This window comes from Streptomyces griseocarneus, assembly GCF_014655595.1.
Taxonomy (GTDB): domain Bacteria; phylum Actinomycetota; class Actinomycetes; order Streptomycetales; family Streptomycetaceae; genus Streptomyces; species Streptomyces griseocarneus.
Window position 1 is genome coordinate 350,310 of record NZ_BNBL01000001.1, and the last position, 922,746, is coordinate 1,273,055.

725 protein-coding genes, 3 tRNA genes, 17 pseudogenes and 2 riboswitches (1 of these 747 cut by a window edge) are annotated in these 922,746 nt (G+C 73.1%); of the genes and pseudogenes, 396 read left to right on the forward strand and 349 right to left on the reverse strand.

The genetic code is table 11. From position 1 onward, the window contains the following. Positions 1 to 681: helix-turn-helix transcriptional regulator (locus IE295_RS01455; protein ID WP_190061552.1), on the reverse strand; the 681-nt coding region annotated here is incomplete at its 3' end. 111 nt (positions 682 to 792) lie between these two features. Here IE295_RS01455 and IE295_RS01460 point away from each other — a divergent pair. After that, on the forward strand, positions 793 to 2,598 hold the full coding sequence (locus tag IE295_RS01460) for a protein phosphatase 2C domain-containing protein (protein WP_190061553.1): 1,806 nt from the start codon (positions 793 to 795) through the stop codon (positions 2,596 to 2,598). A 203-nt stretch (positions 2,599 to 2,801) separates the two neighbouring features. After that, complete coding sequence (locus IE295_RS01465) at positions 2,802 to 3,353, forward strand: ATP-binding protein (RefSeq protein ID WP_190061554.1); 552 nt, start codon at positions 2,802 to 2,804, stop codon at positions 3,351 to 3,353. Between the two features lie 35 nt (positions 3,354 to 3,388). Here IE295_RS01465 and IE295_RS01470 read toward each other — a convergent pair whose 3' ends face one another. Together IE295_RS01470 and IE295_RS01475 are read right to left on the reverse strand one after the other, a co-directional pair. Continuing rightward, positions 3,389 to 4,438, reverse strand: a complete 1,050-nt coding sequence (locus tag IE295_RS01470) for a DUF2637 domain-containing protein (protein ID WP_190061555.1) — start codon at positions 4,436 to 4,438, stop codon at positions 3,389 to 3,391. Between the two features lie 196 nt (positions 4,439 to 4,634). Further along, complete coding sequence (locus IE295_RS01475; RefSeq protein ID WP_190061556.1) at positions 4,635 to 5,453, reverse strand: (2Fe-2S)-binding protein; 819 nt, start codon at positions 5,451 to 5,453, stop codon at positions 4,635 to 4,637. Between the two features lie 119 nt (positions 5,454 to 5,572). Here IE295_RS01475 and IE295_RS01480 point away from each other — a divergent pair, with 119 nt between their 5' ends. Continuing rightward, a complete protein-coding gene (locus IE295_RS01480) occupies positions 5,573 to 6,289 on the forward strand; it encodes a GntR family transcriptional regulator (protein WP_190061557.1) in 717 nt (238 codons plus the stop codon). Between the two features lie 7 nt (positions 6,290 to 6,296). Here IE295_RS01480 and IE295_RS01485 read toward each other — a convergent pair whose 3' ends face one another. Next, on the reverse strand, positions 6,297 to 7,079 hold the full coding sequence (locus IE295_RS01485) for a hypothetical protein (RefSeq protein WP_190061558.1): 783 nt from the start codon (positions 7,077 to 7,079) through the stop codon (positions 6,297 to 6,299). Positions 7,080 to 7,345: 266 nt separating this feature from the next. Further along, positions 7,346 to 9,025 carry a PucR family transcriptional regulator gene (locus IE295_RS01490; RefSeq protein ID WP_190061559.1) on the reverse strand — a complete coding sequence of 560 codons (1,680 nt, stop codon included), beginning with the start codon at positions 9,023 to 9,025 and terminating at the stop codon, positions 7,346 to 7,348. Positions 9,026 to 9,236: 211 nt separating this feature from the next. Between IE295_RS01490 and IE295_RS01495 the strand changes: the two genes are divergently transcribed. The 7 genes from IE295_RS01495 (at position 9,237) to IE295_RS01525 (ending at position 18,470) form a co-directional block, all read left to right on the forward strand. Further along, a complete protein-coding gene (locus IE295_RS01495; RefSeq protein WP_190061560.1) occupies positions 9,237 to 10,127 on the forward strand; it encodes an FAD binding domain-containing protein in 891 nt (296 codons plus the stop codon). Continuing rightward, positions 10,118 to 10,606, forward strand: coding sequence for a (2Fe-2S)-binding protein (locus IE295_RS01500; protein WP_190061561.1), 489 nt, complete (start codon positions 10,118 to 10,120; stop codon positions 10,604 to 10,606). The genes IE295_RS01495 and IE295_RS01500 overlap by 10 nt, the downstream gene beginning before the upstream one ends. Before the next feature lie 3 nt (positions 10,607 to 10,609). Next, entirely contained in the window at positions 10,610 to 12,988 is a 2,379-nt protein-coding gene (pucD, locus tag IE295_RS01505; protein WP_190061562.1) for a xanthine dehydrogenase subunit D, read from the forward strand. Positions 12,989 to 13,067: 79 nt separating this feature from the next. Beyond that, on the forward strand, positions 13,068 to 14,519 hold the full coding sequence (locus IE295_RS01510) for an NCS2 family permease (protein WP_190061563.1): 1,452 nt from the start codon (positions 13,068 to 13,070) through the stop codon (positions 14,517 to 14,519). Positions 14,520 to 14,555: 36 nt separating this feature from the next. Continuing rightward, complete coding sequence (locus IE295_RS01515; RefSeq protein ID WP_190061564.1) at positions 14,556 to 15,677, forward strand: XdhC family protein; 1,122 nt, start codon at positions 14,556 to 14,558, stop codon at positions 15,675 to 15,677. Positions 15,678 to 15,718: 41 nt separating this feature from the next. Then, on the forward strand, positions 15,719 to 17,512 hold the full coding sequence (locus tag IE295_RS01520) for an FG-GAP-like repeat-containing protein (RefSeq protein ID WP_190061565.1): 1,794 nt from the start codon (positions 15,719 to 15,721) through the stop codon (positions 17,510 to 17,512). A 157-nt stretch (positions 17,513 to 17,669) separates the two neighbouring features. Next, positions 17,670 to 18,470 carry an MgtC/SapB family protein gene (locus IE295_RS01525; protein ID WP_224322952.1) on the forward strand — a complete coding sequence of 267 codons (801 nt, stop codon included), beginning with the start codon at positions 17,670 to 17,672 and terminating at the stop codon, positions 18,468 to 18,470. A gap of 13 nt (positions 18,471 to 18,483) precedes the next feature. On the opposite strand, the gene IE295_RS01530 is transcribed toward IE295_RS01525, so the two are convergent. Beyond that, positions 18,484 to 19,581, reverse strand: coding sequence for an endonuclease/exonuclease/phosphatase family protein (locus tag IE295_RS01530; RefSeq protein ID WP_190061566.1), 1,098 nt, complete (start codon positions 19,579 to 19,581; stop codon positions 18,484 to 18,486). Positions 19,582 to 19,658: 77 nt separating this feature from the next. Next, a complete protein-coding gene (locus IE295_RS01535; RefSeq protein WP_190061567.1) occupies positions 19,659 to 22,016 on the reverse strand; it encodes a collagenase in 2,358 nt (785 codons plus the stop codon). Positions 22,017 to 22,260: 244 nt separating this feature from the next. Between IE295_RS01535 and IE295_RS01540 the strand changes: the two genes are divergently transcribed. Further along, positions 22,261 to 23,484 (forward strand): M6 family metalloprotease domain-containing protein, encoded by a 1,224-nt coding sequence (locus tag IE295_RS01540; protein ID WP_190061568.1) that lies wholly within the window; start codon positions 22,261 to 22,263, stop codon positions 23,482 to 23,484. Positions 23,485 to 23,575: 91 nt separating this feature from the next. On the opposite strand, the gene IE295_RS01545 is transcribed toward IE295_RS01540, so the two are convergent. The 5 genes from IE295_RS01545 to IE295_RS01565 are packed head-to-tail and all read right to left on the reverse strand — an operon-like array spanning position 23,576 to position 29,263. After that, complete coding sequence (locus IE295_RS01545; RefSeq protein WP_190061569.1) at positions 23,576 to 24,559, reverse strand: ABC transporter ATP-binding protein; 984 nt, start codon at positions 24,557 to 24,559, stop codon at positions 23,576 to 23,578. After that, positions 24,556 to 25,575 carry an ABC transporter ATP-binding protein gene (locus IE295_RS01550; protein ID WP_190061570.1) on the reverse strand — a complete coding sequence of 340 codons (1,020 nt, stop codon included), beginning with the start codon at positions 25,573 to 25,575 and terminating at the stop codon, positions 24,556 to 24,558. The genes IE295_RS01545 and IE295_RS01550 overlap by 4 nt, the downstream gene beginning before the upstream one ends. Further along, positions 25,575 to 26,561: an ABC transporter permease gene (locus IE295_RS01555; protein ID WP_190061571.1), complete on the reverse strand. Its 987-nt coding sequence runs from the start codon at positions 26,559 to 26,561 to the stop codon at positions 25,575 to 25,577. The genes IE295_RS01550 and IE295_RS01555 overlap by 1 nt, the downstream gene beginning before the upstream one ends. After that, positions 26,558 to 27,502: an ABC transporter permease gene (locus tag IE295_RS01560; protein WP_190061572.1), complete on the reverse strand. Its 945-nt coding sequence runs from the start codon at positions 27,500 to 27,502 to the stop codon at positions 26,558 to 26,560. Before IE295_RS01560 ends, IE295_RS01555 begins: the two co-directional genes overlap by 4 nt. A gap of 12 nt (positions 27,503 to 27,514) precedes the next feature. Beyond that, positions 27,515 to 29,263: an ABC transporter substrate-binding protein gene (locus IE295_RS01565; RefSeq protein WP_190061573.1), complete on the reverse strand. Its 1,749-nt coding sequence runs from the start codon at positions 29,261 to 29,263 to the stop codon at positions 27,515 to 27,517. A gap of 152 nt (positions 29,264 to 29,415) precedes the next feature. Here IE295_RS01565 and IE295_RS01570 point away from each other — a divergent pair, with 152 nt between their 5' ends. From IE295_RS01570 to IE295_RS01605, 8 genes are all read left to right on the forward strand, one after another. Further along, on the forward strand, positions 29,416 to 30,786 hold the full coding sequence (locus tag IE295_RS01570; RefSeq protein ID WP_224322953.1) for an aminopeptidase P family protein: 1,371 nt from the start codon (positions 29,416 to 29,418) through the stop codon (positions 30,784 to 30,786). Between the two features lie 73 nt (positions 30,787 to 30,859). Further along, on the forward strand, positions 30,860 to 32,017 hold the full coding sequence (locus IE295_RS01575) for an NAD(P)/FAD-dependent oxidoreductase (RefSeq protein WP_190061574.1): 1,158 nt from the start codon (positions 30,860 to 30,862) through the stop codon (positions 32,015 to 32,017). Between the two features lie 55 nt (positions 32,018 to 32,072). Next, positions 32,073 to 32,387 (forward strand): (2Fe-2S)-binding protein, encoded by a 315-nt coding sequence (locus IE295_RS01580; protein ID WP_190061575.1) that lies wholly within the window; start codon positions 32,073 to 32,075, stop codon positions 32,385 to 32,387. After that, on the forward strand, positions 32,368 to 33,798 hold the full coding sequence (locus IE295_RS01585; RefSeq protein WP_190061576.1) for an NAD(P)/FAD-dependent oxidoreductase: 1,431 nt from the start codon (positions 32,368 to 32,370) through the stop codon (positions 33,796 to 33,798). The genes IE295_RS01580 and IE295_RS01585 overlap by 20 nt, the downstream gene beginning before the upstream one ends. A gap of 58 nt (positions 33,799 to 33,856) precedes the next feature. After that, positions 33,857 to 34,765 carry a dihydrodipicolinate synthase family protein gene (locus tag IE295_RS01590; RefSeq protein ID WP_190061577.1) on the forward strand — a complete coding sequence of 303 codons (909 nt, stop codon included), beginning with the start codon at positions 33,857 to 33,859 and terminating at the stop codon, positions 34,763 to 34,765. A gap of 29 nt (positions 34,766 to 34,794) precedes the next feature. Then, the gene (locus IE295_RS01595; protein WP_190061578.1) at positions 34,795 to 35,799 is read left to right on the forward strand and encodes a proline racemase family protein; all 1,005 of its coding nucleotides are present in this window, start codon (positions 34,795 to 34,797) and stop codon (positions 35,797 to 35,799) included. Further along, entirely contained in the window at positions 35,796 to 37,166 is a 1,371-nt protein-coding gene (locus IE295_RS01600; RefSeq protein ID WP_190061579.1) for an aldehyde dehydrogenase family protein, read from the forward strand. Before IE295_RS01595 ends, IE295_RS01600 begins: the two co-directional genes overlap by 4 nt. A 58-nt stretch (positions 37,167 to 37,224) precedes the next feature. Continuing rightward, a complete protein-coding gene (locus IE295_RS01605) occupies positions 37,225 to 37,947 on the forward strand; it encodes a GntR family transcriptional regulator (protein ID WP_190061580.1) in 723 nt (240 codons plus the stop codon). A 48-nt stretch (positions 37,948 to 37,995) separates the two neighbouring features. Here the strand turns inward: IE295_RS01605 and IE295_RS01610 are convergent, their stop codons facing one another. The 3 genes from IE295_RS01610 to IE295_RS01620 all read right to left on the reverse strand — a co-directional run bounded on the left by IE295_RS01610 (position 37,996) and on the right by IE295_RS01620 (position 41,386). Beyond that, a complete protein-coding gene (locus IE295_RS01610) occupies positions 37,996 to 39,294 on the reverse strand; it encodes a phosphatase PAP2 family protein (protein ID WP_190061581.1) in 1,299 nt (432 codons plus the stop codon). A gap of 183 nt (positions 39,295 to 39,477) precedes the next feature. Then, the gene (locus IE295_RS01615; RefSeq protein ID WP_190061582.1) at positions 39,478 to 40,629 is read right to left on the reverse strand and encodes a magnesium and cobalt transport protein CorA; all 1,152 of its coding nucleotides are present in this window, start codon (positions 40,627 to 40,629) and stop codon (positions 39,478 to 39,480) included. A gap of 142 nt (positions 40,630 to 40,771) precedes the next feature. Next, positions 40,772 to 41,386 (reverse strand): TetR/AcrR family transcriptional regulator, encoded by a 615-nt coding sequence (locus IE295_RS01620; RefSeq protein WP_190061583.1) that lies wholly within the window; start codon positions 41,384 to 41,386, stop codon positions 40,772 to 40,774. Between the two features lie 67 nt (positions 41,387 to 41,453). Between IE295_RS01620 and IE295_RS01625 the strand changes: the two genes are divergently transcribed. Then, complete coding sequence (locus tag IE295_RS01625; RefSeq protein WP_190061584.1) at positions 41,454 to 41,933, forward strand: DUF1453 domain-containing protein; 480 nt, start codon at positions 41,454 to 41,456, stop codon at positions 41,931 to 41,933. Positions 41,934 to 41,992: 59 nt separating this feature from the next. Here IE295_RS01625 and lysA read toward each other — a convergent pair whose 3' ends face one another. Together lysA and IE295_RS01635 are read right to left on the reverse strand one after the other, a co-directional pair. Continuing rightward, positions 41,993 to 43,357, reverse strand: coding sequence for a diaminopimelate decarboxylase (gene lysA / locus IE295_RS01630; protein ID WP_372478790.1), 1,365 nt, complete (start codon positions 43,355 to 43,357; stop codon positions 41,993 to 41,995). A 38-nt stretch (positions 43,358 to 43,395) separates the two neighbouring features. After that, the gene (locus IE295_RS01635) at positions 43,396 to 43,788 is read right to left on the reverse strand and encodes an SAV_915 family protein (RefSeq protein WP_372478791.1); all 393 of its coding nucleotides are present in this window, start codon (positions 43,786 to 43,788) and stop codon (positions 43,396 to 43,398) included. 354 nt (positions 43,789 to 44,142) lie between these two features. Here IE295_RS01635 and IE295_RS01640 point away from each other — a divergent pair, with 354 nt between their 5' ends. Next, positions 44,143 to 45,837 carry an AMP-binding protein gene (locus IE295_RS01640; RefSeq protein ID WP_224322954.1) on the forward strand — a complete coding sequence of 565 codons (1,695 nt, stop codon included), beginning with the start codon at positions 44,143 to 44,145 and terminating at the stop codon, positions 45,835 to 45,837. Further along, positions 45,834 to 47,480, forward strand: coding sequence for an AMP-binding protein (locus IE295_RS01645; RefSeq protein ID WP_190061586.1), 1,647 nt, complete (start codon positions 45,834 to 45,836; stop codon positions 47,478 to 47,480). Before IE295_RS01640 ends, IE295_RS01645 begins: the two co-directional genes overlap by 4 nt. A gap of 225 nt (positions 47,481 to 47,705) precedes the next feature. Here the strand turns inward: IE295_RS01645 and IE295_RS01650 are convergent, their stop codons facing one another. From IE295_RS01650 to IE295_RS01665, 4 genes are all read right to left on the reverse strand, one after another. Then, on the reverse strand, positions 47,706 to 48,416 hold the full coding sequence (locus tag IE295_RS01650) for a hypothetical protein (RefSeq protein WP_190061587.1): 711 nt from the start codon (positions 48,414 to 48,416) through the stop codon (positions 47,706 to 47,708). Positions 48,417 to 48,590: 174 nt separating this feature from the next. Next, positions 48,591 to 50,312, reverse strand: coding sequence for a glyoxylate carboligase (gene gcl / locus IE295_RS01655; RefSeq protein WP_190061588.1), 1,722 nt, complete (start codon positions 50,310 to 50,312; stop codon positions 48,591 to 48,593). Further along, the gene (locus tag IE295_RS01660; RefSeq protein WP_190061589.1) at positions 50,309 to 51,199 is read right to left on the reverse strand and encodes a 2-hydroxy-3-oxopropionate reductase; all 891 of its coding nucleotides are present in this window, start codon (positions 51,197 to 51,199) and stop codon (positions 50,309 to 50,311) included. Before IE295_RS01660 ends, gcl begins: the two co-directional genes overlap by 4 nt. A gap of 45 nt (positions 51,200 to 51,244) precedes the next feature. Then, positions 51,245 to 52,105, reverse strand: coding sequence for a TIM barrel protein (locus IE295_RS01665; RefSeq protein ID WP_190061590.1), 861 nt, complete (start codon positions 52,103 to 52,105; stop codon positions 51,245 to 51,247). A 57-nt stretch (positions 52,106 to 52,162) separates the two neighbouring features. On the opposite strand from IE295_RS01665, the gene IE295_RS01670 reads away from it, so the two are divergent. The 9 genes from IE295_RS01670 to IE295_RS01710 all read left to right on the forward strand — a co-directional run bounded on the left by IE295_RS01670 (position 52,163) and on the right by IE295_RS01710 (position 60,201). Further along, positions 52,163 to 52,444, forward strand: coding sequence for a thiamine-binding protein (locus tag IE295_RS01670; RefSeq protein ID WP_190061591.1), 282 nt, complete (start codon positions 52,163 to 52,165; stop codon positions 52,442 to 52,444). Further along, on the forward strand, positions 52,441 to 52,791 hold the full coding sequence (locus tag IE295_RS01675) for a helix-turn-helix domain-containing protein (RefSeq protein WP_190061592.1): 351 nt from the start codon (positions 52,441 to 52,443) through the stop codon (positions 52,789 to 52,791). The genes IE295_RS01670 and IE295_RS01675 overlap by 4 nt, the downstream gene beginning before the upstream one ends. Positions 52,792 to 52,885: 94 nt before the next feature. Continuing rightward, a complete protein-coding gene (uraD, locus tag IE295_RS01680) occupies positions 52,886 to 53,425 on the forward strand; it encodes a 2-oxo-4-hydroxy-4-carboxy-5-ureidoimidazoline decarboxylase (RefSeq protein WP_190061593.1) in 540 nt (179 codons plus the stop codon). Next, positions 53,422 to 53,787, forward strand: a complete 366-nt coding sequence (uraH, locus tag IE295_RS01685; RefSeq protein ID WP_190061594.1) for a hydroxyisourate hydrolase — start codon at positions 53,422 to 53,424, stop codon at positions 53,785 to 53,787. Before uraD ends, uraH begins: the two co-directional genes overlap by 4 nt. A gap of 3 nt (positions 53,788 to 53,790) precedes the next feature. After that, positions 53,791 to 54,672, forward strand: a complete 882-nt coding sequence (gene pucL, locus IE295_RS01690; protein WP_190061595.1) for a factor-independent urate hydroxylase — start codon at positions 53,791 to 53,793, stop codon at positions 54,670 to 54,672. A gap of 30 nt (positions 54,673 to 54,702) precedes the next feature. Continuing rightward, positions 54,703 to 56,091 (forward strand): 8-oxoguanine deaminase, encoded by a 1,389-nt coding sequence (locus IE295_RS01695; RefSeq protein ID WP_190061596.1) that lies wholly within the window; start codon positions 54,703 to 54,705, stop codon positions 56,089 to 56,091. Positions 56,092 to 56,227: 136 nt separating this feature from the next. Continuing rightward, complete coding sequence (locus tag IE295_RS01700) at positions 56,228 to 57,613, forward strand: nucleobase:cation symporter-2 family protein (RefSeq protein WP_372478792.1); 1,386 nt, start codon at positions 56,228 to 56,230, stop codon at positions 57,611 to 57,613. Between the two features lie 106 nt (positions 57,614 to 57,719). Continuing rightward, complete coding sequence (locus IE295_RS01705; protein WP_190061597.1) at positions 57,720 to 59,246, forward strand: YfcC family protein; 1,527 nt, start codon at positions 57,720 to 57,722, stop codon at positions 59,244 to 59,246. A 196-nt stretch (positions 59,247 to 59,442) separates the two neighbouring features. Beyond that, the gene (locus IE295_RS01710) at positions 59,443 to 60,201 is read left to right on the forward strand and encodes a carbonic anhydrase (protein ID WP_190061598.1); all 759 of its coding nucleotides are present in this window, start codon (positions 59,443 to 59,445) and stop codon (positions 60,199 to 60,201) included. Here the strand turns inward: IE295_RS01710 and aceB are convergent. Together aceB and IE295_RS01720 are read right to left on the reverse strand one after the other, a co-directional pair. Beyond that, the gene (aceB, locus tag IE295_RS01715; protein WP_190061599.1) at positions 60,198 to 61,808 is read right to left on the reverse strand and encodes a malate synthase A; all 1,611 of its coding nucleotides are present in this window, start codon (positions 61,806 to 61,808) and stop codon (positions 60,198 to 60,200) included. The two genes, IE295_RS01710 and aceB, sit on opposite strands and share 4 nt — an antisense overlap. Before the next feature lie 99 nt (positions 61,809 to 61,907). Continuing rightward, a complete protein-coding gene (locus IE295_RS01720) occupies positions 61,908 to 62,534 on the reverse strand; it encodes a nucleotidyltransferase family protein (protein ID WP_190061600.1) in 627 nt (208 codons plus the stop codon). Positions 62,535 to 62,712: 178 nt separating this feature from the next. Between IE295_RS01720 and IE295_RS01725 the strand changes: the two genes are divergently transcribed. Continuing rightward, the gene (locus tag IE295_RS01725; RefSeq protein ID WP_224322955.1) at positions 62,713 to 63,093 is read left to right on the forward strand and encodes a DUF5955 family protein; all 381 of its coding nucleotides are present in this window, start codon (positions 62,713 to 62,715) and stop codon (positions 63,091 to 63,093) included. A 19-nt stretch (positions 63,094 to 63,112) separates the two neighbouring features. Here IE295_RS01725 and IE295_RS01730 read toward each other — a convergent pair whose 3' ends face one another. Beyond that, complete coding sequence (locus tag IE295_RS01730) at positions 63,113 to 63,901, reverse strand: IclR family transcriptional regulator (protein ID WP_190061601.1); 789 nt, start codon at positions 63,899 to 63,901, stop codon at positions 63,113 to 63,115. A 203-nt stretch (positions 63,902 to 64,104) separates the two neighbouring features. Here IE295_RS01730 and allB point away from each other — a divergent pair, with 203 nt between their 5' ends. Both allB and alc read left to right on the forward strand, forming a co-directional pair. Further along, positions 64,105 to 65,430: an allantoinase AllB gene (allB, locus tag IE295_RS01735; RefSeq protein ID WP_190061602.1), complete on the forward strand. Its 1,326-nt coding sequence runs from the start codon at positions 64,105 to 64,107 to the stop codon at positions 65,428 to 65,430. Then, complete coding sequence (alc, locus tag IE295_RS01740) at positions 65,427 to 66,587, forward strand: allantoicase (protein ID WP_190061603.1); 1,161 nt, start codon at positions 65,427 to 65,429, stop codon at positions 66,585 to 66,587. Before allB ends, alc begins: the two co-directional genes overlap by 4 nt. On the opposite strand, the gene IE295_RS01745 is transcribed toward alc, so the two are convergent. From IE295_RS01745 to IE295_RS01760, 4 genes are all read right to left on the reverse strand, one after another. Next, on the reverse strand, positions 66,568 to 67,083 hold the full coding sequence (locus tag IE295_RS01745; RefSeq protein WP_190061604.1) for a GNAT family N-acetyltransferase: 516 nt from the start codon (positions 67,081 to 67,083) through the stop codon (positions 66,568 to 66,570). The genes alc and IE295_RS01745 overlap by 20 nt on opposite strands. Before the next feature lie 9 nt (positions 67,084 to 67,092). Then, positions 67,093 to 67,767 carry a TenA family protein gene (locus IE295_RS01750; RefSeq protein WP_190061605.1) on the reverse strand — a complete coding sequence of 225 codons (675 nt, stop codon included), beginning with the start codon at positions 67,765 to 67,767 and terminating at the stop codon, positions 67,093 to 67,095. Positions 67,768 to 67,842: 75 nt separating this feature from the next. After that, a complete protein-coding gene (locus tag IE295_RS01755; protein WP_190062436.1) occupies positions 67,843 to 68,001 on the reverse strand; it encodes a DUF6126 family protein in 159 nt (52 codons plus the stop codon). Further along, the gene (locus IE295_RS01760) at positions 67,998 to 68,639 is read right to left on the reverse strand and encodes a helix-turn-helix domain-containing protein (protein ID WP_190061606.1); all 642 of its coding nucleotides are present in this window, start codon (positions 68,637 to 68,639) and stop codon (positions 67,998 to 68,000) included. Before IE295_RS01760 ends, IE295_RS01755 begins: the two co-directional genes overlap by 4 nt. Positions 68,640 to 68,776: 137 nt before the next feature. On the opposite strand from IE295_RS01760, the gene IE295_RS01765 reads away from it, so the two are divergent. The 13 genes from IE295_RS01765 (at position 68,777) to IE295_RS01830 (ending at position 80,865) form a co-directional block, all read left to right on the forward strand. Continuing rightward, positions 68,777 to 69,199 carry a guanyl-specific ribonuclease gene (locus IE295_RS01765; RefSeq protein ID WP_190061607.1) on the forward strand — a complete coding sequence of 141 codons (423 nt, stop codon included), beginning with the start codon at positions 68,777 to 68,779 and terminating at the stop codon, positions 69,197 to 69,199. Positions 69,200 to 69,328: 129 nt separating this feature from the next. Then, a complete protein-coding gene (locus IE295_RS01770; RefSeq protein WP_224322957.1) occupies positions 69,329 to 69,901 on the forward strand; it encodes a TetR/AcrR family transcriptional regulator in 573 nt (190 codons plus the stop codon). Between the two features lie 13 nt (positions 69,902 to 69,914). Next, entirely contained in the window at positions 69,915 to 70,511 is a 597-nt protein-coding gene (locus tag IE295_RS01775) for a DUF4865 family protein (protein ID WP_190061609.1), read from the forward strand. A gap of 187 nt (positions 70,512 to 70,698) precedes the next feature. Continuing rightward, complete coding sequence (locus IE295_RS01780) at positions 70,699 to 71,862, forward strand: cytochrome P450 family protein (protein WP_224322979.1); 1,164 nt, start codon at positions 70,699 to 70,701, stop codon at positions 71,860 to 71,862. Positions 71,863 to 71,968: 106 nt separating this feature from the next. Then, positions 71,969 to 72,718, forward strand: a complete 750-nt coding sequence (locus IE295_RS01785; RefSeq protein WP_190061611.1) for a GntR family transcriptional regulator — start codon at positions 71,969 to 71,971, stop codon at positions 72,716 to 72,718. 206 nt (positions 72,719 to 72,924) lie between these two features. After that, the gene (locus tag IE295_RS01790) at positions 72,925 to 73,935 is read left to right on the forward strand and encodes a sugar ABC transporter substrate-binding protein (protein ID WP_443732305.1); all 1,011 of its coding nucleotides are present in this window, start codon (positions 72,925 to 72,927) and stop codon (positions 73,933 to 73,935) included. Further along, positions 73,932 to 74,966, forward strand: coding sequence for an ABC transporter permease (locus tag IE295_RS01795; protein ID WP_190061613.1), 1,035 nt, complete (start codon positions 73,932 to 73,934; stop codon positions 74,964 to 74,966). The genes IE295_RS01790 and IE295_RS01795 overlap by 4 nt, the downstream gene beginning before the upstream one ends. Then, complete coding sequence (locus IE295_RS01800) at positions 74,963 to 75,787, forward strand: ATP-binding cassette domain-containing protein (RefSeq protein WP_190061614.1); 825 nt, start codon at positions 74,963 to 74,965, stop codon at positions 75,785 to 75,787. The genes IE295_RS01795 and IE295_RS01800 overlap by 4 nt, the downstream gene beginning before the upstream one ends. A gap of 130 nt (positions 75,788 to 75,917) precedes the next feature. Next, positions 75,918 to 77,039 carry an ROK family glucokinase gene (locus IE295_RS01805; RefSeq protein ID WP_190061615.1) on the forward strand — a complete coding sequence of 374 codons (1,122 nt, stop codon included), beginning with the start codon at positions 75,918 to 75,920 and terminating at the stop codon, positions 77,037 to 77,039. A 5-nt stretch (positions 77,040 to 77,044) separates the two neighbouring features. Further along, a complete protein-coding gene (locus IE295_RS01810; RefSeq protein ID WP_224322958.1) occupies positions 77,045 to 77,638 on the forward strand; it encodes a hypothetical protein in 594 nt (197 codons plus the stop codon). 58 nt (positions 77,639 to 77,696) lie between these two features. Next, on the forward strand, positions 77,697 to 79,280 hold the full coding sequence (gene pcaDC / locus IE295_RS33220) for a bifunctional 3-oxoadipate enol-lactonase/4-carboxymuconolactone decarboxylase PcaDC (protein ID WP_224322959.1): 1,584 nt from the start codon (positions 77,697 to 77,699) through the stop codon (positions 79,278 to 79,280). Positions 79,281 to 79,345: 65 nt separating this feature from the next. Then, positions 79,346 to 79,990, forward strand: a complete 645-nt coding sequence (locus IE295_RS01825) for an MBL fold metallo-hydrolase (RefSeq protein WP_190061616.1) — start codon at positions 79,346 to 79,348, stop codon at positions 79,988 to 79,990. 95 nt (positions 79,991 to 80,085) lie between these two features. Next, on the forward strand, positions 80,086 to 80,865 hold the full coding sequence (locus tag IE295_RS01830; protein WP_190061617.1) for an exodeoxyribonuclease III: 780 nt from the start codon (positions 80,086 to 80,088) through the stop codon (positions 80,863 to 80,865). An 85-nt stretch (positions 80,866 to 80,950) separates the two neighbouring features. Here the strand turns inward: IE295_RS01830 and IE295_RS01835 are convergent, their stop codons facing one another. Then, the gene (locus tag IE295_RS01835; protein WP_190062357.1) at positions 80,951 to 82,816 is read right to left on the reverse strand and encodes an SGNH/GDSL hydrolase family protein; all 1,866 of its coding nucleotides are present in this window, start codon (positions 82,814 to 82,816) and stop codon (positions 80,951 to 80,953) included. Positions 82,817 to 82,964: 148 nt separating this feature from the next. Between IE295_RS01835 and IE295_RS01840 the strand changes: the two genes are divergently transcribed. Next, entirely contained in the window at positions 82,965 to 83,405 is a 441-nt protein-coding gene (locus tag IE295_RS01840; RefSeq protein ID WP_190061618.1) for a DUF6278 family protein, read from the forward strand. A 104-nt stretch (positions 83,406 to 83,509) separates the two neighbouring features. Here the strand turns inward: IE295_RS01840 and IE295_RS01845 are convergent, their stop codons facing one another. After that, positions 83,510 to 84,301, reverse strand: coding sequence for a GntR family transcriptional regulator (locus IE295_RS01845; RefSeq protein WP_190061619.1), 792 nt, complete (start codon positions 84,299 to 84,301; stop codon positions 83,510 to 83,512). Positions 84,302 to 84,508: 207 nt separating this feature from the next. Here IE295_RS01845 and IE295_RS01850 point away from each other — a divergent pair, with 207 nt between their 5' ends. The 4 genes from IE295_RS01850 to IE295_RS01865 are packed head-to-tail and all read left to right on the forward strand — an operon-like array spanning position 84,509 to position 87,694. Then, positions 84,509 to 85,252, forward strand: coding sequence for an amino acid ABC transporter ATP-binding protein (locus tag IE295_RS01850; RefSeq protein ID WP_190061620.1), 744 nt, complete (start codon positions 84,509 to 84,511; stop codon positions 85,250 to 85,252). A gap of 15 nt (positions 85,253 to 85,267) precedes the next feature. Next, positions 85,268 to 86,173 (forward strand): glutamate ABC transporter substrate-binding protein, encoded by a 906-nt coding sequence (locus IE295_RS01855; RefSeq protein ID WP_190061621.1) that lies wholly within the window; start codon positions 85,268 to 85,270, stop codon positions 86,171 to 86,173. A gap of 13 nt (positions 86,174 to 86,186) precedes the next feature. Continuing rightward, positions 86,187 to 86,831 carry an amino acid ABC transporter permease gene (locus IE295_RS01860; RefSeq protein ID WP_190061622.1) on the forward strand — a complete coding sequence of 215 codons (645 nt, stop codon included), beginning with the start codon at positions 86,187 to 86,189 and terminating at the stop codon, positions 86,829 to 86,831. After that, the gene (locus IE295_RS01865) at positions 86,828 to 87,694 is read left to right on the forward strand and encodes an amino acid ABC transporter permease (RefSeq protein ID WP_190061623.1); all 867 of its coding nucleotides are present in this window, start codon (positions 86,828 to 86,830) and stop codon (positions 87,692 to 87,694) included. The genes IE295_RS01860 and IE295_RS01865 overlap by 4 nt, the downstream gene beginning before the upstream one ends. A gap of 5 nt (positions 87,695 to 87,699) precedes the next feature. On the opposite strand, the gene IE295_RS01870 is transcribed toward IE295_RS01865, so the two are convergent. Further along, positions 87,700 to 88,893: a globin domain-containing protein gene (locus tag IE295_RS01870; RefSeq protein ID WP_190061624.1), complete on the reverse strand. Its 1,194-nt coding sequence runs from the start codon at positions 88,891 to 88,893 to the stop codon at positions 87,700 to 87,702. A 103-nt stretch (positions 88,894 to 88,996) separates the two neighbouring features. After that, entirely contained in the window at positions 88,997 to 89,446 is a 450-nt protein-coding gene (locus tag IE295_RS01875) for an RrF2 family transcriptional regulator (RefSeq protein ID WP_190061625.1), read from the reverse strand. A gap of 168 nt (positions 89,447 to 89,614) precedes the next feature. Here IE295_RS01875 and IE295_RS01880 point away from each other — a divergent pair, with 168 nt between their 5' ends. From IE295_RS01880 to IE295_RS01905, 6 genes are all read left to right on the forward strand, one after another. After that, the gene (locus IE295_RS01880) at positions 89,615 to 90,508 is read left to right on the forward strand and encodes an SGNH/GDSL hydrolase family protein (RefSeq protein ID WP_190061626.1); all 894 of its coding nucleotides are present in this window, start codon (positions 89,615 to 89,617) and stop codon (positions 90,506 to 90,508) included. Positions 90,509 to 90,724: 216 nt separating this feature from the next. Then, positions 90,725 to 92,560: a gamma-glutamyltransferase gene (ggt, locus tag IE295_RS01885; RefSeq protein ID WP_190061627.1), complete on the forward strand. Its 1,836-nt coding sequence runs from the start codon at positions 90,725 to 90,727 to the stop codon at positions 92,558 to 92,560. A gap of 201 nt (positions 92,561 to 92,761) precedes the next feature. After that, positions 92,762 to 93,604 (forward strand): nitrilase-related carbon-nitrogen hydrolase, encoded by an 843-nt coding sequence (locus IE295_RS01890; RefSeq protein ID WP_190061628.1) that lies wholly within the window; start codon positions 92,762 to 92,764, stop codon positions 93,602 to 93,604. Continuing rightward, complete coding sequence (locus IE295_RS01895) at positions 93,601 to 94,920, forward strand: aspartate aminotransferase family protein (protein ID WP_190061629.1); 1,320 nt, start codon at positions 93,601 to 93,603, stop codon at positions 94,918 to 94,920. The genes IE295_RS01890 and IE295_RS01895 overlap by 4 nt, the downstream gene beginning before the upstream one ends. Beyond that, entirely contained in the window at positions 94,917 to 96,317 is a 1,401-nt protein-coding gene (gene hydA / locus IE295_RS01900; RefSeq protein WP_190061630.1) for a dihydropyrimidinase, read from the forward strand. Before IE295_RS01895 ends, hydA begins: the two co-directional genes overlap by 4 nt. Positions 96,318 to 96,343: 26 nt before the next feature. Further along, positions 96,344 to 97,345, forward strand: coding sequence for a TIGR03842 family LLM class F420-dependent oxidoreductase (locus IE295_RS01905; protein WP_190061631.1), 1,002 nt, complete (start codon positions 96,344 to 96,346; stop codon positions 97,343 to 97,345). Between the two features lie 18 nt (positions 97,346 to 97,363). Here IE295_RS01905 and lplAB read toward each other — a convergent pair whose 3' ends face one another. Further along, on the reverse strand, positions 97,364 to 98,419 hold the full coding sequence (lplAB, locus tag IE295_RS01910; RefSeq protein WP_190061632.1) for a lipoate-protein ligase LplAB: 1,056 nt from the start codon (positions 98,417 to 98,419) through the stop codon (positions 97,364 to 97,366). Positions 98,420 to 98,931: 512 nt separating this feature from the next. Here lplAB and IE295_RS01915 point away from each other — a divergent pair. Then, positions 98,932 to 100,011, forward strand: coding sequence for a hypothetical protein (locus tag IE295_RS01915; RefSeq protein WP_190061633.1), 1,080 nt, complete (start codon positions 98,932 to 98,934; stop codon positions 100,009 to 100,011). Between the two features lie 57 nt (positions 100,012 to 100,068). Here the strand turns inward: IE295_RS01915 and IE295_RS01920 are convergent. Both IE295_RS01920 and IE295_RS01925 read right to left on the reverse strand, forming a co-directional pair. Beyond that, positions 100,069 to 100,161 (reverse strand): annotated as a pseudogene (locus IE295_RS01920) (IS5/IS1182 family transposase); the annotation flags it as partial. A 126-nt stretch (positions 100,162 to 100,287) separates the two neighbouring features. After that, a complete protein-coding gene (locus tag IE295_RS01925; protein WP_190061634.1) occupies positions 100,288 to 100,494 on the reverse strand; it encodes a cold-shock protein in 207 nt (68 codons plus the stop codon). Between the two features lie 552 nt (positions 100,495 to 101,046). On the opposite strand from IE295_RS01925, the gene IE295_RS01930 reads away from it, so the two are divergent. Next, the gene (locus IE295_RS01930) at positions 101,047 to 101,217 is read left to right on the forward strand and encodes a hypothetical protein (protein ID WP_190061635.1); all 171 of its coding nucleotides are present in this window, start codon (positions 101,047 to 101,049) and stop codon (positions 101,215 to 101,217) included. A gap of 155 nt (positions 101,218 to 101,372) precedes the next feature. On the opposite strand, the pseudogene IE295_RS01935 reads toward IE295_RS01930, so the two are convergent. Continuing rightward, positions 101,373 to 101,645, reverse strand: a pseudogene (locus tag IE295_RS01935) (lipoate--protein ligase family protein); the annotation flags it as partial. A gap of 152 nt (positions 101,646 to 101,797) precedes the next feature. Here IE295_RS01935 and IE295_RS01940 point away from each other — a divergent pair. From IE295_RS01940 to IE295_RS01955, 4 genes are all read left to right on the forward strand, one after another. Next, positions 101,798 to 103,591, forward strand: coding sequence for a gamma-glutamyltransferase family protein (locus IE295_RS01940; RefSeq protein WP_190061636.1), 1,794 nt, complete (start codon positions 101,798 to 101,800; stop codon positions 103,589 to 103,591). A 100-nt stretch (positions 103,592 to 103,691) separates the two neighbouring features. Continuing rightward, entirely contained in the window at positions 103,692 to 104,564 is an 873-nt protein-coding gene (locus tag IE295_RS01945) for an inositol monophosphatase family protein (RefSeq protein WP_224322960.1), read from the forward strand. A gap of 31 nt (positions 104,565 to 104,595) precedes the next feature. Beyond that, positions 104,596 to 106,005, forward strand: coding sequence for a phytoene desaturase family protein (locus tag IE295_RS01950; RefSeq protein WP_190062359.1), 1,410 nt, complete (start codon positions 104,596 to 104,598; stop codon positions 106,003 to 106,005). 102 nt (positions 106,006 to 106,107) lie between these two features. Then, entirely contained in the window at positions 106,108 to 106,626 is a 519-nt protein-coding gene (locus IE295_RS01955) for a methylated-DNA--[protein]-cysteine S-methyltransferase (RefSeq protein ID WP_190061637.1), read from the forward strand. A gap of 42 nt (positions 106,627 to 106,668) precedes the next feature. On the opposite strand, the gene IE295_RS01960 is transcribed toward IE295_RS01955, so the two are convergent. Further along, positions 106,669 to 108,372: a BCCT family transporter gene (locus IE295_RS01960; RefSeq protein WP_190061638.1), complete on the reverse strand. Its 1,704-nt coding sequence runs from the start codon at positions 108,370 to 108,372 to the stop codon at positions 106,669 to 106,671. Positions 108,373 to 108,512: 140 nt separating this feature from the next. Here IE295_RS01960 and IE295_RS01965 point away from each other — a divergent pair, with 140 nt between their 5' ends. Then, positions 108,513 to 109,643: a glycerate kinase gene (locus IE295_RS01965; RefSeq protein ID WP_190061639.1), complete on the forward strand. Its 1,131-nt coding sequence runs from the start codon at positions 108,513 to 108,515 to the stop codon at positions 109,641 to 109,643. A 75-nt stretch (positions 109,644 to 109,718) separates the two neighbouring features. On the opposite strand, the gene pssA is transcribed toward IE295_RS01965, so the two are convergent. The 9 genes from pssA to IE295_RS02010 form a co-directional block, all read right to left on the reverse strand. Beyond that, the gene (gene pssA, locus IE295_RS01970) at positions 109,719 to 110,570 is read right to left on the reverse strand and encodes a CDP-diacylglycerol--serine O-phosphatidyltransferase (protein ID WP_190061640.1); all 852 of its coding nucleotides are present in this window, start codon (positions 110,568 to 110,570) and stop codon (positions 109,719 to 109,721) included. Then, complete coding sequence (locus IE295_RS01975; RefSeq protein ID WP_190061641.1) at positions 110,557 to 111,213, reverse strand: phosphatidylserine decarboxylase; 657 nt, start codon at positions 111,211 to 111,213, stop codon at positions 110,557 to 110,559. The genes pssA and IE295_RS01975 overlap by 14 nt, the downstream gene beginning before the upstream one ends. Positions 111,214 to 111,391: 178 nt before the next feature. Next, positions 111,392 to 112,597, reverse strand: coding sequence for an acyl-CoA dehydrogenase family protein (locus IE295_RS01980; RefSeq protein WP_190061642.1), 1,206 nt, complete (start codon positions 112,595 to 112,597; stop codon positions 111,392 to 111,394). A gap of 2 nt (positions 112,598 to 112,599) precedes the next feature. Then, the gene (locus IE295_RS01985) at positions 112,600 to 113,112 is read right to left on the reverse strand and encodes a MaoC family dehydratase (protein ID WP_190062360.1); all 513 of its coding nucleotides are present in this window, start codon (positions 113,110 to 113,112) and stop codon (positions 112,600 to 112,602) included. A 5-nt stretch (positions 113,113 to 113,117) separates the two neighbouring features. Next, complete coding sequence (locus IE295_RS01990) at positions 113,118 to 114,092, reverse strand: HpcH/HpaI aldolase/citrate lyase family protein (protein ID WP_190061643.1); 975 nt, start codon at positions 114,090 to 114,092, stop codon at positions 113,118 to 113,120. After that, complete coding sequence (locus IE295_RS01995; RefSeq protein ID WP_190061644.1) at positions 114,089 to 116,101, reverse strand: ethylmalonyl-CoA mutase; 2,013 nt, start codon at positions 116,099 to 116,101, stop codon at positions 114,089 to 114,091. Before IE295_RS01995 ends, IE295_RS01990 begins: the two co-directional genes overlap by 4 nt. Positions 116,102 to 116,110: 9 nt before the next feature. Further along, positions 116,111 to 117,448: a crotonyl-CoA carboxylase/reductase gene (gene ccrA, locus IE295_RS02000; RefSeq protein ID WP_190061645.1), complete on the reverse strand. Its 1,338-nt coding sequence runs from the start codon at positions 117,446 to 117,448 to the stop codon at positions 116,111 to 116,113. A gap of 362 nt (positions 117,449 to 117,810) precedes the next feature. Further along, on the reverse strand, positions 117,811 to 118,674 hold the full coding sequence (locus tag IE295_RS02005) for a TetR family transcriptional regulator (RefSeq protein WP_190061646.1): 864 nt from the start codon (positions 118,672 to 118,674) through the stop codon (positions 117,811 to 117,813). A gap of 100 nt (positions 118,675 to 118,774) precedes the next feature. After that, positions 118,775 to 120,595: a 3-hydroxyacyl-CoA dehydrogenase family protein gene (locus IE295_RS02010; protein ID WP_190061647.1), complete on the reverse strand. Its 1,821-nt coding sequence runs from the start codon at positions 120,593 to 120,595 to the stop codon at positions 118,775 to 118,777. Between the two features lie 346 nt (positions 120,596 to 120,941). Here IE295_RS02010 and IE295_RS02015 point away from each other — a divergent pair, with 346 nt between their 5' ends. Next, positions 120,942 to 121,580, forward strand: a complete 639-nt coding sequence (locus IE295_RS02015; protein ID WP_190061648.1) for a HEAT repeat domain-containing protein — start codon at positions 120,942 to 120,944, stop codon at positions 121,578 to 121,580. Positions 121,581 to 121,649: 69 nt separating this feature from the next. On the opposite strand, the pseudogene IE295_RS34370 reads toward IE295_RS02015, so the two are convergent. Beyond that, positions 121,650 to 122,015 (reverse strand): annotated as a pseudogene (locus IE295_RS34370) (hypothetical protein); the annotation flags it as partial. On the opposite strand from IE295_RS34370, the gene IE295_RS02020 reads away from it, so the two are divergent. The 3 genes from IE295_RS02020 to IE295_RS02030 all read left to right on the forward strand — a co-directional run bounded on the left by IE295_RS02020 (position 121,905) and on the right by IE295_RS02030 (position 125,662). Further along, entirely contained in the window at positions 121,905 to 122,363 is a 459-nt protein-coding gene (locus tag IE295_RS02020) for an SRPBCC family protein (RefSeq protein ID WP_190061649.1), read from the forward strand. The pseudogene IE295_RS34370 and the gene IE295_RS02020 overlap by 111 nt on opposite strands. 227 nt (positions 122,364 to 122,590) lie before the next feature. Continuing rightward, a complete protein-coding gene (locus tag IE295_RS02025; RefSeq protein ID WP_190062361.1) occupies positions 122,591 to 124,978 on the forward strand; it encodes an MFS transporter in 2,388 nt (795 codons plus the stop codon). A 114-nt stretch (positions 124,979 to 125,092) separates the two neighbouring features. Further along, entirely contained in the window at positions 125,093 to 125,662 is a 570-nt protein-coding gene (locus IE295_RS02030; protein ID WP_190061650.1) for a hypothetical protein, read from the forward strand. 48 nt (positions 125,663 to 125,710) lie between these two features. Here the strand turns inward: IE295_RS02030 and IE295_RS02035 are convergent, their stop codons facing one another. Beyond that, entirely contained in the window at positions 125,711 to 128,197 is a 2,487-nt protein-coding gene (locus IE295_RS02035) for a SpoIIE family protein phosphatase (protein WP_224322961.1), read from the reverse strand. A gap of 222 nt (positions 128,198 to 128,419) precedes the next feature. Here IE295_RS02035 and IE295_RS02040 point away from each other — a divergent pair, with 222 nt between their 5' ends. From IE295_RS02040 to IE295_RS02050, 3 genes are read left to right on the forward strand one after another with little or no spacing between them, the layout of a single operon-like run. Continuing rightward, positions 128,420 to 129,253, forward strand: a complete 834-nt coding sequence (locus IE295_RS02040; RefSeq protein WP_190062362.1) for a M55 family metallopeptidase — start codon at positions 128,420 to 128,422, stop codon at positions 129,251 to 129,253. Further along, on the forward strand, positions 129,246 to 130,601 hold the full coding sequence (locus IE295_RS02045) for a M20/M25/M40 family metallo-hydrolase (RefSeq protein WP_190061652.1): 1,356 nt from the start codon (positions 129,246 to 129,248) through the stop codon (positions 130,599 to 130,601). The genes IE295_RS02040 and IE295_RS02045 overlap by 8 nt, the downstream gene beginning before the upstream one ends. 5 nt (positions 130,602 to 130,606) lie before the next feature. After that, positions 130,607 to 132,595, forward strand: a complete 1,989-nt coding sequence (locus IE295_RS02050; RefSeq protein ID WP_190061653.1) for a S9 family peptidase — start codon at positions 130,607 to 130,609, stop codon at positions 132,593 to 132,595. 33 nt (positions 132,596 to 132,628) lie between these two features. Here IE295_RS02050 and IE295_RS02055 read toward each other — a convergent pair whose 3' ends face one another. Then, complete coding sequence (locus IE295_RS02055; RefSeq protein WP_190061654.1) at positions 132,629 to 133,450, reverse strand: ABC transporter ATP-binding protein; 822 nt, start codon at positions 133,448 to 133,450, stop codon at positions 132,629 to 132,631. Positions 133,451 to 133,605: 155 nt separating this feature from the next. On the opposite strand from IE295_RS02055, the gene IE295_RS02060 reads away from it, so the two are divergent. The 7 genes from IE295_RS02060 to IE295_RS02090 all read left to right on the forward strand — a co-directional run bounded on the left by IE295_RS02060 (position 133,606) and on the right by IE295_RS02090 (position 143,127). Next, positions 133,606 to 134,400, forward strand: a complete 795-nt coding sequence (locus IE295_RS02060; RefSeq protein WP_190061655.1) for a 2,3-dihydro-2,3-dihydroxybenzoate dehydrogenase — start codon at positions 133,606 to 133,608, stop codon at positions 134,398 to 134,400. Positions 134,401 to 134,781: 381 nt separating this feature from the next. Next, positions 134,782 to 135,912: an isochorismate synthase DhbC gene (dhbC, locus tag IE295_RS02065; protein WP_224322980.1), complete on the forward strand. Its 1,131-nt coding sequence runs from the start codon at positions 134,782 to 134,784 to the stop codon at positions 135,910 to 135,912. Continuing rightward, positions 135,909 to 137,561, forward strand: coding sequence for a (2,3-dihydroxybenzoyl)adenylate synthase (locus tag IE295_RS02070; RefSeq protein ID WP_190061657.1), 1,653 nt, complete (start codon positions 135,909 to 135,911; stop codon positions 137,559 to 137,561). The genes dhbC and IE295_RS02070 overlap by 4 nt, the downstream gene beginning before the upstream one ends. Before the next feature lie 19 nt (positions 137,562 to 137,580). Continuing rightward, positions 137,581 to 138,213 (forward strand): isochorismatase family protein, encoded by a 633-nt coding sequence (locus IE295_RS02075; RefSeq protein ID WP_190061658.1) that lies wholly within the window; start codon positions 137,581 to 137,583, stop codon positions 138,211 to 138,213. A gap of 5 nt (positions 138,214 to 138,218) precedes the next feature. Then, positions 138,219 to 138,449: a phosphopantetheine-binding protein gene (locus tag IE295_RS02080; protein ID WP_086575018.1), complete on the forward strand. Its 231-nt coding sequence runs from the start codon at positions 138,219 to 138,221 to the stop codon at positions 138,447 to 138,449. Beyond that, positions 138,446 to 142,438 (forward strand): non-ribosomal peptide synthetase, encoded by a 3,993-nt coding sequence (locus tag IE295_RS02085; protein ID WP_190061659.1) that lies wholly within the window; start codon positions 138,446 to 138,448, stop codon positions 142,436 to 142,438. Before IE295_RS02080 ends, IE295_RS02085 begins: the two co-directional genes overlap by 4 nt. Next, on the forward strand, positions 142,432 to 143,127 hold the full coding sequence (locus tag IE295_RS02090; protein ID WP_190061660.1) for a 4'-phosphopantetheinyl transferase family protein: 696 nt from the start codon (positions 142,432 to 142,434) through the stop codon (positions 143,125 to 143,127). The genes IE295_RS02085 and IE295_RS02090 overlap by 7 nt, the downstream gene beginning before the upstream one ends. On the opposite strand, the gene IE295_RS02095 is transcribed toward IE295_RS02090, so the two are convergent. Further along, positions 143,124 to 144,629: an alpha/beta fold hydrolase gene (locus IE295_RS02095; RefSeq protein ID WP_190061661.1), complete on the reverse strand. Its 1,506-nt coding sequence runs from the start codon at positions 144,627 to 144,629 to the stop codon at positions 143,124 to 143,126. The genes IE295_RS02090 and IE295_RS02095 overlap by 4 nt on opposite strands. A 97-nt stretch (positions 144,630 to 144,726) precedes the next feature. Between IE295_RS02095 and IE295_RS02100 the strand changes: the two genes are divergently transcribed. Beyond that, a complete protein-coding gene (locus tag IE295_RS02100) occupies positions 144,727 to 145,686 on the forward strand; it encodes a helix-turn-helix domain-containing protein (RefSeq protein WP_372478793.1) in 960 nt (319 codons plus the stop codon). Here the strand turns inward: IE295_RS02100 and IE295_RS02105 are convergent. Continuing rightward, positions 145,667 to 146,044, reverse strand: a pseudogene (locus IE295_RS02105) (LuxR C-terminal-related transcriptional regulator); the annotation flags it as partial. The gene IE295_RS02100 and the pseudogene IE295_RS02105 sit on opposite strands and share 20 nt — an antisense overlap. After that, positions 146,045 to 147,208, reverse strand: a complete 1,164-nt coding sequence (locus IE295_RS02110) for an acyltransferase family protein (RefSeq protein WP_224322963.1) — start codon at positions 147,206 to 147,208, stop codon at positions 146,045 to 146,047. 138 nt (positions 147,209 to 147,346) lie between these two features. Between IE295_RS02110 and IE295_RS02115 the strand changes: the two genes are divergently transcribed. Together IE295_RS02115 and IE295_RS02120 are read left to right on the forward strand one after the other, a co-directional pair. Next, a complete protein-coding gene (locus tag IE295_RS02115) occupies positions 147,347 to 147,874 on the forward strand; it encodes a GNAT family N-acetyltransferase (protein WP_190062364.1) in 528 nt (175 codons plus the stop codon). A 140-nt stretch (positions 147,875 to 148,014) separates the two neighbouring features. After that, positions 148,015 to 149,322, forward strand: a complete 1,308-nt coding sequence (locus IE295_RS02120; protein ID WP_190061662.1) for an RCC1 domain-containing protein — start codon at positions 148,015 to 148,017, stop codon at positions 149,320 to 149,322. Here IE295_RS02120 and IE295_RS02125 read toward each other — a convergent pair. Next, positions 149,306 to 150,313: an MBL fold metallo-hydrolase gene (locus IE295_RS02125; protein WP_190061663.1), complete on the reverse strand. Its 1,008-nt coding sequence runs from the start codon at positions 150,311 to 150,313 to the stop codon at positions 149,306 to 149,308. The two genes, IE295_RS02120 and IE295_RS02125, sit on opposite strands and share 17 nt — an antisense overlap. An 82-nt stretch (positions 150,314 to 150,395) precedes the next feature. Beyond that, the gene (locus tag IE295_RS02130) at positions 150,396 to 151,604 is read right to left on the reverse strand and encodes an aminotransferase class I/II-fold pyridoxal phosphate-dependent enzyme (RefSeq protein WP_190061664.1); all 1,209 of its coding nucleotides are present in this window, start codon (positions 151,602 to 151,604) and stop codon (positions 150,396 to 150,398) included. Between the two features lie 188 nt (positions 151,605 to 151,792). Here IE295_RS02130 and IE295_RS02135 point away from each other — a divergent pair, with 188 nt between their 5' ends. Both IE295_RS02135 and IE295_RS02140 read left to right on the forward strand, forming a co-directional pair. Then, the gene (locus tag IE295_RS02135; protein WP_190061665.1) at positions 151,793 to 152,620 is read left to right on the forward strand and encodes a class I SAM-dependent methyltransferase; all 828 of its coding nucleotides are present in this window, start codon (positions 151,793 to 151,795) and stop codon (positions 152,618 to 152,620) included. Positions 152,621 to 152,630: 10 nt separating this feature from the next. Beyond that, positions 152,631 to 152,981 carry a VOC family protein gene (locus IE295_RS02140; protein ID WP_190061666.1) on the forward strand — a complete coding sequence of 117 codons (351 nt, stop codon included), beginning with the start codon at positions 152,631 to 152,633 and terminating at the stop codon, positions 152,979 to 152,981. Positions 152,982 to 153,040: 59 nt separating this feature from the next. Here IE295_RS02140 and IE295_RS02145 read toward each other — a convergent pair whose 3' ends face one another. Next, positions 153,041 to 155,041: a DUF5107 domain-containing protein gene (locus tag IE295_RS02145; RefSeq protein WP_190061667.1), complete on the reverse strand. Its 2,001-nt coding sequence runs from the start codon at positions 155,039 to 155,041 to the stop codon at positions 153,041 to 153,043. 197 nt (positions 155,042 to 155,238) lie between these two features. Beyond that, positions 155,239 to 156,630 (reverse strand): hypothetical protein, encoded by a 1,392-nt coding sequence (locus tag IE295_RS02150; protein ID WP_224322964.1) that lies wholly within the window; start codon positions 156,628 to 156,630, stop codon positions 155,239 to 155,241. Positions 156,631 to 156,889: 259 nt separating this feature from the next. On the opposite strand from IE295_RS02150, the gene IE295_RS02155 reads away from it, so the two are divergent. Together IE295_RS02155 and IE295_RS02160 are read left to right on the forward strand one after the other, a co-directional pair. Next, positions 156,890 to 157,099: a hypothetical protein gene (locus IE295_RS02155; RefSeq protein ID WP_190061669.1), complete on the forward strand. Its 210-nt coding sequence runs from the start codon at positions 156,890 to 156,892 to the stop codon at positions 157,097 to 157,099. A 300-nt stretch (positions 157,100 to 157,399) separates the two neighbouring features. After that, positions 157,400 to 158,782 carry an amino acid permease gene (locus IE295_RS02160; protein ID WP_190061670.1) on the forward strand — a complete coding sequence of 461 codons (1,383 nt, stop codon included), beginning with the start codon at positions 157,400 to 157,402 and terminating at the stop codon, positions 158,780 to 158,782. Positions 158,783 to 158,800: 18 nt separating this feature from the next. Here IE295_RS02160 and IE295_RS02165 read toward each other — a convergent pair whose 3' ends face one another. The 3 genes from IE295_RS02165 to IE295_RS02175 all read right to left on the reverse strand — a co-directional run bounded on the left by IE295_RS02165 (position 158,801) and on the right by IE295_RS02175 (position 162,123). Then, positions 158,801 to 159,562, reverse strand: coding sequence for an SDR family NAD(P)-dependent oxidoreductase (locus IE295_RS02165; protein ID WP_190061671.1), 762 nt, complete (start codon positions 159,560 to 159,562; stop codon positions 158,801 to 158,803). A gap of 111 nt (positions 159,563 to 159,673) precedes the next feature. Continuing rightward, a complete protein-coding gene (locus IE295_RS02170) occupies positions 159,674 to 160,255 on the reverse strand; it encodes a TetR/AcrR family transcriptional regulator (RefSeq protein ID WP_190061672.1) in 582 nt (193 codons plus the stop codon). Between the two features lie 71 nt (positions 160,256 to 160,326). Next, positions 160,327 to 162,123, reverse strand: coding sequence for a hydroxysqualene dehydroxylase (locus IE295_RS02175; RefSeq protein ID WP_190061673.1), 1,797 nt, complete (start codon positions 162,121 to 162,123; stop codon positions 160,327 to 160,329). Positions 162,124 to 162,358: 235 nt separating this feature from the next. Between IE295_RS02175 and IE295_RS02180 the strand changes: the two genes are divergently transcribed. Then, a complete protein-coding gene (locus IE295_RS02180; RefSeq protein WP_086568101.1) occupies positions 162,359 to 162,664 on the forward strand; it encodes a 4a-hydroxytetrahydrobiopterin dehydratase in 306 nt (101 codons plus the stop codon). A gap of 60 nt (positions 162,665 to 162,724) precedes the next feature. Here the strand turns inward: IE295_RS02180 and IE295_RS02185 are convergent, their stop codons facing one another. From IE295_RS02185 to IE295_RS02195, 3 genes are all read right to left on the reverse strand, one after another. Next, complete coding sequence (locus IE295_RS02185) at positions 162,725 to 163,567, reverse strand: aldo/keto reductase (RefSeq protein ID WP_190061674.1); 843 nt, start codon at positions 163,565 to 163,567, stop codon at positions 162,725 to 162,727. Between the two features lie 93 nt (positions 163,568 to 163,660). Next, positions 163,661 to 165,487 (reverse strand): AMP-dependent synthetase/ligase, encoded by a 1,827-nt coding sequence (locus IE295_RS02190; protein WP_190061675.1) that lies wholly within the window; start codon positions 165,485 to 165,487, stop codon positions 163,661 to 163,663. A gap of 73 nt (positions 165,488 to 165,560) precedes the next feature. Further along, entirely contained in the window at positions 165,561 to 167,567 is a 2,007-nt protein-coding gene (locus IE295_RS02195) for a sialidase family protein (protein WP_190061676.1), read from the reverse strand. A gap of 392 nt (positions 167,568 to 167,959) precedes the next feature. Between IE295_RS02195 and IE295_RS02200 the strand changes: the two genes are divergently transcribed. Beyond that, positions 167,960 to 170,317 carry a GTPase-associated protein 1-related protein gene (locus IE295_RS02200; RefSeq protein ID WP_190061677.1) on the forward strand — a complete coding sequence of 786 codons (2,358 nt, stop codon included), beginning with the start codon at positions 167,960 to 167,962 and terminating at the stop codon, positions 170,315 to 170,317. A 34-nt stretch (positions 170,318 to 170,351) separates the two neighbouring features. Here the strand turns inward: IE295_RS02200 and fdhD are convergent, their stop codons facing one another. Next, on the reverse strand, positions 170,352 to 171,185 hold the full coding sequence (gene fdhD, locus IE295_RS02205) for a formate dehydrogenase accessory sulfurtransferase FdhD (RefSeq protein ID WP_190061678.1): 834 nt from the start codon (positions 171,183 to 171,185) through the stop codon (positions 170,352 to 170,354). Between the two features lie 184 nt (positions 171,186 to 171,369). Here fdhD and IE295_RS02210 point away from each other — a divergent pair. The 5 genes and pseudogenes from IE295_RS02210 (at position 171,370) to IE295_RS02230 (ending at position 178,030) form a co-directional block, all read left to right on the forward strand. After that, a pseudogene (locus tag IE295_RS02210) lies at positions 171,370 to 172,933 on the forward strand (aldehyde dehydrogenase family protein). Positions 172,934 to 173,074: 141 nt separating this feature from the next. Then, positions 173,075 to 173,159 (forward strand) — tRNA-Leu (locus IE295_RS02215). A 67-nt stretch (positions 173,160 to 173,226) separates the two neighbouring features. Then, entirely contained in the window at positions 173,227 to 174,690 is a 1,464-nt protein-coding gene (uriT, locus tag IE295_RS02220; protein ID WP_190061679.1) for a uridine transporter UriT, read from the forward strand. Between the two features lie 123 nt (positions 174,691 to 174,813). Continuing rightward, positions 174,814 to 176,373, forward strand: a complete 1,560-nt coding sequence (locus tag IE295_RS02225; protein WP_190061680.1) for an FAD-dependent monooxygenase — start codon at positions 174,814 to 174,816, stop codon at positions 176,371 to 176,373. 82 nt (positions 176,374 to 176,455) lie between these two features. After that, complete coding sequence (locus IE295_RS02230; RefSeq protein WP_190061681.1) at positions 176,456 to 178,030, forward strand: FAD-dependent oxidoreductase; 1,575 nt, start codon at positions 176,456 to 176,458, stop codon at positions 178,028 to 178,030. Positions 178,031 to 178,033: 3 nt separating this feature from the next. Here the strand turns inward: IE295_RS02230 and IE295_RS02235 are convergent, their stop codons facing one another. From IE295_RS02235 to IE295_RS02250, 4 genes are read right to left on the reverse strand one after another with little or no spacing between them, the layout of a single operon-like run. After that, a complete protein-coding gene (locus IE295_RS02235; RefSeq protein ID WP_190061682.1) occupies positions 178,034 to 179,233 on the reverse strand; it encodes a cytochrome P450 in 1,200 nt (399 codons plus the stop codon). After that, on the reverse strand, positions 179,230 to 180,837 hold the full coding sequence (locus IE295_RS02240; protein ID WP_190061683.1) for an FAD-dependent monooxygenase: 1,608 nt from the start codon (positions 180,835 to 180,837) through the stop codon (positions 179,230 to 179,232). The genes IE295_RS02235 and IE295_RS02240 overlap by 4 nt, the downstream gene beginning before the upstream one ends. Next, a complete protein-coding gene (locus IE295_RS02245) occupies positions 180,834 to 184,127 on the reverse strand; it encodes a ferritin-like domain-containing protein (protein ID WP_190061684.1) in 3,294 nt (1,097 codons plus the stop codon). Before IE295_RS02245 ends, IE295_RS02240 begins: the two co-directional genes overlap by 4 nt. Further along, positions 184,127 to 185,587 carry a flavin monoamine oxidase family protein gene (locus tag IE295_RS02250; protein ID WP_224322965.1) on the reverse strand — a complete coding sequence of 487 codons (1,461 nt, stop codon included), beginning with the start codon at positions 185,585 to 185,587 and terminating at the stop codon, positions 184,127 to 184,129. Before IE295_RS02250 ends, IE295_RS02245 begins: the two co-directional genes overlap by 1 nt. 477 nt (positions 185,588 to 186,064) lie before the next feature. On the opposite strand from IE295_RS02250, the gene IE295_RS02255 reads away from it, so the two are divergent. Both IE295_RS02255 and IE295_RS02260 read left to right on the forward strand, forming a co-directional pair. Beyond that, positions 186,065 to 187,039 (forward strand): DMT family transporter, encoded by a 975-nt coding sequence (locus IE295_RS02255; RefSeq protein WP_190061686.1) that lies wholly within the window; start codon positions 186,065 to 186,067, stop codon positions 187,037 to 187,039. A gap of 135 nt (positions 187,040 to 187,174) precedes the next feature. Continuing rightward, entirely contained in the window at positions 187,175 to 187,675 is a 501-nt protein-coding gene (locus tag IE295_RS02260; RefSeq protein WP_190061687.1) for an inorganic diphosphatase, read from the forward strand. A 47-nt stretch (positions 187,676 to 187,722) separates the two neighbouring features. Here the strand turns inward: IE295_RS02260 and ssgD are convergent, their stop codons facing one another. Continuing rightward, positions 187,723 to 188,136, reverse strand: coding sequence for a spore wall synthesis regulator SsgD (gene ssgD / locus IE295_RS02265; RefSeq protein ID WP_086572067.1), 414 nt, complete (start codon positions 188,134 to 188,136; stop codon positions 187,723 to 187,725). A 302-nt stretch (positions 188,137 to 188,438) separates the two neighbouring features. Here ssgD and IE295_RS02270 point away from each other — a divergent pair, with 302 nt between their 5' ends. Further along, positions 188,439 to 189,524: a WD40/YVTN/BNR-like repeat-containing protein gene (locus IE295_RS02270; RefSeq protein ID WP_372478794.1), complete on the forward strand. Its 1,086-nt coding sequence runs from the start codon at positions 188,439 to 188,441 to the stop codon at positions 189,522 to 189,524. Positions 189,525 to 189,535: 11 nt separating this feature from the next. Here the strand turns inward: IE295_RS02270 and IE295_RS02275 are convergent, their stop codons facing one another. Continuing rightward, entirely contained in the window at positions 189,536 to 189,835 is a 300-nt protein-coding gene (locus tag IE295_RS02275; protein WP_190061688.1) for a YciI family protein, read from the reverse strand. Between the two features lie 85 nt (positions 189,836 to 189,920). Between IE295_RS02275 and IE295_RS02280 the strand changes: the two genes are divergently transcribed. From IE295_RS02280 to IE295_RS02310, 7 genes are all read left to right on the forward strand, one after another. Beyond that, the gene (locus IE295_RS02280) at positions 189,921 to 190,622 is read left to right on the forward strand and encodes an endonuclease V (RefSeq protein WP_190061689.1); all 702 of its coding nucleotides are present in this window, start codon (positions 189,921 to 189,923) and stop codon (positions 190,620 to 190,622) included. Between the two features lie 31 nt (positions 190,623 to 190,653). After that, positions 190,654 to 191,577, forward strand: coding sequence for a dihydrodipicolinate synthase family protein (locus IE295_RS02285; RefSeq protein ID WP_190061690.1), 924 nt, complete (start codon positions 190,654 to 190,656; stop codon positions 191,575 to 191,577). Between the two features lie 127 nt (positions 191,578 to 191,704). Continuing rightward, positions 191,705 to 192,064 carry an MmcQ/YjbR family DNA-binding protein gene (locus IE295_RS02290; RefSeq protein ID WP_372478795.1) on the forward strand — a complete coding sequence of 120 codons (360 nt, stop codon included), beginning with the start codon at positions 191,705 to 191,707 and terminating at the stop codon, positions 192,062 to 192,064. A 104-nt stretch (positions 192,065 to 192,168) separates the two neighbouring features. Next, entirely contained in the window at positions 192,169 to 193,323 is a 1,155-nt protein-coding gene (locus tag IE295_RS02295; RefSeq protein ID WP_224322966.1) for a CaiB/BaiF CoA transferase family protein, read from the forward strand. Further along, positions 193,320 to 194,462 carry an acyl-CoA dehydrogenase family protein gene (locus IE295_RS02300; RefSeq protein WP_190061692.1) on the forward strand — a complete coding sequence of 381 codons (1,143 nt, stop codon included), beginning with the start codon at positions 193,320 to 193,322 and terminating at the stop codon, positions 194,460 to 194,462. The genes IE295_RS02295 and IE295_RS02300 overlap by 4 nt, the downstream gene beginning before the upstream one ends. A 64-nt stretch (positions 194,463 to 194,526) precedes the next feature. Further along, positions 194,527 to 195,741, forward strand: coding sequence for an acetyl-CoA C-acetyltransferase (locus IE295_RS02305; RefSeq protein WP_190061693.1), 1,215 nt, complete (start codon positions 194,527 to 194,529; stop codon positions 195,739 to 195,741). A 34-nt stretch (positions 195,742 to 195,775) separates the two neighbouring features. Beyond that, positions 195,776 to 197,944, forward strand: a complete 2,169-nt coding sequence (locus tag IE295_RS02310; protein ID WP_190061694.1) for a 3-hydroxyacyl-CoA dehydrogenase NAD-binding domain-containing protein — start codon at positions 195,776 to 195,778, stop codon at positions 197,942 to 197,944. Between the two features lie 38 nt (positions 197,945 to 197,982). On the opposite strand, the gene IE295_RS02315 is transcribed toward IE295_RS02310, so the two are convergent. Both IE295_RS02315 and IE295_RS02320 read right to left on the reverse strand, forming a co-directional pair. After that, positions 197,983 to 198,720 carry a MerR family transcriptional regulator gene (locus IE295_RS02315; protein ID WP_190061695.1) on the reverse strand — a complete coding sequence of 246 codons (738 nt, stop codon included), beginning with the start codon at positions 198,718 to 198,720 and terminating at the stop codon, positions 197,983 to 197,985. 146 nt (positions 198,721 to 198,866) lie between these two features. Continuing rightward, positions 198,867 to 200,378, reverse strand: a complete 1,512-nt coding sequence (locus IE295_RS02320) for a M1 family metallopeptidase (RefSeq protein ID WP_190061696.1) — start codon at positions 200,376 to 200,378, stop codon at positions 198,867 to 198,869. Positions 200,379 to 200,570: 192 nt separating this feature from the next. Here IE295_RS02320 and IE295_RS02325 point away from each other — a divergent pair, with 192 nt between their 5' ends. Then, positions 200,571 to 202,541 (forward strand): Xaa-Pro dipeptidyl-peptidase, encoded by a 1,971-nt coding sequence (locus IE295_RS02325; RefSeq protein WP_190062367.1) that lies wholly within the window; start codon positions 200,571 to 200,573, stop codon positions 202,539 to 202,541. Between the two features lie 47 nt (positions 202,542 to 202,588). On the opposite strand, the gene IE295_RS02330 is transcribed toward IE295_RS02325, so the two are convergent. Continuing rightward, positions 202,589 to 203,539, reverse strand: a complete 951-nt coding sequence (locus IE295_RS02330; RefSeq protein ID WP_190061697.1) for an FAD-dependent oxidoreductase — start codon at positions 203,537 to 203,539, stop codon at positions 202,589 to 202,591. A gap of 70 nt (positions 203,540 to 203,609) precedes the next feature. Between IE295_RS02330 and IE295_RS02335 the strand changes: the two genes are divergently transcribed. Further along, positions 203,610 to 204,689, forward strand: a complete 1,080-nt coding sequence (locus IE295_RS02335) for an oxidoreductase (protein ID WP_224322968.1) — start codon at positions 203,610 to 203,612, stop codon at positions 204,687 to 204,689. Positions 204,690 to 204,702: 13 nt separating this feature from the next. Further along, positions 204,703 to 206,340, forward strand: a complete 1,638-nt coding sequence (locus IE295_RS02340) for an ABC-F family ATP-binding cassette domain-containing protein (RefSeq protein ID WP_190061698.1) — start codon at positions 204,703 to 204,705, stop codon at positions 206,338 to 206,340. Between the two features lie 79 nt (positions 206,341 to 206,419). Here IE295_RS02340 and IE295_RS02345 read toward each other — a convergent pair whose 3' ends face one another. Together IE295_RS02345 and IE295_RS02350 are read right to left on the reverse strand one after the other, a co-directional pair. Continuing rightward, positions 206,420 to 208,768: a Tex family protein gene (locus tag IE295_RS02345; RefSeq protein ID WP_372478796.1), complete on the reverse strand. Its 2,349-nt coding sequence runs from the start codon at positions 208,766 to 208,768 to the stop codon at positions 206,420 to 206,422. A gap of 84 nt (positions 208,769 to 208,852) precedes the next feature. Further along, on the reverse strand, positions 208,853 to 209,710 hold the full coding sequence (locus tag IE295_RS02350) for an SCO6745 family protein (protein ID WP_190061700.1): 858 nt from the start codon (positions 209,708 to 209,710) through the stop codon (positions 208,853 to 208,855). A 111-nt stretch (positions 209,711 to 209,821) separates the two neighbouring features. Here IE295_RS02350 and IE295_RS02355 point away from each other — a divergent pair, with 111 nt between their 5' ends. Both IE295_RS02355 and IE295_RS02360 read left to right on the forward strand, forming a co-directional pair. Next, complete coding sequence (locus tag IE295_RS02355) at positions 209,822 to 210,805, forward strand: GlxA family transcriptional regulator (protein WP_443732306.1); 984 nt, start codon at positions 209,822 to 209,824, stop codon at positions 210,803 to 210,805. Between the two features lie 23 nt (positions 210,806 to 210,828). Next, entirely contained in the window at positions 210,829 to 211,455 is a 627-nt protein-coding gene (locus IE295_RS02360) for a DJ-1/PfpI family protein (protein ID WP_190061702.1), read from the forward strand. Between the two features lie 34 nt (positions 211,456 to 211,489). Here the strand turns inward: IE295_RS02360 and IE295_RS02365 are convergent, their stop codons facing one another. Then, positions 211,490 to 212,242, reverse strand: coding sequence for an enoyl-CoA hydratase/isomerase family protein (locus IE295_RS02365; RefSeq protein WP_190061703.1), 753 nt, complete (start codon positions 212,240 to 212,242; stop codon positions 211,490 to 211,492). 214 nt (positions 212,243 to 212,456) lie between these two features. Here IE295_RS02365 and IE295_RS02370 point away from each other — a divergent pair, with 214 nt between their 5' ends. Then, positions 212,457 to 212,969, forward strand: coding sequence for an ATP-binding protein (locus IE295_RS02370; protein ID WP_190061704.1), 513 nt, complete (start codon positions 212,457 to 212,459; stop codon positions 212,967 to 212,969). On the opposite strand, the gene idi is transcribed toward IE295_RS02370, so the two are convergent. The 3 genes from idi to galE all read right to left on the reverse strand — a co-directional run bounded on the left by idi (position 212,944) and on the right by galE (position 215,755). Then, positions 212,944 to 213,552 carry an isopentenyl-diphosphate Delta-isomerase gene (gene idi, locus IE295_RS02375; protein WP_190061705.1) on the reverse strand — a complete coding sequence of 203 codons (609 nt, stop codon included), beginning with the start codon at positions 213,550 to 213,552 and terminating at the stop codon, positions 212,944 to 212,946. The two genes, IE295_RS02370 and idi, sit on opposite strands and share 26 nt — an antisense overlap. A gap of 112 nt (positions 213,553 to 213,664) precedes the next feature. Next, a complete protein-coding gene (locus tag IE295_RS02380; RefSeq protein ID WP_190061706.1) occupies positions 213,665 to 214,612 on the reverse strand; it encodes a cation diffusion facilitator family transporter in 948 nt (315 codons plus the stop codon). A 156-nt stretch (positions 214,613 to 214,768) separates the two neighbouring features. Then, positions 214,769 to 215,755: a UDP-glucose 4-epimerase GalE gene (galE, locus tag IE295_RS02385; protein WP_190061707.1), complete on the reverse strand. Its 987-nt coding sequence runs from the start codon at positions 215,753 to 215,755 to the stop codon at positions 214,769 to 214,771. A 278-nt stretch (positions 215,756 to 216,033) separates the two neighbouring features. Here galE and IE295_RS02390 point away from each other — a divergent pair, with 278 nt between their 5' ends. The 17 genes from IE295_RS02390 to IE295_RS02470 all read left to right on the forward strand — a co-directional run bounded on the left by IE295_RS02390 (position 216,034) and on the right by IE295_RS02470 (position 236,369). Next, positions 216,034 to 217,809 carry a DUF5941 domain-containing protein gene (locus IE295_RS02390; protein WP_190062368.1) on the forward strand — a complete coding sequence of 592 codons (1,776 nt, stop codon included), beginning with the start codon at positions 216,034 to 216,036 and terminating at the stop codon, positions 217,807 to 217,809. Next, complete coding sequence (locus tag IE295_RS02395) at positions 217,806 to 218,543, forward strand: phosphocholine cytidylyltransferase family protein (RefSeq protein WP_190061708.1); 738 nt, start codon at positions 217,806 to 217,808, stop codon at positions 218,541 to 218,543. Before IE295_RS02390 ends, IE295_RS02395 begins: the two co-directional genes overlap by 4 nt. Then, complete coding sequence (locus tag IE295_RS02400; RefSeq protein WP_190061709.1) at positions 218,531 to 219,592, forward strand: iron-containing alcohol dehydrogenase family protein; 1,062 nt, start codon at positions 218,531 to 218,533, stop codon at positions 219,590 to 219,592. Before IE295_RS02395 ends, IE295_RS02400 begins: the two co-directional genes overlap by 13 nt. Continuing rightward, on the forward strand, positions 219,570 to 220,349 hold the full coding sequence (locus IE295_RS02405) for a CDP-alcohol phosphatidyltransferase family protein (protein ID WP_190061710.1): 780 nt from the start codon (positions 219,570 to 219,572) through the stop codon (positions 220,347 to 220,349). The genes IE295_RS02400 and IE295_RS02405 overlap by 23 nt, the downstream gene beginning before the upstream one ends. Then, positions 220,346 to 221,239, forward strand: coding sequence for a glycosyltransferase family 2 protein (locus IE295_RS02410; protein WP_190061711.1), 894 nt, complete (start codon positions 220,346 to 220,348; stop codon positions 221,237 to 221,239). The genes IE295_RS02405 and IE295_RS02410 overlap by 4 nt, the downstream gene beginning before the upstream one ends. Positions 221,240 to 221,318: 79 nt before the next feature. Continuing rightward, positions 221,319 to 222,254, forward strand: coding sequence for an ABC transporter permease (locus IE295_RS02415; protein ID WP_190061712.1), 936 nt, complete (start codon positions 221,319 to 221,321; stop codon positions 222,252 to 222,254). Continuing rightward, positions 222,247 to 223,038, forward strand: a complete 792-nt coding sequence (locus IE295_RS02420; protein ID WP_086568478.1) for an ABC transporter ATP-binding protein — start codon at positions 222,247 to 222,249, stop codon at positions 223,036 to 223,038. Before IE295_RS02415 ends, IE295_RS02420 begins: the two co-directional genes overlap by 8 nt. A 419-nt stretch (positions 223,039 to 223,457) precedes the next feature. Beyond that, the gene (hpnC, locus tag IE295_RS02425; RefSeq protein WP_190061713.1) at positions 223,458 to 224,357 is read left to right on the forward strand and encodes a squalene synthase HpnC; all 900 of its coding nucleotides are present in this window, start codon (positions 223,458 to 223,460) and stop codon (positions 224,355 to 224,357) included. Next, positions 224,354 to 225,304: a presqualene diphosphate synthase HpnD gene (gene hpnD / locus IE295_RS02430; RefSeq protein ID WP_190061714.1), complete on the forward strand. Its 951-nt coding sequence runs from the start codon at positions 224,354 to 224,356 to the stop codon at positions 225,302 to 225,304. Before hpnC ends, hpnD begins: the two co-directional genes overlap by 4 nt. Before the next feature lie 82 nt (positions 225,305 to 225,386). Further along, entirely contained in the window at positions 225,387 to 226,847 is a 1,461-nt protein-coding gene (hpnE, locus tag IE295_RS02435; RefSeq protein ID WP_190061715.1) for a hydroxysqualene dehydroxylase HpnE, read from the forward strand. Positions 226,848 to 226,918: 71 nt separating this feature from the next. Next, positions 226,919 to 227,983 (forward strand): polyprenyl synthetase family protein, encoded by a 1,065-nt coding sequence (locus IE295_RS02440; protein ID WP_372478797.1) that lies wholly within the window; start codon positions 226,919 to 226,921, stop codon positions 227,981 to 227,983. 149 nt (positions 227,984 to 228,132) lie between these two features. Further along, complete coding sequence (gene shc / locus IE295_RS02445) at positions 228,133 to 230,151, forward strand: squalene--hopene cyclase (RefSeq protein ID WP_190061717.1); 2,019 nt, start codon at positions 228,133 to 228,135, stop codon at positions 230,149 to 230,151. Then, the gene (locus IE295_RS02450) at positions 230,151 to 230,801 is read left to right on the forward strand and encodes a phosphorylase family protein (RefSeq protein WP_190061718.1); all 651 of its coding nucleotides are present in this window, start codon (positions 230,151 to 230,153) and stop codon (positions 230,799 to 230,801) included. The genes shc and IE295_RS02450 overlap by 1 nt, the downstream gene beginning before the upstream one ends. Positions 230,802 to 230,806: 5 nt before the next feature. Beyond that, a complete protein-coding gene (gene hpnH, locus IE295_RS02455) occupies positions 230,807 to 231,829 on the forward strand; it encodes an adenosyl-hopene transferase HpnH (protein WP_190061719.1) in 1,023 nt (340 codons plus the stop codon). A gap of 5 nt (positions 231,830 to 231,834) precedes the next feature. After that, positions 231,835 to 233,001, forward strand: a complete 1,167-nt coding sequence (gene ispG / locus IE295_RS02460; RefSeq protein WP_190061720.1) for a flavodoxin-dependent (E)-4-hydroxy-3-methylbut-2-enyl-diphosphate synthase — start codon at positions 231,835 to 231,837, stop codon at positions 232,999 to 233,001. Between the two features lie 57 nt (positions 233,002 to 233,058). Continuing rightward, the gene (gene dxs, locus IE295_RS02465) at positions 233,059 to 234,975 is read left to right on the forward strand and encodes a 1-deoxy-D-xylulose-5-phosphate synthase (RefSeq protein ID WP_190061721.1); all 1,917 of its coding nucleotides are present in this window, start codon (positions 233,059 to 233,061) and stop codon (positions 234,973 to 234,975) included. Next, positions 234,972 to 236,369 (forward strand): aspartate aminotransferase family protein, encoded by a 1,398-nt coding sequence (locus tag IE295_RS02470; protein ID WP_190061722.1) that lies wholly within the window; start codon positions 234,972 to 234,974, stop codon positions 236,367 to 236,369. The genes dxs and IE295_RS02470 overlap by 4 nt, the downstream gene beginning before the upstream one ends. Before the next feature lie 30 nt (positions 236,370 to 236,399). Here IE295_RS02470 and IE295_RS02475 read toward each other — a convergent pair whose 3' ends face one another. Continuing rightward, positions 236,400 to 237,206: a tyrosine-protein phosphatase gene (locus IE295_RS02475; protein WP_190061723.1), complete on the reverse strand. Its 807-nt coding sequence runs from the start codon at positions 237,204 to 237,206 to the stop codon at positions 236,400 to 236,402. 154 nt (positions 237,207 to 237,360) lie between these two features. Between IE295_RS02475 and IE295_RS02480 the strand changes: the two genes are divergently transcribed. Continuing rightward, entirely contained in the window at positions 237,361 to 238,161 is an 801-nt protein-coding gene (locus IE295_RS02480) for an SGNH/GDSL hydrolase family protein (protein ID WP_190061724.1), read from the forward strand. Between the two features lie 30 nt (positions 238,162 to 238,191). Here IE295_RS02480 and IE295_RS02485 read toward each other — a convergent pair whose 3' ends face one another. Next, complete coding sequence (locus IE295_RS02485) at positions 238,192 to 238,686, reverse strand: ATP-binding protein (protein WP_224323673.1); 495 nt, start codon at positions 238,684 to 238,686, stop codon at positions 238,192 to 238,194. 100 nt (positions 238,687 to 238,786) lie between these two features. On the opposite strand from IE295_RS02485, the gene IE295_RS02490 reads away from it, so the two are divergent. The 13 genes from IE295_RS02490 (at position 238,787) to IE295_RS02550 (ending at position 250,017) form a co-directional block, all read left to right on the forward strand. Beyond that, a complete protein-coding gene (locus IE295_RS02490) occupies positions 238,787 to 239,653 on the forward strand; it encodes a Sco1979 family transcriptional regulator (RefSeq protein WP_190061725.1) in 867 nt (288 codons plus the stop codon). A gap of 3 nt (positions 239,654 to 239,656) precedes the next feature. Further along, entirely contained in the window at positions 239,657 to 239,920 is a 264-nt protein-coding gene (locus tag IE295_RS02495) for a DUF397 domain-containing protein (protein ID WP_190061726.1), read from the forward strand. A gap of 97 nt (positions 239,921 to 240,017) precedes the next feature. After that, complete coding sequence (locus tag IE295_RS02500; RefSeq protein WP_190062370.1) at positions 240,018 to 240,866, forward strand: SAM-dependent methyltransferase; 849 nt, start codon at positions 240,018 to 240,020, stop codon at positions 240,864 to 240,866. Positions 240,867 to 240,913: 47 nt separating this feature from the next. Continuing rightward, positions 240,914 to 241,561, forward strand: a complete 648-nt coding sequence (locus IE295_RS02505; protein ID WP_190061727.1) for an alpha-ketoglutarate-dependent dioxygenase AlkB family protein — start codon at positions 240,914 to 240,916, stop codon at positions 241,559 to 241,561. 249 nt (positions 241,562 to 241,810) lie between these two features. Beyond that, the gene (locus tag IE295_RS02510; protein WP_190061728.1) at positions 241,811 to 242,983 is read left to right on the forward strand and encodes an MBL fold metallo-hydrolase; all 1,173 of its coding nucleotides are present in this window, start codon (positions 241,811 to 241,813) and stop codon (positions 242,981 to 242,983) included. Between the two features lie 95 nt (positions 242,984 to 243,078). Continuing rightward, positions 243,079 to 243,246, forward strand: a complete 168-nt coding sequence (locus IE295_RS02515) for a hypothetical protein (protein ID WP_190061729.1) — start codon at positions 243,079 to 243,081, stop codon at positions 243,244 to 243,246. Positions 243,247 to 243,759: 513 nt separating this feature from the next. Then, complete coding sequence (locus IE295_RS02520; protein WP_190061730.1) at positions 243,760 to 245,307, forward strand: hypothetical protein; 1,548 nt, start codon at positions 243,760 to 243,762, stop codon at positions 245,305 to 245,307. Positions 245,308 to 245,570: 263 nt separating this feature from the next. Continuing rightward, positions 245,571 to 247,112 (forward strand): ATP-binding protein, encoded by a 1,542-nt coding sequence (locus IE295_RS02525; protein ID WP_224323680.1) that lies wholly within the window; start codon positions 245,571 to 245,573, stop codon positions 247,110 to 247,112. Between the two features lie 106 nt (positions 247,113 to 247,218). Further along, positions 247,219 to 247,665, forward strand: coding sequence for a hypothetical protein (locus IE295_RS33225; protein WP_224323681.1), 447 nt, complete (start codon positions 247,219 to 247,221; stop codon positions 247,663 to 247,665). Then, positions 247,662 to 248,285: an HD domain-containing protein gene (locus tag IE295_RS02535; RefSeq protein WP_224323682.1), complete on the forward strand. Its 624-nt coding sequence runs from the start codon at positions 247,662 to 247,664 to the stop codon at positions 248,283 to 248,285. Before IE295_RS33225 ends, IE295_RS02535 begins: the two co-directional genes overlap by 4 nt. A 198-nt stretch (positions 248,286 to 248,483) precedes the next feature. After that, a complete protein-coding gene (locus IE295_RS02540) occupies positions 248,484 to 248,657 on the forward strand; it encodes a hypothetical protein (protein WP_190061731.1) in 174 nt (57 codons plus the stop codon). Positions 248,658 to 248,728: 71 nt separating this feature from the next. Continuing rightward, the gene (locus IE295_RS02545) at positions 248,729 to 248,983 is read left to right on the forward strand and encodes a hypothetical protein (RefSeq protein ID WP_373314111.1); all 255 of its coding nucleotides are present in this window, start codon (positions 248,729 to 248,731) and stop codon (positions 248,981 to 248,983) included. Positions 248,984 to 249,147: 164 nt separating this feature from the next. Further along, positions 249,148 to 250,017 (forward strand): chitosanase, encoded by an 870-nt coding sequence (locus tag IE295_RS02550; protein WP_190061732.1) that lies wholly within the window; start codon positions 249,148 to 249,150, stop codon positions 250,015 to 250,017. Between the two features lie 37 nt (positions 250,018 to 250,054). On the opposite strand, the gene IE295_RS02555 is transcribed toward IE295_RS02550, so the two are convergent. Then, on the reverse strand, positions 250,055 to 253,372 hold the full coding sequence (locus IE295_RS02555) for an amidohydrolase family protein (RefSeq protein WP_190061733.1): 3,318 nt from the start codon (positions 253,370 to 253,372) through the stop codon (positions 250,055 to 250,057). Positions 253,373 to 253,642: 270 nt separating this feature from the next. Between IE295_RS02555 and IE295_RS02560 the strand changes: the two genes are divergently transcribed. After that, a tRNA-Pro gene (locus IE295_RS02560) sits at positions 253,643 to 253,716 on the forward strand. Positions 253,717 to 254,137: 421 nt separating this feature from the next. Here the strand turns inward: IE295_RS02560 and IE295_RS02565 are convergent. Then, complete coding sequence (locus tag IE295_RS02565; RefSeq protein ID WP_190061734.1) at positions 254,138 to 254,479, reverse strand: MerR family transcriptional regulator; 342 nt, start codon at positions 254,477 to 254,479, stop codon at positions 254,138 to 254,140. Positions 254,480 to 255,328: 849 nt separating this feature from the next. On the opposite strand from IE295_RS02565, the gene IE295_RS02570 reads away from it, so the two are divergent. Further along, complete coding sequence (locus IE295_RS02570) at positions 255,329 to 256,528, forward strand: NAD(P)-binding domain-containing protein (protein ID WP_190062372.1); 1,200 nt, start codon at positions 255,329 to 255,331, stop codon at positions 256,526 to 256,528. Positions 256,529 to 256,624: 96 nt separating this feature from the next. Beyond that, positions 256,625 to 256,807 (forward strand): STAS domain-containing protein, encoded by a 183-nt coding sequence (locus IE295_RS02575; RefSeq protein ID WP_190061735.1) that lies wholly within the window; start codon positions 256,625 to 256,627, stop codon positions 256,805 to 256,807. Positions 256,808 to 256,849: 42 nt separating this feature from the next. Here IE295_RS02575 and IE295_RS02580 read toward each other — a convergent pair. Continuing rightward, positions 256,850 to 257,353 (reverse strand): annotated as a pseudogene (locus tag IE295_RS02580) (L-threonylcarbamoyladenylate synthase); the annotation flags it as partial. A gap of 20 nt (positions 257,354 to 257,373) precedes the next feature. Between IE295_RS02580 and IE295_RS02585 the strand changes: the two are divergent. Next, positions 257,374 to 257,576 (forward strand): annotated as a pseudogene (locus tag IE295_RS02585) (IS5/IS1182 family transposase); the annotation flags it as partial. Positions 257,577 to 258,060: 484 nt separating this feature from the next. After that, positions 258,061 to 260,133, forward strand: a complete 2,073-nt coding sequence (locus IE295_RS02590) for a SpoIIE family protein phosphatase (protein WP_190061736.1) — start codon at positions 258,061 to 258,063, stop codon at positions 260,131 to 260,133. A gap of 497 nt (positions 260,134 to 260,630) precedes the next feature. Here IE295_RS02590 and IE295_RS02595 read toward each other — a convergent pair whose 3' ends face one another. The 4 genes from IE295_RS02595 to IE295_RS02610 all read right to left on the reverse strand — a co-directional run bounded on the left by IE295_RS02595 (position 260,631) and on the right by IE295_RS02610 (position 263,596). Next, positions 260,631 to 260,801: a hypothetical protein gene (locus IE295_RS02595; protein ID WP_190061737.1), complete on the reverse strand. Its 171-nt coding sequence runs from the start codon at positions 260,799 to 260,801 to the stop codon at positions 260,631 to 260,633. Positions 260,802 to 260,836: 35 nt separating this feature from the next. Beyond that, positions 260,837 to 261,193 (reverse strand): PRC-barrel domain-containing protein, encoded by a 357-nt coding sequence (locus IE295_RS02600; RefSeq protein ID WP_190061738.1) that lies wholly within the window; start codon positions 261,191 to 261,193, stop codon positions 260,837 to 260,839. Between the two features lie 1,482 nt (positions 261,194 to 262,675). Then, positions 262,676 to 263,071 (reverse strand): DUF2267 domain-containing protein, encoded by a 396-nt coding sequence (locus IE295_RS02605; RefSeq protein ID WP_190061739.1) that lies wholly within the window; start codon positions 263,069 to 263,071, stop codon positions 262,676 to 262,678. Between the two features lie 108 nt (positions 263,072 to 263,179). After that, a complete protein-coding gene (locus tag IE295_RS02610) occupies positions 263,180 to 263,596 on the reverse strand; it encodes an Hsp20/alpha crystallin family protein (RefSeq protein ID WP_308437399.1) in 417 nt (138 codons plus the stop codon). Positions 263,597 to 263,942: 346 nt separating this feature from the next. Here IE295_RS02610 and IE295_RS02615 point away from each other — a divergent pair, with 346 nt between their 5' ends. The 5 genes from IE295_RS02615 (at position 263,943) to IE295_RS02635 (ending at position 268,203) form a co-directional block, all read left to right on the forward strand. Continuing rightward, a complete protein-coding gene (locus IE295_RS02615) occupies positions 263,943 to 264,995 on the forward strand; it encodes a PDDEXK family nuclease (protein WP_190061740.1) in 1,053 nt (350 codons plus the stop codon). A gap of 753 nt (positions 264,996 to 265,748) precedes the next feature. Then, complete coding sequence (locus IE295_RS02620) at positions 265,749 to 266,159, forward strand: STAS domain-containing protein (RefSeq protein ID WP_190061741.1); 411 nt, start codon at positions 265,749 to 265,751, stop codon at positions 266,157 to 266,159. A gap of 65 nt (positions 266,160 to 266,224) precedes the next feature. Continuing rightward, positions 266,225 to 266,863 (forward strand): GNAT family N-acetyltransferase, encoded by a 639-nt coding sequence (locus tag IE295_RS02625; RefSeq protein WP_224323232.1) that lies wholly within the window; start codon positions 266,225 to 266,227, stop codon positions 266,861 to 266,863. A gap of 225 nt (positions 266,864 to 267,088) precedes the next feature. Then, entirely contained in the window at positions 267,089 to 267,640 is a 552-nt protein-coding gene (locus IE295_RS02630) for a hypothetical protein (RefSeq protein WP_190061742.1), read from the forward strand. Between the two features lie 80 nt (positions 267,641 to 267,720). After that, positions 267,721 to 268,203, forward strand: a complete 483-nt coding sequence (locus IE295_RS02635; RefSeq protein WP_190061743.1) for a hypothetical protein — start codon at positions 267,721 to 267,723, stop codon at positions 268,201 to 268,203. Here the strand turns inward: IE295_RS02635 and IE295_RS33235 are convergent. Beyond that, a complete protein-coding gene (locus IE295_RS33235) occupies positions 268,089 to 268,730 on the reverse strand; it encodes a YhjD/YihY/BrkB family envelope integrity protein (protein WP_308013125.1) in 642 nt (213 codons plus the stop codon). The two genes, IE295_RS02635 and IE295_RS33235, sit on opposite strands and share 115 nt — an antisense overlap. On the opposite strand from IE295_RS33235, the pseudogene IE295_RS33240 reads away from it, so the two are divergent. The 15 genes and pseudogenes from IE295_RS33240 to IE295_RS02710 all read left to right on the forward strand — a co-directional run. After that, positions 268,650 to 269,021: pseudogene (locus IE295_RS33240) on the forward strand (transposase); the annotation flags it as partial. The gene IE295_RS33235 and the pseudogene IE295_RS33240 sit on opposite strands and share 81 nt — an antisense overlap. Before the next feature lie 472 nt (positions 269,022 to 269,493). Beyond that, positions 269,494 to 270,387 (forward strand): AfsR/SARP family transcriptional regulator, encoded by an 894-nt coding sequence (locus tag IE295_RS02645; protein WP_190061744.1) that lies wholly within the window; start codon positions 269,494 to 269,496, stop codon positions 270,385 to 270,387. Between the two features lie 201 nt (positions 270,388 to 270,588). After that, positions 270,589 to 270,816, forward strand: a complete 228-nt coding sequence (gene tvaA / locus IE295_RS02650; RefSeq protein WP_190061745.1) for a thioviridamide family RiPP peptide — start codon at positions 270,589 to 270,591, stop codon at positions 270,814 to 270,816. 116 nt (positions 270,817 to 270,932) lie between these two features. Further along, positions 270,933 to 271,925: a phosphotransferase family protein gene (locus IE295_RS02655; RefSeq protein WP_190061746.1), complete on the forward strand. Its 993-nt coding sequence runs from the start codon at positions 270,933 to 270,935 to the stop codon at positions 271,923 to 271,925. Next, a complete protein-coding gene (locus tag IE295_RS02660) occupies positions 271,922 to 272,932 on the forward strand; it encodes a T3SS effector HopA1 family protein (protein WP_190061747.1) in 1,011 nt (336 codons plus the stop codon). Before IE295_RS02655 ends, IE295_RS02660 begins: the two co-directional genes overlap by 4 nt. Further along, a complete protein-coding gene (locus IE295_RS02665; protein ID WP_190061748.1) occupies positions 272,929 to 273,828 on the forward strand; it encodes a phosphotransferase family protein in 900 nt (299 codons plus the stop codon). The genes IE295_RS02660 and IE295_RS02665 overlap by 4 nt, the downstream gene beginning before the upstream one ends. Beyond that, positions 273,828 to 274,445, forward strand: a complete 618-nt coding sequence (locus IE295_RS02670; RefSeq protein WP_190061749.1) for a flavoprotein — start codon at positions 273,828 to 273,830, stop codon at positions 274,443 to 274,445. Before IE295_RS02665 ends, IE295_RS02670 begins: the two co-directional genes overlap by 1 nt. A gap of 22 nt (positions 274,446 to 274,467) precedes the next feature. Beyond that, positions 274,468 to 275,664, forward strand: a complete 1,197-nt coding sequence (locus IE295_RS02675; protein WP_224323206.1) for a 50S ribosomal protein L11 methyltransferase — start codon at positions 274,468 to 274,470, stop codon at positions 275,662 to 275,664. Further along, a complete protein-coding gene (locus tag IE295_RS02680; RefSeq protein ID WP_190061751.1) occupies positions 275,661 to 277,016 on the forward strand; it encodes a YcaO-like family protein in 1,356 nt (451 codons plus the stop codon). The genes IE295_RS02675 and IE295_RS02680 overlap by 4 nt, the downstream gene beginning before the upstream one ends. Positions 277,017 to 277,027: 11 nt before the next feature. Further along, complete coding sequence (locus tag IE295_RS02685; protein WP_190061752.1) at positions 277,028 to 277,741, forward strand: TfuA-like protein; 714 nt, start codon at positions 277,028 to 277,030, stop codon at positions 277,739 to 277,741. Beyond that, positions 277,716 to 278,600 carry a phytanoyl-CoA dioxygenase family protein gene (locus IE295_RS02690; protein WP_190061753.1) on the forward strand — a complete coding sequence of 295 codons (885 nt, stop codon included), beginning with the start codon at positions 277,716 to 277,718 and terminating at the stop codon, positions 278,598 to 278,600. Before IE295_RS02685 ends, IE295_RS02690 begins: the two co-directional genes overlap by 26 nt. Before the next feature lie 127 nt (positions 278,601 to 278,727). After that, the gene (locus tag IE295_RS02695) at positions 278,728 to 279,402 is read left to right on the forward strand and encodes a C1 family peptidase (RefSeq protein ID WP_190061754.1); all 675 of its coding nucleotides are present in this window, start codon (positions 278,728 to 278,730) and stop codon (positions 279,400 to 279,402) included. Between the two features lie 86 nt (positions 279,403 to 279,488). Beyond that, positions 279,489 to 280,331 carry a hypothetical protein gene (locus IE295_RS02700; protein WP_190061755.1) on the forward strand — a complete coding sequence of 281 codons (843 nt, stop codon included), beginning with the start codon at positions 279,489 to 279,491 and terminating at the stop codon, positions 280,329 to 280,331. Between the two features lie 53 nt (positions 280,332 to 280,384). Beyond that, positions 280,385 to 282,544, forward strand: a complete 2,160-nt coding sequence (locus IE295_RS02705) for a B12-binding domain-containing radical SAM protein (RefSeq protein ID WP_190061756.1) — start codon at positions 280,385 to 280,387, stop codon at positions 282,542 to 282,544. Between the two features lie 510 nt (positions 282,545 to 283,054). Next, a complete protein-coding gene (locus tag IE295_RS02710; protein WP_308013126.1) occupies positions 283,055 to 286,324 on the forward strand; it encodes a DEAD/DEAH box helicase in 3,270 nt (1,089 codons plus the stop codon). Positions 286,325 to 286,397: 73 nt separating this feature from the next. Here IE295_RS02710 and IE295_RS02715 read toward each other — a convergent pair whose 3' ends face one another. After that, a complete protein-coding gene (locus IE295_RS02715) occupies positions 286,398 to 287,894 on the reverse strand; it encodes an alpha/beta hydrolase (RefSeq protein ID WP_224323207.1) in 1,497 nt (498 codons plus the stop codon). Positions 287,895 to 288,094: 200 nt separating this feature from the next. Between IE295_RS02715 and IE295_RS02720 the strand changes: the two genes are divergently transcribed. Together IE295_RS02720 and IE295_RS02725 are read left to right on the forward strand one after the other, a co-directional pair. After that, a complete protein-coding gene (locus IE295_RS02720) occupies positions 288,095 to 289,387 on the forward strand; it encodes a sensor histidine kinase (protein WP_190061758.1) in 1,293 nt (430 codons plus the stop codon). Next, complete coding sequence (locus IE295_RS02725) at positions 289,384 to 290,085, forward strand: response regulator transcription factor (RefSeq protein WP_224323208.1); 702 nt, start codon at positions 289,384 to 289,386, stop codon at positions 290,083 to 290,085. The genes IE295_RS02720 and IE295_RS02725 overlap by 4 nt, the downstream gene beginning before the upstream one ends. A 72-nt stretch (positions 290,086 to 290,157) precedes the next feature. On the opposite strand, the gene IE295_RS02730 is transcribed toward IE295_RS02725, so the two are convergent. After that, positions 290,158 to 291,369, reverse strand: coding sequence for a hypothetical protein (locus tag IE295_RS02730; RefSeq protein ID WP_190061759.1), 1,212 nt, complete (start codon positions 291,367 to 291,369; stop codon positions 290,158 to 290,160). 241 nt (positions 291,370 to 291,610) lie between these two features. Between IE295_RS02730 and IE295_RS02735 the strand changes: the two genes are divergently transcribed. The 7 genes from IE295_RS02735 (at position 291,611) to IE295_RS02765 (ending at position 297,168) form a co-directional block, all read left to right on the forward strand. Continuing rightward, positions 291,611 to 291,922: a hypothetical protein gene (locus IE295_RS02735; RefSeq protein WP_229922934.1), complete on the forward strand. Its 312-nt coding sequence runs from the start codon at positions 291,611 to 291,613 to the stop codon at positions 291,920 to 291,922. 215 nt (positions 291,923 to 292,137) lie between these two features. Further along, entirely contained in the window at positions 292,138 to 293,277 is a 1,140-nt protein-coding gene (locus IE295_RS02740; RefSeq protein WP_190061760.1) for an ABC transporter substrate-binding protein, read from the forward strand. 38 nt (positions 293,278 to 293,315) lie between these two features. Continuing rightward, complete coding sequence (locus IE295_RS02745) at positions 293,316 to 293,462, forward strand: hypothetical protein (RefSeq protein ID WP_190061761.1); 147 nt, start codon at positions 293,316 to 293,318, stop codon at positions 293,460 to 293,462. 180 nt (positions 293,463 to 293,642) lie between these two features. Then, positions 293,643 to 294,518: an SDR family oxidoreductase gene (locus IE295_RS02750; protein WP_190061762.1), complete on the forward strand. Its 876-nt coding sequence runs from the start codon at positions 293,643 to 293,645 to the stop codon at positions 294,516 to 294,518. Continuing rightward, the gene (locus IE295_RS02755) at positions 294,515 to 295,309 is read left to right on the forward strand and encodes an SDR family NAD(P)-dependent oxidoreductase (protein WP_190061763.1); all 795 of its coding nucleotides are present in this window, start codon (positions 294,515 to 294,517) and stop codon (positions 295,307 to 295,309) included. Before IE295_RS02750 ends, IE295_RS02755 begins: the two co-directional genes overlap by 4 nt. Before the next feature lie 53 nt (positions 295,310 to 295,362). Next, entirely contained in the window at positions 295,363 to 296,508 is a 1,146-nt protein-coding gene (locus tag IE295_RS02760) for a 3-oxoacyl-[acyl-carrier-protein] synthase III C-terminal domain-containing protein (protein ID WP_190061764.1), read from the forward strand. 57 nt (positions 296,509 to 296,565) lie between these two features. Continuing rightward, positions 296,566 to 297,168, forward strand: a complete 603-nt coding sequence (locus IE295_RS02765) for a 2'-5' RNA ligase family protein (RefSeq protein ID WP_190061765.1) — start codon at positions 296,566 to 296,568, stop codon at positions 297,166 to 297,168. Here the strand turns inward: IE295_RS02765 and IE295_RS02770 are convergent. Further along, a complete protein-coding gene (locus IE295_RS02770) occupies positions 297,165 to 297,707 on the reverse strand; it encodes a hypothetical protein (RefSeq protein WP_190061766.1) in 543 nt (180 codons plus the stop codon). The two genes, IE295_RS02765 and IE295_RS02770, sit on opposite strands and share 4 nt — an antisense overlap. 242 nt (positions 297,708 to 297,949) lie before the next feature. On the opposite strand from IE295_RS02770, the gene IE295_RS02775 reads away from it, so the two are divergent. Further along, the gene (locus IE295_RS02775) at positions 297,950 to 299,029 is read left to right on the forward strand and encodes a type III polyketide synthase (RefSeq protein WP_190061767.1); all 1,080 of its coding nucleotides are present in this window, start codon (positions 297,950 to 297,952) and stop codon (positions 299,027 to 299,029) included. Between the two features lie 33 nt (positions 299,030 to 299,062). On the opposite strand, the gene IE295_RS02780 is transcribed toward IE295_RS02775, so the two are convergent. Both IE295_RS02780 and IE295_RS02785 read right to left on the reverse strand, forming a co-directional pair. After that, positions 299,063 to 300,235 carry a PP2C family protein-serine/threonine phosphatase gene (locus tag IE295_RS02780; RefSeq protein ID WP_190061768.1) on the reverse strand — a complete coding sequence of 391 codons (1,173 nt, stop codon included), beginning with the start codon at positions 300,233 to 300,235 and terminating at the stop codon, positions 299,063 to 299,065. A 147-nt stretch (positions 300,236 to 300,382) separates the two neighbouring features. Next, a complete protein-coding gene (locus IE295_RS02785) occupies positions 300,383 to 300,721 on the reverse strand; it encodes a helix-turn-helix domain-containing protein (RefSeq protein ID WP_190061769.1) in 339 nt (112 codons plus the stop codon). A 280-nt stretch (positions 300,722 to 301,001) separates the two neighbouring features. On the opposite strand from IE295_RS02785, the gene IE295_RS02790 reads away from it, so the two are divergent. Continuing rightward, positions 301,002 to 301,376, forward strand: coding sequence for a GvpU-like protein (locus IE295_RS02790; RefSeq protein WP_190061770.1), 375 nt, complete (start codon positions 301,002 to 301,004; stop codon positions 301,374 to 301,376). A 114-nt stretch (positions 301,377 to 301,490) separates the two neighbouring features. Here the strand turns inward: IE295_RS02790 and IE295_RS02795 are convergent, their stop codons facing one another. The 3 genes from IE295_RS02795 to IE295_RS02805 form a co-directional block, all read right to left on the reverse strand. Then, positions 301,491 to 301,799: an SCO5918 family protein gene (locus IE295_RS02795; RefSeq protein WP_190061771.1), complete on the reverse strand. Its 309-nt coding sequence runs from the start codon at positions 301,797 to 301,799 to the stop codon at positions 301,491 to 301,493. Between the two features lie 59 nt (positions 301,800 to 301,858). After that, positions 301,859 to 303,382, reverse strand: coding sequence for a DEAD/DEAH box helicase (locus IE295_RS02800; protein ID WP_190061772.1), 1,524 nt, complete (start codon positions 303,380 to 303,382; stop codon positions 301,859 to 301,861). Positions 303,383 to 303,604: 222 nt separating this feature from the next. Continuing rightward, a complete protein-coding gene (locus tag IE295_RS02805; RefSeq protein ID WP_055611897.1) occupies positions 303,605 to 303,808 on the reverse strand; it encodes a cold-shock protein in 204 nt (67 codons plus the stop codon). A gap of 638 nt (positions 303,809 to 304,446) precedes the next feature. On the opposite strand from IE295_RS02805, the gene IE295_RS02810 reads away from it, so the two are divergent. The 3 genes from IE295_RS02810 to IE295_RS02820 all read left to right on the forward strand — a co-directional run bounded on the left by IE295_RS02810 (position 304,447) and on the right by IE295_RS02820 (position 306,548). Next, the gene (locus IE295_RS02810; RefSeq protein ID WP_190061773.1) at positions 304,447 to 304,920 is read left to right on the forward strand and encodes an NUDIX hydrolase; all 474 of its coding nucleotides are present in this window, start codon (positions 304,447 to 304,449) and stop codon (positions 304,918 to 304,920) included. A 135-nt stretch (positions 304,921 to 305,055) separates the two neighbouring features. Continuing rightward, on the forward strand, positions 305,056 to 305,379 hold the full coding sequence (locus IE295_RS02815; RefSeq protein ID WP_190061774.1) for a DMT family transporter: 324 nt from the start codon (positions 305,056 to 305,058) through the stop codon (positions 305,377 to 305,379). 122 nt (positions 305,380 to 305,501) lie between these two features. Continuing rightward, complete coding sequence (locus IE295_RS02820) at positions 305,502 to 306,548, forward strand: methyltransferase (protein ID WP_190061775.1); 1,047 nt, start codon at positions 305,502 to 305,504, stop codon at positions 306,546 to 306,548. Positions 306,549 to 306,585: 37 nt separating this feature from the next. Here the strand turns inward: IE295_RS02820 and IE295_RS02825 are convergent, their stop codons facing one another. The 10 genes from IE295_RS02825 to IE295_RS02870 form a co-directional block, all read right to left on the reverse strand. Then, positions 306,586 to 307,485: an NAD(P)-dependent oxidoreductase gene (locus tag IE295_RS02825; protein WP_190061776.1), complete on the reverse strand. Its 900-nt coding sequence runs from the start codon at positions 307,483 to 307,485 to the stop codon at positions 306,586 to 306,588. 151 nt (positions 307,486 to 307,636) lie between these two features. Then, positions 307,637 to 308,686 (reverse strand): 2-aminoethylphosphonate ABC transporter substrate-binding protein, encoded by a 1,050-nt coding sequence (locus IE295_RS02830; protein ID WP_190061777.1) that lies wholly within the window; start codon positions 308,684 to 308,686, stop codon positions 307,637 to 307,639. A 49-nt stretch (positions 308,687 to 308,735) separates the two neighbouring features. Further along, a complete protein-coding gene (locus IE295_RS02835) occupies positions 308,736 to 309,527 on the reverse strand; it encodes an ABC transporter permease (protein WP_190061778.1) in 792 nt (263 codons plus the stop codon). Beyond that, positions 309,514 to 310,392 (reverse strand): 2-aminoethylphosphonate ABC transporter permease subunit, encoded by an 879-nt coding sequence (locus IE295_RS02840; RefSeq protein ID WP_190061779.1) that lies wholly within the window; start codon positions 310,390 to 310,392, stop codon positions 309,514 to 309,516. The genes IE295_RS02835 and IE295_RS02840 overlap by 14 nt, the downstream gene beginning before the upstream one ends. Then, positions 310,385 to 311,434: an ABC transporter ATP-binding protein gene (locus IE295_RS02845; RefSeq protein WP_190061780.1), complete on the reverse strand. Its 1,050-nt coding sequence runs from the start codon at positions 311,432 to 311,434 to the stop codon at positions 310,385 to 310,387. The genes IE295_RS02840 and IE295_RS02845 overlap by 8 nt, the downstream gene beginning before the upstream one ends. Next, positions 311,431 to 312,132, reverse strand: a complete 702-nt coding sequence (locus IE295_RS02850; RefSeq protein WP_190061781.1) for a phosphonatase-like hydrolase — start codon at positions 312,130 to 312,132, stop codon at positions 311,431 to 311,433. The genes IE295_RS02845 and IE295_RS02850 overlap by 4 nt, the downstream gene beginning before the upstream one ends. Positions 312,133 to 312,137: 5 nt before the next feature. After that, positions 312,138 to 313,259: a TIGR03364 family FAD-dependent oxidoreductase gene (locus IE295_RS02855; RefSeq protein WP_190061782.1), complete on the reverse strand. Its 1,122-nt coding sequence runs from the start codon at positions 313,257 to 313,259 to the stop codon at positions 312,138 to 312,140. 137 nt (positions 313,260 to 313,396) lie between these two features. Continuing rightward, on the reverse strand, positions 313,397 to 314,176 hold the full coding sequence (locus tag IE295_RS02860) for a GntR family transcriptional regulator (RefSeq protein WP_190061783.1): 780 nt from the start codon (positions 314,174 to 314,176) through the stop codon (positions 313,397 to 313,399). Between the two features lie 83 nt (positions 314,177 to 314,259). Then, positions 314,260 to 314,622, reverse strand: a complete 363-nt coding sequence (locus IE295_RS02865) for a GntR family transcriptional regulator (RefSeq protein ID WP_190061784.1) — start codon at positions 314,620 to 314,622, stop codon at positions 314,260 to 314,262. Between the two features lie 3 nt (positions 314,623 to 314,625). Further along, positions 314,626 to 315,615: an SdpI family protein gene (locus IE295_RS02870; protein WP_190061785.1), complete on the reverse strand. Its 990-nt coding sequence runs from the start codon at positions 315,613 to 315,615 to the stop codon at positions 314,626 to 314,628. Positions 315,616 to 316,369: 754 nt separating this feature from the next. On the opposite strand from IE295_RS02870, the gene IE295_RS02875 reads away from it, so the two are divergent. From IE295_RS02875 to IE295_RS02890, 4 genes are all read left to right on the forward strand, one after another. After that, positions 316,370 to 316,891 carry a hypothetical protein gene (locus tag IE295_RS02875; protein WP_190061786.1) on the forward strand — a complete coding sequence of 174 codons (522 nt, stop codon included), beginning with the start codon at positions 316,370 to 316,372 and terminating at the stop codon, positions 316,889 to 316,891. Between the two features lie 136 nt (positions 316,892 to 317,027). After that, positions 317,028 to 318,065 carry a glycosyltransferase family 2 protein gene (locus tag IE295_RS02880; protein WP_190061787.1) on the forward strand — a complete coding sequence of 346 codons (1,038 nt, stop codon included), beginning with the start codon at positions 317,028 to 317,030 and terminating at the stop codon, positions 318,063 to 318,065. A gap of 56 nt (positions 318,066 to 318,121) precedes the next feature. After that, positions 318,122 to 318,292, forward strand: a complete 171-nt coding sequence (locus IE295_RS02885) for a hypothetical protein (RefSeq protein ID WP_190061788.1) — start codon at positions 318,122 to 318,124, stop codon at positions 318,290 to 318,292. 186 nt (positions 318,293 to 318,478) lie between these two features. Continuing rightward, positions 318,479 to 319,258, forward strand: coding sequence for a thioesterase II family protein (locus IE295_RS02890; RefSeq protein ID WP_190061789.1), 780 nt, complete (start codon positions 318,479 to 318,481; stop codon positions 319,256 to 319,258). 87 nt (positions 319,259 to 319,345) lie between these two features. On the opposite strand, the gene IE295_RS02895 is transcribed toward IE295_RS02890, so the two are convergent. Both IE295_RS02895 and IE295_RS02900 read right to left on the reverse strand, forming a co-directional pair. After that, the gene (locus IE295_RS02895; RefSeq protein WP_190061790.1) at positions 319,346 to 319,903 is read right to left on the reverse strand and encodes a carboxymuconolactone decarboxylase family protein; all 558 of its coding nucleotides are present in this window, start codon (positions 319,901 to 319,903) and stop codon (positions 319,346 to 319,348) included. 45 nt (positions 319,904 to 319,948) lie between these two features. Beyond that, positions 319,949 to 321,271 (reverse strand): CoA transferase, encoded by a 1,323-nt coding sequence (locus tag IE295_RS02900; protein ID WP_190061791.1) that lies wholly within the window; start codon positions 321,269 to 321,271, stop codon positions 319,949 to 319,951. Positions 321,272 to 321,547: 276 nt separating this feature from the next. On the opposite strand from IE295_RS02900, the gene IE295_RS02905 reads away from it, so the two are divergent. From IE295_RS02905 to IE295_RS02915, 3 genes are all read left to right on the forward strand, one after another. Further along, entirely contained in the window at positions 321,548 to 321,838 is a 291-nt protein-coding gene (locus IE295_RS02905; protein WP_190061792.1) for an acyl carrier protein, read from the forward strand. A 151-nt stretch (positions 321,839 to 321,989) separates the two neighbouring features. Beyond that, on the forward strand, positions 321,990 to 326,516 hold the full coding sequence (locus tag IE295_RS02910) for a type I polyketide synthase (RefSeq protein WP_190061793.1): 4,527 nt from the start codon (positions 321,990 to 321,992) through the stop codon (positions 326,514 to 326,516). A gap of 50 nt (positions 326,517 to 326,566) precedes the next feature. Then, positions 326,567 to 328,135, forward strand: a complete 1,569-nt coding sequence (locus IE295_RS02915; protein WP_224323210.1) for a long-chain-fatty-acid--CoA ligase — start codon at positions 326,567 to 326,569, stop codon at positions 328,133 to 328,135. A gap of 96 nt (positions 328,136 to 328,231) precedes the next feature. On the opposite strand, the gene IE295_RS02920 is transcribed toward IE295_RS02915, so the two are convergent. Continuing rightward, positions 328,232 to 329,698 carry a flavin-containing monooxygenase gene (locus IE295_RS02920; RefSeq protein WP_224323211.1) on the reverse strand — a complete coding sequence of 489 codons (1,467 nt, stop codon included), beginning with the start codon at positions 329,696 to 329,698 and terminating at the stop codon, positions 328,232 to 328,234. Positions 329,699 to 330,067: 369 nt separating this feature from the next. Here IE295_RS02920 and IE295_RS02925 point away from each other — a divergent pair, with 369 nt between their 5' ends. Then, a complete protein-coding gene (locus tag IE295_RS02925; RefSeq protein WP_190061796.1) occupies positions 330,068 to 331,720 on the forward strand; it encodes an APC family permease in 1,653 nt (550 codons plus the stop codon). A gap of 85 nt (positions 331,721 to 331,805) precedes the next feature. Here IE295_RS02925 and IE295_RS02930 read toward each other — a convergent pair whose 3' ends face one another. Further along, the gene (locus tag IE295_RS02930) at positions 331,806 to 332,765 is read right to left on the reverse strand and encodes a COG4315 family predicted lipoprotein (RefSeq protein WP_190061797.1); all 960 of its coding nucleotides are present in this window, start codon (positions 332,763 to 332,765) and stop codon (positions 331,806 to 331,808) included. A 238-nt stretch (positions 332,766 to 333,003) separates the two neighbouring features. Between IE295_RS02930 and IE295_RS02935 the strand changes: the two genes are divergently transcribed. Next, on the forward strand, positions 333,004 to 333,477 hold the full coding sequence (locus IE295_RS02935) for a hypothetical protein (protein WP_190061798.1): 474 nt from the start codon (positions 333,004 to 333,006) through the stop codon (positions 333,475 to 333,477). A 75-nt stretch (positions 333,478 to 333,552) separates the two neighbouring features. Here IE295_RS02935 and IE295_RS02940 read toward each other — a convergent pair whose 3' ends face one another. Continuing rightward, positions 333,553 to 334,389 (reverse strand): NmrA family NAD(P)-binding protein, encoded by an 837-nt coding sequence (locus tag IE295_RS02940; RefSeq protein WP_190061799.1) that lies wholly within the window; start codon positions 334,387 to 334,389, stop codon positions 333,553 to 333,555. Between the two features lie 159 nt (positions 334,390 to 334,548). On the opposite strand from IE295_RS02940, the gene IE295_RS02945 reads away from it, so the two are divergent. Beyond that, positions 334,549 to 335,169, forward strand: a complete 621-nt coding sequence (locus IE295_RS02945) for a DsbA family protein (RefSeq protein ID WP_190061800.1) — start codon at positions 334,549 to 334,551, stop codon at positions 335,167 to 335,169. A 97-nt stretch (positions 335,170 to 335,266) separates the two neighbouring features. Here the strand turns inward: IE295_RS02945 and IE295_RS02950 are convergent, their stop codons facing one another. Beyond that, the gene (locus IE295_RS02950) at positions 335,267 to 335,587 is read right to left on the reverse strand and encodes a hypothetical protein (RefSeq protein ID WP_224323212.1); all 321 of its coding nucleotides are present in this window, start codon (positions 335,585 to 335,587) and stop codon (positions 335,267 to 335,269) included. A 138-nt stretch (positions 335,588 to 335,725) separates the two neighbouring features. On the opposite strand from IE295_RS02950, the gene IE295_RS02955 reads away from it, so the two are divergent. Together IE295_RS02955 and IE295_RS02960 are read left to right on the forward strand one after the other, a co-directional pair. Then, positions 335,726 to 336,559, forward strand: a complete 834-nt coding sequence (locus tag IE295_RS02955) for an ATP-grasp domain-containing protein (protein ID WP_190061802.1) — start codon at positions 335,726 to 335,728, stop codon at positions 336,557 to 336,559. 60 nt (positions 336,560 to 336,619) lie between these two features. Next, on the forward strand, positions 336,620 to 337,774 hold the full coding sequence (locus IE295_RS02960) for a methyltransferase (protein WP_190061803.1): 1,155 nt from the start codon (positions 336,620 to 336,622) through the stop codon (positions 337,772 to 337,774). Between the two features lie 26 nt (positions 337,775 to 337,800). On the opposite strand, the gene IE295_RS02965 is transcribed toward IE295_RS02960, so the two are convergent. Next, the gene (locus IE295_RS02965) at positions 337,801 to 338,793 is read right to left on the reverse strand and encodes a trypsin-like serine peptidase (protein ID WP_190061804.1); all 993 of its coding nucleotides are present in this window, start codon (positions 338,791 to 338,793) and stop codon (positions 337,801 to 337,803) included. Positions 338,794 to 339,079: 286 nt separating this feature from the next. On the opposite strand from IE295_RS02965, the gene IE295_RS02970 reads away from it, so the two are divergent. Continuing rightward, entirely contained in the window at positions 339,080 to 340,699 is a 1,620-nt protein-coding gene (locus tag IE295_RS02970; RefSeq protein WP_190061805.1) for a M48 family metalloprotease, read from the forward strand. A gap of 19 nt (positions 340,700 to 340,718) precedes the next feature. Continuing rightward, the gene (locus IE295_RS02975) at positions 340,719 to 341,783 is read left to right on the forward strand and encodes a hypothetical protein (RefSeq protein ID WP_190061806.1); all 1,065 of its coding nucleotides are present in this window, start codon (positions 340,719 to 340,721) and stop codon (positions 341,781 to 341,783) included. A 10-nt stretch (positions 341,784 to 341,793) separates the two neighbouring features. Here IE295_RS02975 and IE295_RS02980 read toward each other — a convergent pair whose 3' ends face one another. Then, the gene (locus IE295_RS02980) at positions 341,794 to 342,294 is read right to left on the reverse strand and encodes a pyridoxamine 5'-phosphate oxidase family protein (protein ID WP_190061807.1); all 501 of its coding nucleotides are present in this window, start codon (positions 342,292 to 342,294) and stop codon (positions 341,794 to 341,796) included. 71 nt (positions 342,295 to 342,365) lie between these two features. On the opposite strand from IE295_RS02980, the gene IE295_RS02985 reads away from it, so the two are divergent. The 5 genes from IE295_RS02985 to panD all read left to right on the forward strand — a co-directional run bounded on the left by IE295_RS02985 (position 342,366) and on the right by panD (position 347,624). Continuing rightward, a complete protein-coding gene (locus IE295_RS02985; RefSeq protein ID WP_190061808.1) occupies positions 342,366 to 342,965 on the forward strand; it encodes a TetR/AcrR family transcriptional regulator in 600 nt (199 codons plus the stop codon). A gap of 353 nt (positions 342,966 to 343,318) precedes the next feature. Then, entirely contained in the window at positions 343,319 to 343,969 is a 651-nt protein-coding gene (locus IE295_RS02990) for a DUF4360 domain-containing protein (protein WP_190061809.1), read from the forward strand. Between the two features lie 326 nt (positions 343,970 to 344,295). Next, on the forward strand, positions 344,296 to 344,859 hold the full coding sequence (locus tag IE295_RS02995) for an ATP-binding protein (RefSeq protein WP_190061810.1): 564 nt from the start codon (positions 344,296 to 344,298) through the stop codon (positions 344,857 to 344,859). A 197-nt stretch (positions 344,860 to 345,056) separates the two neighbouring features. Next, positions 345,057 to 347,144: a SpoIIE family protein phosphatase gene (locus IE295_RS03000; RefSeq protein ID WP_190061811.1), complete on the forward strand. Its 2,088-nt coding sequence runs from the start codon at positions 345,057 to 345,059 to the stop codon at positions 347,142 to 347,144. Between the two features lie 63 nt (positions 347,145 to 347,207). After that, positions 347,208 to 347,624, forward strand: a complete 417-nt coding sequence (gene panD, locus IE295_RS03005) for an aspartate 1-decarboxylase (RefSeq protein WP_190061812.1) — start codon at positions 347,208 to 347,210, stop codon at positions 347,622 to 347,624. Between the two features lie 31 nt (positions 347,625 to 347,655). On the opposite strand, the gene IE295_RS03010 is transcribed toward panD, so the two are convergent. Genes IE295_RS03010 through IE295_RS03025 form a run of 4 tightly spaced genes read right to left on the reverse strand, consistent with a single transcriptional unit; the run spans position 347,656 to position 350,698 of the window. Then, positions 347,656 to 348,402: an alpha/beta hydrolase gene (locus tag IE295_RS03010; RefSeq protein ID WP_224323213.1), complete on the reverse strand. Its 747-nt coding sequence runs from the start codon at positions 348,400 to 348,402 to the stop codon at positions 347,656 to 347,658. 42 nt (positions 348,403 to 348,444) lie between these two features. Further along, positions 348,445 to 349,704, reverse strand: coding sequence for an MAB_1171c family putative transporter (locus IE295_RS03015; RefSeq protein WP_190061813.1), 1,260 nt, complete (start codon positions 349,702 to 349,704; stop codon positions 348,445 to 348,447). Beyond that, a complete protein-coding gene (locus tag IE295_RS03020) occupies positions 349,701 to 350,231 on the reverse strand; it encodes an ImmA/IrrE family metallo-endopeptidase (protein WP_190061814.1) in 531 nt (176 codons plus the stop codon). The genes IE295_RS03015 and IE295_RS03020 overlap by 4 nt, the downstream gene beginning before the upstream one ends. Before the next feature lie 17 nt (positions 350,232 to 350,248). Continuing rightward, positions 350,249 to 350,698 (reverse strand): helix-turn-helix domain-containing protein, encoded by a 450-nt coding sequence (locus tag IE295_RS03025; RefSeq protein WP_190061815.1) that lies wholly within the window; start codon positions 350,696 to 350,698, stop codon positions 350,249 to 350,251. Between the two features lie 245 nt (positions 350,699 to 350,943). Between IE295_RS03025 and IE295_RS03030 the strand changes: the two genes are divergently transcribed. Both IE295_RS03030 and IE295_RS03035 read left to right on the forward strand, forming a co-directional pair. Then, positions 350,944 to 351,966: a ParB/RepB/Spo0J family partition protein gene (locus tag IE295_RS03030; RefSeq protein WP_190061816.1), complete on the forward strand. Its 1,023-nt coding sequence runs from the start codon at positions 350,944 to 350,946 to the stop codon at positions 351,964 to 351,966. Between the two features lie 5 nt (positions 351,967 to 351,971). Beyond that, the gene (locus tag IE295_RS03035) at positions 351,972 to 352,784 is read left to right on the forward strand and encodes an AfsR/SARP family transcriptional regulator (protein WP_224323234.1); all 813 of its coding nucleotides are present in this window, start codon (positions 351,972 to 351,974) and stop codon (positions 352,782 to 352,784) included. 44 nt (positions 352,785 to 352,828) lie between these two features. On the opposite strand, the gene IE295_RS03040 is transcribed toward IE295_RS03035, so the two are convergent. Further along, a complete protein-coding gene (locus tag IE295_RS03040) occupies positions 352,829 to 353,725 on the reverse strand; it encodes a ribokinase (RefSeq protein ID WP_190061818.1) in 897 nt (298 codons plus the stop codon). Between the two features lie 341 nt (positions 353,726 to 354,066). Between IE295_RS03040 and IE295_RS03045 the strand changes: the two genes are divergently transcribed. After that, positions 354,067 to 354,870, forward strand: coding sequence for a SigB/SigF/SigG family RNA polymerase sigma factor (locus IE295_RS03045; RefSeq protein ID WP_190061819.1), 804 nt, complete (start codon positions 354,067 to 354,069; stop codon positions 354,868 to 354,870). A gap of 64 nt (positions 354,871 to 354,934) precedes the next feature. Continuing rightward, complete coding sequence (locus IE295_RS03050; RefSeq protein ID WP_190061820.1) at positions 354,935 to 355,135, forward strand: hypothetical protein; 201 nt, start codon at positions 354,935 to 354,937, stop codon at positions 355,133 to 355,135. Positions 355,136 to 355,201: 66 nt separating this feature from the next. On the opposite strand, the gene IE295_RS03055 is transcribed toward IE295_RS03050, so the two are convergent. Beyond that, positions 355,202 to 355,441 (reverse strand): chaplin, encoded by a 240-nt coding sequence (locus IE295_RS03055; protein WP_190061821.1) that lies wholly within the window; start codon positions 355,439 to 355,441, stop codon positions 355,202 to 355,204. 356 nt (positions 355,442 to 355,797) lie between these two features. Here IE295_RS03055 and IE295_RS03060 point away from each other — a divergent pair, with 356 nt between their 5' ends. Further along, positions 355,798 to 357,291 carry an SDR family NAD(P)-dependent oxidoreductase gene (locus IE295_RS03060; RefSeq protein ID WP_190061822.1) on the forward strand — a complete coding sequence of 498 codons (1,494 nt, stop codon included), beginning with the start codon at positions 355,798 to 355,800 and terminating at the stop codon, positions 357,289 to 357,291. A 46-nt stretch (positions 357,292 to 357,337) separates the two neighbouring features. Here IE295_RS03060 and alaS read toward each other — a convergent pair whose 3' ends face one another. Together alaS and tsaD are read right to left on the reverse strand one after the other, a co-directional pair. Further along, positions 357,338 to 359,974: an alanine--tRNA ligase gene (alaS, locus tag IE295_RS03065; protein WP_190061823.1), complete on the reverse strand. Its 2,637-nt coding sequence runs from the start codon at positions 359,972 to 359,974 to the stop codon at positions 357,338 to 357,340. Between the two features lie 18 nt (positions 359,975 to 359,992). Further along, on the reverse strand, positions 359,993 to 361,048 hold the full coding sequence (tsaD, locus tag IE295_RS03070) for a tRNA (adenosine(37)-N6)-threonylcarbamoyltransferase complex transferase subunit TsaD (protein ID WP_190062378.1): 1,056 nt from the start codon (positions 361,046 to 361,048) through the stop codon (positions 359,993 to 359,995). A gap of 143 nt (positions 361,049 to 361,191) precedes the next feature. Here tsaD and cbiE point away from each other — a divergent pair, with 143 nt between their 5' ends. From cbiE to IE295_RS03085, 3 genes are all read left to right on the forward strand, one after another. Continuing rightward, positions 361,192 to 362,406, forward strand: coding sequence for a precorrin-6y C5,15-methyltransferase (decarboxylating) subunit CbiE (gene cbiE, locus IE295_RS03075; protein ID WP_190061824.1), 1,215 nt, complete (start codon positions 361,192 to 361,194; stop codon positions 362,404 to 362,406). A 288-nt stretch (positions 362,407 to 362,694) separates the two neighbouring features. After that, entirely contained in the window at positions 362,695 to 363,462 is a 768-nt protein-coding gene (gene cobM / locus IE295_RS03080) for a precorrin-4 C(11)-methyltransferase (protein ID WP_190061825.1), read from the forward strand. A gap of 143 nt (positions 363,463 to 363,605) precedes the next feature. Beyond that, entirely contained in the window at positions 363,606 to 364,802 is a 1,197-nt protein-coding gene (locus tag IE295_RS03085) for a serine hydrolase domain-containing protein (protein WP_224323214.1), read from the forward strand. 63 nt (positions 364,803 to 364,865) lie between these two features. Here the strand turns inward: IE295_RS03085 and IE295_RS03090 are convergent, their stop codons facing one another. Further along, the gene (locus tag IE295_RS03090) at positions 364,866 to 365,939 is read right to left on the reverse strand and encodes a cobalt-precorrin-5B (C(1))-methyltransferase (protein ID WP_190062379.1); all 1,074 of its coding nucleotides are present in this window, start codon (positions 365,937 to 365,939) and stop codon (positions 364,866 to 364,868) included. Positions 365,940 to 366,046: 107 nt separating this feature from the next. Here IE295_RS03090 and IE295_RS03095 point away from each other — a divergent pair, with 107 nt between their 5' ends. Next, a complete protein-coding gene (locus IE295_RS03095; RefSeq protein WP_190062380.1) occupies positions 366,047 to 366,799 on the forward strand; it encodes a cobalt-precorrin-6A reductase in 753 nt (250 codons plus the stop codon). Positions 366,800 to 366,918: 119 nt separating this feature from the next. Here IE295_RS03095 and IE295_RS03100 read toward each other — a convergent pair whose 3' ends face one another. Genes IE295_RS03100 through IE295_RS03110 form a run of 3 tightly spaced genes read right to left on the reverse strand, consistent with a single transcriptional unit; the run spans position 366,919 to position 370,483 of the window. Continuing rightward, positions 366,919 to 368,433, reverse strand: a complete 1,515-nt coding sequence (locus tag IE295_RS03100; protein WP_190061827.1) for a precorrin-2 C(20)-methyltransferase — start codon at positions 368,431 to 368,433, stop codon at positions 366,919 to 366,921. Then, positions 368,430 to 369,071, reverse strand: a complete 642-nt coding sequence (locus IE295_RS03105; protein ID WP_190061828.1) for a precorrin-8X methylmutase — start codon at positions 369,069 to 369,071, stop codon at positions 368,430 to 368,432. Before IE295_RS03105 ends, IE295_RS03100 begins: the two co-directional genes overlap by 4 nt. After that, positions 369,068 to 370,483, reverse strand: coding sequence for a ferredoxin-like domain-containing protein (locus IE295_RS03110; protein WP_224323216.1), 1,416 nt, complete (start codon positions 370,481 to 370,483; stop codon positions 369,068 to 369,070). The genes IE295_RS03105 and IE295_RS03110 overlap by 4 nt, the downstream gene beginning before the upstream one ends. Before the next feature lie 182 nt (positions 370,484 to 370,665). Next, positions 370,666 to 370,739: riboswitch (cobalamin riboswitch) on the forward strand. 118 nt (positions 370,740 to 370,857) lie between these two features. Between IE295_RS03110 and cobN the strand changes: the two genes are divergently transcribed. From cobN to IE295_RS03125, 3 genes are all read left to right on the forward strand, one after another. After that, a complete protein-coding gene (gene cobN, locus IE295_RS03115; RefSeq protein ID WP_190061830.1) occupies positions 370,858 to 374,448 on the forward strand; it encodes a cobaltochelatase subunit CobN in 3,591 nt (1,196 codons plus the stop codon). Between the two features lie 96 nt (positions 374,449 to 374,544). Then, positions 374,545 to 375,801, forward strand: a complete 1,257-nt coding sequence (locus IE295_RS03120; protein ID WP_190061831.1) for a VWA domain-containing protein — start codon at positions 374,545 to 374,547, stop codon at positions 375,799 to 375,801. Continuing rightward, on the forward strand, positions 375,801 to 376,520 hold the full coding sequence (locus IE295_RS03125; RefSeq protein WP_190061832.1) for a hypothetical protein: 720 nt from the start codon (positions 375,801 to 375,803) through the stop codon (positions 376,518 to 376,520). Before IE295_RS03120 ends, IE295_RS03125 begins: the two co-directional genes overlap by 1 nt. Positions 376,521 to 376,620: 100 nt before the next feature. Here the strand turns inward: IE295_RS03125 and IE295_RS03130 are convergent, their stop codons facing one another. After that, on the reverse strand, positions 376,621 to 377,562 hold the full coding sequence (locus IE295_RS03130) for a trypsin-like serine peptidase (RefSeq protein ID WP_190061833.1): 942 nt from the start codon (positions 377,560 to 377,562) through the stop codon (positions 376,621 to 376,623). 132 nt (positions 377,563 to 377,694) lie between these two features. Between IE295_RS03130 and IE295_RS03135 the strand changes: the two genes are divergently transcribed. The 5 genes from IE295_RS03135 (at position 377,695) to IE295_RS03155 (ending at position 381,954) form a co-directional block, all read left to right on the forward strand. Further along, positions 377,695 to 378,084 carry a hypothetical protein gene (locus IE295_RS03135; RefSeq protein ID WP_190061834.1) on the forward strand — a complete coding sequence of 130 codons (390 nt, stop codon included), beginning with the start codon at positions 377,695 to 377,697 and terminating at the stop codon, positions 378,082 to 378,084. A gap of 174 nt (positions 378,085 to 378,258) precedes the next feature. Continuing rightward, positions 378,259 to 378,747, forward strand: coding sequence for a helix-turn-helix domain-containing protein (locus IE295_RS03140; RefSeq protein ID WP_190061835.1), 489 nt, complete (start codon positions 378,259 to 378,261; stop codon positions 378,745 to 378,747). Continuing rightward, the gene (locus tag IE295_RS03145) at positions 378,744 to 379,382 is read left to right on the forward strand and encodes a hypothetical protein (protein WP_190061836.1); all 639 of its coding nucleotides are present in this window, start codon (positions 378,744 to 378,746) and stop codon (positions 379,380 to 379,382) included. Before IE295_RS03140 ends, IE295_RS03145 begins: the two co-directional genes overlap by 4 nt. Next, positions 379,375 to 380,586 (forward strand): MAB_1171c family putative transporter, encoded by a 1,212-nt coding sequence (locus IE295_RS03150; RefSeq protein WP_190061837.1) that lies wholly within the window; start codon positions 379,375 to 379,377, stop codon positions 380,584 to 380,586. Before IE295_RS03145 ends, IE295_RS03150 begins: the two co-directional genes overlap by 8 nt. 183 nt (positions 380,587 to 380,769) lie before the next feature. Beyond that, positions 380,770 to 381,954, forward strand: coding sequence for a cytochrome P450 family protein (locus IE295_RS03155; protein WP_190061838.1), 1,185 nt, complete (start codon positions 380,770 to 380,772; stop codon positions 381,952 to 381,954). A 131-nt stretch (positions 381,955 to 382,085) separates the two neighbouring features. Here IE295_RS03155 and IE295_RS03160 read toward each other — a convergent pair whose 3' ends face one another. The 3 genes from IE295_RS03160 to IE295_RS03170 all read right to left on the reverse strand — a co-directional run bounded on the left by IE295_RS03160 (position 382,086) and on the right by IE295_RS03170 (position 384,690). Continuing rightward, positions 382,086 to 382,676: a YIP1 family protein gene (locus tag IE295_RS03160; RefSeq protein WP_190061839.1), complete on the reverse strand. Its 591-nt coding sequence runs from the start codon at positions 382,674 to 382,676 to the stop codon at positions 382,086 to 382,088. 73 nt (positions 382,677 to 382,749) lie between these two features. Further along, positions 382,750 to 384,306, reverse strand: coding sequence for an APC family permease (locus IE295_RS03165; RefSeq protein WP_190062381.1), 1,557 nt, complete (start codon positions 384,304 to 384,306; stop codon positions 382,750 to 382,752). A gap of 183 nt (positions 384,307 to 384,489) precedes the next feature. Continuing rightward, positions 384,490 to 384,690: a hypothetical protein gene (locus IE295_RS03170; protein ID WP_190061840.1), complete on the reverse strand. Its 201-nt coding sequence runs from the start codon at positions 384,688 to 384,690 to the stop codon at positions 384,490 to 384,492. Positions 384,691 to 384,865: 175 nt separating this feature from the next. On the opposite strand from IE295_RS03170, the gene uvrA reads away from it, so the two are divergent. The 3 genes from uvrA (at position 384,866) to IE295_RS03185 (ending at position 389,479) form a co-directional block, all read left to right on the forward strand. Next, entirely contained in the window at positions 384,866 to 387,256 is a 2,391-nt protein-coding gene (gene uvrA, locus IE295_RS03175) for an excinuclease ABC subunit UvrA (RefSeq protein WP_190061841.1), read from the forward strand. A gap of 136 nt (positions 387,257 to 387,392) precedes the next feature. Next, the gene (locus tag IE295_RS03180) at positions 387,393 to 388,577 is read left to right on the forward strand and encodes an FAD-dependent monooxygenase (RefSeq protein WP_190061842.1); all 1,185 of its coding nucleotides are present in this window, start codon (positions 387,393 to 387,395) and stop codon (positions 388,575 to 388,577) included. A gap of 35 nt (positions 388,578 to 388,612) precedes the next feature. Beyond that, entirely contained in the window at positions 388,613 to 389,479 is an 867-nt protein-coding gene (locus IE295_RS03185) for an Fpg/Nei family DNA glycosylase (protein ID WP_190061843.1), read from the forward strand. Between the two features lie 37 nt (positions 389,480 to 389,516). On the opposite strand, the gene IE295_RS03190 is transcribed toward IE295_RS03185, so the two are convergent. The 4 genes from IE295_RS03190 to IE295_RS03205 form a co-directional block, all read right to left on the reverse strand. Further along, positions 389,517 to 390,959 (reverse strand): amino acid permease, encoded by a 1,443-nt coding sequence (locus IE295_RS03190; protein ID WP_190061844.1) that lies wholly within the window; start codon positions 390,957 to 390,959, stop codon positions 389,517 to 389,519. Between the two features lie 120 nt (positions 390,960 to 391,079). Further along, positions 391,080 to 393,449 carry a GH92 family glycosyl hydrolase gene (locus tag IE295_RS03195; protein ID WP_190061845.1) on the reverse strand — a complete coding sequence of 790 codons (2,370 nt, stop codon included), beginning with the start codon at positions 393,447 to 393,449 and terminating at the stop codon, positions 391,080 to 391,082. A 150-nt stretch (positions 393,450 to 393,599) separates the two neighbouring features. Next, a complete protein-coding gene (locus IE295_RS03200) occupies positions 393,600 to 394,613 on the reverse strand; it encodes a phosphatidylinositol-specific phospholipase C domain-containing protein (RefSeq protein ID WP_190061846.1) in 1,014 nt (337 codons plus the stop codon). Positions 394,614 to 394,728: 115 nt separating this feature from the next. Next, a complete protein-coding gene (locus IE295_RS03205; protein WP_190061847.1) occupies positions 394,729 to 397,926 on the reverse strand; it encodes a bifunctional cytochrome P450/NADPH--P450 reductase in 3,198 nt (1,065 codons plus the stop codon). 123 nt (positions 397,927 to 398,049) lie between these two features. On the opposite strand from IE295_RS03205, the gene IE295_RS03210 reads away from it, so the two are divergent. Next, positions 398,050 to 398,700 carry a helix-turn-helix transcriptional regulator gene (locus IE295_RS03210; protein ID WP_190061848.1) on the forward strand — a complete coding sequence of 217 codons (651 nt, stop codon included), beginning with the start codon at positions 398,050 to 398,052 and terminating at the stop codon, positions 398,698 to 398,700. Here the strand turns inward: IE295_RS03210 and IE295_RS03215 are convergent. The 4 genes from IE295_RS03215 to IE295_RS03230 all read right to left on the reverse strand — a co-directional run bounded on the left by IE295_RS03215 (position 398,679) and on the right by IE295_RS03230 (position 402,496). After that, positions 398,679 to 399,413, reverse strand: a complete 735-nt coding sequence (locus IE295_RS03215; protein WP_190061849.1) for a (2Fe-2S)-binding protein — start codon at positions 399,411 to 399,413, stop codon at positions 398,679 to 398,681. The genes IE295_RS03210 and IE295_RS03215 overlap by 22 nt on opposite strands. Positions 399,414 to 399,455: 42 nt before the next feature. Beyond that, the gene (gene rox / locus IE295_RS03220; protein WP_190061850.1) at positions 399,456 to 400,895 is read right to left on the reverse strand and encodes a rifampin monooxygenase; all 1,440 of its coding nucleotides are present in this window, start codon (positions 400,893 to 400,895) and stop codon (positions 399,456 to 399,458) included. Positions 400,896 to 401,058: 163 nt separating this feature from the next. Then, positions 401,059 to 401,982 carry an RNA polymerase sigma-70 factor gene (locus tag IE295_RS03225; protein ID WP_190061851.1) on the reverse strand — a complete coding sequence of 308 codons (924 nt, stop codon included), beginning with the start codon at positions 401,980 to 401,982 and terminating at the stop codon, positions 401,059 to 401,061. A 40-nt stretch (positions 401,983 to 402,022) separates the two neighbouring features. Continuing rightward, positions 402,023 to 402,496 carry a carboxymuconolactone decarboxylase family protein gene (locus tag IE295_RS03230; protein WP_190061852.1) on the reverse strand — a complete coding sequence of 158 codons (474 nt, stop codon included), beginning with the start codon at positions 402,494 to 402,496 and terminating at the stop codon, positions 402,023 to 402,025. Between the two features lie 207 nt (positions 402,497 to 402,703). On the opposite strand from IE295_RS03230, the gene IE295_RS03235 reads away from it, so the two are divergent. Continuing rightward, positions 402,704 to 403,570 carry an AraC family transcriptional regulator gene (locus IE295_RS03235; protein WP_190061853.1) on the forward strand — a complete coding sequence of 289 codons (867 nt, stop codon included), beginning with the start codon at positions 402,704 to 402,706 and terminating at the stop codon, positions 403,568 to 403,570. Between the two features lie 81 nt (positions 403,571 to 403,651). Here the strand turns inward: IE295_RS03235 and IE295_RS03240 are convergent, their stop codons facing one another. The 6 genes from IE295_RS03240 to egtA are packed head-to-tail and all read right to left on the reverse strand — an operon-like array spanning position 403,652 to position 408,819. After that, entirely contained in the window at positions 403,652 to 403,867 is a 216-nt protein-coding gene (locus tag IE295_RS03240) for a dodecin (protein WP_190061854.1), read from the reverse strand. A 56-nt stretch (positions 403,868 to 403,923) separates the two neighbouring features. Then, positions 403,924 to 404,400: a universal stress protein gene (locus IE295_RS03245; RefSeq protein ID WP_224323218.1), complete on the reverse strand. Its 477-nt coding sequence runs from the start codon at positions 404,398 to 404,400 to the stop codon at positions 403,924 to 403,926. Between the two features lie 9 nt (positions 404,401 to 404,409). Next, the gene (egtD, locus tag IE295_RS03250; protein ID WP_190061855.1) at positions 404,410 to 405,396 is read right to left on the reverse strand and encodes an L-histidine N(alpha)-methyltransferase; all 987 of its coding nucleotides are present in this window, start codon (positions 405,394 to 405,396) and stop codon (positions 404,410 to 404,412) included. Beyond that, positions 405,393 to 406,211 carry an ergothioneine biosynthesis protein EgtC gene (egtC, locus tag IE295_RS03255; RefSeq protein WP_190061856.1) on the reverse strand — a complete coding sequence of 273 codons (819 nt, stop codon included), beginning with the start codon at positions 406,209 to 406,211 and terminating at the stop codon, positions 405,393 to 405,395. Before egtC ends, egtD begins: the two co-directional genes overlap by 4 nt. Then, positions 406,211 to 407,542 carry an ergothioneine biosynthesis protein EgtB gene (gene egtB, locus IE295_RS03260; protein ID WP_224323219.1) on the reverse strand — a complete coding sequence of 444 codons (1,332 nt, stop codon included), beginning with the start codon at positions 407,540 to 407,542 and terminating at the stop codon, positions 406,211 to 406,213. The genes egtC and egtB overlap by 1 nt, the downstream gene beginning before the upstream one ends. Continuing rightward, positions 407,539 to 408,819, reverse strand: a complete 1,281-nt coding sequence (gene egtA, locus IE295_RS03265) for an ergothioneine biosynthesis glutamate--cysteine ligase EgtA (protein ID WP_190061857.1) — start codon at positions 408,817 to 408,819, stop codon at positions 407,539 to 407,541. The genes egtB and egtA overlap by 4 nt, the downstream gene beginning before the upstream one ends. A gap of 211 nt (positions 408,820 to 409,030) precedes the next feature. On the opposite strand from egtA, the gene IE295_RS03270 reads away from it, so the two are divergent. Then, positions 409,031 to 410,329 carry a cytochrome P450 gene (locus IE295_RS03270; RefSeq protein ID WP_224323220.1) on the forward strand — a complete coding sequence of 433 codons (1,299 nt, stop codon included), beginning with the start codon at positions 409,031 to 409,033 and terminating at the stop codon, positions 410,327 to 410,329. Here IE295_RS03270 and IE295_RS03275 read toward each other — a convergent pair. From IE295_RS03275 to IE295_RS03285, 3 genes are all read right to left on the reverse strand, one after another. After that, the gene (locus IE295_RS03275) at positions 410,307 to 411,062 is read right to left on the reverse strand and encodes a bestrophin-like domain (protein WP_190061859.1); all 756 of its coding nucleotides are present in this window, start codon (positions 411,060 to 411,062) and stop codon (positions 410,307 to 410,309) included. The genes IE295_RS03270 and IE295_RS03275 overlap by 23 nt on opposite strands. 274 nt (positions 411,063 to 411,336) lie before the next feature. Further along, a complete protein-coding gene (locus IE295_RS03280) occupies positions 411,337 to 411,924 on the reverse strand; it encodes a hypothetical protein (RefSeq protein WP_190061860.1) in 588 nt (195 codons plus the stop codon). 274 nt (positions 411,925 to 412,198) lie between these two features. After that, entirely contained in the window at positions 412,199 to 413,854 is a 1,656-nt protein-coding gene (locus tag IE295_RS03285) for an isovaleryl-CoA dehydrogenase (protein ID WP_190061861.1), read from the reverse strand. 86 nt (positions 413,855 to 413,940) lie between these two features. On the opposite strand from IE295_RS03285, the gene IE295_RS03290 reads away from it, so the two are divergent. The 4 genes from IE295_RS03290 (at position 413,941) to IE295_RS03305 (ending at position 417,607) form a co-directional block, all read left to right on the forward strand. Then, positions 413,941 to 414,690: a PaaX family transcriptional regulator C-terminal domain-containing protein gene (locus tag IE295_RS03290; protein ID WP_224323221.1), complete on the forward strand. Its 750-nt coding sequence runs from the start codon at positions 413,941 to 413,943 to the stop codon at positions 414,688 to 414,690. A 130-nt stretch (positions 414,691 to 414,820) separates the two neighbouring features. Continuing rightward, the gene (locus tag IE295_RS03295) at positions 414,821 to 415,528 is read left to right on the forward strand and encodes a response regulator (RefSeq protein WP_190061863.1); all 708 of its coding nucleotides are present in this window, start codon (positions 414,821 to 414,823) and stop codon (positions 415,526 to 415,528) included. Positions 415,529 to 415,583: 55 nt separating this feature from the next. After that, positions 415,584 to 417,056, forward strand: coding sequence for an ATP-binding protein (locus IE295_RS03300; RefSeq protein ID WP_372479000.1), 1,473 nt, complete (start codon positions 415,584 to 415,586; stop codon positions 417,054 to 417,056). Then, positions 417,053 to 417,607, forward strand: a complete 555-nt coding sequence (locus tag IE295_RS03305) for a hypothetical protein (RefSeq protein WP_190061864.1) — start codon at positions 417,053 to 417,055, stop codon at positions 417,605 to 417,607. Before IE295_RS03300 ends, IE295_RS03305 begins: the two co-directional genes overlap by 4 nt. A gap of 10 nt (positions 417,608 to 417,617) precedes the next feature. Here the strand turns inward: IE295_RS03305 and IE295_RS03310 are convergent, their stop codons facing one another. The 7 genes and pseudogenes from IE295_RS03310 to IE295_RS03335 all read right to left on the reverse strand — a co-directional run bounded on the left by IE295_RS03310 (position 417,618) and on the right by IE295_RS03335 (position 426,022). Further along, complete coding sequence (locus IE295_RS03310; protein ID WP_190061865.1) at positions 417,618 to 418,193, reverse strand: PIG-L deacetylase family protein; 576 nt, start codon at positions 418,191 to 418,193, stop codon at positions 417,618 to 417,620. Between the two features lie 114 nt (positions 418,194 to 418,307). After that, complete coding sequence (locus tag IE295_RS03315; RefSeq protein ID WP_190061866.1) at positions 418,308 to 420,578, reverse strand: heavy metal translocating P-type ATPase; 2,271 nt, start codon at positions 420,576 to 420,578, stop codon at positions 418,308 to 418,310. Between the two features lie 179 nt (positions 420,579 to 420,757). Beyond that, positions 420,758 to 421,264, reverse strand: coding sequence for a MarR family winged helix-turn-helix transcriptional regulator (locus IE295_RS03320; RefSeq protein ID WP_190061867.1), 507 nt, complete (start codon positions 421,262 to 421,264; stop codon positions 420,758 to 420,760). 36 nt (positions 421,265 to 421,300) lie between these two features. After that, a complete protein-coding gene (locus IE295_RS03325) occupies positions 421,301 to 422,914 on the reverse strand; it encodes an FUSC family protein (RefSeq protein ID WP_190061868.1) in 1,614 nt (537 codons plus the stop codon). A gap of 22 nt (positions 422,915 to 422,936) precedes the next feature. Continuing rightward, positions 422,937 to 423,881, reverse strand: coding sequence for an acyl-CoA dehydrogenase family protein (locus IE295_RS33245; RefSeq protein WP_229922940.1), 945 nt, complete (start codon positions 423,879 to 423,881; stop codon positions 422,937 to 422,939). Positions 423,882 to 424,007: 126 nt separating this feature from the next. Next, positions 424,008 to 425,171: pseudogene (locus IE295_RS33250) on the reverse strand (acyl-CoA dehydrogenase family protein); the annotation flags it as partial. Then, positions 425,171 to 426,022 carry an enoyl-CoA hydratase gene (locus tag IE295_RS03335; protein ID WP_190061870.1) on the reverse strand — a complete coding sequence of 284 codons (852 nt, stop codon included), beginning with the start codon at positions 426,020 to 426,022 and terminating at the stop codon, positions 425,171 to 425,173. The gene IE295_RS03335 and the pseudogene IE295_RS33250, both read right to left, overlap by 1 nt. A 45-nt stretch (positions 426,023 to 426,067) precedes the next feature. Between IE295_RS03335 and IE295_RS03340 the strand changes: the two genes are divergently transcribed. The 3 genes from IE295_RS03340 to IE295_RS03350 are packed head-to-tail and all read left to right on the forward strand — an operon-like array spanning position 426,068 to position 428,699. Further along, complete coding sequence (locus IE295_RS03340) at positions 426,068 to 426,868, forward strand: SDR family oxidoreductase (RefSeq protein ID WP_190061871.1); 801 nt, start codon at positions 426,068 to 426,070, stop codon at positions 426,866 to 426,868. A 30-nt stretch (positions 426,869 to 426,898) separates the two neighbouring features. After that, on the forward strand, positions 426,899 to 427,513 hold the full coding sequence (locus IE295_RS03345) for a TetR/AcrR family transcriptional regulator (protein ID WP_190061872.1): 615 nt from the start codon (positions 426,899 to 426,901) through the stop codon (positions 427,511 to 427,513). Between the two features lie 28 nt (positions 427,514 to 427,541). Beyond that, positions 427,542 to 428,699 (forward strand): acetyl-CoA C-acetyltransferase, encoded by a 1,158-nt coding sequence (locus tag IE295_RS03350; RefSeq protein ID WP_190061873.1) that lies wholly within the window; start codon positions 427,542 to 427,544, stop codon positions 428,697 to 428,699. 13 nt (positions 428,700 to 428,712) lie between these two features. On the opposite strand, the gene IE295_RS03355 is transcribed toward IE295_RS03350, so the two are convergent. From IE295_RS03355 to IE295_RS03370, 4 genes are read right to left on the reverse strand one after another with little or no spacing between them, the layout of a single operon-like run. Next, entirely contained in the window at positions 428,713 to 429,759 is a 1,047-nt protein-coding gene (locus IE295_RS03355) for an NAD(P)H-dependent flavin oxidoreductase (RefSeq protein ID WP_190061874.1), read from the reverse strand. Next, positions 429,756 to 430,520 carry a CoA-transferase subunit beta gene (locus tag IE295_RS03360; protein ID WP_190061875.1) on the reverse strand — a complete coding sequence of 255 codons (765 nt, stop codon included), beginning with the start codon at positions 430,518 to 430,520 and terminating at the stop codon, positions 429,756 to 429,758. Before IE295_RS03360 ends, IE295_RS03355 begins: the two co-directional genes overlap by 4 nt. Continuing rightward, positions 430,517 to 431,365, reverse strand: a complete 849-nt coding sequence (locus tag IE295_RS03365; protein WP_190062385.1) for a CoA transferase subunit A — start codon at positions 431,363 to 431,365, stop codon at positions 430,517 to 430,519. Before IE295_RS03365 ends, IE295_RS03360 begins: the two co-directional genes overlap by 4 nt. A gap of 14 nt (positions 431,366 to 431,379) precedes the next feature. Beyond that, a complete protein-coding gene (locus IE295_RS03370; protein ID WP_190061876.1) occupies positions 431,380 to 432,171 on the reverse strand; it encodes an enoyl-CoA hydratase family protein in 792 nt (263 codons plus the stop codon). Positions 432,172 to 432,244: 73 nt separating this feature from the next. Here IE295_RS03370 and IE295_RS03375 point away from each other — a divergent pair, with 73 nt between their 5' ends. Both IE295_RS03375 and IE295_RS03380 read left to right on the forward strand, forming a co-directional pair. Next, the gene (locus IE295_RS03375) at positions 432,245 to 433,021 is read left to right on the forward strand and encodes an SDR family oxidoreductase (RefSeq protein ID WP_224323222.1); all 777 of its coding nucleotides are present in this window, start codon (positions 432,245 to 432,247) and stop codon (positions 433,019 to 433,021) included. Further along, on the forward strand, positions 433,018 to 433,926 hold the full coding sequence (locus tag IE295_RS03380) for an SDR family oxidoreductase (RefSeq protein WP_190061877.1): 909 nt from the start codon (positions 433,018 to 433,020) through the stop codon (positions 433,924 to 433,926). Before IE295_RS03375 ends, IE295_RS03380 begins: the two co-directional genes overlap by 4 nt. 37 nt (positions 433,927 to 433,963) lie before the next feature. Here the strand turns inward: IE295_RS03380 and IE295_RS03385 are convergent, their stop codons facing one another. The 8 genes from IE295_RS03385 to IE295_RS03420 form a co-directional block, all read right to left on the reverse strand. Continuing rightward, entirely contained in the window at positions 433,964 to 434,851 is an 888-nt protein-coding gene (locus tag IE295_RS03385) for an ABC transporter permease (protein WP_190061878.1), read from the reverse strand. Then, positions 434,848 to 437,574 (reverse strand): alpha/beta fold hydrolase, encoded by a 2,727-nt coding sequence (locus IE295_RS03390; protein ID WP_190061879.1) that lies wholly within the window; start codon positions 437,572 to 437,574, stop codon positions 434,848 to 434,850. Before IE295_RS03390 ends, IE295_RS03385 begins: the two co-directional genes overlap by 4 nt. A gap of 53 nt (positions 437,575 to 437,627) precedes the next feature. Continuing rightward, entirely contained in the window at positions 437,628 to 440,657 is a 3,030-nt protein-coding gene (locus IE295_RS03395; RefSeq protein ID WP_190061880.1) for an alpha-mannosidase, read from the reverse strand. 67 nt (positions 440,658 to 440,724) lie between these two features. Continuing rightward, a complete protein-coding gene (locus tag IE295_RS03400) occupies positions 440,725 to 442,815 on the reverse strand; it encodes an endo-beta-N-acetylglucosaminidase (protein WP_190061881.1) in 2,091 nt (696 codons plus the stop codon). Continuing rightward, complete coding sequence (locus IE295_RS03405; protein ID WP_190061882.1) at positions 442,812 to 444,056, reverse strand: glycoside hydrolase 5 family protein; 1,245 nt, start codon at positions 444,054 to 444,056, stop codon at positions 442,812 to 442,814. The genes IE295_RS03400 and IE295_RS03405 overlap by 4 nt, the downstream gene beginning before the upstream one ends. Before the next feature lie 16 nt (positions 444,057 to 444,072). Then, positions 444,073 to 444,903 carry a carbohydrate ABC transporter permease gene (locus IE295_RS03410; RefSeq protein ID WP_190061883.1) on the reverse strand — a complete coding sequence of 277 codons (831 nt, stop codon included), beginning with the start codon at positions 444,901 to 444,903 and terminating at the stop codon, positions 444,073 to 444,075. Next, the gene (locus tag IE295_RS03415) at positions 444,903 to 445,778 is read right to left on the reverse strand and encodes a carbohydrate ABC transporter permease (protein WP_190061884.1); all 876 of its coding nucleotides are present in this window, start codon (positions 445,776 to 445,778) and stop codon (positions 444,903 to 444,905) included. The genes IE295_RS03410 and IE295_RS03415 overlap by 1 nt, the downstream gene beginning before the upstream one ends. A gap of 7 nt (positions 445,779 to 445,785) precedes the next feature. Beyond that, positions 445,786 to 447,081, reverse strand: coding sequence for an extracellular solute-binding protein (locus tag IE295_RS03420; RefSeq protein ID WP_190061885.1), 1,296 nt, complete (start codon positions 447,079 to 447,081; stop codon positions 445,786 to 445,788). A 149-nt stretch (positions 447,082 to 447,230) separates the two neighbouring features. Here IE295_RS03420 and IE295_RS03425 point away from each other — a divergent pair, with 149 nt between their 5' ends. From IE295_RS03425 to IE295_RS03440, 5 genes and pseudogenes are all read left to right on the forward strand, one after another. Then, the gene (locus IE295_RS03425) at positions 447,231 to 448,280 is read left to right on the forward strand and encodes a LacI family DNA-binding transcriptional regulator (protein WP_190061886.1); all 1,050 of its coding nucleotides are present in this window, start codon (positions 447,231 to 447,233) and stop codon (positions 448,278 to 448,280) included. A 115-nt stretch (positions 448,281 to 448,395) separates the two neighbouring features. Continuing rightward, the gene (locus IE295_RS03430; RefSeq protein ID WP_190061887.1) at positions 448,396 to 449,958 is read left to right on the forward strand and encodes an ATP-binding protein; all 1,563 of its coding nucleotides are present in this window, start codon (positions 448,396 to 448,398) and stop codon (positions 449,956 to 449,958) included. After that, on the forward strand, positions 449,955 to 451,202 hold the full coding sequence (locus IE295_RS03435; RefSeq protein ID WP_190061888.1) for an ATP-binding protein: 1,248 nt from the start codon (positions 449,955 to 449,957) through the stop codon (positions 451,200 to 451,202). Before IE295_RS03430 ends, IE295_RS03435 begins: the two co-directional genes overlap by 4 nt. Before the next feature lie 600 nt (positions 451,203 to 451,802). Beyond that, positions 451,803 to 452,321, forward strand: a pseudogene (locus tag IE295_RS34655) (phosphorothioated DNA-binding restriction endonuclease family protein). Then, a complete protein-coding gene (locus IE295_RS03440) occupies positions 452,287 to 453,195 on the forward strand; it encodes an HNH endonuclease signature motif containing protein (RefSeq protein WP_505016468.1) in 909 nt (302 codons plus the stop codon). Before IE295_RS34655 ends, IE295_RS03440 begins: the two are co-directional and overlap by 35 nt. Positions 453,196 to 453,391: 196 nt before the next feature. On the opposite strand, the pseudogene IE295_RS03445 reads toward IE295_RS03440, so the two are convergent. The 3 genes and pseudogenes from IE295_RS03445 to IE295_RS03455 form a co-directional block, all read right to left on the reverse strand. Further along, positions 453,392 to 453,586: pseudogene (locus IE295_RS03445) on the reverse strand (transposase); the annotation flags it as partial. A 34-nt stretch (positions 453,587 to 453,620) separates the two neighbouring features. Next, positions 453,621 to 453,908, reverse strand: coding sequence for a hypothetical protein (locus IE295_RS03450; RefSeq protein ID WP_190061890.1), 288 nt, complete (start codon positions 453,906 to 453,908; stop codon positions 453,621 to 453,623). A 12-nt stretch (positions 453,909 to 453,920) separates the two neighbouring features. Then, positions 453,921 to 455,813 carry a midas domain-containing protein gene (locus IE295_RS03455; RefSeq protein ID WP_190061891.1) on the reverse strand — a complete coding sequence of 631 codons (1,893 nt, stop codon included), beginning with the start codon at positions 455,811 to 455,813 and terminating at the stop codon, positions 453,921 to 453,923. Between the two features lie 623 nt (positions 455,814 to 456,436). On the opposite strand from IE295_RS03455, the gene IE295_RS03460 reads away from it, so the two are divergent. The 6 genes from IE295_RS03460 to IE295_RS03485 are packed head-to-tail and all read left to right on the forward strand — an operon-like array spanning position 456,437 to position 462,178. After that, on the forward strand, positions 456,437 to 458,035 hold the full coding sequence (locus IE295_RS03460; protein ID WP_190061892.1) for an ABC transporter substrate-binding protein: 1,599 nt from the start codon (positions 456,437 to 456,439) through the stop codon (positions 458,033 to 458,035). Between the two features lie 32 nt (positions 458,036 to 458,067). After that, positions 458,068 to 459,036, forward strand: a complete 969-nt coding sequence (locus IE295_RS03465) for an ABC transporter permease (RefSeq protein ID WP_190061893.1) — start codon at positions 458,068 to 458,070, stop codon at positions 459,034 to 459,036. A 5-nt stretch (positions 459,037 to 459,041) separates the two neighbouring features. Further along, on the forward strand, positions 459,042 to 459,869 hold the full coding sequence (locus tag IE295_RS03470) for an ABC transporter permease (protein ID WP_190061894.1): 828 nt from the start codon (positions 459,042 to 459,044) through the stop codon (positions 459,867 to 459,869). Positions 459,870 to 459,907: 38 nt separating this feature from the next. Continuing rightward, positions 459,908 to 460,819: an ABC transporter ATP-binding protein gene (locus IE295_RS03475; protein WP_190062387.1), complete on the forward strand. Its 912-nt coding sequence runs from the start codon at positions 459,908 to 459,910 to the stop codon at positions 460,817 to 460,819. After that, a complete protein-coding gene (locus tag IE295_RS03480) occupies positions 460,812 to 461,504 on the forward strand; it encodes an ABC transporter ATP-binding protein (RefSeq protein ID WP_190061895.1) in 693 nt (230 codons plus the stop codon). Before IE295_RS03475 ends, IE295_RS03480 begins: the two co-directional genes overlap by 8 nt. 41 nt (positions 461,505 to 461,545) lie before the next feature. After that, complete coding sequence (locus IE295_RS03485; RefSeq protein WP_190061896.1) at positions 461,546 to 462,178, forward strand: GNAT family N-acetyltransferase; 633 nt, start codon at positions 461,546 to 461,548, stop codon at positions 462,176 to 462,178. 24 nt (positions 462,179 to 462,202) lie between these two features. On the opposite strand, the gene lysX is transcribed toward IE295_RS03485, so the two are convergent. Beyond that, positions 462,203 to 465,571, reverse strand: a complete 3,369-nt coding sequence (gene lysX / locus IE295_RS03490) for a bifunctional lysylphosphatidylglycerol synthetase/lysine--tRNA ligase LysX (protein ID WP_190061897.1) — start codon at positions 465,569 to 465,571, stop codon at positions 462,203 to 462,205. A 230-nt stretch (positions 465,572 to 465,801) separates the two neighbouring features. On the opposite strand from lysX, the gene IE295_RS03495 reads away from it, so the two are divergent. Then, positions 465,802 to 465,996, forward strand: a complete 195-nt coding sequence (locus IE295_RS03495; RefSeq protein ID WP_190061898.1) for a hypothetical protein — start codon at positions 465,802 to 465,804, stop codon at positions 465,994 to 465,996. A gap of 4 nt (positions 465,997 to 466,000) precedes the next feature. On the opposite strand, the gene IE295_RS03500 is transcribed toward IE295_RS03495, so the two are convergent. From IE295_RS03500 to IE295_RS03510, 3 genes are all read right to left on the reverse strand, one after another. Continuing rightward, complete coding sequence (locus IE295_RS03500; protein WP_190061899.1) at positions 466,001 to 467,407, reverse strand: family 2B encapsulin nanocompartment shell protein; 1,407 nt, start codon at positions 467,405 to 467,407, stop codon at positions 466,001 to 466,003. Positions 467,408 to 467,546: 139 nt separating this feature from the next. Beyond that, entirely contained in the window at positions 467,547 to 468,959 is a 1,413-nt protein-coding gene (locus IE295_RS03505; protein ID WP_190061900.1) for a family 2B encapsulin nanocompartment shell protein, read from the reverse strand. Positions 468,960 to 469,141: 182 nt separating this feature from the next. Beyond that, positions 469,142 to 470,380 carry a phosphodiester glycosidase family protein gene (locus tag IE295_RS03510; protein WP_190061901.1) on the reverse strand — a complete coding sequence of 413 codons (1,239 nt, stop codon included), beginning with the start codon at positions 470,378 to 470,380 and terminating at the stop codon, positions 469,142 to 469,144. Between the two features lie 200 nt (positions 470,381 to 470,580). Between IE295_RS03510 and IE295_RS03515 the strand changes: the two genes are divergently transcribed. Next, on the forward strand, positions 470,581 to 471,447 hold the full coding sequence (locus tag IE295_RS03515; RefSeq protein ID WP_190061902.1) for a phosphatidylinositol-specific phospholipase C/glycerophosphodiester phosphodiesterase family protein: 867 nt from the start codon (positions 470,581 to 470,583) through the stop codon (positions 471,445 to 471,447). 180 nt (positions 471,448 to 471,627) lie between these two features. Continuing rightward, a complete protein-coding gene (locus IE295_RS03520) occupies positions 471,628 to 472,017 on the forward strand; it encodes a hypothetical protein (protein ID WP_190061903.1) in 390 nt (129 codons plus the stop codon). A 21-nt stretch (positions 472,018 to 472,038) separates the two neighbouring features. On the opposite strand, the gene IE295_RS03525 is transcribed toward IE295_RS03520, so the two are convergent. Beyond that, positions 472,039 to 473,283, reverse strand: coding sequence for an SWF or SNF family helicase (locus tag IE295_RS03525; RefSeq protein WP_190061904.1), 1,245 nt, complete (start codon positions 473,281 to 473,283; stop codon positions 472,039 to 472,041). After that, a complete protein-coding gene (locus IE295_RS03530; RefSeq protein WP_224323223.1) occupies positions 473,280 to 476,216 on the reverse strand; it encodes an SCO1167/SCO6262 family helicase in 2,937 nt (978 codons plus the stop codon). Before IE295_RS03530 ends, IE295_RS03525 begins: the two co-directional genes overlap by 4 nt. A gap of 291 nt (positions 476,217 to 476,507) precedes the next feature. Between IE295_RS03530 and IE295_RS03535 the strand changes: the two genes are divergently transcribed. Beyond that, the gene (locus tag IE295_RS03535; protein ID WP_190061906.1) at positions 476,508 to 477,557 is read left to right on the forward strand and encodes a fatty acid desaturase family protein; all 1,050 of its coding nucleotides are present in this window, start codon (positions 476,508 to 476,510) and stop codon (positions 477,555 to 477,557) included. On the opposite strand, the gene IE295_RS03540 is transcribed toward IE295_RS03535, so the two are convergent. The 5 genes from IE295_RS03540 to IE295_RS03560 all read right to left on the reverse strand — a co-directional run bounded on the left by IE295_RS03540 (position 477,541) and on the right by IE295_RS03560 (position 481,760). After that, positions 477,541 to 478,578, reverse strand: coding sequence for a TolB-like translocation protein (locus IE295_RS03540; RefSeq protein WP_190061907.1), 1,038 nt, complete (start codon positions 478,576 to 478,578; stop codon positions 477,541 to 477,543). The two genes, IE295_RS03535 and IE295_RS03540, sit on opposite strands and share 17 nt — an antisense overlap. After that, positions 478,575 to 479,858, reverse strand: a complete 1,284-nt coding sequence (locus IE295_RS03545; RefSeq protein ID WP_190061908.1) for an MFS transporter — start codon at positions 479,856 to 479,858, stop codon at positions 478,575 to 478,577. Before IE295_RS03545 ends, IE295_RS03540 begins: the two co-directional genes overlap by 4 nt. A gap of 2 nt (positions 479,859 to 479,860) precedes the next feature. Next, a complete protein-coding gene (locus IE295_RS03550; protein WP_224323224.1) occupies positions 479,861 to 480,754 on the reverse strand; it encodes an alkaline phosphatase family protein in 894 nt (297 codons plus the stop codon). Between the two features lie 162 nt (positions 480,755 to 480,916). After that, positions 480,917 to 481,231 (reverse strand): hypothetical protein, encoded by a 315-nt coding sequence (locus tag IE295_RS03555; RefSeq protein ID WP_372479003.1) that lies wholly within the window; start codon positions 481,229 to 481,231, stop codon positions 480,917 to 480,919. A 100-nt stretch (positions 481,232 to 481,331) separates the two neighbouring features. Beyond that, positions 481,332 to 481,760, reverse strand: coding sequence for a PPOX class F420-dependent oxidoreductase (locus IE295_RS03560; protein WP_190061910.1), 429 nt, complete (start codon positions 481,758 to 481,760; stop codon positions 481,332 to 481,334). Positions 481,761 to 481,884: 124 nt separating this feature from the next. On the opposite strand from IE295_RS03560, the gene IE295_RS03565 reads away from it, so the two are divergent. Both IE295_RS03565 and IE295_RS03570 read left to right on the forward strand, forming a co-directional pair. Beyond that, positions 481,885 to 482,298, forward strand: coding sequence for a roadblock/LC7 domain-containing protein (locus IE295_RS03565; protein ID WP_190061911.1), 414 nt, complete (start codon positions 481,885 to 481,887; stop codon positions 482,296 to 482,298). A 66-nt stretch (positions 482,299 to 482,364) separates the two neighbouring features. Next, positions 482,365 to 483,282: a DUF6397 family protein gene (locus tag IE295_RS03570; RefSeq protein ID WP_190061912.1), complete on the forward strand. Its 918-nt coding sequence runs from the start codon at positions 482,365 to 482,367 to the stop codon at positions 483,280 to 483,282. Between the two features lie 12 nt (positions 483,283 to 483,294). On the opposite strand, the gene IE295_RS03575 is transcribed toward IE295_RS03570, so the two are convergent. Together IE295_RS03575 and IE295_RS03580 are read right to left on the reverse strand one after the other, a co-directional pair. Beyond that, positions 483,295 to 484,158: an acyl-CoA thioesterase gene (locus IE295_RS03575; RefSeq protein ID WP_190061913.1), complete on the reverse strand. Its 864-nt coding sequence runs from the start codon at positions 484,156 to 484,158 to the stop codon at positions 483,295 to 483,297. A 49-nt stretch (positions 484,159 to 484,207) separates the two neighbouring features. Then, a complete protein-coding gene (locus tag IE295_RS03580) occupies positions 484,208 to 486,721 on the reverse strand; it encodes a DEAD/DEAH box helicase (RefSeq protein ID WP_190061914.1) in 2,514 nt (837 codons plus the stop codon). Between the two features lie 133 nt (positions 486,722 to 486,854). Here IE295_RS03580 and IE295_RS03585 point away from each other — a divergent pair, with 133 nt between their 5' ends. Beyond that, positions 486,855 to 487,646 carry a metal-dependent hydrolase gene (locus IE295_RS03585; RefSeq protein WP_190061915.1) on the forward strand — a complete coding sequence of 264 codons (792 nt, stop codon included), beginning with the start codon at positions 486,855 to 486,857 and terminating at the stop codon, positions 487,644 to 487,646. Between the two features lie 53 nt (positions 487,647 to 487,699). Here IE295_RS03585 and IE295_RS03590 read toward each other — a convergent pair whose 3' ends face one another. Together IE295_RS03590 and IE295_RS03595 are read right to left on the reverse strand one after the other, a co-directional pair. Continuing rightward, positions 487,700 to 489,481 carry an ABC transporter ATP-binding protein gene (locus IE295_RS03590; RefSeq protein ID WP_190061916.1) on the reverse strand — a complete coding sequence of 594 codons (1,782 nt, stop codon included), beginning with the start codon at positions 489,479 to 489,481 and terminating at the stop codon, positions 487,700 to 487,702. Positions 489,482 to 489,511: 30 nt separating this feature from the next. Next, entirely contained in the window at positions 489,512 to 491,317 is a 1,806-nt protein-coding gene (locus IE295_RS03595) for an ABC transporter transmembrane domain-containing protein (protein WP_190061917.1), read from the reverse strand. Between the two features lie 148 nt (positions 491,318 to 491,465). On the opposite strand from IE295_RS03595, the gene IE295_RS03600 reads away from it, so the two are divergent. Then, positions 491,466 to 493,079, forward strand: coding sequence for a peptide-N4-asparagine amidase (locus IE295_RS03600; protein WP_190061918.1), 1,614 nt, complete (start codon positions 491,466 to 491,468; stop codon positions 493,077 to 493,079). A gap of 99 nt (positions 493,080 to 493,178) precedes the next feature. Here the strand turns inward: IE295_RS03600 and IE295_RS03605 are convergent, their stop codons facing one another. Continuing rightward, positions 493,179 to 493,616: a MarR family winged helix-turn-helix transcriptional regulator gene (locus tag IE295_RS03605; RefSeq protein WP_190061919.1), complete on the reverse strand. Its 438-nt coding sequence runs from the start codon at positions 493,614 to 493,616 to the stop codon at positions 493,179 to 493,181. A gap of 138 nt (positions 493,617 to 493,754) precedes the next feature. Here IE295_RS03605 and IE295_RS03610 point away from each other — a divergent pair, with 138 nt between their 5' ends. Then, positions 493,755 to 495,551: an ABC transporter ATP-binding protein gene (locus tag IE295_RS03610; protein ID WP_190061920.1), complete on the forward strand. Its 1,797-nt coding sequence runs from the start codon at positions 493,755 to 493,757 to the stop codon at positions 495,549 to 495,551. 52 nt (positions 495,552 to 495,603) lie between these two features. On the opposite strand, the gene IE295_RS03615 is transcribed toward IE295_RS03610, so the two are convergent. From IE295_RS03615 to IE295_RS03640, 6 genes are all read right to left on the reverse strand, one after another. After that, on the reverse strand, positions 495,604 to 496,785 hold the full coding sequence (locus tag IE295_RS03615) for an SGNH/GDSL hydrolase family protein (protein ID WP_224323225.1): 1,182 nt from the start codon (positions 496,783 to 496,785) through the stop codon (positions 495,604 to 495,606). A gap of 149 nt (positions 496,786 to 496,934) precedes the next feature. Next, complete coding sequence (locus tag IE295_RS03620) at positions 496,935 to 498,101, reverse strand: CaiB/BaiF CoA transferase family protein (RefSeq protein ID WP_224323226.1); 1,167 nt, start codon at positions 498,099 to 498,101, stop codon at positions 496,935 to 496,937. Then, entirely contained in the window at positions 498,098 to 498,778 is a 681-nt protein-coding gene (locus IE295_RS03625) for a LutC/YkgG family protein (RefSeq protein ID WP_190061921.1), read from the reverse strand. The genes IE295_RS03620 and IE295_RS03625 overlap by 4 nt, the downstream gene beginning before the upstream one ends. A 6-nt stretch (positions 498,779 to 498,784) precedes the next feature. After that, positions 498,785 to 500,254, reverse strand: a complete 1,470-nt coding sequence (locus tag IE295_RS03630) for a lactate utilization protein B (protein WP_190061922.1) — start codon at positions 500,252 to 500,254, stop codon at positions 498,785 to 498,787. Further along, on the reverse strand, positions 500,251 to 501,015 hold the full coding sequence (locus tag IE295_RS03635; protein ID WP_190061923.1) for a (Fe-S)-binding protein: 765 nt from the start codon (positions 501,013 to 501,015) through the stop codon (positions 500,251 to 500,253). The genes IE295_RS03630 and IE295_RS03635 overlap by 4 nt, the downstream gene beginning before the upstream one ends. Positions 501,016 to 501,152: 137 nt before the next feature. Beyond that, positions 501,153 to 502,268 carry an NAD(P)-binding domain-containing protein gene (locus tag IE295_RS03640; protein WP_190061924.1) on the reverse strand — a complete coding sequence of 372 codons (1,116 nt, stop codon included), beginning with the start codon at positions 502,266 to 502,268 and terminating at the stop codon, positions 501,153 to 501,155. A gap of 85 nt (positions 502,269 to 502,353) precedes the next feature. Here IE295_RS03640 and IE295_RS03645 point away from each other — a divergent pair, with 85 nt between their 5' ends. Beyond that, on the forward strand, positions 502,354 to 502,776 hold the full coding sequence (locus IE295_RS03645) for a YjbQ family protein (RefSeq protein WP_190061925.1): 423 nt from the start codon (positions 502,354 to 502,356) through the stop codon (positions 502,774 to 502,776). Positions 502,777 to 502,817: 41 nt separating this feature from the next. On the opposite strand, the gene IE295_RS03650 is transcribed toward IE295_RS03645, so the two are convergent. Together IE295_RS03650 and IE295_RS03655 are read right to left on the reverse strand one after the other, a co-directional pair. Next, complete coding sequence (locus IE295_RS03650) at positions 502,818 to 503,744, reverse strand: D-alanyl-D-alanine carboxypeptidase family protein (protein WP_190061926.1); 927 nt, start codon at positions 503,742 to 503,744, stop codon at positions 502,818 to 502,820. 162 nt (positions 503,745 to 503,906) lie between these two features. After that, positions 503,907 to 504,392 carry an Lrp/AsnC family transcriptional regulator gene (locus IE295_RS03655; protein ID WP_190061927.1) on the reverse strand — a complete coding sequence of 162 codons (486 nt, stop codon included), beginning with the start codon at positions 504,390 to 504,392 and terminating at the stop codon, positions 503,907 to 503,909. Between the two features lie 454 nt (positions 504,393 to 504,846). On the opposite strand from IE295_RS03655, the gene IE295_RS03660 reads away from it, so the two are divergent. Continuing rightward, a complete protein-coding gene (locus IE295_RS03660; RefSeq protein WP_190062391.1) occupies positions 504,847 to 506,172 on the forward strand; it encodes an MFS transporter in 1,326 nt (441 codons plus the stop codon). A gap of 15 nt (positions 506,173 to 506,187) precedes the next feature. On the opposite strand, the gene IE295_RS03665 is transcribed toward IE295_RS03660, so the two are convergent. The 10 genes from IE295_RS03665 to IE295_RS03710 all read right to left on the reverse strand — a co-directional run bounded on the left by IE295_RS03665 (position 506,188) and on the right by IE295_RS03710 (position 516,093). Continuing rightward, positions 506,188 to 506,421: a DUF6480 family protein gene (locus IE295_RS03665; RefSeq protein WP_190061928.1), complete on the reverse strand. Its 234-nt coding sequence runs from the start codon at positions 506,419 to 506,421 to the stop codon at positions 506,188 to 506,190. Positions 506,422 to 506,483: 62 nt separating this feature from the next. Continuing rightward, positions 506,484 to 507,920, reverse strand: coding sequence for a PfkB family carbohydrate kinase (locus IE295_RS03670; protein WP_190061929.1), 1,437 nt, complete (start codon positions 507,918 to 507,920; stop codon positions 506,484 to 506,486). Next, complete coding sequence (locus IE295_RS03675; protein ID WP_190061930.1) at positions 507,917 to 508,537, reverse strand: D-sedoheptulose-7-phosphate isomerase; 621 nt, start codon at positions 508,535 to 508,537, stop codon at positions 507,917 to 507,919. The genes IE295_RS03670 and IE295_RS03675 overlap by 4 nt, the downstream gene beginning before the upstream one ends. Continuing rightward, positions 508,534 to 509,748: a glycosyltransferase gene (locus IE295_RS03680; protein WP_190061931.1), complete on the reverse strand. Its 1,215-nt coding sequence runs from the start codon at positions 509,746 to 509,748 to the stop codon at positions 508,534 to 508,536. Before IE295_RS03680 ends, IE295_RS03675 begins: the two co-directional genes overlap by 4 nt. Beyond that, positions 509,745 to 510,707 (reverse strand): glycosyltransferase, encoded by a 963-nt coding sequence (locus IE295_RS03685; protein ID WP_190061932.1) that lies wholly within the window; start codon positions 510,705 to 510,707, stop codon positions 509,745 to 509,747. Before IE295_RS03685 ends, IE295_RS03680 begins: the two co-directional genes overlap by 4 nt. After that, positions 510,704 to 511,741 carry a glycosyltransferase family 9 protein gene (locus IE295_RS03690; RefSeq protein WP_190061933.1) on the reverse strand — a complete coding sequence of 346 codons (1,038 nt, stop codon included), beginning with the start codon at positions 511,739 to 511,741 and terminating at the stop codon, positions 510,704 to 510,706. Before IE295_RS03690 ends, IE295_RS03685 begins: the two co-directional genes overlap by 4 nt. Next, entirely contained in the window at positions 511,738 to 512,295 is a 558-nt protein-coding gene (locus IE295_RS03695) for a D-glycero-alpha-D-manno-heptose-1,7-bisphosphate 7-phosphatase (RefSeq protein ID WP_190061934.1), read from the reverse strand. The genes IE295_RS03690 and IE295_RS03695 overlap by 4 nt, the downstream gene beginning before the upstream one ends. Then, complete coding sequence (locus IE295_RS03700; RefSeq protein WP_190061935.1) at positions 512,292 to 513,362, reverse strand: glycosyltransferase family 2 protein; 1,071 nt, start codon at positions 513,360 to 513,362, stop codon at positions 512,292 to 512,294. Before IE295_RS03700 ends, IE295_RS03695 begins: the two co-directional genes overlap by 4 nt. Then, positions 513,359 to 515,014: a carbamoyltransferase family protein gene (locus tag IE295_RS03705; RefSeq protein ID WP_190061936.1), complete on the reverse strand. Its 1,656-nt coding sequence runs from the start codon at positions 515,012 to 515,014 to the stop codon at positions 513,359 to 513,361. The genes IE295_RS03700 and IE295_RS03705 overlap by 4 nt, the downstream gene beginning before the upstream one ends. A 116-nt stretch (positions 515,015 to 515,130) precedes the next feature. Further along, positions 515,131 to 516,093 carry a UDP-glucuronic acid decarboxylase family protein gene (locus IE295_RS03710; protein WP_190061937.1) on the reverse strand — a complete coding sequence of 321 codons (963 nt, stop codon included), beginning with the start codon at positions 516,091 to 516,093 and terminating at the stop codon, positions 515,131 to 515,133. 389 nt (positions 516,094 to 516,482) lie between these two features. On the opposite strand from IE295_RS03710, the gene IE295_RS03715 reads away from it, so the two are divergent. Continuing rightward, the gene (locus IE295_RS03715) at positions 516,483 to 517,481 is read left to right on the forward strand and encodes a glycosyltransferase family 9 protein (RefSeq protein ID WP_190061938.1); all 999 of its coding nucleotides are present in this window, start codon (positions 516,483 to 516,485) and stop codon (positions 517,479 to 517,481) included. Between the two features lie 46 nt (positions 517,482 to 517,527). Here the strand turns inward: IE295_RS03715 and IE295_RS03720 are convergent, their stop codons facing one another. Beyond that, a complete protein-coding gene (locus IE295_RS03720) occupies positions 517,528 to 517,965 on the reverse strand; it encodes an SRPBCC family protein (RefSeq protein WP_190061939.1) in 438 nt (145 codons plus the stop codon). A 267-nt stretch (positions 517,966 to 518,232) separates the two neighbouring features. Here IE295_RS03720 and IE295_RS03725 point away from each other — a divergent pair, with 267 nt between their 5' ends. Continuing rightward, positions 518,233 to 519,774 carry an FUSC family protein gene (locus tag IE295_RS03725; RefSeq protein ID WP_190061940.1) on the forward strand — a complete coding sequence of 514 codons (1,542 nt, stop codon included), beginning with the start codon at positions 518,233 to 518,235 and terminating at the stop codon, positions 519,772 to 519,774. 124 nt (positions 519,775 to 519,898) lie between these two features. Then, positions 519,899 to 520,954, forward strand: coding sequence for a lactonase family protein (locus tag IE295_RS03730; RefSeq protein WP_190061941.1), 1,056 nt, complete (start codon positions 519,899 to 519,901; stop codon positions 520,952 to 520,954). Between the two features lie 167 nt (positions 520,955 to 521,121). Here IE295_RS03730 and IE295_RS03735 read toward each other — a convergent pair whose 3' ends face one another. The 8 genes from IE295_RS03735 to IE295_RS03770 all read right to left on the reverse strand — a co-directional run bounded on the left by IE295_RS03735 (position 521,122) and on the right by IE295_RS03770 (position 529,049). Continuing rightward, on the reverse strand, positions 521,122 to 522,057 hold the full coding sequence (locus IE295_RS03735; protein WP_190061942.1) for a sirohydrochlorin chelatase: 936 nt from the start codon (positions 522,055 to 522,057) through the stop codon (positions 521,122 to 521,124). A 106-nt stretch (positions 522,058 to 522,163) separates the two neighbouring features. Beyond that, complete coding sequence (locus IE295_RS03740) at positions 522,164 to 523,150, reverse strand: N-acetylglucosamine kinase (protein WP_224323227.1); 987 nt, start codon at positions 523,148 to 523,150, stop codon at positions 522,164 to 522,166. Positions 523,151 to 523,232: 82 nt separating this feature from the next. Continuing rightward, a complete protein-coding gene (locus IE295_RS03745; RefSeq protein ID WP_190061943.1) occupies positions 523,233 to 523,910 on the reverse strand; it encodes a uracil-DNA glycosylase in 678 nt (225 codons plus the stop codon). 212 nt (positions 523,911 to 524,122) lie between these two features. Further along, on the reverse strand, positions 524,123 to 524,893 hold the full coding sequence (gene fabI / locus IE295_RS03750) for an enoyl-ACP reductase FabI (RefSeq protein WP_190061944.1): 771 nt from the start codon (positions 524,891 to 524,893) through the stop codon (positions 524,123 to 524,125). Between the two features lie 55 nt (positions 524,894 to 524,948). Next, the gene (locus IE295_RS03755) at positions 524,949 to 526,391 is read right to left on the reverse strand and encodes an MFS transporter (protein ID WP_190061945.1); all 1,443 of its coding nucleotides are present in this window, start codon (positions 526,389 to 526,391) and stop codon (positions 524,949 to 524,951) included. 68 nt (positions 526,392 to 526,459) lie between these two features. Further along, on the reverse strand, positions 526,460 to 527,584 hold the full coding sequence (locus IE295_RS03760; protein WP_190061946.1) for a fatty acid desaturase family protein: 1,125 nt from the start codon (positions 527,582 to 527,584) through the stop codon (positions 526,460 to 526,462). A 261-nt stretch (positions 527,585 to 527,845) separates the two neighbouring features. Next, positions 527,846 to 528,007: a hypothetical protein gene (locus tag IE295_RS03765; RefSeq protein ID WP_190061947.1), complete on the reverse strand. Its 162-nt coding sequence runs from the start codon at positions 528,005 to 528,007 to the stop codon at positions 527,846 to 527,848. 43 nt (positions 528,008 to 528,050) lie between these two features. Further along, complete coding sequence (locus tag IE295_RS03770) at positions 528,051 to 529,049, reverse strand: bifunctional lysylphosphatidylglycerol flippase/synthetase MprF (RefSeq protein ID WP_224323228.1); 999 nt, start codon at positions 529,047 to 529,049, stop codon at positions 528,051 to 528,053. A 173-nt stretch (positions 529,050 to 529,222) separates the two neighbouring features. Between IE295_RS03770 and IE295_RS03775 the strand changes: the two are divergent. The 3 genes and pseudogenes from IE295_RS03775 to IE295_RS03785 all read left to right on the forward strand — a co-directional run bounded on the left by IE295_RS03775 (position 529,223) and on the right by IE295_RS03785 (position 531,148). After that, positions 529,223 to 529,312: pseudogene (locus IE295_RS03775) on the forward strand. Positions 529,313 to 529,575: 263 nt separating this feature from the next. Next, positions 529,576 to 530,055 (forward strand): hypothetical protein, encoded by a 480-nt coding sequence (locus tag IE295_RS03780; RefSeq protein ID WP_190061949.1) that lies wholly within the window; start codon positions 529,576 to 529,578, stop codon positions 530,053 to 530,055. A gap of 292 nt (positions 530,056 to 530,347) precedes the next feature. Continuing rightward, on the forward strand, positions 530,348 to 531,148 hold the full coding sequence (locus IE295_RS03785; RefSeq protein ID WP_190061950.1) for an AfsR/SARP family transcriptional regulator: 801 nt from the start codon (positions 530,348 to 530,350) through the stop codon (positions 531,146 to 531,148). A gap of 258 nt (positions 531,149 to 531,406) precedes the next feature. Here IE295_RS03785 and IE295_RS03790 read toward each other — a convergent pair whose 3' ends face one another. The 10 genes from IE295_RS03790 to IE295_RS03835 form a co-directional block, all read right to left on the reverse strand. After that, positions 531,407 to 532,627 (reverse strand): beta-ketoacyl-[acyl-carrier-protein] synthase family protein, encoded by a 1,221-nt coding sequence (locus IE295_RS03790; protein ID WP_190061951.1) that lies wholly within the window; start codon positions 532,625 to 532,627, stop codon positions 531,407 to 531,409. After that, entirely contained in the window at positions 532,627 to 532,857 is a 231-nt protein-coding gene (locus IE295_RS03795) for an acyl carrier protein (protein WP_190062393.1), read from the reverse strand. The genes IE295_RS03790 and IE295_RS03795 overlap by 1 nt, the downstream gene beginning before the upstream one ends. Positions 532,858 to 532,961: 104 nt before the next feature. Further along, the gene (locus tag IE295_RS03800) at positions 532,962 to 533,984 is read right to left on the reverse strand and encodes a beta-ketoacyl-ACP synthase III (protein ID WP_190061952.1); all 1,023 of its coding nucleotides are present in this window, start codon (positions 533,982 to 533,984) and stop codon (positions 532,962 to 532,964) included. Further along, a complete protein-coding gene (locus IE295_RS03805) occupies positions 533,981 to 534,967 on the reverse strand; it encodes a ferritin family protein (protein WP_190061953.1) in 987 nt (328 codons plus the stop codon). Before IE295_RS03805 ends, IE295_RS03800 begins: the two co-directional genes overlap by 4 nt. A gap of 37 nt (positions 534,968 to 535,004) precedes the next feature. Further along, on the reverse strand, positions 535,005 to 535,565 hold the full coding sequence (locus IE295_RS03810; RefSeq protein ID WP_190061954.1) for a flavin reductase family protein: 561 nt from the start codon (positions 535,563 to 535,565) through the stop codon (positions 535,005 to 535,007). Next, positions 535,562 to 536,119 (reverse strand): hypothetical protein, encoded by a 558-nt coding sequence (locus IE295_RS03815; protein ID WP_190061955.1) that lies wholly within the window; start codon positions 536,117 to 536,119, stop codon positions 535,562 to 535,564. Before IE295_RS03815 ends, IE295_RS03810 begins: the two co-directional genes overlap by 4 nt. Before the next feature lie 26 nt (positions 536,120 to 536,145). Then, positions 536,146 to 536,634: a type II toxin-antitoxin system RatA family toxin gene (locus IE295_RS03820; RefSeq protein WP_190061956.1), complete on the reverse strand. Its 489-nt coding sequence runs from the start codon at positions 536,632 to 536,634 to the stop codon at positions 536,146 to 536,148. A 2-nt stretch (positions 536,635 to 536,636) separates the two neighbouring features. After that, positions 536,637 to 537,920: an aspartate aminotransferase family protein gene (locus IE295_RS03825; RefSeq protein WP_190061957.1), complete on the reverse strand. Its 1,284-nt coding sequence runs from the start codon at positions 537,918 to 537,920 to the stop codon at positions 536,637 to 536,639. A gap of 55 nt (positions 537,921 to 537,975) precedes the next feature. Beyond that, the gene (locus tag IE295_RS03830) at positions 537,976 to 539,115 is read right to left on the reverse strand and encodes an acyl-CoA dehydrogenase family protein (RefSeq protein ID WP_190061958.1); all 1,140 of its coding nucleotides are present in this window, start codon (positions 539,113 to 539,115) and stop codon (positions 537,976 to 537,978) included. 33 nt (positions 539,116 to 539,148) lie between these two features. After that, positions 539,149 to 540,819, reverse strand: coding sequence for an aldehyde dehydrogenase family protein (locus IE295_RS03835; protein ID WP_190061959.1), 1,671 nt, complete (start codon positions 540,817 to 540,819; stop codon positions 539,149 to 539,151). A 392-nt stretch (positions 540,820 to 541,211) separates the two neighbouring features. Between IE295_RS03835 and IE295_RS03840 the strand changes: the two genes are divergently transcribed. The 5 genes from IE295_RS03840 (at position 541,212) to IE295_RS03860 (ending at position 551,001) form a co-directional block, all read left to right on the forward strand. Then, the gene (locus IE295_RS03840; protein ID WP_190061960.1) at positions 541,212 to 541,520 is read left to right on the forward strand and encodes an acyl carrier protein; all 309 of its coding nucleotides are present in this window, start codon (positions 541,212 to 541,214) and stop codon (positions 541,518 to 541,520) included. Between the two features lie 75 nt (positions 541,521 to 541,595). Next, positions 541,596 to 547,406, forward strand: coding sequence for a type I polyketide synthase (locus IE295_RS03845; protein ID WP_190061961.1), 5,811 nt, complete (start codon positions 541,596 to 541,598; stop codon positions 547,404 to 547,406). A 125-nt stretch (positions 547,407 to 547,531) separates the two neighbouring features. Beyond that, the gene (locus IE295_RS03850; protein ID WP_190061962.1) at positions 547,532 to 549,097 is read left to right on the forward strand and encodes a long-chain-fatty-acid--CoA ligase; all 1,566 of its coding nucleotides are present in this window, start codon (positions 547,532 to 547,534) and stop codon (positions 549,095 to 549,097) included. A 41-nt stretch (positions 549,098 to 549,138) separates the two neighbouring features. Next, complete coding sequence (locus tag IE295_RS03855; RefSeq protein ID WP_190061963.1) at positions 549,139 to 550,125, forward strand: LLM class flavin-dependent oxidoreductase; 987 nt, start codon at positions 549,139 to 549,141, stop codon at positions 550,123 to 550,125. Between the two features lie 84 nt (positions 550,126 to 550,209). Further along, entirely contained in the window at positions 550,210 to 551,001 is a 792-nt protein-coding gene (locus tag IE295_RS03860) for a thioesterase II family protein (RefSeq protein ID WP_308013128.1), read from the forward strand. Positions 551,002 to 551,111: 110 nt separating this feature from the next. On the opposite strand, the gene IE295_RS03865 is transcribed toward IE295_RS03860, so the two are convergent. Beyond that, complete coding sequence (locus tag IE295_RS03865; protein ID WP_190061964.1) at positions 551,112 to 551,555, reverse strand: hypothetical protein; 444 nt, start codon at positions 551,553 to 551,555, stop codon at positions 551,112 to 551,114. A 247-nt stretch (positions 551,556 to 551,802) separates the two neighbouring features. Between IE295_RS03865 and IE295_RS03870 the strand changes: the two genes are divergently transcribed. The 4 genes from IE295_RS03870 (at position 551,803) to IE295_RS03885 (ending at position 555,019) form a co-directional block, all read left to right on the forward strand. Next, a tRNA-Val gene (locus IE295_RS03870) sits at positions 551,803 to 551,892 on the forward strand. Between the two features lie 29 nt (positions 551,893 to 551,921). Continuing rightward, on the forward strand, positions 551,922 to 552,884 hold the full coding sequence (locus IE295_RS03875; RefSeq protein ID WP_190061965.1) for a diacylglycerol/lipid kinase family protein: 963 nt from the start codon (positions 551,922 to 551,924) through the stop codon (positions 552,882 to 552,884). A 92-nt stretch (positions 552,885 to 552,976) separates the two neighbouring features. Continuing rightward, positions 552,977 to 553,345 carry a nuclear transport factor 2 family protein gene (locus IE295_RS03880; RefSeq protein ID WP_190061966.1) on the forward strand — a complete coding sequence of 123 codons (369 nt, stop codon included), beginning with the start codon at positions 552,977 to 552,979 and terminating at the stop codon, positions 553,343 to 553,345. A 99-nt stretch (positions 553,346 to 553,444) separates the two neighbouring features. Continuing rightward, positions 553,445 to 555,019: an MmgE/PrpD family protein gene (locus tag IE295_RS03885; protein WP_190061967.1), complete on the forward strand. Its 1,575-nt coding sequence runs from the start codon at positions 553,445 to 553,447 to the stop codon at positions 555,017 to 555,019. Positions 555,020 to 555,033: 14 nt separating this feature from the next. Here IE295_RS03885 and IE295_RS03890 read toward each other — a convergent pair whose 3' ends face one another. Continuing rightward, a complete protein-coding gene (locus tag IE295_RS03890) occupies positions 555,034 to 555,612 on the reverse strand; it encodes a ScbR family autoregulator-binding transcription factor (RefSeq protein ID WP_224323229.1) in 579 nt (192 codons plus the stop codon). A gap of 238 nt (positions 555,613 to 555,850) precedes the next feature. Between IE295_RS03890 and IE295_RS03895 the strand changes: the two genes are divergently transcribed. Next, on the forward strand, positions 555,851 to 556,924 hold the full coding sequence (locus tag IE295_RS03895) for a ScbA/BarX family gamma-butyrolactone biosynthesis protein (protein ID WP_263453709.1): 1,074 nt from the start codon (positions 555,851 to 555,853) through the stop codon (positions 556,922 to 556,924). Between the two features lie 8 nt (positions 556,925 to 556,932). Here IE295_RS03895 and IE295_RS03900 read toward each other — a convergent pair whose 3' ends face one another. Then, a complete protein-coding gene (locus IE295_RS03900; RefSeq protein ID WP_190061969.1) occupies positions 556,933 to 557,526 on the reverse strand; it encodes a TetR family transcriptional regulator in 594 nt (197 codons plus the stop codon). Between the two features lie 108 nt (positions 557,527 to 557,634). On the opposite strand from IE295_RS03900, the gene IE295_RS03905 reads away from it, so the two are divergent. Together IE295_RS03905 and IE295_RS03910 are read left to right on the forward strand one after the other, a co-directional pair. Next, entirely contained in the window at positions 557,635 to 558,810 is a 1,176-nt protein-coding gene (locus IE295_RS03905) for an acyl-CoA dehydrogenase family protein (RefSeq protein ID WP_190061970.1), read from the forward strand. After that, complete coding sequence (locus tag IE295_RS03910; protein ID WP_224323230.1) at positions 558,797 to 559,477, forward strand: HAD family hydrolase; 681 nt, start codon at positions 558,797 to 558,799, stop codon at positions 559,475 to 559,477. The genes IE295_RS03905 and IE295_RS03910 overlap by 14 nt, the downstream gene beginning before the upstream one ends. 68 nt (positions 559,478 to 559,545) lie before the next feature. On the opposite strand, the gene IE295_RS03915 is transcribed toward IE295_RS03910, so the two are convergent. From IE295_RS03915 to IE295_RS03930, 4 genes are all read right to left on the reverse strand, one after another. Next, positions 559,546 to 560,379 carry an alpha/beta fold hydrolase gene (locus IE295_RS03915; protein WP_190061972.1) on the reverse strand — a complete coding sequence of 278 codons (834 nt, stop codon included), beginning with the start codon at positions 560,377 to 560,379 and terminating at the stop codon, positions 559,546 to 559,548. Positions 560,380 to 560,465: 86 nt separating this feature from the next. Next, the gene (locus IE295_RS03920) at positions 560,466 to 561,920 is read right to left on the reverse strand and encodes an MFS transporter (protein ID WP_190061973.1); all 1,455 of its coding nucleotides are present in this window, start codon (positions 561,918 to 561,920) and stop codon (positions 560,466 to 560,468) included. A gap of 107 nt (positions 561,921 to 562,027) precedes the next feature. Further along, positions 562,028 to 563,236, reverse strand: a complete 1,209-nt coding sequence (locus IE295_RS03925) for a cytochrome P450 (RefSeq protein ID WP_190061974.1) — start codon at positions 563,234 to 563,236, stop codon at positions 562,028 to 562,030. Positions 563,237 to 563,338: 102 nt separating this feature from the next. After that, a complete protein-coding gene (locus tag IE295_RS03930) occupies positions 563,339 to 564,052 on the reverse strand; it encodes a TetR-like C-terminal domain-containing protein (protein WP_190061975.1) in 714 nt (237 codons plus the stop codon). A gap of 116 nt (positions 564,053 to 564,168) precedes the next feature. Here IE295_RS03930 and IE295_RS03935 point away from each other — a divergent pair, with 116 nt between their 5' ends. Beyond that, positions 564,169 to 565,170 carry an alpha/beta fold hydrolase gene (locus IE295_RS03935; protein ID WP_190061976.1) on the forward strand — a complete coding sequence of 334 codons (1,002 nt, stop codon included), beginning with the start codon at positions 564,169 to 564,171 and terminating at the stop codon, positions 565,168 to 565,170. Positions 565,171 to 565,209: 39 nt separating this feature from the next. Here the strand turns inward: IE295_RS03935 and IE295_RS03940 are convergent, their stop codons facing one another. The 3 genes from IE295_RS03940 to IE295_RS03950 all read right to left on the reverse strand — a co-directional run bounded on the left by IE295_RS03940 (position 565,210) and on the right by IE295_RS03950 (position 568,190). Then, entirely contained in the window at positions 565,210 to 566,562 is a 1,353-nt protein-coding gene (locus IE295_RS03940) for an FAD-dependent oxidoreductase (RefSeq protein ID WP_190061977.1), read from the reverse strand. A gap of 122 nt (positions 566,563 to 566,684) precedes the next feature. Continuing rightward, on the reverse strand, positions 566,685 to 567,302 hold the full coding sequence (locus tag IE295_RS03945) for a TetR/AcrR family transcriptional regulator (protein ID WP_190061978.1): 618 nt from the start codon (positions 567,300 to 567,302) through the stop codon (positions 566,685 to 566,687). A 123-nt stretch (positions 567,303 to 567,425) separates the two neighbouring features. Beyond that, positions 567,426 to 568,190, reverse strand: coding sequence for a TVP38/TMEM64 family protein (locus IE295_RS03950; protein ID WP_190061979.1), 765 nt, complete (start codon positions 568,188 to 568,190; stop codon positions 567,426 to 567,428). 135 nt (positions 568,191 to 568,325) lie between these two features. Here IE295_RS03950 and IE295_RS03955 point away from each other — a divergent pair, with 135 nt between their 5' ends. Together IE295_RS03955 and IE295_RS03960 are read left to right on the forward strand one after the other, a co-directional pair. Continuing rightward, complete coding sequence (locus IE295_RS03955) at positions 568,326 to 568,502, forward strand: hypothetical protein (protein WP_190061980.1); 177 nt, start codon at positions 568,326 to 568,328, stop codon at positions 568,500 to 568,502. A gap of 38 nt (positions 568,503 to 568,540) precedes the next feature. Then, complete coding sequence (locus IE295_RS03960) at positions 568,541 to 569,386, forward strand: spermidine synthase (protein WP_190061981.1); 846 nt, start codon at positions 568,541 to 568,543, stop codon at positions 569,384 to 569,386. Between the two features lie 22 nt (positions 569,387 to 569,408). Here IE295_RS03960 and IE295_RS03965 read toward each other — a convergent pair whose 3' ends face one another. Next, complete coding sequence (locus IE295_RS03965) at positions 569,409 to 570,386, reverse strand: DUF8017 domain-containing protein (protein WP_308013129.1); 978 nt, start codon at positions 570,384 to 570,386, stop codon at positions 569,409 to 569,411. A gap of 147 nt (positions 570,387 to 570,533) precedes the next feature. On the opposite strand from IE295_RS03965, the gene IE295_RS03970 reads away from it, so the two are divergent. Further along, positions 570,534 to 570,986 (forward strand): DUF4442 domain-containing protein, encoded by a 453-nt coding sequence (locus IE295_RS03970; protein WP_190061983.1) that lies wholly within the window; start codon positions 570,534 to 570,536, stop codon positions 570,984 to 570,986. 109 nt (positions 570,987 to 571,095) lie between these two features. On the opposite strand, the gene IE295_RS03975 is transcribed toward IE295_RS03970, so the two are convergent. Then, positions 571,096 to 571,458 carry a hypothetical protein gene (locus tag IE295_RS03975; protein ID WP_190061984.1) on the reverse strand — a complete coding sequence of 121 codons (363 nt, stop codon included), beginning with the start codon at positions 571,456 to 571,458 and terminating at the stop codon, positions 571,096 to 571,098. A gap of 322 nt (positions 571,459 to 571,780) precedes the next feature. On the opposite strand from IE295_RS03975, the gene IE295_RS03980 reads away from it, so the two are divergent. From IE295_RS03980 to ppk2, 16 genes are all read left to right on the forward strand, one after another. Continuing rightward, positions 571,781 to 572,896: a carbohydrate binding domain-containing protein gene (locus tag IE295_RS03980; RefSeq protein WP_190061985.1), complete on the forward strand. Its 1,116-nt coding sequence runs from the start codon at positions 571,781 to 571,783 to the stop codon at positions 572,894 to 572,896. Positions 572,897 to 573,342: 446 nt separating this feature from the next. Beyond that, positions 573,343 to 574,143 carry a glycosyltransferase gene (locus tag IE295_RS03985; RefSeq protein ID WP_190061986.1) on the forward strand — a complete coding sequence of 267 codons (801 nt, stop codon included), beginning with the start codon at positions 573,343 to 573,345 and terminating at the stop codon, positions 574,141 to 574,143. Next, complete coding sequence (locus IE295_RS03990; RefSeq protein ID WP_190061987.1) at positions 574,140 to 577,148, forward strand: glycosyltransferase; 3,009 nt, start codon at positions 574,140 to 574,142, stop codon at positions 577,146 to 577,148. Before IE295_RS03985 ends, IE295_RS03990 begins: the two co-directional genes overlap by 4 nt. Positions 577,149 to 577,150: 2 nt before the next feature. Continuing rightward, a complete protein-coding gene (locus IE295_RS03995; protein WP_190061988.1) occupies positions 577,151 to 579,730 on the forward strand; it encodes a glycosyltransferase in 2,580 nt (859 codons plus the stop codon). 40 nt (positions 579,731 to 579,770) lie between these two features. Continuing rightward, entirely contained in the window at positions 579,771 to 580,475 is a 705-nt protein-coding gene (locus IE295_RS04000; RefSeq protein WP_190061989.1) for a hypothetical protein, read from the forward strand. A 157-nt stretch (positions 580,476 to 580,632) separates the two neighbouring features. Next, the gene (locus IE295_RS04005) at positions 580,633 to 581,301 is read left to right on the forward strand and encodes a DedA family protein (protein ID WP_190061990.1); all 669 of its coding nucleotides are present in this window, start codon (positions 580,633 to 580,635) and stop codon (positions 581,299 to 581,301) included. A gap of 162 nt (positions 581,302 to 581,463) precedes the next feature. Next, entirely contained in the window at positions 581,464 to 581,994 is a 531-nt protein-coding gene (locus IE295_RS04010) for a gamma carbonic anhydrase family protein (RefSeq protein WP_190061991.1), read from the forward strand. Between the two features lie 512 nt (positions 581,995 to 582,506). Continuing rightward, positions 582,507 to 583,796 carry an ATP-grasp domain-containing protein gene (locus IE295_RS04015; protein ID WP_190061992.1) on the forward strand — a complete coding sequence of 430 codons (1,290 nt, stop codon included), beginning with the start codon at positions 582,507 to 582,509 and terminating at the stop codon, positions 583,794 to 583,796. A gap of 29 nt (positions 583,797 to 583,825) precedes the next feature. Then, complete coding sequence (locus IE295_RS04020) at positions 583,826 to 585,061, forward strand: NAD(P)/FAD-dependent oxidoreductase (protein ID WP_190061993.1); 1,236 nt, start codon at positions 583,826 to 583,828, stop codon at positions 585,059 to 585,061. A gap of 12 nt (positions 585,062 to 585,073) precedes the next feature. After that, on the forward strand, positions 585,074 to 586,504 hold the full coding sequence (locus IE295_RS04025; protein WP_190061994.1) for a SidA/IucD/PvdA family monooxygenase: 1,431 nt from the start codon (positions 585,074 to 585,076) through the stop codon (positions 586,502 to 586,504). Then, positions 586,501 to 587,835 (forward strand): glutamine synthetase family protein, encoded by a 1,335-nt coding sequence (locus IE295_RS04030; RefSeq protein WP_190061995.1) that lies wholly within the window; start codon positions 586,501 to 586,503, stop codon positions 587,833 to 587,835. The genes IE295_RS04025 and IE295_RS04030 overlap by 4 nt, the downstream gene beginning before the upstream one ends. Positions 587,836 to 587,886: 51 nt before the next feature. Next, positions 587,887 to 588,360, forward strand: coding sequence for a redoxin domain-containing protein (locus IE295_RS04035; protein ID WP_190061996.1), 474 nt, complete (start codon positions 587,887 to 587,889; stop codon positions 588,358 to 588,360). Next, positions 588,353 to 589,648, forward strand: coding sequence for an MFS transporter (locus tag IE295_RS04040; RefSeq protein ID WP_190061997.1), 1,296 nt, complete (start codon positions 588,353 to 588,355; stop codon positions 589,646 to 589,648). Before IE295_RS04035 ends, IE295_RS04040 begins: the two co-directional genes overlap by 8 nt. Then, a complete protein-coding gene (locus IE295_RS04045; protein ID WP_190061998.1) occupies positions 589,645 to 590,919 on the forward strand; it encodes an ATP-grasp domain-containing protein in 1,275 nt (424 codons plus the stop codon). The genes IE295_RS04040 and IE295_RS04045 overlap by 4 nt, the downstream gene beginning before the upstream one ends. Then, positions 590,916 to 592,292: a glutathionylspermidine synthase family protein gene (locus tag IE295_RS04050; RefSeq protein WP_190061999.1), complete on the forward strand. Its 1,377-nt coding sequence runs from the start codon at positions 590,916 to 590,918 to the stop codon at positions 592,290 to 592,292. The genes IE295_RS04045 and IE295_RS04050 overlap by 4 nt, the downstream gene beginning before the upstream one ends. A 92-nt stretch (positions 592,293 to 592,384) precedes the next feature. After that, positions 592,385 to 593,203 carry a polyphosphate kinase 2 gene (gene ppk2 / locus IE295_RS04055; protein ID WP_190062000.1) on the forward strand — a complete coding sequence of 273 codons (819 nt, stop codon included), beginning with the start codon at positions 592,385 to 592,387 and terminating at the stop codon, positions 593,201 to 593,203. Positions 593,204 to 593,248: 45 nt separating this feature from the next. Here ppk2 and IE295_RS04060 read toward each other — a convergent pair whose 3' ends face one another. Then, complete coding sequence (locus IE295_RS04060) at positions 593,249 to 594,247, reverse strand: Acg family FMN-binding oxidoreductase (RefSeq protein WP_443732317.1); 999 nt, start codon at positions 594,245 to 594,247, stop codon at positions 593,249 to 593,251. A gap of 204 nt (positions 594,248 to 594,451) precedes the next feature. Here IE295_RS04060 and IE295_RS04065 point away from each other — a divergent pair, with 204 nt between their 5' ends. Next, positions 594,452 to 595,135: a helix-turn-helix domain-containing protein gene (locus IE295_RS04065; protein WP_190062001.1), complete on the forward strand. Its 684-nt coding sequence runs from the start codon at positions 594,452 to 594,454 to the stop codon at positions 595,133 to 595,135. Between the two features lie 34 nt (positions 595,136 to 595,169). On the opposite strand, the gene IE295_RS04070 is transcribed toward IE295_RS04065, so the two are convergent. Continuing rightward, positions 595,170 to 596,036, reverse strand: a complete 867-nt coding sequence (locus IE295_RS04070; protein WP_190062002.1) for a DMT family transporter — start codon at positions 596,034 to 596,036, stop codon at positions 595,170 to 595,172. Positions 596,037 to 596,144: 108 nt separating this feature from the next. Here IE295_RS04070 and IE295_RS04075 point away from each other — a divergent pair, with 108 nt between their 5' ends. Continuing rightward, positions 596,145 to 596,717, forward strand: a complete 573-nt coding sequence (locus tag IE295_RS04075) for a helix-turn-helix domain-containing protein (protein WP_190062397.1) — start codon at positions 596,145 to 596,147, stop codon at positions 596,715 to 596,717. Between the two features lie 4 nt (positions 596,718 to 596,721). On the opposite strand, the gene IE295_RS04080 is transcribed toward IE295_RS04075, so the two are convergent. Continuing rightward, the gene (locus IE295_RS04080) at positions 596,722 to 597,216 is read right to left on the reverse strand and encodes a GNAT family N-acetyltransferase (protein WP_190062003.1); all 495 of its coding nucleotides are present in this window, start codon (positions 597,214 to 597,216) and stop codon (positions 596,722 to 596,724) included. A 70-nt stretch (positions 597,217 to 597,286) separates the two neighbouring features. Beyond that, positions 597,287 to 597,694 carry a CoA-binding protein gene (locus IE295_RS04085; protein ID WP_190062004.1) on the reverse strand — a complete coding sequence of 136 codons (408 nt, stop codon included), beginning with the start codon at positions 597,692 to 597,694 and terminating at the stop codon, positions 597,287 to 597,289. Positions 597,695 to 597,758: 64 nt separating this feature from the next. On the opposite strand from IE295_RS04085, the gene IE295_RS04090 reads away from it, so the two are divergent. From IE295_RS04090 to IE295_RS04105, 4 genes are all read left to right on the forward strand, one after another. After that, complete coding sequence (locus IE295_RS04090) at positions 597,759 to 598,382, forward strand: YigZ family protein (RefSeq protein WP_190062005.1); 624 nt, start codon at positions 597,759 to 597,761, stop codon at positions 598,380 to 598,382. 125 nt (positions 598,383 to 598,507) lie between these two features. Further along, the gene (locus IE295_RS04095) at positions 598,508 to 599,293 is read left to right on the forward strand and encodes a class I SAM-dependent methyltransferase (protein ID WP_190062006.1); all 786 of its coding nucleotides are present in this window, start codon (positions 598,508 to 598,510) and stop codon (positions 599,291 to 599,293) included. Positions 599,294 to 599,367: 74 nt separating this feature from the next. Then, positions 599,368 to 600,534: an exonuclease SbcCD subunit D gene (locus tag IE295_RS04100; protein WP_190062007.1), complete on the forward strand. Its 1,167-nt coding sequence runs from the start codon at positions 599,368 to 599,370 to the stop codon at positions 600,532 to 600,534. After that, positions 600,531 to 603,653: an AAA family ATPase gene (locus IE295_RS04105; protein ID WP_190062008.1), complete on the forward strand. Its 3,123-nt coding sequence runs from the start codon at positions 600,531 to 600,533 to the stop codon at positions 603,651 to 603,653. The genes IE295_RS04100 and IE295_RS04105 overlap by 4 nt, the downstream gene beginning before the upstream one ends. Here IE295_RS04105 and IE295_RS04110 read toward each other — a convergent pair. Then, positions 603,601 to 604,089 (reverse strand): Lrp/AsnC family transcriptional regulator, encoded by a 489-nt coding sequence (locus IE295_RS04110; RefSeq protein WP_190062009.1) that lies wholly within the window; start codon positions 604,087 to 604,089, stop codon positions 603,601 to 603,603. The two genes, IE295_RS04105 and IE295_RS04110, sit on opposite strands and share 53 nt — an antisense overlap. A gap of 94 nt (positions 604,090 to 604,183) precedes the next feature. On the opposite strand from IE295_RS04110, the gene IE295_RS04115 reads away from it, so the two are divergent. Next, a complete protein-coding gene (locus tag IE295_RS04115; protein ID WP_224323554.1) occupies positions 604,184 to 604,672 on the forward strand; it encodes a rhodanese-like domain-containing protein in 489 nt (162 codons plus the stop codon). Positions 604,673 to 604,712: 40 nt separating this feature from the next. On the opposite strand, the gene IE295_RS04120 is transcribed toward IE295_RS04115, so the two are convergent. Beyond that, entirely contained in the window at positions 604,713 to 606,398 is a 1,686-nt protein-coding gene (locus IE295_RS04120; RefSeq protein ID WP_190062011.1) for a DUF885 domain-containing protein, read from the reverse strand. Between the two features lie 66 nt (positions 606,399 to 606,464). After that, the gene (locus IE295_RS04125) at positions 606,465 to 607,874 is read right to left on the reverse strand and encodes a GNAT family N-acetyltransferase (RefSeq protein WP_190062012.1); all 1,410 of its coding nucleotides are present in this window, start codon (positions 607,872 to 607,874) and stop codon (positions 606,465 to 606,467) included. 166 nt (positions 607,875 to 608,040) lie between these two features. On the opposite strand from IE295_RS04125, the gene IE295_RS04130 reads away from it, so the two are divergent. After that, positions 608,041 to 608,406: a VOC family protein gene (locus tag IE295_RS04130; RefSeq protein WP_190062013.1), complete on the forward strand. Its 366-nt coding sequence runs from the start codon at positions 608,041 to 608,043 to the stop codon at positions 608,404 to 608,406. A gap of 2 nt (positions 608,407 to 608,408) precedes the next feature. Here IE295_RS04130 and IE295_RS04135 read toward each other — a convergent pair whose 3' ends face one another. The 4 genes from IE295_RS04135 to IE295_RS04150 all read right to left on the reverse strand — a co-directional run bounded on the left by IE295_RS04135 (position 608,409) and on the right by IE295_RS04150 (position 613,275). Further along, on the reverse strand, positions 608,409 to 609,773 hold the full coding sequence (locus IE295_RS04135; protein ID WP_190062014.1) for a dihydrolipoyl dehydrogenase family protein: 1,365 nt from the start codon (positions 609,771 to 609,773) through the stop codon (positions 608,409 to 608,411). Positions 609,774 to 609,834: 61 nt separating this feature from the next. After that, the gene (locus IE295_RS04140; RefSeq protein WP_190062015.1) at positions 609,835 to 611,409 is read right to left on the reverse strand and encodes an alkaline phosphatase D family protein; all 1,575 of its coding nucleotides are present in this window, start codon (positions 611,407 to 611,409) and stop codon (positions 609,835 to 609,837) included. Positions 611,410 to 611,547: 138 nt separating this feature from the next. Further along, complete coding sequence (locus IE295_RS04145; RefSeq protein ID WP_190062016.1) at positions 611,548 to 612,390, reverse strand: alpha/beta fold hydrolase; 843 nt, start codon at positions 612,388 to 612,390, stop codon at positions 611,548 to 611,550. Positions 612,391 to 612,516: 126 nt separating this feature from the next. Then, entirely contained in the window at positions 612,517 to 613,275 is a 759-nt protein-coding gene (locus IE295_RS04150) for an SDR family oxidoreductase (protein ID WP_190062017.1), read from the reverse strand. Positions 613,276 to 613,460: 185 nt separating this feature from the next. On the opposite strand from IE295_RS04150, the gene IE295_RS04155 reads away from it, so the two are divergent. Continuing rightward, positions 613,461 to 614,210 carry a GntR family transcriptional regulator gene (locus IE295_RS04155; protein WP_190062018.1) on the forward strand — a complete coding sequence of 250 codons (750 nt, stop codon included), beginning with the start codon at positions 613,461 to 613,463 and terminating at the stop codon, positions 614,208 to 614,210. A 7-nt stretch (positions 614,211 to 614,217) separates the two neighbouring features. Here IE295_RS04155 and IE295_RS04160 read toward each other — a convergent pair whose 3' ends face one another. The 3 genes from IE295_RS04160 to IE295_RS04170 all read right to left on the reverse strand — a co-directional run bounded on the left by IE295_RS04160 (position 614,218) and on the right by IE295_RS04170 (position 617,367). Next, positions 614,218 to 615,387: an ROK family protein gene (locus IE295_RS04160; RefSeq protein WP_190062019.1), complete on the reverse strand. Its 1,170-nt coding sequence runs from the start codon at positions 615,385 to 615,387 to the stop codon at positions 614,218 to 614,220. Positions 615,388 to 615,467: 80 nt separating this feature from the next. Then, positions 615,468 to 616,118: a response regulator gene (locus tag IE295_RS04165; protein WP_190062020.1), complete on the reverse strand. Its 651-nt coding sequence runs from the start codon at positions 616,116 to 616,118 to the stop codon at positions 615,468 to 615,470. Between the two features lie 4 nt (positions 616,119 to 616,122). After that, a complete protein-coding gene (locus IE295_RS04170) occupies positions 616,123 to 617,367 on the reverse strand; it encodes a sensor histidine kinase (RefSeq protein WP_190062021.1) in 1,245 nt (414 codons plus the stop codon). Positions 617,368 to 617,474: 107 nt separating this feature from the next. Here IE295_RS04170 and IE295_RS04175 point away from each other — a divergent pair. Together IE295_RS04175 and IE295_RS04180 are read left to right on the forward strand one after the other, a co-directional pair. Then, positions 617,475 to 618,125, forward strand: a pseudogene (locus tag IE295_RS04175) (ATP-binding cassette domain-containing protein); the annotation flags it as partial. A gap of 83 nt (positions 618,126 to 618,208) precedes the next feature. Further along, complete coding sequence (locus IE295_RS04180; protein ID WP_190062023.1) at positions 618,209 to 618,955, forward strand: ABC transporter permease; 747 nt, start codon at positions 618,209 to 618,211, stop codon at positions 618,953 to 618,955. 21 nt (positions 618,956 to 618,976) lie between these two features. Here IE295_RS04180 and mug read toward each other — a convergent pair whose 3' ends face one another. The 10 genes from mug to bioB form a co-directional block, all read right to left on the reverse strand. Next, positions 618,977 to 619,519 carry a G/U mismatch-specific DNA glycosylase gene (mug, locus tag IE295_RS04185; RefSeq protein ID WP_190062024.1) on the reverse strand — a complete coding sequence of 181 codons (543 nt, stop codon included), beginning with the start codon at positions 619,517 to 619,519 and terminating at the stop codon, positions 618,977 to 618,979. A 2-nt stretch (positions 619,520 to 619,521) separates the two neighbouring features. Further along, the gene (gene purB / locus IE295_RS04190; protein WP_190062025.1) at positions 619,522 to 620,955 is read right to left on the reverse strand and encodes an adenylosuccinate lyase; all 1,434 of its coding nucleotides are present in this window, start codon (positions 620,953 to 620,955) and stop codon (positions 619,522 to 619,524) included. A gap of 101 nt (positions 620,956 to 621,056) precedes the next feature. Then, positions 621,057 to 621,842: an SGNH/GDSL hydrolase family protein gene (locus tag IE295_RS04195; RefSeq protein WP_190062026.1), complete on the reverse strand. Its 786-nt coding sequence runs from the start codon at positions 621,840 to 621,842 to the stop codon at positions 621,057 to 621,059. A gap of 59 nt (positions 621,843 to 621,901) precedes the next feature. Further along, positions 621,902 to 622,915 carry a hemolysin family protein gene (locus tag IE295_RS04200; RefSeq protein ID WP_190062027.1) on the reverse strand — a complete coding sequence of 338 codons (1,014 nt, stop codon included), beginning with the start codon at positions 622,913 to 622,915 and terminating at the stop codon, positions 621,902 to 621,904. Then, a complete protein-coding gene (locus IE295_RS04205; RefSeq protein ID WP_190062028.1) occupies positions 622,912 to 624,261 on the reverse strand; it encodes a hemolysin family protein in 1,350 nt (449 codons plus the stop codon). Before IE295_RS04205 ends, IE295_RS04200 begins: the two co-directional genes overlap by 4 nt. Positions 624,262 to 624,467: 206 nt before the next feature. Further along, positions 624,468 to 625,346 (reverse strand): LLM class F420-dependent oxidoreductase, encoded by an 879-nt coding sequence (locus tag IE295_RS04210; RefSeq protein ID WP_190062029.1) that lies wholly within the window; start codon positions 625,344 to 625,346, stop codon positions 624,468 to 624,470. Between the two features lie 125 nt (positions 625,347 to 625,471). After that, positions 625,472 to 626,164: a class I SAM-dependent methyltransferase gene (locus tag IE295_RS04215; protein WP_190062030.1), complete on the reverse strand. Its 693-nt coding sequence runs from the start codon at positions 626,162 to 626,164 to the stop codon at positions 625,472 to 625,474. A gap of 91 nt (positions 626,165 to 626,255) precedes the next feature. Next, a complete protein-coding gene (gene bioD, locus IE295_RS04220; protein ID WP_190062031.1) occupies positions 626,256 to 626,972 on the reverse strand; it encodes a dethiobiotin synthase in 717 nt (238 codons plus the stop codon). A gap of 26 nt (positions 626,973 to 626,998) precedes the next feature. Continuing rightward, positions 626,999 to 628,303, reverse strand: coding sequence for an adenosylmethionine--8-amino-7-oxononanoate transaminase (locus IE295_RS04225; RefSeq protein WP_190062032.1), 1,305 nt, complete (start codon positions 628,301 to 628,303; stop codon positions 626,999 to 627,001). Further along, a complete protein-coding gene (gene bioB / locus IE295_RS04230; protein WP_190062033.1) occupies positions 628,296 to 629,537 on the reverse strand; it encodes a biotin synthase BioB in 1,242 nt (413 codons plus the stop codon). Before bioB ends, IE295_RS04225 begins: the two co-directional genes overlap by 8 nt. 150 nt (positions 629,538 to 629,687) lie before the next feature. On the opposite strand from bioB, the gene IE295_RS04235 reads away from it, so the two are divergent. After that, positions 629,688 to 630,836 carry an 8-amino-7-oxononanoate synthase gene (locus IE295_RS04235; RefSeq protein WP_190062034.1) on the forward strand — a complete coding sequence of 383 codons (1,149 nt, stop codon included), beginning with the start codon at positions 629,688 to 629,690 and terminating at the stop codon, positions 630,834 to 630,836. Between the two features lie 5 nt (positions 630,837 to 630,841). Here the strand turns inward: IE295_RS04235 and IE295_RS04240 are convergent, their stop codons facing one another. Together IE295_RS04240 and IE295_RS04245 are read right to left on the reverse strand one after the other, a co-directional pair. After that, positions 630,842 to 631,138 carry a DUF397 domain-containing protein gene (locus tag IE295_RS04240; protein WP_190062035.1) on the reverse strand — a complete coding sequence of 99 codons (297 nt, stop codon included), beginning with the start codon at positions 631,136 to 631,138 and terminating at the stop codon, positions 630,842 to 630,844. Positions 631,139 to 631,147: 9 nt separating this feature from the next. After that, the gene (locus IE295_RS04245) at positions 631,148 to 632,017 is read right to left on the reverse strand and encodes a helix-turn-helix domain-containing protein (protein ID WP_190062036.1); all 870 of its coding nucleotides are present in this window, start codon (positions 632,015 to 632,017) and stop codon (positions 631,148 to 631,150) included. A 259-nt stretch (positions 632,018 to 632,276) separates the two neighbouring features. Between IE295_RS04245 and IE295_RS04250 the strand changes: the two genes are divergently transcribed. After that, complete coding sequence (locus IE295_RS04250; RefSeq protein ID WP_190062037.1) at positions 632,277 to 632,705, forward strand: ATP-binding protein; 429 nt, start codon at positions 632,277 to 632,279, stop codon at positions 632,703 to 632,705. Positions 632,706 to 632,935: 230 nt separating this feature from the next. Here IE295_RS04250 and IE295_RS04255 read toward each other — a convergent pair whose 3' ends face one another. The 3 genes from IE295_RS04255 to IE295_RS04265 all read right to left on the reverse strand — a co-directional run bounded on the left by IE295_RS04255 (position 632,936) and on the right by IE295_RS04265 (position 634,807). Next, positions 632,936 to 633,400, reverse strand: a complete 465-nt coding sequence (locus IE295_RS04255; protein ID WP_372479779.1) for a C40 family peptidase — start codon at positions 633,398 to 633,400, stop codon at positions 632,936 to 632,938. A 27-nt stretch (positions 633,401 to 633,427) separates the two neighbouring features. Further along, positions 633,428 to 633,633, reverse strand: a riboswitch (cyclic di-AMP (ydaO/yuaA leader). A 284-nt stretch (positions 633,634 to 633,917) separates the two neighbouring features. Further along, positions 633,918 to 634,226: a hypothetical protein gene (locus IE295_RS04260; RefSeq protein ID WP_190062039.1), complete on the reverse strand. Its 309-nt coding sequence runs from the start codon at positions 634,224 to 634,226 to the stop codon at positions 633,918 to 633,920. A 5-nt stretch (positions 634,227 to 634,231) separates the two neighbouring features. Beyond that, complete coding sequence (locus IE295_RS04265; protein ID WP_224323553.1) at positions 634,232 to 634,807, reverse strand: ATP-dependent Clp protease proteolytic subunit; 576 nt, start codon at positions 634,805 to 634,807, stop codon at positions 634,232 to 634,234. 61 nt (positions 634,808 to 634,868) lie between these two features. Between IE295_RS04265 and IE295_RS04270 the strand changes: the two genes are divergently transcribed. From IE295_RS04270 to IE295_RS04310, 9 genes are all read left to right on the forward strand, one after another. Continuing rightward, complete coding sequence (locus IE295_RS04270) at positions 634,869 to 635,159, forward strand: type II toxin-antitoxin system Phd/YefM family antitoxin (protein WP_190062041.1); 291 nt, start codon at positions 634,869 to 634,871, stop codon at positions 635,157 to 635,159. 141 nt (positions 635,160 to 635,300) lie between these two features. Continuing rightward, positions 635,301 to 635,603, forward strand: a complete 303-nt coding sequence (locus IE295_RS04275; RefSeq protein WP_190062042.1) for an urease subunit gamma — start codon at positions 635,301 to 635,303, stop codon at positions 635,601 to 635,603. 13 nt (positions 635,604 to 635,616) lie between these two features. Further along, a complete protein-coding gene (locus IE295_RS04280) occupies positions 635,617 to 635,928 on the forward strand; it encodes an urease subunit beta (RefSeq protein ID WP_190062043.1) in 312 nt (103 codons plus the stop codon). Beyond that, entirely contained in the window at positions 635,921 to 637,642 is a 1,722-nt protein-coding gene (locus IE295_RS04285) for an urease subunit alpha (RefSeq protein WP_190062044.1), read from the forward strand. Before IE295_RS04280 ends, IE295_RS04285 begins: the two co-directional genes overlap by 8 nt. Beyond that, positions 637,642 to 638,367, forward strand: coding sequence for an urease accessory protein UreF (locus tag IE295_RS04290; protein ID WP_190062045.1), 726 nt, complete (start codon positions 637,642 to 637,644; stop codon positions 638,365 to 638,367). Before IE295_RS04285 ends, IE295_RS04290 begins: the two co-directional genes overlap by 1 nt. Before the next feature lie 48 nt (positions 638,368 to 638,415). Beyond that, on the forward strand, positions 638,416 to 639,117 hold the full coding sequence (ureG, locus tag IE295_RS04295; protein WP_190062046.1) for an urease accessory protein UreG: 702 nt from the start codon (positions 638,416 to 638,418) through the stop codon (positions 639,115 to 639,117). Beyond that, entirely contained in the window at positions 639,114 to 639,914 is an 801-nt protein-coding gene (locus IE295_RS04300) for an urease accessory protein UreD (protein WP_190062398.1), read from the forward strand. Before ureG ends, IE295_RS04300 begins: the two co-directional genes overlap by 4 nt. Positions 639,915 to 640,129: 215 nt before the next feature. After that, the gene (locus IE295_RS04305; protein WP_190062399.1) at positions 640,130 to 641,692 is read left to right on the forward strand and encodes an alpha/beta hydrolase; all 1,563 of its coding nucleotides are present in this window, start codon (positions 640,130 to 640,132) and stop codon (positions 641,690 to 641,692) included. A gap of 206 nt (positions 641,693 to 641,898) precedes the next feature. Beyond that, positions 641,899 to 642,306, forward strand: coding sequence for an SSI family serine proteinase inhibitor (locus IE295_RS04310; RefSeq protein WP_190062047.1), 408 nt, complete (start codon positions 641,899 to 641,901; stop codon positions 642,304 to 642,306). A gap of 36 nt (positions 642,307 to 642,342) precedes the next feature. On the opposite strand, the gene IE295_RS04315 is transcribed toward IE295_RS04310, so the two are convergent. The 5 genes from IE295_RS04315 to IE295_RS04335 form a co-directional block, all read right to left on the reverse strand. Next, on the reverse strand, positions 642,343 to 642,501 hold the full coding sequence (locus tag IE295_RS04315) for a hypothetical protein (RefSeq protein WP_179198899.1): 159 nt from the start codon (positions 642,499 to 642,501) through the stop codon (positions 642,343 to 642,345). Positions 642,502 to 642,609: 108 nt separating this feature from the next. Next, a complete protein-coding gene (locus tag IE295_RS04320) occupies positions 642,610 to 643,563 on the reverse strand; it encodes a cytochrome c oxidase assembly protein (RefSeq protein WP_190062048.1) in 954 nt (317 codons plus the stop codon). 90 nt (positions 643,564 to 643,653) lie between these two features. Continuing rightward, the gene (locus IE295_RS04325) at positions 643,654 to 644,679 is read right to left on the reverse strand and encodes a 6-phosphofructokinase (RefSeq protein ID WP_190062049.1); all 1,026 of its coding nucleotides are present in this window, start codon (positions 644,677 to 644,679) and stop codon (positions 643,654 to 643,656) included. 118 nt (positions 644,680 to 644,797) lie between these two features. After that, a complete protein-coding gene (locus tag IE295_RS04330; RefSeq protein WP_086570124.1) occupies positions 644,798 to 645,526 on the reverse strand; it encodes a type 1 glutamine amidotransferase in 729 nt (242 codons plus the stop codon). A gap of 31 nt (positions 645,527 to 645,557) precedes the next feature. After that, entirely contained in the window at positions 645,558 to 646,796 is a 1,239-nt protein-coding gene (locus IE295_RS04335; RefSeq protein WP_190062050.1) for a Mur ligase family protein, read from the reverse strand. 167 nt (positions 646,797 to 646,963) lie between these two features. Between IE295_RS04335 and def the strand changes: the two genes are divergently transcribed. Next, positions 646,964 to 647,509, forward strand: coding sequence for a peptide deformylase (gene def / locus IE295_RS04340; RefSeq protein WP_190062051.1), 546 nt, complete (start codon positions 646,964 to 646,966; stop codon positions 647,507 to 647,509). 42 nt (positions 647,510 to 647,551) lie between these two features. Here def and IE295_RS04345 read toward each other — a convergent pair whose 3' ends face one another. Next, entirely contained in the window at positions 647,552 to 648,196 is a 645-nt protein-coding gene (locus tag IE295_RS04345) for a TetR/AcrR family transcriptional regulator (RefSeq protein WP_190062052.1), read from the reverse strand. Positions 648,197 to 648,346: 150 nt separating this feature from the next. Between IE295_RS04345 and IE295_RS04350 the strand changes: the two genes are divergently transcribed. Next, positions 648,347 to 649,573: an acyl-CoA dehydrogenase family protein gene (locus tag IE295_RS04350; RefSeq protein ID WP_190062053.1), complete on the forward strand. Its 1,227-nt coding sequence runs from the start codon at positions 648,347 to 648,349 to the stop codon at positions 649,571 to 649,573. A gap of 22 nt (positions 649,574 to 649,595) precedes the next feature. Here IE295_RS04350 and IE295_RS04355 read toward each other — a convergent pair whose 3' ends face one another. Continuing rightward, positions 649,596 to 649,802 (reverse strand): hypothetical protein, encoded by a 207-nt coding sequence (locus tag IE295_RS04355; protein ID WP_190062054.1) that lies wholly within the window; start codon positions 649,800 to 649,802, stop codon positions 649,596 to 649,598. A 249-nt stretch (positions 649,803 to 650,051) separates the two neighbouring features. Between IE295_RS04355 and IE295_RS04360 the strand changes: the two genes are divergently transcribed. Both IE295_RS04360 and IE295_RS04365 read left to right on the forward strand, forming a co-directional pair. Next, on the forward strand, positions 650,052 to 650,648 hold the full coding sequence (locus IE295_RS04360) for a DUF4352 domain-containing protein (RefSeq protein WP_190062055.1): 597 nt from the start codon (positions 650,052 to 650,054) through the stop codon (positions 650,646 to 650,648). Between the two features lie 169 nt (positions 650,649 to 650,817). Continuing rightward, positions 650,818 to 652,464 (forward strand): TROVE domain-containing protein, encoded by a 1,647-nt coding sequence (locus tag IE295_RS04365; RefSeq protein WP_190062056.1) that lies wholly within the window; start codon positions 650,818 to 650,820, stop codon positions 652,462 to 652,464. 57 nt (positions 652,465 to 652,521) lie between these two features. On the opposite strand, the gene IE295_RS04370 is transcribed toward IE295_RS04365, so the two are convergent. Further along, positions 652,522 to 653,298: a 4'-phosphopantetheinyl transferase family protein gene (locus tag IE295_RS04370; RefSeq protein ID WP_190062057.1), complete on the reverse strand. Its 777-nt coding sequence runs from the start codon at positions 653,296 to 653,298 to the stop codon at positions 652,522 to 652,524. Positions 653,299 to 653,641: 343 nt separating this feature from the next. Here IE295_RS04370 and IE295_RS04375 point away from each other — a divergent pair, with 343 nt between their 5' ends. The 11 genes from IE295_RS04375 (at position 653,642) to IE295_RS04425 (ending at position 736,780) form a co-directional block, all read left to right on the forward strand. Further along, positions 653,642 to 656,410, forward strand: coding sequence for a helix-turn-helix transcriptional regulator (locus IE295_RS04375; protein ID WP_190062058.1), 2,769 nt, complete (start codon positions 653,642 to 653,644; stop codon positions 656,408 to 656,410). A gap of 68 nt (positions 656,411 to 656,478) precedes the next feature. Further along, on the forward strand, positions 656,479 to 659,265 hold the full coding sequence (locus IE295_RS34070) for an AAA family ATPase (protein WP_190062059.1): 2,787 nt from the start codon (positions 656,479 to 656,481) through the stop codon (positions 659,263 to 659,265). Continuing rightward, positions 659,262 to 662,027: an AAA family ATPase gene (locus IE295_RS04385; RefSeq protein WP_190062060.1), complete on the forward strand. Its 2,766-nt coding sequence runs from the start codon at positions 659,262 to 659,264 to the stop codon at positions 662,025 to 662,027. The genes IE295_RS34070 and IE295_RS04385 overlap by 4 nt, the downstream gene beginning before the upstream one ends. A gap of 355 nt (positions 662,028 to 662,382) precedes the next feature. Continuing rightward, a complete protein-coding gene (locus IE295_RS04390; protein WP_224323552.1) occupies positions 662,383 to 663,477 on the forward strand; it encodes a cytochrome P450 in 1,095 nt (364 codons plus the stop codon). A gap of 142 nt (positions 663,478 to 663,619) precedes the next feature. Further along, on the forward strand, positions 663,620 to 665,215 hold the full coding sequence (locus IE295_RS04395; protein WP_190062400.1) for a GMC oxidoreductase: 1,596 nt from the start codon (positions 663,620 to 663,622) through the stop codon (positions 665,213 to 665,215). A 92-nt stretch (positions 665,216 to 665,307) separates the two neighbouring features. Next, positions 665,308 to 688,443, forward strand: coding sequence for a type I polyketide synthase (locus tag IE295_RS04400; RefSeq protein WP_229922936.1), 23,136 nt, complete (start codon positions 665,308 to 665,310; stop codon positions 688,441 to 688,443). Between the two features lie 99 nt (positions 688,444 to 688,542). After that, positions 688,543 to 699,432 carry a type I polyketide synthase gene (locus IE295_RS04405; RefSeq protein ID WP_229922937.1) on the forward strand — a complete coding sequence of 3,630 codons (10,890 nt, stop codon included), beginning with the start codon at positions 688,543 to 688,545 and terminating at the stop codon, positions 699,430 to 699,432. Between the two features lie 31 nt (positions 699,433 to 699,463). Then, on the forward strand, positions 699,464 to 714,550 hold the full coding sequence (locus tag IE295_RS04410; RefSeq protein WP_444545287.1) for a type I polyketide synthase: 15,087 nt from the start codon (positions 699,464 to 699,466) through the stop codon (positions 714,548 to 714,550). 35 nt (positions 714,551 to 714,585) lie between these two features. Beyond that, positions 714,586 to 725,886, forward strand: a complete 11,301-nt coding sequence (locus tag IE295_RS04415; RefSeq protein ID WP_190062063.1) for a type I polyketide synthase — start codon at positions 714,586 to 714,588, stop codon at positions 725,884 to 725,886. A gap of 76 nt (positions 725,887 to 725,962) precedes the next feature. Further along, on the forward strand, positions 725,963 to 735,958 hold the full coding sequence (locus IE295_RS04420; protein WP_308437400.1) for a type I polyketide synthase: 9,996 nt from the start codon (positions 725,963 to 725,965) through the stop codon (positions 735,956 to 735,958). A 63-nt stretch (positions 735,959 to 736,021) separates the two neighbouring features. Then, positions 736,022 to 736,780 carry a thioesterase II family protein gene (locus IE295_RS04425; RefSeq protein WP_308013140.1) on the forward strand — a complete coding sequence of 253 codons (759 nt, stop codon included), beginning with the start codon at positions 736,022 to 736,024 and terminating at the stop codon, positions 736,778 to 736,780. 60 nt (positions 736,781 to 736,840) lie between these two features. Here the strand turns inward: IE295_RS04425 and IE295_RS04430 are convergent, their stop codons facing one another. Next, positions 736,841 to 739,003, reverse strand: a complete 2,163-nt coding sequence (locus tag IE295_RS04430; RefSeq protein ID WP_190062065.1) for a PIG-L family deacetylase — start codon at positions 739,001 to 739,003, stop codon at positions 736,841 to 736,843. Positions 739,004 to 739,267: 264 nt separating this feature from the next. Continuing rightward, complete coding sequence (locus tag IE295_RS04435) at positions 739,268 to 739,834, reverse strand: GNAT family N-acetyltransferase (RefSeq protein WP_190062066.1); 567 nt, start codon at positions 739,832 to 739,834, stop codon at positions 739,268 to 739,270. Between the two features lie 404 nt (positions 739,835 to 740,238). On the opposite strand from IE295_RS04435, the gene IE295_RS04440 reads away from it, so the two are divergent. The 4 genes from IE295_RS04440 (at position 740,239) to IE295_RS04455 (ending at position 743,701) form a co-directional block, all read left to right on the forward strand. Beyond that, on the forward strand, positions 740,239 to 740,955 hold the full coding sequence (locus tag IE295_RS04440) for a hypothetical protein (RefSeq protein ID WP_190062067.1): 717 nt from the start codon (positions 740,239 to 740,241) through the stop codon (positions 740,953 to 740,955). Between the two features lie 90 nt (positions 740,956 to 741,045). Further along, the gene (locus IE295_RS04445) at positions 741,046 to 741,666 is read left to right on the forward strand and encodes a hypothetical protein (protein WP_190062068.1); all 621 of its coding nucleotides are present in this window, start codon (positions 741,046 to 741,048) and stop codon (positions 741,664 to 741,666) included. A 28-nt stretch (positions 741,667 to 741,694) separates the two neighbouring features. Beyond that, positions 741,695 to 742,435 (forward strand): aspartate/glutamate racemase family protein, encoded by a 741-nt coding sequence (locus IE295_RS04450; protein ID WP_190062069.1) that lies wholly within the window; start codon positions 741,695 to 741,697, stop codon positions 742,433 to 742,435. Positions 742,436 to 742,549: 114 nt separating this feature from the next. Beyond that, complete coding sequence (locus IE295_RS04455; protein WP_190062070.1) at positions 742,550 to 743,701, forward strand: alpha/beta hydrolase; 1,152 nt, start codon at positions 742,550 to 742,552, stop codon at positions 743,699 to 743,701. Between the two features lie 25 nt (positions 743,702 to 743,726). On the opposite strand, the gene IE295_RS04460 is transcribed toward IE295_RS04455, so the two are convergent. Further along, a complete protein-coding gene (locus IE295_RS04460; RefSeq protein WP_190062071.1) occupies positions 743,727 to 744,782 on the reverse strand; it encodes a polyprenyl synthetase family protein in 1,056 nt (351 codons plus the stop codon). After that, the gene (locus IE295_RS04465; protein WP_190062072.1) at positions 744,779 to 745,804 is read right to left on the reverse strand and encodes a tetratricopeptide repeat protein; all 1,026 of its coding nucleotides are present in this window, start codon (positions 745,802 to 745,804) and stop codon (positions 744,779 to 744,781) included. Before IE295_RS04465 ends, IE295_RS04460 begins: the two co-directional genes overlap by 4 nt. Positions 745,805 to 746,078: 274 nt before the next feature. Between IE295_RS04465 and IE295_RS04470 the strand changes: the two genes are divergently transcribed. Together IE295_RS04470 and IE295_RS04475 are read left to right on the forward strand one after the other, a co-directional pair. Next, on the forward strand, positions 746,079 to 747,695 hold the full coding sequence (locus IE295_RS04470; protein WP_190062073.1) for a phospholipase D-like domain-containing protein: 1,617 nt from the start codon (positions 746,079 to 746,081) through the stop codon (positions 747,693 to 747,695). Positions 747,696 to 747,921: 226 nt separating this feature from the next. Continuing rightward, positions 747,922 to 748,845: a D-alanyl-D-alanine carboxypeptidase family protein gene (locus tag IE295_RS04475; RefSeq protein ID WP_190062074.1), complete on the forward strand. Its 924-nt coding sequence runs from the start codon at positions 747,922 to 747,924 to the stop codon at positions 748,843 to 748,845. 55 nt (positions 748,846 to 748,900) lie between these two features. Here IE295_RS04475 and IE295_RS04480 read toward each other — a convergent pair whose 3' ends face one another. From IE295_RS04480 to IE295_RS04495, 4 genes are all read right to left on the reverse strand, one after another. Then, the gene (locus IE295_RS04480) at positions 748,901 to 749,842 is read right to left on the reverse strand and encodes an alpha/beta fold hydrolase (protein WP_224323379.1); all 942 of its coding nucleotides are present in this window, start codon (positions 749,840 to 749,842) and stop codon (positions 748,901 to 748,903) included. A gap of 104 nt (positions 749,843 to 749,946) precedes the next feature. Continuing rightward, positions 749,947 to 751,254 (reverse strand): wax ester/triacylglycerol synthase domain-containing protein, encoded by a 1,308-nt coding sequence (locus tag IE295_RS04485; RefSeq protein ID WP_190062075.1) that lies wholly within the window; start codon positions 751,252 to 751,254, stop codon positions 749,947 to 749,949. A 52-nt stretch (positions 751,255 to 751,306) separates the two neighbouring features. Continuing rightward, the gene (locus IE295_RS04490; RefSeq protein WP_190062076.1) at positions 751,307 to 752,551 is read right to left on the reverse strand and encodes a glycosyltransferase; all 1,245 of its coding nucleotides are present in this window, start codon (positions 752,549 to 752,551) and stop codon (positions 751,307 to 751,309) included. Between the two features lie 66 nt (positions 752,552 to 752,617). Continuing rightward, entirely contained in the window at positions 752,618 to 754,177 is a 1,560-nt protein-coding gene (locus tag IE295_RS04495; protein WP_190062077.1) for an alpha/beta hydrolase, read from the reverse strand. 147 nt (positions 754,178 to 754,324) lie between these two features. Here IE295_RS04495 and IE295_RS04500 point away from each other — a divergent pair, with 147 nt between their 5' ends. Beyond that, a complete protein-coding gene (locus IE295_RS04500) occupies positions 754,325 to 755,497 on the forward strand; it encodes an aminotransferase class V-fold PLP-dependent enzyme (protein WP_190062078.1) in 1,173 nt (390 codons plus the stop codon). Here the strand turns inward: IE295_RS04500 and IE295_RS04505 are convergent. From IE295_RS04505 to IE295_RS04530, 6 genes are all read right to left on the reverse strand, one after another. Continuing rightward, the gene (locus IE295_RS04505; protein WP_086566072.1) at positions 755,485 to 755,727 is read right to left on the reverse strand and encodes a hypothetical protein; all 243 of its coding nucleotides are present in this window, start codon (positions 755,725 to 755,727) and stop codon (positions 755,485 to 755,487) included. The two genes, IE295_RS04500 and IE295_RS04505, sit on opposite strands and share 13 nt — an antisense overlap. A 12-nt stretch (positions 755,728 to 755,739) precedes the next feature. Beyond that, positions 755,740 to 756,033: a hypothetical protein gene (locus tag IE295_RS04510; RefSeq protein WP_190062079.1), complete on the reverse strand. Its 294-nt coding sequence runs from the start codon at positions 756,031 to 756,033 to the stop codon at positions 755,740 to 755,742. A 107-nt stretch (positions 756,034 to 756,140) separates the two neighbouring features. Then, positions 756,141 to 756,452, reverse strand: coding sequence for a hypothetical protein (locus IE295_RS04515; RefSeq protein WP_190062080.1), 312 nt, complete (start codon positions 756,450 to 756,452; stop codon positions 756,141 to 756,143). Positions 756,453 to 756,505: 53 nt separating this feature from the next. Further along, positions 756,506 to 757,636, reverse strand: a complete 1,131-nt coding sequence (locus tag IE295_RS04520) for an amidohydrolase family protein (RefSeq protein ID WP_190062081.1) — start codon at positions 757,634 to 757,636, stop codon at positions 756,506 to 756,508. A 1-nt stretch (position 757,637) separates the two neighbouring features. Next, positions 757,638 to 758,987: a type I glutamate--ammonia ligase gene (locus IE295_RS04525; protein WP_190062082.1), complete on the reverse strand. Its 1,350-nt coding sequence runs from the start codon at positions 758,985 to 758,987 to the stop codon at positions 757,638 to 757,640. Between the two features lie 146 nt (positions 758,988 to 759,133). Continuing rightward, positions 759,134 to 760,351 carry a serine hydrolase domain-containing protein gene (locus tag IE295_RS04530; protein ID WP_190062083.1) on the reverse strand — a complete coding sequence of 406 codons (1,218 nt, stop codon included), beginning with the start codon at positions 760,349 to 760,351 and terminating at the stop codon, positions 759,134 to 759,136. 226 nt (positions 760,352 to 760,577) lie between these two features. On the opposite strand from IE295_RS04530, the gene IE295_RS04535 reads away from it, so the two are divergent. The 3 genes from IE295_RS04535 (at position 760,578) to IE295_RS04545 (ending at position 762,403) form a co-directional block, all read left to right on the forward strand. Next, the gene (locus IE295_RS04535; protein WP_190062084.1) at positions 760,578 to 760,940 is read left to right on the forward strand and encodes a hypothetical protein; all 363 of its coding nucleotides are present in this window, start codon (positions 760,578 to 760,580) and stop codon (positions 760,938 to 760,940) included. A 96-nt stretch (positions 760,941 to 761,036) separates the two neighbouring features. Further along, a complete protein-coding gene (locus IE295_RS04540; RefSeq protein ID WP_190062085.1) occupies positions 761,037 to 761,240 on the forward strand; it encodes a hypothetical protein in 204 nt (67 codons plus the stop codon). Between the two features lie 164 nt (positions 761,241 to 761,404). After that, positions 761,405 to 762,403, forward strand: coding sequence for an ABC transporter substrate-binding protein (locus IE295_RS04545; protein WP_190062086.1), 999 nt, complete (start codon positions 761,405 to 761,407; stop codon positions 762,401 to 762,403). A 64-nt stretch (positions 762,404 to 762,467) separates the two neighbouring features. Here the strand turns inward: IE295_RS04545 and IE295_RS04550 are convergent, their stop codons facing one another. Then, entirely contained in the window at positions 762,468 to 763,604 is a 1,137-nt protein-coding gene (locus tag IE295_RS04550) for a M20 family metallopeptidase (RefSeq protein WP_190062087.1), read from the reverse strand. Between the two features lie 155 nt (positions 763,605 to 763,759). Between IE295_RS04550 and IE295_RS04555 the strand changes: the two genes are divergently transcribed. The 3 genes from IE295_RS04555 to IE295_RS04565 are packed head-to-tail and all read left to right on the forward strand — an operon-like array spanning position 763,760 to position 772,579. Next, the gene (locus IE295_RS04555; RefSeq protein WP_190062088.1) at positions 763,760 to 770,956 is read left to right on the forward strand and encodes a non-ribosomal peptide synthetase; all 7,197 of its coding nucleotides are present in this window, start codon (positions 763,760 to 763,762) and stop codon (positions 770,954 to 770,956) included. A gap of 4 nt (positions 770,957 to 770,960) precedes the next feature. After that, the gene (locus IE295_RS04560) at positions 770,961 to 771,164 is read left to right on the forward strand and encodes an MbtH family protein (RefSeq protein WP_190062089.1); all 204 of its coding nucleotides are present in this window, start codon (positions 770,961 to 770,963) and stop codon (positions 771,162 to 771,164) included. Further along, positions 771,161 to 772,579, forward strand: coding sequence for an MDR family MFS transporter (locus IE295_RS04565; protein WP_224323378.1), 1,419 nt, complete (start codon positions 771,161 to 771,163; stop codon positions 772,577 to 772,579). Before IE295_RS04560 ends, IE295_RS04565 begins: the two co-directional genes overlap by 4 nt. A gap of 71 nt (positions 772,580 to 772,650) precedes the next feature. On the opposite strand, the gene fes is transcribed toward IE295_RS04565, so the two are convergent. After that, on the reverse strand, positions 772,651 to 773,874 hold the full coding sequence (fes, locus tag IE295_RS04570; protein ID WP_190062090.1) for an enterochelin esterase: 1,224 nt from the start codon (positions 773,872 to 773,874) through the stop codon (positions 772,651 to 772,653). A gap of 90 nt (positions 773,875 to 773,964) precedes the next feature. Beyond that, positions 773,965 to 776,157, reverse strand: coding sequence for a Fe(3+)-hydroxamate ABC transporter permease FhuB (gene fhuB / locus IE295_RS04575; protein ID WP_190062091.1), 2,193 nt, complete (start codon positions 776,155 to 776,157; stop codon positions 773,965 to 773,967). 168 nt (positions 776,158 to 776,325) lie between these two features. Here fhuB and IE295_RS04580 point away from each other — a divergent pair, with 168 nt between their 5' ends. Next, positions 776,326 to 777,081, forward strand: coding sequence for an SDR family oxidoreductase (locus IE295_RS04580; RefSeq protein ID WP_190062092.1), 756 nt, complete (start codon positions 776,326 to 776,328; stop codon positions 777,079 to 777,081). Between the two features lie 42 nt (positions 777,082 to 777,123). Here the strand turns inward: IE295_RS04580 and IE295_RS04585 are convergent, their stop codons facing one another. Then, positions 777,124 to 778,575, reverse strand: coding sequence for an XRE family transcriptional regulator (locus IE295_RS04585; protein ID WP_190062093.1), 1,452 nt, complete (start codon positions 778,573 to 778,575; stop codon positions 777,124 to 777,126). Positions 778,576 to 779,014: 439 nt separating this feature from the next. On the opposite strand from IE295_RS04585, the gene IE295_RS04590 reads away from it, so the two are divergent. The 5 genes from IE295_RS04590 (at position 779,015) to IE295_RS04610 (ending at position 783,671) form a co-directional block, all read left to right on the forward strand. Next, positions 779,015 to 779,257: a SchA/CurD-like domain-containing protein gene (locus IE295_RS04590; protein WP_190062094.1), complete on the forward strand. Its 243-nt coding sequence runs from the start codon at positions 779,015 to 779,017 to the stop codon at positions 779,255 to 779,257. A gap of 39 nt (positions 779,258 to 779,296) precedes the next feature. Beyond that, on the forward strand, positions 779,297 to 780,163 hold the full coding sequence (locus tag IE295_RS04595) for a diaminopimelate epimerase (protein ID WP_190062095.1): 867 nt from the start codon (positions 779,297 to 779,299) through the stop codon (positions 780,161 to 780,163). 118 nt (positions 780,164 to 780,281) lie between these two features. Further along, the gene (locus IE295_RS04600) at positions 780,282 to 781,367 is read left to right on the forward strand and encodes an isoaspartyl peptidase/L-asparaginase family protein (protein WP_190062096.1); all 1,086 of its coding nucleotides are present in this window, start codon (positions 780,282 to 780,284) and stop codon (positions 781,365 to 781,367) included. Between the two features lie 119 nt (positions 781,368 to 781,486). Then, positions 781,487 to 782,557, forward strand: a complete 1,071-nt coding sequence (locus IE295_RS04605; RefSeq protein ID WP_190062097.1) for a beta-propeller fold lactonase family protein — start codon at positions 781,487 to 781,489, stop codon at positions 782,555 to 782,557. 187 nt (positions 782,558 to 782,744) lie between these two features. Beyond that, complete coding sequence (locus tag IE295_RS04610) at positions 782,745 to 783,671, forward strand: polysaccharide deacetylase family protein (protein ID WP_190062098.1); 927 nt, start codon at positions 782,745 to 782,747, stop codon at positions 783,669 to 783,671. A 7-nt stretch (positions 783,672 to 783,678) separates the two neighbouring features. Here the strand turns inward: IE295_RS04610 and IE295_RS04615 are convergent, their stop codons facing one another. The 5 genes from IE295_RS04615 to IE295_RS04635 form a co-directional block, all read right to left on the reverse strand. Beyond that, positions 783,679 to 784,947 (reverse strand): exo-beta-N-acetylmuramidase NamZ family protein, encoded by a 1,269-nt coding sequence (locus tag IE295_RS04615; protein WP_190062099.1) that lies wholly within the window; start codon positions 784,945 to 784,947, stop codon positions 783,679 to 783,681. Positions 784,948 to 785,046: 99 nt separating this feature from the next. Beyond that, entirely contained in the window at positions 785,047 to 785,829 is a 783-nt protein-coding gene (locus IE295_RS04620; RefSeq protein WP_190062100.1) for a phosphatase PAP2 family protein, read from the reverse strand. A gap of 26 nt (positions 785,830 to 785,855) precedes the next feature. Further along, positions 785,856 to 786,509, reverse strand: a complete 654-nt coding sequence (locus IE295_RS04625; RefSeq protein ID WP_190062101.1) for a phosphatase PAP2 family protein — start codon at positions 786,507 to 786,509, stop codon at positions 785,856 to 785,858. After that, positions 786,506 to 787,228, reverse strand: a complete 723-nt coding sequence (locus tag IE295_RS04630; RefSeq protein WP_190062102.1) for a DedA family protein — start codon at positions 787,226 to 787,228, stop codon at positions 786,506 to 786,508. The genes IE295_RS04625 and IE295_RS04630 overlap by 4 nt, the downstream gene beginning before the upstream one ends. A 128-nt stretch (positions 787,229 to 787,356) precedes the next feature. Then, positions 787,357 to 787,749 carry a rodlin gene (locus IE295_RS04635; RefSeq protein WP_190062103.1) on the reverse strand — a complete coding sequence of 131 codons (393 nt, stop codon included), beginning with the start codon at positions 787,747 to 787,749 and terminating at the stop codon, positions 787,357 to 787,359. Positions 787,750 to 788,069: 320 nt separating this feature from the next. Here IE295_RS04635 and IE295_RS04640 point away from each other — a divergent pair, with 320 nt between their 5' ends. The 5 genes and pseudogenes from IE295_RS04640 (at position 788,070) to IE295_RS04660 (ending at position 793,375) form a co-directional block, all read left to right on the forward strand. Further along, the gene (locus IE295_RS04640; RefSeq protein WP_190062104.1) at positions 788,070 to 788,384 is read left to right on the forward strand and encodes a putative quinol monooxygenase; all 315 of its coding nucleotides are present in this window, start codon (positions 788,070 to 788,072) and stop codon (positions 788,382 to 788,384) included. 325 nt (positions 788,385 to 788,709) lie between these two features. Further along, complete coding sequence (locus IE295_RS04645) at positions 788,710 to 789,729, forward strand: isopenicillin N synthase family dioxygenase (protein ID WP_190062105.1); 1,020 nt, start codon at positions 788,710 to 788,712, stop codon at positions 789,727 to 789,729. 162 nt (positions 789,730 to 789,891) lie between these two features. Next, positions 789,892 to 791,149: pseudogene (locus IE295_RS04650) on the forward strand (multinuclear nonheme iron-dependent oxidase). A 4-nt stretch (positions 791,150 to 791,153) separates the two neighbouring features. Then, the gene (locus tag IE295_RS04655) at positions 791,154 to 792,107 is read left to right on the forward strand and encodes a TIGR04222 domain-containing membrane protein (protein ID WP_190062106.1); all 954 of its coding nucleotides are present in this window, start codon (positions 791,154 to 791,156) and stop codon (positions 792,105 to 792,107) included. Positions 792,108 to 792,472: 365 nt separating this feature from the next. Beyond that, the gene (locus IE295_RS04660; RefSeq protein ID WP_224323377.1) at positions 792,473 to 793,375 is read left to right on the forward strand and encodes a S1 family peptidase; all 903 of its coding nucleotides are present in this window, start codon (positions 792,473 to 792,475) and stop codon (positions 793,373 to 793,375) included. Positions 793,376 to 793,476: 101 nt separating this feature from the next. On the opposite strand, the gene IE295_RS04665 is transcribed toward IE295_RS04660, so the two are convergent. Then, positions 793,477 to 794,358: a helix-turn-helix transcriptional regulator gene (locus tag IE295_RS04665; protein ID WP_190062107.1), complete on the reverse strand. Its 882-nt coding sequence runs from the start codon at positions 794,356 to 794,358 to the stop codon at positions 793,477 to 793,479. Positions 794,359 to 794,475: 117 nt separating this feature from the next. On the opposite strand from IE295_RS04665, the gene IE295_RS04670 reads away from it, so the two are divergent. Further along, on the forward strand, positions 794,476 to 795,531 hold the full coding sequence (locus tag IE295_RS04670; RefSeq protein WP_190062108.1) for an NAD(P)-dependent alcohol dehydrogenase: 1,056 nt from the start codon (positions 794,476 to 794,478) through the stop codon (positions 795,529 to 795,531). 58 nt (positions 795,532 to 795,589) lie between these two features. Here the strand turns inward: IE295_RS04670 and IE295_RS04675 are convergent, their stop codons facing one another. The 6 genes from IE295_RS04675 to IE295_RS04700 all read right to left on the reverse strand — a co-directional run bounded on the left by IE295_RS04675 (position 795,590) and on the right by IE295_RS04700 (position 802,100). Beyond that, positions 795,590 to 796,465 (reverse strand): hypothetical protein, encoded by an 876-nt coding sequence (locus IE295_RS04675; protein ID WP_190062109.1) that lies wholly within the window; start codon positions 796,463 to 796,465, stop codon positions 795,590 to 795,592. A 17-nt stretch (positions 796,466 to 796,482) separates the two neighbouring features. Then, a complete protein-coding gene (locus IE295_RS04680; protein WP_190062110.1) occupies positions 796,483 to 797,085 on the reverse strand; it encodes a hypothetical protein in 603 nt (200 codons plus the stop codon). Between the two features lie 122 nt (positions 797,086 to 797,207). Next, a complete protein-coding gene (locus tag IE295_RS04685; protein WP_190062111.1) occupies positions 797,208 to 799,490 on the reverse strand; it encodes an MMPL family transporter in 2,283 nt (760 codons plus the stop codon). Continuing rightward, positions 799,487 to 800,710, reverse strand: a complete 1,224-nt coding sequence (locus IE295_RS04690; RefSeq protein WP_190062112.1) for a beta-ketoacyl-[acyl-carrier-protein] synthase family protein — start codon at positions 800,708 to 800,710, stop codon at positions 799,487 to 799,489. Before IE295_RS04690 ends, IE295_RS04685 begins: the two co-directional genes overlap by 4 nt. Beyond that, positions 800,707 to 801,000, reverse strand: coding sequence for an acyl carrier protein (locus tag IE295_RS04695; protein WP_190062113.1), 294 nt, complete (start codon positions 800,998 to 801,000; stop codon positions 800,707 to 800,709). The genes IE295_RS04690 and IE295_RS04695 overlap by 4 nt, the downstream gene beginning before the upstream one ends. A 176-nt stretch (positions 801,001 to 801,176) precedes the next feature. Next, entirely contained in the window at positions 801,177 to 802,100 is a 924-nt protein-coding gene (locus IE295_RS04700; protein WP_190062114.1) for an MBL fold metallo-hydrolase, read from the reverse strand. A gap of 120 nt (positions 802,101 to 802,220) precedes the next feature. Here IE295_RS04700 and IE295_RS04705 point away from each other — a divergent pair, with 120 nt between their 5' ends. The 12 genes from IE295_RS04705 to IE295_RS04760 all read left to right on the forward strand — a co-directional run bounded on the left by IE295_RS04705 (position 802,221) and on the right by IE295_RS04760 (position 817,595). After that, positions 802,221 to 803,147, forward strand: a complete 927-nt coding sequence (locus tag IE295_RS04705; RefSeq protein WP_190062115.1) for an AraC family transcriptional regulator — start codon at positions 802,221 to 802,223, stop codon at positions 803,145 to 803,147. Beyond that, entirely contained in the window at positions 803,110 to 803,844 is a 735-nt protein-coding gene (locus IE295_RS04710) for a Mut7-C RNAse domain-containing protein (RefSeq protein WP_190062116.1), read from the forward strand. The genes IE295_RS04705 and IE295_RS04710 overlap by 38 nt, the downstream gene beginning before the upstream one ends. A gap of 103 nt (positions 803,845 to 803,947) precedes the next feature. Continuing rightward, the gene (locus tag IE295_RS04715; RefSeq protein WP_190062117.1) at positions 803,948 to 804,217 is read left to right on the forward strand and encodes a DUF1876 domain-containing protein; all 270 of its coding nucleotides are present in this window, start codon (positions 803,948 to 803,950) and stop codon (positions 804,215 to 804,217) included. Between the two features lie 72 nt (positions 804,218 to 804,289). After that, on the forward strand, positions 804,290 to 804,715 hold the full coding sequence (locus tag IE295_RS04720) for a large conductance mechanosensitive channel protein MscL (RefSeq protein WP_190062407.1): 426 nt from the start codon (positions 804,290 to 804,292) through the stop codon (positions 804,713 to 804,715). Between the two features lie 92 nt (positions 804,716 to 804,807). Then, complete coding sequence (locus tag IE295_RS04725) at positions 804,808 to 806,508, forward strand: sensor histidine kinase (RefSeq protein ID WP_190062118.1); 1,701 nt, start codon at positions 804,808 to 804,810, stop codon at positions 806,506 to 806,508. A 36-nt stretch (positions 806,509 to 806,544) separates the two neighbouring features. After that, positions 806,545 to 807,198, forward strand: a complete 654-nt coding sequence (locus tag IE295_RS04730; RefSeq protein ID WP_190062119.1) for a response regulator transcription factor — start codon at positions 806,545 to 806,547, stop codon at positions 807,196 to 807,198. A gap of 270 nt (positions 807,199 to 807,468) precedes the next feature. Then, on the forward strand, positions 807,469 to 808,740 hold the full coding sequence (locus tag IE295_RS04735) for a phenylacetate--CoA ligase family protein (protein ID WP_190062120.1): 1,272 nt from the start codon (positions 807,469 to 807,471) through the stop codon (positions 808,738 to 808,740). Further along, complete coding sequence (locus IE295_RS04740) at positions 808,737 to 810,038, forward strand: MFS transporter (RefSeq protein WP_190062121.1); 1,302 nt, start codon at positions 808,737 to 808,739, stop codon at positions 810,036 to 810,038. Before IE295_RS04735 ends, IE295_RS04740 begins: the two co-directional genes overlap by 4 nt. Then, positions 810,035 to 811,177 (forward strand): GNAT family N-acetyltransferase, encoded by a 1,143-nt coding sequence (locus IE295_RS04745; protein WP_190062122.1) that lies wholly within the window; start codon positions 810,035 to 810,037, stop codon positions 811,175 to 811,177. Before IE295_RS04740 ends, IE295_RS04745 begins: the two co-directional genes overlap by 4 nt. After that, positions 811,174 to 812,331 carry a LuxE/PaaK family acyltransferase gene (locus tag IE295_RS04750; RefSeq protein ID WP_190062123.1) on the forward strand — a complete coding sequence of 386 codons (1,158 nt, stop codon included), beginning with the start codon at positions 811,174 to 811,176 and terminating at the stop codon, positions 812,329 to 812,331. Before IE295_RS04745 ends, IE295_RS04750 begins: the two co-directional genes overlap by 4 nt. Beyond that, positions 812,328 to 814,841, forward strand: a complete 2,514-nt coding sequence (locus IE295_RS04755) for an acyl-CoA reductase (RefSeq protein ID WP_224323376.1) — start codon at positions 812,328 to 812,330, stop codon at positions 814,839 to 814,841. Before IE295_RS04750 ends, IE295_RS04755 begins: the two co-directional genes overlap by 4 nt. Before the next feature lie 189 nt (positions 814,842 to 815,030). Next, positions 815,031 to 817,595: a sensor histidine kinase gene (locus IE295_RS04760; protein ID WP_190062124.1), complete on the forward strand. Its 2,565-nt coding sequence runs from the start codon at positions 815,031 to 815,033 to the stop codon at positions 817,593 to 817,595. A gap of 22 nt (positions 817,596 to 817,617) precedes the next feature. Here the strand turns inward: IE295_RS04760 and IE295_RS04765 are convergent, their stop codons facing one another. After that, complete coding sequence (locus tag IE295_RS04765) at positions 817,618 to 818,304, reverse strand: esterase/lipase family protein (RefSeq protein ID WP_190062125.1); 687 nt, start codon at positions 818,302 to 818,304, stop codon at positions 817,618 to 817,620. A gap of 263 nt (positions 818,305 to 818,567) precedes the next feature. Here IE295_RS04765 and IE295_RS04770 point away from each other — a divergent pair, with 263 nt between their 5' ends. After that, positions 818,568 to 819,086 carry a hypothetical protein gene (locus IE295_RS04770; protein ID WP_190062126.1) on the forward strand — a complete coding sequence of 173 codons (519 nt, stop codon included), beginning with the start codon at positions 818,568 to 818,570 and terminating at the stop codon, positions 819,084 to 819,086. A gap of 28 nt (positions 819,087 to 819,114) precedes the next feature. Here IE295_RS04770 and gnd read toward each other — a convergent pair whose 3' ends face one another. The 4 genes from gnd to IE295_RS04790 form a co-directional block, all read right to left on the reverse strand. Then, positions 819,115 to 820,581, reverse strand: coding sequence for an NADP-dependent phosphogluconate dehydrogenase (gene gnd / locus IE295_RS04775; protein ID WP_190062127.1), 1,467 nt, complete (start codon positions 820,579 to 820,581; stop codon positions 819,115 to 819,117). 405 nt (positions 820,582 to 820,986) lie between these two features. Then, complete coding sequence (locus tag IE295_RS04780; RefSeq protein WP_190062128.1) at positions 820,987 to 821,400, reverse strand: DUF7144 family membrane protein; 414 nt, start codon at positions 821,398 to 821,400, stop codon at positions 820,987 to 820,989. A gap of 39 nt (positions 821,401 to 821,439) precedes the next feature. Further along, a complete protein-coding gene (locus IE295_RS04785; protein ID WP_190062129.1) occupies positions 821,440 to 821,856 on the reverse strand; it encodes an SHOCT domain-containing protein in 417 nt (138 codons plus the stop codon). Beyond that, a complete protein-coding gene (locus IE295_RS04790) occupies positions 821,849 to 823,186 on the reverse strand; it encodes a hypothetical protein (RefSeq protein WP_308013139.1) in 1,338 nt (445 codons plus the stop codon). The genes IE295_RS04785 and IE295_RS04790 overlap by 8 nt, the downstream gene beginning before the upstream one ends. 255 nt (positions 823,187 to 823,441) lie before the next feature. On the opposite strand from IE295_RS04790, the gene IE295_RS04795 reads away from it, so the two are divergent. Both IE295_RS04795 and IE295_RS04800 read left to right on the forward strand, forming a co-directional pair. After that, positions 823,442 to 825,028 carry an MFS transporter gene (locus tag IE295_RS04795; RefSeq protein ID WP_190062130.1) on the forward strand — a complete coding sequence of 529 codons (1,587 nt, stop codon included), beginning with the start codon at positions 823,442 to 823,444 and terminating at the stop codon, positions 825,026 to 825,028. Next, on the forward strand, positions 825,025 to 825,564 hold the full coding sequence (locus tag IE295_RS04800; RefSeq protein WP_190062131.1) for a potassium channel family protein: 540 nt from the start codon (positions 825,025 to 825,027) through the stop codon (positions 825,562 to 825,564). Before IE295_RS04795 ends, IE295_RS04800 begins: the two co-directional genes overlap by 4 nt. Here the strand turns inward: IE295_RS04800 and IE295_RS04805 are convergent. Further along, positions 825,511 to 826,881, reverse strand: a complete 1,371-nt coding sequence (locus IE295_RS04805; RefSeq protein ID WP_190062132.1) for a diacylglycerol/lipid kinase family protein — start codon at positions 826,879 to 826,881, stop codon at positions 825,511 to 825,513. The genes IE295_RS04800 and IE295_RS04805 overlap by 54 nt on opposite strands. A gap of 228 nt (positions 826,882 to 827,109) precedes the next feature. On the opposite strand from IE295_RS04805, the gene IE295_RS04810 reads away from it, so the two are divergent. Then, positions 827,110 to 828,084, forward strand: a complete 975-nt coding sequence (locus tag IE295_RS04810; RefSeq protein WP_190062133.1) for a hypothetical protein — start codon at positions 827,110 to 827,112, stop codon at positions 828,082 to 828,084. A gap of 18 nt (positions 828,085 to 828,102) precedes the next feature. Further along, positions 828,103 to 829,503, forward strand: a complete 1,401-nt coding sequence (locus IE295_RS04815; protein WP_190062134.1) for a DUF2252 domain-containing protein — start codon at positions 828,103 to 828,105, stop codon at positions 829,501 to 829,503. A gap of 25 nt (positions 829,504 to 829,528) precedes the next feature. Here the strand turns inward: IE295_RS04815 and IE295_RS04820 are convergent, their stop codons facing one another. The 6 genes from IE295_RS04820 to IE295_RS04845 all read right to left on the reverse strand — a co-directional run bounded on the left by IE295_RS04820 (position 829,529) and on the right by IE295_RS04845 (position 843,223). After that, a complete protein-coding gene (locus IE295_RS04820) occupies positions 829,529 to 830,839 on the reverse strand; it encodes a cation:proton antiporter domain-containing protein (protein WP_190062135.1) in 1,311 nt (436 codons plus the stop codon). Positions 830,840 to 831,034: 195 nt separating this feature from the next. Beyond that, entirely contained in the window at positions 831,035 to 832,390 is a 1,356-nt protein-coding gene (locus IE295_RS04825) for an aldehyde dehydrogenase family protein (RefSeq protein ID WP_190062136.1), read from the reverse strand. Next, entirely contained in the window at positions 832,293 to 833,216 is a 924-nt protein-coding gene (locus IE295_RS04830) for a hypothetical protein (protein WP_190062137.1), read from the reverse strand. Before IE295_RS04830 ends, IE295_RS04825 begins: the two co-directional genes overlap by 98 nt. A 13-nt stretch (positions 833,217 to 833,229) precedes the next feature. Then, positions 833,230 to 834,834, reverse strand: a complete 1,605-nt coding sequence (locus tag IE295_RS04835) for a PfaD family polyunsaturated fatty acid/polyketide biosynthesis protein (protein ID WP_190062138.1) — start codon at positions 834,832 to 834,834, stop codon at positions 833,230 to 833,232. Continuing rightward, a complete protein-coding gene (locus IE295_RS04840; protein WP_190062139.1) occupies positions 834,831 to 837,164 on the reverse strand; it encodes a hotdog family protein in 2,334 nt (777 codons plus the stop codon). The genes IE295_RS04835 and IE295_RS04840 overlap by 4 nt, the downstream gene beginning before the upstream one ends. A gap of 44 nt (positions 837,165 to 837,208) precedes the next feature. Next, complete coding sequence (locus IE295_RS04845) at positions 837,209 to 843,223, reverse strand: type I polyketide synthase (protein ID WP_190062140.1); 6,015 nt, start codon at positions 843,221 to 843,223, stop codon at positions 837,209 to 837,211. A gap of 430 nt (positions 843,224 to 843,653) precedes the next feature. On the opposite strand from IE295_RS04845, the gene IE295_RS04850 reads away from it, so the two are divergent. Then, positions 843,654 to 844,337: a GNAT family N-acetyltransferase gene (locus tag IE295_RS04850; RefSeq protein WP_190062141.1), complete on the forward strand. Its 684-nt coding sequence runs from the start codon at positions 843,654 to 843,656 to the stop codon at positions 844,335 to 844,337. Between the two features lie 62 nt (positions 844,338 to 844,399). Here IE295_RS04850 and IE295_RS04855 read toward each other — a convergent pair whose 3' ends face one another. Together IE295_RS04855 and IE295_RS04860 are read right to left on the reverse strand one after the other, a co-directional pair. Further along, positions 844,400 to 845,584 (reverse strand): nitric oxide synthase oxygenase, encoded by a 1,185-nt coding sequence (locus tag IE295_RS04855; RefSeq protein WP_190062142.1) that lies wholly within the window; start codon positions 845,582 to 845,584, stop codon positions 844,400 to 844,402. A gap of 286 nt (positions 845,585 to 845,870) precedes the next feature. After that, positions 845,871 to 847,310, reverse strand: a complete 1,440-nt coding sequence (locus IE295_RS04860) for a cytochrome P450 (protein WP_190062143.1) — start codon at positions 847,308 to 847,310, stop codon at positions 845,871 to 845,873. A gap of 228 nt (positions 847,311 to 847,538) precedes the next feature. Here IE295_RS04860 and IE295_RS04865 point away from each other — a divergent pair, with 228 nt between their 5' ends. Further along, positions 847,539 to 848,333, forward strand: a complete 795-nt coding sequence (locus IE295_RS04865; RefSeq protein WP_190062144.1) for a 3-hydroxybutyrate dehydrogenase — start codon at positions 847,539 to 847,541, stop codon at positions 848,331 to 848,333. Between the two features lie 23 nt (positions 848,334 to 848,356). Continuing rightward, on the forward strand, positions 848,357 to 850,264 hold the full coding sequence (locus IE295_RS04870) for a helix-turn-helix domain-containing protein (protein ID WP_190062145.1): 1,908 nt from the start codon (positions 848,357 to 848,359) through the stop codon (positions 850,262 to 850,264). Here the strand turns inward: IE295_RS04870 and IE295_RS04875 are convergent. The 8 genes from IE295_RS04875 to IE295_RS04910 all read right to left on the reverse strand — a co-directional run bounded on the left by IE295_RS04875 (position 850,241) and on the right by IE295_RS04910 (position 859,158). Continuing rightward, the gene (locus tag IE295_RS04875) at positions 850,241 to 851,632 is read right to left on the reverse strand and encodes an MFS transporter (RefSeq protein ID WP_190062146.1); all 1,392 of its coding nucleotides are present in this window, start codon (positions 851,630 to 851,632) and stop codon (positions 850,241 to 850,243) included. The two genes, IE295_RS04870 and IE295_RS04875, sit on opposite strands and share 24 nt — an antisense overlap. 589 nt (positions 851,633 to 852,221) lie before the next feature. Next, positions 852,222 to 852,392 (reverse strand): hypothetical protein, encoded by a 171-nt coding sequence (locus IE295_RS33275; RefSeq protein ID WP_224323375.1) that lies wholly within the window; start codon positions 852,390 to 852,392, stop codon positions 852,222 to 852,224. Beyond that, on the reverse strand, positions 852,364 to 852,957 hold the full coding sequence (locus IE295_RS33280; protein ID WP_372479300.1) for an alpha/beta fold hydrolase: 594 nt from the start codon (positions 852,955 to 852,957) through the stop codon (positions 852,364 to 852,366). Before IE295_RS33280 ends, IE295_RS33275 begins: the two co-directional genes overlap by 29 nt. 111 nt (positions 852,958 to 853,068) lie before the next feature. Then, on the reverse strand, positions 853,069 to 854,355 hold the full coding sequence (locus IE295_RS04890; protein ID WP_190062147.1) for an RICIN domain-containing protein: 1,287 nt from the start codon (positions 854,353 to 854,355) through the stop codon (positions 853,069 to 853,071). 276 nt (positions 854,356 to 854,631) lie between these two features. Next, positions 854,632 to 855,870 carry a lactonase family protein gene (locus IE295_RS04895; protein ID WP_190062148.1) on the reverse strand — a complete coding sequence of 413 codons (1,239 nt, stop codon included), beginning with the start codon at positions 855,868 to 855,870 and terminating at the stop codon, positions 854,632 to 854,634. Next, positions 855,867 to 856,829, reverse strand: a complete 963-nt coding sequence (locus tag IE295_RS04900) for a hypothetical protein (protein ID WP_190062149.1) — start codon at positions 856,827 to 856,829, stop codon at positions 855,867 to 855,869. The genes IE295_RS04895 and IE295_RS04900 overlap by 4 nt, the downstream gene beginning before the upstream one ends. Before the next feature lie 227 nt (positions 856,830 to 857,056). Beyond that, entirely contained in the window at positions 857,057 to 858,067 is a 1,011-nt protein-coding gene (locus IE295_RS04905) for a TauD/TfdA family dioxygenase (protein WP_190062150.1), read from the reverse strand. A 41-nt stretch (positions 858,068 to 858,108) separates the two neighbouring features. Then, entirely contained in the window at positions 858,109 to 859,158 is a 1,050-nt protein-coding gene (locus IE295_RS04910) for a 3-methyl-L-tyrosine peroxygenase-related protein (protein WP_224323373.1), read from the reverse strand. Positions 859,159 to 859,401: 243 nt separating this feature from the next. Between IE295_RS04910 and IE295_RS04915 the strand changes: the two genes are divergently transcribed. Next, a complete protein-coding gene (locus tag IE295_RS04915; RefSeq protein WP_190062152.1) occupies positions 859,402 to 859,674 on the forward strand; it encodes a tyrosine-type recombinase/integrase in 273 nt (90 codons plus the stop codon). Positions 859,675 to 860,047: 373 nt separating this feature from the next. After that, positions 860,048 to 860,137, forward strand: coding sequence for a potassium-transporting ATPase subunit F (locus tag IE295_RS04920; RefSeq protein WP_190062153.1), 90 nt, complete (start codon positions 860,048 to 860,050; stop codon positions 860,135 to 860,137). Between the two features lie 58 nt (positions 860,138 to 860,195). Here the strand turns inward: IE295_RS04920 and IE295_RS34660 are convergent, their stop codons facing one another. The 4 genes and pseudogenes from IE295_RS34660 to IE295_RS04940 all read right to left on the reverse strand — a co-directional run bounded on the left by IE295_RS34660 (position 860,196) and on the right by IE295_RS04940 (position 862,956). Beyond that, a complete protein-coding gene (locus tag IE295_RS34660) occupies positions 860,196 to 860,684 on the reverse strand; it encodes a hypothetical protein (protein ID WP_506005288.1) in 489 nt (162 codons plus the stop codon). An 86-nt stretch (positions 860,685 to 860,770) separates the two neighbouring features. After that, positions 860,771 to 861,601, reverse strand: a complete 831-nt coding sequence (locus tag IE295_RS04930) for a serine hydrolase domain-containing protein (protein WP_224323382.1) — start codon at positions 861,599 to 861,601, stop codon at positions 860,771 to 860,773. Positions 861,602 to 861,691: 90 nt separating this feature from the next. Further along, positions 861,692 to 862,099 carry a thiol-disulfide oxidoreductase DCC family protein gene (locus IE295_RS04935; RefSeq protein ID WP_190062155.1) on the reverse strand — a complete coding sequence of 136 codons (408 nt, stop codon included), beginning with the start codon at positions 862,097 to 862,099 and terminating at the stop codon, positions 861,692 to 861,694. 44 nt (positions 862,100 to 862,143) lie between these two features. Then, positions 862,144 to 862,956 (reverse strand): annotated as a pseudogene (locus IE295_RS04940) (IS5 family transposase). 115 nt (positions 862,957 to 863,071) lie between these two features. Here IE295_RS04940 and IE295_RS04945 point away from each other — a divergent pair. Next, the gene (locus tag IE295_RS04945) at positions 863,072 to 863,476 is read left to right on the forward strand and encodes a hypothetical protein (RefSeq protein ID WP_190062156.1); all 405 of its coding nucleotides are present in this window, start codon (positions 863,072 to 863,074) and stop codon (positions 863,474 to 863,476) included. A 939-nt stretch (positions 863,477 to 864,415) separates the two neighbouring features. Here IE295_RS04945 and IE295_RS04950 read toward each other — a convergent pair. The 3 genes from IE295_RS04950 to IE295_RS34375 are packed head-to-tail and all read right to left on the reverse strand — an operon-like array spanning position 864,416 to position 866,386. Continuing rightward, positions 864,416 to 864,964 carry a hypothetical protein gene (locus IE295_RS04950; RefSeq protein ID WP_190062157.1) on the reverse strand — a complete coding sequence of 183 codons (549 nt, stop codon included), beginning with the start codon at positions 864,962 to 864,964 and terminating at the stop codon, positions 864,416 to 864,418. 51 nt (positions 864,965 to 865,015) lie between these two features. After that, complete coding sequence (locus IE295_RS04955; RefSeq protein ID WP_224323372.1) at positions 865,016 to 866,089, reverse strand: C40 family peptidase; 1,074 nt, start codon at positions 866,087 to 866,089, stop codon at positions 865,016 to 865,018. A gap of 45 nt (positions 866,090 to 866,134) precedes the next feature. Then, positions 866,135 to 866,386, reverse strand: a complete 252-nt coding sequence (locus tag IE295_RS34375) for a helix-turn-helix domain-containing protein (protein ID WP_190062158.1) — start codon at positions 866,384 to 866,386, stop codon at positions 866,135 to 866,137. A 254-nt stretch (positions 866,387 to 866,640) separates the two neighbouring features. Between IE295_RS34375 and IE295_RS04965 the strand changes: the two genes are divergently transcribed. The 11 genes from IE295_RS04965 (at position 866,641) to IE295_RS05015 (ending at position 878,446) form a co-directional block, all read left to right on the forward strand. After that, the gene (locus IE295_RS04965) at positions 866,641 to 867,495 is read left to right on the forward strand and encodes a hypothetical protein (protein WP_190062159.1); all 855 of its coding nucleotides are present in this window, start codon (positions 866,641 to 866,643) and stop codon (positions 867,493 to 867,495) included. Further along, positions 867,461 to 867,772 (forward strand): hypothetical protein, encoded by a 312-nt coding sequence (locus IE295_RS04970; RefSeq protein ID WP_190062160.1) that lies wholly within the window; start codon positions 867,461 to 867,463, stop codon positions 867,770 to 867,772. The genes IE295_RS04965 and IE295_RS04970 overlap by 35 nt, the downstream gene beginning before the upstream one ends. A gap of 4 nt (positions 867,773 to 867,776) precedes the next feature. Beyond that, entirely contained in the window at positions 867,777 to 868,508 is a 732-nt protein-coding gene (locus tag IE295_RS04975; protein WP_190062161.1) for a DUF8175 domain-containg protein, read from the forward strand. A gap of 256 nt (positions 868,509 to 868,764) precedes the next feature. Further along, positions 868,765 to 870,309, forward strand: coding sequence for a hypothetical protein (locus IE295_RS04980; RefSeq protein WP_190062162.1), 1,545 nt, complete (start codon positions 868,765 to 868,767; stop codon positions 870,307 to 870,309). Further along, entirely contained in the window at positions 870,306 to 871,835 is a 1,530-nt protein-coding gene (locus IE295_RS04985) for an SCO6880 family protein (protein ID WP_190062163.1), read from the forward strand. Before IE295_RS04980 ends, IE295_RS04985 begins: the two co-directional genes overlap by 4 nt. After that, on the forward strand, positions 871,835 to 873,358 hold the full coding sequence (locus IE295_RS04990; RefSeq protein WP_190062164.1) for a putative type IV secretion/conjugal transfer ATPase: 1,524 nt from the start codon (positions 871,835 to 871,837) through the stop codon (positions 873,356 to 873,358). Before IE295_RS04985 ends, IE295_RS04990 begins: the two co-directional genes overlap by 1 nt. After that, positions 873,355 to 875,067, forward strand: a complete 1,713-nt coding sequence (locus IE295_RS04995; protein WP_190062165.1) for a type IV secretory system conjugative DNA transfer family protein — start codon at positions 873,355 to 873,357, stop codon at positions 875,065 to 875,067. Before IE295_RS04990 ends, IE295_RS04995 begins: the two co-directional genes overlap by 4 nt. Positions 875,068 to 875,140: 73 nt before the next feature. Next, the gene (locus IE295_RS05000; protein ID WP_229922938.1) at positions 875,141 to 875,584 is read left to right on the forward strand and encodes a hypothetical protein; all 444 of its coding nucleotides are present in this window, start codon (positions 875,141 to 875,143) and stop codon (positions 875,582 to 875,584) included. A 277-nt stretch (positions 875,585 to 875,861) separates the two neighbouring features. Then, positions 875,862 to 876,701, forward strand: a complete 840-nt coding sequence (locus tag IE295_RS05005) for a hypothetical protein (RefSeq protein ID WP_190062166.1) — start codon at positions 875,862 to 875,864, stop codon at positions 876,699 to 876,701. Positions 876,702 to 877,188: 487 nt separating this feature from the next. Next, complete coding sequence (locus IE295_RS05010) at positions 877,189 to 877,620, forward strand: hypothetical protein (RefSeq protein WP_190062167.1); 432 nt, start codon at positions 877,189 to 877,191, stop codon at positions 877,618 to 877,620. A gap of 160 nt (positions 877,621 to 877,780) precedes the next feature. Further along, entirely contained in the window at positions 877,781 to 878,446 is a 666-nt protein-coding gene (locus IE295_RS05015) for an XRE family transcriptional regulator (protein WP_308013138.1), read from the forward strand. A 310-nt stretch (positions 878,447 to 878,756) separates the two neighbouring features. Here the strand turns inward: IE295_RS05015 and IE295_RS05020 are convergent, their stop codons facing one another. The 3 genes from IE295_RS05020 to IE295_RS05030 all read right to left on the reverse strand — a co-directional run bounded on the left by IE295_RS05020 (position 878,757) and on the right by IE295_RS05030 (position 884,467). Beyond that, positions 878,757 to 880,163, reverse strand: a complete 1,407-nt coding sequence (locus IE295_RS05020) for a zeta toxin family protein (RefSeq protein ID WP_190062168.1) — start codon at positions 880,161 to 880,163, stop codon at positions 878,757 to 878,759. Next, a complete protein-coding gene (locus IE295_RS05025; RefSeq protein ID WP_190062169.1) occupies positions 880,156 to 880,440 on the reverse strand; it encodes a hypothetical protein in 285 nt (94 codons plus the stop codon). The genes IE295_RS05020 and IE295_RS05025 overlap by 8 nt, the downstream gene beginning before the upstream one ends. A 784-nt stretch (positions 880,441 to 881,224) precedes the next feature. Next, the gene (locus IE295_RS05030) at positions 881,225 to 884,467 is read right to left on the reverse strand and encodes a hypothetical protein (protein WP_190062170.1); all 3,243 of its coding nucleotides are present in this window, start codon (positions 884,465 to 884,467) and stop codon (positions 881,225 to 881,227) included. A 44-nt stretch (positions 884,468 to 884,511) separates the two neighbouring features. On the opposite strand from IE295_RS05030, the gene IE295_RS05035 reads away from it, so the two are divergent. Next, positions 884,512 to 885,066, forward strand: coding sequence for a hypothetical protein (locus tag IE295_RS05035; protein WP_190062171.1), 555 nt, complete (start codon positions 884,512 to 884,514; stop codon positions 885,064 to 885,066). 43 nt (positions 885,067 to 885,109) lie between these two features. Here the strand turns inward: IE295_RS05035 and IE295_RS05040 are convergent, their stop codons facing one another. The 4 genes from IE295_RS05040 to IE295_RS05055 form a co-directional block, all read right to left on the reverse strand. Continuing rightward, a complete protein-coding gene (locus tag IE295_RS05040; protein ID WP_190062413.1) occupies positions 885,110 to 885,640 on the reverse strand; it encodes an NUDIX hydrolase in 531 nt (176 codons plus the stop codon). A gap of 316 nt (positions 885,641 to 885,956) precedes the next feature. Next, positions 885,957 to 886,343 carry a fic family toxin-antitoxin system, toxin component gene (locus IE295_RS05045; RefSeq protein ID WP_224323371.1) on the reverse strand — a complete coding sequence of 129 codons (387 nt, stop codon included), beginning with the start codon at positions 886,341 to 886,343 and terminating at the stop codon, positions 885,957 to 885,959. Next, the gene (locus tag IE295_RS05050; protein ID WP_224323370.1) at positions 886,340 to 886,636 is read right to left on the reverse strand and encodes a type II toxin -antitoxin system TacA 1-like antitoxin; all 297 of its coding nucleotides are present in this window, start codon (positions 886,634 to 886,636) and stop codon (positions 886,340 to 886,342) included. Before IE295_RS05050 ends, IE295_RS05045 begins: the two co-directional genes overlap by 4 nt. A 312-nt stretch (positions 886,637 to 886,948) precedes the next feature. Continuing rightward, a complete protein-coding gene (locus IE295_RS05055) occupies positions 886,949 to 887,173 on the reverse strand; it encodes a hypothetical protein (protein WP_190062172.1) in 225 nt (74 codons plus the stop codon). A gap of 67 nt (positions 887,174 to 887,240) precedes the next feature. On the opposite strand from IE295_RS05055, the gene IE295_RS05060 reads away from it, so the two are divergent. From IE295_RS05060 to IE295_RS05075, 4 genes are all read left to right on the forward strand, one after another. After that, the gene (locus IE295_RS05060) at positions 887,241 to 887,846 is read left to right on the forward strand and encodes a mycothiol-dependent nitroreductase Rv2466c family protein (protein WP_190062173.1); all 606 of its coding nucleotides are present in this window, start codon (positions 887,241 to 887,243) and stop codon (positions 887,844 to 887,846) included. Positions 887,847 to 889,679: 1,833 nt separating this feature from the next. Then, the gene (locus IE295_RS05065; protein WP_190062174.1) at positions 889,680 to 890,402 is read left to right on the forward strand and encodes a histidine phosphatase family protein; all 723 of its coding nucleotides are present in this window, start codon (positions 889,680 to 889,682) and stop codon (positions 890,400 to 890,402) included. After that, entirely contained in the window at positions 890,399 to 890,692 is a 294-nt protein-coding gene (locus IE295_RS05070) for a hypothetical protein (RefSeq protein ID WP_190062175.1), read from the forward strand. Before IE295_RS05065 ends, IE295_RS05070 begins: the two co-directional genes overlap by 4 nt. Further along, the gene (locus tag IE295_RS05075) at positions 890,689 to 892,089 is read left to right on the forward strand and encodes a zeta toxin family protein (protein WP_190062176.1); all 1,401 of its coding nucleotides are present in this window, start codon (positions 890,689 to 890,691) and stop codon (positions 892,087 to 892,089) included. Before IE295_RS05070 ends, IE295_RS05075 begins: the two co-directional genes overlap by 4 nt. Before the next feature lie 258 nt (positions 892,090 to 892,347). Here IE295_RS05075 and IE295_RS05080 read toward each other — a convergent pair whose 3' ends face one another. From IE295_RS05080 to IE295_RS33285, 3 genes are all read right to left on the reverse strand, one after another. Beyond that, positions 892,348 to 893,550: a site-specific integrase gene (locus tag IE295_RS05080; protein WP_190062177.1), complete on the reverse strand. Its 1,203-nt coding sequence runs from the start codon at positions 893,548 to 893,550 to the stop codon at positions 892,348 to 892,350. Then, on the reverse strand, positions 893,547 to 894,542 hold the full coding sequence (locus tag IE295_RS05085) for a hypothetical protein (RefSeq protein ID WP_190062178.1): 996 nt from the start codon (positions 894,540 to 894,542) through the stop codon (positions 893,547 to 893,549). Before IE295_RS05085 ends, IE295_RS05080 begins: the two co-directional genes overlap by 4 nt. 347 nt (positions 894,543 to 894,889) lie before the next feature. Further along, positions 894,890 to 895,105 carry a hypothetical protein gene (locus IE295_RS33285; protein WP_224323369.1) on the reverse strand — a complete coding sequence of 72 codons (216 nt, stop codon included), beginning with the start codon at positions 895,103 to 895,105 and terminating at the stop codon, positions 894,890 to 894,892. Between the two features lie 218 nt (positions 895,106 to 895,323). Here IE295_RS33285 and IE295_RS05090 point away from each other — a divergent pair, with 218 nt between their 5' ends. From IE295_RS05090 to IE295_RS05100, 3 genes are all read left to right on the forward strand, one after another. After that, entirely contained in the window at positions 895,324 to 895,581 is a 258-nt protein-coding gene (locus tag IE295_RS05090) for a hypothetical protein (protein WP_190062179.1), read from the forward strand. Positions 895,582 to 895,636: 55 nt separating this feature from the next. Then, entirely contained in the window at positions 895,637 to 896,056 is a 420-nt protein-coding gene (locus IE295_RS05095; RefSeq protein ID WP_190062180.1) for a hypothetical protein, read from the forward strand. Between the two features lie 77 nt (positions 896,057 to 896,133). Next, positions 896,134 to 899,055, forward strand: a complete 2,922-nt coding sequence (locus tag IE295_RS05100; RefSeq protein WP_190062181.1) for a CHAT domain-containing protein — start codon at positions 896,134 to 896,136, stop codon at positions 899,053 to 899,055. Positions 899,056 to 899,162: 107 nt separating this feature from the next. On the opposite strand, the pseudogene IE295_RS05105 reads toward IE295_RS05100, so the two are convergent. Next, positions 899,163 to 899,471: pseudogene (locus IE295_RS05105) on the reverse strand (NAD-binding protein); the annotation flags it as partial. Positions 899,472 to 899,630: 159 nt separating this feature from the next. On the opposite strand from IE295_RS05105, the gene IE295_RS05110 reads away from it, so the two are divergent. Further along, positions 899,631 to 900,377 carry a transposase family protein gene (locus IE295_RS05110; RefSeq protein ID WP_372479321.1) on the forward strand — a complete coding sequence of 249 codons (747 nt, stop codon included), beginning with the start codon at positions 899,631 to 899,633 and terminating at the stop codon, positions 900,375 to 900,377. A 572-nt stretch (positions 900,378 to 900,949) separates the two neighbouring features. Here IE295_RS05110 and IE295_RS05115 read toward each other — a convergent pair. The 6 genes from IE295_RS05115 to IE295_RS05140 all read right to left on the reverse strand — a co-directional run bounded on the left by IE295_RS05115 (position 900,950) and on the right by IE295_RS05140 (position 917,174). Continuing rightward, complete coding sequence (locus tag IE295_RS05115) at positions 900,950 to 902,233, reverse strand: outer membrane protein assembly factor BamB family protein (protein ID WP_190062184.1); 1,284 nt, start codon at positions 902,231 to 902,233, stop codon at positions 900,950 to 900,952. A gap of 273 nt (positions 902,234 to 902,506) precedes the next feature. Further along, positions 902,507 to 907,885 carry a DEAD/DEAH box helicase gene (locus IE295_RS05120; protein WP_190062185.1) on the reverse strand — a complete coding sequence of 1,793 codons (5,379 nt, stop codon included), beginning with the start codon at positions 907,883 to 907,885 and terminating at the stop codon, positions 902,507 to 902,509. Next, positions 907,882 to 908,841 carry a hypothetical protein gene (locus tag IE295_RS05125; RefSeq protein WP_190062186.1) on the reverse strand — a complete coding sequence of 320 codons (960 nt, stop codon included), beginning with the start codon at positions 908,839 to 908,841 and terminating at the stop codon, positions 907,882 to 907,884. Before IE295_RS05125 ends, IE295_RS05120 begins: the two co-directional genes overlap by 4 nt. Beyond that, positions 908,834 to 910,852, reverse strand: a complete 2,019-nt coding sequence (locus tag IE295_RS05130) for a hypothetical protein (RefSeq protein WP_190062187.1) — start codon at positions 910,850 to 910,852, stop codon at positions 908,834 to 908,836. Before IE295_RS05130 ends, IE295_RS05125 begins: the two co-directional genes overlap by 8 nt. Positions 910,853 to 911,652: 800 nt before the next feature. After that, positions 911,653 to 912,318: a hypothetical protein gene (locus tag IE295_RS05135; RefSeq protein ID WP_190062188.1), complete on the reverse strand. Its 666-nt coding sequence runs from the start codon at positions 912,316 to 912,318 to the stop codon at positions 911,653 to 911,655. Between the two features lie 380 nt (positions 912,319 to 912,698). After that, positions 912,699 to 917,174 (reverse strand): AAA family ATPase, encoded by a 4,476-nt coding sequence (locus IE295_RS05140; protein ID WP_190062189.1) that lies wholly within the window; start codon positions 917,172 to 917,174, stop codon positions 912,699 to 912,701. Between the two features lie 108 nt (positions 917,175 to 917,282). Here IE295_RS05140 and IE295_RS05145 point away from each other — a divergent pair, with 108 nt between their 5' ends. Then, a complete protein-coding gene (locus IE295_RS05145) occupies positions 917,283 to 918,152 on the forward strand; it encodes a lipase family protein (RefSeq protein ID WP_190062190.1) in 870 nt (289 codons plus the stop codon). A 243-nt stretch (positions 918,153 to 918,395) separates the two neighbouring features. Here the strand turns inward: IE295_RS05145 and IE295_RS05150 are convergent. Together IE295_RS05150 and IE295_RS05155 are read right to left on the reverse strand one after the other, a co-directional pair. Continuing rightward, positions 918,396 to 919,207 (reverse strand): annotated as a pseudogene (locus IE295_RS05150) (IS5 family transposase). Between the two features lie 467 nt (positions 919,208 to 919,674). Further along, a protein-coding gene (locus IE295_RS05155; RefSeq protein WP_190062191.1) for a tetratricopeptide repeat protein crosses the window boundary here: on the reverse strand, positions 919,675 to 922,746 show its 3' portion. Its footprint extends 1,125 nt past the window's final position; 3,072 of the gene's 4,197 nt are visible here — the last part of the coding sequence; its start codon lies off the right edge, out of view; it ends in the stop codon at positions 919,675 to 919,677.

Consider the following 922,746-nt stretch of genomic DNA (forward strand, 5'->3'; position numbering starts at 1 on the left):
CCCGGTCCAGCCGTGCTCGGCGGCGTGCCGGCCCAGCTGCAGCCGGGTGGTCACCCCGGCCAGCTCCATCAGGCCCTTGACCCTGCGCTGCACGGTCCGCAGGCCCAGCCCCAGCTGCTTGGCCACGCTGGCGTCCGTCAGGCCCTCCAGCAGGAGCGCGAGGATCCGCAGGTCGGCGGCGTCGGGGCCGGCCGGGGCGCGGGTCGTGCCGGGGCCGGCGGGCAGCGGAGGCCGGCCCTCGTGCCAGACGTCCTCGAAGAGGTCGACCAGCGCGTCCAGCAGCGGGCCGGAGCGGACGAGGAGCGCCGCGGACTCGGCGGTGCCGGACGCGAGCGGCAGCAGGGCCGTGCTGCGGTCGGCGATGACCAGCTCGGCGGGTATCCGGTCGACCACCCGCACCCCGCCGGCGCCCGCCCGGAGCTCCGCCGTCGCGTGTTCGACGACCGTGCGGTGCGGCACCGTGCCCGCGTCGTCCGCGACGCCGGTCCAGGGTCTGTCCGTCAACCCCCATGGTCTGCCCGTCAACATGGCGCACACTTCTTCCACCGCGCCGAGCCGCAGCCGTGACAGCCGCCGGGCGACCGCCTCGCCTCCCGTCACCACCTCCACCGCATCCCGCTCCGACGGCCATTCCCCCTGCGCCGTCTGCCGGATGGCGTTCAGACCCATGGCACCGAGCACGCCTCATCCCTCCCCATTTCCTCAGCCGTCTTCGCGGCTTCGGACATCATCCCTGGGGTGGTGTTCGCCGTGCACTCTTCCCGTATGCCCCGCAGTGTGGACAATAAGGGCATGAGTCAGCAGGGGGACCATTACGCCGAACAAGAGGACGCCTGGTGGCGCGAGTTGTACGGCAGGAGTGAGCCCGACACCGCGGGCGCCGCCACGGGCGACAGCCTCGACGAGAGATTCTCCTCCGCCTCGGCGGTGGTGGGCCCGGAATCAGCCCGTCCGCGGTCCGAGCCGCGGCGGCCGAGGGTGGCCGAGCCGCCCGGCGGGCCCCTCCTGCCGGGGCCGCCGTCCGCGTCCCCGACGGGGCTCTCGCCCGCCCTCTCGCGCGGCGTGCCCCGCCAGACCAAGCGCTGGCCGGCCGCCGGCAACGGCTCCCTGCCCGTCCCGGCCCACCAGCCGCCCGGCTTCGACGGCGGGCCCGAACTCCGCCCGCCCGCGGGCCCGGTGCCCCGGCCCGAGGGGCCGCCGCCCCCCGACCCCAGGACCCGGGTCTCCCCGCCGCCCCCCTCGTCCCTTCCCGTGCCCCGCGACGCGCGCGAGCCCCGCGACGGCGCCGAGGCGCCCGGGCCGGCCCCCGCGGCGGACGGCGCGGGCGCCGCGGACGACGCGGGGATCATGGACATCGCCGAGGTCACGGGCGTCGCCGAGACCACCGGCGGCTCCCCGGTGACGGGCACCGCCGAGGCGACGGACCCCGCCGGGACGCCGGGCATCGCGAGCGTCAAGGGCATCACCGGCACCCGGGGCATCGCCGACCTGGCCCTCGCGTCCGGGCTCCCCGGAGTCGCCGACGCCTCGGAGGCCGCCCGCGCGCCCGGGACCGCCGAGGCCTCCGAGCTGCCGCCCCCGGCCGACCGCCGGCCCGCGCGCCGCAACGGCACGCGCCTGCGGGCCGCCGAGTTCGTGGGCCGGCGCCCGCCCACCTACGAGGCCGAGCCGACCGCCTGGCCCCCGGCCGACCCCGGCGGGCTGGAGGACCTCGTGCCGGACACGGTGCTGGACGGCGCCCGCTACGGCGCGATGACCCTGCGGGCCGCCTCGCTGCGCGGCGACTCGGCCCGCTTCCGCGGCGAGCCCCGCCGGGACGCCCTGCTCACCGCGCGGTTCGGGGCCGGCGAGGACGCGCTGCTGCTCGTCGCCATGGCGAGCGGCGCCCGCGCCGCCGAGGGCGCCCACCGCGCGGCGCGGGAGGTCTGCGAGTGGATCGGCGGCGCCGTGGGGCGCAGCCACGCCCGGCTCGCCGAGGACATCCACGCCGGCCGCCGGGACGAGCTGAAGTCGGGGCTGCACCGGCTCACCGACCGCACGTACGGCCGCCTGCGCGTCCGCGCGGCCGAACTGGGCCACAGGCCCTCGGAGTACACCGCGGGGCTGCGCTGTCTGCTGCTGCCCGCCGACGTCCGCTGCCGCACGCGCGTCTTCTTCGGCGTCGGCGCGGGCGGGCTCTTCCGGCTGCGCGACGGGGCCTGGCAGGACATGGACCCCGAGCCGCGCGCGGCGGAGGCCGCGGGCGAGCTCGGGGCGGGCGGCGGGGCGGAGGCCGGGGACGCGTACGCCCCCGCCGACCGGATCACCGTGGACCTCGGCATCCCCACGCCCGGGACCACGCCGGTCATAGACCCCGACGACGTGCCCAGCGAGCCCTTCCGCTTCCGGGCCTCGGTCGGCCGCCCCGGCGACACCCTGCTGCTGTGCACGGCGGGCCTGGCCGACCCCCTGCGGGGTGAGCCGGAACTGGGCGTACGCCTGGCCGAGCGGTGGGCCCGGGAGGAGCCGCCGGGGCTGGCGGAGTTCCTCGCGGACGCCCAGCTGCGCGTGAAGGGATACGCCGACGACCGTTCCGCGTGCGCGGTCTGGGAGGTGTAGCGCGGCCTCTCCCCGGCGATGTCGCCGATCCCCGGTACCGCGGCCCCTGGCAGTTTTCCGCGCGCCGCACAAGAGGTGCTCGCATCCCGCTCGTATCACCATGTTGATGCGTCAACAGGCGTCGTTCCGCCGGGTGTGGGGCATGCATTTGCCGTGAGCGTGTTCGATGCCGGGGCGCCGGGGAGGGGTCGGGTCGGCGAGGGATGAAGCGGCGGACTGCACACTGGGCGGGCGCGGAGCGGCGTGAGGACGGGGCGGGATCGGCCGACGGCGCGGTCCGGGAGGAGGCGGGGGAGAGCGATCCCCCGGCGGCGGGGCCGCACTGGGAAAGACGGCTCCGGCGCAAGGAGTTGACGGCCGTGGCTCAGGTGCGGGCGGAGCTGCGCGCGCTGCTGGCCGGGTGGGGCGGCCCCGGGCGGGCGGAGACCGCGGAGCTCCTGGCGAGCGAGCTGGTCACCAACGCGCTGGTGCACACCGACGGCGGCGCCGTGGTCACGGCCCGGTTCGACGGCGGCCCGGAGGCCCCGGCCGAGGGGCGCCTGAGGGTGGAGGTGCGGGACTTCCTCGCCCGGCACCCGCGTGCGCCCACGCCGGGGGCCCGGGCCGAGAACGGCACCGGGCCCCCGGCCGGCGGTGAGGCCGCCACCTCCGGACGCGGCCTCCTACTCGTCCACGCCCTCGCCGACGGGTGGGGCGTCCGGGCCCACGGCGTGGGCAAGGCCGTCTGGTTCGAGCTGGACGCCCAGGAGCCCTGAGCCGACGTCGCGCGACGACTCAGGGCGGGCGAGCATCAGCCGAACTGGCGCTCGATCTGGGCGAGTTTGGCCTCCAGCGAGTCGAGCCGCGGAATGGCCTGGGTGTCGTCCTCGGCGGTGAGGTCGATGGGGTCGGGCCTGCCCACCGCCTGGAGCGGCCGGGAGCGTACCGGAAGCTGCCCCGGCTCGACTATGGAAGGCTCCGGCCCGGCTTGCGACCCGATCTGGGCGGCGGGGGGCATCGCGGGGCCGGTCACCTCGACCTGCCGGCCGGCGCGGGGACGCCCCCACACGCGGTGCTGACGGTTGTACGCCTTGATGCGGGCCCGCTCCAGCTTGCCCGCCTCCCGGCGGCGCTCCCGGTGCTGGGCGCGCTGGCGCTTGTCCTCGCGGACCTCCTCCACGGCCTCGTCCAGCGACCGCACCCCCTCCAGGAGCATCAGCGACCAGGCGCCGAAGGTCTCGCGCGGCGCCCGCAGCCATCGCACTATCCGGATCTGCGGCAGCGGGCGGGGCACCAGGCCCTGCTCGCGCAGCGCGGCCCGGCGGGTCTGCTTCAGCGCCCGGTCGAAGAGCACGGCCGCCGACAGCGACATGCCGGCGAAGAACTGCGGGGCCCCCGCGTGGTCCAGCCCCCGGGGCGCGTGCACCCAGTTGAACCAGGCCGCGGCGCCCGCGAAGGTCCACACCAGCATGCGGGAGCCGAGCGCCGCGTCACCGTGGCTCGCCTCGCGCACGGCCAGGACCGAGCAGAACATCGCGGCCCCGTCGAGGCCGAACGGCACGAGGTACTCCCAGCCGTCGGTCAGCCCCAGGTTCTGCTGGCCGAAGCCGACCAGCCCGTGGAAGGAGAGGGCCGCGGCGACGGCGGCGCAGCAGAAGAGAAGTACGTACGAGGCGCTGCCGTAGATGGCTTCCTTGCGGCGTCTGCGCTCCTCATTGCGCTCCCAGGAGTCCGCGCCGGCCGCCGTGTCCTCGGGGCCGGTCCGCCGGCCGCGCGCGTACACCGTCACCGCCACCACTGCCCCGATGAGCGCCACGGCACTGGGAAGCACCCAATTCAGCGGTATGTCGGTCACTCTCATCTTGCGTCCCTTGCATGCAGTACGGGGTTTCGCGCGCCATCCTTACGGAACCCGGCCGCATGCCAAGGGGTTTCACGGCAACTCGCCGCGAATGGACGGCAAGGATATACGGAGAGCTACGAATGAATTCGAACACCCCTCAAGGGAAAGGGAATTGGGTTCTATTCAATCCACTGGATGGAGTGGCGTGAACGCTTCAGCCGGCTGACAGCCGTGCGACGCGGTCGGCGTCGGCGGTGCGCGGACAGGTGATGCAGGTGTCCTCGGGCCGCAGTGTGTAGAAGAAGCAGCAGCTGGCGCGGTCCCGGGTGGGGAACGTCCGCCCGCCGGGCCCGGTCAGTTCGCGGAAGGCCGCGCCCCCGACGTACGGGGCCGTGGCCCCCGGCAGCAGCAGCTCCAGCTCCCGCCGGGCGCGCTCCTCCTCGCCGAGCAGCCGCCCCAGGTGCCACAGCCCCTCGGCGGTCTCGTCGGTCGCCATGCCCCACAGCGCCCGGGGGCCGCGCCGCATGCGCGGTCCGAAGGCGTCCAGCACCGGGGCGAGGTGCGCGGCCACCGCCGACCGCAGCTCCCGGCGCAGCGCCTCGTCGTCCGCCACGGTCGTGGCGCGCGGGTGCTCCGCGGCCGGGTCGCCGGGCAGGCAGCTGAACTCCCCGGCGTCCGCCGTGATCCGGCCGGTGGCCCGGTGCAGGGAGACCGCCCGCACCGGCAGCCGGGGCACGCGGCGCTCGAGGAACCAGGGGAGGGTGAACAGGAGGCAGACGTGCCAGGCGTAGCGGTGCAGGCCGAAGCTCGCCACCACGTCCGGGCGGGCCCGCAGTCCGTACTCGCGCAGCACCTGCGCCTCGTCCCAGGCGAGGTAGGCGTCCAGCTCGACGCCGCCCGCCGCGAGGCCGGCCGCCGTCACCCAGCCGTCGCCGCGGCCCGGGGGGCCGGTCATGACGGTCACCGCCGGGAGGAGCTCCGTCATCCGGGCGTAGGCGTCCGCGACGGGAGATGCGGCCGAGGCAGCAGACATGGAGGGGACCACCGAATCCCGATCGGTTGACAGGTAAGGCTTACCTTACCCGCGGCGACCGGGGTTTGAACTGGCGCACATGCCGCCTATCGTTCCACCGGAGACCAGGAGGAACCCCAATGGAGCAGGGCAGACCCCACACCGCGGTGCCGCGGGCCGCCGCCGGTGTGCCGCGGCAGGCCACGCCGGGCGCGCGGGGGGAGCACACCCACGACGAGAGCCAGTTCATCCGCCGGGCGCCGCAGCGGTACTCCGTACGGGGCCAGGTGCTCGACGCGCTCCGCAAGGCCCTCGTCAGCGGCGAGCTCGTGCCGGGCGAGGTCTACTCCGGCCCCGCGCTCGGCGAGCGCTTCGGGGTGTCCGCGACGCCCGTGCGCGAGGCCATGCAGCAGCTGGCGCTCGAGGGCGCCGTCGAGGTCGTCCCCAACCGCGGCTTCCGCGTGGCCAGCCGCACCCCGCGCGACCTCGCCGAGCTGGCGGAGGTCCGGGCCCTGCTCGAGGTCCCGGCCCTGCTGCGGCTGGCCCGCACCGTGCCCGCGGGGCGGTGGCACGAGCTGCGGCCGCTCGCCGCGACGACGGCCGCCGTCGCCGCCGGCGGCGACCGGGCGGCGTACGCGGAGGCGGACCGGGCCTTCCACGGGGCGCTGCTGGAGCTGTCGGGCAACCGCCAGCTCGCGATCGTCGCCGGCGAGCTGCACCGCCGGGCGCAGTGGTCGGGAGCGGCCGATCCGGTGACCGACGCCGCCGAGCACCTCATCCTGCTGGACGCCCTCGCGGCGGGCGACCTCGCCGCGGTCGAGGCGGTGGCCACGCGCCACTGCGGCCTGGCCCCGTAGGGAACCCCTAGGTCGCCGGGGCCGGCCGGCCCAGCCGCTCCGCCAGCCACGCCGGGACCCCGCCGAGCAGCCGGACCAGCCGCCCGGCCTCCGCGCGCAGGCGCGCCGCCTCCGCCTGGTCCGGCAGCACCGCCGCCAGGGAGGCCAGGGCCGGGGCGATGCCCACGAGGTAGCCCAGCTCCTCCCGGATGCGCAGCGACTCGGCGAAGCCGTGCCGGGCCTCCGGCAGCCGGCCGTCGTGTTCGGCCATGGCCGCCACGTGCCGCCAGGTGGACGACAGCAGCAGCCGGTGGCCGTGCGCGGTCGCGCCCGCGTGGGCGCGCTGGAAGGCGGCGGTGGCGTCGGAGGGGTTGTCCGACAGGTGCTGGGCGATCAGGCCGCGCCGGAAGTCCAGCAGCGGCCGCGTCGGGGACTTCGGCGCCAGCAGCGCGGCCGCCCGCCCCAGCGCCGAACGGGCCTCGTCGGCCCGGTCGCGTACACCCAGAAGAGTGGAGGCGTACGCGAGGTGGCCACGCTCGCAGGCCGCCGCCCCGCGTTCCTCGTCGTCGGTGGCCAGGGCCTCCGCCGCGCGCAGCGAGTCCTCCGCCGCCCCCCAGCCCTCGCCCGTGAACATGCACCGCTCGGCCAGGACCCCCGTGCGCCGCAGTGCCGGGCCCGCCTCCGTGGCCGCCCGCGGGGCGAGCAGCGCGGCGGCGTCGTCCCAGCAGGCCCGCGAGCGCAGCCGCCAGACGGCGCGTTCGAGGGGGTCGCCCCCCTCGGTGTGTGGCTCCGACAACCCAGAATTCCGCATGGCGGTGTCCGCCACAGTGCCCTCCCCAAGCGCGCCGTCGAGCTGGAAGCCTGCTCCGATCTCAGCACGAAGACCCGGGCCCGGCATAGGGTCAGGTGTGAACCAGTTCACAAACTCGGGCACCGGTCGCGCCGCCCGCGACTCCCGCCGCGAAGATTACCGAAGAACGCCGGCTCCATGAGCGGGAGTCTGCTCATGTGATAGGAGGGTGGGCCGCCTTTGCGGGCCGCCCCGGCGGGCCCCTCCGTCGGGCCGTGGCGGGCCCCTCAGCTCATGCGCAGGGCCAGGAAGAAGTCCAGCTTGTCCTCCAGGCGCGACAGGTCGCGGCCCGTCAGCTGCTCGATGCGCCCCACCCGGTACCGCAGCGTGTTGACGTGCAGGTGCAGCCGCGTGGCGCAGCGCGTCCAGGAGCCGTCGCAGTCCAGGAACGCCTCCAGCGTCGGGATGAGCTCGGCGCGGTGGCGGCGGTCGTAGTCCCGCAGCGGGTCCAGCAGCCGGGCGGTGAAGGCGCGGCGGACGTCGTCCGGCACGAAGGGCAGCAGCAGGACGTGGGAGGCCAGCTCCTGGTGGCCGGCGGCGCACACCCGGCCCGGCCGGGCGGCGGCGACGCGGCGGGCGTGCCGGGCCTCCTCCAGGGCGCCGCGCAGCCCCTCCGCCGAGTGGACCGAGGCGCTGACGCCGAAGGTCAGCCGCCCGTCGTCGGCCAGGCCCGCGGTGAGCGGCTCGCGCACGGCCGCCAGCAGGGCGTCGGCGTGCAGGCCCGCCGGCACCGATTCCTCGGTCCCGGTCAGCTCGGCCGGCAGCGGCACCAGCGCGACGGCCTCGTCGCCGGTGTGGGCGACGGCGATGCGGTCGGAGGGCTCCGGACCGGACGCCTCCGGGTCGACCAGCACCTCCTCCAGCAGCGCCTGGGCCACCGGGCCGCCGGGGATGTCGCCGTCCTCCCACTCCACCCGGGCCACCACGACCTGCCAGTGAGGGGCCGTGCCCAGGCCCGGCAGCAGCACCGGGGCCGCCACCCGCAGCCGCGCCGCGATCTCGGCGGGCGCGGCGCCCGCCTGGACCAGCTCCAGGACCTCCTGGGCCAGCCGGCGCCGCACCGTGCGGGCGGCGTCGCGCCGGTCGCGCTCGACGGCGATCAGCTGGGTGACGCCGTGCAGCAGGTCGAGCCGCTCCTCCGGCCACTCGCCGGCGTCCGCCTCGACGGCCAGCAGCCAGTCGGAGAGCACCGTCTCGCGCACGTCCCGCGCGGAGGCGGCGCGGCCGCTGCTGCGGATGGGGAAGAGGGAGTACGTGCTGCCCGCCAGGCTCACCCGGTGCGGGCCGCGCCGGCCGCCGCGGGAGGCGGCCAGGTGCTCGCCGGCGAGCGCGGCACCGACGGCGGCGGGCAGGTCGGGGCCCGCCCCGGCCAGGGACGAGCCGGCGATCTGCCGGCCGGTGGGGGACAGCACCCAGGCGCGCAGGTCCAGGTCGGAGCCCAGCAGGTCCAGGACGACCTCGGGGCCGCCGCCCGCCGGGCCGCCCGTCATCAGCCGGCGGTGCCGGTCGACCACGGCGGCCAGGTCCCCGGCGCGCTCGCTGGAGACCTGCCGCACGACGTGCTCGGTGATGGACGCGAAGGAGACCGTCTCGTGCACCGAGAACAGCGGCAGCCGGTGCCGGGCGCAGGCCTCGATCAGGTCGTCGGGGGTGGAGGCGATCTCCGCCTCGCCCGCGGCCAGCCCGGCCACGCCGGCCGCCGTGAGGATGCGCACGAACCGCTCGGAGTCGGCCGGCTCCCGCCGCCAGGCGAGGCCGGTCAGGACCAGCTCCCCGCCGGAGAGGTAGCGGCTGGGGTCGCGCAGGTCGGTGGTCATCACGCCGCGCACCGTACGGTCCAGCTCGTCCTCGCCGCCGAGCAGCCGAAGGCCCAGCGCATCGGTCTCCAGCAGTGCGCGCAGCCGCATCGTGGGTCGCCGCCGATCTGTCTTCTTGTCACCAGTGGAATGCAGTGAGGTTTCTGAACCCCGTCTTTCGTTCGAATCTACAAGACGGGGGCCCTGGCCAGCCAACCGCTTCATGTTTTCGGTGACTGCACCGGCCGGGTGAGGCCTCGCTGTACTGGCCGTGCGCCGCGTGAACAGGACATGAAACCCCCCTCTCGAGAAGAGACCCTCCATGGACTTCCTGCGCCCCGCCGACTGGGAGGAAGCGCTGGCCGCCAAGGCCGCGCACCCCTCGGCAGTGCCCATCGCGGGCGGCACGGACGTGATGGTCGAGATCAACTTCGATCACCGCCGGCCGGAGTACCTCCTCGACCTGAACCGCGTCGGCGAACTGCACGAATGGCAGACCGACGGCCCCGACGTCCGCCTCGGCGCCGCCGTCCCCTACACCCGCATCCTGGACCACCTGCGGCCCGAGCTGCCCGGCCTCGCGCTCGCCGCGCACACCGTCGGCTCCCCGCAGATCCGCAACCGCGGCAGCGTCGGCGGCAACCTGGGCGCCGCCTCCCCGGCCGGGGACAGCCACCCCGCGCTGCTGGCCGCCGGCGCCGACGTCGAGGTGCAGTCCGTGCGCGGCACCCGGCTGATCCCCGTCGAGGAGTTCTACACCGGGGTCAAGCGCAACGCCCTCGCGCCGGACGAGCTGATCAGGGCCGTGCGCATCCGCAGGGCCACCGGCCCGCAGCAGTTCTCCAAGGTCGGCACCCGCAACGCCATGGTCATCGCCGTGTGCGCCTTCGGCATCGCCCTGCACCCGGAGAACCGCACGGTGCGCACCGGCATCGGCTCGGCCGCGCCCACGCCCGTGCGCGCCCGCGTCGCCGAGGAGTTCCTGGCCGCGGCGCTGGAGGAGGGCGGGCTGTGGGAGTCCGGGGCGGCCGTACCGCCGTCGGTGGCGGCCCACTTCGCCGAGCTCGCCGCCGGCGCCTGCAACCCCATCGACGACGTGCGCGGCAGCGCCGCCTACCGCAGACGCGCCGTCGCCGTCATGGCCCGCCGCACGCTGGGCTGGGTCTGGGACGCATACCGCCACGACCAGGGGAGGGGAGCCCGGTGCGCGTGAACTTCACCGTCAACGGCCGTCCGCAGGAGGCCGACGACGTCTGGGAGGGCGAGAGCCTGCTGTACGTGCTGCGCGAGCGGCTGGGCCTGCCCGGCTCCAAGAACGCCTGCGAGCAGGGCGAATGCGGCTCCTGTACGGTCCGCCTCGACGGCGTGCCGGTGTGCGCCTGCCTGGTGGCGGCGGGCCAGGCCGAGGGCCGCGAGGTGGTCACCGTCGAGGGCCTGGCCGGCCGCTCGGGGGCGGCGGAGGGGGAACTCTCCGTCGTCCAGCGGGCGTTCGTCGACGCCGGTGCCGTCCAGTGCGGCTTCTGCACGCCCGGCCTGCTCGTCGCCGCCGACGACCTGCTCGAGCGCGTGCCCCAGCCCTCCGACGCCGACATCCGCGAGGCCCTCTCGGGCAACCTGTGCCGCTGCACCGGCTACGAGAAGATCCTCGACGCCGTGCGGCTGGCCGCCGCCCGTACCGGAGAGGCGGGCTGAACCGTGCGCGACACCACTCCCGCCGTACCGGCCCAGGCCCGCCGCACCACCGGCGGCATCGGCGAGTCCACCCTCCGCCCCGACGGCATCCCGAAGGTCACCGGCGAGTTCGCCTACGCCTCCGACCTGTGGCACGAGGACATGCTGTGGGGCTTCACCCTCCGCAGCCCGCACGCCCACGCCCGCATCCGCTCGGTCGACGTCTCCGGCGCCCTCGCCACGCCCGGCGTGCACGCCGTGATGACGCACGACGACCTGCCCGCCGCCACCCGCTACGGGCTGGAGATCCAGGACACCCCCGTCCTCGCCGACGGCGTGGTGCGCCACCACGGCGAACCCGTCGCCCTCGTCGCCGCCGACCACCCCGAGACCGCCCGCCGCGCCGCCGCGAGGATCGTCGTCGACTACGAACAACTGCCCGTCGTCACCGACGAGAAGACCGCCACCGCCCCCGGCGCCCCCGTCCTCCACCCCGGCCGCACCGACGACCACGCGCCCCACGTCGCGCACCCCAACATCGTCCACCGCCAGCCCGTCGTCCGCGGCGACGTGGCCGCCGCGAAGGCCCGGGCCGACGTCGTCGTCACCGGCGAGTACGAGATGGGCATGCAGGACCAGGCGTTCCTCGGCCCCGAGTCGGGCCTCGCCGTGCCCGCAGAGGACGGCGGCGTCGACCTCTTCATCGCCACCCAGTGGCTGCACGCCGACCTGCGCCAGATCGCCCCCGTCCTCGGCCTGCCCGAGGACAAGGTCCGCATGACCCTCTCCGGCGTCGGCGGCGCCTTCGGCGGCCGCGAGGACCTGTCGATGCAGGCCCACGCCTGCCTGCTGGCGCTGCGCACCGGCCGGCCCGTGAAGATCGTCTACAACCGCTTCGAGTCCTTCTTCGGCCACGTCCACCGCCACCCCGCGAAGCTGGCCTACGAGCACGGGGCCACCCGCGACGGCCGCCTGCTCTACATGACGTGCCGCATCGTGCTCGACGGCGGCGCGTACGCCTCCTCCTCCCCGGCGGTCGTCGGCAATGCCGCCTCCCTCTCCGCCGGCCCGTACGAGATCCCCAGCGTGGACATCGAGGCCCTCGCCCTCTACACCAACAACCCGCCCTGCGGCGCCATGCGCGGCTTCGGCGCGGTCCAGGCCTGCTTCGCCTACGAGGCCCAGATGGACCGGCTCGCGGCCGCGCTGGAGATGGACCCGGTCGAGTTCCGCCGCCGCAACGCCATGTCGCAGGGGTCGGTGATGCCCACCGGGCAGGTCGTGGACGCCCCCGCGCCCGTCGCCGAACTCCTGCGCCGCGTCAAGGCGATGCCCCTGCCGCCGGAGCGCCAGTGGGAGAGCGCCGGCGGCGCCCCGGACGTACGGGCGCTGCCGGGCGGCCTGTCCAACACCACCCACGGCGAGGGCGTCGTGCGCGGCATCGGCTACGCGGTCGGCATCAAGAACGTGGGCTTCTCCGAGGGCTTCGACGACTACTCCACCGCCCGGGTGCGGCTGGAGGCCGCCGGCAGCGAGGTCGTGGCCACCGTGCACACCGCGATGGCCGAGGTGGGCCAGGGCGGCGTCACCGTCCACACCCAGATAGCCCGCACCGAGCTCGGCGTCGCCCGGGTGGTCCTCCACCCCGCCGACACCCGCGTCGGCTCCGCAGGCTCCACGTCCGCGTCCCGGCAGACCTACGTCACCGGCGGCGCGGTCCGCCGCGCGTGCGAGAAGGCGCGGGAGGAGGTCTTCGAGCGGGGCCGGGCGCGGTTCGGCACGTACCACCCGGCCTGGGCGACGGCCGAGCTCCTGCTGGAGGGCGGCAAGGTGGTCACCGACGGCGGCGAGGTCCTCGCCGACCTCGCCGACGTGCTCGGGGACGAGGCCGTCGAGGCCGAGGTGGAATGGCGGCACCGCCCCACCGAGCCCTTCGACCCGCACACCGGCCAGGGCTTCGGCCACGTGCAGTACTCCTTCGCCGCGCACCGCGCCGTCGTCGAGGTCGACACCGAGCTCGGCCTGGTCAAGGTCGTCGAGCTGGCCTGCGCCCAGGACGTCGGCAAGGCGCTGAACCCGCTGTCCGTCGCCGGGCAGATCCAGGGCGGCACCACCCAGGGCCTGGGCCTGGCGGTCATGGAGGAGATCGTCGTGGACCCGGTGACCGCCAAGGTCCGCAACCCCTCGTTCACCGACTACCTGATCCCCACCATCCTCGACACCCCCGCCATCCCCGTCGACATCCTCGAACTCGCCGACACCCACGCCCCCTACGGGCTGCGCGGGGTCGGCGAGGCCCCCACGCTCTCCTCGACGCCCGCCGTCGTGGCGGCCGTCCGCCAGGCCACGGGCCTGGCCCTGACGCGGGTGCCGGTGCGGCCGGAACACCTCACGGGCACCTGACCCCCACAGCGTCACCTCCGTTTCGTCTCGGGCCGTCCCCCGGGTCGTGCAGCCCCCACCGGACCCTGGAGCAGGCACCATGACCCATGCACCCGTGAGCCACCGGACGGCACCGGACCCGGGTTCGCCCCCGCCCGCCAGGCAGTCCTGGCCGGACCGGTACTTCCACCTCACCGACCGGGGGTCGACCGTCGCCCGCGAGGTGCGCGGCGGCATCACGACCTTCATGGCCATGAGCTACATCCTGCTGCTCAACCCCCTGATCCTGTCCGGCCCGGACGCGGCCGGGCACACGCTCGGCCGGGCCGCCCTGATCACCGCCACCGCCTTCGCGGCGGCGCTCTCCACGCTGCTGATGGGCCTGATCGGCCGGGTGCCGCTCGCGCTCGCGGCGGGGCTCGGGGTCTCCGGTGTGATCTCCACCCAGGTCGTCACCCAGCTGACCTGGCCGCAGGCGATGGGCCTGTGCGTCCTGTACGGCGTCGTCATCATGCTGCTGGTCCTCACCGGGCTGCGCGAGCGCGTCATGAACGCCATCCCGCAGGCGCTCAAGCACGCCATCACCATGGGCATCGGCATGTTCATCGCCCTGATCGGGCTGGTGAAGGCGGGCTTCGTGCACGCCGCGACGTCCGGCGGCCCGGTCACCCTGGGGCCGGCCGGCGAACTGGCGGGCTGGCCGGTGCTGCTGTTCTGCGTCACCCTGCTGCTGATCTTCATGCTGCAGGCGCGCGAGGTCCCCGGCGCGATCCTCATCGGCATCGTGGCCGGCACGATCCTCGCCGTCATCGTCGACGCGGTGGCCGACCCCGGCCCGAAGACCTGGCAGAACGGCCGGCCCGCGCTCGAGTCAGGCGCGGTGTCCATGCCGGACTTCTCCCTCTTCGGCCAGGTTCAGTTCGGCGGCTGGGGCGCGGTCGGCGGGGTTACCGTCGCGATGATCGTCTTCACTCTGGTCCTGGCCGGCTTCTTCGACGCCATGGCCACGATCATCGGCGTGGGCACCGAGGCGGGCCTGGCCGACGAGCGGGGCCGGATGCCGGGCCTGAGCCGGGCGCTGCTCGTCGACGGCGCCGGCGGCGCGATCGGCGGGGCGGCGGGCGCCTCGGGCCAGACCGTCTTCGTGGAGTCGGCGACCGGGGTGGGCGAGGGCGCGCGGACCGGCCTGGCGTCCGTCGTCACCGGCCTGCTCTTCACCGCCTGCCTGTTCTTCACCCCGCTCACCCGGATCGTGCCCGGCGAGATCGCGGCGGCGGCACTGGTGGTCATCGGCGCCATGATGGCCGGCCAGGCCCGGCACATCGACTGGACGGACCGGGCGGTGTCCGTCCCGGTCTTCCTGACCGTGGTGCTGATGCCGTTCACCTACTCCATCACGGCCGGCGTCGGCGGCGGCGTGATCGCCTACACGGTCATCAAGGCCGGCCAGGGCCGGTGGCGGGAGCCCGGCGCCTTCCTGTGGGCCCTGACCGTCGTCTTCGCCGGCTACTTCGCCCTGCACCCCATCGAGCACTGGCTCGGCGTGAAGTGACGTGACGCAAAGAGGGACGCAAAGGAGAGCGACGCTGTGCTGGACATCGCCGAGGAACTGCACCGCTGGTGCGAGGAGGGGCGCGACGTCGCCGTCGCCACGGTCGTGGCCGTGCGGGGCAGCGCGCCCCGGCAGCCCGGCGCCGCCCTCGCCGTCGACGCCGGCGGCACGGCGGCCGGCTCCGTCTCCGGCGGCTGCGTGGAGGGCGCGGTCTACGAACTGTGCCGCGAGGCGCTGCGCACCCGGCGGCCGGTGCTGGAGCGGTTCGGCTACTCGGACAGGGACGCGTTCGCGGCCGGCCTGACGTGCGGGGGCGAGATCGACGTCCTCGTGGCGCCGCTGGACGCCGTACCGGCCGCGGCGCTGCGGGCGGCGGCGCACGGCGAGACGGTGGCGCTGGCCCGCGTGACGCAGGGCCCGCCCGGCACGCTGGGGCGCGCCCTGCTCGTGCGCCCCGACGGCACCGCGCACGGCACCCTGGGCGGGGAGGCCGCCCTGGACCGCGCCGCGGCCGCCGAGGCCCGCGCCCTGCTGCGCGCGGGCCGCACGGGCACGGTCGGCCTCGCCGGGACGGGGCTGCGGCTGCTGGTCGAGTGCAGCGTGCCGCCGCCCCGCATGCTCGTCTTCGGTGCGATCGACTTCGCGGCGGCGCTGGTCCGGGCGGGGAAGTTCCTCGGCTACCGCGTCACCGTCTGCGACGCCCGCCCGGTCTTCGCGACCGCCGCCCGCTTCCCGGAGGCCGACGAGGTCGTCGTGGACTGGCCGCACCGCTACCTCGACGGCCAGGACCTCGACGCCCGCACGGCGGTCTGCGTCCTCACCCACGACGTGAAGTTCGACGTGCCGCTGCTGGAACGGGCGCTGCGGCTCCCCGTCGGCTACGTGGGCGCCATGGGCTCGCGCCGTACGCACGAGGAGCGGCTGGAGCGGCTGCGCGAGGCGGGCCTGGGCGAGGCGGAACTGGCGAGGCTGCGCTCGCCGATCGGGCTCGACCTGGGGGCCCGTACGCCCGAGGAGACGGCCCTGTCGATCGCCGCCGAGATCGTCGCGGTCCGGCGCGGCGGCCCGGGCGGCCCGCTCACCGGCGGGCGGACGCCGCTGCACCACGACGAGCGGCCCGCCGGGGCCCGGGGGACGGCCGTGGGGTGCGCTGTGTAAATATTCGTCGCACTCTTGTTCCCCTAGTTCAGAGAGTCACCTTGTCTCCTTCCAGATCCGGTTGGACCCGCACCCTCGCCGTGGCCCTGGCCATGGCCGCGTGCGGCGGGACGGCCACCGCCACGGTGGCCGTCGCAGCACCACAGCCGACGGGCGACACCCGCACCGCCGAGACGTACTGGACGGCCGAGCGCATGGCCGGCGCCAAGCCGCTCGAGGCGGGCCACACCGCACAGCCCGCGAAGCCGCGCTCCGGGATCACCGGCTCCCCGGGCGTCACCGCGCCCTCCGGAACGCCCAAGGGCTCCTACGGCGACGGCATACCGGCCGTCGGCACGTTCTTCAGCAGCTCCGGCCCGACCGGCGCCACCTACTGCACCGCCAGCGTGGTCCAGAGCGCCGGGCGCAACCTGGTCCTGACGGCCGGTCACTGCGCCAAGTCCCTGGCCGGCGGCGGCCAGCGCATCTTCGTCCCGCAGTACCGCAAGGGACTGGACGCGGCCCACCAGCCCTACGGCGTCTTCCCCGTGGACAAGGTCTTCACCGACCCGCGCTACACCCGCAACAGCAAGGGCGCCGACTCCGACCTCGACTTCGGCTTCGCGCGGCTCTCGCCCAACGCGCAGGGCGCCGAGGTGGAGGACCGGACGGGCGGCCTGCGGCTGACGGACACCCCCCGCTGGACCAGCACGGTCAACGTCATCGGCTACCCCGGTGCGTACAACCCCGACCAGCGTGCCATCGGCTGCACCGTGCCGTCCTCGCGGCTGCCGGGCTTCCGCCAGATGCAGATGAAGTGCGGCGGCTACTACGGCGGCGTCTCCGGCGGCCCGTGGATCACCAACTACGACGCCAAGACCCGCACCGGCGACATCATCGGCAACATCGGCGGCTACAACGGCGGCGGCAACACCGACAACGACGACTGGATCAGCTACTCCCCGGTCTACGACCGCGAGATCCGGGCGCTGTACCAGGACGCCGTCGCCGACCGCACGCCGCAGCGCTCCGGCGCCTACGCGCCGCCGTCGGACAAGGCCCGCCTGGCCGGCGCCGCCTCGACCTGGACGCATGCGAACCACCTCGCCTCGGGCGACTTCACCGGCGACGGCCGCGACGACATGCTGACGATCTGGAGCGACGGCGAGGTCACCCTCTACACGGGCGACGGCGCGGGCGGCTTCAGCGCGGAGAAGCAGCTCTCCAAGGCGACCTACTGGCAGCGGGCCAAGGCGGTCACCGCCGGCGACTTCAGCGGCTCCGCGCTCCCGGACCTCATGGTGCGCTGGGACAACGGCAAGCTCAGCTACTACGAGGACGTCAAGCCCTCCGGCTTCGGCAAGGAGTACACGCTCGCCGCCGCCGGTTCCCCGTGGAAGGACGCCGCGCAGATCACCGCGGGCCGCTTCAACTCCACCACCAAGGCGAACGACCTCGTCGTGCGCTGGGCCGACGGCAAGGTCACCCTGAACTCCTCGGTGAGCTCCTCCGGCCTCGGCACCCAGCGGCAGCTGGCGGCCTCCGGCTCGTTCTGGAAGAACGCCGGCGCGCTGACCAGCCTGCGCCCGGCTGGCAAGGACGCCTCGAACGTGGTCGTGCGCTGGACCGACGGCTCGCTGGGCAGCTTCGCCCTCACCTCCGGCGGCGGCCTGTCCGGCACCCGGCTCCAGGCGCCCAACGCCTCCTGGTCGCCCACCGTCATGGTCGCCGGCGACTTCAACGGCGGCGGCCGCCCCGACGACCTCGTCGTGCGCTGGTCCAACGGCGAGACCTCGCTGTACGACGGGACCCGGAGCGACGCCCTGGGCACCTGGACGGCGCTCGTCCAGCCGTAGCACCGCAGCACCCCCTGTCCCGGGTGCCGGGCGGGCCCACGCGGCCCGCCCGGCACCCGGGGCTTTTTGCGTCCTTTTACCCTCCTATGGTGGCCCTTCCGGGTGCCTGTGGCAGGGTCGGTGCGGGAGCGACGGCAGTGACGAAGGAGGGCGGAAGATGGCCATCGTGAACGAATGGCACATGGCGGCCAACATCGGGGCGGGCCTGGGCTTCGGCGCGATCATCGGACTGGAGCGCCAGTGGCGCGCCCGGATGGCGGGCCTGCGGACGAACGCCCTGGTCGCCGCCGGGTCCGCGCTCTTCGTGCTGCTGTCGATCTACGGCTTCTCCAGCGCGACCAGCACCACCGGCTACGACGGCTCGCGCGTCGCCGCGCAGATCGTCTCCGGCATCGGCTTCCTGGGCGCGGGCGTCATCATGCGCGACGGGCTGAGCGTGCGCGGCCTGAACACCGCCGCCACGCTGTGGTGTTCGGCCGCCGTCGGCGCGCTCGCCGGCACCGGTCTCTACGTGCTCGCCGCGCTCGGCACGGTGGGCGTGGTCGGCGCCAACACGCTCCTGCGGCCGCTGGCCCGGGGCCTGGACCGGGGCTCGCACGGCGGGGCCGAGGTGGTCACCGACTACCACTTCGAGGTGGTGTGCACCGAACCCGAGGAGGCCCATGTGCGCACCCTCGTGGTGCAGGCCGTCACCCGGCCCGGCTTCCGGCTGCGGTCCGTGCACAGCCGCGACGCCGAGACCGCGGGCAAGGTGACCGTCTCCGCCGAGCTCACCACCGAGCGGCGGGACGACAGCCTCCTCGAGGAGGCCGTCAGCCGCCTCTCCCTGGAGCCCGCCGTCTCGGCCGTCAGCTGGACCGTGCTGCCGCCCGACGACGACAACGGCGAGGAGGACGAGGACTACGACGCCGGGCGGCGGGCCCGGCGGCGCGTACGGAACCTGTTCACGGGGCGGTAGTCCCGGCGTCGGCTCACAGGTCGAGGTCGGCGAAGAGCGCGGCGTGGTCGGAGGCCTGGTCCTGTGGTCCGTGGACGCTGTCGAACGTGACGGCGGACTCGGCGATCCCGCGCGTCTCCACCCGCGCCCTGGTCACCTTGCCGAACAGCTCCGGTGAGAACATCAGGTAGTCGATCTTGTCGGCCGCCTTGCACTCGCCGTGGGTGCCGGGCGGCCCCTGGTAGCCGCCGTGGGTCATCGCGTCCTGAAGGCCGGCGTTCAGCAGGGGCTTGAGAGCCTCGCTGTCCGGGGTGTCGTTGAGGTCCCCGGCGACCACGACACGGTCCGAGCGCCCGAGCGCCTCCTGGTAGATCTTGGCGGCGCGCTTGCCCTGCTGCTTGCGCTTTTCCGCACCACCGCCGCCGCGCTTGCTCTTGAAGTGGTTCCCCAGCAGCCACAGCGGCTCGCCGTCGATGTCGATCTCGAATTCCGGGCAGTCCCGGCTGAAGATGGGGAAGAGGTCCTGGACATTCTCCTTGTCGAAGATGTGCGAGCGTATCGAGGTGATCGGGTGCCGGCTGAGGATCCCCACATCGATGCCGCGGATGTCGTTGCCGTCGATCAGCAGGTTGAACGGATAGGCCGGAGCGCCGATCTGGCCGTGCAGCACCTGCTGGTTGAAGCGGTGCAGGGTGAGCCGGTCCTCGACCTCGACCGTGAGCAGTATGTCGGCGTTCACCTCGGCGATCACCTTGGCGGTGTTCTGGAGGGCGTCCAGGGTGAGGTCCTTCCGGTCCAGCTCGGCCCAGCCGACCCAGGACGGCCGCCCGGTGACCTCGGCCCTGACCTGGATGTTGCGGCCCTCCCCCTTGAGAAGCCTGGCCATGCCCTTGGGCTCGTTCACCAGGATCGTCTGGGTGGAGATCTCCTGGGAGACGTCGACGCTGTGCGCCAGGAGGATCTCGATGATGTCCGCCTTGTTCTTGTCCGAGTACTCGTCCTTTTCGAGGATTTCCACGAGCTTCCTGAAGTCGTCGAGTACCTTGTTGCGTTTCGCATCGTCCTCGATGCCGAAGACGACGGGCCGCCGGAAGAGATTCTCGGCGTTGAAGGTGGCGATACGAATGCTCATGGCGCCTCCTCATACACTTCGAATTCTCCGGCGGCCCGCCGGGGCTGTCCAGCGGAGTGGGCCGCCGTTTTCGCGCGTCAGCCGCGCAGCGGGCCCTCGCAGCGGAAGTCCGCCGTGCCGGCCGGCCGGTCGGACCAGACGTCGACCTTGCCGAAGGAGCAGTTCATGTCGGCGAGGTTGTTCGCGCCCGTCTTCGAGCGGTCGAGTATGAAGTAGTCGACCGTCTCGGACATGTCCTTGAAGACCAGGTCGGTGTTGCCGGGGCTGCTGAGGTTCGCGGTGATGCGGCCCGTGCACACGAAGCGGGGGCGGTCGCCGGCGGGGGCGGCGCCGCACTCGGGGGTCTGGCCGGTGGTGGCGGTGAGCGACGAGCGGACCTCGGCGGCCGAGGAGTACTGCAGGCGGTTGACGGGGGTGTACGTGGTGTTCGGCACGTACAGGTCCTTGACCTTGGCGATCTGCTTGTCGAGGAAGGCGTTGTAGTCCCGCTGCACGTACCAGTCGCGGCCCATGCGGTTGCGCCAGGCGTCGTAGCCGGACACGTCGTTCGCCCGGAGGTAGCCGTACATCTCCCGCAGCAGCGAGGGCCGTTCGGTCCACAGGTACTCGAAGAACGTCCCGGCGTACGAGTAGAACCGGAAGCCGTCGCGGTCGTACTCGGCGTGCAGCAGCTGGTCGACGGTCATCCGCGGCTTGCCGCCCGCCGTGTCGTCGATGACGCTCTGGACCAGCGACTTGCGGACCTTGATGCCGTCGTCGCGGGTGGCGCCGTCGAAGAACTCCGCCGTGCCCTCGTCCATGGCGGTGGTGCGGTCGTTCTGGTACCAGGGGCCCTCGCCGAAGCTGCCGGGCACCGCCCAGCGGCCGTTGAGGTAGTGGGTGTACTCGTGGCGGAACAGCTCCTCCAGCGTGAGCGTGGAGTCCTGCGGCACCCGGCGCTCGTACGTGTAGAAGGTGGCGCCCTTCTCGATGTAGATGCCGCCGTTGTTGGTGGCCATGCCCGTCAGCAGCGGGTGGTAGATCTCGTAGTCGGCGCGCGAGGCGTACAGCACGATGTTCAGCGAGGTGTTGGTGTCGCCCGCCAGCGGCTGGTCGGTGCCCAGGACGCGGTGGTACTGCGCCTTGACCTGCTTGCTCGCGTAGTAGAGGCGGTCGACGGTGGCGCGCGGCAGGGCGGTGCGGACCTTGATGCCGCCGTTGTCGTACGTGTAGGTGTACGGGAAGATGCGGCGCTCGATGTCCGCCTTGCACACCCCGTACTGCTTGCACATCTCCAGCTCGTTCAGCCAGGTGACGATCTTGCCCCAGGGGGCGCTGCCCTGGCCGAAGTTGCGGGAGACGGTGTCCAGCACGCCGCCCAGCGAGGAGCTGATCTCGCTCTTGACCGCGGCGACCTGGCTGAGCCGGCCGTACTCGTTGAGCGCGTCGCGCACCACCCACTCGTTCTCGGCGCCCTTGAGGTGGGTGTGGCCGGCGAAGGCCTTGAGGGCGGCGCGGTAGGCGGGGTCGGCGGCCACGGCCGCGTCGAAGGCGGGGTCGTCGTTGTAGACGCCCAGGTAGCCCACGGACAGCGCGCCCAGCGCGGCGCCGCCCCAGGAGCGGTCCTTCGCGGTGTCGGGGTGGGAGGCGTCCATCGTGCCCAGGACCCGCTTGAGCAGCGGCAGCTGGTGGTGGCGCAGGCCGGGGGAGCTGGCGGCGTAGAGGGCCTCGCGCAGGGTCTCGGCGTTGGTGCGGGTGGCATCGAAGGTGCGGGACGCGATGCCGAAGTAGTACACCGCGCGACGGACGGCCTCCACGGTCTGCGGGTCCGTGTGGTCGATCTCGTCGTGCGAGAAGTCGTGGTAGGCGGCGGCGTGGAGGTAGGTGAACATCTCCAGCACGTGGGTGCTGTTCTTCCCGTCGTGGGAGTAGCCGTACCGCTCGGCGCGCTGCGCGACGGCCCGCACGTGCTCCTTCGTCATGACGCGGGCCAGCCGCTGGTCCCAGGTCCACAGGATGTCGCGCAGACAGCCGTCCGCGGTGACGGCCGGGTCGGCGAGGAATTCGGCGAACTGCTCGGGCCCGAGCCGGCTGACGCCGTCGAGCGTGCAGGGAACGCTGGTGCCGCGCACCTTGGCGCTCGGGGCGAGGGACTTCGCCTTGCCCTTGCCCTCCTTGCCCTGCGGCGTGGCCGGGCCCGGGACGCGGGCCCGCGTCAGGTCGCCCGGCCCCGCCTTGGACAGGTCGGCCGGCTGGGGGGCCTTGGCCAGGCGGGTGACCTCGTCGAAGGGGTTGGGGGTGGGGGTGTCCGCCCGCGCGGCCGCCGGGGCGGACGTGGCGGACGAGGGCGCCGACGCGGGGGAGTCCGCGAGGCCGGGCTGTACGACCGTGGCGCACAGGGTCGCCGCTATCGCGGCGGTGAGCAGGGATCTGCGCAGGGTTCTGGAGTGGTCCACCGATGACTCCTGTGTGTGGGAGGTGTGTGTTGTATGCACGCGAATTGGGGGGTGCGGGCGTGCGGGTCCACGGCGGCGCTGCGGGGTCCCCAACTGCCGCCTGGAGGGCGGTGCGTGAGGGGTCGCTGCGGCGCCATGTGATGCGTAACGTAGTAATGTGAAATGTTACTGACAACCCCTTAGATGTTTTGGATTTTGTCCGGCATCAAGGGGAAGGCCATCGGTGCAGGTCAACGGGGGTTTGATGAACACCAGGCAAAAAAACGTTATTTCAGGGCGGGGAATACCGTCGTCGCTGGCTGCGCTGCTCGCCGCCGTCCTGCTTCTGCTGTGCACCCCGCCACCCGCCGAGGCGGCCGGCGGGGCCGCCGCCGCGGTACGGGACAGTGCCTCCCGGTGCGCCCTGCCCGGCGCCACCGGCTGGACCGACGAAGGCCACGACACCGACGACTCCGTCTTCCAGCGACCCCTGGGGACCGTCAGCGTCGGCATGATCTTCGTGGACTTCCCCGACGCGCCCGCCACCGAGTCCCCCGCCACCGACAGTGCCCGGATCACCCCCGGCGCCGACTGGCTGTGGTACGCCTCCCACGGCAAGGCGTGGCTGTCCATCAGCGAGCACCGGCGCTGGGTGCGGATGCCGCACCGCTCCACCGACTACGGCTTCGCCCGCGGCCTCACCCACGAGACCCACGAGGCCTACATCGAGGACGCCGTGCGCGCCGCCGACCCGTACACCGACTTCTCGCGCTACGACATGCTCTACGTCGTCCCCACCCGCAACGCCGCTGCCATCTCCTTCACCCCCACCTACATCCACGAACCCGGCACGCCGGGCGTCGTCGCCGACGGCAACCGCCTCCGGTGGGCCGTGACCTTCGGCCAGGACATGTGGCACTGGGACGAGCGGCTGGTGGGTCACGAGACCGCCCACACCTTCGGCCTGCCCGACCTGTACGCCTTCGACGCGGCAAGCGACGCCCACCGTTTCGTCGGCGGCTGGGACGTGATGGGTCTGATCAGCGGCGCCGGCCCGCAGTACTTCGCCTGGCACGCGTGGAAGCTCGGCTGGACCGACGACGGCCAGGTCTCCTGCCGGGCGTCCAGCGGCACCGACACCGTCCGCCTGACCGCCGTCGAGTACGCGAGCGGCACCGCGATGGCCGTGGTGCGCACCGGTCCCACGACCGCCTACGTCGTCGAGTCGCGCCGGGCGGTCCGGGCGGACGGACGGGCCTGTGCGACCGGCGCGCTGGTCTACAAGGTCGACTCGTCCGTGCCGACCGGCAAGGGCCCGGTCCGGGTGATGGACTCCAGGCCCGATGCCACCCCGCCGGGCGGCTGCCGCCCGCTGGACGACGCCCCCTACCGGGCGGGCGAGTCCTTCACCGACTCGGCGGCCGGCGTCCGCATCGACGTGCTGAGCTCCGACAGCCTCGGCGACACGGTCCGCGTCACCAAGTCCTAGAGCACGTACGGGAGCACGTTCGGGAAGCCCCGTACACGGGTGGTGCCCTGAATCCCCCCATAGGAATCAGGGCACCACCGCAAGGGCGGCCTCAGGCCGCCGTCCCGGGGAAGTGGCAGGCCACTTCGCGCGCCTCGCCCGGCGCCGTGATCCGCAGCAGCGGTGCCTCGGTCCGGCACACCGCCTGGGCCCTGGGGCAGCGCGGATGGAACGTACAGCCCGGCGGGGGAGCCGCCGGGCTCGGCGGGTCGCCCGCCAGCGTGATCCGCTCGCGGGCCCGTTCGGCGGCCGGGTCCGGCAGCGGCACGGCGGAGAGCAGGGCCCGGGTGTAGGGATGGGCGGGGGCGGCGTACACCCGCTCCTTGGCGCCGATCTCCACGATCCGCCCCAGGTACATCACCGCCACCCGGTCGCACACCCGCTTGACCACCGACAGGTCGTGGGCGATGAAGAGGTAGGCCAGGCCCAGCTCCCGCCGCAGCCGTTCCATCAGGTTGACGATCTGGGCCTGGACGGAGACGTCGAGGGCGGAGACCGGTTCGTCGGCGACGACCAGGCGGGGGCCGGTGGCGAGCGCGCGGGCGATGCCGATGCGCTGCGCCTGGCCGCCGGAGAACTCGTGCGGATAGCGGTCGATGTGCTCGGGGATGAGCCCGACCAGCTCCATCAGCTCCACCGCCCGCCGGCGCGCCTCGGCCTGTGAACTTCCCTGCACCAGCAGTGGGTCGGCGATGATCCGGGCCACCGTCTGGCGGGGGTTGAGGGAGGAGTGGGGGTCCTGGAAGACCATCTGCAGTTCCCGGCGCAGCGGCTTGAGCGCGCGCCGGCCGAGCCGGCTGATGTCGCGGCCGTCGTAGGTGATCGATCCGGCCGTCGGCTCCAGCAGCCGCACGATCATGCGGCCGGTGGTGGACTTGCCGCAGCCGGACTCCCCGACCAGGCCCAGGGTCTCGCCCGGGGCGATGTCGAAGCTGACGCCGTCGACGGCGCGTACGGGCGCCGCGCGGCCGCGGCGGCCGGGGAAGGTCATCGTGGCGTCCCGTACGGACAGCAGGGGAGCGGCGGTCGGGGTCATGGGGTGCCTTTCCGGGCCTCGGCGGGGGTGTGCAGGGGGAGGTGGCAGGCGACCAGGCGCCCGCCGGCCGTGGTGGGCCCGGGCCGCTCCCGCGCGCAGCGCTCGCGCTCGGCCGGTGCCGCGGCCGCCGCACGGGGGCAGCGGGGCGCGAAGGCGCACCCCGGGGCCGGGGTCAGCAGCGAGGGCGGGCTGCCGGGGATCGCCCGCAGGGGCGCGTCGTCGGCGTCGTCGAGGCGGGGCAGGGAGTCCAGCAGGCCACGGGTGTAGGGATGGGCGGGGGTGGCGAACAGGGCGTCCACCGGGGCCTGTTCGGCGGCCCGCCCGCCGTACATCACCAGTACCTCCTGGGCGACGCGGGCAATGACGCCGAGGTCGTGCGTGATCATGACGACGGCCAGTCCCCGGTCCTGCTGCAGGCGGGCGATCAGCTCCAGGATCTGCGCCTGGACGGTGACGTCGAGGGCGGTGGTCGGCTCGTCGGCGATGAGCAGGTCGGGTTCGCAGGCCAGCGCCATGGCGATCATCACGCGCTGGCGCATGCCGCCGGAGAACTGGTGCGGGTACTCGCCCGCGCGCCGCGCGGGCTCCGGGATGCCGACCTCGCCGAGCATCTCGACGGCCCGCCTGCGGGCGGCGGCCCGGCGGGAGCCGAAGTGGACGCGGTGGTGCTCGGCTATCTGCTCGCCGACGGTGTAGTAGGGGTGGAGGCTGGACAGCGGGTCCTGGAAGATCATCGCCATCCGGCGGCCGCGCAGCCGGTTCAGCTCGCCCTCGGCGAGCCCGGTCAGCTCCTGGCCGGCCAGCGTGATGGAGCCGGTGACCTCGGCGCCGGTGTGCAGGCCCATCACGGCCATGGAGGTGACGGACTTGCCCGAACCGGATTCGCCGACGATGCCGAGCGTCTGCCCGCGGCGTACCGAGAAGTCGAGCGAGTCCACGGCCCGCACCGGCCCGCGGCCGGTGCGGAAGGTGACGGTCAGGTCCCTGACCGACAGCAGGGGGGCCTCGTCGGCCATCAGAACCTCACCCTCGGGTCGACGACGGCGTAGAGCAGGTCGACGGCCAGGTTGGCGACGACGATGAAGGTGGCGGCCAGCAGGGTGACGCCGAGGATGACCGGCTGGTCGCCGGTGGACAGCGCGCCGTAGAACAGCCGCCCGATGCCCGGCAGTCCGAAGATGGACTCGGTGATGACCGCGCCCGCGAGCAGTCCGCCCAGGTCCATGCCGAAGATGGTCAGGACGGGGGTCATGCCCGCGCGCAGGGCGTGCTTGACCACGACGGTCCGGCGCGGCAGGCCCTTGGCGCGGGCGGTGCGGATGTACGGCTCCGCCAGCGTCTCGATCATCGAACTGCGGCTCTGGCGCGCGTACATGGCGGCGTACAGGACGGCCAGGGCGAGCCACGGCAGGAGCAGGTTCGACGCCCAGTGCCCGGGGTCCTCGGCGAAGGGCACGTACTGCGGGTAGGGCAGCAGGCCGGCCACCCGGATCAGGCCGTAGATCAGCATCATGGAGGTGAAGTAGACCGGCATCGACGCGGCGGCGACGGCGCCGACCATCAGGGCCCGGTCGGTGAGGGTGTCCTTGCGCAGGGCCGCGGTGACGCCCGCGCTCAGGCCGAGCAGCAGCCACAGCACGGCCGCGCCCAGCGCCAGCGAGGCCGAGACCGGCAGGCGGTCCATCAGCAGGTCCCAGACGGCCTCGGAGTTCTCGTAGGAGTAGCCCAGGCACGGGAAGTCGCAGTGCAGGGCGTACTGCCCGCTGCCCATGGTGCGGCCGGTGAAGACGCCGGTGACGAAGTCCGCGAACTGCCGCCACAGCGGCTGGTCCAGGCCCATCTGGGCGCGTATCGCCTCCAGCCGGTCGGCGCTGCAGGACTTGCCGCAGGCGGCGGCCGCGGGGTCGGAGGGCAGGACGTAGAAGACGGTGAAGGTGACGGCGGCGATGGCCAGGAGCACTCCGGCCACGCCCAGGAGCCGGCGGGCGGTGTAGAGGATCATGCGCGGCCGCTCCTCGGGTCGAGGACGTCGCGCAGCGCGTCGCCGAGCAGGGTGAAGGCGAGCACGGTCAGGAACAGACAGGTGCTCGGGATGACGAAGTACATGGGGTCCGTGTCGTAGAAGGCGACGCTCTCGGCGATCATCTGGCCCCAGGAGGGGGTGGGCGGGCGGACGCCGACGCCCAGGTAGCTCAGGGCCGCCTCGGTGGCGATCATGCCGGGGACGATGAGGGTGGTGTAGGCGATGACGGGCCCCGCGACGCCGGGGAGGATGTCGCGGGTGAGGATCCGCCAGGGCCCGGCGCCGCCGACGCGGGCCGCGTCGACGTACTCGCGGTGCTTGAGCGAGAGGGTCTGGCCGCGCACGACGCGGGCGATGCCGGGCCAGCCGAACAGGCCGATGACGGCGGTCATCAGCGCGATGCGGTTGACGTCCCTGGCCACCGACATCATCGCGATCATGAAGATGAGGGAGGGGAAGGACATGGTGAGGTCCATCAGGCGGGAGAGCACGGCGTCGGTCCGGCCGCCGAAGTAGCCGGCGGCGACGCCGGCCGCCGTCCCGGCGACGACGACGATCGCGGTGGCGGTGAGCGCGATGAACAGCGAGACCTGTGCGCCGTGGACGACGCGGGCGATGAGGTCGCGGCCGGTGACGGGCTCCACGCCGAGCCAGTGGTCGGCGGAGACGCCGCCGAGCGGGCCGATGGGGCTGCCGCCGAGGTAGGGGTCGACGGCGGTCTTGTCGAACTCCTCGGGGGACCAGCCGCCGAGCGCGCTCAGCAGCGGAGCGCCCGCCGCCATCAGCAGGAAGAGGGCGACGACGACCAGGGAGATCCGTACGGACGTGCGGCGGAGCAGTTCCGCGCGGGCCAGGCGCCAGGGACCGGCGGCGGGGGCGGCGGACGGGGCGGACGGGGCGGGCGGTGTGGTGGTGGTCATGGCGAGCGGCCCTCAGCCCTGGCCCTTGGCCGGGTCCTTGAGCCCGACGGTGGCGTAGTCGAGCTGGCCGCCGAAGGAGGTGTGTCCGTAGGCGCCGGCGATGTTGGTGCCCATGACCAGCGGCCACCGGCGGACCAGGACCGGCACGGTCGGGGCCTTGGCGAGGATCTCACCGTCCAGCTGCTGCCACGCCCGGGCGGCCTGCTCGGTGTCGGTCATGGCGGCGATCTCGTCCATCCGCTTCATGGTCGCCTCGTCGCGGAAGAGCGAGTGGTTGCCGGAGTTGCCCTTGTCCTTGATGAAGCGGCCGTCGAAGACGAAGGGCAGGAAGGTGGAGCCGGAGGGGTAGTCCGGGCACCAGCCGGTGTAGACCATGTCGGTGCGGTTCTTGGTGTCGCCGATGGTGGCGTAGAACGCGGACGGGTCCACGGTCTCGATGGTGACCTTGATGCCGGCCTTGGCGAGGGACTGCTGTATCGCCTCGGCCCGGCCCTTGTCGCCGGAGGAGACCGTGAGCTTGGTGGAGAAGCCGTCCGGCTTGCCGGCCTCCTTCAGCAGCTGCCTGGCCTTCTCGGTGTCGCCGGTGGCGGGGACCTTCAGGATGTCGGGCTGCTTGCCGCCGAAGAGCGTGGCCGGCATGTAGGCGGTCGACGGGTCGTTGAAGGCGGGGCCGCCGGAGGCGGTCAGGACGGCGTCCCGGTCGAGGGCGTACTGCACGGCCCGGCGCACCCTGGCGTCGTCGAACGGCGCCCGGCCGGTGTGCATCTGGACCATGTCCGTGCAGTTCTGGGACTCGGCGAGCAGCCGCTTGCGCACCGCGGCGCTCGGCAGCACCTTGGCCGCGCTCTCCGGCCGCAGGGCGTACCAGGGGACGGCGGAGGCGTCGGCGCCCTGGCTGGCGATCATCCGGTCGTCGACCTGGTTCTGCTTCAGCCCCATGACGACGACCAGCTTGTCCGGGTAGGCCTTGCGGACCTCGTCCGTCTTGGGGTCCCACTTGTCGTTGCGGACCAGCACCAGCTTCTTGCCCCGGTCGTACGAGTCGACCTTGTAGGGCCCGGAGGAGAAGGGCCGGTTGTCGTACTGCGGGCCCTTGTCCCGCGCCTGCGGCACGGGCGCGAAGGTGGGCATGACCGTGGCGTAGGGGAACTCGGCGAAGGGCTTGCGCAGTTCGAAGACGATGGTGCGGTCGTCCGGCGTCCTGACCGAGTCCAGGTGCTTGCCCTGGGCGGGGCCCTGGTAGCCGTCGGCGCCGGCGAGGTAGCGGGCCGCGTAGTCGGCGCCGCCGGGCAGGTCGGGGGAGAAGGACCGTTCCACGTTGTACTTGACGTCCTGCGCGGTGATGGGCGAGCCGTCCTCGTACGTCAGCCCCGGCTTGAGGTGGAACGTCCAGGTGCGGGCGCCGTTGGAGGCGGTGCCGAGGTCGGTGGCCAGGTCCGGCACGATCTCGCCGCCCTTCGTCCCGGGGGCGGCCCGGTAGGTGACCAGCGTGCGGTAGAGCAGCCGGGTCCCGAAGTCCATGTCGCTCATCACCCAGTTGCGGGCCGGGTCGAGGTGGGTGAAGTCCTGGTTGGACAGCACCGTCAGGGTGCCGCCCCGCTGGGGGGCGCCGCCCACCACGGCACCGGCGTTGGCGGCGGCGGGATTGCGGCCGCCCTCCTTGCCGCCGCCCGCCCTCCGTTCGCCGGAGCAGCCGGCCGCGCCGAGCGCGAGGGTGGCCGCCAGGGCGGCGGCTAGGGCGGTGCACGTGCGCTTGTTCATCAGTGGTCACTCCGTGAACAGTCCGGCAGCCAAGGGAGCCTGTGGGAGCCAGGAACGCTGGCTGAAATGTGACCCGTAACATAGTAATGTGAAATTGCACTGACAAGGTGCCAGCTGCTCCGTTACCCACCTGTGTCCGAGGAGGAGTCCCCGTGAACGAATCCACTGCCGCCGGAATCCGGACGGTAAGTCATGATCTGCCCGTGTCACCGGAGTTCGAGACCTTCATGGCGGGCGGCTGGGCGGCCACCCCGCTGCCCGGCGACATCCGGCTGCCCGTGGCCGGCCTCGCCGCCGCCCGCCGCGCAAGGCTGTCCGCCCGCTTCCCCGGCGAGCGGCTGATCGTCCCGGCGGGGGAGCTGAGGGTGCGCTCCAACGACTGCGACCACCGCTTCCGCCCGCACAGCGCGTACGCCTGGCTGACCGGCCTCACCGGCGAGGACCAGACCGGCCACGTCCTCGTGCTGGAGCCCGACGGCCCGCACGGCCACGAGGCGGTGCTGTACGTACGCCCCCGCTCGTTGCGCACCGGCACGGAGTTCTACCGCGACCGCCGCTACGGCGAGTTCTGGGTCGGCCGCCGCCCCGACCTCGCCGAGGCCGAGCGCATGACCGGCATCCGCTGCGTCCACCTCGACGACCTCGGCGTGCTGCCGCCGGGACGCGACGCCTCCCAGGACGCGGACCTGGCCTCCGTGCTGAGTGAACTGCGCCTGGTCAAGGACGCGTGGGAGGTCGGCCAGCTGCAGCTGGCCGTGGACCACACCGCCGCCGGGTTCGAGGACGTGGTCCGCGCGCTGCCCCGCGCCCTGGATCACCCGCGCGGCGAGCGCTGGATCGAGGGCGTCTTCGCCCTGCGCGCCCGCGCCGAGGGCAACGGCACCGGCTACGAGACCATCGCCGCCTCCGGCGCGCACGCCTGCGTCCTGCACTGGATACGCAACGACGGCCCCCTGGACCCCCGGGAGCTGCTCCTGCTGGACGCCGGCGTGGAGACCGACACCCTCTACACCTCCGACATCACCCGCACCCTGCCGCTCTCCGGCCGCTTCTCCAGCGTCCAGCGCCAGGTCTACGAACTCGTCCTCGCCGCCCAGGAGGCGGGCATCGCCGCGCTGAAGCCCGGCGCGAGCTTCCGCGACTTCCACCGGGCCGGGATGCGGGTCATCGCCGAGGGCCTCGCGGAGTGGGGGATCCTCAAGAGCCCCGAGGGCGACGACCACCGCCGCTACACCCTCTGCAGCAGCGGGCACATGCTCGGCCTGGACGTCCACGACTGCGCCCAGGCACGGGCCGAGGCCTACCTCGACGGCGTCCTGGAGGAGGGTCAGGTCCTCACCGTCGAGCCCGGGCTCTACCTCCAGCCCGACGACGAGACGCTGCCGCCCGAACTGCGCGGCATCGGCGTGCGGATCGAGGACGACCTGGTCATCACGGCGGAGGGGGCCCGGCTGATGTCCGGTGCGCTGCCGAGGACTCCGGACGCGATCGAGGCGTGGATGGGCGAGCTGACGGAGAGGTAGGAACCGGCGGGGAAGTAGAAGTCGCAACGGAACGACTCTTGGCACGCTCAGTGCAATGTGAAATATTACTGACGTGCCCAAGAGCAACTCCTCGGACGTCGCCGACGTCATCGTCGTCGGAGCGGGCGTCGTCGGCGCCGCCTGCGCCCACTACGCCGCACGCTCCGGCCTGTCCGTCACCGTGGTCGACCGTGGCCCCGTCGCCGGCGGGACCACGGGCGCGGGCGAGGGCAACCTCCTCGTCTCCGACAAGGGACCCGGCCCCGAACTCGAACTGGCCCTGCTCTCCACCCGCCTGTGGCGGGAGATGGAGGACGGAATCCCCGCGGCGAGCGAGTACGAGCCCAAGGGCGGCCTGGTCGTCGCCTCCTCCGGCGCGGCCATGGACGCGCTGCGGACCTTCGCCGCCGCCCAGGCCACGGCGGGCGTCACGGCCCACGAGATCCCGGCGGACGGGCTGCGCGAGAGGGAGCCGCACCTCGCCCCGGACCTCGCCGGCGGCTTCCACTACCCCCAGGACGCCCAGGTCCAGCCCGCCCTCGCCGCCGCCCGCCTGCTGCGCGCGTCCGGCGCCCGCGTCCGCACCGGCAGCGAGGTCACCGCGGTCCTCACCGGCCCGGCGGGCGAGGTGCGGGGCGTGCGGACACCCGGCGGCGACCTCCACGCCCCGTACGTGGTCAACGCCGCCGGCACCTGGGGCGGCGAGCTGGCCCGCCTCGCCGGCACGGACCTGCCCGTCCTGCCCCGCCGCGGCTTCGTCCTGGTCACCGAACCGCTGCCGCGCGTGGTGCGGCACAAGGTCTACGCGGCCGACTACGTCGCCGACGTGGCCAGCGACTCGGCCGCCCTGCAGACCTCGGCCGTGGTCGAGGGCACCCCGGCCGGCCCGGTCCTCATCGGCGCCAGCCGCGAACGCGTCGGCTTCGACCGCACGCTGTCCGTCGAGGCGCTGCGCCGCCTCGCGCGCGGGGCCACCGCGCTCTTCCCGGTGCTGGCCGGGGTGCGGGCGACGCGCACGTACGCGGGCTTCCGCCCGTACCTGCCCGACCACCTGCCCGCGATCGGCGCCGACCCCCGCGTGCCCGGCCTGCTGCACGCCTGCGGGCACGAGGGCGCCGGCATCGGCCTCGCCCCGGCCACCGGGCTCGTCATCGCCCGGCTGCTGACCGGCGGCGAACCCCCGCTGGACGTCAAGCCCTTCGACCCCGGCCGCTTCACCGCCGCCGCCTGACGGGGCACAACGCCCCCGCCCCGAAGCCCTGACACACCCCGAGAGGAGGCCCGCAGTGGCCCGTACCCCCGCCGAGCTCGCCGGGGCGGAGCCGGACCCGCCGTTCGAGATCACCTTCGACGGCCGTACGGTCACCGCCCTGCCCGGCCAGACCCTGGCCGCCGCCCTGTGGGGCGCGGGCATCCTCGCCTGGCGCACCACCCGCGCCGGCGGCCGCCCGCGCGGCGCCTTCTGCGGCATCGGGCAGTGCTACGACTGCCTCGCCACCGTCAACGGCACGCCCAACCGGCGGGCCTGCCTCGTGCCCGCCCGCCCCGGCGACGCCGTCACCACCCAGGAAGGACACGGCCATGCCCCGCTCGGCGTCTGAGCCCTACGACCTCGCCGTGCTGGGCGCGGGCCCCGCCGGGCTCGCGGGCGCCGTCGCCGCGTCCGAGGCCGGCCTGTCCGTCGCCCTGCTGGACTCCTCCGGGCAGACCGGCGGCCAGTACTTCCGCCACCCCGCCCCCGCCCTGCGCGCCCGCCGGCCGCACGCCCTGCACCACGACTGGCCCGCCTTCGCCCGCCTGCGCCGCCGCCTGGAGGCGGGCACCACCGACCACTTCGGCGCCCACCACGTGTGGACCGTGACGCGCGAGGGCGACGACGCCTGGACCGTGCACGCCCTCACCGGCGCCGACGGCGACGGCGAACGCCCGGTCCGGATACCGGCCCGGGCCGTCCTGCTCGCCACGGGCTCCTCCGAACGGCACCTGCCCTTCCCCGGCTGGACCCTGCCCGGCGTCGTGGCCGCCGGCGGCGCCCAGGCGATGCTCAAGTCCGGCCTCGTCCTGCCGGGCAGGCGGATCGTCGTCGCGGGCAGCGGACCGCTCCTGCTCGCCGTCGCCTCCTCGCTGGCCGCCGCCGGCGCCGACGTCCCCGCCGTCGTCGAGGCCTCCGGCTACCTCGGCTACGCCCGCCACCCGCGCGCCCTCGCCACCAACCCGCACAAGCTCCTCGAAGCCGCCGTCCACGGCTCGGCGCTGCTGCGCCACCGGGTCCGGACGCTCACCCGCCACGCCGTCACCGAGGCCCACGGCACCGACCGCGTGGAGGCCGTCACCGTCACCCGCCTCGACCGCGACTGGCGTCCGGTCCCGGGCACGGGCCGCCGCATCGCCTGCGACGCGCTGGCCGTGGGACACGGGCTGATCCCGCAGACCGAACTCGCCACCACCCTGGGCTGCGCGACGCGGCGCACCCCCGACGGGACGGCCGCCCTCGCCCTGGACGACCTCCAGCGCACCTCCGTGCCCGGCCTGTGGGCCGCGGGCGAGACCGGCGGCGTCGGCGGCTGGCGACTCGCCCGCGTCGAGGGCGAACTCGCCGGCCTCGCGGTGGCCGCCCACCTGCGCGGCCGGCCCGCCCCCGGCGGGCGCGCCCGGGAACTGCGCCGGCGCCGGGACCGCCTGCGGGCCTTCGCCGACGCCATGGCCGCCGCCCACGCGCCCGGCCCCGGCTGGACCGGCTGGCTCACCGACGACACCGACGTCTGCCGCTGCGAGGAGGTGACCGCCGGCCGCGTCCGCGAGGCGGCCGGCGACCTCGGTGCCCGCGACGCGCGCACCGTCAAGCTCCTCACCCGCGCCGGCATGGGCTGGTGCCAGGGCCGGATGTGCGCGGCGGCCGTGGCCTGCCTCGCGGCGGCCGGTACGGCGGAGGGGACCGTACCGCCGTCCGCCGAGCGCAGACCGCTCGCCGTGCCCGTACCGCTCGGCGTCCTCGCCTCCGAACCCGAATGACACCCCCACGCACCCCACGCACACCGTCCACTCCACCCACCGAAGAAGGGCCACCGGCATGACCACCACCACCTGGCACGGCGACCGACCCTGGCGGGGCATCATGGTCGCCACCGCGCTCCCCCTGCGCGAGGACCTCTCCGTCGACTACGACGCCTACGCCGAACACGTCCGCCACCTCCTGGACAACGGCTGCGACGGCGTCGTCCCCAACGGCTCCCTCGGCGAGTACCAGACCCTCACCGCCGACGAGCGCGCCCGCGTGGTGCGCACCGCCGTCGAGGCGGCCGGCGACGGCGCCCGCGTGATGCCCGGCGTCGCCGCCTACGGCAGCTCCGAGGCACGCCGCTGGGCCGACCAGGCCGCCGAGGCCGGCTGCGGCTCCGTCCTGCTGCTGCCGCCCAACGCCTACCGCGCCGACGAGCGGGCCGTGCGCGAGCACTACGCCGAGGTCGCCGCGGCCGGGGTGCCGGTCGTGGCGTACAACAACCCCATCGACACCAAGACCGACCTGACCCCCGCCCTCCTGGCCCGGCTGCACGCCGACGGCGCGATCGTCGCGGTCAAGGAGTTCAGCGGCGACGTCCGGCGCGCCTACGAGATCGCCGAACTGGCCCCGGACCTCGACCTGCTCGTCGGCGCCGACGACGTCCTGCTCGAACTCGCCCTCGCCGGGGCCGTCGGCTGGATAGCCGGCTACCCCAACGCCTTCCCCACCACCTGCGCCGAGCTCTACCACGCGGCCGTCGCCGGCGACCTCGAGACGGCCCTGCCCCTCTACCGCTCGCTGCACCCGCTGCTGCGCTGGGACTCCAAGACCGAGTTCGTGCAGGCCATCAAGCTCTCCATGGACATCGCCGGCCGGCACGGCGGCCCCACCCGGCCCCCGCGCCTCCCGCTCGGCGGGGAGACCGAGGCCGCGGTGCGCGCCGCCACCGAGAAGGCCGTCGCCGACGGCCACCGCTGACCCGCCGCCGACCGCGGAAAGGACCTTCCGTGCGTACCCGCCATGTCTTCCATGCCGTCGACTCGCACACCGAGGGCATGCCCACGCGCGTCATCACCGGTGGCGTCGGCGTGATCCCCGGCGCCACCATGGCCGAGCGCCGGCTGCACTTCATCGAGCACATGGACCACATCCGTACGCTCCTGATGTACGAGCCGCGCGGCCACGCCTCCATGAGCGGCGCGATCCTCCAGCCCCCCACCCGCCCCGACGCCGACTACGGGGTCCTCTACATCGAGGTCTCCGGAGTGCTGCCGATGTGCGGGCACGGCACCATCGGGGTCGCCACCGTCCTCGTCGAGACGGGCATGGTGCCGGTCACCGAGCCCGTCACGACCGTGCGCCTGGACACCCCGGCCGGCCTCGTCACCGTCGACGTGCGGGTCGAGGACGGGGCGGCCGAGGCCGTCACCTTCACCAACGTGCCCGCCTTCTGCGTCGGCCTGGACCGCAAGATCGACGTGCCCGGGTACGGGACCGTGACGTACGACCTCGCCTTCGGCGGCAACTTCTACGCCTTCGTGGAACTCGACGCGCTGGGGCTGCCGTTCGAGCGGTCCCGCAAGGACGACCTGCTGGCCGCCGGGCTCGCCCTCATGGAGGCGGTCAACGCCTCGCCGGACAGGCCCGTCCACCCCGAACGCCCCGAGATAGCCGGCCTCAAGCACGTCTACCTCGCCGCCCCCGGCTCGGACGCGTACCGCTCCCGGCACGCCATGGCCATCCACCCGGGCTGGTTCGACCGGTCGCCGTGCGGCACGGGAACCTCCGCCCGCATGGCCCAGCTGCACGCCCGCGGGGCGCTGCCGCTCGACCGGGACTTCGTCAACGAGTCCTTCATCGGCACCGAGTTCACCGGCCGCCTGGTGGGGGAGACGCGGGTCGGCGGGCTCCCGGCGGTCGTCCCGGCCATCACGGGACGCGCCTGGATCACCGGCACCGCGCAGTACTTCCTCGACCCGGACGACCCCTTCCCCGGAGGTTTCCTGCTGTGACCGCCGCCCCGACACCGATCGTCTCGCGCAACCCCGCCGATCCGGCCGACGTCGTCGCCGAGGTCGCCGCCGCCGGAGCCCCGGCCGCGGCCGCGGCCGTCGAGCGGGCCCGCGCCGCCCAGGCGGGCTGGCTCGCCGGCGGCGCGGCCGCCCGGTCCGCCGCCCTCTCGGCGGTCGCCGGGGCGCTGGAGGCCGCGGCGGAGGAACTCGCCGCCCTCGCCGTGCGCGAGGTGGGCAAGCCCCTGGCCGAGGCCCGGGCCGAGGCGGCCCGCACCGTCGCCATCTGGCGCTACTACGCCCAGGCCCCCTACGAGGCGGCCGGCGCCGTCCACGAACCCGCCGCCGGCCCCGGGCTGCTGCTCACCCGCCGCCGCCCGCACGGCGTCGCGGGCCTGATCACGCCGTGGAACTTCCCCTTCGCCATCCCGAGCTGGAAGGCCGCACCGGCGCTCGCGGCCGGCAACGCGGTCGTCCTCAAGCCCGCCCCCGAGGCCACCGCGTGCGCCCTGCGGCTGGCCCAGGTCGTGCGGGAGGCCGTGCCCGAGGGGGTGTTCACGGTCGTTCCCGGCGGCGCCGCCGAGGGCGGTGCGGTCGTGGAGTCGGCCGACGTCCTGTCCTTCACCGGCTCCACCGGCGTCGGCACCGCGGTCGTCCGCGTCGCCACCGCCCGGGGCATTCCGGTGCAGGCCGAGATGGGCGGGCTCAACGCGGCGATCGTCCTGCCCGACGCCGATGTCGAACGGGCCGCCGCCCACATCGCCGCCGCGATCGCCGGGTACGCGGGCCAGAAGTGCACCGCCACCAGCAGGGTGATCGCGGTCGGTGCCGCCCTCGACCCGCTGCGCGAGGCGCTGGCCGGCGCCCTGCGCGAGGTGCCGGTGGGCGATCCGGCCGACCCCGCGACGGTGTGCGGGCCGCTCATTTCCGGCCCGGCGCGCGACCGGCTGGCGCCGGCCCGGGAGGGCCTGTCCGTGGTCGCCGCCGGCACCGCCCCCGACGGCCCCGGCTGGTACGCGCCCCCGGTGCTCGTGGAGAAGGTGCCGGCGGACCACGCCCTGCTGCGCGAGGAGGTGTTCGGCCCGCTGGCGGCCCTGCTGCCGGCCGACGACCTGGCGCACGCCGTACGCCTGGCGAACGCGGTCCCGTACGGGCTGGTCACCTCGGTGCACACCGCCGGCCTCGGCACGGCGCTGCACGGCCTGGACCACCTCGACACCGGCATGATCCGCGTCAACGCCCCGTCCACGGGCGTCGACTTCCACCTGCCCTTCGGCGGCGCCAAGGCCTCCGCCCACGGGCCGCGCGAACAGGGCCGCGCCGCTCTGGAGTTCTACACTTCCAGCCGTACCTACACGCTGATGCCCTGAATCGCAATGTGACATTGTACGCTGGTGGTCCAGTCCAGCGGGGCACGAAAGGGACACCATGGGGCACCTCAAGCAGCGCAACCTCGTCACTGCCAGCGAGCGGCTGCGCGACCAGGTGGCCCACGCCCTGCGGGCCGCGCTCATCTCCGGCGAACTCCGCCCCGGCGAGGTCTACTCCGCGCCGGGGCTCGCCGAGGACTTCGGCATCTCCGCGACCCCCGTGCGCGAGGCGATGCTCGACCTGGCCCGCGAGGGCCTGGTCGAGCCCGTCCGCAACAAGGGCTTCCGGGTGACCGAGGTCAACGAGCGCGACCTCGACCAGTACACCGAGATCCGCACCCTGATCGAGGTCCCCATGACGGGCCGGATCACCCGCACCGCCACCCGCGAGGACCTCGAGGCCCTCCGCCCGGTCGCCGAGGAGATCGTGCGCGCCGCCCGCGACCACGACCTCATCGGCTACCTGGAGGCGGACCGGCAGTTCCACCTCACCCTGCTGGCCCTCTCCGGCAACGAGCGCCTCGTGGAGACCGTCAGCGACCTGCGCAAGCGCTCCCGCCTCTACGGCCTCACCACCCTGGACGAGCGCGGCGAACTCATCCCCTCGGCCGAGGAACACCTCGAGCTCCTGGACCTGATGCTGGCCGGCGACGCCAAGGGCGCCGAGAAGTGCATGGCCCGCCACCTGGGCCACGTGCGCTCCCTGTGGGCGAAGAACGAGCAGGCCGGGAAGGCGGGCCGGGTCGCCGGCCCGCGCGCCAGGGCCGGTCGCGGCGCCTGACGGGCGAGGCCGGGGGCGGAACCGCCGCCGCGCGTGGTGCGCGGCGGCTCAGACCAGTTCGGGCTGCGGCTCCGGTCGCAGCGCCGGCACGGCTTTCGGTTCCCACCGTGTGGTGGTCCGTACGTAGCCGTGGATCACCGAGGCCATCGCCAGGATGAGCAGCGGTCCGGACACCCACGGATGCCTGGCCATCTCCACCGGGAGACAGCGATAGGACACCAGGAGCGCGGCGAATACCGTCGCGCCGTGGGCGACCAGCTGGATTCCCGGCCGGTCCCAGCCGCGTTCGTGCGAGCGCAGGCCTGCCTCGACCGTGAGGGCGAACACCACGCCGGCGACGAGGTCCACGCCGTAGTGGTAGCCGAATCCCAGCGTGGCGCTGAGCGTGGCGATCAGCCAGAACGCGCCCGCGAAACGCAGAATGCGCGGGCCCTTGCGGGAATGGATGAAGATCGCGGTGGCCCACGCCGTGTGCAGGCTGGGCATGCAGTTGCGCGGGGTGATCCCGTCGTACGGCACCGGGTGCGGGGTGCCGATCGGTGACGGCGTGTGCGGCCACAGGTCGGCCACCGCCCACTGCAGGCCGCCGGTGCCGGAGGTGCCCGGGCCGTAGGCGAAGATCGGTCCGACCACCGGGAAGATCATGTAGACGGCCGGTCCGAGGAGGCCGATCACCAGGAAGGTGCGCACCAGATGGTGGCGCGGGAAGCGGCGCTCGGCCACCACGTTGCGCAGCTGGTACAGCGCGACGACGATCGCGGCCACCGCGAGCTGCGCGTAGACCAGGTCGAGGAGATGGGTGGTGACCGGGCCGGAGGCCTTGAGGAGCCGGCCTGCCAGCCACGACGGGTTGCCCAGTGCGTGATCGGCGGTCGCCAGGTACGGGTCGAGCACCTCCGGGCGGGTCTTCGCCGTGATGAGCAGCCAGGTGTCGCCGGTCTTGCGGCCGGCCACCAGCAGCAGGCCCAGGCCGACGGCCTTCAGCAGCAGGACGCGTTCTCGGCCGGTGCGGCGCGTGACGGCGAAGACGGCACAGCCCAGCATCACCCACAGCGCGCCGTTGCCGAAGAAGTGGCCGTCGGGCGTCTTCGCACCGGCCGCCCACCGCACCAGCACGAAGACGACGTCGATGCCGATCGCGGCACCGGCCGCGATGAACCGTTGCCGCCAGGTGAGCGCCACCATCATCAACGCCAGACCGCCGTACAGCGGTCCCGGTTTGGGGGCGAATATCACCTCTCGCACCTGGTTGGTCACCGGCCCCGGTTGGCCGGTGTAGTGACGTGCGGCGATCTCCAGCGCGATGAGGAATCCGAGGGCCACCACACCCACCGTGGCCCACAGCATCGTCCGTGGCCGACGCCACGCGGCGAAATCAATTCTGCGGTTTATTCGCGAAAACACCCGCGATGCTATAGGTATCAATTGTTTGGCCGATTTGTTAGACGTCAGTTAAAAGAGGTCACTCTTCTTGCCGGTGTTCGTAAGCGTCGGTGAGCGCCGAGTCGATCAAAAGTGCCGGTCCGCTGTCTACAGCCAGTCGCGGCGCTTGAAGATGAAGTAGAGGCTGACGCACACCAGGGCCATCAGGCCGATGGCGAAGGGGTAGCCGAACTTCCAGGTGAGCTCCGGCATGTGGTCGAAGTTCATGCCGTAGATGGTGCCGACCAGCGTCGGGGCGAAGAGGATGGCGGCCCAGGAGGAGATCTTCTTGATCTCCTCGTTCTGCTCGAAGCCCGCCTCGGCCAGGGCCCGCATCTCGGCGTTCTGCTGCTGGGTCACCAGGGTGGCGTTGACCTGGAGGATGTCGGTCAGGGCCGAGCGGAAGCCGTCCACGCGCTCGCTGGTGTGGGTGACGTGGTCGGCGACGTCGCGGAGGTAGCGCTGGAGTTCGTCGTCGGTGCCGTATTTCGCGAAGCCCGCCATCAGACCGTGCAGCATGCCGACGAGGGGGCGGGTGGCGCGCTGGAACTCCACCATCTCGCGGGCGAGTTCGTAGATGCGGCGGGAGACGGCCGGGTCGCCGCCGAAGACCTCGGTCTCGATCTCGTCGATGTCGTTCTGCACGCCCGCCACGACCGGGGCGTAGCCGTCGACGACGGCGTCGAGGATCGCGTAGAGCACGGCCTCCGGGCCGAGCGCCAGCAGCTCGGGGGTGGCCTCCATGCGGCGGCGGACGGCCGAGAGGTCGGGGGCCGCGCCGTGCCGGACCGTGATCACGAAGTCGGGGCCGACGAAGACGTGGAGCTCGCCGAAGTCGACCTCCTCGGGGGCGTCGAGGTAGCGGGCGGCCCGCAGGACGACGAAGAGGGTGTCGCCGTAGCGCTCCAGCTTGGGGCGCTGGTGGGCCTCGAGGGCGTCCTCGACGGCGAGCTGGTGGAGGTCGAATTCCTCGGCGAGCGAGACGAGTTCGTTCTCGGTGGGGCGGTACAGCCCGATCCAGGCCATGCTGTCGGGCTGCTCGCGCAGCTGGCGGTAGGTGTCGGCCAGTGAGCCGGGCGTGGCCACGCGGTGGCCGTCGCGGTAGACGGCGGCCTGGACGACGCTGCCCTGGTCGGGCGCCTGGCCGGCGGCGGGACCGGGCTCGGGGGTCTCGTCGGTGGCGGGACGGCCGTTCGCGGGGCGCAGCCAGGAGTGCTTCCTGGGCGAGGACGACCGGTGGCGCGGAGGGCGCTCGGGCATGGTTCTGTGTCCCTCTCGCTCGTCGCTGGCTCGCGGAAACAGGATATACGGCCCCAAATGAAACCCCCGGGCCGGGGCGGGAGGCGTTGCCTGCGCCCTCCGTCACCGTAAGGGAGGTGTGAGGAGGTCGGGCCGGGTGGTGTCAGACGCCCTTCAGCGACCGCAGGTGCAGGCGCAGGACCCGCCGCATGTCGTCGGCGGTGACGTGACCGGGCTGGAGCACGGCGGTGAGGGTCAGCCCGTCGAGCAGCGCGAGCAGCCGCAGGGTCTCGACGGGCACGTCGAGGTCCTCGGGGAAGCCGCCGGCGCGCCGCCCCTCGCCGAGGACCCGGTCGAGCAGTTCGCGCATGCCCGCGTGCAGCTCGTCCGCGCGGGGCCGCAGTTCGGGGCGTACGCGGGCCGCCGTGGTGAAGGCCAGCCACAGCACCGCCTCGTCGTGGCGTGCGGCGTCCAGGGGCAGGAACTCGGCGAGCAGCTCCTCGACGAGGGCGGCGCGGTCCGGGCCGGAGGGGGAGGCGAGCAGCCGCTCGGCGCGGCCCCGGACGCGGGATTCGACGCGGCGGGCCAGTTCCCGCATGGCGAAGAGCATCAGCTCGGAGTGGCCCGCGAAGTAGTGCCGGACCGAGCCGACGGCCAGCCCGGCCTCCTCGGCGACGTTGCGCAGCGAGGCGTTCTCCAGGCCGTCGCGCCGGGCCACCCGGAACACGGCGTCGGCCACCGCCCTGCGGCGGGCCTCGGGGTCGACGATCTTTGGCATGTTGCCGTTATAGCACGGGCGGGCTAAATTCTTTTTGGCACAACCGAGCTAATTCAAGGAGTGCGGAGTGAACCCCTGGCTGCTGGCCGGCCTCGTCGCCGTGGTCGCCGTCGTTGTCGTCGTCAAGAGGCTGGCCGGTGAACCGCTCAACGCCCGCGACCTGTTCGCGGCGCCGCTGGTGCTCACCGGGATCGGCGTCTGGGCGCTGGTGAAGGGCGCCCACGGGCTCGGGGGCGCGGACTACGCCTGGGTGGCCGCGGGCTCCGTGCTGGGCGTCGCCCTCGGCGCGGCGCGCGGGCTGACCGTCCACGTCTTCGAGAAGGAGGGCGTGCTGTGGCAGCGCTACACCGGCCGCACGTTCGCCGTGCTCGTGGTGTCGGCGCTGATCTCGATCGGCTTCGCGGCGCTCGCGAGCCGGATGGGCATGCACCCGCAGGCCCGCCCGGTCCAGCTCTCGATCGGCGTCGGCTTCCTGGGCGAGGCGCTCGCGGTCGGTGCACGGGGCCTGGGCAGCGGCGTCCCCTTCGCGCCGGAACGCAAGCGCTAGCCGGCGACGGAACCGGCCGGGCCCCGGGGAGGAGGCCCGGCCCGGTTCCGCCCGTACCGTCAGACCGTGACCTCCCGGCTCCACAGGTCCGCCGAGGTCTCCCGGCGCACCAGCAGCCGCGCCCGGCCGTCCGAGACGGCGGCCACCGGAGGACGCCCGACGAGGTTGTACGCCGAGGCCATCGACAGGTGGTACGCGCCCGACGCGGGCACCGCGAGAACGTCCCCCGGGCGGATGTCGCCCGGCAGCTCCACGTCCTCCGCCAGCACGTCGCCCGCCTCGCAGTGGCGCCCCACCACCGTCACCGGCCGGGCCGGCACCGCCGAGGCGCGCCCCGCCAGGCGCACGGTGTAGCGCACCCCGTACAGCGCCGGGCGGGGGTTGTCGCTCATGCCGCCGTCCACGGCGACGAACGTCCGCCCGCCCGAGGACTTCACCGACAGCACGCGGTACAGCGCCACCCCGGCCGGCCCCGCGATCCAGCGGCCCGGCTCGACGGTCAGCCGCGGCACCGGAAGGTCCGCGTGGGCGCACCGCAGCGCCAGCTCGGCGCCCACGCGACGCGCGTACGCGCCCGGGTCGAGCGCCGCCTCGCCGTCGCGGTAGGCGATGGCGAAGCCGCCGCCCGTGTTCAGCTCGGGGAAGGTCAGCCCGTGCCTGTCGCGCAGGGCGGACAGGAAGGGCACCAGGCGGCGCACGGCGGCCGCGTAGGGCTCGACCGAGGCGATCTGGGAGCCGAGGTGGCAGTGCAGGCCCATGAGTTCGAGACGGGGCTGGCCCAGGACGCGGGCCACCGCGTCCGCCGCCTCGCCGCCCTCCAGGGACAGCCCGAACTTCTGGCCCTCGACCCCGGTCCGCACCGCCCGGTGCGCCCCGGCCTCGACGCCGGGCACCACCCGCACCAGCACCTTCTGCCGGGTGCCGGGCGGCACCAGCGCCGCGAGCCGGGCGACCTCGCCGGTGCCGTCGATGACCACGCGGCCCACGCCCAGCCGCAGCGCGGTGCGCAGGTCGTCGGGGCTCTTGGCGTTGCCGTGCAGGATGACGTGCTCGACGGGGAAGCCCGCGTGGGCGGCGAGTTCGAGCTCCCCGGCCGAGCAGACGTCGAGCCAGAGCCCCTCCTCCCGGACCCAGCGGATCATCGCCCGGGTGAGGAACGCCTTGCCGGCGTAGGCGACGCGGCCGTCCGGCAGGGCGGCGCGCCAGGCCCGGGCCCGCGCCCGGACCTCGTCCTCGTCGACGACGTAGCAGGGGGTGCCGAAGCGGTCGGCGAGTTCGGCGAGGGCGACCCCGCCCACGGCCAGTCCGCCCGCGGGCAGGACGCGGGCGGAGGCGGGCCACACCGGGCCCGGGGAGCTCTCCCCGGGCAGCGGCGGACGGGCGGCGGGGACGAGGGGAGCCGCGGGGACGGCGGGAAGGGACACGGGTGATCTCCTTCGGGGGATCGGCGGGGCGCGAGGAGTCAGCCGGGGAAGGCCGGCAGCACCGGCGGGGCGTCCTCGTCGGAGGGCCGCGCGGCCGGGGCGGTCAGCTGGGGGTCGACCTGGACCAGGCCGACCCCCAGCGGCGCGGCCAGGGCCCGTACGGCGGGCAGGGCGAGGCGGACGGAGGGCACGTCGCGGCCCAGGCAGTCGGTCAGCAGCCGTCGCGAGGTGAAGGCGACGGCCGTGCGGCCGCCGAGCGGGGTGCGGAAGACGCGCAGGGCGAAGCCGCAGGTGCAGGGCCGCACGGGGACGTACAGCGCGTCCGCCCGGCCTGGATGGGAGGGTTCGCCGTCGTCGGCGGGGAGGGTCTCGCGGCCCCAGGCGCCGGTCACGGCGGCGACGGCGGCGGCTTGCGCGGGGGTACGGCTCACATGCATGACGGTCCTCGTGAGGAGTCGGGAGATGCGTCGGTCACGCTATGCCCGCCCGGCGTCCTCCCGAGTGGCTCTTTGACAGCACATTGACCCCGGTCGTCGGACCCTTGACGGCCCGTTGACGGCCACGCCCCCGCCAACGGCCCCCCAACAGGCCGCGAAAGCCCTGGTCAGGACGGTGGTTCCGGCCACCGCACGGTCACCGCCGCCGCCGGCATGAGGAACCTGCCCGGATCGCGTACGACCGGGCGGAGCCGGACCGTCCCTCTTTGGGGCTGGTCCACGGCGGGATCACCGTCGCACGATGCTTACCGAAGCGGGTCGGCGGCGGCCCGGCAGTCTGGAGGAGACGTGAGGGCAACGAACCCGACCGGCACGACCGGTCCGGCGAGCGGATTCCGGGCGGCGCGGGACTTCCTGCTCGCCCACCGCGAGGACTACGAGACGGCCCGCGAGGGCTTCACCTGGCCGCGGCCCGAGGAGTTCAACTGGGCGCTCGACTGGTTCGACGCGATCGCCCGCGACAACGAACGCACCGCCCTGTGGATCGTGGAGGAGGACGGAACCGAGGCCCGGCTGTCCTTCGACGCCCTGCGCCGCCGCTCCGGCCGCGTCGCCAACTGGCTGCGCGGGAAGGGCGTACGGGCCGGGGACCGCCTCGTCGTCATGCTCGGCAACCAGACCGAACTGTGGGAGACCGCGCTCGCGGCGATGAAGCTGCGCGCCGTCGTCATCCCGGCGACCCCGCTGCTGGGCGCCGCCGACCTCACCGACCGCATCGAACGCGGCCGCGCCGCCCATGTGATCGTACGGGCGGAGGACACCGGCAAGTTCGCCGGCGTGCCCGGCGACTACACCCGCATCGCGGTCGGCGGCACCGGCGAGCCGGGCTGGCTGGCCTACGAGGAGTCGGCCGGCGCCGAGGAGAACTTCACCCCCGACGGGCCGACCCGGGCCGACGACCCCCTGCTCCTCTACTTCACCTCCGGCACCACCGCACGGCCCAAGCTCGTCGAGCACACCCACACCTCGTACCCCATCGGTCACTTGACGACCATGTACTGGATCGGGCTGCGCCCGGGGGACGTCCACCTCAACATCTCCTCCCCGGGCTGGGCCAAGCACGCCTGGTCCAACCTCTTCGCCCCCTGGAACGCCGAGGCCACCGTCTTCGTCCACAACTACACGCGCTTCGACCCCGCCCGCCTCATGGCCGAGATGGACCGCTGCGGCGTCACCAGCTTCTGCGCCCCGCCCACCGTCTGGCGGATGCTCATCCAGGCCGACCTCACCGCACTGCGCACCCCGCCGCGCGAGGTGGTGGCCGCCGGCGAGCCCCTCAACCCCGAGGTCATCGAGGCCGTCCGGCGGGCCTGGGGCGTCACCATCCGCGACGGCTTCGGGCAGACCGAGACCTCCGTCCAGGTCGCCAACCCGCCCGGCCAGCCCCTCAAGACCGGCTCCATGGGCCGCCCCAGCCCCGGCTTCTCCGTCGTCCTCCTCGACCCGCACACCGGCGAGCCCGCCGACGAGGGGGAGATCGCCCTCGACCTGGCCGAGCGGCCCGTCGGCCTGATGACGGGCTACGCCGGCGACCCCGAGCGCACCGCCGAGGCCATGGCCGGCGGCTACTACCGCACCGGCGACATCGGCGCCCGCGACGCGGACGGATACATCACCTACATCGGGCGGGCGGACGACGTCTTCAAGTCCAGCGACTACAAGATCTCGCCCTTCGAGCTCGAGAGCGCCCTCCTCGAGCACGAGGCCGTCGCCGAGGCCGCCGTCGTGCCCGCCCCCGACCCGCTGCGGCTGTCCGTGCCCAAGGCCTACGTCGTCCTCGCCGAGGGCTGGGAGCCGGGCCCGGACACCGCCAAGGCCCTCTTCGCCCACTCGCGCGCCGTGCTCGCCCCCTACAAGCGCGTCCGCCGCCTGGAGTTCGCCGAACTGCCCAAGACCGTCTCCGGCAAGATCCGCCGCATCGAGCTGCGCGAGCGCACCGCTCTCGGCAGCGGCGACGAATACCGAGAGGAAGACCACCGGTGAGCGCACTCTCCCCCTCCTGTACGGCGGGCCCCACCGACACCCCGCTGCTCGAGCACACCATCGGCGCGGACCTGGCCCGCGCCGTCGAGCGCTTCGCCGGCCGCGAGGCCCTCGTCGACGTCCAGGGCGGCCGCCGCTGGACGTACGCCGAGTTCGGCGCCGCCGTGGCGGACGTCGCCCTCGGGCTGCTCGCCAAGGGCGTGCGCAAGGGGGACCGGGTGGGCATCTGGGCCGTCAACTGCCCCGAGTGGGTCATGGTGCAGTACGCCACCGCCCGCATCGGCGCGATCATGGTCAACGTCAACCCCGCCTACCGCGTCCACGAACTGGCCTACGTCCTGCGCCAGGCCGGGATCGGCGTCCTGATCTCCTCCACCGAGTTCCGCACCAGCGACTACCGCCGCATGGTCGAGCAGGTGCGCGCCGACTGCCCCGGACTGCGCGACGTCGTCTACATCGACGACCCCACCTGGGACGGCCTCACCGCCCTCGGCGCCCGCACCGACCCCGCGCTGCTCGCCGCACGCGAGGCGACGCTCGGCTGCGACGACCCGGTCAACATCCAGTACACCTCGGGCACCACGGGCTTCGCCAAGGGCGCCACCCTCTCCCACCGCAACATCCTCAACAACGGCTACTTCGTGGGGGAGCTGCTCGGCTACACCGAGGAGGACCGCATCGCCCTGCCGGTGCCCTTCTACCACTGCTTCGGCATGGTGATGGGCAACCTCGCCGCCACCTCCCACGGCGCCTGCGTGGTCATCCCGGCCCCCGTCTTCGACCCCACCGCCACCCTGCACGCCGTCGAACGCGAGCGCTGCACCTCGCTCTACGGCGTCCCCACCATGTTCATCGCCGAGCTCGGCCTGCCCGACTTCGCCACCTACGACCTCTCCTCGCTGCGCACCGGCATCATGGCCGGCTCGCCCTGCCCGTCGGAGGTGATGAAGCGGGTCGTCGCGGAGATGCACATGTCCGAGGTCGCGATCTGCTACGGGATGACCGAGACCTCCCCGGTCTCCACCCAGACCCGCCGCGACGACGACCTCGACCGCCGCACCGGCACCGTCGGCCGGGTGCTGCCGCACATCGAGGTCAAGGTCGCCGACCCCGGCACGGGCGAGCCCGCCGGGCGCGGCGAGGTGGGGGAGCTGTGCACCCGCGGCTATTCGGTGATGCTCGGCTACTGGGACGATCCCGGGCGCACCGCCGAGGCCGTCGACGCCGAGGGCTGGATGCACACCGGTGACCTCGCGGTGATGGACGAGGACGGCTACGTACGGATCGTCGGCCGCATCAAGGACATGATCATCAGGGGTGGGGAGAACGTCTATCCGCGCGAGATCGAGGAGTTCCTCCACACCCACCCCAAGATCTCCGACGTCCAGGTCGTCGGCGTCCCCGACGAGAAGTACGGCGAGGAGATCATGGCCTGCGTCATCCTGCGCGACCCGGCCGACACCCTCACCCGGGACGAGCTCGCCCGCTACTGCCGGGGCCGGCTCGCGCACTACAAGGTGCCGCGCCACCTGCGGCTGATGGAGTCCTTCCCGATGACCGTCAGCGGCAAGGTGCGGAAGGTGGAGCTGCGCCAGGAGGCGGCGGAGCGGCTGAGCCCCACGACGGTCGTGCCGCGGGCGTAGCCGGGGCGGGCGGGCCACGGCACGCGTGCGGGGCGGGCCCCGTGCCGTGGCCCGCCCCGCATCCCCCGTCGCGCCCCCGTACCCCCGTGCTGTTCCCCCGTGGACGGGCCCGCGTTCCCCCGTGGTCCGCGGGCCCTGGGCTCAAGTCTGGGTCCGTCCCGGCCCAACTCGCCATAGGCGCGGGCGGGTTCAGAGCAAGACTTGAGCTTGGCGCGGCACGCGGGCTCAGCCGCGGGCCCGCCCGGCCAGTGCGTCGGCCCATTCGTTCAGGGCCCGGGGCGTGCCGGTGAGGTCCATCACGAACAGCGGAAGCCGCAGGTCGTCGGCCCGGCACCGGGCGTCGGGGGCGTAGCCGGCCAGGGAGAAGCAGGCGGCGTCGGCGGAGTCCAGCAGGCCGTGCAGCCACAGGCATTCGATGTCGCGCAGCGTGGTGGGCAGGGTGGTCGGGTCGACGCGGGCCACCAGGCCGGTGGCCCGCAGGTCCACGCCGGTCGCGGCGGGGGCCGGGCAGGTGCCGGGGCGGCGCACGTCGGTGAAGCCGAGCCAGCGCACATAGCGCTCGGCCGCCATCACGGCGTCGCGCTCGGTGCGGATGGCGACCGGGCGGAAGGCCGCGCGGGAGGCGGCCCGGCGGCGCGGCGCGGGCTCGTCCGCCGGCTCCTGCTCCGGCTCGCGCACCGGCTCGACGGGCAGGCGCACCACCGTCCCGCACGAGCAGCCGAACTCGGGCCGGGGCCACTGGCCCTGGCGGTCGCAGGACGGGCAGCGCACGGCCACCCAGGAGTCCCGCCAGGTGCGGTGGGCCAGTAACTCGGCCTCGGCCTCGGGCAGTACGGGCACGGTGAGCGGGGCGCCGCAGGCGCAGGGGAAGGTGGGCGGGGTGAAGGAGTGCTCCCGGTGACACGTGGGGCAGTGCACCGGCACGCTCTTGGCCATATTCGGCTCCAGCGAGTGGTCCGTAGGGGTGTGGGGTACCCCATCGTCCACGATGCGGGCGCGGCCCGGGAGCGAATCGCCACAGCGCGAAGGGAGAGGTTCCGGGCGGCGGCGCCGGGGCGCGACCGGCAGTGGTGCCGGCGCCGCCGCCCGGAGGTCGCCGGGCGTGCCGCCTCAGGGCAGTGGCTCGAACTCCCGTACGGAGTCGATGTCCTGGCCGTGCGGCGTGTTCGCCTCCCGTTCGATCATGATCTCGACCAGCGCCGGCCGGGACGTCGCGACGGCCTCTTTACGGGCCCACTCGATGGCCGGCCGGATGTCCGCCGGATCGACCACGCGCCGGCCGGAGCAGCCGTAGGCGCGGGCGATCGCGACGTTGTCCGTGCCCGTCTCGTCGTAGTGGATGTCGACCTGGTAGTTCATGCCGTACCCGGCCGAGGCCTGCCGGATCAGGCCCAGGTACTGGTTGTTCAGCAGGATCAGGACGTACGGCACGGCGTACTGCGCCGCCACGGCCAGCTCCTCGACCAGGTACTGGAAGCCGTAGTCGCCGACGATCCCGACCACCTCGGCCTCGCCCCGGCCCATGCCCTGGAGGGCCTTCTTCACCCCGATCGCAGCCGGGACCTCCCAGCCGAGCGGCCCGGCCTGGCCGCACACCTGGTAGTGCCGGGGCCGGTGGGCCTTCTGATGCTGGCCGCCCCAGATCTGGTAGAGGCCGATGGCGGTGACGAAGTGGGTGTCCTCGCCGAACGCCTCGTTGATCTCCTTGTAGACGCGCGGGGCCTTGACCGGGACGGTGTCGAAGTCCTCGCGACGGGTGAGGGTGCGCTTGAGGTGGCGGCAGCGCTCGAGCCAGGGTTCCGTCCCGGGCCGGGCGGCCCGGGCGCGGGCCTGCTCCAGCAGGGCGGCGAGGAACAGCCGCGCGTCGGAGACGACGCCGAGGTCGGGCTCGATCACCCGGCCCAGCTGGGTGGGCTCGATGTCGACGTGCACGAACGTCCGCCCGCCCCGGTAGACGCCGGTGTCCGCGCCGGTGTGCCGGTCGCCGAAGCGGGCGCCCACGGCGAGGACGAAGTCCGCCTCGAGGAAGGAGGCGTTGGCGTACCGCTGCGAGGTCTGGATGCCGGTGGTGCCCATGTGCAGCTCGTGGTCGTCCTCGATGACGCCCTTGCCCATGAGGGTGACCTGGAACGGCACCCGCAGGTACTCCACCAGCGCCCGCAGCTCCCCGGCCCCCTCGGCCAGGATCACCCCGCCCCCCGCCAGCACCAGCGGCCGCTCGGCCGCCAGCAGCAGGTCCAGGGCCGCCGTCACGCGGGGCGGGTGCGGCGCCACCGTCCGTACGGGCAGGGGCGCGTCGGTCGCCGCGTCGTAGCGGATCTCGCGCCGGGCGACGTCGAGGGGAATGTCGATCAGCACGGGCCCGGGGCGTCCCTCCCGCGCGGTGCGGAACGCCTCCCGGAACACCCAGGGGATCTGCGCCGCCTCCTTCACCTGCACGGCCCACTTGGTGACGGGCCGCGCGACGCCCACGATGTCGACCGCCTGGAACGCCTCCTGGTGCAGCTTGCCGGAGACGGCCTGGCCGGTGACGCACACCATCGGTATCGAGTCGGCGAAGGCCGTGTACAGCCCGGTGACGAGGTTGGTGGCGCCGGGCCCCGAGGTGGCGACGGCCACGCCGACGCGGCCGTTGGTGCGCGCCCAGGCGTCGGCCATGTGGGCGGCGCCCTCCTCGTGCCGCACGATCAGGTGCTCGATGCCGCCGACGACCTCCATCGCCTTGTACAGCGGGAGGATCGCGGCGCCGGGGCAGCCGAAGGCGATGTCGACGCCCTCGTCCTTCATCACGCGCACCGCCGCCTCCATGGCCGGCATGGTGGCGACGGTCATGGCGTCACCGTCCCCGAGAGCCGCTCGACCCCGCGCAGCAGGGCGGAGTGGTCGAGTCCGCCGTCGCCGCGCGCGCGGGCCGAGGCGACCAGCGTCGCCACGAGCGCCCCCAGCGGCAGTACGGCGCCCACCGCGCGGGCGGCGTCGGTGACGATGCCCATGTCCTTGTGGTGCAGCTCGAGGCGGAAGCCGGGGGTGAAGTCGCGGGCGAGGAAGTTGTGCCGCTTGCGGGTGAGGACGGCCGAGCCGGCGAGCCCGCCGGAGAGCACGTCGAGCGCGGCGGTGAGGTCCACGCCCGACTTCTCCAGGAAGACGACCGCCTCGGCGCAGGCCTGCAGGCCTGCGGCGACGATCAGCTGGTTGGCCGCCTTGACCGTCTGCCCGGCGCCGTGCGGGCCGCAGCGCACGATCGTCGTGCCCAGCGCCCCGAGCAGCGGCCGGGCCTCCTCGGCGTCGGCCCGCTCCCCGCCGACCATGATCGAGAGGGTGCCCTCGACGGCCCCCGCCTCGCCCCCGGAGACGGGCGCGTCGAGGACGCGCACGTGCCGCCGGGCTCCGGCCGCGGCGAGGGCCGTGGACGTGGCGGGGGCGACCGTCGACATGTCGATGAGCAGGGTGCCGGGCCCGGCGTGGGCCAGCACGCCGTCGTCGCCGAGGACGACGGCGGTGACCTGGGGGTCGGCCGGGAGCATGGTGACGACGACGTCCGCGCCGGCGACGGCCTCGCGCACCGAGCCGGCGGGCCTGCCGCCCGCGGCGGCGAGCCGGTCCAGCCTGTCCGCCTCGAGGGTGTGGCCGGTGACGGTGTACCCGGCCTTGAGGAGGTTCTCGGCCATGGGCGCGCCCATGATGCCGAGCCCGATCCAGGCGACGTGGGGGAGTGGCATGGGGTGTCCTTCCCGTGGGTGCGTGGGTGAGGTGCCGGGTGGGGGTCAGTGGCCGGCGAGCCAGCCGAAGCTCTCGTCGCTGCCGCCGGCGCCGGGCCGGTACTCGAGGCCGACCCAGCCGTCGTAGCCCGTCCGGCGGAGCCGTCCGAGCAGGCCGGGGACGTCGAGCCGGCCGGTCCCCGGGGCTCCGCGCCCCGGCGCGTCGGCGATCTGGACGTGGCCCGCCCGGCCGCCGTGGCGGTCGATGACCGCCGGCAGGTCCTCCCCGCCCACCGCCAGGTGGTACAGGTCCATCAGGAAGCGGGTGTTGCCCAGCCCCGTGGCCGCGTTGACCTTCTCGGCCACGGCGACGGCGTCCGCCGCGCGCGTGAGCGGACAGCGCGGCGACTCCACCGCGTTGAGCGCCTCGACGAGCACGACCGCTCCCGCCCGGTCCGCGGCCCGCGCCGCGTACGCGAGGTTCTCCAGGGCGAGCGCGTCCTGGACGCCGGGTGCGATCCCGTCCACGCGGTTGCCGTACAGCGCGTTGAGCGCCCGGCATCCGGTGGACCGGGCGAAGCCGACGGCGACGTCCACGTTGGCGCGGAAGCGCTCCGACTCCTCGCCCGGGACGGACAGCGCGCCCCGGTCCGGGCCGGGCAGGCGGCCGGCGTAGAAGTTGAGGGCGACCAGACGCGTTCCGGCGTCCCGCAACGCCTGCCGCAGCCCGGCCAGTTCGGCCTCGGGCGGCACCGGCGCATCCGGCCACGGCCACCACAGCTCCACCGCCGTGAAGCCGGCCGCCGCGGCGGCCGCGGGGCGGCGGGCCAGCGGCAGTTCGGTGAAGAGGATCGAGAGGTTCACGGCGAAGCGGCGCAACCCCCTCCCACCCCCTTTCTCTTCCGTATGACGGAAAATCAATTCCATTACGAGGAAGGCTGCTCCCGTCCGGACATCCCTGTCAAGGCCCGGTACGTTGACCGCGTGCGATTGAAGCTGGAGTTCACGACCGAGCCCTTCGACCTCGACGAGCCCCCGCCCCACGCGGTGGCGGCCCGGGAGGCCGTGCGCGACGCCGGCCTGGACGCCGTCGACGTCGGGCCGTTCGGCACGAGCGCCGAAGGGCGCGCCGAGGCCGTGCTCGGCGCGGTGGACGAGCTGCTGCGCGCGGCCGTCGCGGCCGGCGCCACACGGGTGTCGCTGCAGGTCAACGTGCTCGACGCGGCCGATGGCACGGCGCGCGCGGCGAAGGGGAACGACGCGTGAGCGAGCACCCGTTCCGCGTCGCCGTCCGGCCGCTCGTCGACGCCCTGGGCGGAGAGCTGCTCGAGCCGGAGCAGGCCGGGGCGGACGACGTCGTCCTGTCCTGGGAGGGCCGCGAGGTCGTGGCCGTACGTCTGCCGCACCTGGCCGACTCGCTCGAACACATCCTGGCCGACCTGGAACGCCGCCACGGCATGCCGCTCGCCCAACTGGACCGCAAGGCCAAGCAGTCGGCCGTACGGAACCTGGAGGCGCGCGGCGCGTTCGCGCTGCGGCACGGCGTCGAGACCGTGGCCGCCGCGCTCGGGGTCAGCCGCTTCACCATCTACAACTACCTGAACCGCGACTAGCTTTTTCAACAAACTGTTGACGCGGTGTTCCGCAGGGCGTTAGCTATGCGCATCTCGTTTCCGAGCGCGTCGGCGACGCGCCACGGAGGTTCCCGTGACTTCGAGTTCGACGCCGGGACTCACCCGGTTCAACGCGGCCGAGGACGGCACGGCGCGGGCCGCGCTGCACGACATCTGCGCGAGCGCCGCGTGGGTGCGGGAGATCCTCGCCCGCCGCCCCTACCGCGACGCCGAGGAACTGCTGACCGCCAGCGACGCCGCCGTCGCCCGGCTCGGCCCGGCCGACCTCGCCGAGGCCATGGCCGCCCACCCGCCCATCGGACGGCCCACGCCCGGCGACCCCGTCTCGTCCCGCGAGCAGCGCGGCATGGCGGACGCCCCCGCCGGGCTCCGGGCCGAGATGCTCGAGCTCACCCTGGCCTACCAGGAGAGGTTCGGGCACGTCTTCCTCATCTGCGCCACCGGCCTGACGGCCGAACAGATGCGGGACGCCGTTCGTCACCGCATCGACAACTCCCCGGAACACGAACGCGAGATCGTTCGCGGGGAACTGGGCCGCATCAACCGCATCAGGCTGGCACGGCTCGCCGTAGCACCCGCGACCGGCGCGACCGAAGGGGCCACCCCGCCATGACCGACGCCGCCACGGTCTCCACGCACGTCCTCGACACCGGCACGGGCCACCCGGCCGGCGGCGTGGACGTGGAGCTGTCCGTGCACGACGGCGCGGTGGGGCGGTGGTCCGTGCTCGCGGCGGGCCGGACCGACGCGGACGGGCGCTGCGCCGCCTTCCCCCCGCTGTCGCCCCGCACCGACCGGGTGCGCCTGCGCTTCGACGTGGCGGCCTACCGCTCCGGCCCGGTGGCCGACGGCGAGGGGGCCGGCCCTGCCTTCTTCCCGGAAGTGGCGGTGACGTTCGCCGTCGCGCCCGGCGAGCACCACCACGTCCCGCTGCTGCTCAGCCCGTTCGGCTACTCCGTATACCGAGGGAGTTAGTACGTGATCCTGGGTCAGAACCAGTACGGCAAGGCAGAGAACCGCGTCGTGAGGATCACCCGCGACGGCACCACCCACCACATCAAGGACCTCAACGTCAGCGTCGCCCTCTCCGGCGCCATGGAGGACGTGCACCTCTCCGGCTCCAACGCCGCCGTCCTGACCACCGACACCACCAAGAACACCGTCTTCGCCTTCGCCAAGGAGCACGGCATGGCGTCGGCCGAGGAGTTCGGCGTCGCGCTCGCCCGCCACTTCGTCACCAGCCAGGCGTCGATCCGTACGGCCAGGATCCGCATCGAGGAGTACGCCTGGGGACGCATCGAGACGCCCGGCCCCAAGCGGCACTCCTTCGTCCGCGAGAACCAGGAGACCCGCACCGCGCAGGTCACCTTCGACGGCACCGCCTGGGAGATCGTCTCCGGGATCAAGGACCTGGTGGTGCTGAACTCCACCGACTCGGAGTTCACGGGCTACGTCAAGGACCGCTACACCACCCTCCCCGAGACGCGCGACCGCATCCTCGCCACCCGGGTCCAGGCGTGCTGGCGGCACTCGGGCGCCGACGCGGCGGACTGGGACCGCTCCTACCGGCGGGCCCGCGAACACCTCCTGGGCGCCTTCGCCGACACCTACTCCCTCTCCCTGCAGCAGACCCTCTACCGGATGGGCACGCGGGTCATCGAGAACTGCCCCGGCATCGAGGAGATCCGCCTCTCCCTGCCCAACCAGCACCACTTCCTCGTGGACCTCGCACCCTTCGGCCTCACCAACGACAACGAGGTCTACCACGCGGCCGACCGCCCGTACGGACTGATCGAGGCGACCATCCTGCGCGAGGGCGCCGAGGCCCGCATCCCGGCGGACATGACCAACCTCTCGTGACCGACCGCCACCCCTAAGGACCCGGCGACCATGGCAGAACCCCCCGCACCGGCCCGCACCGTCATCGAGAACTGCGCCGTCGCGACCGTCGACGCCACCGGCACCGAACACGCCTCGGGCCACGTCGTCGTCAGCGGCCACCTCATCGAGTCCGTCGGCCCCGGGCCCGCCCCCGCGCACCTGGCCGGCGTCACCCGCCGCGTCGACGCCACCGGCCACCTGGCCACCCCAGGGCTCGTCAACACCCATCACCACTTCTACCAATGGCTCACCCGGGGACTCGCCCGCGACAGCAACCTCTTCGACTGGCTCGTGGCCCTCTACCCCACCTGGGCCCGCATCGACGAGGCGATGGTGTACGCGGCCGCGCGCGGCTCCCTGGCCATGATGGTCCGCGGGGGCGTCACCACCGCCATGGACCACCACTACGTCTTCCCCCGGGGAGCGGGCGACCTCCTCGGCGCGGAGATCCGCGCCGCCCGCGAGATCGGCGTGCGGTTCAGCCCCACCCGCGGGTCCATGGACCGCGGCGAGTCGGCGGGCGGACTGCCCCCGGACTTCGCCGTCGAGACCACCGAGGCCGCGCTCCTCGCCACCGAGGAGGCCATCGACACCCACCACGACCCCTCCTTCGCCTCGATGCTGCGCATCGGCGTCGCCCCCTGCTCCCCGTTCTCCGTCTCCACCGAGCTGCTGCGCGAGTCCGCCGCGCTCGCCCGCCGCAAGGGCGTGCGGCTGCACACGCACGGCTCGGAGACCGTCGAGGAGGAGAACTTCTGCAAGGAACTGTTCGGGATGGGGCCGACGGACTACTTCGAGTCCACCGGCTGGCTCGGCGACGACGTGTGGATGGCCCACTGCGTCCACATGAGCGACGCCGACATCGACGCCTTCGCCCGCACCGGTACGGGCGTGGCGCACTGCCCCTCCTCCAACGCCCGCCTCGGCGCGGGCACCGCCCGTGTCCCCGCCCTGCTGAGCGCCGGCGTCCCCGTCGGGCTCGGCGTCGACGGCACCGCCTCCAACGAGTCCGGCGAACTCCACACCGAGCTGCGCAACGCCCTCCTCGTCCACCGGCTCGCCGGCGGCCCGGGCGCCCTCGACGTCCGGCAGGCGCTGCGCCTGGGCACGTACGGCGGCGCCCAGGTCCTGGGCCGGGCCGCCGAGACCGGCTCGCTCGAGGCCGGCAAGCTCGCCGACCTGGTGCTGTGGAAGCTGGACGGGCTCGGCCACTCCACCATCGCCGACCCCGTCGCCGCCCTCGTCCTCGGCGCGCCCGCGCCCGTCACGCTCTCCCTCGTCGGCGGCAGGCCCGTCGTCGAGAACGGCCGGCTCGTCACCGCCGACGAGGACGCCATCGCCCGCGAGGCCCGCGCCGAGGCCCGCCGCCTCGCGCGGATCGCGGCCGACGCCGGCTGACGGCCGCGCCCGGCCGCCGCGGACCCGCCGGGAGGGACGGCTCCCGGCCGGGGCCGGGCCGGGGCACGGCACCGCCCGTGTCCCGGCCCCACGCCCCGCCCTGCCCCGCGCCACCCACCGATCAGGAGGAACCGCTGTGGCCGTAGTGCCCGGGGCCGCCCGGCGCCCCGCCGACGAGCCGGAACCGGCGGGGGGCGACAGGCACCCCGTGGACCGGCTGCCCGGCCCCGGCAAGCTGCTCGCCGGCGGCTTCCAGCACGTGGTCGCCGCCTACGCCGGCGTGGTCGCGCCGCCCCTCGTCGTCGGCGCGTACGTGGGACTCTCCCCGGCCGGGCTCACCTTCCTCGTGGGCGCGAGCCTGTTCACCGCGGGCATCGCCACACTGCTGCAGACGATCGGCTTCTGGCGGGTCGGGGCCAGGATGCCGTTCGTCAACGGCGTCTCCTTCGCGGGCGTCGCGCCGATGCTCGCCGTCGCCGACGCCCAGGGCGACCGGCGCGACGCCCTGCCCGTCATCTACGGAGCCGTCCTCGTCGCGGGCGTGCTGGGCTTCCTGCTCGCCCCCGCCTTCTGCCGGCTCGTCCGCTTCTTCCCGCCCGTCGTCAGCGGGACCGTCATCACGCTGATCGGCATCACCCTCCTGCCCGTCTCCTTCGGCTGGATCCAGGGCGGCCACCCCGAACGGCCCGCCTCCCCGGGGAACCTCGCCCTGGCGGCGGCGACCCTGGCGATCGTGCTGGTCCTGCGCAGGCTGCTGCGGGGCTTCCTGCGGCAGATCGCCATCCTGCTCGGCCTCGTCGCCGGCACCCTGCTCGCCCTCCCGGCCGGGGCCGTCGACACCACCGCCACCCGCCACGCCGCCCTCGCCGGCTTCCCCGTCCCCTTCCACTTCGGCGAACCGCGGTTCGAGGCGGCGCCGATCGTCTCCATGTGCGTGCTGATGCTGGTGTGCATGACCGAGAGCACCGCCGACATGCTGGCGCTGGGCACGATCGTGGGGCGCGAGGCCGACGAGAAGGTCATCGCGGCCGGGCTGCGCGCCGACACCCTCGGCACGGCCGTCAGCCCGCTCTTCAACGGCTTCGCCAACAGCGCCTTCGCCCAGAACATCGGCCTCGTCGCCGTCACCGGGGTGCGCAGCCGCTTCACCGTCGCCGCCTGCGGGCTGATGTTCGTCCTGCTGGGCCTGAGCCCGGCCTTCGCCTCGCTGATCGCGCTGGTGCCGATGCCGGTCCTCGGGGGCGCGGGCATCGTGCTGTTCGGGACGGTCGCGGCGAGCGGGATCGGCGTGCTGCGCACGGCCGGGCTCGACCGCGGCGACAATCTGCTGATCGCGGCGACCGCGCTGGGCGTGGGCATGATCCCGGTGGTCTCCAGGACCTTCTACGACGGCGCCGGGATCCCCGGGACGCTGAAGGTCGTCCTGGACTCGGGCGTCAGCGCCGGCTGTCTGACGGCGGTCCTGCTCAACCTCGCCTTCAACCACCTGGGCGGCGGCGGCCGGTCCGAGCGTGGCGACTAGGGGCGAATGCCGCATTGCGCGACAATCTCCACCGAAACTCCCTCGAATCGAATGTCACTCGAATCGAATCCGGGATCACTCGAAGGTGTGAGAGAGGGCCGCCACCGTGGACCAGCAACCCGAGGAGGAGCCGGCCCGCGAGGAGCCGTCCGGCAAGCGCGCCTTCGTCTTCCCCAGCGCGCTGACGGTCCTCGCGGCGGTGACCGTCGTCGTGTGGATCCTCGCCTTCGTCATCCCCGCCGGCGCCTACCGCCGCACCCCCGACGGCGACCCGATCCAGGGCACCTACCACCGCGAAGCCGCCCCCGGCGGCTTCCTCCACCGCCTCGGCGACCTCTTCCTCGCCCCCGTCAACGGCCTCTACGGCGTGCGGGACCTGAAGACCGGCGAGGTGGCACCGGACGCCGTCGGCACGCTGTACGGCAGCGCCGGGGTCTTCCTCTTCGTGCTGGCCATCGGCGCGTTCATCACCGTGGTCTTCGCCACCGGCGCCCTGGACCGGGGCATCGAACGGCTGGCCCACCGGCTGCGCGAGCGCGGGGCCCTGCTCATCGCCGGCGTCATGACGGTCTTCTCGCTGCTGGGCACCGTGGAGGGGTTCGCCGAGGAGACGCTGGGATTCTACGGACTGCTGGTCCCGCTGATGCTGGCGCTCGGCTACGACCGCATGGTCGCCACCGGCACCATCATCCTCGGCGCGGGCATCGGCGTGCTCGCCTCCACCGTCAACCCCTTCGCCACCGGCGTCGCCTCCTCCGCCGCCGGCATCTCGCTCGGCGACGGCATCGCCCTGCGCTTCGCGATGTGGGTGGTGCTGACCGCCGTCACCATCGGCTACGTCGTCCGGTACGCCCACCGGGTGCGCGCCGACCCGGAGCGCTCGCTGGTGGGCTTCCGCGAGGGCGACCGCGAGCTCGCCGCGCAGGCGGCCGAACCACCGGAACTCACGGGCCTGCAGAAGGGGGTGCTCGTCCTCGTCGCCCTCGTCTTCACCTTCATGATCTTCTCGGTGATCCCCTGGGCGGGCGCGCTCTCGGGCCGGTCCGACGCCACGCCGTACGACTGGGAACTGGGCTGGTCCTTCGCGCAGCTGGCCGCGCTGTTCATCGTCGCGGCCGTGCTGGTCGGGCTCGTCGCCCGGCTGGGCGAGCAGAAGCTGAGCGCCACGATCGTCCAGGGCGCCGCCGACTTCATCGCCCCCGCGCTGGTGATCGTCCTCGCCCGGGGCGTCACGGTCATCATGACGAACGCGAAGGTCATCGACACCGTGCTGCACGCCGTCGAGGGCGCGGTCTCGGGCACGCCGCCGGTGGCGTTCGCCGTCCTGGTCTACGTCGTGAACCTGCCGCTGGCCTTCCTGATCCCCTCCACCTCCGGCCACGCGACGCTGGCGATGCCGATCCTCGCCCCGCTCGCCGACTTCGCGGGCGTGTCCCGGGCGGTGGCGGTGACCGCCTGGCAGTCGGCGAGCGGCTGGATGAACCTGTGGGTGCCGACGACCGCCGTCGTGGTCGGCGGGGTGTCCCTGGCGAAGGTCGGCTACGACCGCTACCTGCGCTTCGTCTGGCCGCTGCTGGCCCTCCTGGCCGTGCTCATCTGCGGCTTCCTGGCGCTGGGCGCGGCCCTGGCATGACGGGGCCGGCACCGCGCCGCGACCGTTCCCGGCCACCCCGGGATCCCCTGTGGGCCGTCAGGGGTAAATGAGCCGGTGCTCCTCCGCGCCTCCCACCGGACCGCCCGCACCGCGGTGAACAATCGCGATCGCCGCGGCGGCCCGACACCCGCGGCCGACGTGCGAGCGTGTCGCAGCGATGCCGAGGGGAACGACGATGGACGCAACAGGACATCCGCACCGCAGGGCGATGCTCACCGGCGGTCTCCTGGCCGCCGCGGCCGCGCTCTCCGGGTGTTCCTCGAAGAGCACCCCGAAGACGGCGGACGCCGCCCCCAGGAAGGCGACGAAAACGGCGGCGCCCGATCCGCGTCCCACCACGGCCAAGGAGGCCTTCGCGCGGCTGATGGAGGGCAACAAGCGCTGGGTGAGCGGAAACCTCCAGCACCCCGACCGCGACCCCACCCGGCGCGAGCTCGTGGCACAGACGCAGGAACCGTACGGGGTGATCCTCTCGTGCATCGACTCCCGCGTGCCCCCCGAGCTCCTCTTCGACACCGGCCTCGGTGACCTCTACGTGCTGCGCACCGGAGCACAGGCCGTCGGCCCGGTGGTCACCGGCTCCGTCGAGTACGGGCCCATGACGACCGGCACCCCGCTGATCGTCGTCCTCGGCCACCAGCGCTGCGGGGCCGTGGAGGCGTCGTACAAGGCGCTGCGCGAGGGGGCGACGCTGCCCGGCAACCTGCAGGCCATCGCCGAGGCGCTGCGGCCGGCGTACGAGCAGACCGTCAAGCGTCCCGGCGCGGACCCGGTCGACACCATGGCCCGCGCCCAGGCCCGGCTGACCGCGGGCGACCTGCGCTCCAACAAGGACCTCGCCCCGCTGGTGAAGAAGCATTCCCTTGCCGTGGTCAGCGCCTACTACTCACTCGACACCGGCCAGGTGGAGGTCCTGTCCGGCGCACCCTCCTAGTCGCTCTCCCGGTCGAGGAGTTCGTACGCCGGCAGCGTCAGGAAGTCCGCGTAGTCCTCGTCGAGCGCCACCCTCAGCAGCAGGTCGTGGGCCTCCTGCCAGGCGCCCGGCTCCGCGCGGACGGCGGCGAGCTCCTCGGCCGCCACCTCGCGCACCAGCGCCGCCGTGACCCGCTCGCCGCCCTCGAGGACGACGCCCGCGTCGACCCACTGCCACAGCTGCGAGCGGGAGATCTCCGCCGTGGCCGCGTCCTCCATGAGGCCGAAGATGGCCACCGCGCCCACCCCCCGCAACCACGCCTCGATGTAGCGCAGGGCGACCTGGACGGCGTTGCGCAGCCCCTCGTGCGTGGGCTTCGCCCCGAGGGTGTCCACGGCGACGAGCTGGTCCGCCGTCACCCGCACGTCCTCGCGCAGCCGGTGCTTCTGGTGCGGCCGGTCGCCGAGCACCGCGTCGAAGCAGGCCCGGGCGACCGGCACCAGGTCGGGGTGGGCGACCCAGGAGCCGTCGAAGCCGTCGGCCGCCTCGCGGTCCTTGTCGGCCCGGACCTTCGCCAGCGCGGCCTCGTTGGCCCCGGGGTCCCTGCGGGAGGGGATGAACGCCGCCATCCCGCCGATCGCGTGCGCCCCGCGCTTGTGGCAGGTGCGCACGAGCAGTTCGGTGTACGCGCGCATGAACGGCGCGGTCATGGTGATGGCGTTGCGGTCGGGGAGGACGAACTTCTCGCCGCCGTCACGGAAGTTCTTGACGATGGAGAAGAGGTAGTCCCAGCGGCCGGCGTTGAGCCCGGAGGCGTGCTCGCGCAGCTCGTGGAGGATCTCCTCCATCTCGTACGCGGCGGTGATGGTCTCGATGAGGACCGTGGCGCGGACGGTGCCCCGGGGGATGCCGACGTAGTCCTGGGCGAAGACGAACACGTCGTTCCACAGCCGGGCCTCGAGGTGCGACTCGGTCTTGGGGAGGTAGAAGTAGGGGCCCTTGCCGAGGTCGAGCAGCCGCCGGGCGTTGTGGAGGAAGTAGAGGCCGAAGTCGGCCAGGGCGCCGGGGACGGGGCGGCCGTCGACGGTGAGGTGGCGCTCGTCGAGGTGCCAGCCGCGCGGCCGCATCACGACGGTGGCGAGCTCCTCGGCCGGCCGGAGCGCGTACGCCTTCCCCTCCGGGGTGGTGAAGTCGATGCGGCGCTCGTAGGCGTCGATCAGATTGAGCTGGCCGTGGACGACGTTGTGCCAGGTGGGCGCGGAGGCGTCCTCGAAGTCGGCGAGCCAGACGCGGGCGCCGGAGTTGAGGGCGTTGACGGTCATCTTGCGGTCGTCGGCGGGGCCGGTGATCTCCACGCGCCGGTCCTCGAGCGCGGCGGGCGCGGGCGCCACCCGCCAGCCGGGGTCCTCGCGGACGGCGGCGGTCCGGGCGGGGAAGTCCAGGGTGCCGGTCCGGGCGATCTCCGCGCGGCGGGCGGCGCGCAGGGCGAGCAACTCGTCGCGGCGCGGGGTGAACCGGCGGTGCAGGGCGGCGAGGAAGGCGAGCGCCTCCTCGGTCAGCACCTCTTCCTGCCGTTCCACGGGCCGGGCGCGGACGACGGCCGGCGAGGACGGCGCGGGTGCGGACATGGGCGGTCACTCCTCTTCAGCGGGCGGGGCATGAGGACGGCGCATGCTCAACTGGCCTTGTGGAGAATAGTTTTCTTATCGTGGAAGTTCAATGGCGTGTCATTCCAGCAGCGCGAGGTCGTCCGGGGTGTCGACGTCGTCGGGCGCCGCCACGTCCGAGCACTCCACGAGCCGCAGGTCCGCCGCGTGCCGGCGCAGATACGCGCGGGCCCCCAGGTCGCCCTCGGCCGCCCGCGCCACGCCCGCCCAGTGCTCGCGCCCCAGCAGTACCGGATGCCCCTGGCCGCCCTCGTAGGCCGCCGCCGCCAGATGCGCCCCGGCCCGGTGCGCGGCCAGCACCCGCGCGACGGCCGCCGCACCCACGCGCGGCTGGTCGACCAGCACGACCACCGCCGCCGAGACGCCCGGGACCGCCGTCAGTGAGGCGAGCCCGGCCCGCAGCGAGGACCCCATGCCCCGCTCCCAGCGCGGGTTGTCCACGAGGACCCGGTCCGGCGCCGGCGGCCCCAGCCGGGCCCGCACCTCGGCCGCGCCCGCGCCCAGCACCACGTGCACCGGCCCGCAGCCGCCCTCGTACAGCTGTCGCATCGCGTGCTCCACCAGCAGGCCGCCCCGGTGCGCCAGGAGCGCCTTGGGGCGCCCGCCGAGCCGCCGCCCGCCCCCGGCCGCCAGCAACAGCCCCGCCACGCACGCCTGTTTCGCACCCGTGTCCGCCGTTCGCGCCATAGCCCCTGCATACCGCATACCTGGGCGGATGTGCGCCGGACGTCAGTTCGTCACTCGTACGTGAACGCTCGGCCTGAATTTCGCTGTGCGTGTGGCGCGTCGCACGGAAATTGGCGTTAACTGATCCGCGCGAGCGAGTGCGGGAGGGGGACAAGTCGTGGCGGAAGGCGCCGTAGTGGTGGAAGAGGAGCGAGCGGGTCGTTTCGGCGAGGAGACGGACCCGAGAGTCGACGAGCTGGGCGCCGCCGTGTCCCGGCTGCGCCGGGAGCTGGCCGGGCACCCCGCCCCCTTACCGGACCGGGACGCCGCCGAGGACGAGCTGGCCGCCCTGGACGCCATGGCCCGCGCCGGCGCCCCCGACGTCTCCCGGCTGCGCCGCTCCCTGCTGCTGGTGGCGGGCGCCGTGGGCTCCGTCAGCGCCCTGGCCCCCGCGCTCGGTGCCGTCCGCGCCGCCGTCGACCGCTTCGGCGAGCTCCCGGGCGCCCCGGCGGCCGGGAGGCCGGCGGGCGGGGCGGAGGCGGACGCGGCGGAGGTGCCGCGCCCCCGCGAGGGCTCCTGAGCCCCCGCCGGGGCGGTGATCAGGCGGTGACGGTGGTGGCGGCGAGCGCCTGCGAGAGCTCCGCGGCCACGACCTGCAGCAGCGGGACGATGCGTTCCGTGGCGGCCTCCGTGACCCGGCCCGCCGGGCCCGAGATCGAGATGGCCGCCGACGTCGGAGAGTCGGGCACCGGCACCGCGAGGCAGCGGACGCCGATCTCCTGCTCGTTGTCGTCCATCGCGAAGCCCGACTCGCGCACCCGCGCCAGCTCCGCCAGGAAGCCGTCGGGCGTGGTGATCGTCTTCTCGGTCGCGGCCGGCATGCCCGTGCGCGCCAGCAGCGCGCGGACCTCGTCGTCGGCGGACTGGGCGAGCAGCGCCTTGCCGACCCCCGTGGTGTGGGGCAGCACACGCCGCCCGACCTCGGTGAACATCCGCACCGAGTGGCGCGAGGGCACCTGCGCCACGTACACGACCTCGTCGCCGTCGAGCAGCGCCATGTTCGCGGTCTCGCCGGTCTCCTCGACCAGGCGGGCCAGGTGCGGCCGGGCCCAGGTGCCCAGCAGCCGGGCCGAGCTCTCGCCGAGCCGGATCAGCCGGGGGCCGAGGGCGTACCGGCGGTTGGGCTGCTGCCGTACGTATCCGCAGGCCACCAGCGTGCGCATCAGGCGGTGAATGGTGGGCAGCGGCAGACCGCTGCTCGCGGACAGCTCGCTGAGTCCGACTTCACCGCCCGCGTCGGCCATCCGCTCGAGCAGGTCGAAGGCACGCTCGAGGGACTGGACGCCGCCACTGCTGGTGGCGGTTCGGGGCTCGGCGGACGAGGGCACGGCGCTCCTTCCGGGGTGGGGGGTGGCAGCAGCCTACCGGCCACGGCGGATGCCACGTGCGCGTTTCTGATGTGTGAAATCCATATTCCGATATGTGAAAGGTATTGACCGAAGCCGGTCCCGGTTGAAGACTGCCCGTCGTCGCCAGGCTTCAACAGAACGTTGAAGCGACGGGTCGGTTCGGGCCGGCGGGAGGCCGTGGAGTGGACCTGATACTGCGCTCGACGCGGGTCGTGACACCGGGCGGCGTCCGCGCCGCCCGCGTCGCCGTCACCGACGGCCGGATCGCGGCGGTCCTGCCGTACGAGGACGGGACCGCGGCCGCCGTCGTCGAGGACCTCGGGGACGACGTCCTGCTGCCCGGCCTCGTCGACACCCACGTGCACGTGAACGACCCCGGCCGCACGGCGTGGGAGGGCTTCCCGAGCGCCACCCGGGCGGCGGCGGCCGGCGGCGTCACCACGCTCCTCGACATGCCGCTCAACAGCCTCCCGCCCACCACCACCGTGGCGAACCTGCGGGCCAAACAGGCCGTGGCCCGCGACCGGGCGCACGTCGACGTGGGCTTCTGGGGCGGGGCACTGCCCGGCAACCTCGCCGACCTGCGACCCCTGCACGAGGCCGGGGTGTTCGGCTTCAAGGCCTTCCTCTCCCCGTCTGGCGTCGAGGAGTTCCCGCACCTGGGGCGCGCCGACCTCGAGGCCGTGGCCGGCGAGATCGCCCGCCTGGGCGGGCTGCTGATCGTGCACGCCGAGGACCCGGGGGAGCTGGCGGCCGCGCCGCAGCGCGGCGGCGCCCGCTACGCCGACTTCCTCGCCTCCCGCCCGCGCGCCGCCGAGAACGAGGCCGTCGCCGCGCTCGTGGACGTCGTACGCCGGGCCGGTACGCGCGTCCACGTGCTGCACCTGTCCTCCTCCGGCACGCTGCCCCTGATCGCCGCCGCCCGGGCCGGCGGCCTGCCCGTCACGGGGGAAACCTGCCCGCATTTCCTCACCCTCACCGCCGAGGACGTGCCCGACGGCGCCACGGAGTTCAAGTGCTGCCCGCCCATCCGCGAGGCCGCCGACCGGGACGCCCTGTGGGCGGCGCTGGCCGACGGGACCGTCGGCTGCGTCGTCTCCGACCACTCGCCGTGCACGACCGACCTCAAGGTCCCCGACTTCGCCACCGCCTGGGGCGGCATCTCCTCGCTCCAGCTCGGCCTGCCCGCCGTGTGGACCGAGGCGCGGCGGCGCGGGCACACCCTCCACGACGTGGCCCGCTGGATGTCCGCCGGCCCCGCGGCCCTCGCCGGCCTGTCCCGCAAGGGCGCCATCGCACCGGGCCGCGACGCCGACTTCGCCGTCCTCGCCCCCGACGAGACCTTCACGGTCGACCCGGCCGCCCTCCACCACCGCAACCCCGTCACCGCCTACGCGGGCCGGACGCTGTACGGCGTCGTCCGGTCCACCTGGCTGCGCGGCCGCCGGATCGCCGACCACGGCACCCCCCTGACCGAGCCCACCGGCCGACTCCTGGAGCGCGCATGAGCACGAGCGTCAGCGGCACCTCCCCGTTCACCGGCACCTCTCCGTTCACCGGCGACGCGAACCCCTACGCGGGCGGAGACCCCTACGCCGACTACCGCACCGCCGACTACCCGTTCACCGGCCTGCCCGACCTCGCCGACCGCCGCCTGGGCGCCTCGGTCGTCGCCGCCGGCGACGAGTTCTTCGCCGAGCGCGAGAACCTCCTGACGCCCGGCCCCGCCCGCTTCGACCCCGAACTCTTCGGCCACAAGGGCAAGATCATGGACGGCTGGGAGACCCGCCGCCGGCGCGGCGCCTCGGCCGACGCCCCGCACCCGGCGGACGACGACCACGACTGGGCCCTGATACGGCTCGGCGTCCCGGGGACCGTCCGGGGGGTCGTCGTCGACACCGCCCACTTCCGGGGCAACCACCCCCTGGCCGTCAGCCTCGAGGGCACCTCGCTGCCCGGCACCCCCTCGCCCGGGGAACTCCTCGCCGACGACGTGCGGTGGGCCGTCCTCGTACCGCGCAACCCTGTCGGCGGCCACGCCGCCAACGGCTTCGGCGTCGACGCCGGCCGGCGCTTCACCCACCTGCGGCTCAAGCAGTACCCCGACGGCGGCATCGCCCGGCTGCGCGTCCACGGCGAGGCCGTCCCGGACGCCGCCTGGCTCGCCGCCCTGGGCGTCTTCGACCTCGCGGCGCTGGAGAACGGCGGCCACGTCGAGGACGCCTCCGACAGCTTCTACTCCTCACCGTTCCACAGCATCCACCCCGGCAGGTCCCGCTCGATGGGCGAGGGCTGGGAGACCCGCCGCCGCCGCGACGGCGGCCACGACTGGGTGCGCCACCGCCTCACGGGACAGGCGGTCCTGCGGGCGGTCGAGATCGACACCGGCTGCTACAAGGGCAACGCCCCGGGCTGGGCCACGGTGTCCGTCCTCGACGCCACCACGGGAGCCGACCCCGCCGGCGCCGCCGGCTGGCGCGAACTGCTGCCCCGCACCCGGCTGCAGCCCGACACCGTGCACCGCTTCCCGCTCGCCGGCGCCCCCACCGCCACGCACGTACGCCTGGAGATCCACCCCGACGGCGGCGTCGCCCGGCTGCGCGTGCACGGCTCGCTCACCGAGGAGGCCGCCCGCAGCCTGGAGCTCAGGGCCGCCCGGCCGTAGCGGGGGCCAGGGGGCGGCTCATGAACAGGGCCGTCTCGCCCTCGGAGGACGTGCCGGTGTAGAGCGAGGTGTCCAGGCCGCACAGGACGAACCCCATCCGGCGGTAGGCCCGTACGGCCGGGGCGGTCCGTGCGCCCAGTTCACGCCCGCGCGCGAGGGCACGGTCCATCAGGCCCGCGCCGATGCCCCGGCCGCGCCGGCCGGGGGAGACCCTGATGTCGGCGACGACCAGGCGGCGGTTCCACTCCTCGTACGCGAAGGAGACCGCGCCGCACAGCTCGCCGCCGGCGTCGGCGACGAGGACCTCCTGGTCCTCGCCCTCCTCGTCCTCGTCGTCCGGGTACACCTTGCGCAACTCGGGCTCCACCGGCACCTGGTGCAGTACGAAACCGTCGTCGGAGGCGGTCACCCGCAGGACGGTGCTCGTGGTGAAGGAGTTGTCCAGCTCGCGGGCGGCCCTCAGTTCGTCGGGGCGCGCCGGACGGTAGATCACCATGCGGCCACTCTACGGGTCGGGCGTCCGAGCGAGCGTCTCCCAGAACATCGCCTCGTAGTCCTGCAACAGCCGTCCGTACCGGTGGGCCAGCGGCTCCGAGAGCCGCCCGCCGGCCAGCCCGCTTCCCGCGGCGGCCAGGGCCCGCTGCGCGCCCTCGGGGTCCGGTGCCGCGAAGAAGTCGAAGAAGCCGCACGCGGTGTCGTCGAAGCCGTAGTGCTCGCGCAGCGCCAGGCCGACGGTGGCGCAGTACTGGCCCCATGCCGCGAAGTTGGCGCTCAGCGCGACGACGACGTCCACGGGCTCGGCGCACAGCGCCAGCCAGGCCGCGTACGCCGGATACGCCTGGCAGCCGGCCCGCGGTTCATGGGCGCGCACCGCCGCCCCGTCGAGCCCGCAGGCGGTCGCGAGCGGGCCGAGCCGTTCGAGGGCGACGTCCTCGCCGCGCGCGAGGTGGTCGAAGAAGTCGGCGACGAGCGGCTGCCGCCCGGCGGCGGCCCGTTCGGCCAGGTGCGCGAAGCTGCGGCGGTCGCTCGTGATGACGTGGTGCTGTTCGAGGGCGAACGCCCCGACGGCCGCGCGGGGTGCGCGGCCCGCCGCGATCTCGGGGACGAGGCGGACCGTGCCGCTGCCCGGTGCGAGCGTGCGGAGCGCGTCGTCGACGACTTCCCGGGCTGTACGGGTCATGGCGCCAGCGTATCGGCGGGCGACGGGCCGCGGCGGCCGCTCCGGCCGTGCCGCCGCGCCGGGTTGCGCGCCGGGTTATTCGCGCGCCCCGCCCAGATAGAAGAGGAGGAAGAAGAAGGCGACGATGAAGTGGACGGCGACGAGATAGATGAAGACCCGGACCGTCATGCCCATGGGGGCCCGGTCCTCCTCCACGAAGTCCCTGGCCCCGTCGCCGATCGCCTTGTCGCTCATGGCATTCCCCTCCTGGTCGGTGCGGCGCCGAGGCACAGCTCGGAGACGCCGCTCTGCATCAGCGTGTGCATGAACAGCAGGTCCACTCCGCCCGGCGACGCCGCCGCGATGCGGTGCGGGGTGAGGGAGTCGAAGTGGGCGGCGTCCCCGACGCCGAGCAGGTGGGTGCTCTCGCCCAGCGTCAGACGCAGCTGCCCGCTGGTGACGTAGAGCCACTCCTCGCCCGGGTGCACCCGCACCAGCTCCTCCTGGCCGCCGCCCTGACGGACGTGCAGCCGCAGGGCCTGCATGGCCCGCCCGGAGCCGCCGGCCCGCCAGTACGTCCAGCCGCCGGCCTCCTGCGCCTCCATGCGGTCGGCCCGTACGATGGGGTCGCGGCCCTCGGGCACCTCGCCCAGCAGGTCGGACACGGTCGTGCCGTACGCCCGCGCCAGCGCGAGCAGCATCGGCAGCGACGGGGTCCGCCGGCCGGTCTCCAGCCGGGACAGATGGGCGGGCGACAGTCCGGCCAGCGCGGCGGCGGCCTCCAGCGTCAGCCCGCTGCGCCGGCGCAGGGCCCGCAACTGCGGGGCCACGACGGGTATCTCTTCCGCGGCGCCCCCGGGGGGAGCGGGCCGCTGTTCGGGCGATGGGCTCATGCTTCCGGTATAGACGCGGGCGTGCCTGTGAGGCAAAAAAATTGCCCGCGAGGCAAACTGCCTGTGATGAACGTCAGGGAAAACATCAGCCGATTGGCATTGACATGACATGTGCTACGCGCGTCATGCTTGTGTTCATGACAACCCCCCAGCGCCCGGTGCGCTTCGCCGCGCTCATCGCCCTCACCTCGACGCTGCTCCTCGGTACCCCGGCCGTCGCCGCCACACACTCGGTCGCCGCCCCCGCCGCGGCCTCGGCTCCGGCCATGAAGGTCGTCGGCGACATCTGTTACTCCGACCTGCCCTCGCAGGCCCACGACACCATCCGCCTGATCGACCAGGGCGGCCCCTTCCCGTACCCCAAGGACGGGACCGTCTTCACCAACCGCGAGGGCGTGCTGCCCAAGCAGTCGAGCGGCTACTACCACGAGTACACGGTGATCACCCCGGGCTCGCCGGACCGCGGCGCCCGACGGGTCGTGGCGGGCAAGAAGGCGCACGAGGACTACTACACCGGCGACCACTACCGGACGTTCGACCTGGTCGACTTCAGCTGCTGACGGACGACCGACGACGCGGGCCCCGCCACCCCTCCGGGTGGCGGGGCCCCTTCGTCTTCCCGGGCCCATCGCCGCCTTTCCGGGCTCAGTGCCGGACCCGTTGTACCTACTAGTATGTACACTGACCGCGTGAGCACCCCGGAACGCCTCATCGAGAGCACCCGTGAGCTGCTGTGGGAGCGCGGCTACGTCGGCACCAGCCCCCGCGCCATCCAGCAGCGCGCCGGAGTGGGCCAGGGCAGCATGTACCACCACTTCGCCGGCAAGCCGGACCTCGCCCTCGCGGCCGTCCGCCGCACCGCCGAGGAGCTGCGGGCCACGGCCGAGGTCCTCCTCGCCGGACCCGGCACGTCCCTCGAGCGGATCTCGGCCTACCTGCTGCGCGAGCGCGACGTCCTGCGCGGCTGCCCCATCGGCCGCCTCGCCCAGGACCCCGACGTCATGGCCGACCCGGCGCTGCGCCGCCCGGTCGAGGAGACCTTCGACTGGCTGCGCGGGCGGATCGCCGGCGTTCTGGCCGAGGGGCGCGAGCGCGGCGAGTTGTCTCCCGGGCTCGATGCGGCGACGACCGCGTCGGCCGTCGTCGCCGTCCTGCAGGGCGGCTACGTCCTGGCCCGCGCCGCGGGCGACAGCGCACCGTTCCGCCAGGCCGTCGAGGGGGTACTGGCCCTGCTCGCCGCACACGCCACCGACCGCCCGTAGGGGGAGGACGCCCGTGCACGCCATGCAGTACGACATCACGTTGCCCGCCGACTACGACATGAAGATCATCCGGGAGCGCGTGGCCACCCGCGGCCATGCCCTCGATGAGCGCGAGGGGCTGGGCCTGAAGGCCTATGCCATCCGCGAGCGCGGGGTCGACGGCTCCCCGGTCAATCAGTACGCCCCGTTCTACCTGTGGGAGCACGCCGGGGCGATGGGCGAGTTCCTGGTCGGCGGGGGCGGCTTCCAGGGCATCGTCGCGGACTTCGGCCGCCCGGTCGTGCAGCACTGGGCGGGCATCGCGTGCGAGGCGGGCCCCGCCCGGCCGGAGGCCCCCCGGGCGGCGTCCCGGCTGCTGACGCCCGTACCGGCCACGGCGGACCCGGCCGCCGCCGTGGCCGGGGCGCTCGCCGGGCTGCGCGCGACCGCGCGCTCCGCGGCGGTGCACACGGCGGCCCTGGCCTTCGACCCCCACCACTGGCAGCTGCTGCGCTTCGTGCTGTGGGCCGACGCCGTCCCGGAGTCCGAGGGCCCGGACGCCGAGCGCTACGAAGTGCTCCACCTGTCCACGCCCGGCCTCTCCCGCATCCCGGCCGGACGGCACTGGTAGGCGGCCAGGCGTTCAACCGCGAGGGGGAGGCAGGGAGTTCGCGTCGTCCTCGGGGCTGATGTCGCGACACCGTACGCCCCCGTACGGTGGACCCGGCCGCGCACGTACCCGACGACCAGGGGGCAATGCTGTGACAGTACTGAAGGACGGAACGGGAGCCACGGGCCGGACGGTCGATCTGGCGGCGATGGGCGAGGAGTTCACCCGCGATCCCTACCGGGTGTACGCCGAACTGCGCGCGCGGGGCCCCGTGCACCGGGTGCGCACGCCGGAGGGGCCCGAGTGCTGGCTCGTCGTCGGCCACGACGAGATACGGAACACCCTCAACGACCCCCGGCTGTCGAAGAACTGGGACAACGCCTCCGGGGCGCTGGGCCTGCCCGTCATAGCCGCCGGCCCGCACATGCTCAGCGCCGACCCCCCGCACCACACCCGGCTGCGCCGGCTGGTGGCCAGGGAGTTCACCGCCAAGCGCGTCGAGGCGCTCGCCCCGCGCGTCCAGCAGATCACCGACGGCCTCCTCGACCGGATGCTCCGGGCGCCGGACCGGCGCGCCGACCTCGTCCAGGTCCTGTCCTTCCCGCTGCCCATGGGCGTCATCTGTGAGCTGCTGGGCGTGCCCGACCTCGACCGCGAGGCGTTCCACCAGTGGTCGGACGTCGCCATCGGCACCGCCCCGCCGGACGAGAAGACCCGCAACGCCCAGGAGGTCGCCGGCTACCTCGCCGGCCTGGTCGCCGCCAAGCGGCGGCAGCCGGGCGAGGACCTGCTGAGCGACCTGATCCGGGCCACCGACGAGGACGGCGACCGGCTCTCGCCCGACGAGCTCATCGGGATGGCCTGGCTCCTGCTGGTCGCCGGGCACGAGACGACCGTCAACCTCATCGGCAACGGCGTGCTCGCCCTGCTGCGCCACCCCGGACAGCTCGCCGACCTGCGCGCCGACTTCGGGCTGCTGGACAACGCCGTCGAGGAGATGCTGCGCTACGACGGTCCCGTGGAGACCTCCACGTACCGCTTCACCACCGAGCCGATGGAGATCGCCGGCACCCGCATCCCCGGCGGCGGGGAGCTCGTGGTCGTCGCCCTGGCCGACGCCGACCGCGACCCGGACCGCTTCCCCGGCCCCCACCGCTTCGACATCCACCGCGACGCCCGCGGCCACGTCGCCTTCGGGCACGGCATCCACTACTGCCTGGGCGCGCCGCTGGCCCGGCTCGAGGGCCGGATCGCCATCCGCTCGCTGCTCGAGCGCTGCCCGGACCTCGAGCTGGACTGCCACCCGGACGCGCTGATCTGGCGCGAGGGCATGCTGATGCGCGGCCCCCACCGGCTGCCGGTCCGCTTCTAGCCGCTTCCGGCCGCCCGCCCTGCCCCGCCCGCCGGGGCAGGGCTCATGTCCGGACAACCGGACCTCCGGACTTCCCGTCATCAGGTCGTCCGGCTACGCTCCCTCCGTGGCGAAGCAGCAACCCCTTCAGTTCTCCCTCGACCGCGGCAGCCCGGTCCCGCTCTACTTCCAGCTGTCCCAGCAGCTCGAAGCCGCCATCGAACGGGGTGAGCTCGCCCCCGGCAGCCTCCTGGGCAACGAGATCGAGCTCGCCGGACGGCTGGGCCTGTCCCGCCCCACGGTCCGCCAGGCCATCCAGTCGCTGGTCGACAAGGGCCTCCTGGTGCGCCGCCGCGGCGTGGGCACCCAGGTGGTGCACAGCCAGGTCAAGCGCCCGCTGGAGCTCAGCAGCCTCTACGACGACCTGGAGTCGGCCGGCCAGCAGCCCGCCACCCGCGTCCTGCGGCACGCCGTCGAGCCCGCCCCCGCGCCGGTCGCCGCCGCCCTGGGCATCGCCGAGGGCGCCGACGTGCTGCGCCTCGAGCGGCTGCGCCTCGCCCACGGCGAGCCGGTGGCCCACCTGCGCAACCACCTGCCGCTCGGCCTGCTGGACCTCGACGCCGAGACGCTCGGGCGCACCGGCCTCTACCGCCTGCTGCGGCAGGCCGGCATCACCCTGCACAGCGCCCGCCAGACGATCGGCGCCCGCGCCGCCACCGCCGAGGAGGGCGAGCTGCTGGCCGAACCGGAAGGCGCCCCCCTGCTGACAATGGAGCGGACGACCTTCGACGACACCGGCCGTGCGGTGGAGTTCGGCTCCCACTTGTACCGGGCCTCGCGCTACGCGTTCGACTTCCAGCTCCTGGCCCGGTCCTGACCTGTCATGCCATAAGAATGTTCTGACAAAGTCCTTGACGCAGTGTGTCGTCCGCCACTACAACTCCACGCACGGGAAGAAGCCCCGCGGCACCGCCGAAGCCCCGGCCGACAGCGGTGACGGATGGTGACGGATACTTGGGCGGTTGGGTCCGTGGCAGAGGGGCCCGGCCGCACCGTGACAGACAGTGAGAAGGGCAAGTCCTCGTGGCAAGGGTTCGGACAGGCGTACGTGCGGTGAGCGCCGTGCTGGCAGCGGTGCTCGGCGCCACACTGGCTGGGTGCAGCAGTACGGGCGGGAAGCGGGCCGAGGAGCGGGCAGCCAAGGCCGCTCAGGGCCGCTCCGCGGTCGACACCCCCCGGTGGACCTTCGCGATGGTCACCCACTCGGGCGACGGCGACACCTTCTGGGACATCGTCCAGAACGGTGCGAAGCAGGCGGCGGTCAAGGACAACATCAAGTTCCTCTACGCGCACGACGTCGAGGGAAACAAGCAGGCCCAGAACGTGCAGGCCATGATCGACCAGAAGGTCGACGGCCTGATCGTCACCCTCGCCAAGCCCGACGCCATGAAGGACGTCGTCGCCAAGGCGCGCAAGGCCGGCATCCCGGTGATCACGGTGAACTCGGGCTCCGACAAGTCCAAGGACTTCGGCGCGCTGACCCACATCGGCCAGGACGAGGTCATCGCCGGCGAGGCCGTCGGCGAGCAGCTCAACCAGCGCGGGAGGAAGAAGGCCGTCTGCGTCCTGCACGAGCAGGGCAACGTCGGCCACGAGCAGCGCTGCGAGGGCGTGAAGAAGTCCTTCAAGGGCGAGCTGCAGAACCTGTACGTCGAGGGCACCAACATGCCCAACGTGCAGTCGTCCATCGAGGCGAAGCTGCAGTCCGACAAGGACATCGACGCCGTCGTCACCCTCGGCGCCCCCTTCGCCACCACCGCCGTCAAGGCGGCCGAGCAGGCCGGCAGCAAGGCCGAGGTCGACACCTTCGACCTCAATGCCAAGGTCGCCGACGCCCTCCAGAAGGGCACCCTCGGCTTCGCCGTCGACCAGGACCCGTACCTCCAGGGCTACGAGGCCGTCGACCTCCTGTGGCTCTACCGCTACAACCGCGACATGCTCGGCGGCGGCCGCCCGGTGCTGACCGGCCCGCAGATCGTCACCAAGGACGACGCGAAGACCCTGGCGGAGTACACGAAGCGGGGCACACGATGAGTACAGCCGTGCCGGCCGACGAACGGCTGCTGACCCGGAGCTACCTCCGCCGCGTACTGGGCCGCCCCGAGCTGGGCGCGGTCGTGGGCGCCGCCGCGGTCTTCGTCTTCTTCTCGTTCGTCGCCGACAGCTTCCTCCAGGCCTCGAGCCTGTCCACGGTCCTCTACGCGTCCTCCACGATCGGCATCATGGCCGTGCCCGTGGCGCTGCTGATGATCGGCGGCGAGTTCGACCTGTCGACGGGCGTGATGGTCACGACGTCCGCCCTGGTCTCGTCGATGTTCAGCTACCAGATGACGGCGAACGTCTGGGTGGGCGTGGGGGTCTCCCTCCTCGCCACCCTGGCGATCGGCTTCTTCAACGGCTTCATGCTGACCCGCACCAAGCTGCCGAGCTTCATCATCACGCTCGGTACGTTCCTCATGCTCACCGGCCTGAACCTGGGCTTCACCAAGCTCATCAGCGGCACCGTCTCCACCAAGACGATCGGCGACATGGAAGGCTTCGAGTCCGCCCGGGCCCTGTTCGCCTCCCACCTGACGATCGGCGGCGTGGACCTGCAGGTCACCATCCTCTGGTGGCTCGGCCTGGTCGCCCTCGCCACCTGGGTCCTGCTGCGCACACGCGTGGGCAACTGGATCTTCGCGGTCGGCGGCGGCGCCGACGCGGCCCGCGCGGTCGGCGTCCCGGTCAACAAGACCAAGATCGGCCTCTACATGGCCGTGGCCTTCTGCGCCTGGATCTCGGGCCAGCACCTGCTGATGTCGTACGACGTCGTCCAGTCGGGCGAGGGCGTCGGCAACGAGTTCCTCTACATCATCGCGGCTGTGATCGGCGGCTGCCTGATGACCGGCGGCTACGGCTCGGCCATCGGCTCCGCGGTCGGCGCGTTCATCTTCGGCATGACCAGCAAGGGCATCGTGTACGCGCAGTGGGACCCGGACTGGTTCAAGTTCTTCCTCGGCGCGATGCTGCTCCTGGCGACCCTGCTGAACGCATGGGTCCGTAAGCGCGCGGAGGCGACGAAATGACCGCCCTGGTCAAGCTCACGGACGTGAGCAAGTTCTACGGCAACATCCGCGCGCTCGAGGGCGTCTCCCTGGAGGTGCACCCCGGTGAGATCACCTGCGTGCTGGGCGACAACGGCGCCGGCAAGTCGACCCTGATCAAGATCATCGCGGGCCTGCACCAGCACGACGCGGGAAGCTTCGAGATCGAGGGCGAGGAGACGCGGCTGAGCTCTCCCCGCGAGGCCCTGGACCGGGGCATCGCCACGGTCTACCAGGACCTGGCGGTCGTCCCCCTGATGCCGGTGTGGCGGAACTTCTTCCTCGGCTCCGAGCCGACGAAGGGAACCGGCCCCTTCAAGCGCCTGGACGTCGAGGCGATGCGCGAGACGACCCGCGCGGAGCTGCTGCGCATGGGCATCGACCTGCGCGACGTCGACCAGCCGATCGGCACGCTCTCCGGCGGCGAGCGCCAGTGCGTGGCGATCGCCCGGGCCGTGTACTTCGGCGCGAAGGTGCTGGTCCTGGACGAGCCCACCGCCGCGCTGGGCGTGAAGCAGTCCGGCGTGGTCCTGAAGTACGTCGCGGCCGCCCGTGACGCGGGCCTCGGCGTGGTCCTCATCACGCACAACCCGCACCACGCGTATCTGGTCGGTGACCGCTTCGTCCTCCTCAAGCGGGGATCGATGGCGGGCAGCCACACGAAGTCGCAGATCGCCCTGGACGAGCTCACCCGCCAGATGGCGGGCGGCTCGGAGCTCGACCAGCTCAGCCACGAGCTGGAGCGGGCCCCGGTCCCGGACGTGATCGGCGGCAAGCCGGTCGACTCCGCCGGCGACGCCTGACGCGCCCGCGGCGCGTGCACCGGGGGTGGGGGCCGGCCCCCACCCCCCGGCACCGTTTCGCGGCGCACCGGGCCGGTGAGGCACAATCGGCCGAGTCCACATCCACCACCACCGCAGGGGCACGACCGCGATGAGCATGTACCGCGAGCGGGTACACCGAGGCACCGCCAAAGCCACCGTGCTCCGCACGGTCGGCACGCGCGAGCGCCGCTCGCACCTCACCGCCCCGCGCGTCCCCACCGTCGGCATCGACATCGGCGGCACCAAGGTCATGGCGGGCGTCGTCGACGCCGACGGCAACATCCTGGAGAAGCTCCGCACGGAGACGCCGGACAAGTCCAAGAGCCCCAAGGTCGTCGAGGACACCATCGTCGAGCTCGTCCTCGACCTCTCCGACCGCCACGACGTCCACGCCGTGGGCATCGGCGCCGCCGGCTGGGTCGACGCCGACCGCAACCGCGTCCTCTTCGCCCCGCACCTGTCCTGGCGCAACGAACCGCTGCGCGACCGCCTCGCCGGCCGCCTCGCCGTCCCGGTCATGGTGGACAACGACGCCAACACCGCCGCCTGGGCCGAGTGGCGCTTCGGCGCCGGCCGCGGCGAGGACCACCTCGTCATGATCACCCTCGGTACCGGCATCGGCGGTGCGATCCTCGAGGACGGCCAGGTCAAGCGCGGCAAGTTCGGCGTCGCCGGCGAGTTCGGCCACATGCAGGTCGTGCCCGGCGGCCACCGCTGCCCGTGCGGCAACCGCGGCTGCTGGGAGCAGTACAGCTCCGGCAACGCGCTGGTCCGCGAGGCCCGTGAGCTGGCGGCCGCCGAGTCGCCGGTCGCGTACGGGATCATCGACCGCGTCGGCGGCAACGTCTCCGAGATCACCGGCCCCCTGATCACCGAGCTGGCCCGCTCCGGCGACGCCATGTGCGTGGAGCTGCTCCAGGACATCGGCCAGTGGCTGGGCGTGGGCATCGCCAACCTGGCCGCCGCCCTCGACCCCTCCTGCTTCGTCATCGGCGGCGGCGTCAGCGCGGCCGACGACCTGCTGATCGGCCCGGCCCGGGACGCCTTCCGCCGCCACCTCACCGGCCGCGGCTACCGCCCCGAGGCCCGCATCGTCAAGGCGCAGCTGGGCCCGGAGGCGGGCATGGTCGGCGCCGCCGACCTGGCCCGCCTGGTCGCCCGCCGCTTCCGCAGGGCCAACCGGCGCAGGGTGGAGCGCTACGAGCGCTACGCCCGGGCAGGCCGCGGGTGACCGTCATGGACCAGCCCGGACACATGGCGGCGAACGAGCCGCCCGAGCACCCCGAGACCGACGGCGCGACCACGGACGCGGGCGCCGGCCCGGCCCGCCGCCGCTGGCTCAAGCCGCTGATCGTCTTCCTGCTCATCGCCATCCCCGCCGGATACCTCTACATCTCCGCGATGCAGAGCCGCGGCGGCGGCGAGAGCAAGAAGGAGCAGGCGGCCGCCACCGGCCTCGAGGAAGGCTGGCCCACCCGCCTCCAGCGACGCCTGTACGAGGTGTCGGTCCCGCCCTACGCGGAGCACGTGGCCCACTTCGAGACCAACGCGTGGAAGGCGAGCTCGCTGTACCTGCAGTTCACCACCACGCGCGAGAAGTTCGACGCGTGGCTCGACGACTACGCCGGCTCCGACGCCGAGCTGAAGGACGGCGAGGTCACGATCGACGAGGACGAGGCGGACGTGGTGGGCTGGAAGTTCGCCGACGGCCACCACTGGGCGGGCACGGTCCGTGAGCAGGAGCGGCCCAAGCCGAACCTCGAGATCACGGCGAACCTGGACAACCCCGACTTCCCCCAGGTCTACGTCGTCTCGACGACCACGCCCTGACCCCGTCCGCCGCCACCCCCTCGAACGGGCGTCCGGCCGCGGCGGATAGCGTGGCGCGGTGAGCGAGAAGCAGACCCCCACCCTCCAGTACCGGACCGACGGCCCCGAGGAGGGCCCCGTACTCGTCCTCGGCCCCGCGCTGGGCGCGACCTGGCACATGTGGGACCGCCAGGTCCCGGAGTTCACCCGCCACTGGCGCGTGGTGCGCTTCGACCTCCCGGGCCACGGCGGCGCCCCCGCCGAGCCCGCGACGACGGTCGGCGAGCTCACCGACCGGCTGCTCGCCACGCTGGACGCGCTGGGCGTCGAACGCTTCGGCTACGCGGGCTGCTGCGTCTCGGGAGCGATGGGCACCGACCTCGCCCTGCGCCACCCCGATCGGCTCGCCTCGCTCGCCGTGGTCGGTTCGGCCGCGCGGTTCGACGGCGCGGAGAACTGGAGCGGAGGCGCGGAGATCCGCGCGAACGGCCTCGAGCCGGTCGCACGCTCCGCACCCGAGCGCTGGTTCACCCCCGCTTTCGCGGGCGCGCAGCCCGCGATCGTCGACTGGGCCGTCCAGATGGTCCGCACGACCGACATCCCCTCCTACGCCGCCGCCTGCGACGCGCTCGCCGCCTTCGACGTACGGGCCGAGCTGGGCCGGATCGGCGTGCCGATGCTGGTCGTCGTCGGCGCCGAGGACCCGCTCACACCGCCGGCCGAGGCCCGCGTGCTGGTGGCGGGCATCCCCGACGCCAGGCTCGCCGTCGTCCCGGCGGCACGCCACCTCGCCCCGGTGGAACAGCCGGCGGCACTGACGGACCTGCTGGTACGCCACTTCACCACGGCCTGGCAGACGTCGCCGCCCCTGACGCCCGCACCCGGCGAGCCCGTTGCCCAGGACGCCGCCGACCGCCCGGCGGCCGCTCCGGAGCCGGCCCCGGCCCCGGTGGATCAGGCCACCTCGCCCGCACCGGCGGGCTTCGGGCCGCCCACGGACCCGGACGAGGCTCCGGCCGCGGAAGCCGCCGCGGCGCAGCCCGCATGGGACGGCGGTGCAACGGCCCCGGCCGCTTCGGGTGCGGTGCTGCCCGGCCTCGCCGGAGCCTTCGGCCCGGCCGCGCCGGCCGGCGACGCGGCATCCGGCGCCGCCGCCGTCCCCCACATCGGCTTCGGCCCGGCCCCGGCGCCGCTGGGCGACAACCCGTACGCGGCCGCCGCCCCGGCGCCGGCTCCCCAGGGCCCCGGCACGACGGACGGCACCCCCGCGGCTTCCGAAGCTGCCGATGCCGACGCCCAGGCGCTGCGCCTCCGCGCCGAGGTGCTGGGAGACGACGCCCCGGCCGTCACCGCCGAGGCCGGCACCGACGCCTTCGCCGCCGGCTTCGAGGCCTTCGCGGCCCGCGTCGAGTGGGGCGGGACCTGGGCGCGCCCCGGACTCGACCGGCGCACCCGGTGCCTGGTCACCCTGGCCGTCCTCACCGCCGGCGGTCACCTCGACGAGCTCGCCCCGCACACCCGCGCCGCCCTGCGCAACGGCGTGACCCCGGCGGAGATCGAGGAGGTGCTGGTGCAGACCGCGCCGTACTGCGGCCTGCCCGCCGCCAGGGCGGCCTTCGCGGTGGCGCGCCGCGTCGTGGCGGAGGAGACCGCCGGAGTGTGACGCGTTTTCGACCCCCGGCGGGCACGACGCGCCCCCGACGCGTACGGCCGTAGCAGTATGGGCTCATGAAACTGATCAAGCAGAGCCATGCCTGTGTCCGGCTGGAGAAGGACGGCCGTACGCTCGTCATCGATCCCGGAGCGTTCAGCGAGGCGGACGCGGCCGTCGGGGCGGACGCGGTGCTCATCACGCACGAGCACGCCGATCATTTCGACGAGAACCGGCTGCGGGCCGCCCTGGAGGCCAACCCGGCCGCCGAACTGTGGACGCTGCGCAGCGTCGCGGAGCGGGTCTCGGCGGCCTTCGCCGGCCGCGTGCACACGGTCGGGGAGGGCGACGCCTTCACGGCGGCCGGCTTCGACGTGCAGGTGCACGGCCAGTTGCACGCCGTGATCCACCCGGACATCCCGCGGATCACCAACGTCGGCTACCTCGTGGACGGTTCGGTCTTCCACCCCGGCGACGCGCTGACGCTGCCGGGGCAGCCGGTCGAGACGCTGATGGTCCCGGTGATGGCCCCCTGGAACAAGGTCTCGGAGGTCATCGACTACGTCAGGGAGGTCAAGCCCCGCCGGGCCATCGACATCCACGACGCGCTGCTGACCGATCTCGCCCGGCCCGTCTACGACCGGATGCTGGGCCCGGACGGTCCGGGCGTGGGCGGGACCGACCACTCCCGCATGGCGGCGGGCCAGAGCATCGACCTGTGACACCGGGCCCCCGGGACCGGCTCCGGGACGGGCTCCGGAACCGGCCCCCGTTCCGCGGGACCGGGACTGTCAGAGGTGGCCGTTAGGCTGGCTCCATGCGCATCGCCACCTGGAACGTGAACTCGATCACCGCCCGTCTCCCGAGGCTGCTGGCCTGGCTGGAGAGCAGCGGCACGGACGTGCTGTGCGTCCAGGAGACCAAGTGCACCGCCGAGCAGTTCCCGGCCGACGAGCTGCGCGAGCTCGGCTACGAGTCCGCGGTGAACGCCAACGGCCGGTGGAACGGCGTGGCGCTGATCTCCCGCGTCGGCCTGGACGACGTGGTCATGGGCCTGCCGGGCGGCCCCGACTACGACGGCGTGCAGGAGCCCCGCGCGATCTCGGCGACGTGCGGGGGCGTGCGCCTGTGGTCGGTGTACGTGCCCAACGGCCGCGAGGTCGGTCACGATCACTACACCTACAAGCTGCACTGGCTGGAGGCGCTGCGCGACGCCGTCTCGGCCGACGCGACGGGGGAGCGGCCCTTCGCCGTCCTGGGCGACTTCAACATCGCCCCGACCGACGAGGACGTCTTCGACCCGGCCGTCTTCGAGGGCGCCACGCACGTCACCCCCGCCGAGCGCGCGGCCCTCGCCGCCCTGCGCGACGCGGGCCTCTCGGACGTCGTCCCGCGCCCCCTGAAGTACGACCGGCCGTACACCTACTGGGACTACCGCCAGCTGTGCTTCCCCAAGAACCGGGGCATGCGCATCGACCTGGTCTACGGCAACGCCCCCTTCGCGGGCGCCCACAAGGACGCCTTCGTCGACCGCGAGGAGCGCAAGGGCAAGGGCGCCTCGGACCACGCCCCGGTCGTCGTCGATCTGGACGTCTGATCCGGACGTCTGACCTGGACGTCTGACGTGGAGGGCGCCCGTCGCCGGGCGCCCTTTTCAGCCGTCAGCCCTCAGCCCTCAGCCGTCAGACCAGCTTGCGCAGGTCGACGGAGTCGCTGAAGACCTTCATCCCCGCGTCGTTGGGGTGCAGGTGATCGCCGGCGTCGAAGCGCGGCAGCATGCGTTCCGGGTGCTGGGGATCACGGATCGCCGCGTCGAAGTCGAACACGGCGTCGTAGATCCGCGCGGTACGGATGTGCCGGTTGATGGCCGTGCGCTGGGCGTCGGCCTCCGGGGTGCAGTCGTGGAAGCCCCCGCACGGGGCGATCGTGGCGGCCGCGACGCGCAGTCCCCGCTCGTGGGCGCGGGCGGCGATCGACTTGAGCGCGGCGATGACCGCGTCGGCCTTGGTGCCGGCGCGGATGTCGTTGACGCCCTCGAAGACGATGACCGTACGGGCCGAGGTCTGCGCGAGGACGTCGCGCTCGAACCTGTTGCCCGCGCTCACCCCGCTCTTGACGCTGCTGGTGCCGTCGCCGGGATAGCGGTCGCTGACCACGCGGTTGCCGGAGATGCCGTGGTTGAGGACGCCGAGCGCCGGGACGGCGTGCTGGGCGCGCAGCCGCCTGGCCAGCAGGTCCGGCCAGCGGCCGTTCGCCCCGGGAGTGGCCGCCTCGCCGTCGGTGATGGAGTCGCCGAGCGTCACCAGCGAGCCGGGGCCGCCGCTGACGTCGACACCGGTCAGCAGCGGCCAGCCCTCGAGCTTCTCGGTGAACCCGCCCGGGCCCCGGTCGCCGGTGCGGTCGCCGACGCCGTCGGCGCTGAGGTACGAGACCTGGCTGCTGTAGCTGTGCACGGGCACCGCCCGTACCGTGCCCGGCAGATGGATGCTCACCAGCAGGTTGGCGTCCGGCGGCACGGTGAATCGCACGGGGTCGCTGAACTGCTGGGCCCCCGCCGGGATGTCGGCGCCGTCCCGGCCGCCGAAGGTGAGCGGCACGGGCCGGCCGGCCGCCCCGGCGCCCTTGTCCTGCAGCGCCACGGTGGCGTGCCCGATGCGCACCGGGCGCTGGGCGAAGGTGTTCTCCAGCCGGACGCGGGTGTGCGGTCCGCCCGCGCTGCTGTGCACGATGAGGCGCAGGGTCCGGTCCGTCCACGGGCCCACGGCCGCGTACCCGGACGTGGACGCCGCCCAGCTGCCGGTCCACTCCTTCGTGGGAGCGCGCAGGGCCAGGGAGAAGACGTGCAGGTCCACCGCCGCGCCGGGATCCTTCGGCAGGACCACGGAGCCGATCTCCCGGCCCCGTGCGACGGGCACGGTCACGGTGTAGAGGCGGGTGGTCTCGGTGCGCTGCCCGTCACGGGTGTTGCGGTGGGGAAGGCCGACGGCCTTGGTGGTGAGGGGGCCGCGCCGCCAGTCGGGCGCGGTGAGGGTGTACGTGGTGGAGGAGCCGTCGCGGTAGCGGACGGTGCCCTTCCCGCCGACCGCGTTGCCGGCCGCCCCCTTCGTGCTGCCCGCCACCAGGAACGTCAGGGCCTCGCCGCGCCCCGTCAGCCGTACCGACTGCCCGGCGGCCCGTACGTTGTCGGGCCGGCCGGGCGCCGGGCGGGGCCAGGTCAGCCGGGAGGCGTCGATGTCCAGGGCGCGCCCCGGGGTCCAGCCGGCGGCGGCGAGGTCCTGGGCGGAGAAGGAGCCGCCGGAGCCGTCGAAGTCGGCGGCCGCCGGCCGGGCGTCGTCGCTGACCGCCCGATTGTCGAAGAGCCGCTCCAAGGGGAGCGGCTCTTTGGGGGCGGCGGCGTTCGTGGCCGGTCCGGCGGTGTTCACGGCCAGGGCCGGGGTGTTCGCGAGGGCGACGGCGCACACCGCCCCCGCCGCCACGGCCCCGGCCAGGGCCGTCGTCCGTCTGTGCCGTCGTGCGCCGACCGTCCTGAGACTCGGTGTCCGGAGCATGCGTGTCATGCCTCCCAGCGTTGCCCGCTCTGAAAGTGGCGGGATGAAGCTAAGGAGACGTGTGGGGAACGTCAAGGAGGCCAATCGGCCACGTCGGGCGCAGCGCGCCTGTGGTGGGGCCATCCGTGCGAGTGAGATCCTGGCCAGTATGAACATTCCCTTCTTGGACAGCTGGCGCAAGCGGCTCGGCCCGACTCACGGTGTGGCGCTGCCCGGCGCGTCCGACCGGGATCCGGAGGGTCTGGCCGAGCTGTTGTCGGAGTGCGAACTGCTGCGCGCGCACGCGCAGTCGGCCGGTGCCGTGCTCGACGACTCGCCGTCGTCCCTGGAGGCGCTGGACCAGCTGCAGCCGCGCTGGCGGGAGGACCCGGAACTGGTGCCCTGGCTCGGTAACGACGCGGGCCTGTACCTGGGCACGGTCATCGTGCGGACGGTCGGGGAGGCGGGCTGGTGGATCCGGCCGGACGGCCAGCCGGTCGTGCGGCTGCGCAACGGCCGTCAGATCGACGTGGTCGAGGCGGGCCAGGCGTGGGCGGAGGACGGAGCGCCGGAACTGTCCCGGCTCTACGGGGAGATCGCGGAGCGCTGACCCCGGAGCGAGCGCTGCCCCCGGCGCGCTGACCCCGGCGTGCGAGGCGCGGTGCCGGGGCGCGTCCACCCGCCGGGGGCGCGGGCGCGGGGGCCCGCGCCCGGTCAGCTGGTGAAGGGGATGGTGTACTCCAGCCGCCAGCGGTCCGCGCGGACCACGATGTCGGAGGTCTCCACGGCCCGGTCGTCGCCGTCGAAGTGGGTGCGCTCGACGACGGTGACGCACTGTCCGGCCGCGCAGCCCAGGGCTTCTGCCTCGGGCGTGGTGGCCGGCCGGGAGCCCACCAGTTCCCGGGCCCGTACGACCCGGATGCCGATGGCGGCCAGCCGGCCGCGCACGCCGCGTCGCGCGTAGGGCCCGCGCTCGGGCAGGGCGACGTCCGTGCCCTCGGTGATGGTCAGCGGCTCCCAGCTGGTGGCGAGCTGCACGGGGTGGCGGTTGGCCAGGTACTCGTACTGGGTGCACAGCACCGGCTCGCCCGCCGCGATGCCCAGGCGCTCGGCGATGGGCGCCGGGGCGGTGGTCTCGCTGGAGGAGGCCTCCCAGGTGAGCGCGGTGTCCCGGCCGTCCCGGGCCGGCCCGGTCTCGGCCGCCGGCCTGCTGTCGTACTCCCTGATCTTCGCCGCGAAGGGGGAGTCGACGGCTCCGGTCGACCGCAGCAGGGTCCCCAGCGGCGCCCGGTCGGTGACGAACACGCCCCGGCCGAACTGGCCCTGTGCGTAGCCGGCGGCCTTCAGCACCCGGACCGCGCGGTCCACGGTCTGATCGCTGGCCTCGTACGCGCGTTTGAGCTCGGAGCGGGAGGGGATGCGGTCGCCCACCGCCAGCCCGCCCTCGTCGATCCGCTGCCGCAGGTCGTCCGCGATGCGCAGGTATACGGGCCTGCTGTCGCCCACGCCGGGCTCCCTTCCCCCACTGCTTCCCCCATCCGGCCACCACAGGCTAGGTACCCAGGCTCGGTCTGTGTACCTAGGGCAAATGGCGGCTCTTGTGGTCCCCGATCCGGGTCGATCACCTTTTGTACGCGTGTCAGCGGAGAAGTCCCGTGGGGATGCGGATAGTTTGCGGCGACCGCGAGAGGGCCGAGAGTGGCAGGGGCTGGTATGGCCGTCGATCCGTTGATCGAGCTGCGTGATGTCAACAAGCACTACGGACAGCTGCACGTGCTGCAGGACATCAACCTCACCGTCGGCCGCGGGGAGGTGGTGGTGGTCATCGGCCCGTCCGGCTCCGGCAAGTCCACGCTGTGCCGGGCCATCAACCGCCTCGAGCCCGTGGAGTCCGGCACCATCCTGCTCGACGGCCACCCGCTGCCCGACGAGGGCCGCGAGCTGGCCCGGCTGCGCGCCGAGGTCGGCATGGTCTTCCAGTCGTTCAACCTCTTCGCGCACAAGACCGTGCTCGCCAACGTCTCCCTCGCCCAGGTCAAGGTCCGCAAGCGCGGCAAGGAGGAGGCCGACCGGCGCTCGCGGGAACTCCTCGAGCGCGTCGGGCTGCTCGCCCACGCCGAGAAGTATCCGGCGCAGCTGTCCGGCGGTCAGCAGCAGCGGGTGGCGATCGCCCGCGCGCTGGCGATGGACCCGAAGGTGATGCTCTTCGACGAGCCGACCTCGGCGCTGGACCCGGAGATGATCAATGAGGTGCTGGAGGTCATGCAGCAGCTCGCCCGGGACGGCATGACGATGGTCGTCGTCACCCACGAGATGGGCTTCGCCCGCTCCGCCGCCAACCGCGTGGTGTTCATGGCGGACGGCCGCATCGTCGAGGACCGCACGCCCGAGGGATTCTTCACCGCTCCCGAGAGCGAGCGGGCCAGGGACTTCCTCTCCAAGATCCTCAAGCACTGAGCGGGGGTGACCGCCATGAGACGCCTCGCCGCCGCCATCGCCCTGGCCGCCACCGCCCTGCTCGCCGCCGCGTGCGGGAAGGAGGGCAGCCCACCGGTCAAGGGCCCCAAGCCCGAGCAGCTGCCCTCCTACCGGGTCGACACCGGCTTCCAGCTGCCCGACTCGCCCACCTGGCGCGCCGCCAAGCGCCGCGGCCACCTCGTCGTCGGCGCCAAGGAGGACCAGCCCTACCTGGGCGAGAAGGACCCGGCCACCGGCACCTACTCCGGCTTCGACATCGAGATCGCCAAGATGATGTCCGCCTCCCTCGGCTTCGACCCCAAGACCGTCGCCTTCCGCACCATCGCCTCCGCCAACCGCGAAACCGCCCTGCAGAACGGCCAGATCGACTACTACGTCGGCACCTACACCATCAACGACCTGCGCAAGAAGCAGGTCGGCTTCGCCGGCCCGTACTACATCGCCGGGCAGTCGTTGCTCGTGCGGACCGACGAGAAGGACATCAACGGGCCCCAGGACCTGGCCGGCAAGCGGGTCTGCTCGGCGGCCGGCTCCACCCCGCTGCAGCGCATCCAGCGCGAGTACCCCAAGGCGGTCGCGGTCGCCTACGACACGTACTCGATCTGCGTGGACAACCTCATCAGCCTCCAGGTGGACGCCGTCACCACCGACAACACCATCCTCATGGGGTACGCCGCCAAGGCCCCCGACGAGCTGAAGGTGGTGGGGCAGCCCTTCTCCAAGGAGCCGTACGGCATCGGAGTGCCCCGCGGCGACACCGCCCTGCGCTTCGCCCTCGACGACGCCCTCACGGCCCACGAGAAGAACGGCGACTGGAAGAAGGCGTACGACGCCACCCTCGGCCTGTCCGGCGTGCCCGCCCCACAGCCGCCCCCCGTCGACCGCTACCCGGCGGGCTGAGGAGGATCGACCCTTGAACGTCCTCATCGACAACCTCGCCCTCTACGGCGAGGGCCTGCTCGGCACCGTCGAGCTCACCGTCTACGGCTCGCTGCTCGCGCTCGCCCTCGGCTTCGTCATGGCCTCCTTCCGGGTGGCGCCCGTCGGCTCGCTGCGCGCCTTCGGCACCGTGTGGGTGACGGTGCTCCGCAACACCCCGCTCACCCTGCTGTTCTTCGCGGTGATGCTGGGACTGCCGCGCTTCGGGATCGTCCTGCCCTTCCAGCTCTTCGCGATCCTCGCCCTCGGCTGCTACACCTCCGCGTTCATCTGCGAGGCGCTGCGCGCGGGCATCAACACCGTCCCCACCGGCCAGGGCGAGGCCGCCCGCAGCCTGGGCATGACCTTCGTCCAGACCCTCGGCGACGTCGTCCTGCCGCAGGCCTTCCGCTCGGTCATCCCGCCGATCGGCTCCACTCTGATCGCGCTCGCGAAGAACTCGGCGATCGCCGGGGCGTTCAGCGTCACCGAGCTGCTGGGCACGTACAAGACGCTCAACGAGCTGGGCTACAGCATCATCTGGTCCTTCATCTGGATCGCCGTCGGCTACCTGATCGTGACCCTGAGCATCAGCGCGATCTTCAACCTGCTGGAGAAGCGCTACGGAGTGGCCCGATGACCACCAGCACCGCCCTCTACGACATCCCCGGCCCGCTCGCCCGGCGCCGCCACCGCCTCTACGGCGTCCTCGCCACGATCGTGATCCTCGCCGTCGTCGCGTGGGTGCTCTACCTCCTCTTCGACACCGGGCAGTTCACGGCCGCGAAGTGGACCCCCTTCGCGTACGAGGGCATCCAGGAGATGCTGCTGCGGGGCCTGGGCAACACCCTCAAGGCCTTCGCCTACGCCGCCGTGCTCTCCCTCGCCCTCGGCGGGGTCCTGGCGTGCGGCCGGCTGTCCGTCCACCGGCCGCTGCGCTGGGCCGCCACGATCGTGGTGGAGTTCTTCCGCGCCATGCCGGTGCTGGTGATGATCTTCTTCGTCTTCGTCGCCCTCAAGGTCCAGCCGCTGCCCGCGCTGGTCACCGGACTGACCCTCTACAACGGCTCGGTGCTGGCCGAGGTGTTCCGCACCGGCGTGAACTCCGTCGAGCGCGGCCAGCGCGAGGCGGCGTACTCCCTGGGCATGCACAAGACCCAGGTGATGACGTACGTGCTGGTCCCGCAGGCCCTGCGGGCGATGCTGCCCACCATCATCAGCCAGCTGGTCGTCGCCCTGAAGGACACCTCGCTCGGCTTCCTCATCACCTACGAGGAGTTCCTCCACGCGGGCAAGCTGATCGCCGGCAACCTCGACTACGACCTGCCGTTCATCCCCGTCGTCATGATCATCTCCCCGGTCTACATCGGGATGTGCATGCTCCTGTCCTGGTTCGCCAACTGGGTCGCCAAGCGGCAGCGCCACAGCCCGAAGACCGAGGCCGTGGAGGTCGCCCCGCCCGAGCCGGGCACGCTGATGCCCGGGGCGGGGCCGCACCCCTGAAGGCCTCAGGCGTCGTCGCCGCCCTGCCACAGGTCGGGGCCGAAGACCTCGTAGTGGATGCGCGCGGCCGGCACGCCCGCCGCCAGGAGCTGGGTGCGGGCGGCCTTCATGAAGGGGAGGGGGCCGCAGAGGTAGGCGGTGGCGCCGGCCGGGATGTCGAGGAGGGACAGGTCGGCCCGGCCCGTGCGGTCGGCCGGGCGGGGGGCCTCGGGGTGCTCGTACCAGACGTGGGCGGTGGCGTCGGGGAGCTTGGCGGTGAGCTGCTCGAGGTCGGCGCGGAAGGCGTGGGTGCTCTCGCCGCGGTCGGCGTGCACGACGACGACGCGGCGGCCGGCGCCGGTGGCGGCGAGGTGGGAGAGCATGCCGGTCATCGGGGTGCAGCCGATGCCGGCGGAGACGAGCAGGAGCGGCGAGTCGCCGTCGTCGAGGGCGACGTCGCCGAAGGGGTGGCTCACGCGCAGGACGTCGCCCACGGCGACGTGGTCGTGGAGGTGGTTCGAGACCTCGCCCGCCACGTCGCCGCCCACGCGCTTGACGGAGAACTGCAGGGCGTCGTCGGGGTGGCCGGAGAGGCTGTACTGGCGGATCTGCCGGGCGCCGTCGGCGAGGGTGACCTGGACGGAGACGTACTGGCCCGGGCGGGCGGCGGGCAGCGGACGCCCGTCGTCGGGGCGGACGAGGAAGGTGGTGACCTCCGCCGTCTCCCGGCGGCGGGCGACGACGCGGTAGGGCCGCCAGGTGTCGCCGAGCAGCACGCCGGCCCGGGCGTAGAGCCGGGCCTCGAGGGCGGTGAGGGCGCCGGCCATCAGCCAGTAGACCTCGTCCCAGGCGGCCGCGACCTCGGGAGTGACCGCCTCGCCCAGCACCTCGGCGATGGCGGCGAAGAGGTGCCGGTGGACGACCGTGTACTGCTCGCGGGTGACGCCGAGCGAGGCGTGCTTGTGGGCGATGCGGGAGAGCATCGCGTCGGGGCGGACCCCGGGGTGCTCGATCAGGGCGGAGGCGAAGGAGGCGATGGCCCCGGCGAGGGCCCGCTGCTGGCTGCCGTCGGCCTGGTTGCCGCGGCTGAACAGGTCGCGCAGCAGTTCCGGGTGGGCGGCGAAGAGCTTGTCGTAGAAGAGCGGGGTGATCTCGTCGATCGCGCCGGCGACGGCGGGCAGGGTGGCGCGGACGATCTCGGTCGACTTCGGGGACAGCATCGGGGCTCCTCGCATGTGCCTGTGGGGCTAATTGGTATCTGAGATTCGTATTTTTGGGTGTACGAATTCTCGGGCGTACGAACGGACGGACGGCGGGGGAGGGTCAGCTGCCGGGGCGCGCTCCGAGGCTCAGCAGCACCGGGCCCGTCGGTGAGCCGGTCAGCTCCTCGACCGTGATCGGGTCGAGCGCGGCGAAGAACGCCTCCTGGGCGGCGCGCAGCGCCCCGCGCAGCCGGCAGGCGCCGCGCAGCGGGCACGGCGGCTCGTCCTCGCAGCCCACGACGTCGCCCGCACCCTCGAGTTCGCGCACCAGCCGGCCGACCGAGCCCGTGCGCCCGGCGGGGGTGAGGGTCAGTCCGCCGCCCCGGCCCCGGCGGGCCTCCACGACCCCCAGGTGCTGCAGGCGGCTGACCACCTTGGCGGCGTGGGTGTACGGCACGCCGACGGCGTCGGCCACCTCGCGCGTGGTCGGCGCGGCGTCCTCGGTGTCGCCCGTCACCGCCAGGCGCATGGCGATGCGCAGGCCGATGTCGGTGCTCTTGGTCAGTCGCACGGCTGCACCGTAGCTAATTGGATTCTGAGATGCCAATTTTTCCGTGTACGACCGGCGAGCGGCCGGATTGACAGGGAGTGATCACACCGGAAGTCTGGCCCCCGCTGGTTGACCAGTCAGTAACGACCGGCATTTGTGAAGACTTTTTCCGGACTTTTTGGAGCACTTGTGGCACGACTTCGCGAACGCGGTGCGCGATACGGAAAGGCGCTGGCGGCGCTCGGCGCGGCTTCGGCCCTGACGGCGGGAGCGGCGGGTGCCGCCGGGGCGGCCACCCCGGCGGACGAAGCGGCCGGCGGCGCCCGCTACGTCGCCCTGGGCGACTCGTACACCTCCGGTCCCGGCATTCCCGAGCAGACCGGCGGCGACTGCGCCCGGTCCAGCGTCAACTACCCCGCGCTGACCGCGAAGGCCCTGGGCCAGACGTCCTTCAAGGACGTCAGCTGCAGCGGCGCCACCACCGACGACATGTGGCGCGCGCAGGGCGAGAACCAGCCGCAGCTGGACGCCCTCGGCAAGCGGACCAAGCTGGTCACCGTCGGCATCGGCGGCAACGACATCGGCTTCGGCTCCATCATCGGCACCTGCGCCCAGCTGTCGGTCACCGACCCGGCCGGCGCCCCCTGCAAGAAGCAGTACACGGCGCCCGACGGCACCGACCAGCTCACCACGCGCGTCAACGAGGCGGCCCCCAAGATCGCCCGCGTGCTGAAGGCCGTGCACGAGCGCGCCCCCTACGCCAAGGTCGTGCTGGTGGGCTACCCGACGATCATGCCGGACAGCGGCGCGAGCTGCTTCCCGGCCGTGCCGATCGCCGCCGGCGACGCCGCCTACCTGCGGGACACCGAGAAGCGGCTGAACGCGATGCTCAAGGAGCAGGCCCGCGTGGCGCACGTCCGCTTCGCCGACACCTACGGCCCGACCACCGGCCACGACGTGTGCGTGCCCGCCGCGGACCGCTGGGTCGAGGGCGCGAGCCCCGAGAACCCCGCCGCCCCCTTCCACCCCAACGCCAAGGGTGAGCAGGCCATGGCCGGCGCCGTGCTCGCGCGACTGCGCTAGGCCCTGTCCGGCGGAGGGGCCCCGGGGCTCGCCCCCGGCACCTCTCCGCCGTGACGGCGACCGGCCCACGGATACGGCCCGGCGGTGCCGGACCGCGCCGCGGCCCAGGTGACGATCCGCCGGACGGGCCGGGGCGGCGGTCCTGGGCAAACGCCTGTCGGAGGGCGGGCTCCGCGAGTAGGCTCCGGGGCCCGTTCGTCCGACACGGAGGCACACATGGCCCTCGCCAGACCGAACACCCGCCGGAGCCTGTCCGTCCTGGCGGCGACGGCAGCGCTCCTCACCGGTGCGCCGGCCGCGCCCGCCGCCGCGGGGCCCGGCCCCGCGACGGCCCCCGCGCCCGGCAAGTCGCCCGTGGCGGTCGGCTACGGCGGGGCGGTGGCCAGCGTCGACGCCGACGCCTCGGCGGCCGGCATCGAGGTGCTGCGCAAGGGCGGCAACGCCGTGGACGCCGCGGTCGCCACGGCCGCCGCCCTCGGCGTCACCGAGCCCTACTCCGCCGGCATCGGCGGAGGCGGCTACTTCGTCCACTACGACGCGAAGTCGGGCAAGGTCTCCACCCTCGACGGCCGCGAGAAGGCCCCGCTCAGCGCCACCAAGGACCTCTTCCTCGAGAACGGCCGGCCCCTCCCCTTCGCCGACGCCGTCACCAGCGGCCTGAGCGTCGGCACCCCCGGCACCCCCGCCACCTGGGACACGGCGCTGCGCACCTGGGGCAGCCGCCCGCTGGGCGACGTCCTGCGGCCGGCGCAGAAGCTCGCCCGGGACGGCTTCACCGTCGACGAGACCTTCCGCAAGCAGACCGCCGACAACCAGGCGCGCTTCAAGGACTTCCCCGCCAGCGCCGAGCTGTTCCTGCCCGGCGGCCGGCCGCCCGCCGTGGGCTCGAAGCTGAAGAACCCCGACCTCGCCCGCACCTACGGGCTGCTGGCCCGTCAGGGCGTGGACGCCGTCTACCGGGGCGCGGTCGGGCGCGACATCGTCCGCACCGTCCGCAAGCCCCCCGTCGACCCCGCCTCCCGGCGCGTCGCCCGGCCCGGCGACCTGACGGAGAAGGACCTGCGGTCCTACGCGGTGCGCGCCCAGGCCCCCACCCGGGTCTCCTACCGCGGCCTGGACGTCTACGGCATCGCCCCCTCCTCGTCCGGCGGGACCACGGTCGGCGAGGCGCTGAACATCCTGGAGAACTCCCGGCTGGGCGGCCTGGACCGCACGGCCTACCTGCACCGCTACATCGAGGCCAGCCGCATCGCCTTCGCGGACCGCAACCGCTGGGTGGGCGACCCGGCGTTCGAGAAGGTGCCCGTCGAGGGGCTCACCTCGCAGCGCTTCGCCGACTCCCGCGCCTGCCTCATCAAGGACGACGCGGTCCTCACCAGCCCGCTGCCGCCCGGCGACCCCGCCCGGCCGGGGTCGTGCACGCGGCGGGGCACGCCCGCGCCCACCCCGTACGAGGGCGAGCACACCACGCACCTGACGGTCGCCGACAAGTGGGGCAACGTCGTCGCCTACACCCTGACCATCGAGCAGACCGGCGGCAGCGGCATCACCGTGCCCGGCCGCGGATTCCTGCTCAACAACGAGCTGACCGACTTCTCCTTCACTCCCGTCAGCCCCGGCGTCCACGACCCCAACCTCCCCGGGCCGGGCAAGCGCCCGCGCTCCTCGCTGTCGCCGACGATCGTCCTCGACCACGGCAGGCCCGCCTTCGCGCTGGGCTCGCCCGGCGGCGCGACGATCATCACCACCGTGCTGCAGACGCTGCTCAACCACGTCGACCGGAAGATGCCGCTCGTCGAGGCGATCGCCGCGCCGCGCGCCAGCCAGCGCAACGCGGCGGCGACGGAGCTGGAGCCGGGGCTGTGGGACAGCCCGGTGCGCGGGCGGCTCGAGGACAAGGGCCACGTCTTCAAGCCGAACCCCGAGATCGGCGCGGCGACGGGCGTCCAGCGGCTGCCCGACGGGCGATGGGTGGCCGCCGCCGAGAAGACCCGGCGCGGGGGCGGCTCGGCCATGGTCGTACGGCCGTCCGGGAAGCCGCCGGTGCGCTGACGCGTGGTGCGCACGGGCGGCGCGAGCCGCTCGTCGCTCCTGCCGGGGCGCCTGGGATAGGCCGCCCGCATGGGTTGGGCGGGCGGGTTTTCCACAGGAACTGCGATGGTCTTGCCACGGGGAGTGACGGGACCTACGGTCGCATGCACACGCGGATCTTCGCGTGGCAGCCTTGCTCACGCCCCGGCAGAGGAGCAGCTCATGGCCAACGTTGTCCGTGCCGCACTGGTCCAGGCGACCTGGACCGGTGACACCGAGTCGATGATCGCCAAGCATGAGGAGCACGCCCGCGCGGCCGCCGCGCAGGGCGCGAAGGTGATCGGCTTTCAGGAGGTGTTCAACGCCCCCTACTTCTGCCAGGTGCAGGAGGACGAGCACTTCCGCTGGGCCGAGCCCGTCCCCGACGGCCCGACCGTCCGCCGGATGCGCGACCTCGCCCGGGAGACCGGCATGGTGATCGTCGTCCCGGTCTTCGAGGTCGAGTCCTCCGGCTTCTACTACAACACCGCCGCCGTCATCGACGCCGACGGCACCTACCTGGGCAAGTACCGCAAGCACCACATCCCGCAGGTCAGAGGCTTCTGGGAGAAGTACTACTTCAAGCCCGGCAACCTCGGCTGGCCCGTCTTCGACACCGCCGTCGGAAAGGTGGGGGTCTACATCTGCTACGACCGCCACTTCCCCGAGGGCTGGCGCTCGCTCGGCCTCGAGGGCGCCCAGCTCGTCTACAACCCCTCCGCCACCTCCCGCGGCCTGTCCGGGTACCTGTGGCGGCTCGAGCAGCCGGCCGCCGCCGTCGCCAACGAGTACTTCATCGCCGCGATCAACCGCGTCGGCCAGGAGGAGTACGGCGACAACGACTTCTACGGCACCTCCTACTTCGTCGACCCGCGCGGGCAGTTCGTGGGGGACGTCGCCAGCGACACCAAGGAGGAACTGCTCGTCCGCGACCTGGACTTCGGCCTCATCGAGGAGGTCCGCCGGCAGTGGGCGTTCTACCGGGACCGCCGGCCCGACGCCTACGACGGGCTGGTGCGTCCATGAGCCCGCTCCAGCCCTCCCTCCACGCCCGGCACCGGGCCGTGATGCCCGAGTGGCTCTCCCTCTACTACCGCGAGCCGCTCGAGCTCACCCACGGCGAGGGCCGGTACGTGTGGGACGCCGGCGGCCGGCGCTACCTCGACTTCTTCGGCGGCATCCTCACCACCATGACCGCCCACGCCCTGCCCGAGGTCACCAAGGCCGTCGCCGAGCAGGCCGGACGCATCCTGCACACCTCCACCCTCTACCTCGACCGGCACATGGTCGAGCTCGCCGAGCGCGTCGCGGCCCTGTCCGGCATCCCCGACGCCCGGGTCTTCTTCACCGCCTCGGGCACCGAGGCCACCGACGCCGCCCTGCTGCTGGCCACCACCCACCGGCGCTCCAACCAGATCCTGGCCATGCGCAACAGCTACCACGGCCGCTCCTTCTCCGCCGTCGCCGTCACCGGCAACTCCGCCTGGTCGCCCACGAGCCTCTCGCCGCTGCAGACGCTCTACGTCCACGGCGCGGTCCGCACCCGCGGCCCGTACGCCCACCTGTCCGACGGCGAGTTCATCGAGGCCTGCGCCCGGGACCTCGAGGACGTCCTCGGCCAGGCGCACGGCAACGTGGCCGCGCTCATCGCCGAACCGGTGCAGGGCGTCGGCGGGTTCACCGCGCCGCCCGACGGGCTCTACGCCGCCTTCCGTGAAGTCCTCGCACCGCGCGGCATCCTGTGGATCAGCGACGAGGTGCAGACCGGCTGGGGCCGCACCGGCGACCACTTCTGGGGCTGGCAGGCGCACGCCGCGGCCGGCCCGCCGGACCTGCTGACCTTCGCCAAGGGCATCGGCAACGGCATGTCCGTCGGCGGGGTCGTCGCCCGCGCGGAGATCATGAACTGCCTCGAGGCCAACTCCATCTCCACCTTCGGCGGCAGCCCCGTCACCATGGCCGCCGGCCTCGCCAACCTCACCTACCTCCTCGAGCACGACCTGCAGGGCAACGCCCGCCGCGTCGGCGGCCTGCTCATCGAGCGGCTGCGCGCCATCGCCGCCGGGCTGCCGCTCGTCCGCGAGGTCCGCGGCCGCGGGCTGATGATCGGCGTCGAGCTCGTCGGACCCGACGGCGCGCCCTCGCCGCGCGCCGCCGCCCTCGCCCTCGAACACGCCCGGGAGGCCGGCCTGCTGCTCGGCAAGGGCGGCCGCGAGGGCAACGTCCTGCGCATCGCCCCGCCGCTGACGCTGACCGTCGCCGAGGCGGAGGAGGGCGCCGCCGCACTCGAGGGGGCACTGCGCCGCACGGGGGGCACCATCTCCGAGGAGGAACGACCGTGACCACGACGATCATCAGCGGTGGCCTGGTCATCACCGCGGCCGACGAGACGCGCGCCGACGTCCTCGTCGAGGACGGCAAGGTCGCGGCCCTGGCCTCGCCCGGCAGCGCGTACGCCCGCGGCTGGAGCGCCGACCGCACCATCGACGCCACGGGGAAGTACGTGATCCCCGGCGGCGTCGACGCCCACACCCACTTCGAGCTCCCCTTCGGCGGCACCTCCTCCTCCGACACCTTCGAGACGGGCACGCGGGCCGCCGCCTGGGGCGGCACCACCACCGTCGTCGACTTCGCGGTCCAGTCGCGCGGACGGGCGCTGCGCGAGGGCCTGGACGCCTGGCACGCCAAGGCCGAGGGGAAGTGCGCGATCGACTACGCCTTCCACATGATCCTCTCCGATGTGAACGACGGATCCCTGAAGGAGATGGACCTCCTGGTGGGGGAGGGGGTGACGTCGTTCAAGCTGTTCATGGCCTACCCCGGGGTGTTCTACAGCGACGACGGGCAGATCCTGCGGGCCATGCAGAGGTCCGCCGGCAACGGCGGGCTGATCATGATGCACGCCGAGAACGGCATCGCCATCGACGTCCTGGTCGAACAGGCCCTCGCCGCCGGCAGGACCGACCCCCGCTACCACGGCGAGGTCCGCAGGGCGCTGCTGGAGGCCGAGGCCACCCACCGGGCCGTGCAGCTCGCCCGCGTCGCGGGCAGCCCGCTCTACGTCGTCCACGTCTCCGCCGAGGAGGCCGTCGCCGAGCTGGTCCAGGCGCGCGACAAGGGCCTGCCGGTCTTCGGCGAGACCTGCCCGCAGTACCTCTTCCTGTCCACCGACAACCTCGCCGAGCCGGGCTTCGAGGGCGCGAAGTACGTCTGCTCCACGCCGCTGCGCCCCCGCGAGCACCAGGCTGCGCTCTGGCGCGGGCTGCGCTCCGACGACCTGCAGGTGGTCTCCACCGACCACTGCCCGTTCTGCTTCTCCGGCCAGAAGGAGCTGGGCCGCGGCGACTTCTCGAAGATCCCCAACGGCCTGCCGGGCGTGGAGAACAGGATGGACCTGCTCCACCAGGCCGTCGTGGACGGCCACATCTCCCGCCGCCGCTGGATCGAGATCGCCTGCGCCGCGCCCGCCCGCATGTTCGGCCTCGCCCCGCACAAGGGCACCATCACCCCGGGCGCCGACGCCGACATCGTCGTCTACGACCCGCACGCGACCCAGACGATCTCCGCCGAGACCCACCACATGAACGTCGACTACTCGGCGTACGAGGGCCGGCGCGTCACCGGGCAGGTCGAGACCGTCCTCTCGCGCGGCGAGGTCGTCATCGACCGCAGGCGCTTCACCGGCCGGGCGGGACACGGGCGCTTCGTGCCGCGCGCCACCTGCCAGTACCTCAACTAGCCCGTTCGTAAGGAGTGCACCGCACCGTGGACTTCGGCCTCGTCCTCCAGACCGACCCGCCCGCCTCCACCGTCGTCGAACTCATGCGCACGGCCGAGCGGTCCGGCTTCCGCTACGGCTGGACCTTCGACTCCGCCGTGCTGTGGCAGGAGCCCTTCGTCATCTACAGCCGCATCCTGGAACACACCGAACGCCTCGTCGTCGGCCCCATGGTCACCAACCCCTCCACCCGCAGCCCGGAGGTCACCGCCTCCACCTTCGCCACGCTCAACGACATGTACGGCAACCGCACGGTGTGCGGCATCGGCCGGGGTGACTCCGCGATGCGGGTGGCGGGCCGCAAGCCCAACACCCTGGCCACGCTCAGCGAGGCCATGCGGGTCATCCGCGACCTGGCGGAGGGCCGGGAAACTGTCATAGACGGTACGGCGCTGCGACTGCCCTGGGTGCGCGACGGCCGGCTGCCCGTGTGGATGGCGGCCTACGGGCCCAAGGCCCTGGCCCTCGCCGGCCGGGAGGCCGACGGCTTCATCCTCCAGCTCGCCGACCCGTATCTGACGGAGTGGATGATCAAGGCCGTCCGCGACGCGGCCGCCGAGGCGGGCCGCGACCCCGCCTCCGTCACCATCTGCGTGGCCGCGCCCGCCTACGTCGGCGACGACCTCGGCCACGCCCGCGACCAGTGCCGCTGGTTCGGCGGCATGGTCGGCAACCACGTCGCCGACCTCGTCACCCGCTACGGCGAGCACTCCGGCCTGGTCCCCGAGGCGCTCACGGATTACATCAAGCAGCGCCACGGCTACGACTACAGCCACCACGGCCGCGCGGGCAACCCCTCCACGGACTTCGTGCCGGACGGGATCGTCGACCGCTTCTGCCTGCTGGGACCGGTGGAGGCACACCGCGAACGGCTGGAGCGGCTGCGGGAGCTGGGCGTGGACCAGTTCGCCGTCTACGCCATGCACGACGCGAAGGAGGCGACGATCGAGGCCTACGGGAAGCACATCATCCCGGTGCTGGGCGGATGACGACGCCGGCCGGGGACGCTACGGAACGCGCGCCGTCCACTCCCGCGAGGAGAACTTCGTGGCGGCGAGCTCCTCGGCCCGCGCCATCTCCTCCGCCGTGACCGAGCCCTCCTTCAGCCCGTACCGCCCGCGGAACGACTCGATCATCCTCTCGATGACGGCCGGCCGCGGGAGGCCGGTCTGCCGGCGCAGCGGATCCACCCTCTTCTTCGCGCTCTTCGTGCCCTTGTCGGACAGCTTCTCCTTGCCGATGCGCAGCACCTCGAGCATCTTGTCGGCGTCGATGTCGTAGGCCATCGTCACGTGGTGCAGGACCGCACCGTTCTCGCCCATCATTCGCTTCTGCGCGGCCCCGGCGATCTTCCCGGACTCGGTGGCGATGTCGTTCAGCGGCTGGTACCAGGCTTTGATGCCCATGTCCCCGAGGGCGGCGAGCACCCAGTCGTCGAGGTAGGCATAGCTGTCGGCGAAGGACAGGCCTTGCACGAGGGAGTCCGGTACGTAGAGCGAGTAGGTGATCGTGCTTTGGGGTTCTACGAACATAGCCCCGCCACCGCTGATACGCCGGACGACCGTCATGTCATGACGCGCGGCGGATTCCATATCCACTTCGTTGCGCAACGACTGGAAACTACCGATGATCACGGCCGGCGATTCCCATTCCCACACGCGCAGCGTCGGCGGCCGGCGCCCCGCAGCGACCTCCGCGGTGAGGACCTCGTCCAGCGCCATGTGCAGGGCGGGGGACTGGGGGCCCTCGTGGATGAGCTGCCAGTCGTAGTCGTGCCAGTCGGTGGCATTGGCCAGTGCCCGGCGCACGGCGACGCCCACGGCCTCGGAGGTGAGACCGAACATGACGGTGCCCTCGGGGAGGGCCGCGTCGATGCGGGCGGCGAGCTCCTGCGCCGGCAGGTCGGCGTTGGCCCCTTCCAGCGCCCGGTTGATGTCGAACAGCGCCTCGTCGGGCTCCAGGAAGAAGTCCCCGGCCACCCGCACGTCACGAAGGGCCCCGTCGCGGACCTCGACGTCCACGACGACCAGCTTGCCCCCCGGAACCTTGTACTCCCCGTGCACCGTGCGTCCTCCAGAAACGTGCCTCTGAGCCGGTCTCAGCGGCGGATACAGTCACCGTACGTGCTGGGCTGACGGGGCACTGTTGGCCGGAGCGCCCCGGGCGCGGCCACGATCCGCGCGGCAATGGCCGGCCTAGGAGCAGATGGACTGTGGTCACCGGTAAAACACCGGGAGAGCACTTCAGGACGGGCCGCCGATGCCGGGTCGGCAGCAGCTTTTCTGAAGCAGTGACGGCCCTGCGCGGAGGACCGGTCGGGCGGAGGCCATGCGTGGACAATGCGCATTTCACCCGATGAGCTGACCGGTGGGCCCATGCCGGTATCCGGGACCGTGCCGGTGGCTAGCTTCGGCCGGGACGCGTCACCTCACGCCGAAGGAGTGTCATGAGCCTGTTGCCGTTTTCGTCCCGCGCATATGACCGTTCACGGTCGGGGCCGCCGTCCTTGTCCCGTCGCGGCAGATCCGTCCGTGCGGTGGCCGGGATCCTGTTCCTGACAGGGAGCCTGCTGCCGATGGCCACGGCAGCTCCCGCCCACGCCGCCGGCCAGCAGGAGTGGGGGCCCGGGCGCTGGCTGTGGACCGTTCCCGCCGGCGTCACCTCGATCACCGTCTCCATGTGGGGCGGCGGGGGCGGGGGCGGAGGCGCGGGAGGCGGCGGAGGAGGCGGGGGCGGAGGCGGCGGCGGTAACGGCAACAAGAGCAACCCCCTCGGCGGCAGCAACGGCGGGGGAGGGGGCGGGGGCGGGGGCGCCTCGGTCGGCGGCAGCGGCGGCGGCGGGGGCAGCGGCGGCCATGTGACCTGTGTGCTGACCGTGCGGCCGGGCGACCAACTGGAGATGTACGTGGGCGGCGGCGGAGCGGGCGGCCGTGGCGGTGCCGGCGGCGAGGGCGGCAAGGGCGGCAAGGGCGGCGCCACCGCATTCGGCGGCGGCAGCGACGGGGGGCAGGGCCGAGCGGGCCACGCCGGAACCAGCGGAGCAAACGGCGACGGCGGCATCATCTACCGGCGCATCGGCGGCAGTGGCCGCCCGTCGACCGTGGCGACCGTCTCGGGCGGCAAGAGCGGAGCCCGGGGCCTTGCCGGTCATCCGGGCAAGCCCGGCAAGGGCGGGAACAACGGCACCTCGGGCGGCGGTACGCCCGGTGTCGGCGGGGAAGGCGCGCACACGCAGGTGGCGGGCGGCGCCGGAGGTGTGGGCGGCGCCACCTCCAACACCTGCGCAGGCACAGGCGCCGTCATCACGCCCGGCAGCGCCGGCGCGAAGGGCGGCGACGGCGGGCCCGGCCAGAACGGAACGAACGGGGAGCTGCACCTCGGGGGCAGCCCGGGTGGTGAGGGCGGTGCCGGCGGGCTCGCAAGCGCCGGCGGCGCACCGGGATCGCCGGGCTCGGCCCACGGCGCGGGCGGCGCAGGCGGAGCCGGCGGTAACGTCGGCAGCTCGGGCGGCAACGGCGGGCGGGGCGGCTCCGACGCCCAGGGCGTAGACCGCAAATACCGCCTCGGGCAGAACGCCGGATCCGGAGTCGCCGGCACTGCGGGCACGACCGGCGCCAGCGGCGGCGGTGACGGAGCGGTGACCATCACCTGGTGACCCCACACACGTTCCTGTTCGCCCGGTAGACACTGGCACTATGGACTGTCCGGCGGGTCACGGGCGGAGCCGGAGGCGAATGGCGGCGACGGCCATGGTGCCGTGGAAGATGTACGCCCTCTTGTCGAATCGGGTGGCTACGGCGCGGAAGCCACCGACGCAGCCTCTGCCCTTCCTTGGGTGACAAGGAAGGGCAGAGCCGTACTGGCCAGGTCACATGGCCCACCGGACAGCACCTAGTGGGGTGATGAACAAGAGGAGGAGCTAGAGCACGCCTCAGCGTTGGGGCATCACGTTCTCCGCCTGGGGCCCCTTCGAGCCTTGGGTGATCGAGTACTCGACCCGCTGGTTCTCCTCCAGTGACTTGTAGCCACTGGTCTGGATGGCGCTGAAGTGCACGTACACATCCGGGCCCCCGTCGTCCTGGGTGATGAAACCGAAGCCCTTGTCAGCGTTGAACCACTTCACCGTGCCCTGTGCCATCGCTCCTACTTCCCCTAGCTGTGTTGCGGCGCCACAGGATTCCCTTTTTGGGTGCCGGCAGTGGGGCCACGAAGGAGCCCTGCCTTCATCATGCTTACGGCGGGCTGTGGGGCACGTGGAACGCGGCGTTGACTGACCCAATCGGATGACCGAGCCCGGTATATCCAGCGAAGTTGGCAGGGGCGCTATCACGGTTGTGAAAGCGCCGACCCGTAGGTCCACGTCTCCACTGTGCGCGCCGGGCCTGCGGTTGGCACAGTGTGACCCGGGGCGGCATGTCCTCCGGTCCCCCGACCGCAGACCCGCTCTCCCCCCTCCAGCAAAGGCGACAACTGCCGATGGGGAATTCAGCTCTGCAAGGGCACGCATAGCTCAACCCCCTCACCAATTTTGTGAATTTGCCGCATGGAGGAGGTCGAGGATTGACTATGGCCGTTCCATGATTTGTCCAGTGGTGGCGTGAGGTTGCGCACGGCATTGATCCGAGATGCGGTCTCTGCTGGAGTGTGTGAGCCTGACAACGGCCCTAGCCCCTAGCCTCCAGGAGGCACCATGGCCGAGAAGGGGAACCGCGACCAGCAGCAGAAGGCTGCCGTACAGGCCGAGCGTGATCAGCAGCAGAAACAGCAGTCGGCGATGGAAGCCCAGGCGAAGCAAGCGGCCGAGGCCGATCCGGAGAATGTTGCCCGTAAGCGTGGGGAGCGCCGTTTCGGTCACAACTAAAGGCTGTCCCGTAACGCCTGGTGCGTGATGCTGTTGGTCAGGGCATGTGTGGGGTGGTCTCAGCAGGTGACCCGAAGTGCGTCAAGAAGTTCTCGGGTCTTGGACCGACGGGGTTCCGAAAGCTAGTCACACTGGCACGCCGTCGTGGAGGGGCTGCGCAGCGCCGGCGCCCGCCGCCCGGCCGCGACCTCGGCCGTCAGGACCTCGTCGAGGGCCATGTGCAGGGCGGGCGACTGCGGACCGTCGTGGATGAGCTCCCAGTCGTAGTCGGTCCAGTCGGCCGCGTTCGCCAGGGCCCGGCGCACCGCGATTCCCACGGCCTCCGAGGCGAAGCCGAACAGCACCGCCCCCTCGGGCAGCGCCGCGTCGATCCGGGCCGCGAGCTGCGGGGCCGGGGTGTCGGCCGGGGCGCCCTTCAGGGCCCGGTGCCGCCCGGCACCTTGTATTCACCGTGCACGGCGCACCCTCCAGCTTCGTTTCTCCCGTCGGCTCACCCGGCCGACGGCGGAATCCACCGTAACTCCGCGGCGATCGCCGCGCGGCCTTGCGCGACGGCCGGGGATCCGCCTCGCTGGACGGCATGTTCACCACACGCCCCACGCTCCAGGGCACCTTCGGCATGGTGTCCTCCACCCACTGGCTGGCCTCGCAGTCCGCGATGGCCCTGCTGGAGGGCGGGGGCAACGCCTTCGACGCGGCCGTGGCCGCCGGCTTCGTCCTGCACGTGGTCGAGCCCCATCTGAACGGGCCGGCCGGCGAAGTGCCCGCCCTGATCGCCCCGGCCGGCGGTCCCGTGCGGGTGCTGTGCGGGCAGGGCCCCGCGCCCGCCGGGGCGGACATCGCGCACTACACCTCGCTCGGCCTCGACCTCGTCCCCGGCACCGGCCCGCTGGCCGCCGCGGTCCCCGGCGCGTTCGACGCCTGGATGCTGCTCCTGCGCGATCACGGCACCAGGCCGCTCGCCGACGTCCTGGCCCCCGCCATCGGCTACGCGGAACACGGCCACCCGCCCGTCGAGCAGCTCGCCCGCACCGTGGAGGCCGTGCGCGGGCTGTTCGCCACCGAGCCGGAGTGGGCGGCCTCCGCCGCCCTGTACCTGCCCGGCGGCCGCCCGCCGGCCCCCGGCCGGCCGCACCGCAACCCGGCCCTCGCCGCCACCTGGCGCCGGCTGCTGTCCGAGGCGTCGGCGGCCGGCCGCGGCCGCGAGGCCGTCATCGACGCCGCGCGCCGCGTCTGGCGCGAGGGCTTCATCGCCGAGGCGCTCGCCCGGGCCGCCGCCCGCCCCACCCTGGACACCTCCGGCGAGCGCCACGCCGGCACCCTCACCGGCGACGACCTCGCCCGCCACCGCGCCCACTACGAGGACCCCGTCACCCACGACTGGAACGGCTGGACCGTCTGCAAGCCGGGCCCCTGGTCGCAGGGCCCGGTCCTGGCCCAGCAACTCGCCCTGCTGCCCGGCAGCCTGCCGGAGTACGGGACGTCCGAGTACGTCCACACGCTCGTCGAGGGCGGCAAGCTCGCCATGGCCGACCGCGAGGCCTGGTACGGCGACGCCACCGGCGACGTACCGCTGCGCGCCCTGCTCTCGGACGGCTACAACGCCGCCCGGCGCGAGCTGATCGGCGACACCGCCTCGTACGCCCTGCGCCCCGGCAGCCCGGACGGCCGCACCCCGCGCCTCGCCCGCCACGCCCTGGGCGACGCCGCCGCGCCCGCCCCGGCCGTGCCCGGCTCCGGCGAACCGACCGTCGCCGCGAACGGCGCGACCCACGGGGACACCTGCCACCTCGACGTCGTCGACCGCTGGGGAAACATGATCTCCGCGACGCCCAGCGGCGGCTGGCTGCAGTCCAACCCCGTCGTCCCCGGCCTCGGCTTCCCCCTCGGCACCCGCCTGCAGATGACCTGGCTGGAGCCCGGCCTGCCCGGCTCCCTCACCCCCGGCCGCCGGCCGCGCACCACGCTCAGCCCCTCGCTGGCCCTGCGCGGCGGCGAGCCGGTCATGGCCTTCGGCACCCCGGGCGGGGACCAGCAGGACCAGTGGCAGCTGCACTTCCTCCTCGCCGTCGCCCTGCGCCCGCCGGTCCGCGGCGGCCTTGACCTGCAGGGCGCGATCGACGCCCCGAACTGGCACCAGAGCGGCTTCCCCTCCTCCTTCCACCCCCGCGCGGCCCACCCGGGCAGCGTCACCGTCGAGTCCCGGATCGGGGAGCGCGTGATCGCCGGGCTGCGCCGCCGCGGGCACGACGTCACGGTCGGCGGCCCGTGGTCCGAGGGCCGGCTGTGCGCGGTGGCGCGCGACCCGGAGAGCGGGCTGCTGTCGGCGGCCGCCAATCCGCGCGGCATGCAGGGGTACGCGGCCGGGCGGTGAGGCCGGGCCGGCGCGCTGCGCGCCCAGGCGTTCACCGCGATGTCGCCGGGAGGCCACCACCGCACCACCGCATGTCGGTGTGACGTGGTTCGATGTCCATATGGCTCACATGGTTCCCACGGTCGACGCGTTCCTCGCCGGGCAGCTGGCCGAGGTCGAGGAGGCGGTCCGCAAGGCGGCCGCCGCCGAGATCATGCCGCGCTTCCGGCAGCTCGCGACGGACGAGATCGTCGAGAAGAACGGCCCCTACGACCTGGTGACCGTCGCCGACCGGCGCGCCGAGGAGCACCTGACGGCCGCGCTCACCGCCCTGCTGCCCGGCTCGGTCGTCGTCGGCGAGGAGGGCGTCTACGCGGACCCGGGCGTGCTGCGCGCGCTGCGCGGCGACGCCCCGGTCTGGATCGTCGACCCGGTCGACGGCACCCGGCAGTTCGTGAACGGCGACGCCGGCTTCGCCACCCTGGTCTGCCTCGCCCACCACGGCGAGCTGCTCGCCTCGTGGACGTACGCCCCCGCCCTGGACCAGATGGCGATCGCCCGCCGCGGCGGCGGGGCGACGCTCAACGGCGAGGCGCTGCGCTGCGGTTCGCCCGAGCCGGGCCGCGACCTGGAAGTGGCCATATCGCACTACGACTTCACCACCGACGAGGAGAAGCGCGTCCTGGCGGCGCTGCTGACGGAGGGCATCGCCCCGCGCCCCTGCGGCTCGGCGGGCCTGGAGTACCTGCACGTGGCCCAGGGCCGGCTCGACGCCCTGGCCTTCTCCTGGGAGAACGCCTGGGACCACGCCGCCGGGCTGCTGCTGGTCGCCGAGGCGGGCGGCGCGAGCGGGACCGTCGCCGGCGAGCCCTTCCGCATCGCGGGCGGCAACACCCTGCCGTTCAGCGCGGCGCGGGACGAGCCGACCCTGCGGCATATCCTGGGCCTGCTGGCATCCGCCGGCCGATCTGACGGAGCGTCCGGCGGGTCGTGAGACGACGAGGGGAGTCCGTCCGGTGGCCACCATGCTCGACGCGGTCGTCGTGGGAGCGGGGCCCAACGGGCTGACCGCCGCAGTGGAACTGGCCCGCCGAGGCCTGTCCGTCGAGGTGTACGAGGCCGCCGACGCCGTCGGCGGCGGCGCCCGCACCGAGGAGCTGACCCTCCCCGGCTTCCGGCACGACCCGTGCTCCGCCGTGCACCCCCTCGCCGTGCGCTCACCCGCCCTCAGCGCCATGCCGCTGGACCGGCACGGCCTCGAGTGGCTCCACCCCGGCCTGCCGATGGCCCACCCCTTCCCCGACGGCACGGCCGCGGTCCTCTCCCGGCACGTCGGCGAGACGGCCGCCTCGCTGGGCCCGCGCGACGCGGGCGCCTACCGCCGGCTCGTGGCGCCCTTCCACGGCAAGTGGGACACCCTCGCCGCGGACTTCCTGCGCACCCAGTGGGACGGGCTGCCGGCCGACCCGGTCACGTACGCGCGCTTCGGCCTGGTCGCCGCCCAGTCGGCGACCCTGCTGACCAAGACCCGGTTCCGGGACGCCAAGGCCCGGGGCCTCTTCGCGGGGCTGGCCGCCCACGGCATCGCGCCGCTCGGCGGCTTCGGGATCGGCGGCATGGCGCTGATGTTCGCCCTCGCCGCCCACGAGTGCGGCTGGCCCGTCCCCAGGGGCGGCTCGCAGGCGATCGCCGACGCCCTCGCCTCGTACCTGCGCGAGCTCGGCGGCACGATCCACACCGGCTTCGAGGTCAAGCACCTCGACGACCTGCCGCCCGCCCGCGCCTTCGTCTTCGACACCTCGCCGACCGCGCTCGCCCGCATCGCGGGCCTCGGCAACGCCTACGCGCACTTCCGCTACGGCCCCAGCGTCTTCAAGATCGACTACGCGCTGGACGGCCCGGTGCCCTGGACCGCCGAGCCCGCGCGCCGGGCCGGCACGATCCACATCGGCCCCACCTACGAGGAGATCGGCGCCGCCCTGGACGCCGCCATCGCCGGCCACGACCCGTCCGTGCCCTTCCTCATCACCTCCCAGCCCAGCGTCGTGGACCCCAGCCGGGCCCCGGAGGGCAAGCACACCTTCTGGGTGTACGGACACGTGCCGAGCGCGTGGGAGGGCGACGCCACCGAGGTCGTCGAGCGGCAGATCGAGCGCTTCGCGCCGGGCTTCCGCGACCGGGTCCTGGCGCGGGCCACGGCGGGGCCGCCGGAGCTCGCCGCGCGCAACCCCAACTACGTCGGCGGTGACATCGCGACCGGCTCGGTGGCGGGGCTGCGGCTGCTCATCCGTCCCAAGCTGGCGCGCGTGCCGTACGCCACGGCGCATCCCGCCGTGTTCCTGTGCTCCTCCGCCACGCCGCCCGGGCCGGGGGTGCACGGGATGTCCGGGTACCACGCCGCGAAGGCGGTGTGGCGACGGCTGCGCGAGGCGTGAGACGGCCGTGAAGTGCCGGGGCGGGACGGGGGAGGAGTGACGGCAGGGACGATGTCCGAAATCCGCCAGCCGCCCGCCGCCCCCAGGCATCATCCTGGAACCATGCGCACCGACTCCACCCGTGTTCACACCGTCGTCGACAGTCCCTACGGGCCGCTGACCCTCGTCGCCGCCGACGGCGTCCTGTGCGGCCTGTACATGGTCGGCCATCGCCACCTGCCGCCCGAGGAGACCTTCGGGGAGCGGGACGACGACGGGCCGTTCCCGGAGGCGGTCCGGCAGCTGACCGCCTACTTCGCGGGCGAGGCGACCGACTTCGACCTCCCGCTCCGCCTGGCGGGCACGCCGTTCCAGCAGCGGGTCTGGGACGAGCTGCGGCGGATCCCCTACGGCGAGACGATCAGCTACGGCGAGCTCGCCGCCCGCATCGGCTCCCCGAGCGCCTCCCGCGCGGTCGGCCTGGCGAACGGCAAGAACCCCATCAGCATCATCGTGCCCTGTCACCGCGTCATCGGCTCCAACGGCAGCCTCACCGGCTACGGCGGTGGCCTGGACCGCAAGCGGCAGCTGCTGGCCTTCGAAGGCGGCGGCGTGCCGGCCGACGACGGGCGCCTGTTCTAGCGGGCCGTTCCTACGGCCGGCGGGGTCGGGTCCCGCCGGCCGTCAGCCGCGGGTGCCCCCTCCGCCGCCCTCGTCGGTGTCCTCGCCCCGCTCCCGCGCGCTCTCCGCCACCCGGCGCAGCCGGGGATGGCGCACCGGACCGTGCTCGGTCAGCGCCTCGCCGACCATCGTGCGCAGCGCGTCCCCCAGCCCGTGCAGGGCGTGGTGCCGGGCGGGGCCGGCACCCGGGTCGGTGCGCAGCTCCGTCAGCAGCGACCAGCACAGGGCCAGCATCACCAGCACGAACGGCAGCGCCACCAGGATCGTCGCCGACTGCAGCGACTTCAGGCCGCCCGCCACCAGCAGCACGGCCGCCACCGCCGCCATCAGCACGCCCCACGTCACCACCAGCCAGGTGCGCGGGTGCAGCGCGCCGCGGCTGGAGAGCGATCCCATCACCAGCGACGCGGAGTCCGCGCTGGTGATGAAGTACGTCATCACCAGCGCCATCGCGATCCACGAGGCGAGCGTGGCCAGCGGCAGGGTGTCCAGCAGCGCGAACAGCGACGCCTCCGCGCCCTGCCGGACGGTCCCGGCCATGTCGGCGGTCCCGGTCATCTCCAGCCGCAGCGCGCTGCCGCCCATCACGCAGAACCACACCACCGTCGCCCCGCTGGGCACCAGCAGGACGCCGATGAGGAACTCGCGGATCGTCCGGCCGTGGGAGATGCGGGCGATGAACGTGCCGACGAACGGGGCCCAGGACAGCCACCACGCCCAGTAGAAGATCGTCCACGCGCCCAGCCACGCCGAGTCGGTGAACGCTCCGGTGCGGGTGGCCATGACCATGAGGTCGTGGAGGTAGCCGCCGGTGGCCGCCGGGATGGTGTTGAGGACGAAGACGGTGGGGCCCAGGAGGAAGACGAAGAGCATCAGGCAGGCGGCCAGCGCGATGTTGAGGGTGCTCAGCCACTTCACGCCCTTGTGCAGCCCCGAGAAGGCCGAGAGCACGAACGCCGCCGACAGCGACGCGATGATGATCAGCTCCAGCGCGGTGGAGTCCTCGACGCCGGTGGTGATGTTCAGTCCCTTGGAGACCTGCAGCGCGCCCAGGCCCAGGCTGGTCGCGGTGCCGAAGACCGTGGCGAAGACGGCCAGCAGGTCGATGACCCGCCCGGGCCAGCCGGCCGCCCGCTCCTCGCCGAGCAGCGGGACGAAGGCGGAGCTGAGGCGGTTGCCGCGGCCCTTGCGGAAGCCCGCGTAGGCCAGCGCCAGGCCCGCCATGCCGTAGATCGCCCAGGGGTGCAGGGTCCAGTGGAAGAAGGAGTACTCCAGGGCCGTACGGGCGGCCGCGGGGGTGCCGGGAGGCACGCCGCTGCCCGGCGGCGGGACGACGAAGTGCTGCAGCGGCTCCCCGACCCCGTAGAACATCAGGCCGATGCCCATGCCGGCGCTGAACATCATCGCGATCCACGCGAGATTGCCGAACTCGGGCGAGGAGTCGTCCGCACCGAGCCTGATCCGCCCGTAGCGGCTGACGGCGATCACCACGCACAGCACCAGGAAGACATCCGCCGCGATCACGAAGAGCCAGGCGAAATTGGACAGCACCCAGCTCAGGGCCGTCGTCGACACCCGGTCGAACGAGTGCTTGCCCAGCGCCGCCCACGCGACCACCGCCAGGACCGCGGCCCCGCCGATGGCGACCAGCGGCATGTCAGGCGGCTCGTCCCCCGGCGTGCGCACATCAGTGCTCTCGGTGCTCATGACGCCCCACTATGGCCGGGAACGACCGGTTCGACCGGGGTGGCACGCCGCCTCCGGGGCATGGGCGGCGTCTGCGTCCCCCGGGTAGGGTCACGGCGGCGCGACGGGGCAGTGCCCGATGAAGAGGTGAGGGGACGCACATGGCGGAGACGGCACGCGGACGACGCGTACTGGTGGCCCCGGACAAGTTCAAGGGGTCCCTGACGGCACTCGAGGTCGCCCGGCACGTGAGCGCCGGGCTGCGGCGCGTCGTGCCGGACGCGGCCGTGACCGCGCTGCCCGTCGCGGACGGCGGGGACGGCACGGTCGCCGCCGCGCTGGCCGCCGGGTTCGAACGGCGCGCGGCGCGGGTGACCGGCCCGGTGGGCGAGCCCGTGGACGCGGCGTACGCGCTGCGGGCGGCCGACGGCACGGCCGTCGTGGAGATGGCCGAGGCCTCGGGGCTGCGCCTCCTGCCGGGCGGCGCCCTCGCACCGCTCACGGCCACGACGTACGGCACGGGGGAGCTGCTGCGGGCCGCGCTGGACGCCGGGGCGCGCACGATCGTGCTGGGCGTGGGCGGCAGCGCCACCACCGACGGCGGGGCGGGAATGCTCGCGGCGCTCGGCGCACGGCTGCTCGACGCGGAGGGGCATCCCCTGGCGCCGGGCGGCGGGGCCCTCACGGCGCTGCACAGCGCCGACCTGTCCACGCTCGACGCCCGGCTGGCCCGTACGTCCCTCGTGCTCGCGAGCGACGTCGACAACCCGCTCACGGGCAGGCGTGGGGCCGCGGCGGTGTACGGGCCGCAGAAGGGCGCCTCACCCGGGGACGTCACGGTCCTGGACGCCGCGCTCGCCCACTACGCCCGCGTGCTGGACGGCGGCAGGCTCGCCGGGGCGCCCGGCGCCGGGGCGGCGGGCGGCCTGGGCTACGGCGCCCTGGCCGGGCTGGGGGCGGCCTTCCGGCCGGGCATCGAGGTGATGCTCGAGGTCCTGGGCTTCGAGGCCGCGCTGCGGGACGCCGGCCTGGTCATCACCGGCGAGGGCTCGCTCGACGAGCAGACGCTGCACGGCAAGGCGCCGGTGGGCGTCGCCCGCGCCGCCTCCGGCACGCCGGTGGTGGCCGTCTGCGGCCGGCTGGCCCTCGACGCGCCCGCGCTGGCGGGCGCGGGCATCGAGCGCGCGTACGCCCTGACGGACCTGGAGCCGGACGTGGCGCGATGCGTGGCCGCGGCCGGGCCGCTGCTGGAGCTGACGGCCGAGCGGATCGCGCACGACTACCTCGGCTGATCCCACACGCCAACGGCGTGGGGCCCGGGCGATTCGCCCGGGCCCCACGCCGTTCACTCGAAGCCGCGCGCAGCGCTACGGCAGCTGCGCGGCCCGCGCCTCGCGGCGGTTGTCGCGGAAGGTGTTCACCCGGCGCGCCGTGGCGAAGAGCGGGATCACCGCGCCCAGGACGACCTGCAGGGCGCAGCCCGTCTGGAGCAGGAGCTCACCGCCGGGCGCGTCGAAGGCCCAGGCGGCCAGCAGGCCCATGCTGAGCACGATCCAGCTGAGCATGGCCACCGCTAGCGGCCCGCGCGGCTTGGGGTACTCGACCCGGCTGACCATCAGCCACGCCACGCCCATGATCGCGAGCAGCGTCGGCACGAAGGGCAGCTCGAGCAGCACGATCGAGACGACCGTGAGCGCCCCGAAGGGGCTCGGCATGCCCTGGAAGATGCCGTCCCGCATCGGTACGCACGAGAAGCGCGCCAGCCGCAGGACGACCGCCAGCAGCACCACGATCGCGGCGACCGCCGACACCCGCTGGTGGGCGTCGTCGGCGACCATGCCCCAGACGACCACGAAGTACGCCGGGGCCAGGCCGAAGCTGATCAGGTCCGAGAGGTTGTCCAGCTCCGCGCCCATCGCCGAGCTGCGCAGCTTGCGCGCCACGAGCCCGTCGAAGAGGTCGAAGACCGACGCGAGCAGCATCAGTATCACGGCCGTGGCCGCGCTGTGGCGGGCCATGCCGCCGTCCTCGTTCCCCGTGAGGTGGGGGATGAGGACGCCGGTGGTGGTGAAGTACACCGCCATGAACCCGCAGATCGCGTTACCCAGGGTGAGGGTGTCCGCTATCGACAGCCGGGTGGACAGGGGCATGTCGTCCGTGTCGTCGGCGTCCGCCTCGGGAACCCAGGCGGCCTGGGTGTCCGGCTCAATCACGGTCAAGGCGGGTCACCCCTGCCGTGGTGGCCTGGCCGACCTCGACCGCGACCTCGACGCCCTCGGGGAGGTAGATGTCGACGCGCGAGCCGAACCGGATCAGGCCGATCCGGTCGCCCTGCTCCACCTTGGTGTCCGCGCCGATGTACGGCACGATGCGGCGGGCGACGGCGCCGGCGATCTGGACCATCTCGATGTCACCGAGCTCGGTGTCGAAGTGCCAGACGACGCGCTCGTTGTTCTCGCTCTCCTTGTTGAAGGCCGGAACGAACCCGCCCGCGATGTGCTCGACGGACGTGACCGTGCCGGACATCGGAGCGCGGTTGACGTGGACGTTGAGCGGGCTCATGAAGATCGCGACGCGGGTTCGTCCGTCCTTCCACGGCATGATGCTCTGCACCACGCCGTCGGCCGGGGAGATGACCCGGCCCTGGGCGATCTCACGATCGGGGTCGCGGAAGAACCACAGCATGCCCGCCGCCAGCGCGGTGGTGGGCACGGCCAGCGCCGCCCAGCGGCCGGAACGGCGGGCCTGGGTGAGGCTGACCGCTGCGGTGGCGACGGTCGGCAGGAGCCACGGCGATGCTCCGCGCGCGAGGCGTACGCCGCGGAGGCTGACGCGAGGTGCAGAGGAAGAGCTGTGGGGCATGGGTGACCTTCGTAGCGGAGGGGGCCGCGAACGATCGGGGGACGGCGGCTTTCCGGGATGGTATCGGTTGCGGGTGGCAACTGGCTAAGCGCCAGGGCCAGTCGATGGCCGAACAGTGATGACAGTGTGTGATCTTCTTCTCTGTTGTAAAGCCGCCAAATCTCCCTAAGCCGGACAATTACCCGGGGATTCGGTACTCCTCGAGCAAGCGGCGCCCGATGATCATTTTCTGGATCTCGGCCGTACCTTCACCGATCAGGAGCATCGGCGCCTCCCGGTAGAGACGCTCGATCTCGTACTCCTTCGAGAAGCCGTAGCCGCCGTGGATGCGGAAGGCATCCTCGACGACCTCCTTGCAGTACTCGGAGGCCAGGTACTTGGCCATTCCGGCCTCGAGGTCGTTGCGCTGACCCGAGTCCTTCTTGCGTGCCGCGTTCACCATCATCGCATGGGCCGCTTCGACCTTTGTGGCCATTTCTGCCAGTTTGAACTGAATGGCCTGATGCTGGGCGATGGCTTTTCCGAAGGTATGACGCTGCTGGGCGTAGGAAACACCCAGTTCGAAGGCACGCTGCGCGACGCCGCAACCACGCGCGGCGACGTTCACCCGGCCCACCTCGACGCCGTCCATCATCTGGTAGAAGCCGCGGCCGGTGGCCCCGCCCAGGACCCGGTCGGCCGGAACGCGCAGGCCGTCCATGATCAGTTCGGTGGTGTCGACGCCCTTGTAGCCCATCTTCTCGATCTTGCCGGGGATGGTCAGACCCGGCTTGACCTGCCCGAACCCGGGCTCCTTCTCGATCAGGAAGGTGGTCATGGACTTGTGCGGCGCGGTGCCCGCGGGGTGCCCCTCCTCCGTCCGGCACAGCACCGCCACCAGCGTCGAGGAGCCGCCGTTGGTCAGCCACATCTTCTGGCCGGTCAGCAGGAAGTGCTCGCCGTCCCGCACGCCCTTGGAGGTGATGGCCGACACATCCGAGCCGAGCCCCGGCTCCGACATCGAGAACGCGCCCCGGACCTCGCCGGCCGCCATCCGCGGCAGGAAGTGGTCCTTCTGCTCCTGGGTGCCGTGCTGCTTGAGCATGTAGGCCACGATGAAATGCGTATTGATGATTCCCGACACACTCATCCAGCCGCGGGCGATCTCCTCGACGCACAGCGCGTATGTGAGAAGAGACTCACCCAGCCCGCCGTACTCCTCGGGGATCATCAGGCCGAACAGGCCGAGTTCTTTCAGTCCCTCAACTATCCGGGTGGGGTATTCGTCGCGGTGCTCCAGCTCGGTGGCGACCGGGATGATCTCCTTGTCGACGAATTCACGGACGGTCGCGAGGATTTCCCGCTGGACGTCCGTCAGCCCTTCGGTCTGCGCCAGGCGGCCCATGCTCACTTCTCCCGGATGATCGGCTCGGGGCGGCCGGGCTGCTCCCCGCCGCGCTCCTTGACGTATGTGGCGGTGGGGACCATCACCTTGCGCCGGAAGACGCAGACGACGGTGCCGTCCTGCTTGTAGCCGATGGTCTCGACGTACACGATCCCGCGGTCGCTCTTCGACTTCGAGGGCGTCTTGTCGAGCACCTTCGTCTCGCCGTAGATCGTGTCGCCGTGGAAGGTCGGCGCGATGTGCTTCAGCGACTCGACCTCGAGATTGGCGATCGCCTTGCCCGAGACGTCGGGCACGGACATGCCCAGCAGCAGGGAGTAGATGTAGTTGCCCACTACCACGTTCTTGCCGAAGTCCGTCGTCTTCTCGGCGTAATTGCTGTCCATGTGCAGCGGGTGGTGGTTCATCGTGAGCAGGCAGAAGAGGTGGTCGTCGTATTCCGTGACCGTCTTCCCGGGCCAGTGCTTGTAGACGTCGCCCACGGTGAACTCTTCGAAGGTGCGGCCGAATCGCATCGCGCTCACGCCTCCGGGATCTCGAACTTGGACGTACGGGTCATCCCGGCCGCCCGCCCCTTGCCGGCGATGACCAGCGCCATCTTGCGGCTCGCCTCGTCGATCATCTCGTCGCCGAGCATGGCCGAGCCCTTCTTGCCGCCCGCCTCGGAGGTGCACCAGTCGTACGCGTCCAGGATCAGCTCGGCGTGGTCGTAGTCGTCCTGCGAGGGCGAGAAGACCTCGTTGGCGGCCTCCACCTGGCCCGGGTGCAGCACCCACTTGCCGTCGAAGCCCAGCGCCGCGGCCCGGCCAGCGACCTCCTTGTAGCCGTCCACGTTCTTGATCTGCAGGTACGGGCCGTCGATGGCCTGCAGGTCGTGGGCGCGGGCGGCCATCAGGATCCGCATGAGGATGTAGTGGTAGGCGTCCGCCGGGTAGCCGGGCGGCTGCTCGCCGACGACCAGCGACTTCATGTTGATCGAGGCCATGAAGTCGGCCGGGCCGAAGATGATCGTCTCCAGGCGCGGCGACGCGGCGGCGATCTCGTCGACGTTGACCAGGCCCTTGGCGTTCTCGATCTGCGCCTCGATGCCGATGCGGCCGACCTCGAAGCCCATCGTCTTCTCGATCTGCGTCAGCAGCAGGTCCAGCGCGATCACCTGCTGGGCGTCCTGCACCTTGGGCAGCATGATGCAGTCGAGGTTGGGGCCGGCGCCCTCGACGACCGTGATCACGTCGCGGTACGTCCAGTGCGTGGTCCAGTCGTTGACCCGGACGACCCTGGTCTTGCCCGTCCAGTCGCCGTTGTTGAGCGCGTCGACGATCGTGTGCCGGGCGCCCTCCTTGGCCAGCGGCGCGCACGCGTCCTCCAGGTCCAGGAAGACCTGGTCGGCGGGGAGGCCCTGGGCCTTCTCCAGGAAGCGCGGGTTGCTGCCGGGGACGGCGAGGCAGGAGCGACGCGGGCGCAGCCGGTTGACGACGGGGGTGGTGCCGGTCATGCGGTGACCTCCAGGGGGTCGAGCTGGTTCGCTGTGCGGATCTCGTCGACGATACGGCCGATGATCTCCGTGATGCCGAAGTCCTTCGGGGTGAAGACCGCGGCCACTCCGGCCGCCCGCAGGGCGGTCGCGTCGGCCGACGGGATGATGCCACCGACGATGACGGGCACGTCCCGCGCCCCCGCCGCGCGCAGCCGGGCCAGCACGTCGGGGACGAGCTCGGCGTGCGAGCCGGAGAGGATGGACAGGCCCACGCAGTGCACGTCCTCGGCGACGGCCGCCGAGACGATCTGTTCGGGGGTGAGCCGGATGCCCTGGTAGACCACCTCGAACCCGGCGTCGCGGGCCCGTACGGCGATCTGCTCGGCGCCGTTGGAGTGCCCGTCCAGGCCGGGCTTGCCCACCAGCAGCCGCAGCCTGCCGGTGCCCAGCTCCTCGGCGGTGCGGGCGACCTTGGTCCGTACGGCCGCCAGCGGCGTGCCCGCCTCGGCGGTCACGGCCAGCGGGGCGCCGCTGACGCCCGTGGGGGCGCGGAACTCGCCGAAGACGTCCCGCAGCGCCCAGGACCACTCGCCGGTCGTCACGCCGGCGCGTACGCACTCCAGGGTGGGGGCCATCAGGTTGTCCGAGCCCGCCGCGGCCTTCTTCAGGTCCGACAGCGCCTCCTGGGCGCGGGTCTCGTCGCGCTCGTCGCGCCAGGAGTGCAGGGCGGCGACGACCCGGGCCTCGCCCGCCGGGTCGACGGTCATGATGGCGGTGTCGAGGTCGGCGGTGAGCGGGTTGGGCTCGGTGGACTCGTAGCAGTTGACGCCGACGATCCTCTCCTCGCCGGCCTCGATGCGGGCCCGCCGCTCGGCGTGCGAGGAGACCAGCTGCGACTTGAGGTAGCCGGACTCCACGGCCGCCATCGCCCCGCCCATCTCCTGGATCCGGGCGATCTCGGCGAGGCACTCCTCGACCAGGGCGGCGACCTTGGCCTCGACGACGTGCGAGCCCTCGAAGATGTCCTCGTACTCCAGCAGGTCGCTCTCGTGCGCGAGGACCTGCTGGATGCGCAGCGACCACTGCTGGTCCCAGGGGCGGGGCAGGCCCAGCGCCTCGTTCCAGGCGGGCAGCTGCACGGCGCGGGCGCGGGCGTCCTTGGAGAGGGTGACGGCCAGCATCTCCAGGACGATGCGCTGGACGTTGTTCTCCGGCTGGGCCTCGGTCAGGCCGAGGGAGTTGACCTGGACGCCGTAGCGGAAGCGGCGCTGCTTGGGGTTCTCGATGCCGTAGCGCTCACGGGTGATGCGGTCCCAGATGCGGCCGAAGGCGCGCATCTTGCACATCTCCTCGATGAACCGGACGCCGGCGTTGACGAAGAACGAGATGCGGGCGACGACGTCGCCCCTGCGCTCCTCGGGCACCTGTCCGGAGGCGAACACCGCGTCGAGCACGGCGATCGCGGTGGACATCGCGTAGGAGATCTCCTGGACCGGGGTGGCCCCCGCCTCCTGCAGGTGGTAGCTGCAGATGTTGATGGGGTTCCACTTGGGGATGTGGTTCACCGTGTAGGTGATCATGTCCGTGGTCAGCCGCAGGCTGGGGCCCGGCGGGAAGACGTGCGTCCCGCGCGAGAGGTACTCCTTGACGATGTCGTTCTGCGTCGTCCCCTGCAGCGCGGCCACGTCCGCGCCCTGCTCCTCGGCGACCACCTGGTACATCGCCAGCAGCCACATGGCCGTGGCGTTGATGGTCATGGAGGTGTTCATCCGCTCCAGCGGGATGTCCTGGAACAGCCGCCGCATGTCGCCGAGATGGGCGACCGGGACCCCGACCCGCCCGACCTCGCCGCGGGCGAGGACGTGGTCGGGGTCGTATCCGGTCTGCGTCGGGAGGTCGAACGCGACCGAGAGGCCGGTCTGCCCCTTGGCGAGGTTGCGCCGGTACAGCTCGTTGGACGCCTCGGCCGTGGAGTGCCCGGCGTACGTCCGCATCAGCCACGGACGATCCTTCTGACGCTCAGTCATAGACGATGCTCACACATTCCGGAAGCGGTTGATGGCGTCGATGTGCTCGGCCCGCATCTCCTCGTCGCGCACCCCCATGCCCTCCTCCGGCGCCAGGCAGAGCACGCCGACCTTGCCCTGGTGGAGGTTGCGGTGGACGTCGTACGCGGCCTGGCCGGTGTCGGCGAGGGCGTAGGTCTTCGACAGGGTGGGGTGGATCTTCCCCTTGGCGACGAGGCGGTTGGCCTCCCACGCCTCGCGGTAGTTGGCGAAGTGCGAGCCCACGATGCGCTTGAGGGACATCCACAGGTAGCGGTTGTCGTACTCGTGGTTGTAGCCGGAGGTCGAGGCGCAGGTGACGATCGTGCCGCCCTTGCGGGTGACGTACACCGAGGCACCGAAGGTCTCGCGGCCCGGGTGCTCGAAGACGATGTCCACGTCCTCGCCGCCGGTCAGCTCGCGGATGCGCTTGCCGAACCGCTTCCACTCGCGCTGGTCCTGGTGGTGCTCGTCCTTCCAGAACTTGTAGCCCTCCGCGCTGCGGTCGATGATCGCCTCGGCGCCCATCCGCCGGCAGATCTCCGCCTTCTGCTCGCTGGAGACCACGCAGATGGGGTTCGCCCCGCCGGCGAGCGCGAACTGCGTGGCGTACGAACCGAGTCCGCCGCTCGCGCCCCAGATCAGGACGTTGTCGCCCTGCTTCATCCCGGCGCCGTTGCGGGAGACCAGCTGGCGGTAGGCGGTGGAGTTGACCAGGCCGGGGGCCGCGGCCTCCTCCCAGCTCAGGTGGCGGGGCTTGGGCATCAGCTGGTTGGACTTCACCAGCGCGATCTCCGCCAGGCCGCCGAAGTTGGTCTCGAAGCCCCAGATCCGCTGCTCCGGGTCCAGCATGGTGTCGTTGTGCCCGTCGGCGGACTCCAGTTCCACCGACAGGCAGTGGGCGACGACCTCGTCGCCGGGCCGCCAGGCGTTGACGCCGGGGCCGGTGCGCAGCACCACGCCCGCCAGGTCGGAGCCGATGACGTGGTACGGCAGGTCGTGCCGCTTGCCGAGCGGGGAGAGCTTGCCGTAGCGCTCGAGGAAGGCGAAGGTCGAGACCGGCTCGAAGATCGAGGTCCAGACCGAGTTGTAGTTCACGGAGCTGGCCATGACGGCCACGAGTGCCTCGCCGGGGCCCAGTTCGGGCACCGGCACCTCCTCCACGTGCAGCGACTTGCGGGGGTCCTTCTCGCGGGTGGTGAGCCCTGCGAACATCTCCGCCTCGTCCTTGTGCACGGTGACCGCGCGGTACGACTCGGGGACCGGCAGGGCGGCGAAGTCCTGGGGGCTGGTGTCCGACGCGAGGATGGCGTCGAGTATCTGGTTCACGGATTGCCTCCGGCGAAGCACGTCGGGGAACGGGCTTGAGGGAACGTCGGGGGATGGTGAAGCGGTGGTGCCGTCGGTTCGGCGGGTGGTGCGCGGGTGGTGCTCGGCGGCGCGGGTGAGCGCTCGAGGGGCCTGGTGACGCAGGCATCCGGGCGCACAAATCGCTTGTGGGGACAGCCGGCACACGACGTTGGTATGTCTGCGTGCCGGCCGCCCGGACACCCACAAGGTATGGCACCGCGTGCCACTCGACAAGACACTGGGTGCCAACAATTTCTCTCAGATGTCATCTCGAGGGCACGTATGAGCAACAACGGCCGCCCCAAGGGGGCGGCCGTTGTCCAGATATAAGAGGTTTTGCCCTACTTCTTCTTGAGGGCCTTCTCGATCACCCGCATGACCTCGTCCAGCGGTGCGTCCGTACGGGCCACCGCCACCAGCACCTCGCCCTCGGTCCGCGCCGAGGCCGGCTGCGCCTCCTCCGCGCCCGGGCGGCCCGAGCCGATGCCCGCGCCGAACGTCTCCCGCACGATCGCGAAGGCGTGGTCCAGCTGCGTCTCCACATCGCCCTCGCCCCCGCTGCGCAGCCAGCGCCGCAGCACGTGGTTGTGCGCGGTGACCACCGCCGAGGCGGCGACCTCGGCGAGCAGCGGGTCGTCGTCGCCCACGTGATGGGCGCTCTCGTCGAAGTGCCCCAGCAGATAGCGGGTGAACAGCCGCTCGTAGCGGGCGACCGAGGCGATCTCGCGCTCGCGCAGCGCGGGCACCTCGCGGGTCAGGCGGTAGCGCTCGACGGAGACGGCCGGGGAGGCCGCGTACATCCGCATGACCTCCTTGATGCCCCGGCAGACGGTGTCCAGCGGGTTCTCGTGCGGCGGCGCGGCGTCCAGCACGCCCGCCGCACGCACGAGCGTGTCGTCGTGGTCGGGGAAGATGGCCTCTTCCTTGGAGCGGAAGTGGCGGAAGAACGTCCGGCGGGCGACCCCGGCCGCGGCGGCGATCTCGTCGACGGTGGTCGCCTCGTAGCCCTTGGTCGCGAACAACTCCATGGCGGCCGCGGCGAGTTTGCGCCGCATGGTGAGCCGTTGGGCGGCGGCGCGGCGGGAACCGGCGCTCTCGGGTCCGGCCCCCTTCGGGGCGTTCGGTGCCTTCGGGCCCTCGGCCCTCCCGGACTCGGTGGTGGCGGCCCCGCGCGACGCGCGGGCGGACTTGGCGGGCTGGGACATGTGGGGAACGTAACACGCGGTGGTATGGGCGTGCCGGGGCGGACTGCCGGCCGGTTCGAGCAGTCCGCCCCAGCCCGCCTGATCTGCGGGCACGGCCCGGTCAGGCCTTCGCGTACTCGCGGAAGCCGCGCCCGGTCTTGCGGCCCAGGCACCCCGCCGCCACCAGGTGCTCCAGCAGCGGAGCGGGGGCGAGTCCCGGCTCGCGGAACTCGCGGTGCAGCACCTTCTCGATGGCCAGCGAGACGTCCAGGCCCACGACGTCCAGCAGCTCGAAGGGGCCCATGGGATAGCCGCCGCCCAGCTTCATCGCCGCGTCGATCTCGTCCAGCGACGCGTAGTGCTCCTCCACCATCTTCACGGCGTTGTTGAGGTACGGGAACAGCAGGGCGTTGACGATGAACCCCGCCCGGTCACCGCAGTCCACCGCGTGCTTGCGGACCCGCGCGCACACCGCGCGGACGGTGGCGTGCGCGTCGTCGGCCGTCAGGACCGTACGGACCACCTCGACGAGCTTCATCGCGGGCGCCGGGTTGAAGAAGTGCATGCCGATGACGTCCTGCGGCCGCGAGGTGGCGCGGGCGATGGCGACCACGGGCAGCGAGGAGGTGGTGGTGGCCAGCACCGCGCCCGGCCTGCAGACCTTGTCGAGGGTGGCGAACAGCTGCCGCTTGACCTCCAGGTCCTCCGCCACCGCCTCGACGGCCAGGTCCACCTCCGCCAGCGCGTCGAGCGAGCCCGCCGGGGTGAGGAGGGCGAGCGCGGTGTCCCGTTCGGCGGCCGTCAGCCGGCCCTTCTCCACCGAGCGCGCCAGGGACTTCTCGACGCGCGCCCTGGCCGCCTCCGCCTTCTCCACCGAGCGCGCCGCGAGCACCACCGGATACCCGGCCTTGGCGAACACCTCGGCGATCCCGCTCGCCATCGTCCCCGAGCCCGCGACCCCGACCGACCGCACCTCGCGGACCGCGGCCCCGCCGGCGTCGGGGCGCGGGGTGTCCGCGTCCGCCACCACGGTGGCGGAGCCCGGGGCGTCGTAGGTGTAGAAACCGCGGCCCGCCTTACGGCCGGTCAGGCCGGCGGCCGCGAGCTGGCCGAGCACCGGCGCGGGCGCGTGCAGCCGGTCGTGCGAGGCGGCGTACATCGCCTCCAGCACCGTGCGCGCGGTGTCGATGCCGATCAGGTCCAGCAGTGCCAGCGGTCCCATCGGCAGCCCGCAGCCCAGCCGCATCGCCGCGTCGATGTCCTCCCGGGTGGCGTAGCGCGCCTCGTACATGGCGGCCGCCTGGTTCAGATAGCCGAACAGCAGCCCGTCGGCCACGAACCCCGGGCGGTCGCCGACCGCGACCGGTTCCTTGCCCAGCTCCTGCGCGAGCTCGGTGACGGCCCCGACCGCGTCCGGCGCCGTGAGCACGGAGGAGACGATCTCGACGAGCTTCATCGCGGGCGCCGGGTTGAAGAAGTGCAGGCCCAGGACGCGCTCGGGGTGGGCGGAGTCGGCGGCCAGCCGGGTCACCGACAGCGCGTTGGTGCCGGTCGCCAGGATGGTGCCGGGGCGGACGACGGCGTCGAGGGCGGTGAACACCTCGTGCTTGAGGTCGTAGTCCTCGGGGACGACCTCGATCACCAGGTCGGCGCCGGCGGCCGCGCTCAGCTCGCGGGCGGTGCGGAAGCGGCCCAGGGCGGCCCGGCGGTCGGCCTCGGTGATCCGGCCGCGCTCGACCGCGCGGGCGGTGGCGGCCTCCAGCGCCGCGCCGGCCCGCAGCGCGGCGGCGTCACTGACGTCGATGCCGACGACGTCGCGGCCGGAGAGGGTGAGCACTTCGGCGATGCCGGTGCCCATGGTGCCGAGGCCGATCACGGCGACGGTCCCGATGGACGAGGCGGAGCGGGGAGGGGACGGCTCAGAGGCGGAGGTGCGGTCCATCGCGTAACTCCAGGGAATGTCCCCCGGGCGAGGAGCGCGCGGGGGAGTCGGCGGTTGGCGGCCCCGGGCAGGGGGCGGCGACGTGAGAGCTGTCGCGGACGGGTAAGTGGCGTCCACGGAGAGGGAGTCGAGCGACCGGCGGGGCCCTGTCCCGGGGCCGTGCCGTACTCGGTGCCGAACCGACGAACCGGCGCATGGGGCCGGCGCTTCCACGGCCGCGTCACCGGCCGTCGGAGCGGTGGTACCGCTCTTGCCGGGGAGATTAACCCACCGGTAACCAAGAGCGCCAGGGGGCGGCCGGGCGACTTACCATGTGGCGCAGGCCACTCGGGGAGGAGAGCGGGAAATGGAAGAGGAATTCCGCGCGCTGCTGAAGCGGGTACGGGCCGAACTGGTCTCCCCGGCCGAGTTCTCGGCGTACGAAAAACTGCTCGCCCTCGTGCGCACCGACACCCGCGCCGCCCGCGACGAACTGGCCGGCGTCCTGACCGCCCCCGAACAGCCCCTGTGGGCCCGGGAGATCGCCGCCTTCGTCCTCGGCGGCAAGGGCGACCGGCGGGCCTTCGAGACCCTCGTCCTCCTCCTCAACTACCGCGAGCCCGTGCGGTGCGCCACCGCCGCCCACGCCCTGGCCCGCCTGCGCGACCCGCGCACGGCGCGCGCCGCCGCCGCGCTGGCCACCAACCCCCTGCGCACCGCCTACGCCCTGTACCCCGTCCGCCTGCTCACCGAGCTCCGCGCGCCCGAGTCCGTGCCGGCGCTGCTGTCCACCCTGGAGCGGCTGCTCGCGGCCCGCGACCACTGCTGGCCGGTCGCCCGCGCCTGCGTCGAGGGCCTGGGCGTCCTCGGCGACCGCCGCGCCGAGGCCGCACTGGTGGCAGCCCGCGAGCACGAACGCCTGCGCCCCGCCGCCCTCGTGGCCCTGACCAGGCTCGGCGGCCGGGGCGGCGGCCGTCAGGGCGCGGGAAGCGGGTCCAGCGCGTAGCGCACCTCCGGCACGGGCGTGCGCGTTGTCCTTCAGTACCCACAGCGCCATGCGCGCGTACCCGCGCTGCCGCGCGCCCCCGAGCGCCGCCCGCCACGGGGCGCGGCCGACGCCGGTGCCGATGAGGTCCGGGCGGACGTGGACGGCGTACAGCTCGCCCGACCCCGCGGCCGGCGCGTGCGGTCCGACCGAAAGAAGAACGTATGTATGTACGTAAAAGGTGCGACCCCGGATTTGGGCGGGTGTGGCGTTGGTGGTTGGCTTGGCCGGCACACGCAGGTACGGCAAGCACCGATTTTCTTCATCGTCCCGGAGGAACAAGCCATGGGCCAGGTCGAGGCCACCACGGAGCGGATCATCGCGGCGGGAGCGGAGGACGTCTTCGACGCGCTCGCCGACTACAGCGGCACCCGGGCCAAGCTGCTGCCCGAGCACTTCAGCGAGTACGAGGTGCGCGAGGGCGGGGACGGCGAGGGCACCGTGGTGCACTGGAAGCTGCAGGCCACGAGCAAGCGCGTCCGCGACTGCCTGCTCGAGGTCTCCGAGCCCTCCACCGGGCAGCTGGTCGAGAAGGACCGCAACTCCACCATGGTCACCACCTGGACCGTCACCCCCGCCGGCGAGGGCAGCTCCAAGGTCGTCGTCACCACCACCTGGACCGGCGCGACCGGCATCGGCGGCTTCTTCGAGCGGACCTTCGCCCCCAAGGGCCTCGGCCGCATCTACGACGCCGTGCTGACCCGCCTCGCCGCCGAGGTCGAGGGGAAGCCGAGCGCCGCCTGACCCGTCGGGGCCGCCCGGACCGCCCCGGTCCGGGCTCACCGGTTCGAGTGGTTTTCCCGGCGCCGCACCGCTGCGCCTAAACCGCCTCCGACCGGCAGAAAGTGCCTCGTTCGGCTCTCCCTCACAAATCGTCGCGCTTGCTGGCCGTTGTCGCGTAATGCGAGAAATGGGCGGCAACGCAGGCGCGACGAGGGGAGTTGTACGTGGGCGGGTCCACCGTCGAGACCATGGAGAAGAGCGACAGGACGCTCGCCCTGCCGCCTTCACCGCCCGCCCCGGCCGACCGGATCCCGGCCCCCACCCCCGCCAGAGTGCGGCTGGTCTTCGCCGGCCTCATGCTCACCCTGCTGCTCGCGGCGCTCGACCAGACCGTCGTGGCCACCGCCCTGCCGAAGATCGTGGGCGAACTGCACGGCCTGGAGCGGATGTCGTGGGCGGTCACCGCCTACCTGCTGACCTCCACCGTCGTCCTGCCGATCTACGGCAAGCTCGGCGACCTCTGGGGCCGCAAGACGGTCTTCGTCTTCGCCATCGTCGTCTTCGTCGCCGGCTCCGGACTCGCCGGCTGGTCCCGCACGATGGACCAGCTCGTCATCTTCCGCGCCGTCCAGGGCGCCGGCGCCGGCGGACTGCTCATCGGCGTCCAGGCGATCATCGCCGACATCGTCCCGGCCCGCGAACGCGGCCGCTACATGGGCGTCATCAGCGCCGCCTACGGACTCGCCTCCGTGGCAGGGCCGTTGCTCGGCGGCTACTGCACCGACCACGCCACCTGGCGCTGGTGCTTCTACGTCAACGTCCCCTTCGGCCTCCTCACGCTCGCCGTCGTCGCCGCCGGCCTCAAGCTGCCCAGGCCGCCCCGCCGCGCCCGCTTCGACGTCCTGGGCGCGCTGCTGCTGACGGCCTCCTCCACCTGCGTGGTGCTGCTGACCACCTGGGGCGGCACGGAGTACGGCTGGACGTCCCGGACGGTCCTCGGGCTCGGCGCCGGAGCGATCGGCACGGCGCTGCTGTTCGTCGTCGTCGAGCACTTCGCCGCAGAACCGATCATCCCTCCCCACCTCTTCCGCGACTCCGTCTTCACCGTCACCGCCCTCGTCGGCGCCGTCGTCGGCGTCGCCCTCTTCGGCGCCGCCAGCTACCTGCCCACCTTCCTGCAGATGGTCGACGGCGTGGACGCCACCGCGTCCGGGCTGCTGATGCTGCCCATGATGGGCGGCATCGTCGTCGCCTCGCTCGTCGCGGGCCACCTCATCAGCCGGACGGGCCACTACAAACTCCTGCCCATCCTCGGCGGCGCGCTCTCCGCCGAGGGCATGTACCTCCTCTCCCACCTCGACGCGCAGACCGGCCGCCTCGTCTACAGCCTCTGGATGGCCATCCTGGGCGTGGGCATCGGCCTCGCGCTGCCCGTGCTGGTCCTCGCCGTGCAGAACTCCGTGCGCCCGGCCGACCTCGGCACGGCGACCAGCGCCCACAACTACTTCCGGCAGATCGGCGGTTCGGTCGGCGCGGCGGTCTTCGGCACCCTCTTCGCCCACCGCCTCTCCGCCGCCCTGGCCGCCGAACTCCCGCCCCGCGCCGGGCTGCCGGCCCCGGACTCCCTCACCCCGCAGCTGGTGCACGCCCTGCCCCCGGGGCTGCGCGACGGCTACGTCCGGGCCTACGCCGAGGCCATGCCGCGGATCTTCCTCTACCTCGTACCGGTGCTCATCGTGGGCTTTGTGCTCGCCTTCCTGCTGAAAGAGAAACCACTGGTGTCCCACAACGCCCCCGAGGCCGCCGCCATCCCGTCCGCGCGCACCGCCCCGCCACCGGCCGAACCCGCGCCCGCAGCCGCCCCGCTCTTCGTCGCCGGCATCCCCGTCACCGGCGCCGTCCAGCACCACGACGGCACCACCGTCCCGCGCGCCGCCCTGACCCTCATCGACATCCAGGGCCGCCAGATCGGCCGGGGCGCCAGTGGCGAGGACGGCCGGTACGCGCTGAGCACCCCCGGCACCGGCTCGTACGTCCTGATCGCCGCCGCGGGCGGCCACCAGCCGCAGGCCGTCACCGTCACCGTCGGCGAGCGGCCCGTCGAGCTCGACGTCATCCTCGGCGGCGCCGGCCGCCTGGCCGGGACCGTGCGCACCGCCGACGGCACCCCGGTGCGCGAGGCGCTGGTCACCCTGACCAATGTGCACGGCGAGGTCGTCGCCTCCACCCGCACCGGGCACGACGGCGGCTACGTCATCGGCGAGCTCATCGCCGGCGAGTACACCCTCGCCTCCAGCGCCCCCGCCTTCCGGCCCGCCGCGCTGCCGGTGACCGTCCAGTCGGCCCGCGAGACCCGCCAGGACATCGAACTCGCGGGCGGTGCCGTGCTGCGGGGTACCGTACGGGCGGGCGGCGGACGGCCGGTCGAGGACGCGCGGGTCACCCTGCTCGACGCCGCCGGGAACGTGGTGGACTCCACGATCACCGGCGCGGACGGGACCTTCCGCTTCGTCGACCTGTCGGCGGGCGAGTACACGGTCGTGGCGGCCGGCTACCCGCCGGTGGCGACGGTGCTGCAGGTGGCGGGTGGCGGACGCACCGAGCGGGACCTCCAACTGGGCCACGCCGACCAGTAGTCCGGCCCCGGCGCGCCGTGGCAGTTCGGCGATTGCCGCGTGGGCGCGCCGGAGGGGGCCCTACGGTGGTACTGGTCGGTAGAACTCGCGTCGGCGGGCGAAGGAGCGACATCCATGGACCGTGGCACGTCCGATCCCGCGGCACCCGGGCAGCGGGGCGCACCGCCGCCCGGCCGGGTCGCCCTCGCGGTGGTCGTGGTGGACGCCGGGGGAGTGGTGACGCACTGGAGCGGGGGCGCGGGCGAACTCTTCGGCCGGCGCGGCGAGGAGGCGGTGGGCAGGGCCGCCGCCGACCTCATGCCGGTGGGCGGGGCGGTCGGCGGCCTGACGGGCACGGTGGCCCACGACGCCCCGCCGCCGCCCGGCTTCGCCCGGTCGGGCCGTGCGCGGGCCGACCGCGGCGGCGCCGGCGGCCGGGTCGAGGTGCTGTGGTGGGCCTACCCGCTGTCGGGCCCCGGACCGGAGCGGATGCTCGTGCTGGCCACGGACGCCGCACGGCTGCCGGACGGCGCCCGGGAGCGGGCCGTGCCGGCCTTCGCCCCGCACGGCGGCCTCCCCGGCGCCCGGGAGCTCGCCGGGCGGCTGCCCGACGTGCTGCCCGGCATGGGAGCGGCCACGAGCGGACGCATCGTCGCCCAGGTCCTCGAACGCGGCTGTCCCGTCCTGCGCCTCAGCCGGGTCTGACCGCCGGGCCGCGCCTCACGGGTCCATCCGGGCACGGTCCGCCGCGCCTCACGAGTCCGCCCGGGCGGTGTCGGAGGGCATGTGCACGTCGAGGAAGCAGACGTCGTCCCGCCGCTCGGAGCGGCGCAACGGGTCCAGCAGCGCGCCGAGCGACCCGCCGCCGTCGGCGCCGAGCTCCCTGAGTGCCGCGTCCGCCAGCCGGGTGAAGCCCTCGTCGATGTGCTCGCGGGGCCGCTCGATCAGGCCGTCGGTGTAGAGCAGCAGGTGATCGCCCGGCTCGAGCCGGCACACGGCCTCGCTGTACGAGGGCTTCGGGTCCGCCCCGAGCAGCATGCCCTTGGGGTGGCGCAGGTACTCCGCCCGGCCCCCGCGCAGCAGCAGGGGCGGCGGGTGCCCCGCATGGGCCCAGGTCAGGCTCCGGTCCTTCGGGTCGTAGACGGCGAGGACCATCGTGGCCGTGGTGCTGTGCGCCTGCGAGGTGTGCAGGAGCAGCGTGTTGAGCCGGTCCAGCGCGCCGGTCAGGGACGAGCCGGTGATGACCATGCCCTTGGCGGTGAAGCGCAGCTGGGCCATGGTGGCCACGGCGTCGATGCCGTGCCCGGCCACGTCGCCGACGGCGAACAGTACGGTGCCGTCGGGCATTTCGAGCGCGCTGTACCAGTCGCCGCCCACGTTCACGCCGTCGTCGGACGGCAGGTAGGCGACGTCGACGCGCAGGTCGGCGAGCTTGAGCGACTGCTCGGGCAGCGGCAGCAGTGCGTGCTGCAGGCGGTCGGCGACCGTCCGCTCGGTCTCCAGGACGCCGCGCTGCGAGACGACCGCCCGTTCGCTCTCGACCAGGGCCAGCTCCGCGCGCCGCTGCGCGGTGAGGTCCTGGAAGAAGCCGTGGACCTCCACCGGGGAGCCGTTCGCGTCGAGGACGGCCTCGGCCACGACGCGCAGGTGCCGCACGCCGGACGCCGTCGTGATGCGGAACGGCCGGTCGACGGGCCGTCCCTCGTCGAGCAGCCGCCGCGCCACCTGGGAGAGGACCGGCACGTCCTCGGCCAGGAGGTGGTCGGGGAGCTCCTCGCGGGTCATCGGGCCGAGGGCGGGGTCGCGGTCGAAGATGGTGTAGACCTGGGGCGACCAGGTGACGGTGTCGGTGACCAGGTTCCACTCCGCCCAGCCCAGGTTGCCCAGCCGCTGCACGTCCTCGAGCCGCTGCCGCCGCCGCTCCGTCACGTCGTGCCGGACCCAGGAGGTGAGCAGGCCGTCACCCAGCCGGGCGACGCGTGCCGAGAAGCAGGACGTGCGCGGGACCCCGGCGACGACCTCCTCGTAGTCGAACGGCCCGCCGCTGAAGGGCCGTCCCGTGGCGAGCGTGTCGAGGTACCCCTGCCACAGCGGTGACCCGACGATGGTGGGATAGCACTCGAGGATCCGCAGGCCCACGAGCTGCCGGCCGCGACGGCCGGCGACGTCCACCGACTCGGGCGCGGCCGCGTCGATGCGGAAGTCCTCGACCTCCCCCGACGGCGCGTACAACGGCGTGAGCAGGACCGCCGGCCCCGACAGGACGTCGAAAGTGGCCTGGACGAGTTCCGTGGCGCGGCCGGCCGCGCGCCGGCGGGGCGTGTCGAACGCCCTCAGCCGTCCCGCGCACAGCCGGGCCACCGCGCGCAGCAGGCTGCGTGTCGCGGCGGGGAAGGGGGCGTCCACGGTGCGCAGGACGCCGATCGCCGCGCCGACCACCCCACCGGTGTCCACGGGAACCCAGGCGCGCGTGGGCCATTGCCCGGGCGGTTCGCCGATCAGCAGATACCGCTCCTTGTCCCGGGCGGCGTCCTCGAGCCAGACGGCCTCCTGGCTGCGGATGGCCTCCATGGCCGCGACACCGGCCAGCGGCGGCACCCGTCGCCACTGCGCGGCCACGGACGCCGGCAGCCCCGAGTGGCCGACGAGGTCCAGGCCTCCGTCGACCGGCCCGGCATAGATCATCACCGCGTCGGCCGCGGCCGCGCCGGCCAGGTGCTCCCGCAGGCAGTGGGCCAGTTCCTGACGGTTCGCGACCCGCGTCAGGGCTTCGCCCAGCGCGCTGAGCGCCGCCGCGTGCTCCAGGGACGTGGGCGGGGAATCGAGGACCGATTCCCCCGCCTGGCGCGGAAGGCGGTCAAGGGAATCGAGCGAATCAAGCGAATCAAGCGAATCAAGGGAATCGAGTGAATCGGGGGAGCCGGCGGACGCCGCGGACTGCCCGTCCCGCTCCGCCGGGGCGGGCGGACGTGAGGGGAGCCGCCCGAGGACCGTCCAGCACTCCTCCATCAGCGTGCGGCCCGCCAGGTTCGCCCGGTGCGTCAGGGTGTCGTAGGCGGCCGTCGCCGAACAGCCGGACTGGGCCATCACGACGCCTTTGGCGCGTTCCAGTACCCCGGTGGTGGACAGCAGGCGCTCCAGGCGCTCGTTCTCCGTCCGCAGTTTGGCGACCACCTTGGCCAGTGCGACGACCTCGGGCACGGCGGCGGCCTTCTCGGACTCGACAGACTCGCTCGTCACGAGCACGAGCATGTCACAGCGCGGGCCCGCGAGGATGCCTCGCTTCCGGCCCGCCCCCGGCTGGTTGTACAGGCTTGACAGGACATCGGCCGGAACGGTACTGGCGCGGCGGCGGGTTCAGGACCGGGCGAGCGACCTTTTGACCGTTCCCGTGACCGATGTCGGCAACTGACGTCGCCACCGGTGCGGGCGGCATCCCCCCTGCGATAGAACGGGTGGATGGTGAAGATCCTGATCTCCGCTGACATGGAGGGCGCCACCGGCGTCACCTGGCCCGGCGATGTGCTGCCCGGCGCGCCGCAGTGGGAGCGCTGCCGCCACCTGTTCACCTCGGACGTGAACGCCGCCATCACCGGATTCTTCGACGGGGGCGCCGATGCCGTGCTCGTCAACGAGGCGCACTGGAGCATGCGCAATCTCCTGCTGGAGAAGCTGGACGAGCGGGCCGAGATGCTCACCGGCAAGCACAAGACGCTGAGCATGGTCGAGGGCGTACAGCACGGGGACGTGGACGGCATCGCCTTCGTGGGCTACCACGCGGCGGCGGGTGCCGAGGGGGTGCTGGCGCACACGTATCTGGCCAACTCCCTCACGGGCGTCTGGGTGAGCGGCAGGCGCGCCAGCGAGGGGTTGCTCAATTCCCTGGTGGTCGCCGAATACGGTGTGCCGGTGGTGCTGGTGACCGGGGACGACCGGACGTGCGAGGACGCCAAGGGGTATGCGCCCCACGCGCGTTCGGTGGCGGTGAAGGACTACGTGTCGCGGTACGCGGCCGTGTGCCGCACACCCGCGCGGACGGCCGCCGACATCCGGGCCGCGGCGAAGGACGCCACGGCGCTGGCGGTGCGGCACGAGCCGGTGCGGAGCGGGCCGTTCGCCATGGAGCTGGAGTTCGACGCCGAGCACCTGGCCGGGGCCGCGACGGCCGTGCCGGGGGTCGAGCAGAGCGGCGAGCGCCGGGTCGCCTACACCATGCCGACCATGTACGAAGCGATCCGCTGTTTCAAGGCGGTCACGACCGTCGTGTCGGCGGCGGTGGAGGACCAGTATGGATAACAGGATCGACGAGAAGGCGCTCGAGGAGGTGGTGTCGTTCACCTCCGGCCTGATCCGGATCGACACCACCAACCGCGGCGGCGGGGACTGCCGGGAGCGGTCCGCCGCCGAATACGTCGCCGAACGGCTCGCGGAGGCCGGCATCGAGCCGGTCCTGCTGGAGAAGGAGAGCGGGCGGACCAACGTCGTCGCCCGGATTCCCGGCGCGGACCCGGCGGCTGACGCCGTGCTGGTCCACGGGCACCTGGACGTGGTGCCCGCCGAGGCGCGCGACTGGAGCGTGCACCCGTTCTCGGGCGAGGTCCGCGACGGCGTGGTCTGGGGCCGGGGCGCGATCGACATGAAGAACATGGACGCGATGGTCCTGGCGACCGTACGGGCGTGGGCGCGCGCCGGAGTGCGGCCGCCGCAGGACGTCGTGCTCGCCTTCACCGCGGACGAGGAGGACCAGGCCGTCACCGGCGCGGGCTTCCTCGCCGACGAGCACGCCGCGCTCTTCGAGGGGTGCACGGTGGGCATCGGCGAGTCCGGGGCCTACACCTTCCACGCCGACGGAGGACTGCGGCTGTATCCGGTGGGGGCGGGGGAGCGCGGCTCCGCCTGGCTCCGGCTGACCGCGCGCGGCACCACCGGGCACGGCTCGAAGGTCAACCCGGACAACGCCGTGACCCGTCTCGCCGCCGCCGTCGCCCGCATCGGCGACCACCGGTGGCCGCTCCGGCTCACTCCGACCGTCCGGGCCGCCCTGAGCCGGATCGCCGCCGCGCAGGGGATCGAGGCGGACCTCGACGACCCCGGCCTCGACCTGGACGAGCTGCTGGCCAAGCTGGGCAAGGCCGCGGCGCTGGTGGCGGCGACCCTGCGCAACAGCGCCAACCCGACGATGCTGGACGCCGGGTACAAGATCAATGTGATTCCCGGGCACGCCGTGGCCTTCGTCGACGGCCGGACGGTGCCGGGCGGCGACGAGGAGTTCCGCAGCACCATGGACCAGCTGACCGGTCCCGGGGTGGAATGGGAGTTCTACCACGCGGAGCCCGCCCTGCAGGCGCCGGTCGACGGGCCGGTGTTCGGCCGGATGCGCGCCGCCCTCGAGCACTTCGACCCGGAGGGGCGGGTGGTGCCGTTCTGCATGTCCGGCGGGACGGACGCCAAGCAGTTCTCCCGCCTGGGCATCGTCGGCTACGGCTTCTCGCCGCTCAGGCTGCCCCCGGGCTTCGACTACCAGGCCCTCTTCCACGGGGTCGACGAGCGGGTGCCCGTCGACGCGCTGCACTTCGGCGTCCGGGTGCTCGACCACTTCTTCATGAACGACGACCAGCACCACCCCTGCCCAAAGGAGGCGTAACAACCATGGTGTCCACGACGCCCTACGGAGCCTGGCGGTCCCCGATCGACGCAGAGCTCGCCGCATCGCACGACAGCAGGCCGGAGTTCGTGGGCACGGTGGGCGACGAGGTCTGGTGGGTGGCCTCCCGCCCCCTGGAGGGCGGCCGGATGACCCTGGTGCGCCGGCGCGCCGACGGCGTGGAGGAGTCCACGCTGGCCGCGCCGTGGAACGTGCGTTCGCGCCTGATCGAGTACGGCGGGCTGCCCTGGGCGGCGGCGCCCCGCGGGAGCGGGGGACCGCTGGTGGTCTTCACCCACTTCGCCGACCAGCGGCTGTACGTCTGGGAGCCGGACGACCCGGCGGGCGCGCCGCCGCGCCCGCTGACCCCGCCCTCGGCGGTGGGCGGCGGGCTGCGCTGGGCCGACCCCGTGCTGCCGCCCGGGCGCGGGGAGGTGTGGTGCGTGCTGGAGGAGTTCACCGGCGAGGGCCCGACCGACCTGCGGCGGGTGCTCGCCGCCGTGCCGCTGGACGGCTCCGCGGCCGACGACCGGTCCGCCGTGCGGGAGCTGACGGACGACCGGCACCGCTTCCTCACCGGTCCCCGGCTCTCCCCGGACGGCCGGCGGGCGGCGTGGATCGCGTGGGACCACCCGCGGATGTCCTGGGAGGGCACCGAGCTGAAGGTGGCCGAGGTCGGCGAGGACGGCCCCTTCGCCGGGATACGCACGGTGCTGGGCGGCCCCGACGAGGCGGTCGCCCAGGTGGAGTGGGCGGCGGACGGCTCGCTGCTGGCCGTGACCGACCGCACGGGATGGTGGAACCTGCACCGCGTCGACGTGGCCACCGGAGCCTGCGTCAACCTGTGCCGGCGCGAGGAGGAGTTCGCGGGACCGCTGTGGCGGCCGGGGACGCGGTGGTTCGCCCCGCTGGACAGCGGCCTGGTCGCCGTCGTCCACGGCCGGGGCGCCATGGTGCTGGGCATACTCGACCCCGAGACCGGGGAGCTGGTCGACGCGGCCGGGCCGTGGACGGAGTGGTCGGCCACCGTTTCGGCGAGCGGCAGCCGGGTGGTGGGGGTCGCGGCCAGCCCGCGCACCGGGTACGAGGTGGTGGAGCTGGACACCGGCACGGGCAGGGCGCGGGTGATCGGCTCCCGGCACGTGGACCCGGTGGACCCCGCGTACTACCCCGAGCCGCTGATCCGCACGTTCACCGGCCAGGACGGCCGGGAGGTCCACGCCCACGTCTACCCGCCGCACAGCCCGGACCACCTGGCGCCGGCCGACGAGCTGCCGCCCTTCGTGGTGTGGGCGCACGGCGGGCCCACCGGCCGGTCGCCGCAGGTGCTGGACCTGGAGATCGCCTACTTCACCTCCCGGGGCATAGGCGTGGCCCAGGTCAACTACGGCGGTTCGGCGGGCTACGGGCGGGCGTACCGCGACCGGCTGCGGGGGCGCTGGGGGATCGTCGACGTCGAGGACTGCGCGGCGGTGGCCGAGGCGCTGGCGGACGAGGGGACGGCCGACCGGGCCCGGCTGGCGATCCGGGGCGGCAGCGCGGGCGGCTGGACCACGGCCGCGTCCCTCGTCTCGACGGACCTGTACGCGTGCGGGACCATCGCCTATCCCGTGCTGGACCTGACGGTCTGGGCCGACGGAGGCACGCACGACCTGGAGTCGCACTACCTGGACTACCTGGTCGGCCCCCTCGCCGAGGTCCCCGAGCGCTACCGCGACCGCTCGCCGCTGAGCCGCGCGGACCGGATCGCGGTGCCCTTCCTGCTGCTGCAGGGGCTCGAGGACCCGGTCTGCCCGCCCCGGCAGAGCGAGCGCCTGGTGGAGGCGGTGGCCGGGCGCGGGGTGCCGCACGCCTACCTCACCTTCGAGGGCGAGGGCCACGGCTTCCGGCGCGCCGGCTCCGTGGTCCGGTCGCTGGAGGCGGAGCTGTCGCTGTACGCGCAGACCTTCGGCATCGACGTGCCGCAGGTGGCCGCCCTCGACCTGGCCAAGTGACCGGCGCGGCGGCCGCGGCCGCCTGACCTGGCGTCAGGCGGCCGCGCCCGCGCGGGCCGCGGGCGCGCCGGCCGCGGCCCCGGCACGGGCGGCGGGGACGACGACCGGGGAGCCGTCGCCGGGGGCGGCGAGGACGTCGGCCTCGATGCCGTAGAGCTCGCGGACCAGGTCGGCGTCCACGATCTCGCGGGAGGGGCCGTGGGCGACGATCCGCCCGTCGCGCATGGCGACGACGACGTCGGCGTAGCGGGCGGCGCTGGCCAGGTCGTGCAGCACCATCATCACCGTGCGCCCCGCGGCCGCGACCTCGCGGACGAGTTCGAGGACGTCGACGGCGTGCCCGAGGTCGAGGGCGCTCGTCGGCTCGTCCAGCAGCACGATCGGCGTCTCCTGGGCGAGGACCATGGCCAGCCAGCAGCGCTGGCGCTGGCCGCCGGAGAGCTGGTCGAGGCGGCGCGAGGCCAGGGCGGCGGTGCCGGTGGCCTCGAGGGCCGCCCGTACCGCGCGCTCGTCGTCGCGCGACCACTGGCGGAAGAGGCCCTGGTGCGGGTGGCGTCCGTAGCGGACGAGCCCGGCGACGGTCACGGCCTCGGGCGCCTGCGGCGACTGGGGGAGGAGGGCGATGCGGTGCGCGGCCCGGCGGGGGGCCAGCTCCCAGATGTCGGCGTCGCCGATCCTGACCGTCCCGGAGTCGGGCCGGTGCAGCCGGGCGATGGACCGCAACAGGGTGGACTTGCCGCAGCCGTTGGGGCCGACGACGGCGACGACCTGTCCCTCGGGGACGGTCAGGTCCACGCCGTGCACGACCGGGTGGCCGGGGTAGCCGGCGGTGAGCTGTTCGACGACGAGTCGCATGAGGTTAGCCTAACCTAATGCTGCGCTTCCGTTTCCCGTGCGGTTTTCCCCGCGCCTCTTTGGCAATTGACGCTTCGGTCAAACGTTTGCTCGCACGTCAATTCCCTTCGGGGCGGTCTGTTGTGTAAGGTAAGGCTTACCTTAATTCAAGTGGAATGGGGGGAACCGTCGTGGAGCAGTCCGAACTCGCCGGACGTGTCGCGCTGGTCACCGGGGCCGGACAAGGCATAGGCGAGGCCGTGACCCGCGCCCTTGTCGCACGAGGGGCGCGCGTCGCGGCCCTCGACGCGACGCCGGACGGCATCAAGAAGCTCGAAGCGGAATTCGCCGCCGGTGCGGTGCGCCACTACACCGCCGACGTCTCCGACAGCCGCGCCGTCGAGGCCGTCGTCGACGACGTCGAGAAGAACGTCGGACCGCTCGACATCCTCGTCAACGTCGCCGGGGTGCTGCGCACTTCGCCCGTCGTCGAGATCAGCGACGAGGACTGGCAGCGCACCTTCGCCGTCAACTCCACCGGCGTCTTCAACACCTCCCGCGCCGCCGCCCGCCGCATGGGCGAGCGCCGCTCCGGAGCCATCGTCACCGTCGGCTCCAACGCCGCCGGCGTGCCGCGCACCAGCATGGCGGCGTACGCGGCCTCCAAGGCCGCCGCCACCATGTTCACCAAGTGCCTCGGGCTCGAGCTCGCGCGCAACGGAGTCCGCTGCAACGTCGTCTCGCCCGGCTCCACCGACACCGCGATGCAGCGCGCGCTGTGGGCCGGCGACGAGGTCCCCGAGCGCGTCATCGACGGCGACCCGGCCGCGTACCGCGTCGGCATCCCGCTCGGCCGCATCGCCGACCCCTCCGACGTCGCCGACGCCGTCCTCTTCCTGGTCTCCGACCGGGCCCGGCACATCACCATGCACGACCTGTACGTCGACGGGGGCGCGACCCTGCGCGCCTGACGCCCGGACGCCCGGCGCCTGACGGCGGATCAGGCGCCGGCCGGTCCGCGCCACGACGGTGCCGGAACGCCGTCCGCGGCTCGCGGCGCCGCCCGCCGGTCCCGCCGGACGAACCCACCGCCTCCCAAGGGGGCGGGCCGTAAGACCACAGCCCACCCGGCCATCCGGCCGCCGCGAGGCGGCACGCGCGGCCGCGCCCCCGACCGGGGCGGGGCCGCCGAGAAGAACTTCACCCCACACCCGGTGCGAACCGCCGGGGGAACGGAGCAGCAGGTGACCACCGCTCACCACGTCGCCGACCGGCCGAGCGAGCCCGGCGCGCGCTCGGCACAGGACGTCAGGCCGTCCGACGCCCGGGCCGCCGTCGGCGCGGCGACGGCGCTGCTCGACGCGTACGAGCCGGGCCGCGCCCGCTTCTTCGCCTCGCCCACCCGCACCCTGCTGGCCCACGGCGTCCGCGCCGAGGTGCCGCACGGCGACGCGCCGCTGGCCGAGCGCGTCACCCGCACCCTCGACGCCGAGCTGCTCGCGGGCAACCCGGCCCCCGTCGTCGTCGGCGCCGTGCCCTTCGACCACACCGCCCCCGCCGCGCTCGCCGTGCCCGAGACCCTCCGCTGGGCGCCGCCGCTCGCCCAGGACCCGCTCATCGCCCTCCCGGCCGCCGCCCCCGCCGCGGCGAACTGGGACGTCCGGCCCGTCCCGGAGCCCGGCGTGTACGGCGCGGCCGTCGCCGAGGCCGTACGCCGCATGCGGCGCGGCGAGTTCAGCAAGGTCGTCCTCGCCCGCAGCCTGCGGCTCACCTCCGACCGCGACCTCGACCTGCCCGGGCTGCTCCAGCGCCTGGCCCGCCGCGACCCCTCCGGCTACACCTTCGCCCTGCCCTCCGGCCCCGGCCGCACCCTGCTCGGCGCCAGCCCCGAACTGCTGGTCTCCAGAAGCGGCGGCCGCCTCGTCGCCAACCCGCTCGCCGGCTCCACGCCCCGCAGCGCCGACCTCGCCGAGGACGTGCGCCGGGCGGCCGCCCTGCTGGAGTCCGCCAAGGACCTGCACGAGCACGCCGTCGTCGTGGACGCCGTCCGCGAGGCCCTCGCCCCGTACTGCCGCACCCTCGAGGTGCCCGCCCGCCCCACGCTCGTGCGCACCGCCGCCATGTGGCACCTGTCGACGACCGTCACCGGCGAGCTCGCCGAACCGGCCGTCTCCGCCCTGGAACTGGCCTGCGCCCTGCACCCCACCCCGGCCGTGTGCGGCACCCCGACCACGACCGCCCGCGACGTCATCGGGGAGCTCGAGCCCTTCGACCGGGGCGCCTACACCGGGATGGTGGGCTGGGGCGACGCGAGCGGCGACGGCGAATGGGTCGTCACCATCCGCTGCGCCGAGGCCGAGGAGCGCACGCTGAGCCTCTTCGCCGGCGCGGGCGTGGTCGAACAGTCCACGCCGGAGGCCGAGACCGCCGAGACCGGCGCCAAGTTCCAGACGTTCCTGCAGGCAGTGGGGGTAGACCAGTGACAGAGCCGACCGTCGACGCGCCGGGATATCCGGCGGAGTTCGCCGAGCGCTACCGCGCGGCCGGCTGGTGGCGCGGAGAAACGTTCGGGCAGATGCTGCGCGACCGGGCCGCCGAGCACCCGGAGAGGGTCGCGATCGTCGACCCCGCGGGCGGCGGGCGGCGCTGGACGTACGGCGAGCTCGACGCCCGGGCCGACCGGCTGGCCGCCGGTTTCCTCGCCCGGGGCATCGGCAAGGGCGACCGCGTGGTCGTCCAGCTGCCGAACGTCGCCGAGTTCTTCGAGGTGATCTTCGCCCTCTTCCGCATCGGCGCCCTCCCCGTCTTCGCGCTGCCCGCGCACCGCGAGACCGAGATACGCCACTTCTGCTCCTTCACCGAGGCCGCCGCCTACGTCGTCGCCGACGTCGCCGAGGGCTACGACTACCGCGTGCTGGCCGACAAGGTCCGCGCCGACGTGCCCGGCCTCAAGCACGTGTTCGTCGTGGGCGAGCCGGGCGAGGAGCACACCGCCCTGGCCGACGTGCCCACCGAGCCCGTCGCGATCGCCGACCCGCCCCTCCCGCACGAGCTGGCCTTCCTGCAGCTCTCCGGCGGCTCCACCGGCGTGCCCAAGCTCATCCCGCGCACCCACGACGACTACATCTATTCGCTCTGGGGCTCGAACGAGATCTGCGGCGTCGACGAGAACAGCGTCTACCTCTGCGCCCTGCCCGCCGCCCACAACTTCCCGCTCAGTTCCCCCGGCACCCTCGGCGCCCTCTACGCCGGCGCCCGCGTGGTGCTGGCCCCGCGCCCCAGCCCCGACGTCGCCTTCCCCCTCATCGAGCGCGAGGGCGTGACCCTCACCGGCCTCGTGCCGCCGCTCGCCCTGGTGTGGACCGAGGCCGCGGCGGCCGGCGACCACGACCTCTCCAGCCTCGAGGTCCTGCTGGTGGGCGGCGCCAAGTTCAGCGAGGAGGCGGCACGCCGGGTACGGCCCGCGCTGGGCTGCACCCTCCAGCAGGTCTTCGGCATGGCGGAGGGCCTGGTGAACTACACCCGGCTCGACGACCCCGAGGAAACGATCGTCACCACCCAGGGCCGCCCGATCTCGCCCGACGACGAGATCCGTGTCGTGGACGACGAGGACAACGACCTCCCCACCGGCGCGACCGGCCACCTGCTGACCCGCGGCCCGTACACCATCCGCGGCTACTGGCGGGCGCCCGAGCACAACGCCGCCTCCTTCACCGCGGACGGCTTCTACCGCACCGGCGACGTCGTACGGCTCACCGACAGCGGCCACATCGTGGTGGAGGGCCGGGCCAAGGACCAGATCAACCGGGGCGGCGAGAAGGTCGCGGCCGAGGAGATCGAGAACCACATCCTCGCCCACCCCGCCGTCCACGACGTCGCCGTCGTCTCCATGCCCGACGCCTACCTGGGCGAGCGCACCTGCGCCTACGTCGTGCTGCGCGAGGGCGCCGAACCGGTGAAGTCCGTCGCCGTCAAGAAGTTCGTGCGCGAGCGCGGCCTGGCCGCCTTCAAGGTGCCCGACCGGGTCGAGTTCGTCGCCGCGTTCCCGCAGACCGGCATCGGCAAGGTCTCCAAGAAGGACCTCCGTGCGGCCATCGCCGCCGAGCTCCGCGCCACCGCCCCACAGCTGTAGAGAAAGGCCCCACACCACCATGGCGCTCCCCGCCATCGCCCCCTACGCCATGCCCACCGAGGCCGACCTGCCCGCCAACAAGGTGAGCTGGACCGTCGACCCCGACCGGGCCGTGCTGCTCGTCCACGACCTGCAGAACTACTTCCTCGACGCCTTCGAGGCCGGCGCCTCCCCCGTCACCGAGCTGCTGGCCAACGTCGTGAGGCTGAAGAAGGACTGCGGGCGCCTGGGCGTGCCCGTCGTCTACTCCGCCCAGCCCGGCGGCCAGAGCCCCGCCGAGCGCGGCCTGCAGCAGGACTTCTGGGGCCCGGGCCTGCCCGACGACCCGCGCGCCAAGGCCGTCGCGGACGCCGTCGCCCCCACCGAGGGGGACACGGTCCTGACGAAGTGGAAGTACAGCGCCTTCGTGCGCACCGACCTCGCCGAGCGGATGGCCGCACAGGGCCGCGACCAGCTGATCATTGTCGGGGTCTACGCCCACATCGGTGTCATGATGAGCGCCTGCGACGCGTGGATGCGGGACATCCAGCCCTTCCTCGTCGCCGACGCCGTAGCCGACTTCTCGCCCGAGGACCACGCGACGGCGCTGCGCTGGGCGGCCGCCAAGTGCGCGGTCGTCACCACCACCGACCGCGTCCTCGAAGGGAAGTAACCCCCATGGCCCTCACCCTGGAACAGATCCGCGCCGACGTCGCCGACGTGCTCGGCGAGGACCCCGCCGACATCCCCGACGACGAGAACCTCGTGGACTACGGCCTCGACTCCGTGCGCATCATGACCCTCGTCGAACGCTGGCGCCGGGACCACGGCACCGAGGTCACCTTCGTCGACCTCGCCGAGAAGCCGGCCATCGAGCAGTGGGCGCCCCTGCTGGGGGCACGGACATGACGGTCTCCGTACTGGGCCGGCCCGTCGGCGGCACCCCCACCCGGTCCTCCGGGGCGGGGCTGCCGCTGACGGGCGCCCAGTCGGGCATGTGGTACGCCCAGGCCCTCGACCCGGGCAGCCCCGCCCTCAACACCGCCGAGTACCTCGACATCCACGGCGACATCGACCCGGTGCTCTTCGCCGAGGCCCTGCACCGCACGGTCGGCGAGGCGGAGGCCCTGCGCGTGCGCCTGGTGGACACCCCCGCCGGGCCCCGGCAACTCCCCGTCGCCGTCCCGGCACCCGGCAGCGGCTTCCCCCTGCACACCGCCGACCTGCGGGAGCGGGGAGACGCCGGACGGGCCGTCGCCGCGGCGACGGCCTGGATGCGCGCCGACCTCGCCGTCCCCTTCGACCTGGCGGGCGGCCCCCTCTTCGCCCACGCCCTCTTCCGCGTCGGCGACCGGCGCTGGCTGTGGTACCAGCGCGTCCACCACGCCGTCCTCGACGGCTACGGCTACGCCCTCGTCGCCCGCCGCGTCGCCGAGGTCTACACCGCCCTCGCCACCGGCGGCGACGCGGGCCCCAGCCCCTTCGGCCGGCTCGCCGCGCTCGTCGAGGAGGACGCCGCCTACCGCGACTCCGCCACCTGCGAGCGCGACCGCGACCACTGGCGCCGGCACATGGCCGGCCGCCCCGCCGTCCCCACCCTCTCCGGCCGCGCCGCCCTGCCCTCCCGCACCACCGTGCGTCACACCGCGCACCTCGGCCCCGAGGCCGCCGCCCGGCTGCGGGAACTCGCCGCGTCCGTCCGCGCCACCTGGCCCGACGTGCTCTTCGCCGCCCAGGCCCTCTACCTCTCCCGCGCCACCGGCCGGCAGGACGTCGTCCTCGGCCTGCCCATGATGGGCCGCATGGGCTCCGTCGCCCTGCGCGTCCCCGGCATGGTGATGAACGTCCTGCCGCTGCGCCTGACCGTCACCCCCGACGCCACCTTCGCCGAGCTCACCCGCCAGGCCGACCTCGGCATCCGCGACGCCCGGCGCCACCAGCGCTACCGCTACGCCGACCTGCGCCGCGACCTCGGCCTCCTCGGCGAGGGCACGGCCCTCGTCGGGCCGCTGGTCAACGTCATGCCCTTCGACTACGGCCTGACCTTCGCCGGCGCCCGCTGCGACGCCCACAACCTCTCCGGCGGACCGGTCGACGACCTGACCGTCAACATCTACGACCGCGCCGACGGCTCCGGCCTGCGCATCGACTACGACGCCAACCCGGCGTCGTACGAGGACGGCGAGGTCGCCGCCCACCAGCACCGCTTCCTCGACCTGCTCACCCGCATCGCCGCCGGCGACCCGCACCGGCCGCTGTCCGAGCTCTGCCTCGCCACCGACGAGGAGCGCGAGCGGGAACTCACCGAGTTCAACGACACGGCGACCGATCTGCCCCCGACCACGCTGATCGGCCCCATCGAGGCCCGCGCCGCCCGCACCCCGCACGCGACCGCGCTCATCGCCGACGGGCGGAGCTGGACGTACGCCGAACTGAACACCCGGGCCAACCGGCTCGCCCGCCACCTCATCGGCCTCGGCGTGCGCCCCGGAGTCCTCGCGGCCGTCGCCCTGCCGCGCTCCGCCGACCTCGTCGTGGCGCTGCTGGCCGTCCTCAAGGCGGGCGGCGCCTATGTGCCGCTGGACGTCGAACACCCCCCGGCCCGCCTCGCGCTCGTCCTGGAGGACACCGCCCCGGCGTGCCTCCTGACGGACACCGCCACCCGCGCCGCGGCCCTGCCGGAGACGGACGTCCCGGCCGTCCTCCTGGACGACCCGGCGCTCGCCGCCGCGCTGGACCGGCAGCTGCCCACGGACCCCGGCCGCGCCCTCACCCCGCACCACCCCGCCTACGTCATCCACACCTCCGGCTCCACCGGCCGCCCCAAGGGCGTCGTCGTCCCGCACTCCGCGATCGACAACCGGCTGCGCTGGATGCAGGGCCAGTACGGCCTGACCGCCGGCGACCGGGTCCTGCACAAGACGCCCACCGGCTTCGACGTCTCGGTGTGGGAGCTGTTCTGGCCGCTGCGCGAGGGCGCCACCCTCGTGCTCGCCGGGCCCGGCGAGCACCGCGACCCGGCGGCCCTGGCCCGTACCGTCCGCGAACACGGCATCACCATCGCCCACTTCGTGCCCTCCGCGCTCGCACTGTTCCTGGACGAGGCGGACGGGGAACTCCCGCTGCGCGACGTCTTCGCCAGCGGCGAGACGCTGCCGCGCGCGCTCGCCGACCGCTTCCACGCCACGCTGCCCGGCACCGCGCTGCACAACCTCTACGGGCCCACCGAGGCGGCCGTCGACGTCTCCCACCACCGGTGCGAGCCGGGCGGGACGGGCCCCGTGCCCATCGGCCGGCCCGTCTGGAACACCCGGCTCCACGTCCTCGACGCCGCCCTGCAGCCGTGCCCGCCCGGCGTCACCGGCGAGCTGTACATCGCCGGCGCCCAGCTGGCCACCGGCTACCTGGGGCGGCCGGACCTGACCGCCGCCCGCTTCGTGCGCGACCCCTTCGGGGCGCCCGGCGAGCGCATGTACCGCACCGGCGACCTGGCCCGCCGGCGCGAGGACGGCGTCCTCGAGTACGCCGGCCGCGCCGACCGGCAGGTCAAGCTGCGCGGCCAGCGCATCGAACCCGGCGAGGTCGAGGCGGCCCTGACGGGGGATCCGCGCGTCGCCGCCGCGTGCGTCACGGTCCGCGAGGACCGCCCCGGCGACCGCCGCCTGGTCGCCCATGTGACTCCGGCCTCGGTGGATGCCGCCGCCGAGGCCGGTCCGCTCGATCCCCGGGCCCTGCGGGCCGCCCTCGCGGCCCGCCTGCCCGAGGCCATGGTGCCCAGCGCCGTCGTGGTGCTCGACGCCTTCCCGCTGGGCCCCAACGGCAAGCTCGACCGCGCGGCGCTGCCCGCGCCCGCCCCGGTCCTCGGCGACCGCCGCCCCGGCGACGCCCGGGAGGAGACCCTGGCCCGGCTCTTCGCGGACGTGCTCGGCCTCGAGCGGCCGCCCGGCGTGGACGACGGCTTCTTCGACCTGGGCGGCGACTCGCTCCTCGCCGCGCGCCTCGTCGCCCGCGTACGGGACGCGCTCGGCGCGGACCTCGACCTGGGCACGCTCTTCAGGGCCCCCACCCCGGCCGCCCTCGCCGCCCGGGTCGCCGCCGGGAGGACGGACGACGCGCTCGGCCCCCTGCTGCCGCTGCGCCGCACCGGCACGCGCACACCGCTGTTCGTCCTGCCGCCCGCGGTGGGCCTCGGCTGGTGCTACGCGGGCCTCACGGCCCGGCTCGGCGCCGAACAGCCGGTGTACGCCCTCCAGGCGCGCGGCCTCGCCGGCGACGCGCCGCCCGCCGCCGGCCTCGAGGAGATGGCCGCCGACTGCCTGGCCCGCATCCGCGAGGTCCGGCCGCACGGCCCCTACCGGCTGCTGGGCTGGTCCTTCGGCGGCAACCTCGCCCACGCCGTCGCCGTGCTGCTGCGGGACGCCGGCGAGAAGGTGGAACTGCTCGCGCTGCTGGACTCCTACCCCGGCGACGTATGGCGGGGCAGGCCCGCGCCGGCCGAGGCCGACGCGTTCGCGGAACTGCTGCGCATGGCGGGCGAGGAGCCCGCCGGGGACACCCCGGTGACCCGGCGACAGATCGTGGCGGCCCTGCGCAAGGAGATCGGCACGCCGGCCGCCGCACTGCGGGAGGAGACCGTCGCCGCGATGGCCCGCGCCGCCGTCCACCACGCGGCGCTGACCCGGCGGCACCGGCCGGGCGTCTTCGACGGCGACGTCCTGTTCTTCACGGCCGCCTCGTCCGGGGGCGAGGACCGGCCGTCGCGGGACGCGTGGCGCCCGTACGTCGGCGGCGACCTGATCAACCGTGACCTGGACTGCCCGCACGCGGCGATGACCCGGCCCGGCCCCGTCGACGCGATCGCGGAGACGGTGGCCCGGTACCTGGGGGAGAGATGCTGACACACGCGGACGTGCGGCTGCTGGGCCGCGACGCGCTGCCCGGGCCGTGGCGCCCGGGCGGCACGGCCCCGCACGTCTGGCTGCTGCGCATACCCGACGGCGGCGCGCCCTGGCCCCAGGACGACCTGGACGCCGGGGAGCGGGCGCGGGCGGCCGGCTTCGTACGCCCCCTGCACCGCGACCGCTACGTCGCCTCCCACGCCGGGCTCCGCCGGCTCCTCGGCGCCTACCTGGCCACGCCGCCGGGCGCGGTGGAGCTGACCCGCGAGCCCTGCCCGGGCTGCGGCGAGCCCCACGGCCGGCCGGCGGTCGCCGGCTCCCCGGTGCACTTCAACCTCTCGCACGCGGGCGAACTCGCCCTCTTCGCCTTCGCGGACGCGCCGGTGGGCGCGGACGTCGAGCAGGTCCAGCCGCCGTCCGTCGTCGCCGAGGTGGCGCGGATGCTGCACCCGACGGAGACCGCCGAACTGGACGTCCTGCCCGAACACGCCCGCCCGGCCGCCTTCGCCCGGTGCTGGACCCGCAAGGAGGCCTACCTCAAGGGCACGGGCACCGGCCTCGCCGAAAGCCCCGCGGCCACCTACGTCGGCGCCGGCCCGGCCCCGGCCGCACCGCCCGGCTGGACCCTGACCGACATCGACGCGGGCCCGGGCTACGCGGCCGCGATAGCGGTGGCCGACGGGACCTAGCCCTCCAGGTGCCCCAGCACGGAGCGGACCGCCCGGTCCACGGCGTCGCGCGCCGCGTCGGTGTGGTCGAGCGTCTCGAAGCCGTGGTGGCCGAGCGGCACGTCGACCACCTCGACGGCGGCCTCGCAGCCGGCGGCCGCGGTCAGGAACTCCTCGATCGTGGCCGCGATCTCCGGGCGCTCCAGCTCCACCCGGGTCAGCACGAACGGCAGGCGGCCCGCGGCGGGCAGCGCCGCCGCCGGACGGAAGCGCGACGCGCCCATGCCCCAATTCGGCAGCGGCGCGAGGATCGGGTAGGTCGCCGCCACGCAGCGCAGCCACGGCGGGGGCGCGGAGAGCCAGTCCGCCGACAGCAGCCCGCCGCCGGAGAAGAACCACACCGCGACGCGGTCCGCGTCGACGCGCGGATCGGCCCGTACGAGCTCGACCGCCGCGGCGACGTCCTCGGCGGCGCGCCCATAGTCGGTGATGTCGTGCAGCCGGTGGTCCAGGGTCACGCCGACCGCTCCCAGGCTCGCCGTGTACCGGCCGTAGCCGACGAAGGCCGGCCAGTCGCGCGGTGCCGGCTCCACGCCGGCCGGGACCGGGCCGCCGTGGACGAACACCACCGCCGGACGGGGGCCGTCGGCGTCGGGCAGGTAGAGGTCGACGTGCCCCGTCCGCTCACGCGGCCGCTCGGGTACGTCGATGAGGAACGGCCGCTGGTGGGCGGCCGGCTCGCACGCCGTCGCGGCCAGCCGGTATCCCTCTCCTTCGGCGGCCCGGAGCAGGACGCCGGCCAGCTCGCCGGGGGTGGAGAGCATCGGCCAGTGCCCGGTGTGGAGTTCGAAGAAGCCCACCCGGGGGTCGGCGAGCGCCTGCAGGCGGGGGTCCCCGAGCCTCACCAGCGACTCGACCGTCTCGATGCTGGAGCCGTTGCCCGTGCACAGGATGCCGGTCGTCGGCAGCTGGGAGAGCGCCTCCGGCAGCCGGAGCGGCTGGGTGAGCGTGCCCGCCGGCTGCGGTGCGGCCAGCTCGGTCAGCCGTGCCAGCGCGTCGGCGGGGACGCCGGTGGTGCTGCCCCAGCGCTGCCACTCCTGCGCGGCCGGCGGGAGGATCCGCCAGTCGCCCTGTCCGCCCTGCCCGGCCGGGGCCGGCAGCCGGCCGGCGACCGCCGGGAGTTGCTGGAGGGCCGGGGCGCCGTCCTGGGGCATGACCGTGTCCAGGTAGACGATGCGGGAGACCCGCTCCGGGCGCCGGCCGACGGCGCCGAGCACCGGGTGGACGCCGTAGCAGTGCCCCACCAGCACCACCTCGGGCGCGTCCACCTCGTCGATCAGCCGCACCACGTCCTCGATGTGCGTCCCGAGGTCCGTGCCGGGCCCCGCCAGGTGGCGGCGCTCGCCCATGCCGGTGAGCGTCACCGGATGCGCCTCGGCCCCCGACTCCCGCAGCCGCGCGGCCACGTCGTCCCAGACCCAGCCGCCGGTGTGGGCGCCCGCCACCAGAATGAATGCCGTCATGAACCTCTCCTCGCTCGCCTCACGTCCGCGGGACTGCCGAACCGGCCGTCCGCGCTCGCCGGTACGGTAAGAACTCCTGCTGGGGGAGGTTCAAGTCGTGTCACCTGACGGAATGTGGAGCATCGGAGAGCTCGCCGAACACGCGGGCGTCACCGTCAAGACCGTCCGCTTCTACTCCGATCGAGGCCTGCTGCCCGAGGCGCGCCGCAGCGGCGGCGGCCACCGCCGGTACGGCCCCGAGGCCCTGGACCGGCTGCGCCTGATCCGCTCCCTGCGCACCCTGGACCTGCCGGTGGCGGACGTGAGCCTGATCCTCGACCGGGAGGACGCGCTGGAGGACGTCGTCGCGGACCGGCTGCGCGAGCTCGGCTCGCACCTGTCCGCCCTGCGCTGGCGGGAGGCCGCCCTCCGGCTGCTCCAGGACTGCACCCCGGCCGAGCGCGCCGAACGGCTGCGCCTGATCGGCGCGGTGACCTCCCCGCCCAGCACGGCCGCGCTGGCACGCTTCTGGCGGCGCTGGCTGCCCCCCAGGCTCCCGGCCCGGGTGGTCTCCGCCGTCCTCGAACGGTCGGTTCCGCAGCCTCCCGACGATCCCAGCCCGGCCCAGGTGCTGGCCTTCGCCCACCTGCACGCCCTCGTCACCGGCGACTGCGGCGGAGGCGACCACTGCCGGCCCGTGGTGCACCAACCCGACAGCGGATACCGTCCGGCCGTGCTCTACGACGGGCTCGTCGAGGCGTTCGCGCTGGCCTCGCCGCACCTGCTGGCACAGCGGTCACCGGGGCAGGGCGAGGCGCTCGACTGCTTCGTCGACGCCCATGCCCGCGCTAGCGGCGCCAAGGACACCCCCGCCTTCCGCCGCCGGCTCGGCGAGCAGCTCGCCACGGAGCCCCGCATCGACCGCTACTGGCAGCTCACCGCCGAGCTGACCGGCCCCTCGCGACCGACCCCCGGGGCCTGTCACGACTGGCTCCACGCCGCCCTGGACACCCAGACCGCCCGGTCCCGCCTGAACCGCCCGTCCCCGCCCGGGCGTTTCAGTAGCCCGCGGGCCTGACCAGACCCGTCTCGTACGCGAACACCGCCGCCTGCGTACGGTCGCGCAGCCCCAGCTTCATGAGGATCCGCCCCACATGGGTCTTCACCGTCTGCTCGGCCAGCACCAGACCCTCGGCCATCTCGCCGTTCGACAGGCCCTGGGCGATCAGGGACAGCACCTCGGTCTCCCGCTCCGTCAGGGCACCCACGCGGTCCTTGAGCGGGGCGCGCGGGGTGGAGCCCGTCATGCGGGAGAACTCGGCGATCAGCCGCTTGGTGATGTTCGGGGCCGGCAGGGCGTCACCGGCCGCCACCACCCGGACCGCCTCGGCGAGTTCCTCCGCCGAGGCGTCCTTCAGCAGGAAGCCCGACGCGCCCTAGGCACGCCGTGCCGTCGCCACCGGGGCGGGGCGTCCCTCGCGCACCACCGTGCTGCCGCCCCGCCTCCGCCCCTGCTCGAACCGGCGGAACACCGCCCAGCACCCCAGCAGTGCCACCGCGAACGCCGGCAGCCAGGCCAGCCGGGCGAGCGCCCAGCCGAAGCCGTCCGGGACGGTGTGCAGGCCGGGCAGGTCACCGCCCGCCGCCAGAGCGAGCGCGGTGACGCCCATCATGGCCGTCTGGTGCCAGAGGAAGACCGTCATCGCCGACAGGTTCACCAGGGCCACGGCCGCCCAGGCCGCCGGGCGCCGCAGCACCCGCCGCAGCGGGCCGAGCAGCAGCAGGGCCGCCCCGCACTGGGCGAGGCCGAAGGCGACGGCCGCGAGGGTGGGCGGGTTGAGGTTGGAGATCCGGGCGCCGGGCACCCCGACCATGGACGCCGGGTAGCCGGCCCACAGGACGAGCGCGGCGGTGGCGGCCGCGCCGCCGGCCAGCAGCGCCCAGCCCGTCGTACGGCCCGACAGGCGGCCGCGCGACCAGGCCGCGCCCAGGCAGTACGGCACCAGCCAGCCGGCCGCCACGTTGATCCACCCCAGCCACCCCGGCCCGCCCAGCGCGAACCGGGCGAGGTCGACGTGCAGGACCACGGCGAGCGGCCACAGCGGGTGCAGCCGGGCGACCAGGGGCGTCGCCGCCGTCAGCGCGGAGAACACCAGCAGGAACCACAGCGGCGAGAGCACCAGCTTGACCAGCGTGTGCACCGTGTCCGCTCCGACGCCCGACGCCAGCAGCGCGCCCGTCACCACGGCCCACACCGCCAGCACCGCGGCCACCGGCCGGAACAGCCGGGTCAGCCGGGCGCCGAGCCACCGCCCGTACGTCGTGCCCCGCGCACGGGCCGAGTGGTAACTGCCCGCCCCCACCTGACCGCCGACCAGGAAGAAGACGGCCAGCGTCTGGAAGAGCCAGGACACGGGGGTGAGTTCCGGCAGGTGCCGGAGCGGGCTGGCGCCGCGCAGCGTGCCGCCGTCGGCGACCAGGGCCGTCACCAGCCAGTGACCGAGCACCACGCCCAGGATGGCGGAGGCGCGCAGGGCGTCCACGGCCCGGTCGCGGCCGGGCGGCGTCGCGGAGTCGATCCGCCGGATGAGTTCACGCATGGCCGGATCGTGCGTCGCGCACGCCCCGGACCGCGTCGCACCGAAGAGCTCACTTGCGCGTGCTACCTGGGTATCACCGGTAGGGGGTACGAGCGGCAGGGGATGCGGCCGTGGGGGAGGGGGCAGGATGCCGGCATGGTGACCACCCTGCGAACGCCCCGACTGACGCTGCGCCGTTGGCGCGAGGACGACGTCGCCCCCATGGCGGCCATCAACGCCGACCCCGAGGTGATGCGCTGGGTCGGCGACGGGTCCGTGCACGACCGGGCCCGGACCGAGGCCGGGATCGCCGCGTGGGAGCGGGAGTGGGAGGAACGCGGCGTGGGGCCGTTCGCCGTCGAGGACCGCGGATCCGGCCGGCTGGCCGGCATGGCGGGCCTGTCCGTGCCCGCCTTCCTGCCGGAGATCCTGCCCGCCGTGGAGATCGGCTGGCGGTTCGGGCGGCCGTACTGGGGGCGGGGACTGGCCACCGAGGCGGCGCGCGCCGTGCTGGACTTCGCGCTGCGCGACCGCGGGCTGGCCAGAGTGGTCGGCGTGCACGCGGTGGGCAACGCCGCCTCCGCGGCGATCATGCGCAAGCTGGGCATGCGGCCCGAGCGCGAGACGACGCACCCGGCGTACGGGCTGCCCCTGTGCGTGCACGTCATCGAGACGCGCTGCTCATGACCGGGGCGCGCCGCGCGTGACCGGGGCGCCCCGCCGGGCGCCCGCGGCAGGCGGACTCACCCGTTCGGCCGCAGCGCAGGTGCCGGGGGCCGGGGCGGCCACCAGCGTGGAGGGCAGCGCGCCGCGATTCAGGAGGGCCCATGTCCGTGCACTTTGCCGAGCGGGAGTCGGGCGACCCGGCGGGCGACCCGTCCGGCGATCCGGCGTCGCCGCGCACCGCCGGGCCGCTGGCCGCCGCCGGGCTCGGCACCCACGGGCAGGTCCCCGGCATCCTCGAGGCGGCGCGGGACGAGGCCGTCCGGGCGATCGCCGCCGGCGACTACCACAGCCTGGCGGCGACCGACGGCGGCCGGCTCCTGGCCGCCGGGCTGGACGAGGACGGGCAGGTGACGGGCATCGTGGCCGCGGCGAGCGGCAAGCCCGTCGCCCTGGTGGCCGCCGGCAGCTTCCACAGCCTGGCCGTCGCCCGGGACGGCCGGCTCCTCGCCGCCGGCAAGGACCACAACGACCAGGTCTCCGGGATCCTCGCGGCGGCCAGGGACCGGCGGGTCACGGCGGCCGACGGCGGCACCGTGCACTCGGTGGCGGCGACCGACGAGGGCGAGCTGCTCGCGGCGGGGCACGACGGGGACGGCCAGGTGTCGGGAATCCTGGCGGCCGCCCGGGGGCGGCGGATCGCCGCCGTGGCCGCCGGGGACTTCCACACGCTGGCCGTGACCCAGGACGGCCGGCTGATCGCGGCCGGACGGGACGAGGACGGCCAGGTGTCGGGGATCCTGGCCGCCGCCCGCGACAAGAAGGTCGTCGCCGTCTCGGCCGCCGCCCTGCAGAGCCTGGCGCTGACCGACGACGGGCAGCTGCTGGCGGCGGGCCGGGACGGCAACAACCAGGTCTCGGGGCTGCTGAGGGAGGCCCAGGGCCGCCGGATCGGCGCCGTGGCGGCCGGCAGCCTGCACAGCCTGGCGGTGACCCTGGACGGAGAGCTGCTGGCCGCCGGGAAGGACGGGGACACCCAGGTCTCGGGCATCCTGGCGGCGGTCGCGGACCGGCACGTCACGCTGGTCGCGGCGGGCGGCTTCCACAGCCTGGCCGTGGTGTCCCCCGACGGGCCGAGGGGGCGCACGGTCGGCGCCGACTTCCGCCGGGCGGCGGGCCCGGACGGGGGGTGCTCACTGCGCCTGGTGCCCGGGCACGAGGGCCTCGACGGCCTCGTCGACGTGACCCTCGAGCTCGGCGGGGCGGCCCAGGAGTTCCGGGTCAGGGAGGGCGCGGCGGTACGGATGGTGGTGGAGGAGCGGGAGCGGGTGCTGGGGGAGGGGGCGCTGTACTTCACCTACGACGAGGCCACCGGCGTGGTCGGCGTCGACACCCGGGCCAGCCGCTTCCCCTCGCACCTGACGTGCACCTCGCACGGGGCGAACCGGTTCACGTTCACGTGGCACAAGTGAGCACCCGCGACGCCCCCACCGGCAGGTCCCACAGGTCCCCCCGGGGCCGCCCGGTCGCCTCCCAGGCCGCCCGCACCCGGCGCAGCGGCTCCAGCGGCGGCTCGGCGGACAGCAGGAACGTCGCCCAGTGCATGGGGGCCATCGCCCGGGCGCCGAGGTCCGCGCAGGCCCGCACGGCCTCCTCCGGGTCCGTGTGCACCGGCCCCAGCATCCAGCGCGGGTCGTACGCGCCGATGGGCAGCAGGGCCAGGTCGATGCCGGGGTAGCGCTCGCCGATGCGCTCGAACCAGTGGCCGTAGCCGGTGTCGCCCGCGAAGTACACCCGCCGCCCGTCCGGCGCGGTGATCACCCAGCCGCCCCACAGCGAGCGGCAGGTGTCGGTCAGGGTGCGCTTGCTCCAGTGGTGGGCCGGCACGAAGTCGAAGCGGACCGGCCCGGCCGGGCCGGGCAGCTCCACGGCCTCCCACCAGTCCAGCTCGGTGACGCGGGTGAAGCCCCGGCGGCGGGCCCAGGCGGCCAGGCCCGCCGGGAGCAGCAGGTGGGTGTCGCGGGGCAGCCGCTTGAGGGTGGGGGCGTCGAGGTGGTCGTAGTGGTTGTGGCTGATGACGACCGCGTCGACGCGGGGCAGGTTCTCCCACGGCACGCCGACCGGGGTCACCCGGGGCGGGGTGCCCAGGATCCGGCGCGACCAGACGGGGTCGGTCAGGACCGTCAGGCCCCCCGTGGCGACGACCCAGCTCGCGTGGCCCGCCCAGGTCACGGCCGTGGCGTCGGCGTCGACGCGGGGCAGCGGGCCCGGCTCGACCGGCAGGCCGGCCAGGTCCCGCAGCGACTCGGCGCTGGGCCGCAGCCGCCCCTCGCGCGCGAGCCGGGCCAGGGTTCTGACGCCCGGCAGCGGAGCGGTGAGGCGGTCGGTGAACGACCGGGGCCAGGTGCGGACCTCGCCGAGCGGACGGGGCTCCGCGAGGGGGCGCTCGGTCTGTTCGGTCATCTGGGGCTCCATTCGTGGGGAACCGGAACCTTCAGGGCGCGGCGCGGCGGGCGCGGCCGCGCGCTCCCCGACCGACGGTAGATCAGGAAACGGCCAGTTCACTGAACACCGTTCCAAAAGTGGACAACGCCTCCGCGACGTCCGGCCGCGCGAGGGGGTCCGGCGCGTCGAGGGCGCGCCGGCGCCCCTCCTCGGCGGCGCCGAGCAGCGGTGGCGTGGACAGCCGCACCCGCAGCGCGTCGGGGGCGTCGCCGAAGCGGTGGCCGCCCGGGACCAGGTGGCCGAGCGCCGCGCTCAGGTGGGCCTCCAGCTCGACGGAGTCGGTGATGCCGCGGGCGGCCAGGGCGTCGCGCTGCTCACCGAGGTCGGCGTAGAGGTGGGGGCCGGTTTGCGGCGGCCGGCACAGCACCCCGGCCGCGTCCAGCCGCTCGCGGGCGGCTGCGCCCAGGAGCCCGTACAGCCGGGCGGTGGCGGCGGTGCGCGCGCGGACGGGGCCGGGCTCGGCCAGCGCGTAGCGCGCGGCGGCGGCGACGGGCGGCGCCAGTTCCGCCCGCAGGGCCGTCAGGAGCGAGGTGGCGCGGGCGAGCAGGGCGGGGCCGGTGCCGCCGGAGGGGAAGCGGGCCACGGCGGCCGGCCAGGCCGCGGGGGTGAAGGGGCCCGCGAGGTCGGTGAGGACGACGACCCGGTCGGGGTACATCTCGGCGGGGCTGACGAAGACCGTCTCGTGCGGGTCGTGGAGGGTGTCGCGCCAGGTCTCGTCGCTGACGACCGTCAGCTCCTCGGCGGCCGCCGCCTCGCAGACCTCGTGCAGGATCTCGGGCGGCGCGACGGTGCCGGTGGTGTCGTCGGCGACGGACAGCACCAGGAAGCGCGGCCGCCCGCCCTCCGCGCGGATCCGCCGCACGGTCTCCAGCAGCGCGAACGGGTCGGGCACGCCGCCGCACTCGGCCGGCACGCCCACGTGGTAGGCCAGCCGCCCGGCCAGGCGGGCGAGCGGGCTGTAGGAGGCGGCGCAGGGCCGGGTCAGCAGCACCTCGCCGCCCGCCGAGGCGAACAGGGCCAGCAGCAGGGGCTGCGCGCCGGGGGAGGCGACGACCAGGCCGGGCTCGCACGGCAGGCCGCGCCGGGTCCAGTAGCCGCACGCGGCCGCGCGCAGCGCGGGCCCGCCGCCGACCGGCTCGGGGGCGGAGTCCGCGGCCGCCTCCGCCAGCCGTCCGGCGAGTTCCGGCAGCACGGGCAGTCCGCGCTCGGGGGCCGGGAGGGCGGAGAGCGCCGCAGTATCCCGCTGCATCCGCACGTACCTCCGTACCTCACCCGGGGTCTTGCGCCCACCTTCGCAGATCACGGCGCGCGGGGCCGGGCCGACACGGGCGGGCGGGTGAGGAGCCGTCCCGGATGGCAAGACGGGGCTCTCGCGATACGAGACGACGCGCGTACGGTGAAAGGCGCCTCACGTCACGACGGAGCGAAGGGACCACCATGCCCGAAGCGGGGAACGAACGGAAAGAGCAGGTGTACATCCACGGTCACCACGAGTCCGTGCTGCGCTCCCACGGCAGGCGCCGGGCCGCCGACTCGGCCGGCTACCTGCTGCCCGAGCTCAGGCCCCACCACCGGATCCTGGACATCGGCTGCGGCCCGGGCAGCATCACCGCCGACCTGGCGGCCCTGGTGCCCCAAGGCCGTGTGACCGGCCTCGACGCGGCCGAGGGGATCCTCGCCCGGGCCCGTGACGCGGCCCGCGAACGCGGCGTGGACAACGTCGACTTCACCACCGGCGACGTGGCCGCCCTCGACTTCCCCGACGGCTCGTTCGACGTCGTCCACGCCCACCAGGTGCTCCAGTACCTCGGCGACCCGGTCGCCGCCCTGCGCGAGATGCGCCGCGTGTGCCGCCCGGGCGGCGTCGTGGCCGTGCGCGACGTGGTCTTCACGGCCATGACCTGGTACCCGCGCGTGCCCGGCCTCGAGGACTGGCAGCGCCTCTACGTGCGCGTCGCCCGGGCCGGCGGCGGCGAGCCGGACGCCGGGAGCCGGCTGGTGTCCTGGGCCCGGCGGGCGGGGCTGGGCGACGTCACCGCCACGGCCGGCGCGTGGTGCTACACGGGGGAGGAACAACGCGCCTGGTGGAGCGGCGTATGGGCCGACCGCACGCTCTCCTCGGCGTTCGCCGGCCTCGCGGTCGGGGGAGGGCACACCGACCGGGCGGGCCTGGAGGCGATCGCGCGGGCCTGGCGGGAATGGGGCCGTCACGAGGACGCGTGGTTCTCGGTGCTCAACGGCGAACTGCTCTGCCGGGTCAACTAGCCTGGTTTTCATGAACATTCTGGGGACTTCGCTACGGGTGTGCGTCAGTGATCTGGAAGCGTCCATCGCGGTGTACGAACGGCTGACGGGGGCCGAGGCGCTGCGCTTCCGGCGGGGCGGGGTCTCCGTCGCGGCGGTCGGCTGCTTCTTCCTCATGAGCGGGCCGGAGTCGGAGGTGTCGGTGCTGCGGAAGATCACGGCAACCATCGCGGTCACGGACGTCGACGAGGCGCTCGTCGACCTCCAGGCGGTGGGCGCCGACATCATCGCCGGGCCGGTGCCGACGCCCATCGGCCGGAATCTGGTGGCCCGGCACCCGGACGGATCGGTGTTCGAGTACGTGGACCGCAAGGCGGCGTGAGCCGGCGGGCGCCGGACGGGCCGCCCGCGCGGTCCGTACGGCGCCCGGCTGGGCCTACGTCAGGCCGGCACCCCGAAGTCGTAGTGCTCCGGCAGCGGATGCAGCCGGCGGGCCCGCGCCCGGACTGCCTCCGTCACGGGGCCGTCCCCGGCGACGAGCCGCTCGGCGATCGCCCACCACACCTCGGCGAGCGACGCCTCGCCCTCCCGCAGGTCGTCGACCTCGAAGCCCTCGTCGAACACCGCCCGCGCGGCGGCCGCGTCCCCCCGCGCGAGCAGAACCCGCGCGCCCAGCAGCCGGAAGCGGCCGCGCGCACGGTCGGCCGGATGGACCCCCGCCAGGACGCCGGCCGCCGCGTCCGGCCGCCCGGCGGCCAGCAGCGCCGTGACCGCCTCGTGCGCCAGCGCGGCCAGCGCGGGGCGGGACGCCCGCGCCGCGCGCGCCTGGCCGACCGCGTCCGCGTAGCGGTCGGCCGCGCGCTGCGGATGGCCGCCCGCGCGGTCGGCCGCGGCCAGGCAGCGCAGCGCGGGCCACGCCGGCCCGTCCCGCAGGGCCCGCTCCCAGCTGCGGACGGCCTGCGAGCGGTCACCGGCGTGCCACTGGGCGACGCCCAGGTGGTAGGCCGTGTGCGGGCCGGGCTCGGCCGCCTCCAGCAGCTCGCGCCAGCGCGGGGAGACCAGCGAGGGGCCCGGCTCCGGGCCGTGCTCGGTGAGCGACCCGGTGTGCAACAGCTCCTGCCACGGCCGCTGTTCCTCGCCCAGCGTCGCCGCCGGGAACGGCGTCCCCGGCAGCTCGAGGCCGCCGCGCTCCGCCTCGAGCGCGCCCCAGCCCGACCCGGCGGCCAGGATCTCCTTGGGCTCGTGGTCGGCGTACGGCCGCCACGCGGCGTACGCCGCGTCCACCCCGGCACGCGGCAGCGCCGCCTCCAGCCGGCCCGCGACCTCGGCGCACGCCGCCGGCCAGTTCGCGCCGTGCGTCCGGGCGGGGTCGGCGGCCAGCGGCCCGTACGCCTCCAGCCAGGCGAACTCCCCGCCCGCCTCCAGCGGTACGTGCTCGAGCTGTGTGCGCGCCAGCCCCGCCTGGATCTCGGCGTAGCCGCCGGTGCCCGGCTCGGTGAGCCACTCCTGCCGCCGGCGGCTCGCGGGACCGGCGCCCCACACGAACAGCTTGCGGCCGCGCAGCGGGTCGGTCGAGGTCTGGACGAGCCCGCGGCCGTCCCCGCCGAGCGCGGCGATCCAGCGGCGCTCGCCGTCGGGGAGGTCGTAGAAGTAGTCGGCGGGCCGGTCGCCGGCCGGCGGGTACGAGCGGTCGGCGCCGTCCCGCACGGGCACCGCGACCCGGCGCAGGGAGCGCTCGTAGCCGAAGTGCCAGGCGGACTCCGCCGGGACCAGGACACGGGTGCCCGGCTCCTCGCGGACGGCCGTGTTGGACCACCAGTACACCGGGGCGGGACGGTCGTGGGGGTTGCGCACGCGCACGCCCGCGTAGAGGAAGGCGGAGCCGTCGGGCAGCCAGAGGTCGACCTGGAAGGGCAGGTCGCGCAGCCGCTCCCACTCCCACAGCCGCAGCATCTCGCCGCCGTCGGGCGCCGGCACGCGGGCGGCGTGCAGCGGGGCGGCGGAGAGCGGGCCGTGGCCGGTGGCGCCGGTGTTCCACTCGATGCCGCCGGAGAACCAGGCGCCGTTGAGCGCGAAGCCGGCGGGCTGGAGAACGGGGTTGCTGTAGAGGAGGGAGCGGCCGGACGCCTTGTCCTCGAGGGAGTACACCCGGCCGCCGAGCGAGGGCAGGACGGTGGCGCGCAGGAGGCCGTTCTCGATGACGATCGCGTCGAGGTCGGTGGGGACGCGCGTGCGGGAGTAGTCGTCGCGGCGGCGCACGGGCAGCAGGGAGCGCAGCGGCGCGTAGCGCATCTGCCGGGCCATCTCGGCGGGGAGGCCCTCGAGCCCGCCCGGCCCGGGGCGATGGACGTCGGCGAGGACGGCCAGCGGCGGCAGCGGGTTCTCCGGCCCCAGGGGCGCGGCGGGCAGGGTCAGGACGGTGCGGCGGATGGTGGTGGCCATGGCGACTCAGCTCCTCGTACGGGCCGCCGTGCGCCCGGCGCCCCCCTCATGACTGGCCTGTGTGCGTGGTCAACGAATGCTTCCCCGCGCCGTCGGCGCGTGAACGGCCGCGCGGGAGTTATGGAATGCCTCTTACCGCTTCCGTTCCGGGGCGTCCGCCGCCCGGGCGTGCTCCGTCGCACCGGTCGATCGCTTGATCATCCTCGGAGTGTGGCACTGAGTGTCACGGGCTGGGAAGAGGGCCGCAGGCCCAGCGCGGGCCCCGCCACCAGCGCCCGCAGGATGTTCTCGGGAGCGCTCGCCAGGCCGTCGATCAGCCGCTCGCGGGCCAGCAGCACGTCGGTGATCTGGCGGCTGTAGCGCTCGGCCGACTCCTTGGCGAACCCCAGCAGCGGCCAGCCCCAGACGGAGGCCAGGTACACGCCGTGCCGGACGAGGCAGGGGCGGGACGGATGGGTGGACTCGACGATGGGCTCGACGGCCGTCCGGTTGGTGGCGCAGCCCCCGACGAGGTCGACGACGACCGTGCCGGGCCGCAGGACGGACCGCAGGTCGTCCTCGGTGACGAGGTAGTGGGTGCCGCGGAAGGGGGGCGGGAGCTCGGCCCCGTTGATGACGAGGTCGCTGGAGCGCAGGTACCGGACGACGTGCGGCCGGCGGGTGGCCCGCTTGGTGAGGACGTCGATCTCCCGCACGCCGTGCCGGACGCACTCGTCGAGGGCGCCGAAGGCGACGTTGCCGTAGCCGAGGAGGCAGACCCTGAGGCCGGCGGGCGCGCACGGTCCGTGCCGGAGCGCCAGCTCGATCCCGAAGCGGGCGCCGGCGCGGCCGGTCTCGTGCAGGCAGTGGATGCGCCGCCGGCCGTACGGGCGCGGCGGCCGCTCCGCGCGGTACGCGGCCACGCGCGCGGCGCCGATCCGGGCGGCGGCCTCCTCCAGCTCGCCGAAGCCCACCGTGACCGTGGCGGGGGCGGCGGGCCGGGACTGCAGCACGCGCAGGGACCGGGGCCGGCGGCGCGCGGCGTACTGCAGGCCCCCGAAGGCGTCGTGGGAGAACCCGATCAGGGCGACGGAGAGGTCCTCGGCGGCCTGCCCCCGCACGGCCGAGAGGATGTCGTGCATCGCCAGCCGGCTGCGGACGTAGGAGTCCGTGAGAACCTCCGGGCTTTCCCGGATCAGCTCCATCGCGACGACATTGACGCCGCGCGCATTCGCCACCTCGACCCTTTCCGGTATCGACAGCGGATGCGCCATGCAGAGCAGTGTGGAGCCCGGGTCCATACGGGAGAGGTCGTGATGGGCCGGCCCTTTGAGCTTGATGACCAGGTCCTTGTCGCGGTAAAGGGCGTCGCGCGTTTCTACGGCGGCCCCGGCCGCCGTGTACAAGGCGTCGGACAGCCCCAGCGCCTCTCCCGCGCCCCGCTCGACGGCCACCGCGCATCCGTTCCTGACCAGCGCAGACACGGCGGACGGGGTCAGCGCGACCCTGACCTCCGAGCCGTCGGGATTCTCCGGGGAAAGGTGCTCGGCGGCGAGACCTATTCGCTGAAAGGGCCGGCTCCTCAGGGCCTGCCCGAAGCCTGCCGTCATGTGCGGGGCCCCTTTCGTGCGGGCCTGCTCTCATGATGGCAGAGCGCGCGCGGCGCCGCCCGTCGCGGTAAACTCCCGGGCCGCCGCGACCGGCAAGCGGAATGCACGGGAATTCCCGGGGGTGTGAATTCTCCGACCGGCGCCGGGGAGCGGTGGAGAGGGCGGGGCGCCGGCCCGCCATCCCCCGATCGGGTGACATCGGCCATGGGCCTGGCACGGGCGCCGCCGGGGTCTACGCTGGGAGCCGGTGAGTGACCCGGTGAGTGAACACAAGTACCCGCCCGAGCCGGAACCGCACGGCAGGACCTGTCAGTGGTGCCACGGCTCCGGATACGTGACGCGGGCGCTGGCCTACAGCCCCGGCACGGACCCCTTCGCGGGCCCGGCGGAGACCGTCCACCGCGCCGCCCAGTGCAGGCACTGCCGGGGCTCGGGCACGTACGACTCCGACCTCGACCCCACCCTCTGAAGCCCTCCGAAGCCCTCCGGGCATGCGCGCAGCGCGTCGGCGTCCGCAAATCCGGCTGTGCGGCTTCCGGTCCTCACGGTTCCGCTTGATCGGGCCGGGGTGGACGAATCACGGCCCGGAGCCCTGATCGCAGCACCTTTTGCGGTCGGCGGGCGGGCTGCGCGGGACAAAAAAATCTAATTTGGCGGTGCGGAGGGCGCCGGTCAATATGTGCTGTCGCACATACCTGTGCTCTTGCAGAGGTGTGCGCCGTCGCCCCAGAATCGGCGACCTGCCCAGCACGAGAGGTGCAACCACCCCATGCACGACACCGACGGCACACCCTCACGCCGTTTCGGCCTCCCCACCGCCATCACCCTGGTCATGGGGAACATCATCGGCGGCGGCATCTTCATGCTGCCCGCCTCGGTCGCCCCGTACGGCACGGTGAGCCTGCTCGCCTTCGGTGTGCTGACGGTCGGCGCGATCGCCCTCGCTCTCGTCTTCGGCCGGCTCGCCGGGCGCTTCCCGCGCACCGGTGGTCCGTATGTCTATGCACGGGAGGCCTTCGGCGACTTCGCCGGGTTCCTGTCGGCGTGGTCGTACTGGACGATGACCTGGGTGAGCAACGCCGCCCTCGCGGTCGCCGGCGTCGGCTACCTCCACGTGCTCACCGGTGGCACCGAGTCCAAGGAACTGGACCTCGTCCTGGCCCTGGCCCTGCTGTGGCTCCCCGCGCTGGCGAACCTCGCCGGCACCCGCTGGGTGGGCGTCGTGCAGCTGGTCTCCACGGTGCTGAAGTTCCTGCCGATGCTGTTCGTGGCGGTCGTCGGGCTCTTCTTCTTCGACCCGGACAACCTCGGCCCGTTCACCGCCGACGGCTCCGGCAACTGGACGGGCGGTCTGACCGCCTCCGCCGCGATCCTGCTCTACAGCTACGTCGGCGTGGAGTCGGCCGCGATCAGCGCGGGCGAGGTGCGCGACCCCGAGCGCAACGTCGGGCGCGCGAGCGTCATCGGCACGATCGGTGCGGCCGTGGTCTACCTGCTGGGCACGCTCGCGGTCTTCGGCACCGTCGCGCACGACAAGCTGGTGGACTCCACCGCGCCGTTCTCCGACGCCGTCGACGCGATGTTCGGCGGTCACTGGGGCGGCACCCTGATCGCGCTCGCCGCCGTGATCTCCATTACCGGAGCGCTCAACGGCTGGACCCTGATGAGCGCCCAGATGCCCTACGCGGCGGCCCAGGACGGACTGTTCCCCGCCGTCTTCGGCAAGAAGCGGCGCGGCGTGCCCACGGCCGGCGTCATCGCCGCCGCGGTGCTGGCCTCGGCGCTGACGATCATCAACTACACGGCGGGCGTCGGCGGGGTCTTCGAGATCCTCGTCCTGATCACCACCTTCTCCGCGACCGTGCCCTACCTGCTGGCCACCGCCGCGCAGGTGTACTTCCTGCTCAACGGGCAGCGCGACAAGATCCACGCGGGCCGGATGACCCGCGACCTGGTGCTCGCGCTCGGCGGGTTCGCCTTCTCCTTCTGGCTGGTGGCGGGCGCCGGCTACGCGGCGGTCTACCAGGGCGTGCTCTTCCTGTTCGCCGGGATCATCGTCTACGTGTGGATGGTGGCCCGCCGCCCCGCGAAGGAGCGGGACGGGCAGGCCACCGGGAGCGAGACCGAGCGCGAGCCGGAGCTCGTGGGCTGAGCGGGCTGAAGGGAGCCGTCAGGCCGTGACGCCGCCGTCGAGCACCAGCTCGGTGCCGACGGCGTACCCGGCCTCGTCGGACGCGAGGTAGAGCACGGCCGCGGCGATCTCCGCGGTCGTGCCCGCGCGTCCTGCGGGAATCTCGCGGCGCATGCGCTCGGCCTTGTCCGTCCCGGACTCGCCGGGACGGCTCGACATCGGGGTCTCGACGGGACCGGGGCTGACGGCGTTGATGCGGACGCCCTCGCCGATGTGGTCCAGGGCGGCGCTGCGCGTCAGCGTGGAGACGGCGGCCTTGCTGGTGGCGTACGCGCCGAGGTTCGCCAGGCGCTTGTGGCTGCCGAGGTTGGACGAGACGTTCACGATCGCGCCGCCGCCGTGCTCGCGCATGTGGGCGATCTCGTGCTTCATCGACAGCCACGCGCCGGTGAGGTTGGTCGCCAGGGTGGTGTGCCAGTCCTCCTCCGTGATGTCCGCGACCTTCGTGGGCGTGGTGAGCACGCCGACGTTGTTGACGGCCACGTCGAGGCCGCCGTACCGGGCGACCGTCGCCTCGACCAGGGCGCGCACGTCCTCGCCGCGGGTGACGTCGGCGGTGACGGCGGTGGCCCGGCCGCCCTCGGCCACGACGAGGTCCACGGTCTCCCGCAGCGCCGCCTCGCGGCGGCCCGCCACGACGACGGAGGCGCCCTCGCGGGCGAAGGCGAGCGCTATGCCCCGCCCGATGCCGGTGCCCCCGCCGGTGACGAGGACGGTCTTGCCGGTGAAGCGTGCGGTCATGGTGAACGACTCCTCTGGGATCCGGACGCGGGGTCCTGGATATATAAGAACGATCGGTCTTGAATGCGGGCACGGTGAAAACCGGGCCGTCGGGCCGCCGGGGCGGTGCGGTCAGTCCAGCAGGGTCAGCGCCTGCTCGGCCGCGTCCCGCAGCCGGGCCGGGTCCGGGGTGGCCTTGCCGACCACCCGCAGGCCCTGCAGGAACACCAGCAGCGTCCGGGCGAGCGCCACCACGTCGCGGTCGGCGGCGATCTCCCCCTGCGCGCGGGCCCGGGTGAGCGCCGAGGTCAGCAGCGTCTCCACGGAGTGCCAGCTCTCCTCGACCCTGCGGGCGCACTCCGCGTCGTGCGGGCCGAGCTCCACCGCCGTGTTGGTGACGAAGCAGCCGCGCCGCAGCGCGTCACCGCCCGCCTCGTCCGCGAACCGCCGCACCAGCTCCCGCACGGCCGGCAGCACCGGTCCCGGCTGCGAGAGCTCCTCGGTCATCGCCGGCCCGTGCTGCTCGCCGTAGCGCTGCAGGGCCTTGAGGTACAGCTCGCGCTTGCCGCCGAACGTGGCGTACAGGCTCGCCCGCGCGATGCCGAGGTGGTCGACGAGGTCCGCCATCGAGGTCGCCTCGAAGCCGCGCTGCCAGAACAGCTCCATGGCTGCCTGCAGCGCGGCGTCCGGGTCGAATTCCTTGGTCCTGGCCACATGGTGACCCTAGCCCTATCGAGAACGACCGGTCAAGAAAGATTGATCAAGAACGTGTGACCGGCAGGCCGCTATCCCAGGTCGAAGGCGTTGCGCAGGCCGAGGCGGTGACGGATGTCGTCCTGGTGCCGCAGGGGCTCGAACTCCGGGGCGCGGTACAGGGGAGTGATCGCGCAGCGCCCGGCCGGCGAACCGGTGGCGTCCAGCAGGGCGTTGACCGCCGCGCGGGCGGAGGCGTTGGCGCCCTCCATGGTGGCCAGGTCGATGTCCACGGCCACGTAGTCCCCGGCGAGGAAGAGGTTGGGGATGGCGGTGCGCGCCTCGGGGCGGTTGAACCAGGTGCCCGTGGGGTGGATGAGGAGCTGCTCGTCGTTGGTGGCGTGGGAGCCGCCGAGTTCCACCGCCGGGTCCAGGAACCACGAGTGCAGCGCGGAGTCCTTCAGGACCGTCCGGCCGGTGTCGTTGAGGCCCGCCTTCATCTGCGCCCACACCTCGCGGGCGACCTCCTCGCGCGTGCACCGCTTGGCCGTCTTCCCGTAGAGGATGCCGGGTCGGTCCCACTCGGAGACGTCCACCGACAGGCAGTCCGCCACCGCGCCGTCGCCGTAGTCGCGGCGGAAGTCGCGGCCGGACCAGTACTGGGCCTGGCTCACGGAGGTGATCGACCAGGGGGAGTCGATGTGGTTGATGTGGCCGTGGAGGATGGGGGTGGGCTCGGTGAGATAGAACTGGATGCCCGTCATCCAGTCGGTCTCCAGCCGGTCGCAGCGTGCCAGGCCGGGGTCCGCCGCCCGGACGCGGGCGTTCCAGGTCGTACGGGCGTGCTCGACCGGCATGGCCGAGACGAAGTGGTCGGCGCCGACCGTCCGCCGGGCGCCGCCGGCGTCCTCGAGCACGGCCCCGGCGATCCGGCCGTCGCCGAGCTGGAGGTCGCGCACGCCCCAGCCGGTGCGGAACTCCACGCCCAGGGACCGCAGATGGGCCACCCACGGATCGATCCACGCCTCGTTGGTGGGGGCGTTGAGCACGCGGTCGGGCTCGCCGTCGGCGCCCCGGCCCAGCGCGTTGAAGAGGAACGCCTCGATGCACGTGGCGACGGTCTTGGTGCTGGCCACCTCGGCCTTGGTGGCGACGATGTTGCGGGTGATGCCGACGGCCAGCAGCTGCCGGTAGTTCGCCGACATCCGCGCCGCCCTGGTGAACTCGAACCAGGGCACGCGCTCCCACTCCCGCGTGCGGCGCCGCTCTCCGCTGGTGAACCACACCAGCAGCCGGCCGGCGAAGTAGGCGATCTCGTGGGCGGGCAGCTTCGCGAAGGTCTCGAAGAAGGCCGTGAGCATGCGCAGGAAGACGTCCGGGGTGAGGACGGGCGGCGGCTTGCCGATGCTGGCGAAGGGGATGCGGATGTCCTCGAGGCCGCCCGTGCGGGCCAGCATCACCTCGGTGGACGGCACGAGGTTGTCGTGGCAGCCGTTGGGGTTGCCGGGGAAGGGGATGCGGCGGAGGGTGTCCGGTAAGTTCCGGTAGAAACCGGGAATGAAGCGGAAGCCGTGTTCGCCGGGGAGCGGTCTGCGGCCGCCCCTGGCGCTGCCCGGTACGTCCATGCTGCGCGCCTTGCCGCCGAGGGCGGACTTGCGCTCGTACACCGTCACCCTGAAGCCCCGCTCGGCGAGTTCGTGCGCGGCCGTGAGGCCGGCGACGCCGCCGCCGAGGACCGCGACCTCGCGCCCGCCGGAGCGTGCGCCGGAGCGCCGGGCGGGCCGTGACGCCGCCTGGGCCTCTCCGGTGCCGAGCGCGGTCGCCGCCGCGACGGCCGTGGCGCCGCCGATGAACCGTCTGCGTGTGCTGCTGCCCGTGCCGTCCGCCATGACCACAGCCCCTTACTGCCGGTAACGTGTCATGCTCGGCGCAGGAGCATAAGAGCGTCACCCGTACCCCGGAAGGCCGCCGCCGACCCGCCCGCGCCACCGGCCGCACATTGGCGCGAAACCGCCCCCGCCTCATGGGACGCTTGCGTCAACAGGCGTCCACGGGCGTTCATCGGGCGTCAGCAGGCCTCATCGGGCGTCATCGGCCGGCCGTGACAAGACGAAGGGATGCGTGATGGCAGTCGAACCGCTCTCGCAGCAGGACGTGGAGGACCGCCTGAGGGAACTGCCCGGCTGGAGCACCGACGGCGAGCGGATCACCCGCCGCTACTCCTTCGACGGGCACTTCCAGGCGGCGGCCATGGTGATCCATGTCGCGCAGATCCAGGAGGAGTTGAACCACCACTCGGATCTGACCCTGGGCTACAACACCGTCAGCCTCGCCGTGAACACCCACAGCGTGGGCGGCAAGATCACGGGCCTGGACGTGGAACTGGCCCGCCGCGTCGAGGCGGTCGCCTCCGGACACGGGGCACACTGAGGGCGAGGCCCCGGGGCGGCGCCCCGGGGCCCTGTTCCGTCCGCCGGCCGGCGTGCCGGCTCAGCTCCAGTCGAACTCGTCCGGGTCCGGGCCGAGCCGGGTGCCGGTGTCCAGGCCCGCGATCGCCGCGAGGTCGTCGGCGTCCAGCTCGAAGCCGGTCACGTCGATGTTCTCCTTGATGCGGGAGGGCGTCACCGACTTGGGGATGGCCACGTTGCCCAGCTGCAGGTGCCAGCGCAGCACGATCTGGGCGGGCGACTTGCCGTGCTTGGCCGCGACGCGGGCGAGCGTCGGGTCCTCGAGCAGGCCGCGGCCCTGGCCGAGCGGGGACCACGCCTCGGTGGCGATGCCGTGCTCGGCGTGGAAGGCGCGCAGCTCGGCCTGCGGGAAGTTCGGGTGCAGCTCGATCTGGTTGACCGCCGGGACGAAGGAGGTGTCGGCGATGACGCGCTCGAGCTGCGGCTGCTTGAAGTTGGAGACGCCGATGGCCTTGGCACGGCCGCTGCCGGCGATCTCGACGAGGGTGCGGTAGATGGTGACGTAGTCCTCGCGCATGGCCCGGGGCCAGTGGATGAGGTAGAGGTCCACGTAGTCCAGGCCCAGGCGCTCCAGCGAGGCGTCGAACTCGCGCAGGACGGCCTCGCGCGTCCACGTCTCGGAGGCGCTGTTCCAGAGCTTCGTCGTGACGAACAGCTCTTCCCGCGCGATGTCGGTGGAGGCGAGCGCCTTGCCCGTGCCCACCTCGTTCTCGTAGACGGTGGCCGTGTCGATGCTGCGGTACCCCGCTTCGAGGGCGGTCGTGACCGCGGCGGTCGCCTCGTCGTCGGGCACCTGCCACACGCCGAAGCCGAGCTGCGGCATCACGACGCCGTTGTTGAGGGTGATGGACGGGACGTTGCTCACGAGCAATCGATCCTTACTTCCTCGGGGTGTACTTGCTGCCGGGAACAACCCGCATCCTCCGCTTTGCATTCCCGGTACATCCATCATTGCCGTTTATTTGCCGTACAGTGCCTCGACCTCCCGCGCGTACGCCTTCTCGATCGCCTTCCGCTTGAGCTTGTGGGTGGCCGTCAGCAGGCCCAGCTCCTCGGTGAACCGGCCGGCCAGGATGCGGAAGGTGCGGATCGAGGCCTCCTGCGGCACGAGCGCGTTCGCCGCGAGCACGGCCTGCCCGATCTCGGCCTCCAGATCCGGATCGTTCACCAGTTCGGGAATGGTCGTGCGGGGCCCGCCGCGCATCGCCAGCCAGTGCGCCACGGCCTGGGGGTCGAGGGTGACGAGCGCGGCGACGTACGGGCGGGCATCGCCGACGACCAGGCACCGCTCGACCAGCGGGTGGGTGCGCACGTGTTCCTCCAGGACCGTCGGCGAGACGCTCGCGCCGCCCGCGGTCACCAGCGTCTCCCCCTTCCGGCCGGTGATCGTCAGATAGCCGTCGTCGTCCAGCCGACCCAGGTCGCCGGTGGCCAGCCAGCCGTCCCGCAGCACGGCGTCGGTGGTCCGCCGGTCGCCCAGATAGCCGGCGAAGACCTGGCCGCCGCGCAGCCAGACCTCGCCGTCGTCGGCCACGCGCACGCTCGTGCCGGGTACGGGCAGGCCCACCGTGCCGAAGCGGGTGCGCTCGGGAGGGTTGGCGACGGCGGCGCCGGTGGTCTCCGTCAGCCCGTACCCCTCGAATATGGTGACGCCCGCGCCCGCGAAGAACAGCCCCAGCCGGCGCTCCATCGCCGAGCCGCCCGACATCGCGTACCGCACCCGCCCGCCGAGCGCCTCGCGGAGCCGTGAGTAGACGAGCCGGTCGAAGACCTGGTGCTGGACCCGCAGGGCGGTGCCGGGGCCGGGGCCCCGGCCGAAGGCCCGGTCCTCCGTCGCCCGGGCGTAGCGCACCGCCACGTCCACCGCCTTCTCGAACGGTCTGCCCCTGCCCTCCAGCTCCGCCGCGCGCCGGGCCGAGTCGAAGACGGCCTCGAAGACGCGGGGGACGGCGAGCACGAACGTCGGCCGGAACGCGCCGAGGTCCTCGCGCAGGGCCGGGGCGGACGGCTGGGACTGGTGGCCCAGCTTGACCCGGCCGCGCACGGCCGCGACCTGCACCATGCGGCCGAAGACGTGGGCGAGGGGGAGGAAGAGCAGCGTGGCCGCCTGCTCGCCGGGGCGGGAGCGGAAGACCTGCTCGTAGCGGCGGACGACGTTGTCGGCCTCGGCCATGAAGTTGGCGTGCGTGAGCACACAGCCCCGGGGGCGGCCCGTGGTGCCCGACGTGTAGATGACCGTCGCCGGCGACTCGGGGGTGAGGGCCAGCCGGTGGCGGTGCACGACGTCGTCGTCGAGGGGCGACCCTGCCGCCATCAGGTCGGCGAGCGCCCCGGCGTCCAGCTGCCACAGGCGGGCGAGGCGGGGCAGCCGGTCGATGACCGAGCCGATGGTCATCGCGTGGTCCTCGTGCTCGACGACGCAGGCGGTGACCTCCGCCTCGTGCAGCATCAGGAAGACCTGCTCGGGGGAGGAGGCGGGGGACAGCGGCACGGGCTGGGCGCCGACGCACCACAGGGCGAAGTCGAACAGGGTCCACTCGTAGCGCGTACGGGACATGATGGCGACCCGGTCGCCGAACCGTACGCCCTCCGCCAGCAGCCCCTTGGCCAGGGCCAGCACCTCGTCGCGGAAGGCCGCCGCGGTCACGTCCTGCCACTGCCCGCCGCCGGTCCTGCGGCCGAGCGCCACTCTGTCGGGGTCCTCCTCCGCATGGTCGAACACGACGTCCGCCAGCCCTCCGACAGGGGGCGCCGTGACCAGGGAAGGGACGGTGAACTCGCGCAACTCTCGCTCCTCGCGACGCTCCGCACAGCGCCGTGACCGTACCCGATCCCGTCCCGGACCGAACCCCCCGCGGTCACCCGCCGGACAGCCGGTCCAGCGGCAGCAGCAGCACCGCCCCGCGCCCGGACGGCGGCGTGCCGGACTCCCGCAGCGCCGTCAGCTCACGGTCCGTCAGCGCCCTGGCGTACACCCGCACCTCGTCCAGGTCGCCCTTCAGGTACGACCGCCCGTCCGGCTTCTGCCCCAGATGCACCCCGAACGTCGAATTCCGGCTCACCGTCCCCGGGACGTCGCGCACGGACGTGGAGACGCCGTCGACGGTCAGCGTCAGCCGCCCTCCCGTGCGGCGCAGCGCCAGCTGGTGCCACCGCCCGTCGTCGTACGCGCCCGCCGACCGGACCGTCGCCGTCCGGGCCGGCGCCAGGCCCCCGGGCCGCGCGGTCAGCCGGCCGGTCACGCGCCCCGTCCCCGGCTCCCCGGCCAGCGCCACCTGCGGGGCCCCGCCCACCCCGCCCATCCACAGCAACGGCTGCTCGCCCCGGCCGGTCGCGGACCCGAGGCGGAACCACAGCACCGCCGTGACGTCCCGCGTCCCCAGCGGCAGCGAGTCCCGGTGGGGCAGGCGCACCGCGTCGTCCACGCCGTCGAAGCCGAGCCCCGCGCCGAACCGTCCCCGCACCGGGCGCGCACCGCCCAGCACATGCGACCCCCGCGCCCCGGGCGCCAGGTCCGGCGTCGTCGGGTCCGGCCCGCGCCGCGGCCCCAGCCAGTCCTCGGTGAACCGCGCGAACCGGATCTCCTGGCGGGCGTCGCTCCTGCCCGCCTCGTAGAGCAGCCCGGTCGTGCCCCGCCCGACGAGGGCCATGTCGGAGTAGCCGGACCAGTCCGAGGTCACCCGCCGGCCCCGCTCGGCGCCCTCCCAGGTGCGCCCCTGGTCGTAGGAGGACCGGATGGTCATCGTCCGGCGGCGGTCGGGGTCCGCGGGCGCCGAGAACAGCCAGCGCCCCGGCCGCAACGCCGCCACGGCTCCCTGCACCATGGGGGAGTACAGGCCGGGCAGGGCCCTGAACGGCGTGGTGAAGCGCTCCCCGCCGGCGCGGGCGACGGCCTCGTCGCGGTGGCCGAGGTCCGTGCCGTCCTGCTCGCGCCCGTTGACGTACACCGACCCGTCGTCGCGCTCGGCGAGCGTCAGCTCGGAGGGCTTCTGGCGGTAGGTGCCGTCGCTCAGGTAGCGATGGGTGTCCACCGCGCCGAGCCGCCAGTGGGCCCCGCCGTCGTCGCTGAGGGCCAGCGCCGCGTGGTTGGCGGTCATGCGGGTGCCGTCGTGGCTCTCGGCGTTGAGGCCCACGACCAGGCGGCCCCGGTGCGGCCCGTGGGCGAGCTGGATGCCGTGGCCGGGCCCGGTGGCGTACCAGGAGTTCCAGCCGGCGGGCCGGATCGCCGCCGACACGTCGCGCGGGCGCGACCAGCTGACGCCGTCGTCGTCGCTGACTTGCGTGTGCGGTGTGCGGTCGCAGGGCACGTCGCAGTTGCCGTCGTCGCCGCGGCCGTCGTTGTAGGTGGTGAGGAGCACGATCCGGCCCGTGCGGCGGTCCACGACGGGGGCGGGGTTGCCGTGGGTGTCGCCGCGCCCGGGGTCGACGACCCGCGGCCGGGACCAGGTGCGGCCGCCGTCGGTGGAGCGCCTGACGACGACGTCGATGTCGGTGGCGTCACCGCAGTTGTGCCTCCTGCCCTCGGCGAAGGCGAGGACGGTGCCGCGGGTGGTGGTGACGAGGGCCGGGATGCGGTAGCAGGCGTAGCCGAGGTCCGGGTCCTGGTCGCCCCGGAACAGGACGCGCTCCTCGAATCCCCCGGCCGGCGGGCCGCCCGGCTCCGTGACCGCCGCCGCCGGGGCCGGCGGGGGGAGGAGGGCGAGCAGGGCGCCGGCCAGCGCGAGCGAGGCCGGCCGGCGGCCGACGAGGCGTCTGATGCGGTGGCGTCCCGCGCATCTGACGGTACGTCCGGCCTGGGGATCGTGCCGCCCGGGCGGGGCGGCGGGTGCGGGGTTCCGGTCACTGCCAGCAGGATGCGCCGCCATGGCCCGTCCCTTTCGCGTCAAGGCCGCCTGGGCCCCACGTGTCCGGTGGGCAAAAGTACGGGGCGGGCCTTCCTCCCACAAGGACCGTGCGCCCGGCGGTCCCCACGGGTCGCGGCGCCACCGCCCCGGACGAGTTCGCTGGGAATCCCAACGTTGGCGATCCCCGTGATATCTCACCCGCGTGGTCGAGGACGACGACTGAACTTCCCGCCAAATCCCCGGCGGCGGCCCACCGGATCTGGTGGGATGTCACTCGATGTAAGGAAGAGGAGGTAAGAGAGGGGAAGGACAGGAGCGAAGAGAGAAAACAGCACGGGCGGCCCGGCCGGCAGGCGGCCGCGCCGGACGCGAGACGGCGAGACGAGACAGCGAGAGGCGAGAGGGGTGCCCGCGTGATCCTGCAGCAGCTGCACTACACCTCCACCGCCGTCGCCCCGGGCCCCAACGGCTCGGGATTCCGCTTCACCGCCGCCAGCCCCGAACTGCCCATCACCCTGCTGGGGGAAGCCGAGCAGCTGATCGCCTACGAGCCGCCGAGCGACGCCCCCGGATGCCCCTCCGCCGAGGAACTCGCCGTCTTTCCCGTGGCGTTCAGCCACAACCGGCTCTCCGACGGCAGCCGGCTCCTGTGCCGCACCGTGCGCACGGGCCCCGGCCGTGTCGGCCGGCACGGCAACTTCCACGCCCACGCCGTGCGGCTGCCCGAGGGCGGCGGACTGCCCGGCGGCCTGCTGCCCATCGAGGCGTGGGAGTCCCCCTCCTGGGCGGACCGCACCCCGGACGGCGGCATTCCGCAGCCCCTGGACGGGCTCGTGCCCGCCCGGCGGATCGACAAGGCGGGGCTGTTCGAGTTCGTCCACGCCCGGGCGGAACGCCTCGAGCCGTTCCTCACGGACGTACGGACCCTCTTCCGCACCCCCGACGCCCAGCAGATCCTCGTGATCGAGCACGACAGCGCCCACATCGCCCACTGGGTCGCCATCGCCAGCGCCGTCCTGCCCCGCGAGCTCGCCGACCGGCTCACCTTCACCACCTACACCCGCCGCCCCATGCTCGCCCGGCACCAGATCGTCGGCGCCTTCCCCGACGCCGACTTCGACTACGTCTCCGCCGCCGCCCAGCACCGCTACCGCGTCCACGACTGCACCGGCGGGCCCTGCAGCCCCGCCCGCGCGGAGCGCGACCTGTGGGCCGCCGTGGCCGCCCGCGTCTGGCTGGCCGGCCGCCCCGCGCTGTTCGCCGAGGCCGCGCGGCGCACCGGAGTGGGGCCGGAGACCGCCGACGAGGCCGACCGCCTCGCGGCCCTCGCCGCCCGCGAGGGCATCCCCCTCGACTCGAAGGGCCGCACGGCGGCCGCCCGGTGGACCCGCGACCAGGCCCTGCGCGGCGACCTCGACCCGGAGCTGCGCTCCCGGCTCCTGGCCACCCTCGCCTCGGGCGGCACGGACCGCACCCCCGAGGAGTGGACGGTGCTCGCCGCGCTCGCCGAGGAGTTCTCCCGGGCCGCCTCCCGCACGGCCGCCGCCCCCCTCCGGCGCGACCTGCGCGCGGAGCTCACCCGCGCGGCCGAGACGCCCGACACGCCCCTCGTGCGCTTCCTCACCCTGCTCCGCCTCGCCAAGGCGCTCCGCGTCGACCACACCCCCGTGCTGCCCGTGCTGACCGCGCGCCTGACGGCCGTCCTCCTCGACGACACGGCCCCGGACCGCAAGGTCGTACGCGCGGCCATCGACGCCCACCACGAGCTGCGCACCGCCGTCCTCGACGGGCTCGACCACACCGCCGCGACCGGCGACCCCCGGCCCATCACCCGCCTGCTGGCCGCCGAACTGCCCGGCGCCGACCTCACCGGCCGGCCCCACCTGCGGATGGCCGCCGCCATGGACGGCCGCCCCGCCCCCGAGGGCTACGACCGCCCGCCGCTCCTGCACACCCTCGTCAAGACCGCGGGACCCGACCACCAGCAGACGCCGTCCGTGCTGCGCACGGCCTTCCGCCTCATCTGGGGCGACGCGCCGCTCACCGCCACCGAGGCCGACGCGCTGCTCGGCGCGCTCCCCGACGGCTGGTACCACGCGGACGGCCTGCCCGAGGCGTTTGTCCGCGCCGCCCTCGACAGCGCCCCCGAGGAGCCGGTGGCGCCCCGGTTGGCGAAGAACCTCCTCGAGTGCCTCCTGGCCGGAGGCGTGGAGCTGCCCGCCAGACGGCGGGCCGCGCTGATGCTCCTCGAGCTGGCCGGCGACCTCGTGTCGGGCGAGGCCCTGCCCGGCTGCGTCGCACGGGTCGTCGCCCTGCGCCGGCAGGCCGCCCCGCTCGAGGCCGGCGTCGACGAGCGGCTGACCGACGCCGTCGCCCGGTGCCTGCTGTCCATGGACCCGCCGCCCGACCCCGGCGAGCTGCCCGACCTCGTCCACGCCGGGGACGAGCACCTCCTGCGCGCCTACGCCGAGGAGGCCCGCGGCGAGGCCGTGGCCGAGCTGCTGCGCACGCCCACCTACGCCGCCGTGTGCTTCGTCGCCTGGCACACCGCGCCCGGCGCGAGCGAGGTGTGGGACGGCATCCGCGCCGACCTGCTGTCCTCGGTGCTGCGCCCCGAGGTGCGCCGGATGTCCGCCGAGGACCTCGAGGAGATCCGGCACTGCCTCCGCCAGATCGGCGGGCAGTGGGCGGAGGTGTTCCACGAGTGGGACCGGTTCGGGGTTCTCGGCAGGCTCGGCGGCCGCTGGCGGGGCTTCGGCCGCCCGGGCTGAGCGGCGGCTTCCCGAGCGGTGGGCCCGGCGGCCCTCAGCCCAGGACGACGCGCTCCTCGCCCGCGTACACGTTCATCGACGCGCCCCGCAGGAAGCCGATCAGCGTCATCCCCGTCTCCACGGCCAGGTCCACCGCCAGCGACGACGGCGCCGAGACCGCCGCGAGCACGGGAATCCCGGCCATGGCCGCCTTCTGGGCGAGTTCGAAGGAGGCGCGCCCCGACACCAGCAGGATCGTGCCGGACAGCGGCAGCAGTCCCTCCTGGAGCGCCCGCCCGACGAGCTTGTCGACGGCGTTGTGCCGGCCCACGTCCTCCATGACGTCCAGGAGTTCGCCGTCGGCGGTGAACAGCGCGGCGCCGTGCAGGCCGCCGGTGCGGTCGAAGACCCGCTGCGCCTCGCGCAGCCGGCCGGGGAGCTCCGCGAGCAGGGCGGGCTCGAGCCGCAGGGGTGACGGCCCGTCGGCGACGGGCCAGCGGGCGGTGGTCCGTACCGCCTCCAGACTCGCCTTGCCGCACAGGCCGCAGGAGGAGGTGGTGTAGACGTTGCGCTCCAGGCCGGTCTCGGGGACGGGCACGCCGGGGGTGAGGCGGACGTCGACGACGTTGTAGGTGTTCGAGCCGTCGTCCGTGGCGCCCGCGCAGTAGACGATGTTCGCCAGTTCCCCGGCCGCGCCCAGCACGCCCTCGCTGACCAGGAAGCCCGCCGCGAGGGCGAAGTCGTCGCCCGGGGTGCGCATGGTGATGGCCAGCGGCTTGCCGTTGAGCCGGATCTCCAGCGGCTCCTCGGCGACGAGAGTGTCCGGCCGGGTGCCGACGGCCCCGTCCCGGATGCGGATGACGCGGCGGCGCTGGGTGACCCGTCCCATGGCGATCAGTCCCGGAGTGAAGTCGACCTAGTCGAGTGAGGTGGGCAGTGTCGCAACGAACGCTCTCACGTGACGTGGGCCTCATCGGCGGCGGGTGCCCTTCCCGGGCCGCCGCCGGTGGCTACCGTTCGGTAGGAAGCGTCAATTCCCCGCCCCGACCGTGCACCGAGAGCGGAGATCGACCATGACACCCACCCTCACCCTCAAGCCCGGCACGGACTGGGCGACCGCCTGGCGACGCTGCCGGGCCGTCGCCCCCGAGGCCTTCCGCGACGACCGCGTCCTCAACCTCTGGAACGGCGCCTGGCACGCCGACGGCGACCCGCTCCCCGCCACCACCCCCGTCGACGGCACCCCGGTCGCCGGGCCGCCCCGCCTCGACGCGGCCGCCGCCCACCGGGCCGTACGGGCCTCCCTCGACCAGCACCGCGCCTGGCGCGAGGTGCCGCTCGCCGACCGCACCGCCCGCGTCGGCGCCGCCCTCGACGCGCTCGCCGAACACCGCGACCTGCTGGCCCTGCTGCTGGTCTGGGAGATCGGCAAGCCCTGGCGGCTCGCCCGGGCGGACGTGGACCGGGCCATCGACGGCGTGCGGTGGTACGCGGCCGGGATCGACCGCATGCTGACGGACCGCGTCCCGCTGCCCGGCCCGGTCAGCAACATCGCCAGCTGGAACTACCCCATGAGCGTCCTCGTCCACGCGATGCTGGTGCAGGCGCTGGCCGGCAACGCGGTCATCGCCAAGACCCCGACGGACGGCGGCCTCGCCTGTCTGACCGTGGCGAGCGCCCTGGCCGCCCGGGAGGGCGTGCCGGTGACGCTGGTGAGCGGCAGCGGCGGCGAGCTGTCGGAGGCGCTGGTGCGCGCCCCGGAGATCGGCTGCGTGTCCTTCGTGGGCGGCCGGGACACCGGCGCGCGGGTCGCCACGGCCGTCGCCGACCTCGGCAAGCGGCACATCCTCGAGCAGGAGGGCCTCAACACCTCAGGAGGGCCTCAACACCTGGGGCATCTGGAACTTCACCGGCTGGGACGCGCTGGCCCCGCAGCTGCGCAAGACCTTCGACTACGCCAAGCAGCGCTGCACGGCCTACCCGCGCTTCGTCGTCCAGCGCACGGCCTTCGCCGACTTCCTCGAGCACTACCTGCCCGCCGTGCGCTCCGTGACCCTGGGCCATCCGCTGGCGGTCGAGGACCCGGCCGGGCCGCTGCCCGAGCTCGACTTCGGGCCCCTGATCAACGCGGCGAAGGCCAAGGAGCTGACCGGCCAGGTGGCCGAGGCCGTCGACCGCGGCGCGATCCCGCTGCACCGGGGCGCGCTCGACCCCGGCCGCTTCCTGCCGGGCCAGGACACCGGCGCGTACATGGCGCCCGTGGCCCTCCTCAACCCTCCGCCCTCCTCGCCCCTGCACCACGCCGAGCCCTTCGGGCCCGTCGACACGATCGTGCTCGTGGACACCGAGGCCGAACTGCTGGCCGCCATGAACGCCAGCAACGGCGCTCTCGTGGCGACCCTCTCCTGCGACGACCCGGCGACCTACGAGCGGCTGGCCCCGCAGATCCGCGCGTTCAAGACCGGCCACGGCACGCCGCGCTCGCGCGGTGACCGGCAGGAGCTCTTCGGCGGCTTCGGGGCGTCCTGGCGCGGCGCCTTCGTGGGCGGCGAGCTGCTGGTCAGGGCGGTGACCCAGGGCCCGTCGGCCGACGAGCCGGTGCCGGGCAACTTCCCGGACCACCACCTGATGCCCTGACCGCCCGGCGCCCCGCCGACGGCCGGCCCGCGCACCGTACGCCCCACGGCCCCCTCCCGGCAGCCTGGTGAGAGGCACTCCGAAACCTTGGTAGAGTTATCCATGTCGCCGCGGGGAACACCCCGCCGAGACAAACACCTGGTCCGGGTGGCGGAATGGCAGACGCGCTAGCTTGAGGTGCTAGTGCCCTTTATCGGGCGTGGGGGTTCAAGTCCCCCCTCGGACACAACGAAAAACCCCAGCTGAGCTGGGGTTTTTCTGTGTGTGCAGAACCAAGCGGAGATCCACCAAGCATGAACGTTTCCACCACCGACCGCGCCGGCCGCGTCACCGGTGACCTGCCCGCCGCCGATGTGACGGGCGGCCGACCCGTCCGGGTGGGCGTGCTCGTCGCCGCGCTGCTCACGGCCTGTGTGGCCTTCCAGCTCAACGCCAGCATGCTCAGCCCCGCGCTGAAGAGCATCGAGGACAGCCTGGGCGCCAGCTCGGCCGAGATCGGGCTCACCCAGACCGCCTTCTTCACCTCGGCGGCGCTCTTCTCGCTCTTCCTGCCCCGCCTCGGCGACGTCATCGGCCGGCGCAAGGTGCTGGTCGGCATGCTGGCCCTGATGGCCGTCGGCTGCGTCGTCGCGGCGCTGGCGGAGAGCGTGCCCATGCTGTTCGCCGGCCGCGTCCTGCAGGGCGCCTCCGGGCCCACCGTGCCGCTGTGCCTGATCATGCTGCGGATCGAGGTCACCGAGCCGAAGCGGTACGGCACCCTGCTCGGCGTGATCACCGCGGTCAACGGCGGCGTCGCCGGCGTGGACTCCCTCGCGGGCGGCTTCCTCGCGGACCACCACGGCTTCCAGGCCGTCTTCTGGGCGATGGCCGTCGTGGCCGTCGTCGCCACCCTCCTCGTCGCCACCCTGACGCCCGAGTCCAAGGTCGCGGGCGCGCACCGGATGGACTGGCCGGGCGTGGGCCTGCTCGTGGTCTCCGTCGGCGCGCTGCTCATCGCGCTCAACGAGGCCGGCAAGCTGGGCGACGCCCGTTGGTCGATGGTCGCCTTCCTGGTGGCCGTCTCGGCGGCCGCCTTCGCCCTGTTCTGGCGCACCGAGGACCGCACCCCGCACCCGCTGGTCGCCACCCGCCACCTCAAGCAGCGGGCGACCTGGGCCACCCTGCTGACCACCGTGCTCACCATGACGGGCGTCTTCGCCGTCATGAACGGCCTCATCCCCTCCCTCGCCCAGGACGTCCAGGCGGGCCTGGGGCTGTCCGCCGAGGCCTCCGCGTGGTGGACCCTCACCCCGTACGCCCTCGCGGGCCTGGCCATGGGCCCGGTCGCCGGCCGCCTCGCCGCCACCTTCGGCTACGGCCGCGTGCTGCGGCTGGGGCTCGTGGGCTCCGCGGCGTCCGTCGTCCTGATGATCCTCACGATCCCCGCCCACTCGCGGGCGCTGCTCCTGGTGGCCTCCCTGCTGGTCGGCATCACCTACGCGGGCGTGGCGAACATCGTCCTCAACGGCCTGGGCATCGTGCTGTCCCCCAAGGAGAACCCGGGCTTCCTGCCCGGCCTCAACGCCGGCGCCTTCAACCTCGGCGCGGGCCTGAGCTTCGCCCTCCTCTACGCGGTCAAGACGGCCACCCAGCCCTCCGACCCCGCCTCGTCCACCGGCTACACCGCCGGCATGATCGCGGGCGTGGTCATCATGGCCGCCGCCCTGGCGACGTCCTTCCTGATCCCGAAGCCGGTCGCGGCCGAGGCGCAGGACTGACGGCGACGACAGCGGCGACCGGACAGCCCCTGAGGCGACCGATACGACGAGAACCCCGGCTCCGGCCGGGGTTCTCCCGTTTTCCGGTACCCCTCGGCCGCGTTCCACGGCAAGGTGGAAGGAATGGCGTCAGCCGTCCGGCGGGGGGAGAGCGCGATGACGGACTTCCGGGATGTCGTGGTCATAGGGGCGGGTCCGACCGGGCTCGCGCTCGCGATCGGGTTACGGCAGTACGGGGTGGACGTGGCCGTCGTGGAGAAGGAGGCGCGGGGGAAGCGGGAGGCACGGGCGGGGGTGGTGTGGCAGCGGGCCCTGGAGGTGCTGGCGGACCTGGGCTGCGCCGAGGAGATGGTGGCACAGGGGGTGCGGCTGCGGCGGGTGGAGGTGTTCGCCGAGGGGCGGCGGGTCGGCGGAATGGGCGTGGGGTGCGGGGGGACGGCGTTCCCGTATCCGCTGTCCATCGAGCAGGACGCCGTCGAGCGGTTGCTGGGGGAGCGGCTGGCGGCCGTGGGCGGCGAGGTGGCGTGGTCCACCGAGGCGCTGGCGGTCAGGACCGGCGACGCGGGGGCCGAGGTCGACCTGCGGCACGCGGACGGGCGGATCTCCACCGTCCGCTGCGCCTGGGTCGTCGGCTGCGAGGGGGCGCACAGTGTGGTGCGCAAACAGCTCGGCATCGCGTTCGAGGGGGAGCGGCGGCCCGACCTGCAGTGCGTGCAGCTCAACGCCGAGGCCGACTGGAAGCATCCGTACCACCGCGACCGGAGCTACTTCTTCCTGGAGCGCGGGGCCTCGCTCGGGGTCTCTCCCCGGCCCGGCGGCGGATACCGCTTCTTCTGCTTCACCACCGACCCGGACCCGGCTCTCCAGGGGCCGCCCGGCGTGGAGGAGATGCGGGAGCTGGTCGCCCGGACCGCGCACGACCCGGGCGTGCGGCTGGTGCCCACGGACCCGCCGTGGGCCAACCGGGCCCGCTTCCAGGACCGCGTCGCCGCCTCGCTGCGGTCCGGGCGCGCGCTGCTGGCCGGGGACAGCGCCCATCTGTGGGCGCCCATCGGCGGGCACGGGCTCAACACGGGCCTGCGCGGCGCGCACAACCTCGCCTGGAAGCTCGCCGCCGTGCTCCGCGGGTGGGCGCCCGGCGAGCTGCTCGACACCTACGACACCGAACAGCGGCTCACCGCCGGCAAGGTGATGCGGGAGATGCGGCACAACCTGCTGGAGCTGCCGCCGACCGCCCTGACGCTCCGGGGCATGCGGCTGGCGGGGCCGCGGCTGATGGGCAGTGAGCGGTTCGCCGAGCGGATCCGGACGATGCTCAGCGACCTGGCCATGCACCACCGCGAGAGCGCCCTGTCCGAGGGCGGCGCTGGGGACCGGCTGGCCGACCCGCCGGTCATGGTGGCGGGGCGCCGGCGCCGGCTGCACGAGCTGCTGTCGTACGGGCGCTGGACGCTGCTGGCCGCCCCCGGGGCGCCGCTGCGCGAGGACGATCTGCGGGCCGTGACGGAACGTCACGCCACACCCGTGGCGCTCGTCCGGCCGCGGCTGGACCCGGGGATGGAGCGGCGGCTGCCCGGGACGGCGCTGGTGCTCGTACGCCCCGACCGCCACATCGCGCTCAGCACCGACCGCCTCGAGGAGCTGGAGGCGTACATGCGCCGGTGGTTCGTACTAAATAGCTAATATCGGAGAATAGCCGCCTATTGAACCCCTACCGCTTCATCCCGGACCATAAAGGGGGATGAAGCGGAAACGGGGGGACGGCATGAGGGATGACATCTGCCCGGATGTCCTGATCATCGGCGGCGGGCCCACCGGGCTCGCCCTCGCCGTCGCACTGCGGCAGCACGGGCTGGACGTGGCCGTCGTCGACAAGAAACCCGGCACCCAGCGCGAGGTGCGGGCCAGCGTCATCTGGCAGCGGGCGCTGGAGATCCTGCGCGACCTCGGCTGCGCCGACCGGTTCGTGGACAGCGGACTGCCCCTGCGCCGGGCCGAGATGTACGTCCAGGGCCGCCGTGTCGGCGGCCACGAGACGGCCGTGGAGCACACGGCCTTCCCCCGGCCGCTGGGCATCGAACAAGTCGCCATGGAGAGCCTGCTGGCCGAGCGGCTGGCCGCGCTGGGCACCGAGGTGCGCTGGGAGACCGAGGCGGTGGCCGTGCGGCCGGGCACCGTCGGCGCCGAGGTGGACGTGCGCGGCCCCGACGGCCGGCTGCGCACGATCGGCTGCCGCTGGGTCGTGGGCTGCGAGGGCGCGCACAGCCTCGTCCGCAAGACGCTGGGCATCGCCTTCGAGGGCGAGCGCCGCGCCGACCTGCAGGCCCTGCAGATCAACGCCGTGCCCGAATGGAAGTACCCCGTCGCCCCGGACGTCACCTACTTCTTCCTCGAGCGCCGCGTGTGCCTCATCGCCTCGCCGCGCCCCGGCGGGGGCTACCGCTTCTTCAGCTTCTGCCAGGACCCCGACCCCCGCCGCGTGGAGGCGCCGGACGCCGCCGAGATGCGGGACCTGATCGCCCGGGCCGCGCACGACCCGGACACCCGACTGACGGCCACCGACCCGCGATGGCTGAACCGGGCCCGCTTCCACGACCGCCTCGCCGCCTCGCTGCGCGAGGGCCCGGCCCTGCTCGCCGGCGACAGCGCCCACATGTGGGCTCCGGTGGGCGGCCGCGGGCTCAACACCGGCTTCCGGGGCGCGCACAACCTCGCCTGGAAGCTGGCGGCCGTGCACCGCGGCTGGGCCGTCGACGCGCTGCTCGACACCTACTCCGCCGAACAGCGGCGCACGGCCCAGGAGATCATGCGGCAGATGCGGCGCAATCTGCTGGAGCTGCCGCCGGCCCCGCTCACGCTGGCCGCCATGCGGCTCCTGGGGCCGGCGCTGATGGGCAGCGAGCGGTTCAGCCGGCGGGGGAGGATGCTGCTCAGCGAACTCCCCCGGCACCACCGCGCGAGCGAGCTGTCCACCGACAAGGGCGGCCGGGGCGCCCTGCGCGCCGGCGACCGGCTGCCCGACCTGCCGGTCGGCGAGCACGGCAAGCGGGGCGGGGTGCACGACCTGCTGTCCTACGACCGGTGGACGCTGCTGATCGTCGGGGCCGGCGACGCGATCGGCAACGACCAGCAGTTCGCCCCGCTGAGCCGGCTGATCGGCCGGTACGCGATTCCGGCCGAGGTCTGCGTCCTGCGCCCCGGGCAGCTCGACGACGGCGCGCTGCCCGGGGACACGATGCTGCTCGTACGGCCCGACGGGCACATCGGGCTGCGGGCCCGGCTCGGCGACCGCAAGGCCCTGGAGGACTACCTCCGGCGGTGGTTCCTCCCCCGGAGCTGAAACTCAGCCGGTCCGCACCACCATCCGCGACGGCCCGTGGAAGACCAGGTCGTCGGCGTACGCCACCGGCTCGTCCGCCAGGGCGAGCCGGGGCAGGCCGCGCAGCAGCTCCAGCAGGCCGGTCTCCGCCTCGACGCGGGCCAGCGGGGCGCCCACGCAGTAGTGCCGGCCCATGCCGAAGCCGCAGTGCCGGCGGGCGTCGCGGCGGATGTCGAGCCGGTCGGGGGACGGGAAGCCCGCCGGGTCACGGTTGGCCGAGCCCAGCACCAGGGTCACCTTGCTGCCCGCGGCGATCGTCCGCCCCCCGATCTCGTCGTCCGCGACGGCCCGCCGGCTGATCATCTGCACCGGCGAGTCGTAGCGGACCAGTTCCTCCACCGCGCCCGGCATCAGCTCCGGCCGCGCGCGCAGCAGCGCGAGCTGGTCCGGGTGGGCGAGCAGCGCGAGCAGGCCCTTGGTCACCAGGTTGGTGGTCGTCTCATGACCCGCCGTCAGCAGGTGGACGCAGGTGCCGACGAGGACGTCGTCCTCCAGGGGCAGCGCCTCCTGGGCGCGCAGCATCCCGCCGATCAGGTCGGCCTCGTAGCGGTGCTGCGCCGCCCGGCGGCGGGCCAGCTCGGCCCGGAAGTACGCGTCGAGTTCCCGCGCCGCCGCGTCGGCCACCGCGAAGCCGTCGGCCCGGCGCGCCACCCGCGCGCTGGTGGCCTGCTGCAGGTCCACCGCCCGGGCGCGGAACCACGGCCGGTCCGCCGCGCTCACGCCCAGCAGTTCGCTGATGACGAGGATGGGGAAGGGCGCGGCGAAGCGGTCCACCAGGTCGGCGGTGCCCGCCGCGCGCAGCTCCTCGGCCAGCCCGGCCGCGAGCTGCCGGATGCGGGGCCGCAAGGCCTCCACGATGCGCGGCGTGAAGCTCTTGGCCACCAGCGCGCGCACCCGCGTGTGCTGGGGAGGGTCCATGAAGACCATCCAGTTGGCGGTCGTCCGCCGCAGGTGGGGGCACTCGCGCGGCAGCCGGGACGGCGCCCCGCCCCGCCCGTAGCCCCGGCCGGTCAGCACCCGGGCCACGTCGTCGTGGCGGAAGAGCAGCCAGCCGTCGTCGGCCCGGTGCACGGGGTCCAGCTCGCGGTAGCGTCGGTAGAGGGGGTACGGGTCGGGAACGTGGACGTCCGCCGCGCGGAACGGGGGAAGGGGCGCGCCGCTCATCGCGCACCCCGCACCGTGTCCGCCAGCGCCCCGGGCTCCGCCGGGAGGGCGGTGCCCCGCCAGGCGACGTGGCCGTCCGGGCGGACGAGGACGTGCCGGCCCCGGTACGGCCCCGGCGCCGCCTCCGCGTCCCAGCACGTGACGTCCAGCGGCACGCGCCGCCGCGCGAAGGCGTCCTCGAACCCCTTCAGCCGCGGCTCGTCCGCCTCCGCCGCGCACAGCAGCCGGAAGGACCGCCCGAAGAGGTCGAGCGTGGAGCGCCCCGCGCCCAGCCGCGCGTGCGGCGCCCGGCCGCCGGGCAGGGGCGTGTGTTCCCAGCCCCCGTCCCGCTCGCCGCCGCCCACGACCAGCGGCGAGTCGTAGCGGTAGCCGAAGTGCACGTCGGGCGCCTCGAATTCGCGCCGCACCCCGCCGCACCGGAGCCCCTCCGCCAGCGCCGCCCGGGCCTTTGCGCCCTCCGGGGTGTCCAGCAGGACCGCCTCGGGGACCTCGCGGCGCACCGTCCGCGCCAGATGGACGTTGGCCTCCTCGAGGCTGTGCGCCGCGACCGGGCGGCGCTCGGTGTCGTACGCGTCGAGCAGCCCGGGCCCGGCCCAGCCCGCCAGCTCGCCGGCGAGCTTCCAGCCGAGGTCGGCGGCGTCGGCTATGCCGGTGTTCATCCCGAAGCCCCCGGAGGGCGACAGGGTGTGGGCGGCGTCGCCTGCGAGCAGCACGCGGCCGGCGCGGTAGCGCTCGGCGACGCGGTGGGTCAGGTACCAGACGTTCTCGGAGACGATCTCCAGCGGGGTGTCGAAGGCGATGGCCGAGCGGACCACCGACAGCGCGTCCCCCTCGAGGGTCAGCCCCGCCCCGGCCGTGAGCCGGTACAGCTCGCGGCCGTCCATCGTCCGCAGCGGGAAGCGCAGCCCGCCGGGCCGGACCAGGAAGTGCACCAGGGCGGTCCGCCCGGCCAGCCGCTCGCGCAGCCCGGGCGCCCGGAAGAGGATGTTGCGGAAGACCCGGGTGGCGTGACGGGCCGGCGCCGCGATGCCCGCCGCCTTGCGCACGGGCGAGGACGCGCCGTCGCAGGCGGCCAGATAGCGCGCCCGGACGGTCAGTCGCCCGCCGCCGTCGTTCAGGTCGCGCACGGTGGCGGTCACCGCGTCCGCGTCCTGGGCGACGTGCTCCACGCGGCAGCGGCGCCGCAGCGGGCCGTCCGGGTGGAGGCCCACCGCGCGGGCCAGCAGCGGGGAGAGCCAGTGCTGCGGGCACACCTGCTCGGGCTCGGGCGTCCAGGGCGGTTCCGGCCGGCCCCGGGCCGTACCGAAGTCCAGGCGGTGGATCTCGTGGCCGCCCAGCGCGGTCACCCAGGCGACGTCCAGCGAGTGGTCCTCGGGCCAGCCCGCCGCGCGGATCGCGTCCGCGACGCCCCAGCGCCGGAACAGCTCCATCGACCGCGGGCCGACCGTGCCCACCTTGGGGTGCGCCACGCTTCCGTCGGAGGCCTCCATCACCATGAAGTCGACGCCCCGGTAGGCCAGATCCAGGGCCAGTGCCATTCCGACCGGTCCCGCCCCCACGATCAGGACGTCGGTGTCGTAGTGCGTCGTGCCCGTGTTCCTCATGCCCGTTCCTCACTCCGGCGGAAGAAGTCGGCGTAGAAGGCCGCCATGTCGGCGACCTGCCCCGGCACCGGCTCGCATTTGCGCGCCGCCGCCGACAGGTGGTCGAAGCGCAGCGCGAGCGAGCGGCGGGCCACGTCGGGGCGGGGCGTGCAGGCGGGCGGGGCGTCGAGCTCGAAGGTGGGGCCCGCCGTGCGGCCGCGCCGCCCCGACTCCATCGTCACCAGCACCTCGGCCAGCGGGCGCATCAGGCCCGTCATCACGTCGATCGAGGCGTTCATCAGCCTCGATCGGCGCAGGCTCCCGTCCGGGCTCTCGCCGAAGTGCTGCGCCATCAGCTGCAGGGCCAGGTGGTACGAGCGGTTGAACAGCCGCCCCACCGCCCGCGCCTCCGGGTCGGTGATCGCGTCCTTCGCCCCGCCGCCCGCCCCGAGGGTGGGGTTGCGCAGCACCGGGTAGGCCGGGTTCCACGGCACCAGGTGCCCGTACGGGCCCGGGACGCGTTCGGTGGTGAGCGTCTCGGCGATCCGCAGGAAGCTGCGGAAGTGCGAGGTGTCCGAGGGCGCGGAGCCGCCCAGCACGCCGCCCTCGCCCTGCTCGGCGATGAAGTCCACCGCGAACAGGGCGCTGGAGAGGTCGTCGACCTCCAACTGGTAGTCCGGGTGCACGGCGTTGACCGATTCGCGCATGAACAGGTGGTGCTCGCCGCCGCCGCGCCCCTTCTCCACCAGGAACAGGTCGGGGACGCGCCGCAGCCCCTCCCTGATCCCCGCGTACAGCTCGCTCACCGAGCCCCAGGTGAAGCCGAGCGGCCGGACGGCCCGGCCGCGCGGCCCGCCCGCGGCGCGGATCCCGGGGACGAGCCCCGCGGGCTGCTCGATGGCGATGTAGCGCTGCACGCTGCCGACGCTCAGCCCCTCGAGCGCGAAGTCCAGCGGCACCGGCAGCTCGGCGCCGATCGTGGCGAAGTCGACGAGGGGGATGTGGAAGGGCTCGCCCGTCGCCGTGATGATGTTGTTGACCAGCAGGAAGTGGATCATCTCCTCGCGCGCCACGTTCAGCAGGACCCCGCGGATCCCGTCGTCCGTCGTCGCCCCGCCCTGCCCGCACGCGATCTCCAGCTGCCCGGCGGTCCACTGCCCCCGCCGCACGTACTCCCGGCCCGCGCCGTGGGCCGGCACCGAGAACGCCGCGTAGAGGTACTGCAGCATCACGGCCAGCTCCAGGGCGGCCGCCTGCCGCAGCGCGGTCAGCAGCTCGCCCCGGGTGGTGATCGACGGCTCCCCGCCGAGGACCGCCGGGGTCCTCAGCGGCGGGCGCGTCCGCGCCTGCTGGTTGCGCAGGTACGCCAGCAGCAGCCGCGCCTTGGGATCGGTGAGATCGCGCGTGGGCGGCATGTAATAGGTCTTCTCCTTGTTGCGCGGGTCGCACATCTGCCACACCAGCTCCGCGTACGTCTCCACCTTGCAGCGGTCGGCGAGGCTGAAGACCTCCGAGCGCATGAAGGAGGAGAGGTGCTCGTAGTAGGCGAAGACCTCCCGGTGCAGGAGCGCGAAGTCCACCTCCGCCCTGGGCACGTCGTCCAGGTGCCAGTCGTCGGGCAGAACGCGCACCGCCAGCCAGCCGGCGCCCGCCCAGAAGCCCAGCGCGTCCTCGTCGTCGTACGCGGCCCACGCCGAGCCCGGCGCGTCCGTCCCGACGGGCGGCGGGCCGGCCGGCTCGGCGGACAGCAGCACGCGGCACGTGCCGGCCCGTTCGCCGCGCAGGGTCAGCAGGCCGCGCCCGTGCTCGTCGGTCGCCACCGCGCACTCCCCGGCGTACGGCCCCTCGTCACGCATCCCGAGGACGACCGCGTCGCCGCAGCGGGCCCCGGGCGCGCCCGCGACCGGATCGGCGGGCAGGGCACGGGGGTTGAAGTACTGCCGCACCGACACCCGTCCCACGCTCGCCGGACGGCCGCGCACGAACGACCGCAGCGGCACGCCGACCGCGTGGTCGCGGCCGCGGGCACGGTCGCGGTGGTGCAGGGCGAGGAGGGCGTCGTCGGTCTGGACGTTGGCCTCGCGCTCGGCCAGCAGCGTCGTCGGCCGCCGGGCGCCGGGTGGGGTGCCGGTCAGGCACAGCCCCTCGTCCGCCGCGGCCCCCCACCCCGGCTCGGCGGGCACCGTGACGATGCCCGAGGTCGCGTCGCAGGGGTACGCCCCCGCCGGCACCCGGGCGATCAGCCGTCCGGAACCGGCCGTACGCAGCTCCAGGTCACCGGCGTCCAGGGGCGGCCCGAGCCGGTGCAGCGGGCCGGGGCCCGCCTCCCGCGCCCGGTGGGTGACCGGCACGGCGGAGACCATGTTGAAGGCGGCCCGGCCGCGGGCCACCTCCACCGTCATGTGGTGCAGCGTCCGGCCGGCCCCCGCGAGGGGGACCAGCAGCCGTCCGGCGGGGTAGCTGCGCATCTCCTCGGCGCGCCACGGGGCGATCGTGCCGCGCACCCGCCAGTGGCTGGGGGCGTCGGGGACCGTGGGCGAGGACATGTCGTCCAGGGCGAACTGCACCACCAGCCCGTCCGCGCCGTGCTCCACCGCCCGGCGCAGCGCGCCGACGGCGGGGGAGAGGCCGCTGTCCGGCAGCCACCCCAGCCCGTGCGCCGGGCCGCCGGGCGGGGTGAGCACGAACTGGTGCACGGCGCAGTAGCGCAGCTGCCGGGCCAGGACGTGCTCCCCCACGTCGAGGACGCGGCCGAAGTCGACCCAGCGCGGCGGCTGGAGGCCGCTGACGGGGCCGGTGAGCATGTAGCCGTCGTCGTGCGAGCGCCCCAGCCGGCCGAACCCGAACCGGCCGGCCATCAGCGCCATGGTCCACCCCGAGGCCGGGTCGAGGTCGAAGACGCGGGCCCGGTTGACGGTGGTGCGCAGGTATTCGTTGTAGTGCCCCCAGACGTCCACGCTCCGGCCCACGACGGGATCGGCGGTGTCGGGCGGATCCCCGGGGGCGGCGTCCGGGCCCTGGACCGACACGACCTCGGCGGTGATCCAGAAGTGGCCGTTGCCGTCGAAGTTCCAGCCCGTCGCGGCGCTGAACTCCCCGTCGGGCGACGGCCGTCCGGCCGCGTCGAAGCGCGGTCCGCGCCGCCGCAGGTAGTCGTGGTACTCGGCGGCGGGCCGCTCGGCGGGGAACGGCCCGTCGTCCGTCAGCGCGCGGTGGGCCGCCAGGTCGGTCAGCCCGCTGCGCGGTCCGGTCGGCAGCTTCGTCGTGGCGGTGCCGGCGAAGTGCAGCCTGGGCAGGTCGAACACGCTCATCACAGGGCTCCCGCGGGGTCGTGGCGGTCGGCGGCGGTCGCGGTGCGGTGGGCCGGCTCGTGGCGTTCCACCGCTTCGACGGCCCGCAGCGCGGATTCGATCCCTCCCTCGATCCACGCGGAGGCAGTGGAGCAGTGTTCGCCGGCGAAGAACAGCCTGCCCACGGGGCGGAAGGCGCGGCGCAGTTCCTGCGCGCACCTCTCGTCGCTCTTGCCCCAGCGGTAGGCGCAGCCGCCGCCGCTCCAGGGGACGTTCCCCCAGGCCACGCTCACGACGTCCAGCACCATGCCGGGGGTCATCAGCTCGGGGTGGACCGCGCTGAGCTCGTCGAGGACGAGGCGGTGGCGCCGCCGCACGGACATCCGGCCGAACCGGGCGGCCTCGTCGCCGATGGTGTAGCTGGCGAGCAGCGCCGCGCCCCGCCCGGGCTCGCCGTCGGCGGCCGGATAGTACGTCTGGCGGACGCGCCCTCCGGTGAACGAGGCCCCGCCCTGTATGCCGCCCTCGCGCCAGAACGCCTCGCGGCAGTGGACGGCCACCTTGGTGGCCGGGCAGTACTCCACCTCCCGCAGCACGTCCAGCTTGTCGGCGTCCAGCCCCCGCAGCCGCATCCGGCGGACGGCGGGGAAGGGCGCGGTGCACACGACGAGGTCCGCGTGCTCCTCGAACGTGCGGGCGCCGGCGCGGACCGTGAGCCGGACGCCGTCGTCGCACACCTCGATCCCGGTGACCCGGTGGCCGAGGAGCACCGGCCCGCGCAGCCGGCCGGCCACGGCGCGCGGCAGCGCGTCCATGCCGCCGTGCAGGCGCAGCAGGTCGGGGCTGGTCTCGGCGAGGATGTCGTCGAGGAAGCTGTTGAGCCGGGCGCTGCAGCCCGCCCGGATGCCGGGATGGGCGGAGAACAGCGAGTGGAGGTCGACGCGGTCGCGGGCCGGGCCGCGCAGGTGCGGGCCGAGGTCGACGAGGGCGACCAGGTCCAGCAGTTGGCGGCGCAGGTCCATGCGCAGTGCCTCCCGCAGGTCGGGCGGGGCGATGGCGTCGACGATGGCCGTCAGCCAGGCGCCGAAGGCGACGATGCCGTCGTCGGGGCGCTGCCACGGGCGGTGTCGCTCCAGCTCGCGCAGGAAGTTCTCGCGCAGCGGGGCGGCCGCGTCCCGGATGCGCAGGAAGCCGTCCCCGGTGCGCAGGAATGCGTTTTCGTCGGACAGGAGTGTGGTGAAGGTGCGGAGTTTTTCGTCCAGCCCCATTCGTCGAATGTATTCGAGCGTGGTGTGGTGATGGGCCGGAATGCGCATGGCGCCGAGCTCCACGGACGGTGCGCCGGGGCCCCGGCCGAACCGGTGGGTGTGGATGCGTCCTCCGATGCGCGTGGTGCCTTCCAGGACCTTCACGCGGTACCCCCGGCACTCCAGTTCGTGGGCCGCGACGAGACCGGAGATTCCGGCTCCGACGACGGCCACCCGGCGGCCGGGCTGTTCGAATTTATCGAATGTGTGGGCATGCCAAACTCGCGAAGCGGCGTCCATCGGTGTTTCCCCCCGTGACCTGCTCAATTCCCCGTTCGAGCCCGCCCAGATATTTCATGTGTGCGGGCTCGGGACAAGGGTAATTCAGGCCGACGGCATTCCGGCGGGGGATTTTCCGGCAGGCGTCGACAAAGGATGAGACGGCATACGCAGAAAAACGGCCGAAGATCCTCCGGAAATACCGGACGGAAATGCGCCGGTGTGCTCCGACAACACACGCCGGTCGTCTCATGGTGCGCGTGACGCGCTTGTGCCTCTCCCGCGTACTCCTTCAGGAGTACGGAAAAGCCCGTACTCAAGTACGACGCCCCGGCCACCGGCGGACGGCATCGTGGAGGGCATGGATCACCAGGGGACGGATCGAAGAGACGGGCCGCATCGCGCGGACGGCCCGGGCGAGGGGGGACGGACGTGAGCACGCTCGCCCAGGCGGTGTTGCTGTGCCTGGTGTCCGCCGTCTGCTACGCCGGCGCGGCCATCGCGCAGGAGCGCGTCGCCGCCACCGGCCGCGCGTACGCGGCGTACGCGCCGCTGCGCCGCCCCGGCTGGTGGGGCGCGGTCGTGCTCACCGGGCTGGGGTCCGCACTTCACGTCGTGGCGCTGGCCTGGGGGCCGCTGAGCCTGGTGCAGCCGCTGGGCGCCCTGACGATCGTCTTCGCCCTGCCGATGGCCGCCCTGTTCGCACGCCGGCCCGTCGGCCGCGCCGGCTGGCGCGGCGCCCTGCTGGCCACCGTGGGGCTGGCCGGACTGCTCAGCCTGACCGGGCCGCCGCGCACGGAATCCCTCGCCGCCACGGAACGGCCGGTCCTGGCCGCCGTGGTGCTCGCGTTCGTCGTCGTGGTGGCGCTCGGCGCGCGCCGGCTGCGCCGGCCGGTCGTCCGCGGCGTGGCGCTGGCGACGGCCGCCGGCGCCGCCTTCGGGATGGCCTCGGTCTTCACCAAGGCCGTCGCCGAGGACTGGGCCGCGCACCAGGCCGTGGCCGCCCTGCTGCCGCCCCTCGGCGTCATCGCCCTGCTCGCCTCGGCGGGCATGCTGCTGTCACAGGCCTCCTACCGCGGCGCCGGCCTCGCCGCTCCCCTGGCCACGGTGACCGTCGTCAACCCCGTGGTCGCCGCGGCGGTCGGCGTCCTGGCGCTCGGCGAGGGCTTCCGCTTCGGCGCGGCCGGCGGCCTGCTCGCGGGCGCGGCCGGGCTGCTGGCGGCGGCCGGCGTGGTGTCACTGACGCTGCAGGGCCCCGCGGGCGGGGCACGAGAGGTCGTCGTGGCGGCCGGACCGGCGCGCGCGGCCGGGCCCGCGGCGGCGGGATCCGTGGCCGTGCCCGTGCCCGGCGCACGGGCGCACGGCCGGCGCCCGGTGCCCAGCCGCTCCGGCGCGGGGCAGAGCTGACGGGCCGTAAGTCGTAGGCCGGCACCGGATGCGGGACGGCGACCGGAGGCGCCCGGTGCGCCGGAGGCGCCATGGCGCTCGTAGGCCGGTTCACGCCACCATGGTGATCCGCCGCCTCTTTCCGGAGGAGCCCCCATGGACTTCGACGTCGTCGTGGAGATCCCGCAAGGCAGCCGCAACAAGTACGAGATGGACCACGCGTCGGGGCGCATCCGGCTGGACCGGATGCTGTTCACCTCGACCCGCTACCCGGCCGACTACGGCTACATCGACAAGACCCTCGGCGCCGACGGGGAGCCGCTGGACGCGCTCGTGCTGGCGGGTGATCCCACCTTCCCCGGCATCGTCATCCGGTGCCGGGCGATCGGGCTCTTCCGGATGCGCGACGAACGGGGCAAGGACGACAAGGTGTTGTGCGTGCCGTCGGGGGACCCGCGCCACGAGCACCTGAGGGACCTGCGGCACCTGCCGGAGTTCGACCGGCTGGAGATCCAGCACTTCTTCGAGGTCTACAAGGAGCTCGAACCCGGCAAGTCGGTGGAAGCCGCCCGCTGGGCGGGCCGGGACGCCGCCGAGACCGAGATCGTCGCCTCGCGCGTGCGGGCCGAGCGGGCGGGGGAGAGCGCGCGCTGGTGAGGGGTCCGCCCGGGCCGCACCGGCCGCGGTCCGGGCGGGTCGCGCCGTCAGGCCTGGCGCAGCAGGGCCGCCAGGTCGCTGTCCACGTCGAGGTGGCCGCCCTCGCCGCCCACCGGGACCAGCGTGTACGTGCGGGCCAGGAACGCCCGTAGCTCAGGGGTGTCGATCTGCACCATGGCCACGCCCTCCGGCGCGTGGAACTCCAGCACCGTGCGGTGCGGGCCGCACGGCCACACCCGTACGTCGCCGCCGCCCGCCGAGCGCAGCAGGCCCCGCGCCAGCAGCTCGCGGGCGAAGGCCCATTCGACGTCCGCCCCGTCGAGGGAGGCCGCCGGAGGGAAGGCCACGCGCACGGCGAAGGGGTCGGAGCGCCGGTAGAGCAGACGCGCGGGAACCGTCCGGGACGGCGGGGCCGACGCGATGATCCGTGCCTGGACAGCCTGTTCGATGACAGTGGACAACGCCAGCTCCCTTGCGGTTGTTTTCCGGTGGTGCTCTTCCGTGCCGTTACGACGTCCTCGTCTGGTGAGACGAGCGAACGATCGTCGTAGTGCACATGATTCGAGCGTGAGCTGTATCACTGCCCTTTCAAAAGAAGACATTTGCCTTCTACGTCAATGAACTTGAAGGAATAGTCCCAAGGGTGGCGGTGTCACGCGTCAACCGGGCCCCTCCGGCACCGGCAGCACCGCCCGTTGCGCGTCCGGGGCCGCCCGGCTCTTGTCGTGGACGCGTCGCCGCCGCTCCGCTAGCTTCCCCCTTCATGAAGCGGATGGGGAAGACGTTGCGCGCAGTACTGGCGGGGGCCTGCGGGGCCGCCCTCGCCCTGGCGGGGACGGCGCCCTCGGCGCACGCCGCCCCGCACCCGCCCCGCCTGTCCTGGGAGGCCAAGGACACCGGCTCCGACGCCCGCTTCCGGGGGCTGGCGGCCGTCGGCCGGTCCACGGCGTGGCTGGCCGGCACCAAGGGGACGGTCCTGCTCACCCGGGACGGCGGTCGCCGCTGGCGCGACGTCTCGCCGCCGGGCGCGGGAGCCCTGGAGTTCCGCGACGTCGAGGCGTTCGACGCGCGGCACGCGGTGGTCCTGGCCATCGGCGAGGGCGAGGCCTCGAGGATCCTGCGCACCGACGACGGCGGAGCCAGCTGGACCGAGACGTTCCGCAACACCGACCCGAGGGCCTTCTACGACTGCGTGACGTTCTTCGACCGCCGGCACGGCATCGTGCTGGGCGACCCCGTCGACGGCAGGTTCCGCGTCCTGGCCACCGGCGACGGCGGGCGCAGCTGGCGCCCGACGCCCTCCGAGGGAATGCCCGCCGCCCTGCCCGGCGAGGCGGCCTTCGCCGCGAGCGGCCAGTGCGTGGTGAGCTCCGGCGGCCGCGACGCGTGGATCGCCACCGGCGGCGCGGCCACCTCCCGCGTCCTGCACTCCGCCGACCGGGGCCGCACCTGGACGGCCACCGCGACCCCGGTGCCGGCCGGCGACCCGGCGCGCGGGGTGTTCGCGCTCGCCTTCCGCGACCGTACGCACGGACTGGCCGTCGGCGGCGACTACCGCACCGGGCAGCCGTCGCCGGCCGCCGCGGCCCTCAGCGGCGACGGTGGCGGGCGCTGGACGTCCGCGCCCCGGCCGCCGGCCGCCTACCGCTCCGGCGTCGCCTGGCTGCCCCGCGACCGCGCCACGGCCCTGGCCGTCGGCCCCACCGGCAGCGAGGTCAGCACGGACGGCGGCCGCCGCTGGCAGGGCTTCGACACCGGCTCGTACGACACGGTCGACTGCGCCCCCGACGGCGCCTGCTGGGCGGCCGGGGAGAAGGGCCGCGCCGCGCGCCTGGGCACGGGGCGGTAGGGCCGGCTCGCTCAGGACGGCAGTTCCTGGCGGTAGGGCGCCATCGCCTCCGAGGTCTTCGTCGGGATGAACTCCGTGATCGTGTACTCGCACACGCCCGCCACCGTGAACGGGTCGCTCTGGGTGATCTCCTCGATCTTCGACCGGTCGTCGCCGAGGGCCAGGATGATCCCGCCGTCGCGCGGCACCTTGCGGCCGGAGGCGATGAAGACGCCGGACGCGTAGTGGGCGTCCAGCCAGGCGACGTGCTCCGCCAGGGCCGCGTCGATGCGCTCGATGGGGGCGATGTAGGTCAGTTCCAGTACAAACATGATCGACAGGCTACGCCGCGGCCCGGCGGCGGGACGGTGCCCGCCGACGGGCGTGGCGCGCGTGTCCCTTAGCGTGGGGGGCACCATGACTGACGCACCGCACGCCCTGCCCCCCGACTGGCCCACCACCGAGGCGGAAGCGACCGCCGTGCAGGAGGAGTTGCGGGGGCGGGTGGTGCTGGACGAGCCCGGGCCGCCGCCCGGCGCGCCCCTGGTGGCGGTCGGCGTGGACGTCGCGTACGACGACGAGCACGACGTCGTCGCGGCGGCCGCCGTCGCGCTGGACGCCACCACGCTCGACGTCGTCGCCGAGGCCACGGCGGTCGGCCGGGTCTCCTTCCCGTACGTGCCGGGCCTGCTGGCGTTCCGTGAGATCCCCACCGTCCTCGACGCCCTCGCCCGGCTGGACCTCACGCCCGGCCTCGTCGTCTGCGACGGCTACGGCCTCGCCCACCCCCGCCGCTTCGGCCTGGCCAGCCACCTCGGGGTGCTGACGGGCCTGCCGGTCGTCGGCGTCGCGAAGAACCCCTTCACCTTCCGCTTCGAGCCGCCGGGGCCGCTCCGCGGCGACGCCTCGCCGCTGCTGGACGGCGAGGAGGAGGTGGGGCGCGCGCTGCGCACCCAGCCCGGCGTCAAGCCGGTCTTCGTCTCCGTCGGCCACCGGGTCGGCCTCGACCAGGCGTGCGAGCACGTCCTGCGGCTGGCACCGCGCTTCCGGCTGCCGGAGACCACCCGTGCCGCCGACGCGCTCTGCCGGCGGGCGCTGGCCGGCCAGGGGCGCCCTTGACGTCACCGCGGCCGTCGGCCAGAGTCGGCGCGTGGTCGTCTCCGGGGTCGTCCCCCCGCTCTGCACGCCGCTCACCGCCGACGGCGAGGTCGACACCCGTTCCCTCGGCGCCCTGGTCGAGCACGTCCTGGGGGCCGGCGTTCATGCCGTCTTCGTCCTGGGGACCAGCGGTGAGAGCGCCCATCTGACCGACGCCCAGCGCTCGGCCGCGCTGGCGGCCGCCCTCGAGGCCGTCGCCGGCCGGGTGCCCGTGCTGGCCGGGGTCATCGACATGACCACCGCCCGCGTCCTGGAGCACGCCCGCGCGGCCGCCGCGCTGGGCGCCGACGCGCTCGTCGCCACCGCGCCGTTCTACACCGGCACCCATCCGGCCGAGGTCGCCGACCACTTCCGGCGCGTCCGGGCCGGTGCCGGGCTGCCGCTCCTCGCCTACGACATCCCGTCCACCGTGCACACCAAGCTCACGACCCCGACGCTGCTCGAGCTCGCCGGGGACGGCACCCTCGCCGGGCTCAAGGACAGCAGCGGGGACCTCGGCGCCCTGCGGCGGCTGCTGGTCGCCCTGCGCGAGCGGGGGCGCGCCCACGACTTCGCGGTCCTGACCGGCTCCGAGCTGACGGTCGACGGCGCGCTGCTGGCGGGCGCGGACGGCGTCGTGCCGGGGCTGGGCAACGTGGACCCGGCCGGCTACGTACGCCTGTACGAGCACGCCCGCGCCGGGCGCTGGGCGGAGGCGGCCGCCGAACAGGACCGGCTGGCGGCGCTGTTCGCGCTGGTGGACGCCGGGGCCACGGCGGAGATGAGCGGCAGCGCGGCGGCGCTGGGCGGCTTCAAGGAGGCGCTGCGGGCGCTCGGGGTCATCGAGTCCGCGGCCACCGCAGCGCCGCTGCGGCCCCTGCCGGCCGAGGCGGTGGCGCGGGTGCGGCGGCTGCTGGCCGAGGCCGGGCTGCTGTAACCGCCGGGCCGCCGGGCTGCCGGTTGCGGGCCCGGCGTCCGCGCGCCGCACGGGCCGCGATGTCAGTGGCATGGGGCACCATCGAGGTCACCAGAGAACGCCCCGACCGGCCCATGTGGAGGCCCCCGTGTCCGCCGCCCAGCGCACCAAGGTCCGTGAATTCGCCCTCTCCCTCCCCGGCGCCGTCGAGGAGTTCCCCTGGGGCGACGACGCGGTCGTCAAGGTCAACAAGAAGATCTTCGTGTTCCTCGGCGCCGAGGGGGAGAGCGAATCCCCCGGCATCTCCGTCAAGCTCAAGGACGAGGAGGCCCACGGCCACGCCCTGGCCGTCCCCGGCGCCGCGCCCACGGCGTACGGGCTGGGCAGACACGGCTGGGTGAGCGTCCCGCTCGCCGGCGCGCCCGCCGGCCTGCTCTGCGACTGGGTCGAGGAGAGCTACCGCGTCATCGCACCCAAGCGGCTCATCGCCCAACTCGACGCGCGATGAGGGGCGGAGGGGGCTTGTGGACGGTGGAACACGTTCTTAACATCACTGACAGCATGACTGTGACAGCAGTTGTGTCATAAGGCATCGAGCGTGGGGGCGGCCGCATGACGGAGACGATGGCGAGCGGTCCGCTCACCGGAGTGCGCGTGCTCGAGCTCGCCGGCATCGGGCCCGGGCCCTTCGCCGCGATGCTGCTCGCCGACCTCGGCGCCGACGTCGTCCGCGTCGACCGGCCCGGCGGGCCGGGGCTGCACATCGACCCGGCGTACGACATCACCAACCGCAACAAACGCTCGGTGCTCGTCGACCTCAAGAGCCCCGGCGGCCCCGCCGCCGTGCTCGACCTGGCCGGCCGGGCCGACATCCTCCTCGAGGGCTACCGCCCCGGCGTCGCCGAACGCCTCGGCGTCGGCCCCGACGCCGCGCTCGCCCGCAACCCCGCGCTGGTCTACGGACGGATGACCGGCTGGGGCCAGCAGGGACCCCTCGCCCACGCCGCCGGGCACGACATCGGCTACATCGCCGTCACCGGCGCCCTCGGCATGACCGGCCCCGCCGACGGCCCGCCCTACCCCGCCGCCAACCTCCTGGGCGACTACGCCGGCGGCTCCCTCTACCTCGTCGTCGGCGTCCTCGCCGCCCTCCAGCACGCCCGCGCCACCGGCACCGGACAGGTCGTCGACGCCGCCATCGTCGACGGCACCGCCCACCTCACCGCGATGATCCACGCCATGCTGGCGGCCGGCGGCTGGCAGGACCGGCGCGGCGCCAACCTCCTCGACGGAGGCGCGCCCTTCTACGGCACGTACGAGACCGCCGACGGCGGCCACATGGCCGTCGGCGCGCTGGAACCCCGCTTCTACGCCGAGTTCGCCCGCCTGCTGGGCCTCGACGACGCCGAGGCCGCCGCGCGCGCCGACGCCGGCCGCTGGGAGGAGCTGCGGGCGGCCGTCGCCGCGCGCTTCCGGCAGCGCACCCGCGCCGAGTGGACCGAGGTCTTCGAGGGCACCGACGCGTGCGTGGCGCCCGTGCTGTCCCTGCGCGAGGCCCCCGGCCACCCGCACCTGGCCGCCCGCGGCACGTTCGCCGAGCACGCCGGCATCACCCAGCCGGCCCCCGCCCCGCGCTTCTCCGCCACCCCCGGCTCCCTGCGCCGGCCGCCGGCAAGGCCGGGCGCCCACACCGCCGAGGTGGCCCGTGACTGGGGCGTGCCCGGCCTCGAGGAGACCGACCGGCAGAAAGGCAGCCCGAACAGATGAAGCGTCAGATCTTCACCCCCGGCCACGAGGCCTTCCGGGAGACCGTGCGCGCCTTCCTCGCCAAGGAGGTCGCCCCGCACTACGCACGCTGGGAGGAGGACGGCATCGTCTCCCGCGACGCCTGGCTGGCCGCCGGACGGCAGGGGCTGCTGGGGCTCGCCGTGCCCGAGGAGTACGGCGGTGGGGGCAACCCCGACTTCCGCTACGGCGTCGTGCTCGCCGAGGAGTTCACCCGGGCCGGAGCGGCCGGCCTCGCGGTCGCGCTGCACAACGACATGGTCGGTCCGTACCTGGCGAAGCTCTCCACCGAGGAGCAGAAGCGCCGCTGGCTGCCCGGCTTCTGCTCGGGGGAGACGATCAGCGCGATCGCCATGACCGAGCCGGGCGCGGGATCGGACCTGCAGGGCATCCGCACGGCCGCCGAGGACCGCGGCGACCACTGGCTGCTCAACGGCTCGAAGACCTTCATCTCCAACGGCATCCTCGCCGACCTGGTCGTCGTCGTGGCGAGGACGACGCCGGAGGGCGGGGCCAAGGGGCTGAGCCTGTTCGTCGTCGAGCGGGGCATGCCGGGCTTCGAGCGCGGTCGCAACCTCGACAAGATAGGCCAGAAGGCACAGGACACCGCCGAGCTGTTCTTCCACGACGTCCGGGTGCCCAGGGAGAACCTCCTGGGCGAGCTCAACGGCGCGTTCCTCCACCTGATGGCCAACCTCCCGCAGGAGCGGCTGAGCATCGCCGTGTCCGCGATCGCGGCGGCCGAGCACCTGCTGGAGGCCACCACGCGCTACGTCAAGGAGCGCGAGGCCTTCGGCCGGCCGCTGGCGAAGCTCCAGCACATCCGCTTCGAGATCGCCGAGATGGCCACCGAATGCGCCGTCACCCGCGCCTTCCTCGACCGCTGCGTCACCGACCACGACCGCGGCGAGCTCGACGCGGTGCACGCCTCGATGGCCAAGTGGTGGGCCACCGAGCTGCAGAAGCGCGTCGCCGACCGCTGTCTGCAGCTGCACGGCGGCTACGGCTACATGACCGAGTTCCCGGTGGCGAAGGCCTTCACCGACGGCCGGATCCAGACGATCTACGGCGGCACGACCGAGATCATGAAGGAGATCATCGGCCGTTCCCTGCTCTCCTGACCCTCCCCCTGCCCCCGGCGGGGGAACTCCCCGCTCCCCTCCGGCCCCCGAAAGGCTTACGACCTTGAGCACCGAAGCGTACGTATACGAGGCGATCCGCACCCCGCGCGGGCGCGGCAAGGCCAATGGCGCGCTGCACGGCACCAAGCCCATCGACCTCGTCGTCGGCCTCATCCACGAGCTGCGGCGGCGCTTCCCGGACCTGGACCCCGCCGCGATCGACGACATCGTGCTCGGCGTCGTCAGCCCCGTCGGCGACCAGGGCTCCGACATCGCCCGCATCGCCGCGATCGCCGCCGGGCTGCCCGACACCGTGGCCGGTGTCCAGGAGAACCGCTTCTGCGCCTCCGGCCTGGAGGCTGTCAACCTCGCCGCCGCCAAGGTCCGCTCGGGCTGGGAGGACCTCGTCCTCGCGGGCGGCGTGGAGTCGATGTCCCGGGTGCCCATGGCCTCCGACGGCGGCGCCTGGTTCGCCGACCCGATGACCAACTCCGAGGTCAACTTCGCGCCCCAGGGCATCGGCGCCGACCTGATCGCCACGCTGGAGGGGTTCTCCCGGTTCGGCGTCGACACCTTCGCCGCCCGCTCCCAGGAGCTGGCCGCGGCGGCCTGGAAGGACGGCCGCTTCGACCGCTCGGTGGTGCCGGTGCGCGACCGCAACGGCCTCGTCGTCCTCGACCGCGACGAGCACCTGCGGCCCGGGACCACCGCGGAGTCGCTCGCCGCGCTCAAGCCCTCCTTCGCGGCCATCGGCGAGCAGGGCGGCTTCGACGCCGTGGCGCTGCAGCAGTACCACTGGGTCGAGAAGATCGACCACGTCCACCACGCGGGCAACTCCTCCGGCATCGTCGACGGCGCCGCCCTCGTCGCCATCGGCAGCCGCGAGGTCGGCGAGCGCTACGGCATGCGCCCGAGGGCCCGGATCGTCTCCGCCGCCGTCTCCGGTTCCGAGCCCACCATCATGCTCACCGGCCCCGCCCCCGCTGCCCGAAAGGCCCTGGCCAAGGCCGGGCTGAGCATCGGCGACATCGACCTCATCGAGATCAACGAGGCCTTCGCGGCCGTGGTGCTGCGCTTCGCCAAGGACATGGGCATCGGCCTGGACCGGATCAACGTCAACGGCGGCGCCATCGCCATGGGGCACCCGCTGGGCGCCACCGGCGCGATGCTGCTCGGCACGGTCGTCGACGAGCTGGAACGCCAGGACAAGCGGTACGGGCTGGTCACGCTGTGCGTGGGCGGCGGCATGGGTATCGCCACGGTCGTCGAGCGCGTCTAGCCGCTCCCCCCTACCTCTGGAGACTTCGAGAACAATGAGCGAGCCCACCACCATCCGCTGGGAGCAGGACGGCGACGGCGTCGTCACCCTCGTCCTCGACGACCCCCGGCAGTCCGCCAACACCATGAACGACGCCTTCGCGGCCTCCCTCGCGGCGGTCGCCGACCGCCTGGAGAGCGAGAAGGAGTCCGTGCGGGGCGTGATCATCACCTCCGCCAAGAAGACCTTCTTCGCCGGCGGCGACCTGCGCGACCTGATCGCCGCGACGCCCGCCGACGCCCGGCGCGTGTTCGAGGCGGGCCTTGCCGTCAAGCGCGACCTGCGGCGCATCGAGACCCTGGGCGTCCCGGTCGTCGCCGCCGTCAACGGCGCGGCCCTCGGCGGCGGGTACGAGATCGCCCTCGCCTGCCACCACCGCGTGGCCCTCGACGCCCCCGGCTCGAAGATCGGCCTGCCCGAGGTCACGCTCGGCCTGCTGCCCGGGGGCGGCGGCGTCACCCGCACCGTACGCCTCCTCGGCATCACCGACGCGCTGCTGAAGCTGCTGCTGCAGGGCACGCAGTACGACCCCCGGCGCGCCCTCGAGGCCGGGCTGGTGCACGAGGTGGCCTCCGACGCCGACGAGATGCTGGCCAGGGCCCGCGCCTTCATCGACGCCAACCCCGAGGCCCGGCAGCCGTGGGACGTCAAGGGGTACAAGATCCCCGGCGGCACCCCGGCCAGCCCCCGCTTCGCCGCGAACCTGCCCGCCTTCCCCGCCACCCTCAAGAAGCAGACCGGCGGCGCCCCCTACCCGGCGCCGCGCGCCATCCTGGCCGCCGCCGTCGAGGGCTCCCAGGTCGACTTCGAGACCGCGCAGGTCATCGAGGCCCGCTACTTCACCGAGCTGGTCACCGGGCAGACCGCCAAGAACATGATCCAGGCGTTCTTCTTCGACATGCAGGCCGTCAACTCCGGCGCCAACCGCCCCCAGGGGACCGAGCCGCGCGCGGTGCGCAAGGTCGCCGTCCTCGGCGCCGGCATGATGGGCGCGGGCATCGCCTACGCCTGTGCCCGGGCCGGCATCGAGGTCGTCCTCAAGGACGTCTCGGCCGACAACGCCCGCAAGGGCAAGGCCTACTCCGAGGGCCTGCTCGCCAAGGCGCTGGCCAAGGGCCGTACGACGGAGCGCAAGCGCGACGAGCTGCTGGCCCGGATCACCCCGACCGCCGACGTCGCCGACCTCGCGGGCTGCGACGCCGTCATCGAGGCCGTCTTCGAGGACCCCGCGCTCAAGCACAAGGTCTTCCAGGAGATCCAGCACGTCGTGGCGCCGGACGCGCTGCTGTGCTCCAACACCTCCACCCTGCCCATCACCCTGCTGGCCGAGGGCGTCGAGCGGCAGTCCGACTTCGTCGGCCTGCACTTCTTCTCGCCCGTCGACAAGATGCCGCTGGTGGAGATCATCAAGGGCGAGCGGACCGGCGACGAGGCCCTCGCCCGCGCGTTCGACCTGGTCCGGCAGATCCGCAAGACGCCGATCGTGGTCAACGACTCGCGGGGCTTCTTCACCTCGCGCGTCATCGGGCGGTTCATCAACGAGGGCGTCGCCATGCTCGGCGAGGGCGTCCCCGCCGCCTCCGTCGAGCAGGCCGCCGCCCAGGCCGGCTACCCCGCGAAGGTCCTCTCCCTGATGGACGAGCTGACCCTCACCCTGCCCCGGAAGATCCGCGAGGAGAGCCGGCGCGCGGTCGAGGAGGCCGGCGGCACCTGGACCCCGCACCCGGCCGACGCGGTCATCGACCGGATGGTCGAGGAGTTCGGCCGCACCGGCCGCGGCGGCGGCGCCGGGTTCTACGACTACGCGGACGGCAAGCGGACCGGCCTCTGGCCGGGGCTGGCGGAGCACTTCGGCCGGGACGACGTCCGGATCCCGTTCACCGACATGAAGGAGCGCATGCTCTTCTCCGAGGCGCTGGACACCGTCCGCTGCCTCGAGGAGGGCGTGCTGACCTCCGTGGCCGACGCCAACATCGGCTCGATCCTGGGCATCGGCTTCCCCGGCTGGACGGGCGGCGCGCTGCAGTACGTCAACGGCTACGAGGGCGGCCTGCCCGGCTTCCTGGCCCGGGCGCGCGAGCTCGAGGCGGCGTACGGCGAGCGGTTCGCGCCGCCGGCGCTGCTGGTGGAGAAGGCGGAGAAGGGGGAGACCTTCACGGACTGATCCGCAGCGGCGCGGCGTACGGGGGCCCGGGCGGTGCCTCAGCCCCCGTACGTGGCCCGCAGCTCCTGCTTGAGCGACCGCTGGAAGGCCGTCACCAGCGCCTGCACCACCAGCGGCTGCATGTGGGCCGACAGCGACTTCATGGCCTCGACCTCCTCCGGGTCGCTCTCCCGGGCGCTGTAGGGCCCCCACACCTCGTCGTGGAAGAGCCGGGTCAGCTCGCGGGCCGTGGCGCGGGCGTGCTCGAGGAGCACGGCCCGGGCCGCGCGTATGGTCTCCAGCCGCAGGGGCACGTCCAGCAGCTGGACGCCCAGCCCCAGCAGGGCCGGGTCCACCCGGAAGGTGTCGTCGTCGCCGTCCGTCCGCTCCACCACGTGCATGGCGACGAGCCGCTCGACGTCCTCCTCGGTCAGCGACCGTCCGGCCCGCCGCTCCAGGTGCGCACGGGGGGTCTCCTCCGCCTTGTCCGGGGTCCAGGAGGCCACGAGGGCACGGTGGATGGCCAGGTCGTGGGCGCTGAGGTCGTCCGGGAGGCGCCGCAGGTAGCGCTCGATGGCGGCCAGCGTCAGCCCCTGGTGCTGCAGCTCCTCGATCAGCGCCAGCCGCGAGAGGTGGCCCTGGCCGTAGCGGCCGACCCGGCGCGGGCCGATCTCGGGCGGGGGCAGCAGGCCCCGCGCGCCGTAGAAGCGCACCGTGCGCACGGTCACCCCGGCGCGGGCCGCCAACTCGTCGACGGTGAGGTGCGTTTCCGCCGCGTCCTCGGCTTCGGTGGCCATGTGCGGTGCCCGCCTTTCCTGCTCGCGCCCTTCCGGCTCAACAGTATTGCTGTGCCACCACCGCTGTGAAACCTCGTGGCCGGATGCGGCGAAGGGCCCGTCGCCGGTGGCGACGGGCCCTCGCGTGCGACCGGAGCGGGTCCGGGTCAGTGCCGGTGGGCCCGCTGGGCCTCCTGGATCTTCTTCCAGGACTTGGGCTCGGCGGCCTTGAGCGACTTGCCGGACGCGCCCGCCGTGGCCTTGCCGATGCCGTCCTTGGCGGCGGCGGCCGCGCTCGGCTTCGAGGCGGTGTTCAGCCAGGTGTCGAACAGCTTCTGCAGCGGCTTGCCGGAGGCCTTCTCGGCGAACTTCACGAAGTCCTCGACCGAGCCGTTGCCGAAGCGGTTCTGCTCCGTCCAGTCCTTGATCAGCGCGAAGAACGTCTTGTCGCCGACCTTGTTGCGCAGCGCCTGCAGGGCGATGGCGCCGCGGTTGTAGACGGCGGAGTGGAACTGCTTGTCCGCGCCCGGGTCGGACGGCTTGACCTTCCAGAACTCGTTGTCCGCCGGAATGCCGTTGTAGATGTAGTCGGCGAGCTGCTGGGCCGTGCCCTCGCCCTCCTTCTCCGACCACAGCCACTGCGCGTAGGTGGCGAAGCCCTCGTTGACCCAGATGTCACGCCAGTTCTTCACCGAGACGCTGTCGCCGAACCACTGGTGCGCGAGCTCGTGCACGACCAGGGAGGTGTTGGCGCCGTTCGCGAAGCCCGAGGGGCTGTAGTACGGCCGGGTCTGGGTCTCCAGCGCGTAGCCGGTCTTGACGTTCGGCACGTAGCCGCCGATGGCGTTGAAGGGATACGGCCCGAAGACCTTGCTCTCCCAGTCGATGATCTCGGTGGTGCGCCCGACGCTGGCCTTGGCCGAGGCGAGGTTGTCGCCCAGGTCCTTGCTGTAGGCGTTGAGGACCGGCAGTCCGTCGGCCGTCTTGTCGGTGGTGATGTCGAACTTGCCGACGGCCAGCGTGGTCAGGTAGCTGGCCTGCGGCTTGGTGGCGCGCCAGTTGTAGCGCGTCCATCCCAGCTTGGAGGTCTGCGACTTCAGCTCGCCGTTGCTGACCGTCTGCAGGCCGTCCGGCACCGAGACCGAGATGTCGTACGTGGCCTTGTCGCGCGGGTGGTCGTTGCTCGGGAACCACCAGACGGCCGACTCCGGCTCGTTGGCCACGACGGCCCCGTCCGGGGTGCGCTGCCAGGCCGAGTAGCCGCCGATCTTCACCTGCGACGGGGTGTCGCTGTAGCGGACGACGACCGTGATCTCCTTGCCCTGCTCCAGCGGGGAGGCGGGCGTGATCTCCAGTTCGTGGTCACCGGTCCTGGTGAACGCGGTGGGCTTGCCGTTGACCAGCACCTCGCTCACCTTCAGGGCGAAGTCGAGGTTGAAGCGGGAGAGCGCCTGGGTGGTGGTGGCGGTCAGCGTCGCCGTGCCGTCCAGCTTGTCGGACTTCGGCTCGTACTTCAGCCGCAGGTCGTAGTGGGAGACGTCGTAGCCGCCGTTGCCCGACGCCGGGTAGTACGCGTCTCCGGCTCCCGGCGCGCCGGGCGTGGCGTCGGCGGCCGAAGCCGGGACCGCCAGCAGCATGAAGGCGGCGGCCGCGCTCGGAACGATGAGTCTGTGACGCACGAGTCACTCCAACTCGTAGGGGGGCGAAAGATCACTCGGAGCCTATGTACTCATTGAGGGAAGGGCCATGTCCATGGTGCGTTCCGACATGTGATCGACATGTGGGTGTCATGAGAACGCTCCCGGCCACCTCCTGAACACCCCCGACCCCTTCTGTCCGCTCGCCCCCCGCGCTACCGTCCGCCCGTGCCGATACACACGCGGAACCACCGCACAGCGTGGACAACTCCCTTGGTGGCGGCCCTGACAGCCCTGGCCGCCCTTCTCCTGCCGGCCCCGCTCGCCGCCTCCGCGGCGGCCGCCGTCCCGGGCGCGGCGGACGAGAGCAGACCCGTCTACTCCTACGACCGGGCCGTACGCGAATCCGTCTGGGTGGACACCGGGATCGACGGTGACGGCGACGGCCGCACCGACCGGGTCGCCGTCGACGTCATCCGCCCCCGCGAGCCCGCCGAACAGGGCCGCAGGGTACCGGTGGTCATGGACGCCAGCCCGTACTACTCCTGCTGCGGCCGAGGCAACGAGAGTCAGAAGAAGACCTATGACGCGCAGGGGAAGCCGGTCCAATTTCCCCTGTACTACGACAACTTCTTCGTACCGCGCGGCTATGCCGTCGCCCTGGTCGACCTCGCCGGAACCAACCGTTCCGACGGCTGCGTCGACGTCGGCGGCCGCTCCGACATCCAGTCCGCCAAGGCCGTCGTCGACTGGCTGAACGGCCGCGCCCGCGGCTACGCCTCCCGCACCGGCCGGGCGGCCGCCCGGGCCGACTGGTCCACCGGGGCCGTCGGGATGATCGGCAAGAGCTACGACGGCACCATCGCCAACGGCGTCGCAGCCACCGGCGTACCGGGCCTGAGGACCATCGTCCCCATCGGCGCCATCAGCTCCTGGTACGACTACTACTTCGCCCGGGGCGCTGCCCTCTTCGGCAGCGGCCCCGACGCCCTCGCCGACCGCGTCGAGAGCCCCGCCGCGCGCGGCCGCTGCCAGGCCGTGCAGCGCGCGCTCGTCCAGGGCGCGCCGCGCAACGGCGACTGGACGCCGCTGTGGAGCGAGCGCGACTACCTGCCGGACGCCCGCAAGGTGCGCGCCAGCGTCTTCGCGATCCACGGCATGCAGGACCTCAACGTCCGCACCAAGCACTTCGGCCAGTGGTGGGACGCCCTCGCGGAGCAGGGCGTGGAGCGCAAGGTGTGGCTCTCCCAGGCCGGGCACGTCGACCCCTTCGACTTCCGCCGCGAGAGCTGGGTCCCCGCGCTGCACCGCTGGTTCGACCACTACCTGATGGGCTACGACAACGGCGTCGAGCGCGAGCCGATGGCCGACATCGAGCGTGCGCCCGGCCAGTGGACCACCGACCGCGTCTGGCCGCCCGGCGCCACCGCCCCCACCACCCTGCGCCCCGCCCCCGGCCCGGCCCCCGGCGTCGGCACCCTGGGCACCCGGCCCGCGCCCGCCGGGGCCGTGGGGGCCTTCACCGACGACCCGCGGCTGAGCGAGAGCGACTGGGCCTCCCGCGTCGACGAGACGACGCCGGCCAAGGCCGGCTTCACCACCCCGCCGCTCACCGCCGGCCTGCGGCTGTCCGGCTCCTCGACGGTCCGGCTCACGGTCACCCCGTCCACCGCCTCCGCCCACCTGTCGGCCGTCCTCGTCGACCTCGGGGCCGCAGAGATCCGCGACTACGCCGCGGGCGGCGAGGGCATCCGCACCCTGGCCGACCGCACCTGCTGGGGCAGCGGCACCACCGGCGACAGCGGCTGCTTCAAGCGCACCGAGGCGGACACCGCGAACGTCGCCCACACGGTCTTCAGCCGCGGCTGGGCCGACCTCGGCCACCACGCCGACCTCTCCCACGGCGGCCCGCTGACCCCCGGCCGGCCCTACACCATCACCCTCGACCTGGCCGCCACCGACCACGTCGTCCCCGCCGGCCACCGCCTGGCCCTGATCGTCGCCGGCACGGACGCCCGCCTGCTGGAGCCGGCCTCCACCACGCCCCGGCTGACCGTGGACCTCGCCCGCAGCGAGGCGAGCCTGCCGTTCGTCGGCGGCCGGCGGGCCTTCGCCCGTGCCACGCGCCACAGCGACCCGGCGTACGAGCGTCCCCGCGCACCCCTGAACGGCCTGCGCGCGCCCGCGCCCGCACCCCTGCGCTGACCCGGCCCTCCGACGCGGGGCGGCCCCCGGCCGGGAGCCGCCCCGCGTCAGCCCTCCACCAGGTCCGCCGCCTCCACCGCGCACCCCCAGGACACCGTGATGCCGGCGCCGCCGTGGCCGTAGTTGTGCACCAGACGGGCACCCGACGGCAGCCGCTCGGCCTCCAGCCGCACGCGCGGGCGCCCCGGCCGCAGCCCCACGCGGTGCCCGAGGATCCGGGCCTGGGCCAGCCGGGGGAACACCCGCGAGCAGCGGCTGATGATCGCCTGCGCGGTGCACGGCGAGGGCGTGCGGTCCCACACGTGCTCGCAGGCCGTGCCGCCCAGCACCACGCCGTACGGCTGGGGGAAGACGTACAGGGTGTCGCCCTTGTGGTCGTCGACGGCGGTGAACCACTCCTCGACGCCCGGGTTCTCCACCACGACCAGCTGGCCCCGCACCGGGTGGACCGACGGATCGGGGACGAGGTCGCGGGCGCCCAGGCCCGTGCAGTTCACCACCGCCGCGGCCCCCTCGCCCGCCTCCGCGAGCGAACGCACCGCGCGCACCGTGACCGTGCCGCCCGCCGCCGCCAGCCGGCGCTGCAGGTAGGCGAGATGGGCGGCCATGTCGAGCAACGGCAGCCGGGTGCGCACCCCCCGGTCGTACCCGCGCGGCAGCTCCGCCTCCCGGGCCGCCCGCAGCCCCGGAACCCGCGCCGACCACGGCCCCAACTCCGCCGGTGTCAGGCCCGCGTGCGTACCGGAGGCCATCCGCACCCCGGTCTCCGGCTGCCCGGCCAGCCCCGCCATGACCGGCAGCGAACGCAGCGCCCAGCGCCCGGCCGCCTCCTGGGGCTGTATCCGGTAGGGCCACCACAGCCCGCCGGCCATCGCCGACGTGGTCTCCGAGGACGGCGAGCGCGTCAACACCTTGACGCCGCGCCCGCGTTCCGCCAGCACGACCGCGCTGGTCAGGCCGATGACGCCGGCGCCGACCACGATCACATCGCTTGCCATGGGGGTGACGGTACAGGCGAAAACGCCGCCGCCGGGCTCGAAGCGGCGCACGCGGGGGAATAGACCGTGCATGGCAGTGGAGTACGCGTCCCTCGCGCTGGAAGCGGTGCCCCGCGCCGGCGCGGAGCCGACCGCCGGCGCCGGTCAAGTGCGCCGGGAATCAACCGACTTCGTCGTCGACGGCAGACCCCTGCTCGCGCTCCTCGCCGCGGCCGGGGCCGTCTCGCCGCTCGCCTCCGACGTGGCCCCCTCCCCGCTCACCCCGCACGCACGCGCCCTGCTGCCGCAGGACGGGCCGTGCGCCGATCCGCCGCTGGAGAGCGGGCGATACGTCCTCTACGCCTGCCCCGAGTGCGCACGGCTGGAATGCGGGGTCGTCACCGCCGTCGTCGAGCGCGAGGGCGCGGACGTCGTCTGGCGGGACTTCGCCTGGCAGACCGGCGAGAGCACCGACCCCGCGCGCGACGGCTACCCCGGCGTCGGGCCCTTCCGCTTCCGCGCCGACGAGTACCGCGCCGCGCTCGCCGCGCTGACGGCCGACGGGACCGCCCCGCCCGCCCGGCGCGCCCTGCTGGTCGGCCCCCGCGTCGCCCTCTTCGCCCGCGCCGCGGCCGGGCTGCGGGCCGGCGGCATCGGCGCGGAGATCACCCACGACGCGGCCGGAGCTCACGCGGACGAGCTACGGACGTACGGGGCGGTGGCGTTCGACCGTACGGTCGATGAGGCGGAACGCGCCGCAGTGCGGGCCGCGTTCGCGGCGGCGGGCGGCGACGTGACCTTCCTCGAGACGCCGGCGCCGGCCGCGGAGCTGCTGGTCGCGCAGCTGGAGCAGGCGCTGCGGAGCGTCCCCGGCGGCGAGCGCCGGCTGACCGGGCTGAGCGCGGTGGCGGGGGAGGCGCGCGTGGAGACGGCCGAGGCCTGCCGGGTGCGGGTGACGGCCTACCGGCCCGGGCGGCTGCGCGGCGCCCGGATGCTCGAGGTGTTCGACGGCCTGCTCGAGCCCGGCTGCCACCGGGTGCCGCTCGGGCCGCGGGTGGCCTTCGTCGTGGCGCGCACGTACGGCGACGTCCTGGTCACGCGGGTGGGCGCCGGGGCGCACGGCCGGGCGCACGACGAAAACCGGTTCGGCGCCCGGGAGGCCACCGGATAGAGTCGGTGGCCTCATGAGTGCCACCCTCGTCGCCAAGGATCTCGCCGCCGGGCACGGCGACCGCACCCTCTTCTCCGGACTCGACCTCGTCGTCGCGCCCGGTGAGGTCATCGGTCTCGTCGGAGCCAACGGCGCGGGCAAGTCCACCCTGCTCCGCCTCCTCGCCGGCCTCGACCGGCCCGAGGAGGGCACGCTGCGGCTCAGCCCGCCGGCCGCGACCGTCGGCCACCTGCCCCAGGAGCCCGAGCGGCGCGAGGGCGAGACGGTCCGCGCCTTCCTCGCCCGCCGCACCGGCGTCGCCGCCGCCCAGACCGCCCTCGACACCGCCACCCAGGCCCTCGTCGTCGGCGCCCCGGGCGCCGACGACGCCTACGCCACCGCCCTCGAGCGCTGGCTGGACCTCGGCGGCGCCGACCTGGACGAGCGGGCCGACGAGGTCGTCGGCTCGCTGGGCCTGACCGTCGGCCTGGACCGGCCCATGACCGCCCTCTCCGGCGGCCAGGCCGCCCGCGCCGGGCTGGCCTCGCTGCTGCTCAGCCGCTACGACGTCTTCCTGCTGGACGAGCCGACCAACGACCTCGACCTGGACGGCCTGGCCCGGCTGGAGGAATTCGTCACCGGCCTGCGCGCCGGCACGGTCCTCGTCAGCCACGACCGCGAGTTCCTCGCCCGCACCGTCGACAAGGTCCTCGAGCTCGACCTCGCCCAGCAGCAGGTCAACCTCTACGGCGGCGGCTACGCCGCCTACCTGGAAGAGCGCGAGACCGCCCGCCGGCACGCCCGCGAGGCCTACGACGAGTACGCCGACACCCGCGCCTCGCTCGAGGCCCGCGCCCGCACCCAGCGCAACTGGATGGAGAAGGGCGTCAAGAACGCCCGCCGCAAGGCCTCCGACAACGACAAGATCGGCCGGAAGTTCCGCACCGAGTCGACCGAGAAGCAGGCCGCCAAGGCCCGCCAGACCGAGCGCCTCATCGAGCGGCTCGACGTCGTCGAGGAGCCCCGCAAGGAGTGGGAGCTGCGGATGGAGATCGCCGCGGCGCCGCGCTCCGGCGCGGTCGTGGCGACCCTGCGCGGCGCGGTGGTGCGGCGCGGTTCCTTCACCTTCGGCCCCGTCGACCTGCAGATCGACTGGGCGGACCGGGTCGCCGTCACGGGCGCCAACGGCTCCGGCAAGTCCACCCTCCTCGCCGCCCTGCTCGGCCGGCTGCCGCTGGACGAGGGCAGCGCCGCGCTGGGGCCGGGCGTCGTCGTGGGCGAGGTGGACCAGGCCCGGGCCCTGTTCTTCGGCGGCGAGGCCCTGCTCGACGCCTTCGGCGCCGCGGTCCCCGAACTGGCACCGGCCGACGTGCGCACCCTGCTGGCCAAATTCGGCCTCAAGGCCGCGCACGTACTGCGCCCCGCCGTCACCCTCTCCCCGGGCGAGCGCACCCGGGCCGCGCTGGCCCTCCTGCAGGCCCGGGGCGTCAATCTCCTCGTCCTGGACGAGCCCACCAACCACCTCGACCTCCCGGCGATCGAGCAGCTCGAATCGGCGCTCGAGTCGTACAACGGGACGCTGCTGCTGGTGACGCACGACCGGCGCATGCTGGACGCTGTCGCTGTGACCAGGCGCCTCGAGGTGGCCGAGGGACGCGTTACGGAGCAGTGAGTGCCAAACGCCGGACGGACTGATTTCAGCCCGTCCGGCGTTTGAGGACCGGGGTCCGGGGCGGAGCCCCGGGAAACGCTCAGCCCCGCAGCAGACCAGCCCGCCGCAGCGCGTCCGCCATCGCCCCGTCGGCGGGAGCCGCCGCACGAGCGTCCCCGCGGCGGGGCCGGGGCGCACCGGAGCGCTCCGGGCGCTCCGTACGCTTCCGGGGCTCGCCCGCAGCGGCCTTGCCCCCGCCACCCGACGCCTCGTCCTCCAGCCTGAGCGTCAGCGAAATCCGCTTGCGCGGAATGTCGACGTCCAGCACCTTCACCCGCACGATGTCGCCCGGCTTGACCACATCCCGCGGGTCCTTCACGAACGTCTTCGACATCGCCGAGACGTGCACCAGGCCGTCCTGGTGGACGCCGACGTCCACGAAGGCCCCGAAGGCGGCGACGTTGGTGACGACGCCCTCGAGCAGCATCCCCGGCGCCAGGTCGCCGATCTTCTCGACGCCGTCCTTGAAGGTCGCCGTCCGGAACGCGGGTCGCGGGTCGCGGCCCGGCTTCTCCAGCTCGCGCAGGATGTCGGTGACGGTCGGCAGACCGACGGAGTCGGTGACGAACTGCTCGGGCCGCAGCGAGCGCAGCACCGCCGTGCTGCCGATGAGGGCGGCGACGTCGCCGCCGGTCGTCTTCGCCATGGCGCGGACGACGGGGTACGACTCGGGGTGGACGCTGGAGGCGTCCAGCGGGTCGTCGCCGCCGCGGATGCGCAGGAAGCCGGCGCACTGCTCGTAGGCCTTGGGGCCGAGCCGGGCCACGTCCTTGAGGCCCTTGCGGGAGCGGAAGGGGCCGTTGGCGTCGCGGTGGGCGACGATGTTCTCGGCGAGGCCCGAGCCGATGCCGGAGACGCGGGAGAGCAGCGGGGCGGAGGCGGTGTTGACGTCGACGCCGACGCCGTTGACGCAGTCCTCCACGACGGCGTCGAGCGAGCGGGAGAGCTTCACCTCGGAGAGGTCGTGCTGGTACTGGCCGACGCCGATCGACTTGGGGTCGATCTTGACCAGCTCGGCGAGCGGGTCCTGCAGGCGCCGGGCGATGGACACCGCGCCCCGCAGCGAGACGTCGAGGTCCGGCAGCTCCTGGGAGGCGAAGGCCGAGGCGGAGTACACCGAGGCGCCCGCCTCGGAGACCATCACCTTGGTGAGCTTCAGCTCGGGGTGGCGGGAGATCAGGTCGGTGGCCAGCCGGTCCGTCTCGCGGGAGGCCGTGCCGTTGCCGATGGCCACGAGCTCCACGCCGTGCTCGCGGGCCAGCCGCGCCAGCGTGGCCAGGGAGGCGTCCCACTTGTTCTGCGGGACGTGCGGGTAGATCGTCTCGGTGGCGCACACCTTGCCGGTGGCGTCCACGACGGCCACCTTCACGCCCGTGCGGAAGCCGGGGTCGAGGCCCATGGTGGCGCGGGTGCCGGCGGGGGCGGCCAGCAGCAGGTCGCGCAGGTTGGCGGCGAAGACGCGGACCGCCTCGTCCTCGGCGGCCTGGCGCAGCCGCAGCCGCAGGTCGATGCCGAGGTGGACCAGGACGCGGGTGCGCCAGGCCCAGCGGACCGTGTCGCCCAGCCACTTGTCGGCGGGCCGGCCCCGGTCGGCGATCCCGAAGCGGCGCGCGATCATCTGCTCGTACGAGCTGGGGCCCGCCACGGCCTCGCCGGCGGGCTCCGGCTCCAGGGAGAGGTCGAGGACCTCCTCCTTCTCGCCGCGCAGCATGGCCAGGACGCGGTGCGAGGGCAGCGCGGTGAAGGGCTCGGCGAAGTCGAAGTAGTCGGCGAACTTCGCGCCCGCCTCCTCCTTGCCCTCGCGCACCTTCGCGGCCACGCGCCCGCGCGTCCACATGCGCTCGCGCAGCTCGCCGATGAGGTCGGCGTCCTCGCCGAAGCGCTCGGTCAGCACGGCCCGGGCGCCCTCGAGCGCGGCGGCGGCGTCGGCGACGCCCTTGTCCGGGTCGACGAAGGCGGCCGCGGCCGCGAGCGGCTCGACGCCGGGGTCGGCGAGCAGCCCGTCGGCCAGCGGCTCGAGCCCGGCCTCCCGGGCGATCTGCGCCTTGGTGCGCCGCTTGGGCTTGAAGGGCAGGTAGATGTCCTCGAGCCGGGCCTTGGAGTCGGCCTCGCGGATCCGCGCCTCCAGCGCCTCGTCCAGCTTGCCCTGCGACCGTACGGACTCCAGGACCGCCGTCCGCCGCTCCTCGAGCTCCCGCAGATACCGCAGCCGCTCCTCGAGCGTGCGCAGCTGTGCGTCGTCGAGGGCGCCGGTGGCCTCCTTGCGGTAGCGGGCGACGAAGGGCACGGTCGACCCGCCGTCGAGCAATTCGACGGCCGCCCGCACCTGCCGTTCCCGTACGCCGAGTTCCTCGGCGATCCTGCCTTCGATCGACGTCGACGTCGTCACGATCACGCTCCGCTTTGTCTCCCGGGCCGCGATGGGCCGCGAACCTGCATTGTGGCAGGTACCGCCGGGAAGGCAGGACCGCGACTAGCCGCGCAGGTCGGCGGGGAAGGCGCCCGCTTTCATGGCGGCGGAGGTGAAGGTCTTCATCAGCTCGGTCAGGCGTGCGACGTCGTCCGCGCCCAGGTGCTCGTAGGGGGCCGTGTCCAGAACGTCCGTCTCCGCCTCCAGCTCCTCGCGCAGCGCGGCGCCGGCCTCGGTGAGCCCTCCGTCGGCGTCGAGCAGGCCGCGCGCCCGCAGCCGGTCCTGTCCCGCCGTCAGCTCCGCCTCGCTCCAGCCGCGCGTGCGCGCCAGCCACTGCAGGGACATGCCGCGCCCGGTGGCGGTGTGGCTGACGAGCGCCTCCACGGGGTCGAGTCCGGCGCGGGTGAGGGCCATCAGGTGTCCGTCGCCGCGGTGTTCGCGCAGCAGCGTGGTGGCGTGCCACAGGGCGAGGAGCGGGGCGTCGGGCACGGGCAGGTCGGCGTTCGCGGAGTACAGCGGCCGGGCGGCGCGTTGGCAGGCCTCGGCGGCGCGCAGCGCCAGCTCCGCGGCCTCGGCCGTCCCGGGGGAGCCGGCGAGCTCTTCGCCGAGCACCCGCCGCAGCGTGCTGTCGGCGGCCCGCAGCCGGGCGGCGAGGACCTCCTCCGGGGTGACGACGTCCCAGGCGTGGGGGATGTGTTCGGCCACGAGCTCGTGCTTGAAGCTGTGGAAGACGGCCGTCACGGTGCCCGCGCCGACCCGGCCGAGCGCGGCCGCGCGCGAGGCGAAGTAGACGGCCCGGTGGTGCTCCAGGCCCAGCGCGCCCAGTTCCCGCTGGATGTCGGGCGAGAAGTAGACGGTCGAGTGGAGGGCGTTGACGTGGGCGGAACAGCGCCGGACGGCGCGTGCGGGCAGAGAGTCCATGGGCCCACATTAGCGACCGCTTAGTACGTGCCGGAAGGTCCGGAGCGATGGCAGGAAAGGAGGGGAGCTCGTCATTGCGGCCATCGGCGCCACGGACCGAACATGAGCGGCATGACCACCCGCCGCACCGTGCTGATCGTCCTCTTCGACGGACTCCAGAGCCTGGATGTGACCGGTCCGCTCGAGGCGTTCACCTGTGCGTCCGCCGAGGCCGGCGACCGGGGCGCCTACCGGGTGCGCACCGCGACCGTCGACGGCGGGCCCGTGCGGACGCACAGCGGGCTGCGCCTGGTCCCCGACGGCACGCTCGAGGGCCGGCCCGCCGCCGACATCCTGCTCGTCCCCGGGGGCGACGCCGTCGCCGCGCCGGACCCGCGGCTCGTCGCCTGGCTGCGGGAGAACGGACCGTCGGCCGGCCGCCTCGTCTCCGTGTGCACCGGGGCGTTCCTGCTCGCCGCCGCCGGGCTGCTCGACGGTCGCCGCGCCACCACGCACTGGGCCTTCTGCGACGACTTCGCCGAGCGGTTCCCCGCGGTACGGCTGGAGCGCGAGCCGGTCTTCGTGCGCGACGGCCGGCTGGCCACGTCGGCCGGGGTGACCGCGGGCATCGACCTGGCGCTCGCCCTGATCGAGGAGGACCTCGGCCGCCGGGTCGCGCTCCGTGTCGCCCGCCATCTCGTGGTCTTCCTGCGCCGCCCGGGAAACCAGCGGCAGTTCAGCGCCCCGCTCGCCGTCCAGATCGCCGGCCGTCCGCCGCTGCGCGAGATCCAGCACTGGATCGTGGAACACCCGGGCGCCGACCTCACCGTCGAGGCCCTCGCCGCCCGGGCCGGCCTCTCGCCCCGCCACTTCGCCCGCGCCTTCCGCGCCGAGGTGGGCATCACGCCGGGTCGCTACGTCGGCCAGGTGCGGCTGGAGGCCGCCCGGCGGCTGCTGGAGGACACCGGCCGGGGCGTCGAGGAGGTCTCCCGGGCCTGCGGCTACGGCACGCCCGAGGCCATGCGCCGCGCCTTCGTCCGCGCCCTGGGCGCCGGTCCCGCCGCCTACCGGCGCGGGTTCCCGCCCCCGGAGCCCGCCGTGCACCCATCCGCCTGACCGTCCGACAGAAGGGCATCACCATGAAGATCGCCATCCTGCTCTACCCGGGCTTCACCGCCCTCGACGCCATCGGCCCGTACGAGACCCTCGGCCGCCTGCCCGGCGCCGAGCCGTACTTCGTCGCCGAGCGGCCCGGCCCCGTACGCAACGACAGCGGGCACACCGCGCTCGTGGCTTCCGCCGCGCTGGAGGACCTGACCGACCCGGACGTCGTCGTCGTGCCCGGCGGCCCGCCGGCGAACCTGCCCCTGGAGCCCGGCCCCGTCACCGAATGGCTCAGGGCGACCGACCCGGGGACCACCTGGACGACGTCGGTGTGCACCGGCTCGCTGATCCTGGCGGCCGCCGGGCTGCTCGAGGGCCGCCGCGCCACCTCGCACTGGCTGTACCTCGAGCGGCTCGCCGAGTACGGTGCCGAGCCGGCCGGGGAGCGGGTCGTCACCGACGGCAAGTACGTCACCGCCGCCGGGGTCTCCGCCGGCATCGACATGGGGCTCGCGCTCGCGGGCCGGATCGCCGGCGACCGGGTCGCCCAGTCGGTCCAGCTGCTGATCGAGTACGACCCGCGGCCGCCCTACGACGCGGGCTCCCCCCGGACGGCCCCCGCCGACCTCGTCGCCGAGTGGCGCTCGGTCCGCGGGGTCTGAACCCGCCGGCCGGACGGTGCCGGACCCGGCCGCGTCAGAGCGTCCATCCGAAGCGCGGGGTCCTGCGCTCCAGGAACGCGGCGACCCCCTCGGCGGGGTCGCCGCTGCCGCTCGCCTGCGCGGCCCAGTACGCGAGGCGGCCCTCGTCCACCGGGCCGGCCGCGAACTCCTTGGCCGCCGCCTGGGTCAGCTGCGAGCGCGAGGCCAGCGTGCGGGCGAACTCCGCCACCCGCCCGTCCAGCTCCTCGCGCGGCCACACCTCGTCCACCAGGCCCGTGCGCAGCGCCCGTCCGGCGTCGATCAGTTCGGCCGAGAACAGCAGGTACTTGGCCGTGGCCGGGCCCACCAGATCCACCAGGCGGCGGGTGGAGGAGGCGGCGTAGACGATGCCCAGCCGTGCCGGGGTGATGCCGAACGACGCCCCCTCCGCCGCGAACCGCAGGTCGCAGGCGACCGCGAGCTGGCAGCCGCCGCCCACGCAATGGCCGCGCACCGCCGCGATCGTGGGCTTGGGGAAGGCCGCCAGGGCCTCCTCGGCCGCGACCGCCAGGTCCCTCGACTCCCGGCCGCCGTCGGCGGTCAGCGAGGAGATGTCCGCCCCCGCGCAGAAGGTGTCGCCCTCGCCGGTCAGCACCAGCACCCGTACGGCCGGATCGGCCGCGCAGTCCCGCAGCAGCTTCGGCAGCAGCCGCCACATGTCCGTGGTCATGGCGTTGCGCTTGGCGGGGTGGGCGATGCGGACGGTGGCGGTGGCGCCGTCGACGTCCAGACGCAGTGCGGGCTCCATGCGCCGGATGCTATCCGGGCCGTACGCGCATCCGGATCGCTCATTGAAGGGTGAACCGGCAGGCCAGGAACTGTCGTGAGCGTGACCGCGGCATACGCGCACGATCAAATCCCGTCGATAGACATCGACTTCCTGTCAGCTCGCCGGTGCGGAGCCCAGGGTTCCCAACACTCGATCCGTGCGGTCGAGCCACGGCGAGGGGTTGGTATCGGACATGGAGACACTCGGGAGCGTCCCGCCCGAGCCGGGGCACGCGCCCGGGCCCCGGAAGTCCGCCGAGTACGACGGGACCTGGCGGTACACCGCCCCCGCGCTCGACAGCACCGTCCCCCGCGCCCGGCACGCCGTCCGCGACCTGATGCGCCGCCAGCGCGTACCGCTGCGCGAGGACCTGCTGCAGGGACTGCTGCTCATCGTCTCCGAGCTGGTCACCAACGCCGTCCAGCACGCGGCGCTGCTCTCCCCGGAGGTGGGCCTGGAGGTCTCCCTCGGCCCCGAGTGGGTGCGCGTGGCCGTCGAGGACAGCCACCCCTACCGGCCCAGGCCGCTGGAGGCGTACCCCGACGACGAGCCGCGCACGGGCGGCCGCGGCCTGCTGCTGGTCCAGGCCACCGTCGAGGAGGCCGGCGGCCGCTGCGACGTCGAGCACACGGCGACGGGCGGCAAGGTGGTCTGGGCCGCCCTGCCGCTGCGCCCCTCGCCTACCAGCCCGCTGCGTCCCCGGTGAGCTCCCGGATCGCCGGCCGGGCGGCGTCCAGCACCGTGGTGAACCACGCCGAGAACGGATGCTTCTCCAGCAGCCCGGCCAGCTCCCCGGGCGTCACGAACGCCGTCTCCGCGATCTCCTCCGGGTCCGGGCTGGGCTCGGCCCGCACCGTCCCCACGAAGAGGTGGTTGTACTCCTGCTCGACCAGGCCCGAGGCAGGGTCGGGGTGGTTGTAGCGCACGGTCCCGGCCTCGCGCATCAGCGCGGGCGCCAGTCCCAGCTCCTCGCCGGTGCGGCGGGCGGCGGCGACGAAGGGCGGCTCGTCCGGGTAGGGGTGGCCGCAGCAGGTGTTCGACCACACGCCGGGGGAGTGGTACTTCCCCAGGGCCCGGCGCTGCAGCAGCAGCCGGCCGGCGTCGTCGAAGAGGAAGACCGAGAAGGCACGGTGCAGCCGGCCGGGCGCGAGATGGGCGGAGACCTTCTCGGCGGTCCCGATGGTTCTGCCGTTCTCGTCGACCAGCTCCAGCATGATCGGTTCAGCGGTGTCGTCGGCGGGGACCGGGGCGGAGCCGGCGGAGCGGCCCGTGGCTGATGTGATCGGCATTGACCATCCTCGTTGTCGGTCTTCGACCCTCAAGTCTGCCGTACGGAATGCCCACAACAGCGACAGATGACGCCTGGGCGGCCCGCCCGGCCAGTGCCGGGCGGGCGGGAGCTCAGTGACAGAGCCTCGCCTCGTGCGCGGCGTGCCCGCTCGGCTCGAGCTGGAAGGTGCAGTGCTCCACGGCGAAGTGCTCGCCCAGGCAGCCCTGCAGGTCGTGCAGCATCTTCTCCTGCCCGGCGGAGTCCAGCCGCGCCGGGTCGACCACCACGTGCGCCGAGAGCACCGGCATGCCCGATGTGATGGTCCACACATGGAGGTCGTGCAGGTCCTCCACGCCCGGCAGCGCCATGATGTGCGCCCGCACCTCCGCCATGTCCACGTCCTTCGGCGCGGCCTCCAGCAGGACGTCCAGCGCCTCGCGCAGCAGCTTCAGCGTGCGCGGCACGATCATCAGGCCGATCAGCAGCGAGGCGACCGGGTCCGCCTGGCTCCACCCTGTGAGCATGATCACAAGGGCGGAGACGACCACCGCGAGGGAGCCCAGCGCGTCCGAGAGGACCTCGAGGAACGCCCCCCGCACATTGAGGCTCTCCTTCTGGCCGCGCATCAGCACCGCCAGCGAGACGAGGTTGGCGAACAGGCCGACGAGGCCGAAGATCACGGTCGTGCCGCCCGGCACCGGGGCCGGGGTGATGAGCCGGTCGATCGCCTCGACGAGGATGAAGCCGCCGACGCCGAGCAGCAGCAGGCAGTTCAGCAGCGCCGCCAGGATCTCGGCGCGGGCGTAGCCGTAGGTGCGCCGCTCGCTGGGGGGCCGGTTGGCGAAGTGGATCGCCACCAGCGCCATCGAGACGCCGACCGCGTCCGTCGCCATGTGCCCGGCGTCCGCGAGCAGCGCCAGTGAACCGGTCAGCACGCTGCCGACGATCTCCGCGACGAGGATCGTCAGCGTGATGCCCAGCGCGATCCGCAGCCGTCCCTTGTACGCGGCGGCCGCGGTGCCGCTCATGCCGGCGGGGGGTCCCCCGTGCGAGTGGCCGTGGTCGTGCCCCGCTCCCATGAATGCCGCCTCCCGAAACGTGTGCCTCGAAGCGGCCGGCGGGGTGCCGGCCGAGGCCCAGTGAACTACGGGTGGGGGGTATCGGGCAACGCGGCACTGAACACCGTTGTCATTGCCCTGACCTGCGGCGATGTCCTGCCGGCCGGTTCCGTGCGGTCAGCCGCGGCGCGCCTCGGGGTGGTGGAGGCACCAGCCCTCCCACGCCGAAGTGACCATGCTCCGCACGTCGTGCCGCGCCCGCCAGCCGAGCTCCTTGGCGATGCGCTCGCCGGAGGCGACGACACGCGCCGGATCACCCGGACGGCGTGGCCCGGTCTCGGCCGTCAGGTCCGTGCGGCCGGTGACCGCGCCGATCAGGTCCGCCATCTCGCGGACGGACACCCCGTGCCCGGTGCCGACGTTCAGCGTCAGATCGCCCGCGCCGGGCCGCTCGGCCAGCCGGCGGGCGGCGGCCAGGTGCGCGGTGGCCAGGTCCTCGATGTGGATGTAGTCACGGACACAGCTGCCGTCGGGGGTGTCGTAGTCGGTGCCGAAGATCCGCGGCCGCTCGCCCCGGGTGATCCGGTCGAACATCATCGGGATGATGTTGAAGACGCCGGTGTCCGCCAGCTCCGGGCGGGCCGCGCCCGCGACGTTGAAGTAGCGCAGGCAGGCGGTGGAGATGCCGTGCGCGGCGCCGGTCGCCCGCACGAGCCACTCGCCGGCCAGCTTGGTCTCGCCGTACGGGTTGATCGGCAGGCAGGGCGTCTCCTCGGTGACGAGGTCGACGTCGGGCATGCCGTAGACGGCCGCCGAGGAGGAGAAGACGAAGCTGCCGACGCCCGCGTCGACGACCGCCTCCAGCAGCACGGTCAGCCCGTGCACGTTCTCCCGGTAGTAGAGCAGCGGCTTCTCCACCGACTCCCCGACCTGCTTCTTGGCCGCCAGGTGCACCACGCCCGTCACGCCCAGCTCCGCGAAGGCCCGGTCGAGCACCGCGCGGTCCAGCACCGAGCCCCGCACCAGCGGGACCTCCCGCGGCAGCCGGCCGGCGACGCCCGAGGACAGGTCGTCCAGGACGGCCACCCGCTCCCCGGCCTCCGTCATCGCCCGCGCCACGTGCGCCCCGATGTACCCCGCTCCGCCTGTGATCAGCCACGTCATGCACGGCACCCTAATCGAGCCGGACGACCGGAAACGTTTCCTCCGGGCGGGCCCGCCCGGACGGACGCCTTCCGGGAACCACGGGCGCCTCCCGTGCGTCCTGTCAGTGGCGGGACGCACGGGTGCACGTGCGGTGAACGGCGGCTTCCGTTGATCCGATAGCCTCTGCCGACGTGCCGCACCCCGCCCCGTCGCCGGGGCCCTGGCGCGCCACGCCCGCTGCCCGCCGTCAACCGCGGCCCCGAGGCGGCCACGCCAGCCGCAAGGAGTGAGTTCGTCTGTCGACCGCCATCCTCACCGGTCCGCCGCCCGCCGGCTCCTCCCTCGAGGACGACCTGCGGTCGCTGGGCTTCGACGTCCGTACGCTCGCGTCCGCCGCCGGCATCGCCGGTGAGCTGGCCGCGGTCCCGGCCGGAGAGCGGGTCGCCGTGGTCGACCCCCGCTTCGTGGGCCACGTGCACGCCCTGCGGCTCGCCCTGACCGACCCCCGCTTCCCGGCGTCCGCCGTCGAGGGCGCCCTCGGCGCCCAGCCGGAGGCGCGCGCCGCGCTCGCCTCCGCCGCCTCCCGCGCCGCCGGCCCCGGCGAGCTCGCCGCCCGGATGGAGGCCGACGGCATCGCCGTCCACCGCCCCGAGCTGGGCGTCCTCGTCGCCGCCGTGCCCGAGGGCGAGGAGGCCCGGGCCAAGACGCTGGGCGAGGTCGGGGCCGTCGACGACGAGGCCGTCCGGCTGCGGGCCGCCGTGAAGTCCCGCGACGGGTTCTTCACCACCTTCTTCATCAGCCCGTACTCCCGCTACATCGCCCGCTGGTGCGCCCGCCGGGGCCTCACCCCCAACCAGGTCACCACGGCCTCGCTGCTCACCGCGCTGATCGCGGCCGGCTGCGCGGCCACCGGCAGCCGGGGCGGGTACGTCGCGGCCGGCGTGCTGCTGATCGCCTCCTTCGTGCTGGACTGCACCGACGGCCAGCTCGCCCGCTACTCCCTGCAGTACTCCACGCTCGGCGCCTGGCTCGACGCGACGTTCGACCGCGCCAAGGAGTACGCCTACTACGCGGGCCTGGCGCTCGGCGCCGCCCGCGGCGGCGACGACGTGTGGGCGCTGGCGCTGGGCGCGATGGTCCTCATGACCTGCCGGCACGTCGTCGACTTCGCCTTCAACGAGGCGAACCACGACGCCACGGCCAACACGAGCCCGACGGCCGCCCTCTCCGGGCGCCTCGACAGCGTCGGCTGGACCGTCTGGGTCCGCCGCATGATCGTGCTGCCCATCGGCGAGCGCTGGGCGCTGATCGCGGTCCTCACCGCGCTCACCACCCCCCGCACCGTCTTCTACGTGCTGCTGATCGGCTGCGCCTTCGCCGCCTGCTACACCACCGCGGGCCGCGTCCTGCGCTCCCTGACCCGTAAGGCGAAGCGGACCGACCGCGCCGCGCAGGCACTGGCGGACCTGGCCGACTCCGGCCCGCTGGCCGAGCTCGCGGCCGGCAGCGTCGGCCGCACGGTGCCCGCCACGGCCTACAGCGCGCCCTTCTGGGCGCTGCTGGCGGCGGCCTCCCTCCTCGTCGGTCCGCTCTTCGCCGGCAACGCCGGCACCTGGCGGGCCGTCCTGCAGGCCGTGGTCTACGCCGTCTTCGCGGGCGTCGCCGTGGCGCACCCCCTCAAGGGCCCCCTCGACTGGCTCGTACCGCCCGTCCTGAGGGCCGCCGAGTACGGCATGATCCTCGTGCTCGCGGCGAAATCCGGGGCGGACGGGGCCCTCCCTGCGGCTTTCGGCCTGGTGGCCGCGGTCGCCTACCATCACTACGACACGGTGTACCGCATCCGCGGTGGCACCGGCGCGCCCCCCCACTGGCTGGTGCGGGCGATCGGCGGACACGAGGGACGGGTCCTGGCGGTCACCATCGCGGCCGCCCTGTGGCACGGTCAAGGCTTCACCATCGCGCTGACGGTCCTCGCGGCCGCCATCGCCCTCGTGGTGCTCAGCGAGAGCATCCGCTTCTGGGTGTCCTCCGGGGCACCCGCAGTACACGACGAAACAGGAGAACCCGCATGATCGGCCTCGTGCTGGCCGCCGGCGCCGGACGGCGTCTGCGTCCCTACACCGACACTCTGCCCAAGGCCCTGGTGCCGGTGGACGGTGACACCACCATCCTCGACCTCACCCTGGCCAACTTCGCCGAGATCGGTCTGACCGAGGTCGCGATCATCGTGGGCTACCGCAAGGAGGCCGTGTACGCCCGCAAGGAGGCCCTGGAGGCCAAGTACGGCCTGAGCCTCACCCTGATCGACAACGACAAGGCCGAGGAGTGGAACAACGCCTACTCCCTGTGGTGCGGCCGGGACGCCCTCAAGGACGGCGTGATCCTCGCCAACGGCGACACCGTGCACCCGGTCTCCGTCGAGAAGACCCTGCTCGCCGCCCGCGGCAACGGCCAGAAGATCATCCTCGCCCTCGACACGGTGAAGCAGCTCGCCGACGAGGAGATGAAGGTCGTCGTGGACCCCGACAAGGGCGTCCAGAAGATCACCAAGCTGATGGACCCGGCCGAGGCCACCGGTGAGTACATCGGTGTCACCCTGATCGAGGGCGAGGCCGCCGCCGACCTGGCCGACGCCCTCAAGGTCACCTTCGAGCGCGACCCCGACCTCTACTACGAGGACGGCTACCAGGAGCTGGTCAACCGCGGCTTCAAGGTCGACGTGGCCCCCATCGGCGATGTGAAGTGGGTCGAGATCGACAACCACGACGACCTCGCCAAGGGCCGGGAGATCGCGTGCCAGTACTGACGAGGCTCATCCCCTCGCCGGTCGTCGTCGACATCCGTGCCGGAGCCCTGGACGATCTGGCGAGCGTGCTCGCCGACCAGCGGATCTCCAGCTCCGGCAAGCTGGCCGTCGCCATCAGCGGCGGCTCCGGGGCGAAGCTGCGCGAGCGGCTCGCCCCGGCGCTGCCCGGCGCCTCGTGGTACGAGGTCGGCGGCGGCACGCTGGACGACGCGATCAAGCTCGCCGACGCGATGAAGTCCGGGCACTACGACGCGGTCGTGGGCCTCGGCGGCGGCAAGATCATCGACTGCGCGAAGTTCGCGGCGGCGCGCATCGGCCTGCCGCTGGTGGCCGTGGCCACGAACCTCTCGCACGACGGTCTGTGCTCGCCGGTCGCCACCCTCGACAACGACGCCGGGCGCGGCTCGTACGGCGTGCCCAACCCCATCGCCGTCGTGATCGACCTGGACGTCATCCGTGAGGCCCCGGTCCGCTTCGTCCGCTCCGGCATCGGTGACGCGATCTCCAACATCTCCGCCGTCGCGGACTGGGAGCTCGCCCACCGCGAGCGCGGCGAGGACATCGACGGCCTGGCCGCCGCCATCGCCCGGCAGGCCGGCGAGGCCGTGCTGCGCCACCCCGGCGGCGTGGGCGACGACGGCCTCCTGCAGGTGCTCGCCGAGGGCCTGGTGCTCACCGGCATCTCGATGTCGGTGGCCGGCGACAGCCGCCCGGCGTCCGGCGCCTGCCACGAGATCAACCACGCCTTCGACCTGCTCTACCCCAAGCGAGCCGCCAGCCACGGCGAGCAGTGCGGCCTCGGCGCCGCCTTCGCGATGCACCTGCGCGGGGCCCACGAGGAGTCCGCGCTGATGGTCGAGGTCCTGCGCCGGCACGGCCTGCCCGTGCTGCCGGGCGAGATCGGCTTCAGTGACGACGAGTTCGTCAGGGCCGTCGAGTTCGCGCCGCAGACCCGCCCCGGGCGGTACACCATCCTGGAGCACCTCGACCTCTCCACCGACCAGATCAGGGACGCATACGCCGACTATGCACAAACCATCAGTCGCTGAACTCCGCCCGGTCGTCCACCCCGAAGGGGTGAAGGACCGGCGCAGTGGCGAGCACTGGATGGGCCGCCTGTACATGCGGGAGATCTCGCTGCGGGTCGACCGTCACCTGGTGAACACCAGGGTCACGCCCAACCAGCTCACCTACCTGATGACCGTCGCGGGCGTCCTCGCGGCCCCGGCCCTGCTGGTGCCGGGGATCCCGGGCGCCGTGCTCGGCGTCGTCATGGTCCAGCTCTACCTGCTGCTGGACTGCGTCGACGGCGAGATCGCGCGCTGGAAGAAGCAGTACTCGAACTCCGGGGTGTACCTGGACCGGGTCGGCGCCTACCTGTGCGACGCCGCGGTCCTCCTCGGCCTGGGCCTGCGCGCCGCCGACCTGTGGGGCGGCGGCCGGATCGACTGGCTGTGGGCCTTCCTCGGCACGCTCGCCGCGCTCGGTGCCGTCCTGATCAAGGCCGAGACCGACCTCGTCGGCGTCGCCCGCCACCAGGCCGGGCTGCCGCCGGTCAAGGAGGCGGCGTCCGAGCCGCGCTCCTCCGGCATGGCGCTGGCCCGCAAGGCCGCCGCGGCGCTGAAGTTCCACCGGCTGATCCTCGGCATCGAGGCGTCCCTGCTGATCCTGCTCCTCGCGATCGTGGACGCGAGCAGGGGGGACCTGTTCTTCACCCGCCTGGGCACCGCCGTCCTCGCCGGCATCGCGGTCCTCCAGACGCTGCTGCACCTGGTGTCCGTCCTCGCCTCGAGCAGGCTGCGATGAGCGCCCCCGCGAAGGTCGGCGCGGTCGTCCTGACCATGGGCAACCGCCCCGACGAGCTGCGCGCGCTGCTGGAGTCGGTCGCCAAGCAGACCGGCGACCCCATCGAGGTCGCCGTCGTCGGCAACGGCTCCCCGCTGCCCGAGCTGAACGTCCCGGGCCTGGCCGTACGGACCGTCGAGCTGCCCGAGAACGTGGGCATCCCGGCCGGCCGCAACGTCGGCATCGAGGCGTTCGGCCCGGCCGGCCGCGACGTCGACATCCTGCTCTTCCTCGACGACGACGGGCTGCTGCCGAACCAGGACACGGCCCAGCTGTGCCGGGAGGCATTCGCCGCCGATCCGAAGCTGGGCATCATCAGCTTCCGCATCGCCGACCCCGACACCGGCGTCACCCAGCGCCGCCACGTGCCCCGGCTGCGCGCCTCGGACCCGATGCGCTCCTCGCGGGTGACCACCTTCCTCGGCGGCGCCAACGCGGTGCGCACCCGGGTCATCGCCGAGGTCGGCGGCCTGCCGGACGAGTTCTTCTACGCGCACGAGGAGACCGACCTCGCCTGGCGGGCCCTCGACGCGGGCTGGATGATCGACTACCGGTCGGACATGGTCCTGCACCACCCGACCACCGCCCCCAGCCGGCACGCCGTCTACCACCGCATGGTGGCCCGCAACCGGGTGTGGCTGGCCCGGCGCAACCTCCCCGCCCCGCTGGTCCCCGTCTACCTCGGGGTGTGGCTGCTGCTGACCCTGGCCCGCCGGCCGTCCCCGGCCGCGCTGCGCGCCTGGATGGGCGGCTTCAAGGAGGGCTGGACGGCTCCGTGCGGTCCGCGCCGGCCGATGAAGTGGCGTACCGTGTGGCGCCTGACCCGACTGGGTCGCCCGCCCGTGATCTGACAAGCTCGTGTCTTAAGAGCATCGGGCGCGGTCCGGGGCCCCGCCCCGGCAGCGCACCTTGAGGACGAAAGTGTCAACTGTGAGCGAGACAACGCACGACAGTGCGGTCGCCCTGAGTGCCCCGCCGTCACCCGACGACGGTCTCTCCGCCGGCGAGCTGGCGAGGAAGTACGGCCTCGCGGTGAGCGGGGCCCGGCCTAGCCTGCCGGAGTACGCCCGGCAGCTGTGGGACCGGCGGCACTTCATCATCGCCTTCTCCCGGGCGAAGATGACGGCCCAGTACAGCCAGGCGAAGCTGGGCCAGGTCTGGCAGGTGGCCACGCCCCTGCTGAACGCGTCGGTGTACTTCCTGATCTTCGGTCTGCTGATGCAGCAGAGCAAGGGCATGGGGATCCGTACCTACGTCCCCTTCCTGATCACGGGCGTCTTCGTCTTCACCTTCACCCAGAGCTCGGCCATGGCGGGCGTGCGCTCCATCGCGGGCAACCTGGGGCTGGTGCGGGCCCTGCACTTCCCCCGGGCGGCCCTGCCGATCTCGTTCGCGCTGCAGCAGCTCCAGCAGCTGCTGCTGTCGATGGGCGTGCTCTTCGTCTTCCTCATCGGGTTCGGGCACATGCCGGCGCTGTCCTGGGTCCTGGTCGTCCCGGTCCTGGTGCTGCAGTTCCTCTTCAACACCGGGCTGGCGATGGCCCTCGCCCGCGCGGGCAGCAAGACCCCCGACCTGGCGCAGCTGCTGCCGTTCATCACGCGCACCTGGATGTACGCGTCCGGTGTGATGTACAGCCTGACCGACGCGCTGAAGAGCAACCACGCCCCGGAGTGGGTGATCGACGTGCTGAGCGCCAACCCGGCCGCCGTCTACATCGACCTCATGCGCTGGTCGCTGATCGACGACCACAGCCGGATCCACCTGCCGCCGCACGTGTGGGCGCTGGCGGTCGGCTGGGCCCTGCTCGTCGGGCTCGGGGGCTTCGTGTACTTCTGGAAGGCTGAGGAGCAGTACGGCCGTGGCTGATCCGAAAACCGGCGCCCAGGCGTCCGCACCCGTGCCCACCGTGATCGCGGACGACGTCCACATCGTCTACCGCGTCTACGGCGGCAACACAGGCCGCGGCAGCGCCACCGCCGCCCTGAACCGCATCATCAAGCGCACGCCCGGAGCGGGGGTGCGCGAGGTGCACGCCGTCAGGGGCGTGAGCTTCACCGCGTACCGCGGCCAGGCCATCGGCCTGATCGGCTCCAACGGCTCCGGCAAGTCGACCCTGCTCAAGGCCGTCGCCGGACTGCTGCCCACCGAGCGCGGGAAGATCTACACCGACGGCCAGCCCTCGCTGCTGGGCGTGAACGCGGCCATGATGAACGACCTCACGGGCGAGAAGAACGTGATGCTCGGCGGCCTGGCCATGGGCATGTCGCGCGAGCAGATCCGCGAGCGCTACCAGGGGATCGTCGACTTCTCGGGCATCAACGAGAAGGGCGACTTCATCACGCTGCCCATGCGCACGTACTCCTCCGGCATGGCGGCCCGGCTGCGGTTCTCGATCGCGGCGGCCAAGGACCACGACGTGCTGATGATCGACGAGGCGCTGGCCACCGGCGACCGCTCGTTCCAGAAGCGCTCCGAGGCCCGCATCCGCGAGCTGCGCAAGGAGGCCGGCACGGTCTTCCTGGTCAGCCACAACAACAGGTCCATCCGGGACACCTGCGACCGGGTGCTGTGGCTGGAGCGCGGGGAGCTGCTGATGGACGGGCCGACCGACGAGGTGGTCCGGGCCTACGAGAAGGAGACGGCGCGCTAGCCGTTCGCGGACGCGCCGTGGTCCACGGCCCCCGTCGGCTCGCGCCCTCGGGGGCCTTGACCCATCCTTGTCGATCAACTGCCTTATTGGCAGGGTTGATTCACGTCCTGCGTGGCATTGTATGGATCAAGCACGTACCCCGGCGGACGTCGGGCACCTGTACGGCGTACGCTGTAGCGTGCTCATTTGCGGCCGTTTGTGGCGGGGCGTGGCGAAAACCGCGCCGGCCCGCCGGCGGGGGCGCCGCGGAGGGAGGCTCGAGGGGGAGCCCCATGGCGGGACAGGCCTGCGGCGTGTCCGAAATAGGATGTTCTGGGTCGGCAGTGTAGAACGGGAGATGTGACGGCAATGGCTGTATCGGCTGCGGGGCCTCTCCAGAAGCGAGACGCGTACGCCGTCCCCGGTCCTGGCAGCCCGCGATGACCGCGGGGACGGACGCGCACGCGCGCGCCGTGCTCGACAAGGCCGCGCACGAGAACTTCCCCGTGGCGCCCTTCTTCGTGCCGCGCGCCTGGCGCGGGGACCTCATGGCCGTCTACGGCTACGCCCGCCTCGTCGACGACATCGGCGACGGAGACCTGGCCCCCGGCGGCCGGGACGCGGAGCTGCTGGGCCTGGACCGCGAGCAGACGGACGACCGCACCGCCATGCTCGACGCCTTCGAGGCCGACCTGCGCCGCGTCTTCGACACCACCGGCACGGGCCCCCGCCACCCGCTGCTGCTCCGCCTGCGGCCCACCGTCCGCCGGTGCGGCCTGACCCCGGAGCCCTTCCTCGGGCTCATCGAGGCCAACCGCCAGGACCAGCGGGTGCGCCGCTACGCCACGTACGAGGACCTGCTCGCCTACTGCGAGCTGTCAGCCAACCCCGTCGGCCGGCTCGTCCTGGGCATCACCGGCACGGCGAGCCCCGAGCGGATCCGCCGCTCGGACGCGGTCTGCACCGCCCTGCAGATCGTCGAACACCTGCAGGACGTCGCCGAGGACCTCCGGCGCGACCGCGTCTACCTGCCCGCCGACGACATGGAGCGCTTCCGCGTCACCGAGGCCGACCTGGCGCTCCCCACCAGCGGCGCATCGGTGCGCGCGCTGGTCGCGTACGAGGCGGAACGCGCCGGGCACCTGCTGAATGAAGGCACCCCCCTGGTGGGTAGCGTCCACGGCAGGCTGAAGCTGTTGCTCGCGGGATTCGTGGGCGGGGGGAGGGCCGCACTCCGGGCGGTCGCCGCCGCCGGATACGACGTTCTCCCCGGACCGCCCAAGGCCACCAGGCTCAGTGTGCTGCGCGAGGCCGGGGCGACACTGCGAAGAGAGGGGTGAGCGGGACCGTGAACGGAACGCCACACGCGTCCGCACCGGTACTCGCCGCGTACAGCTACTGCGAGGCCGTCACCGGACAGCAGGCCGGCAACTTCAGCTACGGCATCAGACTGCTGCCGACCGCCAAGCGGCGGGCCATGTCGGCGCTGTACGCCTTCTCGCGGCGCGTCGACGACATCGGCGACGGGCCGCTGGACCCCGAGACCAAGCGGCTGCGCCTGGAGGAGGCCCGCACCACGCTCGAGCGGATCCGCGCGGGCGACGTCGACGAGGACGACACCGACCCGGTGGCCGTCGCGCTCGCGCACGCCGTGCGCCGCTTCCCCATCCCCATCGGCGGGCTCGACGAGCTCATCGACGGGGTCCAGATGGACGTGCGCGGCGAGACCTACGAGACCTGGGACGACCTCGCCCGGTACTGCCGCTGCGTCGCGGGCGCCATCGGCCGGCTCTCGCTCGGCGTGTTCGGCACCGTGCCCGGCGCCCGGGACGCGGCGCGTGCTCCCGAGTACGCCGACACCCTCGGCCTGGCGCTGCAGCTCACCAACATCCTGCGCGACCTGCGCGAGGACGCCGCCAACGGCCGCACGTACCTGCCCTCCGACGACCTCGCCAAGTTCGGCTGCTCGGCGGGCTTCCACTCCGTCAGGCCCCCGGCCGGCGCCGACTTCGCCGGGCTGGTGCACTTCGAGGTCCGGCGGGCCCGCGCGCTGTTCGCCGAGGGCATGAAGCTGCTGCCCATGCTCGACCGGCGCAGCGGCGCCTGCGTCGCCGCCATGTCCGGCATCTACCGCAGGCTGCTGGATCGTATCGCCGAGGAGCCCGCCGCCGTGCTGCGCGGCAGGGTCTCCCTGCCCGGCCGGGAGAAGGCCTTCGTGGCCGTGCGCGGGCTGTCCGGCTACGACGCGCGCAGCGTCCACCGGCAGACCGCCAGGGGGCGCGCCTGATGCTCCGTCCCGGCACCGGCAAGCGGTGCGCAACCCTCCACCCGACCGGCGCGTCCCTGACATCAGCCGAGGGGGTGGGCGCATGACACATGAGACGACGACCCGGCCCGACCGGCTCCGCACAGACGAGGCAGGCCGCCCCGACGGGGCGGCCGCGGTAGTGATCGGGGGCGGACTCGCCGGCATCACCGCCGCCCTCGAGCTCGCCGACGCAGGCCTGTCCGTCACGCTCCTCGAGGGCCGGCCCCGCCTCGGCGGACTGGCCTTCTCCTTCCGCCGCGGCGACCTCACCATCGACAACGGCCAGCACGTCTACCTGCGCTGCTGCACCGCCTACCAGTGGTTCCTCGACCGCGTCGACGCGCTGCACCTGGCCCCCCTGCAGGACCGCCTCGACGTGCCCGTCCTCGACGTCGGCCACCCCTCGGGACGGCCCCGCCTGGGCCGGCTGCGCCGTGCCGCCCTGCCCGTGCCGCTGCACCTGGCGGCCAGCCTGGCCACCTACCCGCACCTCTCGCTCGCCGAGCGGGCCAAGGTCGGCCGGGCCGCGCTGGCCCTGGGCAGACTCGACCCGATGGACCCCGCGCTGGACGGCGAGGACTTCGCCGCCTGGCTGCACCGCCACGGCCAGTCGGACCGTGCCGTCGAGGCGCTGTGGGACCTGGTGGGCGTGGCCACCCTCAACGCCACCGCCGACCGGTCCTCGCTGGGGCTGGCCGCCATGGTCTTCAAGACCGGCCTGCTCTCCGAGCCCGGGGCCGCCGACATCGGCTGGGCGCACGTACCGCTGGGCGAGCTGCACGACACCCGGGCCCGCGCCGCCCTGGACCGGGCGGGCGTGCGCTGCGCCCTGCGCACCCGCGCCACCCACGTCGAGCGCGTCGGCAGCGGCGGCTGGCAGGTGCGCACCGAGTCCGGCCCCGGCGCCGCCGAGCTGCTCGAGGCCGACGTCGTGGTGCTCGCCGTGCCCCAGCGCGAGACCCACGCCCTGCTGCCCGAGGGCGCCCTCGACGACGCCGACCGGCTGCTCGGCATCGGCACCGCCCCCATCCTCAACCTCCACGTCGTCTACGACCGCACGGTGCTGCGGCAGCCCTTCTTCGCGGCGCTCGGCAGCCCCGTGCAGTGGGTCTTCGACCGCACCGACTCCTCCGGGCTCGCCGAGCGCGACCCCGGCGCCCAGTACCTTGCCGTCTCCCAGTCGGCCGCCCAGGACGACATCGACCGGCCCGTCGCCGAGCTGCGCGAGCGCTACCTCCCCGAGCTCGAGCGGCTGCTGCCGGCGGCCCGGGGCGCGGTCGTGCGGGACTTCTTCGTCACCCGGGAGCGCACGGCGACGTTCGCCCCCGACCCCGGCGTCGGCCGGCTGCGGCCGGACGCCCCCACGAACGCGCCCGGCCTCTACCTGGCCGGTGCGTGGACCGCCACCGGCTGGCCCGCGACCATGGAGAGCGCGGTGCGGAGCGGTCTGAACGCCGCCGGCGCGGCACTCTCCGAGCTCGGCCGACCTCACCGGAGCCCCCTTCGGGAGGCGGCGGTATGAACCAGCGAGCCATCAAGGCGCGCGTTCCCGCAGGCGGGACGCGCGTGAGCACGATCACCAGAGGAGAGACCGTGACATCGGCGATCCCAGCTGTCGACACCGCGGGCGTTCGCGCCCTGCTGGAGCGCGGACGGACGCTTGCCACGCCGGTGCTGCGTGCCGCCGTCAACCGGCTCGCGGCACCCATGGACACCGTCGCCGCCTACCACTTCGGCTGGATCGACGCCGAAGGCCGGCCGGCGCACGGCGACAGCGGCAAGGCCATCCGGCCCGCCCTCGCGCTGCTCTCGGCCGAGGCGGCGGGCGCCGCGCCCGAGGTGGGCATCCCCGGCGCCGTCGCCGTCGAGCTCGTGCACAACTTCTCGCTGCTGCACGACGACCTGATGGACGGCGACGAGCAGCGCCGCCACCGCGACACCGTCTGGAAGGCGTACAGCCCGGCCCAGGCCATCCTCGTCGGCGACGCGCTCTTCGCCCTCGCCAACGAGGTGCTCCTCGAGCTCGGCACCGTCGAGGCGGGCCGGGCCACCCGGCGGCTGACCACCGCCACCCGCAAGCTGATCGACGGCCAGGCGCAGGACATCTCCTACGAGCACCGCGAGCGCGTCACCGTCGAGGAATGCCTGGAGATGGAGGGCAACAAGACCGGCGCCCTGCTGGCCTGCGCGGTCTCCATCGGCGCGGTCCTCGGCGGCGCCGACGACCGCACGGCCGACACCCTGGAGGCCTACGGCTACCACCTCGGCCTCGCCTTCCAGGCCGTCGACGACCTGCTGGGCATCTGGGGCGACCCGGAGACCACCGGCAAGCAGACCTGGAGCGACCTGCGGCAGCGCAAGAAGTCCCTCCCGGTCGTCGCCGCCCTCGCGGCGGGCGGCGCGGCCTCCGAGCGGCTCGCCCAGATCCTCGCGGCCGACGCCAAGCTGAGCGACGCTCAGCTCGCCCACTTCACCGAGGAAGAATTCGCCAGCCGCGCGGCGTTGATCGAGGAGGCGGGCGGCCGGGAGTGGACCTCCGAGGAGGCCCGCCGCCAGCACGCCACGGCCATCCAGGCCCTGGGCGCGGTCGACATGCCGGCCGAGGTCCGGGCGCAGCTGACCGCGCTCGCGGACTTCGTCGTCGTACGAAAGAGCTGAGGACGAAAGAGCTGATCACCATTCACCCGAACTAGCCACCCTCGCGGTCGCCGGCCGGTGCCCTGCTCGGCACCGGCCGACGGAACCCCCCAAGTACGGCAGTAACAAGCAGTACGGCAGAGAAGAAACTCACTGCATTAGGGGAAGCCATGACAGCGACGACCGACGGCCCCGGGGCGCTACCGCCCCGTGCGGCCGAGGCCGGCCAGAGCACCATCGCGCCACCCGGTGCGGCGACGGACACCGAGCCGCCCAAGGGGCGCGAAGCCGTGGAGCGGGCCACCGCCCGCGCCGTCGAGCACCTCCTCGCCCGCCAGGACCCGCAGGGCTGGTGGAAGGGCGACCTGGAGACCAACGTCACCATGGACGCCGAAGACCTGCTGCTCCGTCAGTTCCTCGGCGTGCGCGACGAGGAGACCACCCGGGCGGCCGCCCGCTTCATCCGCTCCCGGCAGCGCCCGGACGGCACGTGGGCCACCTTCCACAACGGGCCCCCCGAACTCTCCGCCACCGTCGAGGCCTACGTCGCGCTGCGGCTCGCCGGGGACGCCCCCGACGCCGCCCACATGGCCGCCGCCTCCGCCTGGGTCCGCGAGCAGGGCGGCATCGCCGCCTGCCGCGTCTTCACCCGCATCTGGCTGGCCCTCTTCGGCTGGTGGCGGTGGGAGGATCTCCCCGACCTGCCGCCGGAGATCATGTACCTGCCGAAGCGGTTCCCCCTCAACCTCTACGACTTCGGCCAGTGGGCCCGGCAGACCATCGTGCCGCTGACCATCGTCTCGGCCCTGCGGCCCGTACGGCCCGCCCCCTTCGGCCTCGACGAGCTGCACACCGACCCGCGCCGCCCCAACCCGCCGCGCCCGCTCGCCCCGCCCACCACCTGGGACGGCCTCTTCCAGCGCCTGGACAAGGCGCTGCACCTCTACCACCGCTTCCCGGTGGCCCCGCTGCGCCGCGCGGCGCTGAACGCCGCGGCCCGCTGGATCATCGAGCGCCAGGAGAACGACGGCTGCTGGGGCGGCATCCAGCCCCCGGCCGTGTACTCGGTCATCGCCCTCCACCTCCTCGGCTACGACCTCGCCCACCCGGTGCTGCGCGCCGGGCTCGAGTCGCTGGACCGTTTCGCCGTCTGGAGCGAGGGGCCGGACGGCGAGCCCGTGCGGATGATCGAGGCCTGCCAGTCGCCGGTGTGGGACACCTGCCTGGCCACCATCGCGCTCGCCGACGCGGGCGTGCCCGCCGACCACCCGGCGCTGGTGAGGGCCGCCGGCTGGATGCTCGACGAGCAGATCCTGCGCTCCGGCGACTGGGCCGTGCGCCGGCCGGAACTGCCCCCGGGCGGCTGGGCCTTCGAGTTCCACAACGACAACTACCCCGACATCGACGACACCGCCGAGGTCGTCCTCGCCCTCAAGCGCGTCGCCCACCCCGAGCCCGGCCGGGTGGAGACGGCCCTCGCCCGCGCCGCCCGCTGGACGCTGGGCATGCAGTCGAGGAACGGCGCCTGGGGCGCCTTCGACGCCGACAACACCAGCCCCTTCCCCAACCGGCTGCCGTTCTGCGACTTCGGCGAGGTCGTCGACCCGCCCTCCGCCGACGTCACCGCGCACGTCGTCGAGATGCTGGCCGTCCTCGGCAAGCAGCACGACCCGCGCACCCGGCGCGGCATCGAGTGGCTGCTGGGCGAGCAGGAGGAGTCCGGCGCCTGGTTCGGCCGCTGGGGCGTCAACTACGTCTACGGCACCGGATCGGTTCTCCCCGCCCTGGTGGCCGCCGGGATCCCCGCCTCGCATCCGGCCGTGCGCCGGGCCGTGACCTGGCTGCGCGAGGTGCAGAACCCGGACGGCGGCTGGGGCGAGGACCTGCGCTCGTACCGCGACCCCGAATGGATCGGGCGCGGCGCGTCCACCCCCTCGCAGACGGCGTGGGCCCTGCTGGCCCTGCTCGCCGCCGGGGAGCGCGACAGCGAGGCCGTGGTCCGGGGCGTGGCCCACCTGGCCGACACGCAGGCCGAGGACGGCTCCTGGGACGAGCCGTACTTCACCGGCACCGGCTTCCCGTGGGACTTCTCCATCAACTACCACCTCTACCGCCACGTCTTCCCGCTCACCGCGCTCGGCCGGTACCTGCACGGCGAGCCCTTCGCACCCGAACGGCTGGAGGGCTGATGAAGCCCGGTACGGTCACGCCGGCCCCCGCCCCGCTGCTGATCGCCTGCGCGCTCGGCATCGAGCGCCTCGCCCTGCGCGGCGGCCTCGGCGGCGCGGCCGGGCCCGTGACCGTCCTGCGCACCGGGATGGGCCCGCAGGCCGCGGAACGGGCCGTGACCCGGGCCCTGGCCGAGGACGAGGCCCTGCGCGACGCGGCCGTGATCGCCACGGGCTTCTGCGCCGGCCTCGCCCCGGGGATGCACCCCGGCGACCTGGTCGTCGCCGACGAGACGCGCGACGGCACGGGCCGCACCGAGTGCGTCGGCGCCGAACTGCTCGCCAAGGAGCTCGCCCGCCTCGCGCCCCGGCGCGTCATCCACAGCGGGCCGCTGGTGGGCTCGGACCACGTCGTGCGCGGCGCGGAACGGCGGGCGTTGCACGCCGCGGGCGCGCTCGCCGTGGACATGGAGTCCGCCGCCACACTCCGAAGCGCCGTCGGGGCGGGTTCGCGCCCGGTTGCGGCCGTAAGAGTGGTCGTGGACGCTCCAGAACATGAACTCGTACGAATCGGGACCTTGCGGGGTGGAATATCGGCTTTCCGCGTACTCCGCACCGTCCTGCCGGCTTTTTTCGAATGGCACCGTTCTTTGCTGCTCCCCAGGAGGTGAGCCAGATGGCCATGCCGCTCCGCCAGACCATCAGGGTCGGGACCTATCTTTTTGAACAGAAGCTGCGCAAGCGGGAGAAGTTCCCGTTGATCGTGGAGCTCGAGCCGCTTTTCGCCTGCAACCTCAAGTGCGAGGGCTGCGGAAAGATCCAGCACCCGGCCGGTGTGCTGAAGCAGCGCATGCCCGTTGCCCAGGCGGTCGGCGCGGTGCTGGAATCCGGCGCGCCCATGGTCTCCATCGCCGGCGGCGAGCCTTTGATGCACCCGCAGATCGATGAAATCGTGCGGCAGCTGGTGGCCCGGAAGAAATACGTCTTCCTCTGCACCAACGCCCTGCTGATGCGGAAGAAGATGGAGAAGTTCACGCCTTCTCCCTATTTCGCGTTCGCCGTGCACATCGACGGGCTGCGCGAGCGGCACGACGAGTCGGTCGCCAAGGAAGGCGTCTTCGACGAGGCGGTGGAGGCCATCAAGGAGGCCAAGCGGCGCGGCTTCCGGGTCACCACGAACTCGACGTTCTTCAACACCGACACCGCGCAGACCGTCATCGAGGTGCTGAACTACCTCAACGACGACCTGCAGGTGGACGAGATGATGATCTCGCCCGCCTATGCCTACGAGAAGGCACCGGACCAGGAGCACTTCCTGGGCGTCGAGCAGACCCGCGAGCTGTTCACGAAGGCCTTCGCCGGCGGCAACCGGCGGCGCTGGCGGCTCAACCACAGCCCGCTCTTCCTCGACTTCCTCGAGGGCAAGGCCGACTTCCCGTGCACCGCGTGGGCCATCCCCAACTACTCCCTCTTCGGCTGGCAGCGCCCCTGCTACCTGATGAGCGACGGCTACGTGCCCACGTACCGGCAGCTGATCGAGGAGACCGACTGGGAGAAGTACGGGCGGGGCAAGGACCCCCGGTGCGCCAACTGCATGGCCCACTGCGGCTACGAACCCACGGCCGTGCTGGCCACCATGGGCTCGCTCAAGGAATCGCTGCGCGCGGCCCGGGAGACCGTCTCCGGGAACCGGGGCTGACCGTCGTGGCCACGACGGAGCCCGTCTCCCTCGGGCTGCCCACGGCCCCGGCCCGGCCGCTCGCGGTGCGCCGCCCCTCGCGGCGCATCCAGGTCGGGCCGGTCCCGGTCGGCGGCGACGCGCCGGTGTCGGTGCAGTCGATGACCACGACCGTCACCGCGGACGTCGGCGCGACGCTGCAGCAGATCGCCGAGCTCACGGCGGCCGGCTGCCAGATCGTGCGCGTCGCCTGCCCTTCGCAGGACGACGCGGACGCGCTGCCGGTCATCGCGAAGAAGTCCCGGATCCCGGTGATCGCGGACATCCACTTCCAGCCGAAGTACGTCTTCGCGGCCATCGACGCCGGCTGCGCGGCGGTGCGCGTGAACCCGGGCAACATCCGCCAGTTCGACGACAAGGTCAAGGAGATCGCGCGCGCCGCTTCGGCGGCGGGTGTCCCGATCCGCATCGGTGTGAACGCCGGCTCGCTGGACCGCCGCCTGCTGCAGAAGTACGGCAAGGCCACGCCCGAGGCCCTGGTGGAGTCCGCCCTGTGGGAGGCGTCCCTCTTCGAGGAGCACGGCTTCCGCGACATCAAGATCTCGGTCAAGCACAACGACCCGGTCGTGATGGTGAACGCCTACCGCCTGCTCGCCGCCCAGTGCGACTACCCGCTGCACCTCGGCGTCACCGAGGCGGGCCCGGCCTTCCAGGGCACCATCAAGTCCGCCGTCGCCTTCGGCGCGCTGCTCTCGGAGGGCATCGGCGACACCATCCGGGTCTCGCTGTCGGCCCCGCCGGCCGAGGAGATCAAGGTCGGCATCCAGATCCTGGAGTCGCTCAACCTCCGCCGGCGCCGGCTGGAGATCGTCTCGTGTCCCTCCTGCGGCCGGGCGCAGGTGGACGTCTACAAACTCGCGGACCAGGTGACCGCCGGCCTGGAGGGGATGGAGGTGCCGCTGAGGGTGGCGGTGATGGGCTGTGTCGTCAACGGCCCGGGCGAGGCCCGCGAGGCCGACCTGGGCGTGGCCTCCGGCAACGGCAAGGGCCAGATCTTCGTCAAGGGCGAGGTCATCAAGACCGTCCCCGAGTCGAAGATCGTCGAGACCCTCATCGACGAGGCGTTGAAGCTCGCCGGGCAGATGGAGAAGGACGGCGCCCTGTCGGGGAGCCCCGCCGTCACCGTTGTCTGACCGGCGGGGTCCGAACGAGCCTGGCGCACCAGGCCGACAGAAGAGGAGGGGGCCGGCGTGTCGTTGCTGGAGAACATCCGCGGTCCGCGCGACGTGAAGGCACTGGACGGAGAGGACCTGACCGACCTCGCCGAGGAGATCCGCCACTTCCTGGTCCACGCGGTGGCCAGGACCGGCGGCCACCTCGGGCCGAACCTCGGCGTGGTGGAGCTGACCATCGCCCTGCACCGCGCGTTCGACTCGCCCGCCGACCGCATCCTGTGGGACACCGGCCATCAGAGCTACGTCCACAAGCTGCTGACCGGGCGTCAGGACTTCTCCAAGCTGCGCGGCAAGGGAGGCCTGTCGGGCTATCCCTCCCGCGAGGAGTCCGAGCACGACGTCATCGAGAACAGCCACGCCTCCACCGTCCTGGGCTGGGCCGACGGCCTCGCCAAGGCCAACCAGGTCCTCGGCCGCTGGAACCGCCACGTCGTCGCCGTCATCGGCGACGGCGCGCTCACCGGTGGCATGGCCTGGGAGGCGCTGAACAACATCGCCGCCGCCAAGGACCGGCAGCTGATCATCGTCGTCAACGACAACGCACGCAGCTACGCCCCCACCATCGGCGGCCTTGCCGACCACCTCGCCACGCTGCGCACCACCGACGGCTACGAACGCGCCCTGTCGTGGGGCAAGGACGCGGCCCTGCGCGTACCGCTGATCGGCCGGCCGCTCTACGAGTCGCTGCACGGCGCGAAGAAGGGCTTCAAGGACGCCTTCGCACCCCAGGGCATGTTCGAGGACCTGGGCCTGAAGTACCTCGGCCCGATAGACGGCCACGACATCGCCGCCGTCGAGTCGGCGCTGCGCCGGGCCAAGCGCTTCCACGGCCCGGTCCTCGTGCACTGCCGCACCCAGAAGGGGCGCGGCTACCAGCCGGCGCTGGAGGACGAGGCGGACCGCTTCCACACGGTCGGGGTGATGAACCCGCTGACCTGCGAACCGCTGGCCCCCGCCGCCGGCACGTCGTGGACGTCCGTCTTCGGCGACGAGATGCTCAGGATCGGAGCCGAGCGGCCGGACGTCGTCGCGATCACGGCGGCGATGCTGCACCCCGTGGGGCTGACGAAGTTCGCCGAGGCCTACCCCGACCGGGTCTGGGACGTCGGCATCGCCGAGCAGCACGGCGCGGTGTCGGCGGCCGGGCTGGCCACCGGTGGCCTGCACCCGGTCTTCGCCGTCTACGCCACCTTCCTCAACCGCGCCTTCGACCAGGTGCTCATGGACGTCGCCCTGCACAAGTGCGGGGTGACCTTCGTCCTGGACCGGGCCGGCGTCACCGGCACCGACGGGCCCAGCCACAACGGCATGTGGGACATGTCCATCCTCCAGGTCGTCCCCGGCCTGCGCATCGCCGCCCCGCGCGACGCCGGCCAGCTGCGCGCCCAGCTGCGCGAGGCCGTGGCCGTCGAGGACGCCCCGACCGTCGTGCGCTTCCCGAAGGAGAACGCGGGCCCGGACATCCCGGCCGTCGCACGGATCGGCGGCATGGACGTCCTGGCCCGGCCGGACGGCGAGGACGACGGCGCGGACGTGCTGCTCGTCGCCGTCGGCACCATGGCGGAGGTGGGACTGGACGTCGCCGAGCTGCTGCGGGCGCGCGGCACCACCTGCACGGTCGTCGACCCGCGCTGGGTCAAGCCGGTCGACGAGGCCCTGCCCGGCCTCGCCGCCCGCCACCGCCTGGTCGCCGTGGCCGAGGACAACAGCCGTACCGGCGGCGTCGGCTGGGCCGTGGCCCAGGCGCTGCGCGACGCGGGCGTCGACCTGCCCGTACGCACCTTCGGCATCCCCGAGCAGTTCCTGGCGCACGCCAAGCGGGCCGAGGTGCTCGCCGACCTCGGCCTGACCCCCGCCGAGATCGCCGGGCGGATCAGCGCGGCCCTGGTCCGCGCCGGGGAGACGGCCGTCAAGGAGGAGAGCACCGCATGACCGCCGACCACCCCAAGAGCTTCGACCTGGCCCGGCTGCTGGCCGAGCGCGGCGGCGAGCGGTACGACCTCCATGCCCGGCACCTCAACCACCAGCTGCCGCGCATGCTGCGCACCATCGGCTTCGACAAGGTCTACGAGCGCGCCGAGGGCGCCTACTTCTGGGACACCGACGGCCAGGACTACCTCGACATGCTCGCCGGCTTCGGGGTGATGGGGGTGGGCCGGCACCACCCGGTCGTCCGCAAGGCGCTGCACGACGTCCTCGACGCCTCGCTGGCCGACCTCACCCGCTTCGACTGCCCCCCGCTGCCCGGCCTGCTCGCCGAGAAGCTGCTGGCCCACGCGCCGCACCTGGACCGGGTGTTCTTCGGCAACAGCGGCACCGAGGCCGTGGAGACGGCGCTGAAGTTCGCCCGGTACGCCACCGGCAGACCGAGGATCCTGTACTGCGAGCACGCCTTCCACGGCCTGACCGCGGGCTCCCTCTCGGTCAACGGCGAGGAGGGCTTCCGGGACGGCTTCGCGCCCCTGCTGCCGGACACCGCGATCCCGCTCGGCGACCTGGAGCGGCTGGAGCGGGAGCTCGCGCGCGGGGACGTGGCGGGCTTCGTGGTGGAGCCCATCCAGGGCAAGGGCGTGCACGAGGCGCCGCCCGGATTCCTGCGCGCGGCACAGGACCTCCTGCACCGGCACAAGGCGCTGCTGATCGCGGACGAGGTGCAGACCGGCATCGGGCGGACGGGCGACTTCTTCGCCTACCAGCACGAGGACGGCGTCGAGCCGGACCTGGTGTGCGTGGCCAAGGCGCTGTCCGGCGGCTACGTCCCCGTCGGCGCCACGCTCGGCAAGGACTGGATCTTCAAGAAGGTCTACTCCTCCATGGACCGGGTGCTGGTCCACTCGGCCAGCTTCGGCTCCAACGCCCAGGCCATGGCGGCCGGGTTGGCAGTGCTCGCCGTCATGGAGGAGGAGCACCTGGTCGAGTCCGCCCGGACCACGGGAGAGCTGCTGCGCTCCCGGCTGGCGGCGCTGGTCGACAGCTACGAGCTGCTGCACGAGGTCCGCGGCCGGGGCCTGATGATCGGCATCGAGTTCGGCAGGCCGAGGTCACTGGGGCTGCGCAGCCGCTGGACGATGCTGCAGGCGGCCCGCAAGGGGCTGTTCGCGCAGATGGTCGTGGTGCCGCTGCTGCAGAAGCACCGCATCCTCACCCAGGTCTCGGGCGACCACCTCGAGGTCATCAAGCTGATCCCGCCCCTGATCATCGGCGAGCCCGAGGTGGACCGGTTCGTCCGGGCCTTCACGGCCGTCATGGACGAGGCCCACAACGGCGGCGGCCTGATGTGGGACTTCGGCAGGACGCTGGTGAAGCAGGCGGTGGGGAGCCGCTGAGGCCGGCTCCCCGGCCCCCCACCCCGGCTCTCAGTCGCCGAGCAGCCGCTCCCGGAGCCGGTCCCGGGTGTGGGGGGCCAGCCCGAGCCCCTCGGAGAGGTACCGCTCGGTGCCTCCCCAGGTCTCGTCGATCGCCGCGAACGCCGCGCCCAGGTACGTGCTCCGCGCCTCGAACAGCGGCGACAGCAGCTCCATCACCTCCGGCGACGTCGCACCGTCCGTGCCGTCACCGCGCCGCACCCGGTACCGCCGGTGCGGCGCGTTCGACTCCAGGTAGTCCGCCTCGATGACCTCGCGTCCGACCCCGAGGGCCAGCAGCGTCACCGCGATCGACAGCCCCGCGCGGTCCTTGCCGGCGGCACAGTGCATCAGCGCCGGGACGCTCTCGTCGGCCAGGGTGTGCAGGACCCGGCTGTGCTCGGCGGTGCGGGTGGTGATCATCACGCGGTACGACGCGGCCATCCGGCCCGCCGCCCGGCCCTCGCCCAGCACGGACCGCAGGGTGTCCAGGTCGCCGTCACGGACCATCCGCCAGAACTCGCTGCCGTCCGCCGGGTCGGACAGCGGGATGTTGACGTTGCGCACCCCGGGGAGCGTGACGTCCGGGCCCTCGAGCCCGATGTCCGCGGCGTTGCGGAAGTCGAAGACGGTGTGCAGGCCCAGCGAGGCGAGGAAGACGGCGTCGGACTCGGTGGCGTGGGCGAGATGGCCGCTGCGGAAGAGGACGCCGGGCCGTACGCGCCGCCCGCCGGCGGCCGGCAGGCCGCCCAGATCACGGAAGTTGCGCACTCCCGCTAGCTCGGGCTCGGTGGACGGGACGTGCGGCGTCTGCGTCACGGGCGCTCCTCGGGGTCAGGTGTCGACGGGCCGGTGTGGTGACGCCAAATCGTATTCCGGCAGCGGTGATTTTGCCGGGGTGGGATACATCACGGCACGTCAACCCCTGGTTACGGTGGCGTAGGTCACTCCTGAAGGTGAAAGATGCACTGACGTGGCAGACGATTCGAATTCCTTCAGCAAGCGCGCGATCGGCGCAATCGGGTCGTACGCAGCCGTCGGGGACAGCTTCACCGAGGGCGTCGGGGACCCAGGACCCGACGGCGCCTTCGTCGGCTGGGCCGACCGACTGGCCGTACTCCTCTCCGATCAGCAGCCCGAGCACTCGTTCACGTACGCCAACCTCGCCGTCCGCGGCCGCCTCCTGGACCAGATCGTCGAGGAGCAGGTCCCCAGGGCCCAGGAGCTCGGGCCGGACCTCGTCACCTTCTGCGCCGGCGGCAACGACATCCTGCGGCCGGGCAGCGACCCGGACGACGTGGCCGAGCGCTACGAGGCGGCCGTCGCCCGCCTCGCCGGCTCGGTCGGAACGGTCCTGCTGTGCACCGGCTTCGACACCCGTGGCGTTCCGGTCCTGCGCCACCTGCGCGGCAAGATCGCGACCTACACCGCCCATGTGCGGGCCATCGCCGACCGCCACGACTGCCCGGTCCTCGACCTGTGGTCGCTGCGCTCGGTGCAGGACCGGCGGGCCTGGAGCGACGACCGCCTGCACCTGTCGGCGGACGGTCACACCCGCGTCGCCCTGCGCGCCGCCCAGGTCCTCGGCCTGGAGGTGCCGGCCGACCCCGACCAGGAGTGGCCGACGGAGGAGCAGCGCTCGGCCGCCGAGGTGCGCCGGGACAACATCCACTGGGCCCGCGAGTACCTGGTGCCGTGGATCGGCCGCCGGCTGCGCGGCGAGTCCTCGGGCGACAACGTCGAGCCCAAGCGCCCGGACCTGCTGCCGCTGTGACGCCCGGGGGCCCGCGAGGGCCCCGGGACGTCAGCGGGCGAGCCGCCGGTGGGGCACGTCGGCCCAGACGACCCGGCCTCTGCCGGTGTCGTCGGGCCGTACCCCCCAGGCCTGGGACAGCGCTCCGACCAGCAGCAGGCCCCGCCCGCTCTCCTCGTCCGTCCCGCTGCACCGGGCGACGGGCTGGGTCGGGGCGTGCCCCTGGTCGGCGACCTCTATGCGCAGCGCCGCGCCGCCGACCCGCAGCTGACAGCTGACCTTGTCGCTGTCGGTGTGCCGCACCGCGTTGGTGACCAGCTCGGACACCACCAACTGGGCGTCGTCGCAGGCCACTTCGTCGATTCCCCACTCCCGCAGCCGCGCGAGCACTCGTTGTCGCGCCTCCGCCACCGAGGTGTTGAGGGCCGGGAAGTGAAAGGCGTCCTGCAGCCGGGCCGCGAAGGAGCCGCCGCGGAACGCTAGCGAGGGTGCGTCATGGGAGGGGAGCACTCCGCAACTATGTGCGATGTCGATCGTCTGTGGCAAGGTTCAATCTGCAAATTGCAGAATCGCAAGGACAGTCTGTCGGGCCGACAGGCTGCGTGGCACACTGCAGGCATATGACGGCAGTTGGAGGGGGTGGACAGTGGCGGACTCGCGGCCGGCGGGTGCCCCGACCGTCCTGAGGGTCGTGCTCGGCAAGCGCCTGCACGACCTGAGGGAGAAGGCGGGGCTCTCCTACGAGGAGGCGGGCCGCGCCCTGGACGTCACCCACGCCACCGTCCGGAGGATGGAGAAGGCCGAGGTCGGGCTGAAGATCCCCTACGTGGAGAAGCTCCTCCGCGTCTACGGGGTCCTCGACGCCGAGGAGGTCGAGGGCTTCCTCGCCCTCACCCGCGAGGCCAACCGCCCCGGCTGGTGGCACCGCTTCCGCGACGTCCTGCCCGAGTGGTTCAGCGCGTTCGTCAGCCTGGAGGGTGAGGCCAATCTCATCCGCGCCTACGAACCGCACTACATCCCCGGCCTGTTGCAGACCGAGGACTACGCCCGCGCGGTGCTCCGCGCCGGGATGCCGCACGCCCGCGAGGCCGACGTCGAGCGCGCCGTCACCGTCCGCCGGGAACGCCAGGGCCTGCTCACGCGGGAGAAGGCGCCCCTGCTGTGGGTGGTGATGGACGAGACCGTGCTGCGCCGGCCCATCGGCGGGCCGGACGTCATGCGCGCCCAGCTCGACCGGCTCATCGAGGCCACCGACATGCCGAACGTGCGGCTGCAGTTCATGCCGTTCGCCGCCGGGCCGCACCCGGCGATGTACGGCCCCTTCCATATCTTCCGGTTCCCCATCCAGGAGCTGCCGGACATCGCGTACGCCGAGAACCTCGTCGGAGCCTCGTACTTCGACCAGCGCGACGACGTGTCCTCCTTCCTGGAAGCGCTGGACCGGATGTGCGCGCAGGCCGCGCCGGCACACACCACCAAGGCAATCCTGGGTGGCATTCGTAAGGAGATCTGAACCATGGATCTGGATCGCGTCTACAACGGCATGCCCGCGACCGACCTCGGCACCGAGGGCTGGAGCAAGCCGTGGAGCGGCGGCAACGGCGGCAGCTGCGTGGAGGTCATGCGGCTGTGCGACGGCCGGGTGGCCCTGAGACAGTCCACCGACCCCGAGGGCCCCGCGCTGATCTACACGCGTCACGAGATGGAGACCTTCATCCGGGGCGCGAAGGCCGGCGAGGCGGACTTCCTGCTGGCGGGCCCGCGCGCGAGCGCGGACTAGCCCCCGCCCGGCCGCGACGGACCGGCCGGCCGGCGACATCTGCATGCGTACCGATCTGCATGCGCACCGAAGGGAACACGGCGTGATCGAGCAGAGCATGCCCGGCATAGGCACGGGCGAGCAGGGCTTCCCGGCCGAGGAGATCGACACCAGCAGGCCGCACCCGGCCCGCATGTACGACTACTACCTCGACGGCTGGGACAACTACGAGGTCGACCGGGCGGCCGCCGAGCGCGTCATCGAGGTCCACCCGCAGGTCCGCCTGTCCGCCCGCGCCAACCGCGCCTTCCTGCGCCGGGCCGTGCGCGAGGCGGTGCGCGGCGGCATCCGCCAGATCATCGACATCGGCACCGGCATCCCCACCTCCCCCAACACCCACGAGGTGGCCCGGGAGATCGACCCCGGGGTGCGCGTCGCCTACATCGACAACGACCCCATCGTCGCCACCCACGCCGGGGCGAAGCTCACCGACGCGGGCGGCGCGGGGTTCGCGCTCGCGGACGTACGGCGGCCCGAGGCGATCCTGGACGACCCGGTCGTCCGCGGGCTCATCGACTTCGACGAGCCCGTGGCCCTGCTGCTCGTCGCCGTCCTGCACTTCGTCAAGGACGAGGAGGACCCGGCGGGCATCGTCGCCACCCTGGGCGACGCCCTCCCCGCCGGCAGCATGCTCGTCCTCTCCCACGCCACCGAGGAGCCGTACGAGGGGTACGCGGCCGGCCGGACGGACACCGTGGCCAGGGACGGCGTGCTGGACGTCTACAAGAACGCCACCGCCGCCCTCAACCTGCGCGGGCGGGCCGCCATCGAACCGCTCTTCGGCGACTTCGCGCTCCTCGAGCCCGGCCTGGTCCGGGTGCCGCTGTGGCGGCCGGACGGGCCGGTGCCCGGCCCCGAGGAGCTCAGCAACACCATCTTCTACGGCGGCGTGGGCCGCAAGGGATGAAACCGCAGGTCAGGGCCGGTGTCAGTGGCCCGTCCTAGGGTGGTCGCATGGACGGTGAGCTCTTCCCCCGGCCTCCGGCGGAGATCGCCCACGGCGCGGTGCACCTCCCCGGATGGCTGGACGCGGACGCCCAGCTCCGCCTCCTCGCGGCCTGCCGCGCATGGGCGAAGCCGCCCGCAGGCCTGCGCACCGTCCGGATGCCGAGCGGCGGCGCGATGTCGGTGCGGACGGTCTGCCTCGGCTGGCACTGGTTCCCCTACGGCTACGCCCGCACCGTCGTCGACGGCGACGGCGCCCCCGTCAAGCCGTTCCCGCCCTGGCTGGACGCGCTCGCCCGGGACGCGGTGGCGCGGGCGTACGGGCGGCCGGCCGGCCCGGAGGCGTACGACATCGCGCTCGTCAACTTCTACGACCACGCCGCGAGGATGGGCATGCACCGCGACGCCGACGAGAAGTCCGACGCCCCGGTCGTCTCGCTCAGCCTCGGCGACGCCTGCGTCTTCCGCCTGGGCAACACCGGCGGACGCACCCGCCCCTGGACGGACGTCGAGCTGCGCAGCGGCGACGCGTTCGTCTTCGGCGGCCCGTCGCGCCGGGCCTACCACGGCGTGCCGCGCGTCCTGGCGGGGACCGCGCCGCCCGCCCTGGGGCTGACGGGGCGGCTGAACGTCACGCTGCGGGTGAGCGGGCTGTGACGCCGGCCGCCCGGCGTGATCCCGCCGCCGGAAAAATCGGATGCGGCCGCGCGGCGAAGCCTGCAGAGTTGGCCCCCGGCCGTGCGTACGAGGCCGTCCGGGCCCCGGTCGACGGGGGTGGGCCCGGCCGGCCGTACGCGTCGCGCCCACGGGTGACGGGGCGCGGGCCGCCTGGCGCAGGGCCCCGCTCACGCTGATCCATCCCGGACAGATAATGGGGTGACCTGCCGACTTCACCCTGGAGGCGCCGTGACCGGCTCCCGTCCGACCCGCTCACCACTCGACTCGCTGCGGCCGGACGCGTTCGGCGCGGACCCGGCAGGGGAGCGGATGGCGCGCATCAGGCGGTCGCCGAACTTCGCGGGCGGGGTGTTCGTCAACCCGGAGGGCACCCGGCGGACCCCGTCCGGCTCCATGCTGAGATTCCTGCCCACGTACTTCCGCAAGGAGGAGCGCCTGCGCAGGGCCCCGGCCCACGCCGTGCCCGTCCACCCCACCACGGTCGCCGACCTGGCCGTGCCCGCGGCCTCGGGGCTGCGCCTGACCTGGATGGGCCACTCCAGCGTGCTGGCCGAGATCGACGGCGCGCGGGTGCTCTTCGACCCGGTGTGGTCCGAGCGCTGCTCGCCCTTCGCCCACCTGGGGCCCCGCCGACTGCACCCGGTGCCCGTGCCGCTGGCCGAGACCGGCCCGCTGGACGCCGTGGTCATCTCCCACGACCACTACGACCACCTCGACATGCCGACGGTCCGGGCGCTGGCCCGCACCGGCACGGCCTTCGTCGTCCCGCTGGGCGTCGGCGCCCACCTCGAGCACTGGGGCGTGCCGGCGGACCGCATCACCGAGCTCGACTGGCACGAGTCCACCGAGGTGGCCGGCCTCACCCTCACCGCCACCCCCGCCCGCCACTTCTGCGGCCGGGCGCTGCGCAACACCCAGCACACGCTGTGGGCCTCCTGGGTGGTCGCCGGTCCCGAGCACCGCGTCTTCCACAGCGGTGACACCGGTTACTTCCCCGGCTTCGCGGACATCGGCGCGCAGTACGGACCGTTCGACGCCACGATGGTGCAGATCGGCGCTTATAGCGAATTTTGGCCGGACATTCACATGACCCCCGAGGAGGGCATGCGGGCGCACACCGACCTGCAGGGCGGCGACGCGACGAAGGGCGTCATGCTGCCGATCCACTGGGGCACCTTCAACCTCGCCCCGCACCCGTGGGAGGAGCCGGCCGAGGGAACGCTCACCGCCGCCCGCCGCGTGGGCGCCCGGGTCGTCGCGCCCCGGCCCGGCCAGCCGTTCGAGCCGGCCGTGGGGCTGCCGCTCGAGCCGTGGTGGCGGGCGGTCGCGGCGCCGGCGGCGGGCGGCGGCGAGCCTCCGGCCGGGGAGCCCGAGACGGCCGAGGTGCTCCTCCAGGCGTAGCGCGGTCCTCCCGCGCGGCGTTGGCCTGTTTACACGCGGGGTGAGATGACCGCAGTCGGCCGACACCGCGGCCCGTAAGCCGCGGTCTCACCGGCATGGAGCGCGAATCGGCCTGGCAGATCGCCGTCAGCCTGCATCAGCTCGCCGCCGCGCACCCGCACACGATGTACCGTTGCTCGATCTCCTGCCCGCAGGTCTCGCAGTTGGAGCTCGTAACGCGATCACGGTCCGAGCGGCGCCTCGACGCCCCCTCCGACTGGTAGCTGACCCACTCCCCGCGTAGAGCACTCAGAGCGCTCGATACCGCCACCCCGGGCCGGATGTCGTGGGGGCTGCCCACGCACGAGGTCGTAAGCGGGTGGGGTATTTTGACGTGTCAAGTGCCTGTGCGGCTGAGTCGTGTGGGTCTCCGGTCTGGCGCCAAGTCGGGATTCACGACGGTTGGTGGGCCTGTTGACGAGGCGTCTGGTGTTGTTCAATGGGCGAGCCGCCAGGGGCGGTGGCCTCCCGCTTCAACGTGCGTCGTCCTGTCGCGGTTTGGTGGCGTGACAGTAATGCGGAGACGATGAGAGGGAGCGGTGGAGAGAAAGTCCGACGCACACGTCGAATTTTCAACGCGCGTGTTTGATGGCGTGGAAAAGCTGGGATGGGAGTACATTCATCCGGTTGTTCACCCCCACTCAAGTCATAACAATCCGCCGGTATGGCGTGACCCTTCCATGCCCATTTATCGAGGAGGCGCACTCCCCCCACTTCTGGGATGTGTCTTCAGTGGGATGCTTGTTGCGGGCGCTCTATTTGCGATATTGGGAAGCTTTGTTGTTGCCGCCGTGGCGTGGATCCCTGCCGGGATAATCCTCGTTATACGCGTCGCTCCCTATATTGGATATAAGTGGAAAGCGTCGGTTGCGAAGCAGAAGCGGGAAGAACTCAGAGCGGCTCACGAGGCCGCGTTCGAGCGTTGGAAGACGGATGTCCTCGCGCACGATGCCTCGGAGCGGCGGCGCGTCGACGAGGCGTTGCGGTGGTTTCCTGTTCATCTCGTATCCCGCCCGCGTCGGGTTGATGTCTATGGCGGCACGGCGGATGGGTGGGCGGCTCTTCTGGTGACTCTGGGGGCGTCCCTCCTCGCCAATGGAAAGGGACTGTGGCTCCTCGATCTCAGTCATCAGACGGTGGGGCGGGAGCTGGCGACCCTGGCCGATGCACGAGGGGTGCCGGTGGTGCGCGTGGAGCTGCCGTCGGCCTCCGCGCCTCCCGACCTGTCGTGGGGACTGTCCGCGGAGGAGCTGGCCGAGGTGCTGGCGGAGGCCCTTTCCACATTGCGGCCGGACGGGGCCGACGTTGACTTGCGCGCGACGGACGCCAGCATCCTGCACTCCGTCCTCGAGCGACTGGACGGGGCGGTTACCTTCGGCCGGATCGCTTCCGGACTGGAGGTCCTCCTGCGCGTCCACGAACCCGACCGCGCACCGGAACCGCTGTCGGCCAGGGAGCTGGACAGTCTCACCGCGGCCATCGATGTCGTCGGGAAAAGCGAGCGGATTCAGAACGAGCTGCGCTTCGTATATGACATGACGCGTCTGCTGGCCCGCGCCCAGCAGAACCCCCTCACCCTCCCCGCCCCGGACCAGTGGCTGGCTCCGGGGCAGTTGACCATCCTCTCCACGCACGATGTGACCGAGCGCCGCAAGGATGTCATCGACCGTGTCGTCTTCTTCCTCATCCTGCATCAGCTTCGCCGTGGCCGCGTCCCGGCGGACGCCGGCACCTTGGTCATCGCCGGCGCGGAGCACCTGGGACGCTCCGCTCTGGAATCCATGGCTCGCCAGGCGCGCGTCGCCGGCGTCCGGCTCGTGCTTCTGATGTCACATGTGCGTGAGGACATCCGGCCGCTTCTCGGAGGTCAGGACAGCGCGACGGTCCTCATGAGGCTGGGGAACGCCGAGGAAGCGAAAGCCGCCGCCGAATTCATCGGCCAGGGACACAAATTCGTGATGAGTCAGCTGACGCGGCAGGTAGGCGAATCACACTCCACGGGGCGATCCCACAGCTACGGCGGAGGTAATAGCGAGACGGGGGGATGGTCGACTGGTTGGCAAAATTCCGTCAACAGTTCGATCGATAATTCCGTGACGCGCGGCGAGACAGTGTCCCGGGTCTATGAATTCACGGTGGAGCCGACACAAATCCAATCGCTGCCGCCCACCGGACTCATTTTGATCGAGACGAGTCCGCAAAGCCGCCGCGTCGTGTTCGGCGACTGCAACCCTGCCATCACCCTCCTACCGCACGTGGCCGACGCCCCACGGCTACCCGAGTAGGGAGGCGATCGCTGTGACAGACTGCGGTGAGCCCGGCGCCTCTTCCAGCAAGGCATCGATGATCTTAGAGGGCTTCCGGTTTCACCGGCTGCTGGACATCCCCCGGCAGGCTCCCGAAGACCAAGGGCCGGACCGTACGCCGGCGGAGTTGTTCGCCGCACTCGCCGCCGCACGGGCCGAGTTCAACGATCGTCCAGGGGCGGCACTGGCAGTGGTGTGGCATCGGGCCCCGGCAGCCAGCAGCTCGATGTCCGCCGAAAGTCATGCGCGGCGGCTTCGATGACCACGTCGGCCACATGCGTGACCCGTTCGCCTGGATGGTGCTCGCGGAACCGCTCAGCGATGAGGCGCTGGAGAAGGAGCGCGTGGCCCTGACCGGGAGAATCCCGGGGCTCAGGCAGCGGGAGAACTCCGAACCGGACCGTGTCGCCCTCGAACGCGCCCAGGCCCGGTACCGGGAGCTGTCCAGGGCCCGCCCCAGCGGGATGTGGAACATCCACGTCCTGGTCGGCTCACCCGACGCGCCCACCACCCGCCGAGCGGCCGCACTCCTGTGCAGCTCCGCCGACCTGGACGAGCACCCCTGCACCCTCATACCCGGACCGCCGGTCGGAGATCTGGCACAGGCATGGCACGCAGCAACAACCCCGGCCGGCGAACCAGCCTCCCCCTTCCCTGCGAGCACCGAGCTGCTGGCCGCGCTGGCTCGTCCACCGCGCAAGGAACTCCCCGGCGTCCGTCACGTCGAGCGCGCCGACTTCGATGTCACCCCCGAATCAACCGGAGACATTGTGCTCGGCTCGGTTCTTGACGAAGCCGACCAGCCGATCAGTGCCCTGGGAATCACCACGGACACCCTCAACCGGCATGCCTTCGTCACAGGCGCTACCGGCTCCGGAAAATCACAGACCGTACGGCACCTGTTGGAGTCCCTGCACGACATCGAGGTCCCTTGGCTGGTCATCGAGCCGGCCAAGGCCGAATACGCGAACATGGCAGGCCGACTGGCCGACCGCGCAGAAGTCACAGTGATCCGCCCCGGCGCCCCCGATGATGTCCCCGTGGGCCTGAATCCACTCGAACCGGAGCCCGGGTTCCCGCTGCAGACCCACCTCGACCTCGTCCGAGCCCTCTTCCTGGCCGCTTTCGAGGCCACGGACCCGTTTCCCCAGGTCCTCAGCCAGGCACTGACCAGGTGCTACCAGGAGATGGGCTGGAACCTGGCGTTGGGCACCCGCCGAGGCGTGCCACGGGCACCACGCTATCCCGGTCTGGCGGACGTGCAGAAAGCCGCCTTGGAGGTCGTGGACAACATCGGATACGGCAAGGAGGTCGCAGACAACGTACGCGGCTTCATCGACGTACGACTCGGATCGCTCAGGATGGGCACCCCCGGATGGTTCTTCGAAGCCCATCACCCCATCGACATGGGCAGCCTCCTGGACCGAAACGTGGTACTGGAGATCGAAGACATCGGCAACGACCAGGACAAAGCGTTCTTCATCGGAGCCGTACTGATCCGCATCTACGAACACCTGCGAGTCCACCGCACCGACACCACCGGAGGCGGCGGGCTGCGTCATGTCACAGTGATCGAGGAGGCGCACCGGCTGCTCAACGTCCCGCCGGCGATCATTCCGGTGGCCAGAAGGACGACGGCGAGGCAGAGGATGCGAACGAGCCTGACGCATCGTCGGAGGAGGACGGCGAGGCCGGAGATCCGAAGCCGGGGGATCACTCGGAGAACCCGCTGGCCGACGTGGCGGAGGCCCTCGGCGAGCGGCATCCCGAGGTGGCTTCGGTGATCACCAAGCTCGGTGCGGACGATGCGAACAGGCTGAACGTGATCGAGAGCCTGAAGGACCCTGAGGCCGGGGGCGAACGGACCCTGGAGATCATTCAGGACTCGCCGTGGGGGAGACCCTGGAGGGACGCTTCTTGGAGGAGTACAGGTCCGAGAACCCCGGGCGCGGCCTCCTGTTCGAGCCCGTGGAGCATGAGGTGAACCACGCTCCCGACGGGGCGTTCCGCAAGAACGCTTACGTCGAGCAGGCCAAGGTCTCGCAGGAGGTACCCGTGACAGATGAGGCAGGCCCGAAGTTCGTCATGATCTCGACGTTCCGCAGAAGGACTGCGGACGGATTCATGCTCGCGGCTTTCGTCATCGACGAGAGGGAGTGCGACTCTCCTGCGGAAATGAAGTCGATCAGGAACGAAGCTCTCACCGAGATCCAGCGCCGACGCATCGTCGGAGAGTTCGAGACCCGCAGGGCGAAGGCCGGCGAGCTGCCCTCGACCCTGCCTCGGTGGGCGGAATACAAGAGGCAGCTGGAAGCTGCGGATCAGGAGTCGTCTTGACCCATCGGGTGTTCGGCGCGTGGCACGACTGGGCCACCGCCCGCCGGCAGTTGGCGGTGCTCGCTCCGGAGGTTTCGGCGCAGCGCCTCGGGGAGGCCGTCGCGTTCGCCGAAGAGGCTCATGGGGATCAGAAGAGGCCCGCCGGCGAGCCGTACGTGGAGCACCTCCTGGAGGTGGTGGAGATCCTCGTCTCGGGCGCGGGTTTCCGCGACGAGGACCTGCTGGTCGCGGCCATACTCCACGACGTCGTGGAGGACACCGACCGCACGGCCGGGGAGGTCAGTGAGCGGTTCGGCCCCCGGGTCGAGGAACTGGTGGGCTGGGTGACGAAGCCGCAGCCCGAGGCCCACGAGGATCCTGCGGAGGTGCGTGACCGCTACCTCCTGAGCCTGCGTGCCGCCCCGCCGGAGGTCCTGCTTCTCAAGCTGGCGGACCGGTTCAGCAACGTGCAGCGACTCGACACGCACCCGAGGGCCGAGAAGCGACGTTCCTACTACCGCGAGACGTGCCGCCACCTGGTACCCCTCGCCGCGGGAGTCCCATGGTTCGAGGCGGCCTTCGAGGAGTGGCGGGAGTTCTACCGCCACCTGGAGGACGAGGCACCCGCGGCGACGGCCTGACCCCGCCGTCGGCGCGGATGCCACTGCCGGGCCCGCAGCCATGCACGCTGCTCCGCCCGGGCACTGGCCATGAGGGTCGTCACCGCGGCGTCCGACCCGGCGCAGCGGCGGCTGTGCTTTCGCGTGCCGGCGACTTCAGCGACACCGAGTTCACCGGCCTGCGTTCCCGCTGCGACGGAGGAGGATGACTACCGGCGCATGGCCGAACTGCTCGACTACCTCGGCCTGGACGCTGCTCTCCGCGACCTGTGCGTCCGGGCGCTCGGCAGCATCGATGAGGAAATCGTGAAACGGCCGAGGACTTCGGCGGCGAATGACCACACGCGTGGTCACACGGCAGCCGCACAGTACGAACGACCTAAGAGCTCGTAACACGATCATGGTGTGCGGTTCTTCAGGCGTCGCCAGCAGATGAGTCCGCAGGCGAGCGGGACGAGGGCGTCGTGCAGGTCCAGGCGCCGTTCCCATCGGACGGCGAGGCGCTTGAACTGGTGGAGGAGGAGCCGGCCGAGCGAACGCTCACCGCCGCCCAGCACACGGGCGCACGCGTCGTCGCACCCCGGCCCGGCCAGCCGTTCGAGCCGGCCGTGGGGCTGCCGCTCGAGCCGTGGTGGCGGGCGGTCGCGGCGCCGGCGGCGGGCGGCGGCGAGCCTCCGGCCGAGGAGCCCGAGACGGCCGAGGTGCTCCTCCAGGCGTAGCGCGGTCCTCCCGAGCGGCGGTTGGCCTGTTTACACACGGGGTGAGATGACCCCTTGTCAGGTAAGCGGACGTGTCGATTCAATGCCGATGCCGGTTAGGAAGGTTTCCTAACATTCGGCCGACCCTCGGGTCGGACGACCATCGGGAACGAACGGAGTCTCGCATGTCCGCACGCCCCTCGAAGAAGTCCACGCGCGCTGCCCTCCTGGGCCTGGCCGTCGCCCTCCCCGCCTCCCTCGTCCTTGCGGGGACCGGCCGGGCCGCACCCGCATCCTCCGCGCCGACGCCGGCGGCGGGAATACGGCACGCGGACGCGGCGGCGCCCGGGCTGGACGACCCGCACAAGAAGGACATCGCCATGCGGCTGGTGTCGAGCGCGGAGAACTCCTCGCTCGACTGGCGGGCCCAGTTCACCTACATCGAGGACATCAAGGACGGCCGCGGCTACACCGCCGGCATCATCGGCTTCTGTTCGGGCACCGGCGACATGCTCGAGCTCGTCGAGCTCTACACCAAGCGGAAGCCCGGCAACCCGCTGGCCGCGTTCCTGCCCGCCCTGCGCAAGGCCAACGGCACCGACTCGCACGCCGGCCTCGGCAAGCCCTTCGAGGACGCCTGGCACAAGGCCGCCCAGGACAAGGCCTTCCAGGACGCCCAGGAGTCCGAGCGCGACCGGGTCTACTTCGACCCGGCCGTCAAGCAGGCGAAGTCCGACGGGCTGCGCGCGCTCGGCCAGTTCGCCTACTACGACGCGACCGTCATGCACGGCCCCGGCAGCGGAAAGAACAGCTTCGGCGGCATCCGCAAGGCCGCCCTGGCGAAGGCCAAGCCCCCGGCGCAGGGCGGCGACGAGAAGACCTACCTGAACGCCTTCCTCGACGCCCGCAAGAAGGCCATGCAGGGCGAGGCGGCGCACAGCGACACCAGCCGCGTCGACACCGCGCAGCGCGTCTTCCTCGACAACGGCAACCTCGACCTCGTGCCGCCGCTGAAGTGGAAGGTCTACGGCGACTCCTACCGGATCGACGAGTAGGCGCCGCGGGAGTGTGCGCTCCCGGGGGAGCGCACACTCAGTGGCCCAGCTGATCCAGCAGGTGCTCCATGTCGCAGCAGGAGTCCCGCCGCAGCTGCCGCCCGACCTCCAGCCAGTCGCCGGGCCGGCCGCCCCGGCGCGGCGCCTCGTCGCCGGCCCGCTCGTACGCGCCCACGAGCTCCCGCTGCCCGTACGGGACCCCGCCGCGCAGCACCGACGTCGTCCGTACGAGCGCGTCGAAGTCGCTGAACGGATCGCCGTCGATCACCGTGGCGTCGGCGAGCTTGCCCGCCTCCAGCGTGCCCAGGTCACGGTCCGCGCCGTACGCCCGCGCCGCCAGCACCGTCGCGGTGCTCAGCGCCTGTGCCGGCGACAGCCCCCCGTACCGGTGCAGGGCTCGCAGGCCCATGTGCAGGGAGAGGCCGACCGGCACCAGCGGGGCGTCCGTGCCGAGGGCGACGATCCCGCCGCCGGCCAGCACCCGGCGACAGACGTCGGCCTCGCGGCGCAGCGTGGCCAGCTGCTCCTCGGTGGGCGGCTTGGCGGCCGTCTGCTGGACGACCGCCACGTCCCACGGCGGCATCAGCTCGGTGACGCGGGGGTCCTTCGCCAGCGCCGGGTCGGCGCCGAGCAGGGGCGTGGAGGTGAAGAGCGTGGCCACGAGGCGGAAGTCCGTGGCGGTGTAGATCTCCGCCAGGTCCTGGTAGGCGCGGCCCGTGGCCGTCGTGGCGTGGCCGAACTCCAGCCGCTGGGTGGCCTGCAGATGGGTCGTCAGGTCCTGGCCCAGCTGGACGCCGGGGGAGCACAGGTGGCTGCCGGCCCGCACCCCGAGCCGCTCGTGCGCGAATCGGGCCGCCTCCTCCATCACCCAGCCGGGCGCACGGACGTAGGTCTTCACGAAGTCCCAGTCCAGGGCGGCGGCCCGGGTCAGTGACCGGCGCAGCCCCTCGCGGGTGCGGTGGGCGCGGCCCATGCTGTACGCGACGCGCGCGCCGTCCAGCAGCTCCCCGGAGGTCAGCAGCCGCGGCCCGGCCATGACGCCGGCCGCCACGGCCTCGCGGATGCGGGCCTGCTCGTAGGCGAACCCGCCGAGGGAGACGGTGGTGGTGATCCCGTAGGCCAGGAACGAGGCCGTCTGCCGGCCGCCGTAGGTGCTCTGCCAGGGGTGGATGTGGGCGTCCCACAGCCCGGGGATCACGGTCTGCCGCGAGGCGTCGACCGTCTTCTTCGCGGCCCGCCGGGCCCGGTGCGGCTCCACGGCGGCGATGCGGCCGCCGCGCACCACGAGGTCGACGTCCTCGCGCACCGCCGTGCCCGTGCCGTCCCAGAGCCGGCCGGCGTGGACGACGGTGTCGGCGGGGGCGGGACGCCGGTAGTCCAGCGCGACGGGGACCGTGCGCGCGGAGCCGTCGGCGGTGTCCAGCAGCCGCAGGCGACCGGCGGAGAGGTAGAGGATCCGGCGCCCGTCGGCCGACCAGGAGGGGTGGTCGGCGGCCTCGTCCGTCAGCCGGCGCGGCTCGCCGTCGGGCGTCCCGTCGGCCCGCACGGGCAGCAGCCACAGCGCGGACTCGCTGATGACCGCCATCGTGCGGCCGTCCGGGGACCAGACGGGCCCGGAGTCGTAGCGGTCGGAGACCGAGGCGTGCGGGGCGATCGTGTGCAGCCGGGCGGCTCCGGTGGCCGCGTCGACGACGCGGATGAGGTTGTAGCCCTCCCGGAACCGTTGATTCAGCCGGTTGCGGTCGCACAGGGCGAGGAACCGGCCGTCCGGCGACCAGCTCGGTCTCCCCGGCAGACCGCCCGCGCCGAGCGGCGCCACCAGCACCTTCTCGCCGCCGGACGCCAGATCGCGCACGACGAGGTTCCCCGAGAGGTCCAGGCAGGCGAGGCGGCCCCCGTCCGGCGACAGGACGGGGAACACCCGCCCGCCGCCGGCCAGCACCTCCTCCTCGCCCGAGGCGAGGTCGTGGCGGCGCACGGCGAGCAGCCCGTCGCGGTCGTCGGCGTAGACCAGGGCCCGCCCGTCGGGGGACCAGGAGGGCGCCAGCACGTACCGGCCGGGGGCCGACCTGACCACCCGGCGGGGCGCCCGGCCGCCGGCCACGTCCGCGATCCACACCGCGTCGAGCGCGGCGAACGCCACCCGCCGGGCATCGGGCGACAGGGCCGGCAGGTGCAGCGCACGCACGGGCCGCACGCCCTCGCCCGCGAAGTCGTACCGCTTGACGTCGTAGCGGGGCCGGTCGACGGGCAGCTTCGCGGTGAAGGGGATGGTGACCGTCGGCGGCGTAGGGGCGGGCGCGGCCGAGGGGTGCGGGAGCGAGTCGGCGGGCGTGCGCGGCCCCGCCTGCGCCCCCTGGGCCGCCCCCGGCCGGACGATGCGGAACTGCCCGCTCACGGTCAGCAACAGCTCGTCGTGGGAGACCCACCGCGGCGGTACGGGCGCCACGTCCCCCTCGACGGGCACGGCGGCCCCGTCCACGACGAGCGTGCAGGAGGCGGCGGGCGCGGCAGTGACGCGCAGATAGGCCAGCCGCCCGCCGGGCGAGACGGCCGGCGTCATCACCTGCGCGGCGGCGGACTCGGTGTGCTCGGCGCGCACTGCCCCGCGCCCGTCGGCCGGCGCCGACATGATCGCGCGGGCCTGCAGCGCGCCCTCCACGACCCGCCCCCGCACGAACAGCAGCCGCCTGCCGTCCGGGGACCAGACGGGGTCGAAGTCCTCCCACGCCCCGTCCTGCCCGGGCCCCTCCTGCCCGGCCACCCCCGTCACCCGGGAGAGCGAACCCGTACGCACGTCCATCACCCACACGCGGTACGGACTGCCCGCCACCGGGTCGCCTCCGCGCTCGGAGGCGAAGGCGATTTTCCTGCCGTCCGGCGACCACGACGGCCCCCGGTCGTCCCAGGGGCCGTCGGTCAGCTGCCGCAGCCCCGAGCCGTCCGGATTGAGGACCCAGATGTGGAAGCCGCCGCCCCGGTAGGCGCAGACGGCGAGCCGCCTGCCGTCGGGGGAGTGGACGGGCCGCGTCGGCTCCAGATCGGCCGGCGTGATCGCGACCGCCTCGCCGCCCTTGCGGGGGACGGACCACAGCACGTTCTGCACCTCGGCGATCAGCCGGTCACCGGCGGGCGAGAGCGTCCCGGCGCCATTGGTGGCCCCACTGAACGACAGCACCCCCCGCCGCCCCGCCCCCGGGGCCGCCACTGCCTCGCCGCCCACGGGCAGCGTGACGCCCACCCCCACGACGGCGGCGGTCCCGGCCGCCGTCTGCAGGAACCCGCGCCGGGAGACGTTCCTGGGTGCGCTGTGGGGTGCGCTCCGGGGTGCGCTCCGGGAGTTGCTCGTGTCCAACTGTCCTCCTGAGCCAGGGGAGTTGTGAGAGGCGGCAGCTACGACCGAGGCCCGATGGTCGCACGCCGCGCGGGTGCCGGGTCAACACCGCCCCCGGGGCGGAGGGGCCGGCCGATCTTCGGCGGGGGGCGGGGGCGCGGGTGCCGCCGGCGGCGGTGGCAGCGGGGTGGCGGCGGGGTCCCTGGCAGCGGTGCACGACCACCGCGCGAAGTACGGTATTGTTCTCATGCGCGGTCGACGAGGGCACAAAAGCCCAGGTCGGACAAGCACCGGGACGTGGCGCAGTTTGGTAGCGCACTTGACTGGGGGTCAAGGGGTCGTGGGTTCAAATCCCGCCGTCCCGACGGTATGAAAGAAGCCTCTGATTTGCGAGAAATCGCAGGTCGGAGGCTTCTTTGCGTTGTTCACTCGACGAGTCGCAGGTGCCGCACGGGTGCGATCTCCGGGACCGGTTCGGGACCAACGGGCTCTTGGCGGCCTTCGGTGAGGTAGTGGCTGAAGGCTGCGCCGGCGCCGCTTGCCCTTGGTGCCCTTGTCGATCAGCCCGCCCGCTCCGGGGGTGGTCTGGCGGCAGCCGTGGCTCTGGCACGGAATGTGAGACAGGGCCACGATTTTCGCGCGTTGCCGAAACGCGGCGACGGTTCCTGCAGGAGATCGGCGTCGTGTCGCCGGCGCTGGAGCAGGAGGCGCCCGCTAAGGCGTCCAAGGCGGGCGGGCTCGCGGCTGCCCGGTGCTGCCGCCGGGTTTGCCGGCAGGCCGTGGACTTCAGGCGTCGGTGGTGTGGTGGGACTGCTGGGGCGCGCCGTGGCGCAACTGTTCGTTGATGCGCTGGGCTTCTTCGAGTTGGTCTTCGAGGATGACGATGCGGCAGGCGGCCTCGATGGGGGTGCCCTGGTCGACGAGTTCGCGGGCGCGGGCGGCGATGCGCAGCTGGTAGCGGGAGTAGCGGCGGTGTCCGCCTTCGGAGCGGAGCGGGGTGATCAGGCGGGCTTCGCCGATGGCGCGCAGGAAGGCGGGGGTGGTGCCGAGGAGTTCGGCGGCCCGGCCCATGGTGTAGGCGGGGTAGTCGTCGTCATCGAGACGGTCGAGAGGGTCTTGTGCGGTCATCTGCACCTTCGCTTGTGGGAACGCGGTCGAGGGGCCCTGGTTGCCGTGCGGCAACCAGGGCCCCGAGGGATTTCAACACCATCTGCCGGCCTGCTACTGTGCCGGCCTTCTTGTTCCGCAGCCGGGCCTGAAAGGCCGGGCATACAGGGATCGCAGTTGCGTGACCGGGGACCACCTTCCAATCCGGGGTCTTGCGGTACCCGGGCCGTGCAGCTTCCTCGCCCGGGCGATCCTGATGGCGTCTGCCTCCTCCTTCTTTCTTCTTCTGCTTCGTGCTGCTGGAACTGCGGTACTGCTCACGGCCCCGTGGGCCGCCCGGCCCGGCGGCCAGTGACGGGACCCCGTCCACCTTCCGGCCCCACCGCTCCGCCGCCGTGCCGCTCCTGCTGGGACGTGCATGCGCGGTAGTTCGTCCTCTGCCGCGCCTTACTCGATCTCGTGGCTTCTGACAAAACCGTAACCCCTCACACGGTCCATGTCTACTCTCGCCACGATAGATTTTCTACATGCCTGATACGCCTTCTCTGTCGGTCTCCAGCATCGGAAATCTGTACTAGGGACCCAAGGTCGATGGTGGCCGTCCGCCACGCGGGCTGTCCAGCGGAGCTGAAGGCCGGGTTCCCCGTGGCCTCCCGATTTACCCCAATGTCGTGCGCCGGTTGCACGGTGGAGGGCACACTGACGTGAGGTGGGGAGGCGGTGCGCGCGGCCGGGGGTCTGCGTACCGCGAGGGACCGCGTGTGCTGGGGTGGGCGCCAGCCGTGGCCGTCGGGGGGATGGGTGACGCAGTCGTATTCCGGGCAGCGCCGTGCCGTGAGAGGGCGTGGGGCCGGGGGCGGCCCGGTGGTGGTGATCGGGGCCGGTCCGTACGGTCTGTCAGTGGCCGCTCATCTGCGGGCGGCCGGAGTGCCGGTGCGGGTCTTCGGCGAGATCATGGGCAGCTGGCGGCACGCGATGGCCACCGGGATGTTCCTGAAGTCGACGCCTGCGGCGACGGATCTGTCCGCCCCTGGCCTGGGTGGCCGGCTGGCGGACTTCTGCCGTGCGGCGGGAGTGGAGGAGCTGACCGAACTGACGCCCATCCCGTGCGCGACATTCGTGAACTACGGGATGTGGTTCGCCCAGCGGTACGTCGGCTCTGTTGATCCGGCCCGCGTGGACGAGGTGGAGCGGGCCGGGAGTGGCTTCATCATCCGGCTGGGAGGCGGCGAGGAGTTCGAGGCCGCGGCTGTGGTCGTGGCCACCGGGCTCGGCGCACTCGCGCACATCCCGCGCCGGCTGCGCCATCTGGCCCCGGCGGGTCCGGGCCCGCAGGCGCCGCTGTCCCACACGAGCCAGCACACCGACCTGTCCCGGTACGCCGGGCGCCGTGTCGCGGTCGTCGGCGGCGGCCAGTCGGCGTTGGAGAGCTCCGCTCTGCTGCACGAGGGCGGCGCCGACGTCCAGGTCCTGGTGCGCGCCACCGGGGTGCGCTGGGGGGAGCGCCCGCAGCTGTCCCGGCCGGTCCGCCGGCGGCTGGCCGCACCGGCCTCGGCACTGGGGACCGGCTGGATGCCGGCCGCGGTATGCCGCGCTCCGGGGGCCGTGCGGCACCTCCCGGCACCGGCACGGATGCTGCTGTTCCGCCGTGCGCTGGGCCCGGCGGGCGGGTGGTGGCTGCGCGACCGCGTCGAGGGCATCGTGCCCGTCCGCACGTCCTGCCGCATCCGGCAGGCGCACCTGGACGGAACCGAGGTGCGGCTGCGGCTGCAGGGGGCGCACGACAAGGCGGCCGAGCTGGTGGTCGATCACGTGCTGGCAGCGACCGGGTACCGGCTCGACGTGGACGCGGTGGACTTCTTGGCGCCGGTGCGCCGGGCGGTGGCCCGGGTGCCCGGCTCGAGGGCCCCGCGCCTGTCCGGTGCCTTCGAGTCCAGCGTGCCGGGCCTGTATTTCACGGGCTCGATGGCCGCACCGGTGTTCGGGCCGATGCTTCGCTTCGTCGCGGGAACGGGCTTCGCCGCGCGGCGGATCACCACACGCCTGGCGCGGCGGGAACGGCACCATTGACGCTCCGACGCTGCAGACGCCGGGATGCCCGGAAACCGGGCAGAAGAGGCGGTTGTGTGCGTGCCGCGTCAGTGGCGTGGTGGCGTGATGGACTGCGTGAGCGTTCCGATCTTCGATTCGTCCGGGTGGTGGTGGCTGAACCGGCAGCTGTCCGAACGAGGGGGAATGCCGGTCCTGACCGGCGTGCCGCCGAGGGTGCCGCGGGTCTTGTCGCTCACCGGTGCCTGCAAGGTGCTGACGGTGGACGAGCAGGCCGCCCATGCCGACCCCGGTGAGTAAGGCCACCGATTCCAGCCCTGGTGAGCGAGCAGGTGGTTGCCGTCAGATGGGCTCTTCCAGCTCGGGTACGACCGTGCGGAGCTGGCCGGCGGTCAGTGCGCCCGCCCTGCGCAGGACTGGGCGGGGGCCGGTGATGTCGACGATCGTGGACGGCACGGAGCCGGGGGTGGGGCCTGCGTCGAGGTAGACGGCCACCGTGTCGCCGAGCATGTGCTGGGCGCCGGCGCAGTCCTGCGGGGAGGGGCGCCCGGTGAGGTTGGCGCTGGAGACGGCCAGGGGGCCGGTGTCGGCGAGCAGGTCCAGGGCGAGAGGGTGGTGGGGCATCCGGACGGCCACGGTGCCGTGGGTCTCGCCGAGGTCCCATCGCAGCGACGGCTGGTGCCGGGCGACGAGGGTCAGGGCGCCGGGCCAGAAGGCGTCGATCAGCTTCCACGCCTGCTCGGGCAGGTCAGCCACGAGATCAGGCAGGGCGTCCGGGGAGCCGACCAGGACGGGTGAGGGCATGTGGCGGCCCCGGCCCTTGGCTGCCAGGAGGCCGGCTACCGCGGCGGCGCGGCCGGCAAGCCGAGGCGGTCATGGCCAGGATCCGAGTTCCGCGAAGCGGACTCGGCAGACCCGGAATCCGGCCGTCCGGCCGGAGGCCGTACTCGCGGACTGTGCGTACTCCTTCCGCGCTCTCTGCGGCCATCTCCGCCGGCGCGGGATCCAGGCGGCCGTCCCGCAGCCCTCTGGCCCGATCGGACACCGCCTCCGGCGGGGCCGGACCGGCGTACCTTCCACGCGTCAGGCCACGGACTCGCTACTGAACCGGCAAGACGCGTGAACGGCGCGGTGGACCGCGCGGGCCAGGCGGGCGCCCCACACCGAGCCATGGCGTCGGGTTGGTGAGCGGGACACTGTGGGCACGGGCACGGGCACGGGCACGGGCGGCAAAGGCGATGGCCAATGTTGTTGAACGCGCAATGAGCGAAGGGTGCTGCGGCAAGGCCGGGCAGCCCGCAGCGCTGACGAGGGATGAGGCCGGGGCACTGCCCGCCGGGCCTGCGGGCTCCCCGGCCCCCGGAGGCCCGGGGCCTGTGCAGCCTCGGGCGATCTCGTAGGCGACCCGCTGGTTTTCCTTCAGGCTGCGGTAGCCCACGGGTGTCCGCTTCGGATCGTGCGGTGCCGGGTCCGGGGCGCAGCATGGAAGGGAAGCCCTCGACCGGCGCGCATTCGCGGGCTGGCGTGCTCCGCCGAGGAGGGAGCCTTCCAGGATGGGTGCACACGAGCCGTTTCGTGAGGGTGAGCGGGGCCGCCGGCCGGGGCCGTTGCCGCCGGGAGGGCTGCTGGATCTGCTCAGCGTGGCGGCGGTCGTGCTGAATGCCCGGGGGCGGATCGTGTTCTGGAGCCCGCAGGCCGATCAGGTCTTCGGGTACACCGCCGAGGAGGCACTGGGCCAGTACGCGACCATGCTGGTCCACGAGGAGCACAAGGACCTGGTGGTCAAGCTGTTCGCCGAGGTGATGAGCACCGGGGCGAGCTGGGCCGGGGCGTTCCCGATCCGGCACAAGGACGGCAGCACGCGCCTGGTGGAGTTCCGCAACATGCGGCTGCTGGACGACCTCGGCGACGTCTACGCCCTGGGCATCGCCGCCGACCAGAGCACGCTGCAGCAGGTGGAGACCGATCTGGCGCTGTCCCAGCGGCTGGTCTCGCAGGCTCCCATCGGCATCGCCCTGCTGGATCCGGACCTGCGCTACCTGCTGGTCAACCCGGCTCTCGAGCGCATCAACGGCATCCCGGCCGCCGACCACATCGGCCGGCGCCCCCACGAGATTCTCACCTTCCTCGACGTGGAGACCATCGAGTCCGCGCTGCGCCAGGTGCTGCTCACCGGCACTCCGCTGATCGACCAGTACACCGTCGGCCGGACCCCCGCGGACCCGGATCACGACCATGCCTGGTCGGTGTCGTTCTACCGGATCGAAAGCGCCGGCAGCCGGGTGATCGGAGTGGCGAATTCGGTGGTCGACGTCAGCGAACGCCACCGGGCCGCCACCGAGGCGGACCGGGCCCGGCGCCGCCTGGCGGTGATCGCTGACGCCTCCGCCCGCGTCGGCACCACCTTGGAGGTGGAGCACACCGCTCAGGAGCTGGTGGAGGTCGCCGTGCCCGACCTGGCCGACGTCGCCGCGGTCGACGTCCTCGACGACGTCCTGGCCTTCCGCCGCACCACCCCCCACGAGCCGGGCCCGGAGCTGTTCCGTGCCCTCGCCGTGGCCACCGCGTACCCCACCGACGCCACCTATGCCCTGAAGGTCGGCGATCTCGCCGCTTACACCGCGGACCGCCTGATCACCCGCTGCGTCCACACGGGACAGCCCATCGTCGTCGCCCACACAAGCGGCAACGATCTGCGGCGCATCACCCGCGATGCCGAGGCCGCGGCCGCCCTGGCCCAGGCCGGCGTGCACTCCTACCTCGCCGTGCCACTGATCGCCCGCAACGAGGTCCTCGGGGCTCTTGATCTGCTGCGCGCCCGCAACCCATCCCCGTTCGACGAGGACGACGTCCTCCTCGCCGGGGAGCTGGCCGCCCGCGCCGCGGTCGCCATCGACAACGCCCGCTGGCACCAGAGCCTCCGCAACACCGCCGAGACCCTCCAGCGCACTCTCCTGCCCAGCGACCCGCCCCGGCTCGCGGGCCTGAACGTCGCCTCCCTCTACCAGCCCGCCCAGGCATCCAGGGAGATCGGCGGCGACTGGTACGACGTCATCCCCCTCGACGGCGACAAGACCGCCCTGGTCGTCGGCGACGTCATGGGCAACGGCATCGACGCCGCCGCCACCATGGGCCGCCTACGGACCGCCACCTGCGCCTTCGCCGACCTCGACCTCGCCCCCGACGAAGTTCTCCAGCACCTCGACAAGATCACCCGCGGTCTCGAGCACTACATCGCCACCTGCGTCTACGTCATCTACGACCCCCACGACCACTGCTGCCGCATCGCAAACGCCGGACACCTCCCGCCCGTCCTCGCCCCCGCCGGCCGGCAGCCCCGGCTGCTCGAGCTGCCCACCGGCGCGCCCCTGGGCGTCGGCGGCGTCCCCTTCCACACCACCGCCTTCGACCTCAACCCCGGCGACCGGCTCGTCCTCTACACCGACGGCCTCGTCGAGACCCGGCAGGACCCCATCGACGAACGCCTGAACACCCTGCTGCACACTCTCGACGGACCGCGCCGGCCCCTGGACGACACCTGCCAGTGGCTCCTGCGCACGCTGCGCCACACCGACGACCACGACGACGTCGCGATCCTCATCGCACAAGCCACTCCCGCACAATGACGCGGGCCGTGCCCAGGCGGGGCTCCAACGAACTCCGTAACGCGCCTGACAGGCAGGGGCCGCTCACGTCGACGGCGGTGGCGTCCACTCCGCGCCCGGCGATACGCCAAACCGGCACATCACAGACAGTCATCCCGGCGTACCGAGGGCCTTGTCTGACAGCTACGCCGCGGATCTGGCAGGAGCGGCCCGAAGGGGTGCGGGATCCGCTGCCGAGGGAGATGGCGGCGAGCAGCGAGTTCGGCTCCACCGCTCGGTGCGCCGTGCTCTCGAACTGCCGCGTCCTTGGTGAGGACGTCGCACACGCGATCCCTTCGTGCAGCGGGATGACCCACTCGCGCGTCAGCTCCCGGCGCTCGCGGGTCAGCACCCTGTAGGCGACGGCGCCGATGGTCGGGACGGAGGCCGCGCTCATCCCACCCGTCTCCAGGATGGCAACGGCCTGGTCCCGGTTCTCCCAGAGGTCCTGGACGGTCTGCGCAGGCCACAGTCCTCCGTCAGCGCAGAGGGCGCTGGGCCGAGCGCCGGGACCAGTGGACGCCGTAGAAGGCCACAGTGACCACAAAAAGCACGATGCCGATGATCAGCAGGTAGAACAGCCCCTCCGCTACCACGCCGATGATTCCCAGCAAGACGGCCACAAGGACGAGGAAGAGGAAGAAGGCCATGGCGCGAACACCTCTTTCGGGCTGAGCGCGGTCGGTCAGCGGCGGGCGAGTTGGCGTTCGCCGCCTGTGCCCGGCTGGTAGGTCATGTCGTAGTGCTGGAAGATCGCTTCCTCTGCCTCAGCGGGCAGGATGTCGTCCATGCCGATTGAGGGTGCCTTCTTCACCAGCGTCTTGGCGTAGGAGACCTTGACGTAGTCCGGGCCGAGGATCACGTTGTCGAGGGGGACGAAGGCCAGCTGGTGACGGGTGGGAAGTCCGATCCGGACCGTGGCCATGGCCGGCTCATCGGTGGTGGTGTCCACGTAGATCGCTTCGAGCACGCCGATCTTGTGGTCCTTCGGGTCGACGACGCTACGGTTGCGCCACTCGCGGATATCGGCTGCACGGATCATGGTTTTGCCCTCCTGAGCCGTTCACCCGGGCCGGTGCGAGGACTTTCCACGGGCAGTCACCGCCCGCTGGGGCCGGTGGCCTCTTGCTCTTCCAGGCTATCGGGGAACCTCCGCGCCGCGCCCTCGCGCGGTGACGGTATCTACCGTGGTAGTCGACGGGCATGCCGATGAAGCCTTCCAGCGCCGCAGGTCCTCCGACTCTGTCCGGGCGGCTATGCCTCGTGATCAGCCGTTCACCTGTCGGACGAGTCTGGAGGCGGAGCGCGAGCTCCAGTTGGGCCAGCGTTCTCTGGGCTTCGCCGCGCTGGGATTCCTCACGCTGGTGCCGCTGCTGATCATTGTCTCCTCGGCCGATCCCGGGCACGGGCGTGGGTTTGCGCAATGGCTCGGCGAAGGGCTCGGCGTGTCGGCGGCCTCCAGAGGACAGGTGGAGCAGCTGTTCACCCGACCCGTCCAGGCGCTGCGGACCACGACCGCGTTCTGCACGAGGAGCTGCTGCGCGCCTGTCACATGCGCTGAAGCGGGGCAGGTGAGGTCAAGTCGAACACATCAGCTGGCTGTACTGGCCCGCTACCGCGCTCGGCATCACGGGCCGTGCGCTGGAGGCGGCGCGCGGGGCGGTGCTGGTGCGCCGTCGTTGACGCTGATCAACCTTGGGGGAACGGCTGCTGCCCGATGCCCAGGGGAAACAACGCGGTCGGCTGGAATACGCGATCAAGGATGCGCAAAAGTGGCTGCGCCTTCGCAACTCACGACGTGTCACACGCCAAGAGCGTCTCAATGGCGGTGCTGCCCCGTTGGCAAACCGCGCCGAAGAGGCCCTCTATCGCGCCATACAGGCGGTCGAGCGTTCTCTGGAGCAGAAGAGGCAGACACGTAGCCGGAAGCCCGAAGCCCCAGCGGCACCCACACGCACTGCGAAGGCCGGACCGCCACCCCACGAGCAGCAACGGCCGACGGGCGTCCCGGTAGCTTCGGACGAACTTCGACGTTTGCTGGTGTCTTCGTCGGCCCGTACCAGCAACTCTCCTTGGCCTTCGGGGGACAGCCATGGCAGTGCGTCACCGAGCCGGTGCCGGATCGTGGACCAGGTGATGGTCGATCCAGCCATCGCGGTCTGGGCAAGGAACCCCCGGATCCGAGCACCCAGTTCGCCGATCTGTTCGCTGGTCAGCCGAGCAGGCTCGGGCGAGGATCGGGCCGATAGGCGCACACGGCGGACCGGCGATCCTGTGGCCGCCGAGGGCCGACTGCCCTGCCGCAACTCCTTCCCTTCGCTCAGGACCAGGATGTCGGGCAGTTGGCCGGTCGGCATCGCGGCTCCGTCCGAGGGCAGCCTGGATCGTGCCGACTGGAACCGGCTGGTCGAGATCCTCATCGAGCACAGTCCGCAGGGCCCGGAGACCCGCTGCCTGGCCTACTGCACCCCGCTTGTGCTCGGGGCAGAGGACCTCGACAACCTGTGCGTGTGCGGCACCGGTGTCAGGTGGGCTGGGGGCGGCCGAAGAGGAGGTCGTAGCCGGCGGGGAGCTGGAGCAGGATCTGCCCCAGCAGGTCGTCGCCGGCGGTGTCGGCGACCGTGGACAGGACGGCACTGACGTCCCAGGTCGCGGTCTGCTCGGTGGCGCCCTCGATCCAGGCTGCGGTCGCCCGGACGAACCGCTCCGGGGGCAGCGGTTCGGCGCTCTGCAGCGGGTTGAGCAGGATCAGGGCGAAGCCCTCCGGCAGGCGGGCTGCCAGCTGGGCGCGGACTTCGCCGACCAGGTGCGCGCCAAGCAGGGCGAGCACCACGCGGGCCGCGCGCTCGGCTTCCTCCACGGTGCCGTACTCGCCGCGTTCCTTCACGTGGTCGAGGAACGCTTCGCGTCGCAGAGTCATCTCAACCGCCACCCCTTACTTCTTACTTCTTCGGACTGCCCACAGGGGTGCGGAGGGCGGGGTGAGGGGGAGATCAGGTGCCCGTCCTCCGCACCTGTCCGGCCGGTGTCAGCCGGAGATCTCCTTGCGGCCGGTCCCGACGCCGATGGAGATCTTGCGGGGCTTGGCGCGCTCGGCGATCGGGATGCGCAGGGTGAGTACGCCCGCGTCGTAGTCGGCCTGGATGTGCTCGGTGTCGAGGGTGTCGGCGAGCACGATCTGGCGGGAGAAGACGCCCAGCGGCCGCTCGGACAGCTCCATCTGCACGTCGTCGGCCTTCGTCACCGGCCGCCGCTCGGCCTTGACGGTGAGCATGTTCCGCTCGACGTCGATGTCGATCGCGTCCGAGGTGACGCCCGGCAGGTCGAAGGCCACCACGTACTCGTCGCCCTCGCGGTAGGCGTCCATCGGCATCGCGGCCTCGCCGCTGCAACCGTGAGCGGGCTTGAGCAGAGCGGACAGCCGTGGCGTACAAGCGGCACGCATGCACTGATTCAAGTCCGGCGCTGAGCCGCTGACCAGATGCACCGGGGCAACCAGGATGGTGATCAACGATCTTCACCGCCCGATGGTTCAGGCCAATTGTGCGGTGAAGGGCACATGTTGTGGCTCGGGAGGTCCGGCGTATTCCTCTGCATACAGCGGAGTGGATCCGGTGCAGCTCTTCTTGCAGAGGTCGCCCACGCGAAGGGTTCCGATGGCGGCAGCGTGACCACTTCCGCCGGCCGGAGGGAGTCTTGTGGCGTCAGTGGTCTGGTAGAGGGCGGGCGTCTGGATGAGATGATCACGGACTGATCCCCCGAGCTTGGCAGACCGACTGGAGGAGGGCGACATGGCCACGCGTGCCACGTTGAGGGGCTATCTATTGGAAGAGTCGCTGGCGTGGTTGCTTCGGCACAGCGGCTACCGGCTGTTGGTCGACGCTCGGCAGGACCCGGTAGAGCTCGTTTCGGAAGGGAACACACTCCGGGTCCGGGGGCGTGGTGCTCTGCATCAGGTAGATGTACTGGGAGAGTTCGCCTTCACGCCGGCCTTTTCGCTGCCGGTCCGGCTGTTCCTGGAGGCCAAGTTCTACCGCACGCCGTGTCGGCTGGAGGTCGTGCGCAATGCCCACGGAGTGCTTCACGACGTCAACGAGAACTTCATGACTCTGCCGAGTACCCGCCCTCGCCAGCGCTACCAGTATTCGTACGCCCTGTTCTCAGCCAACGGCTTCACTGCCGACGCCCAGAAGTATGCCCTGGCTCACCAGATATCGCTCGTGGACCTGTCGGGCGAAACCTTCGAATGGCTCCGCAACGCGCTCTACGCAACGGCGGGCGCATTGTTCGACGCCCAGACGACGTACCACCTGACGTCCTTCCCCGTGTCCTGGATGCGGAACGAGCTGAGGAAGGCCCTGGGCATGGGACCAGTCGGCCTTCTATCTGAGGTGAGCACCAGTGCGACGCAGTTCCAGGGCGTGGCCAGCCAGCTCCTCGCGGACCTCGTCACTGTGCTCGAGGAGCACAGTGAGGCCGAGTTGCTGTTGGGTTTCCCCGCTGCTCCGTTCATCCTCCCGCTGGCTGCCGATGACAAGCAGCAGTTCCTGAAGTACGCCGACGCCAGCCCGGACCACTCGGTGCGGCTCCGGCGGACTGGGCATGGTGAGGCTGCTGAGTGGATCCTGTCGCCCTGGGGCGCTGACGAGGATGCCTATCGGCTCACTTTTAAGCTGCCTGAGCATGTCGAGCAGTGGATCAGTGGGGTCGAGGAGAAGGAACGGCAACGCACATCGGAGATCAAGAAACAGTTCCTGAGTGCGATCACCATCTACCGCATGAACGGCGAGGGCGTCCGTGCCTATCAGCTCCGATACGAGCCGGTCGAACTACGGTCAGTGTGATCGGACGCGGGAGGCGGTCGGTCAGATTGAGTCTCCGATGTGGAAACGCACCGGTTCCTTCAGAACCACGCGTGCCCCGTAGAAGTCGGCGAGGCGGGCTCCGACGGTTGCCACTGCCAGACGGCACTGGTTCGACCCAGCCTTGCCCACAGAGCAGGAGCAGGCCGGCTGCTTGCAGCAGGATGTCCTTGTGAGTTGCGAGGAAGAGGCAGTTCCGTGTGCTTCCGTCCCGCCGTCCTGTGCGCCCGATGCGTTGGACGAACGAGACGACTGAGGACGTACTCCGGTGGAGCGGTCGGCCGTCGGGCCGGTGGAACACGAAATCACACCTCGGGACTCGGGGCCGGCCTGATCACCTCAGGCCGGCTCGAACCCGCGTGTGCCGGCCAGGGGACCAACGTCATAGCAGCGCAGCCGCTGTGGACTTGAGGACCGACTGACGGTGGGAAACTTGTCGGCTTGCGGCCGGCTCCTGGGGCCGTACCGGGGTCTATGCTGCTGAGTGGACGCCCCAGACCCCGGCGGCACGCTGTTGCTCGGTACGCGGTGCCTGTGGGGAGCGGATTGTTCGTCCCTTCGCCCAGGGCATCCCCGCGGGGAACCAGCTGGGCCCTCGGCCCTGGAACATGGGCTGCTGGACCAGCGGTTCGCTTGCCGGCCCGAAAGTCATGACCCGGGAGCAGGAGCAGGAAGTGCCGAAGCCCGGCGCCCTCACCTGGCACTGCCCCGGCCGGTCTCTTGAACCGAGGCGCCATGCCCGCCCTTCAGATGCTGAACGTCTACCGGCACGACAACAAGATCCGGGCGCTGATCACCCTGGCCGGTGAGATCGACCAGGTCTCGGCGCCCTTGGTGAGCGAGACGCTGGAGCGGTGCCTGCGTGAGGGCATCCGCACCATCGACGTCGATCTCACTCCTGTCACCTTCTGCGACTGCAGCGGCCTCAATGCCTTCCTCCGCGCCTCGCACCACACCGTCGCGGCCGGAGGGTCCCTGCGTCTGCACTACCCGCCTCCCATGCTGGTCCGGATCCTCACCCTCACTGGCACCGGCCCCCTGCTCATCGGCCCCCCGGCCGCCCCTGTGGAGTCTCTCCTGCCCGTGTACGGGGCCATCGGACGACGGGGTGTTCTGGTGCCTGCTGTATCAGGTGGTGTGCTGTGACGGCCCGCTCCGGGCCGGGGCAGGCCCAGAGGCTGGAGGGTTACGCACCGTCGGCGGGGGGCGGGGTGTACTTGCGTGGGCTGAGCCGCTGGCAGGCCGAGGGCCAGCGTGAGGACCTGGCGGATCTGTACGTGGAGTCCGCCGACACGCAGCCCGGTGAGGAGTACCGGAGCCGCGTGAGCTTCCTGCGGCGCCTTGCCGATGACGTCCGTCGGCCCGGGTTCGACATGATGATCGCGGAAGCCACGCAGGCAGGGCAGGCGCCGGCCTTGGTGGGGTGTGCCTTCGGGTTTCCCGTGCGGCGTGACGGTTTCTGGTGGCAGGGGTTCTCCGGGGCGCTCCCGCAGGACGTCGAGCAGCTCACCGCGTCCGGGCGTGTCTTCGCCATCAGCGAGATCGTGGTCCACCCGCATGAGCGCGACCGTGGTCTCGCCGGTCATCTTCAGGAGCGGCTGCTCACCAGCCATCAGGCATCGCTCGGTGCCACCTTGGTGGATCAGGCCGACCGTGTGTCCCGTGCTGCCTTCCGGTCCTGGGGGTGGCAGGACATCGGAGAGTTCCGCTGGCCGCCCGGTCCAACCGTGCTGCGGGTACTGGTCCTTCCCCTGGGAGAACGGAGCGCGGCGAAGCCGGACGGCCCGGTGCACAACGCGGACACCGAGCCGCCCCGTGGAGCGGACGCCAAGGACCCCGAGATGAGGTGACGGCAACCAGTGGCCGGAAGGTTCCCCCTGGCTGGGCCGCCTGCGTCGGCGGCGGGCGGCCCGGTCTCGGTGTCGCTCTCGTGGCGGGGCGGTGTTATCCGATGCAGCCGGGGACGGGGGAGGGGCTGCTGCCAGTGCCGGCTTGCCTGGTGCGCCCGGTTTCGGGCCTGTGGGCAGGGGCAGCCGTAGTGCACGGGGCTCACTCGGCTACGAGCGGAGGACCCAATGTTCCTTATCGTCACCATCATTGCCGTCGTGCTGGTGCTGCTCGTGTGCGCGGTAGCAGCGTGGAGGGTCACGGCGCGCCGCCGGAAGCTGCGGGAGCGATTCGGCCCGGAGTACGAGCGGACCGTGGAAGGCAAGGACAGCCGCCGGGCGGCTGAGCGTGAGCTGCGCGAGCGCCAGGAACGCCATGACGCGCTGGACGTAAAACCGCTGCCGGCACCGGTCCGGGACCGCTACACCCAGGACTGGACCCGGGTGCAGGAGCGGTTCGTCGACCGGCCCGACGACGCGGTCCACGAGGCGGACCGGCTCGTGACCACCCTCATGAGCGAGCGCGGGTATCCGATCGAAGGGTACGAACAACAGCTGAAAGACCTGTCGGTCGAACACGGGCGCACCCTGGAGGACTACCGCGCCGCCCACGAGATCAACGACCGCAGCAGCAGTCGTCAGGCGACCACGGAAGAGCTGCGGGGCGCGATGGTGCACTACCGCGCGCTGTTCGAGGAACTGCTCCACAACGGTGACCGGCCGCGCGAGAGCCAGGCATGAGCCCGCCACCGGCGACTTGAGCGCGACGAGCGGGCCCAGCCGGCGCCCGGCCGGAACACGTGACGGACGGAAGTGAAGAGATGCGTAACCAAGAGACACCCCAGCCGGACGAGGGCACTCTGTCCACGGACGACCTGGCCGCCACCCGGCAGGGCACCGGAGGCGAGGCGCCGGGCTCGCCGGGCGCCCCACCGGAGTTCCCCGGAGAGGCCACCACCATCGACCGGGAGGCCCGGGAGGAAGATGCCGGCCGGACATCCGCCGGCGAACGCCGGGGAGCGGCACTGGCCGACGAGAACGAACCCCTGCTCGGAGACGAGCAGGAGGAATTCCGCACCCGGTGGCAGAAGATCCAGAGCAACTTCGTCGACGACCCCCAGGACGCCGTCAACGCGGCTGACCGGCTCGTCGCCGAGACGATGCAGGCGCTGGCCACGACCTTCTCCGATCACAAGCGAGGTCTCGAAGGCCAATGGCATCGCGGCGAGGAGGTGGCGACCGAGGACCTGCGCGTCGCACTCCAGCGATACCGCTCGTTCTTCAACCGCCTGCTCAGCACCTGACCAGCCGGGCGCCGCCACGCCCACAGACCGCGGACTGGCCGGCCTCGATGCCGCGGCGGCAGCCGGCAAGCGGCAAGGCCGAACCGGTTGATCCACAGCAGGAGGGCGACCGGTACGGCGAAGGCACCGCACATGCTCTTCGCCGCGACCCCTTGCAGGTAGCCGGTCAGCAGCAGCTTGAGCAGCTCGAAGCCGACCGCGCCGATCGCAGCGGCGACCCCGGCCCCCCGCCGGCCCGGATGCACCTGCGGCAGTCCCGTGAGGACGTAGGCGAGCAGCAGGAAGTCGACGACCAGGGCGATGGCCAGGGCGGCGAGGAAGAGCGGCACCCGCTCCGCACCGCCTTCAATGCCGATCTTGTCGGTGACCCAGCGGCGGCGCTGTTGGCGATCACGGAGCTGCTCATCGCGACCAGTCCGATCGCGCCGAGTCCGAGCAGCAATGGGGTGTCTGCGGACGTGCTGGACGGCCGGCTCGCGGGGATGTGGCTGATCGTACGGAAGGGACGTCCGCACCCGCTCGCCCACCTGTGCTTCACCGACGTCGACGGCATGCGCCTGACGCAGCGCTGAACCAGATCTGGCTGGGGATCGTGCAGATAGCGCTCGACCTGCCGCCCTGGGCGCCCCTCCTCGCCCTGACCGGCACCGCCCGCCTGTGGGAGCCCCACCGTCTGCGGCTTCGCCTCTTCTCCGCTGCCGTCCAGCTCGTCACCATCGCACGCCGCCGCTACCTCGGCTTCCACCATGCCTGGCCCCTGGACCGACGTGATCACAGCAGCGATCAACCGGCTCGACGTGCTGCTCAGCCCCGGCTGAGCAACGGCTTCACCCGTCCCGGCAACCTGATCCACCTGCCGGAGCCGTGGAATCCGGCGCCCACCCGACGCGACAGCCGGGCCACCAGCCTGCCCGGACTGCGAAATTCCCCACCGCCTCCAGTCACAAAGCGCCAGTCAGCAAGCTGACGAACCCTCATGAACGATCGAGGTCAATACGCCGAAGTCGGTAAACATGCACGATGAACGGTGTCAATGCGTTCATCGCATCGGATTTCGGCGCATGGCCAACGCATTTTGTCCGATTCCATGGGTGGCGATCACGGAGTGGCCGGTGTTACATGGTCTGAATGTTGTGGGCTGTAGCTTCAGCGGGACAACAGTGGTCCGGCTGAGGCGAGCCAACATTGTCCGGCCACCCTGGGGTGGCCGGACGGCTGTGCTTTTCGACGGTGCTCCGTTTCCGCTGCGGAGCCCGTCGGCATGATGACCATGACGACGGGGGAAGTCACGTGAGTCAACCGGGCATAACCCTGCCCTCAGCACGGACGCGCGAAGCAGTAGGCGACCTGACCAAGCGCCCGGGGGCGCGGTCAGGTCAGCCGTCGGCGCTGAAGTTCGGCCTCCTTGGTCCGGTAGTTGTCTGGAGTTTTGATCCGAACCGCGACGAGGCTGTTGAGCAGCTGCTCTCGGAGAACAAGGCCCGGGGCGCACTCGCCGCTTTGCTGCTGAGGGCCAACCTGTTCGTGACCCAGGCGCAGTTGGGGAACCTGCTGTGGGAGGTCCCTCCCGAATCCGCGCGGCCGAACATCCGGTCCTACGTCGCCCGAGTGCGCAAAGCGCTCAACTTCGCCGACCCAGGGGTGGTGCGGCTGTCGACGGTCAAGCGCGGCGGACCGGCGGACGGCGGGTCCTATCGCCTGCGCGTGGATCCCATGGAGCTGGACGCCGACGTCTTCGTGCGCCTGGTGCGGCGCGCGAGTGAGGAAACCAGGGCGGGTGCGCTGACCAACGCCGTGGCGACGCTGAGACTCGCACTGAGCCTGTGGCGGGGCGACGCCGGCCACACGGATCTCGCGGTCGCGGACGTCCTGCGAAGGCAGCTCGACGCCCTCAACGCCTTCCGGCTGGTGGCGCAGGAGGATCTGCTGTCGCTCCAGTTCCGCCTCGGGGAGCACCGGCTCCTGATTCCGGAGATCCGAGCCCTGCTCGCCGAGCACCCGATGAGGGAAGGGCTCTGGGCCCATTTGATGCGCGCGTACTACCGAACTGGTGACATCGGCTCGGCCCTGAACGCCTATCAGGAGTGCTGGCGGCTACTCGACAGCAATCTCGGGGTGCGACCGGGTGCTGTGTTGCAACAGCTGCACAGGGCTGTCCTGCATCGCGACGACGATTCTGTCTGAGGTTCGAAGCGATCTTCTTTGCCCAGTTTTCGCGCAGCGCGAATAGGGTGATCCACGGCGGGTGCCTGTCTTTTCTGAACAGTGAACGCGGCTTCATGGTTCTGTTGCTCATTCGTAGGCGATGCGTTCGCCATGCGTGGCCGTGCAACGATGTTTTTCGGCAGCCCACCCTGGGTTGCAATGCTGAAGGGGAGGAACCGAATGGCTGCGTCAACCCCGAATATTGAAGAACTCATCGATCAGATCAAGGCTGATGAAGCGAACTCGGCGGCTACGGTCGACTCGATCGACGCGTCGTTCAGCGAGCTGGCCGGGGTTTCCTCCGAGGAGCTTCAGAAGTTCCTCGAGGAGCAGGTGGGGATGAACCCGGACGAGGGTGTCCAGGGCACCTTCGTCTCCGTCGTCGTCACGCCTGCGACTCACTGCTGATATCAGCGGTCATGACGGAAAATACAGGGGCACTCGAGCTTCTGCGCGCCCGGGCGCTGGGGTTTTTCACCCCGCGCCCGGGTCGGCGCCCCGCGCCACGTCAGGCCGGAAACCTCGTGGAGGAGTTCCGGCCCGACCGCACGGCGCTGGCCCTGCTGGGGCTCACGGAGGACCGGGTGGTCCAGGTGGAGCGGTGCGCCTCACGGCGGGTCGTTCTCATGGTGGAGCTCGCCGACGGATCGGCCTGCCTGGTGAAGTTCCCCGACACCGACACGGAACTGGACAACGACTACGAGCGCGTCGTGCTGGGCATGCTCGAGGACCTGGAGCTTTCGCCGAGGGCCAGGCAGGCGGTACCGCGACTGGTCGCTTGCGACAGCGGTACGCGTGCGATCGCTCTGGACGTGATCAAGGACTGCGACAGCCTGCGTGAACTGACGCAGCGCGACCCGGAAGTCGATGTCCGCCACCTGGTGAACCTGGCCGCCGCCTTGGTGGACCTGCACCAGGCGCCGGTCCAGGACGCCTACCGCAAGTTTCCGGAGTGGCTGCTCCATCCCCCCGTGCCCATGTCCACCCAGCTGACGCCCTATGAGTACGCCCACGGAGCGGGGCTGGACTTCGACATCTACCTGCGGGTCATGCAGGAGCTGGAAGCGCACTTCCGTGAGCTCCACGAGCAGTGGCGGCCGGACACGATCGTCCACTACGACCTCAGGGACGACAACATCCTGTTCCCCCGCGAGCCCGGCGCGGACTGTGCGGTGCGTCTGATCGACTGGGAGCTCGCCGGGTTCGGGGATCCGTGCTACGACGTCGGCTATCTGGTCGGCCAGTTCCTGGTCGAATCGGTCCGCAGGCACGGTGACATCGAGGCCCTCGGCACGGCGCGACGCAACGCCCGCACATTCCTGAGCGCCTATCGCACGCTCTCGGGGATCACCGGGGACATGGAACTGCGCGTCCTGCGGTACGCCGGAGTCTCCCTGCTGCTCCAGGCCGCGATGCGCCTGCAACAACTGGGCATGCTCACCCAGGTCGGCCACCTCTGCCTGCTGTACGGCAAGCGGCTCATCGCCGACCCGACGCTGAAGGTGATCATGAAATGACGGAGTACCTCGACGTCGTCCGGCGGATCGCCGACGAGGTGGTCATCCTCGACGAGCGCACGTTCTGGCACCCCCGGTTCGGCAGGCTCACCCCGCCGAGGGACATGGAGGCGAGACCCGACTACCCGGTGGTCTCCTATCTCTCCCGCCTGATCTACCTGACCTACTACGCGGGAGACGACGCCGCCGCCCGTCTACTGGTCGGCGGTGGCCGGGCGGTCGCGGCGCTGGTGGACCACGAGGACTACGCGTTCACCGAGCTTCTCCACGCGGCGAACACCGGCACCGGCTACCGCGTGCCGGGGTGGCGTGTCCGCGAGGCCAGGGACGGTGGCTGGCTGGTCGAGAAGGACGGCATCTCGGTGCTCGCGGCTGCCGAGGAACTGGTTCACGACGATCCGGTCGAGGTCGGCGCCGCGGTCTCGGTGGTCCTTCCGCCGTGCCGACGGTACGCGGTGCTCGGCTGGTACATGGCCGTGGGGGACGAGGGACCGCCGCACAAGTCCGACGAGTCCACGATGGTCCGGATCTACTTCACGCCGGCCGGGCCGGAGGCGGCCCCGGAGGTCATGCGCGTCGTGACGACGGCCGTGAACCGCCGGCGGATCCCCTTCAGCTTCAAGATGGCCAACGACCCGACCGCCTACGTCCGGCGCGATGCCGGTGTGTTGTACCTGCGCGAGTGCGACTGGCTCGGACACCAGACCCTGGTACCGGAGATGCACGCCCAACTCGCGGACGGGCTACGCGATGACCGGCCCTGCTTCGTCAAACCGTTGCTGCCCGGCATCTCCTTCGCGGTGGAACCGCAGCTGCGCGGACGCACGGTGAGCTTCGGGGAGAACCGATGCGCCCTGGTGGCGGAAGGTCTCGTCGACGCCCACGCCCGAGGGGTCACCGACCTCGACGGCCGGGTCGAGGCGATCGCCGACCGGTTCCGCCAGGAGGGCCTGTCGGTCGAGCGGCCTTACGAGGCACCCCGGCCATCGCTCGGGGTCCCGCGATGACGGCCGGTGCCGCGACGGCGGTCACCGTGCGGTCGATGGACGGCCCGTTCGTGGCGCGTCGCTGCGTGCGCTCCGGGGCCGGGTACCGGTGGTTCGAGCAGGCGGTGGCGCCGGGCGACTACCTGGACGCCACCCAGATGCGGCAGCTGGCCGGCCTGGTTCCCACCTCTGGCGGGGCAGTGGCGGCGCTGCCCGAACTGGTCCGGCCGGACCTGGCGGCCTGGCCCGTGACGCCCACGCCCTCCCTGCTGTGCGACGCCCTCTTCGGCGCCCCTCCCCATGCGGGCGCCGGCCACTGGGCGAGCGCATGTGAAGACCTCGGGACCTTCCTGGGCCGCATGCACTCCGTACCCGCCGCCGAGGCGGAATTCCTGCCCGGCCGCGGCCAAGCGGCCTGGCTGCCCCCGGGCTCCGCCTGCACGGACAGGGTGGATGCCGCGCGTGCCGGTCTGGCCGGGTTCGGCGACGGGGTGCTCGCGTCGGCCGCCGCCTCGGCAGGTGTACGGCCCCGCCCGGACAGCGTGGTGCACGGCCGGTTCTCCTCCGGTCTGGTGGTGCCGCTGGCCCGTCCCGTGGTGCAGGGCTGGCGGGAGGCCGGGGTGGGCGATCCCGACCGGGATGTCGCCTTCTTCCTCGCCGAACTCGTCGAGTCGGCCGCCGTGGGCACCGGTGGCGGCCGGTTCCCGGCGCTCGTCCGCGCCTTCCTCACCGGCTACGCCAGTGCCGGGGAGGGCCCCGGACCGGACCGGCTCCCTGCCCTGGTCGCGGACCGGCTGCTGGAGCACTACGCGCAGGCCGCCGTCCGGACCGGCTCGGCGGACCAGCTCGAACAGGTGGTGGCCAGGGTCACCGGGCGGTGGCGGGAGCTGGTGGACCTCATCGAGGACGGAGGCTGATGAGCGAGACGCGACAGGACCTCAGCGGGGTCCAGCTCATGGTGTTCGGCTCCTGCTCCGTCGCGGTGCTGGGCCTGCCGCACATCCTGCTGTGGCTCAAGGACCGGCTCCGGCTGCGGCGGATCCGGGTCGTCCTGACCCCGATGGCCACCCGGCTGGTCACCGTTGACTCGATCAAGCGGGTCGCCGGGTGCGAGGTCTACGTCGACTGGGACGACCTGCCCGCGCAAGCGCGTTCACATGTGTCACTGGCGGACTGGGCCCAGGTCGCCATCGTGTTGCCCGCCACGGCCGGCCTCGTCGGCAAGCTGGCCAACGGCATCGCGGACAACCTCGCGACGTCGACGATCACGGCGCTGTCCTGCCCGGTGATCGTGGTTCCGTCGACCAACGCCACCACATGGGCGAAACCGGCTGTGCGCCGAAACGTCCGGCAGCTGCGCGAGGACGGGTTCACCGTCGTGGAACCCGAAGAGGGCCTGGCGGTCGCGGGTGAGACGACGGAACTGGGCTCCATGGGGGACTACCGGCCCGCTTTGCTGCGAGCACTGGTGCGTGCCGCGGAGGGCACACCACAGGGCCGATCAGGCAACAACGCAGAGAACATGGGGGATTGATGTGACCGTAGGTGCCAGTACCGTGCTCCGTCGCGCTCCCGAACTCCTCATCGAGGTGGACAGTGCCCATCAGGTGCGCATCCACCACGATCGGCGGATCTTCGAGTTCGGTCATCACGCGATATCGCTGCTCGACGTGTTCTACGAGCCCCGCACGCTGGCCGAGGGGGTTCAGCGACTGCGGCCGAGACTCACCGGCCACCGCGCCGTCGAGGAACTGATCGGCACGCTGACCGCGATGGTGAACGCGGGCGTCCTCACCACGGAGGCCCCGGAGGGTTACACCGACCTGATGTTCCCCATCGGGGGATACGGCCTGGCCTACCTGAACATCGCCATCCTGGAGGACCCGCTGCGCAAGGGGCTCTTCATCAAGGCGATCGAGGAGACCGTCACCCCTGACGACGTCGTCCTCGACCTCGGTACCGGCTCCGGGATCCTCGCGCTCGCCGCCGCCCGCGCCGGTGCCCGGCACGTCTACGCCCTCGAACCCGCCCGCTCCGGTGACCTCGCCGCCAAGGTCATCGCGCACAACGGCTACGCCGACAAAGTGACGATGATCCGCGGTTGGTCGACGACGACGGAACTGCCGGAACGGGCCACCGTGCTGACCACCGACATCGTCGGAAACGACTGCCTCGACATGGTGATCTGGGAGAACCTCCAGGACGCCCGCCGGCGGCTCCTGACGCCGGATGCCAGGCTCATCCCCGAGTCCTTCGAGAGCTATGTCTACCTCGCGTGCATGCCGGAGGACATGCGGGCGCGCCACCGGGTCCTCCCCGAGCACATCGAACGCTGGCAGGACAGGTTCGGGATGGACTTCTCCCCGATGCTGGAGGAGGACAACAAGCGGGTCGCGGGTTTCTACGAGCGCCCGGAGAAGGTGCAGCACTGGCAACGGCTGTCCGAGCCCGTACCGCTGTACAACCTCGACCTGCACACCGACGTCCGGAAGTTCGCGAGCACCGTGACCGTGCCCGTTTCGCGGCCCGGGGTGGTGAACGCCGCCATCGTCTTCTTCAAGGGCCGGATCGGCCCCACCACCTACCTGTCCACCGCGCCGTGGGACGGCGGCGACCGGAGCCACTGGTTCACCGCGGGATGGGCCTTCGCGAGCGGGCGCACGGTGAAGCCGGGAGACCAACTGACACTGACCTACCACTACGAGGGCGATGGCCGCGCCAGCATCGTGCTGGACGGGGAGGAGACGCGGTGAAGCTTCGTACCAGTGCACCCAAGGCGAACGGCGTGGGCGTCCACCGGGAGGTGACGAGCGCGCAGACCTACGCTCGGGTCACGCCGCACCTGCTGCGCGCCGGCATCACACGGGTCGCCGACATCACCGGGCTGGACCGGATCGGGATCCCCGTGTACAACGCCATCTCGCCGCGCTCCAACGACATCATCTCGGTCTACAACGGCAAGGGCCTGACCGCGATCGACGCCAAGACCTCGGCGGTGATGGAGGGCATCGAGCGGTTCTCCGCCTGGCTGCCGAGGCGCCCCGACGCGATCGCGACGTACGACGAGCTGATCGCGCAGGGCAGGTCCGTGATGCACCCCGGCGAGTACGTCTTCGAGCTGGCCCCCTACTACGCCGACGACCTGCCGATCTCGTGGACCCTCGGGTACGACCTGCTGAACGAGGAGGAGGTGCTCGTCCCGCAGGACGGCGCCTGTTACTCACCGAAGTTCCACGAGGCGCCCTGCTACAAGATCACCACGACGAACGGCCTGGCCTCGGGCAACACGCTCGAGGAGGCGATCTGCCACGCGCTGTGCGAGGTGATCGAGAGGGACGCGATCACCATCAGCGAGGTGCTCAGCAGCCAGCTCTGTCAGGTGCTGGAGAAGGGGCTGTCCTCGGTGCCCGCGCAGTCGCGTGAGATCACAGGCTTCCTGCGGGAGCTCAACCCGCACGTCTCCGTCAGTTCTCTGCCGGAGCGGGCTCAGTCGCTCATCGAAAAGATCCACGCCGCTCGTCTGGAGATGCGGGTGATCCAGCTCAACAGCGACCTCGGCATCCCGAGCTTCATGGCCGCCACGGCCGAGGACATGGGCCCCACGGTGTCGCAGGGCCACGGCGGGTTCGGCACCCACCCGGACGCCGAGGTGGCGATCATCCGCGCCATCACCGAATGCGCACAGGGCCGGGTGGTCGACATCCAGGCGATGCGGGAGGACATATCCCTGCCGGGCACCGACGTGCCGAAGCACATGTACCACGTGCGACGCTCGTCGACCTTCGACAAGGGCGCCTGGATCTGGAATCCGATGGACAAGGTGCTCGACGCCGCGGACCTCACCACGTACCAGCACGACGACGTGATGGACGACGTCCGGCTGATGCTGGCCCGGTTGAGCCGTGCCGGGATCAAGCGGGCGATCGTGGTCGACTTCTCACCACCCCACATCCCCGTCAGCGTCGTGCGGATGATCGTTCCCGGCCTCGAGTCGTGGGCGGTGGACCACTGCAAGCTGGGTGACCGCGCGAGGGCGGCCTGGAAGCGGGCCGTGCAGGACATCTCGGCGCGGCACCGTGCCCTCGCCACGACGAACGCGGGATGAGGAGACCACCGATGAACGCTGTTGTGTACCTGGGGCCGAGCCTTCCCCTCGCGGCCGCCGCCGAGGAACTGGACGCGGAGTTCCTGCCTCCGATCGCCCGGGGCGACCTGGCGGAATTGCTGAAGAGGCCCGAACTGCCGAAGGCCATCGGCATCGTCGACGGCAAGTTCCTCTCGACGCTGTGCGTCTCGCCGAAGGAGGTGCTCGAAGTCGTCGACCGGGGCGTCAAGGTCTTCGGCTCCTCCAGCATGGGCGCGCTGCGGGCGGCCGAATGCCACCACTGGGGCATGGTGGGCGTCGGCAAGATCTTCGAGGCCTACCGCACGGGAGAGGTGGACGCCGACGACGAGGTCGCCATCGCCTTTGACGAGGAGACCGGGGCGCCCCTCTCCGAGCCGATGGTCAACCTGCGCTTCGCCGTCGCCTCCGCGCTGGAGTCCGCCGTCGTGGGCCCGGCAACCGCCGAGGCATTCCTGCACGCGGCGACGAGCCTCTACTTCCCGCAGCGGTCCGCACGTGCGGCCCTGCACGCCATCCGAGGTGCCGTGCCCGAAGACGAGCACGCGGCCCTGGCCCGCTACTTCGCCACCACCGCACCCGACACCAAGGCCGATGACGCCCGGTTGCTCCTCCGCGCCATGCGGGACTACCTGACGGGCAACCGGCAGCAGACCATCGAGCGAGCCGTGGGGGTGCACCGTGGCGGAGTCGCCCTGCCCGCTTAGTCCGGAGCAGATCAGCTTCTTTCACCGGCAGGGCTATCTGATGCCCGTCGACGTGCTGACGCCCTCCCAGGTCGCGGAGGCCGTGGCCGGCTACCGGACCTACCGCACGGTCACCGACCAGGCAGGTGGCCTGCTGAAGCGCCGGTGGAACTACCCCAAGATCCACTTGGTCGCGCGCTGGGCGGACGGGCTCGTCCACCACCCGGGACTGCTGGACTTAGCGTCCAGCCTCATCGGGCCGGATCTCCTGGTCTGGTCGACGAACCTGTTCGTACGCGAGGGGCACAGCGGCAGCAGGCTGGCCTGGCACCAGGACGCGCCGTACTTCGGCTGGGAGGGAGCCGAGGGCAACGCGGTGCGCGTCTGGCTCGCGCTGACAAGGGCCGGCCGGGACAACGGCACGATGCTGTACTGCCGCCGGTCACACAAGGCCGGTCTCCTCCGGCACGACTTCGCCGACCGCACACTCGCGGGCCTCATGCAGGGTGAGCAGGCGGACTACGACGTGCACGAGGACGACGTGGTCGCGGTGGAGATCGAGGCGGGCCAGGCGTCGCTCCACCAGCCGACGACGGTGCACAGCAGCGGCCCGAGCGCCGTGGCCGAGGAGCGGATCTGCTTCGCGGTGGACTACCTGGCCCCGTCGGTCCGCCCGGTGCACGGGCCGGACAGCGCGCTGCTCGTCCGGGGCGAGGACCGGTACCGCCACTTCCTGCCGGAGCGACGCCCGGAAGCGGACTTCGCCCCGGACGCCCTCCGCGCCTTCCGGGAGGCGGTCCTCATGCGCGATCAGCGGCTGGCCGCGGTCATGCGAGTGATCCACGCCGAACGGGCGGCCGAGCGTGTCAGCGGCGGCTGAGCGGCTGGGGGACCTGGACCGCGACCCCGCCACGTTCCACTGGCAGGGCACCGGCATCACACCACCATGGCCCCGGGAGCGGGACGGCCCCGCCGGCCGTGTGGTCCTGGACGAGTGGTTCCCACCAGTGATCAACCAGGGAATGGTGCCGCTCTGCACCGCGGCCGTGGTCACGGCGCTCGCCGCCTACTTCGCCCGGCGGGCCCGGCAGGCGGAAATCGAGCCCTCGATCCTGTTCAACTACCGGATGGCACGCCGTCTGATGGGGCAACCCGATCGGCGTGGCGCGCACATCGACTCCAGCATCGCCGCCTGGCGGCGGTTCGGAATGCCGGATGAGACGTCATGGCCGTGGACCGCCGCGACCGTGGACACCGACCCGGAGACCGGCCTCCGTCCGGCAGCGCACTGCACCTCGGACGTGGTCTCCTGGCGGATCCGCAAGGAGGAGCTCACGCCGGAGCGGTACCTTGGCACGCTGCGTGCCGCGATGCGTGCGGGACTCCCGGTGGCGTGTGAGTTCCCCTTGTACACCTCACAGTTCTCCTCCTTCCGGACCGGTGCCATCCCGCTGCCCGGGACAGGGGAGCGCTCGCTGGGCATGCACATCACCCTGCTGGTGGGATTCGACGACACCGGACGTCACTTCCGGGTCCGCAACAGCTGGGGCGAGGAATGGGGCGAGCGGGGTTACGGCGCACTGCCCTATGCCTATTTCGAACGGAGTCTGGCGGGGGACAGTTGGCTGGTCGTGGAGCGGGACTGGATCGTATCGACCGAGGAAAATATGAATGGTGAGTAGCAGACCATCATTCGCGTATCGGTAGGGAACGTATGAGATCTGATCGACGGCGGTTAAAGGCATCGACCAACTCCGAGCGCGGCCGAATGGTGCGCGTCCTCAAGTGGGTGGCGTTCACCGTGATCGCCGTCCAATTGACCTTGGTGGCGACCGGAGTGCTCGATCTGGCTGACGCCGTGCTCATCGCGACCGGGGTCGAGATCCTGACCGGAGTGCTGGCGCTCGGCCTCGCCGTGGCCGCCCGGGTGGTCTACCGGCGACTGCGCCGGAGTGGTGTGCCCCGGTGGGACGCGTTCCTCGAGGCGGCAGGCACGGTACTGCCCCGTCCCATGCTCACGCTGATCCGCCACGAGCTGGGCGGAGTCATGTCGATCGCCCTGCTCGTGCGCGGACGCAAGGACGTCCCGGCGGACGCCACCGTGATCCGCTACGGGGCGAACCAGAAGATATTCCTTCTGGTGATGATGTTCACGGGGCCGTTGGAGATCTTCCTTGCCGAGCTGCTCGTGCCCTGGCCCTGGCTGCGCACCGTGCTGCTCATCCTCGGGATCTACGGCGTCCTGTGGCTGTTCGGCGTCTACGCGGGCGTGCACACCCGCCCCCACTACATCGATGGCGAACGCCTGATGATCCGCACCGGCCATCTGGCGGCGGTCTCCGTCGATGTCGGAGCCGTGCGATCCGTACGGCGCGAGACCCACGACTCCTACCAGGGGGAGAAGGCCAAGGGGATGGTTTCCGTCAAGGATGGCGTCGTTGCCGTGCCAGGAATGAGCGGAACCGTGTTGGCGGTGGCCCTGGGACCGGAGACTCCGGTCCGGGTGCAGGGCCGTGGGACGGTGCTCGCCCGTGCGCTCCGGTTCGACGCGGACGAGCTGGAATCGGCCATCCGCACCATCAAGGAGCGGGTGGAAGCCCGGTCGCTTTGACGAGGATGCCGTCGCCGGCGGCTTGACGGCAGGGATATCGCCCAGGAGAACACATGCGCCCGGTCCTGATCTACCCACCGCTGACCGATCCGACCTGCGGTTACCACTCGCTGTGCTACCTGGACTCCTACGCCCGGGCGCACGGGCAGGCCGCGGCCGCGATCATTGACGCCAACATCGAGGCGTTCCATCACTCATACACAGACCTGCCCCACGACTGGCTGGTCCAGCAGGCATCAGCCGCCTCCGTGTTCGACGACCGGATGTCGCCCACGGCGGTTGCCGCGATGCGGCTGCGTGCCGGGCAGGTGTCACCCGAGCAGACCGCCGAGGCCGTCCGGGTGCTTCAGGATCCCGAGCGGTTCTATGACTACTCCCAGTACCAGCACGCGGTGGAGACCGTTACCGGCTGGATGAACACCGTGGGCTCGGCAGGGCTGCCCGGACAGTTCCACAACGGATTCGAATTCCAGCCATACGACAGGTTCAACGTTTCCTCGGTCCGGGATCTCACGGACGAGGCGATGCTCGCCCGGCTGAGCAACGCGTTCACCCCGTACTACTCCGACGTCCTGGTGCCCCGCCTGGTCGCGGGCCGCCACGATGTCATCGGCATCAACATCACCTTCGTCTCCCAACTGCCGTTCGCGTTGTGGCTGGCGCGGCTCATCCGCCGGGCGCTGCCGGACGTGTTCCTGATGGCGGGCGGCACCGAGGTCGCCGACGTCAACAAGTACGCGGTGGACAAGAACAGCGTGTTCCAGATCTTCGACGTGTTCGACGCGCTCGTGGTGGGTGAGGGCGAGAGCGCGTACGTGGAGATCCTCGACTCCCTCGACGCCGGCCGCCTGCCGAGCGGCCACCCCAACATCCGCCTGCACCCCAGGCACGGGATCGGCAGGGCACTGCCGGTGTTCACATACGAACAGCTCGCCGGTCTGCCGACCCCGGACTACTCGACGCTGCCGTGGGACAAATACCTGAGCCCCGAGCCGTTCGTGTACTACTCGCCCACCCGAGGCTGTTACTGGAACAAGTGCACGTTCTGCGACTACGGCCTCAACGGGGACAGTCCGACCAGCCCGTGGCGGCAGGACCCGGTCGACAAGATGGTCGCCGACGTCACGGAGATATCCAAGTTCGCCAAGTTCATCTATTTCTCGGTGGACGTACTGGCACCGGCGACCATTCTGAAATTCGCGGAGCGGGTGATCGAGTCGGATGTGGACTTCCGGTGGGGAGCGGAGATTCGCCTGGAGAAGTACTGGTCGACCGAGCGATGCCGTACCTTACGGCGCAGTGGTTGCGTCTCGGTCTCGGTGGGCTTCGAATCCGCGAACCAGCGCATCCTCGATCTGATCAACAAGGGCACCACGCTCGCCCAGGTGTCGCAGACGATCGACGCCATGACGCAGGCGGGGATCGGTGTGCAGATGATGGGGTTCACCGGCTTCCCGACGGAGACCGCCGACGAAGCCATGGAGTCGATCAACTTCCTGCGTGAGCACCGCGACAAGTGGACGTTCGGCGGTCTGGGCACGTTCATGCTCACCGCCGGGGCGATCGTGGCCAAGCAGCCGGAACGGTTCGGGCTGCGTGACGTGATGCCGTACCCCGATCACGACATCGCCCGGGCGTTGGACTACGACGAGGTCGACGGCGGGTTGAGCGAGCGCGAGCTGGTCGCGGTGGAGGAGGCCAAGGCGACCCTGACGGGCAACCACCTCGGGCGCCCGTGGGTGGGCGGCACCGATTGCGCGCACACGTACTTCTACCAGGAGCGGTACGGAGCGGACATCATGAAGGTGGTGGGCTCGGCCCAGCCGGATCGCGAAGCGCGCTACGTCATCAACGGCACGGTGATCCGCCGCCCGGAGCGCGAGGTGGTGCAGGAGTACACGTACTACTACTGGACCGGTCGCGGCGACTCCGACCAGCCGGGCCGGTTCGCCTTCCGGCGGGTCGACGGCCGGCTGTACTTCATCCCGGACGGCCTGGTGGCCCTGCTCCAGCTGTTCACCGTGCCGCGTGCCCTACCGGAGGCGGAGCTCGCCGTCTCCGCCATGCCGCCCTCCGTCGCCCAGCAGGTCTGGGACTTCTTCGTCAGCCGCCGACTGGTCCGCGCTGAGCCGGCGAGGGAGAACAGCGCGGCCGAGCACGCTCACGCCGGGAGACGGGGGGATGCGCGGGCAGGAGTGGCACCCGAACGGTAAAGAGGATGACGGCTCGTCAGCCTCGTGGTTTCGCGAAGCGCGGCGAATACCTTGACTGGGGGAAAGGGGTCGTGGGTTCGAATCCCGCCGTCCCGACACGGTGCAACAGCCCGCTGAGCAGGAAGAAATTCCAGCTCAGCGGGCTTTGTCGTTGATCGAATGGACCAACCGCAGCTGACGTCCCGGCGCGGGGGCGGGGACCGGTCGGTGATTCCGTCCCGGACGGCTTGTTCCGTGCTGCGCACCAGGGGCGCAATGTTGACCTTGACCGTCGAGCGGCTGCATCCGTCGGAGATCCAGGCGTGTACGCCGCGGTCGACCGCCCCATCGATCAGAAGCTGCACGGGGAGATGCCCCAGCGTGGGCACCATGCGCAGACGCCGGCCCGCCCGGTCCGGGCCCTGCTACCGCGGCCGCGCGAACCGGCCCGGGTGGAATCATGGGCATTGCTACCCGGGCATCATCGTCGACGGACACACGTGGTCGGCCGGGCGTACAAGGGGGAAACTCGTGGGGGAGACAGCCGGGTTCGACCAGACGGTCGTGGAAGCCGTGCGGGAACGCTGGGGCGTCGTCCTGGACGGCGACCAGCTCATCGACCGCTTCACCGAACCGGGGTGGAAGTACGAGGAGGAGGTGCCCCGCGCCTGCCCGGAGTGCGATGGGCGCATGTACGCACTGCGCAGACCGTACGAATCGGGCGGGCGGGTCTACCGCTACGTGGCCGTTGTCTGCCCGGTCTGCCCCGCGGCGTACACGCTCGCCGACCTCGGCGTGAAGACGTACGACAGGCTGTGGCCGCGGCCCACGGCGGCCGAGTCGGCACGCTCGTCGAGGACGACGAGGACGACGAGCACGGCGAGAGAGCGGAGAGCGGCGGCCCCGCGGCTCAAGGTGACGGGCCCGACGCCGGCGGCGAGTGTCACGGACGCGCTCCTCGGCCCCTGTCCCGTGGAGCCCGGTGTCACCATCACCCGCGTCACTCCACTCACGCTCATCGCTGCTTCCCCGGGGCCGGCCTGGCCCGCGGATCTCCCGGTCCCGAGGGAGCCCGAGCGGCGCCGCCTGATGTGGTGCAAGGTGACCGACCCGGCCTGGCGACCGCCCGAGGGGGCGGTGTCGGCGGCCGACGACGTCCGGGTCATCCTCCCCGAGAGCCCGGCGTTCGACGACCTGCGCGCGTACCTCGCCGGGCGGGGCATACCGTTCCGCAGCGCCCGGCACTGGATGGAGGGCGAACAGGTCGGCACCGTATCCGACTTAGGCGGCGCCACGGGGCTGGTGGCCCACCCGGTCCGCGCGTTCCCCGCCGACAATTCCCCGATGCCGCCCGCGCCTGTCGCGGGCCCCGGGGCGTACGCGGCCCGGGACGCGTACGAGGCCCAGTGGGACGCCCTGGAGGACCTTCCGGCCGCCGACGACATCCCGTACATACCGGTGACCGACCTCGTTCCCGAGGACTGGGCCCGCCTGCTGCCGTACCCCGCCTTCAACCCCGCCCAGGCCGACGCCGTTCCCGCGGTGATGGAGAGCGACGCCCACCTGATCGTCGTCGCCCCGACCGGAGCGGGCAAGACGCCGATCGGCATGGTCGCCGCACTGCGGGCGCATGCCCAGGGCCGTAAGGCGGCCTGGCTCGTCCCCCAGCGGTCGCTGACCGATGAACTCGAGCGCGAATTGGAGAAATGGCGGCGGCACGGGCTGGAGGTCGTCCGGCTCACGGGTGAGTACGCCGTCGACACCGAACTCATCCGGGAGGCCGACGTCTGGGTCGCCACCACCGAGAAGTTCGAGGCGATCTGCCGGAACGGATCGCTCGGCGACGCCCTGGCCGAGGTCGGGTGTCTGGTCGTCGACGAGATCCACCTGCTCGGCGACCCGGGGCGCGGCGCCGTGCTGGAAGCCGTTCTCACGCGGGTGCGCGAGGACAGCGCCCAGACCCGCATCGTCGGACTCTCGGCGACCGTGGCCAACGCCGACCAGGTCGCCGCATGGCTGGGGGCCCGCCTGATCCGGACCTCGTGGCGGCCCACCCGGCTGACCTGGCAGATCCCCATGCTTCCCGCGCCGCGGGACGGCGAACGGCACACGCAGGCCGTCACCGCCCGCACGGACGCGGCCGTGCGGCTGGCCCGGACCTTCACCGACGAGGACGGCAGCGTGCTCGTCTTCTGCAGCAGCAAGCGGGGAGTGCGTGCGACGGCACTCGCCCTCGCCGCGGACCGGGGCGTGCCGACGCGCGGCGTCGACGCGGACGACACGGAGCTCGTCGAGAGGCTGTGCACCAGCGCCGGCGTAGGGCTGCACTACCGCGACTGGCCGTTCAAGCGCGAGGCCGAACGGGCCTTCCGGGCCCGCGAGCTCGATGTGCTGGTCGCGACCTCCACCGTGGCCGCCGGAGTGAACCTCCCCGCCCGCGCCGTCGTCGTGCGCGACGTCCGGCTGGGCCGGAACCGCATCGAAGTGTCCATGGTGCAGCAGATGTTCGGCCGCGCCGGGCGGGTCGGTGCGGGAGAACGGGAGGGCTGGGCGTTCCTGTTGGCGGACGAGACGGAGCGCCCGGAATGGCAGGCCCGGCTGACCGCCGGCTACACCGTGCGCTCCCGCATCGGCGACCGGCTCGCCAACCACCTCCTCGCCGAAGTGGTGCAGGGCCGCGTGGGCTCGATGAAGGAGGGCGAGGACTGGTGGACCGACACGTTCGCCTTCCATCAGGGACACGACAGCGTCGAGCCGCTCCATGATGCCGCGCTCCACCTGGCAGAGGCGGGATTCCTGCGCATCGCCCCCGGACCCCAGGGCGCGGAGTTCTTGGAAGCGACCGAACTGGGCACGCTGACCAGTCGCTTCATGGTCGACGCCGATCTCGCGCACGAACTGGCCGAAGGGGTGCGCAGGCTGCAGGTGCCGGAGGACCCCGACCGGGCGGAGCTCCTCCTGACCGGGCTGCTGAGCACGCAGCTCCCCGAACTGGCGGAGGCGGTCTTCAGCGACCGGCCGCGCGCCACGCTGCGGCGGGTGCTGCACCACCGGGGCCGCGCCGAGGGGCTGGAGCACGACCAGGGGCTGCCGGACAAGGACAAGGGGCTGCTGCCGGGCGAACTGGCTCACGCCGTACTGCTGTTGGTCGCCAGAAGCCCGCACGTGTTCGCCGCACGCGGCGGGTACGTGCTCGGCATCCCGGCCGACAGCCTGACCGGCATCCTGGACGAGGCCCAGCGCTACCTGGCCTGGCTGGGTGCCCAGGGCGAGCTGGGCACCGTCCACCCCTGGGCGGCCGTCGTGGCCGCGGACCTCGCCGAGCGCATCCGCTGGCGGGCACTCGGGCCCGGCCGCGGCGCCGGACGGCTGCTGTGGATGTGCGGGCGGATGGCCACGCCGCAGCTCGCCACCCGCCTCGTCCCACGCATGTGGCGTGCGGCACGGGACCGGGGCATCGGTGCCCCGGACTGGACGGGCACCACCCCACCACGCGACAGCGCGCTCTCACCGGACCGTTACCGGGCACTGCTGAAACAGCGGGCCACCGGCGCCGCATTCACCCTGGACTCCGGCTCCGTGCGCGTCGAGGCCCCGCACGGTGCGGTGATCTGCCTGTGGGACGGTGCGACGACGGTCCGGTACGCGGCGGACGGCACTCCGGCCCGCCTGGACTACCCGTTTGCGGGCCCCGACGACCCCTCAGCGGGCCGCCGGGGAGCAGCGGTCTTCACCCGCGGTGACCGGCTCGCCGCCGACTGGCTCGCGGCCTACAACGGGGCCGGTACCGCGGGGCTGTGACGTGACCCGGGCCTGGGACGGGCGCGTCTGATGGCCGGGCCGGGCCGGGCCGAGCCGGGAGGTCGGCCGGCGGTCAGGAGCGGTCCTGCGTTTCCGCGGTGCAGGTCAGGTCCTTGGCCGGGAGCTCGCCCGTGGTCAGGTAGGCCGCGGCGATCTTGTCCGCACAGGCGTTGGTGCCGTTGACGCCGTGCCCCTCTCCGCCCGCGACGGTGACCATCCGGGAGCCGCGCAGGACCCGGTGCATGCCCTGGGCGGCGGCCAGGGGCGCCTGAGAGTCCCACTCGTTCTGCACTATCAGTGCCTTGACCTCGTTGTTCACCGTGGTCGGGAGCTCGCTGCCAGGCTTCCAGAAGGCACACGGCTTGATGTTGGACGCGAGGTCGCCGTAGAGCGGGTACCGGGCCTTGTCGCGGATCGCGTCGCGCCGGTACTGCTCGGGGTCGTGCGGCCACGAAGGGGAGGTGTCGGCGCACATGACTGCCCAGAGGCCGGCGATTTCGTTCTCCGGGGGAAGATCGGTGGCGGACGCGGACGGAGCCGGCTTCTTGTCCTCAGCGGCCTTCTTCAGGTCGGCGACCCATGCGGCAGCCTTCTCCGCGCGGAAGAACACGTGGCGCATGGCGCGGATGTCGTCACCGGTGAGGGATTGCTCCTTGTGGACGATGGCCTCGCGGTCGGCCCGGGCGATCAGGTCCCAGAAGGTCTTGCGGACCTCGGCCGGGGTATCGCCCAGCTTGTACGTCGTGTGGCGCTCGGCAGTCCACCGGCTCCACCTCGCGAATGCGGGCTCGGTTCCTTCCGCCATTTGCTGGAAGGTGCCTCGCCCGTACCGCGCGGGGTCGACCGCGCTGTCCAGCACGAACCGGTCGGCTTGCCCGGGGAACATCTGCATATAGACGGCGCCGAGGTACGTGCCGTAGGAGAACCCCAGGTAGGAGAGCTTCTCCTCGCCCAGCACGGCACGGATGACATCCATGTCGCGAGCGGTGTTGCGGGTGGTGAGGTGCGGCAGCTTGTCACCGTCCTTGGCCCGGCACTTGTCGGCCACCGTGCGTGCCCACTTCACGTCCTTCGCGAATGTCCCGGCGTGGTACGGGCGTTCAATGCCGAGTTCGTCGGGAGCGAGGCCACAGGTGAGGGGAGAGCTCCGCCCGATGCCCCTCGGGTCGAACCCGATGAGGTCGTACTGGCTCTTCACTTTTCCGGGGAGGCTCGCTTCCAGCTCGACGGGCATGTTCAGGCCCGGACCGCCAGGGCCGCCGGGGTTGAGCAGCAGAACGCCGCGGCGTTCCTTCGCGCTGCTTGCCTTCACCCGGGATATCGCGAGGTCGATCTTCTTGCCGCCGGGATCGCCGTAATCCAGCGGCACTTCGAGAGTCGCGCACTGCAAGGCGGCGGGGCTCCCCGCGTCGCAGCGCTCCCACTTCGGATTCTGCTGCGCGTACTGCCGCAGGGGGTCCTTGGCCGCCGGGGCTCCGGATGCGGCAGAGGCCGTTGCGGGTATCAGCGTCGAAAGGGACGCCGCCGCGATGCCGACAGTGACAAGAGGCGCTGTTCTTCTGTTTCGCACGGTGATGCGCGTCCTTACTGGGGAACGTATTGGGGAGAGGGAAAAGAGGCAGCCACGGCCATCGGTCGTCCTCCCGTACCACCTGGTCGGGAAAGATCCTGGCCCGCGGGGCCCCTGGTGCACATCGCGGGAAGGCGGGAGAACGTACTCCCTCGATCGGGGGAGGTCCCCGGTGAGCGATCCGGGCATACTGGCCGATCATGATCAGGGGAATTCGGTCGCTGCTGCGCGGCTCCACATATTCAGGTGCGCTGTTCGCCTATTGCGGCGCGTTGGTGAGCCTCCCTCTGCTGCCCTTCGCGATGCTGCCGGCACTGGCGTGGCGATCCGCCCCCTATGGAGTGCAGGCTGCCCTGACCCTGCTGGTGTGGGCGGCACTGACCGGCGTGGTCGGCCTGGCCCGCACCACGCGGCGGGTGCTGATCGCGTGCGCCCGTCGGCTGCTGAGGGTGCCGTTGCCGGATCCTGCGGCCGCACGCCGGCCCGCGAGCTCCCTCGGGACCGGGCCGGGTCCTACCGTGCAGGCCCCCGCCGCCGGCCGTTGGCGGACCCCTCTCTGGCTGCTGCTGCACGCGGCACTGGGGTGGACGGGGGCACTGGTGAGCGGTGTGCTGCTCCTCGCGGGACTGACCCTCCCGCTCGGCGCCGAGGCGGGGCTGAGTCTGTACGGCTGGTCGGTGCGGGTGGTGGGTGGCTGGCAGAGCTGGGTGCTGGCGCTCGGCTGCGTGCTGCCGGCGGCTGCCGGGTGCGCGGCGGTGACGGGCGCCCTGCGGTGGCTGGCGCCACGGCTGCTGGGGCCGTCGTCGGCCGAGCGGCTCGCGCTGGCGGCCGAGCGGGAGCTGGCGCTGGCCGAACGCAACCGGCTGGCCCACGAGTTGCACGACTCGATCGGGCACACACTGACGGCGACCACGATCCAGGCGGCGGTGGCGGGCGAGGTGCTCGCCGCCGACCCGGTGGCGGCGCGGGCCACCCTGCGCAGCATCGAGGAGTCGGCCCGGGCCGCGCTGGAGGACCTGGACTACGTGCTGGGCGTGCTGCGCGAGCAGGAGACCGGGACGGCGCCCACCCGCACGCTGGCCGACCTGCCCGAACTGCTCGACCGGTTGCGGCATGCGGGCGCGGTGGTGGAGCCGGAGCTGTCGGGCGGGTTGACGCAGGTGCAGGGCACGCTCTCCCGGGCGGCGTACCGGATCCTGCAGGAGGGGCTGACGAACGCGTTGCGGCACGGGTCGGGCGGTCCGGTCGAGGTCCGCGTGGCGGCCGCGCCGGACATGCTGGAGCTCAGTGTGGTCAACCGGACCGGGGCGGGGGCGGGGGCGGGCACGGGCAGGGGACCGGGGCCGGGCCGGGGTGCCTTCCCGACGTCCGGGCACGGCCTGCCCGGGCTGGCCGAACGCGTGCGGCTGCTGCACGGTGAGATCGAGGCCGGCCCGGACGGGCCGCAGCACTGGCGCCTGGCCGTCCGGCTGCCCGTACGGGTGTCGGCATGACCAGCCCTGACGCGAGCGCGGCTGTCATGACCAGCGCCGGCACGCACGCCACACTCCTGATCGCGGACGACGACGAGGTGACCCGCAGCGGTCTGCGTACGCTGCTCGCCGCACAGCCGGGGATCGCGGTGGTCGGGGAGGCCGCCGACGGCGTCGAGGCACTGGAGCAGGCGCGGCGGCTGCGGCCGGACGTGGTCCTGATGGACGTGCGGATGCCGCGGTGCAACGGGATCGAGGCCACCCGGCAGCTGCTGGCCGAGTCGCCCGAACCGCCGAAGGTCGTGGTGATCACCACCTTCGAGAACGACGGCTACGTCACCGCCGCGCTCGGCGCGGGGGCCAGCGGTTTCGTGCTCAAACGGCTTCCGGTCCGGCAGATCGCGGAGGCGGTGCGGGTGGTGGCGGCGGGGGAGGGGATCCTCTTCCCGGCGGCGCTGCGCCGGATGGTCGCCGCCCGCCCGCTGGACTCCGCCGAGGCGCTGCCGAAGGCGGCGCTGACGGGGCGGGAGGAGGAGGTGCTGCGGCTGATGGCCACCGGCATGTCCAACCCGGAGATCGCGGAGTCGCTCACGGTGAGCCTGGAGACGGTGAAGACACACGTCGGGAACGTGCTGACCAAGCTCGGCGCGCAGAACCGGACCCACGCGGTGGTGATCGCGTACGAGTCCGGTCTGGTGGTGCCGGGCTTCGCCGGCTGAGGCGGTCCGAGGCGGTCCGAGGTGGAAGCCGGCGTCCCCGGGGCGGCATCGTCCGTCGCGCCGACCTTGCCGTCAGCTCGTACCGCTGCGGTGGACGGCGTACAGCCTGTTGTCGAAGGCGGCCAGGGCCGGTGCCGCGTAGCTGGTGGCGGTGATGTCGGTGAACGGGTTCCACGTGTTGCCGTTCAGGGTGGTCCAGGACAGGGATTCGTCGGAGCCGGCGCCGCGGATCATGCAGTAGAGCTTGCCGTCGTGGACGGCCAGGGCCGGTGTGCCGAGGGCGGTGACCGAGGGGACGGGTGTGCCAGTGCTCCAGGTGCTGGCGGTGGCGGTGGTGAGCAGACGGGTATCACCGGGGCCGGTCCACTTCAGGCTCAGCTCGTACGTGCCGCCGGAGCCCCCGCCGAACCGCCAGGTGCCGGCCCGGCCGGACTGTCCACCCATGCTCCGGATCGCGCTGCGGTCGAAGCCGATGGTCCGCTGCGCGACCAAGTCGTCCTCGCTGCGCCAGAAGCGCATCGTCGCGGCGATGAGCGCGGCGGTGAGCGCCAGGATTTCCAGGGCGTCGGAGGCGCTCGGCGACGGGCCGTCCGGGCAGAGCCCGATGCAGTGGGAAGCCTGTGACAGGAAGCCGGATATCCCCCACAGGTCCCTGAGCAACTGGTCGTGTCCCACAGGGCTGCTGCGGTCGGCCTCCCACACCTCGATGTGGCACATGAGCCCATGGACGACCGGGCCGTCGAAGAGCACGATCTCCGGATCGAAGTCGGCTCCACGGCCGGCCCGCATGCCGCCGAACGTCCGCGTGAAGCTGGCCCGCTCCGTACGATCGACGTCCCCCGACGCGCTCAATGCCCAGAACAGCCCGGCGTCGTCCTCCCCGTCGAACCTCCTCACAGAAGTGAAGCTCGCCGGCGTCACCCGGGCGTGGACCGGGGCGAGGTCCGCGACCGCCTCGGGTTGCCGCCTGGAAGCGGTCACCATCGTCGCCCCGTACCCGTACCCATAGGCATCGACGGCTGCGGTGACCTCCTCGCTGCCGGGGAGACCACCCGTGGGGGCATCGAGGTCCACGAGGCCGATGTTCGGCTGTCCCAAGCTCTCCGACCGCAGCCCGGGCAGGTCCGCGAACAGGTCCGCAACCGAGTAACACTCGCTGAGATCGCGGGAGGCCAGGGCATCCGGAAACAGGCGGGGCGCGTTCTGTGCCGACAGCTCCTCGGTGAACACCCGCCCGATCTCGCAGACCTCCTGCTCCGGCATCCTCGACCGCAGGGGCTGCACCAGCCGCGTCTCCAGATCCGACGGCTTCAGACCCGCGTCCAGTCGAGCCGCACCACGCAACATCACCCCGTACAGCAGCCACACGCCACGTGCCGAAGGCGCCCTCTGCTCACCACGCCCAGTCAGGAGCCCGCCCTGCAACTGTGCTCGCAGCTGCTCAAGACGCACACGGCGGGAGTGAGGAACCGGTGACACGGGCTTCTCCCGAGGCCAGGACGACCGTGACGATGAATACGCCGGGGTGCACCACACGATGGCACGGACATCACGTCGTGGGCACACCCCGGGCGCGGGATTCGGAGGCGGTCTATTTCTGCGCGACGATCCGGATGGCCGTGCCGGGCTCGACGTTCACGGTCTTGGCGCCTGCCTCGCCGATTTCAACGCCGCCCATCCCGACCGGCCCATCGGCCGCGTCCTGGGCCTGCGCGCGTTCACGCCCTTCGACCCACCGTGGGCCGACCAGATCTACGCCCACCACCGCCTCGACCACCCCGACTACGCCCGCCTGGAAGTGGGCGCCACCGGCGATCAACTCCCTCTGGAGCGCTGACTGGGCGCGTTGACCGGGATGACCCATCCAGCGCCGGGAGTGTGACGGGCCGCGGTGAACGGTGCTCTGGCTTGGGCGGACTCGGCTGGGAGGGGGCCCGTCGGCTCCCCCTGTGACCCACGCCACTTTATATTTATTGAACATTCAAAGATCTAGGATGTGGATGACAAGCTGCTTGAAATTTCAAGAGCTCGCGATCCTCCTAAGGAGTTGTTGTGAAGTCCACCCGCAAGGCATGGGCGGTAGCCGTGGCCGTCGGCATGATCGCCGCGAGCGGCGCCACCGTCGCTGCCGCCACCCCCTCCGCCCGCACCGCGTCGCAGAGCGCGAGTGAGGACGAGCAGCTGCAGAAGCTTTACAAGGAAGCCGTGGCCGAAGGCGGCCGTCTGGTCGTCTACGCCGGCGGCGACAAGCCGGGCCAGGCCGACTACCTCAAGAACGCGTTCGTCGAGCAGTTCCCCAAGATGAAGGTCGACACCGTCGTCGACTTCAGCAAGAACCACGACGCGCGCCTCGACAACCAGATCGCCGAGCACAAGGTCGTGGCCGACGTCGTCCACCTCCAGACCCTCGACGACTTCCCGCGCTGGAAGAAGGAAGGGGCCCTGGAGAAGTACAAGCCGGTCGGCTGGAACAAGGTCTACGACAAGGTCAAGGACAAGGACGGCTACTACACCGGCCTGTTCTTCATCGGCTTCGCCAACGTCACCGCCACCACGCTCGGCGACAACGCCCCCGTCGAGGCCCAGGACTTCCTCAAGCCCGAGTACAAGGACAAGCTCGTCTTCACCTACCCGAACGACGACGACGCCGTCCTGTACTACTTCAAGCAGCTCACCGACACGTACGGCTTCGACTACCTGAAGAAGCTGCGCGCCCAGAACCCCAAGTTCGTCCGTGGCACCGCCGACGCCTCCGCCCAGGTCGGCAAGGACGGCTACGTGGCGAACTTCGGCAGCTCGGGCAGCTCCAGTGGCCTGTCGAAGACCAGCATCCCCGAGAAGTCGCCTTGGGTCGCGTGGCCGCAGACCGGCGCCATCCTCAAGGACGCCCCGCACAAGGCCGCCGCCAAGCTGTACATGAGCTGGGTCCTGTCCAAGCAGTACCAGCAGACCTCATACGGCTGGAGCGCCCGTACCGACGTCCCCGCTCCGGCCGGCCGCAAGGGCATCTTCGACTACGACAACATGAACCCGCTCGGCCTCGGCACGTTCATGAGCGACCGCGCCGCCCTCGACCGCTACAAGGCCCGCATCAGCCTCTACGTCGGCGACGTCAAGGGCGCCAACCCGGCCGACCCCGAGAGCAAGCTCGGCCTGTACCCCGTCGACCAGAACGGCACCCAGGGCCACTGACGTTCACGCTCGCGGACCGGCACCGCAAGCGTGCCGTGATGGTGGGCGCGGCGCCGGCCGGCGGCGCCGCGCTCCTCATCGTCCCGCTCGCCGACGCCATGGGCCGGCTGCCCGGGGCGGCGGCGGGCAGGACAGGCGGGCAGGACAGGGCCCGCCGGCTTGCGTACGAGCCCCCGAATGGATGAATTGGCCTGCTGAGGCGCTCTATGGAGTGATCACCATTTCCCGTGGGCGGAGTCGGCCGGGCAGAGTCGGCCGGAGCCGCGTGTGCGGTGCGAGGCTCCCTGCGCGGACGCAGCGTCTCCCCGGCCTGGCTCAAGCGGTCCACCGGCCTTCGTCCCTCACGTGTTCAGGAGTGTTCAGGAGTGGAAGTACGCGATGCCATCGAGGGCACCGTCTCCGTCATCACCGGTGCCTCCCGGGGGATCGGGCGGGAGCTGGCTCTGACCCTGGCTCGGCAGGGGGCGACCGTGGTCGTCAACTATCAGCACGACGACGATGCGGCTGCCGAGACGGTCGCAGCGGTCAGCAGCGCCGGCGGGCGCGCCGTGTGCTGCCGGGCGGACGTGGAGAGTCCCGCGGGGATCGAGAAGCTGTTCACGTTCGTGGAGGAGAACTTCGGGCGGCTGGACCACTTCGTGTCCAATGCGGCCGCCGGCCCCTTCAAGCCCGTACTCGACCTGAAGCTGCATCACCTCGACCGGTGCCATGCCATGAACGCGCGGGCGTTCGTCCTGGGTGCCCAGAGGGCGGCCCGGTTGATGGACCGGGGTGGTCGGATCGTGGCGATGTCCTCGCTCGGTGCCGGGTTCGCCCTGCCGGGGTACGCGGCGATGGGGGCGGAGAAGGCCGCGTTGGAGGCGTGGGTGCGGTACTTGGCGTGCGAGCTGGCGCCGCTGGGGATCACCGCGAACGCCGTCAGCGGCGGTCTGATCGACACCGGGACGCTGGCGCTTTACGCGCGGGCGGCCGGATTCGACCTGGACGAGGCGGTGCGAAGGGTGCCGCGGCAGCGGGCCGGGACGCCGGGGGACATGGCCTCCGCGGCCGCCTTCCTGCTGTCTCCGGCGGCCGACTACATCACCGGTCAGACGCTGGTCGTCGACGGGGGCATCAGCGTGTCCTGGCAGACGTCCTGGCAGACACAGCCGCTCACCGTCGAGCGGGACCTCGACCCCACCCCGCTTCCCGCGGGCGATGTCGTCGTGGACCTGGCCCGGCGGCCGGTGAGGTCCCGATGACCGGGCAGCGGCGCGTGCTGGACGGGAGCCTCGCGGAGGCGGGTTCGGTGGCTCTGATCCCCGGCGGTACGTCGGGACTCGGCCTGGCGACCGCGAAGCGGCTCGCGGACGGCGGCGTCTTCCCCGTACTCCTGGGCCGCTCGCCCGAACGCGGGAAGCTCGCGCTGGAACACCTCGACGGAAGGGGCGCCTTCGTCCCGGCGGACGTGGCGGACGAACAGGGCGTCAACGCCGCACTCGACGTGGCCGAACGGCACGGCCCCCTGCGCGTGGTGGTCAACTGCGCCGGCACCGCGCACGCGGCCCGCACGGTCGGACGCGACGGCCCCATGCCCCTCCGGGACTTCCAGGCCGTCATGGCCACCGACCTGGTCGGCACCTTCAACGTGACGCGGCTGGCGGCGGAACGAATGGCCCGCCTGGACCCCGTGGACGGCCAGCGCGGCGTGGTCGTCAACTGCGCTTCGGTCGCCGCGTACGAAGGCCAGGTCGGGCAGGTCGCCTACGCCGCCGCCAAGGCCGGGGTGGTCGGCATGACCCTGCCGCTGGCCCGTGACCTGGCGGGTCTGCGGATCCGGGTGGTGACCGTCGCGCCCGGCCTGTTCGAGACCCCGCTCACTCTGGCGGCCCCCGCAGAGCTGCGCGAGCAGTTCCAGGCGCATGTCCCGCACCCGCGGCGCTTCGGCCGGCCGAGCGAATTCGCCGCGCTCGTCGAGCACATCATCGCCAACCCCATGCTCAACGGGGAGACCGTCCGCCTGGACGCGGCCCTGCGGCTGCCCGCCCGCTGACCTCGCCTTCTCCGTACATCCGTCCGGTCATCGCCACGTCGAAGGAACCCTCCGTGCACGCCCTGATGACGCCGTCCCCCGCCCCCGTCCCGTTCCCCTACGCCATCACCGGGGCCCACACCACCCTCGGCCCGGTCATCACCATGGACACCTGGGCCAAGCGCGCCCGCATCCCCCACCGCCGCGACCCGGACAGGTACCTGGACGGCACCGGCATCACCCGTCTCCTCGGTGTCGAGAGCAAGAGCTGGGGCCCCGAGCGGTTCGCCTCCCTCGACACCGCAGCCGACGCGGCCCGCGCGGCGCTGGCGAGCGCCGGCCTCGAACCCGCGGACGTCACCTCCGTCGTCACCGTCACCTGCACTCCGTACCAGGTCATGCTCGACCAGGACGCCTTCACCCTGATGCGTACGCTCGGCATTCCCGACCACACCGTGCCCCTGCAACTGGGCGCGGGCTGCGCGGGGCTGGCGCGCGCGGCGGCCCTCGTCGCGCAACTGCGGACCGAGCGGGCGCTGATCGTCTCGTACAACGTTCCCAGCCGTGTGGTCGGCCTCGACGAGGACGGCGCCCTGCCGGCGAACTACCGGGGCAATTCCGTCCACCCGTACGGCAAGAGCGTGTGGGCCAGTCCCGCGCTGTTCTCCGACGCCGCGGCCGCCGTGATCCTGGAACGCGACGAGGACGTCGACGGCCTGCTGCTGTACTCCCGCGACAGCCAGTCCTTCGACGGTGGCCCCGGGGTGAGCGACCCGCTGATCCACTTCCCGGGCGGCGGCGCCGACCACCCCGCCGCGCTGCCCGGCGCCGCGGAGATGTCCTGCTACGGCATGAACGCGCCCGAGATCACCCGCTACTACAGCCACGGCATGGCGCTGAACCACCGGGCGATGGAGGCCGCCCGGCCCGGCTACCTCGGCCAGGTGGTCCGCCTCTACACCCACCAGGCCAACCCGGCCCTGGTCGAGGAGTTCGCTCGCAGCACCGGGCTGCCGGCGGAGAAGGTGCCCAGCAACGTACGACGCCTCGGCAACACCGTCACTCCCTCCACCCTGGCCCTGCTGCACACCGACCACATCGAGGGCAACCTCGCCCACGACGACATGGCCTGCTTCTCCGTCGTCGGCTCGGGACCCGAACGCGGCACGTTCATCGCTCCGCTCCGCCTCCCCGCCCTCCAGCCCTCGGCACGCGTCTGAGGGCGTGGCCTTGTCCGCCGACTCGTGCGATGCGGATGCGGTACGGATCATGGGAGTGTGGACGGGAACCCGGATTTCGGTGGGGCCGAGCCGGTGGACGTGCTCGAGGTGGCGCCTACGGCCCGTACGGCGGTGGCATGGCTGCCGCCGCAAGAGCTCTGGCCGGCGATCCAGGACATCCGCTGGGAGCACGATCCGCAGGTACGGCGGTGGCCGCCGCATGTGAACCTGCTGTTCGGCTTCGTCCCGGAGGAGGCGTTCGCGCGGGCTGTGCCGCTGCTCGCCGCCGGGGCGGCGGAGAGCCCGGCGTTCACGGCGCGTCTGGCCGGCGTGCGGTACTTCCGGCACCGGAACGACGCGACGGTGTGGCTCGATCCGGCCGCGGCGGGCCCGGCGCCGTGGGCCCGCCTTCAGCAGGCGCTGGGGCTGCGGTTCCCGCTCTGCCGCGGGCGCGGCGGCGGTTTCACCCCGCATCTGTCCCTCGGCCGCACGCGGGAACCGCGACGTCTGGTCGCCGAGTGCGCCGCCCGGCTCGGCGCACTGCCGGCCGTGGTCGAGGAGGTGGTCCTGCTCTCCCGGCGCGGCGAGGAGCCCATGCGGCCCCGGGCCGTGATCACGCTGGGCACGGGCGGGGTCCGCCGGCTGCCGGACACGCCCTAGGGCAGGGTGATCGGCCAGAGGTGAATGGTCAGGTGCGTGAAGGCGGTGGTGTGCCGGATGCCGTCGGCGAGCACGCAGTCGGTCGGCAGGCTGCCCGGCACCGTCTGGATGACCTTCTCGGCGACCGATCCCTTGCCGCGCCCGGCGACGACCACGCCCTCGAGCCTCGCGGTGTTGAGCCCCAACGCCCGTACGGAGGGGCCGGAGTGGTAGGCGATGACCGTTTTGCCACCGTCCGCGTACCGCAGGGTTTCCTCTGATCTGTTCCACGCGAGGAGCAGGCACGTTCCCGCTGTGCTGCCCTCGGTGTGGTACGTGGCCGTGACGGTGCGGCCGGAGGCGTCCGCGCAGCGGTAGGTGCCGTCGACGGTGACGGTCGAGGCCTCGGAGGAGAGCCGGAGCCCGGGACCGTAGGTGATGCTCTCCCGGCCCGTGCAGTCCAGGGCGGTGTGGGCCTGCGCCGTCGGCGCCCAGCCGATGCCCGCCGCGAGCAGGGTGAGGGAGGACAGAGCGATCCCGGCGCCGCGCTTGCCGATCATGGGTACCCCTTTCGTTTACCGTGCGCTTCGTTTTCCGTGCGCGCGCCGGCTTCGGCGCGGTCGACGGCACCTTGGCTACCCCCGCGCATCTCCGGTTCCACCGCTTTCCACGGGCAACCGAAAGCATCGCCGCACCTTCCGCGCCGCGGTGAGCGCTCCCGCGCCCGGCTTCACGCCCTGCCGGACCGGGCAGCGCGCGCGTCACCGTGGGGTGCCCGGGAGGGACCGTAGGAGGGAGGCCCATGAGCGATACGAGCCCCGCGGCTCCCCGGGTGGCCTCCGTCGCGCTGTCCGCACCGCCGTACCGGCACCGTCAGCGGGACATCGCCGCCGTGTTCGCCGGGGCGTTCCTCTCCGCCGACGCCGTCGTGCGCCGGCAGTTCACCGGCATCGCCGCGCACACGGGCATCGAGTACCGCAACCTCTCCCTGCCCCTGGCCGAGTACCCCCGCCCGCGCACCTTCACCGAGTACAACGAGATCTGGACCGTCACCGCCGTCCAGGTCGGGCAGGAGGCGCTCGTCCGTGCCCTCGGGGCGGCGGACGTACGGCCCGACGAGGTCGGGGCCATCGTCACGACGACCACCACCGGGGCCGGCGTCCCGTCGTTCGACGCCGAACTCATCCGGCGCGTCGGCCTGCCGCAGCACGTGGCGCGCATGCCGTTGCTCGGCCTCGGCTGCGCGGGAGGCGCCGCCGGGCTGTCGCGGGTGCGCGACTATCTGAGGGGCCACCCGGACCAAGTGGCCGTCCTGGTCTCGGTCGAGCTGTGCTCGCTGAACTTCCAGCGCGCGGACACATCGGTCGCCAACCTCGTCGCGACCAGCCTGTTCGGCGACGCCGGGGCCGCCGTCGTGGTCTTCGGCGCCGACCGGGCCCGGGAGGCCGCCGGTCCCGCGCTGGTGGCGACCCGTAGCCGCCTGCACCCGGAGACCGGGCACCTGATGGGCATGCGGGTGGGGACCGACGGCTTCGTCGTGTTCCTGTCCCCGCAGGTCTCCGACTTCGTCGAGAAGCACCTCCCCGACGAGATCCACGGCTTCCTCGCCGGCCGCGGGCTGGCCGTGGAGGACATCGCCGCCTGGGTCTGCCATCCCGGCGGGCCGAAGGTCATCGAGGCCCTGGAGCACTCCCTCGACCTGCCGCCCGGCGCGCTCGCCCGGAGCCGGGCCTCCCTGGCCGAGCGCGGCAACATCTCCTCCGCCTCCGTGCTCGACGTCCTCGACAGGACCATGGCCGTCCCGCCGGCCCCGGGATCCCGTGGCCTGCTCCTCGCCCTCGGCCCGGGGCTCACCAGTGAACTGGTGCTCCTCGACTGGTGACGGGAGCACGCGGTCGCCGCCGGCGGTCGCCGGCTACGCGGACCGGTCCCTCTGGTCGGCGGGCGGGTCCTTCCGGTCGCCGTGCGGATCCTTCCGGTCGTCGGGCGGCGGGTCCGGGCTGTCGCGCAGGCGCACGGCGAGAGCGGCGAGGTCGTCGTCGAGGCCTCTGCTGCTGTAGCGGAGGAGGTCGCGGTGGAGCCCGTCGAGCAGCTCGCGGGGCCGCACCGGGGCCTGCCGCCGCATCCAGTCCGTCAGGGGGAAGAACTCGCCGTTGCGGTCGCGGGCCTCGGTGACGCCGTCGGTGTAGAGGAGCAGTTGGTCGTCGACGGCGTAGTCGAAGGTGTCGGTGCTGTAGCAATCGCCGATCAGCCCGGCGAGGTTGAGCAGCGGTGAGGGGTCGGTGGGGTGCAGGACGCGGAGCCCGTCGCGGCTCAGGAGCAGGGGCGGGGGGTGCCCGCAGTTGAGGATTTTGATGCGGCTGTCCTCGTGCGGGATCTCGACGAGAACGGCGGTGGAGAAGCGCTCCGCCAGATCCTCGGGGGAGAACGCGGCGTTGTAGCGGGAGCTGCTGGCCTCCAGGCGGCGCGCGATGCCGCCCAGGTCGGGTTCGTCGTAGGCCGCCTCGCGGAAGGAGTTGACCACCGCCGCGGCCGTCCCCACCGCCGGCAGGCCCTTGCCCCGCACGTCGCCGATGAGCAGCCGGACCCCGAACCGGGTGTCGGCCACCTCGTAGAAGTCGCCGCCGATACGGGCCTCCGCGGCGGCCGCGAGGTACAGCGACTCGATCTCGATGCCCCCGAAGCGGCGCGGCATCGGGCTCAGGACCACCTGCTGCGCCGCCTCGGCGACGAGCCGGACCTGGAAGAGGGACTGCTCCCGCTGGAGCCGGACATGACTTCCGTACGCGGCCGCCACGGTGACCGCGACGATGCCCGCCACCGTGTACCACGCCCCCAGGCCGGGGAAGACGAGGCTGAGGCCGATCATGAGCAGGAAGCAGACGGTCCCCAGCAGCACGGTGGGGAGTACGGGCCACATGGCGGCCGCGAGGGCGGGGGCCGCGGGCAGGATGCGGCTGAAGGCCATGTCCGGGGGAGTGGAGTACGCCAGGCCGGCGATGACCACGGTCAGGATCACCGGGGACAGCTGGACGAGGGACCACCGGCCGTGGGGGCGGCGGAGTCGCGATTGTCCAGGCTTGGCCATGATGCATATCATATCGGCACAATATGGATGTATGGCCCGTTGTGGTTGGGGACCGTCCTGTCCAGGGACGACGAAGGCCCGGCCTCCATCGGCCGGGCCCTTCGGGTGTCACCCTGCCGGTGCGCGGCGGTGCTCCGCCGGCCGGTCTCAGGACGAGCCGTCGCGCTGTTCGGCTGCTGCGCGGCGGTACTCCGCGTTGAGGCGCTGTGCCTCCTCGAGCTGGTCCTCGAGGATGACGATGCGGCAGGCGGCCTCGACGGGGGTGCCCTGGTCGACGAGTTCCCGGGCGCGGGCGGCGATCCGCAGCTGGTAGCGGGAGTACCGGCGGTGCCCGCCCTCGGAGCGGAGCGGGGTGATGAGGCGGGCCTCGCCGATGGCCCGGAGGAATCCGGGGGTGGTGCCGAGCATCTCGGCGGCCCGTCCCATGGTGTACGCGGGGTAGTCGTCGTCATCAAGACGGCCACTGAGCGGAGTGTCTGCTGTCATTCTCACCTCGTTGTACAACGCGTCGAGGGGCCCTGGTGCCGTACGGCACCAGGGCCCCGAGGGAAATTCAACACCATCTGCCGGGCCCTGCCGCCGCGTGCGGGTCACCCGGTGTCCGCAAGAGAAACGCTATTCCTGTGGTATTCGAATGTCTACCGTGACGAGCCTAGATTTCCGCCCATTCGAAGGGGAGGGAATTACTCTCCGCGACGACAGGTGCGTCCCGTTCCCCACCCACCGGCTCCTGGACCGGCCGGACCGGCGAATAGAATCGGCTCTCATGTCGAGCCCTGACGAGCTGCTCGTTGACCTGGCCACCATGGTGGAGTCCGAGCAGAGCAATCAGATGTCCCTGACCGTGGTAACCGGTGGCGCTGTCATCACCGGGCGGCTGGCCCCCGAGGCCGTGTGGAAGGAACGCGTGTCGGAGGTCCTGACGGATTCCGCCCGCCTCGGTCCGTTCTCCGGCGTCTTCACCGCCGGCCGGGCGCAGGACCGGCCCGCCCGCGGCAAGCCGCCCACGCATCTGCACTTCCACGTCGCCCGCATCCTGCAAGGCAGCATCGGGATCCCCGAGACGGGCGGGATGTACCGCGTCGCGATCGAGGACGTCAGCGCCTGGACCGTGGGCGACTTCAGCTACTCCGACCACTGAACGACCCGCCCGTACGACGGCATGCGTACGACGGCATGCGATGAGGGCCCTGCAGGCGCGCGCCTGCAGGGCCCTCATCAGTTCGTGGTCCCGGTTTCCCCTCCGTCCCGCGGGTTACGCGGGAGTGGGGTTGCCGAGCAGTTCCGACGCGTTCTGGTACGGAGTGACGGCGCGTGCGGGTGCGGCCTCGGGGAGGCCGCGGCAGGTGAAGCCGAGGCGGGTCATGGCCCGGATCACTTCGCCGGCGGTGAAGTCACGGCGGTCCTGTCGGGTGATGACTTCGCCCACTTGCTTGACGGGGTAGTGGCGGCGGCCGATGATCACGGACTCGCCGGTGACCGGCTCGGGCCTGACGCCCTTCATCGATTCCAGGACCCCGTTCCTGGACAGGTCGAACGGGAAGCGGGCGATGACGCAGCGCATGATGCCTCACAGGGAGTGGGAGAACGGTCTGATCGCGACGGTTCCACGTCGCCGTGTCGCTATGCCGCCGTACCGAAGGCGGACCGCCGTTGCGCCGTACGGGTGCCGCGTACGGCCTGACCGCCGCGGCGGTCGCGGCGCTCCTGAGCGCCACGGCCGCGCCGGCCGCGCGAAGCGGAGGCGCCGCGCCCGGGGCGTTCGGCCGCCGGCGCCGTGATGACGACCGGAACGCCGGACGGGGCCTGGGCGCCGGTGATGCGGCTCAGTTCGGCCTCGCCCGAGCGGACCTGAGTGGTCCGCGGCCGGATCCCGGCATCCGCCATCAGTCGGACCATGCCGCGCCGCTGGGCGGGCGTGACCAGGGTGACCACGCTGCCGGACTCCCCGGCGCGGGCCGTGCGGCCGCCACGGTGGAGGTAATCCTTGTGGTCGGAGGGCGGGTCCACGTTCACGACCAGGTCGAGGTTGTCGACGTGGATGCCGCGCGCCGCGACATTGGTCGCCACCAGCACCGTCACGTGCCCCGTCTTGAACTGGGCCAGGGTGCGGGTGCGCTGCGGCTGGGACTTGCCGCCGTGCAGGGCGGCGGCGCGGACGCCGCTGTTCAGCAGGTGCTCGGTCAGCCGGTCGACGGCGTGCTTGGTGTCCAGGAACATGATCACCCGGCCCTCGCGCGCCGCGATCTCGGTCGTGGTCCGCTGCTTGTCCGCGCCGTGCACGTGGAGCACGTGGTGCTCCATCGTGGTGACCGCGCCCGCGGACGGGTCGACGGAGTGGACCACCGGGTCGCTCAGGTAGCGGCGCACCAGCTGATCGACGTTGCGGTCCAAGGTGGCCGAGAACAGCATCCGCTGCCCTTCGGGACGCACCTGGTCCAGCAGCGCCGTGACCTGCGGCATGAAGCCCATGTCGGTCATCTGGTCCGCCTCGTCCAGCACCGTGACGCCGACCTGGTCCAGGCGGCAGTCGCCACGGTCGATGAGGTCCTTGAGCCGGCCCGGAGTCGCGACGACGACCTCCGCCCCGGCCCGCAGCGCACTGGCCTGCCTGCCGATCGGCATCCCGCCGACCACCGTGGCCAGCCGCAGCTTCACGGCGCGGGCGTACGGAGTGAGCGCCGCGGTGACCTGCTGCGCCAGTTCACGGGTGGGAACGAGCACCAGGGCCAGCGGCTGCCGGGGCTCGGCGCGCCGGCCGGCCGTACGGGCCAGCAGCGCGAGACCGAAGGCGAGGGTCTTGCCGGAACCGGTACGCCCGCGGCCGAGCACGTCACGCCCCGCCAGGGAGTTCGGCAGGGTCGCCGCCTGGATCGGGAACGGTACGGTCACGCCCTCGGAGGCGAGCGCGGCCAGCAACTCCGCGGGCATGCCGAGATCGGCGAACGCCTCCACTGCGGGAAGCGCGGGGGTGTTCGTCACCGGTACGGCGAACTCGCCCTGAGGTGCGGCGGAGCGGCGAGGGCGACCGCCCGAGCGGCCCGGAGCGCCGGAACGGCCGCCGGGCGCCGCCGAGCCGGAGCCGCCGCCGCGGGTGCGAGCGGTATGCGTACGGGCGGAACGGTCATTCCTACGTGTGCGGTTCAATGCGGAACCTTCCTCGATGCGGCACGTATCAAGGAATTCCCCACAGCGCCGGGCAGCACAGAGAATCGCAGGAACGAGCCAAGTGAAACGCGAAGCGAATCCGAGCGGTGGAGAATGCTCACGGGGCGGGTGGCCGGAACGGGCGACCGAGCCCTGAAATGCGAAGAGCCGGGGCCCGCACCCCCACGGTGCGGGTCCGGCTGTACGGTGCGCGCGCCGGCGTCAGGCGGGAACGATGTTCTCGGCCGTCGGGCCCTTCTGGCCCTGCGCGATGTCGAAGGTCACCTTCTGGCCCTCCTGCAGCTCGCGGAAGCCCTGGGCGGCGATGTTCGAGTAGTGGGCGAACACGTCCGCGCCGCCGCCGTCCTGCTCGATGAAGCCGAAACCCTTTTCCGCGTTGAACCACTTCACGGTGCCTGCAGCCATGCCGAATCTCCTTCGGGGCAGTTTCCGGAATCCGCACTCTGCGGCCTCCGCGTCGCCGTGATGATTACCCCGTCGGAAAATTTCGAAATTTTTTGGGAACCACAACTGCAACTGATGCCGACAGTAGCACGGGGCGATCGGCCGGGCGCGGTGAAATAATTCTGCTCCAACTGCCGGGGCAGAAACCCTTGTCGCGCGTTGCGCTGATAACTCACTTCGCGACCACAGATATTGGTTCGCCCAAAACGCACTATTTCCGCGGAGCGGGCGTGCGCCGGCACGCCGGGGCGGCCGCGGGCCCCGTCGCCCGGCCGCCCACCGTTTCCGTGTGCAACGCAACCCCCGGAACGGGTGAGAGGCCACGGCCGGGTGAATCGCACAAGCTCCGTCGCGGCCCTCTCCCCGTGATCACGGGCCCTTTGACACCGACTCGAACTTACGCGCGACGAAACGCCCCCTGGTGGCCGTGACGGCCCCGATCGGGGGTCGTTTTTCCGATCACTCGTCCGATCCACGCGTCAACGAGGAGGCGTAGTGCGTCACCGCCGCATCTGCCGTACGAGCGATACGAGGATGCCCTTGCTGTTCGAATACCGGCCGCTCACGGGCCCCGTCCGGACCTGCGCGGGGAGGCCGGCATGAGCCCCACGACCCGCTACCGGACCGTGGTCGACGTCATGGTCCTGCTCCACCGGACCGACGGCCGCGTGCTGCTGCTGCGCCGGGCCGGGGAGGTGTACGCCAGCGGTCTCCTCGCCCCTCCCGGCGGGCACCTCGAGGACGGCGAGACCCTCGTCGAGGGCGCCCTGCGCGAAGTCGGCGAGGAAGTGGGCGTCGGCATCGCCCCGGCCGACCTGGAGTTCTGCCACCTCGTCCACCACCGCTCCCCGGAGGGCGAGGGGCGGCTCGGGGTGGTCTTCACCGCGCAGCGGTGGGCCGGGGAGCCGCGCAACCGGGAACCGGAGAAGTGCTCGGCGCTGGTGTGGGCGAACCCCGCCCGGCCGCCGTCGGACTGCGTGCCCTACACCGCCGCCGTCCTGGACCGGTTCTCCTCCGGCGCCCTGCTGTCCACGCACGGCTGGCCCGCCACGACGGCGGGAGGCGCGTCGTGAAGGCGAAGGCCGGGGCCGCGCGTTCCCTCTCATCCCTTCGGGCTGACCGGTCGCGCTACGGGCCGGGGGCGTGGTTCCGCACGGCCACACTGGCGGGAGGGGACGCCCGTCCCGGTGGATGGAGGAGGCGCGGCCATGACGTGGATGCTGCTGGCGGGAGCGATCCTGGCGGAGGTGACGGGGACGGTGTGCCTGCGGATGTCGGAGGGGTTCTCGCGGATCGTGCCGACGGTGGTGGTGGCGGTGGGGTACGTGTCGGCGTTCGTACTGCTGTCGCTGGTGCTCAAGCGGGGCATGCCGATCGGGATCGCCTACGGGATCTGGGCGGCCGTCGGGGTGGCGCTGGTGGCGCTGGCCGGAGCGGTGATCTTCGGCGACGGGCTGACGCGGGTGCAGATCGGCGGCCTGGTCCTGGTGGCGGGAGGGGTGATGGCGCTGGAGATGGGCGGCGCCCACTGACCGTGATGCGGCGACCGGCCGGACGGGCCCCGGCGGTACCGGCGAAAGGGCCTGAACCGGGCAGGCGGTGGGTAGTTCAGAAATGTCCAGCCATATCTCTGCGAGTGCCCTGCGAGGGACCCATGAGCGACACGCCTCCCGGTCCGGAGAACGGCCCGGACCAAGCCTCGGAGATCGACCGTCTCCTGGAGACCGCCACCGGCTTCATGGCGTCGAAGGTCCTGCTCGTCGCCGCCCGTCTCGGCCTCTTCACCGAGCTGGCCCGGGGCCCGCTCGGCGGCGAGGAACTCCGCGCCCGCCTGCGGCTGCACCCCCGCTCCGCCCGTGACTACTTCGACGCCCTCGTCGCTCTCGGCGTCCTGGAACGCACCGACGGCGTCTACGCCAACGCCCCCGTCGCGGCCCGCCATCTCGTCCGCGGCGAGCCCGCCTACCTGGGCGGCCTCCTGGAGCTGAGCGACGCCCGCATGTACGACCTCTGGGGGAGGCTCGACGCGGGCCTGCGCACGGGAGCGCCGCAGAACGAGATCACGGCCGGCGAGGAGGGCATCTACGCCGACCTCTACGACGACGCCGACCGCCTCGACGCCTTCCAGCAGGCCATGACCGGCCTGTCCCTGCGCTCGGCCCACGCCCTCGCCGAGGCCTTCGACTGGTCCCCCCACCGCACCGTCGCCGACATCGGCTGCGCGGACGGCACCGTACTGACCCACCTGCTCCGGCGCCATCCCCATCTGCGGGGCACGGGCTTCGACCTGGCCGCCGTGGGCCCCGGCTTCCGGCGCCGGCTGGAGGACGCCGGGCTCACCGGCCGGCTCTCGTTCCTCGCCGGCGACTTCTTCGCCGAACCGCTGCCCCGGGCCGACGTGCTGATCCTCGGGCACATCCTGAGCAACTGGACGCTGGACAGGGCGAAGACGCTGCTGACGAAGGCGTACGAAGCACTGCCGGAGGGCGGCTTCCTCATCGTCTACGAAACGCTCATCGACGACGAACGCCGGGAGAACGTCCCCGGGCTGCTCATGAGCCTCACGATGCTCCTGGAGACGCCCGGCGGCTTCGAGTACACCGGCGCCGACTGCCGGGCCTGGCTGGCGGACGCCGGTTTCCGCGAGAGCCGGGTGCGCCACCTGGCCGGGCCCGAGTCGATGGTGGTCGCCCGCAAGTGAGCCCGCGCCCTCCCGTCCGTCCGGGGCGGCCGGCGCGTCAGGGCAGTGTCGCTCCCGGCCGGCCCTCCCGCCGTACGAACTCCACCAGACGCGCGTAGCTGTCATTGCCGTGGCCGGCCGCGATCGCCCGCTCGGTCAGGGCCCGGAAGAGCTTCGGCATGCCGGTGTCGGCACCGCGGAGCTCGCTGGCGTGGGTGAGGATCTCCATCGTCGAGCGGTGGAGATCCAGCGGGAAGTCCCCGCTGGGATACTCGCCCGAGTCCACCTGGGCCGCGTAGGTGCTCATGAAGAAGCGCACGGTGTCCATCCAGCGGTTGGCCACCTCGGTGTATTCCGCCGCCGTGACATTGCCGCCGGGACCCTCGGCGCCGATGAGCACCACACTGTGCAGCCAGCCGGTGAGCGTGGACCACATCTGGCACAGCAGCGTGGTGTCGTACACGGAGGACAGGGCCGTGTCGGTGCCCACGTACGTCGCGTCGCCCAGGGCGGCGAGCGTCTCGCGATGCCGTTCGAAGGCCGTCGCCGAACCGGCGTAGAGCTGCAGGAAGTCCCGGCTGCCGATGCCGGACGGAGTCGTCATGACCACGCCGTCGAGATAGTGGGCGCCGGCCTGCCCGGCCCAGGCGTCCATCTCCCGCGCGCACACCGGCGGCCCCGAGGTGAGGTTGACCAGCGCCCGGCCCGCGAGTTCACCGGCCACGGGACGCAGCACGTCCCGCACGGCCTCGTACGTCGACAGGCTCACCACGGTCAACGGGCTCGCCCCCAGGGCCTCACCGGCCGACTCCGCCTCCACCGCGCCCCGCCGCACGAGGGCTTCCGCCTTGCCGGGCGTGCGGTTCCACACGGTCGTCCGATGGCCCGCGGCGACGAAGGCGCCGGCCAGCGCCGACCCCATCGGCCCGAGACCGAGGACGGTCACATCGGTACTCATATGTCCCCCCTGAATTCCCACAAAACAGGCGACTGCCCCTGGAAGACGCCTGTCCGGGATTCTTCCCTTCGTGGAACTCATCCACGCATTCAAGGAGAAGAGGGGTGAATCAGCCAAAGAGTGTTTTTCGGCCGGGCTCTCGCGATGGCCGTCAGCCGCCGGTGGCCGACTTCCAGGCGTCGATGTAGGCGGGGAGGTTCTTGTCGATGCCGGCCCAGTCGGGGCGGAAGACCTCGACGCCCCGCATGACGCCGGCGAGCGCGGTGGCGTTGGGGTCGGTCGCCTTGATGTCCGTACGGGCGGTGAAGCCGCCGCCCACGGCGGAGACTTCGCGCTGCACGCGGTCGGTGAGGAGGTGATCGAGGAACTTCTTGGCGTTCTCGGTGTGCGGGGCTCCGTGCACCAGGCCGGCCGTGTAGGGGAGGGCGAACGTGGTGGGCCGGCCGTCGTCGCCGGCCGGGAAGAAGATGCCCTGGTTCGGCATCGACTTCATGTTCGCGAAGTTCATCTGCACGTCGCCGTTGGCCACCAGGAGCTCGCCCTTGTCGACCTTCGGGGCGAGCTGGCCGGTCGAGCGGGAGGGGCCCACGTTGTTCTTCTGCAGGTCCTTGAGGTAGGCCATCGCCGGCTCCTTGCCGCCGAAGTCGTGCATGGCCTTGATCAGCACGGCCGTGCCGTCGCCCGCCACGCCGGGGGTGGAGTACTGCAGCCTGTCCTTGAACCGCGGGTCGAGGAGGTCCTTCCAGCTCTTGGGCGGCCGGCCCTTCATCTCCTTGGAGTTGTAGATGAAGCAGAAGTAGTTGTTGGCGATCGCGGTCCACTTGCCGGAGGGATCCTTGTCGCCGTCGGCGACCTTGTCCGAGCCCTGGGGCCGGTACGCGGCGAGCAGGCCCTTGCCGTCGGCCTGCTGGATGAAGGGCGGCAGGGTGACGACGACGTCCGCCTTGGTGTTGGACCTCTCCCGGGCCAGGCGTTGTACGACCTCGCCGGAGCCGCCCTCGACGTAGCGGACCTTGACGCCGGTCTCCTTCTCGAAGTCCTTGAAGACCTTGTCGTAGAAGCCGGAGCCGTCCTCGGCCCTCAGGCCGTCGGCGCTGTACACGGTGATCTCGTCCGGCCGGGCGTCGGCCGTGCCTCCGCACGCGGTGAGCGGGGCGAGGAGGAGGGGGACGAGCGGGAGCAGCACGCGGGAGCGGGGCATGGCGGGTGGGACTCCTTCGTGGGAAGAACGTGCGGCGGGGCGAGGGGGCTCAGCGGTGGGCGGCCTTCGTACGGATCCGGGAGACCGCGAGCAGCACCAGCAGGGTGGTGGCCATGAGCAGGACGGCGAGCGCGGCACCGGGGAAGAGCGCGCCCCGGTCGGTGGCGGCGAAGACCTTGACGGGCAGGGGCACCCAGTCCGGGGGGTAGAGCATCATCGTGGCGCTCAGCTCGCCCATGGACAGGGCGAAGCACAGCCCCGCGGCCGCCGAGAGGGACGGCAGGAGCAGGGGCACCTTGACCCGCACCAGGACGCGCAGGGGGCTCGCGCCGAGGCTCGCGGCGGCCTGTTCGTAAGCGGGGTCCAGGCGGTCCAGTGCCGCCGTCACGGACTGGTGGGCGAAGGCGGTCACCAGGACGGCGTGCGCCAGGACGACGATCGTGGACGTGCCGTTGAGCAGGAACGGCGGCTTGGAGAAGGCCACCAGGAGCGACAGCCCGACGACCACGGACGGCACGGCGACCGGCAGCACGAACAGCACCTCGATCGCGCGGCGCAGGCGCGAGCCCCTGGCCGCCAGGGCCGCCCAGGTGCCCGTGACCAGGGCGAGCACGCTCGCCGTCACGGCGGTCAGCACGCTGGTGGTGAGCGCATCGAGGGCGTCCGCGTGCGCGACGGCCCGGTAGTGGTCCAGGGTCGCGCCGGAAGGGAGCACGCCGCTCCACCGGGTGGCCAGGGAGGCGGTCACGACGACGAGGAACGGCAGCGCGAAGACGGGGAGGAAGAGGGCGAGGAAGGCGGCCTGGAGCGCCCGGCGGGTACGACGGCTATGCACGAGCACGGCGGTCTCCCTCCATGCGGGTGGTGAGCGTCCGGTACAGCCCGTACAGCGCAAGGGACAGGGCGATGTTGACGACGGCCACCACGCAGGCGCCGGTGTAGTCGCCGTCGAGGATGGCCTTGCTGTGGACGAGCACGGGCAGGGTCGTCACGCCCTTCGCGCCGGTGAACAGGACGATGCCGAACTCGTTGAGGCACATCACCAGCACGAGCGAGCCGCCGGCCGCGAGGGAGGGCAGCGCCTCGGGCAGGACGACCTGCCGGACGATCCGCGGCGCCCGGGCGCCGAGCGAGGCCGCGACGTCCAGCTGCGCGGTCTCGAGCTGCGAGAACGCGCCGAGCAGCGGCCGCATGACGAACGGCGTGAAGTAGGTGATCTCCGCGAGCAGCACGCCCCAGGGCGTGTGCAGGAAGTCGAACGGTCCCCGCGCGGCGCCGGTCGCGCCGGTCCACAGGCCGTTGGCCATGCCGGTGGACCCGTAGACGAAGAGGAGGGCGAGGGTGATGAGGAAGGAGGGGAAGGACAGGAAGATGTCGATGAACCGGCCGATCGCCTTGCCGCCGGGGAACGGCACGAACGCGATGACCAGGGCGAGGAAGAAGCCGAGGACGAGCGCGCCGGCAGTGGCGCCGACGGCGATCAGCACGGTGTTGCGCAGGGCGTCGCGGAAGGCGGCCTGGGCGAACACGTCGGTGTAGGCGGCGAAGGAGTGCCCGCCGCCGTTCGGTGACACGGACTGCCACAGCACGAGCGCGAGGGGGTGGAGGAAGACCAGGCCGAGGGCGGCGACCGGCGGGAGGAGCAGGAACCGGGCCGGGAACCTCCTCCGCCGGACGGCATCGGGCACGGCTACGGGCTCAGCCATGGGTCCCCGCCGGGAGGAGTACCGCGTCGTGCGCGGCGAAGTGCAGGGTGACCTCGGCGCCGGCCGGCGGCGGCGCGGGGAGCTCGGGGAGGTCGGCGGTCACCCGGTGGCCTTCGACGTCGACGCACAGGCGGTGGGTGGCGCCGCGCCACTGGACCTCCGCGACCGTCCCGCGCAGGGCGTTGGGCCCCTCCCCGAGCCCGACCAGGTGCGGGCGGACGCACAGCGTGGCCGGCGCGCCCACCGCGGCGCCGCCCGCCGGCACGTCCAGGGCGGTGCCGGCGAGACGTACGCCGTCGGCGGTGACCGTCACCGGCAGGAGGTTCGCGGTGCCGATGAAGGAGGCCGTGAATTCGGTGCGCGGCCGCCGGTAGAGGTCCCGCGGGGTGCCGCAGTCCTGGAGCCGGGCGCTGTCCATGACGGCGATCCGGTCGGCCAGGGTCAGCGCCTCGACCTGGTCGTGGGTGACGTAGAGCATGGTGATGTCCGGCAGTTCGCGGTGCAGCCGGGCCAGTTCGGCCAGCATGCCCGAACGCAGCCGCGCGTCCAGGGCGGAGAGCGGCTCGTCGAGGAGGAGCACGCCGGGCCGGATCGCCAGCGCCCGCGCGATGGCGACGCGCTGCTGCTGCCCGCCGGACAGCTCTCGCGGGTAGCGCTTGGCGTACGCGGCCATGCCGGTCATCTCCAGCGCCTCCGCGACGCGCGCGGTGATCTCGGCCCGGGGCGCCTTGCGCGCCTTGAGGCCGAAGGCGACGTTGGCGTCGACCTTCATGTGGGGGAAGAGCGCGTACTGCTGCACCACCATGCCGACGCCGCGCCGGTGCGGCGGCAGCGCGGTGACGTCGCGGTCGCCGATGTGCACGCGCCCCGCCGCGGGTTCGACGAAGCCCGCGAGCGCGCGCAGGGCGGTCGTCTTGCCGGAGCCGGACGGGCCGAGGAGGGCCATGACCTCGCCCGGTTCGACGGTGAGGTCGAACGAGTCCAGCACGGTGGTGCGGCCGTAGGTGACCGTGACGCCGTCGAAGCGGATGCCGGTGCTCAACGGCCGGCCTCCGCCCGTGCCAGGAGGTCCGGCAGGTCCGTCACGGACCCGAGGACGTGGGTGGCTCCCGCGGTGCGGAGCGCGGCCTCGTCGTGGGCGCCGGTCAGGACCCCGGCCACCACCCCGGCCCCCGCGGCGCTGCCGGACCGCATGTCGTGGGACGTGTCGCCGGCGACCGCGATCCGTCGTACGTCGTCCACCGCGCGGGTGCGCAGCAGGGCGGTGAGCACCATGTCGGGGTACGGGCGGCCGCGCCCGCCCGCGTCGGCGGGGCACAGGGTGAGGTCGGCCAGGTCCGTCCAGCCGAGGGCGGTGAGGATCGCGTCCTGGGTGACGCGGGCGAAGCCGGTGGTGAGGACCACGGTGCGGCCTTCGGCGCGGAGCCTTTCGACGGCTTCACGGGCGCCGGGCACGGGCTCGCAGTGGCCGGCGGTCACCAGATCGCCGTACGCGGCCTCGAACTCCGCGTTGGCGCGGCGGGCCGCGTCCTCGTCGCCGGCGAAGAGGTGACGGAAGACGGAGATCTTCGACTCGCCCATCGTGGCGCGGACGTGGGCGAGCTGCGCGGCGTACCGGGCGGTGCCCGGGGCCACCCCGAGGGCCTGCGCGGCGGCGCCGAAGGCCCGCTCGACCAGGCCGTCGTCGGTGACGGTGGTCCCGGCCATGTCCAGGACGACCAGGTTCGTCCTCTCGGTCATGTCCCTCACCAGCCCAGTTCGTTCGCGGTCGTCTCGGCGATCGCGGGGGAGCACGTCATGCCGCGCCCGCCGGGCCCGGTGACGAGCCAGGCGCCGTCGCCCACCCGCTCGCGGTGCACCACGCGGGTGGTGTCCACGCACTGCGCGTACACCCCGGCCCAGCGCCGGCGAACCTTCGGCAGCGGGCGGCCGAGCAGGGCCCCGGCGACGGACGTCAGGTGTTCGTACGGGTCCTCGTCGACGTCGAAGCCGAACGGCTCGGCGTACTCGTGGGTGTCGCCGATCGTCAGCCCGCCGTCCGCGCGCTGGACCATCAGCAGCTGCATCCTGTGCGCCGCCGCGACCGGGGGCTGAGGCCGGGCCGCCGCCATCGCCTCGAGGGCCGGGCCGCCGTAGGCGGGGTAGTAGCGGAAGCTGTCGGCGTCGGCGACGGACGTCGTGAGCTCCTCGCCCAGCGGGGCGGTCTGCATCATCTGCAGGCGCACGCGCCGCACCGGCAGCGCGGGCGCGAGTTCGCGGACGAGGCCGCCCAGCCAGGCGCCGGTGCACAGCACGACCGCGTCGCCTTCGTGCAGCCGGCCGTGGTCGTCGCGGACCGCGGACGCCCCGACGACCTCGCGGGCCTCGCGCCCGCCGAGGAAGGTGTAGCGGCCGGAGGCCAGCATGGCCTCCTTCAGGGCGCGTTGGGCCGTACGCGGCTCGACGACGGCGTCGCGGTCGCAGGCCAGGGCGCCGAGGAACGTCCCGCGCAGGGCGGGGTTGACCTCCCGGACCTCGTCGGGCGTGAGGAGGCGGAAGCCGCGTGCGGCGGCGTCCGGCCGGTCCAGGGCGGCGTGCGCGACGGCCAGTTCGGCCTCGTCGGTGACGACCGTCAGCGAACCGTTGGCGCGGAAGCCGAGGCCCGGGACGCTCGCGCCGATCTCCTCCCACAGTTCCCGGGCCCGCAGGGCGGTCTCCAGCTCCTCGCCGGACGCCCGGCCGCTGACCCAGATCAGGCCGAAGTTGCGGACGGAAGCACCACGGGCCTCCGCCTCCCGCTCGATGTGCACGACCTCGTGGCCGCGCCGGACTGCCTGCCAGGCGTGCATGGTTCCCAGCACGCCGGCTCCGATGACGATGACTCGCATGAGGTGAACGGTCGTCGGGTGGGGTGACGTACGGGCGGCCGGCCGGCGAAGCGGGGGGAAACGAGCCGCCAAACTTGGACTAGACCCGTTATCTGTCCGTGATAATCGATGAGGGGTATCCGGGGGACTTCTCCGGCTCAGTCCCCGCCGCGCAGATGCGTGGTGAACGAGAACCGGTCGCCCCGGTAGAGCGAGCGCACCCGCTCCAGTGGTCTGCCGTCGGTGTCGCGGGAGACGCGGTGGATCAGCAGCATGGGCAGCGCGGGCGGCGTGCCGATCAGCAGCGCCTCGCGCGGGGTCGCCAGAACGGTCTCCAGCCGCTCGTCCGCGTCCCCGAAGCCGATGCCCAGGCGGTCGCGCAGATAGCCGTAGAAGGAGGAGTCCGGCTCGAACTCCGAGTCCAGGCGCGGCGCGCGCTCCACCGCCACGTACGTGCTCTCCAGCCCCACCCGCTCGTCGTCGGCGAGCAGCACCCGCTCCAGGTGCCAGACGGGCTCGCCCGGCCGCACGCCGACGTCGGGCGCCAGCGCGGTGGGGCAGGCGAGGCGGTCCAGGCCGATGAGGGCGCGCCCGGGGCGGCGGCCCTGGCGGCGTACGCCCTCGGTGTAACTGGCCAGGGCGAGCGGCTGCTCCAGCTTTGGCCCCGCGACGACCGTACCGCGCCCCATGCGACGCAGCCGCCCCTCGAGCAGCAGCTCACGAAGGGCCTGGCGCACGGTCTCGCGCGCCACCTCGAAGCGCGCGGCCAGCTCGCGCTCGGTGGGCAGCAGGCCGCCCTCGCCCAGCTCGTCGAGGAGAGCGGCCACCTGCGCCTTGACCGCGTAGTACTTGGGGATCCGCCCGTGCTCGGGAATGCCGGCCCGGACGGGGGCGCCAGGTGCCCGGCCCGGCGCGTCGTGCGTGTGCGTAGGGTCCACGGGCTGATCCTCGCATCCCCGCGTGAGCGGGGCTCGTGCGCACCGGCGTGCCGCGCGCCCGTCCCGCCGGCTCCCGGCCGGGTTCAGGTTCCGTCGGTGAGGGACGTCCTGACGAGGGCGAGCAGCTCGTCGTCGCTCAGTCCGATCGCGCGGGCGTCGGCGACCAGTTGGCGGGCCTGGACGGTGAGCCGGGCGCGCGCGGGGGAGGGGCCCGCGGTGACGACCGCTCCCCGGCCCCGGCGCAGTTCGATCAGCCCCTCCTCCCGTAGCCGCTGGTAGCCGCGCAGGACGGTGTGGAGGTTGATGCCCAGCGACCCGGCGACCTCACGGGCGGGCGGGAGGCGTTCACCGGAACGTACGGAGCCGTCGGCGATGGCGCCGCGGACGGCGGCGGCGATCTGGTCGCCGAGGGTGACGGGCGAGGAGTGGTCGACGCGGAAGAGCACGGTTCAGCCTCCGGTGGGAGTCCGGCGTTCGCGGTCGGCGAGGGTGTTGAGCAGGGCGGCCGCGGTGGCGGCGTCGTCGACGGTGACGACGAACTCGCTGCCGGTGGTCAGCCGCGCGGAGAGGGCGTCGCCGGAGCGCAGCACGATGCCGCTGGCTCCGGGCCGCGCCCGGTAGCCCCAGCCGCCGAAGTCGCGGAAGGCGTCGACGGGGCGGTGGCCGGCCTCGGCGATGCGCTCCAGCGGGATGTTCAGGCGGGGCCAGGAGGTGAGGGCGGGCGTGACGGTGATGCCGCGCCGGTCGGCGGTGACGCGGGCTCCGGTCAGCAGGACGAGGAGGGCGCCGGTGGCCAGCAGGGGCAGGGCGGACGCCCAGCCGGCGGTGATCGCCACGACGAGGGCGCCGGCCAGGATCAGGACACCGGTGACGGGCAGCGCCCGGGACCGCGAGACGCGGGACCAGGAGGCGGCCTCGGAATCGCGGAGGGGCAGGCGTACGGCGGCGGCCGAAGGCCCGGAGGCGGTGTCGCCCTCCTCGGCCCGGCCGCAGGCCGCCCACCCCAGTGCCGCGCAGACGGCCGCGGCGGCGAACGCGAGCACGGCCTGGAGGCCGGGCAGGGTGACGGAAGCGGCGTCGTCGGCGCCGGCGTTGGCCCGCAGCACGGCGACGACCAGCCACCCGGTCAGCGCGGCGACGGCGCCGCCGGTCGCGGCGGTCACCCGCTGGACGCCGGGGTCGGTCCGTATCCAGAGGGTGAGCCCGCCGAAGAGCACCGCGTAGCCGAGCAGCGCGCCCAACGTGACGGCGAGGAACGACCCTTGCCCCGAGAAGCCGTCCGCATGCCCACCGGGACCGATGTGGGTGGCCATCCGGCCGGGCAGGCGGTCGCGCAGGGAGAGGAACACCGACAGGACGACGCCGGCGGCCAGAACGGGCGGCGCGACGGCGACGAGGGTGCGGCGTGCGGTGACGGACGGGCGCCGGGTCTGCGGCATGACGACAACACCTCCACTTGTTCTACTGAGGATAGAACAAGTGGAGGTGGCGGCAAGAGCCTTCCGCCACCTTCCGCCGCCTTCCGGGAGGCCCGGCGCGTGGACGTCACGCGGAGCGGGGGCCGGGGCGGGGCCGGGGGCGGCGAGGCCCCGGTTCCGCGAGAAATCGCCGTCGAATATGAGGTTCTGTCCCGCACTTCGCTCGAATCGAATCCACGGTCAACATTTAATAAACGGCCCCGGCTTCAAGAAGGCCGGAGAGCGTTTCAGCCGATCCTCGGGGCGGCGCAAAGGTTCTCGCCCCCTCGGAAAGGAATCGAGTCCAAGGTCGTGGTGGGGGCGATACCGGGAGAATCGACCGGCCTGTCGCTCCCGCCTGTGGCGGTGTTCACGCAGGGATCAAGACAGCGGATTCGGGGGCGTTCGAGCCGTGCCGGGTGTGGAGGCCGGGGCGTCCCTGACGGGTGAGGCCGGTGGTTCCAGCCACGCGGTCCAACCCGTGTGCTCCGTGTCCTCCGTGCTGAGGTGGGGTTTCCCCGGAGGGCGTCGCGAGCCGGGTGGCGTCAACAGTTCCTTTTCGGCCGCCGGGCGCTGAACGACGCGAAACAAACGCATCCGTCGTTGCCGGCCGGACGACTCAAAATTCGGTCCGGCTGACGGTGGCCGGTCAATACTTTTTGCTGCCCGGCCACGGGAAGGCGTTTCGCTCCCGGGCCGGGAAGCCACGGAATCCTCAGAGAAATGGAGCACTCGCATGCGCAGGAACCCGGTCCGTTCCGTCACCGTCGCGGCTCTCGCCGTTCTGGCGGTCGGCGGACCGTCCGTCACCACCCCGGCGTTCGCCGACGCGGCCGGCAAGGCCGACGCCCCGCCCAAGGCGAACATCGTGCAGCGCAAGGCGGTCGAGGGCCGGCCGGGGCAGGAGTGGCTGTACCCGTCCGTCGTCGTGGAGAACACCGGAAGCCGGCGGATCGGCACCGAGCGCGTCCTGGTGGAGGCGCCCCCGGAGATGCTGTTCATGGACAGCGAGCTGACGTTCACACGCTACGAAGACGAGAGCAGGGAGATCCACGTCCAGTGCGTCCCCTCCGCCACCAAGCGGACGCTGACCTGCCCCGGCGTCGACCTGAACCTGGAGCCGGGCCGCAAGTGGGCCGTCCTGTACCCGGCCATGTCCGTCAAGCCCAACGCCGGCCCCGGTGACACCTACGTCACCTTCAAGCTCGGCAGCCCGGTCTTCGCCCAGGGCAAGTCCAAGGTGACCGTCAAGCGCTGACGCGCTGCCCCGGCCGCCCGTCACGGGCAGGGGGCTGCCGCCCGGCCGCCGCCGGCGGCAGCCCCTCCCCCTCACAGCACTTCCTCACAGCACATCCTCATGGACCTGACGAAAGGACGCGACGGTGCCGCACGTCGTGGCGTTGATACCCGCGCACAACGAGGCCGAGCGGATCGCGGGAGCCCTGGAAGCCCTCGGCCGGCAGGAGAAGGTCCCCGACGTCGTCCACGTCGTGGCCGACAACTGCTCGGACGAGACCGCCGCCATCGCGGCGCTGCACGGCGCCGAGGTGCTGGCCTCGGAGAACAACCGCCACAAGAAGGCCGGCGCCCTCAACCAGGCGCTGGACCGCATCGTGCCGGACCTCGACGACGAGGACCTGATCCTGGTCCAGGACGCCGACACGGCCCTGTCGCCCACGTTCGTCACCAGCGCGATGCGGTCGATGGCCGGCGGCGTCGGAGCGGTCGGCGGCATCTTCCACGGGGAGCCGGGCGGGGGTCTGCTGGGGGCGCTGCAGCGCATCGAGTTCCAGCGGTACGCCCGGGAGATCGCGCGGCGCGGGTACCGGGCCGACGTCCTCACCGGCACCGCGACGATGTTCCGCGTCGCCACCCTCCGTCAGATCAAGCGGGCGCGGGCCGACGGACGGCTCGGCGGTGGGGACTCGTACTATTCGCTGGCCTCGCTGACCGAGGACGACGAGATCACCAAAGCGGTCCGCACGCTGGGATACCGCACGGTCTCGCCCCCGGGCTGCGATGTGGTCACCGAGGTCATGACGTCCGTGCCCAAGCTGTGGCACCAGCGCATGCGGTGGCAGCGGGGGGCCCTGGAGAACCTGCGCGACTACGGCTGGACGCCGGTGACGGCCCCGTACATCATCCGCCAGGGCTTCATGGGGCTGTCCGTCCTCTTCCTCTTCCTCTATGTCGTCTTCACGATCTGGATGTTCGCCCGCGGGCGTCCGGAATGGTCCCACTTCTGGATCGCGATAGGCATGCTGTTCGTGGTGGAGAAGGTGGTCACGGCCCGGTCCGCCGGCTGGCGTTCACAGTTGCTCGCCGCGACGCTCGGCATCGAACTGCTCTACGACATGTTCCAGCACGCCGTCTACCTGCGCTCCCTGTGGGACATGCTGCACCGCCGCGAGGAACGCTGGCGGACCACCTGACGCCCGGCCGGTCACCCCGACGCCGGAACACACCACCCGACCAGGAACGAAGGCCCGTGTACACGAAATTGTCCACCCCCGCCACCGCCGGCTTCGGCGGAGCATCGGCGTTCGTCGTTCCCGACTCCGCGTTCGGAGTCCTCGCGACCGTCGTGGCCGTCACCACGCTGACCATGGCCGCCGTGTCCCTGACGAAGATCCTCCCCAGCCTCCGCCGGTACCGCTGACCCGGGCGCCGGCCGGCGCCCGGGCGTACCGCGCGATCAGCGGCACGTCAGCGGTGGCTGGTTGAATCGGCCGGAGGCGGGCGCTCGCGAGAGCGTGCCCGGGGACGGCCGGCCCGGAGCCGCGGCCGCCGGGATCCCCGAGGTGCCGCTGCCCGCGACGCGTGCCATCGACTGAACGGAGATCACATGACCACGGGCACGGGGCCGCGGCGGGCCCCTTGGTTCTCGTCACCCGACCCCTCGCTGGACGCCGAGGCGCAGTTGTTCCTCTTCCCCCACGCGGGCGGCACCGCGCTGACCTACCGGATGTGGGCGGCCACCGTCTCCTCGGGGATCGAATGCCGGTCCCTGCAGCTGCCCGGCCGGCAGGAACGGCTGGACGAACCGGTGTTCACACGGATGGGGCCGCTCCTCGCCGAACTCCAGGAGGCGCTGGAGGCGGAGCTCGACGGCAGGCCGTACGTCCTCTTCGGCCACAGCTTCGGCGCGCTGCTCGCCTACCGGCTGACGGTGGAGATCGAACAGAGCGGCGGGCAGGGCCCGGAGCTCCTGGGAGTCTCCGGCTGGGCCCCCGGCCTCGTCGCGTCCAAGGAGCTCGAGGGCGTGGCCGACATGACGGACCAGCAGATCCTCGACCGCGTCGCCGAGTTCGGGCTCATCCCGGACGACGTCCCGGGCAGCCGGGACATGCTGGCCACGGTGATGCCCTCCCTGCGCGGGGACTTCACCGTCGCGGCGGACTACGTCGAGGACGGCGCCGCCGTCTCCTGTCCCATCGCGGCCTACGGAGGGACGTCCGACCCCACCCTCGGGGCCGGCGGCCTGGAGGCCTGGGCCGGCCTGACCCCGGAGTTCCTCGGTGCCACCGAGTTCCCGGGGGACCACTTCTATCTCTTCGAGCACGCCCTCGCCGTCCAGAACAGCCTGGACCGCCATCTGCGCCGGCGGCTGGCCGCCAGGGCCTGAGCGGTCAGACGGTACGGCCCGGGGGCCGGGAGGCGGTCGGCCTCCCGGCCCCCGGGCCGCCGGTCGTGCCCGGAAAACGGGCGGGCGCTACTGCCCCTGGAGGCGCAGCGCCTGCTTGACGACCTCGTCGCCGTCGGAGGCGTCGATGTCGACGTCCAGCACCGTGCAGACGCGGCCGAGGAGGAAGTAGAAGCCCGCCAGCACCAGCGTCTCGACGACCTGCTCCTCGCTGTAGTGCTCACGGACCGCCGCGAAGACCTCGTCCTTGACGGTCGGCCCGTCGGCGACGGCGCCGGCGAAGGCGAGCAGGGCCCGCTGGGCCGGGGTGAAGACGTTGGCGTCGGTCTCGCCCCGCCGCAGTGCCACCCGCTGGGCGTCGGTGACGCCGACCGCCGCCGAGATGGACACGTGCTGGGCCCATTCGTACTCGGCCTCGTAGTGCAGGCCGAAGTTCAGGATGAGCAGCTCGCGGTCGACCGCGTCCAGCGAGGCACCGGCGAACAGCGAGGAACCGAGCCGGGCCACCTGCTCCACGGTCTGCTGGGAGTGCAGCAGCATCCGGTAGACGTTGATGATCTTGCCTTGAGCCAGGGACCGCATCGACTCGGGCAGGGCGTCGGCGTCCTTGTACGGCATGCGAGGCATCGTGACTCCTTGGGAGGGGTGGGGTGTTCGGGGAGGACGTGCGGTTCAGGCGGCCGCGGCGTCCCGCCACGCGGGCTTCGACGAGCCGCGCGGCACCAGGACCGTGTCGTCCCAGCCGGCGGGGGTCTCGCTCAGCCGTACGGCCGGGGCGACGTGCCGGAACTCGCCCATCGGGGTGTCGTGGACGAGCCACTCGGGCTCGGGCGGGAGGGCGTCGGCGCCCAGGTGCGCGATGGACTCCCGGGACAGGACGCCCAGTTCCCACGCCCAGTTGGCGACGCCGGCCAGCGAGACGTGCACCCGGTAGCTGCCGCCCTCGCGGGCCCGGCGGACGGCCGCGGCCATGACGCCCGCCGCGGCGAAGTTGGCGGCGAGGTAGTCGTTGAGCATCCGCCCGGGCGGCATCCTCGGCTCGTCGCCCTCGCGCTCGTTCCAGTTGATGCCCACCAGCGCCTGGCCCTGGTGGTCGAACCCGCCCCGGTCGCGCCAGGGCCCGTTCTCCCCGTACGCGCTGACGGACAGGTGGATGAGGCCCGGCGCCATCTCGATGCACTCCTCCGGAGTGAGGCCGAGCCGGGCCATCTTCGACGCCCTGTGGTTGTGCAGGAAGACGTCGGCGGTGCGCAGCAGGTCGTCGAAGATCCGCCGGCCACCGTCCTTGTCCTTGAGGTCGAGGCGGGCCGAGCGCAGGCCGACGCCGCACTCGTTCCAGCACAGGTCGTGGTCGAAGGCGTTGGGTTCGCACACGTGCAGGGCGTCGGCGCCGTGCTCGGCGAGCGCCCGGCCCGCCGCGGTGCCCGCGAAGATGTGGGTGAACTGCAGGCAGCGCAGCCCGGACAGCGGCCGGGGGCCGGACGGCAGCGGCCGCGGCGGGGCATCGCCGACCCGTTCGATGGACACCACGGGCTCGGACAGGATCGCCTTGCCCTGCGGGTGGGCGAGGAACTCCTCGCGGGTGCGCACCACGGCGAGCGGTACGCCCCGGGCGGCCGCGGCCTCTTCCAGTTCCCAGGAGTTCCAGGTCGCCACGGCCGCGGCGATGCGCTCCCGGGTGTGCGGGGTGCCGAGGAGGTCCAGCATCTCGTCGCGGGTCCGGGGGTAACAGGCGATGATGATGACCCAGCGGTCGTCCGCCGTCCGGTAGAAGTCCCAGACGAGGGGACCGGTCTGCCCGTCGCCGCCCAGGATCGAGCCCATGTTGGAGCCGTAGCCGCCCAGCCGGTTCCCGCCGCCGAGGTAGGGCGTGATCTGGTGCAGTGCCTGGGGAAGATCGATGTCGAGGCGCTGCGCACGGCCGGTCCGCTCGTGCCAGATCTGTGCCGCCGCGACGGAGACGGAAAGCAGGGAAATTCCTATCGCCGATCCCATTCGGATCGTGGACGGAAGCACCGGATCGCTGCCGGTGATCGTCAACTCGCTTACCGCGGGATCACGGGAAATCCCCAGTAATTTAAGCACGTTGTCAAGTTCTTCGAGTGTGTCGAAGCCATCTTCTTTCATGCTGCAACGGTAGCACCCGAATCTAGTCCGCGAAATGGGATGAAGGGGCTGTGAGTTCGCGTCAGCAGGGCGTCAGGCAGGCGTCAGCAGCAGGTGATTGAATTTATCGGCGAGTGCTTCATCTGACGATGTGGAGGAGTTTCCATGGAGTATCAGGGTGTATCTCTCGAGGAGTTGCGCGAATTGCCTCCGCATGAATTCAGGAAGGCCCTTGAGGTCCTGGTGACCGAGGAGTTCAAGTCGGCGCTGTACATGGCGGAGGACGAGGACCTGCCGCTGGACGTGGGGTTCTTCGACCTCGGCCTCACCTCACTGCGCCTCAGCGATATCAAGCAGACCTTGGAGACGAGGGTCGGGCAGGAGATCGACATCGCGGTCCTCTTCCGCAGGCCCACGGTCGGGCAGTTGATCGACTATCTCGCCGAGACCTCCTGACGATGCGGCATCGTCGAGCCGGAAGGGCCGCCTGCGGCGGACGTCCCAGGACTGGAGAACAATAGTGTCAAGCATCAACGAGTCGACCCGGGAAGAGCTTCGGAAAGCCCTCGAGGAGATTCACAGGAAAGACGAGCTCATCGGTGAGCTGATGCGTGAGAAGTACGAGCCCATCGCCATTGTGGGGATGGGCTTGCGCTTTCCCGGAGGCAACACCGATGTCCCGGGGTTCACCGAATTCCTGCGGGCCGGGAAATCCGGCATCCGGCCGTTGCCCGAAGACCGCAGGCACCTCGACCCGGACCCCGGCGCCGCCTCGGGCCAGGACCGCGACCGGCCGGTCGGCGGCTTCCTCGACGGCATCGACCGGTTCGACGCCGCCTTCTTCAACATATCCCCCAAAGAGGCCGTCTACATCGACCCCCACCAGCGCCTGGTCCTGGAGACGGCCTGGGAGGCCCTGGAACACGCCTGCGTCGACCCGGCCGCCCTGCGGCACAGCACCAGCGGCGTGTTCATGGGCGTGACCACCCTGGACTACATCTTCGAGGCCACCGACCTCGACTCCGCCGACGTGGACGGCTACCTCGCGCCGGGCCTGAGCCACAGCGGCGTCTCCGGCCGGCTGTCGTACTTCCTCGGCCTGCGCGGCCCCTGCCTCACCGTCGACACCACCTGCTCCTCGTCGCTGGCGGCCGCCCACCTGGCCGTACAGGCGCTGCGCAACGGGGAGTGCGGCCTCGCCCTGTGCGGCGGGGTGAACGTCATCCACAACGCGCTGGGCAACAGCGTCCTCCAGGCGGGCAACATGCTGGCCCCGGACGGGCAGTGCAAGTCGTTCGACGACAGCGCGGACGGCTACGGCCGTGCCGAGGGCTGCGGCGTGCTGGTGCTCAAGCGGCTCTCCGACGCCCGGCGGGACGGCGACACCGTGCACGCCGTGATCAGCGGTTCGGCGGTGGGTCAGGACGGCGAGAGCGCCGGACTGGCCGCGCCCAACGGCGCCGCCCAGGAGGCCGTGCTGCGGGCCGCGCTCACCAGCGCCCGCCTGGAGCCGGCCGACATCCAGTACGTCGAGGCCCACGGCACCGGCACGGCCCTGGGCGACCCGACCGAGATGGGCGCCATCAGCGACGTCTTCGCCGAGTCGCACAGCCCGTCCGACCCCGTGGTGGTCGGCTCGCTCAAGACGAACATCGGCCACATGGAAGGCGCCGCCGGCGTCGGCGGGATCATCAAGGCGGCCCTCCAGCTGCGCGAGGGCACGATCTTCCCGCACCTCAACTTCGTCAACCCCTCGCGGCGCATCGCCTGGGCCACCGCCCCGGTCACCATCCCCACCGAGGCCCGCCCCTGGCCCGCCGCCGCGACCCGGCGCGCGCTCGTCAACGGCTTCGGCGTCACGGGAACGCTCGCGAGCGTCGTCGTGGAGGAAGCCCCGGCCGTTGCCGAGACCCCGGCCGTTGCCGAGGCCCCGGCCGTTGCCGAGGCCCCGGCCGTCACCGGGACCGACGCGGCGCAGCCCGAGGGCGGCGTCTTCACCCTCTCGGCCAAGAACCGCAAGTCGCTGCGGGCGCAGGCGGAGCGCTACAAGGAGTACCTGGAGCTGAACCAGGACCGGCCGGTCGCCGAGCTGTGCCGCACGGCCAACACCGGGCGCGCCCACTTCAAGTACCGGATCGCGGCGCCCGTCCGCGAGCACCGCGACATCACCCGCCTGCTCGACAAGCACCTGGAACAGGCGGACGCCCAGGCCACCACCGGCGTCCCCAAGGTGGCGCTGCTGTTCACCGGCATGGGCTCGCAGTACACCGGTATGGGCGCCGCCCTCTACCGCCAGTACCCGGTCTTCCGCGACGCCCTGGACGAGTGCGACCGGCTCTTCGCACCGCTCCTCGGCCTTTCGCTCAAGGACCTGATGTTCGGCGAGGGCGAGAGCGCCGGCACCGACAAGGAGACCAAGGAGACCGGGGAGGGCGCGGCGCCCGGCCTGATCGACCAGGCCCGCTACGCCCAGCCCGCCGTGTTCAGCCTGGAGTACGCCCTGGCCCAGCTGTGGCTCTCCTGGGGACTGCGGCCCTCCGTGCTGATCGGCCACAGCCTCGGCGAGGTGGCCGCGGCCGCCGTCGCCGGCCTGTTCTCGCTCGAGGACGCCGCCAGGCTGGTGGCCGAGCGGGGACGGCTGAGCCAGTCGGTGTCCGCCCCCGGTGGAATGGCGGCCGTGGGAGCGCCGGCCCGTGACATCGCGCCGCTCCTCGAGCCGTACCCGGACCTGGGCATCGGCGCGATCAACGGCCCCACCCAGTGCCTGGTGTCCGGCGGCCGGGACTCGCTCGAGGCGGTCGGCCGGGTGCTCACGGAGAAGGGCGTCAAGTTCACGGTGCTGCCGTCGGCCGTGCCGTACCACTCTCCGCTGCTGTCCGGGATCCTCGACGACTTCCGGGCGGTCCTGGAGACCATCCGCTTCCGCACCCCGAACATGACGCTGGTCTCCAACGTCACAGGCCAGGTCGCCAAGGCGGCGGAGATCGCCACTCCCGACTACTGGGTCAACCACCTGGTCGCCCCCGTCGACTTCGAGGCCGGCATCGCGGCCGTGGAGAAGCGCGGCCGGCACGCCTTCGTGGAGGTCGGGCCCTCGAGCGCCCTGACGTCCCTCGCCCGCAACTGCGCGGCCGACCCCGGCCACCTGTGGCTGAGCAGCACCTACCGGGGCGACCAGGACGCGGAGCGCATCCGCCGCTCGCTGGCCCAGCTGTACTCCGCGGGCCTGCCCGTCTCCTGGACCGGCTACCACCAGGGCCGCCCGGGCCGGAAGGCCGGCCTGCCCGCGTACGCCTTCGACCGCAAGCCGTACTGGCTGCCGACGCCGCAGCGCCGGCAGGCCGAGGAGGCATGGCGGGCCGAAAGCGTTCCGGAGGCCGAGCGGGAGAAGGACCGCCACCTCTTCTACGAGGCGCACTGGGACCGGCAGCCGCTGCCGGACACCCGCCGCGGACCGCGCCACGTGCTGGTGCTGGGCGGTACGGCCGAGCGGTACCCGCACCTGGCCGGGAGCGCCGCCGACGCCGGCGTACGCCTGACCTTCGCGGAGTCGTCCGGCGACCTGTCCGCCCTGCTGCGCGACGAACCGCCCACCGACCTGTGCTGGTTCTGGCGCGGTGACCTCGGCGCCCCCGGCAACGCCGGAGGCACGGCCGGGGAGACCGAGCGGCTGCGCGCCGAGTGCGAGGCCAACTACCGGGACCTGCTCGACGTCCTGGGCACGCTCGGCGAGGCGCGCTTCGGCCGCAACCAGCGGCTGTGGCTGATCACCGAGGGCGCCCAGCAGCTGCCCGGCGACGTGCCCGGCGACCGGGTGCCCGCCGCGTCCACCCTCTGGGGGTTCGGACGGGCGCTCGCGGTCGAGTGCCCGGGATACCAGGTGACCCTGGTCGACCTCCCGGCCGGCGGCACCGGCCACGAGGCGCTCGTCGGCGAGTGGCTGGCGGCCGCCGACTCCGAGGCCCAGCTCGCCCACCGCGACCAGGAGCGCTGGGTGCGGCGGCTGCGCCGCTGCGCACCGGGCGAACGGCCGCGACGCGAGACGCCCGTCTCGATCCGCGCCGACCGCACCTACGTCATCGTCGGCGGCCTCGGCGCCCTGGGCCTGACCACGGCCCGGCGGCTCGTCGGCCTCGGCGCCCGCCACCTGGCCTTCCTCACCCGCACCGGGGCCACGGCCGGGGAACTGGCCGCCCTGGAACTGGGTGAGGACGTCCGCGTCGTGGCACCGCGCTGCGACATCGGCTCGGCCGAGGACGTCGTACGGGTCACCGCCGCACTGGCCGAGGGCGGCCACCCGGTGGGCGGCATCGTCCACGCGGCCGGCACGGTCGCCGACATCCCGGTCGCGGACCAGACCTGGGAGAGCCTCGACGTGGTCTTCCGGACCAAGGTCTTCGGCGCCTGGCTGCTGCACGAGGCCACCGCCTCGATGCCCGAGCTGGACTTCTTCGTCGGCTACTCCACCGCCGCGTCGCTCCTGGGCGCCACCGCGCAGACCAACTCCTGCGCCGGCAACGCCTTCCTCGACGACCTGATGGCCTGGCGCGACAGCCGGGGCCTGCCCTCGCTGAGCGTCAACTGGGGCCCCTGGGCCGCCGTGGACCCCCAGCGGAAGCTCAGCAGCTCACTGATCAGGAGCTGGGAGGGGCAGGGCATCAAGTTCCTCGAGCCCGCCGAGGCCATGGACGCGCTGCCCGGCCTCCTCGAGCGCGAGGGCTCCCACATCATGGTCGGCGCCTGCGACTGGGAGCGCTTCATCGCCCGCCGGCCGGAGAACGCCCTGTACACCGAGCTCAGGACGAACCGCCCCGGAGCCGACGGCGGTTCGCCGGTCCTCGACCTGGCAGCCCTGCTGACCGTCCCGGAGCAGGAGCGGCTGAACGCCATCAACGCGATGGTGCGCGCCCGGATCTCCGACGTCCTGCAGTTCGCCGCAGAGGACGTGGAGCCCGACGCCGAGCTCGCCGACCTCGGCCTGGACTCCCTCAACGCGGTCGAGCTCAAGAACGCGCTGGAGTCCACCTTCCGCGTCACCCTGCCCGTGTCGATCGCGTTCGACCAGCCCAGCGTGAACCTGCTGGCCGACTACATCGACCGGCTGCTCGGTCCCGGCCTCGAGCAGGCGGCGTGAGCGGCACCGGCCCTGCCACCCCACCGAACGGAACGGACAAGGACATGCCCATGGACCCAGCCCGTCCGCGGACCCTGGACGGCGTCATCGCGCACCAGGCCGGAGTGCGGCCCGACCAGCCGGCCGTCCTCTGCGAGGGCCGCGTCGTCACCTACGCACAGCTGCACAAGGAGAGCAACCGCGCGGCCCACGCCTTCCGCGCCGCCGGGGTCGGCCCCGGCTCCCGCGTGGCCTACCTCGGCAAGGAGTCGGAGGAGTACTGGGAGGCGGCCTTCGCCTGCGCCAAGACCGGCGCCGTGCTCGTCCCCGTCAACTGGCGGCTGACCGCCGAGGAGGTCGACCACATCCTGCGCGACTCGGGCACCGAGCTGCTCCTGGTCGACGAGGAGCACCTGCCGGTCGCCGAGAAGGTCCGGGACCGGCTGCCCGGGCTCAAGGCCGTGGTGCCGTTCGGCCCGGCGGGGGCCGCCCCCGGCGGGCTGGCCGCCCGCAAGGCGGAGTGTCCCGACGACGACCTCGCCCCCTCGGGCGACGACGGGATCCCCGTCGCGCAGATCTACACCAGCGGCACCAGCGGCCTGCCCAAGGGCGTGGTGCTGCCGCACCGCAGCTTCTTCAACGTGGCCGAGGCCATGGACTCCCACGGCCTCGACTGGCTCGACTGGAAGGAGGGCGACAAGAGCCTCCTCGGCCTGCCCGGGTTCCACATCGGCGGGCTCTCGTACGCCATGCAGGGCTTCAACGCCGGCGTCACCGTCGTCTCCATGCCCATGTTCATCAGCTCGGACGCGGTCCGCCTGATCGAGGGCCTGGGCATCACCACCGCCATCGTGGCGCCGGCCATGCTGCAGATGATGCTCGCCGAGCCGTCCGCGGCCCGCGGCGCCCTGAACTCCCTGCGCAAGGTGGTCTACGGCGGCTCGCCGATCACCGAGACCCTCCTGGCGCGCTGCCTGGAGCGGATGAACTGCGACTTCCTGCAGATCTACGGCAGCAGCGAGACCGGCAACTTCGCGGTCTGCCTGCCGCCCGCCGACCACGTCCCCGGCAGCCCCCGGCTGAGGGCCGCGGGCAAGCCGTACCCGGGCATCAAGGTGAAGATCGTCGACCGGCAGGGGCAGGAGCTGCCGCCCGGCGAGACCGGGGAGATCTGCGTCAGCACGCCCGCCCGGATGGTGGACTACTGGGGCCTGCCGGAGGCCACCGCCAAGACCGTGGTGGACGGCTGGATCCACATGGGCGACGCCGGTTACCTCGACGAGGACGGCTACCTCTACGTCAACGACCGCGTCAACGACATGATCATCGTGGCCGGCGAGAACGTCTACCCGACCGAGATCGAGAACGCCCTCACCCGGCACCCGGCCGTGGCCGAGGCGGCGGTGATCGGCCTGCCCCACGAGCGCTGGGGCGAGTCGGTGCACGCCCGCCTGGTGCTCGCACCCGAGTCCCGGGTGACCGTCAGGGAACTGCTGGTCTTCCTCAAGGGCCAGATCGCGGACTTCAAGATCCCGACGACCTACGACTTCGCCGAGCACCTGCCGCGCAACCCCAGCGGCAAGATCCTGCGGCGCGGCGTACGGGAGGAGCTCCTCGCCGGGGCGGCCGCGACCGGCTGACCGGCCCGGCGCGCACGACGAAGGCCCGGCCGCACCGAGGAGGTGCGGCCGGGCCTTCTGCGTGTGCGCCGGGCGGGAGTTCCGGCGCCGTACGCGCTACGGGGTGCGCAGGATCTCGTAGTCGGCCAGGGTGAAGTCCTTGGTCGCCTGCCGGTAGTCCTCGATGCTGCCCGGCCAGTTGTTGACCACCTTGCCCGTGGCCGTCTTGTACCAGCTGGTGCAGCTGCCCGCGAACGCCGTCCGCGTGAGCTGCTCCTGCAGCCTGTCGTTGTGCTCCGCCATCACCTCGGGGCGGACGTCGAAGGCGGCGGCGGAGTGCTCCGCCAGCGCCTCGATCGCCCGGACCGCGTAGTCGATCTGCGACTCGACCATGAAGAGGATGGAGTGGTGCCCGAGGTTGGTGTTGGGCCCGTAGAGCATGAACAGGTTGGGGAATCCACTGATGGTCGTGCCGAGGTACGCCTCCGGCCCTTCCCGCCAGGCGTCGCGCAGCGATCGGCCGCCGCGCCCGGCGATCTCCACTCCGCCGGCCACCAGCAGCGACTTGAAGCCGGTGGCATAGGCGATCACGTCGACCTCGTGCAGGCGCCCGTCCGTGGTCCGCACGCCCTCCGGCTCGATCCGCTCGACGGCCGTGTCGACCAGGTCGACGTTGTCGCGCAACAGGGCGGGGTAGTAGTCGTCCGCGATGAGGACCCGCTTGCAGCCGAACTCGTAGTCGGGCCGCAGGCGTTCGCGCAGCTCCGGGTCGGGGACCTGCTGCGCCAGGTGGTCCAGGGAGATCTGCTGGAACTCCTCGCGGACCGGGTTGCTCTCCAGGGACAGCCCGGCCGCCCACCGGTCACGCTCGTGGTAGAGCGAGTCGCGCAGCGACGTGTAGCCGGCCGGGTCGTCCCGCAGGGCCTGCCGCTCCTCGTCGCCGAGGGCGCGGTCCATCCGGGGCAGCAGGTAGTTGGGGGACCGCTGGAAGACGGTCAGGTGCCCGGCCTGTCCGGCGATCGCGGGGACGAGCTGCACGGCGCTGGCGCCGCTGCCCACGCAGGCGACGCGCTTGCCCGTCAGGTCGAGGTCCTCGGGCCAGCGGGCGGTGTGCACGGACAGGCCCGCGAAGGTCTCGCGCCCCTCCAGGCCGCCGTACGAGGGCTGGTTGAGCTGCCCCCAGGCGGTCACCACGACCTCCGTCCGGATCTCGTCACCCGTGCCGGTGCGCACCAGCCAGGTGCGGTCCTCCTCCCTCCAGGAGGCGGTGGTGACCTCCGTACCGAAGCGGATGTGCTCGTGCAGCTGGTGGTGCTCGGCGAACAGCTCGATGTTGCGGAGGATCTCCGGCTGCGTGGCGTAGACGCGGCTCCAGTCCGGCTGCTCGCCGAAGGAGAACCAGTACAGGTGCGACTGAACGTCGCACGCGGCTCCGGGATAGGTGTTGTCGCGCCAGGTACCGCCGATGGAGTCAGCCTTCTCCAGGACGACGAACGAGGTCTCCCCGGCCAGCTTCAGGCGCGCCGCCATGGCGAGCCCCGCCATTCCGGCGCCTATGATCACGATCTTGTAATCGGTGCGCAAGTGGAACTCCCTGCCTCGATGGTGGACCGAGGCATCGGCTCGGTCTCCCATGCCGTTGACACGGGATAACTTGCCAGCCCCTTCTGACACCGCTCTGACCCGTGGCTGATACCGGAGGGTGCGGGGCCGAGGGGCGCGGCGGCCGGTCGCGGCGGGCTCCGTTGAGGGGGTTACCAGCGGTTGTCGTAGTATGTCGGGCGTCGCTCCTGTGTCCTCGGCCGTGCCCGGTGTCCGTTCCCGGCGGCCGTTTCCGGCGAGACCGACGCGTTCGCGTCCGGTGCCGGTGCGCAGTGCGGGCGGTGACCCTCTGCCCGGCCCGGCAGGCGACGGCTTCCCGTCTTGGTCTCCAGGCAGAACGGAAAACACCTCGTGGATCTGAGCGCGGCCCCTCGGAAGGGCCTCAGCCTCTTCGCCTTGATCATGATCGGCCTGGGGTCCATATTCGGCTCCGGCTGGCTGTTCGGCGCGGGACAGGCCGCCCAGGTCGCCGGCCCCGCCGCGCTGGTCGCCTGGGTGATCGGCGCCGTCTTCATCGGCATGATCGCCATGTCGTACGCGGAGGTCGGCGCCGCCTACCCGCTGCCCGGGGCCATGGCCCGCTTCGGCTCCATCTCGCACGGCCCGGTGCTGGGCTTCATCACCGGATGGGCGGTGTGGATCGCGACCGCCTCGCTGATCCCCATCGAGGCCATCGCCGGCACGCAGTACATGTCCTCCTGGAGCTTCGGCTGGGCCCGCGGCCTCGTCGCCGACGGCCGGCTGACCGGCACCGGCATGGGCATGGCCCTGTTCCTGACCGTCGCCCTGTGGCTGGCCTGCTACTGGTCGGTCGAGCTGCTGGCCCGGGCCAACAACCTGCTGACGCTCGTGAAGTTCGCCATCCCGGTCCTCGCGGTCGGCGCGCTCATCGCCTCCGGCTTCCACACCGGCAACTTCACCGCCCACGGCGGCTTCGCCCCCAACGGCTGGTCCGCCGTGCTCACCGCCGTCAGCGCCTCGGGCGTCGTCTTCGCCTTCAACGGCTTCCAGGCCGTCGTCAACCTCGGCGGCGCCGCCAAGAACCCCGGCCGCGCCATCCCGCTCGCCCTCGTCGGCGCGCTCTCCCTCGGCCTGGTGATCTACCTCGCCCTGCAGGTCGCCTTCCTCGGCGCCGTACCGCCGGAGCGGCTCGCCGAGGCCGGCGGGTGGAGCGGCGTGAACTTCGCCTCCCCCTTCGCCGACCTCGCCAAGCTGCTGATGCTGCACTGGGTCGTCACCATGCTCCAGTTCGGCGCCTTCATCTCGCCGAACGGCGCCAACATCGGCAACGTCGCCTCGGCCGCGTACCTGGCCCAGAACCTCGCCGAGACCGGCTTCTTCCCCAAGAAGATCGCCGAGGTGCACCCCCGCTACGGCGTCGCCCGCCCCGCCATGTGGCTCAACCTGGGCTTCTCCGTCCTGCTGCTCCTGACCGTCGGCCACAGCTGGGAGGCCCTGGCGAGCGTCGTCTCCGCCGCGATGGTCGTCTCCTACCTCATGGGCCCGATCGCGGTCGGCGTCTTCCGGCGGACCAAGCCGGACCTGCCCCGTCCGTTCCGGCTGCCCGCCGCCACGGTGCTCTGCCCCGTGACCTTCGCCTTCGCGGCCTGCGCCCTGTACTGGTCGAAGTGGCCCAACACCGGCAAGGTCGCCCTGCTCACCCTCGTCTCCGTGCCCATCGCCGCGCTCGTGCTGCGCCGCCGGGGCGCGGGGAGCCTGCGCCGGCAGTTCGCCCCGGCCTGGTGGATGCCCGCCTTCCTGCTGTGGCTGGCGCTGCTGTCCGCGCTCGGCAGCACCGAGTTCGGCGGCCACGGCGTGATCCCGGGCGGTGCGGACATCGCCCTGGTCGCCGTGTCGGCCGTGGGCTTCTACTTCTGGGCGGTACGCGCCGGTGTCCGGGCCCACCGGGACGGGCTGCCGGACGCGGACCCCGTGCCCGGCGCCGCCGGCCGTCCGGTGCCCGCGCCGCGTAGCGCCGAGACCGCCGGAGCGGCCGCCTCCTGACCGCCGGACGCATATCGGGGTTTATACAAAGGGGTCGCGGCTCGTACGAGCCGCGACCCCTTGCCGTTTCCGGCCCCCGAAGCGGTCAGCCGAAGAACACGGACGAGACGGTGTCGCCGAAGCCGATGGCCGCGAGGTCCGCCACGTCCCCGTCGACGACCTTGGACCGGCCCTTGCAGTCGGCCTCGCTCCAGATCTTGAGGGTGCCGTTCGTCGTCAGCGAGGAGGCGACGTTGTCGCGGAAGACGTTCTGGCACCCCTTGCCCGCCAGGCCCTGGGCGCCGTTGTCGGCGAAGTCCTTGTCGTCGAAGAGGACGACGCTGGTGGCCGGGGCCTTCGTGCCGCCGCCCGGCTTCCCGGACCCGCCGTCGGCCGGCTTCCCGGACCCGCCGCCCCGGCCCGCCTTCCCGCCGTCCGGCGTCACGCCGAACCACGTGCCGCCCACGCCCTGGCCCTTGGTGTCGCCGGGCCTGGCGTCCTTGGCGAAGCGGTAGACGGGCCAGCCGTTGATCGTGACCTGGTGGGTGCCGTCGTCGCGCTTGATGACGCCGAGGGCGGACTTCTTCACCCCGTCGGCGAAGATCTTGCCGCCCGGCGCGATGAGCACCGGCGGCCAGGTGGTGGCGCACTCGCCGTTGCAGGTGGACTTCGAGGGGTTGGCGGAGTCCTTGTCGAAGCGGTAGAGGGTCAGTCCGGCGCCGTTGACGACGACGGGGTTCAGCGCCCCGGCCTTGCCGGCGGTGAGCTGGACCCAGGAGCGGGCCTCGGGCTTCGCGGCGCCGCCCGCCTTGGCGGCCCAGTCGCCCGTCCCGGGCCGGGCGCCGTTCCGTTCGGCCGTGCCGCTGAGGAAGGTCAGGTCGCCCACTCCGGAGCGGCCGCCCTCCCCGGCGGCGGCGTTGCGGGCGTCGGGGCCGGGCGCGGCGGCCGATGAGGTGGCCTTGTCCCCGCCGGCGTCGCCCGGGCCGGAGCCGGAGCCGCATGCGGTCAGGGCGAGGGCGCCGGCGGCGGCGAGGGCGGCGATGGCGGCTGCGCGCTGGTGGAACATGGATCCCCCTGATGTCTGGTTCCGGTCGTCGGTCGTCCGGAACGGTCGCCTCGGAGTACGGGTCCGATCGTTCGGCGGCTCAGCCTGTTGCCTTTTCGAGACGGAAACCGAACGCGCCCGGCACACAAGGGACATGGGCGGGGTCAGGGCGGCGGGTGGGGAGGACGAGTCGTGGGCTCGTTATGATCCCGGTCGGCCCGGGTGATCATCCGGGCCGGTTCCGTTCGTGAGGGGAAGCATGCGCAAGTCAGCCACCGCCGTAGCCCTGGCCGTGACCGCCGTCCTGTTGACCGGCTGCGGCGGGGGCGACAAGAGCGGGGACGGCGGCAAGGACGGGAACGCGAAGGGCGCCGCCGCCGACCGGCCGTCCGCGAAGCCGAAGGGCGACGGGAAGCCGGGCGGCCTGGCCGTGGGCCCGACGCGCGAGGTCACCATCGAGGTGACGGGCGAGGGCTCGACGCAGGTCTACTACAACCTGGGCGACCACAACGGCGGCGAGCAGGTGTCCCTGCCGTGGAAGAAGACCGCCAAGGTCACCCTGAAGGGCGCCGAGGTGCAGGTCGGGAGCCTGGTGTCCGTGGTCCCCGGCTCCGTGAAGGGCGCCGACGGCATGCTCAAGGCCGCGTCCTGCGTCATCACCGTCGACGGGAAGAAGGTCGCGGACAACCAGGACGGAAAGCTGCCGAAGCCCTGCGAGTACACGCTGAAGTAGCCGCAGCGGCGGCGGATGCCGGGGCCACACCCCCGTGGGCGGCCCCGGCGATCCGTTTCCGTCCCGGACGATCCGTCACTGACGGAAGTCGTCCGCGTGGTCCCGCGCCCACGAGCGGAACGTCCGCGCGGGCCGCCCGAGCAGCTGCTCCACGGTGTCGGTCACCCGCTCGGGCGTTTCGGCGAAGGACGCCCAGGCCCTCAGCCTGCCGTCCACGAACTCCGCGTTCCCCCACGCCGCCGTGAGCCGCTCGCGCGCCGTCTCCGGCGGCAGCTCCTCCCACCGCACCTCGCGCCCGGTCTCCTCGCCGATGATCCGCACCTGCTCGGCGTGGGTGACCGCCTCGGGCCCCGTGATCAGGTACCGGGCCCCGTGGTGCCCCGGCGTGGTCAGGACGTGCGCGGCCACGTCCGCGATGTCGCGCTCGTGGATCAGCGACCTCGCGGCCTGCCCGTACGGCCAGCTGACGACGCCCTCCCGGATCTGGCCGGCCCACGCGAGGGCGTTCGTGGCGAAGTCGATGGCCCGCAGGAACGTCCAGTCCGTCCCGGACTTCCTGAGCAGCCGCTCGATCTCCTGGTGGTACCACGTGGCCTGCTCGCCCTCCGCGAGGTCGGTCACGTCGGTCGACAGATAGACCACGTGCCGGGCGGCGCCGGCTACCGCCTCCACCGTGCGCGGCTCCACGGGAATGCCGGGCCACATCAGATACACGCTCTCCACGCCGCGCAGCGCCGGCCCGAGCGTCGAGGGGTCCGAGAGGTCACCGCGGACGGCCTCGACCCCGTCGGGCAGCGTGGCCCCGGCCGGGTCGCGCACCAGCGCCCGTACCGCGAACCCCGCCGCGGCCAGGGAGGAAACGAGGTGCTTGCCCACATTGCCGGTCGCGCCGGTCACCAGGATCTTGTGCATGACTGGGACCGTAGAACCTCAACCGATCTTGAGGTCAAGGCGGCCGGGAAAAAATCTTCGTGCCGCGGAAATATCTGACACAGCAGATACTGTTGTGGCAGGTGAACAGCTCGCGACCCACCCGCGGGCACCGCCCCGCTCCCGGAGGAGACGCCCCCCATGAAGCTCGTCTACGTCTTCGATGCCTACTGCGGCTGGTCGTACGGGTTCGCCCCCACGCTGGCCGAGATCGCCCGCCGCCACCCGGACCTTGCGGTGGAGGTCGTCTCCGGGGGCCTGTTCACCGGGGCGCGCCGCGTGCCGATCCGCGAGTTCGGCTACGTCCAGGGCGCCAACGCCAAGATCAGCGAGCTGACGGGCGTGGAGTTCGGCGCGGCCTACGACCGGCTGATCGCGGACGGCTCCTTCGTCATGGACTCCGAGGCCGCCGCCCGCGGCACGGCCGCCCTGCGGCAGGCCGCCCCCGCCCGGGCCGCGGAACTGGCCGAGGCGCTGCAGACGGCGTTCTACCGCGACGGGCTGAGCCTGTCGGACCCCGGCACGTACCGCGTGATCGCCGAGCGGGCCGGGCTGGACGCCGACGCCGTCGTCACCGCCTTCGCGGCCCCGGCCTCCCGTGCCGCCGCCGAGGCGGACTTCCGCCACTCCCGCGGGCTGGGGGTCGAGGGCTTCCCCACCCTGCTCGCCGTCGACGGGCGGCGCGGGGCGGCCGTCCTGGCCGTCGGCCACGCCACCGCCGACCAGGTCGATCAGCGCCTGGCCGCCCTCACGGCCTCCTGACCCGGCCGCCGCGACCCGCCCGGCCCGCACGGGCCCGGACGGCGTCCGGCCCGGCGCGTTCTCGCCGCGCCGGGCCGGGGCCGTTCGTGCTCCCGCGTCAGCGCGGGTCGTACTTCAGGCTCTTGAAGGGGGCCGTCTGCGGGGCCTCCTTGTGGGGGCCGAGGCGGAGCGCCTTGCCCTTGCAGTTCTTCTCCGAGTAGACGACGAGCGGCTTGCTCAGGTAATTGCGTGCGCCGCGCGCCTCCTGCTCCATGGACATGCACTTGTTCGGCGGCAGCTGCTGGACGAAGTAGGGCTTCCCCTTGGGGCCCAGCCAGGCGAATCCACCGTCCTGGGCGGCCGCGCTGCCCGTGGGCAGCGACGCGGCGAGGAGGAGCCCCCCGAGGACGGCGACAACGGCGTTGCGGAACAGTCGCATCACGGATCCTTGATCTCGACGGCGAAGCGGACGGGGCCGACAGGCCCCGCAGCGGTCAACGACGCCGGGCGCCCCGACGACACGGTGCGTGACGGACACGGGTAGTTTCTGGGGACCACCGATCCACCGGAGAGCACCATGAAGTCCGCCCCGTCCCGTGTCCTGTACGTCACCGACCTGGCCTTCGAGGCCAAGGGGCGCCGGTACTGCGACGAGGACATATACCTGAGCTCCCGGCTCCGCGAGGACTTCGACGTGGCGCTCTGTCACCCCCTGGACGCCGCCGCCCTGATGGAGGACTTCGACGTCGTCGTGGTCCGCAACAGCGGCCCGGTGCTGCACTACCAGGCCGCCTACGACTCCTTCCGCGAGCGCGCCGCCGAGCGCGGCGTGCTGGTGTACAACCAGCTGTCCGGCAAGGCCGACATGGCCGGCAAGCAGTACCTCCTCGACCTGACCGCCGCGGGCTTCCCCGTCATCCCGACCGCCGGCCGCCCGCAGGACGCCCAGAGGCTGCCGGAGGCGGCCGAGTACGTCGTCAAGCCCCGGCTCGGCGCGGACTCCATCGGCCTGGAATTCGTCCCCCGGGAGCGGCTGGCGGACCTGGCGTACGGCGACGTCCTCGTGCAGCCGCGCATCGACTTCCGGTACGAGGTGTCGTTCTACTTCGTCGACCACGCGTTCCAGTACGCGCTCCACGCCCCCCACCCGGACCGGCGCTGGGCCCTGGAGGCGTACGAGCCCACCGCCGCGGACCTGGCCTTCGCCCAGCGGTTCGTCGACTGGAACGACATCGCACACGGCATCCAGCGCGTCGACGCCTGCCGCACCCCGGAGGGCGACCTGCTGCTCGTCGAGCTCGAGGACCTCAACCCGTACCTGTCGCTGGACGCCCTCGCCCCCGCCGTCCGTGACGCCTTCGTCGCGACCGTGAAGGCATCGGTGCGCCGGGCGGTCCGGGCCGCGGCCTGAGCGCCGCGACGCCCGGCGATGTGCGGGGGGCGCGGGTGCCTCGGTTAGCCTGAGGGCACGATGAACTGCCTGACGACGCCCTGGGGCGAGATCGCCCTCACCCGCTTCCCCGAGGACCCCCGCGACCCCCTGCGCGCCTGGGACGCCGCCGACGAATACCTGCTGGCGCACCTCGCCGGGACCGACGGCGAGCCGGTGGACCTGTCGGGCACCGTGGTCGTGCTGGGCGACCGGTGGGGGGCGCTCGTCACCGCGCTCGCCGCGCACCGGCCCACGCAGATCACTGACTCCTACCTCGCCCAGGAGGCGACCCGCGCCAACCTGGCCCGCAACGGCGCGGACCCGGAGGCGGTGCGGCTGCTGTCGACCCGCGACACCCCGCCGCCCCGCATCGACGTGCTGCTGGTCCACGTGCCCAAGAGCCTGGCCCTCCTCGAGGACCAGCTGCACCGCCTGGCGCCCTCCGTGCACGCCGGCACCGTCGTCATCGGCACCGGCAGGGTCACCGAGATCCACACCTCGACGCTGCGGCTCTTCGAGCGCCTCCTCGGCCCGACCCGCACCTCGCTGGCGAAGAAGAAGGCCCGGCTCATCTTCTGCACGCCCGACCCGCACCTGGCGCGGGAGGCGAGCCCCTGGCCGCGCACCTACCGGCTGCCCGACGACGCCGGGGCCGGCTCGGGCCTGACCGCCACCAACCACGCCGGCATCTTCTGCGCCGAGCGCCTCGACATCGGCACCCGCTTCCTCCTGCGCAACCTTCCGCGCAGCCGGGGCGCCGAGCGGATCGTCGACCTGGGCTGCGGCAACGGCGTCGTCGGCACGGCCGCGGCACTGGCAAACCCCGCCGCCGTGCCGGTGTTCATCGACGAGTCCTTCCAGGCGGTGGCCTCCGCGGAGGCCACGTTCCGGGCGAACGCCGGACCGGAGCGGAAGGCCGAGTTCCTGGTGGGCGACGCCCTGTCGGCCGTGGAGCCCGGCAGCGTCGACCTGGTGCTGAACAACCCGCCCTTCCACTCCCACCAGGCCACCACGGACGCCACGGCCTGGCGCATGTTCACCGGCTCGCGCAGGGCGCTGCGCGCGGGCGGCGAGCTGTGGGTCATCGGCAACCGCCACCTCGGCTACCACGTCAAGCTGCGCCGGCTGTTCGGCAACTGCGAAGTGGTCGCCTCCGACCCGAAGTTCGTCATCCTGCGGTCCGTCAGGACCTGACGGACCGCAGGGCCTGAGGGACGCCGTCAGGCGGCCTGTGCCTGGTCGTAGAGGGTCTTGACCTCGTCGCCGAAGTACGGGCCGAACATCCTGTTGGGCAGGAAGGTGTAGCCGAAGCTGTTCACCGAGGCCTGCAGGCCGGTGCCCGTGGCCTCGTCGAACGAGGTGAACCACGGACCGCCGCTGGAACCGCCGGTCATGTTGCAGCCCAGGCCGTGGTCCTTGGAGAGCAGGAAGTCCTTCGAGGAGTTCCCGCTGCAGTGGATGAGTTTGGTGCCGTCGTACGGCGCGGCGGCCGGGAAGCCGAAGGCGTACATGGCCTTGTTGTAGCCGCCGTTGAAGGACAGGCCCTGCGCCCCGACCACCTCGGTGAGGCTCTTGCCGTCCAGCCGGCCGACGACGGCGAAGCCGACGTCGTAGTTGATGTCCTCGCTCGCCACCCACTGGGGGGTGGACATGGTCTTGGCCGCGGACCAGGTGCCGTAGGGCGTCTGGCCGTCGTGGTAGCCGGGGGCGAACGTCCAGTTCGTGTGCCAGCTGCCCTGGTATTTGACGCAGTGTCCGGCGGTGACGACGGTGCTCGCGTTGCGGCTGGTGACCGCGTCGGCCGAGCAGGAGGCGGTACGGCCCTGGAAGCTGAAGAACACCCGGCCCGAGGTCTTGACCACCGCGCCGCCGCCCGTCCACGGCCCGCCCGCCTGCGGGAAGGACTTCACGTGCGCGTTGCCCGGCGCGGTGGGCGCCACGGTCGTCGCCCGGCCGCCCGGCCGGGGGGCGGACAGCTCGCCGGCGGAGACGCTGACGAGGTCCAGCGGGGTGGCCGAGCGCATCCGCTCGGGCGTCCAGAAGTCCCTGACCCGCTGCTGCGCCGTCGCCGAGCCGGCGGCGGCGTGGACCGTGTTCAGGGAGGGGGAGGAGGGGGCCGGGGTCGCGCCGGCCGGTGCGGCCTGGGTGCCCGCGGCGACCAGGGCGCCGGCGGCCAGCAGGATGCCGGCGAACGTACGGCGGGTTCGTCTCACGCGTACTCCTTCTGCCGAGGCCACGCGCGGACCGCACGCGGCCGTGTGGGGGGCCGGACCGCGCGGTGGCGGCGGTCCGGGCAGACGAGTGGAGCGGATGCGGGCGTGCGCCCAGCAGGGTCCCACGGGACCCGGCATATTGACAGGGGCGCGTCAAGAGTGGCCGAAGGTGACGGACGGTCGGCCCGATGGGTAATCGGCTTGCTGGCTCGAACGCGCGTGCTGCATGATTGCCCGGCTCACTGCCTGTTTGCCCGTCTCTTCCCTGTGTGAGGGCCCCTGCCCCATGGGCGTTTTCCTGCGCGCGTTGCGCGCTCTTTTTCTGCTCGCCGGCTTCTACCTGCTGTGCCTCGTCGTGCTCGGCGTGTTCGCCGGGATCGCGGTCGCCGTCCACCACTGGGCGCCCACCCTCGCCGCACTGAAGGTCGACGTCATCCTCCTGCTGCTGGCGCTCCCGGTCGTCAGGGCGTCGTTCTTCATCCGTCCCCCCGAGGACGACGGCGAGGACGGACTGCGCCTCAGCAAGGCGGCGCAGCCGGAGCTGTGGGCCGTCGTGCGGCAGGCCGCCGAGGAGGCCGGGACGAGGGCCCCGGACGAGATCCGGCTCACCGGCAGCGTCAACGCCGCCGTCGCCGAGAACACCCGGATGCTCGGCCTGATGCCGGGCCGCCGCCGGCTCCACCTCGGCGCCCCGCTCCTGACCGGCCTCACCCAGGCCCAGCTGATGGCGGTTCTCGGCCACGAGTTCGGCCACTACAGCAACGCCGACACCCGGCTGTCCGCCATCACCCTGCGCGGCCGGCACGCCGTCACCCGCACCGTGAGTGCTTACCACGAGCGGGCCGACCAGCGGGTGGAGAAGGAGCGCGCCCGGCAGGAGAAGAAGGCCGGCAGGGCCAGGGCCAAGGGGAAGAAGCCCAAGGCCGTGGACACCACCGGCGCGGGGTTCGGCCACCGCCAGATGGCCAAGCTCTTCGTCGCGTACGCGAAGTTCTACCTGCGCGCCACACAGAGCGTCGCCCGGCGGCAGGAACTGGCCGCCGACCGCGTGGCCGTGCGGATCGCCGGCCGCGACGCCGCGGCCTCCGCCCTCCGCCAGACCACCGCCCTGGACGCCGCCCACGGCTTCTACCTGCGCACCTACGCGACGGTGGGCATACCGGCCGGACTGATGCCGCCGCACGGGCAGTTCTACGGAGGACTGGCGCGGCTGCTCGCCGAGCCGGAGCGGCAGGAGGAACTGGCCGGGCTGCGCACCGGGCTGCCCGAGGAGGAGACCTCCCCCTACGACGCCCACCCGCCGACCGCCGAGCGCATCCGCCTGATCGAGGAGCTGCCCGACGACGGACGCGGCCACCTCGAGCCCTCCGGGCCCGCGATGGCGCTGCTGCGTGAGGCCGGGCGCGTGCTCGGCGAGCTGGAGGACGTCACGCTCACCGCGGAGGCGCTGGCCATGCGGCGCGTGGACTGGCCGGAACTGCTCCACCTGGGGCTGCGGGCCGGCTGCGACGCCGACGCCGAACCGCTGCGGGAGGCCATGCGGCAGGCCCTCGGCGGCGACGCCGGCCTGCGCACGCTGCTGGACGCGGCCGACGCCGGGGCGCTGTGGCGCGTCGCCGACGCGCTGCCCAAGTCCGAGGAGGCGGGGCGGGCGAGCGGCCGGGCGGCACGCGAGTTCGCCCGCCCCGGGCTGCGGTACGGCCTCTCCAGGCTGGTGATCCTGGAGCTCGTCGACGCCGGACTGGCCCGCTGGGAGATGTCCTGGTCCGACGGCACCCGGCTCGACCTGTCGGACGACTACGGGGACCGGCTGAGCCAGGCCCTGGAGGCCGCCGTCGCCGACACGCCGGACACACGGCCCCTGCGGGAACTGCTGCCCCGGGCGCTCCACCCCACGACCTTCTGAAGAAACGAGCGGAACACCCGTGGCACGACTGCTGCCCCTCCTCGTCATCGCCGTCGGCGTGTACCTCTGGTACAGATCCCGCCACGGCGCGTCCGCCGGGCCCCGCTCGGCCTCGCCCTCCGCGCTGACGGAGGGCTCCCTCGCCCTCGGCTTCCTGCCGGCGAGCGGTCAGAACACCGAGCGCGCCCGGCCCGACGCCGAACTGGACGCCCTGGGCGCCTCGGTGCGGGCCGGCGAGTGGGAACCCACCGCACGGGCCCTCGCGGCCGCGGGGAAGAACTGGGAGCGCCGCTCCCAGATCGTCGGCGAGGTCGCGGACGCGGCGGCCAACGACGACGCCTGGCTGACGGCCTGGGAGGCCGCGCGCCCCGACGACCCCGACGCCGCGGTCGTGCGCGCGAAGTCCACCGTCTTCCTCGCCTGGGAAATGCGCGGCAGCGCCCGGGCCGACAGCACCAGCCAGGAGCAGTTCGACGGCTTCCACCGCGTGCTCATGCGCTCCCGCGGGGACATCGAGCGCGCCAAGGCCCTCAACCCCGAGGACCCCACTCCCTACATCACCGAGGTCTGGACCGGGCTCGGCCTCGGCTACCCGCACGAGACGATGCGTGAGCTGTGGGCCGAGATCACCGCTCGCGCGCCCCACCACTACGCGGCCCACTACAGCGCCCTGCAGTACTGGAGCGAGAAGTGGCGCGGCTCGGAGGCGCTGGCGTGGGAGTTCGTGGAGCCCGCGATCGCCGCCGCCCCGCACGGGACGCTGCTGCCCGCGCTGCGGCTGGTGCTGTGGTACGAGCACCACGACAGCGACGCGTCGGAGGCGGACTACCGCGAGGCGGGGCTGACGGCCTACGTCGACGCGGTGCTCGCCGACATCGCGATGGCACCGCCCACGCACCCGCGGCTGGCGGAGGTCCGCCACCTGCTGGCGTACTTCCTGGTGCGGCAGAAGCGCCACGCGCAGGCGCTCGAGCAGTTCCGCATGGTCGACGGCTACGTGGAGGCCCTGCCCTGGCGGTACTACAACGACCCGGCGGCCGCCTACTGCGCCTTCCGCGACAAGGCGGTCCGCAAGGCCCGTTGAGGGACGCGGCCTACGGCCGGCGCTCGGCGGGGACCGCCCTCCAGCCCGCTCCGTCCCGTTCGACGACCGCCGGCACCAGCCCGAAGGGCGCGGGGTGGATCCGCCGGGTGAAGTCCATCAGCTCGACGCGGTGCGGGCGCAGCCGCAGCAGGACGTAGTCGTCGCCCTCCGGGCCGCCCGGGAAGAACGCCTCGAAGTCGTCCTTCCAGTGGGCGAGCCGCAGGGGGAGGCCGTCCTCGAGGACGGCCTCCCCCTGGAGGACGACGTACGCCTGGGCGGCGCGGTCCTCGACGGCGTACGTCACCTCGGGGTGCGCCGCGACGTCGGCCGCCTTGCGCGAGCGCGGGCTCGTGCCGATCCAGACCGTGCCGTCGTCGTCGACGGCGACGTGTTCGACGAGCCGGGTCCTGGGGCGCCGGCCGTCATGGGTGGTGAGGAAGCCGTTCGGGTTGGTCCGGGCCAGCCGCAGGGCGGCGGCGAACAGTGACGCGGCACTCTGATCGGTCGTCATACGACACCCATCTCCTCGGGAGGGCCCTACCGTACGCTTGCGTATGGTGAACCGTACGGTAGCGTACGGTCATGGTGCAACGGCGAGATCGAAGCCCCCGGTCCGGCGGCGGCCGGCAGCGGCTGAGCGCCCGGGACTGGGCGGACGCGGCCCTCACGGCCATCGGGGAAGGGGGCCTCGCCGCCGTCGCGGTCGAGCCCCTCGCCGCGCGCCTGGGCGCCACCAAGGGCAGCTTCTACTGGCACTTCACCAACCGCGAGGCGCTGATCGAGGCGGCCCTCGAGCGGTGGGCGGAGGTCTGCACCGAGGACATCATCACCGCGCTGCGGGCCGAGCCCGACCCGCTCGTCCGGCTGCGCAGGCTGTTCGCCGAGACGACCGCCGCGGCCGCCCGCGACCCGCTCGAGCTCTCCCTCCTGGCCACCTCCGGCCACCCCCAGGTCGCCGCGGTGCTGCGGCGCGTCACCGAGCGGCGGGTGGGCTACCTCGCCGAGCTCTTCACCGAACTCGGCTTCGCGCCCGACGAGGCCCGCCGCCGGGGGCTGCTCGGCTACACCGCCTACCTCGGCCATGCGCAGCTGGGCCACGCGGTGCCCCAGGCGCTTCCCACCGCCGAGGAGCGGGCGGCCTATCTGGACTCGGTGCTCGACACCCTGCTGGGCCGCGACTGAACCGTCCGCTCCGGCACGGCGCCGGGAGTGGATTCCGGCCAGGCCCGCGGGCGTCCCCCCGGGCGGCCGTGGCGCGAAGTCTGGCCAACCCCTGTCCGGCCCCCTACCATGCGAACGCTCCCAGTCCCACGGGCTGCTTGGAACCCCTGGGTTGGCATGGGCATGACCGTCTATGACCATGTCGTCAGCGGCCGTGGCCGCCGCCCCCGGACCCCTCCCGGCTCGCCCGGCACTTCCGGTTCCGCTCGCCCGCCCCTTCCGCTCGGGGGAACAGCCGTCGCCAACGGGCGCGGGACCACGTGTCCTTGTCTGTCCCCGCGGGCCGCCGGCCCGTAGACACCGATTGGAGCACCATGCCCGCCGGACTCCTCACCGCAGGCGCGATCGCCGCGTTACTCGCCGCGCCGCTGTCCACGCACAACCCGTCGGTCATCACCAACCCGCCGCCGGACAAGATCGTCATCGAGGTCGCCACCGTCAACGGCTCGGGTTGTCCGGCCGGGACCGCCGCCGTCGCGGTCTCGCCCGACAACACGGCCTTCACCGTCACCTACAGCCAATACCTCGCCCAGGTGGGCATCGGCTCCAAGCCCACCGACTTCCGCAAGAACTGCCAGCTGAACCTGAACGTGCACGTCCCGCAGGGCTTCACCTACGCGATCGCCGCGGCCGACTACCGCGGCTACGCCAAGCTCGAGGCCGGCGCCTCCGGCACCCAGAAGGCCTCGTACTACTTCCAGGGCTCACCCGTCACCACCCCCAGCAGCCACACCTTCAGAGGCAACTACGACGACAACTGGCAGGCCACCGACAGCGTTCCGATCGCCGCACTGGTCTGGCACCCCTGTGGCGAGCTGCGGAACTTCAACATCAACACCGAGCTGCGGGTCAACGCCGGCTCCTCCGACCCCAGCAAGACCACCAGCTTCATGACCATGGACTCCACGGACGGCAGCATCAACACCGTCTACCACCTGGCGTGGAAGGAGTGCCCCAAGCCCTGACGGGCCGGGCCGGGAGCGGGGGCGGCCGGCGGGCCGCTCCCGCGCACCGCGACGTGGCCGGATCGTGGCGTCGCTCACAGCGACTTTACGCCCGGGACACCCTCGATCACCTGCGGATATCGCACTGCGCACAGAAAAGGTCACTCATAGGGTATAGACCTCTGGCGGAAACCGAGCGAATGTGGGGGGAATTCATCGCGAAGACCGGCGGACCGGGCAGCACGAGAGCGGACCGCACCGGCGGACCGGACGAGAGATCGGCCGGAACCCTTCGCGACCCCCCTCGATCGCACCAGAGCCACATGCCTGCATTCAGTCGCGACATCGTGAGTCCAACGCATACGGCCGACGCCATCACCAGCGCCCCCGATGCCCTCGCGGACCGGGCCTTCGGTCCACAGCGGCTCCTCGGCCCGTGGGGCCAGGGGCTCGTCTCCTGCTCGCACAGCGCCCCCGGCCCCTGGCCGGCCCGGACGCCGGGCGCCCACCCGTCCGGCACGGTGACGCTGCCGTCCTCGACCCGTTCCGTGGCGGCCGCCCGCAGGTTCGCCGGCGCCCTGCTGGCCGAATGGGGGCTCCAGGACCTGGTGGGCGACGCCGTCCTCCTGCTGTCCGAACTGGTCACCAACGCCGTGGTGCACGTCCCGGAGGGCGCCGGGGAGGTGAAGCTGGTCCTGCGCCGGACGGCGGAACACCTCGTCGCCCAGGTCAGCGACGCCGGCGGCTGTCTGCCGGAGTGCGCCGAGGCCGGCCCGGACAGCGAGAACGGCCGCGGCATGTGGCTCGTCGAGCAGATCGCCGCCCGGTGGGGCCACCACGCCACGGGAAGCGGCACCGGCAAGACCGTCTGGTTCGCCCTGTGCCTCCCTGCCGCCACGCCCGTCGAGTGACCCGCACGTCGGGGGCGCGCGCCGGGCCGCATCACACCACCAATGCCGTCCGGACCGCCGCCGCGGGCTGCGCACCGGGCGGGTTCGGAGAGAACATGGAAGACGCTGCGGCGTAACGGGCGAGAAGGGCACTGAGGGACCGGACCGGCATGTTCCGGCGCGAGGCCGCCGCACCACCCCGAGCGGGAGGACCTCGAATGGGCACCACGGACGCATTCCGGCCGGACCCGGGCCGGGTCAGGGCGGCCCCGTACGAGGCCGGCGGCCTGCTCGACGTGCTCAGCGTGGCCGCCGTGGTGCTGGACCGGGACGGCCGGATCGTGCTCTGGAGCCCGCAGGCGGAGGAGCTGTTCGGCTGGAAGGCCCCCGAGGCGCTGGGCCATTACGCCGCCCAGCTGCTGGTGGCCGAGGAGAACCGGCAGGAGGTCCTCGAGCTCTTCGCCAAGGTCATGGGCGGCGGCGGCATGTGGGCCGGGGTCTTCCCCGCCCGGCACAAGGACGGCAGCCTGCGGCCCCTGGAGTTCCGCAACATGCGCCTGGAGGACAAGGACGGCGACGTCTACGCCCTCGGCATGGCCACCGACCAGCAGATCCTGCGCGACGTCGAGCGCGACCTGGCCCTCTCGCTCCGCCTGGTGGCCCAGTCCCCGATCGGGCTGGCCGTCCTCGACACCGGGCTGCGCTACGTCATGGTCAACCCCGCGCTCGAGCGCATCCACGGCCGGCCCGCCCGGGCCTACGTCGGCCGCCACGTCCGGGAGGCGCTGTCGTTCCTGGACGACCGCGACGCAGGTGCCATCGAGGCCTCCATGCGGGAGGTCATGGCCACCGGCACCCCGCTGGTGGACCAGTTCATCGTCGGCCCCACGGCCGACCCGGCCGCCGGCGAGCGCGCCCGCCTGGTCTCCTTCTACCGGCTGGAGGACCCCGCCGGCCGCCCCATGGGCCTGGCCACCTCGGACGTCGACGTCACCGACCGGCACCGCACCGCCACCGAGGCCCGCCGCAGACTGGCCCTGATCGCCGACGCCTCCGTACTGATCGGCACCACCCTCGACCTCGACCAGACCGCCCGGGAGCTGGCCGAGGTCGTCGTTCCGGCCCTCGCCGACGTGGCCGCCGTCGACGTCCTCGACACCGCCCTGCACGGCAACTCCGCCCCGCCCGGCGAGCAGGCCGCCGTCTTCCGGGCGCTGGCCGTCGCCTCGGCCGACGCCGGCGACGCCGGCGACGCCGTGCGCGCCGCCGACCCGCCGGGGGAGATCGCCAAGTACGACGCCGACCGGCTCGTCGCCCGGTGCGTGACCACCGGCCGTCCCGTCCTGCTGCCCCGCGTCGGGCCCGAGGACCTGCCGCGCATCGCCCGCGACGCGCAGGCCGCCGGGCTCCTGGGCCGGGCCGGCCTGCACTCCTACATGGCCGTGCCGCTGATCGCCAGGGGAGAGGTGCTGGGCGCCCTGGACCTCAAGCGCACCAGCAACCCCGAGCCCTTCGGCGAGGACGACGTCGTCCTCGCCGGGGAGCTCGCCGCCCGCGCCGCCGTCTGCATCGACAACGCCCGCTGGTACCAGCGCGAGCGCGCCACCGCCCTCACCCTCCAGCGCGACCTGCTGCCCAAGCCGCCCCAGAACCTGGTGGGCCTCGAGGTCGCCTACCGCTACCAGCCCGCCGGCGCCGCCGTCCAGGTCGGCGGCGACTGGTTCGACGTCATCCCCCAGGCGGGCGACACCAGCGCCCTGGTCGTCGGGGACGTCATGGGCAGCGGCATCAACGCCGCCGCGGCCATGGGCCAGCTGCGCACCGCCGCCCGTACGCTCTCCGGGCTGGACCTCGACCCCGCCCAGGTGCTGCGCCACCTCGACCGCACCGCCAGTGGTCTGGACCAGACGATCGCCACCTGCCTCTACGCCGTCTACGACCCCGGCCTCGACCGCTGCTGCTTCGCCAACGCCGGCCACCTCCCGCCCGTCCTGGTGCGCCCCGGCCGGCGCCCGGTGCTGGTCGACCTGCCCACCGGCGCCCCGCTCGGGGTCGGGGGCGTCCCCTTCGAGAGCGTCGCGGTGCCGCTCACCCCGGGCGACCGGCTCGTCCTCTACACCGACGGCCTGGTGGAGACCCGCGACGAGGCCATCGACACCCGGCTCGAGGTGCTCCTGGGCCTGCTCGACGGGCGGGACCTGGACCTGGAGGCCACCTGCGACCTGTTGCTGAGCGAACTGCGCGCGGACAACGACCAGGACGACGTCGCGCTGCTCATCGCGCACGTGCGGCCCGGCAGGCGGTAGTGCCCGACCTCACCGGGGGCGGCCCTGGGCTCACCCCTGCCGGGCACATAAAATGACCACACCATGTATCGCACCATGATGAAGTCCAAGATCCATCGCGCCACCGTGACCCAGGCCGACCTGCACTACGTGGGATCGCTGACCGTCGACGCGGACCTGATGGAAGCCGCCGACCTGCTGCCCGGCGAGAAGGTCGACATCGTCGACATCAACAACGGCGCCCGGCTGTCGACCTACGTCATCGAGGGCCCCCGGGGCACCGGCGTGATCGGCATCAACGGCGCCGCGGCCCGCCTGATCAGCCCCGGCGACCTGGTCATCATCATCGCCTACGGCTCGATGGACGACGCCGAGGCCCGCACCTTCGAACCCCGCGTCGTCTTCGTCGACGAGCACAACGCCGTGGCGCACCTCGGCGCCGACCCGGCCGACGTCCCCGAGGGCTCCGGCCTCTCGCGCGGGGACCGCGTGGCGGGCTGACGCCCGCCACGCCACGTCCCGGACGTCCGCGTCAGGCCGCCGGAATCCCGGCGGCCTCGGCGATCGTACGGGCCGTCAGTTCCACGGCCGCCCGGACCAGCTCGTCCTCGCTCGGCCGGCAGCGGTCCAGCGCCGGGTCGTACTCCACGCCGATGGCGCCCGCGTGGTTCGCCCGCACCTCCTCCAGCCGCGCCGGCCAGCGGTGCGCGATGAGGGCGTCCAGCAACTCACGTGAGCACGCGGTGTCCATCAGCTCGTCCGCCGTGCCGTGCACCAGGCTGACCGGGACCGGCAGCGGGTCGGCCGGGCCCCCGACCGCCAGGTCGGCCAGCGGGGGAGTGCCCGTGGTGCGCGCCGGACGGTCGTAGCGCGAGGCGATGCCCACGACCGCCGCGGGCCGCCAGCCGTCCGCCACCGCCGGGTTGAGCGCCACGCCCATCGCCGCCGGGGCCCCCGCCGACCAGCCGGCGAGCACCATGCGCTCGGCGTCGCCGCCCAGCGCGGCCGCGTGCGTACGGGCGTACTCCAGCGAGGCCAGCAGGTGCGCCCGGCCGCCGTCGGGGGCGTCGGAGCGCCAGTCGGGGACGAAGACGAGCGCCCCCAGACCGGCGACGGCCCGCGCCAGCGGCTCCAGGACGTCCCGCTCGTCGGGGCCGATGCCGTGCCAGAGCAGCACCGTCGCCGCCGGCGACGGGTGCGTGCCGGGCCGGTAGACATCGATGAACTTGCCGTTGGGCGCGGTGGCGAGCTCGTGGTGCACATCAACTGGTACTGGCACGGTGGCCCTTCCGTATCGTCTCCTGCTTACCGCAGGACGCTATCAACCGCTGCCGGCCGACTGACGCCGCATCGCCTCCACTTGAACGTCGTCGTCGCCGTCCCGGACGTCGCCGCCGTGCGCCGCGGACCCGGGCAGGGCGGCGAAGGCGGTGGCGACGCGCACCAGCCACACCGTCTCGTCGGACAGGTCGGTGCGGGCGTCGGGACGGCCGGCCGGGGCCGTGCCGTCGGCGGCCGCCGCCCGGCCCTCGGCCTTGGCCGCCAGGGCCGACTTGATGCGGACCGCCTCGACGTGGGCGCGCGCGTCGTCCTCCGGCATCCCGGCGGCGAGCGCCTCGTGCCGGGCCCGCTCCGCCGCCACCGGGTCGTGATGGGCGCGCAGGGCGAGCTGCCCGTCCCGGATCTCGATGACCCGGCGGTAGAGGCGGAATTCCATCTGCCGCACGGTCAGCCGGTCGGCGAGGGCGCCGCGGGCCGGGGCCAGGGCGATCGTGGGCACCGCCGCGTGCAGGGCGGCCCACAGCGGATACAGCCGGCGGTGGCGGCGGTAGGCCGTCGCCCAGTGGCCGACGGCGGCCACGCGCGGCCCCCAGCCCGGCAGCGTCCAGCCCACCAGGGTGAGCGCGGAGCCGATGTCGCCGCACAGCCAGGCCACGTCCTCCCAGGCGCGCAGGTCGAAGTCGAAGACGGTGCCGAGGATGTTGCCGGCCCTGATCGTGCCGTAGCCGAGGGTCACGAACGCGCCGACGGCGATGACCCGCAGGCCCCGGCGGAGCCACGTCCGCCCCGCCACCCGGGAATAGCCCCAGCAGACGCGGAAGACATTGGCCTCGCCGATGAGATAGACGCCGATGTACAGCGACAGATAGGCGATGTAATAGGGGTCGTGGACGTAGTAGAGGGTGAATCCCTTCACCCGCTGCACGGTCGGGGTGAGCAGGCAGAAGAGCGTGACGAGCGCGGCCAGCGACAGCGCGCAGAAACTCAGCTGCCAGCGCACCAGCCGGCGCGCCCGCTCGGGCGGGCGCGCCCAGTACGTCAGGACCACCTGCTGCCCGACGACCAGCGACAGCACACAGCTCTGCGCGAGGACCGCCGCGATGTTCGGCACGCCGGTGATGTCGTCCAGGCGCGCCCACACCGGGGGCAGGGAGACGAAGAAGCTCATCCCCGAGAGCGCGAGGACGGCGCACAGCGCGGCCAGGGCGGGATCCCTGGGATTCTTCCGCAGCGCGCGCAGTTTGTAGAAGAGGCCCGACCAGGCGGCGACGGCCCCGAGGGAATGCAGGAAAGTGATCACATCTCGTCCGTAGTGAAGCCGCGCAGGGACCGGTCCAGCCGTTCAACCGTCTCCGCCGCCTCACGGGGCACGGACCAGTTGCGTTCGAGCGGCTGCCGGTTGGCCTCCTGGAGAATCAGCGATGCGACCATCTCGGCCTCCTGTTCTTCGGCCGAGGTGTAGTACGTGCGCTGCAACACGCCCTGGACCATGGCCGGATCGAGCGTGGGCAGCAGGAGGCGTGACGTTTCCTCACCCAGGACCGCGTTTTCCTTGTGGCCGCAGATGACGTGCCCCAACTCGTGGGCGATGATGTGTTCCTGATGCAGCGGACTGGTGTCGTGTTCGTAAAAGATGTAATCTACATCCGGCGCGGAGATCCACAGCCCGCAGGGCCCGTCGACGGGAAGTCGGACGGGCTCCAGGTGAATCGGTCGGCCATGCCGTTCGGCCACCCTCCGGGACAGTTCCCAGACGTCGAACGGCGATGGAATGTCCAGGCCGCGAACCAGCTCCAGACTTCGCTGGTGCAACCTCTTGAATTTCACGGGTCCCCCCGTAGTAGCTAGGGGTTTCTGTCGGGCGGCCGGGTCCGGTTCGTGGGAAGTCCTTCCAATTCGCGGACCCGCTCGATCACTTCGTTGATCGAGTGCAGGCTCTCGGGGGACAGCCCGGCCGCGCGGAGTGCGACGCGCTGCACCTGGGTGTCCCGCAGAGCCACCAGGAGACGCAGGTCGGCATTGACCGCCGCCGTCACCTGGTCGTCGAAGAAATAGGCCGGAGGCACGCCGAAGAACTTCGCCAGCGCCTCGACGTGCCGCAGTGTCGGGTTGTTCCGCTGCCCCTTGCGCAGCAGCCAGATGTAGCTGCCGGAGATCGGGACGCCTCCCGCGGTGATCGCGCGGGCCACTTCTTCCGTGCTGTACGGCTCCCGGCCGGCCGGAACCACCGTCCGGAACAGGTGGTTGAGCTTGTCCGCCAGTGTGGGCTCCGCCGAAGCGTCGGGGTCGTTCATGATCGCACCTCCCTCCCGCGGTCAATCTAGCGTAAGGGCCCCCCTACGGGTCCATGTGCCCGCGCGTCCAATGCGGTTGACAGCGACCGGGCTCGGTATCTAGCTTCCTCTCTGTCGGCGGATCGACTGGTGTTGGAAGGCCCGGGAGGGCAGTCAATCACCAGTTGGAGGAGGAGGGTTCCAGACGCCCGCCTCCCCCGAGTGCGCGATCCGTCGTGGCCGGAGGTCCATCTGGAGGGGGTGCCGTGACGGTTCCGGAACCGGAACAGCAGCAGATCGCCTTGCTTTCTCCCGACGCGCTGTTACCCGCGGACTCCCCACGGGTGGCGGGCGAGGACCTCCGGCACGTCCAGAAGCTCGCCGCGCTGGACGTACCCCTGCCGGCCATCGTCGTGCACCGCACCACCCTGCGGGTCGTCGATGGCATGCACCGGCTGCGAGCCGCTCGTCTACGGGGGGATGAGCGGATCGCGGTCCGGTTCTTCGACGGCAGCCCCGACGACGCGTTCGTCTACGCCGTCAGGGCGAACATCCTGCACGGCCTGCCCTTGACGCAGGCCGACCGGTCGGCCGCCGCCGAGCGCATCATCCGCAGCCATCCACACTGGTCGGACCGCCTGATCGCCTCGGCGACGGGCCTCGCCGCCAGCACGGTGGCCGCCGTGCGCCGGCGGTCGGCCGACACCGGCCGGCAGCCGCCCGCCCGCACCGGCCGCGACGGCCGCGTGCGCCCGCTCAACGCCGCCGAGGGCCGCCGCCGCGCCGGCGCGCTCATCGCCGCCCGGCCCCAGGCCAGCCTCCGCGAGATCGCGGGCATGGCCGGCATCGCGGTCGGCACCGCCCGCGACGTACGCCTGCGGCTGCTCCAGGGACTCGACCCGGTGCCGAAGAAGCTGCGGGACGCCGAGAGCCGGGGCACCGACGCCGAGCCCCCGGCGCGGGCCGTCGCCGCGGCGGCCAAGGCCGCGAACACCACCCAGCGGGCCGGCGGCCCCGGGCCCGTCGCGGCGGCCGCTGCCGCCGCGGTCAGCACCGAACCGCTCCTGCGGACGCTGCGCTCCGACCCCTCGCTCCGCTTCACCGAAGGCGGCCGGGCCCTGCTCAACCTGCTCAGCGCCCACGGCATGGGCACCGAGCGGTGGCGCCGGCTCGTCGACGCCGTGCCCGCCCACCGCCGCGCGGCCGTGGCCCAGGCGGCCCGGCACAGCGCCGAGGCCTGGCTGCGCTTCGCCAGTGAACTCGACCGCCGGTCCGGGGGAATGCCGTGACCGTCATGGGTGTCCGCCCCGGAGCGGTCTCCTTCAGCCTCCTCGGACCGGTCTCGGCGACCGTCGGCGGCGAGCGGGTCACCGTCAGCGGCCGCAGACAGCGCGTCATCCTCTCGCTGCTCGTCCTGGCCCGGGGCCGCGTGGTGCCCGTCGCCACCCTGGTCGACGCCGTCTGGGGCGAGCGGCCCCCGCTCTCCGCGCGGGCGAGGGTCGCGCTCGGCGTCATCGCCCTGCGCAAGGCCTTCCGGGCCGCCGGGCACAGCGGCACGGTCATCGTCGGCACGCGGTCGGGATACCGCCTGAGCACCGAGCGGGCCGGGTTCGACGTCCGCGAGTTCGACGACCTGGTCGCCGCCGCGGACCGCGCCGCCGCGCACGGCGAGGCACTGCGGGCCGGCCTCCTCTACCGCGGCGCGCTGGACCTGTGGAGCGGGCCCGCCCTGGAGGGCGTGGGCGGACGGCTGACCGAGAGCGCGGCGGCCCGCCTCGAGGCCCGGCGACGGGCGGTGTGCGAGGCCCTGCTGACCGTGGGCCGCGACCTGGCGGACGACGGCTTCTTCGACGAGGCGGAGCAGGCGCTGCGGGACGTGCTGCGCGCGGCCGAGGAGCCGGGCGCGGCGGGACCGGCGGCCGAGGCCCATCTGGCCCTGGGCCGCCTCCTCGTGACGCTGTACCGCCTCGGACAGGGCCGGCACCATCTGCGGGCCGCGGCGGCCCTGGGCGAGGAGCGGGCCGTCGGCGAGCTCGCGGCGCTCGCCGAGCGGGGGTCCGGCGCCGGGGAGGCGCTGGAGCTCGTGCCGCGGCAGGCGGTGCGCTGAGGGGCGCTCCGCCACCGCCCCTCAGCCCAGGGCGCGGCCGCCGGTCACAGCTCCGCGGCCGTCGGGTACGACGGCTGCGCGCCCTCCCGGGTCACCGACGCCGCTCCCACCCGCACCGCGAAGCGGGCCGCCTCCGTCAGAGGGGCGCCGTCGGCCAGCCGTGCGGCCAGCGCGCCCGTGAAGGCGTCCCCGGCGCCGGTGGTGTCCACCACCTCGACCTCGACCCCGGGCACCGCGACCGGCTCGGCGGCGTCCGCGTCCAGGGCCAGCGCGCCCGCTCCGCCGAGGGTGACCACGACCGACCGGGCGCCGCGGTCCCGCAGCGCGGCGGCCCACCGGGCCGGGTCGCCGTCCGGCAGGGCCGAGAGCCGCCGGGCCTCGTGCTCGTTGACGACGAGGGGATCGGCGGCGGCCAGCAGGGCCGGGTCGAGCGTCCCGGGCGCCGGCGAGGGGTTGAGCACGACCCGGGTGCCGGTCTCCGCGGCGACGGCGACCGCCGCCCGTACGGTCTCCGGCGGCACCTCGAGCTGGAGCGAGAGGACGGCCGAGGCGGCGATGACCTCGCGGGCGGCCGTGACGTCCGCGGGGGAGAGGGCGGCGTTGGCGCCGGGGGAGACGACGATGGAGTTGTCGCCGTCCGGGCCGACCACGATCATCGCGGTGCCCGTGCGGGCCCCCTTCTCCACCAGGACGTGCCGCAGCTCGGTGCCCGCGTCCCGCTGGGCGTCCAGCAGCAGCCGGCCGAACGCGTCGTCACCGACCCGGGCCAGCAGGGCCGTCCGGGCCCCGAGGCGGGCCGCCGCGGCGGCCTGGTTGGCGCCCTTGCCGCCGGCCGACTCCACCAGGTCCGTGCCGAGCACGGTCTCGCCCGCCCCGGGCCGCCGGTCCACCCGGACCGTCAGATCGGCGTTGGCCGAGCCCACCACCAGTACGTCGTACATGTGCCCCTCACCCTTCGCACGTCGCCGCGTCGTCCCGGATCACCAGGACCACCGGCACCTTCCCCCGCTCCGGCAGCCTCTCACCCCGGGCGCCGGGAGTGTGACGCCCGTCATGAGGCGTTCCGCCGGGCGTCACGCCACGTCACCGAACCCACGCTCCGAGTCGCGGGAAGCGGGGGCCGGGGTCATGCTGAGACCACCGTGGCCGACACCGGCCGGCCCCGGCCCAGCGGCGCCCGTTCCCCGTTCGCGGACGGGACGCGAGGGCACCCCGCACGCCCGGAAGGTCCTCCGGCCGGCAGGCAACTCCTTGACGCACGAGCGAGGGGACAACCGTGACCATGGCTGAGCCGACGCCCCGCCCACCCGCCCGTGACACCCGTGGCCACGACGGCGAGACGGCCGACACCGCGGAAGTCTTCACCCGCCTGGCCGCCCTCCCCGCCGGGCCGGAGCGCGACCGGCTGCGGCAGGACGTGATCGCCGCCTGGCTGCCGATGGCCGAGCGGGTCAGCATGCGCTACCGCAAATGCGGGGAGAGCCCGGCGGACCTGCGACAGGTGGCCGCGCTGGCCCTGGTGCACGCCGTGGACCGCTATGACCCCCGGCTCGGCCACGCCTTCGAGTCGTTCGCCATCCCGACCATCAACGGCGAGCTCAAACGGCACGTCCGGGATCATGTGTGGTCCCTGCACATCCCGCGCCGGGACCAGGAGCTGCGGGCCGCCGTGCGCGCCGCGGCGGCCCACCTGGAGCAGCGCGGCGCGGGCGCGGACGTCACCGTGGCCGAGCTGGCCGCGGAGACGGGGCTGTCGGAGGAGGAGGTGCGGCGCGGGCTGGACGCCGACGGGGTCCATCACACGCTCTCCCTCGACCACACGGTGGCCGGCTCGGACGAGCTCCCGCTCGCCGACACCCTCGGCCGCTGTGACCGGGCGCTGGAGCTGGTGATCGACCGGCAGTCCCTCAAGCCGCTCCTGGACGCGCTGCCCGAGCGGGAGAAGTACGTCCTGTACTGGCGTTTCTTCGGCAACCTCACCCAGCAGCAGATCGGCGCCCGCCTCGGCGTCTCCCAGATGCAGATCTCCCGCATCCTCAGCCGCACCTGCGCCCGGCTGCGCCGGCAGCTGCTCGCGGCCGCCTGATCCCCCCCCCGCGGGCGGCCGACGGCCCCCGCGCCACCTCCCACAGCAAGGGCAGGACCGCACCATGGAGTCCAACCACTCGCACCTGACCCCCGACCTGCCGCCGATCGTCGAGATCCCCGACCTGCCGGGCGCCCAGCACGACCAGCGGTCCGGGAACGAGGGCGGCGAGCCCGACCCGGCGGCCGGGTCCGGACACGGCAGTGGCGCCCACCAGGAGGTCGGTGGGCGCCACGAACGCACGGGAGAGGGATCCGGCGGCTGACTGTGACCCTGTCCCGCGCGGCGCGCGGTCCGGCTGTGACGCGCGCGCTCAGGGGTGGGGCAAAGGTCAGTTGTTGACGCAGGTGTTGCCGAACGTCGGGTTCAGCAGGGCGATGATGTTGATCGTGTTCCCGCAGAGGTTGATCGGGATGTGGATCGGGACCTGAATGACGTTCCCGGAGATGACACCGGGGGAGCCCGCAGCCACACCCTGCGCGCCGGAGTCGGCGACAGCGAGACCGGCGGCACCGGTGAGGGTCGTGCCGACGGCGGCGGTCAGGACGGCTGCCTTGGCGATACGCGACATGGCCAAACCTTTCTAAGGGGTGTTGAGAGGCAATTGTGACCGGCGTTTCAGGAGGAGATGGACCAATATGGGCCCCATGCCACGTAATTAACCCGGAAAGGCCAATAAGTCGGATGTAATGTACGGTGGTTGAAAAATCGGATTCCGGCACTTCCGCACCGCCTCACGCGATTCCGGCCGACCGCGACGGAGGGCGCCCGGGCCGGCCCGGGGAGCGCCCCCGCAGGCCGCCCGGCGCACGGTCCGCCCGCCCGCCCCCGGCCCGGGTCGATCATGGGTTTGGCGCTGCCGCGTTCGCCTACGTACAGTTTCCTGGAACACTTGTCGAACAAGCGGACTGGGAAACGACAGCGGTCATGACCGTCACTGAAGAGAACCGCGACGGTGCAGGCCACCCGTCGGACACGGACACCCCGGGCATAGCCCCGGAACGCATGGCGATCTGCCTGAGCGTCCTCGAGGAACTCGACCGGCTCCCGGTCGACCACCCCGACGCGATCGCGGTCCGGCGCGCCACCGCCGGGATCTACCGGACGGTGAAGCAGCGCCGCCGCCAGGAGCGCCGCGCGGCCAAGACCGCCCACGACAAGCAGGTCACCGAGGCCACCGCCACCGGCTCCGCCGAGCGCATCGACGACGAGACGCAGGGCATCCTGCCCAGCTCCTCGGTCGCCGGCGAGATCGCGGGCATCCTGCAGCGCCCCCGGTCCTGCTACATCTGCAAGACCCGCTACGTCGAGGTCGACGCCTTCTACCACCAGCTGTGCCAGGACTGCGCGGCCGAGAACCGGGCCCGCCGCGACGCCCGCACTGACCTCACCGGGCGGCGCGCGCTGCTCACCGGCGGCCGGGCCAAGATCGGCATGTACATCGCCCTGCGACTGCTGCGTGACGGCGCCCACACCACCATCACCACGCGGTTCCCCAACGACGCCATCCGCCGCTTCAAGGCGATGCCGGACAGCGACGAGTGGATCCACCGCCTCAAGGTCGTCGGCATCGACCTGCGCGACCCGGCGCAGGTGGTCGCCCTCGCCGACTCCGTCGCCGCCGAGGGCCCGCTGGACATCCTGATCAACAACGCCGCCCAGACGGTGCGCCGCTCCCCGCGCGCCTACAGCGAGCTCGTCGCGGCCGAGTCCGCGCCGCTGCCCGCCGGCGAGCTGCCCGCAGCCCAGGTGATCGGCACCTTCGGCAGCGGTGCGGTGGACTCCGTCGCCGCGCTGCCGGCCCCCCGCCGCGAGGGCGACGGTCTGACGGCGCAGGACGTCACCGACCTGGCGCTCGTCGGAGGCTCGGCCTCCCTGGCCCGCATCGAGGCGGGCACCGCGATCGACGCGGGCGGCCTCGTCCCGGACCTGGACTCCACCAACAGCTGGATCCAGACCGTCTCCGAGGTCGACCCGGTCGAGCTCCTCGAGGTCCAGCTGTGCAACTCCACGGCGCCGTTCATCCTGATCAGCCGGCTCCGCCCGGCCATGGCGGCGGCCGCCGCCCGCCGCACGTACGTGGTGAACGTCTCCGCCATGGAGGGCGTCTTCAGCCGCGGCTACAAGGGCGCCGGCCACCCGCACACCAACATGGCCAAGGCCGCCCTGAACATGCTCACCCGCACCAGCGCCCAGGAGATGCTGGAGAGCGACGGCATTCTGATGACGGCGGTCGACACCGGCTGGATCACCGACGAGCGCCCGCACCCGGACAAGGTCCGCCTGGCCGCCGAGGGCTTCCACGCCCCGCTCGACCTGGTGGACGGCGCGGCACGGGTCTACGACCCGATCGTCCGTGGCGAGCAGGGCGAGGACCTCTTCGGCTGCTTCCTGAAGGACTACCGCAAGTCGAACTGGTAGGCACCCGCCCCGGACGGGCCGGAACCGGCCCGTCCGGGATCAGCGGTCAGGGGAGGAGCCCCCGCACGGCGTCCAGCGTCGCCGGAAGCGCCTCCGCCGCGAGCCCGCCGCCCTGGGCCACCTCGGCCGTGCCGCCGCCTCGGCCGCCCAGCAGGGACTTCACCAGCGCGGCGGCCGAAAGGCCCGCCGCGACGGCGGCCCCGTTCAGGGCGACCGTCACGACCGCCTTGTCGCCGGACGGCGCCCCGATCGCCGCCACGCCCGGCCGGGAATCCGGCAGACGGTCACGCACGGCCAGCGCCAGGGCGCGCGCGTCCGCGTCCGTGGTCGCCGTCACCACCCGCGTGCCGCCCACGTCCGTCGCCGCGGCGGCCAGCTCCGCGGCCCGGGCCAGCGCCGCCCGCCCGCGCAGCTCCTCCGCCAGCTGGTCGGCGGCCTTCAGCCGCTCCAGCAGGCCGGCCACCCGCTCCGGCAGCCCCGCGCGCGGCGCCTGCAGCTGCTCCGCCAGCCGCGAGACCAGGTCGCGCTCGCGGGCCAGGTAGCCGAAGCCCTCGAAGCCGGTCGCGGCCTCCAGCCGCCGCATCCCGGCCCCCACCGACGACTCCGCCGTCAGCGCCACCACGCCCACCTGCGCCGCGTGCTCGACGTGCGTGCCGCCGCACAGCTCGCGCGACCACGCCCCGCCGATCTCGACCACCCGCACCCGCTCGCCGTACGTCTCGCCGAACAGCGCCAGCGCGCCCAGCTCCCTGGCCTCGGGCAGTGACATCCACCGCACCTCCACCGGCAGGTCCCGCCGCAGCGCCCGGTTCGCCGCCTCCTCGACCTCGCCGCGCGCGGCCGGGCCGAGCGCGCCCCGCCAGGGGAAGTCCAGCCGCAGATAGCCGGGCCGGTTGTACGAACCGGCCTGCAGGGCCGTCGGGCCGAGCACCTGCCGCAGCGCGGCGTGCAGCACATGGGTGCCCGAGTGCGCCTGCCGGGCGCCCAGCCGCCACTCCGGGTCGACGGCCGCCCGTACGGCATCCCCCACACCCAACTCGCCAGCCGTCACCCGCACCTGATGGATCACCAGCCCGGGCAGGGGCCGCTGCACGTCCAGCACCTCGGCCTCCACCGACGCGCCGGTCAGCGCGCCCGCGTCGCTGTCCTGGCCGCCCGACTCGGCGTAGAAGGGCGTGCGGTCCAGCACGGCGGTGGCGATCTCGCCGGTGCGTACGGACGTCACCGGGCCGGCCGGGCCCAGCAGGGCCAGCACCCGCGATTCCGTCTCCAGCGCGTCGTACGCCCGCCAGTCCGTCGGCCCGTGGGCGCCGAGCACCTCCCGCAGCGCGGAGGTGTCCAGCGCGCCCGACTTACGGGCCCGGGCGTCCGCGCGGGCCCGCTCCCGCTGCTCGGTCATCAGCGCGGTGAAGCCCTCGCGGTCGACCTCGACGCCCTGCTCCTCGGCCATCTCCAGCGTCAGGTCGATGGGGAAGCCGTAGGTGTCGTGCAGCAGGAACGCCTGCTTGCCCGGCAGCAGGTGACCGCCGCGCGCCTTGACGTCCGCGACCGCCGTGTCCAGCACGGTCGTCCCCTGCCGCAGCGTGGAGCGGAAGGCGTCCTCCTCGGCGTACGCCTGCTGGGAGATGCGGCCGAACTCCTCGGCCACCGCCGCGTAGCTGTGCCGCATGCAGTCCCGGGCGGCCGGCAGCAGCTCCGGCAGGGCCGGGTCCTGGTACCCCAGCAGCCGCACCGAGCGCACGGCCCTGCGCAGGATGCGGCGCAGCACGTACCCACGGCCCTCGTTGCCGGGCGCGGTGCCGTCGGCGAGCAGCATCAGGGCGGTCCGCACGTGGTCGGCCACCACCCGCAGCCGCACGTCCGCCTGGTGGTCGGCGCCGTACCGCACGCCGGTCAGCTCGGCGGCCCGGTCCAGCACGGGCCGGGTCTCGTCGATCTCGTAGAGGTTGTCGACACCTTGCAGCAGCGTGGCCATGCGCTCCAGGCCCATGCCGGTGTCGATGTTGCGCCGGGGCAGCTCCCCGAGGATCGGATAGCCGGACTTCCCGGCGCCCTCGCCCCGCTCGTACTGCATGAAGACCAGGTTCCAGAACTCCATGTACCGGTCCTCGTCCACGGCCGGGCCGCCCGCGCGGCCGAGCGCGGGCCCCCGGTCGTAGTACAGCTCCGAGCACGGGCCGCAGGGTCCCGGAACGCCCATCGACCAGAAGTTGTCCTCGTCGCCCCGGCGCACGATCCGCTCCTCGGGCAGCCCGGCGATGCGCCGCCACAGTTCGGCGGCCTCGTCGTCGGAGTGATGGACGGTGGCCCAGATCCGGTCGGGATCGAGCCCGTACCCACCGTCCTCGACAGCGGAGACGGACAACTCCCAGGCGAAGGCGATGGCCTCCTCCTTGAAGTAGTCCCCGAACGAGAAATTGCCGTTCATCTGGAAGAACGAGCCGTGCCGCGTCGTACGGCCGACCTCCTCGATGTCCAGGGTCCGCACGCACTTCTGCACGCTCGTCGCCCGCGGCCACGGCGGGGACGCCTCGCCCGTCAGGTACGGCTTGAAGGGGACCATGCCCGCGTTGACGAACAGCAGCGTCGGGTCGGGTGTCGGCAGCGGCGCGCTGGGCACCACGGTGTGGCCGCGCGCGGCGAAGAAGTCGAGGAAGCGGCTGCGGATGTCGGCGGTACGCACAAGGGGCTCCGGATCGAATCAGGCGGCGCGGACGACGCGGGTCACGGGGTGCAGGGCCGCGTACTCCAGGGGAGCTGACGGGTCGATGGACACATCGAGCGGCGCGGGCTCGGCGCCCGCGCGCACCAGCAGGTCGCCGACGGCGGCGATCATCGCGCCGTTGTCGGTGCACAGCCGCAGCGGCGGGACGCGCAGCTCGATGCCCGCAGCATCGCAGCGCTCCCGCGCCAGCGCCCGCACCCGCGAGTTCGCGGCCACGCCACCGACCACGACCAGGGTGCCCACGCCGTGCTCCACGCACGCGCCGACGGCCTTGCGGGTCAGCACATCGGCCACGGCCTCCTGCAGCGAGGCGGCCCCGTCCGCGACGGGCAGGGGCCGCCCGGCGGCGCGATGGCCCTCGGCCCAGCGCGCGGCGGCCGTCTTCAGCCCCGAGAACGAGAACGCGTAGGGGTCGTCGCGCGGCCCGGTCAGCGGCCGGGGAAAGGCCACCGCCCTCGCATCCCCCTCCCGCGCCGCCCGGTCGACCGCCGGACCACCGGGATAGGGGAGGCCGAAGACCCGCGCCACCTTGTCGAAGCACTCACCGGCCGCGTCGTCGAGGGTGTCCCCGAGATGGAGGATCGGATCACGGGCGAGGTCCCGCACGAGCAGCAGCGAGGTGTGCCCGCCGGAGACGATCAGCACCATGCAGGGATTCGGCAGCGGCCCGTGCTCGAGGGTGTCGGCGGCCACGTGCCCGGCCAGATGGTGCACGCCATAAAGAGGCACGCCCAGCGCGTACGCGACCCCCTTCGCCGCCGCGACCCCCACCTGCAGCGCACCGGACAGACCAGGACCGGTGGTCACCGCCACCGCGCCGATGTCACCCATCTCCAGCCCCGCGTCCGCGAGCGCTGCCCGGACGACGGGGGCGGCGGCGTGCACATGGGCCCGCGCCGCGATCTCCGGCACGACACCGCCGTACCGCGCGTGCTCGTCCATGCTCGACGCCACCGCGTGGCCCAGCAGTTTCCCGTCCCGGACCAGCCCCGCGCCGGTCTCGTCGCAGGACGACTCGATACCCAGCACCACCGGTGAACGCCTCACGAGCGCGCCTCCTGCCTTCCTCTAGTAATTGCACAGCATATGCAACAAGGTCCCCGGAGTGGTGCCGTCTCCGCAGGTCAGTAGAGTTCCGGTGCCCCCAGTACGCCGCGAATTCCGAGGTACGCCCCGTGAGCCCTGCCCCCGTGACGGTCGTAGGCATCGGCGCCGACGGCTGGCCCGGTCTCGCCCCCGGCTCCCGGGAGGCGCTGCGCCACGCCGAGGTGATCATCGGCGGCCCGCGCCAGCTCGACCTGCTGCCCCCCGACTGCCCGGCCGAGCGCGTCGCCTGGCCGTCCCCGCTGCGCCCCGCCGTCCCTGGCCTGCTCGCCGCGCACGCGGGCCGCCGCGTGTGCGTCCTGGCCAGCGGCGACCCCATGTTCTACGGCATCGGCCGCACCCTCGCCGACGTCCTCGGCGCCGACCGGCTGCGCGTCCTGCCGCACCCCTCCGCCGTCTCGTACGCCTGCGCCCGCCTGGGCTGGCCCCTGCACGACACCGACGTGATCAGCCTCGTCGGCCGCCCCCTGGCGACGCTCACGGCCGCGGCGCACGACGGCCGCCGCCTCCTCGTGCTCAGCGCCGGAGCGGAAACGCCCGCCGAGGTCGCCGGCCTGCTGCGCCGGCTCGGCTACGGGCCGAGCCGGATGACCGTGCTGGAACAGCTGGGCGGCGACCGCGAACGCCGCCTCGACGGCACCGCCGACGACTGGCCGCACCCGCCGGGCGACGCCCTCAACGTCATCGCGGTCACCTGCCACCGCGCCCCGGACGCACTCCGCATCCCCCTCACCCCCGGCCTGCCCGACGACGCCTTCGAACACGACGGCCAGCTGACGAAGCGCCACGTACGTGCGGCGACCCTCGCCGCCCTCGCCCCCGCCCCCGGCGAACTGCTGTGGGACGTGGGCGGCGGCTCCGGCTCCATCGGCATCGAATGGATGCGCGCCCACCGCTCGTGCCGGGCCGTGGCCGTCGAACGCGACGCGGTGCGTTCTGAGCGCATCACGCGCAACGCGGGTGCCCTGGGGGCGCCGGGGCTGCGGGTGGTCACCGGCCGGGCGCCGGAGGCCCTGGCGGGCCTGCCCACTCCTGACGCCGTCTTCATCGGGGGCGGCCTGACGGCGCCGGGCCTGCTGGCCGCTTGCTGGGATGCGCTGCCGGCGGGCGGCCGGCTGGTCGCCAACACCGTCACCCTCGAATCCGAGGCGTTGCTGACGGACTGGTACCGCCGCCACGGGGGCGACCTGACCCGCCTTGCGGTCGCGCACGCCGTGCCCGTAGGGGGCTTCACGGGGTGGCGGCAGGCCATGCCGGTGACGCAGTGGTCGGTGATCAAGCCGTGACGGTGCGGCCCGGTGGGCGGGTTTGTGCCCACCCTCCCCCAGCTACCGCTGGGAGGTGCCCCCAGCCCTGCGGGACGATTGCCCACAAACTGGGGGGAGGGGCGATTGCCGACAAACGACGGGAGGGGCCGGGGTGGGATGGGCCCTGGCAGGGGACGTAAGGGATATTTGCGGCTGCCTGCCGGGTAACCGAACCGGCTGACAGGGGCCGTAAATATTCCAGTCCCCAGAAGGGCCCGTCCCGCCCCGGCCCCGCCCCACGAAACGCACCGATCCCAAGGAGACCGCATGACCGTGTACTTCATCGGCGCCGGCCCCGGCGCCGCCGACCTCATCACGGTCCGCGGCGCCCGCACCCTCGCCCGCTGCGGCGTCTGCCTGTACGCCGGCAGCCTCGTACCGGACGAACTCCTCGCCGAGTGCCCGCCGGACGCCCGCCTCGTCGACACCGCCCACCTGAACCTCGACGAGATCACCGCCGAGTTCGTCCGGGCCCACGAAGCCGGCCAGGACGTCGCCCGCCTGCACTCCGGCGATCCCTCCGTCTACAGCGCCGTGGCCGAGCAGATGCGCCGCCTGGACGCGCACGGCATCCCGTACGAGATCGTGCCCGGCGTCCCCGCCTTCGCCGCCGCGGCCGCCGCCCTCGGCCGCGAGCTGACCGTGCCGACCGTCGGCCAGACCGTCATCCTCACCCGCGTCGCCCAGCGGGCCACCCCCATGCCCCCCGGCGAGGACCTGGCCACCCTCGGCCGCAGCGGCGCCCTGATCGTGCTCCACCTGGCCGCCCGCCACGCCGACCGCGTCGTCGCCGAACTCCTCCCGCACTACGGCCCCGACTGCCCGGCCGCCGTCGTCGCGATGGCCAGCCGTCCCGACGAGATCGTCCTGCGCGGCACCCTCGCCGATATCGCGGATCAGGTGCGGGCGGCGGGCGTCGTCCGCACCGCGGTGATCCTCGTCGGCCGCACGCTGGCCGCCGGGCAGTTCCCCGACAGCTTCCTGTACTCGACGACGCGAGACCGGGACAACTGCGGGCGCACAGTGCGGAATTAGGGCGGCAAACAGCCTTTGGGTGTGTGCCTGGTCATGCCGCCGACCTCTTGTCGTGAGGGTTTCCTCGGAAGATCATGTAGCCGTGGCAGGGCCAGGGCCGCACATTTCCTAAGGGGATGTTCATGTCGAAGTACACATCGCGGATGCGTGGCAGGATTGTCGCGTTAACGGCGGCGTTGGCCGTCGCCGGCGGTGTCCTCGCTGCGGGTTCGGCCTCGGCCGCGACGCCGGCGGGGGAAACGGCTTCCCGTACCGCGACGCAGCAGGCCCTCGACGGCCTCGTCGCCGCCGGGATGCCGGGTGTGGGTGCCGAGATCCGTACGCCGGCCGGAAGTTGGTTCGGCAAGTCCGGGTACGCGGACACCTATACCAAGCAACGGCGCACCTCTGCCGACCACTTCCGGGCCGGCAGCATCACGAAGACCTTCGTCGCCACCACGCTGCTGCAGCTGGAGTCCGAGGGCAGGCTGCGCCTCGACGACTCGGTCGAGCGCTGGCTTCCCGGTGTCGTCCAGGGCAACGGTTACGACGGAAACAAGATCACGGTCCGTCAGCTCCTCAACCACACCAGCGGCATTCACGACATGGTGTCGACCGAGGAGTGGGACACGACGATGAACGGCTCCGGTTTCTACCGGCACCGTTACGACGTCATGACGCCGCGGGACATCGTGGCCATCGGGCTCGCCCAGGGGCCCGACTTCGAGCCCGGCAAGGGCTGGAGCTACTCGAACACCGGCTTCGTCCTGGCCGGCATGGTCATCGAGAAGGTCACCGGGAACTCCTACGCGAGCGAGATCGACCGCCGCATCGTCAAGCCGCTGGGCCTGACGGAGACCCGTTTCCCCGGCACCGACCCGGCGCTTCCGGGCGCGCACCCGGTCGGCTACTCGAAGCTCTTCTTCTCCACCCCCGTGAAGGAGATCTACGACGCCACCTACTACCGCCCGTCCTGGTCCGGCGCCACGGGCGAGATCGTCAGCACCTCCGCCGATCTCAACCGTTTCTACGCCGCCCTGATGCAGGGCCGGGTCCTTCCGGCCGGGCAGTTGAACGAGATGCTCACGACCGTGGAGACCGGCCAGCACTTCGGCTACGGCCTGGGCATCATGTCGCGCAACCTGTCCTGCGGGACGACCGTATGGGGCCACGACGGCGTCGTCTGGGGGTCCCTGTCAGGGGCCGCCACGACCCGCGACGGCGGCACCGCGCTCTCCTTCAACATCAACGGTGACTGGCTCCAGCAGAGCGCGCCGTTCGAGAAGGTCTTCGAGGGGGCGTTCTGCGGCACGACGGCGCCGACGGCGGCCCGGGCCTCTCTCGGCCCGGTGAGCCGGTAAGGACCACCGACCGGTGAGCCGTAGGGGGCGCCCCCTACGGCTCACCGGTACCGGCAGGGGCCGTCACCGCCCCCGAGGGTCCGCGCGGCCCACGATCACGCCCGCGCGGTCGATGCAGATGACGTCGACCGCGACGGGCGCCCCGCGCAGCACCGCCAGGGCCTCGTCCCGGGCGGTGGCGGCGACGAGATCGCCGAGCGGGACGCCCGCCGCCTCGCACAGGCGCAGGGCCTCCAGGCCCGTGTTGGCGTCGGTGACGGCGGCGGCCAGGCCGTCGTCGCCCCCGCCCCGGCGGGCCAGGGAGGCGAGGAACGCCTTGTCCACCTGGGAGCGGGCCGAGTGCAGGTCGAGGTGGCCGGCCGCCAGCTTGGAGAGCTTGGCGAAACCGCCGGCGATGGTGAGCCGGTCCACCGGGTGCCGGCGGATGTACTTGAGCACGGCCCCCGCGAAGTCCCCCATGTCCAGCAGCGCGTCCTCGGGCAGCCCGTGCACGGCGACCGCGACCTTCTCGGACGTCGAGCCCGTACAGCCCGCGACGTGGCGGCGGCCGGCCGCCCGGGCGACGTCCACGCCGCGCCGGATGCTGTCGATCCACGCCGAGCAGGAGTAGGGAACCACGATGCCGGTCGTGCCCAGGATGGAGATGCCGCCGAGGATGCCCAGGCGCGGGTTCCAGGTGGAGCGGGCGATCTCCTCGCCGTGGTCGACCGACACCTCGATCTCGACGTCGCCGGTGCCGCCGTGCCGGGCGGCGACCTCGGCCACGTGGTCGCGCATCATCTGGCGCGGCACCGGGTTGATCGCGGGCTCGCCGACGTCCAGCGGCAGCCCCGGCCGCGTGACGGTGCCCACCCCGGGGCCGGCCCGGAAGACCACGCCGGAGCCGGAGGGAAGGATCCGTACCGTGGCGCGGATCAGCGCGCCGTGCGTGACGTCCGGGTCGTCGCCGGCGTCCTTGACGATGGCGGCCATGGCCCGCCCGGCACTCTTCTCCTCCGCGGCCAGCGCGAAGGCCGGCGTCTGCCCCTTGGGCAGCGTGATCGTCACGGGGTCGGGGAACTCGCCGGTCAGCAGCGCGGTGTAGGCGGCCGTGGTGGCGGCGGTCGCGCAGGCGCCCGTGGTCCAGCCGTGCCGCATCCCGGTGTGCCGCAGCTGGGCGGTGCGCCCGCCGGCGGCCTCGGCGTCAGCCACGGCGGCCCCCGCCCGTAGGCTTGGCCGACCGGCCACCGGCAGAAAGGCAGCACATCGTGAGCGGCGCCGAGCGCCACGTCCTCATCCTGGGCGGCACGACCGAGGCACGGCACCTCGCGGCCGGGCTGGCGGCCGATCCCGCACTGCGGGTCACCAGCTCCCTCGCCGGCCGGGTCGCCCGGCCGCGGCTCCCGGCGGGCGAGGTGCGCATCGGGGGGTTCGGGGGCCCTGAGGGCCTCGCCCGGTGGCTGCGCGAGCAGCAGGTGGACGCGCTCATCGACGCCACCCATCCTTTCGCCGGCACGATCAGTTTCAACGCGGCACGTGCTGCCGCCGCCGCTCATGTTCCCCTGCTGGCCGTCCGCAGGCCCGGCTGGGTCGCGGGCCCGGGCGACGACTGGCACCCGGTGGGCTCGCTGGCCGAGGCGGCCGACGCGCTGCCCGCGCTGGGGGAGCGCGTCTTCCTGACCACGGGCCGGATGGGCCTGGCGGCCTTCGCGCACCTCGAGGATATGTGGTTCCTGACCCGCTCCGTGGACGCGCCGGAACCCCCGGTGCCACCGCGCATGGAGGTACTGCTGGACCGCGGCCCGTTCACGGTCGAGGGCGAGCGCGACCTGCTGCGCGATCACCGGATCGACGTCCTCGTCACGAAGGACAGCGGCGCGGCGGCGACGTCGGCCAAGCTGGCGGCCGCGCGGGAGGCGGGAATCCCGGTGGTGGTGGTCCGCCGGCCCCCGGCCCCCGACGGCGTGCCGGTGGTCCCGGGCCCGGAGGAAGCCGTGGCGTGGCTGAAGAGCCTCTGACCCCGGCCCCGCCCCTCCCGTAACCGGGGCCCCGATCCGGAACCCGAACCGCCAATCGCAGCCCCCGGTTCGCCGGGCGGGCCGACACCGGCCCGCCCGGCGAACGAGGACACCGCGCGTCAGCGCTCCGGGTACCGCCGGGGCGTCCAGGCGATCTCCTCGGCGCCGTCCGCACCCCGTCGTACCGCCCGCGTCTGCGTGGAGCCGATGATCAGCAGCGTGCGCATGTCGACCTGCTCGGGGTCGAGTTCGCCGAGGCGGACGATGCGTACGGACTCCTCGGGGCCGCCCACGTCGCGGGCCAGGACCACGGGGGTGTCCGGGGCGCGGTGCTCGAGGAGGAGGTCGCGGGCCTTGCCGACCTGCCAGATGCGGGAGCGGGAGCCGGGGTTGTAGAGGGCGAGCACCAGGTCCGCGGCCGCCGCCGCGCGCAGCCGCTCGGCGATGACCTCCCAGGGCTTGAGGCGGTCGGAGAGGGAGACGACGGCGTAGTCGTGGCCCAGCGGGGCGCCCGCCCGGGCGGCGGCCGCGTGGGCGGCCGTCATGCCGGGGACCACGCGCACCGGGATCTCGCGGTAGGGGTCCTCGGAGGCGACCTCCAGGACGGCCGTGGCCATGGCGAAGACGCCCGGGTCGCCCGAGGAGACCACAGCGACCCGGCGGCCCTGGCGGGCGAGGTCGAGGGCGAACTCGGCGCGCTCGGACTCCACCTTGTTGTCGGAGGCGTGGCGGCGCTGGCCGGGGCGCACGGGCACCCGGTCCACGTACGTGCTGTAGCCGACGACGTCCTGCGCCGCCGCCAGCGCGCCGCGCGCCTCCGGGGTCAGCCACAGCGGCCCCGCCGGGCCGAGCCCGACGACCACGACCTCGCCGGAGGCCGCCGGCGCCGGCTCGGTGCCGATGCGGCTCGGCAGCACCGCCACCGAGAAGTACGGCACCGACTCCGGGTCGACGTCCGCCAGCCGGCCCGTGCGCTCCCCGCTCATCGTGGCGCGCTCGACGTACCGCGCCTCCTGCAGCCGGCCCGCCCGCTCCAGCGCGCCCCGCACCGCCGGGAACGTGCGGCCGAGCTTCATCACGACCGCCGAGTCGGTCGAGGCCAGACGTGCGGCCAGCTCCTCTTCGGGCAGGGTGCCCGGCAGGATCGTCAGCACCTCCTCGGCCTCCACCAGCGGTTCGCCGAGGCGGGCGGCCGCGGCGCTCACCGAGGTGACCCCGGGCACGACCTCCGTGGGGTAGCGGTGGGAGAGCCGCTTGTGCATGTGCATGTACGAGCTGTAGAAGAGCGGATCGCCCTCGGCGAGGACGGCCACCGTCCGCCCGGCGTCCAGGTGCGCGGCCAGCCGGGCCGCGGCCTCCTCGTAGAACTCCTCCATCGCGGCGCGGTAGCCGCCGGGGTGGTCGGTGGTCTCGGTGGTGACCGGGTAGACCAGCCGCTCCTCGATGTGGTCCGGGCGCAGGTGGCGTTCGGCGATCGAGCGCGCGATGCTGCGGCCGTGCCGGGCGCTGTGGTAGGCGACGACGTCGGCCGCGGCGATGACCTCGACGGCCCGCAGGGTCATCAGCGACGGATCGCCGGGCCCGAGCCCCACCCCGTACAGCCGGCCCGTCGTCTGCGGATGCTGCTCGCTCACTCTTCCTCGCTCGCTATCGCGTTGATCGCGGCCGCGGCCATGGCGCTGCCGCCCCGCCGCCCCCGCACCACCAGGTACTCCAGCCCCAGCGGGCTGTCGGCCAGCGCGTCCTTGGACTCGGCGGCGCCGATGAAGCCGACCGGGATGCCGAGCACGGCCGCCGGGCGGGGCGCGCCCTCCGCCACCATCTCCAGCAGGCGGAACAGCGCGGTCGGCGCGTTGCCCACCGCGACCACCGCGCCGTCCAGCTTCTCGCGCCACAGCTCCAGGGCGGCGGCGCTGCGGGTCGTCCCCATGCGCCGCGCCAGCTCCGGCACCGCCGGGTCGGCGAGGGTGCACAGCACCTCGTTGTCCGCGGGCAGCCGCTTGCGGGTCACGCCGCTGGCGACCATGTTGGCGTCGCACAGAATGGGCGCACCGGCGAGCAGCGCCGCGCGCGCCTTGGCCACCACGCCGGGGGAGTACGCGAGGTCCTTGACCAGGTCGGTCATCCCGCAGGCGTGGATCATGCGCACGGCGACCCTGCTGACGTCCGGTGGCAGCCCGCCGAGGTCGGCCTCGGCCCGGATGGTGGCGAAGGACTGGCGGTAGATGGACGCGCCGTCCTTGTCGTAGTCGAACACTTGGCCCTCGTTCATGTCGTGGTACGTGCCGCCGCCACCGCGTCGGCCAGTTCTCGCGCCGGCACCGGCCTCGCCGGCACCGTCCTCGTCGGCGCCGGTCGCGCCGCATCGTCCCGCACGGCGAGCCGGTAGCCCTCGTCCGTGGCGAGCACGTCGACCCACCGGCCGCCGGGGTGTCCGCAGCGCCGCTCGCACCCGGACCAGTACACCGGCAGGGCCCCGGCCCCGCCGGGCAGCGTCCCGGTGAGACAGGCGGCCGCGTCGGCCCGTACGTCCGCGAGCGACTTCGCGCACCCGGGGCGGCCCGCGCAGGCGCCGGCCCCGTGCCAGGGGGAGCCGGAGGAGACGACCAGGCCCGCGTCGGCGAAGGCCGCGCGGTGGGCGGCGGCCGCCCGGGCCGTGAGACCCGGCACGACGATGCCGCGCCAGGGTGTCACACGCAGTTCGCCGTCGCCGTCCCGGCCGGCGGCACGGGCGAGGAGGCGCCACTGGCCGGCGGTCAGCCGCCCCAGGGGCGCCGCCAGCGACAGCGCCCACCGCCCGTCCCGGCCCTCCACGAGGCCCAGCTGGGGCGCCGGGCCGTGCGGGAGCGTGACGCGCGGTACGAGCGAGACGTGCGGTACGAGCGAGCAGGCGATCCCGGCGGCGGCGAGCCGCTCGGCCAACCGCTCGGGGGACGGGCGTTGTTCGGGGGTGAGTTCGCGTACGCGCCAGGCCTTGACACCGCCGGCACGTACGGCCGCGAGGAAGGCGCGCGCCGCGAGGACGGCCGCGCGCGGGGCGTCGCCGACGGCGAGGCGCAGGGCGGGGCCGGTGGTGCCGAAGCACAGCAGGGCGTGCCGGCCGTCGCGTTCTGCGATCAACGTCACATCGGGCGCCAGGGCCGCGATGTCGCCGCGGCCGTCGTCGAGCCCGAAGAGGAAACGGCCCGACAAACCCGACAAGTCGCTTGTTTCTGCTTCCGCTTCTGTTTGTTGCTCGGCCCGGTCGGCGCACAGGAGTGCGTCCAGGGCGCGCGCCCAGGCCTGCACATCCACAGCCACGTCCACGTCCACATCCGCCACATCCGCGCGCGCGTCGCGCGGCCCCGCCGGCCCGTCCAGCCCGCACAGCGGCGACGCCACCACGTTGCGGATCCGCTCGTGACGGTCCGACGGCAGCAGTCCGGCCGCGCGCAGCCGCCCGCCCAGGGCCGCTCCGCAGCCGTCCGGCAGGCCGCGCAGCTGGACGTTGCCGCGCGAGGTGAGGTCGAGACGGCCGTCGCCCAGCTCCTCGGCGAGGCCGGCCAGCACCTCGGCCTGATGCGACGTCAGCAAACCGCCGGGCAGCCGTACGCGCGCCAGCGCCCCGTCGTCCGCGGCGTGCAGCCGCAGCGCGCCGGGGCAGCGGTCACCGCTCTCGCGGCCGGGCGTGGGGGAGGCGGACATGGCGGCGAGCATACCGAGGGGCTCCCCTCCCCGGTCCCGCCCGTCCCGGTCCCCGGGCCCGGGACGTGGCCCGCGGGCGGGGGGCGCGGAACGGAACACGCGCTGGTCATCGGGGTTCCGCTCGCTACTATGGCTCATCGGCGGAGCCATGGGTCCGCCGGACGCCAGAGACGGCGACAGGGGAGGAAGCCGGTGAGACTCCGGCACGGTCCCGCCACTGTGAGCACGGCAGCGATGCCGGGCGAGTCAGGAACTCCCGCCGTCTTCCCACCGCCCGGGGCGCGGACCCCGAGGAAGGCCAGCCGCAGCATGCGCACGTTCCGGTGCCGCGCACCCCGGGCGACCCTCGAAGCACTCGCACTCGGGAGCGCCGCGTGATCCTTCTCCTGTCGACCTCCGACACCGACCTGCTCAGCGCCCGCGCGGCCGGCGGTCCGGTGTCCTACCGGCTCGCCAACCCCGCCCGGCTCGCGCTCGACGAGCTCCCGGCGCTCCTGGAGGGCACCGACCTCGTCGTCGTACGCCTCCTCGGCGGCCTCCGCGCCTGGCAGGAGGGCCTGGACCTGCTGCTCGCCGGCCCCCGGCCCGTCGTCGTCCTCACCGGCGAACAGGCTCCGGACGCCCAGCTGATGGAGGCCTCCACCGTCCCCGTCGGCATCGCCGCCGAGGCGCACGCCTACCTCGCCCACGGCGGGCCGGCCAACCTCGAGCAGCTCGCGCGCTTCCTCTCCGACACCGTGCTCCTCACCGGTCACGGCTTCGAGCCGCCGGCCGCCGCCCCCGCCTGGGGCGAGCTGGAGCGCACCCCCAAGCCCGGCGCGAGCGGCCCGCTCGTCGCGGTGCTCTACTACCGCGCGCACCACATGAGCGGCAACACCGCCTTCGTCGAGGCCCTCTGCGGCGCGATCGAGGACGCCGGAGGCCGCGCCCTGCCGCTGTACGTCGCCTCGCTGCGCGCCCCCGAGGCCGAGCTGATCGACGCGCTCCGCGGCGCCGACGCCATCGTCACCACCGTCCTCGCCGCCGGCGGCACCCGCCCCGCCGAGGCCTCCGCCGGCGGCGACGACGAGTCCTGGGACGCCGGCGCCCTCGCCGCGCTCGACGTGCCGATCCTGCAGGCGCTGTGCCTGACCGGGCCGCGCAGCGCGTGGGAGGAGAACGACGAGGGCCTCTCGCCGCTCGACGCCGCCACCCAGGTCGCCGTGCCCGAGTTCGACGGCCGCATCATCACCGTCCCGTTCTCCTTCAAGGAGGTCGACGAGGACGGCCTGCCCGCCTACGTCGCCGACATGGAGCGCGCCGCCCGCGTCGCCGGCATCGCCGTGCGCCACGCCCGGCTGCGCCACATCCCGGCCGCCGACAAGCGGATCGCCCTCGTCCTGTCCGCCTACCCCACCAAGCACTCCCGCATCGGCAACGCCGTCGGCCTCGACACCCCCGCCAGTGCCGTCGCCCTGCTGCGCCGACTGCGCGAGGAGGGCTACGACTTCGGCGACGAGGCCGTGCCCGGCCTCGAGTCCGGCGACGGCGACGAGCTCATCTACGCCCTCATCGAGGCCGGCGGCCACGACCAGGACTGGCTCACCGAGGAGCAGCTCGCCCGCAACCCCGTCCGCATCCCGGCCGCCGACTACAAGCGCTGGTACGGGCAGCTGCCGCAGGAGCTGCGCGAGTCCGTCGAGCAGCACTGGGGCCCGGCGCCCGGCGAGATGTTCCTCGACCGCAGCCGCAATCCCGAGGGCGACATCGTCCTCGCGGCCCTGCGTCGCGGCAACCTCCTCATCCTCATCCAGCCGCCGCGCGGCTTCGGCGAGAACCCCATCGCCATCTACCACGACCCCGACCTGCCGCCCTCGCACCACTACCTCGCCGCCTACCGCTGGATCGCCGCCTCCCGCGAGGACGGCGGCTTCGGCGCCGACGCGATGGTCCACCTCGGCAAGCACGGCAACCTCGAGTGGCTGCCCGGCAAGAACGCCGGCCTGTCCGCCGCCTGCGGCCCCGACGCCGCCCTCGGCGACCTGCCGCTGGTCTACCCCTTCCTCGTCAACGACCCCGGCGAGGGCACCCAGGCCAAGCGCCGCGCCCACGCCACCCTCGTCGACCACCTCGTGCCGCCGATGGCCCGCGCCGAGTCCTACGGCGACATCACGCGCCTGGAGCAGCACCTCGACGAGTACGCGCAGATCTCCGCCATGGACCCGGCCAAGCTGCCGGCGATCCGCGCCCAGATCTGGACCCTGATCCAGGCCGCCCGGCTCGACCACGACCTGGGCCTGGAGGAGCGCCCGGACGACGACGGCTTCGACGACTTCCTCCTGCACGTCGACGGCTGGCTGTGCGAGGTCAAGGACGCCCAGATCCGCGACGGCCTCCACGTCCTGGGCGGCGCGCCCACCGGCGAGGCGCGGGTCAACCTCGTCCTGTCGATCCTGCGCGCCCGCCAGATCTGGGGCGGCAAGTCCGCCCTGCCGGGCCTGCGCGAGGCCCTCGGCCTCGACGAGTCCGCCGCCACCCGCACCACCGCGGACGAGGCCGAGGCCGAGGCCCGCGCCCTGGTCCAGGCCATGGAGGACGCGGACTGGGACCCGTCGGCGGTCCCGGCCGAACACGGCGACCAGGTCGCCGCGATCCTCGACTTCGCCGCCCGCGAGGTCGTACCCCGCCTGGCAGGCACCACGGCCGAGCTCGACCACGCCGTCAAGGCACTGGCGGGCGGCTTCGTCCCGGCGGGCCCGTCCGGCTCCCCGCTGCGCGGCCTGGTCAACGTCCTGCCGACGGGCCGCAACTTCTACTCCGTCGACCCCAAGGCCGTCCCCAGCCGCCTCGCCTGGGAGACCGGCCAGGCCCTCGCCGACTCCCTGCTGGAGCGCTACCGCACCGACGAGGGCGGCTGGCCCGAGTCGGTGGGCCTGTCCCTGTGGGGCACCAGCGCCATGCGCACGGCCGGCGACGACGTGGCGGAGGCGCTGGCGCTGCTGGGCGTCCGCCCGGTGTGGGACGAGGCGTCGCGGCGCGTGACGGGACTCGAGCCCGTCGCCCTCGAGGAGCTCGGCCGTCCCCGCATCGACGTCACCCTGCGCATCAGCGGCTTCTTCCGTGACGCCTTCCCGCACGTCATCGGCCTCCTCGACGACGCCGTGCGCCTGGTGGCCTCGCTCGACGAGCCCGCCGAGCAGAACTACGTCCGTGCCCACGCGCAGGCCGACCTCGCCGCCCACGGCGACGAACGCCGCGCCACCACCCGCATCTTCGGCTCCCGCCCGGGCACGTACGGCGCGGGCCTGCTCCAGCTCATCGACAGCCGCGACTGGCGCACCGACGCCGACCTCGCCGAGGTCTACACCGTCTGGGGCGGCTACGCCTACGGCCGCGGCCTCGAGGGCCGCCCGGCCCGCGAGGACATGGAGACGGCCTACAAGCGCATCGCGGTGGCGGCCAAGAACACCGACACCCGCGAGCACGACATCGCCGACTCCGACGACTACTTCCAGTACCACGGCGGCATGGTCGCCACGGTCAAGGCCCTCAAGGGCACCGCCCCCGCCGCGTACATCGGCGACTCCACCCGCCCCGAGACGATCCGCACCCGCACCCTGGTCGAGGAGACCTCCCGCGTCTTCCGCGCCCGCGTGGTCAACCCCCGCTGGATCGAGGCCATGCGCCGCCACGGCTACAAGGGCGCCTTCGAACTCGCCGCGACCGTGGACTACTTGTTCGGCTACGACGCCACCACCGGCGTCGTCCCCGACTGGATGTACGACAAGCTCGCCCAGACCTACGCCCTGGACCCGGAGAACCGCGCCTTCCTCCAGGAGGCCAACCCCTGGGCCCTGCACGGCATCGCCGAACGCCTCCTGGAGGCCGAGAGCCGCGGCATGTGGGCCAAGCCCGACGCCGAGACGCTCGAGGCCCTGCGGCAGGTCTTCCTCGAGACGGAGGGCGACCTGGAGGGCGGGGAGTAAGCCGGGCCACGCCCGTCGCCGGCCGGTGGCGGCCGCATCGTACGGCCGCCACCGGGCCATTTGGGCCCGCCACGTGCTGATCACTAGGATCCTCGGATGATCATCACAAAACGGCTGGCGGTGGGCGCCCTGGCCCTGCTCGCCGCCCTGGCCGGGGGCGTCGCGCCGGCGGGTGCCGCCGACGGGCCAGCGAAGGAATCCCCGAAAGTCGAGCTGGTGCTGGACGTCAGCGGGTCGATGCGGGCCCGCGACGTCGACGGGCAGTCGCGGATGGCGGCCGCTCAGCAGGCGTTCAACGAGGTCATCGACGCGGTGCCGGACAACGTCCGGCTCGGCATCCGTACCCTCGGTGCCAACTACGCCGGCGACGACAAGGAGACCGGCTGCCGGGACAGCAAGCAGCTCTATCCCGTCGGCAAGGTCGACCGGACCGAGGCCAAGACGGCCGTGGCGACGCTGCGGCCGACCGGATGGACGCCCATCGGGTACGCCCTGCGCGGCGCCGACCAGGACCTGGGGACGGACGGCGGTACGCGCCGGATCGTTCTCATCACCGACGGCGAGGACTCCTGCGGGATGCCCGACCCGTGCGACGTGGCGCGGGAACTGGCCGCCAAGGGCACGCACCTGACGGTCGACACCCTCGGCCTCACCCAGGACGACAAGACCCGTGAGCAGCTCAGCTGCATCGCCGAGGCCACCGGCGGCACGTACACCACCGTGCGGCACACCAAGGAGCTCTCCGGCCGCATCAAGCAGCTCGTGCGCCGGGCGGACACGCCCGTCGAGACGCCCAAGCCGGTCAAGGGCGCCGACGCGTGCTCGACCGCGCCCGAGGTGGGCGGCGGGATCTGGACCGACCGGGCGACGTTCGGCGAGCACCGCTGGTACCGCGTCACGGTGAAGCCGGGCCAGGAGCTGCGCGCTTCCGTGAGCGTGGGTGCCGACCGCGCGGTCGACCGGGACTACGGGGTCCTGGTGCGCGCGGTGGGTGAGAGCGGGCAGGAGCTGGTGCGCGGCTCGGACGCCGGGAGCGGGCGTACCGACGTGATGGCGTCCGGGCTCCGCCTTCCGGTGTGGAAGGCGAAGGAGGACGACAAGGAGCCCCGGACCGTCTGTCTGGAGGTCTCCCACTCCTTCTCCGCGCCGGCCTCCGTCAAGCGCGACCCGGGGCTTCCCCTCGAGCTCGCCGTCGATGTGGTGAAGGCCCCCGACAACCCGTCCGACCTCGCCGCGTTCGGCCTCGGCCGGGGCTGGGCGCTGCTGGCCGTGCTGGGTGTGACCGGGCTGCTCGTGGGACTGCTGTGGGGCTGGCTGGCCCGCTGGCGGTTCGCGGTGTGGAGGGAGAACTGATGCGACGCACGACACGTGTGCTGACCGCCGTCGCGCTGGCGGCCGCCGCCCTGCTGGGCTCGGCCACGGGTGCCACGGCCGACGACGAGGCGCCCACCGAGGCCGGCACCGCCTTCCGCACCGCGGTGGCGATCGAGCAGGGCGAGAAGGCCACGGCCGACGCGTCCACGGGTGACTACCTCTACTGGCAGTTCCCGGCCGGCGCCGGGCAGCGGGCGACCGTGAAGGCGACGGTGAACCTGCCCGAGGCCTCCGCGCGGCACGGCGCCGCCACCTGGCAGCTCGACGTCTTCGACGGGCTGCGCCGCCGCCAGGCGTGCACGTCCGGGGACCGGACCGTGCGGGCGTCCGGGCAGGACACCACGGTGGCCCTGAGCTGCACGCTGCGGACCGTGCGGCCGTGGTCCGAGCGCTGGGCCAACGACCCGCTGCCCGGCGCGTACTACATCCGCCTCACCGTCGTCGACGTCCCCGACCGGGACCTCGGGCTGCCGGTGAAGGCGGAGGTCGAGGCCACCGCGGAGGACGCGGGCGGGGCCCGTGCCGAGGGCGGCGCGCTGGGCGCGCCGCTGCACGCGGCGGCCGTCGCCGAGCCGGAGGACGGCTGGAACGGCAGCTGGTGGTCGGGCCGCTGGGGCTGGACCGTGGGCGGCGCGGTGCTCTGCGCGCTCGCGGCGGTCGGCGGCTACACCCTGACCCGGCATCCGCGCCGCCGCTAGCGACCGCGACAGGACGAGAAGGCCGCATCCCGTGCCCGGGATGCGGCCTTCGCCGTGTCGGTGACCGGGTGTCGGTGACCGGGTGCCGGTGACTCAGGTGTCAGCGGCCGGCCGGCTCGTCGTCGTGGACGGCCTGCAGATACAGCTCGAGCAGGTCCTCGTTGAAGTACGAGCTGTAGGAGATGTCCGGGGTGTCACCGCCGGTGTGGTAGCCGCCGATGACGCCGATCACCAGATGGCCGGTCAGGCCGCGCACCAGGAACGGCCCGCCCGAGGTGCCCCCGACGTAGCCCGCGCAGGCGATCTCCAGGAAGTCGCCGGGCGCCTTGGGGTCGGTGCTGGTGTAACGGTGCGTGGAGGAGCGGCAGTCGAGCGGCTTGGGGTACGTGGTGTCGCTGCTGCCCGGGTAGCCGATCAGGCGTACGTCCCTGTGGTCGTAGCCCGGGCGGAAGGCCAGGTCGAAGCCGCCGACCGCGCGCTGCACGGGCGTTCCGTCGGCGCGGTCGCCGAGCCGGACCACGGTGAAGTCCCAGCGCGCGCCGCCGTCGGTGCCCAGGTCGTAGTAGCGCTGGTCGATGTGGATGCGCTCGACGGGGAAGACGCCGTGGGGCTTGAGGCCGTCGTGGTACTGCGGCACGAACGACAGGTGCTTCCTCGGGTCGGGCGAGCGCAGGCAGTGCGCGGCGCTGACGACGAGGTCGCGGTGCGGGCTGCGCACCACCGTGCCGCCGCAGAAGCGGCCGGTGTTCTGGCCGTCGGTCCAGAAGAACGTGCCCACTTGGGGCAGGCCGTCGAAGGGGTGACTGGGCGGCACCGGTCCGGACGACGGCGCGGGCGGCGTCTGCCGCGTCGTTCCTTCGGCGGGCAGCGCGGCCCGCATGCGCTCGGCGGTCCAGTACGCGTCGGCGGACACCGCGGCCGGCACCGCCGAGGCGGCCGGGACCGCGGTCGTCGCCGTGAGGAGCCCGGCGAGAAGGACGAGGGCACCGCCGCGCAGGGCGGTGGGTCTGTGCGCGAACCACTTGAGCCTCTTGAACCACATGAACGGTTCCTCCCTGGTGCGCGGACGACATGACAGGGACGTACGAGGTGAGCGTGCCATAGCCTGAGGCGGCAGTGCGCCAGCACGGCGTCGACGTCCGGGCCGTGCGGTCCATGGGTGGGGAGTTGGCAGATGGTCGATCCGTTGTCTCTCGAGGCGATCACGACGGCGGTCACGGCGGCCGCCGGGTCGGTGGGTACGGAAGCGGGACGGCAGGCGTGGGGGTCGCTCGCCGACCTCGCGCGGCGCGCGTTCGGGCGGGGCCGCGAGGAGGACGGCGCGGCTGCCGCCGCGCTGCCGCTCGACCCGGACAGCGGGCAGCAGAACCAGGCGCTGGCCGCGCTGCTGTTCGGGCGGGCCTTCCAGGACGCGGCGTTCGCGGCGGAGTACCGCCGGTGGGAGGAGTCGGCGCGGGCCGTGCACACGACCGTCGACAACAGCACGGTCGTCAACAACGTCTCGGGCGAGGCCCGGGTGCGGACCCTCTACCAGGGCCGGGACATCACCGTGCACCCTCAGTAGACTTCAGCGCCTCAACCCGTGGTTAAGTCCTTCATGTGCTTGTTACCAGCAACCGACTAGTGCTGGACCTTCTTCCCATGACAGGATGCCTTCGCGGCTGGACTCGGGCTTAACTGGCCGTGAAAGTCCGTTAAGCCGTGTGACACCACGGGGCGCGCTCGAAGGACGGGGCAGATGGCAGTCGGGGGGGACAGGCCGGGTTCGGCAGGCGACGCGGGCAGCCCGCTCGCCCAACGGCTCAACTACCTGTTCGCGAACATGCACCCGCCGGGCGCGCCGTACACCAACGGGCACGTGGCCGAGGAGATCAGCCGCGGCCCGGAGTACGGCGAGGTCAGCCTCACCGAGCAGTACCTGTCCATGCTCCGCAACGGCAAGCGCGCCAACCCCAGCCCGGACGTGCTGCGGGCGCTGGCGAAGTTCTTCGCCGTGCCCGTCGGCTACCTGATGGGCGACCTGTCCGACTCGCAGGCGGAACGGGTGGAGGAGGAGGTCCGTTTCCTCGTCGCCATGCGGGACCAGCGCGTGCGGGCCATCGCCCTGCGCTCGGTGGGACTCCCGCCGGAGGTGCAGGACAGCCTCACCACGATCATTTCGCAGTTCCGGCAGCAGATGAACCTTCCGTCCGACCCGCCCGGTGCGGGAGGTGAGGAGCGCCCGTGACCGTCGCGGCGGAGGACCGGCTCTTCACTTACTGGCGGCGTACCGAGGACGAGGACGGTGCAAGCATGCGGGTGGGGCGGATACGGCGGCGGTGCAAGCAGCTCATCAACGAGCTCGCACTGCCCGCGTCCACCGATCTGCAGGGCATGTGCGACGCCGTGGCGCTCCGCGTGGGCCGGCCCATCCACCTCGTGCCGATGAGCCTGGACGGCGTCGTCTCCGGCATGACGGCCACCACCGACGACGCCTTCTGGGTCGTCTACGAGCAGAAGACCTCCCCCTGGCACCAGGTGCACATCGTGCTGCACGAGATCGGTCACCTGCTGCTGGGCCACGACCAGGACCCCACCGTGACCGAGGACGCCCTCAAGGTGTGGACGCCCTCGGTCGACGTGGCGACCGCCATGCGCCGCATGGGCCTGACCATGGGACTGGCCCGTCACCACTGCTACGACAACCTCACCGAGCGCGAGACCGAGATCCTCGGCACCCTGCTGATGGCGAAGGTCGTCCCGCCGCCGCCCGGCCAGGAGGCCGAACTCGAGGGCCAGGCCGCGGAGCTCGCGGCCTCCCTCGGTCCCGCGCTGCAGCACGTGCGGCAGCGGCTGAGGGAAGGGGGCGCCACCGGTGTTTGACGCCCTCTACCTGACCTTCTCCGCCGTCACCTGGGCCATCGTGGGCTACAAGGCCCGCGCCTGGTTCCGCGACCGCGGCAACGTCGACCTGGGGCTGACCGCCCTGATGACCGCCGGCGTCCCGGTCGTCTTCCTCTTCTCCGCGCCCAGCGTCTACCGTGCGTTCGACCGGCTGACGGGCGTGGCGAACCTCGCCATGGTCCTCCTGTACTCCGCCGTGGTGCTGTTCGCCTCCGGCGCGACCGTCCTGCTGCTGCGCTGGACCAGCCACGGCGACGAGACGGCCCGCGCCCGGGCGGCCGCGCGCTCGCGGTACGCGATGGCCGCCGTGGCGGTCGCCTGGGCCGGCGCGATCGTGTGCTTCGCCGTCGGCCGCCCCGACTCCGTGGAGCACCCCCGCGACTTCAGCACCGCCTACGCCCACGCGCCCGGCGTCGTCGCCTTCCTGGTGCTGTACCTGGCCATCTTCGGCACCAGCCTCGCGGGCCTGGGCTACCTCTGCCCGCGCTACGCCGCCCAGCTGGGCCGCTCCTGGCTCGCCAAGGGCCTGCGCACGCTCGCCGCGGGCTGCTGGCTGGGCCTGCTGTACTGCGCCTGCAAGCTGACGGGCTTCGTCCTGAGCTGGGCCGGGCACGAGGCGTACTGGCTCTCCAACGGCGTGGCGCCGATGAGCGCCTCGGTGGCCGCGCTGCTGGTCCTGCTCGGGTTCTCGCTGCCCGCCGTCGGCCCCCGGGCGGCCGCCTGGCGCCGGCTGCGCCGCCTCGACCCGCTGTGGCAGGAGGTCACCGCCCACGCCCCCGAGGTCACCATCGAGCAGTCCCGCTGGACGTCGCGCTGGCCGCTCGCCGACCTGGAGTGGCGGGCCAACCGGCAGATGGCCGAGATCCGCGACATCCAGCGCGGCGTCCGGCGCCACGTCGAGGCCGCCGCCCTGGACATCGCCCGCGAGAAGGCGGCCGCCGCCGCGCTCGACGAGCGCCGGACGGCCGCCGTGGTCGAGGCCGCCGCCCTGCGCCGGGGCCTGGCCAACCAGCGGACCGGGCACCTGGCCGCACCGCACGCCGACAGCGTGGTCATGACCGTCAGCGCCGACCCGGCCGAGGAACACGAGCACCTGGCCCGCGTCGCGGACGTCTACCACGACCCGCTGGTCGACGCCGTGCTCGAAGAACTGCGCGAGATCACCGCGGCGCGCCGTCCCTGACGGCGCGCGGACCGGACGAGGCGGCCCTGGACGGGGGTCAAGGCCGCCTGCGACACCGGCCGGCGCCGGAGCCGGACAGATCGACGATCTGCCCGGCTCCGGCGCCGCCAGTGCGAACCTCCCGCGCGGACGAACGCCGGTGCGAACGCCCCGTCAGCCGCCCGCCCTCTAGAGTCGGATGCCATGCAGCCCATCGACGTCACAGCGCTGATAGAAGACCCGTACGGCACCTACGCCGCGCTCCGCGAGGCCGGCCCGGTGCACCGCATCACCGGCTCCGACGGCCGGCCCGCCTGGCTGGTGACCCGCTACGACGACGTGCGCCGGGCGCTGGCCGACCCCCGGCTCTCGCTGGACCGGAGCCACGCGCTGCCCGGCAACTACAGCGGCTTCTCGCTGCCCCCCGCGCTGGACGCCAACCTGCTGAACATGGACCCGCCCGACCACACCCGGGTGCGCCGGCTGGTGGTGAAGGCGTTCACCCCCGGCCGCGTCGACAGGCTCCGGGCGCCGGTGCGCCAGGTCGCCGACGAGCTGCTGGACGCCCTCGAGGCGGGGGACGAGCGGCGTACGGACCTGCTCGAGAGCTACGCGGGACCGCTGCCGATCATCGTCATCTGCGATCTCCTGGGCATCCCGCCGCACGCCCGGCAGGACTTCCGGGCCTGGACCGACGCGATGATCACCCCCGACCGCGAGCGGCCGCACCTGATGAAGGAGGCGGTCGCCGGGCTGATGGGCTACTTCACCGGCCTGATCCGCGACAAGCGCGCCGAGCCCGCCGACGACCTGCTCTCCGACCTGATCGCGGTGCGGGACGGCGAGGACGCGCTCTCCGAGGACGAGCTGACGTCGCTGGCGTTCCTCATCCTGTTCGCCGGCTACGAGAACACCGTCCACCTCATCGTCAACGCGGTGCTCGCCCTGCTGGACCACCCCGCGCTCCTGAGTGAGCTGCGAGCGAATCCGGACGGTCTCGGAGCGGCCGTGGAGGAGATCGGCCGGTGGGACGGGCCGAGTCCGCTGGCGATCCGCCGCTTTCCGCTGGAGGACGTCGAGATCGGCGGCGTGACGGTCCCGGCGGGGGAGACGGTGCTGCTGTCGATCGCCTCGGCCAACCGCGATCCCGGGCACTTTCCCGATCCCGACCGCCTCGACCTGCGGCGGGACCGTTCGGGGCACCTGGCGCTGGGCCACGGCATCCACTACTGCCTGGGCGCTCCGCTGGCCCGGATGGAGACGGAGACCGCCCTCGCGGCGCTGCTCGAGCGCTTCAAAAATCTGGAACTCGACGTTCCGAGGGAGGCGCTGAGGTGGCGTCCGGCGATTCGTGCACGTGGCCTGATTTCGCTCCCCGTCCGGTGGTAATCGCGGGCCCGAACAGGTTTTTGGTGCATAACCCACCGTTGATGAGGTAGAACTGTCCTCGAGCCCGCCCGGTGTGCATCCCCCGTCGCACCGGGCGGGCCTTCGCCATCCGGGGCGCCGCGTCCGCCGGCTCAGCCGCTGCCGGGCGGGAACTTCAGCAGGGCGACCGCCGCCAGCATCTGGATGCTCACCGCCGCCACGGCCCTGTGGGTCGGCAGGTGGTGCTGACCGCGTATCAGCAGGACCGCGAGCGCGCACCCGAAGGCCGCCGTGACCGACGCCGCCGCCCGTACCGGCACCGACCCGGCCGGCAGCCAGGTGTCGAGGGCCAGCCGGGGCAGGTCGCTCGCCCAGAACAGGACGACGAACAGGCTCGCGGTCGGCGCGAACCGACCATTGCCCCCCAGCCGGCGCGCGATGGCGTGGGTGACGGCCCCCAGCATCAGACTGGCGAGCAGCATCACCACCGACCAGATCGCCATCGCCTCCAGCGCGAGCACGGGACTGACGTCCCACTGCCCCCAGAAGGAGTCCTTCGCCAGCGTCCCCAGCGCCCCGCACAGCAGGGACAGGAACGCGGCGGCGCCCCACACGCCCCGGTCCCGGGCCTCGTCGAGCACCTCGACGGGCCGGTACCAGAGCCCGAATATCAGGCGGTGCCACAGCAGCTTGCGCGGCTTGGCGGCGGGGGTGGACGGCGGAGAGGCACTGGTCAAGGGCATGGGTGCCGTTTTATCACCGTTCGGACCCGCCCGCGGAGCCCGGGCCGGGGGCACCGTTCGGGCCGACGCCCCGTCAGGCGGGCGTGGTCTCCCGGGTCCCCGGGTCCGCCTCGCCGTCGGTGCCGGTGCCCGGGCCGGCTCCGGTGGCGGCACCGGGCCCGGCGTCGCGCAGGTACTCCTCGCTGATCTCACGCGGCCCGAACGGCCATTGCTTCTCGTACGCCGCCCACAGCACGAAGGCCACACAGCCGGCCCCCACCCAGGCCAGCGACCACTCGATGGGGTGCCGGCCCGGAGAGTTCTCGTCCGCGTACCCGTAGATGACGAGCCAGCCCACGAGCGCCACCAGGCTGGGCAGCGGATACAGCCACATGCGGTACGGGCGCCGCAGCCCCGGCTGACGGCGGCGCAGCACGGTCACGGCCACGATCTGGGCGAGCGCCTGCACGATCACCATCACGGTGAGCAGCAGCTGGATGAGCGTCGCCAGGTCCGTGTGGCGGCCGATCAGGTAGCCGACGGCGCCGATGAGCCCCATGGTGACCAGGGGGAGCACCGGGAAGCGGTAGCGGGGGTGCAGGGTGCCGAAGGGGCGGAAGAAGACCCTCTCCCGGGCGGCGTCGTAGGGGACGCGGGAGCCGCCGAGGAGGCCGGTGAAGACCGAGGCGAAGGCGGTGACGAGGATCAGTACGGTGACGACGTTCGCGGCCCCCACGCCCCAGGTCTTCTCCAGCACGGCGGAGGCGACGGAGGTCGCGGCCGCGGAGCCGGGGTCGAGCATCTCCCGCCAGTCGACGACGCCCAGGGTGCCGATCTGCAGCAGCAGGTAGATGGTCATGATGCCGAGGATGGAGTACACGATCGCGCGCGGAAGGGTGCGGCCGGGATTGCGGATCTCGGCGCCCATGTAGGCGGCGGTGTTGTAGCCGCCGTAGTCGTAGATGCCGATGGTCAGCCCCGCCGCGAAGCCGGTCCAGAAGTGATGTGACGTCAGGTCGAAGGCGTGCTCGGGGTAGGTGAAGGCACGGTCGGGGCTGAAGTGGGTGAAGGCGGCGATGATGACGAGCGCCACGGAGGCGATCATCACGCACCACAGCACGGCGGTGATCCGCGCGATGTTCTCGACCCCGCGCCACAGCAGCGCGACGACGACCGCGATGAGGCCCAGCCCGACCAGGTCCCCTTGCGTCTGCGTCATGTCCGGCCAGAGGTAGCCGAGGTACTGCACGAAGCCGATCACGCCGGTGGCCATCGCGAGCGGAATGAACAGCATCGCCGTCCACACGAACAGGAACGGCATCAGCTTGCCGGTACGGTACTGGAAGGCCTGCCGCAGATAGACGTAGCTGCCGCCCGCGCCCGGCAGCGAGGCCCCGAGCTCGGCCCAGATCAGCCCGTCCGCCAGCGCCAGGACCGCGCCCGCGACGAAGCCGATGACCGCCTGCGGCCCGCCGAAGGCCGCGACCATCAGCGGGATGGTGACGAAGGGGCCGATGCCGCACATCTGGCTCATGTTGATGGCCGTGGCCTGGAACAGGCCGATGCGGCGTACGAACGCCACCCGTTGGCCCGGCACCACCGGTTCCGGCTCCTGGGGGCCGTGCTGTGCGTCTGCTGCCGGATCTCCCATGGCGGTCAGCCCCTTCTCGTCGCCCACTGCACTCGTAGCACCGCCTTGCCTGACGCGTCCATCACCCGCGGGGTGTCGCCAGACTCTCGTCCCCCGGCCGACGGGCAGTCAAGATCCGTGCACGGAACGAAAAAGGCGGAGCAGGCCGCGAGCTGACGGCCACTCAAGCGATCGCGTGGGACCTCACGGCCGCTCGCAGCCCCGCACCGCGCACTCCTTGCCCACGCTGATGACGGGCGTGCTGGCGCGGGCCGGCTGCTCCCTGACCACCACCCGGGTGGGGCCGCCGCAGGTCAGACAGGCCCGGGAGGCCGGGTCGCGCTCGCGGTCGATCGCGGCGGCGATCCGCAGGAGGGGGTCGGCGCCGGTGTCGGTGTCGGACATGGGGCATCCCGTCCACTTCCACGGTTTCTCGCTCTGCCAGAGGGTGCATCGTGGCGCACACGCCCTGATCGCGTCAGCGTGTTGGGTCGTGATCACCCGTCCGTGGCGGCCACGGCGGCCCCGGGCCCCGGCGCGGAGCGCGGCCCGGGGGACGGGCATCCCTAGGATCGTGCACATGCACGACCCCTATGTCCGCGTGCGCGGAGCACGGACGCACAACCTCCAGGCCGTCGACGTCGACATTCCCCGCGACGCGCTCGTCGTCTTCACCGGCGTGTCCGGCTCCGGCAAGAGCTCGCTCGCCTTCGGCACCGTCTACGCCGAGGCACAGCGGCGGTACTTCGAGTCCGTCGCCCCCTACGCGCGCCGGCTCATCCACCAGGCCGGTGCGCCCGAGGTCGAGGAGATCTCCGGACTGCCGCCCGCCGTCGCGCTCGAGCAGCGGCGGTCGGCGCCGACGTCCCGTTCCTCCGTCGGCACGGTCACCACCCTCTCCAACTCCCTGCGCATGCTCTTCTCCCGCGCCGGCACCTATCCCGAGGGCGCGCGGCGGCTGGACTCGGACGCCTTCTCGCCCAACACCGCCGCCGGGGCCTGCCCGGAGTGCCACGGCCTGGGGCAGGTGCACCGGGTCACGGAGGAATCGCTCGTTCCCGACCCCTCGCTGTCCATCCGGGAGGGCGCGATCGCCGCCTGGCCGGGCGCCTGGCAGGGCAAGAATCTCCGCGACATCCTCGACGCGCTCGGCCACGACGTCGACCGGCCCTGGCGCGAGCTGCCCCAGGAGGAGCGCGACTGGATCCTGTTCACCGACGAGCAGCCCGTCGTCACCGTGCACCCGGTGCGGGAGGCGGAGCGCATCCAGCGGCCGTACAAGGGCACGTACATGAGCGCCCGCCGCTACGTCCTGCACACCTTCGCCGACTCCAAGAGCGCCGCGCTGCGGGCGAAGGCCGAGCGGCATCTGGTCAGCGGGCCCTGCCCGCGCTGCGGCGGGCGGAGGCTGCGGGCCGAGGCGCTGGCCGTCACGTTCGCCGGGCGGAACATCGCCGAGCTGACCGCCCTGCCGCTGACCGCGCTGGCCGCGACGCTGCGGGAGGCCGGCGGCGAGGGCGTGGCCGCCCCGCTCGCGCACGACCTGCTCGCCCGCATCGAGGTGCTCACCGAACTCGGCCTGGGCTACCTCGGCGTGGACCGCCCCACCCCCACCCTGTCCACCGGCGAGCTGCAGCGGCTGCGGCTCGCCACCCAGCTGCGCTCCGGGCTGTTCGGCGTGGTCTACGTCCTGGACGAGCCGTCCGCCGGACTGCACCCGGCCGACAGCGCCGCCCTGCTGACCGTCCTCGACCGGCTCAAGGCGGCCGGCAACTCGCTGTTCGTGGTCGAGCACCACATGGACGTCGTCCGCCGCGCCGACTGGATCGTCGACGTCGGGCCCGCGGCCGGCGAGCACGGCGGGCGGGTGCTCTACAGCGGCCCCGTCGACGGACTGGAACAGGTCGCGGACTCCGCGACCCGCCGGTTCGTCTTCCCCGGCGACGCGGCCCCCCGCGCCCGTACGCCCCGTAAGCCCTCCGGCGTGCTGCGGCTGCGCGGCGTCAGCCGGCACAACCTGCGCGACCTCGACGTGGAGGTGCCCCTGGGGGTCTTCACCGCCGTGACGGGAGTGTCGGGCTCGGGCAAGTCGACGCTGGTCGGCGAGGTGCTCGCGGACACCGTCGCGACACACCTGGACGGCGGCGGGGCGCTGTGGCACGCGGAGGGCCTCGAGGCCCTCGACCGGCTCGTGCGCGTCGACCAGAAGCCCATCGGCCGGACGCCGCGCTCCAACCTCGCCACCTACACCGGCCTGTTCGACGCCGTGCGCAAGGTCTTCGCGGCCACGGACGAGGCGCGCGCCCGCGGCTACGGCGCCGGCCGCTTCTCCTTCAACGTGCCGGCCGGGCGGTGCGAGGTCTGCCAGGGCGAGGGTTTCGTCGCGGTCGAGCTGCTCTTCCTGCCCGGGACGTACGCGCCGTGCACGGCCTGCCGGGGCGCCCGCTACAACCCCGAGACGCTGGAGGTGACCTACCGGGGAGCGAGCATCGCCGACGTCCTGGACCTGACCGTGGACGCGGCCGCCGGATTCCTCGCCGACGTGCCCGCCGCCGCGCGCGGCCTGCGCACCCTGCGGGACGTGGGCCTGGGCTATCTGCGCCTGGGCCAGCCCGCCACCGAGCTGTCCGGGGGCGAGGCGCAGCGCATCAAGCTCGCGACCGAACTCCAGCGCACCCACCGCGGCCACACCCTCTACGTCCTGGACGAGCCCACGACCGGACTGCACCCGGCCGACACCGAGGTGCTGCTGCGCCAGCTGCACGGCCTGGTCGAGGCGGGCAACTCCGTGGTGGTCGTCGAGCACGACATGGCCGTGGTGGCGGGCGCGGACCACGTCGTCGACCTCGGGCCGGGCGGGGGAGCCGGGGGCGGGCGCGTGGTGGCGGCCGGCTCCCCCCACGAGGTGGCGGCGGCCGCCGGGAGCGCCACGGCGCCCTACCTGGCACGGGAGCTGCGCGACGACCGGTAGCCGGGGAGGGCCGGACCAGGACTCTGGACGCGCCGTACTCCTTCTGGTTACGTCATGGGCAGATGTGCGATCGAACGGCTCGGCGACCGGGCGGCCGGGCGATCGCCTCCCACGCGCCGGGACGGAGCGGAGCGCCATGGTCCATGCCCTGATCATCGGCGGTGGCATCGCCGGACCCGTCACCGCGATGGCCCTGCGGCGGGCCGGCCTCGACGCCACGGTCTTCGAGGCCTACCCCCGCGGCGCCGACGACGCCGGCGCGTTCCTGGTCCTGTTCGCCAACGGGCTGGCGGCGCTGGCGGCCGTCGACGCCGACGGGCCGGTGCGCGCGTGCTCCTTCCCCTCCCGGACCGTCGAGTTCCTCGGCGACACGGGCGCGACGCTCGGCACGCGGCCCATCGCCGGCCCCGGCGACGGGCCGAGCCCGCGCACCCTCCCGCGCGCCGCCCTCCACCGCGCCCTGCGCGAGGAGGCCGTGCGGCGCGGCATCCCCGTCGCGTACGGCAAGCGCCTCGTCGGGACCGCCGCCGGCCCGCACGGGACGGTCACGGCGTTCTTCGCGGACGGCACCCGGGCCGAGGGCGACCTGATCGTCGGCGCCGACGGCATCCACTCCCGCACCCGCGCCCTGCTGGACCCCGCCGCGCCCGGTCCCCGCCACACCGGCCAGCTCACCGTCTGCGGCCGCACCCGCGACACCGGCCACCGCGTCCCGCCCGGCACCTACCGGATGATGTACGGGCGGCGGGGCTTCTTCGGCTGCACCACCGGACCCGACGGCACCACGTACTGGTTCGCCAACGTCCCCGGCGGGGAGCTGTCCGCGGCCGCGCTCGCCTCCCGCACCCCCGGCCGGTGGCGCCGCCACGTCGTCGAGGCGTTCGCCGACGACGGCACGCCCGCCGCCGCCATCGCCGCCGCCACCGGCGACGACATCGTCGGCTTGAACGTCTACGACATCCCCTCCACGCCCGTCTGGCACGACCACCACACCGTGCTCGTGGGCGACGCCGCCCACGCCACCGCGCCCAACGCCGCCCAGGGCGCCTCCATGGCCATCGAGGACGGCGTCGTGCTCGCCCGCTGCCTGCGCGACCTGCCCGACGCCGGGCGGGCCTTCGCCGCGTACGAGCGACTGCGGCGCGAGCGCGTCGAACGGGTCGTCGCCCTGAGCGCCGCCATGGCCGGACGCGTCGCCCGGAGCGCCGGGGAGCGGCGCGAGCGCGACGCCGACGTCGAGCGCGGCATGGCGCGGGACACCGCAGGCAGCACGGACTGGCTCACCGGCTACCGCATCGACTGGGACGCCCGCGTCCACTGAGTTGCCGCCCCGCGCCGCTGCGGCAGACTGGAGCCATGCCGGAGCTGCCGGAGGTCGAGGCCCTCGCCGGGTTCCTGACCGAGCACCTGGTGGGCCGCAGGGTCGAACGCGTCCTGCCCGCGGCCGTGAGCGTCCTCAAGACGTACGACCCGCCGCCGGACGCCCTCGAGGGGCGCACGGTGACGGCGGTGCGCCGGCACGGCAAGTTCCTGGACCTGGCCACCGGCGACGACGGCCCGCACCTGGTCTTCCACCTCGCCCGGGCCGGCTGGCTGCGCTGGCGCGAGAACCTGCCCGAGGCGCCCCCGAGCCCCGGCAAGGGCCCGCTGGCGCTGCGGGTGCGGCTGGCGGGGGGAGAGGGCTTCGACCTCACCGAGGCCGGCACGCGCAAGCGGCTGGCCGTGTACTGCGTGCGCGAGCCCTCCGACGTGCCCGGCATCGCCCGGCTGGGCCCCGACCCGCTCGCGCCCGGCTTCACCCTCGAGGCCTTCACCGGCCTGCTGCGCGGCGAACGACGTCAGGTCAAGGGAGTGCTGCGCGACCAGGGCGTGATCGCCGGGATCGGCAACGCCTACTCCGACGAGATCCTGCACGCGGCCCGCATGTCCCCCTTCAAGCTCGCGGCGACCCTCACGGACGCCGAGGCCGCCGGCCTCTACGAGGCGCTGGAGACGACGCTGCACGAGGCCGTCGAGCGCTCGCGCGGGCACGCGGCGGCCGAGCTGAAGGGGGAGAAGAAGACCGGGCTCAGGGTGCACGGCCGCACCGGGCAGCCCTGTCCGGTGTGCGGGGACACCATCCGCGAGGTGTCCTTCAGCGACTCCTCGCTGCAGTACTGCCCCACCTGCCAGACGGGCGGGAAGCCGCTGGCCGACCGGCGGCTGTCCCGCCTGCTGAAGTAGCCGAAGCAGGGGCCGTGGTGGCGGGAATCCCCGCCGGTCAGTCCCTCGGGATGCCCCGGGCGTCGGCGTGGGCCAGCTCCGAGTGCTTGTAGGAGTAGGCGAAGTACACCACCAGCCCGATCGCGAACCAGATGGCGAACCGCACCCACGTCTGCCACGCCAGATACGTGATCAGCCAGATCGACGCGGCGACCCCGATGCCGGGGACGACGGGCACGCCCGGGCAGCGGAACGAGCGCGGCAGGTCCGGCCTCCGGTAGCGCAGCACGATCACGGCGCTGCACACCACGGCGAAGGCCAGCAGAATGCCGATGTTGGTCAGCTCGGCCGCCTCGCCGATCGGCACGAAGCCCGCGATCAGCGCCGACGCCACGCCGACGATCCAGGTCACCCGGGTCGGCACGTGCCGCGTGGGGTGGGTGTGGGCGAACCACTTGGGCAGCAGCCCGTCGCGGCTCATCGCGAACCACACCCGGGTCACGCCCAGCATGAACGTGAACATCACGGTGAGGATGCCGATGATGGCGCCGACCGCGATGATGTCCGCGATGCCGCTCAGCCCCACCGCCTTGAAGGCGGTGGAGAAGCCGCTCTCCTTGTCGATCTCCGTGTAGGGCTGCATGCCCGTCAGCACCAGGCAGGCCAGGACGTAGAGCACCATCGAGATGGCGAGCGAGTACATGATCGCGCGGGGCATGTGCCGCTGGGCGTCCTTGGACTCCTCGGCCGCCGTCGACATCGCGTCGTAGCCGAACACCGCGAAGAAGACCGTCGCGGCCCCCGTGAAGGCGCCGCTGAGGCCGAAGGGGAAGAAGGGGGAGTAGTTGGAGCTCTTGACGTGGAAGAAGCCCACGATGACCACCAGGGCCACCACCAGGATCTTCAGCACCACGACCACGGTCTCGAACCGGGCCGCGTTCTTGATGCCCATGGTCAGCAGATAGGCGATCAGCAGGCACAGCACCGCGGCGAAGAGGTCCACCCGGTGCCCCTCGCCCGTCCCGGGCGCGCCCAGCATCCAGGAGGGCAGCTCGGCGTTCATCTCCCCGAGCAGGAAGTTGATGTAGCCCGAGATGCCGATGGCCACGACCGCGACGATCGCCGTGTACTCCAGCAGCAGGTCCCAGCCGATGAACCAGCCGCCGATCTCGCCGAGCACCGCGTAGCCGTAGGTGTACGCGGACCCGGCGCGCGGGATGAGGCCCGCGAACTCCGCGTAGGAGAAGGCGGCCGCCGCGCTCGCCACGCCCGCGATGAGGAAGGACACCAGCACGGCCGGGCCCGCCACGCCGTTGGCGATGGTGCCCGCGAGGCTGAAGATGCCCGCGCCGATGATGCCGCCGACACCGATGGCGGTCAGCTGCCACAGACCCAGGGTGCGGGTCAGATGCTCGCCGTGCGCCTCGGTCTCCTCCGCCTCCTCGATCGTCTCGATCGGTTTGCGGCGCCATACGCCCTGCCCCGTCCCGAGCTCTGCCATGGCCTGTCCTCTCGTCGGCTCTGAGGGCGGCTCGCCCCTGGACAAATAGCCGCGAATCCCGCCCATCATGGCCGAGCCGGGGCGACGACGGAAGGCGCCGCCCCGCACCCGCCGCGCGGATCAGCCGATGGCGGGCGGCACCGACCGGGCGCCCGTTCCCCACCCGGACGGCTTCGGCCCGACCGTGAACTCCAGCCGCTCGCCGCGCCGGATGTCGTCCGTCGTCAGGTACGTGCGCTCGTGCGCCGCGCCGTCGAGGCGCACCGAGCGCACGTACCGCTCCCGGTCCGAGGTGCCCGGGGCGCTGACCGCGAACCGGCCCTTGGGGTACCACCGCCGGTCCAGCCGCAGGTCGACCCGGTCGAAGACGGGCGTGCTCAGGCCCCACACGTCCGCCCCCGGCTGCACCGGGTACACGCCGATGGCCGACAGCACCATCCACGCCGACATCGTGCCCAGGTCGTCGTTGCCGGTCATCCCGGTCGGCGAGTCCGTGAAGAGCGTGAGCGCGGCGTGCACCACGTCCGTGGTCTTCCACGGCCTGCCGGTGGAGAGGTAGGTGTACGGGGCGATGAGGTCCGGCTCGTTCTGCGGGTTGTACTTGTCCGCGTTGTAGTAGTCGTACGGGCCGTTGACCCACACCTGGCGCGCGGTGCGCTCCGGGTCGGCGAGCAGCCTGTCGTAGGCGAAGAAGGAGTCCAGCCGCTTCTCCGTCGCCTCCCGCCCGCCCAGCAGCCCCACCAGGCCCGGCAGGTCCTGGGGCACCAGCCACTGGTACTGCCAGGCCGTGCCCTCGTGGAAGCCGGGGCTGCGTGCCGGGTCGGCCGGCCCGGTGAAGGCGCCGTCGGCGCCCCGGGGCCGGAAGAAGCCCGTCTTGCGGTCGAAGAGCACGCGGTAGTTGCGGGAGCGGGCGGCGTAGCGCCGGGCGTCGGCGTGGTGGCCCAGCTCCCGGGCCATCCGGGCGAGCACCCCGTCGGCCAGCGCGTACTCCAGGGTGGCGGAGGCGCCCTCGTGGAAGTCGGAGTCGCCGGGCTTGGGCCGGGCCCGGTCGGGCAGGTACGGGACGTAGCCGTCGCGCACGTACTGCTCGTTGCCCTCCCGGCCGACGAACGGCGAGATGGACGGCGGCACCCCGTCCGCGTTCTTCTTCAGCACGCGGTAGGCCTCCTCCTCGTGGCCCGTGAGCAGCCCGTGGTGGAAGGCGTTGGTGAGGTACGGCGTCACCGGGTCACCGGTCATGATGTTGGTCTCGACCGGGCCGTAGCCCCACTTGGGCAGCCAGCCGGCGTCCGCGTCGATCCGCAGCACCGACAGCGCCATGTCCCGCGACTCGCGCGGCGCCAGCAGGGCCAGCAGCTGCGCCTGGGTGCGGTAGGTGTCCCACAGCGACCAGTTCTGGTAGTACGTGAAGCCCTTGGCGCGGTGGATCCGCTGGTCCCAGCCGGTGTAGCGGCCGTCGACGTCACTGCCGACGTTGGGGGCGAGGAAGGAGCGGTAGAGGGACGAGTAGAAGGTCCGGCGCAGCGTCCGGCCGCCGCCGCGGACCGCCACGTCGCCCAGCCGCCGCTCCCACGCATCGCGCGCCGCCTCGACCGTACGGTCGAAGCCGGCCTCCTCCGCCCGCAGGTTGGCTGCCGCGCCCGCCGCGTCGACGTAGCTGATGGCGGTGCTGGCCTCCACGACCCGGTCGTCGGTGGTGTCGAAGCGCACCCAGGCGCCGTTGCGGGTGAGCGAGGTGGAGGCCCGCGAGCCCCGGTTCAGCCCGTCGCCGTTCCAGGTGCCGAAGGAGGAGAACGGCCGGTCGAAGCGGGTGAGGGTGTGCAGGGTGTACGGGCGGGTGTCCTGGCAGAAGCCACGGCCGGTGATGGTGGTGCGGATGGTGCGGTCGTCGACGATCTGGACGCTGCTGGAGACCGTCCGGTGCAGCGACTGACCGGTGTTGAAGAGGACGTTGGCCTTCTCGGTGGCGGGGAAGGTGTAGCGCTGCCGCCCGGTGCGGGCGGTCGCGCTCAGCTCGGCGGTGATCCCGCCGTACGAGCCCAGCCGCACCCGGTAGTAGCCGGGCCGGGCGGTCTCGTCGCGGTGGCTGAAGGCCGCGGCGTACCGGGCGTTGTCCGTGCTCTCCACCTCACCCGTGGTGGGCAGCACGGGCAGGTCGCCGCCGATGCGGCAGCCCACGCCGGACAGGTGCACGGTGCTGAAGCCGCGGATGCGGTCGTCCTTGTAGTCGTAGCCGGTGTTGTGCCCGGTGTCGGGGGAGAACTGCACCATGCCGAAGGGCACGGCGGCCCCGGGGAAGGTGTTGCCCTCGTTCTGGGTGCCGATGAAGGGGTTGACCAGGCGGGTGAGCCCGCCGGCGGCCGCGTCCGGTGCCGCGGGGGCGGCGGGCGCCGCCGGCGGCGCGAGCGCGGTGGAGCCCAGCACCGCCAGGAGGGCGAGTGCGGCCGCGCCGGTGCGGCGCGGCAGTGGGTGTACGGTCCGTCGTCTCATGCGGCCACGCCCCTCGGCTGACGTCCTGTCAGCGCAGAGGCTCGCCCGGGGCGTGGGGGGAGTCAAGGATGCGGCGGATGGTGGGCGTGGTGTTCCGGACAGGCGGGGGCGCCCGTTCGGGGGACACGCCCCCGCCCGGCCCGGCGGCCGTCAGCCGCGCGGGACCACCATGGACAGCACCCGCGGCAGCGGGTACCAGTCGGCGGTGGCGAAGCTCGCGTGGGTGCGGGCCATGAGGGAGACGCGGTCGCGGGCCTGGCCCTCCGTCGGGCGGGTGACGTCGATGGCCGGCGGCACCTTGTGGGCGTCCGTCATGACGACGAGGTAGTGGCGGCTGTCGTACCAGCCGGTGTCGATGCCGCCCTTGGCGTACGTGGCCGCGTCGCCGTCGAAGAGGACGAACCAGGGGCGGATGGTGGTGTCGGCGTAGCGCGTGCGGGGGTCGCCGGGGGCGGCGCCGTGGACGGCCGGGAAGGCGGCGGCCTGGCGGAGGCGGCCGGCGGCGGCGAGGTCGCGCAGGTGGGTGGCGTACTCGCGGTCGGTCCACAGCCTGTCCGCGGGGTTGCCCTCCTCCACCGTGCCGGGGATGAGCTCGACCACGAACTTGCCCGCCAGCGCGGACCGGCCGGGCCAGCCGCCGGCCCGTACCGCCTCGTCCAGGGAGGCGTGCTTGCCCATGAGGTCGGCGGGGCGGTAGAGGGCGTCGCCGAGCCTGGCCGTGAGCAGGGCGTCCAGCTCGGCGGGGCCGCGCCCGCTGTCGGCGTTGAAGCCGTCCTTCATCTCGACCTTGAGCAGGACCGGCCGGTGGCCGGGGTTGGCGTCGTGCCAGGCGCGGATGTCGGCGAGGCAGCCGGACAGCGGCTGGTTGCGCGTCCCGGTCCGCAGCCGGGCCGCCGAGGTCGCGCCCTCGCAGTTGTTGTCGTTGCTCAGCGGCTTGGCGTGCGAGACGCGGAACGCCCGGCCGCCGAAGCCGTTGGTCCACACGTCCAGTTCGAGCAGGCCCGCGCCGGAGTCGAGGGCGTCGGCGAAGTAGGGGTACTTGGCCCGGTCGTAGGCGTTGTGGACGCCGACCGAGGTCGTGGCGCCGTACGACGGCGAGGGCTCGGCGCCCGCCGGGGCCGCCGGTACGGCCAGGGCGGCGGCCGCCGCCACGACCGCTGTCATCGTTCTCCGTATGGCCGTACGCATGGCCCCCACCGCTCCCCTGTCACTGCTGTTACGAACGATGAGCAGGGTACGGGAGTTGACGGAGCGGCAGGGGCTCGGGGCGGCAACGGGCTCAGCCGGCCGCGTACACGTCCTCGACGTAGCGGCCCGCGTCGGTGAGCTCGCGCAGCCAGGCGTCGGCCGCGCGGGCGTCGGCGCCGGTCCGGCGGGCGTACAGATCGCGCAGGGCGGCCCGTACGCCCGGAGCCATGCGGGCGCCGTCACCACACACGTACACCCGCGCCCCCGACTCCAGCAGCGACCACAGCTCGTCCCCCTCGGCCGCCATCCGGTGCTGGACGAACGGGCCGCCCGGACCGTCGGCGGTGCTGAACGCCGGGCGCAGCGAGACCGCGCCCGCCTCCTGGGCCGCGTGCAGTTCGGCGGAGTGCAGGAAGTCGGCGTCGGGCGCGTCGCAGCCGAAGTACAGCAGGGCCGGTGCGAGGGCGGTGCCCGCCGCGGCGAGCGCGACGCGGTCGGCGACCGTGCCGCGGAAGGGGGCGAGGCCCGTGCCGGCGGCGACCATGACGACCGGGGTCCGCTCGTGGCCGGTGACCCGGAACGCCTCGCGGCACGGCTGGACGCGGGCGAGGACGGTGTCGCCCGGGCGCAGTCCGGCGAGGTGGTTCGAGGCGGTGCCCAGGAAGCGGCCGCGGCCGGAGCGGGCGGGGGCGTCCAGGACGGAGACCATCAGGTCCACCTGGCCCGGACCGGCGGCCGGCGAGGAGGAGATGGAGTAGTGCCGGGGGCGCATCGGCGGCAGCAGCTCGAGCAGGTCCGCCGGGCCGAGGACGCCGCGCAGGGCGGGGTGGTCCTCGATGAGGTCCAGCGTCGTGCGCGGGTCGTCGGCGCCCACGGCCCGCAGGGCGGCCTGCTCGGGCGGGCAGGGGTTGCGGTCGGCCAGGGCCCGCAGCTGACGGGCGGTGGGACGGCGGCTCAGCTCCAGGTGGTGGGCGAGGAGTTCGCGGACGGTCAGCGGGCCGTCCACCGGCAGCACGTCGCCTCCGGCGCGGCGCGGTGCGATGGCGAGGACCGTGCCGGGGTCCGTCCCGAAGAGCCGGGCCGCGCGGTCCATGAGGGCGGGGTCGTTGACGGGCAGCACCGTCAGGTGGTCGGCGGTGCGGTAGTCCGTCCCCTCGGGCAGCGCGAGGCGCAGGAAGCGCTTGACGCGCGGGTGGTCCGGGGCCGTGAGGTCGTACGCCTCGGTGACCGTCATGGCCGTCAGGTCGTGGCGCGCGGCCAGGGCGGCGAGCGGGCCGCCGCCGGTGACCTCGGTGACGGTGTACGCCGGGCCGTCGTCGGGGGCGTCGCCGGTGCCGGCCGCGCCCACGGTCGCCGGGTCGCCGTAGCGCTCCATCAGCGCCCGGCGCAGCGCCCGGGTGAACTCCTCGACCGTGCCCGTCAGGTCGCCCGAGGCGTCGGCCTCGGCGCGGGGCAGCAGCCGGGTGCCGCCTAGGGCCTCGAGGCGCTCGTCGAGGAGGGTTGGGACGCGCTGGTAGGTGGCCGCCCAGTTGCGGTCGCCGATGCCGAGCACGGCGTAGTGGACGCCGTCGGCCGCGCCGGGCGCGGCGGTGTGCTCGGCCCAGCGGGCGAAGCCGGCGGCGTCGTCCGTGGGGCGGCCGTTGTAGGAGGCGGCGACCACGACGACCGGTCCGTCGGCGGGCAGCGCCCCGGCGCGCTCGTCCAGCGGCGCGACCGTGGCGTCGAAGCCGAGCCGGGCGGCCTCGCCGGCGAGGCCGTGGGCCAGGTCGCGGCAGGTGCCGTAGTTGGAGCCGTGCAGGATCAGCAGGCCGGTGCCCTGGCGGGCGCGGGCGGGCAGCGCGGTCTCGGCGGCGGCCTCGGCGCGCGCGGGCGAGGCCCCCGGCAGCGCCGCGCGCAGGGCGAGCCGGTCGGCGGAGGTGCGGCGGGCCAGCGTGAGCGTGAAGCCGTCGGGCTTGAGGGTGAGGGTCTCCTTGACGCGCAGCGTGTAGCCGGCGCTGTCGATGAAGCGGTAGCGGTGCACCAGCAGGCCGAGCAGCATGGTGGCCTCGTGCAGGGCGAACTGCCGTCCTATGCAGGCGCGCTCGCCGGTGCCGAAGGGCTTGTAGGCGTGCGGGGAGCGGGCCGCCTCGGCCTCGGGGGCGAAGCGCGTGGGGTCGAACAGCTCGGGGTTGTCGCCCCAGGCCGGGTCGCGGTGGAGCATCGGGGTGAGGACGGTGACGCCCTCGCCGGCGCGCAGCGGGTAGCGGCCGCCGAGCAGGGTGTCCTCGCGGGCCTCGCGGGCGAAGGCCGCCGCCGTGGGCCACAGCCGCAGCGCCTCATTGAGGACCTGCCGGATCCAGCGCAGCCGCCCGACGTCCTCGAACGTCGGCTCGGGGTCGGCGTCGTCGCCCCACAGCTCGTCGGTCTCGCGCTGGGCGAGGCGGAGGGCGACGGGGTCCTTGAGCAGGTGGTGGAGGGCGAAGGACAGGGCGCCGGAGGTGGTCTCGTGCCCGGCGATGAGGAAGGTGATGACCTGGTTGCGGATGTTGGCGGCGTCGAGCGTGGTGCCGTCGGCCGGGTGCGGGGCGCCGAGCATGAGGCCGAGCAGGTCGTCGGTCCGGGTGTCGCCGGACGCGGTCCGGGCGCCCACCACGTCGTCCACGACGGTGGCGAGGAAGGCGGCGTCGGCGCGGAAGGCCTCGTCCTCGGCCAAGTGGTCGCCGTCGGGGTCGCGGCCCAGCCGGTTCATGCTCCAGTCCAGGCAGCGGACCATGGCGGCGACGAAGGGGTGGTGCTCCTCGCCCCGGGCGAACGACTCGAAGTCGTAGCCGAAGCCGGCGAGGCCGATGGTGTCGAGCGTCATGCGCGTCATGTCCTCGGCGACGTCGACGGCCGAGCCCCGGGCCAGGCGGGCGTCCCACGCGTCGATGAGGCGGCGGGCGACCGTGAACATGGCCGGGTGGTAGGCGCGCATCGAGCCGAGGGCGAAGGCGGGCAGCAGGATGTCGTGCGCCTTGGCCCAGTTGGGTTCGTGGTTGTAGGCGGTGAAGAGCCCGTCGGCGGTGAACTCGCGGACGTTCTCCAGGGCCGGGCCGACGTGCTTGGTGAAGCGTTCCTCGTCGGCGAGTTCGGTGACGAGGTCGAGCGAGGTGACGAAGAGCCGGTCCGTGCCGTGCAGCCGGCGCCGGAAGACGGGCCCGTGCCGCCGGGCCAGCCGCATCGCCTGCTGCAGGGGGGTGTCGGTGGCGCCGACGGCCGAGACGTCCACGAGGGGGACGGCCGCCACCTGTTCCGAAGTCGCATGGTTCATGCGTCCAGCCTGGCCGCCCCGCGCCGGGCCGCCCGGTGCGATCACTGCATGATTGTGCAGTGACGCGCGGCGCGGCGCTCTTGCGCCCGTGCCGGGCACCGTACGAGCGAGGGGGCGGGCACCGTGAACAGGGAGGAGTACTTCGCGTGGCGCAACTACTTCCTGGTGCTGCTCGACCGTCTCCCCATCCCCGTCGCGGTCTGCACGGCGAACGGTGAGGTGACGGTGGCCAATCCCGCCATGGCGGCCGAGTGGGGAACCGTGCCGGGGCAGGTGCGCGGCCGCAATCTGCTGGACCTCTTCCGCCCCAGCCACAGCGCCGCCGCCCAGCTCGGCCGGCTCACCGAGGCCCTGCGCCTGGGCCGGCGGTCCCGGTACACCATCGACGTCCGCTGGCAGGCGGGCGCGGGCGGGGCCGAGCGCGCGGGCGAGCTGCTGGTCGACCCGGTGGGCGAGGCGTCGCTGGCCTATCCCTTGCTGCTGGCCGTGCTGCGGGTACGGGCCGAGGCGCCGCCCCCGGAGCCGGCGGCGGAGGTCAGCGAGGTGGAGGGCAGGATCCTGGCGCTGGCGGCGGCGGGGTCGAAGACGGCGGCCATCGGCAAGGCGGTCGGGCTGACCGTGGACGGCGTCAACTACCACCTCACGCGGCTCACGCGCCGCTGGCGGGTGCCGAACCGTACGGCGCTGGTGGCGAAGGCGTACGTGCTGGGGGTGCTGGTCCCCGGCGCGTGGCCGCCTGAGTTCGCGGGCGGTCAGCGGTCGCGCGGCGGGTGACGCAGCACGCAGTCGCCGCACAGGCCGCCGCCGGGCACCCGGTAGTACAGGCAGCAGGTGCCGCGCTCGAAGGAGACGCCACCCGGGCCGCACGTCAGCGTCCCGGTGTCGCGCAGCAGCGGGTCCTCGAACAGGGCCCGGGCCAGGGCGAGCGCGCGGGCGGCGTCCTGGGGCCGGCCCCGCTCCCGGCACCAGGTGTGCAGGACGCGCAGGGAGCCCGCGAGGGAGGAGCCGGCGTTGCCCCACAGCAGCCGGGCGGAGACCGGAGTGGCGGCGCGAGTGGCCCCATGCAGCGGCACGAGCAGCCCGTGCAGGACGCCGGCCGCGATCGGCGCGGCCTGCGGCGCCGGTCCGGCCGGCTCCGCCGCGGCGGCGGGCAGGGCCGTCGCCGCGGGCAGCCACAGGTCGTCCGGCGCGCTGCGGGCGGGGTGCCAGCGCAGGCCCCCGCCCGTCAGGTCGGGCACCCGCCCGGTGAGCACCGCCGAGCCGAGGCCGATGGACAGCAGCCGCCCGGCGACGCCCTGGAAGGCGACGGACGCCGCCACGCGCCGGTCCGCCGTCCCCAGCCGTTCGGCCACGACCGCCACGCGGAGCCGCATGGCCTCCGCGCCGAGCGGAAGGTAGTCCTCCGCGCCGGCGGGGACGTCGTCGGGCGAGTCGCCGACGCGCAGGTCGAAGAACGGCCCGACGGCGGCGAGTTCACGTAGGCGCATGGCCGGGCGGTTCCTTCATCCGGGTGGCGTAGTGCCCCGACTCTACTCAGCCGCTCGGCCGGCGGCGGCGCCGAACCACTGGGGCAGGCTGCCGAGCAGATCCTGCTGGTCCTCACCGGCCCACGCCACGTGGCCGTCCGGCCGCAGCAGCACCGCCGGCACGTCCAGTTCCTCGCTGCCGTCGACGACGTGGTCGACCCGGTCCTCCCAGCCCGCCACCGAGAGCCGGCCGGTCCGGTCGAGCAGCAGCCCGCGGCCGCCGCGCATCAGCTCGTAGAGACGGCCCTGCTTCAGCTCCAGGTCCCGCATCCGCCGGCCGAGCAGGTCGTGGCCCTCGCCGAAGTCGTAGCGGACCCCGACCGCGGTGACCATCCCGGTCACGTACGCGTTCACCTCCTCGAAGTCCATCAGCTTCGAGAACAGCTCCCGCAGCGCGGTCGCACCCGGATCGGTTCCCATCAGCGTGATCTGCGCGCGGGTGTTCTCCAGCACGGCGGCGCCCACCGGGTGCCGTTCGGCGTGGTAGCTGTCCAGCAGCCCCTCCGGCGCCCAGCCGTTGACCGCGGCGGCCAGCTTCCAGCCGAGGTTGAAGGCGTCCTGCACGCCGAGGTTCATCCCCTGTCCGCCGGTCGGCGGGTGGATGTGCGCCGCGTCGCCGGCCAGCAGCACCCGGCCGACCCGGTAGCGCTCGGCCTGCCGGGTGGCGTCGCCGAACCGGGACAGCCAGCGCGGCGAGTGCACGCCGAAGTCGGTGCCGGCGAACGCCCGCAGCTGCTTCTTGAAGTCCTCGAGGGTCGGCTCGGCCCTACGGTCCTCGGACACGCCGTCGGCGGGCACGATGACGCGGTACACCCCGTCCTTCTGGGGGACGAGGCCGAACCGCTTCTGGGTCTTGTTGACTTCCGTGACGATGGCGGCGACCTTCTCCGGGTCCTCGGTCACCTCCATCTCGCCCAGCAGCGTCTCGACCGTGGCGGGCTCGCCGGGGAAACCGACGCCGAGCAGTTTGCGCACCGTGCTGCGGCCGCCGTCGGCCCCGACGAGGTAGCGCGAGCGCAGCTCCGTGCCGTCCGCCAGCTCGACGGTCACCCCGTCCTCGTCCTGCTTCAGCCCGACCACTTCGCAGCCGCGCCGGATCTCGGTGCCGAGTTCGAGCGCACGCTCGTTGAGCAGCCGCTCGCTGACCGGCTGCGGGGTGGCGAGGCCGTACGCGTGAGCCGTGTCCAGCCGGTCCGGCCACGGCTTCATGATGCCGCCGAAGAGGCCGCCGACCTGGAACTTCTCACTGACCGCGAGGAACCGGTCCAGCATGCCGCGCTGGTCCATCATCTCGACGCTGCGGGCGTGCAGGCCCTGCCCGCGGGACTGCCTGGTCGGCTCCGCGAGCTTCTCCAGCACGACCGTTCGCACCCCGGCGAGCCGCAGCTCGCAAGCGAGCATCAACCCGGTCGGTCCGCCGCCGGCAACGATCACGTCGATCATCAAATCACCATCTCCAAAGGATCTTGCTTAGGCCGGTGATTCTGCAGCACGACGGGGGCCTTGCCGCAAGGCCCCCAGTGCGCTATATGTTGAGAGTGGAAAGGAGCGAGTAGCCCCTTTCCTTTTTCTTTTTGCCGTCTGAGTGCCGTCGGAGCCGTCGCCGCTAGGCCGTGGGCCGGCGTGCCTGCCTCAGCTCGCGGTGGATCGCCCAGGCGTCCGCCACGGGGCCCACGTGCCCGAGCTTGTCGGGGTTGATCACCGATCGGATCGTCTGGATCCGCCCGTCGAGCACATCGAGGACCATGGCGTGGAGCACCTTGCCGTCCCGGTCGCGGAAGATCGCGCCCGGCTGGCCGTTGACCTCGTGCGGCTCGAAGGTCACGTCGATCCGGATCAGCCAGGGGAAGACGGAGGCGAGCAGCCGGGCCACGTTCTCCACGCCCATGATGGCCCTGGCCCACTGCGGGGTCTTGCCGCCGCCGTCGCCGACCATCGACACGTCGGCGGCGAGCAGTTCCCGCAGGCCGCCGACGTCGCCCTCGCGGAGGGCGTCGAAGAACCGCGACGCCAGTTCCTGCCGCTCCTGACGGTCCGCCGCGAAGCGCGGCCGCCCGGCCTCCATGTGCCGCCGCGCCCGCACCAGCAGCTGCCGGCACGCCGCCTCCGACCGCCCCACCGCCGTGGCGATCTCGTCGAACCCGAAGCCGAACACCTCCCGCAGCACGAACACCGCCCGCTCCAGCGGGCTGAGCCGCTCCAGCAACAGCAGCGCCGCCATCGACACCGAGTCGGCCAGCTCCACCGACCGCGCCGGATCCTCATAGGGGTCGGCGAGCAGCGGCTCGGGGAACCACGGGCCCACGTACTCCTCCCGCCGCACCCGCGCGGAGCGCAGCACATCGATCGAGATCCGCGTCACCGCGGCCGACAGGAAGGCCTTGGTCGACGTGGGCCGGGTCGACGAGCCGTCGAAGCGCAGCCATGTCTCCTGCACCGCGTCCTCAGCCTCACCCACACTGCCCAGAATCCGGTAGGCGATCGAAAACAGCAGCGGCCGCAGCTCCTCGAACTCCTCGACCTTGCTCACGTCGAATTCCCTTTCCTCGAAAGCCGGTTGCCGGTGTCGCTCAGTGGAGCTGCCCGGGCTCGTAGTCGCCGGCCGGCTGCCGGGTGATGATGTTCAGCCGGTTCGCCATGTTCATGAAGGATATGAGGAGCGTCAGGGCGCCGAGCTGGTCCTCGTCGTAGTGCCCGGCGGCACGCGCCCACACCTCGTCACCGACCCCGCCGGCCGCGTCCGCGACCCGGGTCCCCTCCTCCGCCAGCTCCAGCGCGGCACGCTCGGCCTCGGTGAAGACCGTGGCCTCCCGCCACGCCGCGACCAGGTTCAGCCGCACCGGGGTCTCGCCCGCGGCGGCGGCCTCCTTGGTGTGCATGTCGATGCAGAAGGCGCAGCCGTTGATCTGGCTCACGCGCAGCGCCACCAGCTCCTGCGTCGCGGCCGGCAGCGGCGAGTCCTTGAGCGCCTTGACCGCCGACATGAAGTGCCTGAGGGCCTTGCCGGCGGTCGGGGTGGCGAGGAAGTCCAGTCGCGCGTCCATGGTGTGCTCCTGTGTGGTCGTCAGTGGCTACACCCCCTGAGACGAGGTGGCCCGACCCCCTGTGACATGGGCGAATGTGACCTGCGTCTCCCGGCGGACGGGGCAGCCGGCCGCGTCCCGCCGCACCCGACAGGACCGGGCACAGGATGTCGGGTGCGGCAGGGTGGGCCCTTCCTAATGTGGTGATCGAAAGGGAAGGAGGCCGCGGTGCTGGAGCGGCTCAACCAGGCCATGGAGCACATCGAGGCCCGGCTCGATCAGCGGATCGAGACGGCCGACCTGGCGCGGATCGCGATGACGTCGGAGTACCACTTCCGGCGGCTGTTCTCCGCGCTGGCCGGGATTCCGCTGTCGGAGTACATCCGGCGCAGGCGGCTCACGGTCGCCGGTGCCGAGGTGCTGGCCGGGGAGCGGACGCTGCTGGAGGTCGCGGTGCGGTACGGCTACACCTCGGGGGAGGCGTTCGCGCGGGCGTTCCGCGGGATGCACGGCGTCGGCCCCGGCGAGGCCAGGCGGTCCGGTGCGAGTCTGCGCTCCCAGCCACGGCTGTCCTTCCGTCTCACCGTAGAAGGGAGCAGCAGCATGCGATACCGGATCGTGGAGAAGGAGGAGTTCCGTGTGGTCGGAAGGAAGGCACGCGTCCCCCTCGTGCACGAGGGGGTGAACCCGGCGATCGCCGACTTCATCCGAAGCCTCGGACAGGAAACCCTGGAGCGCATACACAGCCTGTCCGACCAGGAGCCGGAGGGGATCGTCTCGGTGAGCGACCGGCTGGACGACAGCCGCGCCGAGGGCACCGAACTCGACTACTACCACGGCGCGGTGACGCGCGCCGCCGTGCCCGAGGACATGGAGGCGCTCACCGTCCCGGCCGGGATGTGGGCCGTCTTCGAGAGCTCCGGGCCGTTCCCGCAGGCGCTGCAGTACATGTGGCGGGACGTCTTCACCCAGTGGTTCCCGTCCAACCCCTACCGCAGCCGGCCGGGCCCCGAGATCCTGCGGACCAGGCTGTCGCAGGACGCGGCACAGGCGGACGCGGAACTGTGGATCCCCGTGGAGCGGACGGCGCTGTGAGGCGGCGGTGCGCGGCGGCCCCGTGGCCGCCGCGCACCGCGGGCACGGACCGGTCGCCCGAAGGCCGCGCGGGGACGGCTCCTAATCGCCGTCCTCCAGCCGGAAGCCGACCTTCAGGCCCACTTGGTAGTGGCCGATCCGCCCGTCGACGAGGTGTCCTCTGATCTGGGTGACCTCGAACCAGTCGAGCTCGCGCAGCGTCTGGGACGCGCGCTCGATCCCGTTGCGAATGGCCTCGTCCACGCCGTTCGGGGACGAGCCGACGATCTCGGTCACACGGTAGGTGTGGTTGGACATGAGCCCACCGTGCCCCACCGCGGGCGGGTGCGCGAGGCGGGTGGGCCGGGCGGGGGCTACGGCACCACCGTCACCGGCCAGCGCCCCGCCTTCACCAGGCGTACCGCCACCGAGCCGATGATGCGGTGCCCCGCCTGTTCGGAGGCGCCGACGATCACCGCGTCGGCCTTCAGCTCGTCGGCCGCGCGGACCAGGCCCGCGTACGGGTCGCCCCGGAAGGTGTGGAAGCGCCAGCGCATCTCGAAGACGCCGCGCAGCTGTTCGGCGGTCTCGCGGATCTCGGCCAGCAGTTCCCCGGCGACCTCTTCGGTCATCTCCGCGACGGGCGCGCCCAGGGCGGCGCTGCCGGCGAGGACCGGCTGGACGTAGACGATCGCGAGCAGGGCGTTCTGGCGGCGGGCCAGGCCCGCGGCGTAGGCGGCGGCCCGCCAGGAGGTGTCCGAGCCGTCGACACCGACGACGATGACCTTGGGGCCGTCGGTGCCGCGCTCGAAGCCGGTCGGCAGGCTGCCGTTGTGGGTGTCCTCGTTCACACGGGGAGGCTAACCGGCGTGGAAGGGGTGCGGCGCCGGCACCGCCAGGGACAGCGCGAAGCGGCCCTGTTCGTCGGTCCACCAGTGGGTGAGCTCCAGGCCGGCGGCCGCGAGCTCCCGCCGCACGCCCTCCTGGCGGAACTTCGCGGAGACCTCCGTGCGCAGCTCCTCGCCCTCCTCGAAGTGCGCCGCGAGGTCCAGCGCGGGGATCTTCGCCACCACGGGCCTGCGGGCCCGCAGCCGCATCTCGATCCACTCCCGCCGGGCGTCCCACAGGGCCACGTGGTCGAAGTCGTCCGGGTCGAAGTCGGCGCCCAGCTCGCGGTTGATGACGGACAGGACGTTCTTGTTGAAGGCGGCGGTCACGCCCGCGGCGTCGTCGTAGGCGGGTACGAGCACGCCCGCGTCCTTGACCAGGTCGGTGCCCAGCAGGAGCGCGTCGCCGGGGGAGAGGCGGGAGCGCAGGCCGGCCAGGAAGGTGGCCCGCTCGGGCGGGAGGAGGTTGCCGATCGTGCCGCCGAGGAAGGCGACCAGGCGCGGCCCCGGCAGGTCCTTCGGCAGGGCGAGGCCGTACTGGAAGTCGGCGACGAGGGCGTGCACGGTCAGCGCCGGGTGCTCGGCCAGCAGCGTCGCGGCGGCGCCCCGCAGGGCGCTCTCGCTGACGTCGACCGGGACGTAGGCCTCCAGGCCGGACAGGGCCTCGATCAGGTGACGGGTCTTGTCCGAGGAGCCCGAGCCCAGTTCCACCAGCGTGCGGGCGCGGGTGGCGGCGGCGATGTCGCCGGCGCGCGCGATGAGGATCTCGCGCTCGGCACGGGTGGGGTAGTACTCCGGCAGCAGGGTGATCTCGTCGAACAGCTCGCTGCCCCGGGCGTCGTAGAACCACTTCGGCGGGAGCACCTTGGGCGAGCGGGTCAGGCCCTCGGAGACGTCCGCGCGCAGCGCGGCGGCCGTCGCGTCGAGGGGAAGGGTGCGGGTGAGGACGAACGGGCTCACTGAACGGGCTCCTTGCGCGGGAATTCCGGGGGATGCGGGGGACGGCGCGGCGGTCGCGGGGAGTGCGGCGGCACCAGCGGGGAGACGCCGACGCCCGAGCGGTCGGCGGTCAGGAGGCTGCGGTCGGGGACCCGTCTCCAGCGGGGGTCGTCGTCGTACGGCTCGGACGCCACGACCGTGCGCTCCCGGCCGCCGCCCGCGAGGTACCACAGGGAGTCGCCCCACGCGGTGGCGGCGACGGCGGCTCCGTCGGTCAGCAGCAGGTTGAGGGTCGAGCCCGGCGCGGCCTGGATCAGCGTCGTCACCGTCCCGGCCAGCGCCGGGCCGAGGCCCTCGCCGCCCAGCAGCCGCTGCTCGACCAGCGCCCAGACGAATGCGGAGTCGCTGCGCGCCGTCAGCCGCAGCAGCGCCTCGGGCGGCAGCAGGGTGATCAGCGGTGCCGCCGAGCCCGGCCAGCCCTTCAGCGCGCCGTTGTGGCTGAACAGCCAGGGCCCGCCGGCGAAGGGGGCCGTCGCGGCCTCCTGGTCCGCGCTGCGGAGGGTCGCGTCGCGGACCGCCGCGAGCAGCGCCCGGGTCCTGACGACCCGGGCGATGTCGGCGAACGACTCGTCGCCCCAGATGGGACCGGCCCGGCGGTAGCGCGCGGGCCGCGGGTCCCCCGGCGCGTACCAGCCGACGCCGAAGCCGTCCGCGTTGACCGTGCCGCTCGCCATGCTGCGCGGCGCCCAGGACTGGTGGACGAGGGAGTGCGGGGGCTCCACCAGTGTTTCGGCGAGCGGGGCGTCCGGCCCCAGGACCGCGATGTGACGGCACATCAGGAGGGTTCCGCGTCGCGTGCGGTGCGGAAGCCGGAGAAGATCTGCCGCCGGACCGGCAGGTCCCAGTTGCGGAACGTCCCCCGGCAGGCCACCGGGTCCACGGCGAAGGACCCGCCGCGCAGGACCTTGTGCCGGTCGCCGAAGAAGACCTCGGAGTACTCGCGGTAGGGGAAGGCGCGGAAGCCGGGATACGGAAGGAAGTCGCTGGACGTCCACTCCCACACGTCCCCGATCAGCTGCCGCACCCCCCGCCGCGAGGCGCCGCGCGCATAGGCGCCGACGGGCGCCGGGCGCAGGTGCCGCTGGCCGAGGTTGGCGTGCTCGGGGGTGGGGTCCTCGTCGCCCCACGGATAGCGCAGGGAGCGGCCGGAGACCGGGTCGTGGCGGGCGGCCTTCTCCCACTCCGCCTCCGTGGGCAGCCGCCGCCCCGCCCATGCCGCGTACGCTTCGGCCTCGTACCAGCTGACGTGCAGCACCGGCTCGGCCTCGGGCACGGGCTCCACGACGCCGAACCGCCGGCGCACCCACGCGGTGCCCTCGCGCCGCCAGAACAGCGGTGCGGCGAGGGAGTGCCGGCGCACCTGCTCCCAGCCCTCCGGGTGCCACCAGCGGGGGTTGTCGTAGCCGCCGTCCTGGATGAAGCGCAGGTAGGCGCCGTTGCTGACCGGCAGCGTGTCGATGAAGAAGGCCGGTACGAAGCGCGGGTGGGCGGGGCGTTCGTTGTCCAGCGCCCAGGGCTCGGCGGACGTGCCCATCGTGAAGGGTCCGCCCTCGACGAGGACCTCCGCCGGCAACAGGGCGGTGTCCGGCGCGGCGGGCGGCGGCTCGGGGGCGGTGAGGGCGGCCGGGCCCCGGCGCAGCTGATGGGTGATCAGCATGGTCTCGTCGTGCTGCTGTTCGTGCTGGGCGATCATGCCGAACGCGAAGCTCGACTCCACCAGCGGGCCGCCGCCGTGCGCCGGCGTGGCGTCCAGCACGTCCAGGACCCTGCTGCGGACGTCCGCGACGTAGGCCCGCGCCTCCTTCGGCGTCAGCAGCGGCAGCGAGGGCCGTTCGGCGCGGGGGTGCTCGAAGGCGTCGTACACGGAGTCGATCGCGGGGCGCAGCGGCTCCTGCCCGGCCACCGCGCGCAGCAGCCACTGCTCCTCCTGGTTGCCGATGTGCCCGAGGTCCCACACCAGGGGGGACATCAGCGGCGAGTGCTGGGCGGTCAGCTCGCGCTCGTCGACACAGCCGGTCAGCAGGCGGGTGCGCTCGCGAGCGCCGATCAGGGCGCTCGCGGCGCGCTCCCGAAGCCCGCCGGGGTCCGGCATCGGGGCGGCGGTCATGGGCGGACCTCCCCGCCCGCGACCTTGTCGAGCAGGTCGTCCGCGGGACACCGGCCGCGTTCGACGTACCGGGCGGCGAACTCGTCGACGGCGTCGAGCACCGCCGTCCGTGCGCCGAGCCGGGGCAGTGCCTCGCGGGCGGCCGCGAAGCAGACCGTGGCCGCGGCGTGCAGCTCGGGGTCGGCCATGCCGTGCCGGGCCGCCCTGCGCCACAGGGCGTTGCGCGGCGGCGGCTGCGAGCTCGGCGCGTCCCCCAGGCCCTTGACGGCCAGCAGGGCGGTCTCCGCCGCCGAGGGGTCGTCGAAGAGCGCGGCGGTCACAGCGAGCGGCACGATCCAGCCGTCGTCCCCGGGCTGCGCGTCGATCATGCGCAGCTCCAGGTGGCCCCGGGGCCTTATCGGTGGGAACAGCGTGGTCAGGTGGTAGGCCACGTCGTCGGTGGTGGCCGGCCGCGGCAGGCCCGTGCGGGTCCACTGGCGCAGGGCCAGCCCCCGCTGTACGGCCCAGGGCTCGCTCTCGGACCGTATGAACATCACATTGGCGTCGAGTGCGTACTCCGCCCAGGCCGCCCGCGGGTCGAGGTCGTCGACCGGGGCCAGGGTGCGGCCGGGGTCCATGCGCGCGTAGCAGGCCTGCCGGCTGGATCGCCAGCCGCTGGGACGGCCCAGGTGCAGCGGGGAGTTGGCGAAGGCTGCGGAGAGCACCGCGCCCAGCTGGTGGGCCAGCCGCCAGCGCCGCCGGTACCACTGCGGCCCGGGCTCCTCCTGCCCGGCGTCCACGCAGACCTGCACGGACGCGGTACGGCACATGACGTTGCGCCCGGCGCCGTTGATCCGGTCGTAGTAGATCTCCATGGCGTTGTAGCGGGAGTTGCTCCGCACGCGCGGGGGTTCGTACCACGGCTCCTTGCCGTACCCCGCGAGGACGAGGTCCAGCTCGCGCAGGACCGGGCGGGCCAGGGCGAGGTCGGCGGAGAGGTCGTCGACGCACGCGGTGAGGGACTCCGCGGGCTGGGAGCTGAACTCCAGCTGGCCGCCGGGCTCGACCGTGAACACCGACCGCAGCGGGAGCGCTCCCACCCGATCGGCGGCGGCCGCCAGACGGTGCGGGGCCACGGGACGAGCGGGGTCGTGCGCGTCGTGGACGAGCCATTCCAGCTCGGCACCCAGAAGGCGGGGCGGCCCGGTCTTGAAGCAGATGCCCCGCACGTACGCGTCGGCTTCCGACTCGCCGACCGGCCTGGTGAGGCCTTCCTTGTCAGCAAAGCATTCGGTCACGCTTGCTACCTCCTGTCCGTTGCTCCGTACCCCCAAAACACGGCGCCCAGTCGGAGCATTGCGGAGCCAGGTCTGGAACCAGTCATTCCGGAGCCTGCACGGACCCGACCGGAATGCGCCCCCGTGCCCGGGACGGACCGGTCTCCTGGTCACGGACACATTGTGGCCAGCCCTTGACGCACCCGCCAGAGGAAGACGTACGGTCCGGCCCGTGACCGCACACGACCCCGCCGCCGTGTTCGACCCCGCCACCTACGCCCGGGGCGTCCCCCACGCCCTCTTCCGCGAGCTGCGCGAGAACAGCCCCGTGTGCCGCGTACCGGAACCGGCGGTCGGCCCCTGGGCCGCCGGCCCCGGCTACTGGGCCGTCTTCCGGCACGCCGACGTCAAACACGTCCTGCGCACCCCCGAGGTCTTCTCCTCCCACCTGGGCGCCACCCAGCTCCGCGACCCGGACACCCCCGGTGACCTGGCCTTCGTGCGGGCGATGATGCTCAACCAGGACCCACCCGCCCACGCCCGGCTGCGCCGCATCGTGGCCGCCGCCCTCACCCCGCGCGCCGTGCGCGAGCTGGAAGCGGTGATCGAGGCCCGCGCCCACGCCCTCGTCGCCGCCGTCGCCCCCCGCGGCGCCACCGACTTCGTGGAACTCGCCGCCGACCTGCCCGTATGGACCCTCGCCCACGTGCTGGGCGTGCCGGAACGGGACCGGCGGCTGCTCCTGGACTGGTCGAACCGCGTCATCGGCTACCAGGACGCCGAGCACGCCGCGTCGCACACCGCCGACCCGGCGGAGCTCACCCCTATGGGCCGCGCGGCCCTCGCCGAGCGGCCCGCCTCGCTCCTCAGGGCCGACGGGACGCCCGTCAACCCGCGCTCACGCGAGGCGCTGGCCGACATGTTCGCCTACGCCCACGCCCTGGCGGACCGGCCCCGCCCCGGCAGCGTCATGGCCCGCATGCGCGAAGGCGGCCTGAGCCGCGACGAGTTCGAGAACATGTTCTTCCTCTTCGCGGTGGCCGGGAACGAGACGCTGCGCAACGGCATCCCCGGCGCCCTGCTCACGCTCCTCGAGCACCCCGGGCAGTACGAGGCGCTGCGCCGGCGGCCGGAGCTGACCGCTTCGGCGGTGGAGGAGACCCTGCGCTACTGGCCGCCCGTCATCCACTTCCGGCGCACCGCCACCCGCGACACCGAGCTCGGCGGCCGGCTCGTCCGGCGGGGCGAGAAGGTCGTCGTCTACCACGCCTCGGCCAACCGCGACGAGCGCGTCTTCGCCGACCCCGACCGCTTCGACATCACCCGCACCCCCAACGACCACGTCGGCTTCGGCTCCGGGCCGCACTTCTGCCCGGGCGCCCATCTCGCGCGCACCCAGACGCGCGCCATGCTCCGCGCGGCCGTGGACCGGCTGCCCGGCCTGGAACGGGCGGGCGAGCCGGTCCGGCTGACGTCCAACTTCCAGAACGGGCTCACCCACCTGCCCGTCAGGTGGAGAACAGATCGGTGAACGGGCCCGTGGCGTCCCCCACGGAGTGCCCGAACGGCGAATTGAAGTCCCAGATGAGGAACAGGAGGAAGGCGATCAGAGCGCTGTAGACGCCCGCCAGCATCAGCTCGCGCGGCGACCGCCTGATCTGCAGCGTGAAGATCAGCCCCACGCACACCAGCGCCCCGCCGATCAGCCCGAACCACACCACGCCCGGCATCGTCGGCCCGGCCGCCTGGCCGCGCGCGTTGCGCGCCGCGTCCGCCGCGCCCACCTGGTCCACCAGCGGCTGGTAGGACTGGCTCTCGAAGTCGTCGCGCGGCTTGTACGAGCTGACGTCCTCCCGCACCTTCTCCAGCAGCTCGGTGCCCTCGCCGGTGAGCTCCCCCTCCTCGAGCATCACCGGCCACTCCTTCTCGACCACGTGGCTCACATAGGCCTCGACGTCCTTGCGCGTGCGGTCGCGGGCCTCGGGGGCGTAGACGCGCACCCGCGCGCTCACCTCGTGCAGCGCCTGCGCCTCGGCGCGCACGGTGTCCTGCGCGGCGTTGCGGGACTCCCACACGCCGGCGATGGCCAGGCCCAGCACGATGGCATAGACCACGCCGACCATCATCGTCATGTACTCGATGACGTCGGGCGTCTCGCTCGGGTCGTCGTCATCGCCGAGCCTGCGTTCCCTGAGCACGGTGATGGTCAGGACGACGGCACAGGCTGCGGCCATGGCGATGGCCAGAACCAGCCACTCGGACAAGAGAACCTCCGGGGTCGGGCGCGGGGCGAGGTGGCAGGGGGACGAGGTGACGGCGGGACGTCAGCGGCCGCGTCGGCCGCCGCCGCGCGGCCGCAGCAACGCGGCCGCCAGCACGGCGGGCGCGGTGAGCACGAGCGTGAACGTGACCACGGACGTGCCGTGGCCGATGGGTTCGGACACCGACTGGCGGTACGTGCGCGGCAGCGCCCGCACGCGCACGGGCGGTGACGAGGCCCGGGGCGGGGCCGGCGAGGGCGCCGGGGGCGCGGCACGCTCACCCGGCGCGGGGGCGGGAGCGGGAGCGGGGGCCGACGCCGGTGGTTCCTCCGGTGGCGCGGGGCGTGCCCGCGGGGGAGCGGCCGGAGGGGCGGGCTGGGCCGGCGCGGGTGGCGCGGGAGCCGGGGGCGCCGGGGCGGGGCCGCCGGGCGGCGGTACGGGCTGGGGCGCGGGAGGTGCGGGAGGTGCGGGAGGTGCGGGAGGCGCCGGTGGTGCGGGCGCGGGAGGGGCAGGGGCAGGGGCAGGCGGTGGCGCGGGGGCGGGCGGTGCCGGTGGTGCCGGCGCGGGGGGCGCCGGGGCCGGAGGCGTCCCGGGCGCGGGAGGTGCGGGAGCCGGGGGTGCCGGCGGTGCCGGGGCAGGTGGGGCGGGAGGCGCCGGTGGTGTCCCGGGCGCGGGTGGTGCCGGTGCGGGCGGCGCGGGCGCAGGAGGCGCCGGTGCGGGTGGGGCCGGTGCGGGTGGGGCCGGAGCCGGAGGGGCGGGCGCGGGCGGGGCCGGGGCGGGTGGCTGGGGAGCTCCGGCGGGCGGGCAGAAGAGCCGCGCGTGCGCGGTCACCACGCCGATCGCCCGCGCGTCGGCGGTCACGCACAGGTACAGGGGGTTCAGCCGCACCACCGCTCCGGCCGAGGCGCTGACGCCGCCGCCCGGCAGGGGGAGCGGCGGCACCGGGGCGGCGTGCGCCGAGCCCGCCGTCGCCAGTACGGCGGCCAAGGCCGCGAAGCCGGTGCCTGCCGCCCGAAGCCATCCCGTCACGACGGGGATCTTGCGATCCTCGCGGCCGCCTCACTCACCCATCCGGCCCAATTCCTCCGATGGGGTGAAGGTGTGTCATGTGTTGACGCGCCGTGTCGGGATGCGCCGTCTCACGCCCCGGCCTTGGCGTTCTTCGTCCGCGCCCGGTCCAGCACCGCGCCCAGGTCCGTGCCGCCGGGCAGCGTGCCGAACGCGTGTCCCCAGTCCCCGCCGAGCCGCGAGGCACAGAACGCGTCCGCCACCGCCGGGGTGCCGTGGCGCACGAGCAGGCTGCCCTGGAGCACGAGCGTGAGCTGCTCGGCGACGCGGCGGGCCGCGAGCTGGGCGTGGTGGGGGTCGGCGAGCGTGCCGAGCAGGTCGCGCAGCCGCGCGGCCGCGGCGTCGAGGCGGGGGTCCGCCCCGGCGGCCAGGCCGACCTCGGCGAAGTAGGCCTCCAGGGCGGCCGGCTCCTTGGCCAGCACCCGCAGCACGTCCAGCGCGGCGACGTTGCCCGAGCCCTCCCAGATCGACAGCAGCGGCGCCTCCCGGTAGAGCCGGGGCATGCCCGAGTCCTCCACGTAGCCGTTGCCGCCCAGGCACTCGAGGGCCTCGGCGGCGTGCGCGCTGCCGCGCTTGCACACCCAGTACTTGCCCGCGGCCAGGCCGAGCCGGCGCAGCGCCGCCTCCTGGGCGTCCCCCGCCTCCGAGCGGTCCAGCGCGGCGGCGAGCCGCATCGCCAGCACTGTCGCGGCCTCCGACTCGACGGCCAGGTCCGCCAGGACGTTGCGCATCAGCGGCTGGTCGATCAGCTCGGCGCCGAACGCCCGGCGGTGCGCGGTGTGGTGCAGCGTCTGCCGCAGCCCGGCGCGCATGCCCGCGGCGGAGCCGATGACGCAGTCGAGCCGGGTCATGTTGACCATCTCGACGATCGTGCGCACCCCGCGGCCCACCTCGCCGACCGGCCAGGCCACGGCCTGCTCGTACTCGACCTCCGAGGAGGCGTTGGAGCGGTTGCCGAGCTTGTCCTTCAGCCGCTGCAGCCGGATGGCGTTGCGGGTGCCGTCGGGCAGCACCCGCGGCATCAGGAAGCAGGTCAGCCCCTGTTCGGTCTGGGCCAGGACCAGGAAGACGTCGCTCATCGGCGCGGAGGTGAACCACTTGTGCCCGGTGATCACGTACGAGCCGTCGCCCGCCGGCACGGCCGTCGTGGTGTTCGCCCGCACGTCCGAGCCGCCCTGCTTCTCGGTCATCGACATGCCCGCGATCAGGCCCCGCTTGCCGAGCGGCGGGCGCAGTCCGTAGTCGTACGTGCGGGAGGCCAGCAGCGGCTCGTAGGCGGCGGCGAGCTCCGGCTGGGCGCGCAGGGCCGGGACGGCGGCGTAGGTCATGGAGACCGGGCAGCCGTGGCCGGGCTCCGCCTGCGCCCAGACGTAGAACTTCGCCGCCCGCACCAGGTGTCCGCCGGGGCGGGCCCCGGCCCACGGTGCGGCGTGCTGGCCGCTGCCGACGGCCTCGGCCATCAGGTGGTGCCAGGCGGGGTGGAAGTCGACCTCGTCCACCCGGTGGCCGTAGCGGTCGTGGGTGCGCAGCACCGGCGGGTACGCCTCGGCCAGCCGTGCCCACTCCTGCACCTCCTCCGACCCGGCCCGGGCGCCCAGGGCACGGACCTCCTCCTCGCCCCAGCCCGCGCCGTCGCGCCGCAGGGCCTCCAGCAGGGCGGGGTCGTCGGCGGTGGAGAAGCCGGTCAGGGGCGGGGCCTGGTTGAACACTTCGTGCGTGGCGCTCACGGCGACCTCCGGAGTGCGGGTACTCGGCGGCATTACACTTTCATGATGCGTGATGCGAGGCTGTAATGGATAGGGTGTGGCCGGTCATGGACGAAACGCTTTCCCTGCGGCCGCTGACCGCGCGCTCCGTCGTGCTGTCCACCCTCCTCGGCCACCACCCGCCCGCGCTCCCCGCCAGCGCGCTCGTGCGCGTCGGCGAGTTGTTCGGTACCGCCGAGGGCGCCGTCCGCACCGCCCTGACCCGCATGGTCGCCGCCGGTGACCTGGAGCAGACCGACGGCGCGTACCGGCTCACCGACCGGCTCCTGGCCCGCCAGGCCCGCCAGGACGACAGCCGTGCGCCGCGCACCCGCCCCTGGGACGGCTCCTGGGAGATCGCCGTCGTCACCCCCGAGCGGCGCGCCGCCCCCGACCGCGCCGCTCTGCGCCAGGCCATGGCGGCCCTGCGCCTGGCCGAGCTGCGCGAGGGCTGCTGGCTGCGGCCCGCGAACCTGGTGCGCGACGGGCGGCCCGCGGTCGTCACCGGGCAGTGCACCCTGCTCACCGGCGCCCCCGAGGGCGACCCCGCCGCCCTCGCCGCCGCCCTGTGGGACCTCGACGGCTGGGCCCGCCGGGCCCGGGCCCTGGAGGCGGCGCTCCAGGCGCCGCCGGACCGGCCCGGCGGCCTGGCCGGGCGCTTCACCGTCTCCGCCGCCGTGCTGCGCCACCTCCTGTCCGACCCCGTCCTGCCCGCCGCCCTGCTGCCCGCCGACTGGCCCGGCGACCGGCTGCGCCGGCACTACGAGGCCTTCGACCGGGACTTCCGGTCCCTGCTCCTGCGGCACATCGGGATCTGAGGGCTCTGAAGGGTCTGAGGGTTATGAGGGGCTGGCGGAGCGGGTGGGAAATATGAGAAGTCGGTGACAGTTCCCCCGGTCCGACCGCTCCGGTGCGCATTCGTGTGTTCGAACGACCGATACTGTCCGCATGTCACGCGTGCTTCTGATCGAGGACGACCGGGCCGTACGGGAAGGGGTCACCCTCACCCTGCGCCGCCGCGGCCACGAGGTCGAGGCCGCGCCCACCGGCGGAGCCGGGCTGGCGGCCCTGGAGACCTTCCGGCCCGACCTGGTGCTGCTCGACCTGATGCTGCCCGACATGAGCGGCTTCGAGGTCTGCCGCCGCATCCGGGCCACCCAGCAGATCCCGATCATCATGCTCACCGCCCGCGGCGACGACATCGACGTCGTCCTCGGCCTGGAGGCCGGGGCCGACGACTACATCGTCAAGCCCGCCCGCGGTGAGGTCCTCGAGGCCCGCATCCGCGCCGTCCTGCGCCGCGCCGCGCCCGTCGACGGCGGCCCCGACCCGGCGCTCGCCCCCGCCGCGGCCGAGTCCCACGGCGACCTCACCATCGACCGCGCCGGCCTGCTCGTCTCCAAGCACGGCCAGGACCTCGCCCTCGCCCCGTCCGAGATGAAGCTGCTGCTGTACCTGTCCGCCACCCCCGGCCGGGTCTTCAGCCGCCAGCAGCTCCTCGAGCACGTCTGGGAGCACAGCTACCACGGCGACGCCCGCCTGGTCGACGCCTGCGTGATGCGGCTGCGCACCAAGGTCGAGGAGTCCACCCGCTCCCCGAAGTACATCCAGACCGTGCGCGGCTTCGGCTACCGCTTCGGCCCGGTCCAGGGCTAGCGGGACGACGGTGGGACGACCCTTCCCGCGCCGGCCCGCGATCCGCCGACCCGCGATCCGGCGCCCCGCGCTGCGCCGGCCCGCCCTGCGGACCCTCGCCCGCGGGCTGCGCGCCCGGCTCGTCGTGGCGTTCCTGCTGGTCGCCGCGCTCAGCGCGCTCACCACCGCGGCCCTGACCTTCCGCGAGGCCCGCACCGCGATCCTCAAGCGCACCCAGGACACGGCCGTGCAGCAGCTGCGCGCCCAGGTCAACTCCCAGGCGCCCGAACTGCGCTTCCCGCCGGACGCGGGCGGACTCGCCCGGTTCACCCAGAGCCTGGACCGGGCCGGCCAGGCGCAGCACTGGATCGTCCAGGCGCGCTACCGCGACGAGCCCCTCGTCCCCGGCGCCAGGGCGGTGGGCAGGACCGTTCCCGCCGGAGTGCAGGAGAAGGTGCGCGACGGCATCGCGGCCTTCCAGCGGGTGGAGAGCGACGGCAGGCCGTGGCTCGCCATCGGCCTGCCCGTGGCCTTCAGCGGGGACGGCGGGCAGATGTCCGGCCTCGAGGTCTACGCCCACGTGCCGCTGCGCGAGGACGAGGTCAACGTCTCGGCGCTGGTGAAGGCCGCCCAGCGCGGGGCGCTGCCCGCCATCGCGCTGGCCGTCGTGCCCGCCCTGATCGCCGCGCGCGGGGTGCTGCGGCCCGTGCGCGAACTGCGCCGCGCCACCCAGCAGATCACCGACGGCCGGCTCGACACCCGGCTGAAGGTGTCCGGGGGCGACGAACTCGCCGACCTCTCGCGCACCTTCAACGACATGGCGGCGGCCCTCGAGGAGAACGTGGCCGAACTGCGCCGCATGGAGGCCAACTCCCGGCGCTTCGCCGCCGACGTCTCCCACGAACTGCGCACCCCGCTCGCCGCCATGACCGCCGTCGTCGACGTCCTCGACGAGGACGCCGCCACCCTCGACCCCGACACCGCCGACGCGGTCCGCCTCATCAGCCAGGAGACCGGGAAGCTCGCCCGCATGGTCGAGGACCTGATGGAGATCTCCCGCTTCGACGCGGGCGCCGCCGCCCTGCACCTCGACGAGGTCGACGTCGCCGAGACGATCCGCAAGACCCTCCAGGCCCGCGGCTGGCAGGACAAGGTGCGGGCCGACCTGCCCGAGGACGTACGGGCCCGGCTGGACCCGCGCCGCATCGACGTCGTGGTCGCCAACCTCGTCGGCAACGCGCTGCGCCACGGCGGGGAGCCGGTGAGCGTGGCGGTCCGGGTCAGGCCGCACGGCGAGGGCGAGCGGCTGCTGATCGAGATCGCGGACCGGGGCGAGGGCATCGACCCCGAGGTGCTGCCGCACGTCTTCGAGCGGTTCTTCAAGGCGGACGCCGCCCGGGTCCGCTCCGAGGGCAGCGGCCTCGGCCTCGCCATCACCATGGAGAACGTACGCCTGCACGACGGCACCGTGCGGGCGGCCAACGTGACCGGGGGCGGAGCGGTGTTCACCGTCGACCTCCCGCTGAGGCGAGGAGGCGACGAGAAGTGAGGGCACGACGCGCGGCGGCCGCCGCGCTGCTGCTGGGGTCGCTCGCCGCGCCGCTGGCCGCCTGCGGCATCGAGCCGACCGAGGTCGTCGAGGTGGGCCGGCCGGCCCAGGGCGTCCGGCGCCCGGGCGTCAAGACGCCGGAGGTCCGGCTCTACTTCGGCTTCCCCGGCGGCGTGCAGATGGTCAACCGCCCGGCCGACGCGGAGGTCAGCGCCGAGGAGGCGGTGCCGCTGCTGCTGGCCGGCCCCAACGAGGCCGAGAAGATGCGCGGCCTCTACTCCGAACTGCCCCGGATCAGCGGCCGCTTCGAGATCCTCTCCGCCCCGGGCAGGGTCACCGTCACCCTGCCCCTGGACGTCACCCGGCTCTCGCCCGTCGCCCGCGTCCAGCTGGTGTGCACGGCCGCCCACAACAGCGTGCCGGGCGGTCTGCGGCCGGAGGAGGTCCGGGTGGACCTCGTCGGCGCCGGGAAGAAGATCCCGGGCCTGCTGTGCGACAAGAAGTACAACGCACCCGCCGTGGCACCGGCCATGCCGAGTTCCGCGCCCTGAGCGCGCGGGATCAGGGCCTGGGCCGTGCGGGGCGCAGGACCCGGAACGCCTCGGCGAGGCGCCCCTGCGGCAGCCCGCCCGCCCTGGCGTGCCCGGCGAGCCGTCCGCGCAGCCGTTCCTCCAGGTCCGCGTCGCGGGACTCCCGCGTGTCCTGCGCCCGCAGCGCGTCCAGCTTGCGCTCGAGGACGGCCGTGACGTCCACGTACTGATTGGGTTCGGGGGCGTTCGCCAGCCACAGCTCGGGGACGCCGTCGAGCTCCGCCCACGCCTCGAGCGGATCCCCTCCCGGCGCGAGCACGCGCTGGGGGCGTACGTCCCGGATCAGCGCGGGCAGCTCCTCGCGGCCGAGGAAGCGCACGTCCGTGACGCCGCAGAGCTTCGCGGCCAGGCGCTGCCCCGCGTGCATGCCGTCCCCGTCCCCGTCGACGAGGACGCAGTAGGTCGCGCGGGTGCCGCGCTCGACCCACCGCGCGACCGTGCCGCCGGCGTGTAAGGCCAGGTCCGCGGGGTGGGCGCCGATCACCAGCACGCTCTGGGGCGGGCGGCGGTCCGGGGCGGGGAGCAGGGTCCGAAGAAGATCATTCATGGTTCCAGCCTCATGCGGCGGAAGCCGTTGCTCAAGGGCCGTCGGTGGCAGAAATGTGCCACCTACGGCCCTTCACACGACGCCCGGCCCCTGCCGGGCCGGGGACGCGCGGGTTCAGTGCGCGGGGGTGTAGCGGCGCAGGCGGAGGCTGTTGCCGACCACGAAGACGGAGGAGAACGCCATGGCGGCTCCGGCGATCATCGGGTTGAGCAGTCCGGCGGCGGCGAGGGGGAGGGCGGCGACGTTGTAGGCGAAGGCCCAGAAGAGGTTCGACTTGATCGTGGCGAGCGTCTTGCGGGAGAGCCGGATGGCGTCGGCGGCCGTGCGCAGGTCGCCGCGGACGAGGGTGAGGTCGCCGGCCTCGATGGCGGCGTCGGTGCCGGTGCCCATGGCGAGGCCGAGGTCGGCCTGGGCCAGGGCGGCCGCGTCGTTGACGCCGTCGCCGACCATGGCGACCGAACGGCCCTCGGCCTGCAGGCGCTTGACCACGTCGACCTTGTCCTCGGGCATGACCTCGGCGATGACCTCGTCGATGCCGACCTCGGCCGCCACCGCCCGGGCGACCGTCTCGTTGTCGCCGGTGAGGAGGATGGGCGTCAGGCCCAGGGCGCGCAGGCGCCGGACGGCCTCGGCGCTGGTGGGCTTGACGGCGTCGGCGACCTCGAGGACGGCCCGGGCCGCACCGTCCCAGGCGACGGTGACGGCGGTGCGGCCGAGGGCCTCGGCCTCGGCGAGGGCGCTCTCGAGCGCGGCGGGAAGGCCGATGGCCTGCTCCGCGAGCAGCTTCCGGCGGCCGACGAGGACGGCGTGGCCGTCGACGACGCCCCGGACGCCCAGACCGGGGACGCCCGCGAAGTCCCGGGGGACGGGCAGGGCGCCCACCGCCGTGGCGGCGCCGGTGGCGACGGCCCGGGCGATGGGGTGCTCGGAGGCGTGCTCGAGCGCACCGGCCAGGCGCAGCACCTCGTGCTCGTCCTCGCCGTCGGCCGTGTGCACCGCGAGCAGGGTCATCCGGCCGGTGGTCACGGTGCCCGTCTTGTCCAGCACGATCGTGTCGACGCCGCGGGTGGTCTCCAGGACCTCGGGCCCCTTGATGAGGATGCCGAGCTGGGCGCCGCGTCCCGTGCCGACCAGCAGGGCGGTGGGGGTGGCCAGGCCCAGGGCGCACGGGCAGGCGATGATCAGTACGGCCACGGCGGCGGTGAACGCGGCCGTCCAGCCGGCGCCGGCGGCCAGCCAGGCGCCGAGCGTGCCGAGCGCGAGGGCGATGACGACGGGGACGAAGACGGCCGAGACCCGGTCGGCCAGGCGCTGGGCGGCGGCCTTGCCGTTCTGCGCGTCCTCCACCAGTCTGGCCATCCGCGCCAGCTGGGTGTCGGCGCCGACGCGGCCGGCCTCGACGACCAGCCGCCCGCCCGCGTTGATCGTGGCCCCCGTGACGGCGTCGCCGGGGCCGACCTCGAGGGGCACGGACTCGCCGGTCAGCATCGAGGCGTCGACGGCCGAGGTGCCCTCGACGACGGTGCCGTCGGTGGCGATCTTCTCGCCGGGCCGGACCACGAAGCGGTCGCCGACGGCCAGGTCCTCGGTGCGGATCAGCGTCTCGCGGCCGGCGCGCAGCACGGTGACCTCCTTGGCCCCCAGCTCGAGGAGGGCCTTGAGGGCGGCGCCGGCCCGGCGCTTGGAGCGGGCCTCGAAGTAGCGCCCGGCCAGGATGAACGCGGTGACTCCGGCGGCCGCCTCGAGGTAGATGTTCCCCGCGCCGTCCCCGCGGGCGACGGTCAGCTCGAAGCCGTGCCGCATGCCGGGCATGCCGGCGGTGCCGAAGAACAGCGCCCACAGCGACCACAGGAACGCCGCCGACGTGCCCAGCGAGATCAGCGTGTCCATCGTGGCCGCGCCGTGGCGGGCGTTCTTCCATGCGGCCCGGTGGAAGGGCCAGGCGCCGTGGACGACCACGGGCGCGGCCAGGGTCAGCGACAGCCACTGCCAGTACTCGAACTGCAGGGCGGGCACCATCGCCAGCGCGATCACGGGCACGGCCAGCACGACCGAGGTGATCAGCCGCTCGCGCAGGGGCCGCAGCTCGTCCCCGGCGTCGCCGGCCCCGGCGGTCTGTGCGTCCGCGTCGTCGGCGACGCGCGCGGGGGCCGGGGGCGTGGCGGTGTAGCCCGTCGCCTCGACCGTGGCGATCAGGTCGGCCACGGCTATGCCGGCCCCGTAGACGATCTCGGCCTTCTCGGTCGCGTAGTTGACCGTCGCCTCGACGCCGTCCATCCGGTTGAGCTTCTTCTCGACACGGGCCGCGCACGAGGCACAGGTCATCCCGCCGATGGCGAGCTCGACGCGGGCCGCGCCTGCGGTGCTGGGTGTCGTGATGGTCATCAGTGCTCCTCGAGCGGGGAGGGCCGGTCGGGCCCCTGATCATACCCCCAGGGGGTATCTACTCCTCACGTTATACCCCCGGGGTGTATGCGCGGCAAGGGGTGGAACACAAGAAGCCGCATACCCAGTGGGGGTATGCGGCTCCTTGGGTGGCTTGCGCCCGGTCGCGGACGCGTCGCTCAGGGCTGGAGGCCGCCGAGCCTGCCCTCCAGGAGGACCAGCAGCTCGGCGAGGGTGCCCGCGAGCTCGTCCTGGCGGTCCTTGCCGAGGCCCGCGAGCAGCGCCTGCTCATAGGCGAGCTGGTCGGGGATGAGCCGGTCGATCATCTCCCGGCCGGCGTCCGTGAGCGAGAGGTGGGCCATCCGGCGGTCGCGGTCGTCGGGGCGGCGGGTGACGAGCTCCCGCTCCTCCAGGACCCGCAGCCGCTTGGTGACCGCGGCCCCCGAGGCGAAGGTCTCCCGCGCGATCTGGCCGGGCGTCAGCTCGCGGCCCGTGCGGCGCAGCGTCCCCAGGATGTCGAACTCCGCACGGGTCAGCCCCTCCCGCACCAGTGGCGCGTCGGCCGCCTGCTGCAGCAGTGCGGCGCAGCGGTTGAGCCTGCCGATCACGGCCATCGGCGCGGTGTCCAGTCCGGGGTGGACCTGCTGCCACTGGCGCAGCACGCGCGCGACGATGTCCTCGGCCACGGTGTCGGTCCTCTCGGGTTCGCATGACGGTCCGTGTCAGATTCTGCCGTCCGCGGCGGGAACGGGCGTCCGGGGCCCCCGCCCGTGCCGGGGCGCGATGTCATCACCGGCCGCACCGCCCGCCCCGGCCCCGGCGCCGAGCGCGGCCAGCACCCGGTAGCCCTCCCGCTCCTCCTCGGCCGCCCGCCGCCGCGGCCACGCGGCCTGCCACCACTCGCCCGCCGCGACGTCCACCGCCTCCCGCAGCTCGAGCAGCGCGGCGCCCAGCCGCTCCCGCGCCGCCCGGACCCCGTCGGCGGGCCCGCCGGCCGCGGCCCGGGCCGCCTCCCGCGCGGCCGCCGCCCGCTCGAGGGCCTCGTGGACCCGGCCGGCCGCTCGCCGGTTGGTGACCAGCGCGCACACCGTCAGCCCCACCACCACCCCCACCAGGGTGTCCGTCCAGCGGTCGGCGACCAGCGCCCCGGCCGGGTGCCTGCCGCCGAACTCGCCCAGCAGCAGGGCCATCGGTGTGACGCACACGCTGCCCAGCCAGTAGTTCCGGGCGATGAACGCCTCGGCGCCGATCTGCAGCAGGAGGGTCAGGAGCACCAGCGCGACCTCGCCCGACCGGGCGAGGGGCAGCAGCGCCGTGAAGAGCAGCAGGCCGAGCAGGTTGCCGAGCGCGCGCTGCACCGCGCGCTGCCAGGTCGAGGTGGTGTTCGCCTGGAACACCGCGGCCGCGGTCACCACGGCCCAGTACGGGTGGGCGCTGCCGAGCGCGAGCGAGACCCACCCGGCGAGGGTCGCGCCCACGGCCACGCGAACGCCGACGGGGACCAGGTGGGCGTGGGCGCGCAGCCGGGCGGCCGGGGCGCCCTCGCGGCGCAGCAGGCGCGCGTGGGCCAGCAGCCGCTCGGCCCCGGCCGGGTCGGCCGGGCCGGCGGTCAGTGCGGCGTCCGCCTGTGCCACCGCCCGCCGCAGCGCGTCGCGCGGCGCGGCCTCGTGACCGAGCGCCCGCCGTGCCGCGCTCACCGCGGCGGCCGTGGCGTGCCGGGCCCGCGCCGCGTCGGCGGCCTCCGCGCGCAGCAGGCCGGCCGCCGCCTCCAGCGCGCGGGCGGCGGCGATCCGCTCCGGCCCGTACGGCCGCACCAGCGCGGGAGCCATGCAGACCAGCCAGGCGAGCGCCCCGCCCGCCAGGACGAGGCCGAGGTGGCCGGGCACCTCGCCGATGCGCTGGGGCACGAAGAAGGCGCTCGACGTGACGAAGGTGAGCACGACGTTGCCGGGCGGCCCGATCCGGGTCGCGTCGCACACCATCTTGTGCGCGGCGGCCAGCAGCGAGGCGCCCAGGACGAGCAGCGGGGCGGAGGGGACGAGCGCGGCGCAGGTCAGGGCGATGCCCACGCCCGCGACGGTCGCCAGCACCACCCAGGCGAGGGTGCGGGCGCGCACGGCGTACGGCCGGTCGTGCCCGTACAGGGCGCACAGCGCGCCGGCGGCGGTGTAGAGCACCAGGTCGAGGCGGCCGAGCGAGAGCAGGACGAGGTCGCAGACCGCCATCGTGGCGGCCGCGCTGAAGGCCGCCTTGTGCCAGATGTCGGCGGCCGGCCTCAGGCGCACCAGGCCGCGCAGGGGCAAGGGCAGGGGCCGGGCAGGAAAGGGCTTCGGCATGCTCAAAACGTTAGCAGGTGTTTTACAAGTGAAACACTTTGCTCCGGCACTCCGCCGGCGTCCCCCACGCCGTCCGCAGCGCCCTGGCCTTGCCGATCCACAGCGACAGATCGAGCTCGCTGGTGTAGCCGATCGCGCCGTGCACCTGCAGCGCGGTGCGCGCGGCCGCGTACGCGGCATCGCAGGCGGCGGCCTTGGCGGCCGCCACATGGGCCGCCGCCTCGTGCGGGGCGCCCGCCGCGAGGGCCGTCGCCGCGCCGTGCAGCAGCGGCCCGGCGAACTCCAGGCCGATGAGCGTGTCCGCCAGCCGGTGCTTGACCGCCTGGAACGACCCGATCGCCGCCCCGAACTGCCGGCGCTCCCCGGCGTGGGCCACCGCCCGCTCCAGCAACGCCAGCCCCACCCCGAGGGCCTGCGCGGCCGTCGCGTACGCCGCCCAGACGGCGGCGCGCGCCGCCGCCTCGCGCACGGCCGGCCCCACGGCCACCAACTCCCCGCCCCCGTGCGGCCGTGCCAGCCGCCGGGCGGGGTCGAGCGAGGGCTGCACGGGGCCATGGCCGGCGGCGAGGCGGAGCGTGTCCCCGGTGACGGCGAACACCGGGCGCGCGGCGTCCGGGTCCAGCGCGTACGGTCCGGCCGGCGGCGTCAGCGTGGCGATCGCGCTCCCCGCGCACAGGCCGGGCAGCCACCGCTTCGCCGGCGCCGCCTCGCCCGACTCCGCGAGCCCGCCCAGCAGGGCGGCGGCCGCGACCGTCTCCACCAGCGGCCCCGGCACGCAGTGGCGGCCCAGCTCCACGAAGGCCGCGCCCAGTTCCACCGGCAGCGGCCCGAGACCGCCGTACGCCTCCGGCGCGGCCAGGGCGAACACCCCGGCCCCGGCCGCCCGTTCCCACAGCGCGAGCCCCGGCTCCCGCTCGCCGCGCGCCCACGCCCGTACCGCGTCCGCCGTTCCGGCCGCCGCGAACATCCGGTCCAGCGTGCGCGCGAACTCCGCCTGCCCGGCGTCCAGCGGGAACCCGCCGGGAGTCCGGAAGCCGCCCGGGTGCCGCTTTCGGCCGGGGGAGCGGGGGGCTTCTTCCGGGCCGCCGCCGGCCCGGCGTCCCTTCGGCAACCCCAGCAGCCGTTCCGCGATGATGTCGCGCTGGATCTCGTTCGTGCCGGCGTACACCGGACCGGCGAGGGCGAACGTCCAGCCCTCCGCCCAGCCGCCGCCCCACGGGGCCTCGTCCGCGGTGTCCGCGAGCTCACCCCGGGGGCCCAGCAGGTCCAGGGCCGTCTCGTGGAGCGCGAGGTCCAGCTCGGACCAGAAGACCTTGGTCAGGCTCGCCTCCGCCCCGGCCGCCCCGGCCGCCGGCCGGGAGGCCCGCGCGTAGCCGTACAACCGGTAGGCCCGCGCGCGGATCACCGCGTCCGCGACGCGGTCGCGCAGGGCCGTGTCCGAGGGGTCGGCGGCCGCGCGCCACAGCTCCACGAGCCGCCGGGCGGCGGCGACGTACCGCCCGGGGCTGCGCAGGGCCAGGCCGCGCTCGCTGCCCGCCGTGCTCATGGCCACGCGCCAGCCCCGTCCCGGCTCGCCGATGACGTCGGCGTCCGGCACGAAGACGTCGTCGAGGAAGATCTCCGCGAAGGCCGGCTTGCCGTCGAGGCGGCCGACCGGCCGCACGGTCACGCCCTCGGCGTCCAGCGGGAACATCGCGTACGTCAGCCCGTCGTGCGGCCGCGGGCCGGCGGGGTGGCTGCGGAACAGCCCGAACGCCCGGTCCGCGAAGGCCGCCCGCGACGACCACGTCTTGTGCCCCCTCAGGCGCCAGCCGCCCGCGACGCGCCGGGCCGCCGACCGCAGCGCGGCGAGGTCCGATCCCGCCCCGGGCTCGGACCACGCCTGTGCCCAGACGGTCTCCCCGCTCGCCATCGGGGGCAGGATCCGGGCCCGCTGCTCCTCCGTGCCGTGCTCGAAGAGCGTGGGGGCGAGCAGACAGACGCCGTTCTGCGAGACGCGGGCCGGGGCGCCCGCCGCCCAGTACTCCTCCTCGAAGACCAGCCACTCCAGCAGCGAGCGGTCCCGGCCGCCGAAGCGCCGGGGCCAGGAGAGGACCGACCAGCCGCCCGCGTGCAGCGTCCGCTCCCACGCCCGGCGCTGGGCGAAGCCACGCTCCGTCTCCAGCGACGCGAGCGGCGTACGGGGGACGTGCTCCGCCAGCCAGGCGCGGGCCTCGGCACGGAAGGCCTCCGTACCCGGCGGGAGGCCGGGATCCATCACGCGTCCTTCATCGCGCGCACGTCCATCCCGCCGAGCGGATCGGCGGCCGTCTCCGCGTTGTGCGCGTGCGCCAGGTGGTGCAGGGCGAACGCCGAGTCCAGCCCGGCGTGCAGCCCCTGCAGGTCCTCGGCCTGGTTCACCGCCCGCTTCGCCAGCGCCAGCCCCATGCGCGGCATGCGGGCCACCCGCTGGGCCAACGCGGCCGTCTGCGCCGCGAGTTCGCCGCGCGGCACCAGGCGGTTGACCATGCCGATCTCGTACGCCCGCCGCGCGCTCATCCGCTCGCCGGTGAAGAGGAACTCCTTCGCCACGCGCGGGGGCATCACCCACGGGTGGGCGAAGTACTCGACGCCGGGGATGCCCATCCGCACCACCGGGTCGGCGAAGAAGGCGTCCTCGCTCGCCACGATCAGGTCGCACACCCACGCCAGCATCAGCCCGCCCGCCACACAGGCGCCCTGGACCTGGGCGATCACCGGCTTGGGCAGCTCGCGCCAGCGGCGGCACATGCCCAGATACACCTCGGACTCCCGGGCGAAGCGCCCCTCGGCGCCCGCCGCGGCCGTGTGGTCCCACCACAGCCCCGCCCGGCGCGCGAAGGGCAGGTGGGCGTCCCGCTCCGGCGTGCCGATGTCGTGTCCCGCCGAGAAGTGCTCGCCCTCCCCGGCGAGGACGACCACCCTGACCCCGTCGTCGGCCGCGGCCTCGCCGAAGGCGTCGTCCAGGGCGTAGGTCATGCGGGAGTTCTGGGCGTTGCGGTACCGGGGCCGGTTCATCGTGACCGTCGCGACGGGGCCGAGGCGTGCGTAGCGCACCACAGGGTCAGTGGTCACAGGGTCAGTGGTCATCAACCATCCTTCCCTAACAAGTGTTTGGTAGGTTAACGTACGGTCATGAGCAGCGTCGAGAGCTCCGGCCCGCCGCCCTATCTCCCCGCCCACGAGCTGCTGTCCGGCCGCACCGCGGTCATCACCGCCGCCGCCGGCACCGGCATCGGAGGGGCCACGGCCCGCCGCTTCCTCGAGGAGGGCGCCGGTGTGGTCCTCGGCGACGTCCACGCCCGCCGCCTCGCGCGCACCGTCACCGCGCTGGCCGGGGAGTTCGGGGACGCCCGCGTCGCCGGCACCTCCTGCGACGTCACCGACGAGGCGCAGGTCGCCGCCCTCCTCGACCTCGCCGAGCAGCGGCACGGCCCCCTCGACATCCTCGTCAACAACGCCGGCCTGGGCGGCACCGCCGAGCTCGTGGACATGACCGACGAGCAGTGGGACAGGGTCCTCGACACCACACTGAACGGCACCTTCCGCTGCACCCGCGCCGCCCTGCGCCGCATGCGGGCGAGCGGCGCGGGCGGGGTCGTCGTCAACAACGCCTCGGTCGTGGGCTGGCGCGCCCAGCGCGGCCAGGCCCACTACGCCGCCGCCAAGGCCGGGGTCATGGCGCTCACCCGCTGCGCCGCTGTGGAGGCCGCCGCCTACGGCGTGCGCGTCAACGCCGTCTCGCCCAGCCTCGCCGCCCATCCCCACCTGGACCGGGTCGCCGACCCCGGGCTGCTCGCCGAGCTGGCCCGGCGCGAGGCGTTCGGGCGGGCGGCCGAGCCCTGGGAGGTCGCCAACGTCATCGTCTTCCTGGCCAGCGGCTACTCCTCGTACATGACCGGCGAGACCGTGGCCGTCAGCAGCCAGCGCGCGTGATCGCGAAAGAACGTGACCGACAATGAGAGCGTGCCGATCAGCAAGAAGACCACCACCGAGAAGCCGGCCCCCGGGCGGCGCGGGGAACTGCTCGCGACGGCGGCCGAGGTGTTCGCCGAGCAGGGCTACACCGCCACCACCGTCCGCCGCATCGCCGACGCCGCCGGCCTGCTCGCGGGCAGCCTCTATTACCACTTCGACTCCAAGGAGTCGATGCTGGACGAGATCCTCTCCACCTTCCTCGACGAACTCTGGGCCGGCTACGACTCCGTGCTCGCCGCCCGGCTCGGGCCCCGCGAGACCCTCGAGGCGCTGGTCACCGAGTCCTTCCGCGAGATCGACCGGCACCGCGCGGCCGTCGCCATCTACCAGCGGGAGGCCAAGGACCTCGCCGGCAGGCCACGCTTCGCCTACCTCGCCGACTCGCAGCGCAGGTTCGAGCGTGCGTGGCTGGGCACGCTCGAACGCGGCGTCGCCGACGGGGTGTTCCGCGCCGACCTCGACGTCCGCCTCGCCTACCGCTTCGTGCGCGACACGGTGTGGGTGGCGGCGTCGTGGTACCGGCCGGGCGGCGCGCACAGCCCCGAGGAGATCGCCCGGCAGTACCTGTCGATGGTCCTGGACGGAATCGCCGTACGCACCTAGAACCCCGACGAGAAGCTGGGAGCAGGCCATGGCCGAGGCATACATCGTCGAAGCGGTACGCACGCCCGTCGGCAGGCGGGGCGGCGGCCTGAGCGCCGTTCACCCGGCCGACCTCGGCGCGCACGTGCTGAAGGCGCTGGTGGACCGCGCGGGCGTGGACCCCGCCGCCGTGGAGGACGTCGTCCTCGGCTGCCTCGACGCGGTCGGGCCGCAGGCCGGGGACATCGCCCGCACGAGCTGGCTGGCGGCGGGCCTGCCGGAGGAGGTGCCCGGCGTCACCGTCGACCGGCAGTGCGGCTCGGGCCAGCAGGCCGTCCACTTCGCCGCCCAGGCCGTGCTCTCCGGCACCCAGGACCTCGTCGTCGCGGGTGGCGTCCAGAACATGTCGCAGATCCCCATCGCCTACGCCGCCCGCCGGGCCACCGAGCCGCTGGGCCTGGCCGAGGGCCCCTTCGCGGGCTCCCGCGGCTGGCGGGAACGCTACGGCGACCGGCCCGTCGACCAGTTCCACGGCGCCGAACTCATCGCCCACAAGTGGGGGATCACCCGGCAGCGGATGGAGGAGTTCGCCCTCGACTCGCACCGCAGGGCGGTGCGCGCCGTCGACGAGGGCCGCTTCGAGCGCGAGATCGTCCCCTACGGGACGATGACCGCCGACGAGGGCCCGCGCCGGGACACCACGCCGGAGAAGATGGCCGCGCTCGAGCCGCTCGCGCCGGGCGGACGGCTGACGGCCGCCCTCTGCTCCCAGATATCCGACGGCGCCGCCGTCCTGCTGCTGGCGGGCGAACGCGCCGTGCGGGACCACGGCCTGACCCCGCGCGCCCGGATCCACCACCTCTCCGTGCGCGGCGAGGACCCCATCCGCATGCTGACCGCGCCGATCCCCGCCACGGCGTACGCGCTGAAGAAGGCCGGCATGACGATCGGCGACATCGACCTCGTCGAGATCAACGAGGCGTTCGCGTCCGTGGTCCTGGCCTGGGCCCGGGAGACCGGCGCCGACCCCGGGCGCGTCAACGTCAACGGCGGCGCGATCTCCCTCGGTCACCCGCTGGGCGCGAGCGGCGCCCGGCTGATGACCACGCTCCTGTACGAACTCGAGCGCACCGGCGGCCGCTACGGGCTGCAGGTGATGTGCGAGGGCGGCGGCCAGGCCAACGTCACGATCATCGAACGGCTCTGAAGCGGGGCGAGCCCTACCCGGAGGCCAGGCGGCGCAGCGTCGCCTGCGCCTCCGCCATGACCGACTCGACCAGCGCGGCGCACGAGGGCAGGTCCTCGATCACCCCCGCCACCTGCCCGGCGGACATCACGCCGAGGTCCGTACGGCCGTCCACCATCGCGGCCCGCAGCAGCACCGGCGTGTTCGCGGCCAGCAGGACCTGGCCCCAGGTCAGGTCCGTGCCGCGCTTCATGGCCAGGCCGTCGCGCAGCATCCGCCGGGCGCCCGTGCCCGACAGCTCGCGGTAGGCGACGGCGTGCCGCAGCGCCCGGACCAGCGTTCTCGTGCGGCCCGCGCGCTCGAGCGCGGTGACGAAGGGCGTGCGCAGCACGCGGTGCGGGAGGCCGTCGACCTTGGTGGTGACGGTGACGTCCGTGACGGACGCGGCGAGGTAGGCGGCCTTCACCGCCGCCGGGACGGTGCTGTCGGAGGTGAGCAGGAAGCGGGTGCCCATGGCGATGCCGCAGGCGCCGTAGGCGAGGGCCGCGACCAGGCCGCGCCCGTCGCGGAAGCCGCCGGCGGCGACGACGGGGATCGCCACCGCGTCGACCACCTGGGGGACCAGCACCGAGGTCGCCACCCGCCCGGTGTGCCCGCCGCCCTCGCCGCCCTGCACGACGAGCGCGTCCGCGCCCCAGGCCGCGACCTTCTCGGCGTGCCGCCGGGCCCCGACCGAGGGGATGACGACGACGCCGGCGTCCTTGAGCCGGGCGATCAGCTCCCGGGAGGGCGCCAGCGCGAAGGAGGCGACCCGCACCCCCTCGTCGATCAGGATCCGCACCCGCTCGGCGGCGTCCCCCGCGTCCGCCCGCAGGTTGACCCCGAACGGGCGGTCCGTGCGGGAGCGCACCTCGCGGACGGCCGCCCGCAGCCGGTCGGGGGTCATGGTCGCGGACCCCAGGATGCCGAGCGCGCCCGCCTCGGCCGCCGCGGTCACCAGGCGGGGCCCGGCCACCCAGCCCATGCCGGTCTGTACGAGCGGGTGCCGGACGCCCACCAGGTCGGTCAGGGCGGTCCTCACGCCGGCACCTCGCGCTCGCGCCGGGCGGCCGGGTCGATGACCTCGCGGATCAGGCGGAGTTCCGCGGCCGTGGGGGTGCGGGTGCGCGGGGCGTCCGGGGGGACGTCCAGCGGGAAGCCCGTGGCCGCCCGCACCTCCTCGGCGGTGACGCCGGGGTGCAGGGAGCGCACGCGCATCGTGTGGCCGGGGGTCTCGAAGTCGAGCACGGCGAGGTCGGTGACGACGCGCGGAATGCGGTGGAAGCGGGTGGCGGAGGGGCCGGCGGCCGCCGCGCGGTCGTAGCCGACGCCGCTGACCATGTCGACGCGCTCGACCAGGACGCGGGGGGAGTGCCGGGGGATCCAGTAACTGGTCGGGTGGTTGACGGTGTTGGCGGGCGCGCCGCGCACCCCGATCAGCTGACGGGCGGGGCGGTGCCAGTCGCCGACGCAGCTGATGTTCTGGTTGCCGTGCCGGTCCAGCTGGCTCGCGCCCATCATCACGTGCCGCTTCCCGCCGGCGGCCAGCGCCAAGTGGCGGCGGTAGGGCAGCCAGCCCTCGATCACCCTCGGCCTCGCCCCCAGCGCCGGGACGTCGGCGGCGAGCATCGCCTCGCCGTCCGTCAGCAGCAGCTCCGGCGCGAAGGTGAGCTTGGCCAGCCGGGCGCCGACCGTGGGCACCACGCCGCCCATCGGGCTCGCCAGGATCTCGCCGGCGCCGCGCCAGGCCTCCGCGCAGGCCACCACGCACACCTCGGCCCTGGTCGCGACGGCGGCGCTCACGACGCCTCCCGCACGCACTCCGCGACCGCGGCGCGGTAGTCCTCCTCGTCCCCGGACAGGAAGCGCCGCGCGAACTCCCGCCAGGCGGCCGGGTCGGCGGCGGCCCGGGCGTACGCCGCCTGGAAGGCCTCGTCCCGCCCGTAGTCCGGCGCGCAGGAGGTGAAGTGCGCGCCGCCCGGCGCCTCGACGACGCCCGTGACGCAGTGGCGCTGCACGAGCAGCGTCTGCGGTCCGCCGGCCGTCGCGAACTCCTCGCTGTCCACGATGCGTTCGCAGGAGACGTACGCCTCGCGCGCGGCCTCGCAGAAGAGGTCGTCGAAGTACGGGTCGGGGCCCAGGTACTGGGCGTTGCCGTGCGCGTCGGCGCGGTTGAGGTGGACGAGGGCCGCGTCGAGGGTGAGCGCGGGGACGGCCACCAGCTCCTCGCCGTCCGCGTACGGCGAGGTGACCGTCCGCAGCGTGGGGTTGACCCGCATCACGTCCGAGCCCAGCCCGGCGCGCACCGGCAGGAACGGCAGCCGGTGGGCGGCGGCCGTCAGCCCCCACATGAACATGGCCTCGTCCAGCTCCATCAGCTCCAGCTCGCCGCGCTGCCGGGCCGCGCGGAAGTGCGGTTCGAGGGGGATCGAGTCGAGCGTGGCGAAGGAGGCGACCAGCTTGCGGATCCGCCCGGCCGCCGCCAGCAGGCCCACGTCCGGGCCGCCGTAGGAGACCACGGTCAGGTCGGTGAGGTCCGAGCGGAGCAGGGCCCGTACGAGCGCCATCGGCTTGCGGCGCGAGCCCCAGCCGCCGATGCCTATGGTCATGCCGCTCTCCAGGCGGCCGACGGCCTCGTCGGCGGTCATCGTCTTGTCCGCGGTCACGACCGCTCCCTTCCCGCGCTCCTCGGCTCGCTGCCCGCCGTTCCCGCGCCGCCGGAGACGAACGCGTCGCGGTGGCGGTCGGCGACGCCGGTCAGGCTCGCCTCGAAGGTGAAGCCCTGCTCGTAGCGGTAGCTGCGGCGGACGTCGACGGGATCGATGCCGTTGAGCGCCGCCTTGGCCAGCCGCAGCAACGACCCGTCCTTGGCCGCGATCTCCCGCGCCAGCCCCAGGGCCGCCGCCATCAGCTCCCCGCGCGGCACCACCCGCCACACCGAGCCGTGCCGGTGCAGCTCGTGCGCGGTGACCGTGCGGGAGGTGTAGTAGAGCGTGCGCATCAGGTGCTGGGGGACGAGCCGGGCCAGGTGGGTGGCGGCGCCCAGGGCGCCCCGGTCCAGCTCGGGCAGGCCGAACGTGGCGTCGTCGGAGGCGACCACCGCGTCGGCGTTGCCGGCCAGGCCCACGCCGCCGCCGAGGCAGAAGCCCTGCACGGCGGCCACGACCGGGACCTCGCAGTCGTAGACGGCGGAGAAGGCGGCGGAGCAGCCGTGGTTGGCGCCGACCAGCGCCCGGTGGCCGGGTACGCGCTGCAACTCCTTGATGTCCACGCCGGCGTTGAAGCCGCGCCCGGCGGCGGTGAGGACCACGCAGCGGGTGCCCGCGTCGCCGCCCGCCGCGCGGACGGCCTCGGCCAGTTCGTACCAGCCGCGGACGGGAAGGGCGTTGACCGGCGGGAAGTCGACGGTGACGACGGCGATGCCCGGTTCGGGGCGTGCGGTGGAGACGCTCATCGGCTACCTTTCCACCAAACGTTTGTTAGGTGCGACGGTAGCAGCGGATCCCCGGCCTCGGGAGGTGCCCGAAGTGGCCAGCGCTCCACGCCCGGACGGCCGCGTCGCCGTCGTCACCGGCGGCACCCGCGGCGTCGGCGCGGGCATCGCCCGCGCGTTCCTGCGCGCGGGCACGGACGTCGTCGTCTGCGCCCGCAGGCCGCCCGAGCATCCCGTCGCGGCGGACGGCCGCACGGCCCGCTTCCTGCCGGTGGACCTGCGTGAACCCGCCGCCGTCGACGCCTTCTTCGACCGGGTCGCCGGCGATCACGGACGGCTCGACGTGCTGGTGAACAACGCCGGCGGCACGCCCCACCGGCGGCTCGACGAGGCGGAGCCCGAGCGTCACCTGCGCGTCATCGCCCTCAACCTCGGCGCGGCGCTGACGGCCTCGCTCGCCGCCCACCGCCTCATGTGCGCCCAGCGCGGGGGCGGCTGCATCCTGATGGTCGGCAGCGTGAGCGGCACCCGCCCCTCGCCCGGCACCGCCGCCTACGGCGCGGCCAAGGCGGGCCTGGAGAACCTCGCGCGCACCATGGCCGTGGAGTGGGCCCCGGCCGTACGCGTCAACACCCTCGTCCTGGGCATGGTGCGCACCGAGTCCGCCCACCTGCACTACGGCGACGAGCACGGTGTGGCCGCCGTCGCCCGCACCGTGCCGGCCGGGCGCCTCGCCGAGCCCGACGAGGTCGGCGAGGCCGCCGTGTTCCTCGCCTCCGACCGCGCCGCGTACATCACCGGAGCCGGGCTGCTCGTCCACGGCGGCGGCGAACGCCCGGCCTTCCTGGACGCATCGAGGAGTGTGGAATGACCGGAATCTGCGCCGGGCGCGTCGCCGTCGTCACCGGGGCCGGGCGGGGCCTGGGCCGAGCGCACGCGCTGGCGCTCGCCGCCGAGGGCGCGCGCGTCGTCGTCAACGACCTGGGCGCCGGGCCCGACGGGCAGGGCGCGTCCGCGAACCCCGCGCAGCGGGTGGCCGACGAGATACGGGCGCGCGGCGGCGAAGCCGTCGCCCACTGCGGAGACATCGCCACCGGCGAGGGGGCCGCATCCCTCGTCACCGCCGCGCTGGAGAGGTTCGGCCGGCTCGACGCGCTGGTCAACAACGCCGGGTTCGTGCGCGACCGCATGCTCGTCAACCTGGACGAGGACGACTGGGACGCGGTCGTCCGCGTCCATCTCAAGGGTCACTTCCTGCCCCTGCGCCACGCCGCCGCGCACTGGCGGGCGGAGGCCAAGGCCGGTCGCGAGCCGGACGCCCGGGTGGTCAACACCACCTCGGGCGCCGGGCTGCTGGGGAGCGTGGGCCAGGGGAACTACGCGGCGGCCAAGGCGGGGATCGTCGGCCTGACGCTCGTCGCCGCCGCCGAACTGGGGCGCTACGGCGTCCAGGTCAACGCCGTCGCTCCCGCCGCCCGGACCCGTATGACGGAGAGCGCCTTCCCCGAGGCCATGGCCGCGCCGCCGGACGGGACCTTCGACGCCATGGCACCGGCCAACGTCTCGCCGCTCGTCGTATGGCTCGCCTCGGCCGGTTCCACCGGGGTCACCGGCCAGGTCTTCGAGGCCGAAGCCGGGCGCATCACGGTCATGGAGGGCTGGCACCCCGGGCCGACGGCCGACAAGGGCGACCGCTGGGCGCCGGCCGAGGTGGGAGAGGCGATACGGGAACTCCTGGCGGGAGCCCGCCGGGCCCGGCCCGTCTACGGGGCGTAGGGCGTGTCCTGGGGCGCACCGCGCGGCCCCGGGAGCGTCAGGACACCACGTCCTTGCCCCGGAAGTGCCGGAACGCGAAGGCGAACAGCACCACCGCGTACGCCACCGACACCGCCGTCCCCTTCACCATCCCGCCCCACTCCGGGTGCGGCTGGAGGGCGTCGGCCCACGCGTACTGCCAGTGGGCGGGGAGCAGATCGCGCCAGTGCCCCAGCGCCGTGACCGCGTCCAGGACGTTGCCGACGATGGTCAGCCCCATCGCCCCGCCCACCGCGCCCAGCGGCGCGTCGGTGACCGTCGACAGCCAGAACGCCAGCGCGGCCGTCACCAGCTGGCCGACGAAGACGTAGGCCACGACGACCGCCAGCCGGCCCGTCGCCGTCCCCGCCTCCAGCGAGCCGCCGGTCGGGATGCGCAGCGGCCCCCAGCCGTAGGCCGCCGTGCCCGCCGCCAGCGCCACCAGCGGAAGCAGCACCATCGCGGCCGCACTGAAGCCCAGCGCCACCGTCAGCTTGCTCAGCAGCAGCCGGGAACGCGGCACCGGAGCCGCCAGCAGATAGCGCAGCGACGACCAGCTCGCCTCCGACGCCACGGCGTCGCCGCAGAACAGCGCCACCGGCACCACGAGCAGGAAGCCCGCCGAGACGAACAGCGCGGTGGCCGCGAAGTTCACTCCCGAGGCCGTGGCCGTGTCCATCAGCGTCACCCGGCTGTTGCGGCCGCCCGGATCCCCTCCGATCGCGAAGGCCGCGATCAGGACGAACGGCAGCACGGCCAGCACCGCCCCCATCACCAGGGTGCGGCGCCGGCGCAGCTGCCGCGCCGCCTCCACCCGCAGCGGCAGGGTGCGCCGCGCGCGGTAGCCGGGCGCGGACTCCGGTGCGGGCGCCGCGTCCGCCGCGTCCCGCGTGGTCGCCGAGCTCATGCCGAGCCTCCGATCAGGGTCAGGAACGCGTCCTCCAGCCGCCGGTGCGGGCCCACGCTCGCCACCGGGATCTCCAGCCGGACCAGTTCCGCGAGCAGTTCCGGCGCGCTCGCGCCGTCGAGCCGTACGAGCAGGCCCTCGTCGGTCCGCACCGCCGAGGCCACGCCCGGCAGGGCGGCCACCTTGTCGGCCATCACCTCCGACAGCCGGCCCGCGACGCCCACCAGCAGCGTGTCGCCCGAACCGACGATGTCCGCCACCGGCCCGGCGCTCACCAGGCGCCCGCGGTCCATGACGACCAGGTGGGTGCAGGACTGCTCGACCTCCGCCAGCAGGTGGCTGGAGACGATGACGGTACGGCCGGCGGCCGCGTAACGGATCATCACCTCCCGCATCTCCCGGATCTGCGGCGGGTCCAGACCGTTGGCCGGCTCGTCGAGGATCAGCAGGTCCGGCAGGCCGAGCATGGCCTGCGCGATCGCCAGGCGCTGCCGCATGCCCTGGGAGTACGTGCGCACGGCCCGCTCCAGCGCCGAGCCCAGGCCCGCGATCTCCAGCGCCTCCTCGACGTGCGCGTCCTCGGCCGGCCGGCCGGTCGCCCGCCAGTACAGATCCAGGTTGGCCCGGCCCGACAGGTGCGGCAGGAACCCGGCGCCCTCCACGAAGGCCCCCACCCGCGACAGCACGGGCGCGCCCGGCCGGATGGCGTGCCCGAAGACGCGGATCTCGCCCGCGTCGGGGCGGATGAGTCCCATGAGCATGCGCAGCGTGGTCGTCTTGCCCGCGCCGTTCGGCCCGAGCAGGCCCAGCACCTGGCCGCGCTCGACCCGGAACGACAGGTCCCGCACGGCGTACCGGTCGGCGGACTTGGCGTAACGCTTGCCCAGGCCGGTGATCTGCAGCGGGACGTCGGCCAGCGCCGGGTCCGGGGCCGGCGTGGCGGAGCGCCGGCGGCCCGTCAGCAGCACGGCCGCCGCGACGGCCACGCCGCCGAGCGGCAGCCCCCACGTCCACCACGGCAGCCCGGCCGCGGCCGCCCGCACGCCGGGAGCCGTCGGCACGCTCAGGCCGCCGCCCGCGAGGGAGACGGTGTACGTGGCCGGCCGCACCGGCGAGGCGTAGCCGAGGTCGGTGGCGGCGAGCACCAGCCGCATCCGGTGGCCGGCCTCGAAGGTGTGGTCGACGGCCGGCAGCCGCAGCTCGACCGTGCGGCCCTTCTCGGCGCCGGTGACGCGCACGGGGGTGACGAGCTGTCCGGGCAACTGCTGCTGCCCGTTCGGACCCACGTCGTAGACCTTGGCGAACAGCACCGCATCGCCCGTGTCCGAGGCCACCTTCACGGTGGCGGTGGGCGAGCCGGTGACGTGGACGCCCTCGGCGAGCCGGCCGGAGTCGAAGCGGGCGTACTGGCCGGGGAAGTCGAGGGACACCCCGATGCCCAGCCCCGACAGCTGGGAGGCGGCCCCGCCGATGCCCGGTACGGCGGAGACGGCGGCCGGGTTGGCGCCGGCCGGGTTGCCGAAGGACTGCCGGCCGCCGGTCAGCGCGACCGTACGGGTCCCGTCGCGCAGCCCGGGGTAGCGGGCGCCGGTCGCGGTGCGCAGTCGCACCGCGCCGTCGGTGGTGTCGATGCCGCCGGTCCGGCTGACCCGGAACGCGGGGCCGGTGTCCGCCCCTTCGTCGTCCTTGAGGTACCGGTCGAACCACGCGCGCGTGCGTCGCTCGACGCGCTGCTCCTCGCTCGCCATGCCCGCGTCGTGGCCGCCCGAGACCCAGTCGACGGCGACGGGCGCGCCGTTGCGGCGGATGGCCCGGGCCGCCGCGTCGGCCTGGTCGAGGGGGAAGAGGGAGTCGCTCTGCCCCTGCACGAGCAGAGTGGGGACCTTGATGCGGTCCGCCACGGCGGAGGGGCTGCGGCGCTCGAGCAGTTCGCGGGCGGCGGCGTCGGGCCGGCCGGCCACGGCCACCCGCTCGTACATCTCGCACAGGCTCTTCTCGAACCGCCCGCAGCCGGAGGCGGCCGGGCCGGCCGCCGCCTTGCCGGCGGCTCCCGGGGAGCCGCCGCCCGGGGAGCCGGTGACGGTGGAGCCGGTGGTGAAGAAGATGCCGGCCCACAGCCGCTTGAACACCTCGCCGGGGAAGAGCGAGTCGGCGAGGTTCCAGTAGGTGATCTGCGGGGCGATGGCGTCGACGCGCCGGTCGTGCCCGGCGGCGAGGAGGGCGACCGCGCCGCCGTAGGAGGCGCCCGCGATGCCCACGCGGGGGTCGCCCGCCCGGTCCAGGCGCACCTCCGGCCGGCGGGCGAGCCAGTCGACGAGCCGGCTGACGTCGGCCACCTCGTGGCCGGGGTCGTTGAGGCCGATGCGGCCGGAGGACCGGCCGAAGCCCCGCGCGGACCACGTCAGCACCGCGTAGCCCTCGCGGGCCAGGTCCTCCGCCTGGGCCCGCAGGTCGTTCTTGCTGCCGCCGAAGCCGTGCGCGAGCAGGACGGCGGGCCGACGGCCCGGGTTGCCGGAGGTGAAGAACGAGGTGTCGATCCGGACGCCGCCCTTGCCGTCTCCGGGCTCCTCGTCCACGGCGATCACCCGGTCCTCGCGGCGCACGGGCGGATCGTCACCGGTGGCCGAGGCCACGGTCCAGGTACCGGCACCGGCGAGCACGGCGCCGGCGGCCAGGGCGGCCACCAGCCGCCGCCCGCGCGGGCGAGGGAGACGCAGCTTCATGTTCGAATGCTAAGCGGAGCTGTCTTCCCCTTCGGCTTCCCCCTCGGTAGCGCTCATGCCCGTCGCAGCCGCAGGGTGACGATCTCGAACGGCCGCAACGACAGCGCCACCCCGCCGTCCTCGGCCGACAGCGCGCTCACCGGCCGCTCCAGCAGGTCGCAGACCGAGACCGCCGCCACCGCGAACGCGGCGGTCAGCCGAGTGGCGGCCCGCCCGCCGAGCGACTCGTACAGCCGCACCACGACGTCCCCGCTGCCGTCGTCGGCGAGCTTCACGGCCGAGACGACCACCGCCTCGTTCCCCACCGTCACCAGCGGCTCCACGCCGGACGACCCCGGAACCCGTCGCTCCGGCAGATTGATCCGGTGGCCCTCCCGCACCGCGTCCACCACGGACGCGCCCGGCACCAGGGCGTAGCGGAAGCTGTGCGTCCCCTGGTCGGTGCGCGGGTCGGGGAAGCGGGGAGCGCGCAGCAGGGAGAGCCGCACCGTCGTCGTGGTCCCCGCGTCCGCGCCCTCGCGGACCGTCCGCGACACGTCGTAGCCGTACGTCGAGTCGTTGACCAGCGCCACCCCCCACCCCGGCTCCGCCAGGTGCACGAAGCGGTGCGCGCAGGCCTCGAACTTCGCCGCGTCCCAGCTGGTGTTGGCGTGGGTGGGGCGGTAGAGGTGGCCGAACTGGGTCTCGGCCGCCACCCGGTCGGCGTGCACGTCCAGGGGGAAGGCCACCTTGAGGAACTTCTCCGTCTCGTGCCAGTCGACCTCCGTGCCGAAGTCCACCCGCCGCACCCCGGCGGGCAGCGAGATCCGCTGCTCGACCCGCGAGGCCCCGAAGGCCCGCACGACGCGCACCCCGCACCCGTCGGCGGTGGCCTCCACCAGCTCGGCGTCCGTCAGGTCGGTCACGGTGTTGCGGTAGAACGGGTCCACGTCCCAGGCGTCCCACATGTTCGGGAAGTCCTGGTGCAACTGCAGCAGGTTGGCCGCCGCGCCCGGCGCGACGGTCTCTCGCCCGGCCGCGAGGTCCACCACGGAGACGACCAGCCCCCGCCCGTCGATCCCGACCCGCAGCAGGCCGTTGTCGAGCTCGAACCCGCCGCCCTCGCGCGGCCGGGCGGCCGCGAGGCTCCCCCCGCCGGCGGGAGCCCGCTCCGTGACGCCGCCGAGCGCCGGCACCCCGTCGCGCACGTGCGGCGCGGCGTTGACGACGACCGTCCCCGCGCCCCCGCCGCCACCCGTCAGCGCAGCCAGCGCGTCCGCGACGACCTCCTCCAGCTCGGCGGCCACCTCCGCGTACGTCCGCGCCGCCTCCCGGTGCACCCACGCGATCGACGTGCCGGGCAGGATGTCGTGGAACTGGTGCAGCAGCACCGTCTTCCACAGCAGGTCCAGTCGCTCGTACGGATACGGGAACCCGGCCCGCACCGCCGCCGTCGCCGCCCACAGCTCGGCCTCGCGCAGCAGGTGCTCGCTGCGGCGGTTGCCCTGCTTGGTGCGCGCCTGGCTGGTGAGCGTCGCCCGGTGCAGCTCCAGGTACAGCTCGCCCACCCACACCGGCGCGTGCGGGTACTCGGCGTGGGCCTTCTCGAAGAACGCCGCCGGCTTCTCGAAGGCGACCCTCGCCGAACCCTCCAGATCCGCCAGCCGCTTCGCCCGCGCCAGCATCTCCCGCGTCGTGCCGCCCCCGCCGTCGCCCCACCCGGTCGGCGCGAGGGAGCGCCGCGCCCCGCCCTTCTCCCGGAAGTTGCGGGCCGCGTGCGCGACCTCCTGCCCCGAGAGCTGGGAGTTGTAGGTGTCGATGGGCGGGAAGTGGGTGAAGACCCGCGTGCCGTCCAGGCCCTCCCACCAGAACGTGTGGTGCGGGAACGTATTCGTCTGACTCCAGGAGATCTTCTGCGTCAGGAACCACTTCGCCCCCGCGAGCCGCACCAGCTGCGGCAGCGCGGCGGAGTAGCCGAAGCTGTCCGGCAGCCACACCTCCTCCGTCTCGATCCCGAACTCCTCCAGGAAGAAGCGCTTGCCGTGCGTGAACTGCCGCGCCAGCGCCTCACCGCCGGGCATGTTCGTGTCGGACTCCACCCACATGCCGCCCACGGGAACGAAGCGGCCCTCCGCGACCGCCTTCTTCACCCGCGCGTACACCTCCGGCCGGTGCTCCTTGATCCACGCGAACTGCTGCGCCTGCGACATGGCGTAGACGAAGTCCGGCTCGTCCTCCAGCAGCGCGGTCATGTTGGAGGCGGTACGGGCGACCTTGCGCACCGTCTCGCGCAGCGGCCACAGCCACGCCGAGTCGATGTGGGAGTGCCCCACGGCGCTGAGCCGGTGCGCGGAGGCGTGCGCGGGCGCGGAGAGCACCTCGGTGAGCTCCGCGCGCGCCCGGTCCGCCGTGCCGCCGACGTCCTGCAGGTCCACCGCGTCCAGCGCCCGCTCGACGGCCCGCAGGATCTCCCAGCGGCGCGGCGAATCCACCGGCAGCTCGGTCATCAGCTGGCCCAGCACCTCCAGGTCCTGCACCAGCTCCCACACGGTCCGGTCGAACACCGCCAGGTCCATCCGCGCCAGGCGGTAGCGCGGGCCGTCGTCGGCCGTCTCCCGGTCGCCCAGCTCGGTCGGTACGAAGGGGTGGTAGTCCAGGATCACGGGGTTGGACGCGGCCTCGACGTGCAGCAGCACCCGCTCGCCGCCCGCCACGCGCTCCCCGATGCGCACCCACTGGTTGCGCGGGTTGAGGCCCTTCACCGGCGAGCCGTCCGGGCCGTGGACCAGGCCCTCGCACTGGAAGCCCGGCATGTTCTCGTCGAACCCCAGGTCCAGCAGGGCCTCGACCGTACGGCCCGCCCACCGCTGCGGCACCGTCCCCGACACAGTGAACCAGCTGGTGCCCCACGCCGGCCCCCACCGCTCGCCCACCGCGATGGGCACGCGCGGGGCCGTCAGCCCCTGCTCGACGGGCACGGGCTCGCCGGGCGCGTGCCACACGCCGACGTCCAGCGGCACGGACTCGGGGTACACGGCCGGGCGGATGCGCTCCTCGAGCACCCTCGTGAGCCGGGCTTCGGTGATGGCGCGGTCGTTGTGCATGCCTCTCCTTGTCCGTGTCCTCGTGCGCGACGCCGTCCGTGCCGCTGCCCGTGCCCCCGGCCGGGGACTACCAGCGGTACGTGACGCGGGCGGGGGCCGACGCGGTGTACAGCTCGTCCACGGCGCGCACCTCGACGCGGGTGGCCGCCTCGTCGGCCGTACGGCGCAGCGCCGGAACGTAGTAGGCATGCCCACACGTGCCGCCCAGGAAGCGGCGCGCCCCGCCGGGCAGCACCTGGTGCAGCTCGTAGTGGCGCACGGGCGGGGCGCCCGGCCGGGACGGCGGCGGAGTCCAGGCGACGCGCAGCGCGGCGCCGCCGTCGGCGGTGCGCGCGGCCGCGGTCACGGCGGTCCCGCCCGGCCGGCCGGGTGCCGCCGACGGGGCGTCCCGCACCGCCAGGCCGCCCAGCCGCCAGCGCACCGCCCCGCCGTCCGGGGCCGTGAGCCGTACGCCGAGGGCCCGCACGGTCCGGCCGTCCCGGCCGGCCGGCAGCGCGCCCAGGCGCAGCGTGGCGGTGCTCCAGCCGCTCCCGTCCCCGCGCAGGGTGCCGGCCGGCACGTAGGAGAAGCGGTACGGGCGCTCCTCCTCGAGCGCGACCGCCAGCTCCACCCGGACGGCCGCCGAGCCGGGGCCGGCCCGGTGCGCCAGCCGCACGACGGCCGTCCGGGGCAGCGGCAGCCGCGCCGTGAACAGCTCGATCGTCGCCGGATCGCCGAGCGTGCCCTCGACGAGGAGGCTGCTGCCGCCCCGCCAGGCGTCGGCGAAGTCGAAGCCGACGGCCGGCCGGGCGCCCGCCGTGTGGATCACCCAGCGGCGGCCGGGCAGCCGGTCCTGCAGCCCCAGGTGGTTCCAGGCCGCCTCGCCGGTGCGCCGGCCCTCCTCGTACCAGCCCAGGCCGTGACCGGTGTTGAAGGTCGTCGCGAACGGCAGCGCGGTGAGCGTGGAGCGGTCGGCGACGGACGCGGCCGGGGCCCGCCACGGCCCCGCGTCGCCCGGGCGGGCCGGGTCCAGCGCGTGCCCGGACCAGAAGCGGTCGTCGCGCGCGTGGAAGGCGCCGGGGGAGCGCTCGCCGGAGGGCGCGCTCTTCCAGGTCCACTCGGGGCGGTAGAAGCCGAACGAGGCGGTGTGCGGGGCGCCGGCCGGCACGAGCGCGTCCCAGTCGACGCGGGTGTCCCAGCCGGCCGCCTCGACGTCGATCCCGGCCCACAGTTCGTACGGGCCGCGCCCCATGCCCCGCGCGCGCTCGCCGGAGGCGACGAGGCGGGAGCGGTCCCAGCCGAAGTTGAGGAACATGGTGTCGGCGGCGCGGAAGAAGGGGGCGTTGGCGTCGTTGAGCTCGTTCTGCCAGGCGACGTCGCCGGAGACGGCCATGGCGTCGTACCAGGTGACGCGGAGCCCGGTGCCGCGCGTCCGCAGGTACGCCACGAAGTCCCGCATGTCCGCGCCCAGCCGGGCGTCCCCGCCGCCGGTCTCGGCGTTGACGAACCAGCCGTCGAAGCCGTACGCCCGTGCCACCTCGATCAGCTTGTCGGCCAGCGGGAAGCCGCCGTCCGCGCCGCGCCGGACCAGCTCGCGCGTCCACAGCAGCCGGCCGCCGTAGGCCGCGGGCGGCAGGAAGACCGTGCCCAGGACGGGCACGCCGTTGCGGTGGGCGGCGTCCACGACGGGCGCGTTGGGCGCCAGGATCAGCCCCTCGCCGGAGGAGCCGCCCCAGAAGACCAGCTCGTCGAGGTAGGCCCAGTGGGTGAGGGCGTAGGAGTCGGCCGTCGCCGAGCCCTGCGAGGGGTTGCCGGAGGTGGTGGCGAAGGCGGCGAGGGCGCTGATGCGGGCCTGGCCGGCGCGGGCGGTGGGGTTGGCGGGCAGGGGAGTGAAGCGCGGGGCGAGGGGGACGGTGGCCCTGTTGAAGGTCAGGTCGGGATCCCGCCCGGGCGTCCAGGAGGCGAGGCTCCGCCAGACGATCCCCGGGCCGGGCGAGCCGTCGGGGAGGCTGTCGGGGTACCAGTACGAGGCGTACGGCTGGAGGTCCCCGGCCTGCGCGGGGGGTCTTCCGCCGGTCGTAGCGGTGGGCCTTGCAGCGGCCCCCGCCGTGGTGGGCGCGAGGGCGGCCGCGGCGCTCGCGGCGCCGGCGGCGAGGACCTCGCGGCGCGTCACGCTCATGACCCCACCTGCTCCACCGTCAGCACCTCGGTGATGCCCCGCGCCGCCAGGTGCCCGGCGTCGTCCGCCCGCTGGGCCAGGACGACCGCCGGGCGGACCCCGTCGGCGGCCAGCCGCATCCACGCCTCGAAGAACGCCCCGCCGGGCGCGCACACCGCCCGCGACGGTGCTGTTTCCTCGTCGCCCGCGTCCACCGCGAGCGCCGTCCGCCGGACGGCCGGAGCCGGAGGATCCTCCTCCCGCCACCGTCGTACCAGCCGTGAGACCACCTCCCCGGCGGGTTTGATCCGCCGGTCGTTGGTGAACAGGCCGAGCCCGTACTCGAGCTCCGGAAAGTCCGCCAGCGCGCGGTCGACGTCATGGGAGCACCACCAGGTGATCCCCCACAGGTCCGGGCAGTCGGACGCGGCGGCGATCGTCGCCTCGGTGAACTCCGCCGCCCGCTCCGGCGGGACGTGCGGGGCCGGCGCCCCGACCTCCTGCAGCCAGACGGGGCGGCCGGGATCGGTGGCCCAGGCCTTGGACAGCTCGACGAGGTACGCGGCGTGCCGGACGGTGGCGGCGCCGCTGTGCCCGTGGCGCTGTGCGGTGCCGTTGAACACCCAGGAGTGGACCGCCGTCATGGCCCCCAGACGCGCGGAGTGGGCGGGGGTGAAGGGATGCGTGCCGTCGTGGAACGCGGCGTCGTACGACGCGTGCAGGTGGATGCGGCCCGGCGCGCCCTTCTCGCACGCGTCGAGCATCCCGCGCAGCCAGCGGCCGGCCTGTTCGGGGCCGATCCGGTCGGGGTCGGGGTGCGGGGGGCCGGAGAACTGGTTGACCTCGTTGCCGACGGTCATCCCGAGGAAGTGGGGCCGGTCCGCGAGCGCCCCGGCCAGGGCGGTCAGGTACGCGGCCTGGGCCCCGACGACGTCGGGATCGGTGAAGAGGTTGCGGCGGTGCCAGGTGGTGGTCCAGGAGGGGACGAAGTCGAAGCTGGAGAGGTGGCCCTGCAGCCCGTCGACGGCGACGTCGAGCCCGCGCTCACCGGCCGCGTCCACCAGCTGCGCGAGCTGCTCGACGGCGCGCGGGCGGATGAGGGTGCGGTTGGGCTGGAAGAGGGGCCAAAGGGGGAAGACGCGGATGTGGTCGACGCCGAGGGCGGCGACGGAGTCCAGGTCGGCGCGGACGCCGTCCAGGTCGAAGTCGAGCCAGTGGTGGAACCAGCCCCGGGTGGGGGTGTAGTTGACGCCGAAGCGCATCAGGCGTTCCGTCCCTTCAGCCTTTGACGGCGCCCTCGCCGACGCCGCGGAAGAAGTACCGCTGGAGGCAGGCGAACATCACGACGAGCGGGGCGACCGCGATGACCGTGCCGGCGGCGACCAGCCGGGGGTTCTGGGCGAACGTGCCGTGGAGGAAGTTCAGGCCGACGGTCAGCGTGAAGTTCTCCGAGTCGGAGAGCACGATCAGCGGCCAGAGGAAGTCGTCCCACGCGCCCATGAACGAGAAGATCGCGACGACCGCCAGCGTGCCCCGCACCGACGGCAGCGCGATCCGGGTGAACCGCTGCCAGACGTTCGCCCCGTCGATGACGGCCGCCTCCTCGACCTCGTAGGGCACGGCGGCGAAGGCGTTCCGCATGAGCAGGACGTTCAGGGCGCCGACGGATCCGGGCAGGACGACGGCGGTGAGGGTGTTGTTCAGGTGGAGGTCGCGGACCATGGTGAACTGCGCGATGATCACGGACTCCAGGGGCACCAGCAGCGCCAGCACGAACGCGAGACCGGCGACCGCCCGCCCCCGGAAGCGCAGCCGCGCCAGCGCGTAGCCCGCCATCGAGGCGCCGGCGAGATTGGTGAGCACGCTCGCCACGGCGACCCGCAGGGAGTTCAGCGCGTAGTCCCAGACGGGGATGATGTCCGCGACCTCGGCGTAGTTGCCCGTCGTCGGGTGCGCGGGCAGGAAGCGCGGCGGCGAGGTGTAGACGTCCTCCGTCGTCCCCTTGAGCGAGGTGGACAGCTGCCACAGGAACGGGCCGACGGTGACGGCCAGGACGAGGAGCATCAGGAGGTGGCGCAGCGCCTTCTCCCAGCCGGGCGTGCGCCGCATCAGGCGTCCTCCTCGCGGCCGGCGCGCAGCACCAGCAGCATCAGCAGCAGCGTGATGACGAAGACGACCAGCGAGATGGCCGAGGCGTAGCCCACCCGGCCGTTGAGCCCGGTGCCGGTGCGCTGGACGAGCATGACCAGCGTGGTGTCCTGCCCGGCCGGCCCGCCGGTCGGCCCGGCCATCAGATAGACCTCGGAGAAGACCTTGAACGCCGCCACCGACGACAGCGCGCCGACCAGCACCATGGTGGAGCGCACGGCCGGCACGGTCACGCTCACGAAGCGGCGCAGCGCGCCCGCCCCGTCGACGGCGGCCGCCTCGTGCAGCTCGCGGGGGACGTTCCCCAGCGCCGCGAGGTAGATGACCATGTAGTAGCCCAGCCCCTTCCAGACCGTGAGCGCCATGGCGCTGAGCAGCAGCAGCCACGCGTCACCCAGGAAGTGCACCGGTCCGGCCCCCAGGACGCCCAGGATGCCGTTGACCAGGCCCCGGTCGTCCAGCATCCACACCCAGATCAGGGCCGCCACGACGACGGACGCGACCACGGGCGTGTAGAAGGCGGAGCGGAAGAAGGCGACGCCCGGCAGCCGCTTCTGCACCAGCAGCGCCAGCAGCAACGGCAGCAGCACCGTGAACGGCACCACGAGGAGTACGTACAGACCGCTGTTGCGCAGGGCGACCCAGAACTGTTCGTCCTCCAGCAGGGCGCGGAAGTTCTCCAGCCCCACCCAGCGGCCGGGCGTGAGCGTGCGGGCATCGGTGAACGCCTTGTGCACGGTGCTGAGGAAGGGGTAGAGGCTGAAGGCGGCGACCACGGCGAGGCCGGGCAGCAGGAGCAGCCAGGGACTGAGGGCCCGGTGCGTACGTCGGGACACCGCGGGGTCAGCCCCGCTCGAGGAGCGCGTTGCTCTGCGCGGCCGCGTCGTCGAGCGCCCGGCGGGGTGACTTCTTTCCCTGGAGGGCCTTGGCGACCTCGTTCCTGAGCACCGTCTTCATCTCGTCGCTCATCACGACGGGCGTGTAATTCACCGCACCCTTGAGCATCCTCGCCGACGCCACCCGGACCCGGCCCGCGTCGGTGCCGTCGTCCTTCGTCCAGTACGGGTCCTGGAGCGAACCCCTCGTGCTGGGGAAGACGGCGACCTTGTGCGCGAACTCCTCCTGCCTCTCGCGGCCGGTGACGAAATGGGCGAAGGCGACCGCGGCGGCCTTGTGCCGGCTCTTCTCGCTCACCGCCAGGCCCATCACGTACATGTTGGGCTTTCCGGTGTTGTTGGGGGCGTCGGTGATGCCGAGGTCGCGGTAGAGGCCGGGCGCGTTCTTCCTGAAGGTCTCCAGGTCATGGGCGCTGCCCGGATTCATGGCGACCTTCTGTTCCAGGAATTTCTGCCCCGCCTTCTCCGGCGTGTTGGTCAGCGCCTGCGCATCGAGGCCGCCGCGGTCGTAGAGCTCCTTGTACCTGCCGAGGAGTTCCACGCCCTTCGGCTCGTTGTAGGTGAACTTCGTGGCGTCGTCGTTCATCAGCCGCACGCCGTAGCGCCCGAAGTCCTCGATGGCGGGGGCGCTCGCCAGGGTGGCGGCCCTTCCGCCCGGCGCGCCCGCCAACCGGCCGGCGGCGGCGAACAACTCGTCGTACGTCCTCGGCGGCTTCTCGGGATCGAGGCCGGCCTTGCGGAAGAGCGCCTTGTTGTAGAAGAGCGGCCCGGTGTTCAGATACCAGGGGAAGGCGTACGCGCCCGACAGCCCCGGCAGCACATTGCCCTGCCACGCCTCCGGGGTGTACTCGTCCTTGAACCGCGCCGCCGCCTTCTCCTTGTCGAGATTCATCAGCAACCCGGCCCTCGCCAGGGGATGGGAGAGGTCGGGGGAGACGTTGACGACGTCCGGCAGCGTGCCGCCGCCGGCATCGGCGCTGAGCTTCTCGGCGTAGTGCTCGGCGGGCTGGTCGACCCATTTGACCTTCACGTCCGGGTACTTCTGCTCGAAATCCCGCACCACGCCGTCGAAGTAGTCCTTGAAGTTCGCGCGCAGATTCCAGGTCTGGAAGGTGATGCGGCCCTCCGGCTTTCCGTCCGCGCTCGAGCCCCCGCCGCCGTCGTCCCCCGGGCCACAGGCGGTGAGCAGCAGCGCTGCGGCGAGAAGCGGTACGGCGACGGGTCTGGACCGGCGTATGGGCATGGCGGGAGGAGCTCCTTCGATCGGGTCGGCAGGAGGCAGGTCAAAACCTGCACCCGGTACGGGAGTTCGTCAATACTGCCGTCGCGTGCTAATGCGCTTTAGTGTGGTGGGGCAGGTCTCCCCGAAGCGTCCCGGCGGGAAGGACAGCCATGCGCCGCAGGCCGGCCCGCAGGCCGACGATGAAGGACGTCGCGCGCCGCGCCGGCGTCTCGGAGAGCGCGGTGTCCTTCGCGCTCAACGGCAGGCCCGGCGTCTCGGACGCGACGCGCGAGCGCGTCCGCCGCGTCGCCGAGCAGCTCGGCTGGCACCCCAGCGCCGCCGCCCGGGCGCTGTCCGGCGAGGGCGCGGCGACCGTCGGCCTCGTCCTGGCCCGCCCGGCCCGCACCCTCGGCGTCGATTCCTTCTTCCTCCAGCTCGTCTCCGGCGTCCAGGAGGCCCTCGCCGCCCGTGGCCTCGGCCTGCTCTTCCAGGTCGTGGAGGACCTGGCCGCCGAATGCGCCGTCCACCGCCGCTGGTGGGCCGAACACCGCGTGGACGGCCTGCTCGTCGTCGACCCCCGCGACGGCGACCCCCGGCCCGCGCTCCTGGCGGAGCTGGGCCTGCCCGCCGTGATCGTCGGCGCCCCGGCCGTCGCCGCCCCGCCCGGCGCGGCGATCTCCACCGTCTGGGCCGACGACACCGGCGCCATGGCCTCGGTCGTCGACTGCCTCCACCGCCTGGGCCACCGCCGCATCGCGCACATCGCGGGCCTGCCGGAGCTCGCCCACACCCGCCGCCGCATCGACTCCCTGCGCGCCGAGGCCGCCCGCCGCGGCCTGACCGGCGCGGTCTCGGTGACCACCGACTACTCCGACGCCCAGGGCGCCGAGGCCACCCGCCGCGTCCTGTCCGCCCGCCGGCCGCCCACCGCGATCGTCTACGACAACGACGTCATGGCCGTGGCCGGCCTGGCGGTGGCCGCCGAGCGCGGAATGCGCGTCCCCGCCGACCTGTCCATCGTCGCCTGGGACGACTCGGTCCTCTGCCGCAACACCCACCCCGCCCTCACCGCCCTGACCCGGGACACCGCCGCCTTCGGCCGCCACGCCGCCCACCACCTCATCACCCTCCTCGACGGCGGCCCCCCGCTCAGCGTCCAGGACGCGATGCCGCGCCTGACCCGACGGGGCAGCACGGGGACGGTGACCACGAACGGGTGAACAGCACACAGCTGAAAGGATCTTGACGAACCGTCCGATCTTGCGAGAACCGCCGGTCGATGTCAGTGGCCCGTACTACGCTGCCGAAAAAAATCGTCCATGACGAGAGGCGTACGTGGCCAGCACCCATAACCAGCAGGTCCTGGCGGACCACAAGGCGAAGTTCGAACGGAAGGTCGAGGGCGGCCGCGAGTTCAACAAGCTCCTGCTCGAAATGGGCGCGGAGCCCAACAAGTTCGTGGAGGACCCCCGGGACGGCCGACGCTGGTGGATCTACATCACCCTGCCCGAGAACGTCCGGGAGACCTTCGACCTGCACCTCGAGGTCCTGTGCCTGTCCGCCTCGTACGAGAGGGTGGAGCCGCGCACCCTCAACACCATCGCGGAGCGCCTGCACGCCGGTGAGGCCCGGCTCGACCCCGACTTCGCCATCCTGCTGACCCCGGACCGCTCGGCGGCCGACCTCGTCAAGCGCCGTCGCGGGCAACTCGCCATCCTCACCGTCGACGCGAACGAGCTGCGCCGCGGGCCTCAGGTCGGCCTCCGGGAGCGCATCGCCAGGATCATGGTCACGCACGACCACTACGACCTGACCACTCCCATCACCGAACCCGTGGCGTTCTACGGACGGCGGGCCGAGGTGGCGAAGCTCGACTTCGCGCTGGACCGGGGGCAGCACGTCGGGGTGTTCGGGCTCCGCAAGGCGGGCAAGACCTCGCTGCTCAACTTCGTCTCCCAGCACCGCGAGGGCCTCGGCAAACCGGTGGTGCGCCTGGAGATCAGCGGACTGACGGCCGAGCAGTTCCAGCTGGCCCTCCTGGAGAACTGCCACCGGATGGTCCGGCAGACCGGCAGGGCGGTTCCCCGGCTGATGACGCTCACCCGGGACGGCAATCCGAATCCGGCGATTCCGCTCGAAACCTACTGGATTCGCGATCTCCGCAGCCTCCTGGACGCGCTGCCGGGCCGGCTGGAGCTGTTCATCGACGAGATCGACCAGGCCTGGCCCGGCGGCCGCTCCAACGTCGGCGCGCAGGAGGCGACCGCCGTCCTGAAGTGCCTCATCCAGCTGCGCGGCGTGATCCAGAGCCGGGACGCCGAGGGCGAGAACAGCATCGCCATCGTCTGCGCCGGGGTGGACCCCGCCATCTTCGAGCGGCCCCTCCTCAACGGTCGCGACAACCTCCTGTACAAGTTCGCGCGGCTGTCCTTCCTCTCCCCGATGAAACGGGACGAGATGCAGGAGATGGTGCGCAGCCTCGGCAGGCGCATGGGGCTGCGCTACCGGGACGCCACGACGATCGACTTCCTCTACCGGGAGTTCGGCGGTCACCCATTACTCACCCGCAAGGCCTGCTCGGCGGCGGCCGGCAAACGCCCGGACAAGGAGATCCCCTGGCACGTCCCGCTGTCCGCGCTGCGGGAGGCGTCCGTCCTGCACGGACCCAACAGCCCGCAGTCCGAGGTCGCGGACGTGCTGGAATCGTTCACCGAGTGGTTCGGGGACGAGGCGGCCATGCTCCCGCTCCTGTGGTCCGAGGACCACAGGGAGTGCGAGGAGGCCAGGGACTGGGCGCGCAGCGAGCCGGACATGGCCGCGCACCTGGTGTCGTACGGCATCACCGACGAGAACTGGGCCCCGCGGATCCACGCCATGCGGGCCCTGGTGCTGAGGTGAGGCTGCTGCCGGCCCAGCGCCGGTGGGTGCAGACCGTCTGCGAGCACCTGATCGACGGGGAGACCGTCATCGTGCGGGGCGTGCCGGGCTCGGGCAAGAGCACCCTGCTCGGCGCGGTGGCCAGGGAACTGGGCGACACCGGCGTGACCACATGCGGGCGCAGCTGGACCGAGCAGAACCAGGACGCGCGGAGCGAGGACTTCCGGCGCCAGGTCGCGGCCGCCCTCGACAAGCACGGAACGGCCCATCTCCTCTTCGACGACTACCCGCACGCCCTGCGGAGGTCGCACGGCCTGCGCCTCCAGCGGACGCTGCTGCGGCTGCTGGTCGACGGAGAGCACGCCCCGGACATCGGCGCCCTGCTGACCGGACGCTGGGCCCGCAGCATGCACCTGGTCAGCAGCGGCTCCCCGCTGGTGGTGCGGGCGCGGGTGGTGCCGCTGCCCGTCGCGGCCGAGGACGACTTCGACGCCGTGTGCCGCCCCTGGCCGGTGAGCGCCGTCGAGGCCGTGGGAGGCAACGCGGCGCTGCTGGCGAAGGTGACCCGGGTCCTGGACCGGCCGGCCCTCCACCAGGTGCACGAGACCGCCGAGGCGCTGGCCCCCCAGTGGGTCCAGGACGTGCCCTGGGCAGCCGTCGGATGGATCAAGGAGGTGGTGCGCGCCGGACCCGCCGCCCTCCCGGCGGACGACTTCGCGGCCGAGGCCCTCGCGCCCCTGGTCTTTCCCGCGGGCGACGGGCGGTACGACGTGGTCGGCGCGCTACGGTCGGAAGCGGCCCGCACCGCGCTGGACGGCCGGGCCCCCACCTGGCCCGAGCGTTGGGACGAGTCCGTCGCCGCGTTCTGCGGGCTCCTCGCCGGAGTGCCGGAGACGGTATGGGTGGACCGCTATCTGGCCGTCGACCCGCCGACGCTGCTGCGGTTCGTCGAAGCCGTGCGGGCGACCTGCGGCACCCGCATCCGGATGCTGGTCGACAAGGACCAGGCCCATGGGGTCACCGCCTCCTTCACGGCCGCCCTCACCGCACTGAACTGCGCGATCAGGCTCATGCACCCCGGAGACCGCAGGATGCTCCACGACCGGCAGCTGATCTTCCTGGGCGACCTCCAGGGCGGCGTGGTGATGCCCACCGGCAAGGTCCTCCTCTGCCAGAGCCCACCCGGCTCGGCAGTAGCCGTCCGAGCCCCCCTCCTCGAACGCCGCCTCATACTCGCCGCCTGGTCTCGCGCCCGCGTCCCGTGACCGCCCCTTCACTTCTTCCGCGACTTGATCAGCTTCTCCTTGGCCTCCTTCAACTCCTTCTGAAGAAGCAGAAGCCGCCCGCCCGCCGTCCACTCCCCCTGATGCCTCCAACAGCGCGAAGTCCCCCGCCTGACCGGCAGCCTGCACGGCTTACCGGCCCCGGTCCGCGCGCCACACCGCTGCGGCACCTTTGCCACCCTCATCCGCCTCCCACCCGATCCCAAGCCGCCCCGACCCCGGAACGCAGACCCAACTCTCCTCCTGCCACGCACCCGGCAGCCAGGGCGCACGCCGGTGAAGCAGCCGCACAACAAGGGCACACGCCGCCGGTGGGTGCCCTCCTCTTCGAGGCGGACACAGCCCCTGACCTGTGACCTCTTGGTGAAAGTTGCGCTGGCGGGAACCCACTTAATACCCACGCGCGGGCTGAGGGCACGGCTCTCGTTCCGACGACTGCCCGAGCACCTCGTACGCGACCTCAGCGTCGCCGCGACTAGACCTGCCCCGGGAGTTCCGCTGAGGCCAATCTGGCGCTGCTGCCAGCTGTCAGTACCGGATACTTCGTTTGATGGTTCGCAAGTGGTCTGTCAGGAGGGTCGAATGCCGGATGTTGAAGCAAATTTGATCAAGCGGGTGGGCGACCTTGCGCCGGCTGTACGAGGGTCCGGTCAGGCGACCCACCGGCCGTTGCTGCTGCTGTGGGCTATAGGTCAAGCAGTGCATGGCCGACGTGAGCATCATTGGTCCACGGTTCGTGACGCCCTCACCCCGTTGATGGATGCATACCTCGGAGCCTCCAGGGGGGCTCATTAATCGTTCTGGGCCTTGCGGAGGAACCGCTTGTGGGAGGTGGACGGCGCCGACCGATTGGAGCTCACCAGTGGTGGGCGGCGGCCGCCCCTGGCAGCACTGGATGCCGCTGACCCTCTCGCTGGGCTCCCGAAGGAGGACTTCAACCTTGTGTCGAGAGATCCGGAGCTTGCAGCCCGGATAGCGGGCAGCTTGTTGTTGAGGTTCTTCGAGCCGCTACCAGCTGGCCTGTTGGATGCCCTGAGCCTCACCGACTTGCTGGCCGGGCGTATCGATGCGTCCCTGCGTCCGCGCGTCGGAGGTGGCTGACGCTTACGGCGGGAACCGCGTCCTTGGCATCACTCCGTTGGCTGATGGCATCTTGACGGTCTACTCGGATGAGAAGGGTCCGCACGCGGATACGCGCATCGCGGGTACGAACTGGATCGCTTATACCGGTGACGGCCTTTCGGGTGATCAACAGATTCGCAACGGCAATCGCTCTATGGCCCGTTATCAGGCAGAACAGCGAGCGCTGCGCTACTGGCACAAGCCTTACGGCGGCCAGTGGAGCTTTGAGACCTGGGTAGTGATCGTCGAATGCCACAGTCGCTGGGGCCGTGGAGAAGACGGGAAGAATCGTCGGGAGTATGTATGGGTGCTTGCACCCGTCGCGTCCCCGCTGCGTGAAAACTGGCCTCAGGAGGTTATTGACGCGCTGAACGAGGACGACGGCAGCATGCATGACAACACGCTCGACATGGCTCCTCGAGAGGTGGGCGAAACGCCAGTGAGCGATCGTGAGCGGTACCGCCGGCTCGTCGCCGCTGCTCGGCGTACGAGAGCTGGCCGTACTCAGCGATCGCGCAGTGTGCAGGTCGATCGCTACTTCCGTTCACCAGCTGCGCGTGAAGCCGTGATACTTCGTAGCGGTGGCCGGTGCGAAAACTCATCATGTGCTGGTCACCCGACTGAGCTTACGGACACCGGTGCCCCGATACTTGAGGTGGATCACATAAACGACCTCGGGCGTGGTGGTGAAGACGTGCCAGAAAGCATGATTGCTCTCTGCCCTAATTGTCATGCTCTGAAAACGCGAGGGACTAACCGTCAGGGACTGCGCACGAGCTTGCTTGCCATAGCTCGTACTCGACACCAGGCCTTCGCAGAACAGGAACAGTGCAGTCCAGTCGGCAGCGGGTGAACCACGGGGCCGTCTTGCGGTGTTCGACCAAGCCGGAAGGATGGCCTCTCCTCCGGCAGGCCCACAGCTGCCTGCCGGAGTGGCTCACGACTCTAGACCTCGTCACGTGCGGCTGCGCTCTGACTTCTGACCTACGTAGCTCACGGGGTTTGCTCCATACGTGCAACGGCTGTGGCCAGGCCGTCAGCCGCGTGATGATCAGGCGTTCGTGAGCGGTCTGGAATGGGCCGAGTTCAGCGGGTGGATCCCGCCAGGGCGAGCAGGTGCGGTACTTCCACGCGATGGCTTCGAGCGTGCGGCGGTGGCCGGATCACCGCCGGTCACGGACCGGATCGGCTGGCGTCAGCGGCGTGATCCGGTCCCACATCGCACCGGTCCACCAGCTTGTCATTCATGACCGCCTCGTGTGGGGTAAATGGCCCGTGCTACCCCGGCGGCAGCGGCTGCTCGGGCAGGCTACCGAAGAGGTAGTCGTACATCTTCCTCAAGTATTCGTAGAGATCCTCTTCGCTGTCGAATTCGATTCCGGTGAGGCCGTCATATTCCTCGACTGACAGTTCCCGAGACTTTAGCAATTCCGCAAATCCGTCTCGAACTGAGCCTGAGAAATTTTCATTGAACCCGTGCAGTGTCCTGCGAAGATTTCCGGTTACGTCGTAACCTTGTTCTTCGTCAAGATAGCCGGTAATGAACGTGCGTAGTTCTTGATTCATTCTTTCCTTCTTTTAAGGGTGTCTGCCCTGCATGGGGTTAGGGTACATGGTATGAAGATTCCACTCGTTGTTGGCGTCGAGGCGATAGATGGCCTTGATGTTTCCGTTCTCGAAGTTTGCGGGGAGGAATTCGTTGGGGTTCGCTGGACTTCTGTAGAAACCAGTGAGCCTGTGATGCCCGCTTGGGCCTAGGACGTCGGAGATCGGCAAGGTGTTGCCTGGAGGTGGACTTCCGTTGTCCGTTATGTATTCCCGGAACCTCGCATCAGCCGCGATCAGGTCTTCTGGGTGATCGAAACGTGTGGAAAATGCCCCTACTCGGTGCACTCCCCCTGTTACGCCGTCCGTAGTCGTTCCCGTGAGCGGGTCAATATTGTTTTGCGATTTCAGCAGTCCGTGGTACTCCGAGTTGGGCCCGTACAACTTTGGGTTTCCGTTCGAGTCGGGGAGAGTTTCACCCAACCGGTTCGTCAGATCGCCATTGGAGGGACGCAGGTGTCGACCCGGGGCATGGCCCTCACCCCCTTGGCGGTCGTCCAGTTCCTTGATCCGATCCTTGACCTCCTGGGGGCCCATGGAATACGTGTCGGGCACGACGTTGCCGTGCTCGTCCCTGATGTACCCGTCATCGACGATGACACGCTTGTTGCCCTCGGGGTCGCCCGCCTCATCCGGAGCCTCGACGTCACTTTCCGGGTGCCACCGCTCCGGCGCACCGTCCAATGCCTCCCACGGTTCGGGAGCCTCATCACCCGAACCGTCACTAGCGGACCCATCACCAGACTCCCGAGTGCCGGACAGACCTTCCGCCCGCTCCGAGGAGTCGGTGTCCGGCGCCTCAGCCCGCTCCCCTGCCGCCGAGGACTCTGCAGAGGCACCGGCCCCCTCCACCTCCCTAGCACCAGAGTCCTCCGCAGCCGCCGGTTCCGGAGCATCGTCCGACTGCTCGGCGCCCATGTCATGCGCTTCCACGGGGCCTGACTCGGAATCTGCGTCCGCCGTGCCGGCCTCGCTTGCGTCCGTTGGTTCCGGGGCGTCGTCTGTCTGCTCGGCTTCCGCCTCGCGTGTGTCCGCCGGGCCTGTTTCCGGGTCTGCGTCTGCCGCGTCTGTGGGTTCAGCGGCGTCAGCGTCCGGCTGCTCGGCTTCCGGCTCCGGGGTGTCGGTTTCCTCTGCGGGCTCCGGCTTCGGGGCGTCGTCCGCTTGCTCGGCACCCGTTTCCTGTGAGTTCTCTGCAGCCGTCGGATCCAGGACCTCGGCGTCGGACGGCTCGGACCCCGGTTCCGGGGTGCCGGTCTTCTCCGGTGTGCTGTCGACTTCCTCTGCGTCCGCCGGTTCCGGAGCGTCGTCTGCCTGCTCTGCGCCTGCGTCGTGCGTATCTGCGGGGCCTGATTCGGAGTCTGCGTCCGCCGCGTCCACGGATTCCGGCGCGTCAGCGTCGGCCTGCTCAGCCTTCGTCTCCGGAATGTCGGCTTCGTTTGCGTCCGTTGGTTCCGGGGCGTCGTCTGCCTGGTCGGCTTCCGCCTCGCGTGCGTCTACCGGGCCGGTTTCGGAGTTTGCGTCCTCAGCATTCGCCGGTTCCGGAGCCTCAGCGTCCCACTGCTCGGCTTCCGGCTTCAGGGTGTCGGTTTCCTCGGGTGCGCTGTCGGTTTCCTGTGCAGGCTCCGGTTCCGGGGTGTTGTCCGCTTGCTCGGCACCCGTTTCCTGTGAGTCCTCCGCAGCCGTCGGATCCGGAGCGTCGTCCGCCTGCTCGGTGTCCGCGGCGCGCGCACCCGTGAGTTCCGGCGCTTCGGCCGCGCCCGTACCGGAGTCCGTATCCGCCGCCTTCACCGGCTCCGGGGCGTCGACGGGCTCGGGCGGCGGGGCTTCCTGAGGTGGCGGGGGCTGCTCGGGTGGACGGTCACTCATGATCGGCATTCTGACATTGCCACGTCAAAGCGCTTGAATCGCAGGCACATGGGGAGACTCGAAGCGGCCCGTGGCGCCGAAGCGGCGTCCAGGGCCCGTGTCGGCGATTCACCGCGGCGGGCGCCGGCGTCGCTGTTGTGGCCGGCGCGCCTCGGAAGTGGCCCGTGTTGGCCGCCGATGGCCGCCGTGGCCGTTCTCCGCGTTTGCTGCGGGGTTGTGCTACCGGCCCCCCCGCAGCCGCCAGCGCCACGCAGGCGACTGTGGCCTGTCCATGGGGGTTCGAAGCCCACGTGGCTACCTCTACTGCAAGCTGTCGTGACCGAGTCACCTGCCTGCTGCGGTCATGATGGATGACCTGCGACTACTTGCGTGCAAGCAAACGTCTGAATCTAGCCGCACCCGAAATGTCGAACAGCGGAGAGACGCTCGCTGCCCGGGGTAGCCGTCGGTCACCTTCCTCCTGCTTGTACCCACTGCTGCCTCAGCTCCCCGGATGACTCCCGGATGCACCCCATGGCCCCTGACCTGCACCGTCACCACCCCGCCGCCCGCCCCCGCCTTTGCCTGCTGTTTAATTGCGATTCGTTCGCAATAGCAATAGATCTTGAGCAGAGGTGTAGGGCATGACGGCCCGGTCCATACGGGGAGTGGCCGCCACGGCCATGGCAGGCGTTCTCGCGGCGGGGGCGGTGGCCTGCTCGACGCCCGGCGCCGGGGGCGATGGCGGCGCGGGTGGGAAGGACTCGCTCGTCGTCGGGCTCGCCAATGAGCCCGAGACCCTCAGCCCGCTGCTCGGCTACGGCAAGGACGGGAACTCCAAGGTCTTCGACGGGCTGCTGCGCCGGGACGCCGCCATGAAGCTGCGGCCCGCCCTCGCCGCCGAGCTGCCCAAGGTCACCGACGACGGGCGGACGTACACCTTCACACTCCGCCGCGGCGTGAAGTTCAGCGACGGCGAGCCGTTCACCGCCAAGGACGTGGTCTTCACCTACCGGACCATCCTCGACGAGAAGACGAACAACGCCGCCAAGGGCGAGCTCGACGCGATCGACAAGGTCACCGCCGAGGGCGACGACACCGTCGTCTTCGCGCTCAAGTACCCCTACGCCCCCTTCGCCGAGCGCACCGTCCTGCCCATCGTGCCGGAGCACGTGGCCAAGGGGCAGGACGTCAACACCGGCTCGTTCAACACCGCCCCCGTCGGTACCGGCCCCTACGTCCTGACCGGCTGGAGCAAGGGCGAGAAGCTGACCTTCAAGGCCAACCCCGGCTACTGGGGCGGCGAGCCCGAGGTCAAGAAGCTCACGATGGCGATCATCAAGGACGACGACGTGCGCGCCACCCGGCTGCGCTCCGGCGACCTCGACGGCGCCATCCTGCCGCCCAACCTCGCCAAGGGCTTCAAGGGCGACAAGACCAAGCGGACCATCACGGCCAAGACCACCGACTTCCGCGGCGTGACCCTGCCGACCGCGAACAAGGTCACCGGCGACACCGCCGTCCGCCGCGCCCTCGACCTCGCCGTCGACCGCGAGGCCATGGTCGACAAGCTGCTGGAGGGCGCCGGCCGCGCCGGGTACGGGCCCGTCCCCACCGGCAGCGAGTGGTTCACCAAGGGCACCGAGCGCCCCCACGACCTGGAGAAGGCGAAGAAGCTGCTGGACGACGCGGGCTGGAAGCCCGGCGGCGACGGCATCCGGGAGAAGGACGGACAGCGCGCCGCCTTCACCCTCTGGTTCCCCGCGGGCGACAAGCTCCGCGAGGAGCACGCACTCGCCTTCGCCTCCGACGCCAAGAAAGCCGGCATCAAGGCCGAGGTACGCAGCGGCACCTGGGAGGTCATCGAGCCGCGCATGAAGGACGACGCGGTCCTCGCCGGCGGCGGCAACCCGGCCGACCCCGACTTCGACCTCTACAACCTCCTGCACTCCTCCCTCGCCCTCGACGGCTTCAACAACATGGCCGCCTACGCCAACCCCGACGTCGACAAGGCCCTGGAGGAGGGCCGGCGCAGCGGCGACAAGGCCGCCCGCAAGGCCGCGTACGACACGGTCCAGCGCGGCCTCGCCGACAACCCCGGCTACGTCTTCCTCACCCACGTCGACCACCTCTACGTCATGAACGACGCCTGGAAGGACCTCTCCACCCAGGTCGAGCCGCATGACCACGGCCTCGGCGCCGGCCCGTGGTGGAACGTCGAGGACTGGCAGCCGAAGAAGTGAGCCGCGGCACGACCGGGCTCCCGTGGGGGCCCATGGCGCGCATGGCGGGGCGGCGGCTGCTGGCCGCCGTCCCCCTGCTGGGCGCGGTGACCTTCGGGGTCTTCGCCCTCGCCGCCGCCTCGCCCTTCGACCCCGCCCGGGCCCACGCCGGCTCCGCCGGGCTCGGCGCCCGCCAGGACGTACTGGACCAGCTGCGCGAGAACCTCGGCGCCGACCGGCCCTTCGTCGCCCGCTGGTGGGAGTGGCTGAGCGCCGCCCTGACCGGCGACCTGGGCGACTCCCTCTCCCTGCGCCAGCCGGTGAGCCAGGTCATCGGCGAGCGCATCGGCTGGTCCGTCCTGCTGTGCGGCGTCGCCTTCGTGCTCGCCGTCGTCGTGGGCACGGCGCTCGGCGTGCTCGCCGCCCGCCGCCGCGGCGGCCTCCTCGACCGGGCCGTCACCTCGCTGTCGTACACCCTCGAGGCGGCGCCGCCCTTCTGGCTGGGCCTGCTCGCCATCTGGTTCTTCGCGATCCACCTCGGCGCGCTGCCCGCCGGCGGGCTCACCGACACCGGCACCGACGTCGCCACCGCCGGCCAGGTCGCCTCCCACCTCGTCCTGCCCGCCGGCGTGCTCGCGGTCACGCAGCTGCCGTGGTTCGTGCTGTACGTACGCCAGGGCGTCGGCGACGCCCTGGCCGAGGACCCCGTGCGCGGCGCCCGCGCCCGCGGCCTGAGCGAGCGCACCGTCCTGCTCGGTCACGCCCTGCGGTCCGGACTGCTGCCCGTCCTCACCCTCATCGGCTCCCGCGTGCCCGAACTGATCACCGGTGCGCTGCTGGTCGAGACGGTGTTCAGCTGGCCCGGCATCGCCTCGGCGACGGTCGAGGCGGCCACCAAGGTCGACTTCCCGCTGCTCGCGGCCCTGACCGTGCTCGCCACGGCTGCCGTCCTGCTCGGCAACCTCCTCTCCGACCTGCTGTACGGACTGGCGGACCCGAGGGTCGCCCATGAAGGAATGTGACCGCGATGGGTAACCGGATCACGCGCCTGCGCGCCTCGGGCCTCGTCGTGGCCGCCGTCGTCCTCGCCGTCCTCGTCGTGCCGCTCGCCTTCCCCCTGGACGAACAGGCCGTCGACCTCGCCGCGAAGCTGCGGCAGCCCGGCCTCTCCCACCCCTTCGGCACCGACGAGGTGGGCCGCGACCTGCTGCTGCGCTGCGTCTACGGACTGCGCGTCTCGCTGCTCGTCGGCGTCGTCGCGGCCCTCGTCGCGACCGTCGTCGGCACGGCGGTCGGCGCGCTGGCGGGGGCGCTCGGCGGCTGGGCGGACCGGGCGCTGATGCGGCTCGTCGACCTCTTCTCCTCCGTGCCGCACCTGCTGCTCGGCATCTTCGTCGTCGCCCTGTTCCGGCCCGGAGTCTGGCCCGTCATCGCGTCGGTCGCGGTCACCCACTGGCTGTCGACCGCGCGGATCGTACGGGCCGAGGTGCTGTCGCTGCGCACCCGGCCGTACATCGACGCGGCCGTCTCGGGCGGCGCGTCGCGGTGGCGCGTCGCCGTGCGGCACCTGCTGCCCGGGGTGCTTCCCCAGGCCGGGCTCGCGGCGGTCCTGATGATCCCGCACGCCATCTGGCACGAGTCGGCGCTGTCCTTCCTGGGCCTGGGCCTGCCCACCCACCAGGCCAGCCTCGGCAACATGGTCAACAGCGCCCGCGGCTCCCTCCTGGCGGGCGACTGGTGGCCGACCCTCTTCCCCGGCCTGTTCATCATCGTCCCCACCCTGGCCGTGGCGGGCCTGGCCGGCGCCTGGCGCGAACGGCTCGACCCGCGCCGCCGATCGGAGCTGACGCTGTGACCGTCCTGGACGTACGCGATCTGTCCGTACGGTTCCGCATGCGCGGCGGCCGGGAGATCGCCGCCGTCACCGAGGCGTCCTTCCGGCTCGGCCCGGGGGAGTGCCTCGCCCTCGTCGGCGAGAGCGGCTGCGGCAAGTCCGTGCTGGCCTCCGCCCTGCTGGGGCTGCTGCCCGGCAACGCGCGCACCGAGGGCAGCGCCCTGCTCGGCGACCTCGACCTGCTCGCCGCCGACGAGCGCACGCTCGCCCGCACCGTACGGGGCCGCCGCGTCGGACTCGTCCCCCAGAGCCCCGCCGCCCACCTCACGCCCGTCCGCACCGTGCGGTCGCAGCTCGAGGAGACCGTGCGCGAGCTCACCGGCGTCCGCGGGCGCGTGCTGCGGACGGCCGCCGAGGCCGCCGCCGAGCGGGCGGCCTTCCCCGCCGGGCACCTGGACCGCTACCCCCACCAGCTCTCCGGCGGCCTCGCCCAGCGCGCGGCCACCGCGCTCGCGCTCGTCGGCGACGCGCCCCTGCTGCTCGCCGACGAACCCACCACGGGCCTGGACCGCGACCTCGTCGACCGTACGGTCGACGAGCTGCGCCGGCACGCGGACGCGGGCCGCGCCCTGCTGATGATCACCCACGACCTGGCGGCGGCGCAGCGGATCGCCGACCGCGTGGCCGTGATGTACGCGGGCCGCATCGTGGAAGTCGCCGACGCCACCGCCTTCTTCGGCGCTCCCGGCCCCCGCCACCCCTACGCGCGCGGACTGCTGGACGCCCTGCCGGAGCGGGCCTTCACCCCCATCCCGGGCATGCCCCCCGAACTGGGCGACCTGCCCGAGGGCTGCGCCTTCGCCGCCCGCTGCCCCCGGGCGGCGGCCGGCTGCCGGGCTGTTCCCGACCTCGCCGACGGGGTCGCCTGCCATCACCCCCACCCGGCCGCCGAGGAGGCCTCCCGTGCTTGAGCTGCGCGGCATCACCGCCGGCTACGACCCGCGCGACCCCGTCGTGCGGGACGTGTACCTGACCGTCGCCGACGGCGAGGCCGTGGGGCTGCTCGGGCCCAGCGGCTGCGGCAAGTCCACCCTCGCCCGCGTCGCCGCGTTGCTGCACCGGCCGACGGCCGGAACCGTCGTCATCGACGGCGAGCCCGCCCGCGGCTGGCGCCACCGCGCCCCGCGCGAACAGCGCACGGCGTTCGGCGTGGTCTTCCAGCAGCCCCGCCAGTCCGCCGACCCCCGGCTGCGGCTGCGCGACCTGATCGCCGAGCCGCTGCGCGCGTCGGGGCGGTCCCGCGCCGAGGCGGCGGCGCGCGTGGGCGAGCTGGCAGCCGCCGTCGGCCTGTCGGAGGAACTGCTGGCCCGCCGCCCGCACGAGGTCAGCGACGGCCAGCTGCAGCGCGCCTGCCTGGCGCGGGCGCTCGTGCCGCGCCCGCGCTGGCTGATCTGCGACGAGATGACCGCGATGCTGGACGCGTCGACGACGGCCGCGCTGGTCGCCGTCGTCGAGGACTACCGGCGCGAGAGCGGCGCCGGGCTGCTGGTCGTCGGCCACGACGCGGCGCTGCTGGACCGCTGGTGCGACCGCACGGTCCGCTGGTCAACCCTCGTACCGAATAAAGAAGATGCCTCGCCGCGCAAGGCAACGTAATGTCTGCTCCCGGAAGTTGACCATTACTTCGGGAGGGCTTGATGGTTTCGCATCTCGTCAGCACGTGGGTCGCGGGCTGGGCCGTGTCGCGGGGAACGCCCCCACCGGCCGTGACGCCCTGGGGGCTCTACCTCGAGGTGGGCCTCCCGGACCAGGTGGGGCGCCATGTCCTGCCCGAGGCAAGTGAGTTCGCGGTACGGGGAGCCGCGACCTCGGTGACCGTGCCGCACACCTGGCTCAAGGTGCCCATGGACCCCGACGAGGCCGGGGCGTGGCTCCCCGGGGGCTGGGTCGTGGACAAGGAGGAGACCGGCCACCTGATGGCCGTGGACCTGTGCGCCACGGACCCGGTGGCACCCGAGGGGTACGCCGCGACCGTGGAGACCCTCGAGGGCGTCACCTACGTCCGCGTGCACGACGCGGCGGGCGAACTCGCCGCCAAGGGCCAGATGGCCGTCCTCGGGGAGGCCACCGTCGTCGACCGCGTCGTCACCGAGGAGGCCCACCGCCGGCGCGGCCTGGGCGGCTTCGTGATGCGCACCCTCGCCGACCTGGCCGTGGACCGCGGCGCGGCCCTCGGCGTGCTCGGCGCGACGGACGACGGGCGCGCGCTGTACGAGACGCTGGGCTGGAAGACGCACTCGCCACTGGCCGCGTGCATCTACCGGCCTTAGGCCTGTCTCTGGAGGCGCCGTACCTCAGCGGTGCCGCACCAGCGGAAACGGCAGCGTCTCGCGGATCGACAGCCCCGTAAGGAACATGACCACCCGGTCCACGCCGATCCCCAGCCCGCCCGTCGGCGGCATCGCGTACTCCAGAGCCCGCAGGAAGTCCTCGTCCAGCTCCATCGCCTCCGGGTCGCCGCCCGCCGCCAGCAGCGACTGGGCGGTCAGCCGGCGGCGCTGCTCGACGGGGTCGATCAGCTCGGAGTAGGCCGTGCCCAGCTCCGTGCCGAAGGCCACCAGGTCCCAGCGCTCGGCCAGGCGCGGATCGTGGCGGTGGGGGCGGGTGAGGGGCGAGACGTCGGTGGGGAAGTCCTTGTAGAAGACCGGCAGCGTGGTCCGCTCCTCCACCAGGCGTTCGTACAGCTCCAGCACGATGTCGCCGCGCCCGTCCTCCGGCCGGTGCGGCACGCCCGCCGCGTCGCAGTGCGCGCGCAGCGCGGCGACGGTGGTGTCAGGGCCGACCTCCTGGCCGAGCGCCTCGGAGATCGCGCCGTGGACCGTCTTCACCGGCCACGTCCCCGAGATGTCGTGCTCGACCCGCTTGCCGTCCGCGTCCGCCCGCACCGCCACCGGCGCGCCGTGGGCGGCGACGGCGGCCTGCTGGATCAGCTCGCGGGTCAGGTCCAGCATCACGTGGTAGTCGGCGAAGGCCTGGTAGGCCTCCAGCATCGTGAACTCGGGGTTGTGCTTGTAGGACACGCCTTCGTTGCGGAAGGTGCGGCCCATCTCGAAGACCTTCTCCATGCCGCCCACGCACAGCCGCTTCAGGTACAGCTCCGGGGCGATGCGCAGGTACAGGTCGAGGTCGTAGGCGTTGATGTGGGTGGTGAAGGGGCGGGCGTTCGCGCCGCCGTGGACCTGCTGGAGCATCGGCGTCTCGACCTCGAGGAAGCCCCGGTCGAGCAGGCCCCGGCGCAGCGCCTGCACGGCCGCGCTGCGCTCCCGCACGGTCTGCCGGGCCCGCGGCGAGATCGCCAGGTCGACGTAGCGCATCCGCACCCGCGCCTCGGGGTCGCTCAGCCCGCGCCGCTTGTCGGGCAGCGGCCGCAGGCACTTCGCGGTCATCCGGGCGGCGGTGACGAACACCGACAGCTCGCCGCGGTCGGTGGTGGCGACCTCGCCCTCCGCCTCGATGTGGTCGCCGAGGTCGATGTGGGTGGTGAAGCGCCGCAGCAGTTCCTCGCCGGAGCCGTCGCGGCTGAAGACGAGCTGGAGGTCGCCGGACCAGTCGCGCAGGACGGCGAAGGCGATCCCGCCGTGGTTGCGGATCAGCAGCACACGGCCGGCCACCACGACCCGTTCGCCGGTACGGGCCGACGCCCCCGGCCCGGCGTGCGCCGCCCGGATCGCGGCGAGGGTGTGGGTGCGCCGGGCGTCCACGGGATAGGGGTCGACGCCGGCCTCGAGCAGCCGCTCGAGCTTGCGCCGCCGTACCCGCACCTGCTCCGGCAGGCCGGCGAGCTCGTCCGCGCCGGGTCCGCCGGCCTCGGCGCCGCCGGTGAAGCCGAGTTCGGACAGGGACGGCAGGCCAGCTGTGGAGGCCGGCCGCGCCCCGCCCCCGCGGCGCCCACGGCTCCACAGCTTGCCCAGGCTCGGCACCGCGACGAACCCCTCCGCGATGCCGGCCGCCAGCCCGATCCGGGCGAGCGCGCCCGCGTCGGCGTAGCACAGGAAGCGGGGATGCCACTCGGGGTTGTACTTCACGTTGGAGCGGTACAGCGCCTCCAGCTGCCACCACCGGGAGAAGAACAGCAGCAACTTCCGCCACAGCCGCAGCACCGGTCCGGCCCCGATCCGCGCCCCCTCCTCGAAGGCCGAGCGGAAGACGGCGAAGTTCAGCGAGATCCGCTTGACGCCGAACCGCCCCGCCTGCGCGCACAGGCGCGTGACCATGAACTCCATCACGCCGTTGGGTGCCGACCGGTCGCGGCGCATCACGTCCAGCGACACGCCGTCGGACCCCCAGGGCACGAACGACAGCAGCGCGATCATCGTGCCCTCGCGGTCGAACGCCTCCACCAGCAGGCAGTCGCCGTCGGCCGGGTCGCCCAGCCGCCCCAGCGCCATGGAGAAGCCGCGCTCGGTCTCGGTGTCCCGCCAGGTGTCGGCGCGCCGGATGACCTCGCCCATCTCCTCCTCGGACAGCGCCGAGTGACGCCGGACGCGGACGGTGGCGCCCGTACGCTCCACCCGGTTGACCGCCTGCCGGGTCACCCGCATCTCCCGGCCCTCGAGGTCGAAGGAGGCCACCTGCAGGACGGCCTCGTCGCCCAGCTGCAGGGCGCCCAGTCCCGAACGGGCGTAGGCCCGCGCGCCCTCCTCTCCGGCGCCCATGACGGCGGGCTGCCAGCCGTAGCGGCCCGCGAGCTCCAGCCAGGCGTCGATGGCCGGGGTCCACGCCTCGGGGTCGCCCAGCGGGTCGCCGGAGGCCAGGCAGACCCCCGCCTCCACGCGGTAGGTGACGGCGGCCTTGCCGCTGGGGGAGAAGACGACGGCCTTGTCACGGCGCGTCGCGAAGTAGCCGAGCGAGTCCCGGCCGCCGTAACGGGTGAGGAGGGCGCGGATGCGCGGCTCCTCGTCGTCGTGCAGGGCCGCCTCCAGGCGCTGCGAGCGGAAGAGCGCCATGGCCGCGTTCAGCAGCGCGAGCGCCCCGAACAGCCCCAGGAGGAAATACACCCAGTGCGGCGGGTGACCGGCGAAGTGACGGCCGCTGACCAGGCCGCCGAACACCCTGTTGACGACGAACAGCAGCCGGTTCCCGCCGCCCGGCTCCAGCGTGCCCGGGAAGAGCGAGACCAGGCCCCAGCCGAGGAGCACGGCCACGGCGAGCCCGGCCGCGAGGACGAGCAGGGCGCGCAGGAACGCGCCGCGCCGCGAGGCCGCGTAGAACTCCCGCCGGGCCAGGATCAGCAGTGCCATCGCGGCGATGCACAGCACCAGCGAGGGGATCATGTCCCAGTAGCCCACCGCCGCCAGCAGCGCGTCCGCGAGCAGCAGCAGGGTCAGATAGCCCAGGACGAACCACAGCGTGACGCGCTTGCGGGCCGCCATGGCCGTGGCGAGCAGCAGCAGGAAGACGGCGAGGGCGAGGTTCGGGGCGGTGGGAACGGTCAGCAGGTCCAGCGCGTCCGTCAGCGGCGCCGCCGCCCGCCGCAGCGGGGGGATCAGCGCGGTCACCGCGCAGAAGAGGCCGACCAGCCCGAAGAAGATCGCGAACCCGTTGGGCACGCGGTGCAGGAAGCGGTGCCACGCCGTGTCCCGCCCGGAACCCGGCACCGCCGCCTCCCGGGCCCCGGCCTCCTGCGCCGGGGCGGGCTCGCGGTCCCGGACTGTGCGGCTCATTCCGTCAGCCTAGGCACGCCACGGCGCCGGACGCCTGTCGAACGGCACGCGCCCGTCGAACGCCGTACGACAGCCGGGTGCCCGCGTTCCGCCCGCACGCACCCGGCTGCCTCCCGTCCACGGCCGAACCGGTGATTTCCTACCCGAATGGCGTATGCCCGTCACCCCGGTCGCCGCGGTGGGATGAGCGAGACTGACCCTCAACCGCCGCTCCGCCGAGGAGGTACACCATGGCCGTTTCGATCTCCGTGGTCCTGTTGCTTCTGGTCCTGGCAGTGGTGTTCATGCGGAGCGGGGGGCTGCGCGTCTCGCATGCGCTGGTCTGCGTCCTGCTCGGCTTCCTGCTGGCCAGTACGAGCATCGCGCCGACCATCTCCAACGGGCTCACGGCCACCGCCCACCTGGTGAGCGGCGTACGGCCGTGACGGCTCAGCGGCCGATCTCGACGTCCTCGAGGACGCCGAGCGCGTCGGGCACCAGGATCGCGGCCGAGTAGTAGGCGCTCACCAGGTACGACGAGACCGCCTGCTCGTTGATGCCCATGAAGCGCACGTTCAGGCTGGGCTGGTACTCGTCGGGGATGCCGGTCTGGTGGAGGCCGATGACGCCCTGGTTGTCCTCGCCCGTGCGCATGGCGATGATCGAGCTGGTGCCCGTCTCGCTGACCGGGATCTTGTTGCAGGGCAGCAGCGGGACGCCGCGCCAGGAGCGCACCGCCGTGCCGAGGACGTCGATGTTCTGCGGGTAGAGGCCACGGCTGTTGCACTCGCGGCCGAACGCGGCGATCGTGCGCGGATGGGCCAGCAGGTACTGCGTCTTGCGGCGCCGGGAGAGGAGCTCGTCGAGGTCGTCGGGGGTGGGCGGGCCGCTGCGGGTGTGGATGCGCTGGCCCAGGTCGGCGTTGTGCAGGAGGCCGAACTCGCGGTTGTTGATCATCTCGTGCTCCTGGCGTTCGCGCAGGGCCTCGATGGTCAGCCGGAGCTGCTGTTCCACCTGGTTCATGGGCTCGTTGTAGAGGTCGGCCACCCGGGTGTGGACCCGCAGGACCGTCTGGGCGACGCTCAGTTCGTACTCGCGCGGCGCGAGCTCGTAGTCCACGAAGGTGCCGGTGATGGACGGCTCGCCCGAGTGCCCGGACGTCACGGCGATGTCCGCCTCGCCGCGGTTGTTCGCCGGCGGTGTGCTGCGGCTCGCGAAGTCCGCGACGTGGGTGCGCAGGGACTCCGAGCGCTCGGCCAGCTCCTGGAAGGCCTGCAGGGGCAGGGCCAGGACCGTGCACCGGGTCACCGCCCGGACGGTGAAGTTCCAGGTGCCGTCGGGCTCGAGGGGCACCTGCTCGCCGAAGTAGTCGCCGTCGGCCAGGGTGGCGAGGACGGTCTCGTCGCCGTACTTCCCCGTGCCGGTCTTGGTGAGTTTGCCGTGGGCGATCAGGAAGACGTGATTCGCGGGCTGCCCCTCCTCCACGAGCGTGTCGCCCGCCGCGTACTCCCGCTGGACGAAGCCGTCCGCCAGCGCCTCGAGCGTCCCGGCGTCCTCGAACCCGCGCAGCAGCGGCAGTTCGCCCAGCTCCGGCGGGATGACACGGACCTCCGTGCCCGTCGAGACGAACTCGACGCGGCCGTCGCCGACGGTGTAGGTCAGCCGTCGGTTGACCCGGTAGGTGCCGGCCGACACCTGGACCCAGGGCAGCACGCGCAGCAGCCAGCGCGAGGAGATCCCGCGCATCTGGGGTACGGACTTGGTGGTCGTCGCGAGCTGGCGTGCCGCGTCCGTGCCGAGGCTCAGCTGGGCCTGCGCCGGCTGCGCGGAGCCCTCCGGCTCCACTGACGTGGTCATTGGTGGTGATCACCCATCTGTGAGAAGGCGTGGGGCGGGACATGAAGCGAAACGTGAGGCGAGACGTGCGGCGGGAAGGCATGCCGGAGAGCCGGGCGGCGGCTGTGTCCCGGAAAGGGACCCGCCCGGCCTTTCCCCGTCAGTGCCCGATTTCGACGTTCTCGAGAATTCCGAGAGCGTCGGGCACAAGAACAGCGGCTGAATAGTAGGCGCTCACCAGATAGGAGATGATGGCCTGTTCGCTGATTCCCATGAAACGCACCGAGAGGCTCGGCTGGTATTCATCGGCGATTCCCGTGCGGTGCAGCCCGACGACACCCTGGGACTCCTGCCCGGTGCGCATCAGCAGGACGGAGCTGACGCCGGTCTCGGTGACCGGGATCTTGTTGCACGGGAAGATGGGCACCCCGCGCCAGGCCGGCAGCTGGTGGCCGCCGACGTCGACGTGGTCGGGGTAGACGCCCCGGCGGTTGAACTCGCGCCCGATCGCCGCGATGGTGCGCGGGTGCGCCAGCAGGAAGCCGGGGTCCTTCCAGACCGTCGCCAGCAGGTCGTCGAGGTCGTCGGGGGTGGGCGGGCCGCCGCGGGTGTGGATGCGCTGCCTCAGGTCGGCGTTGTGCAGGAGGCCGAACTCGCGGTTGTTGATCATCTCGTGCTCCTGGCGTTCGCGCAGGGCCTCGATGGTCAGCCGGAGTTGCTGCTCGACCTGGTTCATGGGCTCGTTGTAGAGGTCGGCCACGCGGGTGTGCACCCGCAGGACCGTCTGCGCCACGCTCAGCCCGTACTCGCGGGGGGAGGGCTCGTAGTCCGCGAAGACCCCGGGCAGCACGGGCTCCCCGGTGTGGCCGGAGGAGACGTCGATGGCGGACTCGCCCTGGTCGTTCTGCGGCCGGCCGGACCGGGTGCGGAACGCCTCCACATGGGAGCGCAGGCCCTCGGAACGTTCCAGCGCCTCCTCGAACTCCCGGCGCGGCAGCGTCAGCACCGTACAGGCGGTCACCGCGCGGACGGTGAAGTCCCACTCGCCGGCTTCGGCCGCGGCCAGCGCCCGGTCGCCGAAGTACCCGCCGTCGGCCAGCACGCCCAGCACGGCCTCGTCGCCGTACTCGCCCGCGTGCACCTTCTCGGCCTTGCCGTGGGCGATCAGCACGACCTGGTCGGCCGGCTGCCCGGCCTCGACCAGGACCTCGCCGGGCCGCAGCTCCCGCTGGGTGAAGCGGCCCGCCAGGCTTTCGAGCACCTCGGGGTCGGAGAACCCGCGCAGCAGCGGCAGCTCGCCCAGCTCCGCCGGGATGACCCGCACCTCCGCGCCGGTGCTGAAGAACTCCACCCGGCCGTCACCGAGCGTGTGGGTCAGCCGTCGGTTCACCCGGTACGTACCGCCTGAGACCTGCACCCATGGCAGCAGCCGCAGGAGCCACCGGGAGGTGATTCCCTGCATCTGCGGTACGGACTTGGTCGTGGTCGCCAGATTCCGGGCGGCCTGAGTGCCCAGACTCAGCCGGTTCGGCGGATCGTCCGTGCCCGTACCGGACTCCACTGACGTCGTCATATGCGAATGCCCACCCATCCCAAAACGGCTGTACCCGAAACGGCTGCGTTCATTGCGGCTGCGTGCATTGCCGGAATGCCCGGGCGGAGGTTGCCGGGAATTCCCGCGTGGCTCCCTCTCGAAGCTAGCAGCGGCATTCGCCGGGCGCGATCACTCAAACGGATGGGATTGAAGTGTGATTGTCAGGGGCGGATAAAGACGCCGATGCCGTTGGCCACCGGTCTCTCCTCGCCGCCCGACGGGTGGTTGCGCACGACCGAACGCCCGCTGCCCCGGGCGCGGGTGACCAAAGTGGAGGAACCGCCCCCGTCCAGGTTGAAGGCGTCGACGGCACCGATCTCCCGCATCGCCCGGGCCAGTTCGGCCACGGTCAGCCCGGAGCGGTAGGCCGCGGCGCCGTCCAGCGCCAGCAGGTACAGCCGCCGCCCGTGCGAGGCCAGGCCGGCAGCACTGCGCACGGCCGGGGTCGCCCGGTCCAGCCCCGCGGCCGGCCGTCCGCCGCGCAGGACCGGGAAGCCGCCGACGGCGAACGACAGCGCTCCACGGTGCCGGGAGCGCAGGTGCTGACCGACCGTCACCCGGTCACCGACCGAGAGCTTGCGCAGCTCGCGCGCGCCGTCCTCCCGTCCCACCAGCACCACCGACCCCGGGGCGATCCCGCCCCGTCCCGGCCGCTCCGCCACCGCCGCCACCCGGCCGCGGCGCACGGTCAGTTCGTAGGTCTCGTCGCTGCACGGAGCGCCCCGTACGGTGTCCGTGCCGCAGGTCGCGCGCACCCGGGAGGCCCGGCCCCACGCGGGGGTGAACGCGCCGATGCCGTCCACCGGAAGCGCGTACTGATTGAAGCCGTCGAGCGGCAGCTCTCCGCCCGGAGTCCGCACGGACCCCGCCAGCGTGAGCCGGTCCAGGCGGCCCTCCCGGTTCGTCCCCACGGCGAAGACGTCCTCGGCGGTGACGCCCGTCGGCATCACGGGCCCGAAGCGCTGGCCGTCCGGCACCGCCGCCTTCAGGTCGCGCCCGCCCGCGACGGCCGGCCCCACAGGGGCGCCCGTCGCCTCCACCCCGGGGTGCTGCGTCTCGGTGATGTTGAAGAAGTCCCCGTTCACCGCGCCCACCGCACCCCGGCTGTCGGCCAGTTGCGACACCTTGGCCCGCTCCGCCACGGCGCCCGGATACAGCAGATCGACCGACACGTGCCGGTCGCGCAGGTCGACGGTGAGCAGATGGCCGTACGCCGGTCCGTGCGATCCCCTCAGTGAGAAGCCCCGGTACGTCACTCCCGGGCCGAGGGAGGCCGGTGCCTCGAGCCGCAGCGGGGAAGCCTCTTCCGTACCGGCCCACGCCGGGCCGCCGCCGATCAGCGACACCCATGCCACCAGCACCGCGGTGACCGCGCGTACGCGGCGAACACGTCTACCCATTGCCACCCCAGAGATCTCGGCAACTCCGCCATGACGCAAGGGCCTTATTCATGCCCCGAAAGAACACCGGGCAACGCTCCGGAGTCGACCCGGTCAACTCTCGGCACGGCCCTGTCGCACGGCCCGACGGGCCCCGATACTCACAGGCGTCGGCGCGCGCAGGCCGCGCCTATTCGCTCACCGAGCCGGGAGGCACCGCGATGCCCCGTACGCGCCGAGCCGCCGTCATCACCCTGGGAGCAGCGCTCGCCGGGTCCTTCGCCATCCCCGCGCGCGCCGCCGCGCACCCCGCCGGCGCCCCGGCGCCCGCGGCGCGCCCCCGGCCGCCGCTGCGCCACGCCCACGCGCACAACGACTACGCGCACCCCCACCCGCTCGCCGACGCGCTCGCGCACGGGTTCAACAGCGTCGAGGCCGACATCTGGCTCGTCGGCGACCGGCTCCTCGTGGCCCACGACGCCTCCGAGCTCGATCCCACCCGCACTCTTGAGGCCCTCTACCTCGACCCGCTCCTGCGCCGGGTGCGCTCCCACCACGGCCGCGTGTATGCCGGGTACGACGTGACGCTGCAACTTCTCATCGACATCAAGTCCGAGGGCCGGGCGACCTATCAGGCGCTCTCCCGGCACCTGCGTCCCTATCGCACGATGCTCAGCGCCTGCTCCGGCGGGCGGGTGCGCCGCGGCGCGGTCGCCGCCGTCGTCTCCGGCGACCGGGGCGCCCGGATCCCGATGGAGGCCGAGCGGGTGCGGTACGCCTTCTACGACGGCCGCCTCGCCGATCTCGGCGGCGCGCCGGCCTCCTTCGCGCCGCTCGTCAGCGACAACTGGACGCAATTCTTCACCTGGCGGGGCGCCGGACCCATGCCGGAGCGGGAGCGGGCGACGCTCGGACGGATCGTCACCACCGCGCACGCCGAGGGCCGCACCGTCCGGTTCTGGGCCACGCCGGACCAGCCCGGCCCGGAGCGCGAGGCGCTCTGGCGGGAGCTGCTGGCCGCGGGAGTCGACTACCTCAACACGGACGACCTGGCGGGTCTGGAGGCCTTCCTCCGGACGGCCCGCTAACAGGGTGATGGCTCTCATCATCAGTCAAACCGTACGGTTCCGGCGCCTTTCCGACGGGAGCGCCACGCGGGCCGCCAGGTGAAGAATCGCGTCCGGTGGAATGTCGTGGTCCGGCGCGGAACGTGTAGCGGAACCGTCACCGCGCGGTCGCGGTCCCCGGCACACGGGGACGCTGGCCCCATGGCCACTCCACCCGGATCGCCATCCGGCCCCCCGTACGGCCCGCCCGCGGGCCCGCCGGCCCCGCCGCCCGGCGGCTTCGGCCCCGGCGGGCCGCCCTGGTCGCCCGATCCGCCTCCTGCCGGTGGCAGGAGGCGGATCGCGCTGGCCGTCATCGCGCTGCTGGTGGTGTCGGGCCTCGCCCTCGGAGCGGTGCTCGTCATGGGGCACCGGGGCGACGGCACGCCGGGCCAGGACGCGTCGGCCAGTGGGCGCGGCAAGGCGTCGCCGTCCTTCTCCCTGCCCTCCGGCCTGCCCTCGTCGCTGCCCAGCGGCCTGCCGTCGTGGTTCCCCTCGGGGCTGCCCACGAGCCTTCCCTCCGCCTTCCCCACCGGCATCTTCGGGCCGTAGGCGGCGCTGCGGACCGCCGGTTCAGTCGTCCGCGAGCACGCCGGCGAGAGCCGCCGCCGGATCGTCGTCACCCGGACCGGCGGGCAGCCAGTGACCGCCTTCCTTGCGGTACGGCCACCAGCGCCCCTCGCGCCCGTAGCGCAGCTGGGCGCCCGTACCGAGGGCCGTCCAGCGGTTGCCGGCCGCCCGCAGCCGAGGGGCGCCGTCCTCGTCCTGCCACGCGGCGGCCAGGCGGTCGCGGGCCCGTGCCAGTTCCCCGGGCCCCGGCGTCCATTCCTCCTCCAGTACGGCCAGCCCCGCCGGCCCGCCGTACTCCCAGGCCCGTACCGCCCGGGCCAGCTCCGCCCGGCCGTAGCCGCAGCCTGCCGCGAGGCGGGCCGTGACGCGCTCGGGCGGCCCCGAAGCGGCCATGCGCACGGCGTCCTGGCGGAGCGTCGGCTCCGGAGGCGGTGACGTGTGCTCGTGGCCGGGTGCCAGGGCCTCGGCCAACAGCTGATGGGCGCGCGCGGCCGCGTCGGCGATCAGGAACTCCAGCGCGCCGGCGTCCAGCCCGGGCGCGGGGGAGTCGCCGCCGGTGAGTGCGGGCGGGCGACCCGGCGCGTCCACCGCGACCACGGGCTCCGGCAGCGGCGCTACGAGCCGGCGCGCCGCGAACGCCTCGCGCGCCGGTATGCCGGCGGGCGGCTCGGGAGCGTGCGCGGTGGCGTGGACGGCGCTGCGCGCCTGCAGCTCGTCGAGCACCTCGCGCTCGCCCCGGCCCCGCACCAGCAGCAGGACGAACGGGTCCTGGTCGAGCAGGCGCGCCACCTGGTGGCACAGCGCCGCGGTGTGCGAGCAGTGGTCCCAGGCTCCGCAGGCGCACTCCGGCTCCAGGTCGCCGATGCCCGGCAGCAGTTCGACGCCGGTCGCGGCCGCGTCCTCGACCAGATGCGGAGGCATGTCGCGGTCCAGGAGCGCGGCGATGTGCCCCGCCCGGTCGGCCACGAGATCGAGGAAGCGGTCCCAGTCGGCCTCGGACAGCTGCTGGACCAGCACGTCGGAGCGGTGGGCCGTGCCGTCCGGGTCGCGCACGAGCGCGGTGATCCGGCCGGGGCGTACGGACACCGCGCCGACCGCCCCCGCACGCGCGTGCCGGCGGCCGGCCTTCACCTGCTGTCCGTCCAGCGCGCTGTCCTCCAGCGCCCGGAGCCAGGCCCGGCCCCACCAGCTGTCGGCGAAGGCCCGGCCCGGCACGGGCGGAAGCGCCTCAAAGGTGCGTTCGGTCATCGAGTGGTCCCCCTCAGTTCGACGAGCTCGGCCAGTTGCGCGTCGGTCAGTTCGGTCAGCGCCGCCTCTCCGGCGTCCCCGAGCACCGCGTCGGCCAGTGCCTGTTTGCGGTGGAGCATCTCGGCGATGCGGTCCTCGACGGTGCCCTCGGCGATGAGGCGGTGCACCTGGACGGGCTGGGTCTGGCCGATGCGGTAGGCGCGGTCGGTCGCCTGGGTTTCGACCGCGGGATTCCACCAACGGTCGAAGTGCACGACGTGCGCGGCACGCGTGAGGTTCAGGCCCGTACCGGCGGCCTTCAAGGACAGCAGGAAGACCGGGACCTCGCCGTCCTGGAAGCGGCGGACCATCTCCTCGCGGCTGGCCACGGGCGTGCCGCCGTGCAGGAACTGCGCCGGGACGCCGCGCGCGGCCAGGTGACGCTCCAGGAGGCGCGCCATCTGGACGTACTGCGTGAAGACGAGCACGCTCGCCCCTTCGGCGAGGATGGTGTCCAGCAGCTCGTCCAGCAGCTCGACCTTGCCGGAGCGGCCGGCGAACCGCGCGGTGTCGTCCTTCGGGTCGTGTTCCTTCAGGAACTGCGCCGGGTGGTTGCAGATCTGCTTCAGGCCGGTGAGCAGCTTGACGATCAGCCCGCGGCGTTCGAGGCCGTCCGCCTCGGCAACCTCGGCGAGCAGTTCGCGCACCACGGCCTCGTACAGGACCGCCTGCTCCTTGGTGAGCGCGACCGCCCGGTCCGTCTCGGTCTTGGGCGGCAGTTCGGGCGCGATGCCGGGGTCGGACTTGCGGCGGCGCAGCAGGAACGGGCGCACGAGCGCGGCGAGCCGCTCGGCGGCGGCCGGGTCGGCGCCGCCCTCGACGGCACGGGCGTAGCGCCGGCGGAAGCCGCTCAGCGAGCCCAGCAGTCCGGGCGTCGTCCAGTCGAGGATCGCCCACAGCTCGGAGAGGTTGTTCTCGACCGGTGTGCCGCTGAGCGCGACCCGTGCCTTGGCGCCGATGGTGCGCAGCGCTTTGGCGGTCGCGGCGTAGGGGTTCTTGACGTGCTGGGCCTCGTCGGCGACGACCAGGCCCCAGGCGGTGCCGGCCAGGGTCTTCGCGTCCAGCCGCATGGTGCCGTAGGTGGTGAGGACGAACTCGCCGTCGGCCAGCCCTTCCAGGGAGCGCGCGGAACCGTGGAAGCGGCGCACGGGGGTGCCGGGCGCGAAGCGTTCGATCTCGCGCTGCCAGTTGCCCATGAGGGAGGTGGGGCAGACGACCAGGGTCGGGCCGGCCGCGTCGGGCAGGGTCCGGCGGTGCAGGTGGAGTGAGATGAGGGTGATGGTCTTGCCCAGGCCCATGTCGTCGGCCAGGCAGCCGCCGAGGCCGAGCGAGGTCATCCGGTTCAGCCAGTCCAGTCCCCGCAGCTGGTAGTCGCGCAGGGTGGCGGCGAGCGCGGCCGGCTGGACGACCGGCTCACGGGTGGCCGCGGGGTCGGCGATGCGGTCGCGCAGGGCCGCCAGCCAGCCGGTGGCCTCGACCTCGACGGTCTCGTCGCCGGCGGCCCGGGCCCGGGCGTGGCCGGTGAGGGCCGCGCCGAGCGCCTCGACCGGGGTGACGACGCGGTCCCGGCGCTCGCGGGCACGGCGCACCGCCTCGGGGTCGACGAGCACCCACTGGTCGCGCAGCCGCACGGCGGGGCGGCTCGCCTCGGCGAGCAGGTCGAGTTCCTCCTGGGTCAGCTCCTGGTCGCCGATGGCGAAGCGCCAGCTGAAGGCGAGCAGGGCGTCGGCGGAAAGCAGGGACGGCGGCCCCGGGCGGTGGCCGGGCGCGGGGTCGTCCCCGGCGTCCGGCGGGCCGACGACGGCGCGCGCGGTGAGCTTGCGCACGAGTTCCCGGGGCCAGTGCACCTCGACGCCGGCGGCGTCCAGCGCCACGGAGGCGGCGCCGAGCAGCTCCCCGACCTCCTCGTCGGCGAGGTCGACGGCGTCCGGAACGGCCGCCGAGAGCAGGGGCGACAGCGCGGGCCAGGCGCTCGCAGCGCGGCGCAGCGCGAGGAGTGCGTGCATGCGCGCGCCGCGACCCAGCGCGCTCCCCGCGGGGGAGGCGCCGGACCACACGTCCGCCGCGTCGGCGACGAGTGCGGGGTCACTGAGGCTGTGTAGCTGGAGCACCGCCCGGAAACGCGGGTGGGCGGTCCGCTCCCCGGCGTCCTCGCCGTTTTCGCCGGAGGCGTCCAGTGGGCCGGTCAGGCCGAGGACCTCTACGCGCAGGGACAGTCGTACGCCCGCGTCGTGCCCGGCGGAGACGTCCGCGGCCCACGCCCGGAGCGCGGGCAGCTTCCGCGGCTCGGGGTCCGCGAAGGCGCGGCCGCCGGCGGCGAGGGCGGCGGCGGGGGAACGGGGCAGGCCGTCGGCGACGGCGTCGAGGAAGGCGCGCACGAGCGACTCGGGTTCGGGCAGCAGCGGCGGACCGTCGCCCGGCAGGGGCACGGCGTGCGCGGCCGGCGGCATGGCGGCGGCCAGCTTGCGCACCCGGTGCTGGTCCTCGGGGGCGAGGGGGCCGACGCGCCAGGCGTCGTGGTCGGTGGCGGTGAGCCCCGGCAGCAGCCTGCCGCGCGCGGCGAGCTGGAGGGCGAGCACGGCGGCGGCGCCCCAGAAGGCGGCCGCCTCGTCGGTGCCGGCGGCCCGGGCGCGGGTGAGGACGGGCAGGGCCTGGCGGACGGGGAGCACGGTGGCGCGTACGACCGTGGTGGTGACGTCCGGGCCTTCGGGGACGACGACGGTCAGCTCTTCGACGGCCGGACCGGCGTCGCCGTCCGCCACGACGGGCGGGTCGCCGTCGGGCAGCCAGAAAGCGACGCGTCCCGTGCGGGCGGGGTCCCCGGGGAGGAAGACCGCCGTGCAACGGGCGAGGAGGGAGACATCGGAGGGTGTGGCGGCAGAAAGCGGAGTCACAGAGCTGCGCATTCCTCAAATTTGACTAGCCGGAGTCGGAGTCGCCGAGGGTACAGGTCCGGCGCTCCGGACGAAGCGATTCTGCGTGTGACGTGCGCCATATTGCCGGAGGTGTGCTCGTCCTCCGTCGCACCGGCTCCCACCGCACCAGGGGGCTGGCCCCCCACCGGTCCGGGTGATGGCCCCCGAGCGGTCCGGGTGGTGACGCCATGGTCCGTCAAGGGGCCCGGTCCGTAGGTTCCTTGAGGTCGGACCGACCGCCGAAACCGCTGACGAGCCACCGGAGATCTCATGCCCCAGGCCACTGCCGTCCGCGCGGAACCCCGCGCGGGCAGCGACTTCGCCCCCCTCCTGCGACAGGTCCGGGCGGCGGGCCTCCTCGAGCGCGACCGGCGCCGCTACGCCCTGACCGTCGCGGCCGACCTGCTCCTCCTCGCCGCCACGGCCGCTGCCGTCGTGGCCCTCGGCGACACCTGGTGGACACTCCTGCTGGCCGTGCCCGCGGCGGTCTTCTCCGCCCGCGTCGCCTTCGTCGGCCACGACAGCGGGCACGCGCAGATAGCCGCCACCCGCCGCGCCAACCGCCTGCTGGGGCTCGTGCACGGCAACCTGCTGCTCGGCATGAGCCACGCCTGGTGGAACGACAAGCACGTCCGCCACCACGCCAACCCCAACCACGTCGACAAGGATCCCGACGTGGGGGTGGGCGTGCTGGTGTGGACCGAGCGGCAGGCCGCCCGCCGCGAGGGCTTCGGACGGTGGCTCACCCGCCATCAGGCGCGACTGTTCTTTCCCCTCCTGCTGCTCGAAGGCATCAATCTGAAGGTTTCGGGCGTGCTCGACCTCAAACGGCAGGAGGCACGCGAACGCCGGGTCGAGGCGCTGTTCCTGGTCCTCCACGCCGCCGGGTACGTGACCCTGCTGCTGTCCGCCATGCCGCCCGGCAAGGCGCTCGCCTTCGCCCTGCTCCACCACGCCCTCTTCGGTCTCCACCTGGGCATGGTCTTCGCCCCCAACCACAAGGGCATGGAGATGCCCGAACCCGGTGAACGCTGGGGACACCTGCGCCGGCAGGTGCTCACCTCCCGCAACGTACGCGGCGGACCGGTCACCGACTGGTTCATGGGCGGGCTGAACTACCAGATCGAGCACCACCTCTTCCCGGGCATGCCCCGCCACCGCCTGCGGCTCGCCCGGCCCTTGGTGCGCGCCCATTGCCGTGAGGTGGGCCTGCCGTACGCGGAGACCGGACTCCTCGACTCCTACGCACAGGCGCTGCGCCACATGCACGGCGTCGGCGCCCCGCTGCGCGACGGGGAGCCCGTCAGGGGCGGCCGGTGAAGGCGGGGGCCAGAGCCGCCGTCATGGTCACCCGGGGGGTGCCGGAGCCGTCGGCGGGAACGGTCCACAGATCGGAGCCGTAGTCGCCGGGAAGCGAGTACACCAGGGTGTCCGCGTCCCGCCAGACGGCCTGGTCGTCGATGTTGCGCCGCTCGGCGGTGGGGCTCTCGCGCAGAGTCCTCAGGTCCAGTACGTACAGCCGCCAGGGCGCGTCGGAGGAGGCGCCCTGGACGCGCTTCTTGTAGGCGATGCGCGTTCCGTCGGGGGACAGGGACGGGCATTCGACGTTCTCGTGCAGCGCGCGCAGGGTCCTGCTCTCGCGGTCCCCGCGCACCAGATAGGTTTTGCCGCCCGTCGCGACGGTGGCGTAGAAGCGGGTGTCGTCGGCGAAGGTGACGCCCCAGACGTTGATGTCGGCGGCCCTGTGCGGACGGCCGTCCAGGAAGAACCGGTAGGCCTCCAGATCGCGGTCCAGCTCTCCGGTGCGCACGTCCAGGACCGAGGTGCGGGTGGAGAAGGCGGTCCCCGCGTAGGAGTCGCCGCTGACGAACACCGTCCAGGCGACGGTGTGTCCGCCAGGGGAGACACGGGCGCGGGTGGGTATGCCCGCGAGGTCGTAGCGGCGCAGCTCGCGCAGGCGGGCGTCGAGCACGACGGCCCGGTAGGCGTCGCGGAGTCCGCCGCGCACCGCCTGGAGGCAGACGCCGGTTCCTCCGGCGGCGTGGAAGCGCAGGCAGCGGACGCCGGAGGCGGTGCGCGGGCCGGACGGGTCGTCGGCGGCCACCGAGGCGATCTCGTCGCGGTGCGGTCCCCAGGCCATGTTGCGGAAGACACCGCGGCCCGGGGCGTCCAGCGTGACCTTGCCGGACCGCACGGCCGGGCCGCCGGAGCGGGCACGGTCCTTCTCGCCGGCCCGGTCCGCGGCGTGCAAGGTGGCACCGACGGCCACGGCGGTCAGCAGGAGGACGGCGGTGAGCAGGACGACCAGCCGGTTCCGGCGGTCGAGTGGGGCGCGGTTCAACGGGCGTGCTCCGGGGTGACGTCGGTGGGGGACGGGCGCAGCAGCAGCGTGCTGAGCGCGGCGGAGACCAGCAGTCCGGCCGCCGCGGCGCCCAGGGCCGTACGGTCGCCCCACGCGGTCCAGGCGGCGCCGAACGCGATCGAGCAGACGAAGCGGGCGGCCGCCTGGCCGGTCTGCACCACGGCCAGCCCGCTGCCGCGGATCGCGCGCGGCACGGCGTCGGCGGTCGCCGCGGCGAGGACGCCGTCGGTGGCGGCGTAGAAGGCGCCGTGCAGGGCGAGGACGGCGGCGGCCAGGGCCGGTGAGCCGCCGAGGGGCGCGAGGAGCAGTACGTACGCCCCGAGCAGCGCGAGGTGGCCGCACAGGAAGAGCCGGCGGCGGCCGAAGCGGTCGGCGAGGGTGCCCAGCCCGACCGCCAGCAGCAGGAACGTCCCCGCGGTGCCCAGGGGCAGCAGCGGGAACCACGCCTCGGGCAGGTCCAGGCGGCGCTGCAGGGTGAGGTAGAGGAACGAGTCGCTCACGGTGGTCAGGCCGAGCAGCATCGCGCAGCCGGTCAGGCGGCGGACGCCGGGCCGCCGCAGCACCTCGCGCAACGGAATCCGCGCTCCGGTGCGCCGGGGGCGCGCGGGGTGTACGGGGTTTGACTGCCTGCCGGGCACGAACAGCAGCAGGACCAGGACACCGAGCGCCGCCACGCAGCCGCTCACGGTGAAGACCGCGTCATAGCCGTCCGCGGCGGCCCGCAGGATGAGGAAGGCGAACAGCGGGCCGAGCAGTGCCCCGGCGGTGTCCATCGCGCGGTGCACCCCGAAGGCCCTTCCGCGGCCGCCCGGTTCGCAGGCCAGCGAGATCATCGCGTCGCGCGGTGCCGTGCGCAGCCCCTTGCCGGTGCGGTCGGCGGCGAGGACGGCGCCGATCAGCGGCAGGGTGTGCGCGACGAGCAGCAGGGGCTTGCACAGCGCGGAGATGCCGTAGCCGACGGCGGCCACGGCCTTGTGGCCGCCGCTCCCGCAGTCGGAGAGTCGGCCGCCGAGGAGCCGCACGAGCGCGCTGACCCCGTTGTAGACGCCGTCCAGGAGGCCGAATCCCAGGGGCGACAGACCCAGGCCGGCGACGAGGTAGAGCGGCAGGACGGCGGTGACCATCTCGGAGGAGACGTCGGTGATCAGGCTGACGGTGCCCAGGGTGAGCACCGTGGCGGGTACGGCGGCGGCCCGCCGGCCGGGAGCGGTGTCGCGGCCGGCGGTGTCCGCGGTGGTACGGCTGTCCGCGAGGTACACGGTCAGCTGTTCCAGATGCCGGTGATGTCCTTGGCGTTCGCGGCGTTTCCGGCGTGGGGCAGGCCGTGCATCGTCTCGAGCGTGCGCAGCACGTCGTAGTGGTTGTACGTGGTGGCGGAGGTGGCGCCGGCCTTGACCTGCTGGCCGTAGAGGACGGTGGGGATGCGGTTGCCGCTGAGGCGGTTGTCCTCGTCGAAGGTGATCAGCAGCAGGCTGTTGTGGGTCTTGGCCCAGTCGGCGTAGCCCTTGAGGTTGTTCTTCAGCCAGGTGTCACCGGTGCCCACGGAACAGTCGTGCATGTCGTTGCACATGTTCGGTACGACGAAGGAGACCGCGGGCAGCGTGGCGTAGTCGCGGGGGAAGGCGCCGAAGGTGTGCGCGGTGCTGGTGGGAACGTTCTCGAAGCCGAACCACGGGTTGTGCTTCTGGCGGTACTTGCCGCTGCTGCAGGTGGTCGATCCCTCGGCGGGCAGCGATTCGTTGTAGCTGGCCCAGGTCTTGCCCTTGGCTATGAGCTCCGAGGCGAGGTTGGGCTCGTCGCTGAAGCCGGGTTCGACGCAGCTGTCGTCGGTGACGCCCTGGGTGTCGCCGGAGAACAGGGCGTAGTAGTTGGGCTGGCTGGGATGGGTCTCGGCGTACGAGGCGGTCAGGCTGGCGCCGCCCGCGGCGAGGGAGTTGATGTACGGCGCGCTGGAGCTGCCCATGACCTGGCTGTAGCCGTGGTTCTCGAACACGACGACCACGACGTGGTCCGGCGTGGGGACGGCCGGGGCGGCCGCGGAGTCCGAGGCCCACAGGCCCAGGGACGTGGCGGCCAGCCCGAAGGCCGTGGCCAGGGCGAGGGAGTGGCGGCGGCGTGGACGGCGGGGGCTGTCGGAGCGGGCTGCGGCGGGCACGAGATCCTCCGTGCGAGGGAAGTCGGTGGGGGCGCGCGGGGTGCGATGGCAGCGTAGAGCGACCCGCGTGACATGTACACGACTTCAAAGTGACGGGTTGGGGAACGCCCGCCGAGCGGGAGACGACGCCGTGATCCGCGTGGCGCCGCGTCCGGTGTGGCCTCAGGCCGCGGGCAGGCCCAGGAGCGTGCGCGCCACCGTCTGCGGTGACTCGTCGCGCTCGCGGGCCAGCGCTATGACGGCCCGGCACGCCAGCTCGTTCACCCCGAAGCTGAGGGCCTCGGGAGAGACCCAGCGTGCCGCTTCCGCGCTCTTTTCGGCGTCGTTCTCGGCGCAGGCCGCCACATAAACAGCCGCCGCCTCGAATAGATTGCGCTGCCGTGCCCGTCCGGAACCGGGACTCGCCGGCGGCCCCGGGGCGGGTGTCTGCCGCGCCTCTTCGACACGCCTGCGAAGTTTCTCGAACACGCGGATCACCTGCCCCCATGAGCGGCATTTCCTGCGGTCGTTCAAGTGTTCCCGGTGGTAGTGGAGTTGAACCTCCGACAAATGACGGGAAGCCGGCCGGTGCCCGGTGCTAGTCGGCGACCGCCGACACCGCCACCACCTTCTCGACGCGCACCCGGACGACCAGCTCACCGGGAACGCCATTACGGGCCCCGTACTCCTCGGCGCGCTCCTTTCCCATGTACCGTCCGCCGATCGTCGTCGCCCACTTGCGGATCTCGCTCAGGTCGTCGTCGAGATGCGCCCGCCCCTGCACGGTGACAAAGGCGTACGGCGGCTTGTCGTCGTCCACGCAGAGCGCGATCCGGCCGTCCTGCGCGAGATTGCGGCCCTTGACCGTTTTCTTGCCCGTGTTGAAGACGAGGTCGTCGCCGTCGAGAACGAACCAGATGGGGGCGATGTGCGGGCTGCCGTCGGGCCGCACCGTGGCGAGTTTGCCCGTACGGCCGTCCGCCGAGAGAAATTCCCGCCACTCTTCTTTGCTCATTTTCCGTGCCATGTCCCCATCCTGTGCCAACTGGCGCACAGACGCGTGCCGACGGGCCGGGCGGGTTGCCGGGAGCACTGAGGTGAGCGAGGCTTGCACGGCACTTACGGGGAATTGCGGAACGGGGAGGCGGGGCATGTCGATCGGCAGGGAACTCGACTCGATGCTGGACGGTCTGACGGAGCGCGTGGGCGAAATACGACACGCCCTGGTGCTGTCCGACGACGGGCTGGTGACGGGGGCGAGCGCGAGCCTGGAGAGGTCGGACGCCGAGCGTCTGGCGGCCGTGGCGTCGGGGTTGCACAGCCTCGCCAAGGGCACGGGCCGCCAGTTCCGGGCGGGCCGGGTGCGGCAGACGATGGTCGAATTCGACGGCGGCGTGCTGTTCGTGACCGCCGCCGGCGAGGACAGCTGCCTGTGCGTCCTCGGCGGCGCCGACGCCGACATCGGCCGCATCGGTTACGAGATGACGCTGCTGGTCAACCGCATCGACGGGCGGGCGGAGGACGGCGGGCCGGAGGAGCGGGCCGGGAGTTATCCACAGGCCTGACGCGCTGTCGTACCCGCACGCTACCTTCGTCACTGTCAGTAATCGACTGATGGTGGGGAGGACGTCATGACGGTACGACAGGAGCAGGACCGGCACGTCGCCGAGGAGACGGTGCCGCCGACGCGTGCGGCCAGGGAGCTGGAGCTGAAGCCCCGGGAGTTCGAACTGGCCGTCCAGCTGGGGGAGGTGCGCACCGTCGCCGCGGGGCCGGGCGGGCGGCGGCGGGTGCCACGGCAGGAGATCGAACGCCACCGCTCCGCCGAGGGATTCCCCAAGGCGCTGCGCACCCGGCTGTGGGTCGTGGGCACCACGGAGGGAGCCGAGCTCCTGGGCATCGGCCCCGCACGCTTCGCCCGCCTCGCCCGGGGCGGCTGCTTCGCCCCGGTGCGCTTCTACGTCAACCGTTACCGCGTCGTCGTCTGGTCCTACCTGGCCTCGGACCTCGCGGACTTCGCCGACGGCAACCCCGAGATGCTGACCGGCCGCACGCCCGCCCTGCTGAAGGCCGCCCTCGAGAAGCATCCCGACCGGCGCGCCCGCGGCTGGCGCGCCCGCCGGATCGACCAGCTGACGGCCCAGGCCGGCGATCCATGGGAACGGGCAGCGGTGCCCGCCGCCGTGCTGGACCCCGGCGAACTGGCCCGGGCGGTGCCCGACCCGGACGAGCGGGCCCACCTGTGCGCGCTGCGCCCGGCGCTCCTCCCGTCACGCCCGGACGCCACGGCCGCGCGCGAGGTCGTCGACGAACTGCTGCTGGCGGAGGACCCGGACGAGATCGAGTGGTACCGCCACTGTCTGGCCGCGGCGCTGGCCCGGGCCCGTGCCGCTCGGCCGGCACCCGGCCTCGACCGGCCCCCTGCCGCCTCGCCGCCGCCCCCTGCCGGGGAGTGGAAGCCACCGGCGGCGGACGGCGAACGGGCGGGCGAACGGGCGCGGCCGTCGCGATGGTGTGCGTGGCTGCGGCGGAGGAAACAGCGGGAGTGAACGGCCGGTCGCTCAGCCGGTCCTGCGAAAGAGCCCTTCCTGCATCACCGATGCCAGGAGCCTGCCCGCGCGGTCGAAGATCAGGCCGCGGGCCAGGCCCCGGGCGCCGGTGGCGATGGGTGACTCCTGCTGGTACAGAAACCACTCGTCCGCGCGGAAGGTCCGGTGGAACCACATGGCGTGGTCCAGCGACGCCATGTCGAAGCCCCGCGGCCCCCACAGCGGCTCGACCGGCAGGCGCACCGCGTCGAGCAGCGTCATGTCGCTGGCGTAGGTGATCGCGCAGGTGTGCACGAGCGGGTCCTCGCCGAGCGGGCCCACCGCGCGCATCCACACCGCGCTGCGCGGCTCGGCCTCCCGCAGTTCCTCAGGAGTCCAGCGCAGCCGGTCCACATAGCGGATGTCGAAGGTCATGCGGCGCTCCATGCGCTCCAGCGCCTGGGGCAGCTCGCCCAGCCGGTCGCGGATCTCGTCCGCGAGCCGGGGCAGCTTCTCCGGCTCCGGCACGTCCGGCATCGGCACCTGATGCTCGAAGCCCGGCTCGCTCCGATGGAAGGAGGCGGTGAGGTTGAAGATCGTACGGCCCTCCTGGACGGCCACCACCCGCCGCGTGGTGAAGGACCGCCCGTCGCGCACCCGCTCCACCTGGTACACGATCGGCACGCCCGGCCGCCCCGGGCGCAGGAAGTACGCGTGCAGCGAGTGGACCGGGCGGTCCCCGTCCGTGGTCCGCCCGGCCGCCACCAGTGCCTGGCCGGCCACCTGGCCGCCGAAGACGCGCTGGAGCGACTCGTCCGGGCTGCGGCCCCGGAAGATGTTCAGGTCGATCCGCTCCAGGTCGAGCAGGCCCACCAGACGGTCGGCGGGACTCGTCATCGCCACTCCTCCTCGGCCGGGGCCCGTGCCCGGGCCCGCGAGTGGGAGGCTACAGCTGACCGACGTCCATGACCCGCACCACCGCGCGGCCTTCCTCGTCGGACGCCGCGAGGTCCACCTCGGCGGTGATGCCCCAGTCGTGGTCGCCGTTGGGGTCGGCGAACGTCTGCCGGACCCGCCAGAGCCCGTCCTCCGGGCGCTCCTCGATGCGCAGCAGCTTCGGGCCGCGCGCGTCGGGGCCGGTGCCCAGCTCCTCGTACTCGTCCCAGTAGGCGTCCATCGCCTCGCCCCAGCGCTCCTCGTCCCAGCCGGACTCGGCGTCCATCTCGCCCAGCTCGGCGACCTTGTCCAGGGCGGCCAGCTCCACCCGGCGGAAGAGGGCGTTGCGCACCAGCACCCGGAAGGCCCGGGCGTTCGCGGTGACCGGCTTGACCTGGTCGGCGCGCTCCTGCGCCTCCTCCGCCGTCTCGTCCTCGGGGTTCGCCAGCTGCTCCCACTCGTCCAGCAGGCTGGAGTCGACCTGGCGCACCATCTCGCCCAGCCAGGCGATCAGGTCCTCGAAGTCGTCGGACTTCAGGTCGTCCGGCACGGTGTGGTCCAGCGCCTTGTACGCGCTCGCCAGGTACCGCAGCACGATGCCCTCGGTGCGGGCGAGGTCGTAGTGGGAGGTGAACTCCGTGAAGGTCATGGCCCGCTCGTACATGTCGCGGATGACCGACTTCGGCGACAGCGGGTGGTCGCCGACCCACGGGTGGCTCTTGCGGTAGACGTCGTAGGCGTGGGTGAGCAGCTCCTCCAGGGGCTTGGGGTAGGTGACGTCCATGAGCCGCTCCATGCGGTCCTCGTACTCGACGCCGTCCGCCTTCATCGCCGCGACCGCCTCGCCGCGCGCCTTGTTCTGCTGGGCGGCCAGGATCTGGCGCGGGTCGTCCAGGGTGGACTCGACCACGGAGACCAGGTCCAGCGCGTAGGACGGCGACTCGGGGTCGAGGAGCTCGAAGGAGGCGAGCGCGAAGGTCGACAGCGGCTGGTTGAGCGCGAAGTCCGCCTGCAGGTCGACCGTCAGCCGGACGATGCGGCCCTCGGCGTCCGGCTCCTCGAGCCGCTCGACCACGCCGCCGTCCAGCAGCGAGCGGTAGATGGCGATGGCCCGGCGGATGTGCCGCAGCTGGTTCTTGCGCGGCTCGTGGTTGTCCTCCAGCAGCCGGCGCATCGCGTCGAAGGCGTTGCCGGGCCGCGCGATGACCGCCAGCAGCATCGCGTGGGTGACCCGGAAGCGGGAGGTGAGCTGCTCGGGCTCGGCGGCGATGAGCTTCTCGAAGGTGCTCTCGGTCCAGCCCACGAAGCCCTCGGGGGCCTTCTTGCGGACCACCTTGCGGCGCTTCTTCGGGTCGTCGCCCGCCTTGGCCAGCGCCTTCTCGTTCTCGATGACGTGGTCGGGCGCCTGGGCCACGACGAATCCGGCCGTGTCGAAGCCGGCCCGCCCGGCCCGCCCCGCGATCTGGTGGAACTCCCGCGCGCGCAGCGTCCGCACACGCTGGCCGTCGTACTTGGTCAGGGCCGTGAAGAGCACCGTGCGGATCGGCACGTTGACGCCGACGCCGAGTGTGTCCGTACCGCAGATGACCTTCAGCAGACCGGCCTGGGCCAGCCGCTCCACCAGTCGCCGGTACTTGGGCAGCATTCCGGCGTGGTGCACGCCGATGCCGTGGCGGACGAAGCGGGAGAGGTTCCGGCCGAACTTGGTGGTGAAGCGGAAGTTGCCGATCAGCTTGGCGATCTCGTCCTTCTCCTCGCGCGAGCACATGTTGATGCTCATCAGCGCCTGGGCCCGCTCGACGGCGGCGGCCTGGGTGAAGTGGACGATGTACACCGGCGCCTGGTGAGTGTGGAGGAGCTCGGTCAGGGTCTCGGTGAGCGGCGTCGCGCGGTACTCGTACGACAGCGGAACGGGCCGCGTCGCCGAGCGCACCACCGCGGTGGGCCGTCCGGTGCGCCGGTTGAGGTCGTCCTCGAAGCGGGAGACGTCGCCGAGCGTCGCGGACATCAGGATGAACTGCGCCTGCGGCAGCTCCAGCAGCGGGATCTGCCACGCCCAGCCACGGTCCGGCTCGGCGTAGAAGTGGAACTCGTCCATCACGACCTGGCCGATGTCGGCGTCCTTGCCGTCGCGCAGGGCGATGGAGGCGAGCACCTCGGCGGTGCAGCAGATGACGGGGGCGTCGGCGTTGACCGAGGCGTCGCCCGTGAGCATGCCGACGTTCTCCGTGCCGAAGATCTTGCACAGGTCGAAGAACTTCTCCGAGACCAGTGCCTTGATGGGCGCGGTGTAGAAGGTCACCTGGTCGTTGGCGAGCGCGGTGAAGTGCGCGCCGGCCGCCACGAGGCTCTTGCCCGATCCCGTCGGCGTCGAAAGGATCACGTTCGCGCCGGAGACCACCTCGATCAGCGCCTCCTCCTGAGCGGGGTAGAGCGTGATGCCCCGCTCCTCGGCCCAGGTCGAGAACGCCTCGAAGAGGGCATCGGGGTCGGCATGGCTCGGCATCTGATCGATAAGGGTCACACCCCCATACTGCCTGGCCTCCGGCCGGATCAGGGAACCGGCCGGTCGAACGATGATCATCCGAGCGTTACGCTGAGTGGCCGACATGGCGTCAGGACGGCCGGACGCCTGAGGACCAAGGGGTGGAACGACCATGATGGGACCGGCGCACTCACTCTCCGGGGCGGCAGCCTGGCTGGGGGTGGGAGCCGCCGCGGCGGGCATCGGCCACCCGATGCCCTGGCCCGTGCTCGTCGTCGGAGCCCTGATCTGCGCCGGTGCGGCGCTCGCCCCCGACCTCGATCACAAGTCGGCGACGATATCGCGCGCCTTCGGCCCGCTCTCCCGGATCCTGTGCGGGATCATCGACCACCTCTCGCACGCGGTGTACAAGGCCACCAGGGCCAAGGGCGACCCGCGCCGCAACGGCGGCCACCGCACCCTGACCCACACCGCGCTGTGGGCCGTGCTGATCGGGGCCGGAGCCTCGGCGCTGGCGGTGACCGGCGACCGCTGGGCCGTGCTCGGCATCCTCTTCGTCCACATGGTGCTCGCCGTCGAGGGGCTTCTGTGGCGGGCGGCCCGGACCTCCAGCGACGTCCTGGTCTGGCTGCTGGGCGCGACCAGCGCGTGGATCCTCGCCGGGATCCTGGACCGGCCGGGCAACGGCTCCTCGTGGTTGTTCTCCGGACCCGGCCAGGAGTATCTGTGGCTGGGCCTGCCGATAGTCCTCGGCGCGCTGGTGCACGACATCGGGGACGCCCTGACCGTCTCGGGCTGCCCGATCCTGTGGCCGCTGCCCATCGCCCGCAAGCGGTGGTATCCGCTCGGGCCGCCCAAGGCCATGCGGTTCCGGGCGGGCAGCCGGGTGGAGGTGAAGGTGCTGATGCCGGCGTTCATGCTGCTCGGCGGTGTCAGCGGGCTCGGGGCCCTGGACCTCATCTGAGGGCTCGTCCGAGGCCTCGTCCGAGGGCCGGGGGCCCCGCGCGACACTGGCGGCTACCGATGCCAGGAGCGCCACAGCGCCGCGTACGCCCCGCCCGCGGCGACCAGTTCGTCGTGGCTGCCCAGCTCGCTGACGCGGCCGTTCTCGGTCACCACGATCACATCGGCGTCGTGCGCGGTGTGCAGCCGGTGGGCGATGGCCACGACCGTGCGGCCCTCCAGCACCTTCGCCAGCGACCGCTCCAGATGGCGGGCCGCCCGGGGGTCCAGCAGCGACGTCGCCTCGTCCAGGATCAGCGTGTGCGGATCCGCCAGGACGAGCCGCGCCAGCGCGATCTGCTGGGCCTGGGCCGGGGTGAGGGCGAGACCGCCGGAGCCGACCTCGGTGTCCAGGCCCTTCTCCAGCGCCCGCGCCCAGCCGTCCGCGTCCACCGCGGCCAGCGCCGACCACAGCTCCCCGTCGTCGGCGCCCGTCCGGGCGAGCAGCAGGTTGTCGCGCAGGGACCCAACGAAGACGTGGTGCTCCTGGTTGACCAGCGCCACATGACGGCGCACGCGCTCGGCCGGCATCTTCGAGAGTTCGGCCCCGCCCAGGGTCACCGTGCCGGTGCGCGGCGCGTAGATCCCGGCCAGCAGCCGGCCCAGCGTCGACTTGCCCGCGCCCGACGGCCCGACCAGCGCCACGCGGGTGCCCGGCGGGACGTCGAGGGAGACGTCGTGCAGCACGTCGGCGCCCGCCAGGTAGCCGAAGCGCACGTCCTGTGCCCGTACCTCGCGGCCCTCCGGGCGGACGCGGTCGTCCGCCGGCTCGGGCTCGATCTCGCGGATGCCCACCAGCCGCGCCAGGGACACCTGGGCGACCTGGAGCTCGTCGTACCAGCGCAGGATCAGCCCGAGCGGCTCGACCAGCATCTGCGCGAGCAGGGCGCCGGTCGTCAGCTCGCCGACCGACAGCCACCCCCGCAGCACGAACCACCCGCCCAGGAGCAGGACCGAGCCGAGCAACAGCGCGTGCGTACCGTTGATCACGGGGAAGAGGACCGAGCGCAGCCACAGGGTGTAGCGCTCCCACGCCGTCCATTCCGTGATCCGCCGGTCGGAGAGCGTCACCCGGCGCCTGCCCAGCCGGTGCGCCTCGATCGTCCGCCCGGCGTCCACGGTCTCGGCGAGCGCCGCGGCGACCGCCGCGTAGCCCGCGGCCTCGGAGCGGTAGGCGCCCGGCGCCCGCCGGAAGTACCAGCGGCAGCCGGCGATCAGCAGCGGGAGCGCGATCAGCACGCACAGCGCCAGCGGCGGGGCGGTCACCGTCAGCGCGCCCAGCAGCAGCCCCGCCCAGACGAAGCCGATCGCCAGCTGGGGCACGGCCTCCCTCATGGCCTCGGCCAGGCGGTCGACGTCCGTGGTGATCCGCGACAGCAGATCGCCGGTCCCGGCCCGTTCCAGTACGCCCGGGGGCAGTGCCACCGACCGCACGAGGAAGTCCTCGCGCAGGTCGGCCAGCATCTGCTCGCCCAGGACCGCCCCGCGCAGCCGCACCATGCGGACGAACAGCGTCTGCACGGCCAGGGCGAGGGCGAAGAGCGAGAGCGTCCGGCCGAGACCGACCTCCCGCGAGCCCGCCGAGAGGTCCTCGACCAGCTCGCCCAGCAGGTACGGGCCGACCATCGAGGCCGTCACCGCGACCGCGTTCACCACCACCAGCACGGTGAAGGCCCTACGGTGCCTGCGCAGCAGGTCGCGCACGTAGGCGCGGACGGTGGCCGGTCCGCCGACCGGCAGGGTCGTCGCGGACTCCGGTGCCGCCGGGTCGTACGCCGGTGGCGCGACTCCGATCATGCCGACTCCCTGATCATGCCGACCTCTCGATCATGCCGATTCCTCGATGGGCTCGCGCTCGCCGGTCCGCGCGAGCCGTATGTCCGGTTCCTCGTCCGTCCTGCGGGTGACGACCGCGCGGTAAACGGGGTCGGTCCGCAGCAGTTCGCCGTGTGTCCCCGTCGCCGTGACGCGGCCGTCCCGCAGGAACGCCACCCCGTCCGCCCGGTCGAGCAGCAGTGGGCTGGAGGAGAACACCACCGTCGTGCGCCCCTGCCGCAGGGCCCGCACCCCGTCCGCGATCCGCGCCTCGGTGTGGGAGTCGACCGCGGAGGTGGGCTCGTCCAGCACCAGCACCTCCGGGTCGGTCACGAGCGACCGGGCCAGTGCCAGCCGCTGGCGCTGGCCGCCGGACAGCGAGCGGCCGCGCTCGGTGATCCGGGCCCGCGCCGCCTCGCCGCCGGAGTCCGCCGAGGCCCGCGCCAGGGAGACCAGCACGTCCTCGCACTGCGCCGCAGCGAGGGCCGCCTCCGCCGTGACGTTCCCCGAGGACGGTACGTCCAGCAGCTCGGCGAGCGTGCCCGACAGCAGCACCGGGTCCTTGTCCTGCACGAGCACCGCGGCGCGGGCGGCGTCCAGCGGCACCTCGTCCAGCGCGACCCCGCCCAGCAGCACCGAGGGGGCGTCGGCCGGGCCGTCCGCGGCGTGCCCGCCGAGCCGTTCGGCGAGCCGTCCGGCCGCGTCCGGGTCGCCGCACACCACGGCCGTCAGCCGGCCGGTGGGGGCCAGGAGCCCGCTGCCGGGGTCGTACAGATCGCCCTTGAGCACCGGGCCTGCCTCGTCGCCGTCCGCCACGGACGTGGTGCGCTCCAGGCCCAGCACCCGGGCCGCGCGCTGCGCGGACGGCCGGGAGAAGGAATAGGCCATGGCGATCTCCTCGAACTGCCGCAGCGGAAACAGCAGGAAGGTGACCACGCCGTACACCGTGACCAGCTCGCCCACGCCGATCCGGCCGTCCTGGGCCAGCGTGACGCCGTACCAGACCACCGCGATCAGCAGCAGTCCCGGCAGCACCACCTGCACCGCCGCGATCAGCGCCCACATCCGTGCGCTGCGCACGGCCGCCTTGCGCACGTCCTGGGAGGCCTGCCGGTAGCGGGACAGGAAGAGCTCCTCGCCGCCGATGCCCCGCAGCACCCGCAGTCCCGCCACGGTGTCCGACGCCAGTTCGGTGGCCCGGCCGGCCTTCTCCCGCTGCTCGTCGGCCCGTTCGGCGGCCGGCCGAAGCAACGGCAGGACGGCCAGGGCCAGTACGGGCACACCGATCGCCACCACCGCACCCAGCTCGGGCTGGTGGACCACGAGCACCACGCACACCACCACCGTGGTGAACGCGGCCGAGGCGAAGCGCGACAGCGACTCCACGAACCAGCCGATTTTCTCGACGTCCCCGGTGGACACCGCGACGACCTCACCGGCGGCCACCCGCCGGGTCAGCGCGGATCCCAACTCGGCGGTCCTGCGCGCCAGAAGCTGCTGGACCCGCGCCGCGACCAGGATCCAGTTGGTGACCGCGGCGCGGTGCAGCATCGTGTCGCCCAGCGCGGTCAGCGCGCCCAGCAGCAGCATCAGCCCCCCGGCCGTGACCAGCCGGGCCTGCGAGCCGTCGATGACGGCCTGCACGGCCATGCCCACGGCCAGCGGGAACAGCGCCACCGACGCCATGTGGAGGGTGCCCCACAGCGTGGCCCGCACCTGGCCGGCGAGCTGACGGCGACCGAGCCAGAGCAGGAAGAGCGGACCCGACCGGACGTCCGGACGGCCCGGATCGGCATACGGAAGATCGCGAATTTGCATGGCATCCCGGCTTCGGCATGGTGGGGGCGGGGCCGTGCAAGGCTCGCGCCACGCGAGCGTCCGGTTCAACTGGTTTTTCCTCCCAGGCGGCGGATCAGGCCAGACCGCTACTGGTGTGCCGCCCGGCGAAGCGCTTCACTCCTGCCCCATGAGACGACTGCTTCTCGTGCTGTGCGCCGCCGCCCTCGGCCTGTTGACGGGCATCGGCCCGGCCTCGGCCGCGGCGCCCCCCGAATTCGGCACCGACTGGCACGACCCGGTCACCGCCGCCCCGCCCGTGACCACCCCCGGCACCACCTCGTGCCAAGCGACCGTCGTCCAGACGGAGTTCCGCGACTACACGCCCTACAAGGGCACGTACCTGCCGCCCAAGGGCTGCGGCGACCGCTGGAACAAGGTGGTTCTGCGGCTGGAGGGCGCGGTGGCCGGACGGCAGTACGCCCGCCTCGGCTACCTGCAGATAGGCGGGGTCGAAGTGCTGCGCACCTCGACCCCGGAACCCTCGCCCGAAGGCATCACCTGGAACGTGGAGAAGGACGTCACCCGCTACGCCGCCACCCTGCGGGAGCGGCAGCCCGTCGAGATGCTCATCGGCAACCTCGTCAACGAGACGTACACCGGCGTCATCAAGGTCAAGGTGACGCTGACGTTCTACAGGGCCGAGGGCCGTGCCGAGGCCGCGCGGACCCCGGACAAGGTCCTCACCCTGGACGGCGCGCACCACGAGGGCGCGGTGTACGAGGGGAAGCTGAGCACCCCCGCCAACAGCGAGCGGATCGTGGCGGAGGTCTACGCCACCGGTTCGGGCGGCGGCTGCGAGGAGTTCTGGTACCTCACCGTGCCGGACGCGGCGCCCTACTCGTGCAAGGCGAAGGACGGCCCCTACCGCGAGGTGCGGGTCTCGGTGGACGGGCGGCTCGCCGGAATCGCGGCGCCGTTCCCGACCGTGTGGACCGGCGGCTGGTCGAACCCCTTCCTCTGGTACGTGATCCCGGGCCCGCGCGCCTTCGACGTCCGGCCGCTGGAGTACGACCTCACCCCGTTCGCCGGACAGCTCAACGACGGCAAGCCGCACACCGTCGCGGTGTCCGTCGCGGGCGTGCCCGAGGGACAGAGCGGCTGGAGCACCCCCGTCAACGTCCTGGTGTGGCAGGACGCCGCCTCCGACCGCGTCACGGGCGCGCTCACCACCCACCGGGAGGGCACTCCGGTCAACACCGTCAAGCACGAGCCCGGTGCCGAGCACCGGCTGACGTCCGACGGCGGGCACGCGCTGACCGTCGCCGGCCATGTGAACACCTCGCACGGGCGGGTGACCACGACCGTCACCCGCAAGGTCGCGGGCACGTCCGCGCACCGCTGGACCGAGGGCGAGTCCGTGGACGCGCTCAAGGCACGCTGGACCGACGACGAGACGGTCACCGTCGCCGGGCGCGGCCCGGCCGCCACGACCGGCACCCACCGCGTCTACACCATGGACGGCGAGACGTCGGTCGGCGCGGGGGACCGCCTGCGCACGGTCATGACGATGGGTGACCGCGCCGACAGCCTCACGCTGCGCGCCGGCGAGCGCGTCGGCTGGTCCCGCATGGAGGACACCTACACGGGGGATGCCGCGTACAACCAGAACGTGCCGCGCGAGCAGCGCCACGCCACCGGGGTCTCCCGCGAGCGCTACGTCCTCAAGGGCCCGGGCGCCTGCTACGACCACACGCTGGCCACGGCCCAGGGTGAGCTGACGGAGGACCGGCACCGCTGCTGAATCCGCCGGCGCCGGGCGGGTCCGCGGGCCGGGAGCGGCTCCGCGGGCCCGCCCGGTCCTTCGCGGGGGAGCACGGGAGAAGGGGAGAGGGACCTCGCGTCAGGCGCGGCCGGAACCGGACAGGAGCGTGGCCAGCAGGTCGCCGAGCACGTCGCGCTGCCCGGCGTCCAGGGGGGCGAGGATGTCCTCGACGGCCGCACGCCGGGCGTTCCGCAGCTCGTGCAGGGTCGAACGGCCCTGATCGGTGAGCTCTATCCGCGTCACGCGGCGATTGGACTGGTCCGGCACCCGGCGCACGGCGCCGTTGGCCTCCAGGGCGTCGACCAGCGTGGTGACCGCCCGGGGCACGACCTCGAGTCGCTCCGCCAGGTCCGCCATGCGCGGGGGCGTGTCGTAGTGCGCGACGGTGCGCAGCAGCCGCGACTGGGCGGGGGTGATGCCGACCGGGTCCAGGTAGCGCTTCTGGGCGCGGTGGAGCCTGCGGGTCAGCCTCAGCAGCTGCTCGGCGAGCTGGCCGGACGTGTCGGGGGCCGTCATGATCACATGCTATCAGGACTTCGTCCATTGTGAATATAGGTAACAGTGAGCTAAGCTCTGTACGGCGCCGGAATTCTCGGGGCGCTCAGCGTGTACGCACGACTCCGCCCACCGGAACCGACCTCGCTGAAGGAGCCCATGCCTCACGACGAACTGAACTGGACACCACCTCCCGCGGACCCGGACCAGCCCGCCCAGGTGCGGCGCATCCTCCGCCTCTTCCGCCCGTACCGCGGCCGGCTCGCCCTCGTAGGGCTGCTCGTGGCCGCATCGTCGCTCGTCACGGTCGCCTCGCCGTTCATGCTGCGCGAGGTCCTCGACGACGCCATCCCCCACGGCCGCACCGGCCTGCTCAGCCTGCTCGCCCTCGGAATGATCGCCGCCGCGGTCGTCAACAGCGTCTTCGGCGTGCTGCAGACCCTGATCTCCACCACCGTCGGCCAGCGCGTGATGCACGACCTGCGCACCGCGGTCTACGGCCGCCTGCAGAGCATGCCGCTCGCCTTCTTCACCCGCACGCGCACGGGCGAGGTGCAGTCCCGCATCGCCAATGACATCGGCGGCATGCAGGCCACCGTGACCTCCACCGCCACGTCCCTGGTCTCCAACCTCACCAGCGTCATCGCCACGATCATCGCCATGGTGGCCCTCGACTGGCGGCTGACGGTCGTCTCCCTCCTCCTGCTGCCGCTCTTCGTCTGGATCAGCCGCCGCGTCGGCGACGAACGCAAGCGAATCACCGCCAAGCGGCAGCACCAGATGGCGGCCATGGCCGCCATGGTCACCGAATCGCTGTCGGTCAGCGGCATCCTCCTCGGCCGCACCATGGGCCGGTCCGCGTCCATGACCCAGGCCTTCTCCGCGGAGTCCGAGAGGCTCGTCGCCCTCGAGGTGCGCACCAACATGGCCGGGCGGTGGCGGATGTCCACCATCGGCATCGTCATGGCCGCCATGCCCGCCCTCATCTACTGGGCCGCGGGCATCGCGCTGCAGACGGGCGGCCCCGGCATCTCCCTCGGCACGCTGGTGGCCTTCGTCTCCCTCCAGCAGGGCCTGTTCAGGCCCACGGTCAGCCTGCTCTCCACCGGCGTGCAGATGCAGACCTCCCTCGCGCTCTTCCAGCGGATCTTCGAATACCTCGACCTGCCGGTGGACATCACCGAACCCGAGGAGCCGGTGCGGCTGGAGAGCATCCGCGGCGAGGTCCGCTTCGAGAACGTCTCCTTCTCCTACGATCCCCCGACCGCCGCGCTCTCCGGCATCGACCTCCACGTCCCGCCCGGCGGCAGCCTGGCGGTCGTCGGCCCCACGGGGTCCGGCAAGAGCACCCTGAGCTATCTCGTGCCCCGGCTCTACGACGTCACCGGCGGGCGGGTCCTGCTGGACGGAGTCGACGTCCGCGACCTCGACTTCGACACCCTCTCCCGGGCGGTGGGCGTGGTGTCGCAGGAGACCTACCTCTTCCACGCCTCCGTCGCCGACAACCTCCGCTTCGCCAAGCCCGACGCCACCGACAAGGAGATCAGAGCGGCCGCCGAGGCGGCGCAGATCCACGACTACATAGCCGGTCTCCCCGAGGGCTACGACACCCTGGTCGGCGAGCGCGGCTACCGCTTCTCCGGAGGGGAGAAGCAGCGCCTGGCCATCGCGCGGACGATCCTGCGCGACCCGCCCGTGCTCATCCTCGACGAGGCGACGAGCGCGCTCGACACCCACACCGAGCACGCCGTCCAGCAGGCGATCGACGCGCTGTCCGCCGGGCGCACCACGATCACCATCGCGCACCGGCTCTCCACGGTCCGCCACGCCGACCAGATCGTCGTCCTCGACCGCGGCCGCATCACCGAACGCGGCACCCACCAGGAACTCCTCGCCGACGACGGGCACTACGCCGCCCTGGTGCGCCGGGACACGCACCTGACGGCGAAGGTCTGAAGAGGCCGCCCGCGCGGGGGCCCGGGCCCCCGCGCGGGCGGAAGGGATCGCTTCAGAGGGAGCCGAGGTCGACGGCCCCGGCCATGACGCGGTAGCCGGCGTCGTTGGGGTGCTTGTGGTCGCCGCTGTCGTAGGCGGGGTCGAGGACCTCCGGGTCGTCCGGCGAGGCCAGCGCGGCGGCGAAGTCGGCCACCGCGTCGTACTCCCCGCCGTCGCGGATCCACGCGTTGAGCGCGACGCGCTTCGCCTCGGCGCGCGGGGTGTGGTACTCCGCTCCCTTGAACGGCAGGATCGTCGCCCCGATGACCCTGATGCCCCGGTCGTGCGCCCGCTTGATCAGCTCACGGTAGCCCTCCGTCAACTCCTCCACAGAGACGTCCGGGCTGGGCTTGTAGGTGGGCAGATCGACCTCGCTGAAGCCGATGTCGTTGAGGCCCGCGAAGAGGATCACCGACCGGACGCCCGGCTTGTCGAGCACGTCCCGTCCGAAGCGCGCCCGGGCCGCCTCGCCGTACCAGCGCGAGTCGTTGAGCACGAGGTTTCCGCCGATGCCCGCGTTGACCACGGCCCACTCCCGGCCCGCCGCCGCGAGCCGTTCGGCGAGGGCGTCCGGGTAGCGGCGGTCGGCGCCGGCGGTGGACCCGAAGCCGTCGGTGATGGAGTCCCCGAAGGCCACCACCGTCGCGCGGGGCGAGCCGCCGTCCCCCGCCAGCTCGACGTCGGAGAGGTGGTACCAGGAGCGGGTCCGCTCGCCGAACGCCGAGCCGTCGGCGGCGGTCGTACGGTCGCCGGGGGCGCGGTAGCTGTCGGTGTAGGCCTGCGCGTGGAACGTCGAGGGGCCGGTCGGGCCGGGGAAGTACAGGCTCACCGTGACGGCGTCGAAGCGCTCGGTCCGCAGCGGCGCCGCGTCGCTGACGGCCTCGCCGCCCGCCGGTATCACCACCGACGGCGCCCCGCCGAAGGTGAGGTGCCGCACCGTGCCCGGCCGCACGGCGGCGCCCCCGGCGGCCAGGGCGACGGTCGCGGCGCCGACGGTCAGCGGCCCGGTGCCGAAACGGTTCGACAGGCGGATCCGGGCCGCGTCGCCGCTGCCGGTGACCCGTACGACCTGGCGCACGGACTGGTCGTCGAATCCGGTCTCGGACCAGTTCTCCTCGAAGCCCTCGCTGGGCCGCTGGACCGGGACGGACCAGCCGGTGGACCAGGTGGACGAGGGCATTGCCGGGTTCGACATGGGAGGGGCCTTTCCTTGCGGGATGCTCGGCGCGTCGCCTCGCGACGGTTTCGCTGTCGGGAAAGAGCCTGCCGCGCGCCGGGGAAGCCACCCAGCCCCGTGTGCCGCCTACGCACGCCGTGCGTACCACTGCCGGGGTCACCCTGGGACTACGCCCCGAACTCCGCCCGTATCGCCGCCGTGTGCTCCCCCAGCTCCGGCACCGCGCCCATCGCCGCCTCCCTGCCCGCCACCTCCACCGGGGGCAGCAGGCCGCGCAGCATGCCCGCCGGCGAGGGGAACGCGCGCCAGCGGTCACGGGCCGTCAGCTGGGGGTGGGCGGCGAACTCGGCGACCGTCCGCAGCCGGGCGCCGGCGATGCCGGCGCCGTCCAGCAGGGCGAGGACGCCGTCCGCCGTGTGCGCGGCGAAGCACTCCTCGATGACGTCCGTCAGTTCCGCGTCGTGCGCATGGCGCGAGGGGTTGTCGGCGAAGCGGGGGTCGCGGGAGAGCCCGGGGCGGTACAGCACCCGTTCGCACAGGGCCACCCACTCGCGGTCGCTCTGCACGCTCAGGAACACCCGGGTGCCGTCGCCGCATCCGTAGGGCCCGTAGGGCGAGATGGACGGATGGCGGGCGCCGCTGCGGGTGAGGGGCGCGCCGCCGTAGGCCTCGGCGAAGTACGGGTGGCCCATCCACTCGGCCAGGGCGTCGAAGAGGGAGACCGACAGCCGGGAGCCCTCGCCGGTGCGCTCGCGCTCGTACAGCGCGGTCAGGATGCCCGTGTAGGCGTACATCCCGCCGGCGATGTCGGCGACGGAGATGCCGGGACGGGCCGGGGCGTCGGGGCCGCCGGTGAGGGAGACCAGCCCGGCCTCGCACTGCACCAGCAGGTCGTAGGCCTTCTTGTCGCGGTACGGGCCGTCCGTGCCGTAGCCGGTGATGTCGCAGGTGATCAGGCGCGGGTGCGCGGCGCGCAGGGCGGCGGGGGCGAGGCCCAGGCGGGAGGCCGCGCCGGGGCCGAGGTTCTGGACGAACACGTCCGCGCGGGCCAGGAGCCGGTCGAGCAGCGAGCGGTCGTCGGCGTCCTTGAGGTCCAGGACCACGCTCTCCTTGCCGCGGTTGACCCATACGAAGTAGGCCGACAGGCCCTTGGCCCGGCGGTCGTAGTGGCGGGCGAAGTCGCCGCCGTCCGGTCGTTCGATCTTGACGACCCGGGCCCCGAGATCGGCGAGCTGCCGGGTGGCGAAGGGCGCCGCGACGGCCTGCTCGAGCGCGACGACCGTGACCTCGCGCAGGGGCAGGTGCGACGCGCCCTCTGCCGGGGAGGAGCTCACCGGGGCCCGCTCCCCTCGACGAGGACCACTTCCAGGGTGCGCGGCCCGTGCACGCCCTCGACGCGGTCCAGTTCGATGTCGCTGGTGGCCGATGGGCCCGAGATCCAGGTCAGGGGCCGGTGCGGGGCCAGCCGGGCCAGGGCCTGCGGCACCGAGTCCACCACCTGGTCGGGGACGCGCACCACGCACACATGGTGGTCGGGCACGAGCGTGAGCGCGCGGCGCCCCTGGCCCGGGCCCGCGTCCAGGACGACCGTGCCGGTCTCGGCGATCGCCAGCGCGCAGCCGGTGACCACGCTGTCCACGCCGTCCAGGGCACGCGCCGTCAGGGCGGGGGAGTCGCCGACCACTTCCACGGCGGCGGCCGCCAGCAGCTCCTTCGCCAGACAGTCGTCCGGCAGGCCGGGCGGCACGACGACGCGGCGCGCGCCGCGCCGGCCGAGCAGCCGGGCGACGAGCGCCGGCAGCCCGGCCGCCTCCGTGCGGTGCACGACGGCCCGGTAGTCGGTGAGGTTCGCGGCGAGCAGCGCGGCGGCCTCGGCGGGGGTGCGCGTGCCGTGCGCGAGCCGATAGTCGCGCGGCACAAGGTGGTCGTGCGGGCGCTCGTAGCGCGGCACATCGGCCAGCGCGCGCCGTACGCGCCCCAGGACGCGCTCCCTGCTCGTACCGCCGCTCATCCGGCATCACCCCGCATTTCCCCGGGTCCGGGACCACCAGTCCCGAAACGATTCGGCCGGTACCTCGGGCAGTTCCCGGCTGTCCGTCCAGGCACCCAGCGGGCCGGGCAGCCGCCGGGGGCGCAGCCGGCGGGCGCGCCCCGCCAGGCGCTGCGCCCGGCGCAGGGCCCACGGGTGGTCGAACGTCCACCCGGCCGCCCCCATCGCCGCCCGCTCCACCGAGCGCCGCTTCGCCGGCCGGACGCGGGTGCGCACGCCGCGGACCGTCACCTCGCCGCCCTCCGCGACCCGCTCGCGCAGGTGGAGCAGGACCTCCGGGATGTCGATGGCGACCGGGCACACCTCGTAGCAGGCGCCGCACAGGGTGGAGGCGAACGGCAGCGACTCCTCCAGGGCGGAGGCCGGGCCGCGCAGCTGGGGCGTGAGGATCGCGCCGATCGGGCCCGGGTAGGGGGAGCCGTAGGCGTGGCCGCCGGCGCGTTCGTAGACGGGGCAGACGTTGAGGCAGGCGGAGCAGCGGATGCACCGCAGGGCCTGCCGGCCGACGTGGTCGGCGAGGGCGTCGGTGCGGCCGTTGTCGAGCAGCACCAGGTGGAAGGCGCGCGGTCCGTCGTCGTCGGTGGTGCCCGTCCACAGGGACGTGTAGGGGTTCATGCGCTCGGCGGTCGAGGAGCGGGGCAGCAGCTGGAGGAAGACCTCCAGGTCCCGCCAGGCGGGGACGACCTTCTCGATGCCGACGACCGAGATCAGGGTCTCGGGCAGCGTGAGGCACATCCGGCCGTTGCCCTCGGACTCGACGACGACCGCCGTGCCGGTCTCGGCGACGAGGAAGTTGGCACCCGAGATGCCCACCTTCGCGGCGAGGAACTTCTCGCGCAGGTGCAGGCGCGCCGCCTCCGCGAGGTCGGCCGGCCGGTCGGTGAGCCCCTCGGGGGCGGGGCGGCCCCAGTCGCCCATGCGGTCGCGGAAGATGTCGCGGATCTCGCCGCGGCCGCGGTGGATGGCCGGGACCAGGATGTGGGAGGGCAGGTCGTCGGCGAGCTGCACGATGAGCTCGGCCAGGTCGGTCTCGTACGCGCGGATGCCGGCCTTTTCGAGGGCGGTGTTCAGGCCGGTCTCCTGGGTGGTCATGGACTTGACCTTGACGACCTCGCTCTCGCCCGTGGCCCGGACGAGGCCGGTGACGATGCGGTTGGCCTCGTCGGCGTCGGCGGCCCAGTGGACCGTGCCGCCCGCGCGGGTGACGTTCTCCTCCAGCCGCGTCAGGTAGTGGTCGAGATGGCGCAGCGTCCGGTCCTTGATCGCGGCCGCGGCGGCGCGCAGCTCCTCCCAGTCCGTCAGCTCGGCGACGGCCTGGGCCCGCCGGGCGCGGATGGTGTGGGTGGCGCGCCGGAGGTTGGCGCGCAGCGTGGCGTCCCCGGTCGCCTGCGCGGCGGCGCGCGGGAACGCCGGCATGCCGACGTACGTACGGCTCATGGAACCCTCCCGTCGGTGCTCGCCAGGATCTCCGCGAGGTGCAGCGGCCGTACGTGCGACCCGGCGCGGGCGAGGGTGCCGCCGATGTGCAGCAGGCAGGAGTTGTCGACCGCGCACACGGCGCGGGCTCCCGTGTCCCGGACGGCGCGGGCCTTGTCGGCTCCCATCGCGGCCGACACCGCGGCGTTCTTGACGGCGAAGGTGCCGCCGAAGCCGCAGCACTCCTCGGCGCCGGCGAGCTCGCGCAGCTCGAGACCCCTGACGTGCTCCAGCAGCCGGCGCGGCCGGTCGCCCAGGCGCAGTGCCCGCAGTCCGTGACAGGTGGGGTGGTAGGTGACGGTGTGCGGGAAGTACGCGCCGACGTCGACGACGCCCAGCACGTCGACGAGGAACTCGGTGAGCTCGTACGTCCTGGGCACCACGCTCGCGGTCGCCTCGGCCAGCGCGGCGGCCTCCCGCCCGCTCCGCCCGTCGGCGGCGGCCCGGGCGGCGATGCGGGGGTAGTGCTCGCGGACCATGGCGGCGCAGGAGGCCGAGGGGGTGACCACGTGGTCGTAGCCGCGGAAGGCGGCGGCGTGCCGGAGCAGCAGCGGCTCGGTGCGGCGGCGGTAGCCGGTGTTGTACAGCGGCTGGCCGCAGCAGCTCTGCTCGGCGGGGAAGCCGACGCGTACGCCGAGGCGTTCGAGGAGGGTGACGACCGCGCGGCCCGTGCCCGGGTGGAGCGTGTCGTTGACGCAGGTGACGAACAGCCCTACGCGCATGACACCTCGGCACCTCCCGGCAGCCGTCGGCCGCCCGGACGCACGCCGGGGGAACCGACCGGCGGACGGATCTGCGGGCGGACCTGCGGATCACTCCGGCCGACCGCCGACGGGCCGTCGGCTGATCGTCCGGCGCCTCATACTGCCGCAGCGAAGGCCGGTTGGGAAGGTCGCGGCGGCGCGTCGGCGATCAGGGCGTGGATCTCCCGCACGGCGGCGCGGCCGGCCCGGTTGGCGCCGATGGTGCTCGCCGACGGGCCGTAGCCCACCAGGTGGATCCGGGGGTCGCGGACCGCGCGGGTGCCCTCGACGCGGATGCCTCCGCCGGGCTCCCGCAGCCCGAGCGGCGCGAGATGGCCGAGGGCGGCGCGGAAGCCGGTGGCCCACAGGATGACGTCGGCCTCGACGGCCGTGCCGTCGGCCCACGCCACTCCGGTGGGGGTGACCCGGTCGAACATCGGCAGACGGTCGAGGATCCCGGCGGCGCGGGCGCGCCGCATCGCCTCGGTCATGGGCAGGCCGGTCACCGACACCACGCTCTGCGGCGGCAGTCCCCGCCGCACCCGCTCCTCGACCAGCGCGACCACCTGACGGCCGCGGGCCTCGTCGAAGGGGCCCTCGTGGAAGACGGGTGGTCGTCGCGTCACCCAGGTCGTGGCGGCCGCCACCTCGGCGATCTCCATCAGGTGCTGCACGGCCGAGGTGCCGCCCCCGACGACGACCACGCGCCGCCCGGCGAAGGCCCCGGGCCCCGGATAGCCGGCCGTGTGCAGCTGACGGCCGAGGAAGGTCTCCTGGCCGGGGGAGCGGGGCAGGAACGGGCGGTCCCACGTCCCGGTCGCGTTGAGCAGCGCCCGGGCCGAGAACACGCCCCGGGACGTCTCGACGCGCAGCCTGCCGCCGTCGCCCTCGCGCACCGCCCGGACCCGGACGGGCCGCCGCACGCGCAGGCCGAAGGCGCGCTCGTACTCCGCGAAGTAGTCGCCGATCACCTCGGAGGAGGGGCGCCGGTCGTCCGCGCCGGTCAGCTCCATGCCCGGCAGCGCGTGCATGCCGTGCACCTTGCCGTAGGTCAGCGTCGGCCAGCGGAACTGCCAGGCCCCGCCCGGCCGCGGTGAGCCGTCCAGCACGACGAAGTCCCGCTCCGGCTCGTACCCCGCGCGCCGCAGGTGGTACGCGCCCGCCAGGCCCGCCTGGCCGGCGCCCGCGACGACGACCTCGACCTCGGTCGCCCGCGCCCCTGAGTCATTCATGCCTCTGCCAACGCCGGAGGCCGTGGATCACTTCCCGTCCCCGGGGCGGGCGCGCGGTAGGCGGGGCGCGTACGAAGATGGAGCCATGACCGACACCTTCCGCACCCACGTCCTGGACGTCTCCACAGGCTCCGCCGAGGCGGTGTACGACCTCACGCGCGACTGCGAGGCCTTCCTGCGCGAGGCCGCCGGGGGCCGCGACGGCCTGCTGAACGTCTTCGTGCCCCACGCGACCGCCGGCGTGGCCGTCCTGGAGACGGGCTCCGGCAGCGACGACGACCTGCTCGCGGCCCTGCACGAGCTGCTGCCGGCCGACGACCGCTGGCGCCACCGGCACGGCAGCCCCGGCCACGGCCGCGACCACGTACTGCCGGCGCTCGTGCCGCCGCACGCGACGCTTCCGGTGATCGGCGGACGGCTGGAACTGGGCACCTGGCAGTCGGTGTGCCTGGTCGACACGAACGTCGACAATCCCGACCGCCAGGTGCGGCTGACCTTCCTGGGCTGAGCGTCGTCGGCGGGCTGCCGCCGGGCGTCAGCCGGAGCGGGTCAGTCCTTCTGGGCCGACGGCGGCAGCTGGCGCAGCGTCACCTTCGTCTTGGCCTTGAAGGCCCAGTCGAGCATCTTCGCGGCGTCCGGGTAGCGGTTCGTGGGGTCGTTGAGGATGACGCCCACCACCGTGCGCTTGCCGCGCTGGGCCGCGAAGACCAGGCACGGCCCGGCGGTCGTGCCGGTCCCGGTCTTGATGCCGATCGCGCCCTGGTAGGAGCCGAGCAGCTTGTTGGTGTTGTACCAGGTGTAGAGGCGGTTGACGTTCGCCGCCTTCTGCTTGGTGCTGGCCGCCTTGACGACCCTGCTCAACGTCTTGCTCGCCAGGGCCTTGCGGGCCAGCTGGGCGGTGTCGCGCGGGGTGGTGTAGTTGTTCCCCGCCTGCGATATGCCGTCGAACGAGTCGTACCGCGTGTTCTTCATGCCGAGGTCGGCGGCCTTCTTGTTCATCTTGGCGATGAACGACTTCGTCCGGGCCGCCTCCGTGCTGCCGCTGCCGAAGGTGTCGGCGAGCGCGTAGGCCGCGTCGCACCCGGAGGGGAGCATCAGGGCGTAGAGCATCTGGCGGACGGTCAGCTGGTCGCCCGTGCGCAGGTCCGCCGTGCTCGCGCCGGTGCGGGCCACGTAGTCGCGGTAGGACTGCTTGACGGTGATCTTCTTGTTGAGATCGACGTTCTTGACGCCCAGGACCGTGACCGCGGTCATGATCTTGGTCGTGCTGGCCATCTGCCGCTTGGTGTCGGCGTCCTTGCCCCACAGGGCGCGGTTGGCGCCGCTGTCGAGCAGGAACGCGCCCTTGGCTGCTATGCCCGACGGGCCGCCCGCGGCCTCGGCGGTCGTCGCCGGCAGTGCGACGGCCACGGCCGCGGTCGAGGCGACCGCGGCGACGCCCCAGCGGCGCGCGGTTCTTCTCCCACTTCGCTCCATGTACGGACCTTTTCTCGCTGGTTGGGATGAGCGAGCAGATGATCGCACCAGTTCATCCGTTACGAGAAGCCGGGTCCGCGGCCCCCGCCAGGACCGTGCCATTCCGGACACGCCATCAGGTGCCCGCCCCACCGGGGGTGTCGGGGCCGGTGGCGCGTTCCGTCACGAGGGCCGCTGGGGCGCCGCCCGGCCCACCGCGTCCACCAGCGGCACCATCCGGTACGGCACCCGCTCGCGCAGCACCATCTCCGTGCGGGTGCGCACCACCCCGGGCAGCTGGACCAGCCGCTGGATCACATCCTCCAGATGGGCCGCGTCCCGTGCCACGACGCGGGCCATCAGGTCCCCGCCGCCCGTTATCGAGAAGGCCTCGATGATCTCGGGCACGTCGCCCAGGCCGTCCGCCACCGTGTCCAGGTTGCCCTGGGTGACCTCGATGTGGACGAACGCCAGCACGGGGTGACCGAGGGCCCCGGGGGACAGCCGGGGGCCGGTCGCCGTGATCACGCCGTCGCGCTCCAGCCGGTCGAGCCGCGCCTGGAGCGTGCCCCGCGCGATGCCCAGCAGGCGGGCGTACTCGCGCACGCTCGTGCGCGGCTGCTCCAGCAGGAGCCGCAGGATCCTGGCGTCCAGCGCGTCCACGGCCATGGGCACCGGCTCCCTCGTGGTCGGTATCGGCGGCCTCGCACTGTACCAATGGCCCACCATCCCGGGCCCCGCCCGCGCTCGCGGCGCGGAAACCGGTGTGAGGCAGCCCACCACGGAGCGAACCCGTATTTCCGCGCGGGGTGACCGACCGCACAGCGTACGAACTTCTCAGCGCCGGGAAGCGCTTGTGACGATGGCAAGGACGTCATCGCGACCTGCGCGGCGAAGCGCGGCACGGAGGCGTCTCCCGGCCCCCGCCCGAGGGTGTTCCACCCGGCGGGGTCTTCGACGCCCGAAGCCGTCGTGGCGTCCGCCCCCGCGGACGGCACGCTCATGGGCGAGGAGGTGCCGGGCCCGCGCCCCCGACCCACGGAAACGGACCTTGCGCCTTTCGTCCCCGGCCCCGGCCACGCCCCCGTCCTCCAGCACAGCGCCCGAGACCGCCGCGCCCGCCGTGCGGCCGGTCCGTGGCCTGCTCGCCCGCCGCAAGGCGGCCGCGGGCCCGGCCGGCGACCGGTCCCCGTGGCGCTGCCTGCGCAGCCGTAGCATGCGCTGGTGGTCCGCCGCCAACCTCGTGTCGAACCTCGGCACGTGGATGCAGCTCACCGTGCAGAACCTGCTCGTCCTGCAGCTGACCGGCTCCGCCGCCGCGACGGGCCTGTCGCTGTCGGTCCAGGCCGCGCCCGGCCTGCTCTTCGGCCTCCTGGGCGGCGCGGTCGTCGACCGCCTGCCCCGCAAGCTCACCGCCGCCGTCAGCCAGGCGCTGCTGGCGCTGGTGGCCTTCGCCACCGCGCTGCTGGTCGCCTTCGGCATGCTCAGCGTGCCGCTGCTCATGGTCCTCGCCGGGATCACCGGCCTGATCGCCACGGTCGACGGCCCGGCCACGGCCCTGCTCGGGAACGACCTGGTGCCGGAGAAGGACGTGCCCTCGGCGATCGCCCTGGGCTCGGTCGTGCACAGCGTCGGCCGGCTCGCCGGCACCGCCCTCGCGGCAGTGGGCATCGCGACCATCGGCACCGCCGGCGCGTACGCGGTCAACGGCGCCTCGTTCCTGTTCGTGACCGCGGTCATCCCCTTCCTGCGGCTGCAGCCGCACGCCCGCGCCGAGGCCGCGGCGGCCGCCGCCCGCCCGCGCGGCGCGGCCGGCCGGGAGCGCGGGGGCCTGTCCTTCTTCCTCAGCCGCCGCGGCCTGGTCGCGCTCGCACTGATCGCCGCGCTGAGCGCCGTCCTGGGCCGCAACTACCAGCTCACCCTCGCCACCCTGGTCACCGGCCCGCTGCACGGCGGCGCCGGCGCCTACGGGCTGGTCTCCGCCCTCCTCGCGGTCGGCGGCATCGTGGGCGCCGTGCTGGCCGGCCGGATGCAGAAGCCGACGGTCCGGCTGGTGGCGCTGCTGGCGGCCGCCGGAGGCGTGCTGCAGATCGCGGCGGGCTCCAGCCCGGTCCTGTCGCTGCTGCTGATCATGGTCGTGCCCATGGCGATCGTGGAGTCGGTGTGCGACACCGCGACCACCACCGTGCTGCAGACCGACCCGCCCGCCCACATGCGCGGCCGCGTCCTCGGCGTCTGGCGCAGCGTGAGCACCGGCTGGGGCCTTGCCGGGCCGCCCCTGCTGGGGCTGCTGGTGCAGGGCGCGGGCGAGCGCGGCGCGCTGATCCTCGGCGGCGCCGTCATCGCGGTCCTGATCGGAGCCGGCGCGCTCGTGCGGCGGCGCCGGCCCGCCGACGGCGGCACCGCCGTCCTGCCCGTCCCCGGGGCGGCCTTCCAGACCGCCGCGTGAGGCCGGGGCCGGCGGTCAGACGAGCGCGGCCCAGATGAACACGGTGACGGCGAAGATCAGCACGAACAGGCCGATCACCACCACCGGAGCCGTCGCCCAGCCCCGCTTGTCGTAGTCCGGCTGGCGGGGGCCGGCGCCGGACATGCTGCTCTCACCGGGAGGCGTCTCGCCCGGCGGGACGCCTCCGCCCGGCTCGAGACCGGCCGTGCGGTCCGGGTCCGGGTCGGGATTGGGTGCGGGTGCGGTCATGGTGCCACCTGGCCTTCCTGCCGGTCCGGCGGCCGGGGCACGGGCCCCGCCGCCGGGCGCGGTCATCTCTGCCTCGTGGGGGAAGCGGCCGCACCGCCGGGAACGGTGGTGCGGTGGGCGACGGCGAGGCTGTCCGCCGCCCGGGTGGCCAGCAGGGTGCTGGACCGGCCGTCGAGGTACGGCAGCAGGACGGCCTGGCCGCCCCACTCCGCGAGCTGTGCCGCCTCCGGCAGCTGTTCCATCGCGTAGTCGCCTCCCTTGACCCAGATGTGCGGGCGCAGCCGCGGCAGCAGCCGCTGGGGCGTGTCCTCGTCGAACACCGCCACCGCGTCCACGCACTGCAGGGCCCGCAGCACCCGGATCCGGTCGGCGAGCGGGGTCAGGGGCCGTCCCGGGCCCTTGCGGCGGCTGACGGAGGCGTCGGAGTTCAGGCAGACGACCAGGCAGTCGCCGATGCCCCTGGCCTGCTGCAGCAGGCTGACGTGCCCGGCGTGCAGCAGGTCGAAGCAGCCGCCCGCCGCGACCACGGTGCCGCCCGCCGCCCTCACGTGCCGCGCGAGCTGCAGGGCGTCCCCCTCCATGGTCCCGCCGCGGGCCCGGCCCGGGTAGGGGCCGCGGGCCACGGCCCGGGCGCCGCCCTCGGCGACGTACCGGGTGGCCGCCGCCACCGCCCCCTGCACGGCCTCCACCGGCAGCGCGCCGTCCCCCAGCAGTCCCGCCGCCGTGCCGCTGAAGCAGTCGCCCGCGCCGCACGTGTCACCGCCGTGCCGGGCCGCCGTGGGGACGAGCATGGGGCGCTCGCCCTGGGAGAGCAGCGCGCCGCGCCCACCCAGCGTCACCGCCACGCACACCGCCCGCCACCGCCGTACGAGCTCCGCCGCCGTGCGGGCGACCGCGCCCAGCGCCTCGGCCTCCTCCTCGCCGGCCCCGGCGAACAGGAAGGCCTCCTCGCCCGTGGGCGTCACCAGGCGCGCGCCCGGCACCGGCGGGCCGCCGCGCGGGTGGGGATCCCACACCAGCGCCGTGCCGGGGGCGCGGGCGGCCAGCGCCTCCCGCAGCACCTCGGCGGTGCCCCGCGCGTAGTCGGCCACCAGGACGGCCGGCGCCTCGGCGATCAGGCGGCGGGCCCGGCCGGTGGAGCCGGCGGCCCGCCCGGTGCCCCGGTCCAGGCGCACCACCGGCCGGCCGCCGGCCAGCACCCGCGTCTTCTCCGCCAGCGGGCCGTCCAGCGGCAGCGGGACCAGCGTCACCGACGGTTCCAGCAGCGCCCGCACCTGCAGGCTCGCCGGGTCGGCGCCCAGCGGGGCGACGAGGGTCACCGGCCGCCCCGACCGCGCGGCGAGATACGCCGCCAGCGCCGCGCCGCCCGGGCGCAGCTCCTCCCGGCAGTCGTCCAGGACGGGCACGGGCGCGTCGGGGGCCAGCCGCTCGGCGGTTCCGACCAGGTCCCGGTCGAGCAGTGCGTCACCGACGACGAGCAGGGGGGTGCCGGTGCTCATGACGTCCCCCTTCCGGGCGCGGCGCCCAGTGCCGCGTCGAAGGCGTCGCACATCAGGTGCACGGCCACCAGGTGCAGCTCCTGCACGGTGGCGGTGGTGCCGGCCGCGACGCACAGCGACGCGTCGCCCGCCTCGGCGAGCGGGTTGGGGGCGGGCCCGGTCAGCGCCCACACCTCGGCGGCCGCGGCGTGCCCGGCCTCGGCGGCCCGCAGCAGGTTGCCGCTGGCACCGCTCGTGGACAGCAGGATGAGCACGTCGCCGGGGCGCGCGTGCGCCCGCACCTGACGGGCGAACAGCTCGTCCGCGCCGTAGTCGTTGACGATGGCGGTGCAGCTGGAGGTGTCGGTGTGCAGGGCGAGGGCGGAGAACGGCGCCCTGTCCTCGCGGTAGCGGCCCACCAGCTCGGCGGTCAGGTGCTGGGCCTGCGCGGCGCTCCCGCCGTTGCCGGCGGCCAGCAGCCGCCCGCCGGAGCCGAGGGTCGCCGCCAGCCGGGCGCCCCACCGCTGGGCGGTGACGGCGTTCTCCTCGCGGAAGCGCCGCAGTGCCGTCAGCAGCCGGCCGCAGTGGTCGCCTTCGGCGACGGCGGCGGTGCGGCCGGTCGTTCCGGTGACGGTCATCGCGGGGCTCCTGACGGTACGGGGGCGGCGACCCGGTCGTAGACGCGCTCCACGCCGTCCGCCACCCGGTCCCAGGTGAAGCGGGCGATGACGCGCGCCCGGCCGGCCCGGCCGAAGGACTCCAGCCGCCCGGGGGCGGCGAGCAGGTCGCGCACCGCGCCCGCGAGCCGGTCCGGCTCTCCCGGCGGGACCAGCAGGCCCGTCTCGCCGTGCGCCACGGTGTCGCGGTGGCCGCCGACGTCCGTGGCGACGACCGGCACGCCGCAGGCCATGGCCTCCAGCGGCACGATGCCGAAGGGTTCGTAGACCGGCGCGCACAGCACCACGTCCGCGCTGCGGATCAGCGACGGCATCTCCTCGTGCGGCACGCAGCCCAGCAGGACCAGACGGTCGGCCACCCGCAGCCGGCGGGCCAGCGACAGCAGCCGCATGGCCTCGTGGTCGCGGGCGAGCCCGTCCCTGGGCGGGCCCCCGACCACCAGCAGTTCGGCGTCCGGGAGCCGGGTCAGCGCCCGCAGCGCCAGGTCCACGCCCTTGCGGGGGACGAGCCGGCCCACGCACAGCAGCCGGTGCGGGGAGCGCCGTCCGGGGACGAGGGCGATCCGGCCGCGGGCCGCGAAGTGCCCGGTGTCCACCCCGCAGGGCACCACCGAACAGCGCTCCGGCCCGATGCCCATCCGCTCCAGCTCGCGCACCTCGTCCGTGCAGGTGGCCAGTATCCGGGCGCAGGAGGTGCCGATGCGCCGCTCGACGCCCAGGCGTTCGGGCGGGCTGGTGTCCGCCGCGCCCTGGTGCCGCCGCTTGACGGTGCCCAGCGCGTGAAAGGTCTGCACGACGGGCACCGCGAGCTCCCCGGCGCCCGGCAGCGAGGCCATGCCGGACATCCAGAAGTGCGCGTGCACGACGTCCGGGCGACCGCGGGCCCACGTGCGGGCGAGGTGATCGGCGAAGGCCGGCATGTGACCGAAGAGCTCGTCCTTGGGCAGCACCCGCTCGGGGCCGGCCCGGACGTGCTCGACGACGGCCCCCGACGGCAGCGGCACCCGGTCGGGCAGCGTCGCGTCGTCCCTGCGGGTGTAGACCGTCACCTCGTGGCCGCGGCCGGCCAGCAGCCCCGCCAGGCGCGCGACGTAGACGTTCTGGCCTCCCGCGTCGGGGCCGCCGGGCGCGGCGAGCGGACTCGCGTGCTCGGACACCATGGCGATCCTCATCGGGTCACCTCCTTGATCAGCCGGTCCCAGTCGTCCAGGAAGCGGGGCAGCCCGTACCGGGCCAGTGCGGCCGCCCGTGCCGCCCGGCCCGTCTCGCGGGCCCGGGCGGGATCGGCGACGAACTCGCGGACGGCGTCGTGCAACAGCTCGATCCGGTTGGAGACCACCCCGGCGCGCGCAGGCACGGCCTCGCACACCTCGGTGGTGGCCAGGGCCACCACGGGCATGCCCAGGTGCATGGCCTCCAGCAGGGACAGCCCCAGCGACGTCCAGCGCACCGGGTGCAGGTAGACGCGGCGTTCGGCCATCTCCCGGTGCAGGGCGCTCTGCACCAGCTCGTGGCTCCGGCACCGCTCCGCCGGGATGCCCAGCCGGCCGGCCAGGCCGTCGGTGCCCATGCCGAAGACGTCCAGCGGCGCCGCCTCGCTGAAGTACGGCAGCAGGTCGGTGCCGGTCGTACGGCCGCGCCGCAGCGGTTCGTTGACGACCACGGCGGCCCGCGCCAGGCGGCCGGTCCACAGCGGGCCGGGGTCGACGATGCCGTGCTCGATCACGGTGGTGGGCGTCGCGCCGCAGTCCCACATCAGCCGGTTGAAGTGGGTGACGTGCACGACGGTCAGCCCCGGCCTGCCGGCGGCGGGGTGTCGGGTGTCCGGGACGGGGCCGCCGGGCGCGTTGTGCTCGAGGTAGACGGCGGGCACGTCGACGCCCGGCCGCAGGCCCAGCCACCGGCGCGCCAGGCCGAACTCGTGCGGCCGCTGGAGCACCACCAGGTCCGCGCCGGCGTCGCGCAGCCGCTCCGGCGGCAGTTCGACCACGGAGTCCGGCCAGTCGAAGGTGCGCGCCCTGCCGAGCCCGTCGGGCCCCCGGTCCCCGGTCACCGGCACCACATAGGTGTGCGGGCCCTGGACGAACGCCGTCGTCCACGAACCGTGCACGTGCCACAGCAGGATCCTCATGACGTCGCCTCCGGAGCGGGGTCGAGGCCCGGGACGCGCCCGGTCAGCTTCTCCACGGCGGCCAGCACGTCCTCGGGCAGGACGCCGTTCAGGCACGGGTGACCCGGTACGGGGCACACCCGGGCGCGGCTGCCCGCGCACGGCGCCCGTTCGTCCCCGAGCAGCACGTGCGGCACGCCGTGGGGCGCCCACCGCTCGGCGGGCACCACGGGCGCGAACAGGGACACCACGGGGGTGCCCACGGCCGCCGCCAGATGCGCGGGCCCGGTGTTGCCGACGACCACGGCGGCCGCGTCGCACAGCACCCGGGCCAGCTCGGCCGGGCCGGTCAGCCCGCCCAGGTCCAGGGCGCCGCCGCCGGCCACCGCCGCCGTCAGCTCCCGCTCGCCGGGGCCGCCGGTGACCACCACCCGGTAGCCCGCCCGCACCAGCGACCGCACCGCGGCGGCGCACCGCTCGCGTCCCCACCGCCGGGCCGGCACGGCGGCGCCCGGGTGGACGACCACATACCCGGGCGCGCCCACGAGCCCGTCGGGCGCGGGGGGTTCGAGCACGGCGAGGCGTCCGTCGTCGCCCTCCGGCAGCGGGAAACCCGCCGCCTCGGCGAGGTCGAGGGCCGCGTCCACCTCGTGCCGGTGCGGTGTCCGGCGGTGTCGTACGTCCAGCAGCGAGCCCGGGTAGTCCACGCAGTCGGCCGCCAGCCGCGGCACTCCGGCCATCCGCAGCACCAGCGCCGTGGGCAGCGGGCTCTGGTGGAACGACGTGAGCACCAGCGCCGCGTCCGGCGCCTCCCGCGCCACGCGCCGGGCGAGCTCGTCGACGCCGGCCCGGTCGGCGGGCGGCGGGCCGAAGCCCACCCATGGCGCGTCCCACACGATCACCTCGTCGACCCCGGGCAGCATCCGGGCCGCCGGGGCGCCGCGCGGACCGCACAGCATCGTCACCCGGCCGGCGCGCGCGGCCACGGCGCGCACCGCCGGCCCGGCGAGCAGGACGTCGCCGAAGCTGTCCAGGCGTGCCACGAGAGCCCTCACGGCCGGCTCCCCTCCGCCGCGGGCACGGCGGCGCCGAGCAGCACGCGGACCGCGCCCAGCAGGTCGGGGGCGCGGCACCCGGCCCGCCGCACCTCCTCGGGCAGGGTCAGCGCCGTGGGCACCAGCACGCCCGTCGCACCGGCGGCCTCCGCCGCCTCCATGTCGCCGCCGATGTCGCCGACGACGGCGCAGTCGGCGGGGTCGACCCCCAGCTCACGGGCGGCGGCCAGGACCAGGCCCGGGGCGGGCTTGCGGCAGCCGCAGCCGTCGTCCGGGCCGTGCGGGCACACCGCCCAGGCGTCGAACGGTCCCAGCAGCCGGTCGACGCGCGCGTTCACCCGCCGCACCTGATCCATGGTCAGCAGCCCCCGGGCCACCCCCGACTGGTTGGTGATCACGCCGACGGGCACCCGGCGCCGGCGCAGCAGCGCGAGCGCGGCCCGGGCGCCGGGCATCGGCGTCACCCGGCCGGGGTCGCCGTTGTAGGGGACGTCCTCGACCAGCGTGCCGTCCCGGTCGAACAGCACGGCGGCGGGCGGCCGGTCACGGTTCACGAGACCGGTCCTTCCCTCGGAGAGGGCGGCGCGGGGGCCGGCAGCACGACGGCCGATGCCGTCGCGCCGGGCAGCGGCCCCGCGTCCCGGTGCCGCCACGTCCCGCGCAGCCGGTGCCATACGGCCAGCGGGGGAATGGCGGCGCTGGTCAGCAGCATGGTGGCGATCTCCTGGGGCGTGCGCGGGCCGGGCGCGATCCGGGCCCAGGCGAACTCGGCCGTGCCCAGCGCCCATCCCAGGCCGGCCGCCGCGCCCGCGCGCCGGTGCCCGGTGAGCACGAGGCCCGCCGCCACGGCCCCGGCCGCGGTGATGGCGGCATGCGCGCGCAGCCGGCCGCGCGGGGCGCCCGCCCGCCGCCACCAGCGGCGGCCGTGCAGCCGCAGCATCAGGGCGTCGTCGGCGTTGCCCGCCTGGGTGCGCAGCGAAACCCAGCGGTCCGCCGGCCGCACCGGATGCCGGATCGTGCGGATGCCGGGCTCCAGCCGCCAGCCCGCGACCAGCACCCGCAGTGCGAGGTCGGCGTCCTCGCGGAAGGCCCGCGGAAAGCGCTCGTCGAACCCGCCCACGGCCGCCAGCGCCGCCCGCCGGTAGGCCATGTCGGCGGTCGCCCAGCGGGCCACGGCCAGGCCCGCCGTACTGCGCTCCCAGTCGGTGGGCCGCCGCCCGGACGGCAACGGCACCTCGATGATCCCCTGCACGCCGCCCACATCGGCTGCGGCACAGGTCAGTTCGCCCGCCAGCTCGGCGCGCCACACCGGGCCGACGCGCACGTCGTCGTCGAGGAAGACCACCCAGGGCGCGTCCACCGCCCGCCAGCCGGTGTTGCGCGCGGCGGCCGGCCCCCGCCCGCCGCTGCTCAGCACCCGGGCGCCCGGGCGCAGCCGGCCGAGCGCCTCCAGCGGCAGCGGCGCGCGCCCGGCGCCGGGGCCGCGCCGGTCGTCGACGACGACCACCTCGCTCGGGGCGGGGCCGGCCGACGCGGCCAGCGAGGCCAGGCAGTCGGCGAGGCACGCGCGGCCGATCGTGGGCACGACGACCGCGTACGCAGGACAGCCACCGGTGCTCATGCCGGCTCCTCCCCGCCCGCGTACGCCCGGCCGCGGCGCACCGCGTACGGCCCGATCGCCAGCAGGTCGACCGGCGCCGAACCGAAGCACTCCAGGGCGTCGCGGGGGTCGTCGACCATCGGCCGGCCCGCCGTGTTCAGGCTGGTGTTGACGACCACGGGCAGCCCCGTCCGCCGCTCGAACGCGGCCAGCGTCCGCGCGAGAAGGGGCTCCTGCCCCGGGTCCACGGTCTGGATCCGGGCCGTGCCGTCCACGTGCACCACGGCCGGTATCCGCTCCCGCCACGGCCGCACCACGCCGTGCACGAACAGCATGTACGGGCTCGGCAGCGGGCCCTCGAAGATCTCCGCCGCCCGGTCGGCGAGCACCATCGGGGCCACCGGCCGGAACTCCTCGCGCCCCTTGACGTGGTTGAGCCGCTCCAGGTTCTCCGCGCGGCCCGGATGGGCCATCAGCGACCGGTGGCCCAGCGCCCTGGGCCCGTACTCGCTGCGCCCCTGGAACCAGGCGACGATGCCGTCGCGCGCCAGCTCCTCGGCCACCGCCTCGGCGATGTCCGGCGGCCGCTCGTAGGGCACGCGCGCCCGCTCCAGCCAGCCGCGCAGCTCCTCGTCCGACCAGCCCCGGCCCAGGTCGGCGCCCGTCATCGGCTCCGCCGCCGCGCCGCCCTCGGCCGCCAGGTGCAGGGCCCCGCCCAAGGCGGTGCCCGCGTCGCCGGCGGCCGGCTGCACCCACACCCGGTGGAAGGGGCTCTCGGCGGCGATCCGCGAGTTGGCCACGCAGTTGAGGGCCACCCCGCCGGCCATGGCCAGCGACTCGGCGCGGGTGCGGCTGAACAGCCACCGCGTCAGGTCCAGCAGCAGCTCCTCCAGGCACGCCTGCGTGCTCGCCGCGAGATCCGCGTGGTCCTGCGACCACTCCTGCCCCGGCACGCGCGGCTCGGTCAGCGCGGCCCACGGCACCGCGTGCGCCCGGAAGCCGCCGTCGCCGGTGGCGTACAGGTGCTCCCGCAGCACCGGCAGGAAGCGCGGCTTGCCGTAGGCGGCCAGCGCCATCACCTTGTACTCGTCGCTGCTGCGCAGGAAGCCCAGGTGCTCGGTCAGCTCCTCGTAGACCAGGCCCAGGGAGTGCGGCAGCAGCTGGGTGGCCATGATGTCCAGCGTGCCGCCGGCGTAGCGCCCCGCCAGGTGGGAGGCGCACTCGCCGCGGCCGTCGAGCACCAGCACCGCGCTGTCGGGGTAGGGGGTGGCGAGGCCCGCCGACGCTGCGTGGGCGACGTGGTGCGGGACGAACCGGACCCGCTCGGGGTCCAGGCCCGGCAGGGCCTCGGCGAGGAAGCCGGGCGCCTCGCGGGCGTAGGTCTGGCGGATGGCGTCCCAGGGGTCGTCCAGGCCCATCGACTCCGGGGCCTTGGCGAGCGCGGGGTCGTAGGAGTACGCGACGGCGTCGAGGTCGCCGGGGCGCAGCCCGGCGTGCTCCAGGCACCAGCGGGCGGACAGCTGGGGCAGTTCCCACGCGGCGAACGGCACGGGGCGCTTGCCGTGCTTGCGCCGGGAGAACCGCTCCTCCTCCGCGGCCGCGACGATCCGCCCGTCGACGACCAGCGCGGCGGCCGGGTCGTGGAAGAGGGCGTTGATACCGAGGATGCGCATGGCGTGCTCCGAGTCTGTCGGGACGATGGCTCCGGGGCTGCCGGGACGGTGCTGCGAAGCGGTCGGGACGGTCGGGACGGTCGCGAGGCGGGGGCTGCCGGGACGGTCGGGAGGTGCTAGGGGAGGGCGGAGCGCATGAACCACTCCACGGTCCGTTTGAGGCCCACCGCGCAGTCCACGCGGGGCTCCCAGCCCAGCTGCCTGCGGGCCGTCTCCGTGTCGGGCCGGCGCCGGGCCGGATCGTCGGCCGGCCGGTCCACGAAGCGGATCGTGGAGGCCGATCCCGTCAGGTCCACGATGCGCCGGGCCAGTTCGAGGATCGTGGTCTCCTCGCAGCTGCCGATGTTCACCGGGCCCGGATGCCCGCCGGCGGCGAGGGCGACGATGCCGTCCACCGTGTCGTCGACGTAGGTCAGGGAACGGGTCTGGGCGCCGTCGCCGGCCACGGTCAGCGGATCGCCGTCGAGCGCCTGCCGGATGAACGTGGGCACCGCACGGCCGTCCCCGGCCCGCATGCGCGGACCGTAGGTGTTGAAGATGCGGACGATGGCGGTGTCGGTGCCGTGGGTGCGCCGGTACGCGGAGACCAGGGCCTCGGCGAACCGCTTGGACTCGTCGTAGACGCTGCGCGGCCCGACCGGGTTGACGTTGCCCCAGTACTGCTCGCGCTGCGGGTGCTCCAGCGGGTCCCCGTAGACCTCGGAGGTGGAGGCGAGCAGGAAGCGCGCGCCGTCGCGGCGGGCCAGCTCCAGGGCGGCGCGGGTGCCGCTGCTGCCCACCTCCAGCGTCTCGATCGGCAGCCGCAGGTAGTCGGCGGGCGAGGCCGGGCACGCGAGGTGCGCCACCAGGCCCACGGGCCCGGGTACCGCGGCGAGGCCGCCGGGTTCGGTGACGTCCGCCTCGACGAGGACGAAGCCCGGCCGCCCCTCGAGGTGGGCGACGTTGGCCCGGGAACCCGTGACCAGGTTGTCCACGCACCACACCTCGGAGCCCTCGGCCAGCAGCCGCTCGCACAGGTGGGAGCCCACGAAACCGGCCCCGCCGGTGACCACCGCACGGTTCCAGCGTCGTTCGTCCATGGTCACACTCCTTCGCGCACCGGTTCCTCCGCGTCCGTCGCGGGCAGGCGCCGTCCCGCCCCCGGATCGCCGGGACCGGGAAAACCTGTCGACTGAGTGGAATTGGGATCCGCCGGTCCCTGACCGGGCGGCCGGCGCGCGGCTTCGTCCGTGGCGCCGAGGGGGTGGCCGGAGACCTCGCTCGCATAACCACCCGTAGCCGGAACGACTCACACAGCAGCGTCGCACACGGCCGCGGATCCCTCCACTCGAACCGTCCGCTTGCCCGCCCCGCCCGTGCGGGCCAGCCTGGGGAGGCGGGCGGCGGCCCCGCGATCGGGTGCGGAAGGAGGTGCCGTGTGCCGGCCCACCGCACGCCATGCGGCGAACCCGCCCCGCACCCCCGCGACATGACACTCTGTCACCCGTCCGCGATCCCCCTGGCCGGGCCCCTCGCCGACGACCGCCCCCGTCTGCTGGTCCTGCGCGCGCTGGGCCTGGGGGACCTGCTCGCCGGCGTCCCCGCGCTGCGGGCGCTGCGCAGGGCCCGCCCCGGCCACGAGATCGTGCTCGCCGCACCCACCGCCCTGGCCGGCCCGGCCGTCGCCTGCGGCGCCGTGGACACCCTGCTGCCCGCCGCCGCTCCCGGCCGGGCCGTACCCCGCACCCTGCCCTGGGCCGCGCCGCCCCCGGACATCGCCGTCGACCTGCACGGCAACGGCCCGCCCAGCCACCGCGCGCTGACCGCCCTCGGCCCCCGCCGCCTCCTGGCCTTCGCCCACCCCGGCACACCGGAGGTCCGGGGCCCCCGGTGGCGGCCGGACGAGCACGAACGCGAACGCTGGTGCCGCCTCCTGCGCTTCTACGGCATTCCCGGCGACCCCACCGACCTCGCCCTCGCCCCGCCCTCCACTCCCTCCCCGGCGCCCGGCGCGGTCGTCCTGCACCCCGGCGCGGGCTCGCCCTCGCGCCGCTGGCCGCCGGAGCGCTACGCCGCCGTGGCGCGCGGCCTGCTGGAACGGGGGCACCGCGTGGTGGTCACCGGCGGACCGGGCGAGGAGGACCTGGTGGCCCGCGCCGCCGTACCCGGCACGCGGGCCCTCGCCGGAGGGCTGCCCTTTCCCGCGCTCTCCGCGCTGGTGGCCGCCGCGCGCGCGGTCGTCAGCGGCGACACCGGCATCGCCCACCTCGCCGTCGCCCACGCCACCCCCACGGTGACGCTGTTCGGCCCCGTGGCGCCCGCCCTGTGGGGACCGCCCCGCTCGCCGCGCCACCGCGTGCTGTGGCACCCGGGACCGCCCGGCGACCCGCACGCGCGCGTTCCCGACCCTCTCCTGCTGCGCATCACCCCCCAGGACGTCCTCGAGGCCCTGGACGCCTTCGACGGGCGGGGGGCGGCCCGGGCGTGAGCGTCACGGGCGGCGCCAGGCGTCGCTCCGCACGCCGGTGACGCGGTCATTGGTTCAGCAGACGCCTGACCAGCCGGCCGAAGACGAAACGGCCGGCCCGCGCCGTCCACCCGTCGAGCGGGCGGGGCACGCCCCTGACGCCCAGGTCCTCGCGCCAGACGACCCGCGATCCCCCGCCCGGCCGCCCGCTCACCTCCAGCTCGGCCCAGCCGGTCACCACCCGCCCCCGCTTCTCCAGCCGGCACCGGCCGGGGCCGCCGCCGGCGGGCGGCCGCCACAGGACGACGTCCATCGGGTCGTCGAAGGCCAGGGGGCCGATGCCCGTACGGGCCACGAAGCGCGTGCCCACGTGCGTGGGGAAGGGCGTCGTGACGACGATCCGGGTGAGCGGGAGGGCCGCCGCGTGCCGCTCCCAGTCCGTGAGCCGCAGCCAGACCTCGCCGACAGGCAGGGCGGCATCGCGGTGGAGCTCGAACAGTGCCATGTGCGCGCCTCCCGCCTCCCGCTCCGCGTGGCCCCCGCTCATGTATGTCACGTTTCCCCGCCGGCATTCCCGGCCGGCAGGCCCGCCGCCCCTGCGGTCACTACCTTGGTCCGTTGGCCCCTCCGTGGCGAGTCGTGCAGGGCTGGTGCTGTGCCAATGGCCCAGTCGAACAGCGGTCTGTTGAGCCAGCTGGCGGCCGGATGCTTTGATGTCCGTGTCGATGGCGCTGCGGATCCCCGCGGCGCCTCTTTTGTTGCGTGTGCTCACATGCGTGTACTCACAGAGGGGGGACCGGAAGAGGTGCTCAAGAGGCTGTTCGTGGCGCCGGACCCCGGCCGGCTCAGGCTGCGCACCGGCGTCCGCGCCGTCCTGGGCGTGGCCCTGTCGGTCGCCGCCGCCCAGCTGGCCGGTCTGCCGCTGCCCGCGGTGATCCTCGGCGGCCTCACCGCGCTCCTCGCCCTGTTCACCGTCGGCGACCCGACCGTACGGCGCCAGGCGGTCACCACCGCCCTGCTGCCGGCCGTCGGCCTCCCCGTGCTCGCCCTGGCGGCGGCACTGCACGGCTTCCCCCCGGTCCGCGACGCGGCGTTCCTCGCCGTCGTCTTCTGCGGCGTGTACGCCCGTCGCTGGGGCGCGCGCGGGCAGGCGCTGGGGATCTTCGCCTTCATGATGTTCTTCGCCACGCAGTTCCTGCACGCCGTCCCGGACCAGCTGCCCGGGCTGTACGCGGCCGTGGCCATGGCCATCGGCGCGTCCGCCCTGGTCCGCTTCGGCCTGTGGTGCATCGAGCGCCGCACCCCGCCGCCCGCGGGGCCCGCGCTCCTCGCGGCACGCGGCCTCGCCCGGCCGACCACCCGGCAGGCCTTCCAGAACACCTTCGCCTGCGCCATCGCCCTCGGCGTGGGCCAGCTCGTCTCCCACGAGCGCTGGTACTGGGCCGTCGGCACCGCCTGGTGGATCTTCGTCAACACCGCGTCGCGCGGCGAGACCCTCGTGCGCGGCTTCCGCCGCGTCGTCGGCACCCTCATCGGCATCGTCGTGGGCCTCGTCGTCGCCGTCCCCCTGCACGGCGCCCCGGCGCCCACCGCCGCCCTCGTCGCCGTCTGCGTCTTCGGCATCTTCTACACCGCCGCCCCCTCGTACAGCTGGATGATGTTCTTCGTGACCGTCATGGCCGGCCTGCTCTACGGGCTGCTCGGCGTGCTCCACCCCGGCCTGCTGGCCCTGCGCTTCGAACAGACCCTCGTGGGGGCGGGCGGCGCGGCCCTCGCCGTGGCCCTCGTGCTGCCCGTCACCACGCACGCCGCCACCGACGCCTGGATCCGGCGGTCGCTGCTGGCCCTGCGGCACTGCACGGCCACCTCCGCGCGCCGGCTGGCGGGGGACGACGCCGCCGACCCCGCCCCGCACGTCGCCGAGCTGGAGATCCTCCTGGCCAAGGTGCGCGTCTCCCTGGCGCCGCTGCTGCACCCGCTCAGCCCGCTGCGGGCACGCCGCGCCCGGGCCGCCATGGTCATGACGCACCTGGACGACTGCGTCCGGCAGGTCCGCGGCCTGGCCGAGGTGGCCGCCGACCCCGACGCCTCCCACGACGCCCGGCTGACGGCCGCCTGCCGCCGGGTCGAGACCGCGCTGCTCGCCCTCGCAGCCCCCGACGAGCCCGTGCCGCACGTCGAGGCGCACGGCGTGCCGCGCCACCACCCCGGCGCCGAGCGCGCCCTGGCCCACCTGCACGACCTCGAGGCCGCGCTCGCCTCGCTGGCCGCGCCCCTGCGCGACCGGCCGCGCGGCGTCTTCGCGGACGCCTGAGCCACCGGCCATTGATCCACCGGTCATTGATCCACCGGCCACCGATCCCCGGCCACGTTCCGTGACTGTCAGTGGCACCCTGTAGCGTCGGCTCCGACGGTCGGTTCGACGGGAGGGGCGGGCAATGGCAGCCACGACGGAGCACGGGCGCCGGTGGGCGTACATCGGATCGTTCACCGATGCGGGCGGGTGGGGGCTGACGGTCGCCGAGGCCGACGACGCCACGGGCGCCCTCAAGCCCGTGCACACGACCGACGCGGTGGTGAACCCCTCGTATCTGGCGCTCTCGCCCGGCGGTGACGTGCTGTACGCCGTGAGCGAGACGGACGAGGGCGCCGTCGTCGCGTTCTCGCTGGCCGACCCCGCCCGCCCCGAGCCCCTCGGGCCGCCCGTCGCGGTGCGCGGCGACGGCCCCACCCACCTCGCCGTCGCCGGCCCGTGGCTGTTCACCGCCAACTACGGCTCCGGCAGCGTCAGCGCCCTGCCGGTCCGCGTCGGCGGCTCGCTCGGAGCGCCCTCGGCGGTGCTCCCGCACCGCGGCCGCGGCCCGGTGGCGGACCGTCAGGCGGCCCCGCACCCCCACGCCGTCGTGCCCGACCCCTCCGGGCGCCGGCTGCTCGCCGTCGACCTCGGCACCGACTCGGTGTGGATCCACGCGCTCGATCCCGTGACCGGCGCCCCGAGCCCGCACGGCGAGACGCCGCTGCGCCCCGGCACCGGCCCCCGGCACCTCGTCTTCCACCCGCGCGGCGACCGGGCGTACGTCCTGGGCGAGCTGGAGCCCGTCGTCGCCGTCTGCCGGTGGGACGCCTCGGCCGGCACGCTGGAGCCGGCCGGGGAGGCCCGCGTCCTGCCCCCGGGAGCGGTCTCGCCGAGCTATCCGTCGGCGCCCGTCGTCTCCGCCGACGGCCGGTTCCTGTGGGCGGCCAACCGCGGCGACGACACCATCGCCACCCTCGCCCTCGACGCGCAGGGGGACGGCCTCGAGCTGCGCGGCACCACCGACTGCGGCGGGCACTGGCCCCGCGACCTGACCGCGCACCCGGACGGGCGGCTGCTGTACGCCGCCAACGAGCGCTCCGGGGACGTCACCTGGTTCGCCGTCGACCCGCGGACGGGGATACCGACGCGCGCCGGTTCGCTCGCGGTGCCGGCGGCGTCCTGCGTGCTCTTCGCCTGACGGCGCCCCGCACGCGGGGGCGGGAGCCGGGCCCGCGAAACGCCTGGAGGGGCCTCCTGTGACGGAGGCCCCTCCAGAGGCGGGCGTTCACGGGCCGTACGCACTCCTGGGCGTACGCGCTCGCGGGCACACGGGCGGCGCGGTGCGAACCGGCCGCGCGGCACGCGTCAGTGGGCCGAGGCGCCCTGCGGCGACGGCTGGATGGCGATCCCGAGCACCGAGGCGTACTTGGCGAGCACGAGCTTGCCGATGGCCGGGTAGGCGCCGAGCGGCTCGGCGGCCGCGCAGCCCGCCTCCTTGGCGGCCATCGCGGTCAGCGTCTCGTCGACCTCGGGCCCGATCAGGCAGGGGGCGAGCGCCAGGTTCCGCGAGCCGGAGCCCTGGAGCTGCTCGGCGGCGCGGGCGATGGCGCCGTCCTCGTCGAGCGCGGCGGCCAGCACCGGCACGGCGAGCCGGGCGGAGAGCAGCATGCCGGTGATGCCGGCGGCCTGCACGGCCTCGTCGCCGCCGACCGTGGCGAGCACGATGCCGTCGGCTGCCGTTGCGACTGTGAACAGTCGCGCGCGGTCGGCGCGGGCCAGTCCGGCCTCGGAGAGACGGACGTGCAGCGCCTCGGCGAGCAGCGGGTGCGGGCCGAGCGTGTCGGTGAGCTCGCTCGCGGATCCGCTGTTCATGACGGCCTGGCGTATCCGCCGCAGGGCGGCGCTGTCCGGTCCGGCGAGCAGCGGCACCACGACGGCGTCGGGCGCCTGGGCCCACGGGTCCTCGGCGGAGTCCTCTTCGCGCGCTTCGCCGGCGCGAGCGGCGCGCTGGGAGGCGGCGTAGGCCAGGACGGCGTCCAGCGGCGGGAAGCCCTCGCTGTCCGCGTCGGTGTCCACGTAGCCGACGCGCGCGTCGAGCCCGGGGAGCTCGGAGCGGGCGATGCTCAGGGTCTCCTCGGCGAGGCGTCGCGTGGCGAGGTCGGGGGTGCCGGGAACGGCGAGCACCAGCGGGGGCGCGCCGACCGGAGCGGCCAGGGGTTCCGGCCGCCGGTGTCGCCCCGGCTGGCGGGGACGTGGCATTCGTACAGGCAGGCCGGACACGGGCCCTGTGGGGGAGCTCATGGCGCCGCATGTTAGTCGTTCATGGGGCTCGGACGTTCGGGTGGGGGTATCTGAACAACGTCTGTCCGGTTTTATTCGATGGCTCATACGATAAGCGCAGATGTGATCAGCAAACGACCCGGAGCAGTGTGTCGTCGACGGGCAGCGCCAGATCGTTCCTCGCGAGTGCCGTGGCCACGGTCACAGCGCCGGCCAGCGGATCGCCCTGGGTGACGACCCGTCGGACCCCTGGAAGTTGCAACTGCAACTCGTGGTGCAATGGCGTGAGCAGTTGGTCGCCCAGGCCGAACAGGCCACCGGTCAGCGCCACATCCGCCGCCTGCGCCGGGCACGCCGCCGCGGCCGCCGCGGCGATGTGGCGGGCGGCCGCGCGCAGGATGCCGGCGGCGACGGGGTCGTCGGGGGCGCAACGGCCCACCTCCGGGGCGAAGGAGGCGAGCACCGCGGGCCGGTCCGGCCGCGGGTAGAGCAGCCCGGGCAGCCGGGGAGCCGGGCCGAACACCGCCTCCGAACGGGCCAGCAACGCCGGCGAGCCGCCCGTGCGGCCGTCGTACGCGCGCAGCGCCGCCTCGAGCCCGGCCCGGCCGATCCAGGCTCCGCCCCCGCAGTCCCCGAGCAGATGGCCCCAGCCGTCCGCGCGCCGCCAGCCGCCCTCCGCCGACAGATCCGTGCCGAGCGCGACGAGCCCGGTGCCGGCCGCGACGACGACGCCGGGCCGCTGCCCCAGGGCGCCGGCGTAGGCGGTCACGGCGTCGGAGGCCAGGGCGAGACGGTCCGTCCCCAGCGCGTCGCGCAGGGCGTCGGGCAGCACGGCGCGCAGGTCGTCCCCGAGCATGGCCATCCCGGCCGCCCCCACGCAGACGGCGACGCAGCCCCGGGCTCCCGCCTCGCGCAGCAGTTCGCCCGCCACGGGCAGCACCCTCCCGAGCAGGTCCCGCGCGTCGATGCCCCGTTCGCCGGTGGCCATGGGCGCCGGCGAGGACCAGGTCAGGCTCCGCCCGCCGGCGCCGGCCGGCGCCAGGGCGACGCGAAGTCCCGAGCCCCCGGAGTCGATCCCCAGGACGTGCCCGGCCACGCCGGGTCCGGCCCCCACGGCGCCGGTCACCCGCGGCCGTGGGAGCGGTGCGCGCCCGTACGAAGCGACATGGCGCGCACCCTACCGCCCCGGACGGGGGTCAGGGCAGCTGCCAGTCCACCGGGGCCGAACCCTGGCGCACCAGAAGGTCGTTGGCCCGGCTGAACGGCCGCGAGCCGAAGAAGCCGCGGTCCGCGGACATGGGGGAGGGGTGTGCGGATTCCACGCACGGCACGCCGTCCAGCAGCGGCCGCAGATTGCGCGCGTCGCGCCCCCACAGCACCGCCACCATGGGCCGGCCCCGCGCCACCAGCGCGCGGATCGCCTGCTCGGTGACCTCTTCCCACCCCTTGCCGCGGTGCGCGGCGGGCTTGCGCGGGGCCGTGGTCAGTGCCCTGTTGAGCAGCAGGACGCCCTGCCGCGTCCACGGCGTCAGGTCGCCGTTGGACGGCCGGGGCAGGCCGAGGTCGCTGTTCAGCTCGCGGAATATGTTCTCCAGGCTGCCGGGCAGCGGTCGCACGTCGGGCGCGACGGAGAAGCTCAGGCCGACCGCGTGGCCGGGGGTGGGGTAGGGGTCCTGCCCCACGATCAGCACCCTCACGTCGTCGAACGGCTGCTGGAAGGCCCGCAGCACGTTCGCCCCCGAGGGCAGATAGGTCCGGCCCGCGGCGATCTCGCCACGCAGGAAGTCGCCCATCGCGGCGACGCGCCCGGCCACTGGCTCCAACGCCTTGGCCCAGCCCGGTTCGACGATCTCGTTCAATGGTCGTGCAGCCACGGAGCGTCACTCTAGTGGCTCACCCCGCACGCGCACGAACCCGGGCCCTCCGGCGGTGGCCGGGAGGCCCGGGTTCGCCCAGGTGGGGGGGCTAAGCACCCATCATGTGCACGCCGCCGACCACTCCCGCACGCCGCCCTCGCACTGCTCGGCCCCTGGGGGCCTCACAGGCTTCGGACGGCTGCGCCGGACTCCGTCCGGCGAGTGGAGTGCTAGGCACCCATCATGTGCACGCCGCCGTCGACGTGGACGATCTCGCCCGTGGTGCGGGGGAAGAAGTCCGACAGCATGCCGACGACACCGCGGCCGGCCGGCTCCGGGTCGGCCAGGTCCCAGCCGATGGGGGCGCGGTGGTTCCACACGTCCGCGAGCTCCTCGAAGCCCGGGATGGACTTGGCGGCCATCGACTTGATGGGGCCGGCCGAGACCAGGTTGCAGCGGATGCCCTTGGGGCCCAGGTCGCGCGCGAGGTAGCGGTTGGTCGACTCCAGGGCGGCCTTGGCGACGCCCATCCAGTCGTACTTCGGCCAGGCGATCTGCGCGTCGAAGGTCAGGCCCACGATCGAGGCGCCCTCGCCCATCAGCGGCAGCAGGGCCATGGCCAGCGCCTTGTAGGAGTACGCCGAGACCTGCACGGCCGTGGAGACGTCCTCCCAGGAGGCGTCCAGGAAGTCGAAGACCCCTTGCGGGCCGAAGGCGATGGAGTGCACGACGCCGTCGAGGCCGACGCCCTCGCCCAGGTGCTCGCGGACCTTGTCGGCGAGACCGTCGAGGTGCTCCTGGTCGGTGACGTCCAGCTCGATGACCGGCGCGGGCCTGGGCAGCCGCTGGGCGATGCGCTCGACGAGCGCGAGCCGGCCGAAGCCGGTGAGGATGACCTCGGCGCCCTCGTTCTGGGCGACCTTGGCGGCCTGGAAGGCGATCGAGGATTCGGTGAGGACGCCGGTGACCAGGATGCGCTTCCCGGCGAGTGTGCTGCTCATGGCGATCGGTTCCCTGTTCTCGTGCGGATGCGGGGTGGCGGGGACGGCGGGGGTGTCAGGACGAGGGACGGTCCACGGACTCGCCCGTGGTGCGCTCGCCGAGGACCAGCACGGTCGCGGCCAGCAGCGCCATCGCCGCGGCGATCACGCCGAACAGCGGCCCGGCCCCGTAGGACTCCAGCACCGGCAGCAGTACGAACGGCAGGGCGGCGGCGCTGAGTTTGGACAGTGAGTAGGCGAGGCCGGAGGCGGCCGCGCGGATGGCGGTGGGGTACTGCTCGGCGAGGTAGACGTGGGAGACGTTGGCGAAGACGTTGCTCGCGAGCGTGTACCCGAACCCGGACAGCACGAGCAGCGGCGGGGAGCCGGCGTAGGCGAAGCCGAGCCCGGTCAGCACCATCGCGCCGGCGGAGAGTGCGACCAGCACCTTGCGTTCGACGCGGTCGATGACCGGAAGCGACAGGGCGGACCCGATGGGGTAGCCCAGGAACGACAGGGCCGTGTAGCCGAGTCCCGCGACCACGCCGTATCCCTTGGCTGCCAGGATCTGCGGGGCGAGCGAGCCGAAGCCGTAGTAGCCGACCACCGACAGGACGCAGATGAGCCACAGCATGACCGTGCGGCGGCGGTAGGGCGCCGTGAAGACCGTGCTCAGCCGTGGTTTGTCCGGTGCCGGACCGGCGGCGGCCGGGCTCTTGGTGAGCGAGCCCCCGGTGACCGTCTCCTCGGCCGGCGGCGCCGGGTGCTGCGCGGCGGGGGCGGTCCGGGACGCGGCGGGGATCTCGGCCTCCATGGCGGCCACCAGGCGCTCGGCCTCCTCGTTCCGGCCCACCGCGGCGAGCCAGCGCGGTGACTCGATCAGCCGGCGGCGCAGGATCCACACCACGGCGGAGCCGAGCGAGCCGGCGATGAACAGCCAGCGCCAGCCGTCGATCCCCAGCGGCGACTGGGGCACCAGCCACAACGCCGCGAAGCCCACGGCGGGCACCCCGCAGAAGGCGATGGTGTAGGCCCAGGCGGTGTATCTGCCGCGTTTGGACGCGGGCAGGACGTCCGCCAGGTAGATGTCCGACAGTGACTGTTCGGCGCCGATGCCGATGCCCGCCAGGAACCGGGTGACGATCAGCCAGGTGGCGTTCGGTGAGAACGCGCCCAGCAGGGAGAAGCCCGAGTAGAGGGCGAGGTTGATCAGGAACGCCCGGCGGCGGCCGTAGCGGTCCGCGACCCGGCCCAGCACGAGCGAGCCGATGAACTGCCCGATGAAGGCCGAGGCCAGGACCAGCTTGAGCGTCGTGGCCCCGAAGGCGAAGTCGTTCTGGAGGACCTTGGAGACGGTCCCCGAGAGGTTGTTCTCGAAGGTGTCGAAGAGCAGGCCGACGCCGACGACGGCGGTGAGCCTGCGGTGGACCGGGGTGATCGGCATGCGGTCGAGCCGCTCGCCGACCGACGCGGCGCGGGCCGGCCCGGTCCCGGTCTTGGTGAGGGTGATCTCGGACATGGGGGACGTTGACTCCTGGGCGGGGGCGGGGAGGAAAGGCGGCCGGCCCGGTGGCCGGCCGCCCGGCATCAGGCCGCCAGACGGCCGTCGCGGTCCACTTCGCCCCGGCGGATGGGCGCGCTGACCTCGTGGAGGTACGAGGCGACCTCGCGGTAGGAGGCCCAGAAGCCCACCTCGTGGTACGGGACGCCGCGCTCGGCGCAGTACTCGCGGGTGAGTTCACGGGCCCTGGCCAGGTTCTTCTGCGGCATGGCGGGGAACAGGTGGTGCTCCACCTGGTAGTTGAGGCCGCCGTAGAGGAAGTCGATGAACCAGGAGGGGCGGATGTTGCGCGAGGTGAGCACCTGGCGCTCCAGCCAGTCCAGGGTCTCCTCCTCGCCGTCCCGGACCGCCATGCCCTTGTGGTTGGGGGCGAAGATCAGGCCGAAGTAGACGCCGAGGGCGGCCTGCTGGACCAGGATGAACGCCACGGCCAGCACGGGCGAGAGCAGGGTGAAGACGGCCGTCAGGTAGATGACGACGCGGAGCAGGAGCAGCGCGGACTCCAGCACCGGGTTCTTGGTCTGGCCCTGCGCGATCGACTTCACCGCGGTCTTGTGCATCTTGAAGGATTCGAGGACCAGCAGGACGAAGAAGAGGACGCTCTGGTAGCGCACCACGAACCGCTGGGTGCCCCGGCGGGTGGCGTACTGCTTGATGTCGAAGATGGCCGTGCGCCGGCCGATGTCGGGGTCGAAGTCCAGGTGGTTGGGGTTGCTGTGGTGCCGGTTGTGGTGGTTGACCCACCAGCCGTAGCTGACGCCGTTGACAAAGTTGGCGTGGAAGTATCCCACCGCCGACGCGGCCTTCTTGTTGCGGAACATGGCCTTGTGGCCGGCGTCGTGCCACATGAAGGCGCTCTGGCCGCCGCACAGGCCCATCCACAGCGCCACCGGCAGCTGCCACCAGGAGTCGCCTATCCAGAAGAAGGCGCCGAGGCCGACGAGCAGCAGGGTGGTGTTCAGCGTCAGTCGCCAAGCGTAATAACGCGGATCGAGATTCAGCAGCCCTTCGGCCTTCACCCTCTTCAACAGCTCGGAGAATGTGGCCGAGGCTCCGGTGCGCGGCTCCTTGGCCGCGGCCGGGGTTTCACGGCGCCCGTCGAGCGCCGTGACGTTCCCGGGTTTCGTTTGATCGACGTGCGGAGATTGCATTGGGTGTGCTCCCCTTGGACGAAGCGCCCGGTCTGGAACGGCGGCACCGCAACCATTTCCGGGCAGGACAGTTGCGGCGAAGCTTTCCGCGCCGTGCTGATACGGCGCTGATGATCGGCTGACCGACGACGCGAGAGTGGGTTGCGGTCTTTTTCGCGAGATCGCGCTCGCGGCGGCTTTCCGCGCCGGTCTGCGCGCGGGTTTTCGTGCCGGCTTTCGGCGCCGGCTTTCCACGCGGGCCCACCGCGGCGGCGGATGCGGTCAGGCCACGGCGTGCCGCTCGGCCTCGAGCCGGGCGTCCAGGGCCCGTACGACGTCGTCCGCCTCGTGGGCGAGCGCCTCGTCGTCGGGAAGCCCGATGATGCGCATCAGGTAGTCCACCATCGACTGCCTCAGGACGTCGGTGCTGCTCTCCTGGATCATGACTGCCTCCTCCTTGCGGGCCGGTCGGAGCCGGGTCGGTGGGTCAGAACGCGTTGCAGGCGCGGAAGATGTGGGCGAAGGCCGCGAGGGACGCCCCGCCGTCGAAGGCGACGTACTCGGGGAGCGTCGCGTCGGGAGCCCACTTGTGCTTGTAGGCCAGCTGGGTCTGGGCCGGGTAGAGCCCCTCGCCGTGCTCCCACAGGAAGTGCATCAGCCACTGGAAGGACGGGCTGTGACCGGGAAGTTCGTTGCCCTCGTCGAGGCCGGTGAAGGGCGTGAAGCCGAAGTGCAGCCACTGCACCCCCTCCTCCCGGAACCGCTCGATGGCGAAGGAGTTGATGGCCTCCATCAGCCCGGGGGAGCCGCTCGGGACGCGCCGGCTGAGGTCGTGCATCCAGCCGGCCCGGGAGCCGAAGACGGGGGAGTAGGAGATGTAGGCGACCGGGGCGTCGTCGATCGTGCCCACGAACAGCCGCCGGTGCCGCTGGGCGTCGCCGCCCACCTGCCCGACCAGGAACTCCAGGGGGCGGGCCTGCTCCCCCTTCGAGCCCAGCCAGGCGTCGTCGATCGCGGCGAGGGCCTCGCGGCAGTTCTCGGCCGGCACCTCCTCGACGCGCAGGCCGTTGCGGAACGCCCGCGAGATCTTGTTGCGCAGCTGCATGAAGCGGCTGCCGCGCAGGGTGAATTCGGGCAGGCTCACCGCCCAGGACGCGCCGATCTGGTTCACGGTGAACCCGCGGCCGGCATAACGCTCGGCGTCGTGGCGCTGCAGTTGCACGCCGACCGGCCGCAGCCCCTGTTCCCGGACGTGCTCGAGGTAGCGGTCGAGCAGGGTGTCGTACGCGTCCGGGGCGGCGAAGGGCCCGCCGAGTTGTACCGCGTACCGGCCCGTCCGGCGGTAGACGATCACGCCGTCGGAACCCGGCGCCGTGAATACGCTGTTGCCGGTGTTCAGTGCGAGGAACGAGCTGGCGTTCTCCGCCTGGGTGTGAGTACGGACGGCCCGCAGAATCGGGCTGTCCGCGTCGACAATTGCGGACACGTCGATGTCCCCTTCTCGAAGAATTGCGATGGGGAGAGTAGAGCACGTTCCGGGCGTGAATCGGAAGGGATTATGGCGGATTGAATGCATGTCAGCAGTGCGTCAGCCGGATATCAGAGGGGGATGTCAATGTAGTTCCTGTGAACGGCGCCGGGAGGCCGGGCCGGGAGCGAGGAGAGGTGCCCGGAGTGGCTTATCGGGGGCCGGAGCAGCAGCTTCGGCCGGGTCATCGGCCCACGCAGGTTCGAATCCTGCCCTCTCCGCCGGATATTCAAATGGAAGAAATTTCCGCAGGGGGTGTGTGAAAGGAATTCGTCGTGCCGGGGTCTTTTCGGTCGGGAGACGGTGCCGCCCGGGGACCCCTTGCGTCTGCCCTTCGCCAGGCTTTCCCCCGGGCCGGCGGCGGGCGTAACGTCTCGGTGGGTCGTATTGCGGAGATACGGCCCACCGAGACCTTTTTGTGGCCGTCGCGCCGCGGCGGTCACGCCAGATGACGTCCGCCTGTTTCCGTCGCACCGGAGTCCCCGTGGATACCAGAGATCTCGCCCGCGCCTATGAGGAACTGCTGGCCGCCGTCGAGGCCTTCACGGCGGCGAGGGGGATCGCGGAGGCCGACCGCACGACGGCCGACTGGCTCCTCGTGCACATCGCGCTCACCGACGGCATGCTCGCGCGCGCCGCCCGCGCGCTGATGGCCGGTGAGCGGGCCCGCGTCGACAACGACGCCTGCATGTCCCGGGAGGCGATCGCCGCGGCGATCGCCTCCTCGACGCATGCCGAGCGGGTGGCGACGGTCCGGCACGGTGCCGCGCAACTCCTCGAGCTGGTCGGCCGGATGCCCTGGGACATGGCGCTGTCCGACGTGGCGGTCCGGCTGGTCGACCGCGGGGGCCGTGAGGTCTTCGCCGGCGAGCTCAAGTGGGTGGACGTGATCACCGTACGCACCCATGACCACCTCCCCGGACACGTCCGCGCTCTGCGGCAGTTCGTCGCCAACCTCGGCTGACCTGCGGCTTCTTCATCAAGAACCCCGGCTTCGACGATGCTTCGACACGCCGGTGCGGTGGGATGGGAAAAAATACCGTCGTGAAGTAATATTTCTTCAAGGGTCCTGCCAGGAGAGGAAGGGCCGAGTGCGTCGTGCGCATCGGACAGTCATGCACGGTCGCCTCCCGGGCGGCGAACGCATCCGCTCGGGCCCGGCCGACGCGCCACGTGCCACGGGCCGTCCAAGGGCGAACCGTCCGGAACGAGCGCCACATCCTCATCCACTGCACAGAGCGGCAAGGGAGACAGTCGTGCTGAGCTTCTCGATACTCGGAGCGTTGGAGATCCGCACCCCAAGCGGTCCGGCGGAGATCCCAGGAGGTCTGCAGCGCACGCTGGTGCAGGCGTTACTCGTCAGCGAGGGACAGGCCATCGCGGGGGACACCCTGATCAACGAGATGTGGGGGGAGTCGGTCCCGGAGAACGAGGCCAACGCCCTCCAGGCGCACGTCAGCAGGCTGCGCAGGCGCCTGAAGAGCCTCGAGAGCGAACGGCCGGCCTCGCGCCTGAGCATCCACCCCTCCGGCTACCGGCTCTCCCTCGAGGAGGGGGAGCTCGACGCGGCCGAGTTCATCTCCCTGGTCAGACGTGCCGAGGCGGGCAACGGGACCGGGCGGGACGAGGCCGCGGCGCTGACGCGCACCGCGCTGGCGATGTGGCGCGGACCGGTCTTCGGCGGACACACGGGCGGACCGGTCTGCCAGACGGCCGCCGCGCGGTACGAGGAGTACCGCATGCGGGCCCTGGAGCTGTTCTTCGACGCCGAGCTCAAGGCCGGCCACCACGCCGCCATCCTCGCCGAACTGCGTGAGGTGCACGCCGGGAACCCCCTGCGGGAGTACTTCTGCGAGCAGTTGATGATCGCGCTCTACCGCTCCGGGCGCCAGGCCGACGCCCTGGACACCTACCGCCGGATGTGGCACCGCCTCTCCGAGGAACTGGGCGTCGAGCCCTCCCCGGCGCTGCGCCGCGTGGAGCACGCGATCCTCTCGCACCACCCGGCGCTGAGCACCACCGCAGACGCCCGGTCCGCCCTGCTCGAGGCGGTCTGACGGGCCCGCCGCCGTGCGGTGCGCAGGACTCCGGCGGCACACCGACCCCAACCGTACGCATGCCCATGCGGGGGCGCCTCCCAGGAGGCGCCCCCGCATCGTGCGTGCCGCGCCGGCCGGACCGCCGCGTCCGCGTCCGCCTCCACGTGTCGTGCTGTGCCGGACCGGGCCGGCTTCCGGGTGCACGTACGCCGCGCCGCCCGCTCCCGCGGCGGGGGCCGGGGAACGGGCGGCGTGGTGCGTGCTCTGCTGCGGGCGTCAGGCCGCCGCGATGGCCAGGACGACGTTCTGCCCTCCGAATCCACAGGAGTTGCTCAGCGTGAGATCGGTGCGCAGAACCGTCGGGGCGTCGGCGACCTTGATCTCCATCCGGGAGTCGAGCGTGCCCAGGTTGGCGGTGGGCGGCACCAGGCTCTGCTCCATGGCGAGCACGGAGAACGCGGCCTCCACCGCACCGGCCGCGCCCAGCAGATGCCCCGTCACCCCCTTCGTGGACGTCACCAGCGGGTCGGAGGTGAGCACCCGCTTGAGCACCCGCGCCTCGGCGAGATCGTTCAGAGGCGTGGAGGTGCCATGGGCGTTGACGTGCCCGACGTCCCCCGTCCCGGCGCCCGCGTCGGCCAGGGCCGAGCGCAGGGCGTCCTCGACGCCCGTACCCTCCGGATGCGGGCTCGTCATGTGATGGGCGTCGGCCGAAGCGCCGTATCCGACGATCCGGCCGCGGACCCGGGCGCCGCGGGCCCGGGCGTCCGCGACGCGCTCCAGGACGAGGACCCCCGCCCCCTCGCCCGCGACGAAGCCGTCGCGGTCGGCGTCGAAGGGACGGGAGGCGAGGGCCGGGTCGTCCTCGCGCTTGGAGAGTGCCCCCATCTGCGCGAAGCCGGCCATCACCAACGGGGTGATCATCGCCTCGCTGCCGCCCGCCAGGACGACGTCGCAGCGATCCAGCGTCAGCAGGTCCCGGGCCGTGCCGATGGCGGTGGCGCCCGAGGCGCAGGCCGTGGCGACCACGAGGTTGGGGCCGGTGGCCCCGAACTCCATGGCCGTCTGGCCGGCCAGCATGTTGGGCAGTTGCATGGGCAGCAGGAGCGGGGACACGCGGGTGGCCCCGCTGTGCCGCAGCACGTGGTGCTGCTCCTCCACCGTGCCGGGGCCGCCGTCGGCGCAGCCGAGCACCACCCCGACCCGGGCGCCGTCCCAGGTCTTGGGGTCGAGCCCGGCGTCGGCGATGGCCTCCCGGGCCGCCACCAGGGCGAACTGCACGAAGCGGTCGAGGCGGTGCGCGCGGCGCGCACCGAGCAGTTCATCGGGCCGGAAGTCGGGAACCCGGCACGAGATCCGTACGGGGTTCTCCTCGAGGGCGGGGTCGACGGCGGCGGGCGAACGCCCGCCGCACACCGCCGCCCAGCTCGGTCCCACCCCTATGCCGCCAGGGGTGACCAGACCGAGTCCGGTGACAGCGACATCGATCCCGGCCATCAGACCTTGGCACTCCGCTCGTCCATCAGGGCGACCATGTCGCCGATGGTGGGGGCTTCGAGCAGCTCGTCGTCGCTGATCTTGATCCCCAGCTCCTGCTCCAGCACGAGCGAGAGCTCGACCACGGCCAGCGAGTCCAGTTCGAGCTCCTCGTGGGTGGCCTCGGGGACGACCTGCTCGGCGGTCACCTTCAGCTTGCTGACGAGTATTTCCTTCAGCTGGTCGAGCATCGTGGACATGGTGTTCCCTTTCCCGAAATGAATGGTGAGAGATGAAGAAGTGGTGCGGTGAAGAAGTGGTGCGGTGAAGAAGTGACCGGGGCGCGAGGGCCCCGTCAGGCGGCCACGTCGGGCCACACCAGGGCCGTCGAGCCCCAGGCGAGCCCGCCGCCGAACGCGGTGAGCAGCACCCGCTGGCCGGCCGTCAGCCGTCCCTCCTCCGCGGCCTGGGCCAGCAGCAGGGGGATGGAGGCGGCGCCGGTGTTGCCGACCCGCTCGATGTTGGACAGCCGCCGCTCGTCCGGGATGCCCAGCCGGTCGCCGACCGCCGTGAGGATGCGCGCGTTGGCCTGGTGGGCCGCGAGCCGGTCGACGTCCTCCATCCGCCAGCCGGCGCTCTCGACCGCCTGCTGGGAGACGGTGGTCATGTGCTCGACCGCCATCCGGTAGGTGTCCCGGCCGCGCATCCGGAAGTACTCCTCGCCAGGCTCGGGCGGGATGCCGCTCGAACGCTGCCGGGAGCCGCCCGCCGGGACCTCGATGAGGTCGTGGTGCTCGCCGTCGCTGCCCAGGACGATCCGGCCGACCGCCCCGGGCTCGTCCGCCGTCCCGGCCCGCAGCACCACGGCCCCCGCGCCGTCCGCGAAGATCACGGCCGTGGTGCGCTCCTCGGGGTCGATGATGGTGGTGAACGCGTCGGCCGCGATGAGCAGCACCCGCTCGGCGGTGCCGGAGGCGATCAGGCCCGAGGCCGCGGCCAGCCCGTAGAGGAAGCCGCTGCACACGGCCGAGACGTCGAACGCGGCCGCCCCCGTCAGCCCCAGCTGGGCCGCCACGTGGGGAGCGGTGGCGGGGCACGGCTGGTCCGGCGTGGTGGTGGCCAGCACCACCGCGTCGGCCTGCGACTCGCCGGCGGACTTCAGCGCCCGCCGCCCGGCCTCCACGGCCAGGTCCGAGGTCGCCGTCCCCGGGTCGACGACGTGCCGGGCCGCGATGCCCGTACGGGTGCGGATCCACTCGTCCGAGGTGTCCAGCCGGGCCGTCAGGTCCTCGTTGGTGACGATGCCGGGCGGTACGTACCCGCCGACCCCGCAGACGACCGCGACGCGCCCGGCGGACGGGCCCGAGGGCGAGCTCATCGCGCGTCCCCGGCGGGGGAGGCGAGGGCCTCCACGGGCAGCCCCATGTAGGCCATGCGGGCCTCGGCCATCTCGTCGGTCCACCGCTCGGCCATGTCGTAGCGCTGCTCCGGGGTGGTGTCCAGCATGCGCACGCCGGGCCACAGCTCGTAGTCGCCGATCTTGTCGGCGTGGTCGAGCATGCCCTTCTGGAACAGCTCCTCGCGGTGGATGACGAACTCCCGGTCCGGGACCGCGTCCCACAGCTCGACCCCGGCCCGCAGGATCTCCAGCAGCCTCGGGCGGTACTCGGGGCGCTCGACCAGGTGGTCGCGCAGGATGGTGCTGGCGACGGTCAGGTGCCGGATCTCGTCGATGGCCGTGCCCCGGGAGATCTCCCCCGTGGCCGGGGACAGCGGGGTCCACTTGCGCTCGCTGAGCTCCGCCGCCGGCGCCAGCACCCCCTCGATGACGATGGCGAAGACCGCCACGCCGCCCAGGAAGTCGCGCTGGTCCCGGACGATGTCCAGGGTGAAGTCCTCCACGGGCTGGAGGACCCGCTGCCGGTAGTCGGCCGCCATCTCGTCGATGTCCCGCAGCAGGGACTTCGCCGGCATGCCGAGCTCCACCAGGTGGTTGCGGAAGACGCGGGCGTGCCGCGCCTCGTCGATCATCTGGGTGGCGTAGAACTCCATCTCGGGGATGCCGGGGGCGATGGGCACGTAGTGGCCCAGCAGCCGGGTGGCGATCTCCTCGGACAGCCCCCGGAAGCCGAACTCCAGGATGAGCGCGTCGCGCAGCGGGCCGGGCTCCTTGAGGAATTCCGGAACGATCGCCTTCTCGTGGTGCCCGGTCACCCCGCGCTCCCGCAGCGTGCCCTGGGCCACCTCGGTGATCCAGTACGCGAGGTCGCACTCCTCGGGACCGAGCGTGAGCTCCTTCGCGCCGTCGAGCAGCCCGGGAGCCTTGTCCCAGTCCGCCTCCGGTGCCACGGAATCAGTCATCGTGCACTCCCTTTCCTTTCCGGTGGGGATCGCCGCGTCAGGCCGCGGAGGCCGGGCGGAGCGGGCCGGCGAACAGTCCGCCGGCGTAACTGAGCAGGGGGTCGCCGTCGTTGACGACGGTGTGGGTCACCTGGCCGAGCAGCACGTCGTGGTCGCCCACGCGCGGGGTGCCGAAGACCCGGCAGGTGTAGTGCGCCAGCGCGCCGTGGAGCAGCGGCGCGCCCGTGTAGGGGTCGGTGCCCTGGGACAGGCCCGCGAACTGGGGGTCGCCGTCGGGCCGGGCGCTGTCGGCGAACCAGCGGGCGATCCGCTCCTGCGAGGCGTCCAGCACGTTGACGGTGAAGCGGCCCTCGGCCGCCGCCAGTTCGGCGAAGGACGAGCCGGCCCGCAGGCAGGCGCCCAGCAGGAGGGGCTCCCGGGACACCGCCGTGACGGTGCTGACCGTCGTGCCGTGCGGCCGTCCGCGGTGGCTGACGGTGAGCACCGAGACCGGCGAGGCCAGGTGGGTCAGTGCCCGGCGGTCGCGGCCGCGGGTCCGCGGGCCCGCCCCGCCGGCCCGGGGGCCGGACTGGGAGCGGGCCGCGGCGGTGACGGTCACCGGGCCGCCTCCTGCCGGGGACGGGCCGTGGCGGCCCCGGCGGCGGGCGCCTTCACGGCGGGGACGTGCCCGACCGGCACCGGTTCGCCCGCGTGGCCGACCGGCTTGGGGTGCGGCAGGCCCAGGTCGTCCAGCAGCCGCAGATAGCCGCTCTGGCGCACGGGCTCGAAGGGCAGCGCGAAGGACTTCATGAAGTTCCCGAACAGGGCCCGGTCGCCGAAGAGGTGGAAGGGCAGCACCATCAGCGCCCATTCCGGCCCGATCAGCCAGCACCACAGCGCCGCGACCGCGGCCTGGGTGATGAGGCTGTGCATCACGTTGTAGAGCACGTAATACGTCTTGGCGATCGGCCGGCCGCCACTGCGTTTGAAGGCAATGGCCCCCGGGATGTAGCCGATCAGATCGATGTAGAGGAACAACCCGATCGCGGGAAGCCAGCGGATCTCGTCGTAGTGCGCGATGAGAAGACCGGTCGCCACGACGAAACCGACGAGGTATTCCGCGCGGTGCAGTTGATATGTCTTCGGTGTTTCAAAGGGATTTGCCTGGTCCACGACGGCTCCTCGGCGAAGAAGGGTGGTCAGGCCGCGACGTCGCCGGGTCGGGCGATGTCCATGTCGTCCGCCCCGGTGAATTCGGTGCCGGGGAACAGCCCCGCCACCGACCACGCGACGGTCTCCTTGATGACCCGCTCGGCGATGGGGTCGAGGATGCCCTCGAGGCTGGGGATGCCGAAGTCGAAGTCAGCCGTGAAGTGCAGCGTGACGTCGTCGCCGTCCTGGGACAGGTCCCAGACGCCGGTGAAGCTGTCGAAGTCGCCGTCGCTCTGCTCGAAGCGGATCTCCAGCTCGTCCCGCAGGAAGTGGTCCTCCTCGGTCCAGCTCAGCAGCCCGCTGCGGAAGTGCAGTTCCCAGCTGGAACTGCAGTCCTTCTCGGGGAGGGTGGCGTGCACGGTGGTGGCCCGCACGTGCGGCGCCAGCTCCGGGAACCGCTCCCACTTCATGATCTCGTCGAAGACCGCCTCGGCCCGCTGGGAGGGCACCCGGGCTTCCAGTTCCACGTGTCGCATGATCAGTTACCGCCTTCCGGCATCTTGGCCGAGTGCCGCACGAGGTCGCGGGTGGCCTTGTCGAACGCATTGAGCAGGAATTGCACATCGGTCTCGGTGAGGATGGCGGGCGGGGTGAACCGCACCACCGAGCTGCCGTTCATGGAGTGGTTGGCGACCACGCCGTGGTTGAACAGCTCGATCAGCAGCTCGCCGGCCAGTCCGGCCTCGACGAGCTCCACGCCGATGAGCAGGCCCTGGCCGCGGACGTCCACGACCAGGTCGGGAATGTTGTTGTGGGCGATCTTGGCGATCCTCGGCAGCAGCCGCTCGCCGAGGTCCCGGCCCCGGGGGATCAGGTTCTCCTCGCGGACCGCCTGGATGGCGCCCTGCACGGCGGCCATCAGCAGCGGCTGGCCGGAGAAGGTGGCCGTGTGGACGTAGGGGTCCTTGTCGAAGGGCCGGAAGGCCTTGCGGGTGGCGACCGCCGCCGAGACGGGGAGCACGCCGCCGCCGAGCGCCTTGCCCGCCAGCAGCACGTCCGGCACCACGCCCTCGATGTCGGCGCCCCACCACTCGCCCAGCCGGCCGAAGCCGGTCTGGATCTCGTCGAGGATGAGGAAGCCGTCGTACTCGCGGACCGCCTCCTCCACCTGCTTGAGGTAGCCCTTGGGCGGGATGATCACGCCGCCCTCGCCCTGCACCGGCTCGAGGATGACGCACACCTCGCCCGGGTGGGCGGCGAGCTCGGCCCGCAGCGCGTCGATGTCGCCGAAGGGAAGGTGCAGGAAGTCGGGGACCAGCGGGCGGAAGGGCTTCTGGTAGACCTCCTTCGCGGTGGCCGACAGGGCGCCCAGCGTCTTGCCGTGGTAGCCGCCGTACATGGAGACGGTCCGCTTGCGGCCGCCCGCCCGCGCCAGCTTCAGGCCGGTCTCGACCGCCTCGGCGCCCGAGAGGGCGAAGTGCACCCGGTCCAGGCCGGGCGGCATCACCGACACCAGGGCCTCCGCGGCGCGGGCCGCGGTCGGCTCCAGCAGGATGCGGGTGGCGGTGGGGTGGGTGGTCAGCTGGCGCAGCACGTGGTCCATGACGATGGGGTGGCGGGCACCCATGGTGAAGACGCCGTATCCGCCGGTGTTGAGGAAGCGCTCGCCGTCGCTGGTCGTCAGCCAGCTGCCGGAGGACTCGACCTCCATGTGGCTGCCGAACAGTTCGGCCAGGGTGGCCCGGCCCTTGCTGAGGTGCGCCCGGTAGAGGCCGAGGATCTGCTCCTCGGTGTCGATCCGGGCGTGCTGCATCACGGTCATGGGTGTTTCACTCCAGGGGAACGCGCTGGTCGCGCGGGTGAGGGATGACGCCGGATCAGGCCAGCTCGAGCGGTTCGCCGCCGAAGTACCGCAGCAGCGGTTCGGCCGCCGCGCCCCGGCCCGGGGGGTGGAAGGCGAGCGGGCGGACCGAGGCGGCCTGCCGGGCGTGGTCGGAGGAGCGGATGAAGTCCATGCCGCCCAGCAGCTCCAGGGCCTGGTCGGTGGTCCGGCTGAGGGCGTCCTGCAGGGCGTACCGCGCGACCAGGACACCGGAGACGGCGGCCTCGCCGGACAGCCCGTCGCGCACGGCCCGGGCCGCGCCCTCGAGCAGGGCGAAGGACGACTCGCAGGTGATGGCGAGCGCGGCCCGCTCGGACGCCGCGCCCCGCTCGCGCTCGAGCACCAGCTCGACGAGGGCGGCGGCGGCACCGGCGTAGCCGGCCGAGATCAGCATCTCGAACCAGATGAACCCGGCGGTCTGCAGGTCGTCCAGCCGGTCCGGGTCCTCGGCGGAGGTGCGCACGATCAGGTCCTCGGGGACGAAGACCTCCTCCAGGCGCACCTCCTCGCTCTCCGCAGCGGCCAGCAGCTCGTTGCCCCAGAAGGGGTGCACGGACAGCCCGGCCGAGGTGGAGGGCACCAGGGCCAGCGCCAGCTCGGGCTCGCCGTCGGCGCCGGGGACCGAGATGCTCGCGGTGAGCAGGTCCATGGACGTCGCCAGGCTGCACGGCTTCTTGGCGCCCGAGAGCACATAGCCGCCCTCCACCGGACGCGCGGTCACCGACGGCGCGAGGATGTTCTGCTGGGTGCGGCCCTCGGCCCAGCCGGATGCCATCAGCAGCTGCTCCGGCACCACGCGGTGCAGCAGGTCCAGCTGGGCGGCGTTGAGCCGGCCCTTGTCGGCGGCCAGCGCGTAGAGCATGGCCGAGGTGAAGTGGTGCATGGTCACGGCGGCGGCCAGCGAGGGGGACACCGCGCCGAGCGCGCGCTGCACCAGCACGGCCTCCAGGGGGTCGGCGCCGAGGCCGCCGTACTCGGCGGGGACCAGCAGGCCCACGCCGCCGTGCTCGCGGAACAGGTCGATCCCGGGGCCGCCGGGCCGCTCCCGCTCCGCGTAGGGGATCTCCAGCAGGGCCTTGATCAGGCCGGGGTGGTGGCGCTCGCAGACGGCGCGAGCTTCATCGAGGGAACGCACGAGTTGTCTCCGGTCTTCGCAGGGCTGACGGGTTCAGGAACCGAACACGGCCTCGCGCGGACTGACGTCCCGGGCGATGCTGACGCCCTGCACATGCGAGGTCTTGAGGATGGGATAGTTCGCCTCGCCGAAGGCGCCGCCGGTCAGACCGGTGCCGCCGTGGCTCGGCAGGTACGGCAGGAAGCCGATGTGCGAGTCGTTGACCTTCAGCAGGCCGCCGTTGACCACCCGCGCCACGAACGTGTCGATGACCTCGTCCGAGGCGGTCCACAGGGAGTTGCGCAGCCCGTACTCGTTGCTGTTGACGAAGTGCAGGAACCGCTCCAGCAGCTCCTCGTCGGAGCCCGGCTCGGCCACGATGACCGGGATCAGCGGGAAGAAGGTCTCCTGGCGGACCATGTCGTACGAGCGCGCGCCTTCCATCCCGTCGACCCGCACCACCGTGGGCTCGAGGAAGACGCCCGTCTCGGACGGGGTGCCGTCGAGCTCGGTGCGCCGGCCGCCGGTGACGATCTCCCCGCCGTTGTCCACGGCCTGCTCGAGCAGGGCGAAGAACCGCTCGCTGCGCCGCACCGGCGACAGCAGCACGTCCTCGTCCTCCGGGTAGCCCGGGCGGACGGTCTTGACCTGCTCCTTGACCTCGGCGATGAGCGCCTCGGCCACGTCCGGGTGGGCCAGCACGTAGTTGGGGACCATGCAGATCTGGCCCGAGCCGTAGAAGGCCTCGGTGATGGCCTCGGCCGTCTTCTTCACGTCGGCGTCGGACCACACGACGATGCCGTCGTTGCCCGCGAGCTCCAGGATGGGCTTCTTGCCGTTGGCGACGCAGGCCTGCTCGAAGCGCAGTCCCTGCTCGCTGCCGCCGATGTAGAAGATGTCGTCGATCAGGGGGCTGGTGACCCAGCGGTCCAGGGTCTGCTTGGGGTTGCCGCACACCGCGTTGAGGGTGCCGGCGGGCGCGCCGAGCTCGTCGAGCAGCGGGGCCACCACGTCGCGCAGCAGCCACATGGTGCTCAGCGCGATGCTGCGCGGGGCGCGGACGACGACGGCGTTGCCGGCCATCAGGGCCAGCACGGCCAGGGCGGCGCTCGGCAGCGGCGCGTTCTGCGGGGGGTTGAAGCCGACGACGCCGTCGGGCTGGCGGCGCACGATCAGCCGCCGGCCGCCGTGCCGGAACTCGGTGTGCATCTGCTGCCGGTACCAGCCCAGGCTCTCCTCGCTGTATATCTGCAGCAGGCAGCTGAGCTCCCAGCGGGCGAGCTTCACCGGGTGGGCCTCGGCCACCAGCATCTCCAGGAACTCGTCCTCGCGGCGCAGCAGTTCCTCGCGGAAGCGGGTGCCCAGGCTCATCCGGATGTCCAGGGGCACGGCCGCCCAGCCCGGTGCCGCCGCGGCCGCGGCCTCGGACGCCAGGTCGATGGCGGCGTCGCCGGCGATGGCGCAGCGGCCCACCACGTACGGGTGACCGGCGGCCTCGGAGTCGGGGTCCTTCTCCAGGGCCCGCTTGAGGCTGACGCTGGTGAACACGTCCTCCAGCAGCGACCGGCCGCTGACGGTGTACACCCAGTCGTCGCCCTCGACGTCCTTGCCGCCGATGTAGAGCGGATAACTGCGGAATGTACTGTCGCGTTCGCCTTCGGCGTCCTTGGCGGCAGCGGCGGTGTTCGTGGACGAGGCCGTCCCCGCCAATTCATCGAGAAGCATTCTCAGGCCTTTCCGATTCGGTCCAGTCGGTCCCGTCGCCCGTCCGATGCGTGTGTGCGTGTGCATGGAACGAAAAAATCTTCGGAATCCGTCGCATGGCTTTGCGGTCTTCGCCTGTTCACCGGGTGAGCGGTTTCCGTCCGAAGCGATGCGATCGTGACAAGTCCGCCTGACCCGTCACTGACATCCGACTGATTTCGGTCGGCTTCCGGCACCGATCAGTGGCTTGTCAGCGTGCGGTCAGCCGTTACGGGCAGCGTGTGACCGCCCTCGGCGAAGGACCGTGTCCGGCGGCCGCCGGCTTTCCGTTTCCCGAGGCGAACGCCACACCCTTCACGGTCGTCGCCCGCACCGTCCACGTCCTTCCACCACACGCCCTGAGGGATCTTTCGATGACACAGTCCACCGACACCCTTTCCCCGCTGACCGACCTGCCCGTCACCGAGATCGGCGAGGCCGTCGAGGCGCTCGTCGTGGCGGAGTTCAAGCACGCCCTGCTCATGGGCGACGAGGATCTCGCCCTCGACAGCAACTTCTTCGAACTCGGACTCACCTCACTGCGCCTGATGAACGTCAGACGCAGCCTCGAGGAGCGACTCGCCCTCGAGATCGACACCACCGTGCTGTTCAACAGCCCCACCATCGAGCAGTTGGTCGCGCACCTGACCGGCCTGCTCACCGCCGGGCAGCAGGCCCGGTAGCCCACCCTTCCCGGTCCGCCCCCGCCGGGCCGACGCAGCCGCCCCCACCACCAAGGGACACAAGGAGAAGCGGACATGCCGCGCCAGTCCTCAGAGAACGACCAGCAGCCGCACACCGACCCCGCGGCGGACCGGGACCAGGGCAGCGCCGGCCAGGCGCTCCCGGACAGGAACGAGCCCATCGCCATCGTCGGCGTCGGGCTGCGCTTCCCCGGAGGCAGTGAATCCCTCGACGAGTTCGACGCCTTCCTGCGCGAGGGCCGGTCCGGAATCGGCCCCCTGCCGCAGGACCGCTGGGACGCCGAGGCGTTCACCCCCAAGGACGTCAACGACCCCCAGGAGAAGGGGAAGATCCGCACCACCGGTGGCGGATTCCTGGACCGCGTCGACCTCTTCGACGCCGCGTTCTTCAACATCTCGCCCAAGGAGGCGCAGTACCTGGACCCCCAGCAGCGCCTGCTGATGGAGACCGCCTGGCAGGCGCTCGAGCACGCCAACATCGACCCCACCCCGCTGCGCCGCGGCAACGGAGGCGTGTACATCGGGGCCAGCTCCATCGACTACGCGCTCGAGATCGACGCCCTGCCGTACGAGGAGCTGGACGGCCACCTGGCGTCGGGCATCACGATGTTCCCGCTGTCCGGGCGGCTGTCGTACTTCCTGGGCTGGCGCGGCCCCAGCATGAGCGTGGACACCGCCTGCTCGTCGTCGCTGGTGGCCCTGCACGCGGCCGTGCAGGGGCTGCGCGGCGGGGAGACCGACATCGCCCTGTGCGGCGGGATCAACGTGCTGCACAGCCCGCGCATCCCGGTGATGTTCAGCCACGCGAACATGCTCGCCCCCGACGGGCAGTGCAAGACCTTCGACGAGGCCGCCGACGGCTACGCCCGGGCCGAGGGCTGCGGAGTCCTGGTGCTCAAGAGGCTCTCGGACGCCGCGCGGGACGGCGACAACGTCCTGGCCGTGATCCGGGGCACCGCCGTCGGCCAGGACGGCGACAGCGTCGGGCTGACCGTGCCCAACGGCGCCGCCCAGGAGATCGTCATCCGCAACGCCCTGGCCGCGGCCCGGCTCGAGCCCGGGGACATCCAGTACGTCGAGGCGCACGGCACCGGCACCCCGCTCGGCGACCCCATCGAACTGGGCGGCATCAACAACGTCTTCGCCCGCTCGCACACCAAGGACGACCCGCTGCTGGTCGGCTCGGTGAAGACCAACCTGGGCCACATGGAGCCGGCGTCCGGCCTGGTCGGGGTGATCAAGGCCGTGCTGCAGATACGCTCCGCCACGATCTACCCCCACCTCAACCTCACCACCCCCTCCGGCCGCATCCCGTGGGACGTCTACCCCGTGCGGATCCCCACCGCGTGCGAGCCCTGGAAGGCGCCCGTGCGGCGGGCCGTGGTCAACAGCTTCGGCTTCGCTGGAACCATCGGCGCCGTGGTGCTCGAGCAGCCCCCCGCCCCCGCCCCGGCGCCGGCGCCCGCCGCGGAGGGCGACGGCGTCCGGATGTTCACCGTCTCCGCCAAGAGCGCCGGCGCCCTGCGCGGACAGCTCGAGCACTACCGGCGACTCCTGGACGAGCGGCCGGACCTCGACCTGGACCGGCTGTGCCACACGGCCAACGTGGCCCGCGCCCACTTCTCCCACCGCGTCGCCGGCCCCGTGGGCGACCACGCGGACCTGGCGAAGCTGCTGGACGCGGCGCGGGCGCGGGAGGACCTGCCCGGCCCGTCCGGCATCCGGAAGATAGCCTTCATGTTCGGCGGCCAGGGCTCGCAGTACCTGGGCATGGGCGCCGCCCTCTACGAGCGGCACGAGGTCTTCCGGGACGCCGTCGACGCGTGCGAGGAGCTCTTCGCGCCGCACCTGGAGGTCTCGGTGCGCGACCTCCTCCTGGGCACGGCCGGCGACCCGGACCTGATCCATCGGACGCGGTACACCCAGCCCGCGCTGTTCACCGTGGAGTACGCGCTGGCCCGCCTGTGGATGTCGTGGGGCGTACGGCCCAACGTCCTGATCGGGCACAGCATCGGCGAGGTCGTCGCCGCCACGGTGGCCGGCCTGTTCACGCTCCCCGACGCGGTCACCCTGGTCGCCGCGCGCGGCCGGCTGATGCAGTCGGTGACCGCCGCCGGCGGCATGGCCGCCGTGAGCGCCCCCGCCGCGCAGGTGACCCCCCTGCTCGCCGGCCACCCCGATCTGGCCCTCGCGGCCGTCAACGCCCCCGACCAGTGCGTGATCTCCGGCGCCACCGCGGCGCTGGAGGAGGTCGTCGCCCGGCTGCGGGAGGACGGCACGCGCGTGGACCTCCTCGACGTCTCGCACGCCTTCCACTCCCCGCTGATGGCCGAGGTCTTCGACGACTTCCGGCAGGCCGTCGCGGGCATCACCTTCCACCAGCCCTCCCTGACCCTGGTCTCCAACGTCACCGGCAAGGTGGCCCGCCTGGCGGAGATCGGCACCCCCGAGTACTGGGTGCGCCACATCGGCGAGCCGGTGCTGTTCATGGAGGGCATCAAGACGGTCGCCAAGCGGGGCCGGCACGTCTTCGTGGAGATCGGCCCGTCGACCGCGCTGACCGCGCTGGGCCGGCGCTGCCTGGAGGCCGACGAGCACCTGTGGCTGGCCAGCCTGCGCCGCCGCGAGCCGGGCGCCGACACGATCCTGCGCTCGCTCGCCGAGTTCTACACCGCCGGGCTCACGGTCTCCTGGTCCGGCGTCCACGCCGGCCGCACCCTGCCCCGCCTGGACCTGCCCACGTACGCCTTCCAGCGCAAGCGCTACTGGCTCCCCGTGGGCAGGAAGCGACGCGGCCCGGTCCCCGGCGGGCCCGCCCGCCACGTGCTGCTGGGTACGGAGAACCCGGCCGGCGAGGGGCGCCCGGAGGGACAGCGGGAGTTCACCGCCGAGTTCGCGCGCGAGGACCTGGGCGCGCTCGGCCGCTACCGCGCCGCGGGCGAGTCCGTGCTGCCGGCGGCCGCCCACGTCGACCTGCTGCTGGCCCTGCAGGACGCGGTCCACGGGCACACCCGCGGCACCCTGCGCGAGCTGCGGGTGCACGAGCCGCTGCCGCTGCCCGACGAGGGCGTCGTCCGCCTGGTCACCCGGCTGCGGACGGCCGAGGACGGCCGCGCCGAGGCCGAGGTGGTCAGCGTCCACGAGGGCCGCGAGCGCCGGCACGTGACGGCCGTGCTCACCGACGGGCCCGCCGCCGACGGCGGCGAGAGCGCCCTGCGGCACGCCCTGGACGAGGCGGGGGAGGCCGTCGAGACCACCCCGGCCGAGGACGTCTACACCGACCTCGACGCGGTCGGCCGCGAGGCGGGGGAGGGGCTGCGGCTGCTGACCCGGGTGGCGGTCCACCCCGGCGGCCTGGTCACCGGCGAGCTCACCGGCCGGGACGCCACCGCCGTCGAACAGCTGCCGGGCGAGCTGCTGGAGAGCGCCCTGCACGCCACCGTCGCACTCGACGCCGAGGGCCCGGTGTTCGACCTCCGGGCGGCCGCGAGCGTCCGCCTCTTCAAGAAGCCGCGCGGCACCCGGCTGCGGGTCCTGGCCAAGGTCGTCACCCCCGCGGAGGGCCGGCGGCGGATCGCCGACGTCCTGCTGCTGGAGGGCGACGCGCCGGTCGCCGAACTGCTCGGCGTCGAACTGGCCAGGCCCGACGGCGAGGGCCGCGACCGGCAGTTCCTGCACCGCCTGCGCTGGGTGCGGCAGTCCGCCCCCGCCCGTACGCCCTCGGGCCCCCGGCACGTACTGGCGCTGCAGGCGGACCCCGGGCGGCTGGCGCAGCTCGAACGGCAGGCCGCGCGGCACGACATCCGGCTGTCGTTCGTCATGGCCCCCGACGCCCTGGCCGGAGCGCTCGACGACTCCTCGGTCACCGACGTCTGCTGGTTCTGGAGTCCGGAGCAGACGCCCATGTCGGCCGACCGGCTGCGGGCCGAGTGCGAGCGCAACTACCGGCACCTGCTCAAGGCGGTGGCCGTCATCGACGGCGCCGGGCTGCGGCGCCCCCCGCGGCTGTGGCTCGTCACGGAGCGGGCCCAGGGCCTGCCCGGCGACCTCCCCGGCACCGGCGAGCAGCTCGGCGCCGCGACGCTGTGGGGCTTCGGCCGGGTCCTGCTCACCGAATACCCGCAGTACCGCGCCACCCTGCTCGACCTGCCCACCGAGGGCGACCTGTTCCCCTTCGCGTCCCTGCTCGACGAGTGGCGGGCGCAGACCGGCGACGAGTACCAGGTGGCCTACCGCGGCGGCCGCCGCCACGTCCGCCGGCTGCTGGCCGGGGACACCACCGTGCCCCACACCGGCGGCTTCGAGTTCCGGGCTCCCGACAGCGGTGACCTGGCGGACCTCATGCCGGTGCCGGCGCAGGACCGGGCGCCCGAAGGCGACGAGATCCAGGTCCGCGTCGACGCGGTCACCCTCACCCCCGACGACGCCCGGATCGCCCGCGAGGGCGGGCTCGCGCGGGACGGCGCCGCCGCGCCCGTCCTGGGCACCTCCGGCTACGGCACCGTCGTGGCGGCCGGCGAGTCGGCCGCGTACGCCCCGGGCGACCGCGTGCTCGTCCACGGCGACGGCGTCCTGCGCTCCACGGTGACCGTGCCCTCCGCGGACGCCCGGCGCGTCACGGAGATCCCCACGGCCGAGGAGATGTACGGCCCCGACGAGCTCGACGAGGCGCTGCGCGCCGTGAACGAGGGACCCGCCTCGGCCACCGCCCTGGTGAGCGTGGCGGCCGAGACGGCCGACCCCGCGTGGACCGACAGCGGTGCGCAGACCCCGCCCCGGCTGACCATCAGGCCGGACCGCACCTACGTCGTCACCGGCGGCTTCGGCGGACTCGGCCTGGTCACCGCCCAGAAGCTGGTGGACCTCGGCGCCCGGCACGTCGCCCTGCTCAGCCGGCGGGCCCGGCCCACCGACGAGGCCGCGAGCCTGCTGGCCGCCCTCGGCGAGCGCGCCGAGATCAAGGTCATCCGGGTCGACGTGGGCCGCGCCGAGGACGTCCGGCGGATGACCGCCGAACTCCTGGCCTGCCCGGCCCCGGTCGGCGGCATCGTGCACGCCGCCGGCGAGATCGGCAAGGCGCTGATCGCGGAGCTGGACTGGGCGGCCATGGAGGAGCAGCTGACCGCCAAGGTGTACGGCGGCTGGCTGCTGCACGAGGCCGGGCGGCACTTCCCCGAGCTCGAGTTCTTCGTGTCCTACTCCTCCATCGCCGCCGTCCTGGGCGGCGCCACCCAGGGGCACTACGCCGCGGCGAGCGCCTACCTCGACGCCCTGGCCGACTGGCGGGGCCGACAGGGCCTGCCGGGCCTCTCGGTCAACTGGGGCGCCTGGGCCCGGGTCGGCATGTCCGCGCGGCTGGAGGACCACCTCAGCCAGGAGATCGAGCGCAGCGGCATCCGCTTCTTCTCGCCCGCCCGCGCGCTGCGCACCCTGGCCGGCCTGCTGGGCCGGCCCGTCACCCAGCGGGTGGTCGGCGAGTTCGACTGGGACACCTACGTCGCCAACACGCCCGTCGCGGACGCCCTGTACTCCCGGCTCGCCCGCCGGGACGCGGCGGCCGGCTCCGGCGGGCTGGACCTGGGCGAGCTGCTCGCCCGCCCCAAGTCCGAGCGCCGGGCCGTGATCGGCTCGGTGGTCGCCTCGGAGGTCGCGGCCGTCCTGCACCTCGACGGGGCCGACGAGCTCGAGCCCACCGCCGAGTTCGTCTCCCTGGGGCTGGACTCGCTGATGGCGCAGACGGTGAAGTCCGCGCTGGAGAAGACCTTCGGTCTGACCCTGCCGGCCTCGCTCACCTTCGACCACCCCAGCGTCCGGCAGCTCACCGAGCACCTCGACGGCCTGCTGGTGCCCGACCCGGTCGCCTGACCACGTTCCCTCCCGGAAGGGCGCGCCACCGCGCCCTTCCGGGAGGCGCAATCCACAGCACCCTCCCCAATGACAGGTCCGGACCACGAGCGTGGCCCGGACCCCGACCACACGAGGCGGATTCCGTGAACGAAAACAGCCGGTGGACGCTGACCAGATCGTCGGCACGGCACGCGGCCGAGCGCGCCGACCACCCGGCAATCGTCTGCGAGGGCCGTACGACCACCTACGGCGAGCTGCACCGGGCCAGCAACAGCGCGGCGCGCGCCCTGCGCGCGGCCGGCATCGGCCACGGGGCGCGGGTGGCCTACTTCGGCCGCGAGTCGGAGCACTACTACCTCGCCATCCTGGCCTGCGCGAAGATCGGCGCGGTCCTGGTGCCGGTGAACTGGCGGCTCACATGGAGCGAGGTGGCCCACATCCTGCGGGACTCCAACGCCGAGCTGATCTTCGAGGACGAGCGGTTCGGCGAGTGCGCCGACCGGGCGCTGACCGGACTGCCCGAGGTCGCCCGGGTCCCGCTCGCCGGCCCCGACTCGCTGCGGGCCTGGTACGCGGGACACTCCGACGACGACTTGGACCCGGGCACCGGACCCGACGACGCGGTGGTGCAGGTCTACACCAGCGGGACCACCGGCCTGCCCAAGGGCGCCGTGCTGGCGCACCGCAGCTTCTTCACCCTCCCCGACGCCATGCGCCGAGCCGGGACCGACTGGATCGACTGGCTCCCCGACGACGTCGCCCTGATCTCCCTGCCCGGCTTCGGCATCGCGGGCATCGGCTGGTTCATGCACAACTTCAACGCCGGGGCCACCAACGTGGTCATGGAGATGTTCACCCCCGCCGAGGCCGTCCGGCTGATCGCCGAACACCGGGTGACCACCACCTTCGTCGCCCCGGCCATGCTCCAGATGATGCTGGACGAACGCGGCGTCGGCCCCGGGACGTTCGCCTCGCTGCGCAAGGTCGCCTACGGCGCGGCACCGATCTCCGAGGGGCTGCTGCGACGCTGCCTCGACATCCTCACCTGCGAGTTCGCCCAGATCTACGCGAGCACGGAAACGGGCAGCGTCGCCGTGTGCCTGCCGCCCGAGGCCCACCAGCCCGGCAGCTCCCTGCTGCGCTCGGTCGGCAAGGTGTGCCCCGGCAACGAACTGAAGATCGTCGACGCCGACGGCCGGGAGCTGCCGCCCGGCGAGATCGGGCAGGTGTGCGTCCGCACCCCCGCCCGCATGCTGGGCTACTGGAACCTGCCCGAGGCGACCGCGAAGACGCTGGACGGCGAGTGGCTGCTGATGGGCGACGCCGCGTACCTCGACGCCGACGGCTACCTGTTCCTGTGCGACCGCATCAACGACACCATCATCGTGGGCGGCCAGAACATCTATCCCGCAGAGGTCGAGAAGGAGCTCAGCGACCACCCGGCGGTGGCGGAGGCCGCCGTGGTGGGGCTGCCTGACCGCTACTGGGGCGACGAGGCGCACGCCTGCGTCGTGCTGCGGCCGGACGCCGCGGCCACGCCCCGCGACCTGATGCTGTTCCTGCGCGGACGGCTGGCCGACTACAAGATTCCCAACGTGTACCACTTCGTGAGCGCGCTGCCGCGCAATCCCGCCGGCAAGATCCTGCGCCGCGATGTCCGCGAACAGCTGCTGGCCGAGCGGGAATCCGCCCCGGCCGCCCGGACTTGAAGCAGCCGTACGCGATCTTCCCGAACGAGAAGGAAACCGACATGGCCGACTCCACCACCATGCCCCTGCGCATCGGCGTCCTGCTCCCCACCCGGGAGCAGGCCATCACCGACAGCTTCGCCGCCGACCCGCTGCTGGACTTCGCCCGGCAGGCCGAGCAACTCGGCTTCGACTCCCTGTGGGCGGGCGACTCCCTGACCGCCCGCCCCCGCCTCGACCCGCTCGTCGTGCTCTCTGCGGCCGGCGCCGTGACCAGCCGCGTCACCCTGGGCACCGCCGCCCTCACCCCCGCCCTGCGCCACCCCCTGGTCGGCGCCAACATGATCTCCAGCCTCGACCACGTGTGCGGCTCGCGGCTGGTGCTCGGGCTCGGCTCGGGCTTCCCGATGCCGGAGACCGAGGCGGAGTTCGCCTCCGTCGGCGCCTCCTTCAAGGGCCGGGTGGGACGGCTGGACGACATCGTCGGGCTGTGGCGCACCGCCTGGGGCAGTGACCGGCCCGGCGCGCCCACCGACTACGCCGGAAAGTACTGGCAGGCCGAGGGGCTGGACCGGCTGCCGCGCCCCCACCGCCCCGGCGGCCCGCCGCTGTGGCTCGCCGGCAGCGACACCCCGCGCGTGCTGGAGCGGGTGGCCCGCGGCTACGACGGCTGGCTGCCCTTCCTGCCCTCCGCCGAGGCCTACGGAGTCGCCCGCGCCCGGATCGCCGAGCTGACCCGACAGGCCGGCCGCCCGGCCGACGCGGTCACCCCCGGCCTCTACGCCACCGTCACCGTCAACCGCGACGCGGCGGCCGCGGAGGCCGAGCTCGAGCACTACATCGAGCACTACTACGGGCGTTCGCTGCAGCAGATGTCGGCCATCCAGGCCTACGGCTGGGGCACCGCCGAGCACTGCGCCGAATGGCTGGCCTCCTACGTGCGGGCCGGCGCCCGGCACCTGGTGCTGCGGATCGGGTCGCTGGACCCCGAGCCGCAGCTGAAGGAGATCGCCGAGGTCCTGCTGCCCGCCCTGCGGGCCGTGGCCTGACCCACCCGGCCCGCACCGGGCCGCCGCCACCCCCCACGCGAGTCACCCACAGACACCACGCGCGACACCCGACAAGGAGCACACGTGTCACAGAACCTCGGACAGTCCATGTCCACCGCGGGCCACTGGTTCCACCCGGTCGAGCCGCCGGCCGAGGCCGGAGTGCGGCTGTTCCTGCTGCCCCACGCGGGCAGCGGCGCCATCATCTACCGGGACTGGGCCGGCCTGCTGCCGGCCGACGTGGCCGCCCAGGCCGTCACCCTCCCCGGCCGCCACAGCCGGCGCGACGAGCCCACGTACACCGACTGGGAGCCGCTGCTCGACGCCCTTCACGACGCGGTGCTCGCCGAACTCGACGACCGGCCCTTCGCGTTCTTCGGCCACTGCATGGGCGCGCAGCTCGCCTTCCGGCTGACCCAGCGCCTGGAGCGGGAGGGGCAGCCCCTGCCAATCCTGCTCGGCGCCTCGGGCTGGTCCCCGGTCGGCTTCTACGAGCCGACCGCCGAGCAGGTCCACATGCCGGAGGCCGAACTCGTCGACTGGATCAAGAAGCTGGGCTCGTTCCCCGCCGAGATCTACGACGACCCGGAGATGCTCGCCCTCGTGGTCCCCGCCCTGCGCGCGGACCTGTCCGTGGCCGCCCAGTTCACCGACGACGGCGAGGGCGTGGCCTGCCCGCTCGTCACGTACGGCGGCAAGTCCGACCCCCTGCAGGAGCGGCCGGACGCCATGTCCTTCTGGGCGGCCCGCAGCCCCGAGTACCTCGGGCACCGGGAGTACCCGGGCGGACACTTCTACATCGACCACCACGCCCCGTCCGTCACCGCGGACTTCGCCGGTCACCTGAACCGCTTCGCGACCGCCCTCCCGGCCTGACCCTCCGGCGGCCGGCCCCCGCAAGGGGCACGGAAACGGCGCGTGGCCCCACCCGTTGGACGGGCGGGGCCACGCGCCGTTCGTCGTGCGACGGCCGAAGGCTTCTCGCGTCAGCCGGAAGAGCGGCCGGTGAGCTTGCGCAGACCGGAGATCTGCAGGAACGCGAACGCGGCGACGACCACGGCCTGGAGCGGGGTCCACACCGTGCCGACCGTGTTCGGGTCGATCCAGCCGAAGGCCAGCGCCGCAACGCTCGCGACGGCCCACAGCAGGTTGGCCTCGATGACCACCTTGGTGGCCAGGGCCGGGGGCACCGGGCGGGAGGCCAGCACCGCGACGAGGACGCCGTAGACCGTCAGGAAGGCGCCGATGCCGCGCAGGAAGCCGGTGGACAGGTCCAGCAGATCGCCGACCGGCCCGGCACCGAGCAGGTAGATCAGCCCGTTGCCGCCGGTGACGACGGCGTCGAGGGTGAGGAAGACCCGCAGCGGCTTGGCCGCGGAGGAGTCCGCGCGGTCCGTGCGGTGCGCCGCCGAGGTCTGATAGGTCGTCATGAGAACACTCCTGCCTGTCTGTTGTGCACGGGGGTGGTGCGCCCGGGGAGCACGGGGGCCCACGGGCGCGGACGTCACCCGTGAGCGTGGCAGCAGCCGCTGACAGCGCGCTTACACGAGAGCACCGGCCGGCGGTCCCGGCGTGATGACAGCGCGGAGTCAGCCCGCTGTCAGCGGCCCCTGGCAGAGTCATGGGTGTCGAAGGGAGGACGGCCCGGAAGGGACCGGACGCCGCCCCCGGCGACGAGGAGAGGTACCCGAAGCGGCCCAACGGGGTCCGGGCACACGCCCGGCCGGGTCTTCACGGCCCTCGCAGGTTCGAATCCTGCCCTCTCCGCACGATCAACGAGGAGGAGTACGTCCGACATGGCAGACCGAGCCGCAGTCACGGGGCCCACCCGGGCCCTGATCGTCGCGAACCCCGCCTCCGGAAGCCACAGCCCGCAATGGATCGAGCGGATCGCCGAGCTGTGCGCTGCCCACCTGGACTCCGTCGAGGTGCACCTGACCACCGCGCCGGGCGACGCCACCGAGGTGGCGCGCGCCGCGGCCGGCGGCGGCACGGCCCAGGCGCCGGACCTCGTCGTCGCGGTCGGCGGGGACGGCACCGTCCGCGAGGTCGTCCAGGGACTCGTCGTCCCCGGGGGCGGCGGGGCGTCCCTGGCCATCGTGCCCGGCGGCACCGGAAACTCCGGATACCGCATGCTCTGGGGCGACCGCCCCTGGGAGGACGCGCTCAAGGCCGTCCTCGCGGACTCCGGCCCCGGCGGCACCGCGCGGGCCCACCGCCTCGACGTCGCGCTCCTGCGCGAGACGGGCAACGCGGTCTTCCTGGGCGCGTGCAGCGGCGTGATCGCCGACGCCCTGATCACCGCACGGGAGGTCCCGCTGGCCGGACGCGCGCGCTACGCCAAGGCGTTCGCCGACACCGCGGCCGACTACCGCCCCTACCCGGGCCGCGTCACCGTCGACGGCACCGTCGTCCACGAGGGGCCCACCGTGCTGGCCAACGTCGGCGGCGGCCCCTACCGGGGCGGGCAGTACCTGGTCCTGCCCGAGTCCCGCCTGGACGACGGACTGCTCGACGTGTGCGTCATCGCCGGTGACATCCCCGCCTCCAGGGTCCCCGAACTGACCCGTACCGCCGCCCACATGGAGCACCCCTCCACGGTCTACGCGCGCGGCCGCGTCATCGTCGTCGAGCGGACCGACGGGCAACGGCTGCCCCTGGAGCACGACGGCGAGTACCAGCACGGCATCGGAACCTCGGCGACCTTCGAGGTCCGCGAGGCGGCGCTGTCCGTATGGGCCCCGGCACAGCTGCCGTAGCCGGCCCGGCGGGCCCGCGCGGCCTCCCCACGACTTGGCGCCCTGTGGCGTCAACACCCTATGGATACACCGATACGAATCATGGAGTCAGCATGAGCGACCTCAACGGTCTCGTCACCCGCTACCTGGCCGCATGGAACGAGGCCGACGCCGACAACCGTGCCAAGGCCGTCGCGGAGCTGTTCACCGAGGACGCCCCGTACATCGACCCGCTCGCCGCGGTCGCCGGCCACGAGGGCATCGGCGCGGTTCTCGCCGGCGCCCAGGAGCAGTTCAAGGGCCTGACCTTCGAGCTCCACGGCACGGTGGACGCCCACCACAACATCGCCCGCTTCCAGTGGGCCCTGGTCACGGCGCCCGGCACCGAGCCGATCGCCATCGGCTTCGACGTGATCGTCACCGACGAGGACGGCCGCATCAAGGGCGTCTACGGCTTCCTGGACAAGGTCCCGGCCGCCTAAACCGGCGTTCGCACCCGGTGGGGGAGCGGTGGGCACCGCCCACCGCTCCCTTCCCCGTCTTCTCATCGAGCTACCTCTCACGCAAAGGGCGTTTGGGTCATGGTGGATGTCCTCGGCACCGACCTCGTGCAGGCACTGTGCGAGGAATGGGGGATCGCGCCGGACGCGCGGCCGGCCCCGTACGCGCGGCGCCGGCCCGTGCCGGGCGGGACGCCCCTGCAACAGCTCTCCCACTGGGCGGCCACCCTGCACCCGGACGACATCCCCTGCCGGGTCCTGAAGCTGGCGGCCAGCCAGGTGCTGTCCCAGGTCGCCTCGATCCGCGCCGGACTCGAGCACCCGCTGGGCCGCATGCTCATCTCGGCGTTCGGGCACCCCGTGCAGAGCGACCCGAAGAACGCCGCCGGGGTCCTCGCGGCCCTCGGCTCCTGGCTCAACCTCGACGACACCGCCTACGCCGGCCACCTGTCCAACTCCACCGTCGCGGTGCCGCTCGCCTTCGCGTACGCCCGCCGCCTGGACGGCCTTTCGCTGCTGACGGCCGTCGTGGCGGCCAACGAGTGCGCGGCCCGGCTCACCGCCGCCGCCACCCTGGGCCCCCTGCGCGGGCAGAGCGCGGTCCACACCCACCTCGCGGGTGCCGTCGCGGGCCGGCTGCACGTCGAGAGGGCACCGGCCGAGGTGTGGGAGAACGCCTTCGGCCTCGCCTTCGCCATGCCCAACTGGCCGCTGATGCGGGCCTTCCTGGCCAGCGACGCCCGGCTGTTCAACACCTTCACCCCGGTGCGGACCGCCATGGACGCCTGCGACGCGGCGGAGGCCGGGCTGCGGGGCGCCCCCGACATCATGGAGCACCAGGACGGCTTCCTGGCCCGCTTCGCCACCGTGCCGCTGCCGGACGTGATCACCGAAGGCCTCGGCAGGCGCTGGCACACCGAGACCCTGTCGTTCAAGATGCACCCGGGCGGACCGGGCATCGACGCGGCGGTGGACTGCGCCTCGGAGATCCACCAGGTGCTCGGGCCGCTGCACCCGGACGACGTCGAGGAGATCGTCGTCGAGGCCTCGCTGTACACCCTGTTCGCCGGGAAGCGCGCGGCGACGTACGTGACCGGTCCGGGCTCGCCGCTGGGCGCGCTCGTCCTGGACATCCCCTACCCGGTGGCCACGACGCTGCTGACCGGCCACTTCGCGGTGGAGGACTTCTCCTCGCCGCGGGTGGACGAGCGCCGGCGGTGGCAGCTGGCCGAGCGGGTGCGCCTGGAGCACGACGAGGACATGACCCGGGAGCTGTTCCGCTCCGAGGCGCCCTTCGGGGAAGCGGTGCGGGAGGCCGGCCCGCTGGCCAGGCCGTGGCTGCGGGACTTCGGCGGCGACGAGCTGGTCGACCTCGTCGGCTCCGTCGAGATGGACGGGCGGGACTTCTCCCGGTCCACCAAGGCGACGGGCGCTCGGGTCACCGTGCGGCTCGTGAACGGCCGGACCGTGACCCGGGAGCGTCTCATTCCCCTCGGCGCGGCCGGGCCCGACACCCGCGCCCGGCATTCCCAGCTGGTGCGCGAGAAGTTCCTGGCGGTCGGCGGTTCGCGCGAGGTCGCCGAGTCCGTGGGGCGGCTGCACCGGATGAGGGCGCGGGGCGTGCGCAGGTGGGTGGAGGCCGCGCTCATGGACTGAGGCGAACCCGCGCCTCAGCGCGCCGCGGGCAGCATGACGTCGATGATCTCCTCGGTCCGCTCGACGATGTCCTCGCGGTTCGCCAGCACCCAGGAGATGTGCTGGGCGCCGAAGAGCGCGGACCGCAGGACCCGGGCCAGCGCCTCCGGCTTCGCTCCGTCGGGCAGCTGGCTCTCCTGCTGGCACTGCCCCAGCAGATCGGCGAGGAGCTGGGTGAAGTTGACGTACGGCACGGGCAACGGGGCGCTGATGTACGGGCGTTCGATCTGCAGCCGGGCACCCGCCTGGATGGCGGGGTCGTCCCGGAAGGAGACGGCGACGCGCGTGAGGAGGTCCGTGACCTTCCGCAGCGGGGGATGGTCGGAGTCCAGCGCGGGCCGGACGACCTCGGCCAGCCGGCGGTAGAACTCCTCCGTCACCGCGACAGCGAGCGCTTCCTTGTTGCCGAAGTGGAAGTAGACCGCGCCCTTGGTCATGGCGGCCCGGTCGGCGATGTCGACGATGGTGACGTCGGGGAAGCCCCGCTCGGCGAAGGCGGCCGCCGCGGCGTTGAGGATCACCCCGCGGGTCCGGATGGCACGCTCCTGCTTCAACTCCCGTGTTCCGTCGGTGGATGCGGAACCCAGATGCCCGTTTCGCTCACTCTTATCGGTCTTCATGGTGCCTCTCTGTGCTCTATGACAACCTGCTGCACTTTTGTGTCACCCCCTCCTTGTAATATACCTTCTCAAAGGTATATTTGTTCTGCGCACCCAAGACCTCGAACAGAATTTCACGGCGTGGCACGTCGATCTGGGCGGAGGAAGCATGCAGCAGCGCTCGGCGGTACCGATGGAGGGTGCCGGCCTTTCCGGTGATCCGGAAACGGCCCCTCTCGGTACTCCCCAACTCACGTTCTTACAGCCTATATCCCGGCAGCTCGTCCATAGAGCGGCGGTGGCGGAGGTGTTCGTCACCGACGGCGTCCGGGCGAGCGACGGCGGTTTCGTGGTCGCGGCGCAGTGGCCGCGCGACCACGCGCTCTACCATCCCGACGACAACGGCCTGGCCGACCCCATGCTGTTCGCGGAGACGATCCGTCAGACCCTGCTCTACCTCGGCCATGTGCACTTCGGCATCCCCCTGGGACACCGCTTCGTCGGCCGGGACCTGGACTTCGAGATTTACGACCCCGAGCTCCTGCGGGTCGGCGGAACCCCCTTGCCCGTACTGCTGGACGTCAGATGGGCGTGGGAGGACAATCGCCCGCCGCGCCGGTACGGCATGCGGCTCGAGGTGAAGCTGACGGTGGGCGGCCGGGTCTGCGGGCGGGGGAGCATCGGCGCCTTCGTGGTGGACGACCGCAGCTACTCCCTGCTGCGCAGGCTGACGCGAAAGACCGGCAGTGAGGGGCATCCGCCGGACGGGGGTACCGCGGCCGGCTGGCCCACGCCCCGCCGGCGGACCGGGCCGGCGCCCAGCGTGGGCCGGCTGCGGGCGAAGGACTGCGTGCTCGAGCCGGGGGAGTCGCCCGGCCAGTGGCTGCTGCGGCCGGACCCCAACCACGCGATCCTCTTCGACCACCCCACCGATCACCTGCCGCTCATGGTGATCCTGGAGGGTTTCCGGCAACTGGGCTACCTCCACCTGCACGAGAGCGGATCGTGGGTGGACGGCGGACGGTCCTACGCGCTGGCCGGCGCCTCGGTGGACTGCGCGGCCTTCGCCGAGCTGGACGAGCCGGTCAGCCTCGTGACCGAGGCCTATGAACCGGGCGTTGGCCCGGACGATCCGGTACGGATGCGGATCTCCGCGGTCCAGGGCGGATCGGCGGTGGCCACGGCCACCCTGGTGTGGGTCTGTGCGCAGACGGGCGCGGCTCCTGTCGGCGGCAGCCGGGCCCTGCTCTGCGGCACCGCCGACTGAGCCGGGCATCACGCGGTCCCGGACGTGATGACCGTGCGGGTCAGGACCTCCCACATGGCGTGCACCCTGCCGCTCAGGTTCTCCTGTCCGCAGGCCGTCGCCGTGTAATGCGTGCCGAAGACGGCGGCGGTCACCAGATCCGCGACGGCCCCGGCCGGCAAGGCCGGGTCCAGACACCCCTCGCTCTGCATCTCGCCCACCAGCGCCCGTGTCCTCTCCTGCACTTCGTCGAGGATCTGCGGCGGCTTAGCATCGGCCTGCGCCGTCTCGAGCGCCAGGCGGAGGGCGGCCCTGACGCGCATGTCCCGCTCGAACAGCTCGGCCAGTGACAGGATCAGGCGTCGCAGCCGGTCGAAGGCGGGGACGGTGCTCTCCCGGACGCTGCCGAGCAGGTCGTCCGTGACCGAGTCCAGGTGGGCCACGATGACCGCGGCGAGCTCCTCCTTGGAGGAGAAGTGTCCGTACACCGCGCCCTTGGTCAGGCCCGTCCGGTCCGCCACGTTCTGCAGATTGGTTCTGGCGTAACCGTTCTGCGCGAACTCGTTCGCGGCCGCGTCGAGGACCCGGTCGTAGGTGCGCAGGGCCCGCGCTTGTCTGGCCAAGGCGCGCCTCCTTGAAGAGAGTTGGGCTGATGGTCGTCGAGCAGTGATCCAGGCAAGGAACATACCTGCATGAAGGAATTATAGTTGTTGAGCCAAGGAGCGCACTACATGTTCCACTCGCAGTACGCACCGCGACGGGCCGGTCGTGAGGACGTCGCCCCGGCCGTCTGGTCGCCGGACGCCGCCGCCTCCGCGACGACCCACGCCGCGCGCGCCGAGGAGGGCCGCCGGCTCGTCCCCGAGACGGTGCGGCTCCTGACCGAGGCCGGGTTTCCCCGCTACTTCGTGCCCCGCGCCCGGGGTGGAACCGAAGGCACCTTCACCGATCTGCTCACCGCGGTCGCCGGCGTCGCCGACGCGGACGCGTCCGCCGCCTGGTGCGGGGCGCTGTGGGCCGCCCACAGCCGCTTCGCCGCCTACCTGCCGCCCCAGGGGCAGCAGGACCTGTGGTGCCGTGGTCCCGACGTGCGCCTCGCCGCCGCGGTGACCCCCTCGGGCAGCGCCGAGCCCGTACCGGGCGGCCGGATGCTCAGGGGCGAGTGGGAGTGCGTCAGCGGCGTCGACTTCGCCGACTGGGCGCTGCTGGCCGCCCGCGACCCCCAGGCCGACGGGCAGCCCGTCCGCCTGCACGCCGTGCCCCGGGGCGACTTCGCGGTGCGCGACTCCTGGCACAGCACGGGCCTGCGGGCGACGGGCAGCAATACGGTCGTCGTGTGCGCGGCCTACGTCCCGGACCACCGGTCGTTCCTGGTGGCGGACCTGATGAACGGCGCGAGCGGGCCGGGCCGCGCGCGGTGCCACACCGTGCCCGCGCATCTCGTCGGCGGCCTCATCTTCGCCGCGTCGGCGCTCGGCGCCGCCCGGCACGCGCTCGACGTGTGGTCGCGGTGGGCGGCCGTCCGGCTGCGCGCCGACCGCGCCGGCGGCCGCGACAACCCCACGCTCCACCGCACCCTGGCCCGCACCGCCGGCGACGTCGAGGCCGCCGGGCTCCTGCTGCGGTCCGCCGCCCTGCGCGCGGACCTCGGCAGCGTCACCGAACGGACCGTCGCCAGCAACCGGCGCGACGCCGCGGCCGCCACGAACCTTCTGGTCAAGGGAGTCGAACGGCTCTTCAGGACCGGTGGCGTGCACGCCCGCAACGGGGAGGGCGAACTCCAGCGGTGCTGGCGGGACGTGCACACCATCGCCGCGCACAGCGCCCTCGACCCGGAATCCGCGGCCAACGCCTATGCCGAAGCCGTCCTCACCGAGCCCAAGGAGGCTTCCCTTGTCACGACCTGAGCGCCTGGTCTTCTGCGACGTGGACGAGACCCTGATCACCTGCAAGAGTCCATTCGATTTTCTCCGCTTCTACTTCGAGGGCAGGCACGGCGCCGAGGGCGTGCGCCGGTCCCGGGAGGTACGGGAGCGGCTGGCGGCCGAGACGGCCGCCGGGCTCTCCCGCGAGGAGGCCAACCGCGTGTACTACCGCGCCTGGCGCGGCGAGCCGGCCGCCGAGGTCGAGGCCTGGGCCCGCCGCTGGCTGTCCGAACGCCTGACGGACGGGAACTTCTTCATCGCCAGAACCCTCGTCCGGCTCGACCGCCACCGCGCCGAGGGGGCGGCCGTCGCGCTGGTCTCCGGGTCGATACCGGCGCTGCTGGCGCCCCTGGCCGAGGCCGTCGGGGCCCGGCACGTCCTGTGCGCCCGCATGGAACGCTGCGGCCGCGTCTACACCGGGCGGATCCTGGGCGAGCCGGTCATCGGGGAGGGCAAGCGCACGGCCGTCCGGCAACTGCTGGCCCGCTACCCGGACATCGACCCCGCGGACTGCTTCGGCTACGGGGACCACATCTCCGACCTGCCGATGCTGATGGAGGTCGGACACCGCGTCGCCGTGGGCGAGTTCTCCGGCCTCGGGCAGGCGCTGGCGGACGCCGAGCGGCTCGCCGGGGCCGTCGGCCGGTGACCGGCTGACGGCCGGACCGCCCGCCACCGCAGCCCCCGGGACCGCCGGCCCCGGGGGCCTTTCGGCGCTCATCGCGTCAGGAAGGCGCGGAGGTCCTCGTTGAGCCGGTCCGCGTGGGTGGCGAAGAGGCCGTGCGCCGCGCCCTCGTAGCGCAGGAACGTGCTGCCCGGGACGAGGGCGGCGGTCCTGGGACCGCACAGCCCGAACGGTGCTCCCGCGTCGGCCTCGCCGTGGACGACGAGCGTGGGAACGCCCACCTTGGCGACCTCCGCCCGCTGGTCCTCGGTGAACAGCGTCCGGTAGATCTCCGCCGCGGCCCGCGGCGAGGAGTCGAGGGCGATGCGCGTCATCCAGTCGGCCAGCTCCGGGGAGACCGGCGCCCGCCCCTCTTCGGCGGCCTCCGCACCGCCGAAGAACGACGCGCCGAGAGAGGTCATCCAGGCGGCCCGGTCCCGGGCCATCGCGCCGGCCATCTCCTCGAAGAGGGCGATGTCCAGGCCGTCGGGATTGTCCTCGGACCGCATCAGGAACGGTGTGGTCGAGGCGACGAGCGCCAGCCGCGCGACGCGGTCCGCGCCGTGACGGGTCAGATAGCGCACCGCCTCGCCGCCGCCCACCGCGTAGCCGACGAGGGCCGCCTCCCGCAGGTCCAGGTGCTCCATCAGGTCCGCGAGGTCGTCGGCGAGGGTGTCGTAGTCGTAGCCCTCCCACGGCCAGTCCGACCGGCCGCAGCCGCGGCGGTCGTAGGTGACGCACCGCATGCCGTTGCGGACCAGGTACGGCGCCTGGAACTCCCACATCCGGGAGTTCATCATGGCCGTACCGAGCAGGATCACCGGCCGGCCGGTGCCCCAGTCGTTGTAGAAGAGGTTCGTGCCGTCCCTGGTAGCGACGTATGGCATGGCGGGCCTCCGGGCCGTGGCGGGGGTCGTGGCAGCGGTCGTGTGCGGAGGGGCCCGGCCGGTGCTCCGGCCGGGCCCCGTGGGGGTCAGCGTGCGGCGCGGCGGCGCAGCAGCTGCATCAGGGCGGCGGACGTCAGGCAGAAGGCCACCAGCGGGATCAGGGCCATGTCGAAGGCGTGCGGGTAGTCGCCCGGCAGGGCCGCGCCGAGCGCGGGGAAGAAGACGGTGCCCGCGATCGAGACGCCGATGGCCGCGCCGCCCTCCTGCGCCGTGTTGAGCGCACCGGAGGCCGAGGCCGCGTGCTCGGGGTCGATGCCCGACAGCACCGTGTTGGTGAGCGGACCGGTGGTCATTCCCATGCCGGCGCCGGCGACGATCAGCGAGGGGACGAGCCAGAGCACGGAGGCGGTCTCACCCGACTCCGCGACCGTCAGCCCCACCAGCACGTAGCCGACGGCCAGCGTCAGCGTGCCCACGGCCGGCAGCTGCTGCCCCACCCGGGCGGCGAGCTTGGGCGACATCATCGAGGAGCCGAAGAAGCCCGCGCCGAGCGCGAAGAACAGCAGGCCCGACTCCAGCGGCGTGAGCCCCCGGCCCTGCTGCAGGTACAGCGCGAGCAGGTAGAAGAACGAGCCCATCGCCAGGAAGTACGACAGCGTGGCGGACAGGCCGACCGAGAAGCTGCGCACCCGGAACAGCGTGAGGTCGATCAGCGGGCTGCGGCCCTGGGCACCGCGCCGGCGGAAGTGGGCCACGGCCGCGGCGAACAGCACCACACCGCCGCCCAGGCACGCCCAGCTCCAGGCCGGCCAGTCCTCCTCGCGGCCCTGCACCAGGGAGTACACCACCAGCACCAGGGCCGCCGTCGTCAGCAGCGCGCCGAGGCCGTCCAGCCGCGCCCCGTCCGCGCCCCGGGACTCGGGGATCACCTTCGTGGCGTACGCCAGGGCCACCACGCCGATCGGGACGTTGATCAGGAAGATGGACCGCCAGTCCAGGCCCGCCACGTCGGCGGTGATCAGCACGCCGCCGATCACCTGGCCGAACACGGCCGCCTGGCCGACCACCAGGCCGTAGACGGTGAACGCCTTGCCGCGGCTGGGCCCGTCGTAGACCGACCCGATGATGCCCAGCACCTGGGGGACCATCAGCGCGGCGGCGGCGCCCTGGGCGACCCGCAGGCCGATGAGGACCTCGGCGGACGGGGCGAGCCCGCAGCCGGCCGAGGCCAGGGTGAACAGCGCCAGGCCCAGCATGAACATCCGGCGCCGGCCGTAGAGGTCACCGATCTTGCCGCCGGTGATCATTCCGGCGGTGAAGGCCACGCCGTAGCCGACGATCATCATCTGGCCCTGTGCCGAGCTGGCCCCCAGGTCCTTCTGGATGGAGGGCACGGCGACGTTGGAGATGAAGTAGTCGAGGACGGTGATGAAGGTTCCCACCATCACCACCGCGAGCGCCCCCCACGAGGGGCTCTCGGCCGCCGCCGTGGATTCCTCCACGAGCGTCTCGGCGGGGTGTGTGCTTGTGTCAGCGCTCATCCGCTGTACTCCTGCTGGGTTCGGCCGGGGGGTTTCATCGGTCCCGTGGCGCGCCTGGACGGCCCGTCGCCGCGGGGAAGTGGGGGAGGTGGGGGAGTCGCTCGGGGTCACCAGGTGACGGGCAGGTGGCTGACCCCGTGGAACACCGTGCCGACGCGGAACAGGCTGTTGGGGTCGTCGGTGGCCAGGCGCAGGTCCGGGAAGCGCCCGAAGAGGCCGCGCAGGGCGAGATCCATCTCCAGGCGGGCCAGCGGGGCTCCTTGGCAGAAGTGCGGCCCGTTGCCCCACTGCATGTGCTTGCTGGTGTCGCGGTCGACGTCGAGGCGGCCGGGGTCGGGGAAGACCGACGGGTCGTGATTGGCGGCCGGGATCGAGATGACCACCGCGTCGCCCTTGCGCATGGTGACGCCGCCGAGTTCGAACTCCTCGACGGCCAGCCGGACGATGGCGTCCTGGGAGATCGACCAGTAGCGCATCGACTCCTCGATGAACCGCGGGATGCGCGCGCCGTCGTCGGCCAGCACCTTCGCCCGCAGCTCGTCGTCCCGGAGCAGGCTCAGGATGTTCAGGGCGATCTGGTTGGTGGTGGTCTCGTGGCCGGCGACCAGCACGAGCCGGGCGATGCCCACGAGTTCGTCGAGGTCGATGGCGCCCGTCGCCAGGTGCCGGGTGGCCAGCCGGCTCATCAGGTCGTCCTGCGGCTCGGTCAGCTTCCGGGTGGCCAGCTCGCCCAGGTAGCGCGTCATGTCCTGGTAGGCGGCGTAGGAACGCTCAGGGTCCCCCTGGGAGATGGTGACCTGCGTCTTCTCGATGAAGTACGGGGAGTCCTCGTCCGGCACCCCCAGCAGGCGGGCGATGACCAGCGTCGGCAGCTTCCGGGAGAAGGCGTCGTGCAGGTCGGTCGGCTGCGGCCGGCCGGCCAGGTCGTCCAGGAGGTCGTCGATCAGCTGCTGCACCGCGGGAGCGAGCCCCCGCACCCGGCGCGCGGTGAACTCGGTGGCGATCATGCCTCTGAGTCTGGAGTGCTCCGGATCGTCCATCCGCAGGAAGGAACTCGGCCGCTGGCCCGGTGGCACCTGGATGCGCACCGGGGCGTCGGGCAGCAGCTCGTCGGCGCTCAGCCGTGGATCCTTGAGCGCCTGCTGGACGTCGGCGTGTCTGGTGACGAGCCAGGCGCGTCGTGATTCCGCCGTGCCGGCCGGAAGTCGTACCGCACACGGCGGGCCCTCACGCAGTTCGGCGAGTATCGAAGCCGGGCAGCCCGAGGCCGTCCGGGGAAACGGCCAGTCCAGAACGGTCTGTTCGGCTGCGAGCATCACATGTCTCCCTCATGAGAAAACCGTTGTGACGCCGACTATGCGCAACCGTGCTGACACACCACTGACGACCGGCTTACAAGGGGCCGGCCGGCCCAATTCTCAGCGGGGCAGTCCGACGAACTCGCCCATCGAGGCGGCCGCGTGCTCGAAGAAGGCGGCGGGATCCGCCGCGACGCCCGCGATGTGGCCGTACACCTCGAATCCGACCATACCGTGAAGCTGGGTCCAAATGACAAGCATGCGGGCGATGGTGGAATGCGGCAACCCCTCCAGGAGCCCGGCGGCGAGGCTCTCCGCATTGCGGAGCATGCCCTCGGACAGCGGCGCGCCGTCCGCGTGCTCCGTCAGCCGGCCCTCCTTCTGCGCGTCGCGCAGGATCGCGATGAGGGCCAGCACCGTGCGCGCGCCGGCGGCCATCGTCTCCGGGGGAGCGCTGTAGCCCGGCACCGGCTGACCCCAGATCAGGGCGTACTCGTCGGGGTGGGCGAGCGCCCAGTCGCGGACGCCCGCGCAGACCGCGACCCACCGCTCCAGCAGGCCGGCGCCCGCGGCCGCGGCCCGGGCCGCCCCGGCCTCGGCGCTGTCGCTCATCGCGTTGTAGGCGTCGAGGATCAGCGCGGTCAGCAGCGCCTCCTCGTCGGGGAAGTGCTCGCGCAGCCGGGCCAGTTCGATGCCGGAGGCACCGGCCACCGCCCCGAGGTCGAGATCGACGTTCCGTCGCCCGGCCAGCCGAAGGACCGCCTCTTCCTTCGCGCGGCGGACGAGGGCATCCTGACCGTCGGCACCGTCGGCGCGTAAATTCCGCTGTGTCATACAGGCACTCTCTCAGGCCGGATGCGATTCGTCGATCATCTCCAGGAACAAAGGTGGCGACGGGCATCGTTGACGGCGTACGTACCGGGCCCGGCAGGGCGACGTCAGGAGGACACGTGACCAGCGGACACGTCAGCGCGGTCGAGCACCGCTTCGTCGAGGTGAACGGCGTCAGGCTGCACATCGCCGAACAGGGAAGCGGGCCCCTGGTCCTGCTCCTGCACGGCTTCCCCGAATGCTGGTACTCCTGGCGGCACCAGTTCGGTCCGCTCGCCGCGGCGGGATACCGCGTCGTCGCCCCCGACCAGCGCGGCTACGCCCGCAGCGAGCAGCCGGAGGACGTCGACGCCTACAGCCTGCTGCACCTGACCGGCGACGTGATCGGCCTGATCCACGCGCTGGGCGAGGAGAGCGCCGTCGTCGTCGGCCACGACTGGGGTGCGCCCGTGGCCTGGACGACGGCCCTGCTGCGGCCCGACGTCGTACGCGGCGTCGCCGGGCTGAGCGTCCCGCACATCCCGCGCGGCCCGGTGCCGCCGCTGGTGGCGCTGCGCAAGGTGCTGGGCGACGGCTTCTACCAGAACTACTTCCAGGAACCGGGGCTGGCCGACGGCGAGTTGGCGCAGGACCCGACGGGGACCTTCCGCCGCATCCTGTACAGCGCCTCGGGCGACAGCCCGGCGACCGCCCCGCCCCGCCCGTGGGTGATCCCCGAGGGCGCCAGCGTGCTGGACACGATGGCGGAGCCGGACCGGCTGCCCTCCTGGCTGACCGAGGACGACATCCGCGCCTTCGTCCGCGAGTTCGACGAGCACGGCGAACGCGCCTTCACCGGCGGCCTGAACTGGTACCGCAACATCGACCGGAACTGGGAGCTCCTCGCCCCCTTCGCCGGCCGCGTCATCGACGTCCCCGCGCTGTTCATGGCGGGCGACCGTGACCTGGTGCGGTCCTTCCCCGGCGTCGACGACCTGCTGGCCGCGCCGGAGGCGACGGTCCCCAGACTCCACCGCAGCATCACCCTCCCCGGCTGCGGCCACTGGACCCAGCAGGAGCGGCCCGACGAGGTCAACGCGGCGCTGCTGGACTTCCTGGCCCACCTGCCCGCCCAGGGCTGACCCCCGGGCGGTGCGGCGGTCCGCGCGGACGGGATCCGGTCAGGAGCTTCGTCCGCGCGCGGCCGCGAGCAGCCCGTCCCAGTCGGGGATCTTCACCGTGCCGCGGCCCAGCCGCTCGCCGAGCGCCGCCTCCGCCGCCTCGATGCCCAGCCAGCCCGGCCACTCCACCGGCTCCACGCCCGCCGCCCGCAGCGCCCGCGCCGGGTCGTCCGCCGGCCCGCGGGCCATGAGCGCCTCGGCGTCGGTGAGCAGCGAGGCCACCGTCTCCTTGGCGCACGGGCGATTGGTGCCGATCACACCCGTCGGCCCGCGCTTGATCCAGCCGGCCACGTACTCGCCCGGCGACGGCTCCCCCTCCCGGAGCACCCGGCCCCGGTCGTGCGGCACCGTCCCGCGCTCGGCGTCGAACGGCAGCCCGGGGATCGGCACGCCGCGGTAGCCCACCGACCGCAGCACCAACTGCGCCTCGATCTCCTCGAAGTCGCCCGTCCCCACCGGCGTGCCCCGCTCGTCGAGGGCCGTGCGCTCGAAGCGCACCGCGCGCACGGCGTCGTCGCCCAGCAGCGCCACCGGCCGCAGGAAGAACCGCAGCCGGATCCGCCGCCCGCTCCCCGGGACCGGGGCCTGCGACCACTGACGCAGCACCTCCACATTGCGCCGCGCGGCCGGCGGCAGCGCCGAGGGGTCGGCCCACGCCGGGTCGAGGGCCGCCTCCCCGGGCGTCACGAGCGCCCGGGCGCCCGGCAGCGCGCCGAGCTCGCGCAGCTCCTTGGTGGTGAACTTCGCCTGCGCCGGGCCGCGCCGGCCCACCATGTGGATGTCCGCCACCCGGCTGTCGGCCAGCGCCGTCAGCGCCGCGTCCGGCACGTCCGTGTGCCGCAGCTCGTCCGCGCCGCGGGCCAGCACCCGCGCCACGTCGACGGCCACGTTGCCGACCCCGATGACCACGGCCGAGCGGGCGGCGAGCACGAACCCGCCCGGCGCGGCGTCCGGATGGGCGCTGTACCAGGAGACGAACTCGGTGGCCGAGAAGCTCCCGGGGAGGTCCTCGCCGGGAATGCCCAGCCGCCGGTCGCTCGCCGCGCCCACGCAGTAGACCACCGCGTGGTAGAGCTCCGGCAGCAGCCTCGGGGACAGCGCCCCCGGCCCGTCCCCGACCGGGACGTTGCCCAGGAAGCGCACGCCCGGCCGCTCCAGGGCGACGCGGAGGTTCCGCTGCAACGACTTGATCTTCTCGTGGTCGGGGGCGACGCCGTAGCGCACCAGCCCGTACGGGCACGGCAGCCGGTCCAGCACGTCCACCGCCACGGCGGGGACGGTGCGCTGCTCCAGCAGGGCCTGGGCGGTGTAGACCCCGCTCGGTCCCGATCCGACGACTGCGACACGAAGCACGAAGGGCTCCTTCCCGCGCGGTCCCGCGAGTGACTCCAGCATCGCACGGGGAACGCGGGATCGGCAGGTGGGCCGTCCGCGCCGCCCATGCTCGATACGGACGCCGGTGGGTGCCGGTGGGTTCAGAAGCCTTCCGCCGGGGGCTCGGCCGCGGGGGGCACGCCCAGGCCCCACTCGAGCCCGTAGCGCTGGAAGAGCTCGGCCCGCAGCCGCTCGGCGGGCATCGGCGCGCCCGGCAGCAGGATCGCCACGACCGCGCCCATCAACAGGGCGCGCAGCATGCGGTAGTCGGTGTCCGGGTCGGCGGAGCCGTAGCGCGCCACGGTGTCGCGCAGCAGGAACGCCAGGCGCTGCTGTTCCGGGCACTGGATGAAGCCCTCGGCCGTCAGCATCCCCGCCATGTGGGTGCGCATCAGGCGGGGCCGGTCCCGCGCGAGCCCCAGCACGGCGTCGATGGCCCGCGCGAGGCGCTCGCGCCCGTCCGTGGTGCACGGCTCCCGCTCCAGGTACGCGGCGAGCTCGCGGTGCATCAGCCGGTGCACGGCGGACTGCAGCAGCTGGCGCTTGCCCGGGAAGTAGTAGGAGACCAGTCCGCGTGCCGCTCCGGCCCGGTCCGCGATGTCCGCCAGCGTCGTCGCCTCGTACCCGCGCTCGTCCACCAGCTCGACGGTGGCCTGCAAAAGCCGCTCTCGGGACCTGCGGCGCAACTCCTCGTTGACCGCCGCGCTGCGGGGAGACATGCGCTTACTCCTGCGTTGACTGGCTCCGAGCCAATATACTCAGGGGGGCATCCGGTTGTCCCGCCCGCTGAGCAGGGCGGACGCCGCTGTGCCGCTGATGGGGCGACGCGGGGGATCGCCCCATCAGCCTTTTCGGCCGGTGCTGCCTTCCCGTCCGACGCTGCATTCCTGTCCGGTGCTGTCTTCCCCTCCGGCCCGGCCGCGGGCCCGCTTGCGCCAGGCCACCACGACCGCCGCGAGGCCGGTGACGGCGATGAAGGCCATGGCCGCCAGGAACGGCGGGGAGGTCGGCGACGCCGCGTGGCTGCCGGCGACCACATAGGCGGCGGTGTTGGGGACGACGCCCACTCCCGTCGCCAGCAGGAAGGCGGGCCAGCCCATCCGGGAGACCGCGGCGCAGTAGTTCGCCGCGGCGAACGGCACCCCGGGGAAGAGCCGGATGGCCAGCATGGTCCGGAAGCCGTGCCGGCTCAGCTGCCGGTCGGCGGCCTTCAGCCAGCGCCCCCGCAGCAGCGGGCGCAGCGCCTCCTGCCCCAGCAGCCGCCCCAGGCCGAACGAGGCGGCCGAGCCCAGCACCGTCCCCACCACGGCCGCGGCCGTGCCCAGCGGGGCGCCGAACAGCGCGCCGGCCGCGATGTTGAGCACCGGCCGCGGCACGAACGCCGCCGTGCACAGCCCGTAGGCCACCGCGAACAGCACCAGGGCGGCACCGCCGGACAGTTGCGAGGGCCAGCCGCCGGTCAGCAGCCGCTCCGGCCGGAGGACCAGCACGCCCCCCACCGCGCCGCCGAGCAGCGCGAGCAGCAGCCCCAGCCGGAACCACGGGGAGCGCAGCACCCGCAGGCAGCGCGCGGTGAGGCCCGGGGAGGGAGCGGCGGTGTCCAGCATCGAAGGAGCGTAACCGACGCCGCCCCCGGCGGGGGCCGAAACTCACGTGCCCTCGGGCAGGGCCCGGCCTAGGGTGCTGCCATGGAAGAGCGGAGGGAAGAGCGGAGGGAAGGGGCATTCGAAAGGGCTGATCAGATGGCCTTGTTCGTGGCGGCCGAACGCCGGGCGAGGCTCGCGCTGAGGCAAGGGCACCTGGAGAAGGTCCTGACCGCCCAGCAGCTGAAGATGGTGATCCGCCACATGACCCAGACATGGATGGACGGCTTCCGGGTCGGCCTGGCGCAGCACGCCGCCGACGGCGACCCCCCTTAGCGGGGCGGAGGACACCGCCGATCCCCGACAATGAAGGGGTGGACGAACCGATACCCGTGAGCCGTGACGTGGACTGGGGCACCGCCAAGCTGATGCCCGACGTGGACCGGCCGCGGGCCTGGCTGCTGACGGTGAACGGCGCGCCCCAGTCGTACGTCGACCTCGACGACCCCACCCACCTCGAGTTCGAGTACGCCCGCCGCCTCGCGCACGTCCTCGACACGACCGGCGAGCCGGGCGAGCCGCTGGACCTGCTGCACCTGGGTGGCGGGGCCCTCACCCTGCCCCGCTACGTCGCCGCCACCCGGCCCGGCTCCCGCCAGCGCGTGGTCGAGGCCGACCGGGGCCTGATCGCCCTGGTCGCCGAGCACCTCCCGCTCCCGGGAGGATCGGGCATCGAGGTGACGGCGGCGGACGCCCGCGCCGCCCTGGAGGCCGCCCCCGACGACTCCGCCGACGTGATCGTCGCGGACGTCTTCGGGGGCTCCCGGGTGCCCGCGCACCTCACCTCGCTCGAGTACGCCCGGACCGCCGCGCGCGTGCTGCGCCCCGGCGGCCGTTACGTGGCCAACCTCGCCGACGGGGCGCCGTTCGACTTCCTGCGGGGGCAGGTCGCCACGTACGCGGCCGTCTTCTCCCACCTGTGCCTGATCGCGGAGGCCCCGATGCTGCGGGGCCGCCGCTTCGGCAACGCCGTGCTCGTCGCGGCGCACACCGAGCTGCCGCTGGCCGCGCTCGCCCGCCGTGCCGCCGCCGACGCCTTCCCGGCCCGGGTCGAGGACGGGCCGGGGCTGGCGCGGTTCGCAGCGGGGGCGGCGCCGGTCGGCGATGCGGACGCGGTCGGGTCGCCGGAGCCGCCGGGCGGCTCGTTCGGCATCGGCTGACGGCGAGGGGCGGGCGGCGGCCTCAGGAGGACTTGAGCGGCCGGAGCGTGCTCATGATCTTCTTGATGGTGTCCTCGGGGACCTCGTCCTTCTCGTCCTTGATGCCCGCGAAGATCCAGGTGTTGAGGTCGCCGGTGTCGTCCTTGTAGGCCACCGAGTACGCCTTGCCGTCGGTGGCGCACTTGTGGCTCTTGGGGACGTCGGTCGCCGTGGTCATCGCGGTGAAGCCGGTGATGCCGTGGTCGCTCTTGAAGGCGGAGGGCTTGCCGATGTTGAGGTGGCCCTGCTTCTTCTGGTCGAACATCGCCCAGGCCCAGCTCGCGGCGGCGTTCTCCGCGGCCTCCTCAAGGTTCTTGGCGCCCTGCGCGCCCTTGGCCCCGGTGATGCCGGCCTCGTGGTTGAGCTTGATGCCCTTGTCGTTCGTCCTGGTGCAGCGGGTCTCCTGGAAGTAGGCGGGGGAGGACATCGCCTCGGCCATGCCGTCCTTGTCCTTGCCCGTGTCGTCCGGAACGATCACGCCGGTCCCCGTGGACGCCACGCCCCACTCGGGCGGCACGTCGAAGACCACGTGCCGCTTGGGGTTCTGGACCACCTTCCAGCCGCTGATGACCGGCTTGATGTCGGTGCTCGCCCGCGGGTTGTCCTCGCCGCCTCCGCCCGGCGAGGACGAGGCGGGGGCGGACACCGACGGCTTGGCGCTCTCCTTGGCCTCGGTCGCCTTCTGGTCGTCCTTCCCGTCGCCGCCGGTGAGCACGACCGCGCCGGTCACCCCGGCCGCGATCACGACCGCCACCGCCGCGGAGATCGCGATGACCGTGGTGCGCTTGTTGCGCCCGTCGCCCGGAGGCTGCGGCCCGCCGGGCGCGCCCGGCCCGGTCCACTGCCCGGACGGCGGCCCCGCCGGCCCGGGCTGCGGGCCGCCCGGCTGCGCGTAGGGGTTCGGCTGCTGGAAACCCTGCTGCTGGTACGGGTTCGGTTGCTGCGGGTAACCGGGCTGCATGTACGGGTTCCGGTTAGGGTCCTGCGGGTTCTGCTCGCCCCCGGGCGGCTGCTGTCCTGGCCACATGGCGGATAACCCTAGAGGGTGCGGCGCCGCTTGTGATCCGTGCCCCTTCCCGCTTTTCTTACCGGCTGGTAACTTACCGGCATGTCTGAGACCCTGCCCTCGATCGGCGAGGCCCTCGCGGCCACCGTGCCCATGGTCCGCACGCTCAACCTGACCTTCGGTGAGATCACCCCCGAGCGCGCCGTCATCCACCTGCCCGACCAGCCCGACTACCACAACCACGTCGGCGGCCCGCACGCCGGAGCGATGTTCACCCTCGCCGAGTCCGCCAGCGGCGCGATCGTCCTGGCCGCCTTCGGCTCCGAGCTCTCCCGCGCCGTCCCGCTGGCCGTGCGCGCCGAGATCGGTTACAAGAAGCTCGCCATGGGCCCGGTCACCGCCACCGCCGAGCTCGGCCGCCCGGCCGACGAGGTGATCGCCGAGCTGGACGCCGGCGAGCGCCCGGAGTTCCCGGTGCACATCGCGATCACGCGCGAGGACGGCGCCGTGACCGGCGAGATGACCGTCGTGTGGACCCTGCGGCCCAACGCGTAGTCCCGTGGCGTGACCGCCGGTACAGGTTGAAGGCCCCACCCGAGGGATCGGGTGGGGCCTTTTGCGTGGGGAGGGGGGCGGGTGCCGGCGCCTCGGGGGTGCGAGGTCGTTACGAGGACGCCAGGTCGGCGATGACCAGGGCCGTGACGGTGCCGCTGAAGTTCCAGCCGGGGGCCTTCGCCCATTCGGGGTGGGGCCGTCGGTGGATGGTCAGCTTGATGCGACCGTCGTCGGCGCTGTCTCCCGTCAGCGTCCTTTCCAGGGTCACCTGGTCGAACCCGATCGGGTAATGGCTCAGCTGCCCGTCCTGCCATGACTGGAGCGAGAACGACTGGAGCGCCACGTTGTAGGAGGGGTTCGACCCTTCGGAGCGTAACTTCCCCCTGAGCGTGAACCCCTGCTCCACGACGTAGGGCTTGTCGCACATCTGCCTGCTGATCTCGAACTTGACGAGCTTGAACTCGACGGCCATTGCTCTCCCTTTCGGTTCGGTCGGCCCTTCGCCGGCTGCCATTCATTGGTACCGGCCCCACGAGGTCGGTGTCATATCGGCACATGCGGTTTGAGTCGCTTCCCGGTCACGCGGTATTCCCTGTTGGCGGCACTCTTGACACCCCTTCAGGGAAACATGTAATCCGCGTGGATTTTTTTGATGTCGATCAATGAAAGCCGCTGAAAATCGTGGCTTGATGCATGCGTCATGCGCCGAAATGGTCAATTCCGGTTTGCCTTTTCAGGTGCCCGCCCGGTTAGAGTCCGATTCCGTCCGAACCAGACGACAGGAAGGCGGAAGAATGACGCTCGCAATCAGGCAGGGTTTCGCGCCCACCTTGCGGCCGGGGAGCTCGGCATCCTTCACCGTCGATGTGACGTCGGATGTCCGAATCAGCGGTCAGAAGGAATGGATCGCGGTGACATTCCCCGACGGCGTGACATTTCCCGATGGTGGCGAGGTCCACTACATCGTCGATCGCGCGAAGATCAACATCCCGCTGGACCCCAGGTGGGACCCACAATCACGGCAGCTGAGGTTCCAGAGCGAGTTACACCTGAACGACGGCACGCCGGAACGGAACGGCTTCTATTCGATCGATGTGCGGGCGCTGCAGGACGCGGCGCCCGGGCTGCGAAAACTGGATGACGCACTGGAGATCGCGGGTGTGAAATCCGGTGTGGAATTCGAGATCGCCGATGCGCGCCCGGTGGAAAACCTCATCAAGAACGGCGGGTTCTCCGACGTCCAGTTCGCGGCGGACGGGAAATGGGAACCCAATCAGGGTGTCCTCTACGCACGGAGGACACGTGCGCTCGGTTCGTGGAGCGTGGGTACGTACCAGGGCTACGGCAAGTGGGTTCCCTCCCGGACGGGCACGCCCGGCGCGCTGATCGACCTGATCGACGGGGAAAAGGACGGGCACTTCCCGCAGGACCGCGAACACCCGTTCAACGCAGGCGAGAACATCGTCGACATCGACGGGGACAACACCTGCGGGTACATCGAGCAGTCCGTCACGGTGGCCCCCGGTTCCTGGTACGAGCTGTCGTTCTACACGGGCTATCACGTTCTCAAGGTCCCCGGAGAGCCCGCATTTCTGCGGGCCGATGTACGGTACGGCGCTCCGGGTTCCGAGACCGTATTGGTCTGGGAGGACTACGTCCAGTACTACGCCGGAAAGGGTGCCGTCTCGTCCCAGGACCCCCGGAAGAAAATCAATGACCCGCTCTGGCGCAAGCGCCGGCTGCGGTTCCGGGCCCCGCAGGGCGTCGGTGAAGTGACCGTGCGCTTCGCCAACCCGGGCCCCTCGGGATTCCACAAGGAACTGCCCGCGAATCCGGGCGGCAGCAACGGCATGCTCCTCGCCCACGTCTGGCTCGGCCCCTCCGTGCCGGACCCGGATGTCGCGCGGTAGGCGACCCGCTCCGGACTCCGGTTGCCCAGTCATATCCGGCTGGGCAGCCCCTCCCGGTCCGGATCACAGGCGGCCCCCCATCCTGAGGTGGCGTCACGGCACGGTCAAATCCACTTCCGTGAGTATTCAACGGGTCCGGTCCGGATTCGTTCGCACACCCTTCACCAAGCATCTGCCACCTGCGGGTTTGTGGATCCCTGGCTGCTTCGAGTCGTCCGGTTCCCATCCCGGGGAACTGCTGGCTCCCGCGGTTTGTGGCCCGGGACACATTCCCCGGACGTAACCGCCCCGACCAGCCCGAATAAACAAGGACCCGCCCGCGTTGCGGGCTCGTCAATGAGCCGTTCAGTAATTCCTTGCGCGGCCCCTGTTGGCTATTGGCTGCCCCCTCCTGCGAATGTCCCCGCACCACCCGCCATCGCACGACGCGAAAAGGAGAGACCGCAGTGGAACGCCCCCGCACGGAAGAGCCTCCGACCGCCGCTGCCTGTGATCTTGAACTGGTCATCCCCGCCTACAACGAGGAGCAGCGCCTGGGCCCCACCGTGCTCGCCCTCGCCGCGCACCTGCGTGGCAAGCCTCTGACCGCCTCGCTGCGGGTCGTCGACAACGGCAGCAGTGACCGCACGGCCGAATGCGTGGACCGCCTCGCCGCCTCCGGCATCCCCATCTCCGTCACCGGCTGCTCGCGGCGCGGCAAGGGAGCGGCCGTGTCCAGGGGCATGGTCACCACGCGGGCCAGATGGGTCGGGTTCTGCGATGCCGACCTCGCCACCCCCGCCACCGCCATCGACGACGCGGTCGAACTCCTGCGGGACGGCTGGCAGGTCGTCATCGGCTCCCGCCGCTGCACAGGAGCGCGCATCCCGGTCCGTCAGCCGGCCTTGCGGCGGTTGGGTGGGGTGGGGTTCCGGCTGGCGACGCGGCGGTTCTCCGGGCCGGTCAGGGACACCCAGTGCGGGTTCAAGTTCTTCGAGGCGGGGGCGGCGCGGCGGCTCTTCGCCGATGTCACTACTACGGGCTTCGCTTTCGACCTTGAGGTGATCGCGCGGGCCCGGTCCTTAGGGCTGAGGCTGACTGAGTTCCCGGTCGTGTGGAGCGATCAGGAGGGTTCCAGTTTCCGGCCGTTCGCTGATGGTCGTCGGGTGGCCGGTGAGCTGTGGCGGTTGCACCGGACGATGCACCGCCTTCCGTCCCGGGTCGGGCATCACGCTTCCTCCGTGCGTGCTGTTGGGGAGGCGGGGTGAACCCGACGGACTCGACGGACCTGACGGACTTACGGGCCGCTCTGCCCGCCGCCGAGGACTGGCAGGGCCGTCATGTCGTGGTCTGTAACTGGCGCGACGGGCGTCATCCCCAGGCGGGAGGCGCTGAGCTGTACTGCGAGGAGATTGCCCGCCGGCTCCATGACGCGGGCGTCCGCGTCACTTATCTGACCTCCCGGCCCCGGGCCGTTGCCCGTCGCGAGGACACCGGCTTCGGGACCGTTGTGCGCGGTGGCGGCCGGTTCACCGTCTACGTGTTCGTTCTGCTGTGGCTGCTGCGTCACCGCCGGAGTGTGGCGGCTGTGATCGACTCGCAGAACGGCATCCCTTTCTTCACCCCCCTCGTGCTGCGCCGTCGCACCCCTGTGGTGCTGCTCATTCACCACGTTCACCAGGGGCAGTTCGCCCTGTGGTTTCCGCGTCCGGTCGCCGGCGTCGGCCGGTGGCTGGAGGGGCGGGGGAGTGGTCTGGTGTATGGGCGGCGGGCGGTGTGTGCTGTGTCGCCCTCGACTCGGGCGGAGATCCGGCGGCGGCTCGCCGTGCGCGGCCCGGTGCACTTCGCCCCCGCCGGCCTTGACCCCGTCCCGCCGCCCGCCACCGGGCCGCGCCACCGTGCGCCGGTGCCGCGCATTGTCTGCGTCGGCCGGCTCGTCACGCAAAAGCGAGTCGATCGGCTCGTCCGGGCCATGCCCGCCCTCCGCCTCGAAGTCCCGGGCGCCGAACTGCACATCGTCGGTGACGGCGAGGCACGTGAACCACTGCGCGCGCTCGTGGACGAGCTCGGCGTCGGCGACAGCGTCGTCCTGCACGGCCGGGTTCCGCACGAGGAGCGCGACGCCCTCGTCGAATCCGCGTGGATTACCGCGACCACCTCGCTCGCCGAGGGCTGGGGGCTGTCGGTGATGGAGGCCGCGGCGGCCGGAGTGCCCGCGCTCGCCTACGACGTCCCGGGCTTACGCGACACCGTCCGCCACGACGTCACCGGCTGGCTCCTGAGCCCCGACGAGGACCTCGCCTCCGGCCTCGCCAAGGCCCTGCGCACCGTCGAATCACCGCAGGACGCCGCCCGCTGGGAGGCCGAGTGCCGGTCGTGGGCGGCCAGGTTCAGCTGGACGGCCACCGCCTCCCACCTCCTCGCCGTCCTGACGGCCGAGGAGGGCAGGCTACGCCGGGGCACGGGCCGTCGCAGGGCACCAGCCGAGCGGCGCACCGTCACCGACGCGTGCACCCTCGTCACCGCTCCTGCCGCCCTTCTCGAACGCGCCGACCTGGCCTCCCTGCGTGCCACCGACCTCGTCGACCTCACCGGCCCCCGCCCCGGGCTCCTGCTGCTGGGCGCCGACGAACGTGACGCGGCGTCCGTCCTCACCCGCATCGGCGTCGACCCCGCCGACGAGCGGGTGTCCATCCGCCTGGCCCGGCACCACGACGTCCTCGGCTGGCAGGCCCACCCCCCTGCCCGGGCGCGGCGGGATGAGACGGGCCGCCGCCGCGCCGCAGGCCGGGCCGCCGTCCTCGGCGCCCTGTTCGCCCTCGCACTCGCCCTGCGGCTGGTTTCCCTTGGCCGCTCCTACGACGTGTTTGTCGATGAGCTCTACTACGCGGCCATCAGCCGCCATCTCGCCGATGGTCAAGGACCCGTATTTGACGGCCAGTTCTTCGCGCTCCACCCGCCCGCTCTCTTCGCGCTGCTGGCGGCCTTTATGCGCGTCACCGGCCGGGCCTCGGGCGATCTGCTGCACCAGGTGCTGGACCTGCGGCCCGTCGTGGCCGTCACTGGGGCGCTGACCGTCGTTGCGGTCACGGCGCTGCTGCGCCGTGTGGTGCGTGCCCCGCTGGCCCTAGCCGCCGGGCTGTTCCTCGCGCTGGATCCGTTCCTGAACCGGTTCGACAGCCGGGTCATGCTCGAGGCCCAGGCCACGGCTGCTTCCGCGTTCGGCATGCTGGTGCTCGCCCGTACCCCGGGCACTTCGCGCGGCCGGACGGCCGCCGGCGTGGGGGCGGGGTTGTTGTTCGCGTTGGCGGTGACGACCAAGGAGCCGTACGCGCTGGGCACGTTCGTGCCCGTCACCGTGCTGGGTCTTGCCGCGCGTGGCGAGGTGCGGCGGATGCGGCTGACGGCCGCTGCCGTCACGCTCGCCGGCTACACGGTGTACGTCGTTGCGACCGCGGCCACCGGTAACTGGGCGGCCTGGTGGGCGCAGAAGAGCGACGGCGTCGCCCGCGCCATGGGCATCAAGCAGATCAGCGGCTTCAACAGCGTTGACGGCTCGGTGGCGTTCACCGACCGGCTGCTCGTCCAGCTCGGCCAGTTCGCCGTCCCCTACGCCCTGATCGCCCTCGGCACCGCCGCCACCGCATGGCTGCTGTTCTCCCGCCTACGGAGCCCCCGGCTCTTCACTGGGCGCCCCGGACGGACCCTGATCACGGCATGGGCGGCCTGCACGCTGCTGCACCTGATGTACGCGGTGGCGGTGGGCACGCTCGAGGAGCAGATGTTCTATCCGCTGGTCGTCACCAGCACCGCGGCCCTGACGCTCGCAGCCGACATCCTCCTCCGGGACAGGGTCACGGCGATCAGGACGGTCGCGGTGCTCGCCGCTCTCGCCCTGACCGTAAACGCCGTGGTCTGGGCGCGCGTCCACACCCGCCACGACGACGCCCTCCGGCGGACCCTGGCCTGGTCCCGCGCGCACCTGCCCGAGGGCAGTGTCGTGGCGGCCACCGACGAGGGCACCTCCTTCGTCCTGCCCGGCGCCCGGCTCGCCAACTGGCAGACCACCGCCGACCTCCAGCACGACCGCATCGACTACCTCGTACTGTCCACCGAACTCGTGCAGCAGGGGTACGCGCGGATCGGCTCCCGGTTGCCCGGAGTGCTCGAGCGTGAGGCCCGGCTCGTCCACAGCGAGCCCGGGAAAACCGTCGGCGCGCTACGCGTGTACGACGTACGAGCCCTGACCGCCCGCTCCGGAAGGGCGGGGTGACCATGGTGACGACCGCCGCTCCCGCCGTGCCCGCGGCGCAGGAGAACCAGGAGAAGGGGACGGTCCACGGAGCCCTGCACCTCGCGCTGTCCGCCGTGCTAGTCGGCGCGGGAAACTACGGCCTCTCGCTATTCCTCGTCCACCGCCTGGCCGCGCCCGACTTCACCATCTACGCAGCCGTCTCCTCGGTGCTCCTCAGTGTCGGCACCCTGGCCGGGGCCACCGTGCCCTGGGTCCTGGCCCGCGAGGTCGCCGACAGCGCCCCCGGCAGCGCACGACGCCGGCATTCGGTGCGCACCTGCCTGTGGCTGGCGTCGGGGCTGGCCTTCCTGACGGCCGTCGCAGCCTGCGGGGCCGTCGCCTCGTACGCCGGGCCGGGCCCCCTCGCCGGGCTGGCGGCCGCGTGCCTGATGCTCTGGCTCAACTCCGTTGGCGCCGGCTATCTGCAGGGCCGCGAGAGCTTCGCCGCGCTCGGCGTGCTGCACGTCGCCGAGGTGGCCGTCCGCGTCGCCGCCTCTGTCGCGGCCGTCGCGGCCGGGTGGGGAAGCGCGGGGGCGATCGGCGCCTTCGCGGCCGGGGCGGCGGTCACCTCGGTGGCCGGGCTCGTCGCCCTGCGCGGGGACCTGGCGCGGCCTGAAGCGGTCGCCGCCGGCGAACCGGCGCCCGGGCACCACGGGCTGTGGCGGCACGCCGTCGCCATCGGCGGCATCCAGGTCCTCACGTGCGTGCTGTTCACCCTGGACGTGGTGGCCGCGGCGGCGGTGCGGGGCGGGTCGGCGGAGCTGGCGCCGTACCAGGCCCTGCTCGTCCTCGCCCGGGTGCCCCTCTTCCTGTCGACCGCTCTGGCCACCGTCGTCTTCCCCCGGCTCGCGGCGGGGCCGTCCCCCGCGGCGCGTGATCGCTTCCGTACCGCGCTGCGACTGCACTGGGTCACCGGCGTCGCCGTCACCGTCACCATCGCCACTTGCCCCGACGCGCTGACCGGGCTTGTGCTGCCCCGGCACTACACCGCGTCGGCCGCGCTGCTGCCGCCGCTCGCCCTGGCCGGGTTCGCGGCCGCGACGATCGCGGTTACGACCGTCGTCTTCCAGGCCTGGGGCCCGGCCCGCCCGGCCGTCATTCCGCTGACTCTCGCCTGCCTGACCGGGGGCGTCGGCTACGCGCTCACCGCCGCCCGCCCTCTTGCCCTGGCCTGGTGCTCGGCCGCCGTGACCTGCGCCGTCGCGATGCTGATCACCGGTCGGGTGCGGCGCCGGGTTCCCGGCCTCGGCCCGGCCGCGGGGGCCGCCGGCCCGCTCGTCGCGGGGGCCGTGGCCTGCTGCGCGCTGCTCGCCCTGCGACCGTACCCCGCACTGTGGGCCCTCGCAGCGCTGGCCGTGCTGTCCGGCGCGGGCCTGGCCGTCCGTACCCGGAGTCGGCGCCCGGGGCCGTACCGGGTGCTTCACCTGGGGTTCGAGGATCCCCGGCGGCCCGGCGCGGGGGGCGGCTCGGTCCGTACGCACGAGATCAACCGGCGGCTCGCCGCGCGCGGAGTCGAGGTGACCGTAATGGTCGCGCCCTGGCCCGGCGCCACCGCGACTGTCCGCGACGGCGTCCGCTACGTGCCGCTGCCTGCGCACCTGGGACCGCTGGTCCGCAGCCGCTTCGCCTCCCAGATCGCCTACTTCGCGGCCATCGTCACCCGGCTGGGCGGGCTGACGCGCCGCTACGACCCGGACGTCATCGTGGAGGACTTCGCCGCCCCCTTCTCCTCCGTCTGCGTCCCCCACCTGACCCGCAGGCCGGTGGTCGGGCTGGTGCAGTGGCTGTTCGCCGCGGACAAGGCCCGCGAGTTCCACCTGCCGTTCGGCGCCGTCGAGCGACGCGGGCTCGCCTCCCACACCACTCTGATCGCCGTGAGCGACGACCTCGGCGCGGAGCTGCGCGGGCGCAATCCGGCGGCGCGTGTGGAGGTGATCCCCAACGGCGTCGACCGGGCCGCATTCACCCGGCCCGCCCTCGAGCGGGGCGACCACGTGCTCTACCTCGGCCGCCTGGAGACGACCTCCAAGGGCCTGGACCTGCTGCTGCGCGCCTACGCCCTCGCCGCCCCGCACACCACCGCCGGCCTGCACATCGCCGGCGACGGCCCCCACGCCGGCGCCGCACGCGCCCTGGCCGCCGAGCTCGGCATCACCGACCGCGTCCGCTGGCTGGGCCGCGTCGACGGGGCGGCCCGCTTCGACCTGCTGGCCTCCGCTCGCCTGGCCTGCGTGCCCAGCCGCCACGAGACCTTCGGCATGGTCGCCGCCGAGGCCCTGGCCACCGCCACCCCCGTGCTCGCCTTCGACATCCCCCGCCTACGCGACCTGGTCACCGACAACGTGGGCGTACGCGTCCCGCCCGGCGACCTCGACGCCTACGCCGCCGCCATCGTCGCCCTGACCGCCGACCCGGACCGCTGCACAGCGCTGGGCGCGAAGGGGCCGCCGACGGTGGCCCACCTGGACTGGGACCGGATCGCCGCCGCGCAGCTCGCGGCCTACCACCGGGTCACCCCGGGCGCCCGGCCCCCGCACGAGGCACCCGTCACCGACGGATGACCACTCACCGAGAAACACCGAGAGAAGAGGAAGCAGAAACATGGCATTCCACATCGCTCAGGGAACCCCGAACCCGCAGGTCCTGCAGCCCGGGGCCAATGCCTCGTTCGCGATCGAGGTCTACGTCGACGGCGACCCGGTCGGCCCGGGCGAGATCATCCAGGTCAAGCTCCCCGAGGGCCTGGTCTTCCCCCCGACCGGCGAGATCCGCTTCATGAACCTGGACGCGGGCATCAACCGGCCGCTGCCCATAGAGAGCCGCGACCCCGACGGGCGGCTCGTGCGCTTCAAGGCCGAGGCGATCGGCAACAAGCCGGAGGGCTTCTACTCCGTGAACGTCCAGGCCCTGCCGACCGCCGCCCCGGGCGACCGCACCGTCCCGGACGGCCTCGCCATAGGCGCTACCACCTCGAAGCTCAGCTTCCGCGTCAGCGCTCCGCAGCCCCCGCAGCCGGTGGAGCATCGGGTGTACGGAACCATCGGGGCGAACGCGAACATCATCGCGGGATCCGGGTTCACCGCGACCTGGGGAGGGACCTCGACCTTCACGATCACGTTCGCCAAGGCCTTCACCTCGCCGCCCGTCGTCGTGGCCACTGCGGCGCTGGGCAGTGCGACGGCGATCGTCACGGTCGCGGGCGTGTCCACGACCACAGCCACGATCTACACGGCGAGCACGAGTGGGACGTGGGGACGCCTGCCGTTCCACTTCATCGCCATGGGGTCCACGGCGCCCAAGGCGTAACCGCACCGCAGCGCTCGCGGTCGAACACGTAACCGGATCGATGCCATCCGGCCTCAACCGTCGAGCGCCTCGGTGAGTCTTCACCTCCAGTAGGCTTCACGGGGTGCTCCGCGCGGCGCACCCCGTGAAGCAGGTCGTTCAACGGGAGGAACCGGCGTTGCACATCCAGGAGTGGCTCGAGACAGTTCCGGCGATCGCCGTCTACCTCCTGGTGGGCGGGGTCATCGGGCTGGAGAGCCTGGGCATCCCGCTTCCCGGTGAGATCGTCCTCGTCAGCGCCACGCTGCTCGCCGCCACGCAGGACCACATCAATCCGTACGTCCTGGGCGCGTGCGCCATCGCGGGCGCGATCGTCGGCGACTCGATCGGCTATCTCATCGGCCGCAAGGGCGGCAAGCCGCTGCTGGAGTGGCTCGGCCGCAAGTTCCCCAAGCACTTCGGCCCGCACCACGTGGCCACCGCCGAGCGGTCGTTCCAGAAGTGGGGCATGTGGGCCGTCTTCGTCGGCCGCTTCATTGCTCTGCTGCGGATCTTCGCCGGCCCGCTCGCGGGCGTGCTGAAGATGCCGTACTGGAAGTTCCTGATCGCCAACGTCCTCGGCGGCATCGTCTGGGCCGGCGGTACGGTCGCGGTCATCTACTCCGTGGGCAAGGTCGCCGAGGAGTGGCTGAAGAAGTTCTCCTGGCTCGGCCTGGTCGCCGCCGTGCTCTTCGGCCTGGGCTCGTTCGTCGTGATGCGGATCAAGGCCAAGAAGGCCGGGGCCGCACAGGCCGCCGCGGATCCGGCCGGGCGCCCCGCCGAGACCGAGGCGGTCGCGGCGGAGTAAGCGACGCCGCTCCTCGAAACGACGGCACGACGCACGACACACGACGGCCCCCGGCGACAGCCGGGGGCCGTTCGCGTGTGATCTTGGCCCCACGCGGGCGCGGCGCCGGTGCCCACCCACTAGCGTGCCCTGGAACAGGCCGTACGGGGTGAGGAGAGGACCATGGGGGAGCGCGCGCTGATCGCCGGGGTGGGCGGCAAGGAGCCGGACGTCGACCCGCAGGCCTTCACCGCGCCGACGTCCGTCGTGCTCGGGGACGTCACCATGGCCGCCGGCTCGAGCGTCTGGTACCACGCCGTGCTGCGCGCCGACTGCGGTCCGATCGTCCTCGGCGCCGACAGCAACATCCAGGACAACTGCACCGTCCACGTCGACCCGGGCTTCCCGGTCACCGTCGGCGAGCGGGTGACCGTCGGGCACAACGCCGTGCTGCACGGCTGCACGGTCGGGGACGACGTCCTCATCGGCATGGGCGCGACCGTCCTCAACGGCGCCACGATCGGGGCCGGCTCGCTGGTCGCCGCCCAGGCGCTCGTCCCGCAGGGCATGGACGTGCCGCCCGGCTCGCTCGTCGCCGGAGTTCCCGCCAAGGTCCGGCGGGAGCTGACCGAGGAGGAGCGCGAGCACATCAGGATCAACGCCGCGATGTACCTGGGCCTGGCCCGCGATCACCGCACGGCCCTCGGCGGCTGAGCACCGCGGGCCGGCTCCCGCGGCAAACGCACGACGGCAAACGCACGACGGTATACGCCCGACGGCACACGCACGGCGTGGAGTGCCCTGTCGAGCGCGTGGAGCGCCCCGTCGAGCGTCGGCGTACCGGCGCGTCGGCCGCCGGCTTCGCATGATTCCCCCAGCATTCCCCCCAGCGTTACCCCAAGCGCCTCCTGAACTGCTGCTATTCAAACCGTTCATGTATCTGGCGTTCCGTCAGGCATGCCCGGATTTCAGCGGAATGCTCGCCTCCGTCGCGGTGGCCTGGTGTGCGGCCATCCGTCACGGTCACGTGAGTTCATCTGCCGTTCAGGCGACATTTGCTGTTTGTTCATCTTTTCGTTGACATCTCGTCAACCCCGGGTTCATGATCCAACTCGGTCGCCACTTCCCACTTCCGGCCGCCGCAGGGACCGAAGCCGAGCCGCGCGGTGATCGCCGGCCCGCGCTCCGCGCTGTCAAATGACCTCTCTTGAACGAAAGTTGTGGCAATGGACGCGAAAGCCCTCCTGTTGCTGGTCCGTGTGGGCTGTCTGCGCGAACAGGCGCTGTCCTCCTGGACCGCCCGGGCGGACTTCGGGCTGGCGGTCGCGGAGAGCGCCACCGCCGCCTATCTCAGGCTGGCGGAACAGCAGATTCCGCTCTCTCCGGAACGCCCTGCCGAGGAGGTGTACGAAGCCTGCCGCGCCGCGCTGGCCGCGGCCCCGGGGGACAAGGGCGTCATCGGCTTCCTCGACTCGACGCTTCCCCTGGTGGCGCGCCTCGCCGAGGAGTTCGGCCTGCCGGGCTGCTCGCCGCGTACGCTCCGCAACCTCACCGACAAGACCTGGGCGCGCGAGCGCTTCGCCGAGTCCGGGGTGCCCGGCCCGCGTTTCAGGGTGCTCGACGCGACCGTCGCCGCCACGGCCGACCGGCAGGCGGCGATCGACGGTCTCGCCTTCCCCCTCATCATCAAGCCCGCCGACTCCTCGGCGGGGCGCGGCGTGGTGCGGGCCGGGAACGCGGGCGAGCTCGACGCGGCCTGGGACGCGGCGGCGCCGTTCACCAAGGCCGGCAGCCTCCTCGCCGAGGAAGAACTGATCGGCGAGGAGATCAGCGTCGAGACGGTCACGGTCGGCGGCCGCACGGTCGTCGTGGCCTGCACCGAGAAGCTCAGCACCCGGGGCGACTCGTTCGTCGAGCTCGGTCAGGCCGTCCCGGCCCGCCTGGACACAGGGCTCGGCCACGAGGTGCGCGACATCGCGGCCGCCGCGCTGAAGGCCGTCGGCTACGACCACGGCATCGCGCACACCGAGATGATCCTCACGGCCGACGGCCCCCGGATCATCGAGGTCAACCCCCGGCCCGCCGGCGACTGCATCCTGGACCTCATCCGGCTCACCAGCGGGGTGGACGTCTACGGCATCGCCGCCGATCTCGCGCTCGGCCGGCCCGTCGACACCGACGCCCTCGAGAGGACCGCCTTCACCTCGGGCGCGGCGATCCGCTTCCTCACGGGCGAGCCCGGCGTCGTCCGCCGCATCGACGGCGTCGCACAGGCGGCGGCACAGCTCGACCCCGCCCGCGAGCGGCTGGTGCTGCTGACCCGGCCCGGCGACGTCGTCGAACCGGTCACCACCAATCTGCACCGCCTCGGCTACGTCATCGCCGTCGGGGACGACACGGCGACCGCGGTCGAGCGGGCCGAACGCATCGCCGCGACGGTCTCCGTCGTCACCTCCCCGGCGGCCCCCGGCGAGCCGCCCGCCCGCCGCCTGCCCAGCTCCGAGTGCTGGACCTGATGGCCGCCGGCATCCCGACAAGGACTTCCATGCAATCTCCTGATTCCTACTGGCTGGCCACCGGCCCGGCCTGGACCACCAACGGCGCGGCACTGCCGCGGCACACCGGCGTCTGTGTGCTCGGCGCCGGCGTGATGGGCTCGACGCTCGCCTACTGGCTGGCCAGGGCCGGCCTGCGGCCCCTGGTGCTGGACCGCAACCCCGGCCCGGCCATGGGCTCCTCGGGCCGCAACGCCGGACGGCTGATCCAGGGCGGCAACGCCCAGCACGCCCTCGCGATCGAGAAGTTCGGGCACGAGGAGGCGCTGGCCATCTACCGGGCCACCCTCGTCAACCGGGACCTGGTGCGCGAAGTCGCCGCGCGGGAGGGGCTGGAGGCGACCCGCTTCCCCACGGCCAAGCTCGACCTCGCCGTCGAGGAGGACGAGGCCGCCGAACTCAAGCGCACCGCCGAGGCGTTGCGGGCGGACGGCATCGCCGCCGACTGGCTGGACCTCCCGGCGGCGCGCGAGGCGTTCGGCACCGACCTCCCCGACACCGTCCTGGGCGCCCTCCACCGGCCGGACCAGGACGCGGTCCACTCGGTCGCGTACGTGCGCGGCATGGCGGCAGCGGCGTCGCGCCACGGCGCGGAGTTCGCGTGCGGCATCACCGTGACGTCCGTGGAACCGGCCCCCGGCGGCGGCTGGCTCGTCACCACCGACGCCGGCCAGGTGACCGCGGACCAGGTGGTCGTCGCGCTCAACGCCTGGACGCCCCGGCTGCTGCCCGAGCTCGCCCCGGTCATCACCCCGGTGCGCGGCCAGCTGGTCCAGACGGCACCCGTGTCCTTCCGGATTCCGCAGTGGGGGCTCGACCGGGGCCTGGTGTACGGCGGTCAGACGCCGGACGGCTCGCTGCTCATCGGCGGTCTGCGCAACACGGTCCCGGGCCGTGACGAGGGCATCGACCTGCCGGAGGACGACAACACACCGGCCTTCTCGCCCGAGCTGGCCGGCCGGCTGGCCGAGGCCCTGCCCGCCCTCCTGCCGGAGGCCACCGGCGTGCCGGTGGTCCGGGCGTGGAGCGGCGTCATGGCGTTCACCCCGGACCGCTGCCCGCTGGTCGGCGCCTGGCCGGGCGCGGACGGCCTGTGGGTGATGGCCGCGTTCAACGGCCACGGCATGCCGTACTCGCAGGTCATGCCGGAACAACTGGCGGAGCGGATCCGCGGCGGCCGGGGAGACGGCATACCCTCCGCGTTCGATCCCGCCCGCTTCCTCTGAGCAGGAGCGACCATGTCACAGTCATCAACGCTTTCCCCGGCCCCCGTCGCCGGGACCCGGGACACGAGCCGCCACGGCGGTGCTCCCCTCCTGGTGATCGGCGCGGGACCCAAGGCCGTCGCCCTCGCGGTGAAGTCGAGCGTGCTGCGCGCCGCCGGCTTCGACGTCCCCGAGGTCGTCGCGGTCGAGCGGGACCGCACCGCCGCGAACTGGCTGGCGGGGCGCGGCTGGACCAACGGCAGGCAGCGGCTCGGCACCCTGCCCGAGAAGGACCTCGGCTTCCCGTACGACTGCACCACCTGGGGCGAGCCCCAGGACCCGGTCACGGGTGAGATCGCCCAGCGGATGGCAGGCTTCAGCTGGGCGGGCCATTTGCAGGACCGGGGGCTGTACGCGCGCTGGATCGACCGCGGCCGGCCGCAGCCGAGCCACCGGGAGTGGGCCGACTACCTGCAGTGGGCGGCCGACCGGTCGGGCCTTCGCACGGTCCCCGGGGAGGTCCGCGCCGCCGAACTGCGGGACGGCACCTGGACGCTGACCGTCGAGGACGGGGCGGAGCACCACGCGGTGCACGGCCGGGGCCTCCTGGTCTCCGGGCCGGGCCCGGCCGCGGGCGCGGTGCCGGCCGACGGCACCCGCGTGCTGGACACCGCGGGCTTCTGGAAGCTCGCCGTGGAGGGCTTCCCGGACTGGGCCCGGACCGTGATCGTGGTGGGGGCGGGGGAGACCGCCGGCACGATCGTGCGGGAACTCGCCCTGGGCCAGGACCGCAAGGTCACCGTCGTCGCCCCCCGGGCCACGCTCTACAGCCGGGGCGAGAGCCCCTTCGAGAACCGCTACTACAGCGACCCCACCGGCTGGGCCGGCCTGTCCGAGGCGGACCGGCAGGAGTTCATCCGGCGCACCGACCGCGCGGTCTTCTCCCAGGAAGTGCAGAGCGACCTCGCGCTGACCAGCAACGTCTCCTGGGAGCCGGGCCGCGTCATCGGTACGCGCCCCGCCGACGGCCAGGTGGCGGTGGAGATCGCGTACGGCGAGCGGCACCTGGTCCACCGGGCCGACCTGGTCGTCGACGCGACCGGCGGCGACGCGCTGTGGTTCACCGGGCTGCTCGGCCCCCGGGCCGAGGACGCCCTGCGGGACGCGCTCGGCGGGGCCGTGACGCGCGAGAGGATCGAGCGGTCCATCGACGCCTCCCTCGCGGTGCCCGGCCTGCCCGCGCCGCTGCACCTGCCGAACCTCGCCGCCCTGGCGCAGGGCCCGGGGTTCCCCAACCTCAGCTCCCTCGGCCTGCTCTCCGACCGGGTGCTGGCCCGGTACGTCCCGGGCGTACCCACCGACGACAGAGCGGCGGCCGGGGCCCGGTCCGGCGGCCGTACGGCCGCGACCGCCACCGCACACGGCCTGAACCACATGGACACCTGGGGAGCAGTACAGCGATGACCACCTCTTCACCGACCGCCGGCCTCGTGCAGGACGCCGACTTCGTCCAGCTGCTCTTCACCGACATCGCCGGACGCCTCAAGACCCTGGAGATCCCCTCCGCCCGCTGGGCCGAGGTGCGCGACGGCGGCTGGACCCTCGACGGGTCCGTGCTCCTGGGCTACGGCGACCCCGAGCACAGCGACCTGCGCCTGGTCCCCGACCCGTCGACGTACGTGCGGCGACCCTGGACCACCCCGTCGGGCCGCACCGTCGGCATGGTCTTCTGCGACGTCCTGGACACCGCCGGCCGGCCGTTCGCCGCCGACCCCCGCGCGGTGCTGCGGCGGGCGGTCCGGGCATCGGAGGCGCGCGGACAGCGTCCCGTCTTCGGCGTCGAGGCCGAGTTCTACCTGCTGCGGCCCGGATCCCCCGGCACCGCGGGCGAACCGGCCGACGGCGCCGGCTACTGGGACCTGAGCGCCGACGAGGAGGCCGACGAGGTCTGCCGGGACATCGCCGAGGCCCTGGCGCTGATGGGCCTCACCGTCGACGGGCACCACCACGAGGTGTGCGCCGGCCAGCGCGAGCTCGTGTTCCGCCACGGCGACGCGCTGGCCACCGCGGACCGCCTGCTGCTGCTCAAGCACACGGCACGGGTCATGGCCCGCCGCCGCGGCCTGTCCGCCGTCTTCATGCCCAAGCCCCTCGCCCACCTCTACGGAAACGCGCTGCACGTCCACGTCTCCCTGGAAGGTACGGGGGAATCCTCGGGGGCCCTGTTCCACGACGGCACCGACTCCGACGGCATGTCCGCCCTCTTCCGCGGCTCGCTCGCCGGCGTCCTCGACCACGCACCGGCCCTGACGGCGCTGGGCAACCCGACCGTCAACTCCTACAAGCGCCTCGTCCCCGCCTCCGGCACTCCGGTGCACCGCAGCTGGGCCCGGCACAACAGGTCCACCGCCTTCAAGGTCGTGGGGAACAACGAGGTGCCCCGCTCCGTCCGGCTGGAGATGCGCAGCCCCGACCCGTCCGCCAACCCCCACCTGCTCTTCGCGGGCATCCTCGCCGCCTTCGCCGACGGCCAGGACCGCGACCTGAAGCTGCCCGCGGCGTGCGAGGAGCCGGCCGACCAGCTGACCCCGCAGGACCTCGCCACGCGCGGCATCCTCCCGCTGCCCACGGACCTCCCGTCCGCGCTGCGGGCCCTGGAGGAGGACACCACCGTCCGCGAGGCCCTGGGCGACCTCGCCGCCGACGCCCTCGTCCGCAACTCCCGTGCCGACTGGGCCGCGTGGCACCGCCTCGTCACCCCCTGGGAGATCGAGCGGTACGCCGACTCCGTCTGACCGCCACCAGCACCCCCAGCACCCCCCACATCCGACACCGAGGAACCCTCCATGCACATCACCGTCGAGACGACCGAAGGCCCCGCCGCCGTTCCCTCCTCCGAGCACCGGTGGACCGCGCTGTTCTTCATCACCGAGCCGGGCATCGGCGAGGTCCTTCCCGAGCTGGCGGGCTGCACGACCGGGCTGTGCACGGTCCGCGACAACGCCGCCCGGTTCGCACGGGCGGACGTCCGGGTACTGGGCGTCAGCGCCCACGCCCCGGGCCACCTGGCCGAATTCGCGCGTACCCGCGACCTGGGCTACCCGCTCGTGGGCGACGGCGAGCTGACGCTCGGCCGGGCGCTCGGCGTCCCCGAGGTGACGGCCGGCGACCGCACGCTCTTCGCCCGCGCCGCGGTGATCCTCGACCGCGCGGGCACCGTACGGGCCGTGCTGCACCCGGTGCCCGACCCCGAGCGCCACGCGGAACTCGTCCTGGACAAGCTCGCCGGGCTCGAAGCCGACGAGAGTGACCGTGCCTGACGCCACCCCCGTGCGGGGCGGCCGGATCCGCGCGCTGCTGCCGGCTCCCGGAGCGCCCCGGGCGCTGGCCCTGTCCACCCTCGTCGGCCAGACCGGCAGCGGCCTCTTCCTGCCGGTCAGCGCGCTGTTCTTCACCCGCTCCGTGGGGCTCGCACCCACCAAGGTCGGGCTGGGCCTCGCGATCGCCGGACTGATCGGGCTGGCCGCCGCCGTACCGATAGGGCGGATCGCCGACCGGTTCGGGGCGCGCGGCACCTACGCCGTCACCCTGCTCGGCCAGGCGGCGGCCACCGCCTCGTTCTCCCTGGTGCACTCCCTGTGGGAGTTCGCCCTGGTCAGTACGGTCGCCGCCCTCGCCCAACGGGGAGGCAACGCCGCCCGGGGCGCCGTCATCGGCAACGTGGGCACGGGCGAGGAGCGCGTGCGGCTGCGCGCCATGCTCAAGTCGGTGACCAACACCGGCCTGAGCCTGGGCACCGCGCTCGCCGCCCTCGCCCTCGCCGCCGATTCACGCTCCGCCTACCTCACGGTGGTCTTCGTCAACGCCGCGAGCTACGTCTGCGCCGCGCTGCCCCTGCTGCGCGTTCCGCCGGCCGAGCCCGTCGGCGGCGGCCCGTCCGCCCCGCCGCGCCGTGCGGTGCTGCGGAACCGGCCGTACACGTGGGTCACCGTCCTGTGCGGCATCACCAGCATCCACTACGACGTGCTGTCCCTCGCCCTGCCGCTGTGGATCGCCGGACACAGCAGTGCCCCGCAGTGGAGCATCTCCGCCGTCATCATGGCCAACACCGTCCTGGTGGTCCTCCTCCAGGTCCCCTTCTCCCGGGGCACGGGCGCGGTGCCCGCCGCGGCCGCCGCGGTACGCCGCTCCGGCTGGGTCCTCCTGGCCGGCTGGGCGGTGATCGCCTGCACCGCCTTCGCCGGCTCCGCGCCCCTGGCCTTCGCGCTGCTCGTCGTCGGCATGGTGCTGCACACCGCCGGCGAACTGTGGCAGTCGGCGGGCAGCTACGGCCTCAGCTACGAACTCGCCCCGGCGGGCTCGCACGGCGAGTACCAGGGCTTCTTCTCCCTGGGCCGCGGAGCCACCGCGGCACTGGCCCCCCTCGTGGTCACCACCGTGTGCCTGGCCGACGGACCCGACTGGCGGCCCGTCTCCGGATGGCTCCTGCTCGGTCTCCTCGTCGCGGCGGCCTCCGCCGCCGTACCGTCCGCCGCCCGCCGCGCGGAACGCGCCGCCGTGCCGCCGGACACCGTCTCCGTCCCTCTACCCGTACGGGAGTCAGCATGACCGCCTTCGCGTCCGCACCCGCGGCGCCCGGGCCGACCGGAGCGCACCAGCGGGGCCCCTCGGTCCTGGTCCTGGGGGGTGGCACCCGGCTGCCCAGCGCCCTGCGGGGCCACGGCATGCACGTCGTCTACGGTGGCACGCCCGACGAGTTCACCCCCGCGCACCACGCCGCCTGTGACGAGGCGTGGCTGCTCGCCGATGGATCCGAGGACGACTGGGTCCGCAGGGCGGTGGCGCTGCACCAGGCGGTCCCGCTGCACCGCGTGGTCACCGTGCGGGAGCGGTTCCTGACGGCCGCCGCCCGGATCGGCGACGCCCTCGGCCTCGGCGGGAACTCGCTGGAGACCGTCCGCATTCTGAAGGACAAGTCGCTGATGCGGCAGCGCGCGGAGTCCCTCGCGGACGCGGGCGCCGTACGGGCACGGGTGATGGACACGCCCGACGACGTCGACGCGTTCGTGGCCCGGGCCGGTCTGCCCGTCGTCCTCAAGCCGCGCGACGGCTCCGGCAGCGCGGACATCCTGATCGTCCGTGACGAGGACGCCGTCGCCGCCGCGCGTGCGCGCGTCGGCGCGCTGCCGGGGGTGATGCTCGCCGAGGAGTTCCTGGACGGACCGGAGTTCAGCGTCGAGACGTTCACGCACGAGGGGCGTCACCGCGTCCTCGCCCTGACCGAGAAGTTCACCGGGGAGGGCGCCGTCGAGATCGGGCACGTCGTACCCGCCCGCGTCGGTGCGGAGGACCGCACCGCGCTCGAGGAGGCGACCCGCCGGTTCCTCGACGCCATGGGCTTCGTCGAAGGGCCCGCCCACACCGAGATCATCCTCACGGCGAACGGACCCCGCGTCGTCGAGTCGCACAACCGCCCCGGCGGCGACGGCATCGTCGACCTCGTCCGCCACGTCCACGGCCTGGACATCCGGGACCTCCTCGCGGCCCAGATCGCGGGCGCCGAGGCTCCCGCTCCGGCCGCGGACCCCGCGGGCGCCGCCGCGACCTGGTTCCTGACCGCCGCCCCCGGCGTCGCCACCGAGGTCTCCGGCTGGGAAGAGGCTGCCCGGCAGCCGGGAGTCGTGGCCGTCTCGCCCGGCACCCGGGCCGGGGACACCGTGACCCCCCTGCGCGGGTCCGGCGACCGGTGCGGCTCCGTGACCGCGGTGGCCGCGACGCCCGACGAGGCGCTCGACCGCGCCCGCGGCGCCCTCGCACACGTCACCCTCCGCACCGCCCCCGCCTCCCCGCAGAACACCGAGAGCCGAGAAGGCCGATGACCGCCGCCCTCCCCGCCCCCGCCGTCCGCAACCCGCTGACCGAGCGCTACCTCGCCTCACCCGCCGGCCGGGCCGCGCTGTGGCCCGAGGCCCCGGACCCGGCGCGGCTCGAGGCCGTGCACGGAGCGCTCGAGGACCGCTTCCTGACCCGCCCGGCCTTCCTGGAGGCGGCGGAGGCCGAGCGCCTGGAGAGCGACCTCAACGGCGTGCTGGACCTGCTCTTCTCCCTGCCCGACCGGCTCTTCGACGGCGACGCGCACGCCTTCGCCGCCGCGGTGGGGCTGCGCCCCGAACAGGCGCGGATCGCCCTGCGGCCGCCCGTACCGGAGCCCGCCCGGATCGGCCGCGCGGACCTCTACCACGACGGAAGCGACTTCCGGCTGCTGGAGTTCAACATCAGCAGCGCGCTCGGCGCGTTCGACACGCCCGAGCTCAACCGGCTGCTGCTGGAGGACGACAGGCTGGCCGGCTTCGCGGCGGAGGAACGCCTCACGTTCCCCGACACCGTCGGCGCGCTCGCCGGCGTCCTGCGCGCGGCGGCGAAGAACGCCGGACACGACGGGGACACCCCCACGGTCGCGCTCATGGACTGGTGGCCCGGCTACCGCAAGACGGAACCCAAGATCCGCGCGCTGGCCGCGCTGCTGGAGCGCTACGGCATCGAGGCCGTCCCCTGCCACACGGGCCAAGTGCGGGAGACCGGCGGCCGGATCGTCGTCGACGGCCGCACCGTCGACGTCGTCCACCGCTACTTCACGCTCGGCGAGCTGACCGCCGACGCCGCCTGCGTCGCCCGCGCCGAGGAGCTCCTCGACGCCTTCGCGCGGTGCGGCACACCGGTGCTGTCCCCTCTGCGCACCTCCATGCACGGGAACAAGCGGGCGCTGGCCATGCTGTGGGAGGAGCGGTGCCGAAACACCTACGACCCCGCCGAACAGGCCCTGGTGGAACGGCTCCTGCCCTGGACGCACGAGCTCAGGCCCGGCCCCGCCACGGTCCGCGGGGAAGACGTGGACCTGCTCGCCCACTGCGCCCGGCACCGCGAGGACCTCGTCCTGAAGCCCTCCCACGGCCTCGGCGGCACCGGCACGCTTCTCGGCCGCAGCACCGGCGACCAGGAGTGGGCCGATGCCCTGGACCGGGCGGCGGCGGGCGGCTACATCGTGCAGGAACTGGTCACGCCCCGCCCCGAGCTCTTCCCCGGCCGGGACGAGGACGGCCCCTCCCTCTGGGCGCTCAACTGGGGCGCCTTCCTCATCGGCCGGCAGTACGCCGGCGCCTTCCTGCGGGGCCTGCCCGCCGGCCGCGCCGACGTGATCTCCTTCGACAACAAGGCCTACGCGGGCTGCGCCTTCCAGGCCGCCCGCGCCTGACACCGTCCGGTGAGGGTGTCCGGGGCCATTCGGTCCCTCCGGAGCGAGCCCGCCACGTCCGCGTCGTAGCGTGGGGTGAGGGCACGGAGGCGATGACAGTGGCCGACGGGAAGACGACCGGGCGTTTGCCGCGAGCGGTCTACGAGCGCGAGCTGCGGCGGCTTCAGCTGGAGCTGGTCAAGCTCCAGGAATGGGTGCGGTCCGAGGGCGCGCGGCTCGTCGTCGTGTTCGAGGGACGTGACGCGGCAGGCAAGGGGAGCACGATCAAACGGGTCACCGAGCACCTGAACCCGCGCGCCGCCCGGATCGTGGCCCTTCCCGTTCCCACGGACCGGGAGCGGACGCAGTGGTACTTCCAGCGCTACGTGGCCCAGTTGCCGGCCGCCGGTGAGATCGTCCTGTTCGACCGCAGCTGGTACAACCGTGCCGGTGTCGAAAGGGTGATGGACTTCTGCACCGAGGCGGAGTACGCGCTCTTCCTCCGCCAGTGCCCCGTCTTCGAGCGGCTCCTGGTCGACGACGGGATCATGCTCCGCAAGTACTGGTTCTCGGTCAGTGACACGGTGCAGGAACAGCGGTTCCGTGACCGGCTGGAGGATCCGAGACGACGCTGGAAGCTGTCGGCGATGGACCTGGAGTCGATCACGCGATGGGAGGCGTACTCCCGGGCCAAGGACGAGATGTTCCGGCACACCGACACCCCCGAGTCGCCGTGGCACGTCGTCGAGAGCGACCACAAACGCTCGGCCCGCATCAACATGATCAGCCACCTGCTGTCGACCGTGCCCTACCACGCCGTGCCCGGCCCCGACCTCGAACTCCCGCCGAGACCGCCCTCCACCGGATACCGGCGGCCTCCCCGGGACCGGCAACGACATGTGCCCGACGCGGCGGCAGAGCTCGCCGAATAGGCGGCAGCCGGGCCCGGACCGCGGGAGGCGCTGCCCGGGGCCTGCCTAAGGCTCGATGGCGAGGATGTCCTGGACGGGCCGCCGGGGCGTCGTGGGGCCGTGCGGTCCGTAGCCCAGGCGCAGGATCATCTGTACGTGGCCCGTGCCGGTGGCGGGGTCGCGGAGGGGCCAGCGCAGATCGGGCCATTCGAGGGCCTGGGTGGAGAACGAGGTGGCCAGGCCCTTCAGTGTGGCCAGCAGCAGGACGCGCTCCATGGCCTGCCCGGCGGTCAGCCAGTCCCGCGGAAGGTCGCCCGGCGTGCTGAGCACGGCCAGGTGGGGTTCCTTCTCGAAGGGCGTCGACCCGCGGTCGGAGGCCGGCTCGCCGCCGGAGAAGTCGCGCATGGGCGCTCCTCCACCGTGCTTGCGGGGGCCGAAGGCGTACTCCGGGACACCGTCCGTCGCCGTGTCCGCCCCGGCGGCGCCGGTCCTGGTCCAGCGGGCCAGGTCCTCCCGGGCGGCGTCGTCGGTGAGGTTGCGGGCCTCGGCCTCCTCGGCGAGCTCCTGGACCCACCGCAGCTGCCAGGAGGCGGGGAACGCCAGGGTCGCGCCCTCCCGGTCCGCGGCGTCCACCAGGGCGGTCCGGAGGTTCTCGGGGATGCCGGTTTCGGCGAACGGGTACCGGCTGGTGTGCCGCTCGCGGACCGCCGGGTGGAGCAGCCCGAGGCCGGCGTCCTCCTCGTCACCCGGCGAGCTCGTGCCCACGGTCGCGAGCAGCGTCGCGTCGGAGGCGTCGGGCAGGAGCGCGACGTCGGGGTGCAGGCCCGCGTTCGCGAGGGCGACGCGAAGGTTGAACAGAGCGGCGCCGCACCCCAGGTGCAGGGCCCGGGTGTCGGGATCGGAGTGCGGCATGATCCGCCCGAAGTCGGCGTACAGCCGGAAGGTGCCGCTCCCGCGTGCGTAGCGGAACCGCCACGGCTGGGCGTTGTGCATGGACGGAGCGGCCGCCGCGCTCCTGACCAGCTCTGCCACGCGGGCGTCGTCCAAGGCGGATGGTGCTGTCACCGGAGTCTCCCTTCGGACGGTCCGGCTCGGTCGCCAGGGTCTCTTCCCATGGTCGCTCCGCGGCCCGCACCCGGCAGGGGCCGAGCGCCCCTCCTCGCGGGGCCGGCCGGCCCCGGGTGACCGGTCCCGCTGGTGGCACCGCTCGCGGTCTGATCCCCTGGAGGGGAGGCGGCGGACAGGGCGACCGAGCGGAGGTGAACGGCCGTGGACGGCGAAGCACCGCGGCCCGGCGACCCGGCGGGCTCCTCTCCCCGCGAGGACACCGTGGCCGTCCGCAGCGCCCTGCGGCGCGCCCAGCTCGGGCTGACGGAGGAAGAGGTCGCGGGCCGGGCCGGCATGTCCCTGGCGTACCTGCGTCAGCTGGAGACGTTCAGCGGCGATTTCGACCCGGCCGCCGTCATGCGGCTGGCCGCCGCTCTCGAGATGTCGTACGAGGAGCTGACGCAGGGCCGCGGTGACGCTCCGCCCGGCCAGCGGGCGGCAGGTGCCCACCCCACGCTCATGCGGTTGTCGGAGCGTGAGTGCTGGGACAGGCTGGGCACGCACGGCATCGGTCGCCTGGGGCTGTCGGGAGATGCCGGCCCGGTGCTGCTGCCGGTCAATTTCCTGGTGGACGCCCGGACGATCGTCTACCGCACCGAGGCGGACGGCGCGGCGGCCGTCGCCTCCGGGACCCGGATCGCGTTCGAGACCGATCACCTCGACGAACAGCGTGCCAGCGGCTGGAGCGTCCTGGTGACGGGCACCGCGGACCGCATCACCGATGCCGGAGCGGTGCGCGTGCTCAGCGAGCGACCGGGGGCGCGGCCCTGGCCGGGAGGCAGACGTGATGTCTGGGTCCGTATCGTGCCGGACCAGGTGAGCGGCCGGGCCATCCGCGCCGTGTGATGCCGTGGCGAGGCCGGCCGGCGCCGGCGTGGGGTCAGCCCGTCGCCAGGAGGACCGTGCCGACGAGCGCCAGGCCCGCGCCCGCCGCCTGGACCGTCTGCAGCTTCTCGCGCAGGACGCCGCGGGCGGCCAGGGCGGTGACCACGGGGTAGAGCGAGGCGAGCACGGCGGCCACCGTGACGGGGCCGTTGTTCGCCGCGATGGAGTACGTGCCGTTGGCGGCCACGTCGGCCAGGCCGACGAAGGCGAGGGCGGGCAGGGCCGAGCGGATGCCGCTCCAGCCCTCCTCGGGCAGGGCCGGCGAGCCCCGGCGCACCGACGCCCAGAGCGCCCCGCCGCCCACCACCACGTTGCACACGCGCTGGACGAACAGGGCGAGGAACAGCCCGGTCAGGTTGTGCGAGGCCTCGGCGATCAGGGCCATCACGGAGCCGAAGCCGAAGGCGGCGACGAGGGTGAGGATCAGCGTCTGGCGCTGGACCGGCGCGCCGCCCAGGCCGGGGCCGCTGGCGAGGACGACGCCGGCCACGGCCACGGCTATGCCCGCGAACTGCAGCAGTCCCGGACGCTCGCCGAGCACCAGGCCCACGCCCAGCGGCACCGCCACCCCGCCCAGGGCGCCGAGCGGCGAGACGACGCCCATCGGCCCGAGGGCCAGCGCCCGGTAGAAGGCGAGCATCGCCGCGGGGCCCACGACGCCGGCCGCCACCGCGTACCAGAGCTGGGGGCCGGCCTCGGACCAGCCGCCGGTGGCGACGACGACCGCGCCCAGCGCGCCGACCGCGAGCAGCTGCGAGACGAGGACCACGGTCAGGGCGGGCATGCGCCGGGTGAGCAGCCCGCCGCCGAAGTCGGCCAGCCCCCACAGGAGGCTGGTGGCCAGGGCGAAGACCGGTGTCATGGGGGAGACCTCGCAGTACAGTGTGATGGACGGTGGCGTCCACGACACCGTAGTACACCCTGCTCAACTCTTACGAATAATATTTTGAACGGGACGGATCGGATCGACGTGACGGACCTCGACCAGCTCACGCAGTCGCTCGCCCGCAACCTCAAGCGCTGGCGCGGGGAGCGCCATTTCACCCTCGACGCCCTCGCGGCCCGCTCGGGCGTCAGTCGCGGCATGATCATTCAGATCGAGCAGGCCCGTACGAACCCCAGCGTCGGCACCACGGTCAAGCTCGCCGACGCCCTGGGCGTCAGCATCACCACCCTCCTCGACTACGAGCAGGGCTCCCACGTCCGGCTCGTACCCCGGGAACAGGTGGTGCGCATGTGGTCCACCGAGGCGGGCAGCCACACCTCGCTGCTCGTCGGCACCGATGTGCGCGGCCCGCTCGAGCTGTGGGACTGGCGCATCATGCCCGGCGACGACAGCACCTCCGACCCCCACCCGGCGGGCACGGTCGAGATGCTGACCGTACGGTCCGGCCGGCTGACGCTCGTCGTCGACGGCGAGGAGCACCAGGTCCCCGCCGGCACGTCGGCGACGTTCGAGGCGAACACCGCGCACGCCTACCGCAACGACGGCACCGAACCCGTCGAGATGACGATGGTCGTGGCCGTCCCGCCCGCCCGCTGAGCGCTCAGGCGGTCCGGACCCGCCGGGACACGTCGAGGGAGAGCGCCGTGGAGTGCTCGGCGAACCCCAGGCTCCGGTAGAGGCGTTCGGCGTCCGGCGTCGCGTGCAGGTCGACGCGGGTGACGCCCTGCCCGGCGAACCAGTCCAGCAGGGCCTCGGTGGTCGCGCGGGCCAGCCCCCGCCCGCGGTAGCGCGCGTCGGTGCACACCGTGAAGACGAACCCGAACCGCCCCGTGGGATGCTCCGGCGCGGGCAGCCGCTCCTCGACGCTGCCCACCGCACAGGCGGCCAGATGGGGCCCGCCCGCCCCGGCCGCCCCGTCCACGACGAACCCGCCGAGCCCCGGCCCGTCCGCCGCCAGCCGCCGCCGGGCGATCTCCACGGCGTCGCGCTCCCACGGGCCGGGCGAGTCGTGGCCGTCCATGTCGGCGAACATCAGCCTGCGCAGCCGGACGATCTCGGCGGCGTCCCCGGGGCGGGCCCGGCGTGTCGTGATCATGGATCGACGCTAACGCACGGCCCGCCGGGGACACTTCGCGGCCGGGATCGCGGCCGGGGTCGCGGCCTCGTCAGCGCAGCCGGGGGATCTCGATCGCCGGGCAGCGGTCCATGACCATCAGCAGGCCCGCGTCGCGGGTGCGTTCGTACGCCCCCTCGTCGATCACGCCCAGCTGGAACCAGACGGCCTCCGCGCCGATGGCGACCGCCTCGTCCGCGACGGCCCCGGCGAGCTCGGAGCGCACGAAGACGTCCACCACGTCGACGGGGAAGGGAATCTCGGCGAGGGAGGCGTACCCCTTCTCGCCGTGCACCGTCTCGGCCTTGGGGTGCACGGGCACGACGCGCTTGCCGTGGCGCTGCAGGACCTCGGCGACGCCGAAGGCCGGGCGCCGCTCGTTGGACGACAGGCCGACCACGGCCCAGGTGTCGCCGGTCCCCTCGATGATCTTCCGGATGATCCCCGGTTCTGCGTACATGCCCGCTCAACGACCCGCCCGGCCCGACCATTCCCGGGATCCGGCGACGATTTAGGCTGGCGGGATGCAGGAGTACCGGACGGTCGCGCGCGAGGGCGTGCACGAGATCGAGATCAACAAGTCGCGCTTCATCTGCGCGCTCGCACCGGCCGCGACCGAGGAGGAGGCGCAGGCCTTCATCGCGCGCATCCGCAAGGAGCACCCGACCGCCCGGCACCACTGCTGGGCCTACGTCATCGGCGCCGAGGGCTCCGTCCAGAAGGCGAGCGACGACGGCGAGCCGGGCGGCACCGCGGGCGTCCCCATGCTGCAGATGCTGCTCCGGCGCGAGATGCGCTACGTCGTCGCCGTCGTCACCCGCTACTTCGGCGGCGTCAAGCTCGGCGCGGGCGGCCTCATCCGGGCGTACGGAGGAGCGGTCGGCGAGGCCCTCGACACCCTGGAGACGGTGACCCGCCGGCGCTTCCGGCTGGTGACCGTCACCGTCGACCACCAGCGCGCGGGCAAGCTGGAGAACGACCTGCGGGCCACCGGGCGGGCGGTGCGCGAGGTGAGCTACGGCGAGGGCGTACGGATCGAGGTCGGCCTGCCGGAGGCGGACCTGGCGGCGTTCCGCTCCTGGCTGGCCGACGCCACGGCCGGCACGGCGGTCCTCGAGCTCGGCGGCGAGGCCTACGGGGACGCCTGAACCGAGCCCGTCCGCGCACCGCCACCCTCCGCCAGCCGGCCTACGCTACCCCCCTGTTCCCGTGCGCGGGGAGCGTCGTACCGAGGCCGGCGGGGCGGGCCGCCGTGACCCCTAGTTTCACGGTCATGGATCTCAAGCAAGCCAACTGCGTTCCCCTGCCGCAGAATTCGGCGGCAGGCCTGGCCTTCCTCCGCGAGGCTGCCCGTACCTTCCGCACCACCGGCGCCGTCGCGCCGAGCAGCAGGCGGCTCGCCGAGCGGCTGGCCGCCCCGCTCGCTCCCACGTGCAGACCGCGCCGCCCCGCCGCGGTGCTGGAGGTCGGCGCGGGGACGGGCCCGGTGACGCGGGTGCTGGCGGGGGCGGTGGGGCCCGCCGACCGGCTCGACGTCGTCGAGATCAACCCCCGCTTCGTCGAGATCCTGGACGGCGCGCTGCGCACCGACCCGGCCCTGTCCGCCGCCGCGGACCGGATCCGGCTCATCCCCGAGTCCATCACCGACCTGCGCATCGACCACGGCTACGACGTCATCGTCTCCTGCCTGCCGTTCACCAACTTCGACCCGGAGGAGGTCCGCGCGATCCTGGACCGCTATCTGTCGGTCCTCGTCCCCGGCGGGCACCTGACCTTCTTCGCCTACCTGGGCACCCACGCCACCCGCTCGCTGCTCAGCGGCCGCAGGGAGACCGCCAGGCACCGCGAGGTGACCTGCCTGCTGCACGACTTCACCCGCCGGCACTCCGGCAGGGCCAGCGTCGTGTGGCGCAACCTGCCACCCGCCCGCGTCTGGCACCTGCGCGCGCCCCGGCCCGCCGCGCGGATTTGCGGATTCGCGGAAAAGAGTGACATCGCGGCGGGCGGCGGGCGCCCCGATCAGGTGTACCTTCCGGCCCCGGACCGGATGCGAGACTGATGGGAGACTAGGGGCGACGGGTCAGTGCTGAACAGGGTGCGGAGGAACGAAACCATGCGGGTCGGAGTCGCCCTGTGAGGCTGCTGCACACCTCGGACTGGCACCTGGGACGGTCCTTCCACCGCGTGAGCCTCCTGCGGGCCCAGCGCGACTTCCTCGACCACCTCGTGCGGACCGTGCGCGAGCACGCCGTCGACGCCGTGCTCGTCGCCGGGGACGTCTACGACCGCGCCGTGCCGCCGCTCGCCGCCGTCGAGCTCTTCGACGAGGCTCTGCACCGCCTCGCGGACCTCCGGGTGCCCACCGTCATGATCTCCGGCAACCACGACTCGGCCCGCCGCCTCGGCGTCGGCGCCGGGCTCATCGAGCGGGCCGGCATACACCTGCGCACCGACCCGGCCGCCTGCGGCACCCCCGTGGTCCTCGCCGACGACCACGGCGACGTCGCCCTCTACGGCCTGCCCTACCTGGAGCCCGCCCTGGTGCGCGACGAGCTGGCGGCCGAGCGGGCCGGCCACGCCGCCGTCCTGGAGGCCGCCATGGAGCGGGTGCGGGCCGACCTCGCCACCCGGCCCGCCGGGACGCGGTCCGTCGTGCTCGCCCACGCCTTCGTCGCCGGCGGCGCGGCCAGCGACAGCGAACGCGACATCACCGTCGGCGGCGTCGCCGCCGTCCCCGCCGACGTCTTCCGGGGGGTGGACTACGCGGCCCTCGGCCACCTCCACGGCAGCCAGACCGTCACCGACCGGATCCGCTACTCCGGCTCCCCCCTCGCCTACTCCTTCTCCGAGGCCGACCACCGCAAGACCATGTGGCTCGTCGACCTCGACGCCGCCGGCGCGGTGACCGCCGAGCGGATCGACTGCCCCGTCCCGCGCCCGCTCGCCCGCATCCGCGGCCGCCTCGACGACCTGCTCTCCGACCCGCGCCTCGAGCGCCACGAGGACGCCTGGGTGGAGGCCACCCTCACCGACGCCGTGCGTCCGGGCGAGCCGATGGCCCGCCTCGCCCGCCGCTTCCCGCACACCCTCAGCCTCGTCTTCGAGCCCGACCGCGCCCCCGAGGACCCCCTCGCCTCCTACGCCCAGCGGCTCAGCGGCCGCACCGACCGCCAGATCGCCGAGGACTTCGTGGCCCACGTGCGCGGGGGCCAGGGCCCCGACGAGGCCGAGCGCGCCGTGCTGACCGCCGCGCTGGACTCCGTGCGCCTGGCCGACGCGACCGGCGAGGTGGCCCGGTGAGGCTCCACCGGCTCGAGATCACCGCCTTCGGCCCCTTCGGCGGCACCCAGCGCATCGACTTCGACGAACTGTCCGCCGCCGGGCTCTTCCTGCTGCACGGACCCACCGGCGCCGGCAAGACCTCCGTCCTCGACGCCGTCTGCTACGCCCTCTACGGCGGGGTCCCCGGCTCCCGCCAGGGCGCCGGACTGACCCTGCGCAGCGACCACGCCGACGCCGGCACGCCCACCGAGGTCGTCCTGGAGCTCACCGCCGGCGGACGCCGCCTGGAGATCACCCGGCGGCCCGAGCAGCTGCGCCCCAAGAAGCGCGGCACCGGCTCCACCCGCGAGAAGGCCTACGGCGCCCTGCGCGAGCGGGCCGCCGGCGGGGAGTGGAAGGCCCTCAGCCGCTCGCTCCAGGAGATGGGCGAGGAGATCACCCAGCTTCTCGGCATGAGCCGCGAGCAGTTCTGCCAGGTCGTCCTGCTGCCGCAGGGCGACTTCGCCCGCTTCCTGCGCGCCGAGGACGCCGCCCGCGCGGGGCTGCTCGGCCGCCTCTTCGACACCGGCCGCTTCGCCGCCGTCGAGGACCGCCTCGCGGACCTGCGCCGCGCGGCCGAGGCACGGGTCCGCGCGGGCGACGAACGCCTGCTGGCCCTCGGCCACCGGATGCGACAGGCCGCCGGCGACGCCTCCCTGCCGGAGATGGGCACCCCTGCCCCCGCCGGGGCACCGGCCGGACCCCCGGCCCCGGCCGCCGTCACCCCGGCTCCGCGCGGCACCGCCCGGCAGCGGCGCGGCTTCGTGCCCGCGCCCCGCGCCGGCGAGGCGCCGCTCGCACCCGGGGACCCGGGGCTGGCCGAGGCCGTCCTGGAGTGGGCGGCCCTGGCCCGTACGAACGCCCGCGAGCGGCGGGACGTCGCCTCGGTCGCGCTGCGCGCCGCCGAGCGCGAGCACCGCGCCGCGCAGGAGCGGGCCGACGAGGCCCGGGAGCTGGACCGGCTGCAGCGGCGGCACGCCGAGGCCCTGCGGCGTGCCGGGGCGCTCGAGGAGCGGCGCGCCGAACGGGACGCCCTGCGCGAGCGGCTGGAGCGGGCCCGCGCCGCCGAGGGCGTCGCGCCCGCGCTCGAGCTGCGCGGCCGGGCCGAGGAGGAGCACGCGGCCGCGGTCGCGGCCGAGCGGCAGGCCCGTGCGCCGCTGTCCGCCGGGCACCGCGAGGCCGGCGCCGAACAGCTCGCCGCCCTGGAGGGCGGGCTGCGCGAGGAGCTCGGCTCGCTGGCCGCCGCCCGGCGTGCCGAGGAGCGGGCCGGGGAGATCGTCGCCGAGACCGCGCGCCTGGAGCGCACGGCCGCCGCCGACGAGGACCTCCTGGCCGACGCCGCCGAATGGCTCGCGTCCTGGGAGACCGCCCGCCGCGCCCACCAGCGGCGCGTCGACGAGGCCCAGGAGGCCCTCGGCCGGGCCGAGCAGCTCGGCGGCCGGCTCGAGGCCGAGCGCAAGCGGCTCGAGGCCGCCCGCCGCCGCGACCGCCTCGTCCACGAGGCCGACGCCGCCGAGGCCCGGCTGCGCGACGCCCGCGACGCGGCCGCCACCGCCCGGGAACACTGGCTGGACCTCAAGGACCGCCGGCTGCGCGGCATCGCCGCCGAACTGGCCGCCGGCCTCGCCGCCGGCACCCCCTGCGCGGTGTGCGGCGCCACCGAACACCCCGCCCCGGCCCGCGCGGGCGCCGGCCAGGTGGACCGGGGGGCCGAGGAGGCCGCCCTGGCGGCCAGCCGCCGCGCCGACGAGGCGCGGGAGGAGGCCGGCCGGGCGCTGCGGCCGCTGGGCGAGGCCCTCGCCGTGGCCACCGCCGACGCCGGCGAGGCCACCGTCGGCGAACTCGCCGCTCTCGTGGCGGACCTGGAGCGCGCCCACGCCGGGGCCCGGACCGCCGGCACGGCCCTGCACGCCGCCCGCCAAGCGCTCGAGAGCGCCGAGGCGGAGTACGAGCGGCGGCGCGCCGGGCAGGAGGAGGCCCGGCTGCGCATCGCCGCCCACGCCACCCGCAGGGAGGGCCTCGAGCGGGAACTGGCCGTGCTGGAGCGCGAGCTGACGCAGGCGCGCGGCGGGTCCGAGTCCGTCGCCCGGCGCGCCGGCCTGCTGCAGGAGCGGCTCGGCCACCTCGCGGCCGCCGCGGCGGCCGCGCGGGAGGCGGACCGTACGGCCGGCCGTCGCAAGGAGGCCGACGCCCGGCTCGCCGACGCCGCCTACCGCGCCGGGTTCGACACCCCCCGCCTGGCCGAGCAGGCCATGCTGGACGGCGCCGCGCGGCACGAGCTGCGGCAGCGGCTCGAGCGGTGGGAGCGCGAGGAGCTGGCCGTCGCCGCGGAGCTGGCCGACGAGAGCGCGCTGGCGGCCGCCGGGCGCCCGCCCGCCGACCCGGACGCCGCGCTGGCGGACGTCGCCGGGGCGACCCGGGTGCTGCGGCAGGCGTCCGCCGAGGACGCCGCCGCCCGTACCCGCTGCGACGAGCTGGACCGGCTCTCCGCCGAGGCCGTCGCCGACGCCCGCGCGCTCGCCCCGCTGCGCGCGGAGTACCACCGGGTGGCCGAGCTCTCCTCGCTCGCGGCGGGCACCTCCGCGCGCAACGAACGCAAGATGCGCCTGGAGTCCTACGTCCTGGCCGCCCGGCTCGAGCAGGTGGCGGCGGCCGCGACCGCGCGCCTGCGGCGCATGTCCTCCGGGCGCTACACCCTCGTCCACTCCGACGCCCGGACCGGCGGCCGCGGCCGATCCGGCCTCGGGCTGCACGTCGTCGACGCCTGGACGGGCAGCGAGCGCGACACCGCGACGCTCTCCGGCGGCGAGACGTTCTTCGCGTCGCTGGCGCTCGCGCTCGGCCTCGCCGACGTGGTCACCGAGGAGGCGGGCGGCGTCCGGCTGGACACGCTCTTCATCGACGAGGGCTTCGGCAGCCTCGACGAGCAGACCCTGGACGAGGTGCTGGACGTGCTGGACTCGCTGCGCGAGCGCGACCGCACGGTCGGCATCGTCAGTCACGTGGCCGATCTGCGGCAGCGCGTCCCGGCCCAGCTGCAGGTGGTCAAGGAGCGGTCGGGTTCGGCTGTGCGGCACCGGACGGCGGCCGCGGGCTGAGCGCGCGGCGGGGGAGCGGCGAGGAGTAGACGACGCTCGTGGTCACCGAGCCCAGCCCGCCGATGCGCCCCGCCACCTCCTCGAGGTGGCGCATCGAATGGGCCGCGACCTTGATCACGAAGCAGTCGTCGCCGGTGACGTGGTGCGCCTCGAGGATCTCGGGCGTGGTGTCCAGGAGGTCGTGGAACGGTTTGTAGTTTCCGTTGGGGTAGCGCAGGCGGACGAACGCGAGCACCGGCATGCCGAGCCGGTCGGCGTCCACGACGGCGGTGTAGCCGCTGATGATCCCGGCCTCCTCCAGGCGCCGGACGCGCTCGGTGACGGCGCTGGAGGACATGTTCACGGTACGCGCCAACTCGGCGTAGCCCGCGCGGCCGTTGCTCTGGAGGGCGTCGAGGATGCGCCAGTCGGTGGCGTCAGGGGAATAGCCGGTCATGTGCGATGTCTAGCAGTGAAATCCCCGGCTTATCAAGATTTTTTCCGGGGATTGACCGTTCCGTTGGATGATCATGGACCGTAGATTTTCCGCCATGACAGCAATCGCCGCCCCGCAGGCCGCCCCCAGCCCCGTCCTCGCCGTCCCGCCCGCCGCCCCCGCCGACGCCGCGGCCTACTTCGCCGCCCGGCTCGCCTTCCACACCGACGTCGCCGACGTCCACGCCGTGCTGAACGCCGGCGCCGCGGACTTCGCGGTCGTCGACTCGCGCTCCACCCAGGCCTGGGACCAGGGCCACGTCCCGGGCGCCGTCCACCTCCCGACCGCGCAGATCCCGCAGCTGGCCGCCGATTTCCTCGACCCGGCCGTCCCGGTCGTCGTGTACTGCTGGGGCCCCGGCTGCGACGGCGCCACCCGCGCGGCCCTCGCCCTGGCCCGCCTCGGCTACCGCGTCAAGGAGATGCTCGGCGGCATCGAGTACTGGATCCGCGAGGGCTACGAGGTCGAGACGTGGGAGGGCACCCGGCAGCTCCCGCCGGACCCCCTGACGGCACCGCTCGACGGCGGCGACTGCGGCTGCTGACCCGGCCGCACGCTCACCGCCGCCGGCGGCTCCGCTCCCGTTACAGCGCCGACAGCTCGGCCACCAGGTCGTCCAGGCCCAGGGAGCCCTGGGAGAGGGCCGCCATGTGCCAGGCCTTGGCGTCGAAGGCGTCGCCGTGGGCCGCGCGGGCGGCCTCGCGGCCGGTCAGCCAGGCGCGTTCGCCGAGCTTGTAGCCGATGGCCTGGGCCGGCATCCCGAGGTAGCGGACCAGCTCGCTGTCGGCGAACTCCGCCGGGCGGCCGCTGTGCAGGCCGAAGAACTCCCGCGCCAGCTCCGGCGTCCAGCGCTCTCCCGGGTGGAAGGGGGAGTGCCCGGGGATCTCCAGCTCCAGGTGCATGCCGATGTCGACGATCACGCGCACCGCGCGCATCATCTGGGCGTCGAGGTAGCCCAGCCGCCGCTCGGGGTCGGCGAGGAAGCCCAGCTCGTCCATGAGGCGCTCCGCGTACAGCGCCCACCCCTCGCAGTTGGCGCTGACCATGCCGATCGTGGCCTGGTAGCGGGAGAGGCGGTCGGCGACGTGCGTCCACTGGGCGAGCTGGAGGTGGTGGCCGGGCACGCCCTCGTGGTACCAGGTGGAGACCAGGTCGTACACCGGGAAGCGGGTCTCGCCCATCGTGGGCAGCCAGGTGCGGCCGGGGCGGGAGAAGTCCTCCGAGGGCTGGCTGTAGTACGGGGCCGCGGCGCCGCCGGGAGGGGCGATGCGCGACTCGACGCGGCGTACCCGCTCGGCGAGTTCGAAGTGGGTGCCGTCCAGGGCGTCGATCGCCTCGTCCATCAGGTTCTGCAGCCAGACGCGGACCTCCTCGACGCCCTCGATGTGGGCGCCGTGGACGTCGAGATGGGCCAGCGCCTCCCAGGGCGTCCGCGCGCCCGGCAGGATCCTCTCCGCCTCCACCCGCATCTCGCCCAGGATCCGGTGGAACTCCGACCAGCCGTAGGCGTAGGCCTCGTCGAGGTCGAGGTCGGCGCCGTTCCAGTGGCGCGCCCACCGGGCGTAGCGCTCGCGGCCCACCACGTCGGGCGCGCCCTCGACGGCGGGCGCGTAGACGTCGCGCAGCCAGTCGCGCAGCGCGGCCAGGCCGCCCGTGGCGGCGCCGGCCGCCTTGTCCAGCTCCGCCCGCAGCTCCTCGGGCCCGGCGGCCGTGAAGTCACCGAACCAGCCGGTGCCGGTGCCGATCCACTCGTCCAACTGCCCGAGGACCGTGGTGACCTGACGGGGTCCGCCCTTCAGGCCGCGCGCCAGGCCTTCCGCGAGCGCGGCGCGGTAGCCTTCGAGCGCGGCCGGCACCGCGTGCAGCCGCTCGGCGATCGCCGACCAGTCCTCGGGGGTGTCCGAGGGCATCAGGGTGAAGACCTCGCGCACCGAATGCAGCGGCGAGTGGATGTTGCTGACCGTGCGCAGGTGCTCGCCCGCCTCGTGCACGGCGAGTTCGGCCGTCAGCCGCTCGCGCAGCAGGCGGGCGCAGCGGCGCTCGCTGTCGGCGTCGGCGCCCGGCCGGGCCTCGGCCTCGGTGAGCCGCTGCAGGGTCGTGCGGATCAGTCCGGCGACGGCCTCCGCGCCCGCGGGCGAGAAGTCCGGCAGCCGGCGCGCGGACCCGGGCACCCCCAGATAGGTGCCGGTGATGGGGTCGAGCTCGGTGTACGCGGTCACGTAGGCGTCGGCGACCTGGCGGGGCAGCGGATTGCTCGTCGTGTTCGGCATGCGCACATCCTCGTACGGAGCGGGCGGCGGCGTCACCGCCTTTAGGACGTCGCCGCCCGCGAGACGTCACCGCCTCCGGGACGCCACCGGCTTCGTGGCGTCGGTCGCGGGGCGTACGGGGGCGAGGCGGGCGGTGATGACGAGGGTGCCCTCCTCCACCTGGTAGTCCAGCGGCAGGCCGAGGGCGCGCATGGCCGCGACCATGGGGGTGTTGGAGGAGGTGGTGACGGCGTAGACGCTCTCGCAGTCCGCCTCGCAGGCCATGGCCACCAGGCGGCCGAGCAGTTCCCGGCCGACGCCCCGCTGCTGCCAGTCGTCCTCGACGAGCAGCGCGACCTCGGTCTCGTCGCCGTCCCACAGCAGATGGCCCAGCGCCACCAGGCGGCCGGAGGCGGTGTAGGCGGCCAGCGTGCGGCCGAAGCGGGGGCTCAGCAGGTGGCGCAGATAGCGGTCGGCGTCGGTGACGGGGCCGTGGTAGCGGCGCGAGAGCGTGGCCGGGGAGCAGCGTTCGTGCATCGCGCGCGCGGCGACGAGGTCACCGGCGTCGGCGCGGCGGACGGTGATCTCGTTGCCCTCCGGCAGCGTCAGGACGTCGCTGCGCGGCGGTACGCGCGGGCCGAGGCGGGCGTCGAGCGCGACCAGGGCGCGGGCGCGCGCGAACTCGGTGGGGGTGAAGGGCAGGTACGGGCGCTCGATGGTGATCGACCCGCCCGAGGGGTCGCGCAGCCGCATCACCGTCTCCTCCCACTCGCCGTCCTCGGGGACGGGCTCGGCGGCCGGGCCGCCGCCCCGCACCGGCCGGTTCGGTATCGAGCGGATGGTGCAGCGGCCCAGCAGCTGGCGCAGGGCGAGGGGGAGTTCGGAGGCGTCCAGCGCGGTGCGGGTGGCCAGGCCCAGCACCCGGGTCGGGGCGTCGACGAGGTCGTGCGCGTCGGCGCGCTCCAGCCAGGTCTCGCGGCCGCCCCCGGCGGCGGCCGCCCCGGTCAGGTCGGCCGGGGCCAGCGTCGCCGGGGAGCGCAGCAGGAGCTCGTCGACGGTGCCGTCGGCCAGCGGATGGGTCTGCAGGGACAGTATGTCGACGCGCAGGTCCGCCAGCGCCAGGCACAGGGCGGCCAGGCTGCCCGGCTCGTCGCGGACCGTCGTGCGCATCCGCCACAGCGCCGTGCCGCCCTCCCCGGGGCCCGGGGAGGCGGACGCCGGCGCCGTGGCGCCCGTATCGGGCAGGGCCTCGTGCCTGCCCGTGGGCGGTGGCGCGTGGCCCCGGCGCCGTGACCACCAGATGTGGAAGCCGGCCGTGGCCAGCAGCGCGGCCGCCGAACCGATCAGCAGGGCGGGGCCGTCGGGGCCGTGCACGACCGTGTCGGCCACCGAGTCGGCGGCCGCGACCGCCGTGAACAGAGCGGCCAGTTCCGCCAGGTCCCGGCGCCAGTGGTGGCGGTGTCGGGGGGAGCTCTTCGCGAGGTTCTCGTCGGTCATGACACCACCCTGGCCGAGCGGTGTTGCGTGATCACGAACGCCCTGTGTCCCGCAGGTAAAGGACCAATGCGCCCGGTGCCGGACGATTCGGGACAACCCCCGGGGGCGAGGATCCGCGCCGGATATCGGAGAGACAGTTCCGCCGCGGCCGTGGCAGGCTGACGGCATGCTTGATCACATCGCGATCCAGGTAGGGGACATCGCGGCGAGCGCGCTGTTCTACGACACCGTCCTCGCACCGCTCGGCGGCGGGCGGACCAAGGAGTTCGGCGAGAACATCGGCTACGGAACGACGGGACACACCCTGTGGCTCGTCCCCGCCACCGACGCCGCACCGGCCCGTGAGCTGCACCTCGCCTTCGTGGCGGCCGATCGCGCGGCCGTCGACGCGTTCCACGCGGCCGCGGTCGCGGCCGGCGCCGAGTCGCTGCACGCCCCGCGGCTGTGGCCGGAGTACCACGCCTCGTACTACGGAGCCTTCGTGCGCGACCCCGACGGCAACAACGTCGAGGCCGTCTGCCACACGCCGTAGCCTCAGGCGCGGCGCAGCTCGCGCAGCGCCTCCTCCACGCCGCGGTGGAAGGTCGGGTAGGCGTAGATCATGTGCCGCAGCGCCTCGACGGGCACCTCCGCCTGGATCGCGACCGCCAGGCCGTACATCACCTCGCCGCCCGTCGGCCCGGCCGTGGTCGCGCCGACGAGCACGCCCCGGTCCGCGTCCTCGACCAGCTTGACCAGGCCCTCGTTGCCCGCCTTGTGGATCCAGCCGCGCGTCGAGGAGGGCACCCGGGACAGGCCCGTGCGCACCGTGAGGCCCTTCTCGCGGGCCTGCTTCTCGGTCAGGCCCACCGCGCCGATCTCCGGGTCGGTGAAGGTCACGCGCGGCAGGGCGCGGTAGTCCGCGTCCGGGCCGCCCTCGCCGAGGATCGCCCGGATGGCGATGTCCGCCTCGTACATCGCCACGTGCGTGAAGGCACCGTGCCCGGTCACATCGCCCACGCCCCACAGTCCGGGCGCCGCCAGCAGCTGTCCGTCGGTCCTCAGCCACCGCGCCGTGGGGTCCAGGCCGACGGTGTCCAGGCCCAGCACGGACAGGTCCGCCCGGCGGCCCGTGGCGACGAGCAGCCGGTCGGCGGTCAGTTCCTCGCCGTTCTCCAGGACCAGCGTGAACGCGTCACCGCCGTGCCGCACCCGGGCCGCCCGCGCGCCCGTGCGCAGGGTCAGGCCCTCGGCGCGCAGCACCTCGGCCACCAGCTCGCCCGCCTCCGGCTCCTCCACCGGGATCAGGTTGTCCAGCGCCTCCACCACGGTCACCCGGGTGCCGAAGCGGGCGTAGACCTGGGCCAGTTCCAGCCCGATCGCGCCCCCGCCGAGCACCAGCAGCGAGCCCGGCGCCTCCTTGGCGGCGATCGCGTCCCGGTTGGTCCAGTACGGCACCGCGTCCAGCCCCGGCACCGGCGGGATCTGCGGCCGGGTGCCGGTGGCGAGGACGATCCCGCGCCGGGCCTCGAAGACCTCGCCGTTCACCTCGACCCGCCCCGGCCCGGCCAGCCGGCCGCGCCCGCGCACCAGCCGGCCGCCCTTGCCGGTGAAGCGGTCGGCGGCGACGCGGTCGTCCCAGTCGTCGGTGGCCTCGTCGCGGATGCGCGCGGCCACCGGCGCCCAGTCGGGGGAGACCCGGGCCGAGCCCGCCATGCCGGGCACGCGCCGGGCCTCGGCCAGCAGGTTCCCGGCACGGATCATCATCTTGCTCGGCACGCAGCCCCAGTACGGGCACTCGCCGCCGACCAGTTCGGCCTCCACGCCCACCACGTCCAGCCCGGTGCCGGCCAGCTCGCCGGCCACGTGCTCGCCGCCCGGACCCATTCCGATGACGACGACGTCCACCTGCTCGGTCACGGCACGCACCCTCTCTCGCGTCGGCTCCGGGTGCCCACCATCCCACCGGGCCGGGGGAGCGTCACTGTCCGACGCGCCCCGGTTGGAGCACCTTGGTGAACAGCACCGCGCCCCGCTCGTCCCGCAGCCGTACGGTCAGCTCGCCGCTCGCCCCGTCGATGGCGACCTCGCCGAAGAACTGGCTGTCCTGCCCGGGCGGCACGTTCGCGGTGGCGGGGGCCCTGACGAAGGGCTGCTCGGGCCCGAAGGTCGCGTCCAGCTTCACGGCGGGGAACCCGCCCGCGTTCAGCGGGCCCGTGACGAACTCCCAGAAGGGCTCGAAGTCCTTGAAAGCCGCCCGCGAGGGGGCGTAGTGCTGGGCGGAGGTGTAGTGCACGTCGGCCGTCAGCCACACCGTGCCGGTGATGCGCCGGTGCTTGATGTGCCGCAGCAGCTCGGCGATCTGCAGCTCGCGGCCCAGCGGCGCGCCCGGATCGCCCTGCGCGACGGCCTCGAAGTTCACCGGGCCGTCGGCCACGACCAGGCCCAGCGGCATGTCGGCGGCGATCACCTTCCACACCGCCCGCGAGCGCGACAGCTCCCGCTTGAGCCACCGCAGCTGCTCCGCGCCGAGGATCCCCCGGGCGTCGTCGGGCCGCCGGCCGGGGGAGTTGGCGTCGCGGTAGGTGCGCATGTCGAGGACGAACAGGTCGAGCAGCGGGCCGTGCCGCAGCACCCGGTACACCCGGCCGTCGCCGTCCGGGCTCTGGGTGGACACCGGGAAGTACTCGGAGAAGGCGCGCCGCGAGCGGGCGGCCAGCACGTCGACGTTCTTCTCGGTGTAGCGCGCGTCGTCCAGGATCTGGCCCGGGTACCAGTTGTTGCGCACCTCGTGGTCGTCCCACTGCACGACGGCGGGCACCTGGGCGTTGAGCCGTCTGAGGTGGTCGTCGAGCAGGTTGTAGCGGAACGCCCCGCGGAACTCCGCGAGGCTCTCGGCGACCTTCGACTTCTCCTCGGTGGTGACGTTGCGCCAGGTGCCGCCGCCGGGCAGGGCGATGCTCGGGGGGATGGGACTGTCGGCGTAGACGTTGTCGCCGCTGCAGAGGAAGAAGTCGGGGTCCAGGCGGCGCATGTGCTCGAAGATGCGGTAGCCGCCGCGGTCGGGGTTGATGCCCCAGCCCTGCCCCGCGAGGTCGCCGGACCACACGAAGCGCACGTCCTCGCGGCGCGCGGGAGCGGTGCGGAACGTGCCGTAGACCGGCCGGCCGGTGCGCCGGGGGTCGTCGGGGTCGGCGAGGACCACGCGGTAGTGGATCTGCTCGCCCGGCGGCAGGCCGCGCAGGGCCGTGCGGCCCGTGAAGTCGGTGCCGGGACCGACCACCGGTCCCGCCCAGCGGCGGACCGTGCGGAAGGACTCGGTCGCCGACGTCTCCACGATCATCCGGGCCCTGCGGTCCGACCGCACCCACACCAGCCCCGAGGAGGTGGTGACGTCCCCCGCCTGCGTGCCCCAGTCCGCGCTCGGCCGGCCCGCCAGCGCCAGGGCCGGGGCCGTGCCGCCGAGGGCCGGCAGCGCGGCCGCCCCGGCGGCGGCCGCCGATCCCCGCAGCAGCGCCCGCCGGCCGATGCCGCCCCGCCCGGATCCGTACGCCATGGAAGCAACCTCCTGTGCATCCGGCCCCGCCCCACTGGCCCCGGCCGGTGTCCCGTTCCTACCTGCGTCACATGCCCGGCAGCCGAACGCACCGTGAACAGCGGGCGCGTGCGGCTCCGCCGTCCCGGCCGCCGCCGCTCAGAGCGAGGTGCCGGGGCGTGAGGTGTCGAGGATGACGCGGGCGACCAGTGCCGGGTCGTCGTTCATGGGGACGTGCCCGCAGCCGGGCAGCCGTACGAGCCGGGCGCCGGGGATGACGCGCTTGGCCCGGACGCCCTGGCGGCGCAGCAGGATCCGGTCCTTCGTGCCCCAGGCGACGGTGACCGGAAGGTCCGGCAGGTCGTGGGTGAACAGGACGGTCCGCCCGGCGGCGAGGGTGGCCTCGAAGCCCGTGGCCTCGCGCAGCGCCCGCGTCTCGGCGACGACGGCGTCGGGGGAACGGCGGCCGGGGCGGGCGTAGATGGTGCCGGCCAGCGCCGCCCGGCCGGCGGCCGTACGGACCAGGCGGGCCAGGGCCCCGTCCGGCAGGCGCAGCGCCCCGTGCCGCATGCCCAGCAGCATGCCGAAGGCGTAGCGGCGCTCGGCCTCGGTCCAGAACCCGGCGGGGGCGAGCGCGGTGACGGACCGTACGAGCTTCTCGTGCCCCAGCTGCAGGGCGAGCAGCCCGCCCAGGGAGTTGCCGGCGACGTGCGGCCGGTCCAGGCCCAGGCTCTCGAAGAGGGCGCGCAGGACGGGGACCACGCCGGCCAGGTCGTAGGAGACGCCCGCGGGCAGGGCGGGGGAGCGGCCGAAGCCGGGCAGGTCCACGGCGATCACGTCCCGCTCGGCGGCGAGTATGCCCACCACCGGATCCCAGGCCTGGAGGTGATGGCCGATGCCGTGCAGCAGGACCAGCGGCTCGCCGCCGCCGACGCGTTCGTACACCACCTCGGCCGTGTGCTTCCCGGCGGGGTCGATGGGGAAGGAGACCGTCTCGGCCATGGGAGCTCCTCGTCATCCGTGGGGGCGACGTACCGAGACAGGATGTCAGCAACGGTTACCGCTGGGTAGACCTCGTGCGTCGCGGGCGGCGACACACTGCCGCGGCGGCCCGCCGGCCACCGGCCGTCACAGGCCTCCGGCCACCCGCAGCACGGCGCCGGTGGTGTACGACGCCTCCGGCGACAGCAGCCACGCCACGGCCCCGGCGACCTCCTCGGGCTCGCCGGGGCGGCCCATCGGCACCCGGTCGGACTTGCGCCACGGCCGCTGGGGGTCGCCCATCGCGGCGTGGATGTCGGTGACGATCATCCCGGGCTGCACCGAATTGACCCGGACGCCCTCCAGGGCGAGCTCCTTGGACAGCCCCACGGTCATCGCGTCCACGGCGGCCTTGCTCGCCGCGTAGTGCACGTACTCTCCGGGGCTGCCCAGCGTGGCCGCGCCGGACGAGATGTTCACGATGGCGCCGCCGCCTCCGCCGTGCCGCGTGGACATCTCCAGGGCCGCCCGCCGGGCGCAGATCAGCGCGCCCGTCACATTGACGTCGACGACGCGGCGTATCCGCTCCACCGGGGTCTCGGTGAAGGAGCCCAACAGCCCGGTGATCCCGGCGTTGTTGACCAGGCCGGTGACCGGGCCCAGCCGCTCCTTCACGGTGTCGAAGAACGCGTCGACCTGGCTCTCGACGCTGGTGTCCACCTGCGCCACCACGCACGCGACGCCCTCCTCGCGCACCGCGGCCGCCGTCTTCTCGGCGGCCTCGCGGGAGCGTTCGTAGCCGATGCCCACGCTGTGCCCGTCGCGGGCCAGCCGCAGCGCGACCGCCGCACCGATGCCCCTGCCGCCCCCGGTGACCACCGTGACCAGGCCCGTCGTACGCTCCACCGCTTCGCTCCCCGCCGTTCCCGCCGATGCCCCGCCGATGTCCGGTCACCGTACCCGAGGTCACCGACAGTGGCGGCGGTGGACGTCATTGGTCTTGACCAAGTGGGCACACCGTCCTATGGTCGCAGGCATACTGCAACAACCTTTAATAAAGAAGCGCGCGAAAAGCTTTGCGGAGGATCAGGGTGGGGACCACGCGGCTGGAATCGGTACCGGAACCGAAGTACTGGCACCTGAAGACCGTCCTGAGCGACGCACTCGACTCCGAGTTCTCCGTGGGCGAGATCCTGCCCAACGAACGTGAGCTCGCGGCCCGTTTCGGCGTCGCCCGGGCCACGCTCCGCCAGGCGCTCGAACAGCTGGAGCTCGAGGGACGCCTGCAACGCCGCCGGGGCGTGGGCACCACCGTCGCACCGCCCCGCATGGGCGTGGCCGTCGCCGACGCCGGGCACGCCTGGCCCGGCACCGCCGCCGACGCCTGGCAGTCCCTCGACAGCAGCGAGGAGGCCCCGCCCGCGGCGGTCGCCCGGCTGCTGGACACCGCCCCCGACGAGGCCGTGCACACCGTGCGCCGGCACCGCAGGACGCACGGCCAGCCCGTCGCCGCCGAGTTGCTGTACGTACCCGCCGCCAGCGTCCCGGGCCTCGCCGCCATCGACGCCCCCGCGGGCCCGGCCCGCGCCCGTGCCGTGCTGCGCGAGCTGCAGCGCCTGCGGCTGGAGGGCCAGGACCGGGCCGTGGAGCTGGGCTCGGCCCGCGCCGACGACGCCAAGCAGCTCGACCGGCTGCCCGGCGCCCCCGTGCTCGTCGTGACCACCCGCTACGTCGCCGACGGACGCACTGCCGCCGTCGCCGTGGCCACCTACCGGGCCGACACCTGCCGGCTCACCTTCGGCGACCCGGCCGGGGCCGACGTGGAGCTCCTCGCGGTCTGAGGGGCCCTCACACCCCGGTCCGGCGCCGCGCCGTGACCGTGCCCTCGACCGCGAAGAGCTGCTCCTCCACGTGGTCGAGGGCCAGCCGCAGCGCGCCCGTCGCCACCGCCGCCTCGCCCAGCAGCGACTGGGCCACCCGCGGCGGCCGCAGGCAGTAGCGGGCCAGCTCCCGGCGCAGCGGCTCCAGCACGCCCGCCGGGCCGGCCGCCCAGCCGCCCACCACGACCAGCTCAGGGTCGAGCGCCAGCACCAGCGCCGCCACGTCGTGCACCAGCCGGCGCAGATACCGCTCCACGGCGGCCTTCGCCCCCGCGTCGCCCTGCCCCGCCATCGTGAACACCCGCGCCACCTGCGCCTCGTCCAGCGGGTGCAGCGGCTCACCGGTGGTCGACAGCACCTCCTCGGGCGTGGCCTCCCGCCCCAGCAGGTGCAGCGCGCCGATCTCCCCGGCCGCGCCCCCGAACCCGCGGTGCAGCCGACCGCCGATCAGCGAGCCGGCCCCCGGGCTCAGCCCCGCCAGGACGAAGACCACGTCGTCCGAGCCGACCGCCGCGCCCTTCCAGTGCTCCGCCACCGCCGCGGCGTTGGCGTCGTTCTCCACCAGCACCGGGCACCGGAACGAGCGCCGCAGCCGCTCCCCGAGCGGCAGTCCGGTCCACTGCGGCAGCGCCGTGCCCAGCCGGATCGTCCCGTCCGCCTCCACGATGCCGGGGCTGGCCACCCCCACCGCGCGCAGCGAGCCGCGCGCCACCCCCGACCGCTTGAGCAGGTCGGCGACGGCGACCCGCACCTGGTCCAGCCGCTCGTCGGCGGGCGCGGTCTCGGAGACCTCCACCTGCGCGGAGCCCCGCACCCGCCCGCCCAGGTCGGCCAGCAGCGCGGCGATGCGGTGCGGGCCGATCTCGATGCCCAGCAGATGCCCGGCCTCCACCCGGAACCGGAACCGCCGGGCCGGCCGTCCCTGACGGCGGGCGGCACCCTCCTCGGCCGCCGCCTCCACGACCAGGCCGGTGTCCATCAGGCCCTCGACCACGCCCTCGACGGTCGGCCGGGACAGACCCGTCACATTGACCAGGTCGGTGAGCGTGGGAGCCTCGGCGGCACGCAACGCGTGCAGCACCACGGCCGAATTGATCCGCCGCAGCAGAGACGGATCCCCACCGGTGAGCCGCCCCAACGTGCCGCCTCCTCGCTTTGCGTGCCCTTTGCCCGCACGGATCGTATCCGGTGACGGGGGGCCCGGCGAGCCTTGGGACCTCAGCCGGGCGTGACGAACCCCGACTCGTACGCGGCGATGACCGCCTGCGTCCGGTCCCGCGCCCCCAGCTTCGCCAGCACCGCGCTGACGTGCGACTTCACCGTCTCCGTGCCCAGCAGCAGGCTGCGGGCGATCTCCGGGTTGGACATCCCACGGGTCATCAGCCGCAGGACGTCGGCCTCGCGCGGGGTGAGCGCCGCCCGCTCCATCGCCGCCCGGGCGCGCTCGTTGCCGCGCGAGGCCGCGAGCCTGCGCAGCGCGGCCGGGAACAGCAGCGAGTCCCCGGCGGCCACCGTCCGCACCGCCTGCACGATCTGTGCCGGGGCGGCGCGCTTGAGGAGGAAGCCGTCGGCGCCGGCGCGCAGCGCGTCGTAGACGTACTCGTCGTTCTCGAACGTCGTCACGACCAGGATCTTCGGCGGCTCCGCCACCGTGCGCAGCACGGCCCGGGTCGCCTCGATGCCGTCCAGCAGCGGCATCCGCACGTCCATCGCCACCACATCGGGGCGCAGCCGCCGGACCAGCGGCAGGACGGCGGCGCCGTCCGAGGCCTCGCCCGTCACCGTGATGTCGGGCTGGGCCTCGAGGATGGCGCGCAGCCCGGCGCGCACGAGGGGTTCGTCGTCGACGAGAAGAACGGATATCGGCACCGGATCACCCTAGATCGTTCAGCGGGAGCAGCACCCGCACCCGCCAGGTGCCCTCGTGCTCGCCGGTCTCGGCGCGGCCGCCGAGCAGCGCGGCGCGTTCGCGGATGCCCCGCAGCCCGCTGCCGCTCCCGCCGGCCGCGGCGCCGCCGCCCGGCCGGTCACCGGCGTCCAGCGGATTGCGGTCCTCCAGCGGATTGCGGACGTCCAGCTCCAGCTCGTCCGCGCCGACCGCTATCCGTACCAAGACGTCGACGGGCCCCGCGTGGCGCACCACGTTGGTGAGCGCCTCCTGCACGATGCGGTAGCCCTCCCGGGAGACGGGCCCCGGCACCGCCTCCAGCGAACCCGTCACCTCCGCCGTGACGTGCGCGCCCGAGCCGCGGGCGGCGGACAGCAGCCGCTCGGCGTCCGCCAGTGAGGGCCGGCGGGCCGGCGGCGGGGCGTCCTCCCGCAGCACCCTCAGCATCCGCTCGAGGTCCTCCAGGGCGTGCCGCCCCGTCTCCTCGATCGCGGCCAGCGCCTGCCGGGTGAACTCCGGTGAGCCCGCCGCCCGCGCGGCGCCCGCCTGGACCACGGCCACGGTCAGGGCGTGCCCCACCGAGTCGTGCAACTCGCGGGCGAGGCGGTTGTGTTCCAGCAGCCGCTCGGTGCGCTCCTCCAGCGCGGCCAGCCGCGCGGCCGCCGACGGGCCCAGCAGCGCGCGGGCGGCCCGGGCCAGCAGCGCGCCGGCCGCGACGACGAACGCAGCGAACAGCGCGAGGGCCACCGCGGCGAGCGGCGCGTACCACCAGTGGGGCGCGAAGACCGTCCCCGTCAGCGGGAGGCGCAGCGGCCGCTCCCCGCCGGCCGACCGCAGCAGGCGCACCACCAGCGTGGGCACGTGCACGCTCAGGAACGCCGTCAGCGTGCCCAGTTCGTACCGCAGCACCAGCCACAGGGCGGTGCGCCGGCGGTCCTCCCAGGAGACCGACGGCGCCGGGACGACGTCCGGCTTCTCCGCGTCCCGCCGCCCGGGGAACAGCAGCAGCTGGGCCTGCGTCCCCTCCGAGAGCCGCACGCCGGGGATCACGGCGAGCGCGGCCAGGAGCGGCAGGGGCGCCACCAGGAGCCAGGCCCCGGCGAGGGTGTTCATCCTGCCGAGCCCGGGGACGACGAACGCGAACACCGTGGCCAGGACCGTCGCCATGACCAGGTGCAGCCAGCGGGTGTACGTGACCGCTCGGGTCACCGGGCGCAGCGGATCGATCATGAATTCATCCTCCCAGCCCCGCCCGCCCCGGTCCTCCCCCACGCGGGGGAGGAGCCGCCCACCCGTGGGGGATCAGCGGGCCGTGCCCCCGGCGGCAGCCTGGAGCCATGACCTCGATCGACATCCGCGAACTCACCAAGGCCTACGGCCCGGTGCGCGCCCTGGACCGGCTCACGGTCACCGTCCGCCCCGGCCGGGTCACCGGCTTCCTCGGCCCCAACGGCGCGGGGAAGTCCACCACCCTGCGCGTCGTCCTCGGCCTCGACCGGCCGACCTCCGGCGCGGCCCTGGTCGACGGCCGGCCGTACGCCTCCTTCGCCGAGCCGCTGCGGCACGTCGGCGCCGTGCTCGACGCGGCCGCCGCCCACCCGGCCCGGACCGCCCGCGACCACCTCCTCACCCTGGCCCTGAGCAACCGCATCCCGGTCCGCCGGGTCGAGGAGGTGCTGGAGGAGACCGGGCTGGCGGCCGCCGCGCGGCGCCGCGTACGGACCTTCTCGCTCGGCATGCGGCAGCGCCTGGGACTGGCCGCCGCGCTGCTGGGCGACCCGCCCGTGCTGATGCTCGACGAGCCCACCAACGGCCTCGACCCCGAGGGCATCGTGCACCTGCGGCGCCTGACGCGCCGTCTGGCCGACGAGGGGCGCACCGTCCTGATCTCCAGCCACCTCATGACCGAGATGGCGCAGACGGCCGACCACCTCGTCGTGCTCGGCCGCGGCCGGCTGCTCGCCGACGCGCCCCTGAAGGACTTCATCGGCAAGCACGCCTCCCTGGAGGACGCCTACTTCTCCCTGACCGACAGCTCCGCCGAATTCACGCACCAGGAAGGCACGTCCTCATGACCGTCCTCGCCCCCGTCCTCCGCTCCGAGTGGGCCAAGATCCGTTCGGTGCGGTCCCTGCTCGTCGCCCTGTCCGCCGCCTTCGTCGCGACGGTGGGCGTCACCGTGCTGGTGCACGCCACGGTCGGCAGGAGCGAGGCGGACAACGCGGACTTCGAACCCGTCCACAGCTCCTACTTCGGCCTCAACTTCGGCCACATCGCCGCCGTCTGCTTCGGCGTGATGGCGGTGGCCGGGGAGTACACGGGCGGCGGGATCCGCCTCTCGCTCGCCGCCGTCCCGCGCCGCGGCGCGTTCTGGGCCGGCAAGCTGCTCGTCCTGGGCGCCGTCGCCCTGCCGGTGGGGCTGGCCACCGGCTTCGGCTGCTTCCTCGGCGCCCAGGCCCTGCTCGGCGAGTACGGCGTGGGGCTGGGGACGCCCGGCGCGCTCCAGTCGGCGGTCGGCTGCGGCGTGTACCTCGCGCTGCTCACCGTGTTCTCGGCGGGGGTGGCCGCGGTGGTCCGCAGCCAGGTCGGGGCGCTGTCCGTGCTCACCCCGGTGGTGTTCCTGATCTCGCCGGTCTTCGCCGGGGTCTCCGGCATCGGGGACGTGGTGGCCTTCCTTCCCGACCGGGCCGGACAGCAGATCCTGCACCCGGTTCCCGAGGGCCCGCTCGGCGCCTGGTCCGGGATGGGCGTGATGGCGCTGTGGACGGCGCTCGCGGCCGCGGCGGGCTGGTGGTCGCTGAGCCGCCGCGACGCCTGACCGGAGCGCGTCGCGCCGGGGTCAGCGGGTCTCGTCGGCGGCCGCCCGCAGCCGGCCGAACTCCTCCGCCATCTTCGGCAGCGGCCAGTGGGCGTTGAGGCCGCTGGGGTTGGGCAGCGCCCAGACGCGAGTGGCGCCCACGGTCCGCTCCTGGGGCCCGATCTTCGCGTGCCTGTCGCCGAAGGCGATCCGATAGGCGGTGACCCCGACGACCGCCAGCCAGCGGGGCCGCAGCAGCTCCACCTTCTCGGTGAGGATGCGGCCGCCCTCGCGGAACTCCTCGTCGCTCAGCTCGTCGGCGCGCGCGGAGGCCCGCGCGACGACGTTGGTGATGCCCAGCCCGTAGTCGAGCAGCTCCCGCTCCTCGGCCGGGCGCAGCAGGCGCGGCGTGAAGCCGGAGGCGTGCAGGACGGGCCAGAAGCGGTTGCCGGGGCGGGCGAAGTGATGGCCGGTGGCCGCCGACATCAGCCCCGGATTGATGCCGCAGAAGAGGACGCGCAGGCCGCCCGCGACCACGTCGGGGACGAGGCGGTCGCGGGCGGCTTCGAGCTCTTGAGGGGTCATGCTCAGAGGATGGACCCCGGCGCGTAGGCGGCGGCCTCCGGGTGCCGCTTGGTGATCTCCTCGACGCGGGAGACCACGGTGGCGACCTGCGCGCTCGCGGCACCGGTGAAGGACAGCTTGTCGGCCATCAGCGCGTCGAGCGCGGCGCGGTCCAGCGGGATGCGCTCGTCGGCGGCGAGCTTGTCCAGCAGTTCGTTGCGCTCGGCGCCCTGCTCGCGCATGGCCAGCGCGGAGGCCACCGCGTGCTCCTTGATGACCTCGTGCGCGACCTCGCGGCCGACCCCGGCGCGCACCGCGCCCATCAGCACCTTGGTGGTGGCGAGGAAGGGGAGGTAGCGGTCCAGCTCGCGGGCGACGACGGCCGGGAAGGCGCCGAACTCGTCGAGCACCGTCAGGAAGGTCTCCAGCAGGCCGTCCAGCGCGAAGAACGCGTCCGGCAGCGCGACGCGGCGCACCACGGAGCACGAGACGTCGCCCTCGTTCCACTGGTCGCCCGCCAGCTCGCCGGTCATCGAGGCGTAGCCGCGCAGGATGACCATCAGGCCGTTGACGCGCTCGCAGGAGCGGGTGTTCATCTTGTGCGGCATGGCGGACGAGCCGACCTGGCCGGGCTTGAAGCCCTCGGTGACCAGCTCGTGGCCGGCCATCAGGCGGATGGTCTTGGCGAGCGAGGACGGCGCGGCGGCCAGCTGCACCAGCGCGGTCACCACGTCGTAGTCCAGCGAGCGCGGGTAGACCTGGCCGACGGAGGTGAAGGCGTGGGCGAAGCCGAGGTGGGCGGCGATCCGCTGCTCCAGCTCGTCCAGCTTCGCGGCGTCGCCGCCGAGCAGGTCGAGCATGTCCTGGGCGGTGCCGACCGGGCCCTTGATGCCGCGCAGGGGGTAGCGGCCGAGCAGCTCCTCGGTGCGGGCGAAGGCGACCAGCAGCTCGTCGGTGGCGGTCGCGAAGCGCTTGCCGAGGGTGGTGGCCTGGGCGGCGACGTTGTGCGAGCGGCCCGCCATGACCAGCTCGGCGTGGTCGGCGGCGAGCTTGCCGAGCCGGGCCAGGACCGCCACGACGCGGTCGCGCACCAGCTCGAGGGAGAGCCGGATCTGCAGCTGCTCGACGTTCTCGGTGAGGTCGCGGGAGGTCATGCCCTTGTGCACGTGCTCGTGGCCGGCGAGGGCGTTGAACTCCTCGATGCGGGCCTTCACGTCGTGCCGGGTGACCTTCTCGCGCTCGGCGATCGAGGCCAGGTCGACCTGGTCCAGGACCCGCTCGTAGTCGGCGAGGGCGGTGTCGGGCACCTCGATCCCCAGGTCCTTCTGCGCACGGAGCACGGCGAGCCACAGCCGCCGCTCCAGCGTCACCTTGTACTCGGGGGACCAGAGCACGGCGAGCTCGGGGGAGGCGTAGCGGCCGGCCAGGACATTGGGGATGCGGGGCTTTGCAGTCACGTGGCCGAAGTCTACTGGTGATACGTGCAGACGGACGCCCCGCCCCGGTTTGTGGCTTGCTACGAGAGCGCGCCGGTGAGGGCGGGCTCACGAGAGCGGGCCTACGAGAGCGGTGCCTCGTACGCCAGCAGCTCGCCGCGCTTGGGCGGCCGGCCGTCCCCCGAGGACCGGCCGGTGAGGCGGCGGCCGATCCAGGGCACCAGGTGCTCGCGCGCGAAGCGCAGGTCGGAGCCGCGCCGGGCGGCCCACCCCGGGGGCACGGCCGGCGGCAGCGACGCACGCCAGTCGGACTCCGGGGCGTGGCCGAGGGCCTGCCACACGGCCTCGGCCACCCGGCGGTGGCCCTCGGCGTTCAGGTGCAGCCGGTCCTCGGCCCACATCCGGGGGTCGCCCAGCGCGTCGGCCGAGAAGAGGTCGACGACCAGGGCGCCGTGCCGCTCGGCCAGCGCGTCGATGAAGTCGAACAGCTGCTCCATGCGCGGCAGGAACCGCTCCAGCACCGGGCCGCGCCGCCCCGGGCTGCGCATCAGCACCAGCTGCCGGCAGCTGGGGGCCAGCAGCTCCACCGCCTCGGCGAGCCGTGCGCACACCACGTCCACGTCGCACTTGGGCCGCAGCACGTCGTTGAGGCCGCCCACCAGCGTCACGAGGTCGGCGCCCATGGCGGCGGCCACGGGCGCCTGCTCGTCCGCGATCTGGCCGATCAGCTTGCCGCGCACGGCGAGGTTGGCGTACCGGAAGCCGGGGTTGCGGGCGGCCAGCCGCGCGGCGAGCAGGTCCGCCCAGCCCCGGTACGAGCCGTCCGGCAGTCCGTCGGACATGCCCTCGGTGAAGGAGTCGCCCAAGGCGACGAAGCTGGTGTGCGTGTATGCGGCATTCATCGGCATGGCGCCGTGATCCTACCGCCCGCGCGGCCTCCCCGGCGCACGGCGCCGGGAAGGGCGGGTCAGGACCGGGCGCCGACCAGCTGGCGCAGCACGTCCTCCAGCGTCACCAGCCCGGCCAGCCGGTTGTCCTCGCCGATCACGGCGGCCAGGTGCGCGCCGGTGCCGCTCATCGCCCGGATCACGTCGTCCAGCGGCGTGTCCGCCCGGACCCGGGCGATCGGGCGCATCCGGCGCAGCGGGAAGGGCATGTCGCGGGGCTTGGCGTCCAGCGCGTCCTTCACGTGCAGGTAGCCCAGGATGCGGCCCGCGTCGTCGACGACGGGGAAGCGGGAGTAGCCGGACGAGGCGGACAGCCCCTCCAGCTCCTCGGGGGTGACCCCGAAGCGCGCGGAGACCACCTTCTCCAGCGGCATGACCACGTCCTCGACCGGGCGCTTGCCCAGCTCCAGGGCGTCGCGCAGCCGCGCGGTGGCCCGCTGGTCCAGCAGGCCCGCCTCGCTGGAGTCGGCGACCATCCGGGCCAGCTGGTCGTCCGAGAAGACGGCCGTGACCTCGCTCTTCGGCTCCACCCGCAGCAGCTTCAGCACCCCGTTGGCCAGCCGGTTGATCGCGAAGACGAACGGGCGCAGGGCGCGCGCCAGCGTCACCAGCGGCGGCCCCAGCAGCAGGGCGGTGCGCACCGGTTCGGCGAGCGCGATGTTCTTCGGCACCATCTCGCCGAAGAGCATGTGCAGATACGTCGCCGCCGCCAGCGCGATGACGAACGACACCGGGTGGACGACGCCCTGCGGCACCCCGGTCGCGTGGAAGAACGGCTCCAGCAGATGGGCGATGGCGGGTTCGGCGACCACGCCGAGCACCAGCGTGCACAGCGTGATGCCGAGCTGGGCCGCCGCCATCAGGTCGGAGATGTGCCGCAGGCCCCACAGCACGCTGCGGGCGCGCCGGTCGCCGCGCTCGGCGTAGGGCTCGATCTGGCCGCGGCGCACGGAGATCATGCCGAACTCGGCGCCGACGAAGAAGGCGTTGGCGACCAGCGTCGCCAGGCCGATCAGCAGCTGGACGAAGGTCATCGGCCGGCCTCCGCGTCGAAGCCGCCGAAGACGTCCGCGCCGGGCGCGGGAGCCGTCAGGCGCACCCGTGCCGCGCGGCGTCCCGAGGCGTCGGTGACCTCGATCCGCCAGCCGGCGACCTCCACGGTGTCGCCCGGGGCCGGGATGCGGCCGAGCTCGGTGGCGACCAGGCCGGCCAGGGTCTCGTACGGCCCGTCGGGCGCGCGCAGCCCGATGTGCTCGAGCTGGTCGGTGCGGGCGGCGCCGTCCGCGTCGTAGAGCTTGCGGCCGTCGGGGTCCTCGCCGGCCGGGGCCAGGTCGGGCAGCTCGTGCGGGTCGTGCTCGTCGCGGACCTCGCCGACGACCTCCTCGATGATGTCCTCCAGGGTGACCACGCCGGCCGTGCCGCCGTACTCGTCGATGACGACGGCCATGCTGCGCTTGCCGGAGAGCCGGTCCAGCAGCCGGTCCACGGTCAGCGACTCGGGCACCAGCAGCGGCTCGCGCAGCAGGCCGGTGACCAGCCGCTGGGTGCGCTCCTCGGCGGGTATGGCCAGGACGTCCTTGATGTGGGCGGTGCCGATGACGGTGTCCAGGGTCTCGCGGTAGACGGGGAAGCGGGACAGACCGGTGGCCAGGGTGGCGTTCGCGACGTCCTCGGCGGTGGCGCGCGCGTCGAGCGCGATGACCTGCACGCGCGGGGTCATCACGTTCTCCGCCGTCAGGTCGGCGAGGTTGAGGGTGCGCACGAACAGCTCGGCGGTGTCCTTCTCGAGGGCGCCCTCCTTGGCGGAGTGGCGGGCGAGGGCGATGAGCTCCTGCGGGCCGCGCGCGGTGGCGAGTTCCTCGGCGGGCTCCAGGCCCATGCGGTGCACGACGCGGTTGGCGGTGTTGTTCAGGTGCCGGATCAGCGGGCGGAAGGCGGCGCTGAAGGCACGCTGCGGCCCGGCGACCCTGCGGGCGACGGGCAGCGGGCGGGAGATCGCCCAGTTCTTGGGCACCAGCTCGCCGACGACCATCAGCACCACCGTGGACAGCACGGTGCCCAGGACCAGGGCCGCCTGGGAGGCCACCGAGTCGGGCAGGCCGAGGGCCTGGACCGGGCCGGTGAGCAGGGCGGCGATGGACGGCTTGGAGATCATGCCGATGATCAGGCCGGTGACCGTGATGCCGAGCTGGGCGCCGGACAGCTGGAAGGTCAGACTCCGTACGGCCTTCAGGGCGCTCTCCGCGCCCCGCTCACCGCTCTCGACGGCCCGTTCCAGCTCGGCGCGCTCCAGGGTGGTGAGCGAGAACTCCGCCGCCACGAAGACCGCGCAGGCGAGCGTCAGCAGCAGGGCGAGCGCCAGGAGGAGCACTTCGGTCATCGGTTCACCTCCGTCCCATGGTCGGGCAGGGGCGGAAGGGCCGCACGACGTCGGTACCCGGGACTACTGGGGGGCTCGCCCATGGGCGGACGCTCACACCTTTCACTCAGCGAGGAATCATCGAAGAAGAGGAAAACCTGATGGTCACCATCATGACGCGACGGTGACCATCAATGGTAAAGGACGAGCAAAGCGGACGGGTGGGGTCAGCCCCGCAGCTCCTCGATCACCGGGGCGAACTCCTCCATGAAGGGTTCGAGGACGGTGAAGTAGGTGAAGCCGTAGCGCTCGCGGTGGCCCCGGACGCGCTCGGCGATCTCCTTGACCGAGCCGGTCAGCAGGGCGGGGTGGTCCAGGAACTCGTCCTCGCCGAGGTCCTCCGTGTAGCCCATCAGCTCGCGGATCCTGGCGCGCGGGTCGCCGCCGACCGCCACGATCTGCACCAGGCAGTTGAGCTCGGCGGGCTCGGCGCGGCCGTCCTCGAAGCTCCGGTAGAGGGCGACGCGCTCCTCGAGGGCGGTGGGGCTGATCAGGCGCAGCGTGCCGTCGCGGTCGGACGCTCCGCCGGTGAACGCCGCGACGTCGGCGTGCCGCGCGGCCAGCCGCAGCATGCGGTCGCCGTTCCCGCCGAGCAGCAGCGGCGGGCGCGGGGACTGCGCGGCCGCCGGTACGTGCCCGGGGTCGCCGAGCAGCCGCTCCAGCTCGGTGACGGTGCGCTCGAGGTGGTCGACCCGCTCGCGCGGCGAGCCGAACGGCAGCCCCGCGCTGTCGTGCTCGGCCTTCACGTAGCCCGCGCCGAGCCCCAGCTCCAGCCTGCCGCCCGTCAGCTGATCGGTGGAGGCCACCTCGCGGGCGAGCAGGGAGGGGTTCCAGAAGCCCGCGTTGAGCACGAACGTGCCGACGCGGGGCCGCTCGGTGACCTCCGCGGCCGCCACCAGCGAGGGGAAGGGCGCGGGCATGCCCAGGTGGTCCGGGACGAGGATGACGTCGTAGCCGAGCGCCTCCGCCTCACGGCACTTCGCGCGCCACTCGGCACCCGTCCCGGGCGTGAGCATGTTGACGGCGAAACGGAACGGTCGTGACATGGAGAACCCCCTGGTGTGTCGGTGCCGCCACCGTACCGGAGGATGTCTCCGTTTGTCCTCCCGTCAGCACGCCACGGAACGGACCGGCGCTGCGGATCGGACCGGCGCTGCGGATCGGACCGGCGCTACGGATCGGACGGGCGGTCCGGCTCGGCCGGCCGCCTGGCCACCCCCAGCACACACGTCGAAGCGGGCGAGGCGAGCCCCTGGGCCGGCACCCGCAGACGGCGGTACACCCCGACCTCGAACCCGGCCGCCTCGATCGCCCCCAGCGGATCGCGGGCCGTGTGGCAGCCGCCGAACAGCAGCGGCCACACCGTGCGGTCCAGCGCCCGCTGCACCCCGGCCGCCGCCCGCCCCTGAGCCAGCCCGTGCTCGAAGAACCGCAGCTCACCGCCCGGCTTCAGCACCCGCCGCAGCTCCGCGAGTGACCGGCGTACGTCCCGCACCGAGCACAGCGTCAGGGACGTCACCGCCGCGTCGAACGCCTCGCTCTTGACCGGCAGCGCCTCCGCGACCCCCGGCACCACGTCCACGGGCACGCCGGCGCGGACCGCGGTCTCCACCGCCTGGCGCCGCATCAGCCGCTCGGGCTCGATCGCCACGACCTCCGAGACCGTGGCCGGGTAGTGGGCGAAGTTCAGGCCGTTGCCCGCGCCGATCTCGATCACCCGCCCCGACAGTCCCGCCAGCAGCTCCCGACGGTGCGCGGCCACGCCGGCCCGCACGTCGACGACCGGGCTCCACCGGACGTACGCCCGGGCGAACAGCGGGTGGTGCACGGCGTCGTGCGGTGTTCTCCTGCGGAGCGGCGGCATGAGGCACCCCTTTCCCGGGGGACGGCGAGGGGATTTTTCCCCTCCACGCCCGTCCCGAACCGGGGCCGCGCCGCGAACCGCCCGGGGGCGTTCAGTCCCGCTGCTCCGCCGTGAAGCGGGCGGCGTCCCACGTGCCGTCGAGCGCCGGCGCCAGCCAGGTGGGCGCCACGGCCCGGAAGTCCTCGGGGGGAAGCGTGCCCGCGCCCTCCGGGACGGCGCCCAGCAGCGGGGCGCCCGCCGACCGGGGCAGATCGGCGACGTTGCAGCGCATGGCCAGGTCGGGGGCCGTCGGCCAGCTGCCGATGACCACACCCGCGCAGGTCAGACCACGCGCGCGCAGCGCCTCGGCGGTCAGGGTGGTGGTGTTGAGCGTGCCCAGGCCGGCCTGGGCGACGACCAGGACGGGCGCCCGCAGCAGTCCGGCCGCGTCCGCGAGGGTGGCCCCCGCCTCGTCCAGCCGCACCAGCAGCCCGCCCGCGCCCTCGACCAGGACCAGGTCGTGGGAGGCCGCGAGCTCGCGCGCCGCCCGCTCGATCTCCGCCGGCCCCACGGGCGCCAGGCCCGCCCGGCGGGCCGCCGTGTCCGGCGCCAGCGGCTCGGGGAAGCGGGCCAGTTCGGCGCCGGTCACCCCGCCCGCCAGCCGCAGCACCTCCGCGACGTCGCCCGGCTCGTCCGCCGCCACCCCGGTCTGGGCCGGCTTGAGCACGGCCACCGAACGGCCCGCGGCCAGCGCGGCCGCCGCGACGGCCGCCGTCACCACGGTCTTGCCGACCTCCGTGCCCGTTCCTGTGACGATCAGCACCGCCATGAGTCCCCGTCCTCTCCGTGGTTCCGTCAGCCCTCGCGGGCCACCGCGCGCACCGCCGCGCAGATCCGCTCGATGTCCGCGTCCTCGGTGATGTAGGGCGGCATCGTGTACACGAGATTGCGGAACGGCCGCAGCCACACGCCCTCGCGCACCGTGGCGCGCGTCCCCGCCGCCATGTCCACCTCGTGGTCGAGCTCGACCACCCCGATGGCGCCGAGCACCCGTACGTCCCGTACGCCCGGCAGCGACGCCACGTCGGCCAGGCCGTCCCGCAGCCCGGCCTCGATCCGCTTGACGTCCGACTGCCAGTCCCGCGACAGCAGCAGGCCGACCGAGGCGTCCGCGATCGCGCAGGCCAGCGGGTTGCCCATGAACGTCGGGCCGTGGGCGAGCACGGGTACGTCGCCGGAGCTGATGCCCTCCGCCACCCGCGTGGTGCACAGGGTCGCCGCCAGGGACACGTAGCCGCCGGTCAGCGCCTTGCCGACGCACATCGCGTCGGGCGTGATCCCCGCGTGCTCCGCCGCGAAGAGCCGGCCCGTCCGGCCGAAGCCGGTCGCGATCTCGTCGAGGACCAGCAGCACGTCGTGCTCGTCGCAGGCCGCCCGCAGCACCCGCAGGTACTCCGGGTCGTGGAAGCGCATGCCGCCCGCGCCCTGCACCACCGGCTCGACGACGACGGCGGCCAGCTCATGGGCGTGGCGCGCGATCGTCTCCCGCAGGTGCGCGGAGTACGCCGGCACGGCGTCCGTCTCGTGGGCGTGCGGCGGCGCGTCCGCGAACACCTGCCGCTGCAGCACCCCGGACCACAGCTGGTGCATGCCGCCGTCCGGGTCGCACACCGACATCGGCTGCCAGGTGTCGCCGTGGTAGCCGCCGCGCCAGGTCATCAGGCGCTGCTTCTCCGGGCGCCCGACCGAGCGCCAGTACTGCAGGCACATCTTCACGGCCACCTCGACCGCCACCGAGCCGGAGTCGCTGAGGAAGACGTGCTCGAGGCCCTCGGGGGTGATGTCCACCAGCCGGGCGGCCAGCCGCACGGCGGGCTCGTGGGTGAGCCCGCCGAACATCACATGGCTCATCCGGCCCAGCTGCTCGCGGGCGGCCTCGTTGAGCACCGGGTGGTTGTAGCCGTGCACGGCCGACCACCACGACGACATGCCGTCCACCAACTCGCGCGAGCCGTGGGCCGGTTCGGCCAGCCGCAGCCGGACCCCGGCCGCCGACTCGACGACCAGGGGGTCCTGGCGGCCCGGCATCGGGCCGTAGGGGTGCCACACGTGCCGGCGGTCGAGCTCGACCAGCCGGCCGGCGGGGATCGGCTCAGGCATTGGGCGGCAGGTCCGTCCCGGCGCCACGGCGGCGCACGGCCACCAGGTCCGTACGGGCCTCACCGGCTCCGGCCGCGGCCGGCACGGCCGCCGCGGGCTCCTCGGCCACGGCGCCGCCGTCGCCGTCGCCGCACGGCCCGCAGCCGCCGCCCGCGTGCGATCCGCAGCCGTCCGCGGCGTGCGAGCCGCAGCCGCTCGCCGCGTGCGAGCCACAGCCCGCCGCCGCGTCCGCCCGGTGCTCGGGCAGGGTCGTGGTGCCCGCGCCCTCCACCTCGAAGCCGGCGTCCGCGATCATCGCCAGGTCGGCCTTGCCCTCCTGGCCCTCACTGGTCAGGTAGTCGCCGAGGAAGATCGAGTTGGCGATCTGCAGCGCCAGCGGCTGCATCGTGCGCAGGTGCACCTCGCGGCCGCCCGCCAGCCGGACCTCCACGTCCGGGCAGACGAACCGCACCATCGCCAGGATCCGCAGGCAGCGCTGCGGGGTGAGGTTCCACTCCTTGGCCAGCGGCGTCCCCTCGAAGGGGATGAGGAAGTTGACCGGCACCGAGTCCGGGTCCAGCTCCCGCAGGGAGAAGACCACGTCCACCAGGTCCGCGTCGCTCTCGCCCATGCCCGCGATCAGCCCGGAGCAGGCGGACATGCCCGCCGCGTGGGCCTGGCGCACGGTCTCGACGCGGTCGGCGTAGGTGTGGGTGGTGGTGATCTCGCCGTAGGTGGCCTCGGAGGTGTTGAGGTTGTGGTTGTAGGCGTCGGCACCCGCCGCGCGCAGCCGGTCCGCCTGGCCGTCGGAGAGCAGCCCGAGGCACGCGCACACCTCGACGCCCTCGTTCCCCTCCTTGATCGCCTCGATGGTCTTCGAGACCCGGTCGACGTCCCGGTCCGTCGGCCCGCGGCCGCTGGCCACCAGGCAGACCCGCTTCGCGCCACCGGCGATGCCCGCGGCCGCCGCCTTCGAGGCGTCCTCCGGCTTGAGCCAGGTGTACTTGAGGATCTCGGCCTTGGAGCCCAGGCGCTGCGAGCAGTACGAGCAGTCCTCCGGGCACAGCCCGGACTTGAGGTTGACCAGATAGTTGAGCTTCACGCGTCGCCCGAACCACTTGCGGCGCACCTTGCCCGCCGCGGCGACCACGTCGAGCAGCTCGTCGTCGGAGGTCGCCAGGACGGCGAGGGCCTCTTCGCGGGTCGGCAGCTCGCGCCGCAACCCCTTGTCCACCAGCGTGTTCAGCAGGTCCATGGCGCCGATCCTTGCCTACGGCCCCCTCTTCGGCCAAGGAGAGATCGCACAACAGGCGTCGATTCAGGTGTGTGTATTGCCACACCCTGACCGGGCGCGAGGGCGGCTACGTTTTATGCAAACCCCACAGAACCACTCGAGGGACGGCCCATGCCCAAGGATCCGTTCGACTGGATCGAAGCACAGCACGAACGGCTCCGCGCCGCCGGCCTGCTGCGGACCCTGCGGCCCCGCACGGCCGACGCCGGCCCGACGGACCTGGCCGGAAACGACTACCTGGGCCTGACCCGCCATCCCGAGGTCACCGAGGCCGCCGCCGCGGCCGCCCGCCGCTGGGGCGCCGGCGCCACCGGCTCCCGCCTGGTCACCGGCAGCACCGAGCTGCACGCCCGCCTGGAGGAGGAGCTCGCGGCGTTCTGCGGTTTCGAGGCGGCGCTCGTCTTCTCCTCCGGCTACGCCGCCAACCTCGCCGCCGTCACCGCGCTGTCCGGGCCCGCCGGCGCCACGCTGCTGGTGTGCGACGAGGGCAACCACGCCTCCCTCATCGACGGCTGCCGGCTCGCGCGCGCCGAGCGGGCGATCGTGCCGCACGCCGACCCGGAGGCCGTCGCCAAGGCGGTGGCCGCGCACCAGGGCCGGGCGCTGGCGGTGACCGACTCCGTCTTCTCCGTCGACGGCGACGCGGCCCCGCTGCGCGCGCTGGCCGAGGCGTGCCGCGCGGGCGGCGCCGCGCTGCTCGTGGACGACGCGCACGGCCTCGGCGTGCTGGGGGACGGCGGCCGGGGCGCCCTCCACGCCGCCGGGCTGGCGGGCGGCGCGGACGTCGTCGCCACCGTCACCCTGTCCAAGTCGCTCGGCAGCCAGGGCGGTGCGGTGCTCGGCCCCGCCCGGGTCATCGAGCACCTCGTCAGCACCGCCCGCACCTTCATCTTCGACACCGGTCTGGCGCCCGCGGCTGCCGGCGCCGCCCTGGCGGCCCTGGGGGTGCTGCGCCGCGAGCCGGAGCGGGCGGCCCGGGTGCGGGCCGTGGCCGGCGAGCTGCACCGGCGGGTGACGGAGGCCGGGCTGACGGCGGTGCGCCCGGACGCAGCGGTGGTGTCCGTCAGGGCCCCCTCACCGGAGGCCGCGGTGCGCTGGGCGGCCGACTGCCGGACGGCTGGGCTCGCGGTCGGCTGCTTCCGGCCGCCGTCCGTGCCCGACGGCGTCTCCCGGCTGCGGCTGACCGCGCGCGCGGACCTCACGGACGCGCGGATCGCGCAGGCGGCCGACACGATCCTGCGGACCGCGCCGGCCGCCTGAGGCGCTCAACTCCCCAGGGTGATACCGGCGCGGCGCCTGACGGCCGCGCCGGCCGGCCCGCCGCGCAGGTCCGCGGTGAACGCGGACCAGGCGCCGGGGGAGAACAGCAGCACGGGCCCCGGCGTGCGCTTGGAGTCACGCACGGCGAGCAGCTGGGGTGCCAGTACGGCCGCTTCGACGCAGTTGTTCATCCCGGTGCTGTAGCTGCTCCGGTGCCACGCTCCGGCGTGCGGGGCGCGGTGCCGACAGCGGGCCGGGTGGTGAGCCGATCGAGAAGGAACGTACCGAGGCATTGCGGACATGTTGCCTCCTTACGCGCCGTCGCTGATCCCGGCGATGTATTCCAACGATTTCTCGTGCGAGAGGGCGTGCGCACGCAGCGTGGTGAAAGCCGAGCCGTAGGCCCGGAGGTCTTCCTTCTGCTCCAGGTAGAGGCTACTCGTCAAATGGTCGAGAACAACCACGTCCAGATCGGCGATGCGCGGAAATGAGAAGATGACGAAAGGCCCCGTGATGCCGATATGGTTGCCGCTGCTGAACGGCAGCACGTGCAGGCGCACATGCGGCAGCGAGCCCCTTTCCAGCAGGTGCCGCAGCTGTCCCGCCATCACCTCCGGCCCGCCCACCTCGTGCCGCAGCACCGCCTCGTCGAGCACCGCGCACAGCTCCAGCGGCCGTTCGCGGCCCAGGACCGCCTGCCGGGCCATCCGCACCCGTACGAGCTCCTCGACCAGCTCGGCCGGCGGGTCGCACAGCGCCGCCCGGGTCACCGCACGGGCATACGCCGGCGTCTGCAGCAGACCGGGCACCACCGTGGTCTCCAGCGTCCGCGAGCGGGAGGCCTCCGACTCCAGGCTGATGAAGTCGAGATACGCCGATGGCAGCAGATCGCGGTAGGCGTACCACCAGCCGCGCCGCGGCCCCTCCGAGCCCTTGGACCCCGCACCGCACAGCGCCCCCAGCAGGGCCCGCAGTTCGGGATCCGAGACGCTGTAGACGTCGAGCAGCCGGGCCACGTCCGCGGGCTTCACGCCACTGCTGCCCGTCTCGATCCGGCTCACCTTCGACTGGTGCCAGCCCACCGCGCAGGCGGCCTCCCGGCTGGTCATCCCCCTCAGTTCGCGCTGGCGCCGCAGTTCCGCGCCGAGTTTGCGGCGGCGCACCGCGGGTCCGTACCGCATCAGCTCTCCCCCCCCGACGCCGAAATCCACACGTGCAGAGTCAATAGACCAGTGTGGCGCCCCCGTCCGGTCGCTCGCGGAAGGGTTCACCGCTTCGAGCGACAGATATATCCACAATCCGGTGGAACGCGCCCATGACCACCCTTATCAGTGGCACTCTGTCACGAAGAGCCGCCGGAACCGCTTCCGACTTCACTGCACTTCTCGCGTCATCGCGTCCGCGTCGGAGTCCGGTCCCCGGTGGGAAAGGGACAGCGCCATGGCAGACCACCAGGAAGCAACCGTCACCCTGCCGAGCGCCCCCGCCTCGGTCTCCACCGCGCGTCGCTACGTCACGGAAGTCCTCTCGGAGTGGGGCCTGCCCGACGACGAGGAGGCCGTCGACGCCGTCCGGCTGATCGTCTCCGAACTGGCCACCAACGCCGTGCAGCACACCCGCGGCCAGTCGCCCACCTTCACCGTGGACCTGCGCCTCGACCGGGGCGAACAGCTGCGGATCGGGGTCACGGACAGCCACCCGTGCCACCCCCGGCGGCTGCCGGCCGCCGTGCAACGGGACAACGGGCGCGGGCTGGTCATCATCCGCTGCCTGACCGCCGAGCACGGCGGCAGGCTGTGTGTGACCCCTACCGCCGACGGGGGCAAGACGGTGTGGATCCGTCTGCCGTGGACGCCGCCGGTCCGCTGACCGGCGGCGCGAAGGGGCCGGGCGGAGGCGTCCGCCCGGCCCGGCGCTCTCGTGGAGCGCGCTGGGGAACCTGTGGGTTCACGGGTGCTGCGGGTGCCGGTGGGGCACTGAGGGGCAGTCGGGTCCGCTGCCACGGAAGATGTGCCGAAGCCGTGCGAAGAGGTGCCGCGATCTACGGAGGTGCCGGGGGCGTGCCGGGCCCGGTGCGCTGCCGGTCCGGCGCCGCGCGGTCAGCCGTTGACGCGTCCGTAGGAGACGCTCCGGGTCCAGATCCGCTCGAGGCGGACGACCGAGCCGGTCTTCGGGGCGTGCCAGATCTGGTTGTTCCCGGCGTAGATGCCCACGTGGTAGACGCCGCCCCGGCCGTGGAAGAACACCAGGTCGCCGCGCTCACGGGTGAGGCCGGGAATGTGCCGGGTGTGGTTGAACTGGTCCTGGGCGGTGCGGGGCAGCCGTTTGCCGGCATGCTTGAAGGAGTACTGGGTCAGTCCCGAGCAGTCGAAGCGGTACGGACCCGTCGCGCCCCACTGGTAGGGGGAGCCGGCCTTGGAGGCCGCGATCCGCAGGGCGTTGGTGGAGAGCGTCGCCGCTTCCGCCTCGGTCGCGCCGCCGGGTGCCAGCATCGTGGCACCGACGGCCGCCAGGGTGAGGGCGGATTTCACGGTCAGAGGTACGGTCCCGGCCTTGGACAGCATTGAGGGACGTTTGTGAGCGCCCATGCCAAACCCTTCGTCAGCCGCCTGTGAAGGATGACCTGTCGGGTTCGGGCAGGCGAAGAATGCCCGGCCGCCGAAGCGGCTTCACCCCAAGGGATGACCGGCGTTGTCGCGTTCCGGTCGTCCCGTCGTGCCTGGGTCCTCCATCCCCGCCGGTGCACTCATGTCGACCCGTCGTCCCGGGCGGCGGCGGGGTTCGGCGTCCGCCCGGTCCGCCCCGCCGTGGTGGCGGGGTCTTGTCGTCGGGGGGATCTTGGCGCAGTGGCGGCGGCCGGGCCGAGGGGATCCGGCGTTATGTGAGCCTCATCACCTCTGGGCAATTCGGGTGGACGCGGGGCGGTTTGATGGTCACGGCTTTGCCCTGGTGAGGTCGCCACCTGCGGCGGAGCGATCTCCCCCGGTGCGCAATGAGCACACCGCCCGAGGTGATCGCCACGCGCCGTCTACGATCGCATCCGCTGTCTGAAGGAGATCGGGGGATGAATGTTTCCGCTCCTCAGTTCGCCGTCGGCGGCGGCAACATCACCCGGCGTGCCCGCCGTTCGCCGTCCAGGATCCGCATCGCCCGTGCCAGCGTGCTCGCGCATACCTCGCGTTCGCCCCGTTCGTGCATGACCGCGAGCGCGTCGCGCAGGGCGGCGGCCGCGATCGCGAGCGTCTGCGCGGCTCGTAGCGCGCCGTACGTGTCGTGCGCGCGAGCCGGGTTGATCCGTCCGAGGAGATCCAGTACTTCCAGATAGCGGTCCACCACCTCGCCCTCGGCGCGGGTCAGGGCGGGCAGCGGGGGCAGGGGAGGCGGCCACATCCCGCTCACCTCGCCCCGGCCGGCGCGAGCAGCGACCGGCGATCGACGGTGATGTGGTCGGCCAGCCCGTAGGCCACCGCGGCCCCGGCGTCGAGGAAGGCCGGCCGGTCGAGGTCCCGCCGGACGCGCTCGGCGCTCCGGCCGGTGTGCTCGGACAGCATCCGCGTCATCGTCTCGCGCTCGCGGAGCAACTCCCCGGCCTCCAGGGCCAGGTCGTCGGGCCGGCCGCGCACCGCGCCGTCGAGGGAGGGCTGGTGGAGCACCACCCGTGCGTGGGGCAGCACCATGCGCTTGCCCGGCGTGCCGGCCGCCAGCAGCACGGCCGCCGCCGGCCCGGCCCGGCCCACGCAGACCGTCTCGATGTCGCAGCCGATGTAGCGCATGGTGTCGTGGACGGCGCACATGGCGGAGAAGGAGCCGCCGGGGGAGTTGAGGTAGAGCGAGACGTCCCGGTCGGGCGCCGTGTGCTCCAGCAGCATCAGTTGTGCGATCACGTCATGGGCCGCCGCGTCGTCCACCGCCCCCCCGAGGACGATCACCCGCTCGGAGAACAGCTTCGCGTACGGATCCGTTGGTTCCATGGCTGCGCCTCTCGCTGTCTGTAAAAAATGTACAGGACGTACATCCCGATAGAATGGGAGCATGGCCTACGAGATTCCCGTGACGCAAGCCCGAGCCGAGCTGGCGGACCTGATCAACCGCGTCGTCTACGGCGGCGAGCGCGTGGTCGTCACGCGCCACGGAAAGCCGCTGGTCGCCCTGGTGTCCGCTGCCGACCTGCGGCGACTGGAGGAGACGGCCGAGGCCGAGCCGGCCGGCGAGGAGCAGGTGATCAGTACGGTCGCCACGGTGCGCGGGCAGTCGCTGTCCGCTCCCGGCGAACGGAGCCGCTTCGGCATCGCCGCCGAGCACCGCCGCCCCGGCGGCGAATGATCCGCTTCGACGGGGCCCGGCCATGACAACGCAAAGACCGGGTCAGCGGAGTTAACGCGTTGGAAAAGCTTGCGTCCTAATCTGCAGTCAGCGGCCACGGGGAGAAGAACCCCAGGTCAACACTGTGTTGAGGTGGGACGCATGCAACTATCCCCGCACGAGCAGGAACGGCTGCTCATCCATGTGGCCGCCGACGTCGCCGACCGTCGCCGGGCCCGCGGGCTGCGCCTCAACCACCCCGAAGCGGTGGCTCTGATCACCGCGCACATCCTCGAGGGCGCCCGCGACGGCCGCACCGTGGCCGAACTGATGTCCTCCGGGCGCAAGGTGCTCACGCGCGACGAGGTCATGGACGGCATCCCCGAGATGATCCACGACGTCCAGGTCGAGGCCACCTTCCCGGACGGTACGAAGCTCGTCACCGTCCACGAACCCATAGCGTGACGGGGAGAGACGGATGATTCCCGGAGAGATCCTGTACGCCGGCGAGCCCGTGCGGCTCAACGAAGGACTGCACCGCACCCGGCTGACCGTCCTCAACGCCGCCGACCGGCCCGTCCAGGTCGGCTCGCACTACCACTTCGCCGAGGCCAACCCCGGCCTGGACTTCGACCGCGCGGCCGCGCGCGGCAAGCGCCTGGACGTCGCCGCCGGCACCGCCGTGCGCTTCGAGCCGGGCATCCCGGTGGAGGTCGACCTCGTCCCCCTCGGCGGCAAGCGCGTGGTCGAGGGCCTGCGCGGCGAGTGCGGGGGACCCCTCGATGCCTGAGCTCACCCGCGCCGCCTACGCCGACCTCTACGGGCCGACCGCCGGCGACCGCGTCCGGCTCGCCGACACCGACCTCGTCGTCGAGATCGAGGAGGACCGCTGCGGCGGCCCCGGCCGGGCCGGGGACGAGGCGGTCTTCGGGGGCGGCAAGGTCATCCGCGAGTCGATGGGCCAGTCCCGCGCCACCCGGGCCGAGGGCGCCCCCGACACCGTCATCACCGGTGCGGTCGTCCTCGACCACTGGGGCGTGGTCAAGGCCGACGTCGGCCTGCGCGACGGCCGGATCACCGGCATCGGCAAGGCGGGCAACCCCGACACGATGGACGGCGTCCACCCCGACCTCGTCATCGGCCCCGAGACCGAGATCATCGCCGGCAACGGCCGGATCCTCACCGCCGGCGCCATCGACGCCCACGTCCACTTCATCTGCCCGCAGCTGGCCGACGAGGCCCTCGCCTCCGGCATCACCACCCTCCTGGGCGGCGGCACCGGCCCCGCCGAGGGCAGCAAGGCCACCACCGTCACCCCGGGCGCCTGGCACCTCGCCCGGATGTTCGAGGCCATGGAGGACTCGCCCCTCAACATCGGCCTCCTCGGCAAGGGCAACACCGTCTCGTACGACGCGCTGCGCGCCCAGCTGCGGGCCGGAGCCGTCGGCTTCAAGATCCACGAGGACTGGGGGGCCACCCCGGCCGCCATCGACGCCTGCCTGAACGTGTGCGAGGAGAGCGGCGCCCAGCTCGCCATCCACACCGACACCCTCAACGAGGCGGGCTTCGTCGGCGACACCCTCGCCGCGATCGCCGGCCGCTCCATCCACGCGTACCACACCGAGGGTGCGGGCGGCGGTCACGCGCCCGACATCATCACGGTGGTCTCCGAGGCCAACGTCCTGCCCAGCTCCACCAACCCCACCCGCCCGCACACCGTCAACACCGTCGAGGAGCACCTCGACATGCTGATGGTCTGTCACCACCTCAACCCGGCCGTCCCCGAGGACCTCGCCTTCGCCGAGTCCCGCATCCGGCCCTCCACCATCGCCGCCGAGGACATCCTGCACGACCTCGGCGCGATATCGATCATCTCCTCGGACTCCCAGGCCATGGGCCGCATCGGCGAGGTCGTCCTGCGCACCTGGCAGACCGCGCACGTCATGAAGCGGCGGCGCGGCGCCCTGCCGGGGGACGGCCCCGCCGACAACGCCAGGGCCCGGCGCTACGTCGCCAAATACACCATCAACCCGGCCGTCGCGCAGGGCCTCGACCACGAGATCGGCTCCGTCGAGACCGGCAAGCTCGCCGACCTCGTGCTGTGGGAGCCGGCCTTCTTCGGCGTCCGCCCCCAGCTGGTGATCAAGGGCGGCCAGATCGCCTACGCGCAGATGGGCGACGCCAACGCCTCGATCCCCACCCCCCAGCCCGTCCTGCCCCGCCCCATGTTCGGCGCCCGCGGGCGCGCCCCGGCCGGCAACTCCCTGAACTTCGTGACCCAGTGGGCCATGGACGACGGGCTCCCCGAGCGGCTGGGGCTGGGGAAGCGCTTCGTCCCCATCCGCGGCACGCGCGGCGTCACCAAGGCCGACATGCGCAACAACGACGCCCGTCCCCGGGTGGAGGTCGACCCCGACACCTTCACGGTCACCATCGACGGCGAGGCCGTCGAACCCCGGCCGGCGACGGAACTGCCGATGGCCCAGCGCTACTTCCTCTTCTGATGACCGCCACGACCGATGTCGCCGACGTCGCTGATGTCGCCGTCGGCGCGGCGGGCCGCGCCGCGCTGCTCGTCCTCGCCGACGGGCGGTTCCCGGCCGGAGGCCATGCGCACTCCGGCGGGGCCGAGGCGGCCGTCAAGGCCGGGAGGGTGACGGACGTGCCCTCCCTGGAGGCCTTCTGCCGGGGGCGGTTGCACACCGCCGGGCTCGCGGCCGCCGCCCTCGCGGCCGCGGCGGCCGCCGGCGCCGACCCGCTCGAGCTCGACGAGGCCGCGGACGCCCGCACCCCCTCGCTCGCCCTGCGCGCCGCCGCCCGGCGGCTCGGGCGGCAGATGATGCGGGCCGCCCGCGCCACGTGGCCCTCGCCCGCACTCGACACCCTCGCCTCGGCCCGGCCGCGCGGCGCACACCAGCCCGTCGTGCTCGGGCTCGCCGCGCGGGCGGCCGGACTGGGACCGCTCGACGCCGCGTACGCCGCCGCCTACGAGGCGGTGAGCGGCCCGGCCACGGCGGTGGTGCGATTGCTGAGCCTCGACCCGTTCCACGCCACGGCGGTGCTGGCCCGGCTGGCGCCGGAGCTCGACGTGGTGGCGGTGGCCGGGGCCGAGGCGGGGCGGCGGGCGTCGGACGAGGGGCTGGACGTCCTTCCCGCGCCGTCCGCGCCGTTGCTCGACATCACTGCCGAGCAGCACGCGGCCTGGCCCGTGCGGCTGTTCGCCACGTAGTAACCGGGGCTCCGCCCCGGACCCCGGTCGCAAACCCCCGGAGGGACCATGCACCTCGACCACCCCACCACCTATCCCCACCGCCACACCTACGGCGCCGCCTCCCCCCTGCGCCCCGACGGCACCCGGCGTGCCCTGCGCATCGGGCTCGGCGGGCCCGTGGGGTCGGGGAAGACCGCGACCGTCGCCGCCCTGTGCCGGGCGCTGCGCGAGGAGGTGTCCATCGCCGTCGTCACCAACGACATCTACACCCGTGAGGACGCCGAGTTCCTGCTGCGCCAGGCCGTGCTGCCGCCCGAGCGCATCACGGCCGTGGAGACCGGCGCCTGCCCGCACACCGCGATCCGCGACGACATCTCCGCCAACCTCGAGGCCGTCGAGGACCTCGAGGACGGGACCGGTCCGCTGGACCTCGTCCTCGTGGAGTCCGGCGGCGACAACCTCACCGCCACCTTCTCCAAGGGCCTGGTCGACGCGCAGATCTTCGTCATCGACGTCGCCGGCGGCGACGACATCCCCCGCAAGGGCGGCCCCGGCGTCACCACCGCCGACCTCCTGGTCGTCAACAAGACCGACCTCGCGCCCTACGTCGGCGCCGACCTGGCCGGCATGGCCCGCGACGCGAAGGCCCAGCGCGGCGATCTGCCCGTCGCCTTCACGTCCCTGGCCGCCGAGGACGGCGTGGCGCCGGTGCGCGACTGGGTGCGCGAGCGGCTGGCCGCGTGGACGGCCACGGCCACGGCGCCGTGACGGTCACGGACGCGGCGCCGGCGCCCGGCGCCGGGCTGCGGGCCGCCGCGCGGATCGTCGCCGCCCCCGACGGCAGGGGCGGCACGGCCCTGCCCGTCCTCGAGGGCGCGGGCCCCTTCGCGCTGCGCCGGCCGCGCTCGTACGGGCACGAGGCGCGCGTCGCCCTGGTCGGCGCGATGAGCGCGCCGCTCGGCGGCGACCGGCTCGCCCTCGCCGCGGACGTCGGGGCGGGCGCCGCGCTGTGCTTCACCACCACGGCGGCCACGATCGCGCTGCCCGGGCGCACGGGCGCGCCGGCCACGTACGACACGCGGCTGACCGTCGGCGACGGCGGCTCGCTGCGCTGGCTGCCCGAGCCGCTGATCTCCGCCCGCGGCAGCGACCTGCGCCAGACCACTCACGTCGAACTCGCCGCCACCGCCTGCCTGGTGCTGCGCGAGGAGCAGGTGCTCGGCCGGGCGGGCGAGAGCACCGGGCGGCTCACCACCCGGCTGACCGTCCGTCGCGCGGGCCGCCCGCTGCTGGACCAGGAGCTGTCGTACGGGCCGGGGGCGCCGGGCGGCTGGGACGGCGGCGCGGTGCTCGGCGGTCACCGGGCCGTGGGCCAACTCCTCGTCGTCCACCCCGCCTTCGAGGGGGGCCAGGTCTCCCCCCGGGCGCTCGGTCCCACGGCCGCCCTGACGCCCCTGGCCGGGCCGGCCGTCGTGGTGAGCGCCCTCGCACCGGACGCACTGGCGCTGCGCAAGGTGCTGGATTCGGCGCTATCCCAGCTGAATGCCGTAATCCGGGCGTTTTAGAGGGTGTTGGGGCGAACGCCGCCACAAGTGGCGTTAGATGTTTCGTCATGTTTACGGATGAGTAAAGAACGCCCTTACACCCTGTCCTTTGTGGCATGGGAGACGAAAGGATCCCCCCTGCAGACCGCGTGATCACCGCCGCTCTCCGCGGCGCACTCAGCAGGGGGATTCCTACTTTGAGACCAAACGCGATAGCCGGTGCGGCAGGCACCGTGATGGCGGGCGCGCTCGTCGCCGGGTTCCTGGCCGCCCCGTCGGCCGGCGCCGCGCAGGCGGTGCCCGGTGGCGCGGCCGAGGCCAAGGGCGTGAAGATCGCCGCCGAGCGGGCCGCCAAGACGGGCGTCAAGTGGCAGGACTGTCCCGCCGACTGGGGTCTGGCCAAGCCGATCCAGTGCGGCTTCGTGACCGTTCCCGTCGACTACGCCAAGCCCAACGGCCGCACCATCAAGATCGCCGTCGACCGGGCGAAGTCCACCGGCACCGCGAGCGAGCGCCAGGGCTCCCTCGTCTACAACCCCGGCGGTCCCGGCGGCTCCGGCCTGTCCTTCCCCAAGCGGGTCACGACCAACAACCCGCTGTACGCCAACATCGCGAAGGCGTACGACTTCGTCGGCTTCGACCCGCGCGGCGTGGGCCACTCCGCCCCGATCTCCTGCGTCGACCCCCAGGAGTTCGTGAAGGCCCCCAAGGCCGACCCGGTGCCCTCGAGCGAGGCCGACAAGCGCGCCCAGCGCAAGCTGGCCAAGGAGTACGCGGACGGCTGCGCCGAGCGCAGCGGCGACCTCCTGCCGTACCTCACGACGCCGAACACCGCCCGTGACGTGGACGTCGTCCGCGCCGCGCTGGGCGACAAGAAGCTCAACTACCTCGGCGTCTCCTACGGCACCTACCTGGGCGCCGTCTACGGCACCCTCTTCCCGAACCACGTCCGGCGCATGATCGTCGACAGCGTCGTCAACCCGGCCCGGGACAACATCTGGTACCAGGCCAACCTCGAGCAGGACATCGCCTTCGAGGGCCGCTTCAAGGACTGGGAGGAGTGGGTCGCCAAGAACGACTCCGTCTTCCACATCGGCGACACCCGCGCCAAGGTCCAGAAGGAGTGGGAGAAGCTCCGCGCCGCCGCCAAGAAGCAGCCCATCGGCGGCCTCGTCGGCCCGGCCGAGCTGATCAACTACTTCCAGGGCGCCGCGTACTACGACCGCTCCTGGGTCCCGGTCGCCGAGACCTGGAAGAAGTACCGCGCCGGTGACGAGAAGGCGCTCGTCGAGGCCGCCGGCCCCGACCTCTCGGACAAGGCCGGCAACATCGCCTCCGAGAACAGCAACGCCGTCTACACCGCGGTCGAGTGCGCCGACGCCAAGTGGCCCACCAGCTGGCGCAAGTGGGACCGCGACAACACCCGCATCCACCAGCAGGCGCCGTTCATGACCTGGGCCAACGCCTGGATGAACCTGCCCTGCGCCACGTGGAAGGGCCCGCAGTACAACCCCCTCGAGGTCACCACGCACAAGGGCCTGCCGCAGACCCTCATCGTGCAGGCCGACCGTGACGCCGCCACCCCGTACGCGGGCGCGGTGGAGCTGCACAAGCGCTTCCGCGGCTCCCAGCTGATCACCGAGAAGGGTGCCGGCTCGCACGGCGTCACGGGTCTGACCAACCCGTGCGTCAACAAGCGCGTCGACGCCTACCTCCTGACCGGCAAGCTCGAGGGCGGCGCGGACGTGACCTGCACCCCGCACGCCACGCCCGAGCCGCCGAAGGCCGCCACGAAGTAAGCGGCACACGGCAACAGCCAAAAGCGCCCGGCCCCGTCGGTCCCTCCTCGGAGACCGGCGGGGCCGGGTGCGTGCGTACGGGCTCCCCGGGGGCCCAACCGGGTGGCCCGAGGCCCCCACACGGGGGACGGCACCCGTGCGGCCGCTTGCCGCGCGCGGGTGCCGCGCGGTGCCCTGGCCCGGCAGCGTTTCCCGGGAGGCACACCATGTCCGTACGCACCAGCACGGCCGCGGCGGCGACCGCGACCGCCCTGCTCGCCCTGCCCCTGGCCACGGCCCCGGCCACCGCCCGCACCCTGGACGAGGGCCGGCTCTTCCTCACGGTCTCCGGCTCGCAGAACACCTGGATCCGCGGCGTCCGGCTCGCCTGCCCGGGACCCGGCGGCCACCATCCGCACGCCGCCGAGGCCTGTCGGCACCTCGGCCGGACGGCGGGCCGGCCCGACGGGCCGCCCGTCGCCGCCGAGAAGCCCCCGGCCACCTGCACCAAGGAGTACGACCCGGTCGTCGCGTCCGCCGACGGCGACTGGCGGGGCGGTCAGATCGCCTGGCGCAGGACGTATCCCAACGCCTGCGCCCTCGAGGCCGCGACCGGCCCCGTCTTCCGCTTCTGACGCCCCCGGCCGGCCCCGGCACCCCTCACGTCCCGCTCACGTCCCGCGGGCCGCCAGCGTTCCGATCGTCGTCAGGCCCAGCACCACCCACGCGAACCACAGCCACCCGTCGCCGCCGATCGTGACCGTATAGGCGGTCACCAGGACCAGGGCGCCGACCGTCAGGGCAGCCATCGTCTTCGCCGATCCGGGCATCCCGCACCTCCTCACGGCGGCCCGGGCGCTAAAACGCGCGGACCGCGGCCAGGAGACCATCGTCTCCCCGCCGCGGTCCGTACCGCCATACCGCAGACCGCCCCGCGGTCACTGCCCCCGGGTGTTCAGCGACGCCAGATAGGCGTTGTAGGCCGCGAGCTCCTTGTCGCCGTCCCGGTCCGCGGCCCGGTCGCTGCGCTTGGCCTGCCGCTGCTCCGAGCGGTACCACTGGTAGACCAGCGCCAGCAGCACCACGACGGACGGGATCTCGCTGAAGGCCCAGGCGATGCCGCCGCCCGCCTGCTGGTCGTCCAGCGGGTCGATGCCCAGCGAGGCCGGCGGGTGCATGTAGGTGCCGATCATCGGCTCCGAGGCCATCATCAGCGCGATGCCGAAGAACGCGTGGAAGGGCATGCCGGCGAACAGCTCCAGCATCCGCATCACGTAGCCGGGCCGGTGCGGGCCCGGGTCCACGCCCATGATCGGCCAGAAGAAGACCAGGCCCACCGCCAGGAAGTGCACCATCATCCCGATGTGCCCCACCTTGGACTCCATGAGGAAGTCGAAGAGCGGGGTGAAGTACAGGGCGTACAGGCTCGCGATGAACAGCGGGATGGTGAACGCCGGGTGCGTGATCACCCGCATGTAGCGGCTGTGCAGCAGCGACACCAGCCACTCGCGCGGGCCCCGGCGGCCGCGCCCCGCCGCCGGCAGCGCCCGCAGCGTCAGCGTCACGGGCGCGCCCAGCAGGAGCAGGATGGGGGAGAGCATGCTGATGACCATGTGCTGCACCATGTGCACGCTGAACATGACCATGCCGTAGTCGTTGAGCTTGGTGCACATCACCAGCGCCACGCTCAGCACGCCGGCCGCGAACGCCACCACCCGGCCCCACGGCCACGCGTCCCCGCGCCGCCGCAGCCGCACCACGCCCCAGCCGTACAGGCCCAGCCCCAGCAGGCAGCCGATCATGAAGAACGGTTCGCTACTGAACTGCAGACCCCGCTCCAGCGTGAACGGCGGCATGTCCATATGCATCATGCCGTGCCCGCTGTGATCCATCCGCTCTCTCCCATTTCGCACCGATGCGCCGGGACCAGAGTAGAGGCGCCCCGGGTCCGCCCCACGGCCGGGGGCGGACCGCGCGGGAGGTCACAGCACGCAGTCGAGCTCGGCGTAGCGCTCGGCCGGCACCGTCTTCAGCTGCTCTACGGCCTCCGCCAGCGGCACCAGAGTGATGTCCGTGCCGCGCAGCGCCGTCATCATCCCGAACGCGCCCAGGTGCGCCGCCTCCACCGCGTGCCAGCCGAAGCGGGTGGCCAGCACCCGGTCGTACGCGGTGGGCGTGCCGCCCCGCTGCACATGGCCCAGGATCACCGGCCGCGCCTCCTTGCCCAGGCGCCGCTCCAGCTCCACGGCCAGCTGACGGGCCACTCCGGCGAACCGCTCGTGCCCGTAGACGTCCGTGCCGCCGGTCTCGAAGTCCATGGAGCCGGGGCGCGGCTTCGCGCCCTCCGCGACCACGACGATCGCGAAGCGCTTGCCCGCCGCGAAGCGCCTGCCGACCACCTCGGTCAGCTCGTCGATGGAGAAGGGACGTTCCGGCACCACGATCGCGTGGGCGCCGGCGGCCATGCCCGACTGGAGGGCGATCCACCCGGTGTGCCGGCCCATCACCTCGACGATCAGGACGCGCTGATGCGACTCGGCGGTGGTCTTCAGGCGGTCCAGGGCGTCGGTGGCCACCCCCACCGCGGTGTCGAAGCCGAAGGTCACATCGGTCGAGGCGATGTCGTTGTCGATGGTCTTGGGCACGCCCACGACGGGGAGCCCGGCGTCCGACAGCAGCCGTGCCGCCTTGAGGGTGCCCTCGCCGCCGATCGGGATGACGGCGTCCAGGCCGAGGGCCGCGACGTTCTCGCGGGCCCGCTCCACGCCGTCGCGCAGCTGCTCGGGCCGTACGCGCGAGGAGCCGAGGATGGTGCCGCCGGTGGCCAGGACGCCGGCCACGGCGTCCAGGTCGAGCTTGCGGTAGTCCGCCTCCAGCAGGCCGCGCCAGCCGTCGTGGAAGCCGATGACGTCGTCGCCGTGGTCGACCACGGCGCGGTGCACGACGGAGCGGATGACGGCGTTGAGACCGGGGCAGTCGCCGCCGGAGGTGAGTACACCGATACGCATGACAGGGGGGACCTTTGCGTTCGGGGCCGCGAGGGCCGAAAGACCGGACCGGACCCCGTCGTCCGGTGTAATCCCCGCCACCCTAACCGCCGAGGGTGACGGGGACCGCGACCGTCCGCTATGCGGGCTGTGTCGCCGCAGCGATCCGCTCGGCGCGCAGCGCCTCGTACCAGCGGTCGTCGACCGGCGGCAGGGCGTTGACGTCCAGCGCCAGCTTGATCAGCATGTCCGAGATGTGCGGATTACGCGCCATGACCGGGCCGTGCATGTACGTACCGAAGACGGTGTCGTTGTACGCGCCCTCGGTGCCGTCGCCCGTGCCGTTGCCGTTGCCGAAGCGCACCCGGGCGAACGGGCGGGCCGTCGGGCCGAGGTGGGTGATGCCCTGGTGGTTCTCGAAGCCGGTCAGCGGCGGCAGGCCGAGCGGCTGGTCGATGTCGGCGAGCACGTCGCCGACGCAGCGCTCGCCCTCGCCACGGGTGCTGATGACGTCCAGCAGCCCCAGGCCCTGCTCGCGCTGGCCCAGGTCGTTGATGAACTCGTGGCCCAGGATCTGGTAGCCGGCGCAGACCGAGAAGACGATCGCGCCGTTGGCGACGGCCCGGTTCAGGCCGCCGTCGCGGCGCAGCCGCTCGGCCGCCAGCCGCTGCGGACGGTCCTCACCGCCGCCGATCAGGTAGATGTCCCCGGAGGTGGGGATCTGCTGGTCGGAGCGGACGTCGACGCGCTGGACGTCCAGGCGGCGCTGGTGGGCGCGCCGCTCCAGGACCAGGACGTTGCCCTGGTCGCCGTAGGTGCTGAGCAGGTCGGGGTAGACCCACACCACACGCAGACTGTTCTGGCTCATGCTCACAATCCTTGTCGTGCTGTCCGTGGGCCTAGTTGCCTACGCGGCGGCGGATGTCCTGGAACGCCGTGTAGTTGGCGATGACCTCGATCTTGCCGGGCGGGGCCATCTGCACGGCCTCGTCGACGGTCTCGCAGACCCGGAAGTCCACGCCCGCGACCTCGAGGCGGACCGCGAGGTCCAGCTTGCGGTCGCCGATGACCATGATCGGGTGTCCGGCGAGGCGGGTGTAGTCCACGTCCCACAGCCAGGAGGTGTCGGTGCCGTCCGCGCCGCGGGCGTTCACCGACAGGATCACCGGCGCCGGCGGCCCGTCGATCAGCGAGAACGTCTCCAGCCAGCCGGCCGGGTTCTTCGCCAGCAGCAGCCGCACCTCACGGCCGAGGAAGTTCACCACGTCGTACCGGCCGGCCACGGCCTGCACCTGGTACATCCGCTCCAGCGCCACCTGCGGCGGCACGCCGAAGGTCGCGGCCACGGCGGCCGAGGTGGTGGCGTTGGCCTTGTTGGCCCGGCCCGGCAGCTGCAGGTGGATGGGCCACGCGGAGCCGTGCGGGTCGAGGACGTAGTCGCCCGACAGCGCCCAGCTCGGGGTGGGCCGCCTGAAGCCGCACTCGCCGCAGAACCAGTCGTCGCCCGGGCGCTGCATCACACCACCACAGGAGGGGCACGACCAGGCGTCGTCCTTCCACTCCTGGCCGGCCGCGACCCACACCACGTTCTGCGAGGACGAGGCCGCCCACACGATCAGCGGGTCGTCCGCGTTGGCGATCACCACGGCCTTGGTGCCGGCCAGGCCCTCGCGCCACTTCTCGGCCAGCATGCGGGTCTCCGCGGCGCGGTCCAGCTGGTCGCGCGAGAGGTTCAGCAGCGCTATGGCCTTGGGCGAGGTGTCGCGCGCGACGCCCGCCAGGTACTTCTCGTCCACCTCGATCACGCCGTAGCGCGCGTCCGAGCCGCCCGCCAGGGCGGAGGTGATGCCCGCGGGCATGTTCGCGCCCAGCGCGTTCGACACCACCGGACCGCTGGCCCGCAGGGCCTCGGCGATCAGTCGCGTCGTGGTCGTCTTGCCGTTGGTGGCCGACACCAGGATCACGTCCAGGTGGGTTGCCAGCCGGGCCAGCAGGTCGGGGTCGAGCTTGAGCGCGACCTTGCCGCCGATCACCGACCCGCTGCCACGGCCCGCGGCGCGCGACACTGCCGCGGCCGCCTTGCCCGCCGTCACGGCCAGCTTGGCCCGCGGCGACAGCGGCCCCGAGTTGCCTGCCATCGTCCTAGATCCTCCATTGCTTCCGGCGCCGCGCCTGTTTACCTGGTCAGCCGGTGGAACGCCCCCTCCGTGCCGAATCGCCGCCAGGAGGCTTCGGTCGGGGATCAGCCTATCGAGATCCGGCCGTGGGCCCGAACCCACCATCAGCTGAACGTACCCTTGGGCCCATGCGAAGAGGCACGATTCCCGGCAGTTCAGGACACGTGCGGCCCATGCGGCTGCTCGGCGACCGGGGTCTTTCCGCACCCTGCGAAGAGGTCACGGAGTTCGACGGGGCCCTGGCCGGGCTCGTCGAGGACCTGTTCGCGACCATGTACGCGCACGGCGGGGTGGGGCTCGCCGCCAACCAGATCGGCGTGCCGCTGAGGGTCTTCGTGTACGACTGCCCCGACGACGAGGACCGGCGCCATCTGGGACACCTGGTCAATCCGCGGCTGGTGGCCGCCGAGGGAATCACCGTCCGCGGACCCGAGGGGTGCCTGTCCGTGCCCGGCATCGAGGCGGGCACGCCCCGCTTCGACGAGGCCGTCGTCGAGGGCTTCACGATGGACGGCGCCGCCGTGCGGGTCAGCGGCACCGGGTTCTTCGCGCGGTGCCTGCAGCACGAGTGCGACCACCTCGAGGGCGGCCTGTACCTCGATCACCTGACGGGGCTGCGGCGCCGGCGGGCGCTGCGTGCGGCGCGGCGGGCGCCGTGGGCGGTCGCCGGGTAGCCGGAAGCCGAAGGCCCCCGGCGCCGCACGCCCCCGCGTACCTCAGAACCCCGGTCCGCCCGGCAGGTCGCCCGAGGTCGCCAGCCGTCCCCACAGCAGGTCGGCCAGGTGGCGGACCAGCAGACCGCGCTCGAACGGACGCTCGCGCAGCCACCAGTCGCCGGCCGCGTGCATCATGCCGACGATGCCGTGGCCCCAGGCGCGGGCCAGCTCCTCCCCGTCCGGGCCCAGGTCGACCCGCTCGGCTATGACCTGGGCCAGCTCCTCGCCCATGCGCCGCAGCAGGGGCGCGGAGTGCCGGCCCACGTCGAAGCCGTGCTCGGCGGGCGCGCCCTCGTCGGCGGGGTGCATCAGGAAGCGGTAGACCTGCGGGCGCGCCTCTATCGCCGCGAGGTAGGCGTCCAGGGTCGTCTCGACCCGCCGGCGCCGTTCCGCGGGGGCGTCCAGCGCCGCGCGCAGGCCGGCCAGCAGCGCGTCGGTGTGCCGGGCGGCCAGCGCCCGGTAGAGGCCGCCCTTGTCGCCGAAGTGGCGGTAGAGGATCGGCTTGGTGATCCCCGCCTCGGCGGCGATCGCGTTCATCGACGCTCCCGGCCCGTCCCGCAGCACCACTCGGTCCGCGGCCTCCAGCAGCTCCCTGCGCCGCTGTTCCGCCGCCCGCTGCTGCTCGTCCCGCTGACTGGTCTCCATCAGACGTGCCTCCCCGCCCAGTGATTCAAAATGCCTGCGCAAAGTAACACTCGCTCCACGGAGCGGATTCGCAGGCCGGGGGAGTTGACTTTACTACTGACGAGTAACAGACTCATGTTACCGCAGGTAATGAGCGCCGGGAGGGGCCCCATGGGGGAGTTCGCGCTGGAGTTGAACGACGACCAGAAAACCGTGCGCGACTGGATCCACGGATTCGCCGCCGACGTCATGCGCCCCGCCGCCGCCGAGTGGGACGAACGCGAGGAATTCCCCTGGCCCGTGGTGCGCGAGGCCGCCCGGATCGGGCTGTACTCCCTGGACTTCTACGCCCAGCAGTTCCTCGACCCCACGGGACTGGGCGTTCCCCTCACCCTGGAGGAGCTCTTCTGGGGCGACGCGGGACTGGGGCTGGCGATCGCCGGCACCGGCCTCGCCGCGATCAGCGTCTTCACCAACGGCACCGACGAGCAGATCGGCACCTGGGTGCCCCAGATGTACGGTGACGCGAACGACGTGAAGATCGCGGCCTTCTGCTCCTCCGAGCCCGACGCCGGCTCCGACGTCGCCGCGATGCGCACCCGTGCCGTGTACGACGGGGCGAAGGACGAATGGGTGCTGAACGGCGTCAAGACCTGGGCGACCAACGGGGGGATCGCCGACGTCCACGTCGTCGTCGCCGTGGTCGACCCCGCCCTCGGTGCCCGCGGCCACGCCTCCTTCGTCGTCCCGCCCGGCACCCCCGGGCTCGCGCAGGGCCAGAAGTTCAAGAAGCACGGCATCCGCGCCTCCCACACCGCGGAGGTGGTCCTGCGGGACGTCCGCGTCCCCGGCCACTGCCTGCTCGGCGGCAAGGAGAAGCTCGACGAGCGCCTGGCCCGCGCCCGGGAACGGGCCGCCGGCGGCGGCGAACGGGGCGGCAACGCCGCCATGGCCACCTTCGAGGCGTCCCGCCCCGCGGTGGGCGCCCAGGCCGTCGGCATCGCCCGCGCCGCGTACGAGGTCGCCCTGGACTACGCCAGGACCCGGGTGCAGTTCGGCCGTCCGATCATCGACAACCAGGGCGTCGCCTTCCAGCTCGCCGACATGCGCACCCGCATCGACGCCGCCCGCCTGCTGGTCTGGCGGGCCTCCTGGATGGCGAGCGCGGGCAGGCCCTTCACGGCGGCCGAGGGGTCGATGTCCAAGCTCTTCGCGGGCGAGACGGCCAAGAAGGTCACCGCCCAGGCCATGCAGATCCTCGGTGGCAACGGCTACACCCGCGAGTACCCGGTGGAGCGGATGCACCGGGACGCGGCCATTTACACGATCTTCGAGGGCACGAGCGAGATCCAGCGGCTGGTCATCGCCCGGACGCTGTCGGGGATGCCGATCCGGTAGGGGCCGGGGGCGGCACCCGTCCTCAGGGCCACCAGACCCCGGGGCCGCCCCCGAGCCACTCGATCACGTGCGGGTCGTCGAGCCGGAGATCCTCCGTGTCCACCCCGGCCCGGCGCAGGAACTCGAGGACGTCGACGACTCCGTAGGCCCTGCCGAGCGTCTCCGCCCCGTCCGTCACCCACCGGCCGCCGGACGGCGACGGCGGGTGGACCACTATCCGCGCAGACATACCTCCAGCCTGCGCCCGGACGGGTGCGGACGCATCCGTGGCCCCGGGCGCCGGGTTTCCCGTGGGGCGCTTCCGGTGGGGTGTTTCCGGTAGTTCCTGATTCGTCCCGCTGTGGGGGTGGGGGCTGCCACGGTTTGATCACTCGACTGTCACAGGAGCCCCACAGGACGCTCTCCGGGCCGGTCCGGCCGGGCTGGGCGGGTAAGAATGTGCACGTCAAACAAGCACCACCACGGGGGAACCATCATCATGCGTCGTCAGCTCAGCACCGCCGCGATCGTCATCGCGATCGCGGCCACCGCCACCGCCTGCAACAGCGACGGTGTCGACGCCAAGCCGGACAACAACGCGAGCGCGGCACCCAGCCAGGCGCCCAAGGACCCGGCGCCCGCCCCGGACAAGGGCGGCGACAAGGGCGACAAGGGCGGCGACCTCGCCGTCGGCGGCACCGCCAAGCTCAAGGCCAAGAACGGCGCCCAGATCTCGGTCACGCTCAAGAACTGGACCGACCCGGCCAAGAGCAACAACAAGTACATGCAGCCGAAGGCGGGCAAGCGCTGGGTCGCCGCCCAGTTCGAGATCGTCAACACCGGCCAGGCCCTGTACGACGACAGCCCGGCCAACGGCGTGAAGGTCATCGACGACCAGGGGCAGAACTTCACCCACTCCATCGGCGAGACCACCGCCGGCCCCAACATGCCGGCCTCCGTCAAGCTCAAGGCGGGCGAGAAGGCCCTCGGTTACGTCGTCGTCTCCGTGCCCGAGAACGGCAAGCCCAAGTCCGTGACGTTCACGCCGGATTCCGGGTACGCCCAGGAGACCGGCCAGTGGACCGTGGCCAAGTGACGCGGGGTCGCCGCCCGCGACGATAAATGGCGGGCGGCGGCCATGGCCTCACCCCTAAGGTGAGGCGACAACCCAGCGAACCACCTCCCGGTGCGCAGGGTCCGGCTCCTTCTTGTGGTGAAAGCGCCGGCCCCGACCTGATCTCGGGAGGCCTGCCGACGGAATTCCCATGGCCCGTTTCAACGCCCGCAGCGGCAAGGCGGCTCCCGCCTCGCCCGTCACCTCCACCGGGGAGCGCCCGCCCAATCACGAGGGCGCCACCGGATACGCCCGCGACGCCCGGAGCGAGCTCTTCCTGCTCGCCGTCGGCAATCTCGTCGGCACGGACACCTTCTACGAGAAGGCCGGGGACCGGGACGAGCGCTATTCCCGCCTGGTGAGGGAACTGGCCGTCGAGGACCCCGAGTGGACGCTGGCGTTCCTGCGCTGGCTGCGCGGTGCGGCGAACATGCGCACCGCGGCCCTGGTCGGGGCGGCGGAGTTCGCCGCCGAGCGCGTCCGCCGGCAGCTGCCCGGCCACTCCCGGCAGGCGGTCGACGCGGTGCTGCAACGGGCCGACGAGCCCGGCGAGATGCTCGGCTACTGGACCTCCGTGCACGGCCGCACCGTGCCCAAGCCGGTCAAGCGCGGCATCGCCGACGCGGTGCGCCGGCTCTACACCGAGCGGTCCCTGCTCAAGTACGACACGGCCGGCAAGGCCTACCGCTTCGGCGACGTGCTCAACCTCACCCACCCCGCGCCCGCCGCAGGCAAGCCGTGGCAGGGCGAGCTGTTCCGGCACGCCCTCGACCGCCGGATGGGCCGGGACGAGGAGATACCCGAAGGCCTGCCGGTGCTGCGGGCGCGGGCCGCGCTGCTGGCGCTCCCGGTCGCCGAGCGCCGGGCGCTGCTGTCGCGGCCGGAGGCCGGGGAGCGGCTGCGGGAGGCGGGCATGACGTGGGAGGCCCTGGCCGGCTGGCTGCAGGGGCCGATGGACGCGGCCGCGTGGGAGGCCGCCATCCCCTCCATGGGGCTGATGGCGCTCGTCCGCAACCTCCGCAACTTCGACGAGGCCGGGGTGGGCGACGCGGCCGCCGAGCGCGTGGCCGCGCGCATCGCCGACCCGGAGGAGGTCGCCCGCTCCCGGATGTTCCCGTTCCGTTTCTGGGCGGCGTACAAGCACACCCACTCGCTGCGCTGGGGGCACGCGCTGGAGAAGGCGCTGGCCGCCTCGCTGGCCCACGTGCCCGCGCTGCCCGGCCGGACGCTGATCCTCGTCGACCGCTCGCCGTCGATGTTCCCCGGCTACGGGTTCTCCACCCCGAACACCTCGGACATCACGCTCGCCGAGCAGGCCGCCGTCTTCGGCGCCGCGCTGGCGCTGCGGGCCGCCGACCCCACGCTGGTGGAGTTCGGCATGCGCAGCAACGCCCTCGAGGTGCCGCGCGGCTCGAGCGTGCTGCGGCTCGTGGAGCGCTTCGGGCAGATCGACGGCACGGACATCCCGCTGGCGGTGCGGCGGCACTTCGCGGGACACGACCGCATCGTGGTCGTGACGGACGAGCAGACCCGGGCGGGCTGGCTGCCCTCCAACGCCCATGGCCACGGGGGCATGCCAGAGACGCGCATCGACGACCTGGTGCCCCGCCATGTGCCGGTGTACATGTGGAACATGGCGGGCTACCGGGCCGGCGCCGCGCCCTCGGGCGGGGACAACCGCCACGCGTTCGGCGGGCTGACCGACGCGGCCTTCCGCATGATCCCGCTGCTGGAGGCCGGGCGGACGGCACGCTGGCCCTGGGAGGACGGCCGCCCGGCCGCGCGCCGACTGGGCTGACCGCCCTTCGCGCAACGACGACACGGGCGGCGGCCGGCACGAACGGCGGCCCATGGCTCAGGCGGTGAGGCCCTTGGGGTCGAGCCGCCTGACGTCGTAGCGGCTGTGGAGCTCGCCGCGCACCGCCGCCGCGGCGTGACCGGCGCCGACGGGCACGTCGACGATCGTCCAGCCGGCGGGCCAGGCGGGGGTGCCGGGGCCGCCGTTGCCGAGGTAGTCGAGGTCGGGGGAGCGGCCGAGGCCGGTGCCGAGGCCCTTGAGGTAGGCCTCCTTGCGCACCCACAGCCGGGTGAAGACCGCCGGCCGGCGGACCGCGGGCGCGGCCATGATCTCCCGGCGCTCGGCGGGGTGCAGGGCCGTGGAGACCTCGGTGACGGTGTGCGCGGCCGGGACCTGCTCGGTGTCCACGCCCACGGGGGCGGCGGCGATGCCGACCAGGACGAGATTGCCGCCGTGCGACAGGGAGAAGTGCGGGGCGCCGGGGGCGGCGACGGCGGGCCTGCCGTGCGGCTCGCCGCAGCCGGGGCAGGCCTCCCGCGTGAACTCCACGTCCCCGGCCGGTACGTCCAGATAGGCGCCCAGCAGCCTGCGCAGCATCAGGTGGGCGGTCGCGTACTTGGCGCGGTCGAGGGCGTGGACGAACGCGTCCGCCCGGCGGCGCTCCTCCGCGTTCAGCGGCGAGAGGTCGAGGGCCGCGGAGTTCAGCCACGGGTCGGGGGCGTGCAACAGCCATAGGTCGAGGGCGCCTTCGGCCGGCCGGTCGAGGCGCTGCGGCCAGGGGACGTCGGCGGCGTGGCCCGGGCGGGTGGCGGAGTGGTCCAGGTGTAGCTGCACAGGTCGCTCCGGTCTTTCGGTGACGAACGCCGCAGCGTACAGGAGTCATATGTCTGTCAGATATCAGCACCGCATGGGACGTTCATTTTTGGGCTCTATATGCAAAGAAGCGTAAGTACGTTGACATCGACGATCGGGTGGGTACGGACAGTGAGGTGACGGCGACCCCGCGTCCCACTTCGGCCATCACCCGGCCGCATTCTGGCTCAAACGTGATGGGTCGCCATGAGGTGTACTGTTACCGTCGTTTCCGATCTTGACCGTCCAAGTCGGCACCCGCTGCCGTGCCTTGGCGCGGCGATCACCAGAGGTCGAATGCGGACTTCACGAAAGAGGGAACGCCTTGGCGGTCAGCTTCCACACACATCCAGGCGCATCCCGGCACCTCCCCGGACGCGACGCCGAGCTCCGCACCCTGACCGCCCTCGCCACCCGCGCCCGGGCCGGCGGCGCACGGGCGGTCCTGGTCCGCGGCCCCGCCGGCATCGGCAGGACCAGCCTCCTGACCGCCGTCGCCGACCACCTGCGCTCCGAGGGCGTCACCGTCCGCCGGCACACGGCCCCCCGCGTCACCGACGAGCACGCCCCCCGCGGCCCCGCCGGGCCGGCCCGCGACCCGTATGCCGCCCACCGGCGCCTCTACGGACACGTCAGCGCCCTCCTGGCCGACGGACCCCTCGCGTTCGTCCTCGACGACGCCCAGTGGTGCGCCGAAGCCACCCTCAGGCGCGTCGACTTCGTCCTGCGCAGGGCAGCCGCCCGGCCGCTGTTCCTGCTGCTGGCCCAGCGCACGGACTGCGGCGGGCCCGGCGCGGGCGTCCTCGCCGAGATGCTCGGCCAGGGCCGTTGCACCCTGATGGAACTCGGCCCGCTCGACGCCGCCGCCATCGCCCGCCTGGTGACCCGCGCCCTCGGCGAGCGCCCCGACGACCGCTTCGTCCGCCGCTGCGCCGACGTCACCGGCGGCAACCCGCAGCTGCTCCACCGGCTGCTCACCTCGCTGCGCGAGAGCGGGGTGCGCCCCGACGCCGCCGGCGCGCACCGCGTGGCCGCCGCCGTCGAGGGCGCCGTCGCCTCCTCGGTCCCCGACCGCCTGGCCGGCCACCCCCGCCACGTACGGCAGATCGCCCGCGCCCTGGCCGTCCTCGGCCGGGCCGACGCCGACCTGCTGTCCGTGCTCTGCGGAGTGAGCGGGCACCGGACCAGGGCCGCCCTCGAGACCCTGCGCCGCGGCGAGGTCGTCGCCCCCGGCGAAGCGGGCGCGCCCGGCGTCATGTGCGCCCCCGTACGCGCCGCCGTCCTCGCCGACCTGCCCCCGGCCGAGCTGCGGCACCTGCGCGTGAATGCCGCGCGGGTGCTCAACGACGCCGGCCGGCCCGCCACCGAGGTGGCCGACCAACTGGTGCCCCTGGAACGCCTCGACGAGCCCTGGATGCTCGCCGTCCTGCGCGAGGCCGCCGCCGGGGCCCGCTGCCGCGGCACCACCGAGGCCGCCGTCCGTTACCTGCGGCGCGCCCTGGACGCCGGACCCGACGACGCCCAGCGCCACGAGATACGCCTCGAACTCGCCAGAGCGGCGGCGCCGCTCTCCCCGGCCACCTCCCTGCGCCACCTGCGCCAGGCCCTCGACGCCGCCGCCGGCCCCCGTGAACGGGCGCCCATCGCCGTGGAGTACGGCATGGCCGCCCTCGGCACCCACGGCGCCCCCGACGCCGTACGGGCGCTGGAGCGCGTACTCGACGAACTGCCCGGCGAGGCCGGCCCCACCCCGGCCGGCCGGGAGCTGCGCACCTCCGTCCGGGCCGCCCTGCTGGTCACCGCCGTCAACGACAAGGCCGCCATGGCGGGCGTGCGCGAGCGGGCCGCGGCCTGGCCCGTCCCGCACGGCGACACCCCCGCCGAACGGCGGCTGCTGTCCGCCCTGAGCGCCTTCGCCGCCCTCGAGGGCCGCCCGGCCGGCCGGGCGGCGGAACTGGCCCGGCGGGCCCTGCGGGTGGAGGAGCCGAACCCACCCGCCGGCTGGTGGGTGTTCGGCTCCTCCCTGGTCCTCGGGCTCGCCGACGAGGTGGACGAGGCCCTCGCCGGGCTCGAGCGCTCGCTGCGCGACACCCGGGCCCGCTACGAGCCGTGGATGTACGTCTCCGCGCTGGCCGGACGCTCCCTGACCCGGCACGACACCGGTGACGTCGACGCTGCCGTCCGCGACGCGCGGGCCGCCGTCGAGGCCGCCGCCCGCAGCGAACGCACCGCCCGCTCGTCCATGCCGCACATCGCCCTGGGCACCGCCCTGCTCACCCAGGGCAGGACCGAGGAGGCCGCGGCCGCCCTCGGCCGCATCGTCCCCCGGGACACGGACCGGCACATCTGGGAATGGCACCACTACCTCTACGCCCAGGGCCGCGTCCGCCGCGAACTCGGCGACCTCGAAGGCGCCCTCGAGCTGTGGCTGCGCTGCGGACGCAGCCTGGACGAGGCCCGCGTGGGCAATCCCGTGCTCGCCCCCTGGTGGCTGCCGGCCGCCACCACCCTCGCCCGCCTGGGCCGCCCCGGAGAGGCCCGCGACATCGTCGAGCGGGTGACACCTCGCATCCGCCGCTGGGGAACCCCCCGCGCGCTGGGCACCGGTCTGATGGCCTCGGCCGCGGCCGCCACGGGCCGGGCCCGCATCGACCTGCTCGCCGAGGCCGCGGACGTCCTCGCCCGGTCCCCCGCCCGCCTCGAACACGCCAAGGCCGCCTACCTGCTGGGCCGGTCCCTCCTCGCCCACGGCGACGCCCACGCCGCCCGCCGCCACCTGCGCCAGGCCATCGAAGGGGCCACCCGCTGCGGCTACCAGGCCCTCGGTGCCGCCGCCCGCGGCGCGCTCGTCACCGCCGGCGGCCGGATGCGCCGGCTCGCCGCCAGCCCGCTCGACTCCCTCACCGGCAGCGAGCGCCGCATCGCCGCCCTCGCCCAGGGCGGAGTGACCAACAAGGCGATCGCCGAGGCGCTCTTCATCACCCCCCGCACGGTGGAGATGCACCTGACCAACGTCTACCGCAAACTCGCCGTGCGCGGCCGCGCCGACCTGCCCGGCGGCCTCGGCGGATACGGTCCGCCCCTTCCCGTGTGACCGGGGCCCCCGCTCCCGCTCCCGTCCCGGTCGCCGCACCGGCAGCGCACAGCCACGAGGAGAGACAGGTGCAGTCCCAGGTGACAGACGAGCGGCCGCCGCGCCGGCCCCCCGCCGCGGCCCCCGGCACACCGCCGCTCGCCGGGCGGATCCGCGAACAGCGGCTGCTGGGCGAGCTGGTGGACGGCCTGCGGACCGGGCGCCCGGCACTGGCCGAGATCCGCGGCCTGCCCGGCACCGGCCGCAGCGCCCTGCTCGAGTGGGCCGCCCACCGCGCCCGCGCACTCGGCGTCCACGTCGCCGCGGCCCAGGCGTCGTGGGAGGAGACGGGAGTGCGCTACGGCGTCGTCGCCCAGCTGCGGGCCACGCCGACACCCCCGGCGGGCCCCGGCCGCCCGGCCGCCCCTGCGACGGCCGACCGCACCGCCGAACTGTGCCGGGCCGCCCGCGCCGCCGCCCTCGCCCACCCGCTGCTGATCGTCGTCGACGACGTCCAGTGGGCCGACCCGTGCTCGCTGCGCTGGCTGCGCGCCCAGGCCCGCAGGCTCGCCGGCGTCCCCCTGATGCTGCTGACCGCCCGCGCCGGGACCGGCCCCACCGCCCCGGAGGAGCGCCTCGAGCCCGGCTCCCTGGACGGCGGACGGGCCGTCGCCCACCACACCCTCACCCTCGGCCCGCTGACCCCGGCCGACGTCGGCGACCTGCTGGCCGCGGCCTTCGGGACGCCGGCCGACCCGGCCTTCCGGGACGCGGCGGCCCGCAGCACCGACGGCAATCCCGCCGTGCTCCGCGCGATGGTCGCCCGCCTGGCCCGCCACGGCCGGCAGCCTCGCGCCGACCACCTGCCGCACCTGGCCGAAAGCGCCGCCGAGGCCGTCCGCGAGCGCGCGGTGCGCACCCTGGCCGCGCTGCCCGGCGACCTGCGGGCCGTGCTGCGGGCCGTCGCCGTGTGCGCGCCGCACACCGGGCCCGGGACGATCGCCGCGCTGGCCGGGCCCACCGCCGCCGGAACCCGGCGCGCCCTGGAACTGCTCGCCGGCACCGGACTGCTGACCGGCGGCGACCGCCCGGCGTTCCGCGAGCCGACGGCGGCCCGGGCGGTGCTGGCCGGCATGAGCGCGTGCGACCGCGAGGAGCTGTACGCCCGCGCGGCCGAACACGCCCACCACACCGCCGTCCCCGACGGCGCCCTGGCCGGCATGCTCACCGGCGCCCGCGTCCTCGGCGCCCCCTGGGCCGTCGACGTCCTGCGCCGCGAGGCCGCCCGCCACCGCGCCGCGGGCCGGCCCAGGGAGGCGGCCCGCCTGCTCCGGCGCGCGTTGCGCGAGCCCATGGCCCCCCACCTGAGGGTGCGCGCCCTGACCGAACTGAGCGCGGCCGTCCTGCCCTCGGAGCCCGACGCCGCCGACCGGCACCTGCGCCAGGCCCTCCTCTCACCCGCCGACGCCGATGCCGGACCGTCCTGGGTGCGGGCCGCCGACCTGCTCCTGGCCCGCGGCGACATCGCCTGGACGCAGCCGCTCATCGCCCGGGCCCTGGCCGGCGACCGGATACGCCCCGCCGAGCGCGCGGCGCTGCGGGCGCTGTACTGGCTCGCCGCGTACAGCCGGCGCGAGACGTCCCACGCCCTGGACCGGCCCCCCGTACCGGCTCTCGCCGAACACCCCGACGACCCCTCCGAGGCGGCCGTGGCCGCCTGGCGGGAGGCCCTGCTCGGCCGGGACATCGGCCGCGCCCGGCACCTCGCCCGGGCCGCCCTGGCCCCCCGGGCCGGGCATCCCGCCCCGCTGACCCCCCAGGTCGCCGCCTGCCACGCCCTCGTCCTCACCGGCGACTTCGCCGAGGCGCACGCCGGACTCGACGCGGTGCTGCTGCGCGCCGAGCACGCCGACGCACGGGCCGTGGCCGGCTCCGCCGAGCTCATCAGGGCCCTGGGCCTGCTGCACGAGGGGCGGCCCGGGGAGGCCTCCACCGCCCTGGACCGCGCCCAGGAGGTCATGCCCCCGCACTGCTGGCACCCCTTCATGAGCCCCGCGGTCGTCGCCCTGAAGGCCCTGGCCCACCTCGAGCTCGGCGACACCGCGGGAGCCGAGCGGTCCCTCGGGCTCGCCCGCGACGGCGACGGCGACGGTGACGCCGGGGGCGGCATCGGCTGGGCCTGCCTGCTCTACGCCCGCGGCCGCACCCGGCTGGCCGGCGGACAGCGCGACGCCGCGCTCGCCGACCTGCTGGAGTGCGGCCGCCTGCTGCTCGCCCAGCAGGCGGCCAACCCCGCCCTGCTGCCCTGGCGTTCGGCCGCCGCGCGCGCCCGGGGCCTCGACCCGCACGACCGCGAAGCCGCCGCCCTGCTGGCCGAGGAACGCCGGCTCGCCCTGAAGTGGGGCGCGCCCGGCCCGGTCGCCAGGGCGCTGTACGCCACCGGCAACCTGGCCCCGCCCGAGCCCGTACGGCCCGGCTCGGCCGTCCCGGCGGACTGGCGGTTCCGGCAGGCGCTGAGCGCCCTGGCGACGGCCCGCCTCGCCGGCCCGGACGCCGTCTCCCCGCCGCCCGGCGGCCCGTCCGCGCCCGCCGCGCCGGCGCCGCGCACGGCACCGGCACGGCCACCGGCGCCCGAGCGCGCCGCCACGCCGCCTCCCGCGCGCCCCCGCGCCGCGCGCGAGGGGCTGACCGGCGCCGAAGCGCGCGTCGCGGCCCTGGCCGCGCGCGGCCAGGCCAACCGGGCCATCGCCGCGGGCCTTTCGGTGACGCCCCGCACCGTCGAACTGCATCTGACCAGGGTCTACCGCAAGTTGGGCATCAACGGACGCCCGGAGCTGGCCGAGGCGCTGGAGCGCCTCGGGAAGGACACACCATGACACCCCTGCTCGACCGGAGCCGCGAGCTGGAGCTGATCACCACGGCCCTGCGGACGGCGGCCACGGCCGGGAGCGGCTCGCTGCTCGTCGTCACCGGCGGCATCGGCACCGGCAAGACCGCCCTGCTGCGGGCCCTGCCCGCCCTCGCCGAGCGACACGGCACCCGCACCCTGACCGCCGGCGGCGCCCCGCTCGAACGGGACCTCCCCTTCGGCCTGGCCGGCCAGCTCCTCGAACCCCTGCGCCCCGGCGCCGCCCTGGAACCGCCCGGCCCCGACCCCTACGGCGAGCTCCTCGGCCCCGTCGCCGACCACAGTGCCCGCGAGCCGCTGCTGCTGCTCGTCGACGACCTCCACTGGGCCGACCCGCCCTCCCTGCGCTGGCTCGGCCACCTCGCCAGACGCCTGCCCGCCTGGCCCGTCACCCTCGTCGTCGCCCTCCGCGAGGGCGACCCGGGCGCCGAGGAGCCGCGCGTCCAGGACATCACCGACCGCGCCGCGCACGTCCTGCGCCCCGGCCCGCTCACCCCGGCCGGCACCGCCGCGCTCGTCGCCGCCGCCTTCGGCCGCCCGGCCGACCCCGCGTACGTGGCGGCCTGCCGCGAGGCCACGGGCGGCAACCCCATGTTCCTGACCGCCACCCTCGCCGCCCTCTCCGGCGACGGCGACGGCGACGAGCCCGTCGCCGCACGCGCCCGCGCCGTCCGCGAACTCCGCCTGCCCGCCCTGCGCGAACGCCTCGCCGTGGCCCTCCGCTCCCAGCCCGGTCCCGTCCGCGAACTCGCCAAGGCCCTCGCCGTGCTCGGCGACGGCACCGACCCCGAACTCACCGGCCGCCTCGCGGGCCTCGACGCCACCGGCCAGGAGGAGGCCGCCCGGGGACTGCGCCGGCTCGGCCTGCTCGCCGAAGGACCCGCGCCGCGGTTCGTCCACCACGCCGTGCGCGACGCCGTCGAGGACTCGATGACGCCCGCCGAGCAGGAGGACGTCCACGTCCTCGCCGCGCTGCTGCTGCACCGCGGCGGACACCCGGCCGAACAGGCCGCCGCCCAGCTCCTGGCCGCGCCCTCCTGCCGGGACGGCTGGGCCATGGAGGCGCTGCGGGCCGCCGCCGAGGCCGCCGGACGGCGCGGCGCGCACGAGGACGCCGCCCGCTACCTGCGCCGGGCCCTCCTCGGCGCCCCGCCCTCGGGCCCCGACCGGGCGGCGCTCCTGGTCGACCTCGCCACCGTCGAGCGCGCCTTCGACCCCCTGGCCGCGGTCCGCCACATCTCCCAGGCGCTGCTGCTGCTCCCGTCGGCGGCCCAGCGCGCCGAGGCGGCCGTCCGCATCCCGCCCTCCCTGCTCGGCGGCGGCCCGCAGCCCGTCGTCGAAGCGGTCGGCAAGCTCGCCTGCGAGCTCGGCGAGCCCGGCCGGCTCACCGGCGACGAGCGCGAACTGGCCCTCGGGCTCGAGGCACGCCTGCGCCACGCCGCCGTGACCGGGCCGGGCGGGCTGCCGCTGTGCGCCGCACGGCTGCGCGAGCTGGGCCCCGCCCCCGCCCTGGGCACGGCCGCCGAACGCGAACTGGTCACCGTCCTGCTGCACGGCGCCACCATGTCCCAGAGCCTGTCGGCCGCCGAGGTCGCACCGCTGGCCGGCCGCGTCCTGCAGTACGAACCCGCCTCCCCGGACCACGTCCACACCGCCCTGCCCCTGCTGGTCCACGTGCTGATCGCCGCCGACTCCCTCGAGGCGATCGGCCCCTGGCTGGAGACCGCGCGCGAGCGGGCCCGGGCCCGGCGGGCCACCGTCCCGCAGGCGCTCGTCGCCATCGAGCGCACCCATGTGCTGGTGGCCCAGGGCCGCCTGGCCGACGCCCGGGCCTGCGCCGACGAGGCGCTGGCGCTGGGCGCGGCCGACTGGGCGACCCTGCAGTCGATGACCGCCGTCGTCCTGGTCGCCCTCGAGACCCGCGACGCCGAACTGTCCCGGCGCCTGCTGTCCTACCGCCCCGAGGGCGCCGACCACGGCTACCGCCCCTCCTCGCTCCAGCTCGTCCGCGGCTCCTGCGCCGCCCGGCGCGGCGACCTGCCCACCGCCCTGGAGTACTTCCTGGACTGGGGCCGCTCCGCCGAGCGGGCCGACTGGCGCAACCCCGCCGTCTTCCCCTGGCGCGCCTGGGCCGCCGGGCTGCACTACCGGCTGGGCGACACCGGCCGGGCCCACGACCTCATCGACGAGGAGTACGCGCGGGCCACCGCCTGGGGCACCCCCGTCGCCATCGGCCGCGCCCAGCGCGTCAAGGGTGCCCTCACGGCGGGGGAGAAGGGCATCGCGCTGCTGCGGGAGTCCGCCGCGACGCTGGACGGCGCGGTCAACGGCATGGAGCGGGCCCGTACCGCCCTGCTGCTCGGCCGGCGGCTGCTGCGCGCCGGGCGCGCCGAGGCCGAGACCTGGCTGCGGCTGGCCCGGGACCAGGCGCTGGTGTGCGGGGCCCCCTGGCTGGCCGAGGGCGCCGGCCGGGACCTGCGCACCCTGGCCGGCTCGCGCACGCGGCCGGCCGTCGCCGCCCTCACCCGTACCGAACGCCGGGTCGCCGGGCTCGCCGCCGGGGGCGCGTCGAACAGGGAGATAGCCGAACAGCTGGAGGTCAGCTCGCGGGCCGTGGAGAAACACCTCACGCACGCCTACCGCAAGCTGAACGTGGCCGGACGCTCCCAACTCGGGGAGGTGGCCGGCCTGCTGGCCGAGCCGGGTACCGCCGTCCCGCCGGGCCCGTGACCCCGTACCGCCGCGGTGTGGGACGGCCGTACCGCACCGCCGCGGGGGACCGTACCGAACCGAAACACCGCGGTACCGGAGGTAACCGAACCCCGGGCCCGCCACCACAGTCTTAGCGTCGCGCGGTTTGTTTTCGTTGACAGTCTTCACGACACCTCCATACGGTCTTTTCGGGCGACGGCCGCAGGGCCGTCCCTGTGTTGTGAATGGCCCGTGTGCACGCGAAGTTCGCTGTCTCTCGGAAGGGCGGAACATGACCCAGGCGGTGCCGGTTACCTTCTCCACCGTTCGCGAGAACTATTTCAACCCGCCGGCCTCGACCCAGGAGCTACGGGAAAAGGAACCCATCACCCGGATGAGGTTCGCCGACGGCCACCTCGGGTGGCTCGTCACCGGATATTCCGCCGCCCGGGCTGTCTTATCGGATTCCCGCTTCAGCGCCCGGGGGGAACTCAAGCACCCGCCCGTCCCGCGCGCCGCGACGCTGGAGGAATCACCGGCCGCGCCGCCCGGAATGTTCATCCAGCACGACGACCCCGAGCACCAGCGCTACCGCAAGCTGCTCACCGGCCAGTTCACCGTCCGCCGCATGCGCCTGCTCACCGAGTGGATCGAGAAGACCACCAACGAGCACCTCGACGTGATGGAGGGCCAGGGCTCCCCGGCCGACCTCTTCGAGCACTTCGCGCTGCCGCTGCCCTCCCTCGTCATCTGCGAGCTGCTCGGCGTGCCCTACGCCGACCGCGAGGGGTTCCAGCACGACACCGCGGTCTGGAGCAGCTTCGGCAGGTCCACCGAGGAGGTCACCGCGGCCTTCGCCTCCCTCGGCGCCTACCTCCACGGCCTCGTCGTGCGCAAGCGCGCCGAGCCCGCCGACGACATCCTCAGCGGCCTGATCGCCGCCGACCCCACGCTCACCGACGAGGAACTCACCTCGATCGCCTTCCTGCTGCTCGTCGCCGGCCACGAGACCACGGCCAACCAGATCGGCCTCGGCCTCCTCGCCCTCTTCGAGAACCCCGAGCAGCTCGCCGCGCTGCGCGCCGACCGCTCGCTCGTCGACGGCGCCGTGGAGGAACTGCTGCGCTACCTCAGCATCGTCCACCACGGCCCGACCCGGGCCGCCCTGGAGGACGTCGAGATCGAGGGCACGGCCATCGCGGCGGGCGAGGTCGTCATGGTCTCCCTCGCCGCCGCCAACCGCGACCCCGCCCGGTTCACCGACCCCGAGCGGCTCGACGTCACCCGCAACGCCACCGGCCACCTCGCCTTCGGGCACGGCATCCACCAGTGCCTGGGCCAGCAGCTGGCCCGCATCGAACTGCGCGTGGGGCTGAACGCGCTCCTCGACCGCTTCCCCGGCCTGCGCCCCGCCGTGCCCGCGCACGAGGTGCCGCTGCGCCACGACATGCAGGTCTACGGCGTCTACGAGCTCCCCGTCGCCTGGTGACGCGGGCGGCCGCCCCCTGGCGGGCCGCTCACCTTCGTCTCCATGATCTGCAAGAAGCAATCATCCGCGATCCGTTACGGAAAGGTCAGGTAGCAACAGCGTGGTAGAGAACCAGCACTTGTCGCGCCGCCGTCTGCTGGGCATGGCGGCCCTGGGCGCCGCCGCCGTCACCGGGGCGACCACGATCAGCACCGCTCCCCGCGCGCACGCCGCCACCCGTGGGGCCGACGGCTCGTTCGTGCCCGCCGTCGTCATCGGCACCGGCTACGGCGCCGCCGTCGCCGCCCTGCGCCTGGGCGAGGCGGGCGTCGAGACGCTCATGCTCGAGATGGGCCGCCAGTGGGACACCCCGGGCGTGGACGGCAAGGTCTTCCCCAACATGCTCAAGCCCGACGAGCGCTCCAGCTGGTTCAAGACCCGCACCGAGGCACCGCTGGGCTCCTTCCTCTGGCTCGACGTGGTCAACAGGGACATCACCCCCTACGCCGGCGTCCTGGACCGGGTCAACTTCGACCAGATGTCCGTGTACGTCGGCCGCGGCGTCGGCGGCGGCTCGCTGGTCAACGGCGGCATGGCCGTGGTGCCCAAGCGCGCGTACTTCGAGGAGGTCCTGCCCCAGGTCGACGCGGCCGAGATGTACGACCGCTACTTCCCGCGCGCCAACGCCACGCTCCGGGTCAACCACATCGACAAGGGGTGGTTCGAGGAGACCGAGTGGTACAAGTTCGCCCGCGTCTCCCGCCAGCAGGCGGGCAAGGCGGGCCTGGGCACGACGTTCGTGCCCAACGTCTACGACTGGGACCACATGCGGCGCGAGGCGGCCGGCGAGGCCCCCAAGTCGGCGCTGGCCACCGAGGTCATCTACGGCAACAACCACGGCAAGATGAGCCTGGACAAGACCTACCTGGCCGCCGCGCTGGGCACCGGCAAGGTCACCATCAAGACCCTGCACAAGGTGAGTGACATCCGTCAGCAGCGCGACGGCTCGTACGTGCTGACCATCGAGGAGATCGACCCCTACGGCAAGCGCGTCGCCACCAAGGAGGTCTCCTGCACCTACCTCTTCCTCGGCGCCGGCAGCCTCGGCACCACCGAACTCCTGCTGCGCGCCCGCGAGACCGGCGCGCTGCCCGACCTCAGCGGTGAGGTGGGCGCGGGCTGGGGCCCCAACGGCAACATCATGACCGCCCGCGCCAACCACATCTGGAATCCCACCGGTGCCAAGCAGTCCTCCATTCCCGCCCTGGGAATCGACGACTGGGACAACCCCAGTGCCCCCGTCTTCGCCGAGATCGCCCCGATGCCGGCCGGACTGGAGACGTGGGTCAGCCTCTACCTGGCCATCACCAAGAATCCCGAGCGCGGCACCTTCGTATACGACAAATCCTCCGGCCGGATGAACCTCCGGTGGACCCGCGACCAGAACAGGCCCGCGGTCGACGCCGCCAAGTCGCTCTTCGACCGGATCAACAAGGCGAACGGCACGGTGTACCGATACGACCTCTTCGGCACCCGGATCAAGAACTTCGCCGACGACTTCTGTTACCACCCGCTGGGCGGTGCGGTCCTGGGCAAGGCGACCGATCACTACGGCCGGGTCTCCGGTTACAAACACCTGTATGTAACAGACGGTTCACTCATTCCCGGTTCCATCGGCGTCAATCCGTTTGTGACAATTACGGCGTTGGCCGAACGGAACATCGAGCGGGTCATCAAGCAGGACGTCGCCGCTTCCTGACAGCGGCCGCGACCGTTTCGGCGCACTCCTGCGCCGGAACGGTCGGCTTCCCGGGTATTCGGCAGTGGTTCAACGGTTGATGGAGCACGAAAATGAGCGGATCCGAGTCGGTTCTCCCCGAGTTCGAAGCGGTGCAGATGAACGCGATAGCGGTCGTCGGATCGGCTCATCGCCCACCCGAGGAATGTGACGCCTTCGACGCGGAATTCCTGGGACTCCCGGCGGACGGCGCGGCCGCCACGGGCATACCCGGCGGGCCCGCCGTGCTCGAACTGCTCTGGGAGGCCATGGAGGACGCCGGCGTCCTGCCCGCGACCGCCGCGGCCCACCGGCCCGCGGTCCACCTCGCCGGCGACGCCCCCGACGGCACCGGCGACGACGCGGCGCGCGCGGTGGCCCGGGCGCTCCGCCTGGACGAGGTGACCCTCTCCCACGACGGCACCGACGCCCAGGCGGCGCTCGACGCCGCCTGCGAAGGCCTCAGCCGCGGCGCCGGCACCCTCGCCCTGGCCGCGGGCCCCGGCCTGCCGGCCGCCCCCGGCACACCGCACCGGCCCTCCGGAGGCTTCGGGGCCCTGCTCCTCAAGCCCCTCGAACGCGCCCTGGCCGACGGCGACGACATCCAGCACGTCCTGCGCCCCGGCGCGGAGCCGGGCGACCCCTGGACCCAGGAGCCGGCCGACGCCTTACGCACCGCCCCGGCGCCCCGCCCCGACGCGGCGGGCCCCGCCCGTACGCCGCTGCCCTGGATCCTCTCCGCCGCCGGCCCCGAGGCCCTGCGCGCCCAGGCCCGCGCGCTCCACCGGCACCTGAGCGACCACCCCGGGCTCGACCCCGCCGCCGTCGGCCACGCCCTCGCCACCACCCGCCACCGCTTCCCCCACCGGTCCGTCGTCCTCGGCGACACCCGCGACGAACTCCTGCGGGCCCTCGAGGCCGCCGCCCACGGCGACCCGTCGGCCGACCTCGTACGCGGCACGGTCACCGCCACCGGCGGCACCGCCTTCGTCTTCGCCGGCCAGGGCACGCAGTGGCAGGGCATGGCCGCCGGACTCCTCGAGGCCGTCCCCGAGTTCCGGGCCGCGGTCGGGCGCTGCCAGGAGGCCCTCGCCCCCCACCTCGACTGGAACCTGACCGACCTGCTGCGCGGCGCCGACGGCGCCCCCGCGCTCGAGACCCCCGACGTCGTCCAGCCCGCCCTGTTCGCCGTGCAGGTCGCGCTCGCCGAGACCTGGCGCGCCCACGGCGTGCACCCCGACGCGGTGGCCGGGCACAGCGTCGGCGAGATCGCCGCCGCCCACGTCGCCGGCGCCCTCACCCTCGAGGACGCGGCCCGCCTCGTCATCTCCTGGGGCCGGGCCCAGGCCACCCTCACCGGACGCGGCGAAATGATCACCGTCGCCCTGCCCGCGGCCGAGGTGACGCCCCGTCTGGAGCCCTACGACGGACGCCTGGTCATCGCCGGCCACAACGGCCCCGGCGCCGTGGTCGTCTCCGGCGACACCGACGCCGCCCTGGAACTCCTGGACGCGCTGACCGCCGAGGGCGTCCGGGCCCGGCGCGTCGCCGTCGGCCTCGCGGCCCACTCGCCCCACATCGACGAGATCCGCGACCGGCTCCTGAGCGAACTGGCGTCCCTCGCACCGCGCACCGCCCGCACCCCGCTGTACTCCTCGTACACCGGCGGCCGCATCGACGGCCGGGAAGCGGACGCCGAGCACTGGTTCCGCACCCTGCGCCACCCCGTGCGCTTCGAGGAGACCACCCGGGCCCTGCTCGCCGACGGCCACGACGCGCTCGTCGAGATCAGCGCCCACCCCTCCCTGACCGCCCTCATGCAGGAGACCGCGACCGCCGCCGGGCACACCGCCGTCGCCGTCGGCTCCCTGCGCCGCGACCAGGGCGACGAACGGCGCCTGCGCACCGCCCTCGCCGAGGCCTACGTCCAGGGCGTCGACGTCGACTGGGCGACCGCCTTCCCCGGCCCGGCGCCGCGCCGCGTCCCCCTGCCCACCTACGCCTTCCGGCGCCCGTCCGACCCCACCGACGACGACACCACCTTCGCGGCACGGCTGCGCGCCCTGCCCGAGGACGGACGCGAGCGCGCGGCCGCCGACCTGGTGCGGTCCACCACGGCCGCCCTGCTCAACCTCGCCGACCCCGCGGGCGTCGGCGCGGACCGCGCCTTCCGCGACCTGGGCCTGGACTCCGTCACCGCCATCGAACTGCGCAACCGCCTCAACGAGGCCACCGGCCTCGCCCTGCCGCACACCGTCGTCTTCGACCACCCCACCGCCGGCAGCCTCGCCGCGCGCATCGTCGCCGAGGCCCTGGGCACGCAACTCACGGACGGCACCCCGGACACGGACGGGACGACGGCGGTCGCCTGGGACGAACCGATCGCCATCGTCTCCATGAGCTGCCGCCTGCCCGGCGGCATCCGCACCCCCGAAGACCTCTGGCGGCTGCTGCGCGCCGGCGGGGACGCGGTGTCGGCCATCCCCGGCGACCGCGGCTGGGACACCGAAGGTCTCTACGACCCCGAACCCGGCCGCCCGGGCCGCTACTACCAGCGCGAAGCCGGCCTCCTGCCCGACGCCGCCGACTTCGACCCCGAGTTCTTCGGCATCTCGCCCCGCGAGGCCCTGGCCATGGACCCCCAGCAGCGCCTGCTGCTGGAGACGGCCTGGGAGGCCTTCGAACGGGCCGGCATCGACCCCACCACGCTGCGCGGCAGCCGCACCGGCGCCTTCGTCGGCGCCATGACCATGGACTACGGGCCCCGGCTGTACGAGGCGGCCGAGGAGGTCAGCGGATACCTGCTCACCGGCAACACCGCCAGCGTCGCGTCCGGCCGCATCTCCTACACCTTCGGCCTCGAGGGCCCGGCCGTGACCGTGGACACCGCGTGCTCCTCGTCGCTGGTGGCCCTGCACCTGGCCGTACAGGCGCTGCGGCAGGGCGAGTGCTCGCTGGCCCTGGCCGGCGGCGCGACCGTACTGCCCTCCGCCGGTTCGTTCGTCGAGTTCAGCAAGCAGCGCGCGCTCGCCCCCGACGGGCGTTGCAAGGCCTTCTCCGCCGACGCCGACGGCTTCGGCCTCGCCGAGGGCGCCGGCATGGTCCTGCTCGAGCGGCTCTCGGACGCCCGGCGCAAGGGCCACCCCGTGCTGGCCGTCGTCCGCGGCACCGCCATCAACCAGGACGGTGCCAGCAACGGCCTCACCGCCCCCAGCGGCCCCGCCCAGCAGCGCGTCATCCGCCAGGCCCTCGCGGGCGCCGGACTCGCGCCCGCCGACGTCGACGCCGTCGACGCCCACGGCACGGGCACCACACTGGGCGACCCCATCGAGGCCCAGGCCCTGCTGGCCACCTATGGCCGGGGCCGCCCCGAGGACCGGCCGCTGTGGCTGGGCTCGCTCAAGTCCAACATCGGCCACACCCAGGCCGCCGCCGGCGTCGCCGGCGTCATCAAGATGGTGCTGGCCCTGCGCCACGGCGTCCTGCCCAGGACCCTGCACGCCGACGAGCCCTCACCGCACGTCGACTGGTCCGCCGGCGCCGTACGCCTGCTGAGCACCGAGTCCGACTGGCCCGAGACCGGGCGGCCGCGCCGCTCCGGCGTCTCCTCCTTCGGCATCAGCGGCACCAACGCCCACGCCATCCTCGAACAGGCCCCCGACGACACGGACGCCACGACGGACGCCACGACGGGCGCCGCGACGGACGCCGACCCGGCCGCCGTCCCCGCGTCCGTCGTCCCCTGGCCGCTGTCCGCGCGCACCCCCGAAGCCCTGCGGGCGCAGGCCGCGGCCCTCCTGGCCCACGCCGAGGCACACCCCGACGCACACCCGGCGGACATCGGCCACGCCCTGGCCACCACCCGGGCCGCCTTCGAGCAGCGGGCCGTGGCCGTCGGCGCCGGCCGCGCCGAACTCACCGACGCCCTGCGCGCCCTGGCCAGCGGCCAGACCCCGCCCGCCCACACCGCCCAGGGCCTCGCGGCCCCGGACCGCCGCACCGTCTTCGTCTTCCCCGGCCAGGGCTCCCAGTGGGCCGGCATGGCCGTCGAACTCCTCGACACCTCCGCCGTCTTCCGCGAACGGCTGCGCGCCTGCGGCGAGGCCCTGGCCCCCCACGTCGACTGGTCGCTCGAGGACGTCCTGCGCGGCGCCCCGGGAGCCCCGGAGCTCAACAGCGCCGACGACGTCGTCCAGCCCGCCCTGTGGGCCGTGATGGTGTCGCTGGCCGAACTGTGGCGCTCCTTCGGCGTCCGGCCGGCGGCCGTCGTCGGCCACTCCCAGGGCGAGATCGCCGCCGCCTGCGTCGCCGGCGCCCTCAGCCTCGAGGACGCCGCCCGCGTCGTCGCCCTCCGCAGCCGCCTGCTCGGCCGCCTCGCCGGACTCGGCGGCATGGTGTCCGTACCCGAGCCGCTCGCCGACGTCACCCGGCGCCTGGAGCGCTGGAACGACCGCATCGGCGTCGCCGCCGTCAACGGCCCCCGCTCGGTCGTCGTCTCCGGCGACGCGGACGCCCTCGACGAACTGCTCGAGGCCTGCACGGCCGACGGCGTCCGGGCCAAGCGCATACCGGTCGACTACGCCTCCCACTCCTCCCACGTCGAGATCATCGAGGCCGAACTCGCCCAGGCGCTGGAGGGCATCACCCCGCGCGTACCGCACACGCCCTTCCACTCCACCGTCACCGGCGAGGTCGTCGACACCGCCGCGCTCGACGCCGCCTACTGGTACCGCAACCTCCGCGCGACCGTAGGCTTCGAGCCCGCCGTGCGCGCGCTGATGGAGACCGGGCACCACGTCTTCGTCGAGGTCAGCCCCCACCCCGTCCTCGCCGTCGGCCTGCAGGAGACCGCCGAGGCGGCCGGCGCCGACGAGGCCGTCGTGGTCGCCTCGCTGCGCCGCGACCACGGAGGCCCGGCCCGCTGGCTGACCGCGCTCGGCGAGGCGTACGTCCACGGCGTGCCGGTCGACTGGGCCGCGGTGTTCGCCGGGCAGCCCGTCCGCCGGGCCGACCTGCCCACCTACCCGTTCCAGCGCCGCCGCTTCTGGCTGCCCTCCGGACCGTCGGTCCCGGCCGACGGCGGGGCCCGCGCCGCGCACACGGCCGAGGAGGCACGGTTCTGGCAGGCCGTAGAGGGCGAGGACCTCACGGCGCTGACCGCCTCCCTCGGCGTGGACGCCGACGCCGCCTTCGGCGACGTGCTGGCGGGACTGGCCGACTGGCGCCGCAAGGCCAACGAGACCTCCGTCATCGACGGCTGGCGCTATCGGGCCACTTGGCGGCCCGCCCAGCGGAAGCAGGCTGCCTCCGTGACCGGGGCGTGGCTGCTGGTGGTGCCGGGGGCGGGGGCTGCTGCGGACCACATGCTGGCTGACGGTGCGGTGACCGATGGCGCGGTGTCCGACGGCACCGTGGCCGCCGCCGTCCGTGACGCCCTGGCCGGACGCGGCGCGCGCGTCGATCTGCTGACGGTTGGTCACGGCGACGGCCGGGAGGCGCTCGCCGCCCGGCTCGCCGGCCTCGCCGACGTCTCCGGGTTCACCGGCGTGGTCTCCCTGCTCGCGACTGAAGAAACGATTCCGCAGGCACCCCGGACCGGCGCCGGACTGCCCGCCACCGTCGCCCTCCTCCAGGCGCTCGGCGACGCCGGTGTCAACGCACCGCTGTGGTGCCTCACGTCGGGCGCCGTCTCGACCGGCCCCGCCGACCCGCTCCGCGACCCGGCGCAGGCCGGGATCTGGGGGCTGGGCCGGGTCGCCGGCGCCGAGTACCCCCAGCGCTGGGGCGGCCTGATCGACCTGCCCGACACCCCCGACGAGCGCGCCCTCACCCTCCTGGTGAGCCTCCTCGCCGACCCCGGCGGCGAGAACGAGCTGGCCGTACGCGCCTCCGGCCCCCTCGCCCGGCGCCTCGTACGCGCCGAGGCGAACGTCACCCCCGGCCGCGCCGGCGACTACCGCTCCCACGGCACCGTCCTGATCACCGGCGGCACCGGCACCCTCGGCGCCCACGTCGCCCGCCGGCTCGCCGCCGGCGGCGCCCGGCACCTCGTCCTCACCAGCCGCAGCGGCCTCGCCGCCGACGGAGCCGCCGCGCTCCGCGACGAACTCGAGGCCCTCGGCACCCGCACCACCGTCGCCGCCTGCGACGCGGCCGACCGCGACCGGCTCCGGCAGCTGCTGGACACCCTGCCCGAGGAGTACCCGCTCACCGGCGTCATCCACGCCGCCGGCGTGCTCGACGACGGCGTCCTCGACGCCCTCACCGGCGAACGCCTCGAGCGCGTCCTGCGCCCCAAGGCCGACGCCGCCCTCAACCTCCACGAACTGACCCGGGAACGCGGCGACGACCTCGGCTTCTTCGTCCTCTTCTCCTCCATCGCGGGCGTCGTCGGCAACGGCGGCCAGGGCGGCTACGCCGCCGCCAACGCCTTCCTCGACGCACTCGCCCAGCAGCGGCGCGCGGCAGGCCTGCCCGCCACCGCCATCGCCTGGGGCTCCTGGGGCAGCGGCCGCATGATGGGCGACGCCGCAGAGGCGCACCTCACCCGGCGCGGCATCCTCCCCATGGCCGCCGACCTCGGCGTCCAGGCCATGGACAGGGCCATCGCGAGCGACGACATCGCGGTGACCGTCGCCGACATCGACTGGGACCGCTTCGTCCCCGCCTTCGCCGTCACCGGCGACTACCCGCTGCTGCGCGACCTGCCCGAGGCACGACGCCTCCTCGACGCCGCCGCCGGAACAGCGTCGACGGGCGACGCCGGCACCACCGGCCCGGCCCTCGCACAGCGCCTGGCCGGCCTCAACGAGGCCGAACGCTCCCGCGCCGTACTCGAACTCGTCCGCACCCAGGCGGCCACCGTCCTCGGCCACGCCGGCGCCGAACGCGTCCAGCCCGGCAGGGCGTTCCGCGAGGTCGGCTTCGACTCGCTGACGGCCATCGAGCTGCGCAACCGCCTCGCCGCCGCCACCGGCATGCGCCTGCCGACCACGGTCGTCTTCGACTACCCCAGCCCCAAGGACCTCGCCGCCTTCCTCCTCGCCCAGGTCCCGGGGCAGGGGCAGAACGCGGCGGAGACCGCGGTGCCGGTGCCAGCGCCCGTCGTGGCGCGTCCGGCCGACGACGAGCCCATCGCCATCGTCGCCATGAGCTGCCGCTTCCCCGGCGGCGTGCGCACGCCCGAGGACCTGTGGCAGCTCCTCGTCGACGGCACCGACGCCCTGTCCGGCTTCCCCGCCGACCGTGGCTGGGACCTCGAGGCCCTGTACGACCCCGACCCCGGCCGCACCGGCACCACCTACGCCCGCGAAGGCGGTTTCCTCTACGACGCCGGTGACTTCGACGCGGCCTTCTTCGGCATCTCGCCGCGCGAGGCCCTGGCCATGGACCCGCAGCAGCGGCTGCTCCTCGAGACCTCGTGGGAGGCCTTCGAACGTGCCGGAATCGACCCCGCGACGCTCAAGGGCACCCAGGCCGGCGTCTTCGTCGGCTCCAACGGCCAGGACTACGGCCAGGACTACGCCTCCGGAACGCGCCGCGCCCCCGACGGCGTCGAGGGCTACCTCCTCACCGGACGCGCCGCCAGCGTGGTCTCCGGGCGCCTTGCCTATACGTTCGGGCTGGAGGGTCCGGCGGTGACGGTGGACACGGCATGCTCGTCGTCGCTGGTGGCGCTGCACCTGGCGGTGCAGGCGCTGCGCCAGGGCGAGTGCGACCTCGCCCTGGCCGGCGGTGTCACGGTCATGTCCACCCCCGGCATCTTCGTGGAGTTCAGCCGGCAGCGGGGCCTCGCGGCCGACGGCCGCTGCAAGGCCTTCTCCGCCGACGCCGACGGCACCGGCTGGGGCGAGGGCGCCGGCATGCTGCTCGTCGAGCGCCTCTCGGACGCCCGCCGCAAGGGACACCCCGTCCTGGCGGTCGTCCGCGGCTCGGCCATCAACCAGGACGGCGCCAGCAACGGCCTGACGGCGCCGAACGGCCCGTCCCAGCAGCGCGTCATCCGACAGGCCCTGGCCAACGCCGGCCTCGACGCCGCCGACGTCGACGCCGTGGAGGCGCACGGCACCGGCACCCGGCTCGGCGACCCGATCGAGGCCCAGGCCCTGCTGGCCACCTACGGACAGGAACGGCCGGACGGCCGCCCGCCCGTGCGGCTGGGCTCGCTCAAGTCCAACATCGGCCACACGCAGGCGGCGGCGGGCGTCGCCGGCGTCATGAAGATGGTGCTCGCACTGCACCACGACCTGCTGCCCCGCACGCTCCACGTCGCCGAACCGACCCCGCAGGTCGACTGGTCGGCGGGCGCGGTCGAGCTCCTCACCGAGCCGGCACCGTGGCCGTCGGACGACGACCGCGTCCGCCGCGCCGGCGTGTCCGCGTTCGGCGTGAGCGGCACGAACGCCCACGTCATCGTGGAGCAGGCGCCGGCCGCCGACGCCGATGCGGCTGACGAGGGCGAGGACAGTGGCGGTGACCCAGCGGGCGGTTCGGCCGTCACGGCCACGACGGCCGTCCCGTGGCTGATCTCCGGCCGCGACGCGACAGCCCTCCGGGCCCAGGCCGAGCGCCTCCTGGCGTACGTACGGACCCACCCCGAGCCGGACGCGGCCGACATCGGCTTCACCCTGGCCACGGCGCGCGCCGCGCTGGAATGGCGCGCGGCCGTCGTGGGCGCGGACCGTGAGGAGCTGGTGCGGGGGCTGGAGGGGCTGGCTCGGGGCGATGCGGGTGGCTCTGGTGTGGTCGGTGGGCAGCTGGCGTTCCTGTTCTCGGGGCAGGGGAGCCAGCGGGTAGGGATGGGGCGGGAGTTGTATGCCGCGTTCCCGGTGTTCGCTGAGGCGTTTGATGCGGTGTGTGGCGAACTGGATGTGCATCTCGACCGTCCGCTGCGGGACGTGGTGTTCGGCGAGGACGCCGACCTGCTGAATCAGACCGGGTTCACTCAGCCGGCGTTGTTCGCGGTCGAGGTGGCGTTGTACCGGCTGGTGGAGTCGTGGGGCGTACGGCCGGACTTCCTGGCCGGGCATTCGATCGGTGAGCTGGCTGCGGCGCATGTGGCGGGTGTGTTGTCGCTGGCCGATGCGGCCGCGCTCGTAGCGGCTCGCGGGCGTCTGATGCAGGCGCTGCCGACGGGCGGTGTGATGGTGGCGGTGCAGGCGTCGGAGGACGAGGTCCTTCCGCTGCTCGCCGGCTACGAGGACCGGGCCGGCATCGCCGCGATCAACGGCCCGCGGGCCGTCGTGCTGTCGGGTGCGGAGGACGCTGTCACGGAGATCGCCGAACGGCTCGCGGCCCAGGGTCGTAAGACGAAGGCACTGTCGGTCTCCCACGCCTTCCACTCGCCGCTGATGGAGCCGATGCTGGCGGAGTTCCGGGCCGTGGCGCAGAGCGTGGCGTTCGCCGCGCCGGCCGTGCCGGTCGTCTCGACGCTGACGGGACGCCTGGCCTCCGGTGAGGAGCTGTGCGACCCGGAGTACTGGGTGCGGCACGTGCGCCAGGCGGTCCGCTTCGCGGACGCCGTCGGGACGCTGGCCGCCGAAGGCGCCGAAACGTTCCTCGAGATAGGTCCCGGCGGGGTGCTGACCGCCCTGGCCCAGGACGGCACCGACGGCGAGGGCATCGTGGCCGTCCCGGCCCTGCGCGCCGAGCGCGCCGAGGACGTGGCGATCACGGCGGCGATCGCCCGGCTGCACGTACGCGGCATCGCCGTGGACTGGGCGGAGGTCTTCGCCGGCCGGGGCGCCCACCGCGTCGACATGCCGACCTATTCCTTCCAGCGCAGCCGCTACTGGCTCGCCAACCCCGCCGCGACCACCGACCCCGTGGCGATCGGCCTCGCCGACGCCGGCCACCCCATGCTGGGCGCCACGGTCGGCCTGCCGGACGGCGGCATGGTCCTCACCGGCCGGCTGTCCCTGACCACGCACCCCTGGCTCGCCGACCACGCCGTGTCCGGTGTGGTGCTCGTGCCCGGTACGGCGTTCGTCGAGCTGGCCCTGCGCGCCGCCGACGAGGCCGGCCGCGGCGGAGTCGAGGAACTGACCCTGTCCGCGCCGCTCGTCCTGCCCGAGCGGGGCGCGGTCCAGCTCCGGCTCACCGTCGGCGCCCAGGACGCCACGGGCCGGTGCGCACTGGCGCTGTACTCCCGGCCCGAGGACGGCCCCGGCACGGGGGAATGGACGCTCCACGCCGACGGAACGCTCGCCCGGGAAGACGCGTTCGAGGCACCGGTCACGGATCTCACCGCCTGGCCGCCCCCGGGCGCCGAGCCGGTCGTCACCGACGACATCTACGACCGGCTCACGGACCTCGGCTTCGGCTACGGGCCCGTCTTCCGAGGGCTCCGGGCGGCCTGGCGACAGGGCGACACCCTGTTCGCCGAGGCGGCCCTGCCCGAGGAGCAGGCACCGGACGCGGACGCGTACGGGCTGCACCCCGCCCTCCTCGACTCCGCGCTGCACGCCTCCTGGCTGGGTCTGCTGTCGGGAACCGAGACCGGACAGGGCCTGCTGCCGTTCGCCTGGGGCGCGGTGAGCCTGCGGGCCGGCGGGACGCCCGTACTCCGCATCAGGCTGACCCCCGCCGGCACGGACGCCGTCGCGGTGCTGGTCGCCGACGGCGCCGGACAGCCGGTCGCCTCGATCGGCTCGCTCGCGCTGCGTCCGGTCTCCGTGGAGCAACTGCGCGGGGCCGTGGCCAAGTCCGGGCAGGACTCCCTCTTCCGGCTGGACTGGGTACCCGCCCCGCAGACGACTCCGGCGGACGTCCGCCAGCCGGATCCGGTCGTCACGCTCGCCGCCCTCGAGGACGACACGGACGCGGCCGTGCCCGCGTTCGTCCTCGCGCCGGTCGAGGCCGAGGAGGCGGCGGAGACGCCGGCCGGTGCCGTACGGGCCACTGCCCTGCACGCCCTGCGGCTCGTACAGCGATGGCTCGCCGACGACCGCTTCACCGGCTCCCGCCTGGTCCTCGTGACGCGCGACGCCGTCTCGCCCGACGGCGAGCCGCACGCGCTCGACCCGGCGCAGGCGGCCGTGTGGGGCCTGGTGCGGTCGGCACAGTCGGAGAACCCGGACCGCTTCGTCCTCGTCGACCTCGACGGGGACGGCGACCTCGAGACCGCCCTGCGCGCCGCCGCCGGCAGCGGCGAGCCCCAACTGGCCGTCCGCCGCGACGCGATCCTGCTGCCCCGGCTGACGAGGACGGCCGCGAGCACGCCGCAGGACCTGCCGGGTTCCTTCCCGGCCGAATTCCCGGTCGACGGCACCACTCTCGTCACCGGTGCCACCGGAACCCTCGGGCGTCTCGTCGCCCGGCACCTGGTGGCCGAGCACGGCGTGCGGCACCTCGTCCTGGCTGGGCGCCGCGGACTGGCCGCCGACGGCGCCGCCGCCTTCGAGGCCGAGCTCGCCGCGCTGGGCGCCGACGTCCTCACCGTGGCCTGCGACGTGGCGGACCGCGACGCGCTCGCCGCCGTGCTGGCCGCGATACCGGCCGAACACCCGCTGACCGCCGTCGTGCACGCGGCCGGCGTCACGGACGACGGCATCGTGTCCGCCCTGAGCCCCGAACGCGTCGACCGGGTCCTGCGCCCCAAGGTGGACGCCGCACTCAACCTGCACGACCTCACACGGCACACGGACCTCTCGGCCTTCGTGCTCTTCTCCTCCGTCTCCGCCACCCTCGGCGGCGCCGGCCAGGCCAACTACGCGGCCGCGAACTCCTTCCTGGACGCCCTCGCCCAGCGTCGCCGTGCTGCCGGACTCCCGGCCCTCTCGCTGGCCTGGGGCCTGTGGGCCGAAGGCAGCGGCATGACCGGCAAGCTGGACCCGGCCGACCTGGCCCGCATCCGGCGCATGGGCCTGGCCGCGATGGACTCCGCCGAGGGCCTCGCCCTCTTCGACGCCGCCTGCGCGGCCGACGGCGACGTCCTGTTCCCCGTCCGCCTCGACACCGCCGGGCTCCGCGCCCGGGCCGCCGACGGCGACGTGCCCGCCCTGCTGCGCGGCCTGGTCGCGGCACCCACGCGGCGGGTACGGACGAGCCGGCAGGCCGACGGAGACACGACGGCCGATCGGGCCTCCTCGAACCTCGCCCAGAGCCTGGCCGGGCTCGGCGGCGCAGAGCAGGAGCGCGCCCTGCTGGAGCTCGTACGGAAGCAGATCGCCACCGTGCTGGGCCACGCCTCGCCGGAGCAGATCGAGCCCGAACGCGCCTTCAAGGAGCTGGGCTTCGACTCCCTCACCGCCGTCGAGCTCCGCAACCTCCTGAACGCCGCCTCCGGCACCCGGCTTCCTGCCACCCTCGTCTTCGACCACCCCAACCCCATCGCCCTCGCCCGTTACCTGCGCGGAGAACTGCTGGGTGCGCAAGGGACGCCGGGGACGTCGGACGCGGCTTCGGCGGCCGGGGCCGCGACGTCCGTGGCCCTCGGAGCGGCGGGGGCGTCCGGGGCGGACGATCCCATCGCCATCGTGGGCATGAGCTGCCGCTACCCGGGCGGCGTCCGCTCGCCCGAAGACCTGTGGCGCCTGGTCGCCGAGGGGACGGACGCGGTCGGCGGCTTCCCGTCGGACCGCGGCTGGGACGTCGAGTCCTTGTACCACCCGGACCCGGACCACGCGGGTACGAGCTATACGCGGGAAGGCGGCTTCCTTTACGAGGCCGGTGATTTCGATCCGGCGTTCTTCGGCATCTCGCCGCGTGAGGCGCTGGCGATGGACCCGCAGCAGCGGCTGTTGCTCGAGACGTCGTGGGAGGCGTTCGAGCGGGCGGGGATCGACCCGGCGGCGATGCGTGGCTCCCGTACGGGCGTGTTCGCCGGCGTGATGTACCACGACTACGGCTCGCGGCTGTCCACCATCCCCGAGGGCTTCGAAGGCTACGTCGTCAACGGCAGCGCGGGCAGCATCGCCTCCGGCCGGGTGGCGTACACGTTCGGGCTGGAGGGCCCGGCGGTGACGGTGGACACGGCATGCTCGTCGTCGCTGGTCGCCCTGCACCTCGCGGCCCAGGCGCTGCGCCAGGGCGAGTGCGAGATGGCGCTGGTCGGCGGTGTGACCGTCATGGCCACGCCGAACATCTTCGTGGAGTTCAGCCGCCAGCGGGGCCTGGCGGCGGACGGCCGCTGCAAGGCCTTCTCCGCCGACGCGGACGGCACGGGCTGGGCCGAGGGCGCGGGCATGCTCCTGGTGGAGCGACTGTCGGACGCGCGGCGCAAGGGGCACGAGGTGCTGGCGGTGGTCCGGGGGAGTGCCATAAACCAGGACGGTGCATCGAACGGTCTGACGGCCCCGAACGGTCCGGCGCAGCAGCGGGTGATCCGGCAGGCGCTGGCCGGTGCCGGTTTGTCCCCGGCGGATGTCGACGTGGTCGAGGCGCACGGTACGGGCACGACGTTGGGTGATCCGATCGAGGCGCAAGCGGTGTTGGCGACGTATGGCCAGGAGCGGCCGGAGGGCCGTCCGTTGTGGCTGGGGTCGCTGAAGTCGAACGTGGGTCACACGCAGGCGGCGGCGGGCGTGGGCGGGATCATCAAGATGGTGCAGGCGATGCGGCACGGTGTGCTGCCGAAGACCCTGCACGTCGATGAGCCGTCGCCGCATGTGGACTGGTCGGCGGGCGAGGTACGCCTGCTGACCGAGCCGGTGGAGTGGGCGGTGGATGCCGAGGGGCGTCCGCGACGAGCAGGCGTGTCGTCGTTCGGCGTGAGCGGTACGAACGCGCACGTGGTCCTCGAGCAGGTGGCGCCTGTGGTCGTACAGGCCGAGGAGGACGGCGGGCGTGAGAGCGCTGGGGGCGTCGCCGTGCCGTGGCTGGTGTCGGGGAAGGACGCCGACGCGTTGCGGGGGCAGGCGGAGCGGCTGCTGTCGTTCGTGCAGGCCGATGCCGGTCTCGATGCGCTGGACGTGGCGTTCTCGCTGGCCACGACGCGGGGCGCGCTGCCGTACCGCGGGTTTGCGGTGGGCGCGGACCGTGAGGAGTTGGTGCGGGGGCTGGAGGGGCTGGCCCGGGGTGAGGTCAGCGGGTCTGGTGTTGTCGGTGGGCGGCTGGCGTTCCTGTTCTCGGGGCAGGGGAGTCAGCGGGCGGGGATGGGGCGGGAGTTGTATGCCGCGTTCCCGGTGTTCGCTGAGGCGTTTGATGCCGTGTGTGCGGAGCTCGACGGCCATCTCGACCGTCCGCTGCGGGATGTGGTGTTCGGTGAGGACGCTGACTCGCTGAATCGGACTGGGTTTACTCAGCCGGCGTTGTTCGCGGTCGAGGTGGCGTTGTTCCGTCTCGTCGAGTCGTGGGGTGTGCGGCCGGACTTCCTGGCCGGGCATTCGATCGGTGAGCTGGCTGCGGCGTATGTGGCGGGTGTGCTGTCTCTGACGGACGCGGCCGCGCTCGTAGCGGCTCGCGGGCGTCTGATGCAGGCGCTGCCGGCCGGTGGCGTGATGGTGGCGGTGCAGGCGTCGGAGGACGAGGTCCTTCCGTTGCTCGCCGGCTACGAGGACCAGGTCGGCATCGCTGCGGTCAACGGGCCGACGTCTGTGGTCGTTTCGGGCGCGGAGGAGGCTGTCGCCGGGATTGTGGCGCAGCTCGCGGCCCAGGGGCGTAAGACGAAGGCGCTGTCGGTCTCGCACGCCTTCCACTCACCACTTATGGACCCCATGCTCGCCGACTTCCGGGCCGTCGCCGAGGCCATGGCCTTCGCCGCTCCCGCCATCCCGATCGTCTCCACCCTGACCGGTGAGCTTGTGTCGGCGGAGGACCTGTGCGACCCGGAGTACTGGGTGCGGCACGTCCGCCAGGCGGTCCGCTTCGCGGACGCCCTCGGGACGCTGGCCGCCGAAGGTGTCGGTACGTGCCTCGAGATCGGTCCCGGCGGGGTGTTGACCGCCTTGGCCCAGTCGCTCGCGGCCGTGCCGGCTCTGCGGGGTGACCGTTCCGAGGACGTGGCGCTCATGAGGGCCATGGCCCAGCTGCACGTCCACGGCACTGCCGTCGACTGGCCCGCCGTCTTCGCCGGCCGGGGCGCCCGGCGCGTCGACCTTCCCACGTACGCCTTCCAGCGCGAGCGGTACTGGCTCGACGCGCCCGCCGTCTCCGGCGACGTGGCCTCGGTGGGCCAGGCGGCGGCTGCCCACGGTCTGCTGGGCGCGGCGGTGAGCCTGCCCGACGAGGGCGGTGTGCTGCTGACCGGGCGGTTGTCGCCGGCCACGCACCTCTGGCTCGGCGACCATGCGGTGTCCGGCGTCGTCCTGCTGCCGGGGACGGCCTTCCTGGAGATGGCGGTGCGCGCCGGCGACGAGGTCGGGTGGGGCCGGGTCGAGGAACTGACCCTAGCCACCCCGCTCGTACTGCCCGAACAGGGCGCGGTCCAGATCCGGGTGGCCGTCGGCGCGGAGGACGAAGCGGCGCGGCGGACCGTGAAGATCTACTCGCGTGCCGAGGGCGATGACGCCGTGGACGCGCCGTGGACCTGCCACGCCACCGGTGCGGTGGCCGAAGCCCTCGCCGCCGAGCGTACGGAAACCGCCGCGGACCTGCGTGAATGGCCGCCTGCCGGCGCGGAGGCGGTCGAGACCGACGGGTGCTACGAGCAGCTTGCCGCCGCTGGTTTCGGCTACGGACCGGTGTTCCAGGGCTTGCGGGGAGCCTGGCGGCGGGGAGAGGAGCTCTTCGCCGAGGTCGCGCTGCCCGAGCAGACCTCCGCCGCGGGCTTCGCGCTCCACCCGGCCCTGCTCGACTCGGCGCTGCACGCGCTGGGGGTGAGCGGATTCCTGGCCGACGGGCACGAAGGACGGCTCCCGTTCGCGTGGAGCGGGGTCAGCGTGTACGCCACGGAGGCCGCGACGCTGCGGGTCCGGCTGACGCGAGCCGGGCGGGACGCGGTCGCGCTGTCGATCGCCGACGAGGCGGGTATGCCCGTCGCCACCGTCGACGACCTCACCCTTCGGCCCATCACCGCCGCGCAACTCACTGCGGCCCAGGGAGCGCGGCAGGAGTCGTTGTACCGGGTGGAGTGGGTGCGGCGTGCGGTGTCGGGTGGGGTGGCCGATGAGGCTGTGCCTGGTGATGTGGTGGTTGGGCCTGGCGCTGATGTGTATGCGGTGTTGGGTTTGGTGCAGGAGTGGTTGGCGGGGGAGCGGTCGGGGGATGCGCGTCTTGTTGTGGTGACGCGTGGTGCCGTGGCCGTGGATGCGGGTGCGGGTGGTGTGGATCCGTGGCGGGCGGCTGTGTGGGGTTTGGTGCGGTCGGCGCAGTCGGAGAATCCGGGCCGGTTCGTGCTGGTGGATGTCGATGACGAGGAGGCTTCACTTTCTGCGGCGCTGAGCGTGGGGGAGCCTCAGGTGGTTGTGCGTGGTGGTGAGGTGTTCGTGCCTCGTCTCGTGCGTGCCGATGTTCCTGCGCCGGCTGATGTGCCTGTTTTTGACGTTGACGGCACGGTGTTGGTGACGGGTGCTTCGGGTGTGCTGGGTCGGTTGGTGGCCCGGCACCTGGTCACCGCCCACGGCGTCCGGCACTTGGTCCTGGCGAGTCGGCGGGGGCCCGTTGCCGAGGGTGCGGCGGAGTTCGCCGAGGAGCTCGCCGCGCTGGGTGCGCGTGTGGAGACCGTCGCCTGTGATGTCGCTGACCGGGAGGCGTTGGCGGGTGTGCTGGCCGGGATTCCGGCTGAGCGTCCGTTGACGGGTGTGGTGCATGCGGCGGGTGTGACCGATGACGGGATCATCCCCGCGCTGGATGCGGAGCGGTTGGACCGGGTCTTCGCCCCGAAGGCTGTTGCTGCCCTCAACCTGCACGAGCTGACGCGGGACATGGACCTGTCGGCGTTCGTGCTCTTCTCCTCCGCCGCCGGTGTCTTCGGCAGCGCGGGGCAGGGCAATTACGCCGCGGCCAACGCCTTCCTTGATGCTCTGGCCGAGCAGCGACGCGCAGCTGGCCTCGAGGCGGTGTCGTTGGCGTGGGGTCTGTGGGCCGAGACCAGCGCGCTGAGCAGTGCTCTCGGCACGGCCGACCAGCACCGCATCACCCGCTCCGGCCTGGCGGCGCTCGAGACCGAGGAGGGCCTCGCCCTCTTCGACGCCGCCACCCGCGCCCACCACGCCGCCGTGGTGCCGGCCCGCCTGGAGCTCGGTGCCCTGCAGGCGCAGGCACGGTCCGGCGCGCTGCCGCCGCTCTTCCGGAACCTGGTACGTACGCCCGTACGCCGCGCCGTGGAAGCCGCCGAACAGGCGGACGCCGGACGGTCCTCCCTGGCACGGCGCCTGGACGGGCTGCCCGAGGCGGACCGGCTCGAGGTGCTGCGGAACCTGGTCCGCGATCAGGCGGCGGCTGTCCTGGGGCATGCGACGGCGGAGTCCGTCACCGTCGACCGGCAGTTCAAGGACCTCGGCTTCGACTCGCTCACCGCCGTCGAACTGCGCAACGCCCTCAACGCGGCTACTGGCCTCCGTCTCCCGGCGACGCTCGTCTTCGACCACCCCACCCCCGAAGCGCTCGCGCAGCACCTGTTGAGCGATCTGCTGGGTTCCTCCGCCGAGGAACCGCAGCAGCCGGTGCCGGCGACCGCCGTCCCCGTCGACGAGCCCATCGCCATCGTCGGCATGAGCTGCCGCTACCCGGGTGGCGTACGGACGCCCGATGAGCTGTGGCGGCTGGTCAGCGAGGGCGGTGACGCCATCGGCGGCTTCCCGTCGGACCGCGGCTGGGACGTCGAGTCCCTCTACCACCCGGACCCGGACCACCTCGGCACGAGCTACACGCGGGAGGGCGGCTTCCTGTACGAGGCCGGTGACTTCGACCCGGCGTTCTTCGGCATCTCGCCGCGCGAGGCCCTGGCGATGGACCCGCAGCAGCGGCTGCTCCTCGAGACCTCGTGGGAAGCCTTCGAACGCGCCGGGATCGACCCGGCGGCGATGCGAGGCTCCCGTACGGGCGTGTTCGCCGGCGTGATGTACCACGACTACGGCAGCCGGCTCGCGGCCGTGCCCGAGGGCGTCGAAGGACATCTCGGCATGGGTACGTCGGGCAGTGTCGCCTCGGGCCGCGTCTCCTACACCTTCGGGCTCGAGGGCCCGGCGGTGACCGTGGACACGGCGTGCTCGTCGTCGCTCGTGGCGCTGCACCTGGCCGCGCAGGCCCTGCGGCAGGGCGAGTGCGAGATGGCGCTGGTCGGCGGCGTGACCGTCATGGCCACACCGGACACCTTCGTCGAGTTCAGCCGCCAGCGCGGGCTGTCGGCGGACGGGCGCTGCAAGGCGTTCTCCTCGTCCGCCGACGGCACCGGCTGGGCCGAGGGCGTGGGCATGCTGCTCGTCGAGCGGCTCTCCGACGCCCGGCGCAAGGGACACCAGGTGCTGGCGGTCGTACGCGGCAGCGCGGTCAACCAGGACGGCGCGAGCAACGGCCTCACCGCCCCCAACGGTCCGTCGCAGCAGCGGGTGATCCGGCAGGCCCTGGCATCGGCCGGGCTGTCGGCCGCCGACGTGGACGCGGTGGAGGCCCACGGCACGGGCACGACGCTGGGCGACCCCATCGAGGCCCAGGCCCTGCTGGCCACCTACGGGCAGGCGCGCTCCGAGGACGAGCCGCTGTGGCTGGGCTCCATCAAGTCCAACATCGGGCACACGCAGGCCGCGGCCGGCGTCGCCGGCGTCATCAAGATGGTGATGGCGATGCGGCACGGCGTGCTGCCGCGCACCCTCCACGTCGACGAGCCCACGTCGCACGTCGACTGGGAAGCCGGCGCCGTGCGGCTGCTGACCGAACCCGTCGAGTGGACGGCGGACGGCCGTCCGCGCCGCGCGGCGGTCTCCTCCTTCGGCGTGAGCGGCACCAATGCCCACGTCGTACTGGAAGAGGTACCCGACGCCGCCTCGGCGCCGTCGCCGGCCGGACCCGTCGAGCGGGGCGGTGCGGCGGCTGCCGTGCCGTGGGTGCTGTCGGCCAAGGACGAGCAGGCGCTTCGGGACCAGGCACGGCGTCTCGCCTCCTTCGTCGCCGAGCGCCCGGACCTGGAACCCGCCGACATCGGGTTCTCCCTCGCCACCTCGCGCGCGGCCCTCGGCCACCGCGCGGCCGTCGTCGGCCGAGGCCGCGACGAGCTGCTGGCCGCACTGGCGGACCTGACGGAGGCGGCCGACCCTGCCGTGCACGAGGGCAGCGGTTCGGCCGGCAGCGGCCGCCTGGCCTTCCTGTTCTCGGGGCAGGGGAGTCAGCGGGTTGGGATGGGGCGGGAGTTGCACGGCGCCTTCCCCGTCTTCGCTGATGCTTTTGACGCGGTGTGCGGCGAGCTCGACCAGCATCTCGACCGTCCACTGAGGGATGTGGTGTTCGGCGAGGGCGCGGACGAGCTGCTGGATCGTACGGAGTTCACTCAGCCCGCTCTCTTCGCGATCGAGGTGGCGCTGTTCCGTCTCCTCGAGTCCTGGGGCGTACGGCCCGACTACCTGGCCGGGCACTCGATCGGCGAGCTCGGCGCCGCGCACGTCGCCGGGGTGCTGTCGTTGGCCGATGCGGCCACGCTCGTAGCGGCTCGTGGTCGCCTGATGCAGGCCCTGCCTGCCGGCGGTGTGATGGTGGCGGTGCAGGCGTCGGAGGACGAGGTGCTGCCGCTGCTCGCCGGCTGCGAGGACCAGGTGGGCATCGCGGCTGTCAACGGGCCGGCCTCCGTGGTCCTGTCGGGCGCGGAGGACGCGGTCCAGCAGATCGCCGGACGCCTCGCGGACCAGGGCCGTAGGACAAAGGCCCTTGCCGTCTCGCATGCCTTCCACTCGCCGCTGATGGAGCCGATGCTCGCGGACTTCCGGGCCGTCGCCGCGGGCATGGCCTTCGCCGCCCCCAAGATCCCGGTCGTCTCCACCCTGACCGGCCGACTGGCCACGGCCGACGAGCTGTGCGACCCGGAGTACTGGGTGCGGCATGTGCGTCATGCGGTGCGCTTCGCGGATGGCGTCGAGGCGTTGACCGCCGAGGGTGTGACCGCGTTCGCCGAGGTCGGGCCGGGGGGTGTGCTGGCGGCTCTGGTCCAGGACATCGTCGACGAGGCGGGTGCGGTGGCCGTTCCGGCGCTGCGCGCCGACCGCCCCGAGGACGCGGCCGTCATGACCGCCCTCGCCCGGCTCCACGTGCACGGCACGGCCGTCGACTGGGCCGCCGTGTTCGCCGTCCACCACGCCCGGCTCGTCGAACTCCCCACCTACGCCTTCCAGCACCGGCGTTACTGGCTGGAGTCCGGCGCCCCGGCGGGCGACGTGGCGGCGGCGGGACTGACGGCCGCCGAGCATCCGCTGCTGGGAGCGGCGGTGGCGCTCCCCGACGGCGAAGGCGCGCTGCTGACCGGGCGGCTGTCCGTGTCCGCTCAGCCTTGGCTCGCCGAGCACGCGGTCATGGGCACCGTCCTGCTGCCCGGTACCGCCCTCGTCGATCTCGCCCTGCGGGCCGCCGACGAGGTGGGCTGCGATCGTGTGGACGAACTCCACCTGCCCGCCCCGCTCGTCGTCCCCGCGCAGGGAGCGTTGCGGCTGCAGGCCGTCGTGGGCGCGGCCGATCAGGCCGGGTGCCGGGCCGTGAACATCTACTCCCGGTCCGAGCACGCCGACGCCGGCGAACCGTGGACGTGCCACGCGACCGGCACGGTCTCGCAGGCGCATGCAGAGGCACCGGACCAGCCCCAGGCCGGCGCCGAAACGTTCAGCCTGACGCAGTGGCCCATCGCGGATGCCGAGCCCGTCGCACTCGACGGTGCCTACGAGCGGCTGGCGGAGAGCGGCTTCGCGTACGGGCCGGTCTTCCAGGGACTGCGCGGCCTGTGGCGGCGCGGTGGTGGCGACGAGACGGTCGAGGTCTTCGCGGAGGTCGCGCTGCCCGACGGGACGGCGGTGACCGGGTTCGGCGTCCACCCGGCCCTGCTCGACGCGGCGTTGCACGCCGTGGGCCTGGGCGGGCTGCTCCCCGACACCGGGGAGGGGCGGATCCCGTTCTCGTGGAACGGCGTGACCGTGCAGGCCACGGGCGCCACATCCCTGCGGGTCCGGCTGACCGCCGCCGGCCCCGACACCGTCTCGCTGCACGTCGCCGACGGCGTCGGCCGTCCGGTCGCGTCCGTCGAATCCCTCGTCCTGCGGGCCGTCTCCGGCGAGCAGCTGGCGCGGGCCGCCGGCGGGGCCGGCCGGCACGACGCCCTCCTGCGGGTCGAGTGGACCCCGTGGACTCCCGCACACGCCCTTGCCACGGTCCGGCCTCCTGCCGCGACCGCGCCCTGGGCCGTGATCGGTGACGACGACGGTCTGCGCGCGGCCTTCGAGGGCGCGGGCGTGCCCGCGACGTTCCACGCCGACCTGGCGAGCCTCGCGCGGGGCACCGAGGAGGCGGGAGACCCGCCGCCGGTGGTCGTCCTCGCGACGGCGGCCGTCCGCCCGGACAGCGACCACCCCGTCCGCCACGTCCACACGACCGCGCACCGCATGCTGGAGCTGCTGCAACAGTGGCTCGCCGATGACCGGCGGGCCGGGTCCCGGCTCGTGGTGCTCACCGGCAACGCGATGGTCACGAAGGACGACGACAAGGAGATCGACCCCGCCCAGGCCGCCGTCTGGGGACTGGTGCGGTCCGCGCAGTCGGAGAACCCGGGCCGGTTCGTCCTGGCCGACCTGGACCGCGACCCCGCCTCCGTCCGTGCGCTGCCCGCCCTGCTCGGCACGGGGGAGGAGCAGTTCGCGGTGCGCGACGGCGAGGTGCTCGTACCCCGCCTCGTGCGGGCGCCGGCCGGCGCCCCGGACGCGACGCCCCGCGACGGCTCCGCCTTCCCCGCCGACGGCACGGTGCTCGTCACCGGCGCGTCGGGCACGCTGGGACGGCTCGTCGCCCGCCACCTGGTGGCCGAACACGGCGTCCGCAGCCTGCTGCTGGTCAGCCGGAGCGGCGCCGGCGGCGCGGGGATGCCGGAGCTGGAGGCGGAGCTCACGGCGCTCGGCGCGCGGGTGACCGTGGCCGCCTGCGACGTCGCCGACCGGGAGGCGCTGGCCGGGCTACTGGCCACGTCGGTGCCGGCCGGGAGCCCGCTGAGGGCGGTCGTACACGCGGCCGGCGTCGTCGACGACGGCGTGGTCGCGTCCCTGACGCCCGAGCGCGTCGACCGCGTCTTCGCCCCCAAGGTGGACGCGGCCCTGCACCTCGACGAGCTGACCCGTGACATGGAGCTGTCGGCGTTCGTGCTCTTCTCCTCTGCCGCCGGCGTCTTCGGCAGCCCGGGGCAGGCCAACTACGCCGCCGCGAACTCCTTCCTGGACGCCCTGGCCCGGCAGCGGCGCACGGCGGGGCTGCCGGCCCTGTCGCTGGCCTGGGGGCTGTGGGAGGAGAGCAGCGGGATCACGGGGGAGCTGAGCGACGCCGACCGCGGCCGCATGGCCCGCAGCGGTGTCCTGCCCCTGGCCACCGAGGACGGGCTCGCCCTCCTCGATGCGGCCCTCGCCGGAACGGACCCCGCGCTGGTGCCCGTACGGCTGAACCAGCCGGAACTCCGCGCCCAGGCGGCCGCCGGCTCGCTCCCGCCCCTCCTCCGCGACCTGGTGCGCGTGCCGGTGCGCCGTACGGCGCGCGCCACTGCGGGCACGGAGGCGGCCGGCGCCCCCTCCCTCGCCGAGCGCCTGGCCGGGCTCGGCGGGCCCGAGCGGCACAAGCTGCTGCTGGACCTGGTGTGCGGGCACGTGGCGGCCGTCCTCGGCCTCCCCTCGCCCAAGGCGGTACGACCGGGACAGGCTCTCCGCGACCTCGGGTTCGACTCGCTGACGGCCGTGGAACTGCGCAACCGGCTTGCCAAGGACACCGGGCTGCGGCTGGCCCCCACGCTGATCTTCGACTACCCGACGCCCGGCGAGCTCGTGGACCACCTCAAGGCCGAGGCAGAAGCCGAGGCTGAGGCCAAGACCGAGACCGAGGCCGTGACCAAGACCGAGGCCGGGAGCACCGCTGCCGTCCCGACGGACGTCACCTCGCTCCTCGCCGAGCTCGACAGGATCGAGACGGCCCTGCGGTCCGCTGCCGCCGCCCGGTCCACGGCGGCGGACGACGACGCACACCGCTCCGAGATCGCGTCGAGGCTACGGGGCATGGCGGCCGAGTGGACGACCGGCGCGACCGCCGCCCAGGTGGCCGACGAGGTGCACTCGGCGACCGACGACGAGCTGTTCGACTTCATCGGCAAGGAATTCGGGATCTCCTGACCGGGGCATTGGCAGCCAACTCCCGTACCCACAACGCATTCCAACGAATCCGCCGGCTTCGGCTCCGCTCCACGGGCCTTCCGCAAGAGGTGACCTCAGGTGAACGACCCTCAGGTGAACAACGAAGACAAGCTGCGCTACTTCCTCCGGCGCGTCACGGCGGACCTGCACGAGGCCCGCGAGCGACTGCAGGAGCTCGACGCGGCACGGCAGGAGCCGATCGCCATCGTGGCCATGAGCTGCCGGTACCCCGGCGGCGTCAGGTCCCCCGAGGACCTGTGGCGCCTGCTCGAGAACGGCGGGGACGCCATCACGGAGTTCCCCGCCGACCGCGGCTGGGACCTGGAGGCGCTCTACGACCCCGACCCGGAGACCCGCGGCACCAGCCACGTCCGCGAAGGCGGATTCCTCGACGACATAAGCCTGTTCGACGCCGGGCTCTTCGAGATATCACCGCGCGAGGCCCTGACCATGGACCCGCAGCAGCGGCTTCTGCTGGAGAGCTGCTGGGAGGCGTTCGAGCGGGCGGGCATGGACCCCACCTCCCTCAGGGGCAGCCGCACCGGCGTGTTCGCCGGCGTCATGTACCACGACCACTCGTCCGTGCTGCAGCAGGCCGTCGAGGACGTCGAGGGCTACATCGGTACGGGCAGCGCGGCCAGCGTCGTCTCCGGCCGGGTGGCGTACACGTTCGGGCTGGAGGGCCCGGCCGTGACGGTGGATACGGCGTGCTCGTCGTCTTTGGTGGCGCTGCACCTGGCGGTGCAGGCGCTGCGGCAGGGCGAGTGCGACCTTGCCTTGGCCGGCGGCGTCACGGCCATGTCCAACCCCACGGCGTTCGTGGACTTCAGCCGCCAGCGCGGCCTGGCGGCCGACGGCCGCTGCAAGCCCTTCGCCGCCGCGGCCGATGGCACGGGCTGGGCCGAGGGCGTGGGCGTACTGCTCGTGGAACGACTGTCGGACGCCCGGCGTCATGGGCACCAGGTGCTGGCCGTGGTCCGGGGCAGCGCCATCAACCAGGACGGCGCGTCGAACGGCCTGACGGCCCCGAACGGTCCGTCGCAGCAGCGCGTCATCCGGCAGGCGCTGGAGTCGGCCGGGCTGACGGCCACCGACGTGGACGTGGTCGAGGCGCACGGTACGGGCACGACGCTGGGCGATCCGATCGAGGCGCAGGCGCTGCTGGCCACGTACGGTCGTGGGCGCACCGCCGACCGTCCGCTGTGGCTGGGCTCGCTGAAGTCGAACGTGGGTCACACGCAGGCGGCGGCCGGCGTTGGCGGGATCATCAAGATGGTGCAGGCGATGCGGCACGGTGTGCTGCCGAAGACGCTGCACGTGGACGAGCCGTCGCCGCATGTGGACTGGTCGGCGGGCGAGGTGCGGCTGCTGACCGAGCCGGTCGAGTGGCCGGCGGACGCCGACGGCCGTCCGCGCCGGGCCGGCATCTCCTCCTTCGGCTTCAGCGGCACCAACGCCCACACGATCATCGAAGAGGCCCCCGAGCCCGAACCGGCCGACGAGGAACCCGCCGCGGCCGGGCACCTGCCGACGCCCGTCGTACTGTCGGCCACCGACGCGACCGCGCTGCGCGACCAGGCCGCCCGCCTGCTCACCCACGTCACCGACCACCCCCAGCACTCCGTGGCCGACCTCGGCCTCTCATCGGCCACGTCACGCGCGGCGCTCGACCACCGCGCCGCGGTCGTGGCCGCGGACCGGGCGGAACTCCTGCGCGGCCTCGAGGCACTGACCCGGGGCGACGGGGAGACGGCCGGGGTGATCGAGGGCCCGGTGGCTCCTCGGCAGACGGTGGCGATGCTCTTCTCGGGACAGGGCAGCCAGCGCGCGGGAATGGGCCGTGAGCTCTACGCCTCCTTCCCCGCCTTCGCCAAGGCCTTCGACGCGGTGTCCGCCGAATTCGGCGTCCACCTCGAGTGGTCGTTGCGGGACGTCATCCTGGGCGAGGACGCCGACGATCTGCTGGACCGTACGGAGTTCGCGCAGCCGGCGTTGTTCGCGGTCGAGGTGGCGTTGTTCCGGCTGGTGGAGTCGTGGGGTGTGCGGCCGGACTTCCTGGCCGGGCACTCGGTCGGTGAGCTGGCTGCGGCGCATGTGGCGGGTGTGCTGTCCCTGGCGGACGCGGCGGCGCTCGTGGCGGCTCGGGGTCGGTTGATGCAGGCCCTGCCGACGGGCGGTGTGATGGTGGCGGTGCAGGCGTCGGAGGACGAGGTGCTGCCGCTGCTCGCCGGCTTCGAGGACCGGGTGGGTGTCGCGGCGGTCAACGGGCCGACCTCTGTGGTTCTTTCGGGCGCGGAGGACGCTGTCGCGGGGGTTGTGGCGCAGCTTGCGGATCGGGGCCGGAAGACGAAGGCGCTGTCGGTCTCGCACGCCTTCCACTCGCCGCTGATGGAGCCGATGCTGGCGGACTTCCGGGCGGTGGTCGAGCGTATGACGTTCGCCGCGCCGTCGGTCCCGATCGTCTCGACGCTGACCGGTCGGTCGGTGTCGGCGGAGGAGCTGCGCGACCCGGAGTACTGGGTACGGCACGTGCGCCAGGCGGTCCGCTTCGCGGACGCCGTCGGAACGCTGGCTGCCGAGGGTGTGACGGCGTTCGTCGAGGTCGGTCCGGGGGGTGTGCTGGCGGCGCTGGTTCAGGACATCGTCGACGATGCGGGTGTGGTGGCCGTTCCGGCGCTGCGCGCGGATCGGTCGGAGGATGTCGCGGTGACCACGGCCGTGGCCCGGCTGCACGTCCACGGCGTCGCCCTCGACTGGCCCGCCGTCTTCGCCGACCGGGGCGCCCGCCGTGTCGACCTGCCCACCTACGCCTTCCAGCGGCACCGCTACTGGCTCGAGACGCGGCCCGCCACTGGTGACCTCGGCCACGCCGGCCTCGGCACGGCGGACCACCCGCTGCTCGGCGCGGTCGTCACCCTCGCCGACGACGACGGCCTGCTCCTGACCGGCCGGCTCTCCACGGCCACCCACCCCTGGCTCGCGGACCACACCGTCATGGGCACCACCCTCGTCCCCGGCACCGCCCTCGTCGAGCTGGCGATCAGGGCAGGCGACCAGGTGGGCTGCCACCACCTCGAAGAACTCACCCTGTCCACGCCGCTCGTCCTGCCCGACCACGGCGGCGTCCGGCTCCAGGTCGTCGTGGACGGCGACGACGCCGGCCGGCGCGCGGTACGCCTGTACTCGCGACCCGACGAGGCCGCGGCGGACGACCCCTGGACGTGCCACGCCACGGGTATGGTCACCGCGAGCCGGACCACGCCGTTCGAGCCGGCGGCGCAGTGGCCGCCGCAGGGAGCCGTCCCCGTCGACACCGACGGGCTGTACGAGCGGATGGCGGGCCTGGGCCTGGAATACGGGCCTGTGTTCAGGGGCGTACGGGCCGCGTGGCGACTCGGCGACGAGGTCTGCGCCGAGATCGCACTGCCCGAAGGCGTCGCCGCCGCGGGCTTCGGCGTCCACCCCGCCCTGCTGGACGCCGCGCTGCACGCCGTCGGCCTCGGGGACTTCGTCGAGGACACCGGCCAGGCCCGTATCCCGTTCGCCTGGAGCGGCGTCGAACTGCACGCCACCGGCGCGAACGCCCTGCGGGTGCGCCTGGCACCGGCCGGTACGGACTCCGTATCGCTGCTCGTCACGGACGGCGCCGGCGGACGGGTCCTCACCGTCGAGTCGCTGGCGCTGCGCCCGGTGAGCGCCGAGCAGCTGGCGGACGTACGGGGCGGTCGGCAGGAGTCGTTGTACCGGGTGGAGTGGGTGCGGCGTGCGGTGTCGGGTGGGGTGGGTGTTGCGGCTTCGTCTGATGCTGATGTGGTGGTTGGGCCTGGCGCTGATGTGTATGCGGTGTTGGGTTTGGTGCAGGAGTGGTTGGCGGGTGAGCAGTCGGAGGGTGCGCGTCTTGTTGTGGTGACGCGTGGTGCCGTGGCCATGGATGGTGACGTGGATCCGTGGCGGGCGGCTGTGTGGGGTTTGGTGCGGTCGGCGCAGTCGGAGAATCCGGGCCGGTTCGTGCTGGTGGATGTCGATGACGAGGAGGCTTCACTTTCCGCTGCGCTGAGCGTGGGGGAGCCTCAGGTGATTGTGCGTGGTGGTGAGGTGTTCGTGCCTCGTCTCGTGCGTGCCGATGTTCCTGCGCCGGCTGATGTGCCTGTTTTTGACGTTGACGGCACGGTGTTGGTGACGGGTGCTTCGGGTGTGCTGGGTCGGTTGGTGGCCCGGCACCTGGTCACCACCCACCGCATCCGGCACCTGCTTCTCCTCAGCCGCCGGGGCCTTGCTGCCGACGGCATGGCCGAGCTCGTCGACGAGCTGTCGGGCCACGGGGCACAGGTCACGGTCACGGCCTGTGATGTCGCTGACCGGGAGGTGCTGGCGGGTGTGCTGGCCGGGATTCCGGCTGAGCGTCCGTTGACGGGTGTGGTGCATGCGGCGGGTGTGACCGATGACGGGATCATTCCGGCGTTGGATGCCGAGCGGTTGGACCGGGTCTTCGCCCCGAAGGCTGTTGCTGCCCTCAACCTGCACGAGCTGACACGGGAGATGGACCTGTCGGCGTTCGTGCTCTTCTCCTCCGCTGCCGGTGTCTTCGGCAGTGCGGGTCAGGGCAATTACGCGGCTGCCAATGCTTTCCTTGACGCTCTGGCCGAGCAGCGACGCGCGGCGGGTCTGGCGGCGGTGTCGTTGGCGTGGGGTCTGTGGGCCGAGACCAGCGCGCTGAGCAGCGCTCTCGGCACGGCCGACCAGCACCGCATCACCCGCTCCGGCATGCGGGCCCTGGACTCCGCGACCGGCCTGGCCCTCCTCGACAGTGCCCTCCACGCCTCCGGCGACGCCGTTCTCGTCCCCGTGCAGTGGGACATGCGGGCCCTGCGCGACCAAGGGCGCTCCGGCGACCTCCCGCCCCTGCTGTCGGGCCTGGTCCCCGCCCCCGTACGCCGCGCCGAAGCGGCGGCGACGGCGGGCGGCGGCGCGGTCGCGGAGCTGGTGCGGCAGCTGGACGGGCTCCCGGAGGACCGCCGCCACGAGATGCTCGTAGGCCTGGTCCGTACGCACGCGGCCGCCGTCCTCGGACACGGACGCCCCGAATCCGTCAAGGCCGCGCAGCCCTTCCGCGAGCTGGGCTTCGACTCCCTGACCGCCGTCGAGCTGCGCAACCGCCTCGGCTCCGCCACCGGCGTACGCCTGCCGGCCGGCCTGGTCTTCGACTACCCCACCCCCGACGCCCTCGCCCGCCACCTGCGCGACGAACTCACCGGCTCGCGGCGCGACAGCGACGCCCGGGCCCCGCGTGCCGCCGTGGCACGCGTCAGCGACGAGCCCATCGCCATCGTCGCGATGAGCTGCCGCTACCCGGGCGGCGTACGGACGCCCGAGGAACTGTGGCAGCTGCTCACCTCCGGAACCGACGCCATCTCCGACTTCCCCGCCGACCGCGGCTGGGATCTCGATCTGCTTGCTCAAGGGGCGGACGGGACCGGCGGTGCTGCCGGTGCTTCCGGCAAGGCGGGCACCAGCCACACCCACAAGGGCGGCTTCCTCTACGACGCCGGTGACTTCGACGCGGCCTTCTTCGGCATCTCGCCGCGCGAGGCCCTGGCGATGGACCCGCAGCAGCGGCTGCTCCTCGAGACCTCGTGGGAGGCCTTCGAACGTGCCGGAATCGACCCCGCGACGCTGCGCGGCTCGCGGACCGGCGTCTTCGCCGGGGTGATGTACCACGAGTACGCCTCCGCCCTGCAGGTCGTTCCCGAGGGTGTCGAAGGCTTTCTCGGTACGGGCAACTCCGGCAGCGTCATCTCGGGCCGGCTGTCCTACACCTTCGGGCTCGAGGGGCCTGCGGTGACGGTGGACACGGCGTGCTCGTCGTCGCTGGTCGCGCTCCACCTGGCGGCGCAGGCGCTGCGGCAGGGGGAGTGCGAGCTGGCGTTGGCCGGTGGCGTGACCGTGATGGCGGGGCCGGGCGCCTTCGTGGAGTTCAGCCGCCAGCGCGGGCTGGCGGCCGACGGCCGCTGCAAGGCGTTCTCCGCCGCGGCCGACGGCACAGGCTGGTCCGAGGGTGCGGGAATGCTGCTGGTGGAGCGGCTGTCGGATGCACGGCGCAACGGGCATCCGGTGCTGGCGGTCGTACGCGGCAGCGCGGTCAACCAGGACGGCGCGAGCAATGGCCTCACCGCTCCCAACGGGCCGTCCCAAGAGCGGGTCATCCAGCAGGCCCTCGCGAACGCCGGGCTGACCCCCGCCGACGTCGACGCCGTCGAGGCGCACGGCACCGGCACGACGCTGGGCGACCCGATCGAGGCCTCGGCGCTGCTGGCCACCTACGGGCGGCAGCGGCCGGAGGACCGGCCGTTGTGGCTGGGCTCGCTGAAGTCCAACCTGGGGCACACGCAGGCGGCGGCCGGCGTCGGCGGCATCATCAAGATGGTCGAGGCGATACGGCACGGCGTCCTGCCCCGGACGCTGCACGCCGACGAGCCCTCGCCGCACATCGACTGGTCGACGGGCACCGTACGCCTGCTCACGGAACCCGTCGAGTGGGGGGAGAACGGGCACCCGCGGCGAGCGGGCGTCTCCTCCTTCGGCTTCAGCGGCACCAACGCGCACGTCATCATCGAGCAGGCACCGGAAGAGCCGGAGAACACCGAACACCCCCGAACCGCCGCCCCTTCGGGCGCGGCCGCCTGGCTGCTGTCCGCGAAGAGCCCCGAAGCCCTGCGCGACCAGGCCGCACGCCTCCTCGCCCACGTACGGTCCCACGAGGAACTCGCCGTCGAGGACGTGGCGTACTCGCTGGCCACCGCCCGTGCCGCCCTGGATCACCGGTCGGCGGTCGTGGCGACCGACCGCGCCGAGCTGCTGGCAGGCCTGAGCGCTCTGGCGAACGGCGAACCGTCCACGGCGACCGTCGTGCACGACGGACCCGCAGAGGGCGGGAAGACCGCGTTCCTGTTCTCGGGGCAGGGGAGTCAGCGGGTGGGGATGGGGCGGGAGTTGTACGCCGCGTTCCCGGTGTTCGCCGAGGCGTTCGACGCGGTTTGTGGCGAGCTCGATACGCATCTCGACCGTCCGTTGCGGGATGTGGTGTTCGGTGAGGACGCGGGCGAGCTGCTGAATCGGACTGGGTTTACTCAGCCGGCGTTGTTCGCGGTCGAGGTGGCGTTGTTCCGGCTGGTGGAGTCGTGGGGTGTGCGGCCGGACTTCCTGGCTGGGCATTCGATCGGTGAGCTGGCTGCGGCGCATGTGGCGGGTGTGTTGTCCCTTGCCGATGCGGCGGCGTTGGTTGCGGCTCGGGGTCGGCTGATGCAGGCGTTGCCGGTGGGTGGGTTGATGCTGGCGGTGGAGGCGTCGGAGGACGAGGTGCTGCCGCTGCTCGTCGGACACGAGGACCGGGTGGGGATCGCCGCGGTCAATGGCCCGTCGTCCATCGTCCTCTCGGGCGCCGAGGATGATGTGATCGAGGTGGGTGGGCTGCTGGCCGGTCTGGGTCGGCGGACGAAGCGACTGTCTGTTTCGCATGCGTTCCATTCGCCATTGATGGATCCGATGCTGGCGGCGTTCCGTAAGGTCGCGGAGAGCGTCACGTACTCCGCTCCCACCGTCCCTGTCGTTTCTGCTCTGACCGGTCGGCTGGTCACGCCGGATGAGCTGCGCGATTCGGAGTACTGGGTGCGGCATGTGCGGCACACGGTCCGTTTCGCCGACGCCGTTCGCGCGTTGGCTGACGAAGGTGCGTCGGTCTTCGTGGAGATCGGCCCGGGTGGTGTGCTCACCGCGATGGCACAGCAGACCGCAGAGACAGCCTCCGCTGTCGCTGCTCTGCGTGCCGACCGCCCCGAGGATCTGGCCGTCACGACGGCTCTGGCCCGGCTTCACGTCCTCGGCATGCCCGTCGACTGGAACTCAGTCTTCGCCGGCACGGGTGCTCGCCTTGTCGACCTGCCGACTTACCCCTTCCAGCGGCAGCGCTACTGGCTGGAGAACGCACGCCCCGTCACCGGCGACATGGCGTCGGCGGGCCTTGCGGCGGCCGGTCACGCGCTTCTCGGCGCTGCGGTCAGCCTGGCCGACGGCGAGGGCGTGGTGCTCACCGGGCGCCTGTCGCCGACCACTCATCCCTGGCTCGCGGAGCATGTGGTCCTGGGCAACGTTCTGCTGCCCGGCACAGCCCTGGTGGACCTCGCGCTGCACGCCGGCGGACAGGTCGGTTGCGACCACCTGGACGAGCTGACGCTGCGGGCACCGCTCGTACTCCCGGAGGACGCCGGGGTCCAGCTCCAGGTGCTCGTCGCCGGCGCCGACGCCGAGGGACGTCGTACGGTGACGGTGTACTCCCGCCGGGAGGGCGTGGCCGCTGACGAGCCGTGGACCGCGCACGCCGTGGGCACGGTCTCCGCCACTCCGTCCATGCCGTCCATGTCGTCGTCCGCCTCCGGCGAATCGTTCGATCTCGCGCAGTGGCCGCCGGCCGGCGCGACTCCGTTGCCGGGCGGGGCCGTCGAGGAGCTGTACGAGCGCATGTCCGGGCTCGGCCTGGACTACGGGCCCGTCTTCCGGGGCGTACGGGCGGCCTGGCGCCAGGGCGACGTGCTCTTCGCGGAGCTGGCCCTGCCCGAGGCCGCCACCGGCACCCCTTCCGTCACCGGAGCCCCTTCCCTCACCGGTCCCGCTGACGTCTCCGGTTTCGGCGTCCACCCGGCACTGCTCGACGCGGCGCTGCACGTCGTGGCGCTCGGCGGGCTGCTGCCGGACACGGGCCAGGCGCGGGTGCCGTTCTCGTGGAGCGGCGTTCAGGTGTACGCCACCGGGGCCACCGCCGTGCGCGTCAGGCTGGCGGCGGCCGGGGAGGACGCGGTGTCGCTGCACGTCGCGGACGTCACCGGGCGGCCCGTGGCGTCGGTCGGCTCGCTCGTCCTGCGCCCGGTCTCGGCCGAGCAGCTCGCCGCCGCGCGCGGCGACCGGCAGGAGTCGCTCTACCGCGTCGCCTGGACCCCCGTGCCGACTCTTCCGGTCGTCCCCTCCGAATCTGTCGTGGCCCAATGGGCGTACCTCGGTGCCGGCGACAGCACGTCGGCCGACGGCGACTTCGCCGACACCGCGCTCGTCGAGGCTCTGCGTGCCCGGGGCCTCGAGCCGCGGCCGCTGCCCGCTCCGGGCGCGCGGCCCGCGGCCCGCGCGCTGGCGCTGGTCCAGGAACGGCTGGCGGAGGCGGAGTCCGCTGCCGCCCCCGGGGGCGAGGACGCCCGCCTCGTGGTGGTGACCCGCAACGCCGTCGCGACCGGCCCCGCCGACGCGGCGACGGTGGATCCCGAGATGGCCGCCGTGTGGGGTCTGGTCCGCTCGGCGCAGTCCGAGCACCCGGACCGCTTCGTCCTGGTCGACCTGGGTGAGGACGCCGACCTGGCCACCGGCCTGCCGGTGGCGCTGGCCGCCGGCGAGCCGCAGGCGGCGCTCCGTGGCGACCGGATGTTCGTCCCCCGGCTCGCCCGGGCGGCCGCAGACGAGTCTCCCGCGTCCTTGTCCCTCGACCCGGAGGGCACCGTTCTGGTGACCGGCGCGACCGGCGCCCTGGGCCGGCTCGTCGCGCGGCACCTGGTGTCCGTCCACGGTGCCCGGCACCTGCTGCTGACCAGCAGGCGGGGTCCGGACGCCGAGGGAGCGGGCGCCTTCGAGGCCGAACTCGCGGCGCTGGGGGCGCGGGTGACGACGGTGGCGTGCGACGCCGCCGACCGGGACGCGCTCGCCGCCCTGCTGGAGGCCGTACCGGCCGAGCACCCGCTGACGGGTGTGGTGCACGCGGCCGGCGTCCTGGACGACGGGCTCGTCGACGCGCTGACTCCCGAGCGGCTGGACCGGGTCTTCCGGCCCAAGGCGGATGCCGCCCGTCATCTGGACGAGCTCACCCGTCACGCACAGCTCTCCCTCTTCGTCCTCTTCTCCTCCCTCGCCGGTACCTTCGGCAACGCCGGTCAGGCCAACTACGCGGCCGCCAACGCCTACCTGGACGCCCTGGCGCAGCGGCGCGGGGCCGCCGGCCTGGCGGGCAGCTCGCTCGCCTGGGGGCCCTGGGCGACCGATGCCGGAGGGATGCTGGGCGAGGCCGACACCGAGGCGCTCGCGCGCATGGCGCGCGGCGGCGTCGCCCCGCTGCCCGCCGACGAGGGGCTCGCACTCTTCGACGCGGCGGCCGCGGCGGACGGCGGCGTGTACGTACCGGTCCGGCTGAACCTCGCCGCGCTGCGCGCCCGGGCGGCGACGACGCCCCTGCCCGCTCTCCTGCTCGGTCTGGTGCCGGTCCCCGCCCGCAAGGCGGCCGCCGGGGCCCCGGACACCGCCTCCTCGCTCGAGCGGCAGCTGGCGGGCGCGTCCGGGGAGAAGCGCCGCAGGATCCTGCTGGCGACGGTCCGGGGCGAGGTCGCCGCCGTACTGGGGCACGCCTCGTCCGAGGCGGTCGGTGCCGGGCAGGCGTTCCGCGACCTCGGCTTCGACTCGCTGACGGCGGTCGAGCTGCGCAACCGCCTCGGTGCCGCCACCGGACTGCGCCTCCCCGCGGGCCTGTTGTTCGACTACCCGACGCCCACCGCCCTCGCCGAGCACCTCGACGCCGAACTGCCGGCCGGCGACGGGCAAGCCGCCGCCCCCTCCCTCCTCGCCGAGATCGACCGGCTCGAAGCCGCGCTCACCAACTCGCAGCGCGACAAGGGTGACAAGGGCGAGAAGGGTGGCAAGGGCAGCGAGAAGGTCGACAAGGGGCTGCGCGCCACCGTCGCCCTGCGCCTCGAGGTGCTGCTCGCGAAGTGGAACGACGCGAGCCGCGACCACGGCGACCCGGGCAGCCACACCGGCTCCGGCGCCGGCTCCGGTTCCGCCGGGACGGCGACCGGCGCGGAAGCGGACGCGGCCTCGGTCGAGTCCGCCACCGACGAGGAGCTCTTCGAGCTCCTCGACAACGAGCTCGGCACCACCGACTGACCACCGATCGACAGCACGAATTCCCTTGGCATTGAGGAACAGAATTCAGATGACGACTGACGCGAACAAGCTCCGGGACTACCTCAAGCGCGCCACTGTCGATCTGCGCCATGCGCGTCAGCGCCTGCGCGAGGTGGAGAGCAAGAACCACGAGCCCATCGCCATCGTGGGCATGAGCTGCCGCTTCCCCGGCGGCGTCACCTCTCCCGAGGAGCTGTGGAGCCTCGTCGCGGAGGGCCGCGACGCGATCTCCGCCTTCCCCGCCGACCGCGGCTGGGACCTCGAGGCGCTCTACGACCCCGACCCCGAGACCCCGGGGACGACGTACGCGCGCGGGGGCGGCTTCCTCCACGACGCGGGCGACTTCGACGCGGCGTTCTTCGGCATCGGCCCCCGCGAGGCCCTGGCCATGGACCCCCAGCAGCGCCTCCTGCTCGAGGCCTCGTGGGAGGCCGTCGAGCGTGCCGAGATCGACCCGGCCTCGCTGCGCGGCAGCCGCACCGGCGTGTTCGCGGGCGTCATGTACCACGACTACGTCTCCCGTCTCCCCGGCATACCCGAGGGCATCGAGGGATACGTCAGCACCGGGAACTCCGGAAGCGTCGTCTCGGGCCGCATCGCCTACACCCTGGGCCTGGAGGGCCCGGCGGTGACGATCGACACCGCCTGCTCCTCCTCCCTCGTCGCGCTGCACCTGGCCGTGCAGGCGCTGCGGCAGGACGAGTGCGAACTGGCGCTGGCCGGCGGCGTGACCGTGATGGCCGGGCCGACGACGTTCGTGGAGTTCAGCCGCCAGCGCGGACTGTCCCCCGACGGCCGCTGCCGGGCCTTCTCCTCCTCGGCGGACGGCACCGGCTGGTCCGAGGGCGTCGGCGTCCTGCTCGTCGAGCGGCTCTCCGACGCGCGGCGCAACGGCCACCCCGTCCTCGCCGTCGTACGCGGCAGCGCGGTCAACCAGGACGGCGCGAGCAACGGCCTGACCGCCCCCAACGGCCCCTCCCAGCAGCGCGTCATCCACCAGGCCCTGGCCAACGCCAGGCTGTCGCCGTCCGACATCGACGCGGTCGAGGCGCACGGCACCGGCACCGCGCTCGGCGACCCCATCGAGGCCGACGCCCTGCTGGCCGCCTACGGGCAGGAGCGCCCCGCCGACCGGCCGCTCCGGCTGGGCTCGGTCAAGTCGAACATCGGTCACACCCAGGCCGCCGCCGGCGTCGCAGGCGTCATCAAGATGGTCCAGGCCCTGCGCAACGGCGTGCTGCCCCGCACCCTCCACGTCGACGAGCCGACGCCGCACGTCGACTGGTCGGCGGGGGCGGTGTCCCTGCTGACGCGGGAGACCGCCTGGCCCGACACCGGCCGGCCGCGGCGCGCCGGCGTGTCCGCCTTCGGCGTCAGCGGCACCAACGCCCACGTGCTCATCGAACAGGCGGAGGAGACCGCGCGGGCGGAAGAGCCGGAGGAGCCGGATGCCTCCGAGGCCCCAGAGGCGGCCCCCGCCGAGGAGACCGCCGCAACGCCCCTGCCCCTCATCCCCTGGGCCCTGTCCGGCAAGGGCGAGGCCGCCCTCACCGCGCAGGCGGCGCGCCTGAGTTCGTACCTCGCCGCCCACCCCGGCCTCGACGCCGCCGACGTCGCCCGCTCGCTCGCCACCACCCGCACCGCCTTCGCCCACCGCGCCGTCCTCCTGGCCGCCGACCGGGCCGGGCTCGAGGCCTCGCTGGCCGCGCTCGCCGCGGGCGAGCCCGACCCCGCCACCGTCGTGCGCGGCACCGCCGAACACGCCCGCCAGGTCGCCTTCGTCTTCCCCGGCCAGGGCTCCCAGTGGCCCGGCATGGCGCTCGGACTCCTCGACGCCTCGCCCGTGTTCCGCGAGCGCATGCGGCAGTGCGCCGACGCACTGGCACCGCACGTCGACTGGTCGCTCGAGGACGTCCTGCGCGCGGCCCCCGGCGCGCCCGGGCTCGACCGGGTCGACGTCGTCCAGCCCGTGCTGTTCGCCGTGATGGTCTCCCTGGCCGAGCTGTGGCGCTCCCACGGAGTGCGGCCGGCCGCCGTGGCCGGGCACAGCCAGGGCGAGATCGCCGCCGCGTGCGTGGTCGGCGCGCTGTCCCTGGAGGACGCGGCGAAGGTCGTGGCGCTGCGCAGCCAGGCCCTGACCGCGCTCTCCGGCCGCGGCGGCATGATGTCCGTCGGCCTGCCGCTGGACCGGCTCTCCCCGCGCATGGAGCCGTGGGGCGACCGGCTGTCCGTGGCGGCCGTCAACAGCCCCACCTCCATCGTCCTGTCCGGCGACCCCGACGCCCTCGCCGAACTGCGCGACGCGCTCGCCGCCGACGACATCAGGGCCCGCATCATCGCCGTCGACTACGCCTCCCACTCGGCCCAGGTCGAGTCGGTCCGCGAGCGCGTCCTCGACGCCCTCGCCGACGTCGCGCCGCGCTCGTCCGACGTGCCGTTCTACTCCACCGTCACCGGACAGCCGCTGGACACCGCGGGACTCGACGCCGAGTACTGGTACCGCAGCCTGCGGCAGACCGTGCACTTCGAGCAGGCCACCCGGGCCCTGGTCGCCGACGGGCACAGCGCGCTCCTCGAGGTCAGCGCCCACCCCGTGCTCACCCTGGGCATGCAGGAGACCCTCGACGACATGGGCGCCACGGCCGTCGCCCTGGGCACGCTGCGCCGCGACGAAGGAGGCCCCGGCCGCTTCCTGCGCTCGGCCGCCGAGGCCCACACCCACGGCGTCGACCTCGACTGGCACGCGGTCCTCGGCGGTACGGGCGCCCGTACCGTCCCCCTGCCCACCTACGCCTTCCAGCACCAGCGCTACTGGCTCGACGCCCCCCACTCCGCCGGCGACGCCACCGGCCTCGGCCTGGGGCCGGCCGACCACCCGCTGCTGGGCGCCGTCGTCACCCTCGCCGGCTCCGACGGCCTGCTGCTCACCGGACGGCTGTCCACCCACACCCACCCCTGGCTCGCCGACCACGTCGTCATGGGCAGCGTCCTGCTCCCCGGCACGGCCTTCGTCGAGCTCGCCCTCCGCGCCGGCGACCACGCCGGCTGCGACCGCCTGGAGGAACTCACCCTCCAGGCGCCCCTGCTGCTGCCCGAACACGGCGCCGGAGTGGTCGTCCAGGTCTCGGTCGGCCAGGCCGACGACTCCGGCCGCAGGTCCTTCGGCATCTACTCGCGGCCCGACGACGCGGCCGCCGACGACGACGGCTGGACCTGCCACGGCACCGGCGCGCTGGCCGGCGGCGGCACCGGGCAGGCGGAAACGGCCGAGGACCTCACCGCCTGGCCTCCGGCCGGCGCGGACACCACGGCCGTCGACCTCGACGGCTTCTACGACCTGCTCGCCGAGCGGTCGTTCGGCTACGGGCCCGCCTTCCAGGGACTGCGCGCCGCCTGGCGGCACGGCGACGAGGTGTACGCCGAGGTCGCCCTGCCGGCCGCCGCCCCGGACGCGCGGGCGGACGCCGCCCGCTTCGGCCTCCACCCCGCCCTGCTCGACGCGGCGCTGCACGCCGTCGGGTTCGGCCCGCTGGGCGACACCGACGGCGGACGGCTCGCCTTCTCCTGGGAGGACGTGCGCCTGCACGCCACCGGCGCCTCGGAACTGCGCGTACGCATCAGCCCGGCCGGCCCCGGCGCGGTGTCCGTGACCGTAGCCGACGCGACGGGCCGGGCCGTGGCCTCCGTGGGCACGCTCAGCTTCCGCACCGTGGGGGAGGAACAGCTCCGCTCCTCGCGCACGGACCACCACGACGCGCTGTACCGGGTGGACTGGACGCCCATGGCGGTGACGACGCCCCTGGCCGTGACGTCCGGGGCCCCGGACACCCGGTGGGCGGTTCTCGGCGACGACGTCCCGGAGGCGCTGCGCGCCCTGCGGCCCGGCCTCCTGCCCGCCCTTCCCGTGCCGGCGGACGAACCCGTACCGGACGTGGTGGTCGCCGCCGTGCCGAGCGCCGACGGCAGCGACCCCGAGGCCGTACGGGCACTCGCCCGCGAGACCCTCGGCCTCGTCCGCTCCTGGCTCGCCGACGAACGCTGCGCGGCCTCCCGGCTGGTGCTGCTCACCCGGGGCGCGGTCGCCGCGGACGACGGCGACGCCCTGGCCGGCCTCGCCCACGCCCCGGTGTGGGGCCTGGTCCGCTCGGCACAGTCCGAGCACGCCGGCCGGCTGGTCCTGGCGGACCTCGACGACCACGCGGACTCCCACGCCCTGCTGCCCGCCGCGCTGGCCACCGGAGAGCCCCAGTTCGCGCTGCGGGCCGGACGGATGTCCGTACCGAGGCTCGCCCGCGTACCCGCCACCGCATCTGCCGTCGCAGCCGCCGACGCGCGCGGCACCGAGCACGCCGGGGCACCCGCCCCGCAGGCCCCGGCCGCCCGCGCGCTCGACCCGGACGGCACCGTCCTGATCACCGGCGGCACCGGCGCCCTCGGCAGGCTCGTCGCCGAACACTTCGTCACCGCCCACGGCATCCGCCACATCGTCCTCACCAGCCGCCGCGGCGCCGGCACCGAAGGCGCCGACGCACTGCGCGAGCACCTGACGACCGCACTCGGCGCCGAAACCGTCACCATCGCCGCCTGCGACGCCGCCGACCGCGACGCCCTGGCGGAACTCCTCGCGGGCATACCCGCGGAACACCCGCTCACCGCCGTCGTCCACGCCGCCGCCGTCGTCACGGGCGGCCTCGTCGCCTCCCTCGCACCCGACGAACTCGACCAGGTACTGCGCCCCAAGGTCGACGCGGCGCTGAACCTCCACGAACTGACGCGGGACATGGACCACCTCGCCGCGTTCGTCCTCTTCTCCTCCTTCGCCGGCACGCTCGGCGGCGCCGGCCAGGCCGCGTACGCGGCGGGCAACGCCTTCCTCGACGCCCTCGCCGAGAACAGAAGGGCGAACGGGCTGCCGGCCTCCTCGCTCGCCTGGGGCGTGTGGGCGGAGCGCGGCGAGCAGACGCGCCTCGGGACGAGCGACCTGCGGCGGATGACCCGCGCCGGACTCGTACCGCTCACCGCCGACGAGGGACTGCGCCTCCTCGACCTCGCCCACACCCTCGACGACGCGGTGCTCGCGCCCGTACGCCTCGACCCGGCCGCCATGCGCCGTCACGCGGCCGGCGGCACGGTGCCCGCCCTGCTGCGCGGACTCGTCAGGACCCCACTCCGGCGCGCCGCCGAAGCCGCGCCGGCGGCCGACGAGACCCCGGCGGAGGCCCGGCGGCTGGCCGGACTGCCTCCGGCGGAACGCCGCGAGGCCCTCCTCAAGCTCGTCCGCACCCAGGTCGCGGCCGTGCTCGGCCACGCCGAACCGGCGTCCGTCGACCCCGGACGCGCCTTCCGCGAACTGGGCTTCGACTCCCTGGCCGCCATGGAGCTCCGCAACCGGCTCGGCACGGCGGTGGGCACCCGGCTGCCCGCGACCGTCGTCTTCGACCACCCCACCCCCGCCGCCCTGGCCGCCCACCTGTCGGACCAGGTCACGGGCGGCGCCGGGCGGGTCACCCTCGTCACCGAGGCCCCGCCCGCCACGGCCGGCAGGGCCACCGGGCACGACGAGCCCATCGCCATCGTCGGCATGAGCTGCCGCTTCCCCGGAGACGTCCGCAGCCCGGAGGACCTCTGGACCCTCGTGGCGGGCGGCGGCGACGCCATCACCGGCTTCCCCGCCGACCGCGGCTGGGACCTCGACGGCCTCTACGACCCCGACCCCGACGCACCCGGCGCCGTCTACACCCGCGAAGGCGGGTTCCTGCACGACGCCGGCGACTTCGACCCGGACTTCTTCGGCATCTCCCCGCGCGAGGCCCTGGCGATGGACCCGCAACAGCGGCTGCTGCTGGAGGTCACCTGGGAGGCGTTCGAACGGGCGGGCATCGACCCCGCCACGCTGCGCGGCTCCCGCACCGGCGTGTTCGCCGGCACCAACGGCCAGGACTACGCCGTCGGCCTCGCCGTCGGCGCCGCCGAGGGCATGGAGGGACACCTGCTCACCGCCAACTCGGCATCGGTCGTCTCGGGCCGGCTGTCCTACACCTTCGGGCTCGAGGGCCCGGCGGTGACCGTGGACACGGCGTGCTCGTCGTCGCTGGTCGCGCTCCACCTGGCGGTGCAGGCGCTGCGCCAGGGCGAGTGCGAGATGGCCCTGGCGGGCGGCGTGACCGTCATGTCGACGCCGGGCGCCCTCATCGGCTTCAGCCGTCAGCGCGGCCTGTCGCAGGACGGCCGTTGCCGCGCCTTCTCGGCCGCCGCCGACGGCACCGGCCTCGCGGAGGGAGTCGGCATGCTGCTGGTGGAGCGGCTGTCCGACGCCCGGCGCAAGGGACACCAGGTGCTGGCGGTCGTCCGGGGCAGCGCGGTCAACCAGGACGGCGCGTCGAACGGCCTAACAGCGCCCAACGGTCCGGCACAGCAGCGGGTGATCGGGCAGGCGCTCGCCTCGGCGGGGCTGACGGCCGCCGACGTGGACGCGGTCGAGGCGCACGGCACGGGCACGACGCTGGGCGACCCCATCGAGGCCCAGGCGCTGCTCGAGGCCTACGGGCACGGGCGGCCGGAAGACCGCCCGCTGTGGCTGGGAACGGTCAAGTCCAACCTCGGGCACACGCAGGCGGCCGCCGGCGTGGCGGGCATCATCAAGATGGTGCAGGCCATGCGGCACGGCGTCCTGCCCAAGACCCTGCACGCGGACGAGCCGTCGCCGCACGTGGACTGGTCGACGGGCGGCGTACGCCTGCTGACCGAGCCGGTCGAGTGGGCGGTGGACACCGAGGGGCGTCCGCGGCGGGCGGGCGTGTCGTCGTTCGGCGTGAGCGGTACGAACGCGCACGTCATCGTCGAGCAGGCGCCGGAGGGGGTGCGTGCCGACGGCGGGCGTGAGAGCGCTGTGGGCGTCGCCGTGCCGTGGCTGGTGTCGGGGAAGGACGCCGACGCGTTGCGGGGGCAGGCGGAGCGGCTGCTGTCGTTCGTGCAGGCCGATGCCGGTCTCGATGTGCGGGATGTGGCGTTCTCGCTGGCTACGACGCGGGGTGCGTTGCCGTACCGCGGGTTCGTGGTCGGCGCGGACCGTGCGGAGCTGGTGCGCGGGCTGGAGGAACTGGCCCGCGGCGAGGCCGGTGGCCACCACGCGGCGTTCGGCAAGACCGGTCTGTTGTTCTCGGGCCAGGGAAGTCAGCGGGTCGGGATGGGGCGGGAGTTGCACGCCTCCTTCTCTGCCTTCGCCGAGGCGTTTGATGCGGTGTGTGGCGAGCTGGATGTGCATCTCGACCGTCCGCTGCGGGATGTGGTGTTCGGCGAGGACGCCGACCTGCTGAATCAGACCGGGTTCGCGCAGCCGGCGTTGTTCGCGGTCGAGGTGGCGCTGTACCGGCTGGTGGAGTCGTGGGGCGTACGGCCGGATTTCCTGGCCGGGCACTCGGTCGGTGAGCTGGCTGCGGCGCATGTGGCGGGTGTGTTGTCGCTGGCTGATGCGGCGGCGCTCGTGGCGGCTCGGGGTCGGTTGATGCAGGCGCTGCCGGCCGGTGGTGTGATGGTGGCGGTGCAGGCGTCGGAGGACGAGGTCCTTCCGCTGCTCGCCGGCTACGAGGACCAAGTCGGTATCGCTGCGGTCAACGGGCCGACGTCCGTGGTTCTTTCGGGCGCGGAGGACGCTGTCACGGAGATCGCCGCCGGGCTCGCGGCCCAAGGCCGTAAGACGAAGGCGCTGTCGGTCTCGCACGCCTTCCACTCGCCGCTGATGGACCCCATGCTCGCCGACTTCCGGGCCATCGCCGAGAGCATGACCTTCGCCGCCCCCACCGTCCCGATCGTCTCCACCCTCACCGGTGGGATCGTGTCGGCCGACGGGCTGTGCGACCCGGAGTACTGGGTGCGGCACGTGCGTCAGGCGGTCCGTTTCGCGGACGCCGTCGGGACGCTGGCTGCCGAGGGTGTGACGGCGTTTGTCGAGGTCGGTCCGGGGGGTGTTCTGGCGGCTCTGGTCCAGGACATTGTTGATGAGCTGGGTGTGGTGGCCGTTCCGGCGCTGCGCGCCGACCGTCCGGAGGATGTCGCGGTCACCACGGCCGTGGCCCGGCTGCACGCCCACGGCACGGCGATCGACTGGCCCGCCGTCTTCGCCGGCCGGGGCGCCCGGCGCGTCGACCTTCCCACGTACGCCTTCCGGCACCAGCCCTACTGGCTGCTTCCGTCCACCGGCGGGTCCGCCCCTGCCATGGATGCGCAGGACCCCTCGGAGCGGAGCTTCTGGGAGTCCGTGGAGCGGCAGGACCTGGCCGCCCTCACCGAGGAACTCGCCGTCGACGAGGAAGCGCCGCTCAGCTCTCTGCTGCCGGCGCTGTCGGACTGGCGTCGCCGGCAGCGGAAGCAGTCCGTTGTCGACAGCATGCGCTACCGGGTCTCCTGGAAGCCGCTGACCACCGTCCGGGAGGCGGCCGGGCCGCAGGGAACCTGGCTGCTCGTCACCACCGCGGACGAGGACGGGGCCCCGATTGCCGCCGCGGTCGAGCGCGTTCTGACCGCGCACGGCGCCGACGTCATGCGGCTGACCGTGAGCGCCGACGACACCGACCGCTCCGAGCTGGCCGAGCGCATCCGGTGGGCGGCACCGGACCACGTCCTTTCGCTGCTCGGTCCGGCCGAGGACCCGCACCCGCTGTACGCGTCCCTGCCCATGGGCCTCGCCCTCACCACCGTGCTCGTCCAGGCGCTGGGCGACGCCGGGGTGGACGCGCCGCTGTGGTGCGCCACGACCGGGGCGGTGTCCGTCGGCCGTTCGGACGCCCGGCAGAGCCCGTACCAGGGCATGGTCTGGGGCCTGGGCAGGGCGGCCGCGCTGGAACACACGCAGCGCTGGGGCGGCCTGATCGACCTGCCGGAGGTACTGGACGAGCGCTCGGCACGCCGTCTCGCGGCCGTGCTGGGCGGAGGGGCGGACGATGAGGACCAGATCGCCGTCCGGCCGTCCGGGGTGTTCGTACGCCGACTGACCCGGGCGCCCTTCGGCGCCGTGCCCGCCGAGCGGGCGTGGCGGCCGCGCGGCACCGTGCTGATCACCGGCGGTACGGGCGCCCTCGGCGCCCACGTGGCCCGTCACCTCGCCCGCGGCGGGGCCGGCCACCTCGTGCTCACCGGCCGCCGCGGGCCCGAGGCCCCCGGCGCGCGGGAACTCGCCGCTGAGCTGCGGGAGCTGGGCGCCCGCGTGACGCTCGTCGCCTGCGACGCGGCCGACCGGGAGGCCGTGGCCGGTCTGCTCCGGACGCTGGAGGAGGACGACGAGCCGCTGACGGCGGTGGTGCACGCAGCCGGCATGCCGCAGTTCTCCCCCCTCACCGACACGACCCTCGCCGGCTTCGCCGACGTGGTGTCGGCGAAGGTGGCGGGCGCGGCACACCTCGACGAACTGCTGGGCGACCGGCCGCTGGACGCCTTCGTGCTCTTCTCGTCCGTCGCCGGCGTCTGGGGCAGCGGCAACCAGGCCGCCTACTCCGCCGCCAACGCCTTCCTCGACGGCCTGGCCGAGGGTCGGCGCGCCCGGGGGCTGGCGGGCACGGCCGTGGCCTGGGGGCCGTGGGCCGACGGCGGAATGGCCGGGGACGAGGAGGCGCGGTCGCATCTGCGCCGGCGCGGGCTGCCCGCGATGTCCCCGGAGACGGCGACGGCCGCCCTCCAGCGGGCGCTGGACCTCGACGAGACCGCCGTGGTCGTGGCCGACGTGCTGTGGGAGCGGTTCGCCCCCGCCTTCACCGTCGCCCGGCCCAGCCCGCTCTTCGGCGACCTGCCGGAGGTACGGGAGGCCCTGGCCGCCGCCCCCGACGCCGCGACCGGCACCTCCGCCCTCGGTGAGCGGCTGGCCGGGCTGGCGCCGGCCGAGCGGGACCGCGTGCTGCTCGACCTCGTCCGTACCGAAGCCGCCAAGGCGCTCGGCCACGCGGGCCCCGATGCGGTCGCCCCGGAAAGGGCCTTCAAGGACCTGGGCTTCGACTCCCTCACCGGCGTCGAACTGCGCAACCGGCTCAACGCGGCCACCGGGCTGCGGCTGCCGACGACCCTGGTCTTCGACCACCCCAGCGCGGCCCACCTCGCCGCCTTCCTGTCCGCCGAGGTGCCGGGCCGGGCCGCGGCGACGGGCGACGCCCCGGCCGTGGCGGCGGCCGGCTCCTCGGCGGCCCGTGCCGCCGACGGCGAGCCCATCGCCATCGTGGCCATGAGCTGCCGCTTCCCCGGCGGCGTACGGTCGCCGGAGGAGCTGTGGCAGCTGCTCGCCGACGGCGTCGACGCCGTCTCCGAGTTCCCGGCCGACCGCGGCTGGGACCTGGAGACGCTGTACGACCCGGACCCCGAGCGGCCGGGCACCACGTACGTCGACGAAGGCGGCTTCCTGCACGACGCGGGCCACTTCGACCCCAGGTTCTTCGGCATCTCGCCGCGCGAGGCGCTGGCCATGGACCCGCAGCAGCGGCTGCTGCTCGAAACCGCCTGGGAGGCCCTGGAGCGCGCCCGGCTCGCCCCGGCCGCCGTCAAGGGATCCCGGACGGGCGTGTTCATCGGCTCGGGCTACCAGGGCTACGGCGCCGGGCTCGGCGAACTGCCCGAGGGCGTCGAGGGACACCTGCTCACCGGCAGCTCCGGAAGCGTCATGTCCGGCCGCATCGCCTACACCTTCGGGCTCGAGGGGCCGGCGGTGACCGTGGACACGGCGTGCTCGTCGTCGCTCGTGGCGCTGCACCTGGCTACGCAAGCCTTGCGGCAGGGCGAATGCGAGATGGCCCTCGTCGGCGGTGCGACCGTGATGGCCAGCCCCAATGCCTTCGTCGAGTTCAGCCGCCAGCGCGGGCTCGCCGCCGACGGCCGCTGCAAGCCGTTCGCGGCGGCCGCCGACGGTACGGGCTGGGGCGAGGGCGTGGGCATGCTGCTGGTGGAGCGGCTGTCGGACGCGCGGCGCAACGGTCACCCGGTGCTGGCGGTCGTACGCGGCAGCGCGGTCAACCAGGACGGCGCGAGCAACGGCCTGACCGCCCCCAACGGCCCCGCCCAGCAACGCGTCATCCGCCAGGCCCTCGCCAACGCCGGACTGACCGCCGCCGACATCGACACCGTCGAAGCGCACGGCACCGGCACCGCGTTGGGCGACCCGATCGAAGCCCAGGCCCTGCTGGCCACATACGGGCAGGAACGCCCGGAGGAACAGCCGCTGTGGCTGGGATCGATGAAGTCGAACATCGGCCACACACAGGCGGCCTCCGGCGTGGCGAGCGTGATCAAGACCGTGCTGGCCCTGCACCACGGCGTCCTGCCCAGGACCCTGCACGTGGACGAGCCGACGCCCCACGTCGACTGGTCGGCCGGCGCCGTGCGCCTGCTGTCCGAGTCGGTCGAGTGGGCCGCTACGGACGAGCGGCCGCGCCGCGCGGCCGTGTCGTCCTTCGGCGTCAGCGGCACCAACGCCCACACCATCATCGAAGAGGCGCCGGCCGAGGAGCCGGCGCCGACCGAGGCGGACTCGGGCGACGTCGAGCACTGCACCGCGTGGACCGTGTCCGGGAAGGACGAGGCGGCCCTGCGCGAGCAGGCGCGCAACCTCCTCTCCCACGCGGCCGACCGGCGCCCGCAGGACGTCGCCCTCTCCCTCGCCGCCAGCCGCACGGCCATGGAGCACCGGGCCGTGGTCGTCGGACAGGACCGCGCCGCCCTCCTCTCCGGCCTGGCCGCCCTGGCACGCGGCGAGTCGGCACCCCACCTCGTACGAGGCGTCGCGGGGGCGTCGACGGGCCGGACGGCGTTTCTGTTCTCGGGGCAGGGGAGTCAGCGGGTGGGGATGGGGCAGCAGTTGTACGCCGCTTTCCCTGTCTTTGCTGATGCCTTCGACGAGGTATGCGCTCACATGGACACGCATCTCGACCGTCCGCTGCGGGATGTGGTGTTCGGTGAGGACGCGGGCGAGCTGCTGAATCGGACTGGGTTTACTCAGCCGGCGTTGTTCGCGGTCGAGGTGGCGTTGTTCCGGCTGGTGGAGTCGTGGGGTGTGCGGCCGGACTTCCTGGCTGGGCATTCGATCGGTGAGCTGGCTGCGGCGCATGTGGCGGGTGTGTTGTCGCTGGCTGATGCGGCGGCGTTGGTTGCGGCTCGGGGTCGTTTGATGCAGGCGTTGCCGGTGGGTGGGTTGATGCTGGCGGTGGAGGCGTCGGAGGACGAGGTGCTGCCGCTGCTGGAGGGTCGTGAGCACGCGCTCGGAATTGCCGCGGTCAACGGTCCGACCTCTGTGGTCCTCTCAGGCGTTGAAGAGGATGTCATTGAGGTGGGTGGGCTGCTGGCCGGTCGAGGCCGGCGGACGAAGCGGTTGTCGGTGTCGCACGCTTTCCATTCGCCATTGATGGATCCGATGCTGGCGGCGTTCCGCAAGGTCGCGGAGAGCGTCACGTACTCCGCTCCCACCGTCCCCGTCGTTTCTGCCCTGACCGGTCAGCCGGTCACGCCGGGCGAGCTGTGTGATCCGGAGTACTGGGTGCGGCATGTGCGGCACACGGTCCGTTTCGCCGATGCCGTTCGCGCGCTCGCCGACGAGGGTGTGACGACGTACCTCGAGATCGGTCCGGGCGGTGTGCTCACCGCGATGGCGCAGCAGACCGCAGAGACGGCCTCCGCTGTCGCTGCTCTGCGTGCCGACCGCCCCGAGGACCTGGCCGTCACCACCGCCCTGGCCCGGCTTCACGTGCTCGGCGTCCCCGTCGACTGGAAGACGGTCTTCGCCGGCACCGGTGCTCGTCTTGTCGACCTGCCGACCTATCCCTTCCAGCGGCAGCGCTACTGGCTGGAGAACGCACGCCCCGCCAAGGCCGTCGAGGCCGGTCGGCCGGGTGCGCCCGGCGATGCCGCCGAGGCGGAGTTCTGGGAGACCGTCGAGAACGGGCGGCACGGGGCGCTGGCCGAGCGCCTCGGCGTCGACGCGGGGGCGTCCGCCGACTCGGTGTTCGCCGCGCTGTCGGCGTGGCGGCGCGAGAGCCGGACGCGGTCCGCGCTCGACGGCTGGCGCTATCAGCCCGTCTGGAAGCCGCTGACCGATCTCGCCTCCGCCACCGCGCTCTCCGGCACATGGCTGGTCGTGGCACCCGACGCCGCGACGGAGGAGGCGCGCGAGGTCGTCCGTGTCCTCGGCGACCGGGGTGCCGACGCCCTCGCGCCCGTCGTCGTCGGGGACTTCGGCGGCGACTTCGGCGGCGACCGCGCGGCTGTGGCGGAACTGCTGCGCGAGGCGGTGCCGGGCGGTAAGGCCGTGAGCGGTGTGGTGTCCCTCCTGGCGCTGGCCGAGGGGACGCATCCGGACCATGACGGACTGCCCGCGAGCCTGGCCGTGACCATGGCGCTCGTGCAGGCCCTGGGCGACCTCGAGGTGGCCGCCCCGCTGTGGTGCGTCACGCGCGGTGCCGTCTCGACCGGCCGCTCGAACCCCGTCGAGGATCCGCTGCAGGGCCTCGTCTGGGGCATGGGCAGGGCGGCGGCGCTGGAAGTGCCCCAGCGCTGGGGCGGGTTGATCGACCTGCCCGGGGTGCTGGACGAGCGCGCCCTGAACCGCCTGGCCGATGTGCTCGCCGGAGCGGGCGCCGAGGACCAGCTCGCGGTGCGGGGCTCGGGAGTGCTCGTACGGCGCCTCGCGCGGGCACCCCGCAGCACGGGGGCCGTCGCGGGCGACGGGTGGCGGCCGCGCGGGACCGTACTGATCACCGGCGGTACGGGCTCGCTGGGCGGCCACGCGGCCCGGTGGCTGGCCCGCAACGGCGCCGAGCGCCTGGTGCTCACCAGCCGGCGCGGCGAGGCCGCCGACGGCGCGGCGGAACTCCGCGCGGAGCTCGAAGGCCTGGGGGCCGAGGTCGCCGTCGTGGCGTGCGACGTGGCCGACAGGGGCGCGCTCGCCGCGCTGCTCGGCTCGCTCGAGGAGACCGGCCCCGGGCTCACCGGGGTCGTCCACGCGGCGGGACTCCCGCAGTTCGCGACCATCATGGACACGGGCCCGGCCGAGCTGTCCGCCGTCGTGTCGGCCAAGGTGGCGGGCGCGGTGCACCTGGACGAGCTGCTGGGGGACCGGCAGTTGGACGCCTTCGTCCTCTTCTCGTCCGTGTCCGGTGTCTGGGGCAGCGGCAGCCAGGCCGCGTACTCGGCGGCCAACGCGTTCCTCGACGCGCTGGCGCAGCGGCGGCGGGCCCGTGGCCTGGCCGCGACCGCCGTGGCCTGGGGCCCGTGGGCCGAGGGCGGCATGGCGGCCGACGGCGGGGCTGAGGAACACCTTCGCCGGCGCGGCCTGCCCTCGCTGCCGCCGGACCTGGCCGTCGGCGCGTTGCAGAACGCGATGGACCGGGATGACACGGCCGTGGTGGTGGCGGACGTGGACTGGTCGCGGTTCGCGCCGTCGTTCACCATCGGCCGGCCGAGCCCGCTGCTCGGCGACCTGCCCGAGGTGCGTACGGCGCTGGCCTCCGGCGCCGGCCGTGACGACGAGGCGACGGGCGACGGCGTACAGGAGCTGACGCGGCGTCTGGCCGGGCTCGCGCGGGATGATCAGCGCGAGGCCCTGCTGGAGATCGTGCGGGCCGAGGCGGCGGCCGTGCTCGGCTACACCGGGGCCGCCGGGGCCGCGGCGGTCGAGCCCGACAGGGCGTTCCGCGAGCTCGGCTTCGATTCGCTCACGGCGGTCGAACTGCGCAACCGGCTCGGCTCGGTAACGGGCCTGAAGCTCCCGACGACCATGGTCTTCGACCACCCGACACCGCTGGCCCTCACCGAGCAGCTGCGTGCCGAGCTGCTCCCGGAGACCGGTGGCGATGGCCCCGACGGCTCCGGCGGCTCCGGCGGCGACCGATACGGCTCCGGCTCCGGCGGGAGCGACGACGAGCGGGTGCGGCAGGCCCTCGCCTCCCTGCCGCTCGCCCGGCTGCGGGAGGCGGGCCTGCTGGACGCCCTGCTGCGGCTGGCGGGCGACGGGGACGGCACCCCTGCCGCCGCCCCCGCCGCCGGTAGGGACGCCGACGAGGCGACGCGGTCCATCGAGTCGATGGACGTCGACAACCTCATCGAACTGGCGCTGGGCGACAGCGAACTCTGAACGATTTCCGAAACGGCCTGAGTACGGAGCACATGATGACCACGTCGAACGAGAAAATCGTTCAGGCACTGCGGGCCTCCCTCCAGGAGACCGAGCGGCTGCGCCGGCAGAACCGCGAACTGGTGGCGGAATCCCGGGAACCCATCGCGATCGTCGCGATGAGCTGCCGCTTCCCGGGCGGTGTCACCTCGCCCGAGGAGCTGTGGCGGCTCGTCGAGGAAGGCGGCGACGCCGTCTCCGGATTCCCCGCCGACCGGGGCTGGGACCTGGAGGCCCTCTACGACCCCGACCCCGACAACGCGGGCACCTGCTACGTCCGCGAAGGCGGATTCCTCGAGGGCGTCGGCGACTTCGACGCCGCGTTCTTCGGGATCTCGCCGCGCGAGGCCCTGATGATGGATCCGCAGCAGCGGCTGCTGCTGGAGACCGCGTGGGAGGCCTTCGAGCGGGCGGGCATCGACCCGGCCTCCGTACGCGGCAGCCGTACCGGTGTCTTCGCCGGTACGAACGGTCAGGACTACGCCCGCCTGTCCACCTCCCCCGAGGACTTCGACGGCTACCTGGGCACGGGCAACGCCGCCGCCGTCGTCTCGGGCCGGCTCTCCTACACGTTCGGGCTGGAGGGCCCGGCGGTGACGGTGGACACGGCGTGCTCGTCGTCGTTGGTGGCGCTGCACCTGGCCGCGCAGTCGCTGCGCAAGGGGGAGTGCTCGCTCGCCCTGGTCAGCGGGGTGACGGTGATGTCCACGCCGGGTGCCTTCATGGAGTTCAGCCGCCAGCGCGGGCTGGCCGCGGACGGCCGCTGCAAGCCGTTCGCGGCGGCGGCGGACGGCACGGGCTGGGCCGAGGGCGTCGGCATGCTGCTCGTCGAGCGGCTCTCGGACGCCGAGCGCAACGGCCACCGGGTGCTGGCGGTCCTGCGCGGCTCGGCGGTCAACCAGGACGGCGCCTCCAACGGCCTCACCGCCCCCAGCGGCCCCGCCCAGCAGCGGGTGATCCGCCAGGCGCTGGCCGACGCCGGCCTCGCCGCGTCGGACGTCGACGCGGTCGAGGCGCACGGCACCGGCACCGCGCTCGGCGACCCGATCGAGGCGCAGGCGCTGCTGGCGACGTACGGGCGGGAGCGCCCCGACGGGCGGCCGCTGCTGCTGGGAGCGCTGAAGTCGAACATCGGGCACACACAGGCCGCCGCCGGCGTCGCCGGCGTCATCAAGACCGTCCTGGCCATGCGGCACGGCATCCTGCCCGGGACCCTGCACCTGGACGAGCCCACGCCCCACGTCGACTGGTCGGCCGGCGGGGTGCGGCTGCTGACCGGGACCACCGCGTGGCCGCACACGGAACCCGGCCGGCCGAGGCGGGCCGGCGTGTCGGCGTTCGGCGTGAGCGGTACGAACGCCCACGTCATCCTCGAGCAGGCCCCGGAACCGTCCGTGACCACCGAACCGTCCGAGGCCACCGGACCGTCCGGTGCGACGGCAACCAGCGCCCTGGAGGCCGGCGAGACGAAGGACACCGCCGCCCGGCCGCTGCCGTGGATCGTCTCCGCGAAGGACGAGGACGCCCTGCGCGAGCAGGCGCAGCGCCTGCTCGCCTTCGCCCAGGAGCACCCGGAGCTCGCACCCGGAGCCATCGGCCACTCCCTGCTCACCACGCGCGCCGCGCTGCCGTACCGCGCAGCCGCCGTGGGCGCCGGGCGCGACGAGCTCCTTGCCGGTCTCACCGCCCTGGCGCGCGGAGAGAACGCCGCCAACGCCGTGCGGGGCGTGTCCGCCCGGAGGAGCAAGGTCGCGTTCCTGTTCTCCGGGCAGGGCAGCCAGCGGGTGGGGATGGGGCGGGAGTTGTACGCCGCCTTCCCGGTCTTCGCCGACGCCTTCGACGCGGTGTGCGCGCATCTCGACGGCGAGCTGGAGCGTCCGTTGCGGGACGTGGTGTTCGGCGAGGACGCCGACCTGCTGAATCAGACCGGTTTCACTCAGCCCGCGCTGTTCGCCGTCGAGGTGGCGTTGTTCCGCCTCGTCGAATCGCTGGGCGTGCGGCCGGACTTCGTTGCCGGGCACTCGATCGGCGAGCTCGCCGCCGCGCACGTCGCCGGTGTGCTGTCGCTGGCCGACGCGGCGGCGCTCGTAGCGGCTCGCGGTCGCCTGATGCAGGCCCTGCCCGCCGACGGTGTGATGGTGGCGGTGCAGGCGTCGGAGGACGAGGTCCTTCCGCTGCTCGCCGGCTACGAGGACCAGGTCGGCATCGCCGCGATCAACGGCCCCCAGGCCGTGGTCCTGTCCGGCGCCGAAGCGGCCGTCACCGAGATCGTGGCACGGCTCGCCGCCCAGGGCCGCAAGACCAAGGCCCTGGCCGTCTCCCACGCCTTCCACTCGCCGCTGATGGACCCCATGCTGGCGGACTTCCGGGCCGTGGCCGAAGGCGTCACCTTCTCGGCCCCCACGATCCCGGTCGTCTCGGCCCTCACCGGCACGCCGGTCCCGGCCGACGAGCTGCGCGACCCCGAGTACTGGACCCGGCACGTGCGCCGGCCGGTCCGCTTCGCGGACGCCGTCCGGTCGCTGGCCGCCGAAGGCGCGACGGCCTTCCTCGAGATCGGCCCCGGCGGCGCGCTGACCGCCCTGGCCCAGGACGTCCTCGACGACGAGTCCGCCGTCGCCGTCCCGGCCCTGCGCACCACCGACCGGCGCCCGGAGAACGCGGCCGTCGTCACAGCCCTCGCCCGGCTCCACGTCCACGGCATCCCCGTCGACTGGACCGCCCTCTTCGCCGGCCGCCACGACACCGGGCTCGTCGACCTGCCGACGTACGCCTTCCAACGCCGCCGCTACTGGCTGGAGTCCACGGCCTTCGCCCCCGACGCCGCATCGGCCGCCGACCCGGCCGAAGCGGGCTTCTGGGAGGCCGTCGAGCGCGAGGACCTGGCCGCGTTCGCCGACCGCATCGACGTCCGGGACGACGCCCCGCTGAGCTCTGTGCTGCCCGCCCTCTCCTCCTGGCGGCGCAGGAACCGCGAACAGTCGACGGTCGACGGATGGCGCTACCGCGTCGCCTGGAAGCCGGCCACCGGCCTCGAGTCGCCCGCGCTGAGCGGCACCTGGCTCGCGGTGACCCCCGCCTCCCACGCCGACGACCCCTGGGCCGGCGCCGTCGTACAGGCGCTGCGCGACCACGGCGCCGATGTGCGCCCGCTGGTCGTCGAGGCCGGCTGCGACCGCGAGACGCTCGCCGGGCGCCTGCCCGCCGACGTCACGGGAGTCGTCTCCCTGCTCGCCCTCGACGAGCGGCCGCACGCCCGGCACGCGGCGATGACCGAGGGCCTCGCCGCCACGCTGGCCCTGATCCAGGCCCTCGGCGACGCCGGCCTCGACGCCCCCCTGTGGTCCGTCACCCGGGGCGCGGTGTCCATCGGCTCCTCCGACCCCCTGCGCGGCACCCGCCAGGCACAGGTGTGGGCGCTGGGCCGGACGGCCGCCCTCGAGCACCCGGCGCGCTGGGGCGGATCCGTCGACCTCCCCGACGAGCTCGACGCCCGCGCCGCGCGCCGCCTGGCGGCCGTGCTGGCCGGCGGCGGCGAGGACCAGCTGGCGGTGCGCGGGTCGGGAGTGTTCGTACGGCGCCTCGTACGCGCTCCGCAAGGGGCGGTCACGGCGAAGGCGGCATGGCAGCCGCACGGCACCGTACTGATCACCGGCGGCACGGGCGCGCTGGGCGGGCACGTGGCCCGCTGGCTCGCCGGGGCCGGCACCGGGCGGCCGCACCTGCTGCTCACCAGCCGGCGCGGCCCCGCGGCGGACGGCGCCGGCCGGCTCAAGGCGGAGCTCGAGGAGCTCGGGGCCCGCGTCACGATCGAGGCCTGCGACATGGCCGACCGCGACGCCGTGGCCCGGCTGCTGGCGGGCGTACCGGAGGACGAACCGCTGACCGCGGTGTTCCACGCGGCCGGCGTGGGCACCCCCGCGATGCTCGCCGACACCACGCCCGCACAGTTCGCGGACGTCCTCGCGGCGAAGACCTCGGGCGCGGCGCATCTGGACGAACTCCTGGGCGACCGGCCGCTGGACGCCTTCGTGATGTTCTCCTCGATCTCCGGCGTCTGGGGCGCCGGCGGCCAGGCGGCCTACGCCGTCTCCAACGCCTCGCTCGACGCCCTGGCCGAACGCCGCCGGGCCCGCGGCCTGGCCGGGACGGCCGTGGCCTGGGGCCCGTGGGCCGACGGCGGCATGGTCGAGGACGGCGACGCCGAGGACCGGCTCCGCCGCCGCGGGCTGCCCGCGCTCGCCCCCCGGGCGGCGATCACCGCGCTGCGCGGGGTGCTCGACCGCGACGAGACCGCCGTGACCGTGGCCGACGTCGACTGGGGCCGCTTCGCGCCGTCCTTCACCCTGCTGCGGCCCAGCCCCCTGCTCGGCGACCTGCCCGAGGTACGGGCCGCCCTGGCCGCCGCCGACACGGACGGGAACGGCTGGACGGTCGCGACCGACGACCAGGTCCCCGCGTTCGTCCGGCGCGTGACCGCGATGAACGACAGCGAGCGCCGGCGCGCCCTGCTGGACCTCGTCCGCACCGAAGCGGCCGCCGTGCTCGGCCACGCAGGAACGGAAGCCGTCGCCTCCGACCGCGCTTTCCGCGAGCTGGGCTTCGACTCGCTCACCGCCGTCGAGCTGCGCAACCGGCTGACCAAAGCCACCGGCGTCCGGCTGCCAGCCACGCTCGTCTTCGACCACCCCTCACCCGCCCTACTGGCCGCGCATCTCGCCACCGAGCTCGGCACGGGCGCGGCGGCGAGCGCGCCCGCTGCCGCCACGCCGCCGACCGGCGCGGCCGCCGGTTCCGACGACGAGCCGGTCGCGATCGTGGCGATGAGCTGCCGCTACCCCGGCGACGTCCGTACGCCCGAGGACCTGTGGCGGCTCGTGGCCGACGGGAGGGACGCCGTCTCCGGCTTCCCCACCGACCGCGGCTGGGACCTCGACGCCCTCTACGACCCCGACCCCGACCGCCCCGGCTCGACCTACGCCAAGGACGGCGGATTCCTCTACGACGTGGGCGACTTCGACCCGGCGTTCTTCGGTATCTCGCCGCGCGAGGCGCTGGCGATGGACCCGCAGCAGCGACTGCTGCTGGAGATCGCCTGGGAGGCGTTCGAACGGGCGGGCATCGACCCGGCGTCGATGCGCGGCAGCAGCACCGGAGTGTTCATCGGCTCCGGCTACCAGGACTACGCGGCCCGGCTGCTGAGCGTGCCGCAGGACCTGGAGGGCTACATCGGCACCGGAAGCTCCGGAAGCGTCGTCTCCGGACGCATCGCCTACTCCTTCGGGCTCGAGGGCCCCACCCTGACCGTCGACACGGCGTGCTCGTCGTCGCTGGTCGCGCTCCACCTCGCGGCGCAGTCCCTGCGGCGGGGCGAGTGCTCGATGGCCCTCGCCGGCGGCGTGACCGTCATGTCCAGCCCGAACGCCTTCATCGAGTTCAGCCGGCAGCGCGGCCTCGCCCCCGACGGCCGCTGCAAGCCGTTCGCGGCGGCCGCCGACGGCACGGGCTGGGGCGAGGGCGCGGGCATGCTGCTGGTGGAGCGGCTGTCCGACGCGGTGCGCAACGGCCACAAGGTGCTGGCGGTCATGCGTTCCAGCGCGGTCAACCAGGACGGTGCGTCGAACGGTCTGACGGCCCCGAACGGTCCGGCGCAGCAGCGGGTGATCCGGCAGGCGCTGGCCTCGGCGGGGCTGTCGGCCGCCGACGTGGACGTGGTCGAGGCGCACGGTACGGGCACGACGTTGGGTGATCCGATCGAGGCGCAGGCGGTGTTGGCGACGTATGGCCAGGAGCGGCCGGAGGGCCGTCCGTTGTGGCTGGGGTCGCTGAAGTCGAACGTGGGTCACACGCAGGCGGCCGCCGGCGTGGGCGGCATCATCAAGATGGTGCAGGCGATGCGGCACGGCGTCCTGCCCAAGACCCTGCACGTGGACGAGCCGTCGCCGCACGTGGACTGGTCGGCGGGCGAGGTGCGGCTGCTGACCGAACCCGTCGAGTGGACGACGGACACCGAGGCACGCCCGCGCCGGGCCGGCATCTCCTCCTTCGGCGTGAGCGGCACCAACGCCCACGTCATCATCGAGCAGGCGCCGCACACCCCGGACGAGCCCCAGCTCCCGGCCGCCGACCCCGCCACCTCACGGCCGGTCCCGTGGCTGCTCTCCGGAAGCGGCGCGGAGGCCCTCCGCGAGCAGGCCGAACGGCTGCTCGCGCATGTGACGGCACGGCCGGAGCTCGGATTCGCCGACGTCGCGCTGTCGCTGGCCACCACGCGCGCGGCGCTGGAGCACCGCGCGGCCATGGTCGTCACCGACCGGGCGGCGGCGCTGGACGGCCTGCGCGCCCTGGCGGCCGGGGAGACCACGGGCCCGGAGGTCCGAGGCGTCGCTGCCGTGGACGGAAAGCTCGCGTTTCTGTTCTCGGGGCAGGGGAGTCAGCGGGTGGGGATGGGGCGGGAGTTGTACGCCGCGTTCCCTGTCTTTGCTGATGCCTTCGACGAGGTGTGCGCCCACATGGACACGCATCTCGACCGCCCGCTGCGGGATGTGGTGTTCGGCGAGGACGCCGACCTGCTCAACCAGACGGGCTTTACTCAGCCGGCGTTGTTCGCCGTCGAGGTGGCGTTGTTCCGCCTCGTCGAGTCGTGGGGCGTACGGCCCGACTACCTGGCCGGGCACTCGATCGGCGAGCTCGCCGCCGCGCACGTGGCCGGTGTGCTGTCCCTCGCCGACGCGGCGGCGCTCGTAGCGGCTCGTGGCCGTCTGATGCAGGCCCTGCCTGCCGGTGGTGTGATGGTCGCGGTGCAGGCGTCGGAGGACGAGGTCCTTCCGCTGCTCGCCGGTTACGAGGACCGGGCCGGCATCGCCGCCGTCAACGGCCCGCAGGCCGTGGTCCTGTCCGGCGCCGAGTCGGCGGTCACCGAGATCGCCGCACGGCTCGCCGCCCAGGGCCGTAAGACCAAGGCCCTGGCCGTCTCCCACGCCTTCCACTCGCCGCTGATGGACCCGATGCTCGCCGACTTCCGCAAGGTCGCCGAGAGCGTCTCCCCCACCGCTCCCGACCTGCCGGTCGTCTCGACGCTCACCGGCCGGCCCGTCACCGCCGAGGAGCTGTGCGACCCCGAGTACTGGGTGCGGCACGTCCGCCATGCCGTGCGCTTCGCCGACGCCGTCGGGGCGCTGGCCGCCGACGGCGTGACCGCCTTCCTCGAGATCGGCCCCGGCGGCGTCCTGACCGCCCTCGCCGACGCCGTCCTCGACGGCCGGGCGGACGCCGTCGTCGCCGCTCTGCGCACGGACCGACCCGAGGAAGCCGCCCTGACCACTGCCCTCGCCGGGCTCCACGTCCACGGCGTGAGCGTCGACTGGGCTGCCCACTTCGCCGGCCGCGACGACGCCCGCGTCGTCGACCTGCCCACCTACGCCTTCCAGCGCCGCCGCTACTGGCTCGACACCGGGCCGGCGGCCGGAGACCTGACGAGCGCCGGCCTCCGGTCCGCCGAACACCCCCTGCTGGGCGCCGCGGTGGCGCTCGCCGACGGCGAGGGCGCGGTGCTGACCGGGCGGCTGTCGGTGGCGGCCCAGCCGTGGCTGGCCGAGCACGCGGTCATGGGCTCGGTGCTGCTGCCCGGCACCGCCCTCGTCGACCTCGCCCTGCGCGCGGCGGACGAGGCGGGCTGCGACCACCTCGAGGAGCTGACCCTGCGGGCCCCGCTCGCGCTGCCCGCCGAGGGCGCGCTGCAGCTGCAGGTCACCGTCGGCGCCGCCGACGACGCCGGGCGCCGCACGGTCCAGGTGTACTCCCGCCCCGACGGCACCGACCCGGACACCCCGTGGGTGTCGCACGCCACCGGCGTCCTCACCCCGGCCCCGGTCCCCGACACCGCGCAACCCGACCTCTCCCAGTGGCCCCCGGCCGGCACCACCCCGGTGCCCACCGAGGGCTACTACGAGCGCCTGGCGGAACTCGGCTTCGGCTACGGGCCCGTGTTCCAGGGCCTGCGCGGCCTGTGGCGCGCCGACAACGACAGCGACTTCAAGGACGAGGTGTACGCCGAGGTCGCGCTGCCCGACGGCACGGACGTCGCCGGCTTCGGCGTCCATCCGGCGCTGCTCGACTCGGCCCTGCACGCCGTGGGCCTGGGCGGGCTGCTGCCCGACACCGGTCAGGGCCGCGTGCCCTTCTCGTGGAGCGGCGTGCGCCTGTACGCCACGGGCGCGACCTCGCTCCGTGTTCGGCTGCGCCCGGCCGGCGGGGACGCGGTGTCCCTCCTGGTCGCGGACGCCACCGGCCGGCCCGTCGCCTCCGTGGACTCCCTGGTCCTGCGCCCCGTGACGGCCGATCAGCTGGGCGCGGGCGCCGGCCGGCCCGTCGAGCACCAGGACGCGCTGTACCGCCTCGCCTGGCCGGCCGTCCCCCTGCCCGAGTCCGCCCCCCGGTCCGTGTGCGCCCTGCTCGGTGCCGCCGAGCCTGCCCTCGCGGAGGGCCTCGAGAGCCACCCCGGCCTCGCCTCCCTCGCCACCACGGCCGCGGACACCGTGCTCGTACGGTCGGACATCCCCGGCGGCGACACCGCCGAGGACGTCCATGCCGCCACCCGCTACGTCCTCGGGCTGGTGGGGGAGTGGCTGAGGGAGGACCGGTTCGCCCGGTCGCGGCTGGTCCTGCTCACGCGCGGTGCCGTCGCCCCCCTGCCCGGCGAGACCGTGACCGACCCGGCGCAGGCGGCCGTCTGGGGCCTCGTACGGTCGGCGCAGACCGAGAACCCGGACCGCTTCGTCCTGCTCGACGTCGACGACGACCCCGCCTCCGCCCGTGCCCTGACCGCCGCCCTGGCGGCCGGCGAGCCCCAACTCGCCCTGCGCCACGGCACCGCGTACGCACCCCGGCTCGCCCGCCGGACGGCCGGGGACGCCCTGCGCCCCGCCCCCGGGGTCACCGGCTGGCGCCTGGCGACCAGCGGCACCGGCACCCTCGACGACCTGGCACTGACGGAGAACCCCGCCGCCACCGCGCCGCTGGGCGAGGGCCAGGTGCGCATCGCCGTGCGCGCCGCCGGCGTCAACTTCCGCGACGCGCTCATCGCCCTCGGCATGTACCCCGGCGCCGCGACGCTCGGCAGCGAGGCCGCCGGCGTCGTGGCCGCGACCGGGCCCGGAGTCACCGGCCTCGCGCCCGGCGACCGGGTCATGGGCATGATCCCCGACTCCTTCGGCCCGCTGGCCGTCGCCGACCACCGCATGGTGACCCCGATGCCCCGGGGCTGGACGTTCGCCGAGGCCGCGTCCGTACCGGTCGTCTTCCTCACCGCCTACTACGCCCTGGTCGACCTGGCCCGCCTGCGCCCCGGCCAGTCGCTGCTGGTGCACTCGGCCGCCGGCGGCGTCGGCATGGCCGCCACCCAGCTCGCCCGGCACCTGGGCGCCGAGGTCTACGGCACGGCGAGCCCCGGCAAGTGGGCGGCGCTGCGGGCCGGCGGACTGGACGGGAAGCACCTGGCGAACTCGCGCACCCTCGCGTTCGAGCAGGCCTTCCTCGAGGCCACCGGCGGCCGGGGCGTGGACGTCGTGCTCAACTCGCTGGCCGGCGAGTACGTCGACGCCTCGCTGCGCCTCCTGGCCGACGGCGGGCGCTTCCTGGAGATGGGCAAGACCGACGTCCGCGACCCCGGACAGATCGCCGGAGCCCGCCCCGGCGCGTCGTACCAGGCGTTCGACACCATCGAGGCGGGGCCGGACCGCATCGGCGAGATGCTGCGCGCGCTCGTCGAGCTGTTCGAACGCGGCGTGCTGCGGCCGCTGCCCCTCACCTGCTGGGACGTCCGCCAGGCACCCGAGGCCCTGCGCCACCTCAGCCAGGCCCGGCACGTCGGCAAGCTCGTCCTCACCGTCCCGGCCGCACCCGACCCCGAGGGCACCGTGCTCGTCACCGGCGCCACCGGAGCGCTCGGCGGCACCGTGGCCCGCCACCTGGTGACCGCGCACGGCGTCCGCCACCTGCTGCTCACGAGCAGGCGCGGCCCGGCCGCCGAGGGCGCGGCCGCCCTGCGCGAGGAACTGCTCGCCCTGGGCGCCGAGGCCGTCACCGTGGCCGCCTGCGACGCCGCCGACCGCGACGCGCTCGGCGCGCTGCTGGCGGGCATCCCCACCGCGCACCCGCTGACGGCCGTGATCCACGCGGCCGGGGTGCTGGACGACGGCCTGGCCGCCTCCCTCACCCCCGAGCGGCTGGAGGCCGTGCTGCGCCCCAAGGCGGACGCCGCGCTCCATCTGCACGACCTCACGCGGGAGGCGGACCTGTCGGCCTTCGTGCTGTTCTCCTCCGTCGCCGCCACGCTCGGCAGCGCCGGCCAGGGCAACTACGCGGCGGCCAACGCCTACCTGGACGCCCTCGCCCAGCGGCGGCGCGCGGCCGGGCTGCCCGCCGTCTCCATGGCCTGGGGGCCGTGGGCCGACGGCGGCATGGCCGACGGCCTGGACGAGCGGGGGCAGAGCCGCATGGCCCGCTCCGGCCTGGTCTCCTTCCGCGCGGCGGAGGGCCTGGAACTCTTCGACGCGGCACGGCTCGGCGAGCAGGCCGTCGCCGTACCGGTGCGCTTCGCCTCCCCGGCCGCGGCCGGTCCGGACGGCGAGGCACCGGCCGTCCCCGCGGTCCTGCGCGGCCTGGTCCGTACGCCGGCGCGGCGCACGGCCGGGGCCGCCGCGGCCGCGACGGCTTCGGGCGGGGACGCCGACGGCCTGCGCCGGCGCCTCGAGGGCCTGCCGGAGGCAGAACATAGCGGCATCCTGCTGGACGTCGTCCGCGCACACGTCGCGGCCGTCCTCGGCATCGGCGGCCCGCAGGAGGTCGAGCGGAACCGGGAGTTCAAGGCCCTCGGCTTCGACTCGCTGACCTCCGTCGAGCTCCGCAACCGCCTCAACGCCGCCACCGGGCTGCGGCTCCCCGCGACCCTGGTGTTCGACTGCCCCACGCCTCTCGCGCTCGCCGAGCGGATCCGGGCGGACCTGGCACCCACGGGGACGGACCCGGCGCTGTCGGCCCTGTCCGTGTTCGGCGAGCTCGACAGGCTGGACGCGGCCCTCGCCGCGGTCGGCGCGGACGACGAGCTCGTACGCTCCCGCGTCCGCACCCGGCTGCAGAGCGCCCTCGCCAGGCTCAGCGAATCGCCCGCGGACCCGGCGGAGCCGGCCGGTGCGGACGGCGGGGCCGACGGCGGGGCCGCGTCCGACGAGCGCCTCCAGACGGCCACGATCGACGACATCTTCGACCTCATCGACCAGGAACTCGACGGTGCCTGACCGCCCCGACGGCGCGGCCCCGCCGCGCACCGGAACACGCACGACTTCACGAACTCCTATGGCGGGTGAACGAGACATGCAGAACGAGCAGAAGCTGCTCGACTACCTCAAGCGTGTGACGGCCGATCTCAAGCAGACCCGGCGCCGGTTGCACGAAGTCGAGGCCAAGGACCAGGAGCCGATCGCCATCGTGGCGATGAGCTGCCGCTACCCCGGGCGGATCGACAGCCCCGAGGCGCTGTGGCGCCTGGTCGAGGACGGCGCCGACGCCGTCTCCGGCTTCCCCGCCGACCGCGGCTGGGACCTCGAGGGCCTCTACGACCCCGACCCGGGCACCCCCGGCAAGTGCTACACGCGCCACGGCGGATTCCTCCACGACGCAGGCGACTTCGACCCCGGCTTCTTCGGGATGTCCCCGCGCGAGGCCCTCGCCACCGACCCGCAGCAGCGGCTGCTGCTCGAGGTCGCCTGGGAGACCTTCGAACGGGCCGGCATCGACCCGTCCACCGTCAAGGGCTCGCGCACCGGTGTTTTCGTCGGCCTCGCCTACCAGGGCTACGCCGGCGGCGGCGACACCCTCGAGGAGCTCGAGGGCTTCCTGCTGACCGGCACCGCCCCCAGCGTCGCCTCGGGCCGGCTCTCCTACACCTTCGGGCTCGAGGGCCCGGCGCTCACCGTGGACACGGCCTGCTCGTCGTCGCTGGTCGCGCTGCACCTCGCGGTGCAGGCGCTGCGGCAGGGCGAGTGCTCGCTGGCCCTGGCCGGCGGCGCGGCCGTCATGGCGAGCACCGGCATGTTCACCGAGTTCAGCCGCCAGCGCGGCCTCGCGGCCGACGGCCGCTGCAAGTCCTTCTCCGCCGAAGCCGACGGTACGGGCTGGGGCGAGGGCGTGGGCATGCTGCTGGTGGAGCGGCTGTCGGACGCGCGGCGCAACGGCCACCCGGTGCTCGCGGTCGTACGCGGCAGCGCGGTCAACCAGGACGGCGCGAGCAACGGTCTCACCGCCCCCAACGGCCCCGCCCAGCAACGCGTCATCCAGCAGGCGCTGGCCGGCGCCGGCCTGTCCCCGGCGGACGTCGACGTCGTCGAGGCGCACGGCACCGGCACGACGCTGGGCGACCCCATCGAGGCCCAGGCCCTGCTGGCCACGTACGGGCAGGGGCGCCCGCAGGAACAGCCGCTGTGGCTGGGCTCCCTGAAGTCCAACATCGGGCACACACAGGCGGCCGCCGGCGTCGGCGGCATCATCAAGATGGTCGAGGCGATACGGCACGGCGTCCTGCCGAGAACGCTGCACGCCGACGAGCCCTCGCCGCACATCGACTGGTCGACGGGCACCGTACGCCTGCTGACCGAGAGCGTGCCCTGGCCCGAGACCGGTCACCCGCGCCGGGCGGCCGTGTCGTCCTTCGGCGTCAGCGGCACCAACGCCCACACCATCATCGAGCAGGCCCCCGCGGCGGCCGGCGACCCGGTGCCGGACCGCGCCGGGGCGGCGCGGGTGCCGGTGCCCTGGGTCGTCTCGGCCCGGAGCGCGGCGGCCCTGCGCGAGCAGGCGGAACGGCTGCTCGCGCACGTCATCGGCCTCGCCGACGACACCGCGCCCGACGCCCTCGACGTCGCCTACTCGCTGGCCACCACGCGCGCCGCGATGGAACACCGTGCGGTCGTCGTCGGCACCGGCACCGACGACCTGACCGCCGGCCTCCGGGCGCTGGCCGAGGGCACCTCCGCCGCGAACGTGGTGGACGGCGTCGTCGGCAAGGAAGGCAAGCTGGCGTTCCTGTTCTCGGGGCAGGGGAGTCAGCGGGTGGGGATGGGACGGGAGTTGTACGCCGCCTTCCCTGCCTTCGCCGATGCCTTTGACGCGGTGTGCGGAGAGCTGGACCAGCATCTCGACCGTCCGCTGCGGGATGTGGTGTTCGGCGAGGGCACGGACGAGCTGCTGAACCAGACCGGGTTCACTCAGCCCGCGCTGTTCGCCGTCGAGGTGGCGTTGTTCCGTCTCCTCGAGTCCTGGGGCGTACGGCCCGACTACCTGGCCGGGCACTCGATCGGCGAGCTCGCCGCCGCGCACGTCGCCGGGGTGCTGTCCCTCGCCGACGCGGCCACGCTCGTAGCGGCTCGTGGCCGTCTGATGCAGACGCTGCCCGCCGGTGGCGTCATGGTCGCGGTGGAGGCATCGGAGGACGAGGCCCTTCCGCTGCTCGCCGGCTACGAGGACCGGGCCGGCATCGCCGCCGTCAACGGGCCCCAGGCCGTTGTGCTGTCGGGTGCGGCCGATGCTGTCGCGGACATCGCCGCCCGGCTCGCCGCCCAGGGGCGCAAGACGAAGGCCCTGGCCGTCTCGCACGCCTTCCACTCGCCGTTGATGGACCCCATGCTCGCCGACTTCCGGGCCGTGGCCGAAGGCGTCGCCTTCTCGGCCCCCACGATCCCGGTCGTCTCGGCGCTCACCGGCCGGCCCGTCACCGCCGACGAGTTGCGCGACCCCGAGTACTGGGTGCGGCACGTCCGTCAGGCTGTCCGCTTCGCGGACGCCGTCGGGGCGCTGGCCGCCGACGGCGTGACCGCCTTCCTCGAGATCGGCCCCGGCGGCGTCCTGACCGCCCTCGCCCGGTCCGTCCTGGCCGATGCCCCGGCCGCGGCCGTCCCCGCCCTGCGCGCCGACCGACCCGAGGACGTGGCCCTGACCACCGCCCTCGGCGGGCTCCACGTCCACGGCACGGCCATCGACTGGCACGCCGTCTTCGCCGGCCGCGACGCCCGGCGCGTCGACCTGCCCACGTACGCCTTCCAGCGCCGGCCGTACTGGCTGGCGGCCCCCGCGCCCGGGTCCGGCGCCGACCGCACGCGGTACGTGGTCGCCTGGCGCCCGCTCGCCGACGCCGGCCCCCGGCCGGACGCTGAGGGGTTGTGGCTGCTGCTGACCCCGCCGGGCGCGCGTGCCGCGCGGGACGGCTCCGCCCTGCAGGAAGAGCTGACGGGCCGGGGCGCCCACACCATCTGCCTGAGCGTCGACCCCGCCGAGGACCGCGACACGCTCGCGGCCCGCCTGCGTGCCGCCGCGGAACGCGATGCCGACGCGGCCGGCGACGGTCGGCTCCGCGGCGTCGTCTCCTTCCTCGCGCTGGACGACGAGCCCTCGGCCCTTCCCACCCTCACCCTGGCGCAGGCCCTGGGCGACGCCGGCATCGAGGCGCCGCTGTGGTGCCTGACCCGGGGCGCCGTCGCCACCGGCGAGTCCGATCCGCCGACCGTCCCCGACCGGGCGGGCGTCTGGGGCCTCGGCCGGGTGGCTGCCCTCGAACTTCCCCAGCGCTGGGGCGGGCTCGTCGACCTGCCGGAGGACCTCGACACCCGGGCCCTGGCCCGGGTGGCCGGCATCCTCGCGGGAGGCCACGGCGACGAGGACCAGCTCGCCGTCCGCGCGGCCGGAGTCCTCGGCCGCCGCCTGGCGCACCAGGACGACGCACCGGCCGGGCCCGCGTACTCCCCGCGCGGGACCGTCCTCGTCACGGGCGGCACGGGCGCCCTCGGCGGGCACGTGGCCCGGTGGCTGGCCGCCGAAGGCGCCGCGCATCTCGTCCTCACCAGCCGTCGCGGCCCCGCCGCCGAGGGCGCGCGGGAACTGCGCGCCGAACTGGAGGAGCTCGGGGCGCGGGTGACCGTCCTGTCGTGCGACGTGTCGGACCGGGACGCCGTCGCGGAACTCCTCCAGGGGCTGCCGGAGCTCACCGCCGTCTTCCACACCGCCGGCGTCGACACGCCGGGCATGCTGTCCGGCACCGGGCCCGAGGCCTTCGACCAGGTCGTGGCGGCCAAGGCGGCCGGCGCCGCGCATCTGGACGAACTGCTGGGCGACCGCCCGCTGGACGCGTTCGTGCTGTTCTCCTCGATCGCCGGCATCTGGGGCGCGGGCGGACAGGCCGCCTACTCCTGCGCCAACGCCTGCCTCGACGCCCTCGCCGCCGCCCGCCGCGCCCGGGGGCTCACGGCGACCGCCGTCGCCTGGGGGCCGTGGGCGGAGTCGGGCATGGCGGGCTCCGCCGAGATCGCCGACAACCTGCGCCGCCGCGGCCTGAACCCCATGAGCCCGGCGTTCGCGATCTCCTCGCTCGCCCGGGTGCTGGGCCGGGACGAGACCGCGGTGACCGTCGCCGACGTGGCCTGGGAGCGGTTCGCGCCCACCTTCACCATCGGCCGGCCCAGCCCGCTGCTCGCCGACCTGCCCGAGGTGCGGGCCGCCGCGCGGCCCGCGGGCGACCGGCACGACGACGGGGAGGCCTCCGGCGCCGCGGCCGCCCTGCGCCGCACGCTCGCCGCGGCCGATGCCGCCGAGCGCGACCGCATGCTGGTGGAGCTCGTACGGACCGAGGCCGCCGCCGTGCTCGGGCACGGCGGACCGCAGGCCGTCGAGCCGGGGCGGGCGTTCCGCGAGCTGGGCTTCGACTCGCTGACCGCCGTCGAGCTGCGCGACCGGCTCGGGCGCGTCACGGGCCTCACGCTCCCCACCACCGTCGTCTTCGACTACCCCTGCGCCATTGACCTCGCCGGCCGGCTCCTGGTCGAACTGCTGGGCACCGGCACGGAATCCGCCCGCGCCGAGGGCTCCCGCGCCGCCGAGGACGAGCCCATCGCCATCGTGGCCATGAGCTGCCGCTACCCCGGCGACGTGCGGTCCCCCGAGGAGCTGTGGCGGCTCGTGGCCGAGGGCGCCGACGCGATGACCCCCTTCCCCGGCAACCGGGGCTGGGACCTGGAGGCCCTCTACCACCCCGACCCCGACCACCCCGGCACCACCTACGCCCGGGCGGGCGGCTTCCTGCACGACCTCCCCGACTTCGACGCGGCCTTCTTCGGCATCTCGCCGCGCGAGGCCTCGGCCATGGACCCGCAGCAGCGGCTGCTGCTGGAGACCTCGTGGGAGGTGTTCGAGCGGGCCGGCATCGACCCGACGACCGTACGGTCCACGCCCGTCGGCGTGTTCGTCGGCTCCGGCTACCAGGACTACATCCGGCGCAACCTGCAGGTCCCCGACGGTGTCGAGGGCTACCTCGGCACCGGCAACGCCGCCAGCGTCGTCTCCGGCCGCATCGCCTACACCCTCGGGCTCGAGGGCCCCGCGGTGACGGTCGACACGGCCTGCTCGTCGTCGCTGGTCGCCCTGCACCTGGCCGCCCAGGCCCTGCGGCAGGGCGAGTGCGAGATGGCGCTGGCCGGCGGTGTGACGGTCATGTCGAGCTCCGGGGCCTTCGTGGAGTTCAGCCGCCAGCGGGGTCTGGCCGCCGACGGCCGCTGCAAGGCCTTCTCCGCCGGCGCCGACGGCACCGGCTGGAGCGAGGGGGTGGGCATGCTGCTCGTCGAGCGGCTGTCGGACGCCCACCGCAAGGGACACCGGGTCCTCGCGGTCGTCCGCGGCAGCGCCGTCAACCAGGACGGCGCCTCCAACGGCCTGACCGCCCCCAACGGCCCCGCCCAGCAGCGCGTCATCCGCCAGGCCCTGGCCAACGCGGGGCTGTCGGCCGCGGACGTGGACGCGGTGGAGGCCCACGGCACGGGCACGACGCTGGGCGACCCCATCGAGGCGTCGGCGCTGCTGGCCACGTACGGGCAGGAGCGGCCCGACGGCCGCCCGCTGTGGCTGGGTTCGCTGAAGTCGAACATCGGCCACACCCAGGCCGCGGCCGGCGCGGGCGGCATCATCAAGATGGTGCAGGCCCTGCGGCACGGGACGCTGCCGAGGACCCTGCACGTGGACGAGCCGACCCCGCACGTCGACTGGGCCTCGGGAGCCGTCCGGCTGCTCACCGAGCCCGTCGCCTGGGAGGGCGCCGGCCGCCCCCGGCGGGCCGGCGTGTCCTCCTTCGGAATGAGCGGCACCAACGCCCACGTCATCATCGAGGAGGCACCCGAACCGCCCGCGCCCGCCGAAGCCGCCCCGGAGCGGCGGGTGTTCGACCCCGTGGCCGTCCCCCTGCTCGTCTCCGCCCGGACCCCCGCCGCGCTGGAGGAGCAGGCGGGCCGGCTCGCGGCGCTGCTCCGCGAGTCCCCCGACGCGCGCCCGCTGGACGTGGCCCACGCCCTCGCCACCGCCCGCACGGCCTTCGACGAGCGCGCGGTCGTCGTGGGCGCCGACGGCCAGGGGCTGACCGCCGCGCTCGAGGCCCTCGCCTCGGGCGACTCGCACGAGCACCTGGTGCGCGCCACCGCCGCGGGCTCCCGGCCGCCGGTGTTCGTCTTCCCCGGCCAGGGCTCGCAGTGGGCCCGGATGGGCGTGGAACTCCTGGACTCCTCACCGGTGTTCCGCGAGTGGATCGCCGCCTGCGGGCAGGCGCTCGCCCCGTACGTGGACTGGGCGCTGGAGGACGTGCTGCGCGGCGAGCCGGGCGCCCCCGGCCTGGAGCGGGTCGACGTGGTCCAGCCGGTGCTGTGGGCGGTGATGGTGTCGCTGGCCGAGCTGTGGCGCGCGTGCGGCGTGCGGCCGGCCGCCGTCGTCGGCCACTCGCAGGGCGAGATCGCGGCGGCGTACGTGGCCGGCGCGCTGTCGCTGGAGGACGCGGCGCGGATCGTGGCCCGGCGCAGCGCCCTGGTGTCCCGGCTCGCGGGCCTGGGCGGCATGGCCTCGCTGCCGGAGTCCGAGGCGGACGCCGCCCGGCGGCTCGCGCGGTGGGACGGGCGGCTGAGCACGGCGGCCGTCAACGGGCCCCGCGCCGTGGTGGTCGCCGGCGACCTCGACGCGCTGGAGGAGCTGCTCGCCGAGTGCGCGGCGGAGGGCGTGAAGGCCAAGCGGATCCAGGTGGACTACCCCTCGCACTGCGCCCAGGTCGAGACGGTCCGCGACGCGTTCGCCGACGCGCTGGGCCCCCTCACCCCGCAGGCGCCGACGGTGCCGTTCTACTCCACGGTGACCGGTGGCCCGGTGGACACGGCACTCGACGTGGCGTACTGGTACCGCAATCTGCGCCGGACCGTGCGCTTCGAGGAGGCCACCCGGCGCCTGATGGCCGACGGGCACCGGGTGTTCGTGGAGATGAGCCCGCACCCGGTGCTGGTGTACGGCCTGCAGGACACCCTCGACGCCCACGGGGACGGCGACGCCCCCGGCGCGGTCGTCCCGACGCTGCGGCGCGGCGACGGCGGCGCCCGGCGGTTCCTCACGTCCCTGGGCGAGGCCCACGCGCACGGCGTGCCCGTCGGCTGGCGGGCGGTGTTCGCCGGCTGGGACGCCCGGCCCGTGGACGTGCCGACCTACCCCTTCCAGCGGCGGCGCTACTGGCTCGAGGCGCCGCAGGAGACGGCCCCGGCGGCGCCCGTGGTGGACGCCGCGTTCTGGGAGGCGGTCGAGCGCGAGGACCTGCGGGCGCTGGCCGAGGGGCTGGACGTCGACGAGGACGTCACCCTGCGGTCGGCGCTGCCCGCGCTGTCCGCCTGGCACCGGCGCCGCCGCGATGAGTCGGCGGCCGACGCCTGGCGCTACCGGATCACCTGGAAGCCCCTGCCCGACACCGCGCCGCCCGCCCTGTCCGGCACCTGGCTGGCGGTGGTGCCGCGCGAGCGCCTGGACGATGCGGCCGTCGCCCTCGCGCTGAACTCCCTCACCGCGCACGGCGCCGACGTCGTACGGCTGCCGGTGGACGGCACCGAGGACCGGCACACGCTCGAGGAGCTGGTGCGGCAGGCCTGCCCGGGGCCGGCCGGTGTGCTCTCCCTGCTCGCGCTGGACGACCGGCCGCACGCCGGCCATCCGGCCCTCTCGCGCGGCCTGGCCCTGTCGCTGCTGCTGGTCCAGGCGCTCGGCGACGCGGGCGTGGACGCGCCGTTGTGGTGCGTCACGCGGGGCGCGGTGCCGGCCGGCGTGGCCGGCGACGGGCCTCGCGCCGTGCGGCAGGCGCCGGTGTGGGCGCTGGGGCGCGTCGCGGCCCTGGAACACCCCGGGCGCTGGGGCGGCCTGGTGGACCTGCCGGAGGCCGTGGAGGCCGCCGACGGGCGCGTCGCCCGGCGGCTGGCCGCCGTGCTCGGCGGTACGCGGGGCGAGGACCAGGTCGCGGTGCGGGAGGCCGGAACGTACGCCCGGCGCCTGGTACGGGCCCCCGGCGGCTCTCCGGCCGGTGAGCGGCCGTGGCGGCCGCGCGGCACCGTCCTGGTCACCGGCGGCACCGGCCACATCGGCGGCCACGTCGCCCGCCGGCTGGCGGCCGACGGCGCCGGGCACGTGGTGCTGGCCGGCCGCCGCGGCCCCGAAGCGGAGGGCGTCGCCGAACTGCGCGAGGAACTGGAGGAGCTGGGGGCGGGGGTGACGGTCGCCGCCTGCGACCTGGCGGACCGGGACGCGGTGGCCGCGCTCCTGGCCTCCCTGGAGGAACTGCCGCCCCTGACCGCCGTGGTGCACGCCGCCGGAATCGGCACGCCGGCCATGCTCGCCGACACCACCGTCGAGGAGTTCGCCGCCGTGATGGACGCGAAGGCGGCCGGCGCGGCGCATCTGGACGAGCTGCTCGGCGACCGCCCCCTGGACGCCTTCGTGCTCTTCTCCTCGGGAGCCGCGGCCTGGGGCAGCGGCGCCCAGGGCGCCTACGCGGCCGCGAACGCCTTCGTGGACGCCCTCGCCGAGGACCGCCGCGCCCGCGGCCTGACCGCCACCTCCATCGCCTGGGGCGCCTGGGGCGGAGGCGGCATGGTCGACCGGGCCGCCGAGGAACGCCTGCGGCTGCGCGGCCTCGACCCGATGGGCCCCGGCGCCGCGGTGCTCGCCCTGCGCCGCGCGGTCGAGCGCGACGAAACGACGGCCGTCGTCGCCGACGTCGACTGGGCGCGCTTCGTGCCCGGCTTCACCATGGCCCGCCCCAGCCCGCTCATCGGCGACCTCCCCGAGGTCGCCCGCCTCGCCGCCGCCGAGGAGGAGACGGCGGAGGGCACCGAGCCGCCGCTGGTGCGCCGCCTGGCCGGCCTCCCGCCGGAGGAACACCTTCCGGCGATCGTGGAGTTCGTCCGGGCCGAGGCGGCCGCCGTCCTCGGCCACCCGGACAAGGACGCGGTGGGGGAGCGGCACGTCTTCCTGGAGCTGGGCTTCGACTCGCTGACCGCCGTCGCCCTGGGCAAGCGCGTCGCCCGGGCCACCGGCCTGAAGCCGCCGAGCACCCTGGTCTTCGACCACCCCACGCCGGCCGCCGTGGCCGCCCACCTGCTCCCGCTGCTCGGCGAGGGGCGCGACACCCGGGCGGCGGCGGGCGCGCCGGCCGAGGAGGACGTCTTCGTCACCCTCTACCGCCGCGCCGCGGAAGCCGGCCGGCTCGCCGAGGGCATCGACATGGTCATGAGCGCCTCGCGGCTGCGGCCGGTCTTCACCGCCGCCGACGCAGGGGAGCACCTGCCCACGCCCGTCCGGCTGGCGCGCGGCGAGGAGGGCCCGCACCTGGTGTGCTTCGGCCCCTACATGGCGCCGTCCGGTGTGCACCAGTACGCCAGGTTCGCGGCCGCGTTCGGGGGGCGCCGCAGCATCTGGGCCCTGCCCGAGCCCGGCTTCGGGCCCCACGAGGCGCTGCCCGGGGACGTGGCCGCCCTGCTCGAGGTGCACGCCGGCGCGATCGCGGCGAGCGTGGGCGACGAGCCCGTGGTGCTGGTCGGCTACTCCTCCGGCGGATGGGTCGCGCACGCGGTCGCCTGCCACCTCGAGCGGCTGGGCCGGCCGGTGGAGGGCGTGGTGATGCTGGACAGCTTCACCCGCAGGGAAGGCATGGGCGACCGCTTCCAGTCGGCGGTGGCCCAGGAGCAGTCGGAGCGCTTCGACTTCGTCTCCTCACCGGGCACCCAGCTGACCGCCATGGGCGGCTACCTCCGCATCTTCGACGGCTGGGACGCACCGACGGCCGCCGCGCCCACGCTCGTCGTCAGGGCGGGGGAGTGGATGGCGGATGCCACGGCGACCGCCGACGACCGCCCGGCCGCTCCCGATCATGCCGATACGGTGACGGAAGTGCCGGGGAACCACTACACGCTGATGGAACGTCACGCGGAATCGACCGCGGCCGCCGTCGACGAGTGGGTGGTGAAACTGGGCACCGCGTCCTGAGGAAGGTCGGGACATGCAGCCTTTTGCCGAGATGACCGTGTTGGAAGGAACGACCCCACTGTGATCGACAACCTCTCCGGTGACGACAACGGCCTGTGGATCCGCCGGTTCCACCCGCGCCCGGACAGCGAGGTGCGGCTGGTGTGCCTGCCGCACGCCGGCGGCGCCGCGAGCTACTTCTTCCCCCTGTCCAAGGCGATGCCGTCGTTCGCCGAGGTGCTGTGCGTCCAGTACCCCGGCCGCCAGGACCGGCGCAGCGAACCGCTCATCGACAACATCCCCGACCTCGCCGACCGGGTGTACGCCGCGCTGCTGCCCTGGGCGGACCGCCCGCTGGCGTTCCTGGGCCACAGCATGGGCGCCTCCCTCGCCTTCGAGGTGGCCCGGCGCTTCGAGAGGGAGAAGGACATCGTCGCGGCCGCCCTCTTCGCCTCCGCCCGCCGGGCGCCCTCCACGCACCGCAGCGAGACCGTGCACCTGCTCGACGACCGGGGCATCGTCGCCGAGGTCGACCGCCTCAGCGGCACCGACTCCGGGCTGCTCAAGGACGAGGAGGTGCTGCGGATGGTCCTGCCCGCCATCCGCTCCGACTACCGGGCGGCCGAGACCTACGTCTACGAGCCGGGGGAGCCGCTGCGCTGCCCGGTCGTGGCCATGACCGGCGACGCCGACCCCAAGGTGACCCTGGACGAGGTCGCCGCCTGGGAGCGCCACACCGAGGGCCCGTTCGAGCTCAAGGTCTACCCCGGCGGTCACTTCTACCTCGCCGACCACCAGCAGGCGGTGACCGAGGAGATAGCCGGCCGGCTGCGGCAGGCATGACGAAGCGCGTCTTCCCGCCCGGTGACGCCGGGCGGGAAGACGCGCTCCCCCGGGTCGTGCCTACGACTCCTGCACGTCGCTCTGGACCTTGCCCTCGTGCGAGACCCAGTCCCCGAAGGCCGACGCGCCCGCACCCTTGCCCCGGGTGCTGCTCAGCCGGCCGTCCATGCCGAGCACCACCGCGACGTTGCGGCCGCGGGCGTCCTGGACGAGGGCGGCGGTGCCGCGGTGCGGCACGCCCTGCTCCAGCCAGGGGCCCGGACGCCCGGAGCCGGCGGACATCCGTACGCGCCCCTTGGCGTCGCGGGCGGCGAGCACGGTGTCGTTGCCGGCCTGGGCCAGCGCCACCCGCCCGTAGCCGCCGATCGGCTCGCACTGCGACGTCACCCGCCAGCCGCCGTTGTCCTGCCGGTCGGCGATCAGCACCCGGGAGGTGGCCGGCTGGCGCACGGCCAGGCGCAGGCCGCCGCCCGAGAGCGCGGCGAGCGACAGCGGGCCGGTGGCGGCCGGCAGCCGGGTCGGCTCGGCCATGTTCAGCGGGCCGCCGGAGTCGTCGGACATCCAGTGGTGGACGGTCTTGACGTCGGCCGCCACGACATGGAGACGGCCCTTGGCGTCGAGCACCGCGTCCAGGCCGTCCTCGGTCTTCACCGGCTGCCCCGACGTGGGCAGTTGCTCCCACTCCGACCAGTCCTTGCCGCCCGCGCCGGTGCAGAGGCTGACGCCGCCCGCCCAGTTCTTGACGAGGACGTGGACCGTGCCGTCCTTGTCGGCGACCGCGACGGGGTAGCCGACCTCGATGGAGCGCTGGGGGTCCTCCTCGGGCGAGCGCAGCGACTCCCACGGGCCGAACGCCGGGGCGCCGCCGGGGGTCTTCCCGGTCTGCCGGGTGGTGACGATCTCGCGCCGGTGCGCCTGGTCGGCGGTGGGCAGCACGGTCCGTACGGAGAACAGCTGCAGCGTGCCGTCGGCGTGCCGCAGCGCCTGCACCTGGCCCTCCAGCATGCCGCCGTCCACGGGGACGGGCTTGGACCAGATGCCGCCGCCGGCCCTGGTCTCGGTCCAGCACTGCACCTGGCCGTCGAGGAGCCCGAAGGCCGCGAGCCGGCCGTCGGGCAGCGGCTGCACCCAGCGCTGGGTGCCGGTGGCGCGGTGGCGGAGGTTGTCGGACCAGCGGGTGTCCTTCGAGCGGTTGCCGACCTTGCGGTCGCCGCAGCCGGCGGGGTCGCCGCAGTCCTTGCCGTCGGCCCAGCCGTAGATGTCCAGGATCTTTATCTTGTGGCGCGTGGTGGCCTTGTCCAGGCTGTTGGGGAGCGTGGCGACCTCGTAGCCGACGTAGCTGTCGACGGCGGTGGGCCGGGAGTGCTTGCGCCCCCAGTACTGGGCCAGGGCGGCCTGCGCGAAGTAGGCGGAGGTCGTGTGGTCCTGGTGGTCGTACTTGGCTATGCCCTGCAGGACGGGCGGGACGTTGGGGTAGTGCGGTTCCTTGGGCAGGTGCGTGGGGTTGGGGTCGAGCGTGCGCACGACCGTCGGCTGGTAGCGCTCCAGCACGGCGGTCAGCGAGTCGATCACCTGCTGGCGGTTGTACTGGTAGGTGCGCCGGACCGGGCTCGCGGCGGGCACGAGCGTGGTGAGCCGGGGCGTGGCGCCGAGCCACAGGCCGCGCAGGCTCTCCTGGCGGGGGGCCTTGATGAAGCGGGCCTCTATCAGCTCCATGAAGATCAGCTGGACCTGGGGGGCGGCCTTGAGGGTCTGCAGTTCGACCTCGAAGCCGGGCAGGAGCGTCAGCGACTCCACGGTCCACGGGCTGAGCCAGTCACCGGTGGCCATCTGGGCGGTCGCCTCGCGCAGGCCGTTCATCCGGGCGCGGACGAACTCCGGGCGCTTCTCGGGCAGTTTGGCGTAGCCGGGGCTGCGGGCGAGCGCGTTGCGGCCGTCGGACTCGCCGCCGGTCATGCAGACGGTGACGGTCGGGGCGCCGCTGCGTATGGACTGCTCGAGCTCGGGGTTCATGAAGTACAGCGAGTCGTCGGCGTGCGCCATGATGTGCACGAACGACTCGTTGGTCGCGGCCTTCGCGGGCCGCGCGGGGAAGTCCCCCGGCTTGCGGCTCTTGCCGGAGCCGGGAGCCAGCCACTGCCAGGCGCCCACCGCGCCCGTTCCGACGACCAGGCCTCCGCCCGCGACCTGGAGGACGCGCCGACGCGGTATTCGCCCTGGCACAGGGGTGTCTCCTTCTTCTCCTGCGCCAAGTGAGCGCGGCCGTGAACGGAAAGAGGGCGATTAGCACTAATCGCCCGCTGATCATGAGTTCGATCCTATGATCCGCACACCCCTGTTTCCCTGCTGTTGTGTAACAGCCATGCCACGGCGAGGCATAGATTCTGAGGCGATTGGGCAACGTGGGGCGGAGCTGTTTCCGCCGCTACGATCCGTCTCCGGACGGCTCCACAGTGTGCTTCCCGCCGGCGGCCCCCGGCACTCCGGTCAGACCGGTCCGCGGTCGTTGAGGATCTTGTGGTAGAGGAAGTGGTCCCGCCACGCCCCGTCGATGTGCAGGTAGTTCCGCGCGGTGCCGATCCGCTCGAAGCCGCACTTGGCCAGCACCCGCTGGGAGGCGGTGTTGGCCACGACCGTCCCCGCCTCGATCCGGTGCAGCCCCAGCCGCTCGTCGGCGTCCCGGCACGCCGCCGTCACCGCGGCGGTGGCCAGGCCCCGGCCCGTGTGCTCCGCCGCGACCCAGTACCCGAGATTGGTGCTGCGCCACGCCCCGTGGACGATGTTGGCGAGGTTCACCAGCCCCACGATCTCGCCCCGCCCCCCGTCCCCGGCCAGCACCCAGGGCATCACGCGCCCCGCCGCGCGCAGCGCGATCAGGTCCTCCAGCCGGGCGGCCTGGCCCTCGGTCGTGAAGAACGCCTCGCTCCGGCTCGGCTCCCAGGGCCGCAGGTGGTCCCGGTTGCGGGAGTACGCCCGCGCGAAGCCCGCCGCGTCGTCGAGGGTCACCGGGCGCAGCACGATGTCCGAAGTGAGGGCATGGAAGTCAGCGATCATCCGCCTACGGTAAGGCGCGGGGGCGCCGCCGCCGTCCCGCGGGCCGCCGGGGGTGGTGTTTCGGCCACATCGACGTATCCGGCGCCCGCCCGTCCGGATCCGGCCGGTTGACGTGCACGCGACCGTGTGAGCTGTGCCGGAGGGGCGGCCGCCGCGGACGGCGGCGCGCCCCGCACCGGCTCGCGGAATTGTTCGAGCGGCGGCCCGGAATCCATTGCCGACCAGGTGCGATCGATGTATCCGGCAGCTGGCTCGTTCGCCCCTCATGGGCCTCGACGCGATAAGTGAGCCCCCTTTAGCGTGCTGATGCCGCACGAACGGCAGTTGACCGCCGTCGCGTATGCCGCCACCTGTGCGGCCATGGAGTTCAGCACGCGCAACACGTCGCACCTCTAGGGGGAAACATGCTGACGTCACACAAGCGCCGAGGAGTCTTCGTCGCCACACTGGCAGCAACAGCCGGACTGCTCACGGCAGTACCGGCGGCCGCATCGCCGGGCGACGGTCCGTCCGCCCGGGACTCGCGGGGGGACGTGGAATTCTCCGTCTTCGACACCGGCACGAAAATTCCCAGGGACGCCTCGTTCAAGCTGGCCGACCTCAGCGGCCGCTACGGCGTGGCGAAGTCCGCCGTCGAGGAGTTAGGCGCCGGAAGGACGCCGCGTCAGGAGGCATCGGAACAGCGGACCCTCGCCGGGCCCGACGACATCGTGGGCGAGTGGAAGGAACGCGACGGCTGGAACACCGTCATGCGCCGCGGGTATTACGACCCGGCGCTGGACAGGGGATTCGGGCTGACGAAGGTCGACCAGAAACACAATCTCAGCCTCGCCGCCGTCAAGGCGACCACGAAGTACCCTCGTCCCGGAGCCTCCGGAAAGGAGCCGCTCAACGGTTCCTCGACCACGTACAACTACCGGACCGAAGTCCTGCACATCAAGTGCAGCGGCTGGTGGATCTTCCGCACCTGCCGGGTGGTCGACGTCAAGACCATCCGCGCGGGAGTCGATTTCCGGGTACCGCCCGGTGGTGACGGAAAGTCCAAGGGCGTCATCACCGCCTTCTGCGAGGGCGTGCCCGGACGGTGCCCCGACTGGGTGAGGAATTCCATCAACATCTGAAGACGCCCGGCGGCCACGGCCGCCACCGGCGTGCCGCCCGTCCCCGCCCGGGGGCGGGCGGCACGCCGCCCTTCGCGAAAGGTACGCAGGATGAGCCCTCAGCCACGCCGGCCCGCCCCCGGACTGCCGGCCGCGGAGTGGTGGGCGCCGCTGCTCGTCGACCTGGCCGCGCTCCAGCGCGCCGGCACCCGGCACGGCCTGTGCGCCCGGGCCGTCGACCTCTCCTCGGGCGAGTGCGCGGCGGTGACCGTCCACTGGCCCGGCAGGCCCGCCGTGACCTTCCTGCCCGATCCGGTGGCGGGCCGCGAGGCCCTGCGGCTCCTGATCTCCGGCGCGGGCCCCGTGGACGCCGTGCCCGCGGAGCACGACACCGAATTCTGGGCCCCGGACACCCCGTTGCTGAGCCACGCGTGGCTGCTGGACGAACTCGGGCGCAGAAGTGACGCGTGGTACGCGTATCTTCCGGAGCCCGTGGAACTGCTGCGGGTCGACACCGACGGGCACACCGTCGCGGATGTCGCGGTGGCGCGGATTTCCCGCGAAGACGTGGTGAAGGTCCGTGTTCCCCTGCCCGGACTGGGAAGCGACGGGACGGACGCCGGACTCTCCTATACGGTCGTCGAGAACGCCCTGCGCGCCGACACCGCCACCCTGCCCCGGGCAGAGCCCGTGTGCGGCCGGCCCGCCTTCGTATCGGCCCTGCCCGCATAGGGCACCGGCGTAAGTCACGGGAGCCCCTGTGAGACATCTCGGCATTCTCGCGCACAGCGCGGAAGGCGCCGCGCTGTGTTTCCGGACCTTCTGCCGGGAGGGCTTCCGGGAACTCGGCCCGCACGACCATCCCGACGTCACCATGGACCTCATTTCCATGGCGCGCAGCATGCCCGCCTGGGACGCGGGCGAGCACGCGAAGGTACGCGACATCCTCGCCAAGAGCGCGCACCGGCTCGCCCGCGCCGGCGCGGAATTCTTCGTCTGCCCGGACAACACCGCGCACATGGCCCTCGAACTGCCGGGCACCGAACTGCCCCTGCCCGGCCTGCACATCGCCGAAGTGGTCGCCGACCGTGCCGCACAGGAAGGCCGCACCCGCGTCGGCGTGCTCGGCACGCGCTATCTCATGGACGGCCCGGTCTACCCCCGCGCATTCGCCGCCCGGGGAATCGCGGCGGAAGTCCCGGACACCGACGACCGGCGGACCGTCGACCGCATCATCTTCGGGGAATTGGTGAACGGCGAGTTCACCGATGCCGCCCGCCGCGCCTACGCAGCCGTCATCGAACGGCTTTCCGCCCGCGGCTGCGACGCGGTCGCCCTCGTCTGCACCGAGATTCCGCTCCTGATCAAACCGGCCGACTCCCCGCTGCCCACGCTGGACTCGACGCGGCTGCTCGCCCGGGCCGCCCTCGAGGTGGCCGTGGGCCGCCGGCCCCTGCCGACGTGGCGCGGAGGCCCGGCCGGAAACCGACGGGCGCATTAGGGCCACCCCGGTCATACCCCGGTATCACCCTCCGGTTGGCTCCTCGGGGTGACGCCCGGCGACCCACCCCCTTCCTACGTTTCCCCTCGTCACCGCATACGAGGGAGTTCATCCATGCGCCGCTTCAAGCGCACGCTGGTCGCCGCAGCCGTCACCACGACCGTCATGGCCGGCACGGCGGGCTGGGCCGTCGGCGGCGAGCAGACCGTCGTGACCGGCCCGCCGGCCGGCGCCGCCGCCTGGCGCGCGGACCACTTCCTCCACCGCTCCCTCCCCGACCCCGCCGCCGCCCCCGAGGAAATCGCCCGCTTCTTCGCCGCCCTCCCCGACGCACGCCGGCACGAGCTGGCGGCCCGCCACCCGCTGGTCGTCGGCAACCTCGACGGGGCACCCATGGCGCTGCGCTACGAGGCCAACCGCCTGGCCCTCACCGCCGAGCGCGACCGGGAGCGCGCCCGCGCGGCCGACCGCTCCCTCGGCGCACCCGAGCGCCGGCAGGCCGGAGAGCTCGCCGACCGCTACGCCCGGCTGCTCGAGCCCGGACGCCGGATCCTCGTCTTCGACCCGCGGGGACGCGGCCAGATCGCCGAGGTGTACGGCGACTGGACGGCGGCCCGGCACACGGCGGTCGTCGTCCCCGGCTCCGACATCGACCTCGCCTCCTTCGACCGCACCCACGACCAGTACGGCACCCCCGCCGGAATGGCCCGCTCCCTGCGCGCGGAGCTGGCCCGGCAGGCCCCCGGCACCCCCACCGCCGTGATCGCCTGGGCCGGCTACACCACCCCGGTCGGCGTCGGCCTCGACGCCGCGACCGGCCGCCTCGCCGAGGCCGGCGCCCCGCGCCTGGAGCGCCTGCTGGCCGGCCTCTCCGCGCTGGGCACCGCCGCCACGCCGCCCGCCGTCTTCTGCCACAGCTACGGCTCGGTCGTCTGCGGACTGGCCGCCCCCGGCATCGACGGCACCGAGGCCGCCGACCTCGTCGTCCTCGGCAGCCCCGGCATGCGCGCCGACTCCGCGGCCGGCCTGCACACCGGGGCCCGGGTCTGGGCCACCCGCCGCAACGGCGCCGACTGGATACGCCGCGTCCCCAACGTCCGCGCCTTCGGCCTGGGCCACGGCGACGACCCGACGTCGGCGGCGTTCGGGGCGCGCCCGGTCCCCTCCGGCGGAGCGCACGGCCACAGCGCCTACTTCGCGCCGGGCACCCAGTCGCTGCGGCACTTCGCCGAGATCACCCTCGGGCGGTACGCGGCCGTCCGCTGACCCCGGCAGCCGTCATGACGGTACGTCAGAGCCGCCGCTCGAGCAGGAACTCCGAGAGGGCGACCAGCTCGTGGACCGCCTCCGGCGCGAACGGGCCGTCCGCCAGGCACCGGCGGGCGGCCGCCGCGTGACGGCGGGCCGCGGCCTCGGCGGCGTCCCGCCCGCCCGCCTCCTCGACGAGCCCGGCCGCGCGGCGCGCGGTCCCGGCGTCCAGCGGGACTCCCGGGCCGAGCAGCGCCTGAAGGGACCGGGCGGCGGGTGTCGGGGCGGCCAGGGCCGCGAGGACGGGCAGGGTCTTCTTCCCCCGGCGCAGGTCGCCGTGCACGGGCTTGCCGGTGACCTCCGGGTCGCCCCAGACGCCCAGCACGTCGTCCACCGCCTGGAAGGCGGCCCCCAGATGCCGGCCGGCCTCCGTCAGCGCGTCCACCCGCCGCGGCGAGGCTCCGGCGAGCACCGGGCCCAGCGCCAGCGCGCAGGCGAGCAGGGACCCCGTCTTGCCGGCCACCATGGCCTCGTACTCCGCCACCCGCACCGCCTCCGGGCCCGCCCACGGCCGGGACTCGAAGAGGAGGTCGTCGGCCTGGCCGTGCAGCAGGTCGCGCAGCACGCCGGACAGGTGGCGCACCGCCGCCCCGGTGTGCCCGCCCTCCGCCCCGGCCAGCGTCTCGACCGCGAGCGCGAACAACGCGTCCCCCATCAGGACCGCCGGGCCGGTGCCGAACGCCTTCCACGCGCTCTCGCGGTGCCGCCGTCGCTCGTCGCCGTCCATGACGTCGTCGTGCACCAGCGAGAAGGTGTGCACCAGTTCCACGGCGACCGCTCCGGCGACGATCGCCTCCTCGGGGGCGCCCACGGCCTCGCCGCCGAGCACCGCCAGGGCCTGGCGCACGCCCTTGCCGCCGCCCGCGGCCGGCGTGCCGTCGGCGTCGCACCAGCCCAGCGCGAAGGAGGCCATGCGCCGAGGCCAGGGGTGCAGGCTGCCCACGGCCGCGCGCAGGGCGGGCTCGACCCGCTCCCGGCCGCGCACGAGAACCCGGGGCGGGGCGGCGGCCGGCACCGCGAGGCCGGTCCGGGGCGTCATGAGGAGACCCCGAGCTCCGCACGCGCCTTCTCGACCATCTCCCGTGCGTGCATCAGGCCCAGGCGGCCGAGCGTGTGGTCGAGCCCGTCGAGGTCGGCGGCGGTCTCCGCCACGTCCCGCCCGAGGCGGGCCCGCGCCTTGACCAGGCCCAGGGTGGCCAGCGCGGTGCCCCGAGGCTCGCCCATGGCCCGGAACTCCTCCAGGGCCCCGGCGTAGGTCTCCCGCGCCTCCTCGTAACGCCCCGCGCGGAAGAGGACGTTGCCGCGCATCTTGTGGTTGTAGGCGAGGGCGCTCACCAGCCGCATCTCGCGGCACGTGCGCTCGGCCCGTTCCAGCAGCTCCAGGGCGCGCCCGGTCTCGCCCCGCAGGGACAGCACGTCGGCTATGCCGCGCAGGGCCCATGCGTGCCCGCGCGCGTCGTCGGCCTTCTCCGCTATCGCCGCCGCCTCCTCGAACATCTCCAGGGCGGTGTCGTACGAGCCGGTGTTGCGGTGCATCTGGGCGATGCCCTCCAGCGCCCACACCGTGTGCCGGGCCTCGCCCCGCCGCCTGGCCTCGGCCAGCAGCTTCTCGTGCAGCTCGCCCACCGCCCGGTAGTCGCCCTGGATGCGTCCGGTCTCGGCCAATCCCGCCAGCGAGTAGCCCCGGGCGACGACGTCCCCGCCGCGCTCGGCGAGTTCGGCGGCGATGGCCAGCCACCGCCGGGCCAGGGCCAGGTCGCCGCGCTGCCGGGCCAGGGTGCCGCCGCTCCACACGGCCCAGGCCATCGCGCCCTGGTCGCCGGCCCGCCGTGCCGCGCGGTAGCTCGCCTTCCAGGCCCGCTCCGCCTCCTCGATCCGGCCCAGCCGCCGGCTCGCCTCGGCCACGGCGAGCCCCGCGTGCGCCGACTCCAGCGCCGATCCGGCCCGTTCGGCCTCCTGTCGTTGTTCGACGGCCTTGTCCAGCACCTCTTCCAGGGAGGAGTTCACCGAGAGCGCGCCGAGCGCACCGCGGTATTCGGGCGCGAACGCCTTGCCGTACATGTGTGCCTCTCTTCGTGACGGGCGGCGGGGGAGGGGCGACGGGCTCGCCGTTCCGCCCGTCCCCACCGATGATCACGAAGCTATGGCCAACACCCCCCGCCGGAAATCCATCCGTGAGGCGGTCCGGTGTACCTCTGAGGGCTGGTGGCCGAAGGACATGTCATACGTGAGATGTACGTGTCCTGACAGCTGATAGCTTCTCCGCGTTGATCATGCGTTCGCCGAACGTTGGTCGGCTGTTCGCGGAATCGTTACTTCGTTTAAGGATGCACCATTGCTCCGCCTCCGGCACCGCCGTTTACCTCGTCTGACGCGCTGCGCGACGATCTCGGCCGTCGTCCTCGCCGTCCTCCCCACGGCCCCCGCCTTCGCGAGCCCGTCCCCCACCCCGCACCTCGACGCCGTCGAGAAGACGCTGCGTCAGGTCTCGCCGGGCCTCGAGGGTGACGTCTGGCAGCGCACCAGCGGCAACAAGCTGGACGCCTCCTCCGCCGACGCGTCCGACTGGCTGTTGCAGAGCCCCGGCTGCTGGGGCGACGCCGCGTGCGCGGACCGCCCGGGCACCAAGCGGCTGCTGGCGAAGATGACGGAGAACATCTCCAAGGCGAAGCGCACGGTCGACATCTCCACCCTCGCGCCCTTCCCCAACGGGGCCTTCCAGGACGCGATAGCCGCCGGCCTCAAGGCCTCGGCCGAGGCCGGGAACAAGCCGCGCGTACGGATCCTCGTCGGCGCGGCGCCCGTCTACCACATGAACGTGCTGCCCTCGAAGTACCGTGACGACCTCCTGGCGCGCCTGGGCAAGGCCGCCGACGGCATGAAGCTGAACGTGGCGTCGATGACGACCTCGAAGACCAGCTTCTCGTGGAACCACTCCAAGCTGCTCGTGGTCGACGGTGAATCGGCGATCACCGGCGGCATCAACAGCTGGAAGGACGACTACGTCGACACCGCCCACCCGGTGACGGACGTCGACCTGGCCCTGACCGGTCCCGCCGCGAGCTCGGCCGGCCGCTACCTGGACACGCTCTGGACGTGGACGTGCCAGAACAAGGGCAACGTCGCCAGCGTCTGGTTCGCCTCCTCCGGCGGCGACTGCATGCCGACGATGGAGAAGGACGCCAACCCCGTGCCCGCCGGGCCCACGGGCGACGTTCCGGTGATCGCCGTCGGCGGGCTGGGCGTCGGCATCAAGGACTCCGACCCCTCCTCGTCCTTCCGCCCCGAACTGCCGTCCGCCACGGACACCAAGTGCGTCGTCGGGCTGCCGGACAAGACCAACGCCGACCGCGACTACGACACGGTCAACCCCGAGGAGAGCGCCCTGCGCGCGCTGGTCGGCAGCGCCCAGCGCAGCATCGTGATCTCCCAGCAGGACCTCAACGCCACCTGCCCGCCCATCGCCCGCTACGACGTCCGCCTCTACGACCAGCTCGCCGCGAAGATGGCGGCCGGCGTGAAGGTCCGCATCGTCGTCAGCGACCCCGCCAACCGCGGCGCGGTCGGCAGCGGCGGCTACTCGCAGATCAAGTCGCTGTCCGAGATCAGCGACACCCTGCGCAACCGCCTCGCCCTGATCACGGGTGACCAGGGCAAGGCGAAGGCGGCGATGTGCTCCACCCTCCAGCTCGCCACCTTCCGCAGCTCGCCGGGGGCGAAGTGGGCCGACGGCAAGCCGTACGCGCTGCACCACAAGCTGGTGTCCGTGGACAGCTCCGCCTTCTACATCGGCTCCAAGAACCTCTACCCCTCGTGGCTGCAGGACTTCGGCTACATCGTCGAGAGCCCGCAGGCCGCCCAGCAGCTCGAGGCCAAGCTGCTCGACCCCGAGTGGACGTACTCGCAGCAGGCCGCCACGGTCGACTACGCGCGCGGGGTCTGCACGGGCTGACGCCCTGAAGACCTGAGGACCTCAGACCTTCGCCTCCGCACGCCGGATCCGGGAGTGCCCGTGCCAAACAGGTACGGGCACTCCCCTTTTCGTTCAGACATTCTCGTTCGAATTCCGGAGAATTATCCGATCGTATTCACTCCTTGGTGAACGGATTTCTTTCCGCGCGGCGCCGGGTGCAAGCATGCGCTCGCCTCAACCGATCAGCGAGGATTCTGGAGACTCAATGGAGCCATGTGAGGGAAGTGTGGTCCGCCGCTGGGGAGCGGCGCTGACCGCGTCGGCCGCCGCCGTGGCGGTCGCCCTCCCGACAGCCACCGCCCAGGCCGCGGGGGGCCCGACGGGAATCGGCGCCAAGGGCGCGTACCTCGACCGGGGGCCCGACGGAAAGCCGTGGGGCAAGGCGCCCGACACCCGGCGGCAGATGGCCAGCACCACCAAGATCATGACTGCCGTGGTCGTGGTCGACGACTACGCGGGAGCGCTGAACCAGCAGGTCGCCATCAAGCAGTCCTACCGCGACTGGGTGCAGCGCAACCAGGCCAGCACGGCCGACCTGCGCACCGGCGACAAACTCACCGTGCGGCAGCTGCTCTACGCGATGATGCTCCCGTCCGGCTGCGACGCGGCGTACGCCCTCGCCGACACCTTCGGCGACGGCGCCACGGAGCAGGCGCGCACGGCGTCTTTCGTCGACAGGATGAACGACAAGGCCCGCGCGCTGGGAATGCGCGACACCCACTACGACTCCTTCGACGGGATCTCCGCGCGCGGCACCAATTACTCCACCCCGCGTGACCTGGCGAAGCTCGCCCGGCACGCCCTGGGTGACGGCACGCTGACGACCGTCATGAAGTCGCTCAACACCCAGCAGAAGGCGGCCAACGTCAACCGCCTCTACACCTGGTACAACACCAACAAGCTGCTCGGGTCGTACGACGGAGTGCTCGGGATCAAGACCGGGTCCACCCGGGCCGCGGGCCCCTGCCTGGTCTTCGCCGCCCGGCGGGCCGGACGTACGGTCGTCGGCGTCGTGCTCGACGACCGCACCGGCCGCTACCCGGACGCCGCGAAGATGCTCGACTACGCCTACGGCTCGCGCACCGCGCTGAAACTGCGCGAGCTGCCCATGGGCGCCCACGAGGACTGACCCCGAAGCGCCCGGCGGTCCGTGGCCCCCGGACGGGGGAGCACGGACCGCCGGATCAGGGCTCGTTGGAGGGGCGCGGCGAGGGCAGGGTGTTCATCGGGGCCCGGTGCCGGACGCGCTCGACGGGGTGGCAGTAGTCCAGGCCGGCCAGGGGCTCGCCGCGGAAGAAGCGGGTCATCAGGTCCACCAGCTCCGCCGGACGCTCGAGGTGGACGAGGTGGTCGGCGTCCTTGAAGGTGGTGAACCGGGCGTCCGCGAGCCGGGTGGCCGCCTCCCGGCTCAGCGCGGGCGTGCTCAGCGGGTCGTGCTCACCGGTCGTCACCAGGGCCGGGACGCGCACGGACGGACCGCCCGGAAGCCGCGAACACGCCAGCAGCCGCTGGGAGTTCTCCTTGTACTTGGCGAGGTCGTCCGGCGTCATGTCGTACAGTGCGCGGCTCAGGCACCGGGCGATCGCGGAGCGCCGGGAGACCGTGACGAGCGGCGAGACGCACAGCATGGTCTCGATGACGCACTCGACGAACTCCGCCCGCCGCCCCTTCTCCGCCATGAGGAGCGTGCGCTCCACCCGGGCCCGGACGTGGTCGGCCAGATGGGACATGGTGCCGACGAGCCCCAGCCGTTCGGCGCGCCCGGGGTGGTCGCGCACCCACTGGTAGGCCACCGCGCTGCCGTAGGAGCCGCCCAGGACGTTCACCGGGGACGGCGCCACCTTGGCCAGCAGCTGGTCCAGCGCCTCGGCGAGGAAGTCGAAGCCGTACCGGGCGGGCAGCCGGTCCGCGCCGCCCCAGCCGGGCAGGTCGACGGTGATGACGGTGGCCGACTCCAGGAAGCCCTGCTCCAGCCGGCCCCAGGCGTTCTGGTGCTGAAACGCCCCGCCCACCAGGACGACGGGCGCCATTCTGGCGTCCGGCTGATGGACGACCCGGCCGCTGTAGGCGTAACCGTCGAGGGTGAGCGGAATGACCTCTTCCAAGAGTGCGGTACGCGTCGGCACGGCCGGTCTCCGTTTCGTGGGGGAGCTTCACCAGAGGAAACGAGAGGCGATGGTGGGACGTTACTGCCCGTATGCCCGGCAGCCCCCGGGAACGGACGGCCGTTTCACGGCCGCAGCGCCAGCACTTCCGCACCGATCAGGGCGGCCAGCCGGTCCGCCAGCCGGTGGTGACCGTGATCGGTCACCACCGTCACCACGGCGGTCGCGTCGTGCACGAACATCGTCACCGCCAGCGGGTGGCCGGGGCTGAGCGGAGGCAGCCCGGCCAGCCCGGCCAGCCGCGCGTCGCCCAGGACGAGGGGGCCCGCGTGCGTCGCCCCGCTGCTGCACAGAAGAGAGGAGTAGAAGGGGGAGTCCGCGTAGCGGCCGAGCACGTCGCCCAGCAGGCCGTGCCGCCGCGGCCGCGAGGCCACCAGCCGGGCCTGCGCCCGCGCCCGCTCCTTGAGCGCCGCGCGCCGGGTGAAGCCGTCCACCGCCGCCAGCCGCCGCCGGGCATCCCCGCCCAGGGGCAGCGGCACCCGGACCGTGGCGTAGCGGTTGCCCAGCACCGCCGCCTCCTCCGCCGTGCGCACGTCGACGGGCACCATCGCGCACACGCCCGGCAGCGGCAGCCGCCCCGTCACCCCGGCGGTGCGCAGCGCACCGGCCGTCGCGGCCAGGAAGACGGCGTTGACCGAGGCCCGCCCCGACGGCAGCGCGTCACGGGCCGCGCCCACGTCCGCCATGGACAGCCGGCTCCAGGCCACCGTCCGCCGGGAGTCCACCGCACCGTGGAACGGCAGCGGACGTCCCCGGGGCACCATGTCCGCCAGGGCCCAGGCGGCCCGGGGCGCGGGGGAGTCCGCCCGCGCGGTGGACTCCCGGCGCGACCGGGGCCCCGGCAGGGCCGGCGCCGCGGAGTCGAGCAGGGCGCGCAGCAGCGTGACGAGCGAGACGCCGTCGAGGAGCGCGTGATGGGCGCGCAGCAGCAGCGCGAAGCCGCCGGGGGCCGACAGGAGATGCAGCCGCCAGGGCGGCCGGCTCCCGCCGAGGGGCTGGGCGAGCAGCTGGGCGACGACCGCCTCCACCGGCGCCCCGGCGCCCCCCGGCCCCCTGACGACATGGGCTTCGGTGACGAAGGGGGGACCCTCGACCCATCCCGGCCACGCCCGGGGCCCGGCGGCCGCCACGTCCGGCGTCAGGCGCAGCCGGTCGTACGCCCCCCAGCGGTCCGCGACCCGTTCGCGCAGCGCGGCGAGCGGGGGAGGGGCACCGTCGAACCAGGCCATGACGCCGTCGGTCATGCAGATCGTCCCGCTGCTCTGGTGCCGGTACAGCCAGGCGTCCAGCGGTGGCATGGCCGCTCCCGCCGGCCGGTCGCCGACAGGGGCGGCCGGCGGGGCGAGAGCGGGCACGGGCGTGTGCGGTGTCATGGACGCTCCCTCATCCGCGGCCGCGGCGTGGCCGCTCCGGTCCCTCCGGCACTCATCGACCGGTCTCCGCCACGGCCCGGGCGACGGCCCCCGCCCCGTCCTCCCGCCCCAGCCGCCCGGCCAGCTCGACCGCGCGCCGGCCGAAGCGCTGATCGCCCGTGGCCCGCCGCAGGGCCCCCGCCAGCCGGCCCACGGTCAGGTCGGCGAACGGCAGCACCCCGGGGCTCACCCCCAGCCGCGCCAGCCTGGCGGCCCACCACGGCTGGTCGGTCAGCACCGGCACCGGAACCGCCGGCACGCCCGCCCGCAGGCCGGCCGCCGTGGTGCCGGCCCCGGCGTGGTGGACCACGGCGGCGGTGCGCGGCATGAGCCAGCCGTGCGGGAGGGGGCCGACGGTGATGACGTCGTCGCCGGCCACGGACAGCCCGGCCCAGCCGGACTGGACGATGCCGCGCAGCCCCGCCTGCCGCAGGGCGCGGACCGTGAGCTCACCGAGCCGGTCGGCGTCGCCGGGCATCATGCTGCCGAAGCCCACGAACACCGGCGGCGGCCCGGCGGCCAGGAAGTCCGTGACCGGCGCGGGCGGCTGCCAGTCGGCGCACTCGTGCGGCCACCAGTAGCCCGCGACCCGCAGGCCGGGGCGCCAGTCCGCCGGGCGGGGCACCACCGAGGGGCTGTAGCCGTGCCAGATCGGCCACCGCTCGCGCTCCCGCTCCCGGCGCAGCCGGTGGGCGCTGCGGTGGGACAGCCCGAGCCGGAGGTGCAGGCTGCGGTTCGCAGCGGCGTAAAGGGCGTCCAGCACGCCGTTCGCGCCGTGGGCACGCAGCCGGTTGGCGTACCCCGGCGGCCGCAGGGCCATGGTGCAGGGCGAGAACGCCGTGGTGGGCGCGTCGGGCTGGAGGAAGACGCCCATGCTCGCGATGCCGTGGTAGCGCGCCACGACCCGCCCGATCGGGGCGGCGATCGACGACAGCAGGACCAGGTCGGCCTTGGGGTCCAGCGCGGCCAGGATCCCGTCGACGAGCGCGAGCGCGGCCCGCTCGACCGCGCGTGCGAAGTCCAGCAGCACGCGCGGCGAACGGGCCGTGCCATGGGCCCGGCCGTGCACCCCCAGCAGCTCCTCGAACGGGTCCGCCTCCAGCGGCCGCATGCCCAGGCCGCAACACGTCACCGCCGGGCTGAACCTGGCGTGGGTGACGAGCTCCACCTCGTGGCCCTCCGACCGCAGCCGGTGCCCCAGGCCCGTATAGGGGGCCACGGAGCCCGTCGTGCCCGCTGTGATGATCTGGATGCGCATGTCCTCGGCCCTCCCGCCGCCCTGCCGGGACAACGACAGGGCCCCCGGACCGGATACGGCACCCGGCTACTTCGCCGCCCCCTCGGGCACCGGCAGCGGACCGGCCGCGCACGCCGTGTCGCGCCGCGGGGCCTTGTCCTCGAGGAGATAGGCCTCGACGATGCCGTCCACGCAGGTGTTCCCGCCCAGGTACGCGCCGTGGTCGCCGCCGCCGGTCACCGTGACCAGGCGGGAGCCGCGCAGGGCGCGGTGGGCCCGCAGGGCGCCCTCGTAGTGGGTGGCCGGGTCGTGCTCCGAGTTGAGCATCAGCGTGGTGGGCAGGCCCTTGCCGGTCACCTTCACCGCGGGCGCCGGGGACGCGGGCCAGGCCGCGCACACCGAGGAGAACGCGAGCTCACGGGCGCCGACGAGCGGCAGGTCGCGGGTGTCCTTCCCGCTCCTGTCCACCCAGTGGCCGGTGTCGCGGATCCACGGGGTGTCGTTGCAGGTCACCGAGAAGTACTCGGCGAGGAACTCCGGGCTCAGGTACTCGCCGAAGACCTTGCCCACCAGCTTCTTCTCCGCCGGCCCGGCGCTCTCCCAGCGGTCGAGCGCCACAAGGCCCTGGGCCAGCGCCGGGAAACCGTCCTTCGCGTTGTACATCGTGCGTATCGCGCCGTTGTCGAACTGGTTGGGACCGATGACCACGGAGCCCGCCGTCACCGGGTGCTCGCGCAGCGCGGCCCGCCGCCGCTCCCAGTTGGCCTTGGCCTCCGCGACCGTGCGCCCGTAGTGGTAGACGCCGTCGTACTTCGCCAGCCAGGGCAGGAAGTCCTGCTCGAACCGGCGCTGGAAGCTCTTGGGCTGGCCCGTCATGAACTCCTCCCAGCTGCCGTCGAAGCCGACGTTGCTGTCCAGCACGGCGCGCTCGACGCGCTGCGGGAAGAGCGTGGCGTAATAGGCGCCGATCATCGTGGCGTAGGAGGCTCCGTAGTACGAGATCCTGGGCGCGCCCAGCAGCGAGCGCAAGAGGTCCATGTCCCGCACCGTCTGCTCGGTGTTGAGGTACGGCAGCAGGTCCCCGGTGCGGGCCTTGCAGCTCTCGACGAACGCGCGCGAGTTGTCCAGCACGCGCCGGATCGCGGCGGGGGAGCGGTCGCGGTAGTCCCCGGCCAGGAAGTCGGTGAACTCCTGGTCGGTCTGGCACACCGCCCGGGTGCTGCGCCCCACCCCGCGCTGGTCGAAGCTGACCACGTCGTAGGCCGCCCCCACGGCCGGGGACGCGCGCACGACCCCCTCGGGCCGCATCAGCCCCGAACCGCCCGGCCCTCCCGCGGCCATCATCAGCACGCCGCGCCGCTTGCCCGCGTCGCCCGCCCGGTGCCGGGAGACCTCCACGGAGATGTCCGCGCCGGAGCCGGGGTGGTGCCAGTCGCGGGGCACGGTCATCGTCGCGCACTCCAGCGACGAACCCTCCGCGCAGGCCCGCCAGTCCAGCTTCTGGCCGGCGTACCGCGCGGGCACGGCCGAACCGGACCGGGCGGACGGGGCGGCCGACGCCGGAAGGGCGGTGGCGACGACGGCCGCCACCAGAGCGCTCGCGGCGACGGCCGCCCGCCGCTGCGACGACTTCCCGAACGTGAACATCGATCCTCCTGGGCAGTGTGAGTACGGCGTCGATACTTCCGCGCCGCCCGGTCACGATCGATCCCTTCAGTGCCCGTCCCGGAGGTGGCACTGGTGCCACCCCCTCACCTCACGTCCCACCGCCCGGAGAGAAGAGAAAGGACCGCCATGGACATCGCCGCACTGCGCGAGGACACCCCCGGCTGCGCGCACCGCGTCCACCTCAACAACGCCGGCGCCGCCCTCCTGTCCCGCCGCACCCTCACGGCCATGACCTCCCACCTCGAGCTCGAGGCCCGCATCGGGGGCTACGAGGCCGCCGGCGAGCGGCTCGCGGACATCGAGGCGACCTACGGAGCCGTCGCCGAACTCGTCGGCGGGCGGCCCGAGGAGGTGGCGCTGTTCGACAACGCCACCCACGCGTGGTCGGCCGCCTTCTACTCCCTGCGCTTCCGTCCCGGCGACCGGATCCTGACCGGCCGCTCGGAGTACGGCAGCAACGTACTGGCCTATCTGCAGGTCGCCCAGCGCACCGGCGCCGAGGTCGTGGTCGTCCCCGACGACGCCTCCGGGCAGCTGGACACCGCGGCCCTGGCCGGCCTCATCGACGAGCGGGTCAAGCTGGTCGGCGTCAGCCACGTCCCCACCGGCGGCGGCCTGGTCAACCCGGTCGCCGAGATCGGCCGGATCACCCGCCGGGCGGGGGTGCCGTTCCTGCTGGACGCCACCCAGTCCGTCGGCCAGTTCCCCGTCGACGTCGCCGGGATCGGCTGCGACATACTCTCCGCCACCGGCCGCAAGTTCCTGCGCGGCCCGCGCGGCACCGGCTTCCTGTGGGTCCGCTCCGGCATCCTCGACCGGCTCGAACCGGCCGTCAACGAGACGGCGGCGGCCGTATGGGACGGCAAGGCGGGCTTCACGTGGCGGCCGGGCGCGCGGCGCTTCGGGACGTGGGAGATGAGCTACTCCAACGTCCTGGGGCTGGGCAGCGCCGTCCGGCAGGCCCTGGAACTCGGCCTGGACGCCATCGGCGAGCGCGCCCTGGGCCTGGGCGCTGCCCTGCGGGAACGCCTCGACGCCGTGCCGGGCCTCACCACCCACGACCGCGGCCGCGAGCGGTGCGCCATCGTGACCGCCACGGTCGAGGGGTTCGCCGCCGACGAGGCCAAGGCGGAGCTCGCCCGGCACGGGATCAACGTGACCGTCACCACCCCGGAGACGTCGCTGTACCAGAGCGAGCCGCTGGTCCGGCTCTCACCGCACTACTACACCACCGAGGACGAGCTCGACCGCGCCGTCGCCGTGCTCGCCGGCCTCGCCCGGAGGGCTCAGCCCAGGTAGTCGATCTGATAGATGTGCAGCGTCTTCGTCTGGTGGCCCAGATAGATGACGACGAAGACCTCGTCGAGCACGAGCATCCGCATGATGCCGTCGTCCTCGCCGTACGGGACGGTCGCCGCGAAGGGGTCCGTGCAGGCGGCGGCGAGGACGTCGCTGAGCTGCGCGCTCACCGGCGGCGGGAGCGAGTCCCAGACGGCGGCTATCGTCGCATCGTATTTGAGCGCGTACACCCACCCAGGGTGTCAGTTCCAGGCGGCTCCGCGGGCGCGAACGAGGGCAGCGTCCTCCTGCACCTTTCGGGTGATGTCGATCCAGTCGCCCGGGACTTCGCCGCCCGCCGCCTGGGCCGCCGCCGCCTGCCTGCCGCGTTCGACCGCGGCGAGCGTGCGTTCGGCGATGCCCTGCCACTTCGCGAAGACGTTCAGCACCTCGTGCGCCGGGGCCCGGCCGATCTCACGGGCGAAGCGGCGGGAGAGGGCGGGACTGCCGAGGGCGTCGCGAATGCGCTCGATGCTCCACACCTGGCCGGTGTTCATGGGTCCTCCCCGCATAGGCGGCTCGACCGCCCAGAGTAGCGAAATCGCTCTCGCCGTATCAGGGGAACCGGAGTGGTGCCTGGGCACTGCCGTGCGAGCGACGCCGGCTACCGGATGAAGGCCACGCTGTGGAACGTCTGGTCGCCGTAGAAGCCGGACGGAAAGTACGACGCCGCGCCCCGGCAGTCGGGCGTGTCGTAGAGGTAGGCCGGGCGGTCGGTCTCGTTCCCGGTCACGCCCTGGGCGTCACCGACGGAGTAGCACCGCCCGTCGACGGGATCGGTCAGGTCGTGCGGCGCTCCGCCGCGCTGGGAGTGGTAGACGAACGTGCCCGTGGCCGCGTGGGCGTCGTGCGGTGCGAGGACGGTGAGGGCGGCGGCGAGGGACAGGGGACCGAGGACGCGCATCCGATGTCGCATGTCTCCTCATGCTGGGCGACCCCGGGCGGCGGCAGGGCCCTTCCGCGGGGGCTTCACCCGAACGATTCCCCAGGCGTCCCGTAGACCCGCCGGGCGTTGCCCGCCGCGATCATCGCCGCCACCCGCTCCGCGTCCCGGGCGTGCCAGGCGCCCTCCTCCACCCAGCCCGCCAGCAGCCGGGTGACGGACCGGCGGAAGAGCTCGGCGCCCACCACGTACAGCTCCGGCAGCCCGTAGGCGTCCGTGGAGAACAGCAGCTTCCCGAACGGGGTCAGCTCGGCCATCTCCGCCAGCACCGCCTCCGCCCGCACTCCGGTGTGGGACAGCGACAGGCCCACGTCGGCGTAGACGTGCGGGAAGACGGCGGCCAGATAGCCGGCGTTGCGGTGGTAGGGGTAGCCGTGCAGCAGGACCAGCGTGCAGCCCGTGGGCCGTACGGCCTTGACGAAGTCGGTGAGCAGCAGCGGGTCGCAGCGGTGCAGCCGCAGGTCGGGGTCGCCGAAGCCGGTGTGCAGCTGGAGCGGCAGGCCGGTTTCGGTGGCCGACCACAGCAGGTGGCGCAGCAGGACCGGGTCGGCCAGCCGCTCGCCCCGGGCCCGCCCGGCCAGCCACCGGCCGGCGGCGGCCCGCACCTCGGCCTGTCCGGGGGGCGCGGGCTCGAAGTCCAGGCCGTGGCGGTAGCCGACGACCGACTTGAAGCCCACGGCTCCGGCGGCGCTGTCCGCCACGGCGGTGGCGAGGCCGTCGAGGAAGGAGGAGACGTCGCCGGCCGCGTCCGCGGCCCGCTCCGCGAGCGGCTCCAGGCGGACGATCTCGTGGCAGGCGGCGCCGCCGCTCGCGGCCGCCAGTTCGGCGGGGGTGGTCAGATCGCCGGTCAGCCCGGTGTCCACCAGGTAGTCGGCGATGCCGGCGGCGCCGAGCAGCCGGCGCGTGGCCTCGGCCGGGCCGAGTTCCCGGCGGCGCTCGATGTACTCGTCCGGCGGGCAGTGCGGCTCGAGGCCGAGCAGCGGCGGGCACCAGCGGCGCACGGCGAAGCCGAGCTGGGTGTCGAAGAAGGTGGTGCCGGGCGCGGCGGGCGCGTCGGACTCGGTGAGGAAGGACGCGAAGGCCTCGGCGGAGAGCCCGGAGCGGGCCACGCCGTGGCAGTGGTGGTCCACCAGCGGCGGCACGTACGGGCCGGCCATGTCAGTACCGCCGGCGGGTGGCGGCCGCGACGTCCTTCGGCGCGAGGCCCTCGAACAGCTTCACCTCGCCCGCGCGGACGGCGGCGATCGCCTCGAACAGCGGGTCGCCGAGCGCCCTGCGCAGCAGCTCGGAGCGCTCGAAGTGCTCCAGTGCCTCGGCCAGGGACGTCGGCAGGCGCTCCTGCCCGCCGGTGACGGCCGGGTCGCCGGCCGCCGGGGGCGGCAGGCGGAGCCCGTCGTCCAGCCCGGCCAGCCCGGCGGCGATGACCGCGCCGGTGACCAGATACGGATTGGCCGCCGCGTCGAAGCACTTGACCTCGGCGTTGGCGGCCCCGGTGTCGTCGGGCGCGCCCGTGACGAAGCGCAGCGCGGCCTCGCGGGCCTCCAGGCCCCAGCAGCGGTAGACGCCCGCCCAGCGGGAGGGCTCGAGCCGCAGATAGCTGGCGGGCGTGGGCGCGCCCAGCGCCAGCAGGGCGGGCAGCTCCCGCAGGACGCCGGCCAGGAACGACTCGCACTCGTCCGTCATGCCGTACGGTCCGTCACCGCCCCGGCACAGGTTCCGCTCGTCCCGCCACAGGCTCAGGTGCAGGTGCGCGCCGTTGCCGACGCCGCCCGGCTCCACCACGGGGGCGAAGGAGACGTCGAGGTCGTGCCGCCGCGAGACCGCGCGTACGGTCTCGCGGACGAGGACGGACAGGTCGGCCGCGCCCACCGGGTCCGAGGGAGCGACCGACACCTCGAACTGGCCGGGGGAGTACTCGGGATGGATCTGCAGCACCTCGACCTGCTGGGCGGTCAGCGCGTCCAGCACGTCGCGGAGGTAGTCCGACAGCTCGACGACCCGCGTCATGCCGTAGGCGGGGCCGGAGCAGCCGTAGCGCGGCGGTTCGTGGCCGTTGGCGTGCATGACGACCCACTCGGTCTCGAAGCCCATGCGGAGCCGGAGCCCGCGGGCCGTCGCGGCGTCCGCCATCCGGCGGGCGAACTGCCGCTGGCAGGCGGCGTACGGGACGCCGTGCTGTTCGTAGCGGTCGACCGGGGCCCAGGCCCAGCCGGGCTGGGCGGCCAGGACGGTGAGCCGGTCCAGGTCGGGGAACAGCCGGAGGTCGCCGTCCGGGCCGCCGATGTGACGGCTGGTGACGGCGGAGTCGTCGACGAGGTAGACGTCGAAGCACGGCGACGCGCCGACGCCCCGGCGGGCGGCGTGCGCGAGCCGGCTCGTCGGGACGGCCTTGACGCGGGAGATGCCGGCGTTGTCCACCCAGGTGAGGGCGACGCCGCGGACATCCTGCGCGGTGAGCTGAGCGGCGGCCTGCCGGGCCGCCGATTCCGCCCGCTCCCGTTCCTGCACGGCCGCTCCTCCGCTCGAAGGCCCTCGGGGCCTGGGATTCTGGTCGGGATCTGCCCGTATTACACCTCACGCACGGCGCCGGGGGTGCGGATACGGCCACATGCGGGGCGCCCCCGCCCGGCGGCCGCCGGGCGGGGGCCGGAGGATCAGCGCAGGGAGGTGAGCTTCTTCAGGCCCGGGCCGGTCTTGTCGGCGGCGGCCGAAGGCTTGGCGCCGCAGTACTCGGCCTCGATCAGCGCGTCGAGGTCGCCCGACCAGTCGCCGTTGAAGTTGAACGCGGCGGTGTGGCTGCCGTCGGCGGTGGCGGAGGCGATCGAGGTGGAGCCGTGGATGCCGCCGCTGTGCATCCAGACCGTCACGCCGCACGAGAGCTTGCCGGAGGAGACGCCGAGGCCGTACCTCGCGTCCGGCGTGGTGTCGCTCACCGGCACGGTGGTGAGGAGCTCCCGCTGCTGGCGCTCGGGGAGCAGGTCGCCGCGCAGCAGCGCGCGGTAGAAGCGGTTGAGGTCGCCGGTGGTGGAGATGATCTCGCCGGCCGCCCCGCCCCAGGAGGGGTTGAGCTCGGTGACGTCGTGGATCTTCGCGTCCGGTGCGGTGGAGGACAGCTTGCTGTACGCCCTGCCGTGCGGGCCGGGCACGCGGCTCGAGGTCCCGGGCAGGGTGGTGGAGCGCATGCCGAGCTTGTTGATGACGCGCTTGTCGACCTCGGAGGCGTACGAGTGGCCGGTCGCCTTTTCGACGATCATCCCGGCGAGGACGTAGTTGGTGTTGGAGTAGTGCCAGCCCTTGCCCGGTGAGAAGTAGGGCTTGTGCTGCATCGCGGCCGCCACCAGCTGCCGGGGCGTGCGGGTCTCGAAGCGGTGCTCGGGGAAGCCGGTGGTGAGCTGCTCGAAGAAGGCGGGGTCCTCGGTGTAGTTGAAGACGCCGCTGGTGTGGTTGAGCAGGCTGCGGATGGTGATCCGGCTGCCGTCGTGGCCGTTGCCGCGCACGACGCCGGGCAGCCAGCGCTCGACGCTGTCGTCGATGTCGAGCCTGCCCTCGGCCTCCAGCTGGAGCAGCACCGTGGAGACGAACGCCTTGGTGATGCTGCCGACGCGGAAGCGGTCCTGGGGGAGCCGGTCGCGGCCGGTCCGGCGGTCGCCGACGCCGGCGGAGGCGTTCCAGGTGCCCCGCGCGTCCTCGGCCCGGCCGAGCACTCCGGGTACCCCGGCCCGTACCTGAGCCTCCATCACGGCCCGGGTGGCGGAGTGCCGGTCGCCGGCCCGGCCGGTGTCGGCCGAGGCGGTGGTGGTGAGGGCCGTGGTGGCCAGCGCCGTCGCGAGCGCCGCCCCTGTCAGTGCTCTGCGTACCGTCCGTGCGGTCATCTGCCCTGCCTCTCCGTACGAGGAATTCTTCAAGGGATCTGTACGTCCGGGAGGACTCCGTCAACGCCCCGGCCGTTGAGCGGGGGTTGAGGGGATTCCGGTGAGGGGGGTGGATTCAGCCATTGTTGTTATCGGACTGCCAAGTGCCGAGATGTCGTACTCCGCTCCGTAATCTCACTCGATCGACGGAATGCACCTCAGGTGAGTGACCGACTACGCTTGGTTTGTGGCGTTCTGGGGTCGTGCTGGCGTGCTGCAGCCCGTGGTGCGGGCTGTTGTCGTGGTGCTGGCTTCCGCCCTGATGATGCTGTCCGGCGTGACGTCGGAGTTCGTGGAGTACGCCTCCGCCCGGGAGAGGGCTCCCGCCTCGGCCCCGGCGTCGGACGGATCGTCCGACGACGCCGCGTGCGTGCCGGAAAGGCGCGTTCCCCGTCCGGGGAGGGCGGGGCGGCCGGTGGGCGGACGCCTGCCGGTCCTGACGGCTGCCGTCGCAAGTGCCGGGGGGCTCTCCGGCCGGCAGCCGTCGGCCCGGCCCGGCGAAGCCGCCGTCGCCCCCGGTCACGCCCGTCATTCCGTCCTGCGCTGCTGAGCGGAACCACGTCCCCCGCCCTTCTCGAGGGCCGGGGGCGTCGTTCGTGTACCCGGAATTCCGGCATGCCGGCAGTACGACAGCAGGAGTGACGTCATGCGCATCGATCCCGCGCGTGCGCTCGGCGCCTATGTGCGCGCCGAGGCCTACCGCGCCCACCGCCCCGATCCCGAACCGGAGCCCGCCCCCGTCATCGTGGAGGAACGTCCGGAAGCCCCGGCGTCCGAAGCGGGAGCCCACCGTCCGCCGCCGCGCAGGCCGGGGGTGCTCGCCCGGCTGCTCTTCCTGCGTCAGAAGTGAGGCCGCCGGGGGCGGGTCGCAGGGGGGCCGGAGCACCGGGAACCCCCCTGCGGGGTGACTTTAAGGTAAGGCTAACCTAATATCGCTTCCGTCCGGCGGGTTCGCCCCCGTGCGGACGACCCACCCCTGTACTTCTGACTGCTTTTCGACGCCCGGAGCCATCGATGACCTCGCCCAACCGCCTCCTCCTGTCCGCCCCGCGCCGCGCGGCCCAGGTTCTCGCCGCTGCGGGTGCGGCCGCCCTGCTCCTGACCGGCTGCGGCGCGGACTCGGACTCCGACAAGGGGAAGGGCGAGTCGAAGACCGAGGCGGGCGGGGGCGGCACCCGTACGGTCAAGGACGCGACCGGCACCGCGGTCAAGGTCCCGGCCAACCCCAAGCGCATCGTCACCCTCACCCAGGAGGACCTGGACGCGGTGCTCGCGCTCGGCATCAAGCCGGTCGGCATCACCAACGGCCAGGGCATGAACAAGCCCCCGGCCTACCTCGAGGACAAGGTCAAGGGCATCAACGTCGTCGGCAACCTGCTGCAGCCGGTGATGGACAAGGTCATCGCCGCCAAGCCCGACCTGATCCTCGCCGGTGACATGCAGGACCAGCAGGTCCTCAAGCAGCTGCGCGAGATCACCCCGGCCACGCTGGTCACCATGGCCCCGACCGATGACTGGAAGCTCTCCTTCCGGGGCATCGCCAACGCCGTCAACGGCATGGACAAGGCCAACAAGGTCATCGCCGACTACGAGGCCAAGGCCAAGAAGGCCGGCGAGGAGCTCGGCGACAACAAGGGCGCCGAGGTCAGCATCGTGCGCTGGAACCCCGACGGCCCGAGCTGGATGGAGAAGAAGCAGTTCGCCTCCGGCGTCGCCCTGGACATGGGCCTCAAGCGGCCCAAGGCCCAGGACAAGGACGGCAACGCCCACACCCCGGCGCTCAGCCTGGAGAAGATCAACGAGATCGACGGCGACTGGCTGTTCCTGTCCACCCTCACCGCCGACGGCGAGAAGGCGCTGAAGGACGTCCAGGAGAAGCCCGCGTACAAGGAGCTGAACGCGGTGAAGAAGAACCACGCCGTCACGGTGAACGGTTCGGTGTGGTCCACCCGCGGCGGCCCGCTGGCGAGCCTGGCCGTCATCGACGACATCGCCAAGGCGCTGAAGAAGTAGGTGCCGCGACGCCGAAGGCGCCGGGCGGACTCGACCAGTCCGCCCGGCGCCTTCGGCGTTCTCGTCACCGCGCCGCGCGCGAGGCCGCGAAGTCGGCCGCCGTCCAGGCCATCCCGACGGCCCCGTCGACGATCGCCCGCTCCGCCGCCGGCGACACCGCCGCCGCGACGAACTCCGGCTCGTGGGGCCCGCACGCCCCGTCCGTGATGTCCAGCACCGGATGGATCGACGGCACCACGTGCGAGACGTTGCCCATGTCCGTGCACGCGAACGCGTCCCGCTGCTGGGGCTCGGGGCGGCCCAGCGCACGGGCGTTGGCCTGCCACAGGGCGATGAGGGCGGGGTCCGTGCGGAAGTCGAGGTAGTCGGGCTCGGGGCGGGTGAGCGTCACCTCGCAGCCGGTGGCCAGCGCGCCGGCCCGGAAGCAGGCCTCGACGCGCTCGCGCAGCTCGCGCAGGTCCTCGGCGGCCGAGGCGCGGATCTCGTACTCGGCGGTGGCCCGGTCGGGGATCAGGTTGGGGGCCGTGCCCGCGCTCGTGGTCACGCCGTGCACCTTCCAGTGCGGCGGCAACTGCTGGCGCAGCAGCCCCAGGGCCACCTGGGCGACCGTCAGGGCGTCGGCGGCGTTGCGGCCCTCGTGTGCGTTGAGGCTCGGATGGGCGGACCTGCCCCGGTACTCCACCGAGAGCGTGCCGAGCGCGAACGAGCGGAACTCGGCGACCTCGAACGGGCAGGGGTGCACCATCATCGCGGCGTCGACGCCCTCGAAGGCCCCGGCCTCCAGCAGCAGCGCCTTGCCGGCCCCGCGCTCCTCGGCCGGGGTGCCCAGGACCCGTACGGTCAGGCCGAGTTCGTCGGCGTGCGGAGCCAGCGCGAGGGCCGCGCCGACGCCGGCGGCGGCTATCAGATTGTGGCCGCAGGCGTGGCCGAGGCCGGGCAGCGCGTCGTACTCGCAGGCGATGGCCACGGTGACGGGCCCGGAGCCGGCGGTCGCGACGAAGGCGGTCTCGAGGCCGTGGGCGGGGGCGGTGACCGAGAAGCCGTGGTCGCGCAGGACTTCGGCGCACCAGGCCGCCGCCCGGTGCTCGGTGAACGCCGTCTCGGGGTGCCCGTGGATGCGGCGGCTGAGTGCGAGGAGGTCCTCGCGGTGGGCGGAAACGCGCTCCCGCATGGCTGGTTTGAGGCCTTCGGCCACGGTCATGTCCGGCTCCAGTGTCTTCGGTGTTCGATGCTGCTCACGCGATGCGGGGGCCGCTCTCACAAGCGATCAAAAAATAGCTTAGGCTTACCTAAGCTGACGCACCGGGGGGTCCGGTGTGACCAGGAACGTTTGCCATATATCGGGAGTCCCCACGCATGCGTCACCACCAGGCCGAGAACGCCGCCGAACTGCCGCTGCTCGCCGCGCAGTCCGGCATTCTGTACGCCCAGGCTCTCGCCCCCGGCAACCCGGTCTACAACACCGGTGACTGCGTGGAGATCAACGGACCCCTGGACGAGGAGCTGTTCGAACGCGCCCTGCGGCAGACGGTCCAGGAGGCCGAGACGCTGGCGCTCGTGGCCACCGCGGGCGACGGCGACCCCGCCCAGCGCGTCGAGCCCGGCGGCGTCCCCGCCCTGCGGCGGCTCGACCTGCGCACCGCGCAGCGGCCCGACGAGGAGGCCGAGGCCTGGATGCACGCCGACCTCGACCGGCCCGTCGACCTCACCGAGGGCCCCCTGGTCACCCAGGCCCTCATCCGCCTCGCCGACGACCGCTACTGGTGGTACCAGCGCGTCCACCACTTCGCCGTCGACGCCTACGCGCTGACCCTCATCGGCCGCCGCCTGGCCGAGACCTACACCGCCCTGGCCACCGGGGCGGAACCCTCCGGGAACCCCTTCGGCACCCTGCGCGAGCTGGTCGAGGACGAGGCCGACTACACGGCCGGGGAACGGCACGCCGCCGACCGCGACTTCTGGCGCGAGCGGTTCGCCGACCGGCCCGAGCCCGTCTCCCTGTCCGACCGCCCGGCCTCCGCCCCGGGAGCCGTCCTGCGGCACGGCGGCGAACTGCCCGCCGGCTCCCTGACCCGCCTCGAGTCCGCCGCCCGCGCCGCCAAGGCCACCTGGGCCGAGCTCCTCATCGCCGCCACCGCCGGCTATGTGCACCGCATGACCGGCGCCCGGGACGTCGTCCTCGGCCTGCCGCTGATGAACCGCCGCGGCCCCGCCGCCCTGCGCACCCCCGCCATGATGGTCAACGTCATGCCGCTGCGCATCGCCGTGGCCCCCCAGGACACCGGCGCCGAACTCCTGCGCCGCGTCGTCCTCGAGGTCCGCGCCGTGCGCCGCCACCAGCGCTACCGGCAGGAGGACCTGCGCCGCGACCTGGGCCTGACCTCCCCCGAGCAGCCGCTGTTCGGGCCGATGGTCAACATCAAGGCGTTCGAGGGCGACCTCGCCTTCGGCGACGTGCCCGGCGTGGTCCGCAACCTCTCCGCCGGCCCCGTCGACGACCTCGCCGTCGCCGTCGTCCCCGCCCCCGACGGCTCCGTACGCCTCGGCCTGGACGCCAACCCCACGCGCTACGACGCCCCCTCGCTCACCGCCCACGAGCGCGGCCTGCGCCGCTACCTCGACGGCCTGACCGAGCTGCTCCTGGACGACGCCCAGCGGCCCGTCGGCACCATCGACCTGCTCGACGCCGAGGAGATCCACCGCGCCACGGCGGGCCGCACCGAGCCGGCCGTCGAGAAGACCCTGCCCGAGCTCTTCGCCGGGCAGGCCGCCCGCACCCCCGCCGCCGTCGCCGTCCGCAGCGGTGCCGTCTCGCTCACGTTCGCCGAACTGGAGTGCGCCGCCAACCGCCTCGCCCACGAACTGCGGGACCGAGGCGTGACGGCGGGCACCGCCGTCGCCCTGGCCCTGCCCCGCAGCGCGGACACCGTCGTCGCCCTGCTCGCCGTCCTCAAGGCGGGCGGCGTCTGCCAGCCGCTCGACCTCGGCCACCCCGCCCAGCGCATCACCGACGTCCTCGACGACACCCGCCCCGGCTGCCTCGTCGGCACCGCCGACGCCGTGCGCGGCCTGCCGGAGCACGGCATCCCCGTCCTGCTCCTCGACGACCCGGAGACCCGCGCCCGCCTCGACGCCCGGCCCGGCACGGCCCCCGCCGCCCCGGCGCTCCGTCAGCCCGCCTACGTCATCCACACCTCCGGCTCCACCGGCCGCCCCAAGGGCGTCCTCGTCACCCACGCCTCCCTCGCCAACCTGCACGCCGGACACGGCACCGACCACATCGCCCCGGCGGTGGAGCGCACCGGTAGAGAGAGACTGCGGATCGCGCACAGCGCCTCGTTCGCCTTCGACGCCTCCTGGGACCCCCTGATCTGGATGGTCCACGGCCACGAGCTGCACCTCCTGGACGACGCCGCCTACCGCGACCCGGCCGTGCTGACCGCCTACGTCGCCGAACACCGCGTCGACTACCTCGACGCCACCCCCTCCTACGTCGAGGCCCTCGTCGCCGAAGGCCTCCTCGACGAGGACCGCCACCACCCCGCCCTGGTCGTCGTCGGTGGCGAGACCGTCCCCGAGCCGCTGTGGCGCCGCCTGGCGGGCACCGCCGGACTGAACCCCATCAACCTCTACGGCCCCACCGAGACCACCGTCGACGCCTACTACTGGCTGCCCGGCCCCGACGGGGACGGCACGGCCACCGGCCGCCCCGTGCGCGGCTCACGGGCGTACGTCCTCGACACCTCCCTGCGCCCGGCCCCCGTCGGCGTCACCGGCGAGCTGTACATCGCCGGAGCCTGCCTGGCCGCGGGCTATCTGAACCGGCCCGACCTGACCGCCGAGCGCTTCACCGCCGACCCCTTCGGCGCCCTGCACGGCGAGCCCGGCGCGCGGATGTACCGCACCGGCGACCTCGTGCGCCGCCGGGCCGACGGCACCCTGGAGTTCCTCGGCCGCGCCGACGACCAGGTCAAGATCCGCGGCTTCCGCATCGAACTCGGCGAGATCCAGGCCGTGCTGGCCGGGCACCCGGCTGTCGCCCAGGCGGCCGTGATCGCCCGGGACACCGCCACGGGCAAGCGCCTGCTGGGCTACGCCGTGCCCGCCGAGGGCGCGACCACCGGCCCCGAGGCGCTGCGCGCCCACCTCGCCGAGCGGCTGCCCGGTCACATGGTGCCCACCGCCATCACCCTCCTCGACGCCCTGCCCCGCACCGCCAACGACAAGCTCGACGTCCGCGCCCTGCCCGACCCGGAGACCACGGCTCCCACCGGCACCACCGGCCACAGCGGCCACAGCGGCCCCCGCACCCCGCACGAGGAGATCCTCCGCGGCCTCTTCGCCGCCACGCTCGGCCTGGACGAGGCCCCCGCCCCGCACGCCGACCTCTTCGACCTCGGCGGCCACTCGCTGACCGCCGGGCGCCTCGCCGCCCGCATGCGCGAGACCTTCGGCACGCCCGTCAGCCTCGCCGACGTCTTCCGCAACCCCACCCCCGCCGCCCTCGCCGCACTCCTGCGCGAGGCACCCGCCGCCGACGGCGAGGACCGGCCCGCGCTCGTGCCCGTCCCCCGCACGGACCGGATGCCGCTCTCCCCGGCGCAGAAGCGGCTGTGGTTCATGCACCGCCTCGAAGGACCCAGCCCCACCTACAACATCCCCCTCGTCCTGACCCTCACCGGACCGCTCGACCACGACGCGCTGCAGCTCGCCCTGAACGACCTGACGCACGCCCACGAGACACTCAGGACCGTGTACCCGGCCACTGACAACGAGCCCCACCAGCGGATCCTCACCGCGGACGAGGCGAGTCCGCGCCTGCACACCGCCCCCGCGGACGCCGGCCTCACCGAGGCCGTACGCCACTGCTTCGACCTCGCCGCCGAACCCCCGCTGCGCGCCACGCTCTTCACTGACGGCGGCGAGCACCACACCCTGCTCCTCCTGCTGCACCACATCGCCGGGGACGGCGCCTCCACCACCCCGCTCGCCCGCGACCTGGCCGCGGCCTATGCCGCCCGTGCCGCCGGCCGGGCTCCCGAACTCCGCCGCCGGACCGTCCAGTACGCCGACCACACCGCCTGGCAGCAGCGGCTCTTCGGCACCGCCGATGCGCCCACCCCGCTCGCCGCCCGGCAGCTGGACCACTGGAAGCGGGCCCTGGCCGGCCTCCCCGACCAGCTCGAACTGCCCACCGACCGGCCGCGCCCCGCCGTCGCGTCCTACGAGGGCGACACCGTCCCCTTCCACCTCGACGCCACGGCGCACGCCGCGCTGGAACGGCTCGCCCGCACCACCGGCACCAGCGTCTTCATGGCCGTCCAGGCCGCCCTCGCCGCCCTGCTCACCCGCTACGGCTGCGGCACCGACATCCCCCTCGGCACCCCCGTCGCCGGGCGCGACGACGACACGACCGCCGACCTCGTCGGCTTCTTCGTCAACACCCTCGTCCTGCGCACCGACACCTCCGGCGCCCCCACCTTCCGCACCCTCCTCGACCGCGTCCGCGCCACCACGATCGCCGCGTACGAACACGCCGACGTGCCCTTCGACCGGCTCGTCGAGGAGCTCAACCCGCCGCGCTCGCTCGCCCGGCACCCCCTCTTCCAGGTGATGCTCGCCTGGCAGTCGGTGCCCGACGCCGCGTTCGCCATGGGCGAGGGCCTGACCGCCCGCATGGGCGCCGTGCCGTCCGGCACCGCCAAGTTCGACCTCACCCTCAACGCGGGCGAACAGCCCGGCGGCGGCATATCCGGCTTCCTCGAGTACCGCACGGACCTCTTCGACGCCGGCACGGCGGAACGTCTCTCCGCCCACCTGACCCGCCTGCTCACCGCGGCGGCCGCCGACCCGGACAGCCCCGTCGGCCAACTGCCCCTGCTCGACGACGAGGAGCTCCACCGCTCCGTGGTCGCGTGGAACGCCGGCACCACCACGCCCACGCCCTCCAAGCAGACCCTCGTCGAGCTGTACGAGGACGCGGCCCGCCGGCACCCCGGCCGCACGGCCGTGACCTGCGAAGGGGTCTCGCTCACCTACGCCGGACTGTCCGCCCGCGCCAACCGCCTGGCCCGGCTGCTGGCCGCGCGCGGCATCGGGCCCGGGTCGATCGTGGCCCTGGCGCTGCCCCGCTCTCCGGAGCTCGTCGTGGGCCTGCTGGCGGTGGCGAAGGCCGGCGCGGCCTACCTGCCGATGGACCCGGACTACCCGGCCGACCGCCTGGCCTACATGCTCCAGGACGCCGCCCCCGCCGCCGTCGTCACCGACACCGCGACCGCCGCGCGCATCCCCGCGCACGACCTTCCGGTCGTCCTCGTCGACGGCACCGAGGCCGACGCGTACGCGCCCACGGACCTGACCGACGACGACCGCACCCGCGCCCAGCGCCCCGGCGACGTCGCGTACGTCATCTACACCTCCGGCTCCACCGGCCGCCCCAAGGGCGTCCCCGTCACCCACCACAACGTCGCCCGTCTCTTCTCCGCCACCGACCACTGGTTCGGCTTCGACGAGAACGACGTGTGGACGCTGTTCCACTCCTACGCCTTCGACTTCTCGGTGTGGGAGATGTGGGGCGCGCTGCTGCACGGCGGCCGCCTCGTGGTCGTGCCCCACCTGGTCAGCCGCGATCCGGCGGCGTTCCTGCGCCTGCTGGAAGAGGAGCGCGTGACCGTCCTCAACCAGACGCCGTCCGCGTTCTACCAGCTCATGGCCGCCGACAAGGACCGGCCCGGCACCGAACTCGCCCTGCGCTACGTCGTCTTCGGCGGCGAGGCGCTCGAGCTCGGCCGCCTCGACGACTGGTACGAGCGCCATGCCGACGACGCGCCCACGCTCGTCAACATGTACGGCATCACCGAGACCACCGTCCACGTCTCGTACATCGCCCTCGACCGCGCGAGCGCCGCCGCCGGCACCTCCAGCACCATCGGCGTCAACATCCCCGACCTGCGCGTCTACGTCCTGGACGCGTACCTCCAGCCCGTACCGCCCGGTGTCACCGGCGAGATGTACGTCGCGGGCGAGGGCCTGGCCCGCGGCTACCTGGGACGCCACGCGCTGACGGCGGAACGATTCGTCGCCGACCCCTTCGCCCACCTCTTCGGCGAGCGCGGCAGCCGCATGTACCGCTCCGGCGACCTCGCCCGCCGCCGCCCCGACGGCACCCTCGAGTACTTCGGGCGCGCCGACCACCAGGTGAAGATCCGCGGCTTCCGCATCGAGCTCGGCGAGATCGAGGCGGTCCTCGCCGACCACCCCGACGTCGCCGACGCGGCCGTCGTCGTCCGCGAGGACACCCCCGGCGACAAGCGCCTCGTCGCCTACGCCGTCCCGGCCCGCGACACCGACCCGGCCGTGCTGCGCGAGCACACCAGGGGCGAGCTCCCCCTCCACATGGTGCCGTCTGCCGTCGTCCTGCTGGACCGGCTGCCGCTGACCGCCAACGGCAAGCTCGACCGCAAGGCGCTCCCCGCACCGGACCTGGCCGGGGCCGTCACGGAGGGCCGCGCCCCGCGCGGCCCCCGCGAGGAACAGCTCTGCGCGATCTTCGCCGACGTCCTGGGCCTGCCCCGGGTCGGCGTGGACGACAACTTCTTCGACCTCGGCGGCCACTCGCTGCTCGCCGTGCGCCTCGCCGGCCGCGTCAAGGCGGCGCTCGGCGCCGACGTCGGCATCGGCACCGTCTTCCAGGCCCCGACCCCGGCCGCCCTCGACGCCGCCCTCGACGCGGCGGAGCGCACGGACGCCCTCGACGTCCTGCTGCCGCTGCGCCCGGCGAACGACGGGGACAAGGCACCGCTGTACTGCGTCCACCCCGCCGGCGGACTCAGCTGGTGCTACGCCGGACTCATCCGCCACCTGCCCGCCGACGTGCCGATCTACGGCCTCCAGGCGCAGGGCGTCGGCCCCGCGACCGCGGACGAACCGCTGCCGAAGACCCTCGAGGAGCTGGCCGCGCACTACGTCGACCGGCTGCGCGATGTCCAGCCGCAGGGCCCGTACCGCCTCATGGGCTGGTCCACCGGCGGCATCATCGCCCAGGCCATGGCCACCCGCCTGCAGGACCTCGGCGCCGGGGTCGAGCTGCTCGCCATCCTCGACGCCTACCCCGCCGAGGGCTTCCGCGAGCTGCCCGTGCCCGACCAGGCCGAGGCCCTCGAGGCCCTCCTCGCCATGGGCGGCTACGGGCCGGACAGCCTCGAGGGCAAGCCCTTCGAACTCGCCCACGTCACCGAGGTGCTGCGCCGCGAGGGCTCCCCGCTGGCCAGCCTCGACGACGCCACCATCGAGGCCCTCAACCGCACCTACCTCAACACCAACCACCTGGTGCGCGCCTTCGACCACCGCGTCTTCGACGGCGACGTGCTCTTCTTCCGGGCCACCGTCGACACCATCGACGACGAACTCACCCCCGAGACCTGGACCCCCTATGTGACCGGGCGCATCGACAACACGGACGTCGCCTGCTCGCACAAGGACATGACCCTGCCCGAACCGATCGCGCACATCGCGAGCGTCATCGCCGACCGACTGCAGAACCTGGAGAACTGACCCCATGAGCGACGCACCCGCCAACCCCTTCGACGGCGACGGGGAGTTCCTCGTGCTCGTCAACGCCGAGGGGCAGCACAGCCTCTGGCCGGGCTTCGCCGCGGTGCCCGAGGGCTGGACGGCCGCCCACGGGCCCTGTGCCCGGCAGCCGGCCCTCGACTGGATCACCGAGCACTGGACCGACCTGACCCCGGCCTCCGCCCAGTGACCCGGCTCTCCCCGCGCATCGCCGTCGTGATCGTGTACACGACGGCGATGTGCATGAACGGTCTCGACTCCACCATCGTCAACCCGGCGCTGCTCACCATTGCCCGGGACTTCGGCGAACCGGTCTCGGCCGCCAACACCGTCGAGGTGGCCTTCCTCGTCGCGCTCGCCGTCGCCCTGCCCGTCGCGGGCTGGCTCGGCGACCGCTTCGGCACCAAGAAGGTCTTCCTGGGCGCGCTCGCCGTCTTCACCGCGGCCTCGGCGGTCTGCGGCCTGGCCCAGGACCTCCCGACCCTGGTCCTGGCCCGCGTCGTGCAGGGCATCGCGGGCGGCCTCCTCACGCCCGTGGGGATGACGCTGCTCTTCCGGGCCTTTCCGCCGCACGAGCGGATGAAGCTGTCCAAGGTGCTCATCGTGCCGACCGCGCTGATGCCGGCGCTCGGCCCGCCGCTCGGCGGCTTCCTGACCGAGCACCTGTCCTGGCACTGGCTGTTCTTCGTGAACGTGCCGCTCGGCGCGGCCGCCGTGCTGATCGGCGTGCTGGGGCTGGGGGAGCACAAGGAGGAGCCCGAGGGCTTCGACCTGAGGGGCTTCCTGCTGGCGACCCCCGCGCTGGGGCTGCTCACCTACGCGCTGGGCTTCGGCCCCACCCACGGCTGGACCGCGCCCTCGGTCCTGGTCGCCGGCCCGCTCGGGCTCGTCCTGCTGGCCGCCGGGTGCGTGCACCTGCTGCGGGCGGGGACGCCGCTGCTTCAGCTGCGGCTGCTCGCCGACAAGGTGTTCGCGTCCGCCACCGTGCTCGCGCTGGTCACCTCGGCGGGCCTGATGGGCGTCCTCTTCGCCTTCCCGCTGCTCTACCAGGCGGCCCTCGGCGCCTCGGCCCTGGACGCGGGCCTGAGCGTCTTCCCGGAGGCGCTCGGCCTGATGCTGGCCTCCCAGGTGGCCGACCGGCTGATGCCCCGGCTCGGCCCCCGGTGGCTCGCCGTGCCCGCCCTGGTGCTGGCGACGGCCGTCTTCGGCGCGCTGGCCGTGCCGGGCGTGGCCGAGAACGCCTGGGCGGTACGGGTGCTGATGTTCTGCGTGGGTTTGGTGCTCGGCACGGCCGTGCTCACGGTGCAGATCGCCGGCTTCTCGGACGTTCCGCCGCCGGCCATGGGCCAGGCCATGGCCCTGTTCACCATCGTGCGCACCCTCGGCGGCGCGCTCGGCATCGCGGTCACCGCCGCGGTGATCTCCGCCTGGGGCGGCTCCGGCACGCACGATGCGGACCCGGGCCCGTACCGGGCCGCCATCGCGATCACCGCGGGCCTCGTCGCCCTCGGCACGCTGTGCGCGCTGCGGATGCCCAAGGAGGCCCCCGGCCCGCCGCCCTTCGACGACGAGCCGCAGAGCGGGGAGCTGCCGGCCGCGGCGTGAGGGGCGTAGCTCGCCCTACGACAGAGGTCCCGTACCGTCGGTACGGGACCTCTGTGCATGGGGCCTCGGTGTTACCGCCGCCCCAGCAGTCCCACGAGCCCGTCGGCGAGCCCGCCGCGCCAGCAGGCGTAGTCGTGGCCGCCGTTGAACTCCCTGTACGTCACCTCGTAGCCGCGAGCCTCCAGCACATTGCGCAGGTGCCGGTTCTGGGGGAGCAGCATCCACTCCTGCAGGCCCACCTCCAGATGGAAGCGGACCGGCAGTCTTTCGCGCGTCGCGTACTGCCGGGTCAGCCACTCGCTGCCGCCGTCGAACTCGGTCCCGTCCGGCCACCAGAAGGAACCCGACTGGGACAGGGCGTTCCCGAACCGCTCCGGCCTGCGGAAGGCGGCGAAGGCCGCCGTCAGACCGCCCGCGCTCTGCCCGGCCACGACGGTGCGCGCCGGGTCGTCCGTCGCCCCGTACGCGCGGGCGGCCCACGGCAGCAGCACGTCCGCCAGCCAGTCGACGAACTCCTCGCTGCAGCTGAGGTCGGCCATGCGCCGGTCGCGGCCCATGGTCTCGACGAACAGGGTCACCGTCGGCGGTATGCGGCCGTCGGCGTGCAGGTTGTCCAGGGTCGCGCCGAAGTCCAGCACGGGGCCCCACATCTCGCCGTCCAGCAGGACGGCGACGGCGTACGGGCCGCCGTCGGCGGTGTGCCCGGCGGGCAGGTGGACGCCCACGGCCCGGCCGTCGACCACACGGTCGAACCACTCCCCGCGCAGCACGGACTCCCGGCGGGAGACCCACTCCTGCGCGGGCGCGTCGGGGAGCTCCATCACGGAGGACGGGTTGCGGCCGTCACGGGCCGCGAGAGCGGGGCCCGCGGCGAGCGGGTCGGGCAGGGCGCCGTCCAGCACGCCCAGCCAGGACCGGCGGTCGGTGCGCAGGGCCTCCTCGCGGGAGCCGCGGTGCACGGAGAACTGGTACGAGGCCCGGTGATCGGCCCGCAGCCGGTGGCTGATGGCCCACACGTCGGTGCCGGGCACCTTGGCCATCAGGTGCGGGGCGAGGTCACGGGCGTGCCGGTCCTTGTCGGTGACCGTGTGCACGAGGGCGAGGACGTCGGTGGCGGGGGCGGCGGGGTCGTCGCGCCAGAGGAAGGTGACGAGGCGGTACGCCGGGTCGGCGTCGGGCTCGACGAGGGGGGTGCCGGTGCGTTGGGCGTGCGCCCAGAAGTCGTCGACGGCGCCGGCCTTTTCGGCCTGGACGGCCTCGGCGAGCGTGCGGAGCGTCGGGCTGTGCAGCTCCATGGCTGCTTCCTTTCGGTGACAGGTGTCCGAGGTGGGAGGAGAGAGCCCCGGTTCGGGAAGGGGCGGGGTGGGGAAGGACCGCCGGAGGCGCTACACCCGCGCCGCCGCCGACCGCCCCAGCAGCACCCACAGCAGGAACGGTCCGCCAAGAACGGTCGTCACGATGCCCACCGGCACCTCCACCCCGTCGAAGACGACCCGCCCGATCGTGTCGGCGAGCACGATCAGAACCGCACCCGTCAGCATCGACCCCAGCACCGGCACCCGCAGCGGTCCCGCCAGCCGACCCGCGATGACCGGCGAGGCGAGGGCGACGAAGCCCACCGGCCCGCAGATGCCGACCGCGAGGCCCGCGAGGCCCACGGCCAGCAGCAGGCACACCATGCGCACCCGCCCCGGGGCGACGCCCAGCGAGGAGGCCGTGGAGTCGTCGAAGCGCAGCACGTTGAGCTGCCGGGCGACGACGAGGGCGAGCGGCACGAGCACGGCGAGGCCGATGAGGACGGGGACGGCCACGGAGTAGTCGCGCCCGTTGAGGCTGCCGGAGGTCCACACGTACAGCGAGCTGGCGGAGTTGAGGGAGCGGCGGGCGAGCACGACCTGGGTGACGGCCGAGGCGAGCGCCGACATGGCCAGGCCCACCACGAGGACGCGGTAGCCGCGCTGCCCCAGGCCGCCGGAGACGGTGGTGACGACGAGGACGGCGACCAGCGCGCCGATCGGCCCGGCCCACCAGGCGCCGAAGGTGCCGGTGAGGGTGGTGGAAACCAGGACGGCGGCGGTGGCGCCGTCGTTGACGCCCAGCAGTTCGGGGGTGGCGAGCCGGTTGCGGGCCAGGGTCTGGGTGAGGCAGCCGGCGAGTCCGAGGGCGGCGCCCGCGGTGAGTCCGGCGACGATCCGGCCGAGCCGGAACTTCTGCACCAGCAGCACGTCGAAGCGGTCGCCGGAGCCGAGGACGGCGTTGAACGTACGGACCAGGCCCATGTCGCTCTGGCCGGCGTAGGCGGACAGGACCACCGCGCACACGAGCAGGGCGGCCAGCGCCAGCGCGGCGAGCGCGGCCCGGCGCGGCACCAGCAGGGAGATGCCGCCGCTCCGCAGGAGCAGGCTCTCGGAGGGCTCCTTCGCTCCGCGCGGGCGGAGCGGAAGGCGGGGGAGGAGCTTGCGGGCCGGCCGTCCGCCCTCTTCGGTGGCGGGGTCGGTCATGCCCATCGCGCCCATCCGCCGGGAACGGACGATGCCGATGAGGACGGGGGCGCCGATGAGGGCGATGATGACGGAGACCGGCGCCTCGAAGGGCCGGGAGACGACCCGGGCCAGGACGTCGGCGCCGGTCAGCACGCCCGCGCCGATGAGCCCGGCGAGGGCGATCTGGGCGGTGAGGCGGGGGCCGGTGACGGCCCGGGCCGCGAATCCCGCGAGCAGGCCCAGGAAGGAGATGGGGCCGACGAGGGCGACGGCGGAGGCGGTGAGCAGGGTGACCGCCAGCGCGACGACCACGCGGATGGCGGACGGGCGGTGGCCCAGGCCCCGGGCGAGGTCGTCGCCGAGGGCGAGCGCGGACAGCGGCCGGGCGATGAGGAGGGCGACGACGAAGCCCACGGCGAGGACGGGGAGCAGGCTCGTCAGCTTGCCGAAGCCCTCGACGCCGGCGAGCGAGCCCAGCACCCAGAAGCGGAAGCGGTCGTAGGTCTCGGCGGAGTTGACGATGATGACGCTGGTGATGCCGCCGAAGGTGGCGCCCAGGGCGGAGCCGGCCAGGACCAGCCGCATCGGCGAACCACCGCCCCGGCGGCCCGCGATGAACAGCACGAGCGCGCTGGCGGCGACGGCGCCACCGAAGGCCCACAGCAGGTGCCCGTAGCCGCTCTGGACGCCGAGGAAGGCGATGCCGACGACGACGCCGAGCGAGGCGCCCGCGTTGACGCCGAGCAGGCCCGTCTCGGCGAGGGGGTTGCGGGTGACGGCCTGCAGGAGGCTGCCGGAGGTGCCCAGCGCCGCGCCGACGAGCAGGGCGGTGAGGGTGCGCGGTATGCGCAGGTCCCCGACGACGAGGGAGAGCCGGGAGTTGTCGCGGGCCCCGTTCCGGCCGAGGAGGTAGTCGAGCACGTCGCCGGGCCCCACCTCGCCCGCGCCGACGGACAGGGACAGCGCGGCGAGCACGAGGACCGCCGCCAGCAGGGAGGCGGAGGCGATCAGGAGGGTCCGGCGGCCGTGCGGAGCGTCCGGAAGTGCCTGGTCATCAACGGCTTCCGCCTCGGGATCCACGTGCGACAAAGTCATAAGGTAAGGCTAGCCTAATGATATTTAAGGCCCGGAACGCCGGGAGGGTCCGGGCCGCCCCGAGGTGCCCGCCTTCGGGTCCGCCCGGAGGGCACCCGCATGCGAATGCGGACATGTGGTCATAAGGTGGGCGTGCATCCGCAGTCATCCCTCGTCGAGGAGAGACGCATGTCCAGCCATACGCTCAAGGACAAGGTCGTCGTCATCGGGGGCGCCTCGAGGAACCTCGGCGGCCTCATCGCGAGGGAAGTGGCCGGGGACGGGGCCCACGTCGTCGTCCACTACAACTCCCCGCACTCCAGGGAGGGCGCGGAGAAGACCGCCGAGGCGGTGAAGGCCGCGGGCGGAGAGGCGGTCGTCCACGAGGCCGACCTGACGAAGGTCGCCGAGGTCGAGGGGCTGTTCGAGGTGGCGGTGGCGGCCTTCGGCAAGGTCGACTGCATGGTGAACACGGCCGGCATGGTCATCAAGAAGCCGATGACCGAGGTCACCGAGGAGGAGTACGACAGGATGTTCGCCGTCAACTCCAAGGCGGCGTACTTCATGATGCAGGAGGCGGCCCGGCGGGTGGAGGACGGCGGGAAGATCGTCACCGTCGTGACCTCGCTGCTGGCCGCCTACACCGGCCTGTACTCCGTCTACGCGGGCAGCAAGGCCCCCGTCGAGCACTTCACCCGGGCCCTGTCCAAGGAACTGTTCGGCCGCAACATCTCCGTCAACAGTGTCGCCCCCGGCCCCATGGACACCCCGTTCTTCTACCCGGCCGAGACCGACGACTCCATCGCGTACCACAAGTCCTCGGCGATGAACGGCGAGCTGACGAAGATCGAGGACATCGTGCCGCTGGTGAAGTTCCTGCTCACCGACGGCTGGTGGATCAACGGGCAGACCCTCTTCGCCAACGGCGGCTACACCACCCGCTGAACGCCCCGCACGGGACCGGCGGCCCCGGTCGGTCCGCCGGCCCTACGAGGCGACCTGCTCGGCCCGCGGGAACTCCGGGCGGGGAAACTCCTGGCGCGGAGGGCGGACCGGGGCCCGCGGGCCCGTTTCCCCCTCGGTGTTCTCCGCGTTCTCCGCGCCCTCGGCGGCGAAGAGGCGCACCACGGGCGGTATGAGGTAGCGCGGATCCCCGGGCCGCCGCTCGTCGAGCACCTCGACGAGGTGGCCGTCCAGCAGATCGCCGATGAGCCGGTGCGCGCGGGCGATGCTGCAGCCGAGCACCACGGCGGCGCCGCGCAGACTGAAGCCCGGGGCCCGGGCCTGCGCCAGCCGGTGCAGCGCCCACCGCGCCCCGTCGTCCAGCACGCCGAACGCCGCCGCGACGGCGGCCCGTACGGTCAGGTCCCCCGAGCTCAGCTCCCGCAGCCGGGTCCGGGGGTCGTCGAGCACCTCGTCGATCAGGGTGCGCATCGTCCAGTGCGGGCGGGCGAGCAGCCGGCAGCCGATCACCCGCAGGGCGAGCGGGAGATGACCGCACAGCTCCGCCACCAGCGCGGCGTCGGAGCGCGCCGCCCGGACGCGTTCCTCGCCGAGCATCCTCGCCAGGAAGGCCAGCGACTCCTCCGGGCCGAAGGCGCCGACCGTGACGGACTCGGCCCCGGCCCCGGCCAGCGCGGAGAGCCGGCGGCGGCAGGTCGCGATCACGGCGGACTCCCCGACGGCCGGGTGGGCGCAGCGGATCTGCCCCTCCGCGACCGCGTCGTCCAGCAGCACGAGCACCCTCCTGCGGGCCAGCACGGTACGCAGCCGGGCGCTCGCCTCCTCCAGGGAGCCGATCCCCTCGTCCAGGGCCCCGAGCGACTGGAGGATTCTGCGGACGACCTCCGCCGGCCGGAGCGCCGGGCGTCCGGCGGGGGACAGCTGGACGTAGAGCTGGCCGTCGGGGAATCGGGAGCGCGCGCGGTGGGCGGCGTGCACCGCCAGGGCCGTCTTGCCCGCCCCCGGGTGGCCGGCGACCAGCGTCAGCCGGCGTTCGGGCCGCCGGGGCCCGCCGGGCCGGGCGTCGCCCGGGGCCAGTGTTTCGGCGATCCGGCGCAGTTCGGCTTCCCGTGCCGTGAAGTCGACGGTGTCCGGCGGTAGTTCGCAGGCGAGGCGGTGGTCGGCCGGCCCGGTCCCGTGGTGGGCGTCCCGCGCCCGTTCGTACGCCGCCGGAGCGGAGGCGAGGTCCGGCCCGAGCCGGGCCGCCCTGGCCGCTTCGACGAGCCGCCGGGTGGCGTCGTCGCCCTGGGCGAGCGCCTCGGTGAGCAGCTCCACGGACTTGCGCTGCGGCCTGCTGGTCCGGCCGCGCTCGAGGTCGCTGATGGCGCGCACGCTCAGCCCCGACGCCTCGGCGAGTTCCTCCTGGGTCATGCCCGCCGCCAGCCGATAGCGGCGCAGCAGCAGGCCGAACGAAAGCCACTGATCCCCGTCAAGCAACTTTACTCCCCCTTGGCCATTTCCTGCCGGTTCCGGAACCGGCTTCGATTGACCTACGGGCTCCCCCCCCGTACATGGCTTCACCAGGGTATGGCCATTGCTCGGGCCGTCAAGGAGGCCCCCACCGCGCCGTTTATCGTACTTTCAAAACCCTTGCTGGTGAACTTTCTTGAGCCTACGGGTGAAAACTCCTGATTTTCCAGTGGCATTCGCAGGGTGCTGTTCTGTGTCCGCACCGGAGGGGAAGATCGCCGAATCGTCTCCGACCGGCGATTTCACGGAACTTCCGGGCCGCCGGCCGGAGGTTCACCGGAGGCCGGCCGGCGGTCTGCCCACGGGCGGTGGCGAAGGGATTGCGGCGCGCCGCGGGGCGGACCCAGGATGCCCCGGAGGCGGTCACCGACCCGCCGTGCCCTTTCGTGTACCGGGAAGGTGGCCGATGAAGCGCGATCTCGTGGTCCGGGTGGTGGAATTCGAGCGGCAGCTCGAGGAGATTCCGCGCCGCTGTTCCCAGGAAAGCGGGCACGCCGCGGCCGACCGCGAACTCAACGCGTATCTCACCGAGCCCGCCGACCTCAATACCCCCGAGGGATTCCGGGAATTCTTCGCCGCCGGCGCCATGCGCCGCGTCCACGCCCGGCGCGCCGGGGCGCCCGCGCTCCCGGAGGCGAGTGACACATGATCAGTCCGCCCGCCGGCACCCTCCCGCACGGCACCGAGCATGTCCCGGGCCGGCGTTGAGCCCGGGCCGCGGTACGCCAAGGGCTACTGCGGCGGCAACGGCTTCGTCATCCTCCTCGACCCCGACAACCGCGTCCCGCTGACCGAGGCCGCCGCGCGCGCCCTGTGCGCGCCCCACACCGGGCTGGGCGGCGACGGCGTACTGCGGCTCGTGCGCACCGCCCGGGCCGGGGTGCCCGGGCTCACCCGCAGCGAGTGGTTCATGGACTGCCGCGACCCCGACGGCTCCCGGGCCCTGACGTGCGGCCCCGGCCTCGGCCTCGTCGCCCGCTACCTGACGCGGGCGGGCCTGGCCCCGCCCGGCCGGATGTGGATCGGCACGCGCGTGGGCGACAAGCGCGCGGCCGTCGACCCCGACGGCCGGGCGACGATGGAACTGCTGCCCCCGCGCGTCCTCGGCCCGTCCTCGGCCACCGTCGACGGGCGGACCCTGCCCGGCACCGCCGTCTCCCTGGGCAACCTCCACTTGGTCTGCCTGCTCGAGACGCCCGTGCACTACGTGGACCTGACCCGGGACCTGCGCCTGGACATCGCCGCCTTCCCCCGCACCACCGGCGTCATCGTGCCGGACGTCGACCTCTCGTTGGTCAACGTGCTGCCCGACGGCAGCCTGCGGGTGCGCGTCCACCAGCCGGGGGCCGGGGACCGGCGCTCGTGCGGCACCGCCGTGTGCGCGGCCGCCGCGGCCGTCCAGCACACGGCGGGGGAGTGGGGGACCACCGTCGTCGAGAGCGACTCCGGACCGCTGTCGGTGACGGTGGATCCCCACGCGCCGACGCTGCTGTCGGGCGCGGCAGGCATCGCGGCCGAGGGCGTCCTGGACGCGGGCTGGCTGGCCGGGCTGTGATCCTCGCCGGGGACGGGCGGGCCCGGGGCGCCCGGGCATGGCGTGAAAGGCGGGTGGACATGAGCGGGCGGGGTGCCCAGGGTCGTAGCGGACCCACCACATCCAGCGAGGGGAAGTCATGCGCCCGCGTTCCAGACCGTGGACCGTTCTCGCACTCGCCCTGCTCGTGGCCGCGACGGTGACGTCGTCGGCCCTCCCGCTCGCGGCCGGCGGCCACCCGGCGTCCGCCGCCGCGCCCGCCGGCCGCGACGGCGGCGGCCCGCCCCGGCCCGAGGCCCGTGACGTGGTGCTCGCCGTGCACGGCGGCGCGGGCACGGCCCTGCGGCGCGAGGACACCGACGCCCGCACCGAGAAGGCCTACCGCGACGGCCTCGCCGACGCCCTGCGCGCCGGGCAGCGGGTGCTGCGCCGGGGCGGCGACAGCGTGGCCGCCGTGGAGGCGGCCGTCCGCGTCCTGGAGGACAACCCGCTGTTCAACGCGGGCAAGGGCGCCGTCTTCAACGAGGACGCCGGCCACGAGCTCGACGCGTCCGTCATGCGCGGCTCGGACCAGGCGGCCGGCGCCGTCGCCGGGGTGCGGCACGTGCGCAACCCCGTCTCCGCCGCCCGCCTGGTGATGGAGCGGACCCGGCACGTCCTGCTCGCGGGCGAGGCGGCCGACGCCTTCGCGGCCCGCGCCGGCCTGGTGCCCGTGACGCAGGACTACTTCTGGACACAGAAGCGGTGGGACGAGCTCATGAAGGCCAAGCAGGCGGGGCCGGCCGCCGCCGCCCGCGACGAGAGCGTCACCGGCACCGTGGGAGCCGTGGCCGTCGACGCCCGGCGCGGCCTCGCCGCCGCCACCTCCACCGGCGGCACGACCGGCAAGATGGCGGGCCGCGTCGGCGACTCGCCCCTCGTGGGCGCGGGCACCTACGCCAGGAACGGCGTCGTCGCCGCGAGCGCCACCGGCCAGGGCGAGGTCTTCATCCGGGGCGCGGCGGCGGCGACCGTCTCCCACCTCGTCGAATTCGGCGGCAGGGACGTGGCGTCGGCGGCGTACGAGGTCGTGGTCGAGCGGCTGCCGAAGCTGGGCGGCAAGGGCGGGATCATCGCGCTGGACGACCACGGGACGTACGCGGCCCCGCACAGCAGCGAGGGCATGCTGCACGGCTATGCGACGAAGGACGGCGACATCGTCACCAGGATCTTCCCCGACGAGTGACGCCGGTCACGATCAACCCGCCCAACTCCCCTGCCACCAGCGCGAATGCGTGCCGGGAAAGCCTGGCTTGACGACGTTGCACTGGAGTCACGCCGGGGGGTGCGCCGAGGGTGGGGACCATGAATTCCACCGACACGCATTCCTCCGCCCGTGACGACGGCCAGGACGCCCGTGACGTCCTGGCCGTCGTCAGCCAGAGCGGCCCCACCGTCACCTTCTTCGACGCCGTCACCCACCGGCGGCTCGGCGTCCTCGACGTGCCCGCCGAGCCCCACGAGTTGTGCTACGACCCGGACCGCCGCCTGCTCTACTGCGTCAGCACCTACGTCTCCGGCTACTACCACGCACACCAGGGACGGGCCCGGCAGATCACCGTCATCGACCCCGACACCCGCACGGTCGTCGACACCCTCGACACCGCCCCGGACCACGCCCCCCACGGCATCGTCCTGGACCGCGCCCGCGCCCGGCTGTACGTCAGCGTCGAGGCCACCGACACCGCCCCCGGCGGAGTGATCGTCTACGACGCGCGGACCCGCGAGCGGCTGGCCAGGATCCCGGTCATGGCCGACGGCCCGCACTGGTTCGCGATCACCCCCGACGGACGCCGGGGCTACTCCACCAACAAGGAGGCGCCCTTCGTGTCCGTCGTGGACCTCGAGCGCGACGCGTTCGACGGCCGGATCGAGGTGCCGGGCAGCGAGGGGCTCGACGTCTCGCCCGACGGCCGCTACGTCTACGTCGCATCCCCCAAGGGCGACTTCGCCGCTCCCCTGGCCGCCCCGCCCGGGCTGCGCGTGATCGAGGTCGCCACGGGCGAGGTCGTACGCACCCTGCCCACCGAGGGCATGGTCTTCCCCGTGCACACCACCGCCACCGGCGCGGTCCTCGCGGGCGAGCTGCGGATGGCCCGCGAACCGGGCGGCGCGCTCGGCGCGCAGACCGACGGCGTGCTGACCGTGTTCGCGCCCGGCACCCACGAGGTCATCGGCCAAGTGGAGGTGGGGCGGTTCCCGCTGACGATCACCTCTTCGCCTGACGGCGGAACGGGTTACGTGGCGAACGTCCTGTCCGGAACGGTGACGGTCGTGGACCTGGAGCGCATGAGCGTGCTCGCCACCCTCGAGGTCGACCGGGCGGGCGAAGCCGGTGCGCACGGACTGGCCTACATCCCCGCGGCCCGTCACTGACGGGCCGGAGCCGGGTGCGCGCCGCCGCCGGGGCCACCCGGGCGGAGGAACCGGCGGACGGCGCGCGGTTGCGAGGTCCGGCACCTGCCCCGAGGGTGGGTGTCAAGATCATCGAACCGGCGTCGTCGCCGGGGTGAGGTGACGGACCGTGCGCATCCGGCGGTCCGTCACCCGTGAGGAGTCGTGCATGTCCGGATACCGTGACGTCCTCCGGCGTGGTCGCGGGCGCCACCGGCGTCGCCGCCGGGCTCCGCTGAAGCCGGTCCTTGCCCTGTCCGTGCTGGTGGCCTGCTCGGCGTACATGGCGCACGCGGTGGACGACGAGCCCACCGAGTGCGGGCCGCAGGGCATGGCGAGCCCGAACTGCCGCAGCGTGCCCCTGGGCAAACGGTCCGACACCCCGGCGGGCAAGGCGGGTGGCGGCGCCGAGAACGTGCCGCACGAGGGCGACGGCGCGGGCGCCGTCCCCCGTTCCCACGCCCCGGAAGCGGAGGGCGTCTACGACCGCGAGCGGTGCGGCAACACCTCGGGACGGGTGCTGCTGACGCTGGACGACTGGCCGTACAACGACCCGCAGCGGTCCGTGCGCATCGGCGCCCAGCTGCAGGCCCAGGGCGTGCGCGCGGCGTTCTTCCTCATCGGCAAGTTCGCCGCGCAGTACCCGCAGATCACCGCGACCCTGCGGCAGCAGGGCCACTGGGTGGGCAACCACTCCTTCTCCCACCGCAAGCTGACCGCCGTGGACGACGACGTCCTCACGGACGAGATCCGGCAGGGGGTGGGCGGCAACATGCTCCGCCCGCCCTACGGCGCCGCCGACGAGCGGGAGCGCGAGGTCGCCGCCGACATGGGCTTCCGGATCTGCAACTGGACCATCGACACCCACGACTGGGAGAAGACGGACGGCCAGCCGCGCAGCGCGGAGGACATCCGGGCGGCCGTGCGGGACGCGACGCCGGAGGAGAAGCACAACGGCGTGGTCCTCGGGCACCTGTTCAGCAACTTCCCCGAGGCCCTGCCCGGCATCATCAGCGACCTGCAGAGCCAGGGCTACGGCGTCTGCCGCAACAACGGACCGGTCAACGACCAGATGCCCTACCCCCTGGACTGCTGAGCGCGCCTCAGCGGTAGCGCAGGTAGCCGCGCCGCACCGCCCGGAAGGCCGTGAGCTCCCGCTGCCAGGCGCCGGTCACCTCGTCCGTGCCCGCCCCGGCGTCGATCATGGTCCGGACCCGGGTCGAGCCCGTCAGCTTGTCGATGAAGCGGTCGGGGCGCCAGGCGAACCCGTGCCAGGCCCGCTTCGCGGTGACCAGCAGCGCGATGCCCGTACGGACCGGGTCGAAGGCGTTGCGGTCGTGGACGTGCAGCTGCAGGCCGCCCACCGTCCGGCCCTGGAAGGGGCCGAAGGTGGGGACGTAGTAGGCCTCCCGGAAGTGGACGCCCGGCAGCCCGGCGGCGTTCGCGGCCCGGGCCCAGCGGCCGTCCAGGCCCTCCGCGCCCAGCATCTCGAAGGGGCGCACCGTGCCCCTGCCCTCCGACATGTTCGTGCCCTCGAACATGCCGGTGCCGGCGTAGACCAGCGCGGTGTCGGGCGTGGCCATGTTGGGGCTGGGCGGCACCCAGGGCAGCCCGGTGGCGTCGAAGAAGTCGCCGCGCCGCCAGCCCGACATCTCCACGACGGTCAGCGGTACGGCCCGCCCGGCCACGGAGGGCACGAACTCGCCGTTGTAGAGCAGGGCGAGCTCACCGACGGTCATGCCGTGGGCCTGGGCGATCGGCGCGCGCCCGATGAAGGTCGTGTACGCCCGGTCGAGCACGGGCCCGTACGCCTCGCGGCCCCCCGTGGGGTTCGGCCGGTCCAGGACCACGAAGCGCTTGCCGGCCAGGGCGGCCGCCACCATGCAGTCGTAGAGGGTCCAGATGCACGTGTAGAAGCGGGCTCCGGCGTCCTGGCTGTCGTAGACGAGAGTGTCGACCCCGGCCCGGTCGAACAGGTCGGCGAGCGGCTGTCCGCTCTTGCGGTACGTGTCGTACACCGGCAGCCCGCTCGCCGGGTCGGTGTAGTCCCCCTCGGAGAGCCCCGCCTGCGGCGTGCCGCGGTAGCCGTGCTCGGCGCCGAAGACGGCCCTGAGCCGCACCCGGCGGTCGGCGTGCATGACGTCGACGACGCCGCGCGCGTCGGAGGTGATGCCGCTCTGGTTGGTGATGACGCCGACCCGCTGGCCCTCCAGCAGCCGGTAGCCGTCGGCCGCGAGGCGCTCGAAGCCGGTCCGCACCCGTACGGTGCCGCCGGGGCGGCCGGCGGCGGCCGCGGCGGACGGCGGACCGGCCAGGGGCATGACGCCGGCCGCGGCGCCGGTGGCCAGCAGGGTCCGCCGGGAAACCGCCATATCTGTCATACCTCGGCAAAATAGCCCATCCGGGCCCGGCCCGTACGGACGCGACGCCGTACGGGCCGGGCGGCGGCCGTACCGTTCACTCCGCCGTGGTCACTCGCCCGGTCCGGGGGATGCGTCGCGCCCGGGAACGGCCGCGCGGCCGCCCGGGGAGCGCTCCCGGGGCGGCCGCGGGACGGCGGACGTGCCCGGGGCGGAACGCTCCGTTCGCGAAGCGGCGGCCATGGGGGCCGGGACCGCGCGGCGGGCCACGCGGCCGAGCAGCGGCAGGGTCAGGGCGAGCCAGCACGTGGCCAGCAGCCAGCCGCCCACGAGATCCGAGACCCAGTGCACGCCCAGGAACACCCGGGTGCCCGCCACCCCGGCCGCCCACAGCCCGCAGCACGCCGCCGCCACCCGCCCCCGGGCACCCGGCAGCGCCCGCAGCAGGGCCCAGGCCAGCAACCCGGCCACCAGGGCACTGGTGGTGGCGTGCCCCGAGGGGAACGACGCCTGGTGGGCGTGGACCGCCCAGTCGGCGGCCGGCGGCCGGGAGCGGTCCACGGCGGTCCGCAGGCCGATGCGGACCGTCTGGCCGAGCCCCAGGAGCGCCAGGGCCGCCAGCACCACGGGCACCCGGCGCGACGCCGGCACCCGCGCCCGGTGGCAGGCGAGCCACCCGGCCGCGGCCGCGAGCACGTACACGGTCACGCCCGTGCCCGTACCGGTCAGCAGCCGCGCGGCGTCGACGGCGGCGGCCGGCCGGTGGGCGAGGGCGCCCGCGTGGGCGGCGGCGTCCACCGCGAACGGCCTGCCGCCGGCCGAGACCACCAGCGCCGTCAGGACGGCCAGCCCCGCCGCCGAGGCGGCCGTCAGCGCCGCCCGGGGCGACGGCACCGCCCGCGGCGCGGGTCCCCGCCCCCTCACGCGGCCGTCAGCAGCAGCGGGCGCAGCCGGCCCTTGCGGGCCCGCTCGACCCAGGGCGCCCCCCGGGTCGCGAACACCGTCAGGGGAGCCGCCAGCGCGATGCCGACCAGCGCCCCGAGGGCCACGTCGTGCGGATAGTGCACCCCGATCCACACCCGGGAGGCGGCCATGGCCACCGCGGCCGGCACGGCCAGCGCCCCCAGCCTGCGGTCGACGAGCCACAGCGCGGCCGCCGCCGCGAAGGCGATCACCGCGTGATTGCTGGGGAAGGACCAGTCACCCGAGGCCGGGCACGACTCCAGCGTGAAGCTGCCCGGGATGGACCGGCACGGCCGCTCCTCCCGCACCAGCGCCTTCAGCGCCAGGTCCACGCCGTACACCACCGCCAGCACCAGCGGCGTGGCCAGCACCCGGGCCATCATCGGCGAGTCCGAGCGCCGCGCCCGCCACCAGGCCGCGAGCACCAGTGCGGCGAACAGCCCCAGCCCGAAGGCGGACCAGGTGACGACCGTGTCGTTCAGCAGCCAGGGAGCGCGCCGCGCGTCGCGGGTGATGTCGGTGTAGAGGCCGCCGTCGATGCCCGAGCCGTCGAACGCGGGCCAGGGAGCGGGGCGGAGGAGGAGCCCGAACGCCTGGGGTATGTCCTTCATCGCTGTCCTCCGTCGGTGCGCGTGACGATCGTCGGTGCCTCGGCGGCGCCCCGGCGGCGGCCGCGCAACAGCTCGAAGGCGAGCGGCAGCAGCGACAGCACGACCACGGCGGCCACGAGGGGCAGAAGATACCGGTCCACGCCGGGAAGGGCGGAGCCGAGCCCGAAACCGGCCATCACCAGCCCCACCGTCCACAGCAGCCCGCCCGCCACCTGCCACACCACGAAGGTGCGCGCGCCGACCCCCAGCGCCCCGGCGAGGGGGTTGAGGACCGTGCGCACCACCGGGACGAAGCGGGCCAGGACGATCGCCCGGGCGTGACCGTAGCGGCCGAGCAACTCCTCGGCCCGCGCGGCGCCTTCGTGCAGCCGTTTGTTGCGGGAGCGGGCCAGTAGCGCCCTGCCACCCCGCCGGCCGAGGACGTAGCCGCACTGCGCGCCCGCCAGGGCGCCCACCACGGAGGCGGCCAGCACCTGCGCCAGATCGAGGTGCGGCCCGGAGTGCGCGCCCGCCCGGCACAGCAGGCCGGCGGTGAACAGCAGGGAGTCGCCGGGCAGGAAGAAGCCGACGAGCAGGCCGGTCTCCGCGAACAGCACCACGGCGACGCCGAGCGCGCCGAAGGAGGCCAGCAGCGACGAGGCGTCGAGGACGTTGACGGCCAGCGGGGGAAGAGCCGGCGGTGGGAAAGGGGGTGCGAGCACGAGTGCCGGGCCTCCCATGGTCGAGGGCGGACACGGTCGGGGGGTGAAGACATCGGGGCGGAGACATAAGAATCCCCCTGCCCCGGGGCCCGTACACCCGGAGCAGAGGGAATTCAGTGCAACCGACGTGAGTTCCGACGTGATCGTCAGCCGTTGGCCGAACCGTTGCCCGAGATGATCGGGATCTCGTCGAGGAGGTGCGACAGCGGGTCGTCGCCGTCGTTGATCGTCGAGTTGTCGGTGCACTGCTGCTGCTGCTGCGACGTGAGGATCGGAATGTCCTGGAGGTCGATCGGAACCGCACCGAGCAGGCCCTGGAGGTTGATCTTCCCGATGCCCAGGCACGGCTTGTTGAGCGTGCCCTGGATCAGGCTCATCTGCGGGCTTTCCTCGCCCCCGGTCTTGGTGTTGCCGTAGCCGGTCTTCGCACCGTTGGCGTTGGCGACATCCGTGTCGTTGCCGATGGCCAGGGCGGGGGAGGCCATGGCGCCGACCGCGGAAGCCGTCACGGCGGCCGTGGCGAGTACCTTCTTGAACACGTCTATGCCTTTCGATCGATCGGTGATTCTCACCGGGAAGCGATCTGAGTAACTGCGCTTTATTCAAGAAGTTCCGGACTTTCACTCATTCGCGCCAGCGATCCATTCCCGGGGCGCTGCGGCCAACTCCTTTTGGTGAGCGGCTGGTAGCGTGCGCGGCGCGGCGGGTTTCTTCGGCCGTCGGCCCGCTCGGACAGCGCCCCCACAGCATGCGTCCGGGCGGGCTTTTGGATGCCCGGGGCATGCCGGGAATCCGGTGATCCAATGGAGGGGGATCCGATGGAGATCCGATGGGGAGATCCGATGGAGGGAGATGCTCCGTGACCGTTGAATACATCCGCTACCGCATCGCCGATCCCGAACGCCGCACGGCCTTCGAAAAAGGATGCGCCGCCGCGGCCGGGCACCTCTACGCCGCGCCCCAGTGCCTCGCCTACGAACTCTCGCGCGGAGTGGAGGAGCCCGAGTGCTACGTCCTGCGCATCGAGTGGTCCTCGGTCGAGGACCACGAGCAGGGTTTCCGGCACGGGCCGCACTTCGCCCCCTTCGCCGAAGCGGTGCGGCCGTACGCCGGTGACATCGAGGAGACGCGGCACTACGAGCGGGCACTGGTGGTGGACAAGCGACGTATGTGAACGGCGTGTGACACGTGCCACCCTCTTCCGGCACGCTGATCACCGCCGAAGGCGTATACCCTCGGTGCTGTGAATCTCGTCAAGCGCCGCCACGTGGACTTCGTCCGCGTCACGAGCATGTCCTGTCGCCACTCCGGCTGACCTTCATGCCTACGCCCGCCCACTTCTGAGGGCCGTGGCCGCCGCTTCTTCTTTCTGCTTTACAGCTTCTCCTCATCACGCCCTACCCGGCCCCGCCGCGCCCGCATACCCTTGCGTTTGGCCCCGGCGGGCCGTCCGGCTACCGCCGGACGTTCACCGGGCCCTTTAACGCTGTGGACATCTCATGATCAACGAGCTTCCCGTTCTGGACCTCTCCGCCGCCTCGGCGGGCCCCGAGGCCCGCGCCCGCTTCCATGACGCGCTGCACGGCGCCGCCCGCGACGTGGGCTTCTTCCACCTGACCGGCCACGGCATCACCCCCGCCGAGACCGAGGAACTGATGCGTGCGATGCGGAAGTTCTTCGCCCTCCCCGAGGCGGACCGGCTCGCGATCAGCAACCTCAACTCGCCCCACTTCCGCGGCTACACCCGCATCGGCGACGAGCGCACCGGCGGCAGCCGCGACTGGCGCGACCAGCTCGACATCGGCGCCGAGCGCGCCCCGCACGTCCCCGCCCCGGACCAGCCCGGCTACTGGTGGCTCGACGGCCCCAACCAGTGGCCCGCCGCCCTGCCCGAGCTGCGCACCGCCGCCCTGCACTGGATCGAGCGGCTCAGCTCGGTGGCCGAGCGGCTGCTGCACGAGCTGCTCGCCGCGATCGGCGCGCCGGAGGACTTCTACGACAAGGCCTTCGCCGACAGCCCCCACCTGCACCTCAAGCTCGTCCGCTACCCCGGCAGCGCCCCGGACGGCGCCGCCCAGGGCGTCGGCGCCCACAAGGACTACGGCTTCCTGACCCTGCTGCTGCAGGACGAGGTCGGCGGCCTGCAGGTGGAGGGGCCCGACGGAGGGTTCATCGACGTCCCGCCGATGCCGGGCGCGTTCGTGATCAACCTCGGCGAGCTGCTCGAGGTCGCCACCAACGGCTACCTCAAGGCCACCAACCACCGTGTGGTCAGCCCGCCCGGCACCCGCGAGCGCTACTCCGTGCCGTTCTTCTACAACCCCCGGCTGGACGCCCGGATCGAGCCGGTCCCCTTCGCCCACGCCGACAGCGCCCCGGGCGTCACGCAGGACGCGGCCAATCCGCTCTTCGCCGAGTACGGCCGCAACGAGATCAAGGGCTGGCTGCGCGCCCACCCGGGCGTCGCCCGCCGCTACCACGCGGAGCTGCTGGAGGGCGCCGGGGCGCCGGTCGGCTGAGCCGGCACGCCCCGGCCGGCGTCCCGTCCGGCCGGGGCCGTACCCGCTGACAAGATCACACCAAGGCTGCCTATCCTGCTGATCAAGGATTCATAAGGCATGCGGGGGGAATGACCTTCGTATAGGCGCTGAGCGCCACGGGGGATTCACGGGGGTGTGATCATGAGTGTGCCGCTGGGCACGGGCGTCGGCTGGCGCCCGGAGATCGCCGAGGACATCGAGCGGCTGCAGGGCATCGACTGGGTGGAGGTCGTGGCGGAGAACGTCTGCCCCGGCCACCTCCCCGAACCGCTCGAGCGGCTGCTCGACCGCGGCACCACCGTGATCCCGCACGGCGTCTCCCTCGGCCTCGGCGGCGCGGACCGCCCCGATCTCGCCCGGCTGATCGCGCTGGCCGAGCGGGCCGAGGCGCTCGGGGCGCCGCTGGTGAGCGAGCACATCGCCTTCGTCCGCGCCGGCGGCCCGCTGACCGGCACGTCGCGGATCGAGGCCGGCCACCTGCTGCCCGTGCCGCGCACCCGCGACGCCCTGGACGTGCTGTGCGCGAACGTGCGCATCGCCCAGCAGGTCCTTCCCGTCCCGCTCGCGCTGGAGAACGTCGCCGCGCTGCTGAACTGGCCGGACGAGGAGCTCACCGAGGCGCAGTTCCTCGGCGAGCTCGTCGAGCGGACCGGCGTGCGGCTGCTGGTCGACGTCGCCAACCTCCACACCAACCACGTCAACCGCGGCGAAAGCCCGGCCGAGGTGCTCGACGGACTCCCGCTCGAGGCCATCGCCTATGTGCACGTGGCCGGCGGCGTCGAGCGCGGCGGCGTGTGGCACGACACCCACGCCCACCCCGTCGGCCCGCCCGTGCTCGACGTCCTCGCCGAACTCTGCGCCCGCACGACACCGCCCGGCGTCCTGCTCGAGCGCGACGACGACTTCCCCGCCGCCGGCGAACTCGCGGCCGAACTCGACGCGATACGCGCCGTGGTCAAGGGGACCGTACGTGCCTGACCGCGACACCGACGCGGCCCGGGAAAGACTCGCGGCCGCCCAGAACGCCCTGCTCTCGGCACTGGTCGCGGGCGCGACGCCGCCCGGCGGATTCGACCGGCGGCGCCTGGAGGTCCAGCGCCGGGCCCTGCTCGCCAAGCGCGCCGGCGTCGTCGCCAAGGTCGCGCCCGGCCTCGCGGACATCCTGGGCGAGGACCTGCGCCCGCTCTTCGAGGCGTACGCGCGCGAGCGCCCCATGACCGACGGCTATCGCCGTGACGCACTGGACTTCGCCGCACACGTCCTGGACCGCTCGGGTCCGGACGTGGCCGGGCGACGGGTACGGCTGGCCGCCTGGCTGGACGAGCAGCGCCCCTCCGACCCGGCCCCCCGTGGACTTCTGCGCCGCCTCACGTCGGCCTTCCGCAAGAAAGACAGGTGACACCATGCTCGCCTTCCTGGCGCTGCTCGGCTTCGTGTTCCTCGTCGGTCCCTCGGCCTGGCTCCTGTCCATACGGGGGCAGGCGCGCGGTGCCGACATCCCCGTCCGGCGGATCAGTACGCCCGACGTGCTCGAAGTCGCCTACCTGCAGGACGGCGGATACCGCGTCGCCGACACCGTGATCACCCGCATGGTCACCGACGGACGGCTCGCCATCGGGTCCGACGGCAAGGTCAAGGTGGTCGAGGCGGTGGCCCGCGACGCCGTGGAGCGCGCGCTCCTGAGCGCGTGCGGTGCCGACTGGAGCACCAGGCTCAGCAAGCTCCGGACGGTGCTCCGCTGGAGTCCCGTGATGGACTCCTTCGAGCGTTCGCTGGGGGCGCGGGGTCTGCTGGTGTCGACGGCCACGCGGCAGTCGTGGGAGCGCGCCGCCAACACGCAGGTGGGCGGCCTGGTCTTCGCGGCGACCCTGGGGACGGGCCTGCTGTTCGCCCCCGGCTTCCGCGCCGCCGCGCTGCTCATGCTCGTCCTCGTCGTCGCCGGGATCGTCCTGCGCGTGAAGGGCGCCCCGCCCCGCTACTCCTGGCAGAACGCCACCGACCTCGGCGCCGAGTACCGCAATTACCTCGAGGTGCACGACCCCTGGAACGAGGAGGCGGACGAGGCGGCCCGCCTGGCCGGGCTCGTCGCCCGGTGCGGCTACGAGACCCTTCCCGACGGCGACCTGCGCGAGCAGCTCAAGAAGGCGCGGAAGGCGCCTTCGCGCCGTTCCTCCGCCGCCCGGGCGAGGAGCAGGAAGTCCTCGCACTCGTACTCCTCGTATTCGTCCTCCTCATCCTCGTACTCGTCGTCCTCGTCCTGCTCGATCGGTTCGAGCTGCTCGTCTTCCAGCAGCTGCTCGTCCTCCAGCAGCTGCTCCTCCTCCAGCTGCTCGTCGTCCAGCTGCGGCAGCAGCTGACCGCCCCCGGCCCGGCCGCCGGGTTCGCCCGCGCGGCCGGCAACGCGCGGCGATTACCGGACAGTCGCGGCGCGTCGTGTCCGCTATCCGCCCGTGGCCTCGCGGCGGCGGCCGTCACGGGTGTTCACCCCGTTGACCTCTGACGGAACGTCACATTGCGGAGGGCTCCGCTCCTCTCGTGTGCTTCCTCGTGGGCGATCCTGTGCGACCGGATGTTTTCTTGTGCGCCGCCTTGTCCGGACGGGACACTCGTTCGGCAACTCTTGACATGGACGCGACGTGCGGTCGCGGCCGTGCCGCATGAATCCTCCCGTGCCCGGAAGCCGATGGCGTCGGGCGCACCCCCCTCACAGGAGGTCGGCGAGTTGAACCACTCACGCATACCCACGCTCCGGGCGGCCCTGGCCGTCGCCGGCGCCGTGGCCCTGGCCACCACCTCGCTCACCACGCAGAGCGCCGGCGCGGCGAGCGCCGCTCCGGCCGTGCCGCCCACGGCCGCCGCCCTCACCGCGGCCCAGCGGGCGCTCGACGCCGAAGTCGCCGTTCCCGGCACCACCACGTACGTCGACCACAAGGCCGGCAAGGTCGTCGTCACCCTCGACCGTACGGTCCGGGGCGCCGCGCTGGCGAAGGTGCGCGACGCCGTCGCCCCCCTCGGCGACAAGGCGACCGTCAAACGGACGGCCGGCGCGCTGCGGCCCCTCATCGCGGGCGGCGACGCCATCTGGGGCAGCGGAGTGCGCTGCTCGCTCGGCTTCAACGTCACCAAGGACGGCAAGCCGTACTTCCTCACCGCCGGGCACTGCGGCAACGCCTCGGGCTCCTGGTCCGGGTCGCAGGGCGGCTCCCGCATCGGCACGACCGAGAAGTCGTCCTTCCCCGGCAACGACTACGCCCTCGTGAAGTACACCGCCACCACGGACCACCCCAGCGCGGTGGACCTCTACGACGGCGGCCGGCAGACGATCAGCAAGGCCGGCGAGGCGACCGTCGGCGAGCACGTCTCGCGCAGCGGCAGCACCACCCAGGTCCACGACGGCGAGGTCACCGCTCTCGACGTCACCGTCAACTACCAGGAGGGACAGGTCAAAGGCCTGATCGGGACCACGGTCTGCGCGGAGCCCGGCGACAGCGGCGGCGCCCTCTTCGACGGCGAGACCGCGCTCGGCCTCACGTCCGGCGGCAGCGGCGACTGCTCGTCCGGCGGCGAGACCTTCTTCCAGCCCGTGCCCGCCGCCCTCAGCGCCCTCGGGGCCCAGCTGCCCTGACCACCGGCCCCCACGGCACGACCCCCGGGCGATCGCCTCCGCCCGGGGGTCGTTGCCGTGCGGGGGGCGTACCCGGCGGCCGTGACCGCAGCGGCCAGGCCCTAGGCGCCCGGCAGCGCCGACGGCGAGGCCTCCCGGCCCTCGCCGGCGGTCCAGGACGCCAGCAGGCGCAGGGCGTCGGCGGACGACGAGCCGGGCTCGGCGTGGTACGTGACCAGCTGCTGGTCCGGGTCGGCGGGCAGCACCAGGGTCTCGTACGCCAGCGTCAGCGGACCCGCCACCGGATGGTGCAGGCGCTTCACGCCGAAGCCCTTGTCCCGGACGTTGTGGGCCGCCCACAGGGCGCGGAAGTCCGCGCTCTTGACGGACAGTTCACCGACGAGCGCGGCCAGCCTGGGGTCGTCGGGGTAGCAGCCGGCGTCGAGGCGCAGCAGGGCGACGAGGTCGGCCGCCTTGCCCTCCCACTCCACGTACAGCTCGCGGGCGGCGGGATCCAGGAAGATCATCCGGGCCAGGTTGCACTGCCCCGGCGGCAGCGCGGAGAAGTCGCCGAGCAGCGCGGAGGCCAGCCGGTTCCAGGCGATGATGTCCAGCCGCCGCCCCAGGACGTACGCCGGAACCCCCTCCATCGAGTCGATCAGGTGCTGCACCGCCGGGCGCACCCGCTGCGGCCGGACGGCGCCGGTCCGTGGCCGGCCCGCCGTCGCCGGCCGGACCAGGTGCGTCAGGTGATTGCGTTCGGCCCGGTCCAGCCGCAGCGCCGTGGCGATCGCGTCGATGACGGACGCGGAGACGTTCTGCCCCCGGCCCTGCTCGAGGCGCGTGTAGTAGGCGACGCTCACACCGGCCAGCAGCGCCAGCTCCTCACGCCGCAGCCCCGGCACCCGGCGCCGCCCGCCGTGCACCGCCAGGCCCACGTCCTCGGGCCGCAGCCGGGCGCGGCGGGAGCGGAGGAATTCGCTCAGTTCGGTGCGCTGGTCCATGACCACAGTATGCGGGGCCCCTCCCGCCGGAGGGTGGCCCTGCCAGTAGTAGGAACCGCCAGCGTAGGCACAGCTGAGTTCTGGCTAAGCCCGCAGGTCAGACGCATGCTCGGGGTCATGACCCAGAACACTGTCCACGCGTACGCGGCACCCTCGCCGAAGGCTCCGCTGGAGCGCACCACCATCGTCCGCCGCGAGCTGGGCGAGCACGACATCCTGATCGACATCAAGTTCGCCGGGATCTGCCACTCCGACATCCACACCGTCCGCGGCGAGTGGGGCGAGGGCGGGCACTTCCCGCTCGTCCCCGGTCACGAGATCGCCGGAGTGGTCGCCGAGGTCGGCCCCGGCGTCACCCGCCACCGCCCCGGCGACCGGGTCGGCGTCGGCTGCTTCGTCGATTCCTGCCGCGCATGCGAGAACTGCCGGGCCGGCCTCCAGCAGTACTGCACGGGCGAGCTCGGCTCGGTCGGCACCTACGGCGCCATCGGCCGCGACGGACAGGTCACCCAGGGCGGCTACGCCACGCGTCTCGTCGTCGACGAGAACTACGCGCTGCGCATCCCCGAGGGCATCGCGCTGGACGCCGCGGCCCCGCTGCTGTGCGCCGGCATCACCGTCTACTCGCCGCTCGTCCACTGGCAGGCGGGCCCGGGCAAGAAGGTCGCCGTGGTGGGCCTGGGCGGCCTCGGCCACATGGCCGTGAAGATCGCCCACGCCATGGGCGCCGAGGTGACCGTCCTCAGCCAGTCCCTGCGCAAGAAGGACGACGGCCTGAAGCTGGGCGCGGACCACTACCGCGCCACGTCCGACCCGGCCACCTTCGAAGAGCTCGCGGGCACCTTCGACCTGATCCTGAACACGGTCTCCGCCGACCTGGACCTGAACGCCTACTTCGGCCTCCTGCGCACCGACGGCACCTTCGTCCAGCTCGGCGCCCCGGAGCACCCGCTGTCCGTCGCCCCCTTCTCCCTGATCACGCAGCGCAAGGCGTTCGCCGGCTCCATGATCGGCGGCATTCCGGAGACCCAGGAGATGCTGGACTTCTGCGCCGGGCACGGCATCGCCGCCGAGATCGAGCTGATCGAGGCCGAGCGGATCAACGAGGCCTACGAGCGCGTGCTGGCCAGCGACGTGCGCTACCGCTTCGTCATCGACGCCGCGACCATCTGAGGTCCCCGGCGGTACGGGCGGCAGGAGGCGGTACGGCCTCCTGCCGCCCGTGCTCGCGTCACCCGGGGCGGAAGGCGACCCGGGCGTTGGCGTCCGCCGGGACGATCAGTACGTCGCCCCGGTTCCTGTCCCAGTCCTGCGGGATGACGAACATCCGGTTGTCGACCTGGGCGAGCAGGCGCAGGCCGTGGTAGCGGTACCGGAAGCGTTGCGGGATGCCCTTGACCGACGGCAGCACCTCCTCGCGCACTCCGGAGCCCGTGAAGTGCAGGCGCTCGGTCGTGTCGAGGACGATCTCCGGCCGCAGTCCGAGGTTGCGGGCGAGGTAGCGCGCGTCGGCGCGGCCCTGCAGCTGGGCGTAGGCCTGCACCGTCCAGAACAGGCACAGCGAGATCAGCGCCGCGACGAACGCCAGGGCGATCAGCTCCCGCCTGCCGTACCCCGTGCGCCCGGTGGCCCTCAGGTACAGCAGTCGCCCGTACAGCACCAGCAGCAGGCCGGAACACAGGATCAGCGGGGTGTCGAGCACCCCGGCGTGCCAGACCTCGTAGCCGGCGAGCACACCGACGACGAACAGCACCGCACCGCACCCCACGAGCCCCAGCGACAACCACGCGAGGAGGGGCACCAGGCGGGGCCGCGACGCGCTGACCACCGACACCGCGGTGTAGCCCAGGGCGCCGAGCAGGCCGACCACCAGGGCCGTGCCGACCGGCATGAACAGGGGGCCCGCGCTGCGCAGCAGGTAGTCCTGCGTGGAGAGGTCCAGCGTGGCGGCGTCGACGCCGAAGTACTGGTAGCGGGCGTCGACGTAGGCGAAGCCGAAGTACAGGAGCAGGCCCGTCACCAGGGTGGTGGGCGCGATGAACCCGGCGATCGTCTTGAACCACGCGCCCCACGGCGGCCGGTCCGGGGTCTGCTCCTGTTCCTCCACCGCGTCCCTCGACCCTCCTACGGCTCGCCGGGCTCACCGGGCTCGACGGGCGTGTCCACGTCGGGCGGGGCCTCGGGGGTGGCCGGTGGCGCGCCGGGCGTCGCGGGGGTGCCGCCCCCGCCCGGCGGGGAGGCCGGGCCGCCGGGGCTCTTGCGGCCGGCCGTCGGAACGCTGCCGCACAGGTCCTCGGGATAGCCGGACAGGGTGGCGCACACGGTGTGGGCGGCGACGGCCGGCTTGCCCTCGTCCGGGGGGAACTCCCAGTCGATCTCGGTGGTCTTGCCGGTCGCCAGGGTGACGGTCTGCGGCTTCGGCCGGGTCGTCCAGCGCCCCTCGCCGGGCGTCTTGTCCTCGAACGCCACCTCGGTCTTGTAGGTCTCGGAAGGCTGCGGCTGACCGTCACCCTTCCCCTCGGGCACGGTGACGGCCACCTTGCCCTTCGGCCAGGTGCCGGAGAAGTTCGCGGAGGGCTTGCCGGCCGAGCCGAAGCCGCCCTGCTGCTTCTTGCCGGTGCCCCCGCCCGGACCCGGCTGGTCCTCGCCGTCGTCGGAGGAACAGCCCGCGAGCGTCAGAGCGGTGGCGGCGGCCGTGCTCAGGGCCAGCAGGAGACCTCGTCTCACGGGGCGCGCCCTGCACCATTCCTGATCCACCCTGCAGACGGTAACCACGGCCGGCCGCACCCGCGCGGCAGGCGCGCGACGCCGGGGACAATTCACCCGTTCCCGGCGCGGGTGCCGCGGCCTCAGTGCCCGTCGGCCAGACCCAGCCGCCCGGCCACGCGCGCGTGCAGCCGGCCCAGCCGGGCGGGCACCCACCAGTTGAGCCGTCCCGCGACGGTCAGGTACGCCGGGACGAGCACGCCCCTGACGAGCACCGCGTCCACCAGCACGGCGGTCGCGAGCCCGGTACCCAGCAGCTTGAGCGAGGTGACCCCCGACGTGGCCAGCGCGCCCGTGACCACGGCCACGGCGAGCGCGCCGGTGGTCACCAGCCGGCCCGTGCGGGCCACGCCCTCCACCACCGACCGGCGGTTGTCGCCCGTCAGGAGGTAGCGCTCCCTCACCCGCGACAGCAGGAAGATCTCGTAGTCGATCGCCAGCCCGAACGCGATGGCGAACATCAGCAGCGGCATCGAGATGTCCAGCGTCCCGGTCGCCGTGAACCCGCCGAGAGCCGCGCGCAGATGCCCGTCCTGGAAGACGAACACCATCGCCCCGAAGCTCGTACCGAGGCTGAGCGCCCCGATGACCAGGGCCTTCACCGGCAGCAGCACGCTCCCCGTGAGCAGGAACAGCATGGCCCACGTCGCGATCGCCGCGATGGCAGCGGCGAGCGGCAGCCGCTCCCGCACCGCCTCCCGGGTGTCGGTCAGCAGGGCGGAGCGCCCCGTGACCAGCTGCCCGCCGCCGGGCGCGGGCAGCGCCCGCAGCGCGCGCACCAGCTCCTCGCCGGCCGTGGACTGGGCCTGTCGCGGGCCGCTCAGCAGCAGGACGGCCCCCCGCGGCGGCCCCGCGGCGGGCGTGGCGGGGGCGGTGTCGCCGGGGGCTGCCTGGGCGGTGGCCGCCCACCGGGCCCGGCCGGCCGACGGCAGGGCGGCCGCCGTGCGCGCGTACGCCCGCAGGGCCTCGGCGTCCCGTACCGGATCCGCGCGGGGCAGCACGACCGTCACCGTCCGGTCGGCCGAGGACGCGAAACGCGCCCTGATCTCGTCGGAGGTCCGGTGCGCCTCGGTGTGCGAGGGCAGCACGCGCTCGTCCGGCAGGCCGAACCGGACGTGCGCGAACGGCGCGGCGAGCAGCAGCAGGACGAGCGCGCATCCGGTGCCGTAGGACAGGGGCCGCCGGGTGACGGTGCGGGCGACGGCCCGCCAGGTGGGGCTGTCCGGCCGCGGCGGTTCCGTCACGCGTCCCGGGCGCACCAGGGCGAGCGGGTCGCAGCGGTCGACGCGGGTGCCGAGGAGCGTGAGGACGGGGGGTACGAGCACGGTGGCCGTGGCCGCCGAGAACACCGCCACCGCCATCCCGGCGCAGGCCATCGACCGCAGGAACGGCAGCGGCAGCACCAGCAGCGCCGACATCGACAGGGCGACCGCGCAGGCGGAGACGGCGACGGTGCGTCCCGCCCGGTGCGCGGTGTTGCGCACGGCGAGCTCGACGGGGTGCCCGGCGCGCAGCTCCTCGCGGTAGCGGGTGACGAGGAAGAGCCCGTAGTCCACCGCGAGTCCGAAGCCCAGGGCGCTGGTGAGGTTCATGGCGAAGACGGACACCGGCATGGCGTAGGTGAGCAGCCGCAGCAGGGCCATCGTGCCGACGACGGAGACCACCCCGATGACCAGCGGCACGAGGGCGGCCACCAGCGACCGCAGGGCGAGCACCAGGAGCAGCAGGGTGACGGGCGCGGCGACCAGCTCGGCCCGCAACAGGTCCCGCTGGCTCTGCTCCCTGGCCTCCACGCTGCCCCAGGCGACCCCGGCGGCGGAGACGTCCAGGGCGCCGTGGCGGCCGGTGAGCCGGGGGACGAGGGTCTCGGCGGTGCGCGCCGCGTCGCGGTCGGCGCCCGCGAGGTCGGCGGTGACGAGCGCGGCGGCGCCGTCGGCCGCGCGCAGGGACGCGTCGCCGCCCGGCCAGTACGAGCGGACGCTCGCCACACCGGGGGCGCGGGCCAGCCGCGCGGTGAGGTCGCGGCCCGCCTCCAGCGCCCCGGCCGTGTCCACGCCGCCCTCGGCGCGGGCCAGCAGCACGATGTCGGGGTTCCCGGCGCCGAAGCGGTCGGCCAGCAGGGTGTTGGCCCGCGCCGACTCGGTGCCGGTGGCGGTGTAGCCGCCGTTGGCGAGGCGGCCGGCCGTGCCGGCGCCCGCCACCGCGAGCAGGGCGGTCAGCACGGCGGCGAGCGCGGGGACCAGCCAGGCCGCGCGCCGCCGGACGGCGTCGCGGCCCGGCGCGCCCGCCGTGGGCACGGCGTCGGCCCCGGCCCCGGGGGAGGCCGGGGCCAAGGTCGCGGGGCCGGGGTCGCGCGGAGGGCTCACGCGGCCCGGAAGAAGAGCACGGCGTTCTGCCCGCCGAACCCGAAGGCGTTGCTGAGCGCGCCCAGCATGCGCTGCGGCCTCGGCTTCTTCGTCACCACGTCCAGGTCCACCCCGTCGTCGAGGCGGTCGAGGTTGGCGGTGGGCGGGATGAGCTGCCGCTCCAGGGAGAGCACCGTGCACGCGGCGTCGACCGCGCCGGCCGCCCCGAGGGAGTGACCGATGACGCCCTTGAGCGAGGTGACCGGCGGCGGGGTGCGGAACACGCTGGTGAGCATGGCGGCCTCGACGGCGTCGTTGAGGGGGGTGGAGGTGCCGTGCGCGTTGACGTGGTGCACCTCGTCGAGCTCGGCGCGGGCGTCCGCCAGCGCCGCCTCCAGGGCCCGCCGCGCGCCCGCGCCGTCGGGATCCGGGCGGGTGGCGTGGTAGCCGTCGCTGGAGGCGCCGTAGCCGGAGAGGTAGCCGCGCACGCGGGCGCCGCGGGCCCGGGCGTGCAGCGGGCGTTCGAGGATGAGCATGGCCGCGCCCTCGCTCAGCACGAACCCGTCCCGGTCCGCGTCGAACGGCCGGGACGCGCCGGCCGGGTCGTGGCAGCGCTGCGACAGCGCCTGCATCCGGTGGAAGGCGGCCGAGCCCATCGGGACGCGGGCGCAGTCGGTGCCGCCGGCGATGGCGATGTCGCACGCCCCCGAGCGCACCAGGTCGCGGGCGGTGCCGATGGCGGTGGCGCCCGAGGCGCAGGCGGTGGAGGTGGTCAGGCACGGTCCCAGGACGCCCAGGTCCGTGGACACCTCTCCGGCGACCATGTTGGGCAGCGAACGCAGCAGGGCGGTGGGCGAGATGGCGCTCACCCGGCCCTCGTCCAGATGGCGGTACTCCTGCGGCCAGCGGTCGCCGCCGTTGCTGGCGCTGCCGATGACGATCGCGACGCGGGGCGCGTCCCAGGCGGCGGTGTCCAGCGCGGCGTCGGCCACCGCCTCGCGCGCGGCGACCATCGCCAGGTGGATGAAGCGGTCGTTGCGCCAGGTGATCCGCCGGCCCAGCAGCGCGTTGCCGTCGAAGCCGGGCACCCGGCACGAGAAGTCGACCGGCAGTCCGGCCAGCTCCTCGTCGAACGCGCCGAGGCCCACGCCGGCGCACAGGCCGTCCCAGGTCGCCTCCCGTCCGATGCCGGCCGGCGTCACCATGCCGATGCCGGTGACGGCGACCTCGCGTTCGCTCACCGCGCCGGCCCGGCCGGGGCCACGGCATCGGCCGGGCCCTGCGGCTGCGCGCCGATGGCGCCCGCCCCGATCAGCCGTTCGATGCGGGCGGCGGTCTCGCCGAGCGTGGCGCCCGCCGGGTTCTCGTCCAGGGTCACCTTCAGACGGTCCTCGAGCAGGGTGACCATCTCGACCTGGGCGAGGGAGTCGATGTCGAGCTGCTCGAAGGTCGCGTCCGGGGTGAGCTGCTCCTCGGGAACACCGAAGTATTCCGAGAGCAGACGGGTCATCAGGTCGTATACGGGTTCCATCGACCGTTCTCCTCGATCGGGGCCGGACACCGGACGCCAGGCATACAGCTCGTCTCATGCCATAGCGTGCTTTTCCGGTTTTTCCTTCGTCGCAGCCTCCTCCGCCCCCCGCCCGGGGCCGGGCCGACACGCTCGCCGCCACCGGCCGCGTCACCCGTACTGCCGAGGGCCGCGCCTCAGCCGGTCCGCTCGAACGGCGCCCAGCCGGATATCGCGAATTTCCCGCCCTCACGGCGCACTTCGGCGGCCCCGTGGCCCGCCAGGTGCGCCGGGAAGACCAGCGCCTTCGTGTCGGCGGCCCGCTCCAGGATCCGCCGGCGGGACCGGGTGGCCTGCGCCTGGTCCTCGCTCAGGCAGGTGTCGCAGTCCGGCTCCACGATCTGCAGCGGGCTGTGCACCAGGTCGCCGATGAACAGGGCCCGCTCCGAGCCGGACTCCAGCCGCAGCACGCACGACCCCGGGGTGTGCCCGGGCGCGGGCTCCAGGCTCAGCTGCCCGTCGATGCGGTACCCGCCCTCCCACAGCACCGTCCTGCCGGCCCGGTGCACCGGGGCCACGCTGTCCTCGAACACGAGCCGGTGGTCCCCCTCGGCGTCGGCGCCGGCGAGCGCACCGCGCTTGGGGTGGCCGTTGGCGGGGTTCCAGTAGTCGAAGTCGGCCCTCGCGATCACATAGGTGGCGTTGGGGAAGGTGGGCACCCACTCGCCGTCGACCAGCCGGGTGTTCCAGCCCACGTGGTCGGCGTGCAGGTGGGTGTTCACCACGACGTCCACGTCCTCGGGGCGGACACCCGCGGCGAGCAGCCGGTCGAGGAAGTCCGTCCGCAGGCCGGACCACGGGGGAGTGCCCGGCCTGTCCTTGTCGTTGCCCAGGCCGGTGTCCACCAGGATCGTCCGGCCCTCGCTGCGCAGCACCCACGTCTGCGCGTTGCCGATGACCTGGTCCGTGCGCGGGTCCCAGAAGTCGGGGGCCAGCCAGGAGGCGTTGTCCCGCCACATCCGGGGGTCGGCGTCGGGGAACATCACGGGAGCGGGCACGAACGGCGCGTGCCATTCGACGACGCGGGTGATGTCGACCGCGCCCAAAGTGATCGTCTGCATGTCCCCGACGCTATGGCGCCCCGACGAGACGGCCAATGCTTGTCCGTGCCCCGCGTATACGCGATCGTCTCGCCAGGGGCGGTGCCGGCCCGCCGCGGCCCGGTGCGCATACTCGCCCCCATGGATGTGCTCAGTGACACGATGGCGGCCCTGCGCACCGGCCGGCCCCGCTCCGCGCTGACCGAACGGGACGGGCCGTGGCGGGTGGACCTGGCGGCGTTCGCCGGGATCGGCTTCCACGTCGTGCTGCGGGGCTCCTGCCGCCTGCGGGTGCACGGGGAGGACACGGTCCTCGTGGCGGGGGACGCCGTCCTGCTGCCGCACGGCACGGCCCACACCCTCGCCGACGACGCCGGGGCGCCGGCCGCGCTGCTGTGCGGCGGCTACGAGATCGACCGGGCCCGGGCCCACCCCCTGCTCGGAGACTTCCCCGAGGTCATCCGGCTCGCCGCCCACCCCGGGAGGTACGCCTCCCTGCACGCCGTCGTCACCCTCCTCGGCGAGGAACTGCGCGCCCCTGGCCGGGGCGCGGACGCGACGCTGCCCGCACTCCTGGAACTGCTGCTCGTCCACCTGCTGCGCGCGTGGTACGAGGAGCGGGCCGCCCGGCCGGATGCCGTCACGGGCTGGTGCCTGGCCCTGGCCGACCCGTCCGTGGGCGCCGCGCTGCGCGCGCTCCATGACGACCCGTCGAAGCCGTGGACCGTCGCCTCGCTCGCCGACCGGGCGGGCCTGTCGCGCGCCGCGTTCGCCCGGCGCTTCGGCGCGCTGGCGGGCCGGCCCCCGCTGACGTACCTCACCTGGTGGCGGCTGACCCTGGCGGCCCGGCTGCTGCGCGAGTCCGACATCCCGCTGGCGGCGGTCGCCCAGCGCATCGGCTACACCTCGCAGTTCGCCTTCGCGCACGCCTTCAAACGCGCGTACGGAGTCCCCGCGGGCCGCTACCGGCAGGACCACCGCCCCGAAAACCCCGGGCGTCCCGCCGCCGGGCAGTGGCATGCTGTGCTGCGTGAACGGTCCCCAGATTCCCTTCAGCTTCGCCCCTGAGCTGCAGCTTTTCCTTCCCGCCGACCGCCGTCGGCCGGGTGCGCCCGTGACCACCGACGGCGTCTCCACGCTCGGGCACGTGGTCGAGTCCCTCGGCGTCCCTCTCACCGAGGTCGGCCGGCTGCTCGTCGACGGGAGCCGGGTGGCGCCGTCCCACGTCCCGGGCCCGGGCGAGTCCGTGGAGGTCGAGGCCGTCACCCGCCCCCAGGAGGTGCCCGGAGCCCCGCTGCGGTTCCTGCTCGACGTGCACCTGGGCACGCTCGCCCGGCGGCTGCGACTGCTGGGCGTCGACGCGCAGTACGAGAGCGAGGACATCGGCGACCCGGCGCTGGCCGCCCTCTCGGCGGCTGAGCAGCGGGTGATGCTCTCCCGGGACCGGGGGCTGCTGCGGCGCCGGGAGCTCTGGGCGGGCGCGTACGTCTACAGCGACCGCCCCGACGAGCAGCTGCGCGACGTCCTCGGCCGCTTCGCGCCGGCCCTGGCCCCGTGGACGCGCTGCACCGCCTGCAACGGCCTGCTGCAGGACGCCGACAAGGAAGCGGTCCGCGAGCATCTCGAGCACGGCACGCGGCGCACGTACGACGTCTTCGCCCAGTGCCTCGCGTGCGGCCGGGTGTACTGGCGCGGCGCGCACCACGAGAAGCTCCAGACGATCGTCGAGAACGCGGTGCGGGAATTCGGCCCGGCCGCAGCCTGAGCATTGTGCGTCGTGTGACCGCCGGACGGGCCGAGAGGCCCGTCCGGTGTCGCATTCCGCCTTCCGGGTGCACGCTGGATACGTACCGCAGGAGGTGGACGCGATGCAGACGATCGTTGGATGGCACGTCGAGGTCGAATTCGAGGAAGCCGACAAGCGCACTCGCGCGGCCGTCATGCTCAGGCTTCCCGACGGCACCGAGCTCAGAGCCAAAGCTCACGCCACGCGGCACCCCGACGACCCCGAGCAGCTGAAGGTCGGCGAGGAGGTCGCCGCGGCGAGAGCGCTCAACCAGCTCTCCCGGGACCTGCTGGCGAAGGCCGGGCACGACATCGAGGAGGTCACCCACGTCGAGGCCCATCCGGCGATGTGACCGGCGCCCGGGTTTCGTGCGCCCTCGCGCCGCACCGCGGAAATGGGGCGGTGCGGAGGTAGCGTGCTGCGCGTGCTCAAGGGATTCAAGAATTTCGTGATGCGCGGTGACATCGTCGCCGTGGCAGTGGGCCTGGTCATCGCGCTGGCTCTTTCCACGCTGATCAAGGCGTTCACCGATGCCGTCATCAATCCCATCATCGCGAGCCTTCAGGGCGGGCGTTCCATGGGGATGGGCTGGCAGCTCGGCCGGGCGGGAAACCAGGCCACCTATCTCGACCTGGGCGCGTTCATTTCCGCGGTCATCTATTTCCTCATTTTCATGGCCGTCGTCTATTTCTTCATCGTCGTGCCGTACAAGCACGTCCAGGCGCGCCGGGGCGTGGTCGTCTTCGCCGACCCGGGGCCGCTCAGGGTGTGCCCGGACTGCCTGAGCGAGGACCTGCCCGCGGCCGCCCGCAGATGCCGGTACTGCGGCGCGGACGAGCGGCTTTCGTAGGGCCGCGTCTTTCGGCAGGCCGCGACTTTCGTAGGGCCACGCCGCGACCTTCGATGAGTGTGTGGGGCGGCGGCACTGCCTAGGGTTTCGGTGTGAACGTGACATCGTGGGCCCGTGACCTGTGGCAACGCCTGACCGACCCCGGGCAGTGGTCCCGGCGGCGGTTGGTCGGGGAGAGCACGCTCGCGCTCGTGCTCGGGCTGCTCTCGAGCTTGTCGGAGCTCGGCTCCGGCCTGCCGTGGGCGATCGGAGTCGGCCTGCTGGTCGCCGTGCTGTCCCTGCTCCGGCGGGTGCTGCCCGCGAGCGTGCTGATCGCGGCGGGCGCGCTCGGCTCGCTGTCGGCGTCCGGAGGCCTGCTCCTGCTGGGCGTGGCCGCTTGGTCCGCCGGGCGCCGCATCCCCGGTGTGCTGCAGGCGCTGCTGGCCTTCACCGTCTCCTTCGTGCTCTTCGAGTCGTTCGCCCTGTGGAAGGCGCCGGACCAGGCGGTCTTCGTGCTGGTCTTCGGCACCGCCCTGTTCCTGATGTTCGCGGTGGTCCCCGGCCTGGCGAATCGCTACTGGACCCAGCGCCGCACCCTGTTGCGCACGCTGCAGCTGCGCAACGTCCAGCTGCTGCGCGAGCGCGAGATGGTTGCCGGCCAGGCCCGGATGCGCGAGCGGCAGCGCATCGCGCAGGACATGCACGACAGCCTGGGCCATCAGCTCGCCCTGATCGCCGTGCAGACCGGCGCGCTGGAGGTGGACCGGGAGCTGACCGGGCGTCAGCGGGAGGCGGTCGGCGTGCTGCGGGAGGCCTCGGTGGCCGCAATGCAGGAGCTGCGCGAGGTCGTCGGCATCCTCAAGGACGGCATTCCGGAGGAGGAGCAGCCCGTCTCCCGGGTGGTGGCCGGGATCGAGGAGCTGGTCGAGGCGGCCGCGGCGGCGGGCATGCGGGTGAGCGTCGACCGCTCGGGCGGGATCCGGCCCCTGGCCCCCGCCGCCGACCACACGGGATACCGCATCGTGCAGGAGGGGCTGACCAACGCCGCCAAGCACGCCCCGGGCGCGGCCATCGCGGTCAACCTGCGCTACGAACCCGATTCGCTCGTCGTGGAGGTCGCCAACGGCCCGGTCCCCCCGGGCGCGGACCGGGCGGCGGCGCCGCCGGACGCGGTCAGCGGCGGCCAGGGCCTGACCGGGCTGCGGGAGCGGGCCCGGCTGGTGGGCGGCATGGTGTTCGCCGGGGCCGCCGAGGACGGCGGCTTCCGGCTCGCCGGCGTGCTGCCGTACGACTCCGCCGAGGCGCGGGAGGCCCGCGAGACGGCGACGTTCGTCGATGCGGCCGACGACTTTCGGCAGCAGATGGAAGACGTGGCTCCCGGCGACGGTGGACCGGTCATCGACCGGCTGGATCCGCGCGAGGAGTTCAAGGGCATCATGAGTACGAAGAAGAGCAACGGCTGCCTGATCAGCGTCGTCGTCGGCCTGGTGATTCTGGGGTTGCTGGCCGTGGCGGCCGTCTTCGGGATAGGGGCGATAATCGACGAGGCCGACAAGGCCATGATCGACCCGAGTGTCTACGAGTCGGTCAAGGTCGGCGAGCCCGAGCGGCAGGTGCGCGAGAAGCTGCCCCCCGGCAAGTCCTTCCTCACCTCCGACCTCAAGGACAAGCTGCCCGCCGATCCGGCCGGCACGAGCTGCCTCTCCCTGCTGTCGACCGACACCTCACGGGGGCTGATGACGGACACGGTTTACCGCTTCTGCTTCAAGGACGGGAAACTGTCCGAGAAGCGCGAGTTCCACGTCAAGAGCTAGCGCGCCGCACAGCGACCCCGAGCAGGAGTACAGCAGGTGATCCGTGTCCTCATCGCCGACGACGAGCCACTCATCAGGGCGGGCATCAAAATGATCCTCACCTCGGCCGACGACATCGAGGTGGTGGCCGAGGCGGCGAACGGACGCGAGGCGGTCGAGCTGGCCCGGCGGCACCGGGCGGACGTGGCGCTGCTCGACATCCGGATGCCGGTCATGGACGGCCTCACGGCGCTCGGCGAGCTCGGCCGCACGGTGCCGGGCACGCGGGCGCTGATCCTGACCACGTTCGGCGAGCGCGACAACGTCCTGCGGGCCCTGCAGCAGGGCGGAGCGGGCTTCCTGCTCAAGGACTCCGCCCCCGGCGAGCTGATCGGGGCGGTCCGGGCGGCAGCGGCGGGCGACGCCTATCTCTCGCCCGCCGCCACCCGCCACGTGGTCGACTCGCTGGCCGGTGGGGCCGCCGCCACCCGGGCCGAGGAGGCCCGGCAGCGGGTGGCCGTGCTCGGCGACCGCGAACGCGAGGTGCTGGCCCTGCTGGGCGAGGGGCTCTCCAACGCCGACGCGGGCCGGCGCCTCCACATGAGCGAGGCCACGGTGAAGACCTATGTGAGTCGGATCCTCGCCAAGCTCGCCTGCGACAACCGCGTGCAGGCCGCCTTGCTGGCGCGGGACGCGGGACTGGGGGCGTGAGGCCGCCGGACCGAAGAAAGTAAGGTTTCAGGCCACCTTCACCTGACATGTGTTCAGGGAATCTGGGTTTTTGCGATATCTTTTTCGGCGTTCCCTCGTGACGGAGCGTCGGACGCGACGCCGGAGCGACGTCGGGAGCGCGTTGCACGCGCTGAAGCGCCTCCCGCGGAACACCTCGCACAGGCACGTGGCGGGCGAACCTCTCCCCGCCACGCATCGCCGTGCCGCAAAGACTCCAGCCCTGTTCCGCATCACCTAGGCAAAGGCCGCATGTCCGTTCATCCGCTATCGGACCTCATACGTTTCACCCGCCATAACTCACCCTTTTACTCGGCCCTCTACGCGCACCTGCCGGCCGACGTGAACCGCCTCACTGATCTCCCCGTCGTCGACCAGAACGCCTTCTGGGAGGCCAACACCCTCCAGGGCAACAGCGTGCTGACCGCCCCGCTCGGTGAGGCGGTCGTCTACAAGACGGGCGGCACCACCGGCGCACCGAAGTTCTCCTGCTTCACCCGCGAGGAGTGGCGGGAGTTCGTCACCGCCTTCGGCCAGGGCCTCGTCGAGGCCGGCCTGCGCCCCGGCCACCGGGTGGCGGACCTCTTCTACGCCGGCGAGCTCTACGCCAGCTTCCTCTTCATCCTCGACTCCCTCGCGCACGCCCCCGTCGACAACGTCCGCCTGCCCATCGGCGGTGCGGCCCCCCTGGAGACCACCGTCCCCACGCTCGAGGACTTCGCCGCGCAGGTCGTGGCGGGCACCCCGACCACCCTGTGCCGGCTCGCCGAGCACGTGGTCGCGACGGGCCGTCAACTCCCCTCCGTGGAGCTGCTGTTCTTCGGCGGCGAGGCACTCTTCGACGACCAGCGACGGCTGCTCGCCGCCGCCTTCCCCCACGCCGAGCCACGCTCCCTCGGCTACGCCAGCGTCGACGCCGGCCTCCTCGGCCGCCCCGTGCCCGGCCCCGACCCCCGGGTGCACCGCGCCTTCTCCCCGCACACCGTCGTCGAGATCCTCGACGAGACCACCGGCGAGCCCATCCAGGAGGAGGGCCGCCCCGGACGCGTCGTGGTGACCCAGCTCTTCCGCAGGCTCATGCCCGTCATCCGCTACCCCGCCGGCGACCGCGCGGAGTGGACCGACCACGCCGCCGGGCACTTCCGCATCCTCGGCCGCGCCGAGGAAGGCGTACGGGTCGGGCCCGTCTCGCTGTACTCGCAGGACGCGCTCGCCGCCGTCGCCGCGGCGGACACCGACGGCCGCGTCATGGGCACCCAGCTGGTGGTACGCCGCTACGAGGGCCGCGACCAGCTCGTGCTGCGCCTGGCCACCGCCCCCGGCGACGACGACCCCGCCGGGCTCGAGGTGCTCGCCAAGGCCGTCGTCGCCGAGCTGAACGCCGCCCGTCCGCTGTACCCCGACAGCATCGACGCCGGCTACGTCCACCCCATGGCCGTCGAGTGGGCACGCCACAGCGACCTCGTCGTCAACCCCCGCTCCGGCAAGCTCGTACGCGTCATCGACGAGAGGCCGACCGCATGACCGCCTCCCTCCCGGCGGCCTCCGAAGGCCGCCGCCTGCCCCTCGTCCTGCGCAACCGGGCGTTCGGAACCGTATGGCTGGGCCAGGTCCTGACCCAGGCCGCGGTGCGGATGTTCCAGGTCGGCATCTCCTGGTGGCTGGTCGCCTACGCCGTCGGCGGCGGCCGGGGCCTCGCCTCGGGCCTGTTCATGGCCGTCAGCACGCTGCCCGCCGTGGCGCTGGCGCCCGTCGTCGCCCGCACCGTCGCCCGCTTCGCCCCCCGCTCCGTGCTGCGCGCCGCCGCCGGCGCGGCGGGCGCGGTCGCGGCGGCGCTGGCCGCCTGGGCCTGCGCGAGCGGGCTGCCGCTCGCCGCCGCGTACGCCGCGACGCTCGCCCTCGCCGCCTGCCAGGCCTTCTTCGACCCCTGCCTGACCACCTCGGTGCCCGAACTCGTCGACGACGAGGACATCGAGGCCGCCACCGGCTTCGAGCTGTCCACCCAGTCGCTGGCGAGCCTGGGCGGGGCCCTGCTCGGCGCCCTGATCGTCGACCGGGCCGGCGTCGCGGGCCTCGCCGTCGGCTGCGCCTGCGCCTACGTCACGGCCGCGGTGCTCATCGCGACCGTCCGCTTCCGCCCGGCCGCACCCGCCACGCCCGACGGCGAGACGGAGGCCGCCCCGGCGCGCCGGACGCTGCGCCGGATCCTCGCCGGCCTGCCCCAGGTCCGCAGGATCCTGCTCTGCTTCACCGCCGCCAACCTCTTCACCACCGCCGTCTTCGTCGTCATCCCGCTCTACACCAAGTCCGTCCTCGACGACGGCGGTTCCACCGTCGCCCTGCTCGAGGCCTCGCTGGGCGCCGGCACGCTGATCGGCTCCTTCACCGGCGCCCGGGTGCCCGGCCGCCCCACCGCCCTCGGCGCCTGCCTCCTGGGCGTCATGGCCGCCGCGTTCGCCGTCCCCGGCCTCGTCGCCGGACGGTTCGTCATGGCGGGCTGCCTGGTGGCCGCCGGCTGGTGCGTGGGCGTGATCGGGGTGCGGTTCGTGGCGCTGTTCCAGCGGCTCGTGCCCGCCGCCGACAAGCCCGGCTTCTTCGCGGTGATGCAAGCCGTGCTGGGCGCGACGTTCCCCCTCGCCTCGCTGCTCTTCGGCCTGCTGGGCGACCACCTCTCCGTGCGCGTCCTGTGCCTGATCCAGGCCGCCGGCCTGGTCCCGGCCGCCGTCGCGCTGGCCCTGCTGCGCGACGGCACCCCGCGGGAAGAGCCCGTCGGCGCCGGTGACCGGACGCCGGAGCCCGTGAGCGCGGGAGGCCGGGGATGACCACCGTCATCGACGCGGCGACTCCCGCCGACATCGCCGACCTGCGCCAGCTGTACTACGCCGTCTACGGCCCGCACTACCCCGTCGCGCTCGGCACCGACCCCGCCGAGATGTCCCGCCTCATCGCGGACCCGCACTCCCTCTGGCTCGTCGCCCGCTGCCCGCGCACCGGCGGCCTGGCCGGATCGGCGGCCATCCGCAGCGAGCCCGGCAGCCGCACCGGCAAGCTCGAGGGCCTCGCCGTCCACCCGGACCACCGGGCGGCCGGCCTGGCCGGGGCGCTGACCGAGGAGCTGTGCGCGCGGATGCTGGACACCGGGCGGCTGGACTCGGTGTACGCCACCGTCCGTACCGTCAGCGCCGGCCCGCAGCGCGTGGTCTCCCGCAACGGCTTCCGGCCGCTGGGCGTCCTGCCCAACGCCGTGGCCCTCAACAGCCGTGAGAGCCTCGCACTCTACGCGCGTCACTCCGCCGGGGTCCTGGACCGCCGCGTCCCCGTCCCCGAGGTGCCCGCCCCGCTCGCGCCCCTGCTGCGCACCGTCGAGCGCAACCTGGGCGTCAGCTACGCGGACACCGCCGTCACCGCCCCGCTGCCCACGCCGGCGAGCACGACGGCCGCGCGGCTGGAGATGATCGAGGCCCCCGGCTTCGTACGCCGCCGCTTCCACGACCGCTTCCCCGACAGCGACCGCTGGTTCTACCCGCTGCACACCCCCAACACCCTGCTGGTGGCCGACGACGACCGCTTCGAGGTGTACGCCTACCTCAACCGCACCGGACGCTACTGCGCCCTGGTCGCCGCCCACCCCGGCCCGGCCGTCGCCGCCGACTGCCTGGAGGCGATCACCCGGACCCTCACCCGGGCCGGCGCCGGCTACGTCGAGGCGCTGCTGCCGCTCTCCGAGCACGGAATGCTCTCGGCCTTCCTGGCCCAGGGCTTCATCCCCAGCGCCCTCTACCCCGCGATGCGCCCGGAGGCCGACGGCGACCGCTTCCACGACTACGTCGTGATGTCCCGCACCGCCGAGCAGATCGACTTCCGCGGCGTGGTCGTCGACGAACCGCTCCAGCCGTACCTGGACGCCTATGTGTCGGCCTGGGCGTCGACCTACCTGCCCACACTCGAGGTTGCCCCATGACCCCCGTCAATCCCCATCTCGCCCCGGTCGCCGTCCCCGACCCGGCCCTGCTGCCCCAGGTGCAGCGGCTGTGCGACCTGACCGACCCCTACGCCTCCGGCCCCGCCGAGGAGGAGCTGTTCGCCGCCGCCATGGCGGAGATCAACGCCTGGCACGCGGACCGGTCGCCCTTCTTCAGCGGCCTCCACGCGAGCGAGCGGGCGCGCACGCCCTACGACGCGCCGCTGGTGCACGCGAACTTCTTCAAGCGCCACGAGGTGCTGTCCATCCCCCGTGACGACGTCCACCTGCACCTGACCTCGTCCGGCACCACCGGACAGAAGTCGCAGATGTTCTTCGACGAGTGGACCATCCGCTCCGCCCAGCGCATGGTCGCCCGCATCTTCGACCGCAACGGCTGGATCACCCCCGACCAGCCGGTCAACTACCTGCTCTACAGCTACGAGCCCGCCCGCGACCTCAAGCTGGGCACCGCCTTCACCGACAACTACCTCTGCGACTTCGCCCCCGCGCGGCACGTCGAGTACGCCCTGCGCGACACCGGCAACGGCCATGAGTTCGACCCCTTCGGCTGCGTCGCCGCCCTGCGCCGCTTCGCGGAGGACGACGCACCCGTCCGCATCCTGGGCTTCCCCGCCTTCCTGTGGTTCACCCTGGAGCGGATGCGCGCCATGGGCCTGCCGCCGCTGACCCTCCCCGAGGGCTCCCTGATCATCCTCGGCGGCGGCTGGAAGGGGCACACCGACCGGCAGATCGGCAAGCACGAGCTGTACGACCGCGTCACCGAACAGCTCGGCATCCCCTCCGAGCGGATCCGCGACACCTTCGGCTCCGTCGAGCACTGCATCCCCTACATCGAGTGCTCGCACCACAACCTCCACGCACCCGTCTGGTCCCGCGTGTTCATCCGCTCCACGCGCACGCTGGAGCCCCTCGGGTACGGCGAACGGGGCTACCTGCACCTGGTGTCCCCCTACATCACGTCCGTACCGGCGCAGAGCGTCGTCATGGGCGACCTCGCCTCCCTGCACCCCGGCGAGGAGTGCGGCTGCGAACTGGACACCGACTGGTTCGTCATCCACGGCCGCGCCGGAGTGAGCCGCAACAAGAGCTGCGCGGTGGCCGCCGCCGAACTGATGAAGGGCATGTCGTGACGAACGGGACCACCCACCACCAGCACTACTGGCAGGGCGCCTTCATCGACGACGAGGAGGCGGGACGGCGCCTGGCCGGCCTGCCCGCCGCCGTCGGGGCCGCCCTGGCCAGGCCCCTGGAGACCGAGACCCTCCTGGCCGCCTGCGACAAGCTGGCCACCGCCCTCCTCGACCCCGCCCACCCCACGCACGCCCGCCTGGCCGGGCACCTGGCGCCGGGCGAGGACGCGAGCGTGCTCGCCGAGCTCGGCGCCTTCCTCGGCCGCCGGGAACTGACCCGCAAGCTCCGCCGCGAGCTCGGCGGCAGTGCCCCGCAGCGGCTCGGCCGCCCCGACGCCCGGGAGACCGTCTACGAGGCCTGGGCCCCGGTCGGCCTCGTCGCCCACATCGCCCCCGGCAACGCCGCCACCGTCGCCCCCCTCAGCCTCGTCGAGGGACTGCTCGCCGGCAACGTCAACATCCTCAAGACCAGCGGCTCCGACACGCTCCTGGCCCAGCACCTGCTCGCCGAGCTGGCCGCGCTCGACGAGAGCGGGGCCATCGCCGAGCGCGTCATCGTGCTGCGCTTCTCCTCCTCGCGGCAGGAGTGGCTGCGGCTGATGTGCGCCCCGGCCGACGCCGTCGCCGTCTGGGGCGGCGAGGCCGCCGTCGAGGGCGTCGCCGCCCATGTGCCGGCCGGCTGCCGCCTGGTGGAGTGGGGACACAAGATCTCCTTCGCCTACCTCACGCGCGACGCCTGGCAGGACGCGGAGGTCCTCGGCGCCCTCGCGGCCGACGTGTGCCTGTACGAGCAGCAGGCCTGCTCCAGCCCCCAGGTGGTCTACCTCGACACCGAGGACGCCGGCGAGGTCTTCGCCTTCGCCGAGCGCTTCGCGGCCGTCCTGGCCGCCATGCCCCCCGCCGAACCGCCCGCGGACGGCCCCGACCCCGCCGAGGAGGCCGAACTCACCACCACCGAACTCATCGCCCGCCTGGAGGAACACCTCGGCCTCACCCGCGTCCTCAGCGCGCCCGACGGCTCCTGGCGCGTCATGGCCGACACCCGGCCCGCCCTCACCGCCTCCCCGCTGCACCGCAGCGTGTGGGTCAAGCCGCTGCCCCGCACGAACGTCCTGAGCACCCTGCGCCCCATGCGCCGCTACCTGCAGACCGCGGGCATCGCCGGCAGCCGCACCGACATCGCCGAGCTCGCCCGGCTGACCCTGGCCGCGGGCGCCACCCGCGTCACCCCGGTCGGCGCCATGCAGAGCGGCTACTCCGGCGAACCGCACGACGGCGTCTACGCCCTGCAGCGCTACAGCCGCCGCGTCGCCGTCCAGGCCGACGAGCGCTTCGCCACCACCGCGTGCCTCGACGACCTGGCGCGCCCGGTGGAGTTCCCCCCGCCGAGCGGCCCCCTGCTGGACAAGGCCGCCGTCCAGGAACTCAACCGCGACGTCGACCGCCGCGACGCCGAGCTGTACTTCCGCAGCGGCGGCAGCACCGGCACGCCCGCCCTCTCCCTGTTCACCTACGACGACTACGACACCCAGATGCACGCCGCCGCCCGCGGCCTGCTCGCCGCGGGCTACGACCCCGCGCGCGACCGCACCGCCAACCTCTTCTACTGCGGCGGCATGTACGGCGGCTTCATCAGCTTCTTCTCCATCCTGGAGCGGCTGGGCGGGGTCCAGATGCCGATCGCCGCGAGCACCGACCACCGGGCCACGGCCGAGGCGATCGTCGCCCACGAGGCCGACACCCTCTTCGGCATGCCCTCCTACCTGTGGCAGCTCCTGCACGAGGAGGGCGAGCGACTGCGCTCGTACGGCGGCATCCGCAAGATCTTCTACGGCGGCGAGCACTTCACCGCCGAACAGCGCCGCACCCTCGCCGAGACCTTCGGCATCGAGACCATCCGCTCGATCACCTACGGCAGCACGGACCTGGGCCCGCTGGGCTACCAGTGCGACCGGAGCACCGGCGGCGTCCACCACCTGCACGCCGACCTGCACACCCTCGAGATCCTCGAGACCGACGCCGACCGCCCCGTGGCCCCCGGTGAGACGGGCCGCCTGGTCTTCACCACCCACGCCCGGCGCGGCCAGAACCTGGGCCGCTACGTGATCGGCGACCTCGGCCGCGCCCTTCCCGGCCGCTGCCCCTGCGGCAGCCACGCCCCGCGCTTCGAACTGCTGGGCAGGCTCGGCGACGTGATGCGCGTGGCCACGTACTTCCTCAACTACCGGCGCTTCGTCGCCATCGCCGAGGAGGACCGCGGCTACGCCGGCGAACTCCAGGTCCTCCTCACCGACGCGGGCCCGCGCGAACGGCTCACCGTCCGCGTCGAGCACACCCCGACGGCGGCCCCGGACGACCTCCGCACCGCCTTCCTGGCCGGCTACCCCGAACTGCGCTCGGCCGTCGAGGAGCGCCTGCTCGACCTCGTGGTCGAGACGGCGGACCCCGCCGGATTCGACCGCACGGCCTCCAGCGGAAAGCTGCGGGCGGTGGTGGACGACCGGCGGTAGCCCGGTCCGTACGAGCGGAACGCCGGCCGGTCCCCGTGGCCGGCCGGCACCGGGCCGCGCCGCAGTCAGAATCGCGTCAACGTACCGGCCCGGCCTGCCGCTTCCCGCCCCGGCGACCTGACGATGGGTCATGAGCCCACGGGCCGCCGGGCGGCACGCCGCCGCCCCTCGAGACGAAGGAGCGGCACCATGCCCCAGGCCGGTGCACCGTCCGACGCGCCGGGCAGCCGCCCCGGCACACTGAAGGTCTTCCTCGGCGCGGCCCCGGGCGTCGGCAAGACCTACCGGATGCTGGACGAAGGCTGGCGCCGGTCCCTGCGCGGGACCGACGTCGTCGTGGCCTACGCCGAGTGCCACCACCGCCCGCACACCGAGGAGATGCTCGCGGGCCTGGAGGTCCTGCCGCGGCTGCGCCGCACCCACCGGGGCGTGGAGCACACCGAACTCGACCTCGCGGCCGTCCTGGCGCGCCGCCCGGCCGTGGCGCTCGTCGACGAGCTGGCCCACACCAACGCCCCGGGCGCCGGCAACCCCAAGCGCTGGCAGGACGTCGAGGAACTGCTCGGCGCCGGAGTGGACGTCGTCACCACCGTCAACATCCAGCACCTGGAGTCCCTCAACGACGTCGTCGAGAAGATCACCGGCCTGCCGCACCGGGAGACCGTCCCCGACGAGGTCGTACGCCGCGCCCACCAGATCGAACTCGTCGACATGGCACCCGAGGCGCTGCGCCGCCGCATGGCGCACGGCAACATCTACGCCCCCGACAAGATCGACGCCGCGCTCTCGCACTACTTCCGCGTCGGCAACCTCACCGCCCTGCGCGAGCTGGCCCTGCTGTGGGTCGCCGGGCGCGTCGACGAGACCCTGCAGCACTACCGCGCCGAGCACGGCATAGGCGGCGTGTGGGAGACCCGGGAACGCGTGGTCGCCGGCATCACCGGCGGCCCCGAGGGCGCCACCCTCATCCGCCGGGCCGCCCGCATCGCCGCCCGCTCCTCCGGCGGCGACCTGCTCGCCGTCCACGTCACCCGCAGCGACGGCCTCGCCGGGGCCTCGCCCGCCGCCCTGGCCCGGCAGCGGCAGCTCGTGGAGAGCCTGGGCGGCAGCTACCACACCGTCGTCGGCGACCACGTGCCCATGGCCCTGCTGGAGTTCGCCCGCGCCGAGAACGCCACCCAGCTCGTCGTCGGCGTCAGCCGCCGCGGCCGGCTGCTGCGCCTCCTCGGCACGCGCGGGGTGGGGGAGGCGGTGGTCGAGGCGTCGGGGGACATCGACGTCCACCTGGTCACCCACGAGCGGGCGGGCCGGGGCCGCGGCCGCCCCGCCCCGGGCCGGGACCTCCCGCTCGCCCGCCGGCTCGGCGGGCCCGTCGCCGGGCTCGCGCTGCCCGCCCTGCTGACCGTGCTGCTGCGGCGCCCTGCGGTCGCCGACGCCCTCGGCCTCAACCTCACCAGCGAGGCCCTGATCTTCCTGGCCGCCGTCGTCGGCGTGGCCTGCGTCGGCGGCGTGCTGTCCGCCCTGCTGGCCTCCCTCGCGGCCTCGCTCCTGCTCAACTACTACTTCATCCCGCCCGCCGGCCGCTTCACCATCGCCGAGGCCAACAACGCCCTGGCCCTCGTGGTGTTCGCGCTCGTCGCCGTCACCGTCGCCGCCGTCGTGGACCGCTCGCTGCGGACCGGCCGCCGCGCCGCCCGCGCCACCGCCGAGGCCCAGACCCTGTCCTCGCTGGCGGGCGACATCCTGCGGGGCGAGCTGGACGTGCCCGTGCTGCTGGAACGCACCCGCGAGACCTTCGGCATGGAGTCCGCCGAACTGCGCCCGCGCGACGGGAACGGGGAAGCGGTACGGGCCGGGCGGGCGCCGGACGGCGAGGACGGCACCGGGATCCGGGTGCCGGTGGGGGAGGACCGCCTGCTCGTCCTGCGCGGCCGCGACCTGCCCGCCACCGAACGGCGGGTGCTCACCGCCTTCGCCGCCCACCTGACGGCCGCCGTGGAACGCGCCCGCCTCGCCGAGGCGGCGGCCGAGATCGAACCGGTCAGGGCCGCGGACCGCATGCGCACCGCCCTGCTCGCCGCCGTCAGCCACGACCTGCGCACCCCGCTGGCCAGCGGCTGGGCGGCCGTCAGCTCCCTGCGCAGCCGGGACGTGCGCTTCTCCGACGAGGACAGGGAGGAACTGCTGGCCACCGCCGAGGAGTCCCTGGTCAGGCTCAACCGGCTGGTGGACAACCTCCTCGACATGAGCCGCATCCAGGCGGGCGCCCTGACCCTCCACCTGCAGCCCACCGCGCTCGCCGACGTGCTCCCGCCCGCCCTCGACAGCCTGCCGGAGCCGCCGGCCGACCCCGTCGTCACCCAGGACCTCATCCCCGTACCGGACGTGCTCGCCGACCCTCCGCTGCTCGAGCGCGTCCTCGCCAACCTGGTCGCCAACGCCGTCCGGCACGCGCCGCCCGGCCGTCCGGTCACCGTCACCGCCAGCGTCCTCGCCGGGCGCGTCGAGCTGCGCGTCGTCGACCGGGGGCCCGGGATCCGCGCCGCCGACCGCGAGCGGGCCTTCGCGCCCTTCCAGCGGCTCGGCGACACCGACAACACCACCGGCCTGGGCCTGGGCCTCGCCCTCTCCCGGGGCCTGACCGAGGCCATGGGCGGCACGCTCACCCCCGAGGACACCCCCGGGGGCGGCCTGACCATGGTCGTCTCGCTGCCCGCCGCCCCCGCCCCGGAGCCCGGTGGCGCGCCGATGTGAGCGGGTGCCGCCGGACGATGCCCTAGGCCCGTGCGAGGAAGGCGCGGACCTGGCGGGAGACCGTGTCGTCCGTCAGCAGCTGGTTGTGCGTGGGGCAGCCCTCGGCCCGGGTGTTGACCGCACCGGCGAGCTCGGTGCTCGAGACCGGGACGACCACGCCGTCGCACGGCGACCACCACGTGCCGTAGCGGGTGGCGCCGGGAGTCTCGTCACCGGCGTTGAGCTGCCTGAGGACGTACGAACCGGGGGTCATGTCCCGGCAGGCCCGGTTCCACAGCGCGCACGCCCAGGCCGCGGTCGTCCCGTGGTTGGGCCCCGCCAGCGACACCCAGTGCCCGACCCTGTCCGCGCCGCCGCCGAACTTCACGTACCAGCGCGAGGGCAGGCTGCCCAGGCTGTGCGCCACGATGTCCACGCGCGAGGCCCCGGTGCGGGCCAGCACCGAGTCGACGTAGGAGGACAGCCGGCCGGCGAGCACCTCGTTCGTCGACTGCGTGGTGTCGTACGACCAGGCCGCGAGCCGGTCCTCGGGATACCCGGCGCGGGCGAAGTCGGCGCGCATCTCGCCCCAGACGCCCGGGCCCGCGTTGGCCCCGTGCACGAACACCACCGGATCGGGAGGGGCACCGGCCCCCAGGGCGGGCGGAGCGGCGCCCAGGGCGACGGCGGACAGGACGAGCGAGAGGGCGGCGATGAGCAGACGGCGCATGCGGCGGGGCCACCTTTCTGTTGCGCGACGCGGTTCCGCACTTCGGTTCCGCACGTGTGGTCCGCACGGATCGCGTCCTGCACGGCGATCCGTTCCCGTGCGCCGGAACTATGCCAGCCCCAACGGCCGCACGGACAGGGGGAGTCGCATGCATGGAAGGAACCCATCCGGGTAACTCGTCCGCTCTGCAAGGTGAACGACTCCGCAAGGTGACCAACGGATCCGGTGCCGCGAGCGGCGCCCCGCGATTGGGGGGCACGACCATGTTCATATCCCGCACGACCCGGCGCACGACCTGGCGCACCACTTGGCGCACGGGGGTGGCGCTCGCCGTCCTCGCCGCGCTGACCACGTCCGCCGGCGCGTTCGCGGCGCCTCCGGGCGCCCCCGCCGGAGCCACGGCGCCGCCCCCGCAGGACCACGAGGGCAGCCCGTCCTCGGCCGTCGACCGGGTGGCAGCCTTCTACGGCGCGTACGTGGACGCCCGCACGGGCACGCCCGACACGGTCCTGGCCGACGCCCTGCGCGCGCACTTCCTGACCCGGGAGTTCCGCGGGCGCCTGGCGGCCTGGGAACGGAAGAACGGGGCGGACGGGGTGCTCCGCGCGCAGAACACCCCGCGCGCCTGGCGCGTGAGCTACGACAACAGCGGCGCGGGCCACACCTGGACGCGCGTCCGGCTCACCTGGGGCGACGAGGCCAAGCCGACGTACACCTACGTGAGCGTGCAGTCCGACCTGACCACGAGGCTGATCTCCGACATCAAGGAGGCGGAGGAGTGAGGCGCTCGCAGTAGCTCTTGCGGGCGGATCAGTCCGTGCGCTCCTCGTCCCGGTCCCCGCTCCAGTGGGTGTGGAAGGACCCCTCGCGGTCCACCCGCCGGTAGGTGTGGGCACCGAAGAAGTCGCGCTGACCCTGCGTCAGCGCGGCGGGCAGCCGGGGGGCGCGCAGCGCGTCGTAGTAGGCGAGGGCGGCGGAGAAGCCCGGCGTCGGCACGCCGTGCCGGACCGCCGTGGCGACCACCGCGCGCCAGGCGTCCTGGGCCCGGCCGACCTCGTCGGCGAACTCCTTGTCCGCCAGCAGCGTCGGCAGGCCGGGGTCGGCGGCGAACGCGGCCCGGATGCGGTCCAGGAACGCCGCCCGGATGATGCAGCCCCCGCGCCAGATGGCGGCCATGGCGCCGAGGTCGATGTCCCAGCCGTACTCGGCGCTCGCCTTGGCGATCATGTTCCAGCCCTGGGCGTACGACACCACCTTCGACGCGTACAGCGCCTCCTCGACCTGCGCCGCGAACTCCTCGGCGCCGACGGGCGAGAGCGGCTCGCCCGCAGGCCCGGGCAGCGCCCGCGCCGCCTCGCGCAGGTCCTTGTGCCCGGATACGGACCGCGCGAACACCGCCTCGGCGATGCCGGACACCGGAACCCCGAGGTCCAGCGCGGTCTGCACCGTCCACCGCCCGGTGCCCTTCTGCTCGGCCTCGTCGGCCACCACGTCCACGAACGGCCGGCCGGTCGCGCCGTCGGTGTGGGCGAGCACCTCGGCGGTGATCTCGATGAGGTACGAGTCCAGCCGCCCGGTGTTCCAGGTGCGGAAGGTCTCGGCGATGCGGGCCGGCTCGTAGCCGCCGACCGTGCGCAGCAGGTCGTACGCCTCGGCGATCAGCTGCATGTCGGCGTACTCGATGCCGTTGTGCACCATCTTGACGAAGTGCCCGGCGCCGTCGGGCCCGACGTGGGTGCAGCAGGGGGTGCCGTCCTCCGCCTTGGCGGCGATGTCCTCGAGCAGCGGCCCGAGGGCCGCGTAGGACTCGGCCGACCCGCCCGGCATGATGCTGGGCCCGTTGAGGGCACCCTCCTCGCCGCCGGAGATGCCGGCGCCGACGAAGTGGATGCCCTTCTCGCGGAGGGCGGCCTCGCGGCGGCGGGTGTCGGCGAAGTGGGCGTTGCCGCCGTCGATGATCATGTCGCCTTCCTCGAGGAGCGGCGCGAACTCCTCGATGACGGCGTCGGTGGCCTCTCCGGCCTTGACCATGACGATCAGGCGCCTGGGTCTCTGCAGCGCGGCGACGAAGTCCTCGGCGCTCTCCGCGGGCACGAAGTTCCCCTCGTGCCCGTGCTCGTCGACGAGGGCCTTCGTCCTGGCGTGGGTCCGGTTGTGGACGGCGACGGTGTGCCCGTGGCGGGCGAAGTTGCGGGCGAGGTTGCTGCCCATGACGGCGAGCCCGGTGACGCCGATCTGCGCGGTTGCCCGGGTGGAGGAGGTGCTGGTGCTGGCCATGCGGTGTTCCACTCCTGTCACGTGCATCGAAGGCTGGTCCGACGCGTCAACGCCGGACACTTCGAAGATCTTCCCCGCGGGGCGCCCGACTCCTTCCCGCCTGTGCGCAACTACCGTGCGCGCACCAGCAGATGGCCCCGGCGGAACCGCTCCTCCTCGTGGGGTTCACGCAGCATCCGGCCGACTTCCGCGGACGAGTTCGGCGTAGCGGACGGCGACGGCGTCGTAGGCATCCACTGTCGTACGGAGGTGCGAGGGAAGTTCGGTCACGGGAGACGAGACCAGGGCTCGCGCGACCGGGCCCGGCGACGGCCGGTGTCGAATCCGATGTCGATACCGATGTCGGTGCCGATACCGATGCCGACGCCGTGCGTGCCGGACCCTTCCCGGCATTCGTCCGGCCGGTCAGTCCTCGTGGCGGACGACGCAGAGGCCCCAGATGACGAAGGCGCACAGGGCGATCACCACGATCGACCACAGCGGGTAGTACGGGATGAAGAGGAAGTTGGCGAGGATGAGCAGCGCCGCTATGACGATGCCCAGCACTCTGGCCCAGGTGGAGACCTTGAACAGGCCGAGGCCCACCATGATCGCCGCGATGCCGAGGAAGAGATGGATCCAGCCCCAGCCCGTCAGGCTGAATTTATAGACGTAGTCGGTCGTGCTGACGTACACCGTGTCGTGGACTATCGCCGAGATGCCCCGGAACAGATCCAGGAATCCCGCGATGAGCAGCATCACGGCCGCGAAGACCGTCAGCCCGGCGGCTGCCGCCAGGGACCGTTCGCTGTGGTGACGGTGGTCGAACGAGGACGACATGATGTCTCTCCTTTGCCTGGTGGGTCCTTGCCCGGTCGGTCAGTGGAGGATCTTCTCCTTCGCCCGGCGGAACTCCTCGTCGGAGATGTCTCCCCTGGCGCGGATTTCCGAGAGTTTCAGCAGCTCGTCCGCCTCGCTCCCGCGGCTCGTGCCGCCGGCTGTGTCGCGGACGTACTGGTCGAACGCCTGCTGCTGGGCCTGGAGATGGCGTCGTTCCCGGTTGCCCATGCCGCGGCCCCGGGCGAGGACGTAGACGAATACGCCCAGGAAGGGCAGCAGGATGGTGAGAACGAGCCAGCCCGCCTTGGCCCAGCCGCTCAGCGCGTTGTCACGGAAGATGTCGGCGATCACGCGGAACAGCAGGATGAACCACGAAACCCACAGCACGATCCACAGGACGGTCCAGAACGCCCCCAGAAGCGGATAGTCGTAGGCGAGATAGACGTGTTCACTCATGATCCGGACCCCTTGTCGGTGTGGTGCCGTTCGCCGCGGAGGCGGCGCCGAGAATCGCGAGGACGGCCAGGACGAGGACGGCGACGCCGAGGATCAGGGCCACGCTCGCCGCGGTGGGGTAGTTCCAGAGGAACAGGGCCAGTGCCGCGGCCGCGATGACGATGCCGGTGGTCCAGCGGCGGTGCGTCTGCAGCCAGTGGCCCGTGGCGCCGGTGCGCAGGCCGGAGTGGGCCATGGCCCGGCCGGTGGCGCCGGTGGCCCGGCCGGTCACCGAGCGGACGAGCCGGGCGCCGCGGCCGGGACCGTAGAGGTAACCGGCCAGCGCCGTGACGACCGCCGCGACGAGGACCGTGCGGGTGGCGGCGCGCAGGAAGCGCACGAAGGTGTCGTAGACCGTGGCGGCCGCGTCCGGGGGCAGGGTCGCGGGCGGCACCGAGTCCAGGTAGACGCGCCGTGCGACGGCGAGCGCCACGAGGAGCAGCACCATCATCACGCCGATGCCGATGGCCGCGGTCATCAGCGTCACCCTGTGCGCGGGCGCCGACCACACGGCGAGCGCGGCCAGGACGACGACCGTGACGGGCAGCCATGTGCCGACGACCTCGAGCAGGCGCATGCCGGCCTGGGCGTCGTCGAGCTTTTCGGTGCGGAACAGAGTGATCGTCTTGTCGACGTCAGGGATGTTCGAGGCCTTCTCGTAGCCCTCCGCGACCAGCTGCTGCTTGACCTTGTCCACGACCGTGCCCAGGTCGAGGACGACGGCGTCGCCCTTGGCCTGCACGGCGCTGGTCCCCTCGCCGGTGAGCGTCTTGACGACGGCCGCGTGGGCGCGCCGGTTCGCGTCGTTCCACAGCTGCGCGAACTGGTCGCTGGTGACGACCTTGTCGACCACCTTGTGGACGGCCGTGGTCAGGGCGTTCTTCAGGGGGCCGGCGAGCAGGTGCGACTTGTCCACGATCGCCGGCGGCGCGTCGGCCTTGGCGAGCGCGTTGGAGAGGGCGTCCGTGATGGCCTTGATGTCGACGTTGTCGACCACGCGGGTGGTCAGCCGGTCCGTGACGGCGTTCTGCACGGACGGGTCCTTGGCCAGCGGAGCGACGGTCTGTACGTAGCGGTCGGTGTCCGAGACCTGACTGTCGGCCCAGGCCGCCACGACCGCGAGCGGCGAGAGGACGAAGGCGAGCACCAGCAGGACGGACGTCGCCGCGTAGCGCAGCCGCCGGTGGTGCAGGGCCTCGCGCTCGCGCAGGCGCCGGTAGTCGTCGCGTTCGCCGGGGGTCAGGGCGCCGTCGTCGTGCGGGGGCCCGGGAGCGCGGGGCATGGCGTTCATGGCCTGCTCCCTCCTGGCCGGTCGTGTGCTGACGGAGACGGTGTCCTTCGCAGCGTGACCGGGACCGGGTACGCGCCGCATCACCCGTAGCGGGTGAGCCGGAGGCGGGCGCTCCTGCAGCCCCCTGTCGGCCCGGCACGGCGGGCGACACGCCCCCGCCCAAAACGCCGGCCGGTCGCCGCGCGGCCCTAGGGTGCGATCAAGCGGCCGCTCGCCCGTCACCGGGGCGCACCGGACAGCGGAGAGGGTGCAGGCGTGAAACGATGGCGGGCCCTGATCGTGCTCGGGACGGCCCAGTTCCTGATGGTGCTGGACACGTCGGTCATGAACGTCTCGATCAGCACGCTGGTCGAGGACTTCCGCACCGAGGTCACGGCGATCCAGGCGGTCATCACCCTCTACACCCTGATCATGGCCGCCTTCATGATCACAGGCGGGAAGCTCGGCGACGCGTTCGGCCGCCGCCGGGCCTTCGCCGTCGGGCTGGTCGTGTACGGAGTCGGCTCCGCCCTCACCTCGCTGGCACCGTCGCTGTGGGTGCTGGCGCTGGGCTGGTCGGTGATCGAGGGGCTGGGCGCCACCCTCGTCCTCCCGGCGCTCGCCGCACTCGTCGCCGGCGCGTACCGCGGCCGGGAACGGGCCGTCGCCTACGGCGTCATCGGAGGGCTGGCCGGCGCCGGCATCGCGGTGGGGCCGCTGCTCGGCGGATGGGTGACGACGTACCTGACCTGGCGGCTGGTGTTCGCCGGCGAGGTCGTGCTCGTCATCGCCATGCTGTGCGTCCTCCGGTGGATCCCGGACGTCCCGCGGGAGCCGCGGACCCCGCTGGACAAGGGCGGCGTCGTCCTGTCCGCGGCCGGGCTCGCCCTCGTCGTCCTGGGTGTCCTGCAGAGCAGTTCCTGGGGATGGCTCAAGCCCCGCAACCCGCCCTTCACCGTCCTCGGCTTCTCCCCGACCGTGTTCGTCATCGCGGCGGGGGGCGTGGTGCTGTGGCTGTTCTGCTCGTGGGAACGGCGGCAGTCGGCGCGGGGGAGGGAACCCCTGGTGCGCCTGTCGCTGTTCGCGCTGCCGCCGCTGCGGTCGGGGCTGACCATGTTGCTCTGTCAGAACCTCGTCCTGCTGGGCCTGTTCTTCATCATCCCGCTGTACCTGCAGGTCGTGCAGGGTCTCGACGCCTTCCAGACCGGACTGCGCCTGCTGCCGGTGTCGGTGACGATGCTCCTGTCCGCCATGGCCGGCCCGCTGCTCGGCCGGATCGCCGCACCCCGGACGGTGGTGCGAAGCGGGCTGCTCGTGCTCGTCGTGGCGGCCGTATGGCTGCTGGCCACGATCGAGCCCGAGATCGACAGCCTCTCCTTCGGCCTGGCGATGGCCGTCCTCGGCCTGGGCATGGGGCTCCTCGCCTCCCAGCTGGGCAATGTCGTGCAGTCCAGCGTCGGGGAGGCCGAACGCAGCGAGGTCGGCGGCCTGCAGTACAGCGCGCAGAACCTCGGCTCGTCCCTGGGCACCGCACTCATCGGCTCCCTGCTGATCGGAGCGCTGGTCCACGCCTTCACCACGCAGATCGAAGGCAACCCGAAGGTCTCGGACGCGGCCCGGCAGCAGGCGGGCATCACCATGGAGGCGGGGGTGAGCTTCGTCGGTACGGACCAGGTGCGCACCGCCGCCGAGCGTGCCGCGCTCCCGCCCTCCGAAGTCGACGCGATCGTCGACTCCTACGCCGCCGCGCAGCTCGACGCCCTCAAGGCCGCCGTCCTGGCCGCCGCGGCCGTCACCCTCGGCGCCTTCCCGTTCACCCGCCGACTGCCGGCCGAGCGGCTGAGCAGGGAAGCCGGCCGGTGAGCGTGGTCCTGCGGCCCGTCGGCACCGCGACCGGTCTCGTCCTCGCCTACTACCTGCTGCCCCTGGACAAGAGGTTCGAGGGAAGCACCGCCGTGGGCCTCGTCCTCGGCCTGGCCGCCGTGGCGGCCCTCTTCACCTGGCAGATCCGCTCGATCATGCGGTCCTCGCGGCCCCGGCTGCGGGCCGTCGAGGCGCTGGCCACCACGGTGCCGCTGTTCCTGCTGCTCTTCGCGGGCGCGTACTACCTCCTGGAGCAGGCCGAGCCGGGGAGTTTCTCCGAGCCCCTCAGCCGGACCGACGCCCTGTACTTCGCGCTCACGGTGTTCAGCACCGTCGGCTTCGGCGACATCACCCCCCACGCGGAACAGGCACGGATCGTCACCATGGTCCAGATGTCCGGCGACATCCTGCTCGTCGGTGTCGCCGCCCACGTCGTCGTCGGCGCGGTCCAGTCCGCCCTCGGGCGCGGGCCGGCCGACGGATCACCTCCCGCTCCCGGAGGGGCCTCCGGCCCGGGCGGAGCCGGCGGCGGGTAGGCCACGGCCCGCCGTGACGGCGAGCTCCCACAGGCGCCGCCAGTCCAGACGCGGCCGCGCCGGCGGAACGCCCGGACGGTGCCGGGGCACCCGTACCCGCAGCGCACCGGGCTCCGACACGCAGCGCACGGGAGCGGGGAGCGTCAGCGCCTCGCCGTCGACGCCGACCCGCACCTCCGACTGATCGGCGCCCACGACGACCTCGCCGGCGGTCAGCGCGACCAGGCCGGGCGCGCGCCGGCCGCGCAGCAGACCGGCCGCCTGCACCGCGCTGTCGACCGTGACGCTCACCAGCCCCAGCACTCCGCCGTCGAGCCGGTCGCGCCGGCCCAGCCCCGCCCGGTCGCCGACCCGGTACGGGTTGTTGCTGACCAGCACGGCCTGCGGACCGTCGACGCTGACGGCCCCGGCGCCGACCGTCAGCCGGGGGCCGCGCTGATGGGTCAGCACGTCGGGCAGCAGCCGCAGCAGGGTGCCGGCCTTGTCGTCGCGGTACGCCGGGCTCTGCACGACCTCCGCGTACGCGCCGAAGGAGGCGTTGTTGACGAAGACGCGCCCGCCGACGCGGCCGAGGTCCACCCGGAACTCCACCCCGTCGGTGAGCGCCTCCAGGCTCCGCGACGGGTCGTCCCGGTCGAGCCCGAGGTCCAGGGCGAAGTGATTGCGCGTCCCGGCCGGCACCACCACGAACGGCACGCCGTGCTCCGCCGCCACCCCCGCCACCAGCGCCTGCGTCCCGTCGCCACCCGCCACACCGAGCAGGTCCGCGCCCCGGGCGAGGGCGTCGCGGGCGAGGGCGGCGACGTCCGCCGAGCCGGCGGGGCCGAGCAGCACCACCTCCGCGCCGAGCGCCTCGGCCTTCTCCTGGAGGCCGAAGCGGCCCACCTTCCCGCCGCCCGAACGCGGGTTCATCAGGAGGCAGGCACGCCCGGGCGGCGGGACCGGACGGCCGGGAGCCGTGCCCGCCGCCACGTCCGCCCGCAGCGCGGACCGGCCCGCGACGCCGGCCAGCGCGCACAGGGCCAGCGAGACCAGGACGAGCCAGAGCAGCCTCGCCGCGACGTACGACGCGAGCACGGCCGGCGGCGCCGCCGCGGCCACGACCAGGGCGACGCCCCGCACCACGCCCCGGCGCGTCAGCGCCCACCACCCGGCCGCCGCCGCGACGACCAGGCCCGCCGCCCCCACGGCCGCCAGCCCCACGCTCTTGAACCCCGCCACGGACAACAGGAGCACCCCCGCGCCGACGGCCGCCACGACCGCCAGGCGCGCGCTCCAGCGCTGCCGTGCCCCTCCGGGGGCGGCGACATGCCTCATGGCACCTCCAGGGCTCGTGACCCGGCCCTTCCCGTCATTGTCGCCGCCCGAGGGGTCGCCACCGTCACCCGGAACGGGTGAGGCAGACCCCGGCGCGCCGGGCCCACAGTGGGACTGCCACCGGTCCAGGACGGACCGGCGACAGGGAGACCGCTTCGCGGCCACGGGCACGCACCGCGGCGCGGGCGGAGCCCCGCCCGGGGCGACGGCCGAGGAAGGCGGACCCGGATGAACGGCGGCGGACGTACCACCGGTGGGTCGCGGCCGGCCCGTCCGGAGGAGTCGGCGACGGTGCAGGCCCAGGCGCTGCTGCCGATGATCTGGGCCGATCCGCAGCACATGCCCGAGCAGCTGGCCTTCTTCGCGGTGCGGCGGTTCGGCCCCCGGGCCGCCGCCGCCGTGGACCGCCGGAAGCAGCGCAGGCCGGCGGCCGGGGCCGACGAGCTCCGCCGGGAGGCCATCGCCCACGGAACGCGCATGACGATCGCCGACGGTGCCGCGCTGGGCGGGCCGTTCATGATCGTCATGCCCGTGAGCTTCGTGGCGGCGCTGCTCTCCCAGGCCCGGATGGTGCTCGAGCTGGCCGTCCTCGCCGGGCACGACCCCCACAGCGAGGACCGGGTGGTGGACCTGCTGGTCCTCCAGGACGTGTACCCGTCGACCGAGGCCGCCGCCGAGGCCCTGGGCGGGGTCAAGCGCCGCCCGCCGGGGGGCCGGGGCCGGATCCCCCGGCGGACGCGGTGGTCGATGATCGTCAGGATGGCGGCGATCCTCGGCATCGTGGGCGGGGGCGGCGAGAAGCGCAGCAGGCTCCAGCAGGTGGTCTCGACGCTCCCGATTGCGGTCCTGTTCCTCGTGGGCATGGTGCTGCCGTTGATCTGGGTGCCCGCCCTCGCGGTCATCTACCGCAAGAACACCCTGCGGCTCGGAGCGAAGGCCGTGCGGTACTACACCCCGGGCGCCGTGGGGGAGCCGCTCAGACACGGCGGACGGCTCTCCCACGTGCCCAGGGGAGCCGGCTTCGCCGCCGTCCTGCGGGTCCTCGCCCTCGCCGTCGTGCCCTTCGCGGCCGCCGCCGCGGTCGTCGTGGCCGACATCCGGCTGGCCGGCGGGTTCTGGGGCACCGGCCTGATCGTCCTCGTCGCGGTCTCCCTTCTCGCGGCGGGCTTCTGGTTCGTACGCCGCCGGTCACGCCGGCGGTGAGGAGGGAAGGAGACGGCCGTGAGCACGCAGGAGCACCCCCCGACGCCGGACGAACGCGCGGCACGCGGCAAGGCGGCGCGCGGCCGGGTGCCGCGCTCGGCCCATGCCGGGCTGGAGCCCCGGAACGACCGGGCCGACCCGGTGGCGGTCCTCGAACGGCAGAGCGCCGACCGCGCGCCGGAACTCGTGCCGATCCGCTACGGGAGAATGCTGGAGTCGTCGTTCTCCTTCTACCGCGGCGCCCCGGCCGTCATGGCCGCGGACCTGGGCACCCAGCCCCGCACCGGCATCGAGGCGCAGCTGTGCGGAGACGCCCACCTGCTGAACTTCGGGCTCTTCGCCTCGCCCGAGCGCCACCTGGTCTTCGACGTCAACGACTTCGACGAGACGCTGCCCGGGCCGTGGGAGTGGGACGTCAAGCGGCTGGCCGCCGGCATGGCCGTCGTGGGACGGGAGAACGGCTTCTCGGCGAAGCAGCGCGCTGACGTCGTCCGCGGCACCGTGCGGGCGTACCGGCAGGCGATGCGCGGCTTCGCGGGAATGCGCAACCTCGACGTGTGGTACGCGCGGGCCGACGCCGAGCGCCTGCGCGAGCTCTTCGCCGACCGCCTCGACAAACGAGGACGCCGCCGGCTCTCCCACGTGCTGGAGACCGCGCGGACCCGCGACCACCTGCAGGCCTTCGAGCGGCTCACCGAGGTCGTCGACGGCGCCCGGCGCATCGCCGCCGACCCGCCCCTGGTCGTCCCGCTGGGCGACCTGCTCCCCGACGCCCCCCGCGCCGAACTCGAGGCGCGCCTGCGCGAGCTCGTCGAAGGCTACGGCCGCAGCCTCGCCTCCGACCGCCGGCACCTGCTGGGCCAGTTCACGATGGCCGACGCCGCGCGCAAGGTCGTGGGGGTCGGCAGCGTGGGCACCCGCTGCTGGATCGTGCTGATGCTCGGCAGGGACGACGACGATCCGCTGCTCCTGCAGGCCAAGGAGGCCGGCCCGTCGGTGCTGGCGCCCTACGCGCGCCCGAGCGCGTACACCAACGAAGGACAACGCGTCGTCTGCGGGCAGCGCTTGATGCAGGCCGCCAGCGACATCTTCCTCGGCTGGGAGCGCGTCACGGGCATCGACGGCCGCCGGCGCGACTTCTACGTCCGGCAGTTGCGCGACTGGAAGGCGAGCGCCCGGCCCGAGAGGATGTCGCCCACCGAGCTGCGGTCCTACGGCGAGCTGTGCGGCGCCACCCTGGCCCGCGCCCACGCCCGTTCCGGCGACCGGATCGCCATCGCCGCGTACCTGGGCGGCGGCGAGGTCTTCGACCGGGCCCTGGCCGAGTTCGCCGAGACCTACGCCGACCGCAACGAGCACGACCTCCGGCTGCTCGCCGAGGCCGTGCACGGCGGCCGCGTCGTGGCCCGGCCGGCCTGACGCGTCCGCGCTGTCGGCACGGCGGTCACCACATCTTCCACTCCGGCAGGGGATGCTCGCCGGGCAGCCTGTCGGCCACGCCCTCCCGCAGGGCCGGCCGGCGCGCCACGGCCCCCTCGTACCACCGGCCGTAGCGGCCGGCGAGGACGACGGACGAGACGCCGTGCAGGAGGACGCCGAGCCCGACGGTGACCGCGATCACGATGCCCATGAGCCGCGTCCCGGGTACGTGCTCGGCCGCCACGAGCAGCCCGAGGACGAGCGAGGGCAGGCCACGGGAGCCGAACCAGCCGGTGTAGGCCACGGTGGCCGGGCGCAGCCGGCTGCCCGTGAGGGCGAGGGCGGTGGGCAGCATGCGCACCACCGTCAGGCTCAGCACCGCGTAGGTGACGACACGCCAGCTCAGGTGTGCCAGCGCGGGTCCGAGCAGCACCGCGCCGAAGACCAGGAAGCTCAGCGCGGCCAGCAGCGCCGCCAGGTGCTCGACCGACTCCAGGGTGTCGTCCTCGCCGCCCTGGGCGGCGCCCGGCGACGCTCCCGCGCCCACGGCGGCCGTGAAGGCGAAGCCCGCGACCCAGGCGGCGACGAAGGCGCTGCCGTCCGTGGCGGCCGCGAGCGTGCCCGCCAGCGTGGCGAGGGCCAGCGGCAGGATGCGCCGCCAGTCGTCGGTGACACGGCCCCTGACGCGCGACCGGCACAGCAGCCACCCGCCGAGGCCCCCGACCGCCAGCCCCAGCACGGGGCTGAGCACCAGCACGCGCGGGAGGACGCCCGTCACCCCCTGGTGCGAGGCCGCCGTCCCGGGCAGCCCGGCGAGGAGGACCGCGAAGACCGGCATCACCAGGCACTCGTTGAGGCCGCACTCGGCGTTCAGCCCGTGCCGCACGACCGCCGGGATGCGCGGCGCGAACACCGCGGCCTTGCTCACGGACGCGTCGGTGGGCGCGAGGATCACCCCGACGAGCGCGAGCTCCCAGCCCGTCATCCCCGGCAGCAGCGCCCACGCCAGGAGCACGCCGCCCGCGATCGTCAGCGGCAGCCCGACGACGAGCAGCCGGACGGGCAGGAACCAGCCGCTGCGGAACTCCTCCGAACGAATGGTGGCCGCGTCGGTGAACAGCACCAGCGCCAGGGCCACCTCGGCCAGGGTGAGCACCGGCCCGGCGTCGCGCTCCAGGTCCAGCAGGCCGAAGCCGACCGGGCCGACGAGCACACCGGCGGCGGTGAACAACAGCGGGGCCGACACCACGGTCGAGGCCAGGCGCCGGGAGACCAGGGCGTACCCGCCGGTCACGGCGGCCACCGCAGCCGCCGCCCACGCGCCGCTCCCGCTCACGTCTCTCCTCCGGCCGCCCGCGGCGCGCACGGGGCGCCGGTCCGGGACCTACGGTCGGCCCCGTGCGGGACGGCCTTCCCGGTCGCATGGAGCGTAACGTCACCGGACGCGGTTCCCCCCGCCCTGCGGCCCGTGCGGCAGCCGGGTCGCCCGAGTGGATGACGCGGCGGACCCGCAAAGGCCTCTCGAGGCCGGTCAGTACAGGTCGCGGCTCAGGCCCGCGACAGGACGCTGGTTCAGGTGGATGCGGGAGGCGGGCAGGCCGGCGAACTGAGGGCCGAGCTGGGACAGCCGCGTACGCGTGAAGACGCTCAGATGGGGGCCAGCGTGCTGGGCGAGGTCCAGGGCCTGCGCCCACCACGTGAACCGGGTCACCACGGCGAGGGGACCGAGGGGCAGCTCGTGGGGGCGTTCGTGCCACCGGGAGCCGTCCAGGAGGATGACCGGTCGCGGGACGGGCAGCGCGGGGCCGTCCGGCCGGTCACCCGCCCGGCCGCCCAGGAGGAGGGGCTGGGCACCGGACGCGATCGCCCTGTCGACCCACTCCGGCCACCAGGCCGCCTGCCGGCGCTGGGGAAGCGTGCTCCCCGGCGTGAACCGGGCCGCCTCCCGGACGAAACAGTCCAGGAAGTCCGCCGACCGGGCGGTGTGCACCGCGATGAGCGGCGTGGCGGCACAGCCGCGCCCGGCACGCGAGAAACACGCCCGCACCGCGGCGCGAGCGGCCGCCCGCACCTGTCCGTCGTGCCGCAGCACGAGCAGCCCGGGCGGCCGGGGACGCGCCCGCGTTGAACGCGGCGGCCCCTGTCCGCAGCACTGCGGCGCGACGTCGTCCGCGTGCTCGGTCAGGACGGCGCGCACCGCACGGGCGGCGGCCTGATCCGCGAGGCCCTGCACGACCAGCTGCCAGGCACCGGCCGGCAGCCCGGCGCGGCGTGCCGCGGACGTCACCGCGAGCGCCACCATGGCGCTGCGCACGTCGACTTCGGTGACCACCGCGCCGCCGCGCAGCAGCGCGGGCAGGGCCCCCTCGAGCAGCGAGGCCAGGGGCCGCGCGTCGTCCACCTGGGAGGCGAGCACCGCCGGGCGCGGCCCGGCCTGCGACTGCGGGCCCACGGGGCCGGCCCTGCCGCGCGGGTGCCATGGAGCGAGGCCGTGGCGCACGGCCGCCCCGACGTGGCGCAGCACCTGGTCGGCCTGCCGGAGCTCGGCGGCGGCGTCCACGGCGCCCAGACCCGCGGCGTGCGTCAGGACGGAGCCGAAGGCGCCGTGGCGCGCGGCGAGACCCTCCCGCAGCCGCGTGAGCCACCTGATGCGGTCGACGGTGCGCACCCCGCGCCACACGCCCTGTGCCGTGCGCGCCCGCTCGACCGAGTTCCTCGCGTCCGCGGGTGAGGAGAGCGGGAGCGAGAGCAGGGGACGGCCGGAGAACGCGCTGTCCACGGGGACGTGTTCACGGTCCCCGGCGGAGACCGTGCCGGCCTTCAGCGCCGCGGTCAGCGTCGTGCCGAGCAGATCCTGGTAGGTCCGGCAGCGAGGGCGCGAGGGCATGGACGGCTCCCTGGGAGTACACGGACGGCAGGGCCAGGCGGCGGGAGGTCCGGGCCAACGTACCGCCGGGCCGCAGGAGGAAGGCGGCGACGACCGCCCACGCCACGCCGCCGGCGGGCACGCCGAGCGTGGTGACGGCCATGGACCCCATGACGGCCAGGGCCAGGCACGGGCCGAGGATCAACGCCGCCGCGCACGCGAAGGCCCGCAGACCGGGCAGGCGGGCGGACGCCGAGGGCGCCCGGCTCGCGCGCACGCCCGGGGTGTAGCTCCTGGAGATCACGACCGCCAGGGCCGGGAGGAAGACGGCCGTCATCCAGAACAGCGTCGCGGCGATGGGCGAGCGGAGCCAGCGGACGATCTCCTCCTGCCCCGGCGCCCCGGAGGCGACGAACCCGGGGGAGGTGGCGAGGAACCGGTGGACACCGGTGCCGTCCCAGCCGTGGACGAGGGTGAAGAACAGGGCGATGTACGCCCCCAGCAGCTGCAGAGAGGCCTTCCAGACCCTGCCCCGCACCAGCAGCCGGTGCGTCACCAGGCAACCGGCGGCGGCGCACAGCGTGTCGCCGGCGCCGAACGCGGCCAGGGCCCAGGGCGGGATCGCCCTCCACACCTGCATCGACTCCCAGCCGGGGAATCGCGTGGACAGCCACATGCCCATCGGGGTGAACAGCAGCCCCATGAACAGCAGAGTGGTCGCCAGATTGCGGTCGCGGACGGCCCGCAGCCGGGGGGCGTCCGCCCGAACGAGGCGCACCTGTTCGGCCGTGGCCAGCGCGCAGCCGGCTCCGGTCCCGTAGGCGAGGAACACATCGGCCTGGAGCATGGCGGGAGTCCTGTCAGGCGTCGGCGAACGACGACCGGTTTGCTGGAACGCGGCTGTCCGGCCGAGTCGTCGGGTCGGCGTCGGACGGCAGGTATGCGGCGACCGAGGCGGGCAGGTGCACTCCGGCGAAGCGCAACTGGGCCAGACGGCTGTGGAAGGCGGCTCCCCGCAGCAGGGCGCGGGCGATGCCGGCGGCGTGACGGTTCCCGGGAGCGCTCCATGGGGTGTCCCGGGTCCAGGCGTTGAACGCGCCCATCGCCGGGCCGCACCATATCTGGTAGTCGGCGGCGCCGTCCGGTTCGCCCCTGGTGGCCCAGCGGGAGGAGAGCCCCAGGTACCAGCGGAACATCAGGGCCATGCGGAGCTTGGGAGTACGTTCGGCCAGCTCCGCCTGGCCTGGCCGGTGCCGGCGCAGATGGTCGGCCACCTCGGACCACACCTCGTCCAGGGGGCGGCGCAGCACCTGTTCCTCCAGTCGCGCACGGTCCCCCGGGGACAGGTCGTCGAGACCGGCGTGCTCCCGGTAGAGCCGGTACAGCCATGCCGCTCGGCCGGGGAACAGCGTCCCGCGTTTGAGGACTTGGACGTCGACTCCCATCTCGAACATGTCGGCGGACGGGGCCATCGCGCAGTCGCCGACGTCGGCCTGGGCGAGCAGCTCCTTCACCGCCGGGGACGTGCCGGCCTCGACGCAGGCCTGATTGACCGATCCGGTGACGATGTAGGCGGCCCCCATGGAGAAGGCGGCGAAGGCCGCCTGGGGAGTGCCGATGCCGCCGGCCGCCCCGATGCCCACGGTGCCGCCGGGCCGGCCGGCGGCCGCTTCCCGGTCCCGCAGGGCGATGATCAAGGGCAGCTGGGTCACGAGCGGGCGCCGGTCGGTGTGGCCCGCCGAGTCGGCCTCCACGGTGATGTCGTCGGCCAGCGGCACCCGTGCCGCGAGCCGCGCCTGCCCGTCGGTGATCAGGCCCTGCCGGGTCAGCTCGACCAGCAGCTCGGCCGGGGCCGGACGCAGGAAGAACGCGGCCGTCCCGGCCTGCGACACCTTCGCGATGACGCGGTGCCGGACGTGCACGCCGCCATCGGGTGCGGACCGCAGGCCGGCCGCGCGGTAGCGGACGAGATCGGGAGTGGGCCGCAGGAAGGCCGACGCCTCGACGCACGGCACCTGGTGGCGCAGATAGATGTCCACGGCGCGCCGTTCCGCCTCCGGGGCGGCGGGGCTGTGGATGAGGTTGCAGGCCCATGGGAGGCCCGGCAGCTCCCCGCTCAGGCGCAACACGGCCTGCTCGACGCGGTCGGCGGCCAGGCCGGCGGCGCCGAAGGAGGCGAGGTGACCGGTGCGGGCCAGCGCCACCACCAGTTCCTCGGAGGAGATGCCTCCCGCCATGGACCCGGCCATGTAGGGCTGCCGCGTCCCGTGACGGCGCAGGAAGGCCGATGCCCCCAGACACGGCGTGCCGACCGGTGACGCGGCGGCCAGGACCCGCACCCCTGATCCGGGGCGCGGGCGCTGCGAGGTGACTCCGAGCCGTCCGTCGCAGCGGACCACGTAGCAGGGCCGGTCCAGGTCGTGGAGCACGGCCCGGATCCGGGCGGGGTCGAAGGAAACGTTCATGCCGTCACCTGCTTCCGGGAGTCGGCCTTCAGGGAGCCGGTCTTCAGGGAGCCGGCGGAAGTCCGCAGGGCGATGTTCTCCACCGCGTAGATCCGCAGCCCGTCCCTCCAGACGCCGCCGTCGGCCCGCACGGTGAGGCCGTCGCCCTCCCGGACGACGTCCCGGATGTGCACCTCGGCCTGGACCTGCCGGTGGTGCGGCAGGATCTGCCCCCGGTACGTCCACCGCAGTTCGGCGCCGGTCTCGGGAACCAGTGTGCGGACCTGCGCCCTGTCGAGGTCGCCGGTGTGCAGCAGATGGGCCTTGACCATCTGGAAGAGGAGCTCGACACCGCAGGAGCCGGGCATGACGGGGTCGTGGAGGAAGTGCCGGCCGAAGAACCAGTCGTCCGCGCACACGGGTTTGGTGCACAGCAGGTAGCCCAGGCCGTGCCGCCCCCCGCCGGGAACGACGTCGAGGGCGGCCCCCGTCATGAGGGCGAGGCGTCCCCGGCCCGGCTGGAGGTCGCCGGCGTCGACGCGGTGTGCGGTGGGCCGGGCGGACTCCCGGCGCGCGAGCCACGGCGGTACGAGCCGTCCCCCGTCCAGGCCCTGCTGCTGCTCGAGGACGGCCCGGGTGAAGAAGCCGTGTACGGTCTCCCCCCGGTAGAAGGCCTCCCCGCCCACGCCGAGTTCGAATCCGTACCGCTGGACGACCGTGCCCGGCAACGCGGTGTGCGAGAGCAGGGTGGTGCGCTGGCGCACGGTCCGCCCGCGCGGGTCCACCGGGCGCAGGAGACGGGCCCGCCCGTCGAGGTTGCGGGCGGTGAAGTCCTCGTCCGGGTACTCGAGGGTGACTCCCGCCGCGGCCCCGGCGAAGGCCGCCGCCTGCAGCGAAATCTCCAGGTAGGCCAGTTGCGGAACCGTTCCTCCGCTCTCCGTGACGTACCAGGGTTCCTCGGGCACGTCGTACTCCGTGACGTACTGGGAGCCGATCGGGTAGCTCCTCGGAGCGGGTGGTGCGCTGTGCAGCCGGTCGAGCAGCAGCAGGTCGCCGCGGGGCAGCCGGGGCCGGATCCGCCGGGCGGGGGCCGGTGCGGCCGGGTGGCGGCCGGTCATGCGGAGGTCGCCTTCGGCGGTGTGGGCCATGTGGAGTTCATGGGCGTACGCCGGTTCACCGCCCGGCGAGCGACGCACGGAGTGGGGGGCGTCGCAGCCGGCGACGGTGGAGCCCGGCCTCTCGCGGAGCACGGTTCCCACTCCGTGCAGCCGGGCGAACAGGCCCCGCGCGTCCACGCAGCGCACGTCCGCCACCACGTGGGGGCGGGGGACGAGGCCGATCGCCGCGATGTCGGCCTCCAGGGACAGCGTCCCCGTGAGCCGGCCGGTGTCCCTCACCTCGATGAGGGTGGGTTCGCCCGTCCAGGGGTGGAAGCGGGGTCCGGGCAGGCACGTGTGCAGGCCGTGGTGCAGGGCGTAGACCCGCAGGGCCTGCCAGGCGGCGTCGAGCAGCGGCACCCATCCGCCGGTCGCGGAGCTGCGAAGGGGCGTGATCGTGGCCCGCAGACTCCCCTGGCGGTAGCGGCCGGTGCCGGAGCCGTGGACGGTGACCTCGTCGAGGAGGCCGAAGCCCCCCGGCCCTCCCGGCCCGCCCGCGTCGCCGTGGTCGTCGCCCTCCGGCCGGAAGGCGGGCCCGAAGACCTCGGCGAGTCCTCCGGCCGCCAGCAGGTCCAGCTCCGCCCTGCCCAGGTGGTGCCGGGCGGTACGGGCCAGGGGCCTGAACCCCTGAGGGTGCTCGGGCAGGGGCCGTACGGGCCAGGGCGCCCCGTCCGCAGCGGCGGGGCCGGTCACGCCGTCGGCCTCGGCGATCAGGCGGTCCTCGTGATGGACGTGCCAGGCGTACGCACCGGGGCCGTCCGGTGACCCGGTGGCGCGGGCCCGCACGGCGTCGGCCGGGTGGGGCGGTTGGTCGTGCCAGGTCAGCGTGGTCCGGATCGCGGTGGAGGCGGTTGCGGTCGTCGTCCGCCGGGCCGCCTCGCCGCGTTGGAGGACCTCCACCTCGGCCGCGACGGCCGGGATGCCGCCCGTGCCACCGCCCCGCACGGGCACTGTGGGGCCGGGGTCGCCGAGCATCCACTCCTGGAGGGCGTGGTGGGCTCGCAGCGTGACGCGGTGAGCGGCGAGGACCAGTGCGGCGAGTGCCCCGGCCGCGTCGTCGGCGCCGCCCTCCGGACGCGATGCGGCGCCGGGCCGGGGTGCGGGCAGCGGTGACACCTGGTCCGTGGGTCCGGGTTCGTCGTCGGGCCACCACCCATGGGCGGCGAGGGGGCCGTCGAATGCGAGATCGTCCATGGTGACCGTCCGCTCTGCTGGGTCGGGAAGACCGCTGTCCGGCTTCACGGCGCGGTGGAGCGCGGGGCGGGCCACGCGGCCCGGCCCGCGAACTCCGGTAGGGCGACGATGCCTTTCAGGCCGTTCCAGCGCTGGAGCACGTCCCCCTCCGGCGTACAGGCGGTGACCGTCGAGGTGATGTCCAGCGGACTGACGACCAGCGGTTCGACGACGATGACGAAGGGCTCGTCGTCGGGCAGCGGCGCGAACAGCTCGACGCGCTCGACGGCGACCGGCAGGCAGCGGTGTCCGCACAGTCTCCGCCCGAGCAGCGCGGCGGCCTGGAGCAACAGGTCCGCGAGCGCGGGGCTGTAGCGGTCGCCGGAGTACGCTCCACCGGCCAGCGGCGGGTCCTTGAGCCGTGCGCCGACGGTCAGGCTCCGGTCGTCCTCGGCCAGGACCGGACCCAGCCCCCGCAGGAGCGGGCCGTGGAAGAGGAACCCGTCCGCGTAGGCGGAGTGCGCGCCGTCCTCCGCCGGCCGCGGCGGGGGCGGAGCCGGCCGCGCCGGGGCGGCGGCGCCCGTGGCCCTGCGGAACACCCCCTCGTACCGTGGCCGCGGCATCTCCGCGCCGTCGTCGTGGATCGTCACGAGTACCTCCCCGTCCCGCCCGTCCCGCGGGTGCAGCCCGACGCGCGCGCGGGCCGGCTGCGAGCCGTCGAGGACGAGCCCCTTGTGGACACGGAAGTCGCGTACCTCCGTCACCGGCACGCCGGGGCGGGAGCGTTCGAGCACATTGAGGCACCAGCCGACGGCGGCGGTCATGGGCAGCACCGGCAGCCCGTCGATGCGGTGGTCGCCCAGCACGGGCTCGCCGGCCAGGGTGCCCAGGTCACGCAGCACCTCCGCGTCCCGCGCGGGCAGCGGCGACGGCTGGAAGTACGACTCCGTCGGGCCCAGAACGGTCACGGTCCCCCCGGCCCGTTCGGCGGTCATCTCCTCGACGAAGTAGGCACAGCCCTCCTCGCGGCCGAGCGGTGTCACCCCGATCCGCTCGAAGAGCCGCAGGGCCTCCGTGGACGCCATCCCCCCGTGCCAGGGCCCCCAGGCCAGCGCGGCGACACGGCAGTACGGGCGGTTGGCCTGCCACGCGCAGGCGAACCGGTTGAGGGCTTCGTTGGCCATCGCGTAGTCCGTCTGGCGCCAGTTGCCGTAGACGCCGGCCACGGAGGTGAACACCACCAGACGGCGCAGGTTCTCCGCGGGCAGTGCCTCGAGCACATTGATCAGGCCGGTGAGCTTGGCCCCTGTCACGCGGGCGATGTCCTGCGGTGTCTTGTCCCGCAGGGGCTGGTCGGCCAGCACCCCGGCAGCGTGGATCACGCCGGTGACCCGCTCGCGGTGGGGGCCCAGCGCCTCGCGCACCGCCGCCCCGTCGCCGACGTCCACCGCGAGGTAGGACACCTCGGCGCCGGCCGCGCGCAGCGCGGCCAGGGTGGCGTGCATCTCCCTCTGCTGCTCCAGGGCCTGGGCCCGGCCCTCCAGGGACGCGCGGACGGCGGGATCGCCGAGGTCCTCCAGGGGCGTACGTCCCAGCAGGAGGAAGCCGCACGGGCGGTGGGCCGCGAGCGCCGTCAGGCACCAGGCGGTGATGCCCCGGGCTCCCCCCGTGACCACGAGGAGGTCGTCCGCCCCCAGCGCGGGGGAGGAGCCCGGGGCGAGCAGGGGCGGGGCGGGCTCGGCGGAGACCGTCAGGGTGCGTCGTGACGTGCCGTCCCAGGCGACCTCCGTCACGGACGCGACGTCGGTCGCCTCGCGGAGGAAACGCTCGGCCGCTTGCGCGGGGCCGAGGCGGGGCGCGACGTCCAGCGCCCGGCAGAACAACCCCGGCTCTTCCGCCGCGAGCGCCTTGAGCAGGCCGCCCAGTCCTCCGTGGAAGGCCTGGGCCGTGTCACCGTGCGAGCCCGCCAGGCCCAGGGCACCGTCCAACTGGGTGACGGCCATGAAGCCGGCCCGGTGCCCCGCGGCGAGCGTGTTCTTGAGCGCGGGAACGACGTGTTTGGCGACCAGCACCGCGTGACCCAGCCGGGTGACGACGGCAGTGGCGTCCCGCGCGAGGGCCGCAGTGGCGTCCGCGTCCTCGGGACGTCCGACGGGCAGCACGCACAGGTCCAGTCGCTCCGCCGAGGCCAGCGCCGCGCCCACCTGCTCGCGCAGGGTCGCCTCCTGCCAGTCCGTGAGGTTCCACCGGTCGTCTCCCCCTCCCTTCCCACCGGGCAGGCAGAGCCTGCGCGTGCTCCAGCCCTCGGCGGACAGGGCCCGGCACAGCGCGTCGGCCAGCGCACTGCCGTCGTCCAGCACGAGCGCCGTGGGACGCGGCCCGTAGGCGTCGACGAGAGCGTCGGCCTCGGGCAGGGGCCGCAGGGTCACGCCCGCCCGGCCCACCGGCAACGGCGTGCCGTCGCCCTCCTGTCGCGAGCCCGTGTCCGCGGTCACGTCCATGAGGAGGGCGGCCAGCTCCCGTACGGTCCTGGCCTGCGCGAAGCGGTAGATCTCCTCACGGGGCAGGAAGGGGTAGCGCTCCCAGGCCGCGGCGGCGATCTCGACCTGCTTGAGCGAGTCGACGCCCAGGTCCGTCTGAATGTCCAGGCCGGGCTCGACCATGTCGACGGTGTAGCCGGTCTTCTCCGCCACCAGTTCCCGCAGGATCCGCTCGACGTCCGCCACGTCCACGCTCCCGGGATCGATGGCGTGCGCGAGGTCCGGTGCGGGCTCGGGAACCGCCGCTTCGGCCGTGGCGGCCTCCGGAGGGAGCGGCGTTTCCACGAGCCGTGCGGTCGCGCCGTCCGTGCGGTCGTCAGCGAGGGACGGCAGGGCGTCCACATCGGCGGCCCGCGGCCGCGCGGGCAGGGCGCCCACCCCCTCCGCCCGTCCGGGAGCGGCCCCGAGCCCCAGGCGGGCGAATTCGAGCATGACCTCCTGAGCACGGACGTGCGCCCGGCCCAGGGCCACGCTGTGGTCGCGAACGGCTTCCACCCGGGACAGCACCGACCCGTCCGGAGACGCCTCCCGCGCGTCGGCGCTCACGAGGTCGACGAGCTTGCGGGCGGTGTCCAGCTGCCCTTCCACGTACCGGGAATGCAGGTCCAGCTGCTCGGCCGCGGCACGCACCAGCCGGTCCTCACCCCCTGGTGCCGCGTCCCGCGCCGCCCCGTTCGCCCCGCCGGGAACGGCGTGGGGCGAGGCCGGTTCCGGGACGGCAGGCGTGCAGCGGTAGCCGTCGGACAGTGCCGCCTCGAAGTGTGGACGCCGCGCCTCCACCGCGAACGAGGGCCCCCGCAGCAGTCGTGCGACGGGTGAGGGGGCGGGCGGTGGCGGCGCCTCGGGGGCGTCGTACCGGTTGATGTCGCGGATGTCCATCCCGAGGACGGCCAGCCGCAGGGCCGCGTTCTTCAGGGCCGCCGCGCCGTCGCCGCCCGCGCCGGCGTCCGTGGGCACGGCGTCCACCGCGTCCTCACCGAGCGTACGCGGCACCAGGTGCGTCAGCACCTGCTTGGGCCCGAACTCGACGAACACCCGGAATCCGTCGGCGTACAGCTCGCGGACCCGTCCGGCGAAGTCCACGGGACGCACCATCTGCTCCGCGAGGGTCCGGCAGTTGGCCGCCGGATCGTCGCCGTAGTGCGCGCCGGGGGTGTTCGCCGGCACCGGCGTGACCGGGGGACGCACGCCCACCTCGGCCACGGCCGCGGCGAACCGGTCCACCGCGTGCCCGATCAGCGGGGTGTGGAACGCCGCCGCGACGGGCAGCCGGTGGGCGTACGTGCCCGCGCCGGCGCACTCGGCGACGAACGCCTCGACGGCCGGGGTGGGGCCCCCGACGACGAGTTCGTCGGGCGCGTTGACGTTGCACAGGGACAGCTCCGGGTGGCCGCCCGCCACTTCCTCCCAGCGTTCGCCGGTCATGCGTACGGCCGCCATGGCCCCGGCGTCGTGGCCCTCGACGGCCGGAGGCTCCATCGCGCGACCACGCTCGCGCGTCAGCGCGAGGCACCCCTCGTCGGTGAGGCTCCCCGCGGCCCACAGCGCGGTGAGCTCGCCGCAACTGTGGCCCAGCAGACCGTCGGGAGAGAATCCCACCTCGGCCAGGTAGCGGTACTGCCCCATGGCCAGCGCACCGATGGCGGGCTGGGCGTAGGCGGTGCGGCGCAGGCGCCGGGCGGCGTCCTGCTCTCCGGGGACGGGGTAGACCACGTGGGCGAGCGTCTCGTCCTCGTCCCGCCACAGGGCGTTGGCCTCGTCGAAGGCACGGCGCACCGGGGGGAGGGCGAGCAGCGCGTCGAGCCCCATGTTCACGTACTGACTGCCCTGTCCGGCGAAGAGCGCGGCCACCTTGGTGCCGTCCGGCACGGAGCGGCGCCGGTAGTGGATCCGGCCGGACAGGCTCCAGCTCTCCGGCCCCGGGTTCGCGCTCAGCCGGGCGACGGCCCGCGCGGTCAGGGACGCGAGCTCGGATGCGTCGGCGGCCAGGATCCCGAGCCGGGCGTGACCGGCGGGGACCGCTCCGGTGACCGCCGGCGGAGGACCCTCCTCGACGAGGGCCCGCAGCGCGTCGGCGTCAGGGGCGTGCCACAGATGGGCCCTGGGCGTGCGGTGCAGTGCTCGTGCCCGCGCGTCCGAGGGCCGGTGTTCCTCCAGGACGGCATGGAAGTTCACCCCGCCGAAGCCGAAGGCGGACACGCCGCCGCGGCGCACCGGCCGCCGGGGGTCCAGCACCCAGGGCCGCGCCCGGGTGTTGAGGTACAGGCCGTCGTCACCCACCGCCTCGCTCGCCGAGTCGACGTTGATCGTGGGCGGCAGCAGCTTGTGGTGCAGGGCCAGAGCAGCCTTGATGAGGCCGGCCGCCCCCGCGGCCGATTTGGTGTGGCCGATCTGGGACTTCACGCTCCCCACGGCCACCTGGTTGCGCCCGGGCGCGGGGCCCAGCAGCTTGCGGAGGGCGCCCAGTTCGGTCGCGTCGCCCACCGCCGTTCCCGTGCCGTGGGCCTCGATGAGTCCGACGGATTCCGCGGGCAGGTCGGCGTCCTGGTACGCACGCTGGAGCGCGGTCAATTGCCCCTCGCCGCACGGCGCGTAAACGCTGTTGGTCCGTCCGTCGCTGGATGCGCCGAGTCCGCGCAGAACGGCGTACACCCGGTCGCCGTCGCGCTCCGCGTCCGCCAGTCGCTTGAGCGCCAGCATGCCGATTCCCTCCCCGATGAGGGTGCCGTCGGCGGACCGGTCGAAGGGCTTGATGCGCCCGCTCGGGGAAAGGGCGGGAGTCTTGCTGAAGCACAGGAACGTCAGGGGGGAGTTGTCGGCGTCGCACCCCCCGGTGATCATCAGGTCGGCCCGTTGCCCGACGAGTTCGCCGACGGCCATGCGGACGGCGGCGAGGGAACTGGCGCACGCCGCGTCGACGGTGCAGTTCGTGCCCCCAAGGTCGAAGCGGTTCGCGATGCGCCCGGCGACGACGTTCGCGAGCATCCCGGGAAAGCTGTCCTCGGTCCACGGCGGTGACGCCGCCTTGAATTTGCGCACCATCTCGTCGGCGTCCCGCTCCGACAGTCCGCAACCGAGGGCCACCCGCCGCACCACGGGCCCGTAGAGGCGGGCCCCCAGCGGCACGGACGTGGCGTTCTGGCCGCACACGCCGAGAATCACGCCCGTGCGCGCCGGGTCGTACCAGGAGGCCTCCGGGCACCCGGCGTCCTTGAGCACCTCTCCCGCGACCTTCAGGCTGAGCAGCTGGGCGAGGTGAAGGGAGTCCACACTCGACGGGGGCATGGCGAACTCGGCCGGATCGAACACCACCGGAGGCAGGAAACCACCGCGCCGGGCGTACGTCTTGTCCTCCGCGAGGACGTCCGGGTCGTAGTGGTCCTCGATCCGCCACGTCGTTTCCGGTACGTCGGTGATGCAGTCGCGGCCCGCCACCACGTTGTGCCAGAAGTCGCGCACATTCCGGGCCTCCGGAAACATTCCGGCGATGCCGACGATGGCAATGGGATTCCTGGCCAGTCGGAAGTCGACCGCATTCATTGTGGCCCCTTACCGTCGGGTGACCGATGATAATAAAAGTATTCGAGATGCCTTCTGTGTGCCGGAGGTGAGGGGAAGTGAATCCGGAAGTGGGCTTGGAAGTGAACCCGGTTGAAGTTTTTCCTGGAGAGCCGGAGGGGAAACGGAAGTTCTGCAAAAATGCACGCAACTCCGATGGGGTAGCGAATTCGACCGACTATGGCAAAAGCGGAACGAAAATCCACCTGATTCCGGCGGATCTCTGGGCTGTGCTACGCCCCCTCGTCTTCGCCTCGATGTCGGCCGACCTTCATATTCCGGTCTCCTCCGCGGCGACATGGAGGTCACACACTGACCCCACACCCCGCGCGTGACGGTGACGGCGATCGCCCGCCGTGCCGGCACCGGGTTCGCACCTCTCCGTCTCTCCCCGCTCAAGGATGCAAGGCCCGTGCCCGTACCCGTCACCCTCCACGGCCGCGCCGTCCGGCTCGAGCCGCTCGCCGAACACCACATCGAGGCCCTGGCCGCGGCCGCCGCCGAGGACCGCGGCAGCTACGCCTTCACGCCCGTGCCCAGCGGGATGGAGGCGACGCGGCGCTACGTCGCCGACGCGCTGGCGGCCCGGGCGACGGGCCGGGCGCTGCCCTTCGCCACGGTGAGGACCGCGGACGGCCGGGTGGTGGGCTCGACGCGCTTCTGCGAGCTGGACTACTGGCAGGGCCCGGTGCCCTGGCCGCCGGCCCCGCGCGGCCCGCTGGGTCCCGCGCTCACCGCCGTACCCGACGCTGCGGAGATCGGCGGCACCTGGCTGTCCGCCCGCGCCCAGGGCACCGGGATCAACACCGAGGCCAAGCTGCTGATGCTGCGGCACGCCTTCGAGACGTGGGGCGTCCGCCGGGTGTCCCTGCGCGCCGACGCCCGTAACCTGCGCTCACGCGCCGCGATCGAGCGTCTCGGCGCGACCCTCGAAGGCGTCCACCGCGCCCACACGCGCGGCCTGGACGGCACGGTCCGGGGCACGGCGTTCTACTCGGTCCTCGACGAGGAGTGGCCCCGGGTGCGGGAACGGCTCGAGCAGCGGGCCGGGACGCGCGCGGAGACGCCGTGCCCGCGCCCGCTCGTCCCGGTGTGACGGCGCGGGCGGCGAGGACGGCGAGGGCGGGCGCGGTGCCCGCTCAGTCCCGTGCGACGGGGTCAGTCCCGTGCGACGGGGCACGTCGCCGTCTGAGCCGTCTGCCGGGGGTGCGTGAAGGCCGGGCGGCGCTGCTCGGTGTCGTAGTAGCGGTGGAAGACGGGGGTGGCCGCGCCCGAGAGGGGCGGGACGATCCACGACCAGTCGGCCCCGACCCGCCGCCCGGCCCGCTCCTCGCGGGCGATGTGGTCCATGAAGCGCCGCGACTCGGTGTGGTGGTCGGTGATGGAGACCCCCGCCCGCTCGAAGGAGTGGAGCACGGCGACGTTCAGCTCCACCAGCGCCCGGTCCTTCCACAGGGACCGGTCCCGGGAGGTGTCCAGGCCCAGCCGCCGGGCGATCTCCGGCAGTTGGTCGTACCGGTCGGCGTCGGCGAGATTGCGGGCGCCGATCTCGGTGCCCATGTACCAGCCGTTGAAGGGGGCCAGCGGATAGACCACGCCGCCGATCTCCAGCCGCATGCAGGAGACGGCCGGCACCGCGTACCAGCGCAGGCCCAGCCGGGCGAACCACGGCAGCTCGGGATGCTCGATCGGCACCTGGAGCACGGCCGAGTCCGGCACCTCGAACCACCGCGGCTTCTCGCCGCGGCCCTCCACCAGGAGCGGCAGCACGTCGAAGGGGGTGCCCGGGCCGCCGGGCCAGCCCAGGTCCCGGGCGACGGCGGTGATCCCGGCGCTCATGGGGTCGCCGAGCACGGAGCCGTCGGGGCGGGGGTAGCCCGCGTAGCGCACGAGCTGCTCGTTGAGGATCCGCGGTCCCGGCTGCCAGGGGGTGTCGGGGGCGAAGACGGTGACGTACGGGCGTATTCGGCCGCCGTTGGTGGCCAGGCGCAGGTGCTGGACGGCCTCCTCCGCGATCTGGTCGGCACCGTCGAGGTGCCGCCGGTCCCGCACGGTCAGAGAACGCCAGTACAGCCGGCCGATGCAGCGGTTGCTGTTGCGCCAGGCGACCCTGGCCCCGAACTCCAGCTCCTCGGGCGTGTGCCGGTAGGTCCCGGTGCGGGCGATCTCCGCGGCGACCTCCGCCAGCCGTCGGTCGGGCGAGCCGGCACCGGCGCTCTCGCGGTGGTGGAGCCTCACGAACTCCTCCGCCAGGGCGAGGACGGTCCCGGCTCCCCGTAATGCGTCCCCTCCCCGTGCCGCGTCGGGCGTCCGCAGGGTGCGCGGTGTGGGATGTCCGGTCATCGCTGCTGGCCTCATCGAGAGTCGTCACGGTCGGAGAGTCGTCGCGGTCGGTTGCACGCATCCCGGAGGACGGCCAACCACCCCTCCACGCCGTGCCCTTGCCGTGAGGACGGACGAGAAGCCTGCCGGCCGCCCGGTCCCCGTTCGGGGAGGGCGGAGCACAGCCTACGAGGAAGCCCACGGGCCTGCCATGCGTATCCCGCAGCCGGTGTCACCGAGGGGGCGGCGCGCCGCGGGGCGAGGGCGCCGCGCGGCGCGAGGCGGGTGCGTCGCGCATCGCGAGGCCTCACCTGCCGGTGCGTTCCTCCAGCACCAGGGACTGGGCCGAGGGCATCAACAGGAAGCGCGGGACCGGCCGGACGGGTTCCGGGTCGAGCGAGCGCAGGCGCCACCTCGAGCCGATCGCGGCGAGCGCGAGCATGGCCTCCGTCATGCCGAAGAACTCCCCCATGCACCGGCGCCGGCCCGCGCCGAAGGCGAGGAACGACTGCCGCTGGCCCGGCGTGACCCGCTCCGGCAGCCACCGGTCGGGCTCGAAGGCGTCCGGCCTGGGGAAGACGCCGGGATCGCGCTGGAGGGCGTACGGGCTGACGATCACGTCGGCTCCGGCCGGCAGGACGGCCCCCGCGACACGCGCTCGCTTCACCGCGACCCTGCTGAGCATCCAGGCCGGCGGGTACAGACGCAGCACCTCGGTCAAAATCCGCTTCGTGAAGGGGAGATGGGGCAGGTCGTCGAAGGACGGCTCGCGGCCGGAGAGCCTGGCGTCGAGCTCGGCCCACAGCCGCTCCTCCACGGCGGGATGGCGGGCCAGGACGTGAAAGGTCCACGCCAGCAGGGAGGCGGTGGTCTCCACGCCGGCGGACAGCACCGACATGACCTGGTCCCGCACTTCCGCGTCGTCCGGAACGCGGCCGCTCCCCTCCTCCGCGGCCATGATCGTCGACAGCAGGTCACCCCGGTCCCGCCCCGCGCCGCGGTACTGCGCGATGACGTCGTCGACGGCCGCGTCGAGCCGTGAACGGGCCCGGGAGAACCGCCGGTTGGCCTGGGTGGGGACGCGGTGCGCCCAGGGCAGCGGAACCAGCATCCTGCGCAGCATCCCCTGCAGGAGCACCGGGAGGGTGGCCGCCATGGTCTCCGCGGCCTGCCGGCCCGCCGGCGCGGAGACCAGCGTCCGGGAGACGACCGCCGCCGACAGGCGGTACATCTCGTCCCTGACCGCCACCGCGCGGCCCGGACGCCACAAGGCGGTGGTCTCCCGCACGCAGCCGCTCATCACGGGGGCGTAGCCGGCGACCCGGCCGCGGTGGAACGCCGGCTGCATCATGGGCCGCTGGATCCGGTGCTCGTCGGCGTTGCAGGTGATCACGCCGTTGCCGACGAGGAGGCGGGCCGTCTCCATGAAGGGGCCGCCCTTGTCGAAGCACCGCTGCTCGGACGCGAGGACCTGAAGGGCCGCCTCCGCGCCGGTGACGAGGAAGGTCTCGCGACGGCCGATGAGGAGCCTGACCACCGGACCCTCGCCGCCCTGGGAGCGCAGGAACGCGAGCGGATCCCGCAGCAGCGGATGGGCGTGCCCGAGCAGGGGCAGCGCCCCCGCGGCGGACCTGACCCCTGACGTGACGCCGGGCCCGCCCGCGGGCTCGACTGCGGGCTGGATTGCGGACTTGATCTCGGACGTGCTTTCGGACGTGCTCTCGGACTCGGTCTGCGAAGTGACCACGTGCGAAACCCCTGTCATGTCGGTTCGGCATGAGGCGGGCGGACGAAACCCGGGCGGCTCCATTCCACTACACACAGTACCGACTTGGAAGCGGAAAGTGACAATTGCTGGTGCGGGGCCCTGGAGCCGCCCCCTCCGTTCGCTGTGTGGCCGGCGCACACAGACGCTCCGGAGGGTGTGTGCCCGCGCTCCGTCGATCCCCGCGCGCCGCCCGCCTAGGGTGCCGACATGACCGCCCCCTCGCCTTCCTCCGGCCACGCGTCCGCCGAACTCGCCGGGCGCACCGCCCTCGTCACCGGCGCCGCCGGAGGCATCGGTGCCGCCTGCGCCCTGCGGCTCGCCGCGGCCGGGGCACGGGTGCGCGCGCTGGACCGCGACGCCGACGGGCTCGCGGAGCTCGCCCGCAGGGCGGAGGGAGCGGGCGCGGACGTCGAGACCGAGGTCCTCGACCTCGGCGACCTCGAGGCGGCCGAACACGCCGCGGCCGGCGCCGACATCCTCGTCAACAACGCCGGCATCCAGCTCGTACGCCCCATCGAGGACTTTCCCCCCGACGCCTTCCACCGGATCCTCACCGTCATGCTGGAGGCGCCCTTCCGGCTGCTGCGCGGCGCGCTGCCGCACATGTACGCACAGGGCTGGGGCCGGATCGTGAACGTCTCCTCCGTCCACGGACTACGGGCGTCCGCGTACAAGTCCGCCTACGTCGCCGCCAAACACGGCCTCGAGGGGCTCTCGAAGACGGCCGCCCTCGAGGGAGCCCGCCACGGCGTCACCTCCAACTGCGTGAGCCCCGGCTACGTCCGCACCCCGCTGATCGACCGGCAGCTGGCCGACCAGGCCGACGCCCACTCCCTTCCCGCCGAACGCGTCCTCGCGGACGTCATGCTGGCCGGCCAGGCGCTCAAGCGCCTCATCGAACCGGAGGAGGTCGCCGAAGCCGTCGCCTACCTCTGCGGGCCGCACGCCGGCGCCGTCACCGGCGCCACGCTGACGATGGACGGCGGATGGACCGCCCGTTGAGGCGGCCCCGCGATCCTGGCGCCATGTCCGACGACCCCACCGACAGCCCCTTCGCCGCCTACCTCGAACTCCTCGCGAGCGGCGCGCCCGCCGACGCCTACGAACGGCCCGTCCTGCGCGTCCGCGCCGACGGCGCGGGCCCGGACCGGCTCGCCGCCGTGGAACGGGCCAAGCTCCTCGCCCTGCGCGTACGCGCCGAACTCGAGGACCGCAGACGGCGCGAGGCCGAACTGGCCGCCCTCTTCGCCACCGCCCACGACCTGGCGGGCCTGCGCGACATCGACGCGGTGCTCCAGGCCATCGTGCGGCGCGCCCGCGCGCTGCTGGGCACCGACGCCGCGTACCTCACCCTCAACGACCCGGCCGCCGGGGACACGTACATGCGCGTCACGGACGGCTCGGTCTCCGCCCGGTTCCAGGAACTGCGGCTGGGCATGGGGGAGGGGCTCGGCGGGCTCGTCGCGCAGACGGCACGCCCGTACGCCACCGACGCCTACCTGGACGACCCGCGCTTCCGGCACACCAGAATCATCGACGCGGGAGTGCGCGACGAGGGACTCGTCGCGATCCTCGGCGTCCCGCTGCGGCTCGGCAGCGGCGTCATCGGGGTCCTCTTCGCCGCCGACCGGCGCTCCCGCGTCTTCGACCGGCGGCAGATCGCCCTGCTCGCCTCCTTCGCCGCCCACGCCGCCGTCGCCATCGACACCGCCAACCTCCTGGCGGAGACCCGCTCGGCCCTGGCCGAGCTCGAGGCCGCCAACGAGATCGTTCGCGATCGCAGCGCCGCCGTCGAGCGCGCCGCCGACGTCCACGACCGGCTGACCGAACTCGTCCTGCGCGGCGGCGGAGTCCACGACGTCACCGCCACCATCGCCGAAGTCCTCGGCGGCCGCGCCGAGTTCCTGGACCCCGGGACGGAACCACTGACCGCCGTCGAACGCTCCCGCACCGAAGGCCGCGCCGTCCGCCACGGCGACGACTGGGTCGCCGCCGTGTCCGCCGGCGACGAACCGCTGGGCGCCATCCGGCTCCACGAGCGCCCCGGTCTCGACCCCGTCGACCGGCGTGCCCTGGAGCGCGCCGCCATGGTCACTTCACTCCTGCAACTGGCCCGGCGCTCTGCGGGCGAGGCCGAACAGCGCGTACGCGGCGAACTCCTGGACGACCTGCTCGACGCCCCCGACCGCGCCCCCCGCCTCCTGCGCAAGCGGGCCGCCCGCCTTCGCGCGGACCTCGACGCGCCCCACGTCGTGCTCGCCGCCCGCATCGCGGACGACGCCGCCGACGCCCCCGGCGACCGGCAACGCCTGTGGGCCGCCGCCTCCCACCTGGCCGCCACCGGCCACGGGCTCGCCGTCGCCCGGGACGGCGGCGCCGCGCTCCTCCTGCCGCACGGGCCGCACGACGCCCCCGGCGCGACGGCCCGCAACACCGCCCGCCGCCTCGAGGAAGCGGTCCACACCCCCGTCACCGTCGGCGCCTCCCGGCCCGTGGCCGCGCCCGCCGCCCGCCCCGGCGACGTCGCCACCGCCTACGCCGAGGCACGCCGCTGCCTGGACGTGCTGCACGCGCTCGGCCGCGGGGGCGAGGGCGCGGCGGCCGACGACTTCGGCTTCCTGGGCCTGCTGCTCGCCGGGACCGACGGCGGCGCCCAGGCCGGGGAGTTCGTCACCCGTACGTTAGGGCCGGTCATCGACTACGACACCCGGCGCGGCACCGCGCTCGTCCGCACCCTCGACGCCTACTTCGGCTGCGGCATGAGCCCGGTACGCACCAAGGAGGCGCTGCACGTGCACGTCAACACGGTCTCCCAGCGGCTGGAGCGCGTCGCCCGCCTCCTCGGCGCGGACTGGCACACGCCCGCCCGCGCCCTGGAGATCCAGCTCGCCCTGCGCCTGCACCACCTCTCACCCGCGCTCGGGAGCGAATGAGGGCTCCGCCCTCCCGTCGGCCCCATGTGCCTCGTCCGACAGGTCGCGGTGCCGCGTCTCCCGGGCACAGCCGACGGCCACGAGGGTGAGGACGGCGGCGGCCATCACGTACAGGGCCACCGGGGTCGCGCTGCCGTGCTCGGCGAGCAGCGCGGTGGCGACGAGCGGAGCGGGCGCACCGGCGGCCACGGACGAGAACTGGGCGCCGATCGACGCGCCCGAATACCGCACCCGGGTCGTGAACATCTCGGAGAAGAAGGCGGCCTGGGGCGCGTACATGGCACCGTGAAACACCAGCCCCACCGTCACCGCGGCGACCAGCGCCCCGAACGACCCGGTGTCGACGAGCGCGAAGAATGGGAACGCCCAAGCCCCCACCCCCGCCGCACCCAGCAGGTACACGGGCCGCCGGCCGATCCGGTCCGACAGGGCACCCCAGGCGGGGATGACGGCGAAGTGCGCGGCCGAACCGATCAGAACGGCGTTGAGGGCCGTCTGTTTCGACAGCTGCGTGTGCCCGGTCGCGTAGACGAGGACGAAGGCGGTGATGACGTAATAGCTGATGTTCTCCGCCATGCGCGCGCCCATGGCCACCAGCACGTCCCGCCACTGGTCCCGCAGCACCGCCACGAGCGGCATCCGCTCGGCGGCGGCCGCCCCGCGCGCCGGCGCCTGCGACGCGGCCCGGGCCAGCGCGGCCTTGAACACCGGCGACTCGTCCACGGACAGCCGGATCCACAACCCCACCACCAACAGCACGCCCGACAACAGGAACGGAACCCGCCAGCCCCACGCGAGGAACTCCGCGTCCGACAGCGTCGCCGTCAGCCCCGACAGCACCCCCGTCGCCAGCAACTGCCCGGCAGGCGCCCCGGTCTGCGGCCACGACGCCCAGAACCCGCGCCGCCGCGCATCCCCATGCTCCGACACCAGCAACACCGCCCCACCCCACTCACCCCCCAGAGCGAACCCCTGCACCAGCCGCAACCCGGTGAGCAACACGGGCGCGAGCGAACCGGCCGTGGCATGCGTCGGCAGCACCCCGATCGCACACGTAGCACCCCCCATCATCAGCAAACTCACCACCAACAGCCGCTTGCGCCCCAGCCGATCCCCGTAATGCCCGAACACCAACGCCCCCAGCGGCCGGGCGGCGAACCCCACGGCATAGGTCAGAAACGACAGCAACGTGCCGACGAGCGGATCGGACCCGGGGAAGAACAACTTGTTGAACACGAGCGCGGCGGCGGAACCGTAGAGGAAGAAGTCGTACCACTCGATGGTCGTGCCGATGAGGCTTGCTACGACGATGCGGGGGAGGGAGTTGGGGGTGGCGGGCTGTGGCTCGTGTGGGGCGGGGGTGGTCATGGCGTCACTTTCGGGTGGGTGAGGGGCGCGTCATTGCGTCGCCACACCGTAGGAAGGTGCAGGCCGTGGGCCTATGTGCTGGGGAACCACACTTCAGGTGCGGGGCGTGAGGGAAGTGTCCATGAGGGGGTGCTGCGGGCCCTGCGGATCACTCAACTCGATTGAGGAATTCGGTTCGGAGCAATGTCGCGATTGTGGTGATCTGGCACTCGGGTGCCGACTCCCGTGCTGACTTGGTGCTGTCCGGTTCGGGATCCGGGGCTGTCCGGCACTGACCGGTGCTCTCCTCAGCGGCGTCGACCGCCGGTCCGCGCCTCGAAATCGCTGGGCGCCGACGCGTCGAGGCCGGCGCCCAGCGACTCGCGCGGCAAGGTCAGGGAGGGCAGGCGCCGCCTCGGCCGATCGCGATCAGGCGGTCGCCGTACCAGGCCAGGGCGGGAGTCTCCAGCGTGCGGGTGGCGCGGGCCCGCCAGGCGAGGATGGCGCACGCCTCGGCGGATTCCTGCCAGGATATCCGGCCACGCGTCGCCGGAAGCAGCGGCCTTGGCCGCGGTGGTGCGGACCTGCTCGAGAACAGCGGTGCGTTTGGTCATCGGCCGTGCCGGGCGTCGTCGATGTGGACCAGCTGGTTGAGGGCGGTCGCGGTGTACCAGCCGCAGTCGACGATGCCGGTCGCCTCCCGGTACGCGGGCAGCAGGATCTCCTTCAGGGCGCGCTGGTAGATCAGACAGTCAGGGCAGCGCCGGGAGAGGTGGGCCATGTAGCGGGGATGGGCGGTGATGTAGGTGCGCTGGCCGCCGTTGGGGTTGCGCAGCCGCCAGCCGCCAGCCGCCAGCCGCCAGCCGCCAGCCGCCAGCCGCCAGCCGCCAGCCGTCCTCGTCGGTCGGGGTGTGCCATGAGGGGGTGACGACCGTCATGGCGTCGCCCCACAGATCGCCGTCGGCGACACCCTTGAAGATGACGACCTGCTCGCCGGGGCGGAAGTGCGCGTGGGTGATGTCGCGCTTGGGAGTGAGGCGATCGAGGACCGGTGCCTTGTCAGGAGCGAATGCGGCGATGTAGACCAGCGCCGAGACCTTGGGATGGTTTCCCGCCTCGGAGATCACGGCGCCGCCGTAGGAGTGTCCCACCAGGACGACCTGCCCGTCCTGGGCGTCGATCACCTGCCGCGTCGCGGCGACGTCCCCTTCGAGGGACAGGGTCGGGTTCTGTACGACGCTGACGTTGTACCCGTCCCGCTTGAGGACTTCGTGGACTCCTTGCCAGCCCGATCCGTCCACGAAGCCGCCGTGGACGAAAACGACGTTCCTCCGTTTCGGACTCATACGCATGCCCCCTCCTTCCGGAGCGTTGCGGTCCGTCACATGACGTCGTTCGGCGAGCGAGATCTTGACGCGGCGCGGAGGCGGTGAGTGCCGCACTCCCCGCCCGTGAGGTCAGAACTGGGGGTGGAGGTAGAAGGTCTCGTTGATGGCTGGGGTGCCGTTGGGGTTGGTCTGGTAGGGCCACTGAATGACCCAGGTGCCGTCGCCGGTGCCGTTGCCGCGGATGTTGGCGAAGCGGTGGGTGCCGTTGTCGCGCAGCACGGTGAGGTTCGGGAAGCGCGGCGAGGGGTGTTCGAGGGTGAAGTTCTGGGTGTCGCGCGCGTAGCCGCCAGGCAGCGGGGCGCCGTCCCAGTTGTGGCAGTCCCAGATGTTCAGCCAGTCGCCGTCGCCGCTGGCCTGACCACGGTTGACGTCGAGGCACTTGCCGCTCCGGACGCCGACCAGCTTGTACAGCGGCTGTCCGGAGTCACCGTTGCGGCCGACCGCGCGGAGTGTCCAGCGCTGGTTGGCGGCGCCGTTGGCGTGGTAGGTGATCACGTGGGTGCCGTTGGCGGTGTTGCCGCGGTAGACGTCGAGCAGGCGGTCGCTGTTGTCGGCGTGGACGGTGAACTGCCGCGGCCCGGCCGCGGCCTGCAGGGCGCTGAATCCGACGGGCCAGTGGTCGCTGCCGTAGTTGGGGTTGACCGTCGCCTGCCAGTTGTCGGTGTCGACGTTGGAGACCATGTAGTCCAGTTCGTTGCCGTTCTGCTGGGTGGCCTGGCCTCCGTTGTAGATCAGGCCGTTGCCGGGCATGTACCGGTCGGACTGGAGGTCGCCCGGGGCGCGGTTGTAGTCGCCCAGCACCGCCCAGTTGCCGACATTCTGCTGGAAGGCGGTGTCGGAGACGCGGCGTACCAGGTAGGCGGCGTCGTTGGGCCTGCCGCCGTTGGAGGCGGCGTGGACGGAGGCGAACATGATGTTGTCGCCCGTGTTCGTCACGGCCAGGGCGGAGCGGTAGGCGCCACCGATCTCCTGCACGCGGTTGGGCACCCACGAGGTGACGATGCCCAGGTTCCGTGACCGCTGGCGCAGGATGTAGAGGTAACGGTAGGAGCCACCGCCGATCGGCCACAGGTACGAGGTGACGTTGCCTGTCTGTCCGTCCTGGACGGCTCCGGCCGGCGGTCTGTTGGGCACCTCCTGGAGCGCCACCACGTCGAAGGTACGCGCCAGGGTGCGTACCCCGTCCCAGCGGGTGGTGCCGACCTGCATGTTCCAGGTGGCCATGCGGTGCGTGTCCGGCGGGGCGGCGGCCGCGGGGCCGCCGCCTGCGACCAGTAGGCCGAGGGCGAGCAGACCGGCGGCGAGCAGTGCACCCAGGCGGCGTAACCCGTTCCCCGAGGCCCCTGAGGCGGGCATGGAAAACCGGCTTCTTCGGGCGAATGAGAAAAACATGCCCGGCAGTGTCTCACTCAACTCCACGTAAATACAGGGTGGTTGCAAAGTGACTTGCCGCCCCGGCTGGAACCAGCCGCATTCGTCCGAGCGGAGTACCCCGTAGACGAAGATGCCGAGCCCGAGCGCGGACAGCACGGCGCAATGCGGGCCGTGGTAGACCGTTCCACGAGCGGTCCGGTAGTTCAGATGCGTGGGCCCCATGTCGGGGAGCTACCGGCCTGGGTCGTGAATTCGCGTTCACGGAGGAGAGATCAGCGTGCTGTGGTGGAAGCCAAGACGCGGGTCGTGCCTCCAGGAGAGGCCGTCGACATACTGCCGCAGCTGCGGCATGCGCACCCGCTGCCGGACCGTGTTGGCCGGATAGTCGTAGACGGTGATGGTGTTGAGCCCTCGGTTGGCGGTGAACAGCAGGGTCTGGTCGGCGGAGAGCTGGCAGGCGTACACCGAATCGAGCAGGGTTCCGCGCGAGACCCGCAGGGCGGCGAGGAAGTGCCTGCTGCTCGCGGCCGGCGAGCCGCGGGTGAAGGCGTCGGTCACCTGGTGCAGTGCCTGTCGGCCGGCGAGCAGTTGCTCGGGCAGGCCGGGGCGCTCGTCGATGATGCGGTGGGTGGAGAAGTCGTCCAGGTCGATCATGACGATGGTGCCGCTGCCGCCGTTGCAGTAGATCAGTTCACGGTCGGAGACGCATACGTCCGAGTTGATGTGTGCCGGGGTCTCACGGGGGGCCGCCCAGTGGCGTAGGACCTGTCCGTGTTCGGCGTCGATCTCGAAGACGTATTCCTTGAGGTAGGCCATGGCCCATTCGTGCCAGTCGTGGCCTTCCTGGGGCAGGACGCGGAAGGAGAGGGCGTAGAACCGGTCCTCGCGAGGATGGACCGCCACGTGCCAGCAGGTGGCGGGTAGGTCGACGCGCTGGGTCCTGCCGGTGTGCAGGTCGAAGATGCCGGCCTCGCGGGCCTCGCCGCGGCCGGGGTGGTCCATGCCTCCGTAGACGAGGTAACGGCCGGAGGCCGTGGTCTTCATGGCGTGGGGCAGCTTCAGGCCGTGTGGGCCCAGGCGCTCGGGACGGCCGAGCTTGTCGATGTCGAACCGCCACAGGTGCTCGCCGATCGCGCCGACGGCGTCCCGGTCGCCCAGCCAGGCGATGTGCGTGGTTCCTTTGAGGGACGAGTCGGTGGGCTCGATCCGCAGGGTGGACAGGCGGTCGGTCTCCTCGAGCGTGGCGGTGTCGTAGAAGAGCAGGTGCTGGCCGGTGTTGCCGAGGAACCCGAGCGCGTGATCCGGGCTGACGCTGACGGCGTGGCCTCCGGCGATGCCGTCGTAGTACTCGATCTTGTACGCGTACCGGCCGGTGGCGGGGTCGTAGCGGAAGACGCAGACGCCCGCCCGGCCTTCGAGCCCGTTGAGCCCGTTGCCGTCGAGGGCGATGTGGAAGGCGTACGGGTACTCGTGCGGCGGAGTGGCGGGCGGCGTCAACGGGGATGCCTCTCGGGCCTGAAGTGGCGGAAGCCGGAACTGTCGGTGGACTCGGGCCGCGTCGGCCTCCACGGGGCCAACCCGGCCAGAAGGGTCAACGGCTCGGCCACGCGCGCGACGGTGTCCCGGAGCGGGGAGGCGGCACTGGCCGTCCCCGCGACCGGCACTGTGTTGCCCCGCCCGTGTGCCGCGATGGTGCTCAGGGTGGTGTGGAAGGACCTGCGGTAGGCGTCCTCCACCAGGGCGCGCCGGACTGCGGACCACAGGACGGGGGTGATCGCCTGCCACAGCGGAGGGAGGGCGAACTGCTGATAGGCGCAGATGGTCACTCCGGTGCCGTCCGTGGTCCGGGCGAAGGACACCGAGCCGTCGTCCTGGAGCGCGGAGCCGTTCGCGCTGTGGACCTGCCGCCAGCGCAGCAACTGCTCGTCGGGGCCGTAGTCGATGGTTTCCAGCTTGCAGACGTCGAGTACATCGGCGCCGGACAGCGCGAGATAGGCGGGCTGGGCCCGGCTGATGCTGCGTTCGACCTGCCGAATCGGCCTTCCGGCCTCGTCGCGTGCCCGGACATCCGTACGGCCGCCGAGGTAGCCGCTGGTCAGACCGATCACCTGGCTGATGTCGAGGGATGTGGTGAACTCATCGAACGGCACGGGCACCTCCTGCTCGCAGCGGAACAGGACGACTTCGTCCAGGTAGCGCCACCGCATTCCGTCGGCGCTTGGCGGGACGGCCGCGATCAGCTGGTCCAGCGGTTCCAGATGGCGGGCCACAGCCTCGAACTCCGCAGGCGCGAACGCCCGCGCATCGACGCCGAGCGGTGTTGGCGCGGTGCACATCGCGGCGTCATCCGGGCGGATCCGAAGGGCTGTCGCCAACTCCGTCGCCGCCTCCGCCGTCCGGTCGACGATCGTCAGCACCCTTCGCAGCGCCACTCCGGCCAGGGGGATGTCGGGCATGATGCCGCCCTACCCGGCGCCACCACCTCCCATACCGGCCGCGCTCGCCGAGTCCGGCCCCATCGCCGATTCCTCGACCACTTCTGCCGACGGGGTACACCTCGACGCCCTTGTCCGGTCCGCTGAGTCACAGGAGGATGCCGGCGCCCTCACATGGCGGTCCTGTTTGCGTGGCGGCCGAAGCGTCGTTCTCCTCGGCGATACGGCGGCGGTGAAGATGTTGCTGGTCAGCGGGCGAGTATGTGGCCGTCGTGGGGGCGGTGGTCACGGGAGCGGCGCAGGTCGGTGGTGACGTACGTGCGTTGCAGCCAGCGGTCTGCTCCGTCGTATCGAGGGTGGAAGGCGGTGCGGCCGTGGACGGTGACGCGGTTGTCGATGACGACCAGGTCGCCGGGTGTCAGGCGCAGAGTGCGGGCGGTCGCCTCGCAGGCGCGGCCGAATTCGGTCAGCGCCGCCGCGGCCCGAGGGGTGAGCGGGGTGGTGACGAGTTGGGCCATGCGTATGTCGGGATCCTCCACTGCTCCCGACAGCACCGGTCGGGGCTCGACACCAGGCTCACCTGCGGCAGGGCCGGGGCCGAAGGAGGGTGGTGGTGTGGTGATGAACTCCGGCGCGAACAGGGCCTGGCGGTCGGCCGGGGTGAGGAGCGGCAGTGCTTGGCGGATGCCGGCGATACGCATGCCGGCGATCCGGTCGTGGTCGGCGCGCAGGCACAGGAAGATCACATAGTCGGGTGGGTGGGGGTGGAAGCCGTTCTCGGTGTGGAAGGACAGCGGCACTGATCCGGCGTTGCCGTGGAAGGTCTCCTGCCCGGGGACTGGCACGACGTCCTGCACGAGGGCGCCGGATTTCTCGGCCAGGTAGGCGAGGGGCTCGCCGAGCCCGCAGGCCACCATGGTGAGCACCGCTGCCGGGATCGTGGCCTGGCGCTGGACCGAGCCGGGTACGGTCGGTGTCCCGGGCAGGGCCGCCTGATCGACGGGCAGGCCGCGGATCACCAAGGTGCCGTGAGGGCCGGAATGCCTTCGGAACCGGCGCACCTCACGGCGCAGCAGTAGCGGAAGGTCTTCCCAGGCGTCCCGGGCCCGGGCCACCCACTCGGGGTTGTCGACCTGGTCGTGTCCGCGGGTGCACAGGGCGCGGGCCAGCCGCTCGCACGTGCCGGCATCGGCCGGATCCAGTTCCCGGTCCGCGGCGAGGACGGTGCTTCGGGCGGTGTCGGTCGTCGTCTCGGGCATCGGGGTCTCCTGCCGGGGGCGTGGGCGGCGGACGCGCGGACTCACGAGTGGCGCAGGCCGGCCACGGCGTCGGCGATGTAGTGGTCCCCGAATCGGATCAGCGAGGCGTACTGGGCTGCGCGACGATGGCGCATGAGCCGTAGTTCGGCGACCGCGTTGTCGGGGCCTTCGGGTCTCTGAGCGATGGAACGACGCAGATGCACCATCGAGTACGCGAGGGTGACGTGCCGTTCACCGTCCACGATGTCGGCTTCCAGGAGAGCACCCCGTGCTTCGGCCAGCTCCGGGGTGCGGGCCGCCAACCGCTCGTAGGAGTCGGGAAGCACGGCCAGCAGGTCCTTCATCGCCGCCCGGAACAGCTTGTATCCGCGATGCTGGCGCCCGCTCAGCGGGATGTCCACCGACGGAGGCGCCATGGTGTGGCGTATCGCCGCCATGTAGTAGTCGGCCGGGATCGTACTGGCGTGGGCCATCGCCGCCGGGAATCCACGCACGTACACCGTCGCATCGGCCAGCCGCAGCAGCGCGGCATCGTCGTCGCCGAGCCGCAGAGAGCGGGTGGCGTCGGCCACGGCGACCGCAGCGCACACGTTGAACAGGACATGGACCTGGTGACCGATGAGCCACCGAGCACTCCACACACTCTCCGACGACGATCCCGCACCGGCCTCGGGGACGGCCACCGGCGGGACAGAGTCATGGTCTGAGCCCGGCGCCGCGCCGGTGAGATCGAGCACCGACTGCCGCATCGCGGTCACCTCCAGCGCCAGGTCGGAACCCGACAGCGGAGCATCACACAGATCTTCCAGACCGCGGTGAACGACCAGGACACCGTGCAGGGCGGCCTGCTGATCCGACAGCTCCCGCTCACGGACCCGGAAGAACGACTGACTGGTCGACTCCGCCGGCAGTTCCTCACCGACCACGGCCGGAGCCAGATCCGACAGCGCGGCCGACAGCTCACCGGCGACCGTGGCAGCCTGCCGCAGCGCGAGGGTGCGCTCGACAGGTCCGGCATGGGTCGGCACCGCGGCCAGCACGAGCGCGGTCCGCTTCGCCTCGGCATCGACCCGTGGGCCCAACACCGGCACGGGCCGCCCGCCTCGGGGCTCTCGGAAGACAGCGACAGCAGGATGACCGGCAACCGGTGATAAGCCCATGGTTGAAGTATTTCGCCACGAACACTCCACACGAAACCTGATCTGCGAGACCATTCCTGTATGGTCCACCGGAGTTGGCGGGGGCAGTGGCGGCTTGTCCGGTACGCCCCGCGGACCTCGTCCGACTCAGGCCGTCAGCGCCGTCGCCACCTGCCTCCGGCACCCGCTCCGCGGATGGGGCACGGCACGTTCCGCGTCGAGGACGGTCTGAACCGGATCGCGGGGGACTACCTGTTCTCCAACGTCGGACGCACCAACATCCTCATGTACTCCCTCGTCGACCGGCTCTGGCGCAACGCCAAGAAAGCCGCCGGCATCACCAGGAAGATCACCCCGCACTGGCTCCGGCACTTCTTCGCCTTCGCCGGCCTGTCCAACGGCGTACCCGTCACCGACATGGCCGAATGGCTCGGCCACCGCGACCCCAAAATCACCCACCAGAACTGAACCGGCCCCCACAATCCCCCCAACGGTTGACAGACATCTACGAGTGGCTCGCCCGTGACACTGGCGGCAGGGTCTGCCGCAACCCGCTGCTCCAGCCGAGCACGGCTGCTCGAAGCGGGCCGCCGCACGACGGGTGCTCGCTGTGGCCCTCCGCCGATCTCTGATACGGGCGGCCGCCCGGCCTCGTCGCACACGGCGGGGCTGGACGGGCGAAAGGTATGCCAACCGGATGTGTCGTCCGCGCGTAGGGAAAGCGTCAATGCTTCTGGCGGATCCGATTGGAGGGCGCTTCCATAGCCGTCATGTGGGGCTTCGGCATGAGCCCGGAGCGATGCGAACCGTGCGATGAAGCAATGCTGGTGGGGGAGTTGTCATGAGTGCAGGACATGTCGTCGGACTGTTCGTCGCCGCCGCGCTGGTGGGTTACCTCGTGCTCGCCGTCAAGTTCCCCGAGCGATTCTGACGACGCGGCGCGGTGGCCGGCGCGACTGGGCCGGGCCTGATTCCGGCGTCCGGACGTGTCAGTCGCGCGAGCGGGCCTCTGTCGTGTTCTTGGCGGCGGGATGCGGGTGTCGTGGCGCTGGTTCGCCGCGTCGGACGGAACCCGGGGCGCGGCGGGCGGGGTGGTCGGCGCGGGCCGAGGACGTGAGCTGCAAGGGGACGCTGGTGACCATGACGCCGGGGGTGAAGAGCAGGCGGCTCTTGAGCCAGAGGGCGGACTCGTTGTGCAGCAGGTGTTCCCACCAGTGGCCGACGACGTATTCCGGGATGAAGACGCCGACCACGTCCCGGGGGCTCGTGCTGTGGATGGAGCGGATGTACTCCACGACCGGGCGGGTGATTTCGCGGTAGGGGGAGTCGATGACCTTCAGGGGGACGTCGACGTCGAGGTCCTCCCATTGCCGTTGCAGCGCGTGCCTCCTCGCGGTCGACGGCGACGGTGAGCGCCATGAGGGTGTGCGCCAGCCGGACAGGGCGCTGCTCAGGCTGAGTTGCAGAGTTCCGCGCAGGGGCGTTCACGAGTGTGGCTGACCGGCGGCGCTGGGCAACAGCGGCACCACGTGCGGGCGCTGGGCTTACGCCGCGGTCTCTGCGTTCAGTTGCTGCGCTGCCGTGCGAGGAACTGAACGCCCATGTGATCGGTGTCGTCAGGAGATCCGCCCAGTCGGTGGACCAGGACCCACCTGCCGCCGGGGATGACGCCCGCAAAGACGGAGGCGCTGCGGGTTGCGCCGTTGTGCCAGGTCAGTTTGCCGGTCGTCTGCCACGTCGGAGCCGGAGTGCCGAGCTTACGGTCGACTAGCAGCCCGGTGAGCAGGTCAGCCGCGGCACGAGGGGTGGCCCACATACCGCCGGCAGGCAGGATCGCTCCGTCCATGGTCCACACGGCCCGTCGGCGACCCAGGAACCCGGTGGCGTGCGACTGCTGTTCGGCAGGCGGATGGGCCGTCACCTCGTAGATTCCCAGAGGCGCGAGGACATGCTTGCGGATCACCTCTTCGAAGGACAGCTTCGCAGCGGCTGACAGTGCCGCGCCGAGCACCGCGTATCCGAGGTTGGAGTACTCCTGGGCCTCACCGGCCGGTGTGACGACGATCCGGTCGAGGCGGCCCAGCAGCCCCCGCAGGGCATCCTCGTCGAAGGAACGGTACGGGTCCCTACGGGGCAGGCCCGGCGGCAGCCGGGGCAGCCCGGAGGTGTGGTCCACCAGATGCTGCAGGGTGACACCGGTTCCTGGCGATGCCTTGAGCCAGCGCTCCACCGGGTCACTGGTGGCGACCACACCGGCCTCCGCCATGCGCATGAGAGCGGTACCGGTGAGGACCTTGGTGAGCGAGCCGATCTCGACGAAGAGATCCGGGCTGTGACCGTGAATGGCACGGGGTGGAGCGTCGCTGCTGAGGACACATGTTGGCGTCCGGGACACGGTTGGGGTCCTTCGTTCGTGGCGGATCCGATGCGGGCGGGATGCCCGAGCCGGACTGGTCATGTGGGATCCGTGACGCAGGTGGGGCCCTTATGTACGTCTCCTCGGCACAGCGCATGCCGCGGTTCCGGATGGCATGCGATACCGGTTGCGTGCAACCCATCGGTAGATGACGCGGGCGCCGATACGAAGGATTGGCAGGCGGACGACAGCCCCTGCGAGCCGATATCTGCGGGCGGGCGAGTTCCCGACGAACGCGGCCAGCGCCTCAGCTCCGCTGGCCAGTACCTGCCCGTCCAGAAACAGTAAGACTTCCCTGTCGAGCCGGTCTTGGTACTGCCTGAGGGTCTCCTCCGGCAGTGACTGCCAGGGGACAGCCTTCATGGCTGGCCGAGCGGAAGCAGAGATCCGGTCGATCGCCGTCTGGCAGAAGCCACAGTCCCCGTCGAATGCCAACACGGGTGTGCTGCAAGCGGTTGTCGCTCCTGGATCACTCATTTCCCTCCCTTTCCTCCCAGAGTCTCACTACAGGTTCACAACGCCTAACACAATGAGTTGATCTGTCTGTGGGTGATGAGGCAGCAGGCAAGGCGGAGGAACGCTTCGTGGATGTCGGCACATCGTTCCCAGCGGATGCGGAGTCTGCGGAAGCCGTGCAGCCAGGCGAAGGTCCGTTCCACCACCCACCGGTAAGTGCCCAGTCCGGTCCCGTGCCGGGTGCCGCGACGGGCGATGGCCGGCACGATGCCTCGAGTGCGGACCTGGCCGCGGTAGATGTCGTGGTCGTAGCCGCGGTCGGCGAAGAGTGAGTCGGGTCTACGGCGGGGACGGCCGACGCGTCCCCGGACCAGCGGGATTGCGTCCAGCAGCGGCAGGAACTGGGTGACGTCGTTTCGGTTGCCGCCTGGTCAGCAGGACGGCGAGCGGGGTGCCGTGGCCGTCGGTGATGAGATGGTGCTTGGAACCGGCCCGGCCCCGGTCGACCGGCGACGGGCCCGTGTGCTGCCCCCTTTTAGGGCCCTGACGTGGGAGGAATCGACCACGCAGCGCGACCAGTCCAGCCGTGATGCGGCGTTGAGCTCAGCGAGCAGGACCTCGTGCAGCCTCTGCCAGACGCCGGCCTCGTTCCAGTCCCGCAGTCGGCGCCAGCACGTCATGCCCGAGCCGAAACCAAGCTCCCTCGGTAGGTATTCCCACTGGATGCCGGTGTGCAGCACGTACAGGATCCCGCACAGCACCTCCCGGTCCGGCAACGGCCTGCGGCCCGGATAACGAAAGCGCCGCTCGCGCTGCGGCAGCAGCGGCTCCAGGCGATCCCATAGCTCATCCGACACGATCCACGGCGACGTCCCCACACCGGAGCGAACGCTCAACTCCCACTCCGGACACGGCCACCAGGACCCATCCACCTCATTGTGTTAGCCGTTGTTAGTGCTGGTCCCAGCACCAGGACGGAGCAAAGGAGAGCTGATGAACCCGCACACCCGCTACACCAGCACGGCTGGCCGGCACCCCGCGCGCGACACCGACCGCCAATGCACCCTGGCGCAGACCAGCGCGGCACGTACGTATGCTCACCGTATCCATGCAGGCCACGGCGCCCAGAGCCGCGGCCTACAGACCGAAGGGACACCCGTGGCGAAGCCGTCACTGCGCGCCTACCTCGATGACTATGCGGCCGGCAGGATCGGCCGGGAGGAGATGCTCGCAACCGTGGCCGCATGGGAGCTCGAAGAGCGCGAGTGGGACCTCGCGCACACCATGCCCGACCACCAGGACAACACCGCAGAGGTGATCTCCGGCGCCGTCCTGAACGACCGGATCACCGAAGACGACTACCGCGAAATCTGGCGCCGCCGCGGCCAGATAATCTGACTCGCTGGAAACGATCTTCAGTCGGAGGGTGGGGCAACAGGTGGATGTGCTGCGCGAGGAATACCGCGAATCTACCAGCACCTTCAAACCCGCTTCACCACTGGGGATCTCGCCCCGGCGCCGGTGATACCTTCCGCACAGTTCGACTGAGCGCCCTCGGTCGTGCGATGAAAGTGATCACTCGTCTGTCCAGCACCGACCCGAAGGCCGCTGCTGGCCACACCCTTGCTCTGGCCCGGGCATGCAGCACCCTGCTCAAGTTCTACCCCGAGGCCCCGTGATTCCCTCGGAGCGGCGGGCGAGACCGTGGAGAATGCCGCCGTGTTCTGAACGGGTGATCGTCGTGTTCAATGGAGAAGTGTTCCGCTCCGAGCCTTGTGTCAAGAAACAGCAAAGGCATGACAACGTTGCAGGTCGCGAAGAGTGCTCTCCGCGCAGGCGGAGGTGAGTCGAACGACGCCAAGTACGCGAGGGCGCGTGAGCAGTGCTCTCCGCGCAGGCGGAGGTGAGTCGCCGTCGCGCGGGCGGGGAACTGGCTCGCCGACGTGCTCTCCGCGCAGGCGGGGGTGAGCTAGCACAGCAGACCATGACCGAGGACCTGTACGAGTGCTCTCCGCGCAGGCGGAGGTGAGCCAGTGCAGGTGGTGGCCCGTGTCGGGGCCCCACGGTGCTCTCCGCGCAGGCGGAGGTGAGCCGCCCTGACGCTCGGACTGCCAGCCCGAGTAAATGTGAGCTCCGCGCAGGCAGAGGTGAGCCGCGGCGGCGCCAGTTGTCGACGGCGGCCCGGCCGTGAGCTCTGCGCGGGCGGAGGTGAGCCGGGCGAGATGGCTCAGGCGCTCCACGATTCGAAGTGAACTCCGCGCAGGCGGAGGTGAGCAGCGAGCGCTGGAGCAGCGAATCGTTGTAGAGGCCGCGACCGTTCCCCCTGGGAGCCAGGGTCTAGCCAACCGAGCTGGGGGCTGCGGCCCTCCGTACGGTTTGGTATACCTCGCTGTGGTCGCCGGTGATGGTGGCGAGCATAGGCAGCAGCTCGGTGGCAAGTGAACGCCGCTCAGCCGAGTCGGTGACGCCCCTCCAGTGCTGCACTGCCCGATCTGCCGAGGCCCGGGTGATCTCGTGCGCGGCGCCCCACACCTGCATCTGCAGGCCGGTGGTGTGCAGGTACCAGCGGGCGGCCACTGCCGGCTGGTCCATCAGGTGAGCGATCCACCCGCGCAGCTCCCGAACTTGGACCGTGTAGGAGTGCGAGGCTCCGTACAAGGCGGTGAACTCCTCATCCAGCTTCTCTGCCTCGAGGTTCGCCGAGGCGAGGCGCTGCGCGTCGACGGGCGGCGCGAATGCGGCGGTGACCGCCGTGATGCGCTGCTGGTACTCCGCAGGCGGCGCGGGAATCTCCCCCTGCGATTTTGCCTCTGGTAGCGGAGTTACGGCAGCCGGTGCTGCCAGCCCGGTCGTTGCGTTGGTCTGTTGCCAGAAGTGGGGCGTCACGACGCCCCATGGGGCGTACAGAGTGTGGTCAGGGCTCATGATGCTCCGGGCCTACTGGGGAACGATGCGGCGGACGGCGACGACGCGGGTGATGGGGCTGCTGCTGTTGCGCCAGCTGCTGTAGGGGATGATGCGGGTTTGCACGCCCGTGCGGGGTGCCTCGATGACCAGGCCGCTGCCGATGTACATCCCGACGTGGCCGGGGGAGGATGCGGAGCCGTCCGAGCCGGGCGTGAAGACCAGGTCGCCGGCCATCGGTGCGTCCATGCTGACTTCCTGGCCTTCGTTGACCTGCGTGTAGGTGGTGCGGCTGATCGTTACTCCGGCGGCTCGGTAGGCCTGCTGCATGAGGGAGGAGCAGTCGCACCAGTGGGCGGGGTCCGAGCCGAGGGCGTTGGTGCAGTCACCGCCGAGGTGGTACCAGCCGCCCTTTTGGTAGAGGGCCCAGGCGACGGCGGAGCGTACCTGCTGGGGAGCGCTGGCCGGTATGGAGAAGCCGGCCGGCAGCTCCACCGGTCCGCTCGGTCCGGCGGGCGCGGTGTACTTTTTGGCGCTGGCCATGATGGCCTGCACGTAGCTCGAGGTTTGCCCGTTGGCGAACGACGGCGGAGGAACGCCTTTGAACCGCTGCACTGCTCCCCACCCGGCGTTGTATCCGGCCAGGGCCAGTTCAATGGGGTCGCCTGGGTAGCCGGACTTTTTCGCGTCTTTGAGCAAGTCACACATGTACTTGCCCTGTGCGGTGATCGCGTCAGGCGGGTCGTAGGGGTCGGCGGTGCCGTTGCCGTTGGCGTCGACGGCGTAGCTTTGCCAGGTGCTCGGGATGAACTGGGCGATGCCGTGGGCATCGGCGCCGGAGCGCGCGTTGGGGTTGAAGTTGCTCTCGGCTTCGAGCTGGGCGGCGAGGACCGCGGCGGGCAGCCCGGGACAGGCGCCGGCGGCCTTCTCGATCCACGGCGCGTACTGGGGTGGTACGGAGCCCGCCTTCAGGCCGCCGCCGATGGCCCCGGTGTTGGGATTGGCGGAGGCCTCGCCCGAGGTGCTGGTCTGGATGGTCACCCCGGCTATGAGCACGAAGAGCGAAGCGCACCCCGCCCCCGCGCCTATCAGCACTTTCTTCGCCACTCAGTCCCCCCGTTGCTCTGCTTCCTCCTTTGCGTTGCCCCCCGGCTACTGATGTGCTTCGACCCCCATCGCCTGCTCCAGTGCCCGCCGGTGGTAGCGCCATGTACGACCTGCCTTGAGCGACGGCAGGAGGCCTGCGCGGGTCATCCGCATCACCAGCTGGTAGTCCAGCCGTAAATACTCCGCGGTCTCTTTGGCTGTGAGAACTTCCGGCCAAGCCTGCGACGAGCCTGCCGTATCCGACCGCTCGGTCTCCTCTTGGGGGGTCCTGCGGTCATCGGGGCCAGTAGGTGCCATCAGTGACCTCCCGTCCGTTCGTGTCGCTCCGTGACTGATCACGAACCGTAGCAAGTCATTGGTGAAACCACAGCAGTCACCAGCGATCAGCAACCGACATGGACAGACCCCCAGGCCTCTTGCTAAACATGCCCTTTGATCAACGTGCAGTGAGTGCGCGACGACAAGGCGCACTGGGGGGCGGGTCTTAGATGGCCAAGGCGGTATCTCGGCTCGAGGAACTCATACCGCACTCCCGGTTTCTGATGCCCGTTATGGGGGCGATTGGTGGTAGTGGTCGCTCCGTAGTCGCCGGGCTGCTGGCAGACGCCTTCGCCGCCAGCGGCGAAACGGTCCTCCTCGACCTCGCCCCCCGCTTGACGTCCCCCTGGCCCAGGTGGACGCCGGGTACGACGGGAGGCCTCGCCGCCCTCCCGCCCGACCAGCCCGCCAGCCGAAGCCAGGCACGCGCCGCCGCCGCGACAGCCGCCTCCTCCGGCGGCCTAGCCGCGTGGCAGGTGCTGACCGATCACCTGCCATGGCACGCACCGCCGCTGGTACTGCCCGATGAACCTGAAGCATGGGAGCAGCTCGCCGCCATCGGCGGCTGGCAGGCCGTCGTCATCGACACCCCACACCCGTTCACCCACGACGTCATGACCGCCCACCACACCGGAATCGCCGGGCTCAGCGCCCGCTGGTGCTCCCTGCCGTGCGCCGTCCCCGTGCTGTGCGCCGCTGCCACCGGCGACGGAATCGCTGAGTTGCAGACCGCCGTGCTGGCGGCCGAGGCGGCAGGCCTTCCGCTCGCACGCATCGTGGTGGCTCTCGTGGCCATTGGTGATGGACGACTGCCCGCTCCGGTCAAGGCCGGCGCCACCATGCTCCAGCCCAAGGTCGGCGCGATCATCCACGTGCCGTACGACGAGCGGATCCGCTCACACGGCCTCAGCAACGCAGCTCGCCTCAAGCCCCGAACCCTGGCGGCCGGGCGCGAGCTGGCGGAGGCCGCCCTGTCATCGGCGCATGCGTCCTGGGGCCAGACGCTCCCGCATGCCGCCGTCCCCGCCGCCTACACGGAAGGAACCACGTACCGTGGCCTCGCACACGTCGCTGATCACCCTCGCTGACGGCGATCCGCTCACGCCCAAAAAGCCGAAGGACCTGCCGGGAAACCTCGGAACCAGCACCGACACCCTCATCGGCTGGTCCCTGACCGGAGCTCTCATCGCCGCCGTGCTGGGCTTCCTCTTCGGCTGCGCGCTGCTGGCGGTGGGCTACAACTCCGAGCGCCCCGACATGGCCGCACGAGGTAAGAAGTCCATCCTCTGGTCACTCATCGCCGCCGCGGGCGTCGGAACGGTGTTTGGCATGGTCAAGGCATTCTTCAACCTTGGGCAGGGCTGAGCTGATGTCCTTCGTCGCTCTCGACGAAGGCCGTCGCTCGGCCCGCCGCCGTCTGGCACTTCTCATCGCCGGAGCCCTTGTAGTCGGCGGCGCCACGACGTTCCTCGTCCTCAGTCCCGATGATTCGCGCAAAACAGACAAGCCCACTGCTGGCCCGACTGCTTCAGCTTCTACCCAGGCACAGACTGGGGGATCGAACGTCCCGACGGTGCTACCCAAGCCCAAGGACGTGAAAGACGGTGTACCGGTCGGCTACCCCCACACGCTGGAAGGGGCCATCTCGGCTGCCGCTCACTACGGCGACGTCCTGGACCTCTTCAATCCCAAGGCTGCAGAGCAACAAGCCAGAGTTATGGCAGCTCCCAATCACCGGATGATGCTGGAAACGTATATGGTCCAATCAGCGCAGACAGCAAGGACTAATGAGGGGCTTCCGGCGGACGGGGAGTCCGATAACGCCAACTTCATCACCACGCAGTCACGGGCCTACCACGTCGCCAACTCCACCGCAGACAGCGTCACTGTATGGATTCTGATGGATTGCCAGACATCAGTGCGAGGAGTCGCAAGGTCTACCACACAGGTGCGCGGCGTGGTCCTGGTATGGACGGATGGCGACTGGAAGATGAGCCTGCGCACTTTGGACGGCCTGCCAGACAACGCTCCCAAAAATGTCACCCCGAACAGCCAGAACGCGGCACAGGAAGGGTGGCGAAGCCTTGCCTACGAGAAATAGATTCCTTGCCCTAGTCGTCGCGTTCTTCTTGAGCCTGCCTCTGTCCCTCATTCCGGCTTCTTCGGCAGCAGCCGACCCTACCCCCCCGAGCCCCTCGGCATCAGCTAGCCCCAGCCCTCTGAAGACACTCAAAGACTGCGCCGTCGGGGACAGGTATAAGCAAAAAGCCTGCCAGGATTTCGTTGATGAACAGTGCCAGGCTGACCACCCGAAGGCTGGCGAGAAGGCTTGTAAGGACTACCTCGCATGGCTGAAGATGAAATGGGCCGAGAGCTGCGGCACCGGACCCTACGCCAAGGTCTGCAAGGAAGCAGACAAGGTCTCCGACGGGGTTAACAAGGCCGCGGAGGTTGCCAAAGACCCCGCTGGAACTTTGGCGACCGCCGCATTTGACGCTGTAGCAGGTAGGTTCGGGAAGGCCGCAACGGGCATTCTTCACGACCTGACTGATGCCTTCCTGGTGGTATCGACGGTCGATCTCAGGAAGAGTGAATACCTGCTCGATGTCTACAGCATCACCTGGGCGATTTCCTCGCTGGTGGCCCTGTTCCTGCTGATCGGGCAGTTCGCAAAAGTCGGCCTGAGCGGGGAGGGGCGCGCAGCGGCCACGGCTATCACAGGCCTGGCCAAGTGGGCTGTTGTCACTCTGGCTTCTCTGGCGGTCACGCAGGCCGCGCTCGGGGCGACGAATGCGGCCAGTAAGTGGATGATCGACCAGTACCGGGACGGAGGCGGCGAGAAGGCGTTCAAGGAGACCATGGACAAGGCCTTCCTCTTCGACTCGTCCACGAACTCCGCGCTCGTGCTGTTGCTCGGGATTCTCGCGGCCTTGGTGACGCTGGTGCTGTGGGGCGAGATGCTGCTGCGGGCAGCGGCGATTCAGGTGCTGGTGGCCTGCATGCCGATCGTTTCGGCGGGCGGCATCATGGAGGCGACCAAGGAGTGGTGGCCCAAGGCCCGGAACGCCTTGATCGCACTGATCGTGATGAAACCGGTGATCGTGCTGATCTTCCTGGTCGGGTTCAGTGCGACCGGCAGTTCCAAGAACTTGAACGACTTCCTGACCGGGTTGCTGACGCTTTTCCTGGCCGCCGTGGCGTGGCCGTCGATCGCCAAATTCATGACGTTCACCAGCGTGGGTTCCGGGGGAAGTCTGGCCTCCGGCCTGTTGAGCGCGGCGGGAGGCGCCGCCGCGTCCATGTTCGGTTCAGGGGGCGGCTCTCCGGCCGGAGCCGGTGCCATCGGCGGCGGCAGGGACTTTACGCGTGCGGTGGAGGCGGAGAACGACGGCGCTGTCGCGCAAGGCGGAGCCGCAGGCCGGGCCCAGGGCGGCAGAGCCGCTTCGATGGGTGTGCTGGGGGCGGCCGGCATGGCGATGCAGGTCGCCAAGGCAGGCAAGGAGCTCGCGGAGGGAGGCATGGAGGCCATGGCTGCTCACGCCGATCTCGGTCCCGGCAAGGACATGGGCGGACAGGTTGTCCTTCCACCCGGCACGGGCGGATCAGGCGCGGGGTCTCCGCATGGCGACGACGGCGGTGCCGGGGCTTCCCCGCCGCCTCCGGCGCCGCCCGCCGCCACCGGCGGTGCTGCCGCTGGACTGCCGTCGTCGGGGGCTGCGCCGCAAGACGGTTCGGGATCGGCTCCGCCCATGGCGGTTCCGCCGGAGCGTGGGGATGCGCCGACCGCGGTGGCCTCAAGTGGGGAGCCATCGGCCACGTCAAAGGTCACCGCGACCCGTGCGCCGCTGATGCCGCCGCCGGCCCCCGCGCAGGGTTCTGATCAGGTTGGGGGGACACAGTGAGCCAGGAACGACCGCTGGTCTATGCGGGCTGGCAGTCCGAGCGGGCCGGCTTCATGGGCTCGCTGTCGCTGACCGGGTGTCTGCTGGTGGGCGCGGCCGCTTTGTCCATCCTGATCCCCATCTATGCCCAGGATCTGTCCGGCGAGCTGATCGCCGTGCCGGTGGCGGTCGTTCTCTTCACGCTCGCCACGGTCCGCATCTATGGAATGACCGCCGACGAGTGGGCCGTACTGGCGATCCGTCACCAGATCAATGTCGCAGGAGGCAAGGACGTGTTCCTCTCCGGGGTGTTCGCCCCGCGTCGTCGTTCGGACGACCAGCAGCCCATGGACCTGCCCGGCGTCCTGGCCCGGCTGCGGATCCTCTCCGCCCCCACCGGCGGCCAGGAAGAACTTGCTGTGGTCTATGACCCGCTGGAGAACACCTACAGCGCGGTGATGGAGATCCGCTACCCGGGTCTGGCTCTGGAGGACACCGACCAGATCAACCGCCGCGTGGCCGCATGGGGCACCTTCCTGCGGACCCAGTGCGTGGAGGACGGCCCGATCATCCGGGTCGCCGTGCATGAGCGATCGCTGCCCGACGACGGCACCGCCCTGCAGTCGTGGACTGCCGCGCACACCGACCCGTCGGCTCCGCGAGCGGCGGTGGCCGTAGTGGAGGAGCTCGCCGCGCAGGGCGGAACCGTGGCCAACACCCGCGCCACCTATCTGACCATCACGCTGTCCGCCTCCCGCGCACGCCTGGCGATCAAGGGCGCGGGCGGCGGACGACTCGGGGCGTGTGCGGTTCTGGTCCGCGAGATCACCGCCATGTACTCGGCGCTGGCGGCTGCCGACCTCACCGTCATCCGGCGGTTGACTCCCCGGGAGCTCGCCCAGGTCGTCCGCGAGGGCTTCGACCCGGATGCGGTCAGCGAGCTGGCGATGCGCAACAACGCCGCCGCCCAGCGCACCTGGGAAGGCGTAGAGCCGGGTGCGGACCCCGAACTCGCGGGGCCGGCCGCCGCCCGGGCCGCGCGCGGCAGTTACCAGCACGACGGTGCCATCTCCGTGACGTACCAGGTCCGCAGCTGGCCTGCCTCGGCCGTTTACGCCACCTGTCTGCAGTCCCTGCTGCGGCCGCGGCCCACCGCACGCCGGTCGCTGACGCTGGCGTACGAGCCACTCGGTCCGCGCCGGGCCCGCGCTGAGCTGTCGAAGGAGCGCACGAAGAGGGACGTGGCACGCCGGCTGCGGGCGAAGACGGGCAGGATCGAGTCGATGGACGAACGGGCCGATATGGCCCGGGCGATTGAGCAGGACATGGCGCGTGCCTCCGGGCACGGCATCGTGCGCTTCACCGGTCTGGTGACCGTCACCGTCACCGACCCCGAAGAGCTGGAGACCGCCTGTGCCGAGCTGCAGCAGGACGGCGCCGCTGCCGGTCTGGAGTTGCGCCGCATGTGGTACGCGCAGGATGCCGGTTTCGCGGCGGCGGCGCTGCCGCTCGGGCAGGGCCTGCCCGCGCGTAGGGCGGTGATCTGATGGCGCTGTTCTCCCGCACCCGCGATCGTGAGGACGAAACGTCTCTGCCGTCGCAGGGGTTCGAGCACCTGCTGGGGGAGGGGCGTCTGCGTCCGGCCCCCGCACCCAAGGCGAAGAAGAAGGCCCGTGAGGGCATCGGCTTCGTACCGCCGCGACGTGGTGTGAACGCGGCCTACGCCGGCCGGGCCGCCAACGAGGCGGCGCCCGAGGTACACCGCGCCGATACCTCCCAGGTCTCGGGTCTGTACCCGTTCCTGCACGCGAGCAGCCTGCCGCCTGTTGGCGCGTACATCGGCTGGAACGTGCTGAGCATGCGCGCGTTCTCCGCGCACCCCAGCGTGTGGGTGGCGGAGGGCCTGGTCACCAACCCGAACGTCATGATTACCGGCATCCCCGGCTCCGGTAAGTCCGCACACATCAAGGCGCTGTGCCTGCGCCTCATGGCGTTCGGCACCCACACCCTGATCGCCGGGGACGTGAAGGGTGAGTACGGCGAGCTGTGCCGCTACCTCGGCTACGAGCCCCTGCTCCTGGGCCCGGGCATGAGCGGCCGGCTGAACCCCCTGGACGCGGGCCCGCTGGGACAGGGCCTGGACGAGGTCAAGGACCGGGCCGTGTTCCTGACACGGCTCACCGAAATTCACCGGCGCCGGCTGTCCCTGCTCAAGGCTCTGCTGGAACTGCAACTGCGCCGGACTCTGCTGGCAGAGGAGGAAGAGGCCGTCTCGGCGGCGATCCGGGAGGTCACCGGAGAGCTCGCCGGGAACACCAAGCTCACGCCGCCGACCTTGCCGGCCGTCCACGCCGCGCTGAAGGACCCGAGCAAGGCGATGGCCTACGAACTGAGAGTCCGCGACGAAGACATCCAGACCACCCGGGAACTCACGCGGTCCATCCGGGCCGCCCTGGGCGCCATGGTCAACGGCCACCTCGGAGGCCTGTTCGACGCCGAGACCTCCAGCGAACTGGACTTCTCCGCCCCGATCCAGTGCGTGGACATCTCCCGCATGAAGGACTACGGCGACGACATCGTCTCCATGATTCTCACCTGCGTCAGCTCCTGGGCGCAGGCGGCGATTGACACCCCCGGGCCGCCCCGGCTGGTGGTCCGTGACGAGTTGTGGCGGGCGATGCGTTCCGGCGGTTCCTCCATGGTTCGGAAGATCGACAGTGACCTGCGGCTGTCGCGTGCCGACGGCACGATTCAGGTCCTCGCCACGCACCGCCTCACCGACTTCGAGTCGGTCGGCTCCGCGGACTCGGAGGCGGTTGCCATTGCCAAGGACATGATCAGCAGCTGTGAGACGCGTATCCAGCTGGCCCAGGACTCCCGCCCTCTCCAGGCGATCCAGGAAGCCGTCGGGCTGACCGATGCCGAGTACGACCTGATCAGCTCCTGGGGCAAGGCTCATGCCGGCCGGGCGCTGTGGAAGGTGGGCAAGGCCGGCTCGCACCCGGTGCAGCTGCACCTGACGGCACTGGAGAAGAAGCTGTTCCACACGGACGAGCGGATGACGGTATGAGCGGGGGCGGGAAGTCGGCCAGCAGTGGGGGTCTGCTGGGCCCGAGCCTGCTGTTGGGCGGTATCGGGATGGCGGCCTGCACCCTGGTCACCGGGCCGGCAGCCGCGCTGCTGTCCGGCCGTAGCTGGGCGACAGCGGCCGCGGACCCGGCCACCACCGTCATCACCGCCGTTGCCCAAGGGCCCGGTCAGGCTTGGACTCCAGGTCCGCCGTCATGGCTGTTCTGGACGCTGACGGTGCTGGTGTGGGCAGTGCTCGCCTGGGTCGCGCTGTGGCTGTGGAAGCGCTTGGGCCGCCCGAAGCAGGAGGGAGCGCAGTGGGGTGGTGCCCGCGTCGAGCGGAAGCTCATGGTGGAGGAGGCGCCCCATAAGCGGCGTAACCAGATCACGGCCGGCCGCGGCATGACCACCAAGAAGATCGTGGCTTCCCGCCCGAACATCTCCGCCACGGTCTTCGGTGTGCCCGGCAGCAGCAAGACGACCGGTTTGGTCCTGCCGAATGCGGCGGAGTGGCAGGGGCCGCTGGTGGTGACCACCACCAAGGCCGCTGACCTGGACATCATTTACGCCCGTCGCCGCGCGCTCGGGCCCGTGTGGGTTATCGCCCCCGCAGGTATCCCCGGCCGATCCACCCAGAAGTGGTCGCCGGTGGACTACTGCACCGACGCCAAGGCTGCTGACCGCATGGCCGCGTGGATGGCCGAAGCCGCCTCCTCCAGCGAGGACAAGCGCGCCGCGCCCTGGATCGACCAGGCCAAGAACGTCCTCAAGGGCGTCCTGCTCGCCTCCTACCTGTCCGGCGGCGGCATCAACGGCATGCGCCGCTGGCTCGGCCTGGGCAAGGACGCCGTGGACCACGTCCGCGCCGTGCTCCTCCAGCACGGCTACACCGACGTCGCCGACGATTACGCCTCCCCGTGGCTGCGCCTGCACGAGGACGGCATCGGCTCGATCCAGTTCAGCCTCAACGTCCTGGCCCGCGTCTACGCCGACGAGGAGGTCCGCGAGACCTGCTCCGGCACCGACTTCACCGTCGAGGAGCTCCTGGATCAGAACGGCACCGTCTGCCTCATCGCGAGCGAGGCGGACGCCGAGCGGTTCGCACCGCTGCTGACCTCGATCATCGCCTCGATCATCCACGGCGCCGAAGTCCGCTACAACACCACCGGCCAGCCACTCGACCCCTCCCTCGGCGTCATGGTCGACGAGGCCGGCAACATGCTCCGTTACCCCCGCCTGCCCAACATCCTGACCACCGGCCGCGGCATGGGCATCGACATCCTCACCGTCTGGCACGACCTCTCCCAGCTACGCGAAAGCCTCGGCACCCAAAAGGCCAACACCGTGCTCTCCGCCTCCGGCCTGCGCATGCTGCTGCCCGGCTGCGGAGACCTCGAGACCCTGCGCTACTTCTCCGGCCTCTACGGGCGTACCGAAACCCTGCGCACCTCCGTCAGCCGCTCACGTGGCGAGTACTCCACGAACACCTCGCTCACCGAGACCGACCTCGCCCCCATTCACTCTCTTCAGCAGTTGCCCGACTTCACGGCCATCGCCCAGTACTCGAATCTGCCGCCGATCAAGGTTCGTATGCGGCTCACCTTCCGCGACAAGGACCTCAAGAAGCTTCTCGCCGCCCCTGCTCCGGTCACTGGGGCGGTCAGCCTGGACAAGCCCACCGCGACGACCGAAGGAGCCGGCCGTGTATGACCCGCTCGATGACCCGGCTTCCTTGTGGCCTGACCCACCCGGAGGGCAACCGTCGGCTGGCCAGGAGCCGGGGGTGCGGCGCTGGGTGTGGTCGGCCATGAAGCCGCCTGAGCGGCGCGCCCGGCTGCGCGAACTCGCCGAATGGGTCGACTGGCTTCGCACCACCTTCGAGCTGCACAACCAGATCCCGCGCTGCTGGTACATGCACCAGCCGGTCGTCGAACACCTCACCGCCCTCTACGCCGGCTGGCTCCGCGTCTACGCCGGCGCTCCGCCGGCCGGGATGGGTGAGGCCGACTGGATCAGCACACTTCATGCCTTCACGCCGCGCCTGCAGCTGGCAGCCTGCGCGACCGGCATTCATCAGGACCCGCCTCCGGTCGTCCCGCCGCCGCCCGGGACATTGGAGGATTTTGAGCTGCATCTGGCGACGTCCGGGATGGCCACTGCGGCTGCCCGGCACCCGGCCCAGGCCGAGCTTGACCGGCTTGCTGCTGAAGCCGACCCGCCGCTGTAGCCGACGGACGGGACGGCGGTGATACCAGGACCAGGACTAGGCGAAGGTTGGGCTCGAGCCGATTGAACGAGGCTGCCCCAGCCCCACGGAACCACCGGAGGCCCGCGCCGCGGCTGCGCCAGGCACAGCGCCCGCCAGTGACCAGAAAGCCGAGGCCGTTCAGGGAACCGTCGAGAACATTGGGCCTACTTTGCCGACGGCCCCCTGGCAGAGGAGCCGGACACCCGGCCGAAGTAGCCGGAGACCTACCGGATCAGACCGTATGGAGGGAACAACCATGGCCACGCCCAGCGCCGAACCGGAGCAGGCCCCGGCGGCTACGCCTGCCCCGGCTCCGTCGTCCCCCCGCCGCCCCGAGCTGCCGCTATGGACAGGAAATGGCCTGCCCGACGGCAAGTGGGAGCGGCACGGCAATGCTTTGCACGACTACTTCGACGATCGGCCCACATGGCGGCTCAAGCCCGATCAAGCTGCCCAGCAGCCGCCCGTGCATCCTCAGCCAGCCGCAGCCCCCACACGTGCTGAGGCACCGTCGGACGCAGGCCTGTGGGCGGGGGTGGACGAGGTAAGGGAGGCGTGGCAGGAACACGTCCCCGCTGACCCCAGCACTGCCGAGGATGCCTGGCAAGCAATCCTGCGCGAGCTGCGGACACTCGATCAAGCGCTTCAGGCAGCCGGCGGCAGCCCCGCCGGGCCTGCCCGGCCTGCCGCGGCGGCCGAACCCGCGCACCCGACAGATCCTGAGAAGGCCGCCGGCGCGGTCAACACGGCTCTGGACACGGTGGACCAGCACGCAGCTGCCGGCCTCCGGGACTCGCCTGAGTGGCAACAGCTGCAGACCATCCGCGGTGCTGCCCGGAACCTGTGGGACACCTTGAAGGGGAGAGCCGGGGAGTACTGGCACTCCTTCCGTGAAGACGTCCGCTTCGAGACGTTCTGGAAGACCGTCTCGATACGCGCATGCGAGAAGATCGCGGAGATCGCCATCAGCGCGGCTGACCGGATCCACCGCTCGACCGCAGGCGACCTCCCCACCGCCGACGCCCTTCTCGCGCTGAGCAACACCAGCCTCGCCTACAGCACCACGGCGCGCGAGAGCGTGGCACCAGCCCTGTAACCGAAGGAACAGCCCGAGGCCCGGCAGGCTGTCGGCACGCAGCAGGTGGCGGCCGGTACCACCGTCCAGCAGGTCGACCAGCCTCATCAGACGACGGCCGAACCCCAGCACGTACACCAGACCCAGCGACCGGAAGGACCGGCCCCGTACGCCTCGCAGGCCGAAACGGTCCAGGGCACGCACGAGATCGTGCGCCACTTCCGTACATGGTGCGAAACCCCTATGGGGCAGGAACTCGTGCACGGTGACCACCCAAGGCTCGTGGCCTTCCGGGACGCCTGGAAGGAGCTCCCGCCCGCAGACATGCCCAACGGACCGGGCGCTGCCGCCGCCCCGTACGGGGATGTCGCGGCCAACGCCCGGTCGCTGTGGCGCGAGGCCGCAGCGTCGGGCCGTTTCGCCGACGCCGACCTCACGGTGTTGTGTGCCATCGCCGACACGGCAAGAGCTCATTCCCAGCGCCTGGGGGCCGCCGCACCCCCTGTCGGTGGTGCGGCGGCCGCTGCCCCCTCCCGGCACACTGCAGCGACGACCCCACAGCAGCCCAGCAAGCACCGCCGCGCCCGCGCGCGGCGACCGCCTCACCGCCGGCCCCGGCGAGCTCGCCACGCATCTCGGCTTAGCAACGACATGTGGTGAGTTCAACCAGCTGCTGCCCAGCGACACCCAGTGGGACCGAGCACGCCTCGCGCAGCAGAATTTCATGCTCAGAATGTGGGTGATCGACCAGCTCGGTCCCGATGACAAGGACCCGGACTGGAACCCCGAAAGACTGGCGACCGATACTGCCGCGGTCCTTACTCTCGCCCCTTGTGATGCCCGTGCTCTCACAGCCCACTGGCGTAGCCTCGGCATCGATCAGATCGGCGAGCTGCGGCGGTACAAGAACCTGACCGTCCACCTGGACGGGGGCTTGTGAAGCACTTGCGCCCTGGCCCATCACGGGATCAGTTTCTTGTCTGGGCTGAGATACATCGACACTTGCCCTGAACGGCTCGCGTGGTCAGCCCGCCGGGTGACTGTCCCAGGGAGGGTCACACGGCTCGCCAGCCGGGGTCTCTGTGGCGTGTGTCGGCCGCGTGCCAGATGAGGAGCTGATCCCGCACGCGCGAAACCGCGTGGACGCGTCAGGTGTGTTGGGAGTTGATGAAGCGGTGTTGTGGCCCAAGGCGGTAGGGGCAGTCATGAAAACTGGCCCGGACCGAGAGATCATCTCGGCCTATCCATACCGTTCAGCCTGCCCATCCTCTGTGTGGCGGCAGCTCATCGGCGACAGCACGCGGGACATCGTCCTCGCCGGTTACACGAACTACTTCTTCTGGATCGAGCAGCCCGCGTTCCACGCCACACTGCGGGCGAAAGCCGAGGCAGGATGCCGCGTACGGTTCCTGCTCGGTGACCCTGACGGCCGGGTAACTCAGCAGCGCGAAGGCATCGAGGACGTGGCCTTCACGGTGTCCACGCGCATCCGCATCAGCCTGGACGAGCTGGCCAAGCTGCCGGACCTCCCGGGCCTGGAGGTGCGCTTCTCATCCGAAGAGGATGCCACGAACCATGTCGGCTTGTCGGTCTTCCGGTTCGACGACCAGGCCCTTGTTACGCCGCACCTCGCGCGGCTGGTTGGGCACGATTCGCCGATGTTGCATCTGCGCAAGCTCCAGGAAGGCGGCCTCTTCGACCGCTTTGCCGAGCATGTCGAGGAGCTTTGGGAGCGCGGCTGCCCTGCCACGCTGACTGGCGAATGATCAAGGTCCACCGGTCGCCGTAGAGTCGCCTGCCGGTATGCCAAGGGTAGCTGCCATGGTCCTTTCAAAGCGTCTGGCCGCGCACAGCCCGTCGCCGCTGGGGGAGCGCCGGCCGCAACCGCACCCCGCCGCATCGCGGCACCTCACGTCGACGCTGTTCAGCAACAGGGCCCGCCCTGCCCGCGCGCGGCGGGTGCTCCGCAGCCGACGGCTCGCTCCCCCCCCCCGAGCCCCGGCGTGGTGACGCAACAGTGGCGCTGATCTGAGGTGTATCCAGGCCAGCGCCACTGCGATGTCGCTTGGTGGAGCTTTAGAGCGAGCGGCCCCGGCCACGGGGAGGATGCTGCGGACCCCGAAGACGAGGAGCGCCTACCGCTTGAGGCGGAGGCGTGGCCTGCGAAGGCCGAGCCGGCCCCAGGGCGGCGTGAAGCTGCTGCCTCAGCCCATCCTCTGCCTGCCGCTGCACAGGCGACAGGCCTCTACGTCTCATGATTTCGGCGGCTGCCTGCTGCCGGTGACCACCCAGCTGCTCCGACCGCGCCTGCGCAGCCCGGGCCTGGCCCCGGGCGTACTGCTGGTCTTCCTGGGCGGCCTTACGAGCCCGGTCTATGACCTCCTGGGGTGCTCCTTGCTTCGTGAGTAGTTGCACGGCATCAGGTGGTTCCTGACCGGTCGGCGGGCGGGCGACCCGAAGGGCGGCCTCTTCCGCGCGCGCCAGCCGGGAGTGCAACTGGACGAGCTGTGCGTCCGGCACCAGTTTGAGCGGTATATCGGACGTCGGCGGCTCGGATACCACCGCCTCCAGCATCGACTGGACAGCGGTGTGTGCGACGCGCAGCTCGCTGCGGGGATCAGGGTCGGCCATCACTGCGACGGCCTCGGCGTCGACGGACACACGCTGCAGAACAGGCCGGGACGTGGCATCTATCTGCCCACGAGCGGCCAAGTCGATGACGACTTCGCGCTGGCGCTCCATCCACCTGCCTGCGTCGTCCGCCGGTAACGGCCGGGCACGTCCAGCCGCCAGAGCCTGCACCGCGGCGGGCTCACCCGTCCAGAGGCCGTCGGGGCCGCGTTCATTGACATACAGATCGGCACCGGACCGGTCAGTGATCGTGATCCGATGCACCGCGGGGCTGGCCTCGGCGGCCGCGATTGTCTCGGGCATCATCCGCAGCGCCAGGTCGTGCAGGTCCGGCGGCGTCCAGCGCCCGCCCTCCAGGTACCGGTGCAGGCTGTCGAGCCGGCTCCGTTCCTCGCGTACCGCCAGGCCGACGACCTCGACGGTGTATCCGGCCTGAGCAAAGCGCTCGGCGGTGGAGAGCGTCATGGCCGGATCCCGGAAGACCCCCTCGAGCATCAGGCTGTACCTGTTCTCCAGCGCGTGGTCGATGCTCATCCGCACCCATGCGCCGGACGCCTGTCCGGTGGCATCGGGGAAGAGCCAAGGCTCCTTCTCCAGTATCTCGTGGTGCTGAGGATGGAAGGGGCGGAGCTCATCGCCAGTGAGCGGAACCAGCTGGCGGTCGGCGTGCCGCTGCTGTGCGGATTTCATCGCCTGGCTCTTGCCTGCCGCCGGCTGTCCTCCCAGCAACACCAGCACCGGTTGGCTCTGCGGTGAGAACCTGGAGAAGAGGAAGTTCTTGACACCGCGGCGTTCGTGGAAGATCGCCGCTAACTCGGACTCGGCTAGGAAGTAGTCGCTTGCCTCAGCCACGTGCAGCCTTCAGCGCCTCAAGCTCCGCCCTCCACATCCGGATATGCGCGATCAGCTGAGCTCGGTCGCGGGCTGGCACTGCGTGCTGGGTATCGCGCAGCGTCATCACCTTCTGCCACCACTCCTCGCTTTCCTCCTCCGTGGAGGCAGCACGCGATAGAGCGATGTACTGGCCGGTGAGCTGGGAAGCGGTCTCGGCGAAGGTGTCGTAGACCATGGCTGTTGGCACATTGGGGTACGGGTCATCGGGCTCTGGACGCTGGGCGTGTGTGTTCATTGGTGTTCTCCTTGGGTCAATAGTGGTGCGGAGGACAGTGCGGAGATGGCGGCTCCTCAGCTGCCAGCTGTCGATCTTGCCGAACGCGGCGCGGAAGGCAGACGGCGGGCCCTGGACAAGGGACAAAGCAGGCTTGGCATGTGGTTGATGCCGGACTGCCTCCCGTCGGTCCCGGCCCCATCACCGACCGCTTGGACGGGTTCAGGGGACCAAGCCAGAGTGACCACGACCAGCGGAGTGGCTGATCCGCAAGCCTCCGCGACGTACCAGGTGGCAGGGTTCGCGGCCTCCAAACAATTCGCCAAGAGCCGGGCCGCCGACTGGTGTTGTCCCTGCCGGGCTACGGCTCACCTCTGCCTGCGCGGAGCTCACGGACGCCAACCCCTGCTGATCGAGGGAGGGGAGGCTCACCTCCGCCTGCGCGGAGCTCACCCTTCGTGACCTGCAGCGTTGTAATGGCTTTGCTTTTTCTTGGTCCTTAGCTACGTATGGCACACAGCACCCATTGAACATGACGGATGCACGCTTACATGCTCAAGGACCTAGCTGTGCTGGCGGGCACCCGCGGCAGCTTCTAACAGCTGGTCCTGGTCAATGGCCCTGCTTGCCGATCGTCGACCGCGTCAACGCTCGCTCATCGTCGTGCGGGCGACAGTAGCTTTTCTCGCGACCGACGAAGACGAGGGCGATGCGCAGGGAGTGCCTGGTCCAGTGGATCGGCGCTCTGGTCCCGAGTGGAGATGTGTTGTAGCCATCGCTACTGCGTTCCTTGGGACCGGATGCTCTACCGGCTGATGCCGCCGGAGCCTGCACTGCCGGCGCCGTAGCCCGGCGGGCGGCGACGGGGCCCCGGTACCTGGCGTGCCTGCTCGGCAGCGCGGCGCTGGGCTTGCTGGCGCAGTGCTTGGGAGCGCTCGGCGGCTTCCCGGGCACGTTGGGCGGGCGGGAGCTGTTCCTGCCGCGCGGCCTCCTTCCGCAGTTCAGCCGCGCGCCGGGTGTGCCCTTCGGCAGCGCGGTGCTGATCAGCGGCCTGCTTGACCAGGTAGTCGTAGTCCTGGCGGTCCACCTTCTCAGCACGTTCGGCGATCTGTGGCAGACGGGCGCGGCACTCAGCGATCCGGTCGGAGACCGGTCGGTGGGAGCTGCCGCCTGCCACCATGTCAACCTGCTCGCGGGCCTGAGCGCGCAGGTGCTCAGCCTCGCTGTGCAGGTCGGTGGCCTGCTGCCTCAGGGTGCTGATCTGCTCGGTGCGCCGGGCGACCTGGCCGGCGAGTTCGTCGGCTTCCGTCACCAACCTCTTGCGCTGGCCCAGCAGCCCCGAGCGCGTGAGCGCGGCACGCTCCCGTAGGTCCTGCTCGCGACGGCTCGCCTCATGCTTGTCGTCAAGTAGCGCACGGACCTGGCCGTCAATGGTGTTGGCGCGCTGGTCTGCGGCGTCGGCGCGGACCAGGCAGTCCTCAGCGGAGGTCAGACGGGCGTCGACGAGGGCGTAGAGTCGGCGGCCCGGGGCGGCGTCGGTGCCCAGCACCGTGCGCAGCTGTTCGGCCTGGGCGGTGAGCCGCTTGGCTGCTTCGCGTGCACGGGCGGCGGCCTGCTCGGCCTGTTCGGCAGGTGTTTGGATCGTCGTCGACCGGGACCGCGCGGCGATGCTCAGCGTTTGGATACCTGAGGTGAGGGTCGAAGCCGATGGGCGTTCTGCCGTTTGCCCGGGCGGCATGGGCGGCCCATCCAAACTGTCTTCCGTCGCGCGGTGTCTGGCCAGGTGGGAGGCTTGGAGGGCGGTGGCCATGAAGCCGGCGGCGACGTTGCCGCTCTCTGGCGGGGTGGTCTTGGCGTCGAGGACGGCGAGACGGGCCATGTCGTCTCGGCTGAAGATGTTTCCGGGGAGCATGCGGGACGCGGCGCCGGTCACGTGGACGGAGTGGCGCTCGCCGTCTGCCTCGAACGCCAGCTGGTAGCCGAGATACTGGCGGTCCTTGTCGAATACCAGCTCACCGTCGATCTGGCCGCCCGACGCCCGGGCCCAGGACTCCAGGGAGTCGAGGGTCTCGGGTGTCCGTGAGATCCGGCCGAGACACGCCACGTAGGCGTCCCCCTCTATGCCGAGGGGGTTGCCCGCGCTGTCGAGGGCTGCGAGACGGACCTGGCCATCGGGTCCTGTCACTGTGCCGACCGCACCGAGGTAGCGGTCGGAGTACGTCACCAGTCGCCCGTCTCCGCCGTACTGGGCGTCGTGTTTGCGACGCAGCTCCGTGTACTGGGCGTCGTTATGGAGGACGAATGGCGCGTCCTTGCCGACCATGGAGACCCTGGCTTCGGGATTGGCCTCCAGGATGATCTCGGCATTGGCGATGGCTGCGCCGCCGACTCCGGCGATGACCCAGTTGTTGGCGACGAGCGGGTCGTAGGCGCCGTCACCGACCTCGTCGCCCATCAGGACACGGTCTGGTGCCGCGGCACGGGCGTGCTCCCACGCTGCGGTGGCGCGGAGCGTCTCAGTGGCGCCCGCCACGCGCGGATTGACCGAGGACTGCAGGACGCTGGCCACCAGCGGGTCGGTGAGCACGTTGAGTGATGCGGCCGCCCTGTCTTCGCCATCGGGAAGGTTGAGCAGCTGTTCGCGTGCGCGGAGGGCCTGGGGTGTGCCCGCGGACAGGAGGTGTTCTGCGAGGACCTCGGTGGCTTCCGGCACGGTCGGCACCTGGCGGTTCGCGCCAGGGATGATCTCGGGCGGGATTCCGGTGGCGACGAGCGGGGAGCCCTTCACCTCGATCTTGATGGGCTTTGAGCCGTCGGCCGGGGAGATTTCTGCGATCAGTCGGCCTGCCGCGTTGATGCTCAGGTTCGCCCGCCCGTCGACGAGCGGGCCACGGGCTGCGGCGGTGTCCTCCCAGAGCTGAAGCGCCGGGAGTGGCACTCGCTGCTTGGGATCTGCGAACTGGTACGGATCGCCCATACCGCTCTCCCGCAGGTGCCGCACTTGGTCAGCGGACTGGACGATCGCCTTGATGGGATCCACATGCCAGCGCCCGCGCGCGTCGATGAGCAACACGTCCGGGTCACGCCCGGCCAGCGCGGCCCCGCCGCCGATCATGACCTCGCGCTGCGGGTACCGGCCCTCGGGCAGTGCGGCCTGTTCCGCGCGCAGCTGGTCGAGCGTCCGGCCGCTGAGCGCGGTCCGCTGTTCGGCGGCCACGGCGGCAGCCTGCCCTAGCTCCTCCCGCGGCAGAGGCGTTCCGTCCGGCCGCAGCCCGGGCATGGGGAACTCTCCCAGGGGCTGCGGAGCCTGTTCCTGAGCGGCCCGTGTCGCCCTCGCCTCGCCCAGCGCCCGCGCGTCCACCGCACTCAACCGCTCGAGAGGGACGGCGAGTTCTTCCAGCGCATCACTCGCCTGGGCCCGCAGATGCGGAAGCGCGATATCCATGCGCACCTTGGCCGCGTACGTCTCGGCAGTGTGCTCCTGTTCGTCGGAGGCTGGCGCCACCGGCCGTAGCCCCGACTCATCTATGAGTGTCGAGAACCGGTCACGGGCCTCCCGACGCTCAGGGGCGGTGAGCGCCGCGTCGTTCATCCTGGCAGCAAGGTAGTTGAACTGGCCCACCCGGCCGAGGTCCTGGTCGGACAGCTCCGGATGCGCGGGTAGCGCGGCGCCAGGGGCAAGCAGGTTGCGTAGTGGTGGCTTCCCGTTCACCGCGGTCCGTTCCCGCACGGCGAGAAGCTCGCCCACCTCGCGCGAGAGCACCTCGCCGACGCGTGTCGGCGCCAGGGTATCGGCGAGCTGGACGACGTACCGATCGGTCGTTGTGTTGGTGAAGGTGCGCGCCAGGAGCGGTTGCGGCAAGGCGGCCGTATCCAGGCGCAGCTCGACCTGCTTGCCCTCGGAGTCGCTCAGTGCGTAGAAGCGCCGGCCGTTCTCCTCAGCCACAAAGCTGTCACGTAGTTGGTCGGCGTATAAGGCTCGTAGCACCGTGGGCAGGGCGGCCTCGGCTTCGGTAAGCAGCCGTTCTGCGTCGGTACCCTGGTCCACTGACGTCCCCCTGTTTGGCGTCTTCTTTCCCCTAGGATGATGGCATGTTGATCACTCGTTCGATGCAGGAAGCTCACCTGTACATGGATCTGCATCCCTGTGTGTGTGGCACGGAGGAGTTCGATCGGCAACACCGTCTGGAGGACCGTGATGGGGTCCTGACCTCCGTGTACGAGGGCGTGTGCCCACAGTGCGGTCGCACGCGCTTGTTCGAGTTCACGATGTCCGACGAGCATCCGCCCGCGCCACCCGCGTTCGGTGGCCCGGAGCCCTCGCGAATCATCGACCCGGGCGAGTTCATGTGGATCGGCGACCGGGTGTCTACTGAGTCCGGGCTGCGGCTGCTGAACACTCCGCCTGCCGAGCACCGCGAGATCCGCCCAGCCACCGCGTATGCGATCGCGGCATTCGAGGAGGTGGCCAAGTTCCTGCCCGAAGGCGCCGACTGCATCCCGGAGGACCGATTCACCTCCGAACGGGGGCGTGAGATGTATGCCAAGGACCCGTCACGGTTCACGCGTAAGCGCATCATCTCCCACCTCGAGCTGAAGCGGGACATCCTCGCCGGCATCGACCGGTTCAGTCCGCCGCAAGACTGAGAGGGCCCTCGAGGCCCACTCAGACGGGCACTGAAAACGGGGGTCAGGCCTTCAGGTCCAGTAGCAGGGCCATCAGGCCGACCAGGGTGGCGCTGCTGACGATCTCCCGTCGGACGATCATGCTGGGGATGTCGGCCAGTGGGATCCATTCCAGTCGGTCCGACTCGTTGCGTTCGGTCGGTTCACCGATGCGCCGGACTCCGTTGGCGCGGAACACGAAGTGCTGGGAGTCGGTGATTCCGGCTGCCGGCTGGGCGTAGATCAGTTCCTGCATGGCGGCTGGGCGCCATCCGGTCTCTTCCTCCAGTTCCCGGGCGGCGGCGACCACAGGGGTTTCGCCGTCTTCGACCAGTCCCATGGGCAGTTCCCAGGCCCATATGTCCGTGACGAAGCGGTGGCGCCACATCATCAACACGCGCTGCTGGTCGTCGACGGCCGCTGCTATGGCGAGGTCCCGCAGTCGTACGACGTGGTAGTCGGTGCGCAGGCCGTCGGGTTGTTCCACGTCCAGCGACCGCAGCCGCACCCACGGGGTGTCGTAAAGAGGGCGCTCGCCGTGGACAGTCCATCGCATGCTCTGCTCGCTCTCAGTCTCGGTGGTGGGGGATGCGTCAGCGACGCTGTTCTTCGCTGTGGCGCTGAGCGTGCCGCGGGTGCCGTCGGTGGCGCCGACGGCCTCAAACGGTGCCACTATGACGGGGCTGGTCTGCGGGGGGCCGCCATGAGTTCGCTGAACGCCGCCAGGATGTGCGAGGCCATGAGGGTGAGCAGGTCGCCCGTCGACTGCCTCGGGAAGCCCGTTGATCAGCCTCGTCGCGGACACGTATTTGACGCTGAAGTCGTGTGAGCGTTGGCGTCCATGGCACCGACTTCGATGGGCGACGCTGGCCTTAGGTGGTCCAGGCGTGCAGTTGGCGGGCGATCTGGGCCACGCCGGCGGTGCCTGCGGCGGCTTCGCGGACGAGTGCGACTGCGTCCTTGGGCCGGTACTCGAGGTGGTGCCGGTTCAGTGCGAGGAAGGCCTCGGTGGCGTGCCAGGCGAATGCGTCGTTGGAGTGTTCCAGGCACGGTATCCGTACGAGGCTGTGCAACAGTGCCCCGGCTTTGAGGTGCTCGGAGCTGTAGATGTCCCGGTCCATCGCTCTGGCGTACATGCGGGCTACAGCGCCGAACAGTTGTCCGTAGTCGTCGACCTGAGGGTCGCCGGGCAGGAGTTCCGCGGCGTGGAGGAGGAAGGGGACGTCGATCCGGAGTGGTGGTTGCTGCTCGTCACTCACGCGGCGCGGCCCTGTCCCTCAGTCTCAAGGGTGCTGCGGGCCTGCTGCTCGGCGGCACGCTGCTCAGGAGTCGGATCGGACGCCCCCGGCTCAGTGGTGAAGGCCTCGTTACTGCGGCTGACCGAGGCCTTGAAAGCTTCCAGGAACCTCGCCTCGACCGCCGTAGCGCGCTCGTATGCAGCCGAGAGGATGTATTCCTGCATGCTCACCCCGGCTTCCTTCGCGGCAGCCGCGATAGCTGCACGCTGCTCCGGGTCAGGGAAACGCAAGCTCATAGCCTTCGGATCTGCCATGATATCGACGGTACCAGTGATACCAGCAGCCTGCCAGCCCTCTTGGCTGGAGTGCATGAACCGCAGACATAAGAGTCTGATTTGCCTGAAATGCGCAAATGAAGATCGCCCGGGTGAATTCGCAGGCGGGGAGGGTCGCCCCCGTGCGCGCAGGGATGGATATGTCCGTGGATGCGGGTTCCGGCCCAGCTTCTGGGGAGCTGGGCGACGCCCCTTTGCTTTCGCGGAGCAGGGGCTGCTGACATGCAGGTCCACCGACGGCGCCGGCAGAGCCGGGCGCCGGGGGCGCCGGGGGTGCCGTGGTGGTTCGGGCTACGTCGCGTTCTGACTGGCGCCGGTGTTCCCGGCCGGCATCGGTGAGCTTGCGGGCGGTTTTGCCCGGAAGGGGTCCAGCCCTGCGGCACGTTCGTGATACGGCAGCCGCGACAGCTTGGTGACCAGTGCCCACATCTCGCATTCGCAGGCCAGCTCGCCCGGTAGGAGGAGGCCGAGGGATTCGGCGAGGGGTTTGCGTCCTGTGTTCACGAGCCGTGCCATTGGCCCACGACCTTCATGGGGAAGTGGACCTGTCCGCTGGGTCACTCCTCTCCGTAGCCTCATGGGCATGACACACAAAGCCGACTTCTACTTCGACCCCATCTGCCCGTTCGCCTGGATCACCTCACGCTGGATCCTTGAGGTGGAGCGCCACCGCGACCTCGATCTGCGTTTCCGCGTCATGAGCCTGTCCGTGCTCAACGAAGGCCGTACCGATCTGCCCGAGCGGTACCGACGGTTGCTCGACGTGGGCTGGGGACCGGTGCGGGTGTGCACGGCCGCGGCGCAGGAGCACGGGGAGCACGTGCTGCGTGACCTGTACACCGCCCTCGGCACACGCATTCATGACGCCGGCCGCGAAGCCTCCGACGACCTGATCAGGAAAGCACTGGCCGACGTCGGCCTTCCGGAGGCGCTGGCTGATGCGGCACACACGGCGGAGTACGACGAGGCGCTGCGCAAGAGTCACCACGAGGGGATGGACCCGGTCGGTGAAGAGGTCGGCACGCCCACTCTGCACATCGACGGCGTCGCCTTCTTCGGTCCTGTCCTGACCGCGATTCCGCGGGGCGAGGAGGCCGCCCGGCTCTTCGACGGTGTGCGGCTGCTGGCCGGCTACCCGAAGTTCTTCGAGCTCAAGCGCACCCGCACGGGCGGCCTGGACTTCAGCTGAGCCGAAGGCTCCGGGGACATGCTGCGGATGTACACCCTCCGCGGAGCCGCGATCGTATCGTCCATCCGTTGATTTCGCGTGGGTATCCTCGGCTTCCGCCGGGGAGGGAATCGCATCCTTGGCCCGGAGTCGCGAAGCGCCGGAGTTCACTGCGCCGTCGCGTGACGGCCAGACAGGCCGCTTCTGGCTCTCGGTGTACTGCCGCATCACGGTCAGCGGTGGACTGCCGCAGGAACCTGCCGTTGGCAGCGGGTCAGGTCTGGGCGCACTGGGCTGCCCTCCGTGCAGCGGCACTTGCTGGAGCGGGACCCGCTTACCGACGTCGTGGCGGCGGTCGTAGACGGTGTCGGCGGTGTATGAGCCGTCGGCCCAGCGGCCGGCGACGTTGCACTCGGCGAGAGGGACGCCTGCCTCGGCAAGATCGGTGTTGGCGCCGGCGCGCCAGGAGTGGTTGGTGACCTTCTTGTCCTCGATGTACGGCACGCCTGCCTGTTCGGCGAGGTGCTGCAGACGCTCGTTGAGCGAGTCGGGCCGAATGCGAGTGCCACGCTTGCGGTCGGCCGGGTACCTCACGAGGTTGCCTCCGCGGGTCAGCGCCCTGAAGAGCGGATCGTCCGGGCCTGCGGCGCCGAGGTCCTTGAGCACGGTGCGCCAGGCGCGGGCGCGGCGGACCCTGGCCAGCGGCGGCCGCCCTCGCACGCAAAGCAGAGCCTGAGGCGGCCGCCGAAGCAGTCAACGCGGCCCTGGACAAGGTCGACCAGCACACCACCAACAGCTTCCGGGACTCTCCCGAGTGGCAGCGCTTGCAGACCGTTCGCGGTGCCGCCCGGCATCTGTGGGACACGTTCAAGGAGAAGACTGGGGCGTTCTGGAACTCCCTGCGCGAAGCATCCGCTTCGAGGGATTCTGGAAGACCGTGTCGATACGCGTGTGCGAGAAGATTGCGGAGTTGGCCACCGCCGGGGCCGAACGGATCCGCAGCCCGACCGCGGGCGACCTCCCCACCGCTGACGCCCGCATGGCGCTCAGCGACACGAGCCTCGCCTACAGCACCGCGGCACTCGCGAGCACGGCACCAGCCCCCGCAGCCGAAGGCGCAGGCCGATGCTCAGCAGGCCGTCGAGGCGCAGCAGGTGAAGGCCGACACCGGTGTTCGGCAGTCGCCCGCCCAGGCCCAGCCGGCACCGGCCGAAGCCCAGAAGGCGACGCAGGCCAAGCGCTCTGCCGGGCCGCTCCCCTACGCCTCGAAGGACGAGGCGGTGCAGGCCACGATCGAGGTCGTGGAGCACTTCCGGGCGTGGGTCGAGTCCCCATGGGGCAAGAGCTGCTGGCCATCAAGCACCCGAGGCTTCTCGCCTTCAAGAACCTATGGGAGAGTCTCCCGCTGGCGGCACTGCCCACCGGCCCGGGCCCGGCCACAGTCCCGTATGAAGACGTGTCCAGAACGGCCCGGGCCCTGTGGCGGAAGGCAGCGCCGTCAGGCCGCTTCACCGACGCGGACCTCAAGACGCTGCGCGCCGTCGCCGACAGCGCAGGGGAGCCACTCCAGACGCCTCGCGAAGACGGCGCCCGCCAACGGAGCGGGTGCGGCCGCCGCGTCCCGCCGGGCCGCGGTGACAACGCCCGGCGCTGCCCAGCAAGCCCCACCGCGTCCCCGTGCGGCGACCACTCCGTCGACGGACCCGGCAGCGCGTTCGCCTCGTATTTCCGCCTGACCAGAGGGTATGGATTCGGCCGGAGGGTGGGCGGTGCCGCCGGGGTGCCCGAAATGTGTGGTCGCCCATCAACTGCTCGACCTAGAGTCACTGTGGACCGTCTCAGGGGAGGGATCACATGTTGCAGGAGCCGATTCCCTTACGCTGCGGCCTCACGCAGCTGACTGCCATCCGGCACGGGCAGAGCACGGCCAACGTACTTTTCGCCGAGGCAGCGGAGAACGGCAGTGCAGAGGTACCGCTGGAAGGCTGCGACGCGCAGGTGCCGCTCTCCGAGCTGGGCCGGTTACAGGCGCGTGCCGCGGGACGGTGGTTCGCCTCCCTCGAACCCGGCGACCGCCCGGACCTGGTGATCAGCTCGCCCTACCTGCGGGCGCTCCAGACCTGGGACGGCATGGCCGCTCAGGCCCGTGAACAGGGCTGCACACCGCCCTCGGTACTGGTGGATGAACGCCTGCGAGACCGCGAGATGGGTGTCTTCGAGCTCCTCACCCCAGCCGCCATTCGTACTCGGGCACCTGAGGAAGCAGCACGGCGCGAACGGGTCGGGGAGTGGTTCTACCGACCCCCAGGAGGCGAATCCCTGGCCGACGTCACCCTGCGGATCCGCGACTTCCTCACCGAAATCGGCGACAGCGCCCTGGGCAGGCGCGTAGCCCTCGTCGCCCACGACGCTGTGGTGGTAGCACTGCGGCACGCCTTGGCCGGCCTCGGCAGCCCCGCGCCCGAGGCAGCACCGGTGGCGAACGCCTCGGTCACCCGCTGGGAGGGCGACGGCACCCACCTGCACCTCGCCGAGTTCGGCACGACCACCCACTTGAAGGAGCCCACACGGCCATGACGGACAACGACACCGGCCCCATCCTCCCCCAGACCCAGCCCATCCCCGGCGGCTCGTACGCCGGGGAGACCTACGAGCACGTCATCAGCGATCTGAACCTCACCGTCGCCGAGCTCAGCGCCGCCATCCCCTCCGCGGAGCCCGAGCGCGCAGCCGACCTGCGGCAACGCCGCAACGACCTGATTCGCCTGCGCACCGCGGTCATGCCCACCGACCCGGCCGCGCTCGCCGAGGCCCGCAAGGCGTGCGCCGAGGCACGCGACGTCATCGCCCTGGGCAGCCGGCCGTGAACGAGGGATTACTGCCTCCGGGCGAGAACCAGAGAATCTTCCGCGAGGAGATCGTCCCCGTCCACTTCGCAGGCGTACAGCCCCAGCGCGCCCCGGTCGCCATCATCATCGGCGGCCAGACCGGGGCCGGGAAGACCGCCGTCACCCGCATGGTGAAGGCGGCACTCGACCAGCGCGGTCCCTGCGCCTGGATCAACATGGACTTCTACAACCCCCACCACCCCGAATACGCGCGGTGGCTGGCGGAACGACCGCAGGAGGCGGCAGCCCTCGTCCGCCCCGACGGCGACCTGTGGTGGGCGCAGGGCCAGGCGTATGCGCTCGCCCAGGGGTACGACATCCTGCTGGAGAGCGCGATGGTCGCGCCGGCCGAGTTCGAGGACATCTGCCTGCGCATCCGCGCCGCCCGCTCCCCCTACCGGATCGAAGCGGCCATCGTCGGCGTCTCCCCGGTCCAAAGCCGCCTCGGGGTGATGAACCGCTACTTCGACGAGATCCGGACCCGCGGCTACGGGCGCCTGGTCAACCTCGCCGTCCACGACGCGGCCGTCCGCGGCGTGCTGCGAGGTGCGGCCGCCTTCGAAGGCGCACACCTGGGGGACCTCGTCCAGGTCTTCCGCCGCAACGGCGAAGCGATATACAGCCGCTCCCTGTACGCGGCCACAGGCCCGGCCACCACGGCCCTGGACGTCATCATGGCCGAGCACACCCGCACCTGGACTCCCCGCGAGGCCGCCGAATTCACCGCCCGCCACGCCCTGGCCACCGTACAAGCACCACCGCCGGCACACCCGGAACTCCAGCTGATCGCCACCCTGGCCGACCCCCAGCGGCCCGGCAGCCCTGCCCAGTGGCGAGACATCGCGGAGATGGCCGGCACGGCACGCGCCCTCGCCTCATCCGCATCTCCCGCCAGCCCTCAGTTTGCCCGTTACGACGACTGGGAGCTCGCCCAGGGCCTGGCCTCCGTGCTCCACCGCCGCTTCGAGGCCGCCACGCGCACCGAGCACGCGGAGGAGTCGGTCCGCCGGAAGGAGGCAGACTTCCGCCGTACCGACGGCGGCCTGGTCGCTGCCCGCCTACGGGAACGAGGCGCCGCTCCCGACGTTGTCCTACGAGCCAAGCAGTCTGCCCGCGAGGACATCGAGTACATACAGAAGTCCGCCCAGCGGCAGCAGGAAGGAACGAGGGGGCTCTCCCGACAGGCCAAGGCCCTGGTCAACGAGCTGGCCCGCCGTGCAACCCTGTCGCCCGAGCAGCGAGCCACCGAACTGGTAACACGCCAGACGCGTCGTGCACAGGAGATACAGCGCGTTGTCCAGCAGCAGGCGCCGCGCCAGCGCGCGCTGACTTCCGGTGATCCTGCGGCACCCAGGCGTCGTGGTCTGAGCAGTTGATTGCGCCCGAAGCTTCGGCCGGTGCACAGACGGAACCAGGCTCATGAAGGCCAGGCCAGCTGCCAGGTAAAAGGATCGCTCCCCCCGCACTGTTAACCGGTAGGGAGTTCTCGTCATGCTGTAGGGCGGAGAAGCAGGGCTCTGGGCCGCGATCGTCCAGAGCCCGTGGACTCCACCCGGTACAACGAGCGGGGCGACTCCCGGTAACCGGCCTCAGGAGGAGCGGTCCAGTCCGGGCCGGCGCCGGGCACGTACCGGTTAATTCTCGGCGGTGCCGGGCTGCTCCCCGTACAGCGGCACCTGCTCGAGCGGGTCGCGCGTGCCGACGCCGTGGCGGCGGTCGTAGACGGTGTCCGCGGTGTGCGAGCCAGGTGCCCAGCGGCCGGCGATGTTGCGCTCGGCGAGCGGGACGCCGCGTTCGGCGAGGTCGGTGTTGGCGCCCGCGCGCCAGGAGTGGCTGGTGACCTTCTTGCCGTCGATGTAGGGCACGCCGGCCTGTTCGGCGAGGAACTGGAGTCGTTCTTTGAGGGAGCCGGGGCGCATCCGGGTGCCGCGCGTGCGGTCGGCGGGGTACGTGACGAGGTTGCCGCCGCGGGTGAGCGCGCGAAAGAGCGGGTCGTCGCCTCCGGTGGCGCCGAAGTTCTCGAGCACGGCGAGCCAGGCGCGGGCGCGGCGGACGAGCTGGAGGTCGGCGCGGTCCTTGATGAACCGGCCGGGGCCCTGCCCGGCCTGGTCGGTCTTCGACACTGCGGTGGTGACGTGCAGGCCGGTGTTGTAGACCTTGACCCGCTTGATGAGCTGGTCGGCGAGTTCCATCTCGCGGTGCAAATTGGAGTAGGCCAGGGCGGCCAGGAGGGCATCCCGTTTGCCGATGTTCGTGGACTCGTCGATCGCGTCGATGATGCGGAGGTTGTACTCGAGGGTGACCGCGGCGGAGCGGTCGACGGTGCCGCCGGCTTGCACCCAGGTCTTCTTCCAGGCCCGGATGCGGCCCTTGACGCGGGAGGGGTCGGGCCGCAGGTCGACGGGCTGCCAGTTGTAGATCCGGGACATGTACTGCCCCACCGAGTCCGGTTTGTACGCGCCCGCCTTGCCCTCGCGGATCAGGTGCAGCCCGTAGGCGGTGTAGGTGGCGGTGGTGCACGGGTAAGCCAGCCGTGGGGGGTCCTGCGCCGCGCACCACGCCTCGAACGCCCGGACGGTGGAGTCCCGGTTGATACGGGTGTTCTCCGCGAGGTCCTCCTCCAGGTCCGCCACGTCCTCCTCGGACAGCCGGAAGTCGGCATCCGTCCACGGCGGCCGCGCGCCGGCGAGCGGGGGCAGCTGGCCGGGGCCGAGCATGGTGTGCTGGGTGATGAGGTACCGCGGCTCGGCGCCCGCGGCGTCATCCGGGCGCAGGGCTGGCAAGGGGGCGCCGGCCGGGACGAGTTCGGCTTCCAGGGGTTCGCTGTCGGTCGTCACGGCCGTCTTCCTTTCAGCTCGAAGGGTCGGATCGGGTCTTGGAGGCAGTCTTCGCACAGTCCGCTCTGGCGGGGCATGGTGAGGGCCGCGCAACCGGTGCACTCGACGAGCCGGTCGAACGAGCTGCCGCAGTGAAAGCACAGCGATCTGGGCTGCGTGGGCTCGGCCGCCACCCGCGCTTTGTCCAGGAGGAGGGCGGGCTCGGCGCACTGCGGGCACTGGCCGGCGAGGAGCGTTTCCTGGTCTCCGTACTGCGCGCGGACGTAGTAGGCCGCCGCTATGGTCGGGGACGCCCAGCTTTCATGGCAGAAGCGGCAGTTGGGCGTTTGCGTGTCGCCCAGGGGCAGCGCCCACTCACCGCAGCTGGGGCATTCCACCGTCTGGTACCCGAGATCGTGCAGTTCGCCCCGCAGGTGTTTGCCCCGCTGCGCGATGAACGACTGGATCTCCTGAACACCCTCGCGGACGTCATTGAGGTCGGCGTTGATGCGTTGGTTCTCCTGCTCGGTGAGGTGGGGGAGCAGGTGGTCGTGGAGGAAGGTCAGCAGGAAGTCGAGGACCTCGGCGGCCCGTGCTTCGACGGCGCGGGCGGGGGCGGTCAGGCCGTAGTGTTGGAGGGCGTTGCGGGACTTGGCCAGCACTTTGAGGGCCTTGCCGGCCTTGTCGTCTATGGGGATGCCGGCGATGTGCTTCAGCCGGTCGACGGCGGCGTCGGTGGTGCAGCTTTCGAAGTCGGCGCTGTCGAAGCGGGACCGGGTGGCCGTACCAGGGTCTTTGAAGACCAGGCTCCAGTGCTCGCGTTGCAGCCGGGCCTTGAGCAGGACTTCGGCGGCGGCCTGGAGGTGGAGCACGGCGTACTTCAGATCGCGGGGGCTGGGCGGGCCGTCCCCGGCGAGGTGGTCGACCACACTGAGGAGGTAGTCGACACCGTTCTCGACGGGCGGGAACTCCACCGCGTGCCGCTCCGCCTGCCGCGCGGACCGGGGGAACAAGGGCGGCTCGCTGAGCGGCCGGGCGTAGGCCGCTTCACAGGCAGCCGCAGAGGGCGCTCCTTCGGTTTCCCCCGCCGTCTCGTTCTGCTTCCCGCCCGCCGTGGGCCGTTCACACGCCCCCCGGGTGTCATGTCCGCGCCGATCTTGAACCGCCCCGGAGTTGGCGGTTATTCCAGGCAGAATACCCGGCTACCTGTCAGTAACTAGCGTAGGGCGACGAATTGGAGAGGGCGGGTCGCACAGACAGCGCGCTGACAGCCTGTTGGGGGCTCCGGCATCCGATCACACCGGGCCCCGCGCGTTCGGCCGCGAGAGGGGCCGTTCTGCGGGCCGCTTTTTCTGGCGGTTCAGGTAGAAGATCCATCTCCGGGGGCTTCGTACCTGCCGGAAGCGTCGGCTGCGGCCAGAGGATCCTGGCTCGCCTCGTTGACGAGAATCTTCGACCAGTCGTCGACGGCGTCATCCAGGTAGGTCTGCATGGCGGCGACCGCCGCCACCCCCTGTCCGACTGCCTGCCCGACCCGCTGCTGCGAATTGACCCGCACATCCCCCGCTGCAAACACCCCCCGGGCAGGCTGGTCTCGAAGACCCGTGGCGCCTGTGGGCTGAGATGAACGTCTGTCAGGAGAAAGCGCGCTTCCTTTTCTTACTTGTAAGACTGGGCTGCGCAGCGCCCAAGATGCGAGTGGCGCAAAGGTGTGCTGGCCTGAGTGGAGGGGACGACTTCGGACAAGAGAAGTGCTGCGTTCAAGCAAACAGCGAGGGGTGAGGTCTCGTGCCAATGCAGCTACCTGCGGGCGATGACTGGTTCGATCGCGTTCCAACAATGATGGAGCAATTGGCGGAGGTACTCAATACCTTCATGCGGGCGCCAAGCGACCAAGCTGCCCGGGAGGTTCTGCGTCAGCATCCAGAGCTTCACAGTGAGCTGGCATACGAATGGCTCAGAAAAGGTATCGATGATGCCCGAAGCCAGGGCTACCCCAAAGAGGCCGAGCGCATGAGCAAACGTATGACGCTCCTCGAAAATCATCGATAGTCTTCGCTCTCGCATTTTGAGGAAACTGAATCTGGCATCGCACTGGAGGGGTCCAATGGGAACCAGCCTCATGGACGCGGAATTGCAATTCACTGAAGGAGTGCCAGAGGACCAAGCATCGGCATTTGAGGACAAGCTCCGGGCCGCCGGCTTCGACATCATTCGAACGCGTGGCGGTCTAGTCGAGGCAGTCCCTTGGCTCGTCCTTATCAGCTTGCCGCTGCAATCATTTCTGAGCAACGCCGGTGAAGATGCCTATCAAGCCCTCAAGAAGGCGGTACGAGACCTTATCAAGCCAAAGATCGACGCTGAGAACTCGGCCATACTGGAGGATGGCCTATCGGGAATTCAGGTTATCTTGGAGTCGGACCTCCCCGAGAGTGCCTACCAGCAGCTGCGCGAGCTAGATTTTCGACAATTCTCAAGTGGATCCCTTCGTTACGACCGAAATAAGCACCTCTGGCGGCTCGGATAAGACGAGTACATCGGGAACCTTCCGCGAATACATGGGGCCGGCTCCCTAGATTCATTCGTCAGGAGGGGGATTAGGAGATGACCGAGAAAGACTTTGCGGATCGCAGCTTCACTACGGAAGATCCGAAGGACGTTGCCCGCCTGGAATGCATTCTCAATGACGCCTCTATGCCCCCCGCTGAGCGTGGTCGCGAGCTGCTTACCCTTGCGGTCGACCTGACCAGGCATAACCGGAGCCTTGAGACCGCTTCTGACGCCCTGACGGCTTGCGCCTTCATTGTCCGCAATATTCCCGAAGTGCAGAGTTCGCTACACCTCCTCCGCGGCGAGATAGCCAGCAAGCAAAACAGGATAAGGGCAGCAAGGAAGAGCGCGAAGCGGGCTCTCACGCTAGCCAAAATATCAAAAGATGCAAAGGGACAGATTAAGGCATATCTACAACTCTCGGAATTGGCCTTCCGGGAGGGTCATGAAGAATCTGGACGGCGGCGCATCGGAAAGGGCCTTGATCTCGCCGCAAAGATCAAGGATCCTTATTTGCAGTACTACGGCCACCAGCTATTGGGGAAGCAAGCCTTCGATAGGGGAAATTGGCAAGAGTCAAAGGATCACTCAGAGCAGGCGGTTGAATCTGCAACTGCGGTGGGTGACCCAGAAGTGCTTGCTAACGCCTTTTATTTGCGGGGGATGGCCGCTTACGCGGAAGATGATCTCGAGATTGCTCAACGATACGCCGAAGAAGCTCGTGAGTCGGCTGCGGCTGCCCAAAATCCGTGGACCCAGGCAGAGGCTTACAAACTGCTTGGAGATCTGGCCTTCTGGAGGGGGAATCTCGACGAGTCTCGAGAAAATGCAGAGCAATCACTCAAGCATGCCATCGCGTCGCGGGATTCGCGGGCACGGGCTCATGCCTATCAGCTGATGGGTGACCTAGCTCGTCAACGCAGGGACCTTCAGCTAGCCAATAAGTACGCCCAGCAGGCACTGTGGTGTTCTGAGGCGTGCGGAGACAATGAAGCGCAAGCAAGTGCTCACGAACTGCTTGGTGATCTCGCGCGGAGACGTGGTGAGACGCAAGTGGCTCAGCAGCATGCCATGCGTTCGCTCGCCCTCGCTGAAGGGTCCGGGGATAAACAAAGACAGGCCAACGCTAATCGGGTTCTCGGAGATCTTGCGTACCTGCAAAGAGATTTCAAGAAGATGATGCAGCATGCCCGGAGGGCATACTCCCAGGCCCAGGCCGCTGGTGATCGAGTGGGTCAAGCCAATGCCGAGACACTGATGGCTCGTTCGGCCATCGAAGACGATGATTGGGCCAAAGCACGGATACACGTCGAGCAGGCGATTGTCTTGAAGCTAGCTGCCGGAGACGCGGAGGGCACCGCATCAGCGCAAATGATGCTTGGCCACGTGCTGGCTAATGAGGGACCGCAGGTTTGGCCGGAGGCATTGAAGAATGCTCTTGAGGCGGTACGTGTTCGCGAGCGGCTCCGTGCAGAGCTCGGTAGCGCGGCCGCGGAGCGTGCCCGCTATCTCGCCGCTACCTGGGAGTGGGATCGGTTGCCACTGCAGTTGGCCTCAGATATTGGTGACGGCTGGGCAGGCTTTGAACTCATGGAGCTAGGTCGAAGCGAGGCACTGGCCGCGCTTCTTCATCGTTACGCCGGCGGTGAGCAGGAGCTGCCAGATGGAGTGAAGTATCTTCTGGCCGAACTCGAAATTCAACAAGCGATGGCCGAGACGGCCCTCGGCCCACACATGAGTGGTCGAGAGGCAGGGCTTCCGCATGTTGACCGCCCGTCGGTGGAGGCGCAGATTGCGCAGCTTCACGCGAAGCTCGCTGCCTTGGCAGGAAACGCATTCCAGCAAGTGTTTACCGGAGTCCAGACCACACCACAAGAACTGCGAAAGCGCATACCACCCGGCGTGCATGTCCTTTTGTTGCGGCTGTTGCCTGCCAACGGATTGGGTGCACGGTTGCTGTATTCGGTATGGGTGCCGCCAGATGCCAACCAACCTCCAATCATTCGGCAACGGTTCCTATCCGATGAAGAAGATCGCTGGTTGACTGAACTCACAGCCTCCGGCCCAGGAGGAAGACACACCGCAGGCAGGCGGCTGTTGAGGGATGCCATGCACCCGTGGCGCCGAGACCTTGCGATGAAATTGCTACCCGATGAGCTTTATGCACTCCTAAGCGACGTCGATCCTGAAAGCGATACTCCAGCACCCACCCTGCTTATCGCACCGAGCGGAGAGCTATGGGGTGTGCCATTTGCAGCCCTAGACGTGGCTGGTCGTTATCTTCTTGACCGTGCAGCCCTCACGCTGCTGCCATCCTTGCGCCTATTGCCCGAGGCTTCCACCACCCCCTACGGGGCACATCATCCTGACCGAGCCTTGGCCTATATGGCCGGAGTGGCTGCACAGCCCGAGCGCGAGCAACTGCTATACGACTTTGCAGACCGCTTGGAGGAGGTGCTGGACCCAGAGGAGCTGGTGGAGAAGCTGCGCTCCGGTGACCGTTACAAGCTCGCGGTCCTGGCAGTACATGGGGACGACAAGCTCGGCCTGGAACAGGGCCTCCTGCTGCGAGCCAGGCCCCGCCGTCGCCTGTCGGCCGCGCAACTGCTCGGCCTGCGTCTGCCCGTGCACCTAGTCCTGGGCTCCTGCTGGTCCGGGCGTCTATCGCCAAATCCGGGTGAGGAGCCGATCGGTCTTCCGACGGTAGCCCTTACCCGCGGCGCTGTGACACTCACAACCGCGCTATATCCAGTACCCGATAAGGCCACAGGGAGAATCCTTGCTGCCTACTACCAGCAGCTGTCTACCAACATCCCCGCCCCCCACGCATTGCGCAACAGTCAGCGCAGGTATGTCGCTGATACGTCACGTGGTGCGCTACCCGACGAAAGAGCAGAGCTGGGATCTGCTCCTTGGTATTGGGCAGGTCTTACGTTGCTGACCACCGCACCGGGGCAGCAGATAGGTAATTTCTGATGCCAACCTGATTCCTGTCGAATGAGCAGCATTCCGAGGGTAGCCGTGGTTCGGTTGCGGGTTCTGGTCAGGTGGTCTACTGTAGCGTCGGCGCTATCGTCGTCTAGCTATTTGGTGTTGGGGAGGCCGTTGATCAGCACATGCACCAAATTGGCGGCAATGATGGTTTCGGGGTCGGAGCTGGGCATAGAGCTCTCTGAGCGAGTCCGGTAGGCGACTCCCTCGACTTTTTCCTCGCCGATTAATTTCACCACCTCGGCAGGCCAAATGGCCGAGATCCTTAGGGTATTGATATCTGTGACCAGCGTGGCATTCATTTCGCGATTCCAGCCGATCAAGGTCACGGAGGCGCAGCCGGCGGCGCGGAACTCCTTGGCGGCCTCGGCCGCGCTGTCCCCGGCTCCGATGATCACTACCTGCTTGCCCCCGGCACTGAACCTCTTTCAACCTGTCCCGCGAGGGTGAACGGGCAGGTCAGAGGTGGTGGTTGGTGACACAGCAGAGCCCCTTGTCGTTGGGGTGTTGATCTCACTCGACACCGGCGCCAAGGGGCTCTGTTGGTTCCGTATCCTGCCATGCTCGACGTCCCCTACGAGCTGGTCGAGCATGTCTCGTGGCTGATCCATGCCCGCCGGCGTGAGCTGAAGTCGCCGTGGCGGAGGCTGGGTTGTTTCAGGCAGGCCCTGCTGGTGCTGGCGCATCTGCGGAAGAACGAGACGTTCGCGCAGGTCGGGGCCGGTTTCGGAGTGTCGGAGTCCACCGCCTGGCGGTACGTGGACGAGACCCTCGAGGTCCTGGCCGCGTGGGCCCCGGGCCTGCGCGAGGCTCTGGTGGGCCTGGGTGAGGGGGACTTCGTCGTCGTTGACGGCACGCTGATCCCGACCGACCGCATCAGGGTGGACGAACCGTACTACTCGCAGAAGCACAAGAAACACGGCATGAACGTCCAGGTCGTCGCCCGCCCGGACGGCACACCGCTGTGGTTCTCCCCCGCGCTGCCCGGGCGCACGCATGACCTGACCGCCGCCCGCGCGCACGGCATCGTCCTGGCCTGCCTCACCAGAGAAATCCTCGTTCTGGCCGACCGGGCCTACCAGGGTGCCGGCGCCACCGTCCGTACTCCGTACTACGGGCACCGCGAACTCCCCGACCACTACCAGCGGTTCAACCGCGTCCACGCGCGACTCCGGGCGCCGGGCGAACGCGCCTTCGCCCGGCTGAAGTCCTGGCGCATCCTCCGCCGGGCCCGATGCTCCACCAACCGCATCAGCCGCATCGTGCAGGCCGTCCACGCCCTTCTGACCTGCGGCTATTCAGGATGAAAGAGGTTCACTGACAGCGCTCCAGTCCGCCCCTGCCGCAGCCATGGTTGCGAGCCGCACACTCGATCACCTACGAGATCGATTTCGTGCCGATTCGCTTTACGTGCCATCTCGACCACAAGAAGGCCTCGCCGTTGGCGTTCCCTCCTACGTCAACCCGGCCGTCGTGGGTCTCAGGATTGGAGCGACCGTGCTGGCCATTGGTGCTGGCCATCAGAGTATGGCACCCGCAGAGCCCTGCGTTGACGATGGCGATCGGGCATGCCGTCCAGGGCCAGGCGAAAAGCCTGCCACACGAAGCTGTATTCCCGCTGCAAAACATGCTGTGACATCTCATCGCTTTGATGCCCTCCCGTATAGATCAGCCTTCGCCTCTTCCCCAGGGCTCTGCCCGGCAAATGAACACGCCACCGTTCAGTCGCAAGCCCGCGGGTGGCGTAAAAATTCACTACCACCGTAGACTCGGCTGGAAGATGCCTCCCGCCGTCGTGTTGGAACGGCATCCATGGAAAAGTGACACAGCCAGTCGACGGAGTCGCGCTCGACGACGAGCGCCGAGCGACGGTCTTGGTTCAGCTGGTAGCGGGGTGAGCTGTAACGGTTCCGTCCTCCTCCATCGTGAGGCCGGTATAGCCGTTGACCAAGCCCGGGGCCAGGCCGGGGGAGACATTGGCATCGGCGCCGGTGCGGGCGTCGAGTGCGATCGCGCGCCTTTGGGCGGTGCCGTAGGCTCTGCCGTTCCATACAGCGGTGATCGTCGGGGCGATGCGATTAGCCGCTGCGTCCGGAAGCTGCCAGAGCTGCTTACCTGTTGTGGCGTCGACGGCGAATACACGTTTGTCGTCGCTGTAGTTTTTGAAGTCGCCTGAGCAGACGGTTACGGACTTACCGTCATAGGTGCATGTGATGTCGGAGATGTTGTCAATGTCGTTGAGCACTTTGCCGGTGCGGGCGTCGAGAAACTTCGCGAAGTACCGGCCTTGTGTGTGCTGACGACCGGAATACTGCAGGAGGTTCGGCCCGGCTGTTGCAGCCCTGACGTAGGTAGCCCCCTCGGGGTCGGCCCAGGCCTGTTCGCCCGTGGCAAGATCGAGGGCCTTGAGGTGACGGTCGCTGTCATCCCCCTCCAGCACGGTCACCGTGCTGCCGACCACCGCTGTGGCAGCTACATTCTTCTGCCAGAGGGACCGCCGGGTGCGAAGATTCACTGCGTAGGCGGTGGCTTCGTTGAAGTCGGATCTGGAGACTTGCACAAGGACGATGTCTGAGTGACCGCCGACCACCTTGACCGTCAGATCACCGAAGGCCTTCTGAGCCCACTCAGGAAGCTGCAGGTTTGTGCTCCATTTTGCGGCAGCGGAGCTTGCGTCGACGACAATGAGTTCCACTGCCCGGGTATCAGGGGTGGTACCGGAGCCGGGGATGCGGACTGCGAAGGGGACGGCGACGTCGCCGTTGTCGCTGATGAAGGGCGGCCCGGCGAGTTCCTCGCTAGGAACCGATTGTCTGCTGACCAACGGGTTTTGTTGGGGGAGGACCGTGGTCACTCGCCCATTGCCGGTGTCGACAGCTTGCAGGTCGTACGGTGAGGCGATAAACGCCCGGGTGTGGTGCAGGGTGATCGGCGGTCTGCCATGCCACCCCTGCCCGCTTCCGAATGTGGTTCGCTGTGTGCCGTATGCGGCTTCTTTTGGAAGGGGGACGCCGGTCTCGCTGAATGTCTGAGGTGGATCGTAGCTCTTACGCGTATCTTGTTTACGGTTCGAGGATCCGTCGCCTTCGACCCCGCTGGCCGAAGGGTTGCTGCCGCCGCATCCAGCGACGAGCACAGCCGTGCAAGCAGCCGCTGCTGTCATGATGGCACGCCGTAATATCAACCTCAGACCCTTCTGAACTCACGTGAGGCCACAAGCCGCACACCAGCGCTGATCATAGTTCGGTACCTCTGAGCTGGCCGGGGGTAGTTGTCATGCGCCTGTCATGTGATGCGAGCCTCGACTGCGACTCCGAAGGTGGTGCCGCCAGCCAGGTCGGCAAACACCGCCGAGCCCAGTGTCTTCCCCTGCCTGCGGGGGTGACCTGGAAGAGGGGCACCCCCGCCGACTGTGTGTGATGGACAGAGCGTGTGTTCAGGGTTTCTGGAGCTGCTCGATGATCTGTATGGGGCTCTTTTCCAGTGTGAACCAGTCAGCGACGATGATCCGGCCTGCGTCTTGCGTGTGCTCAAGTGCGGCGTCTAGCGCCGGCTGGAGGTCGGCGCTGACCAGATCCTGCTCGCACATGTGGAGCGGGTGCTTCGCTACCACGGCGTGGGGACCGCTGCGCGACGTGAAGACCAGCCCGGGCAGATCCCCGTCAAGGAGAGTGCCCTTGCAGAGATTCTGCAGGCCGGCCAGGGACCGGCGGGCGCGGTCGGTGGAGGTACTGGCGAGGCCCCGGGAAAGGACGGTCAGCAGGTCTCCGGCCAGCCGCCAGTCGAGCAGGGGGTGGTAGGCCATATTGGAGTAGTCGCGCAGGCAGCGCGGGCATGAGGACGTGCAGATCGCCGCGTGTTCCGTGTGCCTCAGTGCGTCCAGGTAGGTATGGACGGCTTGCATGTAGTCGGCGATGACCTGCGGGCTGCCGAGATGGGTGCTGAAGCCTGCGCCGTTTTCCAGGGCATCGGCAAGGAAGGCATAGGCGACATGGCCGTCTGGGTGTGGTCCGGGGTGGATTCCGGCCAGCAGTTCCTGTCGGCCGACGTCGAGGAACTGGGCGGCCGCGCTGCGCATGAGGAACGCCAGCGAGTACCAGGCCGCCCGCCTGCCCTGGCTGATGTCGCTGCCGCAGGCGGGGGGAGCGGGCGTGAGGTTGAGGCGGTAACCGTTCGCCTGGTCGATGGCGGAAGTAGGGCCGAGGAAGAAGAAGTCCGTAGGCAAGACCGCCCCTAGGGCCACCTGCAGCGGGTCGCCATGGCTCGGGCCTGCGGCATCGGCAGCAAGATACCCGCCCCAGTTGTCTGAGGCGCGGCGCAATGAGAACAGATTGCCGTTGTTGTCGTTGACGACGTACCTCTTGCCCGGGCCGGAGTGGACGTGTGCCCCCTCCCAGGAGGTGAAGCGGAGAGCCGAGAGGTCTGCAGCTGCCCGGGACGAGATGGTGTAGGGGGACCAGGCGAAGACTCCGTCGAAGTCGCGCGGCTTGCTGGCGCGGAACCCGGCGGGTTCCCGCAGGTCGACGACGCTGTAGTTGTCGGCGTTGCAGAGCGGGCAGGGCCCCTCGCCGGACGGCGTTTCCGCGACGTGGTTGCAGACACGGCACAGGCCCACAGTCTTTGAGTGTTCCAGTGGTTCAGCGACAGCCTTCGCTCCCCTGGGCGTGGGTTTGAATTCGGTAATGCCAGTGACGGTGAATACCTTGCCGTCCTTGACGACCTCGCCGCCCGGTGCGAACTGTGAGACGGACATGGCGATGTCACGGTCGATGGTCTCGCCGGGCGGCCAGGGAAACCTCTTTTGCGGGACTTCCAGGTAGAGCTGTCTGACGCGGGTGGGGAAGCCGAACATGGGCAGCACGCCCGCATGTGCCAGCCGCTCGCTGAGTTCCTCGGCGCCTGTGGGCTCGCTAGCCACGTCCGTGATGCGCCGCAGCAGCTTTTCCTGCCATTGCCTGCTGAGGATCTTGGTGGACTGGAGCGGGGTGAAGGCAGTGAGGGCCTGTGCCGTGGCAGTCAGGAGGCCGCTCTGCTGGGCGAGCCAGTCCTGTACGGCGGGCAGGGCGTCGGCCCAGTCCTGGGCCTTGCCGAATTCGCCGTGCACGCTGGCCGAACCGCCGTGGCGGCCGAGGTGGCGGAAGGCGAGGCGCAGAATCTCAGCGGCCATGGCCCGTTCCAGGATCTCCGGGCGCTCGAGGGTGAGGTAGGGCGGGGGCGTGGGGTCGTTGGTGATAGCCGACGGGTTTGCGAAGTAGTGCTCGTCGTGGCTGCGGCCCCGGCAGATGGTGAGGGCGGCGGCGACGGGGGAGGACCGGCGGCCGGCGCGTCCGACCCGCTGCTGGTAGTTGAAGCGGCTGGGCGGCATGTTGGCCATCAGGACGGCGGAGAGCGGCCCGATGTCTACGCCGGCTTCCATGGTGGTGGTGACGGACAGGAGGTCGATCCCGTGCACGAGAGGGACTTCGGGCGGGTCGCTGAGGAAGACTTGCTGGAAGCGGGCTTGGCGGGACTGGGCTTCGATGCGCTCGGTCTGGCCGGTCAGCTCGGCGCAGTTCAGGCGGAAGGCGGCTCGGTCGCTGGCGGCCTTCCAGGCGTAGTAGTCGTTTTCTTCGGGGTTATCGTCGGGCACTGGCTGGGTGGGGAGCTCGCTGCGGCATCGCGTGCAGATTCCGGCGCTGGGTGTGAGGTGCCGGCGTCCGCAGTGGGGACACGTCCAGGAGTGGCGAGGGGAGGGCTGTACGGCCGTCTTCCGCGGATCGATGAGGTATTCGCGTACTGTGTCGCTGCCCCAGGCCGCCTCCGCTGCGGCCTGTACGTCGTCGAGGTCCATGCCCCGGTACTCTGCAACGCTCTTCCAGTAGTCCCGCAGCCGTGCCGGGGGCTTGTCCCTGGGGTCGCGGAGATTGAAGAAGCGGCGGAGCTCGGCAAGGATCCGCAGGCTTGCGCGGCCGAGCCCGTCAGGGTCCGTTGTGACCGACGCGGGGGTGACCGAGCCCATGCCGAGGGACTCGATGTCGCGGCCGGCGCCGGAGAAGAGGGCTTCGAGGGTGTTTTCCAGGAGCCCGTCCTCGGAGCTGAGGGCGGCTTTCTGAGCGTCTGAGGTACCTGCCTGGAGCGCGGGAGGCTGTTGCCCCCAGTCGAAGAATTCGTGCCAGGCCCGGTCCCCGATGCGCTGCGCGCTCGGCTTCGGGCCTGCGGGATTGACTCCGAGGGAGAGCAGGCGCGTGTTGACGTTCACCTTGGCCAGGGAGTCGAGTGTGGGAGGGGACGAGAGTCGTGCTTCCGCCACGGCAGCTGCAGGTTCATCGTCATCCATCAGTGCCACACGCAGGGCGTCCAGATCGCTCTTGTTGCGCGCGCCGAGACGCTTGATCGCGGCGGTGGTCTCTTCGGACCGCATTCCCCGTGCATGGGCGCGGACGGCAGCCACGTCCTCTGCGGCGGTGACGGAGGTCCGCAGTTCGTCCAGGGCGAGAAGACGGACGAGGTCCTGGTAGTGGCGCAGGGCCATGCCTGCGGAGAGCTTGGCGGCGTCCTGCCGGCTGTCGGTGAAGACGATCAGTTTGCGTTCGGCGGGGTCGGTGAACTGCTCGGCCAGTTCATCCGACAGCACTTGGTTGATCTTCTCGAAACCGGTCCTCATCGTCCGTACGGGTGAAGTCAGCCGTGCGGGGTCCGTGATGGCTCTGCGCGTGCGGTCCTTGCTGTAGAGGCGTTCCCAGTCGGCTCCGCAGCAGGGGCTGCGGGTGGGGAAGGGCGGCAGGGAGGAGAGGGCCAGCTTGGGCTGGCCGGTCTTCCTGTCGACAAGTGTGCTGACGTGGAAGCTCCAGCCGGTGGTTTTGGTCCCCCCGTTGCTGAGATGTCCGCTGGCGGGGTCATAGGCACTGCGCCGGAAGGCGAACGTGACGTTGCCGTTGTCGGCGGTCCACTCGGCGTCGTCGTCAGCGCGCTGGGGCTTGGTGGAAGGCCAGTAGACGATGTAGTTGGCTGCCGTGCGGTCTTTGCCGGTCTGGTCGGGGATGCGGGAGAGGTCGGGGCTGTCAGGCAGCAGGACAGACTTAAAACGTCCGCGTTCGGTGGCGTTCTCGGGGGCATAGCCGCCGAGCATCGCCTCGCCGCAGGACTGGCAGTAGAGCAGCTCCAGGACGCGGGCGCCGCAGTCGCAGGAGGTGCGCGGGACGGAATAGATCTTGCCGACCGACCGTGCGGGGTGCTGGTACGAGGCGTGGACCTCGGGGCATTGGGGGTCGGTGCAGGCCCACATGCCCGCGATGTTGCGGAAGAAGAGATGGATGCGGATTCTGGGCAAGCCGCTGGTGCCGGCAGCCGCTGCAGCGCGGATGGCGGTCGCTGTTCCGCGCAGGGCCAGGCTGGCCTCTTCCTTGCTGCTGGAGGGGAAAAGTTTCCGGGCGAGGGAGGCGGCCGCCATGGACGGGACGGAGGGTGCGCTGGATCCGGCGGCGAGTGCGCTGGTCAGCGCCTGTGCTGCGCGGGTGGTGGCGAGCATCTGGGCGGCCTCGGCCGGCTCAGGTTCAGTGCTGGAGTACTCCGCCAGCTTGGGGGCGGCCGTGGAGATGTCGGCGGGGCCCTGGGCGCGGGGCGCGGCTTCGCCCGGGATGAAGTGGAAGGAGCTCTCTTCGGCGGCGAAGAATTCCTGGAGGAAACGGCGGTCTGTGTAGCGTGTCTCGTCCAGCGAGGCAGACGCGGCGAGGATCCGGAGCTTGTCGGGGCGCCCGCTCAGGCCGAGCCGGTGCACGAGATTGCGGATCAGGTACGCAGTTTCGGTGCCTTGCGTCCCCCTGTACATGTGGAGTTCGTCCAGCACCAGGGTGAACCGGGCGTCATCTCTCGAGGCCAGCCACTGCGCGGTGCCGCGGAAGAAGTCCTCGTCGCGGCTGCGCTGGAGCATCACGTTGAGCATGGAGTAGTTGGTGATCAGGATGTCGGGAGATGCGTCGTACATGTCCCACCGGCTACGCATCTCCGCGCCGTCCAAGCGGGGTGCGAAGTAGCGGGTGTCCTCTTTTCCGCTCTCTTCTGCTGCCTTGCCGGCGCGCTCGCTGCGGGCGGCGGTGGCCTTGAGGTAGTCGCGTAGCTCGTCGAGGGCGAAGGACTGGCCTGGGGTGCCGGTTACGGGCGTACTGCCGGTGAAGCGCCCGAAGTAGAAGCGGTGGCCTTGCCGGTGCTTCCTGAGCCACTCGCGAGCCAGGTCGCTGTCCAGGGCGCGCCTGAGCCTGACGAGCTGGTCGTCGACGAGCGCGTTCATCGGGTAGAGGATCATGGCCCGGACTGCGGGGAGATGTCCTGTCTCGCCCTCCCGCTGCGGGCGGTAGTCCGCTGAGGCCCGTTCCCACCATGGGTGGTGTCCGGCGGGGGCACCCTTCCAGTCGCGTGACTCGCGCAGCAGGTCGGCCAGGATGGGCAGAAGGAACGCTTCGGTCTTCCCGGATCCGGTGCCCGCGGTGATCACTGCGTTCTGCCCCGCGGGCATGGTGCTTGCCAGGGCCCGTTCCTGGTGGGTGTAGAGCTCCATGCCCTTCTCGAAGAGCCCGCATTCGGCGAATTCCGCCAGCTCTGAGGGGGCGCCGGCAGCCTTGGCTGATTCCGCGAGGCTGCGCCCGGTGAGGGCGTATTCCGGCCGGAGTTCGACGAAGGGGTCGGCATAGACGCCGCCGGGCTGGTCGAGCAGGGACCGGCGCTCTGCCTGGAGGGCGTCGTCGCGGAGCCGGAAGGCGGTGTCGTAGTAGCGAAGGTAGGCCTGGACCAGGGCGTTGTGTGTGGCGAAGGCGTCCAGGCCGGACGGGGGCGTGCTCATGCGGTCTCCAGGCGGCGGTGCAGAGTGCGGGCGATGCGGTCAGCGATGTGGAAAGGAACGCCGTCGTAGTGTTCTGTGTCTGCCGTGCGCAGGCTCGCGAGTCCTGTGCACAGGACAGCTGTGCGTTCGTGCGGCAGAGGCAGGGGAGCCCTGAGGTCGGCAGTCAGGCGTCCCAGCGTGCTGCGTCCCAGGCGCCTGGCCTCCTGATCGGCCTTCCATCGCAGGGGGAAGGCCGACGGGCGGAGCACGTGGTGGATTCCTGACCTGCGGTCGACGCTGTGCCAGGTCTGCTCCGTGGGAGGGACGGAGGTGTTCTGATGGCCTGGCGCGGCCTGGCGGGAAGGCTCGCGCAGGAGCGCGTAGCGGTCCAGCCGGCCGAACTGGGTGTACTTGTACAGGCCGGGTACGGGTCGGCGGCCGGTGAGGTTCACGGGGCTGAACCGGCCTGTGACAGGGTCTAGCAGTTCGGCCGGGCTGTCGCGTGCTGGAGGGGCCGTGGCCGGCCCCGGGGTGAAGGGGCTGAGGGACCTGGCAGAGGACTCGGCCGCACACGGTACGACTGTGGCGCTGATGGCTGCGGCGAACTCATGGAGCCGGGACGGGTCCGTGTACTGCAGCCATACGGCCGCGGGCAGGGGGAGCTGCGAGTTCTCTGGCTGCTGTGGCATGACCACCGCCCCTCGCTCGCGGTAGAAGCCCGGAGCGGCGGGCCGGGCGCCGGTGAGCACGGCGGTCTGGGTGTTTCCGGGCAGGTCTGTGATCTCGCAGGGGTTCGCGGTCCACTGGCCGCCGCGCCAGTCGATGGTGACGGCACCGAGCGCTTCGAGGCGGCTGAGCCACCGGGTGACGGGCCGGCCCTCGCGGCCGCTGGCCCATGAGGCATCGCGGATGAGAGCGCGAAGAGACCCGGTGCCCTGGTCCGCCATCCAGGAGATGAAGAGGTCCGGGTCAAACACGTCCGAAACCCCCTTGCGGGAACTGGCTCAGGGCAGCTTCCCGGTAGCGCCGCCACAAGGTGGCGTACGGGACGCCTGTCGGGCTGAAAAGAATGATCTTGCTCCAGAAATCCTTGGCGGCGAGGCTCAGAGACCCGATGTCCGGTTCCTCTGGCCGCAGGAGGATGACGGAGGGTTCCCCGGACGCAGAAATGATCACTAGCCATACCGCTTCGGGCGGGACCGGCACGCGTGCTGTCCCGCCGCCGCAGAGGCCGGAGGCCCTGCCCTTCCACCACGCAGGCTCCTGCGGCCGCGGGATAGTGAGGAAGCGTCCTTGCGCGGTCAGGAAGCGCGCGTCCCCGCCCAGCGGAACGGCAACGGTGTCCGCTGGCGTGCCGGAAACAGGGGCAGCCGGGGCGCCTGCCTGGGGTTCCGCGCCCTGCTCCAGATAGAAGGTGATTTCCGAGCCGTCGGCGCTGAGCACGTGCTGTCCCGTGGCCAGGCCTTTCCCGCGCAACGCGACCAGGCCTTCGGCGGGCACGGCCAGGGGCTGGCCGTCCAGCATGACCAGTCCGGGCTCCCGGAATTCCTGGGGGACCATCACGTCGGGCTCACCGCCCAGCAGGAAGAGCGACCGTTGGCGCCATTCCGGCTTTACGCGCAGTCCGTTGCGCAGGCTCAGCCGGCGTCCCGGGACACAGCGGACGTCCTGGACACCGGAACGGGCCAGCGCCGCGGTCAGCGCTGCCTCGTCGCTGAACTGCAGCTCGGGCGTAGCTTGCCAGCCCGGCATCGGGACAGGCTCAGGGCGGTACCACTGTTGGCCGGTATCGGCGAGGAGCTTGTGGAGCTGGCTCTGGCCATGCGGGGTGAAGAGGAAAACGTAGGGCTCGAACACAGTCAGCACGTCGGTCTCTGTCCAGCCCCCGGCGACCGGGTCTTCGCGCAGTGCCAGGACATCACGGCCGCTTTCGATACGCACGGCAGTCTTCGCCCCGTACGCGGTGAACCCAAGCCGCAGAGCACTGGCCGGACTGGGTATCGCCCCCGAGAGCGCATACACCTGGCCCCCGGCCTCCGGCATGAGTTCCAGAGTCCCGCCAGGGTGCTTGAGGGAATCGCTCTCCACCTCGGGCACGGCCTCCGCGTGCCAGCCCACCTCCCACCCCGCGAAAGAGTCCTCTTCGAGGACCACACGCAAAGGCACCTGGAGGAGGCCGTCGGCACGTCCATACGCGACGGTCCCGTCCCAGCCCTCGAGCAACGCAACCAGCAAAGGCTCCAGCAGGGACCTGTCGGCATCGGAACCGAGCGCCTGACGCAGCCCCTTGGACAGGCCCTGCGGATAACGGAAGCTCCACAGCTTGAGGTCCCGCAGCAGCTGCGCACCGTCCGCCCGCTGGCCGGGTGACAGGCGTGCTGCCTGGAAGAACCGGTTCAGGGCCGTGTGGTCGGAGGCCCTGACCAGCGCCTGGGACTGGGCGTAGCCGATCTTCGTGTAGGTAGGGTCCTTCCTGACCGTGCTGATGCCACGTGCTCCACCCTGCTCCCGGAGCCATTCGTCCAGACACTCCCACTGCTCAACGATGGCGCCGTAGTGGACCTGAAGAGGCTTCTGGTGCTGCCCGCCGCCCCAGGATGGCCGGAGCACTTCGGCAAGGCGCGCGTAGTACGCGGAAGCCCCGGGTCCCGCCGTGGTCCGCCGCATGCTGGCCGCTGCCAGGACGGCCGCTGCCAGGAGCGGCAGGCAGGGGGGCGGATCCTCGCGCTTTCCGCGGCCCCAGATATGGCAGCGGTCGGCAACCGGCCGGTACGGGTTCCCGTGCCAGGCCAGTACAGAACTGACCGCGGTGCCGAGTTCCTCGACCTCGTCCTGGCCCTGAAGGGTGAGCAGTTCCGCCTTGTCGATGAAGAAAAGGACCGGAGCATCCTTGCGGTCCTTGCTGAAGAACTCCCTGGCCAGGCGGGACTGCCACCATTCATATGCGGACCAGCGGCTCTGCGGCTGAATCCCGGGTTGCGCAGTCATTCGTCTGATCCGCGGCTTGAGCCAGCCCTGGCTGCTGAACCTTCAGCCCAGCTTTGCGCAGGCAGCACAACAACCGCGCGCACGTGCATGACACAGCCCCCCACGTCATCAAACCGTGCTGATGAGCAGACAGCACGCCACAGATTTATCATCTCGACGCTGTCTGTTCATAGCTGCGGGGCACCTTGAGCGGGAGACGTAGCCAGTTTGTTTAGGCGATTGCTCGAAGAACGCTCGAGTGTTGCTGTGCAGGTGGATGATGGAGGGATTTTCTCAGCTCTGCCAGACCAGCCCGGCGCAGCCGCCAGAGAAATACGGGCTGCTCCGGGAGGTGAATTTCGGCCAACTTCCGTCGGTCTTGAGACAAGAGTGCGAGGGTGGTGCCGCGAGTAGTCAGCCAATGGCGCGGGAGGGAGAGTGGGACGCCGTCTCGGATGCAGCAGGCAGCCTCTGCCCTAGTGGGGCACCGGGGCACTGGGCATGCACGGACAACCAGCCTCGGGCCTGGCTTGGCTACGCCCGGCACGCCGCCCGTTGGGCACCGGGCGACGACGAGCGGTACCGGAGCTGGCTTGAGACCAGCGTGTACCGGCCCCCGCTGTCGCCGCCGGCCCAGAGGTGCTCGCCACGGCAGGGGAGCAGCTGGCGGCCGGCTTTCGGGTGTTCCTGGAGGAGTAGGCCGTGCAGTTCTCCCGTATCTCGGGTCAGCGCGACGTTGCTGCAGGTCAAGTCTGTGCAGCGTGAGGGGCGAGGGACGTGAGGCATGTTGTGCCGACCCGAGATTCGGACGGGGCCAGGTTTCAGGTGGTGATGCCGGGGGCCGGGGGCTGGCCGACGAGGTAGATCCGGTTGCGGAGTTCCGTCTCGGCCCAGTCCAGGTCAGCTCGTAGGTCGAGCCAGACCCGGTCCTTGCGGTTGCCGGGCTGGTCGAGTCCGACGGCGACCCAGGAGAAGGCGCCCTGGAGGATCTCCCGCTTGCGTCCAGGGCTGGTCACGGAGAGCGCGAAGGGCAGGGCGATGCCGGCCCGGGTGACGATCACGTGGCTCTCATCGTCCGGTTGGGGGCGGCCTCCGGTGAGGTAGCGCGGAACGTCGAGGACCTTGATCCACTCCAGAACCGCTCCAGGGACCTGTTCGTCCAAGATTTGCGCGATGGAGTCGCGCACTGCAACGGCGGGCTGGTCACCGAGCCAGTCCAGCCAGTGCTCGGAATCCGTGAGCTTGGAGAAATTATCCTTGGGCGGGCCGTAGTTCGGATTCTCCACGAACTCGCCGGTCAGCTTCCCGTCTTCGCTGACCTGCCAGAAACCCTGGACGGCTTCCCCCGGGACGTAGCCGTTGGGGTCGCCGATGAGGTCAGGGTCGATCGCCGCAACCGACCCACCTGGGTTCGCAGCCGCCTCCGCGACGAGCTCGGGTGGAGGCGACTGCAGGATGCGACGCCTCTCGGCCGATATGTCCCCCATGTGAATACCCCTTTGCCTGGTTGGTCCGAGGAGGCCAGCACCGCCCCTCCTGGGCATACTTCCATGATCGCTGCCGACCGACGTCTCAGGGGCTGGACTGAAGCCGGTTCTCATAGCGGATCACGCGGCAGAGGCTGGTCCGGGCGGCGGTAAGGTCGTCCCCAAGCTCGGTGACTCGCTGCCGGAGCTCCGCGTTCTCCGTGGTCGCTTGCCGTTCCGCCGCGGACAGCCGCAAGTTCTCCTCAGGGAACCGGCGGCTCAGGTGGTCGCCGGCCCGGCTGCTCTTCCTGCCATCGGCGCATCGCCTTCTGCCGGCCTGTCGTAACGCGGTACGGGAAGGCGGCCCCGCCGGCTGTCCGAGTGCTGGCGTTGGCGGTCCGTCACAGAAGTGTGGCGTCGACCGACAGTGTTGCCAGGCCTGCGGGACCGTAGAGGTGGATCACGAGGCCCGAGGCTCCTTGGCCCGTGGTGATGCCGTGGACGGGGGCGCCCGTCAGGAGAGTGTGGATGAGGCCGCCTGTCCGGGGGTCCCAGATTCGGACGCCGCTGGTACTTCCCGTGGCGAGCAGCGTGCGGCCATCGGGCAGGGGCAGGGCGGCCATGGCGAAGATGTCCGGGGACTCCCAGCCAGTGACCCGGGTCCGGGTGGCCACGTCCCAGATACCGACGTCCGTTCCGTTCGACACCGCCAGAAGCAGGCCGCTGTGGCCGGGCAGACTGCACAGCGCGCTGCCATGCCCATGCCGATGGTTCCAGCCAGGCAGCACACCCATGCGATGTCCTGAGGCTACGTCGATGAGCACGAGCTCCTCGCCGGCACTCGCCACGACGGCGACGTCACCGGAGGGGGACGGAAGCAGGGACCCCAGCAGGCGGACGGCGGATTCGCCGGTTCCGGCGCTAAGGGGGACCGTGCTGACAGTGGCCTGGCCGGATTCGTGGTCCAGAACCACTGAGGTGAGGTCTCCTTGGTGCCCCGTGGAAACGCACATTGGCATGCCTCCAGCGGTCCAGGCTATGCACGAAGACAGGGCGGCATGGGATGGTTCCTTGGGGCTGGTCATCACCATCTGCCCGGACACGAGATCCCAGACGGACAGGTCACCGCCCGGATCGCTGACGGCCACCCGTGAGCCGGCGGATGACAGCGGCAGGACCTGCCTGACCAGACCGGTCCCGATCCGCTTCAACAGGACGCCTGTCGTTGCGTCGTGAACCTCGAGCCCGCTGCGGCTCGCGAGGACGAGGACGTCGGTGTCCGGGGCTGCACCCGTGCTGGGCAGGATGGACCTGCATGCAGACCACGTCGGCGCATTCCGCCGCCGACGGTCCAGTGAGGGCCCCCAGTACACCGACTCTGCCAGCCCGTCCTCGTACAGCGGCCCCTCGAAGCCCGGATCCCAGACCCTGATGCCCTGCGGGCCTGCTGAGACAACCCGCGGGCCGGCGGGGTCTTCAAGGACCGCGAGGGCATCCACGGACGGAATGTCAGCGTCGAACGAGCGGACGGAGCCGGTGCCGAGGCCCTGCAGCACGATACGGCCGCGGGCTACGTAGGCGAATGCCGTCCCTCCGGGCCCCGCCGCCGCTGTGCCGCCGCCTTCCCGGGTGTGCGCGACCTCCTGATGGGTGAAGGGGTTCCATACCCGCAGAGGTGCCAGAGGATTGGGGGATTCGGCGATCAGCAGGTCATCTTCATCCTGGCCCGGCCGGGCGACACCTACCAGGCCTGATACCTGGCTGCCCCCGAAGGAAGGACTTGTTGTCATCCCCGACGCTGGGTCCCACAAACGGATTCCGCCCTCGCCGCAAACGGCTACCAGCGCCTCGCCGCTCCTCCGGCGGACCACCGCCGACAGCTGCCCGAATGGACTCAGCTGAATGCGGGCATGTTCCCGGGTGATGTCCTGATAGCCGGGGGTCTCGAACAGCTTGTTCGCGCGTGGCCTCCACAGAAACGCGCCGCGGCGGGTCAGGACGCACAGCTTCCAGAGCGCGGCTCCGTCTGCCAGGACATGCACATCGTGGGGCGCCCGGGGGAGCGGGGTCTGCGCGATGCGCTGCCCGGAGACAGGATCGTAGATCCGCACGTCACGCAGCCCTAGCGTGACCAGAAAGGTGCGTCCGCCCGTGGCCAGGATGGTGCGCAGGCGGTGCACTGGCCCCGTGTCCAGGTCCGCAATACGCCTGCCTGTCCCGGCATCCCAGATCCGGACCCCGCCAGTCTCGGCCGCCACGGCGATCAGCTGGCGCCCGTCCAGCGTCGGTACCACGCACATGGCCCTTGTCCGCCCCTGGGCAGGCGCCAGTACGTTCACACGTGCCGCCCACCGCCCCCACGACGTCATCACCGGAAGCCGGTCGTACACCTCTGCCTGCTCGCCCGGCCCTCGTACGCTCCGGTGGAAGGCGATGCTGCCCAGGCGCGAGGTGCAGTCGGTGTCCTCATCGGTGTACGGCTCGATCAGGGCCGCAGCTGTCAGGTTCCGTCGCTCGGGGTCCCCGGCGGGCAGGGGCAGAGCAAGGCGCGCGCGCAGGGTGCCGGAGGTCTCCTGGGCGAGAAGTTCCACAGGCACCTCACGGTCGGTCAGGATGCCCCCAGCCGTGGCATGATGCAGGAGGTGCCTCCGGACGTAGGGGTGTGCCAGGTGCGGCCGGGCCTCTTCCACCAGCCGGGCGAGGCCACGGGTGATCGCGGCGTGCGCCGCCGTGTGAGTCTGCGGCTCGTCCGGGCGCCACCACGTGGCCTCAGTCGCCGAGGCCGGGGCCAGCAGCCAGTCCGGGTCGGCCAGCAGGAGGTCGGTCAGCCGCTGGTGCACAGGGCGGTAGACAGTACGGGCATCCTCCTCGGCGGTCGCGAGGTAGCCGGTGAGGCGGCCGGCCCGCAGGGTGCGGATGGCATGGTCGGCTGCGTCCGCGTCCACGTAGCCGGGCCCGTACACCGCGGAGGCCAGCGCGACCGTGACGGCGGGCCAGACTTCCGCCCACGGCAGGCCGGCCCCCGGGGCGAACGCGGTCGCGCGCAGCGCGGCGACCAGCAGGTCGGCGGTGATCCCCGTGACGGCGGCCACGGCCTGGACGTCCTCGCGCAGGAGTCCGGTGGTGCCGTCGGCGAGGCGTCTCAGCCAGCCCGCCTCGTCCAGGTCCTGGCGGACTCCGGCTGTCCTCAGCTGGTCGGCGGCGATCCGGGCGTCCAGGAAGGAAGGCGCGACCGCCTCCGCGATCCGGTGTGCCGCCGCCTCGGCGGCGTCCCGCGCCTCGTGGTACGGGCTGGTCTGCGGGGCGCACAGCAGTGTGGTCGTGTAGGCCGCGATGTCCTCCCTGCAGTCGGGGCCGTCCGTACGCAGGATCTGCGCGGCCACGTCCTCCGCGCCCAGTGCGCCGGTCAGCCGCCGCAGCAACTGGTCCGCTCGTTCATCGCGCAGATCCGTCCCGGAGGCGTACGCGGTGGCGGGGGAGCTGCGGACACCGACCACGAGCCGGACAGCCCGCCCGGCGCCGTCGCTAGCCGTCAGACGCGCCAGGGGAAGGAGGATGTCACCGATGCAGGCGAGCGGGTCATCGGCCTCGTCTAGCGCGTCGATGACCACGTTGACGGGACGGGTGGCCTCCGTGGCCCGGTGCGCCAGCAGGCCGAGCAGGGTCCGCAGGGGGAGTTCGCGGTCGTCGGGGGTGCCTCCGAGCGCTGACAGCAGCTCCTCTACCACCACCCGCGCGGACTTGTTCCGGGCCAGGACAGCGACATCGACCGCGCCCGGGTCCGGCCGCAGCTCGCCGGGGATGCCCGCCACCATGGCCGCGTACTTCGGATCGGCTGCGAAGCCCGCGTCGGCCAAGGTGACGAGCCGGGCCAGCAGGGCCGACTTTCCCGAGCCGGCCGCTCCGGTGACCACGAGGACACCCGCGCCCTCCCGGACGAAGGCCACCATGCGCTTCATGGGCTCAGCCCGGCCGCTGAAGTACCAGCCTGGGTCATCCGCCCCGGCCCGCCCCGAAGCCCGCTCCAGCCAGAACTCCTCCAGCGAGCTGGAGCCGAGCGTGAGCTGACGCAGCGCGGGACCCGTGATGCTCTCCACTGGCTTGTATCGCGGGTTGGGCAGGCAGGCGCTTGGGCCGCGTCCTCGTGAGTGCGGCACGATCCACTCGGCGCTGACCAGGTCCTTCTCCACGCCGTCCTCGTCCACACCCACCTGGTGCAGGAGCTGCTCCCACTCCGCGAATGACAGGTGCGGGGCGGTGAAGCCGGAGGCCTCGTCCCGCATCCGCTCGCAGGCCAGGGCGACGCGCCGGGTGAAGGAGCCGACCAGGGGGCGCTCGTAGTGGTTGCCTGCCGTAACGACGGCGATTCCCTTGAAGCTGTGGCGCTCGGGGGACAGATCCTCGAACAAGGTGCTGAGCTCGGCACGAAGCGTGCCGGATGCGCACGAGTCGACCAGCACCAGGACGTGCTCGGACTCACTGTCCAGGGCGGCAGTGACGAGCTCGCTCGTCGGGAAAGCGGTCGCCAGCAGCCGGTCCTTCTTCGTCTCGGGGAGCACCAGGTAGTGCCGGGGCGCGCGGAGGCGCCGACCGTGACCGGTGATGTACACGACGACAGCTTCCTGGTACTTGGCTGCCGCGAGATTCTGTTCGTGCAGGAAAGCGCGCAGTTCGCCTGCGGAGCGCGGTGAGGATTTCGCCTGCACCACCTCGAAGCGCCGGTCCTCCCCGAGCGCGGGATCCGCCAGCCAACTGGTGATCCGTTCCACCTGGGTGGCTATGCCGTCCTCAAAGTCTTCTTCCCCGTCCTCGTAGCCGTCGATCGCGACAACTACCAGCCGCCTGCGGACGATGCTGTCCAGTTCTTCCGTGCTCAACTGCTTCCCCCTGCTTGGCGGCGTCAGCCTAACCCGGGCCGTGAGGGGCTTCGCGTGCTCTGGCTACGATCAGCCTTCTATGGCCAGAGGTCAGCGAATGCGGGAATTATGAGTGAGTTGCAGATCGTCGGAGTGCACGGAATCAGGCAGGGCTCGGAGGCAACGACGGCAGGGCTGAGCAACCGCTGGCAGGCCACCCTTGACGAGACGCTTGCCGCTGCCGGGGATGGTGCGGCCCGGGCCGTAGTGACGGTTCCCTCCTATCAGGCGGTCTTCCCGCGGACGGCCACCCGGTACATGCGGCTCGGCGGCCCGGATGAGGATGCCCTGTCCGATGACGCCCCCATCGACGAGGAGGAAGAGGCCTTCATCCTTGAGGCACTGGCGGCCTACGCACCCTCCGCCCTTGAGGACGAGTCGCCCGAGGCTGGCCTCACCCTCGGAGAAGGCCCGCTCACACCCCGGATCGTGCGCAGGCTCCAGGCCGTGGACCGGAAGATGGGCAAGGGCGTGACGGGCCGCCTCCTGTGGCTCGTCCGCGAAGCTCACACCTACCTGCGTAAGGAGGAGACGGCTGCCGCCGTACGTGCGACGGTCGGCGAGGCACTGGCCAAAACCGGCGCACGCATCGTCGTCGCTCATTCCCTGGGCAGCGTGGTGTTCTACGACATGCTCCGCCGCGGTGAGGCTCGGGACGTGACCACGCTGGTGACGTGCGGATCCCCGCTGGGCTGGCTGGCCGGCCGCAAGGGCATCCACTCGGAGGGCGAGCCGCTCACTGTTCCCGTCGGTGTGGAGTGGACGAACCTGTACGCCTCGAAGGATTTCGTGACCGGATGTGCTGGCCTGTCCCTCCTCGCGGCGGGCGCCACGGACATCAAGGTGAACAACGGTGCGTTCCCCTGGGCCCACGACGTCCACCGCTACCTTGACAAGCCAGCCCTGGCCAGCCTCATCGCCAAGGCTCGCATCTCCTGACAGGCGGATGGTGAGACCGCCCCTGGCGGACCGGCAAAAATTCACGGCCTCATCTCGCCATCACCGCTGTACATGCCGTTGGCCCTGCCGACACGGGATGAGAAAGCTCTGCGCTCGTATAGCACCGGCGAAGGGGCGGAAGCTCTGTAATGAGTGTCGCGTTCGGTCATCGTCGGCGTGTGCTGCGGGCAAAAAGCTCACTGCCTGCCCGGATTACTGAGAGCTGCCTGTCCCTTACAATGGCTAACACAATGAGCTGAGTTGCCGGTGAGTGATGAGGCAGCAGGCGAGTTTCAGGAACGCCTTGTGGATGTCGGCCCGCCGTTCCCAGCGGATCCGCAGGCGTCGGAAGCCGTGCAGCCAGGCAAAGGTCCGCTCGACCACCCACCGGTAAGTTCCCAGGCCAGTGCCGTTCCGGGTTCCGCGTCTGGCGATGGCCGGCACGATGCCGCGAGCGCGGACCTGGTCGCGGTAGATGTCGTGGTCGTGGCCGCGGTCGGCGAACAGCGAGTCGGGCTTACGGCGCGGACGGCCGACCCGGCCACGGACCGGCGGGATCGCGTCGAGCAGCGGCAAGAGCTGAGTGACGTCGTTGCGGTTGCCGCCGGTCAGCAGGACAGCAAGCGGGGTGCCATGCCCGTCGGTGATCAAGTGGTGTTTTGAGCCTGCCCGGCCCCGGTCGACCGGCGACGGGCCCGTCTGGCTCCCCCTTTTAGCGCCCTGACGTGGGAAGAGTCGACCACGCAGCGCGACCAGTCCAGCTTCGCCGCCGCGTTCAACCCGACCAGCAGCACCTCGTGCAGCCGCTGCCACACTCCCGCCTCGTTCCAGTCCCGCAGCCGACGCCAGCAGGTCATGCCTGGGCCGAAGCCCAGGTCCTTCGGCAGGTACTCCCACTGGATTCCGGTGTGCAGCACGTACAGGATCCCGCACAGCACCTCCCGGTCCGGTAGCCGCTTGCGGCCCGGATACCGGAACCGGCGCTCGTTGCACGGCAGCAGCGGCTCGATCCGCTCCCACAGCTCATCCGACACGATCCACGGTGATGCCCCCACAAGCCGGACAACGCTCAACCCACCCGCCAGACACGGCCACCAGCAACAACCAACCTCATTCTGTTAGCCGTTGTTAGAGGAGCTAACAGAAGCTTTCTGTTAGCTCCTCTAAGGCAATGGGCTGTGGGACGGCGAAGCCACGGTCGGCGGGTGACCAGGTCTGAACAGCAGGTCCCATGCCCTACAACGGGCGCACCGACTGTGCCGGCTCCTCAGCCCAGGCCAGGTGGGTGACGTCGTAGTCGGCACCCTTGACGGTCACGATGTCCGGATCTCCGCCCCGCCGCTGGCCCGCGAGCGACCGCCCTGACTCCTGCCTTCACGGACAACGGCTTGCCCACCGCGCACGCGCCGACACAGCGCCCGGTCGGCAGTGACAGCCCCAGGGCCAAACGATTGTGTTCGCACCGGGGGGGAGAGGAAAGGGCTGGTCGTCGGCGTGACGGTTGGGGAGCCGGTGTATCTGGTCAGCCTGGATGCTGCACGTCACGTGGTCTCGGCCGACCACGTTGTGGCATGCGATGACGGCTGGGCCGGTGCATTCTGTTGTACGTCTGTTCCGTGTCTTTGAGGTAGGCGGTGACCAGCCCGGGGGTCTGCTCGGCCAGGGCGCGCAGGATGGTGAGGGCTTCGGTGATGTGATCCCGGGCTCGCGCCTCCGCATTCCCGGCCTGCCAGTCGGCTCGGGCCTGCGCGTACAGCGAGACGGCGAGGGTCAGTCGGTGTGCGGTGGGGTCCGAGGCCATCAGCCGACGGCTCAGGGCAACCGCCCGGTCGGTGGTTTGTGCGGCCTCTTCGTGCCGCCCGGTCTCGGTCAGACGCAGGCCGAGGTGGGCTAGTGCCCAGGCCAGCTCGCGCTCGTGGACCGTCGGGTCCTGCGCGGTGAGGTCCTCATGGACGCGAACGGCGTCTCGGGTCACCGCGAGGGCCGTCTCGTGGTCGGCGGCGTCGGTGGCGAGGCGGTGGCCATAGACGACCAGCAGGCCGGCCCGAGCGGACTGCGCCTCCTCGTCCGTTCCCGTGGGTACGTCCGCGGCCCGTGCGAGGAGGGGCAGCCCCAGCTCCGGCCGGTGAGTCTCTGACAGATGCGTGCCGAGGCCGGCCATCGCCGTACTCTGCAGCCGCCGGCGCAACGGGCCCAGTGTGTCGTCGGGCAGATCCGCGGCCATGTCAGCGGCCGTACGCAGTGCGTCTTCGGCCCCGGGCTGCCCGTGGATGTGCCGCTGGATGCCGAGCGCGCACAGGGCCCCTACGAGCAGGGAACGGTGGGCCGCATCTTCAGGAGGGGCGTCGCCCCAGACCTTGACCGCCTCTTCGGCGACCGGCAACGCCTCGCCGTGGCGGCCCGCCTGCGTCAACGCGTACATCAGAGCCAGCAGGGCCTGGGCCAGCACCGGCCGGTGCCCCGCGTCCTCGGCCACCAGCTCCCGGTGGACGGCCGCCGCCCTGACCAGTGGATCCACCGCCTCGCCGTAACGTCCCCGACGTGCGAGGGTGACACCGAGCAGGGTCAACTCTTCGCAGTAGGACGTCAGGTGGGACGCTGGATCCCGCCGCACCAGGGTTGCCCGGACCCGCAGGGTCTCCTCCACGGCGACCGGCACCTCGTCGGTACGTCCCAGGACGACGAGCAGGAGGTGACGGATGGACAGGGCCGTCACGAGCCGCGGAGCACAGGCTTCCGGTTCGTTGTGCATCAGCGCCTGGTAGACGTTCACCGACTCCTCAATGGTGTGCAGTGCGTCCAGTGGCCGGTGCAGGTCGGACAGGCACACTGCCTTGTTCGCCAGCACTGTGGCAAGTGTTCTCGGATTGGCGTCGGCCGGGGATATGGCCGTCGCGCGGCGGCTGATCCCGATGGCTTCGTCGAATGCGTCCAGGGCCTCGGCGAGGTGGCCGAGGGCCTTGAGATGCAGGCCGAACGTGTTCAACGCCGTGCTCAGTGCGGCGAGATGGGGTCGCGGGTGCTGGTCCGCCAGGGCTCGGTAGAGGCTCACGGCCTCCCTGGCGGCCTCGAGTGCCTCGTCGCCGCGGTCTGCCTGCGCCAACTCGTCGGCGAGCGTGTTCAGCGCCATGGCGAGGTCGGCCCGGTGCGCACCGGGGTTCCTCGCCGCGATGGACCGGTACAGGTCCACGGACTCCTGAGCGGCCGCCAGGGCCTGCGGGGCCCGGCCCGTCTTCTCCAACTGGCATGCCAGGGTGTTCAGACTCATGGCCAACGGCTCTGCGTAGGCTGTCCGATCGCGTTGGGCGAGGTCCCGGTAGAGGCCTACGGCGTCCTCGGCCGTCGCCAAGGCCCTGCCCTGGTGTCCCATCTCCTCCAGGTCGATCGCGAGGGCGTTCAGGCTGCGGGCCAGGGCGGGCAGGAAGGCGGCGGGGCGCTCGCGCGCCAGCTCGCGCCGGATGTCCGCGGATTCCTCGGCGCACCGCAGTGCCTCTGTGTGCCGGCCGGCGTCACGCAGACACGAGGACAGTGTGCCCAGGCTCATGGCCAAACCGGCACGGTGGGCGTCCGGATGGTCCTGTGCCAGTGCGCGGTACAGCTTCGCGGCCTTGCGCGCTTCGCCGAGCGCCTCGTGTACGCGGCCGGTCTGCCGCAGACGGACGGCCTGATTGTTCAGTGCGGCTGCCAGGTCGGGCCGGAAGGCGGCGCCGCACTGGTCGACGAGGTGCCGGCGTACCGCGATGGCCTCCCGGCTCGCGGCCAGGGCCGCCGACAGCCGTCCGAGTTCCCCTTCGGCATGGGAGACGGCGTTCAGGGCGTGCGCCAGTTCTGGCAGGGACGCTCCGTCGTCCCACTGGTCGATCCGCCGGTAGAGCCGGACGGACTGGCGAGCGGGGAATACCGCCGCCTCGCGCCGCCCCGATGCTCCCAGGGCCACGGAGATGTTCAGCAGGCATGCGGCAAGCTGCACTTCGTAGGTGCGCGGGTCCTGGCGGGCGAGGGGCCTGAGCAGTCTCAGCACTTCACGAGCCACCTGGTACGCCTCCGCCCACAGCCCCGCGTCACCGAGTCGGCAACACAGCAGGCGCAGTTGCCCGGCGAGATCAGGCAGACGCGCCGGGTCCTGTGCGGCCCGGTCCCGGTGCAGCCGCACCAGCCTCCTTGCCAGGTGCAGTGCGAAGTCCGCCAGCCGGTGGGTGGGGCGCGGCAGGTGTCCGGCGAGCCCGAGCAATCGCGTGGAATCCGGGTCGGGTGCGTCGGCCAGCTGGTACAGGGCCGCCAGCAGGGGGTCCGGCCGTTCCACATGGACGGCTACGCCGACGGCCGCCGTGGCCAGCGTATCCGCGTGCCGGACACACAGCTGCGTGAGGCCTGTGTCCAGACGGCCGCGGTGGGCAGGGTGGCCGGCGGCGCGTGCCGAGACGGTCAGCAGGCGAGTGGCCTGGGCCTCGCCGATGCCGTCCAGCAGCCGTTCGGACAGCCCGGGAGCGCTGCCCAGCCATGTCCCCACGAAGAACTCGGCGAGCCGGTCCGGGTGGAGGCTGCCCCATACCTGCATCCGGTCAGGCGGCGGATACAGCTGGGCGATCCATTC

What these genes read in the sequence shown, in the direction of transcription:
- IE295_RS04070 (WP_190062002.1), bottom strand. Translation starts at nt 596,036, where the DNA reads ATGACACCGGTCTTCGCCCTGGCCACCAGCCTCCTGTGGGGGCTGGCC.
- IE295_RS02610 (WP_308437399.1), bottom strand. Translation starts at nt 263,596, where the DNA reads ATGCGTGCCGCTTGTACGCCACGGCTGTCCGCTCTGCTCAAGCCCGCT.
- IE295_RS33280 (WP_372479300.1), bottom strand. Translation starts at nt 852,957, where the DNA reads ATGAGTCCGAAACGGAGGAACGTCGTTTTCGTCCACGGCGGCTTCGTG.
- IE295_RS03665 (WP_190061928.1), bottom strand. Translation starts at nt 506,421, where the DNA reads ATGACCGCACCCGCACCCAATCCCGACCCGGACCCGGACCGCACGGCC.
- IE295_RS02330 (WP_190061697.1), bottom strand. Translation starts at nt 203,539, where the DNA reads ATGGCAAGCGATGTGATCGTGGTCGGCGCCGGCGTCATCGGCCTGACC.
- IE295_RS03410 (WP_190061883.1), bottom strand. Translation starts at nt 444,903, where the DNA reads ATGCGGCGCACGCCCGGCTGGGAGAAGGCGCTGCGCCACCTCCTGATG.
- IE295_RS03765 (WP_190061947.1), bottom strand. Translation starts at nt 528,007, where the DNA reads ATGATCCAGGAGAGCAGCACCGACGTCCTGAGGCAGTCGATGGTGGAC.
- IE295_RS02935 (WP_190061798.1), top strand. Translation starts at nt 333,004, where the DNA reads ATGCGCAAGTCAGCCACCGCCGTAGCCCTGGCCGTGACCGCCGTCCTG.
- IE295_RS04465 (WP_190062072.1), bottom strand. Translation starts at nt 745,804, where the DNA reads ATGTACGGCAAGGCGTTCGCGCCCGAATACCGCGGTGCGCTCGGCGCG.
- IE295_RS02565 (WP_190061734.1), bottom strand. Translation starts at nt 254,479, where the DNA reads ATGACCGCACAAGACCCTCTCGACCGTCTCGATGACGACGACTACCCC.
- egtB (WP_224323219.1), bottom strand. Translation starts at nt 407,542, where the DNA reads ATGACCGCCGCCCCGATGCCGGACCCCGGCGGGCTTCGGGAGCGCGCC.
- uvrA (WP_190061841.1), top strand. Translation starts at nt 384,866, where the DNA reads ATGCACGACCCCTATGTCCGCGTGCGCGGAGCACGGACGCACAACCTC.
- IE295_RS02090 (WP_190061660.1), top strand. Translation starts at nt 142,432, where the DNA reads ATGCTGACACACGCGGACGTGCGGCTGCTGGGCCGCGACGCGCTGCCC.
- IE295_RS03200 (WP_190061846.1), bottom strand. Translation starts at nt 394,613, where the DNA reads ATGACAGCGGTCGTGGCGGCGGCCGCCGCCCTGGCCGTACCGGCGGCC.
- IE295_RS03605 (WP_190061919.1), bottom strand. Translation starts at nt 493,616, where the DNA reads ATGACGGCCCCCGACACGTCCGGCCAGCTCGCCGAGCAGCTGCTGAGG.
- bioD (WP_190062031.1), bottom strand. Translation starts at nt 626,972, where the DNA reads ATGGCGGTGCTGATCGTCACAGGAACGGGCACGGAGGTCGGCAAGACC.
- IE295_RS03310 (WP_190061865.1), bottom strand. Translation starts at nt 418,193, where the DNA reads ATGAATGATCTTCTTCGGACCCTGCTCCCCGCCCCGGACCGCCGCCCG.
- IE295_RS04455 (WP_190062070.1), top strand. Translation starts at nt 742,550, where the DNA reads ATGCGCCGCTTCAAGCGCACGCTGGTCGCCGCAGCCGTCACCACGACC.
- IE295_RS01750 (WP_190061605.1), bottom strand. Translation starts at nt 67,767, where the DNA reads ATGACCCGTACAGCCCGGGAAGTCGTCGACGACGCGCTCCGCACGCTC.
- IE295_RS02495 (WP_190061726.1), top strand. Translation starts at nt 239,657, where the DNA reads ATGGATCTGGATCGCGTCTACAACGGCATGCCCGCGACCGACCTCGGC.
- IE295_RS04395 (WP_190062400.1), top strand. Translation starts at nt 663,620, where the DNA reads ATGGCGGCCCTGGGCGCCGCCGCCGTCACCGGGGCGACCACGATCAGC.
- IE295_RS03615 (WP_224323225.1), bottom strand. Translation starts at nt 496,785, where the DNA reads ATGTCGAACCCGGCAATGCCCTCGTCCACCTGGTCCACCGGCTGGTCC.
- IE295_RS02875 (WP_190061786.1), top strand. Translation starts at nt 316,370, where the DNA reads ATGCGCAGGAACCCGGTCCGTTCCGTCACCGTCGCGGCTCTCGCCGTT.
- IE295_RS01620 (WP_190061583.1), bottom strand. Translation starts at nt 41,386, where the DNA reads ATGCCAAAGATCGTCGACCCCGAGGCCCGCCGCAGGGCGGTGGCCGAC.
- IE295_RS03340 (WP_190061871.1), top strand. Translation starts at nt 426,068, where the DNA reads ATGAGCAGCGTCGAGAGCTCCGGCCCGCCGCCCTATCTCCCCGCCCAC.
- IE295_RS02505 (WP_190061727.1), top strand. Translation starts at nt 240,914, where the DNA reads ATGGACGGTGAGCTCTTCCCCCGGCCTCCGGCGGAGATCGCCCACGGC.
- IE295_RS01590 (WP_190061577.1), top strand. Translation starts at nt 33,857, where the DNA reads ATGACCACCACCACCTGGCACGGCGACCGACCCTGGCGGGGCATCATG.
- IE295_RS04830 (WP_190062137.1), bottom strand. Translation starts at nt 833,216, where the DNA reads ATGCTCCAGGCCGATGTGTTCCTCGCCTACGGGACCGGAGCCGGCTGC.
- IE295_RS02240 (WP_190061683.1), bottom strand. Translation starts at nt 180,837, where the DNA reads ATGAGGAACACGGGCACGACGCACTACGACACCGACGTCCTGATCGTG.
- panD (WP_190061812.1), top strand. Translation starts at nt 347,208, where the DNA reads ATGTATCGCACCATGATGAAGTCCAAGATCCATCGCGCCACCGTGACC.
- IE295_RS03800 (WP_190061952.1), bottom strand. Translation starts at nt 533,984, where the DNA reads ATGAGCTCGCCCTCGGGCCCGTCCGCCGGGCGCGTCGCGGTCGTCTGC.
- IE295_RS03995 (WP_190061988.1), top strand. Translation starts at nt 577,151, where the DNA reads ATGGTGACGACCGCCGCTCCCGCCGTGCCCGCGGCGCAGGAGAACCAG.
- IE295_RS01615 (WP_190061582.1), bottom strand. Translation starts at nt 40,629, where the DNA reads ATGCCCGAGCGCCCTCCGCGCCACCGGTCGTCCTCGCCCAGGAAGCAC.
- IE295_RS01530 (WP_190061566.1), bottom strand. Translation starts at nt 19,581, where the DNA reads ATGAGCATTCGTATCGCCACCTTCAACGCCGAGAATCTCTTCCGGCGG.
- IE295_RS03155 (WP_190061838.1), top strand. Translation starts at nt 380,770, where the DNA reads ATGCAGCCCATCGACGTCACAGCGCTGATAGAAGACCCGTACGGCACC.
- IE295_RS04110 (WP_190062009.1), bottom strand. Translation starts at nt 604,089, where the DNA reads ATGACCGGCTATTCCCCTGACGCCACCGACTGGCGCATCCTCGACGCC.
- IE295_RS04975 (WP_190062161.1), top strand. Translation starts at nt 867,777, where the DNA reads ATGTCCTTCGTCGCTCTCGACGAAGGCCGTCGCTCGGCCCGCCGCCGT.
- IE295_RS02520 (WP_190061730.1), top strand. Translation starts at nt 243,760, where the DNA reads ATGCTTGTTGCGGGCGCTCTATTTGCGATATTGGGAAGCTTTGTTGTT.
- IE295_RS02030 (WP_190061650.1), top strand. Translation starts at nt 125,093, where the DNA reads ATGGACCGTGGCACGTCCGATCCCGCGGCACCCGGGCAGCGGGGCGCA.
- IE295_RS03380 (WP_190061877.1), top strand. Translation starts at nt 433,018, where the DNA reads ATGACCGGAATCTGCGCCGGGCGCGTCGCCGTCGTCACCGGGGCCGGG.
- IE295_RS02930 (WP_190061797.1), bottom strand. Translation starts at nt 332,765, where the DNA reads ATGTTCCACCAGCGCGCAGCCGCCATCGCCGCCCTCGCCGCCGCCGGC.
- IE295_RS03735 (WP_190061942.1), bottom strand. Translation starts at nt 522,057, where the DNA reads ATGAGCTCCCCCACAGGGCCCGTGTCCGGCCTGCCTGTACGAATGCCA.
- IE295_RS04645 (WP_190062105.1), top strand. Translation starts at nt 788,710, where the DNA reads ATGATCAACGAGCTTCCCGTTCTGGACCTCTCCGCCGCCTCGGCGGGC.
- IE295_RS01795 (WP_190061613.1), top strand. Translation starts at nt 73,932, where the DNA reads ATGAGTACAGCCGTGCCGGCCGACGAACGGCTGCTGACCCGGAGCTAC.
- IE295_RS04835 (WP_190062138.1), bottom strand. Translation starts at nt 834,834, where the DNA reads ATGAACGTTTCCTTCGACCCCGCCCGGATCCGGGCCGTGCTCCACGAC.
- IE295_RS02815 (WP_190061774.1), top strand. Translation starts at nt 305,056, where the DNA reads ATGACGTGGATGCTGCTGGCGGGAGCGATCCTGGCGGAGGTGACGGGG.
- IE295_RS02470 (WP_190061722.1), top strand. Translation starts at nt 234,972, where the DNA reads ATGACCGCCGACCACCCCAAGAGCTTCGACCTGGCCCGGCTGCTGGCC.
- IE295_RS02340 (WP_190061698.1), top strand. Translation starts at nt 204,703, where the DNA reads ATGAGTGCCACCCTCGTCGCCAAGGATCTCGCCGCCGGGCACGGCGAC.
- IE295_RS03290 (WP_224323221.1), top strand. Translation starts at nt 413,941, where the DNA reads ATGGACGAAACGCTTTCCCTGCGGCCGCTGACCGCGCGCTCCGTCGTG.
- IE295_RS03135 (WP_190061834.1), top strand. Translation starts at nt 377,695, where the DNA reads ATGGTCGATCCGTTGTCTCTCGAGGCGATCACGACGGCGGTCACGGCG.
- IE295_RS02380 (WP_190061706.1), bottom strand. Translation starts at nt 214,612, where the DNA reads ATGGGAGCGGGGCACGACCACGGCCACTCGCACGGGGGACCCCCCGCC.
- IE295_RS03405 (WP_190061882.1), bottom strand. Translation starts at nt 444,056, where the DNA reads ATGCGCTTCGGCGTCAACTACACCCCCACCCGGGGCTGGTTCCACCAC.
- IE295_RS01610 (WP_190061581.1), bottom strand. Translation starts at nt 39,294, where the DNA reads ATGCTGTGGGCCACGGTGGGTGTGGTGGCCCTCGGATTCCTCATCGCG.
- IE295_RS02010 (WP_190061647.1), bottom strand. Translation starts at nt 120,595, where the DNA reads ATGGACCGCACCTCCGCCTCTGAGCCGTCCCCTCCCCGCTCCGCCTCG.
- IE295_RS03455 (WP_190061891.1), bottom strand. Translation starts at nt 455,813, where the DNA reads ATGAGTGACCGTCCACCCGAGCAGCCCCCGCCACCTCAGGAAGCCCCG.
- IE295_RS02915 (WP_224323210.1), top strand. Translation starts at nt 326,567, where the DNA reads ATGGACCCAGCCCGTCCGCGGACCCTGGACGGCGTCATCGCGCACCAG.
- IE295_RS05100 (WP_190062181.1), top strand. Translation starts at nt 896,134, where the DNA reads ATGACCGAGAAAGACTTTGCGGATCGCAGCTTCACTACGGAAGATCCG.
- ggt (WP_190061627.1), top strand. Translation starts at nt 90,725, where the DNA reads ATGGCCCTCGCCAGACCGAACACCCGCCGGAGCCTGTCCGTCCTGGCG.
- def (WP_190062051.1), top strand. Translation starts at nt 646,964, where the DNA reads ATGCGAAGAGGCACGATTCCCGGCAGTTCAGGACACGTGCGGCCCATG.
- IE295_RS04840 (WP_190062139.1), bottom strand. Translation starts at nt 837,164, where the DNA reads ATGGACGATCTCGCATTCGACGGCCCCCTCGCCGCCCATGGGTGGTGG.
- IE295_RS02940 (WP_190061799.1), bottom strand. Translation starts at nt 334,389, where the DNA reads ATGCACAAGATCCTGGTGACCGGCGCGACCGGCAATGTGGGCAAGCAC.
- IE295_RS04250 (WP_190062037.1), top strand. Translation starts at nt 632,277, where the DNA reads ATGGCAGACCACCAGGAAGCAACCGTCACCCTGCCGAGCGCCCCCGCC.
- IE295_RS01835 (WP_190062357.1), bottom strand. Translation starts at nt 82,816, where the DNA reads ATGCTCCGGACACCGAGTCTCAGGACGGTCGGCGCACGACGGCACAGA.
- IE295_RS04305 (WP_190062399.1), top strand. Translation starts at nt 640,130, where the DNA reads ATGGCGGGCGCGCTCGTCGCCGGGTTCCTGGCCGCCCCGTCGGCCGGC.
- IE295_RS03295 (WP_190061863.1), top strand. Translation starts at nt 414,821, where the DNA reads ATGTCACGCGTGCTTCTGATCGAGGACGACCGGGCCGTACGGGAAGGG.
- IE295_RS01525 (WP_224322952.1), top strand. Translation starts at nt 17,670, where the DNA reads ATGGCCATCGTGAACGAATGGCACATGGCGGCCAACATCGGGGCGGGC.
- IE295_RS05145 (WP_190062190.1), top strand. Translation starts at nt 917,283, where the DNA reads ATGAGTGAGTTGCAGATCGTCGGAGTGCACGGAATCAGGCAGGGCTCG.
- IE295_RS03585 (WP_190061915.1), top strand. Translation starts at nt 486,855, where the DNA reads ATGATGGGACCGGCGCACTCACTCTCCGGGGCGGCAGCCTGGCTGGGG.
- IE295_RS03595 (WP_190061917.1), bottom strand. Translation starts at nt 491,317, where the DNA reads ATGCAAATTCGCGATCTTCCGTATGCCGATCCGGGCCGTCCGGACGTC.
- IE295_RS01890 (WP_190061628.1), top strand. Translation starts at nt 92,762, where the DNA reads ATGGCCAACGTTGTCCGTGCCGCACTGGTCCAGGCGACCTGGACCGGT.
- IE295_RS03925 (WP_190061974.1), bottom strand. Translation starts at nt 563,236, where the DNA reads ATGCTCGCAGCCGAACAGACCGTTCTGGACTGGCCGTTTCCCCGGACG.
- IE295_RS03395 (WP_190061880.1), bottom strand. Translation starts at nt 440,657, where the DNA reads ATGCACAACGACCGCGCCATCACCGAAGCCCGGCTCACGAGGGTGCTC.
- IE295_RS04810 (WP_190062133.1), top strand. Translation starts at nt 827,110, where the DNA reads ATGAACGGCGGCGGACGTACCACCGGTGGGTCGCGGCCGGCCCGTCCG.
- IE295_RS04865 (WP_190062144.1), top strand. Translation starts at nt 847,539, where the DNA reads ATGACCGCCCCCTCGCCTTCCTCCGGCCACGCGTCCGCCGAACTCGCC.
- IE295_RS02150 (WP_224322964.1), bottom strand. Translation starts at nt 156,630, where the DNA reads ATGACGGCAGGCTTCGGGCAGGCCCTGAGGAGCCGGCCCTTTCAGCGA.
- IE295_RS04765 (WP_190062125.1), bottom strand. Translation starts at nt 818,304, where the DNA reads ATGCGCCGTCTGCTCATCGCCGCCCTCTCGCTCGTCCTGTCCGCCGTC.
- IE295_RS05070 (WP_190062175.1), top strand. Translation starts at nt 890,399, where the DNA reads ATGACGGACAACGACACCGGCCCCATCCTCCCCCAGACCCAGCCCATC.
- IE295_RS04605 (WP_190062097.1), top strand. Translation starts at nt 781,487, where the DNA reads ATGAATTCCACCGACACGCATTCCTCCGCCCGTGACGACGGCCAGGAC.
- IE295_RS04595 (WP_190062095.1), top strand. Translation starts at nt 779,297, where the DNA reads ATGTCCCGGGCCGGCGTTGAGCCCGGGCCGCGGTACGCCAAGGGCTAC.
- IE295_RS04610 (WP_190062098.1), top strand. Translation starts at nt 782,745, where the DNA reads ATGTCCGGATACCGTGACGTCCTCCGGCGTGGTCGCGGGCGCCACCGG.
- IE295_RS02095 (WP_190061661.1), bottom strand. Translation starts at nt 144,629, where the DNA reads ATGACGGCATTCATTCTGGTGGCGGGCGCCCACACCGGCGGCTGGGTC.
- IE295_RS02260 (WP_190061687.1), top strand. Translation starts at nt 187,175, where the DNA reads ATGGACTTCGACGTCGTCGTGGAGATCCCGCAAGGCAGCCGCAACAAG.
- IE295_RS03710 (WP_190061937.1), bottom strand. Translation starts at nt 516,093, where the DNA reads ATGGACGAACGACGCTGGAACCGTGCGGTGGTCACCGGCGGGGCCGGT.
- IE295_RS04545 (WP_190062086.1), top strand. Translation starts at nt 761,405, where the DNA reads ATGACCTCGCCCAACCGCCTCCTCCTGTCCGCCCCGCGCCGCGCGGCC.
- IE295_RS03215 (WP_190061849.1), bottom strand. Translation starts at nt 399,413, where the DNA reads ATGCGCCTACGTGAACTCGCCGCCGTCGGGCCGTTCTTCGACCTGCGC.
- IE295_RS01870 (WP_190061624.1), bottom strand. Translation starts at nt 88,893, where the DNA reads ATGCTGTCCCCGAAGTCGACCGAGATCGTCCGCGCCACCCTGCCCGCC.
- IE295_RS03120 (WP_190061831.1), top strand. Translation starts at nt 374,545, where the DNA reads ATGATCATCACAAAACGGCTGGCGGTGGGCGCCCTGGCCCTGCTCGCC.
- IE295_RS02515 (WP_190061729.1), top strand. Translation starts at nt 243,079, where the DNA reads ATGGAGCGCGAATCGGCCTGGCAGATCGCCGTCAGCCTGCATCAGCTC.
- IE295_RS04805 (WP_190062132.1), bottom strand. Translation starts at nt 826,881, where the DNA reads ATGAGGCATGTCGCCGCCCCCGGAGGGGCACGGCAGCGCTGGAGCGCG.
- IE295_RS04995 (WP_190062165.1), top strand. Translation starts at nt 873,355, where the DNA reads ATGAGCGGGGGCGGGAAGTCGGCCAGCAGTGGGGGTCTGCTGGGCCCG.
- IE295_RS02120 (WP_190061662.1), top strand. Translation starts at nt 148,015, where the DNA reads ATGTCCGTGCACTTTGCCGAGCGGGAGTCGGGCGACCCGGCGGGCGAC.
- IE295_RS04540 (WP_190062085.1), top strand. Translation starts at nt 761,037, where the DNA reads ATGCGCATCGATCCCGCGCGTGCGCTCGGCGCCTATGTGCGCGCCGAG.
- IE295_RS02890 (WP_190061789.1), top strand. Translation starts at nt 318,479, where the DNA reads ATGACCACGGGCACGGGGCCGCGGCGGGCCCCTTGGTTCTCGTCACCC.
- IE295_RS04125 (WP_190062012.1), bottom strand. Translation starts at nt 607,874, where the DNA reads ATGACCGACGAGAACCTCGCGAAGAGCTCCCCCCGACACCGCCACCAC.
- IE295_RS03025 (WP_190061815.1), bottom strand. Translation starts at nt 350,698, where the DNA reads ATGAACGACCCCGACGCTTCGGCGGAGCCCACACTGGCGGACAAGCTC.
- IE295_RS04630 (WP_190062102.1), bottom strand. Translation starts at nt 787,228, where the DNA reads ATGGGAGGCCCGGCACTCGTGCTCGCACCCCCTTTCCCACCGCCGGCT.
- IE295_RS04555 (WP_190062088.1), top strand. Translation starts at nt 763,760, where the DNA reads ATGCGTCACCACCAGGCCGAGAACGCCGCCGAACTGCCGCTGCTCGCC.
- IE295_RS04495 (WP_190062077.1), bottom strand. Translation starts at nt 754,177, where the DNA reads ATGTTCACGTTCGGGAAGTCGTCGCAGCGGCGGGCGGCCGTCGCCGCG.
- IE295_RS04510 (WP_190062079.1), bottom strand. Translation starts at nt 756,033, where the DNA reads ATGAACACCGGCCAGGTGTGGAGCATCGAGCGCATTCGCGACGCCCTC.
- IE295_RS03450 (WP_190061890.1), bottom strand. Translation starts at nt 453,908, where the DNA reads ATGAATCAAGAACTACGCACGTTCATTACCGGCTATCTTGACGAAGAA.
- IE295_RS02895 (WP_190061790.1), bottom strand. Translation starts at nt 319,903, where the DNA reads ATGCCTCGCATGCCGTACAAGGACGCCGACGCCCTGCCCGAGTCGATG.
- IE295_RS03420 (WP_190061885.1), bottom strand. Translation starts at nt 447,081, where the DNA reads ATGCCCATACGCCGGTCCAGACCCGTCGCCGTACCGCTTCTCGCCGCA.
- IE295_RS04080 (WP_190062003.1), bottom strand. Translation starts at nt 597,216, where the DNA reads ATGATCACGACACGCCGGGCCCGCCCCGGGGACGCCGCCGAGATCGTC.
- IE295_RS05025 (WP_190062169.1), bottom strand. Translation starts at nt 880,440, where the DNA reads ATGAACACACACGCCCAGCGTCCAGAGCCCGATGACCCGTACCCCAAT.
- IE295_RS01605 (WP_190061580.1), top strand. Translation starts at nt 37,225, where the DNA reads ATGGGGCACCTCAAGCAGCGCAACCTCGTCACTGCCAGCGAGCGGCTG.
- IE295_RS01470 (WP_190061555.1), bottom strand. Translation starts at nt 4,438, where the DNA reads ATGAGAGTGACCGACATACCGCTGAATTGGGTGCTTCCCAGTGCCGTG.
- IE295_RS01895 (WP_190061629.1), top strand. Translation starts at nt 93,601, where the DNA reads ATGAGCCCGCTCCAGCCCTCCCTCCACGCCCGGCACCGGGCCGTGATG.
- IE295_RS03325 (WP_190061868.1), bottom strand. Translation starts at nt 422,914, where the DNA reads ATGCCGAAGCCCTTTCCTGCCCGGCCCCTGCCCTTGCCCCTGCGCGGC.
- IE295_RS04115 (WP_224323554.1), top strand. Translation starts at nt 604,184, where the DNA reads ATGACAGCAATCGCCGCCCCGCAGGCCGCCCCCAGCCCCGTCCTCGCC.
- IE295_RS04475 (WP_190062074.1), top strand. Translation starts at nt 747,922, where the DNA reads ATGGAGCCATGTGAGGGAAGTGTGGTCCGCCGCTGGGGAGCGGCGCTG.
- IE295_RS04245 (WP_190062036.1), bottom strand. Translation starts at nt 632,017, where the DNA reads ATGCGGTACGGACCCGCGGTGCGCCGCCGCAAACTCGGCGCGGAACTG.
- IE295_RS03630 (WP_190061922.1), bottom strand. Translation starts at nt 500,254, where the DNA reads ATGAGCCGTACGTACGTCGGCATGCCGGCGTTCCCGCGCGCCGCCGCG.
- IE295_RS05120 (WP_190062185.1), bottom strand. Translation starts at nt 907,885, where the DNA reads ATGAGCACGCCCCCGTCCGGCCTGGACGCCTTCGCCACACACAACGCC.
- IE295_RS05115 (WP_190062184.1), bottom strand. Translation starts at nt 902,233, where the DNA reads ATGACAGCAGCGGCTGCTTGCACGGCTGTGCTCGTCGCTGGATGCGGC.
- IE295_RS03170 (WP_190061840.1), bottom strand. Translation starts at nt 384,690, where the DNA reads ATGTCCGACACCGACACCGGCGCCGACCCCCTCCTGCGGATCGCCGCC.
- egtC (WP_190061856.1), bottom strand. Translation starts at nt 406,211, where the DNA reads ATGTGCCGTCACATCGCGGTCCTGGGGCCGGACGCCCCGCTCGCCGAA.
- IE295_RS02910 (WP_190061793.1), top strand. Translation starts at nt 321,990, where the DNA reads ATGCGTGAGAAGTACGAGCCCATCGCCATTGTGGGGATGGGCTTGCGC.
- IE295_RS03835 (WP_190061959.1), bottom strand. Translation starts at nt 540,819, where the DNA reads ATGCTTCTCGATGAATTGGCGGGGACGGCCTCGTCCACGAACACCGCC.
- IE295_RS04020 (WP_190061993.1), top strand. Translation starts at nt 583,826, where the DNA reads ATGCAATCTCCTGATTCCTACTGGCTGGCCACCGGCCCGGCCTGGACC.
- IE295_RS01780 (WP_224322979.1), top strand. Translation starts at nt 70,699, where the DNA reads ATGGGCGAGGAGTTCACCCGCGATCCCTACCGGGTGTACGCCGAACTG.
- IE295_RS03655 (WP_190061927.1), bottom strand. Translation starts at nt 504,392, where the DNA reads ATGGCCGTGGACGCGCTGGACGCCAGGATCCTGCGGCTCCTGCTGGAG.
- IE295_RS04785 (WP_190062129.1), bottom strand. Translation starts at nt 821,856, where the DNA reads ATGAGTGAACACGTCTATCTCGCCTACGACTATCCGCTTCTGGGGGCG.
- IE295_RS03590 (WP_190061916.1), bottom strand. Translation starts at nt 489,481, where the DNA reads ATGATCGGAGTCGCGCCACCGGCGTACGACCCGGCGGCACCGGAGTCC.
- ppk2 (WP_190062000.1), top strand. Translation starts at nt 592,385, where the DNA reads ATGACAGTGGCCGACGGGAAGACGACCGGGCGTTTGCCGCGAGCGGTC.
- IE295_RS04320 (WP_190062048.1), bottom strand. Translation starts at nt 643,563, where the DNA reads ATGGATCACAGCGGGCACGGCATGATGCATATGGACATGCCGCCGTTC.
- IE295_RS04140 (WP_190062015.1), bottom strand. Translation starts at nt 611,409, where the DNA reads ATGGCGTACGGATCCGGGCGGGGCGGCATCGGCCGGCGGGCGCTGCTG.
- IE295_RS03460 (WP_190061892.1), top strand. Translation starts at nt 456,437, where the DNA reads ATGACGGCCCGGTCCATACGGGGAGTGGCCGCCACGGCCATGGCAGGC.
- IE295_RS05050 (WP_224323370.1), bottom strand. Translation starts at nt 886,636, where the DNA reads ATGGCAGATCCGAAGGCTATGAGCTTGCGTTTCCCTGACCCGGAGCAG.
- IE295_RS04735 (WP_190062120.1), top strand. Translation starts at nt 807,469, where the DNA reads ATGTCCGTTCATCCGCTATCGGACCTCATACGTTTCACCCGCCATAAC.
- IE295_RS04625 (WP_190062101.1), bottom strand. Translation starts at nt 786,509, where the DNA reads ATGAAGGACATACCCCAGGCGTTCGGGCTCCTCCTCCGCCCCGCTCCC.
- IE295_RS03980 (WP_190061985.1), top strand. Translation starts at nt 571,781, where the DNA reads ATGACGCTCGCAATCAGGCAGGGTTTCGCGCCCACCTTGCGGCCGGGG.
- IE295_RS01650 (WP_190061587.1), bottom strand. Translation starts at nt 48,416, where the DNA reads ATGGCCAAGAGCGTGCCGGTGCACTGCCCCACGTGTCACCGGGAGCAC.
- IE295_RS04000 (WP_190061989.1), top strand. Translation starts at nt 579,771, where the DNA reads ATGGCATTCCACATCGCTCAGGGAACCCCGAACCCGCAGGTCCTGCAG.
- gcl (WP_190061588.1), bottom strand. Translation starts at nt 50,312, where the DNA reads ATGACCGTCGCCACCATGCCGGCCATGGAGGCGGCGGTGCGCGTGATG.
- hpnE (WP_190061715.1), top strand. Translation starts at nt 225,387, where the DNA reads ATGACACATGAGACGACGACCCGGCCCGACCGGCTCCGCACAGACGAG.
- IE295_RS03180 (WP_190061842.1), top strand. Translation starts at nt 387,393, where the DNA reads ATGGTCCATGCCCTGATCATCGGCGGTGGCATCGCCGGACCCGTCACC.
- IE295_RS01660 (WP_190061589.1), bottom strand. Translation starts at nt 51,199, where the DNA reads ATGCCACTCCCCCACGTCGCCTGGATCGGGCTCGGCATCATGGGCGCG.
- IE295_RS01965 (WP_190061639.1), top strand. Translation starts at nt 108,513, where the DNA reads ATGGCGGAGACGGCACGCGGACGACGCGTACTGGTGGCCCCGGACAAG.
- IE295_RS04265 (WP_224323553.1), bottom strand. Translation starts at nt 634,807, where the DNA reads ATGGAACCAACGGATCCGTACGCGAAGCTGTTCTCCGAGCGGGTGATC.
- IE295_RS03230 (WP_190061852.1), bottom strand. Translation starts at nt 402,496, where the DNA reads ATGGACGCGCGACTGGACTTCCTCGCCACCCCGACCGCCGGCAAGGCC.
- IE295_RS02795 (WP_190061771.1), bottom strand. Translation starts at nt 301,799, where the DNA reads ATGCGCTGCGTCATCGCCCGCTTCCCGTTCGACCTGTCCAGGAACGGG.
- IE295_RS02280 (WP_190061689.1), top strand. Translation starts at nt 189,921, where the DNA reads ATGACTGACGCACCGCACGCCCTGCCCCCCGACTGGCCCACCACCGAG.
- IE295_RS05060 (WP_190062173.1), top strand. Translation starts at nt 887,241, where the DNA reads ATGACACACAAAGCCGACTTCTACTTCGACCCCATCTGCCCGTTCGCC.
- IE295_RS02275 (WP_190061688.1), bottom strand. Translation starts at nt 189,835, where the DNA reads ATGTTTGTACTGGAACTGACCTACATCGCCCCCATCGAGCGCATCGAC.
- IE295_RS04400 (WP_229922936.1), top strand. Translation starts at nt 665,308, where the DNA reads ATGAGCGGATCCGAGTCGGTTCTCCCCGAGTTCGAAGCGGTGCAGATG.
- IE295_RS05065 (WP_190062174.1), top strand. Translation starts at nt 889,680, where the DNA reads ATGTTGCAGGAGCCGATTCCCTTACGCTGCGGCCTCACGCAGCTGACT.
- IE295_RS03390 (WP_190061879.1), bottom strand. Translation starts at nt 437,574, where the DNA reads ATGAAGCTGCGTCTCCCTCGCCCGCGCGGGCGGCGGCTGGTGGCCGCC.
- IE295_RS04355 (WP_190062054.1), bottom strand. Translation starts at nt 649,802, where the DNA reads ATGTCTGCGCGGATAGTGGTCCACCCGCCGTCGCCGTCCGGCGGCCGG.
- IE295_RS03725 (WP_190061940.1), top strand. Translation starts at nt 518,233, where the DNA reads ATGCGTGTACTCACAGAGGGGGGACCGGAAGAGGTGCTCAAGAGGCTG.
- IE295_RS04225 (WP_190062032.1), bottom strand. Translation starts at nt 628,303, where the DNA reads ATGCCTGAGCCGATCCCCGCCGGCCGGCTGGTCGAGCTCGACCGCCGG.
- IE295_RS01960 (WP_190061638.1), bottom strand. Translation starts at nt 108,372, where the DNA reads ATGAGCACCGAGAGCACTGATGTGCGCACGCCGGGGGACGAGCCGCCT.
- IE295_RS03905 (WP_190061970.1), top strand. Translation starts at nt 557,635, where the DNA reads ATGTTCCACTCGCAGTACGCACCGCGACGGGCCGGTCGTGAGGACGTC.
- IE295_RS01810 (WP_224322958.1), top strand. Translation starts at nt 77,045, where the DNA reads ATGGACCAGCCCGGACACATGGCGGCGAACGAGCCGCCCGAGCACCCC.
- IE295_RS03650 (WP_190061926.1), bottom strand. Translation starts at nt 503,744, where the DNA reads ATGGAGCGAAGTGGGAGAAGAACCGCGCGCCGCTGGGGCGTCGCCGCG.
- IE295_RS02720 (WP_190061758.1), top strand. Translation starts at nt 288,095, where the DNA reads ATGATCAGGGGAATTCGGTCGCTGCTGCGCGGCTCCACATATTCAGGT.
- IE295_RS03085 (WP_224323214.1), top strand. Translation starts at nt 363,606, where the DNA reads ATGCGTGGCAGGATTGTCGCGTTAACGGCGGCGTTGGCCGTCGCCGGC.
- idi (WP_190061705.1), bottom strand. Translation starts at nt 213,552, where the DNA reads ATGCCGATCACATCAGCCACGGGCCGCTCCGCCGGCTCCGCCCCGGTC.
- IE295_RS02840 (WP_190061779.1), bottom strand. Translation starts at nt 310,392, where the DNA reads ATGGCTGAGCCCGTAGCCGTGCCCGATGCCGTCCGGCGGAGGAGGTTC.
- cobM (WP_190061825.1), top strand. Translation starts at nt 362,695, where the DNA reads ATGACCGTGTACTTCATCGGCGCCGGCCCCGGCGCCGCCGACCTCATC.
- IE295_RS01975 (WP_190061641.1), bottom strand. Translation starts at nt 111,213, where the DNA reads ATGCCCCACAGCTCTTCCTCTGCACCTCGCGTCAGCCTCCGCGGCGTA.
- IE295_RS04490 (WP_190062076.1), bottom strand. Translation starts at nt 752,551, where the DNA reads ATGCGCATCCAGATCATCACAGCGGGCACGACGGGCTCCGTGGCCCCC.
- IE295_RS02135 (WP_190061665.1), top strand. Translation starts at nt 151,793, where the DNA reads ATGCCCGAAGCGGGGAACGAACGGAAAGAGCAGGTGTACATCCACGGT.
- IE295_RS04945 (WP_190062156.1), top strand. Translation starts at nt 863,072, where the DNA reads ATGAACCCGCACACCCGCTACACCAGCACGGCTGGCCGGCACCCCGCG.
- IE295_RS02660 (WP_190061747.1), top strand. Translation starts at nt 271,922, where the DNA reads ATGACGGAGTACCTCGACGTCGTCCGGCGGATCGCCGACGAGGTGGTC.
- IE295_RS04745 (WP_190062122.1), top strand. Translation starts at nt 810,035, where the DNA reads ATGACCACCGTCATCGACGCGGCGACTCCCGCCGACATCGCCGACCTG.
- IE295_RS02590 (WP_190061736.1), top strand. Translation starts at nt 258,061, where the DNA reads ATGGGTGCACACGAGCCGTTTCGTGAGGGTGAGCGGGGCCGCCGGCCG.
- IE295_RS03465 (WP_190061893.1), top strand. Translation starts at nt 458,068, where the DNA reads ATGGCGCGCATGGCGGGGCGGCGGCTGCTGGCCGCCGTCCCCCTGCTG.
- fhuB (WP_190062091.1), bottom strand. Translation starts at nt 776,157, where the DNA reads ATGACTTTGTCGCACGTGGATCCCGAGGCGGAAGCCGTTGATGACCAG.
- IE295_RS03110 (WP_224323216.1), bottom strand. Translation starts at nt 370,483, where the DNA reads ATGTCCGCCTCCCCCACGCCCGGCCGCGAGAGCGGTGACCGCTGCCCC.
- IE295_RS04330 (WP_086570124.1), bottom strand. Translation starts at nt 645,526, where the DNA reads ATGAGCCAGAACAGTCTGCGTGTGGTGTGGGTCTACCCCGACCTGCTC.
- IE295_RS01760 (WP_190061606.1), bottom strand. Translation starts at nt 68,639, where the DNA reads ATGAGCCCATCGCCCGAACAGCGGCCCGCTCCCCCCGGGGGCGCCGCG.
- IE295_RS02335 (WP_224322968.1), top strand. Translation starts at nt 203,610, where the DNA reads ATGGCAGTGGAGTACGCGTCCCTCGCGCTGGAAGCGGTGCCCCGCGCC.
- IE295_RS04615 (WP_190062099.1), bottom strand. Translation starts at nt 784,947, where the DNA reads ATGGCGGTTTCCCGGCGGACCCTGCTGGCCACCGGCGCCGCGGCCGGC.
- IE295_RS04920 (WP_190062153.1), top strand. Translation starts at nt 860,048, where the DNA reads ATGAGTGCAGGACATGTCGTCGGACTGTTCGTCGCCGCCGCGCTGGTG.
- IE295_RS03560 (WP_190061910.1), bottom strand. Translation starts at nt 481,760, where the DNA reads ATGGCACGGAAAATGAGCAAAGAAGAGTGGCGGGAATTTCTCTCGGCG.
- shc (WP_190061717.1), top strand. Translation starts at nt 228,133, where the DNA reads ATGACAGCGACGACCGACGGCCCCGGGGCGCTACCGCCCCGTGCGGCC.
- IE295_RS04390 (WP_224323552.1), top strand. Translation starts at nt 662,383, where the DNA reads ATGAGGTTCGCCGACGGCCACCTCGGGTGGCTCGTCACCGGATATTCC.
- IE295_RS02805 (WP_055611897.1), bottom strand. Translation starts at nt 303,808, where the DNA reads ATGGCTGCAGGCACCGTGAAGTGGTTCAACGCGGAAAAGGGTTTCGGC.
- IE295_RS02085 (WP_190061659.1), top strand. Translation starts at nt 138,446, where the DNA reads ATGACGGTCTCCGTACTGGGCCGGCCCGTCGGCGGCACCCCCACCCGG.
- IE295_RS03365 (WP_190062385.1), bottom strand. Translation starts at nt 431,365, where the DNA reads ATGACCGCCGACGAGGCCGTCGGCCGCCTGGAGAGCGGCATGACCATA.
- IE295_RS01510 (WP_190061563.1), top strand. Translation starts at nt 13,068, where the DNA reads ATGACCCATGCACCCGTGAGCCACCGGACGGCACCGGACCCGGGTTCG.
- IE295_RS05135 (WP_190062188.1), bottom strand. Translation starts at nt 912,318, where the DNA reads ATGGGGGACATATCGGCCGAGAGGCGTCGCATCCTGCAGTCGCCTCCA.
- IE295_RS04760 (WP_190062124.1), top strand. Translation starts at nt 815,031, where the DNA reads ATGCCCCAGGCCGGTGCACCGTCCGACGCGCCGGGCAGCCGCCCCGGC.
- IE295_RS02630 (WP_190061742.1), top strand. Translation starts at nt 267,089, where the DNA reads ATGTTCCTTATCGTCACCATCATTGCCGTCGTGCTGGTGCTGCTCGTG.
- IE295_RS03885 (WP_190061967.1), top strand. Translation starts at nt 553,445, where the DNA reads ATGGTGGATGTCCTCGGCACCGACCTCGTGCAGGCACTGTGCGAGGAA.
- IE295_RS01550 (WP_190061570.1), bottom strand. Translation starts at nt 25,575, where the DNA reads ATGGCCGACGAGGCCCCCCTGCTGTCGGTCAGGGACCTGACCGTCACC.
- IE295_RS02825 (WP_190061776.1), bottom strand. Translation starts at nt 307,485, where the DNA reads ATGAGTACCGATGTGACCGTCCTCGGTCTCGGGCCGATGGGGTCGGCG.
- IE295_RS04255 (WP_372479779.1), bottom strand. Translation starts at nt 633,400, where the DNA reads ATGCTGTCCAAGGCCGGGACCGTACCTCTGACCGTGAAATCCGCCCTC.
- IE295_RS04900 (WP_190062149.1), bottom strand. Translation starts at nt 856,829, where the DNA reads ATGCCCGACATCCCCCTGGCCGGAGTGGCGCTGCGAAGGGTGCTGACG.
- ureG (WP_190062046.1), top strand. Translation starts at nt 638,416, where the DNA reads ATGCACCTCGACCACCCCACCACCTATCCCCACCGCCACACCTACGGC.
- IE295_RS03625 (WP_190061921.1), bottom strand. Translation starts at nt 498,778, where the DNA reads ATGAGCGGCGGTACGAGCAGGGAGCGCGTCCTGGGGCGCGTACGGCGC.
- IE295_RS04600 (WP_190062096.1), top strand. Translation starts at nt 780,282, where the DNA reads ATGCGCCCGCGTTCCAGACCGTGGACCGTTCTCGCACTCGCCCTGCTC.
- hpnH (WP_190061719.1), top strand. Translation starts at nt 230,807, where the DNA reads ATGGCCATGCCGCTCCGCCAGACCATCAGGGTCGGGACCTATCTTTTT.
- IE295_RS04215 (WP_190062030.1), bottom strand. Translation starts at nt 626,164, where the DNA reads ATGCCGCCGCTCCGCAGGAGAACACCGCACGACGCCGTGCACCACCCG.
- IE295_RS01695 (WP_190061596.1), top strand. Translation starts at nt 54,703, where the DNA reads ATGGCAGAACCCCCCGCACCGGCCCGCACCGTCATCGAGAACTGCGCC.
- IE295_RS03840 (WP_190061960.1), top strand. Translation starts at nt 541,212, where the DNA reads ATGACACAGTCCACCGACACCCTTTCCCCGCTGACCGACCTGCCCGTC.
- IE295_RS04200 (WP_190062027.1), bottom strand. Translation starts at nt 622,915, where the DNA reads ATGACCTTCGTCCAGCTGCTGATCGGCCTGGCGACGCTGGTCGCCAAC.
- IE295_RS02225 (WP_190061680.1), top strand. Translation starts at nt 174,814, where the DNA reads ATGGCGTCAGCCGTCCGGCGGGGGGAGAGCGCGATGACGGACTTCCGG.
- IE295_RS04325 (WP_190062049.1), bottom strand. Translation starts at nt 644,679, where the DNA reads ATGCGTATCGGTGTACTCACCTCCGGCGGCGACTGCCCCGGTCTCAAC.
- IE295_RS03565 (WP_190061911.1), top strand. Translation starts at nt 481,885, where the DNA reads ATGTCGATCGGCAGGGAACTCGACTCGATGCTGGACGGTCTGACGGAG.
- IE295_RS03760 (WP_190061946.1), bottom strand. Translation starts at nt 527,584, where the DNA reads ATGCAATCTCCGCACGTCGATCAAACGAAACCCGGGAACGTCACGGCG.
- IE295_RS02140 (WP_190061666.1), top strand. Translation starts at nt 152,631, where the DNA reads ATGAACATTCTGGGGACTTCGCTACGGGTGTGCGTCAGTGATCTGGAA.
- IE295_RS02960 (WP_190061803.1), top strand. Translation starts at nt 336,620, where the DNA reads ATGAACTGCCTGACGACGCCCTGGGGCGAGATCGCCCTCACCCGCTTC.
- IE295_RS01465 (WP_190061554.1), top strand. Translation starts at nt 2,802, where the DNA reads ATGAAGCGGCGGACTGCACACTGGGCGGGCGCGGAGCGGCGTGAGGAC.
- IE295_RS04365 (WP_190062056.1), top strand. Translation starts at nt 650,818, where the DNA reads ATGGCCCGTTTCAACGCCCGCAGCGGCAAGGCGGCTCCCGCCTCGCCC.
- IE295_RS03820 (WP_190061956.1), bottom strand. Translation starts at nt 536,634, where the DNA reads ATGCGACACGTGGAACTGGAAGCCCGGGTGCCCTCCCAGCGGGCCGAG.
- IE295_RS03045 (WP_190061819.1), top strand. Translation starts at nt 354,067, where the DNA reads ATGGCTGAGCCGACGCCCCGCCCACCCGCCCGTGACACCCGTGGCCAC.
- IE295_RS34375 (WP_190062158.1), bottom strand. Translation starts at nt 866,386, where the DNA reads ATGGCACCTACTGGCCCCGATGACCGCAGGACCCCCCAAGAGGAGACC.
- IE295_RS01495 (WP_190061560.1), top strand. Translation starts at nt 9,237, where the DNA reads ATGGACTTCCTGCGCCCCGCCGACTGGGAGGAAGCGCTGGCCGCCAAG.
- IE295_RS02665 (WP_190061748.1), top strand. Translation starts at nt 272,929, where the DNA reads ATGACGGCCGGTGCCGCGACGGCGGTCACCGTGCGGTCGATGGACGGC.
- IE295_RS03055 (WP_190061821.1), bottom strand. Translation starts at nt 355,441, where the DNA reads ATGTCGCGTATCGCCAAGGCAGCCGTCCTGACCGCCGCCGTCGGCACG.
- IE295_RS04515 (WP_190062080.1), bottom strand. Translation starts at nt 756,452, where the DNA reads ATGCGACATCGGATGCGCGTCCTCGGTCCCCTGTCCCTCGCCGCCGCC.
- IE295_RS02670 (WP_190061749.1), top strand. Translation starts at nt 273,828, where the DNA reads ATGAGCGAGACGCGACAGGACCTCAGCGGGGTCCAGCTCATGGTGTTC.
- IE295_RS02620 (WP_190061741.1), top strand. Translation starts at nt 265,749, where the DNA reads ATGCCCGCCCTTCAGATGCTGAACGTCTACCGGCACGACAACAAGATC.
- IE295_RS04980 (WP_190062162.1), top strand. Translation starts at nt 868,765, where the DNA reads ATGAAATGGGCCGAGAGCTGCGGCACCGGACCCTACGCCAAGGTCTGC.
- IE295_RS04855 (WP_190062142.1), bottom strand. Translation starts at nt 845,584, where the DNA reads ATGACCGGACATCCCACACCGCGCACCCTGCGGACGCCCGACGCGGCA.
- IE295_RS04090 (WP_190062005.1), top strand. Translation starts at nt 597,759, where the DNA reads ATGCAGGAGTACCGGACGGTCGCGCGCGAGGGCGTGCACGAGATCGAG.
- IE295_RS03955 (WP_190061980.1), top strand. Translation starts at nt 568,326, where the DNA reads ATGGCCTTGTTCGTGGCGGCCGAACGCCGGGCGAGGCTCGCGCTGAGG.
- uriT (WP_190061679.1), top strand. Translation starts at nt 173,227, where the DNA reads ATGAACGTTTCCACCACCGACCGCGCCGGCCGCGTCACCGGTGACCTG.
- IE295_RS02820 (WP_190061775.1), top strand. Translation starts at nt 305,502, where the DNA reads ATGAGCGACACGCCTCCCGGTCCGGAGAACGGCCCGGACCAAGCCTCG.
- IE295_RS03440 (WP_505016468.1), top strand. Translation starts at nt 452,287, where the DNA reads ATGCGTCCCTGCGTCCGCGCGTCGGAGGTGGCTGACGCTTACGGCGGG.
- IE295_RS04790 (WP_308013139.1), bottom strand. Translation starts at nt 823,186, where the DNA reads ATGAACGCCATGCCCCGCGCTCCCGGGCCCCCGCACGACGACGGCGCC.
- IE295_RS03425 (WP_190061886.1), top strand. Translation starts at nt 447,231, where the DNA reads ATGCGCCGCAGGCCGGCCCGCAGGCCGACGATGAAGGACGTCGCGCGC.
- IE295_RS02175 (WP_190061673.1), bottom strand. Translation starts at nt 162,123, where the DNA reads ATGGCGGACGGCACGGGCAGCAGCACACGCAGACGGTTCATCGGCGGC.
- IE295_RS03090 (WP_190062379.1), bottom strand. Translation starts at nt 365,939, where the DNA reads ATGCGGCACGGCTGGACCACGGGCGCCTGCGCGACCGCCGCCACCACG.
- IE295_RS02550 (WP_190061732.1), top strand. Translation starts at nt 249,148, where the DNA reads ATGTCCGCACGCCCCTCGAAGAAGTCCACGCGCGCTGCCCTCCTGGGC.
- IE295_RS04145 (WP_190062016.1), bottom strand. Translation starts at nt 612,390, where the DNA reads ATGGCCGAGACGGTCTCCTTCCCCATCGACCCCGCCGGGAAGCACACG.
- IE295_RS02125 (WP_190061663.1), bottom strand. Translation starts at nt 150,313, where the DNA reads ATGACCGAACAGACCGAGCGCCCCCTCGCGGAGCCCCGTCCGCTCGGC.
- IE295_RS04095 (WP_190062006.1), top strand. Translation starts at nt 598,508, where the DNA reads ATGGATCTCAAGCAAGCCAACTGCGTTCCCCTGCCGCAGAATTCGGCG.
- IE295_RS02905 (WP_190061792.1), top strand. Translation starts at nt 321,548, where the DNA reads ATGGAGTATCAGGGTGTATCTCTCGAGGAGTTGCGCGAATTGCCTCCG.
- IE295_RS02075 (WP_190061658.1), top strand. Translation starts at nt 137,581, where the DNA reads ATGGCGCTCCCCGCCATCGCCCCCTACGCCATGCCCACCGAGGCCGAC.
- IE295_RS04435 (WP_190062066.1), bottom strand. Translation starts at nt 739,834, where the DNA reads ATGATCGCTGACTTCCATGCCCTCACTTCGGACATCGTGCTGCGCCCG.
- IE295_RS02605 (WP_190061739.1), bottom strand. Translation starts at nt 263,071, where the DNA reads ATGACTCTGCGACGCGAAGCGTTCCTCGACCACGTGAAGGAACGCGGC.
- IE295_RS02855 (WP_190061782.1), bottom strand. Translation starts at nt 313,259, where the DNA reads ATGCGAGTCATCGTCATCGGAGCCGGCGTGCTGGGAACCATGCACGCC.
- IE295_RS02770 (WP_190061766.1), bottom strand. Translation starts at nt 297,707, where the DNA reads ATGATCGGCAAGCGCGGCGCCGGGATCGCTCTGTCCTCCCTCACCCTG.
- IE295_RS02270 (WP_372478794.1), top strand. Translation starts at nt 188,439, where the DNA reads ATGAAGCGGATGGGGAAGACGTTGCGCGCAGTACTGGCGGGGGCCTGC.
- IE295_RS02410 (WP_190061711.1), top strand. Translation starts at nt 220,346, where the DNA reads ATGAGCGCCCCCGCGAAGGTCGGCGCGGTCGTCCTGACCATGGGCAAC.
- IE295_RS01925 (WP_190061634.1), bottom strand. Translation starts at nt 100,494, where the DNA reads ATGGCACAGGGCACGGTGAAGTGGTTCAACGCTGACAAGGGCTTCGGT.
- IE295_RS02745 (WP_190061761.1), top strand. Translation starts at nt 293,316, where the DNA reads ATGGTGGGCGCGGCGCCGGCCGGCGGCGCCGCGCTCCTCATCGTCCCG.
- IE295_RS01765 (WP_190061607.1), top strand. Translation starts at nt 68,777, where the DNA reads ATGACAACCCCCCAGCGCCCGGTGCGCTTCGCCGCGCTCATCGCCCTC.
- IE295_RS03600 (WP_190061918.1), top strand. Translation starts at nt 491,466, where the DNA reads ATGAGACGACTGCTTCTCGTGCTGTGCGCCGCCGCCCTCGGCCTGTTG.
- IE295_RS03575 (WP_190061913.1), bottom strand. Translation starts at nt 484,158, where the DNA reads ATGACGAGTCCCGCCGACCGTCTGGTGGGCCTGCTCGACCTGGAGCGG.
- IE295_RS03670 (WP_190061929.1), bottom strand. Translation starts at nt 507,920, where the DNA reads ATGAGCACCGGCACCCCCCTGCTCGTCGTCGGTGACGCACTGCTCGAC.
- IE295_RS01555 (WP_190061571.1), bottom strand. Translation starts at nt 26,561, where the DNA reads ATGATCCTCTACACCGCCCGCCGGCTCCTGGGCGTGGCCGGAGTGCTC.
- IE295_RS04440 (WP_190062067.1), top strand. Translation starts at nt 740,239, where the DNA reads ATGCTGACGTCACACAAGCGCCGAGGAGTCTTCGTCGCCACACTGGCA.
- IE295_RS03520 (WP_190061903.1), top strand. Translation starts at nt 471,628, where the DNA reads ATGGCCACTCCACCCGGATCGCCATCCGGCCCCCCGTACGGCCCGCCC.
- IE295_RS03865 (WP_190061964.1), bottom strand. Translation starts at nt 551,555, where the DNA reads ATGACGACCTATCAGACCTCGGCGGCGCACCGCACGGACCGCGCGGAC.
- IE295_RS03640 (WP_190061924.1), bottom strand. Translation starts at nt 502,268, where the DNA reads ATGAATGACTCAGGGGCGCGGGCGACCGAGGTCGAGGTCGTCGTCGCG.
- IE295_RS02980 (WP_190061807.1), bottom strand. Translation starts at nt 342,294, where the DNA reads ATGACGACCGATCAGAGTGCCGCGTCACTGTTCGCCGCCGCCCTGCGG.
- IE295_RS02700 (WP_190061755.1), top strand. Translation starts at nt 279,489, where the DNA reads ATGGTGCGCGTCCTCAAGTGGGTGGCGTTCACCGTGATCGCCGTCCAA.
- IE295_RS02025 (WP_190062361.1), top strand. Translation starts at nt 122,591, where the DNA reads ATGGAGAAGAGCGACAGGACGCTCGCCCTGCCGCCTTCACCGCCCGCC.
- IE295_RS02005 (WP_190061646.1), bottom strand. Translation starts at nt 118,674, where the DNA reads ATGTCCCAGCCCGCCAAGTCCGCCCGCGCGTCGCGCGGGGCCGCCACC.
- IE295_RS04270 (WP_190062041.1), top strand. Translation starts at nt 634,869, where the DNA reads ATGGCCTACGAGATTCCCGTGACGCAAGCCCGAGCCGAGCTGGCGGAC.
- IE295_RS04500 (WP_190062078.1), top strand. Translation starts at nt 754,325, where the DNA reads ATGGACATCGCCGCACTGCGCGAGGACACCCCCGGCTGCGCGCACCGC.
- IE295_RS02450 (WP_190061718.1), top strand. Translation starts at nt 230,151, where the DNA reads ATGAAGCCCGGTACGGTCACGCCGGCCCCCGCCCCGCTGCTGATCGCC.
- IE295_RS01930 (WP_190061635.1), top strand. Translation starts at nt 101,047, where the DNA reads ATGGCCGAGAAGGGGAACCGCGACCAGCAGCAGAAGGCTGCCGTACAG.
- IE295_RS03795 (WP_190062393.1), bottom strand. Translation starts at nt 532,857, where the DNA reads ATGCTCGACCAGCTGAAGGAAATACTCGTCAGCAAGCTGAAGGTGACC.
- alc (WP_190061603.1), top strand. Translation starts at nt 65,427, where the DNA reads ATGAGCACGAGCGTCAGCGGCACCTCCCCGTTCACCGGCACCTCTCCG.
- IE295_RS01955 (WP_190061637.1), top strand. Translation starts at nt 106,108, where the DNA reads ATGCGCACCGACTCCACCCGTGTTCACACCGTCGTCGACAGTCCCTAC.
- hpnC (WP_190061713.1), top strand. Translation starts at nt 223,458, where the DNA reads ATGACCGCGGGGACGGACGCGCACGCGCGCGCCGTGCTCGACAAGGCC.
- IE295_RS02300 (WP_190061692.1), top strand. Translation starts at nt 193,320, where the DNA reads ATGAAGCGTCAGATCTTCACCCCCGGCCACGAGGCCTTCCGGGAGACC.
- IE295_RS03335 (WP_190061870.1), bottom strand. Translation starts at nt 426,022, where the DNA reads ATGACCACTGACCCTGTGACCACTGACCCTGTGGTGCGCTACGCACGC.
- IE295_RS33245 (WP_229922940.1), bottom strand. Translation starts at nt 423,881, where the DNA reads ATGTTCGCGGCGGCCGGAACGGCGGACGCGGTACGGGCGTGGGCGCGC.
- IE295_RS05110 (WP_372479321.1), top strand. Translation starts at nt 899,631, where the DNA reads ATGCTCGACGTCCCCTACGAGCTGGTCGAGCATGTCTCGTGGCTGATC.
- IE295_RS02165 (WP_190061671.1), bottom strand. Translation starts at nt 159,562, where the DNA reads ATGACCGCACGCTTCACCGGCAAGACCGTCCTCGTCACCGGCGGGGGC.
- IE295_RS02350 (WP_190061700.1), bottom strand. Translation starts at nt 209,710, where the DNA reads ATGGACTCTCTGCCCGCACGCGCCGTCCGGCGCTGTTCCGCCCACGTC.
- IE295_RS03975 (WP_190061984.1), bottom strand. Translation starts at nt 571,458, where the DNA reads ATGGCCGTCGAGTTCAAGCTCGTCAAGTTCGAGATCAGCAGGCAGATG.
- IE295_RS03675 (WP_190061930.1), bottom strand. Translation starts at nt 508,537, where the DNA reads ATGACCGTCACCGGAACGACCGGCCGCACCGCCGCCGTCGCCGAAGGC.
- IE295_RS04905 (WP_190062150.1), bottom strand. Translation starts at nt 858,067, where the DNA reads ATGCCCGAGACGACGACCGACACCGCCCGAAGCACCGTCCTCGCCGCG.
- IE295_RS01490 (WP_190061559.1), bottom strand. Translation starts at nt 9,025, where the DNA reads ATGCGGCTGCGCGCACTGCTGGAGACCGATGCGCTGGGCCTTCGGCTG.
- IE295_RS04335 (WP_190062050.1), bottom strand. Translation starts at nt 646,796, where the DNA reads ATGGCAGGCAACTCGGGGCCGCTGTCGCCGCGGGCCAAGCTGGCCGTG.
- IE295_RS03880 (WP_190061966.1), top strand. Translation starts at nt 552,977, where the DNA reads ATGAGCGACCTCAACGGTCTCGTCACCCGCTACCTGGCCGCATGGAAC.
- IE295_RS04700 (WP_190062114.1), bottom strand. Translation starts at nt 802,100, where the DNA reads ATGCAGACGATCACTTTGGGCGCGGTCGACATCACCCGCGTCGTCGAA.
- IE295_RS03790 (WP_190061951.1), bottom strand. Translation starts at nt 532,627, where the DNA reads ATGGCCGGGATCGATGTCGCTGTCACCGGACTCGGTCTGGTCACCCCT.
- IE295_RS02365 (WP_190061703.1), bottom strand. Translation starts at nt 212,242, where the DNA reads ATGGAGCCCGCACTGCGTCTGGACGTCGACGGCGCCACCGCCACCGTC.
- IE295_RS04045 (WP_190061998.1), top strand. Translation starts at nt 589,645, where the DNA reads ATGACCGCCTTCGCGTCCGCACCCGCGGCGCCCGGGCCGACCGGAGCG.
- IE295_RS01745 (WP_190061604.1), bottom strand. Translation starts at nt 67,083, where the DNA reads ATGGTGATCTACCGTCCGGCGCGCCCCGACGAACTGAGGGCCGCCCGC.
- IE295_RS01460 (WP_190061553.1), top strand. Translation starts at nt 793, where the DNA reads ATGAGTCAGCAGGGGGACCATTACGCCGAACAAGAGGACGCCTGGTGG.
- IE295_RS05055 (WP_190062172.1), bottom strand. Translation starts at nt 887,173, where the DNA reads ATGGCACGGCTCGTGAACACAGGACGCAAACCCCTCGCCGAATCCCTC.
- IE295_RS04915 (WP_190062152.1), top strand. Translation starts at nt 859,402, where the DNA reads ATGGGGCACGGCACGTTCCGCGTCGAGGACGGTCTGAACCGGATCGCG.
- IE295_RS02055 (WP_190061654.1), bottom strand. Translation starts at nt 133,450, where the DNA reads ATGCGACTCGTCGTCGAACAGCTCACCGCCGGCTACCCCGGCCACCCG.
- IE295_RS03825 (WP_190061957.1), bottom strand. Translation starts at nt 537,920, where the DNA reads ATGACCGTGATGCAGCACGCCCGGATCGACACCGAGGAGCAGATCCTC.
- IE295_RS02295 (WP_224322966.1), top strand. Translation starts at nt 192,169, where the DNA reads ATGACGGAGACGATGGCGAGCGGTCCGCTCACCGGAGTGCGCGTGCTC.
- IE295_RS04310 (WP_190062047.1), top strand. Translation starts at nt 641,899, where the DNA reads ATGTCCGTACGCACCAGCACGGCCGCGGCGGCGACCGCGACCGCCCTG.
- IE295_RS02830 (WP_190061777.1), bottom strand. Translation starts at nt 308,686, where the DNA reads ATGCCCCGCTCCCGCGTGCTGCTCCCGCTCGTCCCCCTCCTCCTCGCC.
- IE295_RS01585 (WP_190061576.1), top strand. Translation starts at nt 32,368, where the DNA reads ATGCCCCGCTCGGCGTCTGAGCCCTACGACCTCGCCGTGCTGGGCGCG.
- IE295_RS02050 (WP_190061653.1), top strand. Translation starts at nt 130,607, where the DNA reads ATGGTGTCCACGACGCCCTACGGAGCCTGGCGGTCCCCGATCGACGCA.
- IE295_RS04705 (WP_190062115.1), top strand. Translation starts at nt 802,221, where the DNA reads ATGGATGTGCTCAGTGACACGATGGCGGCCCTGCGCACCGGCCGGCCC.
- mug (WP_190062024.1), bottom strand. Translation starts at nt 619,519, where the DNA reads ATGACCCCTCAAGAGCTCGAAGCCGCCCGCGACCGCCTCGTCCCCGAC.
- IE295_RS01800 (WP_190061614.1), top strand. Translation starts at nt 74,963, where the DNA reads ATGACCGCCCTGGTCAAGCTCACGGACGTGAGCAAGTTCTACGGCAAC.
- IE295_RS03715 (WP_190061938.1), top strand. Translation starts at nt 516,483, where the DNA reads ATGACACTCTGTCACCCGTCCGCGATCCCCCTGGCCGGGCCCCTCGCC.
- IE295_RS02230 (WP_190061681.1), top strand. Translation starts at nt 176,456, where the DNA reads ATGAGGGATGACATCTGCCCGGATGTCCTGATCATCGGCGGCGGGCCC.
- fdhD (WP_190061678.1), bottom strand. Translation starts at nt 171,185, where the DNA reads ATGGGACGGGTCACCCAGCGCCGCCGCGTCATCCGCATCCGGGACGGG.
- IE295_RS04990 (WP_190062164.1), top strand. Translation starts at nt 871,835, where the DNA reads ATGGCGCTGTTCTCCCGCACCCGCGATCGTGAGGACGAAACGTCTCTG.
- IE295_RS04195 (WP_190062026.1), bottom strand. Translation starts at nt 621,842, where the DNA reads ATGCCGATGAATGCCGCATACACGCACACCAGCTTCGTCGCCTTGGGC.
- IE295_RS03315 (WP_190061866.1), bottom strand. Translation starts at nt 420,578, where the DNA reads ATGACCATCACGACACCCAGCACCGCAGGCGCGGCCCGCGTCGAGCTC.
- rox (WP_190061850.1), bottom strand. Translation starts at nt 400,895, where the DNA reads ATGATCGACGTGATCGTTGCCGGCGGCGGACCGACCGGGTTGATGCTC.
- IE295_RS02785 (WP_190061769.1), bottom strand. Translation starts at nt 300,721, where the DNA reads ATGACAGCAGACACTCCGCTCAGTGGCCGTCTTGATGACGACGACTAC.
- IE295_RS01855 (WP_190061621.1), top strand. Translation starts at nt 85,268, where the DNA reads ATGAGACGCCTCGCCGCCGCCATCGCCCTGGCCGCCACCGCCCTGCTC.
- IE295_RS03130 (WP_190061833.1), bottom strand. Translation starts at nt 377,562, where the DNA reads ATGTGGTTCAAGAGGCTCAAGTGGTTCGCGCACAGACCCACCGCCCTG.
- IE295_RS02405 (WP_190061710.1), top strand. Translation starts at nt 219,570, where the DNA reads ATGCACAAACCATCAGTCGCTGAACTCCGCCCGGTCGTCCACCCCGAA.
- IE295_RS03570 (WP_190061912.1), top strand. Translation starts at nt 482,365, where the DNA reads ATGACGGTACGACAGGAGCAGGACCGGCACGTCGCCGAGGAGACGGTG.
- IE295_RS01995 (WP_190061644.1), bottom strand. Translation starts at nt 116,101, where the DNA reads ATGACTGAGCGTCAGAAGGATCGTCCGTGGCTGATGCGGACGTACGCC.
- IE295_RS01830 (WP_190061617.1), top strand. Translation starts at nt 80,086, where the DNA reads ATGCGCATCGCCACCTGGAACGTGAACTCGATCACCGCCCGTCTCCCG.
- IE295_RS03970 (WP_190061983.1), top strand. Translation starts at nt 570,534, where the DNA reads ATGTCTGAGACCCTGCCCTCGATCGGCGAGGCCCTCGCGGCCACCGTG.
- IE295_RS02060 (WP_190061655.1), top strand. Translation starts at nt 133,606, where the DNA reads ATGGGGGGAACCGTCGTGGAGCAGTCCGAACTCGCCGGACGTGTCGCG.
- IE295_RS03805 (WP_190061953.1), bottom strand. Translation starts at nt 534,967, where the DNA reads ATGACTGATTCCGTGGCACCGGAGGCGGACTGGGACAAGGCTCCCGGG.
- IE295_RS03205 (WP_190061847.1), bottom strand. Translation starts at nt 397,926, where the DNA reads ATGAACCATGCGACTTCGGAACAGGTGGCGGCCGTCCCCCTCGTGGAC.
- IE295_RS02955 (WP_190061802.1), top strand. Translation starts at nt 335,726, where the DNA reads ATGAAGTCCGCCCCGTCCCGTGTCCTGTACGTCACCGACCTGGCCTTC.
- IE295_RS02015 (WP_190061648.1), top strand. Translation starts at nt 120,942, where the DNA reads ATGGAAGAGGAATTCCGCGCGCTGCTGAAGCGGGTACGGGCCGAACTG.
- IE295_RS02970 (WP_190061805.1), top strand. Translation starts at nt 339,080, where the DNA reads ATGGGCGTTTTCCTGCGCGCGTTGCGCGCTCTTTTTCTGCTCGCCGGC.
- IE295_RS03185 (WP_190061843.1), top strand. Translation starts at nt 388,613, where the DNA reads ATGCCGGAGCTGCCGGAGGTCGAGGCCCTCGCCGGGTTCCTGACCGAG.
- IE295_RS01945 (WP_224322960.1), top strand. Translation starts at nt 103,692, where the DNA reads ATGGCTCACATGGTTCCCACGGTCGACGCGTTCCTCGCCGGGCAGCTG.
- IE295_RS03855 (WP_190061963.1), top strand. Translation starts at nt 549,139, where the DNA reads ATGGCCGACTCCACCACCATGCCCCTGCGCATCGGCGTCCTGCTCCCC.
- galE (WP_190061707.1), bottom strand. Translation starts at nt 215,755, where the DNA reads ATGACGTGGCTGATCACAGGCGGAGCGGGGTACATCGGGGCGCACGTG.
- IE295_RS02595 (WP_190061737.1), bottom strand. Translation starts at nt 260,801, where the DNA reads ATGGCCTTCTTCCTCTTCCTCGTCCTTGTGGCCGTCTTGCTGGGAATC.
- IE295_RS04530 (WP_190062083.1), bottom strand. Translation starts at nt 760,351, where the DNA reads ATGACCGCACGGACGGTACGCAGAGCACTGACAGGGGCGGCGCTCGCG.
- IE295_RS02525 (WP_224323680.1), top strand. Translation starts at nt 245,571, where the DNA reads ATGCGCGGCGGCTTCGATGACCACGTCGGCCACATGCGTGACCCGTTC.
- IE295_RS03500 (WP_190061899.1), bottom strand. Translation starts at nt 467,407, where the DNA reads ATGACCACGTCAGTGGAGCCGGAGGGCTCCGCGCAGCCGGCGCAGGCC.
- IE295_RS02615 (WP_190061740.1), top strand. Translation starts at nt 263,943, where the DNA reads ATGGCCACGCGTGCCACGTTGAGGGGCTATCTATTGGAAGAGTCGCTG.
- IE295_RS04875 (WP_190062146.1), bottom strand. Translation starts at nt 851,632, where the DNA reads ATGACCACCCCCGCCCCACACGAGCCACAGCCCGCCACCCCCAACTCC.
- IE295_RS02705 (WP_190061756.1), top strand. Translation starts at nt 280,385, where the DNA reads ATGCGCCCGGTCCTGATCTACCCACCGCTGACCGATCCGACCTGCGGT.
- IE295_RS03950 (WP_190061979.1), bottom strand. Translation starts at nt 568,190, where the DNA reads ATGCTGGACACCGCCGCTCCCTCCCCGGGCCTCACCGCGCGCTGCCTG.
- IE295_RS02355 (WP_443732306.1), top strand. Translation starts at nt 209,822, where the DNA reads ATGACCACCCGCCGCACCGTGCTGATCGTCCTCTTCGACGGACTCCAG.
- IE295_RS02635 (WP_190061743.1), top strand. Translation starts at nt 267,721, where the DNA reads ATGCGTAACCAAGAGACACCCCAGCCGGACGAGGGCACTCTGTCCACG.
- IE295_RS03125 (WP_190061832.1), top strand. Translation starts at nt 375,801, where the DNA reads ATGCGACGCACGACACGTGTGCTGACCGCCGTCGCGCTGGCGGCCGCC.
- IE295_RS03700 (WP_190061935.1), bottom strand. Translation starts at nt 513,362, where the DNA reads ATGAGCACCGGTGGCTGTCCTGCGTACGCGGTCGTCGTGCCCACGATC.
- IE295_RS04965 (WP_190062159.1), top strand. Translation starts at nt 866,641, where the DNA reads ATGGGGGCGATTGGTGGTAGTGGTCGCTCCGTAGTCGCCGGGCTGCTG.
- IE295_RS04035 (WP_190061996.1), top strand. Translation starts at nt 587,887, where the DNA reads ATGCACATCACCGTCGAGACGACCGAAGGCCCCGCCGCCGTTCCCTCC.
- IE295_RS02500 (WP_190062370.1), top strand. Translation starts at nt 240,018, where the DNA reads ATGCCCGGCATAGGCACGGGCGAGCAGGGCTTCCCGGCCGAGGAGATC.
- aceB (WP_190061599.1), bottom strand. Translation starts at nt 61,808, where the DNA reads ATGTCCGCACCCGCGCCGTCCTCGCCGGCCGTCGTCCGCGCCCGGCCC.
- IE295_RS02685 (WP_190061752.1), top strand. Translation starts at nt 277,028, where the DNA reads ATGAACGCTGTTGTGTACCTGGGGCCGAGCCTTCCCCTCGCGGCCGCC.
- IE295_RS03370 (WP_190061876.1), bottom strand. Translation starts at nt 432,171, where the DNA reads ATGAGCGTCTCCACCGCACGCCCCGAACCGGGCATCGCCGTCGTCACC.
- IE295_RS03930 (WP_190061975.1), bottom strand. Translation starts at nt 564,052, where the DNA reads ATGACACAGCGGAATTTACGCGCCGACGGTGCCGACGGTCAGGATGCC.
- IE295_RS05130 (WP_190062187.1), bottom strand. Translation starts at nt 910,852, where the DNA reads ATGACTGCGCAACCCGGGATTCAGCCGCAGAGCCGCTGGTCCGCATAT.
- IE295_RS03515 (WP_190061902.1), top strand. Translation starts at nt 470,581, where the DNA reads ATGCCCCGTACGCGCCGAGCCGCCGTCATCACCCTGGGAGCAGCGCTC.
- IE295_RS04205 (WP_190062028.1), bottom strand. Translation starts at nt 624,261, where the DNA reads ATGACCGAAGTGCTCCTCCTGGCGCTCGCCCTGCTGCTGACGCTCGCC.
- IE295_RS03965 (WP_308013129.1), bottom strand. Translation starts at nt 570,386, where the DNA reads ATGCAGCCCGGTTACCCGCAGCAACCGAACCCGTACCAGCAGCAGGGT.
- IE295_RS02990 (WP_190061809.1), top strand. Translation starts at nt 343,319, where the DNA reads ATGCCCGCCGGACTCCTCACCGCAGGCGCGATCGCCGCGTTACTCGCC.
- IE295_RS02775 (WP_190061767.1), top strand. Translation starts at nt 297,950, where the DNA reads ATGAGCGATACGAGCCCCGCGGCTCCCCGGGTGGCCTCCGTCGCGCTG.
- IE295_RS01805 (WP_190061615.1), top strand. Translation starts at nt 75,918, where the DNA reads ATGAGCATGTACCGCGAGCGGGTACACCGAGGCACCGCCAAAGCCACC.
- IE295_RS03240 (WP_190061854.1), bottom strand. Translation starts at nt 403,867, where the DNA reads ATGTCCAACCACACCTACCGTGTGACCGAGATCGTCGGCTCGTCCCCG.
- IE295_RS02810 (WP_190061773.1), top strand. Translation starts at nt 304,447, where the DNA reads ATGAGCCCCACGACCCGCTACCGGACCGTGGTCGACGTCATGGTCCTG.
- IE295_RS01665 (WP_190061590.1), bottom strand. Translation starts at nt 52,105, where the DNA reads ATGGAATTGATTTTCCGTCATACGGAAGAGAAAGGGGGTGGGAGGGGG.
- lysX (WP_190061897.1), bottom strand. Translation starts at nt 465,571, where the DNA reads ATGAGCCGCACAGTCCGGGACCGCGAGCCCGCCCCGGCGCAGGAGGCC.
- IE295_RS03755 (WP_190061945.1), bottom strand. Translation starts at nt 526,391, where the DNA reads ATGTCCGAGATCACCCTCACCAAGACCGGGACCGGGCCGGCCCGCGCC.
- IE295_RS04130 (WP_190062013.1), top strand. Translation starts at nt 608,041, where the DNA reads ATGCTTGATCACATCGCGATCCAGGTAGGGGACATCGCGGCGAGCGCG.
- IE295_RS03610 (WP_190061920.1), top strand. Translation starts at nt 493,755, where the DNA reads ATGCCTCACGACGAACTGAACTGGACACCACCTCCCGCGGACCCGGAC.
- IE295_RS04050 (WP_190061999.1), top strand. Translation starts at nt 590,916, where the DNA reads ATGACCGCCGCCCTCCCCGCCCCCGCCGTCCGCAACCCGCTGACCGAG.
- IE295_RS03160 (WP_190061839.1), bottom strand. Translation starts at nt 382,676, where the DNA reads ATGCCCTTGACCAGTGCCTCTCCGCCGTCCACCCCCGCCGCCAAGCCG.
- IE295_RS04350 (WP_190062053.1), top strand. Translation starts at nt 648,347, where the DNA reads ATGGGGGAGTTCGCGCTGGAGTTGAACGACGACCAGAAAACCGTGCGC.
- IE295_RS02540 (WP_190061731.1), top strand. Translation starts at nt 248,484, where the DNA reads ATGGCCGAACTGCTCGACTACCTCGGCCTGGACGCTGCTCTCCGCGAC.
- IE295_RS01990 (WP_190061643.1), bottom strand. Translation starts at nt 114,092, where the DNA reads ATGACCGGCACCACCCCCGTCGTCAACCGGCTGCGCCCGCGTCGCTCC.
- IE295_RS03475 (WP_190062387.1), top strand. Translation starts at nt 459,908, where the DNA reads ATGCGCGGCGGCCGGGAGATCGCCGCCGTCACCGAGGCGTCCTTCCGG.
- IE295_RS03635 (WP_190061923.1), bottom strand. Translation starts at nt 501,015, where the DNA reads ATGCGCGTAGGGCTGTTCGTCACCTGCGTCAACGACACGCTCCACCCG.
- IE295_RS01710 (WP_190061598.1), top strand. Translation starts at nt 59,443, where the DNA reads ATGGACGCAACAGGACATCCGCACCGCAGGGCGATGCTCACCGGCGGT.
- IE295_RS04935 (WP_190062155.1), bottom strand. Translation starts at nt 862,099, where the DNA reads ATGAGTGATCCAGGAGCGACAACCGCTTGCAGCACACCCGTGTTGGCA.
- IE295_RS05035 (WP_190062171.1), top strand. Translation starts at nt 884,512, where the DNA reads ATGTTGATCACTCGTTCGATGCAGGAAGCTCACCTGTACATGGATCTG.
- IE295_RS01720 (WP_190061600.1), bottom strand. Translation starts at nt 62,534, where the DNA reads ATGGCGCGAACGGCGGACACGGGTGCGAAACAGGCGTGCGTGGCGGGG.
- IE295_RS02080 (WP_086575018.1), top strand. Translation starts at nt 138,219, where the DNA reads ATGGCCCTCACCCTGGAACAGATCCGCGCCGACGTCGCCGACGTGCTC.
- IE295_RS04715 (WP_190062117.1), top strand. Translation starts at nt 803,948, where the DNA reads ATGCAGACGATCGTTGGATGGCACGTCGAGGTCGAATTCGAGGAAGCC.
- uraH (WP_190061594.1), top strand. Translation starts at nt 53,422, where the DNA reads ATGACCGACGCCGCCACGGTCTCCACGCACGTCCTCGACACCGGCACG.
- IE295_RS04740 (WP_190062121.1), top strand. Translation starts at nt 808,737, where the DNA reads ATGACCGCCTCCCTCCCGGCGGCCTCCGAAGGCCGCCGCCTGCCCCTC.
- IE295_RS01480 (WP_190061557.1), top strand. Translation starts at nt 5,573, where the DNA reads ATGGAGCAGGGCAGACCCCACACCGCGGTGCCGCGGGCCGCCGCCGGT.
- IE295_RS02985 (WP_190061808.1), top strand. Translation starts at nt 342,366, where the DNA reads ATGGTGCAACGGCGAGATCGAAGCCCCCGGTCCGGCGGCGGCCGGCAG.
- IE295_RS04445 (WP_190062068.1), top strand. Translation starts at nt 741,046, where the DNA reads ATGAGCCCTCAGCCACGCCGGCCCGCCCCCGGACTGCCGGCCGCGGAG.
- IE295_RS02600 (WP_190061738.1), bottom strand. Translation starts at nt 261,193, where the DNA reads ATGATCCGTGCAGCCGATATCCGCGAGTGGCGCAACCGTAGCGTCGTC.
- IE295_RS05040 (WP_190062413.1), bottom strand. Translation starts at nt 885,640, where the DNA reads ATGCGATGGACTGTCCACGGCGAGCGCCCTCTTTACGACACCCCGTGG.
- IE295_RS04025 (WP_190061994.1), top strand. Translation starts at nt 585,074, where the DNA reads ATGTCACAGTCATCAACGCTTTCCCCGGCCCCCGTCGCCGGGACCCGG.
- IE295_RS02780 (WP_190061768.1), bottom strand. Translation starts at nt 300,235, where the DNA reads ATGGCCAAGCCTGGACAATCGCGACTCCGCCGCCCCCACGGCCGGTGG.
- IE295_RS03535 (WP_190061906.1), top strand. Translation starts at nt 476,508, where the DNA reads ATGCCCCAGGCCACTGCCGTCCGCGCGGAACCCCGCGCGGGCAGCGAC.
- IE295_RS03945 (WP_190061978.1), bottom strand. Translation starts at nt 567,302, where the DNA reads ATGTCTCCCCGCAGCGCGGCGGTCAACGAGGAGTTGCGCCGCAGGTCC.
- IE295_RS04420 (WP_308437400.1), top strand. Translation starts at nt 725,963, where the DNA reads ATGCAGAACGAGCAGAAGCTGCTCGACTACCTCAAGCGTGTGACGGCC.
- IE295_RS04290 (WP_190062045.1), top strand. Translation starts at nt 637,642, where the DNA reads ATGACCGCCACGACCGATGTCGCCGACGTCGCTGATGTCGCCGTCGGC.
- IE295_RS01755 (WP_190062436.1), bottom strand. Translation starts at nt 68,001, where the DNA reads ATGAGCGACAAGGCGATCGGCGACGGGGCCAGGGACTTCGTGGAGGAG.
- IE295_RS03680 (WP_190061931.1), bottom strand. Translation starts at nt 509,748, where the DNA reads ATGAGGATCGCCATGGTGTCCGAGCACGCGAGTCCGCTCGCCGCGCCC.
- IE295_RS04315 (WP_179198899.1), bottom strand. Translation starts at nt 642,501, where the DNA reads ATGCCCGGATCGGCGAAGACGATGGCTGCCCTGACGGTCGGCGCCCTG.
- IE295_RS02045 (WP_190061652.1), top strand. Translation starts at nt 129,246, where the DNA reads ATGGATAACAGGATCGACGAGAAGGCGCTCGAGGAGGTGGTGTCGTTC.
- IE295_RS04580 (WP_190062092.1), top strand. Translation starts at nt 776,326, where the DNA reads ATGTCCAGCCATACGCTCAAGGACAAGGTCGTCGTCATCGGGGGCGCC.
- IE295_RS03485 (WP_190061896.1), top strand. Translation starts at nt 461,546, where the DNA reads ATGGTTTCGCATCTCGTCAGCACGTGGGTCGCGGGCTGGGCCGTGTCG.
- IE295_RS02130 (WP_190061664.1), bottom strand. Translation starts at nt 151,604, where the DNA reads ATGCAGCGGGATACTGCGGCGCTCTCCGCCCTCCCGGCCCCCGAGCGC.
- IE295_RS04015 (WP_190061992.1), top strand. Translation starts at nt 582,507, where the DNA reads ATGGACGCGAAAGCCCTCCTGTTGCTGGTCCGTGTGGGCTGTCTGCGC.
- IE295_RS03685 (WP_190061932.1), bottom strand. Translation starts at nt 510,707, where the DNA reads ATGAGGATCCTGCTGTGGCACGTGCACGGTTCGTGGACGACGGCGTTC.
- IE295_RS02945 (WP_190061800.1), top strand. Translation starts at nt 334,549, where the DNA reads ATGAAGCTCGTCTACGTCTTCGATGCCTACTGCGGCTGGTCGTACGGG.
- IE295_RS03050 (WP_190061820.1), top strand. Translation starts at nt 354,935, where the DNA reads ATGGAGTCCAACCACTCGCACCTGACCCCCGACCTGCCGCCGATCGTC.
- IE295_RS03705 (WP_190061936.1), bottom strand. Translation starts at nt 515,014, where the DNA reads ATGCGCATCCTCGGTATCAACGCCCTCTTCCACGACCCGGCCGCCGCG.
- IE295_RS04235 (WP_190062034.1), top strand. Translation starts at nt 629,688, where the DNA reads ATGCCCAAGGATCCGTTCGACTGGATCGAAGCACAGCACGAACGGCTC.
- IE295_RS02395 (WP_190061708.1), top strand. Translation starts at nt 217,806, where the DNA reads ATGATCGGCCTCGTGCTGGCCGCCGGCGCCGGACGGCGTCTGCGTCCC.
- IE295_RS04345 (WP_190062052.1), bottom strand. Translation starts at nt 648,196, where the DNA reads ATGGAGACCAGTCAGCGGGACGAGCAGCAGCGGGCGGCGGAACAGCGG.
- IE295_RS02900 (WP_190061791.1), bottom strand. Translation starts at nt 321,271, where the DNA reads ATGGGATCGGCGATAGGAATTTCCCTGCTTTCCGTCTCCGTCGCGGCG.
- IE295_RS02180 (WP_086568101.1), top strand. Translation starts at nt 162,359, where the DNA reads ATGGCAGTCGAACCGCTCTCGCAGCAGGACGTGGAGGACCGCCTGAGG.
- IE295_RS03720 (WP_190061939.1), bottom strand. Translation starts at nt 517,965, where the DNA reads ATGGCACTGTTCGAGCTCCACCGCGATGCCGCCCTGCCTGTCGGCGAG.
- IE295_RS04120 (WP_190062011.1), bottom strand. Translation starts at nt 606,398, where the DNA reads ATGCCGAACACGACGAGCAATCCGCTGCCCCGCCAGGTCGCCGACGCC.
- IE295_RS03505 (WP_190061900.1), bottom strand. Translation starts at nt 468,959, where the DNA reads ATGACGACGTCAGTGGAGTCCGGTACGGGCACGGACGATCCGCCGAAC.
- IE295_RS02950 (WP_224323212.1), bottom strand. Translation starts at nt 335,587, where the DNA reads ATGCGACTGTTCCGCAACGCCGTTGTCGCCGTCCTCGGGGGGCTCCTC.
- IE295_RS03035 (WP_224323234.1), top strand. Translation starts at nt 351,972, where the DNA reads ATGGGTGTCCGCCCCGGAGCGGTCTCCTTCAGCCTCCTCGGACCGGTC.
- IE295_RS03470 (WP_190061894.1), top strand. Translation starts at nt 459,042, where the DNA reads ATGGGTAACCGGATCACGCGCCTGCGCGCCTCGGGCCTCGTCGTGGCC.
- IE295_RS02160 (WP_190061670.1), top strand. Translation starts at nt 157,400, where the DNA reads ATGCACGACACCGACGGCACACCCTCACGCCGTTTCGGCCTCCCCACC.
- IE295_RS01940 (WP_190061636.1), top strand. Translation starts at nt 101,798, where the DNA reads ATGTTCACCACACGCCCCACGCTCCAGGGCACCTTCGGCATGGTGTCC.
- IE295_RS02850 (WP_190061781.1), bottom strand. Translation starts at nt 312,132, where the DNA reads ATGACCGAGAGGACGAACCTGGTCGTCCTGGACATGGCCGGGACCACC.
- IE295_RS04385 (WP_190062060.1), top strand. Translation starts at nt 659,262, where the DNA reads ATGACACCCCTGCTCGACCGGAGCCGCGAGCTGGAGCTGATCACCACG.
- IE295_RS03385 (WP_190061878.1), bottom strand. Translation starts at nt 434,851, where the DNA reads ATGAGCTCGGCGACCACGCGGGACGCGGCGGACGCGGCGCCCGCACCG.
- IE295_RS02315 (WP_190061695.1), bottom strand. Translation starts at nt 198,720, where the DNA reads ATGGCCACCGAAGCCGAGGACGCGGCGGAAACGCACCTCACCGTCGAC.
- IE295_RS04285 (WP_190062044.1), top strand. Translation starts at nt 635,921, where the DNA reads ATGCCTGAGCTCACCCGCGCCGCCTACGCCGACCTCTACGGGCCGACC.
- IE295_RS05005 (WP_190062166.1), top strand. Translation starts at nt 875,862, where the DNA reads ATGGCCACGCCCAGCGCCGAACCGGAGCAGGCCCCGGCGGCTACGCCT.
- IE295_RS03920 (WP_190061973.1), bottom strand. Translation starts at nt 561,920, where the DNA reads ATGAGCGCTGACACAAGCACACACCCCGCCGAGACGCTCGTGGAGGAA.
- IE295_RS04770 (WP_190062126.1), top strand. Translation starts at nt 818,568, where the DNA reads ATGTTCATATCCCGCACGACCCGGCGCACGACCTGGCGCACCACTTGG.
- IE295_RS01485 (WP_190061558.1), bottom strand. Translation starts at nt 7,079, where the DNA reads ATGCGGAATTCTGGGTTGTCGGAGCCACACACCGAGGGGGGCGACCCC.
- IE295_RS01980 (WP_190061642.1), bottom strand. Translation starts at nt 112,597, where the DNA reads ATGGGCCGCCTGGCGCAGACCGAAGGGCTGACGGACGTCCAGCGGGAA.
- IE295_RS02245 (WP_190061684.1), bottom strand. Translation starts at nt 184,127, where the DNA reads ATGAGCGTGTTCGACCTGCCCAGGCTGCACTTCGCCGGCACCGCCACG.
- IE295_RS04010 (WP_190061991.1), top strand. Translation starts at nt 581,464, where the DNA reads ATGGGGGAGCGCGCGCTGATCGCCGGGGTGGGCGGCAAGGAGCCGGAC.
- IE295_RS04485 (WP_190062075.1), bottom strand. Translation starts at nt 751,254, where the DNA reads ATGACACCGCACACGCCCGTGCCCGCTCTCGCCCCGCCGGCCGCCCCT.
- IE295_RS04520 (WP_190062081.1), bottom strand. Translation starts at nt 757,636, where the DNA reads ATGGCCGGCCCGTACGTGCCGCCGCTGGTGGACCACCACTGCCACGGC.
- IE295_RS03165 (WP_190062381.1), bottom strand. Translation starts at nt 384,306, where the DNA reads ATGGGAGATCCGGCAGCAGACGCACAGCACGGCCCCCAGGAGCCGGAA.
- IE295_RS04360 (WP_190062055.1), top strand. Translation starts at nt 650,052, where the DNA reads ATGCGTCGTCAGCTCAGCACCGCCGCGATCGTCATCGCGATCGCGGCC.
- IE295_RS01915 (WP_190061633.1), top strand. Translation starts at nt 98,932, where the DNA reads ATGGCCACGGCAGCTCCCGCCCACGCCGCCGGCCAGCAGGAGTGGGGG.
- bioB (WP_190062033.1), bottom strand. Translation starts at nt 629,537, where the DNA reads ATGGACCTGCTGAACACGCTGGTGGACAAGGGGTTGCGGCGCGAGCTG.
- IE295_RS03645 (WP_190061925.1), top strand. Translation starts at nt 502,354, where the DNA reads ATGACCGACACCTTCCGCACCCACGTCCTGGACGTCTCCACAGGCTCC.
- IE295_RS04780 (WP_190062128.1), bottom strand. Translation starts at nt 821,400, where the DNA reads ATGTCGTCCTCGTTCGACCACCGTCACCACAGCGAACGGTCCCTGGCG.
- IE295_RS02755 (WP_190061763.1), top strand. Translation starts at nt 294,515, where the DNA reads ATGACCGGGCAGCGGCGCGTGCTGGACGGGAGCCTCGCGGAGGCGGGT.
- IE295_RS04210 (WP_190062029.1), bottom strand. Translation starts at nt 625,346, where the DNA reads ATGTCACGACCGTTCCGTTTCGCCGTCAACATGCTCACGCCCGGGACG.
- IE295_RS03060 (WP_190061822.1), top strand. Translation starts at nt 355,798, where the DNA reads ATGACCGTCACTGAAGAGAACCGCGACGGTGCAGGCCACCCGTCGGAC.
- IE295_RS02110 (WP_224322963.1), bottom strand. Translation starts at nt 147,208, where the DNA reads ATGCGTGAACTCATCCGGCGGATCGACTCCGCGACGCCGCCCGGCCGC.
- IE295_RS04550 (WP_190062087.1), bottom strand. Translation starts at nt 763,604, where the DNA reads ATGACCGTGGCCGAAGGCCTCAAACCAGCCATGCGGGAGCGCGTTTCC.
- IE295_RS01840 (WP_190061618.1), top strand. Translation starts at nt 82,965, where the DNA reads ATGAACATTCCCTTCTTGGACAGCTGGCGCAAGCGGCTCGGCCCGACT.
- IE295_RS04670 (WP_190062108.1), top strand. Translation starts at nt 794,476, where the DNA reads ATGACCCAGAACACTGTCCACGCGTACGCGGCACCCTCGCCGAAGGCT.
- IE295_RS04590 (WP_190062094.1), top strand. Translation starts at nt 779,015, where the DNA reads ATGAAGCGCGATCTCGTGGTCCGGGTGGTGGAATTCGAGCGGCAGCTC.
- IE295_RS02310 (WP_190061694.1), top strand. Translation starts at nt 195,776, where the DNA reads ATGAGCGAGCCCACCACCATCCGCTGGGAGCAGGACGGCGACGGCGTC.
- IE295_RS05090 (WP_190062179.1), top strand. Translation starts at nt 895,324, where the DNA reads ATGCAGCTACCTGCGGGCGATGACTGGTTCGATCGCGTTCCAACAATG.
- IE295_RS03525 (WP_190061904.1), bottom strand. Translation starts at nt 473,283, where the DNA reads ATGACCGAACGCACCTTTGAGGCGCTTCCGCCCGTGCCGGGCCGGGCC.
- IE295_RS03895 (WP_263453709.1), top strand. Translation starts at nt 555,851, where the DNA reads ATGGAGGGTGCCGGCCTTTCCGGTGATCCGGAAACGGCCCCTCTCGGT.
- IE295_RS01985 (WP_190062360.1), bottom strand. Translation starts at nt 113,112, where the DNA reads ATGCGATTCGGCCGCACCTTCGAAGAGTTCACCGTGGGCGACGTCTAC.
- IE295_RS03040 (WP_190061818.1), bottom strand. Translation starts at nt 353,725, where the DNA reads ATGTACGACGTACTGGTGGTGGGCTCGGCCAACGCCGATCTGACGGTC.
- IE295_RS02195 (WP_190061676.1), bottom strand. Translation starts at nt 167,567, where the DNA reads ATGGCGGCGCATCCTGCTGGCAGTGACCGGAACCCCGCACCCGCCGCC.
- IE295_RS01565 (WP_190061573.1), bottom strand. Translation starts at nt 29,263, where the DNA reads ATGAACAAGCGCACGTGCACCGCCCTAGCCGCCGCCCTGGCGGCCACC.
- IE295_RS04665 (WP_190062107.1), bottom strand. Translation starts at nt 794,358, where the DNA reads ATGGACCAGCGCACCGAACTGAGCGAATTCCTCCGCTCCCGCCGCGCC.
- IE295_RS03140 (WP_190061835.1), top strand. Translation starts at nt 378,259, where the DNA reads ATGGCAGTCGGGGGGGACAGGCCGGGTTCGGCAGGCGACGCGGGCAGC.
- IE295_RS05095 (WP_190062180.1), top strand. Translation starts at nt 895,637, where the DNA reads ATGGGAACCAGCCTCATGGACGCGGAATTGCAATTCACTGAAGGAGTG.
- IE295_RS03510 (WP_190061901.1), bottom strand. Translation starts at nt 470,380, where the DNA reads ATGGGTAGACGTGTTCGCCGCGTACGCGCGGTCACCGCGGTGCTGGTG.
- fes (WP_190062090.1), bottom strand. Translation starts at nt 773,874, where the DNA reads ATGGAGCTGCACAGCCCGACGCTCCGCACGCTCGCCGAGGCCGTCCAG.
- IE295_RS02790 (WP_190061770.1), top strand. Translation starts at nt 301,002, where the DNA reads ATGTCGAGCCCTGACGAGCTGCTCGTTGACCTGGCCACCATGGTGGAG.
- IE295_RS04890 (WP_190062147.1), bottom strand. Translation starts at nt 854,355, where the DNA reads ATGCCCGCCTCAGGGGCCTCGGGGAACGGGTTACGCCGCCTGGGTGCA.
- IE295_RS02235 (WP_190061682.1), bottom strand. Translation starts at nt 179,233, where the DNA reads ATGAGCGGCGCGCCCCTTCCCCCGTTCCGCGCGGCGGACGTCCACGTT.
- IE295_RS01560 (WP_190061572.1), bottom strand. Translation starts at nt 27,502, where the DNA reads ATGACCACCACCACACCGCCCGCCCCGTCCGCCCCGTCCGCCGCCCCC.
- IE295_RS01545 (WP_190061569.1), bottom strand. Translation starts at nt 24,559, where the DNA reads ATGACCCCGACCGCCGCTCCCCTGCTGTCCGTACGGGACGCCACGATG.
- IE295_RS01950 (WP_190062359.1), top strand. Translation starts at nt 104,596, where the DNA reads ATGCTCGACGCGGTCGTCGTGGGAGCGGGGCCCAACGGGCTGACCGCC.
- IE295_RS03350 (WP_190061873.1), top strand. Translation starts at nt 427,542, where the DNA reads ATGGCCGAGGCATACATCGTCGAAGCGGTACGCACGCCCGTCGGCAGG.
- IE295_RS04560 (WP_190062089.1), top strand. Translation starts at nt 770,961, where the DNA reads ATGAGCGACGCACCCGCCAACCCCTTCGACGGCGACGGGGAGTTCCTC.
- IE295_RS04275 (WP_190062042.1), top strand. Translation starts at nt 635,301, where the DNA reads ATGCAACTATCCCCGCACGAGCAGGAACGGCTGCTCATCCATGTGGCC.
- IE295_RS04085 (WP_190062004.1), bottom strand. Translation starts at nt 597,694, where the DNA reads ATGTACGCAGAACCGGGGATCATCCGGAAGATCATCGAGGGGACCGGC.
- IE295_RS04845 (WP_190062140.1), bottom strand. Translation starts at nt 843,223, where the DNA reads ATGAATGCGGTCGACTTCCGACTGGCCAGGAATCCCATTGCCATCGTC.
- IE295_RS04170 (WP_190062021.1), bottom strand. Translation starts at nt 617,367, where the DNA reads ATGATCGATCCGCTGCGCCCGGTGACCCGAGCGGTCACGTACACCCGC.
- IE295_RS03400 (WP_190061881.1), bottom strand. Translation starts at nt 442,815, where the DNA reads ATGAGCGTGACGCGCCGCGAGGTCCTCGCCGCCGGCGCCGCGAGCGCC.
- IE295_RS04825 (WP_190062136.1), bottom strand. Translation starts at nt 832,390, where the DNA reads ATGCCCTCGCGCCCTCGCTGCCGGACCTACCAGGATCTGCTCGGCACG.
- IE295_RS04240 (WP_190062035.1), bottom strand. Translation starts at nt 631,138, where the DNA reads ATGTCCGCAATGCCTCGGTACGTTCCTTCTCGATCGGCTCACCACCCG.
- IE295_RS04870 (WP_190062145.1), top strand. Translation starts at nt 848,357, where the DNA reads ATGTCCGACGACCCCACCGACAGCCCCTTCGCCGCCTACCTCGAACTC.
- IE295_RS03845 (WP_190061961.1), top strand. Translation starts at nt 541,596, where the DNA reads ATGCCGCGCCAGTCCTCAGAGAACGACCAGCAGCCGCACACCGACCCC.
- IE295_RS03495 (WP_190061898.1), top strand. Translation starts at nt 465,802, where the DNA reads ATGGCCGTTTCGATCTCCGTGGTCCTGTTGCTTCTGGTCCTGGCAGTG.
- IE295_RS03730 (WP_190061941.1), top strand. Translation starts at nt 519,899, where the DNA reads ATGGCAGCCACGACGGAGCACGGGCGCCGGTGGGCGTACATCGGATCG.
- gnd (WP_190062127.1), bottom strand. Translation starts at nt 820,581, where the DNA reads ATGGCCAGCACCAGCACCTCCTCCACCCGGGCAACCGCGCAGATCGGC.
- IE295_RS04460 (WP_190062071.1), bottom strand. Translation starts at nt 744,782, where the DNA reads ATGACGCCCCGGACCGGCCTCGCGGTGCCGGCCGCCGCCCCGCCCCGG.
- IE295_RS03875 (WP_190061965.1), top strand. Translation starts at nt 551,922, where the DNA reads ATGGCAGACCGAGCCGCAGTCACGGGGCCCACCCGGGCCCTGATCGTC.
- IE295_RS04695 (WP_190062113.1), bottom strand. Translation starts at nt 801,000, where the DNA reads ATGGAACCCGTATACGACCTGATGACCCGTCTGCTCTCGGAATACTTC.
- IE295_RS03195 (WP_190061845.1), bottom strand. Translation starts at nt 393,449, where the DNA reads ATGAGACGACGGACCGTACACCCACTGCCGCGCCGCACCGGCGCGGCC.
- IE295_RS02370 (WP_190061704.1), top strand. Translation starts at nt 212,457, where the DNA reads ATGGAGACACTCGGGAGCGTCCCGCCCGAGCCGGGGCACGCGCCCGGG.
- IE295_RS33275 (WP_224323375.1), bottom strand. Translation starts at nt 852,392, where the DNA reads ATGGCCCACCTCTCCCGGCGCTGCCCTGACTGTCTGATCTACCAGCGC.
- IE295_RS01475 (WP_190061556.1), bottom strand. Translation starts at nt 5,453, where the DNA reads ATGTCTGCTGCCTCGGCCGCATCTCCCGTCGCGGACGCCTACGCCCGG.
- IE295_RS04415 (WP_190062063.1), top strand. Translation starts at nt 714,586, where the DNA reads ATGACCACGTCGAACGAGAAAATCGTTCAGGCACTGCGGGCCTCCCTC.
- IE295_RS01540 (WP_190061568.1), top strand. Translation starts at nt 22,261, where the DNA reads ATGAACACCAGGCAAAAAAACGTTATTTCAGGGCGGGGAATACCGTCG.
- IE295_RS03105 (WP_190061828.1), bottom strand. Translation starts at nt 369,071, where the DNA reads ATGAACGAGGGCCAAGTGTTCGACTACGACAAGGACGGCGCGTCCATC.
- IE295_RS02145 (WP_190061667.1), bottom strand. Translation starts at nt 155,041, where the DNA reads ATGGCCACCACCATCCGCCGCACCGTCCTGACCCTGCCCGCCGCGCCC.
- IE295_RS01865 (WP_190061623.1), top strand. Translation starts at nt 86,828, where the DNA reads ATGACCACCAGCACCGCCCTCTACGACATCCCCGGCCCGCTCGCCCGG.
- IE295_RS02725 (WP_224323208.1), top strand. Translation starts at nt 289,384, where the DNA reads ATGACCAGCCCTGACGCGAGCGCGGCTGTCATGACCAGCGCCGGCACG.
- IE295_RS03000 (WP_190061811.1), top strand. Translation starts at nt 345,057, where the DNA reads ATGGGCACCACGGACGCATTCCGGCCGGACCCGGGCCGGGTCAGGGCG.
- IE295_RS02020 (WP_190061649.1), top strand. Translation starts at nt 121,905, where the DNA reads ATGGGCCAGGTCGAGGCCACCACGGAGCGGATCATCGCGGCGGGAGCG.
- IE295_RS01825 (WP_190061616.1), top strand. Translation starts at nt 79,346, where the DNA reads ATGAAACTGATCAAGCAGAGCCATGCCTGTGTCCGGCTGGAGAAGGAC.
- IE295_RS04750 (WP_190062123.1), top strand. Translation starts at nt 811,174, where the DNA reads ATGACCCCCGTCAATCCCCATCTCGCCCCGGTCGCCGTCCCCGACCCG.
- IE295_RS04180 (WP_190062023.1), top strand. Translation starts at nt 618,209, where the DNA reads ATGACCGTCCTCGCCCCCGTCCTCCGCTCCGAGTGGGCCAAGATCCGT.
- IE295_RS03190 (WP_190061844.1), bottom strand. Translation starts at nt 390,959, where the DNA reads ATGGCAGAGCTCGGGACGGGGCAGGGCGTATGGCGCCGCAAACCGATC.
- IE295_RS04030 (WP_190061995.1), top strand. Translation starts at nt 586,501, where the DNA reads ATGACCACCTCTTCACCGACCGCCGGCCTCGTGCAGGACGCCGACTTC.
- IE295_RS01850 (WP_190061620.1), top strand. Translation starts at nt 84,509, where the DNA reads ATGGCCGTCGATCCGTTGATCGAGCTGCGTGATGTCAACAAGCACTAC.
- IE295_RS04655 (WP_190062106.1), top strand. Translation starts at nt 791,154, where the DNA reads ATGCTCGCCTTCCTGGCGCTGCTCGGCTTCGTGTTCCTCGTCGGTCCC.
- IE295_RS03915 (WP_190061972.1), bottom strand. Translation starts at nt 560,379, where the DNA reads ATGCCATACGTCGCTACCAGGGACGGCACGAACCTCTTCTACAACGAC.
- IE295_RS04280 (WP_190062043.1), top strand. Translation starts at nt 635,617, where the DNA reads ATGATTCCCGGAGAGATCCTGTACGCCGGCGAGCCCGTGCGGCTCAAC.
- IE295_RS02360 (WP_190061702.1), top strand. Translation starts at nt 210,829, where the DNA reads ATGAAGATCGCCATCCTGCTCTACCCGGGCTTCACCGCCCTCGACGCC.
- tvaA (WP_190061745.1), top strand. Translation starts at nt 270,589, where the DNA reads ATGGCTGCGTCAACCCCGAATATTGAAGAACTCATCGATCAGATCAAG.
- IE295_RS02870 (WP_190061785.1), bottom strand. Translation starts at nt 315,615, where the DNA reads ATGCCGCAGACCCGGCGCCCGTCCGTCACCGCACGCCGCACCCTCGTC.
- fabI (WP_190061944.1), bottom strand. Translation starts at nt 524,893, where the DNA reads ATGAGCAGCACACTCGCCGGGAAGCGCATCCTGGTCACCGGCGTCCTC.
- IE295_RS04260 (WP_190062039.1), bottom strand. Translation starts at nt 634,226, where the DNA reads ATGTGGCCGCCTCCCCTGCCCCCGCTGCCCGCCCTGACCCGCGCCGAG.